Here is a 788,801-nt window from a genome sequence, read left to right as displayed (position 1 = left end):
AGATCCGAAGATTTCCGAATGAGGAAACTCACATGGGAAACCCCATGTATCATAAAGTGAATACATAGCTTTATGAAGGTATACCCATGAGAACTGAAACATCTAAGTACCTGGAGGAAGAGAAAGAAAAATCGATTTTCTTAGTAGCGGCGAGCGAAAAGGAAAGAGCCCAAACCAGAGATTTATCTCTGGGGTTGCGGACAGAACATAACGAGAAATCATAGTTAATTGAACACAACTGGAAAGTTGGACCATAGGGGGTAATAGTCCCGTAAGTGAAAACTATGATAATCAGTTCTGCACCAGAGTACCACGAGACACGTGAAACCTTGTGGGAAGCAGGGAGGACCACCTCCCAAGGCTAAATACTACCTGATGACCGATAGTGAAGCAGTACCGTGAGGGAAAGGTGAAAAGAACCCCGGGAGGGGAGTGAAATAGAACCTGAAACCATGTGCCTACAACCGATCAGAGCACCTTATGTGTGTGATGATGTGCTTTTTGTAGAACGAGCCAACGAGTTACGGTATGTAGCGAGGTTAAGTACTTAAGGTACGGAGCCGAAGGGAAACCGAGTCTTAATAGGGCGACTAGTTGCATGCTGTAGACCCGAAACCGGGTGACCTATCCATGGCTAAGGTTGAAGCGAGGGTAAAACCTCGTGGAGGACCGAACCACGTTGCTGTTGAAAAAGCATGGGATGAGCTGTGGATAGCGGAGAAATTCCAATCGAACTCGGATATAGCTGGTTCTCCTCGAAATAGCTTTAGGGCTAGCGTCGGAAAATGTGAGTAGTGGAGGTAGAGCACTGAATAGGCTAGGGGGCATAGCGCTTACCGAACCTTATCAAACTCCGAATGCCACATACTATCAGTCCGGCAGTCAGACTATGAAAGATAAGTTCCATGGTCAAAAGGGAAACAGCCCAGATCGTCAGCTAAGGTCCCAAAGTGTAAGTTAAGTGGAAAAGGATGTGGGATTTCTAAGACAACTAGGATGTTGGCTTAGAAGCAGCCACTCATTAAAAGAGTGCGTAATAGCTCACTAGTCAAGAGATCCTGCGCCGAAAATGTCCGGGGCTCAAACTTACCACCGAAGCTACGGGTTCACGTTTAACGTGAGCGGTAGAGGAGCGTCGTAATCGGGCTGAAGTCGTACCGTAAGGAGCGGTGGACTGATTACGAGTGAGAATGTTGGCATTAGTAGCGAGATGTAGGCGAGAATCCTACAGGCCGAATATCTAAGGTTTCCTGAGTAAAGTTTGTCTTCTCAGGGTTAGTCGGGACCTAAGGCGAGGCCGAAAGGCGTAGTCGATGGACAATTGGTTGATATTCCAATACCACTATAATCGTTATTATCGATGGTGTGACGGAGAAGGATAGGATGTGCTAGCTATTGGATGCTAGTCTAAGCGTTTAGGGAGTTGGGATTGGCAAATCCGTTCCAACAATTCTGAGGCGTGATGGGGAAGGTTCTACGGAACCGAAGTATCTGATTCCATGCTTCCAAGAAAAGCATCTAGAGAGAGAAGTAGTGCCCGTACCGCAAACCGACACAGGTAGATGAGGAGAGAATCCTAAGGCCGACGGAAGAATTGCAGTTAAGGAACTAGGCAAATTGACCCCGTAACTTCGGGAGAAGGGGTGCCTGAGAAATCAGGCCGCAGAGAATAGGCACAAGCAACTGTTTAACAAAAACACAGGTCTCTGCTAAAGCGAAAGCTGATGTATAGGGGCTGACGCCTGCCCGGTGCTGGAAGGTTAAGGGGAACACTTAGTGGTAACGCGAAGGTGTGAACTTAAGCCCCAGTAAACGGCGGCCGTAACTATAACGGTCCTAAGGTAGCGAAATTCCTTGTCAGGTAAGTTCTGACCCGCACGAATGGCGTAATGACTTGTGCACTGTCTCAACTGCAAATCCGGCGAAGTTGTAGTGCGAGTGAAGATGCTCGCTACCCGCGATTGGACGGAAAGACCCCGTAGAGCTTTACTGTAGCTTAGCATTGAATTTCGGTATTGTCTGTACAGGATAGGTGGGAGACTGGGAAACTAGGGCGTCAGCCTTGGTGGAGTCGTTGTTGGGATACCACCCTGATAGTATTGAAGTTCTAACTGGATGCCATGAAACTGGTGACAGGACATTGTTAGGTGGGCAGTTTGACTGGGGCGGTCGCCTCCTAAAATGTAACGGAGGCGCCCAAAGGTTCCCTCAGAACGGTCGGAAATCGTTCGAAGAGTGTAAAGGCAGAAGGGAGCCTGACTGCGACACCTACAAGTGGAGCAGGGACGAAAGTCGGGCTTAGTGATCCGGTGGTACCTCGTGGGAGGGCCATCGCTCAACGGATAAAAGCTACCTCGGGGATAACAGGCTGATCTCCCCCAAGAGTTCACATCGACGGGGAGGTTTGGCACCTCGATGTCGGCTCGTCGCATCCCAGGGCTGAAGTAGGTCCCAAGGGTTGGGCTGTTCGCCCATTAAAGCGGCACGCGAGCTGGGTTCAGAACGTCGTGAGACAGTTCGGTCCCTATCCGTCGCGGGCGTAGGAAATTTGAGAGGAGCTGTCCTTAGTACGAGAGGACCGGGATGGACTGACCTATGGTGTACCAGTTGTTTCGCCAGAAGCATAGCTGGGTAGCTAAGTCGGGAAGGGATAAACGCTGAAAGCATCTAAGTGTGAAGCCCACCTCAAGATGAGATTTCCCATAGCATAAGCTAGTAAGACCCCTTGAAGACTACAAGGTTGATAGGTCAGAGGTGTAAGTATGGTAACATATTTAGCTGACTGATACTAATAGGTCGAGGGCTTGACCAATATAGTCAAGTTGTAAATACATTAAAGAAACTGTGTGCAATTTTGAAAGAACAAAGTTTTTTCAAAAAGGAAACTCCCTCAACGAAGTTGAGGAGTACAGTTCATGAAGCCAAATCAAAGATTTGGAATGAACTAGCATCTCGTGATGATGGCATAGAGGTAACACTCCTTCCCATTCCGAACAGGAAAGTTAAGGTCTATAGCGCCGATGGTACTGCATGGGAGACTGTGTGGCAGAGTAGGACGTTGCGAGGTAATCTTGTAGATTACAAGAGTTAAGTTAAAGAAATTTAACTTACGGATCTTTAGCTCAGTTGGTTAGAGCAACCGGCTCATAACCGGTAGGTCTAGGGTTCGAGTCCCTGAAGGTCCACCATGGGGGTATAGCTCAGTTGGGAGAGCACCTGCCTTGCACGCAGGGGGTCAAGAGTTCGAATCTCTTTATCTCCACCATTAAAAACTATGAATTTTATTCATAGTTTTTTTGTTTTATTATTATAAATATTGTTGTTAAATAATATTTATTACTGGTATGAGTTATATGGTGCAGAAAATAGTAGAACAACAGTATAAAATAGGCTAAAAATACTAATTGTTAAAGTATACAATGAATGAATTATAATATATAATTTATATGTAAAATATATGTAAAAATGTAATTTAATATTTTTATTTATTGTATAAAAATTATATTGCGAGGGGTAGGATTATGGTAAGAACTATTGTCTGCAAAAAAGATGGATGTAGCGGTAATGAATTTCATATATCAACAGAAGACAATAAACTTAAATTAGTATGTAAAGACTGTGGAAGTACTTATTATTATGATGTGAGTTATTATGAATTTATAATGTTATCAAATTGTGCAGAGTGTAATAACGATACATTTAAGGTGTTTAATAATTTAGATAAACAAGGAATATATGCTAAGTGTTCTAAGTGTGGTGCTCCACCAGAAAAAATATACATTGATGATGAAGGTGTGCAAGTTACTTATGAAGCAAAGTTACTACAAGATATAAAGCAGTTTATGTATCAAATTGATCAAAGAATTTGTAGCTTAGAGATGAAAATCGATGGTTTGGAAAAAGGGCAAGAATTATTAGAAGAATCACTTGCTTATATAAATAGATATATGTCTGAGTAATATAATATCTGTGAATTTTAAAATTGTACTTAAAGAGGATGGAATATGAAGAACAAAAGGAAAATTATTTACTGGTTTTTATTAATAGTTTGGATGATAGGGATATTTATTATGTCTAATCAACCTGCTCAAATATCTGATTCTCAAAGTGAAGGCGTAATAAATATTCTTTCTGCTATAGGTATCAATATGAATGGAATATTTGGGCAGCTTACTAATTTTATAGTTAGAAAATGCGCACACTTTCTTGAATATATGGTATTATCATTATTAGCGTTTAATGTGTTTAAATTGTATTTTAATATCAGAAGAGTTATTTTTGTGACAGTAGCTTTTGTATTTCTTTACGCTTGTTCTGATGAAATACATCAATTATTTGTTTTAGGAAGAGAAGGTGCTTTTAGAGATGTTATAATAGATACGGTTGGGGGTATTACACTAATATTGATTAATCTATTTAGAATGCATATAGTTGGCAAGTTTAATGAAGATAAATAAAAGATAATTTGAATAATTGGGATATAGTAATTTAATATTAAAACCGAATTAATCATTCGAATTTTAAAATAATATAAATCAGCTAATTATTTTAAGGTATGAGAATAAGGAATAAAAGTAAATAAAAATTGTGAAGGCTAAGTATATAATGCAAATTAAGCATTGTATACTTAGCCTTCATTTTCTATAAAATAAATTAAATATGTGATGCAAACATAAATATAAGTTAGTGATAAACAAATATAGATATTGGTTTAATTAGAGTAAACAAAATTACAATTACTCTAAGATTACTTGTTAAGCCTATTTATGAGATGAATTAAATTTTATTTTAAATAGATTATTTACTTTAAATAGAATATAAACAAGAATAAGCATTAATAATGCATCAAAAGTGAAGTTGAATAAAAATAATTGTTTCGAGGTATCAGCCTTTCCATTGCCGACAAAAGGCATTGGAAATTGAAGTATACCTATAAATATAACAGTCCAAAGCAAGAGAATTTTGTTCTTGATTTCAGGGTTAGAACTATTTCGAATATATTTATACAGTGAGCATAACAGAACAATAAGATAAATTAATCCTATAAAATATAAATTTCTAGGCAATATTTTTTCCCTTATAGATGACCAAAGTGTGAAACGATGGAAATCCCTAACTGGGGTTAAACTATCAGCTTTTGAGTACTTACCTAGTCCGGTACTAGTATAGAATGCCTTACTTGCGGTATATTTCATGCCATTTAATAAACGAGTAGGGTGAGTTAAATAGAATTTTCCAAGTTTAAAGTTATTTATTTTACTGTAGAATTTTTCATCAGTTATTTCTGAACCAGGAATATATTTGACATATTCATCAGAATCCAAATAAGCATGTTTCCCAGCCTCAGCTGATAAATCAGGATCTAAGCCTAAATCTATCAAGTCTTGCTCTGGTGTAGTAGATTCGTTTAGTACTCCATAAAAGACTGAGTTATACTGGGTGTCTTTACTTAAGTTGTTGCTATTCATATTGATGCGAATAGGATAGATTATCAATAAGCATGTAATAACATATAAAATAGCTAAATTGATTTTATTTAGATTATATCTATTATCCAATAATATTTTACATATAAGAATTATAATAATAGGTAAAGAAGTAATAACTTGTAATTTAGAACCTAAAAATAAAAATGCTGAAAATAATATATAAAGTATTTTCGACATTAATTTTTCCGTTCCCTTTACTACGTATTTGTACTTAATATAGTTAAGAATGGATGCAACAAGTAGCGATAGTGTAGTTATCATCATTGGTTCTCCATATAGGCTATTAAACCAAATTAAATAATTACCATCAAAGAAAATGAATGCGGTTATTAGTACAACTATCATAGATTTAATATTATTTTTTATATTCAAAGATTTTAATATTATGATAAATGAAAGAATATATATAATACTATAGATGACAGCTAAATATTGAGTTTTAAATATATTATGATCAAGTGATTTGCATATATAATTAACAAGTATTATTAGATAGCTCAAACTACAATTCCAGATGCTTTTAGGATCAGTATTGTTTAAAGGGGTAATCTTATAATCAGTCACAATAAAGTCGTAATATCCTACAGAGTTAGGATTATTCGTATCTGAGTCTAATAATGACAGACCAGATACATTCATAATTCTATAGAAATCACCTTGATCAGCAACACCTACTTGGGGTTTTATAAATAAGACTCCGATAGTTATAGAAATTGCAAGTAAAGCAAACCAAAACATATAGAAGTTTCTTAAATTCTTTTTTGCTTTCATTAAATTTTCCTCCACAAAGATAGATTTAAAGTAATAAACATGATTCTAAAGATATTAACAGATAAAATTATAATGTTTTTTGGTTAATACTACAAGAAAACATCAAATTAATTTAAAGGACTACTTCAAAAATAGGATAAATATAAATTTTCAGAAAATTAAGAAAATAAGGAGGATTTAACAAATAGAAATAGAAATATAACATATAGCATTATTAAGTGAAAGGCAGGTGGGAGCCAATCTCTAGGGTAGATTAAGGGTTTGGCAGCATTATGAAAGATTATAGTATTAAAAATTTAAGAAATGTAGGATTAATGGGGCATAATGGAACTGGAAAGACTTCCTTAGCGGAAAGCCTTCTGTATTATTCAAAAATTACAGATAGATTAGGGAATATTGAGGATGGGACTACGGTTTTAGATTTTGATACTGAAGAAAAGAAGAGACAATTTTCTATTGCCCTTTCAGTAGCACCAATTGAATTAGATAATGTTAAAATAAATCTTATTGATATTCCTGGATATGCAGACTTTCAAGGTGAATGTATCGAAGGAATGAGATCCGTGGATGTAGGTATGATAGTTGTAAGCGGAGTTTCAGGAGTCAAGGCGGGAACTGAAAGGGCCTGGGAATATTGTAACAAAATTAAATTGCCTAGAACATTTTTTATAAATAAATTAGATAGAGAGAACTCGGATTTTAATAAAGTATTAGCATCTCTTAAAGAAAAGTTTGGCATAAGCGTGGTGCCTATTCAGTATCCTATAGGAGAAGAAGACAATTTTAAAGGAGTAATAAATATAATATCCAAACAAGCAAGAGTATACGATGTAAAGACTAAGGAAATAAAAATATTGGATATACCTGAAGAGCTCCAGGATGAAGTTGAAAATTGTAAGAAGATGATTATGGAAGCTGTAGCTGAGACTGATGAAGTATTGCTTGATAAATATTTTAGTGAAGGTGAATTGAGTGATGAAGAAATATATAAGGGCCTTATAAGTGGATGTGCTAATGGGGATATTGCCCCTGTTATGTGTGGAAGTGCTACAAAAGTTATTGGAATGGATTCTTTAATTGATGATATTGTAGAATGTTTTCCATCGCCAGAATATGCTATTCCACAAAAAGCTGTAGACGTTTTAAAAGATGAAGAGGTTTTTGTTAATCTCAATCAAGATAAGCCTTTTTCTGCATTAGTATTTAAAACTATTGCAGATCCATTTGTAGGCAGGATATCATTTTTTAGAGTTATTACAGGTGAAGCGAAAGATGATATGACAGTATTAAATGTTAATAAAGATAAGAACGAAAAATTATCCCATATATGTTTTATTAGAGGTAAGACACAAATACCAGCTAAAAGAATAATAGCTGGTGATATAGGTGCTATTTCCAAGCTACAGTATACAAATACAGGCGATACTTTAGCTAGTCCTGATTTTAAAGTAATATATGACAAAATGAATTTTCCTAAAACAGTTTTCTCAATGGCTGTAATCCCACAAGCTAAAGGTGATGAGGAAAAGATATCTCAAGCTTTGGCCAAGTTAAAAGATGAAGATCCTGTTTTTCAGATTGATAGGGATGTAGAAAATGCAGAAATTGTAATCTCAGGACTAGGAGAAACACATATTAATGTAATCGCAAGTAAAATAAAAAGTAAATTTGGTGTAGAAGCAGTATTAAGTTTACCAAAGGTACCTTATAAAGAAACTATAAAGGGATTTTCAGATGTACAAGGAAAACATAAAAAGCAGTCTGGTGGACATGGCCAGTATGGAGATGTGGTAATTAAATTTGAACGTAGAACAGATGGAGAGGAAGAATTAGAATTTATTGATAACGTTGTTGGTGGTGCAGTTCCAAGAAATTTTATTCCAGCAGTAGAAAAAGGATTAAGAGAGTGTATAACTCATGGGGTTTTAGCAGGATGCCCAGTTATAGGCCTTAAAGCGACTCTTCATGATGGGTCATATCACTCTGTAGATTCTTCTGAAATGGCTTTTAAGGTTGCAGCCTCTATAGCTTATAAAAAGGGATTAGAGCAAGCTAAACCTATTCTTTTGGAACCTATAATGAAAGTAGAAGTTATATTACCAAACGAATATATGGGTGATGTGATAGCTGATATAAATAAAAAGAGGGGAAGAGTAATCGGAATGGAGCCAGAAGGGGACAAGCAAAGGGTTATATCAGAAATTCCGCTTGCCGAAATTAGAAAATATGCTACTGAATTGAGATCTTTAACTCAAGGAAGAGGAGTATTTACAAAAGAATTTGTAAGATATGAGGAAGTTCCAGAGATAGAGGTAGCGAAAGCCATAGAGAGCATTAATGAATTAAGAAAATAAGATTACGGAAAGTTATAGCTAAAATTTACGGAATAGGAATAAAAAGTACTCTAGTGTAGTAATTACATAAAGGGTACTTTTTATTTATTGTCTTAATAAAGAGAAGTAAAATAAAATTTACTATAATTAAGGAATAAGGTAAATTTTACATTAATATATATAGGATAAAATCATGTGCAGAAAGACATAATATTTTAGTAATAGTATATTTTATGCAATTTAAACAAGGAGGCATCTACAATGTCAGATTATAGCATGGATATTAATGGGAATATAGAGTTGAGTGATTATAGTAATATATTTGACTATTTAAATATAATAGACAAAGATGATAATTTTGTAATAAGGATAGATAGAAATAATAAGGATGATATAGAATTAATTAATTCTATGCTTCAAGATAATAAATTCAATATCAATTATACACAATATGACGATTTTGGGAACTATTACATAAGCGCTAATAAAGGATCTTGAAAAAATATTATTTAAAATACAGGTTTTATTGGAATAGCATAATATAGTATAATATGTATTAGCAAATTGTTTTTTATTGGTATATTAAATAAAATAAAGGAGAGTTATATTATGCAAAAATATGTTATAGGAGTAGATTTAGGAGGAACTAAGATAAGTACTGCATTATCTAATTTAAATGGAGAAGTGTTATGTCAAACAACAGTTCCTACAAATGCAAGCGAGGGAGAAATTCCAGTATTAAATAGAATTATAGAATCTGTTGAAAAAGTAATTAAAGATGGATCAGTAACTTATAAAGATATAAAAGGAATTGGTATCGGTTCCCCTGGACCTTTAGATGCTGAAAAAGGAACTATAATCTATACACCAAACCTTCCATTTAAGAATTTTAATTTAGTGGAACCTTTGAATAAAAAGTTTGAAGTTCCTGTATTTTTAGATAATGATGCAAACGTTGCAGCTATCGGCGAATATATGTTTGGCGCAGGAAAAGGCGCTAAAGATGTAGTATTCTTCACAGTAAGCACTGGAGTAGGTGGAGGCGCTGTCTTAAATGGAAAGGTATATAGAGGACACACTTCAAATGCCTTAGAAATAGGACATATGACAGTGGCACCAGATGGACCAAGATGTAATTGTGGAAATATAGGGTGTGTAGAAGCAACATCATCAGGAACTGCAATTGCAAAAAGAGGACAGGAAGCATTAGCTAGTAAAGTTGAGACTTCATTAAGAAAGTATGATACTATTACTTCATATGAGGTGTTTACAGAGGCGGCTGCAGGAGATCCAGTTTGCGTAGATATAATTAATAATGCACTGAATTATTTAGGAATAGCTATAGCTAATGCAGTATCTATATTTGATCCAGAAATTATAATAATAGGTGGTGGTGTATCAAAAGCTGGAGAGATTGTTTTTGATACAGTAAGAAAAGTTGTGGATAAGAGATGTTTTAAATCCATGGCAGAATCAGTTAAGATTGTTCCAGCAGGATTAGGTACAGATGCAGGGGTAATTGGTGCGGTAGCATTAGCATTGCTTGAAACAGAAGATAAGTAATATAAAGAATGAAGCAAGCAAAGTAGTGTAGATTTTTAGCTTAATCCTAGAGCTTTAAAACATTTAGAATAGACTTTTATAATAGAATTGCAGATAGATGTGAATAAAGATTAAAAATTTCACATAAAATTAGAACAGAAAGCTCTCTTTGCAATGAATTTTTTCTTCTCATACATATTACTAAGTTTATTCTAGGTTAATTACTTAATTAAGGAGACTTTTATTTTGATATTTAAAGTATTTACCTATAATAAATTGGGATGAAAAAATTTTTTATATAAGCTATCTCTAGATATATTTAGAGATAGCATATTATAAAAGAATATATTTTATATGAAACCTATTCAATAGATTGTTGGATAGGTTTCAATCTTTAATTATGATATAAATAGAGATTATTGTAATTAGTAATAGTTTAGTAGTATAATTTCTAATTAAGAATATTATTGTGGACTTATAAATTAAATAAGAAGAAGGTAATAAGATGAAAGCAGAGATTATAGCCATAGGAACAGAAATTTTATTAGGTGATATAATTAATTCAAATGCCCAATATTTAGCTCAGGAATTAGCAGCCCTTGGAATAGATATGTATTATCAGCAAGTAGTAGGAGATAATGAAATAAGAGTTATGCATGCATTTGATGAGGCATATAGCAGAAGTGATATCATAATAACTACAGGAGGACTTGGACCAACTGATGATGATATTACAAAAGAAGTTGCAGCTAAATATTTTAATAAAGAATTAATCAAGGATGAAAATTCAACTAAAAAGATAGAAGATTATTTTAAATTTAGAGAAAGAGCAATGACTCAAAATAATTTAAAGCAAGGATTAATTCCAGAAGGAGCAACTGTTATAAATAATAATAATGGAACAGCACCAGGAGTTATAATAGAAGATGATAATAAGATAATGATCATTTTACCTGGACCACCAAAGGAAATGAAACCAATGTTTGAAGAATCAGTTAAACCATATCTTCAAGAGAAATCAGATTCAATATTGGTTTCAAGAGTTGTTAAGATACTTGGAATAGGGGAAAGCGCTGTTGCAGAGGAGATTAAGGATTTAATAGATACTCAAACTAATCCTACAATTGCGCCTTATGCAAAAGATGTAGGAGTAATGCTTCGTATAACTGCAAAGGCTGAAACTAAAGATGAAGCACTAAAATTGATAGAACCAATTGAGGAAGAAATTAAGAACAGACTTGGGGATAATGTTTATGCAACTGAGGATATTAACATAGAAGAAGTTGTAGCTAGGCTTTTGATAGAGAAGAAACTAACAATATCTACGGCAGAATCATGTACTGGTGGCATGATAGCAAGCTATCTTATTAATTATCCAGGTATATCGGAAGTTTTTTTAGAAGGCGCTGTAACATATTCCAATGAGGCTAAACATAATAGACTAGGCGTTAATAATGATATTTTAAACAAATATGGGGCCGTAAGTGAAGAAACCGCAAGAGAAATGGCAATTGGTATTGCAAAGACAGCTAATACTGATGTTAGCATTGTAACAACAGGAATTGCAGGACCAGAAGGTGGTACTTTAGAAAAGCCTGTTGGATTGGTTTTTATAGGTGTGTATGTTCAAGGAAAGGTAACGATACAAAAATGTTTGTTTAAGGGAGATAGGAACAAAGTAAGGCTTCAGGCTACAATTACAGGATTAGATATGCTAAGAAGAATTCTTATTAAATAAATTATGCAAAATAAAAATGCCATAATATATTTCAAACGAAGTAATATATTATGGCTTTACAAATTGTATATAAATAAAAATGGGGGAGAGGCGATTAAATATTGAAGTTAAATACTTCATTATTATTTATTGCCAAATTAAATTTATTTATACATAATTTAGATAAAAAATTTATAATTCTTTTATAGCGTTGCTTAATGTTTTTCCGAAGGAATCATTAATAACCAAATTAGCCTTGGAATCAGCAGAGGTAGAACTTTTATTTATTAATACAAGATTCTTTCCTTTAAAATAATTGATAAGTCCGGCAGCAGGATAAACAACAAGTGAAGTGCCACCTATAATAAGAGTATCTGCATTAGAAATTGCATTTATAGAGTCTCTAATTACTTTATCGTCTAGACCCTCTTCATAAAGAACTACATCGGGTTTGACAGCCCCACCACATTTAGTGCAAATAGGAACGCCCTTAGATTGTAGGATAAAATTCACATCATAAGATTCATGACATTTAACACAATAATTTCGATGAATAGATCCGTGAAGTTCGAATACATTTTTGCTTCCAGCCATTTGATGGAGTCCGTCTATATTTTGTGTCACGATAGCTTTCAATTTTCCCATTTCTTCAAGTTTGGCTAATGCTAAGTGTCCAGCATTTGGTTTAGCATCGGGGTATATAAGTTTTGCTTTATAAAATTTAAAAAATTCTTCAGGATATTTAATATAAAAAGTATGTGATACTAACTGTTCAGGAGTTAATGTAGCATTTAATTTCTCGCTAAATAGGCCATTTGAGCCTCTAAAGTCAGGTATATTAGATTCCGTAGAGAATAGAACGTAAACCCTCTTTTAAATTAGTTTCATAACGTCATTAAATACTTTTCCTATAGAATCATTAATAACTAGGTCAGCTTTGTTATCAGCAGAAGTTGTACTTTTATTTATGAGAATAAGATTTTTACCTTTAAAATAGTTTATAAGCCCGGCAGCCGGATAAACTACAAGAGAAGTTCCACCTATTATTAAGGTATCAGCTTTAGATATTGCATCTACTGCATCTCTAATTACATTATCATCTAAACCTTCCTCATAAAGAACTACATCTGGTTTAACAGTTCCCCCACATTTAGTACAAGTAGGAGCTCCTTTAGAGTCTATTATAAATTTAGCATCATAAAATTCGTGACATTTAGTACAGTAATTTCTATGGACAGATCCATGAAGTTCAAAAACATTTTTACTTCCAGCTGCTTGATGAAGCCCGTCTATGTTTTGAGTTACTATAGCCTTTAGTTTTCCCATTTCTTCAAGTTTAGCTAATGCTAAGTGAGCATCATTTGGTTTAGCATCTGGATATATAAGCTTTGACTTATAAAATCTAAAAAATTCTTCTGGGTATCTTATATAAAATGTATGTGAAACTAATTGTTCAGGAGTAAATGTAATATTCAGTTTTTCATTAAATAATCCATTTGAACTTCTAAAATCTGGAATGCCGCTTTCACAACTACAACCAGCACCACCGAAGAATACTATATTGTTACTATCCTTTATAATTTGAGCTAAATTTTCTATTTTATTTTCCATAAAATAATCATCTCCAAAATACAATTTAATACCTTTATTATTGCATAGTTTATGAAAAAATTAAATTACTTAAACATATTAAAATATTATAGTAGGACCTTTACATTCAATCAACTATTACGATGTAATCAGTATTTTAATTATTAAAGAGTGCTTGAATCATGGCAATAGTTAGAAAGTATCCTTATGCGACAAAATAGATATTTTAATCCTGAACAATTAATTTAATATAACTATGTTATTGAAAAAGTTATATAAATGTTGTAGTATATATCAATATTAGTGTATTTAATATTTGTATCTCAAGTGCTATATTAAATATAGTAAATTTAACATTATAAATACAAGGGGGAAATATTTATGAAGTATGATAATTTTGATTTTTCTGATTGGGTTGATTTAATTGCTGAAGCAACAGTATTACATCAAGGAATTTTAAGTGAGGAAGCAGAAAAAGCTTACAGTAAGTATTTAGAAGAGAATGCATACAAACCAGTAGATGATGAAGATTATGAATCGCTTGGTATGGATATAGATGAAGCAGTTGAAGTTACTATACTGGATATAGCTGAGAATCAAAAAAATCACCCTGACTGGAAAGAATATAATGAATATGCAGAAATACTCATGAAAGTTAAAAATAATCCAGAGGAATATGGATTTTGTGATAATTAATAGTGTTAGCCACAAATAGATATATAATACAATTGAATATAAAATAAATATTTTATTTAGGAATAGCTATAATGGCTATTCTTTTTTGTTAGCAAATTGTTTGCAATTTAAGTGGCTCCTAAAACTAGTATTTCATGTTATTATAAAAATGCACTCAGTTCTGAGTATATAAACACATTTCAAATTAAGCTATCATAGATTATTTAAATAAATTCTAAAATTTACATAATAAGGTTCAATATATGTATATAAACCTTAAAAAATGGTAAATATATTATTACAAACATACGTTCTGATGTGGTAAAATATATTTTATAGGAAGAAATTAATCCATTAAGCATGATTTTTTTATTACTATAAACTATGTTATAATTAAAGTTTGTAAAAATTTACCCTGGATTTTTTAACAATAATGTGCTATATTATCTTTAGTAAAAAAGGAGGCGAAAATATGTACGCAATTGATTTATTCTGTGGTGCTGGTGGCATGAGCGAAGGTATTCTACAAGCAGGATTTCATATATTATTTTCAAATGATATAAATGAGTCAGTTGAATTAACATATACAAATAGGCACGAACAATTAGGTTATAGGCAAAATTACAATACTTTTTTTAGAAGAGCTGATATAAGGGAATTAACAGGCGAATATATACTGCAAAAAATTAGAGATTTAGAGTTTTGGAATGCAGAAGAAAGAAACATCCCTGATGATATTGATGCGATATTTGGAGGTCCACCTTGCCAAGGATTTTCGCTAGCTGGAAGAAGAAATGCTGACGATCCTAGAAATATGCTTTTTAGAGAATATGTGAGAGTAATACATGAAATACAACCAAAGTATGTTGTCATGGAAAATGTCACTGGATTTATGAATACTCGGTTAAATGGCTTTATTGGAATTAATGGCGATGTGTATGACAACGAAGTTGCACCTTATATATTAACTCAAGAATTAAACAGAATAGGCTATAATGTTTTAGAACCAAGAATATTAGATGCTTCTAATTACGGGGTACCACAAGCAAGAAGGAGAGCAATTTTTATTGCTTATAGAAATGATGTCATAGAACCACAATACCCAATTAGCAATCAAAATAGTGTAACAGCTATAACAGACGCAATAGGTGATTTAATAAGAGATACTCAGATCAGAATAGATGTTAATCCTGAATTAACCAGATACCAATTAGCCTCTATAAATGGAAGAACACCTAATATAAATGGTGAAACAATTCATAGTAATAATATAATACATAATAATGAGTTATCTGCTCATTCAAATATAATAAAAGAAAGGTTTTCTTTATATAGGGAAGGAGAAAGTACATCTAATCTCAGAGAAAGAATACAAGCACAAGGTATTGAATTAAATAACTGCAATAGTTTAGTAAGTTATCTGTCTAAAAACTTAAACATAACAGAAGATAAGGTAATAACTACTTTTCGAAATGGAAATGTAGGTGAAGAGATGTTAAATGAATTGTTAACCAAAAAAAATATGAGAAGAAGATTAGATAGAAATAATGTCGCTGCAACCGTTGTATCTTTGCCAGATGATTTTATATCACCATTTGAAAATAGAACATTTTCAGTTCGCGAACTGGCAAGACTTCAATCATTTGATGACAGTTTTGAATTTTTAGGACCGAGAACAACTGGTGGAGATAGAAGAAAGAAAGAGGTTCCTCAATATACTCAAGTCGGAAATGCCGTTCCACCTTTATTAGCAAGAGCAGTAGCATTGGAAATAGCGAGAGTACTGCAACAATAAATGCAGTACTCTTTTTTTAACTTAAATTGAAGTAATCATACTTATTGGCTAGTTTAGGTAATTCTTTTTTTAGAGTTAGCAAATGACTGTCAACATGTCCAGTTTTTAAGTTTCTTCCTAACATTTCTTTTATTGAACTAGCAATATTTGATTCACTTTGTCTTCCCCAATAGTTTCCACCACTTATATTACGTACTCTTTGAACACATGTAGAAGTAGATTTGATCTTTTCAAGTTTTATTGTTGGAACAGTAACAAAAGAATAAGTAAACTTAGCAACTTCATGCATAGAATAATTATTTTTTCCAACTTTAATATTGTTCTTAAAATCTTCTGCTGAATAGATCATGTCCCACAACATTGGAATTTGAGCATTATCATTCCAATTTGTTTTACATTGTATCACATGAATTTCTAACTTCTCAAAATCTCTATGACATAGAGCATTTAACACATCAAGCAAATTATATGTGCCTTTTCTGCCTTTAGTTAACTTAACTTTTTCTTCATCTGAATCTAAAATGTCTATTAAATTTTTGTCAATGCTATAATCACTATTATCAGGAAATGTAATTGCTATTAAATCTGATTCAGTATTTGAAACAAAATTAGAATAGTTTACAGTAATAGCATCACTAACTGGTATCGGTAAAAGTTGTTTACTATGTTTCACAACAACGGTTCTTCTGCCTATTAGGCATAAGTTTAAATACCAACATACTAATGATTCCCAACTAGCACCTCCACCAGAAACATCTCCTTGCTCTCTAGTTCCTTTATTAGTAGTATAAAAAGTTTTTCTTAAGCTATCTCCTAAATCTAATATTTGTTTAGGTGTTCTTTTGGGAACTAATTGGTTTATGTACGGTTTCCATGTTTGCCAGTTTGTTTCAAAGCCCTTAGCCTTGAATAGCTGTTCAATACACTTTTTCCTATAATATTCCACAATATTTTCATCCATAAATGTTTCCTCCTTTCTAAATTTATTAATTTGATTATATCACCAAATCATTTATAATATAGAATAAATTTATAATCCGTTAAATAGACTTATATAGTTCTAACCTTTTTTTTCGCATTTCACAAAGATCGTATTGAGGAATTTCAATCATAGATCGAGCTTCAGCATAGCCACCCCAGTATGCAGGAGATTTACTCATAAGAATGCTTATTTCAAACAATTTAAGTTCTTCAATGGTCCTCTTACAGCCATTCCAAACATCTTTTAAACACTCAAAACCAAATGATATGCCATTAGCACCTTTTTCTTTAATAGTATTATATAAACTTCTAGCTTGTGGTATTAAATCTACAATAGCATATAATCCATCTTCCCTAACTTCTAACATCATATTATCAGCTAAATTAACATAGTTTTCATGATCCACATAAAGCTCTATATTAGCATTAGATCCTATGGCCTTTTTAAAAGCTTCTGGCTTTATATTTTCAATAAACTTACCATTCTTACCTTGTAGCATTCGACTCTCTCTAAAATCATTGACTAATATTTCAAGTTGTAATTTTCCATTTTCAAGTTCTCTTACTTCAAGTTTATTTTGGTTATATTGTTTCTCCATATTATTCAGATCCTTTCGTATAAAGATAATTAAGTTGCTAAGTTATTTTACAAAAAAGCATGTACAGATTAATAAAATCACGATAAAATAACTTTTGTAAGTCAGTTGTTCCAATGCTTTAAGCTATTTGGTAATGAAACTGGCTTATTTTTTACAAAAAAAAAAATGATTTGGGTCCTTTACTATGAACAGAACTGCACCTGTTCCGGTCATAGTGATTATTTCCACACCTCTTCTAATAGGGGGGATACTAAACAAACTATCTCAGAACTCACCACAGTCTCTTATACAGCTTAACAATATAATTATTAATATTTACACTTATCAAATATAAAAAAGATGACACAACGAGCATATGAGCCAATTTAAGCTGCACCTACTTGGTATCATCTATATTTATATAATTCTACTCTTTATTATTTTCATTAACTGTATCATTAGAACTATTTATATTAGTATTCTTGATAGTGTTATTGCCTATGTTCCCATCAGTATTCAAGATAGCATTCATATTAGGAATGAATACGTCCCCTGATCTTTTAAACATTACACTACCTAAATTTAGTAATAAGAAATCATCTTTTGAATCTACATATGGATTTATATCAAGCATAGCTCTACCCTCATTTAAAGTGCAAAGTCCATTCTTTAACAACTCAGATACTATTTGAACTTTTTCTAATTCATTTGGTCTAGACAGCTCAGATGTATTGAACCTTAGGAAATATCCTTCTTTCTTCTCCCTTTCTAGCAACAACGATTTATTTAAAGCACCTTCTATATTTACAAGGATAGGTGAGATTACTCTTTTTAATAACTCGTCATTATTAGTAATACTATCAATTCCAAAGAGTTTCTTTATATCAGTATCAAAAGCCTTTTTATTCTCAACTAATTCTAATCCATCAAGGCTCATTGAAATTTCTTTGTACTCAAGGCCTTCTTCAAGAATCACCGTTTTACCAGTATTATCTACACCGCTATAAAAATTGTTCCAAGATTGTTTTAATCTATCTATAGCATCTTTTGTTAATCTTCCTGAAGCTTTTAATATACCACTAGGTCTTACTGCATTAGTTAATGCTTTTTGCAATACCTTATTCTGTGAAAGTATTATTTCTAAAATCTCTTTTGATGATAATATTCCTTTTCCACTAAAACCATCTTCACTATTTTTTGTTATAATAAGAAACTCATAAATATCCTTTGCATTAGTAATATTGTTCAATGAATATGAAACACTAGCACCCCGTAGAACACCATTACTATCAGCTAATTTCTTGATAGTTACAGTCTTAGGCGAAATCCTATGAAGCCCCTTTACTTGTAAAGAATTTCTTTCAATATAAGAGTAATGATTTCCGTATAACAATAGGTCTTTTATCATTTGTGCTTTATAATTTGCAGCATACTCTAGATCGTTATTCTCTTCATTTAGGACTTTTTCTAGCCTATGTCCTCTTACTCGTTCCACTTGTCCGTTTATATCTTCCTTGTACATATATATTGGAAGCTGCGAGACTGAACCACAAATCAGATCTAGAGCTTCTACAACAGCAGGAATAGAGTAAATAGTATCTTCGCTTATATATATTCTTGAAGCTGAAAATAACTCAGATAATACTACAGCATAATTTCTTTCTTCAATAATTGTTTCTTTTTTGAATAGCCCCATTTTTTCCTCCTTAGTTTTAAATAAAATAAGTGGTGCTAGAGACAACCGTACTCAGTTATTTCTAACACCACAATTATTAAGTTTTATTAAACAACCGCCTTTAGTATACGTATTGCTTGAGTGTTAACTACCGTTGCATCACAGTAAGTTTCAGCTATAATACCTATTTGACCACTAGCAGCATACTTTTCTAGTAATGGAGTAACTGTTATATCTTGTACCATTTTTACTGTTACAGCTTCACCTATGTTTCCTAACACTACTACTTCATCAGTAAGTGCTTCAGTGATCTCAATAGAAATTCCCAATACTCTATACATAGGGGATTGTCCTATAACATCATGAGTTAAGTACGGTCTTCCAGTTCCGTCCATTAATTGAGCGACCATTGAAAAATTTGCACGATTCATGTACAATTTAGCCTTCGGAAGAAATACAGGATTAATATCAGTGATTAGCTTAGATAAATCAGTTATTGCAATACCTGTACCCGCCTTAGCAACTACTGGAGCTAAAGCTAATATACCTTTAGAAAAATGTCCTTCAGTAGCATCTCCATTAAATATTTCATGTTCTAGTGTTCTAGCAAGTCTAGCAGCTAATTGAGCATTCAAATATTCCATACCAAGACTTGGTGAGTTCATTAATAGAGTCTTCGACACTACCAACATTGTACCCACTCTTCTATTCTTTAAAACACATTTTTCAAAGCCTGATAGATCCTCGCCAATTATTTCTTCGGTCTCTCCTAAAACTTTGGCTTTCGTTAATTCTTTTTCAATTAGTATAGATAATTCACCAGGTGCAACTACCTTTTTTGCTTCATTGAATACTGATGATATTTCTTCCATTTTCTTCACAACATCTGCCGAAATTACTGATGGCACAGCATTTGCCTGGGTAATTGTATCCATATTCCTAACTTCACCTACAACAAGACCTGCTGCAAAGTTTTCAAGTAATTCTCTTTTTTCCATTTTATCTTCTCCTTTAGTTTCCTTTAAGTTTTTTTCTGATGTATCATTTATCTGCTCAATGACAGCACGTAGTTCAGTTTCTAGAGTTAAATACTGAGAGTTTTCTTGTTCAGAAAAATCTCTAGTTTCAGTTTCAACTTTGTCTAACATTGATTGCATTTGTTCTTGCAATTCGAGCCTTTTTTCCATTAGTTCCTTTTTATTAGCCATCTTTAGTCCTCCTTGGTAAATTTGAACGTAAAAAAATCCACTACCGATTTATTGGTAATGGATTAAATATCAAACATTTTTTTGGTGTCTAGTTTTAGCGTTTTTATTAGCAATACAAGATCTTTTTCACGTGGAAGGGAACATCTTGCAAAACTGTAGACTACGTAATCTGGAATACCTGTTTGTTCGCTGACTTTCAAACAAGCGCTTCGGATACGTTTATCGCCAGTATGGTTAATTATTGATTGTCTTATATATTCACGATTTATCATTGATTAAAACCTCCTGAATTTATTTGTTTGAAATATAGAAACTATATATTTTAAAACTACTTATTTAGCAAAAAAAATAGAGCCGATGGGAGGTACCATTGACTCATAAAAACTTTAAATAGGAAAAGAACAAGGATAATGAAATTAGAGGAATCGAACAATATCTTAGAAGACAAGACGTTTTGCTAAGATATTTGTACCCCTACAATATATAATATACATTTGAAATAGTTTAGTTTGCGCTTACATAAAAACTTTTCACAACGAGCGGCTGAGCGAGTTGAAGAGCAACGCTAGTTGCGACATATTTAATATAAAATATAATTTTTATTTGGTCGGTCTACTTGTATAATATAGATTTTAAAATATTAAAAAGATTATTAGCTCTTGCAAAAGATGTAGCTGAATGGATTGAACATAATCAAGTTGCAAGAATGATGGAAATGGTTGATGAAGTTGAAAAGCTAGTAGTAAAAATATTACTACCAGGTTATATACAGGTAAGAGAGCATTCATTCCTAACTGAAGATGAACTTTATGAAGTATTGATGCAAAGTAGGAAACTACTTTATTCCAATTAATTTTAAATTAGTTCATATTTATATATTGGGTATGGTCACTGACGTTGACCACACCTATGTCCATTCACTTCGTTCATGTCCATAATGATAGTTTTTTAATTTTACGAAATATCCATATATATGAATATAAATTTATATATTACTCGTTATAAGAAATGTATCATATATTATAAGTAAAAAAATTGATAAAGTTAGATATACCAATACTTTAGATCAATTTATTCGCACTCATTTTGTCCATTTTTTATAGCTTTTTGCACCCATTTTGTCCTCTGATTTTATAGTTTTAAATAAAAATAAAACACCGAATTAACGGTGTTTGTTATTTATAATCAAAAAAGTTCATTATATATTTTAAATCTTCTATATTGTTACACTTATAAAATAATCTTGGATTTACAACAAAAAAATCTCTGTCTCCTCTTACTATTCTGACTATAGCAAATTGATTATTTATTTTTAATGACATTAATTCTTTTATAAATCTTGATGGCTTTTCATAATTACATATTGTGGCTATTTCAGCACTTTTCATAGGTTCACTTTCATCAAAATTTATAGCATTTTTATTATGAGCTATAACATTAAACCTTGTATTTATATATGGTAGTAATCGAATAAATGATGCTAGTTTTTTATGTTGATTTGGTTTTACACTATCATATAGTTGCTGTATTCCATCATTAAATATTCTTGCAACCTCCATATTCTTTACATCTCCTTTTAATTGTCCACGTTTAATAAACTTGCTACAAATTTTAATATTATCCCTTTCTATTTTTATAAGGTTATTTTGTATTAGATAGCTTTTGGTTCTTGAAGTTTCATTTCTGCTTAAACTTAAGATCGTCTGTAGTTCTTTTTCAGTAATCTTTTTTTGGCCTTTTGTTTCTCCTACAACTAAAATACTTTGATAATTTAGATAGCTGCACAGTTTTAAAAATCTTACTAACATTTGTGGTTCTAGGTTTAAGCGTAAAATATCTCCATATAGTAAGTGAAAATAATATCCTAAATTTTCACTCATGAAATTATTCCATTTTTTAATATCCTTATATGTTGGTTTACTATCTTCAACAACTGCATACTCTACTATCATCTGTTCAGCTGAGAATACCTCTCCATTAACCTTATCTATAAACTTTACTGGTTTAAATTTTTTCAAGTTAATCAATCTCCTTTTTATTTAGCCAATTTAAAATTGACCTCTTAGGTAGGAGTGACCTATTGTTTACCTCACCTCGCAATTCTTTGTATTTATATTATATAATTGTTTTTTCAAAAGTAAGTTGTATAATATTGGTGTCAATAAACAATCTAAATTCAAACCATATCAAATAAAATAACCTGTCTAGGTATATTTACCTAATTGCTTGTAAATAAGCGCTACGGCTTGTTTATGAGCCATATATAATAGAATACTAAACATATTATATTAATTATGAGATAGACACATGAATTATAAAGATAAAATGAAGGAGCTATTCTGAGATATGGATCTAGATTGTTTTGAATCCACATAACGAAGAAAACCAATGAATCTGATAAAAGCATTTGTTTTAAAGTAGGATTATAATAGAAAAAAGTTAAAAAATATAATGGTTCACTTGACTTTTTTACTATAAAAAGGTAATATACTAATATCAAATTAAATTGAATGGATAAAACAGAGTATAGGGGTGAAGCTGCAATGGAAAATGAAGTATCTGCTAAATTAATTTCAGGAGAAGAGGTTAAATTAATAATAAAGTCAATTGATGATGCTAAAACACAATATAAAGACTATGTTAAGCGTGAGAAGTTAGTTACTCAAAATGGTAAATATCATGAAATGTGGAATTATATTTTTACAAATATAGAAAAATCGTTTAATGAGTTTCCGTATAAGTGTTATAAAATCTCAAGACAAAGATTATGGGAATTTATAGTAATACATGACCAAATAAATTATGTATTATATGTCATAATGAAAGAAAACAATTTTGAAAAAATAAGAAATGCTAAAGGTAAAGATCTTCACTATATTAAAATTTTAAATTTAATAAATCCTTTTAAAATTGAGAAAAGTAAGCAGATATCATTATTTCCTGATGATGAAAGCAAAGAAGAATATATAAAAAATGATTTAGATAAAATGTTAAAAGATATAGACGGAAAAGTAAACGTGTGTGTAGACGTACTATATTCTGAGAAACAAAATAAAGTAACTAGTATATCGGGAAAAATATCTGATTATGATTTAGATGAAATTAAATCATATTGTTGGAATGAATTTATTACAGCAGATATTAACGAAATCATTGATACAAATGATGAATATGAAGTTATAACTGAACCAATTGAATTACATGTTAGAGACCATGTAAAACGAGTGAAAGAACATGAAGAGGATACTAAAGATATTATTGCAAGCAAAGAAACACAAAAGAAAAATCTTGAGGGAAAGTAAGCTTGCATTTAGGAGGTTAGCATGAAAAATGTTAAGTAATGAAAAAAATGCAGTTAAAGATTTTGGTAGTGAAATAATAAAAAATAAAAAATTTAATGGTAGTAGATTGCAAACAGCTAGAATATATAGAGGCAAAACAATTATAGATTTATCAAAAGAGATAGGGATATCAAAACAGGCTATTTCACAATTCGAAAATGGGTTGATTTCTCCACAGTTTGATACTTTGATGGGTATAGTTGATAAATTGAATTTTCCCATGGAATATTTTTTTGAAAAAGATAGCATAGATATTTCATTAGGCAATACCTATTTTAGAGCTCAAAGCAAGATGACTAAAAAGGATGAAAATAAACAAAGAGAAAAAGTAAAGTTTATTGGTAAGCTATATAATTTTTTAAATGAGTATATTGAATTTCCTAAATTAAATATTCCAAAATTTGAAGAGCATCTATCAATAGAAGAAAAAGCTATGAAGTTGAGAGAATATTGGAATCTTGGAGAAGAACCAATAAAAGACATAATATATGTCTTGGAGAAGAATGGAATAGTAGTTACAGCTATAAAGACAGAAAGTAGCCAAATTGATGCTTTTACACAACAACAAATAATTAATGGGAATCAGTATTATATAATAGTACTTGGGAGCGATAAAGGTTCTGCTACAAGACGACAATTTAGTGCGGCTCATGAATTAGCACATATAATAATCCATGATGGATTTATGAATCTAGATGAATTAACAAATGAAGAACTCAGAAATATTGAAAATGAAGCTCATGAATTTGCAGCAGCATTTTTGTTGCCTAAGGCTTCTTTTATAAAAGATATAAGTGCATATCCAACGAATTTGGACTATTACAAACAACTTAAGAAAAAATGGAGAACTTCAATTTCTGCTATGTTAGTAAGAGCTAATCATCTTGGGGTATTAAATTATAATTCATATCAAAATATGATGAAAAAAATGAGTAGATTAGGATGGCGAAGTAGTGAGCCATTAGATGATACATTAATGATTAATGATCCAACTCTTTTAAAAAGATCTGTTAACATTTTGCTTGATAATGATATTTTCAATGAAGATGAATTAATGAGAGAATTATCAAATAGAGAGTTAACACTTCCAAGAGAAGAGATTGAGAACTTATTGGGGTTAGATCAAGGAATACTTGTTTCAAAAGAGAAATCATTATCGGTTAAAGTCATAGAAATGCCAGTTAAAAAAATACTATAAAATTAAATATTTTATACTATATAATGGATAGAGAAGATAGGGGGAAATTCCTATCTTTTTATTTATATAGATATATTTTATATAGTTTTATAATTTATATAGTTATTAGGTAACTTTTACCCTACGGTGTTAAGTCGTTTTTACCCATGGGGTAGGGAGTTTATGTACTAAGGGTTAAGTAATTATTACCTTACATAGAATGAGTTATAAACCTGTTACTAACATATTATTAATAGATGCTTGTTTGCAAATTATTTGCAATCTGATTTATTAATACTTGCTTACTTTCATTAAAATTCACGTTAAAATTTAATAGAGATTAATAATGAAAGCGAGGTTAGAATATGAATACAAAAGAACTAATGGAATACGTAAGACAAGCAAATGGAGTTGTTGCTCCCAAAGATTTATTTCTTCAGGTACCTATAGAGTTTATAAGAAACAGTCAATATACGCCAAATGAAAAAACTTTGTTTCTGCTACTCTGGACGTATGGTATAGGATCAAAGACGGTTTATCCATCACAAAGCAGATTGGCAAAACAAATGGGGACAACCACAAAAACCATAAGAAGTATATTGCAAAAGCTCGAAGAAAAGGAAGGGGTATATATTGTGCAGCAATATATAGAGGGGACAAATGAGAAAACATCAAATTTATACTTTCTTTCGGAAATTACAAAAGATGGTGAGTTCAAGAAAGGATATTTTGATATGGTCAAAATAAGATTTAGTGAAAAGAAGCATATAATACAAAAGGCCACCAAGCAGCCTCGACAACTAACTTGATGGCAGATGTTTAAATCCTAATTATTATTATAGATAATTAAATATATTTTTACAAGGGACTGGATTATATTTCTAGTCCCTTTTAAGTTTACTTCAAAAATATCAATTATATAATATCAACATAAAAAATAATAAGAAGATTTTTAGCTAAAAACTTCAAAATTGAATTTTTGGAGGAAACTAATATGAAGACAAAAGAAGAGAAAAAAATAGAAGTAGTTGTTGAATATAGCAATAAACGTATAGATAAAATCTCATTAGCTGGGTTGCTTTATGATATAATGGAGCAAAATCTAAGAGAAGGAGTTAATTATGATACTAAAGAAGATAATTGTGCTTAATCGTGTTTCTAGTAATAGACAAGATTTTGAGAGCCAAAATAATGCTATAAGAGAATATATTGATAAAAATAATATTCTAGTTGATCAGTGGATTACAGAAGAAGGCGTAAGTGGATATAGCAACAAATTAAGTGATAGACAAGCTATAAAACAAATAGAAGAAATGGCATTGTTAGGTGAATTAGATACACTGATTATATTTAATCTCGATAGAATAGGAAGAACTACAGAGGGAGCAGAATTTATAAAACGTATGACATATTCTAATGTAAAAGTTATATCGGTTACAGAAGGATTGTTGAATAGTGGTAATGATACTGATGAATTAATAAATGGTATCAAGTTTTGGATGGCCCAACAAGAAAGTAAAAAAATAAGTTTAAGAAGTAAAAATGGTAAAGAAGCTACTAATAAAAAGGGATTATTTGCGGGTGGACCAGTTAACTTTGGATATGGAGTACTAGATCAGAAAATGTTTGTAATACCAGAGGAAGCAGAGATAGTTAAGTTGATTTTTGATTTATATATAAAATGTGGAAAAAATGAAACGGTTAAGTATCTGCAAGAAAAAAATATAACTAAAAGAGGAAAAAGATTTAGTCAGCATATGGTACATGATTTATTAAAAGATACTGTTTATATAGGATTAAAAAGATATAATCAATGGCAAAAGGTATCAACAGACCCAACAAATAAAAAACGTAAATATAATAATGAAACATTAAAATTTCAAGAATATAGAGAAGAACTAAGAATACTAGATGATAATACTTTTAATAAGGTACAAGAACTCATTGAAAAGCGTACAAGTAGTAAAGATAAAGTTAAGTATACCAATAGAACTAATGCTTTATTTGAAGGATTATTATGGCATAGATGTGGTGATGAAGAAATAAGAAAGCTGCACTTAGATAATAAGAAAGATAAGTATGGAAATGTTATCTATTCTTATAGATGTTCACATTGTAGAAGAAATTTTTATAAAGATGTTACAAAGACTTATGGAAGCAAAAAGTATAATAAGCTATTAGAAAATAATGTACTGAAATTAATGAATAACATGTCTATTGAAGAATTAGAAAAAAAGGCAAAAGAAAAACAAGGTAGTACAAGTAATAGTATACTAGTATCTATAGAAAGCCATAAAAAGGAACTAGATAAAAAAAGAAAAGCTATTAGTAATATGGAAAAGGAATTGATTAATATATTTTCTGGGGAAAGTTCAATGGATAAGGATATATTGATTAATATGATTACAAAAACAAAAGAAGATATAGTAACATTATCAGATAATCTTAAATCACTAGAAGCTGAATATATTGAGATTAGTAAAACTATTTCTATTGATAGAGCATTAATTGAGCAATATAAAAGCTTTAATTATGTTTACGGATTAGCTGATGATAAACAAAAAAAATTATTATTGCAAGAAGTTGTTGAAAAAATAACTTTTGACGGTGATAAACTTATCATTACTCTGTTCTTGGAGTAATTTTTTTTACACTATAAAAAGTGGGTTTATATTCGTATATCAGTACTGATACCAGCTCCGCCGAAAAAGACTATATTATTACTATTCTTTAATATTTCTGATAACTTTTCAATGCTCATAGAAAAACCTCCAAATTAAAATTTATTTTAAGTATTAAAAACACATTATCATGTATATTTAATTATTGCACAATTGATTAGAAAAATAAAATATAAACCCCGCTGAATTAAGCATTTTAAAATATTTATAATAAAAAAATAAAAAATGTGTTGACATAATATAAATAACTCGATATAATACTACTTGTATCTGGTGATGACGGCGTAGAGGTAACACTCCTTCCCATTCCGAACAGGAAAGTTAAGGTCTACAGCGCTGATGGTACTGCATGGGAGACTGTGTGGAAGAGTAAGACGTTGCCAGGTAATATGGCTCGATAGCTCAGTCGGTAGAGCAGAGGACTGAAAATCCTCGTGTCACTGGTTCGATTCCAGTTCGAGCCACCATAAAAGCACTAACATAAGTTAGTGCTTTTTTCTATATCTTTAGAAAATTATAATTCAGTAAAGTTTGTATACAATTTTTTTGAATGGTTTAATTAACTTAGTTTACTATTTTAAAGGAATAAAAAATAAATTATATTCGTTAAAAAGATAACATTTAAATTATATTTCTAAATGTTATCTTTTTTAATCTTAACTATTTGTAAAGAAGTTATATAGAAATTCCTTAAACAGTACATTGATCTATATATATTGAGTAGATACCGCAGTTAGGACATACAGTCACACTAACTATATAGCTATCATCAATTTTTCCTAGACCAAAAAGTTTATTAAAAGATGTATTCCTATATTCATTACATAAAGTATCTATTACATATTCATTATCCTTTGTATATATGTAAAAGTGGTACTCTAAGTAACGATAAGATTTATTTATTTGCTCTTGAGTATTACATGCACATTTATCGCCATAATATTCTGTTGAAAAACTTACTTCTTCTCCTTCATTTAGAGCATTCAATATTATATCTAAGGAAAGACCTGTAATCTCATTTTCGCCTTCAAAAAATATCCCATCGCAATTATTATCTGTTAGTACGTATTCTTTATTATCATAAACAAATTTATAATCCACAAAACAACCTCCTCAAAATTAGTGTATAATCAATTATACACCAGCATATGCACAATGTTTAGCAAAACTATATTTAAACATTTAATTTACTTTATAATATAAAGGCTTAATTTGAATGTAAGCATTGGGAAAGTAAATTAAATAATTATATATTTTCGATTTGCCAGTCAATTGGTTCTTGATTTGTAGAAATTAGAAAATTGTTTGTTTTTGAAAAAGGTTTACTTCCGAAGAAGCCTCTTGATGCAGATAATGGACTAGGATGAACGGATTTTATTATAAGATGCTTAGGATTAGTAATAAAGTCAGTCTTTGAAATAGCATTATTACCCCAAAGTATGAATACTATAGGTGTTTCCTTTTTATTTAGCACCTTAATAACCTCATTTGTGAATTCTTCCCATCCCTTATTTTTGTGGGAATTAGCTTCTCCAGCTCTAACTGTAAGTACCGTATTTAGCAATAAGACTCCTTGATCAGCCCACTTTCTTAAATAGCCATTGTTTGGAATATAGCAACCTAAATCAGTATGTAGTTCCTTATAGATATTAATTAAAGATGGTGGAGTTTTTACACCTGGATTAACAGAAAAACTCAATCCATGCGCTTGGCCAGGTCCATGATAAGGATCTTGACCTAATATAACAACTTTAACTTTATTATAAGGTGTAAAATGTAAGGCGTTAAAGAGATCATACATATTAGGATAAATGGTCTTAGAGTTATATTCATTTATTAAAAATTTTCTTAGATTAATATAATAATCTTTTTGGAATTCAGACTGCAAATAATTTTTCCAATCATTTTTTAATATATCGGACATTAAATCACCCCTAAATTAGTATAACATTTTATGGTGGTTTTATGTATACTATGTATTTTTGATTAAAAATCTAAAATTTATTTAGTTATATTATTGTTAGAAGTAGTAGATACTGTTAAAATGAAGTGTATATAACAAACTGTTAAAAATAATATAAAATGATTATAAAGGAGAATTCACATGGAAAATAAAGTGTTAGCTGTTGCAGCAGGATATGAAATAACAGAAAAAGATTTAAATGCAATAATTAGTAGATATCCACAAGAGCAAAGAGGAGCTTTACAAAGCGAAGAAAAGAAGAAACAATTGGTAGAACAATTGATTTCATTTGAATTAATGAATAAGTTTGGAAAAGAAATACAATTAGATAAGACTCAAGAATACAAAGACGCCATGGAAAATATATCAAAGGAAGTTATAACTTCAATGGCAATAAATAAAGTATTGAGTGATGTAACAATAACAGATGAAGAAGTAAAGAAATACTATGAAGATAATAAAGAAGCTTTTGGTCAGCCTGCAACAGTTTCAGCTAGACATATTCTAGTAGAAACTGAAGAGGAAGCAAATAAGGCAAGAGAAGAAATCTTAAGCGGCAAGATTTCATTCGGAGATGCTGCAATGAAATATTCAACATGCCCATCTAATCAACAAGGTGGAAATTTAGGTGAATTCTCAAAAGGTATGATGGTTCCAGAATTTGAAGAAGCTGCTTTTACATCAGAAATAGGAAAGGTTACTGAACCGGTTAAAACTCAATTTGGGTATCATTTAGTGTTAGTAGATGCAAAAAATGAAGCCTCAATCAAAAGTTTTGAAGAAGTTAAAGACAGTGTATTAGATAATTTAATTAAAGAAAATCAACATAAAAAATATGATCAAATATTGAAGGAATTAGAAGCTAAATACGGAGTTGAAAGAAAATAAAAATTTCTATTTAATAGCAATATAGTTTCAAAAATAAAGGTAATGATGGATACATTACCTTTATTTTTTTATTTTAAAGTTCATATGTTATTATTTTGGAATATAATACAATATTCAAATATGATTTTATGTTATAAAAATGTATTCAGATATCCCTACGTTACAGATTTATATACTAACAGCATGAGAAAAAGCTTGTCTTAAATTTGCATTGTAGAATGTTGAATTATTTTTAGTAATCTAATTATTCGTATGTAGGCGATAAAACAAATATTTATAATAACTAATATCTATAAAAGCTCAGTAAAGGAAAAAATATATTTATCACAATACTTAAGAATTTCGGATATAGGTTCTAAACATAAATCATCTTTTATTCCGATCACCCTCATATTTGCTTTTTTTGCACTTTTCATAGCAGGGAGTATATCCTCAAATACTAAACAGTATTCAGGTTTAATATTTAACTTTTTTGCTGCTAATAAATATATGTCAGGACAATCTTTTCCTTTTGCGACTTCATCAGTAATAGTGATTGAATCAAAATAGTCATAAACCCCATTGTTTTTTAAACAAGCCTCAAGCAGTGGGATAGAATTGCTAGTCGCTAATGCAATTTTTATTTTATTATCTTTTAAATATTTTAAAAAAGTTTTTACACCTGATTTGAGTTTTACATTATTAGCGTAATGATGAAATGCTGCATGATGCCAATCACTAAGTATTTCATCTACTGAATCTTCAATTTTAAATCTATTTTTAAAATATACTGCTGTCTGATAAAAACTTAAGTGTTCAATATCGTTTTTTAAGTCATTAGGTACAGCATGTCCTTTCTTTTTAAGATAATCTATGTCGATCTGAGACCATACCCACATGGAATCTACAATAGTTCCATCTAAATCGAAAATTACACCTTTTATATTACTTAGCATTTTACACCTCCAAATAATTGTTATTTATATAAACGAATAGATATTGATATAGTTTAGTGCCAAACTTAATCTTTTATTGGTGCGCCTTAGTGTCAATAAATATTATAATTGAAGCATTAGACACGAATAAGAATTAGAAGAATTAGTAATACGATATATGTTATAGATTAATAAATTAATGAATTACTAAATAAAAAAACTTAAGGATCAATCCTTAAGTTATACTAGTCTAATAATATATTTGGTCGGGGTGACAGGGATTGAACCTGCGACCTCATGGTCCCAAACCACGCGCGCTCCCATCTGCGCCACACCCCGTTATACATTAATTATATATTCAAGTAAATCTTATGTCAAGGACTTTAGAAGATGTAATTAATACAGAAAAAAGTTAATTATAGTCATTAGAATAAATAATTTTGTGATGAGGGAGGCTGGAATTGTTAAGTTAAGTTTATTGATGAAAATTTTTATATATAAGCTATAATAAGAATCACAAAGAATAAGCTAGAAAAAGTGGGGAATACGGACGATATTTAGATAATAGTAGGATAAACTAAATTCTCGCTATATATATGAATTGTTCATTCTTATCCAAGGTGTTATAATTATGTAGTAATATAGATTAATGGAGGAGGGAAGGTTTAAAACCGATATTTAATGAGGAGTAGAATTCTAGCTATTATGTTAGCAACCGTAATCGTTGTAGGTAGCTCGATACCAGCGTTTGCGACGCCAGATAATCAACAGTTGAGTGATTCAAGACAGAAATATGCAGAAATTGAAAGCAAGATAACAGATATTCAGAATAAAATTGATGATTTAAATATGCAGATAGAGCCGCTACAATTAACAGTAGATAAGAATAAAAAAGAAATAACAACTATCAATAAAGTTATTGATAGTAGTACAAAAGACATTGAACAATATAAGAAAGAGATTAATACATTAGATTTAGCTTTAGGACAAAGAGTTAAAGCTATGTACATGTCAGGTGATTTAGAATTTGGTTACTTGAATTTTATACTTGAATCAGAATCAACAAGTGATTTCTTTTCTAGAGCAGAGGCAGTTAGTAAAATTATAGGAAAAGACAAATCTGCCATAGAAGATGTTACAAGTAAAAAGGAAGAATTAAATAACAAAATAAAATCCCTAGAAGATAAGAAAGATGAAATAGATAAACTTAATAAAGAAATACAAGTTAGCTTAAGTGAACTCGATGGAAAGAAAAAAGAAGCAGAAACTTTATCAAGTCAAGCTAAGGATGAAAAAAGTAAATTTGACTCACAATACTTATCACAATTAGAAAGAGAACTTGTAAAATCTCAATTTGATGTTATAGGTAACTCTAATAGTTCAGCTACTGATCTTCAAGGAGCAATTAATCAATTAAGAAATATTAGAGATAATCAAATTAAGAGTGAGATCGTTACTTCAGAGATAAATGATAAAATTGAAAAGGCTAAAACAATGGTAGCAGATAAAAAAGCAGCTGAAGTAAAAGTGGCAACGCCAAGTAGAGGCGGAGGCGGAAGAGTAGCTGCACCATCAGCAGGAAATGCTCAATCTATTCTAAATGAGGCATATGCACAGTTAGGAAAGCCTTATGTATGGGGTGCAACTGGAGATGCAAGCTTTGACTGTTCAGGATTTACTCAATATGTTTATGAGCATGCTGCAGGAGTAGATATAACAAGAACAACTTATTCTCAAATTGGAGTTGGACAACCAGTTAGCCAAGATCAGCTTCAACCTGGAGATTTGGTATTTACTCATCCAGGTCACGTTGGGATATATGTTGGTAATGGCCAAATGATTAACGCACCTCAAACAGGTGATGTGGTTAAAGTTGCGCCAGTTTATAGTTTTTATGCTGCAAGAAGAGTTCTTAAGTAGTTAACATAAGAAATTAGTTGTTAATATCTGATTTCAAATTATTGTCCTTCTGTAAAAGATCAGAAGGACTTTTTTTATTTTACTTGTATGATATAATGTGGAATATATACTTTAGAGATTAGGTATATACAAATATTGATATTAGATATTTTAAAGTAGAATATTGTAAAGTTAAGTAAAGGAAGAATAATATGAATAATAAATTGCAATATGTGAGAGATGATGAGACAGTAGATGATTTGCAACTTAAGGGATTAAATTTAATTCAAAAGAAGGAGGGATTTAAATTTGGTATAGATGCTGTTTTATTATCTGATTTTGCTTATATAAAAAATAAACATAAGGTGATGGATTTATGTACAGGAACTGGGATAATTCCATTTTTGATATATGGCAAATATAAGCCTGAGTGTGTATATGGATTAGAAATTCAAGAAGATATGGTAGATATGGCTAAAAGGAGCGTAAAATTAAATGAGCTTGAAGGAAATGTATGTTTTATAAATGAAGATTTAAAAAATATAGATTATCTAAAGACACTTGATAAGTTTGATGCAGTGACAGTAAATCCACCTTATAAACTAAACAATTCAGGAATTATAAATCCAAATGATAAGCTTGCTATAGCTAGGCATGAAATATTATGTAATTTAGAAGATGTGATTTCAGCAGCAAGAATTTTATTAAAGGATAATGGAAGACTCTTTATGATACATAGACCTGAAAGATTAGCGGATATTTTTATTTTAATGAGAAAATATAAAATAGAACCTAAAAGAGTAAAAATGATTCATCCTAAGGTAGGAAAAGCTCCTAATATTGTATTGATTGAAGGGCAAAGAGATGGGGGAGCCTATTTGAAGTGGGAAGCACCATTGTATGTCTATGATGAAGATGGAAAATATACTAAAGAAATAGATTCAATATATTGGAGGTCATGATATGGAAAATGGAAAGTTGTATTTAGTACCAACTCCTATTGGAAACTTAAAAGATATAACATTGAGGGCTCTAGAAGCTTTAAGAGATGTTGATATTATAGCGGCTGAAGATACAAGACAAACGTTGAAATTATTAAATCATTTTGAGATAAAAAAACCATTAATAAGTTATCACAAATTTAATGAGCAAATAAAAAGTGATAAAATTATAGATTTACTAATGGAAGGTAATAATGTTGCTTTAGTTTCAGATGCTGGAACACCCGGAATATCAGATCCAGGAAGTGTTATTGTTGGACGTTGCATAGAAAAAAAGATAAATTTCGAAGTACTTCCAGGAGCGACAGCTATAACTACGGCATTAGTTTATTCTGGATTAGACACAACTAAATTTTTATTCAGGGGTTTCTTACCAAGAGAAAATAAAGAACGTAAGATAGTCACAAATGACTTATTGCAAAGTCAGGAAACTATTATCTTTTACGAAGCACCGCATAGACTGATAGATACGCTTGAATTCTTATTAGATACATTTGGAGATAGAAAAATTGCAGCATGCAGAGAATTAACTAAGATTTATCAACAAATACACAGGGGAACTTTAAAAGAAGTAATTCAGTATTTTCAGGAGAATAAACCAAGAGGAGAATTTGTTCTTGTTCTAGAAGGAAAAAGACTTGAAGAGATAAAGGAAGAGCAAAGGGAAGAGTGGATTCATTTATCTATTGAAGAGCATATAGTTAAATATATTAATGGTGGTGCGAGTAAGAAAGAGGCAATAAAGCTTGTAGCCAAGGAAAGAGAATTACCTAAAAGTGAAGTATATAAATTCTCAACTAATATATAATTAAGTTAAGAAAATAGACTATCTCAAATTAACTCTTGAGATAGTCTATTATTTATTGATTATATAATTAATTATATAATAGGAAATTAGAATATATCAAATACTATCTGTTTGTTTTAATTTCGTCTAAACATTTAGTACAGATATTCTTGCCTTTATAGTTAATTACGTCTCTTGCATCTCCACAGAAGATACAAGCTGGTTCGTATTTCTTTAAGATTATTTGCTCTCCGTCTACATAAATTTCTAATGCATCTTTTTCAGCAATATCTAATGTTCTTCTAAGTTCTATAGGAATAACTATTCTTCCTAATTCATCTACTCTTCTAACTACACCTGTTGATTTCATAAAAAATTCCTCCTAATTCCATGATTCGACATTCTACTATGATATATTACCAAGTATGTAATATAAAGTCAATGTATATTTTTAAATATTTATAAGAAATTACAAATTTCAACTTTAATAAACATCTTATATAAAATATACTACCATATTTTAGAAAAGTCAAGAGGGTTTATTTGTAAAATTATCATATTAATCCAAATTAATAAATTTGAGGAATCTAGATGTACCAATGGTTAGAGAAATGTATATGAATTATATTCATGATTATATAATAGTGAATTTACAAATAAAGTAATATAAGGCATATGTCCGCTTTTTTTGTAGAAATGCAAATACTATAAATAATAATGTCGATTGATTACATAAATTAGATATTTTTTATCAATACTATATTTAAAAAAAATTAGATATGTCGTATAATACTATTATTATACTAAGAGTATAAACTAGTAGAAAAATTTTTATATTACAATGTTTATAATAACTTGTAACAAGTTCATGATTACTATATAATATATAATATAGATTGAGAAAGAATAGGTGCATGATAATGGCAGGAAAATTTGATTCAGATTATATAAAAGAATTGGCTAAAGAAATGTCTAAAAGTACTTCCGTTTCATATGAAGATATTCCTAAATATGATTTGTTTTTATCCCAAGTAATCGATTATTTAAACGATAAGTTTGTTGATGAGAAGTTTACTAACAATATAGTTCAAAATTATACTAAAAGCGAAGTTATAACTAAGCCGGAAGATGGCAAAAAAAGAGGATATACAAAAATGCATTTAGTACAATTAGTACTGCTTAGCCATATGAGGCCCTTATTAACGACGGAAGAAATAAAGAAAGTTTTTCGGATTGCATTTAATGAAATCAATGACAGAAGCGATGATATACTGTCATGGGAAGAGACATATAAAACTTTCACACAAATACAAAAGGAAAGTTTAGATAACTATTTAGATACGTTTATATCAAATGATGATAAATTAGAAGAGATAATAAAGAATTTTGAATTGAAAGATAATGATAAGGAAAGAATTAAAATTTTCCTATTAGTTCTTTCTTTAATAGCAGAAGCAAGTGTTATTAAAAAGTTAGTTCAAAAAATAGTTAAAGAGTATGAAGAAGAATAAATTATATGAGATAAAATATTTACAATAGCAATAAACTAAAAAACACTTACTTAATTAGAACTTGAATTTTGTTAGGCTAATTAAGTAAGTGTTTTATGACTATGTTTATGATTTAATATGGAAAATGTGATTTTAACTATAGTGAGGAATTAATTTATGGATAAAATTCTTATACGAGAGTCTGTGAGAAATTTAGTAGAATTTTGCTTGAAAAAAGGTGATATAGATAATAGGTTTTCTGGAAGTGCTAGGGCAGTAGAGGGAGTAAGAGCACATCAAAAGCTTCAGGAAGATAACGGAAGGATTTATGAGAACTATGAAAAGGAAGTATATTTAACTCATGAGTTTGAGACGAATAAAAGCTTGATCTATATTGAAGGAAGAGCAGATGGAATTATAACGGAAAGAGATAAAGTTATAATTGAAGAAATAAAATCAACTTATAAGAATTTTGCATACATTGATGATTTGAATGAGGTACATTGGGCTCAGGCAAAGGTGTATGCTTTTATTTATGGAAATCAAAATAATCTTGAAGAAATTTATGTGCGATTATCCTACATGCAGTTAGAAACGAATGAGGTTAAGAGTTTTGAAAAAAGATTTACTATAGGAGAATTAGAAGAATTTATATCTGATTTATTAAGAGAATATGAGAGATTTAGTGTTTTAATATTTAAATGGAAAAACATTAGAGATGAAACTATAAAAGTACTAAATTTTCCTTTTGAAAAATACAGAGAAGGTCAAAGGAAACTTATTAATGTTTCATATCAAACTATAAAAGAGGGGGAAATATTATTTGTTCAGGCACCGACAGGCATAGGAAAAACTATATCAACCATATTCCCAGCTGTAAAGGCTATAAGCGAAGGAATTGGAGAAAAAATTATATATTTGACGGCAAAGACGATAAATAGGGAAGTTGCAGAAGAAACTTTTGAAAGATTGCGTCAAGAAGGATTGAAATTTAGGACTATCACAATTACGGCAAAAGAGAAAACATGTATTAATGATGATTTTGATTGCAATCCAGAGAAGTGCATATATGCCAAAGACTATTATGGTAAAGTAAAAAAAGTAATTACAAATGTTATCGAAAGGGAAGAAAGAATTTCCACGGAAATATTGAAGGAATATGCCGAAAAATATCAAGTATGCCCATTTGAGCTATCTTTAGATATAAGTACTTATTGTGATGGAATTATAGGTGATTATAATTACATCTTTGATCCAAGAGTATCTTTGAGTAGAGTTCTAGAAAGCAAAGGAAATATAGTTTTGGTGGATGAAGCACATAATTTAATTGATAGGTCAAGAAATATGTATTCCGCATCCTTATATAAAAGTCAAATTCTAAATTGCAAAAAGATAACTAAGGGTAAACTAAATAAACTACATTCCTTATTGGGAAAGATTAATGATTATTTCATTGATTTAAGAAATGAATGCGACCATAGAGAAGTGAAATCATTTTATGAAGAGGAACATCCTAAGGAATTGAGTAAGTATTTGCAGTTATACTTAAAAGAAAGTGAAGAAGTGCTAGTAAGAGGAAATAGATTTGATGGTTATGAAGATATATTGAAATTATATTTTGATATAAATGCTTTTACTTCTACGACACAGCTCTATGATGAAAATTATAGGACTTGTATAGAAAAGGATTCTCAAGAAATCAAGTTGACTTTATATTGTGTAAATCCAGCTAAGAATTTAAGAGAATACTTAGGAAAATGCTACTCGGTAATATTTTTTTCTGCAACTATATCACCAATAAAATACTATGTAAATATGCTGGGCGGAGATGATAATACATATAGGTTAAAGCTTCCATCTCCTTTCAATAAAGAAAACTTAAAAGTTCATATTAGTCCTATTAATATTAGATATTCATATAGAAAAAGGACCTTATCATCAGTGAAAGATAAAATTTGTGGCTTTATAAAGCAGCAAATTGGAAACTACATGATTTTTTCACCATCATATGCATATATGGAAGAGTTATATAGCCATATGGAGGAGCCGAAGCTAGAAGAATTTAATCTTATGAAACAGAAACCTAATATGACGGAGGAAGAAAAAAGTGAATTTTTAAGAAGATTTAAGAATAGCAATAATTTATTAATGTTTTGTGTGCTTGGAGGGATGTTTTCAGAAGGAATAGATTTGCCTGGTGATCAGTTAATTGGAAGCATAATAATTGGAGTAGGATATCCTATGGTAGATATGACAAATGAAGTTATAAAGGATTTTTATAAAGAAGATGGTTATGACTATGCGTATGTATTTCCAGGAATAAATAAAATTCAGCAGGCTGTAGGAAGAGTTATAAGAACTGAGACGGACAAAGGAAGAGTTCTGCTTATTGATGATAGATATATAAATAATAAATATAGTGTTCTTTTACCAAATGAGTGGTATCCTATAAATAAATATTAAATTACCTATAGTTTTATGAAATAAGCTACTAGATTGTATTGTGCATTGTGAATTAAAAATAAGTATGTTAAAATATTCATGGTAGTTTTATGAAATAGTATATCTACATATAATTTTAGTATTTACACTACAATTTAAAAAATATTTAGTTATTGATATCGTCAGTCAGAAGTTTGAATCGGAGATATATTGGTGATGATTAATAACATATTAAAGTAGAATTAAGGAGCGAGGATAATGAATATTCCATTAATTGATTTAAAAGCTCAATATAAGTCTATTGCTGAAGATTTAGATAGAGTAACTAAAGAAGTGCTTTCTTCTGCGAATTATATTATGGGCAAGAATGTAATTGAATTTGAGAGAGAATTTGCAGAATATATAGGAGTTAAACATGCGATATCAGTGGCGAATGGAACTGATGCATTGGTTATTGCATTAAAATCTTTAGGAATAGGGAATGGAGATGAAGTAATAACTTCGACATTTACTTATTTTGCTTCAGCTGAAGCTATTTCAGCAGTAGGTGCAACGCCTGTTTTTGTTGATGTTGAAAAAGAAACATTTAATATAGATCCAACTAAAATAGAAGAAAAAATTACAAATAAAACAAAGGCTATTATACCAGTTCATATATTTGGACAATGTGCTAAGATGGATGAAATAAATGAAATAGCTAAGAAGCACAATTTAAAGATCGTAGAGGATGCTGCCCAAGCATCAGGTTCTAAATATAAAGGAAAGATGGCGGGAACTTTAGGTGATGCAGCATGTTTCTCATTCTTCCCAACTAAGAATCTTTCGTGTGCTGGCGATGGCGGCATGATAGTGACAAATGATGATAATATAGCAACAATAGCAAAAGCTTTAAGAACACATGGAAGTGGAGAAACTGGACAAAAAGCTTATAATTTGCTAAATAATATAAATGATGAGATAGAGACGTCTAAAGATGGTGACGATACTGTATATAATGCTTTAAAATACTATAATTATTTAATCGGGTTCAACTCTAGGTTAGATGCTATTCAAGCAGCAATTCTAAGAGTAAAATTACCACATTTAGATGATTGGAATAGTAGAAGAAGAGAAGTAGCAAAAATATATAATGAAAAATTAAAAGATTCTAATGTAGTTGTACCTACTGTTGATGAAGAAAATGAAACTATATATCATCAATATGTGTTACAATGCGAAAATAGAGAAGATATGATAAATAAACTTAAAGAAAATGGCATAGCAACTGGAGTTTATTATCCAGTCCCACTACATTTACAAAAAGTATATAAAGATCTAGGATATAAAGAAGGGGATATGCCGGTTGCAGAATATTTATCACATAGAACATTTGCAATACCAGTTTATCCAGAATTAACAGAAAATGAAATAAATTATATAGTTGAAAATATAAAGGCATAATATTAATATTGTAATATGCAAATTCCTATATATTTTGAACTTGAGGTTTACTTAAGGAAAATATTGATAAGTGCGAGGGTTAATTATGGATAAGAATTATTTTGTACATGAATCAAGTTACATTGATAACGACGTAGTGATAGGTGACGGAACGAAGATTTGGCACTTCTCTCATATAATGAGTAATTCTGTAATTGGAGAAAAGTGTAATATAGGTCAAAACGTTGTAATATCGCCTGGTGTAAAAATTGGAGATGGAGTAAAGATACAAAATAATGTGTCTGTATATACAGGAGTTATTTGCGAAGATTATGTATTCTTAGGACCGTCTTGTGTGTTTACTAATGTAGTAAATCCAAGAAGCTTTATTGAAAGAAAAAGCGAGTATAAAGAAACTATAATTGGAAAAGGGGCTTCTATAGGTGCTAATGTAACAATTGTGTGCGGTCATAATATAGGGAAATATGCATTAGTAGGTGCTGGAGCAGTAGTTACTAAACACATACCTGATTATGCCTTAGTAGTAGGCAATCCGGCAAGTATAATAGGATATGTATGTGAATGTGGAGAAAAGTTGAACTTTAAAGATGAGCATGCAACTTGTAAAGCTTGTGGGAAAAAGTATAGTAAAGATAAAGAAAAAGTAGAATGTATAGATTAGAAAAACGGATTTTTATTTATTAACATTTCATTATATAATTTGTTAATAAAACTTTTTAGTAAATTATGTTCTGTGGATAAAATTTTAGGCCGTAAATTACAGGAGGTATAAGATGTCATTATTAAAACAACAATTATTAGATAAAATAAATAATAAAACTGCAAAAGTTGGTGTGGTTGGTCTTGGATATGTTGGATTACCATTAGCTGTGGAAAAGGCTAATGCTGGTTATCAAACTATTGGATTTGATGTTCAAGATCAAAAGGTAAATATGGTTAATGAAGGAAGGAACTATATTGGGGATGTAGTGGATGAAAATTTAAAGAAGATAGTAGAAGAAAATACTTTAAGAGCTACTACTGACTTTAGTTTTGTTAAAGATGTAGACACTATTTGTATTTGCGTTCCTACACCATTAGATTTATATAAGCAACCAGATTTATCATATGTTGTAGATTCAACAAAAAGTGTTGCACAATATCTACATAAAGGTATGCTTGTTATTCTTGAAAGTACTACATATCCAGGAACAACTGAAGAGGTTCTTAAGCCAATACTAGAAGAAAGTGGACTTAAATGCGGAGAAGACTTTTTCTTAGCCTTTTCACCAGAAAGAGTTGATCCAGGTAATAAGGACTTTAATACTAAAAATACTCCTAAAGTTGTTGGTGGTTGTACACCTGATTGCACAGAAGTTGCAGCAGCATTATATAGAAACATATTAGAGGGAGATATCCATACTGTATCATCTCCAGCCGTAGCTGAAATGGAAAAAATATTGGAAAATACATTTAGAAATATAAATATTGGATTAGCTAATGAAATGGCTATTTTATGTAATAGAATGGGAATAGATGTATGGGAAGTTATAGATGCAGCTAAGACCAAGCCATACGGATTTATGCCGTTTTATCCAGGTCCAGGCTTAGGTGGACATTGTATTCCTCTTGATCCATTTTACTTAGAGTGGAAAGCAAAAGAATATGATTATCATACAAGATTAATAGAAACTTCAGGAGAAATAAATGATTCTATGCCTGAATTTGTATTAGATAATGTAATGAAGATTTTGAATAAGAATAAAAAGGCATTAAATGGTGCGAAAGTTCTTTTATTAGGAGTTGCATATAAGAATGATATCGATGATTATAGAGAATCTCCAGCATTCAAGGTAATAGAGCTATTAGAAAAGAATGGTGCTGACTTAATGGTAAATGATCCGTATTGTCCAATTTCTAAATATAAGGGTAAGGTTTATAATTCTGTTGATTGGAAAGAGGTTATAAACGAGTCTGATATAGTAATTATAACTACAAATCATAGTTGTTACGATTACGAATCAATTGTGTCTAGAGCTAAAGTTGTTTATGATACTAGAAATGCAACCAAAAATGTTGTTAATAATAGAGAGAAGATTTATAAATTATAAGTTTTTCACGGTGTATATAAGCTGATTCTATGTAAGAATGGTATATTGATTCTAATGAGTTACTATTAGTTAGAATATACTGTTTATAAAAAGAGCGCCTCCATAATTTTATGGAGGTGCTCTTTTATTTACATTTATTAATGGTACATATAATTTGTGAAAAGCGAATAAAATAAGTACTGCATAAAATAAATAGATTTTTAATTAATATAAATAGAAATTGGTGATTAAATGAAATATATAAAATTAAGTAGCAAAGTTAATTTAATTATACATCTTATAGTAAAAATTAAGAGGGACGATGTGTTTGCACTAGCATCTCAGTTAGCATATTATTTAATATTATCATTTTTCCCATTTATGTTATTTTTGATGACTTTGGCTGGATTTAGCAGCATAAGCTCTAAACAAATACTGGGACAATTAAATGTTATGCTTCCTAGGAGTGTATTGGAATTAACTCAGTCAACTGTTATAGAGATATTTGACAATCAATATACTGGATTGTTAGGAATATCTATATTGTTAACGCTATGGACAGCGTCATCTGCATTTAAGGCCATAATAAAAAGCATAAATAAGGCGTACAACTTTAAAGAAGAAAGGTCATTTATTAAACTTTCAATTATTTCTATGTTAGGAATATTAGCATTAGCTGTAACTATAATTCTAGCTTTAACAGCGTTAGTATTTGGAAATGTAATAGGCGATTATATTAAAAGTATCAATCCATTTTATGAAATAATATTGATTATTTGGAATATATTCAGATATACTTTTATATTAGCGATAATGATATCTATATTTATTTGCGTTTATAAATTTGCTCCTGCTAAAAAGTTGGTATGGAAAGAGGTAATCGCAGGGTCTATATTTAGCACAGTGGGCTGGGTGTTAGTGTCCTTTGTTTTTTCATTTTATATCGATAATTTTAATAATTATTCTAGGTTTTATGGAAGTCTTGGTGCAGTATTTATACTTATGACATGGTTATTTTTAATATCAATAATATTCATCTTAGGAGTAGAGATAAATTTTGTTACATCTGAGTTAAGAGGTAGAAATCGAATGATTAGAAACAGGTAGACAATGATATTAAATTTTATTATAAAGTTTAATTTTTTATTGAATAGAAATTACCGAAGTGGGTATAACTTTAGAAGAAAAATATTCAGGAGGTAAAAGATGAATAAGATAATATTATTAGGAAGATTAGTTAAAGACCCTGAACTTAGGCACACTGAAAATGGAGAAAAAATTTATACCAAGTTTACAATTGCTGTGCAACGAAATTTTAGATTACCTGATGGAATTAGAGAAGCAGATTTTATACCTATAAAAGTTTGGGGAAAAAAAGCTGAAGTTATAGTAAAATATATGAAAAAGGGAAGCCTTATTACTTTAAGCGGTAGATTAAGAACTGGTAGTTATGAGGATAAGGAGGGAAATAGAAAGTATATAGCAGAGGTTATAGCAGAAGATTTTAAATTTCTTGAGAATAAGAAAAGTCAAACTGAGGCGTTGTAAAAATATTAGCCTAGTTGATTTTAATAATATAAGCTATATGGATAGATAAGTATATAACTATAAATATACTTATTTATAGAAGAGGTTATCTAATTGTTAGATATTATCAATGCGTTTAGATAACCTTTGTGATAACATAAAAAGTATATTTTTACTTACAAATAAAAGTATACTTAAAATAAATATTCTTTTAATAAAATGCTTGATTATAAAAAACGCTGATGATATTAGTTTAATTTAATAGAACTAAAAATGAATACTAAAGTCATTAAAGTAAGATAAGTAGTATTTATATAGAAATGAAAAAAATGTTTTTTATATTGTAACAATAAATGAAAAATATTTGTAGAAAAAGTGTTGTATTTATGTGAATATGTGTTATAATAATATTGTAAACGATATCTATTATATATTTTTCAATTATGGTGAAACAAAAAAAGAGATTATGAGGTAAAAAAAGAGCTATTGGCTCTTTTTTTATTTCTTTATGATAATTAATAAGATTTTAATTGTAAATAAAAACCATATTGAGTTTTTAAAAAATATATACAGTGCATTATTCGCCTAATTTCGATAAAAGACTTTTTTTATATGAAAATTTAAAGAATGTATATGTTGTAAAAAATAAAGGAAGAAGTTTTATTGTCAATAAAAAAAATATAAATCTTGAAAAAGAGGACATGCTTTGACAATTTATTGATACATTATGTGATACTATAGGTTTGTAAACAAGGAATTACTATCTTGAGGGAGTTGAAAGGGTTATGAATTTGGTTGAGGAATATACATCAATTAATAGTGATGCTGATGTAGAGTATAGATATGCATATAGGCTTATAAAAAAGGATTATAAGGGGATAACTGCATATGGAATTGAAGTTGAAAGAAAAGATTATATTGGTTTAAAAAATGTAAATTTAGAGAGAGAAAAGATAGATATAATATCAATTCATAGATACAAAGTAAAACAATTACTTATGAAATTGTTTAATAATCAGGTATCACCACTTCACTTAATTGATATTATAGGGACGTATGTGGATGAGCATGCTTATGAGTTTGATATTGGTATGGGAGAGAAAGTTATAAATTAATATTAAGGTATAGAAATAATTAAATATTTACGCTAGTATATGGTAAGAGATTACTAAGAAAGGCGATAAATCATGATTATTGGAATTGGAACAGATATAATAGAGATAAGTAGAATAGAGCGTGCGATACAAAGAACAAATACTTTTATTGAAAGATCATTTACTTGTAATGAGATTGCATATTTCAAATTAAAAGGATTTAAGGGGAATGTAGTAGCAGGAAATTTTGCTGCTAAGGAAGCGATTAGTAAAGCAATAGGAACTGGATTTAGAGGATTTGGATTAAAAGATATTGAAATATTGAGAAATGAGTTGGGAAAGCCAATAGTGAATTTAAGTGATAAAATATATAACCTATTGGAGATAAAAGAATTTAATATGCATGTTAGTATTTCACATAGTAATGAAAATGCTATAGCTTATGCAGTTATGGAGGCAATATAATGTTAGAAATTTTTTCGGCTAAACAATGTAGAGAAATTGATAGAGAATGCATTGATTATATTGGAATTCCTAGTATCGTATTGATGGAAAATGCTGCGATAAGTTTATTTGGGGAGATTTCAGATAAAGGTGAATCGTTTTTAATATTATGTGGAAAAGGTAATAATGGGGGGGACGCCCTTGCATTAGCTAGACATTTGATATTAGATGGGAAAAAGGTAAGGGTTTATATTCTAAGTAAAGACGAAAATTACAGTCAAGATTTTAAAATTAACTTTGGGATATTAGAAAAAATAATTGAAAAGAGTGACATATTATTTATAAAGTCAGAGAACGATATAGATGAAAACGTAATACGTGATATTAAAGACTATGACCTATTAATAGATGGGATTTTTGGTGTCGGCCTTAACAAAGATTTAGTGGGAATGTTTAAAAGTATTATAGAATGTATAAATTTATATGCAAAATTTGTGGTGGCGATTGATACGCCATCGGGTTTAGACTGTGACTTAGGTATTGAGAGAGGAATCGCGGTTCATGCTAATATAACTTATACATTTGAGTTCATCAAACAGGGCTTTTTAGATTATAAAGCTATTGATTGTGTCGGAAAAATTAAAATATTAAAAATAGGTATTCCAGAGTATATAAAAAAGAAAAACTCTAATAATTTTTATATGCTAGAAAAAAAGGAATATAATAAGATGCTTTTAAAAAGGCAGGTTTATGGTCATAAGGGAGATTACGGTAGAGCAGTAGTTGTAGCTGGAAGAATCGGATTTACTGGAGCCGCCTTTATAACTACGGAATGTACGGTTAGAGCGGGTGCGGGATTGACTACACTAGCATGCAGCAGTGAGGTGCAAAAGATACTATCAAGCAGATTAACAGAAGCTATGACATTAGACTATGAAGATAATGATAACTTTATAGAACTTATAAAAAGAGCAAGTTCTATTGCCTTTGGTCCTGGAATTGGGGTTGGAGAAAGAGAAAAAAGCTTGTTGGAAAAGATAATAAGTAACAGTAAATGTCCTATTGTGATTGATGCGGACGGGATATCTATTATAGGGGAAAATAAGTACTTGCTAAATAATTTAAAGGGTAGGGCAATTATTACTCCACATCCAGGTGAAATGGCACGGTTTCTAGGAATGAGTATTGAAGATGTGGAGGCTAATAGAGTCAGCATAGCAAAATCAGTTGCTATGCAGTATGGAATAATTGTTTTATTAAAAGGGTATAATACCGTGATTTCGAACGGAAAAGAAGTTTATATAAATCCTACTGGCAACAGTAAGATGGCATCAGGAGGCATGGGAGATGCATTGACCGGAATAGTAAATGCATTTCTGTCACAAGGAGCTAGCATAAATCAGGCTGCTCTTTTAAGTGCATATATTCATGGGAATATAGCTGATAAATTAAGCAAACAAGTTTACATAGTAAATGCAAGAGATATTATAACCGAATTACCTAAAGAAATTAACAGTATTATTGATTAATTAAGAATAAAGTCACTAAGATTTTCATAAATAGTAATATGTAGTAATAAATCTTAGGAGGCCTTATGGATTTTAGAAAAGTATTGTTCAATAAAAAAATAATTATAGGTATTTTGGTGCTTATTCCAATACTTATGATTTTGTTAGTTATTTTATGTAGAGACGTAATTACCCCTTCAAATGAAGATATAATTAGTGAACTGAAAGACACAAAGTATTATAGTAGTAAAGTTGATTATCTGTTTAAGAATTCTAAGTCTGAATTCGAGGAAAATACAATGCAATACTATAGTTTTGATAAGGGGTCAAGAATAGAATTCGGAAATGACTATAACAGAGTTAAGGTTTATAACGGTTCAGAGATAAAAGTTGAGGGTGACGAAGATAAAGCGGGATATACACTTGATAAGGATATAGACGTAATTTATCCTTTGGCATTCATAGAAAATATACTATCTAATAAGCAAGCTGATGAAATAAAAGAGGTTAAAGCAGATTGGGGACCAGGAGTATATTTACAAATAGATATAGAATTTAACAGCAAGAATAAGCATTTAAATAAAGCTGAATTCTATGTAGATAAGGATAAGAAGGTTCCAGTATTATTAAAGATTTTAGATGATGATAATAAAGAGAGAGTAATAGTAAAGTATAGTGATTTTAAAAAAGAAAAAACATTAAGTGATGATTTATTTTGATTTGAATAAATTTATTAATTAGAAATCAAGCCAACATTAATATTAAAAAACGATATACTAAATCTAAATATAAATTAAAGTACATATTAGAAATTTTGTAGAGAAAACATTTAATAAGAATTATCTAGAGAATGGTAAAGAAGTAATACAAATCCTTTGACAAATTGACATAATTTGCAATATAATCATAGTTATAAGAACTTTTTACTGCTATGGAGGCGAAAAGATGTCAATAATTAATCTAAATAACATGAAAAATAAAAAAATAGTTAACTCAGGGAATAATAAAATTAAAAAAAATAGTGGAATTATGGAGAAATCGTTAATACAATATATTAACGAGGGATTTTCAGCTGATTTTGAAAAACTAATGAAAAATGGTTATCAAGAAATGGCTGAAATAAACTTGGAATATTCTAAATTAGGTTTTGAATATATGTTAGATGATGTTAATGAGTATGAGGCATGGATTTGCGGAGTGTGATTATTTAGAATGGCAAACATTGTGGTAAAAAGAGGGGAAATTTTCTATGCGGATTTAAGTCCAGTTATAGGATCCGAACAGGGCGGGATAAGACCTGTTATTATAATACAAAATGATATTGGAAATAGATATAGTCCTACTGTTATTGTAGCTGCAATAACATCTCAAATAAATAAGGCTAAGCTTCCTATTCATGTTGAAATTTCATCAGAAGAGTATGGATTAAATAGAGATTCTGTTGTCTTATTGGAGCAGATAAGAACATTAGATAAGAGAAGACTTAAAGAAAAAATTGGACATATGACTGAAGCAGACATGAAAAAGGTTGATAAAGCATTAGCGGTTAGCTTGAATTTAAGCTAAAGAGAAAACAAAAGGGTTTTATATCTATTAATATTAGGAGTGGTATAGATGATTTTTTTATTTGTACTACTCTTTTTGTGCGTGAGAATACTCTATATTATATGAATATGCTTAAAAGTATATCACATTAATGAATGAGGTATACAAAATATATTTTGTATGCTAGAATAAATATGTTAAAATAAAACATAATATAAATGAGTAAATTAATAATAGGGGGTTGTATAATGAATAATGAATACAAACTTGAAGAAATCTCAAAGTTAATGAGAAAAGATATAGTTTCTATGCTTACAGAATCATCATCAGGTCATCCAGGAGGTTCTTTGTCAATAGCTGATATTATGTCTGTATTATTCTTTAAAGAAATGAACATAGATGTATCTAACGCAAAAGATCCAAATAGAGACAGATTTATTTTATCAAAAGGCCATGCGGCACCAGCGTTATATAGTGCTTTAGCTAGAAAGGGATATTTTGAAGTAGAAGAGTTAAAGAGCCTAAGAAAAACAGGTTCAAGATTACAAGGACATCCTAATATGAATGATTTACCAGGAATTGATATGTCTACGGGCTCGCTAGGACAAGGAATTTCTGCGGCAGTTGGAATGGCATTAGCAGGAAAGCTTGATAAGAAGGATTATAGAGTATACGCAATTTTAGGAGACGGAGAGCTTGAAGAAGGCCAAGTTTGGGAAGCATCAATGTCTGCAGCTCATTACAAATTAGATAATTTAACTGCATTTATAGATAATAATGGACTACAAATAGATGGAAACATAGAAGATGTTATGAATCCTGGTCCTATAGATAAAAAATTTGAAGCTTTTGGATGGAACGTTTTGACTATAAATGGTCATGATTATGATGAAATCATAAATGCTATCGCAAAAGCAAAGGAAGTTAAAGGAAAACCAACTGCAATTATATGCAACACAGTAAAAGGTAAGGGTGTTTCATTTATGGAAAATCAAGCAGGATGGCATGGAACTGCTCCAAATAAAGAACAATGTGAGCAAGCATTAAAGGAAATTGGAGGGGAAAACTAATGGGAAATAAAGTAGCAACTAGAGAAGCTTATGGTAAAGCGTTAGTAAAACTTTCAAATTTAAATAAAGATGTTGTAGTACTAGATGCTGATTTATCAAAATCAACTAAAACAGCTGATTTTAAAGCTGTTTCACCAGAAAGATTTATAAATATGGGAATAGCAGAATCAAACATGATGGGAGTTGCAGCAGGGCTTTCAACTTGTGGGAAAATTCCGTTTGCTAGTACTTTCGCAATGTTTGCAGCGGGAAGAGCTTTTGAACAGATAAGAAATTCTATATGTTATCCAAAGTTGAATGTTAAAATTTGTGCAACCCATGCAGGATTAACAGTTGGAGAAGATGGAGCGACTCATCAATCTATCGAAGATATATCTCTAATGAGAAGTATTCCCAATATGACTGTAATTAATCCGGCAGATGATATAGAAACTGAAGCAGCAATATTAGCCATAGCAGAATACAATGGACCTTGCTATGTTAGATTAGGAAGGTTAGCTGTTAGTACTGTAAATAACATAGATAATTATAAGTTTGAAATTGGAAAAGGTGTGACATTAGCACAAGGTAACGATGTTACTATAGTTGCAACAGGACTAATGGTTGAATTAGCGTTAGAAGCTAAAAAAGAGTTGGCTAAAGATGGAATTGATGCTAGAATAATAAATATACATACAATAAAACCAATTGATAAAGAACTATTAGCTACTGCAGCGAGAGAAACAGGAGCAATAGTTACAGCAGAAGAACATAGTATAATTGGTGGTTTAGGTTCAGCAGTCGCTGAAGTTTTAACAGAAGAATGTCCAGTACCAGTATTAAAAGTTGGGATAAAAGATACTTTTGGTGAAAGTGGTAAGCCAAACGAACTATTAAAAGCGTATGGATTAACAGTAGAAGCCATAGTAGAGCATAGTAAGAAAGCTATTTCATTAAAGAAATAATCAACTCAGAATAATAGAATATAACATACCGAAAATGCAAGATACAAAGCTTATGAAATAGCTGAGGATCTTGCATTTTCTATTTTTGAATAATCAAAAATAAACAAGGAAAACTATGAGAGAAATTCTAATATAAATAAAAATTAAAAGGGGAAGATGACAATGAAAAAATCAAAATTTAGAGAATATTTAATAATAACATTTGGGATAATTCTGGTTGCGCTTTCTATTGAGTACTTTTACGCTCCAAACAATATTGCAGCAGGTGGAGTAACAGGAATAGCAATAATTATTAATGCGGTCATACCATCTTTTTCAATAGGTGTAGTGAGCTTTATTTTAAATGGATTGTTATTTATAGTTGCACTTATATTCATTGATGGAAAATTTGGTGTGAAGACGATTTATGCTAGTTTAGGATTATCAGTTATAATATGGGCAATTGAGAGGTTCTTAAAGCCAGTGGCAATCACAAATGACTTAATGATGGCAACTATTTTTGGAACATTAATTTCAGCATTCGGAATGGCTATCATATTTAATGAAAATGCATCAACAGGAGGAACAGATATATTAGCAAAAATGTTAAATATATTTTTTCATTTAGATATAGGAAAATCTTTATTGGTAGTAGATTTTGTAATAACCTTAGCAAGTGCGTTTGTATTTGGAGTGGATGTTGCGTTGTATTCTATGCTAAGTATAATACTACTTGGTTTAATAGTTGATAGAGTTATAGAAGGATTTAATGCTTGTAAAAGTATATTTATTATTAGTAAAAGTAATTATGAGATAAGTAGATATATAATAGATACATTAGATAGAGGCTGTACATTTATAAATGGAGTAGGGGCATTTACAGAGAAGGAAACTAATATACTTTATGCCGTTTTAAGTAGGAATCAATTCATAAAATTGAAGAAGTTTATAAAAGATGTAGATCCTGATGCATTTATAACAGTGGGGGAAGTTCATGAAGTATTAGGTGAAGGATTTAATGATATAAAACAACATTAATTACCAACAAATGGCTCCAAATTTAATAAAATTGTATAACATTAGAAAGTATTCTTATGTTATAATTAATTTTGTAGGTTTTGCAATTAATTTGCGGAATATACAATAAAGAAGGAGTGTTTGAGTATGATCGAGTTTAGAGGAGTATCTAAAATTTACAATAATAATGTAAAAGCCTTGTCAGATATTAATGTTGAGATAGAAGCAGGAGAATTTGTATTTTTAGTAGGCCCAAGTGGATCTGGGAAATCTACTTTTATAAAAATGCTTTTGAAGGAAATTGAACCAACCAACGGAAAAATATTAATAGGAGATAAAGATTTATCATCTATTACTAGGCAGCAAATACCTTATTACAGAAGAAAGATAGGAATGGTATTCCAAGATTTTAGATTGATACCAACTCTTAACGTATATGAAAATGTTGCATTTGCTATGAGAGTAGTAGAAGCATCTCAAAAAGATATAAGAAGAAGAGTTCCAATGGTATTATCGTTAGTTGGATTATCTCATAAATATAAAATGTTTCCTAATGAATTATCGGGAGGAGAACAGCAGAGAGTTTCTTTAGCACGGGCACTAGTTAATAATCCATCTGTTTTGATTGCTGATGAACCTACTGGTAACTTAGATCCAGATACAGCTAGAGAAATAATGTCATTACTTGAGGATATAAACAAGTCTGGAACTACAGTTCTTATGGCTACACACGCAAAGGAAATTGTTGACTATATGAAAAAAAGAGTTATAGCTATTGAAAAAGGAGAAATCGTTAGAGACGAGAAAAGAGGTAAGTACGAAGATGAAAATTAATACTATTGCACATTTTATTAAGGATGCATTTACAAGCTTAAAAAGAAATAAGACTATTAGTATTGCTTCAGTAATTACTGTTCTTATAACTTTCTTTGTTTTGGGAATATTCGTATTAGTTGCTAATAATATAAACAAAGGAATAAATACTGTTCAGAATAAAGTAGAACTAAAGATATTTCTTAAGGATGATATAAAACTTATTGACCAAAGGGAGATAGAAATAAAATTACGAGAAATTGAAGGCGTTAAAGATGTAATTTACCAATCAAAAGAAGAAGAGTATAAGAATTTTCAAAGTACTACGAATGAAAATGAAGGATTACTAAAAGGATATACATTGCAAAATAATCCTTTTTCAGCATCATTTACAGTAAAATTAGAATCTCCAGAATATGCGTCAGCCGTAAGTGAAGGAATAAAAGACTTCGAAGGTGTTGAGACTATAGGTGATCAACAAGAATTAGTAGACAAGATTGTAGGGATAGTAAATGGTGTAAAAGTAGTTGGTTTTGGGTTATTTATAATATTAGTAGGTGTTTCAATATTCTTAATAATGAATACTACAAAACTAACTGTATATTCAAGAAGAAGAGAAGTTGGAATTATGAAATTTGTAGGGGCTACTGATTGGTTCATTAGATGGCCATTTGTAATAGAGGGAATGGTAATAGGGTTTATTGGAGCAACATTAGCATGTGGAGCTTTATTTGCAGCATATAATGGACTAGTTAGGTGGATTGCTTCGCAATTGGTATTTGTAAGCCTTGTACCAGCAACGTTTATATTCTCAACTCTATTATGGCAATTTATGCTTGGTGGTATTATAGTTGGTGGAATTGCTAGTATAATTTCATTAAGGAAATTTTTAGTGGTATAATTTTTGCAAATAAGTGTAAATATAATAAAAATAGGAATAAAGAAAAATAGTATTTTATACTATGAAATCTTGAGAAAAACTTTACAATATAATCCACTTTAATCTATAAAGATATATATTGGGATTATATGTATGATGCATATGAAAGGGAGTCTTTATAGGTGAAGGAATCAAGAAAATACATATTTGCAAATAGAAGGCAAAATAGAAAAATAATTTTAATACCAACAGTAATCTTTATAGTATTTCTTATATGTGTATCCTTTTTAGGAGGAAATTATATTGCTACTAAAGGGATATTTCTAGTAAGAACATCGCCAGAAGTCAAGAGTACAGCTTCTCAGATAAATGATAAGAGTAAATATTCAGCACTTTTTACAGTTAGAGATAAATTAATTGAAAAGTTTGATGGTGAAATTGATGACAATGCTCTTTTAGAAGGAGCGATCAAGGGAATGACTAATTCCTTAAATGATCAATATACTGTATTTATGAATCAAAGCGAATTTGATGATTTAATGAAACAAAGTAGTGGAAGTATGACAGGAATAGGTGTTACTGTAACGTTAAAAGATAAACAGGTAACAATTTTAGATACTGTTAAAGGAGCACCTGCTGATAGGGCTGGACTACAGGAAAATGATATAATAGAGAAGATAAATGATATCGATGTGTCTGGTGACGATTTAAAAAAAGCAACGTCTATGATTGCAGAGGCAAATAATTCAGAGTTAAAACTGACTATTAAGAGAGCAGATACTAATGAATTTGATGTTAATGTAACACCTGAAAAAGTAAAGATTGAATCAGTAAAAGGGAATATGCTAGATTCTTCAATAGGGTATATTCGTATAAAAACTTTCATGAATGAAAATACGGCAGAAGATTTCAAAAACACAATTGATGAATTGAAATCTCAAGGGATGAAAGGCTTGATAGTAGATCTGAGAGAAAATCCTGGTGGGCTATTAACAGAAGCAGTAGGCGTTGCATCACAGTTTATTCCGAAAGGAAAGATAATAACTTACACAATTGATAAATATGAAAACAGAAATGATTCATTATCAATTGGTGGAGATGCTGAAGGCATGCCATTGGTTTTACTAGTTAATGAAAATAGCGCTAGTGCATCAGAAGTTGTTACAGGTGCTTTAAGAGATTATGGCGCAGCAACAATTGTTGGAAAAACTACTTTTGGGAAAGGTATAGTTCAGCAAACAGTTAAATTTGATGATAATATTGGTGGACTTAAAGTAACTATTTCTAAATATTATACTCCAAATGGAGAGAATATTCATAAAAAAGGGATAGCCCCAGATTTTGATGTTACAACACCTGTTGGTATTGATGAAAAGAGCTATGATAAAAATGCTGATGAGCAGCTAAAGACAGCGGTTGAAAAAATAGGAGAAAAGATTAAATAGGGAGGGATTAAATGGGTTTATTTATATATACGCTACGGAGCGTATCAGGTGCTATAGTAACCCCTCCATTAGTATTCTTATTAATACTCTTAATAATGGTACTACATTCAAAGAACAAAAAAGTAGTAACTATGCAAAAAATAATTTTAGGAGGTAGTGTAAATTCATCTATTGAACTTACACTATCTCAACTTGTTTTAGGAATTATAGGTGGAATTATAGGAAGCATAATACTTACAAGTTTAGGTGTAGTTTTTAGTGAAAATTCTGGAATATCGTATTTGTTTGTTATATCAATATTATTAATGCTTATAAGACCAAGGTTAATATGCTTTTCTTATTCGGGAGCAATTCTAGGTGGTATAGTAATTATAATTAAATTGATTAATATATTCATTCCTTATAGTTTAGGAGTTTTTGATCTAAATATATTTTATTTAGCAATTCTTATAGGAGTATTCCATGTTATTGAAGGGATATTAGTAATTGTCGATGGAGATAGAGGAGCTGTACCTGTATTTACAAATAGAGATAATAAAATTTTAGGTGGATATGCATTAAAAAGATATTGGGCATTGCCAATAGCAATAATTATTGCTATGAATGGGAATAATTCGATGTTGAGTTATATGACAGAATCTATATCTAATCCAGATTGGTGGCCATTAATTAAACTACCATATGGACTCGCATTAATAGCTGGAAGTATTATTTCTATAGTTCCTTTTTATATGGTATTAGGTTATTCATCAATTACATTTACAAAAAGTAAAAGAGAAAAAGCTATATCTTCAGGAGTACACATACTAGCTTATGGAATTCTTCTGACAATTTCGGCTCAGATTGCTAGGTTTGGAATTATTGGTGAAGTATTTGTTGTGATTTTTATGCCAGCAGCTCATGAGTTAATGCTTAAGCTTCAGGCAGATCGAGAGAAAAAGCAAGTGGCTAAATTTGTTAGCGATGAAGAAGGTCTGGTAGTTTTAGAAATGTCAGCAGATTCTAGGATGCGGGAATTTGGAGTTGATATTCAAAGTAAAATTTTATCAGTGAATGGTAAAAAGATTAATTCCGAAGCGGAAGTGTATTCTATTTTAAAGAAAAACTTATATAATGCAGTTTTAAAGATAAAGGATTCTCATGGAATGGTAAAAGATATTCAATTTAGGCATAATAAAAATACTAGGCTTGGAATTTTAGTAGTACCTAGAAATGTAAGCAAGGAAGATATTGTGCCAGTCGATGGAGGAAATTTTAAAAATGTTTTGAATTCATTAAAGGGGTCTGAAAATAAAGTTGAATATAAAATAGAAAAAGAGAATGATGGAAAACATGATAAGGATGTTAAGAATAAAGATAATAAAATGTAATTAGAAGGTGGCTTGGCCACTTTTTTCTTTAGCTAATAATAATATTTTTATTTGAGCGATATTTAAGATGAATTTTATCTTTTTTAATAAATAATTTTAATTACAACTGATTTAAATAAAGTAAACATCTAATAATTATAATATTTTAGATATATGGAGAGTATTAAAGGCATGAGTAAGCATTTAAAATAAATAGGATAATTTATTGACTTAATACTTAAGGAAAAGTAAAATAGACATATAATACGAATGTCTGTTCGGATTGGAGGTAATATAATGGGAGAATTTAAAATACAATCGAGATTTAAACCTACAGGGGATCAACCACAAGCAATTGATAAATTAGTCAATTCCATAAAAAGCAATAATAGAGCTCAAACTTTGCTTGGAGTAACAGGCTCAGGAAAAACATTTACTATGGCAAATGTTATAGAAAAATTACAAAGACCTACTATAATATTAGCTCATAATAAAACTTTAGCAGCGCAATTATGTTCGGAATTTAAGGAGTTCTTTCCTGATAATATAGTAGAATACTTTGTATCTTATTATGACTATTATCAACCAGAAGCATATGTGCCTCAAACAGATACATTTATAGAAAAAGATGCATCAATTAATGATGAAATAGATAAATTAAGGCATTCAGCTACTTCAGCTCTTTTTGAAAGGAGAGATGTAATAATTGTCGCATCTGTTTCCTGCATATACGGGCTAGGTAATCCAGATGAATATAAAAAGTTGACTATAAGTCTTAGAACTGGAATGGAAAAAGAGAGAGATGAGGTTATAAAGAAACTCATAGAAATTCAATATGAAAGAAATGATATAGATTTTTCAAGAGGAACTTTTAGAGTTAGAGGAGATTCTTTGGATATAATTCCCGCTTCGTATTCAAATAAAGGGATTAGAATTGAATTTTTTGGAGATGAAATTGATAGAATAAGAGAATTTGATGTATTAACAGGAAGTATCCTAGGAGAAAGAAATCATGTAGCCATAACTCCAGCATCCCACTTTGCAACATCTAGAGAGACTGTTGATAAAGCAATTGGCATAATTGAAGGAGAATTAGAGGAGAGGCTTAGAGAACTTAATGCTCAGGATAAACTTTTAGAAGCTCAAAGATTAAGGCAAAGAACTAACTTTGATATTGAGATGATAAAGGAAATGGGATATTGTAGTGGGATTGAGAATTATTCTAGAATATTAGATGGTAGAGCTTCAGGAACACCGCCTAAAACATTAATAGATTATTTTCCAGAAGATTTTCTTATGTTTATAGATGAGAGCCACGTAACATTACCTCAGGTCAGAGCAATGTATGCAGGAGATAGATCGAGAAAAAATACATTGGTAGACTATGGGTTTAGATTACCTTGTGCATATGATAATAGACCGCTAAAATTTGAGGAATTTGAAAAGAAAATTAATCAAGTAGTGTTTGTAAGTGCTACTCCATCGGCTTATGAAATAGATAATTCTGAAGAAATCGCTGAACAAATCATAAGACCTACAGGATTGTTAGATCCAGAAATCATTATAAGGCCTATTAAAGGACAAATTGATGATTTATATGGAGAGATTAATAAAACGATAGAGTGTGGATTTAGAATATTAATAACTACATTAACCAAGCGTATGGCAGAAGATTTAACTAAATATTTAATAGAGCTTGGTGTTAAAACAACTTATATGCATTCAGATATTGATACGATAGAAAGAATGAAAATAATAAGAGATTTGAGGCTTGGTGAGTACGATGTACTTGTAGGAATAAATCTTTTAAGAGAAGGATTAGATATACCAGAGGTAGCTTTAGTTGCAATTTTAGACGCTGATAAAGAAGGATTTTTAAGATCAGAAACATCATTAATACAAACAATAGGAAGAGCGGCTAGAAATTCAGAAAGCAAGGTTATAATGTATGCTGACAATATAACAAAGTCTATGGATAAAGCAATGAAGGAAACGGAAAGAAGAAGAGCTATACAAAAAGATTATAATGAAAGACATGGAATGGTACCAACAACAATAATTAAAGATGTAAGAGATATTATAGAAGCAACAAAGGTTTCAGAAGAAGTCGAAGAATATAAAGCTGCGGATAAGAAAAAACTTACTAAGAAAGAAAAAGATAAGTTAATTAAAGATCTTACAGAAGAAATGCTTTTAGCGGCAAAAAATCTTCAATTCGAAAGAGCAGCTGAGCTTAGAGATATTATTAATGAAATTAAAGATGGAAAGTAATGGGTAATAATCAATATATGATATATTGCATAAAACTATGAATTATGTATTGTCCATTAAGTAGGAGGTTAGTTTAATGAACGATAAGATAGTAATAAAAGGTGCGAAAGTTAATAATTTAAAGAATGTAAGTTTAGAAATACCGAGAGATAAATTAGTTGTACTTACAGGATTATCAGGCTCAGGTAAGTCATCATTGGCCTTTGATACATTATATGCTGAAGGGCAAAGAAGATATGTGGAATCTTTGTCTTCTTATGCACGGCAATTTTTAGGACAAATGGATAAACCGAATGTAGAATATATAGAAGGATTATCACCGGCAATATCAATAGATCAAAAGACTACAAGTAAAAATCCAAGATCAACAGTTGGAACAATAACTGAAATATATGATTATTTGAGATTATTATATGCAAGAGTAGGAATTCCTCACTGTCCAAAGTGCGGTAAAGAAATTACTAAACAATCTGTTGATCAGATTGTTGATAAAATTATGGGTTATGGAGATAGATCTAAACTTCAAGTATTATCACCTGTAGTTAAAGGGAGAAAAGGAACTCATGAAAAGATATTAGAACATATAAAGAAGAGCGGTTTTGTTAGAGCAAGGATTGATGGGGAAATCTATGACTTAACTGAAGAGGAAGTAAAGTTAGATAAAAATAAAAAGCATAATATTGAAGCTGTTATTGATAGAATTGTCATAAAGGAAGGGATTGAAGGTAGACTTACAGAATCTGTAGAAGCGTCTTTAAAGATGGGCGAAGGATTAGTTATAATTAGCGTTATTGGAGGAGAAGAAACTTTATTTAGCGAAAATTTTGCTTGCCCAGATTGTGGAATAAGTATTGATGAGCTATCGCCTAGATTATTTTCATTTAATGCTCCATATGGAAAGTGCGATCATTGTGATGGGCTTGGAAGTCTTATGGAGATAGACGAAAAGCTTGTTATACCTAATAGAGAGCTAAGTGTTATGGAAGGAGCTATAGCAAGCTGGGGAAGTGGAAGACTAAAAGAAGATTCTTGGACATATGCAATACTTCAAGCTCTAACTAAAGAGTATGGATTAGATTTAAGCAAGCCTATAAAAGATTTGGATAAAGAACATGTTGATTTATTGTTGTATGGAACAGGTGGAAAAAAACTTAAAATTGAATATGTGAAAGATGGAGTTAAAGCTATTTATAGTTATGCATTTGAAGGGGAAATTAATGCATTAAGCAGAAGGTATAGAGAGAGTAATTCAGATCTTATAAAGGGTGAAATAGAGCAATACATGAGCAATGATTCATGCCCAAAATGTAAAGGCGCTAGATTAAAAAAAGAAGTGCTAGCAGTTACTGTTGGTGGAAAAAATATATATGAATTTACAAGTATGTCAATAAAAGAAGAACTTGAGTTTATAAATGGAGTGGAATTTTCAGAAAAAAATAAACTTATAAGTGAGCAGATTATAAAAGAGATTAAAAATAGATTGCAGTTTTTATTAGATGTTGGTTTAGATTACTTAAGTTTATCAAGAAATTCTGGAACCTTATCAGGTGGGGAATCACAAAGAATAAGGCTTGCAACACAAATCGGTTCAGCACTTATGGGAGTTCTATATATATTAGATGAACCAAGTATTGGATTGCATCAAAGGGATAATGATAGGCTAATACATACTTTGAAAAATCTAAGAGATGTTGGAAATACAGTAGTAGTTGTAGAACACGATGAAGATACTATGAAGGAAGCAGATTATATTGTTGATATTGGACCGGGTGCAGGAGAGCACGGGGGAGAAGTAGTTGTTGCTGGAACACTTGATGAAGTTAAAGCATGTAAAAAATCAATAACAGGTCAATATTTAACTGGAAGAAAATCAATTCAAATTCCGGTAGCGAGAAGGAAAGGTAATGGACAAAAAATAAAAATTGTAGGCGCTAAGGAAAATAATTTAAAAAATATAAATGTTTCAATTCCTCTTGGTACTTTAACTATGGTCACAGGAGTTTCTGGGTCCGGAAAAAGTACTCTGGTAAATGAAATACTTTATAAAGGGTTAAATAGATTAGTAAATAAGAGCAAAAATCCAGTAGGAAACCATAAAGAAATAGTTGGTTATGAGAATATTGATAAAATAATAGATATAAATCAAAGTCCGATTGGAAGAACACCTCGTTCTAATCCGGCAACTTATACAGGCACATTTGATATAATTAGAGAGTTATTTTCACAAACTACGGAAGCTAAAATGAGGGGTTATAAGCAAGGCAGATTTAGTTTTAATGTTAAAGGTGGAAGATGTGAAGCTTGTTCTGGAGATGGGATAATAAAAATAGAAATGCAATTTCTATCGGATGTTTATGTTCCATGTGAGGTGTGTAAAGGAAAGAGGTATAATAGAGAAACTTTAGAAGTAAAGTATAAAGGGAAAAATATAGATGATGTATTAAAAATGACAGTTGAAGAAGCGTTGAAGTTCTTTGAAAATATACCTAGAATTGAGAATAAGTTGAGGACATTAAATGATGTAGGACTTGGATATATTAGATTAGGCCAGCCTTCAACTCAATTATCAGGAGGAGAAGCTCAAAGAATTAAGTTAGCATATGAATTATCAAAGAGAAGCACAGGAAAAACTCTATATATATTGGATGAGCCAACAACAGGATTACACGTAGATGATGTTAGTAGATTAATAGAAATACTTCAAAGTTTAGTTGAAACAGGAAATACTGTAGTAGTAATTGAGCATAATTTAGATATGATAAAATGTGCAGATTATTTGATTGATTTAGGTCCAGAAGGCGGAGATAAGGGTGGAACCATTATAAAATGTGGAACGCCAGAAGAATTGTGTAAGGTTCAAGAATCTTATACAGGTAAATATTTGAAAGATGTGCTTAAATAAAACTTATGAATATTAATGAATAGGTACTCATATTTAGAACTATATAATATTAAAACCTATAATTGGTAGTTATAATGCTCAATTGGCAATATATATATATATATATATATATAATATAAAATTAAAAATAATAAAGTTTTTATGAAGAAATTATATTGAAAATTGACAATTGGGGCATTATAGGACAGAATATGATAAGTAGATATTAAAATAATATAGATGATATAATAATATATATTAATTAAGTGGCACTTTTGCATGCCATACTTACTTTTTTATTGTATAATCATTAATGAGGTAAATGTAAGTTATAACTTATAAATTTCTGAAAGTTATTTTACATATATAATGGATACAGGAATGAATATTGAGGTGAAAATATGAGTTTTTCGAGAATAATTGCTGGTTTTTTTGGAATTGTTTTTATTATTATACTGTATGTAATAATATACTATGCGCTAAAGATAATGTATAGGGATGTTAAAAACGGAGGGAAGAAAAGAAGGCCTACTGCAGCAAAAGGAAGTTATGGCTTAGAAATCATAGATTCTGGAAGTAGCAAAGATTTAAAAGATGGATCTATTATTCCTATCAGATCGGATTTAACAATAGGAAGAAAAGATGATAATTCTATTGTATTATGTGATCAACATGTTTCTGGAAGTCATGCGAGAATTATCATAAGGAATAGTAGCTTATTTATAGAAGATTTAAATAGCACAAATGGTACCTACTTAAACAAGAATAAGATAAGTGGCAAAGCAAAACTGTCTAATAAAGATGAGATAAGAATTGGTACGGCAATTTTTAAGATTTTAATTTAAAATATTCGAATAAAGAGGATATTAAAAGAATTTTTTATTGAAAAAATTAGGCTCAGCGGGGAAGTATTGTAAAGCTATATTTTCCGCTGGGCTTTACAAAAGTATTTTAGAAATCTAAATATCAAAGGAATAGCACGGTGGGGTGATATGGAGTGAAGATAAAAAGAGATGAAATAAAGCTATTACTGTTAACTTATTTGTTATGTATAGCGCTTTTTACAAATTTAGCAATATTGAAAGATGACATGGATAAAGGCGCTATATACATGGGGTTGATAGTATGTGGCTTAATAACTGCTACCCAAATATTAATACGGAAGTTTTATCCCCATGGGGATAAATTTTTGATTACATTTGCATGTATATTGTCAGTAATAGGTATAGCTGTACTATATAGATTGGATACTGATATTGCTATTAAACAGTTAATGTATTTTGCAGCTGGAATAGTTGTATTTATTGCTCTAGTAGTGATAATTCCAGATATAAGAGATTTTGTTAAGTACAAGAAGGTATATCTGATAGCAACTCTGCTTATAATGCCTCTAGCATTGTTCGCGCATCAAGAAGTTTATGGTGCAACTAACTGGATTAGAATTGGTGGATTTAGTATTCAACCATCAGAATTTGGTAAGATAACATTTGCCATATACTTAGCGGCAGCTTTACATGATTATGAAGACAAAAATAATATAATAGAAGATTTCAAACAACTTTGGCAACCTGCACTGGTTGTTGTATATTCATTAGGATGTTTGGTTGGGCAAAAGGATTTAGGATCTGCGTTAATATTTTTTGGTATTTCATTAACAATGTTGTATGTTGCAACTGGAAAGAAAAAGTATGTGGTAATAACATTTATATTATTTGTGTTGGGATCTATTTTTGCATATAAACTGTTTCCGCACGTACAGCAAAGAGTATTAATATGGAGGGATCCATGGAAGTATAAAGATACTACGGGATATCAGATAGTTCAAGGATTATATTCGATTTCTTCTGGTGGAATGTTTGGAAGTGGACTTGGCCAAGGATACCCAGGATTTATGCCAGTAAATACATCAGACTTAATTTTTGCAGTAATTTGTGAGGAATTGGGAATGGTATTTGGACTCGGAATTATGATAATATATTTCTTGTTTTTCTATAGAGGAATGAGGGCTTCATTTAGAATCAAAGATAGATTTTCACAACTTAATGCCATAGGCCTCAGTGCTATGATAGCATGTCAGGTTCTAGTTATAATAGGAGGAGTGTTTGCAGTAATACCTCTGACAGGGATTACATTGCCTCTTATTAGTGCTGGAGGTTCCTCAATAATAACTATGTTTTTTGCACTAGCAATACTTCAAAAGATATCGGAGGAGGGCTAAAAATTGAAAAATGTTTCTAATAGTATAAAACAGGTAATGGTAGTTTTTTTATTTTGCTTTGTAGCTCTTATCTCATATATTGCATATTTTCAAGTTTTTTCGGCTCCTACTATAGCTGAAAGTGAAGGTAATCAAAGGCTTTGGGCAAGAAGAAATGAAGTTTTGAGGGGAACCATATATGATAGAAATAAAAATCCGCTTACAACAAGTGCAAGGGTAGATGCGCTAACACAAAAAAGAACTTATGTTAACGGAGATTTATATGTTCACGCACTAGGATATGTAGATCCAAGATATGGATTGACAGGATTAGAGGCAAATTATGATAGTGAGTTAACCACATACAACAAGCTTACTAACAATATTTTAAATCTAACTAAAGATTTTAGCATAGATAAGTTAAAATCAATGTTTAAGAATAGAAAAGAAGATGAGGTCAAAGTTGGGAATGGTGTTATAACTACATTAGATCCAACACTTCAAAAAATAGCATATGATGCACTTGGAAGTAATAAGGGTGCAGTGGTAGCCTTAAATCCAAAAACAGGAGAAGTATTAGCTATGGTTTCTAAGCCAACGTACAATCCAAATGATTTGGAAGGCTCAATGAAAGCTTCTAATGAAGATAGTCCGTTTATAAATAGAGCAGTATCAGGAAAATACCCGCCAGGATCAACATTTAAAACAGTAACTCTTAGCAGCGCATTAGAAAATATGCCTGGGGTTACAAATAGAACTTTTAATGATACAGGTAAAATAGTATTTAACGATAAACAGTCATTGAGCAATGATAATGGAGAAGTTAATGGTGAAATAGATTTAAAGGATGCCTATAGATTATCAAGTAATTTTGTATTTGGTACATTGGCAATGGAGCTAGGAAATGATAAGTTAAAAGCTACTGCGGAGAAGTTTGGTTTTAATAATACAGTAGAATCTGATGGATTTAAAATAGATCAGAGTCAATTTCCAAAGTTATCTAAAGCGGAAATTGGTAGCATAGCTCAATCTGGAATTGGCCAAAGTAGTATTTTAGCTACGCCTATGGAGATGGCTTTGGTTGCAAGTACAGTGGCTGATGATGGTAAGATGATGGAGCCAAGACTCGTTAGCCAAGTGGTGGATAAGGACGGTAATGTAGTTAAGACAGTGGAACCAAAGGTGAATAAACAAGTTATAAGTTCAGCTAATGCTGCAATTATAAAAGACTATATGAAAAATTTAGTTGATTCAAGAATCGACTCTACTTGGAGTTATTTTCAAGGAACTGATGCAGCAGGTAAGACTGGTACAGCTGATTATAATCTTGCTAATGGAGAAAGCGCTAAACCTCATTCATGGTTTATTGGGCTTGCACCAGCGAGCAATCCTAAGATTGCAGTTGCTGTAATAGTTGAAAATGGAGGATACGGAGCGAGTGCGGCAGCACCGATAGCAGGAAAATTAATTAGGCAAGCGGTTATTGGAAATTAAAATTAAATATGGTAGATAAAAAGTGAATAGTTATTGGAGAACCGTTGAAATTTCTTAAAAGTACTGAATTGGAAATAATAAAAGGATTTTCCTTATAAACTCTTCACTTTTTTGTATTTGAATTTAAAGGAAGGAGTGTTGGAATGTTTGATTTTAAAGCCCAATTAAAAATTCTACCAAATGAACCAGGGGTTTATTTAATGAAAAACTCACTTGGAGAGATTATCTATGTGGGAAAAGCAAAAATATTGAAAAATAGAGTGCGCCAATACTTTCAAAATTCTAAAAATCATTCGGAAAAAGTAAAGGCAATGGTTAAAAATATTGCTGAGTTTGAATACATAGTGACAGATTCTGAAATGGAAGCTCTAATATTAGAATGCAATCTAATAAAAAAGTATAGCCCTAAATATAATATTTCACTAAAGGATGATAAATTTTATCCATTCATAAAAGTGACTACTAATGAGGATTTTCCTAGAGTTTTTATAACAAGAAATTATGCCAAGGATGGAAATAAGTATTTTGGGCCTTATCCAAATGCAGGAGATGTACATGAAACAATAAATTTGATTAGAAAAATTTTTCCATTAAGAACTTGTAAAAAATCTATTATAGAAGGCGAAAAGCCGACAAGAGCATGTTTAAATTATCATATAAAAAAATGTAATGCACCCTGTGAAGGGCGTATTTCTAAAACTGAATACAAAAAAATGATAGATGAAATAATGGAAGTTTTAAGTGGGAAGGATAGGAGCCTTCTAAATAAGTTAAAAGAAGAAATGCAAAGTGCATCAGGAAATTTAGAATTTGAGAAAGCTGCATCATTAAGAGATAAAATGATTGCTATAGAAAATATAGCAGAAAAACAAAAGGTGTTTAAATCTCAAGAGAATGATGAAGATTTTATTAATATCTATAAAGATGAGAAAGATTGCTGTATTCAAGTATTCTTTTTAAGGGATGGAAAAATAACTGGAAGAGAACATTTTATGATTGAAAATAGTTCCCATGAGGAAGATACAACAATAATTTCACAATTTATAATTTCATTTTATGGAGGAACACCAAAAGTTCCAAAGAATATATACATTCCGGAAAGTGATGAAATTGAAGCTTTGGAAGAATTTTTAAGTATAAAGCGTGGCTCAAGGGTCTTCGTTAAGGTGCCAATAAAAGGCGAGAAAAAAGAAATGTTGGAGCTAGTTAAAAATAATGCGAAAGTCACTTTAGATCAATTTAAGGATAAGATTTTGAGAGATAAAGAGATTAATATGATTTCGCTAAAGGAAATTCAAGAATTATTAGAACTTGATAGTATACCACTTAGAATTGAAGCTTACGATATATCCAACATACAAGGGGTAGATTCCGTTGGGTCAATGATTGTATTTGAGAATGGTAAAGCTAAGAATAGCGATTATAGAAGATTTCGTATAAAAACTGTAAAAAGTGCTAATGATTATGATAGTATGAGAGAAATTTTAGACCGAAGATTCACTCATGGATTAAAAGAGATCGAAGAGATTCAAAATAAAGAAATTAAATTTTCTAGTGGAAAGTTTTCGAATTTTCCAGATTTAATTATGATGGATGGTGGAAAAGGTCAGGTTAATATAGCTCTTGAAGTATTAGAGAAATTAGGAATAGATATACCTGTATGTGGATTGGTTAAAGATGATTATCATGCAACTAGAGGGATTATTTATAATAATAATGAATTAATAATAAATAGAAATTCTAATTTGATGCAAATGATAAGAAGAATTCAGGATGAAGTTCATAGATTCGCAATAACTTACCACAGAAGTTTAAGAGATAAGAGAACGCTTCATTCAATATTAGATGATATACCTAATATTGGGCAGAAGAGAAGAATGTCTCTTTTAATGAAATTTGGAAGTATCGATAATATTAAAAAAGCTACATTAGACGAACTTCTTGAGACAGAATCAATTGATACGAAAGCAGCTAATAGTGTATTAGAGTATTTTAGAAATACAAAATAAAAGAAATCAGGTTGGGGTATCTCAACCTAATTTTTAGCCTTAGATTATTGTACCAATGATGTATAATTAAAATACATTATGTTATTTTTTGAATATATATTAAAAACATGAACAAAATAAATAAATTATGCTATAATAGTACGGAATAAAAATTTACTTGTCTTAGATTAATATTTAAATTATTCTATATCATGTAAACAAAAAGCAGATTAATATAAATGTTTGAGGAGTTTTGGCATGAAGCACTATGGAGAATATAAGAATTTGTTCAGCAAATTATACGAAGAGTCACAAATTCAATTAGATGCGAAAATGAGTGAACATATATACTTTAAAGTTGGAGGACCAGTAGACATACTTTTAACTCCAAACAGTATACAACAGGTAAAAGAAACTATTACTATTTGTAAAGAAAATAATATACCATTTTATGTAATAGGAAATGGGTCTAATATCTTAGTTAAAGATGGTGGTATTAGAGGTGTTGTTATAAAGTTATGCGAGCTCAATAAAATAGAATGTATAGGTAACAAGATTATTGCAGAATGTGGAGCATTACTTAAAGACGTTTCGAAGGCAGCTACAGAAGGATCACTAGCAGGATTTCAATTTGCTTGTGGTATTCCGGGTAGCGTAGGTGGAGCTGTATTCATGAATGCAGGAGCTTATGACGGAGAAATTTCATTTGTTATTGAAAGTGCAGAAGTACTTGATGACAATCAAGAAATTAGAATAATTCCTAAATCAGAGTTGAATTTAGGATATAGGCAGTCTGTAGTTATGCAAAAGGGATATATAGTATTACGCGCAACTTTTAATTTAGTTAATGGCGATAAAGAAAAGATTCAAGCTAGAGTTGATGAATTAACTAAAAGAAGAGAAGAAAGACAGCCGTTAGAGTATCCTTCAGCAGGTAGTACATTTAAAAGACCAGAAGGCTATTTCGCAGGAAAATTAATTGAGGATGCAGGATTAAAGGGATTTGCTATCGGCGGAGCGTGTGTTTCGGAGAAGCATGCTGGATTTGTTATTAATTGTAAGAACGGAACAGCTAAGGATGTATTAGATGTAATATATCATGTTAGGGATGAAGTGAAAAAACAATTTGGAGTAGATTTATATCCTGAAGTTAGAATTTGGGGTGAAGATTAAGCATTTTAGTGACTATATTAGTTTTGAAAATATAAATAAAAATAGAAGTTGAAGATGTTAAATATATCTGTAAATAAACACTAAATTATATAAAACTCAAGAGTTTAGAGACTTTTGGGTTTTTTATGATTTAATTATAATAGTGTGATATAATTTTGATGTTAAGGTAAATTAGAAGTAATAGTTGTGCCTAGAAGACGTCTTTGGCAAAAGGGAGTGTGTAGTATGAGATTTGTTATTGTTACAGGATTATCAGGAGCAGGAAAGACACAAGCAACAAGAACATTGGAGGATTTAGGATATTTTTGTGTTGATAACCTTCCACCAAAGTTAATCTCTAAGTTTGCAGAAGTATGCACGCAAAGTGGCGGAAATATTGAAAAAGTAGCATTAGTTATAGATATTAGAGGCGGAATTTTCTTTGAAGATTTTTTTGAAGCCCTAAATTACTTAAAGAAAAATGAATTTAAATACGAGATATTATTTCTAGAAGCAACTGATGAAGTGCTTATTAAGAGATTTAAGGAGACAAGGAGAAGCCATCCATTATCTCCAGATGGAAGAGTTTTGACTGGGATTACTCAGGAGAGAGAGAAATTAAGAGAAGTTAAAAATATAGCTGATATTATCATTGATACATCTAAATACGAAATAAGGCATTTAAGAGAAAAAATAAACAAGAATTATGGAGATCATACTTATCCTGAAAAGCAATTATCAATTACTGTATTAAGCTTTGGGTTTAAATATGGAATACCAGTGGATTCAGATTTGGTTTTTGATGTTAGATTTATACCAAATCCATTTTATATACCTGAATTAAAGCAGTATTCTGGTAATGATGAACCAGTTAAAGATTATGTCTTAAAACAAGAGGAGACTGTGAATTTTATAGAAAAGTTAGTAGATATGTTAAAATATTTAATACCTAATTATATAAAAGAAGGAAAGAGTCAATTAATTATATCTATAGGATGTACAGGTGGAAGACATCGCTCAGTCGCAATAGCAAATGAAGTTTATGAAAGATTAAATAAAGAAAACTATAATTCTAAAATAGAGCATAGAGATGTAGCTGAAGATCTTCATAAAGGAGAAAAGAAGCTATGAGGATAAAAGATTGGCTTAAGGCTGGAATTAAAGTGAAACGATGGCTAGCGTTTGGTATTTTCGGAATATTATTAATATCATTTGGATTTACAGAACTAGTTAACCATAGGGTTTACAATTTATATTACCAGGTTTTTTATGTGTTTTTAAATATTACAGGAATATTTGTTTTATATATATCAATTACTGAAACGATGAAATCAATAATTGCTTTAGTAAATAGAGGCTATATCAAAGTTTCTCTAGATAGCAGAAAAATTGAAAGTCTAATATATGAAAAAAGATTATTAGTAAAGGGTCCTAAGATAGTTGTAATTGGTGGAGGAACTGGTTTATCTACAATGCTTCGAGGGTTGAAGTACTATACATCAAATATAACTGCAATAGTTACGGTTGGAGATGATGGGGGCGGATCTGGAGATTTAAGAGAAGATTTAGGAATGTTGCCTCCTGGAGACATAAGAAACTGTATTTTGGCATTAGCTGATACGGAGCCAATAATGGAGGATTTACTTCAGTATAGATTTGCTGATGGAAGATTAAAGAATCAAAGCTTTGGAAATTTATTCTTGGCAGCTATGGCTGGAATATCTGACAATTTTGAGGAAGCAGTTCAGAAAATGAGTTCTGTATTAGCTGTAACAGGTAAAGTTATACCTGTTACTTTGGATAATATGCAATTAGTTGCAAAACTACAAAATGGTAATATAGTAAAAGGTGAATCGCAAATTCCAGAAGAAGCTATTGAACAAAAATCTAGAATAGAAGAATTAAAAATAGTTCCTGAGAATGCAAAAGCTCTTCCAGAGGCATTAGAGGCTATAAAGGAAGCAGATGCTATAGTAATGGGACCAGGTAGCTTATATACAAGTATAACTTCTAATTTGCTTGTTAAAGATATTGCAAAAGAAGTTAGGAAGAGTAGTGCTATCAAAATATACATTTCAAATATAATGACTCAACCTGGAGAGACTACAGGTTTTAAAGTGTCAGACCACTTAAAGGTTTTATTCAAATATGGTGGGAAAGATATTGTTGATTATGTAATTGCTAATACAGGAGAAATAACAGAGGAATTAAAAGAAAAATACCAAAAAGATGATGCGGAGCTTGTTAAATTAGATAGAGAAGACATTAATAGTCTAGGTGTAAAAATAGTTGGGGACGATTTAGTGAAAGTAAAAAATGGATTGATAAAGCACGATTCAGATAAGTTGGCAGAAATATTAGTAGATACAATAATGGAAAAGAAACTTTTATATGATAAGAAAAAGATAATTGAATATATGTATTTATCGCAACGTATTAAGGAAAGAGTCAGAGAAGAAAAAGGAAAAGTAATTGATTAATTATAAACTATAAGAAAATTTATAGATAAGGAAGGAAACAGAATGTCATTTTCATCTAAAGTTAAAGGAGAGATATGCAGATATATAGATATTTCGAAAGAAGAGGCGTTAGCAGAAATATCGGCTATTATGAAGGTTAGTGGTACATTAGCTTTTAGTGGAAGTGGACTTAGTTTTAAAATGACCACAGAAAACCCAGCTAGTGCTAGATTGATTTTTACACTTTTAAAGGATCACTTTAATATACATTCAAAGTTAATGGTGAAAAAGAGTAACTCCTTAAAGAAGAATAATATCTATATGGTAGTAATTTCTGAAGAAATGGGTGTTAGGGGACTATTAAGCGATACAGGAATACTCAAAGAAATTGATGGAATAATGAGCTTAGATTATAGAATAGAGGAGTATATTTTTAAAGACGAAGATATAAAAAGAGCATATATAAGAGGCGCATTTATCGGCGGAGGAAGCATAAGTAATCCAGAAAAAACTTATCATCTAGAATTTGTAACTCATAGTGAAGAATATGCAAAAGATTTATCGAATTTAATCAATACTTTCAGTTTAAATTCCAAGGTTATACAGAGAAAAAATAGTTTCATAGTATATATCAAAGAAGGAGAACAAATAGTAGATTTGCTTAATGTAATAGGAGCTCATTCATCGCTTTTAGAGATTGAAAATATAAGAATAATGAAGGAAATGAGAAATAATGTAAATAGACTTGTGAATTGTGAGACAGCGAATCTTTCTAAAACTGTAAATGCAGCTGTAAGGCAGGTTGAAAGCATAAAACTTATCCAATCACAGATTGGGCTGCAAAGATTGCCAGATAATTTAAGAGAAATTGCAGAGCTTAGATTGAATTATCCAGATGAATCTCTGAAGGAATTAGGAGAAATGCTAGATCCTCCAGTAGGAAAATCGGGAATAAATCATAGATTAAGAAAGATAGAAAAGATAGCAGAGGAATTACGAACAAGCAAATAATAAAATTAAAGGGAGAGGATATTATGTTTACACACATTGTATTATTTAAATTGAAAGAGCCAACAACAGAAAATTTGAAATTTGTAGAAAAGACTTTATTATCTATGAATGGAATGATCAAGGAATTAAAGCAGCTAGAAGTAGGGGTAGATGTAATAAAAAGTGATAGAAGTTATGATGTTGGAATTATAACAAGATTTGATAACAAGGAAGATTATTTATCTTATGACGTGAACGAATTTCATGTTGAAAAAGTTAAAAAGGTTATAGGGCCATATATGGAAGGCAGTAAAACTTTAGATTTCTAAATAACATATGGTTTAAGATTTATAGTTTAGTTAGAAAAATTCTAAAGAAACTGTAAATTTTAAACTATAAATTAACTGTTAATTTAAAGAGGAGGTGAGGATAATGGAAGAAAAACAATTTTGTCATTTACATTTGCATACAGAATATAGTTTACTTGATGGATCAGGAAAAATAGGAAAGCTCATGAAGAAGGCAAAAGAATTAGGCATGAAGAGTATTGCTATTACTGATCATGGAGTTTTATATGGGCTTGTAGATTTCTATAAGGCAGCAAAAGAAAATGATATAAAACCTATTTTAGGATGTGAAGTTTATGTCGTACCAAAGTCTAGACATATAAAGCAGCCAGACAAAGAGAATTCAACTTATCATTTGGTTTTATTAGTAAAGAATCAAATTGGATATGAAAATCTAATGAAAATAGTATCAGTTGCATCTATTGAAGGATTTTATTATAAGCCCAGAATAGATTATGAATATTTAAGAAAACATAGTGAAGGATTAATTGCTTTGAGTGCATGTTTAGGTGGTGAAGTACAATCTTACCATCTTAAAGGCAATTATGAAAAAGCAAAAGAGACAGCCTTAACATACAAAGAAATTTTTAATGGTGACTTTTATATTGAGTTACAAAATCATGGAATGGAAGAACAAAAGAGAGTAAATGAAGAAAATATAAAGTTATCTAATGAAACTGGTATACCACTAGTTGCTACTAATGATGTTCACTACATAAGCAAGGAAGATTCTAGATCACATGACGTACTAATGTGTATACAAACAGCTAAAACCATTGATGATCCTCATAGAAGAAGATATCCTTCAGATCAGTTTTATTTAAAATCAGCAGATGAAATGTGGGATATGTTTTCCTATATTCCTGAGGCTTTGGAGAATACCATTAAGATAGCCAATGAGTGTAGCTATGAATATAAGTTTCACGAATCTAAGCTTCCAAAATTTCCGCTAGAAGAAGGTCAAGATCCTTATGAATATCTTAGAGATACTTGCTATAAAGGTCTGATAGATAGATATAGTGTATTTGAAAATCTTAGAAATCAGAGTTTGGACTATAGTAAAATTGAAGAAGTAGTAGCAAATTATGAAGAAGCTAAAGAATATGTTGATAGATTAGAATATGAGCTTCAAGTAATAAAGCAAATGGGATATATTGACTACTTTTTAATTGTATGGGATTTTGTTAGATTTTCCTATGAAAGTGGAATACCTACAGGGCCAGGTAGAGGATCCGCAGCAGGTTCAATAGTTGCATATACGTTAGGAATTACAAAAATAGATCCGATTAAGTATAGTTTAATCTTTGAACGTTTCTTAAATCCAGAGAGAGTATCCATGCCAGATATAGATAGTGATTTTTGTTATGAAAGAAGACAAGAAGTCATTGATTATGTAGTTGAGAAGTACGGAGCAAGTAATGTTTCGCAGATAATAACGTTTGGTACAATGGCAGCTAGACTATGTATACGAGATGTTGGAAGAGCTATGAATTATAGTTATGCAGAGGTTGATAGAATAGCTAAGATGATACCAACAATGCTTGGAATAACTATAGAGAAGGCGTTAGACTTAAATCCAGAGCTTAAATTAGCCTATGATACAGATGAAAGAGTAAAGGCGTTAATAGATGTTTCAAAGGATTTAGAGGGACTTCCAAGGCATTCTTCTACTCATGCTGCTGGTGTTGTTATAGCATCAAAGCCATTAGTTGAATATGTTCCATTACAGAAGAATGAAGAAATGATAGTAACCCAATTTGGAATGACAACATTAGAAGAGCTTGGGCTACTTAAGATGGATTTCTTAGGACTTAGAACGTTAACGGTTATGAATGATGCTATTAATATGATTAGAGAAAATAGAAAGATAGATATTGATTTAGATAAAATAGATTTTGAAGACAAAGAAGTATATAAAATGATAGGGGAAGGTAAGACTGCTGGAGTGTTCCAGCTTGAATCGCCAGGAATGACTTCATTCATGAAGGAATTAAAACCTGATTCATTGGAAGATATTATTGCGGGAATATCGCTCTATAGGCCAGGGCCTATGGCTGAAATTCCTAGATACATAGAAGGAAAGAAAAATTCAGAAAAAGTTACGTATTTAACTAAAGAATTAGAGCCTATATTAGGTGTTACGTATGGATGTTTAGTATATCAGGAACAAGTAATGCAGGCTGTTAGAGATTTAGCTGGATACTCCATGGGACGTAGTGATATGGTTAGAAGAGCTATGTCAAAGAAAAAACATAAAGTCATGGAGGAAGAAAGAAAAAATTTCATTCATGGTATTGTTGAAAATGATGAAGTAATAGTACCAGGATGCGTGAGAAATGGAATTTCAGAGGAAATAGCTAATAAAATTTTCGATTCTATGATGGACTTTGCTTCGTATGCATTTAATAAATCCCATGCAGCGGCATATGCAGTTGTTGGATATCAAACAGCATATCTTATGAAGTACTATCCAGTAGAGATGATTGCAGCAATGCTTAATTCAATCATGGGAATCAGTGAAAAGGTAGCATACTATATCGGCATAGCAGAAGAACTTGGAATACAAGTTTTACCACCTAATATAAACGAAAGTTTTTCAAAATTCACTGTTAAAGAGAACAAGATTAGATTTGGATTAGCGGCTATAAAGAATGTTGGAACTAATGTTGTAGCAAGCATAGTGAAAGCAAGAGAAGAAAAGGGTAAATTTGAATCGTTAGTTGATTTTATAAATAAAATGGATCCATCATCAATAAATAAGCGTGCAGTTGAATGTTTAATAAAGGCTGGGGCTCTAGATGATTTTGATGTTTTTAGATCTAAGATGTTAGCTGTTCATGAAAAATTAATTGATAATATATCTAGTGATAAGAGAAGAAATATTGATGGGCAAATAAGCTTATTTGCAAGTGAAGAATTAAAGAATCCAGAAGTAAACTATCCTAATATTAAGGAATTTACTAAGCGTAATTTATTAGCTATGGAAAAGGAGATGACGGGACTTTATATTACTGGGCATCCCCTAGATGACTATGCTCAAAGTCTGAAAATGCAGACAACAAATGAGATTTCTAAAATATTTTTAGTACAGGAAACCTTAGATGATTCTCTAGAGAGCGATATGGGTGAAATTAATATGTTTAACAGGCAGGATGCCTTACAAGATAATGATAGAGTAATCCTTGGAGGAATACTTGCTAGTGTTAATCAGAAGGTAACAAGAAATAATTCTATAATGGCATTCCTAAAACTTGAAGACTTAACTGGAACGATTGAAGTAATAGTGTTCCCTAAAACTTTGGAGAAAGTAAAAGAATTATGCGTAACAGATAGTTTGGTAATAGTTAAAGGAAGATTAAGTTTGAAAGAAGATGAACCACCAAAACTTATTTGTGAAAGTATAGAACCTTTAGAGAAGGTCAATACTTCAAAAGTATATTTAAGAGTCGATGATAAGGTGGCAGCTACTGTCTTAAGTAAAAAATTAAAAGAATTATTGATAAAGGAATATATTGGAGATACGCCTATTTATATATTTGAGAGCAAAGGAAAACAAAAGTTTAGGGTGCCAAGAGATAGATGGATTTCCCTAGATAGTGATGTTATGAATTTATTGAGACAAACTTTAGGAGATGAGAATGTTAAAGTATTAGATTCATAATTAGAAACGAGATGTGATTAAAAATTTAGTAAATATACAAATGAAAAATATTACAAAAATTAATATCACAAAAATTATATTATTTTATATAAATTTATCGATTATTGGTTATAATAGAGAAGACAAATTACGTTCATTGTTTTATAACACTAAAACTATTATAAAAATGCAGTTACTATCCTTGTTATAAATGAAGATAGCTTATATGAAAAAATATGATATTTAGCGGTGTATAGTCATAAATTCAGTAAAATAATTTTCAAATTATTTGTATTGTGAAATTTTTCATAAAATTTAGACATTTATTTTAGAATAATATCAGAAAATGGTTAAATATCATTGATAATTGGTTCAAATTTATGTACAATAATTCTTGATTAATAAATTATGGTTATATTATGTACACAAGGGTCATTTAAGGTCCCTTTGCGGTATTTTAAGGAGGAAATATATATTATGAAAAAGATAGCTGTGTTAACAAGTGGTGGAGATGCACCAGGCATGAATGCTGCAATTAGAGCAGTAGTAAGAACTGCGCTTCATAACGGAATTGAAGTTATGGGAGTACAAAGAGGTTATAGTGGACTTATTAATGGAGAATTATTCAGCATGGATAGAAATTCAGTATCTGATATAATCCAAAGAGGTGGAACAATTTTAAGAACTGCTAGATGTCCTGAATTCAAGAATGAAGAAGTAAGAAAAAAGGCTGCAAAAATATTACAAGCTTATGGTGTTGAAGCTCTAGTAGTTATAGGTGGAGACGGTTCATTTATGGGTGCAAAATTATTATCAAAGCTTGGAATTAAAACAATAGGTTTACCAGGAACAATTGATAATGATTTAGCTTACACAGACTTCACTTTAGGGTTTGATACAGCCTTAAATACCGTTGTAGATGCTATAAATAAAATTAGAGATACTTCAACTTCACATGAAAGAGTTTCAATTGTAGAAGTTATGGGTAGAGACTGCGGAGATTTATCTTTATATGCAGGTATCTGCGGAGGCGCAGAAGCAATTATAATTCCTGAAATGGAATTTGATAAAGATGCACTTTGTAGAACTATCTTAGAAGGTAAAAATAAAGGAAAAATGCATAATCTAATAATGCTTGCAGAAGGAATTGGAGGAGCATTTGAACTTGCAAAGTACGTTGAAGAAGTAACTGGAATTGAAACAAGAGCAACAATCTTAGGTCATATTCAAAGAGGAGGAAGTCCTACTGCTACAGATAGAGTTTTAGCTTCAAGAATGGGAGCAAAGGCTATAGAAGTATTATTAAAAGGTGGAACTTCAAGAGTAATAGGAATTAGAGATAATAAAATAATAGACCAAGATATAGATGAAGCTCTTGATATGGAAAGCAAATTTGATAAAGAACTTTATGATATTGCTCAAGTATTATCATAATAATTTAGCTTATAGTTTATTTATATAAATTTTATAAATAAGGTACAATCAAAAAATAATGAATCAACATGCTTGCTTATTTTGCATATTTGTAACATTATTTTATTTTATGTGCCTAATCGAAGAAAGAGGAGTGTTAGTTTAATGAGAAAAACTAAAATGATTTGTACTATTGGCCCTGCAAGTGAAGATATGGAAATATTAGAGAAGGTTGTTCTTTCAGGAATGAATGCTTCAAGACATAACTTTTCACATGGAGACCATGAAGAACACGGTGGAAGAATTAAGAAAGTTAAAGAACTATCAAAGAAGTTAAATAGAGAAATTGCAATAATTCTTGATACAAAAGGACCAGAAATAAGAACTGGTAAATTTGAACCAAAGAAAGTTGAATTAGCTAAGGGTTCTGAATTTACAGTATATGCTGGAGATATGGATGTAGTTGGTGATACTACTAAATGTTCAGTTACATATGCAGGACTAGCAAATGATGTTAAACCAGGAAATACAATTTTAATAGATGATGGTTTAGTAGGATTAACTGTTAAATCTGTTGAAGGTAACGCTATTAAGTGTGAAGTTCAAAACACTGGATTCGTTGGAACTCATAAAGGAGTTAACGTACCAGGAGTATCAATCCAATTACCAGCTCTTACTGAAAAAGATAAATCAGATTTAATCTTCGGTTGTGAAGTTGGAGTTACTATGATAGCTGCTTCATTCATAAGAAAAGCATCTGATGTAAAGACTATCAGAGAAATACTTGATGCAAATGGTGGAGAAAGAATCCTTATCTGTTCAAAGATAGAAAACCAAGAAGGTGTTGATAACTTAGATGAAATCTTAGAAGCTTCAGACCTTATAATGGTAGCTAGAGGAGATCTTGGTGTTGAAATTCCAATAGAACAAGTTCCAGCAGTTCAAAAGATGATCATCAAAAAATGTAAAGCAGCTGGTAAACCAGTTGTAACTGCAACTCAAATGTTAGATTCTATGATGAGAAATCCAAGACCAACAAGAGCAGAAGTTTCAGACGTTGCTAATGCTATCTTAGATGGTACTGATGCAATCATGTTATCAGGAGAAAGTGCTAATGGAGATTATCCAGTAGAAGCTGTAGCTACAATGGCTAAGATTGCTGAAGAAACTGAAAAATCTTTAGAATATAAAGTAGCAGTTTCTCAAGCTAAAACACATATTCCAGCTATAGCAGGAGTTATTTCAAGAGCAGCTAGTAATGCAGCTAATGAATTAGAAGCAGCAGCAGTAATTACTTCAACTCAAACTGGTGCAACTGCTAAGAGAATTTCTCAATGTAGACCAGAATGCCCAATTATAGCTGTTACTCCAGATCCAATAGTTGCTAGACAATTAGCATTCTCATGGGGAGTATATCCAGTAGTTGCTGATAAAATGGAATCTACTGATGAAATGTTAGAAAGATCAGTTGAAATAGCTAAAAATAATGAATTTGTTAAATCAGGAGATATAGTTGTATTAGCAGCTGGAGTTCCTGTAGACCAAGTTGGTGCAACAAATCTTTTAAAGATTAGCGAAGTAAAATAATATTTGAAACATAATTTTTTAATATATATAAAGGGACTTTGGTAGGAATCTTACCAAAGTCCTTTTTTATTCTTTAGGAATTTATATTCAAGTAAAATCTGTGGATAATATAAAAAAGGTTGATTAAATAGTTTTGGTATTTTAAAAAGAATAAAAAAAGAAATCTTATTCGCCTGCATAAAATGTTCTTATATGCAGCAGAGCTGCTATTTCTGATGTGCAGATTTTTCTCACATGCGTTCGAAAAGGCAGATGCGTGAAAAAAATCTACACATATGAAAAGAGTGCGAAGCACAATGCGGAACTTAACCACAGTCGCCTGCGATTTTTTAAAATGGAAGGTTTTAAATAATCGTTAAACATAAAATACTATATACGTGCACTCAAGATAATAAGTATGTAATCAAATTTTAAAGAATATATAAAGTTAACAAAAAATTAACATTTAAAAATATGATATTTAATATATAATGTATATTATTGCTCTAAAAGAGAAATAATAATTTAATGATTATGGAATTAAATGGCAACTGATTCTGTATTAGCACCGCAAGGTGCTCTTTTTTTATTTTAGGAAAATTATATGATTTAATGGCACTAAGAGGTTGATTAAATCGAGATATCATAATTATCATTAATTATTTATTACCTGACAAAACAAATTCTAGCATGAGCAAATTATTTGATTTTTATGGGGAATTATTCAAATGTTAAATCTAAATATAATATTCATTATAAATGAGAATTTAATAGTTTAGGGTTTGTTCTTAATTGTATATAAGAATTTATAAATATCTTAAATAAATGAATAAGATATGATAAAATGTAGAAAGTATTTTTAAATATTGATTTGAAAATTATAGTTAAGAAATGATACTAACAATGAAGGATGTGTACATGTGTTAGAGAGAAATAAAGAGTATATTGTAAAAATAGATTCATTAGGATATGAAGGTGAGGGTGTTGCAAAGATAGATGGATATCCAATATTTATACCAGGAGCTTTAATAGGGGAAACTGTAAAGACAGAAATAATCAAGAATAAAAAGAATTATTCTTATGGAAAGCTTATAGATATAGTAGAGAAATGTGACGAAAGAATTGTGCCTCAATGTAGGTATTATGAAAAATGCGGCGGTTGTACTCTAATGCATTCTAATTACGATTCACAATTAAAATTTAAATACAATAGAGTTAAGGATTGCATAGAAAGAATTGGTGGATTATCGGGGGATATAGTTAAAAGTACTATAGGGATGAAATTTCCTTACAGATATAGAAATAAAGGAATATATTCAATTGCATTGACAGACAATGAACTTTCAATGGGCTTTTTTAGTGAAAAAACACATGAAGTAGTTGATATGGATAAGTGTCTAATTCAAGATGAAGAAACTGATAAAATCATAAAAATAATAAGAAATTGGATGAAAAAGTATTCTATATTGCCTGCTAGGAAAGATAATTTGTTTTTTAGTGAAGGACTAATTAGAAATGTAATGGTGAGAAAGGGTTTTAAAACTAATGAGATTATGGTAATTTTGATTACTACCGATAAGGAAATTCCTAAGAAAGAAGAACTGATAAAGGATATTAGGTTAGAGGTTAAAAATTTAAAGGGAATAATTCAGAATATAAATACTAAAAATAATAGTTTAGTTCTCGGTGACAAGTGTATAACTTTGTGGGGGCAGGATTATATATCTGATTATATAGGTAAATATAAATTTAATATTTCGCCATTATCTTTCTTTCAAATAAATCCTATTCAAACAGAAGTACTTTATAATAAAGCTTTGGAATATGCAGATTTAAGCGGAAACGAGATTGTTTTTGATGCATATTGCGGTGCTGGTACAATAACATTATTCTTATCTCAGAATGCAAGAAAAGTCTATGGAGTTGAAATAGTAAAACAGGCGATAGATAATGCAGTAGATAATGCAGAAATAAATGGAATAGACAACTCGAAATTTTATGTGGGAAAATCTGAAGAAGTGATTCCAGAGTTAATAAAAAATGGAATCAAACCTGACATAATAGTTGTGGATCCCCCAAGAAAGGGATGTGATATCAATTTGCTAAATGCGATAGGAGAAGCTAAGCCTAAAAGAGTAGTGTATGTATCATGTGATCCTAGCACTTTAGCAAGAGATTTAAAACATTTAGAAGGGTTGGGATTTAAAACAATAGAAGTACAGCCTGTAGACATGTTTCCAAATACAAAGCATGTGGAAGCAGTAGCTAAATTAATTAGAAAATAGCTTGGATTATGTGCAGGCAATTCTATCAATTTGCCACCGCTAATGATTAATCTAATAAGCATTGCTAGATAAGAAAAAAATAAAATAGAAGATAATAGAAAAAAAGAGACTTTATTTTAATAAAATAAAGTTTTTCTTTTTATGGTTTTTAAATAATGGATTAGGATAAAGAACAAGGAAAAATTATGTTTGAATTGGTGACGGAAAAAGGCTGGGGTGAGGAGGGAGGAAAGATTTTTTTTGAAACTAACAAGTCTATTAATAATTATAATATAGATAATGAATATTTTGTTTTAAATCTAAAGTGGTAAATTAATGTATCATAACATTCAAAGAATATAGTCAAAACAATATTTGAGAATAACTAAGCAATTAATGGCGAGTAAATAGACGAATTTAAGTATAGAATTATTTATGAAAGACAATGATACGTATCATTCATAAGAGTAATAAATTATGATAATTTACTATGAAAGGAAGTGAAAAACTGACTTCAAACTTTAAGGTTTAATAAGCTATGAAAGTCGGGAATTGTTATGGAGAATACATGCAATGAAAAGAAACTAAAGGTTGCTATTATAGGATGTGGAGGTATTGCAAACGGAAAGCATTTACCAGCAATAAAAAAGAATCAAAATATAGAAATAGAAGCATTTTGTGATTTGATAGAGGAAAAGGCTATAGAAGCAAAAGCTAAATATGGCAAAGAAGAAAGTAGGATTTATACTGACTACAAACTTCTTTTAGCAAAAGAAAAAGATATTAAGGCCGTTTACGTCTTAACTCCAAATAAATCACACAGTTATATATCTATTGAAGCAATGAAAGCTGATAAGCATGTTATGTGTGAAAAACCAATGGCTAAAACATACGCTGAAGCTAAAGCTATGCTCGAAGTAGCGCAAGAAACTGGCAAAATCCTAACTATAGGTTATCAAAATAGATACAGAGCAGATTCAAAATATTTAAAAGCTGCATGCGAAAATGGTGATTTAGGTGAGATCTATTATGCAAAAGGACATGCAATAAGACGTAGAGCTGTTCCAACTTGGGGAGTATTTTTAAATGAAGATGAACAAGGTGGAGGTCCATTAATCGATATAGGTACTCACGCTCTTGATTTAACACTTTGGATGATGGATAATTATGAACCAGAGTGTGTACTAGGATCTGTATACTACAAGTTAGGGGATCAAACATGTACAGGAAATGCTTGGGGCGATTGGGATAAAGAGATGTTTACAGTAGAGGATTCAGCTTTCGGATTTATTAAGATGAAAAATGGCGCTACAATAAATCTAGAATCAAGCTGGGCACTAAATAGTCTTGATGTTGATGAAGCTAAAACTTCTTTATGTGGTACAAAAGCTGGTGCTGATATGAAAGATGGTTTGAGGATAAATTCTGTTAAGTATAATAAACAATGTATAGAAAAGCCGGCACTAGATGCTACTGGGGTTGCTTTTTATGATGGAGAAGAAGATAATGCTCCTGATATAGAACAAAGTACGTTCTATAATGCAATCATTAATGGTGATGAATTAGTGGTTAGGCCTGAACAAGCTTTAATAGTTACTCAAATATTAGAAGCAATATATGAGTCTGCTAAAACTGGTAAGGCTGTATATTTTAAATAATTAATAATATTATATTTTATGGAGATGAATTTATATGAAATTAGGTGTGTTTAATCCAGTTTTACAAGATAGATCTTTTGAAGATGCTTGTTCTTTTTTGGCAAGTAAAGGTGTACAAACAATTGAAATCGGTTGCGGAGGTTATCCAGGGAAACACCATTGTGACCCAGCAATTTTATTAAAAGATGAAGAAAAGTTTACCGAATTTAAATCTATTTTAGAAAGAAGCTGTTTAGAAATCAGTGGATTTAGTTGTCATGGCAATCCAATTCATCCAAATAAGGAAATAGCAAAAAAATTCGATGATGATTTGACTAATGCAATTTTAATGTGCGAAAAAATGGGAGTAAGAATATTAAACTGTTTCTCTGGCTGTCCTGGTGACAGTGAAACTTCCCAAAAACCCAATTGGGTTACTTGCCCATGGCCAGAGGATTTTATTGAAATATTAGATTATCAATGGAATAAAGTTTTAATTCCTTACTGGAAGGAAAAAGTGAAATTTGCAAAGGCTCATGGTGTAGATAAAATAGCCATTGAAATGCATCCTGGTTTTTGTGTATATAATCCTAAAAGTTTATTAAGATTGCGTGAAGCTGTAGGGCCAGAAATTGGTGCTAATTTTGATCCAAGTCACTTAATTTGGCAAGGAGTTAGTCCAGTGGCAGCAATTAGGGAGCTCGGAAAGCATAATGCTATTTTCCACTTTCATGCAAAGGATACAAAGATAGATGAAATAAATTGTCCAATAAACGGCGTGCTAGATGTAGGCCATTACGGTAAGGAAATTGAACGTTCTTGGATTTTTCGTTCTGTCGGCTATGGACATGATATTGGCTATTGGAAGGACATTGTTTCTGCATTGAGAATGGTTGGATATGATCATGCGTTGAGTATAGAACATGAGGATAGTTTGATGACAACAGAAGAAGGGTTGATAAAAGCAATAAATTGTTTAAAAGATGCAATTATTTTTGAAACTAAAGGTGATATGTTTTGGGCATAATTATAAAAATTTGATAGGGAGAAATAAAACAATGTGTAATGAGATGTTCAATTTAGCAATAGTTGGATTGGGAGGCATGGGAAATTGGCATCGTGAGCTAATTGAAGGAATTGATAATTTGACTGTTTGCGGTACTTATGATATTAAAGAAGATAGACAAGCATTTGCTAGAGAGCATGGAATAAATCCGTATAATTCTTTTAAAGAGCTTTTAGAAGATGAGAAAGTAGATATTGTTTTATGTGCAACACCAAATGATGTACACAAAGAGATAGTAATCAGTTCATTAAAAGCTGGCAAAAATGTAATTTGTGAAAAGCCAGCAGCAATGTCATCTTTAGAATTTAAGAAGATGGTAGATATAGCAGAAGAAATGGATAAAGTTTTGGTTGTTCATCAAAATAGACGTTGGGATGAGGATTTTTTAACTGTAAAAAAGATATATGATGAAGCTATCTTAGGAAATGTCTTTAGAATAGAGTCTAGAGTACATGGATCTCGTGGCATACCAGGTGATTGGAGACAAGAAGAAGAACATGGTGGTGGAATGCTTTTAGATTGGGGTGTTCACATTATTGACCAGGCATGCATGATGATTAATGAAAGGATAAAATCAATATATGCTAGATTTACTCATGTTACCAATGAACTTGTGGATGATGGATTTACTGCTGAGTTAGAATTTGAAAGCGGATTAATTTACGTTGTAGAAGTTGGAACAAGTAATTTTATAAATTTACCGCGCTGGTATGTGTTAGGTCAAAATGGCACAGCTGTAATAGATGATTGGAATTTAAGAGGCAAAGTCGTTCGTATTACTGATAGCAGTAAAAATGATGCAATTCCTATTAGAACAGCTGCCGGATTAACAAAAACTATGGCGCCTAGGACAGAGGAAACAATTAAAGAAGAAGCACTTAAAATTGTTAATTCTGATGTTAAGGACTTTTATAGAAATGTTATGGGAGCTATAAGAGGAGAAGAAGAAATTCTTGTAAAGAATACAGAGGTAATGAGGGTTATTAAGCTTATGGAGAGTATTCGTGAATCAGTTATCAAGAAGAAAGTGATAGAGTTATAGAAATTAATCAAGAAGCTTAATTGTAATTATTTTGGAGGAGATATTTATGCATGGGAGTTTTGAAAAAACAGTATTAGAATCTGAATTTCCTTTTAGATTGTTTTTTAATGATGGATATTCTAATACACCACATCACTGGCATGAAGATATAGAAATTATTTATCTTGTGGAAGGTACACTAAAGGCATGTATTAATAGAGATACTTATAATTTAAAACAAGGGGACATACTTATAATTGGTGGTGGAGAAATACATTGTTTTTTTAAAGAAAAGAATTTCAGTAATAGAGCTGTAATACAATTTAGAACTTCCATATATGATAATTTTCTTTCAGGAACAAAAGATGCTAAAATAATAAAACCTATGTGGAATCAATCAATACATTTAACCATGGGGAATGAAATTCATGCACTAATGGAGAGGCACATAAATGAGATTATCAATGAATATAGTAAGGCTGAGGAAGGATATAAGTTAATAATAAAAGCTAGATTATATGATCTGGCAGGTATACTACTTAGATATATACCTAAGCAAGCATATTCATCTGAAGACCTAAGCCGTGAAAAGGAAAGATTAAAGAAAATGGATAGTGTATTTCAATATGTGGATAGTAATTATCAAGAGCATATTGATTTAGATGATATTTCAAAATCTATAGGTTTTAGTAAATATTACTTTACAAAGTTTTTCAAAGAAAATACTGGGGTAACATTTTTAGATTATCTAAATAATTATAGAATTAAAAAAGCAGAGTGGCGTATAATTGAGGAAGATGAAACTATTGCAGAGATAGCCTATAACTGTGGATTTAATAGCATTAAAACTTTTAATAGGCTATTTAAAAATATAGTAGGTTGCACGCCTATGAAATATAGAAGAGATAATAAAAATTAAATATTAAAGTTGAGAGGGAAAGGGTATGGGTGATAGAAAAATTGTAATTAAAAAAGATATAGTAAATGCGCTGCAACAACTTGGTATAAAAAGTGGACAAAATATTATAGTTCATACTTCAATGAAAAGCTTTGGATTTGTTTGTGGAGGCCCACAAATCATAATTGAAGCATTAATAGAGCTAGTTGGAAAAGATGGAACTATAATTATACCTACACAGACATGGAAAAACATGGATCCGGCATATGGTGTACATTGGGAGGAACCAATAGAATGGTGGGATATTATAAGAGATAATTGGCCGGCTTATGATAAGGATATTACTCCAACAAATTCAATGGGAGCAGTAGCAGAAATGTTTAGAAAGTGGCCAGGTGTTTTAAGAAGTGATCATCCTGTAAGGTCTTTTGCTGCATGGGGAAAAAATGCACAATATTTAATAAACAACCATGATTTAAGCGATATTTTTGGTGAAAGTTCTCCAATTGGGAAATTATATGATTTAGATGGATATGTATTACTATTGGGAACTGGATATGATAAAAATACATCTATTCATTTAGCAGATGAAAGAGCTGATTATCCATCAAAGCATATGGAAGAAAACAGTTGTGCAATGATGAAAGATGGCGAGCGTAAATGGGTTACGTATTCAACGTTATATGTTGATGGTGAAGATTTTATGGATATAGGAATTGATTTTGAGAAAAAGTATAGAGTTGAAAATACAAAAATAGGGAATGCGGATGTAAGATTCATGAGACAACGAGAAATTGTAGATTTTGCAGTTGAATGGATTGAAAAGAATAGAAAATAATCATATAGAATAATATTATAATGAGCAAATTAAAAAATCACGACAATTAATAATAAAATGTCGTGATTTTCTATATTTACAATAATAGCAGCTAAAGTTTCTTATATATTTAGTTAAATATTATTTCGCGTTCAATAATTATTTAATATCTAAAACAATTTCTCCCGCTTTAACATTACCAGTTTTCTTAATGGGTATTACTTTTTCATTTTACAAGAAATAGTGCAAGACTAACTTCGGCTAAGATGAATTTACCCTTTCCGACAAGAAATTAACCTTTCATTTTACCAGATTTTTTTACTATATGTATTGACTTAGAGTTAACTCTAAAATCTATAATTAAATTAGTACATTAGCTTATAAATAATTGGGAGGGACTTAAAATGGAAAAATCGAAAGTATATTTTACTAATATGCAAGCAACAGCTAAGGAAAATTTGCTACAGAAGTTAAAACGTTTAATTAAGAGTGCAGGAATTGATCAAATTGATTTTGAGAAGAAATATGCAGCAATTAAGATTCACTTCGGCGAGCCAGGAAATGTAGCGTTTTTGCGCCCTAATTTTGCTAAAGTTGTGGTAGATACTATTAAGGAATTAGGAGGAAATCCATTTTTAACAGACTGCAATACTCTATATGTAGGAGGCAGAAAGAATGCGTTAGATCATTTAAATTCAGCATATGAAAATGGATATAGTCCGTTTTCAACAGGTTGCCATATATTAATTGGAGATGGTTTAAAAGGAACTGATGAAGCTTTGGTTCCAGTTACTGGTGGGAAATATGTAAAAGAAGCTAAAATAGGTCATGCGATTATGGATGCAGATATATTCATATCATTAAATCATTTTAAAGGTCATGAGTTAACAGGATTTGGAGGCGCTTTAAAAAATATAGGTATGGGATGCGGTTCGCGCGCAGGAAAAATGGAAATGCATAGTAGTGGAAAACCTAGCGTTTATGAAGATAAATGTGTTGGCTGTGGTATGTGTGCTAAAAACTGTGCACATAGTGCAATAAGTTTAACAGACAAAAAAGCACTCATCAATCATAGCAAATGCGTTGGATGTGGTCGTTGCATAGGAATTTGTCCAATGGATGCGGTTATGCCAGCATCAGATGAATCAAATGATATTTTAAATAAGAAAATAGCTGAATATTCATGGGCAGTATTAAATGGAAGACCAAATTTTCATATCAGCTTGGTAATTGATGTATCACCATATTGTGATTGTCATGCAGAAAATGATGTACCGATAGTTCCAGATGTAGGTATGTTTGCATCCTTTGATCCAGTAGCATTAGATGTAGCCTGTGCAGACGCAGTAAATAAGCAGCCAGTTATGAAAGGTAGCCTTCTTGAAAAGAGCGGTTGTAAGCACAATGATCACTTTACTAATGTTAGTCCAGAAACAGATTGGAAAGTTGCTATTGACTATGCTGTGGAATTAGGCTTAGGCAGTAAGGAATATGAGTTGATAACAATTTAGAGATAAACATATTTCTGAAGTTTTAAAAATTATATGTTTTAATTTTAGTAAGCTACAAATAAAAAAATATAAATTTATACCTGCAGAGATGCAGGTATTTTTGTTTAATAAATTAAAAAATATAAATTAAATCAAATAGAAAAGCGTTATATATTTTGTAATTTAGTTTTTGTAGTGTAATTTTATTAAAAGAGCTAACGTTCTAGAATACTAAATGTAAATTTATAACAGTTATGTATTTAGAGTTTTGAATAATAAGCATTGGATTATTGAATACTAACTTTGTAAATAATTTTAACTGAGATGAATGGAGGCAAGTACAATGTTTAAACACGAAAAACCATTACTTAGAGATGTAAAAGTAGAGAGACCAAATCCACAATATGCTGTGTTAATGCAAGAACAGCTAGGTGGTGCAAATGGTGAGTTAAAGGCAGCACTTCAGTACCTTTCACAAAGTTTTAGGGTAAAAGATCCTGAAATTCATGATTTATTTTTAGATATTGCAGCTGAAGAATTAAGTCATATGGAAATGGTAGCACAAACTATAAATTTACTAAATGGACATGAAGTTGATTATACTAAAACTCCTGGAGGAGAAATAGAAACTCACGTATTGACAGGTCTTGCGCCAGGACTTATTAATGCATCAGGACATCCTTGGACTGCAGATTATGTTAATGTTACAGGAGACATTGCAGCAGACTTATTATCTGATATAGCAGCTGAGCAAAGAGCAAAGGTTGTATATGAATATCTATATCGTCAAATTAATGATAAATACGTAAAAGAGACAATAGATTTTCTATTAAATAGAGAAGAAGCTCATAATGCACTATTTAGAGAAGCATTAAATAAGGTGCAAGATAGAGCATCAAATAAAGATTTTGGTGTAACAAAGGATTCTAGATTATACTTTGACTTATCAACTCCTGGAAGGTATTTTGACAATCCTGAGCCAACACCTCCTAGCTTTAAAAATCCACGTGAAGATAGTAGGAAAACTACTAGGTCTTAGCAAATATGATCCTATGCCGAAATTATGTATTATTAATTTTGCATAGGATTATTTTATTATATTGAAGTAAATGGATTATATTAAAAAATCCATAAGTTGTATTTTGAAAAATTAATATATATTGCGATTAAGCTTATAAATTATATTAATAACGCAGCTTGTAGCTTACCAGAGACTTAAATGTAAATTTACTATCACAACATATATAGGATAGTAGAGTTTTATAAAAGAGTATTAAATAATATTATTGTTAAATAAATGACATTACATTTTAAAATAAAAGTTATAAATTATATGGACAAGTGCAATAAGTTTGTGGTAGTCTAGAGTTGTAAGTAGTCGTTAATAATAAGGATAGTATTTTGTTGAAAGAATTTTAATAAAGATATAATAGAAAGTTTGTTGGTAGGAGGATAAAGGAATGTATTTTAAAGAAAAGCATGGGTTTCCAGATGATTTTTTATGGGGAAGTGCATCTGCTGCATACCAAGTAGAAGGGGCTGCAGAAGAGGATGGAAAAGGAAGAAGTAATTGGGATGAGTTTGTAAGAATTCCAGGAAAAACATTCAAAGGAACAAATGGTGATGTAGCTGTTGATCATTATCATCGATATAAAGAAGATATTGCATTAATGGCGGAAATGGGATTAAAAACATATAGATTCTCTATATCTTGGCCAAGAATTTATCCAAAAGGAAAAGGTGAAGTTAATGAGAAGGGATTAGAATTTTATGACAATGTAATTGATGAATGTCTAAAATATGGAATAGAGCCAATGGTTACAATATATCATTGGGATTTACCTATAGCTTTACAGGAAGAATATAATGGTTGGGAAAGTAGAAACATAATTGATGATTATGAGAATTATGCTATTACTTTGTTTAAACGCTATAAAGATAAAGTAAAGTATTGGATAACATTAAACGAACAAAACATATTTACAAGTCTTGGATGGGTAATGGCAGTGCATCCACCAGGAAAGAAGAATGATTTAAAGATGTTCTATCAAGTAAATCATCATGCAAATTTAGCTCATGCAAAAGCAGTGCTTGCTTTTAGAAAAATAGTGCCAGATGGTAAGATAGGGGCAAGCTTTGCGTTTTCACCTAGCTATGCAATAGACTGCAATCCAGTAAATAATATAGCAAAAGCAGATTATGATGATTTACAATCATTTTGGTGGATGGATGTTTATGCATACGGAAGATATCCAAAAGCTGCATTAAAATATCTACAAGGCCAAGGGGTAGCACCTGTATTTGAAGATGGGGATGCGGAACTTATGAAGGCAGCAGCTCAAGTAGATTTTATGGGAGTTAATTACTACCAAACAGCGGTTGTTGAGTATAACCCAATTGATGGCGTTGGAATGGCTGAAATGAATACAACAGGAAAAAAAGGATCAGCACAAGTTAGTGGAACTCCTGGATTATTTAAAAATCCTCCAAACCCATATTTAAAAACTACAGACTGGGATTGGACAATAGATCCTATGGGGATAAGAATGTGCTGTAGAACTATTACAAGTAGATATGATTTACCAATAGTTATTTCTGAAAATGGATTAGGTGCATTTGACAAAAAGACTGAGGATAATAAAATTCATGATGACTATCGTATAGCGTACTTGAAGGCGCATATAGAAGAATTAAAAGAAGCTATTAATGAGGGATCAGAAGTGATTGCATATTGTACATGGTCTATAACAGATTTATTAAGCTGGTTGAATGGCTATCAAAAAAGATATGGTTTCATTTACGTAGATCGTGAAGAAGAAGAAGGCGCTTCAATGAATCGTTATAAGAAGGATAGCTATTATTGGTATGAAAATGTCATAAGGACAAATGGAGAAGAATTATAAAATAGGTAAGTTTATAGATAAGCTTAAAGGAGTTGTTGATTTTATCAATAACTCCTTTAAACTTATCTATTTTGGTTTATAAATTAATGTTAAAAAGAATTAGCTGATTAATAACTTTATATAAGATTATAAATACCAAATTTTTTAAATGGAATACAAAAATAGAAAGGAATTAGCAAGATTGTGTAGAATTTAATAACTATATTTTATTTCAATAATAATATTATTGAAAAATAAAAGAGATTTGAAAATAAAAAATAAGAAATTTGTTGTTAAAGGGAGGGGATTTATTGAAGAATTTAAAGATTAGAACAAAGTTAATGTTGATGGTAATAATACCATTAATTGCGGTTATATTCTTGTCTATAGAAGGAATACTAAAAATCACAAATACTTATGGTACATTAACAGATATGTATTATGAAAAATTATATAAGGTAAATAGCCTCATACTAAATGCAGATAGAGATATGTATCAGGCTCTTGTTGCTCAGAATAATTTAAGTGATACGAACATAAGTGAACCTGATAAGAATAAGAATATGAAAGATTTAAAAGATAACATAGGTCAGGCAAAAGATAGAACAAGCAATGCTATAAATGTGTTAATTCCAATTAAGGCATCTTTGCAAGATATTAAACATAATGAAAGCAACAAAAATGTGTTTGAACTTTATGATGAATTTCAAAGCAATTATCAAGGCTGGTTAGATAGTTTTGATGTAGATACAGGAGAGGTAAAAAATAAGGAACAGTTTAATAAAAAGTTTGCTGAATCTAGGGAGGATATAAATCAGATAACAGATGTAATGGAAAAAGCAGCAAGTGAAACTCAGGGCAACATGAAGGAATCTATAGATTTTACTAAAATTCAATTTATTGTGTTGGGAATTTTCTCTGTTTTAATAACTTTGTTTGTTGGAATAGCAATATCAAGAGATTCATCAAAAGTGTTATTTAAAATAAAGAATTTAGCAACTAGACTTTCGAATTACGATTTTTCAGAGGATTTAGTTTTAAAGAGATATGATGAATATGGACAAACAGCAGATACTTTGAATAGGGCACAGCAAAATGTACGTGAACTTATAAGTGCAATAACTGAAAATATACATAATGTAAATTCGTCCAGTGAAAATTTGACTATATCTGTAAATGAAATAAGTAGTAATTTAATTGCAGTAAATGAAGAAACAAAGAAAATAAATACGAGTGTTCAAGAAAATAGTGCAATTGCAGAGGAGATATCTGCATCTGTAAAAGAAGTAAACTTGACCGTTAATATATTATCTGAAAAGGCAATGGATGGAACAAGTAATGTCACAAATATAAAAGCACGGGCAAATACCGTAGAGAATAGTAGTAATAAGGCAATTCAATCTATAAGTAAAGTATATCGTGAGAAGGAAGAAAAGATTATTAAAGCTATTGAAGAAGGAAAGGTAGTGCATGAGATTGGGATTATGGCCAATGCTATTTCTGCAATAGCTGAGCAAATAAACTTGTTATCATTAAATGCTGCAATAGAAGCTGCGAGGGCAGGAGAACAAGGAAGAGGATTTGCTATAGTGGCAGAAGAAGTTAGAAAACTTGCAGATCAATCTTCAGAAGCAGTTGAAAATGTTAAAAAAGTTATTGGAAAAGTAGAAAAATCTTTCAATGACCTATCTTTAAGTAGTAATGAACTTTTACAGTTCATGGATGTGGATGTAAATAAACAGTTTGAGGAATTTTCGCATATAGGAAAGCAGTATTATAAGGATGCAGACTTCGTAAATTCCATGTCCTCCGAATTAGCAAGGATGTCTGAGGAAATTAATGAAGTAATAAGTCAAGTATCAGATGCGGTTCAACATATGGCCCAAATGTCTCAAAGATCTTCTGAGAGCACTAACAGCATAGAAAATAGTTCGAGTAATTCAATCTCTTCTATGAAGAATATTTCAGTTAATGCAAAAGAACAGCTTACTCTAGCAAAGAAATTAGAAGAGACCATAGAGAAATTTAAAATATAATTTCTAAGAATTTTAGTTATTAAATATGAAGAAATAGATGTACAATTCATATAAAAGATTTTAATTGCTTTAAGTGATTATTAGCCGTAGATGAATTGTACATTAATTTATAATGGGGTAGTAATTAGTGTTTGATGAATTAGTAAAGTGCTCCAATACCTACTTTTTTGTTTAGTAAGGTTTGTAATTGTTTTATATTGAATAAAATTAGTATAGATTTTTAAATAATCCATGTATTAAAGCAGCATTTTTGTATTCATATAACAGAAAGCGAACTCTATTTCGACAATAAAGATAATGCTGATAAATAGATTTTAACTTAAATTTAGCATGTTTAACAAATTAAATGAATAATGGAAAATAAAGATGTGATAAGGTCAGAATATATAGAATTTATGTTATATAATATGTCAAAATATAGTTTTCGATTGTTCAAGATTATGGTATTATAGTTATAGGTTGTAGATTCCAAACGATTAAGAAAAACGACAAAAAATGTAATTATATGTTATATTGCTAATAAAAAGATAACATTTAATCATATGACGTGCGAAGAACAATAAAGGGGGACAAACATGGATATATTTTTAGTAATTGGTCTTATTGGAGGTTTAATAATTGTAGTTGCAGCCATGCTAGAAAAGGGAGCAAGTCTTCAAGTACTTATGAGTGCTGAAGCGATGCTGGTAATCATTGGTGGTACTGTAATAGCCTTGCTAAATTCTTTTCCAAAAGGAGAGTTTACTAAGCTTCCTAAGATTTTTGGTGTTCTTTTTAGTGCTAAGGGGCAAGAAGATCCAGCTGAAATTATAGCACAGCTTGTAGAGATGTCTCAGACAACTAGAAGAGATGGATTACTATCTCTTGAAAGTACTATACAAGGCTTAGAAAATAAGTTTATGAAAAAGGGATTAGAAATGGTGGTTGACGGTTTAGAACCAGATCTTATAAAAGAAGTTCTAGAAATAGAGATTGAGAGTATGGAAGATAGACACCGTCTTGGTGCTACAGCGTTTACAACAGCAGGTGGTACAGCGCCAACACTTGGAGTTTTAGGAGCTGTTATAGGATTAATAGGTGCTCTTGGAAATCTTAATGATATTGAAAAGCTTGGAGAAAGTATAAAATCAGCCTTTGTTGCAACTGTTTATGGTATCTTTACTGGATATTTAATATGGCATCCATTTGCAAATAGGTTAAAAAGAAAATCCCAAGAAGAAATAAAAAATATGAATATTATGCTTGAAGGAATTTTAGCTATTCAGGCAGGAAATAATCCAAAGAGTATTGAAAGAAAGCTAGTAGGAATGCTTGAGCCAAAACAAAGAATAAGATTTGAAGAAAATAATAATGATAACTAGTTAAAAGGAGAAAAGTGATGAGTAAGAAAAAGCAACATCATGAAGAGCATGTAGATGAAGCATGGCTTCTTCCATATTCAGACATGTTAACACTTCTACTAGCACTATTTATCGTTATGTTTGCCATGGGACAAACAGATAAGGCAAAACTTCAGTCAATGGCTAAAGAATTTAATATAATATTTGCTGGTGGATCTGGTGTTATGCATCAAGATGGTAACTCTGCAATTCCTATGGAGGAGTCTGGTATCAGTGATAATAAGGCTGAAGAAGATAAAATGACTGAAATTAAAAAGATGATAGAAGCGGAAATTAAAGAAGAGGGCTATTCTGATAAAGTTAAAGTTGATCTTAATAATGAGGGATTGGCAATTTCTATACAAGATGTTGTACTTTTTAATTCAGGTGAAGCAGATGTACTAAAAGATGTATCACCACTGCTTTTAAAAATTTCACATATGCTTTATGGTTTGGATAATGAAATCAAAGTTGCAGGATATACTGATAATGTGCCGATTAATAACGGGAAGTTTCGTTCAAATTGGGATTTAAGTGCTATGCGTGCTATAAATGTGTTAAATTATATGGTTAGTACAGGTGGTATTAATCAGGAGAAGATATCAATACAGGCTTATGGAGAGCATATGCCCAAAGCATCTAATGCAACAGAGGATGGAAGAGCTAAAAATAGACGAGTGGAAATTTTTGTGGTACGTAAATACCCAGTACCTACAGAGGAGAAATCAAATTAACTAGATAAGAGCTAAGAGATTAATAAGAAATTTTACATATAGCTAACTCAGAGCATTCAATCTATATAGATTGAATGCTCTTTTTATATAAAATTCAAGATATTTTGTGCAATTTGCATTTATGTGTAGTATAGTAGTGCATTTTGCATCAAAATCAATGACTTAAGTGACTTAAAAGATTGTAATAAAAAATTTAATATAGAATATAGAGAGATTAACGTTTTATATAAGAAATATGCAAAAAAGGAGGGAATTAAGATGTCGGAAAGCTTTATAAATGAATCTATGTTAGATATGTATATTTTTGAAACAACTCAGCTTATAGAACAATTAGAACAATTAGTTATTGATGGAGAAAAAGAAAATGGATTCTCAAATTCGATAGATGAAATATTTAGAATTATGCATACAGTCAAAGGATCATCAGCTATGATGCTTTTTAATAACATTTCTGGACTCTCTCATTCTGTTGAAGATTTGTTTTATTATCTTAGAGAAAATAATCCGGATGAAGTTGATAACAATATATTAAGCGATATTGTATTAGATTCAATTGATTTTATCAAAGGCGAAATTTCTAAAATTCAGCAAGGAAATACACCAGATGGAGATTGCGCAAATAAAATTACTAGCATAAAGGAGTTTTTAAATGAACTCAAAGGAATAGAAACAATTGATAGTGATACAGCTCCTAATGAGAATAAATTTGAGCAGCAAAAATTTTTTATAACCAGCGCAAAAAGTAAAAGGGACGCATCTAATCAAAAATACAAAGCTAAAATTCAATTTTCAGAAGATTGCGGAATGGAAAACATAAGGTGCTTTGGCATTCTTCACAAACTATCAGAAGTAGCTGAAATAATATGCAGTTCACCAGAAAATATAATAGATGATGATGAAAAAGCCTGTGAAGAAGTCAGGAAGAATGGGTTTAAAATATTCTTTTCTTCAGATTTAAATCTAGAAGATGTAAAAACGATTTTGAATGAAACTGTTTTTTTAAGTGCACTTGATATTAGATTAATGGGAGAAGATGATGATGAATTTTTAGACAATAAAGAAGTTATAGAAGAAATAGCTATAGAAAAAGAGTGTAGCAAGAAGGAAGAAGAAAAGAAAAATATAGCTGAGGAAAATAAAGGTGAAAAAATATCTTCTCATCAAGGATTTATAAGTCTAAGTGTAGTTAAAGCGGATAGACTTATGGATCTTATTGGGGAGTTAGTAATTTCGGAATCAATGGTTACACAAAATCCGGATTTAATTGGGCTTGAAATTGATAATTTTCAAAAATCGGCAAGGCAACTTCGTAAGATTATAGCAGAGATGCAGGATACAGTAATGTCAATAAGAATGGTTCCACTTTCTGCAACATTTCAAAAGATGAATAGAATCGTTAGAGATATGAGCAAGAAAATGGATAAGGAAGTCAAATTAACGATCATAGGGGAAGAAACAGAGGTAGATAAAAATATAATTGAACATATATCAGACCCTTTAATGCATTTAGTTCGTAATTCCATTGATCATGGAATAGAGACGGTAGAAGAAAGAATTGATAAAGGAAAACAGCAAGTAGGAAATCTGGTGTTAGAAGCTAAAAATGCAGGTAGCGATGTCTTAATTATGGTAAAAGATGATGGCAAAGGCTTGAATGAAGAAAAGATACTAGAAAAAGCAAGAAAAAATGGATTACTTACTAAAGATGAAAGTGAAATGAGTAAAAAAGAAATATTTAATTTGATATTTTTACCGGGATTCTCCACTAAAGAAGCTGTATCAGAATTTAGTGGCAGAGGAGTAGGGATGGATGTTGTAGTAAAAAATATCGAAAAAATAGGGGGGACGGTTAGTGTAGATAGTGTGTTGGAATTTGGTACAAGCATTACTATTAAGATACCATTAACTCTTGCAATTATAGACGGAATGAATGTAAGGGTTGGGAATTCAAGATACACACTTCCAACTAGCTCTATAAAAGAGTTTTTTAGACCGAAAGAAAGCGATATTATAAAAGATCCAGATAATAATGAGATTATTATGGTTAGAGGTCAATGCTATCCTATACTTAGATTAAACGAGCATTTTTCTATAAGAACTGATACAAATAAATTGTCAGATGGAATTCTAATAATGATAGAGCAGGATGAAAAGTGGGTATGCATTTTGGTAGATGAGTTATTAGGACAACAACAAGTAGTTGTTAAAGCTCTCCCAGATTATATAAAGAATATTAGAAATATTAAGGATTTAGCTGGATGTACTCTTTTGGGAGATGGAAATATAAGTCTAATAATTGACATGGATGGATTAATGACAACAGTATAGATATTAAAAACTTAAGTTTAATTAAAATAAGTGGTTAATGGAGGGAAAGAATATGAGGTGGTTAAACAATATAAAGGTTGGAGCAAAATTAATAATTGGGTTCATAGTAGTGGCTTTATTAGCTGGAATAGTTGGTGTTATAGGAATTACAAAAATAAAAAAAGTGGATCAGAACTATACTAGCTTATATTTAGATTATGGAGTATCAATTGCTGATATTGCTAATGTATCCATATCATTTCAAAGACTTAAGATAAATTTGAATAATATTACAATGTATAGAGATGGAAGAGACATGAGTAATTATGTTAATAGAATAAAAAATTACGATGCAAAGATTCAGGAGAGTTTGAAAAAATTTGAAGAGTCAATTCAAGGTGAGGAAGCAAAAACTGAATTTTATAATCTTAATGCGATGTTAGATAAATATGATGGAATAAAAGATAAAATTATAGATTTATCTCTTTCAGGTAAAAATGATGAAGCGCTTGCTTTAATGGGGCAGGATTCAACACAAAAACTATCTGACCAAATAAATAATTCTGTAGATAATCTGTTCCAATTAAAGGAATCAGCAGGCTTTAGTAAATCAAATGAGTATTCTGCAGAGGTTAATAATGCTGTTGTGACTATGATAGTTGTAATAATAGTAGCTATAATTATAGCCATATCACTTGGCATTATTATTTCAAAAGCTATAAGTAACTCTATAGCGAAGCTTATGACTGTAACAAGTGAAATTAGTAAAGGGAACTTAGATGTAGAGATTATTAATGATTCAAAAGATGAAATTGGAATATTATCAGAATCAATGAAAAGAATGAAATATAGATTAAATGAAGTAATTGGTCAGATAGGATTTGCGGCAGAGCAAGTTACAGTTGGATCTAGACAAATAGCAGACTCAACTATAGCTTTATCGCAAGGGGCTACAGAGCAAGCAAGTGCTGTTGAAGAATTGACAGCTTCTATCGAAGAAATATCTTCTCAAATATCAGTAAATGCTGAAAATGCTAAAAAGGCTAATATTATAACAGATAGTACTAAAACAAATGCGGGGAAAAGAAATAATGAAATGAAATTAATGCTTAAGGCAATGGATGAAATTAATGTCTCTTCTAATAATATATCAAGAATTATCAAGGTGATTGATGAAATTGCATTTCAAACCAATATACTTGCTTTAAATGCTGCGGTAGAAGCTGCTAGAGCAGGTCAATATGGGAAAGGCTTTACTGTGGTAGCTGAAGAAGTTAGGAACTTAGCAGCAAGATCTGCAAAGGCAGCTAAAGAAACTACAGAAATAATAGAGGAATCAATTGTTAAAATTCAAGATGGAACCAATATAGCAAATCAAACTGCAGATGCGCTCGAAAGTATTGTCAGTGATATAGAAGAGGTTGCAAAAATAATTAATGGTATATCAGATGCATCTGAAGAACAAGCTACAGGAATTTCACAAATATCACAAGGAATAATACAGATATCACAAGTTGTACAAAGCAATTCAGCGACTTCAGAAGAAAGCGCAGCTGCAAGTGAGGAACTAGCAGGACAGGCAGAAGTTTTAAAGGAACAAGTTCAAATGTTTAAATTAGCAAGTGCTAGAAGTTCAATGACTAGCTTGGACAATAGCTATATGAACCATAGTATTCATGATGATATTAGTAAAAACACAAGAGATTTAAGTGAAACAAGAGATAAACACTTAGAGAGAAAAATATCAAATTCTAAAAAAATAATACTTAACGATAATGAATTTGGAAAATATTAGAGATAAGGTGATTATATGATTTCAATTACGGAAAAAGAATTTGCTCAATTATCCAACTATATAAAAGAGAACTATGGGATTAATCTCAGGGAAGAAAAAAAAATGTTGGTAATTGGAAGGCTCCATAATGTGTTAGCAGAGCATAATATAGAAGATTTTTCTCAATATTATCAATATGTAGTTTCTGATAAGAGTGGAAAGGCAGTTAGTACACTGCTCAATAAAATTACAACAAATCATACATATTTTATGCGTGAGAAAACACATTTTGACTACTTGAAGGAGAAAGTACTTCCTTATTTGATTAATTCAGTAAGGGACAAAGATTTAAGAATATGGTCAGCTGGGTGTTCTTCTGGAGAAGAGGCATACACCATTGCTATGATATTAAGCGAATTCTTTAAACAAGAAAAGTTATGGTGGGATAAAAAAATACTAGCCACAGATATATCCGAAAAGGTATTGAGCATTGCTAAAAATGGAATATATCATAAAGAACAAATCGCACCCTTACCAGAGATGTGGAAGAAGATTTATTTAAAAAAATACGATGAGGAAAATTTCGTATTTTCAGAGAATATTAAAAATGAAATTATATATAGAAAATTTAATTTAATGGAGGATGTATTTCCATTTAAGAAAAAGTTCCATGTTATTTTCTGTAGAAATGTAATGATTTATTTTGATAATAGAACAAAGAATGAGCTAATCCGTAAATTTTATAACAGCATGGAGTACGGTGGATATCTTTTTATAGGGCATTCGGAATCACTAAGTGGTGATACAGCTGGATTTAAGTATATAATGCCATCTGTATATAGAAAGGAATAGACTTATCTTAAGATAATTTAAAGGGCTAAGAAGGTGAAGTTAATGAGATCAATTAGAGTTTTAATAGTTGATGACAGTATAGTATTTAGGGAAGCAATATCAAGAGGAATATCAACGGCACCTAATATAGAGGTTGTTGGAAAAGCGGTAGATCCCTATGATGCTAGAGATAAACTATTAGAATTAAATCCCGATGTTATGATTTGTGATGTACAAATGCCAAAATTAAATGGTGTAGAATTCATTAAAAGGCTTCTTCCTCAATATAAAATTCCAATAATAGTTGTAAGTTCTATAAGCGATGTAGTCTTCGATGCTATGGATGCAGGAGCAGTAGACTTTTTAAGTAAGCCTGATGCTAGAACTCCTAATGGATTTGAAATTTTTATTAATGAGTTAATAATCAAAATTAGAGGAGCAGTAAATGTAAATCTATCTGCTAATTTAGGGCAAATTCCAAAGAGTGGTAGTAATAGGGGAATGGAAAAGAGCATAAATGTTAGAAATAAAGTGATTGCTATAGGAGCATCGACTGGAGGAACAGAAGCTATCTATAACCTATTAAAAAATCTTCCCAAAGATATTCCGGGGATAATTATAGTACAACATATACCACCAGTATTTTCTAAGATGTTTGCAGATAGATTGAATTTGCAAACGCATTTTACTGTTAAAGAAGCTCAGACGGGAGATACCATTGAGCCAGGTAAAGTTTTGATAGCACCAGGAGATAAACATATGAAACTTAAGAAGGCTGCGGATAAGTACATTGTAGAAACTATTCAAGGTAATAAAGTTAATGGACATTGTCCATCTGTAGATGTGCTTTTCGAATCTGTGGCTAAGGTGGCGTCAAAAAATGCTATAGGAGTTATTCTAACAGGAATGGGGCATGATGGAGCAGTAGGGCTTATGTCAATGCGAAGAGCAGGGGCAAGAACTATAGGGCAGGATCAGAAATCCTCTGTTGTATATGGTATGCCAAAAGTTGCTTTTGAAATTGGAGCCGTTGAAAAGCAAGTGGCTATTTCAAATATACCTAGTGTTATTTGCGATATGTTAAAATAAAAATGGACTATTTATACTAGTCCATTTTTTACAGCATAAACTGCAAGTTGAGTACGATCTCTTAAACTAAGCTTTGAAATTATTTCTGTAATAATATTTTTAACAGTACCTTCAGCAATAAATAAAGATGATGCAATTTCTTTATTATCTTTTCCATCAACAATCATAGATACTATTTTTAGTTCTCTTTCAGTTAATGAGATATTTATACCATTAATATCAATAATTTTTTTCTTAGCTTTTTTATTTTCTTTACGCAGATTTAATATCATAGGACTTAAGATATCTTTAGTAATTATGCCAAGCCCTAGTGAGGTGCTTTTTATAGATAGTATAAGTTCCTCAGTACTTATATCTTTTAAGATATATCCGTCAGCACCATTACTTATAGCATCTGTGACATCAGATTTATCATTAGATGCAGTTAAAACTAGTACCTTAACTGATGGAAGTTCTGCTTTTATTAGTTTTGTAGCTTCCGTACCATTACATATAGGCATAGACAGATCCATTAAAACAACATCAGGCATATATTCTTTACATAGATTATAAGCTTCATTTCCATTAGTAGCGCAAGCTACAACTTTTATATCACTGTTATTTTCAATTATGTTTTTAAAACTTTCTCGTAAAAGTTTCTGGTCTTCTGCAATAATTACTCTTGTCATATTCGAACCCTCTCTTTACCCAAATAAGCAATATATTAAATTTTCGTGAAAAATAGACAAATAATATTTATTAAATCTAATGAAAACACAGATTAACCGCTTGTAGATTCTAATATAAATTATAACATTTTACAAATACATGAACAATGTATAAAGCTAATCTTAATTAAACTAATAAAATTTTGTGTGTAAACTTTATTAGTTTAATTTTTAAATTGCAATTGTAAAGATTAGGGGACTATTCATGGTGAAAATCCTTATAAATGTCATCTATATGAAGTAGATTTTAAATAAAAATGCAATCGGCATATTTATACAAATTAATTGTGCAATTTGCATGATACTACATGACTTGTGGTACTACAAACCAATTTTAAAAACATTTAAAATAAAATTAAAGGAAAAGTGGTATTTTTATAGCATTTCATGGGGGTGAAATTATATGAAAAGAGTTTTAGTAGTAGATGATGCGGAATTTATGAGACTCGCTTTAAAATCTATTTTACAAAATTGCGGATTTGAGATCATAGGTGAAGCTGATACTGGTATAAAGGCCGTAAAACTATATAATTTATTAAAACCAGATATTGTGACAATGGATTTGACCATGCCAGAACTTGGGGGAGTAGAGGCAATAAAGATCATTAAGTCAATAGATGAAAATGCAAAGATTATAGTAATTTCGTCATTATCGCATGAAATCCAAGTTAAGGAGGCTATGCTAGCAGGAGCTATATCTTTTATAGTAAAACCTTTCAGGGAGGACATTGTATCTAAACAACTATTAAATATTGAAAGAAATATTAGAAAATAAAACTTTAATATAAGCATGTAATTGAAAGCATTAGGAAATTAACTTGAAATTTAAGATAACATCATAAGAGTAAATTTTATTAGATGGGATGGATTAAGATGTTTGAGGTAAGTAATCTGAAAATAAAAAATAAAATTGGGTTAATATTTACAGGTATTATAGCTATGGAAATTGCTTTGTTTGCCGCATTTAATATCGGAGTGGGAAACGTGGCAGATATAAAAGAAATGCGAATTAATATGATAATAATATTACTGTTTTCTATAATAATCACAGTAATCATGGGATTATTACTAATAAATTTCATCTACAAACATATAAGAAAAATTAATAATATTGCAAGGAAAATTGCTAACGGAGAATTTGACGAAGATATACAGGTGGATTTTATTGATGAATTCGGGGATTTAGCTAATTCACTTAAACAGATACAAAAAAATATAAATAATCTGATCGATGATTCTAATTTAATTGAAGATTGCATTAAAAAAGGTAATTTTGATATAGCTTTAGATTTATCAAAATACTCAGGGGCATGGGGAAATGTACATAGGAAGAGTTTAGCAACAATGAATGTGTTTATAAAGAATATTAGAGCAACTTCACATTACATAGAAAAGATAAGTAAAGGAGAATTCAATGAGAAATACACTAGGGAGGAAATAGGATCATTTAATGTTATAAAAATAAGCATTAATAAACTTATAGATAATCTCAATAATGTAATGGAAAATATTCATTGGTTCAAAGAAAGCTTTAGATTAGGGAATACAAGAGATAAAATAGATGCTACAAAATTTCAAGGCTCTTATAAAGAAATGTTGGAATGTATTAATGATACTACATGGATATCGATAGAAGTATTTATTAAGTTATTTGCAGTGCTTAAATCATATTCAAAAGGAGATTTTACAGCTGAGCTTGAAAAATTCCCAGGAAGGTATGGATTAGTAAATGAGCATATAGAAGACTTAAGAAATAATTTATTAAATATATCTAAGGAACAGATTAATATAGCCAATGAAATTAAATCAGGAAATTTAGCAAAAAGGATAGATTCATCCAAGTTTAATGGATCATGGGCTAAAATGATTGATGGAATTAATGATGTAATTGATGCGTTTGTTGAACCTATTAATATCACAGCTGATTACGTGAAAAGGATAAGTAATGGGGATGTACCAGAAAAGATTAAAAATGAATACCAAGGTGAATTTAATAAGATAAAGAACAATCTGAATACATTAATTGATACTTTAAATTTATTTGTTAAAGAAGTTAATTGGATGAATGATACATTTAAATTAGGTAATACAAGAGATAGAATAGATGTTTCAAAATTCGATGGGGTATATAGGCAAATGGCTCAAAGTGTTAATGATGGAATGTGGATATCTATAGATGTATTAATAAAAATATTTGCAGTATTAAAATCTTATTCAGAAGGAGATTTCTCAGTTGAGCTTGAAAAATTGTCTGGAAGATACGGAATTGCAAATGAAAGTCTGCATGGATTAAAATCTAATATTCTTAAAGTTGTCGATGAACAAATAATGGTTCTTTCAGCAGCGGCTGAAGGAAATTTAGATATTAGAGGTGAAAGTGAAAAATATACAGGAAGCTTTAAAGAACTCATAAGTATAATAAATAAAGCTGTTGATGCTTTTGCTAAGCCAATAGGAGAAATAAAAAGTGTTTTAGAAGAGATGTCAAAAGGTAATCTCAATGTTCGCATTGAGAATTCTTATAAAGGTGATTATGGAAATATAATGAACGCTTTAAATTTATCTGTACAAGAAATTAATCAAGTACTTACTGATATAAATATATCAGCAAATGAGGTGGCTTCGGCATCGATACAAGTCTCAAATGCAAGCCAAAACCTATCGCAAGCATCTGCGGAACAAGCAAGTGCTGTGGAGGAAGTAACTGCTTCGCTTTCAGAGATAGGAGAACAAACAAAATTAAATGCTATAAGTGCTAATGAAGCTAATGAGCTGGCTACAAAAGCAACAACGAATGCTATTAATGGAAATACAGAAATGAGTACTATGCTAAAGGCTATGAATGAGATTAATGAAGCATCTGAAAATATTTCTAAAATAATAAAAGTGATAGATGAAATAGCTTTCCAAACTAATATATTGGCTCTTAACGCAGCGGTAGAAGCCGCAAGGGCAGGACAGCATGGAAAGGGGTTTGCGGTAGTTGCTGAAGAGGTTAGAAATCTTGCAGGTAGAAGTGCAAATGCGGCTAAAGAAACAACAGCTTTGATAGAAGGGTCAATAAGAAAAGTGAATTCTGGAACTCAAATAGCTAACAATACAGCAGAATCACTAAATTCAATAGTTAAAGATATCAGTAGTACTTCTGAGATAGTAAGAAAAATAGCAGCATCTTGTAACGAACAGGCAACTGCAGTATCACAAATAAATGAAGCGATTGAACAAATATCGAGAGTTACTCAGATAAATTCTGCGACATCCGAAGAAACTGCCTCTTCGAGTGAAGAAATGTCTAGCCAGGCAGAAACTTTGAAACAAAGGGTTGCTCAATTCAATCTAAAAAAGAGAAGTTCAAATAAAATATTTTTAGACAGCATAGAAGAAAAGGAAGCATCAAGGCTAGAAAATGCCATAGAGGAGAGAGAATTTGGACAAACATCTAATATAAGAAAAAAAATTAGTATTAATTTAGATGACACAGAGTTTGGAAAGTATTAGTATCGATTTCTAGTAGAAGAGAGGAAGTGTTAGCATGAATACAAACATAATTAATGATAATGCAGATATGGAAGAAGATACTCAGAAGGGAAAATACCTCACATTTATACTTGATGATGAATCTTATGGTATAGGAATAAATAATGTTACAGAGATTATTGGAATACAACCTATAACTTTGGTTCCAGAACTTCCAGATTATATAAGAGGAATTATTAATTTAAGAGGAAAAATAATTCCGGTGATGGATGTGAGATTAAGATTTAAGAAGGATTTTAGGGAGTATAATGATAGGACTTGTATAATCGTAATAGATATTAATGACTTATCAATAGGTCTTATTGTTGATAGTGTTTCTGAGGTTCTAATAATACCAGATCAAGACATTGTACCTCCACCTAATCTAAGCAAAGTTAGCAATAAGTACATAAAGGGGATAGGAAAAATAGATAATCAAGTTAAGTTGATTTTAGATTGTAATAAGTTAATAAACGATGAGGATGCTGAAACCCTAAATAACATTGAACAATAGAGGGAGGACATTATTATGAAATGGTTCAAAAATATGAAAATAGGTTTAAAAATACTTCTGGGATTCTTATTTGCAGCTTTCATTGCAGGTATTACGGGGATATATTGCATTTCTAATATAAATAAAATTAGTGATCTTGATACTAAATTATATGATAAAATGACTCAGCCATTGGGAGATGTTATTGAGGTTTCAAATGACTTTAATAATATAAGAGCTAATACTAGAGACATTTTGCTTTCAGATAATACAGGGGAAATTCAAGATTATATTAGTGGAATTAAGGACAATAGCGATAAGTTTGATTATAGCTTAAATAAATTGTCAGAAACAACATTAACTATTGAAGGAAAAAAGGCTATTGAGGAGATAAAGGTTTCTAAATCAGAATATATGAATCTTATAAGTAAAATAACTCAACTAAAGAATCAAAATAAAAATCAAGAAGCAATTAATATTTTATATTCAGAGGGAAAACCAGTTTTAGAAAAGTTACAGTCAAATTTAAAAACATATACAGATTTAAAACTAAAGATAGCTAAAGAAACTTCGGATGGTAATAGCAAAACAGCAGATAACACAACATTATTAACAGCAATAATATTAATTATAGGAGTAATTTTATCAATACTAACAGGAGTATTTATCTCTTTATCTATAAGTAGACCAGTTAATAAGATAATAAGAATAGCAGATAAAATTGCAGATGGAGACTTCAATATAAGTGTTAATATAGAGAGCAAAGATGAGATCGGATTATTGGCTCTTTCTTTTAAAAGAATGGCTGAAAAATTAAATAATACTATCTGCAATATAAATTCAGCAACAGAACAAGTTTCAGCAGGGGCAAAACAAGTTTCTGATTCAAGTGTAGCACTTTCAGAAGGGGCTATGGAACAGGCTAGCTCCATTGAAGAATTAACAGCATCTATTGAAGAGATATCTGCCCAAACAAAAATGAATGCAGAGAACTCCACAAATGCTAATGAAATTGCTGTTAGCGCAAAAATAAATGCTCAAGAAGGATATGAGCAAATGAAAGCAATGAAAATAGCGGTAGAAGATATAAACAATGCTTCAACAAGTATATATAAGATTATAAAAGTTATTGATGAAATTGCATTTCAAACTAATATTTTAGCTTTAAATGCGGCGGTTGAAGCGGCAAGGGCTGGACAGCATGGAAAAGGTTTTGCAGTGGTTGCAGAGGAAGTTAGAAATCTGGCAGCAAGATCTGCAAAAGCTGCAAAGGAAACTGCAGAGATGATTGAGGGCGCTATTAGAAAGGCAGAAATGGGAACTAAGATAGCAAAACAGACATCTGAAGCACTAAATAAAATTGTAGAAGATACTGTGAAGGTTGCTGAATTCATAAATCAAATAGCAGTAGCTTCAAATGAACAGGCAGAAGGAATATCTCAAATTAATCAAGGAGTTATTCAGATATCAGCAGTAGTGCAAACTAATTCAGCGACAGCAGAAGAAAGTGCATCTGCAAGCGAAGAGTTGGCATCTCAAGCAGAGATGTTGAAAGATCAAGTTTCAAAATTTAAATTAAGGCAAACTAAAAGCTGTTTAGTAAATAATTCAATTAAAAACATAGATTTTGATATGATGTAAAAATATGAATGATTTAAAATTAGTTTCATGGAGTGAAGCCTATGATAAATGATATTAGAGTTTTGATAATAGAAGATTCAAAAGCCTCTTTGAATTTTGAGGTAGCACAACTTAAAAGAAGTGGTTTCAATGTAGACTATGAGCAAATAGAAAATGCAGAAGATTTAAGAAAGGCGTTAAATTGTAAGGAGTGGGACATAATTCTATCTGATCATGTAATGCCAAATTTTAATTCTATTGAAGCATTGAAAATATTAAATGAAACAAAGTTAGATATACCATTTATTATAGTATCAGGTGAAATTGGGGAGGAGACAGCTGTTGAAGCCATGCGTGCTGGATGCAAGGATTATATCATGAAGGATAAAATGGCACGTCTTGGAATGGTTGTAAAAAGAGAACTTAAGGATTTGCATGAAAGAGTTGAGAGAAAAAGAGTAGAGGAAGAGATGAGAAATCTTCTTATAAGGTCAAAGGAAGAAGCAGAAGCAGCAAATAAAGCAAAAAGCAATTTTCTTGCAAATATGAGTCATGAGATAAGGACGCCACTTAATGGTGTTATAGGGATGATTGAGCTTACATTAATGAATAGTGAGTTAAAAGATGAATTGAGAGAAAATCTTCTAATTGCGAAAGATAGTGCTTATTCATTGATTAATATTGTGAATGCGATACTGAATTTTTCAAAATCAGAAGCAGGAAAAATGGAATTGAGGGAATCGAATTTTAATCTTAAAAATTTGATATATAACACACTTAAAATCTATTCATACGATGTAAGAAAAAAAGGAATTACCCTAGAATACAAAGATTCAGATGAAATTCCGGATTTATTGTATGGAGATTCTGAAAAGTTACAACAAATACTTAATAATTTGATAAGCAATGCAATAAAATTCACAGATGAAGGAATAATTTCATTAATAATAAAAAAAGAGCAGATAATAGGGGAAAAGGTTATTTTAAGGTTTTTAGTTAAAGATACAGGAATAGGAATTAGTGAAGAAGATAAGAATTTATTATTTAAAAGTTTTAGTCAATTAAATAATTCTTATTCCCGTGAATATAATGGAACTGGATTAGGACTTGCATTTTCAAAACAATTGGTTGAAATATTGGGGGGAGGGATTTGCGTTGAAAGTCATATGGGACTAGGAAGCACATTTAGTTTTACAGCGGCTTTCAGACTAGTAAAGAGAGGAAAAGTGAATATTAATTCACATGAATTACAAGAGAAAAGAAATTTCGAAAATTCGAATGAAATAAATAGAAGCACAGAGTTAAACACAGAATTAAGAAGATTAGTTGAAAAAATGGATGAGGCAAATAATGATCTAATCAAAATTGAGAAGATAGCAGAGATTATAAATAACTCTATAGTTATTTCTAAATTTGATGAACTAGTGATGATGGGATTTAAGTTAAAAGCAAATGCACGAAGGGGAAATGAGGAAAAAGTAAAAGTGACTTTTGAGCAATTGAGAGAACACATTATTAGTCTAATGCATATATAAAATTTGGGTTGAAAAGAGGTTGGTATATGAGAATTCTTATTGCGGAAGATGATTATGTAAATAGACGGTTTTTATTTAAGTTTTTTTCACAATATGGCGATTGCGATATGGTAGTTAACGGAGAGGAAGCTGTCCAGGCATTTATGTTTTCAGTGGAGGAGAAAGATCCATATGATGTTGTATGTCTTGACATAATGATGCCAAAGTTAGATGGGTTAAAAGCACTGAAGATGATTAATTCAATTGAGAAAGAAAAACAAATAACCTATGAAAATTTGTCTAAAAAGTTTGTGATTACGGCCTTAGATAATGCAAAAGATGTTCAAAATGCTTTTGAACTAGGGTGTGAAGTGTATGTAACTAAGCCAATAAATACTGATAAATTAATTGAAGTTATGAAGAAATTAAATTTAGATATAGATGATGAAAAATAATTTAAATTATATAGGTATCTGGTATAGGCAAGGGTGTTTTAAAGTGTATTCGTATAGAAGATATTTTTATATAAAGGAAGTAACTTATTAAAAGTAATTTATGAGAGGGTGTTTTATTATGAATTTAAATTGGGACAATAATTTAGCAACGGGGATTGTAAATATCGATAATCAACACAAAGAACTATTTGATCGTATTAATAAACTATTGATTGCTATGAAAGAAGGAAAGGGTAAGGATGAGGTTATAGGAACTTTAAATTTCCTTGAAGATTATGTTATAAAGCATTTTACTGAGGAAGAAGAAATCCAAAAGAAAAATAATTATCCTAAATATAGCATTCAACATAAGCAACACGAAGAATTTAAAGATGAGCTTAAAGAATTGAGAAGAACCTTTGAAAATAATGGAACATATGCATTATTTGTGATAAAGGTACAAAATAGAATGTCAACTTGGTGGAAGAGTCATATACGGGATTTAGATAAGGATTTAGGAAAATTTTTAATAGAAAATTCTAAATAATATTAAGATATTTTGGATAAGGGGGATACATATATGAGAAGTTGGGTTGTAAATTTAAATTTGAAGTTTGTAAATAAATATAATGTTCCATTCAATAGTTTCGTTATTAAGGCAGAAGAAAAGGAAGAATTTCTAGTAAAAATGGATAAGGTATTAATAAAGGTTATGGAGTTAGTCAAATTTGAAATTGATGATATATCACCATTTGATTATAAAGAATTACCAGAAGAAATTGTTAATGAATATATTTGTGTAGATTAATTATGCTAAACATTTAAATTCTTAGGGTAAGGATTATATATAGATAATGATATTTGGGTATAGAAGTATAAATTATGAGAGGGTGTATGAAATATGTATGAAGTATTGAAAAGGGATGAAAGAGGATTAATAAATAATAAAATAGCGTCATCAATGGTAAAGATTACTCATGAAGATAATGATTCGGTTATTATGGATATTAGCAGAATCAATATTAGTGGTGAGGTACTTATGCATTTTATGAATTCAAATTGGGATGCTGTGTTATCCACTGGAGTTGACAATATTGATAGACAGCATCAAGAAATATTTAGATTAATTAATAATTTGGTAAGTGCCATGAATGAAGAAAAAAGCAAGATAGAGATTATTAAGGTGTTGGATTCTCTTGAAGAACATGCAATTCGCCATATTAATGAAGAAGAAGCAATCCAAAAGGAAAATAACTATCCAGGATTAGAGATTCAGCAGATGCAGCATGAAGAATTTAAAGAGTGCTTAAGGGATATAAGAAGCTTTTTAGAAACTAGAGAAATATCAACATTATTTATTATACATATGCAACAAAAAATATTTAAATGGTGTAGAAAACATATGCTAACCGCAGATAAAGATTTAGGAGAATTCCTAATAAATAGTCGTAGAAATTAGCTGATAATTTAAAAGGATAGTACTAAGAACGAAAATAGAACCTATGAAATATATACTCTGAAAAGAGCTATTTCATAGGTTCTATTTAAATAATAATTCTTTAGTACAGTCTTTTTTTATTATATATTTATATTAGTATAGACCTCTGATAAAAGAAGCTTCTGATTTTTTTTAAGGCTATGGAGATGACAGTAAGTAGATTACTTAAATGCGATTCGATATTATTATAATTGCTGTTTTTCAATAAATTATTAATTTTAGTAGTTTCCTCATAGAGATCAGCTATTCTATAATTTCCGGAAAGACCTTTCAAATTATGAATTATTTTTTGAATATTTTCTAAATCACTTCCAATCATGGCGGTCTTTAACTCTGATAGTGCTAGATTAAATTCATTAATCAATTCGGCATAAAGTTCTGACACTTGTTGAAGATTAAGTCCTAAATCATTTGAAAAACCAATTATGTCATAATTTTTGTCGTAATTCATAAATTATATAGCTCCTCTTTTTTAAAATATAGTATGTCCTATTAATTGATATCTTCTTTATTAATTTTAGCTAACATAGTGCACACCTTTTCGATAAAGTTTGGAATATCAATTGGTTTAGTAATATAATCAGAAAATCCTAATGATAATCCTTTTTCTATATCTCTAGGCATTGCATGGGCACTAACAGCGATGATTGGAATATCTTTAGTCTCTTTATGCATTTTGAGTCTTTTGAAGACTTCATAACCGTCTATCCCAGGTAAATTTATATCTAGTAATATAATATCTGGCTTATGGGCAACAGCTAAATCTAGACACAGCTCACCAGAATTTGCTGAAAGCATTTTTAAATTACTAATTTGGGATAGAGCACGTTCAACAAGTCGTAAATTAGCAGGATTATCTTCAGCATATAATATTGTACGAAATTTATCGTTAGGGAAATAAGTTCTATTTTCAGATGTCATCATATTTTCAGAAGTTTGCAAAATAGATGATTCTATGCAAGGAAGTTCAATCCAAAAGTGACTGCCAGCACCTTTTTCGCTAGTTACAAATATTTCACCATTCATTAATTCAGTTAGTTGTTTAGCGACTGCAAGCCCAATACCAGTACCCTCAATTGAATTATTAATTCTGTTTAGACGATAAAATGGTTTAAAAATCAATTCTAAATCAGAATTAGATAAACCAATGCCAGTGTCAATAACATGAAATCTATACTTATCATTAACCTTATCATGATAAAAGATTACTTGGCCATCTTTTTTGTTGTACTTAATTGCGTTAGATAGCAAATTGAGCAAAATTTGTTTTAATCGTGTATGGTCAGCCGAAACAAATTCATCTGAATTATCTATAGGATAATTAATAATTTTTATTTTATGCTTATCTGCAAATGGTTTTATTATGGAAATAGTCTCTTCCATTACATGTTTAATCGGAACAGATTCAATTGAAATGCTCATTTTTCCTGATTCGATTTTTGCTAAATCTAATATTTCGTTAATTAACTCTAGCAAGTGGCTGCCAGCTTTGGATATTTCCTTAACACTTTGACTCTGAGAAGGAGTTAATGGAGATTCAGGGTCTAATTCTAAAATTTGAGAAAATCCTAATATAGCATTTAACGGTGTTCTAAGCTCATGACTCATGCTAGATAAAAATTCGGATTTTGCTTTACTAGCTTTTTCAGCCTCTTCTTTTGCCGTAATAATAGAACGAGCCATTTTCTTTTGTTCTGTAATATCACGAGTTAGAACTACTACTCTATCGTTATAGTTTAGATGTGGAGAGATACATGCCTCAAACCATTTTAATCCATCCTTAAATTGAATATTAAAGTCCATAGTAGTAGAGTTTCTTGATTTAATGACATAATGTATCTTCTCTTTAGCAATTTTAGCTGTACTTTCATCTAAAATATCATAGATAGAATTAAGATGACCGTGCATATGTAGTTTATACAAATAAGTATGGACGCTGGACCATAACTTAGTGATATAACCGTTTATATCTATCTCTGAGATTATGTCATTAATTGAATCAACAAGTGACCTGAAATCAACTTCTTTTTTTCTGAGTTCAGATTGGGTAACTAATAAATTTTTATTTGTTTCACCGATATGATGTCCCATTTCTATCAAATTTAATGCTATATCTTCTAATTCTGAGATCTTTAATAGTGGATCAGCTATATCATATTTACCACTACTAATCTCCTGAACAATATTATTAATATTTAGCAGAGAGCCAGAAACAATATGGCTCATATTTTTTACTTTCTTATAAGTAATTAAGAAAAATAAAAGATACGATAAAATTAATCCTAATATTGTAATGATTCCAATTTTCAATAAATTATTTCTTAGCATATCAGCATTAGAGTATATATTTTTTGTTGGAACAACTATTAATAATTTTAAATCCGTATTAGGTATAGCAGACCAACATGCAATTCTAGGTTCTTCTTTTAGTGTGAAATTTGAAAATCCAGTTTCGCTAGTTTGAATTTCATCCATTAATGAGGATAAATCATTATTGTTATACAAGTTATACTGATAATACCCGTTTCCATATTTTAAAACGAGTTGATCTAAATTCAAATCACTTTTTCCAACATCAGAAAGTGAAAGAATATTACCATCTTTTCCAATCAATAAGTTATAACCATTCCAAGGAATATCAATTTCTAAAACCTTATTGACAATTGAATCCATATTTATATCAATGCCTACAACACCTTCCAAAAAATTTCCGTTATAAACAGGATATATAGCAGAACTTATAAAATTGTTGTTACTTGAATTAAAATCATGAACAACCCATTTTACTTTTTGATCTGGATTATGGTTAGCATCAGCTTCATAATAAAATTTGCTAGAAGGTGATTGTAGAGAATAATTATAGCTATTAAAAACATCAACGTATGGGTAAGTTATATTTAAGGAATCAAAGGTGTTAAAATATATAGAATTAACTAATGGACAAGAATTCTTAATATCTGCCATTAATTTTTGTTGTGTTAATACCTTGGCTATTTTCTTTTCTTTATCATCTCTTGTAGCAGGCAGAAAATTATTATAAAAAATTGCTGCCTCATCAGCTGAATTATTCTCTTTAGTATAGTAAATATTATCATTTGAATATGATAACCTGCTATATTCTGTAGGAGTTAAAGAAGCTGGAGTTAATAAAGCATGTCCCATTTGTAAACTGAAAAACATTGTAGAATTTGAAATAGATGATAAGTGCTGATCAATTAAGTTAACTTCTTGTTTAATAATTTTATTAAGTTCACTTTTTGATTGATCTTTGTAAAAGGCAACCGAACTTTTATGAGACCAGTAATTTGAGATGAAATATATACAAATAAAAATTATTTCAATAATTATTAATGGAATTAATGCATTACGAATATAGGACTGCCAAATCCATTTATAAAGAGAAATGTTTTTATTAGTATTTGTTTTATTCATAATATCACCTCATCCACTATGCATGGTAATCATAAACAGTCCAAGGTACTCGTAATTTTTGAAATTATATCATTATAATTAAATGGTTTAGTAATGAAATCAGCAGCACCTTTAGCCAACGCTTTATCATAGTATTCTTTATCGTTTTCAGCAGAGATCATAATTATAGATAGTTCACTATCATCCTTTATAAGATTTAGTTCATCTATAATTTGAAGTCCATCAACAAATGGCATCCTAAAGTCTAATAGTATCAAATTAGGTTTATATGTAGAATATAATCTTAAAATTTCTCTAGAGTCTGTTAATTTTTTTATATTATTATAACCAGATATGTTAAGCATTCTTTCAAGTAGTAAAACATTAGCAATATTATCATCAACTATCAAAATTTTTGACATTGATTTATCGACATTCATAATTTAATCCCCTCTCAAAAAAACTTAAAAGTCAACACCTAAATACTTACAAAATTAATACCTACTATCAATAATATAACATATTTTAGAAAAAAGTTTAACCAAATTTTAGTTTTTTCTTATAATTATTTCAGTATCTAATATTAAAATAATTATGAGATTAACAAATGAAGTTCAACAACTAAAAAATAAGAGAAGCGATGAATATATACAAAAGGAATAAATTACATATTTAAAATATATACATACTATATTTAGAAGGTAAGAGGTTAGAATAGTTATAGTATTCCTAAGTTAATATAGTATTCTTATAAAACTTAAGAGAGGAGAATCAAACATAGTGGTAAGGTCTAGTACAAGATGTGATATAATTAAAACTAAATAATCAATTTTTAAGGTGGTATTTATCGGAGTAATAAAACTGAATGTGATATTAAAAATTATGATATAAATTAAGTATGTACTTGCAAATAATAATCAAATATATAGAATTATGGTATAATTTAGTATATTTATATATGTATATGTAGAAAGGAGATAACAAGAGATGCCATTTATAGGATCAAAAGTTAGTGTAAAAATTTCAAAAGAAAAAGAGGAAATTATAAAGAAAAAATTAGGGGAAGCAATACAATTGATTCCAGGAAAAAGTGAAACCTTTTTGATGGTAGGCTTCGAAGACAATTACTCATTATATTTCGGAGGAGAAAAATTAGAAAAGGGTGCATTCATAGAAGTAAAAATATTTGGAAAATCAAGTAAGGATGCATATGATGCTTTAACAGCAGAAATTTGTAACATATATGAAAAGGAATTAGACATACCTCAAGATAAGATATACGTCAAGTATGAGGAAGTTGCAAATTGGGGATGGAATGGAAAGAATTTTTAACCACGGCTGGTAATTAGATATAGGCGACCTAAAGTAAAGGGTACTCTGATGTAACAATGCACATAGTATCCTTTATTTATAATATTGAAGGAGGTACAACTTGATTATAGGAATTGCACAGATAGATATAGTCTGGGAGAATATTAATAAAAACATGAAGAAAGTTGAAGAATTCATTGAAAGAGCTTCGAAAAATAAGGTCGATTTAATCCTATTTCCCGAGATGGCTTTAACGGGTTTTACCATGAATATAAACAAGCTTGTATTATCTGAAGATGAAATAATAAAATGGATTGGAAAAAATGCTAAGGATAATAATATAAATATAGGAATTGGTGTTGCGGTAAAAAGTGATAAAATGGGTAGCAATAAATATATTATTATGTCAAGAGAAGGGAAATGCTTAACTAAATATACGAAAATACATCCATTTTCCTACAGTGGTGAGGATGATAAATATCATAAAGGAGATAAGATACTCACATGTGAGATTGATGGATTTAAAATAGCTCCATTTATCTGCTATGATTTAAGGTTTCCAGAAATATTTCAAATAGCATCTAAAGAAGCGCAAATAATAACTATAGCGGCTAATTGGCCTAAAGAAAGAGAGAAGCATTGGATAACCTTATTGAAAGCTAGGGCTATAGAAAACCAATGCTATATAATAGGGATAAATAGAGTAGGAATTGGAAATGATCTTCATTATAATGGAAAATCAGTTTTTATAAGTCCAGATGGTAATATATTGAACGAGGTAATTGAGAAAGAAACACTAATTATAAAAGAGTTAAAAATAGATATGATAAGAGCGATTAAAGAACAGTTTGATATAAAGAAGGATAGAAGAGAAGATTTATATGAAGCTATAAGTAATTGCAATTCTATTTTACATTAAAGTAATGAATGGTAGGTAAAGCTATGATAAATGATTTTCAAGAAGAAATTGAATATAGAAAGCTCGCATTAAAAAAGGATATAAAAAAAAGCGGCGGAAACTGTGCAAGGATACTTCTTGCGCTAGTATTGTCAACATATGGATTAGTGTTTATAATGACATTTTCTATAAAATTTATAGGACCAATGATAGGATTCAATGCAGTAACTAATCTAAAGGAAAATATAATTTTAGGACTTTCAAGTGACGCATATAATTTTTTTGCTGGATATTTTACATGTATAGTTGGGGATCTTATAGCAATTCTCATAGCAATAAAAACTATAAAGGTGAAATTTAGGCAAGAAATATTTTCAAAGAATAAGTCAAATAAGATGTTTGTATTATTAGGAGCAACTTCTTGTATAGGGGTAGGAATGATTTCAAGCATGGTATATATGATATACTCAACAATTTTTAAGATTTTAGGATTAAACATTCCACAGCCAGATTTTAGTTTCCCTAAACAAAACACTTTTTTAATATTATTTTTAATATATGTATGTTTAGTGGGACCAATTTTAGAAGAAATTATATTTAGGGGATTTATACTCAGAAGCATGCAGAAGTATGGGAATCTAACAGCAATGATTGTTTCTTCAATTCTTTTTTCCATGTTTCATCTAAACCTAGTTCAATTCATAAATCCAATACTTATGGGAATTGTTTTAGCATTTATTGCAATTAAATCAAAATCTATTATACCGTCGATGATAGCTCATATATTTAATAATACGATAACTTTTGCTACAACAGGAATATCTTTATTAAAGATGCCTATATTGGAGTATACATTTGGAACTTTGTACTTTTTAGTTGGTGTAGCTGCATTATTGCTATTTATTAGTAAGTATAAAAGCGAATTTTTAGAAATAGTAAAAGAGGATACAAGAATATTAAAGACTCACCAGAAAGTAAGATATTCTTTTAGTGGAGCGTGGTCGAGGGCTTATATAGTATTCTATATAATATTTATCGTTGTAACTATGGCAGCAACTAATTTAGCAAAGTAATCTACTATAAAGGACAAAAGGTTATTTTATGAATTTAAAGGAGGATTAATATGACAAATAAAATATTGTTATCTATAATAGAGAATTTAAATGATGAGCTTATAGAAGTATATCGCAAACTACATGAGAATCCTGAATTGTCTAATGAGGAATATAAAACTACACAACGGATAAAAGATTTGCTAAAAAGAGCAGATATAGATATTCTTGATTTACCTTTGGATACAGGCCTTGTAGCACAGGTAAAAGGAAATCCTAATGGTCCTGTCGTCGCTATCAGATGTGATATAGATGCATTACCAATCAAAGAAGAGACAAGTCTCTGTTATAAGTCTAAAGTTGATGGTATGATGCATGCTTGTGGTCATGATTTTCATATGGCGGTGATTTTAGGTGCAGCATATTTAGTTAAAAAGCATCAAGGGTCATTAATAGGAACAGTAAAATTTATATTTCAGCCGGGTGAAGAAAGTGCGGATGGAGCTAAAAAAATTTTAGAGACAGGTGTTTTAGATGATGTGGATGCAATTTTTGGAATACACAATGTTTCAGATTCAGAAGTTGGAATAATGGGAATAAAAACTGGAGCAATGACAGCTGCAGTCGATAGGTTTGAAATAAATATTACAGGAATTGGTAGCCATGCTGCTAAGCCGGAAAAAGGAATAGATCCAATTATAATTGCCAGTAACATAGTTACATCACTTCAAACAATTATCAGTCGTAATATAGGTCCAACAGAAAAAGCGCTATTAAGTGTGACTCATATAGAAGGAGGAAATACGTGGAATGTAATTCCAGAATCAGCATATCTTGAAGGCACAGTAAGAACATTAGATGAGAATATACGTCAATTAATAGCTAAGAGAATGAATGAAATGGTATCAGGAATAGCACAATCTTTTGGTGGAAGTGCAGAGCTTATTTGGCATTCAGGTTCTCCGGCAACAAATAATACTGAAGAATGGGTAGAGTTTAGTACTAAAATTGGAAAACGAGCTGGATATGATGTTAGAAGAATATCTATGGGTCTAGAGGGTGAAGATTTTGCGTATTATCAAAGAAAAATACCAGGTGCATTTATAATTGTAGGAACAGGAAAATCTTATGCGCACCATCACCCGGAATATAAAGTTGATGAGAAGGCAATTTTAAATAGTTCGAAATATTTTGCACAACTAGCAGAAGGTGCTTTAAAAGAGATAATAGATAAGAAATATAAACATAAGATTAAGTAGATAAAGGTACTTAATTTAAATATTTATTTTGTAATATAGTAAAGAATTAAAAGTTTTAAAGCTACATTACTAGTGATTAAGTTTAATAAAGAAATTGAATTTCAATTTTTAAAATAAGTCCCTAACAAATGATTGCAATGATTGAAAGAAATTACAAAGTGTGATAAGTTGGTTGTAATTAGTAAAATTTGAGGAAATAGTTGCATAAATATTCCAAATAGTTTATTAGAGATTATTATGATGAATCATTTCTGAGAATTATTACGGCAGATTGGAATTCAAAGGAGGGAAAATGAGGAGATGGAGTACAAGCTATTTAAATCATTAGCAGATAATCTTCCACAGCCTATATGGATAAAAGACCTTGAATTGAGATTTATATATGTAAATAAAGAATACAAAGCTATATATAAAGATATAAATAAAGAATTTATTGGAAAAAATGATGCAGAGATATTTGATGGTGTTGTAAGAGAGGAATGTATTAAATATTGCAATCAAGTTATAAACTCCTTAAAGCCATTAACTGAAGAAGGGTACCTTGATGGAAAGCGCAGAAAAATTACTATAGTTCCGCTAATTGATGAGGGAAAAGTATTTGCTGTAGCTGGCATATATGCAAATTTAGATATTATAAAAGAAAAAGATAAGATTATAGAGAAACAAGAAAACATATTAAAAGTTGTAATGGATACACTTCCAGGAAGAGTATTTTTTAAAGATAAAGAAGGCAGATATGTATATGTAAATAAGCAATTTGATGAATTCTATAATAAGGATGGTATAGGAGAAGTAGTAGGAAAGACAAATATTGATATACATCCAACGGAAGAATTGGCTGCAAAATATTCAAGAGAAGATAATGAAGTAATAAAAAACAAAAGAAGTATAAAAGCTGAAACAATACTTTACTCAGGAGATGGAGAGGAAATATATACAGAAGCAGTAAAAGTACCTGTAATCGATAAGAGTGGTGATGTTTCAGGTGTTGTAGGATTAGTATTAGATATAACTGAGAAAAAAGAAGCAGAGAAAAAATTAAGGCAATTAAGTTTTACTGATATTTTAACAGGTTTATACAATAGAACATATTTTGAAGAAAAAGTGAAAGAGTTCCAAGGTGAAGAGTATCTTCCGGTAGGAGTAATAATGGGGGATGCCAATGGACTAAAATTAGTAAATGATACGCTAGGTCATGATCAAGGCGATGAACTTTTAAGATTAATAGCCCAAGCACTTAAAGATGTATGTGGTGAAAAACAGTTGATTTTCAGAACTGGTGGAGATGAATTCGTAATTTTAAGTAAAAATACAACTGAACAGGAATGTGAAATCATTATTAAAAATATATTTGATCGTTGCAAAATGTATAAGCACGATTTAATCAATGTGAGCATATCTTTAGGTGCATCAGTAGCGGATAGCTTGAATAAGAGTATATATCAAGCATTAAAAGAAGCAGATGATAAGGTATATAGGCAAAAGTTGCTACAAAAAACCAGTCTTAATAGTTCTATAATGTATTCTCTGCAAATGGGTTTAGAAGCTAAGAGTTTGGAAACTGAAGAACATACAGATAGAGTATTAGAAAATTCTATTGCGATAGGAGAAAAGTTATCGCTTCCAATGTCGGTAATGGATGAGCTAACAATAGTTGCTAAGCTTCATGATATAGGGAAAATAGGAATAAATGAAGAAATATTACTTAAGAAGGGTGAGTTAACAGAAGATGAGTTTGAAGTAGTGAAAACTCATACAGAAAAGGGATATAGGATAGTAAAAGCCTCAAATCAACTAGATAATGTAGCAAAAGGTGTTTTAGCTCATCATGAGAGATGGGATGGAAATGGCTATCCGCTTAAATTAGAGGGAGAGAAAATACCACTGGTATCTAGAATTGTTAGTGTCGCAGATTCGTATGATGCTATGACGAACAATGGCATTTATAAGAAATGTTTGAATAAAGAAGAAGCAATTGAAGAATTAAAAAGATGTTCAGGGAAGCAATTTGATCCAATTATAGTTAAGGCATTTATAGAATACTTAGAAGAAATTGAGGAATAATAAAATCTATTGGGAATTTATAATAAGAGAGAAGATATTCATGATGTGAGATATAAGTAACTTAATGAAAGCTGCAATTTTTGATTACAATCCCTACGTTAAGGGATTTTTTTATGTATTCATTAAGTAATAAAGATATAAGTATGATATCATATGAAGTAATTACATTATATTGGAGGTGTGATATGAAATTTGATATTTATAAAATAGCTGATAATTACAAGCTCTCAGAAACAGAGAGACAGGTTTTGCAATACATATTAACTAATATTGATTCTGTTTTAACTAAAGGTGTAAGAGATGTTGCAACAATTAATTATACATCGGCGGCAACAATAATAAAGCTATCAAAGAAGCTAGGTTATACAGGCTATGTCGATATGATATATCGACTAAACTTCATAGTAAAAAATCATCAAAACAATCAAGAACATACCTCTGATATTACTAGCTTCATATCAGAAATTGAAAATAAGAAAATAGAAGATTTCATTTCTATGATAATTAAACATAGAGAAGATATAATTTTCATAACAGCCACTGGATTCTCTGATTCGATTGCAGATTTCTTTTGGAGAAAGATGTTAGTGCTTGGGTTTAAATGCATTAAAACAAATTCTTATGGAGTATATGACAGCAATCAAATAGGAGGCGCCTTAGTTATTGGAATATCTAAAAGTGGAGAAACGGAAAGTATAACAAAAGTGATTGATTATGCATCAAAAAATCAATTGGATATTATAACTTTTACTGGTAAGCCAGAGAATCACATGGCTAAAAAGGCAACCTTAAATTTTATGATATTGGATGATAAAGAATTAGATGATAGAAATCTTACCGCGAACTATTTTTATGCTAGGGTAATGATTGTAATGGAATATTTGCTAGATAAGGTAATGAGTAATTTATAAAATATAGATATCCAAACTAGTCATACTCATGTGGAAACTTACCGAAATTATATATATAAAGCTATCTCAAGGTTAACTAATGAGATAGCTTTTTTGTGTGTAAAGGTAAACATGTTTACTTTTGAGTCAACATGTTGCTGAAACGTTTAAAACTATTAACAATATCTATTAATAATGATATCCTATTCTCACAGGTAATTACCCAAAGAAAATTATAAAATAGTGAAGGGGAATATTTAAATGAAAGATAAGATTTTAAATAGTATGCAGAAATTTGCCAAAGCTATGATTGGACCGGTCTTATTCTTACCCATTGTAGGTATGTTGATTGCATTAACAGCAGTTTTCACCAATACAACATTTGTAAAAGAAGGCGGAGCAATTTGGGTAACAGGAAAATTCTTTAATGGAATGTTATCACCGATTATGGGGAACTTAAGCATTTTGTTTTGTGTCGGAATAGCGATGGGGATGTCAAAGAAGAAAAAAGCGGAAGCAGCATTCATTTCCATTATGTCATATATTTTGTTCCTAGGCGCGAATAGTAAGTGGCTAGAGCTATCTGGAAAAATAATTAAAGGTGATACAGCATCAGCTTTATATGGAACTGGGCAGACAATCCAACTAGGATTCCATGTGACAGATATGGGAGTGTTTCTAGGAATGATTCTAGGAGTACTAGTTGCTATAGTTCATAACAAATATATAGATAAAGAATTTAGTGGCGCTATGGCTCCATACGGTAATAGTAAGTTTGTATTCGTTATCATGATTCCTGTAGTAGCTATATTAAGTATTGGTACCACATATGTATGGCCTACAATAGCTGCTGGAATCACAGCTCTTACTGGATTTATGAGTTCTGCAGGGGCGGCTGGAGTGTTTGTTTATGGATTTTTAAATAGATTCTTAGTTCCAACAGGATTACATCATTTAATTTGGTCTCCATTCCTATATTCAGCAGTTGGTGATCAGATGATAATAAATGGCCAAAATGTAATTGGAGCGAAACCAGTTTTCTTAGCATTGCTTAATGATTCAACAATCTCTATTATGCCTGACTCAGCAAGATTTTTAACATATGGATTAGTTAAAACTTTTGGTGTAATTGGAGTTGCCTTAGCATTTTACTTCACTGCTAAAAAAGCAAAGCGTAGTAATTTAAAGGCACAATTAATACCATCAACTTTAACAGCAGTAATCGCAGGTATCACAGAACCATTAGAATTTACATTTATTTTTGCTGCACCATTACTATGGTTTGTTTATTCAGTAATTGATGGATTATTCCAAATGTTTGTATACCTATTAAATGTAAGAGTATGTGCAACCAATGGAATATTAGATTTTTTAGTAATAAACTTGCCAGCAGGTATAGGTAAAACTCATTGGCCTGTGTATATACTAGTAGGATTAGTTGAAATAGTTGTGATTTTCTTAGTATTCAAATTTATGATTGAGAAGATGAATTTAAGAACACCTGGAAGAGAAGAGAATGATACAGATGCTGTAATTGATTTAAATGAGAATGCAGCAAAAGTTAAGCAAGATATGAAATCAGAAAATAAAAATAATAGTAAAGCTAATAACGATGATGAAAAAGCATTAACAATAATTAGAGCATTAGGTGGAAAAGCAAATATAGTAACAGTAGAAAATTGTTTTTCAAGACTTAGAGTGGATGTTATAGATAGCACCTTAATTGATGAAGAAGCTTTAAAAGGAACAGGCGCAGCAGGTGTTGTGAAAAAGGGAAATAATATACAAGTTGTATATGGCCTTTCAATTAATAAAATTAGAACAATAGTAGATGAAGCATTAGACAGAGCAGAATAAAATGAAGGAGGAATTATTAAAATGAAAAAATTTAAATTAGTAATAGTAGGCGGAGGAAGCACATATACACCAGGGATTGTAAAGAGTTTACTTTCAAAGAAAGAGGATTTTAAAATATCAGAATTAAGATTATATGATATAAATGCGGAACGTCAAAATAAAGTAGGAGTGATAGTAAAGAAAGTAGTAGAAATGTTTGATCCAGAGGTAAAACTTGTTCTTACAACTGATCCAGAAGAAGGATTTAAAGATGCAGATTTTGTTTTTGCTCAAATGCGTGTTGGATTATATAAGATGAGAGAACAAGACGAAAAAATTCCACTAAAATATGATGTGGTTGGTCAAGAAACATGTGGTCCTGGAGGATTAGCATATGGATTAAGAACAATATATCCTATGGTTGAAATGATAGATTTTTGTGAAAAATATGCAAATAAAAATTATTGGATTGTTAATTATTCTAATCCAGCAGCTATTGTAGCAAAAGCTATGTATAAGTTAAGACCAAATGCAAGGATTTTAAATATATGTGATATGCCAGTTGCAATTATGAGAAATATGGCTAATATCTTAGATTGTGATAGACATGATATAGAAGCAGATTATTTTGGATTAAATCACTTTGGTTGGTTTACAAAAATTAGAGTTAGTGGTGAAGATAAAACTGAGGAGTTAAAAGCATATGTAAAGGAACATGGTTATATTCCACCGGATTCAAGAAGTGAAGTAAGACATAATGATGCATCATGGCTTCATACATTTGATAATGCTAAACATATAATGCAAATGTTCCCTAAATATCTTCCAAATACGTATATGCAATATTATCTTTTAGGAGATAGCATTGTAAAAGAAGCAGATAAAAATCATACTAGAGCTAATGAAGTAATGGAAGGAAGAGAGAAGAAGATATTTGATGCTGTAGACCAATATAATGCTACAGGAGAAATTGATCTTACACAATTCTTTACTGGAGTGCATGGAGAATTTATTGTTGAAGTTGCTATGAGCTTAGCTTTTGATTTAAGAAAGAGACACCTAGTTATGGTAGAAAATAATGGGGCAATAAAAAATTTACCTGACGATGCTATGGTAGAAGTACCTGCATATATAACTAAAGATGGACCAGAACCAGTACGTGTAGGAGAAATACCAACTTTCTATAAAGGAATAATTGAACAACAAGAAGCATCAGAAAAACTTGTAGTTGAGGCTGCTATTGAAGGCTCATATGAAAAAGCACTTATGGCATTTACTATGAACAAAACAATTCCATCTGCATTTGTAGCAAAACAGATTCTAGATGATATGATTGAAGCTAATAAAGAATATTGGCCAGAATTGAAGTAGGATAGAGAATGTTTAAAAATATATTAAAAAGGAATAAAAATAAATTATTATATGCTTTTACAGATGGAGTCAGCGTAGATATAAGTGAAGTTAAAGATGAAGTGTTTTCTCAGAAAATGATGGGCGAAGGTATTGCTATTAAACCAAGTATTAATAAAATATTTTCACCATGTGATGGGACTATTGTTACAATAATGAAGGAAAGCAAGCATGCAATAGGAATAAGAACAGAGGATGGAGTAGAAATTCTAATTCACGTGGGACTTGACACTGTAAATTTGAAAGGTGAAGGCTTTAATTTGTATTGTGAAGAAGAAAAATACGTGAAAAAAGGTGAGTTACTTTTAGAATTCGATAAAGAACTCCTAAAAGAAAAAGAAATAGAAGATATAACAATGCTTATTATTCCAAATTTAAATGGCCATGAAATTCTAAATTTTCATATCGGAGAAATTATGAAAGTTAAAGAAAGCCCTATAATTGAATATAAATAGATATTTATAGAAATAAGCTTCATTGTTATATGGAGCTTATTTTTTTAGCAAATTCTACGTTAAAGCCAGCATTTTATCTTATCACGGCATTATGGGAACGTGGAGTTAAGTGCCTAGAATAAAAAAATGAGTATTCAAGGTGAGTATAAGAATAGATAGAAGAGCAAGATAATCGTAAGAATATATTAGAAATGATATTGACAAAATAATTTATTAATATATAATGAAATTAATAAGACCCCCCTACACAGGGGGAGGGGAGGAAGAAATGAGTGAGGAAAGAAAAAAAGCATTACAATCTTTAAAAACAGCGAAGGGTCAAATAGAAGGAATAATAAAAATGATTGAAGATGATAGATATTGCATAGATGTTGCAAATCAATTGATGGCAGTTCAATCTTTAATAAAAAAAGCAGATTTAATGATTTTGCAAGGCCATTTACGTCATTGTGTAAAAGAGGCTTGCTATAACAACAATCCAGATGAGAAAATAGAAGAATTTAATAAAGTTTTAGAAAAGTTACTTTCAAAATAGAACCGATTATTAAGAGATGACAATATGAAATAAAATATAAAAGCATTATTGCATTAATTAAATATAGAGAAAAGTTGTAAATTGCTTAGTGAAGTTAAAATTAGCTTAATGTAAATTTTTAAAGTATATGCTAAATAAGTAAAGAGGTGAAGTATGAATAAAAAAGCATTTAAAATTGAAGGAATGACATGCTCAGCATGTGCAAATAGAGTTGAAAGATTTGTTAAAAAGTTAGAAGGCGTAAATAGCGCAAATGTTAACTTTGCAACAGAAACGCTGAACGTAGAGTTTGATGAAAACAAACTTAATAATGAAAATATAGAAGCAACCGTAGTTAAAGCCGGTTACGGTGTTAAGAAGAATATGAAGACTTATACTTTTAAAGTTGAAGGAATGACATGCTCGGCGTGTGCAAGTAGAGTCGAGAGAGTTACTAAAAAGCTTAAGGGGGTTCAAGATTCTGTTGTTAATTTAGCAACAGAGAAGTTGACTATAAATATAGATGAAGATGAAATTGGATATAGTGAAATTAAAGCTGCTGTAGATAAAGCAGGGTATAAGCTAATTAAGGAAGAAGAGCAAGTTGAAGAAAAGAAAAAACTAGAGGCAAGTCAATTGTTATTAAGGAGATTTATTATATCTCTAATATTTGCAATTCCGCTTTTAGTAATAACTATGGGACATATGTTAGGTATGCCTCTTCCATATATTATTGATTCTATGATGAATCCATTGAATTTTGCTGTGATTCAATTAGTATTAACAATACCTGTAATGATAGCTGGATATAAGTTCTATCTAATTGGAATAAAGAATTTATTTAAACTAAGTCCTAATATGGATTCGTTGATAGCTATAAGTACTTTAGCAGCAGTTTTATATGGAATATTTGGAATTTATAAAATACAAACAGGCGAAACTGAATATGCTATGCACTTATATTTTGAGTCAGCAGCAGTCATTTTAACTTTAATAACACTTGGAAAATATCTGGAGGCAGTTTCAAAAGGAAGAACATCACAAGCTATTAAAGCACTAATGGGGTTAGCACCTAAAACTGCAACAATAATAAGAAATAATGCTGAAATTACAATACCTATAGAAGAAGTAATTGTTGGTGATATAGTCTTAGTTAAACCAGGTGAAAAGGTACCTGTAGATGGAGAAATTATTGATGGCAGTACATCCATTGATGAGTCAATGCTTACAGGGGAAAGTATTCCTGTAGAAAAGATTGTAGGAAGTAGTGTAATTGGAGCAAGTATCAATAAAACTGGCTTTATAAAGTATAAAGCAACTAAGGTTGGAAAAGATACTGCACTTGCACAAATAGTTAGGTTAGTTGAAGAAGCACAAGGATCTAAAGCTCCAATAGCTAAACTTGCAGATGTTATATCAGCATATTTTGTGCCAATAGTTATAATGCTAGCAATAATAGCTTCAATAGGATGGTTAATTTCAGGAGAAACAACAATATTCTCTCTAACAATATTTATTGCAGTACTAGTTATAGCTTGCCCATGCGCATTAGGCCTTGCAACTCCAACTGCAATAATGGTTGGAACAGGTAAAGGCGCAGAGAATGGTGTGTTAATTAAAGGCGGTGAAGCGTTAGAAACTACTCATAGTATAAAAACTATAGTATTTGATAAAACTGGGACTATAACAGAAGGAAAACCAGTGGTTACAGATATAATAACAAATGGAATTTCGGAGGATGAGATATTAATTTTAGCTGCAAGTAGCGAAAAAGGTTCAGAGCATCCGTTAGGAGAAGCAATAGTTAAAGAAGCGAATGATAAAAACTTGGAACTTAAAGAAATTCAACAATTCAATGCAATTCCAGGACATGGAATAGAAGTTAAGATAGAAGAAAAAAATATTTTACTTGGAAATAAAAAATTAATGATAGAAAAAAATATTGATATTGCTATGTTCGCGGATGAAAGTGATAGATTAGCAGCTGAAGGTAAGACTCCTATGTATGTAGCAGTTGATAATACTTTAAGTGGAATAGTAGCTGTTGCAGATACTGTTAAGCCAAGTAGCAAAAAAGCTATAGAAGCTCTTCATAACATGGGAATAAAGGTAGCTATGATTACTGGAGATAACAAAAAAACTGCAGATGCAATAGCAAAACAAGTTGGAATTGATATAGTGCTAGCTGAAGTATTGCCTGAAGACAAGGCTAATGAAGTCAAAAAGCTTCAAGGAGAGAACATGAAGGTAGCTATGGTTGGGGATGGAATAAATGATGCACCAGCATTAGCTCAATCTAATGTTGGAATTGCAATAGGATCAGGTACTGATGTCGCAATAGAATCAGCAGATATAGTTCTTATGAAAAGCGATTTGATGGATGTTATAACAGCAATAAAACTAAGTAAAGCAACCATTAAAAATATAAAACAAAATTTATTCTGGGCATTTGGATATAACGTACTAGGTATACCAGTTGCTATGGGGATACTTCATGTATTTGGAGGTCCATTATTAAATCCTATGATAGCAGCTGCAGCAATGAGCTTAAGTTCTGTTTCAGTACTTACAAATGCATTAAGACTTAAAAATTTTAAAGCCTAATCAATAAGATATGATGATAAGCAAAAATAGAATATTAGGACATTTCTTAGGTAGTAGATAATTACATCTAGATGCTTGAAGAAAAGTATTTCAAATATCTATATTTTGATTTCTAAATTTTAATCATTAATAAACGGGAGGTAATAGATATGAAAAAGAAAATATTAATTGAAGGAATGAGTTGTGAACATTGTGTTGCTCATGTAAAGGAAGCACTAGAAAATTTGGATAAGGTAACTTCAGTTGAAGTTAGTCTTAAGGACAATTGTGCAACAGTTGAAACTGAAAATAGTAATGAAGAAATAAAAGAAGCTATTGAAGAAGAAGGCTATGATGTAGTTAAAATAGAAGAATAAGACAAATAATATTCTTTCAAAAAATCTGGTTAAACGTAAAATTTCTAAATTTAATGAATTTAAAGAATAGATTAAACAATTTTTATAGATAGTTAACAACAAGGATTTATTTTCCGTGTTGTTAACTATTTATTTTTATTAATTTGAGCTATCTGTTTAACAGTTATAGAAAAAAATAATATGCATATAAAATACTATTACTTATTAATACGTATTAAAACATCATTATAATGTATTGACATTTTTATCTTATAGCAATATTATTCAATTAGTAGAAAAATACTAAAGAATAATACTTCGATAAAATTTAAAGGGGGACAATATATGAAAAAATTTTTATTAAAAAAGTTAATAGTATTTGTGGCAATTAGCAGTATAGCGTTTGGAATTATAGGATGTAGTAGTAACACTAATAGTTCAGGCAAAAATTCAGATGTTAAGTCATCATCATTAAGTGATATAAAATCAAAAGGCAAAATTGTAGTTGGAACGAGTGCTGATTACCCACCATATGAATTTCATAAAGAAATAGATGGTAAGGATCAAATTGTAGGTATTGACGTAAGTATTGCAAAAGAAGTTGCTAAAGATTTAGGTGTAGAACTTGAAATTAAGGATATGGATTTTGATGGACTTCTTGTATCGCTTCAGGCAGGAAAGTCCGATTTAGTATTTGCTGCAATGAATCCAACTGATGAAAGAAGAGAAAATGCTGATTTTTCAGATATATACAATAAAGAGAAAAATATATTTATAGTAAGAAAAGGTGAAGCAGATTCAATAAAATCAATGGATGATTTGAAAAATAAGAAAATTGGGGTTCAAAAGGGATCAGTTCAAGAAGGCTTAGTAAAAGATAACTTACCAAGTGCGGAAGTGAAGGGATTAGGAAAAGCTACTGACTTAGTACTTGATTTAAAGAATAAAAAAGTTTATGCAATATTACTTGATTCACCAGTGGCTAAATTTAATTGTGATAAAAACAATGATATAGAATTGACTTCTGTAACTATTGAGGCGCAAGAAGATGGAGCAGCGATAGCAATGAGGAAAGGTTCGACTGAATTGCAAACAGAAATCAACAAAACAATAAAAAGATTAAAGGATGAAGGAAAAATTGATGAATTTGTTGTAGAGGCAAATAAGTTAATGGATTAGGTCCGAATAAAGTTTGATCATTTACATAATTATTGATGTAAGGAAGTTACTGATACCTTACATCAATAATTTTATATTTTAAAGGGAGATGTTTTTGCAATAGGTCAATCAGGTTCGAGAAAAAGTATCTATATAATATACTCAAATAATTGGTGAATAATATTTCTAGCAAATTACACTGTTTAATCAGAAAATATATACTTACTATTTAAGTTCAAAATAAGTTGCATAACATTATACAATACGTTATAATACGTATCAATAAGTTCGATTAAGAAAAATGTTTATTCCAAGATTAGTAGTAACGTTATTATGATACAGTTACGCAAGGTAAAAAGAGATAAATAGCTTATTAGTTGCAGTAAGTAATGTACTTATTAAAAAAGTAAAAATGCTATATGCTTATACGTTACTATTTGGGTTAATGATCTTAAGCATTTGCCAATGTAAAAAATATAAATTCGTAGAATGAGATTATAAATATATAGGAGGAATAACAATGAATATTAGGGAAATCGTAGGGAAAATTAGATCAAGTAAGGAAGATGGAATAAAGGAAGTGTTTTTAGTAGCATGTGGAGGGTCTTTAGTAGATATGTATGCATCACAATATTTTTTACAAAGTGAAGCAAGAGAATTAAGGGCTTTATCATATACAAGTAATGAATTTGTACATGCGATACCAAAATCATTAGGAAAAAGTTCGGTAGTAATAGTATGCTCACATGGTGGAAATACTCCTGAAACAGTTGAAGCGGCTAAAGTAGCCAGTGAGAAAGGTGCAGCAACTATAACATTAACACATAATAAGGATGCAGATTTAATTAAGTATGCGGATTATAATATCCTTTACGAATGGGGAAATGATACAAGCGTAGAAGATAATCCGATGGCAATAATTCTAAATATAGCAGTCGAAATATTAAATCAAACAGAAGTTTATGAAGGATATAATAAATTTATGGAAGGTTTAAAGATTGTAAATGATGTTGTAAAAAGAGGCCAAGGTTTAGTTGCAGAAAGAGCAAAGAAATATGCAGAAAAATATAAAGATGAGCCAATAACATATGTATTAGGAAGCGGGGCATCATATGGGCATGCTTATGGATTCTCAATATGTTCACTAATGGAAATGCAATGGATGAATGCATCAGCAGTGCACTCAGGGGAATACTTCCATGGACCATTTGAGGTAACTGATAAAGAAACATTATATTTATTATTAATGAATGAAGGCAGAACTAGAGAATTAGATGAAAGAGCACTTAAATTCCTAAATAAATATGGTGCAAAAGTTGAAGTCGTTGATTGCAAAGAACTTGGAATTAGTGTAATTGATAGTTCAGTAGTTGAATTCTTTAATCCTATAGTATTCTATAGCATCTTATGTGTGTATAGAGGGGAATTAGCAAAACTTAGAAACCATGATTTAGATACTAGAAGATATATGGGAAAAGTTGAATATTAAAATATTTTAGCATAGGAGAAGATATTATGGTAAAAGTTATTGGGTTAGGAGATAACGTTGTAGATAAATATGAGCATATTAGAACAATGTATCCAGGTGGAAATGCATTAAATTTTGCAGCTTATGCAAAAAAAATAGGAATAAATTCGGCATTTTTAGGTGCATTTGGATCAGATGCTGAAGCAGATCATGTTCAAAATACAATTCATGAACTTGGCTTAGATATTTCAAAGTGCAGACATTTTAATGGAGAAAATGGATGCGCAAGAGTAACTTTAGAAGATGGTGATAGAGTTTTTCTTGGAAGCAATGAAGGTGGAGTTTTAAGAGAAAATGGATTAAATCTTACGCAAGATGATTTAGAATACATTAAAACTTTTGATTTACTACATGCAGGTTTATACGGATATACGGAACCAGAGCTTGATAAAATAAGAGCATTAAGCATTCCAATATCTTTTGATTTCTCTGATGATTTTACAATTGAAGAAGTCGAAAGAATTGCGCCTAAAGTAGATTTTAGTTTCTTCTCATGTAGCCATTTAAAGACCGATGAAATGCTTAATTTAGTGATGAAAGCTCATAAGCTTGGAAGTGAAATAGTAGTAGTTACTATGGGAGAAAAAGGTGCATTATTATATGATGGAACTAAGTTCTATTCACAAGAGCCAGAGCTTGTTGAAGCTGTAGATACAATGGGAGCAGGAGATTCATTAATAACAGCATTCTTGATAAATTACATAAGCAAAATTAAAGAAAATGAATTGGATAGGGAAAATATAATTAAAGAAAGTCTAAATGAAGGTGCTATATTTTCAGCTAAAACATGTCTAGTAGAAGGCTCATTTGGATATGGTAAAAAATATTAATTAAAAGTATAGTGGCTGTTGAATAGTTATTATTTAATGAGCAATATCAAACAGCTATTTTAAGATTACTGTAATAAATCAAAGAATTGATATTATCACAACAATAGATTAATTGAAGTTTCAAAAATGTTGTGATAGTATATAGTTAATATTATAGATGTTTAAAAGGAGTCTTTATATGCTAATACAAGATAATATTATTCCTTTATATCAACAATTAGCGGATATTATACGTAATTCAATAACGAGCGGAGAATTAAAATATGGAGATAAGATTCCAACAGAAGTTGAGTTAAGTGAAAAATATAATGTTAGTAGGATAACAGTACGTGCAGCTATAAATGAATTAGTTGAGTCAGGTTTTATTATAAAAAAACAAGGAAAAGGAACATTTGTAAGTAAGCCAAAAGTTCAGAGGAAAATTGAATATTTATCTAGTTTTACTGCTGCCTGTGAGGCCAGTGGCTTAAAAGTAACTAATGAAATCATTAAAAGAGAGGTAATGGAGCCCAAAATAGAAGACAAGAAAGCTCTAGAACTAGATGATGATGATAAGTTAATATATATTCAAAGAGTTAGATTTGCAGGTGGAGATCCATTAATGCTAGAAAATAATTATTTTTCTTTTAAAAGGTTTAATTTTTTACTAACAGAAGATTTAAGTGGTTCACTATATGAATTATTAAGAGATAAATATGATATAAATCCATCTGATTCGCCTAACTCAGGAAATGATCATACCACAATAGAAATTGCAAAAGCTATGGATGAAGAGGCTGCGCTATTGATGGTGCAAAAGGGTGAACCTTTGTTTTATATAAAGACTGTTATTTATGATGATAAGAATAGACCGGTACATATAGGAAAACAGTACGTTATAGGCGAAAGATATAAATTCGTAATATCATAGTATATAAATTCTTAAATGTAAAATATTGAGAAGTACTAGATACCTAAAGTTATAGATAAAAACCGAAAGAAAGGTCATGCATTTGTTCCAGGTTGCTGGAGTATTTAGCTGTGAATTTCCAATAGCAAAAATTGCACCATTCCTGCATGCTCCCGAGGCAAGCTCGTGACAAGCAAAAATGGAACAACTTCTACTAAGGGAAATATCTACAGCTAAATGCTCAATGCAACACTTCCACAAAAGTATGACCTTTCTTTCTGGTATATACTACAATTAAAATTATATGTTTGGGTTTGGGTTAGATATCTAGGCGCGAAATAATTAGAAATAAATATGGTGGATTGTGCTCTTAGAACACTTAAGCAAAATCTTCAAAGGACCGAAACAAACGCATATTCCCTTTCGAAGGTTTAGCAGTAAACTTAAAATTTCTTCATATTGTAAGTATTTTTATATTTCACCTAGTTCGCAACACCTATAATTTGAGATACTTTATTAAATGCATAGTCCATTGCACTTTCTAAATTTGAATTATTTTTTCCTGCTCCTTGAGCTTGGAAAGGACTTCCGCCGCCTTTTCCATCGATAAGAGATATAGCATCTTTTAAAAGTTCATTCATTTTGATATCTTTAATGTCTTTAGAACAAGCAAATAATAGATTTACTTTTTCATCAGATTTTACTGCCATTAGAGCTATTGTGTTCTCATTTTCGATAAGCTTAGAAGTAAGGTTATTCACATACTTTAGGTTTTCACCATCAAATATTTGTTTAATTACTTTAACATTATTTATTTTAGCTGCATTTTCAAGAATTTCCTTAACTTGATATTTAGCTAGTAGAATGTTAAGATTTTTATTTGTTTCATTAGCTTCACGAAGATTTTGATTTAAGTTCTTTATACCATTTATAGCTTCATTTTCATTACAACTTAAATATCTGCATATAGAAGTTTGAAATTCATCTTTCTTAAATGAATCAGAAATAGCACGTTCGCCAGCTAGAAACTCTATTCTTGTTCCCTCTTTATGTTTCTCAAATTTTTTTATTTTAATAAGTCTTAAGTCAAGAGTAGATGTAGGGTGGAGTCCGCAGCAAGCATTAATATCAAAATCTCCTATTTTTACGATTCTAATATCCTCTTCAGTATTTGGAAGAGCACGTCTAAGAGATAACTTTTTAAGTTCGGCTTTAGTTGGAACAAAAGATTCTACAGGTAGGGCATCCCCTATAACTTTATTAGCAAGTCTTTCTGCTTCTCTAACTTGTTCTTCAGTTAAGACACCATAAATATCTACTGTGCTTATATCAGAACCTAGGTGAATAGCAAAAGTATTAGCGTTAAAAAGGTTGAAGAAAGATCCTGATAAAACATGTTGACCTAAATGCTGATGCATACCATCTTGTCTTCTATCCCAATCAATTGAACATTTAACCTTATGTATCTTGAGTGGTTTCTTTTCAACCACATGATAAACAATTTCCTCTTTTTCGTATACATCAATAACTTTTTGATCTTCTAGAGTTCCAATATCACAGCTTTGTCCGCCACCTCCTGGGAAAAATGCTGTTTTATCCAATATAACATGAAATTTATTATCAATTTCTTTTATATCAATAATTTCAGCAGTAAATTCTTTAAGGTATCGATTATCATAATATAATTTTTCCATATGTAAATTAGCCTCCTAAAATATAATAATATCTAAGGCTCAGCTATAAATAATTTTTATAGTTTGTTTAACCTGAGTCTAAGAAAAGTTCAATAATATCATTATAGCAGATAGTTCATTAATATTGCATTTTTAAGAATCAAGAAATAGGTACAAAATTTCCTTAAAAATTATTATTACCCTATAGTAGAAGTTTTTTACGGGATAAAAGAGTTAAGCCCTACAAATAATATTAGTGACTTTAGGTGTACAAAAAGATATATATCTTTTATGTCTTGATATTTAGAAGAGGTGATTAATATGAATGTAGTGTTTTATCTGATATTTAATTTTATATTTTATTCATTTATAGGGTGGATATTAGAGGAAGGTTATAGTTTTTCAACTACAAAAAAGTTTCAAGAGGATGGTTTCTTAGTAGGACCATTTAAGCCGATGTACGGAATGGCAGTTATGTTTCTTATAATATGCAATGAACTGTTAGAGATTTCTGGAATTCCATTAATATTATTATGTTTCTTAATACCAACGACAGTAGAATATATAAGTGGGTATATACTTAAGCACTCTTTTAACAAAGTATACTGGGATTATTCTGAATTTAGGTATAATATTCATGGATTTGTCACTCTTAGATTCTCTATATATTGGATGGTGCTTAGCCTTATTGGCCTTTATTATTTGCAACCCAGTTTATATGAGTTATATATGGAGAATATGAAAATTATTAATATCTTTGTAGTTTTAGGAGGCTCTATATTATTAATAGACCTATATATAACTGTAAAGAAATTAGAATATGAGAAGCTTAGAATGATACAGTAATTTTATTGAAAAAATAATAGAAATCATATTTTTATAAAAATAGATATAAATATTATTTGAGTAATATTTATATCTACCTAAATTATATAATTTATTATTTTAAATTATATAGAGAAGCTAACTTATCAAAAGCAGGCAAAGATTTTTCTATTTTCTCATATGAAGTGCAATAAGCTAATCTTACGTGTCCAGGGCATCCAAACGAAGAGCCTGGAACAAGTAATAAATTAAATTGTTTTGCATCTTCGCAGAATTTTTTATCATCATCGATTGGTGATTTTGGAAATAAGTAAAATGCACCTTGTGGTTTAACACAAGTGAAACCAAGAGATATCAAATGATTATATAAAAGATCACGATTTTTCTTATAAATATTTACATCCACTTCAGCATCTAAGGATTTTGCAATTACCCTCTGGAATAAAGATGGAGCATTTACAAATCCTAAAATTCTAGTTGCAATATTTAGTGAAGCCATCATATCTGTAAAATCAGCCATAGATGAGTTAGCAACTACATAACCAATACGTTCACCAGGCAAAGATAAAGATTTACTATAAGAGTACCCAATGAAAGTATTATCATAATATTTTAAAATACAAGGGACTTCAATATCATCATAAACAATTTCTCTGTATGGTTCATCAGAGATCAAATATATTGATGTATTAAATTCTTCTTGCTTATTATTAAGTAACGTTGCTAAGTGTTTTATTATTTTCTCTGAGTAAATAACACCGGTAGGATTATTTGGGTTGTTTATTATTAAAGCTTTTGTTCTAGGAGTAATAACCTCACTTAAAGCCTTTAAGTCAGGCTCAAAAGTTTCAATGTTAGTAGGACAAGTCACTAGTTTACCATCAAAATTTTTTACATAGTTCCCATATTCTCCAAAGTAAGGAGAAAAAGTAATAACTTCGTCATCTGGATTTAATATAGATTTTAGGATTATATTTAATCCGCCTGCAGCCCCACAAGTCATAACAATATTATCTTTAGAAAGTGTTAAATTATGTTTTCTGTTTATAAAATTACTTATATTTGTTCTAACATCATCATAGCCAGAATTGTTCATATAACCATGTACTAAATTTGGTGTTTCTTCATTCAAAATTTCAAAGATAACTTCCTTTACTTTACTTGGAGGTTCAACATTTGGATTCCCTATACTATAATCGAAAACATTTTCTTCTCCATATATTTCTGATAATCTTTTTCCTTCTTCAAACATAGCTCTTATAATGGAATTATTTGCAACAAGAGATTTCATTTTATTTGATATCATTTCTAGCCCCCCGATTTATATTTAAATTTTATTATAATTTTTGAAAGTACATTCAATTTGATTGATATATATAGTTTATCACATTTTGTAATAATAATTAATAACACAGTGATTTATTTAGGAATATATTACAATTAAATTTACATAATTTTAGTTTTAATTTGGAACTCAACTTGTAAGATTTATGTATATATTGCAAAAATAAACCTTCATCATAATTCTAAAAATATTAAAAAGGTTTTACCCAAAATTATGAATTGTGCATTGTGAATTACAATATATATAAATTTATTTTTAAAATATAATATGTATCTTAGTGAGCGCTTAGAAATTATATTATATATTTCAATATTAATTTAAGTTTAGTGAAGCTTAAAATAACGTGAAACTTTAATTAATGTGGTTGAAAATAAAAAAATCGCATGATATGCTAATATGTGTACAAAAAAGTAGAAATTTTACATTAGGTATTGAGATATGGTAGAACGGTTTCAGTGGATAATAGTTATTATAGATTAATATAACACTATATTAATTATCTAATAATGTCAGAGAAGCTTTTAGATATTAGGTAATTATAGTCGTTAAAAATCAAAGTATATATGATTTTAATAAAATTAAGTATAAGTATTAATTAGATGACAAAGTAGAAAGAAGGGGTGTTTTAAATGAACGAAGACAAAAAAATTAGTTTATTACAGTCTGTTGGAGTGAAAATTTTCTCTGGATATTTCATAATGGCATTAGTTGGAATTGGGATAGGAATAGGGATAAAAACTAGTACGACACTTACGGCTATAGCTGTAGGAATTGCCGTTATATTAGGGGGCGCATTTGTAGTTACAACATTAGGTAAAATAATTACACCACTACATGAAATAAAGAAGTTAGCAGAAAGAATGAGCGAATATGATATTTCAACTAATATTACAATTACAAGAAAAGATGAATTTGGATTTATAGGACAAGCTTTAAATAAAGCTCAGGATAATTTAAGGCATATGATAGAAGTGTGTGCAGATAACGCAACAAATGTGTCCGCTTTAAGTGAAGAAGCATCTGCGGTTGTTCAAGAAATATCAACTAGTTTGGAAAATATAAATCTAGAGTTTGAAAAAATCGATTCAAAAACACAAGATAATAGTAGCAATGTTGAAGAAGTATATGCATCAATTCAACAAGTAAATGCCAATATGGAAGAATTAGAAGCACAAGCGGAAAAAGGTAATGATAATTCAAATGGTATAAAGGAAAGAGCTAAGGCTGTAGAAAAAAATAGCAGAAGAGCAATTGAAAATACAGCACTTGTATATAACCAAAAGGAAGAACATATAAAGAAAGCAATAGAAGAATCAAAGGTAGTAGAAGAGATAAAAGTAATGGCGGACTCAATAGCTAGTATAGCAGAGCAAACTAATTTGTTAGCATTGAATGCAGCAATCGAGGCTGCTAGAGCGGGTGAATCAGGTAAGGGGTTTGCAGTTGTTGCGGAGGAAGTGAGAAAGCTTGCAGAGGAGTCAGCATCATCTGTAATTACTATACAAAATACTATAGAAAGAGTAGAAAAAGCATTTAATAATCTTTCAGAGAATAGTAAAGAAATAATTGGCTTTATTAAAACTAATGTAAAAGAAGATTTAGAAGGATACGGAAGTATCGCTTTACAATATACTAAAGATGGTGAGTTTGTAAGTGCAATGTCTAAAAAAATAGCCGAGATGTCTGAACATGTAAATGCATCAATTGAACAGGTTAGTGCAGCTATATCAAATACTGCAAAAAATTCTGAGGAGGTTTCCGGTAGTACACATAGCATACAACAGGGAATAGACGATACATCAACTGCTATGAAACAAGTAGTTGAAACAATAAGTAAGGAAGCTATTAAGGCAGAAGAACTAAGCAGTATTATTTCAAAGTTCAAACTATAGGATATATAATATAATGCACAATGAACAATTAGTATAAGATTGTCATTGTGCATTAAAATTTTACTTTATATTAAGATTTCCACTTTCAGTAGTAATATTTATAAGAGAACTTTCATCGCCGGAAGATAATTTATCGTTAGGAGAATTTAAGCTTCCAGATTTCGTTTCGTAGTTTATTTTATAGCCTGAGCCTTCTGGTATAGATAAGTGTATGGATCCAGAATGAGAGCTTAAAGACATATTGTTCAAGGAATTAATCATTCTCAAATTGATATCTCCAGATAAAGTATTTCCATTTATACTTCCTAAGTTACCATTTCCAATAATATCACCAGAAGAAGAAGATAGTTTGGTTTCAGTTGATGTTTCTATGTTATCAAAGGTTATATTTCCGTTGGAACTATTTAAGTCTAAATAATTTAAAAATGAATCTGAAAGAGCTATAGATCCACTAGTAGATGAAAGATTAAGTGTATTTAATGATAAGCTAGAAATATTTATATCGCCGCTGCTTGTGGTTATTTTTAAAGTGCTCTTATCTTTAAAATTATAAGGTATACTTACTGAAATACTTGCGTCACTGGGAGTATCATATCTAGCGTTGAAAGCTAATCTATTACCACTTTGAATTTCATACAAGTCATTAGAAATATTATTGTTGCTTTTGATTTGAATTTTTAAATCATCACCATCATAATCAACGACTTTAATATCTTGCGAGTTTAAGCTGAAGTCGATCTCATTGACATTATCATTTAGGACATAATCTTTAGACAGATATGAAGTATTAAAATCCAAGTTGAAATTGTTAAAATTCAAATTATGTTCCAAGGCACTGGGGCTTAGATGAAGTTCATCGGCGTAGTTAGAAAGTTTGTAGCCACTTTGAACTAGAGCAATGCATCCAGAAGTATAAAATGTAATGGATAGAAGTAATAGTATTAACATAAATATCTTCATATTAGAAGAAATGAATTTCTTTTTCATAGCGACTCCCCACCTTTAAACTTTAAGAACTTATATGTTTTAGCCAAAATTAATATGAGAAATTTGCAGAGATAGAAAAATATAATCATTAAAAGCAGTGATAATGAGAGTGAACCTAAAGAAAATAGTACTATTACCGGGTATGGAAAATTCGAGACAAATGCTGGAATATTAGGTAGCGTAAAAAAGTTTGTAAAAGTTCCACCAATTAGTACTCCAATACTAGCGATAAAAATACTTATTGCTATTCCCAAGAGTCCGATAAAGCAGCCAATAACACCAGTTATAACTGGAAAGAATATTACTAAAGATAAGATTACAATAAAAAATTTTAAGATAATATTTATATTGAAGTTAGAAATCTTATTTTTAGATTTATTATTAAAAATACTCATTATTTGACGCATATTAAAATTAAATTCTGAGATGAAGGAAATATGATTACTGCGTTTAAAGTTATTCTCATTATTGATATTATATTTTGATTCTTTTAATTCAGCACATTTATAATTGCTTTTTTGAATATCAAGTGATATATTTTCATTATGAAGGTCATAAAAACAATCATTTGAAGCATAAGAATTATTAGACTTAAAATCATTAAAGTTGGAATCAGTTTTTAAATCGTTCTTGTTTTCTGAATAGATATTACTGAACTTTTTATCAGTTTTAAAATTGTGACATGCATTGATATGTTTATTATCAGTGCTCACATCAGTGGCATCTATGTTAGAAATCTCGTCGCTAGTTTCAGTGCTAGCATTATTAGTTAAATTATCTAAGGTAATGGTAATATGCAAATGTTCATTTCTAAGTTTATTAACTATTAAATTAGGATCACCTAATTCCTTTGCTATATCGTCTTCTGTTCTTCCAACAGTTAATCTAGTTTTAAAGTAATTTTCATAATAAGAAATAATATCTTGCAGCTTTATTTCAGGAAAGTCTTTTAAACCATCCATTAAAATGTTGAAAAATTCATTTTGGGTCATTACAATAAATCTCCTTTTACCTAACTTCAGAATATATTTCCTGATTAAAAGTATATGATAGGAATGAAAAGATCACAAGATATTACTTTATACTTTAATGTTTTATTAAGGTGTTGTAACTTAGAAATTAACAAAGTATTAAGAAATTCTTAAGTATGCCCATAGTATTTTATTGGTAGTGCTATTATTATCCACATAAATATGATTAATTATAAAATCGAATTTCGTAATTATACGCGTCAACAAGAAGTTTTGTGAATAAACTTGTGGACAAACTTAAATGATATAAAATAAAACTAAGGCTTAGCCTTGTAAATATAAGGCTTGTTTATACTGTGGATAATAGTATAAAATCTGTGGATAACTTAATTGTCAAATATGATATTCAATTAGTTCTTTATGAATGTTTTAGAATTAATTATGGACTTGATTTCAATAAATATGGAGATAATTGATTATAGAGAGAGAAATTTGTAGAAAGTCTTTCCTAACAATTTTTCGTTGAGAAATTTAATGATATGTATTTATAAACAATATGCACATATTTGTGGATAAAAACTGTGGATATTGTGGATAAATAAAATTTAACTTTAAGAAATACGAGAAAGTAGTATAATATAAATAGTAATTAATGGAATTTAACATATTGTATGAAGATAAGTGATTTATTTTAAAAATATTATAATTATAAGTATATATGCGAAAGATAATTTTAATTTAGAAAATTTTTAATAGAGGTTTAATTTATAGGAAAGTATAACTATAAAGACAATAAAAGAAAAATGTATAACTAGAGAAATTTATTATAAAAATCTAACCGATAGTTAATGGGGAGGGGATAAAAATTATGACCAATAAAGATGTTAAATATATTCCTCAAATAAAGGGTACGCTTAGGAATCATGTAATTGAGGTTCCAGCAGTTATAAGAAATTGTGGTGGAATTAAAATTTTTGGGAAGAGAATAAAATCATTGCTATTTAGTACAGATGTAGCATTAATAAGAAATAGCAATGCTGATGCAATTATTGCGGTATATCCATTTACACCACAGCCTGTAATAACACAGGCACTTGTTATGGCAGCTGATGTTCCGGTTTTTTGTGGCGTAGGTGGAGGAATAACACAAGGAAAAAGAGTTGTGAATTTAGCTATGGATGCAGAATTTAAAGGTGCTATGGGAGTTGTTGTAAATGCACCTACGAGTAATGAAATTGTTAATAAGATTAGGTCAACAATAGATATACCAGTAATAGTAACGGTCATTTCTGAAGATGAAGATGTTACTAAAAGGATTGAAGCTGGAGCTACAATACTTAATGTTTCAGGTGGAAGAAATACCGCTAATATAGTCAGAAATATCAGAAAGAGATTTCCAGAGTTTCCTATAATAGCAACTGGAGGACCAACTGAAGAGTCAATTAAAGAGACAATTCAAGCTGGAGCAAATGCTATAACTTTTACGCCACCAACATCAGCAAGTATTATGGGAGATCTTATGGATGAGTATAGGAAAGAATAAGAACTTAATAAGCTTGGGTTTTATACCATTAATTTAAAGTTAAAAAAGTATTGCTTTAAGTTTAATTTATGGTATCATATTTGTAACAGTTTAATAAAATGATATTGTGCAGATAATGATTTATAATGTCATTAATATTAAAATATTAATGAATTCTAATAATATAATATATAACATGACCTGGGGTAGAGGTGCTGCAATAAATAGTAGGTATGAGGAGTTGGCAAACGTTGATTTATACTAAAAGGTATTACAGCCGAAGAAAATAGATTATTATGCGATAATCTTTTTCTGGGTATTCATAGAATATGTGAATAACTGTCACGAAGAGTGTTGAGCTACAAGGTACTTTTTTCAGTTATAAATTAACAGTTTGAAAAGAATAATAATGATTTTGTTAGTATAGACGTTCAAATTCATTTATTAATCTTTTGCGAAGAATTGATAATTAATGAAAATATTGTGCATAAATTTAGCGTAAAGATCTACCACTCGTCACAGATACACTCTGTGGCGTTTGTTTTTTATTATAATTATTAGTTAATACAACAGCAATAATCCGGAGGCAATGCAAAAAACGGATATTTTTTATTGAAATTGGTGTTGTGATTTATTTTAATCAATGAAGCAATAGCTAATAAAATATAATTTGGGGGTTAATCAAATGAAGTTGTTTGGAACAATGAAAGTAGAAGACAATCAATTAATGATTGGAGGCATCAGTGCTAAAAATTTAGTGAGAGAATATGGGAGTCCGTTATATGTATTTGATGAAGATTTAATAAGAGAATACTGTAGGGATTATAGAAAATATTTCAAGTGCGAAGAGAATAATAATAGAGTAGCTTTTGCAGGAAAAGCATTTTTGACACTTCAAATGTGTAAATTATTGAAGGAAGAGAATATGTGTCTTGATGTTGTATCTGGGGGGGAATTATACACTGCATATAAGTCTGAATTTCCACTTGAAAAAGTTATGTTCCATGGAAATAATAAGACTCTATCTGAGATTGAACTTGGCGTAAGACTAGGTGTAGGTAATTTTGTAGTAGATAATTATTACGAAATAGACGCATTAAATGATATAGCTAAAGAATATAATAAGGTACAAAATATTTATTTAAGAATAACACCAGGTATTGAAGCGCATACTCATGATTATATAAAGACTGGACAAATAGATTCAAAATTTGGCTTTGCTCCAGTTGGTACTGTAATAGAAGATGCTATTAAAAAAGCTATAAGTTTAGAGAATATAAATCTTGCAGGAATACATTGTCATATAGGTTCGCAAATATTTGACTTAGAGCCATATGAAGATGCTGTTGAAATAATGTTAGAACTTGTGAGAAATACAAAGGAAAACCTAGGTTACCTAATAAACGAAGTAGATTTTGGCGGAGGTTTTGGTATATATTATACCGAGGGAGACGAACCAAGAAGTACTGAAGAATATTGCAGCACAATAATTAATAAAGTTGATGAAGTGTGTGCGAGAACAGGTCAAGAAAGGCCAATTCTTACAATAGAGCCAGGAAGAAGTATTGTAGCTAATGCAGGAACAACTTTATATACTGTAGGATCAGTCAAGGAAATTCCGAGTGTTAGAAAATATGTATCAGTAGACGGTGGAATGACTGATAATATAAGACCGGCTCTTTATAATGCAGAATATGAATGTATTCTTGCAAGTGGAGTTGAAGGAGATAGAGAAGAAACAGTTACAATATCAGGAAAATGTTGTGAATCGGGAGATATATTATTAGAAAATATTAAAATTCCAGAAGTTAAAAGCGGAGATATTCTAGCAATAATGACTACAGGAGCATATGGTTATTCTATGTCAAGCAATTATAATAGAATACCAAAGCCAGCGGTTGTAATGGTTAAAGATAATGAAACAAGACTTATTTGCAAAAGAGAATCTTATGATGATCTATTAAAGAATGATGTTGAATAGATATAAGTATTTGAATATGTTTAAGTAAGAATTTAAATTATATAGATTTCCTAAAAGGATTATGCACTAATTTTTAAGATTGGTGCATATTTTTGTTATAAAATTAACATCTTATAAATATTTTAGATAGTAAAATATGTTATACTAATATAGCATATTAAAATATGCACATTAGAAAAAAGCGCGAAGCGCAACCAAGATCATTTTAATTTAGAAAAAAGCGCGAAGCGCAACCAAGATCATTTTAATTAGAAAAAAGCGCGAAGCGCGATCAAGAACTTTTTAAGTGAAATGATTTATATAATTAAGGATTATGAAAAATGGGGTATTAATGAAAAATTATGTGTAATTTGGGATATGGAGGTAATATTGTGGCAGAAAATAACGAAGATGAAATTGTAGCAGATAAAAAAGAAAAAAAGAAGTCCATATTAAATGAATGGATAATTGATATTGCAGTTGTTCTTTGCATAGCACTTCTTGTATGGAATTTTGTGGGATACGGTGTTTGGATTACAAGCGGATCTATGATTCCAACATTAGAAGTTAAAGACAGATTGCTAGTGACTAGAGTACATAATCCTAAAAATTTAAAAGAAGGAGATATTGTATTATTTAAAAATGACGAATTTAAAGGGGAAATTTTAATAAAAAGATTAATAGGACTTCCAGGAGATGTTATAGAAATTAAAAATGGTGTTGTTTATAGAAACGGTCAGGAGCTCAAGGAAGACTATGTGAAAAATAATGAGATATACAATGGAAGTTTTAAAGTACCAGATAATAAGTATTTCTTCTTAGGTGATAATAGAGCTAACTCAGATGATTCTAGGTATTGGAAGGATCCTTATGTTGATGAATCATATATAGAAGGAAAGGCTCAAGTAAAGTATTATCCCATAAAAGATTTTGAAATATTAAAGTAATATGAGTTAAATTTTTTATAAAGTGTGAATACTACTTAGTATGTGGTATAAGATAAACGAATCTTGCAAAAGGGAGAACATTTAATGAATGAAAATGATTATGTAATGGAATCAAAGGACATAGATTTAAATTGTTCTGATAACATCACTAATAAGTCAGATAACGATTTTCTAAAGAAAAAATTAGACAAAAAAGAGAATAAAGAATTGCTATCTAATAAAAATATTATAGGAAGTTTTTCGTTTGAAAGCACTTTCTTTAGAGAGTGGATAATTCCTATAATAGCAGCTATAGGAATGGCTTTTTTAATAAATAAATTTTTGATTTACACCGTATATATACCTAGTGAATCAATGGTTCCTACTTTAAATATTGGCGATAAATTAATAGTAACTAGAATTTATGACACTAGTAGGATTAATAGAGGAGATATAGCAGTATTCTATTCAAAGGAACTTGATGAGGTTCTTATAAAAAGAGTTATAGGTCTTCCGGGAGATCACATTGAAATACACAGCGGTACTGTTACTGTAAATGGATCAGATATTAAAGAAGATTATGTAAAAAATAATGAAAATTTTGATGGGGTTTTCGATGTGCCTGAAAATAAGTTTTTCTTTTTAGGAGATAATAGGAGCCGATCAAATGATGCAAGAAGATGGATTAATCCATATATAGATGCCTCAAATATAGAAGGAAGAGCTGTATTAAAATTCTATCCATTTAAAGATTTTGGAAGCTTAAATTAATAGTAAGACTTAAGAATATAATATGGTGCAAGATAGACTAGCAAGCTCACTTGTTATTTTTTAGTGATTACTAAGAGTTATTGGTGATATTTTCATAGATATACTGTATAATTTAGGTGATTAGAGGAAAACTTACTTGCGTTCGCTCTCTAAGTAAGCTATTCACTATTCTTGGAATTAATTTATACTGTGAAAAGAGGATGCTAAGTGAGTGAAAAGTATATAATAGATAGAGTAGAAGGAAATTATGTTATAATTGAAAAGGAAAATGGGGATATAGATAAAATATCTATTAGGAATGTTACAGGGGATTTTAAAGAAGGAGATATTTTAATTAATATAGATAATAAATATTTTAAAGTAGATAAAAAGTCCACAGAAATTCGCAAAAAACAAATAGATAATAAGATGAAAGATATGTGGGAAGAATGAGCTGATTTATGAATATTAATAAAATATAAATTTAAAATCAATTCAGATATAATTAAGTTTGATATTTAGCCTAACTTGTAACAAAGGTGAAAAGGTAAATGAAATGCTATATTGTCTGAAATTGTGTTACTTATATAGGAAATTGATGAATATAAAAGTAGTACAGTATTGGACATAATGATTAATAAATATAATGGGAAGGTGATTAGATGCAGAATAATAATAATGGTAATAAAAAGAATAACAAAAATAAGAATTCTTTTACTATAGCAATTACTTATTTTTTAATAGCTTTTGCATTTTTGATGGCGTTTAATTATGCAAGAGAAGAAGCTACAACAAAAGAGATTACTTATAACGAATTTCTAAGATTGCTTGATAATAAAGAGATCTCTAAAGTTACTATAACTACAGAAAACTTATTAATAACGCCAAGTGAAGATAATGAAGAGTACAAAGGAAAAACTTTGTATACAGCAAATGTAAAGGATGAAACATTAATAACTAAGCTTAATGCAGCTGGTATTGATTTTACAGGTAAAAATCCTAAAGAATCACCAATGATGAATATTCTCCTTACTTGGATATTGCCTATGGTTCTTATATTCTTCATGTGGAGATTTTTATTCTCTAAGATGGGCGGAGGCGGAGGCGGTGTCATGGGCATCGGTAAAAATAACGCTAAGGTCTACATGGAAAGTGAAATAAAAGTGACTTTTGATGATGTGGCAGGTCAGGAAGAAGCTAAAGAATCCTTAAAAGAAGTAATAGATTTCTTAAATGCGCCAGCTAAATATACTGAAATTGGAGCTAAATTACCTAAAGGTGTTTTACTTGTAGGACCTCCGGGAACAGGAAAGACTCTTATTGCAAAAGCAGTTGCAGGAGAAGCAAGAGTCCCATTTTTCTCGCTTTCAGGTTCAAGTTTTGTTGAAATGTTCGTTGGAGTTGGAGCATCAAGAGTAAGAGAATTATTCAAAGATGCAGTAGCTAAAGCTCCATGTATTATTTTTATAGATGAAATTGATGCAATTGGTAAGAGCAGAGATAATCAAATGCAAAGTAACGATGAAAGAGAACAAACTTTAAATCAATTACTTTCTGAAATGGATGGATTTGATTCATCTAAAGGTGTAGTTTTACTTGGAGCTACAAATAGACCAGAAATACTTGATAAGGCTCTTTTAAGACCAGGTAGATTTGATAGAAGAGTTATAGTTGATAGGCCAGACTTTAAAGGAAGAGAAGCTATACTTCATGTTCATGCAAAGAATGTAATGCTAGGACCTGATGTGGATTTAGCTGAAATAGCTAAGAGTACTCCAGGTGCTGTAGGGGCCGATCTTGCGAATATCATTAATGAAGGTGCTTTAAGAGCTGTAAGAAGAAGAAGAAAAACAGTTCTTCAAGAGGACTTAAGAGAAGCCGTTGAGGTTATAATTGCAGGTAAAGAAAAGAAAGATAGAATTCTATCACCTAAGGAAAGAGAAGTTGTTGCATTCCATGAAGTTGGGCATGCACTTGTTGCAGCGATGCTTAAAGGAGCAGATCCTGTACATAAAATAACAATAGTACCTAGAACTATGGGAGCATTAGGTTATACTATGCAATTACCAGAAGAAGAAAAATATTTGACATCTAGAGAAGAATTAATAAATCAAATTACTGTAATGCTTGGTGGTAGATCTGCTGAAGAGGAAGTATTTGATTTAGTTTCTACAGGAGCTTCAAATGATATAGAAAGAGCTACTCAACAGGCTAGAAGCATGGTTTCTATTTACGGAATGAGTGATAGATTTGATATGATGGCTTTAGAATCAGTGCAAAATAGATATCTAGATGGTAGAGCTGTCAGAAACTGTAGTGAAGAGACTTCTACTATTTTAGATGAAGAAACACTAAGAATAATAAAGCATGCTCATGCAAATGCTAGACAGATTCTTAGAGATAATAGAGATTTATTAGATAAAATTTCGGAAGTACTTTTAGAGAAAGAAACAATATTTGGAGAAGAATTCTTTGATTTAGTCTATGAAAAATATCCTGAAATGAAGGAAGAAAAAGAAAAGGAAAAATCAGAGAACGAAAAGAGAGTAAAAGAGTTAGCAGAAAGAAGAGCTAAAAAGCATGCTTTAGATATTGTTATAGATGATAAGTCTGAAAAGTCACAAAGAGATTTTCAAGATTTAGCGAAATCAGAATTAATAGCAAGTAATCAAACATCTATAATTATGGAAAGTGACGCTAAGGCAGAGGGCGCAGCTGAAAATATTAATGATGATAGATTTATATCTAAAGAAGAGGAAACTGCTAAAAAGGATTCTGAAACTGATAATATTTAAAGAAACAAGTTGACATTAATGGCAGGTTTCAAGTGATAAGTTAATGAAGAAAAGCCATCGGCTCTTCATAAGATAATACTTTTAGAAATAGAGAACTATAAAAATGTAAATATAGTATTTAATGCACAGTGGAGGAATGAAACCTAAAAAGAGTTTTTAGCCATACATTGTGCATTTTATAGTTTAAATGTATAATTAACAATACAAAATTCATGGAATTTGTGTGAAAATATTGGCATAAGGGTATAATAATATTTCACAGGAAGAAATAAAAGATTAGTTATTGGTAGTTAATCACCCTATATAATACTTCAAGGTGATGAATTAACTGCCTATTGATCTAAGGGGGTCACAATATTGAGCAAACAAGTAGATTTTATAAGAGAAGAGGAAAAGCTAAGTGAAATTTTAGAAATTCTAAATAAAGAAATTTTAAAGTATTTAGAAAAAAGAAAGAATGTCACAAGCTATATCCTTGAGGCTAGAAAAAAATACGTTGAGGAATATAAAGATGATGAAGACCAGATTATAGATTATTTTGATCATGAAAATTATGTGAAGGAAGAAGCTTATAGAACAATTGACAAAAGGCTTATGGAATATACAAAGCTTAAGGAAATACCTTATTTCGGAAAGGTTTCGTTTAAAGAAGGAGAAGACATTCCAGAAGATATGTATGTGGGTAGATATGGATTGACGCTTGAAAATAGTTTTGAACCATTAATTGTTGATTGGAGAGCACCTATTGCATCACTTTTTTATAAAGGAACTCTTGGTAAATCAAGTTATAATCCACCTTCAGGAGAAATAGAAGTAGACATATTATCAAGAAAGCAACTTGTAATTAAGAAAGGTCAGTTAAAGGGAGTATTTGATTCAGCCATAGATGTTAAAGATGAAATACTACAAATGGTTTTAACGGATAATTCATCAGATAAATTAAAAGATATAGTAATGACTATTCAAAAGGAACAAGATGAGATTATAAGAGAGGATAGAAATAAAATAGTTGTTGTAAATGGGGTTGCTGGTTCTGGAAAGACAACTATCGCACTTCATAGAATATCATATTTACTATACAATTTTAGAAAACAATTTGGAGATAAGGTATTAATCTTTGGACCTAATGACATTTTTATGGATTATATAGCTCAAGTACTGCCTTCGCTTGGAGAAAGTAATATTAAACAAACAACCTTTGAAAATTTTGCAAAGAAAGAAATTAATTTAAAATATGAAAATGTAAAGAGTTTCGGTAGCTATATTGAAGATGCTATGAACGGAAAAGATGATACTTTAGAAGAATATAGATATAAGAGCTCTAAGGCATTTGTTGATTTATTAAATTCTAATTTAGAAATTTTAAATAAAGAATATTTTAAGATACAACCAATTAGATTTAAGAAAGAAGAGATTGTTACAGCTAAAGAGATAGAGGAACTATTTACAAATTATTATAAGGATATGCCTTTGTTTAGAAGAAGTGAGAAAATAAAAAGAATATTAATATCTAAAATAAAAGATAAGAGAGATGAAGAAGTTTATAAGATAAATGCTGAGTTTAAAGAAAAGATTAGCAGCTTATCAGAGAATGAACTTGAAATAGAAAAAAATAATCTAGAATATTTAAAAAGAATTAAGATAAGAGAAATTGTAAGAGCGGTTATGAAATCTCGTGATGAATTAGATACTTGGATTAAGTACGAACCAGTAATAGATATTTATAAGAAAATTGTTAATTTAGATACTGATAAAAACTATATTAATGACTTAGAAAATATTAATAATGAAGACTTAGGTGAGAATAAAGAAAGACTAAGCTATATGGATTTATCTGGCATACTTTATTTAATGATTAAGTTAAAAGGTATAAAAGTAAAAAATGAGATAAAGCATATTGTAATTGATGAAGCACAAGATTATAGTTTTATTCAATTTGAAATAATTAAAGAAATAACAGGTTGTAAGAGTTATACAATTGTCGGTGATTCAAATCAGAGATTAATAACAACTAGTGAAGAACCAGCAATGCTTCACCTTGATGATGTATTTAAAGATCTTAATGTGGAGATTACAAAGTATGAGTTAAATAAGAGTTATAGGTCAACTCAAGAGATAATGGAATATTCAAATAAATTCTTGGATAAAGACAAGATTGTTCCGTTGGTTAGAAAAGGAGAACCTGTTATTGAAGAAGAAGTTTATAATAATGAGGAATTTGTTGATACAATAATATCATTAATTGAAGATTATGAAGAAGAGGGATACGAGAATATTGCAGTAATCTTTAAGGATAAAAATGAATTGAATAAATTCTCTCATGTTATTAAAGAAAAGATCAATGTTCAAAGTTTAGATAATGATGATATTATGTATAAGGGTGGAAAAGTACTTCTACCAGCTTATTTAGCAAAAGGATTAGAATTTGATGGAGTTATAATAGTAGAAAGTGAAGAGATCGAACCGTTAGTTAAATATATAATGTGTACTAGGGCGTTGCACAGGTTGTCTGCAGTTAAGTATTTAATATAGTTACATTATAAAAACTTAACTCTCAGGCCTTATTATCTTAAAAGCTATACGGCTATATAAAATAAAGAATTTTATATAGAATGAGCTATGCTATCTAAAGTTTATATATACTAAACTAGATAATCAATTTTAAATAATAAGTAGGCGGCACCGATAACATGATATTTATGATGGTGCCGCTTTTATTTTTTATTATGTGAATAATTTTTCATAAAGTATGCAAAGTGAAAAATTATAATATAAATTTAATGAGAATAAAATTTCATAATTTTTTGTGAATTTTAAATTATAGAAATACTAAATAAAATTTTTTTATAATTTTAAAATGATTAAAAAACGCTTAAAGCAAGCTTGCAAGCCTTATAATACTAATATATATAACTATTTCCAATACATAAAATATATATTTAAATATATAATAAGTAATGAGGATAAATTTAATTTTAATGAATAATAATTAAACTTTTTATCATATTTCTATTGAGTAAATATAAAAAAGTGTGTATAATTATGCTATCGTTAGTAGAGAAAAGTTTTGGAGGTATTAATAATGAAAGTTGGTATAGTAAAAAAATTAGTTGCTATTGCAGCAGCATCGGTTATTGCAATAGGTATGGTAGGCTGTGGAAACAGCACTAAAGGAAACAAAGAAAACACAAGCAGTAATGCTTCTGCATTACAGGCAATAAAATCAAAAGGTAAGCTTGTAATAGGAACAAGCGCAGATTATCCACCATATGAATTCCATAAAGAAATAGATGGAAAAGATCAAATAGTTGGATTTGATATTGAAATTGCAAAAGAAATGGCAAAAGATTTAGGAGTAGAACTTGAAATAAAAGATATGGCGTTTGATGGATTGTTAGTAGCACTTCAATCAGATAAAATAGATATGGTATTTGCAGGTATGACTCCAACAGATGAAAGAAAACAAAATGCAGATTTCTCAGATATATATTATAATGCGACACATAGATTTGTACTTAGATCAGGTGATGAAGCTGGAATAACTAAAATGGAAGATCTAAAAGGAAAGAAAATTGGAGTGCAAAAAGGTTCAATACAAGAAGGTATAGCAAAAGATAACTTTGATGCAGCAAATATTAAGTCATTAGACAAGGTTACTGATTTAATATTAGATTTAAAGAACAATAAAGTTGATGCGGTTTTAGCTGAACAACCAGTTGCCAAAATAAATGTTGAAAAAAACGAAGGTATTGCAATTGCAGATAAATTGGAGATTACAGATCCAAATGGAGGATCTGCTGTAGCTATGAAAAAAGGCTCGGCAGATTTATTAGAGCAAGTTAATAAGACAATAAAGAGATTAAAAGATGAAGATAAGATAAACCAATTTGTGGTAGATGTAAATAAATTAGTAGACTAATATTGTTTGACACTAAGAAATACTATAGAAAATAACGAGTTAGAGATGTAGTATATATTTTGTTATTGACAAGGTGAATTTAGATAATATGATTTATTCCTTCATGAAAGTTATTTAAAATTTCAGAAGTTATATTGGAATTATTTAAAATCACTTTGTACCCGTTGTGGGTATGAGTTTAACTGAAATCAGGTGATAAAGAGAGCTTCACCTGAGAAGTTTTACCTTGTACTAAGTAATGAAAGTTTTTAGCATATAAAAACTATAAGGTAATACATACCAGTATAGTAGAATGCAAAATATACTGACATCATAGCTTGTTATTTTTTTGAGTATTAGATATATGTTGTAAATTCACAATACACGTTTCACAATTCACAATTGTGGCTAAAATTCTTGTAATATTTTTAGAATTATGATGAAGGATTATTTTTGAAATATATATATTTAAATTTATTTTTATATTGGAAATTAACAACAGTTGAAAATTATCAGATAATGTCTTATAATTAAAAATTAGTGACTATTTTATTATATGTGTATTATTAAGTGAAGCTTGATTCAGATGGGGGAGTCCTTAGCTGGATATTAGTTGAACTTATTTAGGGTCGTGTTACTGTATATATTACTTAAGCAGGTAGCCTAAATATATGATTCAGTGTGAATCGGTTACTCATCTGACTTTAGGAAGAGGAGTTTCATATATTGTGAGAATATTACAGTGGCTAGACATCAGATAAAGAACTAGGAGGGAAAATATTGAATTTTACATTTTTAGGAAAATACTCTGAATATTATTTAAAAGGTGCAGAAATCACTATTGTATTAGCATTTTTTGCAGTGCTATTTGGTACAATCTTGGGTCTTGCATTAACTCTTTTAAGGCGTTCAAAATTTAAACCAATAAGCTATATAGCAGCAGCTTATGTAGAATTTGTAAGAGGTACTCCACTTCTAGTTCAAATCTATATAATCTATATAGGATTACCTAAGCTTATAGGAATAGATATGCCTGATATGACTGTTGGATCAATAGCTTTAGCATTAAACTCAGCAGCATATATATCTGAAATAATAAGAGCTGGAATCGAAGCAGTGGACAAAGGTCAAATGGAAGCAGCTAGAAGTTTAGGAATGAATCAAGGGTTAGCAATGGTTCATGTTATAATTCCACAAGCATTTAAGAATATATTACCTGCTCTTGGAAATGAATTTATTTCTGTAATAAAAGAATCATCAATGGTTTCTGTTATAGGTGTTGCAGAACTTATGTACAATGCAAGTATTGTAAGAGGAAATACAGCTTTAGGGTTAGAACCAATAATTGTAGCAGCAGTAGTTTACTTTGTTTTAACTTTCACTTTGACAAGATGTTTAGGTTATGTTGAAAGGAGGATGAAAGCAAGTGATATACGTTAAAGATTTACATAAAAGCTTTGGAAAAAATAAGGTGTTAAAAGGAATAGATGAGCATATCAGTAAAGGTGAAGTTGTAGTTGTAATTGGACCTTCTGGATCAGGAAAAAGTACATTTTTAAGATGTCTTAACTTATTGGAAACTCCTACATCTGGACAAATCACTTTTGAAGATAAGGATATAACATCAAAGGCAACTAATATAGATAAGATGAGAGAAAAAATGGGGATGGTATTCCAACAATTTAATTTATTTCCTCATAAAACAGTCTGTGAAAATATATGTTTAGCTCCTATTAAAGTAAAAGGAATTTCTAAAGATGAAGCTAAAAATATAGCAGAAAGCTTATTAAATAAGGTTGGTTTGATAGATAAAATAAATGCTTACCCATCATCATTATCAGGTGGACAAAAGCAAAGAATTGCAATAGCTAGAGCTTTAGCTATGCAGCCAGATGTTATGTTATTCGATGAACCAACATCTGCTTTAGATCCTGAAATGGTTGGAGAAGTTCTAAATGTTATGAAAGATCTTGCAAAGGAAGGTATGACAATGGTAGTTGTTACACACGAAATGGGATTTGCAAGAGAAGTTGGAGATAGAATATTATTTATGGATGAAGGAAAAATATTAGAATCTGGGACTCCAGAGGAAGTATTTAAGAATCCTAAAAACCCACGTACAATAGACTTTTTATCTAAAGTTTTATAATTAACTATACAACAAGGCGTTCACCAAATAACTATTTTTATTAGTTATTATGGTGAACGCCTAAAATTTTAATATAGATAAACTAATTATAATCCATACTTATGCGTATAGCTCACCGAAATGAATAATATACTTTTGTTCCAGTTTCTAGGTAATTCTGATGGGTGATTCTAAGGCTATAAAGTTGCACCCAAAGTGCTAGCCTCAAAGAACAAGCTTTGAACTAGCACATTTGGAACAACTTATAGTCAAAGAATCACATCCATCAAAATTACCAATGAAACATTCCACAAAAGTATATCACTCATTTCTGGTTAGAAGATATTTCATAGTCTAAGTATTATAGTTTATGATTGCGCTATCTATAGATACCCTAACTAAGAGTAGGAATTTACCGAAATTATAAGAATTATTATTTGGGAAACTTATGAAAATTTCGCTAAAGGTTTTAAGCATAAGGCTGTATTAGCCTTAACGTATTCGAACTTTTAGTTTAACAAGCTAAAAGTAGTACGAAGGAGAAGAAAATTTATGTGGTGTAATCCTAGTTGAAAGCCAAATGCCAAGTGAAATTACTATAAACATAATATGGAGAGCTAATACAATTAATGGTGCGGCTAAATTAACTCCGCCTTTTTTACGTAATTTATTTATATATTCAGTATTGCTGAGATTTTGTATATTGATAACATTCATTTTGAAGTCTTTAATCTTACGTTCGCAATTGTTAAGATAAATAAAATTTGCATATAAAGTTAATATAATTCTTATGAGTAGTAGCAAAGATAAGTGTATTCCCTTTGGAAAAATCGCTGAAGATACTAAGGTTAAGAGTATCAAAGCAGCTCCTGGAATATAAAGTTTTCTGTATAATAACCAATAGTAACCGAAGAAAAAACATGGCCAGTTCCAAGATAAAAATTTATGTTTATCGTTATATTTGTTGAGGTGCTTAATATAGAAACCGCTATTATTACCAATAAAGATAGCTAGTTCGTCTCGAGAAATATTGTTGCTTTTATTGTAAGGAATAGAATATATATTTTTAAATTTGTTTGTATTCTGATTATTATAATAGTCATTTCTATTATGATAGACTTTTGTTTGATTAAAGTTATCATTAGATTTGGAGTTGTTTTCAACATGATCTACTTTAATATCAGCATTAACTCTACTATTTAAGTTTTCTTCAGTATAATCTATATTAGTTTTTTCAGTATTTTTAATCGTATTACCGAAATAAGAACACATAGGATTTATACACACATCATTTATTCCTAGTTCTTCTGAACAATGTGGACATTTCAAAATTATATCCTCCTTTTAATAGCACTTAATACTAAAAGGATATCACAAATTTATCCAATTAACAATGAGAAGGACAGCAAATAGGATAGGGTAAAAAGGAATAATGAATTGAAAAAATTTAGGTGGAGTTTTAGCTTTATTTATACTTATAGTTTTAAGGATAAGAATATGTATTAAATGGGATGCAGCGATATAGAAAAAGTACAGCCATTATTTCAAACTAGAAGTTTCTTGGTTTGAAATAACGGCTGTATTTTTATGTGTAGTGTTTGTCTATAGTAATGACACAGTTATAAGAAGGATGATATTTCTTTACTCCTTCAGATATTATATTTATAAGTTCAGTATCAGTTATAGAAAGTTTTTTTGATGGTTCAATAACAACGTCAAAAATTAAGTTCTTAATATCACCTTCACCGACTACTCTAAAATCATGTATTGACTCTATATAATCATATTTTTCAATTATGGATAGAATTTCATCATAAGCTTCTTTGACTTCGCCTTCAATAATGCAGATAGGATCGATGTGAATAACTAAGTAAATCTTAAGTGCTTTTGAAATTTCTCTTTCAGCTTTATCAATTACTTCGTGAATATCTACAACGTTAATATTTCCAGGAATTTCAGCATGAATAGATGCCATACATTTACCAGGACCATAATTGTGAACTATTAAATCATGTGAGCCGAGGATGTTATCGTAAGACAAAACCATTCTTTCTATGGATTCAACAAGTTCTGGATCTGGCGCTTCTCCTAAAAGTGGATTTATAGTATCTTTAACTAAATTGAAACCGGCATAAACAATGAATAATGCAACAAACATTCCTATATATCCGTCTATAGGGAAAGAAGTGAATTTTGAAGCTAAAAATGAAATAGCCACACAAGTAGTGGTAAATACATCCCCTAGAGCATCTGTAGAAGCAGCTTTTAGAGCAGAGGAATTAATCTTTTCACCAATAAATTTATTAAATTTAGAAAGCCAAATCTTAAAAAATATTGATACTATAAGCAGAATAAATGAAACTAACTCGAAAGCAACTGGTGATGGATTAACTATTCTTTCAAATGAAGATTTTATAAATTGCAGACCAACTAACATTACCATGAAGGCAACAATAAGTGCTGAAAGATATTCTATCCGCCCATGACCAAAGGGATGTTCTCTATCAGCTGGTTTATTTGAAAGTTTAAAACCTAAAATAGTAATTAAAGAGGAGGCTGCATCAGAAAGGTTATTAAAAGCATCAGCCATTATAGCTATACTCGAAACTATTACTCCAACAGAAAGTTTTATTATAAATAAAATAATATTTACTACAATACCTATGATACCGCCAAGAACACCGTAAGAATTTCTAACTGTGTCATCTTTAACATTAGAATTATCCTTAACAAATTTATTAACTATAAGTTCAAAAAACATGAAATACACTCCAATCATAAGAAATTACCAATAAGCATTACATCTATTATATTAAATATTTTTAGTTAAGCAAGTATTTTTTTACCAGAAGTTAAGCAATCTAACACTAATAAATATATATTTCATATTTTAAATATATTCTAAGTTTATAGTAGCACTTTACTGTGTTATAATTTATATAGAAAATATTCGAGGGGGCAATTTTTATGAAGGATATTATATTTACTGGTGCAGCAGTTGCAATTGTTACACCTTTTACAGAAGATGGAATTAATTTCTCTGAATTAAAAAAACTAATTGATTTTAATATAGAGAATGGTACAGATGCAATTGTAATTGCAGGAACTACAGGTGAGTCTTCAACTATGACTGATGAAGAACACAGGGAAGTTATTAGATTTACAGTAGAATATGTAAATAAAAGAGTACCAGTTATTGCGGGCACAGGGTCTAATGATACAGTTTATGCTGTTGAATTATCAAAATACGCTGAAAGCGTTGGTGCAGATGCACTTTTATTAGTAACACCATATTACAATAAAACTACTCAAACTGGTTTAATAAAACATTACAATTATATTGCGGATAGAGTTAATATCCCAATAATTCTATATAATGTACCATCAAGAACAGGAGTTAATATAGCACCTGAAACATATGCAGAATTAGCTAAGCATCCACGTATAGTTGCAACAAAAGAAGCTAGTGGGGATCTTTCAGCGATTGCAAAGATAAAAGCGATATGCAAAGATGAACTTAATATATATTCTGGAAATGATGATCAAATAGTTCCGATATTATCACTTGGGGGAAAAGGCGTTATTTCAGTCTTTTCAAATATTATGCCAAAAGAGTCGCATGAAATTTGTAGTTTATATTTTGAAGGAAAAGTAGAAGAAAGCTGTAACCTTCAAACAAAATATTTAGATCTTATAAATACGTTATTTATAGAAGTAAACCCAATTCCAGTAAAGACTGCATTAGGAATTATGGGATATAACGTAGGACCACTTAGAATGCCATTATTCCCAATGGAAGGCAAGAATCTAGAAAAATTACGTGAAGAACTTGCTAAAAATAATCTTATATAAGTTTTAGTGTGTATTTTAAGTATAGATAAATAATATTTAATTTAGATTTATAAAATAATTCATATAAATAAGCAATATATTAATGAACGCTTGGATATTATAAATTCGGGCGTTTATTTTCGTTCTTTACAAAGAAATTATAAAAAGTTAAATTTATAGATAATTATTGGAAATGTCAGAAATATATATTTTACGAGGCAGATGCGTAAGAATTTTTTTGTCTACCATTTTACTGCATCAAACTATTTTATAGATAAGCCAATTATAAGCTGGATTTATACTATGAAATATATCCCAAATAGAAATGGGTAATATACTTTTGTGGAATGTTTCATTGGTAATTTTGATGGATTTGATTCTTTGGCTATAAGTTGTTCCAAATGTGCTAGTTCAAAGCTTGTTCTTTGAGGCTAGAACTTTGGGTGCAACTTTATAGCCTTAGAATCACCCATCAGAATTACCTAGAAACTGGAACAAAAGTATATTATTCATTTCGGCGAGTTATATACATAAGTTAAGGTCTTAGTTGGGTTATCTATATAGATAAACAACTTAAGAATTTGATTTATACTTTGCAGTAAATACCATATTAGAAAGTAGAAACATTTTTATGCAGCAGGCATTGAAAATGAGCTGTTAAAAGCTCTTAATTGTAGGTTGTTCAACTAATGCTTGTCACAATGAAATTGGGAGCAAGCATTAGTAGTGCAACCTGCAATTTAGTACTTTCAGCGAAATTTTCATAGCCCTGTGAAATAACAATGTTTTTACTTTCGGCAGGTTATTGCATAAGTCTAAGTTATATATTGTTTATCTATATGAATTAGATCCAAATTAAAATTTAGATGTATTTTACCCATGGAATAAAATTATTTCTAAAAAAATATAAAAAATTTTAGAGAAATTATGTAATTGTTCATTTTTATACATATATTCCATATAGAAGACTAATTTAAATGGGAGAGTGTTAAAGATGAAAGAAAGAAAATTTGTTAAATTAAGAGTTGATATGTATGATGATACTAAATCTAAAATAATAGATACAATGAATGAAAGAGATCTTATTCAGTATATTTGGATTAGACTTATTGTTTTAGCTGGTAAGGTAAATTTAGAAGGAGAATTATTTTTGTCTAGAAATATTCCATACACAATGGAAACCATCGCTATAGAATTTAATAGAGATATTGAACGAGTGAAATTAGCTATGAAGGTTTTAATGGATTTAGAAATGATTGAGTTTACTGAAGATAAAATCTATAAAGTAAAGAATTTTGCTAAGCATCAAAATATTAAAATAAATAAGAGTACTGAAATTAAAGATAATGTAGTAAAAGAAAATGATTCTAGTCACAAAATGGATGAGCCTAAAATTAAAGATAGAGAAAATCTAATGGGTGTTAATTCAAAAAGTAGTGGATATAAAAGTATTGATGAAATTGTTAGAAATAAAACTGCTAAAATCGAAGATAAGAGTACTATGATTACAAAGGAAGAGATAAATGAAAACAATAATGATGATAATAATATTAACAGTTGTAATAAATATAATGAAAATTCTACTAGCATAGATTCTGAATTTGTGACTAAAGGTAATGCAGAAAATGAAAGCTTTGCAAATAGTAATAAAAATAATAGTAATATCATAATTGCTGAAAGAACTCAGAATAGTGATACTATAAATGCTAGTATAGATTCTACTAATAATAAAGATAATAATGAAAACATAGACTATATAGATAATACTAGAAATGCAGATGTGATAGATAGCAATAGCATTTATGACAATAACGATGCCAATATGAATATCAGCTTAGAAACAGAAAAAAATTCCTGCGAAAATAATGCACAGTCAAGCATACCAATCTATGTGAAAAAGAAGAATAGTAAGGGCAGAAAAAAATCCAATAATAAAAGCGACATTAACGAGATAAATTTAAGTGACGATGATGAAGAAATAGTTGAACTTTGTTCAGGAGATGTGACGCTTGGAAAAGATGAAAAAGTAGTTATGGCATTTACTATGTAGGTATTATCTAATATAAAATTTTCTAGATAATCACACATATAAAATATGCATTATTTTCTAAAAAGGTATATAATATTAAAAGTGAATTTAATATTGTTTAATGTTTTACGAGAAAAATTTAATTTATGTAGGGAGAGATAATAACTATATGAATAATGCGCAAGAATTATTAGATTTTATAAATAAGGGTAAGACGGCTTTTCAAAGTACTTATGAAATTAAAAATATCTTAGATAAGCAAGGTTATACAGAAATTAAAGAAGAAGATAAATGGGAGTTAAAAAAAGGTAGTAAACACTATATTATAAAAAATAACTCTGCATTAATTGCCTTTGAAATAGGAAATGGTGATATTGAAAAAGATGGGTTCAGATTAATAGGAGCACATACTGATTCACCAGGATTTAGAATAAAGCCAAATCCAGAAATGAAAGTTGAAGGACATTATGTGAAATTAAATACTGAAGTATATGGAGGGCCAATACTAAGTACTTGGTTTGATAGACCTTTAAGCGTAGCAGGAAGAGTAACTTTAAAAGGAGAAAATCCATTCAGTCCAAGAGTTGAATTATTGGATGTAAATAAGCCAATCTTAATTATTCCTAACTTAGCAATACATATGAATAGAAGCGTGAATGAGGGCTATGAATATAATAAGCAAAAAGATACTTTACCAATGCTTACAATAGTTGAAGATAAGCTAGAAAAGGATAATTATTTAATTAATTTAATAGCAGAAACTTTAAAGGTAGATTCTAGCGATATATTAGATTTCGATTTGTTTTTATATGAGTATGCAGAAGGTATGCTAATTGGCTTAAATGATGAATTTATATCATGCGGAAGACTAGATGATTTATGGATGGTATTTGCAGGATTAAAAGCTTTAATAAGCAGTAATGAAATTAAAGCAACGAAGGTATTAGTAGCTTTAGATAATGAGGAAATAGGAAGCTTAACATCCCAAGGTGCAAATTCATCAATTTTAGAAAATATTTTAGAGAGAATAACTTTGGGTCTTGAAAAAGATAGAGAAAGTTTCAAGAGAGCATTAAGCAACTCAATAATGATATCAGCAGACTTAGCTCATGCAATACATCCAAACTATGTTGAAAAATGTGATCCTACAAATAAGCCTATGCTTGGAAAAGGGCCTGTACTTAAAATTGCAGCAGGTGGAAGTTATTCAACTGATAGTTATGCAAGTGCTGTCTTCAAAGGAATCTGTGAAAAAACTGAAGTTCCATGCCAAGTATTTGTAAATAGATCAGATTTAAGAGGGGGAACAACCATTGGACCTATTACTGCATCAAAATTAAATATACCAGTAATAGATATGGGAGCGCCACTACTAAGTATGCATTCAATAAGAGAATTAGCTACTGTAAAGGATAATGAATATACAATTAAAGCATTTACTGAGTTTTTTAATTAATAGAATTTAAAAAAATAGAGCCTTACTCAATAAAATATAATTTGAGTAGGCTCTATTTTGTTATTTAGAATGAGTTTAAAGTAATAACTTAATAATATAAAAAGAATTGGTAAAATGAATATTATTCTGGTGAAACCACAAGTTATAATGCATGGTAAATATTAAATTATTTATCAAGCTCTAAATCTGAATTAAAGGATATTGGGGAAATAGCAGATCTAAAGACTTAGTTAATATTCTATTACCGAAAAATTTTAAATAAGGTTGAAAAAATATTTAATTTTAGAACATTAGTTCTAATCATCGATTCATCTTCAAACAAGATATTGTTAACTAAGTAATTAAGGCATTTCTTTGAATTTTAAATTTTCCCTATCATTAGTCGTTTTTTGATTGCTCCACTACAGTGTCTGATTTTAATACATCTAATCTTTTGGATTTATATTAGTGGGAATGTTTTCTCAAGTTATATTCTTGAATTTTGCAATTTACAAAATATATATTTTTTGTGTTTTGATATGTTTTTATTTAAAAATATATCAAAACATTCACATATATTATGTAAAGAAAAGTTTATTCCGGTAATTAAAAGTTAAAAGAGAACTTTTTAGTGTAAATTTCATAATTTATTTAAAATAATTATAGTTATATCTGAAAATCTATAAAATGAATAAAGTAATATTTGTTGTAAATATTGAAATTAGGTAATATTATGTAATATAATAATAATAATTAAATAATTAAGGCATATCTGAAAAAATAATTGTCCTATACTATTTACAAGACTGTCTATATATACTGTTTTTCATAAATACAAGCGTTCTGGTCGGTCAAACGATGCAGCTTTGCTTCGTGAGAACGATAAAATTGCGTTAAACATCACATCACCATATTATTCATCGAAGGATGTCAAGCTTTTGCACCTGGAATAAATCCTTTATTTGATTTCATAATTAACCAGATATTTCATAACGCTTGTGTGCCATAATATTCACCTCTAAGTTTTTTTCTCATTTTATATAGAACTTAGATTTTGCTAAATTTCTATTTTTGAACATGTCATAGATAATTAAATATTCAAAATTCGGTATTGGGATTATAATATTAACTTTAGTTAGTAAGGATATCTATCAGTAAGATTAGATTTTTTCTCATAGAATTCAAGTTTTAGTGATAAAGATTCTTCAAAAATATATTTATAAAGACGTATAAAATTTATGGATTTAAAGCTTTGAAAATTAAAGCTAATTTAATGAGGAGGGGGATTTATTAAATTTAAAAAGGTAAAATTAATTTATGAGGAGGGGTATTTCTTGGAACAAAAAAGAATTTTAAGTTGGGTGGTAGTCGTTGTAATGATTTTTACAATATTATTGCCAACCAAAAAAGTTTATGCATTATCATCATATGTAATTGGGGGGCAAACAAGTAACGGGTCTTTGAAAGTTACAATTGATGGTACTGGAGAAATTTATGTAGAAAAATATAATGGAAGTGACTTTCAGCAACAATATTATGCACCATCTGGAGCAGTATTAAATGTTGATGGGCAGCTATACACTATAGGTGGATATTATACGGCAGATAATGGAGGGAATATAAATTCTATCTTAGCTGCAGTTAAAACTCAAACAGCAGACAGTAATTCGGTTACTACTGTTTGGGATGCAGGATTAATTGAAGTTACACAAAAAGTAACGTTACCTTCTTTAAATTCTCAGTATATAAAACTTGATTGGTCATTCAATAATATAAGTGGATCATTAATAAATAATATACACTTTTTACGAGGAGAAGATACTTATCTTAATGGTGGTGATAATGGGGCAGGATTTTGGGACGCTCCCACTCATACTATTGGTGTAACTAAAACAGATAATGGTGTTACTCAAAGATTAGGAATGCAAGGAATAACCACACCTAATTCTTATACATCTCAAGAATATGATATTGTAGCTAACGAAGTTTGTGGTGGTGAGACACTCAGTAATACTATTGATGATAATGTAAACACAGATAACGGGTATGCATTGGAATGGAATACTAGCTCATTGGCTGCGAATTCAACATGGAAAGTCAGTGCAATTGAAAGCTTTATAGCTTCTTCAATAACAGCATCAGCTGATAATGGAATAACGGTAGGGGGTCCTGTTACTTTAACATTTAATGTAACTAATTCTAGTAATAATTCACAAGATGTCACTTATTCTATATCTAATATTGATGGATGGAGTGTTCAGTTACAAAAGGAAAGTGATACCATTGCATCTCATGCAACAAATTCATTAAGTGCAGTGGTCACACCTAGCGGTAGTATAAATAATGGAGTGTATGAAATACAATTAAATATATCCTCGGGTGGAGTTGAGACTCAAGCAATTGGAACAGTGACTGTAAATATAACGCAAGCGGTGATAAATAGTGTTTCAGTAAGTCCTGAAACTGCAAGTGTAGTACAAGGGCAAAATAAACAATTAGGATCAACAGTAAATGCAGTAGGTGGAGCAGCAGAAACAGTAATGTGGTCAAGCGGTGATGCAAGCGGAAAAGTAACAGTAGATGAAACAGGATTAGTAACTGTAGCATCAGATGCTGCGCCAGGAGATTATACAATAACAGCAACATCAACATTTGATACAAGTAAGACAGGAACAGCGACAATAACAGTAACGCCAGCGGCAGCAATAAATAGTGTTTCGGTAAGTCCTGAAACTTCAAGCGTAGTACAAGGGCAAACTAAACAATTAGAATCAACAGTAAATGCAGTAGGTGGAGCAGCAGAAGCAGTAACGTGGTCAAGCAGTGATGTAAGCGGAAAAGTGACAGTAGATGAAACGGGATTAGTAACTGTAGCATCAGATGCTGCGCCGGGAGATTATACAATAACAGCGACATCAACATTTGATACAAGCAAAAAAGGAACAGCAACAATAACAGTAACCGCAGCGCCAGTGGTGCCAGCAGTAAATAGTGTTGCAGTAGATCCGACAACTGCAAGTATAGTACAAGGTGAAAATAAACAATTGACAAAAACAGTAATTGCAGTTGGGGGAGCAGCAGAAACAGTAACGTGGTCAAGCAGTGATGCAAGCGGAAAAGTGACAGTAGATGAAACAGGATTAGTAACTGTAGCATCAGATGCTGCACCGGGAGATTATACAATAACAGCGACATCAACATTTGATACAAGCAAAAAAGGAACAGCGACAATAACAGTAACGCCAGCGGCAGCAATAAATAGTGTTTCGGTAAGTCCTGAAACTGCAAGCGTAGTACAAGGGCAAACTAAACAATTAGAATCAACAGTAAATGCAGTAGGCGGAGCAGCAGAAACAGTAACGTGGTCAAGCAGTGATGCAAGCGGAAAAGTGACAGTAGATGAAACAGGATTAGTAACTGTAGCATCAGATGCTGCGCCAGGAGATTATATAATAACAGCGACATCAACATTTGATACAAGCAAAAAAGGAACAGCAACAATAACAGTAACCGCAGCGCCAGTGGCGCCAGCAGTAAATAGTGTTGCAGTAGATCTGACAACTGCAAGTATAGTACAGGGTGAAAATAAACAATTGACAAAAACAGTAATTGCAGTAGGAGGGGCAGCAGAAACAGTAACGTGGTCAAGCAGTGATGCAAGCGGAAAAGTGACAGTAGATGAAACAGGATTAGTAATTGTAGCATCAGATGCGGCGCCAGGAGATTATACAATAACAGCAACATCAACATTTGATACAAGCAAAAAAGGAACAGCAACAATAACAGTAACCGCAGCGCCAGTGGCGCCAGCAGTAAATAGTGTTGCAGTAGATCCGACAACTGCAAGTATAGTACAAGGTGAAAATAAACAATTGACAAAAACAGTAATTGCAGTAGGAGGGGCAGCAGAAACAGTAACGTGGTCAAGCAGTGATGCAAGCGGAAAAGTGACAGTAGATTCAAATGGTTTAGTAACTGTAGCATCAGATGCTGCACCGGGAGATTATACAATAACAGCGACATCAACATTTGATTCAAGCAAAAAAGGAACAGCAACAATAACAGTAAGCGCAGCGCCAGTGGCGCCAGCAGTAAATAGTGTTGCAGTAGATCCGACAACTGCAAGTATAGTACAAGGCGAAAATAAACAATTGATAAAAACAGTAATTGCAGTTGGGGGAGCAGCAGAAACAGTAACGTGGTCAAGCGGTGATGCAAGCGGAAAAGTAACAGTAGATTCAAATGGTTTAGTAACAGTAGCATCAGATGCAGCACCAGGAGATTATACAATAACAGCGACATCAACATTTGATACAAGTAAAAAAGGAACAGCAACAATAACAGTAATGACATCAGCAGCAGTAACATACACCCTTAACTATACAGCAGAAGCAGGTGGAACAATTGAGGGGGATTTATCGCAGACGGTGGATGAAGGATCTGATGGAACTACAGTTACAGCAGTACCTGATACAGGTTATCATTTCGTAAACTGGAGTGATGGAAAAACTAATGCAAGTAGAATGGATACTAATGTACATGATGATATAAGCGTAAGTGCAGAATTTGAAATTGATTTACCTAATGATACTGATACAACAACACCAGCAGCTGTAAGAATTAGCGGAAATCAAAAAGTAGATAATACTTTAGAAGCTCTTTTAATAGATGAAAATGGCTTAAGTGTAACTACATCTTCAGCAGTAACATATAAATGGTATAGAATATCAGGCAATGATGCTGATAATGGAACACTAGTTGGTGAAGGATCAACTTACAAGTTGATCAGTAGCGATATAGGTAAATATATTAAATTAGTAGTATCTTATATAGATAAAACTTTTGAAAAGATTACATCAAAGATTTCAGGGAATTCATCAAGTGGTAGTTCAGGTTCATCAGGTCACAGTAGCTCATCAACATCTAGTAGCAATACAAGTTCTACAGAAAAAATTACAGTGAAGGTTACAGACGGAAAAAGTGACACTTCAATATCAAAAACTGTAATTGAAAGAACAACAGCAAGTGATGGAACTAAAAAGGATATTGTAACTTATACACCTGATAAAGCTAAAGAAACAGTAGGTGCATTAACGAGTGAAGGAAAAGATACAGCAAGAATAGTTGCTACAGATACAGATAATGATGTATCTGAAACTAAGGTTAATATACCTAAAGAAACACTAACAGCGCTTTCAAGTGGAAATGTAAATTTACAAATAGAAACAGGTGGTGCTATAGTTTCATTACCAAAAGAATCTGTTCAAGGTTTAGCACAAAGTGGACAATTAAATGGAGATTTGTATTTCAGATTAGTTCCAATAAAGGATGAAACAAGGCAGACAGAAATCAAGACAACAGCAAATCAACAAGCTATAATAAAAGCTGTATCAGGAAATAATGGCGTACAAGTATTAGGAACACCAATGACTATAGAAACAAATATGAGTCAAAGGGCTGTAGATATTGTATTACCGCTAAAAGGAATTACTCTTCCAACTGATGCAACTGAAAGACAAGCTTTCTTGAATGATCTTGGGGTATTCATTGAACATAGCGATGGAGAAAAGGTTCTTGAAAAAGGTCAAGTAGTTGAATATGCAGCAGGAGTCTTTGGAATTAAGTTTACAGTAAATAAATTTAGTGATTTTACAATAGTAAAACTTAACAAAAACAATCAAACTGGTTGGAAATTAGATAATGGTTATTGGTATTTCTTTGACAATGCTGGAACTATGATAACCGGATGGTACAAGTCTGAAAGTGGGGACTGGGTATATGATGGAAAAGATACAGTAGGACAATGGTTCCACTTGGGCAGAGATGGAAGAATGGACACTGGTTGGTTTAAAGATAGTAATGGTACGTGGTACTACTTATGCGACGGTAGAAGCTATGGTGCTTTAGGCTATATGGAAACAGGATGGAAATTCATTGATGGTAAGTGGTATTTCTTAAAGAGCAATGGAGCTATGGCAACAGGCTGGACATATGTGGATGGCAGTTGGTACTACTTATATTCTGACGGCAGTATGGCAGGCGACACTGAGATTGACGGTTATAGATTAGATACAAGTGGAGCTTGGATTAACAACTAAAACTATATATCTGTCAATATATTTTTAAAACATACTATTTAAAAGGATGATTTCTGCATTAAGCAGAAGTCATCTTTTTTTTTCTTATTTATGAAATTAGAATGTAGTTAAATCTTTTATAATTTTTTTATTCCGGCAGATAACATTTGAATTTAAGAATACTTTTTATAATTTTGGTAAAAATATCTCCGTTGGGTAATTGTTATTAATGTTAGGTGTATGAAAGAAAATAATAAATAATGAAAGTTATGTGTTTATATTTAGATAAAAAGTATGATTTCCTCATAGCGAGGTACTTTTGGGAAGTTATATTTATAAAGTATAAAGATAAATAGATTATCATATTAACTTATTGTTTTTTTGAATATACCAATAGTAAGAAGGGAGTTTTTTACTTGAGGAGAAATAATTCTTATGGAGTAAGAAAGAATGTTTTAAAAGAGTTAGCTGATGGATTTTCTTGCATCCATGAAAATTTTAGGTACTTTAGCAAATTATCTAAGAACGGATATAAAGTGCTTGGGGCATCTGAATGGCTTCTTGATAATATATACTTAATAGAAAAAGAGTACAAAGCGATAAAGATTGAGATGCCTATAGATTATTTTCAGGGACTATCTTCTATAGGTAATGTTAATTACAATAGAAATAAAGATAACAATACAAATGAAGATAATGAAAATAGGGAACTTATTCCACGCATTTTTGTAGTGGCAAAGGACTATATAAATAACGGGAATGAGATTGATTGTGATAAACTTATATCATATATAAACGGACTTCAAGGCGATATTGAAAACGGAAATTTTAATAATAAAGAGAAAATTTTCACTACAGGAGAATTGTGGGCATTCCCATTAATGCTTAAAATAGCTATAATAATAAATTTATCTAAGTATACTAATGAACTTGTTGATATTCAAAAAGAAATCATAAGAGGAAGAGATATAGCTGAAAAGATAATAGATGCAATTAACAACAATAAATTTGAAGAAAAAATAGGAAGTATTAATGTTGGGAAAAATATTGGACCTTTATTTTTAAGAGAATTTTTTAGTGTATTAAGAGATAATTCTATAGAAGATCCAAGAATAAATGATCTTGTAGAGTCTAAATGGAAAGTAAATTCGGATTTAGATAAAAATAATATTAGAAGTGATTTAAGAGAAGAAGTTTTAGAAAGAAATATTGGAGAATACATAACCTTTATTAGAAAAATTGAAGGAATAAGCTGGAGAAGATTATTTGAAGAAACTTCTTTTGTTGAAAAAATACTTAAAAATGATCCGGCAGATATTTATAATAGCATGGATTTTGAATCTAAGGATTATTATAGGCATAAGCTCGAAAAGATGGCTAGAATATCAAACGCAGACGAAATTACTTTAGCTAGTAATATTCTAGAGCTTGCAAGAAATAGTAAAAATAATAAAGAAGAAAATTATAAACGCCATATTGGATATTACCTAATTGATGAGGGAATAAACGAGTTAAAGAAATATGGAAATAATATAAAAACAACTATATCTGCAAATACGTATGTAGCATGCAATATTTTTGGAACACTCTTAATAAGTTTTCTTATTTTATTAATAAGCAGCTTATTAGGTGTTAGATACACTTTGGTACAGTACGTAATTTCGTTCCTTATAATATTAATTCCAGTGAACGAAATAATAATTGGACTTACGAATTATACTGTGGGTAAAGTTGTTGATATTAGATTAATTCCAAAATTAAATTTTAGTTCAGGAATTCCTAAAGGAAATAAAACTGTGGTTGTAATACCAGCTATAGTAAATTCTAAAGACAAAGTTAAAGAACTTATGAATAAATTAGAAGTAGCATATTGCGGAAATAAGGATAAGAATATTTATTTTGCTTTGCTAAGTGATTTTCATGATTCTGAGCATGAGACTTCTCCGGAAGATGTTGAGATAATTAAATCAGGAGTTCAATATGCTAGAGATTTAAATGAGAAATATTCCGATGACTTTAAAAACGACCAAGGAGTTAGTGAAAATAGATTCTTTTTCTTTAGTAGAAAGAGAATTTATAATAAGAAGCAAAATGTATTCATGGGCAGAGAAAGAAAACGTGGAAAGTTAATGGAATTTATGGCTCTTATTAGAGGTGGTAAGAATCATACTTATAATGTTTTTAGCTCGGATATTCAAGAACTGAAACAAGTTAAGTATCTAATTACATTAGATGAAGATACTTTTATGCCTAGGGAAAGTGCTTTTAAACTTGTAGGGGCTATGAGCCATATTCTTAATATTCCTCATATAAAAGGCAATATAGTCGCAAGAGGATATGGAATAATGCAGCCTAAGGTGAGCATTAGCCTAGAAGCTAAGAATCAAACTTATTTTTCAAAAGTATTTGGAGGAGAAGAAGGAGTTGATGGATATTCCGTCGCTTATTCTGATACTTATCAAGATTTATTTGGAGAAGGGTCCTTTACTGGTAAAGGAATAATATGTATAGATGAATTTTATAAAGTGTTAAGTAATTCTATAAAAGATGATACAGTCTTAAGTCATGATTTGCTTGAGGGTGGTATTGCAAGATGTGGATTATTAAGTGATGTGGAATTTATTGATGGATATCCAGCATTTTATGAATCTAGCTGCAAAAGATTGCATAGATGGGTTAGAGGTGACTGGCAGCTAATAGGATGGTTATTTTCAAATAAAATAAATTTATTATATAAGTGGAAGATATTTGATAACCTAAGAAGAAGTTTATTAGCACCTAATTTACTTCTTGCTCTTATATTATCTCTCACTGTTTTATTTGGAAGAAGTCAGGTTGCACTTCTCGCCTTCTTAGCTTTAATAACTCCATTAGTATTTGTGGTAACAGATTTTGTTGTAACACCTAAAAATAAATTAATGGGAGCATTTAAAACGCTAGAGCAGATAGTGCTAATAGTAAGCTTTATTCCTTATCAAGCTTTTTTGATGCTTGATGCCATAATAGTAACACTATATAGAGTAATGTTTTCTAAGAAAAATCTTTTAGAATGGCAGTCAGCAGAACTTGTAGAAAAAAACTCAAGGAATAATTTTATTAATTATTTAAAGAGAATGTGGATTGCTCCTATAATGGGTCTGCTTGTACTATACTTATCATTTTATAGTTCGTTAGGAGTAGTTACTTATAGTGTAGTAGTTGCGGCATTATGGATAGTTAGCCCTTATATGGCTTATACCATAAGTATTAAACGTCCAGAACACAAGAAGAATACTTTAAAGAATGAAGAAAAAACTTACTTAAGAAAAATTTCTAGAAGAATATATGCTTATTATGAGGATTTTGTTAATGAAGAAAACAACTACCTAGCTCCAGATAACTATCAGGAAAAGCCATTTAAGGGAGTTGCACATAGAACCTCTCCAACTAATATAGGCATGGGGATTACTTCAAGCATTGCTGCATATGACTTGGGATATATAACTATGGCAGAGTTTGTTGACAGAATAGAACTCATATTAAATAGCATGAAAACTCTTCAAAAGGTTAATGGTCATTATCTAAATTGGTATGATACAAAAACAAAAGAACCTTTATGGCCTAGATATGTATCAACAGTTGATAGTGGAAATCTTCTAGGTAACTTATGGGTACTAAAGAGGTCTATGGAAGAGCTTAAACATAATAAAGTTATAAGAGTAAAAGAAGTTACATCTTTGAATGATATTTACAAAATAATTGAAGATGAAGCCCCTAATTTAAAGCTTAAATTTTCTTCACATATTAATATTGGAGAATATATAAATGTATTAAATGAAATTTCCTTTAAACTTCAAGATTTAAAGGAAACAGAGCAGATAATCAGTCTAAAGCAGAAACTTAAGTCGGAAAATAATAATATGAATAATGAAAATAACTTAAGTGATGAAGAGGAAAACAGTATAGGCGAATTAAAACTTGAGAGTGAAGAAACAAGATATTGGATTGATAAGCTTATAGGTGAGGTTAGAAAAAAGATTAGCTATTATAATTTCATTTTTGAAGGTATAGAAAAGTTATATAGTAAGGAATTTTTCGAAGGAGTCCCAGATATTGTTGAATTAATCCACAGATGCGAGAATTATAGAAGAAAAAATGGGGATAATTTCAGAGGCAAATTTAGAGAAAAGATAAATAATTTCAAAAATTACATAGATAAAATAGATAATATAATACAAGATATTGATAAAATAACAGAAGAAATGGATTTTACTTTTCTTTATGATAAAACTAGAGGACTATTCTCTATCGGATATAATGTAGAGGAAAATTCTCTTGGAAATTCCTATTATGATTTGCTTGCATCTGAGTCAAGAATAGCATCTTTTGTTGCGATAGCTAAAAATGATGTGCCTTCTTCCCATTGGTTTAAGCTAGGACGTTCCATGACTAACGCATTCCATACTCATTCACTAGTATCTTGGAGTGGAACTATGTTTGAGCATTTTATGCCATCATTAATAATGAGGAATTATCCTAAGACCTTACTTAGTCAAACTTATAAGTCTGTCATAAAGGCGCAAAAAAGCTTTGCAAAACAAAAGAAGTCTCCTTGGGGGATATCAGAATCTGCATTTTATGAATTTGATGCGGCAGAAAATTACCAATACAAGGCATTTGGAGTGCCTGGACTTGGTCTTAAGCGGGGACTTGAAGATGATCTTGTAATATCTCCATATTCAACATTAATGGCTATTTCTTTTGATAAAGATTCTGGAATTAAAAATCTTAAAGAACTTGAAAAGTTAGGCGCATTAGGAAGATATGGTTTCATAGAAGCTTTAGATTATACTAAAGCTAGGAAAGATAAGTACATAATGACACTTTCTAAAAGTGATCTTCTTGAGCAGAATATTTCAACAAATGGAAAAAATTATACACAAAATGTGGATAAGTATGAGGATTATGTGGATAACTACGAAAAAATAGTGGATAATACACAGGATAAAAATACAAGTTATATGAATGATAAGCATGTTGATAATGTGAATAATGTGGATAAGAATGATGAAATCAGTAGGATTCACATGAATAATGACGATGAGGGCAATTATGATAACTCAAGTTATCCACAGAAGGTCAATAAAGTTGCAACTTATATGGTACATCATTTAGGAATGTCACTTATGGCTTTGGATAATATTCTATGTAATGATATTTTGATAAATAGATTTCACGATCTTCCTGAGATAAAATCTACAGAACTTTTACTAAAAGAGAAAATTCCACAAAATGTTGTTTTTGAAAGAAATGAGGATTTTTCTGTTAAGAATAGATATTTTGAGGGAGAGGTTTTAATTCCAAGAGTATTTGAAAAAGTAAATCAGGACAGTCCACAAGTATTACTATTAAGCAATGGTGAATATTCATCTATGTTAACAGTAAACGGAAATGGATATTCAAAAAAGAATGATACTATGCTCTATAGATGGAAGGGAAATTCTACAAGTGATGATAGTGGAATGTTCTTCTATATAAAGAATTTGAATTCAAATGAATATTGGAGCTCAACCTTTGAGCCTTGTAAAGATCTTGGGGATAAGTATTCAGTTGAGTTTAATCTAGATAAAGCTAAATTTAGTAGAAAAGATGGTAACATTGAAACTTCGATGGAAGTTTCAATATCATCAGAAGAAAATTTTGAAGTTAGAAAATTAACTTTAAATAACAAAGGGGATAATGGAAGAAGTATTGAAATAACAAGCTATATGGAAGTGACTTTAGCTACATTCAGTGCTGACGTAGTTCATCCAACATTTTCTAATTTATTTGTTCAAACAGAATATGATGAAAAGGAAAGTGTTCTTATAGGAAGTAGAAGAGGTAGAGTTAAGAATGCAAAAATCCCATATATTTTCCATAAGGCGGTTGTTAATGGAGACTTAGAAGGAAGTATTTCATATGAAACTTCAAGAATAAACTTTATAGGAAGAAATAGAGAATTGAAGAATCCAAAAGCTATGGATAATGATAAGGCTTTAGATAATACTGTGGGAACAGTTTTAGATCCTATAATGAGTATAAGAACAAGAATTAGATTAGAGCCTAACTCCAAGAAGGAAATTTATTATATAACTGGAATATGTGAATCTAAAGAACAAATACTTGAAATATGCAGAAATAACAATGACAACAGTAAGCTAGAGAGAGTATTTAAAAATTATAGCATAAGTGCACAGCTTGAACTAAAGACTTTAGGAATAAGAAGTGCTATAGCCAATATATTCCAAAGTGCTGCAAGCTCAATTTTCTTTCTAACTAATACTAGAAAAAATAGAGAAGAATATATTAGTAATATTTCAATGCATCAAAAGGATTTGTGGGCATATGGAATCTCAGGAGATTTACCTATTATAATGTTGTCTATAGAAAATGAAGAAGACATAAATTTAGTATATACTATGGTAAAATTCCACAATTACTTAAGAATTAAGGGGGTTAAGCTAGATTTAATTATATATAATAATGAAGAAGTTTCTTATGATGAACCACTTCAAAAAAACATAATGGAAGTAATAAGGTCATCCAATGTAGGTAATTACTTAAATAAAGCGGGTGGAATATTTATTCACAATAAGGCAACCATGGACGCTGAAATTAAGGATTTACTAATAGGAATTTCTAGAGTATATGTAGATAAGAATAATCCATTAAGTTCATATGCATATAATGAAAAGAATTTTAATAGATATGTGGACTTAGATGATGAGGGATTAGATTCGCGTATAGCTTTAAGAAATAATTCAAGGTTTAAGGATAAATATAAGAATGAAAATATTAATGAAGATACAGATGGCGAAAACATACCTTATGAAGTATATGATAATGATGAAGAAGTAATTAATATTCATGATTTAATAAAGAATATTAATGAGCCAGAAGATCAAGATGATATTGATGAATTAGAAATAGATAAGAAATCTAATCAAAGTAAGAAGGAAAGAGAGTTAGTTTATAACTCAGAAATTTCAAGTTTAGTTGATTTAGATTTGGATGTATCAAAAGATTCTAATAATTATAGTAAAGATGCGGATGAAGATCCTGATGTAAGAGATTTAGATTTCTTTAATGGTTATGGTGGATTTTGCAAGAAAGATAATAGTTATATAATAAAACTATCTAATTACAGAAATACGCCAGCACCTTGGATTAATGTTATTTCAAATGATGACTTCGGATTTCATATATCAGAAGTAGGATCAGGATATACTTGGTGTGGAAATTCTAGAGAAAATAAAATAACACCTTGGAGTAATGATTATATTAGAGATCCTATAGGAGAAGCATTATATATTAAAGATAATGACTCTGGTGAGTATTTTTCAATAACGCCAAAACCTGTAAGAGATTCAGGTGATTATTTAATAAAACATAGCTTTGGATACTCTGAATATAGGCATACAGCATACAATATAAAAGGAAAGCTAGAAATTTTTGCTCCTAAAAATGAAAGATTAAAAATTCAGAGGGTTACGCTAGAAAACTTAAGTAATGAGGATAGAAGTGTTTCGCTATTCTACTATGCAAAACTTGTTTTGGGTGTTTATGAGTATGATAGCTCAAGATATATCTCAACATATATAGGTGGAGATGAATCACACTATAAAGAAACAATAGATGTAGTAAATGGAAGCAGCATTAAAAATAGTAATGAAGATTTTACATTCAAAAATAAATTTATAGGTGCTCATAATCCATACAGTGAATATTTTGGAAAATTAAATGCTTACTTAACCATTATAGGTGGGAAAGAATTGAGTTTCACTGGGGACAATAAAGAGTTTTTAGGTATTGGAGGAGAAATCTTTAGTCCTGAGGCTCTAAAACATAATAGGTTAAGCAATAAGTCTGGTGGGATCTATGACCCTTGTTTAGCAGCACAAACAAGCATTATGTTAAGAAAAGGTGAGAAAAAGGAACTGCTAATCCTATTTGGTCAAGATGAAAAAGAAAAAATAGATGAATTAATAAGTAAATACAAGATTTTTGGAAATGCAGAAAGTGAATTAGATAAAGTAAAACAATATTGGAGCAATTTCCTAGGAAATATACAAGTTAAGACACCAGATAAGTCATTAGATTATCTTTTGAATGGATGGCTTTTATATCAAACTTTAAGTTGTAGATATTTAAGCAGAAGTGCATTTTACCAAAGTGGTGGTGCTTATGGATTCAGAGATCAGCTTCAAGATTCTATGTCACTTGGCTTTGTAAATCCAGAAATAACAAAGGCGCAAATACTAAGAAGTGCTTCAAGACAGTATGTAGAAGGTGATGTTCAACATTGGTGGCATCCTGTTGTTAATTCGGGAATAAGAACTAGATTTAGTGATGATTTATTATGGCTGCCTTATGTAACTGCCGAATATATTAATTCTACAGGAGATTACGAAATTTTAAATGCTAGTGCTCCGTACTTAGAAGATGAACCTTTAAGAGAAGGTGAAGATGAAAGATATACAATAGTAAATCAATCATCAAAAGAAGGAACTATATATGAACATTGTTTAAAAGCTATAGAAAAGAGCTTGAAGTTTGGTATTCATAATATTCCTTTAATGGGTAGTGGAGACTGGAATGATGGAATGAGTACTGTTGGAAACGAAGGAAAAGGAGAAAGCGTATGGCTTGGCTGGTTCCTATATTCAATATTAGAAAGTTTTATTGAAATTGCAGATAAACAAAACGATAAGCAAACAAAAGAACATTTTGAAGAAAGAAGAGAGTTTATACGAGATAACCTAGAGAAAAACGCTTGGGATGGCGGCTGGTATAGAAGAGCATACTTTGATGATGGTACACCTCTTGGTTCAAGAGAGAATCCAGAATGCAGAATTGACTCGTTAGCTCAGAGCTGGGCAATTATATCAGGTGCAGGACAGAAGGAACGTAGTATTGAAGCAATGGAAGCCGTGGATAATAACCTTGTAAAGAAAGATAAGGGAATGATCCTATTGCTTGCACCACCATTTAGTAATTCTAAGTTAGAACCAGGTTATATAAAAGGATATGTGCCAGGTGTAAGAGAAAATGGAGGCCAATATACTCATGCTGCGGTTTGGGTTATACTTGCTTTAACTAAACTTGGGCTTGGTGATAAAGCGGTAAACTACTTTAATATGATAAATCCTATAAATCATGCAAAAACAGAGTTAGAGTGTATGACATATAAAGTAGAACCTTATGTAATGGCAGCGGACGTGTATATAAAAGAGCCTCATGCAGGAAGAGGAGGCTGGAGTTGGTATACAGGAGCTTCAGGATGGATGTACAGAGTTGGCGTTGAAAATATCTTGGGACTTAGAAAGGTTCAAGATAAGGGATATGCTATAAATCCTTGTATACCAAAAGCTTGGAACGAATTTGAAATAAAGATTACAAATGAAAAAGAAGATTACATTATAAAAGTATCTAGATTAAATCAAGAAAATATTAATGAAGTTAATAATAATCAAATGAATAACAGTAAAAATAAAGTTAACAATAGTGAAGTTATTAGAAATAAAAATGAGGAGATTAATGGTGAAAGTAGAATTAGCAAGCAAGGAAGGAATATAATAAATACTAATAATATGAAGGTGATTATAAATGGTGAGAATATAAAGGATAATATCATTCCGAGAAATCGCGGAAAATTAGATGTGTTTGTGTATTTTTAGTACAATAAATTTTGAGCAGCATAAGATATATGAAATTATCCTATGCTGCTTAATTTTATACATATGAAGTTATTACTAATTAATATATTATTTGTTGATCTTATATTATGCAGTAAATTTTATTGTTTAGGAACTTTAATTCAATTAAGAGTTTTAGTTTATAGAAAATTTTAAATTATATTTCTAAGAAGTATATGATGAAGAATGTAGTTTTATAGATAAGATGATCAAACTCCTCCTATTATCATTAAGTTTTAGTGAAAAATACGAATAATTCTTCGAAATATTATGATATAATTAATAATGTGTAAAAACTTATTGTTTTTGTAAAAAATAATAAGCTAAATATTTTAGTTTATATAAGGGTTTTATTATTTGTATTAATAAAAAGAGATGGAGGGTGAGAAAAATGTTGTTCAAAAAATTAAATTTTCATAGTATTAGAATAAAACTAATTATTAGCTTAGTTTTAATTTGCTTTATTCCTCTCATTGTAGCGGGAGTTTTTTCTTATAACCAGTCAAAATCAATACTTAGCCAAAAATTAAATTTAACAAGTAAGCAAACGCTTTCTGAAGTGAATAGTGGACTAGATAATTATTTTGCTGGATTTACAGAAAGAGTAACAATGTTATCAAACAATTATAATTTAGTGAATGTTGATTATGGAAGTAATTTTGATTACATACCTGATTTATTGAAAAACTTAAAAGAAAGTAATAAGGATATTTTCGATACATATTACGGTACTGCTTCAGGTAAATTTGCAATATATCCAGACACAAAGATGCCAGAAGGTTATGATGCAACTAAAAGACCTTGGTATCAAGAAGCTATAAAAGCAAAAGGGAAGCCTGTAATAACTAAGCCTTATCAAGATGCCGCCACTGGAAAGACAGTTGTAGGAATTGTACAAGCAGTTGTGAAAGATAATCAAATTGTTGGCGTTGTTGGAATGGATTTAACATTGACTGCACTTTCAGAGCACATATCAGCAAAAAAGGTAGGTAATTCAGGAATATTATTTATTACAGATGCAGATGGTATAATGTTAGCACATCCTGATGAAAGTAGTATTGGAAAAGATGATGTTACAAAATTATCATATTGGAATGAAGCAAAAACAGGAGATAGCGGCTTTATTACGTATAATTACAATGGAACAGAAAAGTTTGGGGCATATACAACTAATAAAATAACAGGGTGGAAGTTAATCGCATCATTAGAACAAAGTGAATTGTCAAGCGACACAAAATCGATAATATTAACTACTTCTATAATAATATTAATAATGTTAATAATTTCAGTCATTGTATCGTTGATATTAAGTAAAGGAATTGCAACTAATATTAAAAAATTAAAAGAAGTATTTGCCAAGGCTTCAGATGGAGATTTATCAACATTTATAGAAATTAAATCAAAAGATGAAGTTGGTCAGCTTGCAAATGACTATAATTCTATGATAAAAAATATAGGTAAATTATTAGAAAGTGCAAAAGAAACTTCTAACATAGTGTTTGAGACTACAGCTAACCTTTCAAGTATGGCTGAAGAAACGACAGCGTCTATGTCACAGGTTTCGCTAGCTGTTTCAGAGATATCACAGGGAGCTGTAAATTTAGCTGAAAGCTCTCAAGATACTGCTACTGGTGTAGGAGAATTATCAAAAAAATTAGATAATATTGCAGATGCCACAAGGGATATGAATAAAGTATCAGAAGAAACGAAGGGGTTTAGCAAACAAGGAATAATTACTGTAAGTACATTAATAGATAAAAATAGTGAAACAATGGAAGCAACAGAAAAAGTATCAAATATATTCTCAGATATGAATGAAAGTGTAAAAATGATTATTTCAATGTCCGATACTATATCTGAAATAACAGAACAGACAAATTTACTAGCATTAAATGCATCTATTGAAGCTGCACGTGCAGGAGAAGCTGGTAAAGGATTTGCTGTAGTAGCTGAAGAAATAAGAAAACTTGCTGAAGAATCCCAAAATTCTACAGAACAGATTAAGTCAATAACAGGAGCAATCCAATCAAAGGCAGAAGTTGCAGCTAAAGCAATGGAAAACACTAAAAAAATTAATTCAGAGCAAAACGAAGCTGTAACAAAAACAGAGTCAATATTTAATGATATATTATTTTCGATCACAACTTTAACAGAAAAAGTTATTGATGTTAAACATTCAGTAGATGATATGCAAATTCAGAAGCAGATTTTTGTTAGTCAAATAGAAAATAGTTCTTCCATTTCTGAAGAAACAGCTTCATCAACAGAAGAAGTTACTGCATCAGCAGAAGAAGTAACAGCTACAATGGATAGATTTAGCCATCATACAGAAGAATTACAACATTTATCTGAAAAATTAAAAAAAGAAATTGATAAATTTAAAGTTTAGAGTCTAAAATTAGAAATTTAAAAGTCTAACCGAAAGCCTATATATTTTTGTTTCACAGAAATGTATGGGCTTTTCAGTTGAATAGTATAATTATCTTTGCAATTTACATTGATTAAATGTAATTATATGTTATAATTTATCAATAATGCATGAAAAATAAGCATAACTTGTAAAAGAATAAGTATATTTATTGTAATAAACATAATTTTTATAGTGTAAAAAATAATTCTAAAACTACTACTTATTTTATAAGAATATTGATAAGGGGAGAAAATAAATGGGATTGATTAGAAAACAATATGAAAAAACAATGGACAAGCAAACAAATAATAAAGATAAAAATAGCTCTGGGAAAATAAAGAGCATAAAAAGCGAACTCCTAATCACAATGTTATCAATATCCGTTGTACTGACTCTTGGAATTATTTTATGTGTAAGCACTATTTTATCGAAATATTATGATAATGAAATAAATAGTAAGAACGAAATGTTATCTAAGCTTATATCAAAAAATGTTTCTTCTTTTATGGATACGGCGTATAAAGTGACAGAAGATCTAGCATATAATTCAGAAGTAAGAGAGGGAAGTAAAGATACAAAGGAAAAAGTACTTAAAGAAACTAAAGACAGAAATCCATATTTTGAATTATTATATATGCAGGATGAAAAAGGAATGCAGACTGGGAGATCATCAGGGGATCTTGCTGATAGATCAGACAGATGGTGGTTTTCACAAGCAAAAAGCTCTTTATCATCATTTGTATCAAAGTCTTATTATTCTGCTTCTTCTAAGAATCCAGTAACTTCAATATTTGTTCCTTTGGTTGAAGATAATAAGTTTGTTGGAGTAATGGGGTCTGATATTAATTTAGAAAAATTGCAGGAAGTAGTAAGTGAATATTCAGATGAAGCATCAGGAAGATATTCTTTCATAATAGATGGAGAGGGTGTTGTTGTTGCACATCCGAATACTGAAGTGATTGAAGAATTATATAATTATAAAAACCAAACTAGAACAACTGGAGTCAAAGAGGGAAATCCTAAGGAAGAGCCGATAGAAGTATCAGATGGACTAAAAGAAATCATAGCTCAGTTAATGGCTGGAAATGATGGTAGCATTAAATATAAAGAAAATGGTCAAAATTACTATGCATCTTATACGAACATAAAATTAGATGGAAATTCACTTAATTGGTCAGTTATAACAGTTCAAAAGGAATCTAGTGCAAAGGCTATTATAAATAACATAACAGAAATCTCATTAATCGCAGGCTTAATAATATTACTTGCAGCAGCTGCAGTAATCATGTATGTGTCGAAAAGAATTTCAATGCCTATAATAGAAATATCAAACTTATTATCTATAGCATCAACTGGTGATTTTACAGTGAAATCTTCTACTAGAGCGAAAAATGAAATTAAATTATTAGGTGAAAGCTTCAATGAGATGATGAGCAAGGTTTCTGCTTTATTAATCGAAACAAAAGATTTGACTCATGATATGAAAGAGAGTTCTGCAATTTTGGCTGAAAAGTCTCAGGAAACAACTAATGTGGCAAGAGATATAAATATTACATCACAGGAAATAGCGCAAGGAGCATCTAATCAAGCTAGTGGAGCAGAAGAGAGTGCAAGACTTGGAGAAGACATGAGGGGAGAATTTAATCAGTTAGAGGAAAAGACTAATCTAATGATTAATGAATCAATCAATTCATCTAAAGCAATTGCAAATGGAATTAACAAGGTTCAAGATTTAAAAGAAAAGGCACAAACAACAATTTCCATTGTAGAAAAAACTCAAGGAAATATAGGAAGCCTAAGTGATAAATCTAAGAATATAGAAAATATACTTGGAGTTTTAAAGGGGATTGCAGAGCAGACTCAGTTACTCGCGCTAAATGCATCTATAGAAGCGGCAAGAGCAGGAGAAGCTGGCAAAGGTTTTGCGGTAGTTGCAACAGAGATTCAAAAATTATCACAAAATTCAGCAGTATCAACTAAAAATATAGCAGAGATAATTTTAAATATAAAGCAAGATATATTAAGCAGTGTAAGTGATATGAAAAAAGTAAAAGAAGTATCCATGGATCAATTTGTTTCAGTAAACGAAGTGAATGAAGCCTTTAATAGTATTACGCAGGCAACTGATACAATAACAACTGCAATAGATTATATGGGAAGCTTTGTTGAAGAAATGAATGACAAAAATGAACAAGTAGTAAATTCAATAAATAATATTGCGGCAATATCAGAAGAAACAGCAGCATGTTCACAGGAAGTAACGGCATCAATTCAAACTCAAACGGAAGCTATTTTAGAAGTATCACAGGAAGTGGAAAAACTGAAAGAAAAAGCTGAACGTTTAGAAATGGAAGTTGATAAGTTTAAAATTTAATAAATTCTCAATGTAAATAGATATCATGTTACTATTCTGGTAGTAATATTGATATTTATTTGCTATATCACATAAATTATTAATAATTACTTGATAAATAGTAAAAACTTTTTGTAGAAACTGTAAAAAATCTGTTGAAAATACTAAAGATTGAATATAGAATAATATCTGAAAAATGAAATGAAACCCAAATAACCATTTTGCAAGGAGTATACAAATGAGTTTATATTATAAGTTGAAGCATAATATAGTTGATGTGTTTTTCATATTTTTAGGCTGCATGATTGCATCCTTAGGCGTGAATCTATTTTTAGTACATGCAAAACTTTTAAGTGGTGGTGCCACTGGTATTGCACTGATTTTAGAGTACACTCTTAAAGTTCCATCTGGAGTAGTAATCTTAATAATTAATTTACCGTTACTTGTATTGAGTTATAAAAAACTCGATAGATCATTTACGATTTATACAACAATAGGGATGCTTAGTCTTTCAGCTTCTCTGCTTATAACAAAACCACTTTCGCGCCTAATTGATATGAATGGTGATTTACTTATCTTTTGTATATATGGTGGGGTTTTATGTGGTATTGGTTACGGAATGGTATTTTTAAGACATGGTTCCACAGGAGGAACAGATATTATAACCATGCTTATTAGAAAAAAATATTCGAATTTTAATATAGGAAGTTTAGGATTTTCTCTAAACTTAATAATAGTTATTATAGGAGCATTAATATTTGGTATTCCACAAGCATTGTATACTCTTATTTCTTTGTTTATTCAAAGTACAGTTCTTGACAGAGTATTAAAAGGATTTAGCAGTAAAAAACTTCTTCTGATTCTAACAAGAAAAGAAAAAGAAATTATTGATTATGTAATAAAAGATCTTAACCGTGGAGTTACATCTTTGTTCGCGGAAGGTGAGTATACTCATGATAAAAAGAAAATGCTTTACTGTATTGTAAGCTCACACCAAATGGTTGAACTAAAAAGTATTGTGCATCAGATAGATCCAGGAGCTTTTATAACAATTATTGATATATCTGAGGTTAGAGGTAAGGGCTTTTTGACAATTTAAAATAGGTTAAAAATATGAAAGTCCACCATAAAAATTTAATTTATGGTGGACTTTTTGGAAATAAGCACTAAATTAAAATGATAAACTTTAGTGCCTGAGTATTATGGGGTACGAATATTATTCTTACCAACAGCGGGAAATTTATTCAAAAATATATTAAATTTTTTGCAGTCCTTATATAACTAATCATCTCCATCTATTTCATAATTATCGGAAGAAAGCATATCTTGTGTGTAATCAAATTCTTGACTAGCTATATTATTTACAACAATAGGGTCAACTGCTGGATTAGGCATATTTACAGGAAAATCCACGCCAGTTGCACTTTCAACATCATCTCTGCTTGGATGATAATTAGTTCTCATTTTTGGCAAGTAGGAATTAGTAAAGTCTTTTTTACTACCATCTCTCACATCAGAAGTATGAGATACTTTCTTTTCTTTACTCATATAAAATCACTCCTAATTTTATTAAATTATTTTTATTAAGCTCTTCATATTAAATCACTATATTTAGATTCATCAGAGTCGCCGTCAGCATTTAGATCAATAAGCTCTGTATCTAGATTAGTTCTAGATATATTTGCATTATTTAAACTTTTAGCATTTCTTTCACCTGAATCAGCAGTCTTTCGTACATTTTTAGAATCAGAAGCCTTTGACTTTGGTGAACTTTCCTTACTATACTCTTCCATTGGATAATCATCGCCAGGGTTTATACTAAATGGAATTTTTGATTGACTCATAAAAATCACTCCTATCTTTTGCTCAATATTATTTACAATATAAATATATATATAGAACAGATTTTGACTTGTTATAGATAAGCCAATTATAAGCTGGATTTATACTATGAAATATATCCCAACTAGAAACTGGAACAAAAGTATATTATTCATTTCGGCGAGTTATATGCATAAGTTCAGGTCTTAGTTGGGTTATCTATATAGATAAAGTTATATTCATGCTATTTATATTAGTGATTTTGGTTTGACTGGTTCAGGATGTTCCAATCCATTAGCATTTTCAATACTTTTTTCACTTGGAGCATGGTCGGCTTTTGAATCCGGAAGATACATACTTTTTATTTTTTTTAGTTCAGAATCATTTGGGTCTGATGGATGTGAATCAGTTAATTCTTCTCCAGAATAATATTTTTCATTTTCATTAGATGATATTTTTTCTTTACTCATTAATAATCACTCCTAACTTCTCAAATATTATGATTTTTATATTCAAAAGCATCTTCATCATTCATAGCAACAGGTCCTGTTACTGGATGCGGTTTAGAAGATGTTGAACTCGTTATATTTTTATTAGGGCCGTCAGTCGAAAGGGGATTTAAACTTCTAGTTGGTGCAATGTTATCTCGTCCTCCTTGCCTATTAGAAGATTCAGGCCTTGTACCAGATAACTTCTCAACATCATAATCTCCTGGAGTAGGATTATATGGTGTTCTTTCTTTGCTCATTGTAATCACTCCTCACATATTAATTTTTGGAATTTATTTATAGTACATAATGTCTAAAATTTTGAGATAACTAAAGTAAATAAAACTTAGTTATATCTTATTATCTGAAAAAAGAGTCGTATTAATGCTAGAAATATTTAGATTTTATATAAAAAACATGGTAAAATTATGTTAAGTGATTTTTTTTTGTTATTTTTAAAAAATTCACTTTATAATGGATGAGGAGGAATTTTATGAATAAAAATATAAAAAGAATAATTGCGATCACAGTTGCTGTCAATACAATTTCAACAATTTCACCTACGACATTAAATACATATTTTGTAGGAGCAAAACCTGTTTATGCGTCTTCATATTCTCCAGACGATGAACAATTAAAAACTCTAAAGATAAAATCTTTAGATGGAGAAACTCTTGATTTGCGTGATGGGTATAATGGAGATACAGTAAAATTAAGCGATGAAACAGAATACTATACAAAGCTTACTGATGATAGTGATGGAATTAAGATAACGGCTGACGCTGAAGGTGATGACTATGTAGTTAAGATTTTTACATCTGATGCAGAAAATGCTACAGCTTATGATCCTGGGGACGAAATCTTACTTGGAAAAGGTGATACAACTTTATATATAAGAACTTATAAGTCTAAATCAGAATTTAATAAAGTAAAGAATAATGTATCAAATTGTAAAGAAGAATATACGCTAAATGTAAGAAAGACTAAAGAAAGTTCTTATGAGGATGATTCTCAAGATTCGATATATTTAGATAATATTGACTTAAGCAAAGGAGATATAGATTTCATAAAGGGAAAAACAAGCTATGATATAAAGGTTGATGAAAATGTTGAGAGCATGTGGATTAAAGCAATTCCTGAGAGTAATAGCGACAGAGTCAGAGTAGATGGATCTTTAGTAGATTCTAGCGATAATTATAAAAAAACTGTATCTTTAGATAAAGGTAAAAATGAGATTAAAATAAAAGTTACAGATAGTAAGGATAATCAAAGAACATATACATTAAATGTTACTAGAGGAGACGATTCTGATAACGAAGATGATATATACTTAGATCATATAACTTTAAGTGAAGGCGATATTGACTTTTCTAAAGATGATAATTCATACAACGTTGATTTAGATGAGTCTGTAAGTAAAATAACTATAGGTGCAGAGCCAGAAGATAGCGATTATTCAGTTACAATTGATGGAGATGAAGTAAGATCAAGTGATGACTATGAAAAAAAAGTATCATTGGATAAAGGGAAAAATGTCATAAAGGTAAATGTTGAAGATGAGTTAAATGATAAAAAGAGAACTTATACTTTGACTATAAATAGAGGTAAGGAAGCAGATGATAGCAAGGACAATAATACTGGGGATACATCTGATAAAAAATCTCAATGGGTTCAAACCGATGATGGTTGGAAGTATTATGATGAAAATGGAAAAGTATTAAAAAGTTCATGGCTTTATGATAAAGATCAAAAAGTATACTGTTACTTAGATAAAGATGGTCTAAGAGTTACAGGCTGGCATAAAGATAATGAAAAATGGTACTTGCTAGATAGTAAGGGAGCAATGCTTACAGGTTGGCAAAAAGATAATGAAAAGTGGTATTTATTGGGATCTGACGGAGCAATGCTTACAGGCTGGCATAAAGAAACAGTAGATGATCAAAAAAAGAACACTGATGCATCAACTAATTCAGGAGATAATGATACTAAAAAAGTTGATAATTGGTATTATTTAAATCAAGATGGATCAATGAGGACAGGCTGGTTATCAGATAGTGGAAAGTGGTACTTCTTTAATGCAGATGGAACAATGCAAAAAGGATGGTTAATTGACTATAATTCAAAATACTATTTAACTGAAGATGGTAGCATGGCAACTGGAACAAGAACTATTAATGGAAAAGAGTATAAATTCAATAATAGTGGAGCTTTAATACTTTAGGAAAATATTATGAACATTAATTTAATTGTACGTTTAATTTATTTTATTAGATTAAATTATAGATGAGACAAGTGAGACTTGAATTTATGACATAGTTCGCCGAAATAAGGATTATGCTGTTGTTTCAGTTTCTAAGGAAATTATGATGGATGATTCTAAGATCACAAGTTGCATCCAAGATGCTAGCCTCAAAGGCGAGCTTTGAACTAGCATACTTGGAACAACTTTTAATCTAAGAATCAAAACCATCAAATTCCTAATGAAACATTTCACAAAAGCATAATTCTTATTTCTAGTTGGGATATATTTCATAGTATAAGTCTAGCTTATAATTGGATATAGATACCCACGCTCGAAAGTAGACTTATACAATTATCTAAACTTAGCAAATTCAATAGCTTAATTAAGTGTATAAGTTAATATACGCCTCTGTTTATCTATATTTGTAATCACAAGGGTCATACTATGGAGAAAACATTTGAAAATGAGCTGTTAAAGGTTCTTAGTTGCAGGTTGTTCCATTTTATTTTGGGTTCTCGAACTTCCTCAGCGAATGTAATGAGTTGAGCTTCAATAGGAAAGTTGGAGCATGCTAAAGTGTGTGCAACCTGCTGCTTAGATCTTCAACGATATTTTCATAGCTTTTCGGAATCAAAATATTTATGATTTCGGTAAGTTATCACATAAATCTAGTTTTAAAGATATTTATCTATACTAGTAACTAAACAAGAACTCGCTTTATTCTTATAAGTGAGTTCTTGTTTTAATTAATCAAATGATTGCTAAATTAAAGTTTAAACCAACAATATTATAGATTATTCGATTATAGATTGTTCATGCGAAATAGCTACATATATTATGGGATAAAAATCATTTTATATCTTTTGATGATATGATATATACATTAAAAAACAATTCTTCATCATAAGTCTGAAAATGTTGCAAGAATTTTATTAGAAATTTTGAAATGTGCATTGTGAATTGTAACATATATAAGTTAATTATTTATAAAAAATTAATATTTATATAATAGAATTTTTAGAACTATGTAGTATACTTGGAATAGTATAGGATTATAGTTCTATATTTATAATTAAATTAAGTTATGTTATTATAACTATATAATGTTTATTTATATAATAAGTAAGTTATGTAAAAGTAAATAGATTAATTTTATAAATAACAATAAGGAGGAAGTTTATGCATAAAAAAATTAAATATATAATTGCAGCAACTCTTGTTGTTGCAGCTGTTTCAGGATTTGCACCAAGTAACAATTTTCTATTAGGAAGCGTTGAAGCTTATGCATCAACATATAATGATGCTAGTAATGGAGAATTAAAATCGTTAGATTTGACTTGGGGTAGCGGAAGTAAAATTAAATTGCTTGATAGTTATTCTGGAGATGAAGTAGATTTGTCAAGCGATACTGACTATTATGTGCAGCTTAAAGGTGTGAGTGACTTTAATGTAGCTGCAGAAGTAAAAGGAAGCGGATATGTAGTTAAGATGTTCACTTCATCAAGCAGATCAGAAAAAGGTGAAGATGTTGGACAAGATGTTAATATCGGTTCAGGATATAAAGATATCTATCTAAGAACATATAAGAGTGAAGAAGCATATAAGGAAGCTTATAATGACGGAGATGTAAGTGATTGTGAAAAGACTTATATTATTCATGCAAGAAAAGAAAGTAGTACATCAGAAGCAGAAGAAGATAGAGAATATGCTTATTTAGATGGAATTTACTTAAGTGATGGAAGTGTTGATTTTTCCAAAAATAAAACTTCTTATGATGTGAATGTTGGTGAAGATGTTGACAAATTAACTGTTAGAGCTAACCCTGACGATGATGATGATTATATAGAAATTAACGGAAACTCAGTATATGAAGATGACAATTTCGAAAAGACAGTTAATTTAGATAAAGGAAATAATACTATAACAATATATGTTGAGCATGAGGATGAAGATACAACTTATACTTTGAATGTATATAGGGGTAAATCAGCAAATAAAACTGATTCTTCAAACGGCCAAAACTTTGCAATTCAAACTCAAGAAGGCAGCCTTAATGCATGGCAAAGAGTAGATGGAAAATGGAGATATGTAGATGGTACAGGCTCAGTTTTAAAAAATAAGTGGTGGTTTGATAAGGATACCGGAAAGAATTATTATTTAGGACAAGATGGATTTAGAACTACAGGATGGTTTAGTGATAATAACAACTGGTATTATTTCAACGAAAATGGTGAAATGCAGACAGGATGGGTAAATACAAATAAAAATTGGTATTATCTAAATAAAAGTGGAGCCATGCAAATGGGCTGGTTAGAAGATTCAACTGGAAACTGGTACTACCTTGATGGTAGTGGAGCTATGGAGACAGGATGGATTGAAGATTCAAATGGGAAATGGTATTACTTAGATTCTACAGGTAAAATGATAAAAGATTCTGCAATAGGTGCATATAAATTAGGCACGGATGGAGAATTAGAATAATAATACTTCTGTAAATAAATTGTAAACTTGTGTGTGTCAAGTGCACAATAGTGAATTAAGTGGTAAAATAATCATAATATGTAATTAAAGCACAATCGAAAAATAATAGACAAGTATGCATACCTATTATTTATTTCGCGTGCTTAAAGTGGAGGGAGAACATTATGAATAAAAATTTGAAAAAAATAGTTGCAATTGCATTAGCAATAGGAACTATCTCGGCAGTAGCACCTGCAACAAACATAAATTTTTTAACTACAAAAGCTTATGCATCATCTGATAATGATGAGACTGAACTTGAAAGCTTACAATTGCTTACTGAAAGTGGAAGTAAAATAAAGCTTTACGAAAGCAGTAGCTATGATAGTGATGATAAAGTTGATGCAGATGATGTGGAGGCTGGTGAGAAGTATTTTGCTAAGACTTCATCAGATACTATAAATATAGATATAGATGGACCAAGTTCAAAGTATGTTAGAGTTTTTAAGGGAACTTCAGATTCTACTAAAGGTAAAAAAATAAGTAGTGATATAAGTTTAGATAAAGATTCAACTACTACTCTTACTGTAAGAGTGTATGATGAAGAACCAGATGATGATGTAAGATATGAAGATGACGATTATTCAAGTGAATATACAATAAAGGTTAAATGTACAGCTGATTCTTCGGATTCAGATGATGAGGATTCAAGTGACAGTTCAGATGATTACGATGATATCTACCTAGATAGACTTAGTGTAGATGGTCAAAGTATAAGTTTATCTAAATCAAAAGTTGAATATACTTATAATGTAAGTAGTGATACAGATGAAGTAACAATTAAAGCGACTCCAGAAGATGAAGATTATGACGTTACAATAGATGGCGATAGTGTAGATGATGATGATAAGTACAAATCAGATGTAGATTTGAAAAAAGGTGAAAATAAAATCAAAATTGAACTTGAAGATGGTGATGATGAAAGAGTATATACATTAATCATAAATAGAGGCGGCACATCATCAACTACAGGAAGTACAACAAATACAGCTTCAGGTTCACCAAGCAGTGCAACTGATGTTGTAGCAACTGTTACAAATAAATGGGTACAAGTTGGCGGAAACTGGCAATATAAAGATGCAACAGGAAATACAGTGAAAAATACATGGGTTCAAAATTATTTTGTACAAGCTGATGGAAATATGGCTACTGGGTGGTTAAATTATAGTGGAAAGTGGTACTATCTAGGTTCTGATGGAGCAAGAAAAACAGGATGGCAACAAGCAGGTGGAAAATGGTACTACCTAGACTCAGAAGGTGCAATGCAAACTGGATGGGTTAGAGATTTAGGTAGTGGAAAGTATTACTATTTAAATAGCGATGGATCTATGGCTTATAATACAATGATTGGTAAATATAAGCTGGGATCAGATGGAGCTTGGATTAACTAAGAATATAAATAGTATAATAACTGAAAAAGCAAAAGAACGTTTATTTAATAGACGTTTCTTTTGCTTTAAATAAATATATTCAAAAGCTTTAAATATATTTACAATATTTTATATTAGTGGTAATATTACTAAAAAACTCAAAAAGCCTACTTTAATTGTTAATCCTGATATATAATTAATTAAGGATGTATTTACTAATTAAATATATAAGTAGAAACGGGGGAAATAAAATGAAGAAAAATATGATTAAAATAGTTTCAATAGCGTTAGCTCTTGGAATCGTTTCAGCAGCAGCGCCTGCTACAAATATAAATGTATTGACTACAAAAGCTTATGCAGCAAATGATAACGATGATGATTATTTGGATCGTCTAGAATTAAATGATGAAGATGGGAACAATATAAAACTATATAGTGATAGTGATTATGACAGCAAAGTAAATGCTAGTGATGTAGAAGAAGGAGAAACTTATTACGCAAAAACTTCATCAGATACTGTAAGTATTGATATTGATGGGCCTGATGAAAAATATGTTAGAGTATTTAATGGGACATCATCTTCTTCAAAAGGAAAAGAGGTAGGGGAGGACGTTGATTTATCAGATGATTCTTCAACTACTACTCTTACAATAAAGGTATATGGCAAAGAACCAGATGATGATATGAGATACAAAGATAATGATGATTATAATGTCTTAAGTACATATAGGATTAAAGTAGAGAACGCAAATTATAATCAAAATAAGGATAATGATAATATTTATTTAGAAAGGCTCAGCGTAAATAATAATAAGGTTCAGTTGTCAAAATCTGAATTAACTTATACTTATAATGTTGCTAGTGATGTAAAGAGAGTAACAATTAAAGCAACACCAGAAGATGACGATTATGATGTTACTATTGATAATAAAAATGTTCAAAGTGCAGATAACTATAAAAAAGAAGTGGATTTAGATGAAGGCACAAATGAATTTGAAATAGAACTTGAAGATGGTGATAAAGATAGAGTATATACTTTGATAATAAATAGAGGAAATCCTTCATCAAATGGTACAAGCTCGCAAGATACAGCAGAACCAGAACATCAAGATAGTATTTACCTAGATAAACTAAGCATTGATGGCAGACTTTTCTCATTATCACAATCACAAGTAAATTATAGTTCTAATGTCCCTAGTGATGTAAATAAAGTTACAATTAAAGCCGAACCAGAAAAAGATTTTTATACAGTTAAGGTTAACGGTAGTGAAGTTTTTGAAGATGATGATTATAAGACAACAGTTAATCTAAAAGACGGTGAAAATAAAATTAAGGTAGATGTCAAAAATGAAAATAGTGGTGAAGAAAGAGTTTATACTTTGACTGTAATTAGAGGAAGTGTGACTTCAACACAAAATAACACCACTGGAGTAGAAACTAATGCGAATAAATGGGTACAAGTAAATGGAGCATGGAAGTATAATGATGCATCAGGAAATTTTGTTAAGAATACTTGGGTAGGAAATTATTACTTACTTGACAGCGGAAATATGGCTACTGGATGGTTGAATTATAACGGAAGCTGGTACTATTTAGGAAGTGATGGAGCTAGAAAAACAGGATGGCAGTTAGTAGATGGAGCTTGGTATTATATGGATTCACAAGGTAAGATACAAACAGGCTGGATTAAAGATTCAAACGGAAAGTATTATTATTTAAATAGCAATGGTGCCATGGCATATAATACAACAGTAGGCGGATATAAATTAGGGTATGATGGTGCTTGGATACAAAAATAGAAATCACCAGATTAGAATGAGAATGCATAATAAAAGTGGAGGTATAGACTATGAATAAAAATATAAAGAGAGTGATTGCAATTGTACTAGCTATAGGAACAATTTCAGCGGCAACACCAGTTTCGAAGATAAATCTATTAACTACAAGGGCTTATGCTTCGACTACTAATGATGAAAGTACATTGGATAGTTTATCATTAGATGATAGTGATGGTAATAATGTAAAACTGTATGATGATAATGATTATAAGAATAGAGTTAAGGAAGAAGATGTTCATGAAGATGAAACATATTATGCCAAAACTTCATCAAAAACTGTAAGTGTGGATATAAGCGGGCCAGATGATAACTTTGTCAGAGTATTTAGAGATAGTTCAGATTCTACTAAAGGTAAAGAAGTAGGGGATGATATTCAGTTAACAGATAAATCAGTTGTTACTGATCTTATTATAAAGGTATATGGGAAAGATCTAGACGGTGAAAGTGTAAGAAATAATGAGCATGATGATAATGAGTATGATTTGCTAAATACATATGAAGTAAAAGTGAGACATGTAGACGAAGCTGATTCAGATAAAACAGATTTTGATGATATTTATTTGGAGAGACTTAGTATAGCTGGAAGTACTATAAATTTATCCAATTCAATAACTAAGTATACTTATAATGTAGATAGTGATGTAAACCAAGTAGCAATAAAAGCAACACCAGAAAATGATAACTACGATGTTACTATAGATGGTGAAGATGCTGATTATGATGATAATTATAAGAGAACTGTTAATTTGGAAAAAGGTCAAAATATCATAAAAGTAGAAATTGAACATAATAATAAAGATAGAGTATATACTTTAATTATAAATAGAGGAAATGTTTCTTCAAGTAATACAAATAATAGTTCAACTAATACTAATACAAATACAGGAAGTAAAGATGTTAAAGCTAATCAATGGGTACAAACAAATGGAATATGGCAGTATAATGATGCAGAAGGAAAAGTAGTAAAGAATAGTTGGATACAAAATTATTATTTAAACTCTGATGGAAATATGGTTACAGGATGGCTAAATCTTAATGGAAGCTGGTATTACTTTGGAACAGATGGAGCTAAGAAAGTCGGATGGCAACAATCAAGTGGAAAATGGTATTATCTAGATTCAGAAGGAAGAATGCAGACTGGATGGGTAAAAGATAGGAATGGAAAATATTATTATTTAAATAGCGATGGGTCTATGGTTTATAACACTAAAATTGGTGTATACAGATTAGGCGCTGATGGGGCTTGGATTAAATAAATTTAATTTTAATCGAGTTAAAAATAAAGAACGCTTATGAAATAGGCGTTCTTTATATTATTTTATATAAGGCATAATAAAAAAATAACCATGGTATTTTATTTCATATGCCTAAAAGGAGAGAGAATATATGAACAAAAATTTGAAAAAAATAATAGCCATAATATTAGCTGTAAATACTGTTAGTACAATTGCACCAGTAGCTAATTTGGGTCTACTAACTACTAAAGCTTATGCAGCTAATAAAATAACTAATTTAACAGTAGAAGATTCAAACGGAGATAATATGTCTCTTTATAGTGAGAGTGATTGTACAGATAAGCATAGGGTAGACAGTGATGATGTACAGCCTGGAAAAACTTACTATACCAGAAAGACTTCAGCAGATGAAATAAATATAGATGCAGATGGGGTGGATTCAGATAATATAAGAGTATTTGAAGAAACATCATCAGATACTGAAGGAAAAGACGTAGGAGAGGATGTTGACTTATCATCTGGAACAAATATTATTACTGTAAGAGTATATAACGGAGATCCGGGAACAGTAAAATATAGTGATAATTCTTATGTAAATGAATATAAGATTAGAGTAAAATACTCCGGATCAAATGATGATGACGATGAAGATTCAGATAATGTATACTTAAGCAGTATTACGTTAATGGGAGGGAATATAGACTTCTCAAAAAAAGTTTATACTTATGACGTGCAGGTTCCAGAAGATTTAAGTAAAATTACAATTCGTGCAAGGCCTGATTGCGATAGCGGTAAATATGATGATTATAAGGTAAAAATAAATGGAGTAAAAGTTGATAAAGATGATAAATTTAAGGATGATGTATCCTTAAATAAAGGGAAAAATGTAATAGATATAAAAGTTGAAGATGATGATGATAATGAAAGAGTATATACTTTAAATATTACTAGAGGTAAAGATAACTCAAATAATAATTCCAAAAGCAGTGAACAAGCAGAAGTTACCAAAACAAGTCAATGGGTTCAAGTTGATGGGAAATGGCAATACAAAGATTCAACAGGTAACTCAGTAAAGAATACTTGGGTGCAAAACTATTTTGTACAAGCCGATGGGAATATGGCGACAGGTTGGCTAAATAATAATGGAAAGTGGTACTATCTAGGCGATGATGGAGCTAGAAAAACGGGATGGCAGTTAGTAAATGGAAATTGGTACTACTTAGATTCACAAGGAATAATGCAGATTGGATGGATTAAAGACATAAACAATGGTAAATATTATTATCTAAATAATGATGGGTCTATGGCATATAACACAACAATTGGCGAATACAAATTAGGATCAGATGGAGCTTGGTACAATAGATAATTAGGAAGAAAATTTTGAATTAGTAGATAGTGTTGCGTAGTGAGAATCCTAGCCGAAATTGGATACATATTTGTTCCATAGGACTATGAAAATTTCGCTGAAAGGTTCTAAATGGCAGGTTGTGCCCATTACTGCATGTTCCCACTTTCAGTGTGACAAGCATTGAATGGAACAACCTCCCATTAAGAACCTAAGCAGCTTATTTTCAAATGCCTATTTTACAAATATGTATCCAATTTCTCTGTTGTGATATTTCAAATTCTCAATATTGAACATTATATGGATAAACGGTATGTAATTAATAATGAAAAAATTAAATTTATACAAAAAAAGGTACCAAAATGAATTTAAATAGTTGTATTGTATAATGAAAGTTTATTTGGATAGTTATAGAAGATATTCATTTAAAATGAATTATATCCAAGTAGATTAAAATTATAGAAATAGAACTATATAACGCTCAATAATACAATTTTACTTGTATAAGTTAATTAATTTAGAATTTAATAGAACTATTTTCTAAATTAGCTAAAAAATATTTATATATTTTTTAAAAAAGGACCCAAAATGAATTTTGGCATTGTATTATTTAGTGATATTACAGTAAATACTAGGAAGAACAGTAAATTATGAAAGTTAATAGCATTTTATGTACAAGCATTATGTAATGTGGTATCATGTTATAGTTAATGTAAATGTGTAATAAATTACATGTGATTTATTTGATTACTAAGAAATTTATACAAAAATATACATTAGTAGTTATTATATAACTTTACATAGTTGTACAATAATGCTATAATTTATCTGAATTTTAAAATTTAGGAGGAAAAGAAATTATGTTTAAAAGAGCAAACAAAATTACATCTTTATTAGTAGCTGCTGCTTCAGTTATGGCTTTAGTGCCTGCTTACGCTGCAGACGTAAAGAAAATTGATTCAGAAGACGGTACTGTATACAATGCAGTAGCATACAAAGATGGTAAATACTTTGTTGATGGAGAAATCAACGATGATGAAGAAGCTTACTATGTAGCTGACGGAAAATTCAACAAATTAGAAGATGTTGATTCAGGAGATGACGCAGATTTATTTGGAGAAAAATACTTAGATGTATCAGATGGAGACTACACTGTTGATTTAGATAAAGGTAGTGTAACTGATGACGATGTTAAAGGTGATACAGCAGATGATGCTGCTGCAGCTTTAAGAAAGAAAATCAAAGACGATACAGATGACAGATATGCTGAAGCTACAAGTGATAAAGTTGTAGATGAAAATGAAAGTGATACTGAAGATTTAACTAAATTAAATATAGTTCCAGGAGCAAAATATAGTAAACCTTGGTACTACACACAATATGCAAGTACTGATGCTGGTAAATTAGATGGTGCTAATGGTGGAAATGCTAAATTTAATGTTTATACTGATACAGATGGTAATTACATTGATGCAGACTATAACTTAGGAAAAGTTAAGGTTAAAACAACAGCTGTTTCTGCAGATGTAGATGGTAAGACTATAACTAAAGAAGATACTATAGAAAATACAAATGATAAGTATGATGCTGCTGGAAAAGACGATACACTTAGAGCAAGTGTTAGTCAAGTAAAAGTGTTAACACAAGATAAAGATTATATTTATAGACTTGTAGATGTAACTGTAAAAGTTTCAGGAACTACTGCTACAATTAGTGAAATTAATGGTTTAGCTGCAGGTACTGATGTACTTAAATATGGTGCAGATAAGCAAACAGTAACATTCAAAGCTATTCAAAAAATATCAAAAGCACAAAGTTCTGATGAAGTAGATGGAGCTAAATATGCTAAATCTGTAACTACTTATGCACTTTCAAATGATTCAGCACAAAAATTAGATGATGCAGAATTATTTACAGATCTTACTCTTGATGTAAATTATACTATAGTAGGTACTAAATTAGTAGCTTATACTACAGATAAAGCTTATACTAAAGCAGATTCAACAGGAGCTAAAGTTCTTGCAAGAGCATATACATTAAAATCAAAGTCTTCTTACTACTATGCTGATTCAGAAGATCAAACTAAAGAAGATTGTGAAGTAAGTGCTCAAGATGATAAGACATCAGCTGTTCAAACAGACGTTGATGGAAACCTTTGGAGATTAGATGGTGGATACATCTATAAATTCGATGGTACTGATGACTGGGATAAAGTTTACAAAGTAGACGGATCTTTCGATGAATTATCAGTTTATGACAAAGATAACATGGTTGCTTGGAGCGAAGATGATGATGTATATTCATTAATCGGAGGAAAGAGCGATGATAATAAGGGTGATGACCAAGGAACAACTCCTGTAGTTAAAGCTGGTTGGGCTCAAACTTCAGCAGGATGGACTTATGTTAAAGCTGATGGAACTAAAGCTACTGGATGGTTACAAGACGGTGGTGCTTGGTACTACTTAAAAGCTGATGGTACAATGGCTACAGGTTGGGTTCAAGATGGAGCAACTTGGTACTACTTAAACGGATCAGGTGCTATGCAAACTGGTTGGTTAAATGATAACGGAACTTGGTACTACTTAAATGGATCAGGTGCTATGTTAGCTAACACAACTACTCCTGATGGATATTATGTAGGAGCTAATGGAGCTTGGGTTAAATAGTTTTAATCTAAACTTATTAGATAAATAAAAAAGGACAAGGCTTAGCCTTGTCCTTTTTTTATCAATAATATTATTATATAATGAATTTACATTTGAAACTCTAATGGGCTAAGTGCTAAATTAAGATTAGAAAGTAGAAAATTAATTGTGATATATTAGAGAGAATAAAAGGATTTTATGATAATAAAAACATGGTAAGATATGATAACAAATAGGGGTAATTCCTGTTTGGAGAATAGGTAATTTAATTCACTTATATTGTGTGCATGTATCATCATTTAGAAATATTGAAATAGATTCCTAAGAGTTTTAGGATTAGGATATATATTTTGTCTATATTCATATTAATATCAGGCTTGCTTGCAACGTTCTAAATCCAGAGCCGCTATTATAGGGTAATTTATTTAAGAAATCCCGCTATATTATAGTTAACTTGAATAAATTAATAGGCTTTAGTAGTGAATCATATGATGACCATTTTTAGCCTTACTTTCAAGTTATAAAACCATTCTTAGATTTCCTATAAATAATATTTATTATTTCGTAATAATAAAATTTTACTGTAATTATTTTGTATTAGTTTATTTTATATAAATGTTCTTATTAAGTTTTTATCTTTCTTTCTTGTTAATATTTTTGTGTTTTTGTGTAATTCTATTGGCAAGCAAGTATTTTAATATCCAATAAGCTATGGTAAGTATAATTGCATAAGATTATAATACAAACATCGTAGTATGCTGGAACCTATCATCTTTAAGTTAACAACTAACATTGTAAATTAGAGAATGGACGAATTTGTGTGTTATTTTCATTAAATTCAATTGATAAACTTCTTATGCATTAGAAGCTAAGAGTTCTAATTTATGAAAAAAACTGTATTAATGATTTGTAAATAGTTATCTAGTATTGTTAAGATACATTTTAATGTATCCTCTTTAAAGTATTATTTTCGGAGAGAATTGTATCTACTTTTGTAATTTATATTCAATAATTTATCTCTAAAGTGAATAAGGATAGACATATGTTTCTTTTATTTAAGCACTATTCTTAAATAAAAGAAAAAAATAACCAAGAGGTAATCTGTATTCCCTCTTGGTTATTTAATATTAATCTATTAAGATACAATTATTATTTATTACTTTTCTTACGAAGATTTTCCCTATTCATAAAGTTAATTGCAATACCAACCCCGAAAATTATCCAAAATATTGGGGCTACACCTACAACAGAATCATTAAATATTCCAGCGAATAAGTATCCGATAATGCCTAGGCAAGTAATAGCACCTAACATCTGGTTTTTATCTTCAAAGGTGTTTTTAAGTGCATAAAGCTTTATACTATCAATAATGTAAATAAGCAGCATTGCTATAAATCCAACTAATGCAATTACACCATAATTTATAGCTATTTGCAAATAAAGATTATGAGCTTTGTCTACAACTATATTTGGAGTATCATAAGCATAATATTTACCTATTAAATCACCTTGTGGAAAGTCAAACACAAAAGTATCAGGACCAGTTCCAAGTATCATAGTGTTTTTTATGAGAGGAAGAGATCTAGACCAAATGTAACCTCTAGAAGATCCTAACTTTTCTTTACCTTTAAATCCAAAGGTTTCAGGAGTTTGTAAATCAAAAGAATTCTTTGTACTTATATCTATTAAATGAAATACTTTACTTTCATTTAACTTAAATAGGAAAGTTGGTTGATTGTTTATATTTAAAAGAAGTGAGTCGCTAATAACTGACTTCTTATCAAGCTTTCCAAAAGCGAATGTGATATTTTTAAAAGCTTCACTATCTGTCGATAATACTTTACCATTTAAAGCATATGGAACAACTTCACCATTTGAATCTTTAAATACAGGATTACCACTTTCATAAGTTATTTTTAAAGTATCATTAGGTAATACAACCTCTGTCGTTGAGTCCATATACTTAATGTCCTTTACAGGAGTATAATTTGTATAATCAAAATCACTAGTATCTTTAAAAATACTGAAAGCATCCGATGCTAAGCTAGGTATTCTCTTAAAAAGACTTCCTTTAGATGCAAAATTTGCACCAATTATCAATATAATTAAAGCGACAACACCAATTAAGAGGCCTTTCCAACGTTTAATAAGAGGTTTATAAAATATTATAATACCAAATATTAAAGCACCTAATACACCAACAATTCCCGAACGTGCAGTACTTCCGAATAAAAGCCAAAATGAAAGAAGAGTACCAATAAATGATAGTATTTTATACATAACATCATCTTCGAAAATTGTATAGCAGAATAAAATAGGTAGAGCAATTGCTACAAAACTTCCCATGTAATTATAACTAGCTAAAGTACCATAAATAGTTCCTTTTTCATTAAGTAAATCTATGCCTGAATTTGAACTGGCACCCGCAATAGAAGCACCTAATGAAGTTTTAATTAAGTCTTGTCCTATATATTGAAAAAGGCCTAAAAATGAATTGATAAATACTAGAATCAAAAGCGGAGTAATAATATACTTATAATTATTAGTAGTTTTAAAAGTATAAAGTGAGTATAAAAAGAGAATTATGTAACACGCAATAGTTATAAATCCTTCAGCTCTATCAAATATTCCCCAAAAGGATACTTGTCTATATTTTGAAAATATTGCAGATAGAAATGTAAAAAGTATAAATACGCCACATGCGATTAGAATATAATTAACTAACTTATCTTTTCTACTAAATATTTTCTTGAAGAAAATAACACAAGTAATAATTAATATAACGGAAAATATCATTAAAAGAAGAGCTTTTCTTTGTGAAAACAAATCCGCTTTAACTGTAACACCCCATATCTTAATTGCATTTTCATCAAGTTTAACAGCTGCTACTCGAACTATTATAGGTACAATACTTAATATAAATGCAATAGGTAAAAAAAAGTTAAAGGACTTTTCATTAGAATTGTTTCTGGAATTTGTCATTTTCTACACATCCTAATATTTTTATTTTTGTAATATACAAATGTTAATATGTAATATTATAGCATTCCGAAAAGTCTATTGCAATAAACCAGTAAAGAACAAGGGAAGTGCAATTAAGTTCTTTTGCTAAAAGAAATCAAGGTACAGTAAAATGTAATTGTTAATTATAGTGAAGCAATATGCAATTCGAATTTTTTGCCTAGTATGTACTTCTTCTAACATAACTAAAAATTAAAAAAATATAAAAATGAGAATTATTATTTTTGAAATTAAACCGAAAATAATAATTCTCATTTTTATAAATGCAGATCATATTCGTTTAATATTATACGGACAGTATTAGATAATACAGAATCTAAAGAGTATTTTTTTGATAATTCAATGCTTTTAATATGCATTCTATATTGCAAATCTGTGCTTTTATAGATGTTTTTTATATAGGAGCAAAATTCGTCGATATTATTGTAGTTAAATAAAAATCCATTTTCATTTGGTATGACTAAATCTATATGTCCTTTCACTTTTGAAGCTACTATAGGCAGTCCAACAGACATTGCTTCCATAATATTAAAAGGTAATCCTTCAATACGGCTTGAAGAAACACATATGTCAGACATTTGATAATATGTACAAGTGTCTTTAGTATAGCCAGCAAAAAAAACATTATCATTAATACTTAAGCTCTGAGTGTATAGCTTTAACTCATCTAAAAACTGCCCATCACCAAGAAAAAGCAGTTTTATATTTGAAAAGCCTTCGCTAATTAGTTTATTCATTGAATTTATTAGAAATTTTTGATTCTTTCTTTTAGAAAATTCAGCAACGTAAATTAAAATAAAGTCTTTTTCTGAAAAGTTATGGCTATTTCTAAGAGCAACCTTACATTTAGATGAAATGGATGGAAATGAGTCTGGATCGATTCCCATACCATTTATTAAATACAAATTATCTTTATATAATTTGTATTTTTTAGCAATATCATAATCTGATGAATTCATAACAATAATAACGTTTGTAACGCACTTGGTCAGTTTTTCTGCTAAGATCATAATATGTTTTTTAAAAAAGGAACTATTGTAATCAAATAGATAACCATGAACTGTGTTAACTACTAGCCTAGGCTTTTTTAAGCATAGTATTATTCCAAGCCTTGCAAAAAAAGCAGCCAGAGATGTATGAATAATTATGATATCATAATTATTCTTGTTAATTATCTTTGCTATTTTTAAAGATAAATAGAAATTTTTAAGTGAAAACATGCTTTTTTCAAAAGGAACAGATATAATTTTATCAGCATATAAGATTTCAGATTTATTATTTAGTTTTCCCATAACATGAACACTATGCCCGAGATCTTTAAATCTCTTTAAATAAGGGATATGAAAGTTTTCTATATGTGATAGTGTTGATGCTATAAAAAGTATTTTTTTCATAATTGAACTCCGTTATTTTCAATATTTTTAGGATTATTATGTTTTATAATCTGTTCATTATTCTTAAATCCTTTAAAGGCAGTTCTGAATAATATGTTTATATCCATTAATATGTTCCAATTTTCAATATAATATATATCAAATTCAATACGCTTTTTTATTGATGTATCGCCTCTATAACCATTTACCTGTGCCCAACCAGTTATTCCAGGCTTTACTTGATGTTTAACCATATAAAGCGGAATCTCATCCTTAAAGTTTTCAACAAAGTGAGGAAGCTCGGGTCTAGGACCTACTAAACTCATATCCCCCTTAAGAACATTAAAAAACTGTGGTAATTCATCAATGGAAAATTTGCGAATAAGAGATCCAAACCTGGTTTTTCTTGGATCATTATTAGTACTCCATCCTGTTTCTTCTTCGTTGTTGATCTTCATAGATCTAAATTTATACATAGTAAATAAATTTTTATTTAATCCAACACGTTGCTGTTTAAATATTATAGGCCCTTTCGAAGTTAGCTTGATAATAATTGAAGTAATAAGCATTATAGGACTTGTACATATTATTAAAACAAGAGAACCTGTAATATCTAAAAATCTCTTTATAAAAGCATTTCCTAAATTGTCTAAAGGTATTCTTCTAAGATTTATTAGAGGTATATTGCCAATCTGATCAATGTAAGGCTGACTTGGTATGTACTTGTAGCAGAAAGGTATTATGGAAATCTTAGTACCACTTTTTTCGCAGTCAGATACTATTTTTTCAATATACTTTGCATCAGAAATATCTAAGGCGCAAACTACTTCATCAGCTCTATGTTTCTCTAAGACAGTATATAAATTGTTATATTCTCCAAGTTTTTCGCCTTCAAAATTTGAATTATTGGCTACATATCCAGAATAATTATATCCAAAGTTTCTATTGCTTTTAATAACATTCAAATATTCATTTGCAACTTCGCCAGCACCAACGATTATAACGTGTTTTAAGTTCATACCCTTAGTTCTCATTTTTGATAGAATTCTTCTTAAAAGAAATCTTTTAGCTATAACTAGCATTATGTTTACAAAATAAAAAATAACTATAACTAATCTTGAAATATGTACTAATTTAAATATAAATAATAGTGATAATAAAATAGCTGTAAGAACAGTATTCGATTTTATTATTTGATTACATTCTTTTATAAACGAGGTTGTTCTAAAAGAATGATATAAGTTAAAAAAATTAAAAATAATAAGGTTTATTGGAATTATAACAATTGAAAATTCTATATATGTAATTAATTTTATGTAATCTGTATCAGGCAAAAATATATAAAAACGAATTAAATACGCTAAAGTCATTGAAATGAATAAGATTACAATATCTGAAATGGCATTAATTTTATTTAGAAGACTTTGATTTTCTTTTATCATTTCTATCCATCCTTTTTGTAATATTATTAAATCATACTATTAGCTGTATGATACCATTTTGTCAGAAAGTTTGCAATAAAACATAGGTTTTACTTTGAGCCTTACATATTAAAATTATGTATTAGCTGAAATAAGTACCAGTACATAAATATTGTAAAATTCGTTTATTTATATTATAGAATGTGATAAAATTGGGGATAGAATGTGAAAAAATGTATAATTTTAAATTAAGTTAATTATTTATAATTTGTTATTAAGCTAAAAACTTGGAAAGTAAACATTATATAGATTATTATGAATCATGCATATTTTAAAATTTAAGTATAAAATTAAGTTTCAATGAAAGAAGTGATGATTTTGACAAAAGGAATAATATTAGCAGGTGGAAGTGGGACAAGGCTTTATCCTTTAACTATGGTGACTTCAAAGCAGTTACTGCCAGTATACGATAAACCGATGATTTATTATCCATTATCAACTTTAATGTTAGCAGGGATTCGAGATATATTAATAATTTCAACTCCAAAAGATTTGCCGAATTTCGAAAAATTGCTAGGTGATGGTTCGAGATATGGAATAAATTTATCCTATACGGAGCAGCCATCTCCAGATGGATTGGCACAGGCGTTTATATTAGGAGAAGACTTTGTTGGAAATCATAATTGTGCTATGATACTTGGAGATAATATATTTCATGGAAATGGATTGACTAAGCATTTAAAAAAGGCTGTGGAAAATGAGGGACGCGCAACAGTTTTTGGTTATTATGTAGATGACCCAGAACGTTTCGGTGTAGTGGAATTTGATGAAAATGGAAAAGCTATTTCTTTAGAAGAAAAACCAGAAGTTCCTAAATCTAATTATGCAGTTACTGGACTTTACTTTTATGATAATAAGGTATGTGAATATGCAAAAAAATTAAAGCCTTCAGCTAGGGGAGAATTAGAAATTACAGATTTAAATAAAATTTATTTGGAAAATGGAAACTTAGATGTAATAACCCTTGGACGTGGATATGGATGGCTTGATACTGGTACGGTGGATAGTTTGACTGAGGCATCTGAATATGTAAAAGTAATTGAAACAAGACAAGGACTTAAAGTAGCGTGTTTGGAAGAAATTTCTTACAAGAATAATTGGATTGATAAAAAAACTTTATTAGAAAGTGCAGATCAGTATGGAAAAAGTCCTTATGGACAGCATTTAAAAAATGTTGCTATGGGGAAAGTTATTTATTAATTATAGTAAACAATGGATAGTGAAAAGAGGTTTAAATAATGAATTTAATAAAAACTAAATTAGAAGGTGTTTATATAGTTGAGCCGAAAGTTTTTGGTGATGAAAGAGGATGGTTTATGGAAACCTACTCTAGAATTAAAACTCCAGAAATAGCGTGTGATTTTGTACAAGATAATCAATCTTATTCAAAGGAAAAAGGAATACTACGAGGAATTCACTTTCAAAATGGAGAACATGCTCAGGCAAAATTAGTACGTTGTGTTAGAGGAGCTGTACTTGATGTTGCTGTAGATTTAAGAGAAGGATCACCTAACTATAAAGAATGGGTGGCCGTAGAGCTTTCCGCTGAAAATAAAAGACAGTTATTTATTCCAAGGGGATTTGGCCATGGATTTTTGACGCTTACAAGTGATGTAGAGTTTGTATATAAAACTGATAACTATTATAATTATGAGAGTGATAGAAGTATTTGTTATTGCGATCCGGAAATAGGTGTTGAGTGGGGAATAGAAAATCCAATTCTTTCAGAAAAGGATAAAAAGGCACCACTTATAAAAGATAGTGATTGTACTTTTATATATAATAAATAGTGTTTTATTAATAGTCAATTGGAGATAACTTAATAGTAAAATATTAATTTTAAGGAGAGTATATTATGAGGATAGTTGTAACAGGGGGAGCAGGGTTTATTGGTGGTAATTTTGTTCACTATATGCTTGATAAATATATGGATTACAAAATAATATGCGTTGATGCATTAACCTATGCTGGAAATATGGAGACGTTAGATTCAGTTAAAGATAATAATAATTTTAGCTTTTATAAAATAGATATAGCTAATAGAAAAGCCATTTATGATATGTTTGAAAAGGAAAGTCCGGATGTTATAGTAAACTTTGCAGCAGAAAGCCATGTAGATAGATCAATAGAAAATCCAGAAATATTTTTGAAAACTAATGTGATAGGAACGCAAGTATTACTTGATGCGTGCAGGAAATATGGAATAAAAAGATACCATCAAGTATCTACAGATGAAGTTTATGGTGATTTACCTTTAAATAGGCATGATCTTTTCTTCACAGAAGAAACTCCATTACATACATCAAGTCCATATTCAGCAAGTAAAGCATCTGCTGATCTTTTAGTCGGAGCATATTATAGAACTTATAATTTGCCTGTGACTATTTCAAGATGTTCTAATAATTATGGACCGTATCACTTTCCAGAAAAACTAATTCCACTTATGATAGCAAATGCGTTAAATGAAAAAAAGTTACCTGTATATGGAAGTGGAGAAAATGTGCGTGATTGGCTATATGTAGAGGACCATTGTAGCGCAATCGACTTAATAATTCATAAGGGTAATGTTGGAGAAGTATATAACATTGGTGGACATAACGAAAGAACAAATTTAGATGTAGTTAAAACAATACTCAAAGAACTTGGAAAATCAGAAGAGTTAATTAAGTATGTAAGAGATCGAAAAGGTCATGATATGCGTTATGCAATAGATCCTACAAAAATACATAGTGAATTAGGATGGTTGCCTACTACTACTTTTGATGAGGGTATTAAAAAGACTATTAAGTGGTATTTAGATAATAAAACTTGGTGGGAAAATATAATTAGTGGCGAATATAAGAATTACTATGAGAATATGTATGGAAATAGATAAGCCATCAGTATCAATATTATTAGCTGTCTATAAACCAAATGAAACCTGGCTTATAGAACAGCTGATTTCATTGAATGACCAAACATATAAGAATTTAGAGCTACTAATTTATGATGATTGTCCCAATTTTCCGGTGAGCGAAGAATATTTTAAAAAGCATATTACTAATTTTCGATATAAATTGATGCGAGGAAGGAAAAATCAAGGATCTAACATAGCTTTTGAAGAACTTACTAAGATGGCTTGTGGTGATTTCTTAGCGTATTGTGATCAAGATGATATTTGGGAAAAAAACAAAATAGAATTTTTAGTAAGAGTGATTACAAAAGAAAAATCAGTAATGGTTTATAGTGATGTGAGCGTTATAGATAAAGATAGTAAACTTATTGCTAAAACGCTGAAAGAAGTAAGGCCAAGATTAAAATACGTACATGGAGAAAAGTTGTTTTCTACACTTTTTTTTAATAATTGCATTGCTGGTTGTTGTATGCTAGTAAAAAGTGAACTAGCAAAAAAGGCTATGCCATTTTCGAAAGTTACAATACACGATCATTGGATTGCAATAATAGCGAGTTTTTATGGGAGTGTGGCTTTTTTTAATAAACCACTAGTGAAATATAGGATACATGGAAATAATCAAACTGGAATTCTAAGTAATGTGTTTTCTAAAGAAGATTACTACAATGTTAGGTTAATTCCGTTAAGGCAAAGAATGGATGAAATACGAGAGTGTATTAAAGATGTGGATTTAAAAGATATTATTAAATTTTATAAGGCAAGAATTGATAAGAATATATTTAAGATTTTAAGGTATAGGCACTTAAGTAAAAAAGAAGCGTACTTTGAAATTCTAATGATATTTATACCTAATTGGTTATTTAAAAATATAATTAAAAAGTTAAAGTGAGATGATAAAATATGATACTTGTTACAGGAGTTAACGGACAACTAGGGTATGATGTTGTAAAAGAACTAAACAGTAGAAATATAGAATGTTTAGGAATTGATAAATCTGAATTAGATATAACATGTAGTGATGAAGTAAGTGAATATTTTTTCAAATTAAAGCCGGAATGTGTTATACATTGTGCAGCATATACAGCAGTAGATAAAGCAGAGGATGATAGAGCGGTTTGTTATAAAGTAAATGTAGAAGGAACACAAAATATAGCGAAGGCTTGTAAAGCAGTAGATGCTAAGATGGTTTACATATCTACAGATTATGTATTTGATGGGAAAGGGAATATTCCTTTTGAAATTGATGGAAATATAAGGCCCATTTCTGTTTATGGGAAAACAAAATATGAAGGTGAGATTAAAGTTAAAGAAATATTAAGCAAGTATTTCATAGTAAGAATATCCTGGGTGTTTGGAGTGAATGGAAATAACTTCATTAAAACGATGCTGAGATTAGGAAAAGAAAAAGAAAGATTAAATGTTGTATGTGATCAAATTGGAAGTCCTACATATACTTTTGATTTGGCACCACTTTTGTGTGATATGTCTATATCAGAAAAATATGGTGTATACCATGCAACAAATGAAGGATTTTGTTCTTGGGCAGAATTTGCTAGTGAGATTATGAAAAAGGCAAATTTAAAGTGCAAGATAAATCCGATTCCAACTAGTGAGTATCCTACTAAAGCAGTAAGACCTTTAAATTCAAGACTTTCAAAGAAAAGTTTAGTGAAAAACGATTTTAAAACATTACCAGAATGGAAGGATGCTTTAGATAGATTTTTAATAGAAATAAGAGGATAATTTTAAATATGAGGAAAAATAAATTTATAAAACTATTAATTTTAATATTTTTTGTAATTGTGTCGAATATACTAGTATTTAAATATTGTGACCTAGAAAATAAAAGCATAACTTTAAGTTATGAAATCACATCTGATAGGCCAGATACTTATCAAGTTTTTTACGGGAACAGTACTTCATGGACAGAAGAGCAATCTCAAAAGGCAATCTATTCAGATGTAGGGAAAAAGCAAACATTAACATTTATTATACCCAAAGATGTGCTGAATTTAAGATTTGATTTAGGAAATCAACCATCGAATATAAGTATATCAAATATTGGAGTTTCATGCATGGGGAAAAATGTGGAGTTAGATCGAAAACAAATATTAGATAATAATAATCAAACTCAAATTGGAAAAATATATGAAACAGATAAATCTATTGATATAGAAACACTAGGAGAAGATCCGTATATAACATACAAAATGGATTTAAATAAATTATCAGATATTATAAAATATCAAGCTTTAGTAAATAAAATGCTTAAAGTAATTATTTGCTTAACAATAGATATTCTATTGTTAATGATTCTTAGGAAGTCAAGAAGCGTTTTTACATTAGTCCAAGAGTTAAACACTAATAAAGTGTTAATATGGAGCTTATCAAAAAATGATTTCAAGACTAAGTATGCGGGATCATATTTAGGAATAACATGGGCATTTATCCAGCCAATAATAACTATATTATTATATTGGTTTGTTTTTGAATTTGGATTAAAGGCAGGATCTCCAATTAAGAATGTTCCGTTTATAGTATGGTTTATGGTAGGGCTCGTGCCATGGTTTTTCTTTCAGGAAGCTCTATCTAATGCTACGAATTGTATGCTTGAGTATAGTTATCTAGTAAAAAAAGTGGTCTTTAAGATAAGCATACTGCCTATAGTAAAGGTTGTTTCGGCGTTATTTATCCACTTTGTATTTATAGTGTTTCTATTTATTGTAGCTGGGATATACGGATTTTATCCATCAAAATATACAGTACAATTAATATATTACTCATTTTGCACATTTTTTATGGCATTAGGCATATCATATGCAACATCTGCAATAGTAATATTTTTTAAAGATTTAGGGCAATTAATAAGTATATTTTTGCAAATTGGAATGTGGATGACACCAATAATGTGGAGCTATACGATAATGCCAAAACAATTTCAGTGGATAGTAAAATTGAACCCAATGTATTATATAGTAGAGGGATATCGAGATACATTTTTAAATAATGTATGGTTTTTTCAACGATATTTTCAAACTGTATATTTTTGGGTAATGACCTTGGTTTTATTTGTTGTTGGAGCAATGATATTCAAAAAATTAAAACCACATTTTGCGGATGTACTGTAAGGAGGTACAAATGTCAGATATAGCAATAAAGGTAGAGAGTGTAAGTAAGATTTATAAGTTATATGATAAACCAATAGATAGAATGAAAGAATCGCTAAGCTTAAGAAAAAAAAGTTATAGCAAGGAGCATTATGCTTTAAATAATATATCATTTGAAATAGAGCGAGGAGAAACAGTAGGTATAATAGGAACTAACGGTTCTGGTAAATCAACAATACTGAAGATTATAACTGGAGTATTAAACGCGAGCAAAGGAAATGTAATAGTTAATGGAAGAATATCGGCTTTGCTAGAGTTAGGTGCTGGTTTTAATCAAGAATACACAGGTATACAAAATATCTATCTTAATGGAACTATGCTAGGGTTCACTAAAGAGGAAATTGATGCAAAAGTAGAGAGTATAGTTGATTTTGCAGATATAGGTGATTTTATTAATCAGCCTGTAAAAACTTATTCTAGTGGTATGTTTGTGAGGCTCGCATTTGCAGTTGCAATTAATATTGAACCTGAAATATTAATTGTTGATGAGGCACTTTCTGTTGGTGATGTTTTTTTTCAAGCTAAATGTTACAGAAAATTTGAGGAATTTAAGAAACAAGGAAAGACAATTCTATTTGTAAGCCACGATTTAGGAAGTATTGGTAAGTATTGCGATAGAGCTATTTTAATAAATAAGGGTACAAAATTGATTGAAGGGGAAACTAAGGAAGTTATTGATATATATAAGAAGGTTTTAGTTAATCAATTAGGTGATGAATGCAAATCGGATTATGATAATAATAAAGTTTTTGAAGACGGAATATGGAAAAAGTCAATGAACATCAATCCGAATAAGATAGAGTATGGTAATAAATTGGCAGAAATAGTAGATTTCGCTGTGATTGATAGTAATGGGATAATAACTAATAATGTAGTTAAGGGAGAATTATTTTCTATAAAGATGAAAATTATTTTTAATGAAATAATTCAAGATCCTATTTTTGCTTTTACAATCAAGGATTTAAAAGGAACTGATATTACAGGTACTAATACGATGTTGGAGAAAATCAATATTTCCATATCAAAAGTAGGTGAGATTAAAGAGGTTACTTTTACTCAAAAAATGAATCTGCAGGGTAGAGAACACCTGTTATCATTGGGATGCACAGGTTTTAAAGATGGCGATTTTACTGTATACCATAGACTTTATGATGTATGTAATATTACTGTTATAGCAACTAAAAATTCGGTAGGCTATTATGATATGGATTCCGAGGTAAGGATAAAATAGAATTAATGGAGGCATATATATGAATGAGCGGATAGGAAATGTAGTTTTAAACTATAAATATTATTTAGGAGAAGATTTGTACAGCGATGGAGAAGTTGAGGATGAGCTTTTAGACATTGTGCAAAATAATGAAGAGGGTGAGTATGATAAAATTATAGGGGAACGTAATAAATGGCCAGTAATATATCATTTGTCTCACCTAAGGGCTAATATAATAGAGTGGATGCCTATTAATAATAATGAAACTGTGTTAGAAATTGGATCAGGTTGTGGGGCGATTACAGGAACTCTAGCGAATAAGGCAAGGAAAGTAACATGCATTGATTTGTCGAAAAAAAGAAGCCTTATCAATGCATATAGAAACAAGGAAAAAGATAATATAGAAATTCTAGTGGGAAATTTTGAAGATATAGAAAAGGGAATTGTGGAAAAATATGATTATATAACTCTTATAGGCGTGTTTGAATATGGAGAGTCTTATATATCAAGCGAAAGGCCATATGAGAACTTCTTAAAAATAATTAGTAAACATCTTAATAAAAATGGGAAAATAATTATTGCGATTGAGAATAAACTAGGTTTAAAATATTGGGCTGGATGCAAGGAAGATCATGTGGGGCGATATTTTGATGGTATTGAAGGATACCCTAATACAAGAGGAGTAAAGACTTTTTCTAAAAAAGAATTGGAAGAGATTATACAAAAGTGTGGATTTAATAAGTACAGATTTTATTATCCATATCCAGATTATAAGTTACCGAATATTATATACTCAGATGATTATTTACCTAAAAATGGTGAATTAAACAATAATATGAGAAATTTTGATGCCGAACGCATGGTTTTGTTTGATGAAAGCAAGGTATATGATTCGATTATCAAGGAAGGTTTATTTGATATATATTCAAATTCATATTTAATGATTATAGAAAATAGTGAGGAAAGTAATAAGGATTGCACTATTATATATTCCAAGTATTCTAATGAAAGAGATGATAAATTTAAGATTAGAACAGATATAATTAAAGATATTAACGAAAAGTTATTTGTTCAAAAGGTAGCACTTACTACTGAAGCACAAAATCATATAAATGATATGTATGAGAATTATAATCTATTATCGAAAACCTATAAAGGCTCAAATATATGCATGAATAAGTGCATAGTGATGGAGAATGGACTGAAATTTGAGTATATTCAAGGGAAAACATTGGAGGAAGAGTTAGATAAACTATTATATGAAAAAAACTATACGAAGCTATTTGAGAAAATAAAGAATTATATTGATGCCATTGAACCTGGCAAGGTGAAAAGAAACTTCGAAATAACGGAAGAATTTGCAAAAGTGTTTGGTAAAGCTAAATTGCCATCATACTTAAAATCTGCTGAAATTACCGATGTAGATCTTATTTTTGGTAATGTAATTATTGGAGAGAAATGGAATGTTATTGATTATGAGTGGACTTTCAATTTCCCAATTCCACTCAATTTTATATTGTATAGAGCTTTAAGTGGTTATATATTTAATTCTAATCAAAAAAATGAATTAATGAATCTAGGATTATATAAATTATTAGGTATTACAGATGAAGAAATATATGCATATGGTGAAATGGAAAAATGCTTTGAAAAATATGTATTAGGTAGTTCAATTAAATTAAATAATTTGTATGGGAAAACTACACGACCCAATATAGATGTGCAACAATTAATTTATAAGCAGAATACGAGCTTAATTAATGAGGAGATACAAGTATTTTATGATTATGGTGAAGGATTTAGTGAAACACATTCGTATAAAACTTATCCTGTATTCAATGAAAATAATAAGATTGTATTAAATGTTGATATAAGTGAGAATACGAAACAAATAAGAATTGATCCGTCTAATTGCTACAGTCTAGTTAAGATAAACAGTTTAGTTGGATACGATAATGTAAAATACTCTAAGTTAAATTACTACACAAATGGAATGAGATTAAATAATAAATCGTTACTATTTATAAATAATGATCCACAAATAATATTACCGGATTTAGGAGTTAATACTTGTAGGGTAGAATTAATTTTTGAAATACAAATAATATCAAAAGAATTTGCAATAGAATTATGTAGTTTTATTGAAGATAGGGAAGAAGAAGTTGCTAGAAAAATAAGTGAACTAAAATATAAAGATAGTGAACTAACCCTGAAAATAAATGAGCTAAAAGATAAGGATAGTGAACTAACCCTAAAAATAAATGAGTTAAAATACAAAGAAGAGAAAATAACGGAATCTAATAAAATTATAGAAGGTCTTCAGATGGAACTTGAAGATAAGAATAAAAGAATTCAAGAATATAATAAATTATCGTTAATCAAAAAGATTAGAAAACAAATTTAATATAAGGAGTTATTGGACTATATGCTTAATTATAATATTGAAAATAATCAACTATTAAGTAATAACAATAAATTTAATTTGATAATAAAGGGGTGGGCCTTTGATACAGATAAACAAATAGATATTGAAATAATAGATTTACAAGGAAGAACATATGAATTTAAACTACAAAATCAGCGAAGAAACGATGTTTTTAATCACTTTAAACATAGCAATGCTCTAAATAGTGGAATAGTCATAGAAATAGAATCACTAAAGAAAAGTGTAAGAAAGTTAAAAATAGTTTTCCTAGACCAAGAAGAAGGTGTGTTAGGAGAACATATAATAGATATTAGAAAATTAAACCTAGAAGGCTTTAATAACAAGCTTTCGTATGGAAATTTAGAAAAAGTAATTCAAAGTCTTAAAAAAGACGGTGTAAAACTTACTCTTAGTAAAATTATAAATAAGTTCAGGAATTTAGAAATAGGTAGTTCTGAGCAAAAGATTATAGAACCATATTGTTTTGTAGATGAAAATTATGAGTATAAGCCTTCAGAAAAACATAATATTATTTTAGTTATTAACTCTACAAGTGATAAAATACAAAAACAATATTACAATGAAACAATAAAAAGTATTCAACATCAAAATTTTGAAGCTATTATTAACTTATATAATCCTGGAATTGAAAAATTAGTGCTTGAGAATAATTACTTGTTAAGAAAGTGTTTGAATATAAAGTGTGAAGAGGAATTAGATACAAATGAGAAAATACTAAAGTTAATAAGAGAAGAACATAGCGATAATAAAGATGCGTACTATGTCATACTCACAGCAGGCGATTGTCTGGCTAATTCAACGTTGGCGAGAATTGAAGATGCTTTAGAACATAATAATGCCAGGATGATTACATTTGATGAAGACAGAATATTAGGGGAAGACTACATAGCCCCTCTATACAAAGAAGATGCTATTAATCAAAAAAGAAATAATAATATTATATTCAGAAAAGCACTAGTTATACATGAAAAGGCAATAGAGGATTATTTAGAGAATAAAATAAATGTAGCGGATATTTATTCTATAAATAAAGTTTTATATCATTATAGGGTAATTAGAGATTCTGGTAAATTGAGCGAAGTTAAACCTATAGCGTTTTATTTACCACAATATCACGCTATACCGGAAAATGATGAATGGTGGGGAAAAGGGTTTACTGAATGGACTAATGTAAAAAAAGGAAAACCACTTTTTGAAGGGCACTATCAGCCTCATGTCCCAGATGAATTAGGATATTATAATTTAGTAGAAGACAAATCAGTACAGTATAAACAAATTGAATTAGCAAAGGAGTATGGAATACATGGATTTTGTTACTATTATTATTGGTTTAATGGCAAAAGATTGTTGGAGAAACCTCTAGATAACTTATTGGCGGACAAGGGATTAGATTTTCCATTTTGTATTTGTTGGGCTAATGAAACATGGAGTAGAAGATGGGATGGTCAGGAAAAGGAAGTACTAATAAAACAAGAACATAATGAGGAAACGGATAACCGTTTTATAGAAGATATTATTCCTATCTTAAAAGATGAAAGGTATATTAAGGTTAATGGTGCTCCACTATTACTCATTTATAGGGCGGAGTTATTTCCTAATTTGGAAAATACAATTAGAATGTGGAAAGAAGTATGTAAGCAAAATGGAATAGATAATTTACATGTTTCTTTAGTGCAATCATTTGGATTGACTGATCCTAATATATATGGTGGAGATTCCGCAGTAGAGTTTCCTCCTCATGGTATTATGACAGGAGAGATATCTAAAACTATACCAAGTTTAGTTAAAGAATTTGGTGGAAACATTTATGATTATAGAGACGTAGTATCAAGATATGTGAATAAGAGACCTAATTATTATAAAGAATTTAGGGGGGCTATGTTAAGTTGGGATAATACAGCTAGAAGAGGAGCTAATTCGAATATATTTCATTATGCGAATCCGGATGAATATCGTAAATGGTTAACAGGAATTATTGACTATACTACAAACTTTAATGATGATGAAGAAAGATATGTATTTATAAATGCATGGAATGAGTGGGCGGAAGGAACACATTTAGAACCAGATAATCAGTATGGCAGGCAATATTTACAGGCTACTAAGGAAAGCCTGCATTCTAATTATTAAGGAGAATTGAATAATGATAGATAGTTTAGTAAGTGTTATAGTTCCTTCATATAATTATGAAAAATATATAGTTGAGTGCCTAGAATCAATTGAAAAACAGGATTACAGAAATATAGAATTAATCATAGTAGATGATTATTCAAAAGACAATAGTAGGAAGGTAATAAAAAAGTTCATAGAACAGTGTAGATGTAATGAAAGGTTCATAGAAATAAGATATATTGAAAATCCTGAAAATAAAGGTGCACATTATACTATTAATGAAGGAATTAAGCGAGCCAAAGGGAAATATATCGCAGTAATAAATGCTGACGATTTGTATGAGAGTAATAGATTTTCTAAAATAATACCCGAAATGGAGAAAAGAGGAATTGAGATTGCTTTCTCAAGTATAGAAGTAATAAATAAAGAATCCGTATCGGCAGAGGATGAAGAAGCTCAGAATTTTAGAAAAATACAAATGCGCATTAATGAATGTAGACAAGTATCTCATGCATTGATGATTCAAAATGTAGCTATATCTACTGGTAATATGGTGTTTACTAAGAATTTATATAATAAATTGGGTGGGTTTAAAGAATATAAATACATTCATGATTGGGATTTTATTTTAAGATCAGCATTATTACAAGAACCTTTATACATAAGAGAAACTAACTATTATTATAGATTACACGACAATAATAGTTTTAGAGAATTAAGTAGTATTGCAGACCAAGAGGTAAATTTGGTTTTGCATAATTTCTTTGATGAAATTATGAATGGGAATGTTATAAATCATAATCTTTCAAAGGATAATGTAGAATATGTTATTAAGGGCACATATTTATATAAATATTGGACTAAAGATAACATATTAAGAACACTAATAGAGAAGATTAGGAATAGGATGAAAATGTAACTGTTATTAAGTATAAGGGAATGAGTATAAGTATATTGCTACTATTCCCTTAATTTTATGATGGCGGTAATTATGGAGGCGATAATGATGAGCAAGGAGCGTACATATAGAGCTTGGCATATTTCAATAGTATCAATTTTAATACTGTTAGGAATAGCTATGTTTTTTATGATCATGAATATAAACACACCTATGATGGGGGAGGATTTTGCATTAACTAGTTTTTCTCATTATTATAAACCAGTTTCTGCAGGAGAATACATAAGTTTAATTATAAGTAGGATTGTTAGGCAAGCTTCTACTTGGAATATAAGAATTGGAGAACAAATTGCTATTATTTTTTGTAGTATCGATGAGATATATTACTACATTGGAAACACAATCATAAGTATATTATATGTATTATTGATACCTATGTATGTATTTGGAAGAAAGTTGAAATTATCGGAAAGAAATGATCTTATAAGCATAGTAATAAGTTTTTGCTTAATTATTTTATTTCAACCAGCACTAGGTGAAATATTTTTTTGGAGAGCTGGAAGTGGCAACTACTTATGGGCTGTATTTATTTTATTGATATTTACCATTCCTTTAAGAGTGATAATTTCAGGTAGAAATGTATTTTATAATAAGAAATTATTTGTTTTATTACATACAATATTAGGATTTTTTGCAGGATTAACAAATGAAAATACGGTGATCACATTTTTAATAATATATGCATGCACTATTATATATAGAATTAAGAAAAAACAAGAAGTTTATTTATGGATATGGAGTTCCTTTGCATCACTAACAATAGGTTTTTTTGTAATGATTTTTGCACCGTCTACTTCTATTAGAATTCAAACATATAAAGATATATTTGGAATTAAGAATGTAACAATTAAAGATTACATTTATAGAGCAATAAGTATAATTCATAGATTTTTTTCTGAAAATGTTAGTTTAGTAATTATACTTTTAATCGTTCTTATATTATATATAGCATTAAATTATAAGAAAGTAAAAGAAGAAAAATGCATGTATGTTTATAAAACGGCAGGGATAAATATATTATTTTTATTAGCATCTTCTTTATCGGCAGGAGCATTAATTGGAGCTCCTTATGTTGAAACGCGAGCATTCTTTTTAATAGACTTCTTCATGATGGGATGTATAGTTTATTTTGTTATAGAATTGCTTAGTATAGCTAATAGATTTGCAAAATCTACTATATATGCGTTATTGGGGATATTATTATTGTTTACTATAAAAGAGAATATAAGAATTTTTAATACATATAGTGATTACAATAAATGGATAAGGAATAATTATAATGTTATAGAAGAGGCTAAAAGTAACAACCAAAGTATTGTGAGTATTTCGCCTTATAATTATGCAAATAATAGAATTCTGAATACAAGAGAAGACTATTTACAGTCAAATTTAAAGTACTTGGAAGGATATTTTGAAATAAAAGTAGTATATTCTATGAAAGACGCGTATTTAATAAATGAATCACAACTTTCTGCAAAATATATAGAAATTATGAATGGTATAGATTATGTAGATTATAATAAGGGCAACGATCAGTTAAAAATAATAGGGTGGGCAGCAATTGAAAATAAAGATTCTAAGAATGATGATATAAGTATATTGCTGAAATCTGATAGCAAGACGTATAAATTTTCAACAAACAAAATTAAGAGGGCAGATGTATCAGAGTATTATAATAATAGATATTATGATGACACAGGATTCTCATTAGACTTATCTAACTTAAATAATATTCTAGATAAAGACAGATATACGGTTGGGATATATATTAAGGATAATAGTAATAATAGTGATTATATAATGTATACAGAGCATAAAGTTGATATTTATTAGATTAAAATTATATTATGTTCATGTATATTAAATTTTTGTTATTAAACGAAATTAGTACTAGCTAATTATGACACAACTGTTTAAATATTAATCAAAATTTCCATTTGCATATGCATGTGGATGCTATTTCGTATGTACACGTAAATTTATACGTGAAAATAGCCAGTAACATTTGATTTAATATAATCACAATAACAATAAAATTAAAGGTAAAGGAAGTTGCTGGCTACATGTTTGGTTATACCAAATCATTTAACATAATTATATAATTTATTAATTAAGATATTTTGAAACGATAATAAAATATCTTGATTTTCTACTAAAGGTTACCTGAAATTAATGATTTTCTATCATATCTCTCAAAAAGATAGTCTAAGAGATTTAAGTATGTGCATGTCTAGCAATTTAAAAGTGACCGTAGCACAAGCGTTAGATAAAATTTTGGATTTTTGTAAGATGAGCGCTAAGGGTAATGATGATTCAAATAATTACTGGGATCCTTAACTTTGCTATATTTAAGCTCGTGGAAATATAGTTCAAAAAGGAGCTAAACAAATTTTGAAATGAAGAGAATTGTAAGTGATAATCTCTTCGAGATTTATGAAGCTTATAAGTTTCAGGGGTCTCATATTTTGGAAAGTTCTTAAGTAATAAATGAAAATAGAGTATCTAAATAAAAAACAACTGCTAAAAATCCTATTTCCACGTCTAATATTATTGGAATTATATTCCGGTAACTCTATTGAGTAATTTTTGGAAAGGTTAATGAAAGTATTAGTATTGACCAATTGACGGTGTAATTATGATAAGTTAAGAAAAGTATAAAAAAATATATTTTTTTCAATCGAGGTGAACATATGTTATTAAAAAAAGTGGGTAAGAAGAATCTACCAGTGGTAGGAATTTATTTTATATTTATAGTGTTGTTATTTATTCAATATAGAAATGTATATATGTATTATGATGATTTTGCATATGCAACATTGTCGTATGTATATGAAGTTCCAGGAATTAAAGGTACCAATTTCACATTTTTTCAGTTGATGGAGTTTTTGTATAATCATTATAATTTATGGGGAGGGAGAGTGCTTGGATATTTAATATATATTTTGCTTTTAAAAATGGGACTTTATGCAATTAGAATAGCCAATGTAATTAGCTTATTTTTAATATTCCTGTTTGAGTATAAAATAGTTAAAACTACTATTGATGAAACTAATAAAACTTGTTGGAAGTTAGCATTGTTTACTTGTTGCTTATTTGGTTTTTTTTCAGTAGATACATATCGAATAGGAGTATATTGGTATGCGTCTAGTAGTACATATATTTTCGGAAATATATATTTGATAGTTGGTTCATATAAATATTGGAATTATTTAAAAACAGCAAAAAAAAATATTGCGGAAGTTATCTTTATTGCAAGTATGTTCTTTTTTGCAGGATGGTCCATGGAGCAGGTTGGCTTTGGTGCAATAGTAGTTGTAGTTGCATTAACTATTACAAATTATATAGAAAATAGGAAAATTAAAAAATCATCTATAATAATTTGTCTAAGTGCTTTAATTGGATACATTATGTTAGTAATAGCACCGGGAAATTATAAGCGATTAGATACAAATAACTCAGCTACAAGTTTTATTAATAAAATATTATTGGCAATGAATAATATTACCAATAATATGTTTTCTAAAGAAAATGTATTATTGGTAATATTAATATCTTTTACAGTAATTGGGGTAAGCATTTTATTAAGGGAAACAAAAGACAAGATAAAAGTAAAAATTGCATATATTGGATTGATAGCTGCACCTATAAGTGTGATATTAACTATTCTTAATATATTTCATCCAATAATAGCATATCTATATATTCTTTTCATAAGTATTGAATTTGTAATATATTTAAAGGATACAAAGGATAGTTTCATATTAGCCTATCTATTTGGAGCAATAGGTACTCAAATTGTCATGATAGCAGCACCTTATTATGTAGCTTCAGCCATTGTACCATTTGGATTATTGTGGTTTGTCATAGCTTCTTATATATTTAGAAAATTGCATGAAGAAATAATTAACAGAGTAAATTTTAATCATATTATGAATATAGTAACAATGCTTGTAGTTGGAATTTTTGTTTGTAGTTATTATACAGAGTTTAGTGGATATTATAATAATAGATATATCAATGAATATAATGAAAAAACTTTAAGAATGGCTAGTAAAAAGGCAATTCTTGGAGAAGATATTAAGAAAGTAAATTTAATACCATTGGATGAAAAGTTTAGTCAGTCAATGCCAAATAATATAGAAAACAATCCAACTACCGAAAATGGTATGAAAAAGTATTATAATATACCTAACAATATAATATTTAACTATACAAAACAATTTGATATGTTAGGTGGAATAGATTATTATAAATATGATTGTGAAAAAGATATATTAGAAGTTATAGGGTGGGGAAGCATTACTAACACTAATTCAAAAGATAATAAAATAAAAATTGAGTTAATATCTGAAACAAATGAATATATTTTTGATGTAAATAAAGTACAAAGAGAGGATGTTGCTAATTTCTATAATAACAATAATTACAAAGATTCAGGATATGCTTTAAAACTAGCAGAGTTGAGTAAAAAAATTACACCAGGAAGATATAATATCAATGTTTTGATTGAGAATGTAAAACTAGATGTTCAATCAATAGTAGTAAGTGGGAATACTATTGATGTAGGATAATGTTGTAAATTATAGAAATAAGATATTTGTTAAAGCAACTAATTAAAAAAACTTTATATTGTAATATTTTACAAAGTAATATATAGATTATTGGTATGGAGAAATAAAAAGTACTTAAGGTAATTAAATTTAAATAGTATTGTATATAAGGAGAAATTAAAATGGACAAAGTATCAATAGTAATTCCGTGTTATTATGAAGAAAAATCTTTACCGTTTTTTTACAAAGAGATAAATAAAATAACCAAGGAAATGGTAAGTGTAGAATTTGAAATAATATTTGTTAATGATGGTTCAATAGATAAAACATTGGATATAATGAAAGATTATGCGCATATAGACAAAAGAGTGAAGTACATATCTTTAAGTAGAAATTTTGGAAAGGAGTCAGCATTATATGCTGGATTAGAAAATTCAACAGGTGATTTTATTGCAGTTATGGACGCTGATTTGCAAGATCCGCCAGAATTATTAAAGCAAATGTATGATGTTTTAATAAATGAGGATTATGATTGTGTAGCAACAAGAAGAGTGAATCGAAAAGGCGAACCGCCAATACGTTCTTTTTTTGCAAAATGTTTTTATAAAATAATAAATAAAATTTCTAATGCAGATATAGTGGATGGTGCAAGAGATTTTAGGCTTATGAGGCGTAGCGTTGTAGATGCTATTTTACAGATGAAAGAATATAATAGATTTTCTAAAGGTATTTTTGGTTGGGTAGGATTTAATACAAAATGGTTAGCCTATGAAAATGTAGAGAGAATAGCAGGAGAAACAAAGTGGTCATTTTGGAAGTTATTTAGGTATTCTATTGAAGGAATTATAGCATTTTCTACGGTGCCACTAGTAATTTCATCATTTATTGGATTAATATTTTTTATTATATCTCTAATAATGATATGCTTTATTATGGCAAGAACATTTATACACGGTGATCCAGTAGCAGGTTGGCCATCATTAGTTTGTATTATATTTTTTGTTAGTGGGATTCAATTATTTTCTACAGGTATTCTAGGACAATACTTAGCAAAAGCTTATATGGAAACTAAAAATAGACCAATATACATTATAAAAGAAAGTAATTTAGAGTAGTTGAGAGATGGGATGAAAGCATAGTGACTAGAATAAAGAAGTTATTAAATAGCGAGGCCTTTAAATATGTAATTTTTGGAGTATTGACAACTCTTATTAATATTCTATTCTATTTAGTTTTAAATAAGATAGGAATGTTGTATATTATAAGCAATACAATTGCATTTGTAATGAGTATAATTTTTGCGTTTATAACAAATAAACTTTATGTTTTTAATTCAAATACGTGGAAACTAAAAATAGTAATAAAAGAAGGAATAACTTTTCTATGTTCTAGACTAGCATCATTTGCATTAGATACATTTTTAATGATATTATTAATAGAAATGGTATGGATGAATGATTTTATAGCAAAATGTATAGTTAATGTTATTGTAATTGTCGTAAATTATATATTAAGTAAATTTATAGTATTTAAAAACAGATAATAAATATTGTAATGCAATCGGACTGCTTTAGGGATTTCAGTTTCTCATAAATTTGTCAAATGAATAAGTTTTCGTTAATTTAAATGATAAAATATATAATTATAGGAGTTAATCAATGAAAATAACTATAATAAGACATGCAAAAGTTAATTATAAGTGGAAAGCTTTGTGTAGTTCACAGGAATTTAATAAATCATGTAATGAATATGATATTAGCCCAATAGATTTTTCAAATAAATACAGTATAAATACAAAGCAACCGATATATATAAGTGAGTTATCAAGGTCATATGACACTGCAAAACTAATTTTTGGTTCAAATAAGTTTATAAAAATGAATTTATTTAATGAAGTTCCATTAAGAGCTTTCACTGATAAAGAAATCAAGCTACCATTAATTATATGGAGAATTTTTGGAAGAATCCAATGGTATATGAATTCCAAAAAGCAAATAGAAACTAAAAATCAAACCTATAAAAGAGCAAAAAAAACAGTTGATTTTTTAGAAAAAAAGAATCAAGATTGCTTTATTGTATGTCATGCATGTTACATGAGAATTCTGCTAAGGGAACTAAAATATAGTGGATATATTGGAAATTATTCAAGGATAAATATTATGAATTTACAAAAGTTTGTATTTATAAAAGAATAAATTCTTTTAAGTTAGGAAATACACATATTTCTAATTTTATGGATAAGATATCGTAGTAAGTAAAGTAATTATCATTTTATTATTTAAATAAAATATTAATAGGTATAATAACAAAGATTGCCTAAATAAAAAAGTAAAAGATACTATATTTATTAAAAAAATTATCACATCCAGATATATTTGAATTTTTAATAAACTGAACTTAATAATAGATCATTTGGTTATTTAAGGCTACATTCTAAGAATACAGCTTTAGATGCAAGAACATACTATTTATATAGAAAGTATTTTGGTACATTACGATAAAAATGTAGACTTAAAAATAACGTAATAATTTAAAGTAAGCATCACTAACAATTGGGTTTAGATGATATATGAATTTGGTGATTATGGAAATTTTTGAGGGTTTAGTAAATCATGTATATAAGGAGAAAATTATTATGCAAGATAGCATCATAAAATTTTTTATTAATATAAAACGAAAATTTATAAATGTTTGTAAAAATATAGATAATAAGTATTTTACTAAATATTCAATTAGAAAAAATGTATTTATTTCTAGTATTATATTTTTCTCAATAGCTATGTTTATCTTAAATTACTTAACACCACTACTTGTAGATGATTATTCATTTGGATACATAAATGGCACTGAGACACATATTGTAAGTATAAAGGATATTATATATTCCATGTACAATTATTATTTTACCTGGGGTGGACGAGTTTGGGGTGAATTTTACCAGCAATTATTTACTCTACTAGGAAAACCAATTTTTAATGTTCTTAACACTATTATTTATATAGTTAATACATTATTGATATATTATGCTTGTAATGAAGCAAAGAAAGCAAAAGTTTCTTTATACATAGGAATCAATCTTTTAATTTGGTTCTTTACCCCTAATTACGGACAAGTGATGTTTTGGTTATCGGGTTCTTCTAATTATTTGTGGCTTATAACTCCAGTTTTAATTATGATATTAATTTTTAGAAAATACTCAATTAACCAAGATATAATTAAAAATAATTTAATTAGTGCTTTTATAATATTTGTACTTGGAATTTTAGCAGGCTGGGCTAATGAAAATGCTAGTGCAGGGATGTTAGTAATTTTAACTTTATATATTGCTTACTATTACGTTAATAATATAAGTATATGTAGATATATAATTAGCGGATATATTGGAAGCTTAATTGGATTCATATTATTAATTAGTGCTCCTGGGGCATATGTTAGAAAGGCAGTGGAACAATCGGCTGTGCATACAACAATTATTTTTAGGCTTTTTATGATAACTTATTTTTGGGTGGCTTTTGTCCTTGGAATGTTTATTATTTTAGCCATTGTGCTTTTTATAGGAAAAAGATACTTTGATTTAAAGAAAAATAATAGCATATATCAGTCTGTTATATTTGTTATGGCATCCATTGGATCTGCTTATGGTATGATAGCATCGCCTACCTCTCCAGAAAGAACTTGGTTTTGTATTGTAGTGTATCTAAGTATATCAATTGGAATTCTTTATGAAAAAATTGATTTTGAGGTTACAGACCTTGAAGAAAGTACAATATTAATGTTTAGAAGAATAGCAGTAGCTGTAATGTTAATTGCTTTCTGCAATTTTTGGGTTATGTATCTTGATGCAATCATGTCTACTTATGAAGTATTAAATCAAACTAAAGCTCGTGAACAATATATATTATCGGAAAAATTAAAAGGAAAGTTGGATATCTCGACAGTTGTAATTTCTCATAAGTATCCTTTACTGGCTCATCATGATGCTTCATATGGTCTAGATGATATTACTCCAGATCCAAATTATTTTTCAAATAAAGCTTTATGTAAGTATTACGGGCTTAACTCCATAATAGGAGTTCCAGCAAAAGAGAAGCAATATTTAAACTAATTCTCAATCTTCTAAATTTCAGTGCTCTATGGAGTTTTATTACTGCCAATTACAAATGGATTTATAGCTCTTTTGGTTGTATTATTATCTTCTATATACATTGTATATTGATATTTCATGCTCACAACGTGGGCTAATAATCCATTTGAAACTATACCTTTATATAAAGAAGTATTTAGCATTTTGCAGAAATTTCTCAGAGTTACTTCGCAAGAAGAAAAGACAGCAACAATTTTTCTCCAATTGATATTTTCATTATCATTCGTATAAATAAACCCCCATTGTTAAAATATATGTTAATTTTAACAAGAGAGTTTTGCATTTATCCATCCGTTAATTTTTTTACGCTTACGTTAATTGCATTGATGAATATATTTATGCATCAACTCCAGCAGAAGTGAGTAAACAAGTTATTTAAAAAATAAGGCAGCTACTTCTTGCATTCTACACAAGATTAGCTGCTAGTTTTTTATTTTAAAAGGATTATTTAGTATACGTTCCATCAGGACCTAATTTATATCCATCAATTGTGGTATTTTTAGCCATAGTTCCTGATTCTCTTAGATAATACCATTTTCCAGAAGAATCTTTTATCCAACCTGTTTTCATTGCACCGCTTGCATCAAAGTAATACCAGTCATTTTCGATTAATGTCCATCCCACAGCTATAGTTCCGTCAGCTTTTCTATATTGCCAGCAAGCTTCTGCTTGTACAGTTTGAGAGTTCTGATTAGTTGAAGTAGTGTTATTATTTGAAGCTACTTGCGAACTGTTTCCTCTTGTCACAACTAAATAATATTCTCTAGTTTTACGATCAGAATTTATAATTCTAATTTTTATAATATTTTTTCCTTCATTTAAAGATACGAGTCTTGTATCTTTACCATCACTAGGATCTAAATCTTTGTCATTAATTGATAATTTATAGCTTTGTTGCTCTGGAACAGCTTTAACGTTAATATAAGATATATTTTCATCGACATTTATATTCTGTACAGGTTCTGTCTTATCGAAAGCGAAGTCAATTTTATTATTGTTAGGATCAAATAAAACTAATCGATTTAAGTAAATATCATCATAGTCTTTTAGAGTTATTGTATTATCATCTGTAGTTTCTTCAGTATTGGCATCAATAATATTATCTTCATCATTCATTTCTCTTTCTACAATAAGTTCATATTCTAAAGAATAATTGCTATCAGAGGCGTTTTTAGAATCATAAAGTCTTATATAAATAGTCTTACTTTGACCTTCCGCGATATTTATTTTACCATAGATATCACTTAGCTTTATATTTTCATTTCCAACAAAGACTCTTATATCAGCAGCCTTAGTTTCAATGGTGCTCAAGTTAAAGCTAGTTTTATTAGAAGGAATTTTTGAATATATAACTACTGGAATTTTGTCACCTTTTTTTACTCTATAATCTCCGTTGTGAGTTATACTACTATATATTGACAATATAGAGCCTTCTGATGTTAGGCCTAAAGAAGTTATCTCATCTCCAGAGTATGCATAAGCGCATTGTTCCCCTATACTTAAGGTTGATGGCATCCATGTATAAAAAGCTGTACCTATAATGGTAAATATGATAATTTTTTTTACATTTTTGTTCATGATAAATCGCCTCCACAATAATTATGTATTCGATTAAATTATACCATTTTATATATATTCTATAAATAATAAAATATTACAATTTACCATATTGTGAAAATTTATAAAATAAAGAGCAGCTATTTTCTCTAATCAAACTAGCTGCTTTGCTTATAGTATATAATTTTATTTTTCCATATATGTTGCAATTAATCTTATACATCTCAGTATTAATTTAGTACTTGAATTACTAGAGTTTTAATTTAATATTAGTTTAGAACTCTACCAAAATATTTCATATTTGAGGTACTTAACTTGCTTATTTTAACAACGTCTCCAGTATGGGGAGCTTGAATATACATATCATATCCTATGTACATACCTACATGAGTTGAATCTGAAACTTTATTGAAGACTAAATCCCCAGGTTTAATTTCTGCTATGCTAATAGGCTTGGCAAAACCTTGTTGCTCTTGTGATGTTCTTGGTATAGCGATTCCTTTAGAATTAAAGACATACTGCATAAGCCCGGAGCAATCAAACCCTTCAGGAGATTCCCCTCCCCACAAATATGGAACTTTCAAATATTTCTCTGCTTCTTCTATAACTCCTTTAGCCTGATCTGTAATATCAGAAGGTAATGTTACAGGAATAGTGATTCCTATATCACCTGTTAATAGTGCGTTATTATCTTGTACATATTTTAAGAGAGTATCTTTTTTATCTTCCAAGTCATTAATTTGCTTTTCAACATCATCTTTATCAGTTTGCAATTCTTGATTTTCTTTTTCTATAGTATTTTTAATGTTTAAAAGATTGTCTTCTGATTTTTTGGTTTCTAAAATTAAATCCTTATCGCTTGTACAAATTTGAGAAATCAATGACACTCTTTTTAATGCATCTAAAATATCACCTGAAGAAAATAAAGCGTCTAAATATTGCAATGGTGTAGCTTCAAAGCCTCCATTGAATTGGATGCCCTTTAATCGTTCAGATAACTGGTTTTCTCTTTCAGTAAATTGTGTTTGGGTTAAATCAAGCTTAACTTGGTTATCTTTTATATCATTTTCTTTTTCAAGAATTTGCTCTTTTAGTTGATTTAACTTACCCATGTTATATTCAATTTCATTATCGTATTCCTGTATGTTTTGTATAGCTTGTTCAAGTGTTAGATTACTATCATTAGGGTCCGCCAATGCTGGTACTGAGTTGCATATTGACGTAATAAGTAGCGCTGAAACTACTATCGCCCCAATTCTATTATTTTTTTTCATCTTATCCTCCTTTATGCCTACTCTATAGATATGGTTTTTGTAAAGTAGAATAGATTATTGAATATTATCCGATAACTTATATTATACTACAAACAACTTACAAAATAATTGCAATTTATTAAGATTTTATTAAAATGTTGAGGTAAATAGTTCCAGAGCGCAACTATTTTATTTAAATTTATTAATATGGAAAGGTTTATTGGAATTTCTTGTTTTAAGCATATGATTTATAGGATATAATAATTACTAGAAGGGGGAATAAGATGTGAATTTCTTAAGAGAACTATTTAAAAAAGATATAGTCAGAAGAATTTGCGTTCTTCTTATTATTGTATTTTTTATGTATATATTAAGATCAATGCTTAATCTATTTTTACTTACATTTTTCTTTACATATATTGCATACAGTCTACAAGTAGGAATTACGAAACGGTTAGATAAGTTTATAAAGGTGAAACCGATAATAGTAACATTATTTTTATACATATTCATGACATCTATTATTATCTTTGCAAGTTATAGGTATATACCAATAATTATTAGACAGCTTACAGAGATTGGCATGAAAATATCTAGATTTGATTTTAGAGATATTGGTGGGGAAGTTTTATCTACGTATATTGTACCATACTTTGGAAAGGTTGATTTCATGTCATTTTTTAAGAATTCTGAAATAAATGATTTATTGAAATTTGATCAATTTTTGAAATATGCTTCAAATATAGGTACTTGGAGTTTTAATATATTTGTGTCTTTAATATTAAGCCTCTTTTTTATGGTTGAAAGAGAGAAAATCAAAGAATTTTTCTCAGAGTTTCAAGATAGTAAGATTGCCATATTATATAGGTATACAAAAGATTTTGGAATAAATTTTTTGAATTCATTTGGAAAAGTAATTCAAGCTCAAATAATTATTGCATTTGTTAATAGTATTTTATCTGTTATATCTCTTTTTGCATTGGGATTTCCGCAAGTTTTAGGCCTTGGAGTTATGATTTTCTTATTTAGCTTAGTCCCAGTTGCAGGAACAATTGCATCATTAATACCTTTAAGTATAATAGCATACACAGTTGGCGGTTTTAAAATGATTTTATATATTCTTATAATTATTGCAGTTTTACATGCACTTGAGAGTTATGTATTGAACCCTAGGTTTATGGCAGATAAGACTGAATTACCAGTCTTTGTCGTATTTATTACACTTTTAGTATCAGAGCATTTTATGGGAGTTTGGGGGTTATTACTTGGAGTGCCTCTTTTAATGTTTGTATTAGATTTGTTGAATATCAAACCAAGATCTAAAAATGGAAAGCATAGAAAACTTGTGACACTTAAGAAAAAACGCATTGTCGAGTAAAATTACGCCCTAAAACTTTAGAAAGAAATATCTTAGCTAGGTTAAAACTATTGGTTTCAGCCTAGCTTTATTTTATGCTTTAATGCTCATAAAACCACCTACTAAGTGAATTTATCAGCCTAAAGTAAGCAATTTCACTTAGCAGGTAGGCTTAACTTTTAATTTTACTCAAGAATTATATCTTAAATTAGAGTACAGTACAAAGGGCAAATGTCTAGTGATATTTGTATATGTTTAAGTATTTATTAATCAAGGTATTTGGTGTTCATTTGAATAATCACATAATTTTCACATAACTATTTTATACTGGGTAACAGTGGGTTATTTTCTATAGATAAACAATTTAAGAATTTTATTTACACTTTGCAATAAATACCATACTAGAAAGCAGAAATATTTTTATGCAATAGGCATTGAAAATGAGCTGTTAAAAGCCCTTAATTGTAGGTTGTTCCATTAATGCTTGTCACAATGAAATTGGGAGCAAGCATTAGTGGTAAAACCTGAAATTTAGTGCTTTCAGTGAAATTTTCATAGTCCTGTGAAATAACAATGTTTCTACTTTCGGTGGGTGATTGCACAAGTCTAGTTTTAAAGTTGGTTATCTATAATCATTAGCAAAGCACAAAAGAATCTAAGATTTATGAGTGAAAAATATTCAAATATCAAGAGGAAGGGTGATATTTAATGAAGAGGAATAAGGTTGCATATATAATAGTAGCTTTAGTTATAATAGGAGGAGCAACTATTATGTATAGTATAAATCAACATTATAAAAGTAGTAAAATAGCAATTGAAAAGACAAATAGTGTACAAGCTAATAAAGTGAAACTTGTAATAGATACAGATAATAAGGACGTATTACCCAAAAACTTTAGGACTACTAAGGATAAAATTAATGATGAGAAATCAAAAGATATTAACCTTACAGGATTGAGTGATCTAAATATTTCTGGTAGTGGAGCGCTTTCGGAGAAAAGTTTAGCGATGGTAAAAGAAAAAATAGGTGATAAATCTATCATAGATATTGATTTGCGCCAAGAAGATCATGGATTTATCAATGGTATGGGAATAAGTTGGTTTGGAAAGAATAATCAAGCTAATAAGGGAATTGGCAGAGAACAAATTATATTAGATGAAAAGAGCAATTTAGATAAAATATCTAAGGACAAGCATGTTAAGTTTGATGAACTGCAAAAGGGAAAGTCCGTAAACACAGTAAAATCAATTGATAATCCTGAAAGTGTAGAAACAGAGGAAGAATTAGCTAAAGGCTTGGGCATGAGCTACTTAAGAATTACAGTTACAGATCATGAGAAGCCTTTAGATGATCAAGTAGATTTATTTATTGAATCAATTAAGAATCTGCCAAAGGATACATGGATACATTTCCATTGTAGAGGAGGCGCAGGTAGGACTACAACATTTATGTCTATGTATGATATGATGCACAATGCAAAAAATGTGAGTTTTGAAGATATAATGAACCGTCAAAAATTGATTGGTGGATCAGATTTATTAAAGGAAACAAATAAAGATGAAGATAAATCAAGAGTAGAGTTTTTAAATATGTTTTATAAATATTGCAAAGATGACCAAGATGGGTATGAAACATCGTGGTCTCAGTGGATTAAGAATAATGGAAAGCAATAATGCAAATGTATAAAAGGTTAATTCTAGTGGAAATTTTCCATTAGAATTTTTTTATTTTAAAAATATGAATGAAAGAGAAGGAAATTACTAAAAATATAATTATTGTATTTAGGACTATTGAAAAATTTATTGTATATGGAGAAGTTTAAATGATGAATAACGATATTATAAGAATTGATGAAATAGCAAATCCAATGATAAAAAGATGGAAAATGATACTCTTAGTAACATTAGTAACGACATTGTTAGCTTTAATTATAAGCTATTTTATAATTCCACCTAAATATGAAGCAAATACTAAGGTCTTTATAGGAAAAGAAAATACTACTGGTCAGGATCAAAACTATAGTACTAATGATGTACAAATGTATCAAAAACTGATAAAGACTTATGCAGAAATAATAAAGACCAATGATTTAGTACAAAGGGCCATAGACTCAAGTGATATAAACTTAAATTCAGAAAATGTTCTTGATAATTTATCAGTTACGCCAAGAACAGATACACAAATATTGGAGATTAGTTACGTAAGTGCAAACCAAGCATTAGCTGGGGATGTAGTGAATTCAGTTACAAATGAGTTTATAAGATCATCTAGAGAGTTTATACCAAATGGTAACGTAAAGGTTGTAGAAAGTGTTAAAGTACCTCAAAAACCAGTCAGTCCAAATAAAAAAATGTATATAGGAGTCGGCCTTTTACTTGGTCTGATAGGCAGTGCTGGAGCAAGTTTCTTATTAGAGTTCTTTAATAATACTTTTAAAACTAGGGAAGAAATAGAGGAGATTTTAGAATTGCCAGTTCTAGGCGTTATTCCTGACTTATTTAAAGAAGGTAAGTGATGTGAATTGACAGGAAAAGCGGAGATAGAACTCCTATTTTTTATCAATTAATGCGCTAGATAATTAAATTAAATCATCTACTCTTAAAAAATGAAGTTTATGTTAATAAATTATTTGTAAACAAATGCAAGTTGTACTTTGTAATTATTAATGTAGCAAATTTATTTTGACGTTAGGAAGGTGTGAAATCATGTCGTTACTAGAGAAAATAAAAGGCTATACACTAGAAATAATGAAACGATATAAATTAGAAGAAGCGAGGAGTTATAAAGCAGATAGAATGAAAAGATATAAATTAGAGAAAACAGTAGTTGATAATAGAATTCATGCCGGCTTCATAGTAGAAGATAAACCTAAATCTATAGTTGCAGAAGCTTATAGAACATTGAGAACTAATATACAATATTCTTCCTTTGATAAGGAAATAAGAACAATAGCTGTTACTAGTGCAGAAATGGCAGAGGGAAAATCAACAGTTGCAGGAAATATTGCTGCATCTTTTGCTCAAAATGAAAAGAAAGTGATACTAGTGGATTGCGATTTACGAAAACCCTCAGTTCATAAAAATTTTAAAGTCTCAAATTTGATTGGACTTTCTGAAGTTCTTCTTGGAAAGGCCGCCATTGAAGAAGCAGTACAAAAAAGGAATGATAATTTTTATTTTTTAACATCAGGGAAGATTCCACCAAATCCATCAGAAATGTTATCATCTTCTGCTATGAGCAATTTAATAGAAAGATTAAAAGTAGAATTCAATATAGTGGTTTTAGATACAGCACCGCTTAAAGCAGTTACAGATGCACAAATACTATCAACAAAGGTAGATGGGACTATTTTAGTTATAAGGGCGGGAGAAACGAAAAGAGATATAGTAATGGATGCAAAAAATCTTTTGGATAAAGTAGGCGCTAATATAATAGGAACAGTATTACATGCGGTGGAGAATACAAGAGGAAAATATTCTTACTATTATGGAAATGATGAAGACAAGGATAATTTATAGTGAACAAATGTTAGTTTATAGAAAAACTACGCATATATTTTTAGAGAATAATATATATAATTTTATTGGTTCTGATGCTCATGACATAGATAACAGAACTACTGGACTTAGAAAAGCTATAAATATATTAAATGATAATAATAATGAAATAATAAATGAAAACATATTCAAAGAGAGCTCTAAAAAGCTGATTAATGATGAGATTATAAATTTCGTTGGAAAAAAAGTTAAGATAAAGAAATCAATATTTTCGTTTTTTAAAACTAAGTCAAAGTAAGTAGGATTTGAAATTATAACTACACAAATAGCTTAAGAATATAGTGGAGAAGAATCCTATTTAAAATGTCGCTACTTTGAATAGTGATATGGACAAAAAAATGTATATATGTTACATTAACAATGTGGTTAAACGATTACGTAGGATTTTGTTATATTATATTAATGCAATGCTAATTATTATTTCGGATCTATTTAGTATGTATAGAAATAATCGTTTATTAAAATTTAAAAGGAGATGTGGGAGAAAGTTTATGTTTAAAATCTTAATTGTTGATGATGAATTTATTGAGAGAGAGGGCATTATATTTTTAATCAAGAAATTTTCTTTTGACTTTGATATAAAAGAATGTAGTGATGGCGAAGAAGCATTAGAATATTTGAAAAAAAATTCAGTTGATGTTTTATTAACTGATGTAAGGATGCCATTTATGGATGGAATTGAATTATCACAAAACGCTAAATTAATATATCCAGATCTAAAAATAATAATTTTTAGTGGCTTTGGTGAATTCGAGTATGCAAAAAGAGCAATAAGCCTTGGTGTAAATGATTATATATTAAAACCAATAAGCCAGGCAGAATTTAAAAAGACAATCGAAAGTGTTATTGAAAAAATAGGACAGGAAAATAAAGAAAAGCAAGCTAAAGAATGGAGAAATTTCACCGAAAAAGAACATGTTTTATTAAAAGTAATAAGCGGAATTCCTATAGAAAGCATTAGAGAGAGATTTTCTTTAGATAATTATACGGATTTTGTAAATAAGTATAAGAGAATGATTTTGATGGAATTCGATAAGGATTTCTTTAATAATCATCAAGAATTTATAAAAGAAATTCTTGATGATTTCCAAGATAAAGCAGATTATTTGAATTTAAATCCCTATCAAGGAATATTTTTTTTCTATGAGTTTATAGATGAAACTGTATTAGAAAATACTTGTACGAAAATACATAATGTGATATCAGAAAAATATGGAGTCGATTGTTATTTTTCTATTAGTAATTTAATTACATCACCTTCTATAATATCAGAAGAATATTCTAATATGGAACATATTATGGAACAACGTTTTTTTGTACCAGATAAGTATATTTTTTCTAAAAAAGTAGAGATGACATTGGAATCAACAGATGAAAAGTTCGATAGTACTATACTTAAAAATATAGAACATCATATAAAAGTTAGAGATTTTTGTAGTTTGAAATCTAGTGTTGATCTTTTAATAAAAAAATTTTCAGCGCAAAGTGATTTTTCCCAAATATATGTAAAGTTTATTCTTACAAATATTTATAGAAATATTTGTAATGAAATGAAAGAAGCAAATGAAATAGATTTAGATGGAGAAATAGATAAGATTTATTCTAGCAGGACAATTCAAGAAATAAGAGATATATTAAATAATGTTATAGATAATATGGAAAAACAATTTTCCAAGGAATCTTTTAATCATAGGCATGAGATAGAGCTAGTTAAGTCATATATTTATGAAAATTATGGAAAAGATTTATCTCTTGATATATTAGCGGAATATGTGTATATGGCACCAAGCTATTTAAGCAGTATGTTTAAGAAAGAGACAAGCGTGGGTATTAATGTATTTATAAAAAATTATCGTATGGAAAAAGCAAAAGATATGTTAGAAAATACAAATATAAGAATTAAAGATATTGGTAATATCGTGGGATATAGTAATACATCATATTTTTGCCAAAGTTTTAAAGAATTCTATGGATTAACACCTGAAAAATATAGACAAAAGGATGAAAATAATGAATAGGTTAAAAAGATTTTTTCTAAATTTAAAATTTCGATATAAAATAATTTTGACTTACTTCTTAGTTAGTATTATTCCAATTATAATTCTAGGTTTATTTTGTTATCAGCAAACGAAAAATTTACTTTTAGATCAAGAAAGAGAGAATTTAAGAAAGTCTTTTTCAGAAGCAGTTATAGGAATCGAAAACTCAGCGAATGTGTATAGCAATATACTGGATTATACTACATTTAACCCAATGATTTTAGAGGTAATTAATCATGAATATAAAAGTTATTATGAAATGTATTATAAGTTTCATAATATGCTGGATCCATATATTGATATGCTAAGAGCGTTACATAATGATATACAACAAATAACTGTATATACTAGTAATAATATAGTAAAGCATTCCGATTATATAATGCCCATGGAGGTTATTGAAAATAATATTTGGTATAAAGAAGTATTAGGAAAATATAAACCTCAGTGGTTCATTGATAGTGAAAAAAATGTTTTTTTAGCGGTTCAGTTTATTAATAAAGGATATAATGATATACAGAATATTCTATATGTAAAAATAAACTCTAAGAATTTTTTTCAGCCGTTGTATAATATATCAAGCACTAATTGTGGAATTTATGTTGTAGATAAAAATGATGAAGTTGTATTTGAGAATAGAAGCTATGATGATGGTAAAGATTATTTATTGCCGAGTACTGAATTAAAGAAAATAGATGGAGATACTATAACTTATGATAATATAAATTATATTTTAATAAAAATTGATATGAAGGATCTTGGATGGACTGCATATCTTTACAAACCCGTGCATTTAATTGTGGAATCATCTAAAAATATTATTTATACTGTATTCTTTATCATGGGGATTTGTGTTCTAATAATTTTAGTTGTAGGGTATTGGCTTTCGTATATAATAGTGAACCGTATTGAAAAATTAACTAAAAATATGAAGGAAATGAATATGGATCATTTGGAAGTTACAATAGAAAGCAATTCGGAAGATGAAATTGGTGTTTTAATTAATAGTTTTGATAAGCTTATAGTAAGAATAAAAACTTTAATACAAGAAGTATATAAGAGCGAAATATCCAAAAGAAAATATGAAATGAAAGCATTACAAGCTCAAATAAACCCACATTTTCTCTACAATAGCTTGTCTTTGATCAATTGGAAGGCAATTAGGTCAGGAGAAGATGAAATTAGTGAAATGGCTCAGCTATTATCAACATTTTATCGTACATCTTTAAATAAAGGAAGTAGTATCATAACAGTAGAAAATGAATTAAATAATACAGAAGCATATGTTAAGATTCAATCCATGATGCATAATTATAATTTTGATGTGGATTTTGATATTGATAATAAAATTAAGGGATACTATATGATTAATTTATTACTACAGCCATTAGTTGAGAATGCAATATGTCATGGTATTGATCAAAAAAGAAATAATAGAGGCAAGTTAAGAATATCTGCACAGCAAAAAGGAACAGATATTGTGTTTGAAATTGAAGATAATGGAGTGGGGATGAAGAGTGAAATTTGCGAAAGAATTTTAACAACTAGAACAAAAGGTTATGGAGTAAAAAATGTTTATGATAGAATTAAACTTACTTATGGTGAAAATTGTGATTTGAGATTTATAAGTATACCAAATGAAAAAACTGTTGCGATAATGAGTATCCCGGTAGAAATAGACAAGAATAAATTTAATGATTAACTAGATAAATAGCTGTTTTAAAATGGAGGTATGAATTTCATTTTGAAACAGCTTGCTTTTTGTAGTTGTTTACATATTCATAAAAAATTGATATAAATCAAAAATCTTTAGTATATTCGGATAATTACTTGAATGCTATAATTTCAGTATAAATTACTTAACCAAAGCTAGTTACAGTTAAAGTATTATTTTTTTAATGAATTAGGAGGCTTATGGGGATGCTAAAAAGAAATTTAACGCAAACAATGAAAAGGATAACAACTTTTGGAATGGCAGTTATTACAATTGCTATGTTCTTTACGGGGTGCGGAAATAAAGATGGTGCAACTACGACTGAAACGAAAGATAAGTCAGGGGCAGTAACTACACCTTATGGAAAATACGATGAATTGGTAACTTATACTATAGGTAAAAATACACCTGGAAGTCCGCGTCTTCCAGAAGGAGATACCTATGAAAATAATGCATATACAAGATATTTAAAAGATGTATTAAATGTTCAGAATAAAGATGAATTTGAAGCAGCTAATGGAGATCCATATGATCAAAAGGTATCAATGGCAGTCGCTACAGGTGATATACCAGATATTATGAAAGTTGATTCAACAACATTAAAGCAATTAGTAGATAGCGATATGATAGCAGATTTAACTGATGCTTACAAAAACTGTGCCACAGATAAAATTAAACAAATGTATGATTCGTATAATGGAAGAGCATTAGAAAGTGCTACATTTGATGGAAAACTTATGGCATTGCCATCTACTCAATGTGCTAATGCGCCAACAATGCTTTGGGTTAGACAAGATTGGATGGATAAATTGGGATTGCAAGCACCTAAATCAATGGATGATGTGGAAAATATCTTACAGCAGTTTGTAACAAAAGATCCAGGAAATAATGGAGCTGGAAAAACAATTGGTCTTGTGGCTTCTTCTAATATAGGAGGAGTTTATGGGGGATTATTTCAAATGGATAACGTTCTAGGAATGTATAATGCTTTTCCAGGACAATGGATTGAAGAGGATGGAAAAGTTGTATTTGGATCTACAACTAATAATATGAAAAAGGGATTAGGAAGAGTTGCTGAAATGTTTAAAAAAGGTTTAATTGATCCACAAATGGCAGTAAGACAAGGTGATGATGTTACTTCACTTATTGTTAATGGTCAAGCTGGCGCTTTCTTTGGACCATGGTGGGCACCTGATTATCCATTAAATGATGCTAAGAAGCTAAATCCAAATGCACAATGGGTTCCTTATATAATACCAACAAATTCAGATGGGTCTTATACAACTTATACACAAAATCCGGCAAGCGAATTTTATGTTGTTAAAAAAGGATTTGAGCATCCAGAATTATTAGTAAAGATAGCTAGTGTTATTAATGACAAGATGGTATATGAAGACTATGGAAAACAAGAACTTATGGATTATATAAAGCAGGGTGTTGATTCAGGTGTAAGACCGGTAGGTATTCTTATTAATGATTATAATGCAACAATTGATATGTATAAAAATATTGATTTAGCACTTAAAGGAGAAAAAGATCCGGAATCTTTAGGAGCTGATAAGGGAAACTATGAAAAGTGTAAGGATTATTTAGCTAATTCAAATTCTCCAAGTGCTGATGCATGGAGTGGCTATACGTCAAGAATGGTTGCCCCAAAACTAATGAGTGAGACCAAGATAAATGAAGTTAATCCAGTATTTTTTGGACAAACAAAGAGTATGAAATTAAAATGGGCCAATTTACAAAAATTACAAGATGAAACCTTCTTAAAAATTGTAACAGGTGAAGCACCAATAGATTCTTTTGATGTCTTTGTTTCAACTTGGAAGAGTACAGGTGGAGATGAAATTACAAAAGAGGTTGAAGATGCTATAAAAAAATAAATACTAATTTGACAGTTTGGATGCAAGTAGTATTTGCATCCAACTTACAATCGAAGAATTAATATTCTACATTACAAATAAGGAAGGCAGGGAGATTCATGAAAAAAGGGAAAAAACAATTAAGTTATCATCTTATGATGGCACCTGGTATGATATTTTTATTCATATTTAGTTTTATTCCTATGTTTGGTATAATAATGGCTTTTCAAGAGTATTTACCGGCAAAAGGAATACTAGGTTCTAAGTGGGTTGGACTTGATAATTTTAGATATATGCTTCAAATACCAGATAGCATGAATATTTTAAGAAATACACTAGTTATTGCTATAGGAAAAATTATCTTAAGCACAATAATACCAATTATATTTGCATTACTTTTAAATGAAATAAGAAAAAAATGGGCTAAGAAAACCATTCAAACTATTGTATATTTACCACATTTTCTATCATGGGCAGTCTTAGCTGTAGTAGTAGCCAATATTTTCTCCTTTGATGGCCCGGTTAATGCATTTTTGAAATTGTTTGGATATGAACCAACATTATTTCTTGCAAGCAATACCTGGTTTAGGCCTATATTAATAGGAACAGATGTATGGAAAGAATTCGGTTATGGATCAATTGTATATTTAGCGGCATTAACCGGAATTGATTCTGGATTATATGAAGCAGCGGCTATAGATGGAGCAAATAGATTCAAGCAGCTAATACATGTGACTCTGCCAGGTATAATGCCTATAATTATGCTTATGACAGCAATGAATTTAGGAAATATTTTAAATGCTGGCTTTGATCAAGTATTTAATTTATATAATCCGATTGTTTATCAAACAGCAGATATCATTGATACATATGTTTATCGTGTAGGGTTAGTAGGAATGCAGTATAGTTTTGCAACAGCAGTAGGACTATTAAAATCAGTAGTTGGATGTATATTATTATTGTCTGCTAACAAATTATCTCAAAGAGTTGCTAATATGCAAATATTTTAAAGGAGGAGTATTATGTTAAAGTCAAAAAAGTTTGGAAGCAGGCTAGCTGATGCAATTATATGGAGTGTTGTAATAATACTTACAACTGCATGCCTGTTTCCACTTATAAATATGGTAGCTATTTCTTTCAGTAATAAGTCAGCAGCAGCGGGAAATTTAGTGGGATTACTTCCAGTAGATTTTACTTTATCATCCTATAAAACATTATTGCAAGAAGGTCAATTTTGGCGTTCTTTTGGAATTTCAGTATCAAGAGTTATTCTAGGAACAGCATTAAATTTAATATTAGTGGTTTTAATGGCGTATCCACTATCAAAAGGTAAGCGAGAGTTTCGTTTTAGAAATATTTATATGAACCTTATGATATTTGCGATGTTGTTTTCAGGTGGAATGATACCAATATTTATTACTGTAAAAAATCTACATTTATTAGATACTATCTGGTCTCTAATTTTACCAGGTGCTGTGCCTATATTTAATGTAATTTTATTAATGAACTTTTTTAAGAGTGTACCAAAATCATTGGAAGAGGCGGCAGAATTAGAGGGATGTAATAAATGGCAAATTTTATTTAAGATATATATTCCTATCTCGCTTCCTGCGTTAGCAACAATTTCATTGTTTAGCATTGTTGGACACTGGAATGATTTCTTTGGTGGATTGTTGTACATAAATAAGGCAGCAAATTATCCATTGCAAACTTATATACAACAATTAACAGTGGATATTACAAAGGTAACAAATCCGGCTCAGTTACAAAGCATTGCTGATATTTCTAACAAAACATTAAATGCAGCTAAAATCGTTGTATCAACTATTCCATTGCTAATTATATATCCGTTCTTACAAAAATATTTTGTCACAGGAATGGTTATGGGATCAGTTAAGGAATAGAGTATTTTAAGAAGTAAAGAAAGGACATAGTATAATGAAGGATATATATAGAATTGATACAAGTCCATTTTGTAATAATAACAATGTTGTAAAAGGAGATAAATATAGATTTACTGTATTAACATCTCAAATGATAAGATTAGAATATGATGATAAAGGAATATTTGAAGATAGAGCAACTCAGAGAGTGCTAAATAGAAATTTTATATCACAAAGTTTTAAATTAATTGATGAAGAGGAAAATTTAGAAATAATAACTGATCATATTCATTTAATCTATGACAAAAAGAAATTTTCAAAAAATGGATTAACTATAAAAGTGAGAGGAAATGTAAGTAATTATCATAGTATTTGGCATTACGGAGAAGAAATTAATGATTTAAAAGGCACAGCAAGAACTTTAGATGGAGCTGATGGTGCAATTCCTTTGGAAAGAGGTCTAATTTCAAAAGATGGATTTTCTATTATAGATGATAGTGAATCGTTAATTTTAACAGAAGATGGATGGATTGAGACAAGGGAAAAAAAATAACAGATATTTATTTTTTGGGATATGGAAGGGATTATATTAAGTGTTTTAAAGATTTTTTTAAACTATGCGGGAATACTCCTCTCCTACCTAGATATGCATTAGGAAATTGGTGGAGTAGATACTATAGGTATAATGAGGAAGAATATAAGAAACTATTAGATAGATTTAAAGAAGAGAAAGTACCATTTTCAGTAGCTGTAATTGATATGGATTGGCACCTAGTAGATATAGATCCTAAGTATGGAAGTGGATGGACCGGATACACTTGGAATAAAGAGCTATTTCCAGACCCTAAGAGATTTATGAAGTGGCTTCATGAAAATAACTTGAGAGTCACATTAAACGTACATCCAGCTGATGGAATAAGAGCCCATGAAGAAATGTATACTGATATGGCGAAACATCTAAATATAGATTATTTAAACGGAGAAAATATTGAGTTTGATATTTCAGATTCAAAGTTTTTGGAAGCTTATTTCAAATATGCACACCATCCAAATGAAGAAAACGGAGTAGATTTTTGGTGGATTGACTGGCAGCAAGGCAATGATTCAAAGATAGAAGGTCTTGATCCATTATGGATGCTTAACCATTATCACTTTTTGGACAATAAACGTAATGGAAAGAGACCACTTACTTTTTCTAGATATGCAGGAATAGGGAGTCATAGGTATCCTGTGGGATTTTCAGGAGATAGTATTATAACTTGGGAGTCTTTGGATTTTCAGCCTTACTTTACAGCTAATGCATCTAATGCAGGATATGGGTGGTGGAGTCATGATATCGGAGGACATATGCTGGGTGTAAAAGATGATGAGATGGCATTAAGATGGCTACAATTTGGAGTATTTTCTCCAATCATGAGGCTTCATAGTTCGTCAAGTGTTTTTAATGGAAAGGAACCTTGGAGATATAATTCCATTGTTCATGAGACAATGAATGAATTTTTAAGATTTCGACATAGTCTAGTACCGTATATTTATACAATGAATAGAATTTTTAGTGAAGACGGAATCCCTTTAGTACAACCAATGTATTATAAAAATTCTGAATATGATGAGGCTTATGAAGTGCAAAATCAGTATTATTTTGGATCAGAATTGATTGTATGTCCTATAACACATCCAATGAACAGAAAAACTGGAAGAGGAAAGGTAAAAGCATGGCTGCCAGAGGGAACTTATATAGATATATTTAATGGGATGATTTATTCTGGAAATAGATATATTAATTTATATAGGGATATTAGAAGAATACCAGTACTTGCAAAGGCAGGAGCAATAATTCCAATGATAAATATGGAAAGTTGCTACAATCAGATAGATAATCCAAAAGATATTGAAGTAAGAATTTTTGCAGGTGATAATGGCAGATTTAAAATGTATGAGGATGATGGTAATACTTTAGAATATTTAAAAGGAAGATATGCAGAAACAGAAATGAATTTAGAGTGGGGAGACTCCACTAGATTTGTAGTAAAAGCAGTAATGGGAGAGTTTTCTGTTATACCAAAGGAAAGAAATTATACTTTTAAATTCATAGGATTTAAAGATTGTAAAGAAATAATGGTTATATCGGATGGTAAAGAAGTAATTTATGAAAAAGATTATGATAATTTAATGAATAGCATCATTATAAGATGTAATCAAATTGATGTACTCAAAGATTTAGTTATTGACTTTAAAGATGTCATGCAGTTAAGTTGTAATAATATTGATAGACAAATATTTGATTTTTTAAATGAAGCACAAATAAGATTTGATATAAAAGATAAAATTTATAATATAATAAATTCACATGAAAATAAAACTAAGATCATAGGGGATTTGCAAACATTAGATTTGGATAAAGATTTATTTGGTGCAGTTTGTGAAATTATTCTCGCATATTAGATAAATTGAGCATATAGGATGATTAAAAAAGATGCAGTAAAACCCTCAATACTTAAGTAATCGTTTAATAAATTAAATAATAATTATCGTAATTTAAATTAATAAATAGGAAGATTGATAGTTTAATATTTTAGTGGCCTTTGGTAAGGCGACTTACTAACATAAATTATTTGAAAATATATTAATTGGAGGCAGTTATGAATAAGGAATGGTGGAAAGAAAGTGTAGTATATCAGGTATACCCAAGGAGTTTCAAAGATTCTAATGGGGACGGAATCGGGGATTTAAGAGGAATAATAGAAAAGTTAGATTATTTAAAGGAGTTAGGTATAGATGTGATATGGCTATCTCCGGTATACAAATCGCCAAATGACGATAATGGATATGATATAAGTGATTATGAAGATATAATGGATGAATTTGGAACAATGGAAGATATGGATGAACTTATTAAAGAAGGAAATAAGAGAGGAATAAAAATTCTCATGGATTTAGTGGTTAATCATACTTCTGATGAACATAAGTGGTTTATTGAATCTAAAAAATCAAGGGATAATCATTATAGAGATTATTATATATGGAGAGATCCAGTAAATGGGAAAGAACCAAATGATTTAAAGTCAACATTTAGCGGTAGTGCATGGCAATATGATGAGACCACAGGACAATATTACTTACATTTATTTAGTAGAAAGCAGCCAGATTTGAACTGGGAGAATGAGGAAGTCCGTAATAAAGTTTATGATATGATGAATTTTTGGATTGATAAGGGTATTGGTGGCTTTAGAATGGATGTAATAGAACTTATAGGTAAAGTTCCAGATAAAAAGATAAAAGAAAATGGACCAAAACTTCATGAATATATTAAAGAAATGAATAGAAAAACTTTTGGAGATAAAAATCTATTGACGGTTGGAGAAGCATGGTGCTCCAATCCAGAAATAGCAGAACAGTATTCTAATCCAGATGGAAGTGAGCTTAGTATGGTATTTCAGTTTGAACATATTTTATTGGATCAACAACCCAATAAGGAAAAATGGGATTTAAAACCATTGGAATTATTAGATCTAAAGAAAGCGTTGTCAAGATGGCAGTTAGAATTAGAAGGAAAAGGTTGGAATAGTTTGTTCTGGAATAATCACGATGTTCCAAGAATAGTTTCAAGGTGGGGAAATGATAAAGAATATAGAGTAGAAAGTGCAAAAATGCTTGCTACATTGTTACATGGAATGAAGGGAACACCGTATATATATCAAGGCGAAGAACTTGGCATGACAAATATAAGATTTGAGGAACTAAATGACTATAAGGATATAGAAACACTTAATATGTATGAAGAAAGAATAGAGCAAGGTTATAAGCATGAAGATATAATGAATTCAATATATGAAAAAGGTAGAGATAATGCACGTACTCCAATTCAATGGGATGATAGTGAAAATGCAGGTTTTACAACCGGAAATACTTGGATAAAAATAAATCCTAATTATAAAGAAATAAATGCGAAATCGCAATTAAATGATGAAAATTCTATATTCAATTACTATAAAAGTCTAATTAAAATTAGAAAAACAAATCCAGTAGTTGTGTATGGAAAATATGAATTGATTTTAGAAGAAAATAAAGAAATATTTGCTTATACAAGAACTTTAGAAAATGAAATGGTATTAGTTATTTGCAATTTTACAGAAAACAAAGCAAAGTTTATTTTTGATGGTATAAGTAAGTTTAAATATAAAGAACTTTTAATTTCAAATTATGATGTAGATATAAATCAATCAGTAAATAATATAGAGCTAGAACCTTATGAAGCGCGAATTTATAAATTTATCAATTAATTAAGGTTTTTATTGGGGAAGGAGTTATCCAAATGGAAAAGTATATATTTGGTGTAGATATTGGAGGAACTACCGTTAAACTTGGTTTGTTTAAGACTGAAGGAACATTGCTAGAAAAGTGGGAGATTAGAACAAGAAAAGAGGATGAAGGAAAATATATTATAAAAGATATTGTAGAAACACTTGAAAATAAGCTTAATGAGAATAATATTTCCAAAAGTGAGGTATTGGGCATAGGCATAGGTGTACCGGGACCGGTTAAAGAGGATGGAACAGTACTTAAATGTGTAAACCTTGGATGGAAAGTTTTTAACATAATAGATGAGGTTAATAAATTATTAAAATTACCTATTAAAGCTGCAAATGATGCAAATGTGGCTGCACTTGGAGAGATGTGGAGAGGCGGAGGAAAAGGCTATAAAAATGCTGTAATGATAACACTTGGAACTGGTGTTGGTGGTGGAATAATTATTGACGGAAAAATAATATCAGGATCAAATGGTGCAGGTGGTGAAATTGGTCATATAAAGGTTTCTGATAACGAGACAGAATGTTGTGGATGTGGAAATAAAGGATGTTTAGAACAATATGCATCTGCAACAGGGATTGTTAGTTTAGCTAATAAGGCTTTAAAAACTATGAAAACAAAATCTGATTTAAAGAATTTTGAGAATTTATCAGCAAAAGATATTTTTGATTCTGCAAAGGCAGGTGATGAATTAGCATTAGAATTGGTAGATGATTTTGGTAATAGATTGGGGAAAGCTTTAGCTAATATCTCATGTGTTATTGATCCAGATATATTTGTGATTGGTGGAGGTGTATCTAAAAATGGGAGTTTTCTGATCGAAAGTATTACTAAGCATTTTAAAGGAAATGCATTTCATAGTTCAAGAAATACAAAATTTGAGTTGGCCAAATTAGGTAATGATGCTGGAATATATGGTGCTGCAAGATTGATTTGTGGAAACTAGATAGGTTATATGATAAGAGGTGGTTTAGCTTGAAAAAATATTGTACATATTCTATTTATAAGTTTTGCAAGGATTAATGAGGGAGTGATCGCCCGATGATTAAATTTAAAAAAAGAAATAATAAAAGAGAAATAGATTTTATCAATAAAGGAAAGAATATTTTTTTTTACTGTGAAAACATTATGAGAGGTTCTAAAATAAAAGTTAGATTGACAACTTCTTATGGATTATTAGTTTTAGTTCCATTATTAATAGTAGGGGTTTCAATAATAGTGCAATCTAAAAGTTCAATCGATAATAAAATTTCAAATTTCTCATCTCAGATAATGGCGCAAATTGGAGTAAATATATCAAGCGAAATGGATAAGAACTCCAACTTCGCTATGTCAATATTTACTGAACCTGATTTTCAGGATTATTTCGAAAATGGACAAACTGTTGATTATCATAAAATTAATGAGTTAAATAAATTAATAAGAAATAAAGTAGGAACCAAAAGTGATATGACCGGCCTCGGAATTATCAGTGCAGACAAAGAAAAAATAGGAAGTTTTTCAAATCAACTATCTGACGATTTAATGTTGAAATTATCAGATTTATCTAGCAAGTCAAAGGGAAAATTCACATGGTCATTAAACAAAAGTTCATCAGGATATAAAATCTACGCTTCAGTTCAAATGAATACTTTGGCTACAGGTAAAAACTTTGGAATAGTTATAGAAGAATTGGATCCTAAATTATTTATTAATTTGTTTAAAGACATTAGTTTAGGAGATAATTCTGATATATTTGTTTTAGATTCACAAGGAGTTGTTATTCTAAGTGATGAATCAAGTCTAATTGGAACAGAATATAAAGATAAAAGTATTATAGAGAAAATTCAAGAGAAAGAATCAGCTAAAAGCAAGGATAAAAGTGCTAAGATAGAAAATTCTTTTTCAACAAGTGATGGTAATAATCTAGTATCTTATGCACCTTTAAGCGGTTCAGACTGGTATGTAGTAGGAGTTATACCGTACACGTATATAAACTCTGAATCTAATAGTCTAACAAATAATACTATAATAATTGGTTTGGTTTCGTTTATGGTAGCCATGTTGGTAGCATTAATAGTATCAAGAAGCATATCAAAACCTTTGGAAAAATTAGTTTCACTTATGAAAAAGTCTAGAGATGGAAATTTAGCTTTGCACATAGAAGATAGTAGTAAAGATGAAATCGGAGAAGTAATAAGTGCATTTAATGAGATGGTGAGTAAAATAAGTGTTTTAATTGGCGATGTTAAAGCTATTACTAACAATGTATTTAATAACACCAAAATAGTTGCACAGGTTTCAGAGCATTCTTGCTCATCTTCAGAAGAAATCGCAGCTACAATGAGTGAAATTGCTAAAGGTGCTTCGGATCAAGCTGTTAGTGTTAATGAAGGAATTGATTTCATGAGCGTATTATCTGATGGAATAAATATAGTGAGTAAGAAAACAGAAAATGTATGGTTAGTATTAGAGGAAACACAAAAAATGAAAAAAGAAGCTGTTATATCAGTTAATACATTGAAAGATAAAGCCAACGAAACCAATAATGTTTCAGCTAAAATTGTTAGCGATATAAACTCTTTAGACACAAATATAAAAGATATAAAAGAAATTATAGAGTTAATTGGTAGTATTGCAGAGCAAACTAACCTTTTAGCATTAAATGCAGCAATCGAAGCAGCAAGAGCTGGAGATTCTGGTAAAGGTTTTGCTGTTGTTGCTGATGAAGTTAGAAAACTGGCTGATAGATCAAAAGAGTCATCTGATCAAATTAATAAAATAATTAATAATATTGAAAATAAAACAAGAATTGTAGTAAAAGAAGCAAGTAATTCTAGAATTATAATAAAAGAACAGATGGATGCAGTTGATGGTGCAGATGAGGCTTTTAAAGTTATATTTGAAGGAATGAACCAAATATCATACCAATTAAAAGATATAGTTATGTCAATTAATAAAATAGTTGATTGTAAAGATAAAACTAAAATAGCAATGGAAAATATTTCAGCTATTTCAGAAGAAACAGCCGCAACTACAGAACAAGTTTCCTTCGGGGCTAATGGACAAATTAGTGAAATTCAAAAAATATTTGAATTTGTAGAAGAACTAAATTCAGTGGTTGAAAAATTAAATCTAACAATAAATAAATTTATAGTTAATTAGTTTTAAATGTAAATTTATTAAATAGAATCAAGATATTAGAAAGAAAATTAATTATATATAAATACTAATTTAACTATAACATAGTAGGGGAGATAATATCATGATTAAAAGAATTAACAAAATAATAACACTAGTAACAATTACAACAATTGTTACTACTCTTAGTTCATCACCAATTGCATTTGCTTCCGATGCATTGCAAGAAAAGGATGGGAATTTTAATGCTTCTGTTGCTTACTCAAATAAGTATTTATACGATGGGTATAGAGGAACTGATGGGGAAGAACAAACAATATACTACAATAATGGAAAGTATAATGAACTAGAGAATTCAGATGCATATGATGATTCTATAAAGTACGATAATAGGTATATTGAACTAGATAATAATGGTAAGGAAGATCTATTTAATTTGCAAACAGGAAAGTTTGAAGGGGAAGATATAGAAGATCAAAAATTTGATATTAGAAGAGATTTAGTAAAAAAATTAAAAGAAACCAATAGATATGGCAGTAATATAACAGATTATCTTCAATTAGGTGATAGAATTTCAAGTAATAAAGGTTCCTTTGGTGATGTATGGTATAAATATACTGCAGATTATAATTATGGACAAGCTATTAAATATGTAACAATAATCAATTTAGCTACAAATTCCAATGATGAATGGGATAATATTACATTGAAAAAAGGTGATGGAATAACATCAGACTTTGGAGACAGCTATCAATTTTGGTTTTCAGTAACAAGTAATGATCCTACTAATAAAGAAACTGATGGTATAGAAAAAACCTATAATGGCGATATAACTGCAGCATCAAAGTATATAGCTAAAAGATTAAAAGATTATTGTGGATATGATGCAGAGGTGACTACAGAGAATGGAAGTCCTGTTATCCAAATAATATCTGATGAAAAATTAGAAGGAACTGTAATAACGGGGCATAATAGTGATATTTCAATAGAATCTAAAATGGCACTTGCTAAAAATATTCAATATGTATCGGATGATACGAAAAATTCTAACGGTGCTGTAAGAGATATGATTGCTGATAATTATATTTCTAAAACAGTAGAATCAGTATACGGAACTACGACAACAGATTCTGCTGTAAAATATACAACAACTATTGATATAAATGCAGAATCAGATCATGAATGGAGAAATATAACATTAAAAAAGGGTGATGATGTAACATCAAGCTTTGGAGACACTTATCAATTTTGGTTTTCAATAACAGCTGATGAATCTGGTAATTTAGAATCTGACGGAGAAGCAAAAACTTATAATGGAGATGTGGAAGCAACAGCAGAATACATAGCTGGAAGAATAAGAGATTACTGTGGATATGGTGCACAAGTTATTGAGCAAGATGGAAAGCCAGTAATTCAGATAAAATCTGATACAAAGATAGATGGAAATATAATAATATCTTATGATGACAATATTTTAGTAAAAACAGAGGAAAACTCTTCTTCGACAGATGAAGATGATAGAGGTAATTCGGGAAATAGCAGTGGAGAAGATGCTCCAAGTGGTTCAGAAACAGATAATGAAGATGGTGATAACAATTCAGGGACAAATAGTGGAGAAAACACAACTGGTTCTGACACAAATACTGGAGAAGAAACTTCAAGCGGAACACACGCTATAATAAATTATGACAAGGAGCCAATATATTATGGCTTTGTAAATAATTCTGGCAAATATATGGATGTCTCTAAGTTTGCAAACATTAAACTTATATATACAGTTAATGGAGAAACTAAAACAGAGAAAATAGAAAAATTTGGAGAAAAATATGGAAATGAGAACATTGTAGCTAATTTAACAGACGTAGGGTCAGATTTATTAACACAGGATTCAACTTATATCTATGTTAGTGCAAATGTAGAATTCACTTCAGATAGTGATATAAGCATTGCATATCCAGATGGTACAAACAGCAAAAAGTATATTTTAAAGATTTCTAAGGCTGTAGGAGATAAAGTTGATGGAGCAGATACACCTAAAGAAGTTACAGCATATGAAATGAATGGAGAATCTGATTTTCTATCTTGGATTCAGCCTAAACTTAGTAATGATTGGTATAATTTAGATGTATGCGCTAAGAATGGAAACATATATGTTATAAGATTCAATAAAGACGGAGGCAATAATAAGATACAAGTAAATCAAGTTGGATTCGAAACTGTACGTGATGATGATTTGAAGGTTAGTAGGAATAAGATATATAAGGTTAATGATCCATCTATTGAAACTAGAATTAAAGGACAAAAATTAACAGTTACGGATGCAGGTGAAATAAGAAATTTAATAAGACCATATTATTCTATAGATGCTAAAGGAAACTTGTGGGTATTAGGCTTGAAAAAGATATATGAATTTAATGGAAATGGCTTTGATGAAAAGTATACAATTCCTGCAAAGATAAGCAACTTAGACGTTTACGATGGTAACAATTTAATTGCTTGGGGAGATAATGGTACAGAATATGGTTATGTAACTAATATTAATGAATTTTCAAGTACTAGTGATGAAAAGGATTTGGGAACTGAAAATAATGGCAATGAAGGTAATGGTGGCGAAGGAAGTACTAGTGATAAAGACAATACTTCAAGTGATGAATCAGTAATTAAAAGTGGATGGATTAAAACAAAGTCGGGTTGGCAATTTTTTGATGAATCGGGAAAACAAGTTAAAGATTCTTGGATTAAAGTAAATGAAAAATGGTATGTAATTGATGAAAACGGTATTATGAGGACTGGCTGGATTAACATAAGTGGAAAATGGTACTACCTAAATTCTGATGGAAGTATGGCAACAGGATGGATGCAAGAAGGGAGTAGTTGGTATTACCTACAATCAGATGGAGAAATGTCAACAGGCTGGGTAAATGATGATGGGAATTGGTATTATTTAAAAGAATCTGGTGAAATGTCAATTGGATGGATTTCTAATAACGGAAACTGGTATCACCTGGGAACTGATGGGAGCATGAGTACAGGCTGGTTAAAATATGGGAAGCACTGGTATTACTTGGACGAAAATGGAAAAATGTTATCGGATGCAACTATGAACGGATATAAACTTGGAACTGATGGTGTTTTAATTTAGTAAGAAAGATGGTGAAAATATGAATAATTCAAGAAAAAAATTAAAAGTTTTATGTAGTTTAGCACTTATGTCGACTACAATCCTATCAACTTTATCAATTATATCAAATACCGCATATGCAAAGTCTGATTTTATAGAAATGCCTATAGTAAATACTTCTGAAAAAGGAGTATTTAATCAAAAGCTTTTATTATATGATGTTTCAACAGATAAATCTATGTATAATCCAGGATCAAATGTAAGTGTAAAAATTAATCTGGTCAATTATACAGGAAATGAAATATCCAATGGAACTATAGAGTTATCGGCAAAGCATCTTGATACACAAGTTGGAAATACAGTAACTCAAAATTTTTCAATTGAAAAAGATGAAAATAAAGAGTTATTTATAAACTGGACAGCTCCTAATGAGGATTTTAAAGGCTATTTACTTGAAATAACGTGTAAAGATTCTGAAGGAAAAGTCATGGAGTCATCATCAACAGCTGTAGATGTCTCCTCAGGTTGGCTTAAGTTTCCTAGATACGGTTATCTAACTAATTATGAGAAAAGTGTTAATACAAAAGATATAATAGATCAGTTGAAAAAATTCCATATAAATGGTCTGCAATATTATGATTGGCAAGACAAACATCATGATCCTATAGCAGGTGAAGGTTCAAATGTTGAAGATGTATGGCAGGATTTATCAAAACATGATGTATATAAATCAACAATAGAAGGATATATTAAGAATGGTCATGAAGCAGGAATTTCTTCAATGCAATACAATTTAATATATGGAGCGACTCAAGGATATGAAAATGATGGTGTGAAAAAGGAATGGGGATTATACAAGGATCCAAGTGGAACTGATGGAGAACAGTGGACCATGGCAATGCCTAGCGGCTGGGAAACAGATGCGCTTTACTTTATGGATCCATCAAATAAAGAATGGCAGGATTATCTCTTTGCAAGGGAAAAGGAAGTTTTTGAAGCATTTGATTTTGATGGATGGCATATGGATACTGTAGGTGATTTTGGAACAGTGTATAAAGCAGATGGAACACCAGTATCAATTACAACTACTTTTAAAGATTTTATAAATGCAGCTAAGAAAGAATTTCCTGACAAATATATATTATTTAATCCAGTTGGAAATAAGGGGCACGAAGATGTAAATAGTAGTAATGTAAGTGGTGCATATACGGAAGTATGGCCTTGGGATGGAATTATAACATATAATTCCTTGAAAGGTATTGTGGATCAAGCAAGAACGGAGACAAAAGGAAGATCATTAATAGTGCCGGCATATATGAATTATGACTTGGGAGATAAGCATAGTGAAGAAAAGCCTGGAAAATTTAATACTTCCTCAGTGCTATTAACAGGGGCTTCAGTCTTTGCAGCAGGTGGATCTAGACTTGAGTTGGGCGATGATACAAGAATGCTTACCAAAGAGTATTTCCCCAATAAAAATGTTGTTATGGATGAAGAGTTAAAGGCAAGGGAAAGAAAATATTATGACTTTATAGTTGCTTATGAAAACTTATTAAGAGATGGACAAATAAATAGTAATAATGAAATCCAAGTTGAAGGTTATGAGAATAGTAATATAGGTGAAGCTAATAAAATATGGACTTACGGAAAAAAAGATTCAAATTATGATGTTATTCAAATGGTAAATCTTTTAGGTGTTTTTGATAATACTTGGAGAGCTGCTGATGGATCGAAATCTAAACCAATTAAAGCAGAAAATTTTAAGGTTAAATATTATGTAACCCAAGATATTCAAAGTGTTTTATTAGCATCACCTGATGCTAATGATTGTAAATCACAAAGTTTAGAATTTTCAAAAGGAAACGATGAAAAAGGAAATTATATAGAATTTACAGTACCATCTTTGGAATATTGGGATATGATTTATTTAAAAAAATTAAGTTCTGAGAATATTGATAAGAATAATGATATAATAGGCGTTCAAGGTCAATTAACAAATCCAGGTTTTGAAGATGGATTTATGGGCTGGAATATATCCGGAAGAAGTTATGGCTTAGATTCCACAGATGCAGCATCTGGAAATAATAAGTTATATTTCTATGATAACAAGCCTTATACCAAAAAGATTGATCAAACAGTTGTAGGATTAAAAAATGGAAAATATACAGTAACGGCTATGGTAAAACAAAATACAGGGATTCCAGATTATGCAGCTATGGAATTAACTTCTGGAGATAAGACTGAAAAAGTTAATATAAAACATGGCGATAATTATAGAAAAATAGAAGGAACTATAGATGTTAAGGATGGAAAATTAAATGTAGCTTTTAACTTTATATCTACTTTAAATGGTGAAGCTAATTTACAAATTGATGATATTCAGTTATTAGATGAGAACGGAAATGTTGTATCAAAGGAAGCTAAGGTTATTAAACAGGGCGAAGGTGCAAGTTCATCTAACATACCAGAATCTGTTGGGAAAATAACAAATGGAGATTTTGAAACAGGTGATACAACAGGCTGGGTAGCAGCTAATCCAGATGGATTTGGAGTTAATGATGAAGATGCTTTTGCTGGAAATGATAAATGTTATTTCTGGGGTCAGGGAAAACAAATGTTACAACAAAAAGTAACTGAGTTACCTAATGGAACTTATACGATAAAGGCAATGGTTAAACAAAATACTGGAAATCCTACCTCATCACAATTAGAATTATCAGGTTTTGGAGGAGAGGCAGCTTCGGTTAAAATTCCACATGGGGATTCCTATGTTGAAATTTCGCAACAAGTCACTGTTACTAATGGCACTTTAATAATCTCATTTATACAAGATGGCAAGGAATGGACAAATTTACAAATTGATAATGTTGAATTGATAGCTAATTAAATTCAATAAATATTAAAATATAGATATCAAATTTAGAAAATTAAGTTATACTTTGTAACAAAGACAATATTAGAAAGTGGAAACAGTAATGTTTTCACTTTCAGTATTTATAGCGGGAGCTAGGTTATGAATTGGATATCTACAAGCTGTATAAAACACTATCATATATTTTTTATGAATAAATATATGTTCATGTAAATTCGAATTGTTAATAGATAGAATTTTTGTTTATTTTATATAAATTAAAAGTTTGTATGGAGTTTATATTGAGTCTTGGGGGAATGAGTAAGTTCTTAAATTATAGGACTGCCATAAAAAAGAAAATAAATTAAATACTTGTCATAAAACGCTATATTAGCAAATAACCTTTTTATTGCTTAATATAGCGTTTATTGTGCGTTGAAACTTACTATAGGTTCGTTGTAATATATTTAATACAGAGAATAGAGAAAAGCAATAAATTGTCGGTTTAGGTCTAATTACATAAAGCAGTAATTATTAAATGTTGTTATTTACCATAGTGAACACATATTAAAAAAGTTAAAATATTTAGCTAATAATTAATTATGATAGGATGGTGATAAAATGCAACAAGTAGAAATTAGTAAGAGAGAATTTGTGTTTCAAGAGAAAGTAGAAAATAGAGGTAAATATTATTTTTTTAAGAGAATTACAGATATACTTTGTTCGTCATTTGGGTTATTAGTTTTAAGTCCAATATTCTTGATTGTTGGAGTTTTAATTAAGCTTGAATCAAAAGGATCTGTAATTTTCTCTCAGGAGAGGATTGGTAAAGACGGTAATGTATTTAAAATGTATAAATTTAGATCTATGGTTGCTAATGCCGAAGAGCTAAAAGATAAGCTGTGTCATAAAAATGAGATGAGCGGACCTATGTTTAAGATGAAGGATGATCCAAGAGTAACTAAAATAGGTAAATTTATAAGAAAGACAAGCATAGATGAACTTCCACAATTGTTTAATGTTCTAAAAGGTGATATGAGTTTAGTCGGACCTAGACCATCTCTTCCAAAAGAAGTAGAAAAATTTGATAATTGGATGATGACAAGGCTTGAAGTAAAACCCGGTTTGACATGTTACTGGCAGGTATCAGGAAGAAATGATATTGATTTTGAAGATTGGATGAAACTAGATATTAAGTATGTAAGGGAAAGAAATACTTTAGTTGATATTAAGTTAATATTTAAAACATTTTTTGTGCTGTTTGGAGACAAGCATGCAAGTTAAGTGACTTTAGGCATATGGACGTATTATTTTTTGATTATGCCTTAATAAGGCGCATTAGAGGAGAGAATGAGTTTAAATCTATTGTCTCTAAAGCTATGAGTAATATGGGAGCAAATAAATTTAATCAATTAGAATTACGGAATATATGGAGGTAAGTATGAAAATAGTAGTAGCAGGAACAGGATACGTAGGTTTAGTTACTGGAGCATGTCTTTCGGAAATTGGACATAATGTAACTTGCGTTGATATAGATAAAAGTAAAGTTGAAATGATGAAACAAGGAATTTCACCAATATATGAACCAGGATTAGATGAACTTTTAAAAAGAAATCACGATGAAGGTAGATTAGATTTTACAATAGATTATAAAAATGCTTATAAAGATGCTGATTTGATATTCATAGGGGTTGGAACTCCGGAAAGAGAAGATGGATCAGCAAATTTAGATTATGTGTTTAATGTATGTAGACAAATTGCTGAAAATGCTGAAAGAGATTGTTTAGTAGTGGTTAAATCAACAGTACCAATAGGAACTAATGATAGAATTGAAGAGTTTTTAAAGGAAAATGTTAAAAATAATATTCAAATAGAAGTAGCGTCAAACCCAGAATTTTTAGCGCAAGGAACCGCAGTTGTCGATACTTTATATGCAAAGAGAATTGTAATAGGAGTTGAATCTAAAAAAGCGGAAGAACTTTTAAAAGAGGTTTATGAAGGCTATAATCAACCAATTGTTGTTACGAATAGAAGAAGTGCAGAAATGGTTAAATACGCATCAAACGACTTTTTAGCACTTAAGATATCATTTATGAATGAAATAGCAAACTTCTGCGAAATGGTTGGAGCAGATGTTGAAGATGTAGCTAAAGGAATGAGTTTTGATCCAAGAATAGGTGATAAATTCTTAAATGCTGGAATCGGATATGGCGGATCATGTTTTCCTAAGGATACAAAAGCACTTCATTGGCTTGCAAATGATAATGGATATGAATTAAAAACAATAAAAGCAACAATAGAAGTAAATGAAAATCAAAAATATAAATTATTTAGACAAGCTAAGAATAAATTTGGAAGTTTAAGAGGATTAAAAGTGGCTGTGCTTGGATTAACATTTAAGCCTGGAACAGATGATTTAAGAGAAGCTCCATCTATACCAAATGTAAGAAGATTATTAGATGAAGGTGCTGAAATAATTGCATATGATCCAGTTGGAGTTGAGAATTTCAAAAAAGTATATCCAAGTGGAATAACATATGTAAGTACTCCAGAAGAAGCTTTAAAGTATGCAGATATGACATTCATATTTACAGAGTGGAATGAAATTAAATCTTTAGATCTAAGTGTATATGAAAAGCTTATGTATACTCCAATTATATTTGACGGTAGAAATTGTTATAAAATTAAAGAGGCTAAGGAAAGACAAATAGATTATTATTCAATTGGAAGAAAATCTGTATTGAATTTAGAAGAAAAAGCTTTAAGTAAAATAAAAACAGCAATGGTAATATAGCAAGGGTAATTAAATGAAACTTTTCAGATGGACATGGTAACTCCATCTGAGCTTATAGATTAAAGAATGTTAACCATGGCATGGTAAATTTTTAAATGGTTAAGGAGGAGAATATTATGAAGGTATGTTTTATAACATCAAGTGGTGGTCACTTAACTCATTTAATCCAATTAAAAGAGTGGTGGAAAGATAAGGAGAGATTTTGGGTAACCTTTGAAAAGGAAGATTCTAAATCAATACTTAAAGATGAAAAAAAATATTGGTGCTACTTTCCTACAAATAGAAATATAAAAAATTTAATCAAAAATACATTTTTATCAATAAAAATATTACTTAAAGAAAAACCAGATCTTATTGTCAGCACTGGTGCAGCACCCGCAATTCCATTTTTCTATATTGGGAAATTATTCGGTGCAAAAGTTGTTTATATTGAAGTGTATGATAGGATAGAAAAACCAACTATAACGGGGAAGATAGTCTATCCTATAAGCGATTTATTTATATTACAATGGGAAGAACAAAAGAAGTTTTACCCAAGAGGACAAGTATTGGAGGGATTATTTTGATATTCGTAACAGTAGGAACACATGAACAAGGCATGGAAAGATTATTTATCCAATTGGATAAATTAATTGAAAGTGGAGATATTAAAGAAGAAGTATTTGCTCAAATTGGGTACTGTAATTATGAGCCTAAAAATTATGAATACAAGAAAATGATTGGATATGATGAAATGGATGAATATGTGAGAAAAAGTGATATAATCATAACTCACGGAGGACCAGGAAGTATATTTCATCCTCTCCAATATAATAAGGTTCCAATTGTAGTGCCAAGAGATCCAGAGTTTGATGAACATGTTGATGATCATCAAATACTTTTTACCAAAAGATTAGATAAAAATTCAAAGATCATTGGAGTATATGATATAGAAGATTTATGTAGCGTAATAAGTAATTATAAAGAATTATCGGCAAAATGTAATACATATAGTTCTAATAAAAATGACTTCATTAGAAAGTTTGATAATGTAATCGGCCAGATAATGTAGAGCAGCATTCATAAATAAAGGAGATTATTGATGAATATATTATATCTTAACAGAGGTATGGGCCTTGGAGGAGTTGAGAAATGTATTATTCAACTATGTAAGTTATTCAATAGCAGTAACAAAGTTATAGTTGCAAGTATGGGCGGTGAATTAACTAAGGATTTAGAAAAAATGGGAGTTAAACACTACAATATTTTAAATACAGATTCCAAGAATCCCGATATTATATTAAATAACTTAATAGCCATATATAAGATGGTGAAAAAGGAAAATATAGATATAATTCATAGTCATCATAGAATGACAACATTATTAGCTAAATTAATATCGAAAATTACTAAAGTTAAAGTAATACATACTCAACATTTATGTATAGAAGATAAGTTTAAGTTAACGAATGTATCTTTAAAAGGCATTAAAACAATAACTGTAAGTGAAGCAGCTAAAAGAATTTTAATTGAAAAGGCTGGTTTAGAAGAAAAGAATATAAAAACTATATATAATACTGTAGAAACTGAGCATGATAGTAAAGAAGTTGATGATAAGCTTTTAGAGCTAAAGAAAAAAGGATACTTTATAGCAGCTCAGGTAAGTAGAATAGTAGATTACAAAGGAATCTATGATTTTATTTCTATCGCAAAAAGTACTGCATTAGAAAATGAAAAAATAAAGTTTGTATTAATAGGTGATGGACCAGAGCTAAGTAATATTAAAGAACTTATAAGGAAAGAGCAACTAGAAGATTATATTTATCCGCTAGGGGCTAAGGATAACATTATAGAATATCTAAAATATATAGATGTATTATTACTATGTTCCTATATAGAAGGTTTACCTCTAACTCCACTAGAAGCATTTTCACAAGGGGTTCCAGTTGTAGCTACCAATATAGATGGAACAAATGAAGAAATAGAAAACGGATATAATGGGTATTTAGTAGAGGCTAAAGATATTGAAAGCTTTAAAGAAAAAATACTTGAATTATATGAAGATGAAGAAAAATATTCTTATATGAAGGGTAATTGCTTTGAAATTTTCAATACTAAATTCAATAAAGAGATATATTTTAAATTACATCTTAAAGAATATAAAGAAATTTTAAGCCATGAAAGAAAATAATGAGTCCAAAATGTCATGATTATTTTTCATTATGTGAAGAAGCAGATTGAACTCATAGCGAGTCTATTAGTAAAATCTGCTGGTAAGAAGAGAACCCAAATCTATGATTTGGTGTGAATCGCTTACTCATGGAGCGTAACAAGTCGAGTTCCCTCTATAATGGAAAACAGGATTGGTAGATGGATTTGTTATTTTTTTGATTATAATTTAAGTTAGGTGAGATAAATGATGATTGGAAAAGGCATTAAGTATTTAAGATCATTAATGAGAATTATTGTATTAAAAATAAGATATAGTAATAGAATTGAGTTTAAAATTAAGAATTTAAAATCACTTTATATAGGTAAAGGTGTAAAAATAAGAATAAGTAAAGGAAATGTATTATCTCTTGGCAATAATGTTTATATCGAAGATTATTGCAGCTTCGAATGTATAAATGGAAGTATTTATGTTGGAGAGAATACATTTTTTAATACTAATAATAAAGTAGTATCTTTAGAAAAAATAAGTATCGGATCAGATTGTCTATTTGGACCTAATATAGGGATTTTTGATCATGACCATCGCTATGATATTAGCGATAAGCCAATAATATCTCAAGGATATAATACTAAAGAAATAAATATAGGTAATAATATTTGGATTGGATGCAATTCTACTATTACACGTGGGGTAAATATATGCGACAAAGTGATTGTCGCTGCCAATTCAGTTGTAACTAAAAACATTGTTAATAAAGGGGTTTACGGTGGAGTTCCTGTTAAACTTATTAAAGAACTGTAACCACAATCAAAATCTTATCTATTAGATGATATATATCATCTCTTTAATCTGTTATTTTCTTTATATTTATCCAAAGATGAATATATAATTTCAACTTTTGGGTAATCTATATATAGAACTTTAAATTTAGGAAGATGAAAGAAAACAACAAGTCCAAAATGCTATGATTATTTTTCGTTAGGCAAGGAAGCAGATTGGTCTCATAGCGGGCTATAAGGGTAATCTGCTAACATAGCATAATGGGAAATAGGCATAGCAGATGGATTTGTTATTTTTTGATTATACCTAAGAAGGGAGTAACAGATGCTTTTCGTTTTGAATGTATTATTTGACATTTTTATCTTTCAAAATTGTCTAATTGCGTATATTCCACAATTGGGGTATATTGATGAGCTATTCACATTTATGCTGATAATTCTATCAGTTTTTTATATATTTAATGGAAAAAATAAAATAAGCATGTATTCTAGTGAAGTCAAATCTATAATTTTATTTTCTTGTTTGCTGCTTGTAGGAGTAGCAGGAAACGTAATGCATAAAATTCAACCAGAGAAGATTGCTATATATAAAGATATTTTAGCTATAAGTAAATTTGTAGTCTGTTACACATTTACGCTAATTGTATCAAATAATATAGATAAAGATTTGTTGTTAGAAAAGGTAGCAAAAAGATCAAGAATTTACGTAAATATAATATTTACTTTTTTAATTTTAAATATAATTCATGATATAGGAATGGCATCAGATATAAGATATGGAATGAGAAGTTATAAATTTCTATATCAGCATCCAACATATTTGGTTTCAGCAATTGTAATATTTTTATGTGTAATATTAAGTGATAATAGAAGAAAGTTTGATAATTTTATTATTTTTGAATCAATAGCTATATTGTTTTTTACATTAAGAAATAAAGCATTTGTATTCATATTAGGATATTTCTTTATGAAATTAGTTATGAAATATGCTAAATCTATAAAAATAAGATATATATTGATACTTGCTGTCATAGGAATCTTCTCGACGTATAACAAAATAATGGAATATGCATCATATTATCTTACAGCTGCTCGGCCAGCGCTATTTATAGTAGGTTATAAACTAGCTTGCAAATATATACCTTTTGGAAGTGGTTTTGGAACCTTTGCATCAGAAATATCCGGAGATTATTATTCGCCTATATATTATGAATATGGAATAAATGTAGTTAGTGGATTAGAGGAAACCGCTCATTCGTATATTGGTGATACTTTTTGGCCTTATGTATATGGTCAATTTGGCTTTTTGGGTTTAATTATATTTTTATGGATTATATTGAATATATTTAAATCAATACAGAAAAGATATCAGTATAATAGAGAAATTCAATCAGCGGCATTTTTGCTGCTATTATATATTTTAATAGCATCTACTGCAGAAGCTATATTTACGGATGTAACAGGCTGCTTTACTTTTGCTGTGATTGCTACGTATCTAGGAAACAACATTATAGACAGTGATTCGCAAGAATGTGCTACTGCTAGTATAGAATAAGATAAAAATTAATTATCTATTCATAAGTGAAGAGTGATTTCATGAGAAGAATTTACTCATGAATCTTAGAAAGCGAAATTTCATATATGTGAATGATGATTATAGTGCCTGATATCAGATGAAGGAAGGTTGTTATGGAAAATAAAACGTTAAGAGTTCTCCAAGTTGTGGATTCATTAGGAGCTGGAGGAATTCAAGCCTTTATATTAAATATAAATAGAAATATGCATTTAAATAAAGTTAAGTTTGATTATGTAGTATATAAGAATAAAGAAGAAACTGAATTCTATGATGAAAGTGTTGAGAAAATGGGTGGACAAATAATATGTTTAGAAAAAAATAATGGGATTAAAAGGCTGAAATCTTTTATAGATTTATATAGATTGCAAAAAGATAAAAAATACTCAGTAGTACATATACACGGCGATCGTGCAAAAAGCTTTTTTGAAGCAGTTGTTTTTAAAATATGTAAAACACCTACAATTATTATGCATTCACATAATGATAGAATAAGTAGAGATAAGAGGTTTTATCATTTACATTTAGGAATACAGAACATTATAAGAAGTCTTTGGAAATATGTAGTTAATTATGAATTTGCATGCTCAACTAATGCGGCACAATGGATGTTCTCTAAGGAAGATGTAAGAGATGAAAAGGCTAAGGTTATAAATAATGGTATTGATGAAAAAAAGTTTATTTATAATGAAGGGATAAGAAAAGAATATAGAAGAAAATTAAATTTGGAAGACAAATTTGTATTAACTCATGTAGGGCGCTTTAGCTATCAAAAAAACCATGATTTCTTAATAGATATTTTTAATTCTGTGAATAAGCAATATAGTAATTCAGTGCTATTGCTAATTGGAGAGGGAGAATTAAAAGAAAAGATTGAGGATAAGGTTAGATCACTGAATTTAGAGGATAAAGTAATATTTTATGGACTTTGTAATGAAATTCATAACATTCTACAAGCGTCGGATATATTTGTTTTTCCATCTCATTATGAGGGTCTTCCAGTGGTTGGGATAGAAGTTCAAGCAGCAGCATTGATGGCTGTAGCCTCTGATGCTATAAGTAATGAAATAAAGATAACTCATTATTGGAAATCTGTTTCTTTAGATAGTCCACCAGAGGAATGGGCAAAGATAATTCTGAAATATAAAGATGGATATAGTAGAAAGGATACCTCTGAAGATATTATGAAGTCAGGTTTTAGCGCTAGAGCAATATCAAGAAACTTGGAAAACTTATATATGAATGCTGATAATAATCAAAAAAGTGGTAATAAATAATTTAGTATAGAATATCTTAGTGGTTCAAGGAGAACAAATATATGATAAGTATTATTATTCCAGTTTATAATGTTGAAGAGTATATTAAAGAATGTTTAGATAGTCTTTTAATGCAGACGTATAAAGATTTGCAAATATTGATTGTTGATGATGGATCAACAGACAAAACTATGGATATAGTTAAAGATTATGAAGATAAATTTGAAGACTTCACTATATTGTATCAAAAAAATCAAGGTGTATCTGTTGCTAGAAACACAGCATTTGATTATATAAAAGGTGAATATACTATATATATTGATCCAGATGATTTTTTAGAATTAGATATGCTTGAGAATATGTATAATAGAGCAGAAAAAGTTAATGTTGACATAGTAATAAGTGAATATTACGTATATTATGATGAAAAAGATAGCAGAAACTATATTGAGAAATATAGAGTAGATCCAAGAAAAATATATAACAATTATGAGGTTATGAACCTTATGTTGAATTATGAATTGCAAGGTCAACTATGGAATAAGTTTTTTAGAACTGAATTATTAAAACAGATTAAGTTTAAGTTTGAACCTCATAGATATATTCAGGATGCATTTCCAGTTTTTAAAGCAATACATTCTAGCAAGGGAATAGCTTTTATAGATAAACCATTGTATTACTATAGACAAAGAGCAACATCAACAGTTCATAAGAAAAATGCTAAGCTCGCAGAAGATTACTATTTTGCTATGAGCAGTATTATAAATTATATAGAAGATAAAAATATAAAAGTAGATAAGAAAAGCTTAAACATTTTTAGAATCAAAGTATTATCTCATTTTATAGCCCATTATACTAATGCACATGAGGGGAATAATCTAAAAAGTTTTAAGAAAAGTAAATATGATGAATTAAGTGTGAAAAATAAAGATTTTTTATTTTTAAAGGAAATATCTAAAGACGATAAGTTAAAGCTATTTTTATGGAATTGCGGTTTATATCCAGTTTTGAAGAAAATAAAAAATAGGTAATGTGCCTTATAAGGAGAAATTATGAAAATATGTTTTATAACTACTACAATTTTTAATTTGGGAGGAGTTCAAAGAGTAGTATCTGTTTTAGCTAGTGAATTAAGTAAAAATAATAAAGTAGATGTAATTTGTACAGATAGAACTTTTAAAGTTAATAGAGAAATGTATAATTTGAATTCTAATGTAAGTATAAAGTTTAATTCGGGGCTGTTACATAAGAAGTTTACTAACAAAGTTATCTGTAAGATTTCTAGAGAGGTGAATTCTATAACTGGAATTTTAAACAATTCTGTTATGAGTGATTTATTGCTTTATGGATATTGTCCTAATGAAGTTCAAGACAGATTTATAAAGTATCTAAATACAAGAAATTATGATGTTATCATAGGTGTAGAAGGTTATTATAGTATAGTTCTTGGGAAAATAAGTGATAAGTTAATTGGTAAAACTATAGGATGGATGCATAATTCTTATGATGCGTACTTAAATAATAAAGGTAAATATTATTGGAAGCAAGACGAGTTGTTTAAAAGATATATACCAAAATTAAATTGCAATGTAGTTTTAACTTATGATGACAAGATTAAATATGAAGAAAAGTTAGGGATAGATTGTAAGGTGATTTATAACCCTTTAAGTTTTGAATGCAATAAAAAATCTTCGTGTGATAAAAAAAGTATAATTTTTGTTGGAAGATTGTTAGAGAAGCAAAAGGGTTTGGATCTTCTTATTGAAATTTTTAATATAATTCACAAAAAGAAAAGTGATTGGATTTTAAAAATAGTTGGAGAAGGTCCTGATAGAGAAAGTCTGATAAATCATATTGAAAAGTATAATCTAAAAAATAATGTAATATTGCTTGGTCAATGTGATAATGTTAAAGATCATTATTTGGAATCTTCAATTTTTGTTTCAACTTCAAGATGGGAAGGCTTTGGATTAGCTATCACAGAAGCAATGGAATGCGGATTGCCAGTAGTGGCTTTTGATAATTCTGGTCCTAAAGAAATAATAAGCAAGCCTAACATAAATGGAGTTTTAGTTGGGGATTATAATATTAACAAATTCGCTGATGAGATTATATCGTTAATAGAAAATGATGAGAAAAGAACAAGTATGTCATTAGAATCTGTAAAAAGAGCTAAAGATTTTAAGATAGATAATATTATTAAACAGTGGATTCAAATTATAGAAAAATAATAGATGTATGGTGTAGGTAGTTATAACCGGAGGAATCATGAGAGAGTATTCAAATTTAAAAAGTGGAATAATGATTACGTTCATATCTAAATATAGCAATATATTTGCACAGTTAATTATAAATTCAGTGTTAGCTAGGTTATTGATGCCAGCAGATTTTGGTATAATTGCAGTAATAACTGTATTTATATCATTTTTCAATATGCTTGGTGATATGGGGATAGGACCCGCTATAATACAAAATAAATCTTTAGATGAAAATGAGATTTCAGATATATTTAAGTTTTCGATAATTGGATCTATAGTTATAGCAATTGGATTTTACTTTTTTTCTTATTTTATAGCTTATTTTTATAATGATAAGATATATATAAGATTGGGAGGATTATTATCTTTTTCTGTGTTATTTTCTATATGTAATATAGTACCAAATGCTATATTATATAAAGCTCAAAAATTTAAACAAGTAGGAATAATAAATATAATTGTAAATGTAATAGTTGGAACTTTGACAATATCTCTTGCCTTTAAAGGATTCTCTTATTATTCATTAGTTTTTGATTCTATATTAAAAAGTTTATTTATTTTTGTATTGTGTTTTATGGCATGTAAATTAAAAATAAGTAAAGGTTATTCATATGGTTCTATAAAAAAGATAAAGAATTACTCAAGCTTTCAATTCCTATTTAATTTTATAAACTATTTTACGAGGAATTTAGATAACATATTAATTGGTAAGTTCTTGGGCGCATCAACTTTAGGGTATTATGATAAATCATATAAGCTTATGCTTTATCCAGTACAAAATTTAACAAACGTAATAACGCCTGTATTGCATCCAGTATTATCTGAATATCAGAATCAAAAGGATATAATTTATGAAACATATATAAAAGTTATAAAAGTTCTTGCTTATTTAGGAATTTTTATAAGCGTATATTGCTTCTTTTCTGCAAATGAAATAATACGCATAATGTATGGTACTAATTGGGATGCATCAATACCAATATTTAGAATATTATCAGTGACAATTGTGATACAAATGGTATTATCAAGTATTGGATCAATATTTCAAGCCACTGGGTATGTTAATAAATTATTTTCTACGGGAGTAGTATCAGCAATATTCACTGTAAGTGCAATAGTTACAGGGATAATGAATAGAAGTTTAATTATATTATCGTTAGGATTAGTTATAGCATTTATATTAAACTTTATCCAATGTTTCTATGTACTTATAACGCATGTATTTGAAAAAAGCTTTATTTCATTTTTATTACAATTAAAAAACATTCTTATTATCGGTGTATTAATGGTTGGAGGATATATATTAATAAGCAAAATAGTAATAAACAATATGTTAGTAAGTGCAATATTTAAATTTATTATTGGAACTATAACTTACGCTATAGGATTATACATAACAAAAGAATATAGACTATTGAAAAAGATAATTTTGAGAAAATAGAATTTAAATTATTGTTTATCCATAGATAACTCAATTAAGAATTAGACCTATTACATGAACATATTTACAAAGTTGCTAAAACTTTAAGTTTGTATCTTCACTAGAAATTATAAATATATTTGTGGAGAAAACATTTGAAAATGAGCTGTTAAAGGTTCTTAGCTGTAGGTTGTTCCATTTTAGCTTGTCAAACTGAAAGTTGGAGCATGCTAAAGTGGATACAACCTGCTGCTTAGAACCTTCAGCGATATTTTCATAGCTTTTCGGAATCAAAATATTTATGATTTCGGCGAAGTATACGCATAAGTTCAGGTCTTAGTTTGGTTATATATAGTTATAAAATCAACAAGGAGTATACGAAAAATGGCTTTATTAGAGTTGAGAAATATTAATAAGTATTATAGATTAAAAGATAATGACAAATTTCATGTATTGAATGATATTAATCTATCTTTTAATGCTGGAGAATTAGTTTCTATTATAGGAGAGTCAGGTAGTGGTAAATCTACACTAATGAATTTAATTGGTGGATTAGATTCTGATTTTTCAGGAGAATTACTTGTAAATGAAAAAGATATTAAAAAGTTAAGAAGAAAAGAGCTTGATAAATATAGAAAAAATGAAGTTGGATTTATTTTTCAAAGTTTTAATTTAATTGGTCATCTATCTGTTTTAGATAATGTTACAATTGCAATGACACTATCTAATGTTAGAAAAAAAGAAAGATTAAAACGTGCAAAAGAAATATTAAGAGATTTAGGTTTAGAGAATCATATAAATAAGAAACCAAGTCAATTATCAGGTGGTCAGAAGCAAAGAGTTGCAATAGCTAGAGCTTTAATAAATAATCCTAAAATAATTATTGCTGATGAACCTACAGGTAGTCTAGATTCAAAAACTACAATTCAAGTTTTAGAAATAATGAAGGATATTTCTAGAAAGGGAAAGCTAGTAATTATGGTTACTCATTCTGAAAGAGTAGCATCTGCTTCAAGTAGAATAATTAAAATATCAGATGGAGAAATAATTGATGATAACAAGGTCATAGAATTAGATAATGAAGTTAATATAGAAAAACAAGATAATATTGGAAAGCAAAAGCAAAATCTTAGTTTAATATCATCTGCAAAATTAGCACTTGTTAATATGAAAGAAAAACTTCCTCGTAATATCCTTGTTTCTGTGGGAGGCAGTATAGGAATAATGAGCATAATTTTAATGCTGTCCTTAGGCAATGGAGTGAAATCTTATTTTAATAAGACCATGAATAATTATGTAAACCCATTAGTAATAGAAGTTAATATGCCTAGTGAAGAAGATGAGAATATAAATTTAGATGTAACAACAGTCCAGAAACCGGATGTTAATTCTACTAAACCATTTGAAGAAAGTGATATTGATACATTATCAAAAATAGAAAATGTATCTTCTGTGGAAAGAGGATATAGTATAATTTCTCTTGGAGCAAATTCATTAGTATACAATAATAAAACTAATAATTTGATGAATGTTTCAACAATATCTTCAAATATAACGGCGGCTAATGTTGAAACTGGAACATTACCTAAAGATGGGGAAGTATTAATTAATAAAGCATTAAGCGATAATTTGGGGAAAGATATTATCGGGCAAAAAGTGAATTTACGCATGCTTGCAAATCAAAAGATTTTAAATAGGGATTTTATTGTAAGTGGTGTTTATACAACAACAAGTGGAGATTTAACTGCAAATATGAAATCTGCTTTTTTAAATTATGCTGATTTAGAAAAGTTATATTCAGATGACGGCTATAAATTGAAGCCTAATGTGGTTTATGTTAACACAACAAATAGCAAATATACCCCTCAAATTAAACAAAAGGTTAATGAACTTGGTTATTCACAGTCATCTCAGGAACAAATGGCATCTATGTTTAATCAAATGATAGATATATTAACATATGTACTATCAGGAATTGCAGCAATATCTTTAATTGTATCAGCGATTATGATAATAGTTGTTATGTACATAAGTGTTGTAGAAAGAACTAAAGAAATAGGAATAATAAAAGCAATTGGAGCCAGAGCAAAAGACATACGTAGAATTTTTGTTTCAGAAGCTTTTTTAATAGGATTTTTTAGCGGCGCAATAGGTTTAATAGGTGCATATTTTATCATGAGAGGAATAAATCTCATGTCAAATAAACTATTTGCAGTAAGTGTGGTTTTAATAAAAAGAGAATACGCAATACTTGGAGTTACCGTAAGTATTGTAATAAGTACATTAGCAGGTTTACTACCAGCAAATAAAGCTGCAAGGTTGGATCCAGTAGAATCATTAAGGAGGGAGTAAAGAAAATAAAAGTAAAATAGCCTCGAAGCTATTAGCAGTATTTATTAATAAGAAGGTAGCTGGATCATTTACTTTCTTATAGATGGTAATGAAATAAAGTGAAAAGTTTAGTTACATATATAGATATCAAATATAAAGGGTTAACTTATTAGATAAGTATATTTACAAATTTTCTAAAACTTTAAGTTCATATATTTAATAGAAATTATAAATATAGGTTATGCACTTAGTACGGGGTAGGCGCATAACCTATATTTTTTATTGGCATGCCTAAAAGATAGTCTTTTCTGCTTTAAATAAGGTTTCTTCATCAATTGAGTATTGTATTTAGAAATTAGAATCATGATTTTATTGATGAAAGTATTTTTCTTAGATACTTTAAAGGATGTTTTATATAATGTCTTAATGAATTAGGATTCATGGACGCCTACAAGTATAAGATATTATAAAGTAGAAAACTATATGTCGAATTTTGCATTTCATTATAGCAAAGTGGAATTAATGAATTTATACTACATCAATTCCATGATTTTTCAGCTTATAATTTAAAATGATTCAGGAATTGTTAAGGAAATTCAATTATAATAGAAATACGGGTAAAGTTTTTAGCATCCTAAAGGAAAGCTTTAAAGTCAAGCTTTTGTAGCCTGTTTTCATATATAATGCTTATGTTAATATATTAATTACAATCAGGTAACGTATATATGAAGATAATTAATTGGAGATTGATATAATTGCGCTCAAATATTGGTATTTTATTAAGTAAATCTTATAGAAATCTGGTCCTTAATTTTACAGTTAAGTATGTATATTTACAATAAAAGAATAAAATTCAGCAAGTACTAATATTTTATTAAAAAAATATCGACAAAAAGCTCCAAATAAATACAAAAAGACGTAGACAAGCATAAATAAAGTTGCTATAATAATATTCGTAAACCAAAATAATATTTTTTAACCAAGATATTATTTTTAAACTAATAAATTATTAATAAACCAAAAAATGAAACTCTAGGAGGAATATACAAATGATAAAAAGAATGACTAAAGCAACATCGTTACTAGTAGCTGCAGCTGCTATTATTTCAATAGTACCTGCACATGCAGCTGACTACACAAAAATCGATTCACAAGAAGGTACTATCTATGATGCAGTAGCATACAAAGATGGTAAGTTCTATGTTGACGGAGAAGTTAATGACAAAGACGAAGCAGCTTATTATTTAGCAGAAGGTAAATACAATAATTTATCGGATATTGATAGTGGAGCAGATACTGATATTTATGGATCTAAATATTTAAATGTACAAGATGGTGACTATTTTGTCGACTTAGATAATGGTTCAGTAACTGATGAATCTATAAAAGAAAATGCAGAAGATGATGCTGCATCAGCTTTAAGAAAAAATCTTAAAAAGGATAATGATAAAAGATATGTTTCAAGCGAAGCCGAAACAATGCAAGATTTATCTGATGCAGAAATCGCAGGAAACAAATTTTCAGCTCCTTGGTATAAATTCCAATATACAAAAGACAATGCAACAAATGGTACAAACACTAAATTAAATGTATATACTGATGCTCAAGGAAACTATATTGATGCCGATTATAACTTAGGATCAATCAAAGTAACTACAACTGCTGCATCTGGAACTACTAATAAAACAGCAACTATAAGCAATACAGATGATACATATGATGCTGCTGGTGAAACTGTAAAAGATCAATTATCAGCAAGTGTTGATAGTGATAACGCTAAAGTAATTGGACAAGATACTAATAATATTTATAGAATAGCAAAAGTTACTGTAACAGTTAAGAATGGATCTACAATAGCTAAAATAAATGGAATAGATGTTTCTGTTGATGCAAAGACTTTTGATACAACAGTATCTGGAAGTGTAAGCTTCAATGTCATTCAAAAAATATCAAAAGCACAAGCTTCAGGTGATATCGATGGAGCTAAATATGCAAAATCAGTAAATACTTATATAATTTCTGATGAAGACGGAAAGAGTGAAGATTTTGTTTATGATAACTATACTGTTGCTAATGGAAAATTAGTTGGTTATACTGCTAATGGTACAAATGTAAAAACTGCTACAGGAACATTAAGTTCAAAGAATGGTTATTACTATGTTGATTTAGGCGATGAAGCAAGCGAAGATGTAAAAGAAAATGGTAGTAAGAGTGCTGTTGATACAGATGCAGATGGAAATCTTTGGAGATTAGATGCTGGATATATCTACGAGTGGAATAACGACGAAGATTGGACAAAAGTGTACAAAGTAGACGGTTCTTTTGATCAAATGTCAGTATATAACAAAGATAATATTGTAGCTTGGAGTAAAGAAGATGATGTTTACTCAGTAATCGGTGGAAAAGGTACAACAACACCAACAGATCCTACTCCAGTTGTAAATAAAGGATGGGTTAAGACTGATGCAGGTTGGACATTCTACAATACTGATGGAACTCAAGTAAAAGGACAATGGGTTAACGATGGTGGAGTTTGGTACTACATCAAAGCTGATGGAACTATGGCAACTGGTTGGATTCAAGATGGATCAACTTGGTACTATTTACAATCATCAGGAGCAATGAAAACTGGTTGGTTAAATGATAACGGAACTTGGTACTACTTACAATCATCAGGAGCAATGTCTACTGGTTGGTTAAATGATAATGGAACTTGGTATTTCTTAAATTCATCAGGAGCAATGTTAGCTAACACAACTGTTGATGGATATAAATTAGGAGCATCAGGAGCTTGGATTAAGTAATAAATTAAAATAAGTAGAGGTCCAAATTATAAATTTGGACTTACTACAACAGAATACTAAAGATAAAAATTTATTGTTGAATAATTTCTTTATTCAACATAAATATAAGGAAATTAAGACTGTTCATAATGATTTATTTAAATCGTTATGAGCAGTTTTTTTGTGGTATCATTAAATAGTATTTTTACTAAAGTGTTAAAATAAAATTAATATAAAATTAAGATTTAAGATTATTCATCCGCGTTTACAGTAAAGTATTATAATGGTAACATTATTATTAGAAGAAATATAAAAATAGAATTAATCATATTGGATTCGCAGTTTATTAATATACATATAGAAGTGAGTATCTGTAGAATTTATACTATATTTATATATTAAATATAGAGATTTAGTTTAGAAATATTAAGTGGTGACAAAAGGGGGGCAGAATATGAGTAAAATGGTCAGAAGGATAATTTTAACATTTTTTATCATTTATAGCGTTTCATTTTTACAGACAAGCTCTTTGAATTTGCTTATGACAAAGGTTTATGCAGAACAAGATAATCCTTCTTTAAAAGATATTTATTTAAGTGATGGAGGAAATCTCGATTTTTCAGAAGATAAATACTCATATGTCACAGATGTTGGTAATGATATTGATCAAGTATTAATTAAGGCTAAACCGTATGATTTACTAGATACGGTTAAGGTTGATGGAGAGATAGTAACTAGAGATGATAGTTATAGAAAAGTCGTACCTTTAGTAAAAGGTAAAAATAAGATAGAAATAGAAGTCTTAGATAATAGGAGCGATGCAACATCTACCTATAATGTGTATATTTATAAGGGAGGAAAAGATGCTGTTTATCTAAAGGATATCAATATAAATGATAGTAATATTGGATTTGATAAAAACACCAATTTTTATAATATAGAGTTAGATGAAGGAACAGATATAATGGAACTTCAGGCAACTCCAGATGATGGAAACTATTCAATGACAGCCAATGGAAAGCAATTAAGCAATGATTCTATAAAGGTTAAGTTTAATGGTATAGGAAAATATACTATTAATCTAGGGGTTAAGGATGATGATACTCAAAGAATTGGGAATTATACTTTAAATATGTACTTAGGTATTCCAGTAACACCTAATGTTAAGGATACAATTAATGCAGTAATAAAGCCGAATCAATGGGTGATAGTAAATGGAAGATGGAGGTACAATGATACTGCGGGTAAATGTTTGAAGAATACTTGGTATTATGATAATAAATATAAAAGTTATTTTTATTTCAACAGTAGAGGAAATATGCAAACAGGTTGGATGGAAGATGACGATAAGTGGTACTATCTGGAGGCAAATGGAGAAATGCAAACTGGATGGTTATATTATAAAAATGAATGGTACTTTTTAGATAATAATGGTGTAATGAAAACTGGTTGGATTAAAGATAATGATAAGTGGTATTTCTTGAAAGACGATGGCACGATGGCAACAGGATGGATAACCAGTAATGGAACTTGGTATTTCATGGAGCGTAACGGTAGTATGAGAACAGGGTGGATATATTATGGAAAACAGTGGTATTATCTAGATCAATCGGGCGCCATGAATACTGGATGGGTAAATGAAAATAATCAATGGTATTTTCTAAATGCTGATGGCAGCATGAAAGCTGGAGAATGGGTATATTGGAAAAATAACTGGTATTATTTGAATTACGCGGGTAATATGAGGTGTGGATGGCTTTATAAAGATGACAAGTACTACTATTTTAATGAGGATGGTGCTATGAGGACTAGTCCTGCAGAAATTGATGGATATATATATAATTTTAATAATGATGGTTCCGTGAATTTTGGGTAATTACCATATCTAAATCTGACTTTTAATTATTTGAAAAAAGCAAGTTTTGTGTAACATTATAGTAGGAAATACAGAACATATTAGAATAAAAGTCAAAAAGGAACCAATATTTCCAAGGAAATTTGTATATTATAGAGGAAATAAGTACGAATAAAGGCAACATATCTATGTTTATTTAGTTAAAGAAACTTTAGGAAAATTCGATAATAAATATAGTAATAGATTATATACTTTATGAACTTGAATATGCTGTTTCTGGTGTTTAAATACATTAGAAATGGATGATAATAAATTTCGTAAACATAAGATGGGAGGACATACTAATGAGTGCAAAAAAAATCAATCTTAATAAGATTACTTCTTATTTATTAATTTTTACTGTATTTTTTACACTTATGCAGACAGTAAATTTGCAGAAAGCTAGTGCAACTGATGAAACTCAAATAAAAGGTCTGCAATTTCACATAGGAGATGTGAACGGAAAAACTAAAAATATTGATGGAAACGAGAAAGATGGATATGTATGTGAGTTTCTTCCAATAGGTCAAAATTTCACTTTGGTAGCTGATTCTGGTTATTCTATTGTAAGTGTCCAAAGTAGCTCAAGTTTTATGAATGTTAAGCCAGTAGCAAACTCAAGTGGAGGAAATGATTATGTAGTAAATACAATAACTGATTATAGCGATTTTACACTTACGGTGGTTATGAAAGATAGCTCAGGAAAACAAGTTACCTATCCGATAAGAATGAAATTCGAAGCGGATTCTTCTCTTTCATTTCAAAGTTTAAGGGTTACATTAGATGGTAAAATAACTTATAATTTATTTTTTACACAAACAGATGCAAATGGAAACTATCATATTTCTGATATAAATTCTGATGTTAAAATGGCGAAAGTTCAGTTGTTTGACAATAATAATACGCCAATGAATTTTTCTATTAATGGCGGTAGTAGTGCTGCAGAGGCGACTGTAAACTTAACTGGTGGAGATAATGTTATAAGTATAGGTGTGACAACCCAAAATATCTCTAGACAATATAAGTTGATTATAACTAAAAAAGGAGAGGCAAAATTACAGTCATTAGTGCCGTCAGCAGGTACTTTATCTCCAGCATTCAATTCAAATACGTATGACTATACAGTTCAAGTAACAACTACTCAAACAACAATTGCATTTACACCAATAGCTGTAGATAATTCATCTACTATTAAAGTCAATGGTGTGACTGTAAAAAGTGGAAGTAAGAGCCAAAGCATAAAGCTAGATGAAGGAGAAAATGATGTTGAAGTTATCCTTACAACTAAGGATGGTGATACAAGTACATATAATATTAAAGTTACCCGTACAGCTTTATTTAGAAGTTCTCAGCTTACTGGGTTGACACTGACATCAGGAACTCTAACTCCTGCTTTTAATAAAGGAATATATGAATATTCAGGAACCGTCGATAATAGTGTTACATCAATAGGGGTTACTCCAACAGCAGAGGATGTTAATGCGACAATTACGGTTAATGGAAAGAAAGTACCTAGCGGCGCAACTTCACCTTATATAAGCTTGGATGAAGGTGGAAATACTATAAATGTAAAAGTTACAGATTCTAAAGGAAATAGCAATACATATGTATTAAATATTACAAGAAGATATCCAAAAGACAATGTGAATTTAGCGAGTCTTTCTGTAACAGACGGAACAATGTCACCAAAATTTGATCCTGAGACTTATCTATACAGTGTTAAAGTTGCTAGAAATATTGAAAAAGTAAGAGTTATGTATACTTCACAAAATGACAAAGCAAAGATTAAGATAAATGGTAAAGAGTATACTAATGGACAATCTGATTACATAAAACTTGATATAGGAGCAAATCTTGTAGTTGTTGAAGTAACTGCTGAAGATGGAAAAACAACGACTACTTATAAGCTAAGTGTAATTAGAGGAGATATAGAAGGAACTAACCAGTGGGTACTTGTTGGAGGAAATTGGACATTCTATAATGCAGCTGGTATGCAAATTAAAAATCAGTGGGTTAAGTATGACAATCAATGGTATTTCCTAGACATAAACGGGTATATGCAAACTGGATGGATACAGGATTCTGGTAATTGGTACTATTTAAATAAAGATGGTATTATGCAAACAGGTTGGTTTTATGACAAAGGATATTGGTATTACCTTGAAGCTAATGGAGCTATGAGGGTTAATACATGGGCTACTTACGATGGAAAATGGTATTACTTTAATAACTTTGGAGAAATGCAAACAGCTTGGGCACAATATAAGGGTAAATGGTACCTTATGGATGATCATGGGGTAATGCAAAAAGGTTGGGTGACCTATGATAGAAATAAGTACTACTTGAATGATGATGGTAGTATGAGGACAGGATGGTTATATAATGGAAAGTCATGGTACTATTTAGATGATAGTGGAATAATGATAACTGGATGGAAGAATATAAATGGAAAGAATTATTACTTCGATGCGGGTGGAGTTATGAAGACTGGAATGCTTTTCCTTGACGGGCAATGGATAAATTTGAATAATGCATAATTAAGAATAGAAGTGATATCTTATGATAGGATATCACTTTTATTTTTGTACAAAGGATAAGCTAAAATTTATATATATGTCCAAATAATGTTATAATTGTAGAGTTATGTTTGTATTAGTTGAATGTAGGAAAAAATAATGATATCATAAAATTGTGTAGGATAGTCAATCACCATCTATAAATATGAATACATTTATTAAAATATTTTATAAATGAATGCAATTAGATTGAAAGGTACATATAGGAGGAGACAAAATGAATAAAGAGAAAAAAAATGTATCACTAAAGGTTAAACTTCAAGTTTCGTATGTAATTATGTCTATTTTGGTATTTATATCAGGAATAGTGAATTTTAAGCAGCTTAGTGATATAAAAAATGGTATTGCTAATGGAGATACATTGGCAAGAGATATTACGACAACTGTAGTGGTATGTATCATAAGTATAATTGCAGCAATTTTTGCTGGGTTTTATATGCATAAAAATATAATTTCAAGACTAAATACTCTTCAGAAATTTGCTATGAAGTTGGCAAGCTATGATTTTTCAGAAGGTGTTGAAATAACTAAATATGATGAAATTGGAGCTACTGCAAGGGAACTGAATATTGCTCAGGAGAATGTAAAAAATCTTATTTCAACTATTTTAAATGAAGCTTGTAATATGAGTGGATTAAGTCAGGAACTATCTGCGAATGTAGAAGAAGTATCAGCCAAGCTTGATGAAGTTGATAATTCATCCAAAAATATAAATGTTACAATGACGGAAACAAGTGCAACGGCAGAAGAGATTGCTGCTTCTATTGAAGAAGTTAATTCCAGCATGGAAAGCTTGGCAAATAAAGCAGCCGATGGAAGTACAAATGCTGAGAAGATTAAAAGAAGAGCTGAAAAAGTTAAGGAAGATAGTAAAATTGCTATTGCAAATACAACACAAATAAGAGAACAAAAAGAAAAGGATATAATAAAGGCAATTGAAGATGCAAGAGTTGTTGAGGAAGTTAAAGTTATGGCTGGGGCTATAGCTGATATTGCGGAGCAAACTAATCTTTTGGCACTAAATGCAGCAATAGAAGCGGCTAGAGCAGGAGAATCAGGAAAAGGTTTTGCGGTTGTTGCAGAAGAAATTAGAAAACTTGCAGAGGAATCTTCCCAAACTGTTTTTACAATCCAAGATACAATATCTAAGATACAGGATGCAGTTAAAAATCTTTCAGATAACAGTAATGATATACTTAACTTTATGTCGAGTGAAGTTAATAAGCAGTTACAGGATTATGCTAAGATTGGAGAAAAGTATAGTAATGATGGTGATTTTGTAAGCTCAATGTCAGAGGAACTAGTATCAATGGCTCAAGAGGTTGAAGCTACAGTTGAGCAGATAAATGAAGCACTTCAAAGTACAGCGGCAGATGTTCAAAAATCTTCTGTAAATAGTGAGAAAATACAATCAGAAATAGAGACTAGTTCAGCAGCTATATCGCAAGTAGCCAATGCAGCAACTCAGCAAGCTCAGATAGCAATGCATTTAACTGAATTAGTACAAAAATTTAAATTAAAATAATAATAATAAATATTTAAAGAATAAATTAATTAAAGAGTTTTAGAATAACTATATCAAAGATATAATTTTTATATCACGATATGGTTATTTTTATGCGGATATTTATAACTAAATTCGTAAACATAGTTATATCATTAATTATGTAATTAGAGCTATTTGGCTAATGAATTTTACATCATATAATGCACATTAAAAATATCTATATATTGTTAGAATATTTAAACTCATCAGTATAAATGATATAATATATATAGATATTTTGGAGGCGATTGGCATGATAAGAAGAATTAATAAAATATTAGCACTTATATTAATTGGGACAAGTATTATAGCTACAATACCAAATAGTGTTTTTAGTACTCCAGTTAAAGCAGAGACTAACGATATTTCGAAAATAATTTTGAATCCCCAAACTAATAATGTGGCTCTTTCTGGAATTGATATAGGATCAATGGTTCCTGATGGAGATACTCTTATAGGAATGGCTGAAAACACAACTATAAACCCTCAGTTAGAAAATGGAGTAAAATTGATGTTTAGCAGCAAAGGAGCAAAGTCAATCGACAATGAGGAATGTGGCAAGTTATCGTACAATCTGTCGGGTTCGCTAGTTGATGAAATTTCAGCACAAGTTTATGAGGTTTTGAAAGATCCAATAACAAATGCAGTTGTATCGAAGGCAGAATCGGCTACAGGAGGTACTATACCAGAGGAAACGCTTAAAAACGTAATCGAACCTATAGTGGAGAAAAACTTACAAGCAGCATTACCAAGTGCTATTAAGAGCAGATTTCAGAATATCCCTATATATCAGTATACTGGGAAAAATAATTCAGGTGATGTTATAGCTCAGGCCTTTGTGGTAAAGGGGTTAGTGGGATCAATAGTTAATACTGTGGTAGGAAATGGCGCATATTGCGTAAATACTTATAGTGCTAATGTGAGGAATGCATCTTACAGCAGCATTGATATAGTTCCTTCATTGACATTTAATCCAGCAGTAGGTACAACGGCTTATTCAAAAGTAATTAATTTAGATAATGGTTCTAAAGTTATTGGTGATGGTATGAGTATCAATGTTATTGATTCCGTAAACAACAAGGTATATGTAATTAATAACCCAATTTATAATATGTTAAAGGCAAAACAGGGAGATTCAGATAAAATAAATAAAGATTTAAATATTATTGATTTTAATGGTGTTACTAATTTGAGTGGCAGCTTAAGTTTTCCTTTGGATATAGATGGAACTAAATTCTCTATTTTAAGCTTATCATTAACTAAAAACGGAGATATCACAGCAAATAAAAGTTATAAATATGCTGTTGTAGTTGGAGATTACGAAAAGAATTTATTAGATAAGATGATTGATGGAGTTAATCTAGGTAATGTTGGGGATAAGATAAAGGGAATGATAAAAAGTGGGACATACAATATGATTCCAGATATAAATACTCAAATTGGCGGCTTGATAGATAAAGGTAAAAATGAGTTTGATAAAACTATAGATGGAATAAGTGATGGGATAAATGACATAAATGACTCCTTAGATGATCTTACTGATGCTCTTAAAGATAAGAATAATGATGTTGATGATGCTTGGGATAAAGTGTTTGATAGGTATGATAATGATAAAGGCTGGGGAAAACATGATGGATATATATATTATTATGATAAAGATGGAGTTAGTTTAAAAGGTGTACAAAAGATAAATGGAAAAATATATTATTTTAATAGAATTGATGGGGCCATGGAAACAGGTTGGCAGATTGTAGATGGTAAGAAGTGCTACTTCGATAAGAAAAAGGGCTGTGAACTGTTTAACCAATGGGTACAAGATGGTGATGATTGGTATTATGTTGGTGAAGATGGAGCCGTTAAAAAGATGGAGTGGGTCAATTATAATGGTAAATATTATTACTTAAAAGCTGATGGGAAGATGGTAAAGGATTGGTTTAAAGTTGATGAGTACTGGTATTATTTTAATAATGATGGATCAATGTCAACTTCAACTTGGAAATCGTCTAATGAAAAATGGTATTATTTAAAAGATAATGGACAGGCGGCTAGTGATTGGCTTAACTTGGGCAGTAACTGGTACTATTTTAAGAATACATCAGGAGAAATGCAGATAGGTTGGTTTAGAGCTAATGGAAATTGGTATTATTCAAATGATGATGGCTCAATGAAAACAGGATGGATTTATTCTAAGAATAATTGGTATTATTTAGATGAAGGTACGGGTGTAATGAAAAAAAATGAATGGGTAGTTATTGATGGTAAAAACTATTATTTTAATATTAATGGAGAAATGGTAACGGGATCAAGATATATAGATGGAACAAAATATGTGTTTGGTTCAGATGGAACCTTATATTAATTGAAGTCATGAATTAAATCTAAGGGGGAAGACGGCAACCTTCCTCCTTAGATTTTTAAATTATACTCAATATGGGATATTTAATGTAAAATGGTATTATATCTATATAGTTATTCAAAAAAGCTTCGATAATAAATAGAGTAATAAGATAAATTCAGGAATATTATTTGGATAATTGTGTGATAAGAATTCAATTGTTCAAAAGTACATATTATCTCTGTTAAATTTTATTATAATAGTTGTTTGAATTATGGTAAGACAAAAGTACTTTTTAATATAAGGTACTATGAAAAATATAAGATAGGGGTAGATTTGATGAAATGGAAGTTTATAAATAAAATAATTTCAGCAATTACCATTTCTATGACATTATTCACTCTAATTCCATTAAGGGCTTCAGCCGAATGGGTAAATGATTATCAAGGGAATTTTTATTATATGCAAGATAATCAAAAAGTTACAGGATGGAAGAGGATTGACGGACAGATATATTATTTTGATGGAAATGGGAAAATGCAAACAGGATGGATCAAAGCAGGCTCTTCATGGTACTTCTTGCAAAATGATGGAGCACTGAAAACTGGGTGGATTAATTATAATAAGAAATGGTATTATGCAGATTCAAGTGGTGTAATTCAAACAGGAATTGTTAATATCTCAGGAAAAGTTTATATTTTTGACGATAACGGAGCGATAAAGACAAATAATACAGTTATAAATGGAGAGTTTTACACTATTGGTTATGATGGAGAAGTCGTTGGAACTAAAATGCCAACTCCAGAAAAAGAGTATGATGATTCAGGAAATTGCATTCAGGTATTGAAGAATACTGACAATAAGGTAATTACCTCTCCAACTGACTCGAAATTTAATGAAGTTATTGAGGATAAAACTGAATCGGATGACAATCCAAATGAAGGAAGAAGCTTTAAAGTTTTACTTAAAGATTCAGATGGATCAGAGCTTAAAACTAAAACTGTTAAATATGGTAAGTCATTTGACTTATATAAGCCAACTAAGGATGGACGTATTTTTGCAGGATGGAATGCTAAAAGCAATGGATCTGGAAAGAGCTACGATGCAGATGATAGTATAAAAGTAGAAGAAGATATAATATTATATGCACAATGGAAAGAAGATACATCAGTTTATGTAGAAGATATTAATATAAAAGGAAACTCAAATGTTACTGTAAATAAATCAGTTACAATGACAGCAGAAGTATCACCAAGTAATGTTACTAATGCAGATGTGACATGGTCTGTTTCTGATGAAACTGGAAAAGCAACTATTGATAGCAATGGAGTATTGACTGGAGTATCAGCTGGTACAGTTATGGTGAAGGCAACTGCAAAGGACGGCTCTGATGTAAGTGGAACAAAGGTAGTTACAGTTACAAACACAGATGTAGTGGTTCCAGTAAGTAAGGTTACAGTAAGTGGTCAATCAGGAGAATCAACAATAACAACTGATGGAGGAACTCTTCAAATGAAGGCAAGTGTGTCTCCAGAAGATGCAAGCAATCAGGGTGTAACTTGGGAAGTTCAAAATAATACAGGAAGCGCATCTATTGATTCTTCAACTGGGCTTTTAAAGGCAATATCTAATGGAACAGTTACAGTAAAAGCAACTTCAAATAATAATGTTGTTGGAAGTATGACAGTAACGATAAGCGGACAAAGTACAAAGATATTGGTAACCGATATGGAGATTACTACAACTAAAACTGATTTTGCAATTACAGAAGATGGTGGAACATTACAATTGAACTTAAATATAACTCCAACTACTGCAACTAACAAATCAGTAAAATGGTCGATTAAGTCTGGAGAAGACAAAGCCACAATTAATAGTTCAACTGGACTTTTAAAGGCGGTAACAAATACAAATGGAACACCAGTAACTGTACAAGCAGAAGCATTGGATGGTAGTGGAGTAGTTGCAACTAAAGATGTTACTATAATTGGTCAAAAAATTAAGGTTTCTAAAATTACTATAGATGGACCAGATTCAGTAACAGGAACTGGAAAAGTAACCATGAATAAAACTGTATTACCAAAAAATCCAACTAATGGTGCGGTAGCATGGTCTGTTGAGAATAACACAGGAAGTGCTACAATTGATGCCAATACTGGTGAATTAACTCCAAAATCAAATGGAAAAGTAACAGTAAAAGCGATCGCTACTGATGGATCTGGTATTAGTGGTACTATTGAAGTCACTATAAGTGGCATAGATAGTAATATAGCTGCAACCAAGATTAATATAGCAACAAAGGATGGAGTGGCTTTATCAATACCAGAAGATGATGGAACACTTGAATTGATAGCTAGTTTATTGCCAAGTTATGCTACCACAAAATCAGAAGCTGTAAATTGGGAAGTTATTAGTGGAAGTGATGGCGGAAGTGCTAAGATTGAAGGTGGAACAGTAGGAAGTTCTATAAATATAAGAGGAGTGACTAATGGAACAGTTACAGTAAAAGCAAGTGTAATAAATGCAGATGGCACAACCGCAATTGGAAGTGCAACTGTAAGAATAGCTGGACAAATTACAAATGTAACAGACATAATAATAAGTCCTGATGAAGCTCCAGAAGTAGTGGTTGGTGGAACATTGCAGATGAGCGCTAGTGTAGATCCCAATAATGCAACATATAAAATAGTGAACTGGTCTGTTTCCAATGGAACGGGAACAGCAACAATTACCTCTTCAGGATTATTAACAGGAGTATCTTCTGGAGATGTTAAGGTGATAGCTACTGCAGATAATGGAAAAGGAATTAGCAAATATATAACAGTAAAAGTAATTCCACAAGTTAAAATTACTAAAATTACAGTTAATGCGCCAGATGGAAGTGGAAATGAAATAGCGGATGGCGGAACATTAAAAATGACTGCAAGTTTTGAACCAACAGGGGCAACTAGTAAAAGTGTGACTTGGTCAGTAACGCCTGGAACAGGGAAAGCAACAATTGATAGCAATGGGCTATTAACTGCAGTATCAAATGGAACGGTTACTGTAAATGCAACTGCAACAGATGGATCAAAAGTTGTGGGAAGTCTTCCTATAACTATAAGTGGTAAAGTAGGAACAATAACTGTGGCAGGAACAGGAAATATTTCCACAATAGTTATTCCAAATGGTACGTTGCAAATGTTAGCAACGGTAGGGCCAACAGATGCAGTTAATAAAACAATAGCTTGGTCAGTAACTCCTGCAACAGGAAAAGCAACAATTGATAGCAACGGGATTTTAACTGCAGTATCAAATGGAACAGTTACTGTAAATGCGACTGCAACAGATGGGTCTGGAATTGTCGGGCAGTCAGTTGTAACAATAAATGCAGCATCTGGAATTACAATAAATCAATTAAGTGGCACACCAGTAGCTGTTGGAAACACAGTAAAATTTAAGTCAGATATGATTCCAACTAGTGTAGTAGGTAAAAAAGTGGTATGGTCTGTAAGTAATATAGACGGAACAAATACGGATCTTGCGACTATTAATTCAACTGGAGATTTAACAGCAGATTTAACAGCTTTAAAACAAGGCAGCGTTAATATAAAAGCAACTCTTGATGATGGATCAGGAATATCAGTTACAAAAACAATAATAATAAATCCAAATAGTTAAAGAGTGTATAAAATACTAAAGGAAAAATGGTCAAGTTGTAGTTTTATGACTTGACCAAATAATTAGGAAAGATAAGGGGGAGAACTTAATTGTGAAGTATGAATATTTAAGGAAATCTATTGCAGTAAGTCTTGCTATTTCATCATTAATTACTGTAGTTCCAGTAAAGTCTTTAGCTGCATGGATTGAAAACTATGATGGGAGTTGGAGTTATGCAGATATGTATGGTTATGCTAATGGAGGATGGAAGCAAATAAACGGAATTTGGTATTACTTTGATTCTTATGGATTAATGAGAACTGGATGGATTCTTGACAACGGAGAGTGGTATTATACTGATCTAAGTGGAGTAATGCAAACAGGTGTAATTCAAATAGAAGGAAAGATTTATATATTTTCAGAAAACGGTGCAATGCAGAAGGGAACTTCTATTATAAATGGAAGGATCTATAACCTTGATGATAGTGGAGCTTGTATAGGAAATGATTATCCAATACCGACTAAAAGTTTTGATTATTATGGAAATAATACACTTCCATATGTACCAAATCAAATAATTGATGAGGACTCAAAAATGTCAAAGGATATTCCTACAGACCCTTCAAAGGAAGTAAAAAAACAATATAAAGTTAAGTTTAAAGATCCTGAGGCTGAGGACGATGATGATGAGTTACTTAGGACAAAAACTGTTGATGAAGATACAATGCTTACTTTATATAAACCAGTTAAAAATGGGTATACTTTCATTGAATGGAATACAAAAAGTGATGGCGATGGTACAAGCTACGAGTATGATGATAGAATAAAAATAACTAAAGATATTACATTATATTCTCAGTGGAAGAAAAATGAAAACACAAGTGATGAAACTACTATAAAAGTAGACAATATAGTAGTTTTAGGACCAGTTTCTGGAACTACAGAGATGAGTTCAATAACCACTAAGGGTGGAAGTTTACAAATGAGTAAAAAGGTATATCCTACCAATTCAGATAATCAAAAAGTAAAGTGGCTAGTTGTAAACGAGGATGGATCAGCAACAATAAGTGATACTGGCAAGCTAATAGCGGTATCAAATGGAAAAGTTATTGTAAAAGCAGTTGCAACTGATGGCTCAGGAGTTATAGGAACTAAAGAAATAAAAATAAGTGGTCAATAAAAAGTATGTATAGACCTGCACAAGAATATGCTTGGAACAAACTTATTCTTGGCAGGTATTTTTTATATTTAAAATTTTACTTATCTAAGTATTTAATCAGAATAAAATGCAGAAATTAAACTATAAATATATTTAAAATATAATAAATATAGAGTGTGTTATTATAAATTATTTTTAATTAAGAATCATGAAACTAATATTCATTATGGTAATATAGTTATGTTTAGTGTAAGATATGTATATTAGGGGAATTGTGTAAGATAAATTATATTTTAACAAGGGGGGAATAACTTGAAGATTTTAAATATTGCGCATAGAGGTTATAGTGGAAAGTTTGATGAGAATACAATGTTGGCATTTAAAAAAGCGATTGAGTATAATGCTGATGGAATAGAGGCAGATGTTCAGCTTTCTAAGGATGGAGTTCCAATTATACTTCATGATGAGACTTTAGATAGAACTACAAATGGCCATGGTTTTGTTAAAGATTATACTCTAGATGAACTAAAGATATTTAGAACTAAAAGTGTACCGGAAATTCAACTTTTAAAGAATGATTCTTTGCAGGAAATGGCACATTTAAAGTTAAATATGACAACAGAAAGAAACTATGAGGAAGGTAAACAAGTCGGTAGCTATAAGGTTGGGAAATATACTATGGAAGAAGCAGAATATTTTCAAAACAGAGGTGGAGAGGAAATACCAACTCTGCGAGAACTATTAGAGCTTGTTGCAGACTCTGATTTGAAAGTATTAAATTTGGAACTTAAGAATAGTGTCATAGAATATAAAGGACTAGAGAAAAAAGTTTTGTCTATGATTGATGAATATAATTTAAGAGATAAGGTTATAATATCAAGCTTTAATCATACTAGTTTAGTAAAAGTAAGAAAACTTGAGAATAATAAAAAGATCACTTTAGGTGCTCTGACAGAAACTATACTAGTTAATGTACCTAAATATTTGAAAGCCATTTCCGTTGATTGTTATCATCCTCATTTTTCAAGTATATTAAACGAAGAATATATTAAAGAAATTAAAGATGCAGGAATAAAAGTAAATCCATATACGGTTAATAGTTTAGTTGATATGAAAAAGGTGATAATGGTTGGAGTAGATAGTATAATTACGAATGAAGTTGAACTTTTAAATACATTATTATAAAAGTTTTTAATATTAGGAAATTATAATTTAGGGTAACCTCCAAAATAACTATGATCAATAATTTAAAGATTATATTTACTTTTATGTAAACGAAATTATATTAGATTTAGAATTTGAATCCTGTTATATTAAAATGTAAGGCTGTCTCCAAAAGTATCTATTTCTTTTGAGACAGCCTTGTTATAGTAAACCTAGGAGAGGTTTAAAAGAGCATATTATTTAGGTTAATATATTACGTATATTATTAAGCGTATAGTTTATATCTGATAATTTATACCCAAGCACCGCTTGCAGATAATCTATATCCGTTAATTACTGTATTAGCAGCCATAGCACCATTTGAATATAGATAGTACCAAGTTCCATTATCATTTAACCAACCAGTTTGCATAGCACCAGAACCGTTTAAGAAATACCAAGTACCATTAACGTTAGCCCAGCCAGTAGCCATAGCACCCGATTGATTTAAATAGTACCAAGTTCCATTTAAATTCAACCAACCAGTAGCCATAGCACCTGACGAATTCAAGTAATACCAAGTTCCATTTAAGTTTAACCAGCCAGTAGCCATAACACCATCAGCTTTTAAATAGTACCAAGTTCCGTTTAGGTTTAACCAACCAGTAGCTTTAGTTCCATCTTCTTTATTATAAGTCCAAGTTCCATCAGTAGCTTGCACCCATCCTGTTTTTACTACTGGAGTATCATCAGGATCACTATTAGACTGTTTTCCACCAATTACTGAATATACATCATCGTCTTGGCTCCAAGCAACGATATTATCTTTATCATAAACTGAGAATTCATCAAATGATCCGTCTACTCTGTATACTTTGTCCCAATCATCAGTATTATCAAATTTGTAGATATATCCACCATCTAATCTCCAAAGATTTCCGTCAACATCTGTTTGAACAGCAGCACCTTGGTTTTTGCTGTTTTCACAATCTTCTTTGCTTTGATCTTCCTCATCAGCGTAATAGAATCCGCTGCTTGATTTTAATGTATAAGCTCTAACAGTAACTTTATCATTATTATTAATTTCAGAATTGTAAGCTATAAGTTTTCCTCCAGCTACAGTATAGTTAGTTGTAGTAACTATATTACCTGAAGTATTTATAAATAATTCCTCAGCATCTAACTTTTTACCATCTTTATCAGAAAGTGCGTAAGTAGTTACAGTTTTAGCATATTTAGCGTCATCAACATCACCAGAAGCTTGAGTTTTTGAAATTTTTTGAATAGCTTTGAAAGATACAACTTGTCCGTTGTTTTCAACTTTAAATATATCATTGCTATTATTTGGATCAATTTTAACACCATTTATTTCACTAATTGTAGCAGCCGCACCAGTAGTAATAGTTACCTTTACAGTTGCAAGTCTATATATATAATCTTTATCTTGTGCCAATACTCTATCTTGAACAACACTTGCACTTAATTTATCAGATCCACTAATATTAGTTCCATTAATAATTCCATCAGCTGCATCGTAAGCGTCGTTTGTGTTCTCTATTGTATCTGTCTTTGTTAATGTAGTACCTGAAGCACTTGAAGCAGTTGTTGTAACCTTAACTTTACCTAAGTTATAGTCCGCATCAATGTAATTACCTTTTTCGTCAGTAAATACATTAAATGTTTGATGGGCTACATCCAATCCATTTAATCCATTAACATTTTTATCTATAGATTTTTGAGCGGCTTTATATTGTGTATAATACCAAACTTTATTATACTTTGCTCCTGGAATTAAATCGAATAGGTCACCATGATTTGAATCTTTAATAGTATTTGCTTCAGTTTCGTTATATCTATCATCTGTATCATCTTTTATTTTTTTTCTTAAAGCAGCAGCTGCATCATCTTCAGTATCACCTTTAATGTCATCATCAGTTACAGTACCCTTATCTAAATCAACAGTGTAGTCTCCGTCTGATATATCTAAATATTTTTCTCCAAATAGAACTGCGTCATCTCCTGAATCAACATCTTCCAATTTATTAAATTTACCGTTAGCTAAATAGTAAGCTTCTTCATCATCATTGATTTCCCCATCAATATAAGCTCTACCATCCTTATATGCTATTGCATTATAGATAGTCCCATCATCAGCGCTAATTCTTTTTATCTCAGCAGCATTAACGCCACTAAAAGGTACTAATGAAGCAACTGTTGCTGCTGCTACTAATAGTGATGTTACCTTTCCCATTCCTCTTATCATAATATTGTCCTCCTCTTATGAAAATAAAATTTAATAGTATTTAAGCTAATTAAAATATTTAGCTAATAGTTATGAATGAATAATCAATTAAATGTAATATTATTAATATACAGGTAAGATTTTGTCATTCACTATAATATACAACTCTTTAAACAGTACTTGGTACTTTTTTAAGTGGTAAATTTTCTTAAGATTTTCTTAACGTGTCTTAAGAAAATCTTAAGGAGGTTGATTTTATAAATAAGATCTGAATATCGAATGAAAGAAGAGCTATACCAAATAGATTTGATATAGCCCAATTATTAAGATATCCTCTATCTAATCCAAGCGCCTGAAGCATTTAATTTATATCCATCAACAATTGTGTTAGATAACATTGAACCTGATGCGCTTAGATAGTACCAAGTTCCATTATCATTTAACCAACCAGTCTTTATAGCACCTGATGATTGTAAGTAATACCAAGTTCCATTATCATTCAACCAGCCAGTTTTCATGGCACCTGAGCCAGTTAAGAAATACCAAGTTGATCCATCCTTGATCCAGCCAGTAGCCATGATGCCATCTGCTTTAATATAGTACCAAGTTCCGGAATCATTAACCCATTGTCCTTTTAATTGATTTCCATTAGTGTTGTAGAAAGTCCAGCCTGCATCAGTTTTAACCCATCCTTTATTTACTACAGGAGTTGTTGGTTCAGCTGGGGTTGTTGGAATTGTCTCCTTTCCACCTATTACCGAATAAACTTCATTATTTTTATTCCAAGTTACGATATTATTATCATCGTAAACTGAAATTTGATCAAAAGAACCATCGACCTTATATACTTTCGTCCAGTCTTCATTATTATCCCACTTATAGATATATCCGGCGTCTAATCTCCAAAGATTTCCGCTTACATCTGTATCAACAGCACTTTTAGAACCATTTACTTTAACATCTTCACTTGATTCGTCAGCTAAATCAACATAATAATATCCATTTTTTGACGTTAATGTTGCCGTTCTAACTTTTAAATTTGAACTATTAGCTGTGTAACCAACTAACTTACCGTTGGCAACAGTATACTTATCATAGGAAAAAGACTCATTTTTTCCGTCCTTATCAGAAATAACATAAGTTGTTACTGATTTAGCGTACTTAGCTCCATCGATGTTTCCTGAAGCTTGCGATTTTGATATTTTTTGAATTACATTGAAACTTACTGTACTAGTGCCAGAACCCAATGTGCTATTGTTTACAGTAAATGTATGTCCGCTATCAACAGTGACATCCATTCCATTAATTTTAGTTATTTTAGCTCCATTAGCGGCACTTACAGTAACCTTCGCTGTTCTATAAATATAGCTACTATCTTGTCCAATTATTTTTCCAGTAGAAGCATCAATGCTTGCTGATATTTTATCTTTTCCTGTAATAGAATTAGTGCTATCAGCATCATAAGTATCGTCTGTGTTAGCTACAATTATTGTTTTTGATGTAGATGAAGATGCAACTGTAGTTACTTTTAGTGATCCTAAATTATAATCAGCATCAATGTAGTTTCCTTGAGCATCAGTATATACATTTAATTTAGTAATTGCTCCATTTGTTGAATTGTCTTTTGAATATTCAAATTTATACCATGGATCTGAAAATTTATTCCCTGGAAGCTCTACATTCGTTAATTTTTGAATTGTTTCAGCTTCAGTTTTGTCGAATCTTCCATCATTGTCTTTTTTAAGATTCTTTCTTAGAGCTGAAGCAGCATCATCTTCTGCATTTTCTTTTATAGATTCATCAGTTACAGAACCGTTATCTAAATTAATGAAATAATCACCATTTTCTACGTTCACATATTTAGAACCGTAGATTTCAGAAGAGGATCCACTATCAATATCTGATAGATTATTGTATTTACCGTTTGCTAAGTAGTAAGCAGCTTCATCCTTGTTATTAATTTCTCCATCAATATAAAATTTACCATCTTTGTATGCTGTTGCGCTGTATATAGTACCTTCTTGTGAGTCGATTTTTTTATAATCAGCCGCATGAGCAGGCACTATTGAAATAATAGCAGCTGCAGCTACTAGTAGTGATGTTGCATTAGTTAATCTTTTTAGCATAATTTATCCTCCATTTTATATAATATTTTATTTAAATATTTTTTTATTTTTTCGAAATTAAAAGTGATATTTAACTTTTTCGCTATATTATACAAAATATATGTGAAAATTTTGGTACTCTTTTTGGAAAAATATCAAAATTATAAGAAAATTAAGGGTAATGATGATTCGTATTTTAATATAATATACATTCCTTTAAGTATTATTAGGTAACTTTTACTTTGGCTTGACGTGATATCTGTATATAAAATCTAGTGTGAGTTTATAAATGATAATTAATTAGAAATATAGAATAGGTTATGAAGTTCTGAGATCAATAAAGAATTTAAGGTGAAAATAGTGTTATATAGGAATAGAAAAATTAGAGAAGTATGAAATATATGCAGTTAGGGATCAATTTAGATATAGAAATATTATTGTTTATAGCATAAAAAATAACAAGGTAAGCTATACCATCGTTTAGATAAGGATGTATATAAACGACAGTATAGAAAACCTTGTCCTTTTATAAAGGAATAATTAGATTAAAACTATCTAATCCAAGCTCCATTAGAGCCTAATACATAACCATCAACAGTTGTGTTATATAACATAGCCCCTGATGAATTTAAATAATACCAAGTTCCATTATCATTTAACCAACCAGTAGCCATAGCTCCTGATGAATTTAAATAGTACCAAGTTCCATTTAAGTTTAACCAGCTAGTAGCCATAGCTCCTGATGGATTTAAGTAATACCAAACTCCATTTAAGTTTAACCAACCAGTAGCCATAACACCATCAGTGTTTAGATAATACCAAACTCCATTTAAGTTTAACCAGCCAGTAGCCTTAGTTCCATCTTCTTTATTATAAGTCCAAGTTCCATCAGCAGCTTGTACCCATCCAGCGGTTGTAGTTGGAGGATTAGTGTTATTATCATCAGAAGATTTTCCACCTATTAATGAATAAACATCATCATCTTCGCTCCAAGCAGCTATATTGTCTTTATCATAAACTGAAAGTTCATCAAAAGATCCATCAACTTTGTAGACTTTGTCCCAATCATCTGTATTATCAAATTTATAGATATATCCACCATCTAATCTCCATAGGTTTCCATCAACGTCTGTTTGAACAGCTGATGTCTTATTATCTTGAGAACTTACTTCACAATCTTCTTTACTTTCATCTTCTTCGTCGGCATAGTAGTATCCGCCTTTTGTCTTTAATGAATATGCTCTGACAACAACTTTTTTATACTCATTCATTTCTGTATTGTAGGCTATAAGCTTTCCATTAGCTACAGTAAATTTAGTATCTTCATTGATAGTGCCATCAGTATTTAAGAATAAGTCTTTAGCATCTAGGTTTTTACCATCTTCATCAGAAAGTGCATAAGTAGTTACAGTTTTTGCATATTTAGCTCCATCAACATCATCAGAGTCTTGAGCCTTGGATATTTTTTGAATAGCCTTGAATGATACAGTTCTTCCATCATTTTCAACTTTAAATATTTGTGGTTTGTCGTTTGGGTTTGTTGGGTTAAGTTCAACACCATTTATTTCACTTATTCTAGCAGTAACACCAGCACCAGTAGTTACATTTACTTTTATAGTTGCAAGTCTATAAATATAATCATCATCTTGTGTCAATATTTTATCTTGGGAAACACTTGCAGTTAGTGCATCATCCTTACCAGCAGCATCGTATTTATCATTAGTATTTTCTATTGTTTCTGTTTTAGGTGATGCACCACTAGCAGTGGTTGTAACCTTAACTTTTCCTAAGTTATAGTCAGCATCAATGTAGCCACCTTTTGTGTCAGTATAAACATTAAAAAATTGTTTTGATGCATCTGTTCCTTTTAATCCATTAACATTATCATTCACAGCCTTATCTGCTGCTTTATACTGTGTATAATACCAAGGAGATTTATATTTAGCGCCTGGAAGTATATTTAATTTAGTTAAATCTTCAGTATCATCTTTATTTTCGTCTATCATGTTTTTTGCAAAGTCTTCATCATATCTGTCATCAGTATCGTCCTTAATTTTTTTTCTTAAATCTCCGGCAGCATCGTCGGCTATATCACCTTTGGTATCATCATCAGTTACACTACCTTTATCTAAGTCTACAGTGTAATCACCATCGTCTATATCAAGATATTTTTCTCCGAATAAATCAGCATCGTCTCCTGAATCTACATCTTCTAATTTATTAAACTTTCCATTAGATACATAATAAGCTTCTTCGTCATCATTAATTTCTCCATCCACAAAGAACTTACCATCTTTGTAAGCTACTGCATTATATACAGTGCCATCATCTGAATCAATTTTCTTTACATCTGCAGCATATGCAGGAACTAAAGACATAACTGAAGCAGCTGCTACTAATAAAGATGTAATTTTGGTTGCTCTTTTAAACATAATTTTTTTCCTCCCTAATAATTAAAAATTTAATATAAAAATAAAATTTGTTAACAAAACTTATAATTTATCTAAAAGTTTTGAAACTAACAGAAATTAATATAATATAGTTTATATTCCACTAAATCATTATATAGTAAAAAAGTTACAAAAATGTTATGAAAATATAAATTTAATCTAAACAAATAATTAAATTTTTGTTACTATTTACTTTTTGTTTTTATAATTAATCTTATTTAACAGATTGGTTTATCTAGCATTAATGAAGGATTGGCTCAAGTAAATATACTGCATAAAGTGTACATAATATATTTCATATGATATAATAATTTAGTTAATAATGAAGTCGTATAAGTACATATAAATGAAGTTATAAATTTTAAATAAAACCATATGGGGTTTGTCACTTAAAAATAATGATATATAAAATTTAGGAGGACTTGTCCGATGTAGATAAAGTACTTTTAATAATTTCCGTAGAAATTTTATGAATTAATTGATTATAAATTTAGGAGGATTTAGCGTTGGCTGATTATATAAAAGAAATAGAGAAAAGAAGAACCTTTGCAATTATATCTCACCCTGATGCAGGTAAAACTACACTTACAGAAAAGTTTTTATTATATGGAGGAGCTATTAGACTTGCAGGTTCTGTTAAAGCCAGAAAGGCATCTAAGCATGCAGTTTCTGACTGGATGGAAATCGAAAAGCAAAGAGGTATCTCAGTTACTTCTTCAGTTATGCAATTTAACTATAATAATCACTGTATTAACATATTAGATACCCCAGGTCACCAAGATTTCTCAGAAGATACATATAGAACTCTTATGGCTGCAGACTCAGCAGTTATGGTTGTAGATGCTGCTAAGGGTATAGAAGATCAAACAAGAAAGTTATTCCACGTTGCTTCTTTAAGAGAAATGCCAATCTTTACATTTATAAATAAGATGGATAGAGAAGCTAAAGATCCATTCCAATTATTAGACGATATTGAAAATGAACTTGGAATTAAAACTTATCCAATGAATTGGCCAATTGGTTCTGGTAAGGAATTCAAAGGAGTATACGAAAGAGACAATAACAGGATTATAGCTTTCAATGGTGGAAATCACGGTCAAAATGAAGTTGAAGCAATAGAAGGTTCACCAGATGATCCTAAGTTTAGAGAAATATTGGGAGATGCTCTTCACGATAAATTAATGGAAGATATTGAGCTTTTAGATATTGCTGGAGATGAATTAGATTTAGATGTTGTACGTCGTGGAGAATTAACACCAGTATTTTTTGGATCAGCATTAACTAACTTTGGTGTGGAACCATTCTTGGAACATTTCTTAGAAATGACTACATCACCACTTGCTAGAAATTCAAGTGGTGGAACTATTGATCCATTTGATGATAAGTTCTCTGCTTTTGTATTTAAAATTCAAGCAAATATGAATAAGGCTCATAGAGATAGAATCGCATTTATGAGAATTTGTTCAGGTAAATTTAATAAAGGTGAAGATGTATACCACATGCAAGGTGGAAAGAAGATTAAATTAGCTCAACCACAACAATTTATGGCTCAAGATAGAGAAATTGTTGAAGAAGCTTATGCAGGAGATATAATCGGTGTATTTGATCCAGGTATATTTTCAATTGGAGATACACTATGTGCACCATCAAAGAAATTTAAATTTGAAGGAATTCCAACTTTTGCACCAGAACATTTTGCAAGAGTAAGACCAGTAGATACTATGAAGAGAAAGCAATTTATAAAAGGTGTTTCTCAAATCGCCCAAGAAGGAGCTATCCAAGTATTTAAGGAAATTCACATTGGTATGGAAGAAATAATAGTTGGAGTTGTTGGTGTGCTTCAATTTGAAGTATTAGAATACAGATTAAATAGCGAATATAATGTTGATGTTAAAATGGATAGATTAGATTACAGATATGTAAGATGGATTGAAAATAAGGATGTTAACATGGATTCATTAAACTTAACTTCTGATACTAAGAAGGTTAAAGATTTTAAGGATAGAAATCTTCTTATATTCCAAAATGACTGGGGTATAAGCTGGGCACTAGAACATAATAAGGGATTAATCTTATCTGGTGTAGGAAAAAGTGAGGACTAAAAACTATCTATTAATAGATTTATATTACAAGTAAATATGTAAAAATAATGAGAGCTTAGGCAGATTAAAGAAAATAACAAGTCCAAAATGTCATGATTATTTTTTTTATGTGCTTTAAAAGCTCTCATTATTATTATATAAATTCTAGGAACTAAAAGCCTTTATAGGAACCATATAAAATCACATCTTCTGCATCACCAGATTGAATAGGAGGGCTTACAGCAATATTATACGTTTTATCTATAGGAAGAGGAGTATTATTTAAGGAATTATCATACTCATCTGATACATAATAATGATTTACTTGTCCACTAGAAGCGCGAGTTACTTGTAAATCTACAACTATATAATAAACTGATGTTGGAGCTACAGTTCCTGTCACTCGTACCGTTCTAGTAATGGAGGTATTTGAGGGGAATGGATTGCAATTACCTCCGCAAGCTTCTTTACAAACTTTAAATAAAATCGATTCAAGTTCTTCTTTGCATATTTTTATATATTTCTCACAACAATCATCTTTGAAGTATTCATCGTTATATTTTTTTTTACAACAATCCTTAGAATATTTATTAGTACATTCCTTTTTCAAACATTTATTGGGGGAATATGGATCATAATTTACTATTATAAATGGCATAAGATAGTTGTCTGAACTTTTTACAGATCCGAAGCTTGTGAGTATATCTTCATTTCTTCCATATAGTATTATACCCTTATTTTTTAAACTATTTTTTACCCATGACGAAACTATTGTTGTAATATCTATTGTTACTGATATATTATCTGTCAATGGATAAAAGTTTATTACAGTATAATGATCATAATTAGGAGAATTATTATAAGTTGTATAAGTACTGAAGTATTCATAGAGCGGACTTATGGAGAATTTTTTACTAGTATCATAATAAAAATTATCAGTTTTGAAAAGCGTAAGCTTTGCATTATGAACTGTAGCATTAGTAGGTATTGATGAGATATCCCAAAACAAATAACTGTAGTAGTTATAGTTACCATCAGCGCCTACTATTATTTTATCTTCATTTAGACTTTTATCAGAATATTTATTTGTAATGCTTAGGCTTTTAATAGCTGGAATTGTAATACTATTCATTATTAACCTCCATTTCTCCGATACTATTGCAATATTATAGTATTACTTCACATTACTTAAAAACAGGTTCCACTTTAATATAGTATATGAGATCTATAAAAAGGAGTGAATAAACATACTATTCAAATTTTATACAAATAGCTGAGTACTTTATGTGGAATTATTTTCAAAGATAATTAGAAGATTAAGATATACTGTATGTTATATTTAACACAATGAAAAAATAATAAGTTCATCAGTCAAGATTATTTAATTCTTTAGAGAAAATTATAATACAGTCAAATACGTGGATGACTTTTAGAAGTATGTTAAACTCACACCTTGCGAAGCAGATTTTTTATAAAAATTATATAGGCATATTAAAAACATGGAGTCGGATATTAGACTCCATGAAATTTATATTATGGTTCTTATTAATGTTTGAAGCTATTTATAACGGTTGTCGAACTAACTGATTGGGTACCAAATAATTTAGGAGTAATAATTATCTGATAGTTACCAGCCCCAGCCCATACTTCAGCAGTAGCTCTTGTAGCGCTAGCAGCAACTTGAAATGTTTTATAAAAAGTTTCATGACCACCATTACGAGAAGCAACGGCTTGTATTTCAATAAAACCTGCATCATTGTGTGCAGGGATAGTTCCTGTAGCATAAATTGTTTGAATAGTGCTGTTTTGAGGCGTATCAAAACTTGCCATTAAATAACATCTCCTTTAATTGATTCCTTAGATTTTTTGTATATTTATAGTATATTATATTATTGTTTTTTAATTGTGATACAGCAATACATAATTTAGTGGGGGAAGTAAATTATCTTAAATTTATGATTAAAAGAATTCTATTGATCAATTTGTATTAAGTTAAGGCACGTAAAAATAAATAACAAGTCCAGTTTGTCATGGATATTTTTCATCAGATAAATTGACTATTATTTTTTTGAATACGCTAACATTAAACTCATTTAGAAGTAAGATTCAAAAAAAGTCAATAATAAGAAATAATAAATCATAATTTAAATCAGCAGAGAGTAGAATATTATAATCAGAATTTTGGAGTGGTTTAATGAAAGACAACTTGGTTAATATTGTAATGCAATCAAAGGATGAATTAATTAATGATACTGAAAATTTAAAAGAAGATATTTCATGTGTCGTAAAAGATAAGATGAAATTGGCGTTTTTTGTAAGGCTAGGATTAGATAGTTTTTTAGGCGATATTATTGAGGGTCTGTCACAAGAATATGAGATAAAAAAAATTATAGTAACAGAATATAAGCAAATTGAAGATGGTATGCAATGGGCAGATATTTGCTGGTTTGAATGGTGTGATGAATTAATAGCATATGGAAGTAAATTAGAGTTAGCTAGAGAAAAGAAAGTTATATGTAGGCTTCATAGTTATGAAGCCTTTACAGATTATATTAATAATGTGACTTGGAACAGTATAGACAAGCTAATAGTAGTAGGAGCACATATAAAAGATTTTATTGTTGAAAATTTTAACATAGATGAAAAAATAATTAGTGTTATCCCAAATGGAATAGATGAAAAAAAATGGACATATAAAGAGCGAGAAAATGGATTTAATATAGCTTATGTAGGATATATTAATTATAAGAAAGGTCCTATGCTTTTATTGCATACATTTAAGGCTATTTATGATGAGGATAATAGATATAAATTATATATTGCAGGAGTTTTTCAAGATAATAGAGATGTACTTTACTATAATCAAATGGTTAGAGAATTAGGATTAGAGAATAATGTTATATATGAAGGCTGGCAGAATGATCTAGATAAATGGCTTGAAGATAAAAATTGTATTTTATGTACAAGTGTTCTTGAATCACAAAATATAAGCGTAATGCAGGCCATGTGCAAAGGAATAAAACCAATAATACATAATTTTGTAGGGGCTAGAGTAATATATCCATCTCAATATGTATGGAATACGATAACTGAAGCTGTCGAAATGATTTCTGATAAAAATTATACTTCAAAAGTATATAGGGCATTTATTAAAGAAAGATATTCATTAAATGATCAATTAATAAAAATTAAAGATCTATTGATTAGTTCGTCCGAAAAAGGATCTAAAGAAAATTTGAATTATATAAATCCAGATCATTTAAGGAAAAGTAGTGACCAAGTTGATTTAATGAAAACAAAATTTATGGTAAATTCAGATGACATGACTAATACAGAAGCATTATTTGATTATTTATTAAGCATCAATGATGAAGAAAGCTATATGAAATATTTAAGTGAGTGGTTTATAAGAAGTAAATATGAATTAACATTCAAATTCAATTATTATTATGGAAATATGTATAGGAGATTTACTAGTTATTCAAGATTTAAATATATGCAACAAAATGTATACGAGGAAATGGATAAAATCGGGGAAAGAATTTTAGATGAGAATTATTTGACTTATTTTAATAATAAAAAAATGAGTTTAAAAGAAAATAAGAGAAAGATTTTATTTATATTAAATGGTTTGGATATACATCAGAGTGTAACACAATTCTTTATAAATTATTTAGAAAGTTCTGAGAATGCTAAAGATAGATATTCAGTATTGAGTCTTTTAAACAAGAATGAATTTAATAATAGTAAAGAAAGTATAGAATATTTTAATAAGTTAAATGTAAATTTATTTGTACCAATTAGCAATTGTATTGAGGATAAAATTAAAGAATTCTACACCTATATAAGTGAAGAAAATTTTGATTATGTAGTATATCAAAGTTTATATTTTGCACCGATAGGAATATTGTTATACCCATTATTAAAAAAGGTTTGTGAAATTATTGGAAAAATTCAATTTCAACAGCCGGAAGATTATTTTGATAAGAAATTAGATTTTTGTTACACGTATATTAAAAAAGATAATTGCTGTGAAAATATATTTGAATTAATCTCACCAATAAATACTGAGTTAGTGGATAAAAATCTTAATATAAGAACTTTATTTAATATTGATAGGAAGAAAAAAGTAGTAATTTCAATTGGAAGGTCTATAAAGTATAAAAACAATGAATTTTGGAATTTTGTAATTAAGCTTATTAATGAAATAGATGACATATGCCTTGTTGTATTTGGAGGCGATTATAGCGAGTTTGAAGAATATGTTCCAAGTAAATTAATCCAGGAATGCAAGGTGATTTTTGCAGGATTTAATTTAGAAGCATCATCATATCTAAAAAGTTGCGATTTTTATTTGAATTCATATCCTGGTGGAGGATACTCTTTAGAAGAAGCTTATTATGCAGAATTGCCTATTATTACTTTTTATAAAGAAGAAAATAATGAAGCATTTGATGTAATGAATGCTAGTTATATGGCTCCAGCATATTTATATAATAATGCAAAAACTATTTTCCCTAAAACAGGTGATTTTGATAAATTATTAAGTTATTCTAAAAAATTAATTCAAGATAAAAGCTTTAGAAATACTGTGAAAATGAATAGAAAAATAGAAAGCAATAATTTAAAATTTGAGTATTTTGTAAAAGAGTTTGAAAAATATATAGATAATATAGCAAATAATAATGGGAGAAATAATAAATGATAAAAAGTAAAAAAATATTTCTAACAGGTGGTGCAGGCTTTATAGGCACAAAGTTGTGCGAAAAGCTTAGCAGTAATAATGAATTATTAATATATGATAATTTAAAGAGAAACTCGATTAAAAATACAAAATTATTAAATAAAGATAATATAAAATTAGTTAAAGGAGATATTTTAAATTTTAATTTTTTAAAGCATGTCATAGATGAATTTAAACCTAATATAGTAATCCATTTAGCTGCGATTGCAGGAATAGATACTGTTATAAAAAATCCAGTGAGTACTATGAAGGTCAATATGATTGGAACTTATAATATTCTTGAATCATTAAAAAATCAAAAAATAGAAATATTTATAGATTTTTCAACTTCGGAGATATTTGGATCTTATGCATATAAAGTTGATGAAGCTCATACAACAAATTTAGCTCCTGTAGGGGAAGCAAGATGGACTTACTCAGTCTCAAAACTTGCAGGTGAACATTTAGCTTATAGTTTTTATAAGGAGTATGGACTTCCAATCGTAACAATAAGGCCTTTTAATATATATGGAGATGGTCAGGTTGGTGAAGGCGCGATTCATCAATTTGTTGTAAGAGCCATCAAAAATGAACAGATACAAATTCATGGCGAAGGAAATCAAATACGATCTTGGTGCTATATTGACGATTTTATAACAGGAGTAATGTTATGCTTAGATAATGAGAAAGCAATAGGACAAGCATTTAATATTGGAAATCCAAGAGGAACTATTACTATAGCTATGCTTGCAAAATTAATAAAGAGAATAGCAAAGTCTAAATCTGAAATTGTTTATGTACCAAAGAATTATGTGGATATAGAACTTAGAAGTCCAAGCATAGAAAAAGCTAAAGAGATTTTGAAATTTGTACCTAAGTATGATTTAGATGAGGGGTTAGAAAGAACAATTAAGTGGTATAGAGGTGTTCTAAATGATTAAACTCGCTTCTCCAGATATAGGGCAGGAAGAATTGGATGAAATAAAAAAAGTTTTTGATTCAAAATATTTGGTACAAGGAGATAAAGTAGAAGAATTTGAAAATCAATTAAAAGAATATTTAAATGCTAAATATTGTTTTGCTGTTAGCAGTGGAACTGCTGCATTGCATTTAGCTTTGCTTGCTATTGGAATAAAGGCAGATGATGAAGTTATAGTACCTGATTTTACTTTTCCAGCAACAGCTAATGTAGTAGAGATTGTAGGTGCTATAACTAAGTTTGTAGATATTAAACTAGATAGTCTATGTATAGATACAGATAAAATAGAGAATGCAATTACTGATAAAACAAAAGCAATAATACCTGTTCATGAATTTGGACAGTCAGCAGATATGGATAAAATAGTGACCATAGCTAAAAAATACAATTTAAAAATCATAGAAGATGCTGCGTGTGCACTTGGAGCGGAATATAAAGGGAAAAAGGTCGGAACGATTGGAGATATTGGTTGTTTTAGTCTTCATCCAAGAAAAGCTATAACAACGGGTGAAGGTGGAATCGTAGTTACAAATAATTCTAAATTAGCAGAAAACATTAGAATACTCAGAAATCATGGACTGAACTATAAAAACGGGAAAATAAGCTTTGTAGAGGCAGGTTTAAATTATAGAATGACAAATATCCAAGGAGCTATTGGAACAGTACAAATGAAAAAATTAGAATTAATAAATGAGAGAAGAATTGAATTAGCAAATAAGTATAATAATTTGCTTAAAAATGTGAAGTTTATAACATTACCAGAAGAAAAAAGTTATGAAAAACATGTTTGGCAGACATATCATATACTTTTAGATAAAAGAATTGATAGAGATAAATTAATTATAGAGTTAAAAGATAAAGGAATAGAAACTAATTTTGGTGCTTATGCTGTACATGAAGAGCCTTACTATAAAGAGAAATATGGGTATGAAAATTGTCAATTTTACAATTCTGTATATGCTCATAAGCATGGAATAGCATTACCTTTGCATAACAATATTTTGTCGAAAGAGATAATTTATATTGTATCAGAATTGGAGAAAATATTAAATGAATAATAATATAATAATGTATTTCAAAGAAAATGGAATGATAAATCCAAAGAGAAGTATTAATCTAATATGCAAAGCGATAAAATTTACTAAATTGGATTTAAGTGGACTTATAGTTTTTACTGAGGCTGCATGTGGGGAGTTTATATATACGCCTATAATAGCAGCAATGGCTGGGGCTAAAAAAGTGTATGCAATAACTAAAGACTCAAAGTATGCATCTAAAGATGAGGTGAAAAAGAAAACAATGCTATTTGCTGAACTTTGTGATGTTGTAGATAAAATAGAGATAGCATTTGATAAGAGGAATATTAATCAAGCTGATATAGTAACTAATTTAGGTTTTGTAAGACCTATTGATAAAGAAACAATAGATATGATGAAAGAAAATGCAGTGATTCCATATATGTGTGAAACATGGGAATTAAGAAATGAGGATATAGATATAGAGTATTGCAAACAAAAAGCTATTAATGTAATGGGAACAAATGAAAATTATCCAGGATTAGATACATTCAAATTTAGTGGTCCACTTGCAGTGAAGATGTTATTTGATGTGGGCATAGAGATTTATAAAAGTAAGATTGTAATTGTAAGTAATGATAATTTTGGACAGATTATATACACCACATTATCAAAATTGTCATCAGATGTAGTTGTGATAAAAAATTTATTAGAAGAAAACCATGATTTATTAATAAATACAGATGCTTTAATTGTAGCAGATTATACTTCAGAAAAATGTTTTATAGGCATGAATAATTCAGAAATAACATCAAAGAAATTGAAATCATTGTCAAGTTTTATAACAGTGATACAGTATTCTGGGATAGTGGATATTGACGATTTAAAAGAAAACTGTATAAATTTTTATCCAGATTATAAAGTTGGAAATTATAGAATGGGCAAAACATTAGCATATTTAGGACCTAAACCAATAATTGATTTACATTGCGCTGGACTTAAAGTTGGAGAAATCATGTATAAAAATAGTAAAAAACATATTAGAAATAAATTGTGTCAAGAATTTTTATAAGTAGGAGGAAGGTGAAAAATGAAATTATCTGAATTAGTTAATAAGATAGAGAATATTAGTATTTATAATGATGGAGAATTTGATAATCTTGATTATTCAAACTCTAAGACGAGAAGTAGGATTTTAACATTTATTAATAATGAAAAATATATACACACATTATCAGAATCTGTAACTTGTATAATATGTGATGCTAAAATAGCTAAAATACTTCCTAATAAATATGGGATTTGTTTATCAGAGAATCCACGTTTAAGTTTTTACTTAATCCATAATTGTTTATGCAGAGATCTTAACTTATATAATAAAGAAGAGTTTGAAACTATTATAGGAGATAATTGTATAATACGTGATAGGAAAGGTATAAGCAGAAAAAATGTAATTATTGGTAATGGTGTAACTATAGAGGAAAATGTTATTATTAGAGAGAACGTTAAAATATTGGATAATTCAGTGATTAGATCTGGAGTTATACTCGGAGGTGAAGGATTTCAGTTTAATAAAGAAGGAAGAATTTTTTTTATTGAGCATTGTGGCGGTGTAGAAATAGGTAGGAATGTTGAGGTGCAATACAATACCTGTATTGATAAAGCAATGTTTCCATGGGATAATACTGTAATTGGAGAAGAAACAAAAATTGATAATTTAGTACATGTAGGACATGGAGCAAAGATTGGTAAAAGATGCTTAATCGCAGCTAATGCATTAATTGGTGGGAGTTCAATCATTGGAAATGATTGTTGGATTGGTGTAAGTGTAACTATATCAAATGGACTTATTGTAGGTAATAATGTGAGTATTAAAATAGGAGCTGTTGTTACTACCAATATAGGAGATGGAAGCGCTGTTTCAGGAAATTTTGCAATAGAACATAGCAAATTTATTAAATTTATTAAGAGTATAAGATGAATTGTATATTTATGCTTTATGTGTAGTTATAGAGTTAACGTTCAAGATAAATGATGTAGTAGTAGTCAAAAATCTAGATAGCAATGTTGTGGTTGCTGGAAATCCAGCTAAACTATATAATAACAGTTAAATAATAATAAAGAATAAGAATGGGATAACATATACTTTTCTTTGGTATATGTTATCCCATTCTTATTTTTTAAATATACTGCAAAATCAAAGAACTAATTAATAAGAAAAACATATTATATTATTGAACTTAGGCACATTCAAATAAATAATAGATACATTTGCCTTAACTGAAAAAAATTTACTAACCAGGGGAGAATTTAATGTTAGATAAGGATAACTTGATTTATAAGATTAATAATAAAACAGCAACTATAGGTATTGTTGGGTTGGGATATGTAGGTCTGCCTTTAGCGGTTGAATTTGCAAAAAGTGGATATAAAGTATTGGGATTTGATATTCAAGAAAAGAAAGTTAATATGATTAATAATGGTGAAAATTATATTAGCGATGTTATGACTGAAGAATTAAAGTTTGCAATTAAAAATAGAAGATTAAAAGCGAGTAATGAAATTAAGTTTTTGAAAGACACAGATGTAATATTAATTTGTGTTCCTACTCCATTAGATAAATATCAACAACCTGACATAAGCTATGTTAAAGAATCTACAGAATCAGTTGGAAAGTACTTGCATGAAGGGATGCTCGTAATTCTAGAAAGTACAACCTACCCAGGAACTACTGAAGAATTAGTATTACCTACATTAGAGAAAATGTCTGGTTTAAAGTGTGAAAAAGATTTTTACTTAGCGTTTTCACCTGAAAGGGTGGACCCGGGAAATTCAATATATAATACTGCTAATACAGCAAAGGTAGTCGGAGGAGTAGGAAGAGATAGCACGGAAATAGCAGCAGAATTATATAGAAAAGTTTTAAATAGCGAAATTTTTGAAGTATCTACGCCAAGAGTAGCTGAAATGGAAAAAATTCTTGAAAATACTTATAGAAATATAAATATTGGATTAATTAATGAAATGGCAGTTATATGTAATAAGATGAATATAAATATTTGGGAGGTTATAGAAGCAGCAAAAACTAAGCCTTATGGGTTTCAAGCATTTTATCCAGGTCCCGGGCTTGGCGGGCACTGTATACCATTAGACCCATATTATTTAACATGGAAAGCTCGAGAATACGATTATCACACAAGACTTATAGAAACCTCAGGAGAAATCAATAATTTTATGCCTCAATATATAGTGCAAAGGTCTGCTACTATATTGAATAAATTTAATAAAGCTTTAAATAGGGCAAATATCTTGATATTAGGAATTGCCTATAAAAGTGATATAGGCGATTATAGAGAAAGTCCAGCGCTTAAGATAATAGAAAATTTTCAAAAGCAAGGTTCAGAAGTAAAATTTTATGATCCATATATATCATCTTATATGTATAAAGGAGAAGAGCATTATGGAATAAAATTGACACAGGAAGTATTAAGGAATGCAGATTTAGTTATTATAACCACTGCCCATAAAAAATATAACTATAGTTTTATTCAAGAAAATTCTATATTCATATTTGATACAAGAAATGCAACTAAAAATGTTCAAAACAAAGATAATATTGAATTGCTATAAGATACTAAAAATATCTATGGAATTAAGAATATATTCCATAAGATAGGAGGATTGCATGAAGAATCAAGTAAGTTTGTGTATGATTGTAAAAGATGAAGAAGAATATTTACCTAAATGTCTCAAAAGTATTAAAGATATTGTTGATGAAATAATAGTAGTTGATACGGGTTCTACAGATAAAACAGTAGAAATTGCCCAAAATTATGGTGCGAAGATTTATTACTTTAAATGGAATAATAATTTTAGTGAAGCCAGAAATGAATCTTTAAAATACGCTACAAAAGATTGGATATTCATATTAGATGCAGATGATGAGTTGAGTTTAGAGGGAAGAGAAGCCTTTAAAGTATTACTAGATATGGAATTAGATGAAAAAGCAATTTATCATTTTGAAACATTAAGTTACTATGGAAGTGTGATAGAAAATGGTAATATTGCTGTAAATTTAAATCCACGGTTATTTAAAAATTATCGTGGTATTCATTATGAAGGGGAAGTTCATAATCAATTAATTAGGGTAGATGGAGATTATAATGCTGTTTGCAATGATGTAAAAATATATCATTATGGATACCTTGATAAAAGAATCATTTCTAAAGATAAAAGAAATAGAAATATACCTATTTTGAATGAGCAAATTAAAAAAGATCCTAATAATAAATTTGCTTATTTTAATTTAGGAAATGAATATGGGGCAGAAGATGATACGAATAAAGCGTTGGAATGCTACTATAAAGCCTATGAAAATTTTACTCCCAATATAGGTTTTGGTTCATTATTGATATTACGAATAATTGTCTCTAATTTAATATTAAAAAAATATGATGAAGCTTTAAAATTTATAAGTATAGGGAATTCAAATTATCCCAAATGTACAGATTATTATTTTTATGAATCGATTGTTTGGAAAGAGATGGATAGACCTACTCTTCAAATAAAGGCATTGAACAAATGTATTGAACTTGGTGAACCGCCTTCTGAATTTAAATTTATATTCGGAACATGGAGTTATAGAGCTTATTATGAGTTGGGGAAGGCTTATATGAAATATAAGGATTATTATACTGCTTATAATTATTATGTTGATGCATTGAAATCAAAACCTGATTATATTGAACCTTTATATGATATAGCAGATGTATTAAAAGCACAAAACGTATCACTGGAAGAGATGAAAAGAATAATGGAAGAGTTTTTTCCAGAAGACAAAAAGGTTCATTATGGAACTATTGCTGATTTATTTTATCATATTGGATATTACAACATAGCATTAGAATATATAAAAGAATATGAAGAATCAGTAAATGTTACTGAAAATACAATCATGTTAAAATCAAGATGTCTTATAAGAACTGGAGATTTTAAAGAATGTACTAGTATAAATTATAATGATAAAAAAAGCTCAAATTATGTAATTTTGTCTATGTATAAAGTTTTAAGTTTCGTATTACTAAATAGATATGAGGATTCATTATTTATAGTAAATAGTTTTAACGCAAAGAATTTATCTAATTATGATAAAAAGTATTTAGGAGTATATTCTGAATTAATAAAATTAGTAACCCAAAAATCAACAAGTATGTTGTCAGAGGATGAAAATGATAAAGAATATATGAATATAATTTTAGAAGTTATAGAAATATTGCTTATAAATAATAAATTTGATGAATTAACAGTAGCAGTTAATTTGCTGAATTTAGTAAACACTAAATATGCATTACTTTATCTTGGAAAATTATATTATAAACATGGGTATGTTGATCTTGCGAAGAAAGAAATATTAAGATCAATAAAAGAAGTAGATATATATGATGCAGAAGGATTAGATATATTAAAATACTAAATTAGTTAATAGAGGTATTCAAACAATAGATCATACTTATGGGATAGTTAACCGAAATTCAATAAATTTTTGTTCCATAGGGCTATGAAATTTTTAATAAAAGGTCTCATGTGCAAGGTTGTGCCAATTTTTGCATAATTCTAACATAAAATTAGGACAAGCAAAAAACGCATAACCTTGTATTAGGAACTCTCACAGTTTAGATTCAATGATTGTTTCACGAAATGTATGTAATTTCTAGTATGGAAACACATTCTAATTAGAAGTCTAATTAATTGTTTATCTATAGAAATTTTTTGAAAATTTATTGTATTTATTAGATAATAATGGTGAATTGTCATTCTTTATGTGATATTTATGTTTTGTTGAATTATTATATTACAAAGGAATGACTTAATTATTTTATAGCAATAAAGAATCTGTACTTTCGATAAGTTAACACATAACTTATAGTTATAAGCTGCATTTTAATACAACATCTTTGCCACCAGAAACTTGTTTGCCAATAATGGGACTTAATGATTTTAATTTGTCATGATTTACTATTATAACTGGAGTTATCAGTGATAATCCTTTGGATTCTATAAGTTTTCTATCTATTTTTAAAATAGGTGTACCAGCAGTTACTTTAGTATTAACAGATTTTAGAACTTCAAATCCTTCACCATTTAATGAAACAGTTTCTAAGCCTACATGGACTAATAATTCAATTCCATTACTAGTGGTTATTGCAAAAGCGTGTCCACTATCCATTATTAATGATATAGTACCATCACAAGGTGCGACAACTATATCGCCAGTAGAGTTAATTGCAATTCCATCACCTGCCATTTTTTCTGCAAATACTGGATCAGGAACTTCGCTTAGATCTATAGTTCTTCCTGAAATAGGAGCAATTATAGTTAATGGTTTCTTAAAAAAATTAAACATAAATATATGACTATATTAAAGATATTTTTAGATATATTCTACTTTATTAGGATATATAAGGAGAAAATATTTCTAAACGATAATCTTCAAAAAGTCATTCACCTCTCTTTCGTGTATTCTAATTATTATATAACGTTAACATAATTACAATGAATTATACTAGTCAACTTTCTTATTGATATGTGTATTCTTAAGTAGAATGCGTAAAATAAAATCACAAGATTCAACTAAGGTGTATTAAGTATAATATAGGTTAATTTTACTTATATTTTATTTAAAAGCAATAGTATTACATAATAGTGTGAAAATTCACGTAAAAAGTGAAAAATTTCATAAAGATTAGTTTAATTCCTAAAGTACTACAGAATATTGATAATGAAAAATGATAATGTTAACATGAAATTGTAGAAAACAGAGAAAGGATGAAGAAAAAATGATGCAGAAAATTCAAAAATTCGGTGGAGCGATGTTTACACCTGTTCTACTTTTTTCATTTGCAGGTATTATAATTGGTATAGGAACATTATTTACTACACAGACAATTATGGGAGGATTAGCAGATCCAAGTAACTTGTGGTTTAAATGCTGGAATGTAGTTTTACAGGGTGGCTGGACTGTATTTAATCAATTACCATTATTATTTGTAGTAGGGCTTCCAATAGGAATGGCAAAAAAGCAAAATGCAAGATGTTGCATGGAGGCATTCGTATTATATTTAACATTTCATTATTTTCTAAGCACTATCATTTCACAGTGGGGCGAATTTTTTGGAGTTGATTTCTCTGCTCAAGTAGGAGGAACTAGCGGTCTCACCATGATAGCCAATATTAAGACATTGGACATGGGAATGATTGGTGCATTACTCATTTCAGGACTTGTAATTTATTTACATAACCGTTTTTTTGATACTGAATTACCAGAATGGTTGGGAACGTTTAGCGGATCTACATTTGTATTTATGATCGGATTCTTTGTTATGATTCCAGTAGCAGTTCTTGCGGCATTTATATGGCCTAAAATTCAACTTGGAATGCATAGTTTTCAAGGTTTTGTAAAAGGTGCAGGGGCATTAGGTGTATGGGTGTTCATCTTCTTAGAACGTGCTTTAATTCCATTTGGATTACATCATATACTGTATTCTCCGTTTTATTATGATAATGTTGTAGTGCCAGGAGGTCTTTATTCTTACTGGGCAACAAAGTTACCAGAAATAGCAGCTTCTAAAGCCTCTTTGAAATCGTTATTACCAGAAGCAGGATTTACAGCTACAGGATACTCTAAAATTTTTGGATGTCCAGGTATTGCATTAGCATTTTATGCAACAGCAAAACCTGAAAAGAGAAAAAAGGTATTGGCGTTACTAATACCTATTACATTAACTGCAATTTTGTGTGGTGTAACAGAACCAATTGAATTTACATTTTTATTTATTTCACCAGTGCTATTTGTAGTACATGCACTACTTGCAGCAACAATTTCAACAACTATGTATATTGTGGGGATTGTAGGAATATTCTCTGGTGGAGCTATTGAAATGGCTTCTTTAAATTGGATTCCTCTAATGGGAAATCATTGGGTCCAATATTTACTCCAGTTTGCTATAGGACTTTGTTTTACAGGAATTTGGTTCATAGTATTTAGGACCTTAATTTTGAAATTTAACTTTAAAACTCCTGGTAGGGAAGATGAAGAAGAAGATATAAAATTTCATTCAAAAGCAGAGTATAGAGAGAAAAAAAGTGATTCAAAAGATAGTAGTAAGTCAGTATTTGCAGAAAATATCTTAGTTGGATTAGGCGGAAGAGATAACATTGTTGATGTTACAAATTGTGCAACTCGTTTAAGAGTAAATGTAAATGATCCATCTCTTTGTAAGGATGATCCTTATTTTAAATCTATTGGAGCTCATGGATGTTCTGTAAATGGAAAATCCTATCAAGTTATTGTTGGATTGAAAGTTGCGCGAGTAAGAGAAGACTTTGAAGCGTTACTGTAAAGATAGTTGGAGAAGTTAAGCTTAAAAATGTATGGTATATAATTTCACTTTTATTTTTATTGATTGAACATTAAAAGCATATAATTCTTGGTTAAAGAATGTCTTAAAAATAAACGGAATAAAGTCTTTTAGTACTATTTCAGGTGGAATTATAGTGATAGATTAGTATGCATTTGCTTATCTGCTAATTTTAGAATTAATATGCAACAAACAATATTTTTAAATAAATTAAAAGCTGATTTCTGCGTAGCAGAGGTCGGCTTTTTATTTTATAAATCATATATCATTGAAGGATTTAGAGTTATGTAAAATCTAGTTTTAAATTTCAACTAGTTAAAAAAATATATAATTTCATAACAGAAATTTCCTGTGAAAAGTCACAGAAAATGTTAAGAAATACACTTGAAATGCTTATTTCCCTAAAGGCTTCATATATATTGTAAGGTACCTTTCTCGGGTGTATTATGTACTCAGAAAAGATAACAAAGCAAAAAATAAGCAGGTTTTGGAGGAAGAAAAATGGCAAAGAAGAAGTATTCAATTACAGTAGCAGGTGGAGGAAGTACGTTTACACCAGGAATTGTACTTATGCTATTAGAACATATGGACAGATTTCCAATTAGATCTATTAAATTTTATGACAATGATGCAAGTAGACAAGAAACTGTAGCAAAGGCATGTGAAATTCACCTAAAAGAACATGCTCCAGAAATTGAATTTGCATATACAACTGATCCAGAAACAGCATTTAGTGATATAGATTTCGTATTAGCTCATATCCGTGTTGGAAAATATGCAATGCGAGAGAAAGATGAGAAGATTCCACTAAAATATGGAGTGGTAGGACAAGAAACTTGTGGACCAGGAGGGATTGCATATGGGATGCGTTCTATTGGAGGAGTTATTGAAATACTAGATTATATGGAAAAATATTCGCCAAATGCTTGGATGTTAAATTATTCAAATCCAGCAGCTATAGTGGCAGAAGCAACAAGAAGATTAAGACCAAACTCAAAAATATTAAATATTTGTGATATGCCAATTGATTTAGAAGAAAAAATGGCAAGTATGTGTGGCCTTAAATCTAGAAAAGAAATGCAAGTATCATATTATGGATTAAACCATTTTGGATGGTGGTCAAAAATTTATGATAAAGATGGAAATGATTTAATGCCACAAATTAAAGAACACATGGCAGCAAATGGATTTGCAGATGCATTATCAGATACAAATCAACATGTAGATGAAAGCTGGGTACACACTTTTCAAAAGGCAAGAGATATATTTGCAGTAGATCCAACAACAATTCCAAACACATATTTAAAATATTATTTATTCTCAGATTATGTGGTGGAAACTTCGAATCCAGAATATACTCGTGCAAATGAAGTAATGGATGGAAGAGAAAAACATGTATTTGGAATATGTAAAAAAATTATTGAAAGTGGTACAAGCAAAGACGGAGGTTTTGAAGTGGATGCACATGCAACATATATTGTAGATTTAGCATGTGCAATAGCTGAAAATACAAGGGAAAGATTCTTACTTATAGTTCCAAATGAAGGTGCTGTAGAAAACTTCGATAGAACTGCAATGGTTGAAATACCATGTATCGTTGGAAGTAATGGTTATGAAAGAATATGTCAAGGAAGTATTCCTCAGTTCCAAAAGGGATTAATGGAACAGCAAGTAAGTGTAGAAAAATTAGCAGTAGAAGCATGGATAGAAAGAAGTTATCAAAAGTTATGGCAATCACTTACTCTTTCGAAGACAGTACCAAGTGCAAGAGTTGCAAAATTAATATTAGATGATTTAATTGAGGCTAACAAAGGTTATTGGCCTGAATTAAAGTAATTAGAATATATTACCTATATCAATAAAAAACAATAGCTTATAAAACTTTATTTATATTATATAAAGAAGAGAAATGAGTTCAAGAGGACTTGTTTCTCTTTTTTTTAGAAAAGATATATTAGCCTTTAGTTTTTATTCCAACTAAATTCCAGAATTAATTCATTGAGTATTTACAATAATAGACAAAAGATAAATTATAGAGTAGAATTTAAAGAAACATGAAACAAAGTAGAAAATAGTGGTGGGGAATATTATGAAACTAGATGAACTTATAAACAAATACCATAAGCAATTAAATGAGAATGATTTATATATTTGGAATTATATTTCTAAGCACCGAAAAGAGTGTGAAACTCTTGCTATAGATCAATTAGCACATAAATGTAATGTTTCTAGAACGACTATTCTTAGATTTTCACAAAAATTATCTCTAAAGGGATATGGGGAATTAAAGGTTTATTTAAAGCTTGACAATGAAAAGTCAAAAGAGAATGTTAATAATGTAGAGGCTGTTTGTGATGCATATAATGAAGTAATAAAAAATATAAAGGAAAAGGATTGCACAGATATTTTTGAATTGATTGATAAATCCAGAACACTCTATGTATATGGAATAGGAATGGTACAGTCGTCGATAAAGAAAGAATTTAAGCGTACTTTTTTAACTGCTGGAAAAATATTTTATGACTTAAGTGGTTATACTGAAGCAAATGCTATAGTAGATTTGGCTACGGATGAAGATGTTTTCGTAATTATTTCAGTATCAGGTGAGAATCAATTTATTATGGATTTTGCTAAAAACTTGAAAATTAAAAATATCCCTATTATATCTATAACAAAGTTAAAGGATAATTCCTTAGCTAAATTAAGTGATTATAATCTATATACATCTACAGCTCTTATACCAAGTATATATAATGACATAGATTTTGAATCTTTAACGTCATACTTTATTTTAATTGAAATATTATTTTTGAAATATATGGAATATAAAACACAAAAAAATAAGAAGGAAGAAAAGCATGAAATTGGAAACGTTGATTGATGAAAATTATGAAAAATTAAATGAAAGTGATTTGTATATATGGAAGTATATTTTACACCATAAAAAAGAGTGCCAAACCATGTCAATACAAGAATTAGCTTCTAAATGTAATGTTTCTCATACAACTATTTTACGTTTTACACATAAATTAGGATTACAAGGATATAGTGAAATGAAAATTCATTTAAAATGGGAAGACAAGCAGCGAAATTCATTCGATAATAAAGAAATTGAAAAAACATATAAAGATATTGAGAAGACCATGGAAATTATGAAAGAAAGAGATTTCTACGATGTATTTGAATTAGTTGAGAAGGCAGATAAAATTTATGTTTATGGATCTGGAGCAGTGCAAAAAAATGCAGCAAAAGATTTAAAGCGTAGCATGATTTTTGGCAATAAGTTAATATATGTCATAGAGGGAAGGGAAGAAACTAACATTATTTTAGATGCTTTATCTTCAAAAGATATTTTTTTCTTATTATCTTTATCTGGAAACAATTTATTTATGAATGAGTTTGCGCAAAAGTTAAAGGAAAAAGATGTGAAAATTATTTCTATTACTCAGGTTGGAAATAATGAATTAGCTTCTATCAGTGATATTAGTCTTCAATTCTATACACATCCAATTTCAGTAGGAGAAAATAAAACAAAACTTTATTCAACTACACAATTTTTTCTGATAAATCAAATATTGCTTTTAAAATACTTAGAATATAGATAATGCTTTTAAATCTAACAGCAGATTTATTACTTAAATAAAACTGAGATTCAGGTGAATTTAATCTACACCTGAATCTCAGTTTCATTTTAGCATACTTTATTTCTTCCTGTGCGCTTTGCTAAATATAATGCATTATCAGCTTTGCTTAAGAGAGTATTTATATTTTTTGTTATATCAGGATAAGAACTAATTCCAATGGAAACTGTTATTTTGGCTGTGGCATTATTGTCAAGTTTAAAAGTATTGCATTCTACATTTTTTCTTATCTTTTCGGCAATATCAACTGCATGTTTGTAATTGCAATCTAGTAAAACTGCAGTGAATTCTTCACCACCATTTCTTGAGATAATATCGAAAGTTCTACAAGAATCAATTAAAAGTTTGCTAAGTTGTTTTAATACTAAATCTCCAGAATGGTGTCCATAGGTATCATTAATATGTTTAAAAAAATCAATATCTATCATGAGAATTGATAAGTTTTCTTTCTTTTGTAAGGTGTTTCTAATTGTTTTATCTAATAGTCCATTAAATGCTCTTACATTATTAAGCCCTGTAAGAAAATCCTTTCTCGAGTCGACCTTGAGTTTTTTATACATTTTATTAGTTTTAGAGATGTAGTTTAACTCATAATAAACTACAGTAGAAACCATTATTATAGAAATAACAAAGTTTCCTAGAGCAGGGAGTATAAGATTCATATCTTTTAAAACTAATGAAATCCAAATTATTGTTGATATTATGTTAACTATAGTCATCAAAAAATATTTCTTTGAAAAGTTTATCTTATATCTTGATATAATGGTAAAAATTATTAGTAATATAAATAAATTTCCAGAAGTAATTAAAGAAGAATAATTTATTCCAAAGAAAGTAAGTCTAAATAGTATTATTATAAATACACTTATAAAAGTTGATATAAATCCTCCATAAATTGAAGTGATTATAACAGGAATAATTCTAAAATCTATTATTGTATTGTGAGTCAAATTAATTCCATAAAATATAAGTACACATCCAGATAAACCAGATAGCATGCCAAAGCATAATTTGAATTTTACTTTAGAATTTGATTTTATAAATTCATCATTTAGTATGTGGCTTCCTAAATATAAAAAAGATATAAGAATTGCAGCGTTCGCAAATAATAATTTAAGCATAAATTCTCCTTTCGATCTAACATATCTAGCAGTTATAATCTATACTTCTGATAAAATATATTGTTCAAATTATTATTATGTATTTATTAAATAATAATACTTTTATTTATAAAGTAACAAAACGACAAGATTACTCATATTATTATTATATAAAATCTTTGTACATGGAGAGGAAGAGAATGAGTAACTGTAACTATTGTGATCCTGGCTTTGAAAGTCCCGGAGCAAACACTCTTGGAGCAAATTGTAATGAACCAATTAGTGACCTAACTTTGTCTACAATGGTTGTAGGAAATCAAGAAGCCGTATTAAGTCGTTTAGTAACGGTACTATTATTTCTATATGCATTTACTAACCAAAATTTTATTTGTCATTTAATCAATACTAACGAAAAGCTGTTATGTAACCAAATGTGTCTTACAGATAAATTAGTAGACAATTTAATAGACAACCTAAATGACTGTAAGAGTGATCTTGCAGGTTGTAGGAGACACCATAGTCACTAAAAGAGAGCACTAAAACAGGCTCTCTTTTAATTATGCGCAATAAAATATTTTTGTTTGAAGATATATATACATTATAATTCAGCTTATATATTCTAAGCATATTTGATAATGTGTTTTATTAGAACTCTAGATATAATTTTACTATAAAACAGATATATGATTGTAATTAATTAACACATTTACATATTAAAAATTGATTAAAGCTATGAAATTTATTGATAAAAAACAATAACTGTGGTTTTATTCTAAAAAAGTCCACATTTTTTCAAATTTGCCTTTAATGCCATGACGTTTTTTGTTAAAATCAAATGTAAGGAGGTGGCACACTGTTTTGAATATTAAAAAGAAATTTACAACATTTGCTTTGGCATTTGCAGTTGTATTAAGTTTAATTCCAGGATTAAGTGCACAAGCGGCAACTACTGATTTTAAAATAATTTCAGAAAGTAAGGTTACTGCAAAGCAAGCAAAAAGTTGGGCTAAATCTAAAGGAGCAACAGATACTTTTGCTGATTTAGCAGATCTCTACTTCAAATACGCATCAGAACATGGTGATGTAAATCCAGCAATCGCATATGTACAAGCGGCAAAAGAGACTGGATATGGTAATTTTGGTGGTGTTCTAGATGAAAGTTATCACAATCCATGTGGACTTAAAAATCCATCTGGTGGAGGCGATACTGATAAAAATGCACATCAAAAATTTGAAAGTTGGGATGAAGGTGTACAAGCACATTTGGATCATTTGGCTCTATATGCAGGAGCAGATGGATATCCAAGAAAAGATACGTATGATCCAAGACATTTTGTGACAATTAAGGGTAAAGCAACTACGGTAAATTCTTTGGGTGGAAAGTGGGCACCTAGTGCTACATATGGAGAAGAAGTTAATGCATTATACAAAAATTTAATGGATTATGCTGGAATAGATTATCCAAAAGATAATGGTAAAACTCCAGATAATCAACCATCAAATGCGTCACCAAATCCAGCAACTCCTGAAAGTAAGCCTAGCGCACCAAATGCATCTGATATTATTACAGAGAATAAACCTCAAAGCTCAAATGATACTGTAGACAATAGTGTTAGTATAACATCAAATATTGGTTGGAAGTATGAGAATGGAGCTTGGTATTACTACAAATCAGATACTACCAAAGCAGTCGGTTGGATTAAACCAGATAAAAATTGGTATTACTTAAATGATGAAGATGGTAAAATGACAACTGGCTGGATAAAAGATAATGGAACATGGTACTATATAGATAAATCAGGTGCTATGGCAAAAGGTTGGAGGCAAGTAGATAATAACTGGTATTTACTAAAGGATTCAGGTGTCATGGAAACTGGATTTCAATTTGATGGATCAGGATTATATTATCTAAATGATTCTGGAGCTATGGCTACTTATAATGGTTGGACAAAGATAAATAATAAGTGGTATTACTTTGAGAAAAGTGGAAAGATAAAAACTGGATGGTTCAAGGAAAATGCTAAGTGGTATTATCTTCAAGGCGATGGAAGCATGGTAACTGGTCTTAAAAATATAGACAATAAGAAGTATATGTTTAATGATAACGGAACCATGACTACTGGTTGGATGAAATTGAACAATTACTGGTATTACTTTAATACAGATGGCAGCATGGCATCAGGATGGATTATTGATAATGGAACTTACTATTATTTGTATGAAACCGGAGCTATGGCGAAAGGATGGATTAATCTTGGTGGAGCGTGGTATTATTTAAAAGACAGTGGTACAATGGCGACAGGATGGGTTACATCTAATGGAGATTCGTATTACCTAGATACTTCAACAGGAAGAATGGTTACTAATACAACAATAGATGGATTTAAGATTGGCTCTGATGGGAAAAAGCAGGCTTCATCTAATCAAAATGATGAAGATAGTTCAGGAAATAATACTCCAACAGATCAAGACGATGAAGATAATTCAGGAAATAGCCCTTCAGCAGGAAGTAATTCTTCAAATGGTAAAAAGACTATAGTAATAGATCCAGGACATGATTATGGCAAAGATTACGGTGCTGAAAGCACTATTGATGGAGTTACTTACAGTGAAACAGTTCTAAATATGCAAGTTGCAGATAAGTTAAAGACAGAACTTCAAAATAGAGGATATAATGTGATAATGACGAGAAATCTTGGTGAGCAGCCTTCATATGGCTCATTAGTTGCGAGTCTTACTCATAGGGTTGATGTTGCAAATAATGCTAATGCAGATTTCTTTATAAGCGTACATCATAATTCAGCTGGGGAGACAGCGAAAGGCGTTCTGACTCTTTATAGTTCAGAAGCCCAAGACTCTAAGTTTGGGGGAAAACTAGATAGCAATAGAATAGAAAGAAGTAAGCAAATGGCAACTCTTATAAATAATAATATTGCTAATAAGCTTGGCTTAAATAATAGAGGTGGACAGGAACAAAATTTATTTGTATGTAGAAATACCAATATACCAGCAGTTTTAGTTGAAGTTGGATTTATAACCAATAAAGAAGAAGCAGCAAGATGCGCTGATCCAGCTAGTCAAAAAAAGGTAGCTCAAGCAATAGCAGAAGTTATCGCTGGTAATATTTAAAATTTAATTGTATTAAATTAACTAAGATCCAGGGAGAAAACTAAAGTTGGATATAGTTGAGTTCATACCATCAATATGTATATTATAATTACAAAATTTACAGTAGATAAGTATTAAATAAAGGCTTTGAAGTGTTATTCAATAACATTTCAAGGTTTTTATCTATTTATCAGAGTATGTATTAGCAAAATCGTTGGTTTTAGTAAAAGCATTTATTATTAGTAAGACTAATATTTAGCGAATTGTATAATTAAAGAATATAAAAAATGTAAATTTATGTAGCCTTGTTGCTAAGTTTATGATTATATTCGATAATTTTCCTTAAGATAGTGCCATATAATTGGATATATTAGTACCTAAAATAGAATAAAAGCTTGTACTATATAATAGGCAAACTACTTTTAGGGAAAATTTGTCTATATAATTTTTGTTCTTTAGAACTAAATAGAACGGGGGAAAGCTGTTTTGAAGGCTATTAAGAGATCGACTACATTATTTTTTGCTTTTGTGATAGTTTTAATATTAATTCCTATTACTAGCGTAAAAGCTGCTATCACTGATATTAAGATAGTATCAGAGACGAAAGTAACAGCAAAACAGGCTGAACAATGGGCTAAATCAAAAGGTGCAACAGATGCGTTTATTAATCTGGCAAAGTTATATTGGAAGTATTCGCCAGAGCATGGAAATGTTAATCCAGCTGTGGCATATGTGCAAGCTGCAAAGGAAACAGGATATGGTAAATTTGGAGGAGTTATAAATGAAAGCTACCATAATCCATGTGGATTGAAAATAAGTGCTGGTGGATTGGATAATGATCCAAATGCTCATCAAAAATTCAACACATGGGATGAAGGCGTTCAAGCTCATTTAGACCATCTAGCACTTTATGCAGGTGTAGATGGATATCCAAGGAGTGATTCATATGACCCAAGGGATTTTATTACCATAAAAGGTACAGTAGTAACGGTAAATGCTTTAGGTGGAAAGTGGGCTCCAAGTCTTACATATGGAGAAGAGGTTAATCAATTATATAATGATTTATTAGTATCAGCAGGAATTGTATCAAAATCAGATAATGACACTTCTAAAAATTCTGGTAGTGATAACGACTCAGGCAAAACTGTAGGAACTGATAAGCCTCAAACAAATACAACAGTTCCAAGTGGAATGGAAGCAACCAAGCCAATCCCAGCATCGCCGGATGGTAGTAAAGGTATTTCTTCATCAATAGGTTGGAGATTTGGAAATGGAAATTGGTACTACTACAACTCAGATGGATCTAAAGTTACTGGGTGGATTAAGCCTGATGGTAACTGGTATTACTTATATAGTGATGGAAGTATGGCAAAAGGCTGGAGCCTTTTAAGAGGAAAATGGTATTACTTTAAATCAAGTGGAGCAATGCAGCTTGGATGGATAAAAGATAGCAATAAGTGGTACTATCTTCAAGGAGATGGAAGTATGATTACTGGATTTAACTTGATTGATGGTAGGAAATATTTTTTAGATTCAAGTGGGGCAATGAAGACTGGATGGGTTTCAATTAGTGGACAATGGTATTATTTCAATAGTGATGGAAGTATGCTGACTGGATGGATTAAGCCAGATGGAAGCTGGTACTATTTGTATTCCAATGGAGTTATGGCGACAAATTGGCTTCAGCTTAATGGAACATGGTACTATTTAAGAAGTAATGGCACGATGGCAACAGGCTGGATTTTATCTGGAAATGCCTATTATTATTTATTGCCTGTTTCAGGAGCAATGGCTAAGAATACAGTTATAAATGGATGGCAGATAGGTGAAGATGGAAAAAGAGGAGATAGAATGCCTGGAAGTACAAACGGTAAAGTCATCGTTATAGATCCGGGGCATAACTTTGGCGGTGATGATGGCGCATATTCAACTAATAATGGCATTACATATTCTGAAAGAGATTTAAATATGCAGGTTGCGGATAAGTTAAAAGAAAAGCTTGAGGCAAATGGATATACAGTAATCATGACTAGGAAATCATCTGATAGAGAAGTCTTAGAAGTTAATCAAAGCCTTACTAATAGAGTTAATATAGCAAATAATTCAAAGGCTGATCTATTTATAAGTTTGCATCACAATTCAGCTGATGCAGAATCTGCAAGAGGAGTTGAAGTTTATTACAGTTCAAAATCACAAGATGAAAGTTTTGGTGGTGGATATAGTTACGATAGGCTTTCCAAAAGTATGAATGTAGCTTCATCTATAGCATCATCTCTTACAAATAGTACAGGAGCTATAAATAGAGGTGCTAAAGATGGTAATTTATTTGTATGCAGAAATACTACAATGCCAGCTGTTTTAGTTGAATTAGGATTTATAACAAATACAGATGAAGCTAAAAAATGTGCAGATTCATCATATCAAGATGTAGAAGCAACAGCAATTGCTAATGCAGTTTCAACAATAATTTAAATGATTTTACTGCTGAACAGAATTGGCAATTTAATAGCTATAAAAATATAGTGAGAAAAGTTTTAATACAATATACTGATATAATATTTGGTATATTGTATTATTTTTTATAATAATACTTACAGTAAAGAAGTGAGTTCATATTTAAACTAATAGGTTGTAAAATTTTGCAGGATTTGATTACGAATGTATATCATAAAAAATTAATGGATTATTAATAATATAAATGTTGATAGATCTTATTAATTATACTATATTTTATATTAATAGAATTCAAGAGAGGTGAAGTCCATGGATAGGTTAAGAAGATTTATGTTTGGAAGATATGGTGGAGATGAATTATCTAAAGCATTACTTATTTTATCTTTTATACTACTGTTGATAATGAATTTCGTACCAAAGGATTTAAGATTTTTAACAATATTAGCATATATTCCTGTTATTATATGTATGTTTAGGATATTTTCAAGAAATATATATAAGAGAAGAAATGAGAATTATAAGTATTTAAAAATTAAAAATAACATAGTAATGTGGTTCAAGAATAATATAAATAGAATAAAAACATTAAAAAACTATAAATATTACACTTGCTCAAATTGTAAGCAAAAATTAAGAGTGCCAAGAGGAAAAGGAAAAATTTCTATTACATGTCCGAAATGTAATAGTTCGTTTAAAGGAAAATCATAAAGTGTTTCATTTAGGGAATATGAATAAGATTATAGAAGTTTAATAAAAGTACCTTCCATAATATATAACTGCTGTATTATATTATGGAAGGTTATTTTTTATTTAGATATTAATATAAGATTATTCATTATTTTATATTATATGATTTTTAGGTAAATTTAATGAATACGCCTTAATACATTCATATAAAGGATATAAATGTCTAAAGGCACAAGGAAATGATTCGATAATAAATAATGGAATGTATTTAAAATTAGTAAAATAATAGTAATTTATTATAACATATTAACACATAAGGGATTTATATAAATTTAGATATTTTTTATTTAATATAATTCTAAGATATGTCTTAATATGATGAGATAAATAGGCGAGCGGCTATATATAAACTAAATTTTGAATTTGAAGCACAATTTAAGGAGGACGAGAATGATGAGCAAGATTAAAAAAAGGTTTATAGCGCTAATAGTGGTATTTACAAGTATAATATCACTTATACCACTTGGATTTAATTCAGAAGTGGCAAAAGCGGATGATATACCTGCAGAAGCTACAGCTAGCAGAGTAAATTTAGATGGAACTATGACACCTCTTCCAAGTAGAATAGATAGCACTACTCAAGAAGAGATACATACTGCTAATTCTCTTGAGGATAATTTTGATATATCTCTTAAAAATATTCAAAAGACTCAAGCTGAATTGATACAGCAGGCGAAAGATTCAAAATCATCAATTACTGGAGTAACAAAGCAGGAAATAGTTGTTAAGGCTATAAATGAAGCTATACTAATCAATGATGATGGGACTGCCAATACAGACGGACAAAATGCTGTGGCAGGGATGGGAATAACTTTAAGTTATAGTAACAGTACTGGAAATGGTGGGCCGACTCCTGTAGAAAATGATTCAGAAAGAATAGGAGTAAAGATAACAGGTTTACCAGCAGGTGTTAATAAAATTAAATATTCAGTTAAAATAACAACTTTGTCAATAATATATAAAGAAACTAAAAATTCTGACGGAACTGTAACACAAGATGCAACTCCGGATCCAGCTGGAGAAAAGACAGTTACAAAATATGAAAAAACAATAACAATAGAGAATGGTAAGGATTATGCAACTAACCAAATAAGTGAAATGACATTTAAAGCTTATGTTGGTGATGCAGATGCATTTAATGATAAAGATGAGATTTTAGATGCCACAAAAAATGAAAATAATACAGTGCCATTTTTATATTCGACTACGGTGACACCAGATCCTAATATGAAATTAAGATATAATTTTGATGTGCCAGATTCACTTTCAGCATTAAAATATATCATGACTTTTGGAGATATGATTAATTTAGATAAAGGTGTTGAATTATATAAAAATGGTATACGTGCTGTTGATGGAAGTTTCAGTCTTAATGGACAGAAATTATCTGGAGATTTATCAAATCGAAGTAAGTCAGATTTAATAGTAATTAAGGTAAACTCAGTTACTAATGACAGTAGCTCTACTGTAAAGATAGCGAAGGCATATGCAGTAGAAATTAGATACAATAAATTAGATGCAGAGAAAGATTATAGCTTAAAAAATGCAGGTATAACAAAGCTTGATTTTAATGACGATGATGATGTTAAAGCGTATATTGGAAAGGCATTTACTGTCACAAAAACTACGTCTGGTTTTTCGGAATATAAAGGAAAAATATACGTAGATTCAAGGGCAGGAATGATAAGTATAAATCCTACGTTAATAAGATCTCAATCCAGTAACAATGTAGCATATACTGTGACTAATAATTATAAAGATTCATCAGGGAAGACTAAAACTGAACAGTCGCAGCTCAAAAATGGAAAACAATATGTTAATTTTGATACGAGCTCAGATTATAATCAGATACAGATAGATGCCTATGAGGGCAAAGATGGAAATATAACCAATTCATCACAGATATTAGCGAGATATCTATTAGATGTCGTTGTTATAAATAATGATAATAACTTTACAATGAATTTAGAATTTAGTAAAACTACAGATAGTAATAGTGATGTGGTGTTAACACAACCAGGAGTAACTAAAGCGAATAATGGGGAAGTTAGTTTTACTTTATCTAGGCGTAGTTATGATTTGTATTATGGGTCGCCTAATGCAAATTCAGTTATAGTTTCTTTTACAGGTCATCAAAGTGATAAGCATGAATATATAAAAGTATTTTTTGCGGATGATGTAAATAGTACTAATCTTGAGGAGGCCACTGAATCAGTAAATAATTTGCCTGATAAGGATCTTTTAAGAAGTACTAGCCTTAATGTTAATATTGCTCATAGTAGAAAGAAAATGGTTGTTCAAGCATATTATGATAAGGTTGAAATAAAGAAAGATGAGAATGGTCAGGATGTAAAAGTCAAAACTGGTACGTATACTGTAGGCGATAGTTATGTGTTTTATCTTCCGGAAAATTTTACAGGTGAAGTGACACCAGATCCAGGAGCAAGTTCAAGCAATGCTTCATTAAATTCATTAAAAATTTCAGGATATACTTTAACTGATAGTGATGGGAATTCAGGATTTTCAAGTGATAAATTAGATTATACAACTACTGTGGCAAAAGAAGATACAACTGAAAAGATAACAGCAATAGCCCAAGATGATAATGTTAAGTCAATTATTGCAAGTATTAATGGAAGTGATGCAACTTATGATTTAACTTCTGGAGAATCAAATGAAATTCCTTTAAATACAAATGGGAATACAACTATAACCATAGTTGTAACAGCACAAGATGGGAAAACTAGTAAAACATATAGCATTGTAATTAAGAACAATTCAAAAGGTAGTAATGCGAATTTGAAAAATGTTATTCTTAGCCAAGGAGACTATACATTTGATCCTAAAGAAGATATAACTAAAGTTCGAGTTGATCAAAATGTATCTAAGATTAATGTAACTCCAATAGCAGAAGATTCCAAATCAACAATTAGTGTTAATGGAGAGGAATATTCAGATTCTGCAATAAGTGTTAGCCTTAAAGGAGCTCAGAAAACGGAGATCGATATAGAGGTTATATCTGAAGATGGCAAGGAGACTAAAACTTATACTTTAGAAGTTTATAGGGTTGACTCTTCTGATTGGAATAACGATGATAATAATAATGATAGTAGCAGTGATGATGATCAATTTTATGATGATTACAATGATTGTTGGGTAGATTTAACTAAGTATGATGAATGGGGAACAGTAAATGGGAAACCAGTATACTTTGATAAAAAAAGCAGACAAGTTAAAAATGCATGGGTATCTACTGGCGGAAAGTACTACTACCTAAATAATTTAGGATACAGAGCATCAGGTTGGAAGGTTGATGATAAGACTGGTCAAACATATTACCTAGATCCAACAAACGGAGAGATGAGAAAAGGATGGATGAATTTAAATAATAGCTGGTATTACTTGGGGTTAAATGGAGTAATGAAAAAAGGCTGGTTAAATTTAAATAGAAAATGGTATTACTTTACTCCTAATGGACAAATGGTTGTGAATCAAAGTATGTATATTGATGATGGTGTATATAAATTTGGACAGGATGGAGCTATGTACTAAAAATATTTATAGTTTTGTTAAGCTATGACTTTTAATTACATATAGCTCATAGAAATAAAGATTATGCTATTTCTACAGTTTTAAAGGAATTATGATTGGTGTATGTAAGATTATATTTACAAATCAAATACGTACGTGTATAACAGGGATTTAGAAATTTCTATACAAAAAGGCACTAAGAGGGAGGTTTTTCAACTTTCGCTTGTCTGATTAAAGATTTAGGCAAGCGAAAAGTTAGTTTAGCTTTCCTCTTAGTGTTTTTTAAAAATATTAAGAGTTCAAATTAAAACAAATGTATTTGATTTTAAACAAGTATCATATAGAGGCGAACTTTGGGGCAGAAATATACAAGGGAGTTTTTATTGACAACTGGAATTTTAGGGAATATAATAATTATAGTTCAAAATTCGAACAATAAATACTATGTTTAATTAAAGGGGAGTTAGGTGTAATATGTTAGAAGATAGGATAGAAATTTTAAAAACGCTGAATGATAATTTTAATATTAATCAAAGAGAATTGGCTAAAAGAACTAATATATCCCTTGGGAAGGTTAATGCAGTTTTAAAAGAATTTACCATGGATGGATTTATTGACAGAATAACAAATAATAGAGGAACTTTATATAAAGTAACTGAAAAGGGCATGAAGTTTTTAGAAGAAAATATTGCTTCTGCAAAAAGTACTAGATTAAAGATTCATGAAGAAGAGAAAAAAATAGTTAAACAAGCTGTAATACTTGCAGCAGGTAAGGCAGAGGAATTTGGGAAACCTGTAGGAATGTTGGATATTGAAGACTTTAGGCTTATTGATAGAACTCTAAACATTTTAAAAGAAAATGGAATAACTAAGACCGTTATAGTAACAGGATATGAAAGTCAGTACTATGAAGAAGCTTTTAAAAATAGTAAAAATATAATATTAGTAAAGAGCGATACTTATAAGTGGACAGGAACAATGCATTCATTATCTTTAGCTAAAGATTATATAGATGATGATTTTTTACTTATTGAAAATGATTTGATTTTCGAAAAAAGAGCTATTAAGGAATTAGCAGAAAGTCCAAATCGTGATTGTATTCTTTTTACAAATGAAAGTGGATCAGGTGATGAAGCATTTGTTGAAATAAGGGATAATCATTTATTTAAAATGTCTAAAGATATTCATCAATTTAATAGAATTGATGGAGAAATGATAGGACTTACTAAGATATCACATAAATTATATACAATGATGCTTGAAGAATTTAAAGGGAATGTAAATCCGTATTTAAATTATGAATATGTACTTTTAGATGTTGCTAGAAATTATAATATTGGTTTTGTTAAAATAGATGATCTTGCATGGGGGGATGCAGATAGTTCTAAGGAATATGAAAAAATCAAGAATTATCTTTATCCAACTATAAGAAGAAGAGAGCTAAGTTATGAGATAAGTAACATAAAAGCTATTGTTAGAGAATCATTAAAAGTAACAGATGAAGATATTACAGAAATTGAGCCAGCAGGTGGTATGACAAACAAAAATTATAAAATATGTGTTAAAGGTGATAGATACATATTAAGAGTCGCAGGTGTTGGAACGGAACAAATGATTAATAGAAACACAGAAATGTTTAATTCGGCGATTGCTTCTGAGAAAGGCTATAATGTAGAAGTACCTTATTTCAATCTTGAAACTGGAGTTAAAATATCTAAGTTTATAGAAAATGCTGAAACTTTAACTCATAGAAGTATTAAGAAAGAAGAAAACTTAAAGCAAGTTACAGCTATATTAAGAGACTTGCATGAATGTACTGATTTTCATATGGATAATGAGTTCAGTATGTTTAGGGAACTTGAAAAATATGAAGGGATTTTAACAAAAGATAATGGAAACTTTTTTGAGGATTATGCTGAAGTAAGAGAAAAGGTTATGGCTCTTGAAGAAGAATTAAATAGATGCAACAGAGTCTATGTACCATCTCATAATGATTTGGTTTCGGAAAACTTTGTTAAGGATACTGCAGGCAGAATTTATTTAATCGACTGGGAATACAGTGGGATCAACGATGATATGTGGGATTTGGCAGCTCTTTCTTTAGAAAATGAATTTTCAGAAGATGATATAGAGTTAATGTTTAGACTATATTTTAAAGGAAAAGATGCTGATAAAGATTCAAGAAGAAGATTATTAATTCATCAAATATGCCAAGATTTCTTATGGGCTGTTTGGACACTAATTAAGGAAGCAGAAGGAGACGATTTTGGTACTTATGGATTAGATAGATATAATAGAGCTAAGGAATATTTAAATAAACTTTAATTATAAATCAAATTTATAATTCTGGTTAGATATCACATAAGCTTAGGATATAACTTGTTTATTTATATGTATTGAAATTTAAGATGATTTATATATTTTTAATTAGCTGAGGAGAAGGTAGATATGAGAGCAATTTTAATGGCAGCGGGCATGGGAACAAGATTAAGACCATTAACTGAAAATACTCCAAAATCTTTAATAGAAGTCAATGGGATGTCTTTACTTGAAAGACAAATAATAAATTTAAAGGAGATTGGGATTAACGAGATTATAGTATTAACTGGATATCTCCATGAAAAGTTTGATGATATAGTTAAGAAATATAATTTAATCAAAGTGGTTAATGATAAATACGATATCTATAATAATATATATACTATGTATTTAGTTAGGCAATACCTTAGGGATGCATTTGTAATTGATGCAGATAACTATATTACAAGGAACTTCTTACCTAAAAGTAAACCAAAAACATCATTATATTATTCAGCTTGTAAAGAAAATATAATAGGTGAGTGGATTTTGAAATATGATGAAGATGGCAGAATACATAGTGTTGAAATTGGAAAAGAAGGAGATAAACCTGATTTTATAATGTCAGGAGCATCTTTTTGGACTGCTAAAGATGGCGAATTTATTTCTAATAAAGTTGAAGAAGCAATAAACAAAGGGGACTTTAGAGATTTATATTGGGATAGTATTGCTGTAGATAATCTTAAGGACATGGAAGTGCATATCAAAAAGATACAATCAAATGATATATTTGAAATAGATTCATTGGAGGATCTAGCATATCTGAAAAACGCACTTAAATTATAATTTAATGATATAAAAGCAAAATATAATATGGAAATATGAAAAACTACACTAAAATATACTTATTTTGATAAAGGTATATTTTTGTGTAGTTTTTTATGTAAAAATATATGTTTAAAAGGCTACTGAATATGTCTATTATGCAAGTGAGATTGATATTTCCAGGAACTTAATTGTATAATATTTGGGCTGCTATCTATAAGAGCGTTATTATCTTTTGAAAAAATCACTTTTCTTAAAATTAATCTTTTCTTATTGTATGTACGATTATGTAGGCCTAATATTTTGTAGGAAAGTTTGAAAATATCCTTATGTATTCTCATTTTAGTTTTTAAACTCACATCTTCCCAACTTATCTCATAAAGAGTTCTACAAAACTTTAAAGTGTTCTTTATTCCCAATGAATTAAGATTTCTCTTTAGAATTTTAGATGTATAAAAAAGACCAGCACCAGAAGTTAAAATGGAACCTATGAAATAGACACTAAAAAAAGACTATTTCAATAGGTTCTTTTTTTGTACAATAAAAGATAAGAAGAAATATAGTAAGGTTGTGAAAAGAATGAGTAAAAAATTATTTTCAGATGAAGAAATTAAAAGTTTATCAAAAAATAGATATGTTAAATCTGTAAGTAAACGTGGAATTACATATACAGATGAATTTAAAATATTGTTTATCGCTGAGCGTAGCAAGGGAAAACTACCTATTCATATTTTTCAAGATGCTGAATTTGATATAGATGTTATTGGAAATAATAGAATTTGGTGTGCAAGTAAAAGATGGCGTAATGCTTATAATGAATCAGGAGAGCTTGGTCTAAGAGATTCTAGAAAATTAAACAGTGGTCGTCCACTTAAACGTGAACTAACCGTTGAAGAAATAATAGCCAAAAAGGATGCAGAAATTGCTTATTGGAAAGCTGAGGCAGAACTATTAAAAAAAATCGAGCTGCAAGAAAGGCAGGTGAAAAATAGTAAACTAAGTGCATCATCAATCTTTGTAATAATACAACATATAATTTTGACATATAACTATAAAAATATGGTTTCACATTTATGCGAAGTAGCTTTAGTATCTAGATCAGGCTATTATAATTATTTAAAATCAACAGGCAAACGTAATCGTAGAGAAGAAAAGGATTTAGAATTGAAGGATATCATTCTTAAAGCATTTAATCATAGGGGCTACAAGAAAGGTTCTCGTTCTATAAAAATGGTGTTAGAGAATGAATTTAATCTTATAATAAATCGAAAATGTATACAACGAATCATGAGAAAATATAATATTGAGTGCCCAATTAGAAAAGCTAACCCTTATCGTAGAATGATGAAAGCTACTCATGAGCATACTGTTGTACCTAATATTTTAAATAGAGAATTCAAGCAAGATTTGGTCGGAAAAGTTTTATTAACAGATATAACTTATTTAACATATGGAGCATCCAATAGGGCTTATTTGTCAACTATTAAAGATGCTTCAACAAATGAAATTCTTTCATATCAGCTTTCCAATAGCCTTACATTAGATATAGCTACCGAAACTATTAAAAAGTTGATGAAAAATCACAAAAATTTACTAAATAAAGATGCCTTTATTCATTCGGATCAAGGAGTTCATTATACTAGTCCTAGATTTCAAAAACTTCTTAAAAAATATAAAATTGGTCAGTCTATGTCTAGGCGCGGAAATTGTTGGGATAATGCCCCGCAGGAATCATTTTTTGGTCATATGAAAGATGAAATTGACTTAAAAAGTTGTTCAACATTTGAAGAATTAGAAGCTTCAATTGATAACTATATGGAGTATTATAATAATTATAGATATCAGTGGGGACTTAAAAAGCTGGCTCCTGTACAATACAGAAACCAGCTCATAGCTGCCTAGCCTTTTTCAAAATGTCCTTGACATAGGAACCATTTTAAGTTGTTGACATGGACAATCCTATTTTATCATTTATTTGGGATCTTGAGCTACTTAATAGGTAACAACAAGATAGTCTGTGCAAAAACAGTTTCATTTCATTGCTAATATCACATTTTGATACTGGAGAAGCTATTATAAGTAAATCAGAGCTATCTAATGAATTTATGATGTACTCCATACCATTAACAGTTTTTGAATCAATATCGGGATAAGAAAGACGTCCATTGTAAATATAATCTTTTGATAAGAAAAATTCCGTGACTTTTAATTCAATATTAAGTTTAAGAGCATTTAGCAAGAGTTGCACACAATTATATGTATTTGTCTCGCTTGAGTTATCATAAATGACAATTACATTCACAAGTGATCATCCTTTCACTATATATGTGTCTTTAAATTCTGAAATATGATTTTCTAAGAATCTACGTTCTTTATCAGTTAAGTTTTCGTGCTTATAAAATAGTAAGAAAACTGGGGAGTAGAATTGAAGTGCTAATGTATAAGGGTCTTTTTTTATAAATACGTTTGAACTTATTAATTTTGAAAATACGTCAGCTTGAAAATCTAATATATCATCAATAAATATCTTATTATATAAATCTGAAAGTTTAGAGTTGTTACATTGCTCTATTGTCAGCAATTTTCTGAATTTAATCATATTCTCGTCTTCTAAGTAAAAATTAAAAATGTATGAACTTTTTTTGAAAAAGTATTCGTCAGATAACCAATTTGTTTTATTAGGAAGATTCTCATCAGAATTATCCCTAATTTTTATACTGTTCAAAAATTTATTTACTAAATCTGAATATTTTTGGATTATAGTATCAAAAATATCTTGCTTATTTTTGAAGTGATTATAAAGAGAACTTGCTTTTATGCCAACTGCTTTGGCGATATCTCTAACAGATATTGCATCAAAACCTTTCCTTGAAAAAAGATTTAATGATTCAGATATAATTTTTTCTCTTGTATTCATAAAAACTCCTCACAAAAATATTATTGCATAACTTTAAAGTGCTTAATTTATATTAATATATATCAAACACAAATACATATAAATTATAATTAGAGTTTGAGAAATAAGCATAATATTCCACTACTATTATCTTATAATTTAAAACTAACAGTTGTTAGTTTGATTATAACTCAAAGTAAGAAAAAAGTCCATAAATTTTCAACACTTTCCATATAATTTGTATATGAATTGACAATGAATAAACTAGAATGTACAATTGAAAAAGCGAAAAATATACACATATAAAAAAAGCGCGAAGCGCAACTAAGAACTTATATAAAAAAAGCGCGAAGCGCAACTAAGAACTTATAAAAAAGCAGGAAGTGCTAAAAACTGATATAAAAAGTGCGAAGCGAAGTCAATAACTTGTTAAGTAGAAATAAATTCAATTGGAACTGTGCATTTTAATAAAATAATTTCTAATTTATCACAGTGTGCTTAAAAGTCATTAAATGTGCATTGTTGATTAGAATACGTATATGGAGGACAAACAAATGGCTAAATCTATTTCAAAAAATGCGATATTCAAAGCAATGCTTAACTTATTTAACATAATATTGCCGATTTTGGTAATCCCATTAGTTACTAGATCAGTTGGTAAAGAATTATATGGTTATATGGGATATGGAGATTCTCTAACTGCTTATTTTTTAATATTCGCAAGCTTTGGAATTTACCAGTATGGACTAAGAGAAATAAGTAAAGTTCGTGATGACAAGGCTAAACTTAGACAAACGTTTACGAGCTTGTTTCTTTTTGCAAGTGTTACTAATATCCTAGCTTCAGCTGCATACATGATATTTGTAGCTATTTTTTATAAAAATGAACCATATTTTTATACATGTATAGTTATGGGATTTAATTTGGTATTTAATCTTTTTTACGTGGAATGGGTTAATGAAGCATTAGAAAATTATGATTTCATTGCTATTAAAACAATGATAGTTAGAATAGTATATTCTGCATTGATTTTGCTATTTGTTAGAAAACAAGAAGATTATTTGTTTTATTTATATTTAGTTATAGGATTTAACTTTATAAATAATATAATAAGTTTCGTATACGTAAAAAGAAAAGTAAGGTTTGATTTTTCTAATCTTGAATTTTTTAGACATTTAAAACCTATGTTTTACGTTGTAATTCTTTCTAATACAGGAGTTTTATATACTCAGCTTGATAAGATTATGCTAAAAGACAGTATTGGAGGGACTACCGATGTTGGATATTATTATATGGCTCAGAGGGTAACTACTATAGTAAGTACACTACTATTAACAGTTATCCAAGTTACTATGCCAAGGCTCTCTAACTACTTGGGAAATGAGTCTAAAGGTGAGTATTTGGTCCTACTAAAAAGGGTTATAAAGATATATTTTCTGATTTTATTTCCAGCATCTATAGGTCTTTTGTGCCTTTCTAAAGAGGCTATATATATCTTTGGAGGACCAGAATTTTTAGCAGCAGTTCCGGTTATGGTTATATTTTCAATACATATGTTAAGTGTTGGAGTTGAAGGGGTAATAGCAAATCAAATAATATATCTTCACGGAAAAGAAAAGTATGATGCAATGTTAGTATTAATTGGAGGAATACTTAATTTAATTTTTAATACAACATTATTTCTAACAGGAACATTTAATATGGTTACTGCTATAAGTACAACTCTTTTAGCAAATCTTATTGTAATAGGTTTAGAATATAGGCTGGTTAAGAAAGTTATAAAATTAGATATACATTTGTTCGCTTACGAGAATATAAAGTATTTCTATTATTCTTTGATATTCATTCCTATAACGTTTGGAATAAAGCTTGTTATACATAACATACTTTTTGGATGTGTAGTGGAGGTTTTTGCATGTGGCTTAATATATGCTGGAATTCTTATATTTACTAAGGATCAGGTATTTTTTGAGCTGGCAGACAAATTACTTTTGAAATTCAAGCTTAAAAGATAATTAGAATTGAATAAGAAATTAAGAGGATATTATTTATTATATAGCTCTTAAGTTAGAATCATGCGTTTGTTAGTGCTGTTGGGAATTGACATGTAAAATGTTAAAGATATAGCGCTTTCAAAGGCATGATTTTTTATTAAGTATTTAAATATGAATGGGAATAAATCAATTTAAAGCTTTTTATGAAAATTTATAATATTTTTTTATGTGAACATGTTGATTTGAACAGTGAACAATGATAATATAATTTTGTTCACAAAATGAACTTAAGGCTAAGGCATAATTAAGTTTAATATATATTCATTTTGTTTATTATATAGTATAAGGAAATAATTTAGTTTAAGAAGATTATTGTAAGGTAGAAAAAGTTAAAATTATACGAATAAGAAGTTATATTTAAGGGGGAGATTTTTGATGCAAAATATTATAAAAAATACCACAGTTAATGAAGCTGCAGTTATTGCAAAAAGGAAATTATCGGCACAATTTTTTAAAAAGGGTATTACAATAGCTTTATTTTCAGGTCTCATGTATGGATTCTACTCAGCATTTCTAACTTTGGGGATGACTAAAGGAGTTTGGGGAGATTGGACAGGAGTAAATTCAGCTGGTTTATCAGCTTTTGTTATTACGTATTTATTAGGGGCACTTGGAAGTGCAGTAAATGATGTTTGCAGCGCTGTATGGGCAGTGATTTATGCAATTATTAAAGGTAAGTTTGGAGATTTCTTAAGATGTATTAATACTACCCCGGGGCGTGTAATGATGTTAGCAGCTCTTATAGGAGGACCTATTGCTAGCACGGCTTATGTTATTGGGCTTCAGATGGCAGGGTCAATAGTTATTCCTATTACTGCCCTTTGTCCAGCTATTGGTGCTATTTTAGGTAGAATTTTATTCAAGCAGGAATTAAATAAACGTATGATATTGGGTATTGCTATCTGTGTTTGTGCAAGCTTTATGATTGGAAGTACAGGTATTACAGGGGATGCACCAAAAGGTATGCTATTAGGTATTTGCATTGCTTTCATCGCGGCTCTTGGATGGGGTTTTGAAGGTTGTGTAGCTGGCTATGGTACATCTATGATTGATTCAGAGATAGGTATTACCATTCGTCAGGCAACAGCAGGTCTTTCAAATTTAATTATATTCATTCCTATTTTAGGGATGATAGCAGGTGGAGTTAATATTTCAGCAGGGCTTGTGGCTCAAGCATTTACAAGTGGTTCTGCTATGATTTGGTTTGCTGCAAGTGGCCTTTGTGCATTTATTTCATTTATGACATGGTATAAAGGCAATAGTATGTGTGGTGCTGCACTTGGTATGGCTTGTAATGGTACATATTCATTCTGGGGACCATTTTGCTGTTGGATATTACTTGGTGTAATCTTTGGAATAGATGGATGGTCTCTACCTCCAATCGCTTGGGGAGCAGCAGTACTAATGATAGTTGGTATATTAGTAATTGCAATGAATCCGCTTGATTTATTCAGAAAAAAGGAGGTAAGATAGTATGAAACCACTTAATTATGCTATTTTAAAATACTTTACGAAAGTACCTGAAGCTTGTGCAGAAGACGTTATTGAAGCTCTAAAAGGTGAGTATGGTAAATTTAAGGCCCTTAAAAGAGATGCTGTAATTTCAGCTCTAATGACAGCAGAAGCTAATGGACTTTTAGAAGAAACAAGGTTTGATATGGATGAGGCAGGCAATTTAAGAGTTTATTATCATGCAAATGAAGAAGGAGCAGCTACAATTAATAAATATATTAGAGACTAATGATTATATATTTGTATTAATAAAAAAATGAATAATACTGGTGTAATCGTAGAATAAAAGACAATAATATATTTTAAAGTTCAAATATATGAAATGCACAACTCATACTGAGTGGTTAGGAATAAGGCACATAAACTTTTATTGTGCTTAAGGTTTTATTGAAACCAAAATCTCTAATCATGAAATATGAGGTGTGTATTTTTTTTGCTATAGAACAATAGTCTAAGTTGCAAAATTCTGATATAGAACGTTTCGAAATAATGATTAAATGATAAAGAAGAATGAAATATTGATATTAATTTGTTTATAACTACAAAAAAACACAATAATTAATATAATATGTATAAAATAATTATAAAATCTGATAAAATTAATATATAATTTGTCTATTAATGATATATTAATGAGGTGAAAGATGAATATAAGAAGAAAGTTTATAGTTTTATCTATATTATGGGGAATAATTCCTGCAATTATTTCGACAAGCATATGTATTTCAAATTTTAATACTAGAAACTTAGAATTAACTAAGCAGAATGTAGAAACTTTTTCTAAGGATCAATCTATACACTTAAAAGCTTTTTTTGATGAGAATATTAGTAATCTTAATAATGATACCAATATACCAATAGTAAAAAAAATATTAACTGCATTAAATAATAAAGAAGATTTAGAAGATAAAAGGCATGATATACAAGTTTTAAATGAAATCTTGGCTGGTAGAATGCAAGAAGAATTTTTTTTAAGTAGAGAGGTACTTGTTGACAAGGAGGGTGTAATTATTGCATGTGATAATAGTGAGTTCATAAATAAGAAGGCTATGATTCCTAATAATGAAGTTGAGAAGCTTAAGCAAAACGAAGTTGTTGTAACAAACATTATAGAAAGAGAAGATTTTAATGATGGAGCCAAAAGTGCGATAATTGCAAGCCCTATATTTGTAGGAGGCAAATACCAAGGTTTTATAGCTAATATAATGAATATGAATTATTTTGAAAAACTTGTAAACGATGTTAGCTTTTTTGATACTGGAAGAATACTGATAATGGACCAAAATGGCGCTGTTGCAGCTGGAACTAGCAATAATATAAAAGAAAATATAAAAAAGATAAATGTTCCTAATAATTTGTACGAGCAGTGGGAAAAGATAGATTTTGATAGTACACCTAATGGAATAATCGAATATAAAATTAATAACACTGAAAAGATAGGATATTATTCGAGGATTAGTAATACTGGCTGGATAGTATTAAGTGCAATTGAATTATCAGAATTTAAGACGCCAACTGAGAGAACTATAAAGAATACTGTGGCATTTTTTATAATTATTTCACTATTAATAACAGTATCATATTTATTTATAGTTAATTATTTCTCTAAGCCTATATATAAATTATTGGAGGTAATTAGAAAGATAAAACAAGGTAATATGGATGATCGATTTATATATAATAAGGAGGATGAATTCGGAGAAATAGCAACAGCATTTAATGGATTGATGGATACTATAGAAAAGAATAAAAAGCATATAGAAGAAAAAAATAGAAGGCTACAATCTCTAACATCCAATATACCAGGAGGAGTATATACGTGCAAAATAGAAAATGGAGAATATATTTTAGATTTTGTAAGTAGTGGGTGTCTAAGCATTTTAGGTTACAAAGAAGATGAATTTACTGAAAATCAAAGGCGTAAAAAATTAATTGAATTAATTTGCGAGGCTGATAGAGAAAGAGTAATGAGGGATATAAGAGAACAAATAAGTAAATATGGTAAGTACACTGTAGAATACAGGGTTAAAAGGAGTGATGGAGTCAATGTATGGTTATTAGATAACGGTCAAATAGTAGAAAATAGCTATGGTAAATTATTTAGCTACAGTGTAGTAATAAATATAACTGAATCCAAAATAACTCAAGAAGAGCTTAGAATGAGTGAGGAGCGCTATCGTATAATTATGTCTCAAACAGAAGACGCAATTTTTGAATGGAATATCCCCAAAGATACTGTTTATTTTTCTGGAAATTGGGAAAATAAGTTTAGCTATAAATCAGTTGTAAACAATGTTAGTGAGATTATATATAAAACAGATTATATTTATAATGATGATATAAAGAATTTTGGAAAATTGCTTAATGGTATTATATATGGGGATACATATAAAGAAGCTGAAATTAGAATAAAGAAAAATACTAATGAATATATTTGGTGCAAAATAAGAATAACTGCCATGTTTGATGGAAATGGAGATATATTTAAGGCCATAGGGATAATTATTGATATTGATGAAGAAAAGAGAGAGAATGAAAAACTTTTATTTAAAGCACAAAGAGATAGTTTAACTAGCTTATATAATAAAGGAACAGTACAAAATATGATTGAAGAATATATGAAAAGTGCTAAGAAAGGCGATAGTGGAGCGCTATTTGTTGTAGATCTTGATAATTTTAAAGCTGTAAATGATAATTTAGGTCATCTAGCAGGAGATTTTGTTTTAACTGACATTTCACTAATGTTTTCAGAGATATTCAAAGAAGATTCTATTGTAGGACGAATAGGTGGAGATGAATTTGTGATATTCCTTAAAAATATTACATCGGAAGAGTTATTAATTGAAAAAGCAAAAGATCTAATGAATGGTTTTAGGAGTAATAATACCGATGAAGTTTTAAGTCAAAAAGTTTCTGGAAGCATAGGAATAGCAAAATATCCAGAGCATGGTAAGAGTTTTAAGGAACTTTTTACAAATGCGGATAAAGCAGTCTACTTAGCAAAAAGTAAAGGTAAAAATAATTATTGCATTTTTGAAGAAAATTAATTATACGAATAATAAGATAATACTGATGGGATAGTTCTCATCAGTATTATTTTTGATTAGAATCTATTGTTGAGTTGTCGTAGTAAAATCATAAAAGTGCTTTTGAATTATTTAATACTTTAATGGAGAACATAAACTTAGCATTGTTATACTTGTATTGTTTAATTGTGCCTTAACATTAAGTTCAAGAAGGAAGGTATGCAAAAGTTATGAGTACAATATTTAAAATTTACAAAAGGGATATAAGAAAAATAACAACTAATATTCCTCTCATGATTATAATAGTAGGGTTACTTTTCGTACCTGCTTTATATGCATGGATTAATATAATAGCTTCTTGGGATCCATATGGAAACACCAAAGGACTTTTAGTGGCAGTAGTAAATAATGATGAAGGCGCTCAATTTCAAAACCTAGAAATTAATATAGGTAGAGAGGTAATAGATAAGCTAAAAGGTAATGAAAGTATTGGATGGACTTTTGTTAATGAGGATGAAGCAGAAAGTGGAGTAAAATATGGTAAGTATTATGCTAGTATAACTATACCTGAAGATTTTTCAAGTAATCTTCTCTCAGTTGCAGCGAATGGTGAACCTAAAAAAGCTAAACTTATTTATTCTGTTAACGAAAAAATTAATGCGATAGCACCTAAAATTACAAAAAGCGGATTAACCAGTTTGCAAAATGAAATAACTAGTTCTGTTACAGAAGAAGTAAGCAGTACTGTGCTTAATTATATGAATGCTTATGGTATTGAACTTGAGAGGATTAAGCCTCAGCTAGAAGAACTTATGAATATTATAAATGACATAGATAATAACCTGCCTCAAATTGGTGAAGGCATAAATAATGCTTATAATGGGGCAGTAGATCTAAATAACTTTATACAAAATATTCAAGGGAATATACCTAATATAACAAATTCACTGAACAACGCTCAAAATGCTGTGCAATCCAGTAATGATTTTTTTACTAAGGCTAATGACACAATAAAAAATATATCTCCATATGTTAGAACAGATTTAGCTACAGTAAAGGCTAATTCTGCTGCAACAAGAGATGCACTTAGCAGCATTAATAATTCCATTGATACAGATGTTAAGGGGCAGCAGGATATTCTAAGATCGGCTTCAACTAAAATGAATAATGCACTATCTGCTGTTAATAATGATATAAATATACTTCAGTCTGTAAATAATATTTTACATAGTAGTGCAATATCTAATTTTATAAATAAAATGCAAAATATTAGGGATCAATTAGTTCAAAATAAATTAAATTTAGATGCTTTGATAACTACATTAAGTAATGGTAATAAAATTTCTTCCGATGCAGTAGAATCTCTAATACAAGGAATAGATAAAACATCACAACTTATTGATGATTCAATAAATAATTTTGACAGCGCTATTTCGCCAGCAATAAATAGTCTTGTGAACAATACAACAAATATGGCAAACAACTCATTAACACTTTTAGAAAGTGCAAAAAATAATATACCTTTAATAAATAGTCTGCTAAAAGACGCTAATATTGGTACTGATTTAGGAGCAGAACAGATTAAAAATATTAAAGATAAATTTCCAAAAACTGAGGAGACTATCCACAGTAATGTTGAAAAATTTAAAAGTTTGAGTAATGATGAAAAATTCAACGAACTCACAGGTCTTCTACAGAAAAATACAAAGGATGTAAGTGATTTTCTGGCAAATCCAATTGAGCCAGTTCAAAATAGGGTATTTCCTATACCTAATTATGGATCAGCTATGGCTCCATTTTACAGTACTCTTGCTATATGGGTAGGTGGATTTACATTACTTTCTATACTGTCTGTCCATGTAGAAGCGCTGGATGATGTCAAGAATTTAGGAACTACAAAAATGTTTTTTGGCAGGTTCTTAACTCTTGCAACCCTTTCATTACTCCAAGCCATTATTATTGTTTTAGGAAATTTATTTTTTATTAAAACTTATTCTGTAAGTCCAGTAATACTTTTAATATTTTCTATGTATGTAAGTATAATTTTTATAATGATTATATACACTTTGGTATCAGTATTTGGGAATGTGGGTAAAGCTTTAGCTTTAATTATAATGGTGCTTCAAGTTTCAGCATCAGGAGGAACTTTCCCAATACAGCTTACGCCTAAATTTTTTCAAAATATAAGTCCAATGCTTCCTTTTACATATGCGATAGGAGGAATGAGAGAGGCAGAGGGTGGGATTATCTGGAGTTCCTTATATTACAATATTGGAATTTTATCTATATATTTTTTCATATCAATAATTATTGCTGTATTTTTAAAAGAAAAGATGAATAAGAAGTCAGAAAAATTTGTTAATAGGATGAGAGAAAGTGGATTAGTAGGAGAGTGAAGATAAGCGCTAATTAAATTATGTTCATTTTATGTAAATGTATGAGCCTAATTTAATTGCTTAAGGTAGGTATTTACAAGAAAGTAAAAAAGCAATGATATAATTTGTAATTGGACTACTACAAACAAATATCATTATTGTCATTGATAAAGTAGGCGAGACTAATAAATAGTATGTTATTATATTACTATGTATAGAGTCTCGCTTTATATATTTTAAGTTAAGTAGTGTATGTAAAAATATTTTAAGTTAATAGGGGGGGATTAATGAGATGAAAAGAATTGAATTAATTCTTGCAAAGTTAAGAGAAATAAAAGATTTGTTTCCAAATGGAATTTCTGCATTAGAAATTGCGGAGGAGTTAAACCTTAGCAGAGCAAATGTAAGTAATGATTTGAATAAATTAGTAAGTGATGGGAAGGCAATAAAGATAAAGGGGAAGCCGACACTATTTATTGCAATAGATGAGGAAAACGTTACCTCAAATTTATCAGTCATAAATAAGTTTTCGGAAGCTAACCCTAGTCTATATTCAGCAGTAGAGCAAGCAAAAGCCGCAATATTGTATCCACCAAATGGAATGAATATATTATTACTTGGGGAAACAGGAGTTGGTAAATCGACTTTTGCAGGACTGATCTATAGATATGCCATTGAAATGAATGTGAAATCTAAAGATAGTCCTTTTATAACATTTAATTGTGCAGATTATGCAAATAATCCTCAGTTATTACTTGGGCAATTATTCGGAGTAAGAAAAGGTTCTTATACAGGGGCGGATTTTGACAAGGTCGGTTTGCTAGAGAAAGCTAATGGAGGAATTTTATTTCTTGATGAGGTTCATAGATTGCCTGCAGAAGGGCAGGAGATGTTCTTTACATTTATGGATAGAGGGGTATATAGAAGGCTTGGAGAAACAGAAAGTGAAAGAAGTGCAAATGTTCTTATAATAACGGCTACTACAGAGGATCCAAATACTACATTGCTAAAAACATTTACTCGAAGAATTCCTATGGTTATAACAATACCATCATTAAAGAATAGAGGAATGGAAGAACGATTCAATCTAATAAAACAATTTATGATTGAAGAGTCAGGAAGACTTGGAAAAAGTATTAAGGTGTCAGTAAACTCAATAAAAGCTTTTTTATCATATAACTGTGAGAACAATGTAGGGCAGTTAAGATCTGATATACAATTAGCTTGTGCTAAAGCATATGCTGATTTTCTGTCGAATAGAAAAGATGTAATAAAGATAAATAGTATAGATTTACCGCTATATATAAGGGAAGGTTTATATAAAGAGATAGAACATAGACAGTTATGGAACAAATTGATTGATATAAATAAGAGATATCTAATATTTGATAAGGATGAAGATAGGGAGATATTTGAAGAAGGTACTAATGATAGCAATATCTATGAGATGTTAGATTTAAGGACAAATGAACTTAAAGCAAAGGGAATAAAAGGAGAACATCTAGAGGAAGAAATAGAAAAAGATATTGAAGATTATTTTAAAAAATATATTAACGATTTTAGTACTAAAGTTGATATGACCAATATAAAAAACATCGTAGAGAAAGATGTTATGGATATAATCGAGGAGATTATTTTATTCTGCGAAGAAGAACTGGGAATAAAGCTAGACAAAAAAATAAGTTATGGGTTAGCAGTTCATATTAGTAATTCAATAGATAGAATAAGGAGAAATAAAAAAATTGTTAATCCTAAATTAAGTAGTATTAGAGAAGAAAATAAAAAAGAATTTAGTGTGGCTTTAGATGCTTTGAAGATGATAGAGAGATCAATTGATATAAGTATGCCAATTGATGAAGCCGGATTTATAGCTATGTTCTTAAGTTATAATTATAGAAACGTAAGATATATACAAAATGATGTAAAGATAATAATAATTGCCCACGGTATTAGTACTGCGACATCAATGGCTGAGGCAGTTAATAGTCTGCTTGGAACAGAAAATACTGCGGGTATTAATGCACCCATAGAAGAAAAACCTGAGAATATATTAGAGAAAACTATAGAATATATTAGAGAACAAAAAATTAAATCGGATATATTATTTTTAGTAGATATGGGATCACTTACGACTTTTGGAAAAGAAGTAGAAAATATATCTAATATAAAAACTAGAACCATACCATTAGTCAGCACTTTGCATGCATTAGAAGCAACAAGAAAATCTATGATGGGATATTCTTTGGACGAAATATATAGAGAAACACTAGATGTTAATAGTTTATATGATGATAATGTTGCAGATATAGATTATAAGGAAAACGAGAAAGATAAAAGATTAGCAATAGTAACAGTGTGTACAACTGGTGAAGGTGGAGCTAAGACTATTAAGGGAATATTGGAACGAAATCTAACTTTTGATAAAAATGTAATAGAAATTGTGCCTATAAATTTTATAGGCAAAGAAAATGTATATGAAAGAATAGAAAAATTAAGGAATAAATACGAAATTATTTGTTTTGTCGGACCTTTTGAATTAGATGTAAATAGTCCGCAGTTTTCGCTAGATGATATTATAGATGGAGATTGTGCTAAGGATATACAAAACCTTATTGATGCAGAAGAAACATATATAAAAATGGAGGAAACTTTAGAGCGTGATTTAAAAAATGTTGATGGAATAATGGTACTAAAGAGCATAAAGAAATTCAATAGAACTGTTACTGAAGAATTAAAGGTTAATATAAAGATTAATATTCTAATTGGAATAACACTTCATATGGCGTGTGTAATAGATAGATATAAGGAAGGTAAAATTACCTTAGAATTTGAAGGGAAAAAGGATTATATAAAAAATAATTTTAATCTATATAAAATTGTGAAAAATGCATGTGCACCTATAAATACAAAGTATTCAATTAGTGTTTCAGATGATGAAATATGTTATTTAATGACATTCTTTGATAGTAATAACATTTAATAAATGAATCATGAAAAAATAAGAAATATATAAATATCTATTCTGTAGGATAACTAGTAATCTTACTTTATAGATATTTATATTTTTTTTGTTTAAATTTATAGACTAAGTTTTATAATTTAGTGCAAAATATTGTCTTGAATCTATAATATCTAAAAAATTGGGTATAAAACATATAATAAATACACAAAATAAAACACATTGACCATTTGTTTTAAAAAATTTGTGAAAAAGTAAAACACATAATAATTGTTTTTAAAGTGTTTTATTATCCTCAAAAGTGCATAAATGCTACGATTGAACTCATAATCACATTTTTATTTCTGCATCAGAAACTTGGCACGGTTATTGCTTTATATATAAGCATAAGAAAAACAAAACAAAATTAATATAAAGTATAAAAACAAAAAGTATTAAAAGGAGAGAGCAAAATGGAAGAATTAGAATTAGCAATCATGAATATTATAATAAACGCTGGAGACTGCAAAAATCATGCTTATATGGCTCTTAATAATGTAAACGAAGGAAATTATGAGGAAGCTGAAAAAGAAATGCAATTAGCAAATGATGCATTAGCTAAAGCTCATGAAGGTCAGACAATGTTTCTTCATAAAGAAGCTAATGGAGAAAAAGTTGATATATCGGTTTTATTTGTACATGCACAAGATCATTTAATGACAGCAATAACTGAAAAGAATTTAATTGAACAAATAATGGAATTAAGGAAAATTATAAATACATTAGTAAAACAATAAAAGAGATATAAATTTAATTAATCAACAACTATAATTCTTATTTTAATAAACTATATATATTTAAGGAGGAATCAACTATGATGAAAATTAGATTATTTTGCGCAGCAGGAATGTCAACAAGTCTTTTAGTTAGTAAAATGAAGGATGCAGCTAAGGTCAAAGGTGTAGAAGTAGATATAGAAGCTTTTCCAGAAGGACAAATGGATAAACATCTAGATAATGTAAACGTTGCACTATTAGGGCCACAAGTTGGATATACATTAGGAAAAGCAAAAAAGATGTGTGAACCACTTGGAATTCCAGTGGATGTAATACCAATGGTTGATTATGGAATGATGAATGGAGCAAAAGTGCTAGAATTTGCACTAAATTTAGCTAATAAATAAGAACTGAATTTATATAGAAAAATGTAATATAAAACTGAATTATTGTACAAAGTTATATATAATCATTTAAGATATTAGCAGGCTATATGGAAGGTTGTAACTTTAATATAAAAGATAATATTAAGCCTAACATATTTATTATTATATATTCTGACTATCATATTATATTTAATTAAGGAGGAATCATTATGTCAATTGGAAATACCCTAAATGAAAAGGTTATACCAGTAGTTATGAAGTTTGTTAACCTAAAAGGTGTTATAGCATTAAAAGATGGTATTTTATTTACATTACCTTTTATTATGGTAGGATCAGTATTTTTATTACTTGCACAAATACCATATCAGCCATTTAACGATTGGATGGCTAGTCAGCTTGGACCAGGATGGACAGAGCCATTATTTCAAGCTTATGGAGCTACATTCTCAATAATTGCATTTATTGCGGCAATAGGTATAGCATATACCTATGCGAAAAACGAGGGACATGAACCTCTATCTGCAGGAATAATATCATTTGTAGTATTTTTATTAACAACTAATTCTTATGTGATAACTAAGGGAGGAGAAAAAGTAAGCGATGTTATTAGTAAAGAATTTGCTGGTGGAAAAGGAATGGTTACAGCAATTATTATTGGTTTAGTTGTAGGTGCAATTTACTCATGGTTCATGAAAAGGAAGATTACAATTAAAATGCCAGCTGGTGTACCACAAGGGGTTGCAAACTCATTTGCATCATTAATACCAGCAGCAGTTATAGTGCTTGGAGCAACAATACTTTATAGTATTCTTAAATATGGAATGAATACAACATTTATAGAACTAATATATAAGTTAATACAAACACCATTACAAGGAATGACAGATTCTCTAGGCGGAGTTATTGTTATGACATTTATAATCCCATTTTTATGGTGGTTTGGAGTACATGGATCATCAATTATAAGTGGTATAATGACAGGAATACTAACATCAAATGCAATGGAAAATCAAGCTATAGTTAATAGTGGAAAAGCACTTACAGTAGCTAATGGTGGTCATATAGTAACACAACAATTTTTAGACAATATGATTGGTATGACAGGTTCAGGTGTAACAATAGGACTTGTAATATGTATGTTATTGTTTGCAAAATCAGCACAAAGTAAAGAACTAGGTAAATTAGCTATAGTACCAGGATTTTTCAATATAAATGAACCAGTTTCATTTGGAACTCCAATAGTAATGAATCCATTTATGGCAATACCATTTATACTTACTCCAATGGTTACAGGGTTAATTACTTATTTTGCAATGTATACAGGGTTAGTTCCATTATTTACTGGAGTATTAGTTCCATGGACAACACCACCAATAATAGCAGGACTTATCTTAGGTGGATGGAAAATGGCGTTATTGCAATTAGTAATTATGGGAGTATCATTTGTTATTTACTACCCATTCTTTAAGAAACAAGATGCTTTAAACTTTAAAAATGAACAGGCAGCAAAAAATGCATAAAATTGAAATTTGATATAAATTAAATCAAGAACATTTTTAAAAATTAGTAGTCGTAATTTAATTAAAGATAAATTATTATTACTTTTTCTATAATAAATAGCCTCTATATAAAATAGTTATTTTCAAAGACTATTTATATGGAGGCTTATTTATATCAATGTTGTAATTTGAATTCAGAAATTTGCTCATGCATAATTTGCGAGTGAGATGCTAATTCTTCAATAGATGCTGATGTTTCCTCTGCTGTTGCTAGGTTAGTTTGGACAATATCTGATATAATATCCACTTTTAAAGTCATTTTTGATATTGCACTTGTTTGCTCTTCAGAAGCAGTAGCTATTTCCTTTACTAACTCTGAAGTATATTCAACATTTTCGACAATGCTATTTAAGGCTATACCAGTTTCATTTGCTATCAATTCGCCTTTAGATACAGTGTTTAATGAGTTCTTTATTATTTGAGTAATATTTTTAACAGAATTAGAAGATTGTTCAGCTAATTTTCGTACCTCATCAGCAACAACGGCGAACCCCTTTCCGGCATCGCCTGCTCTGGCAGCTTCTATAGCTGCATTTAAAGCTAATAAGTTAGTTTGTTCAGATATTGACTGAATTGTATTTATAATTGCTGAAATTTCATTGGAGGCAGTAGCAATCTCGTTTATAGATTCCATTAATTGTTTCATTTTATTATTTCCATCAGCAACAATCTTTGTTGTTTCATTGTAATAATTATAAGCTTTTTCAGAGTTATTTGTATTCTTTTTTACTTGATCAAGTATTATATTAAAGTTTCCCTGAAGTTCTTGCACTGCGCTAGCTTGATTAGAAGCTCCTTCGGAAAGTACTTTTGTAATTGAAGAAATTTCTTTCGCGCTATTTGCAGTAAAATCAATTGATTTATCTATATCTAAAAAGCTAGAATTTAAGTTAGCTATAATTTCATCTAAAGATTTTTGTATTGGCGCAAAATCCCCAATGTAATGAACGGATTCCATTTTGTTAATATTTAAATTTCTATTTGATAATTCCTCTAATGTATATGTTATATCTTTAATATATAATTTTAGCATATCTATAGATTTCTTCAAATCATTGAACATATCACCCATTTCATCTTTTGAAGAATATTCATTGTCTATGTTTAATATTCCATTTGATAAATTTGTAGAAACTTTTTTTACATTATTTATTCCTTCAAATATAGAAGATTTTAAAGTTTTACCTAGAAATCTTGGAATGAGTATTAAAAATATAATTATTAAAACAAGAATTACGGTAGCCAAATTCCTGTAAAAAATGGATTCATTTACAAATGTTTGTGCATTTCCTTTAGAAGATTCGTATAATTGAGAAATATAATTTTCGACAATATCTATTTGAAAGCTATATGTATCCAACTTAGAAGTTATTGTACTTTTAGGATCATTATTTTTGATAGAATTGCATAGTTCTTTTCTATAGGTATCAGCAATACTTAAATTTTTAGTAAGTTGATCTATGGCAGATTTATCACTTGTATTTTGCTTCAATAAATCTATCTTACTAGTGAGCTCTTCAAGGGCTTCATCGGAATTTCTTATAAAGTCTTCCTTATTTTTAGGACTATTTTCTATTACAGCTCTAGAAATATTTGTATCAGAAACCTGAAATGCAAGCCTAATATCGGATAATGCTTGAGAAATATGATAAGGACCATTATATAGAGAAAAAGTTCTAGCAGATAATGATAGTAGTACACCTATAGATATAACCATACTCAATAATGTAAATATAAGTATAAAATTAAAGGTTGTATCTATTTTTTTACTTATAGAATAGTTTTTGAATTTTTCGTTTAATTTGAATGATTTACTTATGAAGGATTGTTTATCTTTATTAAAAGCTTTTTTAATTTTATTCATACCGAATCACTCCTACTAAATTCAAAGTGAAAACATTAACATATATTATTATATCAAAGTTTACATATTACAGCAATTGAATAAATAGATAAAAATTTATGCATTTTACAGTATATAACTATTAGAAAAATTAATTATGAAAATGTATACAAAAAGGTATTGACTAATTAATATAAAAGCTTTATTATAGACTTATCAAACAACATTTAAAAAGTTATTTTAAAATATATTTAAAGTGAAACATTAACAAGTACTAAAGCTAAATTTAAAACTCGGACAGGCTATGTAAAATAATAGCTAGATTCAATTATTTAGGAATAGGATATTAATTAATATCTAACTTAATAAATCTAATTTGTAGCATTAAAATATCGAATAATATACTTCGTAAAATTTGTCAAGATCTGATTATAAGAATTTAAAATTCATAAAAAATGGAGGAGTTAAAAATGAATAATATACCACAAGTAAAATTAGGAATTGTTGCAGTAAGTAGAGATTGTTTCCCAATGGAATTATCAGAAAATAGAAGAAAAGCAGTAGTAGAAGCTTTTAATGGAGAAATTTTTGAATGTCAAACAACTGTTGAAAATGAAAAAGATATGAGAAAAGCTTTAGCTGAAGTTAAAGAAGCTGGAGTAAATGCATTAGTTGTATATTTAGGAAACTTTGGTCCTGAAACTTCAGAAACTTTACTTGCTAAAGAATTTGATGGACCAGTTATGTTTGCAGCTGCTTCAGAAGAGAGCGGAGATAATTTAATAGGCGGACGTGGAGATGCATATTGCGGAATGTTAAATGCAAGCTACAATTTAGCTCTAAGAAACATTAAAGCATACATTCCAGAATATCCAGTAGGAACAGCTCCAGAAGTTGCAGGAATGATTTCTGAATTTGTGCCAGTTGCTACTGCATTATTAGGATTAAAGAACTTAAAAATAATTTCTTTTGGTCCAAGACCTCAAGATTTCTTAGCTTGTAATGCACCTATTAAACAATTATACAATTTAGGTGTTGAAATAGAAGAAAACTCAGAACTAGATTTATTTGCTGCATTTAATGATCATAAAGATGATCCAAGAATTGCAGACGTTATAGCTAGCATGGAAAAAGAATTAGGTGAAGGAAATAAAATGCCTGGTATCTTACCAAAGCTTGCTCAATATGAAATTACATTATTAGACTGGATGGAAGAACATAAAGGTTCAAGAGAATACATTGTATTTGCAAATAAATGCTGGCCTTCATTCCAAACACAATTTGGATTTGTACCATGTTATGTAAACAGCCGTTTAACAGCTATGGGAATCCCAGTATCATGTGAAGTTGATATTTATGGTGCATTAAGTGAATACATCGGAACTTGCATAAGCCAAGATGTTGTAACATTACTTGATATAAACAATACAGTTCCAGCTGATATGTATGAATCAGAAGTTAAAGGGAAATTTAATTATTCATTAAATGATACATTCATGGCATTCCACTGTGGTAATACAGCAGCTTGTAAATTAACATGTGGAACAATGAAAAACCAAATGATTATGGCAAGAGCTCTTGAACCAAATCAAGAACCAAATATAACTAGAGGAACACTTGAAGGAGATATAGTACCAGGAGATATTACATTCTTCAGATTACAAAGTAATGCAGATGCAGAACTTACAGCTTATGTAGCAGAAGGTGAAGTATTACCAGTTGCAACTCGTTCATTTGGAGCTATAGGAGTATTTGCAATTCCTGAAATGGGAAGATTCTATCGTCACGTATTAGTAGAAGGCAGATATCCTCATCATGGAGCAGTTGCATTTGGACACTTTGGAAAAGCTGTTTACAACTTATTTAGATATTTAGGTGTTAAAGAAGTTGGATTCAATCAACCAAAAGGTATGCTTTACAAAACTGAAAATCCTTTCAAATAGTATTGGATATTTACCAGAATCAAAGGGTTATAGATAAATATTCTTGGCAGTTTTTTTATCTATCTTTGTTTTTGAGGTAATATATTTCAAAGGCTGAAGGCAGGTTCCCCTCCAGCTTTCAGCCTCAATTTATAAAAATTTAATATGTGAATAAAAATATAAATGCCTTCATTATTTAGATAGTATTTTAGAGAACTATTTAAAATGGAGGTTATTTATGCGTTTAATAAAGAAAAATTACAATAGGATATAAAATTATATCTAAAAGACAAATTATTCAATTTTTATTAAACGTTATCAATGCTAATATATAAGTATATCAAATATATGAAAATTCTAGGGGGTAGAAAGGTATATGAATAAGAATTTGAAAAGGATAGCATCAATCATAATGACAGTAACTATGGTTTCTGCATCAATGATTGGCTGCGGAAACAGCACTTCACAGACAAGCGGTGGATCTGCTTCAGGAAAGACAAAATTGACATTATGGCATATCCAAACGTCAACAGCAGCAGATGCAATTAAAGCATCAGTTAAAAGGTTTATGGAAGCTAACCCACAATATGATGTAGAAGTTGTTGATCAGGTTAATGATTCCTACAAACAGAAATTATCTATGGCAATGAGTTCAAATCAGACTCCAGATGTATTTATTCAATGGGGAGGATCAGGATTAATTGATTATGTAAATTCAAATAAAATTGCTGATCTTACAGAATTCATGAACAAAGATAACTACAAAGATAAATTTATAGATGCTGGAATTAATCAATGTTCATACAATGGAAAAATTTATGCCGTTCCAGTTGAAAACGTATCCGTAGCAGGCTTCTTCTATAACAAAGATGTTTTTGCTAAATATGGAATACAAGAGCCAAAAACTATTTCTGAATTAGAAGCTGCATGTGATAAGTTAAAAGCAAACGGAGTGGCGCCATTTGCTTTAGCTAATGCTACAAAATGGACAGGATCTATGTATTATATGTACTTAGCAACTCGTTTTGGTGGGTTAAATGCATTCGCAGATGCAGCATCAGGAAAAGGAAAATTTGAAAACCCTGCATTTGAATTTGCTGGAAGCAAAATTCAAGATTGGGTTAAAAAAGGTTACTTTATAGATGGATTCAATGGTATGGATGATGATAGTGGTCAAGCTAGACAAGCATTATACAAAGGTGATGCAGCTATGGATTTAATGGGTTCATGGTTCACAGGTACAGTACTTGGTGAAAATCCAGACTTTATGAGTAAATTAGGATTCTTCCCATTCCCAGCATTAGACGGTTCAAAAGAAGATCAATCACTTTGTGCAGGAACAGTTGGAGATAACTTATATTCAATTTCAGAAACATGTAAAGATAAAGAAGGTGCTTTTAAATTAATTCAATCTTTATTAGATGATCAAGCATTACAAGATCGTAAGAAATTAGGTAAGATTATTCCACTTAAAGATTTTAAACCAGATGATGCATTAACACAAAAAATCTTAGACACAGTTAACCAAGCAAAAGGAGTTCAATTATGGTATGACCAATACTTACCAGCAGAAGTTGCAGAAGTACACAAATCAACTTGCCAAGAAATATTTGGTTTAACTAAGACTCCACAAGATGCAGATAAGGAATTACAATCTGCTATGGATTCATATAAGGCAAAAAATAAATAATTATAGCAGCATTTAAAAAATAATGTAAAGCTGTTGCAAAATAAAAATTCTATTATATATAAACAACTGCAAATTTAGATTTGCGTTATAGCTTATCTTTGAATGAGAAGGCGCAAAGCATTTATGATTTCTGAAAAAGGAGTAGAAATATGATATATCAGAGATGTAAATATGTTTATATTATAAGTCAAATGCAGAAGTTGAATTTATGCGGTGGAATTAATTTTGTAACAGCTCAATAATTATATAAAGGAGAGAGAAAAAGTGCAATTACAAACTAATAGTTTAGCTAAAAGACGTGCCGCGTCAACGAGAAATGCAGCAATTATATTTCTTGTGCCAGCATTTTTATTCTTAATAATATATATAGCATATCCAATTGTCTACTCTTTTAATTTAAGTTGCTATAATTGGAATGGATTTGCATCAAATAAGGTATTTGTAGGATTAAATAACTGGAAAGAACTTATTGCTGACCAAATTTTTAGAAAAGCGTTTCTAAATAATATTGTTATTATGATTCTATCTATAGCTGTCCAATTACCAATAGGTCTTGCTCTTGCAACATTTTTAGATTTTGGTGGGAAAAAATTTAATATATTTAAAGTAATTTGGTTTATACCAATGTTAATGTCATCTGTTGCAATTGGTTATTTATTTAAGTATGCATTAGATGCAAATTCTGGTATAGTATCAGGAATATCAAAGTTGCTTGGTGGGCATTCAGTAGACTTATTAGGTAACCCTAAGACAGCACTATTAACCATAACAATAGCTATTTGCTGGCAATTTATTCCCTTCTATATGGTGTATTTTTTGGCTGCATATAGTGGAATACCATCAGATTTATATGAAGCAGCAATAATTGATGGAGCAAAAAAAAGTCAGTATTTTTGGAAAATAGCACTTCCACTTATGAAACCAGCTATTAAAAGTGCAATTGTATTATCAATGGTTGGATCATTAAAATATTTTGATCTCATATATGTTATGACAGGTGGAGGACCAGGTAACGCGTCAGAACTTATGGCAACTTATATGTATAAGAACGCGTTTTTATCTCAAAGAATGGGATATGGCTCAGCAATTGCTTCAGGGATGTTTATTCTTATAACCATAATATCATTAATCACAATTAAAACATTAAATAGAAAGGAAGATTGACTATTATGAAGCAGAATTCATTAATAAAAAAATTATCTATAAAAGCTATTGTTGGAATACTAGCAATAGCATGGCTTTTAATTACAATGGTTCCTTTTATATTTATGTTATTAGCAGGATTCAAACAGCAATTTGAGATGCTTATGGGAAGTGTATTTGATTTACCAAAAAGTTTATATTTAAAGAATTTCATTGACGTATTCAAAGGAAACATATTTATTTACTTTAAAAACAGTATATTAGTACTTATAGTGTCGCTAGTAATTTTACTATTCTTAAGTGCATGTGCATCTTATCCATTATCTAGATTCAAATTTAAGCTAAATAAGCCAATATATGCTATAATAGTAGCATGTATGTCAGTGCCAGTTCACGTAACATTACTTCCAATATTTTTGATGACTACTAAGATGGGTTTGTATGATAGTCCTTGGGCATTAATAGGTCCATATGTGGCTTTTAATTTACCAATCTCAGTATTTATATTAGTTACATTTATGCAGGCAATTCCTAGGGAATTAGAAGAAGCAGCTGAGATAGATGGGTGCAATAAATATAAAATCTTTTCAAATGTTATGCTTCCATTAGTGAAGCCAGGGCTAGCAACTTTAGCAATTTATAATGGTGTTGCTATATGGAATGAATTCAGTTTTGCATTAGTTTTAACTCAAACATTACCTAATAGAACATTACCACTTGCTATTTGGGAATATCAAGGTCAATATACAATGAATGTTCCAATGATTATGTCGGTATTAACTATTTCTATGTTACCAATGATCATAGCATTTATTTTTGGACAAGATAAATTAATAAAGGGTATGATGGCAGGAGCTGTCAAAGGTTAATAATATACTTATGGTAGGTAACTCTTATATATAAGAATTACAAAAAGGGATACAGGTATGTATAAGAAATTGAGAAAAGTTATAAATAAGCTATCTAAAATGAAATTTAATCAGAAGATTACTACATTTTTTATATTGGCAGTCTTAATTACTAATAGTTTTGTGATTTTTGCTGTTTATCAATTAGCAGGAAAGCAAATTACTGAAAAATCCAGTGGATTAGTGCAAGGACAGTTTGAAACAATAACGGATATTTTAAATATAACATTAAAAAATATTATTGAGACATCGAATATGATTACAGGAGACAGTAGAGTTAAAGAATTCTTAATGAATAATAGGCTGACTTCAAAGAATTATAACAAAGATACAAGTGATGCATATTCGTCAGTAAGATATCTCTTGAATACAAACAGTTATATAGATTATATTGGATTGGTGAAATTTGATGGTCCAGAGTTAATATATGTTGGAGAGTCTTGGACAAGTAGCGATTTCAGGACTCAAACTTTAAAAGATTATCAAGATGCTGTAGGCACAAAGTTTGGTAACTGTAAGATAAGCATGAAGAAAAAAGTATTTTATCCAGATCAGTATGTACTAAATATATATCAACCGATCAATGATAAATACAATTTTAATAAATATACTGGATTTTTAGTAATAGGAATTGGAGAAAAAAGTATAAAAGAATTTTACTCTAATTTAGATAAAGGGTTAAAAGTACAAACATATTTAACAGATAAAGATGGAGTTATTATATCTAATGAGGATAAATCTCTGATTGGAACAGAAAGTCCTTATAAAAGCGTATTACAAGGAAAAAGTGGCCAACAAAAAGTTGAAGATAAGATGGTTATTTATGAGAAACTTGATAATTGGGATTGGTATATGGTAGGGGAGATACCCACAAGATCAATGTTAAGGGATACCAATGCAGTAATAATTTTAATAATAGCTTTAGTAATAGGTGCCGGAGTATTAATTAGTATAGCTTGCTATAAATTAAGCAATAACTTATATAAGCCGATGGATGACATTGTAAGAAAGATGAGAGAGGTTTCGATGGGAAATCTGGAAGTTAGAATGGAACATGATTATGATGGCAAAGATTTTAGGCAACTAGCAAGTGGCTTTAATATCATGATTGAAGAAATTAATATACTTATGTATAGGATAAAAAAGGAGCAATCTGAGATTAAGCAAATTGAATTAAACAGACTGCAATCTCAAATTAAACCACATTTTTTATATAACACACTAGAGTGTATACATTGGCAGGCTTTATCGGATGGAAATAAAGATGTATCAAAAATGGTAAAAGCGTTAGCTAATTATTATAGATTATGTCTAAGTAGAGGGAAAGATGTTATTCCTATTTCACAAGAACTAGAAAATGTAGAAAATTATTTGATCATACAAAATATGAGATATAGTGGCATTGCTGAGTGTGAAATAAATGTAGATGAGAATTTCAAAAATGTACTAATACCCAAGCTTACACTTCAACCTTTAATAGAAAATTCCATTTATCATGGAATAAGGGTCAAAGATGGGTATAAAGGTAAAATATTAGTTACCGCAAGAGAAATAAATAACAAGATAGTTATATCAGTTGCTGATAATGGAGTTGGAATGAGACAAGAACAAATTGATGAAATAAATAGCTCTATATCAGTATTTGATGAAAAAACTGGATATGGCTTAAGGAATGTTCATAAGCGAATTGAAATATTATTTGGTAGTGGGTATGGATTATACTACAAGAAAAATGAACATGGTGGAACTACGGTAGATATTATATTACCTAAAGGAGAGAATAATTAATGTATAAAGCTATAGTTGTAGATGATGAGGAAATGATTAGAAAAGGAATATGTAGTGTGATTCCTTGGGAGAAACTCAAGATAGATACTGTTAAAATGGCATCCTCAGGAATTGAATCTTTAAAAATCATGGAAGAAGAAGCATTTGATATCATGATTACAGATATATGTATGACTGAGATGAATGGATTATCTTTAGTAGAAAAGATGAATTATCTAAATCCTAGGTTAAAAATTATTGTTTTAACAGGATATGATAATTTTGAATATGCTCAAAAATGCTGCAAGATGCAGGTGGAGGATTATCTCCTAAAACCAGTAGATGAGATAGAACTTGAGAATGCTATCGGAAGATTAATAGAAGATTTAGAGCATGAGAAAACTTTAAGCCATGAGCAAAAGATAAATAGCAGGATACAAGGTGTAACAGAACAATTAAAGCTTGAACAGATTATGCAAAATTTACTTTATGAACGAGTGAAGACAAGTGAATTTAAAAAAGTATTGAGGGAGTATTCTTACGATAAGGAAGAGATGCTTCAAATTGCTTTGGTATGTCCAATTATAGATGATAATTTAGCTTGGAAACAACATTTTGAATTATTAAATTTATCTATTAAAAATATTTGCATTGAATTATTTGATTCTAAGAAACAAGGGATTACATTTGAGGACAAAAATAAAAATATAGTAATTGCCATATTTATAAGAGAAGAGTTAGAAGAAGTAACATTAAGAGTACAACATTTAATTGAGTATTTAAAAAATGAGTATGAAATTAATCCTAAAGTGATTCTTGGAAGCGTTGTAGGAGGATTTAATAAGATCAATATTTCATATAACGACGCATGTGTTTTATTAAATAATAAGAGCACATATGGAAAAATCATAACTAAAGAACCTAGAGAAATGCGTTTGACTTTATTTAACGAGAGAGTCCAGGAATTTAAGAAGAATATGATAGATAATATAGATGACCTTGAGAAAGTAATGAGTATCTATGAGGCTTATTCAGAGGCTATAGAGTTTTATAATTTATCAACATCATTAGTTAAGAAAACATGTTTTGATATTGGAGGAGGAATATATTTTTCCTATGCCATGGAAAAAGGAGATATATCAGATAATAAATTAAATTCTTTATTAATTTCATTAAAAAATTGTAGTAGAAGTGATGCGTTGAGAATTACACGAGATTTCATAATACAAATACTTCAGACTGATATTGGAGAAAGCCATGAAATTATAAGAAAAGCAAAACAATATATTAATGATCATTTAAATGAAGACATTTCAGTATATAGTATAGCGGAAATGCTTTATTTAACTCCAACCTATTTTTCAAAGCTGTTTAAACATAGTACAGGAGAAGGCTGTAATAACTACATTATACGTAAACGAATACAGAAAGCTAAATCCCTATTGGAAACAACTAGTATGAAAACAGGTAAAATAGCAACTTTAGTGGGATATAAGGATACAAATTATTTTTCTTTAGCTTTTAAAAAACAGACAGGAATGTCACCAACTGAATTTAGAGAAAAAGGGGGAAGTTATAATGAGGAAGGCAACTTTGATTTCAACAACAAGAACTGATAGCTTAGTAAGTAGTACTATAGATATTAGTAAAGATAAATCATACCATACATTAGAGTTAAATGGAGAATCTTATCAAACTATTGATGGATTTGGTGGATGTTTTAATGAGTTAGGATATATAGCATTAAAAAAGATTCCAAATGATAAGAAAGAAGAGGTGCTTAGAAATCTATTTGATCCAGAGGAGTGTAATTTTACTTATTGCAGATTGCCAATTGGAGCAAATGATTATGCAGAAAGCTGGTACAGTCTAAATGAAACTAAGGGCGATTATGAAATGAAGAATTTTAGCATTGAAAGAGACAAAGAATGCTTGATTCCGTACATTAAAGAAGCAGAAAAATATAGTGGGGAGCTTAATTTATTTGCTTCTCCATGGAGTCCGCCAACTTGGATGAAGTTCCCGGAAGTATATAATTTTGGAACACTAATATGGGAGGAGAAAAATCTAAAAGCATATGCTCTTTACTTTAAGAAATTTATTGAAGAATACCAAAAAGAGGGTATTAAAATTAACCAGGTACACATACAAAATGAACCTATAGCAGATCAGAAATTTCCATCATGTGTTTGGTCAGGAAAACAATTACGTGATTTTATAAAAGAATACATCGGGCCATTATTTGAAGAGAATAAACTTGATACTGAGATATGGCTTGGAACATTAAATTCTCCTTATGATGATTATGGAGATGAAAATTGGCAATTTGGTCAGTATAATAATTTTGCTAACACTGTACTAAGTGATAAAGATGCAAAAAGATATATAAAGGGCGTTGGGTATCAGTGGGGAGGAAAGCATGCTTTGCTGCAGACAAGAATTGCTTATCCAGAAATGAAATTGATACAGACAGAAAATGAATGTGGAGAAGGAAAAAATAGCTGGGAATATGCTGAATATGTATTTAATTTAATGTGGACATACTTTATAAATGGAGTAAGCGCCTATACCTATTGGAATATGGTACTTGAAGAAGAGGGAATAAGCACTTGGGGATGGAAACAAAATTCACTTATTACAGTGACAAAAGATAATGATGTTAAATATAATCCAGAGTATTATCTAATGAGACATTTTTCAAAGTATATAAAACAAGGAGCAACAATGAAAGGTCTAAAAGGGGACTTTGCAGGAAATGCTTTGGCTTTTGAAAATCCAGACGGAAGTGTTGTATTAGAATTATTAAATCCATTTGATGAATTACAAGAAGTCACATTTAGTGTTAATGGTGAAGATTATAGCTTTAATATTCAGCCTCATTCTTTTAATACATTGGTTGTTTAGTCTTATAATTAAAAAAAGTTAGAATAAATATTATGATTATTTTAGGAGATGTGTAATATGGTCGAAGAAAAAAGAATTACTCATGAATATGCGTTAGAAAAAGCAAAAGAATTAGTAGGGAAAATGACGCTAGAAGAAAAAGCAGAACAATTAACTTATAAATCATCAGCTGTAAAAAGATTAAATATACCTAGATATAATTGGTGGAATGAGGGATTGCATGGAGTAGCCAGAGCAGGTACAGCAACAGTATTTCCACAAGCTATAGGATTAGCTGCTATGTTTGATGATGAGTTATTGAATGACATTGCAAAAGTTATCGCAACAGAAGGCAGAGCAAAGTATAATGAAAGCAGTAAAAAAGATGATAGAGACATCTATAAGGGAATAACTTTTTGGTCACCAAATGTTAATATTTTTAGAGATCCTAGATGGGGCCGTGGTCATGAAACTTATGGTGAAGATCCATATTTAACATCTAGATTAGGAGTGGCCTTTGTAAAAGGACTACAAGGAGAAGGCAAATATTTAAAAGTGGCAGCATGTGCAAAACATTTTGCTGTTCATAGCGGACCAGAAGGATTAAGGCATGAATTTGATGCAGTTGTAAGTAAAAAGGATTTATATGAGACATACCTCCCTGCTTTTGAAGCTTGTGTCAAAGAAGGTGATGTAGAGGCAGTAATGGGGGCTTATAATCGTACAAATGGTGAACCATGCTGTGGAAGTAAAACTTTATTAAGAGATATATTAAGGGGAAAATGGAACTTTAAAGGTCATGTAGTATCCGATTGCTGGGCAATTGCTGATTTCCACTTGCATCATAGAGTGACAAGCACTGCAACAGAATCAGCAGCATTAGCTATGAAAAATGGATGTGATCTAAACTGTGGTAATGTGTATCTTCAGTTACTACTTGCCTATAAAGAGGGATTGGTAACAGAAGAAGATATAACAACAGCAACAGAAAGATTAATGGCAACAAGAATAAGATTGGGAATGTTTGATGAAGAGTGCGAATATAACAAAATACCATATGAGTTGAATGATTGTAAAGAACATAATGAATTATCATTAAAAGCAGCTAGAAATTCAATGGTTTTATTAAAGAATAATGGAATATTACCATTAAATAAAAATAACTTAAAATCAATTGCTGTTATTGGCCCTAATGCTGATAGCCAGATCATGCTTAAAGGCAATTATTCAGGAACTGCATCTAGATATATAACTGTGTTGGAGGGAATACATGAAGCCGTAGGAGAAGATGTAAGAGTATATTATTCTGAAGGTTGTCATTTATTTAGAGACAGAGTTGAGGAATTAGCAGAACCTAATGATAGATTAAAAGAAGCAATATCAATAGCAGAAAGATCAGATGTTGCAATTCTATGCCTTGGACTAGATTCTACAATTGAAGGTGAGCAAGGAGATGCAGGTAATAGTGAAGGAGCTGGTGATAAAGCAAGCTTAAATTTACCAGGAAGGCAGCAAGAATTATTAGAGAAAATAATAGAAACAGGTACACCTGTTATATTAGTTATTGGCGCAGGAAGTGCATTGACATTTAATAATGCAGAGGATAAGTGTTCAGCTATATTAGATGCTTGGTATCCTGGAAGTAGAGGTGGCAGAGCTGTAGCTGACTTAATATTTGGAAAGTGTTCACCAAGTGGAAAGTTACCTATTACATTTTATAGAAATACTAAGGATCTACCAGAATTTATAGATTATTCAATGAAAGATAGGACATATCGCTATATGTCTTGTGAAAGCTTATATCCATTTGGTTATGGATTAACTTACTCTACTGTAAAATTATCGGAATTGCATGTACCAGATGTAAAAAGTGATTTTGAGGATGTAGAGGTAAGCGTAAAGATAACTAATACAGGAAATTTTGATATAGAAGAAGTTGTGCAATGTTATATAAAAGATCTTGAATCTAAACATGCTGTTAGGAATCATAGTCTAGCAGGATTTAAACGTGTTGGGTTGAAAATAGGAGAAAGCAAGATTGTAAAAATGAAAATCAAGAAATCATCATTTGAAGTAGTAAATGACGATGGAGAAAGGATATTAGATAGCAAAAGGTTCAAATTATTTGTTGGTATATCACAACCAGACAGCAGAAGTATTCAGCTTGTTGAAATATCTCCTTTAGAAGTTGATATCAAGCTAGCATAAATTTTTATAGTATATTATGAAGCTGCTCTAGTCAGAAAATATTTATCAGACTGGGCAGCTTTATTATAGTATATTATTTATAATTTTTTAAAGATTCAATTATTCTGTTAGAAATAGCTTGATAACCAGTGCTATTTGGATGAAAATTATCAGCAGCTAGATAATCTTGTAAGTTGTATTTGAAAAGATCATATGTTGGAATAAAAATTGCATTTGAATCTAATGATAAAAGTTGCTGACTTTGATAATTCCATTCATTTAATATGCTTACCTTATCAGATGTAAGATCTTTTCCAAATGAGTTATACAAGCCAATGAAAACTACCATAGATGATTGATTATTGGTTCTTATTATATTAAAAATAGATTTTAGATTAGCTAAATAGGTATCTTGAATATCTTTTATCTTAGTAGTGGATGAGCTTATATCTGTATTTTTAAGTTTACTTATTTCATTGCCACCTATAGATATAAATATCATGTTCGATCCTTTAATGTCAGCTAAGGTCTGTGACTCTTGAACTACATTTAAAAGCCCGTTAGATACATCTCCGTTTATGGCAAGATTATTTATTTTAATCTCCTTTGAAACTTTAGTTTTCCAGTATTCTGAAAAATAGCCTGAAAAGCCAAGTCCTTTTTCATCTCCAGTTCCTTTAGCAAGGGAGTCACCAAGAACTAATATGTTGTAATAGTTTTGATCTAATTCTTCACTTTTAGGTTGTTCAGATTCCTTATCGGATATCTCTTTAGGAGGGCGAGAACTTATTGATAATGCTGATATAAATCCCATAACTAAGGTTATGGTAGAAACTATGGATAGTAATAAAATAAATTTCCATCTTATATTTTTAAACATTTTAAATCCCTCCTTTTAAACTAATACATCTTGTTTTAAAAATGCAACAAAACTAACAATAAAGGCACCTATGCCCCAAGCTAGAAGTACTAAAGTGCTAAAACTTAATGACATTCCACTTATTGGAGTATATGATCCTGTAAGATACTGAGGTAAGTTTAGATTGATGGCAAAAAAGTACTTTATTGAAGGCCAATCATTTAGAAACAATCTAAGAAAGCCTCCCCCAACTAATGTAGCCATCATTATACCTATGGAGGTAGCTGTATTTCTTACTAAAACTGAAATCATAAATGAAATTGTACCGATAACAATTGATACAAACCATCCAAGAGAGTATACGAGAATTAAATATTGCAATTCGGTTACTTTGATTACATTGGAAACATCTAAGGTTCCGGAAGCAGAGCTAAAACCTGTAGCTACAGGCTCATTAAATCCCCAGTTATTAAAAAATAAACCAGAAATTAAAATTGAAAATAGAGCCATCTCTAGAATTACTATAGAAAACATGATTAGAAGTGCTATATATTTACTAAGTAATATCTTCCATCGAGGAACAGCTCTTGTTAGCAGTACTTTTATAGTTTTAGCAGAAAATTCTCCACATACGCTATCTCCAGCCAATAGAATTATTAGTAAAGGTAGTAATACAGATATGGACTGTTCCATTAGTTTAACTGAAAATTTTGCAGCACTTGGAGTAATTGGATTTATGTTGTTATCTAAATAATACTGATTTTGCTGAATTTGAATATTAATTGAAGGCTTACTTTCGTCAGGGGTATCAGGTCTATTAAGCCTATTTTTTAGGTCCTGGATTTGTTGCTTTTGTAATGACAGCCAAGGGATATCGCCACTTTGAGTAGTTGTCTTTAAATACTTATTCAAAGTGTTTTGATATTGATAATTTTGGCCATATGCAAAAAGCGAAACTAAAATTAGGATTATAGCACTAATAAGTAGAAGTTTCCGCTTATATAATATTTTATTAACTTCATTTTTAACTAATACTAGCAATATATACACCTCCTTAACTAACAATAGAGTTACTTTCTGTAAGTGATAAAAACAGATCCTCCAAATTTTTCTGATTTATACTTACGAACTTTATTGCTATTCCTTCTTCGATAAACGAAGAATTAATTTTTTCAATTTTTGATACATCAACTTTTGCTATTATCTTATTGTCTATAAGTGAACTATTAATATTCCACTTATCTTTTAATATTTTAATTCCCTTTGAATTATCACTTAGAACAAAGGAAACTTCCTTATCACTTATAAGTTCAGAGACTGAAGCGTATTTTAGTAAAGTACCACTTTTTATTATTGCAACAGTATCACACATTAATTCAACCTCAGATATCAAATGGCTAGAAACGAGAACAGCAATATTTTCTTTTTTAGCAAGATCTTTAATAATATGTCTAAACTCATTTATTCCTGAAGGATCAAGTCCATTTGTAGGCTCATCTAATATAAGAAGCTTTGGCTTATGAATAAGAGCTTGCGCAAGTCCTAACCTTTGCTTCATTCCCAAAGAATAAGTAGACACTTTCTCATTTATTCTATTCTGCATTCCTACAAGTTCAATTGCTCTCGTTATATCTTCATTAGTAACATTTTTATTCATAGAAGCAAGCATCTTCAAATTTTCTAAGCCACTTAAATAATTATACATATCTGGACCTTCTATAATACATCCAACTTTAGACATAGCCTTAATATAATCCTTAGTAATTGAATAGCCATCGATTAAAATTTTTCCACTAGTAGGGGAAGAAAGGCCGACAATCATTCTTAAAGTGGTAGACTTTCCAGCACCATTTGGTCCAAGAAAACCTAAAACCTCACCTTCATTAATTGAAAAGGTAATGCCTTTAACAATTTCTTTATTTTTTATAGATTTATGAACATTATCTAATAACAATATTTGTTTTGCCATAGTACACCTTCTTTTTATAATTATTTTAAGATTGATTAAAGTATTGAAGATATAATAATCTATTAAAAATTCGATTCAAATCAGTTTCTTCTGGAAAAGAATTCATGGTGAGAATAAATTCATTATAACTCTTATTATCTATTAATTTTATGTTTTATACTAAATATTACTGAAATTTGTTTAGGTATAATATTCCCATTATTTTGCTTATTGATTCCTAGTAAGTAGTTAGACTAGCTATATTATGAAACAAACTGTTTTATAAAAAAACAAATAACTAAATAGTAGCATGTGTCACTAAATCCGAAAAAATAAGGTATTTTATTTTGGGGTGTGATATCTTTTAGGTAAAGGATTACTTATATGCATTTTGTAAAAAAGTAGCTCTTGTATTTTATATCCAAGGAATTTTCAGATTAGGAAAATATCTTAAATTTAAAATTTGCCTGAGGCGAGATTAAGGGAGGAAATAAGTAATGAAAAAAGAAAAAATCAAAATAGTTACTATTGGTGGAGGATCAAGTTACACTCCTGAATTAATTGAAGGGTTTATAAAAAGGAAAGATGAACTGCCTATTAAAGAAATATGGCTTGTAGATATTGAAGATGGAAAAGAGAAGTTGGAAATAGTTGGAGCAATGGCTCAAAGAATGGTTAAGGCAGCAGGGTTGGATTGGAAAGTTAATTTAACTTTAGATAGGAGAGAGGCCCTTAAGGATGCGGATTTTGTGTCAACTCAATTTAGAGTAGGACTTTTAGATGCAAGAATAAAGGATGAAAGAATTCCTTTAAGCCATGGAATAATTGGACAAGAGACTAACGGTGCTGGTGGTATGTTTAAAGCATTTAGAACAATTCCAGTAATATTAGATATAATAGACGATATGAGAGAGTTATGCCCTAATGCATGGCTTGTTAACTTCACAAATCCATCAGGAATGGTGACTGAAGCAGCTATAAAATATGGCGGATGGGACAGAACTGTTGGACTATGTAATGTTCCAATCAACTGTATAGAAGATGATGCAAAGATGCTTGGAGTTCCTTCAAGTGAATTATTCTTTAAGTTTGCAGGATTAAATCATTTCCATTGGCATAGAGTATGGGATAAGGAAGGTAATGAAAAAACTGCAGAAGTAATTGAAAAATTTTACAACCCATTGTTAGCAGAAGAAAAGAAAGATGCAGGAGTTGCCAATATTAAAGATATCAAGTTTAACTATGAGCAGGTTAAAGACTTGGGAATATTACCTTGTCCATATCATAGGTATTACTATATTACAGATGATATGTTGAAGGAAGAACTTGAAAGTTACTCAAAAGGTGAAACTAGAGCGGAGGTTGTAAAAAGGACAGAGGCAGAATTGTTTGAACTATATAAAGATCCAAAGCTTGACTATAAACCAGAACAATTAACTAAGAGAGGTGGAACTCACTACAGTGATGCTGCTTGTGAATTAATTGCTTCAATATACAATGACAAGAGAACAACTATGGTAGTTAGCACAAAGAATAATGGTGCGTTAGAGGATCTTCCATATGACTCTATCGTAGAAGTTTCAAGTACAATCACGTCTCATGGACCAGAACCGATTAATTTTGGAAAGTTTGATCCAGCGCCAAGAGGTATGGTTCAAATAATGAAGGGAATGGAAGAAACAACAATTTCAGCAGCGGTTACAGGGAACTACAACAAAGCTCTTCATGCATTTACAATAAATCCATTAGTTCCAAGTGGACAAATTGCTAAAGATTTATTAGATGAAATGTTACTTGCACATAAAAAACACTTACCACAATTTGCTGAAAGAATAGAAAAACTAGAGAAAAATAAGTAGTAAACTTTGCAAAATCAGAAGAACAAAGAATGTTGAATAATAAATTTCAAGGATTGCTAAATGATTTCTTATATGGAGGAGCAATAGCTGCGAACCAATTTGAAGGTGGATATCTAGAATTAGAAGGCGGAACGTATTATCCAAGTCATGAAGCAATAGATTGTTATTATTAGGGAGTAGAAAAATATGATAAAATTTATTGTATCAGATATGGATGGAACATTACTTGGAAAAAATAATGATATACCTGAAGAAAATTTAAAGGCTATAAGCAAAGCAGAAGAAATGGGAGTAAAGTTCGTATTTGCTAGTGGAAGAATGTATGAAGATATTAAGCCATTTCTTGATAGATATAATTTAAAGTGTGAATGTATAGTATTAAATGGTGCAGAATATAGAGATAAAGACGGAAATATATTAGAAGGAATTTATATGGACAAAAGTAAGCTTAAGGACATTTTAGAGATAATAAAAAGAGATGGTCTTAATGTTGAGATATACACGGATAAAGGATTATATACTACTAATACTAAAGAAGAATCTTTAAAAGGAAGTGTACTTAGGGTCAAATATTTTCATCCAGAAGTTACAAATAATGAAGAAATCCTTAAGATGGCAAAAGAAGAACAGCATTTTGTAATTTTAAAGTATATTGATAATATAGATGAATTTTTAAGTAGAGATATTAAAATAGGAAAAATTGAGTCTTATGGTGAATGTGAAGATAAGCTTTTTGAATTAAAGGAAGAGCTTAAAACCATAGAGGGGCTTGCAATTGCATCAAGTATTGCAATTAATCTAGAAATAAATCATATAGAAGCTCAAAAAGGAATTATATTAGCTAAGATTTCAGATAAAAAGAGAGTAAAAAAAGAGGATGTTGTTGTAATTGGAGATGGGTTTAACGACTATTCAATGTTTACTGAATTTCCTATATCTTTTGCTATGGAAAATGCAATCCCTGAGATAAAAGAAATAGCAAAATATATAACAGATGCAAATTATAATTCTGGAGTGGCTAAAGCTGTTTATAAAATTTTACACCTATAAAAAGAGCAGCTATGCACATCTGAAAAGAGTGGCTTTGCCACAATACGGAACTTTCCTGCAATACGGATCATTGTACAAATAAACTTATACAGTTAACTGTAAACTGAAGAAAGTGGGGATAAAATGTTAAATAATAAATTTCAAGGATTGCCAAAGGATTTCTTATGGGGAGGAGCAACCGCTGCAAACCAATTTGAAGGTGGATATAGAGAGGGTGGAAAAGGCCTTAGCACATCAGACGTTATGACAGGTGGTACACATACTACACCAAGAAGAATAACTCCAGAATTAGAAGAAGGAACGTATTATCCAAGTCATGAAGCTATAGATTTTTATCATCACTATAAAGAAGACATTAAATTGTTTGCTGAGATGGGGTTTAAGACCTTTAGAATGTCAATAAATTGGACTAGAATTTTTCCGAATGGTGATGAGTTAGAACCAAATGAAGAAGGATTAAAATTCTATGATGATGTTTTTGCAGAATTAAAAAAATACAACATTGAGCCATTAGTTACAATATCTCACTATGAAACACCTTTTGGTTTAACTAAAAAGTATAATGGGTGGGCAAGTAGAGAAGTTATTGATTGTTATGTTAGATATTGCAACACAATATTTAACAGATATAAGGATGTCGTAAAATATTGGCTCACATTCAACGAAATAAATTGTTTAACAATGCCATTTGGTACATTTATGGGTGGTGGAATTTTATTGGATAAAGGTGGTGAACTTGAATTTAATAAAGAGATTGATGATAGTAGACAAATAAGATTTCAAGCTCTTCATCACCAATTCATTGCAAGCGCAAAAGCTGTTAAACTGGCACACCAAATTAATACAGATTTCAAGGTAGGATGTATGATTGCATATATGACAACATATCCTTATACATGTAATCCGGAAGATGTACTTTTAGCTCAGGAAAGAGATAATTTGAATAATTTTTTATGTTCTGATGTTCAAGTAAGAGGAGCTTATCCTGGTTTTGCAAAGAGATTTTTTAGAGAGAATAATATAGAAATAAAGATGGAAGAAAATGATGAGCAAATTCTAAAGGAAGGTTGTGTAGATTTCTATACATTTAGTTATTATATGTCAAACTGTTCAAGCACAGATCCAGAATTAGAAAGAACATCTGGAAATATACTTGGAGGTGTAAAGAATCCATATCTTAAAGCAAGTGATTGGGGATGGCAAATTGACCCTAAAGGATTAAGATGGACATTAAATAATATTTATAATAGATATCAAATTCCTTTAATGGTTGTGGAAAATGGTTTAGGTGCTGTGGATAAAGTTGAAGAAGATGGATCGATTAATGATGGATATAGAATTGACTATTTAAAAGCACATATTGAAGAGATGAAAGAAGCAGTTAATGATGGAGTAGAATTAATAGGATATACTCCTTGGGGATGTATTGATTTAGTTAGTGCATCAACTGGAGAAATGAAAAAAAGATATGGATTTATTTATGTTAATAAAGATAATGATGGAAATGGAGACTTAAGTAGATCAAGAAAAAAGAGTTTTTATTGGTATAAGAAAGTAATAGAAAGTAATGGAGAAGAACTTTAATATAAACTATATTTAAATATAAAACTTACTGAAATGAGTATAATACTTTTATTGTGATTTCTAATGAAACACTTAATAAAAGTATTATACTCAATTTTTTTATATAAAACATATTAATGGAGAAATTTTAATTGTGGAGTATTAGGAATATGAAAAAAGAAGGGATATGTTTGATATATTAATGTAGTTTATTTAAATTATAAGTTTTATTTTGGATAAAAGTATGCAATTTTGATGTAAATCAGGAATTTGCACAAGTAGCTTTTATCCTTTTTTTATCTTAATATGTAAATGATTCCGGGTTGATATTATATAGGTTCTAGTGTAATTTATTAATTATAAAGCTATTTAATCGCATTACTTGATATTTTAAGATAAACTTTGATTAATTAAGCTCTTAAGCGTCGATAAATTAAGGAAATTATAAAATATTTAATAATAATAAGTAATTTTAAACTTATGATAATTAGTAATAATGATTTATAATTTAAGTAAGATTCATATTAACATTAAAATATTGTAATTATCTTTTAATAAAATTATATTGGTAAAAGATAAAGTTTGAGTTATAATGTAGGAAGAAAAATGGATATTAATGGAGAATGAAAATGGAAACAAAAGAAAGAATGAAAAATTTAGTTCGAAGAAATTGGTTATTTATATTTATGGTAGCAATGTTACAAGCTAAATCAACATTGCTATTATCTATGCTAAGGACACAAGATTCATCAAGTATAAGTTTAGGAAGTGCTTATTTTGATAGTCCAGTACTTTGGGTGCATATAGCAATAATAGTATTAGTATGCAGTCCAATATTTCTTTTTAAAGAAAGGGGGAGGCTTGGTGCTGCCTTAATAATAGATATTTTAGTGACAATTCTTTTTGTTGCAGATATCTGGTATTATCGTTCAAATGAAACCTTTTTATCTATAAGACATTTAATGCATACTGAGATATTTAATCCGGAAGGCAAAAGTTTATTTAATTTTAGAATAGTGGATTTAGTATTTATCATTGACTTTGTAATGCTCTTCTTAATACATAAGTTTATTAAAGTTAAAGAAGCGAATGAAAGTCAAGCATATTTTAGGATAGCAAAGACCTTGTATGTATTTATCGCAAGTGCACTTGTTATATGGCTTGGTTATTACACAGTAGATGTCAAGCAAATGGATCAAGGGAAAAATGTATTTAGATTGTCTTGGGCGCCATTTCAGACTTTTGGAGATATGAGCCCACTTGGATATCATGGTTTTGATATTCAGTTCTATAAAAATAAAAATAAGACTTTAACAGAAGAAGACAAGAAAGAAATAGAAAATTGGTTTAGCGCTAATAAGGAAGATTTACCTGACAATAGTTACAAGGGAATGTTTAAAGGGAAAAATGTAATTGCACTACAGGTAGAGTCTTTGGAGAACTTTGTAATTAATGAAAAAGTGTATGGACAAGAAATAACACCAAATTTAAATAAGCTATTATCAAATAGCTTGTATTTTAATAATATACGCGAACAAAATAATTCTGGAACAAGTTCAGATTGTGATTTGATGGTTAATGCATCAGTACTTCCTATAAGAGAAGGCACTACAGTATATTCTTATCCTTGGAGTCAATATAATACACTCCAAAATATTTTAGAAGGTAAAGGATATTCTACAGTTTCTACCCATGCAGAACCACCTGGGAATTGGAATTGGACAGAAATGCATAAAAGTTATGGGGCTGATAAAATATTAGATGTAGGAAAGTTTAATCAAGATGAAATTATAGGTTTGGGACTTTCAGATGAATCATATTTAAAGCAAGTAGCTCAAAAGTTACAAGATGAAAAACAACCTTATTATGCATTTATGACTACGTTGACAAGTCATGGCCCTTTTGAGATGCCAGAAGATAAAAAATATTTGAATCTACCTAAGGAACTTGATGATAATATGTTAGGAAAATATTTTCAATCTGTAAGATATACCGATGAGGCTATCGGAAAGTTTATAGCAGAATTAGATAAGGAAGGTTTATTGGATAATACGGTAGTTATGATTTACGGTGATCATTGTGGTGTTCATAAGTTTTATGAACAAGATATAGAAAATGCACCTTTAGAAGGAGATTGGTGGAAGGATAATCAAAGAAAAATTCCTTATATTATTTACTCAAAGAACTCAAAATCAGAAGTCATATCAACAGCTGGTGGGCAAACAGATTTTAAACCGACAATATTATACTTGCTTGGCGAGGATAGAAGTGAATTTGAGAATAATTCAATAGGAAGAGTATTAGTAAATACGAATAGAGATGCTACAATTTTAAATGAAGGTCAAATTGTAGGAAATCCAAAAGATGAAAAAGAAGTAAAGCATCTAAAAGATGAATTCAAAGTTTCGGAAGCCATCATTGAAAAAAATTATTTTAAAAATAATAAATAACATTAATAAATTATAAAATACATAATTAATACTGATTTTTAATGATAAATTTTAATATGAAATTTAACTTTTTAAAATCAGTATTAGTTATTTAGTCAAATAACATTTTTTATTAAGAATCAGTTAAAAGGAAGTGATGGATTACTTTGAATATTAAAAAAGTACTTACAGTTTTATCAGCATTAATTGCACTAAGCTTCATTCCAACATTAAATGTACAAGCAGATGTTACTGATACAAATATAACATCAAGCATTGGTTGGAAAAACGAAAATGGATCTTGGTATTATTATAAGTCTGACAACACAAAAGCAATTGGATGGATTAAACCGGATAATAATTGGTATCATTTAGATGAATATAGTGGTAAAATGACAACTGGATGGTTAGAGGATAAAGGAAACTGGTACTATATGGATGATAATGGGGCTATGGTAAAAGGATGGAAAAAGTTAGATGGCGATTGGTATCTTTTGACTGATTCGGGTGCTAGGGCAACTGGAATTCAGCAGGATAATTCTAATTTGTATTATTTCAAAGATTCAGGGGTTATGGCTACAAATATTGGATGGACTAAGATAAATGATAAATGGTACTATTTTGATAAAGATGGGAAGATACATACTGGATGGATTGAGAATAATGATAAGTGGTATTACTCAAACGATGATGGAAGTATGGTAACTGGTACTGATAAAATAGGAAATATAACATATGTGTTTAGCGATACTGGTGAGATGGAAACTGGATGGGTTAATGTGAACAATAACTGGTATTATTTCAATACTGATGGAAGTGTTGCGACAGGGTGGATAAATCTTGATGGAGCATGGTATTACCTAAATGATAATGGATCAATGGCGACAGGATGGGTTACATCAAATGGAAGCGATTATTACTATTTAGATCCTACTTCAGGAAAAATGCTAACGGATACTACCATAGATGGATATAAGATTGGGTCGGATGGAAAAAGGTATAAGACGTTTAATCAAATTCCTTTAAGCACTAGCTCGAAGGGGTCAGGTGATACTATGAAAAAAATATATAACTCAGTAAATGATTCGGCAAATAAATATGGACTAGATTCAAAATTGATACTAGCTATAATTAAAGCAGAGTCAGATTTTGATCCAAAAGCAACGTCAAGCTCAGGCGCAACTGGATTGATGCAGATTATGCCTCAGAATTATTCATATCTTGGAATGACTGACGGATATGATATAGAGCAAAATATCGATGGAGGGTCAAAATTACTAAAAGAATATCTAAACCAATTTAATGGTGATGTAAAAATAGCAATAGCAGCTTATAATGCTGGACCACAAAATGTAAAAAAAGATGGAGTTTTATCAGATGATGATTTATGTAAGATGTCGCAAGGGGTTCAGGATTATGTTGAGAGAGTAATGCAATATTACAAGGATGAAAGCATTGCTATAGATGGAAAAAATCTTATAGAAACATAAAATTAATTTCGTATTCAATTTAATCATATTTTAGCTAAAAAATAAAAAAGGGAGTGACAGGTTGTTTTGAATATTAAAAAGAGACTAACAATATTATCTGTATTAATTGTACTAATTTTAATTCCAGGATTAAATGTACAAGCTGCAACTAGTGATACTAATATAACCTCCAATATTGGTTGGAAGAATGAGAATGGAGTTTGGTATTATTATAAGTCGGATAATACAAAAGCGATTGGATGGATTAAACCAGATAATAATTGGTACTATTTAAATGAAGATGACGGTAAAATGAAAACTGGGTGGGTAAAAGATAAAGGTAATTGGTATTACATGGATGAAAGTGGGGCTATGGCAAAAGGATGGAAACAGTTAGATGGTGATTGGTATTTCTTAACTGATTCAGGTGCTATGGCAACTGGAATCCGAGATGATGGCTCAAATTTGTACTATTTCAAAGATTCAGGAGTAATGGCAACCAATAGTGGATGGAGTAAAATAAATGATAAATGGTATTACTTCGATAAAGGGGGAAAAATTCATATTGGATGGATCAAGAATAATAATAAATGGTACTATTTAAAGAATGATGGAAGTATGGTAACTGGTATTAATAAGATAGACGGTACAACATACAAATTTACTGATAGCGGAGATATGGAAACTGGATGGATTACTATAAACAATAACTGGTATTACTTTAATAATGATGGAAGCATGGCAACAGGATGGGCTTATCTTAATGGAGCGTGGTATTACTTAGACAAAGACACAGGAAAAATGCTTACTAACACTACTAAAGATGGATATAAGATTGGATCTGATGGTAAGAGGTATGAAGATTCAAGCCAAAATACTTCTGGATCAAGTAGTAGTGGAAGCACTTCAGGTCAAAGTTCTACTGGATCAAGTAGTAGTGGAAGCACTCCAGGGCAAAGTTCTTCCGGTTCAAGCAGTAGTGGGAACACTTTAAGCAAATATTATGGTATAGATATTAGTAATTATGATGGGTACATAGATTTTAATTCAGTAAAATCAAGTGGAGTTCAATTAGTGTATATAAAAGCAACTGAAGGAACAACTTTTATAGATCCGTATTTACAGGCTAATTATAATGGGGCTTCATCAGCTGGATTAAAGGTTGGTTTCTATCACTTCTTAGTTGGGACAAGTGCTCCGGAAACTCAAGCTGATAATTTTTATAATAGCATAAAGGATAAAAGAAACGATTTGAAGCCAATGTTAGATATAGAAGCTACAGGATTTGACATTATGGATTATGCTTTAAGATTTATAGCCGAATTCAAGAAAGTAAGTAATATGGATATAGGTATATACACATATAGCAGCTTCATTAGCAATCTAGACGGCAGATTATCTAACTATCCTTTATGGGAAGCAAATTATAATAACACTCCATTTCAAAATCTGCCAACAAATAAAATATGGTTTTCAAGAGTTGGACATCAATACAGTGAGACAGGATTTGTTAATGGAATAAACCATGATGTTGATTTAGATGAATTTACACAAGGAGTTTTCAAATAATTAGCTACAAATACTCAGTATATATGTTGCAATAGTATACTTAACCTTAAAAGTTCTAATAAGACGAATATTTAATTAAGGGAAATTATAGAATTCAATAGCAACATATACTATGCTGCTATCTAATAAAAAACTATTAAGACACACATAGATAAGACATAAGAGGGATGAAAAATGAAGTATAACAATAGGAATAACCCAAATAAAAACATTAAAGTAGCAAAGATCACAATTCTATTTATTATTATTTCCATATTGGTTATAACAGTAGGTAACATAGTAATGCAAAGATTTTCAAATAATACAAAAACTGTACAAGCACTTGATGGTAACCAGAATGCAAAATCTGAATCAAGTGATAATCAGAGTAAAAGTGAAACGGATAGTGACGAACTTAAATCAGAAAGTAATTCAGAAGTAGAAAACTCAGCATTTGTAGAAAAATATTTAAATCAGCAAATGAAAGGACAAAGGCCTGATGGAGCTGATGGTAAGAAAGTTGTTTATTTGACTTTTGATGATGGGCCATCAGAAACAGTTACCCCTCAGATATTAGATATTCTTAAGAAAGAAGATGTACATGCAACTTTCTTCCTTATAGGAAAATATATAGATAAAGATCAGGCAAGCAAAGATTTAGTAAAAAGGGAGTTTGATGAAGGTAATGCAATAGGTAATCATACTTATTCGCATGATTATAACTACTTATATCCAAATGGAAAAATAAATTTGGAGAATTGTATGTCCGATTTTGAGAAAACAAATCAATCTTTGAAAAATATTTTAGGACAAGATTTTTCAACAAGAGCTGTTAGATTTCCAGGAGGGCAAATGACTTGGGACAAGAAAGATCCGTCAGGAGCAGAAGCTATGGACAAAGCGTTGCATGACAAGGACTATCATCAAATTGATTGGAATTCGTTATCTGGAGATGCAGAAGGTGCTCCTAAAAAAGCAGAACAGTTAAAACAAGAAGTTATAAAAACTGTGGCAAACAGGGAAAAAGCAATAATATTAATGCATGATACGTACGGAAAAGAAGAAACAGCAAAAGCATTGCCAGAAGTTATAGAATATTTAAAGGGACAAGGATATGAATTTAAAATTATAAAATAATTATTAGGCAACTGGACTTGTTGTTTTGGGGATTATGCCTTATATGACTATGCTAATTTTCATTTAATGTTTATATAGCTCTTTATGCTAATAAAACACTAAATGAAAGTGGCATAGTTTATTTTTTTATATAAAGATAATTTTTTAATAGTTATATTTGGCACAGTTTATGACATATTCAATCTAGATAGTTAAGGATTTTTAAAATGGATATAAGTATTCAGTTTTGGGATTAGGATCTTTTTCTATATGTTCGACTACTATAACTGGGTTCACTGCATACTTGACTGTTTCAGTTTTAAGTTTGCCCCTTATTTTTACCCATGTATCCTTACTGTAGATTTCTTGATTATTACTATCACATTTAATTCCTACAACTTGTAAATCAGCTGCACAACACGCCATTACAAATCTACCTATTATGAATTCATTATCGCTAAGGGTTGTGTCTTTATAAACAAATCCTGTTATTTCTATTTCTTGTCCATCATAGTTATTTGCATTCTCTGTAAGTTCATCAAAGGAGTGCAGAAAATTGTTGACATCTACTTCTATAACATTATCTTTAATATATAAATCATCATCATATTTACCCTGCTCAACATTGTTGATCTTTTGGTCTGAGGGATTAGGCTTAGAATTGTCATAAGTTAAATTGGAGCTTAATGATCCGCTAAAATTTGCGCCTATATCATCAGTTTTTATTGAAGAATTTGCACTGGTACTTTGCATGAAAAATACCATAACTAAGGGAATGATGAAGACTACATAATTCCTTAACTTGGTATTCTTCTTTTTGGTTCGACGACTGTCTGTAATTAGAAATAACGCAATTGCAAACATTGCTAGCATTCCTAAAATAGCAAATGGAATAATTCTTGGATGGACATACATTATTATTTCATTATTCTTAATTATCTTAAAGTAAAATATCCCGAAACATAGCAATATCAGTATTTTAATAACTATATCTGAACTAATTCTTTTCATATGCTACCCCTTTCAATTAATTTATCTATAATAGCCATGGAATATATGATAATAGATTGAGCTATTTTTCAATATTATCAAGTTAATTTGCAGTTAATCAAAATGCTAAATGATACTAAAATAATAGTAAATATTAATTTTAATACAAATTTCTTTTTAAAGCTTCCAAAAAGCATCATTGTATTTTTTACATCTAACATGGGTCCAACTACTAAAAATCCAAGTATAGAGCTTATTGGAAAGGCTCTTAAAAAACCTTTGGCAACAAATGCATCTGAAGTTGAACAAACTGAAAGTAAGAAAGATAATAAAATCATTACAAGAAGAGAAACTCTACTATCATTAGAAATGTAAGTATTGCTACTTATAAATGTCATACTTTGAAAAATACTAGATAGAAAAGTTCCAATAATCATATATTTACCTATATTAAAAAATTCATCTCCTGCATGAACGAATATTGCCTTGACTTTTTGTAGCTTACTTTCTGAATAATCCTGTTTACCATCACAAAAACCGCAATCACATGTATCTATATCAGAATTATTTTTTAAAATTTCTTCATCCTTCTTATTAGTAAACTGCATAATTAAACCTACTAAAACAGAGATTAATATTCCAGTAGCTAACCTGTAAATTAAGACAGATACCATACCTGGAAAAGCATAGAGAGTTGCAATAATTGCTATTGGATTTACAATTGGCGCTGCAAGCATAAATGTAATTCCTGCTGCTATAGGAACATTCTTTTTCATAAGCCCTTTAACCACAGGGATTGTCCCACAATCACATATTGGAAATAATAAGCCTGCAAAAGCTGCAATTACACAAGATAAAAAACTATTTTTTGAAAATAGTTTAATAAATGTATCTCTTGATATACAAATTTGAATTATTGAAGATACAAAGCTACCGATAAGAATGAAGGGAAAACCTTGAATTAATATGCTTATAAATACATCATAAAATTTTTTGAATCTATCTAAATACGCACTGGATATCTTAATATTTAATGTTGACATCGTAATCAAAAAAATGAATAAAAATAGTACAAAACCTGAATATAAAAAAGTATTAAAGAATGAAAAACCGTGCCTTGTAGTTTTTACATATTCTTTTTTAGTTGATATTTTATTATCTGTTATGTATAAATGCATTAGTATATCAGCAGTCTCATTAATATTTTCAATTTCTTTTTGTATGTTTAAAAGTTCTTTTTTATCTAACTCGACTACATTGTTCAAAATTATAGTCTCACTATTAAAAATATGAGTGTTAATAATACTTTTCATATTTCTGAAATACATATTAAAGCTTGTTGTATCAATAGTATTTATTATGTTATCAATTCTACATATACTCTTTATCTTTTTTGTATTAAATATATTAATTACTTTAGTAGAATCTTTCATACCATTTATTTCGATAAAAATCCTATTAGGAGCATGTTTACTTACGATTTCGGTTATATAACTTTCATCAATTTCTTTATTCTTATCAACATTAATTACTACTATTGGATTTTTATTATTAAAGTCATCCTGTATTTGACAGTCTCCAAATTCATCTTGTATAACAACGATAACTTCATCTTGTAATTCTTTTCTTTTTAGCATAGAATTTATAAACCTCGTTTTTCCAGAGCCAAGAAATCCAAGAACTATTTCTACATTTGCTTTCATATTTTCACCTCAAAAAAGCCTATTCAAATTATTTACGAATTTTTTATTTCAACAAGTTTTGGTGTACATTTAAATAAATTATATATATCTACACAAAAAATTACAAGAATAGTACTTACATATGCTATTCTTGTAATAAATTATTAATAATGAGTTTGTATCTTGTTCATTTAAAATTTATTAATTAAAGAATTAAGTAAAATCCTTAAAGTATTCCGTTGATGTACATATGTTGCAATTAGTTCTCTACATTATATGCCTTGTCCAGTTATTCTCTAATCATATAGATTTTAGCACGGTTTTGTTATTGAAAAAGATATATAAGATAAATTTAAATATGTTATTTCCTTTTTTTAATAGAAAAAGCTATTGAAATATTTATTATAAAACTATATATCATAAAATTTCTAATGTTTATTATTTCTTCAAATTAGATTCAACCATAAGTTCATAGAATTGTTTAGGGGAAATGCTGTATTCATTCTTAAAGGCTCTAAAAAAATTTGAGTAATCACCAAATCCAGATTGTTTGTAAACGCTATTTATCGGATAATTTTTAAGAATTAATTCTTTAGCTTGTATTAATTTTTTTTGTACGATATACCTATGGATTGTAGTACCAGTATACTTTTTGAATTCTCTAGATAAATGGAATTTACTAAGATAAAATTCTTTAGAAAGCTCATCAATTGTAAGTTCTTCATTAATATGATTATTAATATATTCAACTATTCCATCAATTAAGCTGCTCTTCGTCACATCAATGTCAAAATCAGATTTATGACTTAAAACAAGATTATTTAACTGTATTATAAGTTCTATAATATAGGCTTTATATAGCAAATCTTTACCTAAGCCTTTGTAGTTTTCAAGTTCAAGTAGCTTGCTAAGTTGTGCTCTTACATTCTGCTGAATTTGAAAATCAGCTCTTATAACATTTGCTTTCTCTACGTTTTCAAAGCACTGGGTAAGATCCGTTTCTGGCGTTGACAATTCATTTAGAAAAGATTTGTTGATCCAGAGTACAATACGCTCATAAGGCATTTTCATGCTATTAATAACAGCGCGGTGTAGTTCTCTTGTATTAATTAATACTATGTCACCTGATTTTAGATTATATGACTTACCTTCTATCAAATATGTAACATCTCCAGAAAGGTATAGATAAAACTCATAAAAGTCATGATTGTGTAGGTATTGAAATGGTACATCAGTATTTAAGAAGTGAAAGATTTCGTAGTCACTGGAAAGCATATGTTTTCGTGTAAAAAACTCATGTATTTTTCTCTTCATTGATATCACCTCTTCGACGAATTGTATAAATTGCGATAAAATTACTGAATTATTAAACAATTAAACGTTTTAAATTGTGAAAGAGATTATTTGTATAAGTGATTTTTAATAAAACTGAGATACATTATATTTTACTATAGCAATTTTTGCAAGTTTTGAAGCAATTAAAACATATTTTTTATATAGTTGTATAGCTATAATTTAATCATAGCAATTAGGGAAAAGCAAGTGAAAAGATTTACTATACAAGTCTTTGTAAACGATTCTTAGACAGCAAGACTATACTCATAGTTACCATACAAGTATGGTAAAACACGCCAATGGGGGAGAATATAAGTATGACTTTTAAAATAAGTAAGAATTCTACGAGTAAGGTTATATATCATAATCTCAGAGAAGAAATTATTAATCTATATCTTGAGCCTGGTACAAGCATTTCTGAAAAAGAACTTTCTGAAAAATATAATGTAAGCAGAACTCCAGTTAGAGAGGCTCTTGTTCGATTAGCTCAAGAAGGCTTAGTACAAATTTATCCTCAGAAAGGCACAGTTGTTTCATTAATTGACTTATCTGCTGTTGAAGAAGAAAGATTTTTACGTGAGCATTTAGAAAGAGCTGTAGTAAAAGAAGCCTGCATGGAATTTCCAAAGGAAAATATATTGGCTTTGGAAATGAATTTAAAGTTTCAAAAAATGTATATAGAAAATAAAGATTATAAAAAATTATTTAATACAGATGAAGAATTTCACAAGATAATTTTTGAAGGATGCAGCAAGAAGAGGATATGGAATAGTATTAATGATGGAAGTACCGAATTTCAAAGAATTCGTGTATTAAGATTAACAGTTAATTCTAGTTGGGATAATATCTATCTGCAGCACAAAGAAATATTTAATGCTATAAAAAATAAAAATCCAGAGATGGCAGAAGAATTCATGAAGAAGCATTTAAATATGGTCATCTTTGATAAAACACAAGTAAGAGAAAGTTATCCTAATTATTTCAAAGATTAGGGGTATATAACATATTTAAATATTAGATGCCATGATATTTAAATCATCTGATATTAAAAAAATTTTCAATTTAGGGAGGTGAGGCCTATATAGAGCATTCAATTTAAACTCTTTATATGCTGGCAAAAAAACTATACGGTAAAACCAAATTAGATAAAATGACAGGAGGTATATTATTATGAAAATGGGTTTCAGATGGTATGGTGAAGGTAACGATACCGTAACACTTGAGCAAATTAAACAGATTCCCGGTGTAGAAACGATTGTTTGGGCTCTTCATGATATGGCAGCTGGTGATGAATGGCCTATGGAAAAAATTCTTGAAGTAAAGAAATCAGCTGATAAATATGGATTTAATTTAGATGTTGTTGAAAGTGTTAATGTTCATGAGGACATTAAATTAGGACTTCCAACTAGAGATAAATATATTGAAAATTACAAAAAGACAATAGAGAAACTAGCCAAGGTTGGCGTAAAAGTAATTTGCTATAACTTTATGCCGGTATTCGATTGGTTGAGAACTGACTTGTACAAAAAAACAGAAGATGGTTCAACAGCTCTTTTCTATGAAAAAGCAAGGATTACAGATATAGATCCAATGGAGTTGGTTAACAAGATAGCATCAAATCCAGATCTCACAATGCCAGGTTGGGAGCCAGAAAGATTAAAGAATCTGACACAACTTTTTGAAGCATATAAAAATGTTACAGAAGAAGATTTATGGAATAACTTGAAATATTTCTTGGAGCAAATTATTCCTGTAGCTGAAATCAATGATATTAAGATGGCAGTTCATCCGGATGATCCACCTTGGTCAATATTTGGTTTACCAAGGATAGTTAAAAGTAGAAACGACTTAGCAAGATTATTAAAGCTTGTTGATAGTCCATATAACTGCCTTACTCTTTGTAGCGGTGCTATAGGCTCAAATCCTAATAACGATGTGCCAGCAATGATAAGAGAATTTGGAAACAGAATTGCCTTTGCTCATATTAGAAATGTAAAGATTTATGAAAATGGTGATTTTATTGAAACATCTCATAGAACTTGTGATGGCTCATTAGATATATGTGACATAGTAAAAGCTTACCATGAATTTGGATTTACTGGATATGCGAGACCAGATCATGGAAGACATATATGGAATGAGCAGTGTAGACCAGGTTATGGACTTTATGATAGAGCTCTTGGAATTATGTATATCTGGGGGATATGGGATACACTACAAAGAACTAAATAAGGCTTAAGAATAAATAAAATTAGAGATTGCAATAAAATCTTGGATTTATTAATCCTAAGATATAAAAGATAATTAAAATTGGTAATGCTATTAATAGTAGTTTTAAAGAGGTGAAAATAGGAATGAGTAATGCCAAATTAATACTAAGCAAAGAAAGTATTAAAAACAGCGAGTTATGGGAAAATGCTGGAATAGAACTTCCAAAGTTTGATCATGATAAGATGTCAACTTTAACTAAGGAAAATCCTACTTGGGTGCACTTTGGAGCAGGAAATATATTTAGAGGCTTTATAGCGATGTTGCAACAAGAACTTTTAAACAATAAAAGAGTAACTGGAGGTATTGTTGCTGTAGAAGGATATGACTATGAAATAATAGATAAAATTTATGCGCCTCATGATGATTTAAGTTTGTTAGTAATTATGAAACCAGATGGAAGCTTGGAGAAAAAAGTTGTAGGAAGCATAGGAGAAAGCCTAGCTTGTGACTATTCAAGGGGACAAGATTGGAATAGATTGAAAGATATATTTTCAAATCCAGCATTACAAATAGCAAGTTTTACGATAACTGAAAAAGGTTATAGTGTAAAAAATCTATTTAAAGAAGATATAACAGATGGATTAGAACATCCTGTAAGTATTATTGCTAAAGTTACTTCCTTAGCATATGTGAGATATAAGAATGGACAACTTCCAATAGCTTTTGTGAGTATGGACAATTGTTCGAAAAATGGTGAAAAGCTTCATGATGCAATGGAAACAATAGCAAAGAAATGGACTGAAAATGGATTAGTTGATAAAGGATTTCTACAATATATCAATGATGATAAAAAGGTATCGTTCCCTTGGAGTATGATAGATAAAATTACGCCTAGACCATCTCAAAGTGTTAAAGATACTCTAGGAGAAAACGGTTTTTACAGTACTGAGATTATATGTACTAGCAAGAATACTTATATTGCACCTTTTGTAAATGTAGAAGGACCTCAGTATCTTGTTATAGAAGATGATTTCCCAAATGGACGAATGGCATTAGAAGAGGCTGGAGTATTTTTAACAAACAGAGAAACAGTCGAGAGAGTTGAAAAAATGAAGGTTTGTACTTGTTTAAATCCGCTACACACTTCTTTAGCAGTCTTTGGATGTTTACTTGGATATAATTTAATTGCAGACGAAATGAAAGACCAAACTCTAAAGAAACTAGTAGAAAAGATTGGGTACGACGAAGGAATGCCAGTTGTTGTTGATCCTGGAATATTAAAACCTGAAGATTTTATTAAAGAAGTACTTGAAGTTAGACTTCCGAACCCATATATACCAGATACTCCTCAAAGGATTGCATCAGATACATCTCAAAAGGTTGGTATAAGATTTGGGGAGACAATCAAGGCTTACAGAGATAGAGTAGATTTAGATACTAAAAACCTTAAATACATTCCGCTTGTTATTGCAGGTTGGTGCAGATATTTAATGGGAATAGCTGATGATGGTAATGCAATGGAATTAAGTCCAGATCCATTATTAGATGAACTAAATAAATATGTAGCTAATATAAAATTAGGAACTATAGAACAATTAGGAGATACTCTAAAACCGATACTAATGGATGAAGAAATTTTTGGCGTAGATCTTTATGTCATAGGATTAGGAGAAAAAATTGAAGGTTATTTCACCGAAATGATTTCTGGAACTGGTGCTGTTAGGTCTACTTTAGAAAAGTACTTAGAATGCAGATAGTTTATGGTGAAATTGAGATATGTAAAAAATAACATTTTTATCATTCCAGTTTATTATATTCTGGCAAATAATATAAACAAAGAATGATAAAAATGCTAAGAAAATTATTAAGAAATACATTATAACACAAATTGTACTAACTAACAATCTTGCTTAGATTATGAAGATTTAAAGAAATATTAGAGTTGGGAACATAATCTAAGTAATGAAAATTTACAAAGATTAGTGTAAAAGAAAACGTTATAGTAGGGTGTTGGATATATAAAGATTACGATAATGTACTCTAATTAGCAGAGTGTGTACCGTTAAATAAAATCCATTCAATACTTTACAAATATTAAACTTTTATTTGAAAGTAGGATGATGAATTTGAAGAAATTTATGGATGAAAATTTCTTATTATCTAATAAAACAGCTATAGAGTTATATCATAATTATGCAAAGAATATGCCTATTATCGATTATCATTGTCATATTGATCCTAAGGAGATATATGAAAATAAAAAATTTAATAACATAACTGAAGCATGGTTGTACGGGGATCACTACAAATGGAGAGTAATGAGATGTAATGGTATAGATGAAAAATATATTACAGGTGATGGCAGTGATTATGATAAATTTTTAGCTTGGGCAAAAACCATACCTATGTCTATAGGAAATCCTCTTTATCATTGGACTCACTTAGAGCTTCAAAGGTTCTTTAAAATATATGAACCGCTTGATGAAGACACTGCTCCAGCAATTTGGAAAAAAGCAAACGAATTATTGAGTGGAGAAGGATTTAGAGCAAGAGATTTAATTACAAAATCAAAGGTTGAAACTATATGTACAACTGATGATCCTACTGATACTTTAGAATATCACATTAAGCTTAAAGAAGACGAGAGTTTTAATGTAAATGTTTTACCAACTTTCAGGCCAGATAAAGGAATAGAAATAAACTTAGATGGTTTTGTTTTATGGGTAAAAAAATTAGAAGGAATATCGGAGATCACTATAAGTAATTATGATGAATTTCTAAATGCATTTGACTCAAGAGTAAGGTATTTCCATTCGGTTGGATGTAGGATAGCAGACCATGGTATAGATGGGACAGTAGTTTATGCAGATGCATCAAAAGAAGATGCAGCAGCTATATTTGCTAAAGCCTTAAATGGAGAAGTAGTAAGCATTGATGAAGAAAAGAAGTATAAAACTTATACATTAACACATGTATTTAAACTTTATCATGAACTTGGATGGGCTATGCAGCTTCATATAGCTGCGCTAAGGAATAATAATAACAGAATGTTCGAAAAAATAGGCCCTAATACAGGATTTGATTCAATTAATGATGAGAGTATAGCGTACCCATTATCTAGAATTTTAGATTCTGTAGATAAGGAAAATTCACTTCCTAAAACAATTTTATATACGTTGAATCCAAAGGATAATTATGTTCTTGGAGCTATGATAGGAAATTTTCAGGGAGAGGGGATTCCAGGAAAAATGCAATTTGGTGCAGCTTGGTGGTTTAACGATAATAAAGATGGAATGATTGAACAAATGAAAGTGTTAGCAAATCTTGGATTATTAGGTCGTTTTGTTGGAATGTTAACGGATTCTAGAAGCTTCTTATCATATACAAGACATGAGTATTTTAGAAGAATTGCCTGCAATTTAATCGGAGAATGGGTAGAAAATGGTGAAGTACCAGGAAATATTAAATTGCTAAAAACAGTTGTTGAAGGTATATGCTACAACAATGCAAAGGAATACTTCAATATTTAGATATAAGATTGCTAATTAAAAATATTAATTAAAGAAAGAGGTAGATTATATGTCTATAAAAGATAAAAAGATTACTTTACCTAGATGTATTGGATATGGATTAGTTGATATAATGGGCGGCGGAGCCTTTACAATAATTGGAGCTTTCTTATTGTTTTTCTATACAACTTATTGTGGACTTACACCTATACAAGGGGCATCTATTGTTGCAGTTGCTCGTTTTGTAGATGCAATTGCCAGTCTTTTTATAGGGAGTATATCTGATAATTTTTATAAAACTAAGCTTGGAAAGATATTTGGAAGACGTCGTTTCTTTTTATTAATTGGAGCGCCATTAATGGCAATCTATGTATTAATATGGACAATAGGAATGAATTACTGGTTTTATTTAAGTTGCTATTTATTATTTGAAATAGTTGCAGCCATGGTATTAATTCCATGGGAAACACTACCGACTGAAATGACAACTAACTACTCTGATAGAACTAAAATTTCTACTTGCAGATTAGTTATTTCTTCTTTAGGTCAGTTCTTAGGGACCTTTGTTCCTGCACAATTGATTGGACATTTTGGCCAAAAGAATCCTTATGCATATTTCTATAATGGATTATTTTTTGCAATATTGTATGCGATTTGTATATTTATAACATATAAAGCGACTTGGGAGAGAGAAATTACACCAGCGATGGAGCAAGAATTATTGGCTGCATCTCAATCTAAAGGGAATAGGAATTTTAGTGATTACTTAAAAGTGCTTGGGGAATATGCATCTACATTTAAGCTAAAAAGTTTCAGGAAACATTTAGGACTTTATTTATTATCGTTTACTGCTGGGGATATATTTAATGCTGTATTTTTATTTTTCTGTGTTTATAATTTAAAGGTTTCATCATCTTTTGGTGCATATTTGCTTTCATTTAGCATTATTGGTATACCAGGAACAATTATAGGTGGAATTTTATTTTTAAAACTTGGACCTACTAAATTATATAAGATTACGTATACATTTATGATATTAAGTGTACTAGCATATTATGGAGTTTATTTAGCTGATCCTGAAGCTAAGACTGCTATTTTACTTGGAATATCTATAGTTTACTTTGCATTTAGATCCTTGGCGGTTCTAACTCCTTGGACAGTGTTCCCATTTATTCCTGATGTTGATGAAATTGTTTCGATGAAAAGAAGAGAGGGACTTTTTGCAGCAGTTATGACTTTTACTAGAAAGAGCACTGTAGCCATTGCTACATTTTTAATCGGCGTTGTGTTGCAAGAAGGAGGATTTGTTAAAGGTCAAGAGGTTCAATCTCCTCAAACAGTACAGATTATTGGATATGTTTTACTTATTGGATGTGTTGGTTTGTTTGCATTATCATTAATACTTGCATTTACTTTTAAGCTTAATAAAGAAACTCATCAGATATTAATAGATGAAGTTGAACGTTTGAAAAATGGTGGTTTAAAAGATGATGTTGACTCAAACACAAAAGAAGTTGTTGAAAGTCTTACTGGATATAAATATGAGGATGTTTGGAAACAGAATTTTACACAAGATAATTTAATGAATAGTATCAGTTAAGTTATTTTGCTACTCTTATAATGTTATATAGATATAGGTTGTTAAATAATTGAGTTTTGACAGTTGTTGAAAAAAATCATAATTGAACAACCTATATAACAAGTTTATAAACGGGCAATCTACGCCTTAATAGGTTGTTGATAGATTAATAAGTATAAATTAGTAGTTTAGGAGGAAGTTACATGTTATTAAAGGAATTTATGTCTATAAATAGAATACAGAATGGTTATTTAGTGAAGGGGGATACCGCAGATATAAAAATAATTTTTATGTCAGATGATATTATACGTGTTAGAGCTTCTTTTGATAGAAAGTTTGAGGAAGCATCTTATACATTGGTTACGACTGCATGGGAGGATCGTTTTGATTCTTTACTTGCAGAAGAACGTGAAAGAATAGAAGCATTAGATATTCCTTTTGAAGAAAATGAAAAAGAAATTATATTTTATACAAAAACATTGAAATTAGTACTAGCTAAATCACCATTACATTTTTCTATATATAAATTAAATGGAGAAAAGTTATACAGTGATCTTGTAGATAGAGCTTTTGAATGTGATCAACTAGGAAGAATTTCTCATTATAATGAGGTTGATTTACAAAATGATCATTTCTACGGATTTGGTGAAAAGACTGGAAAGTTAGATAAAATGGGTAGAAGAATGCGTATGTCGCCTAAAGATGCAATTGGGCATGATCCTGAATTTGGAGATCCTTTATATAAACATATCCCATTTTATATTAAGTTAAATAACAATAATCATCATGCCATTGGACTTTTCTATCATAATTCCTATGATTCAGTATTTGATATGGGTAATGAAATTAGTGGATATTGGCCTCGTTATAGTTATTATCAAGCTGATGGAGGAGACATTGATCTATTCTTTATCAATGGACCAAAAGTTGAACAAGTCTTAGATAATTACACAAAACTTACAGGAAAGCAGGCAATGCCTCCTAAACAAAGCTTAGGTTATACAGCTTCTACAATGTATTATGCTGAACTTGAAAAAGATTGCGATAAGGAAATATATGAAGTAATTAAAAAGCATTTTGATGAAAAAATGTATATAGACAACTTTAAACTAGCATCTGGTTATTCCTCTGGAGAAGAAGATAATTTAAGATATATTTTCAATTGGAACAAAAAGAGATTCCCGAATCCAGATGAATTTATGAAAAAAATGAATGAAATGGGCCTTAATGTTATACCAAATTTAAAACCAGGGATTTTAGCTAAGCATCCGTATAAAAAAGAATTTGAAGAAAATGAGGTATTTATTAAAAATCCAGATGGAAAAGGAGATTATAATGGCCGTTGGTGGGGCGGTGTTGGAAGATTTGTAGATTTTACTAAGCCATCAGGTAGAGAAACGTGGAAGAAGCTACTTAAAGAAAATATTTTAAGCAAAGGAACTATAACCGTTTGGAATGACAACTGTGAATATGATGGAATAGAGGATCGTAATGCTGTATGTGATTTTGATGGAAAACCAGGCACTATGGCGGAACTTAAAATAATGCATTCTAATTTAATGGCTTATGTTGGAAAGCAAGCTGTAGCTGAACTTTATCCAAACCGCCGTCCATATATTATAAACCGTGCTGGATTTGCAGGTATTCAAAGGTATGCACAAACATGGGCAGGGGATAATTTAACAGACTGGCGTACATTAAAATTTAATATAGCAACTATTGTTGGAATGGGGTTATCAGGAGTAGCAAATACAGGTTGTGATATCGGGGGCTTTGCAGGAGGTGCTCCAGAAGGAGAACTATTACTAAGATGGATTCAAAATGGTATATTCCAGCCAAGATTCTGCATTAATTCAGCCAATAATGATAATACTGTTACTCAGCCATGGATGTATGAAGAAAATAATGAATTTGTACGTAATGCATATAGTCAGCGTTATAGAATGTTACCATATCTATATTCTTTAATGTATGAAGCTCATACTACTGGTAAATCAATAATGCGTCCATTACTCATGGAATTCCAAGATGATGTTAATTGTTATGATGATCAATATATGACATTTATGTTTGGGCCATCTGTTTTAGTTGCAAATGTATTGGAAAAGGGAGCGAAGTCAAGAAAACTTTACTTGCCAGAAGGCTGTACTTGGTATGATATGAATAATAATATGGCTGAATATAAAGGCGGACAAGTAATAGAAATTCCAGTTACCCTTAACAGTATTCCTATGTTTCTAAGAGGCGACGGAATTTTCATAACAAACGAAGAAGTAAAGCATATTACTACGGATAAAATGAAGACATTAGACATTTTAATCGGTGGAGAAGCAGAAAGAAGCTTCAATTTCTACAATGATGATGGTGTAACTAATGATTTTGAAAAAGGTATATATGAAAATACAGAAATCAATGTAAGCGGAGGAGCACGTAAGAAAATTTCTTTCAAGACAATAGGAAGTTATGAAGGTGGAATATCTGATCTTACGATTAAATTAGTAAGTAAAGAGAAAGGTGCATATTGGGTTTCTGTAGACAATGAACAAATACCGCGTTTCTTAAACAAATCATCTTGGGAAAAAGCAGAACAAGGATGGTACTATGAATTATCAGATAGAACAGTGTTAGTAAAATGCAAGAAACCAGCAAAGAAAGAATTTGATATTGTTGTTTCTTGTGAAAGATTTGATTTAATTGGTATGGGAGACGAATAGTACTGAATGCTTAAACCTAGACTTATACCATGACTCACCGAAAGGACAGGTACTCTGTTGTTTCGGTTACTGAGAATAAGTTTAGGATTTCTACCATCAGAAGTTGCACCATTTCTGCATGTTCCCCAGACAAGCTGGTGACAAGCAAATATGGAACAACTTCTGATGAAGAAATGCCTGAAACTTATTCTCTAATGTAACACTGCACAAAAGAGTACCTGCCCTTTCTGGTAAAGCATATTCTTAAAGGCATAAGTCCAAGTTATAAGGTATTTATCTAATAATAGAAAAAATAGTATTAAAATTTATCTAAGCAAAGGAGAATTGTTATGGCTTTTCAAGAAAAAAGTTTTGAATCATTTAATAAAAGGGATATGGTACAAGCTTGGATTTATACTCCTCTCCGTAAACCAAGGGGAATCATTCAGCTTGTGCATGGGTATCATGAACATTCACGTAGATATATGCACATGATATTAAAATTGAATGACGCAGGGTTTATAGTTGCTGCGGATGATCATGTAGGACATGGAAAAACCGCTTATGTTTCGGACAATTGGAGTGATTGGGGAGATAAAGGTTATATGACAATGGTAGAAGATGAACATTCACTTCGTAAAATTGTTCAAGAAGAATATCCAGATTTACCTTATTTTATGTTTGGGCATAGCATGGGATCGATGGTTGCAAGATGTTATGCTACCATTTATGGAAAAGGAATTGATGGTTTGATTTTATGTGGAACTTCAGGAGTAATTCAAACAGCAAGTTCAGTAATACCTGTTTTTAAAAATCTAATAGATGAAGGTAGAGGAGAAGAAGTTGATCCTTCTTGCTTAGAGATGCTCATGGGATGGATGTGGAAAACAGAACGTTATGAAGAAAATCCTGTTACCTCAAATACATGGGCATGTGGTGATCCTGATGTAAATGCAGACCATGCAAGAGATATATATAGTGATCTTCTAATACAGCCTAATATACGTTCACTATATTATTTTGCAAATTTAATGAATGATATTGTTGGTGTTAAGTGGGCAGAGAAAGTGCCAACATCAATTAAAGTTTACAATATTGCAGGAGATAAAGATCCAGTAGGTTTGTATGGAGAAGGTGTTTATGCTGTATCAAATTGGCTTGCAGAAACAGGGCACATGGTAAAGACAAAAGTTTATTCGGGATATCGTCATGAAATACAATATTATTTAGATATTAGGGATGAAGTTGAAGATGGAATCATAGATTTTGTGAACTGTATTATTAAGAAATAGATAAGCATTTCTAAATTCGCTAAAATAGTTGATAAGACGAGGCTTATATTGCAAATAAGGTGAAAATTATAAAATAAATATACTAGGAGATAGCATTATGAAGATAAGTAATAAAATTATAAGTCTAAAAAATATTGATAATTATTTAGAAATCACTACCAATGCAGCTAAATATAGAATTATACTTTTAAATGATAATATAGTAAGAGTTCGCTGTACTTTTGATGAGGAGTTTCAAGAAGAAGCATCATATGCTTTAGTTATGACAGCTTGGAAAGATAAAATGGACGAGTTATTAAAAGATGAAAGAAAACAAGTAGAAGCAATTAGCAGTAGTTATGAAGATTTAGGTAATTATATTTTATTAACTACAAAAAGTTTAAATATAAATATTTATAAAGAACCTTTTGGAGTAGAGATTACAGATAAGCAAGGTAATATATTACATTCAGATTTAAAAGAAAAATCATATGTAAAAGATAGCTTAGGAAGAATTTATCATTATTCATGTATGGATGATGAAGATTATTTTTATGGATTTGGGGAAAAAGCTGGGTATTTAAATAAGAAAAAGAGAAGAATGAGAATGCATAATGTAGATACTATAGGTTATGATTCAGAACATACAGATCCATTATATAAGCATATACCTTTTTATATAAAATTTAATAATAAAAATAGCATAGCTAGCGGAATATTCTATAACAATTCTTATGATTCCACTTTTGATATGGGATGTGAAAGAAGTGGATATTGGAATAAATACAGTTATTTCTGTGCTGATGGTGGAGAATTAGATACATTTTTCATCTATGGACCTAAAATCAAAGATGTGGTAAGAAATTATACTGATTTAACAGGAAAAACTGCAATGTCTACAAAGTATTCTTTAGGATATATGGGATCAACTATGTATTATACAGAATTAGATAAAGATTCAGATAAAGCTATCTTACGATTTTTAGATAGATGTAAAGAAGAAGGAATCCCTTGTGATGGTTTCTTTATGTCATCAGGATATACTACAGGGGAAGATGGAAAAAGATATGTATTCAATTGGAATTATGATAGATTCAAAAACCCTGAAGATTTTGTAAGCCAAGTGAAGGAAAAAGGGGCTTGTGTGGCACCTAACATAAAACCAGGTATGTTAATTTCTAATCCGCTATACAAAGAATTTGATGAAGCCGGGGCTTATATAAAGGATGACGAAGGAGAAAAATCTCAAACAGATAGATATTGGGGAGGTCAAGCTTCTTTTGTAGATTTTACAAATCCTAAGGGAAGAGAATTATGGAAAAAGCATTTAAAAGAATCTTTAGTTTCACTAGGAATCACATCTATATGGAATGATAATAATGAGTATGAAATAAATAATACGGAAGCAATTTGTCATTTCGAGGGCATGAAGAAAGAAATAAGTGGTTTAAGACCAATAATGCCAAATTTAATGGCACTTATGGCAAAGGAAACAGTCGCAGAAGTTTATCAAAATATAAGACCATATATAGTGAATAGGGCTGGATTTGCAGGGATTCAACGTTATGCTCAAACATGGGCTGGAGATAATAATACAAGCTGGAAGAGTTTAAAATTCAATATTCCAGTAATGCTTGGAATGGGCCTTTCAGGAGTTGCAAATCAAGGATGTGATATAGGAGGATTTTTTGGACCAGCACCTGAGCCTGAGCTATTTGTAAGATGGGTTCAAAATGGAATATTCCAGCCAAGATTCTCAATTCATTCTTGCAATACTGATAATACTGTTACAGAACCATGGATGTATCCATCTTATACAAAATATATAAAAGAAGCTATAAAACTTAGATATAAATTAGTACCATACTTATATTCATTGTTATTTGAAGCATCTAAAGAAGGATCACCAATTATGAGGCCTTTAATATATGAATTCCAAGATGATAAAAAATTACTTGAGGAAAGCTTTGATTTTATGCTTGGAAGTTCTATTTTGATTGCAAACGTCCTAGAAAAAGGTGCAAAAACAAGAAAAGTATATTTACCTGAAGGAGCTGTTTGGTTTGATTGGGATACAAAACAGACATATGAAGGTGGACAGACGATTGAAGTTGAAGTTTCATTAAACTCAATTCCTATGTTCTTTAGAAGTGGAGCAATAATTCCAATTGCTGAAGGCTTAGCTAATATTCATAATGATTCAATAGAAACACTTAAGCTTCTAATAGAGCCATCAGAGGAATCAAGCTTTGTATTATATGAAGACGATGGTGTAACTAATAACTACAAAAATGGTGAATACTTAAAGACGTTAATATCAGTGAAGAGAGAAAATAGTGTTAAAATTGCATTTGAAAAAGAAGGCGGATATGACAAGCAGCCTAAAGAAATTAATATAGATTTAATATGTAAGGATATAGCTCCAGTTCAAGTTAACTTAAGAGATAAAAAGCTTGCCATGTTCCTAGATATAAAAGAATGGGAATTAAGCGAAGAAGGTTGGTATTTTGATATAGAACAAAAAACAACTAAAATAAAATATAAGAACATAAATGAAAATCATGATCTTAATGTTAATTTTAGCGTTAAAGATTTAATTTCTATATAAATTGCAATATGCATAGTTATATGTAAATATACATGAGAAAAAAGTATGATATAGATGCATTCATCTTACTTAAGATAGTTTATGTTTGTAAGAAATTATGGCACTAGTTATAATAAAATAAATGAAAAAATAATATAAATAAATAGAAGAGAATAAAATTAATAATTAATTCTATTTAGAATTTGAGGCTAGAGAAGAAGTATCTTTAGCCTTATTTTTTTTGTATTATAGTATATAATAGAAATTATAGGTAAATATTTTACAAGAAAATTTTGAGTAAATACATGTTGTAGAATATATAAACGAGTATGGAGGGATTAAGGGATGATAAAACTTATTGCAGCTGATATGGATGGAACACTGCTTAATAGCAATCATAAGATATCAAAGGAAAATATAAAAGCTATAAAAGTGGCTGAGAAAATGGGAGTGAAATTTGCAATTTCTACTGGAAGAATGTATGAAGATGTTAAACCCCTACTTGATGAATCTAATTTAAAATGTCAATGTGTCGTTCTAAATGGCGGAGAATACATAGATGAGAATGGAAAGGTATTAGAAGGAATTTACATTGATAGTAAGCAAGCAAGAGAAATTATAGATATGATATTAAAGGAAAAAATTATAGCTGAAATTTATACTAATGATGGATTATATAGTGTAAATACAAGAGAGGAAGCATTAACTGAAGTTGCATACAGAATTATGGTATTCGACCCAGAAACAACTTTTGAAGATGCTATGGAAATGGCTAAAAATCATCCTCATTTTATTAATTTAAAATATGTTAAAGATATAAACGATTTTTTGAATAGTAATGTTAAGATAGGAAAATTTGTTGCATTTTATAACGATGAAGAGACAACTAAAAAGGTAAAGAACAAATTGGAATCAATAGGGGAACTTGCTATAGCATCAACTTTTACTAAAAATATAGAAATAAATAATAAAAATGCACAAAAGGGATTAATATTAGCAAGAGTTGCGGAAAAAATGGGGATAAAAAGAGATGAAGTAATGGTGATTGGGGATAGTTTTAATGATTACTCAATGTTTACTGAATTTACTGAATCCGTTGCTATGGAAAATGCAGTACCAGAAATAAAAGAAATAGCCAAGTATATAACTGATACCAATGACAATGCTGGAGTTGCTAAAGCTATTTATAAGGCTTTGAATTTAGAGAACAAAAAATATTAAAAGTAAATTTATATAATTTGTATGGAGAATATTAAACCGCTATGTTCTGGAATAAAGCCTTCTAGAACTATAGTGGCTTTTTTATTATACAGATAATTGATTTTAACTTTTTATAAATACTACTTGACATCTTTTGGTGAAAGCGTTAACATTATATTAAGTTTAGAAACCGGTTAACTAAAACGATAAACTAAAGCTAAAGTATAAAAAATATTGAAATTTAAACTCAAGTTTAAAAAATCAAAAAATATTTGAAGTAGCGTGATAAGCATAGGGGGAATGTAAGAAGATAATCGATATTATTATGAACTCGCTGAAGGAATAATAAATTTTATAAATTGAACAAATGATTGCACAATAAAGCTAAAATTGTTTTTAATTATTAAATTATATGGAAATTAAAATGATTATTATGGGAGGATATGAAATGGATAAATCAAGTATTCAATTAACTTCTAAAAGGTGGAAAAGATTAATACCAGTAGCATTTATTACTTATAGCCTAGCTTACTTGGATCGTGCAAATTATAGTTTTGGTGTTGCAGGAGGTATGGGTGAATCTTTGCATATTACAGCATCGATAGCATCTCTTCTATCCGCCTTATTTTTCTTAGGATATTTCTTTTTTCAAGTACCAGCAGCATGGTTTGCAGAAAAGAAAAGTGCTAAAAAATTAGTTTTTTGGAGTTTAATATTCTGGGGGATATTAGCTGCTTCAAATGGCTTGATAACGAATGTAAAAGTTTTAATGGTTACTAGATTCATACTTGGAATAATTGAAAGTGCTGTTATGCCAGCTATGTTGATTTTTTTAAGTAATTGGTTTACAAAAAAAGAACGTTCAAGAGCAAATACATTTCTAATTTTAGGTAATCCAGCTACTGTTTTATGGATGTCTATTGTATCAGGATATTTAGTAAATTCTGTAGGATGGAGATGGATGTTTATACTTGAAGGAATACCACCAATTTTATGGGCGTTCTTCTGGTTGAAACTTTCAGATAATAAACCAAAGGAAGCAAAATGGTTAACTGAACAGGAAAAGAAAGATATTGATATGGTGATGGAAGAAGAACAAAAAGGCATAAAACCAGTAAAAAATTATAGAGAAGCATTTAAATCACCTAAGGTAATAATTTTATCATTTCAATATTTTTTCTGGAGTATAGGTGTTTACGGTTTTGTAATGTGGTTACCATCTATTCTAAAGGCAAGTCCTCAAATTAGCATTGTTTCAGCCGGTTGGCTATCATCATTGCCATATGCTTTAGCAGTAGTATTGATGTTAGTATCGTCTTATTATTCAGATCGTACCGGAAATAGAAAGACATTTGTTTGGGCATACTTATTAATAGGTACATTTGCATTTTTTGGTTCATATTTAATTGGGACTTCAAACTTTTGGTTATCATATATTTTACTTGTAATTGCAGGAGGGGTTATGTATGCACCTTATGGTCCGTTTTTTGCAATAATTACAGAAATATTACCTAAGAATGTATCTGGAGGAGCAAGTGCCTTAATCAATAGTATGGGTGCACTAGGATCATTTGCAGGCTCATATGTCGTAGGATATTTGAATGGTATAACAGGCTCAGTAGATGCATCATATATATTTATGTCAGGGTCACTTTTGTTATCAGTATTTCTAATGATTGCGGTTAAAACTTCTAAGGTATCGAATAAAATAGAAAATGCAGTAGAGGCTTCATAAATTAGTAATTCATTAGGTTATTGAATTTATAGTATAAAAAGAATCTTATACAAACTAGACTTAATATTTAAGAGATAGAGGTAAGTCTTTTATTTAAAATTTTTGTAAAGGATATCTAGAATAATAAACTTAATCAGATTAATATATAAATGATTGTTAGTAATGGCTTGACATTTTTTGGTGAAAGTCTTAACATTATATTATCACTTTAGAAACCGGTAAACTAAAACGATAAACTAATAGTGAATACGATTGTTAAAGCGATTTAATCTGATTGAGTTGATTAATAAATATGTTAAAGAAAAATAGAGAATAGTAGCATAAATTATTGAATCTTTGACAGTTAAGATTGATAATAAAAGTATTGAATGGAGGAATAAGTTATGCTGAAAAATTCTACAGATAAACAAAAGAACGTAACAATTGCAGATGTTGCTGCTTATGTAGGAGTCTCTAAGACAACAATATCTAGATATCTAAACAAAAATTTTGAATTTATGTCACAGGAAACTCAAGAAAAAATAGATGAAGCAATTAAAGTATTAAAATATAGGCCAAATCGTATAGCTCAAACACTAAAAGCTAAAAATTCCAATATAATTGGGGTAACAATTGCAGATATAGGAAACCCATTTTCTTCATTACTAATTAAAGGAATAAATGACGTATGTAGAGCAAATAATTATCAGCTACTTGTAACAAATGCTGACAATCTAGCAGAGAGAGAAAGAGAGAACATAGAATCCCTGTTAGATAGCCAAGTTGATGGTTTACTAGTTAATACTACGGGTAATAACTATAAATATTTACAAGAGTTTAAGGATAGTGATAATTTTAAACCAATAGTATTATTGGATAGATTTATAAATCCATTAATTTATGATTCGGTGACAATGAATAATTCAGAGGTAACAAGAAACATATTAGATGAGTTACTAAAGAATGATTATGATCATTATGTATATTTTTCAGAAGACATAAATGGGATAAGTTCAAGAATAGAGAGAAAGAAAGCAATGGAAGAATTTCTATCTAGAAATGCAAATACGTCAGGAGAAACTAATATTATCAAAAAAAATGATATAAATGATATAAAAGAAATAATAGAAAATATTCTAAATAAAAATAAAGATAAAAATATATGTTTCTTTGCAAATAATGATGAAATTTTAAAGGTTCTTATAGAATGCTTATATGATTTAAATATAAGAATTGGAGCAGATATTGGTATATTTGGTTTTGCTGAGGAGAAATGGGCCCGATTAATTGGCCCAGGAATTACATCAATAGATGAGAACCCATATGAAATGGGAGAAAGAGCAGCTAAGCTACTATTTGAAAGAATAGATGGAAGTAGAAAAGATGATTTTATCTTAGAAGAAATACCGGTTAAAATACATCTAAATTACTCAACAAGAAATATAAAAAAATAAGTGGGGATAGTTATGAATCAACTAGGTATAAATTTATTAGTATTTAAAAATGAATTAGATAAAGGGATAAAACAAGAACAAATATTAGAGCAAATAGAGGCATTAGGTGTTCATATAGCTGAAATAAGAAGAGAATGTCTAAAGAACTTAGCGGAAGAAATTCCGATTATAAATAAATTAGCTAAAGAATTTGGAATAGAATTATATTATTCAGTTCCGGAGAAAGTAGCTTGCGAAAAGAAATTAAATCCAGATATTAATGTTTATTTTGAGGAAGCAAAACTGATGGGGGCAAGTCACATAAAATTCAATATAGGTGACTTAGTAGAGTTAAGCTTAGATGAAATAAAAAAATTAAGAGATATTATTTATAAATTTGAGATTAAAGTAACAATAGAAAATGATCAAACTCCTGAAAATGGAAATTTAAAATGTGTAATAGATGCTATTGATATTATAAACAAAAATTCATTACCAATCGGATATACTTTCGACTTAGGCAATTGGTATTGGCAGAATGAAGATCCTGAAAATGCATTTGATATTTTACGTTCAGCTATTACAGTATTTCATTTAAAAAATGTAGAGTTTCTAAATAATAAGCCTACTACAACTTTACTGTCAGAAGGACAAATTAATTGGAAGGCAATGTTAAAGAAGTTATCTAATAATGTGCCAGTAATGATCGAATATCCAATTAGAAATGAAGATATACGAGGAGAATTAGAGGAAGTAAGAAAAATTTTGCTATAGATTGGCAACGGAAAGGGTGAAAAAAATGAGTGAGATTATTACAATTGGTGAACCAATGGTAATGTTTTTAGCAGATACTAAAGAACATCTTAGCAACGTAGAACATTTTACAAGGTTAATTGCTGGAGCAGAACTTAATGTAGCTATGGGACTAAGAAGACTTGGACATACAGTTACATATATAAGCCAAGTTGGAGAAGATCCATTTGGGCAATATGTAAAGAAATATCTAGAAAATGAAAATATAGATACAACTTTTGTAAAGACATATAAAGAAGCACCAACAGGATTTCAATTTAAAAATAGAACTGATGAGGGGGATCCAGAGGTACTATATTTTAGAAAAGGAGCGGCAGCATCAAGAATAACTAAAGATATTTTAAATGAAATAAGTTTTTCAGATGGAAAGGTGCTTCATATCACAGGAATTTTTCCAGCATTAAGCAAAACAACTTTAGAAACAACATTTAAAGCTATAGAAAAAGCTCACGAAAATGGTATGCTTGTTACTTTTGACCCTAATCCAAGGCCAGTATTATGGGAGAGCAAGGAAAAGATGATTCAAGTGACTAATGAGTTAGCATTTAAATCAGATATTGTATTACCTGGTTTCAGCGAAGGAAAATTATTTACAGGAAAAGATTACAAGGAAGAGATTGCTGATTTTTATTTAGACAAAGGTGTAAAAAAGGTAGTTATAAAAATGGGAACTACCGGTTCGTATTCTAGGGAGAAATTAGAAAATGGACAAATAAAAGAAGCTGAATGTCCAAGCTTTGAAGTTCCAGTTTTAGATACAGTAGGAGCAGGAGATGGATTTGCAGCAGGAGTTATTAGCGGAATTTTAGAAAATCTTGAAGATAATAAAATTTTAGAAAGAGGAAACGCTATTGGTGGAATTCAAGTAATGCATCTAAGTGATAATGAGGGATTACCAACAGTAGATGAATTAGATAATTTTTTGAAAAATTATAAAAGAAAAGTTTCATAAGAATTTAAGGAGGATAAAATGAAGTTACAAGTTGCAATAGATAGGGTGTCTTTAGAGAAAGCAGAAAACTTAGTTAAAACTTTTGATGGATTAGCAGATATTATTGAGATTGGAACATCTTTAATAAAAGACTATGGACTTCTTAAATTAAAAGATATAACAAGCCAAAAAAGTAAATCTCAAATGTTAGGAGATATAAAAACAAGTGATGAAGGTGCTTATGAATTTAAACAAGGTTTCAAACAAGGATTTGATATTCTAACTGTGATGGGGAGTGCATCACTTGGAACTATAGAAAAATGTCACGAAGTTTCTGAGCAATATAATGGGACAATGATGATAGATTTATTAGAATGTTCAGATGAGAAAATTAAGGAAATATCACACTTCAGCAGTGCTATTTATTGCATACATTCCTCTATTGATAAAGAAAAACTAGCTAATCCAGGTGAAACAGTGAAGCGATTTAAAGAACAGTTTCCTTCAATTAAAAGAATTGCAGTTGCAGGAGGAATAACATTAGATTCCATACCAGAATTGAATAAATATAATATAGAGCTAGTTATAGTAGGATCAGCAATAACTAGTGCTGATGATAAGGTGGAAAAAGTAAAAGAGTTTAAGGGAGTAATAGATAAATGAGAGTAATAGATCAAATATTAGAAGAAATTAAAGATGTAATAAGCAAAGTTGATGAAGAAGCGATTAAAAAAATAATGGATGTACTCCAAAAAGAAAAAAAGATTTTTGTAGATGGCGAAGGTCGTAGCGGATTTCAAGCAAAAGGATTTGCAATGCGTTTGGTGCATATTGGTTATAATTCTTATGTTATGGGAGAGACAATTACACCAGCTCTCAAAAAGGGAGATATATATGTTGCAATATCAGGTTCTGGAAAAACAAAAAATACACTAAGTAATGCAAAAGCAGCAAAGGATTTAGGCTTAACTATAGTTGGAGTTACAAGTAAAAAGGACTCTCCACTTGCAGAAGTATCAGATCTTGTACTTGAGGTTCCAGGAAAAACAAAGAATGATACCGGTGTTTCGTCAATTCAACTACTAAGTTCATTATTTGATCAATCTGTCCATATAGTATTAGATGATTTATGCTTATTAATGAGTAGAAGAGATAATTTATCAGATAGTGAAGCAGCAAAAAATCATATCAATGTAGAATAATAGTTTTAAGAATTATAATTAATAAAGGGGTAGATTAAAATGAGATTTTTTTTAGACACAGCAAATGTAGAACACATTAAAGAAGCAAATGAAATGGGAGTAATATGTGGTGTAACAACAAATCCATCATTAATAGCAAAAGAAGGAAGAGACTTCAATGAAGTAATAAAAGAAATTACAGAAATAGTTGATGGACCAATAAGTGGAGAAGTTGTAAGTGAAGATGCTGAAGGAATGATAAAAGAAGGAAGAGAAATTGCAGCAATTCATAAGAATATGATAGTAAAGATTCCAATGACAGCTGAAGGATTAAAGGCAACTAAAGTATTAGCAAGTGAAGGAATTAAAACAAATGTAACATTAATATTCTCAGCAACTCAGAGCTTACTTGCAGCAAATGCAGGAGCAACATATGTAAGCCCATTCCTTGGAAGAGTAGATGACATCTCAATGATAGGTATGGATTTAGTTAGAGATATAGCAGAAATATTTGCAGTTCATGGAATAGAAACAGAAATAATAGCAGCAAGCGTGAGAAATCCAATTCATGTAATAGAAGCAGCAAAAGCAGGCGCAGATATATCAACAGTACCTTATAGTTTAGTAATGCAAATGCTAAAACACCCATTAACAGATCAAGGATTAGAAAGATTCAAAGCAGACTGGGCAGCAGCATTTGGAAAATAGTCCGTCGAAATAAGAAACATATTTTGATTCCGGTTGCTAAGAAATTTTGTTGAGTGCTTCTAAGATTATAAGTTGCACTCAAAATGCTTGCTTCAAAGACAAGCTCCGAACAAGCACATTTGGAACAACTTATAATCAAGAAGCACTACCAACACAATTTCTAATGAACACTCCACAAAATATGTTACTTATTTCTAGTGCAGATATATTTCGAAAATGGAAGAGTAATTTAGAGATATAATGCCTAGATTCTGAAATTAGGAAAGTGTAAATGTTTATGGATAAATATTTTGATATAATGCTTTCGCAAAAGTATGACTATCATTTATGATTTATTCATGTTCCAAATGACAGAGATAAAAATATATATTCTTAAGAATATAAGAATATAAGAATATAAGAAGTTAAGAATGAAAGAATTTAAGAATATAGGAATTTAAGAATTTATAAATGAAAACATAAAACAACTTCAAAAGGTGTGGTAAAATAGGAACCTTTTGAAAAGATAATGAAGGATAGCTAAGATTATTTCAGGTTTGAAATGAATTCGAAGCGCAGCATGGGACTTAATTAGCACAACTAAGAACTTATAAAAAAATATGTCTATGAAATGAGGATAAAGATGAGTAGAGAATTAGATAAATTATCTATTAACGCAATAAGAGTATTATCAGCAGATGCTATTGAAAAATCAAAATCAGGACATCCAGGTTTACCACTTGGATCAGCTACAATGGCTTATACATTATGGACAAAGATGAATCATAATGGAAAGAACCCTGAATGGGATAACAGAGATAGATTTGTATTATCAGCAGGACATGGTTCAATGCTTGAATATTCATTGCTACATTTATTTGGATATGGACTTACAGTTGAAGATATTAAAAACTTTAGACAATTCGGAAGTTTAACACCAGGACATCCAGAGTTTGGTCATACAAAAGGTGTTGAAATAACAACAGGACCACTTGGACAAGGTATTTGTAATGCAGTAGGTTTTGCTATAGCAGAAGCACATCTTGCAGAAAAATTCAATAAACCAGATTATAGCGTAGTTGATCACTATACATATGCTATAGTTGGAGACGGATGCCTTATGGAAGGTATCTCAGGAGAAGCGTCATCTCTTGCTGGAACTTTAGGTCTCGGAAAATTAGTTGTATTATATGATTCAAATAATATTTCAATTGAAGGAAATACAGACATAGCATTTAGAGAAGATGTAGCTAAGAGATACGAAGCTTATGGATGGCAAGTACTAAATGTAGCAGATGGAAATGATATAGATACAATAGAAAAAGCAATAGAAGCAGCTAAAGCAGAAACAACAAAACCTTCTATTATAATAGTTAAAAATCAAATTGGTTTTGGATGTCCAGCAAAACAAGGAAAAGCTTCAGCACATGGTGAACCTTTAGGAGCAGACAATGTAATTGCTATGAAGGAAAACTTAGGATGGAAGACTGAGCCTGCATTCTACGTGCCAGACGAAGTGTATACAAATATGAATGAACACATAGCAAAAGGCGAAAAGACTGAAGAAGCTTGGAATGAGTTGTTTAAATCATATGAAAAAGCTTATCCAGAACTTGCAGCAGAATATACTAAATGGATGAGTGGGGAACTTGATAAAGAAGCTTTATTAAACAACGAAGAACTTTGGAGCTTTGATAAAGAAATGGCTACAAGAGAATCTTCAGGAATAATGATAAATAGATTAGCTAAACTAATTCCAAACTTTATTGGAGGATCAGCAGATTTAGCTCCATCTAACAAAACTCATATGAACGATAGAGGAGATTTCTCAGCAGAAGATAGAAGCGGATCAAACCTTCACTTTGGGGTTAGAGAACATGCTATGGCAGCTATCGCTAACGGAATGTATGCTCATGGAGGACTTAAAGTATTCTGTGCAACATTCTTTGTATTCAGTGATTACATGAAAGGTGCTATGAGATTATCAGCTCTTATGAATCTTCCAGTAGCTTATGTTTTAACACATGATAGTATTGGAGTAGGGGAAGACGGTCCAACTCATGAACCAATAGAACAATTAGCAGCTCTTAGAAGTATGCCAAATATGACAGTATTTAGACCAGCAGACTCAAAAGAAACTGCAGCAGCATGGTATTACGCTGTGACTAATGGAACTACTCCAACATCACTAGTATTAACAAGACAAAAGTTACCACTATATGATGGCTGTCCTAAGAGAGCATTAAAGGGAGGATATATCTTAAAAGATTCTAAGAAAGAAACTCCAGATGTACTTTTAATGGCATCAGGTTCAGAAGTAGAATTAATCTACAAAGCAGCAGCTGAATTAGAAACTAAAGGAATAGATGCAAGAGTTATCAGTATGCCATCATTTGAATTATTTGATGCTCAAGATGAGGCTTATAAAGAATCAGTTATGCCAAATAAAGTTCGTGCTAGAGTTGCAGTAGAAGCATTAACAAGCTTTGGATGGCACAAATATGTAGGTCTTGATGGAGATGTTATATCTTTAGATACTTTTGGAGCATCAGGTAAAGCAGAAATACTATTCGAGAAATTTGGATTCACTGTAGAAAATGTTGTTAAAAAGGCTATTAATGTAGCAAAGAAATAGATGTTACAGTAATAAAATCTACGATACAGTGTAAGCTAAGTGTTCAAATAAGACTATAATGTAAAAAATAATTATGAGAAGTATATAAGAAAATTTAAGGATATTATTAATGAAGCTGTTACTGGTAAAAAGAGTTTTTGCCTGTAGCGGCTTTTTTAAAACAACTTGTTTTCTAAAAAAACAAATACCTAAAAAGTAGCATGTGTTCCTAAATTATAAAAAATATATAAAGTGGTTACAGTATATGATATATTGAATTCATAGGAATCAACTTATTATGATTAAAAAATTTATGTTAATAATAAAAAGATAATGTGCAATGGAGGGTTTTATATGTTTCATAAGAAATTAAAAGATTTCCCAAAGAATTTTTTATGGGGAGCTTCAACATCAGCTTATCAAGTAGAAGGTGCTTATAATGAAGATGGAAAGGGATTATCCGTTCAAGATACAAAGGAACCATTCCCAGGAACACCAGATTTTAAGGTGTCTAGTGATCACTATCACCATTACAAAGAAGATGTAGCATTATTTGCAGAAATGGGATTTAAGACTTATCGTTTTTCAATTGCATGGACTAGAATAATACCAAATGGGGTAGGGGATGTAAATCCTAAAGGAATTGAATTTTATAACAATTTAATCAATGAACTATTATCATACGGAATAGAACCGCTAGTTACTATGTATCATTTTGATTTGCCAGATGCGCTTCAAAGAGAAGGTGGTTGGTCAAATAGAAAGACTGCTGATGCATTTGTAAATTATGCAAAAGTATTGTTTGAAAATTTCGGTGATAGAGTTAAGTATTGGCTTACAATAAATGAGCAGAATATGATGATACTTCATGGAGGGGCAATTGGAACTGTAAATGATGGAGTAGAAAATATTGAAAAAGAATTATATAAACAAAATCATCATATGATGCTTGCGCAAGCGCAAACAATGAAGTTATGCCATAGTATGTGCCCAAAAGCGAAAATAGGGCCTGCACCTAATATAAGTTCAATATATCCAGCAAGTTCAAGACCAGAAGATATATTAGCGGCTAGTAACCAATCATCTATAAGGAATTGGTTATACTTAGATATGGCTGTACATGGTAGGTATAATCCAATAGCTTGGAGCTATATGGTTGAAAAAGGAATCGAGCCAACTATTGAAGATGGAGATATGGAAATATTAAAAGGTGGAAATCCAGATTTCATAGCATTTAATTATTATTGTACAGGAACAGCAGAGGAAAGTAAGATTGATGATAAAGAAGTTTCGACTCAAGGTGGAGATCAACAAATTGCTGTAGGAGATTTAGGTGTTTATAAAGGAGCTTCTAATCCGAACTTGGAGAAAACTCAATTTGGATGGGAGATTGATCCTATAGGATTTAGAAATACTTTAAGGGAAGTATATGAAAGATATAATTTACCTATAATAATTACTGAGAATGGATTAGGTGCTTATGATAATGTTGAAGAAAATGATACTATAAATGATGATTATAGAATTGATTATTTAAGAAAACATATCGAACAGGCTAGACTTGCTATAACTGATGGAGTAGATTTGATTGGATATTGTCCATGGTCAGCTATAGATCTTATAAGTACTCACCAAGGTTTCAAGAAAAGATATGGCTTTATATATGTAAATAGAGATGAATTTGATCTCAAGGATTTAAGAAGAATAAGAAAGAAGAGTTTCTTCTGGTATAAAAAAGTCATCGAAACTAATGGAGAAGAAATTTAGTGAAAGATAATTAATATAATATTAGAATAAAATAATAGTATTTAAAAATAGATACTAATATAAATGAAATATACCAAGGTGTAAGAAATTTCACTTTGGTATATTTTGCTTTTATAATATAGCTGGAAGGAATTTTTACAAACATAGCCTTAAAAGTTTTTTTCAAATAATGTATACTTAAATTAAAAGAACTTTGGTGGATAGTATCAATGAAGATAAATTATACTATCTACCAAAGTCATAAAAGGCTAACTAGTATAGTGTTTTAAATTTTAAGACAACAATATATTCAAGTATATATGAATGTAAAAAAGCTAGTTATAAAGGAAGAGGTTGATTAAATTATGTTTAATTATGAAATTATCCAGAGTTTAAACGATTTAGAGTTGTCTCTATACAGATATATAATGAAGAATATTGAAAAAGTTGTTTATATGAGAATTAGAGAATTAGCTGACGAAGCACATGTGTCAACAACAACTATATTAAGGTTTTGTAAAAAGTTGAACTGTGAAGGGTATTCAGAATTTAAAGTGAAATTAAAATTGTATCTTGAAGAAAATGAAAGTACTAAAGTAAATAATGATACATCGATAATAGTTGATTTTTTTAAAAAATTAGATAATAGCGAGCTTGATAGAAAATTAAACGTACTCTGCGATTTAATAAAGAAAGCAAGCAATGTAGTATTTATAGGAACGGGAACATCCGGAATACTGTGTAAATATGCAGCCAGATATTTTTCATCAATTGGTAAGTTTTCTATGTATATAGATGATCCATATTTTCCAAGAAATTATAAGCTATATGAAGATTCAATAATAATAGCAATGTCAGTTTCAGGCGAAACACGTACGGTTATTGATTATATAAGTAATATAAAAAGAGAGAATACTACGCTTGTAAGCATAACAAATAGTGAAAATTGTACAATATCGAAAATATCAGATCTTAATATATCGTATTATGTCCAACAAGAAAGATTAGGGATTAGTGATATAACAACACAAATACCTGTATTATATATTATTGAAAGTATGGGAAAAAGGCTACATAATAAGTTTATAGTAGATTCTTCTGATTATTCTAAGTAAAACTTCAATATCCCTATAAAAGAATATGTTTATTCTTTTATAGGGATATATTGGTATTAAAGTTTACTTTGTAATTCAGGAGCTGAGTTTGATAAAAGATTCATCAAATAGCATATTTCATCATCTGATATTTCTACTTTATATTTGCTAGTTATAAAGTTTAAATTTTCTTTTATTATATTATATAGATTTATATTTTCTTCTAGATATTTCTCTTTTTGAGGATAAACAGCCGGATTATCTTCATTTCTTAATCGTCCTATTACAAATGATAAATGGAGAATAACGCCAACCATATTTTCATCAGATAATTTAATTAAGAGTTTCTCTTGTAATATATTCAAAAATAGAGTCACATCTTTATAAAGTTCAACACCATCTATATTATATATATTTTCCTTTATAATTTTAGGTAGATTAATCATAGTTAATTTTGAATCAATTATACTTTGTAATTCTTTTAATACATTCATGTTAAATACTTCGTACATTGTATATTGTTTTATAGGTGAATCTACAGGAAAAGATGAAACTATAAAAAGTACCTCATTTTTTTCTTGAAGATTAATTATTTTTTGCTTGAAGTATTTTTTGTCTAAGCAGTTTAGACAAACGACTTCAAAATAATCTTTATCTAATCTAAGATTACTTAGTAAGAAGTTTTTAATTGCAATAGCAGCTCCCTCACCAGTTAAGCAGGCAGTTACTATTAAAACTTTATCTGAATCGCTAGAAGGATTACTTATATTTTTATGTATTTCTACATAAGAATTTACCATAAGAACATCATTATATATTTCGTCTAGCGATGATCCAATTAATGCTTTTCGTGCTGCTTCTAAAACATGTAAAGTTGAAACAAGAGATATCACTTTAATGTCTACTTGAAATTCCTTTTTTATAACATCTGCAAAAGTTGTTAAAGACCCCATATCTACCAATAAGAGATAACCAGCAGAAGTTGGATTGTCCTGAATACCAATCTTAAGGCTTTCTAATACTTTTGATGGAGCAACATCTATTGGAGCGTTTATTGGAATTATATAGTTTTCTCCAAGTAGTCTGTTAGAAACATCAGCCATTGAAGTTGCAGTTGATTCACCATGAGCAATTAGGATAACTTTTACTTTATCTTGAGATTTATCGTTAAAAGTATTATCTGGTATCAAGAATAATGTTAAGTATCCAGCTTCATCTATTGGAATTGATTTATTAATAGTGTTTTCTATGATCTCCTTAATCTCTAGTGCAACAGCAAATTCAGAAGGATAAAGATCTTTTATTCTATTTAAATTAGTGTTTATTATTATCTTGTCGCTGTTTATTCTATTAATTAATGTGTTTATATGCAGAGCAAAAGCCGTATATAAATTACTATCAAAAATTACAGGAAGCTTTCGAGTTATATGACTTACTATACTATCAATACATTTTAATGTATCTTCATCAATAATGGTTAATAAGTTTTGTTTGCTTGTTTCTTCGGAAACTTCAGAGTTATTTTTATTGAAATGTTTGGCTATATCTTTCTCAAGAATGTTCTCAATATCAATATCTGAAATTTCTAGAGACTTAAGCTTTTCAAGTTTACTTTCTATAAAATCGTAAATAGTATTATCTCCATTATTAAATATAGTGTTTGTATCTTCATTAGAACCATTAAATCTGAAATATTCAATTTCTTCACTCATAAGTTTATTCCATAAAACTCTATGTTCTTTCTCTTTATAAAGACCTTCTTTAATATAAGGAGGCAGTATTTTACTATGGATTCTTACGTCGCGTCGTATATTAGTTAAGTATTCAGAGTATGCTTTTGCACAAAGTAGCTGAACGTCGCTTTTCAACTGACCTATATTATTAGGACAATCATAAGAAAGTAATGCTCTAAGAGAGTTTAAAGATACATAAATCTCTTTATTTAAACGGATACTTTCATATTTGAAGAAACTTTTAATTAAAAATAATCTTTCATCTAAAGTTCTTTCTTTAAGAGAAGGAATATTAATAACAAGAGGAATTCTTCTTGTAAATGTGTTTAATAAAGCAGAATTTGGGTCTTCTGTTGTAGCTGAAATTATTAATACATCTGATTTTCTGGTTTCTGAATCCCCAATGCGTCTAAAAGTACCTGTATCTAAAAATATGAATAGAGCTTCCTGCCCTTCAGGTGGCAATCTGTGAATCTCATCTAAAAATAAAATACCACCATCAGCCTGTTCTATTAATCCGACTTTGTCAGATTCAGCTCCAGTATACGCACCTTTTTTTACACCAAAAAGTTGAGAAGTTAATAGTTGTGGGTTATTAGTATAATCTGCACAGTTAAACACTATAAAAGGAGAATCTTCTGTTTTTACCTTCATTTCCAATGCATAATTGTGCATAAGAGATGCGAACATAGACTTTCCTACACCAGTACTACCTAATATTAAACAATTCATACCTTTAGGTGGATATAGTATAGCTGCTTTAGCCTGTTCCACAGAATCTTTAAGAGAAATATTATTTTTAGCTAACAAATCTAGTTGAGATTCATTGCTTTGAATCTTATTTTCAGCAAGAAAAAATAATACTGGTCTACCTGATGATTTATACAATTTACCTTCCTTACAAAGTTCATTTAGTTCATGGCTTAAATTAGCTCTAGTCATATTAACTAGAGGCGCTAGTGTTTTAGTATCTATTCCATCTGGAGAATTTAGCTGGAGAAGTTTTTGGTAAATCAAATCTTTTTTAGCCATTATATGTCCTCCTATATAACTAAAAATATTATAGCTACTATAAATAGATTAAGCATTTTCATACACTATGCTGAAAACACTATAGTAAGTAGACTATTATAGTAAAATTATTTATTATCAAACATTGTTTATTTAGTGTTTACATACAGTTTTAAAATTAATCAAACACTATATATAATTATAAAACACTAAGTGTATTAAGTAAACACATATCATAAAATAAATAAAATATATAACTTTTATTATAAAAATGATATAACTTTTGTGTAAAATTATATTGTCTATTTTTATTATAAGTGTTGATATATAGGAACGATCCGATAGTATGTAAAATTTAAACAGCAAAAAAATTAGAAAAAAATTTAAATATTTAATAGTGTTTGGCACAGGTATTGCTATATATATTGGCATGAAGCAATAAAGCATCAAGTAAAACTTTATTCAGTGGGAGTTTAATATATCTTCTGAATTTTAGTTTAACTTATCCAGAAGTATGTAGCCGTTAACTATATTACGGATACTATCTATTGGATAAATTGGAGGAGGAGTACAAATGGATCAATTAGAAATGGCAATAATGAATATTATAATCAATGCAGGAGATTGTAAAAATCATGCTTATATGGCTCTTAGTTTAGTAAACGAAGGTAAGTATGAAGAAGCTGAAAATGAAATGCAACTAGCAAATGATGCGTTAGGAAAAGCGCATGATGCACAAACAGAAATGCTTCAAAAAGAAGCTTCTGGAGAAAAAGTAGAGTTATCAGTTTTATTTGTTCATGCACAAGATCATTTAATGACATCTATATCAGAAAAGAATCTTATTGAACAAATTATAGAATTAAGAAAAATTGTAAACACTTTAGTAAAATAAAAAATTGAAGCTTGGAAAAGTAAATAGACAAGCTATATTTTGTAAATACTATAAAAATAAAATTCGCAAGTAACTTTAAAATTAACACAAAACTATATAAAGGTATAGAACATATTAAAATTTATAAAAGTTAAATCAAGGAGGAAGAAATATGGTTACAATCAAATTATTCTGTGCATCAGGAATGTCAACAAGTGTTTTAGTTAATAAGATGAAGGAGGCAGCTAAAGCTAAAGGTGTTGATGCAGAAATTATAGCATTTCCAGAATCTCAAATGGATAGACATTTAGATAGTATGGATGTTGCATTACTTGGGCCACAAGTAGGATATACTTTAGGAAAAGCAAAGAAACTTTGTGAACCACATGGCATTCCAGTAGAAGTAATACCAATGGTTGATTATGGAATGATGAATGGAGCTAAAGTTTTAGATCTAGCATTAAATCTTGCAAAAAATAAATAATTGAAAAATTAATTATTTTTATAAACTTAACCAATAAGAAATAATTTGCAAAAATAAACAGCATTTGTAGTTTTACATGATTAAGTAAAAATACAAATGCACATATAAAGATATATCTAATCGATTAACTTATATTCATATGTTATATGAGGAAAGAAAACCTTTAACAACAATTATAGGAAAATCAAAATAAATATGTAAGTTTATAAGTAATAATAGCAAATTTTTATTTGTAATTATTCATATTATAATCACAATTTAGTTATAAGGGGGAAATTTATTATGTCACTCAATCAAACACTGAACGAAAAAGTAGTGCCAGCGGTAATGAAATTCGTTAATCTTAAAGGTGTTCAAGCATTAAAAGATGGTATGTTATTTACTTTACCATTAAATATTGTTGGATCTATATTCTTATTAATTGCTTGCTTCCCAGTAAAAGCATTTACAGATGGTATGGCTAGCGCTTTTGGACCAGGTTGGAATGATCCATTATTTAAATTACAGCATTCAACAATGGGTATTATGGCAGTGGTAGCTGTTATAGGTATGACTTATGTATACTGTAAAAATGAAGGTCTTGAACCTTTTTCACCAGCAGTAATTGCTTTAAGTGTATTCTTAACTGTAACAAATGATTTTGTTATGTTTAAAGCTACACCTGATGCAACTCCAATTCAAGTTGGTGGAGTTATTCCACAAGACTGGACTGGTGGATCAGGTATGATTACTGCAATTATTGTAAGTTTAGTTGTTTCATTTGTTTATTGCGCAATGGTAAAGAAAAATATTACAATCAAGATGCCAGAAGGTGTACCTCAAGGTGTTGTTAATGCATTCTCAGCATTAATTCCAGCTACAGTTATATTTATAGGTGCAACTGTTGTATATGCGGTATGTAAGTTTGGATTCAATACTTCTTTTGTAGAAATTATATATAAAGTTGTTCAAACACCATTACAAGCTGCATCAGATTCACTTCCAGGAGCTATACTTATTGCTTTTGCTGTTCCATTCTTATGGTTCTTCGGAATTCATGGAGGTATGACAGTATCAGGTATGGTAGGTGCTTTATTAACTGCTAATACTGCAGCTAATGCTAAATTACAAGAAGCAGGGACTTTAGATCTTGCTCACGGAGCTCATATAGTAACTCAACAATTCTATGATAACTTCATTAACTTAGCAGGTAGTGGTCAAACACTTGGATTTACTATATTATTATTAGTACTTGCAAAATCTGCTCAATATAAACAATTAGGTAGATTAGCACTTCCAGCTAACTTATTTAATATTAATGAACCTGTATTATTTGGTACTCCAGTAGTAATGAACCCAATAATGGGTGTACCATTCATACTTACTCCAGTAGTAAATGCAATATTACTTTATTTTGCAATTGCAACAGGAATACTTGCACCAATGGGTGGAGCATTACCACCTTGGACAGTTCCAGCTGTATTCTCAGGATTAATAATTGGTGGTCCTAGTTATGCTATAGCTCAATTAGTATTCCTACTTGTTGGAATGGCAATATACTTCCCATTCTTTAAGAAAGTTGATGCTATGTCATATGCTGATGAATTAGCAGCACAAAAACACGAAAATAGCGCTCAAGCGTAAATACAATTAATTAGCCCTATTATTAACAATTTAAAATAAATTTAAAAACTCTAACATTTTTAATTATTAAAATTATGATTTCTGCAGCAACAGAAACACAATGAGAAAATAATTAAAATGTTAGAGTTTACTCAGTATAATTCTGAAAAATAAAATATATAATATGTTAATAGTCAAATTATAAAATTAAATTAAGATAAAATTATTTGTTTTTTCAAAAGATTAATTAGAAGTGAGGTAGAAAAATGATATTAATAAACTGTGCATTAAGACAAGATGATATAATAAATATAGTAGAAAATATTGAAGTTGAGAATGAAAAAGTATTTAAATTTGTTAAAAAGGAAGGGATTAAAATACTTTTTGAGTGTATCCTTAGTGATCAACAAAATGCGGCTGCAATTGCAAAACAATCAATAAAAGATACTGAACTTGGAAAAGTATTATATTTTGGAGTTAGTGTACAATAAAAAATTAGATATAGTTTAATTATTTATATTGTAGATAAAAAGCATTTTCTTATAGTTAAGAAGATGCTTTTTATTAGTTCTATATAATTTGCTTAATTTCGAGTTGGTGAAATTATTTTTTGATAATTAAAATAAATTTAGTGATTAAACAGTTCTTGGAAGTGTTCAAACACTAATCACAATTATATACTTTCATCTAAACACTGGACAATATTACCAAAACTCTAATAAGAATAATCAAACTCTTATATTAGATATTGATTATATTAAGTAAACATATAAAATGTTAATCATAATTTGAATGCATAAAATTTCCTGTAAACGTTTTTAAAAATCTAGGGTTAAGATTAATATAGATAATATTAATATGTTTAAAATAATGTCTACTAAAAAGCAGAATAGTGTTTGGCACAATTTATGCTATGCAATAGGATAAAAGGAAAAATATTCTAAAAGACATTGAATGGGGGAGTGTAGAGTGGAAGAGTTAGAAATGGCAATCATGAACATTATAATAAACGCTGGAGATTGTAAAAATCATGCGTATATGGCACTTAACAATGTAAATGAAGGAAAATACGAAGAAGCTGATAAGGAAATGCAATTAGCAAATGATGCATTAGCAAAAGCACATGATGGGCAAACAATGTTCCTTCATAAAGAAGCAAATGGTGAAAAGATTGACATGTCAGTTTTGTTTGTGCATGCACAAGATCATCTAATGACAGCAATAACAGAGAAAAACTTAATTGAACAGATAATGGAACTAAGAAAAGTGGTAAATACATTAGTTAAATAATTAATAAAGAGATTAAAATTTCATAAGTACATTTATTCAAAGTTTATATAAATAAATTTATATTTCAGGAGGAATGAACCATGGTAATAATTAGATTATTTTGTGCAGCAGGAATGTCAACAAGTCTTTTAGTAAACAAAATGAAGGAGGCAGCTAAGAATAAGGGGATAGATGTAGATATTGAAGCTTTTCCAGAAAGTCAAATGGATAAAAATATAGAGGGAGTTGATGTTGCATTATTGGGTCCGCAAGTTGGATATACATTAAACAAAGCAAAAAGGATATGCGAACCTAAAGGAATACCTGTGGATGTTATACCAATGGTTGACTATGGAATGATGAATGGGCAAAAAGTTTTAGACTTTGCCTTAAAGCTAGCAGGAAAATAGTTAAAAAGTTTTTACAATATCATTTTTTATAAATTATCTAATAGACCGTGTTAATTTATATTTATTAATTTTTAAGGAGGAATTATTATGTCATCATCTGGGACAACTTTAAACGAAAAAGTATTGCCAATAGTTATGAAGTTTGTTGGTTTAAAGGGAGTTGTTGCATTAAAAGACGGTATTTTATTCACTTTACCATTAACTTTGGTAGGATCGGTATTTTTATTGCTAGCGCAATTGCCATACCAACCGTTAAATGATTGGCTAAATGTTACATTAGGTGCAGGATGGACTGACCCGCTGTTTAAAGCAAATGGGGCAACTTTTAACATGATAGCACTTGTTGCAACAATAGGAATAGCATACACTTATGCTAAAAATGAAGGTCATGAACCTTTATCAGCAGGAATAATATCATTTGTAGTATTTATATTAACAACTAGCTCTTCAGTAACTACTAAAAGTGGAGAAACAGTAGGTGATGTCATACCAACAGCATGGTGTGGTGGAAAGGGAATGGTTACAGCAATTATAATAGGATTAATAGTTGGAGCGGTTTATTCATGGTTTATGGCAAATAAGATTACAATAAAGATGCCTGATGGCGTACCACAGGGAGTTGTGAATTCGTTTGCAGCATTAATACCAGCAGCAGTTATAGTGCTTGGAGCAACAATAGTTTATATGATATTTAAATGGGGATTACAAACAACATTTATTGAATGGATATATAAAGTACTTCAAACACCATTACAAGGTATGACAGACTCATTAGGTGGAGTTTTAGTCATGGGATTTTTAATTCCATTCTTATGGTGGTTTGGTGTTCATGGAGCAACAATAGTAAGCGGTGTAATGTCAGGAATATTACAATCAAATACCTTAGATAATGCAGCTATAGTTACAAGTGGAAAAGAATTAACAATAGCAAATGGAGCTCATATAGTAACACAGCAATTTCTTGATCAATTTATGACAGTAACAGGATCTGGTATGACAATAGGTTTAGTAATATGTATGTTATTTTTTGCAAAATCGGCACAATGCAAACAATTAGGAAAACTCGCAATAGTACCAGGAATATTTAATATAAATGAACCAATTACATTTGGAACACCAATAGTAATGAATCCATTTATGGCAATTCCATTTATAATTACTCCAATGCTATCAGGCACAATACTTTATTTTGCAATAGCAACAGGAATAGTTCCACCATTTGGAGGGGTAATGGTTCCATGGACAACTCCGGCACCAATATCAGGACTTTTGACAGGTGGAGTTAGAACAGCAATATTACAGTTATTAGTATTAGCAATGTCATTCTTCGTTTACCTTCCATTCTTTAAGAGACAAGATAGTATAAACCTAAAAAATGAATTGGCAGCTCAACATGGTGATAATATTCAGGCATAAGAATTATTAAATAATATTATTATGACAAGGAAAGATTAAAACTTTAGGTAATTAGAATTTAAGCTTATCATTTGTAAAAAAATACAAATGATGAGCTTTTTTAAAATTTGAGTTAATATTAAGATTTACTAGCTGCTGGTTCTACATTCCAATTATCTTTAGTAGAATATACTGAAATTCCATCAGGATTATTGCTTGTCTCATATATGTTGACACCACATGTAGTTAGAACATTGTAAGATTCATTAGTAGTGCTAATAGATTCTTTAGCTCTAGAAATTATTCCTACAATTGGGTTAACATATCCGATAAATGGATACGATGAAGATGTTGGATTTCCATGATGAGGAACTTTTAATACATCAACTTCTTTTCCATCTAAGGCTTTTCTACTAAGAAAGTCGTTTTCTGCGCCCCATTCAATATCTGCAGCAAATAATTCTTGAAGATCATGATAATTCAAATAAACAAGAGCAGAGTTATTGTTTAGCAATGTATATTCTTGGTAAGGGTTAGCTGCTTCAAAGCTTGGATAATCCTTATCAGCATGAACAAATTGTAAAATATTTTCGCTATCAATATATGATTTTGGTTCAGCTGTAACTAAAGGTACTCCGCTTTTCTTTATAGCATTCATTGTTTCTGTATATACTTCATAATCATGTTTCATAATTTCTTTTTCACTGGCACTAGAAGTAGTATCATTTATACTTGTAAAGTCTTTCATTTCAAAGTATTTAGGAACCAATATTTTTCCGACATTAAAGTTTTTTAGCAAATCAATCACTCCACCAATGTGATCTGAGTGAGGATGTGTAAGCACTACGTAATCTACAACTCCTTTTCCATTAGAAGTTTTGCTAGTGTTAGATTCAGTAGCTTGTACACTACTACTAGTAGTAGTAGATTTGAAAAAATCTTTTTTTAGGTTTTGACTATTTAAAAAGTCTATTAATGTTTCGCTAGTTGTTGTATCACCAGTATCTATTAAGACAGTTTCTCCACTAGGTAATCTTATAAATGCACAGTCAGCATTGCCTACATTTAAATGGCGTACAAATAAATAGTCTTTATCATCTTTATCTGAACCTTGGTAGTAACCATTTGAATTAAAATCTTCCATAGTTCCGTTTAAATAAAGCTTTCCAGTCGCAACAGAACCATCGGATTTTATGTAATATTTGTGATTTCTAGAATCAACCCAAGTATTTACAACCATTATTCCTTTGTCATCAGAATAATATTCTTTATTTTTATAATAGTAAAGGCCTTTTTGAAGTTGCCCATCATCGCTAAAGAAATACCAATTATCATCTATTAATGTTTTATGAGTAGCCATGTGACCGTATTGATCAAAATAATAAGTATCCCCATTGATTTTTTGCCATCCAGTTTCCATAGCACCGTTCTTGTCTGTATAGTAGATATTATTATCATAAACCCATCCAGTTTGCAGTATTCCATCTTTATTGAAGTAATACCAGGTTCCGTCTATTTCTTTCCAGCCAATTACTACTGAAAAATCACTATCTAGATAATATTTATCATCATAGCCTTTATCTTTAGAAGTTATATCAGGATTAACATCTTTCTCCATGAACCATCCAGTTTTTTCGAGGACTTTATCACTAACTATATAGTATTTTTTAGAATCAATAGTTTTCCATCCATATGGAATAGATACTTCTTCTTGCTTATTCGGTACAGCAGTTGCGTTGTTGTTATTATTATTATTATTATTATTATTATCTGTGTCTTTTTTTGAATCTTTTTCTGATTCGTTACTTGAAACGCTTGTACTGATATCTTTGTTAGTATTTTTTGAAGAATCTTCGTTTGTTGAATTATGTAAAGTTGATTCATTTGTTTTTTGTGAAATTTCATTTGTTTGCTGTTCAGCATATACTATTGTTTCTGTAAAAAGATGAAAAGATAAACAGATTAGAAAGAATAGTATAAAACTTTTAAAATATTTTGTCATCATTATCTTTTAACACTCCTTAAATTCAATACAAAATATTATAGCACATAATCAAGCAAATTTTAAGCCAAGTCTCGGGATTTATTCCGCATTATGTAAAATTAAGAAAAAATTTTTAAAGGTAATAGAAAAATAACAAGTCAATATGTTAGTGGATTTTGCATTATGTTTAGTACGGAAACTAAGCTAATAGTTCTCTATGAGATAGATATCTTTCCGTGTATGACGCAAAATACACAAGGCATTTTAGACTTGTTATTTTCTTTAATAATCATTGAACAAAACAAAATATGAATAACATAATTATATTGTTATCTTTTAACTTCTCAATAGCTTTTTATATAATTTAGGATTGATTTTAAATATAGAAAATAAAATTATCCAGTGAAGCTGTTTTTTATTGCTTTGAATATAAGATTTATATGTTTCTGATACCTTATGGTTAATCAAGGTTAAATATTCAGTATTATTTTCAATATTATTAGAACATTCAAAATAACAATTTATAAGCTTAAATAAATACCATTTTAATGTTTTTGAATAGATTTCTTCATTATTTATATTTTTAATGAACTTAACTTTTTCATCGTAAACATCTATTATATCTAACCTTTTTTTATTAAACTTACTTGTAGTTATACTGTTAGGAGTGATCCTATAGTAGTATAAAGGCCTATTAGTATAAGTGATCTTATTAGCTTTATAATATAATTTATATGTAGTGCCTTCATCTTCATGGATTTTGCCTACAGGATAAAAAATATCTTTAAAGAGTTCTCGTTTGTAGAGCTTATTCCAAGCTACTACTGTTTGAGTATATAAGCCATTATAGAAGTTATTTAGGCTTTCCATATTATTGTAAGAATTAATAATCTCATCATCTATATGAGGTATTGAGTCATCGCTATTAGCTGTTTTAAAAAAATCGCAACATGAAATATCAGAATTATTTTCCTTTAGCAATTTTAACAAAACTTCATACATAGTTTTATCTAACCAGTCATCGCTGTCTACGAAACCAATATAATTTCCTCTAGCTATATCAAGGCCAGCATTTCTGGCAGAACTTAGACCATTATTTTTCTTATGTATAACAATTATTCTATCATCCTTTTTAGAGAATTCATCACATATCTTTCCGGAATTATCCAATGAACCATCATCAACTAAAATAATTTCAAGATTTTTTTCAGTTTGATTTAAAATGCTATCTATACATTGAGGTAAATATTTCTCAACATTATAAACAGGCACAATAACACTAATTAAATCTTTAGTATTTTCCATAATATATTCTCCAATCTTTTACTCAGGTTAAAATTTGCTCTATAGATGGTTAAGCTGTAATAAATTATAACATATTAAGGCATAATTTAGAATTAATAATCTGTAGAAGGTATTGTAATAGAAAATTAAAAGTCAATATTTAATATGTATTATTGAGTTTTATGACTACATTGATATAATAAAAGGTAGATATGTATTAAAGGAGAAAAAGATGAACAATAATACTAATTATTCAAATTATGAAGACTTACAGCTAAGAGATGCTCAGTTAATAATGGCAAGCATTTTAAAAGATGTAAAAAAAATTTGTGACAAGCATAATATTAGATATTTTCTAGATGCTGGAACGCTTATAGGAGCGGTTAGACATAAAGGATTTATACCATGGGATGACGATATTGACATTGGAATGCTTAGAGAAGATTATAATAAATTTTTAAGTGTAGTTAAGAATGAACTACCTGATCATTTATTTTTGCAGACTCATGAAAATGATCCTAATTATGATATCTATCAAGTTCCATGCAAAATAAGATATAATAATACACTTTTTATTGAAGATAAGATTGCAGAAAATGAAAAGATGCATAATGGTTTATTTATAGATATTATACCTTATGATAGTCTTCCTAAAAAAAGATGGGTATACAATATTCAAAGAAAAATAAGCAATTTTGTATTAAGAAGTTTCATAAGAATTAGAGAAAAACCTGAAAAGCTTACATTAAAAAATAAAATTACATATTTTATTTATAATATTGTATCAAGTATTTTTACAACAAAAAGAAGACAGAAATTATTTGACTTTTTAGTTAAATGGAATGATAGAAATTCAGAATATATGGGATATGGATTGGATACAGTATGGAGTCAGTACATATATAAAAAAGAGGACTTTTTTGATTTGATAAAAGTTGAATTCGAAGGAGATTATTTTAATGCGCCTAAGAATTATGATGCTGTTTTAACACAATTGTATGGCGATTATATGACACTTCCGAAAGAAGAAGACAGAGTATGGCATGCCAGAATAATCAAAAAGTTAAAAAATGCCCAATAGGCATGTTCGTTTTAATTATAAAAGAATGTAGATTTATTTATAGTAGTAAAACTATTTCTCTAAATGAGAGTATTTTTACTTAGCTATAATGAATGAAAATGAAAATTTACTTAAGAAAATGGCTTAATATTGCATATGGGCATCAATACTAGTATAATTCAAGTAGTGTTGAAAAGTTTAAAGTTATTTGACGGTACAGTATTTAAATATAAAAGTGATTTTATATTTTTTAAATTTATAGATAAATCAACTATAATCTATACTTATGCGTATACCTCACCGAAATGAATAATATACTTTTGCTCCAGTTTCTGGTTGGAATATATTTCATGGGCTAAGTATAGTTTGTTATTGGGATATCCACAATTGATGTAAAAAATGATAATTTTAACATATATATTCTTTAAAACAAAAGAATATATATGTTCATAATGTCTATTAGCCCAATATTATAGTAAGTTATGGCATTAAATAGGCCAGTATGCTGACTTATTGTTTTCTGAATATAATTAAATAAAAGGAGCGAATAGTTTTGGTAAAAGTATCTATCATTACTCCTGTTTATAATGTAGAAGAATGTATTGAAAGAAGTATTAAATCTGTTATGAATCAAACTTGCAAAGATTTTGAACTTTTACTTATAGATGATGGATCAAAGGATAAAAGTATCGATATAGCAAGAGGATTACTTGAAAATTCAAGTATAAATTATAAAATCATAACTCAAAAAAATTCGGGTGTTAGTGCGGCAAGAAACAGAGGAATAAAAGAAGCTAGTGGAGAGTATATAACTTTTTTAGATTCAGATGATTATATTGATCATAAATTTGTTGAGCGTATGTATGAAAAAGCCGAAGAAAGTAAATGTGAGATAGTTTTTTGTGATTATAGTGAGGTTGACGCTAAAGGAAATGTGCTAGTTCAAAATAGAACTAACTATTTAAATGAGTTCATTAGCGGAAAAGAAGCTGCTCTTATGCAGTTAAAAGATGATATAACAATAGGAATGAGAAGTGCTATATATAAATCTTCCATTATACAAGATAATAATCTTTTATTTGATACTAAAAGAAAATATGGAGAAGATATGGTCTTTGTTGTAAAGGCATTGTTATATGCAAAAAAAGTTATAAGCGTAAATGAAGTATTGGCTTTTTATGTTATATGGGGAAATTCTGTGACTCAAAATGTATCATTGAAGCATTTGGATTGCTATTATTCATATATTGACCTATTAAATGATATAAAAGATGATGAAAGCCTAAATAAGATAAAAAGTTTTTTAGTTGAATTTAAAATACCTTATTCAATATCACATGTTTTTTCGGTATTAGGTAAGGATTCAAATTTCCATGAGGAACTTTTTAAGTTTTTAAATAAAGAGGATGTAAGAAAATATTTAAAGAATTATAAAATGCAAAAGTTGGATAAGAATAATATTAGATATTCTATTCAATGTAAGGGAATGCTGTCTTGTCCTAAATTATTAATAAAAGTTTTAGATAAAGTAAGATAATAGTTTAAATTAGGACATTTTAGTGAGAATCTCTGAAGTAGGAGGGGAAGTATAGTGAAGAATTGGAAGACTTTTATAGTTATGATAATCGATATGTTTATGGTTAATATGGCATATCTTTTCTCAATAAATATAACCAATAGTGGAGATTTTACATTAATTGCGAAAATATACACTCATGATTGTATAGCGTTAAGTTTAATTTATTTAGTATGTTTTTACTTGTTTAAAATGTATGAAAGTCTATGGCATTTAACTGGTACTGACGAGTTTTTGTTAGGTGTTGGTGGAAATATTTTAGCAGGAATAATATCAATAGGGTATACTAGAATTCTAGGTAATACAATTCCGTTAAATGTTTCGGTTGTCGGAATACTTTTAAGTATTTTCTTTGTATTAGGATATAGAATATTGTATAGGGTATATAGAAGAACTCTTTTGTACATACCATTTAAATACTCATCAGACCAAAGAAGAGTAATGATAGTCGGGGCTGGCTCGGCTGGAACTATGCTTATTAATGAAATGATGGCAAGAAGAGAACTAAAGTATAATCCGATAGTTCTTATAGATGATGATAAAAGTAAGCTTGGAAAAAGAATATCAGGTGTAAAAATAGAAGGAAACAGATACGATATACCTTATATAGTTGGAGATCAGGAAATAGATTTAATATTAATTGCGATTCCATCTCTTGATGCGAAAAATAAGGCAGAAATAATTGAAATTTGTAAGAATACAAATTGTAAACTTCAAATAATACCTGGAATGTACGAAATACTAAGTGGAGACGCTACAGTTAGTAGAATAAAAGATGTTGATTTAGAAGATTTGCTTGGAAGAGATCCTATTCAACTTGATAATAAAGGGATTTCAGATTATATAGAAGGAAAGACTATATTAGTAACTGGAGGGGGAGGATCAATAGGTTCGGAACTTTGCAGACAAATTTCTGTATATAATCCTAAAAGACTTATAATATTTGATATTTATGAAAACAATGTATATGATATACAAAATGAACTTAGAGAAGAGTTTCCAGACATGAATCTTACTGTATTAATAGGTTCAGTTAGGGATAGAAAGAGACTTCATGAAATATTTACAAAATATAGAGTGAATGTGGTATTCCATGCAGCAGCACATAAGCATGTGCCTTTAATGGAAGATAGTCCTAAAGAGGCTATAAAAAACAATGTTTTTGGAACTTTGAATTTAGCATTAGAAGCAAGTGAGGCTAACGTAGAAAGATTCGTTATGATTTCAACAGATAAAGCTGTTAACCCAACTAATATTATGGGAGCAACAAAAAGATTATGTGAAATGATCATTCAAGCCATGGATAAGCAGTCTAGGACAGAATTTGTTGCGGTTAGATTTGGAAATGTGCTTGGAAGTAATGGATCAGTAATACCATTATTCAAAAGACAAATTGCTAATGGTGGCCCTGTAACTGTAACTCATAAAAAGATTATTAGATACTTTATGCTAATTCCAGAAGCTGCGCAGTTAGTGCTTCAAGCCGGTGCTTTTGCAAGAGGTGGAGAAGTTTTTGTATTAGATATGGGAAAACCAGTTAAAATTTATGACTTGGCATGTGATTTAATAAGGCTTTCAGGGCTTGAACCCAATAGAGATATAAAAATTGTAGTTACAGGTCTTAGACCAGGAGAAAAGCTATACGAAGAACTTTTAATGAGTGAAGAAGGATTAGAAAATACGGTTCACAATAAAATATATGTAGGTAAACCAACATTTGAAGATATGAATAGCTTAACAATTAAGCTGGAGCAATTACAAAAGTTATTGGAGCTTAGCGATATATCAGAGATTAAGCATCAAATGCAAAAGATAGTTCCAACATATCATTATAAAAACGAAGATGAAGTGGCTGCAGAAAATGCAGATAAGGAGTAATAATGACGAGAGAAGATGTAATTAGAAATATATTTTTAGCTATTATATTTGCTATTAGTGGATTTTTAGGAATAGCAAATGGAAGTTATATAGTATCTATAATGTACATATTGACAGTAGTAATATTAGTAGTTTTTATTCTTAAAGATAAAGATTTATATAATATGTTCTATACACTACTTTTAATTTCTGCATTTTATGACTATACATTGTATGTACCAAGAGTGCAAAGTGTATATTTATTTCATATAGTTTTGGGAATATTTACACTTATGTCATTGTTTAGAATATTTAAAGACAGACAGATTTTAATGGACTTGGATAGAAAAGTATTAGCAATATATGTACTTTGGTTTATATATATGTGTGTTAGTATAATATGGTCGTTAAATAAAAGCTTGTCAATAAAGTATATAGCTATCTACTTGATGATGTTTGCGTTTATTGTAAACATGATGGTATATAACATTAATAGAGAAAGAATTAAAAAAACAATTACTATATTATCATCGCTAATTTTACTTATAATATTGATTGGTTTTATAGAAGTTATTCTTGGAAGACAGCTACCAGTTAAACATTATGCTGATGCATTTATTGAATTTCTACCAAAAGGTGACCAAGATTTAATACATGCAAGACCTATAGCATTTTCATTTAATCCTAATAACCTAGCGGCTACTCTTGCAATACTGTTACCAATTGGTTTTTATGCAATATATAAATTTGAGAACATATTTTTTAAAGTAGTTTGCATAATTGCTTCAATTATTGCTTTTTCGTTGATTTCAATAACAACATCAAGAACAGGTTTTGTGGCTGCTGCATTTGGAGTTATAGTTTATCTAATTTATTCTGTAATAAATATAAAAAGGATAGGATTAAAGGGGATAGTATGCCCATTAATTTTAGTGATTTCTCTTTTTGTGGCCTTTAAATATAGTTATATGATAATGAATATTTCACAAACAGAATCTGGTCAGGAGCAGAAGAAAAATGGTCTTGCAGATAAGCTTGATGCTCTAGGGGATCAAGAAATTCAAGAAGGCGGAGATGGATCTCTTAATGTTAGATGGACAATAGTAAGCGATGTATTAAGAGGAACAATAAAAGAGAAACATTATCTAGGCTATGGAGTAGGAAATGTTGAACAATATATTAAAAATCAAGGAAATACAGGAAATATATATAGCCCGCACTGTTATCCAATAGAAATTCTTGGAGACTTCGGTTTACCAGGGCTAGCGCTTTATGGTATATACTATTTATACTTGTTAATTCAAAATATGATTATTGGAATAAAGAAAAAGAGTCCAATGTGTTTTGCAGCTGTAACAGGCCTTATAGCTTTTGCACCAGCGAGTTTTGGACCTAGTTCTATAACATATGTATTTTCATATTGGATGCTTATGGGATTTGCAGTAGCATGTATACAAGTTTACAAAAAGGAAAGTGATGAGTATAGACCAACATCGTCATCCTCAATGAAGGAATATAGAATAGGATAATAGAGAGCACGAGTGTTTATAAGTTAAAATATAATTCAGATATTAATATATTATCAAATAAAAAATGGAAGGAATACCTTCCATTTTTTTATTATTTTTTAGTTGTTAAAGTCTTATATTTCAAATGTTTAGAATATGTTGATTTATACTTATCCTAAATATTTCTCAATAATTTCTGTGATTATTGAAGAACTGTCTCCACTTCCAAATGCAGAAGCAGGAGTACCAGTTGGATTGAAGTTTTCTATAGCCTCCATTATCTTATCAGAATTACTTCCAACTATAACGTTCCAACCGTTAGTTACAGTTTCAACCCATTCAGTTTCATCTCTCATAGTTATACATGGTTTCTTTAAGAAGTATGCTTCTTTTTGAACTCCGCCACTATCTGTAACTATCTTTTGAGAATTTTCCTGAAGAGAAATCATATCTAAATATCCCACGGGATCAATAATTCTTATATTTTCTCCAACATGCAAATCATAAGTTTCAATAAATTTCTTTGTTCTAGGATGTAGTGGAAGTATGATTCTCTTACCAGAGTTATTTAAAGCAGTAATGATTGAAGATAATCTTTCAATACTGTTAGTGTTTTCAGCACGATGTATTGTTGAAAGTATATAACTATTTGGTGCTAAATCAAGTTTGTCAAGTATTGTTGAGATATCTTTAGCTCTTTCTTTAAAGAGATTTATTGCATCATACATTACATCGCCGACATTATGAACACCTTTTGTAATATTTTCATCCTTTAAGTTATTTAAAGCAGTTAAAGTAGGTGTGAAAAGTAAATCGGATATATGGTCTGTTAATATTCTATTTTGCTCTTCAGGCATAGCCTTATTGAAACTTCTAAGACCAGCTTCAACGTGCGCTACAGGAATTAATAATTTGCTTGCACATAGGCTACCTGCAAGGGTTGAATTTGTATCGCCATAAACTAAAACCATGTCTGGCTTTTCTTTTAAGTATATTTCTTCAAGAGATATTAACATGCTACCAGTTTGATGCCCATGATTAGATGAACCAATGTTTAAATTATAATCTGGTTTTGGAATTCCAAGCTCCTCAAAGAATATGTCGGACATATTATTATCATAATGCTGCCCTGTGTGTACTAAAATTTCACTGTTTCCATTTCTTCTAATTTTATTAGATACTGTCGCGGCTTTAATGAACTGTGGTCTTGCACCTATAACAGTTAATACTTTCATATAATAGGCCTCCTTAAATTTTAGGTATTTATTTGTGAATTATTTATATTTACGTATAAATAAATATCAAGTGAAATTTATTTGAGATAAGAATTATCTCAATCTGAATATTAGTTAAACTTATAAAAAATAATCACCACAATGTTTAGGTGTATGCGAATGATATTACACTTACGCAGAATTAAAAATTGATTTAGTGTGATTCTTCTAAGCAAACCACTCAAAAGCGAATTTCTAAAGTTTATATTTTAGAAACATAAGATTTCGATTTAAAGTTTTTATGTTCTGTCCTTTGCCATCTCCCTGTGAGTACTTGGATTATTGCTATATAATCACTCAGCTGACTTTTGAAAGAAGGCTCTCACATAAAGAGTAAGTGCTATAGCGGCTAGACATCAGATAACGTTATTTTATCATATAAAATTCATAAATGAAATAATATGGGTGATATTATAAAGTAAAAGCTTATATTCATATTGTTGAAATGAAGTATTTCATATGTTATTCTTATACTGATTATAACTCTGGAGGGAAAAAGATGAAAAACTGTTTAGTACTTTTAACTAAAGTTTTTCCTTTTGATAAAGGAGAAGAATTTATAGAAGGCGAAATAAAAATGCTTTCTGAAGCTTTTGAAAAAGTAATAGTGATAGCAACTAGTGTAGCTGATGATGCGATACAAACAAGAAGTATTCCTAGTAACTTTGAAGTACATAAAATTAAGGCTTCAAAAATAAAGCATAGTTTACCTATTAGTGCTGTGAAGCTATTTCCATTTTATAATTATAATGGATGTGTAGATAAAGAAGAACGCAATGCTATTAGTGGCTCCATAAAAAAGAAAGCTTATTTAACATATTTTACAGCAAAAGCAAACAGTGTTTTAAAAGAAGTTTTGGAAATCATTAAAAAATATAATATGGATGAGTATAGCGGGATAACTTTATATAGTTATTGGTTATATGATATTGCTTTTGTGGCAATAAAACTTAAAGAACTTTATGGTAAAAAGATTACAAGAGTAGTAAGTAGAACACATAGATATGATCTTTATGCTAATGAAAACTCGATGAATTATATACCACTTAGATATTATTTCCTAAGAAATTTAGACGCGGTATATCCATGTTCTGACGATGGAAGTAATTATCTAAAGGAGCTTTATCCAGATTGCTCAGATAAAATTAAAACTGCATATCTTGGGACAAAAGATTATGGAACTTCGCAAGGATCAAAAGACTTAACATATAGAATTGTGAGTTGCTGCCATGTTTCACCAGTAAAGCGTATAGATTTATTGGCAAAGTCACTGGCAACATTGAAAGATTCGGGATTAAATCTAAAATGGACACATTTTGGAGCAGGAGATGGGTTGGATCAAATTAAGGAGTATGCAAGAGAAAATCTTGATTTTATGGAGACAAATTTTCCTGGGAGTGTTAAAAATTCCGAGTTAATGGAATATTATAAAAATGAATCAGTCGATTTGTTCATAAACACAAGTAGTTCAGAAGGATTACCGGTTAGTATCATGGAAGCATGTTCTTTTTCAATTCCAACAATTGCGACTAATGTAGGCGGTACGGCTGAGATTGTTAAAGAGGGTGAAACTGGATTGTTATTGGATAAAGATTTCGATCCTGAGGAGCTTGGAAATAAAATTAAATATATGGCGGAAATATCAGAGGAAGAAAAACAAAAATTCCGTGATAGATGCCGTTTACTTTGGACTGAAAATTTTTGTGCAGATAGTAATTTCAGAAAATTTGCACATGGAATTAGAGCGGTTCAATAAAATCAATTAAAAAGTTCTGATTTATTTTTTATCAGAACTTTTTTATATGATTAATTATAGATCATTTACGAAGGAGAGTGTGCCAGAAAGTTTTATTTAAGATGATTCAAGTGATAATTGAAGAATTATCTCAATTTCCGAAAACAGAAGTATGAGTTTCTGTTAGATTAAATTTTTCTGATAAATTCACAATTTTATTGGAATCACTTCCAACTATAAAGTTCTAAACGTTATTCATAGCTTCTATCTATTCAGTATCATATCATTATACATGGCTTCTTTTTGACTCAGCCAATATCTGTGTAATCTCTCTATAATAAAAGCATATCTATGTATTCTACAGGTATCAACAGTTTACTTACGCAAATGCTTCCAGTAAGAGCTGAATTCGTTATAAAGCAGATTTATCATAGATACAATAAGGAATGACTAGCCTTATAACTGGATTGGCCATTCTTAATGTTTATGATTATGATATAATTGGAATTAAATGAAGTAATACTCTAAAATGTAATAGATAGTATTTGAGTTGAAATATATAATTATTATTTGGAGGCGTAATATGTTAAAAAAGAAGATACTAGTAGTAGAAGATGAATTCTCAATTAGCGATACTTTAAAATTTGCTCTTTCAAAGGAAAATTTTGAAGTTAGGGGGGCATACAATGGGGAAAGTGCGTTAAAAATTTTTGAAGAATTTGAACCTCATTTGGTTTTGTTAGATATAATGCTTCCAGACATAAGTGGTTTTGAATTATGTAAGATCATGAGCCAAAAAAGTTACATAGTTATGCTTACTGCAAGGGATGATGTAATTGATAAAATATTGGGAATGGAAATAGGTGCCGATGATTACATAACAAAGCCTTTTGAAATAAGAGAAGTTACAGCAAGAATTAATGCTATTTTTAGAAGGGTAAGTAAAAATATTTTTAATAATGAACATGAGAATATATCTAGTACTGTTTCAGAAAATGATTTAGATGATATCGATGGATATAAGAATAAAAAAGATGAGTTCACTATTAATTTTGATACAAGAACGGTAATTAAAGATGGGAAAGAGATAATGCTAAAAAGAAAAGAATTCGATTTGTTGAGCTATTTATATAAGAATAAAGGGATCGTCTTTAATAGACAGCAGCTTTTAAATGAGGTTTGGGGATATGATTATTACGGGGATACTAGAACTGTTGATGTTCATATACGAAGGTTAAGGGCAAATCTTGGTGATGATAAGGAAAATTCGATAGTGGAAACAGTTTTTGGTGTAGGGTATGTAATAAGATAAAAGCATAAGGTTAGGAAGTGGAGAATATGCTGAAAACACTAAAAGGAAAAATAATGATAGGAATTGTATTTGCTCTTATTATATTTAATTTTGGGTTAAGTATTTTCATATATAATACTTATTATGCAAATATAAAGAATAATATTAAAGATGATATGGAGAATATTAGAAAGTTCAGCACAAGCACTTTAAAATATAGTGCTATGGTTATTGAAGATGATCTTAAAGTAAAAAATAAAACTGTGTATGAAGTTAATAACAATTATGATTGCTATGTGGGACTGTATGATTATAATAATAACCCAATAGATTATAAAGGTAATATCTTATTTGAAAATAGTATTAATAATGTATTAGAAAATTCAAAAGGAAAAAGCTCGGTAATAATATTTAATGTTAAAAATGGATTGGTTTGTACATATGTTTACCCTATATATCTTAATGGAAAATATGATTCAAGTTTAGTTATACAAAAAAGCTATAATGATTATTATGATAGTATTAAAAATATAATGACCAATATTATAGGAGCTCAAATTGTTCTTTTAATAGTAATAATAGGAGCATTAAATTATTTTATAAATAAAATAATAAGCCCGTTAAAAAAGCTTAGTGTACAAATGAAAAAATATGGAGAAGGAAAAGAAGTTGATAGAATTTCAGTAAAATCTAAGGATGAAATTGGACAAGTTACTAAGTCTTTTAACGAAATGATTGAAGAAAAGAAAAAATTAGAAAATATATCGAAAGAATTTTTTAATAATGCAACGCATGAGCTTAAGACTCCAGTTACTTCAATATACGGATATGTTCAAATATTAAAAGAAGAAGATTTAAATAGTATAGATGAAGAATTCAAAAAAAGAGCTGTTAATAGAATAATGATGGAATGTGGAAAATTAAAAGAACTTATACAAAAGCTTCTTGAAATTTCACGATGTGGTGTTAAAAAAAAGGATGTAAAGCAAGAGGTTAAACTTAACATATTAATTGCAGAAATATGTGATAGATTAATTGATAGGTGTAGACGATTAAATAAAGAGTTTATTATTAATATAGATGAAATTGCTGTATTAACTGTAAAAGAAGATATTGAGCATATAATTTTAAATTTAATTGATAATGCATTGAAATATTCAAAAGGCAAAGAAATATATATTTCTCTTAGTAAATCTGACAAAAATAAAGATGATTTTATATTTGAAATAAAAAATAAAATTTCTTTAATACCTGAGAATATTTCTAAAAATCTATTGGAACCTTTTATTAAATATAATGAATTTGATGGAAATATAGAAGAAAGTATTTCAAGTTCTGGATTAGGACTATATTTATGCAATGAATTAGCTCAAAAGAATATGTTTTCCTTAAAATATGAAATAAAAAAAGATGAAATATTTTTCTATTTATTCCGTCTATAAATCTAATTCTTAACTTAGATATCTATAGCATCCTTTTAGGTATATAAAAATCATTTCAAAGTATTACAAAAATGTTACAGAAGTGTTAAATAAGTAATAACTATTAATAAAATACTACAAGAAAATTACAAAAATGTAAAAAGCATTGAAAGTATATAAAATGGGTTTATTATAGGTGATGTACCAAGTGTACAAATTAAATATTTATTATCTGAGGAGGAATAAATTAATGAAGAAAAAAGTATTAAATCAACTAATTGCAGCAGTTTTAGTTTGTGGAAGTATTTTAGCAGTGGGGATGACAGCAGCAAATGCAGAAGTGAAAACTCAAACAGGAATGATTACAGAGAATGGTAAGATATACTTTTATAATGGATTAGGTCAAAAAGAAACAGGTTGGATTAATATTAGTGGGAAATGGTACTATTTTAATGAGAATGGCGAAATGCAAAAAAATACAACTTTAAAGATAAATGACAAAAGTTTCAAATTTGATGAAAATGGAATAGCGCTTGATGAAGATGGAACTCAAGTTAGCGACAATATAACTGATAAGTCGAAGGAAGAATTAAATAAATATGGAGCACATATTAAAATTAAGTATGGGAAAATTTACTACTGTAATGATTCAGATAAAGAAACAGGATGGGTTCGTGATGTAGATGGTAAAATATATTATTATAATGAAAAAGGTGAAATGCAAAAGGGTACAACAGTTAAAGATCTTACTGGCAAAGAAGTAAAGCTCAATGAAAAGGGCGTAGTTGTAGGTGAGCATGGATATGATCTTGTTAATGGAGAAGAAGTTACTTACGATAGCTCTGAAGCTTATAAAGAGAGTCATAAACAGTGGAAAAAGATAGGTAATGATTGGTATTATTATTTTGGGGACCAAGGAATTAAAATAGTTGACAGCTGGCAACTAGATAATGGATTATACTACCATTTTGATCATGATGGAAAAATGCAAAAAAGTATAACAGTTAAAAGTGAGAAAGGTAATGATTGTATATTAAATGCAGATGGAGCATTAACTAATAAAAGTACACCAGACATTACATTTGATGATGATAAGTATGAGTGGAAACAAGTAGATGGAAATTGGTATCATATGAATTCAGAGGGGGATAAAGAGAAAGGATGGATTCAAGATAATGGTAAGTGGTATTATTGCAATAAAGATGGTGTAATGCAAAAAAATACAACTATAATAGACCACGATAGTAAATATGTTTTAGGTACAGATGGTGGTTGGATTAAATAATATCTGTATTACAATTAAATTTTGATTTAACAATTATGTAATAAGTTTGCCTTATAATTATTTCTATTGAATTAGCTTAGAAAGTAATTATAAGGCTGCTCTGATTTATTTTATATTACTATTTTATTTATATGTGTATTGTGCTGGGAGGGGAAAGATGAAAAAGATAATTAGTTTTATAGCTTTATTAGCAGTTATATTTTCTTGCATGTATTATGGTGAGTACATAAAGAAAGGCCATGAGGAGATTGAAGTATTAAATACAGATGTAAGTATTAATAATATAAAGAGTATCATAGAGATAGAAAATAATATTAATGATGATTATGAGGAGATTCCATTGGGCTACAATAATGGAAGTGTATACTTAATAAAATATGATTATATTAATAAAAAATTATATGATAATAATATCTTTATTTTAAATAAAGATGGAAGTAGTAAAGAATGTGGAGTAAAGCTGCCAGATAATTATTTAAATGGAGAATTAAATATTTATGGTGATAAAATTTTTGGAAGGAATGGTTATTTTAATTGGCAGTCTGGAAAGGAATATAAACTACTTTCTGATGAAGATAATGTATTTCAGTCAAGATGGTATTCTGTTTCTGGAAATAGTGACTATTATTTACGTTCCGAAGATAAGGAGCAAAATAAAAAGTACATATTATATAACATTAATAGCAATGATAAATACGAGTTTGAATGTAACAGCAATAGTGAAGATGTTATAAGTGGCATATTTTATGATGATATATCAAAAGACTTCTATGCAATGTGTCAAAATAATGTAGTAAAACAAATACAGATTAATGAAGGTAATTTTACTATAGAAAAATATGATGATATAAAAGTTCTTAATAAAAATCTAGTAAGCCAGGAAGAAAAATTTAAAAATAGCTATGTATATTGTTTTGAGGGACAGGCATATATAGGTTTGGATTGCAATGATAAATATCAAGATAGCATTAACATTAACCAATATGATATAGTTAATAAAGTTGCAGAGAGATTAGACAATATAAGCCTATATGGTTATGATGATTTTTACAAGGATTATATACTAATTAAAAAAGATGATGAGAAAAGTGTTAATAAAATTTATTTAGCTAAGCTTGAGAAAAATGGATTTGATATGCTTATTGAAATTCCTAAATTATATGGTGATGATAGTAAAATCAGTATCCGTATGGTTGATTCAGAAAATGTATTAGTTAAGGAAGAATATCATGATAAAGAAAATAAAAAAATAAAAAATAGATATGTAGTCTATGATTTATCACAATATTTTCAAGATAACACCAACAAGTTAAGAAGTGATAATGATAAATTAACATTGAAAAATACTTATAAAAATATTAATGAATATGATGATTCTAATAATAAGTCTAAATTAAATACTGAAGAAGTCAAACAGCCTGAGCAAATGCCAAAAGATATTATACCAAAAGAGGAGATTTCAAAAGAGAATACTTCAAAAGATAATGAATCTAATATTAAGACCACTCAAGAAAAGGATTATAGAGAATCTGATTCATCATGGAGAAAAGGAAATGGTGACTGGTATTATTATAAAAATGATGAAAAAGCTATAGGGTGGTTGAAGACTGAAAAGGGGTGGTATTATTTTTACAAAGATGGAACTATGCAAAAGGATGCAATTGTTCTTGGGAAAAATGGGAAAGAGTATAAATTAGGACATGATGGATTATTGCTTAATCCAGACTCAGAACTAGATTATGATTATGCTGGAAGCAAAGAAAAAACGAACAAAGAGAACAATAGTAATAATACAAGAAGTGTTGATAGTAGTGCTACAAGTAGTATTGGTGCTAATAATATAAATGAAAGCAATATTAATAAATAGATTATCATAAAACTAGCATCTGTAATGAATGGAACATTATAGATGCTAGTTTATATTCTGTGAAGTAAAAAAGAATTATTAGTGCGATTTTAGGTTTAAGAGAAATATTTATAAGCTATATAGTCAAGTAATTAAGTCTTATAAAATGATAGTTTGAAAATAAAATTAAAAGTAAAGATGAGGATTTTTAATTGAGAGAAATTTATAGAAAAGTTGATAATTTTCATTTTATAGATAAGTTAGACTAGCAAAATCATAGTTGGATAATGAAGTAGAAGGTATTAATATAATGTTAGGGGGTAGATTTAAAGTTCTTTTTTTAAAGGAAATCCGACTCGCATGCACTCGCTGGATAAGTTCAGTTAGCAAAATCATAGATTTTGAGCTTCACTTATGTTATAATCTATAGCGTTAATTAACATTATAATGCAAAAAAGGAGCAATTAAGATGAATATCTTACTTATAAATCATTACGCAGGGTCTGATTATCATGGAATGGAATTTAGACCTTATTATATGGGGCGAGAATGGGTTGATATGGGACATAAAGTAATCATACTTGGTGCTGATTTTTCACATTTACGAAAGAAAAACCCACAAATAAAAGAGGATTTCGAAGAAGAAATTATAGATGGAATTACATATGTATGGGTTAAAACTCCAGAATATCAGGGAAATGGAGTTGGAAGAATTAAAAATATATCAACATTCATGTTCAAATTGAGAATGAATTATAAGAAACTTGCCGATAAATATAGACCAGATGCAGTAATAGCATCTTCGACTTATCCTTTAGATATATATCCAGCTCATAGGATTGCAAAGAGGAGTAATGCTAAACTGTTTTTTGAGATACATGACTTATGGCCTTTAACGCCAATGGAAATAGGAGGGTATTCTAAGAATAATCCAGCTATAGTTATGCTTCAAAGAGCAGAGGATTTTGCTTTTAAAAATTGTGATAAAATTATTTCAATTTTACCTAATGCAGATAGGCATATGAAAGATAGGGGATTTAGTGCGGATAATTATGTTCATGTTCCAAATGGAATAATTGTTGGAGAGAAAAAAAATGCTCCTATGGAAAAAACTATTGAAAGATTACAAGAACTAAAAGATGAAGGTTATTTCTTAGTTGGATATACAGGAAATCACTCGCCAGCTAATGTATTAGATACGATGATTGATGCTGCAAAGAAAACTACAGATGAAAAAATAAAGTATGTATTAGTTGGAAATGGAAACGTGAAAAATGAATTAATACAATATGCTAAAACTAGTAATGTAACGAATGTTGAATTTCTAGATCCTGTACTTAAAGATAATATGGATAATGTACTAAGATTATTAGACATATGTTATATAGGACTAAAAAAGCAAAATTTATTTAATTATGGCGTAAGTCCAAATAAATTATTTGACTATATGATGGCAGCAAGACCAGTAATATATGCAGTTGAGGCTTCGAATGATCCAGTGAAGGATTCAAATTGTGGTATTACGGTACCAGCAGAAGATCCAGATGCTGTTGTGAAAGCAGTTATGGATATTAGAAACTTAAGCGAAGATGAAAAAAATAACTTGGGCCAAAATGGTAAGGATTATGTGTTGGAAAATCATACTTATCGCGGGCTTGCAGAGAAATTTTTAGATGCACTAAAATAACTTAAAAATTTATGAAGAAATTCAATAATATGAGCTGAATTGACTAAAAAGTTGTAAAATAGTTAATATAATATTATATGTTCTGAAATAAATGAATTAGGAGTAAATAGATGAATACATTCAATAAAGTAGTTAAAAGAATATTTGATTTGATATGTTCTACTTTAGGACTTATAGTTTTAAGTCCGATTTTGATAGTTATTGCCATTAGAATAAAAACAGATTCTGATGGACCTGTATTTTTTAAACAAATAAGAATTGGTGAAAAAAATGAAGAATTTGAGATTTTGAAGTTTAGGACTATGGTTGTGGATGCAGAAAAGTTAGGAAGACAAATTACTGTAGGAAATGATAGCAGAATTACTAAAATAGGTGCTTTTTTAAGAAAATATAAACTTGATGAACTTCCACAATTAATAAATGTATTTAAAGGGGACATGAGCCTAGTGGGGCCGAGACCAGAAGTTCCTAGATATGTAAAGATGTATAATGAGGAACAGAGAAGGGTTCTAGAAGTTAAACCAGGGATAACAGATTTAGCATCAATTAGATATAGAGATGAAAATGATTTACTTGGAGAAGCAGAAAATCCTGATGATTTTTACATAAACACAATTATGCCAGATAAACTTGCATTAAATCTAGAATATATAAATAAAAATAATATATTTTTAGATATTTATATAATACTTAAAACAATAGTGAAATGCCTTTAATCAAAGAAAATTGTTTCGATAGCTAATGAAGTTAAAATACTATTATTTAAAATTAGTCTCTTAACTTGTGATTTTAGCGTATGTATTTAAAATATTGTTCTAAATGCATTAGTAAAACTAACTTTAAAGGAAATTATGAACTATTGAATTTGATTAAAAGTATTTAATTTGAGAGAGGTAGATTAATATGAAAAAATTAAAATTTGCTATTATTGGTTGCGGAAGAATCTCATATAAGCATGTTGAAGCATTAGCTAAAAATGTAGAAGAAGCGGAACTTGTAGCGACTTGTGATGTGGTTTTAGAAAAAGCGGAAGCAAAGAAATCTGAATACATAGAAAAAACTGGAGCAGCTGAAGATTCTGTGCATGTATATACAGATTATAAAGAAATGTTAGAAAAAGAAGATATAGATGTGGTTACAATAGCGACAGAAAGTGGCTATCATGCTGAAATTGCTATTCATAGCATGAAAAAAGGAGCTAGTGCATTAGTAGAAAAGCCAATGGCTATGTCTATTGAAGATGCTAATGAAATGATTAAGGTGGCTAAAGAAAACGATGTTAAGCTTGGAGTTTGTCATCAAAATAGGTTTAATAAGCCTATACAGAAATTAAGAGAAGCTATAGAAGACAAAAAGTTTGGAAAATTAGTTAATGGTACAGCTAGAATACTTTGGAATAGGAATATGGGATATTATGAACAAGCACCTTGGAGAGGAACTTGGGCATTAGATGGTGGTACACTTATGAACCAGTGTATACATAATATAGATTTACTTCAATGGATGATGGGTGGAGAAATCGAAAGAGTTTATGCCGAATGTGATACTTATCTAAGAGATATTGAAGCTGAAGATTTTGGTGCTGTAATAATAAGATTCAAAAATGGTGCTATTGGAATAGTTGAGGGATCAGCTTGTGTTTATCCTAAAAATCTAGAAGAAACATTAAGTATATTTGGCGAAACAGGAGCAGTATCAATTGGTGGTCTTGCAGTTAATGAGCTTGAAACATGGAGATTTGAAGGCGAAGATGAAGAAGCGGTTAAGAAGTCTGTAAATGTTAAAATAGATAATGTATATGGAGAAGGACACACACCGTTATTTAAGGATGTAATAGATTCTATAAATGATAATAGAGATCCGCTAGTATCGGGAGAAGAAGGTAAGAAGGCAATGTCTATAATACTTGCAGCATATAAATCAAGAAAAACAGGAATGCCAGTAAAATTTCCATTAACAGATTTTAAAACATTAGATATGAAAGAGAATTAGCAAAGATTTTAGTTTAAATGTATTAAGTTGTTGAATACATTTAAACTATTATTTCATAAATATGTAAAAAGTATATATAAAATAGGAATACTTAAAAAATGTGTTGGGCAAAATTAATTAGAATTGTTTATTATGGCTTAATATATTTAAATTACCAATAATAAGATGAGAGGATGATATATTGTGAAAGTAAAAAAAGCTATTATACCAGCCGCAGGTCTTGGAACAAGATTTTTACCTGCAACTAAGGCGCAACCAAAGGAGATGCTTCCAGTAGTTGATAAACCAACAATTCAATACATAGTTGAAGAAGCAATCGCTTCTGGAATTGAAGAAATCTTAATCATTACAGGTAGAAACAAAAAATCTATAGAAGATCATTTTGATAAATCAGTAGAATTAGAATTAGAATTAGAGAAGTCTGGAAAATCAGAATTACTTGAATTAGTAAGAGATATATCTGATATGGTTGATATACATTATATAAGACAAAAAGAACCAAGAGGATTAGGTCATGCAATTCATTGTGCAAAAACTTTTGTTGGAAATGAACCATTTGCTGTTTTACTAGGTGATGATATTGTTGATAGCGAAAAACCATGCTTAAAACAATTAATAGACTGTTATAGCGAATATAAAACTACTATCCTAGGAGTTCAAACAGTAGCTAAAGAAAATGTTTCCAAGTACGGTATAGTAGATGGAATACATGTTGAAGATAGAGTTTATAAGGTAAAAGATTTAGTTGAAAAGCCTAATACCGAAGAAGCACCAAGTAATGTTGCTATACTTGGAAGATATATTATAACACCAGAAATATTTAATATATTAGAAAATACTAAGCCAGGAAAAGGTGGAGAGATTCAATTAACAGACGCGCTAAAAACTTTAATTGGAACTGAGGCCATGTATGCATATAACTTTGAAGGTAAAAGATATGACGTTGGAGATAAACTTGGGTTCTTGCAAGCAACAATAGAATTTGCCTTAAAGAAAGATGAATTAAGAGATGAATTTATAGATTATTTAAGTTCTAAGCCATGGGAAAATAATTATTAGAAAATAAATTAAGAGTAATTAAATTAATAAATCCTAAAGTATATTTTAGGATTTATTAATTTATAAAATATACATAACGATAGTAGTTTTGATATGTATATGAAAATCTAATATCAGAAATTAAACTTTTAGAAACTAATAACGATTGGTATACTTTTGAATTAAGAATCTTATACCAAATATAATTAGTGAAATAAGTAATACAATATTTAATACCGAATTACCAAATTGTATAAATAGTGTACATATCAATAAAAATATAAATACACCTAAAAGCCATTGTATAAATCTCATTATTTTGTCTCCTTGTAAAATTAATTTTGTAATATTAGTTTATCCTAAATTGAAAGATGCAATTCATGAAAATTTTCCTAGTAATTGAAGAGAGATGAAGAATATAGTAAAAATCGTTATAAAAAACTAATTATAATTAACCTTATTATGATTTTTTATGGCGTGTACATGCTGGCATATGCAATTTAAAGATATAGTAAAATTTACAAACAGCTTGAAGTAATTGTATTCAATTATTTTATTACTTGTAGTATAATTGTATTAAGTATAAAATAATGGTAAATTTAAGTTGTTATATAATCATGGAGTTCGTATGATTAGAGGATGGTGGGACAAATGCAGGATTATGAGAAGCTGTATAAATCGCTAAAGATAGAATATGAAACATATCAGAAGTTTTCAGAACAACATATACAAGAACTAAATGAGAAAAACGTAAGACTAGAAAAGAGCATAGATTCTTTATCTAATATAATAGAAGTAAGTAAATATATAAATACATTTTTTAGCAGTGATAATTTAATATCTCTAATTAATGACATGATTCTTGGAATACTAGGAGTTACATATTCAACCATATTTATGATAGAAAATGGTGAGTTAATAGTTAAGGCAAGCAATATTGAGAATATGAATATAAATCTAACTTCTAAGGAGTTTGTTCATATAAACAATGGAGAGGAATTCTTAGTTAATTCCAGAAAGCCTTTGAAGCAGACTGGAGAACATAAAATAGACATACATTCAATTATGGGATCGCCAATAAAGCTGAGAGAAAAATTTATTGGATATATAGTAGTAGAACATAATCTCTATAAATTTATGAACATAGAGCTTAAACTTTTCCTTAGATCAATTGCAAACCAGATTGCGATTGCAATAGAAAATTCTTTGCTATATAAAGAATTAGAAAAAATAAATCAAAGAGACCCTCTACTTGGAATATATAATAGGAAATACTTTTTTGAATTCTTAGAAAAGAATGATAATAGAAAATTAAACGATAAATTTGCCATAGTAATGATAGATATAGATGATTTTAAGAAGGTAAATGATACATATGGTCATCAATTTGGTGATAAGATTTTGATTAACACAGCTAATATTGTTAAGTGTGGAATAGATAAAAATGATATCTTCGCCAGATATGGAGGGGAAGAATTTATTCTATATATTTCAGATTTTACTAGTGAGGATAATGTGTATACCAAAATTGAAGCTATACGACGTACAATTGAAGGTAGTAAAATAAATTGTAACGGTAGAGATGAGTCTATAACAGCAAGTTTTGGAATTTCATTTTTCCCTTTAAATGGTACAGACTTAAATGAACTTATAAGTAAGGCTGATGATTTATTATATAAAGCTAAAAAAAGTGGTAAGAATAGAGTTCTGAGTGGAAATATATTTAAAATCTAATAATAATATTATAAAGCAAACTTATTTATATTAATAAGAATGCTTTTTTATTATTTAGGCTAATAATATTTTATAGTGGATAAGTAAAAAAATTATTATTAAATTAAAAAGTAGTTATTGGCTAAATTTATATTATCTTTAAAGCATCCGGTAAAATATTTTGTAACTTGTGGTATTTATTAATAAATATATAAGGAGGGTATATTATGGATAGTAAAAAGTTACTATCTTTGATAAAAAGAGAAGAAGGAACAAAGTTAGATTTTAAATTGAAACTAGAGCTTTTCTGTGAGACAGGTAAGAAAGAATTAACTAAAGATATATGTGCCATAGCTAATTCGAGTGGGGGAAGAGGATATATAATTGTTGGAGTTGAAGATAAAACCAAGAATATTATAGGCATACAAGAAAATGACATGTTTAAAGAAGAGCAGATACAGCAAATAATAACGACAAGATGTGAGCCTCCAATACCAATAGAAGTTGATTTTGTAGAGATTAAAAATAAGAAAATAGGCGTAATATCAATTTATGATGGGGGACAAAAGCCATATCAAGTTAGGGATAATGGAGCTTTTTATATAAGGAGAGGTTCTACTACAGATGTAATGAGAAAGCAAGAATTAATTGTATTATTTGAGGAAAATCTAAGCTTAACTATTGAAACATGCCCTCTTATAAAAAGTAGCATTGATATTCTAAATATGGAATTGGTTAATAAATATTTCAGCAAAAAGGGTATAGAAATTAATGAAGAAAATAAGAGATTTTTACTGTTAAGTGCAGGAATAGCCTTTGAACATAAAGAAGGCGCACCTCTTAAATGCACATATGGAGGATTGCTTGTATTTTCTGATAAGAATTATATATATATTCCTAACAATATGATAAAAATCATTAATAAGTTAGAAAAAACCAATGGAGAATTGCACATAATTCAAGGAAATCTTTTATCTATGATAGATAGTGCAGAAGAAAAAATAAAAGATATATTACCAAAGAATTATCCAATGCAAGCAATAATTGAAGCAATAAAGAATGCAGTTCTATATAGAGAATACTTTGATTTGAATAAAATAATCGAAATAATTATAGATAGGAATAAAATTATTATTTCAAGCCCTGGTGAGTTCATAGATGAAAATGTAAAAGGGCAAAGAACCAATTATAATAAAAGAAATATTTGGTTATATGAAAAACTAATTTCTTTAGATGAGAAAAGAAGATTTTTAAATAGCGGAAGAGGATTTACAATTATTAAAAATTCTTTTAAAGGGAAAGGCAGAGTTAAATTTATTAATTCACGAGCAGAACATAGTTTCAAGGTGATATTGCCGAGCATTGAAATTAAATGACATGGAGTTTAAATCTAAATAAGTGTATATAAAATATGAATTATTGCCAAAATTTAAGGTTGAGGATATACTATAATAAGTAATTCTAATATGAAATTTAGAATAATATTACTTTATTAACCTGAAATGCAGCATAAGTTAAAAACTTATGTAACAAAAAGTTGTGATGAAAAGTTTAATAAATTTATGAAGCTAAAATATATTTTTTGAGAAATACGTATAGTTTTTATAATCTGGACTTGTAATCTGCAATTAGTTTATATTAACTCAAATAAGAAAATTTTAGGAGGTACTATAATGGCAAATGTATTAGATGAGCTATTAGAGAGAGGATACATAAAACAATTTACACATGAAGAAGAAACAAGAAAATTATTGGAGAATGAAAAAATAACTTTCTATATAGGCTTTGATCCTACAGCAGATAGCTTACATGTAGGACATTTTATAGCAATGATGTTTATGGCTCATATGCAAAGAGCAGGACATAGACCGATAGCTTTAATTGGTGGTGGAACTGCCATGGTTGGAGATCCAAGTGGTAAAACTGATATGAGAAAAATGCTTACTAAAGAAGATATTCAGCATAATGTAGATTCTATTAAGAAACAAATGGAGAGATTTATAGATTTTTCTGATGGTAAGGCAATATTAGCAAACAATGCTGATTGGCTTTTAAATCTTAATTATGTTGATTTCTTAAGAGAAGTAGGAGTGCACTTTTCTGTAAACAGAATGTTAACAGCAGAATGCTTTAAACAAAGATTAGAAAAAGGATTATCATTCTTAGAATTTAACTATATGTTAATGCAAGGATATGATTTTTATGAATTAAATCAAAAATATAACTGTAAAATGCAGCTTGGCGGAGATGATCAATGGTCTAATATGATAGCTGGAGTTGAACTTGTAAGAAGAAAAGCTCAAGGGGAAGCTATGGCTATGACTTGTACTTTACTTACAAATAGTCAAGGACAAAAAATGGGTAAGACTGTTGGAGGAGCATTATGGTTAGATCCTGCAAAAACTTCACCATATGATTTTTATCAATATTGGAGAAATGTAGATGATGCAGATGTTGAAAAATGCTTGGCATTATTGACATTCTTACCAATGGATGAAGTGAGGAGATTAGGTGCGCTTGAAGGAGCTGAGATAAATGGAGCTAAGAAAGTTCTTGCGTATGAGATAACTAAACTTGTTCATGGAGAAGAAGAAGCTAAGAAGGCAGAAGAAGCAGCAACAGCATTATTTGCTGGTGGAGCTGATATGTCAAATGTTCCAACTGTTACTATAGCTAAAGAAGAAATTGGTTTACCTATATTAGAGGTAATGGCAAGTACTAAAATTATTCCATCTAAAAAAGAAGGTAGAAGATTAATTGAGCAAGGTGGCTTGTCTATTAATGGAGTCAAAGTTGAGGACGTTAATAGAATCTTAACTGAAGAAGACTTCCAAGATGGTGCTGTATTAATTAAAAGAGGAAAGAAAAACTATAATAAGATAGAAATTAAATAATTTTATTATACAAAATATGTTGTTAATTGAAGGTGTAAAAACTTTTAGTTAACAACTTTTTGTTTTTTTGAATACTAATAAAAGCTTTCAAATATTGTTGCCAAATAAGTATAAATCATATATATGGCAGTCTCATCTATAATACATACAAACATATTAATAATATTTTATTATGATGTATCGGCAAGTCAGATTAGTATTTATATTTTTTACGGGTATCATATGTTTGTACATAATAAATTATTATCTTGTAAATAATAAAAAATGAAAATTACTTGAATATAAGTAATCCTAATATTTAAACAAAGGAGAGATACAATTATGAAAAACAAACTAGATAACAGAAAAGATAATGTAGATAGAATTCAATATAACATTGATAGAACCATCTTGAATTGCGAACTTGCAGATGAAATGATAGAAAAAACTGATGATCCTAAAATGCAAGAAACATTAAAAGAGAAGAATGATAGAAGAGAAGAAGCGCTTCGAGGCATGAGAGAAGAAATTAGAGATGAGGCATTGGATAAAGAAAGAGGATATAAGTAGAAGGAATACGTATAAATTTAATAGCATTTAACAAAAAAATGAAGTATAAAGTATATTATTAATATATAGTATATCCTATTAAAATATATTAAGTTACTAAGTGTAAAATAAAAATCACTTGTGAATTATTTATAAGTCACAAGTGATTTCTATTTAAAAGCTTAATGAATATCCTAATTATATGAAAAAAGTATTTGTTAATTTACATAGTTTCAGGTTATAATAGTAAGGTGATGAAAAGGTTTAAATTATATAGTAATTATTTCTTGTAACAATCCGATATACAGTATATAATATTATCGCCAACATATTTGTATTTTCTACAAAATTTTCATTAATGGCAGTAGCAATTAATATTTTTGAATTACTATAAAATTTAATTTTACAGGTCATATTGGAATATTGAAAATAAAATCTTAAGGGAGGAAAAAGTGTGAGCTATAAATTATTAATAATAAACCCAGGTTCTACGTCAACAAAAATATCTGTATTTGAGGATGAAAAGGAAGTATTTGGAGAAACTATAAGACATTCTTCAGAAGAAATAGGAGAATTTAAACATATCTCTGATCAACAAAACTTTAGAACAGAAGTTATATTGAAGATATTGAAAGATAATAAAATAGATATAAAGGAATTAGATGCAGTAGTAGGTAGGGGGGGGCTTTTAAAACCAATCCTAAGTGGCACATATAATGTAAATGATAACATGTTGAAGGATTTAAAGGAAAGTATTAAAGGAGAGCATGCATCTAATCTAGGTGCTATAATAGCAAATGAAATTTCTAAATCTATTGGCAAATCTGCATTCATAGTAGATCCAGTAGTAGTAGATGAAATGGAAGAAATAGCCAGATTGTCAGGTGTTCCAGAGCTTCCTAGGAAGAGTATTTTTCATGCGCTAAATCAAAAGGCAGTAGCTAAAAGATACGCTAGAGAAAACTCTAAAAATTATGAAGATATAAATGTTATTGTAGCACACATGGGTGGCGGTGTTTCTGTAGGTGCACATAAAAAAGGAAAAATAGTGGATGTTAATAATGCACTTGATGGTGAAGGAGCTTTCTCCCCAGAAAGAAGTGGTGGAGTTCCATCAGGCGATTTGGCTAGAATGTGTTTTAGCGGAAAGTATACATTGGAAGAAATCTTAAAGAAAATAACAGGAAAAGGTGGATTTGTAGCTTATCTTGACACAAACGATGCTAGGGTTGTAGAAAGTGCTGCACTAGATGGAGATCCAAAGGCTAAGATGGTACATGATGCTATGGGATATCAAGTTTCAAAGGAGATAGGTGCGGCAGCAACAGTACTTAACGGTAATGTTGACGCTATAATTTTAACTGGGGGAATGGCATATGGAAAGCCTATGGTTAATCTAATAAGAGAACGAGTAGGCTTTATAGCACCTATGGTGATCTATCCAGGTGAAGATGAAATGCTTGCTTTAGCACAAGGCGTAATTAGAGTACTTAACGGAGAAGAAGAAGTTAAAGAATACAAATAAATTATTAAGTGAATTTAATAAGATAATGATAGAGGTGAGGGTTCTTTAAAACGGAAGCTTCACCTTATTTTTTATAACCTTAAAATTTGCAAGTATAAATGCTATAATGTTATATCGAATAGGTGTGTACTCGGATAATATTATAATAGATTAATCATGCTGAATATCTAAATTGTAATTAATAACATTTAATTTTTTAGTTAACTTATGCTATGTTCATACGATAAGTATAATAGAGTGATCGGGAAAGTACGAATGAAATTAGTAGGGGAGAAGATAATATGCCAGGAATTTGGAATATAAATAATGGATATAATATAAATACAAAAAAAATTTCTAGCAAGTTAACTTTTGAAGTAGGGGAACGCTTTACAGGAAGAGTAGTTGCAAAGGGAGATGGAAAAGATATTACAGTCAAGTTATCAGATGGATGGCAATTTATTGCTGAGCTTGAGGGAAATATCAATTTGGATGATCTTAAGTTAGTTAAGTTCCAAGTAAACGGATTTGAAAATGGGAAGTTAAAATTAAAACTAGTAGAAGATTCTGTAGATGAAAAATCAACTGGTGATGAAAGCTTTCAGGAAATAATCGATAAAGAAGGCCTTTCAAAGGAAGATATTGATATTTTAAAACAGATGGTTAAGCGTAATCTTCCTCTAACTAGAGATAATATTAATTTAATTAAAGGATTAATTCAATTTAATGGAAAGATAAGTTCAAATCCAAAGGAAATAGATGCATTTATTCAAACATATCTTCAAAGTAAAAATATATCTGGAAATAGTGAGGAAGGTCAAGCTGCTAAAGAGATGCTTACCAAGTTCCTGAATGAATTTAAGAATATGTCACAAGACGATATACTTACATTTATAGAAAATAATTTGGATTTTTCGGAAGAAAGTATAGATAGTTTTAACAAGTTGTTTAAAGGAAATTCATCAATAGAGCAAATATTAAAAAAGATGAATGAGTCATTAAATTTTATAGAATCACCAAATAATAACCTTGAGACTGTAGTTAAAAATAAAACAATAGATAGAGAAATTGACTTGATGAAGAATACTACAGATACAACTAAAGCAATAGCATCGAAGTTGTATAATGAGAATGATCCTTCAAATAGGAAAATAAATGTTCTGGATGTATTAAAAACATTAGCAGGAAGTGAAGATAGTGAATTAAATATAGCTCAAAAGTTTGCTGATAATGAGAAAAATAACTTAAATACTCAAAAAGTAAATCTTTCACCTTCGTTAGTTGAAAAATTAAATAATAAAGAAATAGTTGAGCTAATAAAGGAAACAATGGGTAATAGTATCACAACTGATAGTGAACCCAAGACACAAGCACAAAGTCTTATAGAATCATCAAATAAAAATAAATTAGAAATATTATTAAGTAATATTGAAGGCAGGGAAGTTAAACTTACTGATAGTGAATATAAAGAATTCAATAAATTATTGAATAATAGAATTGAAGGAAAAGATCACTATGAAGAAACAGTATCTAATGATAAAGGTGGAAATATACAGCCTAAGGAATTGTCAACATCATTTAAGGAAAACTTTGCTGATCTAAAAAATGAGGATTTACTATTAAGAAGTAATTTAGATAGCAAAGAAGCTATAAAAGCTGATATGAAATTCAAGATAGATGGAGTAAGGGATATAGTTAAGAACTTAATAGCACATGTGGATTTAAAGGATGCAGGATATGAAAAAATAATGGATTTAATAAAAAATAATATAAATGATATTAAGGTATTCAATTCCGTAAGCAATGAGTATTATTATTTAAATATTCCTATAAATGCAAATAGCCAAGAATATCCATGTAAACTAATAATAAAGGATAATAGAAAAGATGGTAAAAAAATAGATAAGACTAATGCTAAAATGGTTGTTAGTGTTAAAACAGCTAATTTAGGAGAGGTCGATGGATATTTGACATTAAGAGATAACAGAATTGATGTAAATTTAAAATGTGAAAGTCATTTTGCATCTATTTTAAACAATAATAAATCTAAATTAGCAGATGGGTTATCAACACTTGGGTTGTTTGTTAATATAAGTGTATCCATGAAAGAAAAGCCTGTGGACTTAGTAAGTTGTAGAAATTTCTTTAACGATTTAACTATTTCTGCTATCGATATTAAGGTATAATAATTAGTGTATTCATTTAAAATACGCAGTTAATGTGCAATAAAGGAGTCTTAATTATAATGCTTTTAGATCGTAAGGAATTTTAGCTTTAATTGTACATTTTGGCACTATTGAAAATATTGGTTAGGAGTGTACAGGAGTATGAATCAGAGGAAGAAAGCCGCAGCATTAAAGTATGAATTTAATAGCGATGCACCAGTAGTTACAGCAGCTGGGATGGGGCATATTGCAGATAAAATAATAGAAAAAGCAACGCAAAACGAAGTACCAATAGTATACAATAAAGAGCTAACTGATTTATTGTGTAATGTAGATGTTGGAGATGAAATTCCTACGGAATTATATGAAGCAGTAGCTCATGTAATTGCTTTTCTTACTGATTTGGATAAGAAGAGATTATAGACAGAAGAAACACGGAAGGTGAGAAAATGGCACTTTATACTATTTCAGATTTACACTTAGGTTTTAATGTTGAAAAGCCAATGGACATTTTTGGAGATAAGTGGAAAGCGCATTCTGATAAAATAAAAGAAAATTGGCTTAAAAAAATAACTGAAAAAGATATGGTGCTTATAGCTGGAGATATATCTTGGTCTTTAAAAGAGAATGATAGTAAATATGATTTGGACTGGATAAATGAATTACCAGGTAAAAAGATTATAAGCAAAGGAAACCATGATTATTGGTGGGGGAGCATATCGAAATTAAATAAGATGTATGAAAATACTAAGTTTCTCCAAAATAATTTTTATACTTATGAAGATTATGCTATATGTGGGACTAGAGGATGGATGTGCCCAGGAGGGGATAAATATACTAGCAAAGATGAAAAAATATATACCAGAGAACAAATAAGGTTGAAACTTTCGTTAGATGCTGCGAAAAATAGTGGATTTGAAAAGATAATTGTTATGCTTCATTACCCTCCTACAAATGATAAATTTGAGGAATCTGAATTTACACGAATGATTAAAGAATACAGTGTAGAAAAAGTTATATATGGACATTTGCATGGTCCAGTACTACTTGGAAAAGTATTGAATGGATATTTAGATGGAGTAGAATATATATTAACATCAGCAGATTATTTGAATTTTGATCCTAAAAAGATATTATGATGCAGATAAATATAGAATGAAATTTAATTCAACAAATATAAATAGAAAATTTGTTGGAGTTTAAAATTAATCTGAATAATAAGCAAGTAGGTAATTGTATTTATATATTATTATAAATACAACTGGAATAAGTAGGTTATATTTCTTTACATAATTATAATAAGATTTGGAGTGACGTTTTATGATTTATTCCTTAGAAAATGAAAAAATTAAAATTACTGTTAGTGAACATGGAGGCGAACTACACTCTATAACAGGTAAGAAGGAAGGTACTGAATATCTTTGGAATGGGAATCCGGAATATTGGAAATACCACGCACCACATTTATTTCCTATAATAGGCAAGCTAAAGGATTCTAAGTATAGAGTTGATGGAAAGGAATATGAATTACCATCTCATGGATTAGCAAGAATTTCTCAATTTACCTTGCTAAGTCAAAGCAATGAATCTATTACTTTTGAGTTAAAGTTCTCGGATAAAAGTCTTGAAGTATATCCATATAAGTTTTCTTTGCAGGTTACTTATGATATTAAAGAAAATAGTGTAAAGGTAAGTTATAAAGTTATCAACTTGGATGATAAAAAAATCTATTTTTCAATTGGAGCTCATCCAGCATTTATGTGTCCAATTGAAAAAACAGAGATATTAGAGGATTATTATCTTAAGTTTAATGAGAGAGAGGATAGCTCAATTATGTGTTTTGATAGGAATACATATTTTACTCATGAGAAAAAAGATTATTTAACTAATAGTGATATTATTGAACTTAAAAAAGATATATTTAAAGATGACGCATTAGTATTTGATGATTTAAAATCAAATAAAATTACAATAAAATCAAAGAATCATAATAAGTCTTTAAGTGTGGAGTTTGATGGATTTCCTTACATGGGAATATGGGCTCCAGCTGATGGCGCTCCATTTGTATGTATAGAACCTTGGTTTGGTCATGCTGACTATGGCGATTTTAATGGAGACTTTAAGGATAAAGAAGGAATAATGTTCCTAGAAGAAGGAAAAGAATTTAGCTGTAGCTATATAATTTCTATTGAAGAGTAAAAATTATAGCATAATTGAAATAATAAAAGCTATCTAATTGAAAATATTAGATAGCTTTCTATTGTTTATTAATAAATAGATTTTAAAATCTATGATAAATGTTCTATTGAATTACTCATCTTTTTAATAGCATCTTCTTGGCTATTAAGATCTGTAATAATTTCTTTTGATAAAGATTCATGTTCTTTGAAAAGAACGCTTACGTTATCAATTGAATTAATAACAGTATCTTTTGCCTCAGAAGCAGTAGTCAAATTTTCTATGCAAGTGCTAATTTCTTCAGTGGCATCTTCTATAGAAGTTTTAATATCGGAAAAACTAGTTTTAGCTTCTTGTAGTGAGTTATGTTGAGTTGTTAATGCTGAATTACCAGAATTCATTGCATTAGAAGCTTTTAATATGTCTATTTTAATTTCTTCAAGTATACTAGTTATACTTTGAACAGCAAGTTTTGAGTTTTCTGCAAGTTTTCTAACTTCACCTGCGACAACAGAAAAGCCTTTACCAGCTTCACCAGCTCTTGCAGCCTCTATAGCTGCGTTTAATGATAGAAGATTCGTTTGGCTTGCGATTTGGCTTATAGAATCAGTTATACTGTTTACAGATTCAAGTTTTGATACTAAAGCATTTACTGTTGAAGTTGATATTGTGAAAGCGTCTTCAAGCTCATTTAGAGATGTATCTAAATTTCCTATTGTATTTAATCCTGTATCAGCCAATTTATCAGTATCCAACACTTTAATGTGAACATTAGTAATGTTAATTGCTAAGTCTTCCATATTAGCACGAAAACCTGATAAGATATTCTTAACATTACTTATTTCTCTGCTTTGAGCTTCAGCAGAAGATACTAATTCTGATGCAGTAGACGAAGCGTTTTTTATAGAACTATCAATTAAAACAGCTTTTTCTCTTAAATCATTGATGTTAGTTAAATTTTTCTGACTAGCGTTAGTATTGTTTTCCCCACTGTTAGAAACATTTGATACAATAGTTTCTGTCATAGTAGTATTTTTATTATTGTTTTTGTTAAAAAATCCCATGTTATATTCCCCCTTGAAATGATAAATAAAAATATATTTTTATGTGTTGGCAGTTTTAATTAAATCTTTTCCAACGCGAGCCATCTCTTTAATTTTATAAGAAGAATTTGTATTAACAATAGTTTTAGAGTACCATTGTAATGCATCTTGATTATTTCCTAATCTTCGGTTTAATTCTCCCAAAAGATACATTAAAGAATCTCTTTGTAAGCCATATATAGGAAGAATCTCAGTCATATAAGCAGTGTTAAATCCTTCGAGAGCTTGCTTTAAAAACAAAGTTTCTTGAATATTATTATCCAATAATCTATTCAACCAAGCAATTTTTAGAGAAATCATACCTTTTGTACTATTTGGCAAATCAATAAGCATAGCATTTAATAAAGCCAATTTATAGCGCTCAATTGCTAATTTTTCATCTAAAATATGTGGATATTCTCTTGGTTTCCATTTTGGTGTTACGTTACTTAAAACAAGTTCTTTTTTATGTGATTTTAGTTTTTCAAAATCTGATCTCATTGCAGCGTAGCCGCATGAATTACATATTAATACATCATAAAAATACGGATTTACTACAGAGTATCTTATAAAGAAATCTGAATCCTTAGAAATAACTCGTGGTGACTTAGATTTAACTGTTTTAGCTTTAAAATGTGAATTACAAACAGGACAGACTATCTGTTTGTCAAAAAGATGATTTAATATACTCGTATCACTCATTTTCAGTCACCCCATTAAAAATGCAATCTAGAATAAAATTCTATATTATACATTGATTATAACATATTAAAAGCATTCATAAATAGTCTATGAATATTTTTTAAATAGTTTATTTATTATTAATTACACTTAATTTAAAGTTTTTGATATAATAGATAAGGATGAAATTGAGAAATGATAGTAATGTATTAAAGGGTGATATAATGGCAATGAATGATTGGAAGGTTTTCTTAATGCCTTATGAGCAAGCAGTAGATGAACTGAAAGTTAAGTTAAAATCAATTAGAAAAGAATATAGAAAAAAAAATGAATATTCACCTATAGAGTTTGTAACAGGAAGAGTAAAAGAAGTATCAAGTATGTTAGAAAAAGCTAACAAATTTGAAATACCAATAGATAGGATTAGATATGAACTTGAGGATATTGCAGGAATAAGAATAATGTGTCAGTTTGTTGATGATATAGACACAGTAGTGCAGATATTAAGAGAACGTAAAGATATGCAGATTCTTTATGAGAAGGATTATGTAAGGAATGTTAAAGAGAGTGGTTATAGAAGTTATCATATGATAATAAAATATCCTGTAAATATGGCAGAAGGACTAGTTGAAATTTTGGCTGAATTTCAAATAAGAACATTAGCAATGAATTTCTGGGCAACTATTGAACATTCTCTTAATTACAAATATAAGCAACATATACCAGAACAATTAAAGGAAAAACTTAAAAGATCTGCAGATGCAGCATTTAGATTAGATGAAGAAATGTTAGAAATCAAAGATGAAATTAAGGATGCACAAAAATTATTTGAGGTTAAATCACATTTAATTTCAAATATAATGAATTTACTATTAACTTTAATTTCACTAGGTAAGGAAACAGAGGCAGCCAGATTCCAAAAAACTTTAAATAAGTTAATAGAAGATGGGGAAGTTTGGGAGCTAAATAGTTTATTGTTTTCTGTTAAAAGAGAAATTGAAAAATATACAGATTAAGAGTTTTTGTATATTTAGTTCATAAGGAAAATTATGTTTTGTTGTTCAAATAGTTTAAAATATAGCTGTAGATTTTCAATATTTAAAAGAAATATCTGCAGCTATGTTTTTTATTTTGAAGGGGATATTGTATTTATTAATCAAGCATAGTGAATATGTCAGTAATATCAAGTATAATGTTTTATATAGAAATAATATAGTACGAAATTAATATATATGATAAGGAGATAAAAATGGATAGAGATCAACTATTATTGAGATTGAGAAACAATCCTGAATATATTCAGGAAATAGACAAAGTTGATGAGGAATTAGAGTTATTTATTGTTAAGAATAATGGTAACAATATTAAATATATTAAGAACCCGAGTAAGGAAGTGCAAAAACAAGCTATTGCAAATACCCCGCTGTCAGCAAAATATATTAAAGACATTAATGAAGAAGTTGCTATAATGTGTGTTAAAAGCTTGTGGAACTCTTTAGAGTTAATAAATAATCCTACTAAAAAGGTGATAGAGGAAGCTATTAAGACTAAAGGATGGGCTATACAATTTATAGAGAATCCTAGCGAGGAACTTCAATTATTAGCTGTTAGTAGGGACTATGATGCAATTAAATATATAGAGAATCCTTCTGAAGAAATTCAGCTTAAGGCTATAGAAAACTACTATGTAGCAATTAGATTTATAAAGAATCCAAGCCTTAAGGCGAAAATAAAGGCAATAGAGCTAAATGGAGAAGCTATAAATTATATTTCCAACTATGATTTAGATGAAATAAAGAAATTTATATATGAAAATATAAATGTAGTTAAGTATATTTATGAAAGCATAGATGTAGAACTTGTAATTGATGTGCTTCAAGAAAAAATCAAAGAAGAAGATATTAGTAAGAAGTATATTGAAGATTTCTTAGAGTTAGAGGTTTTGGAAATGGATAAAATTAATTTTGTAAGAGAATATGGAAGCAAGAATGCCAAAAAGTTGCTAGTAGATTATAAATTATCTATATAAGAATGGAGGCGAAAAGATTGAATTATTTAGAGTGTTTAAATACAGTAGATTTAGTAGTCGCATCAAATGATGTGCCTTTAATTATAGGAGAAAGTGGAGTTGGAAAGACTTCATTAGTTAAGCGTATAGCAAGAGAAAATGGATATTATCTTGTTACAATAGATGCAAACTTGCTAAAGGAAGGGGAAATAGGAGGACTACCTGTAGTTGAAAATAGGACGACTATATATGCGACACATAGTAAGCTAATTGAAATCAAAAAAGCATTAGATGAAGATATAAATAGAGATGTTATTTTATTTATAGATGAATTGAATAGATGCGATCATGCCGTAGCACAAGAACTTATGAATCTTATCTTAAATAGAGAGATTAATGGATATATTTTGGATGAGAGAGTTAAAGTAATAGCTGCAATGAATCCTTCTAATAAAAATGATGACTTTAATAATAGTCAATATGATGTTGTTGATATGGATCCAGCTCAAGAAGATAGATTTGTCTGGGTAAAGTTAGACTCGGATATTAAAGAATGGATTAAGTGGGGAATGAGTAATGATGGAAATATAGATGAACATATCATAGAATTTTTGTCTACATTTCCTGAATATCTTCATACTCCTGATTCAGAAGAAACAATAAAGGCTACTCCAAGAAGCTGGGAGAGAGTATCAAAAGCATATAAGGTATTTGTAAAAAATAAGGGAAAATACTCTTTAGATACTCTACTGAATGTTGTAAAAGGAAATGTTGGGATTAGCATTGCAAATGATTTTGGAAACTTTTTGATAAACCTAAAAACACCTTTAGTAAAGGTTGAAGATATATTCAGCAGTGATATTTTAAATTTTGATCTAAAGGAAAAAATAGAAAAGGAAAATCATTCTAGATTATACATATTGTCTAAAAATTCGTTAAGGTATTTGGAAAATATGCCGATAGAAAGGAATTTAAGGCTATTTTCAGAACTTTTAAATTTATATCCAAGAGATTTGAGACTTGGTATTATGAAGGAAATAAAAAGAGATTATAAGGAAAGTGGACTATATGAAAAGTTACTAGGTACTGAAGAGTTCTTAGAAGCATTTTTTAATATATTTGGTTGATGAGTTAAGATATAAAAGTTTTTAATTAAGCTTTGGAAGGAGGCTGAGTTTGTATATGGATTTTGAAGAAAAAAGACAGCAACTTTTAAAAGAAGCCTATCAATTGAGTGAAGATGATAAATTTAGTGATAATTATAAAAGAAATTTCTTTGAGCTAGTAGAGGATATTATATTATATTTGTTGCAAACTCAAGATGTTTTTTTTGGGCAATTCATGCTTAGAGTTCAACGGAAAATAAATACTACCTTAACAGCGCCAATATCAACTATTCCAAAGCGTGATAGATTCGAGATGTATTTTAATCCATTTTTATTTTTGGATTGTAATAGAAAAGAAATGGCAGCATTATTTAAACATGAAATATATCATATAATGAATTCTCATTTTGAAAGAGAAAGAAAATTGAAGGATAGATTTAGTAAAGAAGCGGTAAATGTTGCTTTAGATATTTCAATTAATCAGTATATAAAAGATTTACCACCCTTTAGCAAAAGGCTTTATGCAGTTAACATGGAATATAATTTATCACTTGAGGAAAATAGAAGTGTCGAGGAATATGCAGAAGAAATTCATAAATCAATTAAGTCTAGAATAAAGCAAGATAAAGTTGATAAAGATGATGATTCGAAATATGAAGTGGATATGTCAAAAGTCCATGATTTGTGGGAAAGTGCTCAAATAAGTGATGAAGATATTAGCAATTTGACTAAGAAAACGGCTCTAAGTGCTTATAATGAAAACACTCCAAAAGGATTAGAAAACATAATTTTAGCGTACAAAGAAAAGGCAGAAATACCTTGGCAACTTGTTCTTAAAAATATACTCCCAAGTGTGAAATCAGGATATAAGAGGACAATAACAAGAAGGGATAGAAGACAGCCGGAAAGATTAGATTTAAGAGGGAGGTTACCTAAGAGTCAAACTGAATTAATTGTAGCAATAGATATAAGTGCTAGCATGAAGGACAGTGATATGCATAAGATACTAGTGGAGATATTGTCTATAACTTCAAATATTAAGAATAAAATCACAATTATCGAATGTGATAGTGAGATTAGAAAAGTATATGACTTAAGAAATGAGAATGACATAAGAAAGAGAAGCAAAGATAATGGATCTACGAAATTTACACCTGTATTTAGGTATATAAATGAAAATAATTTAAGAAGTGCTGTATTAATATATTTTACAGATGGTGTTGGAGAAAGAGAGCTTGAAGTAAAGCCAATTAACAAAAAAACTATATGGGTTGTATCTGGAAATGAAGAATTATCATTAAAAAATCCTTATGGAGAGATTAAAAGAATAAATACTGAAAAGAAGGAAAGCTCAGGTGGGAATATCGGATTGAAAATGGTAAATGAAGCTATACACGACTGGGCTAGATAGGGAAATTATTAACCAATTTTAAATAGGCAAATATAAGGTAATATGTTAAAATAAATTACAGTATAGAGGAGTGATATTCTTGACCCAAGGAATGAAAATTACAGATTATACAAGGTTTTTATCTATACTTCTTGTAGTAAGTATAATACTTAATATATATGTAGTATTTAAATTAAATAATTATAAATATAAACTAGGTCAGGAATCCTATACTAAGATAGAGGATTTTAAGCAAAGAAATGAAAGCAATATGGATATATTGTCTAAAGGAATTGAAGAGAATAGTTTAAAAAATGAAGATTTAGTAAAGCTTTATAAGAATTATGATGAAATGTCTAATGACATAATAGAATTATGGCAACAGTATAGAGCATACACTCAAAATGCAATACCGTTTTTCTCTAAGGTAATTAAAACTGATAAGATAATGGAAAATAATATAAATGAAAAGATAAAGGAGTATATGCTGTCTACTGTAAGTAAAGAGATGAAAAATGAATCAAATAAAATAAGGCTAGAAAGTGAAGATTTACAATCTTTTAAATATATGTATGAGATTTCTTCAAAAACATACGAATACTTTAATGAATTTAATGAAGAAAATTTAAATGGAGCTACAGGTGAAGATAAGGAAAGTAAGGTTATAAAAAATCATTATTGGATAGATCTTTTGGAAGGTATATATAAAATAAGTGATGACTATGGGAATGTGCAGTGGAAAATAGAGTCGGTTGATAGTACAAATAAGTAAAGTGATTAACTGTAGAGTAAGAATTAAGCTTTTTGTAAGGGGAATGTTAGATGGTATAAGAACTCAGAACAACAAAAAAATGTAGAATAAATATTCTTCATTTATTCTACATTTTTTATTATGATTTTAGTGGCATCCTGAGCAAGAACCACCACATCCGCCTTCAGGCGCTATAACAGGCTTTAAACTTAAGCCATTACCTTCATTTTCATCAGAAGAAAGTATTATAAATCCACCAAATTGTTCTATTAGGGATTTTTCGTATATAAATGAAATATCATTCATTTTTTCAACCTCGTCGGCATCAGTAGCTTCTGAAAGAGATATGTTAAAAACTGGACCGCTACATGCATAACCAGCAAAATTTATTCTAATATTGAAATCAGTTATTTTATTTTCTTCTAAAAAAGCTTTAAATTCATTATAAGCTTCTTCACTTATATTAACATTTTTCATATATAAACACCTACTTTATGAAATATTAATGATATTAAATCATTAAAGTAAGTATAGCATATATATATTAAAATAAAAAGTTAATATTAATAGTTATATTATGTCTAAGAATGTGCTATTATATTATGGTTTATTGAATATATAATGTTAATAAATAAATTATACAATATTATACATAAATTGGAAAATGTGCTATAATAATATAGAACTATTAAAGATTTTGCATTAAATATTGTAAGAAGGGGAATTAACTATGAAACCATATAATAAAAGTTTTGTGTTCCAAGAGATAAAGCGATATAGTGACTTAATTAATCAAGGAACTTGTGGCGACTATAAAATAGTTAAAGATACCATAATAAAGCAAGAATTACAAGGTTATATGTATGAAAATGAAGAAGAATATGATATAGATATAATTCAATTATATAAAAATGGCAGTGATTTAATTAAACTAACACCAGAGACAGTTGAAAGTTCATATGGAGCAATTTCTTTTGCTCACGGAAAAGTTGGTGTAATTGGACTTGGCATTGGATATGTAGTTCAAGAAATTGCAAAAAAAAATAGTGTAGAAGAAGTAATTGTATATGAAATTAGTGAAGAAATAATAAAATTATATAATAATAATTTTCCTAAAAATAAAAAAATACGGATAATAAAAGGGGATGCCTTTAAAGCAAAAAAAAATAAATTTGATTTCTTCTATGTAGACATATATAAATGTGAGTTAAGTTCTAAAATAGTTAAGGATTATAAGATTCTAAATGAGCTTCACGAAATTGAAGAATATGCATTTAGAGGATTAGAACATTTTTTATTAAGTTGTAAATATGAGGATATAGTGTGGATTTATATACCTGAAAATTGGATTTCAATGAGTAAGAAAGCATATGAAGCTCTTGATGCTTCAGGATATTTAAATAGCTATAAGCCTTTAGATGAAGAGAATGTTAAAAAAGTATTGTTTGAGTTTAAAGAAATCTTAAATGCATAAATTTTCTTATATATTGTGATATTATTGGTTAGGCATTTAGAATTTATTAGATTTAATACATTAAAATAATACATTATGAACTATTTATTAAAGTATATAGCTTGGAGGAGAACTAATGATATTATCAGGAAAAGAAATATTAAAAAATATTGGTAGTAATATAATAATTGAACCTTTTGATGAGGAAAAAATAAATCCTAATAGTTATAATTTGTCTTTGCATAATGAATTATTAGTTTATGAAAATGATATTTTAGATATGAAAACTCCAAATCCAACAAAAGTTATAAAAATTCCGGAGGATGGATTATTATTAGAACCAGGTAAATTATACTTAGGTAGAACAAATGAATTTACGAGTACTAGTAAATATGTCCCTATGCTTGAAGGACGCTCTTCAACAGGTAGATTAGGGTTATTTATTCATGTTACAGCTGGATTCGGAGATATTGGATTTTCAGGCTACTGGACGTTAGAAATTTTTTGCGTTCAGCCAATAAAAGTTTATCCTAACGTAGAAATATGTCAAATATATTATCATGATATCCATGGAGAATATGATTTATATAGCAGTGGAAAATATCAGAATAATAAAGGAATACAGCCAAGTTTAATGTATAAAGATTTTGAAAGATAGTTGTATTTATGAGCAATACGTTCTAAAAATTTTAAGCATCAAAATCTGTATTAAGTCATCAGGCAATGCAAGGTAAGCACTCTTATAACGAATGAATTATATTGCTCAAAATCTATACATTGTTATTTTAAAACTAAGTTCGTAAATATGTTCAACTTACTAAGTCTTATTTATAATAATAAAATTGAGATTTATTAAGTTGAAACAACAAATACGATATGCAAATATTATCTGCAAATTCATGTAGTTCATCATATACTGATATTTCAATTTTATTTCCGAAATTGCATTCAGAAATATCACTTATATGTTGGTTAATATGAAAAAAGGTTCGGATGTTTTTTTAGATACTCTAGAAGAAAATATCCGAATCTTTTTTTATCTGAGGATAATTAAAATAAAAAATTTCACATATATCTATTCAAAAGATTCTGATGGGGATGTATCATATATAATATAGATAAAGCGCTTTTAACAAATCATTTTTAAATATAAATTAATATATAAAGGAGAATGAAGTAAATGAAATTAGTGATATTAGAGCCATTAGGTGTAAATAAGGATAAGTTATTGGGAATGGCAAAGAATAGTTTAGGAAATGAAGTAGACATAATATATTATGATACAAGAGTAGAAGATACCGAAACATTAATAGAAAGAAGCAAAGATGCTGATGCTGTAGTAATATCCAATCTTCCATATAAAAAAGAGGTAATAGAAAACTGTCCAAATTTGAAAATGATTTGTGTTGCGTTTACAGGAGTAGACCATGTTGCAATGGATTACTGTAAGGAAAGAGACATTTTAGTATGCAATTGTGCTGGATACTCAACTGCTGCAGTTGCAGACTTAGTATTTGGTATGGTTATTTCTCTATATAGAAATATTATACCATGTGATAAGGTGACTAGAGAAGGTGGAACGAAGAATGGGCTTGTGGGATTTGAACTCGCAGGAAAGAAGTTTGGAGTAGTAGGGGCAGGAGCTATAGGTATGAGAACTGCCGCAATTGCTAAAGCATTTGGATGTGATGTATACGCTTATAGCAGGACTAAAAAAGATGTTGAAGGAATCGAATTTGTAGATTTAGATACATTAATGGCTACTTGTGATATAGTATCGCTTCATGTTCCACTAAATGAAAGCACTAAAGGATTAATAAATAATGAAAAATTATCATTAATGAAAGAAAGTGCAATTTTAATAAATACAGCACGAGGTCCTGTTTTAGATAGTTCAGCACTTGCGGAAGCTTTAAATAATGGCAAAATTGCCGGTGCGGGAGTAGATGTATTTGAAATTGAGCCACCAATTCCTACAGATCATGTATTGTTTGGAGCAAATAATTTAATAGTTACTCCTCATGTTGCATTTGCAACAGCGGAAGCTTTCGAAAAGAGAGCAGTTATTGTTTTTGATAATATAAAAAAATGGTTAAAAGGTACTCCGCAAAATGTAATTAAATAAGTCAATTTATATATGTTAATTTAGAATTAGAAACCTGGGAAGAAAAGCCTTGATGCTTTTCTTAGATAGTATAAATAGAAATCCCTTTTGAGGGATTTTTATTTTTTTATAAAATTTTTATAATTGCTTTAAAAGATTTTTAAAATTAGATTTTATAATGAATTCATAACAAGCAAGGGAATAAATCTTTGAAAATATTGGGAGGCGTTATAAATGAATAAAATTAAAGTATTATATGATGTATTTAAAACTATGAAGGAAAAAGAAGTGTTTAAAGGAAGCGTAAAATTGGAAGCAACTAAAGGAGATGTAAAAGTATTATCATTTTCTAATGAATTTGAAACTGATACTAAAAGTGGGGAAACAAAAGCTAACATAAGTGTTGATTTAGATGCTGAAGGCAAAAAAGTAAAACATGATAGTAATTCTGAATTTAATATAAAGGAGTGCCCGCATCATGGATTTCATAGAGGAATGCATAATCATGGAATGAATATGCACGGTCACGGTGGAATAAAAGGAGGACTTTCAAAAGTTACGTTTATATTAAATTTATTAAATAATGTGCAAGTAGAAGAAAAAGATGAAAAGGCTATTATTTCTTTAGAATTGAAAGAGGTATTTAAAGAAATCAAGGACATTCATAAAGAATGCCATAAAGGAATGGATGAAGAAAAGATAATGGAGCATATAAGACAAATGAAGGAAAGTGATGATAGAGGTTTCCATAAGCATCATAAATTTATAAAAGAATTATTATGTTCTGAAAACAGCGATGCTATATTAAAAATATATGCAAATAAAGATAATGAAGTTGAGAAAGTAGAAATTTCTTCTAAAGGCGAAAATGCTGTAAATGGATCACTAGATTTAGTTTGGTAAATTAATTAAGTTAGGAGATAGTAGTAAATGCCCAAATATCTTATTTGTACTAACACTAGAAAGTATAATGAATTAGTTGAAGCTCTAAATAGTAGAGGAATTCAATTTGAGACAACGAATTGTGATAATAAATGCTTTAAATGTTGCACTAGAGTGATGATTAAAGAAGATGATAAATATATATATGCAACTGATGTGAAAAATCTATTAAGGAAAATGAGTATTTCTTAATGTAAAGAGGGGTTGAAATTCAGAAATCTCTAAATTATTGATGTAAAATTCAATTATTTAGAGATTTTCATTTATAAATAAATAAGTAAATAAGGAACTCTGTTCCAAATCAAAATTTAAGTATATCATAGAATAATTTTATTAGAATTATTAATAGTCGGTTTTAATTTAATTTATTAAAAGTTAATTTGAATGTTATAATCATTACAATGGTAGAAATTTATTTTAAGGTGGTGGAAAGCATTAGAAGGTTTAGAGGAAGAGTTTATTCTCATTTTCATAATAGAATTGATGAAGAACATCGGGAATTTTTTGAAAAACTCAAAGAGTTAAATAAAATGCGTTACGAGTTAGTTTATGAGCATCAAAAAATACATCATAATTCTCATCATAAACAATTTAATGAATTTAATAGGATACATAGATATTTAAGATGGATGCGTCCAACGGGAATTTTAATAAGCATGTTACTTGTTTTTTCCATATTTAAATTTGTAGATGTAAAGGCAATTACTATATTTTTTGCAATAATTTTTATTATTCATCAAAGCTCTCATATATATATAACTTTGAGAATGGAAAAAAGAATTATGAAACCTATAGAGAAGTTAAAAGATGGTGTTGAACAGATAGCCAGAGGTAACTATGATGTGAAAATTGATAACGACGTATATAATGAAATAGGAATTTTAATATATGATTTTAATAAGATGGCTGAAACCTTAAAAAAATCTGAAGAGATGAAACTTGAATATGAAGAAAATAGAAAAGCATTGATAGCTAATATTTCCCATGACTTAAAAACACCAATTACTTCAATTAATGGATATATTGAAGCCTTAGTGGATGGTGTTGTTACTTCACCAGATAAAGTGAACAATTATCTAAATATAATTCATAATAATACTACTTATATAAATAACCTTATTGATGATTTGTTTTTATTTTCAAAATTAGATATGCAAAAATTAGATTTTAATTTTGGGATAGTTAAATTTAAGGCATTTATGAGTGATCTTATGGAAGAGTTTGATTTTGTTCTTAAAGAAAAGGATATTGAATTTAAATTTGAAGATAGGTTGTCGGAAGAATTAGAAATTAACATAGATGGAAAAAGAATATATCAAGTTATTAGGAATGTTATAGGGAATGCTATAAAATATGGAAGGCAAAAAGATTCAATAATTAAAGTAGAATTAAGTAATAATAATGAATGGATTAAGATAGAAATTAAAGATAATGGTCCTGGGATTCCAGAAGATAAACTTTCAAATATATTTAATAGATTTTACCGTATAGATACAGAACGTACCAAAGACTTTATGAGTACGGGTTTAGGACTTGCAATTGCAAAGGAAATGGTAGAAGCTCATGGAGGAAAGATTTATGCATCAAGTATAATGGGGAAAGGAAGTACGTTTACTATAGAGATACCAATAAAGTGAAGTTTTTCAGATGGAGAGAACTATAGCTGAATTTATACCAACAAGGGGTACAATGCTAAGGAGTGTTTAGATGTTATTTCGTGATTAAATAGTGATACGGATCATATATATCTGACAGTGTGTCATTTAAGAGCATAAATAATAAAGAGGAGGAAGCATATGAAACAAATATTAATTATAGAAGATGATATAAATATCGCTGAACTAGAAAAAGAGTATCTTCAATTAAATGGTTATAAAGTGGAAATAATTCAGGATGGTATTCAAGGATTAAAAAAAGCTCTTATTGGTACATATGATCTTATAATAGTTGATTTAATGCTACCAGGTAAAGACGGGTATGAAATAGTAAGAGAAGTTAGAGAAAAATATGAAATACCTATAATAATAGTATCAGCAAGAAGTGAGGATATTGATAAAATAAAGGGGTTAGGATTTGGTGCAGATGATTATTTAACAAAACCTTTTAGTCCTGCAGAATTAGTAGCCAGAATAAAGTCTCATATGCTTAGATATGAGCGATTATCAGGAAATAGACCCCAACTCAATATTATTAGCCATAAAGCATTGGAGATAAGAACAGATTCACATAAAGTTTTTGTAAATGGAAAAGAGGTTATTCTTACTACAAAAGAGTATGAGCTTATGGTATTTTTAGCTTCTAATCCAAATATAGTTTTCACTAAAGATCAATTATTCGATAGAATATGGGGAGATGATTATTACGGAGATACAGCAACTGTGGCAGTCCATATACAAAAGTTAAGAAAGAAGATAGAAAAAGATCCAGGAAATCCAGAGTATATTGAAACCCTTTGGGGAACAGGATATAGATTTAATTCATAAGTTTCAATATTGATTTATTTGGATTTGCCTGGAGTTAAACCACATAATTTGGAGTTAGAGCTAACGAGGAGAGTTTTTGATAATTATAATTAAGATATAATTATAATTTAAATTTAGAATTATATAAGAGTGGTAATACATATATTACAATATGTAGAAATAATTTGATGAATAATTATGTTAAAAGGGATTGGGCTATTGTATGATTATAAAACTGGAAAATAATAAATTGAGTAGAAAAGATAGAGTATATGGAAGGCTAAAGCAACTTACAGCAGAAGCAGCTTTTGAGACTGATTTAATAGAGAAAGTAGGATTTGAAGCAAGTTATATAGCTGAAGAACTAAAAATATCAAGAAATAATGTTAGTAAAGAATTAAACTGTCTTGTAAATGAAGGTAAAGCAATTAAGATATTGGGCAAGCCTGTATTATATTTAGATAAGGATTATCTAGAAGCTACCTATAAAATAGAGATAAATGAACCAATAATAAAAGAATATAATTTCTTTAGAAAAATTATAAATAAAGAGCTGAATTTAGAGTCGCAAAATAAGAATATAATAGAAAGTTATAATAATAATGAAGTTAATAGTAATTTGGGAAATACAAAAATTAAAACTAGGGATATATTTGAAAATATAATAGGAAATAGGGATTCTTTAAAATCACAAATTAAACAGGCAAAAGCAGCAATATTATATCCAACCAATGGCTTACATACATTATTAATTGGGCCCACGGGGGTTGGAAAAACTACTTTTGCAGAAATGATGTATAGATATGCTATAAATGTAGGGATTCTGAAAGCTAACGCGCCATATGTTATTTTCAATTGTGCGGATTATGCAGAAAACTCTCAATTATTATTATCACATCTGTTTGGATATGCGAAGGGTGCATTTACAGGAGCTGATAAAGAAAAAAAGGGATTAATAGATGAAGCTAATAACGGAATTCTATTTTTAGATGAAGTTCATCGTTTACCACCTGAGGGGCAAGAAATGTTATTTTCATTAATTGATAGAGGTAGCTATCGTAGATTAGGAGAATCTGAAAATACAAGAAGAGCTAATATATTGTTTATAGCAGCTACTACTGAAGAGCCTAAATCGACTATACTAAGTACTTTCTTAAGAAGAATTCCAGTAACTATTAAACTACCAAGTTTAGATGAACGTTCCTTAAAAGAGAGAATGAAACTTATTTATGAATTTTTTAAAAACGAGTGTCTTAAAATTAAAGCTCAATTAAAAGTATCGAAAGAAGTTTTAAAAGTGCTGCTGCTTTATAAATGTCCAGGCAACATAGGCCAACTGAAAAATGATATCCAGCTTATTTGTGCCAATGCATTTGTTGAATATATAACACAAGATCAAAAATACGTACACGTGAAGTTATCCCAGCTTTCACAGCGCTTTAAAGAAGGATTATTTACAATTGAGGATAAAAGGCGAGAACTTTTTAAATATTTTGATTTAAATGACTTTGAGTCTATAACATTTAATAGTTCCAATGAGGAATTTGATGATAACTTAAATGGCTTACTACTTTATGATAAATATAATACTGAAGAAGACTTCTATGATGTTATGTTAGAAAGAGCACAAAAATTTTATGAAGATGGCTTGTCTGTAAATCAAATTAGGGAGAATATAAATAGTCAAATTCGAGATCGTTTTAATAACTCACCGCTATCAGAAAAGTCTCAAAATTTAACTATAAATAAAGAAGTTTTATCAAAAATTGTAACTCCTGAAATCGTTAATATTATAGAAGAATCATTTTTTGAAAATGAAGATTATTTCGCTACTAGTACAGATACAAAGTTAATTTATAGCCTGGCGCTGCATATTGAAACCCTTATAGAACGTTTGAAATTAGGAAATGTAACAATTTATCCAAATATAGAAAGTTCTTATAGGGAGCATATAAATGAATACAATATAGCTGAAAGAATAAAATTGAAAATTGAAAAACAATTTCTAATTAAAGTGCCTAATGATGAGGTAGCATTTATAACTATGTTTTTATATTCAGTAAATACAAAAAGAGCATATGGAAATATTCAAGTTTTAGTTATTGCTCATGGGAATGGGACTGCAACGAATATGGTAGAAGTTACAAAGACACTTTTAGGCTGCAACTGCATTCATGCATTGGATATGCCATTGGAAGAAAAGGTGGAGATAGCCCTAAATAAGGCTATAGATATGGTTAAGGAAATGGATTGTGAAGGAGGAGTTCTTTTACTAGTAGACATGGGATCCCTAACCACATTCTCAGATGTAATTACAGAAAAAACTGGTATAAAAACACAAACGTTGAAAATGGTTAGCACTCCAATGGTTATTGAAGCGGCTAGAAAAGCAATGATGCCTGATATAACTATGGATATATTAGTTGAAAGTGTAAAAAATGTAAGCTCATTAATTGGAGATAGCATAAAATTAAGTAATCCACCTATGGAAGTTGAACCAGAAAATACAAATTGTAGAGATTATGCTGTGAATATGCTAGAAGAAATATTAACTTTTTTAAGTGCTAAAAAAGCGTCTAAAACGTTAGATGAAGTTTTAAAAAATATAGCGTCTGTTTATAATAAAGAAATTGATGATGCTATGTATATTAAATTTTTATTTCATTGTTCATGTATGATTGAAAGAGTTATAAGAAATGAGACATTGCCATATAAAAAATTTTCCAAAATCAAATCTGCAAAAGAGCAACTTTTTGAGGTTATAAAAAATAATTTTATTTTAGTAGAAGAAGTATTTGGAATACACATTCCTAACAGTGAACTAGCATATATAGTTGAAATGGTGGATATTAATTTTGATTTAAATAATATTAAAAGTGAAGAAGAGATTTAGCAGTAAGCTAAAGTTACTGTAATTGATAAAAATATAATAATACTATTAAAAAGTCTAAATGTGTATTTACATTTAGACTTTTCTTAAATACACATTAAATACACATTGAATACATATGCTGATTTCTAAATATTAAATTATCCAATAAATAAGTTTTCTTATGATGAAAAATATTGTATTAACTAAAAAATGTGTAAGGACATAGTGTTTAGAAGGCGTCAAATATTATGCTATATATAGTGAGACACTTTAAGTTAATTATTGGCACGATAGTTGCTTGTATATAAGGCATAAAGTGAAACTTTTCAGGTGGAGTTTTATACTTCAGCTGAATTTAGTTTGACTTATCCAGGAGCGTGCAGCCGTTATCTCGCACTTTAAGAAGTGGGAGTGTTACAGATGCTAGCTATCGGATAAAGAAAAACAAGAGGAGGTGAATCTTATGATAGGAATTTTACTCGTCACTCACGGAAAATTTTCAGAAGAAATATTAAAAAGTGCTGAGCTTATTGTAGGAAAACAAGATAAGATATTAACTTTAGGACTTGAACATGGAGATAGTATCGAAGTACTAGGAGACAAAGTTAGAGAATCAATTAAATTATTAGAAAGTGGTCAAGGTGTTTTAGTACTGGCAGATCTGTTAGGTGGAAGTCCTTATAATGTTGTTGCTTTAAATTCAAATAAAGTAAGTGATATTAAATTTAAATGTATAACAGGCGTTAATTTACCTATGTTACTTGAGGCAATTACTATGAGAGAATCTTATGAGTTAGATGAATTGACTAGGCATTGCATGGAAGCAGGAGTTATGGGAGTAAAAGAATTATTTAATGAATTAAATACATTATTAAAATAAATCAAAAAAGGGAGAGATTATATATGTTAAATATTGTTCTTACAAGAATTGATGATAGGCTAATTCATGGTCAAGTTGCAACTGCATGGTCTAAAATTACAAAGGCAACTAAAATTATAGTAGTAGACGATGCAGTAGCACAAGATTCATTTATGCAAATGGTTCTAAAATCTGCAGCACCTAGTTCACTTAAAGTGGAGATATATGGAGTAGATGATGCAGTTGAAATTTTAAATAAAGATGACGATGGTGAGAAAATATTGGTTTTAGTTAAAGCTCCTATGACTGTCCTTAGCCTTGTAAAAGCAGGAATTGGAATTAAGGAGTTAAATCTTGGAGGAATGGGTGCAAGGCAAGGAAGAAAACAATTATATAAAAATATTTCAGTTTCTGATGAAGAAAGAGAAGCATTTATAGAGCTTATAAGATGTGGTGTGAATGTTTTTATGCAAATTGTTCCTGATGCAAAACAAATAGCATTAGATAAATTATTAAAGAAATAATTAATAATTAAATTATAATTTAGGAGGAATTTATATGCATGTTACGATTTTTCAAGCGGTATTAATAGGGTTATTTTACTATATTTCATGGAGTCCATGGTTTACTTATGTTGGATTTTTTACATTTAATAGGCCTTTAGTAGCAGGACTAATAACAGGAATAATATTAGGACAACCTTTAGAGGGAGCATTAATAGGTGCAGGTATAAATGTTATATATTTAGGATTTATATCAGCAGGTGGAGCTCAAATGGGGGATCCATCATTTGCAGGATATGCAGGTACTGCATTAGCTATAACTTCTGGTTTAGATGTATCAACTGCTATGGCAATCGCAGTTCCACTTGGAACTATAGCTACAGTATTATGGATAGGAAAAATGACAATCAACTCATTTTTTGTTCATTGGGCTGATAGAGAGGTAGAAAAGGGAAATATAGATTCACTTAGTCTCATAAATACAATACCACCGCAAATAGTGTTATTTTTACTTAGTTTTATACCAGCTACATTAGTAGTATATTTTGGTCCAGATGCAGTGTCTGGAATGTTAAGTGTTATGAATGATAGTGTATTGCATGTATTTAATGTAATAGGAGCAATGTTACCAGCACTAGGTATTGCAATGAATTTAAAACTAATAGGAAACTCATTTACAATGCCATTTTTTGTACTAGGGATCATAATGTCAGTATACTTTAAACTTGATATAGTTATCATTTCTATAATAGGATTAGTAATCGCATTAACTGTAACTGCAATAAAAGGCAATAATTCATCACCTAATAATGCATAGAAGAAAATTTACAAGGGGGGAATATACATGTCAAATATAAAGATTATACCTGAAAATAAATCAATTGATGATAATAAAACTAAAGTTTTAGATAAAAGAGATGTAATTAAGTCATGGATTAGATGGTTTTTTTTCGCACAATCAAATTATAATTACGAAAGATTACAAGCTACGGCTTTTGCACACTCCATGTTACCTGTAATAAAGAAATTATATAAAAATAACGAAGATAAAAAAGCAGCAGTACAAAGGCATTTAGCATTTTTTAATACAGAACCTATTTGTGGATCAGTTATACATGGTATTACTATAGCCATGGAAGAGGAGAAAGCTAGTGGTAATCCAATTAATGATGAAGGTTTTAATGCAATAAAAACAGGATTAATGGGGCCACTTGCAGGTGTTGGTGATACATTGACACAGGGAATTATTACACCTATTTTGCTTGCAATATGTATAGGAATTACAAATACTAAGAATATTTTTGGTCCAATTATATTTTTAATAGCTCAATATGTAATAATGACTAGTATTTCATTAAGTCTATGGATGAGTGGATATAATCTTGGTAAGAAAGCGGTAGAACAAATACTACAAGGTGGAAAAATTAATAAAGTTATTGAGACTGCATCAGTACTCGGAACTCTAGTAATGGGAGGGCTAGTTGGAAGATTCATTACTTTACAAACTAATTTAAGTTTTAATATGGGAGAAGTTAAATTTAGTTTGCAAACAGATTTATTAGATAAACTAATGCCTGGCTTGATACCGTTTGCACTAACATTAATTGTGTTAAAAATGGTAAGAAGAGGGACATCTCCAATTAAATTAATGGTTGTACTTATACTTGCAGGAGCTATTTTAGGAGTTTTAGGTATATTTTAATTAATAAAAATCAAGTGAAACTTGATTCAGGTGGGGTTTGATCCCCATCTGAATCTTAGTTGAACTTATCTAGGGTCGTGCCGCTGTTATCTCCCACTTATAGAAGAGGGAGTGTTACAGCGGCTAGACATCAGATAAATATGTATGTTGCAATTTTGAGCTTCATTATAACTATATTAAGTTACCTATGTATAAAGATTTTCAGACATATGCCCAATATTGCAACATACGCATTGTTAATTAAGCAAAAATATTAATTAGGAAGTGATATGCATGGAGTTAAATATAAACAATGTCAGTGATTTAAAAATAGATGATTTTTTAAAAAGTGGGTTAAAATGCACATGTGGTAAAGCACATAATATAGGTTTAGAACGTGTATTAATAGAAAAAGATGCAATTAAAAAAGTGCCTGATATATTAAGAGATCTAGGATTTAAAAATTCATTAGTTGTAGCGGATAAAAATACTTATAAAGCAGCTGGAAATCAAGTTGAGACTGCATTGAAAGAAGGAAAATTTGAGTATAAAAAATTTATATTTGAACCAGAGGATGACCTTGTTCCTGATGAAAGTGCTTTAGGTAAACTATTTATGCAATTTGATAAAGATGTAGATGTTATTTTAACAATAGGCTCAGGTACATTAAATGATTTAGGCAAATTTATTAGTCATAAATTAGATATTTCATCAGTTATTGTGGCTACTGCACCATCTATGGATGGTTTTGCATCAAATGGTTCTGCATTAATAGTTGAAAATCTTAAAACTACTTATCAAGTTGATGTTCCTAAAGCAATTATCGGAGATGTTAATATACTAAAAGATGCGCCTATGGAAATGATTCTAGCTGGATTTGGTGATATTGTTGGAAAGTATTCTGCATTAAATGATTGGAAACTCAGCAAGATTATAAATAAAGAATATTATTGTGATGTAACAGTTAAAATGGTAGAGGATTCTATACAAAAATGTATGGATAATTCGGAGAAAATGATAAATAGAGATGAAACAGCAATAAAAAATCTAATGGAAGCATTAGTTCTAACTGGAATTGCTATGAGCTTTGTTGGCAATTCAAGACCTGCTTCGGGATCAGAACATCATTTAGCTCATTATCTAGAAATGATGTTTTTATTTGAAGGCAAAAAAGCTGTACTTCATGGAACAAAGGTGGGAATATCTACAATCATAACTACGAAATTACGTGAAATCTTATCTGAATATGAACTTAATTTTGATCAAGCTATTAATAGTGCTAAGTTATTTGATCAGGACCAATGGGAGAAAAATATTAAACAATTTTATGGGAAAGCAGCACCTGAAATTATTAAAACAGCCGCAAAAGAAAAAAGGAATTCTATAGAAAGCAGATTAGAAAGAATTAGCAGCATTAGAGAAAATATTAATGAAATAAAAGATGTTATTAAAGATATTCCGACAGCAGAGGAAATAAAAGCAATTCTCAAAAGAGTTGGCGCAGCAGCTGAACCAGAGGATGTTGGAATTGAGCTTAAAATAATGTTAGATGCAATAGTTATGGCTAAAGAGGTTAGGCCAAGATATACAATATTAAGCTTTTTAGGTGATTTGGATTTACTAGATGAATTTTCATATAAGATTAAAAATTATTTAGCTGAGAGGGTATAGCATGTTAAATAAATATTTAGATATAAAAGAAGATGAGAGAACATTATTAAAAAAAATAAAATGTTTTATTCTTGATTTAGATGGAACAGTATACCTAGGTAACACACTATTAGATGGATCTATAGAATTCCTAAGAATATTAGATGGAAATAATATAAAGTTTAAATTCTTTACAAACAATTCTTCAAAAAATGCTGAGTTTTATATAAAAAAAATAACTAATATGGGCTATGATGTAAAGAATGACATGATGATGATATCTAATGAAGTAATAATTGATTATATAAAAAGAGAATTTCAAAATAAAAGAGTATTTGTTTTAGGCAATGAATATTTAAAAAAAGATTTTGTGAATTCAAATATTAATATAGTAGAAGAAAATGCAGATGTGGTCGTAGCAGGATTTGATACTTCATTAGCCTATAAAAATGTTTCAAAAGCATGTGACTTTATTAGAAATGGAGCTACTTTCTTGGCGGTAAATCCAGATTTCAACTGTCCTATAGAAAATGGTTTTATGCCTGATTGCGGATCTATATGCTCAATGATTACTGCATCTACAGGAGTGAAACCTACATTTTTTGGTAAGCCGTCTCCTTATACTTTAAATTATATACTTAAGAATATGGAACTTAAAGAAGAAGAAGTCGCTTTTGTAGGAGATAGGTTATATACAGATATTGCTATAGGAAAAGGCAATAAGGCAGTTACAATTCTAGTCTTGACAGGGGAAACTCAAATGAAAGATCTAAAGGAATCTGAAATACAACCGACTTTAATATTTAATTCACTTAAGGAGATTGGAGGAATATTTAATAGTATAAATTTTGATAGTTAAGCAAGGGGATAAGTAGGAATAAGGAAAAGTCATAAATAAAAAAGTGGCCAAGTGGCCACTCTTTTATTTCACAACTATATTAACAAGTCTTCCTTTAATTACAATCACTTTAACTATAGTTTTACCTTCAGTATTTTCTTTAATAGTCTCATTTTCTAATGAAGCAGCTTTTATACCTTCTTCATCTAAATTAGAAGCTACCATGATTTTAGCTTTTATTTTACCATTTATTTGGATCGCAATTTCGACTTCATCTTTAACTAAAGCAGCAGGGTTAAATTCTGGCCATTTTTCATTAAAGATTGTTGAATTATTTCCAAGTAAGCTCCATTGCTCTTCAGCAAAGTGAGGAGCAAATGGTGCAAGTAGTTTTATGAAATCAACTATAGTTTCTTTTAAGAAGTTTGCGTTTTTAATATTTTCTTGAGTGTACTTATTAAGAGCATTTGTAAGCTCCATAAGTCTTGCTATCGCAGTGTTAAATTGCATTTTATCTCCGTCTTCAGTAACACCTTTAATAGTATTATGTTTCCAGAAGTTTAATTCTTTTTCAGCTGAATCAATAGAATCCTTAGTGCTCTCATTTGAATTTATTATATTTCTGCAATTTTCAAGGATTCTTTCAATTCTATCCACGAATTTTCCAACAGATTTTATTCCGTCGTCGCTCCAAGCTCCACCTTCAGTATAACCAAATCCAAACATTAAGTACATTCTAAATACGTCAGCGCCATATTCTTTAATATAATCATCAGGAGAAATAGTATTTCCTTTTGATTTACTCATTTTAAGTCCATCTGGTCCTAATATCAATCCTTGGTGAGTTAAGCTTAAGAATGGTTCGTCAAAGTTTAAATATCCCATATCTCTTAAAGCTTTTGTTATGAATCTAGCATATAATAAATGCATGCAAGCATGTTCTGGTCCACCAACATATTTGTCTACAGGAAGCATTTTGTTGACTTTTTCAGAATCAAAAGGTGCATCATCGTTTTTATTGTCTACATATCTTAAATAGTAAAAAGATGAACATACAAAAGTGTCTAAAGTATCAGCTTCTCTCTTTGCAGGCTTCCCACAATGAGGACAAGTTGTATTTACAAAATCCTCACATTTACCTAATGGTGATTTACCATCTGGTGTAAATTCAACATTGTAAGGAAGTTTCACTGGAAGATCCTTTTCAGGTACTGGAACTATTCCACAATCATCACAGTATATAACAGGAATTGGAGCACCCCAATATCTTTGTCTTGAAACTAGCCAGTCTCTTAATCTGAAGTTTTTCTTCATTGCTCCTAATTCATCTTTTTCTAATTCTTCAACGATTTTCTTTTTAGCTTCATCAGTTGTTAATCCATCGAATTTTCCTGAATTAACAAGTACTCCATATTCGCAATATGGAAGGTCTGGATTAGTATTTTCTTTATCCGTTATAACTCTTTCGATTGGTAAATTGAATTTTGTTGCAAAAGCAAAATCTCTTTCATCATGAGCAGGAACTGCCATAACACATCCTGTACCATAAGTAGCCAATACATAATCAGAAATCCAAATAGGAACTATTTTTCCATTAATAGGGTTAATAGCATAAGATCCTGTGAATACTCCTGTCTTTTCTTTTGAAACGGATTGTCTTTCAATTTCAGATTGCTTTGCAGCAGCTTCCTTATATTCTTCAACAGCAGCCTTATACTCTGGAAGAGTTAACTCATCAACTAATTTGTTTTCAGGAGCTAGAACTACATAAGTAACACCGTTTAAAGTATCAACTCTTGTAGTAAATACATCGAATTTCAAATCTGAACCCTTAACTTTGAAAGTAACCTCTGCACCATAAGATCTTCCAATCCAGTGCTTTTGCATAGACTTTGTTTTTTCAGGCCAATCTAAACCATCTAATTTATCAAGTAATTCATCGCCGTACTCAGTTATTTTAAAGAACCATTGAGTAAGATCTTTCTTTGTAACTTCAGTACTACATCTTTCACAAACACCATCAACAACTTGTTCATTAGCTAATACTGTATTGCATGATGGACACCAATTTACAGGCGCTTTTTTTCTGTAAGCTAGACCTTTCTCGTAAAGTTTCAAAAATAGCCATTGAGTCCATTTATAATAATCAGGAAGACAAGTAACAACTTCGTTTTCCCAGTTAAACATAGCACCCATAGATTTCAATTGTTTTTCCATTGTCTCAATATTCTTTAAAGTAGAATCTTGAGGATGAATTCCAGTTTTTATAGCATAATTTTCAGCAGGTAATCCAAAGGCATCAAATCCCATTGGTTGAAATACATTATATCCTTGCATTCTCTTAAGTCTTGCCCATGAATCTGTTGGACCATAGTTAAACCAGTGACCAGCATGTAATTGAGCGCCTGATGGATAAGAAAACATTTCTAATGTATAGAGTTTTTTACCTGAATTTTCAGGATTAAATTTATAAACCTCATTCTCCTCCCAAAATTTTTGCCACTTTTCATCAATTTTTGTTCCGTAATTTGCCATGATATAGCCTCCTATAATTTTAATGTAAAATGCACAATATAATGCATATAAAAGAAAAATGCTTATAATAATTGAAAAATATGTTATTAAAACAAAATTTTAATTAAAATATTAGATCTATGCACTGATAATGGATAAATTAAAAAAAGCTCTCATCTCTAAAACAAAGAGACGAAAGCATAATTTCCGTGGTACCACTCTTAATTAGAAGAGATAAAAAAACAAATTTATCCTTCTCACTTATTATTTTAACGGGTCTACCGTACTTGCTTTTAACAAGTAAGCTCCTAGGCAAGTTCATAATAATATAACGCTATTTTACACCAAACAACAGCTCTCTTTAAGATATAATTATTACTAATACTCCTATTCATCGCACAATATAAAATTTTAATAATATTATATATTAAGAAATCAAAAAAAGTCAAGAAGTTGACTTATATATATGTGTTTAATAGTAAAAACTTATTACCACTTATTGTTTATGCAATATTTGGAATAATATTAGCAGTAGTTTTCCTAATCAAAAATGAAATTAATTTTTACTATAAGTAATATTATCTCAAAAAAAGCAAATAATATTTTTTTTAGAATGAGTTATTATGATACAATATTAGAATAGGAAAGAGTTTAATATAGGGATGTGAATCAATGAACATACTTTTAGGCTTAACAGTTATAACTTTAGTTTTAAATATACTTTTTTCTTTATCATTAGTGTTTATAGAAAGAAAAGATCCTACAACAACATGGGCATGGATCTTAATATTAATGATTTTACCTGGCCTTGGATTTGTGATTTACATCATGTTTGGTCAAAATCTAAGCAGGCAAAAGATTTTTAAAGAAAAAATAAAGTTTGATGAAAAGAAGAGAAAGAACTTAAACGATACATATAAATCCAATAGACACGGTCATGATGGCGGAGAAAAATTTGCTGATTTAAGGAGGCTAAATTTTAATAATTCTGGCGTAAAATACACTACTAATAATAAAATTGATGTATATGTAAATGGAAAAGAAAAATTTAGTCAGTTAATTGAAGACATAAAAAATGCTAAAAAGTTTATTCATGTTGAATATTATATATTTAGAGGAGATACTATTGGAAAACAGATACTTGATGAACTAACTAAGAAAGTTAAAAGTGGATTAGAGGTTAGATTGTTATTAGATAGTATGGGATCACGCAAGCTAAGAAAAAAAGTTCTTAGGGAATACTTGAATGCAGGTGGGAAGTTTTCACTGTTTTTTCCAGGAATTTTACCGCATATAAATACTCGTATAAATTATAGAAATCACAGAAAAATAGTTGTTATTGATGGTCAGTACGGCTATGTTGGAGGTTTTAATGTTGGAAAAGAGTATATAAGTGAGGATCCAGAAGTTGGTTTTTGGAGAGATACCCATGTAAGAATAGAAGGAGAAGCAGTTAATGCATTAAATGAAAGATTTTTACTGGATTGGTGCCATGCATCTGGTGAAAAAATAATTGATTATAATAAATATGCAAAAGAATTCAAGAAAGACTTAGGGGATGTGGGAATACAGATTGTAACTAGTGGTCCGGATCACAAGGAAGAATATATAAGAAATGCTTATTTAAAATTAATTAATAATGCTAAGAATAATTTGTATTTGGAAACTCCATATTTAGTCCTTGATTCGCCAATATTGGAATCATTAAAAATCTCTGCATTATCAGGAGTAGATGTACGGATTATAATACCGGGAAAACCAGATCATTTCTTTATGCAGTGGGCAGCAAGTTCTTATGTGGGAGAATTATTAGAAGCTGGTGTTAAAATATATAGTTATCAAAATGGATTTATTCATGCAAAAACCATAGTAGCTGATGGGTTAGTAATGAGTATAGGAACAGCTAATTTAGACATTAGAAGTTTTAAGCTTAACTTTGAAGTTAATGCATTTATTTATGACGATAGAATTGCAAAGGATGGAGAAAAGCAGTTTATAAAGGACATGGAGTGCTCAGAAGAGATAACTAGGGAAATATACGATGGTAGGAGTTTGTCTCTCAAAATTAAAGAGTCCTTAATTAGATTGGTATCGCCTATATTATAGAATAGAATAGGAAATTTAAAATTATGATAAAACCACTCTTTTACTTAGAGAAATAAAAGAGTGGTTTTATATGTCTAAGTATTTTATCTAATATGTACTAAATAAACGAGTTTTAAAAAATTTTCATGAAACCTAAATAATTATTTTTACAAAATTGCTAGCGTTATGGAAACTTTTTCTTAACTGAGTATAATTTAATATATAAATTTAATAATAGAAGTGAATAGGAGAAATATTTAATTCATTAGGATTGGAGCATTATATGAAAAGCAAAGAAAAGTTTTATTATTCCCTGACTACTTATATAAATTATGGAGTAACGAGTATAGTGACTACTTTTTATGTGCCATATTTGAATCAAGTAGTTGGATTATCATTAAGTGAAGTTGGAACTGTAGTATCTATAGGAGCATTATTTGCAATTCTTTCCCAGCAATTTTTAGTAAGTAAATTTTCGATGAGAAAAAACAAAAAAAGATTTATTATCATACATTTATGCGCACTTATTGGAATGATAGTATTTTTAATGTCTGTTAACAAGACTATCATATATTTTTATGCAGCTCTTTATGGAATTATAGTACAAACAATTGGAAATGTATATGAAGTATATGTTGAGGAAATAGCAGTTAGAAAAAATGTAGAGTATTCAGAAATAAGAAAATGGGGATCCATAGGATTTGGGTGCGTAGTTTTATTAAGTGGAACTATAATTTTAAAATATGGATTTAAAACTATGCATATAATAGGAATCATAATGTCATGTATAGTTATATTATTAATAGCTATGAAGTTTAAAAATATTGAAGCAGATGGAAATCCAAATAGGGGAAAATTAATTGCTGTATTTAAAAATAAAAATTCAGTAATTCTCGGAATAATTAATATCTTAATCATAGGAACGTATACCGCAATAGAATTTGCATATTCAACATATTTAATTGAAATAACGGGGAATGAGGATCTAGCTAACTCTATATATAGTAAATCAATATTTTCAAGGGTATGCGTTGAATTTATATCATTCATGCTTGTAGGAAAGTATCTAAAGGATAAAAAGCCTAAGAAATATTTAATAATAGCATTTCTTATAGGAACTACTAGAATACTTTTATTTTCAACAGGTTCAATACCTTTAGTTGTTTTAGGCGATCAATTACATGGTCTAATGTATGGTTGTTATTTAACATTTTTATTTAAATACATAAGAGAAGTAGTTGATGACGAACTAGTTGCTGGTACATATTCATTTGTTAGCGTGCTGGGATCAGCAGGAGCTAACTTTGTATATCCACATATGTTTAGTACAATCCAAAGAAATTTTGGATATACTGCAATGTATCTGGTTGGTTTCTCAATTATGGTAATTTCTTTGCTAGTTTCTATTAAGATTCTTCCTAAGGGCAAACAATCCATTAAGCAATTATAATTAGCGTTTAACTAAAAAAGCATCTAGTATTTAGGTTTTTTTTTATAAGGATTTAACCAACTAATATATCTATATAGGAGTTTTATAACTAGATTTTTAGAATAAATGCTGTAAAACTAAAATAATAAGGTGAAAAAAATATATATTAATTATTGAGTTAATATTAATAAAAGTACAATATATTTAATTATTTAATTACAAAATGCAACATTTATTTGAAAAGTGTTAATTTGTATTGACAATTAGATATAGTTTGTTATAATGATAAAAAGATTAAATGTAAATATTGTAATTAATGTTCGTGAAAATAATTATTAAATTTAGAAATGGAGAAAATCATGGAAAAGGATATTGTAAAATCAGTTATGCAAAAATTTTATAGCTTTTTTTATTTTACATTCTGGGGCTTTTATTTTAGCGCTGGCTATTTATTTTGCAAAAAACTGAAAAATACCTTTTTAATGAGTTTTTTATATTTTATATAAGTTTGTAATATATATCAGCATTGATATTTTATGGAACTCATTATACATGAGTTCCATTTTTTTTCGCAAATAATTAAACATCTGCAAGGGGGCAATATAAAATGGTAGTAATATTAAAGCAAAAAGCAAAGCAGGAAGAAATAGAAAGATTGACAAAACAACTAGAAGCAAAGGGTGTTTCAGTGAGCTTAGTTGTTGGATCAGATGTTAGTATCTTAGGATTAGTTGGGGATACAAGTGCAATAGATCCTTCAGTTGTAGCGGCTAATGGAATAGTTGAAAGAGTTATGAAAGTTCAAGAACCTTTCAAAAAAGCAAATAGAATGTTTCATCCAGAAGATACAATAGTAGACATTAATGGAGTTAAAATTGGGGGAAAGAAAATAGCAATGATTGCAGGTCCATGTTCTGTTGAAAGTGAAGAACAAATCATTGAAATAGCAAAAGAAGTTAAAGAAATTGGGGCAAATTTATTAAGAGGCGGAGCATTTAAGCCAAGAACTTCACCGTATGCGTTTCAGGGAATGAAATATGAAGGATTAGAGCTTTTAAAAAAAGCAAGAGCAAATACAGGATTGCCAATAGTTACAGAGCTTATGTCTCCTTATGATATAGAGACATTTGTTGAAAATGTAGATGTAATTCAAGTTGGTGCTAGAAATATGCAAAATTTTGATTTGTTAAAGGAACTTGGAAAAACTAACAAGCCCATATTATTAAAAAGAGGTTTATCAGCAACTATAGAGGAATGGTTAATGTCAGCTGAATATATTATGGCTGGTGGTAATGAAAATGTAATTCTGTGCGAAAGAGGAATAAGAACATTTGAAAACTATACAAGAAATACTTTAGACTTAAGTGCAGTACCTGCTGTTAAAAAATTAAGTCACTTACCTATAGTAATTGATCCGAGTCATTCTGCAGGAAAGTACTGGATGGTTGAACCTCTAGCAAAAGCAGCGGTTGCAGTTGGAGCAGATGGACTTATTATTGAAGTTCATAATGATCCAGAAAATGCATTATGTGATGGTCCACAATCAATAAAGCCAAGTAAGTTTGCAAAACTTATGGAAGAGTTAAAAGTTATTGCAGCGGCTGTTGGAAGAGAAATATAAATTTATTAAATTAAAGAACAGTCGGCATTAACAATTACTCATTACAAGTATCTAAAAGATAGAAAAGAGTTATAACGTAATCTTAGTCATGATGCTAACTGTTTAAGTAAAAGAGGAGTGTTGATAAATGGAAGATTTAGTTGTTGAACTTGGTGAAAGAAGTTATCCAATCATAATTAAAAAAGGATTAATTGATGAAGTAAATCTGGAAATCCAAAAAGTTTTTAAAGGTAAAAAGATATTTATACTAACTGATAAAAATGTAGGTTCTCATTATGGAGATAGGATAAAATCATGTTTAATTAAATCAGGATATGATGTTAAGCTAATGGAACTAGAGCCAGGTGAGGAAACTAAAGCGTTTAGTACCCTTCCTTTGATATATAATGAACTATTAGATTTTAAAATTACAAGAAGTGACTTGATTATAACTTTAGGCGGAGGAGTAATTGGAGATCTTGGAGGATTTGCTGCATCAACTTTCTTAAGAGGTGTAGATTTTGTTCAAATACCAACTTCACTTCTTGCTCAAGTTGATAGCAGCGTAGGTGGAAAGGTTGCTGTAGATTTAGAAAGAGGTAAAAATTTAGTGGGAAGTTTTTATCATCCTAAATTAGTTTTAATAGATCCAAATGTACTTGAAACTTTAAGTGAAAGATTTTTTAGGGACGGAATGGCAGAGGTTATTAAATACGGATGTATAAAAGATAAGGAATTCTTTTACTTTTTGAAAAGCTTAAAAAATAAAGAAGAGGTTATGAACAATATAGAAAAAATTATCCACAAATGTTGCTTTATAAAAAAATGCGTTGTGGAAAATGATGAAAAAGATACTGGAGAGAGAATGCTGCTAAATTTTGGACATACACTAGGTCATGCCATAGAGACATATTATAACTTTAAGAAGTTTACACATGGGGAAGCAGTAGCTATAGGAATGTATGAAATAAGTAAGATTGCAGAAAATAAAGGATTAACTGATCAAGGCGTTAGTGAAGAGATAAGAGAGATACTAGTGCAATACAATCTTCCTTATGAAGTTGAAATAGATGATAGCTCGGAAGTTTTAGATACAATAGCATTAGATAAGAAAAATATTGATAATGTATTAAAAGTAGTATTATTAAGAAATATTGGAGAATCATATTTAGAAAAAACAAATGTAGAATTTTTTAGTTAATGATGTATATGAAAAAATAGGTTAGCAAGCAGATATGTTATTTTTGAGTATGTCTTAAGCAATGAATAAAAAAGTGAGGTAAAATCATGGGGAACTTAAAAATTTATCCTGGAAAATTAAGTGGGGAAGTTAAGATACCACCATCTAAAAGTATGGCGCATAGAGCAGTAATTTGCGCAGCTCTTGGAGATGGTGTTAGTAAAGTTACAAATATAGATTATTCTGATGATATTATTGCTACAATTGAAGCAATGTCATCATTGGGAGCTAAAATAACAAAAAAAGAAGATTATCTGGAGGTTTGTGGAATCAACAGCCCAGAAAATATTAAAGCTAATTCAGTTAAGGAACAAAGAACTATAGATTGCAACGAGTCAGGATCAACTCTTAGATTTTTAGTACCTATAGCAGCTTTATTTGATGGAGTTAATAGATTTGTTGGAAGAGGTAATTTAGGGAAGAGACCATTAGACACTTATTACAAAATTTTTGATGAACAAGGAATTAAATATTCTTATAAAGATGGTATTCTTGATTTAAAGACTGAAGGAAAATTAAAAGCTGGAGAGTTTAAGATGGAGGGGAATATTAGCTCACAGTTTATAACAGGATTATTATTTACGCTTCCTCTTTTAGATGGAGAATCTAAGATTGTAATTACAACAGAAATGGAATCCAAAGGATATATTGATTTAACTTTAAGAGCCATTAAAGACTTTGGTGTAGAAATTATAAACAATAATTATGAAGAATTTATTATAAAGGGAAATCAAATTTATAAGAGTATAGATTACAGAGTTGAAGGTGACTACTCACAAGCAGCATTCTTCTTCTGTGCTGACGCACTTTCAAGCAATATTGTGCTTAATGACTTGAAACTAGATTCTCTTCAAGGGGATAAAGAAGTAATTGACATATTACAAAGAATGGGACTGAAATTGAATAATAAAGATAATGGTTTAATTGGAAGCGCAAGTCTTGGACTTAAGTCTACTATAATTGATGGCTCTCAGTGTCCAGATATAATTCCGGTAGTATCATTAGTTGCTGCATTAAGTGAAGGAACAACAGAAATTATAAATGCAGGAAGACTTAGAATTAAGGAATGTGATAGATTAGCAGCTGTAACTTCAGAGCTTAATAAATTAGGTGCTAAAATTATTGAAAAAGAAGAAGGATTGATAATTGAAGGTGTAAAGGAGCTTAAAGGAAACGTGGAAGTTTGGAGTCATAAAGATCATAGAATAGCAATGACTATGGCTATAGCATCAATCATGTGTAAAGAACCTATTATACTTAAAGATTATGAGTGTGTGTCAAAGTCATACCCGCAATTTTGGGATGATTTTAAGAATTTAGGAGGTGTGTTTGATGAGTGGAATGTGGGGGAATAAATTAAAGGTTTCTATATTTGGTGAATCTCACGGAGTTGGGATTGGAATTACAATTGATGGGCTTCCTTCAGGCGTTGAGATTAATCTTGAAGAGGTTATGAAAGAAATGGCAAGACGTGCGCCAGGAAAAAGTAATTTATCTACAGCTAGAAAAGAAGCAGATGCACCAGAAATTTTGAGTGGGTTCTTTGAAGGAAAAACTACAGGTACTCCTCTTTGCGCAGTAATTAGAAATTCAGATATGCGTTCTAAGGATTATGGAAAACTTAAAGATTTGATGAGACCAGGTCATGCGGACTATCCAGGTTTCATTAGGTATAATGGATTTAACGACTACAGAGGCGGTGGATCTTTTTCGGGAAGAATTACTGCGCCATTAGTATTTGCTGGGGCTGTATGTAAGCAGGTGTTAGAAAGTAAGAGAATTAATATAGGAGCCCATGTTAAGAGTATTGGAGATATCCACGATAAGAGTTTTTATGATATAGAATTAAGCAGAGAACTTTTAGAGGAATTAAAAACAAAGGAATTACCACTTTTAATTTCAGAAAAAGAAGAAGAAATGAGAGAGACAATTTTGAAAGCAAAAAAAGAACAAGATTCTGTAGGTGGAACTATTGAATGTACTGTTCTTGGAATAAATCCGGGAATCGGTAATCCGTTTTTTGATTCAGTTGAATCAACTCTAGCTCATCTTATGTTTTCTGTCCCAGCAGTTAAGGGAATAGAATTTGGAAAAGGCTTTGAAATGAGCAAATTAAGAGGATCTGATTGTAATGATGAATACTATTATGACGGTAATAAAGTAAAAACTTACACAAATAATAATGGTGGAATTACAGGTGGAATAACAAATGGAATGCCAATATTATTTAAGGTTGGAATAAAGCCAACACCATCAATATCAAAAATTCAAAGAACGATAGATATTGCAGAAAAAAAGGAAGCAGAGCTTGTTATTGAAGGTCGTCATGATCCTTGTATCGTGCAAAGAGCTGTTCCAGTAATAGAAGCTGTAACCGCAATTGGAATACTCGATTTAGTGCTTTAGTAATAAAAAATTATAATTCTAAGTCAATGAATATATAGTTTTTTTATTGCAAATAGTGTATTAAGAAAGCAAAGTGTTAATTTGAATGAGTTAAGGTGCATTAAAGAAATTAAATATTTTTTAATTGTTCCTAAGTAAGGAGAAATGAAATGGCGGCTATAGATGATTATAGAAATAAGATTGATGAAATAGATAAAGAGATAACAAGACTTTTTGAAGAAAGAATGGATATAGTAATAAAGGTAGGAGAATATAAAAAACAGAATAATTTACCTGTTTTCAATAAAGCTAGAGAAGATGAAGTTATTGAGAAGAATATAGGATACCTTAATAATAAAGATTATGCCGAAGGGCTAAAACAATTTTTCATTAATATTATGAATATTTCTAAAGATTTAGAAGATAAAGAAGTAAAGGAAGATATAAGAGCTACGACTATAGATAAGTTTGAAGAAAAAAATGCGAAAAGTGACAGTAAAGTTGGCTTTTATGGTGTTGCAGGATCATTTTCAGAAGAAGCAATGATTAAGCATTTTGGTAAGAAAGATGATGCTAAGGCGTATGATGAATTTGAGGATGTATTTTTAGCAGTAAAAAATGAAGAAATTGATTATGGAGTTTTACCAATTGAAAATTCTTCAACTGGTGCTATTTCACAGGTTTACGATCTCTTATATAAGTACGGATTCTATATAGTTGGAGAAGAGTGCATTAAAATAGATCAAAATCTAATTGGGATTAAAGGAACAAAATTAGATAATGTTAAAGAAGTATATTCACATCCACAGGGGTTTGAACAAAGTACTGATTTTTTAAAAGAATATAGCAATTGGAAAAAGATACCTTTCCATAGTACTGCGGATAGTGTTAAACTTGTTAGTGATTTACAAGATATGTCAAAGGTTGCTATTGCAAGTAAAAGGGCAGCTGATATATACAATTTAAGCATAATAAAAGAAAATATAAATAATAGAAGAGAAAATTCTACAAGATTCATAGTTATATCAAAAGAATTAGAATTAAATAACAGTTGTGATAAAGTAAGTGTTGTATTTTCTCTTGAGCATAAAGCAGGTACTCTATATAAATTATTAAGACACTTTGCAGAAAATAATATAAATATGATGAAGATCGAATCAAGACCTATGGAAAATGGAGCGTGGAAATATTTCTTATATGTAGATTTTGAGGGGAATCTTGAAAATGAACAAGTTAAAAAGGCATTGAATTTAATCGAACAAAGCAGTGCGTATTTTAAACTTATTGGTGGATACAGGAAATACTGCTAAAAGGGGGGGCATTAATTTGGAATTTTACGGATTAATAGGAGAAAAGTTATCTCATAGTCTTTCACCTAAAATTCATAATACGCTTTTTAAAGATTTAAAAGTAGAAGGGGCATATAAGCTTTTTGAAGTTGAAAAAGAGAATTTAGGTAAACTTATAGAATCAATAAAGCTTCTTAAAATAAAAGGAGTTAATGTAACTATTCCTTATAAGCAAGATGTAATGGAATATTTAGATTTTATATCGGATGAAGCTAAAAAAATAGGAGCAGTAAATACTATTTATTTAAAAGATAATAAGTTATATGGGTACAATACAGATTATTATGGGTTTGGAACTATATTAAATAATAATGAGATTGTTATAAGAGATAATGTTGCGATGGTTCTAGGAAATGGTGGAGCGGCTAAGGCTGTTATTACTTACCTTTTAGATCATGGCATTAAAAAGATTTACTTAGTTTCAAGAAAAATCAAAGGGAATTCTGCAGATAAAGATGAAAGAATAGAATTTAAAACTTATGAAGAAATATCAGAGATAAAAGGTGATATTTTAATTAATACGACTCCGCTTGGCATGTACCCTAAAGTTGATGATACTCCTGTTAATGAGGATATAATAAATAACTTTAATTCATTAATAGATATAATTTATAACCCGAGGGAGACAAGGTTCCTAAAAATAGGGAAAAATTCAAATAAAAAAGTATGTGGTGGTATTGAAATGCTAGTAGGGCAAGCTATAAAGGCGGAAGAAATATGGCAGGGATGCCAATTAGACAATGAACTAACTCAAGGTTTATATTCAATATTTGAAAATGAATTTAAGTAGGTGGCACATATGAAAAACAAAGTAGTATTCATTGGAATGCCTGGATGCGGAAAGAGTACAATTGGCAGATTGGTAAGCGAAGAATTAAAAATTAACTTTATTGATATGGATAATTATATTGAAAATATGACATCTAAAACGATACCTGAACTTTTTGAACACGGAGAGAATTATTTTAGAGATTTTGAATCTTTAGCTTGTAGAGAATTAGCTAAAGAGGGAAAGGCTATAATTTCTTCAGGTGGTGGAGTAGTAAAAAGAAAAGAGAATATAGACATATTAAAAGAAGAATCGTTTATTATTTTTATTGATAGACCATTGGAAGAACTTTTAGGAGATGTGGATATATCAAAAAGACCTTTACTTAAAGAAGGTAGGGAAAAAATAATTAAGTTGTATGAAGAGCGCTATGAATTATATAGATTATGTGCAGATAAAATAATTAGAAATGATAGAGAAATTGGAAATATAGTTAATGAAATAAAAGAAGTTATTCTAGATAACTTGGAAATGAATTAAGTATATAAGATGCAATAATAAACTTATTTTTGAAATTCTAGTAAGCCAAGTACTAAACTAGAAGAAAGTGTAGAAACCCAGTTGCAATGTACATATATATGTTATGTTGAAAATCTTACATTGTAATCTTATAGAATTAATATAATTTACTATCACAACTTATGTTGAGAAAACTCGCTAACTAAATAATTTATTGTAATATACATTATAGTTAAAAAAATATAAATGCTGAAGGGAGGGAGTATTAATGAAGATAATGGTAATAAATGGGCCAAATTTAAATATGGTTGGAGTTAGAGAAAAAGGGATTTATGGAGCTAAATCTTTTGAAGATATATGTGAGTATATTAAAGAAGAAGGCAAAAAAAGAGGACATGAAATAACTTTATTTCAGAGTAATTGTGAAGGTGAAATAATTGATGAACTTCAAAAGGCATACTTTGAAAATTATGATGGGATAATAATAAATCCAGGAGCTTATACTCATTATAGTTATGCAATTCATGATGCAATAAAAGGAATAAATATTGATACAGTAGAAGTGCATTTGTCCAATGTGCATGCGAGAGAAGATTTTAGAAAGAAATCTGTAACAGCACCCGCTTGTATAGGACAGATGTGTGGATTTGGAGAAGATGGATATATATTAGCTATTAAGGCGCTAGAATTGAAAAAGATGTCTAAATAGTTTATATTATATATAGGAAGCTCGGCCTACTCTATTAGCTGAGGAGAAAGTTCTCAATTAATTTTGGAGTTGAGCTATCTATTTGTAGTACAGAAGTATAGTAGAAAAAAGAAAAGTAAAAAATTAAAAAGTAGTACAGGAGGAGATTAAGATGATAATTATTATGAACCCAAAAGCAAGTGAAGAAGATGTAAGGAAGGTAAAGGCGGTAATTGAATCAAAAGGATTAGAAGCCCATCTTTCTAAAGGAGACACATATTTTATAGTAGGAGCTGTTGGTGATACTTCAATATTAGATCCTAAAAAATTACAAGTATTAAAAGGTGTGGATAGGGTTATGAAGGTTCAAGAACCTTTTAAGAAAGCAAACAGGATATTTAAGCCTGAAGATACAGTAGTTAATATTGAGGGATCAATAGTTGGCGGTGGAAGACTTGGAATAATGGCTGGACCGTGTTCTGTAGAAAGTGAAGAACAAATTGTTGAAATCGCAAAAAGAGTAAAAGCAGCGGGAGCTAACTTTTTAAGAGGTGGGGCATTTAAACCAAGAACTTCACCTTATAGCTTTCAAGGTTTAGAGCTTGAAGGATTAAAACTTTTAAAAACAGCAAAACAGGAAACAGGACTTCCTATAGTAACAGAACTTATGTCTACTGATTACTTAGATACTTTTGTTGAAGAAGTGGATATGATTCAAATTGGTGCTAGAAATATGCAAAATTTCGATCTATTAAAGCAAATAGGTAAAACAAATAAACCAATACTATTAAAGAGAGGTTTATCTGCAACTATAGAAGAATGGCTTATGTCAGCAGAATATATCATGGCAGGTGGAAATGAAAATGTAATTCTTTGTGAAAGAGGAGTAAGAACATTCGAAACTATTACAAGAAATACATTAGATTTGCAAGCAGTTCCAGTAATTAAGAAATTATCACATTTACCTATAATTGTTGATCCAAGTCATGCAGGAGGTTATGCTTACTTGGTAGAACCAATGGCAAAAGCAGCAATTATAGCTGGGGCTGATGGACTTATGATAGAAGTTCATAATGATCCTGAAAATGCACTAAGCGATGGACAACAATCACTTACTCCAGATCAATTTGATGTGCTAATGAGTAAAGTTAAAGCTGTAGCAAAAATTGAAGATAAGCAAATCTAATTCTATATAAGGGAGCTATAGATATGAAAATAGTAGTTGTAGGTCTTGGAGTAATTGGGGGATCATTTACTATGGCTTTAAAAGAAGCTGGGTATAATGATGTTTATGGAATAGATATTAATGAAGAATCTTTAGAAAAAGCTAAAAAACTTGGATTAATAAGAGAAGGCTTCAAAAACGGAGAAGAAGTAATTAAGAGTGCAGATTTTATAATTATTTCATTATATCCTAGATTAGTTAAGCAATTTATTATAGATAATAAAAGCAATTTTAAAGATGGTGCAGTAATAACGGATGCTACTGGAATTAAAAAAATGTTTATCGAAGATATTGTAAATATATTACCGGAGAATATAGATTTTGTTTTTGGCCATCCAATGGCAGGACGGGAGAAAAAAGGAATAGATTTTGCAAGTAGCCAAGTTTTTAAAGGTGCAAATTATATTTTAACACCGGTTTCTAGAAATAAAGAAGAAAATTTAAACATGGTAGAAGATCTGATTTATAAAATTGGATTTAAAAGAGTTAAAAGAATAACTCCAGAATATCATGATGAAATGATTGGCTACACAAGTCAGCTTCCGCACTCATTAGCTGTAGCACTGGTAAATAGTGATGTTGAAGGAAGAGAAACAGGAAGTTTCATTGGAGATAGTTATCGAGACCTAACAAGAATTGCTAATATAAATGAAGATCTTTGGAGCGAACTTTTCCTTGGAAATAAAGAGAATCTATTAAAAAGCATTGAAAATTTTGAAGTAGAGTTGGATAAAATAAAAGATGCAATAAAAGATGATGACAAAGAAACTTTAAAAGAGATATTTATAAAGTCTACAAAGAGAAGAGAGAAGCTATAAATAATAGACGATATATTTGTTATATAAGATTATAACAGATATATCGTCTATCTTCTTTATTCAGTAAAACTAGACGAATGAGATTGAATTCATAGAGTGTGAATAAAAATAATATTATTTAAATGTAAATGATATAACATATTATTGATAAGTGATATATAGTGTTATATAATTGAGTACAGGAGAGTAATTTATATTAATAAAGTAAATAGCAAAATAATTATTAATATAGTTAGGGGGAGATTACAATATCGTTTTTTATAGGAATAGATATAGGTGGTACAAATTTAAGGGCAGCAGTTATATCCAAGGAGGGAGGTATAGTACAGATATTTAAAGTTGAAAACGAAGTGCAAAAGGGGGCAGCTTATAACTTAAATAAATTAGTTAATCAAATAAAGGGACAATGGAGCAGTTATGAAATAGAAAAAGTGGGAGTAGGTGCACCAGGACCATTAGATTTAAAAGTAGGTAAATTATTAAACCCTGTTAATTTAAAAGGATGGGAAAACTTTAATATAAAAGAATATCTAAGTGAGAAATTGGGATTACCTGTTCAAGTTAATAATGACGCTAATGTAGCAGGGCTTGCAGAAAGTTTAGTTGGAAGTGCTAAAGAATGCGAATCGGTATTTTATATAACGGTTTCTACTGGAGTTGGCGGCGCATTAATTATTGATAAGAAGATTATAAATGGAGCACATAGTCAAACAGCAGAAATCTACAACATGATAATAAATGAGGACAAGTATAGTCACGCAGGTACAAATAAAGGCGGACTTGAAGGACAATGTAGTGGTGTAAATATAGCTAGAATAGCATCAGAAGCATATGGAAAAACATTAAGCACAAAGGAAGTGTTTGATCTGTATAAAAGCAATGATGAAAAGGCTGTCCAGGTAATAGAAAAATGGATTAAGAATATTTCAATTGGTATAGCTAATGTGATAGCTGTAGTAGATCCAGAAACTGTAGTTATTGGTGGAGCAGTATTAATATATAATACTTACTTGCTACCTAAAATTATTGAGTGTACTAAGACTAAGGTTTCAGATCCATCTATTGTTGATATAAGAATAGCGCAAATTGGTGATAATGCAGGCCTTATTGGTGCCGCAATGTTATAGAAGAAAATACTATTTTATAAATATTTAACGTATGGAGAAAATAACATAATTTAAATAAAGAAATCTAGGAGGCATAAGATGAGTATACAATTCAAGTTCCCAGAAAACTTTTGGTGGGGATCAGCAACATCAGGTCCACAAAGTGAAGGACGATTTAATAAAAAGCATGATAGTGTATTTGATCATTGGTTTGATATAGAACCAGAAGCATTTTTTAATGGAGTAGGCCCTAATGTAGCATCAAACTTTTATAACAGCTATAAAGAAGATTTAAAATTGATTAAAGAAATAGGTTTAAATAGTATTAGAACATCAATTCAATGGACAAGATTAATAAAAGATTTTGAAACTGGAGAAGTAGATGAAGATGGTTTAAGATTCTATAATGCTGTAATAGACGAATGTATTGCAAATGATATCCTTCCAGTTATGAATCTACACCATTTTGATTTACCAGTTGAATTATATGATAAATATGGCGGATGGGAATCAAAACATGTAGTAGATTTATTTGCATTGTTTGCAAAGAAGTGCTTTGAGTTGTTTGGAGATAGAGTTAAACATTGGACAACATTTAATGAACCTATGGTTGTAGTTGAAGGTGAATATTTATATCAATTCCATTATCCAAAGATAGTTGATGGGAAAAAAGCAGTGCAAGTTTTATATAATCTAAATTTGGCATCAGCAAAGGCTATAAAAGAGTTTAAAGAATCAGATTGTAGTAAGAATGGTGGGAAGATTGGTATTATTCTTAATTTAACGCCTTCATATCCAAGATCGCAAAATGAAGAAGATGTAAAAGCAGCTAAATTCGCAGAAGATTTCTTTAACAATTCATTTTTGAATCCAGCTATAAAAGGTGAGTTTACAACAGATTTAGTTGAAGTTTTAACCAAAGATAATGTAATATGGGAATCAACAGAAGAAGAATTAGAAATAATAAAGAACAACACAATTGACTTCTTAGGTGTTAACTATTACCAACCAAGAAGAGCAAAAGCTAAGGAAGAAAAATTCGACGATTCAAAAGGTTGGATGCCTAATAAGTATTTTGACGATTATGAAATGCCTGGAAGAAGAATGAATCCATATAGAGGATGGGAGATATACCCACAATGTATGTATGATATAGCGATTAATATAAGAGATAATTATAACAACATTCCATGGTACATATCTGAAAATGGTATGGGAGTTGAAGGGGAAGAAAAATATATAAATGCAGATGGAGTTATAGAAGATGATTATAGAATAGAGTTCTATGAGGAACATTTATCATATCTTCATAAAGGGATAAGTGAAGGATCTAATTGTTTTGGTTATCATACATGGACTCCAATCGACTGTTGGTCATGGGCTAATGCATATAAAAATAGATATGGATTTATTGCTGTAGATTTAGCTACTCAAAAGAAGACAATTAAAAAATCAGGAAGATGGATTAAAGAAGTAGCAAAAAATAACGGATTTTAGATAGAAAATTATATTTAACAATCAAATGGCTGTCTCAAAACAATAATCTTGAGACGGCTATTTGAATTATATTATAACTAGATTTAAATGTAGAGGTGATTTTTCAATGAGAAAATTTATGGTTTTTGATATAGGTGGGAGCTCAGTAAAATGGTCTGTAATTAACGAAAATGGAGAATTTATTGAAAATGGGAAGTTTAATGTTCCAAGTGATAAAGAAGAGTTTTTTTCTAAGTTATCAATAACAACCAATGAAATGAAGGGAAAATTTGACGTTAAAGGAATTGCAATAAGTGCTCCAGGAGCAGTTGATAGTGAAAGTGGATTAATAGGAGGAACAAGTGCTATTCCATATATACATGGGCCTAACTTTAAAGAGATTTTAAATGAAAAGACAAATTTAAACGTTGAACTTGAAAACGATGCTAATTGCGCAGCACTTGGGGAATGTTGGCTTGGAGCTGGGAAGGACAATAAAGATTTAGCATTTGTTGTATGTGGATCGGGTATAGGTGGAGCAATAGTTAAGGATAAGAAGATTCACGGTGGCGTTCATAAGCATGGAGGAGAATTTGGCTACTGTTCAATAATCTGTGAATTAGAGGGACAACTTAAATTTGCTAGCTGGAGCAAGGTTGGATCTACCACAGCATTAGTAAGAAAAGTTGAGAAATTAAAGGGATTAGATGAAGGAAGCCTTGATGGGGTTAAAGTTTTTGACTTGTGTAATAATGGAGATGAGATAGCAATTAATGAAGTTAATAAATATTATTTTATAATGGCAGCAGGAATATATAACATTCAATATACTTATGATCCAGAAGTTATTATTTTAGGTGGAGCAATAAGTGAAAGACCAGAATATGTTGAGGAAATAAATAAGAGAATCGACATACTTATGAGCAGTTATTTGGAAGGAAAAATAAAACCAGTTTTAAAAACATGCGTATTTGGAAATGATGCTAATAAACTAGGTGCATTATGTAATTATCTTCAAAGAGAAAAAAATCTATAAATTACAGTAGTAAATTATTTATAATGACTGAGCTATCTTAAAAGGAAAGTGATTCTTAGATGCACTATTTAAAGATTGGCAATTGATCACTTTATCATTAATTTTAAAATAACTCAGTCTTCTCTTTGCTTATGATAATAGATTATCCTAAATGTTCAGTAGATTGATTATATATCTGCGTATATAATTTTATGCTATTAGTTTTTAAAAGTGGAAATACAGCTGAAAACTATAATAGTTATTCTGAGTATACTTCCTTACCTAAAACTAATACCTTTTTTATATTTATATCATCATCAAACAATATCAAGTCTGCATCATAGCCTTCCTTGATCTGCCCTTTATGATCCTCAACTTTACAATGTTTAGCGCCATTATAAGATGCCATTTTTATTACTTCATAAAGTGGTAAATTAGAGTTTTTGTATACATTTTTTACTGCTTTATCAAGGGTAAGAACAGAACCAGCTAAAGCACCATTTTTTAAACGTGCTTCACCATCATTAACAATAACATCTTGCCCTCCTAAGGAGTAGTTACCATTAGGCATGCAGCAAGCCATCATAGCATCAGATATTAATAAAACATTATCAGTACCTTTTTGTTTGTAAGCAATTCTTAAAGCTGGATATGAAATATGAATTCCATCTGAAATAGTTTCAGTTGTTATATCACTGTCAAATACAGCTCCTACTACTCCTGGATTTCTGTGAGTTAAAGGAGTCATAGCATTAAAAAGATGAGTTGCATGGCAAGCACCACATTTAATAGCTTCCATAGCCTCTTCATAAGTAGCACTGCTATGCCCTAATGAGCAGACTATTCCAATTGAGGATAAATACTTAATAAGTTCTTTAGCACCTTCAACTTCTGGAGCTAATGTTATAGATATAATAATATCCTCATAATCCTTAACTATATCATTGTAAGCTGAAACAGATGGCATCAAAATATAGTTGGGATTTTGAGCACCAATTGCTTTCGGACTTACAAACGGACCTTCTAAATGCACTCCAAGAATGTGAGCACCTTCTGAACCTTTTTCTTTTACCTTCTTAATTGCGTCTAAAGATTTTCTTATATCGTCCACAGCAACAGTCATAGTTGTAGGAGTAAAAGAAGTTGTTCCGTGTTTAATTATAGTTTTAGAAATGGTATTGATTGATTCACTGGTACCGTCCATTGTATCTGAGCCTCCTGCGCCGTGTATATGAACATCAATAAAACCAGGTGAAACATATAGACCATTTGCATCTAAAATGCTGTCTGTATCTATATTGGACGGATTTATCTCTTTAATTTTCCCATCTTCAACTAGAATTGAGCCTTGTTCTATCTTGTCTAGGTAAATTATATTACAATTTCTTATTAACATATTTCTTCTCCTTTTAAGTCAAATTTCATATATTATAGTAAGTGGACATTATCAGTTTATATATTCAGTATATAGCATGTATAAAGAATTTTTCAAGTGTATGTTGACAGAATTAAAAGAATAAATTATAATTCTTGTAGTGGTAATTACCACTTGGAAAGTATTAATTATTTAAGGAATTATAGAATTGAAAGTACTTAAAAGAAGCGTTTTAGGAAATTTTAAATTATTTGATTTATATTTTCTTTTGTGTACAAGAATAGTATAATTGTTGGGAAAACTACTAGAACTAAAAGAGGTGCACTTATGAGTACGATAAATAAAAATTCTAATATTCCTTTGTATGTTCAACTAATGAATATTCTCATTGAAAAAATAGAAAGCAGCATGGAAGAAAATGAAAAATTGGACTCCGAAAGAGAAATATGCAAAAAATATGCTGTTAGCAGAACTACAGTAAGAGAAGCATTAGATGAGTTGGAAAAAAATAATTATATTTATAAAGTTCAAGGAAAAGGAAATTTCATTTCGCCAAGAGTTGTAGAACAAGATTTAATAAAGGTATCATCTTTCACTGAGGAAATGAAAAAACGTGGAAAAAACCCGACTTCTAAATTATTAAATTTTGAGATAATGGAAGCCAACAGCAAAGTGTCTAAAAAATTAAATATAGAAAAGAACGAGCTTGTGTATAAAATCTCGAGAATAAGGATTGCGGATAACATTCCTATGATATATGAAATGACTTATTTGCCGTATGAAAGATTTAAGCAGCTTACTAAGGATATGATAGAAAAAAATCCATTATATGAGATATTAAAAAATACTTTTAATATTAATATTACATCTGCTGAAGAAGTAATAGAAAGTGTTTTAATAAACAAATTAGAAAGTGTTTATTTAGAAATACCTCAAGGGCAGGCAGGATTAAAGTTTGAAAGAATAGCATATGAGCAAAATGAGATTGTTGAATATACCATAACAATAGCGAGAGGAGATAAATATAGATACAGGGTTTGTTTAAAAAATTAACATCAAAGGAGCGTAATAATAATGAAGTTACTAGTAGTTAAAGATTATGAAGAAATGAGTGAAGTTGCAGCTAAAATATTTAAAGAGGTAATTTCTGAGAAAACAAATGCTGTCCTAGGACTAGCTACAGGAAGTACTCCTGAAGGTTTATATAAAAAGATTATAGAAATGAACAGAAATAAAGAAATAGATTTTTCTAATATAAAAACAGTAAACTTAGATGAATATGTTGGACTTGGAGGAGAAGATCCTCAAAGCTACAGATATTTTATGAATGAAAAGTTATTTAATCATGTTAATATAAATAAAGCAAATACATTTGTTCCAAATGGCTTAGCAAAAAATCTTGATGAGGAAGCTAAGAATTATGATAAAAAAGTGGATGAATTAGGTGGTATTGATATACAAATCCTTGGAATAGGTGCTAATGGCCATATTGCATTTAATGAACCAGATGATTTTTTAATAGCAGAAACTCATGTAACAGGTTTAACTAAAACTACAATAGAGGCAAATTCTAGATTTTTCAAATCTATAGAGGAAGTACCTACTAAGGCCTTATCTATGGGACTTGGTCAAATAATGAAAGCTAGAAAAATAGTATTGTTGGTAAGAGGTCAAGATAAAGCAGAAGCAATAAAAGGATTATTTAAAGGAAATATTACAACTCATAATCCTGCAACTATGTTACACATGCATAAAGATGTAACAGTAATAATAGATGAAGAAATGGCAAATGCAATTAAGTAATTGTAAAATAGGTGAAATTAAAATTTTAAACTATATTAAAATAACGGTAAGTTTTTTAATATAGTTTTTATTATTTTGAAGGAAATCAAGAATGATTTCTTTTTTTGTACAATTTATATCATATTTTAATATGAATTGTATGTTAGAGTTATGATGTTCAGCGATTTTTTTATTAGATGTATTTACCATGACTAGTAAAGTCATTATAAACAGTAGATTTTAATTGAATGAAGATACTAATAATTTATATATGTAAATATTATTTTATTGAACATATATAATTGCCTTATAATTAAACTTAATTTAAGTGTTTAATAATGTATAGAAATGATATAATTAATATATAAATGATATGATAAAGATGTATATAAGTTATACTGTAAGGAGAAAGGTGAATATAATGGCAAAATATGAGGAAATTGCTGAAGACATAAGAAATAGAATATTGAATGGTGAATATAATCCTAATGAACAGTTGCCTTTAGAAAAAGAAATGTGTGAATATTATGGGGTTAGTAGAATAACAATAAAAAAAGCTGTTGATGAACTAGTAATTCAAGGGTTAGTAATAAAGCGAAGAGGTTCTGGAACATTTGTAAAAGCTCTTGATGAAGAGGGGGTTCAGGAATTAAGTCTAGCAAAACAATTTGAAGGATTTTCAGAAGCTCATAAGGATAGAAAAGTAACATCTAAAATTATAAAATTCGAAGTAATTCACCCAACGGAAGAAATTGCAACTAAGCTAAAGATTACTACCGATGATTTTGTCTATTATGTAATAAGAACTAGATATGCGGATGATAGTCCATATGTAATTGAGTATACATATATGCCAATAGGCCTTATACCTGGCATAAAAAACGATATTTTAACGAGTTCAGTTTATGGTTACATTGAAAAAAATCTTAAACTTAAAATAAAAAGTGCTCATAGGATTATTCGAGCTATTTTACCAAATGAGTTGGAACAGGAATATCTAGAAATAGAAAATAACTTTCCAATATTGGAAGTAGAGCAGGTAGGTTTTTTAGACAATGGCCAGCCTTTTGAATTTTCAACAGCACACCATAGAAGTGATAGGATTGAATTTAGGACTGTAAGTATTAAATAAGATATAATTACGTTCATTATAATTATAATTATGGAGTTAAAATAAAATTTCAAAAATTAAATAGAAAAAAATAAGCCTAATGAAAAGTTAATTATACTTTTCATTAGGCTTATTTTTTTCAACACTTTGCTCAAACACTTCAATTAATCTTTTTTTAACTGTTGGTTTTATTTACTAATGTATATATAAATGACCAATTTAGGATGTTTTTGAATACAAACTGTTTTTTGGCATGATTATTGCTAATAATAATTACATAGAATGGAGGTGAATCTTAATGATACAAATTATTTTAGCTAGTCATGGTGATCTGGCAAAGGGAATGAAGGATACTTTGGGTATGATAATTGGAGATGTATCTATGGTTGAAGCTTTTTCATCTTATAGAAACGAAGAAGTAAACGTTAGGGAAACAGTAGAAAAAATAGTAAGAGAAAAATACATTGAAGCAGATATATTTATTTTCACAGATATTCTTGGCGGAAGCGTTAATACAGAAATGATGTCTTTAATAAAAGAATATCCTAAAATACATGTTATTTCAGGAATGAATTTACCTATAATTATTTCAGTTGCTACTCAAGCAAATGAAATTTCTGAAAGTCTATTGCAGCAGATTATTGAAGAAAGTCAGCATGGAATAGTTGACTGCAATAAATTGCTTAATGAATGTAAAAATATAAAGGAGGAAGATTTATGATTAAATTAGTAAGAATCGATCACCGTTTATTGCATGGACAAGTAGTTTTTTCATGGACAAAAAGTTTAGGGATTTCAAGAATTATTGTTGTAGATGATGAAACTGCAAATGATGAGATGAAAAAAGTTTCATTAAACTTATCAAAACCAGTTGGAGTAACTTTAAATATATTTTCGGTAAACGATATATTAGCGAGAATGTCTAAAGTTGAACAATTAAAAGATAATATTATGATTGTTTTTAGAGGTACTAAGGAAGCATTAGAGTTCTGTAAGAGCTGCTCTAGTATTAAAGAAATTAATTATGGGGGAATTGCAAATAAAGAAAATTCAAAGCAATATAGTAATGCTATTTTCCTAAATCCAGAAGAATTAGAAGATACCAAAAAGCTGAAAGCAATGGGGATTAACCTATATATGCAACAAGTTCCTACTTCAAAGAGAGAAGATTTAACTTCTAAAATATAAAAAGGAGGATCAAGAATGTTAATTAAGTCAATATTATTAGGTTTCATTGGTGTTATTTGTATTTTAGACTCTAGACTTTTAGGCAGAATGAATTTAGAAAGACCGTTAATAGTTAGTACGCTTGTAGGGCTCGTTTTAGGCGATATTCAAAAAGGATTAATGGTTGGAGCTGCTCTTGAATTAATTTCTTTAGGATTAGTAAACATAGGGGCAGCAGCACCACCAGATATGAATATGGCATCCATTATTGCTACATCTTTTGCTATTTTATCAAATGCGGATTCAGAAGCAGCACTAACTATTGCGATTCCAATTGCGGTGCTTGGACAAATGCTTGGAGTTTTAATGAGAACTATTCTTGCAAACTTAACTCATAAAGCTGACTCGTTAATTGAAAATGGGGAATATAAAAAGGCCTGTAATATTCATATTGTTTGGGGAACATTTTTGTATTCACTAATGTATTTTGTACCAATATTTTTAGCAATTTATTTTGGAACAGATTTAGTAAAAAATATTGTAGAAGTCATTCCGTCATGGATTACAAACGGTCTAAATTTATCAAGTAAAATTCTAACAGCTTATGGATTTGCTTTATTGCTTAGCACTATGCTGTCAACAAAAATGCTTCCATTTTTACTAGGAGGATTTTTCATTACAGCATATTCTAATTTAAGTGTGACTGGTGTTGCTATTTCGGCTTGTATTGTAGCATTTGTTTTGGCTGAATTTAAATTTAAAAATGAAAAAATAGTTGATGAATTAGATATTTTAGATTGATTGGAGGTATAAAAATGCAAAATATACAAAAACAAAATGATCCAAATAAATGGAAGTATATGAAGTTCTTATGGCGTTCTTGGGCAATTCAAGCTTCATGGAACTATGAAAGACAAATGAATATGGGCTTTTTATATGGAATTGCTCCTATTTTAGACAACATATATAAAGATCCTAAAGATGATGAATTAAAAAAAGAAGCTTATAAACGCCATATGAATTTTTATAATTGTACACCCCAAACAAATGCTTTTGTTTTAGGATTAAGTGCTTCAATGGAAGAACAATACTATGAAGACAAAGAAAATTTTAATCCTGAATCGATTAATGCTATGAAAACTTCATTAATGGGACCATTATCTGGAGTAGGAGACTCTTTCTTTCAAGGAACTGTACGTATATTGGCTTTTGGATTAGGTATTAATTTAGCGCAACAAGGTAGTATTTTAGGACCAATATTAGCAATAATTATTTCATTTATTCCATCATTTCTTGTTACATATTATGGTGGGAAAATTGGCTATTCAATGGGAAATAAATATTTAACAAAGCTCTATAATGAAGGGCTTATGGATAAAGTAATGTACATTTGTTCTATTGTTGGACTTATGGTTATTGGATCCATGATGGCCAGTATGATTGGAATTACAACTCCAGTGCAGTTTGGTGAAAAATTTGTTTTACAAGATGTATTAAATGGGATAATACCACAGAGTATACCGCTTGGCATAACATTCTTTATGTATTGGTTATTAAGAAAGAAAGTATCAACAGGATGGATGCTTGCAATTTGTATTCTAGGTGGAATATTATTGAGCATTTTAGGTATTTTTAAATAAATTGAAAACATTCCTTAAAAGGATGTAAATATATATAAAATAAAAATATAGGAGGGATTTATTATGAATCCAAAACAAATTATAAAAGAAATAAAAGAAAAACAAGAAGAAATTAGAAGTGTTATATTTGTAGGATGTGGAGCTTCAAAAGCAGAATTATATCCAGCAAAATATTTTTTAGAAAATAATTCGAAAAATTTACGTGTTAGTCATTATACTGCTAACGAATTCAATTATGGTACAATAGCTTCATTAGATAAAACTGCAATTGTTATATCCGCTTCACTTGGCGGTAGTACTCCTGAAACAGTACAAGCTAATGCTAAGGCTAAAGAATATGGTGCACATGTAATATCCTTAACTCGTGCAGAGAATTCGGCTCTTACAAAAGATGCTGATTATGTTATCTGTCATAGATTTGCTGAAAGCTATGGCGCAAAATTAGAAAAGATGGGTTATGCGCTTGAACTTGCAGTGGAGATATTAGAGCAATATGAAGGATATAAAGATTATGAAGATGCACAGGTTGCTTTCAGCAAGATATATGATTTAGCAGATTCAGCGGCAAAATCAGCGATAGCAGATGCAAGGAAATTTGCTGAAGCTTATAAAAATGATTCAATGATTTACTTAATGAGCAGTGGTGCAACCGCTGAAGTTGCTTATTCAACATCAATTTGTTTAATGATGGAAATGCAATGGATCAATTCAGGAAGTTTCCATTCAGGAGAGTTTTTCCATGGACCATTTGAAATAGTAGATAAAGATGTACCATTTATTTTATTAATGAATGAGGGAAGCACTCGTCCAATGGATGCCCGTGCGTTAACATTCTTAAAGCGTTTTGAAGCAAAAACAACAGTTGTTGATGCTTTAGATTATGGATTATCTTCAGTTATCCCAAAAACAGTTATTGATTATTTTAATCCAATGTTAATTACAGCAGTATTCCGTGTATATGCTGAAGAACTTTCTTATGCACGTCAGCATCCACTAACTAAAAGAAGATATATGTGGAAATTAGAATATTAAAATAAAGTTTACGTTAAACGTATGTTATCAGGTTCTACTTATAATCCTAAATACAAAAAAATGACTCAGGTAAGGAAATCGAATATTTTTCGATTTCTTTGCTTTAGGCAAATTTAAAAATAATAAATATATTTTAGTCTATTTTTAGCTATCCTATATAGGTAATTATCTTAAGAGGCCTACTACTATGGGGAGTAGTACATTTTTATTAAAAGTATGCATAATATTTTGGAATTATTATTTTTTCATATGCCTTATTCTAAATGTATGTTATAAAATAATAAGGTTAACTTTTATTAACTAAGGGGGCATTCAGAATGGCAATAGATATATCTAATTATTTAAAAGAGGCTACCAAGGAATTTTCTAAAGATAATATAAAAGAATTTTCGGCCAATTCAATTGCTGAAAAAGTAGAGCTTAGTAGAAGTACAGTAAGTAGTTATCTTAACAAAGAAGTAAAACAAGGCAGGATTATAAAAATTAAAGAGTATCCAGTAATTTTTTTATATAAAGAAACTTTCTCTAAATTATATTTTACCCCAACACAGGCTGAATATAATACTTTAGATGAATTATGGAAAGAAAATTCAAACGTTAGAAAAACAGATATATGGAGTAATGTAATTGGGGCAAAAGGAAGCTTAAAAGAACAAATTGAACAAATAAAGACAGCAGTGCTTTATCCAGAAAATGGTCTTCCTATAATGCTTTTAGGTTCAAGTGGTTCTGGAAAAACATATCTGGCAAAATGTATTTATGATTATTGCTTGGAAGAAAAATTAATAAATCCCAAGTCCTCATTTATTTCTTTAAATTGTGCTCAATATTATCATAATCCAGAATTGTTATCAAGTTTATTATTTGGTTATACAAAAGGTGCATTTACAGGAGCAGATAAAGATAAAAAGGGGCTTCTTGAAAGCGCTGATGGTGGAGTTTTATTTCTTGATGAAGTGCACAGACTAACAGAAGAAGGCCAAGAAAAGCTTTTTACATTTATGGATTCAAATGAGTATTCTCCCATTGGTGATAATAGTATAAAAAAGGAAGCAAAAGTACGGTTAATTTTTGCAACTACGGAATCTATCCAATCTACTTTCTTACCTACTTTTATTAGAAGACTTCCTGTTATTGTTAATATTCCAAGTTTTGCAGAAAGACCTCAACAAGAAAAAATTCACCTAATAGATAGTTTCTTTTTAAAAGAAAGTGAAATCTTGAAACATACTATTAAGGTTACAAAGCAGGTAATTTCCTTTTTGCTTTTTAGTAATTATGAAGGAAATGTAGGGAAAATTAAAAATATTGTAAAATACAGTTGTGGAAGCAGCTATGCTAAGAGGAAAGATCAAGAGATTATTAAAGTTCGCATTGGAGATTTACCGATTGGAAATGAAAATCAATTAAAGGAGAGTTTATATCATCAAATATCAAGTAGATATCAGGATAGGATTTATGATTATCTGCACCCAGAACTATTGAATATTAATAGTGATGAAGAGAAAAACATTAAAAAAACATATTTTGAATTTGTTGAAGGATTTAAACAGGTTGAGTCCGGAGAAATTATGTTTGATCATTATACTAAAGAGATGGTCAAAAATGTGAATTTATTACTTGATGAATTAACATTTAATACAGAAGTAACCAACAATCAATCATTTTTTTCTGTATTAACATTTAATATAAAATCTACTTTTAAATATATGGAAGAAAATTATGGATTTGAACAGGATGGAAATAAAATTCTTTCAATAGCATATTTGCTTTATTTTAAGGAAGAGCAAGAAATTTTAATTAATCATCCTGATTGGAATAGTATTCGCCCAAAAATTATAAATTTCATTGAAAGTTATATGAAGAATATTTTATGGCTTTCCAGGCGTATGCTTACACATTTGAGTGAACGCTTAGACTTTCAGGTTCTTGATGAAGATTTGATTTTTATTTCATTTTATCTAAAAAGCATGAATATACAGAGCCTGAAAAATGAAATTAAAAGTATTGTTTTAGCTCATGGCTACTCTACAGCAAGTAGTATGGCGAATGTAGCTAATAGGATGTTAAGGAAGAACTTTTTCCAAGCTATTGATATGCCTATTGATACTACAATTGATCATATAGAGGAGAAAATATTAGATTTTATTGATAATAACAGTACAGAAAATGGACTTATCTTGTTAGTTGATATGGGATCACTTTTTGATCTTAGAAATCGTTTGGAAAAGAAGATTAAAGGTCCGTTATTATTAATTGATTTTGTCTCAACACCATTGGTATTAGAAATTGGAAGTATGCTTTTACAAGATAAAAATATTATCGAAATTAATGATCAGATTTTAAAGAATGTACAAATTAATAAACAATTAGTTTATCCAGTTGAAAAAAAGAAAAAAGCTATTTTAACTTGTTGCTATACAGGTATGGGAAGTGCAATTCAAATCCAGGATATATTACAAAAGAGCTTAAAGCATGAGGACCCTTCTTTTGTAATTATGTCATACGATTATCATAAGCTGTATCAAAATAAACAAAAGGAATTGCCATTTCAAATGTATGATGTACTGGCTATCGTAGGAACTGTAGATCCAAAAGTTGAAGGAATTCCATATATAGGATTGGATCATTTGATTGGTGGGGAGGATATTGATTCATTCATTAATATATTAAGGTGCAATTTCAATATAGATGAAGAGCAGTTGAAAAAAGATTTGGTATTTAATTTTTCTATAAAGAAAATAATTGAGAAGCTAACAATTTTAGATGTAAATAAAGTACTCAATTTTGTACAAGATGCAGTTGATAAAATGGAAGAAAAACTAGGGCTTAAAATGTCTAATAATAAAAGATTCTTACTTTATCTTCATGCATCCTGTATGGTAGAGAGAATTTTAAGAAAAGAAGATGTTGACATGCAGGAAGATATTAAGGAATTTGTGCAAAGAGAAAAAAGAAAGATAGATATTATAAGGTATGCATTCAGTGAAATTGAAAAGGAATATACAATAAAGATATCAGATTTAGAAATTAGATTAATTTTTGATATTGTATTGAGCGATTAATTTGGGAGGAAAGAAATTGAAACAAGCAGTAATTTTTGATATGGATGGAGTTTTAGTGGATACTGAAAGTTTTTATTTTAAAAGAAGGATGAAATTCTTTGATGATTTAAAAATAGAACCAGCTACAAGAAAAATTGAAGATTTCATTGGATCAACAAACGGGATGATATGGGAAAGGTTAGTGCCTGATGATGATGAAAAACGTAATATTTTAAAAGAAGAATATTCAAAGTATTGTAAGGAACATGAAGTTTGTTTTCAAGAAATATTGAATCCTTCAGTTAAAGAAGTGATTAGGGAATTAAAAGATAGAAATCTCAAAATAGCTATTGCATCATCTTCAGAAAGAAAAGAAATTTTAAGGATGGTAGAAGAATGTGGAATTGCCAGTTGTATTGATTTTGTAATTAGTGGTGAAGAGTGTGTGCAAAGCAAACCAGATCCAGAGATCTACATTAGAGCTATAAAAGCATTAGAATTATTGGAAACAGAAGTTCTAGCAGTAGAAGATTCGGCATTAGGAATTCGAGCAGCAAAAGCAGCAGGGGTAACAGTTGCAGCTTTAGAGCCAAGAGATTACTACATAGATCAGTCAGAAGCCGATTGTAAAGTAAATGATTTGATTGAAATAATTTCTGAAATTTAAATGGAAAGACTTTTGCAAATTAGTATTACAAAGTATATAAGTGATGATTATCTTAGAATTGGGTATTACTATAAATGATTTTAGAAAAAGTTAGAGAAGATATATATGAAATAAGTGGTAAGGGTTTTGTAAATGTATAATAAGAAGATTCATGAAAGAGATAGCAGATTAAAAACTGCTATCTCTATTTTTCATTAGTTACTATAAGTTCAATATTATAATTATGAAAATAGTCTGCATACTTTTCTGGAGGACAATCATTGGTTATCATATAATCAATATCTTTTATATCACAAAACGTCATCAAAGATACAACATCAAATTTTGAGGTATCAGCTAATAAAAAACATTTAGAACTTTTAGATACTGCTGCTTTTTTTATTTTATACTCGTCTGGAGAGGTATTGGTGACACCGTTTTCGAGTGAAATTCCAGTACAAGCCATGAAACATTTATTTAAGTTATAAGCTGATAAAATATCAGGAGCAGTTAAGCCAGTAAAGGAAGATGTTTTTCTAGTTAGTTTTCCAGAAAGACAAATTATTTCGATATTTTCATATGGAATTGCTTGGACTATAACATTTAAGTTATTTGTAAAAACAGTAATGTTTTTCTTGTCTTTTAAATATTCAATCATATTAAAAGTTGTTGTACCTGAATCTATAAAAATAGAATCACCATCTTCAACAAATTGTGCTGCTTTTTCGGCGATAGATGATTTGGCAAAATTATTTTTTATAGTTCTTTCTTCGAAGGACAAAAGTTCTTTATTATTATTGTTTATTGTTACTCCACCATAAACCTTTTTTATTATCCCTTTATCAACTAAAGTGTCTATATCTCTACGAATTGTATTTTTTGACATCTTAAATTCTTCGCATAGTTTATCAATAGAGATAGTTTTATGCTTATATATGTATTTTTCTATTAAATCAATTCTTTTAGAACGCATTAAAATTCACTCCTATAAGTCAAAATAGAATTACTATTATTAATTTAATATTATAAACCAAAGAATTTAAAAGTGAAAGCAATTACAGAATTTAATTTTATATTTAGAAAAAAGTTACAAAATCAATATGTAATTATTGACAAGTGATAAAAACATATTTATAATTAAATCATAAAGTAACAATAAGTTAATCAAAAAGTAATCAATAGTTAATCAAAAGTTAGTGAGGTGACTAAAATGTCAAATGAGTTCATGATGCCGAAGAAAATATTAACAGGAGGGAAAGCTCTCATCAATAGTAAAGAATATCTAAAGTTATTAGGTAAGAAAGCGTTAATCGTTACTGATAGCGTTATGGTCAGTTTAGGAAACGTAAAAATGTTAACTAACATATTAGAGGAAGAGAAAATTTATTACAAAATATATAGTGATATAAATGGTGAGCCAACTGATTTAATGGTAGAAAAGGGGGTAGAAATATTTAAAGAAGAAAATTGTGATTTTCTTATAGCTATTGGAGGAGGAAGCCCAATAGATTCGGCGAAAGCCATTGCAATGATGACTAGTAATGCCGGGAAGATATCAGACTATATGGGAAAACAGATAACAAATCAATTATCCAAAGTGGTTGCAATACCAACTACAGCAGGAACTGGATCAGAAGCAACTCAATTTACGATAATCTCAGATACAGAAAATGATGTAAAGATGCTTATAAAGGGAAGTTCATTACTTCCGACGTTAGCGATAATAGATCCTATATTTACAATGACAGCTCCAGCAAAAACTACAGCAGCAACAGGAATAGATGCGTTAACACATGCAATTGAAGCATATACATCAAAAAAATCTCAACCACTTTCTGATGTATTTGCAATTTCTGCTGTAAAAAGAATATTTAAATATTTACCTATAGCATTTAAAGATCCTAAAAATGAAGAAGCACGTACTCAAATGTCTATTGCGGCATTAGAAGGAGGAATTGCTTTTAACAATTCATCTGTAACAATAGTGCATGGAATGAGCAGACCAATAGGTGCATTATTTCATGTGGCACATGGAATATCTAATGCAATGTTGTTGAAGGAATGTCTTACATTTGTACTAGACGGTGCTTACTCTAGATTTGCTGAACTTGCCAGAAATATAAAAATTGTTAATGAGGAAACATCAGATGAAATTGCTTCAAAAGAATTTGTTGATGCTGTAAACGGTTTGTGTAAGGAGCTTCAAATACCTTCATTAGAAGAGTATGGAATAGACCGGGACAAGTTTTTCGATAATTTAGATAAAATGGCTGATGATGCAATTGAAAGCGGTAGTCCAAGCAATACAATTAAAAATATTACACATGAAGATATTGTTTCTATATATAAAGCACTCTGGAGGTAAATGAAATGCCATTAGTAGATATGAGGGGACTTTTAAAAAGTGCTTTAAAAGAAAATTATGCAGTTGGAAGTTTTAGCGTTGCTAATATGGAAATGGTTATTGGAGCTATAAAAGCAGCAGAAGAATTAAAATCTCCAATTATACTTCAAATAGCTGAAGTAAGATTAAAATATTCACCTTTAGAACTTATTGGTCCAATGATGGTAAAAGCTGCTGAAAACTCAAAAGTGCCAGTAGCAGTACATTTTGATCATGGAGCTACAATTGAGAATGTAAAGAAGGCTTTAGATTTAGGATTTACATCAGTAATGATCGATGGATCACATTTAGAGATTGAAGAAAATATAAAAATAACTAATAAAATATCAAGCATGGCGAAATTATATAATGCATCAGTTGAAGCTGAAATTGGACATGTTGGTGGCAGTGAAGATGGAAGTAAAGAAATAGAGATTCAAGTCACTAAGTTAGAAAGTGCTAAAAAGTTTTTTGAAAATACAGAAATAGATGCTTTGGCTGTAGCAATAGGCAACGCTCATGGAGTATATAGTGGAGAGCCTAATTTGAGGTTTGACGTACTTAAAAATTTACAAAATAACATACCAATACCGTTGGTTTTGCATGGAGGATCTGGAATATCAGCGGAGGATTTTAAAAAGTGTGCGACAATGGGAATAAAAAAAATAAATATTGCAACAGCTACATTTAATTTAGTTAAGAAAAGCGTAAAAGAATTAAACAAGAGATTAGAAGATTATGATTATTTTAAATTACATGAAACAGAGATTAAGGCTGCCTACGAAAATGTTAAAAAGCATATAGAAATATTTGGAAGTTCAAATAAGCATAAGGAGGAACTATAAATGGAATATATTAAATTTGATAAAGCAAGAAAAATGGATATAGTACCCATAGGAAGAGTCGCAATTGATTTTAATCCTATAGATATTAACAAGCCTTTATCTGAAAGTAGCACTTTTAAAAAATATTTAGGAGGATCACCAGCTAATATTGCAGTTGGACTTGCAAGATTAGGTAAAAAGATTGGATTCATTGGCAAAGTATCAAAGGATCAGTTTGGAGAATTTGTTGTTAATTATTTCGATAATGAAGGGATAGATACATCTCAAATAAAGTATTCAAAGAATGGAGAAAATTTAGGATTAACTTTTACTGAAATAGCAAGCCCAACAGAGAGTAGTATATTAATGTATAGACAGGGAATTGCGGATTTAGAATTGAATGTTGATGAAATCGACGAGGAATATATAAAAAATACTAAGGCAATAGTGATATCAGGGACAGCTCTTGCCAAAAGTCCATCAAGAGAAGCAGCATTGAAAGCGCTGGAATTAGCTAAAAGGAATAATACAGTTGTAATATTTGATGTGGATTATAGAGCTTATAATTGGAAAAATAGTGATGAAATAGCTATATACTATTCGATTGCTGGAAAACAAAGCGATATTATAATGGGCTCACGAGAAGAATTTGATTTAATGGAAAAATTAATTACTAGAGAGAAAAATTCAGATGAAGAAACAGCGAAAAGATGGTTAGATTACGGAAACAAAATAGTAGTAATTAAGCATGGTAAAGAAGGATCTACTGCTTACACTAGTGATGGAAAGTCATACAATATAAAGCCATTTCCGGTTAAGCTACTTAAATCATTTGGTGGTGGAGATGCTTATGCATCAGCATTCCTATATGGTTTATTAGAAGGATGGAGCATTATAGATTCATTAGAATTTGGAAGTGCATCAGCAGCAATGTTAGTGGCTAGTCATAGTTGCTCGCAAGATATGCCTACAGTGGAAGCAATAAGAAATTTTATAAAAGAAGAAAAAGAAGAATATGGTGATATGGTAGCTAGAGCTTAAGAGGAGGAGTTAATATGGTTTATAATTTGGATAGATTGGAAAATGGCGAGAATATATTATGTCAAATTAATGGTAAAAATAAAGAAATGTTAATGGATGTAACGGTAGAAAAATTAGAAAAAAATCAAAGAAGAGAATATCTAAAAAGTGATAAGGAAATAGCTGTTTTACTTCTGACAGGACAAGTGAAAATAAATTGGCTTGAAAATTCTAAGTCTATTGAAAGAAAATCAGTATTTGATGATGATCCATGGTGCTTACATGTACCTAAGAATGTTGGAGTTACTGTTGAAGCCAGTGAAGATAGTGAGATATTAATTCAAAGCACTGAAAATTTGGGATTTTTTGAACCAAAGTTATATTCACCAAGTGAATGTAAGAGTGAAATCTTTGGAGAAGGGACTTGGAATGGTACCGCTAGAAGAGTGGTAAGAACAATATTTGATTATAAAAATGCACCGTATTCCAATATGGTTATTGGAGAAGTTATAACATATCCAGGAAAATGGTCAAGCTATCCTCCTCATTACCATCCCCAACCAGAAGTTTACTTTTATAAGTTCGATAAACCACAAGGATTTGGATTGTGCTTAAATGGAGATAAAGCATACAAGATTCTAGATAATAGCTTTGCAACAATAATTGGGGGAGATGTACATCCGCAAACATCTGCTCCAGGATATGCAATGTATTATTGTTGGATGATTAGGCATCTAGAAAATAATCCTTGGAAAGATAGAATAGATGTAGATGAACATAAATGGCTTTGGAATAAGAATGCTAAAATATGGCCTGAGGAGTAAAGGGAGGTAAAGAGATGAATTCTATTAAAATGACAACAGCTCAAGCACTAGTAAGATTTTTAAATAATCAATACATTTTATTTGATGGGAAAGAGGAACGATTTATTGATGGAATCTTTACTATATTTGGGCATGGAATAGTTTTAGGACTTGGACAAGCACTTGATGAAGATCCAGGAAACTTAAAAGTTTATCAAGGAAGAAACGAACAAGGAATGGCACATGTTGCATCAGCTTTTGCTAAACAAAATAATAGAAGAAAGATAATAGCATGCTCAACATCAATAGGACCAGGAGCAGCTAATATGGTTACAGCAGCAGCTACTGCAACAGTTAATAATATTCCATTACTTATGTTTCCAGGAGATTCATTTGCTAGCAGACAGCCAGATCCTGTACTTCAACAAATCGAACAATCTTATAATATGGGAATTACAACTAATGATGTATTTAAGCCAGTATGTAAGTATTGGGATAGAGTTTCTAGACCAGAGCAATTAATGTCTGCAATTATTAATGCAATGCGAGTTCTTACAGATCCATCAGATACTGGAGCTGTGTGCATAGCATTACCGCAAGATGTTCAAGGTGAAAGTTTTGACTTCCCAGAATATTTCTTTAAAAAACGTATTCATAAAATAACAAGACCGATAGCTGTGGATGAAGAGTTTAAAGAATGTGTTGAATTAATAACTAAGAGAAAGAAACCAATAATAATTTGTGGTGGTGGTGTTAGATATTCAGAAGCTGGAGAAGTACTTGAAAGATTTGCAGAAAAGTTTAATATTCCAATAGGAGAAACGCAAGCAGGAAAAAGTGCTATAAGAGGAAGTCACCATATGAATTTAGGTGGAATAGGAGTAACAGGAAATTTGGCTGCAAATACAATTGCTAAAGATGCAGATTTAGTAATAGGAATAGGAACAAGATTCTCGGATTTTACGACATCATCTAAATCTTTATTTAAAAATCCAGAAGTAGATTTTATAACAATAAATTTATCAAAATTTCATGCAAGTAAATTGGATTCCAATAAGATGGTTGGTGATGCTAAAGTTTGTATTGAGAAACTTAGTAATTTATTAGAAAAAGAAAATTATGTTTCATCATATGAAGATGAGATTAAAAATGCAAAACAAGCATGGAGAGAGGAGATGGATAGGTTAATTAATATAAAATATGGAAAAGATTTCACTCCAATTATAAAATCAAGAAATGAAAGAAGCCTGGAAGAATTTAAAGAATTAACTAGCGGAGTTATTACTCAGACATCAGCTCTAGGATTGATTAGAGAATGCATTGATGATAATGCAATTGTAGTGGGTGCATCAGGAAGCTTGCCAGGGGACCTTCAAAGAATGTGGGAAACTGATTCTAGAAATTCATATCATATGGAATATGGGTACTCCTGCATGGGATATGAAATAGCTGCAAGTCTAGGGTGTAAAATTGCGGAACCTAGCAAAGAAGTCTACTCACTAGTTGGTGATGGAAGTTACTTAATGTTACATTCAGAACTTATTACTTCATTGCAAGAAGGTAAGAAGATAAATGTATTATTATTTGATAATTGTGGATTTGGATGTATTAATAATCTACAAATGTCTAATGGAATAGGGAATCTTGCTACAGAGTTTAGATACAGAAATAACGACACAGAAGAACTTAATGGAGGTTTAATTCCTATAGATTTTGCTAAGGCAGCAAGTGGATACGGAGTGAAAACATATACAGCTAAGACTTTAGAGGAATTAAAAGTTGCATTGAGTGATGCAAAAAAACAAAAAATTTCTACTTTAATTGATATTAAAGTTTTACCAAAAACCATGACTGATGGATATGAATCATGGTGGCATGTAGGATTAGCTGAAGTATCAGAAAAAAAATTTGTTAATGAAGCTTTTGAATATGGTCAAAATCAACTTAAAAATGCAAGAAAATATTAAAGGAGAGATAATTTATGTTAAAGGTTGGAATTATTGGTGCAGGAAGAATTGGAAAAGTTCATGGAGAAAGTATTTCAAAGTATGTTAAAAATGCAGAGGTAAAAGCTATAGCAGATGTATTTTTAAATGAAGCTACAATAAATTGGGCAAGAGAAATTGGGATTCAAGGTGTATATAAAGATTATAAAAAGATACTAGAAGATCCAGAAATAGATGCTATTCTTATATGTTCATCTACAGATACTCATTCAAAAATCTCTATAGAAGCAATAAGAGCAGGTAAGCATGTATTTTGCGAAAAGCCAATTGATCATGATTTGGCAAGAATTAAAGAAGTGATAGATGAACTTAATAAATCAAAGGTTAAATATCAAGTGGGTTTCAATAGAAGATATGATCATAATTTTAAAGCCATAAGAAATGCGGTTGTGGAAGGGAAGATTGGAGAACCACATGTTCTTAAAATAACTTCAAGAGATCCTGAACCACCTTCAATTGATTATGTAAAGGTATCAGGAGGAATATTTTTAGATATGACAATTCATGATTTTGATATGGCAAGATATCTTTTAGGTAGTGATGTGGTAGAAGTTTATGCAGCTGGTAATGTTCTAGTTGATAATGCAATAGGAGAAGCAGGTGATATTGATACAGCTATTATAACTTTAAAAATGGCCAATGGAGCAATGGCAGTTATAGATAATTCAAGGCAGTCGTCTTATGGATATGATCAAAGAGCTGAAGTATTTGGATCTCTTGGTCAAGTGTCTGTGGGCAATGATAGTATTTCAAAGGCTGTGATATCAACTAAGGATGGAGTTACATCTGAAAAGCCATTGTTTTTCTTCTTAGAAAGGTATATGCAGGCGTATGCAGATGAAATTACAGAATTCATAGACGCAATTGTTAACAATAGAGATATTTCAGTAAGTGCAGATGACGGATTAAAAGCTGTGTTAATAGGAGAGGCTGCAACTAAATCATTAAAAGAGAATAGACCAGTTAGGATATCAGAAATAATATATTAGAATTTTGGAGGAGATTGTTATGCTTAATACTGAAAAAGTGAAATTAGGAATTTGTCCAATAGGATGGACAAATGATGATATGCCTGATTTAGGAAAAGAAAATACATTTGAACAAGCCGTAAGTGAAATGGCTCTTGCAGGATTCAAAGGCACTGAAGTAGGAAATAAATATCCCAAGGATGTAAATGTTTTAAAAAAAGCATTAGACATAAGAAATCTTCAAATAGCAAGTGCTTGGTTTAGTTCATTTTTAACTACTAAGCCTTATGAAGAAACTGAAAAAGAATTTATAGATCATAGGGACTTCTTACATGAAATGGGTGCAAAAGTTATAGTAGTATCAGAGCAAGGGCACAGTATTCAAGGGGAAATGGATACCCCAATATTTGATGGAAAATATTATTTTAATGAAGAAGAGTGGAAACTATTAGCTGATGGTCTTAATAAGCTTGGAAGGTTAGCAGAAGATAAAGGAATGAAAATTGTTTATCATCATCATATGGGGACTGGAGTACAAACCACTGATGAAATTGATAAATTGATGAGTATGACTGATGAAAATTTAGTATATTTGTTATTTGATACAGGTCATTTGGTTTATTCAGGAGAGAATCCAATTGCAATATTAAATAAATATGCTAATAGAATTAAGCATGTGCATTTAAAAGATATAAGAGCAGATGTTTTAGAAAAAGTCAAGAAAGAAAAAATGAGTTTTTTAATGGGAGTAAGAGAGGGTTCATTCACTGTTCCAGGAGATGGATGTATAGATTTTGAGCCAATATTTAAGATATTGGATGAAAACAATTATGAAGGCTGGATATTAGTTGAAGCAGAACAGGATCCAGCAATTGCAAACCCATTTGAATATGCAATAAAAGCTAGAAAATACATTAAAGAAAAAACAAAATTTTAAAATTAAAATTCATAAAAGATTTCAAATGAACAAAATCTATTAAGTTTGGTAACTAGTATTTCTTAGAAAAGAGTGTGCAATATATCTAGTTACCATACTAATGATAGGTATAAGTTACTAATATATTGAAATCAGAATAAAGCATTTATAAATATATTAAGAAAAACAGTATTAATATGAAAAAATAAATTATAAAAGTATTTGTGTAATTCTGAATGATTCTAATTATTTAAAGTAGATAAGGAGGAATTAGAATGGAGCAAGGTTCTTATAACATTAAGAAAAAAAGTAATTTAAGGAAAATACAAATTATATCAACATTTGGGGGTTTACTATTTGGATATGATACAGGTGTGTTTAATGGAGCATTAAGTTTCATGAAACGACCAGATCAATTAAATTTGACACCTATGAATGAAGGGCTTGTTACAAGTATATTAACATTAGGTGCAGCATTTGGTGCAATAATTGGCGGACGTCTATCTGATAAATATGGTAGAAAAAAGATAATAAGAATGTTAGCTATTATATTCTTTTTTGCAACTATAACTTGTTCAATTGCACCTAATGCAAATATTATGATTGTTTCTAGATTCGTTTTAGGGTTAGCTGTAGGAGGGGCATCAGTTATTGTGCCAACATTTTTAGCAGAATTGGCACCTATGCACCTAAGAGGAAGTATAGTATCTAAAAATGAAATGATGATTGTAACTGGACAATTAGTAGCTTATGTTATAAATGCTGTATTAGGAAACCTTTTTGCAGATAATTCTGGTGTATGGCGTTATATGATAGTACTTGCTACTATTCCAGCAATTGTATTGTGGTTTGGAATGATGGTACTTCCTGAAACACCAAGATGGTTAGCATCTAATGGAAAAACAGCAAAAGCATTAGAAGTTCTAAAACAGATTCGTGATAAAGCAGAGGCAGAAGCGGAATTAGAAGAAATAAATAAGAATATTGAAGCGGAAAAGCATTTAGACAAGGCATCATTTGCTGATTTATCTATTCCTTGGATCCGTCGTATTGTTTTAATTGGAGTTGGAATAGGTATTACACAACAAATTGCTGGAATTAATATAATGATGTATTATGGAACATCAATTTTGGAACAAGCTGGATTTGGTACAAAGGTGGCATTAATTGCTAACATAGGAAATGGGTTGATGTCTGTTATAGCAGCTATATTTTTTGTAAAATGTGTTGGTGATAAATATCCTCGTAGAAAGTTATATTTACTTGGAATAACTGGAACTACTATAGCTATGACAGCGTTATCTGTTGTTACAAACGTTTTACAAGGTTCATCTATGCTTCCTTTTGTTGTAATAATGTGTACTATTGTTTATATAGCTTTCTTCCAAGCCTTTCTTGGACCATTAACTTGGCTATTAATATCAGAAATTTTCCCATTAAGATTAAGAGGTTTTGGAATGGGAATATCAGCATTTGCTTTATGGGTAGCTAACTTTATAGTAGGTTTTGTATTCCCTATATTATTAGCAAGATTTGGTTTATCAGGAGCATTCATAGTGTTTATAGGATCGTCAATTATAGGAGGTATATTTATCTATAAATGTGCACCGGAGACATATGGTAAATCATTGGAGGAAATAGAGCAGTCATTTAGAAAATATAAGAATGATGATTTTGTTGAAGAAAATATAGAAGCTAGGTTGTAGCAATATACTTTGGGAATCATTAGTGCAAAAATAATTAATGATGTATGCATTTGAAATAATAAACAAACGTAGTTAAAGTCTGTTTCTATGAAAACCTTTAACTATAAAGTGATGAGTGATGAATATATGTTGCGATATTAAATTTATAGTTAAGAATCTAGTAAGCTAAAGTTTAATTAAGATTAAAGTTTAAAAATTTAATTCCACCATATAAATTATATCGAAAACAAAAAATATTAATTATAAAAGATATTAATATAAATACAATATATCTTGAAGGGGGAATATTAAATGGAAAATATTAAGGTAAAGGAAGAAAATGGGATATCAGTGATTTGTATTGATAGACCTAAGTCACTTAATGCATTAAATACACAAACACTCAAGGAACTAGGACAAGTAATAAATGATATATCAGAAAGAAAGGATATATATACTGTTATCATAACAGGATCAGGAGAAAAGGCTTTTGTAGCTGGAGCAGATATAACAGAAATGAAAAGTAAAAGTGCAATAGAGGGAAGAGAGATGGCTAAGCTAGCTCAAAAGGTATTTTCTAATATTGAAAATATGCCACAAGTTGTTATAGCTGCTGTAAACGGTTATGCATTGGGTGGAGGATGCGAATTATCAATGGCGTGTGATATAAGATTAGCTTCTACCAATGCTAAATTTGGACAACCGGAAGTTGGATTAGGAATAATTCCAGGTTTTGCGGGAACTCAAAGGCTACCAAGATTAGTTGGAAAAGGAATAGCTAAAGAACTGATATTTACTACAGATATGATAGATGCAAAAGAAGCTTATAGAATTGGTCTTGTTAATAAAGTTTACGAACCAGAAGAACTAATGGAAAAAACTATTGAGTTAGCTCAAAAAATAATGAAAAAAGGATTATTTGCAGTAAGCTTGGCTAAATCAGCAATAAATAATGGCTTAAATATGGATACTGAATCAGCCTATGCATTTGAAGCAAACCTATTTGGATTATGTTTTTCAACTGATGATCAAACAGAAGGAATGAGTGCATTTATAGAAAAAAGAAAGGCTCTATTTAAAGGATGTTAAAAGATTAAGACGCTAGGACAGTTAATTAATCTTGAAAGGACTGAATATAGGTGAGAAAAGTAAAAGTTTTAACAAGTCGCGAAGCAGTACAAATAGTGAAGGATGGAGATGTGTTAGTAACTGGCGGATTTGTTGGTAGTTGTGCACCTGAAACTCTTAGTTGTGCTTTAGAAAAACGTTTCATTGAAACAAATCATCCGCAAAATATAACTTTATTTCATGCAGCAGGACAAGGCGATAGTAAGGGGAAAGGTTCAGATCATTATGCCCACGAAGGCTTACTTAAGAGAGTGGTTGCAGGTCATTATAATTTAGCACCGAAAATTGGAAAGTTAATTAATGAAAATAAAATAGAAGCTTATAATCTACCACAAGGGACAATTTCTCAATTATTTAGAGATATTGCGGGAAAAAGAATTGGGACAATAACTCACGTTGGATTGAATACATTTGTGGATCCAAGAATTAGTGGTGGAAAATTAAATGAAAAAACAAAAGAAGATCTAGTAAAGCTAATAAATATAGAAGGTGAAGAAAAATTATTATACAAATCAATTCCAGTTAATGTCTGCTTCTTAAGAGGATCTTTTGCAGATGAATACGGTAATGTATCATTAGAAAAAGAAATAGCTACACTTGAGGATACGTCAATAGCCCAAGCTTGTAAGAATAATGGCGGAAAAGTAATAGTTCAAGTAGAAAAAGTAGTTGAAGCAGGATCTTTAGACCCACGTCTTATAAAAATTCCAGGTATATATGTAGATGCGGTTGTAATCTCAACTCCCGAAGAGCATGAACAATCCTTCGAATGCCCATTTAATCCAGCAGTAACAGGTGAAATGAGAATTCCATTAAACAGTGTAGAAAAAGCTCCATTAAATGAGAGAAAGATAATTGCGAGAAGAGCAGCTATGGAATTAAAGAAAGATACGGTAGTAAATTTAGGTATAGGGATACCAGAAGTTATTTCTTTAGTTGCGAATGAAGAAGGAATTGGTGAATATATGACATTAACTGTAGAAGCCGGTCCAATAGGAGGTATACCACAAGGATGCACAGCTTTTGGAGCGAGTATAAATCCAGAAGCTATTATAGATCAGCCATATCAATTTGATTTTTATGATGGTGGAGGCGTCGATATAGCATTTTTAGGACTAGCTCAGGTTGATGAACATGGAAATTTGAATGTAAGTAAGTTTGGGCCTAGAATTGCTGGATGTGGTGGATTCATAAATATAACTCAAAATGCTAAGAAAGTGTTATTTTGTGGAACATTCACTGCAGGAGGCTTAAAAGTAGTAACAGGAGATGGCAAATTAGAAATTAAACAAGAAGGAAAAGCTAAAAAATTCATTAAGGATGTAGAGCAAATTACATTTAGTGGAGATTATGCAAGAAGGATGGATCAACAAGTTATGTATATAACTGAGAGAGCAGTATTTGAGTTAAGGAAAGATGGATTATACCTTACAGAAATAGCGCCTGGGATAGATCTAAAAAAGGATGTATTGGATTTAATGGATTTCAAACCTAAAATGGATGGAGTACCTAGACTAATGAATGGAAGAATATTTTATGATAAGTTGATGGGATTAAGGGAGTAAATATATTTTATATAAAATTAAGGGCTCTAAGCGTTAAGATAGGGTACCTATTGAAAATTCAAATTATATTTAAATTAAAAAGATATACATTACAAGGGGGATTTAAAAGATGGATTTTAATTTAACAGAGCAACAAGAAAAAATAGTGAAAATGGTAAGGGAATTTGCAGAAAACGAAATTAAACCTAAAGTAGTTGCATATGACGAAAGTGGAGAATTTCCAATAGACACTTATAAGAAAATGGGGGAATTAGGATTGATAGGGCTTCCATATCCAAAGGAATATGGTGGAACTGGTGGAGATTATTTATCTTATGTTTTAGCAGTTGAAGAAATATCAAAAGTGAGTGGTTCATTAGGAATTTCATATTCAGTAAGTACTTCTCTTTGTTCAGGAGGAATAATTAATGCAGCATCTGAAGAACAAAAGAAAAGATATCTTCCAGACATTTTGTCAGGAAAAAAATTCGGATCATTTGGATTAACTGAACCAAATGCAGGATCAGATGCAGGTGGATGTATAACAACAGCTGATAAGAATGGTGAGTATTATATATTAAATGGTGCAAAATGCTTTATCACAAATGGACCTTTATCAGAAACATTCTTAGTATTTGCATTAACTGATAAGAGCAAAGGAGCAAAAGGATTATCAGCTTTTATAGTTGAAAAGGAATTCGAAGGATTCTCTATAGGAAAGATTGAGAATAAATGTGGTATAAGATCAGCACAAGTTTCAGAACTTGTATTTGAAAATTGTAAGGTTCCAGTTGAAAACTTAGTAGGAGCTGAGGGCAAAGGTTTTGGAATAGCAATGAAGACTCTTGATGGAGGAAGAATAGGAGTTGCAGCTCAAGGACTTGGAATAGCAGAAGGAGCGTTTGAAGTAGCTAAGCAATATATGAAGGAAAGAGAGCAATTTGGAAAACCTTTATGGAAAAATCAATATTTAGCTTTCAAAATGGCAGAGTTAGAGCTTGAAATAGAGCAAGCTAAATACATGGTATATAAGGCTGCCATGGATAAACAAGAAGGAAAGCCTTACTCAGTTTCTGCAGCTAAAGCAAAACTAGCTTGTACAGATGCAGCAATGCACGTAACAACTGAGGCTGTGCAAATGTTAGGTGGAAATGGTTATATGAGAGAATATAATGTTGAGAGAATGATGAGGGATGCTAAGATAACTCAAATATATGAAGGCACAAATGAGATACAAAAACTCATTATAAGCGGAAATATATTTAGATAGGATACAGGCTATTGACGAAAACAATTATACCTAAATAATGAAAATCGTTGCCATGCAATAGTCGGTAATCTTACTAAAGCAGTACAAGAATTAATAGCTCAATTTGAAGAAATAAGGCGCGCTGAATAATTAGCATTAAATAAAGTGAAGTAAAAGTGCAATAAAAAATAATCAGATCAATAGGTTATAATCAAGTGGTCTTTAATGAAGATTTTGAATATAACTTATTGATCTAATTTTAGTTAGAGACTAGTAGGAAATAAATTTCTTCTACATATTTAGATTTTAGGTAAGATAATGGCTGCTATCTTACCTCGTTTATTAATCCTTTTCTATAGGCTTTGAGCAATAATTTCAAATCTTTAATTTGATTTTTAAGCTCCTTTCCTATGTCTGTATCACCAACTTTTTTTCTGTCTAGTTTTTCTACTATTTGTGTTGAAGATAATATATCCGTTTCTTTACTAAATGCATCTTCAATTGATTTGAAAGGTTGATGAGATATTAGCTGAAGTCCATAGGAATTATAAGTCAATGTGTATCCTGCGAGGCCAGTTTGACTTCTATAAGCTTTAGCAAAGCCACCATCTATAACTATCAGTTTTCCATTACACTTTATTGGGTTTTCTCCAAATTTATTTTTAACTGGAACATGTCCATTTATTATTCGTGATTCAGCTGGATCTAATCCAAATTCTTCAAAAATCATATTACACATTTCTTCAGAATCCCTAAAATTGTAGTAGGGATTTTTCTTTTCTTTATGTGTACTTTTGTCTTTTATAAAGTATCTTTCAAAAGTTGTCATATCTTCTTTTCCAAAAAGAGAAGAACAGGCTCCAGTCCATAAATACCACATTATATCAATACCATATAATTTTTCAGCACTGCCTCTAGTACTGAAATAACCTTCTCTAGCTAAAGAATCAAATTTATCTAGAAGTTTTTTTCCTTTATACTCTTCACCATGAATAGTCATACTTTTAAAAGTTTTATCTTTATTTAAAGGAATACAGCCGTGAAATAAAAGATTAGAATTATAAGTTAAATATAGTCTTCCTTTATTAAATAAAAATAGAACGTGCTTTTGCAATTTATCGCTATTTATAAATGAAATTTGAAGCTTAGAAACCAATTTTTTTTCATCACTCGTAAGTTCAAAAGGATTATTAATATTGATTGTAGGGAAACTTTTGTCGCAAAGCTCATAAGTTATATTGTTTAAAGTTATGGTGCCATCACTATAATTTATCTTATCTAAAAGTAATCTATGATCCATATTAAATTCAGGTCTTCTTTTTATAATTTCATATTCAAGTTTAAATTGAATAATTGTTATGGCTTTATGCATTTTAGAAATAAGCTCAATTTCAGAGGCTCCATATAATGTTTCATCTGTGTTTTTAGGAACGAAAGCTATGCAATTATCATTTTTATAGTGCTTAAGTGCAAAAGTTGCAAGAGGTAATAAATTTATACCGTAAATATCTTCGATGACGTCTAGATTAGAATATCTAGCTGCTATTCTTAAAACATTTGCTATACATGTAGTATTACCTGAGGCAGCACCCATCCACAATATATCATGGTTACCCCATTGTATATCAACAGAATGATAATTTATAAGGGTATCGAGGATTATATCTGGTCTAGGACCTCTATCAAATATATCTCCGATTATGTGTAATCTATCTATTACTAGTCGTTGTATTAATTTAGATAGAGCCACTATGAACTCTTGGGCTCGTTCAATTTCGATAATAGTATTTATTATCCCATCATAATAACCCTGTTTATCATTATTATCAGATTCTTCATGTAATAATTCTTCTATAATGTAGCTAAAATCTGGAGGTAGCGCTTTTCTTACTTTAGATCTTGTATATTTAGAAGATACATGTCTGCATAATTCAATCAACCTATACAGATTAATTTTATACCAATCATTTATATCTTTTTCTTCTCTTAGAACAATCTCTAATTTTTGTTCAGGATAGTATACAAGTGTGGTTAAACTTCTTTTTTCACAGTCCATTAAAGAATTTTCAAATACCTCTTGAATTTTTCTCTTTATAGCCCCTGAACCATTTTTTAATACATGAACAAAAGGCTCATACTCACCATGAAGGTCAGCTAAAAAATGTTCTGTACCTTTAGGTAAATTTAAAATAGCTTCTAAATTAATTATTTCAGTTGATGCCGCTGCAATAGTAGGATATTGCTTAGCAAGCAGACTTAAATATTTTATGTCATCATATTTTTCCATGACATCCTCCTTTTATAAGAAAAAAAGTTTAGTTTAAAAGTAAACTAAACAAATTTCATTTTAAAAGTATACCTATCTCTATGTATATTTTACATTATATAAACTTATAATTCCATAGTAAATTTACAGTTAATGGAATAAAAACTTAATTATATTCCTTTAGGGACATTATTAAGCAATCCTCTTTCAGATAATATATCGTATATTGTTTGAGAGGTTGTATCTTCTAATGTATATCCAAGTAACTTCACTACTGTTTCCAATTTTTCTTCCGATGTAGTTTCAATTTCTAAATATGGGAAGGGACAAAAACTCTTGTCATTAATATCAATTTCAATTAAGCAATCAAGTAATTTATAGCTTTCTCTATATTTTTTATTAGATTCTTTCAGAACTAATCCAAGAGATTTAAATATACCTTCTCCCATAGTTTTGTTATCAATTATAACTTCATTTTCTTCCATGACTTTAAATCTGCCCTGGGATAGCATTTTTTTGGTAGTCATAAAATACACGATTTTATTATTAATCATATCATTTATAGTTCTTATTCTAGCATATCCTTTCTTATCTAAAAGACGTCCATCTTCAAAATCATATATATCATTTACTTGATCTTCCATTTTAACTTTTTCAGCACCATTTGATAATAAAATTTTCCTTATATTTTCAACATCAATATCAACGATCCTGGTTTCTAACTCTTGCATAGAATAGCCTCCTTAGTTAAAGTTAATAAATAATACTTAAAAAGAGTAGATATTTATTTTTATATAATAATATAATATAGCAATTTTAAAAGTTGTGCTAGTAAAATTGATTTATATGGCATATTTATAGTAGAGTCAGAATTATCTAAACAATTATAATAATATGAAGAATATGGTTGCAAGAAATAAAAATATTATTATATAATGAATTCAAAACTGGTAGTATCCAGTTATATTTTCACAAAGATTTATGTAGAAGAATTCAAAGGAAAATTTCAAATGTATCTTAGAAAGCGAAAAACATGGGACAATATATAGAGATGCATTTATATAGTAGGTTAAAAGTTATAAGGACAAATTTTATGTTTTTAATGTGGACTACTTATGAGTGGGGGATAATATTAAATGAAAGGATTACCTAGAAAGGAAGAAGTAATAAAGAGTCTTATTGAGCTTGAAAAGATCAAAGGAAGAGGAATAACAGCAGATGAACTGGGATTTTATATAGGAATAGACCGAACAAATATAAGTAGGTATTTAAACCAATTATATAAGGAAAAAAGGATAAATAAAAAAGAAGGACGACCAGTTATATATAGTAGTATCAAAAGTTACAAGAATGAAATGAATTCAATTAAAAATAAATCGGACATAATCGTGAAAAATATAGATAGCCTTGAAATGCTCATAGGTTCAAATCAGTCACTTAAATTACCTGTACAGCAAGCGAAAGCTGCAATATTATATCCTCCTAGAGGCTTACATGCTCTTATTTTGGGTGAAACTGGTGTAGGAAAATCGCTATTTGCAGAAGCAATGTACAATTTTGCTAAAGACTCTAAAATAATAGCTGCTGAAGCTCCTTTTATTAGATTTAATTGTGCCGATTATTCAGATAATCCTCAGTTAGTTGTGGCACAAATATTTGGAGTAAAAAAAGGTGCATTTACGGGGGCAGATACTGATAGAGAAGGTTTGTTAAAGAAAGCTGATGGAGGAATATTCTTTTTGGATGAAGTACACAGGCTATCACCACAGGGGCAAGAAATGTTATTTACTTTTATAGATAAGGGATATTTTAGGCAGCTTGGAGATACTGAGAAAAAGGTGAAATCTGAAGTGCAGATTATAGCAGCTACTACGGAGAATCCACAGTCATATCTTCTGAAAACATTTACTAGAAGAATTCCAATGGTGATAGTATTACCGACATTAAGAGAAAGAAAATTAGAGGAAAGATATCTTCTTTTAAACGAGTTCATAACAGAAGAATCTATAAGAATCGGAAAGAGCATATATATTAGTAAAAATGCGATTATTTCATTTTTACTATATGACTGTCCTAATAATATAGGGCAATTAAAAAGTGATATACAATTAGCTTGTGCTAAAGCATTTTTAAATTATAAGATTAAGAAAAATAATTATATTTTGGTAGATAAAAGTGATCTGCAACCTAGAATTCAAAAAGGAATAATGAGAATTAGAGAATGCAGAAAAGAAATAGATAATTTATCTCAAGATATGGCTGATATTTTAAGATTTTCAAGTGAAGATAGTATACTAAAAAATATTGAATTTCATGAAAATCAAATAGAAGGCTCGGAAAATAAAAGTTTTTATTCGATAATAGAAAATAAGATGGAAAACTTAAAGGCACGAGGAATTAATGAGACAGAAATAAATGATATTCTAAATATTGATTTGGAAAAATATTTTAGAAGATATATTAGTAATATCACAACAAATGTTAAAAAAGATGAGATTGCCAAAATTGTAAACATTAAAGTAGCTACAGTTGCAGAAAAAATGTTGAGTATAGCATCTGAAAAGTTAAATAGGGATTTTGATCAGAAAGTTTATTTTGGGTTAGCACTTCATTTACAGGGAAGCATCGAAAGGATTAATTCAGGAAAAAAGATATATCATCCTAAGCTTAATATTATAAGGGTAGAAAATAGGGAAGAATTTGCTGTGGCCATGGATATTATAAAAATTGCGGAAAAAGAATTTCATATAGATATCCCATTAGATGAAATAGGCTATATAACTATGTTTTTGGCTGCATGTAATGATGAAAATAGTGAACAATTAGAGAAAAAGGCGCGAGTTCTAGTAATGATGCATGGAACAAGTACAGCTAGCAGCATGGCTGAGGTAGCTAATTCTTTAATAGGAGAAGAATATGTGCAAGCTCTAGATATGCCACTAACTATGAAGGCTGAGGATATGCTAGAGAAAGCTAAGAAAAAAATTAAAGAAATATATAATGAAAAAGGTATATTGTTACTTGTTGATATGGGATCATTGGTTAACTTTGGAGATATAATTAGTAATGAATTAGAAATAAAAATTAAAACCATAGATATGGTCACAACACTAACTGTTATAGAGGCAGGAAGTAAAGCTTTTAATGGGAGAAGTTTGGATTCAATATATAATTTATGCAGAGATATTGGAAAGTCCTCTATGCAAGTTTCTAAGGAAGACTATAAATACAATAAAGAACTAGTTATAATAACTACATGCTTTACAGGTGAAGGAGCAGCAGAAAGAATAAAAATAAGAATAAGTAATAATTTGAAGAATATAGAAAAAGTAAAAATTATACCGCTTAATATTTCTGATAGGGAAGAGTTTTTTAGAAAAGTAAATAGGCTAAAAGAGAAGTTTGTAGTATTAGCAGTTGTAGGAACTATAAACATAGTTATTGAAAATGTTCAATTTATACCAGCACAAGATGTATTCTTGAATGAGGGAATAAACTATTTGGAGAATCTAGTGGACATTGAATATGACTTTCTAAAAGTTAGAAAAGCATTAAGTATTGAATTAAATGAATTAAATTCAATAAAGGTATTTTCAGATATTAGAGATGTAATAAGAAAAATAGAAGAAAATTTAAAAGTGAGAATTCAGCATGATGCACAGATAGGAATTTTAATTCATATCACTTTTCTTATAGATAAATTAAAGCATGGTGGTCAAGAATTAAAATTCAAAGATTTAGAAAATTATCGCCATATGTATAATAGTGAATTTTCATTGATTAAGAAAATTTTAAAAGACTTGGAGCGTGTATATAATATAAATATAGGAGATAATGAGATCGCTTATATAGTGAGAATTGTTAAGGAAAATATAGTTACTGTGTAAGAGCCAAAGCAGTGTGTAAGTTAAATTACACACTATTTTTTTAAAGTTGCACACTTCGATTCATGAATTGTGCGATTATGAGATGATTTATATTTATTTATGTATAAATATAATATTGGTATAAAACTTGCTTTATATAATAGTGTAATAGATGAATGCTAGTAAAAAAAATATCCAAGGAGAGGTTAAAAATGAAGAATATATTATTAGTTTGTTCAGCCGGAATGTCCACAAGTTTATTAGTTTCGAAAATGGAAAAGGCAGCTGAAGAAAAAGGGATTGAATGTAATATAAAAGCTGTAGGAGAGGCAGATGTTAAAGAATATATAGGTAATATAGATGTTTTGTTACTGGGGCCTCAGGTTAGATTTTTATTATCAAAATTTAAAGCTAATTTATCGGATAAGAATATATATGTAGAAGTAATTAATACAGTTGATTATGGAACAATGAATGGAGAAAAAGTCTTAGAAAGAGCTCTAGATCTTATAAAAAATAAATAATTGAAAAGGAGAGAAACATTGTGGAAGAAACAATAATGAATCTTATAGTGCATAGCGGAGAAGTTAGAAGTTATTCAATGGAAGCTATTCAATGCGCTAAAAGTGGGAATATAGATGGAGCAAGAAAATTAATTGAACAAGCAGAAGCAGAATTATTAAAAGCACATAATGTTCAAACATATTTAATACAAAAGGAAGCACGAGGAGAAAAAACAGAAGTTTCTTTACTTATGATTCATGCTCAGGATCACTTTATGACTAGTATGACATTAAAGTCTATGGCAGTTGAAATTATAGAAATACATGAAAAATTTAATAACAACATATGTTAGCCTAATTACTTATTTACTTAATGTTAAGGAAAAGGTAGTGATGATATGAAATACATTATAGGTGTGGATGGTGGAGGAACAAAAACGGAAGCAGTAGCTTATGACTTTCAAGGAAATATTATAGTTACTTCTGTAAAAGGATTCGCAAATTTGCTAAATAATAGAGAAAAAGCACTAAATAATATAGTAGATTCAATAAGAGAAATAATAGATGTTCTTAAAGAAGACGAACTTGTAGATTTATATCTTGGCATTGCAGGATCGGAAGTCGGAGATAATGCAAAAATTATAAAAGATACAATAAAAAATGAACTTAAGACTGACTGTGTACTTATGAACGATGCTGAAATAGCCCTAAAAGCTATGTTAAGGGGGAATGATGGAATATTGACAATAGCAGGAACTGGATCGATAGCATTTGGAGTTAAAAATAATTCAAGTGTAAGGTGTGGGGGATGGGGCAACTTATTAGGAGATGAAGGGAGTGGATATAAAATATCAATTGATGCTATAAAAAGAATGATATTTGAAGAAGAAAATTCTTTACCCAAATCAGAATTAACTACGAGAATTATGAAAAGGTTAGGTGCTAAATCAATAGGCGAAGTAGTAACTTTTGTATATTCCTCTACTAAGGACGAGATAGCATCTTTGGCAGAAGTAGTTTCAATATTGGGCGAGGAAGGAAATAAGATAGCTGAAGAAATATTGGTTAATGAAGGCGTAGATTTGGCTAAGACTGTTATAAATGTGTATAGAAAATTAAAATTTGAAAGCTGCTCTATTGCCTTGGTTGGTGGGGTTATAAGAAAAGCAAAGATATTAAGGAAATCTTTTGAAAAGTACCTAAGAGAAAATATAGTTATTGAGTATATAGTAGATGATGAAATTTCACCTACAATTGGTGCTTATTATATTAATAAAGCGAAGAGAGAAAGTAATGTTTAGGTAAATATTATACTAGACTATATAGAGCCATGGATGAGTTTTGACTTTATTTCAAATAAATCTTAGATATGGGGAGGAAATAATTATGAATAAATTTTTTGAATGGATGGAGGAGCACTTTGTTCCAATTGCATTTAAGATTGGTTCGCAAAGACATTTAGTAGCTATACGTGACGGATTTGCTACAATAACACCTATTATAATGGCCGGTGCATTTGCAGTATTGTTCAATAATATAGGATTTCAATGGTATCAAAATTTCATGGATTGGCTATTGCCAGCAGGTTGGAAAAGCTGGGGAGGATCTATATGGAATGGTTCTTATGCAATTATGTCAATATTAGTTGTATTTACGATATCATATCATTTAGCAAGATCGTATGATAAGGATGGCTTAGGAGCTGGAATAGTATCAGTTGCGGCATCGATGATCCTATATGCAACGACACCAGATGGAGGAGCATTTCCATTAACTTTTTTAGGGGCACAAGGTTTATTTATTTCATTGATAGTATCATTAGTATCTACAGAGATTTTCGTAAAGTTAATCGGCAATCCTAAATTAGTAATAAAAATGCCTAGTGGAGTACCACCAGCAGTTTCGAAATCATTTGCAGCATTGTTACCAACAATAATAATTTTGGCATTAGCAGCGGGAATTAAGGAATTATTTATAGTTATGAGTGTACCAGATATACATCAGGCATTATTCTTTACTCTACAGAAACCATTACAATTAATTGCAGGAAGCTTTTTAGGAGTATTTGTAATAGTATTATTGGTACATGTATTATGGTTTTTTGGTTTACATGGTTCAAATATACTAGCACCAGTAATAAATGCATTATTACTTCCATTACTTTTAGCTAATACAGAAGCAATAACAAATGGATTACAGCCAGAAAATATATTAAATAGTCAATTTTTAGATTCATATGTAAATATGGGAGGAGCAGGAACCTCAATAGCTTTATTGATTGCAATATATGTATTAGGTAGAAAAGCAGGTGCACAACAAAGGGCCATTGCAAATTTAGGTATAGCACCAGGAATATTTAATATAAATGAACCAGTAATATATGGTGCACCAATAGTTTTAAATCCGATCTATTTTATTCCGTTTATATTATCTCCTATAGTTTCATTAACCATAGCATATATATTAACAGTTATTGGGTTTGTTCCAAAGGTAGCAATAATGGCAACATGGACGACACCGCCAATTTTGGGAGCAATCATATCTACGAACTCAATCATGGGTGGAGTTACAGCTCTTATTTGTTTAATTGTAAGTATATTAATATATCTTCCATTTGTATATGTTGCTGGAAGGCAAGAATTAAGAAAAGAAAATGTAAAAGAGGAATTTTAATAAAGGATTTTAGCATAGTTATTTATAATGTTTCTTAGTAGAATATTCTTAATACTCTATATTAAATATTGAGTAATAAATGGAATTTTAATTAATATATTTATATTAGTCCATTTATTATATTAGTGAGTTATGAAATGTAGCAGATTCTTAGGAATCTGCTTTCTATTTATATCTTAAGATTTCTTAAATCTGTGCTTTACAATAAATAATATATTAAGCTATTATTAATATATTAGATTTATATGGTTTAAAAGAATCATAATAGATACTAACGGCTAAAAATAAGTAAAGTATTTAAATAATAAGGTTAATGATAGAATCGTTTTATAAGATTAATAATGTCATTTATATTTTCTAAATAATGTATTAATTCAGATCATAAGTGATTTGCTAAAGATTAGAAAGTTCTATAAATAATAAAAAGGGTGGTCATATGAGTAAAATTATTGATCCAGCAACGATAATAAAATCCTATAACAACAATATAGTTTCCGTAAACATGAATGGAAAGGAAAGAATACTTTTTGCAAAGGGAATTGGATTCGGTAGAAAGTCTGGAGATACCATTGAAAAGGGTACTGAGGTTGAAAAGATATTTGTTATTGAAGATGAGGATAACCTAAGAAACTTTAAACAAGTAATCGAAAATGTTGATGAAGAATTTTTTGTGCTATGCGAAAAGATGATATCATATGTTGCAAATGAATTAAAGGAAAATTTGGATGAGAGAATACACGTTGCATTAGTAGATCATTTAAATTTTGCAGTGAAAAGGCTTTCGGACAAAGAGGAAATAGAGAATCCATTTCTTATGGAAATTAGAGCATTATATCCACAAGAATACTCGTTAGCAGAAAAAGTTGCGGAAGTTTTACAAAATGAAAAAAAGGTAAAAATTCCAGAAGGAGAAATTGGATTCATAGCATTACATATCCATTCTGCTAGAAATTCAGGTAAGCTATCCAATACTATAAAGAATACACATTTGATAAACTCAATAATTGAATACGTAGAAGCAAAAACTGAAATAAAAATAGACAAAACATCATTAGATTATGCCAGATTTCTCACACATTTGAGATTTGCAATTAAAAGAATTTTAGATGACATATCTATTGAAAATGATTTTATAAAAGAAATAAAATCAAAATATAAATTATCATATAAAGTATCTAAGGGTGTAGCAAAAATATTAGTTTTAAAGCTAGAAAAGAAAGTTTCAGATGATGAAATAGCATATCTAGCAATGCATATAGAGAGATTTAGAAAAGCTACAATAAAACTCTAATTAAAATGGCTAACATATTAATAAAAACATGTTAGCCATTTTTTTTTTATAAAGTAAAAGTAATTACTTCATCTTCTCCAGCAACAACTTCTTTATCAATATTTGAATTTAAATCCTTGATTATATCCATGTTTGTAACAAGGACTGGAGTGACCAAAGAAAAACCTTTTCCTAAAATAAAATCCCTATCTATTTTTATAATTGGAGTCCCAGCTTTAACTTTAGTTCCAGCTTTAGCTAATTGTTCAAAACCTTCACCATTTAAAGAAACAGTATCGATACCTATATGAACTAATAACTCAGCTCCATTATCAAGAGTAATTGCAAATGCATGCTTTGTATTAAATACTAATGTTAAGGTTCCGTCAGCAGGTGAAACTACTGTATCTCCAGTAGTATCTATTGCAAGCCCGTCTCCAGCCATTTTTTCTGCAAAAACTTTATCTGGTACTTTTGATAAATCTATTGTTTTACCAGTTATAGGTGCAACTAATTTTGCTTCTTTATTTGAGTCCTTTGAATTTTTCTTAAAAAAATTAAACATACTTAATATTCCCGATTAAACAGGAACAGTCACTTCCTTTCATTCTGTTATTTATTGGTAATAAAAAAGCATAAGTTTCCGAATTACGCAAACTTATGCCTGATTAAACAGTAACACATTTATGTACTAATTATATTATTTCATACAATTAGTGTCAACAATAAAAAAATAAAAAAGGGTATTGACTATAGAATAATATGAGTGTATAAGAATACGATCTTTGGCGTGTAACCGATTAAATCAGGGCATTAGCTGAAAGGGATAATATAATTTATCCTTTTCAGCTTTTTTATTTGCTGAAAAGGATACATGTCCATAAGAATTATAGTGCATTTAGGGATATAACAATCCTTAAAATAAATTTTATTAATTATTATGGAAGGGGAATTATATTATTATGATGAAGTATTTACAAAAATTAGGAAAATCCTTAATGCTTCCAGTAGCTTGTTTACCCGTTGCAAGTATTTTAATGGGTCTTGGTTATTGGCTTGACCCTACAGGCTGGGGAGCAAATAACATTGCTTCAGCTTTTATGCTAAAAGCAGGTAGTGCTTTAATTGACAATATGGGAATTTTGTTTGCAATTGGTGTAGGTGTAGGAATGTCAGATGATAATGACGGTACAGCAGGACTTGCAGGACTTGTTTCATGGCTTATGATTACAACATTATTATCTACAGGAGCTGTAGCAATGTTTAAGGGAATTGATGTTAAAGAGGTAGCGCCAGCATTCGCTAAAACTCAAACACAATTTATTGGTATTTTATCAGGTTTAATAGGTGCAGCCTGTTATAACAGATTTAAAAGTGTTAAATTACCAGATGCATTGGGATTCTTTAGTGGAAAAAGATGTGTCGCAATTGTAACCGCAGCATATTCAATAGTTGCATCTATAGTATTATTCTTTGCATGGCCTCTTATTTATGGTGCATTAGTAGCATTTGGTGAAGCTATTGTATCAACAGGTGCAGTTGGATCTGGTATTTATGCATTCTTCAATAGATTATTAATACCATTTGGTCTTCACCATGCATTAAACTCAGTATTCTGGTTTGATGTAGCTGGAATTAACGACCTTGGTAACTTCTGGTCAGGTAAAGGAACACAAGGAGTAACTGGGATGTATATGACTGGATTCTTCCCAGTAATGATGTTTGGATTACCAGCGGGAGCATTAGCTATGTACCATACAGCTAAAGATAAGAAGAAGAAAGCGGTATATGGTTTATTATTAGCAGCAGCAATATCTTCATTCTTCACAGGTGTTACAGAACCATTAGAATTTGCATTTATGTTCTTAGCTCCAGGTTTATATGTTCTTCATGCTGGATTAACAGGAATTTCAGCATTTGTATGTACATTATTACCAGTAAGAGCTGGATTTAACTTTAGTGCTGGATTTGTAGATTGGTTCTTAAGTTTCAAAGCGCCTATGGCAGAAAATCCAATAATGTTAATTCCAATAGGTTTAGTATTTGCAGTAATCTATTATGTAACATTCCGTTTTGCAATTACAAAATTTAATTTAAAGACACCTGGTAGGGAAGATGATGACACTGAAGAACTAAATGTAAAACTTGCGAATAATGATTATACTCAAGTGGCAGCTGTAATATTAAAGGGTGTTGGAGGAAAAGAAAACGTAGTATCTATAGATAATTGTGTAACTAGATTACGTTTAGAAATTAAAGATCAAGCTGCTGTAGATGAAAAAGTTATTAAATCAGCAGGTGTATCTGGAATAATAAGACCAGGAAAAACAAGCGTACAAGTTGTTGTAGGAACACAGGTGCAATTTGTAGCAGATGAATTTAAAAAATTATGTAAGTAAATTTGAAGATAAATAATTAGATTAGGAAAATTATCTGATTAATAAATTAAGAATATTTAAAAATGTGGAAAAGAGATTGATGATATAAGAAATTAAGTTTTATATCAGACTCTTTTCCATTTTTTTTGTATACTTTAAGGCTTTTTTTTAATTTACTTAAAGTTTATAATATCTAATGTATAAATTTATTTGGTGGTGAAAGTATGGAATACATAAATGAGATTAATATAAATGAAGCAGTTATTCATATATTAGATAGTAATGGTGAAGAACCTATTTTAAACGAATATAGTTTGGAATTAGACGAAGATATATATTTTTTCTTACATAAGCATCTAGAAAAATGTTTCAAGGATGATGAACTTAAATATGGAAAGTTTAATCCAGAAAGAAATATAGTTAAAGAGGTAGCTCAGGATTATTTGACTGGAGTAAACAATAACTTAGTTAATCTATCTAAAGAATTAGCTAGGCAGTTATTCATAATAATGAAAGGAAATGTGAATATCCCGTCGGGAGATTTAATAATAGTGTCTTTAACTACAGACCAAGGTCCAATGGTAGGAATACTTAAGATGGATTACGTTAAAAATTTTACTCATGAGGTTCAATTTATAGACCAGAAAATAGGTATAGGTATAGTACCTCAAGCAGCAGGACTTCCAGGAAGTGGGCAAAGAATTCAAAAAGCTGCATTTATTAAACCAATTATAGAAGAGGATAAATATAACTTAATGATTTTAGATAAGCAAAAAGGTAGTAAGGAAGATGAGTATGGAGCAAATTATTTTATAAACACATTCTTAGGTGCAAGCATTGTTACAAATGAAAGAGATATGACCAAAACTTTTGTAAAAGCAGCGGAAAACTGGACTAGAGAAAATGTTACAAATGATGCAGGAAGAGCAGAAGAGATTAGGACTGCAATAAAAACTAAATTAAAAGAAGAAGACTCTATTAATATAGAGGAGTTTTCTGCTGAATTATTTAATGATCACCCTCAAGCGAAGGAAGAGTTTTCAACTTATATAAAACAACAAGGATTGCAAGAAGAAGTAGCTGTGGATAAAACTTGGGTTGAGAAAAAACTAAAAAGAGTTAGACTTAATATTGATAAACAAATTGATTTGTATATAAATGAAGAGACATACCACGACCCTAGCAAGTTTGAGATACAAAGAAACGGCGATGGAACTATTAATTTAATAGTAAAAAATGTGATTAATTATATAGAAAAGTAGATAGCTAGGCTCTATGATTTGTTGCTATTTACTTTATATTTGAGAAAGTAAATGCTCTAAATAGTTTATTTTGTGCTGGCTGATTAACAGCAAGTTTTTAAGAATCTAATATATTTATATTGTGCAACCCACATATAAATATATTAGATTCTTATTTTATATGAATTTATTACCGGTATTTTTTTCTGTAATCAGAAGGTGATATGCCTAAGTTCTTGGCAAAGACCCTACTAAGATAAAATCCGTTATCATATCCACATTTTGAAGCAATACAATCTAATGTATCTTCGGTTCTGAGCAATAATACTTGAGCTCTTCTTAATCTTAAAGAAGTTATATATTCAATAGGAGTAGTTCCTATACACTTGTGGAATCGTCTAGTAAATTGAACAGAACTAAGTCCTAGCGAAGCTGAAAAATCTTTGATTTTAATTGATTCATAAGCATATTTATTTAAGTACTTTAATGAATAGTTTATAATTTCATCCTGAACAAAGTTCTTTGGGGAGCTGCTATACTGAGTTTCTATATAATATAATTTCATAATATCGCTTATCAATGAGCTTTTCCATTGGTTTAATTCAATATTGTTATTGTGACTATATAGCTTTAAATAATAGTACATATTATTAAGTCTTTTTAAATCTGATACAGATATTTTACCAACTGGAAAAGATGAAGTATCATCTCCAGAATTTATTGAAAAGTTTATGAAGTGAAATGTAAGAGTGGTAATGACCTCTCTTTTGAAAATTATTCCGGGTGGACAAATTACAATATCACCAAATTTACATTTTCCTTTATGAGATTCAACTTCGTAACTGCATTCACCATCTTCAATAGCGTAAAGTACCCAGTTCGAATCTATGTCTTCATCCAATAGAAAATGTTCTTTTTTATCCCAAAAAATATGTTGATTAATATTTACATTAAGATTATTTAAATCAAACATCAATAAGCCTCCTTTAAGAGCTAAGAAGATTATGCCATAGAAGAATTATAAGAAAATAGAAGTGAAATGTAAACATTTAAAAAATAATTAAAGTAATTATATATGTATTTATATAGAAATTTTGATTGCAGAATATGTGAATGCTAGATATTTCTTTTTTAAGATATTTATATTTTGTATAGATAATAATTGTTATATCTAATATATGAAATAAAGTATATGCAGATGATACGTTAGTGAATTCAAAAAATTAATGTCCTAATATATTATAAAGATATAATCAGTGTGGGATATGATAGTGATAGGCCCAATTTGAAGCTGATTATTAAAAAATGATACAATGCATTGTAAATATTAAAACACTAAATAGATGTAGGCATTAGGATTAATATATCTATAAAGGGAGCGAATTATGAATTACAAAAATGTAAAAAAGGATATAACCGTAATAGGTGGTGGTTTAGCAGGTGTGTGTGCAGCTATTTCTGCTGCTAGAAATGGTAAAAGTGTTTCTTTAGTGCAAAATCGCGGAATTTTAGGTGGAAATTCTAGTAGTGAAATTCGTGTATGGGTATGTGGAGCAACAAAACATGGAGTAAACAGATATGCCAGAGAAACTGGAATTATGGGAGAATTGTTTTTAGAAAATCAGTATCGCAATCCAGATGGAAATCCATATTTTTGGGACATGCTACTATTAGAAAAGGTAAAAGATGAAAAAAATATTTCTTTATTTTTAAATACAGAAGTATCAGAAATCGATGTAATTGAAGGAGAAAAAGAAAATAAAATAAAATCTGTGACAGGTTGGACAATTGGAGCAGAAACTAAGACAAAATTTGAAAGTGAGGTATATCTAGATTGTTCCGGAGATGGATTTATTGGAGAATTAGCTGGTGCTAAATATAATTTAGGAAGAGAATCCAGATATAAATATAATGAATTATTGGCGCCAGAAAAGGAAGATAAAATTTTATTAGGAAGTACTATATTATTTTATACTAAAGATGCTGGACATCCAGTTAAATTTATTCCACCTAATTTTGCAAAAGATATAAGTAAAACCAGTATTCCAAAGAATAGAGTTATAAAATCCAATGACTCAGGTTGCTGCTATTGGTGGATAGAACTAGGCGGAGAAGTTGATATAGTAAAAGACAATGAAATAATAAGAGATGAGTTATGGACACTAGTATATGGAATATGGGATTATATAAAAAATTCAGGAAATTATGATGCAGACAATCTAACATTAGAGTGGGTTGGGTCAATTCCAGGTAAAAGAGAATATAGGAGATTTATAGGAGATTACGTTTTAAATCAAAATGATATTATTGAACAGACCGAATTTGATGATAGAATAGCTTTTGGTGGTTGGTCAATAGATCTTCATCCTGAGAAAGGAATATATGAGGAAAGCTGTGGCTCGAGAAATATACAAGCTGATGGAGTATTTCATATACCGTTTCGTTCCACATATTCTGTAAACGTATCGAATTTGATGTTTGCTGGAAGAAATATTAGTGCATCACATATAGCTTTTGGAGCAACTAGAGTTATGGCAACTTGCGCTACAATAGGAGAAGCTGTTGGATTAGCGGCAGCAATGTGTGTAGAAGACAAAATTATTCCTAGGGATTTATATATGAAGCATATTAAGAAATTGCAACAGATTTTATTAAAGCAAGATGGATCCATTATAGGAATAAAAAATGAGGACATGGAAGATAAGGCTAGATCAGCATCTATTATGGCATCTACATCATTAAAGAAAATTGAAGTCGTAAATTCTAACGATGAATATAGGTTGACTACAGATATAGGAATTTTATTTCCAATAGAAAACAGAGTTGAAGATATAGAAATACTAATTTCTAGCTTAGAACAGACTACATTGGAAGTAGAACTTTGGGATACAGGCAGAGCAGAAAACTATATTCCTAAAAATCTTTTGAAGAAGAAAAAAGTACAAGTGGAAAAAGGAAGAAATCAATGGGTTAAGAGCGACTTTGTATTAGAATCAGAAGTGGCAAGAAATCTATTTTTGGTTGTAAAGGCTAATGATAAAGTTACAATACATTTATCTTATGAACAATTAACAGGTGTACTTTCATTTACTAAAAAGGCTATAAAAAATACAAATCTTGATGATTATATTGGTATAAATCCAATTGTTGAGTGGTCTATGAAAGAAATGGCTAGAAAAGAATTTTGCTTTAGAATTCATGGTGAAACAAATGCATATTCTCCTGGTAAAATTATAGATGGTTACTCAAGACCTTATGGAGGTCCTCATATGTGGATATCAGAAGATATTAAAGATACAGATGAGTGGATACAACTTGAATGGGAAAATGATATTGAAATTAACGAAATTCATATTACATTTAACGATGATGTAAACGAAGATCTTATAAATCTTCATCACCATTACACTGATTTTTCTGTAATGCCTGAATTAGTTAAAGATTACAAGGTTTCCATATGGAAGGATAATAAATGGGAGGTTATTGCATCTAAGAAAAATAATCGTAAGCGAAAAGAAATATTTAAAAATGTAGGTAAGATTTTAGCAAATAAAATTAGAGTTACCATTGAATCAACAAATGGATGCAGGAAAGCTGAGATAATTGAGGTGAGAGTGTACTAAGATATGCTTCAAGAAGGCGCAATTAGAAAATAGCAAGTCAATCTTACAAGGTTATTTTCCGCTATACTGTTTCAGAAAATTATCATAACAGATGTAAGCACAAGCTACTATGTATTATGATTAAAAATAATCATAATATTTTGAAACCGCTATTTTCTTCAATTCGTCTAAATAGAGAATAATTTATTTAAAGATAGGAAGGAATAAACAATATGAATATAAATAATAATTATAAGACTAATTTGACTGAAGAGAAGCCAACTAGAGTAAGATATTTAGTATTAGCTCTAATATTTATAAATATAGTAATAAATTACATGGATCGTTCAAATATATCTGTAGCAGCATCTCATATGTCTAAAGATTTGAAATTATCAACTGTTCAAATGGGATTAATATTTTCAGCGTTTGGATGGGTATATGCTGCATTGCAAATACCTAGCGGATACTTAGTTGATAGATTTAAGCCTCGTGCTGTATATGCATGTAGTTTATTTATATGGTCATTAGCTACATTATTACAAAGTATTGTAGGTGGATTTGGATCACTTTTAGGTTTACGTTTATCAATAGGATGTTTTGAAGCCCCAGTGATGCCAGCAAGTAATAAGGTGGCATCAAGTTGGTTTCCAACAAATGAAAGAGCATCTGCTATTGCAATATACTCTTCAGCTCAATTTGTTGGATTAGCATTTGTGAGCCCATTACTATTTATATTAGAGGATAAGTTTGGTTGGAAATTCTTATTTATACTTACAGGACTTGTAGGGATAGCATGGTCAATTGTTTGGTATGCATTATATAGAGACCCAAGTAAAAGTAAACGTATAAATAATGCTGAGCTAAATTATATCAAAGAAGGTGGAGGTATAGTAGAAGATGAGGATGTAGATAATTCCACTACCAAGGAGAAAGCTCAGTTCAAGTTTAGCGATTTAAAGATGATGTTCTCTAACCGTAAGCTTATAGGAATATATATTGGTCAATTCACTATATCATCAACATTTTGGTTTTTCTTAACTTGGTTTCCAACATACCTTGTAGAATATAGACATCTAAGTTTTATAAAGTCAGGTTTTGTTTCATCAGTACCATATTTGGCTGCATTTTGTGGTGTTTTAGTTTCAGGTTTTGTATCAGATAAGCTCATAAAAAAAGGAGTTTCTATGGGAGTAGCAAGAAAAACTCCAATAATTATTGGATTATTATTAACAACAACTATAATTGGAGCAAATTTTGTTGATAGCACTCCATTAATAGTAATGTTCATGGCTATAGCATTTTTCGGTAATGGATTAGCAACTATTACTTGGATATTTGTATCATTATTGGCACCTAAAAATTTAGTTGGATTAGCTGGTGGTGTATTTAACTGCACTGGAGCTTTATCATCAATAGTTATTCCAATTGTAATAGGCATTATTGTATCAGGAGGTAACTTTACTCCAGCAATAGCTTTGATAGGTATTTTAGCTTTAATAGGAGCATTATCATATATATTTATAGTAGGAAAAATAGAAGAAAATAATTAGAATTAAATAATTAAGTTTTATATTTAATTTTGGATGAGATAAAAGTTAGTGCTAGTTACCAGCATTAACTTTTATCTTTTATTCTTAGATGGATTTAATTTACATATTTAAAACTTATTTTAAATAAAATAATAGATATAAAATTTTATATTTAGATAAAGTACATGTTATATGAATTTTGAGGAATAATATTCTAGAAGTTATTTAGTACATCGTTAAGAAATTTGCAAATACTTTTATTTGCTTTTCTTAGGTGTTTTAGTACGGAGGAGAATATTTATGAAGAAAAAAAACAAAGGATTATCTGCTTGGCAGCTCGCAATGATGGCTTTGGGAAGCATAATAGGAGGATCGTTTTTTCTTGGCTCAGCGGTGGCTATTAATGCGGCAGGACCATCTGTTTTGATATCCTATATATTAGGAGGAATTTTAGTATACTTTATACTTTATGCTTTATCTGAAATGACTGTTGCAAATCCACATTCAGGATCTTTTAGGACTTTTGCATCAGAAGCGTTTGGTCCTGGAACAGGATTTGTTGTTGGCTGGGTTTACTGGATTGGTATGGTACTTTCAATGTCTAGTGAGGCTACCGCTGTATCAATTTTATTGAATGAATGGATTCCGAATATATCAATAGCTATAGGAGGAACTATAATTATTGTTGGTGTAACTTTGCTTAATCTTTTAGGGGCTGATAAATTAAGTAAGCTCACTAGTGGTCTTTCAGCTATAAAGCTTTTGGCAATAATTTCATTTATAATTATATCTTTTCTACTTGTTACTGGAATAATTCCAGGAAGAACAGCGGTAGGGGCAGGAGAGCTTATGAGAGAGCCTTTTATGTCAAGTGGCATAGGAGGTATTGCAGGAGGAATGCTTATAGTAGTATTTGCTTATGCTGGTTTTGAAATAATAGGTTTAGCGGCTTCAGAAGCTGATGATCCAATAAAAACAATACCAAAAGCAATTAATTATACAGTTGTAAGTCTTATATCACTCTATATAATTTCCCTTATAGCATTACTTCCGTTAATTCCTACAGCAGATTTAAGCGAAAATATAAGTCCAATGGTTGCGGCTCTTGATAGATTGGGAATTACATGGGCTGGAAATGTAATTAATTTAGTACTTATTACAGCTATACTTTCTGCATCTCTCGCTTCTATGTTTGGGATTGCAAGAATGCTAAGATCACTTGCAGATGAAGGTGATGCTCCTAAGTTTTTGAAAGATAAAGGTGATATTCCTTACAAAGCTATAGTATTTTCTGGAATTTCAATGCTTTTAGGATTAGGATTTGGGTTGTTATTTCCTAGAATATATCTGTTTCTAGTAACAGCAAGTGGATTCTCTCTACTTTTTACTTACGCAGTAATTATGGCGACGCACATAAGATTCCGTAAAAGAAATGGATGTCCTCCAGATGGGAAATGTCAAATGCCTGGATTTCCGTATACATCTTGGATTGGACTAATAAGTATGATTGTTGTTATTTTTAGTATGCCTCTTATATCTGATCAAGCACCAGGACTTATAGTAGGACTGATAATGATAGCTCTATTTTCATCAATTTATATGATAATGAAATATTTTAGGAACACTGAAAAGAATAAAAATAGCTATGCAAGAGTTAGCAATAAAATGAACCGTTCAAAACTGATGACAGAATTTTCAGAAGAAGTTGCAGATGACAACGAATCAAAGCGAAATAATAATCAAAAAAGCCAATGTAAAAAATGCAGTAAGAAATAGATTAAAATGAAAAAAATATAATTTCTAAATAATATAATTCATTCTTTACAAAATTATTTGAGATGGTATCTGATAGTCTAAGATAAATATTAGTAAATTAGATTTTTAGAACATATATAGTAAATAAAATAAAGATATCCTTTAAATGCTTAACTTTGGGATTAAGTATTTGAAGGATATTTTTATTCTAAATTTTTTAATAATACGAATTTATACAATATTAGTTTTATCGCCTACAATAATATTGAAACTTACTTTCTCTAGATTTACTTATAGAATATTCATATATTCTACTATTAGTCAAATACCCTATATTTTCAATCTGCATTACAACAGACTCATTGGGTAAATCTAATAAATTACTCTCATATTCATTTAATTTTGTAGGGCTCACAGTTCTAATACCGTGACTAATTTTATAATCATATTGGGACTCAATATACGAAAGTAAACTAGATTCACAATCTTCTGTCTTAAGGTTTGGAAATAGGGAGTATGGCATGTAAATCTCTTCTGTATGAATAGGATGGGACTCTATATAACGAACTCTTTTTATAAGCCAAACATGAGAATTTACTTCTACCTGCAATAATTTGCTAAGTTCCTCAGATGAATCAATAAGTTTAAATTCATTAACATTTGATTTTATATTATCCGAATTGTAGTAATCAGAAAGAGAGGATAAAAAAAGAATGCTGTTATTATAATGATTAACATCATTAACATAAGTTGAGCCATCAATTGATTTAATCAAATATGACCTTTCAATTAAATGAGCTATTGCTTTTCTTATAGTATGTCTATTACATTGATATTTGATTGCTAGCTGAGTTTCAGATGGAATACGAGATGATACTAAGAGCTTTCCAGAAGTAATTTTTTCAATAAAGTCGTTAATAATATAATCACTTTTCAAATTTACTCACCTCGTAATAGATAAAAATTATTTAAATATATTATAGCATAATCAAAAAAAATGTTGTATAGACAGGTGATGAAAGTTAGATTTAATAAATATAAAATGTGATTAAAGCCTTAAATGCTTTGTATAAAGATAAGAGGAGAGTGTAATTTATGAATAAAAAAAATATAAACATAATTCCTGATAATTTCTTTTGGGGAAGTGCGGTTAAATCATTTCAAAGTGAGGGAGCATGGAATGAAGGGGGAAAAGGAATTTCTATAGTAGATAAAAGAGAAATAAAAGAAGGTTTTTCTAATTGGGAAGTAGCCGTTGATTTCTATCATAGATATAAAGAAGATATAGCATTGTTTAAGGAGTTAGGAATAAATAGTTATCGTACAAGTATTTCGTGGACAAGAATTATTCCAGATGGAGAAGGTGAAGTTAACGAAGAAGGGATAAAATTTTATAATGATTTATTTGATGAATTATTAACTAATGGAATAGAACCAGTTATAACACTATACCATTTTGATTTACCAGAGGAGTTAGCAGAAAAATATAATGGGTTTGCATCAAGAAAAGTTGTAGATTTATTTGAGAAATATGTAGGAGTAGTATTTGAAAGATTCAAAAATAAAGTGAAATACTGGATAACATTCAATGAGCAAAATTTAGTTATTCCGCGTATGGAGTTGTGGGGAGTAAAAGTAAGTAATAATGTTAATAAAGAAGCTTTAGCGTATCAAGTATGTCACAATGTGTTTATAGCTCATGCTAAAGCAACTAAACTGATGCATGAAATAATTCCAGATGGAAAAATGGGCGGAATGGTTACTTATATGACAACATATCCAATGACGTGTAAACCTGAGGACACATTAGCAAACTTAAAAGTAAAAGAGCTCTTTAATGATCTCTATTTTGATGTATTTGCTAATGGTGAATATCCAACATATGTGACAAGTAGGTGGAAAAGTAGAGACATAAAGCCAATATTCGAAGACGGAGATGAAGAGTTATTAAAAGAAAATACAGTGGACTATTTGACATTTAGTTATTATCAAAGTTCAACTGTAAAAGATGATCCGGAGGATACGGAGAGTATAGTAAAAGGAATGATACCAAATCCACTATTAAAGAAAAATGAATGGGGATGGGCTATTGATCCTATAGGTTTTAGAATAGCTTTAAAAGAGATATATGCAAGATATAAAATGCCAATCTTTGTAACTGAAAATGGGATTGGTGTTAGAGAAGAATTGAATGAAAATAAAACTGTAGAGGACGATTATAGAATAGATTATTTGAGAGCACATATAAAGCAAATGAAATTAGCCATGGAAGAAGGCGTTGAGGTTATAGGATACCTAACTTGGGGATGTACTGACATTTTAAGTTCACAAGGTGAGATGAAAAAAAGGTATGGATTTATATTTGTAAATCGTGATGAATCAGATTTAAGAGATTTAAAAAGGTATAAGAAAAAGAGCTTTGAGTGGTTTAAAAATGTAATTTCTACTAATGGGAAACAATTATAAGACAGCCATTAAGGTAGTATAGTATAGCTAAAGAAGTTATATGTTGAATTAGTAAGTTTAGATTTAAAACTTTAATAAGGAAGCGATAAATTAAAACTAGAGTACAGAAGTTTAATTGTAATATATATTTAATTAATTGATAAGTGTAAGAGGGATTTAATAAAAGTTAAGAAAATACATCTTTTATTAAATCCTTTTTCTAAAATAGAGCTATCTAATAAAATTAGTTGCAACTCTAGGTTCACTTTCAGGCAATGAAATACCTGCTTTTTTACCAGCATCTATGGACTTTAGAAGCCATGCCATATTTTTGCCAAGCATTCTCATTGTCTGCATTCCTTCTAAATCTTGTTTAACTTCTTCAGGAGTATTACCGTGAACCATATTCCAATACTGAGATGAAACAACCGGCATATTTGAAATAGTAAAATATTTATTTAATTGATCAAAAGCTGAAGCAGCTCCGCCCCTACGGCAGCTTACAACTGCAGCACCAGGTTTATGTGCAAAGCAATTTCCAGCATAAAAGAATCGGTCTAAAAAAGATGTAATTGAACCTGAAGGAGCAGCGTAATGAACAGGTGAACCGAATATAAATCCATCAGCTTCTTTTGCCTTCTCTAAAGCGATATTTACGATATCATCACTAAATACGCATTTACCTTCACCACTTTTATAGCAGCCACCACAACCAATACAGCCACTAATAGGTTTATTTCCTATTTGAAAGATTTCTGTTTCAATATTTTCTTTTTCTAATTCACCGGCTACTTCACATAAAGCGGTATAGGTACATCCTTTAGCTTTTGGACTACCATTAATAAGTAATACTTTCATTTTCACACCTCACTATTTAATCGAACAAATTTATATAAAATTTTTAATAATTCACTATTGGATTGAAGTTTATGTTTGGATTTCCAAATACTTTTGCAGTAACTGCTGTAATTTTATCTAATAAGTCGGAATTTTGAATAACAGTTAGATGAACTGAGTTATATGCACCCATCCCTACTGGTGCTGCACAGCCAGCATTAATAATAGTATTTAAAGATTCATCACTGATTTACTCAGATTTATAGCTTCTAGTAGATTTACGCATTGCGATTACTTTCATTAATTCCATAGTTAAAATCTCCTTTTATAAATTATTATACTTAGTTAAATGAACTTAGTATAATAATTATACCTACTTGTACAATTACGAACAAGTAGGCACAATTTTATTATTAGGTATCATTTTTTATACTAGGTAACAATTTGTTAAGGATATTATGTATGTTTATATCATTATTTGAAACGCTTAACCATTCTTCTGGAATTATAATATGTTTGCAGCTATTAGAGTTATTTTTTAAATATGTGTAGATTATTTGAGATTCATCGATTTCTTCTTTTCCAATTTCCATTGGAACATCTTCATTGTTAAAGTAAAATAAAATATTATCTTTAAGAATACCTTTCAATGCTTCTAAATCAAAGTTTTTTAAAATATATTTTTCACTAAAGAGTATCTTATTTCCTCTAATAAGAAAAAATTTAACTATGTCATTATCTAAATATTCAAGCAAAGCAATATTTCTATTTTTTTTAGTAAATTTGATAATTTTAATTTTCTCTAGCAAATAATTTACTGAGCTTATGTAATCCCTATATTTAGCGGCAGTTTCAAAATCAAATTTTTCAGAAGCGCTATTCATTATATGTTCCATTTCCTGGAGAATGATTTTATCATTACCATTAAGAAGATTTATTATTTTATTTAATATATTAAGATACTCTTCTCGTGGTGTAGTATCTAAACACATTCCAATACATAATCCTAGAGAGTAGTTAAAACAGGATGAAGTTTTTCGCTGATTAATACTGCATTGTATTTTGCAGTATTCTTTAATACCATAAAGTCCTTTTTCAACAATGTTTTTTCTTGAATATGGACCAAAATAAATGTTTCCATCCGTTTCATTTGATTCATGAGATATTTCAATATTTGGATATTTTTCGTTAAGAACTATTTTTATGTAAGAATATGACTTAGAATTTTTCATTAGCCTATTATAAGCAGGCTTAATTTTCTTTATTAATTTGCATTCAAGCAAAAAAGCCTCAAATTCAGTATCAGTAATTTTATACTCAAAATCCTTGAGATTTTGAACTAACTTAAGAATTTTAGGAGAATGAGATTTAGAATTTATAAAATATGATCCAACTCTACTTTTTAAGTTCTTTGACTTACCAACATAAATAACGTTATTCAGTGAATCCTTCATAAGATATACACCAGGTGAAGAAGGAAGTTTTTTTACTTTTTCTTTTAAATCCATATCCATATTATCTCCTCTAAAAATATATGTTGAGTAAATTATCATTAGTTAAATTAAAAATCAATTATTCATATAATTATATCTTATCATCACGCCTGTAAAATTAATAATAATTTATAAAATAAATATTTAAATTATGTGTAAATATAAAAAAATGATATAGTTGTTTGCGCAGAGTGCATCAGAAAAAAATTATTAGAGTTTCATTATTTCAAGATAAAAAACTTTTACTGTTTGAACGTATGTGAATTGAAAAATTTTTTATCTTGAAATGATAGAAATTCTTTGCAATTTTTTTAGCAATCGAAGTAAACAAGTATATCATTTTTCTATTAACTAGAATTTTATTATTTCATTAATTTAACAAGGACAGCTTTTTGGGCATGTAATCTATTTTCAGATTCATCGAAAATTGAATCAGCATGTTCTTCTAAAATTTCAGCTGAAATTTCTTCTCCTCTATGAGCAGGAAGACAATGAAGCACCATAGCATTTTTATCAGCAATAGTCATTAATTCTTTATTAACTTGGAATCCTTCAAAGGCTTTAATCCTCTCATTAGCCTCACCTTCTCTGCCCATACTAGCCCAAACATCAGTAATTATAACATCAGCATCTTTAGCTGCTTCAAGTGGAGATGTAGTAATTGTAAAAGTAACGCCTTCTTTTTCTGCGATCTCTTTAGCTCTATTAAGGTATTTCTTAGATGCCGTATAATTCTCAGGAGATGCAACTGCAAAATTCATGCCGACTTTTAGGCAGCCAATCATTAGAGAATTGGCCATGTTGTTACCATCGCCAATAAAAGCAACTTTTAGACCTTCTAATATATTCTTATTTTCCCTTATCGTCATTAAATCAGCTAGTACCTGACAAGGATGTTCTTCATCTGTTAATCCATTTATAACCGGAATTGATGCATATTTAGCTAATTTTTCAACCTCATCTTGTGAGAAAGTTCTAATCATTATGCCTTGTATAAATCTAGAAAGAACTCTAGCAGTGTCTTCAATTGGCTCACCACGACCAATTTGCATGTCTCTATCAGTCAAAAAAAGTGAATTTCCACCTAATTGATACATGCCGGTTTCAAAGGAAACTCTGGTCCTAGTAGATGATTTTTCAAAAATCATTCCTAAACTTTTACCTTTAAGATGATGATGTTCTATGCCATGTTTTTGTTCGTATTTTAACTGATCTGCTAAATTTAAAATATCCAGAATTTCCTCTTTAGAAAGATCATCCATTTTTAGTAAGTCTTTTTTCATATATATGCCTCCAAACAATAAGAAAGTGAAAAATAAGCAGTTAGGGAGAAAATCCAAAAGATACGATAAAGATTATATTCATACCAAAGTAAAATTTACTTAAGGCTAGATAAAATTTCAAGAATAATGTCTATACCAACTTTTAATTCTTTCTCAGTTATAGTAAGTGGTGGGAGAAGTCTAACAACATCTTTACCGGCTGTAAGTACTAATAATCCTTTTTTTATAGCCTCTTTTTGGACTAGAGCGGGATCACATTTCACCTTTATTCCGATCATTAATCCCATACCACGTACATCTACAATTTGAGGATTTTTAGCTTCATCTATTAGCTCTCTTACAAATAATCCTCTTTTATATATTTTTTCAAAGTATTGTTCATTACAAATCTCTTCAAGAACAACTAAAGCACCAGAACATACAACAGGATTTGCTCCGAAAGTTGAGCCATGATCACCAGGCTTGAATACATCTGCAACTTTAGAGGAACAAAGTATTCCGCCTATAGGAAGTCCTGCACCAAGGCCTTTTGCTACAGAGACTATATCAGCCTCTACATTGAAATTATTATACCCAAACATTTTACCTGTTCTACCTATACCACATTGAACTTCGTCAAATATTACAAGAACATCTTTCTCATTACACGCTTTTACTACTTCTTGAACGAATTTTGTATCAAGAGGGATAACACCACCTTCACCTTGTATTGCTTCGAGCATTATGGCACAAACATCATCTGTAAGCTTAGCTTTAAAGTCTTCTATATCATTTGCTTTTACATAATCAAAACCTTCTGTAAAAGGGTAGAAGTACTTATGAAATTTCTCTTGACCAGTTGCTTTTAGGGTTGTTATTGTTCTACCGTGAAATGATTGAATTAGAGTAAGAATTTTACTTCTTCCAGCACCATATTTGTCGTAACTGTATTTTCTAGCTAGTTTAATTGATCCTTCATTAGCTTCAGCGCCAGAATTAGCAAAAAAGACTTTACTCATGTTGGCTTTTTCAGTTAATTCTTTAGCAAGTTTTAAACTTGGTTCAGTATGAAATATGTTCGATGTATGAGCAAGTGTTTTTAATTGATTACTAGTAGCTTTAACCCATTTTTCATGTCCATATCCTAAGCTGCTGACACCAATTCCACTTGTAAAATCTAAATATTTATTTTCATCTTGGTCATAAAGATAAACGCCTTCGCCGTGAGTGAGTATAAGATCTAAACGACCATAGCTATTAACAACGTGTTCTTTTGCTTCGTTAAAATCATATGACATAAAATTGCCCCCTTTAAATTATTCAATAGTTAATAATATCCAGTATAAACTTTAGATCATTAACTATTATTAGAGAAATTTATTTGAAGTTTCTAAAATATTTTAATATTTTGATTAATAAATCATTGTTCCGATACCCTCATTAGAGAATAACTCTAAAAGAATAGAATGAGGTACACGTCCATCAAGGATAGTTGCTTTTTCAACACCCATTCTAATTGCTTCAACGCAACAATCAATTTTAGGAATCATTCCACCTTTTATTATCCCTTCAAGGCATAATTTGGGTATTTGATGTAATCTTAATGTGCTAATTAGAGTAGATATATCTTTTGGATCTTTCATAACTCCTGGAACGTCAGTAAGCAGTATTAATCTCTCAGCTTTTAATGCTGATGCAATTTTTGCTGCGCAAGTATCAGCATTTATATTGTATGCCTTATTATCATCTTCTCCTAAAGCTACGCTACCAACAACAGGTATATATCCTGAACTTATAGTAGTTTTTAATATTTCTGTATTAACCTTAGTTATCTCACCTACATACCCTAAGTCGTTATCAGATTCTATTTTTTTAGCTTTTAAAAGAGAGCCATCCATTCCACATAAGCCAATGGCCTTTCCTCCAAATTTCTCTATTAAAGAAACTAAATTTTTATTTACCTTTCCGCCTAAAACCATTTGAACTACTTCAATGGTAATATCATCAGTATATCTTAAGCCGTTAATAAATTCACTTTTGTGATTTAATCTATTTAATAAATCTGAAATATCAGGACCGCCACCATGTACTACAATTGGTTCAATTCCAACACATTTCATTAATATAATATCATTTATTACTGTTTCTCTAAGTTCATCACTTATCATTGCATTTCCGCCGTATTTTACTACTATTATTTTTCCACGGTAACGTTGTATATAAGGTAGTGCATGAACTAATACTTCAGCTCTTTCAGTATGATTCAACAAGTTAATACCCCCAGTCAATTTAGAATGTACAGTTCATAATTAACATATTAAGAACTGTACATTGGAATAAGTTTAAAATATATTTATAATCTAAGATTAACTTCTGTAATCACCATTTATTTTCACATATTCGTAACTTAGGTCACAGCCCCAAACATAAGCACTATAATCACCTAAGGATAAGTTAACTTTAATAACTATTTCATTTTCGCTAAGAACCTTTTTTGCAATATCTTCATCGAAGGGTAAAGAACTGCCAGATTCACAAACTTTTATTGAGCCAGCCTTACTTTCAAAGGCAACATCAACTTTTTCGGGATCGAAATCAATATTTGCATATCCAAGTGCACAAAGAATTCTTCCCCAGTTCGCATCGCTACCAAACATTGCAGTCTTTACTAAACTAGAGTTTATTACACTTTTACCTAAAACAACTGCATCTTTTTCATTCTTTGCACCGATTATTTGACATTCTAATAGTTTTGTAGCACCTTCACCGTCTTTAGCTATATTTTTAGCCATAATTGTATTTAACTCAGTAAGGGCATTTAAGAAAGTATTATAACTTTCATCTTTTTCAGTTATAGTAGGATTTTCAGCTAAGCCATTAGCTAAAATTAATACCATATCATTAGTACTTGTATCTCCATCAACGCTGACTCTGTTATAAGTTACTCCAACACTCGATTGTAGTGATTCATGTAGCAATTCTGGAGCAATAGAAAGATCAGTTGTAATGAAGGAAAGCATTGTTCCCATGTTTGGTTCAATCATACCTGAACCTTTTGCCATCGCTCCCATAGTAATTTTCTTATCACCTATATAAAATTCTACAGCTAGTTGCTTTTGAAAAGTATCTGTTGTCATTATAGCTAAAGATGCATCATTAGAACCTTCTTTTGATAACTTTTCAGTAAGCATTGGAATACCGTCTTTAATAGCATCTATATTTAAAGGAACCCCAATTACTCCCGTAGATGCAACTAAAACATCTTCTGTTTTTAAGTTTAGTTTATTAGCTTGCAATGAAGTCATTTTCTTTGCCTTAATTAAACCATCATCACCATTACAAGTATTTGCATTACCGCTATTTATTATTATTGCTTGTGCTTTTTTATTTGATAAATGCTCTTTTGTAACGTAAATAGGAGCACCTTTAACTTTATTTTTAGTATACATTCCTGCTGCAGCAGCAGGAACTTCTGAATAAATCAAAGCTAAATCTTTTTTTAAGCTTCCTTGCTTTAATCCACAGTGTACCCCAGAAGCTAAGAAACCGTTAGGAGCTGTAACTCCGCCATCTATATATTTTATATCCAAATTTATAACCCCCTTAGTCAATGCACAGTGCTCGATGCACAATGCATAATTAATAATTAAATCTGTTAAAGTTTTTAGTATTTAAAAATTATATGAATTAAAAAGCTGGTGCAATTAGATTTAAACCTTCTGCTTCATTAAAACCTAAAATTATATTCATGTTTTGAATTGCTTGTCCGGCAGCACCTTTAATCATGTTATCTATAGTACTAATAATAATAATTTGATCTTCTCTATGATTTAAGTGTAGAGATATATGACAATCGTTTGTTAATCGTACGTTTTTTATTGAAGCTGTATCACCAAGTGGAAGTACATTTACGAAACGTTCATCTTTATAAAATTCTGTATATAGTTTATGAATTTCTTCAAGATCGACTTTATCTTTTGGAATGCAGTAAATTGTTGAAACTATGCCTCTATTAATTGGGAGTAGGTGAGGAGTGAATGTTACATTTACTTTATCTTCTGCCATAACAGATAATGTTTCCTCGATTTCAGGTGTATGTCTATGAGCACCTACTTTATATGGAGCAAAAGTTTCATTTTCTTCTGGAAAGTGAGTATTTAAAGTTAATCCTCTTCCAGCGCCTGTAGTTCCAGATTTAGAATCACAAATAATATTATCTAATTTTATTAATGAATTTTTAAGTAACGGCATTAGTCCTAATTCTATAGTTGTTGGATAACAACCAGGATTAGCAATTAAAGAACATTCTTTGATCTTATCTCTATTTAATTCTGGAAGGCCATAAACACTTTCTGTGTGTATTTCAGGTTGTGTGAATTTCTTTCCATACCACTTTTCATATTCTTTTTCGCTAGATAATCTAAAATCAGCACCCATATCAATACAGACCTTCTTGTTGTCTAGTGCTTTTTTAGCAATATCTTCACTTAATCCATGAGGTAGGGCGGTGAAGATTACATCACACTTTTCAACAACATCATGTGCAGACTCGCAAATTAGATTTGTTTTGCTTAAAAAATTTTTATATATATTGCTAATCTCTTGCCCCTCAAAAGAAACTGAACTTAAAGCTGCAACTTCAACCTTTGGGTGAGATAATAATAATCTTAAAAGTTCAGCGCCTACATATCCTGTGGCACCGATTATTCCGATTTTAACCAATTTTAAATAGCCCCCTTGTTTATTTGATTATTGCAAAATAATATTATTTATTTTCTGTATGTTAATTCTTAACTATAGTATTTCAATTGTCTATAAAATTTCGTGTTAGAAATTTCATAGACAATTGAAAGTTTTTATGAAGTAGAACTTGATTTAGAGGAGGATTTCCATCTGAATCTTAGTTAAACATATACCTCAAGGAATATTATAATGTACACTTAAGGCGTACTTAGCCTAAGACTTAGCAGCCGTTATCTGAGAATGTTACGGCTGCTATTATTATAAGGAAAAAAATATTAAATTTTTTCTTTATAATTACTAATCTTATTAGACTTCCTTATTTTCTGATATAAAATTTTTTAATGCTTCAATTTGAATTTTTACTGATTCTGTAGAAGGACCACCTATAACTTTACGCTCTTCTACGCAAGTAAGTAAATCTATAGCGTGGTAAATATCTTCTTCAAATGAAGGAGAAAAGCTCTTAAACTCTGCCATAGTTAATTCTTCAATCATTTTGTTATCTTTAATACATTGAAGGACTATTTCTCCGACTACTTCATGAGCATTTCTAAATGGCATACCTTTTTTTACCAAGTAATCAGCTACGTCTGTAGCATTAGTAAATCCAAGACCAGCACCTTTTCTCATATTTTCTTTCTTAACTTTCATTGTTTTAATCATTCCACAGAAAGTTTTAAGGGAAAGAATAACTGTATCTAATCCATCAAATAGAGCTTCTTTATCTTCCTGCATATCTTTATTATAAGCGAGAGGAATTCCTTTCATAACAGTAAGTAAAGTCATAAGATCTCCATAAACCCTACCAGTCTTACCTCTAACTAATTCTGCAACATCAGGATTTTTCTTTTGAGGCATAATACTGCTTCCAGTGCTATAACCATCATCAAGTTCGATAAAGCTAAATTCATTAGTACACCAAAGAATTATTTCCTCTGAAAATCTTGATAAATGCATCATTATCATTGAAAGGCAAGAAAGTGTTTCGATAGCATAATCTCTATCAGAGACAGAATCTAAACTATTTAGTGTAACCTTTGAAAAACCAAGATCACGAGCAACAGCTTCTCTATCAATAGGGTATGTGGATGTTGCTAGTGCTCCAGATCCAAGTGGCATCTCATCAACACGTTTATAGCAATCAGAAAGTCTTCCTAGATCTCTTTTAAACATTTCAGCATAAGCTAAAAGATGATGAGCAAATGTAATTGGCTGAGCCTTTTGCATATGAGTATATCCTGGCATTATTGTACCTATGTTTTCATTAGCTTTTTCTAAGAGAACTTCTTCCAAAGCTATTATATCTTGTTTTAATGATGTTATAGCTTTCTTTAAATATAATCTTAAATCTAAAGTTACTTGGTCATTTCTGCTTCTTCCAGTATGAAGCATTTTTCCATATTCACCAATGTAATATGTCAAAGTACCTTCAACAAAACTATGAATGTCTTCAGAAGTTTCATCAATTTCTATAACTCCATTATCCATTCTTTTTAATATTTCTAGAAGACCAGAAGTAATTCTATCACTAGCTTCCTTAGAAATTATATTTTGATTTCCAAGCATGGAAGCATGAGCTAGACTGCCTTCAATATCTTCTTTATACATTCTGCTATCAACATTTATAGAAGAATTAAAATCATTAACTAATTTGTCAGTGCCTTTTTTGAATCGTCCGCCCCAAAGCTTCATTACATTTCCTCTTTCTTAATTTTTTCTTGCATTTTAGCTTTTACAACTGTTGGAAGACCGTATAGATTAATGAATCCAGCAGAATCCTTTTGATCGTATACTCCATCTTCTCCGAAAGTTGCATATTCTTCGCTATATAGTGAGTATGGGCTAGTCATGCCGGCATTGACAATATTTCCTTTGTATAATTTTAATTTAATTTCTCCTGTAACTGTTTCTTGAGTTTTATTAACGAATTCAGTTAATGCTTCTCTAAGAGGAGTGAACCATTGACCGTTATATACTAAATCAGCAAATTTTAAAGCAATTTGCTCTTTATAATGAGCTGTTTCCTTATCTAAGCAAAGTTCTTCTAGATCTTTATGTGCTTTATAAAGAATAGTTCCTCCTGGAGTTTCATAAACACCTCTTGATTTCATACCAACAAGTCTGTTTTCTACCATATCAGTTATACCAATAGCATTTTCTCCACCGATTTTATTTAATTCATCTAGTAATTCAACGCTGTTCATTTTTTTGCCATTTAAAGAAACAGCAATTCCTTTTTCGAATAATAATGTTATATAAGTTGCTTCGTTTGGAGCTGCCTCTAAGGTTTTGCAAAGTTCTAAGATCTTATCATATTGTGGTTCATTTTCAGGAAATTCCAAATCTAAGCCTTCATGGCTTAAATGCCATATATTTTTATCCTTACTATAGTTTGTTTCACGATTGATTTTTAATGGAACATTTTTAGCCTCTGCATAATCTATTTCGTCTTCTCTTGATTTAATATCCCAAATTCTCCATGGAGCAATTATTGGCATTTCTGGAGCAAATGATTTAACTGCCATTTCAAATCTCACTTGGTCATTTCCTTTACCTGTGCATCCGTGACAAATTGCATCTGCTCCCTCTGCTTTAGCAATTTCAACTAACCTTTTTCCGATTATTGGTCTAGCAAATGAGGTCCCAAGAAGATATTTGCCTTCATATATAGCACCAGCTTGAATAGTAGGGAAGATATAATCATCAACGAACTCTTGAGTTAAATCTTCAATATATAATTTTGATGCTCCTGTTTTTATTGCTTTTTCTTCTAATCCATCAAGCTCGTCCTTTTGTCCTACATTTCCGCATACAGCAATTACTTCACACCCGTAATTTTCTTTAAGCCATGGGATAATAATCGATGTATCTAGTCCTCCTGAATAAGCTAAAACTACTTTGTTATATTTTATCATTTTAAAAGCCCTCCTAAATAATCATATAAAATGCATAAACATACATGCAATGCTATTTTCTTAAATATAATCAATAAATTAATCTGATTTATAATACCTAATTGATGTTTATAATTATACAGTTTTGCAAAAGAATAATCAAGTATAAAATGAAAAAATATTCATAAAAATATTAAAATATGCATTAATAAATAATGTTTATGCAGAAAAAACAATAATTTATGCAAATAGTACTGGCTTTTATGCATGAATTATTGTGGTGCATAATTGTGCGGATAAAGTGAATGTTTATATATGCGAAATTTTTGTATATATAATAAAAGTTTGCATGTCAATGTTCTATTAGAAAATATTCTCGAAATTTGGAGCTTGTAACTTCTTTAGATGATCAGTATTATGCTTTACTAAATGTAGAGATGTATGCGCTTCAGTTGAATCTTTATGAACAAGATATGTAGATAACCTTAAAGCTTCATTTAGCAAATTATCAAATTCTTGATGGCTAAGATAAAGAGATGTTAAAACATTATTATCTTGAATAGTATTTAATAATTCAAGAGACTGATAATAGGCATCCTCCATTTTGTCACTTGCGATATTAAGTTCGATATCTTCAGTTTGCATTTCAATATTATCGCATAAACTAATGACAGACTTATTTAAAAAATATACGCATGACATGGTTAGGAGAAACAAAAGTATTGATATTATAGCATTTCTCATTGCGCATCCTCCTTTTCGTATTTATCAAAAAGTTGATATTTAAATTTGCCTTCTGTATCATATAAAGCAATAAGGACATGCTTTATTGATTTAATATTGTGCTTTTTAAGTAGATTAGATATCCATTCTTCATCTTTATTCATGGAAGTTAGTGAGTTTTTATTTACTTCACCATCAGAAATTAATACTTTTGGCAATTTTGCTTCAGTATTTTGAGCAGTATTTCCTGAATTTGATGTATTAGAAGAATTATAATCTGTTGGTAATATAGATATTTGACCATCATTCTCTAAAATTGCATATTGAATTTCATCAAGATTAAAATAATTGGCAAGTCTTAACTCTTCTAGTAACTCATCTATATTTAATTGTTGCTTTTTTAGCGTTGAGTAATTAATTTTTCCTTTATGGACTAATATGCAGGGCTCTCCATCCACGAGCTTTCGGGTATATTGAAATTTTAATCCTATTTGTGTTAAAAGTGTTTTTAAAAATAGCAATGTTATAATTGGTATAATACCTAATAATAATGGGAGCCTTGTGTCTTGCATTGGCAATGATGCTAAGTCTGAAATCATAATAGTTATTACAAATTCATAAGGCTGAAGTTCTCCTATTTGCCTTTTTCCCATTAGCCTCATAGTTAATACAACCAATAAATATAAAATAGCAGTTCTGATTGATACTACAAACATTAAAAAATCACCTCGAAAATAATATTTGCAAAAATAAAATTAATATACGCACCATAGAAAAAAGCAGCTATGCTGCAACTAAGAACAGTTCACCATAGAAAAAAGCAGCCATGCTAAATAAGAACATTTCATGGTAAGTTTATAATTGGTATTTTATTTTATAGACTTAACAAAAAAGTTTATCTTTTTTGGAAATAGTGTATATAATATATTTGAAATGATTATTATGGTACCCAAATATTTGAATACAATTAGAATAAGAGACTTTACAGAGACGGAGAGCTTAATTTTCAAATTGTGAAATTAAAATCTAAAGGGATAATCAAATTATATAAAGGAAGGTTTGAATAGTATGGAGTGTAGAGGGATTGAATTTAAAGATAAGAAAATTAAAGCTAAAAAAGGACTGACTTTTTATGAATTAATTATGGGTAATTACAAAGATAGGGTTAAAGACATAGCTATATGCAAATTAAATGGAAGGTATTGTGAATTAACTGAAGTAATAGAGGATGATGGGGAAGTAGAATTAATAGGATTCGATACAGAACTTGGAATGAAAATATTCACAAGAACTTTACAGTTTATATTTATAAAGGTAGCATTGGATTTATTTCCAGAATCAAAGATAACAATAGACCATGCTATAAGTAAGGCAGTATATGGAGAAGTTCATAAGGAAAATCCATTAAGTAAAGGTGAAATTGATAAGATAAAGGTTAAGATGCAAGAAATAATAGATAGAAATGTACCAATTAAGAGTATGAGAACGTCAAAAGAAGAAGCTATTAAGATTTTTGAAGGATATAAGATGGATGATAAAGTTAAGCTTTTAAAGTATTGTGATATAAAGCATGTTCATCTTTATGAGCTTGAAGGACGGTATGATTATTTTTATGGTCCTATGGGATATTCAACAGGTATCATAAATAAATTTGATGTATTTAAGTATGAATCAGGATTCATTTTACAGAGGCCAGAAGAGACTAATCTAAGTGAATTAGCTGAATTTAGAGAAGAGAAGAGCTTAACAAAAATTTTCATAGAGACTCAAAGATGGCTAAACATTTTAGGAATTGAAGATGTCGGGACTCTAAATGAAAAAGTGCTTAACAATGAATTAAGAAATATAATTATGGTTTCAGAGGGGCTTCATGAAAAGAAAATAGCTAATATAGCTGATGATGTTTTAGATAGAAAAGATGTAAAAATCATACTTATCGCTGGCCCATCATCCTCAGGAAAAACCACTTTTGCGAATAGGTTAAGTATACAATTGAGAGTGAATGGATTGATACCTATACCATTGTCTTTGGATAACTATTTTGTAAATAGAGAAGAAACGCCGAAAGATGAGAATGGAGATTATAACTATGAATCAATTGATGCATTGGACTTGAGTTTGTTGAATGATAATTTGGAAAGGTTAATGAGTGGAGAGGAAGTGGACCTTCCTACTTATAATTTTAAAACTGGGGAAAAAGAATGGAATGACTATAAAGTTAAATTACCTAAAAATGGAGTTTTGATACTTGAGGGGATACATGGTTTAAATCCAAATTTAATTTCAAGCAATTTAAATAGGAATGTATTTAAAATATATATATCGGCATTGACACAGCTAAATATAGATAATCATAATAGAATTTCTACAACAGATGTACGAAAGGTGAGAAGAATAGTTAGAGATTCATTATCAAGAGGATATAAGGCCGAAGAAACTTTAAAAATGTGGAAATCTATAAAGAAAGGAGAAAAAAATAATATATTTGTTTATCAAGAAGGTGCGGATGTAGCATTTAATTCTACATTGGTTTATGAACTCGGAGTTTTAAAGCCATATGCATTAAAAGAGCTAGATGAAATAACGGAAGAAAGTTCAGTTTATTCAGAAGCTATAAGATTAAAATCGTTTTTGAACTTTTTCAAAGAGATTAATGTTGATGAAGTGCCAAAGAATTCTCTGTTAAGAGAATTTATCGGAGGATCAGCTTTTTATGAATATTAAATTAAGTATGTTATTTCACTAATATTATTATATAGAACTATAGATAAATTTGAACATTTATCTATAGTTCTTGTGTTCTTAAGATAAATTTATAATAGATAAAATATTAACAATGTTTCATTGTAAAAATAAGGATTAAAAGAAGAAAATAAGAAACAATAATTAGATATGAAATAAGATGCATTGGCAGTCAAGTAATTAAGAATGAATGAGCAAATAATATGTATTGATTTTAATTGTTATATTATTAACTAAGCTTGACACTATAAAGTAAATATGTGATACTAAATCTAACAAGAAAACAATTACATTGCAGTTCTGAAAAAATTTTAGAAATGTAGGCTATAGAGAAATAGAGAATAAAGCCACATAAAACTAAGTTTACTTAAGAAATCTTATGATTACCAAGTAAATTTAAAACTTATGTTTTAAACAGTTAGAAATATATGATTGTTTAAAATGTAAGGAGTTTTATGTGGCTATACTTATGGCCAAAATTACTTAATGTACATTGATTTAGAACTTTTAAATTAAATCAGTCATACTAAAATAAATTATGAATATTATGTAATGAGTTGTTTTCTAGTAATATTAACCGTTCTAAAATGTTAAAAAATAAACAAGTATTGTGAAGTAGAAGGGAGATAATGTTATGACAATTTTTTTTGCAGAGCTAGTAGGAACTTTATTACTTATTTTATTAGGTGACGGTGTTGTAGCCAATGTCGTATTAAAAAAATCAGGTGGATCAGGAGCAGGATTAATAGTAATTGCAATAGGATGGGCTTTTGCGGTAGGAATTCCAGCATTGATTTTTGGAAGTTATAGTGGGGCTCATTTTAATCCAGCATTAACAATTGCGTTAGCAGTAATAGGTAAAGTGGCATGGGCTCAAGTTCCGATTTATTTAGCTGGACAATGTATTGGTGCATTTTTAGGAGCAGTTTTGGTATTTATTGTTTATAATGATCAATTTAAAGCTACTGAAGATAAAGGAAGCAAACTTGGTGTATTTTGTACAGGCCCTCAAGTAAAGAATACTTCAATTAATTTTATAACTGAGCTTGTAGGAACATTTGTACTAGTTTATGCAATTTTAGGAATGGGAGATCAAAATCTATCAAATGGAATGGGAACATTGTTTGTAGCATTTTTAATTTTGGCTATTGGTGTAAGCCTAGGAGGCCCAACAGGATATGCAATTAATCCAGCAAGAGATTTAATGCCAAGAATCGCACATGCAGTATTACCTATACCTGATAAGGGAGATTCTAATTGGGGATATGCATGGATTCCTGTTGTTGCCCCAATTGTAGGAGGAACTTTAGCTGCATTATTTTATGTAATATTACATGGAATATTATAAAAGTTAATTAATAGTTAGAATTGACAGAGACAAACAACTATGTAATACTAAGAATAAAAAAGAAAACAATTACATGGGAGGGCCAATGAATATAAAAGAGTTATTAGAAGAAAATCCAATTATAGCAGCAGTAAAAAATGAAGAACAATTAAATCAGGCATTAGATTCAGAAGCTCAAGTTATATTTGTTTTATTTGGAGATGTAATGAATATTAAAGAGATAAGTGAAATTATAACATCTAGAAATAAAATAGGAATAATCCATATAGATTTAGTTGAAGGATTTACGAATAAGGAAATTGTTGTAAAGTATATTAAAGAAGAAACTAAATTTAGTGGAATAATAAGTACAAAGCCACAAGTTGTAAAACTAGCAAAAAAGTATAATTTACTAGGAGTTCAAAGAGTTTTTATATTTGATACACTTTCTTTAAACAATGTAAAAAATCATATGATTTCTGAATGCGATGCAATAGAGGTACTGCCGGGAATAATTCCAAAGGTAATTGAAATCATTTCAAAGTATTCTAGTAAGCCAGTCGTTGCTGGAGGACTAATTGAAACTAAGGAAGAGGTAATGCAGGCATTAAATTCAGGAGCAACATGCGTATCTACAACTAAAAAAGAAATTTGGAATATGTAGGCTGAAGAGAATTAGAGAATAAAGCCACATAAAACTGAATTTACTTGGGAAACACTTAATGGACTGAGTAAATTTAAAATTTGTACGAGGCAGTAAAAATAAATATTATTGCTTCTGTATAAATGGATGTTTTATGTGGCTTTAATTGTCGCTAAAATTACGTCTAGAACACTAACTCAATTTTTTAGGTCAACTATTTGTTAAATTCATTTCCTAAAATATAAATAATAAATTTAACCTTTTCTAGGTAAATATTAGAATATATAAATATTAGAAAGCAGGGTGTTTTTGTATGAAAAAGTATATATTAGCATTAGATCAAGGAACTACAAGCTCAAGAGCAATAATCTTTGATAAAGAACAAAATATATTAGGAGTGAGTCAAAAAGAATTTACTCAAATTTATCCAAACCAAGGATGGGTTGAACATAATCCTTTAGAAATATGGGCAAGCCAATATGGAGTTTTACAAGAAGTTATTGCAAAGACTAATATAACTCAAGAAGAAGTAGCAGCTATAGGAATTACTAACCAAAGAGAAACAACAATAGTTTGGGATAAAAATACTGGAGAACCAGTATACAATGCAATAGTATGGCAATGTAGAAGAACAGCAGGTATAATAGAAGAACTTAAACTAGACAAAGAATTTAGTGAATATGTAAAAGAAAATACAGGATTACTTTTGGACGCATATTTTTCAGCAACTAAAATAAAATGGATATTAGACAACGTAGAAGGTGCTAGAGAGAGAGCAGAGAAAGGTGAATTATTATTTGGTACAGTAGATACTTGGTTAGTGTGGAAACTTACAAATGGTAAGGTTCATGTAACAGATTATACTAATGCTTCTAGAACAATGCTTTATAATATAAAGGAATTAAGATGGGATGAAAGAATCCTAGAAAAGCTTAACATTCCAAAATCAATGTTACCAGAAGTTAAAAATTCATCAGAAGTTTATGGATACACAAATCTTGGAGGAACAGGAGGCGTTAGAGTTCCAATAGCAGGTATGGCAGGGGATCAACAATGCGCTCTATTTGGACAAACTTGTTTTGAAGAAGGTAGTGTTAAAAATACTTATGGAACAGGATGCTTCTTACTTATGAATACAGGAGAAAAAATGATTCATAGTAAAAATGGATTAGTAAGTACTATTGCAGTTGGTATAGATGGAAGAGTACAATATGCATTAGAAGGTTCAGTATTTGTTGGTGGTGCCGTTATTCAATGGATTAGAGATGAACTTAAGTTAGTTACTGATGCAGCAGATACAGAGTATTTTGCACAGAAAGTAGAAGACAATGGTGGAGTATATGTTGTTCCAGCATTTACAGGACTTGGAGCTCCATATTGGGATATGTATGCAAGAGGCGCTATCTTCGGACTTACAAGAGGTGCTAATAGAAATCATATAATAAGAGCTGCTCTTGAATCTATTGCATATCAATCTAAGGATCTTATAGATGCAATGCAAGAGGATGCAGGATGTAAATTAACAAGACTTAAAGTTGATGGTGGAGCAAGTAGAAATAATTTATTAATGCAATTCCAAGCTGATATAACAGGGGCAGAGGTTGTAAGACCTATTATAACTGAAACAACAGCTCTTGGTGCAGCATATTTAGCAGGACTTGCTGTAGGTTTCTGGAAATCAAAAGAAGAAATAGCTGAAAAGTGGGCTGTAAGTCAGTCTTATTCTCCAAACTTAGCAGAAGAGAAGAAAGAAAAATTATATAAAGGATGGAAAAAAGCCGTTAAGAGAGCAGAAGGCTGGGAAGAGGAATAGAATGATACTTTAATAAGTATTTATATATTTCAAATTAGCTTAACCTAATCACAAATTTTAAGAATTATAATGTACCCTAAATGTTTATACCATCTAGGGTACATAGTTTAAAGTAATATTTTAAAATAAAGTAGTGTTGTAGATTTTGGATAGTAAATAAAATTAAGAATTTAGGATGAGTAGTAGACAAGTATACATTTACATGATATAATGTATATATAATTTAAAATAAATGCTGAGAGAATATAGAGTCAAGCATGAAAACGTTGGTGGATTACACCTTGTTTTTTGCTTGACTTTTTTTATGCGCTATTAATAAGGAGGATGTAATATGTATGATGTAGCAATAATTGGATCAGGGGTTATTGGAAATTCTATTTTTAGGGAACTAACTAAGTATAATTTAAAAGTAGTTGTTTTAGAAAAAGAAAAAGATGTATCGATGGGAACAAGCAAAGCAAATTCAGCAATAGTTCATGCTGGATATGATCCTAAAGAAGGTACTTTAATGGCAAAATATAATGTAGCTGGAAATGAGATGTTTGAAGATCTTTGCAAAGAGTTAAGTGTACCTTTTAAGAGAAACGGATCTCTGATAATAGCTTTTAACGATGAAGATATGAAAACAGTACAAGCTCTTTATGAAAATGGGACAAAAATAGGCGTAAAAGATTTACAAATTTTAAGTAAAGAACAGGTTCTAGAAAAGGAACCAAACCTTAATCAAGAAATTTTTGGAGCTTTATATGCACCAACTGGTGGTATAGTAGGTCCGTTTGAATATACAATTGCACTAGCAGAAAATGCAGTAGCTAATGGAGGAGAAATTAAGCTAGAAAAAGAAGTTGTTGCGATAGAAAAAAATGATACATTCAAAATTACAACTAAAGATGGAGAAATAATAGAATCAAAATTTGTAATAAATGCAGCTGGACTTTATGCAGATAAAATTCATAATTTAGTTTGTAAGGAAAGCTTTAAGATAGTACCAAGAAGCGGAGAATACTTTGTAATGGATAAAACTCAGGGAAATGTAGTTAGCCATACAATATTCCAATGTCCATCAAAACTTGGAAAAGGGGTTTTAGTTACTCCAACTGTTCATGGAAATTTATTAGTTGGACCTGACGCCAGAGATATAGAAGATAAAGGCGATGTTGGAACACTAGCAGAAGGATTAAATGAAGTAAGAGACGCTTCAATGCGTACAACTAATAAAGTTAATTTTAGAGAAATAATAAGGAGCTTTGCAGGTCTTCGTGCTAATCCAGATACAGGTGATTTTATAGTAGAAGAAAATGATGAAGTCAAAGGTTTCGTAGATGTTGCCGGAATGAAATCACCTGGTCTTTCTTCAGCACCAGCTATAGCTCTTGATGTTGTAGAAATATTGAAAGAAGCAGGATGTAAGTTAGATAAAAAATCAGACTTTAAGGCAAAAAGAGAACAAATTCATTTTATGGAATTATCGGCTAAGGAAAAAGCTGAATTAATAAAGAAAAATCCGCAATATGGAAGAATGGTTTGTAGATGTGAAAGCATAACAGAAGGTGAGATTGTAGATGCAATAAAGAGAAGTATAGGGATACCATCCTTAGATAGTATTAAAAGAAGATGTAGACCAGGAATGGGAAGATGTCAAGGTGGATTCTGTGGACCAAGAGTTCAAGAAATAATAGCAAGAGAATGTAATGTCCCACTTGAAGATGTAGTTCAAGAAAAATCAGATTCATATATATTATTAGGTAAGACAAAATAGAAGGATGAGGTGTTATTATGAGTTATGAATTAATAGTAGTAGGTGGAGGACCAGCTGGTCTTGCAGCAGCATATGAAGCATATAATAGTGGAATTAAAAAAATATTGATTTTAGAAAGAGATAAAGAATTAGGTGGTATATTAAATCAATGCATTCATAATGGTTTTGGGCTTCATACTTTTAAGGAAGAACTTACAGGGCCAGAATATGCAGGAAGATTCATTGAAATGATTCAAGATACTAATGTTGAAGTTAAACTAGACACTATGGTATTAGAAATCGGAAAAGATAAAACTGTTTATGCAATAAATACAGAAGAAGGCTATATGGAACTCAAGGCCAAAGCTATAATTCTTGCAATGGGTTGCAGAGAAAGAACTAGAGGTGCTATAAATATTCCTGGTGATAGACCAGCGGGTGTATTTAATGCAGGTGCAGCCCAAAGATATATAAATGTAGAAGGATATATGCCTGGTAAAGAAGTCCTTATTTTAGGATCAGGAGATATTGGACTTATAATGGCTAGAAGAATGACTCTTGAAGGCGCTAAAGTTAAAGCTGTAGTCGAATTGTGTCCATATTCAAATGGATTAAACAGAAATATAGTACAATGTTTAAATGATTATGATATTCCTCTATATTTATCACACACAGTTGTAGATATTGTAGGAGATAAGAGACTTGAAAAAGTTGTAATAGCAGAAGTTGATGAAAATAAGAGACCTATTAAAGGAACTGAGAAAGAATTTGATGTAGATACACTACTACTATCAGTTGGATTAATTCCAGAAAATGAAATATCATTTAATGCCGGACTTGAACCTGATAGAAGAACTAATGGTTTAATTGTTAATGAGAGTATGGAAACTTCAGTAGAAGGAATATTTGCATGTGGTAATGTAGTTCATGTTCATGACTTAGTTGACTTTGTAACTCAAGAGTCAAAACACGCAGGTTTTTCTGCTGCTAAGTACATTAAGGGTGAACTTAAGAAAGACAAATATGTAAACATAATAAATGGTGCAAATATAAATTATACAGTGCCACAAAAAGTTAATGCAGAAGCTGTTGATGATAAACTAACTGTATTTATGAGAGTAAATAACATATATCATAATAAGGCATTAGTTGTAAGATGCAATGATGAAGTTATAGCTAAATTTAAAAGAGCTCACTTAGCACCATCAGAAATGGAAAAGGTAGTTTTAAGTAAGGTGCTATTAGAGAAAGTTAAAGGTGATATAACAATATCATTAGAGGATGGTGAATAAAATGGAAAAAGAATTAATTTGTATATGTTGCCCTAAGGGATGTCATTTAAAAGTAGATGCTGAAAATAAAAGTGTACAAGGTAATGGCTGTAATAGAGGTATTGAGTATGGAATAAATGAAGTTACAAATCCAGTACGAGTAATAACTTCTACTGTTAAAGTAGACAATGGAGAATTACCAGTAGTACCTGTTAAAACAAATAATCCAATTCCTAAGGGACTTAATTTCAAATGCATGGAAGAAATAAATAAAGTGACAATAAAGGCTCCTGTTAAAATAGGAGATGTTGTAATAAAAGATGTTCTTGGAACTGGCGTTGATATAGTTGCGACAAGAAATATACATGAAAAATAGAAACTAATAAAAGTTTGGTTAAAGCATCATCAATATTTAATATTGATGATGCTTTTATTATGGATTATAGTTTATAAATTATAATCCATAATAATAATTACATTTAAATTTCTAGTGGGCCAAGTGCTAATTTAAGATTAATATGTAGAAACTAAATTGAAACATATATATGTAATCAAATTTATGATATTATTTTAGATAGAAAAAGCTAGGAGTATAAATATATTAATAAAGAAAAACTAATTATATATAATAAATAAAAGGGAGGATATTTCTCACAATGAAAGGGATAGGAGTTTTCGATATTTTAGGGCCTATTATGATAGGACCCTCAAGTTCACATACAGCAGGTGCAGCGAGACTTGGTAAGATAGCAAGAAGTATAGCAGGTGGAGATGTATCAGAGGTGACATTTTTACTACATGGTTCATTTGCTAAAACATATAAAGGTCATGGAACAGATAGGGCTTTAGTTGCTGGTATTTTAGGAATGGAACCAAGCGATGAAAAACTTAGGTATTCTATGGAGATAGCAAAAGAAAAAGGTGTTAAATTTTTATTTAAGGAGGCAGAATTAGGGGATGTGCATCCTAACACAGTAAAATTCATTATAAAAACAATTGATGGGAAGTATTGTGAAGTTATGGGATCATCAATTGGTGGCGGAAATATTCAGGTTATAGAAGTTAATAATAATAAGGTTGATTTTACTGGAATGTATGAAACTTTAATAATAGCTCATAAAGATGCGCCAGGTGTAATTAATAGTGTTACAAGTATATTATATAGTGAAAATATAAATGTAGCTTTTATGAGAGTTTTTAGGCAGCAAAAAGGGCATGAAGCTATAATGATTTTTGAGATGGACAATAAAGTGAATAATATTTTAATAGAGAAAATTAAGAAAATAGAATTAGTACATAATGTAATCTCAATAAGCCCAGCAAAGGAAGGTGAATAATAATGTTTGCAAAAACAGGTACGGAATTGTTAGAAATATGTGAAAAACATAATATTTCATTAAGTGAATATGCAATAAGATATGAGGTAGAAGAAAAAGGATTGTCAAGAGACGAAGTAATAGAGAAAATGAGGAAAAATTTGAGCGTTATGATTTCGGCTGCTAATGAGGCAATGGAAAAAGAAGTTTATTCTGTTAGCGGATTAATTGGTGGAGATGCTTTTAAGATACATAATTATGCTAGGAGAGGAAAAACTTTGACAGGTGATGTAACTAATATAGCTATGGCTATGGCACTTTCTTCATCTGAGGTTAATGCTTCTATGGGCAAGATAGTTGCATGTCCAACGGCTGGTTCTTGTGGAATATTACCAGCAGTAATTTTAAGTGCTGGAGAAAAACTTGGATTAGATGAAGAAGGACTTATAAATGGATTATTTGCCGCAGCTGCTGTAGGAATGATTATTGGATTAAATGCAACACTAGCAGGAGCAGAAGGTGGATGTCAGGCAGAATGTGGGTCAGCTTCCGCAATGGGAGCAGCTGCTGTTATTGAGATGATGGGAGGAACTCCTGAGATGAGTTTAGATGCAGCAGCCATAGTAATTAAAAATGTACTTGGCCTTGTTTGTGATCCAGTTGCGGGACTTGTTGAAATACCATGTGCCAAGAGAAATGCACAAGGAGCAATAACTGCTTTATGCATGGCAGATATGGTAATGGCAGGTGTAGCTTCAAAAATACCATTTGACGATACGGTAAGTGCTATGTATAAGGTAGGAAAAAGCTTGCCAGAATCACTTAGAGAAACAGCTTTAGGCGGAATAGCTGTAACTAAAACAGGACTAAAGCTTAAAGAACAGGTATTTGGAAAGAAATAATGCACATATTAAAGTATTGTATAGAACTTAAAGTAAATTGACAAACAATCGAAATAGAATACATGAATTCTATTTCTTTATTTATCCATCACTTCAAGTATTTAATATATGCCTTTGGTTATTTCGGACATAGATACCGAACCTAAAGTAAAATATATATTTTTAATTATAGTCTACACTAGAAAGGAAGTTCATTCTTTTGTAGAAGTGTTACATTGAGTTTTTAGCTGTAGATATTTCCTTAGTAAAAGTTGTTTCATTTATTGATTGTCACGAGCTTGCCTCGGGAGCATGCAGAAATGGTGCAACTTCTTCTAATGGAAATTAAAAGCTAAATACTCCAGAAACCTGGAACAAATGAATGATATTCCTTTCAGTATTTACGTATATAACTTTAAGTTTACTTTAGGTATCTAGTGATTAATAATACCTTACGAAGGTGTCTTTGGGATTTTTATATTTCTTTGTATAAATTTACTTCCCCATTGCCTACACGAAGTTCACCTAGTAAAGGAACTATTCTTGTAAAATGCTCACTGTTGTTATGCAAATTGATTGCTTTTTCGTCTTTCCATTCTTCTATGAAGGTGAATATAGAACTATCATTAATATCTTGAAACAAGCCATATGAGATACAGCCTTCTTCTTTTCTACTTTTATCAATTAACTCTTCCGCAAGGCTTAGATATTTTTCTGTTTGTTCATTTTTTATAACACTTCTGGCCACTATTTTTATCATATTGATCCTTCTTTCTATAATATTTATTAAAATTAGTATATCACTTAATTAAGAAATATTTTAACTTTATTGGTAATAGATTATATGGAAGAATTTAGTGCATATATAAACTTACGATAGATAGACCAATTATAATCAATACTTATGCGTATAGCTCACCGAAACGAATAATATACTTTTGTTCCAGTTTCCAGGTAATTCTGATGGGTGATTCTAAGGCTATAAAGTTGAACCCAAAGTGCTAGCCTCAAAGAACAAGCTTTGAACTAGCACATTTGGAACAACTTATAGCCAAAGAATCACATCCATCAAAATCACCAATGAAACATTAAACAAAAGTATATTACTCATTTCTAGTTGGAGGATATTTCATAGTCTAAGTATAGTTTATGATTATGTTATCTATAATATGTTGCAATAATAAATTCTTATTTAAAGATCTATTAATCTAAGGATTTAATTAAGGCCAGAATGTAGAAATTTAATTACAATAATATATGCAAATTTCTTAATTTATTGTTCCAGTATATGAATTTGTATATAATTAACTATAAAATTACTAAACTAACTATAGTATAATATGTTGAAATAAGCTATCTATATAAAAATGTCTAAAAAGATTTATAAATAATTTTGATTGCAAATTATTGACCTAAAAGACTTTTGAAATTAAGAAAAGCTATTTTATTAATAGAGGAGAGGAATTTAATGAACTTAGGAGCAAGAGATCAGATTACTATTCTTATAGTTGATGATGAAAAAAGTATAGTGGACTTTATTAAAATGGGGTTAGAAGGTGAAGGGTATTTAGTATATGAAGCATATGATGGGAATGAAGCAATAGAGCTAGCAAGAAAAATAAATCCTAATATAGTTATATTGGATATTATGCTGCCAGGAATGGATGGATATGAGGTATGTTCAATTATTAAGAAGTCTATAAAAACATCAGTTATTATGCTAACAGCATTAGATGAAGTTGATGATAAGGTAAAAGGGTTGGATATTGGAGCTGATGATTATATGGCAAAACCTTTTAGCTTCAAGGAGCTTTTAGCACGCATTAATGCGAGGATAAGAAATAGTTTTCCGGAGCTAAGCGATATTACTTATATAGGAAATTTTAAAGTGGATGATAAAGCTCATGAAATAACCTATCGTGAAAAAGTATTAGATCTACCTCCAACCCAATACAATTTGTTAAGTTTTTTACTTATGAATAATGGAATAGCATTGAGCAAATCGCTTATACTTGAAAAAGTATGGGGATATGATTTTAATGGAGAAGATAATATTGTTGAAGTATACATAAGGTACTTAAGAGATAAGATTGGAGACAAAGATCATAATATCATTAAAACTGTCCGAGGTGTTGGATATAAGATGGTGGCACAATGAAAAAATTAAGAAATAAATTAAAAATAAAGAGTTTGAAATGGCAATTGTTGTTTAGGTTTCTTGTGATATTAATTTTATTATTGGGAATTATGGGACTTTTTCAGTATATAAGTATGAAAAATTATTTATACAAAACAAAGGTGCAAGTACTTCATGAGAGGTTTCATAATCTAGACTTTAAGAAAATGTCAAAAGAAAATATGGAGGATATAACTGAAAGTGATACTAAAGAAATTTTAAAGAATTTATGGGATAAAAATATGAGTGTAGCTCTAATAAATAAAAATGGAGAGCTGTTAGGTCAAAGAAGCAATATAGATACACCTAGAGATGATGATGACGGCGACGATGATTCAAAGGAGCCAGATGAGCTAAAGAGGAAAGAGGTACCAGTACCGGTGCTTTCTAGAGAGAAATATATAGAGATTTGTAATGAACAAGGGAATTTAGAACATACATATGAAGTAGTAAGAGATGAAAACAATAATTATCAAATGGTTGCATGGATAAAAGTTGGGGATTTAGATTCACCATCAGGGTTAATACAGCTGAGTACACCAATAGACGATATTACAAGTATCTTAGATAGGCAAGAGTATGTGCATATTAGTCTTTCGATTATGATTCTCATAGTGGGAACAATACTTGGAATCACTATTTTTAATCGAACATTGAAGCCGTTATATAAGATAACTGATACTGTGGAAGGAATAAGTGTAACTGATCTTCATACAAGACTAACGGAAGAAAGTGGTCAATTAGAAATTAATAGATTATCAAAATCCTTTAATATTATGCTTGAAAGAATAGAGGCATCATTTGAAAAAGAACAGCTTATCAAAGAAAAAATGAGACGATTTGTATCTGATGCATCACATGAATTACGTACACCACTAACTTCAATTCATGGTTTTGTTGAAGTATTATTAAGAGGGGCAGCAAAAAATCAGGAAAAATTAGATTTGGCTTTAAACAGCATATTGATGGAAAGTGAAAGGCTTGCAAAATTGGTAAATGACCTTCTAATGTTAACTAAATTAGATCAGAAGCCAATTGTTGAAATAAACAAGGAAAATTTAGATGATGTTATAAATGAAATAGTCCCTCAACTTCAAATACTTTCTAGAAATCGGACTTTAAACTTAAATCTGAAGAATAATATATATGTATATATAAATAAAAATCAAATTAAACAAGTCATATTTAACATAACTCAAAATGCTGTAATTCATACTGATAGAAACAAAGGTATTATAACAATTTCTACAGATATAGAAAATTACCAAAATAAAACTTTTGCAGTTTTAAAGATTTCTGATAATGGAGCTGGCATACCTAAAGAACATTTAGATAAAATATATGATAGATTTTTCAGAAGTGATTTTCACAGAGCTAGGGAACAAGGGGGATATGGATTGGGTCTCTCTATAGTAAAATCAATAATTGATAGCAATCGTGGAAAAATTAGAGTAGAAAGTGAGCTTGGAGTTGGGACAACATTCTCAATATATTTAAAATTAGAAAATAAGGCAGATGAATTTGATATTTTTTGATTGTGCCCAAATAAGAAAAGATGTTACAAAATAGATTTATTATATTATTTTGTAACATCTTTTTTAGTATATATCGTTATTCTATTGATTAAAATATCAACGCATCTTTAGTTTAAGATATCGCTAAGAAAATCTGGGTGAGTAGTCTTAAATAGTTCTCAGCAAATTCTAAGCTTTAACTAAGGATACATTAAGACTTTTTTGTTATAATTCCAACAATGAGGAAATTTATATATTTTAGGTAGGTGGGGATTATTATAAGTACAGTAAGTATTTTTATATTAATGATTGTGATAATAATAGTTATTTTATTTTTTATATTTGTGACTGGTAAAATTGAAAAACATGAAGCAACTAGGAGCAGTTATGCTCTTGGAACTTTGATCAACTTAAGAGCAAATGGAAATAAAGCTAAAATGGCAATAGATAAAGCGCTAGAAAGGTTAAACCAAATTGATGATAGAATGTCAGCTTTCAAAGAAAGTAGTGATATATCAAAAATAAATTTTAATGCAGGAAATAAGGGAAAGAAAGTAAATAATGATACTTATTTTGTAGTTAAAAAAGCCATAGAATACAGTAAAGTTTTAGAAGGTACTTTTGATCCTACAATAAGGCCATTAGTAAAGTTATGGAGCATAGGTACAAAAGAAGAAAAAGTTCCAGAAAAATCTCAAATAGAGAAAACATTAAAACTTGTAAATTACAATGATGTTATTTTTGATGACAAAAATAATTCAATAATGCTAAAACATGATAAGCAAGCTTTAGATGTCGGAGGTATTGCAAAAGGATTTGCAGCTGATGAAGTAAGAGATATTTTTTATCAGTATAATATTAAAAGTGCATTAATTGATTTAGGTGGAAACATTTTTGCTCTTGGAAGTAAGGAAGACGGTTCAGCTTGGAAAGTTGGAATTCAAAACCCATTTAAGCCTAGGGGAGAATTTATAGGAATATTAAGCGTAAAAAATAAATCAATAGTAACCTCAGGCAATTATGAAAGATATTTTATAAAAGATGGAAAGAGATTTCATCATATAATTGACCCTAAAACAGGATACCCATCTGAAAGCAAAATTATAAGTGCAACTATTATATCAGATAATTCAATTGAAGGAGATGGCTTATCAACTGGTGTTTATATAATTGGTATTGATAAAGCTATGAAGATTATAGAAACTATAGAGGGCATTGACGCTATATTTATTACAGAAGATAAGAAAATATATAAAACATCAGGTATTGATGAAAGTATTTTTACATTAACAGATAGTGAATTTTTTTAGCTATTGTGTCTGGAGCTAAATATAGAGGTAAGGGCATAATTGAGGAAATAAGAAAGCTTTAAATCAAGCAAAATGATAAGAAGAGATAATACCGATTGAAACAAACCTCGTTAAGTTGGAATATAACTTATTAGCAGGGATAAATTCAATTTGTACTATCTTTTTTTAGTTAGATTTTTCGTACAATTTAGCCTTTTCCTTAATTCTAAAATGTTTTAATTGCCATTTCTCAGCGAATTCTCAGCTTAGATTAAGGGCGCATTAAGGTTCTATTGCTATAATTCACTTAATTAAAGAAATTGCAATAGCAGATAATGAAGTGAAAATAATATTTCTATTGGAAATTAATTGGAAAAATATGATTAATGATAATTAACATAAAAAATTATTATTGCTAAATATAGAGAGTTAGAAAAGGGGAAAGAAACATGGTAAGTAAAATAAAAAAATCGCAGATTATAAGGCATATTATACAATTGATTGCATTTATTCTGTTACCAGGTCTTTATTCAATGACATTCAGTGAAGTAAAAACTGTATATCAAATGATTATCAATGGTAATGTTAACTTTTTGGAAGCATTACCAAGCTTAATAGAATTTATAGCTATTATGCTTTTGACTATAGTATTAGGAAGATGGTTCTGCGGTTGGATATGTGCATTTGGTGCATATAATGACTTAATATATTTTATATCAAAAAAAATATTCACAATAAAGTTTAGAGTAGATGAAAAAGTTGATTCTATACTTAAGTATTTCAAATATTTAGTATTACTTTTTATAATAGCTATTTCATGGACTATGGGAAGCAGTATACTGGAAAGCACAAGCCCTTGGGATGTATTTGGTCAAATAACTGATGTATCTACTATTTTTTCGAATTTACTTGTTGGATTGATATTTTTAATATTAATCACAATAGGATCAGCGTTTATTGAGAGGTTTTTCTGCAGATATCTATGCCCTTTAGGTGCAATATTCTCTATTATTTCTAAGATTGGAATAGTTAAGATTAATAAGCCAAAAGCTGATTGTGGTAAATGTAGAGCCTGCACAATGAATTGTTCAATGGGGTTACCGCTCTATAAGGTAAATTGTGTCAAAGGTGGAGATTGTATAAATTGCTTAAAATGTACTGAAGTATGTTACAGAAATAATGCTAATGTAAATGTACTTGGAAGAGATTTAGATGCTAAGTTAACAGGATCAGTAGCTATGGCTACATTTTTAGGTATATATGGATTCACTAACTTCGCCGGCAATGCAGTAACTAAATCTGGAATTGCAGCTAAGAGTAATGCAGTTTCAAGCAATTTAAATTCACAAACAGAATCTGCACCAGAAAGTTCAAAATTAAATCATGAAACTACAAGTTCAAATACAGTTCAAAATAATGCAAGTGAATATAAAGATGGGACATACACAGGAAGTGGAACAGGATATAGAGGAGGAACAACTAAGATTTCTGTAACTGTGTCTGATGGAAAAATATCAAGTATACAAGCTATATCCAATCAAGATACTCCAAAGTTTTATCAAAGAGCAGAGGGTACTATAATTAAGAGCATAATTTCAAAACAATCAACATCAGTGGATACTGTATCTGGAGCAACTTATAGTTCGAAGGGTATCATGAGTGCGGTAACAAATGCTTTGAATGAAGCAAAATAATAAAATATACTTGACGTTTGAAACTTAATGGTATAACCTTTAAATTGTGAAAGAAAATTTTGTAATTGAATAACTAGGGGAGCTAATATTTTGGCTGAGATTGGAAAGATTGATTTCCTAGACTCTTATAACCTGATTTGGATAATACCAGCGTAGGGAAGTATATTAATATTATTTGTGTAAGTATTGATATGATTTGTGCATGATTTATTGATGTATCCCTTGTGGATACATTTTTTTTATGCAAAATAATTAACTTCTTTTAAGGTTAATCAATTTAAACGTCATTGTAAAGGTGATTTAGTAAATTTATTTCACATTAAAAAGTAAGTTTATTGATTTTATTATTAAAGGAGTGAATTTTAATGAAAGAAAAGAGTAAAGCACAGAAGATGGCGTTAAGTGGCGTGTTAATCGGTATTTCTGTTATTTTTGGAACATTTTCAATACCGATTGGAGCTGCTAAAATATCTCCAATACAACATTTCGTAAATGTAGTTGGAGCAATAACACTTGGGCCAGTATATGCTCTTATGAATGCATTTGTGACATCTCTAATAAGAAATTTTATGGGAACAGGAAGTTTATTGGCCTTTCCAGGAAGCATGGTAGGAGCATTACTTGCAGGAATTCTTTATAAAAAATTTAGAAAGCCAGGTATTGCAGTAATTGGAGAAATAATTGGAACTGGAATATTAGGAGCATTATTAGCTTATCCTATAGCTACAATGGTGTTAGGAAAACAAGTTGCGGTTTTTGTATATGTTGTTCCGTTTATATCAAGTTGCAGTGTTGGAGCGATTATAGCGTACTTTTTTATAAAAGTTCCTGTCATTAAAAAAATACTAGTAGATAATGAGTTTCAAGTAAAGGGAGAAGCAACTAATAACATAGATAAGATTTAAATGAAATATTATAGGTGAAAGGATGAGTTTATGTTTAGAGCATTAACTATTGCAGGATCGGATACTTGTGGAGGAGCAGGAATTCAAGCGGATTTAAAAGCTTTCTCGGCAAATGGAGTATATGGAATGAGCGTTATCACAGCGGTAACGGCTCAAAATACTATGGGGGTTTTTGGAATTCAAGATATAAATCCTGAAATGATTGAATCTCAGATAGATGTTATTTTTGAAGATATAAGAGTAGATGCTATAAAAATAGGAATGGTTTCTAAAATTGAATCTATAAAAGCTATATCAAAATCTTTGAGAAAAGTTGATAAACTACCAGTGATAGTTCTAGATCCAGTTATGATTTCTAAAAGTGGATTTAATCTGTTATCGAAGGATTCAAAAGATACTTTAGTTAAGGAATTATTTCCATTAGCAACATTAATAACTCCTAATTTACCAGAGGCAGAAGAAATTTTAGGGATGAAAATAGAAAACTTAGATGAAATGAAGGAAGCGGCCTTGAAACTTAAAGAACTTGGTCCGAAGGCAGTTTTAGTTAAAGGGGGGCATTTAGAAGGGGAAGCAACAGACTTGTTATATGATGGAAAGAGCTTTCTTATTCTAAAACAAGAAAGAATAAATACTACCCATACTCATGGAACAGGATGTACTTTATCTTCAACTATAGCAGCAAATTTGGCTAAGAATATGACAATAGAGGAAGCGGTTAGAAGTGGTAAAGAATATATAACATGTGCAATCGAACATGGTTTTGAGCTTGGTAAAGGTGTAGGCCCTACTAACCATTTTTACGAGCTATATAAGAAAGCAGGAATGATTGAATAATACTATAGAACTCAAGTTGAATTTTATAACTAATAAATTAAATAATAATGGTATGAGGAGAGGGAAAGAAATGAATTATAAAACACAAATGGAAGCAGCTAAAAAAGGTATAGTTACAAAGGAAATGAAAATAGTAGCGGAAAAAGAAAGAATTTCAGAAGAAAAATTAATGAAACTTGTTGCAGAAGGTAAAGTAGCTATACCGGCTAATATCAACCATAAATCACTTAGCCCTGAGGGGATTGGTGATGGATTAAGAACAAAGATAAATGTAAACTTAGGGATATCAGGAGATTCGGTTGATTATTGCAGAGAGATGGAAAAAGTAAAAATGGCAGTTGATTTTGGTGCAGAAGCAATAATGGATTTAAGTAATTATGGGAAGACTCAAGAGTTCAGGGAAAAGCTTATAGAATATTCTCCAGCTATGATAGGAACAGTTCCTATGTATGATGCAATTGGATACCTTGAAAAAGATCTTTTAGATATAAAAGCTAAAGATTTTCTTGACGTGGTGTTAGCTCATGCTAAAGCTGGGGTTGATTTTGTTACTATTCATGCAGGAATAAATAAAAGAACAGTTTCGATATTTAAAGAAGATAAGAGAAGATTAAATATAGTATCAAGAGGTGGGTCATTGCTATTTGCATGGATGGAGATGACAGGAAATGAGAATCCATTTTATGAATACTATGATGAATTACTTGATATACTAAGAGAATATGATGTAACAATAAGTCTTGGAGATGCTATGAGACCTGGCTGTATTGATGATTCAACAGATGCTGGACAAATTACAGAACTTATAGAGTTAGGATTATTAACAAAAAGAGCTTGGGAAAAAGATGTACAAGTTATGATAGAAGGACCAGGTCATATGGCAATGAATGAGATTGCAGCTAATATGCAAATTGAAAAAAGATTATGCCATGGGGCACCTTTCTATGTACTAGGCCCTCTTGTTACAGATATTGCACCTGGGTATGATCATATAACTTCAGCCATTGGTGGCGCTATTGCAGCAACACATGGAGCCAATTTCCTTTGCTATGTAACACCAGCTGAGCATTTAAGACTTCCTGATTTATCTGATGTTAGAGAAGGAATTATTGCATCGAAAATTGCAGCTCATGCAGCAGACATTGCTAATGGACTTCCAGGGGCTAGAGATAGAGATGATGCAATGGCAGATGCTCGTCAAAAACTTGATTGGGAAGAGATGTTCAAGATTGCTATTGATGGGAAAAAGGCTAGAGAATATTTTGAAAGTGTACCACCAGAAGATATGCATAGCTGTTCTATGTGCGGGAAAATGTGTGCAGTAAGAACAACTAACAGAATTTTAAATGGCGATAAAGTGGAGCTTCTTGACCAGAAATAAGATTTATATGAGGTATAATTATATATGTTGCAGTTGAATTTCTATAGTATTATTTTTATTGAGTACTTAGTTTACTAGAATTTTAAATGCAAGTTCATAATTGCAACATAGATATCAAGCAAAAGAAACTTGAAAAATTTTTACTTTTGAGAGGAGGTATTTTAGTAAGGATCATTAAAGAATGAATTCTTACTAAAAGATATTTATGAGTAATGAAATATCAATTAAAATAGGAAGTTTATTAAATGAAGTTAGGAATAAGAAACCACTTGTGCATAATATAACAAATTATGTTACAGTTAATGATTGTGCGAATATTTTACTTGCAATAGGTGCATCACCAATTATGGCTGATGATATAAAAGAAGCAGCGGATATTACTAAGATTTCATCTGCCCTTGTAATAAATATTGGAACATTAAATGAGCGAACTATTGAATCTATGATTGCATCTGGTAAGAAAGCAAATGAATTAAATATTCCAGTCGTTTTTGATCCAGTTGGAGCAGGAGCATCAGAATTTAGAAATTCAACAACAAAGAGATTATTAGAAGAAGTGAAAATAAGTGTTTTACGTGGAAATATGTCTGAGATTAAATTTATAAGCGGATTAGGCTCTACAACTAAGGGAGTTGATGCCTCAGAAAATGACGCAAGAACAGGAAATGATGAGGGAATAGATGTAGCTAAAAACTTAGCTAAAAAACTTCAGTGTACTGTAGCCATTACAGGTGCAACAGATATTATATCTGATGGAGAAAGAGTAGTTATACTTGAAAATGGAACTAAGATGTTATCTAACGTCACAGGAACAGGCTGCATGACAACTGCATTAATTGGAGCGTTTTGTGGGGCAGGTTCAGATTATTTTATAGGAGCAGTTTCTGGTATCATTTCAATGGGAATATCGGGTGAAATTGCTTTGGATAAAGCAGGGAAGATTGGAACAGGAAGTTTTCATATTGCAATTATAGATGCCATAAGCAATTTGACTTCTAATATCATTGAAAAGATGAATAAGATAAAGGAAATATAATAAACAATGTTTGCGTGTATATCATTGAAATGAAATACACGCATTAATGTGTGAACTTATCTAAAATATAATATGAAGGAGAGAGGAGTTTCATGAAACCTAAAATAGATTATAGTATCTACCTTGTAACAGATAGAGATTTAATGAGTACAGAAACTTTAGAAGAAGCTGTGGAAAAAGCTATAATTGGAGGATGTACATTAATTCAATTAAGAGAAAAAGATTGTTCATCACTCGACTTCTATAATACAGCTGTGAGAGTTAAAGAAATTACAGATAAACACAATATTCCATTAATAATAAATGATAGAGTGGATATTGCACTAGCAGTAGATGCGGCTGGAGTGCATGTTGGACAAAGTGATATTCCTGCAGCAATTGTAAGAAAAGTCATAGGAAATGATAAAATCCTTGGAGTTTCAACAGGGTCTGTAAATGAAGCTCTTGAAGCAGAAAAAAATGGAGCTGATTATTTAGGAGTTGGTGCGATGTATTCAACTGGTACTAAAAAAGACGCAGATTCAACTAGTATGGATGAATTAAGAAAAATTAGAGAAAATGTATCTATACCTATAGTTGTAATAGGTGGAATAAATAAGGATAGAGTTAAGGATTTCAAAGGAATAGGAATTGATGGACTTGCAATAGTTTCTGCTATTATAGCAAAGGAAGATATTACTACAGCCGCTAAAGAATTAAAAAATGAATTTATTAAAATCTAACAATTAAATATATAGTATTTCAAAGGCACTGTTTACTGGAATTTCTGGTATAGTGCTTTTATTTTATTCTTATTTATACTGAGCATAAAATATATTTTGCAGAATATTGTCATATAGTATGTTTTGACAAATTATAGTAAAAAAATTAAACTTAAGATAGCATAAAGATTATAGTAGAATAGCAAGTTTAATGGAGTTTAATGACGATTAAAGTAATACTGCAGGTAATATCCATAGAGAGCTTGAAAGTAAGGATGTGCTTTGCTACGAAAGTTGGAAAATATATCAATAGAAAGTTAGGACTATCAATTTTGATAACGTCAGTAGTATTTATATTGGGATTAGCATATATAAAAAATCACAAGAACATAGGATCTAATGATATTGTCAGAAAAGAAAAAGAAGAATACGTGGAAAGAGAACGTGTATCGAAGAGTATAACAACAGTGGAGACAAATGATGATAGAATTCTTACACAAATAGGTAAAAAAAAGTTAATAGTAAATAGCTATTATAATATTGATGCTGCTTCAAATAGTAAAGAGGGTGATATGAGAGGCGTTGTAAAAGAAAAGTGGAGGCATATTAAGCCTAAGAAGGAATATACAATAGGCGTTTTGCTGCCTCACTTTGAAGATCAATATTGGGTCTCAGCGAATTATGGAATAATAAATTATGCAAAGGAATTAGGAGTGAAGGTAAAGTTATATGCAGTTGGAGGCTATATAGAGTTTGGAAACCAAAAAGAGGAGCTAATGGATTTAGCTGAGGATGATAAAATTGATGGAATAGTGTTTGCTACATTAGATAATACAAAATTTAATTCAGATGTAGAGAATATTGTTCATTATGATAAGCCTATTGTTGCACTAGTAAATGATATTAATAGTCCTGATATTAGCGCAAAAGCAATAGTTTCCTATTATGATATGGGATATAAAGCAGGAGAGTATGTTGTTGAAGATTCAGCAGGTAAAGATATAAAAATTGCATTTTTTCCTGGGCCAAAAGAATCAGGATGGGCATTAGATACATTAAATGGCTTTAAAGATGCAGTTTCAAGGTTAAAGAAAAATAATCAAAAGATAGATATTAGTAATCCTTTTTATGGAGACACTAGACCTGATATGCAGCGATTACATATAACAAGCGTTTTGGAAAATAATGATGATTATGATTATTTAGTTGGTTGTGCTCCAGCAGTAATTGAAGCCGAAAAATTTATTGCTAAATGCAAAGAGAAATTTAAAAATATAAGAATTGTATCAACATACATGACAAGTGATGTTTTTAATCTAATAGAAAAGGGATCTGTATTAGCTTCTCCATCAGATCAAACTATCCAACAATGTAGAATAGCACTAGATATGATTGTAAGAATTTTAAATGGAGAAAAGGCAGGGATAGATTTTCCATTCCAAAGTGGTCCGTGTGTGCCTATAATTTCAAAGGATAATATTTCAGAATTTGAGTATGAAGATCTATTTGGAAGTAAAGAGTACATTCCAGTATTAAATCATATGGGTAAATAAGGGTTAAATTATGAGCGTAAAAAAGAAATTCAGGAATATGAAGATTAAGCACAGATTTACAATTTCAACATTAACAGTGGTTATAATTACCATGTTAATATTTGAAATAATAAGAATAATAATATTGGTTGCAGGAATAAATAAGGATTCAATGCAAAAAGTTGAAACAATCACTAGATTAGCAGCACTTAGCTATCAAGACCCAATTTGGAATTTAAATATTGTAGGAATTAAAAAAATTAGTGATGCATTATTTGAGGATGAGGAAATTGGTTATATTCAAGTTAAAGCTAAGGGAAATGGAGAAATATATAATAAGTATAAAAAAGATGATATATATTCTGAGCAGAATTTGATCATAAAGAAGGTTAATGTTTTAAAAGATGAAATACCAATAGGTGAGATAACTATAGGTATTACAAGGTATTATAAATCAAAAGTTATTGAAAATTACATAATTGCTACAATTATAAGAATCTTGGTAATGGTTTTACTTCTTTGGTTAGCAATAAGTATTGTTTCCCGTATTGTTACCAAGTCTATATATGAGTTGAGTGTAGGAACTGATGAGATATCAAATGGAAACTTGACTCACAGATTATTTATTAATTCAAGAGATGAAATAGGGGAATTGGCTATTAAATTTAATAATATGTCTCAAAATTTATATAATATGATTCAGCAGAGGAATGAAGCAATAAGTGAACTCAAATCTTCAGAAGAGAAATTCAATAAGGCGTTTAATTATAGCGCCGATGTAATCGCTATTGTAAGGTTTAGTGATAAGCTATACATTGAAATAAATCAAGCGTTTTTACGCACTTTTGGATATAAACGTGAAGAGATAATTGGTCATTACTCCCATGAGTTTAACTTGTGGGAAAATGAAGAACATCATTTGAATGTGATTCAAATATTAGATAGTGGAGGTATGTTGCGTAATGAAGAGATAACTTGGAATACTAAATATGGAGAAGTTAGAGTTGGATTATTTTCAACGGAAATAATTGAAATTGACTGTATTGAATGCATAATATTTGTTTGGAATGATATTACAGAACGTAAAAAAATTAGCGAAGAGTTGAAACGCGTTAATGATGAACTAGAAGATAAAGTTAATGAAAGAACAAAACAACTTATGCAGACTCTTGCTGAGTTAGAAGATCAACATAATAAGCTCAAATCAGCTCAGTCAAAATTGATTCAATCAGAAAAGATGGCTAGTCTTGGTACTTTAGTAGCAGGGGTAGCACATGAAATTAATAATCCCATTAATTACATATATTTAAGTTCAAAAGTTCTGGATATGGATTTATACAATTTTAAAGAAGAACTTATGGAATTATTAGATGATGCGGATGATGATGTGTTAAATTTTTTCGAACAATATTTCAACAAATTTTCTAAATCAATAATTAATATTCTAGATGGATCTAATCAAGTAACAACCATAGTTAACGATTTGAGATTATTCTCTAGGCTTGATGAGGCTGTTAAAAAAGAGATAGATGTTTCAGAAGCTTTGGAAACGACAATAAGGTTAGTTAAAACTCAATATACTAAACAAATTAAATTTATTAAGAACTTTCAAACTCATAGGAAGATAGTGTGCTATCCTTCACAATTAAATCAGGTATTTTTAAATATAATTGTAAATGCGTGTCATGCTATAGTTGAAAAGCAAAATGACTTAGTATGTGAAAATAATGGATTAATAGTAATAAGAGTTTTTGACAATAACAAAGAAATTATAATCGAATTTTGTGATAATGGGTGTGGTATGACTAAAGATACAATATCAAGAATATTTGAACCATTTTTTACAACTAAACCAATGGGACAAGGAACATGGTTAGGTATGTCTATATCATATGGTATTATTGAAAAACATAATGGAACTATTGATGTTGAATCTAAAGTGGGGGAAGGATCGACTATAACTATTCATATTCCTTACTAAAGATATTAATAATAAAATCAATAAGGCACCATAATCTAAAATTATATTTTAATTTCAGTAAGGAGAAGATAAATGAAATTTGTTATAAATAAGGACAAGCTTAGAGAACTTAATAAAACAGATAGTAAAGATAAAAAATATACAATACTATTAATTGATGATGAACTAGCAAATCTTGAGGCTTTAACAAGACTCTTAGAAGAAGAGTATGATGTAATCAAAGCAGAAAATGGGTTTGAAGCATTAAATATACTTAAAGATGAATCATGTTCTAAAAAAATCAATTTGATTATCTCAGATCAGCGCATGCCAGGAATGACAGGGGTTGAATTATTAAAGCAAACAATATCTATTGTCCCAAATGCAATTCGTATTATTTTAACTGGATTCATGGATGTGAAAGATATTATTGATTCAATTAATGAAGGGCATATTTATAAATTTCTTTTAAAGCCATTGGAGGCAGATGAGTTGTTAATTTCCGTAAAAAGGGCTTTGGAGACATATGAATTGAAAATGAAAAATATTAAGCTTATAGATGAGTTAAAGCAAACAAATAAGAAATTAAAGAAAAGTGAAGTTTACTTAAGCACTATTTTCAATTCGGTAAGTGATGCAATATTGATTCATGATTTTAATGGGATTATAGTTAACGTTAATGATACTGCTAATAGGCTATATGGATATCTACATGATGAACTAATTGGTATGAGTATAAAAGATATTATTTCAAAAAATTCACCGTACATATACGATGATATACTTAAATTGATTAATGATAGAAAGAAAAATAAGATTAATACTCCAGTAACCCTTGAAGCTATTTCAATAGATAAAAATCATAAAGAGTTTTGGGTTGAGAGTAATAGTCGTGCAATAATATTTAATGAGCAGAAGGCTATTATTGCAACTGTAAGAGACATAACTGAAAGAAAAAATACTGAATTAAAATCAAAAGAAGAGGCTTTGGAATTAGAAAAATTAAGAACTGAATTTTTTGCTAATATTTCTCACGAATTGAGAACACCACTTAATATAATACTAGGTGTGATACAAATTCTAAGAAGAGATCTTTTAGATAAAGAAAAACCGATCGACAAAGGAAAGATAATTAATAATATAGACATTGAAAGACAAAATTGTTTTAGATTACTTCGTTTAATAAATAATTTAATTGATTCAACTAAATTAGATGCAGGACATTTTCAGATTGATATGATTAATTGTAACATTGTCAGTGTCGTAGAAGAAATCACTCTGTCAGTAGCTGGTTATATAAGCAATAACAATATAAACCTTATATTTGATACCGATGTTGAAGAAAAAATTATTGCTTGTGATCCTGATAAAATTGAAAGGATTATGTTAAACCTACTGTCTAATTGCATAAAGTTTACAGATGATGATGGAAGCATATTTGTAAATATATTTGATGGAGAAGAATATATAACCTTGTCTGTAGAAGATACAGGTATAGGAATTCCAGAAGAAAAAGTTGAAATTATTTTTGATAGATTTAGACAAGTAGATAAATCTTTTACAAGAAATTATGAAGGAAGCGGAATTGGATTATCTCTCGTAAAGTCCTTAGTAGAGATGCATGATGGCACGATATCAGTGGAAAGTAAATATGGGGTAGGAACTAAATTTACGATTAAACTTCCAGTAAAGGTATTAAATAAAAGTAAAGAAAGAGTTAATATAAGTAATAATATAATTAATACTTGTGTAGAAAAAATAAATATTGAATTTTCAGATATATATAAACAACATTTGTAGAGGAATAAGTAAAAAAGTACGAGATTATACTTAGAATTTGCAAATATATAGTCAATTAACGAAAAAGCAATATATTATATGTTTTTATGAAAATATATAAGAATTTGTGTATAATATATATGGCGAAATACATTAGTATAACGATGTTAAAGGTATTATTAATTGTTTGTTATACAAAAAAGGTGTATAATGTTCTGATTTGGACGAAATATATCTAGGGAGGGATTTTTACATGGAAATATTAGAATTGAAAAAAAATTTATACTGGACAGGAGTATTAGATGCCAATTTAAGGGTATTTGATATTATCATGGAAACAGAGTTTGGAACTTCTTATAATTCTTATTTACTTAAAACAAGTGAAAAAACAGTATTATTTGAAACTGCAAAGGCTAAGTTTTTAGATGGATATTTAAAGGCGTTAAATAAGCTAGTTGATATTAAGGATATTGACTATATTGTAGTAAACCATACTGAGCCAGATCATGCAGGGAGTATAGAAAAACTTATTGAAATGAATCCTAATATTAAGATTATTGGAAGCCAAGTTGCTATAGGATTCTTGAAGAATATTGTTAACAGAGAATTTAATGGAATAATAGTTAAAGAAAATGAGACTTTAAGCTTGGGTGACAAAACTTTACGTTTTATGTCAGTACCAAATTTACATTGGCCTGATACAATGTATACTTATATTGAAGAAGATAAGACTTTAGTTACTTGTGATTCATTTGGTTCTCATTATAGTTTTGAAGGAATTCTACTAAGTAAGGTTACAGATAATGAGGGATATTTAAGAGCTCTTAAATATTATTTCGATTGTATTATTGGACCTTTTAAGAATCCATTCATGATTAAAGCATTAGATAGGATTAAAGATTTAGAAATTGATATGATTTGTACAGGACATGGTCCAGTTCTTGACTGTAGAATAGATGAAATTATGGAATATTATAAGAAGTGGTCTAATGTTTCAAATCCAAATCCTAGAAAGACAGTAATCATACCATATGTAAGTGCGTATGGGTATACAAAAGAATTAGCAGAAAAGATTGCAGAAGGAATTAAGGCTAGTGGAGATATAGATGTTAGAGTTTATGATATGGTAGAGGCAGATAAAGACAAAGTTCTTGAAGAACTAGAATTTGCAGATGGTATTTTATTTGGTTCACCAACAATAGTTGGTGAGGCTCTAAAGCCAATATGGGATTTAACTACTTCAATCTTTGCAAGAACTCATGGTAATAAACTAGCAAGTGCTTTTGGAAGTTATGGATGGAGTGGGGAAGCTGTTCCTCATATTATAGAAAGACTAAAGCAACTTAGAATGAAGGTTGTTGATGAAGGATTCCGTGTTAAATTCAAACCAAGTGAGAGTGAGTTAAGTGATGCTTATGATTATGGTTATAATTTTGGATTCCTGCTTTTAAATAAAGAAAATCTAAATAAAAATTAATATGTAATTGTTATTTTATTAGGACTTATTGTAATAAGTCCTAATTTTAGTTATCATATTTTAAAAATGACAAGTTAAAGAATGGGTTTTGACTTTGTTTAGAAAAGAGTACTAAGGCAAAGGTATGAGTAATTATGATTCTTAGAAAAGGAGATTAAAGAATGAGTATAGGATATGCATGTTTAACAATAGGAGTTCCAGATGCCAATCTAAAAAGCTGCACTGCTAAGAGTTTAACTGAAGAAAAGTTATTGGAAATAATATCGTATAATTTGAAATCTCTTAAAAATATAATTGAATATAATATAAAGAATAATATAAAGCTTTTTAGGATTAGTTCAGACTTAATACCATTCGGATCCAGTCATTTGAACCAATTATCATGGTGGAATATATTTTCCCAAGAATTTGGGGAAATAGGTAGAAAGATTATGGATAATGATATAAGGGTATCGATGCATCCAGGGCAATATACAGTGCTTAATTCTCCTAATGATGATGTTGTAAAGAGAGCAATTGAAGATTTAAATTATCATGTTAAAGTTTTGGATAACTTTGGAATTGGAGAAAATCATAAAATTATATTGCATATTGGTGGAGTTTATAATGATAAAGAGCAGGCGATAAAAAGATTCGCAGATAATTATAAACGTTTGAATGATCAGGTGAAAGAAAGACTTGTTATTGAAAATGATGATAAATCGTACAATATAAATGATGTTCTTAAAATAGGAAATGGACTAAATATTCCAGTTGTTTTTGATAATCTTCATAATGAGATAAATTGTTATGATAGAGAAAAAAGCGATTCATATTGGATAAGTGAGTGCAATAAAACATGGAGAGAGAAAGATGGAAGGCAGAAAATACATTATTCTCAGCAAGACCCATTAAAAAAGGCAGGCTCTCATTCAAATACAATAAAAATTAATAAGTTTATAGAGTTCTATGAAAGTGTAAAAGGGAAAGATATAGATATAATGCTTGAAGTTAAGGATAAAAATTTTTCAGCTGTAAAGTGTATAAATTCTATAGCTGAAAATACTAAAATAAAAAAACTTGAGGAAGAATGGGGAAGATATAAATACAAGGTTTTAGAGAATTCTCCTTCAAATTACTTAGAAATAAGGAAGCTGCTTAAAGATAAAACTCAGTATCCAGCGGTTAAGTTTTATAATTATATTGAAGATGCCATGGAAGAGGAAATAACAATTGGAAATTCAATAAATACTGCATTACATGTATGGGGATATTTTAAGAATTTAGCAGATGATAAAGAGAAAATGAGCTTTTTAAAAAGTATTGAAGATTATAAAAATGGAAAAGTTTCAATAAAATTAATAAAAAATAAATTGTTTAAGATGGCTGTAAAATATAATGAATCATACCTTTTAAACTCGTATTATTTCCTATAAAATAGATTTATTAATTGTGAATTATAATAATTTTCTAGTATTTGATACAGTTTTACTATAAAAAAAGGTATAATATTTTCATATAGATGAAAGTTATAGGGAGGAATTTTATATGGAAATATTAGAATTAAAAAAGAATTTTTATTGGACAGGAGTTTTAGATCCTGGTTTAAAAGTATTTGATATAGTTATGGAGACAGAGTTTGGAACATCTTATAATTCCTACTTACTTAAAACAGGGGAAAAGACTGTATTATTTGAAACTGCCAAAGCTAAATTTTGGGATGGGTATTTAAGTGCATTAAATAAATTAGTTGATATTAATGATATTGATTATATTGTAGTAAATCATACAGAACCTGATCATGCTGGGAGTATAGAAAAGCTTATTGAAATCAATCCTAATATTAAAATAGTTGGTACACAAGTTGCTATAGGATTTCTAAAGAATATTGTAAATCGTGATTTTTATAGCATAACAGTAAAAGAAAATGATACTTTAGAATTGGGAGATAAAACATTACGTTTCATGTTCTTACCTAATTTACATTGGCCAGATACAATGTATACATATATTGAAGAGGATAAAACCCTTATAACTTGCGATTCGTTTGGATCTCACTATAGTTTTGATGAAATATTATTGAGTAAGGTTAAAGATAATGAGGGTTACTTAAGAGCTACTAAATATTATTTTGATTGTATCATTGGGCCTTTTAAGACGCCATACATGGTTAAGGCATTAGATAGAATTAAAGATCTAGATATTGATATGATATGTACTGGGCATGGTCCAGTTATAGATTGTAGGATTGATGAAATCATGGAACTTTATAAAGAATGGTGTACTGTAGTTAATCCAAATCCAAGAAAAACAGTAATTATACCTTATGTTAGTGCGTATGGATATACTAAAGAGTTAGCTGGTAAAATATCAGAAGGTATTAAAGATAGCGGAGATATAGATGTAAGATCGTACGATTTAGTAGAAGATGATAAGGAAAAAGTAATTGAAGAATTAGGATTCGCTGATGGAATTTTATTTGGAACACCTACTATAGTTGGTGAGGCTTTAGAGCCAATTTGGGATTTAACTATAAAGATGTTTGCTAGAACACACGGAGGAAAACTTGCTAGTGCCTTTGGAAGTTATGGATGGAGTGGTGAAGGAGTTCCACACATTATAGAAAGATTAAAACAACTTAGGATGAAGGTTGTAGATGATGGATTTAGAATTAAATTTAAGCCTAGTGATAGTGAATTAAGTGAGGCTTATGATTATGGATATAATTTTGGATGTATACTTCAAAATAAAGAGAATCCAAAGAAAAAATCAGCTAAAAGAACATTAGTAAAATGTTTAGTGTGTGGAGAAATATTTGATTCAAGTCTTGAAATATGTCCAGTTTGTGGTGTAGGAAAAGAAAATTTCGTACCAGTTGAAATAGATGATAGCAATTATAAAAATAATACAAATGAAATTTATCTAATTCTGGGAAATGGAGCGGCAGGTATAAGCGCTGCAACGTCTATAAGAGAAAGAAATGAAACTTGCTCTATAGTATTAGTTTCTAATGAAAATGTGCTAGGTTATAATCGTCCAATGCTTACAAAGTCAATGATAGCTAAATTTAATTCGAAACAAATTGCAGTTCATGATGAAGCTTGGTATAAAGAAAATAATATTACAAATGTTCTTGACAGAGAGTTAATTCAAATAAATGCTAAAGATAAAGAGGCTGTGTTTAAAGATGGAATTAAATTAAAGTATGATAAATGTATATATGCTTTAGGAGCTGAATGCTTTGTTCCACCAATTTCAGGGAAAGATAAGAAAGAAGTTATAGCAATCCGTAGGATTTGCGATACAGATAAAATTACAGAATTATTGCCAAAGGTAAAGAATGCAGTTGTAATAGGTGGAGGAGTTCTCGGACTTGAGGCTGCATGGGAATTAACAAAAGCAAAATGCAAGGTTACAGTATTAGAGCTTGCTGATAAATTAATGGGACGTCAATTAGATTATGAAGGCGGAAAATTCCTTGAAGAAATAATTAAAGGTCAAGGAATTGATGTGAGATTAGGCGTAAAAATTGATGAAATAGAGGGTGAAGATTCAGTTACTGGAGTTAGAATTAATGGAGGAGAAGTTATTGCAGCTGATTTAGTTGTTATATCTTGTGGTATTGTACCTAATTCTAAAATAGCTCAGGAAGCAGGAATTGATGTTAATAGAGCAGTAATAGTAAATGAAAAAATGGAGACTAATATTTCTGATATTTATGCATGTGGAGATTGTGCAGAATATAATGGGATAAATTATGGAATATGGCCACAAGCTCTAGAAATGGGAAAAGTAGCAGGGGCTAATGCAGCGGGAGACTCATTAACTTATGAAACAGTAGATGCAGCATTAACATTTAATGGAGCTAATACTTCACTGTATGCAATTGGTGACAACGGTAAGAACCCAGAAATCCAATATAAAACAGTTGAATTTAAAGATCCGGTTAAGAAGACATATACAAAATATTATTTTGCAAACAACCGTTTATGTGGAGCTATTTTAATTGGAGATACTAGCAACTTGGCTAAAGTAACTCAAGATGTGAAGGAAAGTAGATTATTTAAAGATATGTTTAAATAGAAATTTAAGATAATTTAAATTTGGAGATAACGAAATTAATTTGAATTTGGTTATTCTATTCTAAGGCTGCTGGCAAAATGTCGGCAGCTTTTAATTTTTGAATTATTGTTATAATGCACAATAGATTAAATAAATTGAAGAAGTAAAACAGTTAGAATAGTTACTATTATACTATTAAAAGCCAGACTTTCAGAGTTTAATAATATTAAACTTATGAAGAAAGACTCGCTGCAGCGGCAGTTTCACGTAAGAAGGCATAGATATTTAAAAGCTGTGCATAGTATGAAAATTCAACTAATAAAGTAGCACATAAGATTTAAATTAAGAGCCTATTGTTCAAATACACAAAAAAAAATGTCAAGTAAACAATATCAAGGTCTTACTAAATATATTATTATGTATATGTTAGTAAACGTTAACTCGCTTACACGGTATAATAAAGTATAAATTTGTATAATTATTGAATTTGAGGAGGAAGTAAAATGGCAGTTATTCATTGGAGTGGAGCGATTATTGGATTAGTAATCGCTATAATACTAATTTTAAGGAAAGTGAATCCTGTATATGCACTTTTTGGAGGGGCTGTTATAGGCGGATTAATTGGTGGAGCCAGTTTAGCTAATACAGCACAAGCTATCATTGAAGGTACGAATAGCGTAATGGGAGCGGTTGTTCGTGTAATAGCAGCAGGAGTGCTTGCAGGTGTATTAATTGAATCTGGAGCAGCAGAGAAAATTGCTGAGACTATAGTAGAAAAATTTGGAGAGAAAAAGGTTCTCTTAGCAATTGCACTATCAAGCATGATAATCACAGCGGTTGGAGTTTTCATACCGGTTACAGTTATTATAGTTGCACCTATAGCGCTTCCTGTGGCTAAAAAAGTTGGAATCACTAAGTCATCTATACTTTTAGCTATGATAGGAGGAGGTAAGGCTGGAAATATAATTTCTCCAAATCCTAATACAATTGCGGTAGCTAAAGGATTTAATGTTGAATTAGCACAAGTTATGATAGGAGCATTTATACCAGCTGTAATTGGGCTTATAGTTACATATTTTGTTGCGACGTTAATTAGTAAAAAAGGAGAAATGATTAAAGAGTCAGAAATACCAGTTAGAGTAGATAATAAGATAAAGCCAAGTTTTGGAAAGTCGATGGTAGCGCCAATAGTTGCTGTAATATTATTAGCACTTAATCCTATAGCAAATATGTTGCATCTGAAATTCTTAGCAACTATTCAAATAGATGCAATGTATATATTGCCTATAGCAGGATTAGTCGGATTGTTTGCAATGGGACAACGTAGTAAGATTCTTGAGTATACAACATCAGGATTAAATAGAATGACGCCAACTGTAATGATATTAATTGGTGCTGGAGCAATAGCGGGTATTATTTCTAAATCAAATTTAAGTGATGCAGTAGTATACTGTATTCAACAAACAGGTATTTCAGGAATATTTTTAGCACCTATATCAGGTATATTGATGGCAGCAGCTACGGCTTCAACATCTACAGGTGCAATTGTAGCAACAGGAACTTTCGCGAAAGCAATACTAGCTGTTGGTGTCGCGCCTTTAAGTGCAGCAATTATGATCAACACAGGAGCTGTAGTTATCGATCATCTACCTCATGGTAACTTCTTCCACGCATCAGCAGATGCAGTAAAAATGAATATAAAGGAACGTATGAAATTAATGCCATATGAATCTATAGTTGGAGGATCTATGGTTATCGTATCAATAATAATATACGGTTTTATAAAATAATAAGATAAGTATAAGTAAAATTTATTTAATTTAATAATCTCACAAAATATAAAAATTTAGTTAGGAGCGTTGAAAATGAAAAAAGATTTAGTTATTGTATTAGCACCTGATTCTTTTAAAGAGAGCATGACAGCAAAAGAAGCTTGCGAGGCAATGGAAAGAGGAATAAAAAAAGCAAATAGTGATATAAAATGCTTACATGTGCCTATGGCTGATGGTGGAGAAGGAACTATGCAGTCATTAGTAGATGCTACTAATGGAGAAATATATTCATTAAAGGTAATGGGGCCCCTTGGTAATCAAGTAGAAGCACAGTATGGTATTTTGGGAGATAAAGAAATAGGAATATTGGAAATGGCTAGTGCAAGTGGAATACATTTAGTACCACCAGATCAGAGGAATCCTTTACTAACTACAACTTATGGTACTGGACAACTTATAAAGGCATGTTTAGATAGAGGTGTAAAAAAACTATTAATAGGTATTGGAGGAAGTGCTACTAATGATGGTGGAGCAGGAGTTATACAGGCACTTGGAGGAAAACTATTAGATGATAAAGGCAATGAATTAGCTCTTGGTGGTGGAGAATTAGGAAAACTAAATAGTTTAGACTTAAAGAATTTTGACCCAAGATTAAAAGATGTTGTAATTGAGGTAGCCTGTGACGTTAATAATCCTCTTTGTGGTGAAAAAGGAGCTTCGAATGTATTTGGACCACAAAAGGGAGCAACACATGAAATGATAGAAATATTGGATAATAATTTAAGACATTATGCAGACATAATAAAAAAAGAATTAGGAAAAGATGTTTTAAATGAACCAGGAGCTGGAGCAGCTGGAGGACTTGGAGCTGGACTTATGGCATTTTTAAATGGAACTCTAAAAAAAGGTATTGAAATGGTGATACAATATGCTTCATTAGAAGAAAAAGTGAAAGAAGCAGACATGGTATGGACTGGAGAAGGAAGCATAGATTTTCAAACTCAATACGGTAAAACACCTTTAGGTGTTGCTACAATTGCTAAAAAACATAATAAGCCGGTAATTGCACTAGCTGGGAGAGTTGGTGAAGATATAGAAGTTCTATATGAAAGTGGAATAGATTCAATATTTGGAATAACTAAGGGGGCAACTTCGTTAGAAGAAGCTTTGGTAAAAGGTCAGGAGAATATTGAAAAGACTGCTGAAAATGTAGTTAGGCTTATGAATCTACTTTAATTAATTTAATATAGGTATAATATTAAAAGTGCGTTTTATTTTAAGACGCACTTTTAATTTATCTATGTGGACATTATTTTGATTGATAATCTAATTAATATATAGTTAGCTTTTTTTTATTGTTAAAAAGTATCATAATAAATAGTAGATAGATAAATAATTTGAAAATTAGATTTACACTTTACAACAAATACTATATTAAAAAGTAGAAACATTTTCATAGTTCTGCGGAATAATAATGTTTCTGCTTTCGGTAGAATTCATATTACAAGTTGTTTATATTCTAAATATATTGAAAAAATTTAGTTTAAATTATAGCCTTATATTTCTATAATATAATTATAGCCTAGAAAGGGATGATTGATATGACGCTATCTAAAACCATAGCACAAAAAATTGTTTTAGAAATGATGAATGTAATTCCTTACAATATAAATGTTATGGATGAGAATGGAATAATCATAGGCAGTGGAGATATTAAAAGAATTGGGAATGTACATGAGGGAGCTAGGGAAGCAATAGATAATCAACAAATAAACGAAGTGTATGAAGAAGATTATAGAATGAAGCCCGGGGTCAACGAACCTATTATTATCAATAATAAAGTAATAGGAGTGATAGGAATAACTGGGCATCCAGATGAGGTAAGAAGATTTAGTAAACTCGTCCGTGTAACTGCAGTTTTATTAATAGAACAATCTAAAGCAGACGAGGAAATTCAGAACAAAAGATTAAGTATGCAGAAATTTTATAATGAACTAGCTCATAGAAAGATAAAATACGATGAAAGTTTCCATCAAAGAGCTAAAAGCTATGGAATAGATCTTACGAAAAAATGCAGAGTTATTCTTGTGGATGGAAATATAAATTCTCGAAGCTTTAAAATATTGTATCAGAAGTATTCAAATTATAGTGAGGTTGATAATAGAATAGCATTTTTTGTTACGTCTAAGGACATGTATAATGGATTGCTCGAGAACTTAAAAACAAATAAAGATGTAAATAGGATAAGCATTGGAGCAAAAGAAGATGTCGCAGCTATTTCACTAGAAAGTGCAGAATTAGCAATGGAATTTGGAGCAAAGATAAAATCAGCAAGTTTAGTTTATAACTATGATGACTTGAAATTTTTTATCAATTTATCTCATGATAATAAATTACCTTTGGTATCAATGATGTCAAATCTTGATAAGGCAGGGAATAAATTAGAACTTATTCAAACTATACAGGCATATATTGAAGAGAATGGGGATATCGGTAATGTGGCTAATAGATTAAATATACATAGAAATACTTTAAATTATAGGCTAGAAAAAATAAAAAAATTAACGGGGAAAAATCCGAAAAATTTATTAGAATTGTTTGAGTTGTTGTGTGGGTTAATTTGGAGATAATCATTTTATGTTTAAGATTTTAATTATGTGGTATATACTAGTATTAAGGTATAATTGAAAAATAACAAGTCCATCTGCCAAGACTGTTTTCAGACATGGAAAGCTCAATTCGCATACACTCGCTGAGTAAGAGAGTCACACCAAATCACAGATTTGGGTTCTCTTCTCATCAGCATATTGGTTTAATAGACTTACCATGGGCAATCTATTTGATTGCCTAATGAAAAATAACAATGGCATTTTAGACTCGTTATTTTATTTAATATGCTAAAAAAGAAATTTACAAGTAGAATTTATTATATATAAGAGAAAGGGAAGCAAAGATGGATACTAAACAAAAGATATTTTATGCTTTAAAAAAATACTACGGATTTGATACTCTAAGAAGAGGGCAGTTCGAGATTATAAATAGTATTTTAAATGGTGTGGATACTTTTTGTCTTATGCCTACAGGGGCAGGGAAATCTATTTGTTACCAGATTCCAGCTATAATTATGCAAGGTGTAACTATAGTTATATCTCCTTTAATATCGCTTATGAAGGACCAAGTGGACAATCTAGTTGGGGCTGGGATTAAAGCCGCATATATAAATAGTACTCAGAATATGGACACTATAAGAAGTATATTAATTGAAGCATCTATGGGGGAGTACAAGATAATATATATATCACCAGAAAGATTAGAATCCAAAATATTTAGAGAATTGATTAAAGATCTTCATATATGCCAAATTGCTATAGATGAAGCACATTGTGTATCTCAGTGGGGGCATGATTTTAGGCAGAGTTATTTAGGAATATCAGATTTTTATAAAAGTCTTAAAGTTAAACCTATAATATCAGCGTTCACTGCAACAGCAACAAGTGAAGTTAGAGAAGACTCAATCAAATTATTGGGGTTAGAGAAACCTTATATATATAAAGGCGATATTAATAGGGAAAATCTTAGTCTTAATATACTTAAGGAAGTAGATAAGATTGAAACTGTTAAGGATATAATTAGAAAAAATGAAGGTGAATCTGGTATTGTATACTGCGCGTCAAGAAACGAAGTAGATAATTTATATTATTATTTAAGGGACCTAGGATTTAATGTTGGTAAGTATCATGGTGGACTCAAAGATGAAGAGAAAGAAAGATTTCAAGAAGAGTTTTTATATGAGAATTTAGATGTAATTATTGCGACTAATGCATTTGGAATGGGAATAGATAAGTCAAATATTAGATTCATAGTACATTTTACTTTTCCTCAAAACTTAGAATCGTATTATCAAGAGATAGGAAGAGGAGGAAGAGATGGAGAGAACTGTGACTGTTACTTATTTTATTGTGAAGAAGATATAAGTAGAGTGGAATATATTATAAATAGAAGTTCTTCCATGAATAGGAGAGAAATTCAGCTTAGAAAGTTCCAATTTATGATTGATTATTGTAATTTAAAGGAATGCTATAGAAAATATATATTGAATTACTTTGGAAATGATCGGAAGCTAAATTACTGTAATAAATGCAGTAACTGCTTAAACGATGATGAATTAAAAGATTTTACAAAAGAAAGTCAGATGATTTTATCCACAGTTTTTAGAACAAAAGAACAGTATGGAATATCAGTTCTTGTGGATATTTTGAAAGGTTTTAAGGGACCTAAAATAATACAAAATAATTTAGATAAAGTTACAACATACGGAATAATGAAGGAATATGGAAGCACCTTTATAAAAGAGTTGATAAAAAGATTACTAGATGATGGATACGTTGATTTGAAAGAAGGCACATATTCAATGTTAAAACTTAATTCTAGATCAATTAGGGTTTTGAAAAGTAAGGAATCGGTTGTATTTAAGATATTAGATAGTAGGGAACCTATAATAAATACAGAGCTATTTGAAGCTTTAAAATCTTGGAGAAAAGATAGGGCATATAAGGATAAAATAAAGCCTTATATAATATTTTCGGATACAAGTCTGATTGCAATATCTAATAGCAGACCTAGAACATTAGATGAATTGTTGGAGATCAGAGGAGTTGGAACAAAAAAAATTGAAGCTTATGGGGGAGAGTTATTAAATATAATAAAAATGTTTGCTCAAAAAGAAGCTAATTAATAAAAGTATCTAAAAATTGATACTGTTGTAGTAAAATGGGTTATAATGAATAATATAAACTAGTAGTTAAGTCCGTATTATAAGTTAACTTAATATTGACTATGTTTTATGTTAAAATATATTGAAAGATTTTGAATCATATTTGAAGGAGCTACATGTTAATAAGAGGAGTTTAATTAATGAAATATTTTAATAAAGATATAGAATCAGTTTTAGAAGAACTAGATGTCGATCTAGAGATTGGCCTAAATGATTCATCCATAAGAGAGAGAACTGAGAAGTATGGAAAAAATGAATTTACTCATAAAAAAGAAGGAAATATATTTGAAGAAATAAAAAATGCATTATTGGAACCAATGATGCTTATTCTTTTGATAGCGGCTTTAGTTAGTGCAATTATTGGAGAATATTATGATTCAGTTGGAATAGTATGTGCTGTTGCAATTGGAATAACTATCGGAATAATTACAGAAGGAAAATCAAAAAAAGCAGCAGAAGCTTTGGCCAAAATGACAGAAGATATTGTTGTAAAGGTGTTGAGAAACGGCAAAGTAACTCAAGTAGGAAAAAATGACTTAGTTCCAGGAGATATCATATATCTTGAAACAGGAGACATGATACCAGCAGACGGAAGATTTATTGAGACAATAGATTTAAAGGTTAGGGAAGATATGTTGACTGGTGAATCAGAAGATGTTACAAAAAATGCTCAAGTAATTGTCAATATGGAGGAAATACAAGTAAAAGAAAATAAAGAAATGCAGGATCCAATTCCAGCAAAGCAAATTAATATGGGATTTGGCGGAACTCTAATTGCTTACGGTAGGGCGACAATGGTTGTAACTTCAACTGGTGATAATACTGAAATGGGTAAAATAGCTCAAACTCTTCAAATAGATGAAGAAGAAACACCTCTCCAAAGAAAATTGGGGGATTTGGGTAAGACAATCACTAAAATATCAAGCGTTATAGCAGGTTTACTATTTATATTTATGGTTACCAAAATGATTATATCTGGTAATTTGAATATAAATACATCAGGAGTAATATCGTTTTTAAATTCTATAGATCCTGTTAAAACTGCTTTTGTTGTATGTATTGCTTTAATAGTCGCAGCGGTGCCAGAAGGGTTGCCAACTATGATTAATATGACATTAGCAATAACGATGCAAAAGATGGCTAAGATTAATGCGTTAGTAACAAAAAAAGAGGCTTGTGAAACTATAGGCTCAGTTAGCGTTATTTGTTCAGATAAAACAGGTACTTTAACTGAGAATAGGATGACTGTAGAGAATCTTTATTTAAATGGAAAGTTCTTTGATGATAAAAATGATATAGATGATTATTTTATAAAAAATTGCCTTGTGAACTCAACGGCTGATATAAGTTTTGAGGGAGATAAGTTAAATTACTTAGGTAATTCAACAGAATGTGCACTACTTTCATATCTAGAGGAATATGATTATAAACAGGAAAGAAAAGAAAGTGAAGTGATTCATCAAATACCGTTTAACTCTGAAAATAAATTCATGGCTACTGTTATGAAGATTAAAGGAATGAATGTAGTACTCGTAAAAGGAGCGCCTGAAATACTGTTATCAAATGCTACTAATGAAGTTATAAATAATAAATTTATAGATCTTACACAAGAGAGAAAAAATGAAATAATAAAAGAAATACAGAAACTACAGGCTAAATCTATGAGAATTCTAGGGTTTGGATTTAGGATTATTGAAGATGTAGAAGCAGAGGCTGCGATTACAAGTGAGATAAGTATTTTAAAACCTAAACTATTAGATGGAGAAAATGGACTAATATTCAGTGGTTTTGTTGCCATAAGAGATCCACTAAGGGAAGATGTAGCTAAAGCTATAGAAGCAGCTAAAAGAGCTGGTATTGAAACTAAGATGTTGACTGGGGATAATATAAATACAGCCATAGCAATAGGAAATGAGCTTGGAATGCTTAAGGGTGGAAAAAAAGCAGTGGAAGCTACATATATTGATACTTTAAATGATAAAGAATTAAGAAATGAGATTGAAAATATAGCTATTGTAGCTAGAAGTAAGCCGGAGACAAAAATGAGAATTGTTGAAGCTCTTCAAAGCAATGGGGAAGTAGTTGGAGTAACTGGTGATGGTATAAATGATGCACCAGCATTAACAAAGGCAGACGTCGGAATAGCTATGGGTATTTCAGGATCAGAAGTTTCTAAAAATGCTGCAGATATAATATTAACAGATGATAATTTTACTACTATCATTGATGGAATAAAGTGGGGAAGAGGCGTGTATGAAAATTTTCAAAGATTCATACAATTTCAGATTACTGTAAACATAATAGCATTTTTAGTTGCAATAATTTCACAAATATTAAATTTTGAAATGCCATTTACTACGATTCAATTACTGTGGATTAACATAATAATGGATGGACCGCCAGCACTAGTTCTAGGTTTGGAACCAATTAGAAAGAATGTTTTTAATAGAAAACCTGTAAATAGAAATTCAAGTATAATTACAAAAGGTATGATTACTTCAATAATATTAAATGCAATATATGTTACATCAATTTTACTCATACAGATGAAGTACAATATCTTAGGAGCATCCACAGAAAAAAACGGATTTGCAAGTGAGATGGAAACTGTTTTATTTGGATTATTTGCATTTAGTGCACTATTTAATGCATTTAACTGCAGAGAATTTGGGGCAGAAAGTATATTTCCTAACTTTTTTAAGAACAAGATAGCTATTCAAGTAATATTTATAACTGGATTGGCTCAAATAATATTTACTCAAGTATTTACTACTTTCTTTAGTTCAGTTGCTTTATCGGTGATAATGTGGAGTAAAGTTCTAGGGTTAGCATTTATGGTTATAGTAGTAAATGAAGTTATAAAATTTATTATAAGAATGTTTAGAAAATAATTAAATAGTGTTATTTAAAAGCTAAGGGAAGTTAATTTAACTCCCCTTATTTTTATGCACTTTTGTTCTTAAAAAATAGCAGTAATAAAGGTAAGAAGTTAATAGGGTATTTAGTGATAATATTCATATTTATCATAAAATTATGATAAAAGTTAAATATTGATTAATAAGTAAAATAGGATATAATATAATTGATAATAATTTTCAATGAGAGATAATTTTAAGTAAATTAAATATGATTTAGAGTTTAATTTTATATAGATGCGTTTTAATTTGATTTAAGGAGGTATGATTATGAGTATGTTATTTAGTAGTGAAGTTTACCACGATATAATAGAAAGTATGGTTGCAGCATTGGATGCAAAAGATATTTACACCGCTGGACACTCTACTAGAGTTGGAAATATGGCGAATAAGCTTGGTATGTATTTAGGGATACAGAACGAAGAATTAGAGATTTTGCACATTGCAGGGCATTTGCATGATATAGGTAAGATTGGGGTTCCTGATAGTGTTCTAAATAAGAGAGGTAAACTTGACCTACAAGAGTGGGAACTTATGAAGAAGCATCCAGAGATAGGGTATAAAATATTAAGCAAAGTAAAAAGCTTAGATATTATTTCAAAAATAGTACTACATCATCATGAAAGATGGGATGGGAGAGGATATCCAAATGGATTATGTAAGGAAGAGATACCATTAGGATCTAGAATAATAGCAGTTTGTGATTCTATTGATGCTATGAAAAGTAATAGACCTTATAGAAAATTAATAAGCGATGAAGAATGTAAGAATGAAATAATTAAAAATAAAGGTATAATGTATGATCCTGAAATAGTAGATTGTATCATTAAAAATTGGGGCGAAATTACACAAGAATATGATCCTAATAATGAATTCTATATTGTGATTTAATCGTCAAGTTTCTATAAATATTTGAAAAGTATTTTAATTATCTTAATTGAATTAAATAATTATATTCAAACACAGTAGATTTTATGATATTATATTTAGTAAGAATAGCAAAATTAGTAAGGCGGTGAGAAATATTGGAACAATATAATGATGATATGTATCATGGTGTTGTAAGAAGTATGGTTGCAACCTTGGAAGCAAAAGACTTCTATACATATGGTCATTCGACTAGAGTAGCAGATATGGCATATAAATTAGGAGAAGTCTTGGGAATGACAACGGAAGAGCTCGAATTAATACATATAGCAGGAGATCTGCATGATATTGGTAAAATTGGAGTGCCGGATAACATTCTAAATAAACCAGATAGCCTGGAAGTAGGTGAATGGGAATTAATGAAGAATCATCCGTATATTGGATATAATATACTAAGTAAAACAAGTACGTTTGAAGATATTTCTAGGATAGTCTTATATCATCACGAGAGATGGGATGGAAAAGGATATCCTAAAGGATTAAAGGAAGAAGAAATACCGTTTGCATCAAGAATATTAGCAGTTTGTGATTCTATAGATGCAATGAAAAGTGATAGGCCGTATAGAAAATCCATAAGTGATGAGTTATGCAAAGATGAAATAAAGAAGAATAAAGGAATAATGTATGATTCGAAAATAGCAGAATGCATGCTCAACAATTGGAATAAAATAGTTAATGAACTTTATAATTAGGATTGTAACTATGTATAGATTTTTTCTATAGTATAGTTACAATTTTTTTGTTTGAAATTTTATTTAAAGCTAGAAGTTTTTTGTATATAATAGATTTAAATTAATATGATATAAATAAAGCAGAAATATAAATCGTAAATTATATGAGGGGTGATTGAATTCTAGACTTTAAGAAAGAGATAATGAATGGATCTTTTAACAAAGTTAGTAAGGCAGATAAAGAAGCAGGAAGTATTAATGTAAATTTTAAGTCTAAAGATAGAAGTGTTGATATTAAGGTTTCGGGAAAAGGGTTGCTTTTGGCTGGATTTATAGCAGTGGCTCCAACTGCTATATGTGTTTTTGGAACTACTGTGACAGCATGCTTGGTAGCTAACAAAATATATAAAAGAAGAAAAAAGCTAGAAGAAATATAGTTTATGAAGTGGGAAATTAGATATATGTAGTATAGTAATAATTCAATTAAACATATATCTAATTTTTAATATTAAATAATTCTAGTAAAGTATTTACAAGTATGGCAACTTACCACGTATCAAAAAATTATATATTTCAGATTCATTTAGATAAACGTCACCTATTATCCCATGAATTCTATAAAATTCTTTGCAACTGTGGAAATCTGACCCGGCTGTGTAAAGTAAGTTTCTATCACTGGCTACTTTTAAGAAGTATTCGGTATCATTTTCTGTATTACTGAAGTATTTAGCTTCAAGTCCATCAAAGTCCATTTCTATGATTTTTTCAAAATCAGATTTGTTTAAAAGTACAGGATGTGCCAAAACCACTGTAGCTCCAAAAAACTTTAGAATTTTTATGCCAGTCTCTACAGAAAGTTTATCCTTAGTATTATAAAAATCTAGATTTTTTCCTAGCAATTTTTTTATATTTGAAATTTTATGATTCTTTACATTTTTTAATACTTCAACTAAAAGCTCATTTTTGTAGCTATCATCTTTAAAGTAGCCTAAAACATGAACTCTGGAAGAATTGTATTTAGTTGAAAGTTCAACGCCAGGAATGACTCTTACACCAAGATCTTCACCAGCCATGACAGCTTCATCTAAACCAGATGTACTATTATGATCTGTTATAGAAATAATATCCACCTCTCTTTTTTGGGAAAGAATAACAAGCTCCCTAGGGGTACACTTTCCATCTGAGAAAGTTGAATGGATATGGAAATCACCTTTTTTATACATTATAACTCCCCTGAAATATTATCTATTTCTAATATATGAGTTAATGAATTAGGTGTTAAAATGATTGATTTTTATATTTATATGAAAATTAACTTAATTAACAAATTGCGTTAACATAAATTCTTTATATTATATATATGCTGTAACAATAAATTTGTATTTAAATTTTTAAAGACATAAGTACTTAAAGAAAATATATATATGAATATAACTATTTTATAATAAATTTACAATAAATCAGAAGGAAAAAAGAGAATTATATAGTCTGTTTAGCTATTATAAAATATTTTAGAATAAAATGGGTTGAAAAATGTCGAATTTATGGTAAAATAATTATATGGAAAAACTTTTATATGTGGTTCTGAAAACGATTTTATGAGGAGTTATACTAACGATATATAAGATAACAGAATAACAAAAGAAAAGAGGAAAACTAATGAAGAAAACTTTTTTTACAAGAATTACAAGTGCGGTTATTGTGGCTACAACAATTGCTACACTATCACCGTTAGAAGCATCTGCGGAATGGACTCAAAATGATGATAGAACATGGAGCTATAAAGAAGGAAACAAGGTAGCTAGAGGATGGAAGAATATTTCAAATGAATGGTATTATTTTAATGAAAGCGGAAGAATGAAAACAGATTGGACTTATGACAAAGGAAACTGGTATTATTTAAATGATTCAGGAGTAATGCAAGAAGGTTGGAATAATATCAATGGAACCTGGTATTATTTTAATAATAATGGAGTGATGCAAATAGGTTGGATTCAGGATAATAATAAATGGTATTATATGAATAGCAATGGAGCAATGCAAACAGGAATTCAAAATATTGCGGGAAAGGTTTATTGCTTTGATGAGTCTGGAAAGTTAATAGAATCATCAAATGATTCAGGCCAACTGTTGACTAACTCAGCATACGATGGACAAGCTAGTAATAATACTGTTGATATAAATGGACTTCCTCAATTACCAAGAAACTATTCTATAAGCATACAAACAATGGCAGAAAATAAAATTTTTGAGTTAATGAATGAAAAAAGAACTGAAGCAGGTCTAAATCCTTTAGTTATGGATAATGAGTTAGTTCAAGTAGCTAGGTATAAGAGTAACCATATGATACAATACAATTATTTCGACCATACTACTCCAGAGGGCAATAATTGGACAAGCTGGCTAAAAGCAATTAACTATGAATATACTACAACTGGAGAAAATATAGCATACAACAATTATGAACCAGTTGAATTATTCAATCAGTGGTGGAATTCGCCGGGGCATAAGGCAAATATGATGAATCCTTCTTACACTAAGGTTGGTATAGGTGTAATTAGTGGTAGTGATAAATATATGGGAACTCAGACTTTTTCAAATTAATATTTGGACTAGTATGTTGTTAATATAAATATACATGATACATAAGTTAAGTAAGAACTGCTGATTATACAAAATAATTAGCAGTTCTATATAAGTTGCGTTAAAGATTTATCTATATTATTAACGGTTAAGCATATATAATTAGTATTAATATAGGATTATAATTCAACTTATATACTATTTGAATTATTATTTTGTGAACTTAAAACAAGTTATTTAAACCTTTACAAAAGGTGCCTTATATTATATAATAAATCATGCCAATGAATTATAAGAATAGTTAAATTATTCCGCTAGTTGGAGGAATCAATAGATATAAAGTTTAAATATTAAGAAGTAAAAGATGTAATATATTAGTAAAGATATTAAATAAATTATTAAGAAGAGAAAAGTGAATTTATGTGATAATGATATTCATTAAAGGGAATTATCAAGTATTAAACCCAATATTTCGAGTGAAAATGAAAGAGGAAATATTGGGTTTAATATTTGATATAACAGTTTTTATTGTTTTTAGAAACTTTATAGATTAGGATTAACGTGTTACGAATTAGAAGAAGATATTAGTAAAAATACTTATTTAAAATAAAGCGAGGAATTACAGAGATGCAAACAAAGTATGAAATGGTTATTAATATTTTAGAAAAAGAAATGTTGGAAGATAGATATAGTTTGAGTAAAAAACTTCCTACAGAAGAGGAACTGATAAAAAAATTTAATGTTAGCAAAAATACTATAAGAAAAGCTATAGAAATATTAGTGACTAAAGGTTATGTTTATAGAGTGCAAGGTAGTGGGATATTTTTAAGGGAGTTTGCAAAAAATGGTTGCGCCCAAATAAGAGATATAAATGGTTTATCAAAACAGTATTCTAATGAAAAGTTTGAAAGTAAGGTTGCTGAATTTTCGTTAATTAATGCAGATGAAAAATTATCAAATAGAATGAAATGTGATATTGGCACAAAGATATATTATATTAAAAGAGTAAGATATTTAAATGGAGATCCAATTGAAATAGAGGAATCTTACTATAATAAAGATATTATTCCTTATTTGAATGAAGAAATATGTAGTAAGTCTATATTTGATTACATTACAAATGATTTAAAATTAAAAATAGGATTTGCGGATAGAATAATAACTTCTGAAAAATTAACTGAAGAAGAAGCAAGTTTTTTGAACTTGGAAAAAGATGATCCAGCTTTAGTTTTAAATAATACTATATTTTTAAGTAGTGGAATAGTATTTGATATTTCTGTAGAGAAATTTAACTATAAAAATATGAAATTGATAAGCTTGACTAGTATTAACTAAATAATTTAATGTTATATGTTTTACTAGTAAATTTATATAGATATTACAAATAAGTGTCTATAATTATTATCTTAATTGAATAATTGGTTTGATGGGGGGGAAAAGTAGATTTATTATATAAAATATATATTTAAAATTATAATAAATCAAGTATTTAAATAAGCTTAAATTAATATAGAAATCATATTTAGTTGTATGAATTAGTGATTTATATAGTTAATAATTTCAATTATCTTGGGTGAATAAAAAAGCTTGCACTTTATATTATATAAAGGGTAGGCTTTTTTGTGTTATAAGTTTGATGAATAGAAAAGATGTCAAATAAAAGTTAGGAATCAATAAAACCTATTTTTAACTATATATTGATAAAAGTGAAATCATGTCGCTTATTTTCACAATTGAATAAACTTTGTTATAATATTAAGGTATGAGAAATTTAATAAAATAGCGAGGAGATGATCCCAAATGATAAAACTTATTGCATCAGATATGGATGGGACACTGTTGAATACAAAACATAAAATAGATAAAGAGACCGTATCTGCTATTAAGCGCGCTGAGAAGGCAGGAATTATATTTGCAATTTCAACAGGAAGGGAATATGATACTGTTAAACCTCTTTTGATGGAAAATAATATAAGATGTCAATGTGTACTTATGAATGGGGCAGAGTATAGAGATGAGGATGGAAATATTCTAGAAGAGATAAATATAGAGCTAGAAACTGCAACTAAAATTATAAATATACTTCAAAGAGAAAAAGTATCTGCAAGAATATTTACTAATAAAGGAATATATACTACAGACACTAAAGAGGAAGCTTTAAAGGAAATGGCATATAGAACGTTATCCTTTAATCCAGAGCTTACTCCAGAAGAAGCTTTGGAACTTGCCAAAGTTCAACCATATTTTGTTCAACTTAATTATATTTCTGATTTGGATAAATTTTTAAGCAGTGGTATAGAAATTAGAAAGTTTGTAGCTTTCCATAAAGATATAGAGCTTATAAATAAAATGAAAAAAGTTATTGGAGAATTGAAAGGAATTGCTGTTTCATCTTCATTCAGGGATAATATAGAGATTACGGATATAACTGCTCAAAAGGGCATTATACTTGCAAAAGTAGCTGAAAAAATGGGATTTGAAAGAGATGAAGTTTTGGTGCTAGGAGATAGTTTTAACGATTATTCTATGTTTACAGAATTCAAAGAATCAGTTGCTATGGGAAATGCTATTCCTGAAATAAAAGAAATAGCAAAATATATAACTGATACAAATGACAATTTAGGAGTAGCAAAAGCAATATATAGAGTTTTAGAAGAACAGAAATAAAAAGAAATTATATGATTGCGCTTTAACGTCTAAGTAAAGCAGTTTTATCATGGCGTTATGCCAATGGCACAGATATGATCTTTTTATATTGAAGCCAAAGAATTTTTACATTCTAATTCTTTGGCTTGAAATAAGTATTGATATCTAAAAGGCCAAAATTCATTATTTGTTTTTTAATGTATACTTTGATATTTCAGTTTTTATTATCTGAGATTGAGAAGCTAATTCTTCTGTAGATGCTGCTAGTTCTTCTGCTGTTGCAGAATTAGTTTGAACTACTTGAGAAATTTGATCAACCTTACTGGTCATTTCGGTTATAGCTTCAGTTTGGTCTTCAGAGGCTACAGCTATTTCTTTCACTAAATTAGTAGTATCATCGACATTTTTAACTATTATATCTAATGCAGCAGCAGTCTCTGTAGCCAGCTTTTCTCCATTAGCTACTACATGCAATGAATTTTTTATAATCTTAGAAGTATTGTTTACGGCTTCGGCAGATTGTTCAGCAAGATTTCTGACTTCGTCTGCAACTACAGCAAAACCTTTTCCAGCTTCACCGGCTCTAGCTGCTTCAATAGCAGCGTTTAATGCTAAAAGATTAGTTTGAGAAGCAATTTCTTCTATTGCTTTTATAATTTCAGCAATTTGTTTTGAGCAGATAGTTATTTCTTTCATAGATTCCATCAATATTTGCATCTTTTCGTTTCCTTCTTCTACAATATGTTTTACATTAATGGAAAAACTTTTAGCTTTATCTGCATTGTTAGTAGTATTATTAACCTTTTGCAGTATTTTCTTAAAACTAGTAAAGAGCTCTTCAACAGCACCAGCCTGGTTAATAGAGCCTTCAGAGAGTATTTGGGTAGTTGAAGATAATTGCTCAGAACCATTAGAAATTGATGAGATTGATTGATCCATATTCTGAAATATAATATTTAAAGAATCGATAATATTTTTTATTGATTTTTGTATAGGATTAAAATCGCCTATATATGCTATTGAAGTATCTAAATGTATATCTAAATCTCCATCTGCTAATCTTTCCAAAGTGCTTGTTATATCATTAATATAAGAAAGTAACATTCCGATAGAATTAGTTAAATCGCGGGACATTTCACCCATTTCATCTTTTGCATTATATTCAGTATTTATCTTAAGATTTCCATGAGCTAGGTTTTTTGCAATATCCTTAATATGATTAATCCCTTCAAGTAATACATCATTCAATACCCTAATTAACAATAATGATATCACAATTAATATTATCATAATAAACGTAATAGAAATTAGTGATATATTTCTATAAGTATTTGAATTAGTAACAAAGGAATTAGCATCTTCTTGGGATGACTTAAAAAGCTTAAGTATACATTCTTCAGACTCTTTAATTTGTGAAGAGTAAGCATCTTGGCTGACTTTCATTACAGACTGATTGGTTTTTGATTTTAATAAGTCACTTAATTTTTCTCTCTTATCATCTAAACCCTTTACATTTGATAAAAATTCATTTAATAAAGATGGATCTCCCTTATGTATTTCTTTTAAAATTTCTATATTTTTCGAAAGAGCTATAGATTCTGTATCAGCTTGCTCTAGATAAAAGTTCTTTATTCCTGGATCTGTTTCTGTGATTGATCTGAACATGTCCATTTTTATTGTTTGTAAGTTTACTCTAATATTAGAAATAGTCTCAGAAACTTTATATGGTCCATTATATAGCGAATTTGTTTGCGATGAAATAAACAATATTATGCATATCACAGCTACCATAAGGAAAGAAGTAAGTCCTAAAATTGTTGAAAAAGTTATTTTGAATTTTGTATTAATAGGATAGTTACTAATAACTTTTTTTAATTTATTATACATATAAATTCTCCTTTAATAAAAATGACATTAAAAATATAAGCGCAAGGTATTTGATAAGTCTAAGCATAAAGTTAATAAGCATTAATTTTAAAATATGTATAAATATTGAAATGTATTTGCATAGATTACAAAAAACATTCTAAAAGTTGTATTTTAAAATAAATTTAGTAATGCATAAATTCAAGCAACCTTATCGTATTGAGTATACTCAGCGTGATGAATATCTTTTGAGGTTAATATACTTTAATAAGAAATTTTAATTTTGGGACTGAGCATGTTTTTTAATAATATCAACTTTATAAATAGATAGCGTCGCCATTGTAGATAGGGATTTTCCTTGATTTATTTCAATGATTGTATGGTAACGTATTTCATTTAGAATAGTATCTATTAGGCGACTTAGGTCAGAAAGCAATCTTTAAGACAAAGTTGGATTAGCATACAATCATGGAAAATAAAGTGTTTATTTTTTAGTGCTCTTTATAATATTTGTATAATCCATAGTGGTTATATTTTAGGCGAATTTTTATTTAATAATTAAATCATAAAACATAATTACCCACTATGGATGTTTATTGGTTAAGTACCTTTTTATATTAGTGCATTATAATATCAGAATTTATAATGTAGAGAATTTATAAATGGTTTTATCTTTATATACTTCTCCAGCTCTAAGTATTGGAGATTTAAATTTACTACAGTTTATAGAGTTAGGAAAATATTGAGTTTCTAAACAAAATCCATTTCTACGATTATAAACAGATTTATTTTTACCTACATCTGAACCATCAAGAAAGTTCCCACTGTAAAATTGAATTCCAGGAGTGGTTGTATAAACATCCAATACTATTCCAGAATTTTCATCAATAGCTTGAGCAGCTTTTGAGCTATCACATCCATCGGTATTTAGTACCCAGTTATGATCGTATCCTTTTCCAAAATCAATTTGTTCATAATCACTAGTTATATTTTTGCCGATAGGAGTTAATGATCTAAAGTCCATAGGAGTTCCGGCTACCTCTTTTATTTCGCCTGTAGGAATTGAATATTTATCGTTTACTGTAAACTTATCTGCATTTATCATCAATTTTTGATTAAGAACGTCACCAGATGAATGACCGGATAAATTAAAATAAGCATGATTTGTAAGATTTACGACTGTATCTTTATCAGAAGTTGCACTATAATTTATCTCTAGAGCATTATCTTCAGTAAGGACATAAGTAACTTTAACATTAAGGTTACCAGGATATCCTTCTTCACCGTCTGGGCTAAAATAAGAAAGTTCTAATGTATTAGGAGAATCTTCAACTATTTTTGAATCCCATACTACTTTATCAAAGCCTTTTAAGCCGCCGTGTAAATGATTTTCTCCATCATTCTGAGCTAAAGTGTATTCTTGATCATTAAGGATGAACTTTCCATATTGAATTCTATTTCCAAAACGTCCTATTAAGGCACCGAAAAATTTATCTCCTTTTAAATAACCATCTAAATTATCATATCCTAGCGTTACATCAATTAATTTACCATCCTTATTCGGAACTAGAGATGAAACTATTGTACCACCGTAAGTAGAAATCTCAACTTTCATTTTGTTAGAGTTTGTTAAAGTATAAATATAAACATCTTTTCCATCAGGCATTGTTCCGAAAACATTTTTTTCTATTGCCATGATAACACCTCCGTATTTAATAAATTACTACATATTTTTTAGTATACATTTACATAATTAAAGATATCGGTTTCATGTATGTACAAGTATATTATATTACATTAAAATTGTACATACAATTATTTCTAGAAATTATTTTGGAAATATATTAAAATAATATAAATATATGCTTAATAATTACATTAATGGAGTATTAAAACAATAAAAATTAATATAGTAACAAAATAAAAAATATATCTTGCAATTAATTTCCTATATTTTAATATTAATTCAACCTTAGCTCAAGAATATTAAATATAAATTTATTATTGTAATATATATTATAAATGGAGGAATTATGTGGAAACTAGTTATCGCTGATGACGAGCCTAAAATTAGAAGGGGTATTGAGAATATTTTAAATTGGAGTGAGTTCGGTATTGAGATAGTAGGGCAAGCAGAGGATGGAGAAATTGCATTAGAAATTATTAAAGAAAACAGACCTGATATTATATTATTGGATATAAATATGCCATTCTTAAACGGTTTAGACCTATTGCAAAAGCTAAAAGAGATTGGCAATAATGGGATTGTTATTATAATAAGTGGATATGATGATTTTTCATACGCTCAAAAAGCATTGCAGTTCAATGTTTTCGATTACATTCTAAAACCTGTGAGTAAAAAGAACATAGAGGAGATAGTAATTAAAGTAACCAAAAAACTTATTGAAAGGGGAAAAGAAAACAATTACTTAGAATGGGTAAAAAGACAATTAGCTGAAAATAAGGAAGTATTACAAAAAACTTTTTTTAGCGAATGGTTTAACAATAAATTAAGTGATGAACAAGTTTTAAAGGAGATGAGTTTTTTTGATATCGAGTTTGGAAGAAATATTGGAATTATGGTTATAAAGATTGTAGAAAAACTTAATGTTGAAGTAAGTGTTAGGAATTGGAGTGTTGAATTATTAGAGTTTGCAATAGCTAATATTTTAAATGATGGATTTAAAGATTTAGAGTTAAAGTATATTTTTAATGATGATAAGAAAAATATAATACTAGTAAGCAAAATAAATGATATGGGGTGGTGGATTTCTATTGCAAAAAAAATACAGAAAGAGATATATAAATATTTAAAGTGTAATGTATTAATTGAGCAGGCAAGTGTTTTTAATGATGTATTTAAGATAAAAGATGAATATATGAAGATAATGAATAGGGTTAATGAAAAAAAGAAGTGCAGTTCTATGGTTTTACTAGCAATCAAGTATATAGAAGATAACTATTATTCAAATGAGTTAAATATAAATTATATATCAAATAAATTAGAAGTAACATCCTCATATTTAAGTAAATTATTAAAAAAAGAAACTGGATTATCATTTATTGATTACCTTACTAAAATAAGAATAGAAAAAGCGATGTATATCATGGAGGATCCAGCTGTTAAAATTTATGATGTGGCAGAACTAGTCGGCTATAGTAATCAACATTATTTTTGTAGAGCTTTTAAAAAAGTAGTTGGAGTTTCACCAACGGAATATAAGAGGGGAAAATAGAGTGAATAATAAAAGAAAAATTATTTATTTATCTATAATTATAGTTTGTATATCTGGACTAATAATTTTTGCAATCTATTTATATAGGACAAACTCTCAGAAAAAGGATACATTTATAATCGGTATGTCTCAAGCAAACCTATATGAACCATGGAGAATAAGTATGAATAAAGAAATACAGGAAGAAGCTAAGAAACATAGCAATATAAAAATAATTTTTAAGGATGCAGGTGGAGATGTTGAAAAACAAAAAGAGGATATAGAAGATTTGATGAACTTTGGCGCAGATTTACTGATTGTTTCAATTAATAACTCCAAAGAACTAACACCAACTGTAAGAAAAGCGTATGAATCTTTACCGGTTATATTATTGGATAGAGCTGTTGATGGATATGATTATACTTTATATATAGGGGCTGATACAAGATCTATAGGAGTGCAGGCAGGAGAGTTAATTGCTAATTTAGCTGGTAATAACAAGGCTAATGTTATAGAGGTCCAAGGAATATTAGATTCAAGTACAGATAAAGAAATAACTGATGGATTTAAAGAAGCGATTAGTAATTATAAAAATATTGCTATAGATAGAACCATTGTAGGGAATTGGCAGAAGAATGAAACAGAAGATAAATTAGAAGAAATATTGAAAGATGATAAGGACGTTAATATAATTTTTGCCCATAGTGATTATATGGCACTTGGGGCATATTACGCTACCGTAAGTACTAATTCAAAAAATATTAAAATAATTGGTGTTGATGGCTTAGAAGGACCTCAAGGAGGTATAGACCTTGTTAGAAATGGCATATTGCAAGGAACATTTACATGCAAGACTGGAGGAAAAGAAGCAGTAGATTATGCAATAAAAATATTGAATAAGAAAGATGATATTCCTAAAAAAGTATTACTAAAGTGCAATAAAATAACTAAAGATATTTTAAGTAATTAAATATATGGATTTCCATATTCCGTAAAAGTATACAAAAGTGCTGATTAATGCAAATACAATTTGTAAGTATAAATATATAATTAATTCATGAAAACGAAATCATGAATATAGGGGGAATTAATTATGAAGTTAAAAAAGATGATGGCATTAATGGCGAGTGCTGTATTGTGTATTGGCATGCTTTCAGGCTGCGGTGGATCTGGAGCTGGTGGAGGCGATTCAGCAAAGACATCAGCAGCGAATTCATCTAGCAAAAAAATAATTGGATTTGCACAGGTTGGTGCAGAAAGTGGTTGGAGAACAGCGGAAACTGACTCTATAAAATCAATTCCAACATTAGATCCTAACTTTGACTTGAAATTTTCTGATGGACAACAAAAACAAGAAAATCAAATAAAAGCCATAAGATCATTTATTGCACAAAAGGTAGATTTAATTGCTTTAGATCCAGTTGTTGAAACTGGATGGGATACAGTTCTTAAAGAGGCTAAGGATGCAAAAATTCCAGTAGTAATTGTTGATAGAAAAGTTACAGTTTCAGATGATTCACTTTATAAATGTTTCTTAGGTTCAGACATGGTTGCAGAGGGGAAAAAGGCTGCACAAATACTAATAGATCAATTCGGTAAAGACGCAACACTTAATATAGCAGAGCTTCAAGGAACAGTGGGGTCTACTGCAATGGTTGGAAGACAACAAGGGTTTAATGATGCAATAAAAGATTGTCCTAATTATAAGATAATAAAATCACAAACTGGAGATTTTACTCGTGCAAAAGGTAAAGAAGTTATGGAAGCATTTCTAAAATCAGATGGTGATAAAATAAATGTACTATGGTCTCATAATGATGATATGGCAATGGGAGCTATTCAAGCTATAGAGGAATATGGAAAGAAACCAGGAAAAGATATATTTATAGTTTCAGTTGATGGTATTAAAGATATATTCCAAGCAATGGTTGATGGTAAAGCTAATGCAACTGTTGAATGTAATCCGCTACTTGGACCTCAATTACTTGAAGTTGCTAAAAACATATTAGATGGTAAAGAAGTCGAAAGAACTATAAACTCAAAAGAAAGTCAATTCTTACAAAAAGATGCTGGAGCAGAATTACCAAACAGAAAATATTAATGATAATATGCATAAGAGCTGGAATTCAATCCATGCTCTTATGTTAAAAAAGATGTAGTACGTACATGTTTGTAATTGTGTTAAAACAAGAGGAGTGATATAAGTGAGTGATTCTAATATAGTTTTAGAGATGAAAAATATTAGCAAGTTCTTTCCGGGTGTTAGAGCACTTTCAAATGTTGATTTTACACTAAGAAAAGGTGAAATCCATACGCTAATGGGAGAAAATGGTGCTGGAAAATCGACATTGATAAAGGTTCTTACAGGTGTTTATAAGATAGATGAAGGAACAATTATATTGAGGGGAAAAGAAATAAAAATATCATCTACTCAGGAAGCTCAGAGTCATGGAATTAGTACTGTTTATCAAGAAGTAAATCTATGTCCAAATCTATCGGTTGCAGAAAACATATATATTGGACGTGAACCTAAGAAAAATGGAAGCATAGATTGGAAGAAAATGAATAGAAATGCAGAAAAATTATTAGAAGAAAGGCTTAATTTAAAGATAGATGTAAAAAAAGCCTTAAATAATTATTCGGTTGCAGTACAGCAAATGGTAGCAATTGCACGTGCTGTAGATATATCTCAAGGTATATTAATCTTAGATGAACCAACATCAAGTTTAGATGATAAGGAAGTAAAGCAATTATTTAAAATTATGAAAAAATTTAAAGAAGAAGGTATGTCAATAATATTTGTTACTCACTTTTTAGATCAAGTATATGAGGTTTCGGACAAACTTACAGTGCTTAGAAATGGTGAGTTGGTTGGGACATATGATGCAGACAAACTTTCTAGGATAGAATTAGTTTCTAAAATGATTGGTAAAGACTATAGCGAGATAGAAAAAAGTACAAGAACAAAGAAAGTAGTTAATGATGAACAGAGAGAGAATTTAATATCAACAAATAATTTTGGAAGGTCTGGAACTATAAATCCATTTAATATAGAAATCAAGAAGGGTGAAATTCTTGGATTTGCAGGGCTTCTTGGGTCTGGTAGAAGCGAATGTGCGCGAACAATATTTGGGATAGATAAATCTACTAGTGGAAATATAACTATAAATGGAAAAAACTATTCGTATATTTATCCTCAAAAAGCAATAGAGGAAGGTTTGGGTTTTTGCCCAGAGGACAGAAAAGTTGAAGGAATAGTTGGCGATCTAACAATAAGAGAAAATATAATATTAGCATTGCAAGCTAATAGAGGAATATTTAAATATTTGCCGATGAAAAAACAACAAGAAATTTCACAAAAATATATAGATTTACTTAGAATCAAAACTCCAAGTATGGAGCAAAAAATAAGTAACTTAAGTGGTGGTAACCAACAAAAGGTAATATTAGCAAGATGGCTCGCAACAGAACCGCAATTATTAATTTTAGATGAACCAACAAGGGGAATTGATATAGGAGCAAAAGGTGAAATAACAGAATTAATATTAGCATTAGCTAAGCAAGGAATGACAATTTTGTTTATTTCGTCAGAGCTACCAGAAGTAGTTAAATGTTGTGACAGAGTAATTGTTCTTAGAGATAGAAATATTATCGGAGAACTAGTTGGAAATGAAATAGAGGAATCTAATATCATGAAAACTATAGCAGGAGGTGCTAGATAATATGGAAAATAATAAGAAACAAACTTTTTTCCTTAAAATTTATAATGCTAAAATATTTTGGCCATTAACAAGCTTAATAATATTACTTTTGTTTAATTTTATAATGACACCAAGTTTCTTAAGCATAAGTATGAAAGACGGGCATTTATTTGGAAATACTATAGATATACTAAACCGTGCAGCTCCATTAATATTGATATCTTTAGGAATGACTCTCGTAATTGCAACTCAAGGAATTGATATTTCCGTTGGATCAATAATTGCAATAAGTGCAGCTCTTTCTGCAACTGTAATAGTTGATGGAGGTTCAGTTCCATTAGCAGTAGCAATAGGAATAATTAGTGGACTTGTATGTGGAATATGGAATGGGTTTTTAGTTTCGTATATAGGAGTACAACCAATGGTTGGAACATTAATTTTATATATTGTTGGTAGAGGAGTTGCTCAACTTATAACAGGAGGACAAATATTAACTTTTACTAATAAGGATTTCATATTTATAGGGACAGGCTACATATTGCTTCCTATAGCAATATTTATAGCTATTGCGGTAGCATTAATTATGTATTTTTTAATAAGGAGAACTGCTCTAGGATTATTTATTGAGTCTATAGGAGTTAACAATAATTCATGTAAATTCGCAGGAATTCAATCTAGGAAAGTTGTATTTTCACTTTATGTTATATGTGGAATGTTAGCAGGAATAGCAGGAATAATTTTATGCGCTAATATAAAAAGTGCTGATGCTAATAATGTTGGTTTGTGGTTAGAATTGGATGCAATCCTTGCAACAGTTATAGGTGGGACGTCTATGGCAGGAGGACGGTTTTATCTTTCAGGGACAGTTGTAGGGGCATTGTTCATACAAACATTAACTACAACAATTTATAGCTTAGGTGTTGCACCTGAAATTACACTAGTTGTTAAAGCTATAGTAGTTATAGTTGTATGTATAATTCAATCTCCTGAATTTAGAAAAATTCTTAAGATAAAGAAAAATACAAAAATCAATCTAAAAGATAAAGAGGTGATTAAAGCATGAATAAGCTAATAGGAAAGAAGAACGCATTTAAGATAAACAAAGATTATATTGCAATTTATGCTACAATCGCATTATTTATAGGATTGTTTCTAATAGGATCAGTATTATATAAAAGTTTTTTATCAGCACAAGTATTTACTAACTTGTTCATTGATAATGCATATTTAATAGTGGTGGCAATTGGGGAAGCAGTTGCAATATTAACTGGTGGAATAGATCTTTCAGTTGGATCAATGATAGCTTTTGTAAGTATGATTACAGCAAGTTTATTGCAAAAAGGAGTAAATCCTTTTTTAGTAATGCTAATAGTTCTTATTGTTGGAATTATTTTTGGAACAGTTCAGGGTATCTTGATTCAAAAGTTTAAACTACATCCTTGGATAGTTACACTTGCAGGAATGTTCTTTGCAAGAGGAGCTAGTTATATTATAAGCATTGATACAATTATAATTGATAATCCAGTTTTTACAGAAATCTCATCATATAGAATATCAATATTACCAGATGCCTTTATATCAATTAATGTTATCGTTAGCCTGATAGTTGTCGCTGCTGCATTTTATATGATGAAGTTTACAAGGTTCGGAAGAACTGTGTATGCAATTGGTGGAAATGAAAATTCAGCTAAATTAATGGGATTACCAGTGGAAAGAACAAAAATACTTGTATATACATTTTCGGGTTTCTGTTCATCTTTAGGTGGTTTATTGTTTACAATATATACTCTTTCAGGTTATGGTCTTCATTGTAATGGAATGGAAATGGATGCTATAGCAGCATGTGTAATCGGAGGTATATTATTAACAGGTGGATATGGTAATATAATTGGACCATTATTTGGTGTATTAACTACAGGAATTATTCAAAGTCTTATAATGTTTGATGGAACACTAAATTCATGGTGGACTAAAATAGCGGTTGGAATGTTATTGTTCATATTTATTGTATTGCAGAGAATTATTGTAATTAGAGATGAAAAGCGAAAAAATGTCTCATCTTCTTAATCAAACTAAATAATATAATATGGATTAATATAATAAAATGAGCATTTGTATGATCTTTTAAAATAAGAAAGCACAAATGTTCATTTTATTTTTGAACTAATGTAATATATTTAAATAAATATATATGCCAAGTATTGGTAGTTTGGGCTATAATTTAATATATAGGCTTGTTAATTATAAGTATAGTTAATAATAAAACTTGAAATATAGATGTGCTAATTTGTGGATGATAGATATGATTTATACAAATGTTTTGGAGGTATAGGGTGAATAGTTTAAAAACATATTTTATGAATAAGAGCATAGGGGATAAACTCATATTTTATTTTTTTGGAGTAATCCTCATTGTTACTATTACTATTACTACTTTGGGAAATTTACTATATAAAGATTCAATTAACTTTTCACAAAATGAAAACACTAATCAAATAATAAAACAAATAAATAGCAATATTGAATCTTATGTTAATAATACTGAAAACATTATAAATTATATGTCAATCGATCCTAGAATAATAAAATTCCTTAATGATAATAAATCTGAAGATACTGATATTGAAGACGAAGCGTATAAATCTATTTATAACTTTGTTAAATTCAATCCGGAAATAGCTGGAATAATGGTGGTAAACACTAATGGTGGTTATATAAGTGATGTAATGAACAGAGTATCAAGAGATCCTTTATATAATGAAGAATGGTATACAAAGGCTTATAATAAGCCTGAAACTATACACCTATTTACTAAACCAATAGGTAGGAACATTGATAATATTTTTCGCTATTCTGCTGATGAAGTCTTCTCCATGTCTAAAGCTGTTGTGGATTCATCTACTAACCAAATAAAAGGTGTAATACTTATTGATATAAAATTAGATGCAATCAAGAAAATTATTGAGAATTCAAGACCAGGAACTGCGGGTTTTATTTATATTATGGATATGAACAAAGAGATTGTTTATACTCCTGTTAATAATATAGTATATAGAATTAAAAATGAATGGATAGAGAATATTAACAACGATATAATAATAAAAAATATTAATGGAGAGAATTATCAATTGACAAAGATTGATTCAAAATATACAGGATGGGAAACAATTGGAGTATTTCCTGAAAGTGAGAGTTTACGAGTTATTAAATATATAAGATATTATTCTTTTGTAGTAGCTATTTTGGCATTAATAATAGCTGAAATTTTAGTTATAATCTTCACAAGATCTATTGTAAATCCAATTCAAAAATTAAAAAGGTTAATGAGAAAAGCTCAAGAAGGAGATTTAACAGTATCATTCAATGCTAAGTATAATGATGAAATAGGGGAACTTGGCGGCTCTTTTAATACCATGGTAAAAGAAATAAATAATCTTATAAAATTAGTACAAATTGAAGAAAAAAATAAAAGGCTGGCTGAAATGAATGTTTTACAGGCTCAAATCAAGCCGCATTTTATGTATAACACTTTAGATACGATAAGGTGGATGGCAGAAGAACATAATGAAGAAGATATAGTGGAGATAATAGAAGCCTTTACTAACTTGCTTAGAATAAGCTTAAGCAAAGGAAAAGAAATAATAAGTGTCAAAGAAGAACTTAGTCATGTACAAAGCTACTTAATTATTCAGAAAATAAGATATGAAGACAAGCTTGATTACGAAATTCAATTTGATAAAGAAATACTTAATTATAAGTTAATAAAATTAATATTACAGCCCCTTGTTGAAAATGCAATTTACCATGGAATAAAAGAAAAGCGTGGCAATGGAAAGATTTTAATTACAGGAAAAATTGAAGATAATTTATTATGTTTTACTGTAGCTGATAATGGAAAAGGTATGGATGAAGAAACATTAAATAAAATAAATAATATGCTTAATAATAACGATGGAAATAAGAATCAGATTGGATATGGAATTTTTAATGTAAATGAAAGAATAAAGATTATACATGGAAGTGAGTATGGGTTAGTCTACAGAAGTATTATTGGAGAGGGGACAATTGTTGAGCTTAGACATCCAATAATTGAGCCAGAATAATATTAGATCAAAATGAAAATAGGTAAAATCCGAATATCGGATTTTACCTATTTATATTTTATCAAATAAGGGGAGTGGTAAATATTAGGATTGTAGAGAGTCTATTATTTCTTTCTGGAAGGTTAATGAAATATATTCTAAAATCATCAATCAATATTTACCACTTTTATATAAATAAGATTTATAGCACTATTAATTAGAATTTCCAAGCGGCACTAGAAAACTTTAGTTCGTTTTTGAATGTTGAAAGTTTAGTGTCATTATTAATTACTACACATTCAACTCCAACCATATCAGCCCAATCTAATAATTGTTCTTCATCAACATAGAATGAGAAGCTAGTATGGTGAGCACCACCAGCCATAATCCATGCTTTAGCACCTTCTTTTAATGATGGTTGTGGTTTCCAAAGAACGCTTGCTACTGGTAAGTTAGGCATATCTTCAGTTACTTCAACACAATCAACACTATTAACAATTAAACGGAATCTGTTACCCATATCAATTAATGAAGCAGCAACAGCTGGACCAGAAGCACCTTTAAATACTAAACGAGCTGGATCTTCTTTGCCTCCAATTCCAAGTGGGTGTACTTCAATAACTGGCTTAGTTGCAGCAAGTGTTGGACATATTTCAAGCATGTGTGCACCAAGAATCAATCCATTTTCTGAATCCATGTTATAAGTGTAATCTTCCATCAATCCTGTACCTTTTCCACCAGCCATGATTTTCATAGCTCTAAGAAGTGCAGCAGTCTTCCAATCTCCTTCAGCACCAAAGCCATAACCTTCAGCCATTAGATGTTGAACAGCAAGACCAGGAAGTTGCTTCATTCCGTGAAGTGCTTCGAAGTTAGTTGTGAAAGCTGTATATCCTCTTGCATCCAAGAAAGTTCTTAAACCAATTTCAATTTTAGCTTGTTCACGGATAGAGTCCATAGAAGCTTTAGGATCTATATCATATAATTTAGAGTACTCAGCCATAAGTTCATCTATTTGATTTTCTGTAACTGTATCCATTGATTTAACTAGGTCACCAACTCCATAGTAATCAACTATCCAACCAAATTTAATTTGAGCTTCTATTCTATCACCATCAGTAACGGCTACATTTCTCATGTTATCTCCGAAACGAGCAACCTTAATACTGTGTCCTTCAGTAAATGCAACAGCAGGAGCCATCCATTTAGCTATATCAGCAGAAACAGAGGCATCTGTCCAGTGACCAACTACTATTTTACGAGCTATGTCAAGTCTAGCTCCAATATATCCAAATTCTCTATCTCCATGAGCTGCTTGGTTTAAGTTCATGAAGTCCATATCAATTGTTCCCCAAGGAATTTCTTTATTAAATTGAGTATGGAGATGAAGTAATGGTTTTCTTAGTTCAGTTAAACCATGAATCCACATTTTAGCTGGTGAGAATGTATGCATCCAAGTAATTATACCAGCACAGTTTTCATCGTTATTAGCATCGTTGCATACTTTTCTAATTGAAGGAGAATCAGTAGCAACTGTTTTAAAGACTATTTTATAAGGTAAATCCTTTTTGTTTAATTCATCAACTATTATCTTTGAATTATCAGATACTTGCTCTATTACTTCAGGACCATATAGATGTTGACTTCCTGTAATAAACCAAAATTCATAATTTTTTACTTTTAACATTTAACATTCCTCCTAATATATAAAGTGAAACTTTTTAAGTGGAATTTTAACTCCACCTTGAATTTATACCCTTAAGGGGCACCTAGTCCAGGAGCTTGCGGCCGTTATCTCTCACTTAAGAAGATGGAGTACTACGGATGCTAGCTATTGGATAAATAAAAATGCTTATCTAAATTTAGTATACCTTTTCATGAGTACAAACAAGTTTTTGATGTATGTACAAGCTTATTATAATACAATAATGTTGTACATACAAGATGTAAAATGAAAAAAATAAAAAATATTAACTTTCCAGATAAACATTATTATGGTTTAAATTAGGTAAAAACAGCCTTGCAGTGAAATTTATATTTGAGATTACGATAAAAATTATTAAAGTAGATGATGTATGGTTAACCTTTGTGTTTAAATAAATTTTAGAAAAAACTATTGATATATATAGGGAATAGAGATATAATCAAATCATCAAGTGCGTACAACTTTTTAAAATATACTTTTAAAGAAATCGATTTATATTTTAAGAAGTTATTGCATAGTTATTTGATGAAAGTAGTTGAAAAAGATGAAAGAAGCTGAAACAAAGCACGAATTAATAGAAAATTACTATATCAGCCTAATAGAAGAAAACAAGGTTTCAGCAGGAGACCAATTACCTTCCGAAAATGAAATAGCCAACTTATTTAATGTAAGTAGGCACACTGTAAGACAAGCTCTTACTTATTTAGTACAAGAAGGCTGGATATATAAAGAAAGAGGAAAAGGAAGCTTTTACTCTAACAAAAAAACTAATGAAGTTAAAAAAAATGTTGCTGTTCTTACAACTTATATATCAGATTATATTTTTCCTAAAATTATATCAGGTATAGAGGAAGAATTAAGACGCAAGGGATATAATTTATTATTATTTAATAGTAACAACGACATTGAGAATGAAAGAAGATGTTTTGAGGATATCATAAACCAAGATATATCAGGACTAATAGTTGAACCAGCACAAAGTACAATAAATAACCTGCATCATGATAGCATTAAAAAGTTAGAAAAGAACAATATAAAATATATTGCAATAAATGCTAATTGTGATGAAGAAAATTCTGCATATATTGTAGTAGATGATGAACAGGGAGGGTACAAGCTTACTAATTATTTATTAGAACTTGGTCATAGAAACATAGCTGCATTATTTAAAGCAGATGATTTACAAGGTGAAAAGAGAAGAAGGGGTTACATAAAGGCCCTAAACGAATATGACTTGAGTTTTAACAAAAGTATAGTAGGAGAATATATAACTGATAATCAAGAGATGTATATAGACCAATTTATAAAGAAGATTTTAAATCTTGAAGAAAAGCCAACTGCAATTGTTTGCTATAATGATAAGGTTGCTTTGAAGGTAATAGATAATTGTAGAAAAGAAAATATAGAGATACCAAAAGATTTATCAATAGTAAGTTTCGATGACTCTAGTTTAGCAGTTTCATCAGGTGTTAAACTTACAACAATAAAGCATCCGAAAGAAGAAATGGGAATAAGAGCAGCCAAATGCATTATAGATATGATTGAGGGAAGAATAGATAAGCCTCAATACACATACAGTGCTGAACTTATTGTTAGAGATTCTTGTTCTAGAGTTTAAATTTTATCTTTGCTTTAGATGACTTGATTTTGGGTTACTGGAGCAAAGATAAACTTTAATGATATATATTAGATATTATTTTTTTATGTACGCTTGTACGTACATACATACAACAAGCAGATAGGGGTGTTTAAATGTTAGAGAAATTAAAGGAAAAAGTTTATGAAGCTAATATGGAACTTCAAAGAAAAGGTCTTGTAATCTACACTTGGGGAAATGTTAGTGAAATCGATAGAGAAACTGGATTAGTAGTTATAAAACCAAGTGGTGTTGATTATGATACTATGAAAGCAGAAGATATGGTAGTTGTAGACTTAGAAGGAAATGTTGTAGAAGGAAAGTATAAACCTTCAACAGATACTCCAACTCACTTAGTTATGTATAAAACTTATCCGAGTGTTGGAGGCGTTGTTCATACTCATTCAGATTGGGCAACAACTTTTGCTCAGGCAGGAATGAGTATACCAGCTTTTGGGACAACACATGCAGATTATTTTTATGGGGATATTCCTTGTACTCGGGATCTAACAGATGAAGAAATTAGTGGAGAATATGAAAAAGAAACAGGAAATGTAATAGTTGAAACTATTGGAGATAAAAATCCATTAGAAGTTCCAGCTATTGTAGTTAAAAACCATGGTCCTTTCGCTTGGGGAAAAGATGCTAATTCAGCAGTTTACAATGCAGTAGTATTAGATAAAGTTGCTGAAATGGCATATAAGACAATGACTTTAAACAAAGATGTAAAGGGTGTCAAACAGCACCTTTTAGATAAACATTATCTTAGAAAACATGGTGCGAATGCATATTATGGACAATAAGATATCATAGTATAAACCAACATATTTTTAAGGAGAATTTTTAATCAGCAATTGGAACTCCTTTGTAAATTCTCCTTAATAAGTATGAATTAAAAAGTGACGTATAAAATTGAAGTTAAAAAAGAAAATGTCTAAATTTAATATTATGAAACATAAATATTAAATGGAAGGTAAATATGCAAATAATAGTTTGTTGCTAAATAACAAACAAAATATATAAAGAGGAGATGTTAGGAAAATGAGATTTTTTTTAGACACAGCAAATGTGGAACACATTAAAGAAGCAAATGAAATGGGAGTAATATGTGGTGTAACAACAAATCCATCATTAATAGCAAAAGAAGGAAGAGACTTCAATGAAGTAATAAAAGAAATTACAGAAATAGTTGATGGACCAATAAGTGGAGAAGTTGTAAGTGAAGATGCTGAAGGAATGATAAAAGAAGGAAGAGAAATTGCAGCAATTCATAAGAATATGATAGTAAAGATTCCAATGACAGCTGAAGGATTAAAGGCAACTAAAGTATTAGCTAGTGAAGGAATTAAAACAAATGTAACATTAATATTCTCAGCAACACAAGCTTTACTTGCAGCAAATGCAGGAGCAACATATGTAAGCCCATTCCTTGGAAGAGTAGATGACATCTCAATGATAGGTATGGATTTAGTTAGAGATATAGCAGAAATATTTGCAGTTCATGGAATAGAAACAGAAATAATAGCAGCAAGCGTAAGAAATCCAATTCATGTAATAGAAGCAGCAAAAGCAGGTGCAGATATATCAACAGTGCCTTATAGTTTAGTAATGCAAATGTTAAAACACCCATTAACAGATCAAGGATTAGAAAGATTCAAAGCAGACTGGGCAGCAGCATTTGGAAAATAGATTGCCGAAATAAGAAACATATTTTGGTTCCGGTTCCTAAGAAATTTTGTTGAGTGCTTCTAAGATTATAAGTTGTGCCCAAAATGCTTGCCTCAAAGGTAAACTTTGAACAAGCACATTTGGAACAACTTATAATCAAGAAGTACTACCAACACAATTTCTAATGAACACTCCACAAAATATGTTACTTATTTCTAGTGCAGACATATTTCGAAAATGGAAGAGTAATTTAGAGATATAATGCCTAGATTCTGAAATTGGGAAAGTGTAAATGTTTATGGTAAATATTCTGATATAACGCTTCCACAAAAGCATGACCATCATTTCTGATTTAGATATTTTTCAAAGTATAGTAATAATATAAAGAGTAATATCTATGCGATACATTTTAAAAATACAAGAGTAATTTATAGATATGATGGCTAGATTCTGAAATTAGGAAGGCATAAATGTATATGGATAAATATTTTGATATAATGCTTTCGCAAAAGTATGACTATCATTTATGATTTATTCATGTTCCAAATGACAGAGATAAAAATATATATTCTTAAGAATATAAGAATATAGGAATATAAGGATTTAAGAATATAAGGATTTAAGAATATAAGGATTTAAGAATATAAGAATTTATAAATGAAAACATAAAGCAATTTCAAAAGGTGTGGTAAAATAGGCACCTTTTGAAAAGATAATGAAGGATAGCTAAGATTATTTCAGGTTTGAAATGAATTCGAAGCGCAGCATTTGACTTAATTAGCACAACTAAGAACTTATAAAAAAATATGTCTATGAAATGAGGATAAAGATGAGTAGAGAATTAGATAAATTATCTATTAACGCAATAAGAGTATTATCAGCAGATGCTATTGAAAAATCAAAATCAGGACATCCAGGGTTACCACTTGGATCAGCTACAATGGCTTATACATTATGGGCAAAGATGAATCATAATGGAAAGAACCCTGAATGGGATAACAGAGATAGATTTGTATTATCAGCAGGACATGGTTCAATGCTTGAATATTCATTGCTACATTTATTTGGATATGGACTTACAGTTGAAGATATTAAAAACTTTAGACAATTCGGAAGTTTAACACCAGGACATCCAGAGTTTGGTCATACAAAAGGTGTTGAAATAACAACAGGACCACTTGGACAAGGTATTTGTAATGCAGTAGGTTTTGCTATAGCAGAAGCACATCTTGCAGAAAAATTCAATAAACCAGATTATAGCGTAGTTGATCACTATACATATGCTATAGTTGGAGACGGATGCCTTATGGAAGGTATCTCAGGAGAAGCGTCATCTCTTGCTGGAACTTTAGGTCTTGGAAAATTAGTTGTATTATATGATTCAAATAATATTTCAATTGAAGGAAATACAGACATAGCATTTAGAGAAGATGTAGCTAAGAGATACGAAGCTTATGGATGGCAAGTACTAAATGTAGCAGATGGAAATGATATAGATACTATAGAAAAAGCAATAGAAGCAGCTAAAGCAGAAACAACAAAACCATCTATTATAATAGTTAAAAATCAAATTGGTTTTGGTTGTCCAGCTAAACAAGGAAAAGCTTCAGCGCATGGTGAACCTTTAGGGGCTGAAAATGTAACTGCTATGAAGGAAAACTTAGGATGGAAGACAGAGCCAGCATTCTACGTACCAGACGAAGTGTATACAAATATGAATGAACACATAGCAAAAGGTGAAAAGACTGAAGCTACTTGGAATGAGCTGTTCAAAGCATATGCAAAAGCTTATCCAGAACTTTCCTCAGAATATACTAAATGGATGAGTGGAGAACTTGATAAAGAAGCTTTATTAAACAACGAAGAACTTTGGAGCTTTGATAAAGAAATGGCTACAAGAGAATCTTCAGGAATAATGATAAATAGATTGGCTAAACTAATTCCAAACTTTATTGGAGGATCAGCAGATTTAGCTCCATCTAATAAAACTCATATGAACGATAGAGGAGATTTCTCAGCAGAAGATAGAAGTGGATCAAACCTTCACTTTGGAGTTAGAGAACATGCTATGGCAGCTATCGCTAACGGAATGTATGCTCATGGAGGACTTAAAGTATTTTGCGCAACATTCTTTGTATTCAGTGATTATATGAAGGGTGCTATGAGATTATCAGCTCTTATGAATCTTCCAGTAGCTTATGTATTAACACATGATAGTATTGGAGTAGGGGAAGACGGGCCAACTCATGAACCAATAGAACAATTAGCAGCTCTTAGAAGTATGCCAAATATGACAGTATTTAGACCAGCAGATTCGAAAGAAACTGCAGCAGCTTGGTACTATGCTGTAACTAATGGAACTACTCCAACATCATTAGTATTAACAAGACAAAAGTTACCACTATATGATGGATGTCCTAAGAGAGCATTAAAGGGTGGATATATCTTAAAAGATTCTAAGAAAGAAACTCCAGATGTACTTTTAATGGCATCAGGATCAGAAGTAGAATTAATCTACAAAGCAGCAGCTGAATTAGAAGCTAAAGGTATAGATGCAAGAGTTATCAGTATGCCATCATTTGAATTATTCGATGCTCAAGACGAAAGCTATAAAGAATCAGTTATGCCAAATAAAGTTCGTGCTAGAGTTGCAGTAGAAGCATTAACAAGCTTTGGATGGCACAAATATGTAGGTCTTGATGGAGATGTTATATCTTTAGATACTTTTGGAGCATCAGGTAAAGCAGAAATCCTATTCGAGAAATTTGGATTCACTGTAGAAAATGTTGTTGAAAAGGCTATTAATGTAGCAGAGAAATAGAAGTTACAGTAATTAAATCTACGATATAGTAGAGAAAATTTAGCGATTATAGTAAAACTTTAGAAAAATAGATTTAACCTTAAAATATTAATAAATATAGCGAAAAAGATATAAAAAAAGATCTAGATTAAAAGTGTGTAAATTAATTAATCTATAAATATATTAAAACCAATTTATTCATTATTATAAAAGTTAAAATTATTAAAAGATATGTATAAAGATGTGTGAAAAGATTAGTGTGAAATTATGTAATTACAATAATAAATCATTGGTTAGAAATATATTTATAGATTTTTAATAAATGTATATAAATTAATATGACAATAAAGCAGTTTTAGAATTTAATAAAATTATTTATCTAATGTCTAGTCATTATTGCATTCCGATCTTACATTAAGTTGGGGACGGTAACGGTATGAGGGCTGGACATTAGGTGATTATAAGAGTTATTTTGTATTAGGTTTAGTAATATTACAATGGAATGATATTCAGAAGAGATTAGAAATTATTTTAAAATTAAGATTTATTTAATTTAACTATAATAATAATATAAATTTATCACATAATAAGTAAACGATTTAAAAAAATTACACGTAGTGGAGGTTTTTATGGGATTAGAGATGAGTAATATAAAAAATGCCATTATTAATGGTAAGACAGTGCTTGGTATTGAACTAGGTTCAACTAGAATTAAAGCAGTTTTAATAGATGAAAATAATACTCCAATAGCTTCAGGGAGCCATGATTGGGAAAATAAATATGTTAATAATATTTGGACTTATGGTTTAGATGATATCTGGACTGGCGTTCAAGATAGTTATAAGAAGATGGCTGAAGATGTCAAAGAAAAATATGGAGTTACTATTGAAACAATAGGCGCAATTGGATTCAGTGCTATGATGCATGGATATATGGTTTTTAATAAAGAGGGAGATCTTTTGGTGCCGTTCCGTACATGGCGTAACACTATTACTGAAAAAGCCTCAGAAGAATTAACAAAATTATTTAACTACCATATCCCTCAAAGATGGAGTATTGCTCATCTTTACCAAGCAATATTAAACGGTGAAGAACATGTGGCCGATATAGATTTCCAAACAACTTTAGAAGGATATATTCATTGGAAATTAACAGGTGAAAAAGTTATAGGTGTTGGAGAGGCATCTGGAATGTTCCCTATTGATATAGATACAAAGAATTATAATGCACGTATGATTGATCAATTTGATGAGTTAGTAGCTCCTAAGAATTTTTCATGGAAACTTGGAGATATTTTACCAAAGGTATTGTTAGCTGGAGAAAATGCAGGTGTACTTACTGAAGAAGGTGCAAAGCTTTTAGATGTTACAGGACAATTAAAATCAGGTATTCCATTCTGCCCTCCAGAAGGTGATGCAGGAACAGGAATGGTTGCAACTAACAGTATTGCAAAGCGTACAGGTAATGTATCAGCAGGAACATCTGTTTTTGCTATGATCGTACTTGAAAAAGAATTATCAAAAGCATATGAAGAAATAGACTTAGTTACAACTCCTACTGGTAATTTAGTGGCTATGGTTCATTGCAATAACTGTACTTCGGATCTTAATGCTTGGGTTGGATTATTTAAAGAATTTGCAGAGGCATTTGGTGTAGAAGTTGACATGAATAAGTTATTTGCAACTCTATATAATAAGGCACTTGAAGGGGATTCGGATTGTGGCGGATTATTAGCTTATAATTACTTCTCGGGTGAGCATATAACTGGTTTTGAAGAAGGACGCCCACTATTTGTACGTTCAGCAGAGAGTAAATTCAATCTAGCTAACTTCATGCGCGTACATTTATTTACATCATTAGGAGCACTAAAAACTGGTTTAGACCTTCTTCTTAAAGAGGAAGGTGTTAAGGTCGATGAAATGTTAGGACATGGCGGTTTATTTAAGACTAAAGGTGTAGGACAAAAGATAATGGCAGCAGCTATAGATGCACCAGTTTCTGTGATGGAAACTGCTGCCGAAGGCGGAGCGTGGGGAATTGCAGTACTTGCATCTTATATGATAAATAAAGATGAAAATGAGACATTAGACGATTATCTTACAAATAAAGTGTTTGCAGGACAAATAGGTACAAAAATAGATCCAGATTCTAAAGATGTTGAAGGATTTAATGAATTTATAAAACGTTACACTAGTGGGCTTGCTATTGAAAGAACAGCGATAGATAGCCTTAAATAGAAAGTATGATTAATAAGGTTGAATTCAATAAAAAGGATTCAACCTTATTATCTATTATCTATAAATAATAAAGGAATAGATAAACAATATATAATTTATGTTTATATTATAACTCACCTCAATTATAGATATTTCGATTCATAAAAATTGTAAAAATATCATTGAAGCGGGTAAGAATAAGCTTATATATACTTTAGCATGCTCTGATTTCTAGTTTAACAAGTTAAAAGTGAACAGTTTATTGCGACGAATCCTAGATGTATGCACATTGGTAAAGAAATATAATAAAATTGTACATACAATATAAAAAAAACTATTGCTATAGTGATGAAAACGATATATAATAAATACATGAAGTACGTACAACATATTAACAAGTGCTATCCTCTAAAATTATAGCACATTAAGAGTTAGAGTATGTGTATCAGATAGAAGTGACAAGATAAGCTATTCTCAATTCGTACAAGCAGGATACATATATAAATAAATGTTAATGTAAATTTTTATTATGATAATAAAGAAGAATATTGATGTACTTACAAGATATATATCATAGAGCATATATAGGAAAATGTATTTTCCATGATATATATTCAAATTATATGAATAATATCAATCAAACATTAAACAATAATATTTACTAGGATAGGGGAGGAATTTTATGAATGAAAAGCACATTACTTTATGTAACAAATTATTATACTATCTAGTAGCTCCTGGCTTATTACTATATTTTATTTCTATCGATTCAGGAATAATTACTTCTTCTTTTGGTGTACTAGCTATATTTGGATTAGCCATTTTACTTGGAGTAGGAATACCAATGATTTATAAGAGAAAGAATCCAGAGTATAAATTCAATATTAGTAGTAAATATGCTAATGCTATGGCTATATTAGTTATTCTTGAGTTAACTTATAATATGTCAAAATAAATAAGAACATGTCTGAATTTGATGAAAACGTATTAATAAAGTTTAATTTTTGGTTATAAGTGTATTAAAAAAATTATATTGTTTTAATAATTTAGAATATTAACTTTTAGTCCACTTTAATTTATCAGAAATGATAACTATTAAGCAGATTAAAAGAAAATATAAATTTATAATTTATTATATGGGAAGTTGAAGGGAGAAAATATTATGAAGAAAAAATTAATGGCTATGTTATTATCAATGGCATTACTAGGTTCTATCGGTGGATGTAGTGTAACAACTAGTGCTCCAAACTCAGATGCAGATAATTCTAAAACAGAGTCACAGGGAAAAACTGACGGGGGATCAGGAAGCGGAAAAACAATAGGTATTTTAATGCCAACTAAATCTTCTGAACGTTGGATAAATGATGGAAATGACATGGTAAAACAGTTAAAAGATCTTGGCTATAATACAGATCTTCAATATGCTGAAGACGTTGTAGAAACTCAAGTATCACAAGCAGAAAACTTAATTACAAAAGGTGTTAGTGGCTTAGTAATTGCAAATATCGATGGTGAATCTTTAACTGATGTTTGTCAAAAAGCTAAAGATGCAGGAATTCCTGTTATAGCCTATGACCGTTTAATTAAAAATACTGCAAATGTAGACTATTACATTTCTTTTGATAATAAACTTGTAGGAAACCAAATGGGTCAATATATAGAAAAGAAATTAGATTTAAAAAATGCACAAAAATCATTTAACATAGAATTATTTGCTGGGTCTCCAGATGATAATAATGCTCATATGTTCTTTGAAGGTGCAATGGAAGTACTTCAACCATATATAGATTCTAAGAAATTAACTGTAGTTTCAGGTCAAACTAAATTTGATGAAATCTGTACATTAAGATGGGATGGAGCTTTAGCACAATCAAGAATGGAAAATATATTAACTGCTAACTACTCAGGAGGTAAAAAAGTTGATGCTGTATTAGCTCCTTATGATGGTATAAGCCGTGGTGTTGTAGAAGCGTTAAGAAGTGTTGGATATGGTTCAGGGGATCTTCCATGGCCAGTAATTACAGGTCAAGATGCAGAAACAGCTTCAATTAAATCTATAATTGCAGGAGAGCAAACATCAACAATATTCAAAGATACAAGAAAATTATCAGCTCAAGCTGTTAAAACAATCGATGCAGCTATTAAAGGTCAAAAAGCTGAAGTTAATGATGAGAAGACTTACAACAATGGAGTAAAAGTTGTACCATCTTACTTATGTCAACCTGTATCTGTAGATAAAACAAACTATAAAGAAGTTCTAATTGATTCAGGATATTTAAAAGAAGCAGATCTTTCTAAATAAGATTAACAGCAGTAATGATAGTGCGGACAACTTTGTTCCACTATCATTCAAATAAGGAGGGGCGTGACGTATGTTAAAAGACAATGATATTATTCTTGAAATGATAAATATAACTAAGACATTTCCTGGTGTAAAAGCACTAGATAATGTTAATTTAAGAGTGCAATCAGGAGAAATTCATTCTCTTTGTGGAGAAAATGGAGCAGGTAAATCAACTTTAATGAAGGTATTAAGTGGAATATATCCTCACGGATCATACGAAGGTGCAATTCTATATAATGGAAAGGCATGTAAATATAAAGGCATAAAAGACAGTGAGGCAGATGGAATAGTTATTATACATCAAGAATTAGCTTTGAGTCCACATCTTAGTATAGGAGAAAATATATTTATAGGAAACGAAATTGCAAGTCATGGAGTTATAGACTGGCAAGAGGTAAGAATTAGAACTAAAGAATTACTTAAAAAGGTCGGATTAGATGAAGACCCAGATACAATAGTTAACACACTTGGTGTTGGTAAACAACAATTAATTGAAATTGCAAAGGCATTATCAAAGAACGTAAAATTATTAATTCTAGATGAACCGACTGCATCATTAAATGAGGATGACAGTGAAAATTTATTAAAATTAATGTTAGAGTTAAAATCACAAGGAATTACATGTATTTTAATTTCACATAAGTTAAATGAAGTTTCAAGAGTATGTGACTCTATAACAGTACTACGTGATGGAGCTAGTATTGAAACATTAGATGCCTCTGGAGGGCAAATCTCAGAGGATAGAATTGTTAAAGGGATGGTTGGTCGTGAACTTACAGACCGTTATCCAAAAAGAACTCCTAAAATTGGAGATGTGATGTTTGAAATAAAGGATTGGAATGTATATCATCCAGATTATCCAGATAGGAAAATGGTTGATAATGTAAATATAAAAGTTAGAAAAGGCGAAGTACTTGGAATTGCCGGGCTTATGGGTGCTGGAAGAACTGAACTTGCAATGAGCATTTTTGGTAGAACATATGGACAAAAGATTTCTGGTAGCATTTTAAAAGAAGGTAAAGAAATTCATATTAAAACAGTTAAAGATGCAATTAATGCGGGTATTGCTTACGTAACTGAAGATAGAAAAGAAGCAGGTTTAAACCTGATTGATGATATTCGTCATAACATTTCAATAGCTTCATTAGGTAAGATTTCTAATAATGGTGTTATAAATGAACAAGTTGAAATTTTAGCGGCAGAAGAATTCAGAAAATCAATGAAAATCAAAACTCCAAGTATATTACAAATTACAGGAAACTTAAGTGGTGGAAATCAACAAAAAGTAGTACTTTCAAGATGGGTTTATGCAGAACCAGATTTACTAATTCTTGATGAACCTACTAGGGGAATTGACGTTGGAGCAAAATATGAGATATATACAATTATAAATGATTTAGTAGCTCAAGGAAAAGCAGTTATTGTAATTTCATCCGAATTACCCGAAGTCCTTGGATTAAGTGATAGAATCTATGTCATGAATGAAGGAAAGATTATTGGAGAATTAGATAAGAAAGATGCTACTCAAGAAGTTATCATGAGTAAAATTGTTGCATCAAAATAGGGAGGTAGTAAAATGAGTGAAGCAAGAGTTGAAGAAAAAAAAGTTGCAAAAAATACATTTAATAAATTTATGAAAGACAATGGTATGCTTGTTGCATTATTAGTGGTAGTAGTTATATTCTCGATTTTAACTAAGGGAGTTATGTTAAAATCACTTAACATAACAAATTTAATTCAGCAAAATGGTTACGTACTTATTCTTGCAGTAGGAATGCTTTTAGTAGTTATTGTAGGTACTGTCGATCTTGCGGTTGGTTCCGTGTGCGCCTTTGTTGGAGCAATAGCCGGTGTTCTTATGGTTAATAAAGGAATGAACCCTGTAGTATCTGTTGTTGTATCACTTTTAATAGGTGCAGCTGTTGGAGCTGTACAAGGATATTGGATTTCGTATAAAGCAATTCCAGGATTTGTTGTAACATTAGCGGGACAATTAATCTTTAGAGGATTCTCAATGATAATATTAAATGGTAAGACAATCGCTCCATTCCCAAATGAATTTGCAAACTTAGGATCTGGATTCATACCTCCACTATTCTACTTTAAAATGGGCGATATTTATTTAGTTGGATCAGCAATGATCGTAGGTGTTATATTATCGGTAATCATGGTATTTAATAATATAAAAGGAAGAAAGAAACTTCAAAAATATAATTTCAATGTTGATCATAATTCAATGTTCCTTGCTAAAAATATAATATCAGTTGTAGTAATTATGGGTGGAAGCTTTGTATTAGCATCTTATAAAGGTATACCAAATATATTAATAATAGCAGGAGTATTAATAGCAATTTACTCATTCATTACTACTAAAACAGTATTTGGTAGACAAGTATATGCAGTTGGTGGTAATAAAAAAGCAGCAGCTTTATCAGGTGTAAACGTTGATAAGATTACATTCTTAGTATTTGTAAATATGGGATTGATGGCAGCATTAGCAGGACTCGCTTATGCTGCACGTGTTAACTCAGCACAACCTAAAGCTGGTGTTAACTTCGAATTAGATGCTTTAGCAGCTTGCTATATAGGTGGTGCATCTACAGCAGGTGGTACTGGAAGAATTTTAGGAGCAGTTGTTGGTGGACTTGTAATGGGAGTACTTAATAATGGTATGTCTTTAATGGGAGTTGATAATAACTGGCAACAAGCTATCAAAGGATTTGTATTATTATTCGCTGTAGTATTCGACTTATATTCAAAGAAAAAGAAATAAATATAGCAGCAATGTAAGAAATGGTTTCTTCAAACTTTAAACCATAGTTTGTTAATAAAATGTGTTAAATAAATTAAGAAAAAGAAAATGTATGAGGTTAAGGTAAGTTCTGCACTAAATATTTTATATATAGTGCAGAACTTGCCTTTTACTATTACGTATAATTTGAAAGATATATCGTTAAGAGTAAGTATTAAATAGTACTACTTATAATACTTTATTTTTAGATATGTATATGTGTTGAAATTCACAATTCACATTTCAACGATTCACAATTGCGGCTAAAATTCTTGTGATATTTTTAGAATTATAATGAAGGATTACTTTTTCAATATATATGTTAAGAAAAAAATAACTACTAATAATAGTAAAATTAATATATAATTTAGTGGACAATTATATATTAATTTAGGCAAGCGTTATTAATTAAATGAGTTGATAGATAAAGTATTAGAACTACAAATGAAAAAGATGGAGGAATAAAATGAATACTAGAATAATAGTAGACAGTTGTGTTGATTTTAATAATGAAGTTTTTGGAAATGAAGAGTATATGGAAAGAATTCCATTTAAAATTATTATTGACGATGAAGAAATCGTTGATAAGAATGTAAATATAAATGATCTACTAGAAAAAATGAAAAGCAGCAAAAACAAAATTAAAACAGCATGCCCATCGCCACATGATTTTCTAGAAGCTTTAAAAAAGTGTAAAAATAATTTTGTTGTAACCATTTCTGGTAAATTAAGTGGATCACATAATAGTGCTATATTGGCAAAGGAAATGTTTCAAGAAGAGTTTCCGGAAAGTTTTGTTCATGTATTCGATTGTAAGACAGCAGTATCTGGAGCTGATCTAGTTGTTTTAAAAATAAAAAAGTTAATTGAAGAAAAAGCACATAATTCTCAGATTGTAGAGCAAGTTACTGAATACATAGAAAATATGAAGACGTTATTTGTTTTAGATAAATTGGACAACCTAGTTAAGAATGGAAGAATAAGCAGTGCAAAAGCTTTAATGGGATCACTTCTGCAAGTTACTCCAATTATGACTGCTAACGATGGAGAAATTGTGCTAAAAGAGCAAGTAAGAGGGAAGAAAAAGGCATTTAATAGACTAATAGACCTAATAGGTGAAGAAGGCAGCGATTTTAAAAATAAGGTTCTAGGAATAGGGCATATAAATGCAAGAGAAAAAGCAGAAAAGCTTAAGGAAGAAATAAAAAACAAATATAACTTTGAAGATATAATAATTTTTGAAGGAAGCGGATTAAGTACTGTTTATGCTGATGATGGTGGGATTGTAATTTGCTACTAACTTAGAGTAAGCATATTTTTATAAGATATATAATATCCTTGTGTTTTTAAGTCACAAGGATTTATTATTTTATTCTTTAATAATGTAAAATAAAATCCATGTATAATGCATGAAAAAAGGCTATTTAATCTAAATGTATTTAAATTTAACTACAGTAATGACAATATATGACTTTATTATTTGGATATTGTAAATTATTCTAGTAAATATTCGATAAATAAATGTATAAATTTAAATTATAAATATATTTAGGAAGTGGATTTATGATATCAAATATAAATAACAAGACAACAGTTAATAGAATGTATTCGAGTAATATGAGTACATATAAAAAAATGACAATAGACTTTCTTTTTCAGATCAACTGAAAAATTTAACTTATAGTAATTCAAAGCTACAGAATAAAACAAATTCAATTCAAGCAAATCAGGAACTTGAAAAATTAAAGAATGAAATGCACGAGAAATATGATAAATTAGATGGTGAAAATAGTTTTACTTCTACAACAGTTATGGAGAAAGTCATAGATCTAGATATAGCTAATAGTAAAGATAAATATTTAAAAGCAGATGGTGAAGCAGATATTAACAAAGTTGCAGATGCTCTTGGAATATCTTTGTCAAATTGTAGTATAAAAGAAATAAATAGCATAACAACACAATTGCATAATGAAGGATTTCTTAGTGATAAAACTGCAGGAAAACTAAGCTTGGGATTATTAATACAAGGAGCCATTTTATCAGCAAAGGCTCGTGAGACTGGTGAGTCAGTGGCAGACATGAAATTTGATTTAATGGGATTTCTACTAAGCAGTAAGGATTTTTATGAAAAAAATGGAGATAGCAAAACATCGGATACTATGGATTATTTGATTAATTTTTTAAATTAGATAATCGTAGCTTATCTAGGCTTGATATAAACAATATTTGTGTTAAAATATAAATGTAGTCTGACTTTAAGGGGGAAATCCCAAGAAGAAAGACTCTTAACACATGATCGTTCTGAAACACATGAGGGTTCGTCCCAAATGACAAGGCGGTATTATAGATAGAGATATGTATGCTATCCCTGCGCCTTTTTGTGGCATGGGGATTTTTTATTGCAATTGAAAATAGTAATTGCTAATTAATACGGTGAATTTAAAAATATTTTCTTCTTGAAAGGAATAAAGAATATGGATACAAGAATCGCATTGATAGGAATTATAGTGGAAGATATGAATTCAACAGATAAGCTCAACAATATTTTGCATGAATATTCGCAATATATGGTTGGGAGAATGGGTATACCTTACAGAGAAAAGAATGTAGGTATAATAAGTGTAGTGATAGATGCTACCAATGATATAATAAGTTCATTATCAGGTAAACTTGGTATGATCGAAGGAATAAATGTAAAAACAATGTATTCTAAAACTGCTAAATAAATATTAAATATAGTAATAAGTAGATTAGCTTTAATTAATATTTTAGCCTTTGCCAAAATTGGATGAAGAAAGCATTAATCAGAACGAATTAAATTCAAAATTTAAAAATCCAATTATAGAAAGAAGAGTAGAGTAATGTATAATGTTAAATCAAAAATAGCAACGGAATTTATTGATAACGAAGAGATATTAGAAACTCTTGAGTTTGCTAAGAAAAATAAGAACAATAGACAATTAATTAATGAAATTCTAGAAAAGGCTAAAGAGTGTAAAGGAATTTCACATAGAGAAGCAGCAGTTTTACTTGAATGTGAATTAGAAGATGAAAATGAAAAAATGTATAAACTTGCAAAAGAAATCAAGCAAAGATTTTATGGTAATAGAATAGTAATGTTTGCGCCATTATATCTCTCTAATTATTGTGTAAATGGATGTACTTATTGTCCATATCATCACAAGAATAAACATATAACAAGAAAGAAGCTTACTCAAGAGGAGATTGAAAAAGAAGTAATTGCATTACAAGATATGGGGCATAAAAGACTTGCATTAGAAACAGGAGAAGATCCTGTAAATAATCCAATTGAATATGTACTTGAAAGCATAAAAACAATTTATAGTATAAAACACAAAAATGGCGCAATTAGAAGAGCTAACGTAAATATTGCAGCTACAACTGTTGAAAATTATAGAAGGTTAAAGGAAGCGGGAATTGGAACATATATCTTATTCCAAGAAACATATCACAAAAAGACATATGAAGAGCTTCACCCAACAGGACCAAAGCATGATTATGCTTACCATACAGAAGCTATGGATAGAGCTATGGAAGGTGGAATTGATGATGTCGGACTAGGTGTACTATATGGATTAAATATGTATAGATATGATTTCGTTGGACTTCTTATGCATGCAGAGCACTTAGAAGCAGCTATGGGAGTTGGACCGCATACAATAAGTGTACCAAGAATAAGACCAGCTGATGATATAAATCCAGATGAATTTACTAATGCAATTTCAGATGAGATATTTGCTAAAATAGTTGCAGTACTTAGAATTACAGTTCCATATACAGGTCTTATTGTTTCAACAAGAGAATCTCAAAAAACAAGAGAAAAAGTACTTGAACTTGGAGTTTCTCAAATAAGTGGAGGATCATCTACAAGCGTTGGTGGATATGTTGAAAAAGAGAAGGAAGAAGAAAATTCAGCTCAATTTGATGTAAATGATACTAGAACTTTAGATGAAATAGTAAATTGGCTGTTAGAAAAGGGTCATATTCCAAGCTTCTGTACTGCTTGTTATAGAGAAGGAAGAACTGGGGATAGATTTATGAGTCTTGTTAAATCAGGACAAATAGCAAACTGCTGTCAGCCTAATGCACTTATGACGCTAAAGGAATATCTAGAGGATTATGCGTCTGAAGATACACGAAGAAAAGGTGAAGAAGTAATTAAAAATGAAATTCCAAGAATTCCAAATGAAAAAGTTAAAAAGATAGTATTAGAAAATCTTGAAAACTTACATGAAGGAAAACGTGATTTTAGATTTTAGATAGAGTAAATTAATTAATAAAGCTATATGCATAGTTAAAGTAGACTTGTGTATAGCTTTATTATTTTTTCTATAATTAAGTTTATGGTTAAAAATGATTAGCAAATACTCAACATTTCGATATAAGAGTAGATTTTTTAGTTGATTATATAAATTAAAAATATTATCATAATAATTAGCAATATATGTTAATTTCAACATCTTAGTAAAACGTTTTCTATTGCAAAAAGGGTAATAAATGGTCGAGATTATAAATTTAGAGAGGGGAAAAGTTATGTTTTTGAGAAGAAGCCTGCCTATAAAATTTAAATTAACCTTATCATTTTTGACGGTAGCAATTTTAATTGGCGTAGTAGGAATAATAGGAGCATTGTCTTTGAAAAATGTAAATAATAAAGCATCAGGAATGTACAATAGAAATTTTAATCATGTCAATGAGATCCTATCTATAAAATCAAATATGACAGAAATTAAAAGTAACATATTAATCATGATGTATGAAAAAGATAAATATAAGGTAGAGGAAGCACAAAAAAATGTTATTACTGCACTTAATGAGAATGATAAATATATAAATGATTATGAAAAATCACAAATGACAAGTAGTGAAACAAAATCTTGGAAGGAATTTAATGATAATGCGAAGGAATATAATCAGGTTAGAGACAAGGTAGTGAATGCTGTGAAATCAGAAGATTTAGAAGAAGCAAAAAAGAGGTATTTAGAAATGGTTCCTCTACAGACAAAAATGATGTATAGCCTGGATAAAGTTATAGATATAAATATATCTGATGCAAAATCAGCTAATGAGGATATATCATCTACTTATATTAATTCTAATAAAATTATGATTACACTTACTATCTTTGGATTAGTGGTAGCAATTATATTTGGAGCACTAATATCAAAGGCTATAAATATACCATTAAAAAAAATCAAAGGATTTGCAGAGAGATTAGCGTTATATGATTTTTCGACTCCAATTTCAATTAAAAGAAAGGACGAACTTGGACAAACAGGAAGTGCATTAAATAAAGCACAAGAAAATGTGAATAAACTAATTAGAGATATTATTCAAAATTCTCAAGATATAAGTACATCTAGTGAAGAACTTTCTGCAACAGCTGAGGAGCTTTCATCAAAAGCTGCGAGTATAGATGAAGCTGTAAGTACTATTTCACTAGGGATGGAGGAATCTTGTGCTGAGGCAGGAATTATAAGTACGACAGTAGATGAAGTAAACTCAAATATAAATGATTTATCTAAAAAAGCTATGGAAGGAAGCCAGAATGCTAATAGATCCAAAGAGAGAGCTATAGAAGTCAAAAACAATAGTAAAAAGTCTATAGATGAAATGGAGAAATTATCAAAGGAAAAACAAAAGAACATGTTAATTGTTATTGAAAATGGAAAGATAGTTGATAATATTAAAATTATGGCTGATACAATTGGAAGTATATCTGAACAAACAAATTTATTAGCACTGAATGCAGCAATAGAAGCAGCAAGGGCAGGGGAACAAGGTAAAGGATTTGCAGTTGTAGCAGATGAAGTAAGAAAGCTTGCAGAACAATCATCAGAGGCTGTAACAGCTATCAAAAATACTATAATTAAAGTTCAGGATGCATTTAATAACAGCATTAACACTGGAAATGATATATTGAAATTTATAAATACAGAGGTGCATGAACAGTTTAATGCCTATGGAAATACAGGAAATATATATTATAGCGATTCTGAATTTGTAAGTAAAATGTCAGAGAATATTGCAAACATGTCAGAAGAAATTACAATCACTGTAGGGAAAGTTAATAAGTTAGTACAAGAGATGGCATCGACAGCGCAAGAATCAAACGATCAAGTAGCTACGATAAAAGAAAGTGTAGATGAAACTTCAAAAGCCATAGAGCAAGTTGCTTTAACAGCACAAAACCAAGCAGGGCTTGCGCAAAAACTCAATGAAATGATACAAAAGTTTAAAATTTAAAGAAGATATGTGATGAAAAATAAAAGACTTATTTTAGTTATTTAGCAGCTAAAGTAAGTCTTTTTTAATTAATTAAGTAAATTTTATACCATTTCACTTTTTCCCTCTAGTTTTTCATACATCTTTTCTTGTTGTTTTGTAGTAAATTGAAAATATATTTCTGTATTGGTAACAGATTTGTGTCCAAGCCACCATTGAAGCTCTTTTATATCCATATCACATTCAGCAAGGTGAACTGCTGTAGTATGTTTAATGGTATGAAAATGGTGCTTTGACTTATCTTGAATACTTGCCATTGAGAAATATTGCTTCGTTAGGTGGTCTAGGGTTTGCCTTGAAATTGGCTTATTCTTTTGACTTGTAAATATAGTTTGAGCTTCAGATGTAATTTCATTTTCAGTAATGTATTTGTCTAAAACGCTTTTAGTTTTCTCATCTAGCCGCAGAGTATTATTCTTACTACCCTTTAATCTTTTACAATATATTTCTCCTTTATTAATATTATAATTTTCCAATTTTAACATTGATATTTCGGAAGCTCTAAGACCGCATCTATAAGCTAATCTAAATATTGCTAAATCACGTGTTGAATGCAGCTTTCCAGAATTTTCAATTGCATTAAATAGTGATAATACTTCTTTTTGCGTTAAATATTTAATTTCAGTTTCATTAGATGCCCTCATATGCACTCTCCTCTAGAAGTAATGATACATAATAAATATTTTGTCCAATTTTATTATATTATAAGTTGTAGTATATGTAAATATTGTATAAAAAAGCTTAAAAAATGTACAAATATAGGTTAAATTGTATTCTTATGACATATTAATATGCAATATTTGTATATTTGCAGAGCTATAAATACATTATTACATAAAATAATAGGACAAAATATTTATTATGTTCAAATAAATGATATATTTAATTTTTTAAAAAGTCAAAGTTTAAAAATTTGTAGAATAATTACGCAAAAATTATTATTGAAGATGTCATATTTTATTATTAAATAATAGGAGCGAGGTGGAGAGGTTTTACACGTGTTGAGTTGTACTAATTTAAAAAAGGAAGTTATTATGAATAAAATTAATATGCCCAAAAAAGAACTTAAACTTAAGATGAAAATGGTAAATACCACAAGAGGAAAATTAAACAAGGATATACATAGGAGAAAAAAAAGTAAGCCTAATGAAGAATTCTCAAGGTATGATATTCTTACTGGGCTACCAAATAGTACTTATTTTTTTGAAAAGCTTAATAGGAGTTTAGAGATATCAAAAGTTAATTGTAGAAAAGGTGCGATTATTTATATTGATGTTGATGACTACAAAATCATAAATTATAATTGGGGCTATTCTTTTGGTGACTTTATATTAAAATGTTTTTCTGAAAGGGTAAGTAAATGTATTAAAGGAAAAGGGAAACTATTTAGATTAAATGGTGATGAATTTGCAATTTTGATCTATGAATTTAAATTTATAAGTGAAATAGAGGAAATTTGCAAGAAAATTTATGAAAATTTGTCAGTACCTTTTAAGATAGCAGATGATGAATTAGACATTTCTGTAAGTATGGGAATATCTACTTTCCCGGATGATAGCATAAATTCTGATGAGTTGTTAGAGTTTTGTAATTTAGCTATGTACAAGTCTAAGAAAACTGGAAAAAACAATTATACAATCTTTAATAACGAAATATTTGAGACATATTATAGGGACGTATTGATTAGAAGGGAATTAAAGAATGCTATTAATAAGCATGAGCTAAATATTAATTATCAGCCACAAATTGATTTGTCTAATAATGAGATTGTTGGAATTGAAGCTTTATTAAGATGGAATAATGATAAGCTTGGAAATGTTTCACCAGCAGAATTTATTCCTATTGCTGAAGAAAGTGGAGATATAGTTCAAATTGGCGATTGGATAATGGAAAAATCCATAGAGCAAGCGAGTTTGTGGAAGTGCATGGGGTACAAGTTTAATAATATAGCAATCAATATATCACCAATTCAAATCAAGGAAAAAGATTTTAAGGATAAGTTGTTAAAATGCTGTAATAAGTATAATATTTCTCCAAACTTTTTAGAGATAGAAATAACAGAGAGTACTTTATTAGATATATCAGAAAAAAATATAGAAGTATTAAATGAACTTAAAGGGATGAGAATAAATATTGCAATAGATGACTTTGGGACGGGATACTCTTCTTTAAGCTATTTAATTAATATTTCAGTAAGTACATTAAAGATTGATAAAACATTTGTAGATCATGTAGAAAATTATAAGAACATGGTATTAATAAAGAACATAGTTAACTTATCAAAGGACTTGAAATACAAGGTAATAGTTGAGGGAGTTGAAACAAGAGAGCAGATAGAAGTACTTGCTGACTTAGGTTGTAAGATAATTCAAGGTTTCTATTTTAGCAAACCGCTTACAGAAGATGGTATGAAAACTTTATTGGATAGTAATAGAAAAAATAATATGCAATAGCATTTTAACAGTGGGAGGAAATTTTAATATGAATTTATTAAACCAAGTAAGAGCTAAGTTAATATCAGCATTTTTATTAGTGGCTATATTAATTGCAGTTGTAGGCACAATTGGTGGAATAGAAGTAAAAAGAGTAAATAAAAATGCAGAAACAATGTATAGCGTAAACTTACAGAGTGTTAATGAAATTTTGTCAATAAAATCAAATATGTCACAAATAAAGAGCGAAGTTTCAGTTATAATGTATGATCAAAATAAAAAAGAAACGGATCAAGCAAAAAAATATATTACTGACATGGTAGCTGCAGATAACGAATATATAGCTAAATATGAGAAATTAATTACTACAACAGAGGAAAAAGAAAATTGGACGAAGTTTACCGATAATGTAACAAAATATAGAGATGCTAGAAACAGGATAATAGATGCAGCTGATCTAAATGATCCAAATGAAGTGACGAAACAGTACATGATTTTTTTGCCTATAGAAGAAGAAATGATGGCAAGCCTTGACAAGGTTATAGAAATAAATTTGGCGGCAGCAAAAGTAGCAAGTGATAACATTAATATAGCATCTGCACGGACAAACATAATTATGACATTGATGAGCATTGCAGGGGTTATAATTGCCATTTTACTTGGAATATTTATTTCAAGCCATATAAATAAACCTTTAAGGAAGATAAGAGATTATGCAGAGAGATTAGCAATGTATGATTTTTCAACTCCAATTACTATTACTAGAAAAGATGAATTTGGACAAACAGGTATCGCTTTAAATAAGGCACAAAAAAATGTAAATATCTTAGTTAAAGAGATCATGGAAAATTCTCAAGATATAAGTGCGTCGAGTGAGGAACTATCTGCTACGGCTGAAGAATTATCTTTGAGAGCTAGAAGTATTGATGATGCTATATCAAATATTTCTGATGGTATGCAAGAATCTAGTGCGGCAGCCGAGGAAATAAGTGCATCGGTAGAAGAAGTGGATTCAAGCGTTAATGAACTTTCAGGAAAGGCAATGGAGGGAAGTAGTAGTTCAAGTAAATCCAAAGAAAAAGCAACAGAGGTAAAGAATAGCGGTAAAAAAGCTATAGAAGAAACAAGAAATCTATATGCAGAAAAAGAGAACAAAATGTTAGAAGTTATTGAAGATGGCAAAGTAGTAGATAATATAAAAGTTATGGCAGATACAATAGGAAGTATAGCCGAACAAACAAATCTATTAGCTTTAAATGCAGCTATAGAGGCTGCAAGAGCAGGAGAACAAGGTAAAGGTTTTGCAGTTGTTGCCGAAGAAGTAAGAACACTTGCGGAACAGTCATCACAAGCTGTAACGTCTATACAGGAAACAATAAATAGAGTCCGTGATGCTTTTAAAAATAGTATTGATACTGGCAATGATATACTTTCATTTATTAATACTGAAGTACATAGACAATTTAATGCCTATATGCAAACCGGTGACCAATATTATAATGATTCAAATTTCGTCAGCATGATGTCAGAGGAAATTGCAGCTATGTCAGAAGAGATAACAGCTACTGTAGGTCAGGTTAGTGAAGTTGTACAAGATATGGCACAAACTACTCAAAAGTCTAGTGAAGAAGTAGCTACAATCAAAGAAAGTATGGATGAGACAACTAAATCCATAGAGCAAGTTGCACTAACAGCACATAGCCAGGCTGAACTCGCTCAGAGGCTCAATGAAATGGTACAAAAGTTTAAAATTTAGGTATCAAGATGCAAGAAAGAATGATTTTATTCTTATACAAATTTCATTGAGAGAAATATAATTATACATATAATTTATAGAGGATATAAGTTTTGAATTTATATCCTCTTTTTATATATTAATTAAATGTATGCTAAATTGGATTCAACCTGCAATTTAGAACCTTCAGTGATTTTTCATAGTTTTTCGGAATCAAAATATTTATGATTTAGGTAAGTTATCCCATAAGTATAAGTTATATGTTGTTTATAGATAACACAATCATAAACTATATAGGATATGAAATATATCAAAACTAGAAATGGGTAATATACTTTTGTGGAATGTTTCATTGGTAATTTTGAGGGATGTGATTCTTTGGCTATAAGTTGTTCCAAATGTGCTAGTTCAAAGCTAGTTCTTTGAGGCTAGCACTTTGGGGGCAACTTTATGGCATTAGAATCACCCATCAGAATTGCCTAGAAACTGGAATAAAAGTATATTATTCATTTCGGTGTGGTATACGCATAAGTATAGATTATAGTTAGTTTATCTATAACATCTAAGAAATTCGATAAAAAAGTGAAGAATTTCGTATGGAGACTAATTGATAAAACCCCTATAATTAGTAATGTAAACGAAGAACAAATTTGAGTCTTTGTTTTAGGATTTAGATAAGAATATGGAGGGGTAAAAATGAAAAGGTTTAAGAGTCTATTAACAATTGTAATGTCAGCAGCTATAGTTGCAACAATGGCAGGATGTGGAGCAAATAAGAGTGCAAGTTCTGGAGGGGATGCACAAACAAGTACTAAATCTTCAAATACTTTAATTGGTTCTGCAATATATAAATTTGATGATACTTTCATGACAGGAGTTCGTACTGCTATGGAAGGTGAAGCTAAGGAAAAAGGATCAACTATTGAACTAGTGGATTCACAAAATAAACAACCTACTCAAAATGAGCAAGTTGATACATTTATTACAAAAGGTGTAAACGCTTTAGCAATAAATCCAGTTGATAGAACTGCAGCAGGTCCTATCATTGAAAAAGCAAAAGCTAAGAAACTTCCAATCGTATTTTTAAATCGTGAGCCAGAAAAAGCAGATATGGATAGCTATGATAAGGTTTGGTATGTAGGTGCACATGCAGAACAATCAGGAACTTTATCAGGTCAACTTATAGCTGACTACTTCAAAGCACATCCAGAAGCAGACAAAAATCATGATGGAGTGGTACAATACGTAATGCTTCAAGGAGAACCAGGACATCAAGATGCTACTCTTCGTACAGAATATTCTATAAAAGCTATTGAAGCTGCAGGATTAAAAACTCAAAAACTTGCTGCTGATACAGCAATGTGGGACAAGGCAAAAGCTACTGACCTTATGAAAGCATTTATGACAGGTCAAGGTGTTGATAAGATAGAAGCAGTTCTTTGTAACAATGATGATATGGCTCTTGGTGCAGTAGAAGCATTAAAAGCTGAAGGATATAACAAAGGTGATGCATCTAAATATATTCCAGTAGTTGGAGTTGATGCAACAGCACCAGCATTACAAGCTATGAAAGAAGGATCACTTCTTGGAACAGTTCTAAATGATGCACAAAACCAAGGTAAGGCTACAGTTAATATAGCTTTAGCAGCTGCTCAAGGTAAAGAAATTAATAAAGAAAATGTTGGATTTGATGTAACTGATGGAAAATATGTATGGATTGACTATGTAAAAGTTACTCAAGATAACTACAAGGATTATTTAAAATAAGATATATCTGACATAGAAATTGTCAGGGATGCGAGATTATAAAAAATCCCCATCCCTGAATTATTATTTAGAAAAGGAGGATGCTTGTATGGGTGAATATGTACTGGAGATGAATAACATAACAAAGGTATTTCCAGGAGTAAAAGCATTAGATGGTGTAACATTGAAGGTTCGCAAGGGAAGTGTCCATGCATTAATGGGAGAAAATGGTGCTGGGAAATCAACCCTAATGAAATGTCTATTTGGTATTTATCATGAAGATGGTGGAGAGATCATATTAGATGGAAAGAAAATGGAGATAAATACTTCAAAACAAGCATTGGATTTAGGTGTATCAATGATACATCAAGAATTGCACCCAATTCGTTTCCGTCCAGTTATGGAAAACATTTGGCTTGGCAGATTTCCAATGAAAGGAATTGCTGTTGATAAGAAAACTATGATTAAGAAAACAAAGGAATTATTTGAAGAAATTGAGTTAGATATAAATCCTGAAGCATTAGCGGGAACACTTTCACCATCTAATCTTCAATTAGTTGAAATAGCAAAGGCTGTTAGCTATAATTCTAAAATTATTATTATGGATGAACCGACTTCATCATTAACAGAAAATGAAACTAAGCATTTATTTAAGATAATAAAACAACTTCAAAATAAGGGCTGTGCAATTATATACATATCCCATAAGATGGAGGAAATTCTTAAGATATCAGATGAAGTAACAATTATGAGAGATGGTCAGTATGTAGGAACTTGGGATGCTAAGGATCTTACAACAGACTTAATTATAAATCGTATGGTTGGTCGTGATATGACTAATAGATTTCCACCAAGAGAATATACACCAAGTAAAGATGTTGTATTAAGGGTAGAAAATCTTTGTTCTCCAATTAAAAAATCATTCCAGAATGTAAGCTTTGATTTACATAAGGGTGAAATACTAGGAATAGGTGGTCTTGTTGGGGCACAACGTACAGAATTAGTCGAAGCTTTATTTGGACTTCGTGAAGTAGCCTCTGGTACTGTAGAAAAGGATGGGAAGATTATAAAAATAAAAATCCCTAAAGATGCAAAAGAGTATGGTTTTGCACTGTTAACAGAAGAAAGACGTGCTACTGGTATATTTGGTATTCTTTCAGTACTAGATAATACTGTAATTGCAAGTCAAAAAGAATATGCTAAAGCAGGAGTTTTGCAAGAAGCAAAGAGATATAAAGCTGCAAAGCAGTCAAATCAAGAACTTAGAACTAAAACACCAAGCATGGAACAATTGATTCAAAATCTTTCAGGTGGAAATCAACAAAAAGTTTTAATTGCACGTTGGCTTCTTACAAATCCAGATATTCTTATATTGGATGAGCCTACAAGAGGTATTGACGTTGGAGCTAAGTATGAAATCTATTCGATCATGCATGAATTGGTTAAGAAGGGCAAGTCAATTATTATGATTTCTTCTGAAATGCCAGAATTGCTTGGTATGTCAGATAGAGTTATGGTTATGTGTGAAGGTAAGGTTACTGGAATTTTAGATCAAAGTGAAGCAGATTCAGTAAAAGTTATGAATCTTGCTACAAAATTTATGCAATAAGAAATATCTCCTTTATCAAGTGGGACTTAATTCAGGTAGGGTTAATCCATAGCTGAATTTTAGTTGAACTTATGTCCTTAAGTGTGCAGTCGTTATTTTATCCTACTTATAAAGAGGTGAAAATATTACGGATGCTAGGTATTGGATAAATGAAATTTTATAACAAATGATTTTGGTAGGAGAGAAAGAAAGTGAGGTATGTAATATGAGTGGAGAGAAGATAGTTTCACGAAAAGGCTTTGGAAAAATATTTTTAGGTATTGGTGCTTTTTTGGTGGCTTTAGGAATTGTTTTTAATTTTATTTTAGATCCAAGTGTATTTTATGATTTACCAATTTATGTAGGTGGAGTTGGTATAGCATTACTTGTTTATGGCGCAAAACAGTTTTGGGATAAGAAGAATGCAGACATGGATGTTATTTTTTCATCAAAGACTGTAAAACATTTCTTTACAGATAATGCGATTATTATAGCATTATTATTACTAGTAGTTGTAATTATGATAATTCAACCACGTTTTATGCAATATGCTGTATTTCTAGATATTTTGACACAATCATCAACAAAAATGATTGTTGCTTTAGGAATATGTTTTACATTATTAATTGCTGGTACTGATTTATCAGCAGGACGTATGGTAGGTCTTGCAGCTGTAATATCAACTTCAATGTTGCAAAACCCTGATTATGCAAATAGATTCTTCCCCAATATGCCACAGTTAGCAGTTATTATTCCAATACTGTTAGCAGTAGTTGGATGTGCTATATTTGGAGTTCTTAATGGTTTCTTGGTTGCAAAATATGATATGCATCCATTTATTGCAACATTGGCGTCTCAAGTTATAGTATATGGTGTAACTTCTCTATACTTTGATTTACCTCCAAACAAATCACAACCTATTGGTGGTATTCGTCAAGACTTTATAGATCTTGGACAAACAAAATTATTTCAAATTGGAAGTTTCCCAGGAATATCAATTCTAGTTCCAATTGCTGTAGTATTTATAATTCTAGTTTGGTTTATTTTAAATAAAACTGTATTCGGTAAGAATGTATATGCTATTGGTGGTAACCGTGAAGCAGCAGTAGTTTCTGGAGTAAATGTATTTGCAACTATTATGGGTATATTCATCTTCGCATCACTTTTATATGGTGTTGGTGGCGTACTTGAAGCGGCTAGAACAGCTGGTGCAACAAATAACTATGGTAATGGTTATGAGCTTGATGCAATCGCAGCGTGCGTTGTTGGGGGTGTTTCATTAAATGGTGGTGTTGGTAAAGTTGGTGGAATAGTAAGTGGTGTTTTAATCTTTACTGTTATCCAATATGGATTACAATTTATAGCGGTAAGTCCTATGTGGCAACAAGTTATAAAAGGTATCATCATAGCAGTTGCAGTTGCAATAGATATGGCAAAATACAGAAGAAAATAATTATTAAATAAATAAAATGCAGGCAAATCATTAGTTTTTTAGCTAGAGATTTGCCTGTATTTTATTTATTTTCTAAATAATAATCAAATTGGTAAGCCTTAGCACTCGTGCTAGTAATAATTTAATACATAATGTATAATAGTATTTAGGCATAATCAAAAAATAACAAATCTATCTGTCAGTATTTTTTAATCATAATTTATTGCCAAAGTGCCCTAATAGACCTGATATGAGAGTAATTTGTCTCCTTGGCTAATAAAAAATATTCATGGCAGTTCTAATTGTTATTTATTTTCATGTGCCTTATTAAATAATTCATCTATCGGAGGTAGTTAAATGAATTCATATAGAATTATGATTGTAGACGATGAAGAAGAAATACGCCTTGGAATCATAAAAAAGATTGATTGGGAAGCCAATGGATTTATAGTTGTTGGTGATGCTGAGAATGGACAAGATGCCTTGGAAAAAGCAGAAAAACTACAGCCAGATGTTATAATGACAGATATTAAAATGCCATTTATGGATGGGTTGGAACTAGGAAAGAAGTTGGTAGAATTAATGCCATCTACAAAAATTATTGTATTTTCAGGATGTGATGATTTTGAGTATGCTCATAAGGCAATAAAGATAAATGTAGTTGAATATGTTTTGAAACCGATTAACTCAGCAGAACTCATAGAAGTTTTAGTGAGGTTAAAAGAACAGCTCGATCGGGAATATAACGAAAAACGAAATTTAGAAACACTTTATAAGCATTATATTAAAAGTCTACCAGTAATTAGAGAACAATTTTTAGTTGGTGCAATTGAAGGCAGGATAAATGAAGAACAATGGCATGAACAAATGGAGGAGCTGGGAATAGAATTCAAGTATAAGCATTTAACAGTAGGGATTATTCAGGCAGATGGAACACTATCCTTTGAAGAAAACTTAAATAGTTTTTCGGGGCAAAAGGAATCAGCACTTACACCAATTTCTATTAAGAAAATTGTAGATGAAAATATGGGTAAGTATTGTAAATTTATTAGTTTTATTTATTCTGGTATGGTAATAGTTATGGGTAACTTTGAAAAAAAGGAAGATATATTATTATTTATAAAAGGTATAAATGAGGTTTGTAAGGTTTATAAGAGAATTATGAGTTTAACAATATCTGCAGGAATAGGGTATGTTTATAGTAATCCTTCGCAAATACGTTTTTCATATAGAACTGCACAAAATGCATTAGATTATAGATTTATATTAGGAGCTGGAAAGGCTATTTATATTGATGATGTAGAGCCAGATAATTCAATCCAGCTACAACTTGATGAGAAAGAAGAACGATCAATGTTAAATGCAATAAAAATTTCTTCAGAGGATGAAATTTCAGAGGCAATTGATAGTTTGTTTAAGAAAACAGAAGATTTATTATTGCCTTTTAATCAATATAGAATTTATCTTATGGAAATTATGACATCACTTTTAAAACTGGTTCAAACATATGCATTTGATATAGAAGAAATTTTTGGTGAAAATTTTAATGCATACAGTTATTTAGAATCCTTTAATTCTATTCATGAAGTCAAAAAATGGATTATAGAAAAAGCTATTAGGATAAATAGTTATATTAAAAGAGAGCGAATCAATTCATCTATGATGCTTATTGAAAAAGCAAAACAATATATAAAAGAAAATTATAGTGATTATGATGTTTCAGTAGAAAAATTATGTTCTAAATTGCATGTTAGTCCAACATATTTTTCTACAATGTTTAAGAAGGAAACAGGAACAAGCTTCGTAAATTATCTCACAGCAACACGTTTAGAAGAAGCTGTTAAACTTTTGAATACAACAGATGATAAGACATACATGATAGCGGAAAAAGTTGGATATCCAGAAGCTAATTATTTTAGTTATGTTTTTAAGAAACAGTTTGGAGTATCTCCATCAAAGTATAGAAAGAATTGAGTTGATTTACTATGCTTAATTTGTTTAAGAGAAAAATACAGAAGACAATAAATTACGTTAACAGCGGAAGTATACAACATATAATATCAATTTCTTTTACCGTAATAGCAGTTATAGGAATGGTTACTGTTGGAGGGGCTTTATATTTTCGTTTTATAACTTCCACTGAAGAAATGGTATCTGAGCATAATAAATCTATGTTAGATCAAGTAAATTTGAATTTAGATTCTTATCTGAGGAATATGATGAAAGTGTCTGATACCACTTATTACAATGTAATTAAGAAGAAAGATTTGGCTACAGATACCATAGATAAAGAAATGGACTTATTGTATGAAACAAATAAAGATTCACTTATAAGCATATGTGCCTTTTCGCAAGATGGGGAAGTTATAGCGGCATCTCCTGTAAAACAATTAAAAAGCTCTATTGATCCACGAGTGAGTGATTGGTTTACTAAAGCGATAGATAAGAAAGAAAATTTACATTTTTCAACACCTCATGTTCAAAATTTATTTGTAGATCCAGATTATAAATATCGTTGGGTCGTATCATTAAGTAGGGCTATTGAACTTACTAATAATAAGAAAACAACATCTGGAGTATTGTTAGTTGATATAAATTTTAGTGGAATAGAGCAGATATGTAAAAATGCAAATATAGGAAAGTCAGGATATGTTTATTTAGTTGATAGAGAAGGCGAAATTATTTATCATCCTAGGCAGCAATTGATTTATTCAGATTTAATAGATGAAAATAATAAAATTGAAGCAGCTTATGATGATGGAAATCATATAGAAACTTTCAGAGGAGAAAAAAGATTAGTTACAGTTAAAACTGTTGGATACACTGGATGGAAAATTGTCGGAATTACACCGATGTTAGATATTACTTCAGATTATTATCAAATGAGTGTATTTGCTGTGTTCATTATGTCTTTCGCTATCTTTATACTTGTATTTCTTAATATGTTTGTCTCTTCAAGAATAGCTAACCCAATACGATTATTAGAAAAGTGTGTGAAGAAATTGGAAAATGGAGTAAAAGATGTAGATGTTTCGATAAGCGGCTCATATGAAGTTCAGCATTTAGGAAAAGCAATTCGTTCTATGGTCAACCAAATGCATACACTTATGGACAACATAATGATTGAACAAGAATCAAAAAGAAAAAGTGAGCTTAATGCTCTTCAAGCACAAATTAATCCCCATTTTTTATATAACACATTGGATTCAATCATATGGATGATAGAAAATGAAAATTATGATGGGGCAATAATTATGGTAACTGCTTTAGCAAAACTTTTTAGAATAAGCTTAAGTAAAGGCAAAAATATAATAACAGTGAGAGATGAAATTGAGCATGCACGAAATTATTTGACCATACAAAATATACGATATAAAAATAAATTCACATATAATATTGAAGTTGATGAGAAAGTTCTTAATTATGGAAGTATTAAATTAATTATTCAACCGCTAATTGAAAATGCAATTTATCATGGTATGGAATTTATGGGGGGAGATGGTGAGATTTTAGTAAAGGCATATGCAAAAGATAATGAGTTATATATTGATGTTGTAGATAACGGACTTGGAATGCTTCAAGATGTTGCAAATAGCCTTTTAACAGGTGAAAGCAAGATTGAAAAGAAGAGCTCTGGTATAGGATTGAAGAATGTTAATGAAAGAATACAACTATATTTTGGAAAGAGATATGGACTCGAAATTTATAGCGAGCCAGATGAAGGGACAACAGTTCGTATTCATATGCCATGTGTGGACTTTTATGAAATTAGAAAGAGGGAGGAAGATAAATAGTGAAGAGAAAAAGGAAGCAAATTTTTATTACTTTATTTTTGCTATTAATATTATCTTTCTTACTTTTCTTAAATAATACATTGTGGCATGAAAAAGATATAAGGATATACAACATATCAATTATAACTAGAGGAAGAAACAGTGAAAGCTTAATGATAATGAGACAGGGGATAGAGCAGGCAGCTTCAGAAATGAATGTTAATGTAAGTTTTGTTACTTTGTCGGAAGATAATAGTATTGACGAACAGAAAGAACTTATAGAACGAGAGATAAAAAATAAGGCAGATGCAATAATTATATCGCCTGCAGATTACGAGAAAATGGCAGAACCAATAGAAAATGCTAGAAAAAAGATACCAATTATATTATTTGATTCTACTATAAAATCAGAACATGCTCAGCCTAGTATTTCTTGTGATAACTATAAGCTTGGATCTAGCTTGGGGGAAGAATTAATAAAGAACGGAGATATGAATAAGAATATTTTAATAATCAAAAACAACTTAGAGTGCAGTAGTGTAAAGGAACGATATAATGGATTCATGAGTGTTATGAATCGAACATATAACAAATGTACATTTTGGGATTTTTCAGAAGATAAGCAGACTACTTATTATAATCAAGCTAAAAGTTTGTTAGAGAACAATAATATTGATGTTGTGGTTACATTTGATGCAGGATTATTAGAAAATGTTTCTCAAGCTAAAAAGGATGTAATGGGTATTAACAAAGAAAAAGCATCAATAGAGATATATGGGACAGGAAGTACAAGCAAAATTCTTTCTTTTTTAGAAGATAAGGTTATTAGTGCAACAGCTATTCAAAATGAATTTAATGTAGGATATCTAAGTATAAAATCAGCAGTATATAAGATTAATAAAAAAGATATGCCCAATAACATTATCTCTTCAACAGTTATAAATACAAAAAATATGTATTCGGAAGAAAATCAAAGATTATTATTCCCATTTGTTAGATAAGCACCATAAATGCAAGGATGAACTTTTGTATAAATGTATTGTGGTGCTTGATGGAATCATATGGTGGAGGGATTGTAGTGAGATTAATTAAGAAATTATCAGGGCTTTTAACAGTAGTCTCAATTTTTAATGTATTGTCATCTTGTAGTGCAAATGTGAAATCAGCAAATTATAGTAATGATATTAAGGAAATAAAAATAGGTGTAACCTTATATAAACAAGATGATGCATTCATATCAGAAATTTCAAAGAATATTGAGGATATAGCAAAAGAGAAGGAGAATCAAGGTAAATATAAGATCATTGTGAATGTTGCAGATGCTAAAGGAAATTTAATTAACCAAAGTAATCAAGTAGATAAATTTGTTGCGCAGAATTACGATGTTATATGCGTAAATATGGTTGATCGTACAGCGGCATCTATGATCATTGATAAAGCAAAATCAGCTAATATTCCAATTGTTTTCTTTAATCGTGAACCAGTAGAGGAAGATATGGAAAGATGGAATAAGCTCTATTACGTTGGAGCAGATGCTCAGCAATCAGGTGAGATGCAAGCAAATATCATTATAAATGCTTATAAAAAAGACAATAGAATGGTAGATAAAAATGGAGATGGCAAAATCCAGTATGTAATGCTTGAAGGAGAGCAGGGACACCAAGATTCCTTAATTAGAACGGAATATTGCATCAAAACTATAACTCAAAATGGAATTGAATTAGAGAAACTAGCTGATGATACAGCAAATTGGCAAAGTGCTCAGGCAACAACAAAGATGTCACAATGGATTAAAAGTTTTGGAGATAAAATTGAAGTTGTATTTAGTAATAATGATGAAATGGCACTTGGAGCAATAAATGCAATAAATGATGCTAATATAGGCGGTAAAAAACCACTAGTTGTAGGAATTGATGGGCTTCCTAAAGCGTTAGAGGCAGTGAAAAATGGATCTATGATAGGAACTATTTTAAACGATTCGAAAAAACAGGCAAATGCGATCTTCAATCTTGCATATACATTAGCTTCTCATGGAAATGTAAATTCCATAGATGGACTTGAGAAAGGAAAGTATATTAGGACTCCACACGCAGAGGTTACTAGTGATAATGTTGATTTATATATAGAAAATAAATAAAATTATATATTATGTATAGATAATGTAGAAGTATATTTATTATAAAAAAATAAGTAAGTCTTTTTCGATTTACTTCCTTTTTTGTATAAGCATACTTCTATTTTTATAAATTTTTATCAGCAGGATCTATAGCTATAGTTAGATTATATTCAATATGCCTTATACCAGTATAAAGTTCTTTATTACACACATAATAAAATAAACGATTTAAGAAATAAAGATGAAATTTAATGTGCTTTTTATGTATAGAAACTGACCATGAAGGTAAAGTCTTCGCAAAGTACTATGAAAATAGGTTTATTTTTGTAGGAACCTTAAGTATCGAGATGCTAGGAAGAGTAGGGAGCTATTTGATAAATCAACGGAGGATAAAAATGAGAAATTCTAAAAAGATATTGGTATTGTGCACCATTATAATTATGATAATAAATTTATTGCTAAGTTCTAGTAAAGTAGCTGCTAATTCTAGGTTAACAGCTACCGAAGGAAGGCCAGTAAGAGCAAGCATATTATTACGTACTTTAGAGGATCCATACACTGCATTACTTAAGCAAAGTTTTGAAGAAATTCAGAAAAATAATTCGGGGAATATTGAATTTACTTTTTATGACTGTAAGAATGATCAATCATTACAAAACAGAAATGTTAATTCAATACTTAATGCAGAAAATGCAGACATTATATTACTGAATCTAGTAGATCCAACAGGAGTGAGGACAATTGTAGATAGAGTTAAAGAAAAAAATATACCATTAGGTTTATTCAATATAGAACCACTAAATATGGAAACTGTAAAATCATATAGTAAAGCTTATTTTGTTGGAACAAATCCAGCCGAAGCGGGAATACTGCAAGGTGAACTTCTTTCCAGCTTATGGAATAAGGATAGAACAATTATTGATAAAAATGGAGATAATATAATGCAATATGTTATGTTGATGGGACCGCGTAATAACTTGGAGGCAATTGGAAGAACTAAGTATTCTGTTTTATCAATCAATGATGCAGGAATTAAAACAGAAGAAATTGCTTTGAGAGTTTGTAATTGGGAAGAAAACTTAGCTAAAGATGCTATGGATGCATTATTCTTATCGAATGGAAATAAAATTGAAGTTATAATTTCTAATAATGATGCTATGGCAATAGGTGCAATTGAGGCATTGCAAAAGTATGGATATAATAGTGGAGATAAAAATAGGACAATACCAATTGTTGGTGTAGATGGGATACCGAAAGCGATACAGCTCATTAATCAAGGAATTATGACTGGATCTGTTCCTCAAGATGCAGCTAGCATGGCAGAAGCGACTTATCTTATAGGAATGAATTTGGTTAATGGTAGACCTCCACTTGATGGAACTTCGTATAAGTTTGATGATACAGGAGTTGCAGTACGTATTCCTTACAAAGGATATATAAGTAATGATAATATCTAAGGTTATTTAAGTTGATTAAATAACTTATAATAAAAAATATGGAGGATTAGTATAAGATGTCTAAGAAAATAACTACCATAATTATTATCATGATTGCAGCAGCTATGCTAATAAGCATTAATCAAAGTAATATCATGGCGAGTTCAAGAATTGCTGAAGGAAAGCCTATTAAAGCAGCTGTATTATTATATAGATTTGATGATGCTTATATTTCTTTAGTTCGTGAAAATTTAGAAAAAATACAAAAAGAGAACGAAGGAAACATTGAATTTATTTTTTACGATGGGAAGAATGATCAATCTATACAGGATAAAGATATTAATAACTTAATTGAAAAGCAAGATGTTGATCTTTTGCTAGTAAATCTAGTCCAAACAACGAGTACACAGTCAGTTATTAATAAAGTAAAAGGAATTAATATTCCAGTAATTCTATTTAATAGGGAACCAGTTGCGATAGATTCTATAAGATCTTATAATAAAGCTTGCTATATAGGAACAGAGGCTGAGGAAGCCGGACTATTACAAGGAAAAGTTATTATAAATGCATGGAATAAAAATAAAACAGCAATGGATAAAAATAAAGATGATATACTTCAATATGTTATGTTAATGGGAGAACAAAATAATTTAGAGGCAATTAAAAGAACAGAATACTCTATATTAAAAATCAATAATTCGGGAATAAAGACTCAAGAAGTTGCATTAAGGGTTTGTGATTGGAATGAGGAAGAAGCTAGGAATGTTACTAAAACATTGTTTCTGCAGTATGGAAATAAAATTGAGGCTATAATTGCGAATAATGATTCCATGGCTATAGGTGCGATTAAAGCATTGCAAGAATATGGCTATAATAAGGGTGGCAAGACTCCTAATATAGCAGTTGTAGGAGTTGATGCAATACCAGAGGCACAGGAATTAATTAAACAAGGAATAATGACTGGGTCTGTTCTACAGGATCCTTATGAATTAGCTAAAGCACTTTACAGTGTTGGAATTAATCTTGTTTCTAATAAAAACCCGCTTTATGATACAGAATATAAATTTGATCAAACAGGAGTTTCAATTCGATTGCCTTATCATGAATACATGAGTAAGTAAGAATTAAAAGATATATAAAATAACTTTACAATCAAACCAACTTAACTTAATATTAAGTTAATAAAAAAACGTATTATATTATTAAAATTTACGAGGAGTGGGGCTAAAATGAGTAAATTAGAAGAAATAATAAAGTATAATGAAAGTTTTGTGGGGAACAAAGATTATCAGGAATATGTAACAACTAAGATACCTAAGAAAAAGATGGCGATATTATCATGTATGGATACAAGATTAACAGAATTGTTGCCTAAAGCCATGAATATCAAAAATGGGGATGCAAAAATAATAAAAGATGCAGGAGCAACAGTTATGCACCCATTTGGTGGCGTAATGAGAAGTATATTAGTTGCAGTATATGAATTTGGAGCAGAAGATGTTTTTGTAATAGGACATCATGGTTGTGGGATGAGTAATTTAAACACAAAAAAACTTGTTGATAAAATGTTAGATAGAGGAATTAAGGAAGAAACGCTCTCTACTTTAAATAACGCAGGAGTTAACGTTGAGAGATGGCTTCATGGTTTTGAATCTGTTGAGGAATCAATAAAAGAAAGTGTTAAAATGATAAAAGATCATCCTCTTTTACCTAATGACATAAGGGTACACGGTCTCATTATGAGTCCTGAAACTGGAGAATTAGAAATTATAGTAAATGGAGATATTAAAGACGCAAACTAAAGGTATTGCGAAGCGCTAGATATCTAGAGTAAACTTAAAGTTATATATGTAAATAGCGAAAGGAAGATCATGCATTTGTTCGGGTTACTTAAGGATTTTGCTGTGAATTTCTAACAGTAGAAGTTGCACCCATTTCTGCATGCTCCTGTGACAAGCACAGGACAAGCAAAAAATGGAACAACTTTTACTGAAGAAATGTCTGCAGCTAAATCCTACATGTAACACCTCCACAAAAGCATGACCTTCCTTTCTGGTATATATCATAATTGAAAATATATGTTTTAATTTAAGTTCGATATCTAGATACGAAATATCTAGGGATTAATACAAGCCTTGTGATTCCGTTGTATATTTTTATGAGCTATCAAATCTATAGTGTTAATAAATACTCGATAGTTTTAGAATTAAACATTGAACGATATGTAGGAGTAAAATTTACCTATCCTATGTGCGGTCGGCAGAATTGCTTGTCTGGCATGGGATAATTAGCGTATTTTGAGTGTGTTCTTTCATATGCTTAATTTGCTAACAATAGAAATATAAAAATATTTGCTTGAGTATAGATTTACTGTAATTTACTACTAAATTAGAAATGGAATATATGCTTTTGTGAAGCGTTCATTAGAAGATTTTGCTGGATGTGAATCTTAGAGTAGAAGTTGTTCCAAATGTGCTTGTTCAAAGCTGTGCTTTGAGGCTAGCACTTTGGGCACAACTCGTGCTCTTAGAATCACCCTGCAAAATCTTTAAAGAACCGGAACAAACGCATATATTCCTTTTCGAGGCTTCAGCAGTAAACTTAAATTATCATCAATACTTGCAAGTATTTCTATATTTCACCCAATTAGCAATACTTACACTTATGAAGAATGTAAATTATATTTTTGTTTCTAGTATGTGCTTCCAATATCTTTTAGGCATCATTCTACATTGAAGTTTAAGATTTTTTCGCTCTTCTATAGTAGTGGCTTTAAAATATGTTTTCCAAAGGTCTGTATATTCATCGTTGTGAAATTTTAGTTTTTCATAAGTTTCCATATCCATATCTATTATTTCGTAAAAATTTGTATTATATATTAAAGCTTTTTGTCTAGAAATATCGTGTATAATAAAATATTCCCTAGGAAATCTATTTTTAAAATGATCTCCAATAAGCTCTAAAATGTCATTATCTGGTTCAATAGAAGAGTATAAAAGTTTCTCTTCTATTTGATTAAATCTAATAAATCCTTCAAATCTATGGCATTCATTTAAAACTTTTTTTGTAATATTATCTACAAGTCTTATTACATCTACATTTAAAAAATCATGAACATCTGGTCCGAGTTTAAAGGCTACCTTTAAATAATTAAATATTATTATTCCTTTGTCCTCATAATTACTTAAAAATGCAAAGTATATTTTTTTTAATGAGAGGAAGTTAATTTTATTTATAATGGCATCTTTTACTTTTTTAAACTTATTAATATCAGTAGAAATTTCAACTATATTCCCGAGCAAAAGGGGAGTATTTGTCTGGCTTTTTCCATATATAGATGTTGGAGGTGATCCATTTGAGTAAAAAGCATCATATATGGAAGTTAATAGGCCTTCAAAAGTATCGTCATATAAGTATATTTTCATAATCAAAACTCTCCAGTTAAAGAAGTAATTTTATCACCTAATGTTAATATATTTGACTTAGGAATTATATTATTTAAAGAGTTTTCATTTTTTATAGATGATATATGTGATAAAGAAATATTATCCTTAGGTAATATAATTCCAGAAGGAAGCTTTACATCATTAAATGAAGTATTATCAAAAAATGATATTTGATTAGGATTTACGCTGCCACTTTTAGAAATATCTTGTTCTAGAAGTTTATTTTTTATTTTAATAGTATCAAAAAGAACATCTCCATGATATTTTCCGTTACAGGTAATAAAATATTTAGCTCTTTTAAGTACAACCCTTAGGTTTCTCAAGTCATCAAAGGTCAGATTATGAACTCTTCTTATTTTTAAAATTTTCTTAGCAGAAGTAACTCCTATACCAGGTATTCGTAATAATTTTTCATAAGAAACTTTGTTAATTTCAACAGGAAATTCATTCAAATTGGATAATGCCCAATGTGTTTTTGGGTCGAAATTTAAATCAAAGTTATCATCATCATTCTTCAAGAGTTCATTAGCTTTAAATCCATAATATCTAAGAAGCCAATCGGCTTGATAAAGTCTATGTTCTCTAAGCATTGGTGGATGCGTAATGTCAGGAAGCAGGTTATTGTCCTTAATCACAGGGACATAAGCAGAGTAGTACACTCTCTTTAGACTATATTTATTGTAAAGAGCTTCAGAGAGTTTTAGGATTTTTCCATCACTTTCAGGAGTTGCGCCAACGATTAATTGAGTACTTTGACCACCTGGTACAAACAATGGTGTACTTTTTATGCTTTTTTTCATTTCACTATAATTAATTATTGAATTTTTTATAGTTTTCATAGGTTGTAAAATTTTTTCTTTACTCTTTTGAGGTGCTAAAAGTTTAAGACTATTGCTAGAAGGAAGTTCTATATTAACACTCATTCTATCTACAAATTTTCCAGCTTCCTCAATTAAAGCATTATCAGCGCCAGGTATAACTTTTAGATGAATATAACCATTGAACTTATTTTCTATACGCAGTTTTTTCACAGTTTTAAGTAGAAGTTCCATAGTATAATTAGGATTATAAATAACAGCGGAACTTAAAAAGAGGCCCTCTATATAATTACGCCTGTAAAAATTAATAGAAAGACTGCATATTTCATCAGGAGTAAAGCTTACTCTTAAAAAATCTCTAGATGATCCATTAATGCAATATTTACAATCAAAAATACAATCATTTGAAAATAATATTTTAAGGAGAGAAATGCAACGTCCATCCGGAGTAAAGCTGTGACAAATACCAGCTTCTGAAGCATTGCCTATTCCATTTTTAGCATTCTGTCTCTTTGAGCCAGAAGAGGAACAAGAGACATCATATTTTGCGGCATTAGATAATATTTTTAATTTTTCCATTAAATCCATTTTGATTACACTTCCTTATAAAATGAAACTTTAAAATTAAAATATATGCTCTGACAAAACTTGAATGGTGTATTGGAATTTAGTTTTTGTATTTTTGCATTAACTAAGCACGTAGGGAATAGAATTTTAAAGTTAAATTAATTATCATAAAATATACACGCTCTAAAAAATTTAATTCATCGAAGTTTATTTTAAAATATAAGATAATAAAAAATTAGATAATTCTATAATGATTGAATCATATTTTTTAGAACATATACAAATAGAAAAAGAACATATATTCGTTAAAAATATTATATACGAATATATGTTCTGTGGCAATGAATTCATTTTAAAGTTTTGATAAAAAAACTAAAATGAAAAGTTAAATTCCGTATGTAAGAGTAAATTCTATGTAAATAGAATTCAATTATAAACTTATTTATGATTAAATTAAAAAAATAATGCTTTGGTATATGTTACATTAAAAATAATCAGTAACTATAACAAATGCATTATTTATTTTAATAAATATATTAAATAGCGGTTACAGTATCACGCTCAATTAAAGTATTCATAAGAATAATTCTCTTGCTGCAAGAATTATCACATTCTATTTTTTCTAATAGCAGTGTTGCTGCATTTGAGCCAAGAAGAAACATGTTCTGATCTATAGTAGTTAACTTAGGTTCTACAAATTTACTCAAATCTATATTATCGAATCCCATAATAGATAATTTATCTGGTACATCTATATTTAGTTTTTTGCAAGCGTTAAGTACACCAACAGCCATAAGGTCATTGCAGGCAAGAACTGCAGTTGCAGTAGATGCTTTAAGGACATTTAGGAATATATTAACAGTGTTATCAACAGTTTCACTACTATTTCCATTTCCTATGTTGATAATATTTTGTGGATTAAAATTATTTAAATCATCCATTATTTCTGTATAAACTTTTTCCTTTACGTCATAAGAATAACTATCTTTTCCTCTAACAAATAGTATATCTTTGTGATTTTTTTCTAATAAATAGTTTAAAGCCATACTTGCACCCATAGCTTCATCATTTACAACAGATGAAATATTTGTGGACACGGAATGTCCATTAACAAAAACAATGGGAGTTTGTTTTGAAATATTATGAAAAAATTTAGATTTAATATTTTCTGTATTTGGGTCAATAACTATTATTCCAGATACATTCCTAGATAATAAATTGTTAACGCATAATTTTTCTTCTTCACTATCATTATTACTACATGCTAGCACTAAAGACAAATTATTTGCTTTTAAGCTGCTTTCAATCCCGTTTATAACTTCTGGGAAAAACATATTATTGATACTAGGAACAACAACACCTATAGTAGCTGACTTCTGTTTAGTAAGCTCACGTGCTTGCATATTAGGAATATATTTAAGTTCTTCTATTACTTCAAGTACTCTTTTTCTTGTTTCTTCTTTCACTGGATAATTTCCATTCATTACTCTTGAAACAGTCGCAACAGATACATTAGCTTTTTTAGCTACATCTACTATGGTTAATTTCATAATTATTCCACCTTATAATATATTTATAAATTTATCAAAGGCAGCAAATCCTTTTTCATTTCTTTTAAATACTCCAGAGTGACATAATACTTCTAAGAATTTAAATCCAACTTCTTCTTTTAGAATAGAATCAACGTTTTCTTGAGATATATTAGAGTATTTTTCTAGAAGATATTTATACCAATCAGAATGTTTTGCCACCATTTCATCATCTAAAATGTTGTCTTTTATATTAATTAAGTATTCCTTTAAAACATTTAATTCTTCTTTTAATCTTGCAGGAAGAACTGCAAGTCCCATGACTTCTATAAGTCCTATATTTTCTTTTTTAATATGATGAACTTCACTATGAGGATGGAAAATACCAAGAGGGTGCTCAGTACTTGTTCTATTATTCCTTAAGACTAAATCTAGTTCATATTTATTATTCCTTTTTCTTGCAATAGGAGTAATAGTATTATGCGGTTCATCCGCTGTATGACTTAATATGTTTACAGATTCATCTGAGTAGCTTCTCCATGAGGTTAAAATATGGTCAGCTAAATCTAATAATTTATCTTTATCATTACTTGAAAGCCTAACAACAGACATAGGCCATTTGACTCTACCTATTTCAACATCTTCATAATTTTTAACTGAGTAGTTTTTTTCTATTGGAGCTTTTTCCATAGCAAATGTGTAGTGACCACCTTGATAATGATCATGAGATAGTATTGATCCTCCAACTATAGGCAAGTCAGCGTTAGATCCAGCAAAGTAATGAGGTAGTATATCAGTAAAAATCAATAAATTCCTAAAAGTATCCTTATTAATTTTCATAGGTATATGTTCGCTATTTAGAATTATACAATGCTCATTATAATAAGTATAAGGGGAATACTGCAAGAAATATTTTTGTTTATCAAAATCCAAAGGTATAATTCTATGAGTCTGTCTGGCAGGATGATTTATATGACCATAAAATCCTTCATTTTCTTTACATAATAAACATTTAGGATATGAACTAGATTTAATTAATTTAGCTTTTGCTATATCCCTAGGATCTTTTTCTGGTTTTGATAAATTAATTGTTATATCTAAGTCTCCATATTCCGTTGATGCTTTCCAGATTATGTTCTTGTCAATTCTATCTTTTCGAATATAGTTAGAAGAAATGCTTAAATCATAATAGTACTCAGTAGCTTTAGTTGGAGAGATATTATATAAATTATTAAAGTTATTTATAACCTCAGAAGGTCTTGGCATTACGCAGTTCATAATTAAAGTATCAAATAAGTCTCTTTCAGTTACTGTATTTTCTATTAAATTATTTTCACATGCGTAGTCTAAGATATTTTCTAAGATAGGAGTTGGAGTTTCTAAAGTTTCATCAACTTCACAAACTTCAAATTCATTTAAGTTTAATACTCCAAGAATCATATTGGTAGAGTAAATTATATCATCATTATTTATAAGATTTTTTTTCAATGCAAAGTTCATAAGTCTATTTATTTCATGATTTATATTTATCATGCTAAAACCTCCTCAATTTTAACAAAAGGTATTAATCTAAGACATATCTAAAAAATAAGTCCATGTTAGTTTATTTCATAGACTTATCTTTTTCTATGCCTAGGTGGCGGAAACTTGAACCATATAAGTTTTTAGGTTGGCTCTAGTTTCCCAAGATAAATTTTAAAATTCTATATGATTTTATTATTTGTCATCATATCCGTTAGGATTATTTTTGTGCCATGTCCAAGCTGTTTTGATTATAGCTTTTACATCAGTATATTTAGGAGTCCAGCCTAGAATCTTTTGAGCTTTTTCATTAGAAGCTATTAATCTTGCAGGATCACCAGCACGTCTTTCGCCCACAACAACTTCAATTTCTTCACTAGTTGCTTCTTTAGCTGAATCAATCATTTCTTTAACGCTAAAGCCAATTCCATTACCTAGATTGAAGATGTTACTTTTATTTCCGCTTTGTAAATACTCAACAGCTTTTATATGTGCGTCTGCTAAGTCTAGTACATGAATATAATCTCTTATACAAGTACCATCAGGAGTATCATAATCTTCTCCAAAAACAGTTATAGCTTCTCTTTTTCCAAGTGGAACTTGAAGTATTAGAGGTATTAAGTGACTTTCAGGAGAGTGATCCTCACCGATGCTTCCATCTTCTAGTGCACCAGCTGCATTAAAGTATCTTAAAGAAACGTAATTTATTCCATTAGCTTTGCTAACCCATTTCATCATTTTTTCCATAGTCAGCTTTGTTTCACCATAGGTATTAGTTGGATTTGTTTCATCATCTTCAGAGATAGGAATTTTCTTTGGTTCTCCATATACTGCTGCAGTTGAAGAAAAAACTATATTCTTAATATCATGTTTTACCATGCTTTCAAGTAATATTTGCATACCATATACATTATTATTGAAATATAGTAGAGGTTTTACCATACTTTCGCCAACTAAAGAATTAGCAGCGAAATGTATAATAGCATCGATTTTATTTTCAGAAAAAACTTTATCTAAAAACTCAGAATCTCTTATATCACCTTTATAAAATTTTGCTTTTGGATTTACAGCTTTCATATGACCTGATTGTAAATTATCAACTATTATTACGTCTTTATTTTGTTTTACAAGTTCATGAACTGTATGAGAGCCGATATATCCAGCACCACCACAAACTAATATTGACATATTAACATCTCCCTTATTTTTATTGATTTGGTTTAAAGACTTATACTTTAAATTTAAACTAAATCTTTCTTATAATCAACTTAATAAAATCTTAAGTAGTAAATCTTTTATCCAATTTTTCTTGTTCCATCTGAAATGCTAACTACATAGAAGCTAGGTTCATAGCCAATTTTGCTTGTATATTCGGCTTTAACTTTTTCTACAAATGAATCTATACAGTCTTCTTTAACAATATTAACTGTGCAGCCCCCGAAACCAGCGCCTGTCATACGAGCTCCAATTACACCTTCACTTTTCCAAGCAAGAGAAACTAAAGTATCTAGCTCTATTCCAGTAACTTCATAATCATCTCTTAGAGAAATGTGAGAATCATTCATAAGTTTTCCGAATAGAGTTAAATCATTTTCTTCTAGAGCTTTTACAGCCTTTAATGTTCTTCTATTTTCATATACTGCATGTTTTGCTCTTTTTGCTTTAATAGGATCTGAAATACAAGATTTAACTTCTTCAAATTCTTCTTCTGTAAGCTCACCTAAAGCATTAATATTCTTAACTTTTTGTATTTCAGCTAAGGCAGTTTCACATTCACTTCGTCTTTCATTGTACTTAGAGTCAGCTAGACCACGCTTTTTATTTGTATTGGCAATTACTATCTTGTAGCCATCCATAGCAATAGTACTGTATGAATATTTCAAGGTATTACAATCTAAAAGAATCGCACAATTTTCCTTTCCCATGCCAATAGCAAATTGATCCATTATTCCACAATTTACACCGATAAATTTATTTTCAGCTTCTTGACACATTTTTACTATATCAACCATGTTGATATTTAAATTGAACAAATCATTTAATATAGTTCCCATCAAAACTTCTATTGAAGCAGAAGAGGACAATCCAGAACCATTTGGAATATTTCCATAGAAAAGTATTTCAAATCCGTTAGGAATATTATAACCATGATTTTCAAAAGTTTTAATTACACCTTTAGGATAATTGGCCCAATCGTGTTGTTTTTCATATATCATATTCTCTAAACTAAATTCTAAAATTCCTAATTCTTTAAAGTTTAAAGAGTTAACTAATACATTTTTATCTTCTCTTTGTCTAACTAAAGCATAAGTTCCAATAGTAAGAGCGCAAGGAAAGACATTACCTCCATTGTAATCAGTATGTTCTCCAATTAAATTAACTCTTCCAGGTGAAAAGAAAACACTTTCAGCATCTTTTGCAAATAATTTTGTGAAATCACTTTTTAATACATTAATATTCTCCATATTTAATACCTCCCTTTTAATTTAATAGTAAGCGATTACTATTAAAAAGTAAAGAGGGAATTAAGAAAATTTAGAATTTTTTAGATATATACAAAATCTGTGAATATACACTATAGATAGAGGCTTAATAGGACAACAGTGATAAGCTTAATCTTTCATGAGAAAGATTACAAATAATAATTATTTCTGAAGTGATTATTTGAGAATATATAAATTTAGAATATTTTTATAGAAAAGGCTTACTGTTATAAAATTTAATAGGTAGCCTAAATTTTAAGCTACCTATTAGAATGTCCACTATTTTTTTGAATGGGAATGTCTATTTGAATTGTTGTTCATATTGTTCATCATATTATTCATATTATTCATAGGCATATTGCCCTGATTTCCCATTAGCATACTTAATAAGGAATTAATATCGTTCATATTTCCCATATTATTCATATTTGGACCATTGCTATTCATATTATTTGCATTATTCATGTTAGGGTTGTTATTTGGATTATTAAATGGAGAACCGTTAGATCCGCCCATATTTCCCATCAACATGTTCATTAATGGATTTCCATTCATAGGGTTCATGCCGCCACCCATGCCACCCATAAGCATGTTCAATAAAGGATTACCACCCATTTGATTTGGATTACTGCCACCATTTTGGTTAGGCATCATGGGATTTCTAAATCCGCCACCCATTCCATTAAATAGGGAACTGAGTATCATACTTAATAAAGGATTCATTTTACCACCTTTTTGTTAATTGCTTTATTATAGTTTATTACAGAGGCATATAAAAGGATACTAAAATTTAATCTATAATAAAATATATATATGTTGCAATTCACAATGCACAACGCACATTGCACAATTCACAATTGCAACTAAAATTATTGCAATATCTTTAGAATTATCATGAAGAATCATTTTTGAAATATATATATTAATGAAAGAAAATATTTTATGCTTAGAATACAGAATAAAAGAGGAAAAAATGAATAAAATAAACACAAGAACGAGGGCTGAGAACTGTAATCTTAGTTCTTTTTTATGTTTGTTTATGAAATATAAAGACAGCTAGAGAATATAAGCTAAGGAACTTAGGAGAATTTTATGAGAATCGGAGAACTGGAGATAGCAATAATAGATATAATTACATTTACGGGAATATTAATAACTCTTTTAACAGGAGTGCTTAATTTATTTCAAAACAAGAAAACTCTTTACATAAATAATATTACAAGATTTAGAGTCATATGGATAACTACATTAAGAACGCATATTGCAAGCTTGAAAGAGCTAAGCAATATAACTAACTTATATATTAGAACTAAAGATGGAAGTAATAAGGTTGAATATAGAAGAGAGTTAGATAAAATAGTATCGTTGATTAAAATGCATTTGAATTTTACAGGAAAACTAGATATTGAGCTAATATCAAAAGTAGAAGAATTAAAAGCTACACTTAATAGTTATTTATTAATATATTATTGTAAAAATGCAATAAAATCTGCAGAAAGAAATGAAGATATAACAACGAAATTTTATGAAGCTATAGATGTGATAAGTGAAAAAAAAATATTAAAGGAATTTTTGGCCATGGCAAATAGTTATAAGAATGTTGAACATAAAAATAATATAAATTTATTAAATTTACTAGAACTTAAAAATGAAGTTAAATCTGCATACAGAGATGATTTGCAATTAATAAATAATATAGTTGAAAAAAGCGACTATATAGTAAGTAATTATGAAAATGAAATTGAAAGCCTAAATAGAGATATAGATGAGCTTGTGCAAATATGTTTAAAAGCTGAGTGGATTAGATGTAAGGTAGAAACTAGAATATGGCCGTATAATAAATATGATGAAGAAAGAGTAATTACTAAGCTAAAGGATGAATATAAAAATATTAGCCATAAAATGCAGACTTATAAATAGGAAGTCTGCATTTATAAAGTTGAATAATAAATTCACATTTAAAAATGCTAGTGAGAAGGATTTTACATTGGGGTTATAATTTAGAAACTTAAGTATGATATATATAATTTTATAACTTAAATCCTAATAATATTGATTATAAATTTTCATAGTGATATTATTTTTATTAACATGGATATAATTTCATATATAGAAATAAATGTTAATAAAAATAATTTTATATACATATGTTAAGGGGGCTATATAATATGGAAGAAAAAATTAATAGACAAAAGGCATGGGACGCACTTTGTAAGTATAATAAAAGTGATGCACTCAGAAAACATGGACTAGCAGTAGAGGGGGCAATGAGACATTTTGCTAAACTCTATAATGAAGATGAGGATGTATGGGGCATAATTGGATTACTTCATGATATAGATTATGAAATGTATCCAGATAAGCATTGTGCTAAATCTCAAGAAATAATGAGAGAAGAAGGATTTCCGGAGAGTTATATAAGAGCGGTTGCATCTCATGGATATGGAATAGTAAATGAAATAAAACCTGAAAGCAATGCTGAGAAGGTACTTTATACAATAGATGAACTTACAGGTCTTATAGGGGCAGCTGCATTAATGAGACCATCTAAAAGCGTAATGGATCTAGAAGTTAAATCTGTTAAGAAAAAATTTAAGACTAAAGGATTTGCGGCAGGAGTAGACAGAAATGTAATATTAAATGGTTGCAAGATGATAGATATGGAATTAGACAAGGTTATAGAAAATACAATTTTAGGAATGAGAAATGTAGCAGAAGATATTGGCCTTTAGTATGGAATATTAATAGTTAAATTTATCATACAAATATAAAATTATATAGATATCCAAAACAAAACTTAGACTTATGCAATAATTTACCGAAAGGACAGGTACTCTGTTGTTTCGGTTACTGAGAATAAGTTGAGGCTTTCTAACAGCATAAGTTGCACCATTTCAGCATGCTCTCGAGACAAGCAAAAATGGAACAACTTATGATGAAGAAATGCCTGCAACATATTCTCTAATGTAACACTGCACAAAAGAGTACCTGTCCTTTCTGATATAGCAGATTTTTAAAGCTATAAGTATAATTCTCAAATTGGATATCTATATATATAGATATCCAATTTAAGAATTCAACTTATTAGATGAATGTATTTGCAAATTTGCTAAAACTTTAAGTTCATATCATCACTAGAAATCATAAATATATTTGTGGAGAAAACATTTGAAAATGAGCTGTTAAAGGTTCTTAGCTGTAGGTTGTTCCAATTTAGCTTGTCAAACTGAAAGGTGGAGCATGCTAAATTGGATACAACTTGCTGCTTAGAAATTTTAGCGATATTTTCATAGCTTTTCGGAACAAAATATTTATGATTTCGGTAAGTTATCACATAAGTTTAGTTTTAAATTTGGATATCTATAGGGTTCCATATTGATAACAATACATATCAACTGTTTCAAATTTCTGAATAACAGCAATATTGAAATTTCATAAGTTTGAATATCATTGAGGAACCATATAGTTAATAAGATACATTATTAAAATTAGGAGAATTTTTATGATTAAAAATATAATATTTGATCTTGGAAATGTTATTTTAGATTTTCAACCGAAGATATATGTAAGATCAAAAATTGATGAAGAAAAAGTAGAGGAAATATATAAATGTATATTTCAGAGTGATGAATGGCCAATGCTTGATAGAGGAACAATTTGTGAAGAAGATGCTAAAAGAAATATAATTAACAGAAACACTGAAAGTGAAGAGTTAATTAATAAAGTCTTTGAAAATTGGTACGATATGCTGATTCCAATAGAAAGCAGCGTGGATACATTGAAAAAACTAAAGCAAAAAGGTTATAAAATTTATTATCTATCTAATTTTCATTTAGCAGCTTTTGAATATATAAATAATAAGTATGACTTATTTAAATTATTTGAAGGAGGAGTGGTTTCTTATAAAGAGAAATTACTTAAACCTGAAAAAGAAATTTATGAGAAGATACTATATAGATATAGTTTAGAACCAGGCGAAACTCTATTTATAGATGATATGGAGCAAAATATCGAAGCTGCTATTAAGCTTGGATTAAAAGGAATAGTCTTAAAAGAACCAAGGAAACTGGAAGATGAATTACAAAAATTTGATATCAATATTTAAATAGTAAATAATAGAATGCATTAAAGTATTTTTATTGGACAATATAACACTAAAGGTTTTTAGAATAGGCATATAAAAGAAAATATACTAAAATACTGACTTGCTATATTTTAATTATTCAGCAAGTTTATTTTAAAAAATTAAAAAACAGAGTTTAGAAATATACACATATGCTTATCTAGAAAATAGGAGGTGTTTGTATGGAGGATAAATATAATGTATCTTCAATGGGATTAACATATGACTTTATTCATAATGCTGCTGTAGCAAATACTGACATAAAGTTAAGTGATAACGAAGATTCACAGTCAAATGTTGAAAAAAGCTCTATAAAGGCTATAATAAAGCATTCGGGTGAGATAACAGGATATGAACTTTCAAATGGAGAGAGAATAACTAAAGAAAGAGGCGTGGAGCTAGCCAAAGATGGAGCTATATCTGGAGTATCTGTCTCAACATCAAGAAAAGGTGAGGAATATTTAAGGAGTTTAAGAGATGATGATGAGTCAAACAATTTAAGCGCCTTGCCAGTAGTAGAAGAATAAAATACTTTTTTAAATAAAATTTGCTTATAAACTCTATGGAATATGTTACTATTAAAATAAAGAAAGAATATTTTTAACTTAGAAAACTCATATCATTGAATTCAATGATATGAGTTTTTTCTTAAAAGTGTTAAAATAGTAAAAGAAGCATAATAATGAATAGATATGTGCTTAGAGGAAAAAAATAATAATTATAAGTTGATTAATGTAAGGAGATGTATTCATGAGTGATTTAAGTGACTTAAAGGAAATGACAAAAGCTAAGGCAGCAAAAGAAATGCAAGAATTGAAAGATAAGATATTAGAAAGATTGAGCTCGATTAAAAGAGATGGGATAGATGAATTAATAAAATATCTTTTAGAAAGAACCGATTATTTTACAGCCCCAGCATCTACTAAGTTTCATTCAAACTTTGATGGAGGATTAGCACTTCACTCTGATAATGTTGTTGAATTATTAATACAAAAAAATAAACAATATAACCTAGGTTTGAGTCATGATACAATGTATTTAACAGGATATCTACATGATTTGTGTAAGTGTAATTTTTATGAAAAAACTATGAGATTAAAAAAAGATGAGATGACAGGAAAGTGGATAGGATATGCAGCCTATGAATTTGACGATAAAATTCCTTTAGGACATGGAGAGAAAAGTGTAATTCTACTTCAACAGTTTGTCAAGTTATCATTAGAAGAATGTTTAATGATAAGATGGCATATGGGTGCTTATGTTCCAAAGGATGAATATAGAGACTACAACAAGGCAATAGAAATGCATAAGTCAGTTTTGGCATTTAGTAATGCAGATGCAGAGGCTTCACATTTCTTGGAAGAAGTAAGAGAACCAGAAGTTTATTCAATAGAAGAATATAATCAATATGTAAAAGAAAGAGCTTTAAGAAAAAATAGTTAATTATTACTTTATTTATATATGTGAGAAATAAGAAGGATTTGCAACCAAAATAAAGCATAAGGGACTTCAAACAAATTTATCAAGTATATTAAAGAAATATTGTCATAAATAGTAGCAATTTTAAAGATAATATAGTAAAATGTCAATGTTGTATAATAAAGATGTTTCAAGGTAAACTAGAAGGTGAGTATTTGAAGGTTATAAACATTAGAATATATAGGATTTTAGTGATTGAATTTTTGAAACAAATTCTAATGCAACTATAATTTATGCCAGAAAGGTTGTGATGTTAGGGTTGGAAAACAAGCTGAAGTTATACGGCTTTAACAACCTCACAAAAACACTTAGCTTTAACATCTATGATGTATGCTATGCAAAAAGTGAGCGAGAGCAAAAGGACTATATTGCTTATATTGATGAGCAATACAATTCAGAAAGACTTACTAGAATTCTGTGTGATGTAACGGAAAGTATTGGAGCACATGTACTTAATATTTCAAAACAAGATTATGATCCTCAGGGAGCAAGTGTAACTATTCTAGTATCGGAACAGACCCTAGCAGTCAAAGAAATAGATGCATCTTGTAATAAAGGTGAAATTGACATTTTGAAAACTAGAGACACTGTTGTAGGACATTTAGATAAAAGTCATGTTACTGTGCATACTTATCCAGAATATCATCCAGATAATTCAATTGCTACTTTTCGTGTTGATATTGATGTAGCCACTTGTGGAGAAGTATCTCCGCTAAATGCACTAAACTATCTTATAGGAAGTTTTGATTCAGACATCATAACGATAGATTATCGTGTCAGAGGTTTTACCCGAGATGTTGATGGCAAAAAATTATTTATAGATCATAAAATAACATCAATACAAGATTATATTGATGAAAATACCTTGAAGAGATATGATGCAATGGATATAAATGTATATCAATCAAATATATTTCACACTAAAATGCTAATTAAAGAAATTGAACTTCAAAATTACCTTTTTAATAGAGATGTTTATGAAATCAAGCCAAAGCAAAGACTTGAAATTGAAAACAACTTAAGAAGAGAGATGATTGAGATTTTTAGTGGAACTAATATATATTAACGGGGAGGGATGTATACGATGAAAAACAAAGAATCCCACTCAAGAGCACCAATCTATGAAGCATTAATAGAATATAAGAAAGCTAGAGTGGTTCCGTTTGATGTACCAGGTCATAAGCAGGGCCGAGGAAACGATATGCTTAGGGAATTCTTGGGAGAGCAATGTCTTTCAGTAGATGTAAATTCAATGAAACCACTCGATAATCTTATTCACCCGGTATCGGTTATAAGAGAAGCTGAGGAGCTTGCGGCTGATGCATTTGGTTCTAAACACGCATTTTTAATGGTTAATGGAACAAGTTCTGCAGTTCAGGCTATGGTTATGAGTGTATGTAAAAAAGGTGAAAAGATTATAATGCCTCGTAATGTGCATAGAAGTGCTATAAATGCTTTAATAATTAGCGGAGCAATTCCGGTTTATATAAATCCAGGAACAAATAAACAACTTGGAATACCACTTGGGATGTCGGTTGAAGATGTAAAAAAAGCAATTAGAGAAAACCCAGACGCAAAAGCGATATTTGTAAATAATCCTACTTATTATGGGATTTGTTCAAATTTAAAAGAAATTACGAAACTTGCCCATGAAAATGGAATGTACGTATTAGTAGATGAAGCTCATGGAACACATTTTTATTTTGGTGACAATATGCCTTTATCAGCAGTTGATGCTGGGGCAGATATGGCAGCAGTCAGTATGCATAAGACTGGAGGATCTTTAACTCAAAGTTCTTTTCTACTCTTAAATTGTGATTTAGCAATAGGATATGTTCGTCAAATAATTAATTTGACTCAGACTACAAGTGGTTCATATCTTTTAATGTCATCACTTGATTTGGCAAGAAGAGATCTTGTATTACATGGAAAAGAAATTTTTGATAAAGTAAAGCAAATCTCTGAATATGCTAGAGGTGAAATAAATAAAATAGGCGGTTATTATGCCTTTTCAAAAGAGTTAATTGATGGAGATGCAGTTTATGATTTTGATATAACAAAGTTATCTGTATTCACTAGAGAAATAGGTCTTGCTGGAATAGAAGTATATGATCTATTAAGAGATGAGTATGGTATACAAATTGAATTGGGAGACATTGCAAATATTTTAGCTATTATTTCTGTTGGAGATCGTAGTCTTGCAATTGAAAGATTAATATCTTCATTATCTGAAATTAAGAGATTGCATTCAAAAGATAAAATTGGTATGTTTGATCATGAGTATATAGATCCTGAAGTTGTATTAACTCCTCAGGAAGCATTTTATTCTCAAAAAACTTCAGTGCCGCTAAATGAAAGCAGTGAGAAAATATGTGCTGAATTTGTAATGTGTTATCCACCAGGAATACCAATTCTTGCTCCAGGAGAAAAAATAACAAAAGAAATATTGGACTACATAAATTATGCAAAAGAAAAAGGTTGTTTTTTAACTGGAACAGAAGATACTAAAATTGAAAATATTAATGTTGTGGAGGACAAGTAAATGGAGTTATGGTATACAGAACAACACACAGAAAATGTAAGATTTTCAATTAAAGTTGAAAAAGAAATACATACTGAAAAAACTGAATTCCAAAGAATAGATGTACTTGAAGCTAAGGAATTCGGAAGGTTTTTTACATTAGATGGATTAATGATGGTAACTGAAAAAGATGAATTTATTTACCACGATATGATAGTTCATGTACCAATGGCAACTAATCCAAATATTAAGAATGTTTTAGTTATAGGTGCTGGTGACGGTGGAACAATAAGAGAACTTACAAGATACAGCACAGTTGAAAAGATAGATATGGTTGAAATTGATAAAAGAGTTGTTGATATTTGTAGAGAGTATTTTCCGCTAACATCATGTAAGCTTGATGATAAAAGAGTTAATGTATTCTATGAAGATGGTTTGAAATTTATACGTGATAAAGAAGATGAATATGACTTAATAATAGTTGATTCAACAGATCCTTTTGGATCAGGAGAAGGATTATTTACTAAGGAGTTTTATGGAAATTGCTATAAAGCACTAAGAGAAGATGGAATTTTAGTTAATCAACATGAAAGTCCATACTATGATAATGATGCGGCTGCAATGAAAGAAGCTCATGAAAAAATAACGAAATTTTTTCCAATCATTAGGGTCTATCAAGCACATATTCCAACATATCCATCAGGACATTGGTTATTTGGATTTGCTTCAAAAAAGTATCACCCTATAAAGGATTTTAATGCAGAAGCTTGGAATAAGTTAGGGATAAAAACAAAATATTATAATACAGATCTTCATGTAGGGTGCTTTGCACTTCCAACTTACGTTAGGGATATGTTAAATGGACTTACTGATTAGAAAAATTATCAGATAGTACAATTAAATTCTTTGTTCATGACTTGAAGATAATCAAAAAATAATAAGTCAATATTCTAAATTCAGCTGGAGCATAAATCTCCATCTGAAAAGTTTCATTTTATAAAGAAATTGGAGGAATTGGAATGGGAAAAGCTTTAATTATTGGCGCTGGTGGTGTCGCTAGCGTTGCTATTCATAAATGTTGTCAAAATTCAGAGGTGTTCGAGGAAATTTGTATCGCTAGTAGAACTTTATCAAAGTGTGATGCAATAAAAGCTTCATTAGAAGGAAAAACTAAGACAAAAATACAAACAGCAAAAGTCGATGCTGATAATGTACCAGAATTAGTAGCACTTATTAATAAATTTAAACCAGAAGTTGTTATAAATCTTGCACTTCCTTATCAAGACTTAACAATTATGGATGCTTGTTTAGAAACAAAAGTTCATTATGTAGATACAGCTAACTATGAACCACTTGATACAGCAAAATTTGAATATAAGTGGCAATGGGCATATAAAGAAAAATTTGAAAAGGCAGGTTTAACTGCATTACTTGGAAGTGGATTTGATCCAGGGGTTACTGGTGTATTTAGTGCTTATGCTCAAAAGCATTATTTTGATGAAATAAATTATATTGATATATTAGATGCTAATGCTGGTGATCATGGTTATCCATTTGCAACTAACTTTAACCCAGAAATCAATATTCGTGAAATTACAGCTCCAGGAAGCTATTGGGAAGAAGGGAAATGGATAGAAACAGAACCTCTTGAAATAAAGAGAGTTTATGATTTCCCAGAAATCGGACCAAAAGATATGTATTTATTACATCATGAAGAATTAGAATCTTTAGGTATAAATATTAAAGGAATTAAGAGAATAAGATTCTGGATGACGTTCTCACAAAAGTATATAACACATTTAAATGTACTTGAGAATGTTGGTATGACATCAATTGAACCAATTGAATTTGAAGGAAAGCAAATAGTACCATTACAATTCCTTAAAGCAGTATTACCAGATCCTGCATCATTAGGTCCAAGAACAAAAGGAAAGACTAATATAGGATGTATATTCCAAGGTAAAAAAGATGGAAAAGATAAAACATATTATGTTTACAATGTTTGTGATCATGAAGAATGTTATAAAGAAGTTGGATCTCAAGCAATTTCTTACACAACTGGAGTTCCAGCTATGATAGGTGCAAGCTTAGTAATGAAAGGTTTATGGAAGAAACCAGGAGTATATAATGTAGAAGAATTCGATCCAGATCCATTTATGGAAGAGTTAAATAAATGGGGATTACCATGGAAAGAAAGCTTTGATCCAACTTTAGTTGAATAAGAAATGTATGAACTATCCCATGTGGTGACCTAACGAAATAAAATACATTTGTGTTCCACAGGACTAATGAAAATTTTGCTGTAAGTTTCTAAATGCCAGGTTGTACCCATTCTTGCATGTTCCCAATATTCATTGTGACAAGCAGATAATGGAACAACCTGGCATTAAGTACCTTAAGCAGCTCATTTTCAAATGCCTGTTTCACAAAAATGTATTCTATTTCTAATATATATTTGCACATAAGTTTAGAAAATACATGTGAATTCTACTTGGTATACAAGTAATACTAAGTGAAAAGTTTCTAGAGGTAAAATTATAGAATAATGGATATATATTAGTAAAATTTTCAAGAGATTATTGTCATGACTTATGGTTTGTCATTTATATAGATAACCTACTATGAAATATATTTATAATTTCAAATATACCTTAACTAGAAATGAGTGACATACTTTTATGGAATGTTTCATAAGGAATTCTTATGGTTGTGATTCTTAGATTAGAAGTTGTTCCAAATATGCTTGTTCAGAGCTTGTCTTTGAAGCTAGCATTTTGGGCACAACTTTTGGTCTTAGAATCACCTATCAAATTCCTTAGAAACTGGAATAAAAGTATGTTACTTATTTCGGTAAGTTATAAGTTAAAGTGTGGTTATTATGTTGGTTATCTATAAAACATAATTAAAAAGGTTTGGTGATTTAATGAAAGATATAGATTTAAGCAAATTACCATCACCATGTTATTTGGTTGATGAGAGACTTCTTAAGAAGAATTTGGAGACTTTAGATTATGTTCAAAAGGAAACAGGTGCTAATATTATTTTGGCAACTAAAGCATTCTCTATGTACTCAACTTTCCCATTGATTGGAAGATATCTAAAAGGAGTTACTTCAAGTTCTCTTCATGAAGCTAGACTTGGATATGAAGAGATGGGGAAAGAAGTACATATTTATTCTCCTGCATATAGAGAAGATGAATTTGATGAGATAATGAAATATAGCGATCATATAGTATTTAATTCATTTAGTCAATGGAGAAAATATAAGGATAAAGTAAAAAACTTTAAAGGAAAGAAAATCGAATGTGCTATTCGTATTAACCCTGAGTATTCAGAGATAGAAACAGATATATATAATCCATGTTTTGAAAATTCAAGAATGGGAGTTACTTTGGCTAACTTTGAAGAAGAAGATATTGAAGGTATAGATGGATTGCATTTTCATACAATGTGTGAACAGAATTCAGATACCCTTGAACGTACAATAAAAGTGGTAGATGAAAAATTCGGAAAGTACATCAAGAAAATGAAGTGGATTAACTTTGGTGGTGGTCATCATATTACTAGAGAAGATTATGATATAGAAACACTAATAAGATCTATTAAATTCATAAAAGATAAATATGAAGTACAAGTATATCTTGAGCCAGGTGAAGCCATTGCTCTAAATACAGGATTCCTTGTATCAACAGTATTAGATACTATGAAAAATGGAATGGATATAGCTATACTAGATACTTCAGCGGAATGTCATATGCCAGACGTACTTGCAATGCCATATAGACCTAATATAATAGGTGCTGGAAAGCCAAATGAATTCGAATTTACTTATAGATTTGGTGGTCCTACTTGCCTTGCAGGTGATATTATAGGAGATTATTCATTTAAAGAACCTTTAAAGCCAGGTGATAAACTTGTATTTTGCGATATGGCTATTTATTCAATGGTTAAGAATAATACATTTAATGGCGTTAATCTTCCTGCAATTGTAAAATATAGTGAAGAAAAAGGTATTGAAGTAATAAAAGAATTTGGATATGAAGATTTTAAAGCTAGATTATAGCAGAAAAAAAATAAGCGATTCAGAATAGAGGTAAAGTCCTATTCTGAATCGCTTAAGTTTGTTAAGACTTTTTATGATATTTCTAATTATTTCATAACCATTTTAGAAATGCTTTCAGTATAATTAGTTGTATCTGATGGCAACCATATATTTCCGACTTTGGTGAAGCTGAATGTATTTTCAGTTGTTGTTGAGCTTATTTGGCCCTTATTAATTGAATCTATTAGGTTTGCAACGTAAGCTTCTGTAAGTTTTTGTTTATCTCTAATACCATTTGATAGTGCCTGAGATGTAGTAATATTTACAGCATCTTTAGAGATTTGATCTCTATCTATAAATGTTGATGATACTTTAACTTGTGCAGAATTATCTGTTTTAGACACCTCTTCAAAATTAACTGAGTTTTTACTTATAGCACTTCTTAGAGCAGTTATCATTCCTTGAAGTTGATCATCTGATAATGAAATACCAGATTGTCCAGATTCTTTCTTAAAAGTTTTAAAATCATTTTTATTTATATTCTTAATTATTCTTTCGCCAAAAGCTTTGCTGTAACCAAGTTTCTCCATGCCGCTACTATCTTCCTTAATTACTAAGTTCCAAAGAACTTCAGCACTTTCTTTTGGTGAGATACTTTCTTCATCAATATTAAGATTAGGATTATCTTTATTTACCGCTAATTCAACTAACTTGTACCCGAAATTAGTTTGATAGAATTGGGGTAAAATTTCATATCTATCTTTAAATATAAAGAGAAAAGAGTGATGGAAATAATGAAGGATAGATTAAAGAAAATATGTTAAATACAGTTAAATTTCAGCAGTAACGAAACTTTTAATTAATATAAAATATTCTTAAGTAAAGTTTATATATAATTTTAAAGACCACCGTTCTAAGTCATTTTAGAACGTTGGTCTTTGTGTAGAACCTTTATTATAAGTAATGCTTATTATGTAAAAGTATTTTATAAAATGAAAATGTATACAAATTTTTTAGATTAATTGTATCCAATGGTAAAAATACAGCATAATTACATATTTAATTTATTAATTAAGTTTATTATTTATGTTATAATAAATTTGAAACAAGTATTCTACAGATTATTTTTGTAGAAAGGAGTAATAAAAGCAAAATGTTTAACGTTAACAATGGGACTATGAAGTCATATTTAGATAAGAATAGTCAATCGGTACAGAATTAAATTTCTTTGTTTGAATGAAAAAATTTAAAACTCTTAAAATAAGAAAAATTTTTATAAATAAAGTATTAAAATTTATATTAAAATATAAAAAAGGAGAACAAATATGAAACAAGATAAAAATTATCTATCAGCAATTTTAATTGTAGCAGCCACTGGTTTTAGCTTATTTATTATTATGCAGAATTTTTTAACTAAAACAAATGAGCGAGGGGTTAGTGCTGGATTGCCATTAATGATTCCAACGTTAGCATTACTTATTCCTTTAGCGATAATAATTATAACAATGATTTCAAGGGAAGTAAGATATAAGAAAGCTTTGGCTAATGGGGTTAAAAGTGTAGGACTTATTAGAAAGGTAACAGAAACCGGGAAGAAGTATTCAAGAAAATTAGAAGAAGTTAAATTGGAACTTGATGTTTTGGAGCAGAATGGAAATAAGTTTTTAGGGCAAGTAACAACAGGCATTCGTTATGCAGAATTAGAGTTCTTAAAAGAAGGGGAGCCAGTTCCTGTTATTTATAAATTGGATAATAAGCAAGAAATATCAATAGATAGGAAACCCAATGTAAACGAGCTTAAGGATAGAATAAACAATTATAAGACACAAAATAATATCAAGTAATTAAAAGTAAATTTAGGTATATATAATATAATTTTTAGCAAATACTAGCTTTATATAAACAAACACACAATATAAATAAATATAAAGAGAGGAGAAAAAGAACCAGCGTATATATGCTGGTTTTTTGAAAAAATATGTTTATACCTAAAAGAGTTATATTTGAAAAAGATTCATTAGATTATGAGACAGCCAAAAATATTTTAAACAAATTTAAAGATAAAGAGGATGTTGAAATTATCAATATTACTTCAAATAAATTGAAACAGCATATTCCCGGAGAAGATTTTTATGCTCAGTATAGGGAAGGAAAAAAGACTTTAGTGGTTGGAACAAAGAAGAGTCTGAAATTTCAATCTTGTAAGCCTTCGGCTCATTATCAATTACCACTAATATCAGGGTGTATGGGGCAATGTGAATATTGTTATTTAAATACAAAACTCGGAGATAAACCTTTTGTGAAGGTACATGTAAATATTGATGAGATTTTAAGTCAAGCTCAGAAGTATATAGATGAAAGGTTGCCTGAAATAACCATATTTGAAGGTGCAGCTACATCAGATCCAATACCAGTGGAACCTTATACTCATTCACTTGAAAAGGCTATCGTATTTTTTGGTAAGCATGAGAATGCTAGATTTAGATTCGTGACAAAGTATAACGATATAGATTCACTATTGGATTTAGAACATAATGGTCATACTGAAATGAGATTTAGCATTAATACATCATCAGTTATTAATAAGTATGAGCATGCAACAGCTTCACGTGACTTAAGGATAGAAGCTAGTATAAAGGCGGCTAAAGCAGGATATCCAATTGGTTTTTTAGTTGCACCTGTGTTCATTTATCCAAATTGGAAAGAAGAATATCATGATTTATTACTAAGTTTAAGTAAAAATCTGCCAAAGGATTTAAAAACTCCAGTGACCTTTGAGATAATATCGCATCGTTACACTAAAGCAGCAAAAAATATAATACTTCAGGTTTTTCCAGAAAGTGAATTACCAATGAGTGATGAAGAGCGTAAATTCAAATATGGTCAATTTGGATATGGAAAGTATGTTTATCCAAAAGAAAATATAGATGAAATGAAACAATTCTTTATAAAAGAAATAGAGGACTTATTTGAAAATAAAGAAATTAAGTATGTTATATAGATAAATAACAGGGCGTAGATTTAAGTTTATATACTGAAATGCAGTGTGGGTTTTATATTTAATAGATGTAATATTCCATAGGACTACTGGAATATAATTGAAAACACTAAAAAGCAGGTATCATCCAATTCATCATACTTAATTTTATTTTAACAAGCTAAATTGGAAAGAACTGCTTTTTAGAATCTTTTGCGATACCATTTATCTTTTCAGAGTAAGAGTATCTGTACGTTCAATAAGTTCAAATACAATTCTAAGTTAAAAATTTTATATTCATTCTAATCTCTCCATTAATTTAAATGAGTAGCCTATTTTTTCTATTTCATCTCTTGATAAGACTGATCCCTCTGGAGGTCTCACATTTAATTTAAAAACTATAGCTTTTTGACCAACTTCTTGTTTAAAATTCACACGATTCATTTTGATATCCATATTAAGTGTATCTGCGATAGCCTCTGCTGTTGATTCGTGTCCTATTGCAGATATGAATCCGTCCTTATATAAAAGCTTTTTTGCAGATTCCACATCTATATCACTTATCTTATAAACACCATTTGTTGTAGCAACAGTTCCATTAAATATCGCAACCTTCATGTTCATCACCTCTAATAATATATTACTACATAAATCCTATATTTGTCAGTCATTTAATTTATATTGCAAAATCAATATATTTTCAAGGATTATTAGAATGATGTTTGGGAATATAACATTTCTCCATACTTTTGCTACATAATAATATATTATTATTGAAGTAGTATATATATAATCTAGTTAGAATAGTTATCGTTTCCACATTAATTTCTAGTTTCAAATTTTAATGTTTTGGAAGAGGTAACCCTAATTAGAGAATAGGAGAGAGTATATTATGAGTAAAATCAAAAATGAAATTATGCTAATAACTTATGCAGATAGTTTAGGAAAGAATTTAAGGGAATTAAAGGATGTTTTAGATGAACATTATTCTGATGCAATAGGAGGTGTTCACATACTACCTTTCTTTCCGTCATCAGGAGATAGAGGCTTTGCACCTATGAGGTATGATGTGGTAGATGAAGCCTTTGGTACAATTGACGATGTTAAAGAAATAAGTAAGGATAAATATTTAATGTATGATTTCATGGTGAATCATATTTCAAGGCAATCTGAATTCTTTAAGGACTTTCAAGAAAAGAAAGATGAATCAAAATATAAGGATTTTTTTATAAGATATAAAGACTTTTGGGAAAATGGTGAGCCAACCGATGAACAAGTAGGTGCAATTTATAAAAGAAAACCAAGAGCACCTTACTATGAAGTTGAATTTAAAGATGGAAGCAAGGAAAAAGTCTGGTGCACTTTTGCAGAGGAACAAATTGATTTAAACATGGATTCAAAAGTTGCAAGAGAATTTATTAAAGATACACTAATATCAATGTGTAAAAATGGAGCATCAATTATTCGTTTAGATGCTTTTGCATATGCTATAAAGAAATCGGGGACAAGCTGTTTCTTCATTGAGCCAGAAATGTGGAATTTACTTTATGAAATTCAAGATACGGTTAAAGAATATGGGGTAGACATATTACCAGAAATTCATGAACACTATACTATACAACATAAGATTTCAGAAAAAGGTTTTTGGATTTATGATTTTGCTCTTCCAGTTTTGGTTTTAAATGCTTTATATTCAGGGAAAGGTGATAATTTAAAGAGATGGCTTGATATGAGTCCAATGAAGCAATTTACAACTTTAGATACTCATGATGGCATTGGTATTGTTGATGTAAAGGACTTAATGACAGATGAAGAAATAGAAGAAACTAAGGAAGCTATGTTCACAAAAGGTGCAAATGTTAAAAAGATTTACAATACAGCAGCCTACAATAACTTAGATATTTATCAAGTTAATTGTACTTATTATTCAGCATTAGGAAATAATGATAAAGCATATTTATTAGCTCGTGCAATACAATTCTTCGCACCAGGTATACCGCAAGTTTATTATGTAGGAATGCTTGCAGGTGAAAATGATATTGAGCTAATGGAATCAACTAAGAATGGAAGAGATATAAATCGTCATTATTACTCAAAGGAAGAAATCAGAGAAAATTTTAAAAACAGAAAAATAGTAAATGATATGAGAGATTTAATGAAATTTAGAAATAATAATCTTGCTTTTGGATTAGAGGGAGAATGTATTACTGAAGTTGATGGAAGTAAACTTGTAATAACTAGAAAATGCGGAGAACACATTGCAATTATAAAAGCTGATTTAAAAACTCATGAATTCACTATTGAAGCATAGTAGTAATTTCTAAGTTTATATCATTGTAGATAATCAATAGTTATTATTTAATGAGGAATAATTGCTCTAATCCGGAAAAAATACGTCATCTAATTTTTAGAATGGCGTATTTTTAGCTAAATAACTATATTTTATTAGGAAAAGCACTTTCCCTATAACTTTTTGGGTTATTACCTATAATTTTTTTGAATATTTTAGAAAAGGTTAGTGGATCAGTGTAACCTACTGAGGCGGCAATAGCCTTAATTGATAAATCTGTATTTTTTAGAAGCTCGCAAGCCTTATCTATTTTATAGTTTACTAAAAATTCTTGTGGTGACATATTAATATTTCTCTTAAAAATGTTTGCAAGATAGCTTCTGTTTATACCAATATAACTGGCGATATCATTTATTTTTATATTGTTTGAGTAATTATTTTCTATAAATTCTATAGATTTTTCTAAATATAATTCAGTACTTTTATAGGTTTTTATATTATAAGAGTCTTTTCTTGTTTCAGCTAATGCAGACATAAAGAAATATAAAAGTCCTTCAAGTTTTAATTCATTCGAATAATCCATTTCTTTTAATTTAAGCATTTCAGAAATGTAGTTTTTTAAGGAGTCGTCTTTTGAATATTCAAATATAAGATTTTCTTCATTTAGATTTGCATAATTTAAATAAGTTTGAGCTTTAACACCATTAAAACCAACCCACATATAGGTCCAAGGATTATTCTCATCTGCTTTATAATAAGTTAAAACATTTGGACAAATCAAAAAGCCTTGGTTTTTCTTAAGTTTATATGTTGTGTTATTAACAGTGTAGGAACCTTCCCCGTCAATTATATAGTGAATTAAATATTGAGGCCTTATTGCTGGACCATATGAATAACCAGGAGTACAATTTTCTGAACCGCAATAGCACAGAAACAAGTCTACAGATTGTTTCTTTTGTGGTTCAAGATATTTTGATTTGTTACTTTCTTCATATTTAATTTCCATGATATTTACACACTCCTTAAGTTGGTAGTCGCAAAACATAACATTTCTACATAAGCAATATACATAACACCATATAATTCGCTCTTTCATGTAATTATAATGAATACATAGATAAACTTAGTCTAAAAAAATCTATGAGGAAATGATAACATTAACAGAATTATTTATCAACTAGTTTACTAAAGTAAATATGTTCTGAAAATAGTTGTATCCAAAGAGTATATATTAAATGGAGGAATTAATATGGCAATTATTTATGAAAAGAATACAAGAACATTTCATCTAAAAACCCAAAAAACAAGTTATATAGCAAAAGTGTTAGAAACTAACCATTTAACTTACCTATACTGGGGGAGAAAAATAAATACTAATAATTTAGATTACCTTATTGAAAAAAATTTATGGGGAAGTTTTCTTACTAATACAGATAGTATAGGGACTTTTCAATTGGAAGCGGTGTCTCAGGAATACCCTGGATATGGAAGTACTGATTTACGTTCACCAGCAATAGAAATTCAGTTTAAAGATGGAACTTCAGCTACTGATTTTAGGTATGATGGCCATAAAATTTATAGAGGAAAGCCTTTTCTTAGAGGATTACCATCAACCTATGTTGAAGCTGATGATGAAGCAGAAACTTTAGAAATATATTTACGAGATGAACTAAAAAATGTAAAGGTTATATTAACATATAGTGTTTTTGAAGAATTTGATTCAATAACAAAATCAGTTAGGATAGTAAATGAGAGTGAAGAAAATATAAATATATTGAGAGTTTTAAGTGCTAATGTCGATTTTAAAGAAGATAATTTTGATTTTATACATTTATCAGGTGCTTGGGCAAGGGAAAGACATATTGTTAGAACAGGCCTTAGGTCTGGAATGCAGTCAATAGAAAGTAGAAGGGGAGCAAGTAGTCATGCTCAAAATCCTTTTATGGCATTAGCACGAAAAGGTGCAAGTGAACAAAATGGAGATGTTTATGGATTTAGCTTAGTTTATAGTGGAAATTTTTTAGCTGCTATCGAAGTTGATATGTATAGTAAAGCCAGAGCTCAGATTGGTATGAATCCTTTTGATTTCAATTGGATATTAGAAAAAAATGAGGAGTTTCAGGCTCCAGAAGCGGTACTCGTATATTCTTCAGATGGATTAACAGGAATGTCTCAAATATATAATAATTTATACGGTAAACGCTTATGCAGGGGTAAATATAGAGATGAAGTAAGACCAATTCTTATAAATAATTGGGAAGCCACTTACTTTGATTTTAATGAAACTAGTATAAAGGAAATTGCTAGTGAAGCAAGTGATTTAGGAATAGAACTTTTTGTTCTTGATGATGGCTGGTTTGGAAAGAGAGATGATGATACCACATCTTTAGGTGATTGGTTTGTTAATGAAGAAAAAATAAAAGGTGGACTTGGAAAGCTTTCTAAAGAAATAAATGAAATAGGATTACAATTTGGATTATGGTTTGAACCTGAAATGGTATCTCCAAACAGCGAATTATATAAAAATCATCCTGACTGGTGCATTCATATACCAGGTAGAAATAGGTCAACTGCTAGAGAACAGCTTATATTAGATCTATCAAGAAAAGAGGTATGTGATTATATAATAGAAACAGTTAGTAGTGTATTAAAGAATGCATCTATTTCATATGTAAAATGGGATATGAACAGAAATATGAGTGAAATAGGTTCACTTGGACTGCCACCTGAAAGACAAAGAGAAACAGCACATAGGTATATGCTAGGTTTATATAGAATACTCGAGGAAATAACAGCAAAGTTCCCAGAGATATTATTTGAAAGCTGTTCTGGAGGCGGCGGTAGGTTTGATCCAGGAATGCTGTACTATATGCCACAAACTTGGACAAGTGATGATACCGATGCTATAGAAAGACTTAAGATACAATTTGGAACATCCTTAGTTTACCCAAGTGCTTCAATGGGCTGCCACGTATCAGCAGTGCCAAATCATCAGGTTGGAAGGGTTACTCCTATAGGAACAAGAGGAATTGTTGCTATGTCAGGAAATTTTGGGTATGAGCTTGATATTACTAAGTTGACAGAAGCAGAAAAGGAAGCAATAAAAAATCAAGTTGAGTTATACAAGCAAATAAGGGAAACAGTTCAGTTTGGAGACACTTATAGATTAATAAGCCCTTTTGAAAGTAACGAAGTTGCATGGATGAATATCTCAAAAGATAAAAAGGAAATTGTCATAAGCTACATTAAGCAATATGCCGAGCCAAATAAATGGAATAAACCGCTAAAGCTCACAGCCTTAGAAAATGATGCGAAATATCAAATAATTGATGAAGAGATAGTTTTTGGCGGAGATGAATTAATGAATATTGGATTAGTTATACCAGAGCTTAAAGGTGATTATGCAGCTAAACAGTGGATATTGAGAAAAATATAAAATTTTATTATTATAAATAATCAGTTATGAATTTTATAATAATAGAGATATGAAGATAAATTGTTTTTGTTAAATATGCATGAAAGCAAAGAAAGTACATTAATGTTTATTGAGAAGTATGTGAGAATTAATTGAAGAGAACATTTAACGGCAGGTTGTTTCGCTTTTGCTTGAACTAATAAAATTAAGGGCAGGTAGGGAAGTGGGACCGCCTGCCATTTAACTTTATCTATTAGAAGTATTACTGGTTTCACTGAATTAAACATATATCGAGTTTAAGTTTAAATATTAGTAACTAAAATTTACACAGGTATCTGGAGAAAATGTTTTCACTTGTACACATTTAACCATCAAACGATTACATTAAACCATTTGAATTAGAAGTACAATATAATATTATTTATGTATGGCAATTGAATAAATAACAGTGCTAAGAATTAGGATATGTATTCAAACATAATTAAAAACAGGGGGTCAAATAATGAAAAAGAGCATTAAGAAATTTATAAGCATTATTGCAGCAACTGTGGCTGTAAGTACTTTAGTTGTTGGGTGTGGTGGAACCAATTCCACTGGTGGGGGCTCGAAAGGTGATGTTACTTTAACTTATGCAATCTGGGATAAGAATCAAAAACCAGGCATGGAAGCAATTGCAGCAGCTTTCCATGAAAAAAACCCTAACATTACTGTAAATGTTGAAGTCACACCATGGGATCAATATTGGACTAAGTTAGATGCTGGAGCTTCAAGTGGAACACTACCAGATGTTTTCTGGATGCATTCAAGTAATTTCTTGAAATATGCTAACGGCGACGCGCTAATGGATATTACTGATAAGCTAAAGAATAGCAGCGATGTAAATCTAGATAATTTTCCTAAGGATCTTGTAGATTTATATACTGCGAAAGGAAAGAATTATGCAATACCAAAAGATTATGACACAATAGCTCTATGGTATAACAAGACTATGTTTGATGCCAAAGGTATACCTTATCCAGATGGAACATGGGATTGGAACAAGCTATTAGAAGTAGCTCAGAAATTAAACGATCCAGCAAACGGAGTATATGGATTCTTATCGCCTGTGGATACTCAACAAAATTATTATGACTTCATCTATCAAAATGGAGGAGAAGTTTTATCTGCAGATAAGAAAAAATCAGGTTATGATAAACCAGAAACTAAAGAGGCAATGCAATTTGCAGTTGATTTTAGTCAAAAGTATAAGGTTTCTCCAACAGTACAACAATTCGCAGATACGAGCCGTGATCAATACTTTGAATCAGGAAAAGGTGCTATGGCATTTTTTGGATCATGGATGGTAAGTGAATTTAAAGCAAATGAATATGTAGCTAAAAATTGTGATGTAGCTATTCTTCCTTTTGGAAAGAAAAAAGCAACTATGTATAACGGATTAGGAAATGCGGTTTCAGCAAAAACAAAGAATCCAGATGCGGCTTGGAAGTTCTTAGAGTTCATGGGTACAAAAGAGGCAAATGCTATTCAAGCTGAAAAAGCTGCAGCAATTCCAGCATTCAAAGGAACTGAGCAAGCATGGATAGATAATAACAAACAATTTAATGTAAAAGTATACCCGCAAATGTTAGAATATGCACACATATTCCCTAATTCTGAAACAAGATCAAAATGGGATCCATTAGAAACACAAATATTCTCTAAAATGTGGTCAGGTGACATATCAGTAGAAGATGGGTGTAATCAAATGGCTAAGGAAATGAATGATCTTTTAGCTACAGAACAGTAGGAATTTAAATGATAACAGTCAGTAAACTAGTTGTTGGCTGTTATCGATCCAAGATATAAATATTATAAAGAGGAGGCGAAATATAGAATTATGGTTATTGAAAGAGACACACGAAAAGTTACAGATGAAGTTAAGAAAACAAATAGAAAGAACTTACGTGATTATGGTTGGGCTTATTTAATGATAGCTCCAACCATATTAGGACTTATTGTATTAAATATATGGCCATTAATTCAAACGTGCTATTTGAGTTTTACTAAAACTAGCGGTTTCGGAAAGAATCAGTGGGTTGGCTTAGATAACTATATACGTATGTTTTCTGATTCAAGTGTGATGCATGCAGTTATAAATACCCTTGAATATACAGTTATTTCAGTTCCAGTAGGTGTAATTATTTCTTTATTCATTGCTGTATTATTGAATTCAAAGATTAAGGGAAAAACTATCTATCGTACAATTTATTTTCTTCCCATGGTTTCAGCTCCAGCAGCTATAGCTATGGTTTGGAGATGGTTATATAGTTCAGATTATGGTTTGTTTAATTATTTACTTTCATTAGTAGGAATATCGGGAGTAAAATGGCTTACTGATCCCAATATTGCTCTTATATCTGTAATAGTAGTAGGCATATGGAGTACTATAGGCTATAACATGGTTATTTTACTTGCAGGTCTTCAGGAAATACCAAAAAGCTTCTACGAAGCTGCTGATATTGATGGGGCGGGACCTATAAGGCAATTTTTCGCTATCACATTTCCCTTAGTATCTCCAACAATGTTCTTTGTTGTAGTTACAACGATGATAAGTTCACTTCAAGTGTTTGATTATATATTTATGATGATTGATAAAACTAATATTGCAATGGAAAAAACTCAGTCATTGGTTTATTTATTCTATAAGTATTCCTTTATTACCAATGATAAAGGTTATGGTTCAGCAATAGTTATGTTATTGCTAATAATAATTTTAATAATTACAGTGATTCAGCTTAAGTTACAGAAGAAGTGGGTTCATTATCAATAGTTAGGAGGTGCAGTTTTATGAAAGAAAGTCTGAAATCAAAAAAAATCATAATTCATGGTATATTAATAATAGGTTCCTTAGCAATGTTACTTCCATTCATATGGATGATAATAACATCTCTAAAGAATCTAACTGAGTCGACACAAGTCCCACCTACAATTATTCCTAGACAGTTCAAGTTTAGCAACTATAAGGATGTATGGGACTTACTACCTTTTGGGCGATTCTATATAAATACAATTCTAATGCTTATATTTAGAATACTAGGTTCAGTATTTTTTAGTGCAATGGCAGCATACGCTTTTGCTAGAATAAAATTTCCAGGTAAAAATTTCTTTTTCATGATTGTACTTATTCAAATGATGATACCAGGACAATTGTTTATCATCCCTCAATATAACATAGTTTCAAAGTTGGGATTACTAAATACAATTTCAGCCTTAGTTATTCCTGGAATAGTAAGCGCATTTGGTACCTTTTTGCTTAGACAATTTTTTATTGGAATACCAAACGAGCTTGAAGAAGCCGCAATATTAGATGGGTGTAATAGATGGCAGATATTTTGGAAGATTATGATGCCTTTAACTAGATCAGGGTTAATAGCTCTTGGAATATTTACTGCATTATTTGCTTGGAAAGATCTAATGTGGCCTTTAATAGTAAATGTTTCGATAGATAAAATGCCGTTATCATCAGGTCTTGCATCACTACAAGGCCAATATTCAACAAACTTTCCGCAACTAATGGCAGGTTCGATGATAGCTATATGGCCAATGCTTTTATTATTTATCATATTCCAAAGACAGTTTATTGAGGGGATTGCTAGTACTGGTTCAAAGAGCTAAGAATGATTCATATAGAAGAGTTACAGCTATTTGGAAAAGCGCAAGAAGCAATAAATATACCTAATATCTGATTATCAAAGTAAAATCTTAAGAATATCGGATGGCAAAGAATATGAAATATAATGTAAAACAATTTATGGTATTTTTGAGTGGGATTGTATTAATGACGTTAGGAGTATCATTGACAGTTAAATCAGAAGTTGGAGCGGGAGCATATGATTCTATAAATTTTGGATTAGCTAACTTGCTAAAGGTTAATGTTTCAATAGCAATATGGATAACATCTTTTGTTGTTGCTGTTATTTCGTCAATGGTAAGAAAAAGGTTTCTAAAATTCACTACATTTTTAACTTCAATACTAATAGGGATTTTTACAGATATGTGGGTAATGATAACTGAAAGAATAGTGTTTAGCACAACCTATGAGAAAGTAGTTATATATTTCATTGGAATATTCCTAATTGCAACTGGAATATCAATATATATTATTCCGAAGTTGCCTGTGAATCCAACAGATGACTTAATGGTAGCACTTACAGAAGAAAAGAGTATAAGTTTAATGAAAGCAAAACTTTCTATAGACGGAATATGTATTATAATTGCATTTATTTTGAAAGGGCCTATAGGAATTGGCACTATAGCTGCTACACTTTTTGTAGGTCCGTTAATAGATATTATAAATAAAATAATAACACGTATTTGTTCAAAGAGTTTATCTTTTAAATAAATATTATCTTAATATATTTGCGTAAGAATGTATAAAAATATTTCAAATCATTAATTTGCTCATATAATTAAATTACATAGATATATCCAAATTGAGCAGTAGAAAATATCCTATTTAAAGAATTTGATTAAAGGTTGCTTTACTTTTACCTGTCCCAATTGATAATTAGGACAAGATAAAGTGGGAGCAGCCTTTAATTAAATATATAAATATTCATATGAATATTTATATTATATGGCAGAGAAATATTATTCAGTAAAAATATAAGATATCATTCTAGGTTTGAGTATTTATACCGAAAGTCAGAAGGGCTTAATCCTTTTGATTTTTTGAAAGTTTTAGAAAATAAAAGTGGATCGGAGTAACCGACAGAACGAGACACATCGCTTATTCTCAGCTCAGTGTTTTGAAGTAATGAAGCTGCTTTTTCCATTCGTAGAGAAAGAAGATATTCCTGTGGAGATTTATTTGTGAAATTTTTAAATATTCTATGTAAATAAGAACGATCGATACAGATATGAGCGGCAATGTCCTTAATAGCTATTTTATCTGCATAATTTTGATGAATGAAAAATAAGGCTTCTTCAATATAATTTATTGGTCGATCGGTTGTTATCACTTCATGATTTGGGAAGTTCTCGCATAGAAGATATAAAAATTCATAAAGCTTAGATAAAATAATTAAATTTCTATTAGAGGTTGTTTTTGATGAATCAACAATATTACTAAGTGAATTAAGCAAATTACTGTTTTCGGGAAAAGAGAAGATAGGATTATCTGAAGATAGAGTCGTTCTCTTTAAATAATCTTTTGCTTTTATTCCATTAAATCCAATCCAAGTGTACTTCCAAGGAAATGCTCTATCAGCTTTATAATATATTAGAACATTTGGTTCAATTAGAAACCCTTGATTTTTTTCTAAGTTATAGGTTTTTCCATTAACTTTATATGTACCTTTTCCATCAAGTACATAGTGAATCATATAGCCACTTCGTACAGCAGGGCCATAGGAATGTTCACTTTCGCAAGATTCTATGCCACATGTATAAAGGTTAAGTTCAATGTTTGAGTAATCATTGTTATTAGAAAAAACAAAAGCCATTTTTCATACCTCTCATTATTAAAATCATATATTAGTTTATATATTTTTAAGATTTTGAATAAAAATATTAGTTGTCACAGGAATGCTTTTTGAGTCTACATTTTTCTATATAAATATATCATGTAAACAATTAAAATTAAAGTATAAAATATTTAATTCCATATTACTTTAAAATTAGTGCACAATTTTAAAATAATATATTTTGAATATTTAAACCAAATAGAATTTTAAAGATAGATTAGGAGATACATATGAATATAAAGATAAACGAAGAAAAATTACTGTTTCATTTGCAGGGGAAGAATACTAGTTATGTAATGCAAGTAATAAGAGATGGGTATTTAGCACATTTATACTGGGGTAAAAGAATCAATAAATATAGAGGAAGTAATCAAATAGTATTTATGGATAGAGGATTTTCTCCCAATCCAGACGATAAAGACAGAACTTTTTCCCTTGATACTATCCCTCAAGAATATCAAGCATTTGGAAATGGAGATTTTAGAATTCCAGCGTATCAGGTCAGAATTAATGATGGATATAGAATTTCAGATCTTCGATATAAGGGATATGGATTATATAAAGGAAAACGAGAGCTTGAAGGTTTGCCTGCTACTTATGCAAATTATATAGATGAAGCGGAAACTCTTGAAATTATTATGGAAGATGTTGTGATTGGGTTAGAAGTTACTTTAAGTTATACATTATTTAAAGAACTGGATGTAATAACTAGAAGTGTTAGCTTTAGTAATAAAGGAAAAGAAAGTATAAGGCTTCTTAGAGCATTAAGTATGAGTGTTGATTTTAGAGATGATGATTTTGAAATGATAACTCTATATGGAGCTCACAATAATGAAAAGAATATAGCAAGAAGAAAGATTGTACCAGGAGTACAACTTATAGATAGCTGCAGAGGAGCAAGCAGCCCACAGCAAGCTCCTTTTTTAGCATTAGTTAGGAAAGACACAACAGAAGATAGTGGAGAAGTATATAGTTTTAATTTGGTTTATAGTGGAAATTTTACAGCCCAAGTACAAGTAGATTCTTATAATAATACTAGAGTATCTATGGGAATAAATCCTTTTGATTTTTCATGGCTTCTAGAAGTTGGAAAAGGATTCCAAACACCAGAAGCTGTCATGGTTTATACACAAAATGGAATAGGAGAAATGTCTAGGATCTACCATAAATTGTACAGTCAAAATTTATGCCGGGGAAAATTTAAAAATAAAGTAAGGCCTATTCTCATAAATAATTGGGAGGCAACGTATTTCGACTTTGATGAAGAGAAGATTGAAAGTATAGCTAAAGAAGGAAGAGAGCTTGGAATAGAACTCTTTGTATTAGATGATGGATGGTTTGGAAGGAGAGATGATGATAATAGCTCTTTAGGAGATTGGATTGTAGACAAACGTAAGCTTCCAAATGGATTAGAGGCACTGGCAAATAAAATAACAAGTATTGGAATGGAGTTTGGAATTTGGTTTGAACCAGAAATGGTATCTATAGATAGTGATTTGTATAGAAAACATCCAGATTGGTGTATACACGTTCCAAACAGACCTCATACATTAGGAAGGAATCAGCTTGTGTTAGATCTATCGAGGGATGAAGTTTGTAGCTATATTATAGAATCAGTCTCAAATATATTATCAAGCGCCCCAATAACTTATGTAAAATGGGATATGAATCGTCATGTTACAGATATTGGCTCAGAAATATTGACTTGTGAAAGACAGGAAGAAGTAAGTCATAGGTACATCTTAGGTTTATATAGGGTAATGGAGGAACTAGTAAGTAGATTTCCTAATGTACTGTTTGAAAGCTGTTCGAGTGGTGGTGGAAGATTTGATGCAGGAATGCTGTATTATATGCCACAGACTTGGACAAGTGATAATACCGATGCAATATGTAGAACAAAGATTCAATATGGCACGAGTTTTGTATATCCAGCAATAACTATGGGAGCGCATGTTTCAACTGCTCCAAACCATCAAGTTGGAAGAATAACACCACTTGAGACAAGAGGACATGTAGCTATGACAGGAAATTTTGGGTATGAATTAGATTTAACAAAGCTTACAAATGAAGAAAAAGAAATGGTTAGAGAGCAAGTTAAATTATATAATGATATAAGAGAAATAGTACAGTTCGGAGAATTATATAGAATATTTAATCCTTTTGATGGAAATGAAGCTGCATGGAATTTTGTGTCTAATGACAAAAGTGAATTTGTAGCAACATATGTTAGAATACTATCACTTCCAGCGGCGCCAATTAGAACAATAAAATTTAAAGGGTTGAATTCGGAATATGATTATCAAGATATTTCAACAGGAGAGATATTTGGTGGAGATGAATTAATGAATGTCGGGATTACCATTGAAAGGGTAAAGCAAGATTTTCTTAGCATTCAATGGAGATTCAAAAAGATATAAATTCTGCAAGATGTATAATACGAAAGGAAGATAAATTATGGGTAAACAAGAGAGGTATCTAAAAATTTCTGAAGAAATTATACAGAATATCGGTGGAAAAGATAATATACAAGGTGTTGCTCATTGTGCAACAAGACTTAGAATAGTTTTAGATGATAATATTAAAGCTAAGATGGATAAACTAGACAATATTGAATTAGTTAAAGGAGTATTTATAGTTGGAGACCAGCTTCAAATTATTTTTGGAGCTGGACTTGTAACTGAAGTTTACGAGGTTTTTTCTAAATTAGTAGGAATAGAGAATATGTCCTTATCTGACGTAAAGAGTAAATCAGCTCAGAAGCTTAATCCATTACAAAGAGGAATTAAATCCTTATCAGATGTATTTATTGATATTATGCCGGGAATACTTGCAGCAGCATTACTAATGGGATTATCAGGATTACTTGGACAGGCGGGACTATTTGGAGAAAAATCAATTATTCAAATATATCCAGCTTTATCAGGTGTAAATAGGTTTGTTAGCATAGTTTCATCTAGTGTTTTTAGTATTCTGCCATTAATAGTTGTGTATTCTGCTACTAGAAGATATGGCGGAAAACCAGTATTAGGATTGGTTATCGGAGCAGTTATGTTAAATAGCAATTTAGCAGATGCCTATGAAGCCGCTAAAGGTGCTGTAAATCCAGATATCATAAATGTCATAGGACTTAATATAAAATTAGTTGGCTTTCAGGGTGGAATAATTATTGCTTTAATGATGGGATTTGTGGTTGCAAAACTTGATACCTTCTTTGATAGAAAAGTTCACAACAGCGTTAAGTTACTAGTATCACCAATGCTTACAGTCTTTGTTGCTTCGTTCTTACTATTCACAATTATAGGACCAGTAGGACGTGCTTTGGCTAGTGGAGTAACAATGGGATTACTATGGATAACTCAAAGTTTTGGCATTTTTGGATATATGTTTTTTGCAGGAGTACAGCAAATAATAGTTATTACAGGAATACATCATATTTTAGGTGCTATTGAAAGTCAACTTTTAGCAGATACAGGCACAAACTTCTTGAATCCATTAATGTCAGTTGCAGTAGCAGCTCAAGGTGGAGCGGTTTTAGGATACTTAGCACTGCATTGGAAAGACATAAAAATAAGAGAACTTGCAATTCCAGCATTTACTTCAACATTATTTGGAATATCAGAACCAGCAATTTTCGGTGTGAACTTAAGAAACAAATTTCCTTTAGTTGCAGGCTGCTTGGGAGCAGCAATTGCAGGAGGTTATGTTTACATTAGTAAACTAGTTTCAATAGGATTTGGAACTACAGGTGTTCCTGGTTTTGCAATAGCATCAAGTGCAAATAAGGGGTATGTAAATTACATAATAGCACATTGTATTGCAATATCATGTGGAGCATTATTTACAATATTATATGGAAAAATAATATTAAAAGGGAAAGTCTCTAAATAAGTTAAGAAGAAAGAAAATCCCCTAAAAGGATTAGGTGAATGTTTTTAGGGGATTTTTAATAATATAGTGTTTAAACATTAAAGTCTTTCATATAATCTCCATGAGCTTCGATCATTTCATCACACATTTTTATAATATCATCAATGGATAGTTCAGCAGCTGTATGTGGATCCATCATGGCAGCTTGATAGATTTTACGTCTATCTTTTGTAACTGCTGCTTCAATTGTCAATAATTGAGAGTTTATATTACTCATATTCATGGCAGCAAGTTGAGTTGGAAGTTTTCCTACATGAGTTGCATGAATTCCCATAGCGTCGACCATACAAGGAACTTCTACACATGCATCAGCTGGTAAATTATCAATGAGTCCAGTATTTAGCACATTACCACCAATTTTATAAGGGGTATTAGTTACAATTGCTTCCATAATATAAGATGCATATTCTTTTGAACGTTCATGTGTAACTTTACCATCACGTAATATTTCATTTTTCTCTTTTTGCCAACCCTCAATTTGTTCAATGCATCTTCTTGGATATTCATCTAGGGGGATATTAAATCTATCAATTAGTTCTGGATATTTTGATTTAATGAAAAAAGAATTATACTCCGCATTATGTTCGCTTGACTCAGTGCAATAGTATCCAAGGTGTTTGATGTATTCATAACGAACCATGTCTTTATGTTTTTCTTCACCAGAATTTTTTAGCTCAGCTCTTTTTCTAATCTCAGGATATAAATCATTGCCTGCTTTATCATATATTTCTAATAACCAACCCATATGATTAATACCAGCAATTAGCTCTTTTCTACCTTCTAGTTTATCTTCCATGCCTAAATCTTTTAACAAATGTTCTGAACATACTTGTACACTATGACAAAGTCCAATTGTTTTTACTTTAGTGAAACGTTGCATAAAACCTGTAAGCATAGCCATTGGATTAGTATAGTTTAAGAAATATGCATCAGGGCATACTTCTTCCATATCTTTTGCAAAGTCAGCCATTATAGGAATTGTTCTTAGAGCTCTCATAATTCCACCAATTCCCATTGTATCTGCAATAGTTTGTTTTAAACCATATTTTTTAGGAATTTCGAAATCTGTGATTGTGCAAGGATCATATCCTCCAACCTGAATAGCATTAACCACAAAAGTTGCATCTTTAAGTGCTAGCTTTCTATTTTCAACGCCTAAAAAACATTTTATATTAGCCCTGCCATTATTTATATTTTTGTTGATTGCATTTAGGATTATTTCACTTTCCTTTAATCTTTCCTCATCAATATCATAAAGTGCAATTTCACTATCTCGTAGTGCTTCTGTGCACATACAATCACCTAACACATTTCTTGCAAATACAGTACTTCCAGCTCCCATAAATGTAATTTTCATATAATCATCCTCCTTGAGTAATTTTGATTTTATTATAACTAAATTATATAATTGTAAATGTATACTTTCTATGTTCTATGTTTCTAAAAATTGTGCTTATGTTGAATGTTTGTATATTTTTATTAATAAAAATTAAAAGTGGATTTATGATTTTTTTAGTTTATTACATAAATTTAGTTTTAAAGTTGGATAGCTATATTCATAAGGTATAGATATCCAATTCAAGAATTGGACTTATTAGATGAACATATTTACAAGGTTGCTAAAACTTTAAGTTCATATCTTCACTAGAAATCATAAATATATTTGTGAAGAAAACATTTGAAAATGAGCTATTAAAGGTTCTTAGCTGTAGGTTGTTCCATTTTAGCTTGTCAAACTGAAAGTTGGAGCATGCTAAAGTGGGTATAACCTGCTGCTTAGAACCTTCAGCGATATTTTCATAGCTTTCCGGAATCAAAATATTTATTATTTCGGTAAGTTATCACATAAATACAGTTTTAAATTAGGTTATCTATATGTAAGTACCATAGAGGAGGATTAATTAATGGAAGCAAAGTCAGAATTTACTTCAAAATATAGATCAATCAGTACTTTAACAATATACTATGGAGGTCATGAGGTCTGTGCGCCATCCCATTCTTTTGGGCCTGCCATTCGCCATCACTATCTTTTGCATTATATTTTAAATGGAAAAGGGAAATATTATGTAAATAACAAATGCTATGAATTACAAGGTGGAGAGGCTTTCTTAATTTGTCCGGGTGAATCTACCTATTATAAAGCAGATAAAGAAGAGCCTTGGGAGTACTGTTGGGTAAGTTTTGATGGGAATGATGCTAGCACTATTCTAAAAAATTGTGGATTATCGAAAAATAATTTAATTTTCAAGGATAACAGTAATGGGGTTTTCAAAGAAAGACTACTTTTACTAATACATAATTATGAAGAAGATAGTCACAATGAGTATGCTCTCATTGGTCAGTTGTATATGTGTTTTTCGAGCATGTATGATCAGGTAAATATAAAAGAAAAAAACACTTGTGGATCATATGCTGATAAGGCTCGCGATTATATTTATAATAACTTTGGCTATGATATCAAAGTTAGCGACATAGCTAAATACGTTGGAATTGATAGAACATATTTATATAAAATATTTATGGAGGAATATAAAATTTCACCTCAGAAATATCTTATATCTTTTCGGTTAAATACTGCTGTGAATTTACTTGAAACCACGAAGATGAATATAACAGAGATTTCTTATTCTTGTGGATTTAAGGATACTCCTACTTTTTATAAACATTTTAAGAAACAGTTTAATATTACACCTGTGCAATATAGAAAAAGTAGCATTGATTATATTAAACTACCTAATGAATAGAAAAGCTGATGTTAATTAAAAACTGCTTAGTGCAATTAGTTATAAAATTAATATAGTGGTATAATTTAAATATAAAACTATAATTAATTATCTTTAAATTAAATGGAAAAATAACGTATAAACATTTTTGCGTAAAAGGAGATGTTATCATGAATGAAGTATTACAAAACATATTAACAAGAAGAAGTGTGAGAGCTTTTAAGGAAGAACAGTTAAAAGATGAAGAATTAGATTTAATTTTACAGGCAGGTGTAAATGCACCAAGCGGAATGAACAAACAAAGTTGGCAGTTCACAGTTGTTCAAAGCAAAGAAAAGATGGAGAAGCTTGCAAAAGTAGTTAGAGAAGCTTTGAAAAGGGATGCTGGATATAACTTTTATGCGCCTCCAACTTTAATTATGTTGTCTAATGATAGAGATAATACAAATGGACTTGCGGATTGTTCTTGTGCATTAGAAAATATATTCTTAATGGCAAATTCACTAGGAATAGGTTCATGTTGGGTTAATCAATTAAAGAATATTTGTGATGAAAAAGAAGTAAGAGAAGTATTAAATAGCTTTGAAATACCTGAAAATCATATTGTTTGGGGAATGGCAGCTTTAGGGTATCCGGCTAATACACCGAAGGCACACGGAAGAAAAGATGGAGTGATTAAATTCATAAAGTAATATCTATTAAAACAAATATCAGAATCAAGATGTGTTTCAATATAGAGAAAAATAAGCAAAATATCCTGAGTCTAGGAATTTGCTTATTTTTTATTCTGTAGGAAATCTACACATATAAAAAGAGTTTGAAGCACAAGACAGAATTTATCTAAAGTCACCTTAAACTTTCTTCTTTAAAAATTAGTAATAATTGAATTGTGAATAAATTACTATAAATAGTTAGAAAATAGAATGTAATAATATATCAAAAATAAAAATTTACTATTTTATTTTTTAAAATAATTATTAGTATGTATATTTATCATCAATTGCATATATATGTAATTTAGTCAAAACTTTTTAAAAAATACAAAAAAGTATTGACTATATAAAAACAGAAGAATATACTTATAACATAGTAAACTGATAAGAATTATATGAGAAAGTTTAAGGAGTGGTTGGAATGTCAAAGATATATAAGAATTTAGCAGAATTAGTAGGTAAAACCCCATTATTAGAAGTTGCAAATTATAGTAAGGGAAAAGATTTAAAAGGAACAATATTAGCTAAGTTGGAGTATTTTAATCCAGCAGGAAGCGTTAAAGATAGAATTGCAAAGGCTATGATAGAAGATGCTGAAAACAAAGGTTTATTAAAACCAGGATCAGTAATAATTGAGCCAACTAGTGGTAATACAGGAATCGGTATTGCATCTGTAGGTACTGCAAAAGGGTATAAGGTTATAATTGTTATGCCAGAAACAATGAGTGTAGAAAGACGTAGTCTTATAAAAGCTTATGGAGCTGAGATAGTTCTAACTGAAGGAGCAAAAGGAATGAAAGGAGCTATAGCTAAGGCAAGTGAGTTAGCAAATGAGACTCCAAATTCATTTATACCAGGACAATTTGTAAATCCAGCGAATCCAGAAGTTCATAAAAATACAACTGGTCCTGAAATATGGGAAGACACAGATGGAAAAGTAGATATATTTGTTGCAGGTGTTGGTACAGGTGGAACTGTTACAGGAGTTGGAGAATACTTAAAATCTAAAAATCCAGATATTAAAATTGTTGCAGTAGAACCAGCGGATTCACCAGTTTTATCAGAAGGTAAATCAGGTCCTCACAAAATACAAGGAATTGGTGCTGGATTTGTACCAGACGTTTTAAATACAAAAATATATGATGAAATTATAAAAATAACAACAGAAGAAGCATTTTCTGCTGCTAGGGAATTATCTAAAACAGAAGGTTTACTTGTTGGTATTTCATCAGGAGCTGCTGCATTTGCTGCAACAGAATTAGCAAAACGTCCAGAGAATGCAGGAAAAACAGTGGTGGCATTATTACCAGATACAGGAGAACGTTATTTATCAACTGCATTATTTGAAGATAAATAAGAATATATAGGAAAAGCATTTATAAACTCAATTCGCTTAGTTTTAAGTGAATTGAGTTTATTTTCGGTATATAAGATTATAGATTTGGTATAGATAAACCAACAATAAGCTATATGCATAAGTTCAACACTTATTTGTCTATAGGGTTCCAACTTGAAAATTTGAGATATCACAAACATAGAAATTGGATACATATTTGTGTAGTAGGCATTTGAAAATAAGCTGCTTAGGTTCTTAAGGGGAGGTTGTTCCATTTACTGCCTGTCACACTGAAAGTGGGAACATGCAGTAATGGGTGCAACCTGCCATTTAGAACCTTTCAGCGAAATTTTCATAGTCCTATGGAACAAATATGTATTCAATTTCGTTGGGGATTCACATAAGTTCGATTCTCATTGCGGAACCCTATATGTGATTAGATGCGAAGTATTATATAAATTTATCTAATTAATTTATATAACTCACTTTCTTCTTTACTAATTCTCTTTTCTATAGCAACTAAGATTTTTTTTGTTTCGCTTGTAAAAACTTCATTGCCTTCAGATATTATTTTACTCTTTGTATTAAATTTATTTTTATAATTTGTAAATGTATCTGAAATTCCACCCATTTCATTAATATATGAATTTGCTAGGTTTTTAAGTTTATTATCATCTCCATTAAGTAGATTAGGGTATAAAAATTTGTCCTCTGAACTTAGATGAATTTTCAACTTTCCAGCAAGTTTGTTTATATGAGTAGTTATATCCAAAAGATCAGATTCGAATTTTTTATTATTAATTGACTCATTTATATAATTTATTTCCTCAAAAATACCTTTATGTTCTCTCATCAAATTATCTATATTCATAATTAACACCTCATTAATATTTGTAATTCATTAACTAAAGTATAGTTTTTATATGATAATAAGTATGTAACAAAAGTTACAATATTTATTTGTTTATGAATATTTATCTTATAGCTGAAAATTTTAGTATTAACACTGAAATAACAAGAAAATTATTAATTGTCCAATCTGCACTAAATTATTGTCTATAAAATTATAGAATATATATTGCCAATATGGTATTATAGTTTTGACAAAGGTGTCTTTATTATTAATAAAGGCATTTTTTTATATTCTTTTATTGAAAATTAAGATTATAAGAAAATGCTAAGCTAAACAGAAATTATCGGTAGTTTAGAATCAACAATTAAACTACTTAGGGGGAGTTAAAATGAATTTTAATTATAATTTACCAATAAATCTTCTATTTGGGAGAGGGAGAAGTAATGAAATAGGAACTGAGGTTGCTAAGTATGGAAAGAAAGCGCTTATTGTAACTGGGAGAAACAGTACAAAAAAAAGTGGTTTACTTGATAAAACCATAGATTTGTTGAATGAAGCAAAAGTTCAATATGAAATTTTTGATAAAGTAGAACAAAATCCACTTACTACAACTGTATATGAAGGTGTAGATGTTATAAAAGAAACTGGATGTGATGTTGTTTTAGGACTTGGTGGTGGAAGCATTATGGATGCAGCCAAGAGTATAGCCTTTTCAGCTAAAAATCCTGGAGATATATCAGAATATATATTTGGTATTAAACAAGGGAGTGAAGCATTGCCTATAGTTCTAGTTCCGACAACATGTGGGACTGGAAGTGAAGGAAACTGTTTTTCAGTTCTTACAAATCCTGAAACTAAGGATAAGAAATCCCTTAGAACAAATATAATTATTGCAAAAGCATCAATTATTGACCCAGAACTTATGGTGACAATGCCAAAGAGCATACTTGCATCTGTTGGATTTGATGCATTAGCGCATAATATGGAAGCGTATTTATCAAAAATAGGACAGCCATTAACAGATATGAAAGCATTTTATGGAATAAAATTATTATCAGAGAACTTAATTAAAGTGTACAATGATCCAAGTGATTTAGATGCATGGGATAGTGTAACTTTAGCAAGTACATTAGGTGGAATGGTGATAGGAATAGCAGGAGTAACTGCACCTCATGGACTTGAACATCCAGCTAGCGGATTACATGATATTGTTCATGGCAAAGGATTGGCAGCCCTTACACCAATTATTGCTGAAAAATCGTGGGAAAGTAATTTAGAAAAGTACAGTAACATATCTAAATTATTAGGAGGAACTGATGCAAAAGATTGTGCAGATGCTATAAGAAACTTTCTGAAAAAAATTGATTTGAAAGTTACTTTAGGAGAGCTTGGGATTACAGAAAAAGATGTAGAATGGATGGCTGAAAACTGTATGAAGGTTTCAAAACCAAGTATAGCAAATCATCCTAAGGAATTTTCATTAGAAGAAATTAAGGATATATATTACAAGTCATTATAATATAGAAATTTAAAATAATTTATTAGATGCAAAGGCGCACTGAAATAAAAATCAGTGCGCCTTTTGTGTTATCAAGATTAAAAAAATATTTATTAGGAGGAATAATTATGGAAAAATCAGGTTTAAAGAAGGATAATTTAAGTATTATTGAAACAGTGGCTTTATCAGTGGCTATTATAGCACCAACAGCAGCGATGTCATTAAATATATCTCTAATGGCGCAGACATGCTCGTTTTCTGCACCACTTGTATTTCTAATTTCAACTATAGTAGTAGGTCTTGTATCATATTCGATTATAAAATTTAATCATTATATATCTGCATCAGGCTCACTTTATGCTTTTACTAAAACAGCCCTAGGAAATAAAATGGGATTTACATCTGGATGGGCACTATTACTTGCCTATATTGCATTAGCAGGAGGCACTGCAGCAGGGTTTGGTAATTTCTTCTCTGGATTTTTATCTGTATTTGGATTTCATGTAAATTGGATGCCAATCTCAATAATAGCATCTATTGCAATGATTGCATTAGGAATCATTGATGCAAAGATATGTAATAGAATTATTCTAGTAATAGAAGGAATATCAATATTGCTTATACTACTACTTTCAGTTGTAATTTTAATTAAAGTTGGTACTACAAATGGTTTGAGCTTGATTCCTTTTAAGAGTAACGGGGTTAGCACATCAGCTTTAGCTTCAACTTCAGTATTTGCATTTCTTTCTTTTATAGGTTTTGAAAGTGCTTCAAGTTTAGGTGAAGAAACAAAGAATCCTAAAAAATTCATTCCAATAGCAATAATAAGTGCTGTATTTTTATCAGGTTTATTTTATTTAGTTTGTAGTTATGCACAAGTTATAGGTTTTGGTCTTGATGCAAAAGGACTTGAGGCGTTATCTTCTTCAACACTTCCACTTTCAGATTTATCAACAAAATATATGACAGCAGGATTTGGTACAATATTGATGTTGGTTGCTGCATGTTCAAACTTTTCTTGTGCGCTTGGATCTTACTGTGCTGGTTCAAGAATGTTATTTGCATTAGGTAGAGATGGAATAATGCCAAAAGCGATGATGAAAATACATCCTAAACACAATACACCATATTTTGGATTGATATTAATAATAATAATATCAGATATAGTTCAAATTGCATTATTTAAACATGATGGTATAGAAGTGTTTGGTTATTTGGCAACAATAGGATCATTAGCTATACTTGTTTCGTATATATTTACAAGTATAGGAGCTATGGTTTATTTTACAAGAAACAAAGTATGGGGAAAAACTCATTTAATAATACCAATAGCATCAATAGCAGCCTTGTTATATGTATTATATTCTAATGTTTATCCTATACCAGAGTTTCCTAATAACCTATTCCCATATATAGTATTGGCATGGATTGTAATAGGTTTTGTTATTAGTAATATATTTGGAAAAAGTAAGATTAAAAGTGATGAAAAGAGAGAGGGTTACGTATTAGAAGTAAGGGGATGGAAAGATGAAAATAAAAGTTACTTGCGTTCAAATGGAGCCAAAACTAAATAATGTAAAGTATAATTTAGAAAAGATGGTTACATTCATAAATGAGATTATGGAGAAAGATAGTGAAACTGACTTAATAGTATTTCCTGAGTTAATAACATCTGGATATGAATGTGGTAATAAATTTAAAGAACTAGCTGAAGTAGTGGAAAGTAGTAATAGTATAAAAGTCATAAGTGAACTTGCAAAAAAATTTGGGACCAATATAGTTTATGGCTTTCCAGAAAGAGATGGTAATCTAACAGATGTTCTTTACAATTCATCTGTGTGTATAGATAGTAGCGGGAGAGTGGCAGGAGTATATAGAAAAGTACATCTATTTGATACAGAAAAAAGATATTTTAAAGCAGGCTGTGAGTTCCCGATTTTTAATACCTCTTTTGGAAAAATTGGAGTAATGATTTGCTGGGATACTGCATTTCCTGAAGTTGCAAGGACGTATTGCTTGAAAGGGGCTGAGCTTCTTGTGGTTAATACTAATTGGGAAAAGCCATATTCTGATGATTGGGATCTAGTAACAAGAGCACGAGCATTTGATAATTGCATATATTTAGTAGCAGCTAATAGAATTGGACAAGATAAAGAATTGGGCTTTTTTGGCCATAGTAAAATAGTAGATCCTGTTGGAAGACCATTAAAAGAGTTAAATGATGAGATAGAGGGAATAGTATCTGGGGAAATAGATTTAGAATTGCCTAGAAAGCTTAGATCAGAATACTACACTTTATTTCAAGATAGAAGACCTGAACTATACAAAGAGATAATAAAAGAGTAATTACAAGTTAAAATATTTAACAAGGAAGTTAGATATTGCATACAAATTGTAGTTGGATTGATAGATTTAGACATTATTTAATAAACTTAGTGTTGAATCAAATAGTGTGCATACTGCACAAAAAAATTGTTATTTATGGTTATAGAAATAGGGTAACTACCATGATAATATTATCCTAACGCAAAACAATGTAATAATTTAATATTAAATGCGAAGGCGCACTGTAAGAAAAAACGGTGCGCCTTTTTCTTATTACTTTAGATGAAGTGGAGTTGAGAATATGTATAAGGTTAATGAATTATCAAAGAAATATGGAGAGCTAGAGGTTTTAAAAAATATAAGTGTGGATATAAAAGAAGGGGAAGTAGTTTGCATAATAGGACCATCAGGATCTGGTAAAAGCACATTTTTAAGGTGTTTAAATTTATTTGAAGTTCCAACAGGTGGGGAAATGTTCTATGATGGTAAAAATATACTGGGTAAGAATGTTGATAGCCGTTCTCTTAGGGAAGAAGTAGGAATGGTATTTCAAAAATATAATTTATTTCCACTACACACAGTGATAGAAAATGTTATTTTGGCACCTGTGCTTACAAAAAAGAAAAATAGAAAAGAGGCTGAGGAAATAGCTCTAGAACTTCTTAAAAAGGTTGGTTTAAAAGACAAAGCAGATGTATATCCTAGGACTCTATCTGGTGGACAACAGCAAAGAGTTGCAATAGCAAGAGCGCTAGCAATGGAACCAAGGATGCTCTTATTTGATGAACCTACATCAGCGTTAGATCCAGAATTGGTTGGTGATGTGTTAGATGTTATGAAGCAATTAGCTAAGGATGGTATGACTATGGTAGTTGTTACTCATGAAATGGGATTTGCTAGAGATGTATCTGACAGAGTAATTTTTATGGACAAGGGTTATATAGTTGAAGAGGGGAAACCAAAAGAGATTTTTGCAAATCCCAAAAATCCAAGAACAAAGGAGTTTTTATCTAGAGTCTTAAACTAAATTCACATGTTAAATTTGAAATTACTATAGATAATAAAAAGATTCAACATTAAAAATAATTACGAAAAGGGGAAATTAATTATGAAAAAACTAGGGAAAAAATTATTAGTTGTAACAATGGTTATAATGAGTTGTATTGGATTTATGACAGGATGTGGTTCGGGAAGTTCTAGTACTACATCAACATCATCAAGTAATGATAAATCAAAGGATACATTAGCAGCTGCAAAAGAAAAAGGGGTATTAACAGTTGCTTCATCAAATGATGAACCATTTGCATTTATGGATGCTAAAACAAATGAATTTACTGGAATTGATGCAGAAATCATAACAGAAGTTGCAAAAAGATTGGGAATTAATAAAGTTGAAATGAAGCAAATACCATTTGAAAACCTGTTGGTTGAGTTAAATAATAATACAGTAGATATAGTAACAGATGGAATGTATGTTAAAGACGAGCGTAAGAAATTAGCATTATTTACAAACATATGGTATAAGGAAGGCGAAGCCATAGTAATTCCTAAGGATTCAAAAATTGCAAGTAAAGACGATTTAAAGAATGCAACATTGGGAGGGCAAAAAGGTACAGCGTTTCTTGAAACAGCTCAAAAGTGGCAACAAGATGGATCAGTGAAAGATGTTAAAGTATTTGGAAGTCAATCTGAATTAATGTTAGCAGTAAATACTGGTAAGGTAGATGCATGTATAACTGACGGAATGGTTGCCGGATACACACTATCACAAGATAGCAGTCTTAATTTAAAGATATTATCTCCATATAAAGCTGAAACATCTGGAATGATAGCAGCAGCAGTTAGAAAAAATGATAAAGCTTTAGCAGATGCAGTTAACGAACAGATTGATGAAATGAAGAAAGATGGAACAATATTAAAACTTCTTAAGAAGTATGGAATGAATGAAGATTATTTTGTATCAGTAGAAGATGGTAAAGCTTCTGACAAGTAACAATATAAACTAAAAAAGAATCCAGACGGGTTCTTTTTTAGAAGGGGAGGAAATATATATGGATATTCTATCTAATTTGGATTTTGGTACAGCTTTCAAGTTCTTAGTACCTTCATTAAAGGCAGGTCTTTGGGTTGTAGTACAAGCGACGGTATTTGGATTTTTTTAGCAATAATTTTAGGATTATTTATTGCAATTGGACGTATTAGTAAAATAAAAATTTTAAGAGGATTTTTATTAGTATTTTTAGAATTTATAAGAGGAACTCCTTTATTAGTTCAATTAGTATATATGTATTATGTAGTACCGCTTTTAGTATCTATCATTGTACAAATCTGGAATCCAGGATATCAATTTAAAATAAGTTCGCTAGTTGCGGGAACACTAGGTCTTGGGATTAACTATGGATGTTACATATCGGAAGTTATTCGTTCATCAATATTATCAATAGATGGAGGGCAAACAGAAGCAGCATTAGCATTAGGACTTACAAGTAATCAAACTATGTTTAGAATAATAATACCGCAGGCACTTCGAAATGTAATACCTGTTTTTGGAAATTACCTTGTAATGATGTTAAAAGATACATCACTTCTTGCATATGTCTCGGTTAGTGAACTATTATTACGTACTCAAAGTTATGCGTCTCAGTCATTTTTAACTATTGAATCATATACAATTTTAGCAGGATTTTATTTAATATTAAGTTTGCCACTTTCACAACTAGTAAAATTAGTAGAAAAGAAGATGTTGAAATTTAACTAGTGGGGTATATGGTGAACAATTATTTAGGTGTCACCTGGTAAATTATTTTCTATTATAAACGTTTATGTAAAAACTGTAACTAAGAATCAAGGTATTTACCCATATTAAAAGAGCATATGAAAAATTGTTAGTAGAAGGTTGAGCAAATTCTGATTATATCAATAAATATTGAGAGTAAGAAGAATTTGATCAACCTTCTTTTTAATATGAAAAAATTATCATAATATTATATCTTTTTTTATGAGGAGATATTATTATAAAAATATAATAAATAAAGATGACATTTTAAATAATTAGAGGGGCAAGGGTGAAGTTTATGTCAATTTCGGTAAAAGATATACTTAAATTAGATTCCTTAAGAAAAATTAATCTTGTTGGTGGAGAAGGTGGCTTAGAAAAAAGCATAGAGTGGATATATGTGGCGGAATGTTTTGAGAATCCATTGGAGGGAATTAAATGGCTGCAAGGTGGAGAAATCATATTTATAACCGGCGTTGGAATTAGAGAAAATGAGGGGCTATTACTAGATTTTATTAAAGGAATTAGTGAGAAAAATGGTTCGGGCTTAGTAGTAAATATAGGTCCATACATAAGGAATGTATCTGAAGAGGCGATTAAACTAGCTAATGAACTTGAAATCCCATTGTTCACATTACCTTGGGAAGTTAAATTGGTTGAAGTCTCAAGGGAAATTAGTAATGCTATTATTCTATCTCGTATTGAGGAAAATTCTTTATCGCATTTTTTGAGTAATATTCTATTTGGAGATGGTGAATTAGAAGGAGATGCAATACAAAAGGCTGCATATTTTGGATATAATCTGTCAGGCGGATGTTGCATATGTGTTATAGATATTGATGGTTTCGAGAGATATTTAAAGTTAAAGAATTTAGGTGATGAGAAAAGTATATCTAAGATTAAAATAAACTTTAGGAAAATAGTTCAAGATGTACTTGATAAACATGCACTAAAGGTACCAATAATAGATAAGGATGATGCTGTAATCTTTTTTATTAGGTCAGAAGAAAATTGCATGAATAGATTGGATAAGGCGTTAAAAGAGATACAGTTAGCTACAAAGAATCGCATGGATGGAATGTCTGTAAGTGTAGGAATAGGAAACTCGTACAAGGATTTAAAAATGATGAAACAATCATTAAATGAAGCGGAGCTAGCGATAAATAGTGCTAAATGCCAAGGTTTAGATGGCACAATTACAAGATACAAAGATATAAGGATTTACAGCATACTTTTCAGCGTTGAGAATAGGAGTATATTAGAAAATTATTTCTCAGAAGTTCTAGGTCCAATTAGTAGTTCTGATAGTAAAGATAACAATTTAGTTGAAATATTGGAGATGTATCTAAATGAGAATTGTAATATCACAGTTACAGCAGAAAAGCTATTTCTTCATAGAAACACCCTTAAATATAAAATTAAAAAAATAGAAGAACTATTAAATTGTGATTTACGGAATTTTAATGATTGTATTAAAGTAAAGATTGCACTAGACATTGGTAAAATTCTTAAATAGGAAGATAAATAATATAGTCAATGTGCACTAATACATTAATTTTGATCATGTATTAATCTAAGTTTTAATATGTTTATGTGTATTTGATGTTGGGACTTTAGTCAAAATAGACAAAAACATTATAATGCTTGGACATAGAAAAGAAAAATAGAAAGTATTATTATATAAACAAGTTAAGAAATTTAAATAAATTTTATAGGCAATGGAGTCTTTCGTGTAAATAAACATGATGGCTCCTTTTTTATGGAATTAGAAATATATTAAGAAAATAAACGTTAATGGAGGGTTTTATAATGATAGAAGAATCAAATGTAAAATTAGTAACATCAATACCAGGTCCTAAATCAATAGAGATATTAGAGGAAAGAAAAAAATATGTTGCCGATGGAGTTTCAGTATCAACTGGTATTGCTATAGCTGAAGCAAAAGGAGCATTAATTAAAGATGTAGATGGAAATGTATTTTTAGATTTTGCAGCAGGAATTGGTGTTCAAAATGTTGGACATTGTGATCCTGAGATTGTTGAAGAGATAAAGAAACAAACAGAATTATTTATTCACCCAAGCTATAATGTAGTAACATATGAATCTTACGGTGCTTTGGCAAAAAAATTAACTGAAATAACAGTTGGAGATTACGAAAAGAAAGTAATGTTTGCTAATAGTGGAGCAGAGGCAGTAGAAAATGCTATAAAAATAGCAAGGACTTATACTAAGAAAACAGGAGTACTTTCAGCTACTGGGTCTTTCCATGGTCGTACAAATATGACTATGTCAATAACAAGTAAATATAAACCATACAAAAATGGTTTTGGACCATTTGCACCAGAAACATATAAATTTGATTTCCCTTATTCGTATAGAGCACCACTTGGAGTTTCAGAAGAAGAATATGCAGATGAATGTATTAATAGACTAAAAACTATGCTTAAAACAACACTTTCTCCAGACATGATTGCATGTTTAATAATTGAGCCGTTACAAGGTGAAGGTGGATTTGTAGTTCCATCTGCAAAATACATGAGAGAATTGCAAAAAGTTTGTAATGAGAACAATATAGTATTTATAGTTGATGAGATACAAGCAGGATTTGCAAGAACAGGAAAAATGTTTGCACATGAGCATTATGGTATAGAACCAGATATTATCACTATGTCAAAATCAATAGCTGCTGGAGTACCGCTAAGCGCAGTTGTGGCTAAAAAGGAAATAATGGATTCAGCATGTGTTGGTGGAATTGGCGGAACATATTCTGGAAGTCCTCTTGGATGCGTAGCAGCGCTTAAAGTTATTGAGAAGATTGAAAAAGAAAATCTATGTGAAAAATCATTAAAACTTGGCGGATATATTATGGAAAGACTAAATGAGATGAAGGAAAAGTATACAGTTATAGGTGATGTAAGAGGCTTAGGTGCAATGGTAGGATTAGAATTTGTAAAAGATAGAAGCACAAAAGTGCCAGCAGCAGATTTAGTTAAATCTATAATTAAAAAATGTTATGAAAATGGTGTTATATTCTTAAATGCAGGTATACTTGGAAATGTAATTCGTTTCCTACCACCACTAGTTATGACAGATGAACAAGTTAAATATGGAATTGATGTATTGGAAGAATCAATAAAAGAGTGTATATAAATAATATTCAAATATTTTGGAAAGTAATTTTATATATGGCATGTAAAAAAGTTTGACAATAAAATATCCAAGTAGTAATATTAGATTAAAGCAAAGAAGCTCACACAGTGGGATTCTTTGCTTATTTTTTGTATAAAAGAAAATTTTTTTACAATAATAATATTAATTTAGATTGTTTTTACAGAATAGGTTTTTGAGTGTGAGCATATGGAGGGGAACATGGTAGAAACGGTAGTATCTTTAGGATTAGCGGTTGATGAAAAGTTAGTAATCAAAAAAAATAGACTTACGTCAGTAAATATTAATGAAAAGGCTAAAAGAATATGTATTATAACAGGTCTTCATGGAGATGAACTTGAAGGTCAATATGTATGTTATAAATTAATAAGAAAAATTAAAGAAAATATTAAATACTTAAATGGAATTGTTGATATATACCCATCTTTAAATCCGCTTGGAATAGATTCAGTACATAGGGGAATGCCAACATTTGATTTAGATATGAATAGAATATTTCCAGGATCTGAAAGCGGAGCAATGGCAGAACATGTTGCAGCTAAAATTATTGAAGATATAGAAGGGGCTGATATATGCATAGACCTGCATGCAAGCAATATATTTTTGAGAGAAGTGCCTCAAGTTAGAGTGAGTGAGCATATAAAGGAGAAATTAGTACCTTATGCAAAGCTGTTGAATATGGATTTTATATGGGTTCATCCAGAGTCTACTGTTCTGGAATCAACACTTACATATAGCTTAAATAATAAAAATATACCAACATTGCTTGTAGAGATGGGGGTTGGAATGAGAATTACACAAGAATATGGGGATCAATTAGTGGAAGGTATATTTAATTTAATGAAAAAATTGGACATATGGAATGGGACAGTAAATCCTGTAAGAGACCCCATAATATCAACTGAAAAAGAAGTGAATTTTATAAATGCTAATTCATCAGGAATATTTATGCCTTGTGTAAAACATTTGGATGAAATAAAAAGAGAAGAAAAAATTGGAGAGATTTTTAATTCCTTAACTGGAGAGATAGAAGAAGAGGTTATTTCATCTTGTGATGGAGTAGTATTTACATTGAGAGAATACCCAGTTGTTTATGAAGGATCACTTATTGCGAGGGTACTTGGAGGTGTAAAATGATAAAAGAAATAATATATACATTAAAGTCACCTCATAGAGATGATATGAGAATAACAGGATATAAATTTGGAAAAGGTGGAAAGTCAGCATGCATAGTAGGTGCAATAAGGGGAAATGAGATACAGCAATTATATACGTGTTCTCAATTGATTAAAACTTTAACTAAGTTAGAGCAAAGGGGAGCAATCTCAAGACATAGCGAAATCCTTGTGATTCCTTGTGTAAATCCTCATTCAATGAATATAGGAAAAAGATTTTGGACAATGGACAACACTGATATAAATAGAATGTTCCCAGGAGAAGTGAATGGGGAAACAACTCAGAGAATTGCAAGTGGTGTTTTTGAACAAGTTAAGGATTATACGTATGGAATACAGTTTGCTAGTTTTTATATGCCAGGAGATTTTATTCCGCATATAAGGATGATGGAAACAGGATATCAGAGTCCAAGTCTTGCAAATTTATTTGGACTTCAGTATGTATTAATTCGTAAGCCGAAACCTTATGATACCATGACATTAAACTACAATTGGCAGATGTGGAATGCAAGTGCCTTCTCTTTATATACAAATGCAACAGATCAAATTGATGAAGTTTCTGCCAAACATGCAGTAGTGGCTGTATTAAGATTTTTAACTAGAATGGGAGTTATAAAGTATACTAGTCACAGTGGATACATAGCTAGTGTTTTGCAGGAAGATGATTTGCTTTCGGTAAAGACTACTACAGGTGGAATATATAGAAGGTTAAAAAATCCAGGAGATGGAGTGGAAAGAGGCGATGTTCTTGCAGAAATAATTCATCCATATGAAGGTGAAATTATTGAAAAAATTACATCTCCTACTGATGGAATAATCTTTTTTGCTCATAAATCACCAATGGTCATGGAAAATGTGGTTGCATATAAAATAATAAGAAGACTTCATGAGTAAAATTTACATAACTATTATGAATATTAGCTTTTGATAATTGAAAGTTATATTCATGGTGGTTATTTTTTTGTCATAAATTTTAAATGATATTTTGATTAATGTAATAATAAGTATTACATAATTATTATAAAGTATTAAGAAGTATATGTTTTCAGGAAGAATATATTTAAAAATAGTATTAACTTTTATTGACATATGATCATATAATTGATACTATAAATATACTAATTATATAGGAATTGTAGGAATTATAGGAGGTAACAATGGATAGTACATTTTTTTCGAAATTTATAATGATAACAAGCTATAAACCAATAATATTTATAGCAATTTTAATAGGTCTATTCTATGGACTTTATAAGTTAGAAAAGGCTGGATTAAACTTTTCAAAACGTATGATTATTTCAACTGTGGTAGGATTATTACTTGGAGTTATAATACAATTTATAGCAGGATTTCCGAGTAATACAGGAGATGTTGTTTGGATAGGTGAGGTTACAAAATGGTATGGGCTAGTAGGAAATGGATTCATGGACCTATTAAAAATGTTAGTAGTACCATTAGTTTTTCTTTCAATGTTAAAAGTTATAATAAACATGGATGAAAAACAAAGTTTAGGAAAACTTACTTCTAGATCAATATTTGTTTTATTAGGAACTACAGCTATTGCTTCAATAGTTGCTATAATAATCGGGAATTTATTTAGACTTGGCGTTGGAGTTGAAGCAATCCAAAGTAAAGCTGAATTAAAAGAAATAACATCTTTTGTAGATACTATGAGAGGACTTTTACCAGCAAATCCAATAAAAGCAATGGCAGATGCAAACATAGTGGCTGTTGTTATATTTGCAGCATTTCTTGGAATAGCTATAAGAAAACTAAATAAGACTAACAAAGATATTATAAAACCAGCAATAGATGTTATAGAGGCATTCTATAACATAATGACTACTGTAGCTAGAACAGTTATCAGATTTATGCCATATGCTGTATTACCACTACTTTCAAATACAGTTGCATCAAATGGAATATCAGCAATAATAAATGTGGTTAATTTCATAGTTGCTTTATATGTAAGTGTTATTATTGTATTTGTAATTCATCTTGTAATAATTTCACTTAATGGCTTAAATCCTATTCAATATTTAAGAAATGTAATTGAGCCGTTAGTTTTGGCTTTTACATCTAGATCAAGTCTTGGAACTTTACCAGTTACTATTGAGACTTTGAATAAAAAAGTCGGAGTTGAAAAAGGAATTGCAAGCTTTGCAGGAAGCCTTGGAGCTAATATGGGAATGAATGGCTGTGCTGCTATATATCCAGCATTAATGGCTGTTACAATTGCAAATATGTCTGGAACTCCAATGGATTTTAGCTTCTACGCTATGCTGGTAATTACTATAATTATAAGTTCCTTTGGAATAGCTGGATTACCAGGAACAGCAATAATGTCAGTATCAGTAGTAATATCAGGAATGGGAATGGGAAGTTTCTTCCCTCTTGCAGGAGGAATACTTGCAATAGATCCGATATTAGATATGGCGAGAACAGCGCTTAATGTTGATGGATCAATGGTTACAGCAGTAACAGTTGCTAAGAGCTTTAATGAATTGGATAAAGATGTATTTAATAATGTTCAAGATAAAGTTATAGCAGAAGGAAATTAAAAAAATAGAATTAAGATATTAAAGACCATTAGGTGAGAATATAAATCACCTAATGGTCTTTTTGAATTGAGAGTGTACTAAAAAAATTATTGACAAAACTGTTCATACTGTATATATTGTATATATACAGTATGAACACAAAGGAGGCGAAGTAGTAATTTGAAAATATTACTTTCTAATAAATCTGATTTGCCTATTTATGAGCAAATTAAAGCTCAAATAAAAGAACAAATCCTGTCAGGCGAAATTTTAGAAAATGAGTTTTTGCCATCAATAAGACAGCTGGCGAAGGACTTAGGGATAAGTGTTATTACCACAACCAGAGCTTATTCTGACCTTGAAAGTGAAGGGTTTATAGCAACTCTTAGAGGAAAGGGAAGTTATGTACTTCCTAAGGATAGCGAAATGGTAAGGGAACAATATTTAAAGAAAATAGAAGAAGCCCTCATGGTTGCTATTGAAAATGGGAAACTAGCAAATATATCTAATGATGAATTGGTGGTTATGCTAAAAACATTGGCAGATGAGCAAATTACATAAAGTGAAACTTTTCAGATGGAGTTTTATACTCAAGCTGAATTTAATTGAACTTATCCAGTAGCATGTAGCCGTTATAAGGGAGTGTTACGGATGCTAGCTATCGGATAGAATATGTGGAAGTTTAATTATTACAATACACGTTATTATTAAGAATATGATTTTAAGGAGTAGGGAAATATGAATGCACTTGAAATAAAGAACTTAAATAAAACATTTGATGGCTTTGAACTTAAAAATATAAATTTGGAATTGCCAAAAGGTTATATATTAGGATATGTGGGACAAAATGGTGCTGGGAAAACAACGACTATAAAACTTATAATGAATCAATTGAAAAAAGATAGTGGAGTAATAAAAGTATTTGGCAAGAGTTATGAGGATGGAGAAGAAGTTTATAAGGACATGATAGGATTTATCGGAGATGAATGCTACTTTCCAATAAATTTTACATTAAAAGATGTAATTAATACACTCAAAGATTTTTATACTTCATTTGATGAAAGCAAATTTAATGAATATGCTGGAAAATGGAACCTTCCTTATAAGAAAAAAATAAAAGAATTTTCAAAGGGAATGAAAGTTAAATTATCTTTTGCAAGTATTTTATCAAGAAATACAAAACTTCTTCTATTAGATGAACCAACAAGTGGCCTTGATCCAGTAGTTAGAAATGAAGTTTTAGAGATATTACAGGAATATATAGCAGATGGAGAAAAAAGTGTTCTATTTTCAACCCATATAACAAGTGATCTTGAAAAGATAACAGATTATCTATTCTTTATTAATAATGGAGAAAAGGTATTTTATGATATAACAGAGAATGTACTAGAAAATCATCTATTGGTTAAAGGTGGTCTTGATGATTTAACAGAAGAATTAAAAGAGAAGTTAATTGGATATAAGTCTTCTAATTTTGGATTTGAAGGATTAATTGATTCAAAGAATAGAGAGTATATAAGTAAAGATTTGTTAGTAGAAAAACCATCGATGGATGACATTGTGATATTTTATATCAATGGAAAAAGGGATCAGTAATAAAATATTCTATGCATATACGTTGCAAGAATAATTCTCTATCATAATTCTAAAAATATTGCAAGAATTTTAACTGGAATTGTGAATTGTGACATATATATTATGTTTTAGTATTAATTCTATGTAGAATTTATAAAGAGAAAGAGGTTCTAAAATATGAGTAGATCAATAAGTTATTTAAAATTTGATTTAAGATTAATAAAAGAAAGTATTAAGCTTTATGTGTTAGCTCCAGCAATATTTTGTGCTTTATTTATGTTTTCAGGAGAAACATACACTATGGCATTATCATATTTATTTTTCTTTTTAATAATTTTAGCAACAGTACCATTTAGTACTCAAGGTAATGAAAAAAGTACTCAAATGTATTATATGTTTCCTGGTAAAATTTCTGATATGGTTCTTGGTAGATTTTTATATTTAATAGGTGTAGCTTTGTTTATATTTCTCATTAATACATCTATTGTGACTTATCTATATCAGATTAGTAGAGTTCAAAACTTTGAAGTTCTAACAATGTTCTTTTGCGGGTTAATGAGCTTAATAACTTGTTTTATTCAATATCCTATATATTATAAGTTTGGGATGGAAAAAGGAAAAGCAATATCAATATTAGTATATCTGTTACCTGCATTTTTCATATTTGCGTTACCATCATTTTTGGTCAATAAGGATGGTTTTATATTAGAGAATTCTTTAGATTTTATTATAAATAATAAGTTAATATTAATAATTATCAGCATGTTAGTCACAATAATTATAGGATATATTTCATATAAAATTTCATATAAAATTTGTAAAGCAAAAGAAATATAGTGTGTAAAGATATTTGTTAAAAAATATTTAGAAATATTAAGTATAAATTAAGGTAAATTTAATATTTTTTTCTATCATTTATTAATGAAAAATATGTATAATAGAAATATGATGAAAAGTAAATTATTAACATACATTGTATTTTTATCATCAAGTGAAACTTTATTCAGGTGGGGGGTGATCCCCATCTGAATCTTAGTTGAACTTATCCAGGAGCGTGCAGCCGTTATCTCAGGCTTAAAGAAGTGGGAGTTTTACGGATGCTAGCTATCGGATAAATATGAGTATTTACAGGGGGAAAGAAAAATGAAAATGAAAAAAACTTTGGCATTCATTATGACAGCAGCGTTAACTGTTGGAACAATGGCTGGATGTAGCCAAGCAACACTTAATTATGCACAGGAACTTTCAAATACGGCTAAATGGGAAGCAACAACATCAAGCATTGATGGAGACTTAAATATCAATGTAAAAGGAAAAGATGGGACTGAAACAAAACAAGAAATAAAATTTGCAGCTACTGGATATACAGCAAAAGATAAATCATATGTTGATATGACATTTACTGATCCAGCAGGAAAACTTAATATTCCAGAACTTAAAGCATATTCAGATGGAACTACAAGTTATATAAATAAGAGCTTTTACCAAGGGATATCTTCTTTAACTGGACAAAGCGCTCCAACAGGTTTAAATAATATAACTCAAGAGTATATAGGAATTGATACTCAAGCATCAGGTGTTGATACAACAAAATTAAAAGCACTAATGACTCAACCAGATGGAATGGTTGAATTCGGAAAGATGATATTTGGAGGAAATGCTGATCTTGATTTACCTTTCGTTCAAAATGGAAGAGAATATACAATAAATCTTGATGCAGATAAAACTGTAGATTTAGCCGCAAAAGCATTAAAAGCAACAGCTAATAATTTAGATAATCTTAATAGTACATTTAAGTTAGGATTGCCAGCTGAAAGTATTACACAGATGAAAACTGCTGCTAACAGCACAGAATTTGATAAATCATTACCTGAAATTAAGGCATCATTATCTGGAACAACTATTAATTCAAAAGAAGTGTTCACAGATAATGATTATAGCTCAGATTTCAATATGAATTTACAAATTAAAGATTTTGGAACTATTGCATTAACTATGAAAACAACAGATACTAAGAGTGATGTAAAAGGGATAACTTTCCCAACTAGCACATTAAAAGTTTCTCAAGAAGAGTTTAACAAATTAATGATTCCAGCAACAAACACAACTATAGCATCATCTACAAATGTAGTATCAAAATAATATTTTAAAATAAAAGCAGTATAAAAAAGAACCACTTCCTATCAAGCAGATAAGGAGTGGTTCTTTTTTTGAATATATTTTTAGAATTAAAGTAAATTTTTGTATGAACATATTGTTTTGAACAATGAAAGATGTTAAGATAATTTTGTTCAAAATATGAACTGGATGGAGGGGAAAAATGAGTAAAGTAAGAACAGCAGTAATTTTAGCAGCTGGAATGGGATCAAGATTGCAGGATATAACAAAGGATATGTTACCAAAAGGATTTATAAAGGTAAATGGGAAAAGCTTGATAGAAAGATCTATTGAGAAATTACGAAGTCTAGGCATAGATAAGATTTATATAGTAACAGGACATTTGCATGAATTTTATGATGAACTAGCAAAAGATAAAAATTATATAGAAACAAGAAAAAATAGAAAATATAAAGCTACTGGCAGCATGACCTCACTATCAATTCTTGAAAATGAATTAAAAGAAGACTTTTTGTTACTTGAAAGTGATTTAATATATGAGGTTTATGCACTAATAAAGACTATAAATTTTGAAGAAAATGATTGTATTTTACTAAGTGGAAAAACAGATTCCGGAGATGAATGCTTTGTAGAAGTTAGAGATAATAACTTATATAAAATATCTAAAAGAAGAGAAGAAATAGGACATGTATATGGGGAATTGGTTGGGATTTCTAAAATATCATTAGCGTTGTATAAGGAAATGTTGAAGCAATATAAAGAATTTAATAGAAAAATATATGATTATGATAGTATTTTTGAAGATAAGTGCGAGGTGACAAAGAAATACGATTATGAGGATGCAATATTTGATTCTGCTAAAAAAAGAAAAGTAGGATATCTAAAGATTGAAAATTTAGTATGGGGAGAAATAGATGATAAAAATCATCTTGAAAGAATAAAGAAATCAATCATACCAAAGCTAGAAAAAATTTCAGAAGAGAGAGCAGTATAGAGGAAAATGTTTGGATGTGTTCTAGGTTAATAGATTTTTTATAGTTAAGTTTTAACATCTAGAAATATGCATATAAAAATGCAGAAAATAGGAGAGTGTGAAAGAATATGAAAACAGTTTATGTTGCTATGAGTGCTGATATAATTCATCAAGGACATTTAAACGTACTAAATGAAGCAAGAAAATTTGGAGATATAATAGTGGGATTGCATACAGATGAGGTTATAAGAGGTTACTGGAGAAATCCAATAATGAAATATGATGAGAGAAAAGAAGTGATTAGTAATATTAAAGGCGTTATATCTGTAGTTCCTCAAGAAAGCTTAGATCAAGTTCCAAACCTTCTTAAAATTAGACCTAACTATGTTCTTCACGGGGATGATTGGAAGGAAGGCTTGCAAAAAGAATTAAGAGAAAAAGTTATAGAGGTGTTAAAACAATGGGAAGGAGAACTTATAGAAGTTCCATATACTAAAGGTGTTTCTATTTCAAAATTAGATGAAGAATTAGCTCAGATAGGCATAACACCTCAAAAGAGGATGAAAAGTCTAAAAGAATTAATTTATTCAAAAAAACCACTAAGAATACTTGAGGCTCATAATGGTTTAACGGGACTTATTGTTGAAAAGACTAAAGTTCAAAAGGATGGGAAAATAAAAGAGTTTGATGGAATGTGGATTAGTTCATTATGTGATTCAACAGCTAAGGGAAAACCTGATATAGAATTGGTAGATTTAACATCAAGATTAAATACAATTAATGATATTTTAGAGGTAACAACAAAACCTATAATAGTTGATGGTGATACAGGAGGACAAATTGAACATTTCGTCTATACGGTTAAGACTTTAGAGAGATTAGGCGTTTCAGCTATTATCATTGAAGATAAAACTGGTCTTAAGAAAAATTCATTATTTGGAACAGAGGTGCAGCAAACGCAAGATACAATAGAACATTTCTGTGACAAAATAAGGGCTGGGAGAGAGGCGAGAGTAACTAGTGATTTTATGATAATTTCAAGAATTGAAAGTTTAATTGCAGGCGCTGGAATGGATGATGCTATAAAAAGGGCTAAAGCTTATATTGAAGCAGGAACAGATGGAATCATGATTCATAGTAAAGAGAAAGATGGAAGAGAAATCATTGAATTCTGTAGAAGATACAATGAGTTTGAAAAAAGAGTACCTTTAGTAGTAGTCCCAACTTCATATAATTTTATGAAAGAGGAAGAGTTAATGGAATTAGGAGTTAACGTTATTATTTATGCAAATCACCTGATAAGAAGTGCATATCCAGCAATGGTAAATACAGCTAAAAGCATTTTAGAGAATGAAAGGTCAAAAGAGGCTTCAATCAACTGTATGCCTATAAAAGAAATACTTACTTTGATTCCAGGAGGAATGTAAAGAAATTAATTAAACAACTGAAATTATAAATATTTGAGCGCTTGTTCCATTTGCTTACTATTAAAATATTATATTTGGAGTATGCCTAAAATATAGTTTTCATAAGCGTAATATTAAAGGAGTTAAAAAGAATGATTGAAGTAAAAGAGTTTTATAATGAGCTATTAAATAACAATATAGATTTCTTTACGGGTGTTCCAGATTCTTTACTAAAGTCTTTTTGTGCATACATTAAGGAAAATGTAAGTAGCGAAAAGAATATAATTTCAGCTAATGAGGGGAATGCAATAGGAATAGCGGCGGGATATCACTTAGCAACAAAGAAAATTGGCCTAGTATACATGCAAAACTCAGGTCTTGGAAATGCATTAAATCCACTTGCATCACTTACAGATAAATTGGTTTATAGTATACCAGTGCTTTTAATAGTTGGATGGAGAGGTGAGCCCAATAAGAAAGATGAACCTCAACATAAGAAACAAGGACTTGTTACAATAGAAACATTAGACATTCTAAGCATTAAATATGATATTTTAGATAATAATACAAGCAATGATGAAATGAGGAAAAAGATAAGGAAAGCAAATAATTATATGAAGGAGAATAACGAGCCCTATGCATTGGTAGTGAAAAAAGATACTTTTGATGAATATCAAATAAAGTATGATGAGACTTTGAAATTAGAAATGACTAGGGAAGATGCTATAGAAATATTAATATCTAAAGCGAAAGAAAAATCAGTTGTAGTATCGACAACTGGAATGGCTTCTCGTGAGCTTTTTGAATTGAGAGAAAGATATAATGGAGATCATAGTAAGGATTTTTTAACAGTAGGATCTATGGGACATGCATCTCAAATAGCATTGGGGATTGCATTAAGCAGAAAAGACAGAGATGTTTATTGTATTGACGGAGATGGTGCTTTAATAATGCATCTTGGTGGTTTAGCTATAATAGGAAATCAAAATACAGATAACCTTAAGCATATTTTGATAAACAATGGAGCTCATGATTCAGTAGGAGGTCAGGAAACCGTAGGATTTAAAATAGATACTTTAGCAATTGCTAAAGCTTGTGGATATAAGAAATTCTATTCGTGTAGTTCAAGAGATGAATTACTCAGGTTATCAGAAAAAATAAGAAATGAAAAAGGTCCTATATTTTTAGAGATAAAAGTAAAAAAAGGTTCAAGAAAAAATTTGGGAAGACCTACAACAACACCAATTGAAAATAAAGAAATGTTTATGAAATTTTTAGAGAATTAATATACATGTAACAAAAATAATTCTTCATTACAATTTTAAAAATATTTCAAGAATTTTAGAATTGTGAATTATGAAACGTGCATTGTGAATTGCAACATATATATGTTATAAAAATTTCAGTTCATTGAAGCCTGTTTTAAATAATTATAAATGCAAACAGGATACTTTGAATGAATTATATTATTTAGAATTTATGTATAAAAGAAAATAGACAGGCGGCTGAGATGTTGCTTTTGATAAAACTGTATAGGAGGAAATTAATTTGGAAATCAGAAGAAATATATTATTAAATCCAGGACCAGCTACCACATCGGATACAGTAAAATTCGCTCAGATTGTACCAGATATTTGCCCTAGAGAAAAAGAATTTGGGAGCATTATGGAGTTTGTATCAAGAGAACTTACTGAATTAGTAGGTTCAAATGAAAAGTATACAACTATATTATTTGGAGGATCGGGAACTGCAGCAGTTGAGGCGATTTTAAGTTCGGTAGTTGATAATAAAATAATATTGATAATTAATAATGGGGCTTATGGCAAGAGAATGTGTGAAATTGCAGAAATATATAATTTGAATTATATAGAATTTAAAAGCTCTCAAATAGAAACAATAAACTTAAAAGAGTTGGAAGAAGTAATTAAAAAGAATAATGAAGAAAGCAAAATAAATAATTGTGGAGCTATAAGCCATTTAGCGGTAGTTCATCATGAGACTACAACAGGGATATTAAATGACATAGAATTATTAGGTGAAATTTGTAAGAAATATAGTATTGAGATGATAGTAGATGCTATGAGTTCATTTGCAGGTATTCCTATAGATATGTATAAGATGAATATAAAATATTTAGCATCGAGTTCAAATAAATGTATACAAGGTATGGCTGGAATAAGCTTTGTAGTAGCAGATAAGAAGGCTTTGAATAATACTCAAAATATAAAACCTAGAAACCTCTACCTTAATATATACAAACAATATTCATATTTTAAAGATAATTATCAAATGAGATTTACGCCGCCAGTTCAAATACTTTATGCATTAAAGCAGGCGATAATAGAGGCTAAGGGTGAGACAATAGAGAAGAGATATAAGAGATATAAAGAGTGTTGTGAAATTTTATGGGATGGACTAGATAAACTCAATTTAAATAGACTAATAGATAAAAACATATCATCAATGCTTTTGACTTCAGTAATTGAGCCACAGATAAAAAATTATAAATTCGATAGATTACATGATTACTTATATAGCAGGGGATTTACTATATATCCAGGAAAGATATCTTCAGAAAACACATTTAGAATAGCTAATATAGGTGATATATATCAAGATGATATGAGGAGATTTGTAAAAATATTAGAAGAGTATTTTACAGGTATTATATAATAATACCTGTATTAGCCTAATCTTCATAACTAAAAAATCTTTTAAATATTAGTGTTAATAGAAGAACTATAACCGATATTAAGGCAATAGTACCACCAGGTGCACTATTTATATAATAAGAAGATATAAGTCCTATCATAACATCCACAAAACCAAAAATAATAGCAAAAATTAGGGTCGTAGTGAACCCTTTTTTTAATTGCATAGCTGTTGCAACTGGAACCACTATGATTGATGAAACAACAAGGATACCCATAACTCTTATAGAAAGAGAAATTGTTGCACCAACAAGCAGCGTAAAAATATAATTAACGAGTTTAACGTTTATTCCAGATGTTTTTGCTCCATTTTCATCAAAAGTTACATATATTAATTTGTTGTATAGAAATAGAAGACATATAAGGCATATTCCTCCAACAATGGCGATTAAGCAGATATCAGAATCTGTTACAGTTAAAATACTTCCAAATAAAAATGAATCTACTTTAGCTGAAGCTTTACCACTACTTATTAAAATAATAGCTATTCCTAAACTCAATGTCAAAACAATTGACATAACAAGTTCTGCATATTTTTTATAATACGTTCTTAGAAATTCTATTACAAGAGCGCAAATGCTAGTAAATGAAAATGCAGTTAAAAGTGGGTCAATCCCTAAAACAAGACCAATTGCTACGCCAGCAAAAGATGAATGAGATAATGTATCACCAATCATTGAATAACGTCTAAGAACAATAAAAAGTCCTATAAAAGGACACAGCATAGAAACAATAAAGCCAGCAATAAATGCATTTTGCATAAAACCTAATTGAAACATAAATTATTACCTTCCTAAATATAGTTTAACTACTTAAATTATGTTGTAAAATGAATCCTCAGATTCTAAATATCTTTTAAAATCTTCATTTGTATATAATTTCATAGAACAATTTTCTAATTTTAAAATGTGTGTTGAATACTTTAATGCAACCTTAGTGTTATGTTCAACAGAGATAATAGTTTTTCCTAAATCCTTATTTAAACTTTGGAGTAGAGGATAGATTTCATTTTGGCTCTTTTCATCTATTCCAGTTGATGGTTCATCTAATATTATTAAATCAGGATCACCTATTAACGCTCTAGCAATAAAAATTCTTTGCTGTTGTCCACCTGAAAGGTTTCCTATCAACTTATTGCTGAATTCACTCATGTTTACATTTTTTAGAGAACTTTGAATGGACTTTGAATTCTTAATTCCCACTGTCTTGGCATGGCAAGACAAAACTTCCTTAACTGTTATTGGAAATTCTGCATTAAAATTATCAAGTCTTTGCGAAACGTATGAAATTTTATTAGAATCTAAACTTATACAACCGCTATCAGGTTTTAGAAGACCTAATATAAGTTTTACTAGTGTACTCTTACAGCTTCCGTTTTCACCAAGTATAGATAGATAAATTCCAGTAGGTATATTAAGATTAATATTTTTTAATAAATCTGTTCCTTTTGTATAGGAAAATGATAGATTTTTTATAGTAATCAAATAATCAACTCCTTAAAGCATTATTATATTATACACTCAAATGCAAATAATTTGCAATAGAATATATTTTTATATTATGATTAATATCCAATACAATAACTATTTTATACTACAGTACTATAAAAATTTGTCATAGAAAGCCGCCTTTGATTATGAAAATATATTCTAATCATATGATTTTATATACTATGATAGAAGGGACTTTTGCATTGAAATATGTCTTAAATTAGTATAGAATTAAATGGAAATCGTAGTAGAAAAACAAGAAATAGGAGGGACAAATGAAAAAAAAGCTTATATATATGTTATTCCCTATTATTACAGCTGTAGTAACCGTTATGTTACTTAATATTTTTTTGGATAAAGAAATAGGAGCTATGTTAAAAAGCAAGGATTTAACTGAAATAAATATAGAGTATGGGAGCAGCTATAAAGATAGAGGACTCGTATATAATGAATTTGTTACAAATAATAACTATCAAATATTAGAGGGGTCATCAGAGTTAGGGGCACCAGTCTCACAATTAGCTACAACCTTTTTCCCTGTAGAAGGAATGGATACAATCGTAACTAATGGTAGAGCATATTGCCAGGACTTGACTCAGATATCTAATTTAGGAAGCCAGAATACCCAGAGGAAACCAAATGTTGCATTTATAATTTCACTTCAGTGGTTTATGAGTGATCATGGTGTTGACGGGACAGACTTTCAAGCTAATTTTGCACCAGTGCAATTTTATAAATTTTTATCAAATAAGGAAATAAGTGAAGAACATAAAAAGACATATACAGCTAGAGTGGATAAGCTTTTATCAGGAAGCTCACAATATATACCAGAAAAGCTTTATGCAAAACTTTATACAAACGATAATTTAATATCTAAAGTATCAAGTGTTATATTTAAGCCATATTTTGTTGCAAGGGAAAATATTGTTGAACTTAAAGACAAAGGTCTATTATATAGAAGGTTAAAGAAACTACCTGAAAAATCAGAAAAACAGCTAAGAACAGTTGATTGGAATGAAGAGCATAAGAAGGCCGAGGAAGAAGCAAAGAAACAAGTAACTAATAATGAGTTCTACGTATATGACACATATTATGACAAGAATTTAAAAAATAATTTACAATCTCAAAAAGATATAAATAAAAATGTTGATTTAATGAATTCAAAAGAATTTGATGACTATGAATTATATTTAGACACTTGTGTTGATCTTGGTATAAAGCCATATATAATTTTAGCACCAACTAATGGAAGATGGTATGATTACACTGGAATGACTAAGCAAAGTAGAGATGAGTTTTTCGATAAAGTGGAAGAAATGGCTAAAGAAAGAGGATTTGAAGTTTTGAACTTAAAAGATCAAGAATATACGCCTTATTTTATGTGTGATGTAATGCATCTAGGATGGAAAGGATGGCTTGAAATTGATGAGCAACTTTATAAACGAAATAAAGAAAAATAGAGCTTTAGGATTTGCATTAGTAAGTTCAATTGTAGTTATTTTAGCAATTCTAGTATTAACATTTGAACCATTTGCTGAAATACCATTTGTATATAATCAATTTTAAGGGAGATATAAATAATGAAGATTTTAGAAGGCATAAAAAAATACTCAAATAGTAATAGAATCGCATTAAAATGTGATGGAAATATTATGACATATGCAGAATTAGATACAATATCAGAATGCATAGCAGCTTTTTTATTAAGGGAATTTAAAGATGATAGAACGCCTATTATTATATATGGTAATAAGGAAAATTTAATGATGGCAGTTATGATGGCTTCTTTAAAGTCAGGAAGAGCTTATATACCAATAGATATTAGCTATCCAAAAGAGAGAGTGGAGGCAATTATCAGTGAGGTTCATCCAAAGGTTCTTATTGATTTTAGTAAAGAAAGCAATTTCGAAAGTATAAGGATCTTAAAAGATAAAGATATTGAAGAAATAGTAAAAGAATATAAAGATGTTAAAGTAGAAAAAGAAAATTGGGTAAAAGAAGATGAAAATGCATACATATTATTCACTTCTGGAAGTACTGGAAAGCCAAAAGGTGTTCAAATAAGCAGTAACAATTTAGATAATTTTGTTGAGTGGATTGCAGAATATTTAAATTTAGATGAAAAAGAAGAAGTATTCATGAATCAGGCTGCATACTCTTTTGATTTATCTGTAACATCAATTTACCCAGGATTATGTTATGGGAAAACATTACATGGTTTTTCAAAAGAAACACTTTCAAACTTAAAGAATATGTTTGATGACATAAGAAAATCTGATATTAATATATGGGTATCAACTCCTTCATTTGCAGGAATGTGTGTTGCAGAAAAAGATTTTGATTCTACAATGCTTCAGAATTTAAAAGCGATGATATTTGTAGGAGAGGTATTACCAAAGCCATTATGCGAGGAACTTATAAATAGATTCCCGGGAACAAGAGTGGTAAATGGATATGGTCCAACAGAGGCAACTGTAGCAGTTTCGGCTAATGATATGAGCAAAGAATTATTGTTAGAAGAAGGAAGCTTGCCTATTGGATATCCAATGAAAACATCAGTTGTAAAGATTGTTGATGATGAAGGCAACGTGTTAGGTGATGGAGAAAAAGGAGAAATAGTAATTGTAGGTCCTAGTGTAAGCAAAGGATACTTTAATAATGAACAAGTTACTGCAAAAGCATTTTTCTATGATGATTATAATGGATCTAAATGTAGAGCATATAGAACAGGTGATTTAGGTTATTATGTAAATGGAAATTTATATTATTGTGGAAGAAAGGATTTCCAAATAAAGCTTAATGGTTTTAGAATAGAAATAGAAGATATAGAAAATAACTTAGTTAAAGTTAGTAATATAAAAAATGCAGCTGTTGTTCCAATAGAGAAAGATGGAAAAATTGCATATTTAACTGCGTTTATTGAGTTAAAAGAAGATAATGGCTTAAGTGGATTAAAAAATGGAATAATGATAAAGAAAGAGTTGGCCAATTTGATTCCTTCATACATGGTACCTAGAAATATAAAAATTGTTAAGCAATTTCCGACTAATGTAAATGGAAAGATTGATAGGAAAAAACTATTGGAGGAAGTATAATGAAGTTGACACAATACGGAGATTACTTTTACTTATATATCTTGCTACTAACATTTATTCCTGCCATAGTTTTAGGGCTAAATGGGATTAAATCAAAATATTATGGAATAATCGCTTCGGCTTTAATGATATATTTGATTATGGGAAAAAGTTTAGGATTAGCTTTATTTTCAATGTTTTTAGTTGGCGAAATTTTTGTTATATACTTATATTTGTTTGTTAGAAAAAAAACAGATAACAAATATTTATATTGGTTATTCTTATTTGCATCAATAATTCCGCTTATATTAACTAAAGTAGCAGGGGTTACACATTATGCTTCATATATTGGGTTTATTGGTTTATCATATCTAAACTTTAAGGCAATACAGGTAGTAATAGAAATTTATGATGGTAGAATAACTCAAATAAATTTTATGACATTTATTCATTTTATAACATTTTTTCCGACCCTAAGTTCTGGACCTATAGACAGATGGAAAAGATTTGAGGATGATTTAAATAGAAAAGTAGAAAAGAATATATATTTAGAAGAATATTTAATTCCAGGTCTGAAAAAGATATTTATTGCAATTGCTTATAAATTTATACTAGCATATTTAATTGATACATATTGGTTGTTAAAAATACCTTCAGGTATTACACTATTAAATAGTGTAAATTATATGTATGCTTACACGATGTATTTATTCTTTGATTTTGCGGGATACAGCTTATTTGCGGTTGGATCAAGTTATATCTTTGGAATTAAAACACCAGATAACTTTAATAAACCTTTCTTAAGTAAGGATATGAAAGAATTTTGGACACGATGGCATATATCTTTATCACGATGGTTTGGAGATTATATTTTCTCAAGATTTGTGTTAAATTCTATGAGAAAAAAGAGGTTTAAGAATAGGTTTATCGCTTCCCACGTGGCTCAAATTATCACTATGTTTATAATGGGATTATGGCATGGACTAACTGCATACTATATAATTTATGGATTATATCAAGGAATTGCATTAGTTCTAACTGATATTTATCAGAGGAAATCAAGTTTTTATAAGAAACATAAAAAAGAGAAATGGTTTAATTATGCTCAGGTTTTAATAACATTTCACATAGTATGTTTTGGTATGCTGATATTTTCAGGATATTTATTTAAATAGAAATAATCAAGCTAAGAAATTAAAAAAATTAGTACTATAAGAAGGAGTATACTATTATGAAAGACAAAGTTTTAGAAATATTTACTGAAGTTACAGGAAATGATGAAATAGCAGAAGATTTTGATTTAGATCTTTTTGAAGCTGGATTACTAGATTCTCTAGCAATAATTGAAGTTTTAATTCAAATAGAAGAAAAGCTAGGAATCAAATTACAACCTACAGATTTAGAAAGAGAAGATATGTCAACTGTTAATAAGTTGGCTGCGTTCTTAGAAACTAGATAAAATCTATGATATCTAAATGTGAACTCGCATTTAGGCACAATCAAAAAAATAATAAACCAGTATGCTTGCCGAAATGAATAATATACTTTTGTTCCGGTTTCTAGGTAATTCTGATGGGGGATTCTAAGGCTATAAAGTTGCACCCAAAGTGCTAGCCTCAAAGAACAAGCTTTGAACTAGCACGTTTGGAACAACTTATAGCCAAAGAATCACATCCATCAAAATTACCAATGAAACATTCCACAAAAGTATATTACTCATCTCTGATTGTGTTATCTATATAGATATCCAATTTAAGAATTCAACTTATTAGATGAATGTATTTACAAATTTGCTAAAACTTTAAGTTCATATCTTCACTAGAAATCATAAATATATTTGTGAAGAAAACATTTGAAAATGAGCTGTTAAAGGTTCTTAGCTGTAGGTTGTTCCATTTTAGCTTGTCAAACTGAAAGTTGGAGCGTGCTAAGGTGGCTACAACCTGCTGCTTAGAACCTTCAGCGATATTTTCATAGCTTTTCGGAATCAAAATATTTATGATTTCGGTAAGTTATCACATAAATGTAGTTTTAAATTTGGATATCTATATACAAAAAAAGAATCAGATTTATGATATGAAATTCTAGATACTAGAAAAAGGGTTAATCTTTTGTGCAGTGTTGCATTGAGAATAAGGCTGTAGGATTTCTTCATTGGAAATTGTTCCACTTTTTGCTTGTCCTGTGCTTGCCACAGGAGCATGCAGAAATGGGTGCAACTTCTAATGTTAGAAATCCACAGCCCTATTCTCCAGCATACCGAAATAAAAGATTAACCCTTATTTCGGCTAGTTTATTGCATAAGTATGAATTTATTTATTCGTCAAATATTTTTTCTAAGCACCAGCTTTTCTTATCATCCTTTTTAAAGCTTCCTTTAACTGAAATGGTTTTATGGGGAGCAGCCTTAGAAAGTCCAGATGCTTCAACAACAGCAGTTTCACCATCATTATATAGCAGTGACATTTTTTGAACTCTAAGGAGTTTGTTTTCTGATGAGAAGCCAGAAGTAAAGCTATGTTCTACAGAAAATCCGAGGTCCTTGGAATTGTTTGATATATAAATATCACGAGTCATAAAGAATGAAGCTATAATTATTATTCCGAAAGAAATAGTTAAAGATAACATGAGTCTTCTTTTATTTTTTAGAGTAATATTTTTCTGGAGTCTTCGTCTTCTTCTTTTTTTATAAACAAAGTACTCTTCTTGAATCTGTGCGCTATTCAGCATACTGTATACCTCCTTTATTTTTGATGTACCTAAAGTATAGTTTGAAGAAATTAATAAATAAGATTAAATTCACAGTATATGAGTGAACATAAGAAAATATTACCATATAATTCCATATAATAAAAACAAAAGCGTATGACAAAGTTAAGGAAAAAATATTATTATCTGAGTGGATTCTGAATATAGTCTTATATTTGGAAAAAAGTTTACCAGGTTTTATTTTTATGGTTATAAAATGTCTTTTTTGATATAATTTTATATGAGAAATTAACTATATATGTTTTAAATTAAGTCTATACTTTATTGAACTATGGCTAAAAATAGTAATGTAGGAGATTTCATAAAACTTATATATGTTTTGATTTACTAATATAAAAATAATTATTATAAAAATAACAGGATGGTGGAACTATGGATTTTTCAAGTTTAGTATTAATAGAAAAAGATAAAGAAACAGGATTTATAAAGAAAGAGCTAGGAAGTTTTGAAGTAAATGAAGGAGCATTGTTTGTAAAAAAACTTTATGTGTTGGATGATATTGTATATATGTATTTCGATACAAATAAAAATGTAGAAGAATGGGAATACTCAGCAATATATGATTTATTTAATAATAAAGCATTTACTGAAAAAGGATATGAAATTGAAGAGGATTTAGAAGAATACAATCCTACATATATAATAAAATTTAATTATGTGGATGACTATGATGTAATGAAAGGGAAGATACAAGAAGTGGTATCTATAATAGATAATGAGATGAATGCAGTATTTGAAGCTATTAAAGGAAAAGAATCTGAATATACTGAATAGATAAAAGATATTTTATAGTCATTTGTGTGCATTTCGAAAGCATATTCTTAAGAATATATATGGTAATATTCTTGAGATAAATAAGGTTTAGAATTTTACTAAAATTTTTGTAAAGAAAGGTGTATTTATATGAGTGATTTAAAGAAAAGAGAAGAAATAGAAGATAAGTTTAAATGGAAGGTTGATAAGATTTATAAAAGCATAGAGGATTGGGAAAAGGACTTTGAAGATGTAAAAAATGAAGCGGTTAAATTAAAAGATTTTTCAGGAAAACTTGTGAATGGAGAAGCAATACTAGATTATTTAAAATTCAATGAAAAAGTATCTAGGAAGGCAGAAAACTTATTTATTTATGCTCATTTAAAGTGTGATGAAGATACTTCAAATACCACTTATCAAAGTTTAATGAGTAAAGTTGATATATATATGGCAGAGCTTGCAAGTTACACAGCATTCTTTGTACCGGAAATTTTAAGTTTAGATGATAGCTTTATTAAAAGCGAAATAAACAGATTAGATGGATTAAAACAATTTGAATTCTTAATCGAAGATATATTAAAAGAAAAGCCACACATATTATCTAAAGAGATGGAAGAATTGTTAGCAGCGGCATCAGATTGTTTGGATGCTCCTTCAGCAATACACAATATATTAACTAATGCAGATATGACATTTGGAAAAATAGAAGATGAAGATGGTAATGAAGTTGAATTAACAGAAGGAAACTATTCTTCATTCATAAGAGGTAAAAATAGAGAGGTAAGAAAAGCAGCATTTGAAAGATTATTTGGGGAATATGATAAGTTGAAAAATACTCTAGCAACGTCTCTAAGTGCATCAATAAAAACTTTCAATTTTAGCAGCAGAGTTAGAAAATATAATAATGCATTGGAAGCATCATTGAAACCTAATAATATTCCTTTAGAAGTTTACAAAAATGCAATTAAAGTAATAAATAATAATTTAGATTCACTTCATAGATACGTGAAAATTAAGAAGAAACTATTAGGATTAGATGAAATTCATATGTATGATTTATATGTTCCAGTCATTGAAATTCCAAAGGAAAGAATTGAGTTTAATGATGGAGTAAATATAGTATTGAAAGCATTAAATCCTTTAGGAACAGAGTATTTAGATATCTTTAAAAGTGGAGTTAATGATGGTTGGATAGATATATATGAAAACAAAGGAAAAAGAGGAGGAGCATATTCTTGGGGTGGATATGATACCATGCCTTATGTTTTGTTAAATTATAATAATGAGCTAGGAGATGTTTCAACTTTAGCACATGAAATGGGGCATTCAATTCATTCATATTATTCAAGAAAAGAGCAGCCATATTATTATGCAAATTACACATTATTCTGCGCAGAAGTCGCATCAACAACAAATGAATCATTACTTATTCACTATCTAATTGAAAATGAAAAGGATGAAAAGAAAAAATTATATTTAATAAATCAAGAATTGGAACAAATAAGAACAACTGTATTTAGACAACTGATGTTTGCAGAATTTGAGTTATATACACATGAGACTCTAGAAAAAGGAATACCATTAACAGCAGAAGATTACAATAAGGCTTGGCATGATCTAAATGTTAAGTACTTTGGAAATGAAATTGTTATAGATAAAGAAGTAGATGTCGAATGGTCAAGAATTCCTCATTTTTATTCAGACTTTTACGTTTATCAATATGCTACAGGTTACGCAGCAGCATCAGCTTTTTCTAAGGCTATCTTAGATGGTAAAGAAAATGCAGTAGAAAAATATAAAGGATTCTTAAAATCTGGTGGAAGTGATTATCCAATAAATATTTTAAGAAATGCAGGAGTAGATATGACAACAGATGCACCAATAGAAGCTACAATAAAGAGATTTAATGAGCTTTTAGATATGATAGATAATTAGGGTTTACAAGGTAATTCAGAAACCCAAGATGTATTTCAATAAGGCATATGAAAGAAAATAACGAGTCACAAATGCCATGATTATTTTTCATTAGGAGAAGAAGCAGATTGGACTCATAGCGAGTCTATTACTGCAATCTGCTGATGAAGTATAATGGAAAATGGGCACTTATGAAAAGAGTAGCTATGCTGCAACAAGGAACTTTTCTTGGCAGATAGACTTGTTATTTTTTTGATTATGCCTAATATATATATGTTGCAATTCACAATGCACATTTCACAATTACGGCTAAAATTCTTGCAATAGTTTTAGAATCATGATGAAGAATTATTTTTGCGATATATATAGAATGTGAAATTCACAATTGTGACATAAAATAAAATTGTCTATAATTGTGAATTTGCATTATAAAATAATAAGTTATGAATTTTTATATAAGAATAGGTAAGGTATTATGAATAACTTTAAAGAAGAATTTTATAAAATTTTAGTAAATGCAGAGAATTTCTATATGAAACAATATTATAGTGATTTTCATAAAAGAGAAATATTTCTTGCAATTAAAGAGTTATCAAATGGAATATACTGCGTTTTGATAAGCGAGGATGAAAATGAAAATATAGACTTTTTAGAAGCTTTTGAATATATAAAAACCTTAGGAAAAGACTTTTCTCTAAATATGATAGTTTTATCTAAAGGCGAATATACAAATGTAAATAAAACAGTTATGGTAAATAAACTTATTGTGGATAAAGAAAACTATACAGTTATTAAGTATGATGAATCATGTCTTCCCTTAAAAGAAATACTTGAACTATATATAAATAAAAGTAAAGTGAAAAATATTGATAATAAGAGAGAATTTTTTAGGTATAAAATTCCAACTATGATTTTAATATTGATAAATGTAATAATATTTATAATAATGCAAATTGATATTTATAATATTAAACATTCATTAGGTTCATCTCAGTTGTTGTCAGAGGAAATTATAAATGCAATAAATAATTCAGTACTAGTGACCTTTGGAGCTAAATATAATGCACTTATAAATAATGGAGAAGTATGGCGGTTATTAACTTGTGCCTTTTTACATTCTAGCATTATACATATAGCATTTAATATGTATTCTTTATATATAGTAGGTCCACAAATTCAGCAGATTTATGGGGCTAAAAAGTATCTAGTTATTTACATCACTTCTTGTATAACAGCATCAATATTAAGTTATCTAGCAAGTCCATATACTATATCAGTAGGAGCATCAGGCGGCATATTTGGTCTTTTGGGAGCTTTGTTAGCTTTTGCAATTATGGAAAGACATAGATTGCAGAAAAAATATATATCTAGCTTACTACAGATAATACTTATAAATTTATTTATAGGATTAAGTGTGAAAAATATTGATAATTATGCACACATAGGTGGACTTATTGGAGGAGCATTGATTGGATATGTCTCTTACAAAATATTAAATAAACAGTTGAAAAATTAGATAAATTTATATATTTTTATTGCTTGGGAAATATCATGAATTGAGCTAGAAAAAATCAAATGTAAAGGATTTTATTAAGGCAATATTAATTTTATCTTAAGAAAATAGGGTTGATTTTTTATTTTTATTGAAATATTATTAAATAGGTATAGTATGATGATAGATATAAAATAATAAATGGGAATATATCTCATTAAATATTAGGAGTGAATGTAATGGGAAAATACATTTTTACCATAACAGCATTTTTTCAAATTTTTGTTTTTGCAATAACATGTTACTATTTAGCTTTAGGACTTATAGGGCTTTTCAGAAAGAAAGAAAATAAGAACTATGAACCTAAAAATAAATTTGCATTGTTAATAGCAGCACATAATGAAGAAGTTGTTATTGGTAGTCTCATAGAGAGTATGCTAAAACTAGATTATCCTAAGGAAATGTATGATGTTTTCGTTATTGCAGATAATTGTACAGATGATACAGCTAAGATATCTAAAGGTTACGGGGTAAATGTTTGTGAAAGATTTGCAAAAGATAAAAGAGGAAAAGGTTATGCGTTAGAGTGGATGTTTGCAAAGTTATTTGCAATGGAAAAACAATATGATGCTATTGCTATCTTCGATGCAGATAATCTTGTACATAAAGATTTCTTAAAAGAGATTAATTCAAAGATGCAGGAAGGTTACAAAGTTGTTCAAGGATATATAGACAGTAAGAATCCAGATGATTCATGGATTGCTGCTGCTTATTCAATAGCTTTTTGGACTCAAAATAGAATGTTCCAGTTAGCTAGAGCTAATATAGGATTTTCTAATCAAATTGGTGGAACAGGATTTGCTATTGAAACTAAGACATTGAAGAAGTTAGGCTGGGGTGCCACTTGTTTGACAGAGGATTTAGAATTCTCATGTAAGCTTGTACTAAATGGAGAAAAAGTTGGTTGGGCTCATGATGCGATTATATATGATGAAAAACCACTAAAGCTTAAACAATCATGGACTCAAAGAAAAAGATGGATGCAAGGTTTTACAGATGTTGCTTCAAGATATTTCTTTAAGCTTGTTAAGAAGTCAATAATGGAAAGAAAGTTTTATATATTTGACTGCGCACTATATGTATTGCAGCCTTTTGTAACGTTATTACTTGGTATTTCAGCAGTTTTAACTTTAATACAGGCAAATACTACAGGCGTAAATATATTTATTATAAATTATTTGTTTAGTGATGTTGGATTTAAGACATTTGCGGCTATTCAATTTTTGATTACTCCGTTAATATTAACAATTGATAAAAAAATTACAAAACCATTCTTAGTTATGATGGTATTATATTCTAGTAATGTTTTCGTAGTTCCTTATTTAACAGCTAATATGGATAATTGGATTATTGCTTGGGTGAGTGGCTTAGCTTATAACTTAGCATTCTTGATATTAACAGGAATATTACTAGGAAAGAAAGAATTAATTTTATTCTTTAGATTCTGGTTATATGCGTTATATACATTAACATGGATACCAATTACAATTCAAGGTATATTAAATAAGAATAATAAAGAGTGGAGTCATACTAAGCATGTTAGAAAGATAGAAATATGTGATGTGTAATACTCTAAACAAAAGTATAAATTAGAAATCAGGATGTCGTAAAATGGTTAAAAGACCTTTTTGACATCCTATTTTTATTAGGATAAGGTATATGTTTTATGAAAATGTCAAATAAATATATATAAGTAGTAAGTATTGTTAGAAATATATATTTTAATATAAATATTAATGAGATATAATAATGAAATATTGTTTGTTTCATGCAATGCAAGGAACAGAGATCTTAGAAGATTAAAAAAATAAGAAATGTCAGAGCGTTTTTTATAAGGAGGCTCGACTCACGTTTGCTTATTTAGGGCTCACAGAGTAAGCGACCATCATAAAATTATAGATTAGAGATGTCTGCTTAAGTTTTTTTTGACATTAAAGCAGAAAGGCAGTATATTTTATAGAGCGAAATAATTACGAAAAAATAAGAACTGGTGTTCAGATGGAGGAGTTTTATGGAATTAAAAAATACTAATGCTTATGATGTAACAGATTTAACATCACTTGAAAAGCTAGAACCTGTAAGAATAAGACCGGGTATGTATATAGGATCTACAGGTAGTAAGGGGTTACATCACTGTATATGGGAAATAATAGATAACTCCATAGATGAAATAGCTAACGGATATGGTAACAAAGTAACCATAACGTTAAATGAAGATAAAAGTGTAACCGTATTGGATAACGGAAGAGGTATCCCTACAGGAATTCATCCAATCAAAAAGAAATCTGGAGTTGAAATGGTATTTACTGAACTTCATACAGGAGGAAAGTTTGATAATAAAAATTATAAAACATCTGGAGGACTTCATGGAGTTGGAGCAGCAGTAGTAAATGCCTTATCAGAATGGTTAGAGGTTGAAGTTTACCAAAACGGGAATATATACAGACAAAGATTTGAATATGCTTTTGATAAAGAATTAAAAAGAGAAATGCCAGGAACATCTGTTGGCAGCTTGAAGGTGATTGGAAAAACAGATAAAGTTGGAACAAAGATCACATTTAAGCCGGATAAAGAAATCTTCTCAACTACTGATTTTAAATTTGATATAATAGATAGCCGATTACAGGAACTGGCATTCCAAAATAAAGGGATAAGATTAGAATTAATAGATAAAAGAAAAGGACAAGAAATCACTAAAGAATATTACTCAGAAAATGGTCTTTTAGATTTCATAAATTATCTAAATGAAAGTAAAACACCAATTCATGAAGAGCCCATAATTTTTGACGGTGAAAGAACTGTTGGGGAACTTCAATTATATGGTGAAGTATGTATTCAATTTACAGATTCAACTACTGAATATATTGCAAGTTATGTAAATAACATTCCAACAACAGAAGCAGGGACTCATGAAACTGGATTTAAGACTGGAATGACAAGATCTTTTAAAGAATGGTCTAAAAAGTTAGGATTGGTTAAGGAAAAAGATAAGGAATTTGAAGGCGATGATTTAAGAGAAGGTATGACTGCTATTGTAAGAATTAAAATCACGAATCCTATCTTTGAAGGTCAAACTAAGACTAAACTTGGAAATAATGAAGCATATACTATGATGAATGATTTAGTGTATACTAAATTTTCTGAATGGATAGAAGATAATAAAACTTTAGCAACAAGTATAATTAATAACGCATTAGAAGCAGCTAAAAGAAGAGACAAGATTAAGAAAATAAATGAAGCAGAAAAAAAGAAAATAGGAAAAGGTACAGCACCGCTTGCAGGAAAAGTTGCTGTGTGTACATTGAAAGATAAAACTGTGAATGAATTTATAGTTGTGGAAGGAGATTCGGCAGGAGGATCTGCAAAGCAAGCCAGAGATAGAAGATTTCAAACTATCATGCCTTCAAAGGGTAAGATAATGAATACTGAAAAACAAAAACTTGAAAATGTATTGGCTTCTGAAGAATTAAAAATATTTAACACTGCTGTTGGAACAGGTACTTTGGATAATTATAGAGAAGAAGATTTAAAATATGACAAGATAATAATAATGAGTGATGCTGATGTGGATGGATATCATATTAGGACATTATGGATGACTTATATTTATAGATATATGAGACCGCTTATTGCTAATGGACATTTATATTTAGCGCAGCCCCCATTGTATAAAGTGTATAGGGAAACTAAAGGAAAAACTATAGTTAAGTATGCGTATAGTGATGACGAACTTGAAAATACAAAGAAACAAGTTGGAAAAGGTGCACTGATTCAAAGATATAAAGGACTAGGAGAAATGAATCCCGATCAATTATGGGATACAACACTAAATCCAGAAAGTAGAACTCTGCTTCAAGTAACCATAGAAGATGCGGCAAAAGCAGAAAAGATGGTTTCGTTACTTATGGGAGATATTGTTGAACCTAGAAAGAACTATATGTATAAATACGGAGAATTTTAAATCAATTCACAATTAACAATTTGAACAAGTTCCCATGGAACTTGAAAAATTTATATACTTTAAAAAGTTACTAACTACAGGAAAAACTTTCTTATTTAGAAATAGAGAGTTATGAATTAAAAGAAATTCCATAGGAATTTCACCATTAATTGTGAACTGTGCATTATGCATCAAAAAAGGAGAAGAGTATGGCAAAAAAGAATGAAAATATTATACCTAAAGATAATAATATAATTGGTATTCCTCTAGAAGAAGCAATGCCAGAGAATTATTTACCATATGCTATAGAAGTTGCTAAAGATAGAGCACTTCCTGATGTTAGAGATGGTCTTAAGCCTGTGCATAGAAGAATTTTATATGGTTCATATATGCTTAAGGCCTTTCCAGATAGACCTTATTATAAATCTGCAAGAATAGTTGGAGATATCTTAGGTAAGTATCACCCTCATGGTGATTCATCTGTATACGAATCTATGGTAATACTAGCTCAAGATTTCTCAACTAGGGCACCGTTAATTGAAGGTCACGGGAACTGGGGATCTATCGATGGTGATGGGGCTGCAGCTATGAGGTATACAGAGGCTAGATTATCTCCTATTGCAATGGAAATGCTAAGAGATATTGAAAAGGATACGGTAGAAATGGTTCCAAACTATTCTGATAGTGAAATGGAACCTAAAGTATTACCAAGTAGATATCCTAATTTACTTGTAAATGGGGCGTTTGGTATAGCTGTAGGGCTTGCAACCAATATACCTCCACATAATTTGGGAGAGGTAACAGAAGGAGTACTGGCATATATTGATAATAATGAAATAACTACTTCTGAACTTATGAAATATATAAAGGGACCAGATTTACCTACTGGTGGAATTTTGATAGGAGAAAAATCCATTTTATCAGCATATGAAACTGGTGAAGGAAAAGTAGCTTATAGAGCAAAGACTTCAATTGAAAAATTAGAAAATGGAAGAATCGGAATAATTATAACAGAATTCCCATACAGAAGAAATAAGTCTAGGATTCTCCAAACAATATCTGAAATGACTGGTGATAAGAGGCATGCAAAAGCATTGGAATCTATAACAGATATTAGAGATGAATCTGATAGAAGTGGAATAAGAGCTGTAATTGAATTAAAGAAAAATGCAGATGAAGATGTTGCAGATAAAGTGCTAAAGTATCTGTTTAAAAAAACTGATTTACAATGTAACATAAGTTTTAACATGGTAGCCCTTGCAAATGGAAAGCCAGAAACTATGAGTTTAAAGGCTATAATAAGATATTATGTAGAGCACCAGAAAGAAATAATAACTAGAAGAACCCAAAAAGAACTTGATGTGGCAAAAAAGAGGCATCATATTGTTGAAGGATTTATTAAAGCTATAAGTGTTTTAGATGAAGTTATAGCAACCATTAGAAGTTCAAAGTCTAAAAAGGATGCATCGGAAAATTTGATAAGCAAATTTGGGTTTTCTGAGGCTCAAGCACAAGCTATATTGGAACTTATGTTATATAGGTTGACAGGTCTTGAAATAGAAATATTTGAAAAAGAATATGCGCAACTTGAGAAACTTATAAAAAAACTTGAGAAGATTTTATCTAGTGAAAAAGAACTTTTGAAAGTTGTTAAAAGTGAATTAAAAGAAATAAGCGATAAGTACGGAAATGATAGAAGAACTGAAATTATACATGATGATAATGAAAGTAAAATTGATGTTGAAGAATTAATTATTGTAGAAGAAGTTATGGTAACAATATCTAAAGACGGATTTGTAAAGAGAATACCATTAAAAAATTACACTAGATCTAGCTCTAATCCAGAAGATATTGAGTATAGAGAAGGAGATTCTTTAAAATATTTAATAAATTCGAATACTAAGGATACACTTCTTGTATTTACAGATAAAGGTTTTATGTATCAAACAAAAGGTATTAATATTCCTGAAATGAGATGGAAAGAAAAAGGGGATAGATTGGATGAGATTATTAAATCTTTAAATCTTGATAATGAGAAGATAATTGCAGCTATATCCATAGATAATTTCAATCCTAGCAAGGCATTTAGATTTATAACAAAACATGGAGGAATTAAGTTAAGTTCTTTAGATAAATTCCAAACTGCATATGGTAAACTTCAAGCGTTAAAACTTAGAGATGGTGATGAGTTGATTGACGTATCCATGAGAGAATTGGAAGAAGAAGAGAAGTTCCTAAAAGTTAAGAGTAAACTAGGGTTAGAATTCACTCTTGAAATAAAAAATCTAGAGGAAACGGCTAGAAATATTTTACCTACTCAGCTATTTAATTTCTCAGAAGAAGATGAAATTAGCCAAGTAGAAGATACTAATGAAATTGAATATTTTGAATTAAGTGTTGGAGTTACTGATAAGAATAAGTTTAAATTCTATGAGAGGATAAAAGAAGACTCATTAAAAGTTAAAACAAATTCTTTAAAAGAATTGCTTATCTTTAGCAACAGAGGATATGTATATAAAATACCAGTATTTTTAATGAGAAATGTTTTGAATAAAGAAATAAATGTAGAAGCATTTATAGGTAAAATGGAAAAGGGAGAAAAGATAATAAGTCTGATTTCCATTGATTCTTATGATGAAGACTTAGGAGTATACACGTTTACGAAAAAAGGAATGGTTAAGAAAACATTGTTAAAAGAATTTGAAGGTGACTTTCTAAAGCAAGCATGCTATAAGTTTAAGTTTGAAGATGATGAAGTTGTATCTGTAGAAATGAATCAAATAAAGATTGGTCACTTGATCATGATAACTAAAAAAGGAATGGCAATAAGATTTCCGGTTGAAAATGTAAATATTATGGGTAAAATAGCTTCAGGGGTAACTGGAATAAGTCTGAGGGATGAAGATCAAGTCATTTTTGGAAAGTATCATAGTAATTACAAGAAAAGTGATGATAATACCGTAATGTTATCTTCGGATGATACAAAAATTACACTTGTTTCTAAAGGCAAGGAGAGATCAGTAATGGATATAAGTGATATTAAGTTACAAAATAGGGCTGGAAGAGGAACAAGTATAATGATGGTTTCACTTGATGATGAAATAAAAGATGTACACCTATAAAAAAAGTGCGAAGCACAATTAAGAACCTAGCACCTATAAAAAGGTGCGAAGCACAATTAAGAACTTATAACTATAAAAAAAGTGCGCACTCCTAAGAAGAGTGAGAAGCACAATACGGAACTTATTAAGCACAACCAAGAACTTATAATTATAAAAAAGTGAAAAGTACAAATAAGAACATATTGCCCATAAAAAAAGTGCGCACTGCAGAACTTACTAAACATAACAAGTTATGTTGTATATAAAATAAAAATTTCTGATTCTTACTTTTTAGCAAAGTGAATGTCTCACACAAAATATATCATTATGTGTGAATCGTTTATGGCAGGTGGTTGGAAGAAAGTAAAGAAAATTATAGATTGGAAAGTTCCAATTCTGACAATTAAGTTGTGGTAGTTAAACAATAAATGGGGTATAATGTAGGTATAAATTGAAGAGAAGCAGAATGAGGGTGTTCTAAAAAATAGTTTAGGATATCCTCATTGTTTAGATTTAAGGAGGAATTGATATGAAGAAAGTATGCGTTTTATTAGCAGAAGGTTTTGAGGAAATAGAGGCTTTAACTGTATCTGATATAATAAGAAGGGCGGATGTAACTTGTGATTTAGTATCAATTGCAGAAAAGCAAGTTAAGTCAAGTCATGGCGTGGTAGTTCAAGCAGATAAGCTTTTTGATGAGAAGATGGAATATGATTTAGTGGTAATACCAGGAGGTATTCCAGGAGCTACTAACTTAAGAGATGATGAGAGAGTAATAAAATTTGTTAAAAAGCAAAACAAAGATGGAAAATTAATTGGAGCGATTTGTGCAGGACCAATAGTTCTTGGAAGAGCGGGAATCACAGAAGGAAGAAATATAACTTCTTATCCTGGATATGAAGATGAATTACCAAATTGTGAATATTTAGAAGATGCTGTAGTAGTTGATAAGAATATAGTAACCAGCAGAGGTCCAGCAACAGCAATGGCATTTGCATATAAGTTGTTAGATATTCTTGGATATGGGAATAAAGTAGAAAGTATTTCATCTGGTATGTTATATAAGATGTTTATAGGGTAAAAGTTATCAAATTTACTGGGAAAGTTTTCACTTTATTTCAGTATAAGAGAAATGAAAAATATAGAAATCTAAAGTATATAACCTCTAGGATCAAAGGTCTTAGGGGTATTGTTGCGGCATGCTGTGAGGGGAGAAGAAATGGCAGAAAGATGGTTTATAAAAAATATAAAAGCTGATTATAAATACATATCTAAAAAATATGCACTTTCAGAATTGGTTAGTAGGCTTATAGTAAACAGGAATATTATAAGCGATGAAATGATAAGAAGTTATATTAACCCGGATTTTGATAAATTTCATGAGGCTAGAGAAATGAAAGATTTAGAAAAATCGGTTGATATACTGCGTGAGAAAATAAAAGCTCAGAATAAGATACGAATTGTTGGAGATTACGATGTTGATGGTGTAATAAGTATTTATATTTTATACTCAGCTTTAAAAAGGTGCAATGCAAATGTAGATTATGAAATTCCAGATAGAATAAAAGATGGATATGGAATTAATATGAATATTATAAAGCAGGCAAAAGAAGATGGGGTTGATACCATACTGACTTGCGATAATGGTATATCCGCTATAGACCAAATAAAATACGCAAAAGAATTAGGAATTACCGTAATAGTTACAGATCATCATGATATACCATTTGTTGAGAAAGAAAATAACGTCAGAGAATTTATAAGTTTAAGTGCTGATGCTGTAGTAAATCCAAAGCAAAGTGAATGCAATTATAAATTTAAACAATTGTGTGGAGCGGGTGTAGCATTTAAGCTTGTAGAAATTCTTTATGAGACTTTTAATATAGATAAAAAAGAATGCTACAAATTCATAGAATTTTTGGCAATAGCGACAGTTTGCGATGTTGTAGATTTAGTTGATGAGAATAGGATATTTGTTAAAAAGGGATTAGAACTTATTAACAGTACAACTAACTTAGGACTACAAGAATTAATAAGAGAATGCGAATTAACAGAAAAAACTTTATCGGTATATCATCTTGGATTTATTATAGGGCCATGCATAAATGCTTCAGGAAGGCTAGATTCGGCTAAAAGAGGATTGAAATTATTGCTCTCAGATGATGAAGAGGAAGCAGTAAGGCTCGCAAAAGAATTAGTTAAATTAAATGAAGATAGAAAAGATATGACCATGAATGGCGTCGAGGCTGCTGTTGAAATCATAGAGAAAAGTGGAATGATAAATGATAAAGTATTTGTTATCTATATTCCTGATATACATGAAAGTTTAGCAGGTATAATAGCAGGAAGAATAAAAGAAAAATATAATGTTCCAACTTTAGTTATAACAAAAGCAGAACATGGTGTGAAGGGTTCAGGAAGATCAATAGAAGAATACAATATGTTTGAAGAACTTATTAAGTGCAAGGATCTGCTTGAAAAGTTTGGCGGGCACCCTATGGCTGCAGGTTTTTCATTAAAAGAAGAAAATATAGATGAATTTAGGCGAAGATTAAATGAAAATACAATTTTAAAAGACGAGGATTTATTGAGAAAAGTTACTATAGACTCGGTTTTGCCGCTTGATGCTATAAACTATGATGTGATAAATGATTTAGAAAGATTAGAGCCTTTTGGTAAATCAAACTCTAAACCATTGTTTGCTGAGAAAAATATTAATTTATTAAGGGCAACAATACTTGGAAAGAATAGGAATGTGCTAAAATTAAAACTCAAGACCAGGATGAATAAAGCTCTGGATGCTATTTATTTTGGTGATATTGAAAAGTTTGAAGAAGAAGTTAGCAGTAAATATGGAAATGAAGAATTGCAAAAACTCTATAATGGAGAATATAATCATGTGAACCTTGATTTAGTATTTTATCCAAATGTTAATGAATATAATGGTAATACTACTATACAAATAGTAATACAAAACTATAGGTAAAAGAATAGAGTTTTCGGTTAAGTATAAAAAGATGTTGTGAATTTAAGATCATATATTTTGAGTTATTATAAGAAAGGATGATAGTTTTTGGCTAAGTATAAAATAATAATGACAGGGGGAGGAACTGCTGGTCACGTTACTCCTAATCTTGCTTTAGTTCCTAAACTAAAGCAAAAGGACTTTGAGATAAAATATATCGGAAGTTTTGACGGCATTGAAAAAGAAATAATAACTAAAAACAATATACCTTTTTTCGGAATTTCGTGCGGGAAATTACGAAGATATTTTGATGTGAAAAATTTTACTGATCCATTCAAAATTTTAAAGGGAATTGCTCAAGCACTAAAAATATTATCAAAAGAAAAACCAGATGTGATTTTTTCAAAGGGTGGTTTCGTAGCTGTTCCAGTTGTAATAGCAGCATCTATTAAAAAAATACCAGTGGTTGCGCATGAATCAGATATGACTCCAGGGCTTGCAAATAAACTTTCGGCACCATTTTGTGATAAACTATGTGTCACATTTAGAGAAAGTCTAAAGTTTATAAAGGATGATAAAGGAGTACTTACAGGAAGCCCAATCAGAGAAGAAATACTTAACGGAGATAAGACTAGAGGAAAAAAGATATGTGAATTTTCTGACAATAAGGAGATTCTCTTTATTATGGGGGGAAGTCTGGGTTCTAAGCTCATAAATGAAGAAATAAGAAAAAATCTAGATAAGCTTTTAAAAGATTTTAATATAATTCATATTTGCGGAAAAGGTAATGTGGATAATAATTTTTTAAATAAAAAAGGGTATAAGCAATTTGAATATGTAACCGAAGAATTGCCTGACCTTATGAAGGCTTGTGACTATATAATTTCAAGAGCAGGTGCTAATTCTATATTTGAATTTTTAGCATTAAAAAAACCAACACTATTAATACCACTTTCAAAAAAGGCAAGTAGAGGAGATCAAATATTAAATGCTAAGTCGTTTGAAAAAGAAGGGTATTCATTAATGCTGCAAGAAGAAGAAATTAAAAATAATGTATTATATGAAAAAGTTCTTGAGCTAAAAAAAAGAAAAGATGAATTAATTAATAATATGGAAAAGAGTCAAGCTAAAAGCGGTGTTGAAGCAATAATAAATGTATTATTAAGAAGTGTTAAGGTAAAAAAATAAATTATTAAATTTGTAATTATTATTTAAATAAAGCACAAATTATACAATCAAATCTTGCAAAAAAAAATATGTGAGATATAATAAAAGAGTAAGTTCATTTTAGTGAAAACATAAGTTAATTATTTAACAAGAAGATGAGGTGCATTACAATGAAAAAAGTTTCAATCATTTATTGGAGTTGTGGAGGAAATATAGAAGCACTTGCGAACACTATGGCAGATGGTGCTAGGGAGCAGGGAGCGGAAGTAAGTGTGAAGCACGTTGCAGATGCCACATTGGAAGATGTTTTAGAAGCTGATTCTATTGCTTTTGGAAGTCCAGCAGTAGATGCCACTAAAATCGAGCAGGAAGAAATGAAACCATTTTTAGATCAATTACAAAACTATAGAGATGTAAACATAAATAAAAATTGTATTTTATTTGCAACTTACGGGTGGATTGAAGATACTTTTATGAAATTATGGAAAGATGAAATGTCATCTTATGGTTTTAATGTAATTGGAGATTTAACAATTAAAGATTCACCAACTAAAACGCAGGCAAACATTATTAAACAATTAGGAAAAAAACTAGTTAATTAATATAAGGTTTGTCATATTGTTTCGTGCGTCTATTGTTAAAAATCTCTTAAGCTAAATATTAATATGTTTATTAGGTGGTCTTTAAGACTAACTTATTAATAAATTTAAATTACTAATTTATGTTTAAAATTAGAAAGAGGGGTCAACGCGATGAGAAAAATGAAAACTATGGACGGTAATACTGCAGCAGCTCATATATCTTATGCATTTACAGAAGTTTCTGCAATATTCCCAATTACACCATCATCACCAATGGCAGAACATGTAGATGAATGGGTAGCACAAGGAAGAAAGAACATATTTGGACAACCTGTAAAAGTTATGGAAATGCAATCAGAAGCTGGAGCAGCTGGTGCAGTTCATGGATCTTTACAAGCTGGAGCTTTAACAACAACTTATACAGCTTCACAAGGTTTATTATTAATGATACCAAACATGTACAAAATTTCTGGTGAAATGTTACCAGGAGTATTCCACGTATCAGCTAGAGCATTAGCTACTTCTGCTTTAAACATATTTGGAGATCACCAAGATGTTATGGCAGCAAGACAAACTGGTTTTGCAATGCTTGCAGAAGGATCAGTTCAAGAAGTTATGGACTTAGCAGCAGTAGCACATTTAACTGCTATTAAGACAAGAATTCCATTCTTAAACTTCTTTGATGGATTCAGAACTTCTCATGAAGTACAAAAAATTGAAGTTTTAGAATATGATGAATTAGCAAGTTTACTTGATTGGGATTCAGTTAAAGCTTTCAGAGAAAGAGCATTAAACCCAAATCATCCTGTAACTAGAGGAACTGCTCAAAATGCAGATATCTATTTCCAAGAAAGAGAATCTGTTAATAAATTCTATAATGAATTACCAGAAACAGTTGAAAATTACATGGCTGAAATCACTAAGTTAACTGGTAGAGAATATCACTGTTTCGATTACTATGGAGCACCAGATGCTGATAGAGTAATTATAGCTATGGGTTCTGCTACAGACGTTTGTGAAGAAACTATAGATTACTTAAATGCTAATGGACAAAAAGTTGGTGTTATTAAAGTAAGATTATTCAGACCATTCTCAAATGAAAGATTATTAGCTGCTATTCCAAAGACAGTTAAGAAAATTGCTGTTTTAGATAGAACTAAGGAACCAGGATCAACTGGAGAACCATTGTACTTAGATGTAAGAAATGCATTCTATGGACAAGCTGATGCACCACTTATTGTTGGTGGAAGATTTGGTTTAGGTTCAAAAGATCCAAATCCAGGACATATTGCTGCAGTTTATGCTAACTTAGCACAAGATGCTCCTAAGAACGGATTCACAATCGGAATCGTTGATGACGTTACAAATACTTCATTAGAAGTAACTGAAGATATAGATGCTACTCCAGAAGGAACTACATCTTGTAAGTTCTGGGGATTAGGATCAGATGGTACTGTTGGAGCAAACAAGAGTGCAATCAAGATCATTGGGGATAATACAGACATGTATGCTCAAGCGTACTTCTTCTATGATTCAAAGAAATCAGGTGGAATTACAGTATCTCACTTAAGATTTGGTAAGAAAGCAATTAAGTCACCATACTTAATAAACAAAGCAGACTTTGTTTCATGTTCTAACCAATCATACATCCACAAATACAATGTACTTGAAGGTTTAAAACCAGGTTCTACTTTCTTATTAAATACTATCTGGTCTCCAGAAGATTTAGAAGAAAAATTACCAGCTTCATATAAGAGATTCTTAGCAAACAACAACATTAAGTTCTACACTATCAATGCTGTAGGTATTGCTCAAGAAATCGGTCTTGGTGGAAGAATCAACATGATAATGCAATCAGCTTTCTTCAAGTTAGCTAACATTATTCCAGTTGAAGATGCTATTAAGCACTTAAAAGATTCAGTTGTAACTTCTTACGGTAAGAAGGGTGAAAAAGTTGTTAACATGAACAACGCTGCTATCGATAAAGGTGTTGAATCAATTGTTGCAATAGACATTCCAGAAGCTTGGAAGACAGTTGCAGATGAAGCTCCAGTAGAAATTAAACATGCTACTAAGTTTGTTAAAGATATAGTTATTCCAATGAACAGACAAGAAGGAGATCAACTTCCAGTTTCAGCATTTGCAGGTATGGAAGATGGTACTTTTGAAAATGGTACTGCTGCTTTCGAAAAGAGAGGAATTGCAGTAAATGTTCCTGAATGGGATAAAGATAAATGTATTCAATGTAACCAATGTTCAATGGTATGTCCACATGCTTCTATAAGACCATTCTTATTAACTGAAGCAGAAAAGAATGCTGCGCCAAGTGCAAATAAGGCTGTAGCTGCTAAAGGATTAAAGACAGAAGAACCATTATTCTATACAATGGGTGTAACACCACTTGACTGTTCAGGTTGTGGAAACTGTGCTCAAGTATGTCCAGCACCAGGAAAAGCATTAGTTATGAAACCACAAGAATCTCAACATGATCAAATAGAAGCTTGGGATTACTTAACTCATGATATATCAGCTAAGAAGAACCCAATGAACAAGAAGACAGTTAAAGGCAGCCAATTTGAGCAACCATTACTTGAGTTCTCAGGAGCTTGTGCAGGTTGTGGAGAAACTCCATATGTTAAAGCTATAACTCAATTAGTTGGTGATAGAATGATGGTTGCTAATGCAACTGGATGTACATCAATCTGGGGAGGATCAGCTCCTTCAACTCCATACACTAAGAATAAAAATGGACATGGTCCAGCTTGGGCTAACTCATTATTCGAAGATAATGCTGAATATGGATTAGGTATGTTCTTAGGAGTTAAGGCTATAAGAGAAAGAATTGCAGAAAAAGCTGAAGCTGCTATAGCTGCAAATGATCCAGCAAAAGCTGAATTACAAGAATGGTTAGATAACGTAGATGAAGGTGAAGGAACTAGAGAAAGAGCTGATAAATTAACAGCTGCTTTAGAAGCATCTAATACTGAATTAGCTAAAGAAATATTAGCTGAAAAAGACTACTTCGTTAAGAGATCACAATGGATCTTCGGAGGAGACGGATGGGCTTACGATATCGGATACGGTGGAGTTGACCATGTATTAGCTTCAGGAGAAGATGTAAATATACTAGTAGTAGATACAGAAGTTTACTCAAACACTGGTGGTCAATCATCTAAAGCTACTCCAACTGCTGCAATCGCTAAGTTTGCTGCAAGTGGTAAGAAGACTAAGAAGAAAGATCTTGGAATGATGGCTATGAGTTATGGTTATGTATATGTAGCTCAAATTAACATGGGTGCTGATAAGAACCAAGTTATGAAAGCTATTGCAGAAGCAGAAGCTTATAAAGGACCATCATTAATAATAGCTTATGCACCATGTATAAATCATGGATTAAGAATTGGTATGGGTAACAGCCAAGAAGAAGCTAAGAGAGCTACTGCATGTGGTTACTGGCAAATGTACAGATTCAACCCAGAATTAAAAGATGCTGGAAAGAATCCATTTACATTAGATTCAAAAGAACCAACTGCAGACTTCAAGGAATTCTTAATGGGAGAAGTTAGATACTCTTCACTTGCTAAGGCATTCCCAGAACAAGCTGATGCTTTATTTGAAAAGACTAAGAAAGATGCTATGGAAAGATTAGAAGGATACAAGAAATTAGCTAATCAACAATAGTAAAGTAATTAAAATATTGAAATAACTAAATTTGCGCAAAAAGAGGAGTCACTTCTTTGTAGAAATTATTCTATAGGAAGTGGCTTCTTTTTACATGCATTCGAAAAAGCAGATCCTTAAAAGATCCAAATCCAAAGTGATCTGAGATCTAATTTTTAGAAGAAACTTAATATAATGGTTGAAATAATAAAATTATATTTTCTTGTAAGAACTGTTTATTTTCTAATAAATCGTAATTTGAATTGAATTTTGATGAATAAAATGTTCTAGAACATATATAATTAGAATATTTATTAAAATTACTTTACAATTTTTTTATTTAAGGGTTTTAATTTTTATGATTTAAGGGTAAAATTAATTAAGAACCAAAAGGAGGTTGAAACATGGAAAAAGATTTAGAAAAATGTGGATGCAATAGTGAAGAAGGAAGTTGTGGATGCGGTGGACATCACCATGATGAAGATCATGAATGTGGATGTGGATGCAATGATGAAGAAAACTTCGTTATAGATTTAGAAGATGAAAATGGAAATGTAGTTACATGCCCTATAATCGACGAATTTGAATATGAAGGAAAAGCATATTATTTAGCTCAAAATCCAGAAGAAGATTCAGTTTATCTTTTCAGACTTGATGAAGATGAACTTGTTGTTCCGGATGAAGAAGAATTTGATAGAGTATCAGCTTATTATCAAAATGAGTTAGTAGGCGAAGAATAAGAAGTTAAAGACTTTAGTAATTTATTACTAAGGTCTTTTGTTTAATATGTCTTAGGGACATTCAAAAAAATAACAAGTGAATCTGCTAAGAAAAGTTCCTTATTGCAGCATAGCTGCTCTTTTCATAAGTGCCCATTTTCCATTATACTGCTTCAGCAGATTGTCCTAATAGGCCCACTATGAGACCAATCTGCTTCATTGTCTAATGAAAAATAATCATTGCATTTTGACTTGTTATTTTCCTTCATGTCCCTTAAATATTCCATATTGTTTACAATTCAATATATTAATGATATATTTTTATTATGCGACAAAAGTATATATAAATGAATTAGAACATTTTTTATAATTCATTTTAAGGTCAAAATTGGAGGGAAAAAGCAATGCAATTATCTAAAAAAGCGGGGAATATCACACCATCAATTACATTAGCAATCACAGCTAAAGCTAATGAACTAAAAAGTCAAGGGGTTGATGTAGTAAGTTTTGGAGCAGGGGAACCAGACTTTAATACACCAGAAAACATAATTCAAGCAGCTATAAAAGCTATGAATGACGGGAAAACTAAGTATACTCCAGCAGGAGGTTTGTTAGAATTAAAAACTACTATATGCAGTAAGTTTAAAAATGATAATAACTTAGAATATAAGCCAAGTCAAATAATAATTTCTACAGGTGCAAAACAATGTCTTGCAAATGTATTTATGGCAACTTTGAATCCAGGAGATGAAGTATTAATTCCTGTACCATATTGGGTTAGTTATCCTGAATTAGTTAAGTTAGCTGATGGAGTTCCAGTGTTTGTTGAAACATTAAAAGAAAATAATTATAAATATACAGTTGCTGATCTAGAAAAAGCTTTAACTAGTAAAACTAAAGCGCTTTTATTAAATAGCCCTAATAATCCTACAGGAACAATTTATCACGAAGATGAATTGTTAGAAATTGCTAATTTTGCAAAAGAACATGATTTAATAATTATATCAGATGAAATTTATGAAAAACTAATATATGATGGAGAAAAGCATATAAGTATAGCAGCATTAAATGAGGATGCCTATGAAAGAACCATAGTAATAAACGGCGTTTCTAAGACATATGCAATGACAGGGTGGAGGCTAGGATATGCAGCTGCAAGTGAAAGCATAACTAAGCTTATGACAAGCATTCAAAGTCACATGACATCTAATGTGAATACAATAGCCCAATATGCTGCAATAGAGGCATTAAATGGTCCAGTAGAAGATTTAAACAATATGATTAAAGAATTTGAGAATAGAAGAAATTTCATGATATATAAATTAGAAAAGTTAAATGAAATATCAATTATAAAGCCTAATGGTGCATTTTATATAATGGTTAATATATCTTCGTACTTGAATACTACATTTAAGGATCAAACTATTAACAACTCTGTAGATTTTGCAAAGGTATTACTAGAAGAAGAGAAAGTTGCAGTAATACCAGGTTCTGGTTTTGGCTTAGATGATTATATAAGATTATCATATGCGACATCTATGGATATAATAGAAACTGGAATAGATAGAATTTCAATATTTTTAAGCAAAATTAAATAATGTATATAGATAATCCAACTAAGACCTGAACTTATGCATATAACTCGCCGAAATGAGAATTATGCTGTTGTTCCAGTTTCTAAGGAAATTATGATGGATGATTCTAAGCTCACAAGTTGCACCCAAGATGCTAGCCTCAAAGGCAAGCTTTGAACTAGCATACTTGGAACAACTTTTAATCTAAGAATCAAAGCCATCAAATTCCTAATGAAACATTTCACAAAAGCATAATTCTTATTTCTAGTTGGGATATATTTCATAGTATAAATCTAACTTAAAGTTGGGTTATCTATAGAATAAAACAACTATAATCTATACTTATGTATATTAATCATTTCTTATTTCTGATTGGAATATATTTCATAGTCTAAGTATAGTTATAGTTTATGATTTAGGTAAGTTATCACGTAAATCTAGTTTTAAAGTTGTTTATTTATACTAAATATGAAGAAAGAATATTTAGTTAGAATTTATTTCTAATTTTTGTATATATGTTGCAAAGATAGTTCTTCATCATAATTCTAAAAATGTTGTGAGAATTTTAGCTGTAATTGTGCATTGCGAAATGTGCATTGTGAATTGCAATATATACATTTACGATTTTGTTGTAATAATTAAGGTTATTATTACTTAAAATAAACGAGTGATAAAAAATAATAACGGGATTAAGTTTAAAGAAAGAAAAGCCTAAGAATTTTTAATCGAAATTAATCATTATAATATTTAGCTCTAAACACTTAATGATTTAAAGCAAAGTTAAATCATATGCTTGAGTGTTAAGAATTAAATATTAAAAAGGTAGGTATTTGTGTTTTGAAGAAACTTGCTATATTTGACATAGATTATACCATTACTAAAAAAGAAACCTTAATGGAATTATTTAAGTATGTAATTAAGAAAAATAAAAAAAATCTAAGATTTTTACCAAGAGCTATATACTGTGGAATTATGTACGCAATTGGAATATATGATGAGAGAAAAGTAAAAGAGACATTTTTAAGGTTTATAGATGGAATAAAAGAAGAGGAGTTAGCTGAACTTGTTAAAGCGTTTTATGATGAGAGGCTAAAAAATATTTTATATGATGATGCATTGGAAATGATGAAAAAACTTAAAAATGAGGGATATGATATATACCTGATTTCAGCATCTCCTGAATTTTACGTTAATGAATTTTACAATATAAAAGAAGTTAATAAAGTAATAGGAACTAAATTTGGATTTGAAAATGGAACTTTCGTAAGAAAAATGGTAGGGAATAACTGCAAGGGAGAAGAGAAGGTTAGAAGATTGAAAGAAGTACTTAAAGATGAAAAAATTGAGGTGGATTTTAAGGAATCGTATATGTTTTCTGATTCCTTATCAGATAAACCATTATTGGATCTAGTAGGTAAGCCATATTTAATAAACTATAAAAAGAATCATGATATAGAGATACTAAGATGGAAATAAAATATAAATTAAGATATCAGTCTTATTAAGAAATAAAATTGATTTGATTACATAGTATAAGCTGTGTTAAAGAATTTACATTAGTATATGATTAAAGTTTAGACTTATGCAATTAATAATATTAATTTAATATTACAGATTATATATATAATATATACATTGCAAAAATGATTCTTTATCATGATTCTAAAATATTGCAGGAATTTTAGCAATGATTCTGAATTGTGAAATGTGCATTGTGAATTGCAATATCTATATAATAATAGAAAGGGATGGCAAGGCATGGAAGATAAAATAATTTATGAAGTTTTAAGAGTAATAGATAGAAAGTCAATTTTTCTAGAAAGTCATTTAAAAAGAATGAAAAATTCTTTTAATTTAATAAATGAAGAATTTTTAGTAAGTTACGAAGAAATAAGTAAGGAAATTGAGGAACTAATAGAAAGTGAAAATAGATCTGAAGGAAATATAAAAATAACATTTGGAGTAAATGAAAAAAAGCTAAGAGTATTTTTTATTGAACACTCATATCCATCTGATGAAATGTATATGAATGGGGTTAACACTATACTTTATTTTGGAGAAAGAGAAAATCCTAATGCGAAAATAATAAATGATACCTTTAGAGAAAGAGTTAATAAAGAGATAAAGGATAATAATGCGTATGAAGCTATTTTAGTCGATTCAAATGGGCATGTAACAGAAGGCAGCAGATCAAATATTTTCATGGTTAAAGGAAATAAACTTCTTACATCACCTGTAAAAGCTGTACTACCGGGAGTAACTAGAGGAGAAATAATAGATATTGCAAATAAGGTTGGGGTTGAAGTCGAGGAAGTAGAATATAAATATTCTGATATAGATAAATTGGATGGAATGTTTATTTCGGGTACATCCCCTAAAATATTACCCATAAAAACAGTAAATAGCATAAATTTTAATGCAGATAATAACTTGATTAGAAAATTGATGAAAGAATATGATGATGAGATAGAAAAATATATAAAAAATCATTAAAATTAAGTTAATTTGTATTTTCATGTAAAATAATATAGATTAATATAAATAATGGATATAAAATTAAAATAGGCTGTGGTATACTTAGATAAAGGAGTATTTTAGGGGGAGATATTTATGGACTTGAAGTTTTCTGGAGCATCCTTAAATGAATGTCTTGAAAAAGCATCTTCTGAATTAAATCTTTCGAAAGAAGTTTTAAAATATAGAATAATTAAGGAAGAAAAGAAGTTTTTTAGAAAGAAAGTAGAGATAGAAATAATAGAAGTTGACGAAAATAAGAGCAGCATTGAAGAAAAGGAAATAATTGAAGAATTACCAGAAACTAAAGAAGAATTTGGAGCTAAGATTGAGAATGGGAAAATAATAATAACAGAATATGATAATAAAGATGAAATTATTACTATAAAAACTTGTCCGGGTGTAATTTTAATTATTAATGGGCAAAAATGTGATGGAATAACGCCTGTAACATCACGAGATAAAATTGAATATAAATTTGAAGAGAACGAGCCGACAAGAAACATAAATATATCAATTACAGATGATAAAATGGAGGCATATGTTGATATAAAATCAACCCCAGCTCATATATATGAATTAGTTAACCAAGAATATCAAAAAAATTTAACAATCAAAAAGAAGAATGTTGATGATAAATATCCACCAAAATATACAGTAAAAGAATTAAAAGAGTTGCTAAAGAGTAATGGAATTAAATATGGAATTATTGAAAAAGAATTAGAAAGTATATGCAATGAACATAATATAGAAAAAAAGTTAGTTGCAAAAGGAGTGCCTGCTGTAGATGACATTCCAGATGAGATTCAAGTTCTATTTCACGATTCAGAAGAATTAATTCATTACAAAGACTCAGAAGAAAAAGTTGATTATAGAAATAGATTTCTAATTGCAAATGTTAAAGTTGGAGACGTTATAGGCGAAATAATACCTGGAAAATCGGGAAATGATGGACAAGATATATATGGTGTTCCTGTTAAAAGAAAGACTTTTAAAAAGACGGGAGTAAGACTTGGAGAGGGATGTAAACTTGAAAACAATAGTATTATAGCAACGTCTGAGGGTAAGCCAGCTTATAAAGCAAATACATTTGTAGTAAATAAATTATACAAGGTAGATCAAGTAGATTTAAAAAGCGGAAACATAGATTTTGTTGGCAATGTTGAAGTTGTTGGTAATATTTTAGAAGGAATGGAAGTTAAAGCAGGGAATGAGCTTCATGTTGGCAAAAATGTAGAATCTGCAATGATCAGGTCTTCAGGAGAAATTTTTATAGGCGGAAATATATTGAATTCAACAGTGACAGCTGGATGTGAGAATGTTGAGAAAAAGCAGTATTTAGAAAGTTTGAAGAGTCTGGCTCATATTATTGATGATTTAGTTGATTCAACAGTGCAAGTAAAAGAACATAACTTACTAGGTTCAAAAAAAGATGGAGAAATAATTAAAATATTAATAGAGAATAAGTTGAAATCATTACCTAAAATATGTAGAAATATTTTGAATTATAATATGTCTGAAGGAATTCAGCATAGTGACGTTACAACATTTATAATAAATAAGCTATTGGGCTTAGGCCCACTTAAAATAAATAATATTAATGAATTTGATATTTTTAAGGAATTGTTAGATGAAGAAATTTGCGAAATGGAAGATTTGATGGTAATTCCTACAAACGTGCATTTAGCGTATGCTCAAGGGTCTACCATAGAAGCATCAGGGAGTGTTTTTGTTACAGGTAAAGGACAGTATACCTGTAACATAATAGCATTGGAAAATATAGAGTTTACCAGTGAAAAAGCTGTTTGTAGAGGTGGCACACTTTCAGCAGGATCTGAAATAAAGTTAAAGACAGTGGGAAGTGCAGCTGGAGTTAGTACTGTTTTAAAAGTCTCTAAAAAAGGAAGAATTACAGCTGATATAGCTTATAACAATACTATTTTCTGCTTTGGAGAAAAACAAATTATGTTAGAGGTTTCTTCTAAAAATGTAGAGGCATATATAGATAAAACTGGAGAAATAACAATTGATAAATTTATACTATAGGAGGGTTCAAAGTAATGTCAAGTAATGAAGTGAAAATTTTAATATTTGGATTAAATGGAGAACATTACGCAACAGATATAAAAGAAGTTGAGAGGATTTTAGGATATGAAGAACCAACAATTCTTCCTGATTCGCCTAGTTTTGTAAAGGGAGTAATAAATTATGAACAAAGTATACTTCCAATAATTAGCTTATCCAAAAAGTTTAATTTTGGAGAAGATGAAGAAAATGAAAATAGAAAAATAATAGTTGTAAAAAGAGATGAAAATAAATTCGGAATTATTGTAGAAAATGTTTACGAAGTGCGAGATGTTAGTAGTGATTTAATGGAAGAAGCACCTCCTATAACAGCAACAATAGACAAAAGATATATAGCAGGTCTAATAAAATTAAAAGATAATATAGTTATTTTATTAGACTTAGAAAAGATACTGTCTTCAGAGGATGAAGAAAAAATCTTTTAGGGGGTAAAGATGGTAAGTGCAGAAGTAAAAGTTGGAATAGCTGATCTAAATTTAGTACTCGACCCAGGAACAATAATGACAATAGGACTCGGATCATGTATAGGAATTGCCTTATATGATAGGACAGTTAAGGTGGCAGGATTAGCACATATAATGCTTCCTGATAGTACACAATTTAAAAGTAGTACAAACCCCATGAAATTTGCAGATTTAGCTATTCCACTATTAATTGATAAAATGGAAAAGCAAGGGTGTAAAAAGAGAAATCTCGTGGCTAAAATAGCTGGTGGAGCTTCAATGTTTAATTTTTCTGATAAGAGCATAATAAGCGATATTGGAAAAAGGAATAGTGATGCAGTGAAGAAAAGTTTAAAAGAAGAATCTATACCTATAATTGCTGAGGAGACAGGTGGAAATAAAGGTAGAACTATGATCCTTTATGCAAGTGATGGAAAAGTAATACTTAAAGTTGTAGGGCTTGGAATTGTAGAATTGTAGAATAAAGAGAGAGGTGTGATTAGGTGGGTAAGATAAAGATTATTGTTGTTGATGATTCGGCTTTTATGAGGAAGGCGATATCAGATATGATAGAATCAGAAAGTAATTTTGAAGTTGTAGCTAAATTTAGAGATGGTAGAGAATTAGTTGAGAAGGTAGAGAAGTACAATCCGGACCTTATCACATTAGATGTACATATGAGGGATTTAGACGGACTTGCAACTCTTAAAGAATTAAAAAGACTTGGGAAAAGTTATCCTGTAATAATGCTTAGTAGTTCAACTACAGAAGGATCGGAACTAACTTTAGAATGTTTAGATAATGGAGCTATTAGCTTTATAACTAAGCCATCAGGAAGTATTTCGCTAGATATAGCAAAAGTTAAAAATAACTTAATAGAACAAATAAAAAGTATAACTAGCAATGTTAATTCTAGAAAGAAGTTAACAAGTTTAGAAGCTAATAAAAATAACCCAATAACTAATAATGAGATTGGTTTAAATAATCCCAATATAATAAAAGAAAAAACTATACATAGGGTGAATAGTATACCTAAAAATAAAAAGATAGATGCAGTTGTAATTGGGGCATCTACTGGAGGCCCTAAGGCTCTTCAGGAGGTGTTAACCAAATTACCTAAAAATTTAGGTGTACCAGTTTTTGTAGTTCAGCACATGCCAGAAGGTTTTACAAAAGTATTTTCTGAAAGACTAGATAAAGCTTGCAATATGAAAGTGGTTGAGGCAACGGAAGGTATGAGGATTAGTAATGATACAATATATATTGCTAAGGGTGGTCAACATATGACTGTAGGATCAAATAATTTAATTCACTTAAATGAAGAGCCGCCTATATGGGGAGTAAGACCAGCAGTTGACAAGTTATTTAATTCTGCTATAAAAGTGTACAGAGGAAATTTAATATCTGTAATTCTTACAGGAATGGGCAGAGATGGTGCTGATGGAACTGCAAACATAAAAGATAATGGTGGTATAACAATTTCAGAGGATAAATCTACATGTACAATTTATGGTATGCCAAAGGCTGCGTTTGAAACTGGAAAAGTAGATTTAGTGGCTCCGCTTAATGAAATAGCTGAAAATATAGTAAAAATAATTAAACAGTTATAGGAGGAAATATGGATTTTAATGAATTTCACAAATGGGTTCATAAAGAGTTGGGTATAAATTTATCAGCATATAAGCCAGAACAGCTAAATAGAAGAATAAACAGCTTAATGACAAGGGTTGGTATAAAAACATTAGATGAATATTCCAAGTCTATAAAAAGTAATCCAGAGCAAAGACAAAAGTTTTTAGATTTCATAACAATAAACGTAACAGAATTTTTTAGAAATCCAGAATTATTTACTGATTTAGAAAAACAAATTGCAAAGGAGTTACTACCAAATAATTCAAGTCTAAAAATTTGGAGTGCAGCTTGTTCAATAGGCTGTGAACCATATTCATTAGGAATAATATTGGATAAGTTAGCGCCAAATGGAAGACATAATATAATAGCTACAGATATAGATGATACTATACTTTCTAGAGCAAAGCTTGGAGAATATACTCAAAATGAAATGAAAGGTGTAAATAATACAGATTTAAGTAAATATTTTAAAGTAAGGGACGATAAATACTATGTAGAGTCTAAAATTAAGAATATGGTAACTTTTAAGAAACATGATTTGATTTTAGATCGATATGATACTGGCTTTGATTTAATTGTTTGTAGAAATGTAGTTATTTATTTTAATAATGATGTTAAACAGGAAATTTATAAAAAATTCAGTAACTCATTAAAAAAGGGTGGGCTTTTATTTGTAGGAGCTACAGAGAGCATTTATAATTATAGAGACTATGGATTTGAAAAAGCATCAACCTTTATTTATAAAAAGATATAGAGGAGGAGTAAGGATGGATACATCTCAATATATGTCAATGTTTTTAGAGGAGTCATTAGAAAATTTACAAACATTGAATGAATCACTATTAGATTTAGAACAAAATCCAGATGATACAGATAAGGTTAATGAAATATTTAGAGTTGCTCACACAATTAAGGGAATGGCAGCGACTATGGGATTTACTGATTTAGCAGAACTTACCCATAAGATGGAAGATGTATTAGCTGAATTCAGAGAAGGAAAACTAAAAGTAACTCAGGATGTAGTGACAGTATTGTTTGATTGTCTTGATACATTAGAAAAGATGGTTGACAATGTTCAAGAAGGTTCTGAGGAAAAAATAGATATAGATGGAATAATGAAAGCTTTAGCTGATATAAAAGAAAATGGAAACAAGAGTAACGTACAAGAAGAAACACAAGCTAGTGAAATTAAGTCAGAAGATGAAAATAAAATGATATCAGGTGATGAATTTGATTTAGATTTAAATCAATATGACACATCTGTTATTAGACAAGCTAGAGAAAAAGGATTTAACTCTATTGAGTTAAAAGTAACATTAAGTGAAAACACTTTATTAAAATCAGCAAGAGCATTTTTAATAGTTAAAGATCTTGAAGATCACGGAGAAATATTAAAATCAGACCCATCAACTCAAGAAATTGAAAATGAAGAGTTTGATTTTGAATTGAAATTTATCTTAGTAACTAAAAATACTGTAGATGAAATATTAACTGTTGTAAATGGAATTTCAGAAGTTGCAAAAGTTGAAGCTTCTTTAATAGAATTAGAAATTTCAGATATAGCTCCAAAAGAAGCAGAAGTAAAAGAAGTGCCACAGCTACCAGAGCTACCGGTTATAGAAAAGGCTCCAGTAGAAAAGCCAGCTGAAGCAAAAGTTGAGACAAAGCAACCAGCTGCTAAAAAGTCTACTCAAAAGAAAGAAGTTAAGAAAGCACATCAATCAGTAAGAGTTGACTTAGAGAGAATAGATAATTTAATGAATATGGTTTCTGAGCTTGTAATTTATAGAACTCGATTAGAACAAATCGTAAATGTTCATAAATCACAAGAGTTAAATGAAACATTGGAACAAGTAGGAAGAACAACATCTGATCTTCAAGATTTGGTTATGAAGATTAGAATGCTTCCATTAGATACAGTATTCAATAGATTCCCAAGAATGATAAGGGATATATCAGTAGAATTAAATAAGGAAATTAACTTTGTTATAGAAGGTGCTGATACTGAACTTGATAGAACTGTTATTGATGAAATAGGTGAACCATTAATACATTTATTAAGAAATGCAGCGGATCATGGTATAGAATCTGCTGAAAAGAGAATTGCACAAGGCAAGCCTCCAGTTGGAACAGTTAAGCTTATTGCATACCAAGAAGGAACAAAAGCATTAATAAAGGTATCAGATGATGGTGCAGGAATAAATCTTGAAAGAGTAAAAGCTAAAGCAGAGCAAAAGGGAATAAACACAGAAGGATTATCAGATAGTGATATTAAGAACTTGATTTTTGCTCAAGGATTTAGTACTAATGAAGTTGTAACAGATATCTCAGGAAGAGGAGTTGGAATGGATGTTGTTAAAACAAAAATTGCAGCACTCGGTGGTACTGTAGATCTACTAAGTGAAGAAGGCAAAGGTTCAACTTTTGTAATTAAGCTTCCGCTTACATTACAAATAATACAAGCTTTACTTGTAAAGGTAGGAGAGGAAACATTAGCAATATCATTAGGATTTATTGATAGAGTAATTGACTATAAAGAGGAAAATATAAAGAAAAGTAATGGAAAAGAAGTTATTATTTATAGAGAAAATGTAATTCCATTAGTAAGATTAAATGAAACTTTAGATATAGAGGCTAGTAATACTGATAAGAAATTTGTTATAATAGTTAATGTAGGTGATAAAACTATAGGTTTATTAGTCGATTCATTACTTGGACAACAAGAAATAGTTATAAAACCACTCGGAAAAACATTAAAGAATTTAGATCAGTATATTGGTGCGACTATACTTGGTAATGGTTTAGTAACGCTGATACTAGATGTAGGGGCATTATTATAAAGTGAAATTTTTAAGTAAGATTTTTAAATCTAATTAAAATTAGTTTGACTTATAATTCCATAAAAATGAGCAAAAGGCTAAAGGTTTGGAGTGGACAAGATATATTATTATTGTTATGTTATAAAGGCAATAATAATATATAAATGTGAGATGATTGGCCCTTTAGGGTGAAAAATTTTAAAGGAGGGTTATAAGTGGAGTATTCTAATTTAAGCACTTTGCAATTAGATGCACTTAAAGAAGTTTCTAACATAGGTGCAGGTAATGCAGCAACTGCTCTTTCTATGATGATGGGAAAAAAAGTAGATATGACAGTACCAGCAGTAAATGTAGTAAAACTAGAAGAAGTATTTCAAGAAAGTGGAGAATGTGCTGTAGCTGGAACAGTTGTAAGAGTGCTAGGCGATATTTCAGGAAATATGCTTTTAGTATTCGAACAGGAAACAGCTGAAAATGTAATAAAAAAATTAGTTGGAAGCAAGCAGTCTCCAGAAAGTGAAATGGGAAGTTCTGTATTATGCTAGATAGCAAATATAATATCAGCATCATATATGAATGCTATTGCACAGTTAACTAATCTTGTTATGGCACCATCAGTGCCTGCAACTTCATTTGATATGTTAGGTGCAATACTCACAACTACATTTATTGAGTCCAATCAATATGATGAATATATACTAGATATTGAAACTGTATTCTTAGACAGTGATACAGAAGAGAATATAGGTGGACATTTTTATTATATCCCTATGCCGGGTTCGTTAGAGAAAATATTGAAATCTATAGGAATAAATTAAATTTTGGAGGTAAAATTGTATGGCTAGAGTTTTAATTGTGGATGATGCAGCGTTCATGAGAATGATGATAAAGGATATCTTAGAAAAAAATGATTTTGAAATAGTAGGTGAAGCAAATAACGGGATAGTTGCAGTAGATCTTTATAAAAAAGAAAAACCAGACGTAGTAACAATGGATATAACTATGCCAGATATGGATGGAATTGAAGCAGTTAAACAAATAAAAGCATTCGATCCAGATGCTAAAGTAATCATGTGTTCAGCAATGGGACAACAATCAATGGTTATGGATGCAATAAGAGCTGGAGCAAAAGACTTTATAGTAAAACCATTCCAAGCGGATAGAGTTTTAGAAGCTATAAAGAAAGTTGTAGGTTAATATAAAAGCAATAATACAAGAAATGAATTATAACATGCTATAAATAAATCTTTGCAAATTTTAAAGAAATTTTAATTTAAGTGTCAATTATTAATGGTTGATTGTATATTATTGTAGAGGAGGAGTATGAATGCAAATAGTAGTATTCAAACTAGGAGAAGAACATTTTGCAGTAGAAACAGATAGAGTCCAAAGTATCAATGATACTATGGGGATTACAAAAGTTCCTAAGGCTCCGAGTTATATTAAAGGGTTGATAAATTTACGTGGGAGCATTAAATCTCTTGTTGACATAAATTTATTACTTGATGTAACTCCTGGGAAAGAACAAAATAATATAATTATTTTAACAGTAGAAGATGAAGAAATCGGAATATCAGTGGATGAGGTTGAAGAAGTTTTAGATATAGATGAGAAAAATATACAAAAAATAGAAAAAGATGCAGGTAAAGCACAGCCTTATATTAAAGGTATATTAAATTATGATGAAAAACTTCTTACAATAATAGATATCGACAAATTATTAAATTAGTTTATTGAAATGAGGGAAAAATATGGCAGATGTCTTATCGCAAAGTGAAATAGATGCCTTATTATCTGCCTTATCTACAGGTGAAATAGAGTCAGAAGATGTTGGTAAAGATGAAGAAAAACATAAAGTTAAGGTTTATGATTTTAGGAGTCCTCAAAAATTTTCAAAAGAGCATATAAGGACACTTGAATTAGTTCATGATAATTATGCGAGAATTATTTCCAACTACTTAACAGGTCAAACTAGGCAAAATGTTAAGGTGAAGATAGAATCTGTAGAGCAGATAACATATGAGGAATTTATTCACTCTGTGCAAAACCCTACCATTATTACAATATTTAAAATGGCTCCATTATCAGGGACAATAATATTCGAAACTAATCCTCAATTTTCTCTTCAAGTAATAGATGTTTTACTTGGGGGAAAGGGAAATAGAAAAGCTGAAACAAAAGAATTTACAGATATAGACAAGAATATAATGCGACAAGTAACTACCGGAATGATAAGCAATTTAAAGTTAGCATGGGATTCGGTAATAGAAGTTGAGCCAGAAGTAGAAGCAATTGAAACTAATCCGGCAATCAATCAAACACTAGCACCTAATGATCCTGTGGCATTAATAACATTTTCAGTAGAAATGAATAAGAGAAGCACATTTATTAATATGTGTCTTCCTTATTTAAGCGTAGAGAAAATACTAGATAAATTAGTGGTACAATATGCATTTAAGAATGATAATGAGGCTTCGATCGCTGAATCGAGAGAAAAAATAGAAAAAGGAATCAATAAAGTTGATGTTGAAATTGTAGCAGAACTTGGAACTGCTAATATAACAGTAGATGATTTCTTGAAACTAACAGTAGGTGATGTAATTAAACTTGATAATAAAAGTTCATCACCAATAAAAGTATATGTAGGTAATGAAGAATGTTATTATGCTAAGCCGGGTGTAGTAGGAAAAAATGCAGGTGTTATGATTTTAGATATAACGGATAAGGAAGTGAATGGGTATGGGCAATAACTTTTTATCGCAAGAAGAAATAAATGCGTTATTAGCAGGTGAAGATTTAGCTTCTACTGAAGCTGAAAGTGCAGATGCATCAGCTGATGATAATAAAATAGATACTGGAGTTATAACTGATATTGATAAGGATCTGCTTGGAGAGATCGGAAATATTTCTATGGGATCAGCTTCAACTGCCTTATATCAGCTTATAAATCAACAAGTTAACATAACTACTCCAGTAGTTAGTGTAACTACCTTGAAGGAAATAAAAGAAGGTTTTGAAACACCGAATATTGTATTGGATATTGAATATGTAGCGGGAATAATAGGAAGAAATATTTTAATCATAAAGACATTAGATGGCTTGGTTATATCTAACCTTATGATGGGCGGAGATGGAAATGTAACTGAGACTCATGAGTTATCTGAAATAGAGATTAGTGCAGTTTCAGAAGCTATGAATCAAATGATAGGATCTGCGGCTACATCTATGGCTACTATGTTTGGAAGAAAAGTAGATATATCACCACCATCAGCTAAGGTTGTGGTTGATGGATCTATACCGATTTCTGATGCAATACCAGAAGATCAACCAATAGTAAGAGTGTCATTTAGAATGACTATTGGAGACATTGTAGATAGTAATATAATGCAAATATTTCCAATAGAGACAGCTAAAAATATTGTTGCAATAATGACTGGAGAAGATAAGGCAAAAGAAGTGGCAGCATCAGAACCAGCAAAAGACAATAAAAAAGATACAATTGTAAATAAGGAAATATACGAACAGCCAGCGCCTGTTCAACAGCAGCCACAACAACAATATCAACCAGAACCTCAATATCAGCAGCAATACCAACAACCACAATATGAGCAGCCAAGAATGCAACAGCCGGTAGAAGTTCATGCGGCAACGTTTGAACCATTAGTACCGCAAAATAGCGTTCCGCCAATAAAGAATATTGACTTAATATTAGATGTTCCTTTAGATATATCCGTAGTTCTAGGAAGAACAAAGAAAAGTATACAGGATATCTTAAATTTAGGAACAGGTTCTTTAATAGAGTTAGATAAACTTGCAGAAGAACCAGTTGAAATATTAGTTAATGGAAAACAAATAGCTTTAGGTGAAGTTGTTGTAGTTGATGAAAACTTTGGAATAAGAATAACTAATATAGTAAGTAGTGTTGAAAGAATAAAGAGACTAAAATAAAAACTCCCGAGAGGGAGTTTTTATTTTTGGATATAGATAAACCAACTAAGACCTAAAATTATGCATATAGCTCGCCGAAATGAATAACATACTTTTGTTCCAGTTTCTAGGTAATTGTGATGGGTGATTCTAAGGCTATAAAGTTGCACCCAAAGTGCTAGCCTCAAAGAACAAGCGCTCACAGAGAAAGTTCGAAGAACGAAATATAAAATTTCGATTCTCACTTTTTGAACGAGCACATTTGGAACAGTTCAAAGGAAACTCGACTCACTTCGTTCACTGAGTAATTTCAATTGACCAAATCATAGATTTGGAATTTCAATTAAGAATCACATCCATCACAATTACCAATGAAACATTCCACAAAAGTATATTACTCATTTCTGATTGAAAAATATTTAATAGTTTAAGTATAGTTTATGATTGTTTTATCTATACTTTGAAAATTAAACATATGCGGAAAAAACGAAATTAGATACAAATCTGTTCCGGTGGACTAATGAAATTTTCGATGGATAGATCTAAGTGGAAGGTTGAACCCATTTCAGCATGCTCCAAAAACAAGTTTAGGACAAGCAAAAAATGGAACAACCTTCAACCAATAACTATCATAACTCAATTTCAAATGCCGCTTTCACAAACATGTATCTAATTTCTAGTATAATTCACAAAAATTAAAGTATAAGTATATCGTTTGATTTGAATATCCATATGTTGCAATTCACAATTACGACTAAAATTTTTAAATATTTTTGAATTATGATGAAAGATTATTTTTGGACTTTTTGCAATATGTATACATTAAAAATAATAGTAGAACTAATATAAAATTATGATATAATTAATTTACTTACTAATAAATATGTGAGGTGAGAAAGTGGAGGATAAAGTTTTAGATATCCTTGAAAGGCTTGAACTAAGATTTACATCAATGGAAAATAAAATTATTGGGATAGAAACTAAAATTAGTGGAATCGAAGAAGATGTTAAGGTACTTAAACAAGATGTTAGAGAGCTAAAAGAAGGTCAAGAGAGAATTGAGAAGAAATTAGAATCAACACATGAACAAGTGGAAAGAACTGCGGAAGATATAACAAGCATAAAGCATGATCTTAATAGTGTTGAAATGATAACATCTAAAAATTGGTATGATATAGCTAAAATAAAAGCAATTAAATAATAGTGTGATTTAAAAAATTAAATCTGCTTAGTGTTATATGGCACTGAGCTTTTTTTTGCGTTTGAATAATTACCCGTAACCCAATTATAAAATTATAATTTAATAAAAAAATTTTGTTAGAACCCTTTATATATTTCTTTTTTTGCGTATATATTAATTAGAAGGATAAATATACACTTATAAAAAGAGTAGCTATGCACTACTGAAAAGAGCAGCTATGCTGCAATGTGGAACTTTTCTGCATATAATAACATTTTTGTGAATTAACTTGTTGTGGTATATAAATTATGAAGGGAAGCGGTATATATGAGAGAAAGAAAGTATGTTAAATTTAGAGTTGATATGTATGAGGACACAAAATTTAAAATAATAGATAGGATGACTAATAGAGATCTTATTCATTATGTTTGGAACAGGATGGTTGTCTTGGCTGGAAAGGTAAATCAAGAGGGAGAATTATATATGTCAAGAAATATTCCATACACAATAGAGACTTTATCAATAGAATTTAATAGAGATATCGAAGAAATAAAAGCAGCATTAGATGTGCTAATGAATTTGGAAATGATTGAAATCATAGATAATAATATATACAAGGTGAAAAATTTCGTAAAGCATCAAAATATTAAAGTTAAAGAAAAAAATGAAATTGTGAAAAAAGATAGTGAGATTGGCCATTCGAAAAGTAGTAAAATAGAAGCTACTGAGGAGGAGTTAAAAAATATAAATGGTATTGAAATAGAAAGCAATAGTGAAATTGCGGAAAACTTAAGAAATAGTAAAATAGATAGAGATATTGAAACTCCAGAAAGTTTAAATAAGGGTGTAATGTTTAAAGAAGAAAAGGTTGATGTTTATAATGGAGTTAATAATGAAAATAATATAAGAAAAAACCAAGATAAAGACGAGAAAAATAATATTAGTCAACATAACAATTCTCCTGTAATTTTAGAAATGAAGAAAAGTCAAAATACAGATAAAAAGAATAAAAGAGCAAGGAAGAAGAAAATTAGAGATGATATCGTTGAAACTAATGAAAATGATGAATTTAGTAATGTAGCTGAAGAAGAAAAAGAGATATTCTGTTGGTTAACTGAAGACGAGATGATTCCTAAGGAGGGAGAAAAAGTAATATTTGAAATGTCATTTTAATTAGTGAAAATGTCTATAATAATATATAATTACATTAAGGTGCTCTAAAAAACAATTTAGAATACTTACAAAATATTAAACGAAACTTATTATAATTTAAAAGTTATAAATAGTGAATATAAAATTAAATAAGGTATAAAAAATTGAAAGGAAGGAGAAGGTGGTTTAAGTGAGAAAAACTATACAAATAGGAACATCTGATTTTAAAAAGCTAATAGAAGGAAAAAATTATTTCGTAGATAAAAGCTTATTAATAAAAGAATTCATAGAAAATAGTGCTGATATAATATTAACTCCAAGGCCAAGGCGCTTTGGTAAAACTTTAAATTTAAGTATGCTGAGATATTTTTTTGATATAAGAACTAAGAATGAAACTAAAGATCTGTTTAAGGACTTAAAAATAGAGAATGAAAAAGAAATAATGAAGCTTCAAGGAGAATATCCAGTAATTTTTATTACATTTAAAAATCAAAAACATTTGTCTTATGATGACTTTAAAATTGGAATTCAAATGCTGCTATCTAATTTGTATAAGGAACATGAGTATTTATTAGAAAGTAATAATTTATCAGAGTTTGATAAAGCGGATTTTAAAGAGATAATATCCAGAAAGGCACCAGTTGGAATTTTTTCGGAAGCTATAAGTAATTTGATGATGTATATGAATAAACATTATGGAAAAAAAGTAATGCTATTCATAGATGAATATGATGTACCAATCCAAGAGGCATATTTGCGTGGGTTTTACGATAATATGATTGTTTTAATTAGAAATTTACTAACATCAGCCCTTAAAGATAATCCATATGTTGAAAAATCATTGATAACAGGAATACTTAGGGTTGTAAAAGAAAGCATTTTTTCAGGCTTAAATAATTTAGAAGTAAATACTCTTTTAAGAAAAACTTTTAACGACAAATTCGGCTTTACTAAAAATGAAATTAGAGAATTGCTAAGTTATTATAAATGTGAAGATGATATGCAGAATATAAAAAAATGGTATAACGGCTATATTTTTGGTGGAGAAGTTATATATAATCCATGGTCTGTTTTAAATTATTTAAAAAATACTAGAGAAGGCTTTATGCCTTATTGGATTAATAGCAGTAGCAATGATCTAATTAAAAGATTATTGCTAAAAGGTGATAATAATATAAAGCTTGAACTTGAAGAACTCATAGAAGGGAATTCAATAAATAAAAAGATTGATGACAGTATAGTAATGGCAGAGGTCGAGGATTCAAATGAGAATATTTGGAGTTTTTTATTGATGAGTGGGTATTTAAAAGCGGTAAAAACTGAAAATATAGAAGGAATTTTAAATTGTGAGCTTAAAATTCCCAATAAAGAAGTTCTAATTTTTTATAGAAACTTGATTGAGAAATGGTTTAAAGAAGCTTTAACAAATCAGAAATATGAGTTAATGTTAAATACCTTGATAACTGGTAATATAAAAATTTTTGCGGGATTATTTAAAGAATTTGTGATAAATAACTTGAGTTATTTTGATATATCCGGTAAAGAGCCAGAAAGAGTTTATCATGCTTTTGTTCTTGGAATGCTTGTGTCTCTTTCAAATGAGTATGAAGTAAAGTCAAATAAAGAAAGTGGATATGGCAGGTATGACGTTATGATAATTCCAAAAGATATTTCAAAAATAGGAATTATAATTGAATTTAAAAAAATCGATTATTTCTTGGATGATACTATAGAAGAAGCAACCAAAGAAGCTTTAAGGCAAATAGAAGAAAAAAATTATGCTCAGGAATTGTTCCAAAAAGAAGTAAAGAATATAATAAAGCTTGCTATTGTATTTAAAGGAAAAGAGGTTAGAGTTACTCAAGGAGAGAATTTGGATTATTGACAAGGTGAAAGCTAAAATAAGAGAATTTATATAGATAAATGATAAGTTAATAATTTGAAGATATTTAGGATGATTTTTAAATTAGCAGTAGAATATATTTGGAGATGGTAGAAAAAAATCTAAGATTCGCTTAGTGTTATATAACACTGAGCTTTTTTCATATCTAATTATTTTCTTAAAATAGTTGCACAAATTATTTTTTATTGACTTTTCTATAAACTTATAAAAGAAAAGTACGATAAGTATATTAATGAAGTAGTAAGGCGCAATTAAAAAATAACAAGTGTTATTTTCTTTCAGGAGCCTAAGAAATGGAGAAATGTATTATGAGTATTGATAGAATAAGTAGATCGACATATATAAATGCGTATAACTCAAATAGCAGTAAAGCAGTAGAAAAGACAAAGAAAACTAATGATGTAGATAGAATTGAAATTTCAGAACTAGGAAAAAGCCTTAAAGGCTACTCATTAGATAGTAATATACAAAATGCAAAAAAAATAGCTGATATTAAAAATAAAATAGATAGTGGGACATACAATGTTGATGCAAGATTAACTGCAAAAAGTATGTTAAATGCAATGAAGGAGAGTAAGGCATAAGTATGATAAATGAACTTATTACATTAATACAAAGCCAAGAGGAAGAATTACAAAGACTTTTAGAATTGTTAGAAACTCAATATAAAATGATAATGAGTAAAGATGTATTTGGTTTAGAGGGATTAGTTGATAAGATTAATGAATGCGGTAAGAAGATTGCAAAACAAGAGATAGAGAGAAGAAATATACTTGGAGATAATGGGATAGTAGAAGTTGTGAATAATTCAAATAATGATGAATTAAGAGAAAACTACAATAAGATAAAAAGAACATTAAATTCAGTTATTTCTCAAAAAGAAACAAATGATATGTTATTAAAGCAACAAATAATATTTAATAATAAAATGTTAGAAATAATAAATCCGAGAAGAGAAATAAAGACATATAACTCATATGGAAATTTATCTAGATAGATTAAACATTTGGATTGCACATAAACTTTTGGCAATTTAATAAATGTTGTAAAAGCAGCAATCACAAATTTTTAAATGGATTATTTCTATACTAATAGCTTATAAGTGAAAAATAATAAGGATGTTACAATATATAAAACATGGAAGTTGGTATTATTGAAAGGTAGGAAAGAAATACATGGCAGGACTATTTGATACGTTTACTATTGCTAAAAGAGGGTTAAATGTTCAGCAAGGAAATATAAATACAACATCTCATAATATAGCAAATGCAAATACTACAGGGTTTTCAAGACAGAGGGCTGTAGCTGAGACAACAAAACCATTTGGTGGAATGTCGAGATTTGATACAGCAGGCGTTGGACAAGTTGGAACAGGTGCTGAAATTACATCAATACAAAGAATCAGAGATTATTTTATTGATTATCAAGTTAGAAGCGAGTCAGGAACATCAGGATATTATACACAGGCAAGTGAGACCTTATCTAAAGTTGAAGATGTATTTGGGGAACCATCTGACACAGGAATTCAAGAACTTACAAATCAATTTTTTAATGCATTTCAGGAAGTATCTAAAAGTCCAGATAAATCTGATGTTAAAACGGTAGCTATTAAAGATGCTTCAGCACTTGCAGATGCATTAAATTATACTTACAATCAATTAAAAAAGTCTCAAGAAGATAGTCAAGCACTTATTCAAACTAATATTACTGATGTAAATAGCTATCTTGATCAAATAAATGAACTAAATAAGCAGATAAGAAGTATTTCTTCAGTTGGACAAACAGCGAATGATTTAATGGATAAAAGAGATAATCTTTTAGATCAATTAAGCTATAAATTTGGAATAAAAGTTGATAGAGATAGCCTCGATACTATAAATCTTTCGTCAACAGAGTATCCGGATGCGGCTTTAGTAAAATCAGATCCAAATGATACAGACTATTCTAGGCTTTCGTATGTTAAGAGTGCAGTAGCCACAAAAGATGCATCTGGAAATTTCACTGGAGAGGTTACAGTAGAGTATTATCCTTTAGGAAATGAAAATTCTCCAACTAAGTCATTTAAAATATCAACAGATCCTAGTAAAGCTAAAGATTTAGCAGATAATTTGATGCAAAATAGAGTTTTAATTGCAGATAAAGATGGAAATGCAGTGGGAATGACTAAAACTACAGCTAAAGATCCAAACCCTGCGCCTACAGTTGGAACAACAACGTCAACAGTAAATGGTGTGACAACAGTTACAAATGTAACAGCTATAAAAAATACAGATGGATCAACAACATATACTACATTAGTAAAATCAACACCACCGGCAACCGATACACAATTGAAGGGTGGCGTTTTTCAAACTTATAAATATGATAGCGAAAGTGGAGTTAATAATGTAGATGATAATCATATAAGAGGGGAAATAGCTGCAAACCAATCAGTGCAGCAAACTATACAAGGATATATGGATAGTTTGGACAGACTTGCAGCAGGTCTAGCTTATTCCGTTAATGCAATTCAAACTGGAAATATTGATGCAGATGCTACTACTCTTTCACAGGGGTTATCTAAAAATTTAATTTTCACAAATGCGGGAAATACAGCAACAGATACAGGAATTACAGCGGCTACTATAAAAGTGAATGATGCTTTAGTAAAAGATCCTACTTTGCTAAATTGTAATACAACTTCAACCAGTGGAGTAGGGGATGGAAAGAGAGCCAATGCAATAGCAAATCTTAACTCGATGAAGATGAATTTAAGTAACGTAAAATCTACAGAAGATTTAAATACAATGACTAGAAAGAAATTTCTGGAGGAGATGGGAATAGATGATACATCTGGAACAGGCTTTTCAGATAGTACTTGTCTAAATTTAAATGCTGGAACAAACGGATCAACAGTAGATAGCTACTATAAAACTATAATAAATAATCTTGCGACAACTACTCAAGAGGCTAGCAGGCAGGTTGATAATCAGGAGGCGGTATTATCGAACTTGGAAGATCAGAAAGCATCAGTTTCAGGAGTATCTCTTGATGAAGAAATGACTAATTTAATACAATTTCAACATGCTTATCAAGCAAATGCAAAGATGATATCAACAATAGACGAGTTATTAGATGTGGTAATAAACGGATTAAAGAGATAGGAGGTATTTAGATGTCGTTTAGAATAACAAATAGCATGCTAAGCAGCAATTATTTGAAAAATATGAAAAGAAATATGAATAATATGCAAGCGTTGCAAAATCAATTAGCGTCAGGAAAAGAAATAAATAAAGCATCAGATAATCCATATGTAGCATCAAGAAGTATGCAGTTAAATGCAGAAATATCTTACAATAAGCAATATGATGAGAATATTAAAGATACATCAAATTGGCTTGATACAACAGACACAGCATTATCACAAATGGGGAATATTTTCGGAAGGATAGAAACTTTGCTTGTGAATTCTGGAAATGGGACTTATGGAGATGATGAAAAATCAGCTATTCAAGATGAAATTAAGGAAAAAGTTAATGAATTATCTCAAGTTTTAAATACCAGTTTTGATGGTTCTTATATATTTGGAGGGACAAAAACTAGTTCTAAGCCGACTACAGTGGTGGATGGTAAGCTGGAATATGCTGATAAGAATGGAAATGGAATAGCTAAAACAAGTACTGGTATGAGCATAGATTTATCTACTAACCCGATTGTAAGTAGTATTAAACCTTCAAATAATATGAAAATTGAAGGCATTGATAAATCAGGGAGTAATATAACAGTAATGGTTAAGGATTATACTAACACTCCTGCAACGCAAGTGACTCCATCGCCGACAATCGATCTTACTAAAGTTGGAACTGTAACGCCACCTTCAAATACTCCCGAAACTTTAGAATCATTATTCACAACTGCGCTAGCTCCAAATTTTAATTCTAATGACGCTAAAGAAGCAGTATCTTCATATAGTGCACTGGATCAAATTAGCTCAAGTTTAGAGGTTGATATATCACAAGGTGTTAAAAGCATATACAATAAAACAGCTGTCGATGTGTTAGAGTTTAAAGATAAAAATGGAAAGAGTATAAACGTTTCTAATCTGCTATCAGACATAATCAATAATTTGGGATCGTCAGGAGATTCTAGTAATTTAATTACTGGTAATTTAACTGACATACAATCTGTCACTGCTAATTTATTGCAAAAGAGATCAGAAGTTGGAACTATGCAAAACAGAATGGATTCAGCTCAATCAAATAATGAAACACAAAATTATAATATGACAGATATTTTATCTAAGACAGAAGATATAGATTTTGCGGATAAGACCATGGAATATTCAATGATGCAGACAGTATATACAGCTGCACTGCAGACTAGTGCTAAGATATTACCGATGACAATATTAAGTTACTTATAGTTAGGAGAACAGCAGTATGAAATTTATTTCAAAAATTCATGGTGAAATTGAATATGAAAAAGATAATATAATTACCTTTAATAAAGGGCTTCCGGGCTTTAACGAATTAAGAAAGTTTATTCTTATTGATTTAGAGGAATACTATCCATTTAAATTGTTGTTATCATTAGAAGATGGCGAAATTGCACTCATTGTTACTTCACCATATGAATTCTTTAAAGATTATGAAATTAAGTTAAGCGAAGAAACTATTAAAAATTTGAAAATAGATTCTCCAAAGCAAGTAAATATTATTACTACAGTAACGATAAATTCAGATGTAAGAAAAATCACTACCAATCTACAAGGACCTATAGTTATAAATACTTCTAATAATTTAGGGGAACAAATAATACTAGATAATACTAAATACAAAGTTAAGAATCCTTTAATTTAGGGAGGTAAGTTATGCTAATTATAACTAGAAAAAAAGGTGAATCTCTTATGATTGGAGATGATATAGAAATTGTTATAAGTAAGATTGATGATGGAAGCGTAAAAATTGGAATAAAAGCTCCCAAAGATATATCAATACTCAGAAAAGAATTATATGACGAAGTAGAGAAGGAAAATAAGGAAGCAACGAAATTTGATATCAGCATTTTAAAGGATATAAATAAAAAATAAATATTAAAGTCATAAATAACAAGGAGGCAGGATTAACATGGAAGTTAATAACATAGGACAAAGCACAATTAATACAAATTCATACAATGTAAATCCAGATGTATCCCAATATACTAATGCTAATACAGGGGTATCGATTACCCAAGTTCAAAAAGTTGAAACTCAATCTTCAGAAGAGAATAATGCTAAAAATCAAGAATATAGCAAAAAAGATCTAGATGATGCAGTGAAGAAAATAAATAACTTTTTAAAAGATGATAAAACTCACGCAGAATATACTTATAACGAAGAAATGAAGACAATGATGGTAAAAGTAATAGATGAAAATACTAAGGAAGTTGTATTAGAAATTCCACCGAAAAAGATTTTGGATATGGTAGCTAGTATGTTGAGGCAGGTAGGTTTGTTAGATAAGAAAGCTTAATTCAATATAAAATTTAAAGGAGAAAATATTTATTTGGAATTTAAATTAAATAAAATTGATACGGATATTAGAAAAAAAATGCAAGAAGAAATCAAGGAAGATAAAGTGCATTCAGGTAAGAACATAAGCATAAAAAAAGATATAAAAGATGAACCACATCAAGAAACGCAAAAATTAAACGATGAAGAAATAAAAAATAGATATATAACAATAGACGGAGTAAAGGATAAACATAAAAATATAGATATTAAAGCAGAAAAAATAGAAAATATAAATGAAGATAATTCCAAAGGTAGAAGTTTAGATACAAGAAAATAGGAGGAGTTACCATGTATTCTAATGGATATAATGTATATAAAAATAATTCCGTAAATTATGCATCAAAAGAACAATTATTATTAATGTTAACTGAAGGTGCAGTTAAATTTTGTAAAATAGCTAGACAAGCTATAGTAGATAGAGATGTAAAAAAAGCACATGATGCACTAGTAAAAACTCAGGATATATTCTCAGAACTCATGGTTAGTTTAGATACAAGTGCAGGTGAGTGGGCAGTTCAGTTATTGAGAGTATATACTTTTATTAAAGATAGATTGATTGAGGCTAATATGACTAAAAAATTAGAAATAATAGATGAAATTCTTCCACTTATAGAAGATATTAATGAGACATGGAAAGAAGCGTATAAGAGAGCTAAAAAATAAATAAGAGGTGATATAATATGACAAGTATTTATCCAAGTAGTAGTACTAGTTCAAGCAGCAGTACTTCAAGCAAAAATTTATTGAGAATATCAGGTATGGCAAGTGGTATTGATACAGATTCTGTGGTTAAATCTATGGTTTCAAACTATCAAACTAAGATAGATAAAGAGAATCAGGCGAAACAAATATTACAATGGAAACAGGAGAGTTATAGAGATATTATAAAAGGTGTGAAAGGCCTTCAAGAATATTTTGATCCACTTTCAAGCAAGTATATTCTTGGTGATAGTGCCATGAATATTAATACAGCCACAAGTGATACAAGTTCAGTGGTGTCAGCAACGACAGATTCAACAGCTAAAGCAGGAACTTATTCAATAGAAGTAAGTCAATTGGCGGAACAGGCAAAGATTACTGGAACTTCAAAAAACTCTATGGTAGAAGTTTCTAACTCTACTACTATTTCTGATTGGAGCGGAGCTAAATTTACATTAACAATAGATGGAAAAGCAACTGATATAACATTAGGAACTATAACTAGTAGTAATTCCAATGGTACTGTTTTAGATGAAGTTGTTTCTGATATAAATAGTCAAATGGCATCAAAAGGGTTAAGTGGAATTACCGCCTCTTATGTAAATGACGGATTAACTTATATAAAATTTACTAACACAAGTGGAAAGTCAGCGAGCATATCTGATATTACTAAATCAAGTGACAGTACTAAATTAGGAGCAGGACAAAGTATCGGTGGGAATATTTCAGCAACTTCAAAATTATCGGATTTAGGAATTAATGATAGTAAGGGTATAAGTTTTGAATTATCGTATGATTCAACAACAATAGCTAAGCCGATAGCTATTACAGCAACAAGCTCAGATACATTACAAAGTCTGATGGATAAAGTTAAAAGTGCAACAAATGGTTCAGTTATAATGAATATAGATGATACTACTGGAAAAATTTCATTCCAATCAAAAAATACTGGATCAGCTTCAAGTATTACAATTAAAGATACAAGTGAAGGGGTTAATAGTATTTCTGATTTAGGTATAAAAATAGATGTAGATACCAAGAGTGCTAGTGCAACAGGTAAAGATGCAATGGTAAAAATAACTGAGCCAGGAAAATCTGCTACAACAACAACTCAAAGCTCGAATAAATTTACAATTAATGGAGTTAGTTATAATATTTCGAACACTAATATTGGGGATCCAGCTAATATAACAGTAACTGCCAATACAGATCAAGTTGTTACTAATTTTAAAAATTTTATAACAGATTATAATACTATAATTTCAACAATTAATACAAAATTAACAGAAAAGAAAAATACTGATTATGCTCCGCTTACTGATGATCAAAAATCAAGTATGAGTGAAAGTCAAATTACTGCATGGGAAACTAAAGCTAAAGTTGGATTGCTTAGAAATGATGACTATTTAAATGGTGTAATGACTCAACTAAGAGGAATATTTTCATCACCCGTGTACAGCAGTTACAGTAGTTCAACAGTCAATACAAAAATACCATTAAGTTTAGGAAAATATGGTTCTAATGCTATAGGAATTGATACTTCATCTGATGTTACTGATGGAGGTAAGCTTGTTATTACAGATGAAACAAAACTAAAAGATGTTATTACTAACAATTTAGATAATTTTAAAAAAATGTTTAGTGGAGCATCAAGTACTCCATTAGATAAAAATGCGTCAGGTCAAGAGGAGGCTTATATTGGCTCAAAAAAATATATGGAAGATGGATTATTTAAGAGAATGAGTACTGTACTTAGTAGTTATGTGGCAACGCCAGGATTAGGTAAAGATGGTACTTACACATTATCTGGTAGCATGAATATATTTGTAAATAAACAATATGATTATAGCGCTTCAGGATCCGCAAGTAAAAACACATTACCTGATCAGGTTTATAGTAAAACTTTAAGTATCAGCAAGCTTAAGACTCAAATGTCAGATGCTGAAACCAGATATTACGCTAAATTTACGGCATTAGAAACAGCTATGAATAAGTTGAATTCTCAACAGAGTCAGCTTAGCTCGATGCTTGGAACATCATAATTAATAAAAAATAATTGACAACAAGCATTTATGATGACTTGTTGTCAAATTTTATACAACAAAGTGGGTGAAGAATTGGAAATAGATGAACAATTTAAAAAATATAAAAACATCACTTTAATTATTATGGAAATAGTTAAAGCAGAAAACTATGAAAAGTTAGATGAGCTTTTTTTACAAAGGCAATTAATTTTGAATAATATAAATGAATTGGATTACTCAAAAGAAGAATTAAATAAGCTTTATATAGAACATGATGTAGGCAAAATAGATAAGATATTAGAAGAAGAAATGAAGAATAGAAAATATGAGTTGTTAAACAAAATAAAAGAAAATCAAAAAAGAAAAGTAGGAATGAATGGATATAATAGTTTTCAAACTAAAGCCGTCTTTTTAAGTAAAGAGTTATAAAAAAATATTAAGTATACGCGTTGTGCTAGTTAAAATTTAATAAAGAAAACTCTAACAAAATTTAATCATCCCAATTATAATTAAATTAACACTAAAAGTATAATAAGGAGATGATTAAAATGTTAGAGTTCACTTATTATAATACTGAAAAAATTGCTAATTTAAAAGATTTTTTTACAGTTTCTTTTGTGTTAATCGATGATGTTTACAATGAAGTAATTCCTGAATCCATCAAAAATAGAAGAAATATTTCTGAATCTAAGCTCTCAGACTCAGAAATAATAACAATTAGTATCGTAGGCGAAGCCCTTACAATTGATTCTGAAAAAGCTTGGTTCTATTTTGTTAAAAAGAATTATTCAGATTTATTTCCTAATATTTGCGATAGAACAAGATTTAACAGAACCAAAAGAAATTTATACAAAGTAATTTTAGAAATCCAAAGATACTTTTCAAGTCTGGCAATATTTAGTGATGATGATACTAGAATTATTGACAGTATGCCTATCCCAGTATGCAAATTCGGAAGAGCCTACTTTAGTAAATTATTCAAGGACATATCAACTTATAGTTATTGCGCTTCAAAAAAGGAAACTTATTTTGGATTGAAACTTCACGCTTTAATTACTACTGATGGTTTCATAACAGATTTTCTTTTAACGACTGCTAATACTGATGATAGAGATGCTGTATTCGAACTCATTCAAACAAACACCAATATAAAGATACTCGCTGATAAAGGATACGTCGGCAATGAGCTTAAAGTATCATTAGCTAAAGAAAAAGAAATCTTGTTTTTATCGCTGAAGAGAAAAAATAGTAAAACACCGCTAGAAAAACGACTTCGTAACGCTTTATCAAAAGCGCGTCGGAGAGTTGAAACTAGTTTTTCTCAATTAGCTGGCCAATTTAATATTGCAAGAGTTCTAGCTAAGTCAAAGTGGGGGTTAATGCTGAGAATTACTCTAAAAATACTTACTCATAATATATCATTTGTACTAAATGCAATTACAGGAAATACTATTCATATAGCTCAAATTAAACATCTTGCATTTGGTTAAAATTTATTAAATTTTACTCAAGGATATTTTGCGCATTTTTATACTACAATAATTGCAATACAAAAATTAGCACAACGCGTTAAGTATATAAAATTTTAAATTACTATAAAGTATTAAAATTTATAGTCGAATATATAAATATGAGATTAAGTATTTATTATTTTGTATAGTTAAAAAAGATAATAAAAAAACTTGAAAATTTAAAATAAACTATAAAGTTATATTTAATTAAATCGAATATATAAATATATAGCTTATAAGCTATTAACTCTTAAGAGTTGATATAAATAAAAAAACTAAAATGGACAGGGAAGTCCAAAACTTAAAAATCAAGGAGGAATATATTATGATAATTAATCACAACTTAGCAGGTGCTAATGCTATTAGACAAATGAATGTTAACTCAGGTAATGCAAGTAAATCAATGCAAAAACTTTCTTCAGGTCTTAGAATTAATAGTGCAGCTGATGATGCAGCAGGACTAGCTATATCTGAAAAAATGAGAGGACAAATCAGAGGTCTTGACCAAGCATCAGCTAATTCTCAAGATGGTATATCAATGATACAAACTGCAGAAGGTGCTTTAGGGGAAACTCAAAGTATTCTTCAAAGAATGAGAGAACTAGCAGTTCAATCTGGTAATGATACAAATGTATCAGTTGATAGAAGTGAAATCCAAAAAGAAATGAATCAATTAACTTCTGAAATAAACAGAATAGGTAACACAACTGAATTCAATACTCAAAATTTACTTGATGGTGGTGCATCAGCGAGTGGCGTTAAAACTTCAAGCACTGAAGCTAGTGGTATAGCAGCTAAAGGAGCAACTATTACTTCCATTGAAAAGTTGAATTTAACAGCTGGTACAATTACTACACTTGCGGGAACATCAGATGCGGTAACTTTTACTGTAGGTGGTTCGTCATTTAGTTTAGCTGGAGATGCGTTTGGAGTATTATGGAATGCAAGTGGTAAAACAAGCGATGATTTAAAGACTATATTGCTTAATAATGCTCAAACTAGTAATGGTACTAAATTATCAACAAAAGCAGATATTAATGTCTCTGAAGAGGGGGTCATGTCATTTACAAATAAAACTGCTGGAACAGGTACCCTAGAGGTTACTGCAGCTACTGTTTGGAATGCTGTGTTAGGAATTACAAATGGTACCCATGTAGATCTTACTGCAACAGGAACAGCAGAAACAAATGCTGTTATCACAGGATCTAAAACAGTTGCAGGTACAGATACAATTACTGCATCTGACTGGGCTGGTAAAACATTTACTGTAGATAATAATGGAACAACAGCGAACGTAACTATATCAGCTACTTTTGCTGGGACATCATTAAGTAACTTAGTTACTGCATTTAATGCTTCATCTACTGCTACTTTCGGAACTGACCATCCTGTTATGGCAATATCAGCTAGTCATATTACTATAACATCTGATATATCATCTACAGAGGCAGGTACGGGTGAAAAGCCTTATGTAAGTATTACAGGAGATAATTTAAATACTGTATTAGGAGATTTTGTGCCAGGTTCATCAGCTTCGGGTGGAACTTTCTCAGCTAAGTTCCAAATAGGTGCTAATCAAGGACAAAGTTTTGAGATAGACATTAAAGACATGAGATCAAAAGCATTAAAAATTTCAGGAACTACTGCTGGAAACGATCAGGGAGTTGTTGAGGGCGCTAAATTTGTTTCAACAAAAGATGTAACTGATGGAACTACAAGTACTGGAACAGAATATGCACTTGATGTATCTTCTCATGACACTGCAACAGCAGCAATTAAGGTTATAAATAATGCTATTGAAGCTGTATCAGGACAAAGATCAACTCTTGGCGCATATCAAAACAGATTAGAGCATACAATAGCTAACCTAGGAACATCAAGTGAAAACTTAACTTCCGCAGAATCTAGAATAAGAGATGTTGATATGGCAAAAGAAATGTCAACATTCTCAAAGAATAACATTCTTAGCCAAGCTGCACAAGCAATGCTTGCTCAAGCTAACCAACAACCTCAACAAGTACTTCAATTATTGAGATAAGTAGAAGCTTAAATTTATGAATTAATAATAAAGGGTCAGAGTAATTAACTCTGGCCCTTTAAATTTACCTAATATCTAAGTGGGGATGTAATATTGGTTTTGCTTGTAAGTGATTACGCTATATTCATAGATATATCTAAAGTAATGGATAAATAGTGCGATAATTATATTAGTATCACTTTAGATGAATGAGAGGAAGCATAAATATGAAACTTAGTATTTGTATGATGGTAAAAGATGAAGAAACAAACCTTGAAAGGTGTTTAACAAGTTTAAATAATATAGTTAATTCTATAGATTCAGAAATAATAATTGTAGATACTGGATCTAAGGATAATACAGTAGAAATAGCTAAAAAGTATACAGATAAGATTTATTTTCATCTGTGGAACAATAATTTTTCGGAAATGAGGAATATTTCGATTAAGTATGCAAAAGGAGAATGGATTTTAATTATTGATGCAGATGAGGAAGTAAGAAATAGTGATGAGCTTGTTGGTTTCTTAAAAAGTAAAGATTCAGATAAATTTAATACAATAATAGTAACAGTAAATAACATTGTTGATATGAATAATAGATATGCAGATACCCTATTAAAATCAACCAGATTATTTAGAAGAAGTTTAGATTTTAAGTATGTTGGTGCAGTGCATAATCAACCAGTATTTAAGAAACCAATAGTTGAGGTGAAAACAGTCTTTGATCATTATGGATATATAACTACTGATAAAGAATTAATGAAAAAGAAGTTTGAAAGAACTTGGAAGTTGTTGGAAAGTGAATTAGAAAAAGAACCGGATAATATTTATAATAGATCTCAGTTGTCAGTTACATATGGAATGCATGGAGACCATGAAAAGGGATTAGAAGAAATACTAAAAGCATACGATGTACTAAAAAATAAAGCATTAGATGAAACTATAAACTACATTTATGTTTATAATAGATTAGCAACAGCATATTATACAAATAATAAGTTTGAAGAAACAGAAGAAATATGTAAAAAAGCAGTGAAGATAGATAGTGAAAATATAGATTTATATTATTTTTTGGCCAAATCTCAATATTTATTAAATAAATACGATGATTCAATAAAGAATTATTCTAAATATTTTGAATTGATTTATAGCTATTATAATAATACAAAAGTAACTGATATAATTGCATTAGTTTATACGATTAATAGGCAACCGGAGGCACATTTTGATATGTTCAAAATGTATACTCATCTTGATAATATGGAAAGAGCAATAGAACATATAGAGTTTGTTGATGATATAAGAATTATTATTTCAGTTTATAATGAAGTGGTTAAGTGTTATTTTAAAATTAAAAAATACAAAGAATTACTAGATTATTTTGATAGACTTAAGATAAGCCAGTTTGATAGTTTAGAAATAACTTTTTTATCTGCAATAGAAGAAGAAATGAAATTAATAAACGTTGATGAAAGGATAAATCTTTATGATAAGCTTTGTTGTTATGGCAATGAAAATTATTCATTACTAAATTCTATTAGAAGTGATTATTTTAATAAAGCAAATATGGATGAAGGGAAAATTAATAAATTAATTAATAATATAGATTTGAACGAGTGTTTTGATTATTATGGTGATGTCTTTTACTATTTGATATCATTAAAAAAACCAATTCAGAACTTATTCTTAAAAATGAGCGAAAGCAATATAGAAGCATATTTTAAATATATTAAGGAATCTTATAATGATTTGTATGATAAAATTGAAGAATACGTATCTGTATATGAAAAAAATCAAGAGTTTAAGGATTTGAAAACAAATAAAATTCTAAGTAGAATTTTACTTTCGTCAGAGTCATTAAATGATGATACTTATTTGCTTGTTTTTAAGCGTTATATTAATTATGGAGTAAATTATATAGTTAATATATACAACGAAGGTTTTCTGCAAAATGAATTTATTTATGATGTAAAAAATGATGAGGAAATATTCTTCTTATATATGTATAAGGCTGAAATTCTATTTAAAGGTAACGAACTAGAGCATATAAAATATTTAAGAAAAGCTTTAGAAAAAGTTCCTATGATGAAAAAGGGAATTGGATTATTGTTAAATGAAATGAAAGAGAAAGAATCATTTGAAAGTATAGAAATGAAAGAGCTTAAAATCCAACTAAAAAACAATATAAGAAATTTTATCAAAAGTGGCAATATAGATGTGGCTGAATCATTAATAAAAGAATACGAAAGTATAGTTAGTAACGATATGGAAATAGTTTTATTTAAATCTGAAATTTCAATTGAGAGATTAAGGGAAAAAAGTAATAGTAATTATAAGATGTAGACTAAACAAAGTCACAATAATTCAAAAGGTAGGAAGTGATAATGTGTCTGATGAAAGAGAGATAATGAAAAAACAGATAAAAGAAAATATACAAGTACTTATTAATGATAATAAATTAGATGATGCAATAGTTTTAATTGATGAATATTTGAAAATAGATTTATATGATATGGAATTATACTCGATGTTATCTGTTGTTTATATAATGCAGCAGAAAATAAATGAAGCAAAAAAAGTATTAAAAGAGGCACTTAATATTTATGATCAAAGTTTCGATTTAAATTATAATTTGGCTTATATATATGAACAAGAGGGAGAAATTAGATATTCTTTAAAGTACTATAAAAAAGCTTTAGAAAATTGTAATGATGAAAAAATAAAATTAAATATAATAAATTCTATTAAAAAAATATCCAATAAGCATAGTAGTATGGTAACAGATGATAAAACAAAAGTGATTTTCTTTGTGAAGCAAGGTATGGATAGTTTTCTTGATGATATAATAAATAATTTATCAGAAGAATATGAAACTAAAAAGATCATTACGACGGAATATAAACAAATAGATGAAGGTATGGAATGGGCCGACATTTGCTGGTTTGAATGGTGCGATGAACTTGTGGCTTATGGAAGTAAGCACAAGTTGGCTAAAGAAAAGAAAATAATATGTAGATTGCATAGATATGAAGTTTTTACTAACTATCCTAAAAATGTAGAGTGGAATAATGTTGATAAATTAATTTTAGTGACAGAGCACCTTGGAAAATTCTTAGCATCTCAGATACAAGATATTGAGGAAAAAGTCGATATTATTACTATACATAATGGAGTCAATTTAAATAAATTTCAACTAAAATTAAGAAAATCAGGTTATAATATTGCTTATATAGGTTATATACACCAAAGAAAAAATCCAGTTTTATTACTTCAAATAATAAATAATCTTGTAAAAATCGATAAAAGATACAAATTATATATTGCAGGGCAATTTCAAGATTCGTTAATTGAACTATATTGGAATTATCAGATACAACAAATGGGATTAAATAATAATATTATATTTCAAGGTTGGCAAAAAGATATAAGTAAATGGTTAGAAAATAAGAATTATATTCTATCTTCAAGTATACATGAAAGTTTTGGCTACGGTATTGCAGAAGCTATGTCAAGGGGGATAAAACCTGTAATACATGATTTTGTCTTCGCAGATGAAATATGGGATAAAAAGTATCTTTTTAATTCTATTGATGAAGCTGTTAATATGATTACTGAAAAAGATTATAATTCACAAGAATATAGAAAGTTTATTGAAGATAACTATTCATTAAATAAGCAAGTAGATGAAATAAAGGAACTTATTAATTTAACTCGAAGCAAGGAAGAATTAAGTAAAATAGAGAAGGAAGAACTTACATTGGATTATATCTATAGAAGATTTAATGAATTTATAAGTTACCCAAATATCTATTTTGAAAGTTACGATTTTAAATCTGCAGATATAACTATTGGAAAAAGGGAAAGAGTAAGTAATGAGTACGAGTTAATAGAGTTTATTCTTAAAAATAATAAAAATAAAAGTCTTATATTTAATAATATTTGGTACAACATAAAAGATGAAAATATTGTTCTGCCGGAACCAATGAAGAAGAATGGAAATATAAAATATATTACTAAGTTTTTGAGGAATATATTAGAATTAGAAGTAGAATTCGTTAATAATATTGCAGGATTTATTTTTGATAAAGGTATAGTTGATGATGTAAATAAGAATTCAGTGATATATAGTTGGGAAAGGGCTATACCAGCATCACAGTTTATGCCAATGCTAGGATATTTAAAAATAGCTGAGAGGTATATATTTGCTGCAAGCTTTATTAAAAGTAGTGACAAAGTTTTAGAATCTCCTTGTGGTTTTGGGTATGGAGCAGCTTATTTTTCTAAAATTTGTTCGAATGTAGAAGCATTAGATATAGCAGAAGACAATATTAAATTTGGAAAAGATATATATGGTTTCGATAATATAAATTGGGTGAATGGAGATGTAACAAATCTTCCATATAAAGATAATGAGTTTGATATTTATGTTTCATATGAAGTGTTTGAACATTTACCATTAGAGTTAATTGAACAATATTTACATGAATCAAAAAGAGTAATAAAAGGAAATGGAAAGTTTATAATTTCAACTCCAAATGCAGAAATGAGAAAACATATAAATAATCCATTTCATATAAAAGAATATAGTTTTCAAGAATTTAGAAATATAATTGAAAAACAGTATAGTAAGATTGAATATTATTCTGTTAGTGATTACAAAGTTAATTTTGGTATGAAGCATAATGCTTTTACTATGATTGCAGTATGTGAAAAATAAAATTTATATTATAATTATATTTACTCAAACATATTAAATCCACTTGTATTTATTATGTTAGTGAAATTATTTGAGGGAAATATCAAATCTAAGGAAATGTTATAATATTTTGAGTTTGTAAGTAAATGTATTTTATAATAAACGTGAAGAAAGAAATACAGCGAAAATTCTACTAGAAATTATAATATTTGTACTGCAGAATGCCGATATCATATTTTTTTAGGAAAGGTCTATGCAAGTGATTGGTACTTATGGGGAGTAATACAGATAATTGGTTTTTGTAAAAGGTGGAATTTATCAATAGTGTTTTAATTTACAAGAATAGATTAAAATACTATATGAAAGAAGCATAAATGGTTACTAGAGGAGTTAAGAAGATGTTGAGTTTATGTATGATAGTTAAAAACGAAGGACAAAATATTAAAAGTTGTCTATCTAAAGTAGAAACCTTCGTAGATGAAATAATTATAGTAGATACAGGTTCTGATGATAATACAAAGATTATTGCATCAGAATTCACAGATAAAATTTATGATTTTAAATGGTGTAATGATTTTTCGAAAGCTAGAAACTTTTCAATATCAAAAGCTTCAAATGATTGGGTACTTGTATTAGATGCAGATGAATTTATTATAAATTTTAATAAAGATATGTTATATGAATTTATAAGTAAGGTAACGAATAGAAATAAAGTTGGTAGAATCCAAAGAATTAATATTATGGATGATTCTAATGGAAATAAGAAATATACAGAAAGAGGAAATAGACTTTTTAACAAAAATTATTTTCACTATGAAGGAATTATTCATGAGCAGATAGTAGCTTTAGATAATAAGGACTATGAAACAGAAATATTAGAAATATTAGCTGAACATATAGGTTATAAAAAGGAAATATTAAACAGAACAGATAAACTTAAAAGAAATATATATTTGTTAGAAGTGGCATTGAAAGATGAGTCAAAAGATCCATATATTTATTTTCAACTAGGAAAGTCTTATTATATGTTAAAGGATTATGAAACTTCTATTGAGTATTTTGAAAATGCATTATCATTTCAATTAGATTTTAGATTGGAATATGTAGAGGATTTGGTTGAAACTTATGGATATTCTTTAATTAACAGCTGCAGATATTCTGATGCTCTTATTTTGGAGAATTGTCTTGGAACTTATTCAAAGTATGCTGATTTTCTATTTCTTATGGGCTTAATATATATGAATAATGCCAAATTTACAGAGGCAATAAATAGTTTCTTAGAGTGTACTAAATTCTCAGACAGTAAAGCGGACGGAATAACTTCATATATTTCCTATTATAATATAGGGGTGATATATGAAGTTTTGGATTTTAAAGAGAAGGCTATAGAGTATTATAATATGTGCAATGATTATGAACTAGCAAAAAATAGACTTAAGGTATTTTTAAATCAAGTTTAGAAAATATTAAATATAACGATAATTTAGAAAAATTAATAAATATTGGAGGAGTAAATATGGATATAGCAGAATTATCAACGGTAATGAGTCAATCAAGTGTAAAACAATCAGCTGGTGTACAATTGGCAAAAATGATGATGAATGCTGAAAAAGAAAGTGCTGCTCAAATGACTGAAGTACTAAAGAATGTTACAGTAGATCCTAATTTAGGAAATAACTTGGATGCTAGAGTTTAGTTTAGATGGATGAGAGAGAGGAGTTAAAGAAAGAATTAGAACAAGAACTTCAGTGGATAATTTATAGACAAAGACTGCTGGATATTATGGAACAAAAATTATTACAAATGAAAAAGTTAACAGAGAAGGCTAAGTATGATAATCTTATTGAAAAGGAATTGGAACTGATAAACGTTAAATTAAATGATTTAGCTATGCAAGTTAAAGCTTTAGATAGTGAAAGTAGAAAAAGTGAAGATTGGAAAATGATTAGATGAGCATCAATAGCTAGCAAAATAGATATGGATACTCATTTTTCTTTTTAGTAAATATAGCGCCAAATTTATTTAGAACGAATAAAGTTTCATTTTTGCATAGTAAAGCTGTAAGCGTCAAAAAATCGACGCGTAGCAGCAGCCTAAACTTAAGTGATAAAATAAACCCAACAGAAAAACTTATATTTTCTGTTGGGTACAATTTTATATAGGGGCTGCTCCAAATTGGCTTAAGTGTTTGGAATAGTATTATGTATGATATTTTATGGAATACTAAGTGCATAGATATTTTAAATATAGGGTAAAAACCCTTGCACTTAGGAGTGAATTTATATGTATTCAATTGATAACCAATTAAAAATAGAAGATTTTATATTTCCATACGGAGAATTAGATAAAAATAATAGGTGGGTTAAATTAGCGTCAATAATACCATGGCATGAATTTGAAGAAACATATGCTAAACAATTCATTAATAATGGTCGTCCATCAAAACCATTTCGAATTGTATTAGGAAGCTTAATAATAAAGCAAAAACTTAATTGTTCCGATCGTGAAACGGTATCTGCTATCGCCGAAAATCCTTACCTTCAATATTTTATTGGTTTGAAAGAATTCCAAAATTCCGCACCATTTGGAGCGTCTTCAATGGTTGAATTTCGAAAAAGAATTGATGATGATATGATTATTGAAATGAATAATACTATTCTTAAAGATACTACTAAAAATAATGATGATAAAGATAAGCATGACGATAATGATGATGGAAATGATTCAGATCAATCTAATCAAGGCACTATCATTATTGATGCAACATGTACTCCAGCCGATATAACTTATCCACAAGATTTAAATCTTTTAAATTCTGCAAGAGAAAAACTTGAAGGATATATTGATCAATTGCATAATCCTTCTGAATCTAAAAAGCCTAGAACTTATAGGAAAATTGCGCGTAAGGATTTTCTAAATGTTTCAAAGGCCAGAAAGAAAAATTCTAAAAAGATGCGCAAAGCTATAAGGAAACAATTAAATTATATTGCTAGAGATATTGGATATGTAGTAAATTTTATTGCGAATGGAAAAAAGCTTAATAGTCGACAATCAGAAGAATATGAAGTGATTTTACAGTTATATCATCAACAAAAATATATGTTTGATAATAGAAAACATACAGTAGAAAATAGGATTGTTAGTATCAGTCAACCACATGTTAGACCAATTGTTAGAGGAAAAACTAAAGCTCCTACGGAATTCGGGGCAAAAGTTGAAATAAGTGTTGCTAATGGTTATGTTAGAATGGAAAAGTTGAGTTGGGATGCTTACAACGAATGCGAAAGCTTAATACCTATAACAGAGAGTTATAAAGCAAGAAATGGCTTTTATCCTGAAAGAATATTGGCTGATAAAATTTATAGAAATAGAAAAAACTTAAACTATTGCAAAGAAAATGGAATTAGCATTACCGGCCCTGCTTTAGGCAGACCTAAAAAGAATAAAACTAAAGCTGAAAAAAATCAAGAGTATGTTGATACATGCGAAAGAAATGAAGTTGAGGGAAAGTTTGGTACTGGTAAAACTAGATATGGTTTAGCCAGAATATTTGCAGATTTAAAAGAAACTGCTGAGTGCGTTATTAATATGGCATTTTTTGTAATGAACCTTGATAAAAAATTGAGGGTCATTCTACGCCATTTTACAAATTACTATATTTTGGAATACTACATATAAATATAGGGGGTTTTAAAGCACCCCCTATATAGAAATGATCATTTGCTAATCTTAATGTGCAGTTCATCTGGAGTGCTTTCTGCCCACGGCATACATTTTTCTAATATATCACGTTCTTTAAATTCTGCATTTGCAAGCATTTCAAACAAATATACTAAATACTTTTCTACTGCTAAGCCATTGGCTTTAGCAGTTTCAACAATACTATAAAGAAGTGCACTTGATTTTGCACCTTTTGCTGTCTTGGAAAACATCCAATTTTTTCTGCCGATTACAAATGGCTTTATAGCTCTTTCAGCTGAATTATTATCAATCTCAAGACATCCATTTGTCAGAAAGGTTCTCGTATAAGGTAATAGTTTTTGAGCATATGCAAGCGCCTTGCCTAAATGGCTTTTAGGAAGAGCATTAACAATTTCAACATCTACATATTCTTGAAATTTCTTAAGAATAGGTAAAGATTTCTTAAGTCTTATTGCATGTCGCTCATCATAATAATTATCACTATCTATATATTGTTCCCTCAGTTCTTTTTCAATTTCATAAAGTTGTTCGCAATAATTAAACCCTTCTAGCGCATGTGATTGCTTTAAAGCTTCGGGGCTTAAGAGTGATATTATTTCAAAGAATTTTCTTCTAATATGTGCCATACAATATAGACTTTTTATGTTTTTAACTTTATTATATCCATCATATCCATCTGTTTGAAGATAGCCTGAGAATCCTTCAAGAAATTCTTCAGCACAAGAACCAGATCTTGTTTTCTGATAATCATATAGAATTACTGGATTTTCAATGCCTCCGGAGCGATATAGCCACATGAATCTTTTTGAATTAGAATCTTTTCCATTTTCTTCAATAACCTTGACATATGTTTCGTCAGCATGAATATAATTTCTTTTTAAGAGATCCTCTTTCATATAATCAAAAACAGGCTGAAGTTCATTTGCACAACCTATTATCCAGTTAGATAATGTCTGGCTTGAAAGATTAACATCCATCATCTTAAAGTA

At 29.9% G+C, this 788,801-nt stretch carries 596 protein-coding genes, 4 tRNA genes, 3 rRNA genes, 4 pseudogenes, 2 riboswitches and 1 other annotated feature (2 of these 610 cut by a window edge); of the genes and pseudogenes, 505 read left to right on the top strand and 102 right to left on the bottom strand.

The annotated features are described in order from the left end of the window. The 6 genes from KEC93_RS24670 to KEC93_RS24645 all read left to right on the top strand — a co-directional run. Positions 1-2,812 (top strand): 23S ribosomal RNA (locus KEC93_RS24670) (it extends 99 nt beyond the left edge of the window). Positions 2,813-2,950: 138 nt separating this feature from the next. Then, positions 2,951-3,067 (top strand): 5S ribosomal RNA (gene rrf, locus KEC93_RS24665). 44 nt (positions 3,068-3,111) lie between these two features. Next, positions 3,112-3,188 (top strand) — tRNA-Ile (locus tag KEC93_RS24660). Position 3,189: 1 nt separating this feature from the next. Further along, a tRNA-Ala gene (locus KEC93_RS24655) sits at positions 3,190-3,265 on the top strand. Between the two features lie 256 nt (positions 3,266-3,521). Then, the gene (locus KEC93_RS24650; protein ID WP_012061050.1) at positions 3,522-3,959 is read left to right on the top strand and encodes a hypothetical protein; all 438 of its coding nucleotides are present in this window, start codon (positions 3,522-3,524) and stop codon (positions 3,957-3,959) included. Positions 3,960-4,004: 45 nt separating this feature from the next. Next, the gene (locus KEC93_RS24645) at positions 4,005-4,457 is read left to right on the top strand and encodes a VanZ family protein (RefSeq protein WP_039773103.1); all 453 of its coding nucleotides are present in this window, start codon (positions 4,005-4,007) and stop codon (positions 4,455-4,457) included. Between the two features lie 303 nt (positions 4,458-4,760). Here KEC93_RS24645 and wsfD read toward each other — a convergent pair whose 3' ends face one another. After that, positions 4,761-6,260, bottom strand: coding sequence for a glycan biosynthesis hexose transferase WsfD (wsfD, locus tag KEC93_RS24640; RefSeq protein WP_077856700.1), 1,500 nt, complete (start codon positions 6,258-6,260; stop codon positions 4,761-4,763). Between the two features lie 272 nt (positions 6,261-6,532). On the opposite strand from wsfD, the gene fusA reads away from it, so the two are divergent. From fusA to KEC93_RS24620, 4 genes are all read left to right on the top strand, one after another. After that, positions 6,533-8,614, top strand: a complete 2,082-nt coding sequence (gene fusA, locus KEC93_RS24635; RefSeq protein ID WP_039773099.1) for an elongation factor G — start codon at positions 6,533-6,535, stop codon at positions 8,612-8,614. Between the two features lie 240 nt (positions 8,615-8,854). Beyond that, entirely contained in the window at positions 8,855-9,091 is a 237-nt protein-coding gene (locus KEC93_RS24630; protein ID WP_012061046.1) for a hypothetical protein, read from the top strand. Between the two features lie 111 nt (positions 9,092-9,202). Then, positions 9,203-10,156, top strand: a complete 954-nt coding sequence (locus KEC93_RS24625) for an ROK family protein (RefSeq protein WP_012061045.1) — start codon at positions 9,203-9,205, stop codon at positions 10,154-10,156. Positions 10,157-10,640: 484 nt separating this feature from the next. Further along, positions 10,641-11,873 carry a competence/damage-inducible protein A gene (locus KEC93_RS24620; RefSeq protein WP_039773097.1) on the top strand — a complete coding sequence of 411 codons (1,233 nt, stop codon included), beginning with the start codon at positions 10,641-10,643 and terminating at the stop codon, positions 11,871-11,873. Positions 11,874-12,044: 171 nt separating this feature from the next. Here KEC93_RS24620 and KEC93_RS24615 read toward each other — a convergent pair. Further along, positions 12,045-12,704: pseudogene (locus KEC93_RS24615) on the bottom strand (NAD-dependent protein deacylase); the annotation flags it as partial. Positions 12,705-12,725: 21 nt separating this feature from the next. Beyond that, complete coding sequence (locus KEC93_RS24610) at positions 12,726-13,463, bottom strand: NAD-dependent protein deacylase (RefSeq protein WP_111944651.1); 738 nt, start codon at positions 13,461-13,463, stop codon at positions 12,726-12,728. Positions 13,464-13,823: 360 nt separating this feature from the next. Between KEC93_RS24610 and KEC93_RS24605 the strand changes: the two genes are divergently transcribed. Together KEC93_RS24605 and KEC93_RS24600 are read left to right on the top strand one after the other, a co-directional pair. Beyond that, positions 13,824-14,138, top strand: coding sequence for a hypothetical protein (locus KEC93_RS24605; RefSeq protein WP_077867674.1), 315 nt, complete (start codon positions 13,824-13,826; stop codon positions 14,136-14,138). Between the two features lie 451 nt (positions 14,139-14,589). After that, a complete protein-coding gene (locus tag KEC93_RS24600; RefSeq protein ID WP_077867675.1) occupies positions 14,590-15,912 on the top strand; it encodes a DNA cytosine methyltransferase in 1,323 nt (440 codons plus the stop codon). A 16-nt stretch (positions 15,913-15,928) separates the two neighbouring features. Here KEC93_RS24600 and KEC93_RS24595 read toward each other — a convergent pair whose 3' ends face one another. The 5 genes from KEC93_RS24595 to KEC93_RS24575 all read right to left on the bottom strand — a co-directional run bounded on the left by KEC93_RS24595 (position 15,929) and on the right by KEC93_RS24575 (position 20,626). Then, positions 15,929-16,873: a hypothetical protein gene (locus KEC93_RS24595; RefSeq protein ID WP_077867676.1), complete on the bottom strand. Its 945-nt coding sequence runs from the start codon at positions 16,871-16,873 to the stop codon at positions 15,929-15,931. 79 nt (positions 16,874-16,952) lie between these two features. After that, complete coding sequence (locus KEC93_RS24590; protein WP_077867677.1) at positions 16,953-17,492, bottom strand: HK97 family phage prohead protease; 540 nt, start codon at positions 17,490-17,492, stop codon at positions 16,953-16,955. Between the two features lie 406 nt (positions 17,493-17,898). Then, positions 17,899-19,167, bottom strand: coding sequence for a phage portal protein (locus tag KEC93_RS24585; RefSeq protein WP_077867678.1), 1,269 nt, complete (start codon positions 19,165-19,167; stop codon positions 17,899-17,901). Between the two features lie 86 nt (positions 19,168-19,253). Beyond that, positions 19,254-20,354 (bottom strand): phage major capsid protein, encoded by a 1,101-nt coding sequence (locus tag KEC93_RS24580; protein WP_077867679.1) that lies wholly within the window; start codon positions 20,352-20,354, stop codon positions 19,254-19,256. Between the two features lie 62 nt (positions 20,355-20,416). Beyond that, positions 20,417-20,626 carry a hypothetical protein gene (locus KEC93_RS24575; protein ID WP_077867680.1) on the bottom strand — a complete coding sequence of 70 codons (210 nt, stop codon included), beginning with the start codon at positions 20,624-20,626 and terminating at the stop codon, positions 20,417-20,419. Between the two features lie 344 nt (positions 20,627-20,970). Here KEC93_RS24575 and KEC93_RS24570 point away from each other — a divergent pair, with 344 nt between their 5' ends. Next, entirely contained in the window at positions 20,971-21,207 is a 237-nt protein-coding gene (locus tag KEC93_RS24570) for a BRO-N domain-containing protein (RefSeq protein ID WP_077867681.1), read from the top strand. 322 nt (positions 21,208-21,529) lie between these two features. On the opposite strand, the gene KEC93_RS24565 is transcribed toward KEC93_RS24570, so the two are convergent. Continuing rightward, complete coding sequence (locus KEC93_RS24565) at positions 21,530-22,372, bottom strand: hypothetical protein (protein ID WP_077867682.1); 843 nt, start codon at positions 22,370-22,372, stop codon at positions 21,530-21,532. 492 nt (positions 22,373-22,864) lie between these two features. On the opposite strand from KEC93_RS24565, the gene KEC93_RS24560 reads away from it, so the two are divergent. The 5 genes from KEC93_RS24560 (at position 22,865) to KEC93_RS24540 (ending at position 27,514) form a co-directional block, all read left to right on the top strand. Then, positions 22,865-23,656 carry a DUF5986 family protein gene (locus KEC93_RS24560; RefSeq protein ID WP_139357385.1) on the top strand — a complete coding sequence of 264 codons (792 nt, stop codon included), beginning with the start codon at positions 22,865-22,867 and terminating at the stop codon, positions 23,654-23,656. Positions 23,657-23,684: 28 nt separating this feature from the next. Beyond that, positions 23,685-24,893, top strand: a complete 1,209-nt coding sequence (locus tag KEC93_RS24555) for a helix-turn-helix domain-containing protein (RefSeq protein WP_077867684.1) — start codon at positions 23,685-23,687, stop codon at positions 24,891-24,893. 344 nt (positions 24,894-25,237) lie between these two features. Next, a complete protein-coding gene (locus tag KEC93_RS24550; protein ID WP_077867685.1) occupies positions 25,238-25,681 on the top strand; it encodes a helix-turn-helix domain-containing protein in 444 nt (147 codons plus the stop codon). Between the two features lie 185 nt (positions 25,682-25,866). Beyond that, a complete protein-coding gene (locus tag KEC93_RS24545; protein WP_172462669.1) occupies positions 25,867-26,022 on the top strand; it encodes a hypothetical protein in 156 nt (51 codons plus the stop codon). Beyond that, positions 25,994-27,514 (top strand): recombinase family protein, encoded by a 1,521-nt coding sequence (locus KEC93_RS24540; RefSeq protein WP_077867686.1) that lies wholly within the window; start codon positions 25,994-25,996, stop codon positions 27,512-27,514. Before KEC93_RS24545 ends, KEC93_RS24540 begins: the two co-directional genes overlap by 29 nt. Before the next feature lie 38 nt (positions 27,515-27,552). Here the strand turns inward: KEC93_RS24540 and KEC93_RS24535 are convergent. Then, positions 27,553-27,633, bottom strand: a pseudogene (locus KEC93_RS24535) (NAD-dependent protein deacylase); the annotation flags it as partial. Between the two features lie 189 nt (positions 27,634-27,822). Between KEC93_RS24535 and rrf (KEC93_RS24530) the strand changes: the two are divergent. Next, positions 27,823-27,939: ribosomal RNA gene (rrf, locus tag KEC93_RS24530) — 5S ribosomal RNA — on the top strand. Positions 27,940-27,944: 5 nt separating this feature from the next. Then, a tRNA-Phe gene (locus tag KEC93_RS24525) sits at positions 27,945-28,020 on the top strand. Between the two features lie 223 nt (positions 28,021-28,243). On the opposite strand, the gene KEC93_RS24520 is transcribed toward KEC93_RS24525, so the two are convergent. Both KEC93_RS24520 and KEC93_RS24515 read right to left on the bottom strand, forming a co-directional pair. Continuing rightward, positions 28,244-28,654 (bottom strand): DUF3785 family protein, encoded by a 411-nt coding sequence (locus KEC93_RS24520; protein WP_039773093.1) that lies wholly within the window; start codon positions 28,652-28,654, stop codon positions 28,244-28,246. A 145-nt stretch (positions 28,655-28,799) separates the two neighbouring features. Then, a complete protein-coding gene (locus KEC93_RS24515) occupies positions 28,800-29,477 on the bottom strand; it encodes a uracil-DNA glycosylase (RefSeq protein WP_012061041.1) in 678 nt (225 codons plus the stop codon). A 180-nt stretch (positions 29,478-29,657) separates the two neighbouring features. Between KEC93_RS24515 and KEC93_RS24510 the strand changes: the two genes are divergently transcribed. After that, complete coding sequence (locus tag KEC93_RS24510; RefSeq protein ID WP_012061040.1) at positions 29,658-30,404, top strand: peptidylprolyl isomerase; 747 nt, start codon at positions 29,658-29,660, stop codon at positions 30,402-30,404. Between the two features lie 290 nt (positions 30,405-30,694). On the opposite strand, the gene KEC93_RS24505 is transcribed toward KEC93_RS24510, so the two are convergent. Next, positions 30,695-31,339, bottom strand: a complete 645-nt coding sequence (locus KEC93_RS24505; RefSeq protein WP_012061039.1) for an HAD family hydrolase — start codon at positions 31,337-31,339, stop codon at positions 30,695-30,697. Positions 31,340-31,581: 242 nt separating this feature from the next. Then, a tRNA-Pro gene (locus KEC93_RS24500) sits at positions 31,582-31,657 on the bottom strand. Positions 31,658-31,999: 342 nt separating this feature from the next. On the opposite strand from KEC93_RS24500, the gene KEC93_RS24495 reads away from it, so the two are divergent. The 3 genes from KEC93_RS24495 (at position 32,000) to rsmI (ending at position 35,026) form a co-directional block, all read left to right on the top strand. After that, positions 32,000-33,238 carry a C40 family peptidase gene (locus KEC93_RS24495; RefSeq protein ID WP_039773087.1) on the top strand — a complete coding sequence of 413 codons (1,239 nt, stop codon included), beginning with the start codon at positions 32,000-32,002 and terminating at the stop codon, positions 33,236-33,238. A gap of 191 nt (positions 33,239-33,429) precedes the next feature. Then, positions 33,430-34,179: a tRNA1(Val) (adenine(37)-N6)-methyltransferase gene (locus KEC93_RS24490; protein ID WP_017212246.1), complete on the top strand. Its 750-nt coding sequence runs from the start codon at positions 33,430-33,432 to the stop codon at positions 34,177-34,179. A gap of 1 nt (position 34,180) precedes the next feature. Beyond that, entirely contained in the window at positions 34,181-35,026 is an 846-nt protein-coding gene (rsmI, locus tag KEC93_RS24485; RefSeq protein WP_077867687.1) for a 16S rRNA (cytidine(1402)-2'-O)-methyltransferase, read from the top strand. Positions 35,027-35,129: 103 nt separating this feature from the next. On the opposite strand, the gene KEC93_RS24480 is transcribed toward rsmI, so the two are convergent. Further along, on the bottom strand, positions 35,130-35,375 hold the full coding sequence (locus tag KEC93_RS24480) for an AbrB/MazE/SpoVT family DNA-binding domain-containing protein (protein ID WP_012061035.1): 246 nt from the start codon (positions 35,373-35,375) through the stop codon (positions 35,130-35,132). Between the two features lie 550 nt (positions 35,376-35,925). Between KEC93_RS24480 and KEC93_RS24475 the strand changes: the two genes are divergently transcribed. The 51 genes from KEC93_RS24475 (at position 35,926) to KEC93_RS24230 (ending at position 100,684) form a co-directional block, all read left to right on the top strand. Beyond that, the gene (locus KEC93_RS24475) at positions 35,926-36,516 is read left to right on the top strand and encodes a DUF1836 domain-containing protein (protein WP_077867688.1); all 591 of its coding nucleotides are present in this window, start codon (positions 35,926-35,928) and stop codon (positions 36,514-36,516) included. 156 nt (positions 36,517-36,672) lie between these two features. Next, positions 36,673-38,958, top strand: a complete 2,286-nt coding sequence (locus KEC93_RS24470; protein WP_077867689.1) for an ATP-dependent DNA helicase — start codon at positions 36,673-36,675, stop codon at positions 38,956-38,958. 237 nt (positions 38,959-39,195) lie between these two features. Continuing rightward, positions 39,196-40,377 (top strand): DegT/DnrJ/EryC1/StrS family aminotransferase, encoded by a 1,182-nt coding sequence (locus KEC93_RS24465; RefSeq protein WP_039773083.1) that lies wholly within the window; start codon positions 39,196-39,198, stop codon positions 40,375-40,377. Between the two features lie 85 nt (positions 40,378-40,462). After that, positions 40,463-41,038, top strand: coding sequence for an acyltransferase (locus tag KEC93_RS24460; protein WP_012061031.1), 576 nt, complete (start codon positions 40,463-40,465; stop codon positions 41,036-41,038). Between the two features lie 112 nt (positions 41,039-41,150). After that, positions 41,151-42,467 (top strand): nucleotide sugar dehydrogenase, encoded by a 1,317-nt coding sequence (locus KEC93_RS24455; protein ID WP_077867690.1) that lies wholly within the window; start codon positions 41,151-41,153, stop codon positions 42,465-42,467. Positions 42,468-42,698: 231 nt separating this feature from the next. Beyond that, positions 42,699-43,553 (top strand): YihY/virulence factor BrkB family protein, encoded by an 855-nt coding sequence (locus KEC93_RS24450; protein ID WP_023975324.1) that lies wholly within the window; start codon positions 42,699-42,701, stop codon positions 43,551-43,553. Between the two features lie 99 nt (positions 43,554-43,652). Further along, entirely contained in the window at positions 43,653-43,994 is a 342-nt protein-coding gene (locus KEC93_RS24445; protein ID WP_012061028.1) for a single-stranded DNA-binding protein, read from the top strand. A gap of 764 nt (positions 43,995-44,758) precedes the next feature. Further along, positions 44,759-45,088 carry a DUF6514 family protein gene (locus tag KEC93_RS24440; protein WP_017212238.1) on the top strand — a complete coding sequence of 110 codons (330 nt, stop codon included), beginning with the start codon at positions 44,759-44,761 and terminating at the stop codon, positions 45,086-45,088. Positions 45,089-45,160: 72 nt separating this feature from the next. After that, positions 45,161-45,532, top strand: a complete 372-nt coding sequence (gene acpS, locus KEC93_RS24435; protein ID WP_012061026.1) for a holo-ACP synthase — start codon at positions 45,161-45,163, stop codon at positions 45,530-45,532. Beyond that, complete coding sequence (locus tag KEC93_RS24430) at positions 45,532-47,040, top strand: bifunctional ADP-dependent NAD(P)H-hydrate dehydratase/NAD(P)H-hydrate epimerase (RefSeq protein ID WP_017212236.1); 1,509 nt, start codon at positions 45,532-45,534, stop codon at positions 47,038-47,040. The genes acpS and KEC93_RS24430 overlap by 1 nt, the downstream gene beginning before the upstream one ends. Positions 47,041-47,105: 65 nt before the next feature. After that, entirely contained in the window at positions 47,106-47,738 is a 633-nt protein-coding gene (locus KEC93_RS24425; protein ID WP_023975322.1) for a germination lipoprotein GerS-related protein, read from the top strand. Between the two features lie 226 nt (positions 47,739-47,964). Continuing rightward, positions 47,965-48,222: a hypothetical protein gene (locus tag KEC93_RS24420; RefSeq protein ID WP_012061023.1), complete on the top strand. Its 258-nt coding sequence runs from the start codon at positions 47,965-47,967 to the stop codon at positions 48,220-48,222. Between the two features lie 9 nt (positions 48,223-48,231). Continuing rightward, positions 48,232-48,585 carry a type II toxin-antitoxin system PemK/MazF family toxin gene (locus KEC93_RS24415; RefSeq protein ID WP_009172938.1) on the top strand — a complete coding sequence of 118 codons (354 nt, stop codon included), beginning with the start codon at positions 48,232-48,234 and terminating at the stop codon, positions 48,583-48,585. Between the two features lie 227 nt (positions 48,586-48,812). Continuing rightward, positions 48,813-49,634 (top strand): transketolase, encoded by an 822-nt coding sequence (locus KEC93_RS24410; protein WP_077867691.1) that lies wholly within the window; start codon positions 48,813-48,815, stop codon positions 49,632-49,634. Beyond that, the gene (locus KEC93_RS24405) at positions 49,634-50,578 is read left to right on the top strand and encodes a transketolase family protein (RefSeq protein ID WP_012061021.1); all 945 of its coding nucleotides are present in this window, start codon (positions 49,634-49,636) and stop codon (positions 50,576-50,578) included. Before KEC93_RS24410 ends, KEC93_RS24405 begins: the two co-directional genes overlap by 1 nt. A gap of 162 nt (positions 50,579-50,740) precedes the next feature. Then, positions 50,741-51,595, top strand: coding sequence for a YitT family protein (locus tag KEC93_RS24400; protein ID WP_012061020.1), 855 nt, complete (start codon positions 50,741-50,743; stop codon positions 51,593-51,595). 126 nt (positions 51,596-51,721) lie between these two features. Then, on the top strand, positions 51,722-52,408 hold the full coding sequence (gene ftsE / locus KEC93_RS24395; RefSeq protein WP_012061019.1) for a cell division ATP-binding protein FtsE: 687 nt from the start codon (positions 51,722-51,724) through the stop codon (positions 52,406-52,408). Next, a complete protein-coding gene (gene ftsX, locus KEC93_RS24390) occupies positions 52,398-53,288 on the top strand; it encodes a permease-like cell division protein FtsX (RefSeq protein ID WP_012061018.1) in 891 nt (296 codons plus the stop codon). The genes ftsE and ftsX overlap by 11 nt, the downstream gene beginning before the upstream one ends. 161 nt (positions 53,289-53,449) lie before the next feature. Further along, positions 53,450-54,712, top strand: coding sequence for a S41 family peptidase (locus KEC93_RS24385; RefSeq protein ID WP_012061017.1), 1,263 nt, complete (start codon positions 53,450-53,452; stop codon positions 54,710-54,712). Positions 54,713-54,723: 11 nt separating this feature from the next. After that, entirely contained in the window at positions 54,724-56,082 is a 1,359-nt protein-coding gene (locus KEC93_RS24380) for a hypothetical protein (RefSeq protein WP_039773072.1), read from the top strand. A 276-nt stretch (positions 56,083-56,358) separates the two neighbouring features. Next, positions 56,359-58,332: an excinuclease ABC subunit UvrB gene (gene uvrB / locus KEC93_RS24375; protein ID WP_017212231.1), complete on the top strand. Its 1,974-nt coding sequence runs from the start codon at positions 56,359-56,361 to the stop codon at positions 58,330-58,332. A 76-nt stretch (positions 58,333-58,408) separates the two neighbouring features. Continuing rightward, positions 58,409-61,234 (top strand): excinuclease ABC subunit UvrA, encoded by a 2,826-nt coding sequence (gene uvrA / locus KEC93_RS24370; RefSeq protein WP_077867692.1) that lies wholly within the window; start codon positions 58,409-58,411, stop codon positions 61,232-61,234. A 380-nt stretch (positions 61,235-61,614) separates the two neighbouring features. Further along, a complete protein-coding gene (locus KEC93_RS24365) occupies positions 61,615-62,058 on the top strand; it encodes an FHA domain-containing protein (protein WP_012061013.1) in 444 nt (147 codons plus the stop codon). Positions 62,059-62,210: 152 nt separating this feature from the next. Further along, entirely contained in the window at positions 62,211-63,431 is a 1,221-nt protein-coding gene (locus KEC93_RS24360) for an FtsW/RodA/SpoVE family cell cycle protein (protein WP_012061012.1), read from the top strand. A gap of 3 nt (positions 63,432-63,434) precedes the next feature. Next, positions 63,435-64,904, top strand: a complete 1,470-nt coding sequence (locus KEC93_RS24355; protein WP_012061011.1) for a peptidoglycan D,D-transpeptidase FtsI family protein — start codon at positions 63,435-63,437, stop codon at positions 64,902-64,904. Positions 64,905-65,047: 143 nt separating this feature from the next. Further along, entirely contained in the window at positions 65,048-66,913 is a 1,866-nt protein-coding gene (gene uvrC / locus KEC93_RS24350; RefSeq protein WP_017212229.1) for an excinuclease ABC subunit UvrC, read from the top strand. A 237-nt stretch (positions 66,914-67,150) separates the two neighbouring features. Then, positions 67,151-68,065 (top strand): UDP-N-acetylmuramate dehydrogenase, encoded by a 915-nt coding sequence (gene murB / locus KEC93_RS24345; protein WP_012061009.1) that lies wholly within the window; start codon positions 67,151-67,153, stop codon positions 68,063-68,065. Between the two features lie 225 nt (positions 68,066-68,290). After that, positions 68,291-69,175 carry an RNase adapter RapZ gene (rapZ, locus tag KEC93_RS24340; protein ID WP_017212228.1) on the top strand — a complete coding sequence of 295 codons (885 nt, stop codon included), beginning with the start codon at positions 68,291-68,293 and terminating at the stop codon, positions 69,173-69,175. Further along, positions 69,172-70,524, top strand: a complete 1,353-nt coding sequence (locus tag KEC93_RS24335) for a gluconeogenesis morphogenetic factor MgfK (RefSeq protein ID WP_012061007.1) — start codon at positions 69,172-69,174, stop codon at positions 70,522-70,524. Before rapZ ends, KEC93_RS24335 begins: the two co-directional genes overlap by 4 nt. 42 nt (positions 70,525-70,566) lie before the next feature. Next, positions 70,567-71,514 (top strand): DNA-binding protein WhiA, encoded by a 948-nt coding sequence (gene whiA / locus KEC93_RS24330; protein ID WP_017212227.1) that lies wholly within the window; start codon positions 70,567-70,569, stop codon positions 71,512-71,514. 23 nt (positions 71,515-71,537) lie between these two features. Beyond that, complete coding sequence (locus KEC93_RS24325; protein ID WP_012061005.1) at positions 71,538-71,822, top strand: Dabb family protein; 285 nt, start codon at positions 71,538-71,540, stop codon at positions 71,820-71,822. Positions 71,823-71,925: 103 nt separating this feature from the next. Further along, on the top strand, positions 71,926-75,501 hold the full coding sequence (locus KEC93_RS24320) for a DNA polymerase III subunit alpha (protein WP_039773067.1): 3,576 nt from the start codon (positions 71,926-71,928) through the stop codon (positions 75,499-75,501). Between the two features lie 456 nt (positions 75,502-75,957). Next, positions 75,958-76,914, top strand: coding sequence for a 6-phosphofructokinase (pfkA, locus tag KEC93_RS24315; protein ID WP_012061003.1), 957 nt, complete (start codon positions 75,958-75,960; stop codon positions 76,912-76,914). A gap of 144 nt (positions 76,915-77,058) precedes the next feature. Further along, the gene (pyk, locus tag KEC93_RS24310) at positions 77,059-78,480 is read left to right on the top strand and encodes a pyruvate kinase (protein ID WP_017212224.1); all 1,422 of its coding nucleotides are present in this window, start codon (positions 77,059-77,061) and stop codon (positions 78,478-78,480) included. Between the two features lie 899 nt (positions 78,481-79,379). Beyond that, positions 79,380-80,744: a 23S rRNA (uracil(1939)-C(5))-methyltransferase RlmD gene (gene rlmD, locus KEC93_RS24305; protein ID WP_077867693.1), complete on the top strand. Its 1,365-nt coding sequence runs from the start codon at positions 79,380-79,382 to the stop codon at positions 80,742-80,744. 185 nt (positions 80,745-80,929) lie between these two features. Next, entirely contained in the window at positions 80,930-81,055 is a 126-nt protein-coding gene (locus KEC93_RS26795) for a hypothetical protein (RefSeq protein WP_023975988.1), read from the top strand. Positions 81,056-81,280: 225 nt separating this feature from the next. Beyond that, entirely contained in the window at positions 81,281-82,381 is a 1,101-nt protein-coding gene (locus KEC93_RS24300) for a Gfo/Idh/MocA family protein (protein WP_077867694.1), read from the top strand. Positions 82,382-82,415: 34 nt separating this feature from the next. Continuing rightward, the gene (locus tag KEC93_RS24295; RefSeq protein ID WP_077867695.1) at positions 82,416-83,387 is read left to right on the top strand and encodes a sugar phosphate isomerase/epimerase family protein; all 972 of its coding nucleotides are present in this window, start codon (positions 82,416-82,418) and stop codon (positions 83,385-83,387) included. Positions 83,388-83,418: 31 nt separating this feature from the next. After that, positions 83,419-84,468: a Gfo/Idh/MocA family protein gene (locus KEC93_RS24290; protein ID WP_077867696.1), complete on the top strand. Its 1,050-nt coding sequence runs from the start codon at positions 83,419-83,421 to the stop codon at positions 84,466-84,468. 46 nt (positions 84,469-84,514) lie between these two features. Beyond that, positions 84,515-85,366, top strand: a complete 852-nt coding sequence (locus KEC93_RS24285; protein WP_023975984.1) for an AraC family transcriptional regulator — start codon at positions 84,515-84,517, stop codon at positions 85,364-85,366. A 25-nt stretch (positions 85,367-85,391) separates the two neighbouring features. Continuing rightward, positions 85,392-86,183 (top strand): AAC(3) family N-acetyltransferase, encoded by a 792-nt coding sequence (locus KEC93_RS24280; protein ID WP_077867697.1) that lies wholly within the window; start codon positions 85,392-85,394, stop codon positions 86,181-86,183. A gap of 383 nt (positions 86,184-86,566) precedes the next feature. Then, positions 86,567-87,673: a DUF362 domain-containing protein gene (locus tag KEC93_RS24275; protein WP_012060987.1), complete on the top strand. Its 1,107-nt coding sequence runs from the start codon at positions 86,567-86,569 to the stop codon at positions 87,671-87,673. A gap of 322 nt (positions 87,674-87,995) precedes the next feature. Next, entirely contained in the window at positions 87,996-88,691 is a 696-nt protein-coding gene (locus tag KEC93_RS24270; protein ID WP_023975982.1) for a manganese catalase family protein, read from the top strand. Between the two features lie 421 nt (positions 88,692-89,112). Further along, positions 89,113-90,555, top strand: a complete 1,443-nt coding sequence (locus KEC93_RS24265; RefSeq protein ID WP_023975981.1) for a glycoside hydrolase family 1 protein — start codon at positions 89,113-89,115, stop codon at positions 90,553-90,555. A gap of 290 nt (positions 90,556-90,845) precedes the next feature. Then, a complete protein-coding gene (locus tag KEC93_RS24260) occupies positions 90,846-92,570 on the top strand; it encodes a methyl-accepting chemotaxis protein (RefSeq protein ID WP_077867698.1) in 1,725 nt (574 codons plus the stop codon). Positions 92,571-93,145: 575 nt separating this feature from the next. Further along, positions 93,146-93,931 (top strand): flagellar motor stator protein MotA, encoded by a 786-nt coding sequence (gene motA / locus KEC93_RS24255; RefSeq protein ID WP_039773013.1) that lies wholly within the window; start codon positions 93,146-93,148, stop codon positions 93,929-93,931. Positions 93,932-93,948: 17 nt separating this feature from the next. Then, a complete protein-coding gene (locus tag KEC93_RS24250) occupies positions 93,949-94,683 on the top strand; it encodes a flagellar motor protein MotB (RefSeq protein ID WP_039773011.1) in 735 nt (244 codons plus the stop codon). A 258-nt stretch (positions 94,684-94,941) separates the two neighbouring features. Continuing rightward, the gene (locus KEC93_RS24245; RefSeq protein ID WP_077867699.1) at positions 94,942-97,011 is read left to right on the top strand and encodes a chemotaxis protein CheA; all 2,070 of its coding nucleotides are present in this window, start codon (positions 94,942-94,944) and stop codon (positions 97,009-97,011) included. Positions 97,012-97,063: 52 nt separating this feature from the next. Further along, on the top strand, positions 97,064-98,785 hold the full coding sequence (locus KEC93_RS24240; protein WP_039773007.1) for a methyl-accepting chemotaxis protein: 1,722 nt from the start codon (positions 97,064-97,066) through the stop codon (positions 98,783-98,785). 15 nt (positions 98,786-98,800) lie between these two features. Then, positions 98,801-99,616 (top strand): CheR family methyltransferase, encoded by an 816-nt coding sequence (locus tag KEC93_RS24235; RefSeq protein WP_039773005.1) that lies wholly within the window; start codon positions 98,801-98,803, stop codon positions 99,614-99,616. Between the two features lie 42 nt (positions 99,617-99,658). Further along, positions 99,659-100,684: a protein-glutamate methylesterase/protein-glutamine glutaminase gene (locus KEC93_RS24230; RefSeq protein WP_017212172.1), complete on the top strand. Its 1,026-nt coding sequence runs from the start codon at positions 99,659-99,661 to the stop codon at positions 100,682-100,684. A gap of 11 nt (positions 100,685-100,695) precedes the next feature. Here the strand turns inward: KEC93_RS24230 and KEC93_RS24225 are convergent, their stop codons facing one another. Further along, positions 100,696-101,352, bottom strand: a complete 657-nt coding sequence (locus KEC93_RS24225; protein WP_077867700.1) for a response regulator — start codon at positions 101,350-101,352, stop codon at positions 100,696-100,698. 442 nt (positions 101,353-101,794) lie between these two features. Between KEC93_RS24225 and KEC93_RS24220 the strand changes: the two genes are divergently transcribed. From KEC93_RS24220 to KEC93_RS24180, 9 genes are all read left to right on the top strand, one after another. Next, positions 101,795-102,166: a response regulator gene (locus tag KEC93_RS24220; protein ID WP_023975972.1), complete on the top strand. Its 372-nt coding sequence runs from the start codon at positions 101,795-101,797 to the stop codon at positions 102,164-102,166. 98 nt (positions 102,167-102,264) lie between these two features. Next, the gene (locus KEC93_RS24215) at positions 102,265-104,889 is read left to right on the top strand and encodes a methyl-accepting chemotaxis protein (RefSeq protein WP_039773000.1); all 2,625 of its coding nucleotides are present in this window, start codon (positions 102,265-102,267) and stop codon (positions 104,887-104,889) included. A gap of 34 nt (positions 104,890-104,923) precedes the next feature. Beyond that, a complete protein-coding gene (locus KEC93_RS24210; RefSeq protein WP_012060974.1) occupies positions 104,924-105,421 on the top strand; it encodes a chemotaxis protein CheW in 498 nt (165 codons plus the stop codon). Between the two features lie 15 nt (positions 105,422-105,436). Then, on the top strand, positions 105,437-107,041 hold the full coding sequence (locus tag KEC93_RS24205) for a methyl-accepting chemotaxis protein (RefSeq protein WP_077867701.1): 1,605 nt from the start codon (positions 105,437-105,439) through the stop codon (positions 107,039-107,041). A 41-nt stretch (positions 107,042-107,082) separates the two neighbouring features. After that, positions 107,083-108,555 (top strand): hybrid sensor histidine kinase/response regulator, encoded by a 1,473-nt coding sequence (locus KEC93_RS24200; protein WP_039772996.1) that lies wholly within the window; start codon positions 107,083-107,085, stop codon positions 108,553-108,555. 26 nt (positions 108,556-108,581) lie between these two features. Continuing rightward, positions 108,582-108,989, top strand: a complete 408-nt coding sequence (locus tag KEC93_RS24195) for a response regulator (RefSeq protein WP_077867702.1) — start codon at positions 108,582-108,584, stop codon at positions 108,987-108,989. A 118-nt stretch (positions 108,990-109,107) separates the two neighbouring features. Next, positions 109,108-109,515, top strand: coding sequence for a bacteriohemerythrin (locus KEC93_RS24190; RefSeq protein ID WP_077867703.1), 408 nt, complete (start codon positions 109,108-109,110; stop codon positions 109,513-109,515). Positions 109,516-109,548: 33 nt separating this feature from the next. Further along, positions 109,549-109,776: a hypothetical protein gene (locus KEC93_RS24185; protein ID WP_077867704.1), complete on the top strand. Its 228-nt coding sequence runs from the start codon at positions 109,549-109,551 to the stop codon at positions 109,774-109,776. 93 nt (positions 109,777-109,869) lie between these two features. Continuing rightward, on the top strand, positions 109,870-110,427 hold the full coding sequence (locus KEC93_RS24180) for a bacteriohemerythrin (RefSeq protein ID WP_238892622.1): 558 nt from the start codon (positions 109,870-109,872) through the stop codon (positions 110,425-110,427). Between the two features lie 127 nt (positions 110,428-110,554). Here the strand turns inward: KEC93_RS24180 and KEC93_RS24175 are convergent, their stop codons facing one another. Genes KEC93_RS24175 through KEC93_RS24165 form a run of 3 tightly spaced genes read right to left on the bottom strand, consistent with a single transcriptional unit; the run spans position 110,555 to position 114,317 of the window. Continuing rightward, entirely contained in the window at positions 110,555-110,917 is a 363-nt protein-coding gene (locus KEC93_RS24175) for an Hpt domain-containing protein (RefSeq protein ID WP_077829069.1), read from the bottom strand. Between the two features lie 41 nt (positions 110,918-110,958). Next, the gene (locus KEC93_RS24170) at positions 110,959-113,898 is read right to left on the bottom strand and encodes an ATP-binding protein (protein WP_077867705.1); all 2,940 of its coding nucleotides are present in this window, start codon (positions 113,896-113,898) and stop codon (positions 110,959-110,961) included. Positions 113,899-113,927: 29 nt separating this feature from the next. Beyond that, entirely contained in the window at positions 113,928-114,317 is a 390-nt protein-coding gene (locus tag KEC93_RS24165) for a response regulator (RefSeq protein ID WP_077867706.1), read from the bottom strand. A gap of 547 nt (positions 114,318-114,864) precedes the next feature. On the opposite strand from KEC93_RS24165, the gene KEC93_RS24160 reads away from it, so the two are divergent. The 16 genes from KEC93_RS24160 (at position 114,865) to KEC93_RS24085 (ending at position 132,931) form a co-directional block, all read left to right on the top strand. Continuing rightward, positions 114,865-115,209, top strand: a complete 345-nt coding sequence (locus KEC93_RS24160) for a phenylpyruvate tautomerase MIF-related protein (RefSeq protein ID WP_077867707.1) — start codon at positions 114,865-114,867, stop codon at positions 115,207-115,209. Positions 115,210-115,309: 100 nt separating this feature from the next. Continuing rightward, on the top strand, positions 115,310-116,107 hold the full coding sequence (locus tag KEC93_RS24155) for a carbon-nitrogen family hydrolase (protein ID WP_077867708.1): 798 nt from the start codon (positions 115,310-115,312) through the stop codon (positions 116,105-116,107). A 23-nt stretch (positions 116,108-116,130) separates the two neighbouring features. Further along, positions 116,131-117,159 (top strand): CPBP family intramembrane glutamic endopeptidase, encoded by a 1,029-nt coding sequence (locus KEC93_RS24150; protein WP_023975960.1) that lies wholly within the window; start codon positions 116,131-116,133, stop codon positions 117,157-117,159. A gap of 50 nt (positions 117,160-117,209) precedes the next feature. Further along, positions 117,210-118,397, top strand: coding sequence for an amidohydrolase (locus KEC93_RS24145; protein WP_077867709.1), 1,188 nt, complete (start codon positions 117,210-117,212; stop codon positions 118,395-118,397). Positions 118,398-118,697: 300 nt separating this feature from the next. Beyond that, positions 118,698-120,461 (top strand): sensor domain-containing diguanylate cyclase/phosphohydrolase, encoded by a 1,764-nt coding sequence (locus KEC93_RS24140; RefSeq protein WP_077867710.1) that lies wholly within the window; start codon positions 118,698-118,700, stop codon positions 120,459-120,461. Positions 120,462-120,646: 185 nt separating this feature from the next. Then, positions 120,647-121,372 carry a MurR/RpiR family transcriptional regulator gene (locus tag KEC93_RS24135; RefSeq protein ID WP_031276441.1) on the top strand — a complete coding sequence of 242 codons (726 nt, stop codon included), beginning with the start codon at positions 120,647-120,649 and terminating at the stop codon, positions 121,370-121,372. A gap of 240 nt (positions 121,373-121,612) precedes the next feature. Continuing rightward, positions 121,613-123,208 carry a PTS transporter subunit EIIC gene (locus tag KEC93_RS24130; protein WP_041900332.1) on the top strand — a complete coding sequence of 532 codons (1,596 nt, stop codon included), beginning with the start codon at positions 121,613-121,615 and terminating at the stop codon, positions 123,206-123,208. 21 nt (positions 123,209-123,229) lie between these two features. Then, complete coding sequence (locus KEC93_RS24125) at positions 123,230-124,558, top strand: 6-phospho-alpha-glucosidase (RefSeq protein WP_077867711.1); 1,329 nt, start codon at positions 123,230-123,232, stop codon at positions 124,556-124,558. An 8-nt stretch (positions 124,559-124,566) separates the two neighbouring features. Further along, positions 124,567-125,052 carry a PTS sugar transporter subunit IIA gene (locus KEC93_RS24120; RefSeq protein ID WP_077309782.1) on the top strand — a complete coding sequence of 162 codons (486 nt, stop codon included), beginning with the start codon at positions 124,567-124,569 and terminating at the stop codon, positions 125,050-125,052. Positions 125,053-125,320: 268 nt separating this feature from the next. Further along, a complete protein-coding gene (locus KEC93_RS24115; RefSeq protein WP_012060955.1) occupies positions 125,321-125,587 on the top strand; it encodes a metal-sensing transcriptional repressor in 267 nt (88 codons plus the stop codon). A 153-nt stretch (positions 125,588-125,740) separates the two neighbouring features. After that, positions 125,741-128,170: a heavy metal translocating P-type ATPase gene (locus KEC93_RS24110; protein ID WP_077309780.1), complete on the top strand. Its 2,430-nt coding sequence runs from the start codon at positions 125,741-125,743 to the stop codon at positions 128,168-128,170. Positions 128,171-128,319: 149 nt separating this feature from the next. After that, positions 128,320-128,526: a heavy-metal-associated domain-containing protein gene (locus KEC93_RS24105; RefSeq protein WP_012060953.1), complete on the top strand. Its 207-nt coding sequence runs from the start codon at positions 128,320-128,322 to the stop codon at positions 128,524-128,526. A gap of 324 nt (positions 128,527-128,850) precedes the next feature. Next, a complete protein-coding gene (locus tag KEC93_RS24100) occupies positions 128,851-129,684 on the top strand; it encodes a transporter substrate-binding domain-containing protein (RefSeq protein WP_077867712.1) in 834 nt (277 codons plus the stop codon). Between the two features lie 499 nt (positions 129,685-130,183). Continuing rightward, entirely contained in the window at positions 130,184-131,152 is a 969-nt protein-coding gene (locus KEC93_RS24095) for an SIS domain-containing protein (RefSeq protein ID WP_077867713.1), read from the top strand. 26 nt (positions 131,153-131,178) lie between these two features. Next, positions 131,179-132,021: a fructoselysine 6-kinase gene (locus KEC93_RS24090; RefSeq protein ID WP_077867714.1), complete on the top strand. Its 843-nt coding sequence runs from the start codon at positions 131,179-131,181 to the stop codon at positions 132,019-132,021. A 178-nt stretch (positions 132,022-132,199) separates the two neighbouring features. Further along, positions 132,200-132,931: a GntR family transcriptional regulator gene (locus tag KEC93_RS24085; RefSeq protein ID WP_023974380.1), complete on the top strand. Its 732-nt coding sequence runs from the start codon at positions 132,200-132,202 to the stop codon at positions 132,929-132,931. 461 nt (positions 132,932-133,392) lie between these two features. On the opposite strand, the gene KEC93_RS24080 is transcribed toward KEC93_RS24085, so the two are convergent. Next, positions 133,393-134,604 carry an alanyl-tRNA editing protein gene (locus KEC93_RS24080; protein ID WP_039772973.1) on the bottom strand — a complete coding sequence of 404 codons (1,212 nt, stop codon included), beginning with the start codon at positions 134,602-134,604 and terminating at the stop codon, positions 133,393-133,395. Between the two features lie 300 nt (positions 134,605-134,904). On the opposite strand from KEC93_RS24080, the gene KEC93_RS24075 reads away from it, so the two are divergent. Further along, a complete protein-coding gene (locus tag KEC93_RS24075; protein WP_077867715.1) occupies positions 134,905-135,429 on the top strand; it encodes a putative ABC transporter permease in 525 nt (174 codons plus the stop codon). A 94-nt stretch (positions 135,430-135,523) separates the two neighbouring features. Here KEC93_RS24075 and KEC93_RS24070 read toward each other — a convergent pair whose 3' ends face one another. Then, positions 135,524-136,714, bottom strand: coding sequence for a pyridoxal phosphate-dependent aminotransferase (locus tag KEC93_RS24070; RefSeq protein WP_039770800.1), 1,191 nt, complete (start codon positions 136,712-136,714; stop codon positions 135,524-135,526). A 668-nt stretch (positions 136,715-137,382) separates the two neighbouring features. On the opposite strand from KEC93_RS24070, the gene KEC93_RS24065 reads away from it, so the two are divergent. Next, entirely contained in the window at positions 137,383-138,645 is a 1,263-nt protein-coding gene (locus KEC93_RS24065) for a methyl-accepting chemotaxis protein (RefSeq protein WP_023974376.1), read from the top strand. Between the two features lie 60 nt (positions 138,646-138,705). On the opposite strand, the gene KEC93_RS24060 is transcribed toward KEC93_RS24065, so the two are convergent. Both KEC93_RS24060 and KEC93_RS24055 read right to left on the bottom strand, forming a co-directional pair. Beyond that, on the bottom strand, positions 138,706-139,632 hold the full coding sequence (locus KEC93_RS24060; protein ID WP_077867716.1) for a DUF4097 family beta strand repeat-containing protein: 927 nt from the start codon (positions 139,630-139,632) through the stop codon (positions 138,706-138,708). Next, entirely contained in the window at positions 139,629-140,624 is a 996-nt protein-coding gene (locus tag KEC93_RS24055) for a DUF1700 domain-containing protein (protein WP_077867717.1), read from the bottom strand. The genes KEC93_RS24060 and KEC93_RS24055 overlap by 4 nt, the downstream gene beginning before the upstream one ends. Before the next feature lie 847 nt (positions 140,625-141,471). Between KEC93_RS24055 and KEC93_RS24050 the strand changes: the two genes are divergently transcribed. From KEC93_RS24050 to KEC93_RS24005, 10 genes are all read left to right on the top strand, one after another. Beyond that, on the top strand, positions 141,472-142,146 hold the full coding sequence (locus KEC93_RS24050) for a beta/alpha barrel domain-containing protein (protein ID WP_023974373.1): 675 nt from the start codon (positions 141,472-141,474) through the stop codon (positions 142,144-142,146). A gap of 178 nt (positions 142,147-142,324) precedes the next feature. After that, positions 142,325-142,495: riboswitch (Lysine riboswitch) on the top strand. A gap of 315 nt (positions 142,496-142,810) precedes the next feature. After that, entirely contained in the window at positions 142,811-144,106 is a 1,296-nt protein-coding gene (gene lysA, locus KEC93_RS24045) for a diaminopimelate decarboxylase (RefSeq protein WP_012060940.1), read from the top strand. Positions 144,107-144,447: 341 nt separating this feature from the next. After that, positions 144,448-145,032, top strand: a complete 585-nt coding sequence (gene lepB, locus KEC93_RS24040; protein WP_065418511.1) for a signal peptidase I — start codon at positions 144,448-144,450, stop codon at positions 145,030-145,032. Between the two features lie 207 nt (positions 145,033-145,239). Beyond that, positions 145,240-145,782, top strand: coding sequence for a signal peptidase I (lepB, locus tag KEC93_RS24035; protein ID WP_077867720.1), 543 nt, complete (start codon positions 145,240-145,242; stop codon positions 145,780-145,782). A 207-nt stretch (positions 145,783-145,989) separates the two neighbouring features. Continuing rightward, complete coding sequence (locus tag KEC93_RS24030; protein WP_065418510.1) at positions 145,990-146,214, top strand: DUF3006 domain-containing protein; 225 nt, start codon at positions 145,990-145,992, stop codon at positions 146,212-146,214. Between the two features lie 209 nt (positions 146,215-146,423). Beyond that, positions 146,424-148,556: an ATP-dependent zinc metalloprotease FtsH gene (gene ftsH / locus KEC93_RS24025; RefSeq protein ID WP_077867718.1), complete on the top strand. Its 2,133-nt coding sequence runs from the start codon at positions 146,424-146,426 to the stop codon at positions 148,554-148,556. Positions 148,557-148,913: 357 nt separating this feature from the next. Next, positions 148,914-151,088 (top strand): RNA polymerase recycling motor HelD, encoded by a 2,175-nt coding sequence (helD, locus tag KEC93_RS24020; RefSeq protein WP_077829084.1) that lies wholly within the window; start codon positions 148,914-148,916, stop codon positions 151,086-151,088. A 550-nt stretch (positions 151,089-151,638) separates the two neighbouring features. Continuing rightward, positions 151,639-152,475, top strand: coding sequence for an ABC transporter substrate-binding protein (locus KEC93_RS24015; protein ID WP_077868294.1), 837 nt, complete (start codon positions 151,639-151,641; stop codon positions 152,473-152,475). A 759-nt stretch (positions 152,476-153,234) separates the two neighbouring features. Then, positions 153,235-153,894, top strand: a complete 660-nt coding sequence (locus KEC93_RS24010; protein WP_077868295.1) for an amino acid ABC transporter permease — start codon at positions 153,235-153,237, stop codon at positions 153,892-153,894. Then, complete coding sequence (locus KEC93_RS24005; RefSeq protein WP_077868296.1) at positions 153,881-154,603, top strand: amino acid ABC transporter ATP-binding protein; 723 nt, start codon at positions 153,881-153,883, stop codon at positions 154,601-154,603. The genes KEC93_RS24010 and KEC93_RS24005 overlap by 14 nt, the downstream gene beginning before the upstream one ends. 501 nt (positions 154,604-155,104) lie before the next feature. Here KEC93_RS24005 and KEC93_RS24000 read toward each other — a convergent pair. Together KEC93_RS24000 and KEC93_RS23995 are read right to left on the bottom strand one after the other, a co-directional pair. Then, positions 155,105-155,911, bottom strand: coding sequence for a DUF2628 domain-containing protein (locus KEC93_RS24000; protein ID WP_077868297.1), 807 nt, complete (start codon positions 155,909-155,911; stop codon positions 155,105-155,107). A 256-nt stretch (positions 155,912-156,167) separates the two neighbouring features. Beyond that, positions 156,168-157,343 carry a cation diffusion facilitator family transporter gene (locus KEC93_RS23995; RefSeq protein WP_023974359.1) on the bottom strand — a complete coding sequence of 392 codons (1,176 nt, stop codon included), beginning with the start codon at positions 157,341-157,343 and terminating at the stop codon, positions 156,168-156,170. Positions 157,344-157,549: 206 nt separating this feature from the next. Between KEC93_RS23995 and dapA the strand changes: the two genes are divergently transcribed. From dapA to KEC93_RS23955, 8 genes are all read left to right on the top strand, one after another. Then, positions 157,550-158,434 (top strand): 4-hydroxy-tetrahydrodipicolinate synthase, encoded by an 885-nt coding sequence (gene dapA / locus KEC93_RS23990; RefSeq protein WP_012060929.1) that lies wholly within the window; start codon positions 157,550-157,552, stop codon positions 158,432-158,434. Positions 158,435-159,407: 973 nt separating this feature from the next. Further along, positions 159,408-160,463: a putative phage replisome organizer gene (locus tag KEC93_RS23985; RefSeq protein ID WP_023974358.1), complete on the top strand. Its 1,056-nt coding sequence runs from the start codon at positions 159,408-159,410 to the stop codon at positions 160,461-160,463. A gap of 148 nt (positions 160,464-160,611) precedes the next feature. Continuing rightward, positions 160,612-161,898: a M18 family aminopeptidase gene (locus KEC93_RS23980; protein WP_077868298.1), complete on the top strand. Its 1,287-nt coding sequence runs from the start codon at positions 160,612-160,614 to the stop codon at positions 161,896-161,898. A 1,313-nt stretch (positions 161,899-163,211) separates the two neighbouring features. Beyond that, complete coding sequence (locus KEC93_RS23975; RefSeq protein ID WP_077868299.1) at positions 163,212-167,975, top strand: beta strand repeat-containing protein; 4,764 nt, start codon at positions 163,212-163,214, stop codon at positions 167,973-167,975. A gap of 395 nt (positions 167,976-168,370) precedes the next feature. Further along, positions 168,371-177,652: a glycoside hydrolase family 94 protein gene (locus KEC93_RS23970; RefSeq protein ID WP_077868300.1), complete on the top strand. Its 9,282-nt coding sequence runs from the start codon at positions 168,371-168,373 to the stop codon at positions 177,650-177,652. 409 nt (positions 177,653-178,061) lie between these two features. Further along, a complete protein-coding gene (locus KEC93_RS23965) occupies positions 178,062-180,059 on the top strand; it encodes a methyl-accepting chemotaxis protein (protein ID WP_077868301.1) in 1,998 nt (665 codons plus the stop codon). Positions 180,060-180,336: 277 nt separating this feature from the next. Then, positions 180,337-182,454, top strand: a complete 2,118-nt coding sequence (locus tag KEC93_RS23960; RefSeq protein WP_077868302.1) for a methyl-accepting chemotaxis protein — start codon at positions 180,337-180,339, stop codon at positions 182,452-182,454. A 217-nt stretch (positions 182,455-182,671) separates the two neighbouring features. Beyond that, on the top strand, positions 182,672-183,532 hold the full coding sequence (locus KEC93_RS23955) for a YitT family protein (protein WP_012060924.1): 861 nt from the start codon (positions 182,672-182,674) through the stop codon (positions 183,530-183,532). A gap of 182 nt (positions 183,533-183,714) precedes the next feature. Here the strand turns inward: KEC93_RS23955 and KEC93_RS23950 are convergent, their stop codons facing one another. The 4 genes from KEC93_RS23950 to KEC93_RS23935 all read right to left on the bottom strand — a co-directional run bounded on the left by KEC93_RS23950 (position 183,715) and on the right by KEC93_RS23935 (position 185,002). Beyond that, a complete protein-coding gene (locus KEC93_RS23950; protein WP_023974354.1) occupies positions 183,715-183,981 on the bottom strand; it encodes a hypothetical protein in 267 nt (88 codons plus the stop codon). Between the two features lie 44 nt (positions 183,982-184,025). Next, positions 184,026-184,277 (bottom strand): hypothetical protein, encoded by a 252-nt coding sequence (locus KEC93_RS23945; RefSeq protein WP_077868303.1) that lies wholly within the window; start codon positions 184,275-184,277, stop codon positions 184,026-184,028. 225 nt (positions 184,278-184,502) lie between these two features. Further along, positions 184,503-184,724, bottom strand: a complete 222-nt coding sequence (locus KEC93_RS23940) for a hypothetical protein (RefSeq protein ID WP_077868304.1) — start codon at positions 184,722-184,724, stop codon at positions 184,503-184,505. Between the two features lie 20 nt (positions 184,725-184,744). Then, complete coding sequence (locus KEC93_RS23935) at positions 184,745-185,002, bottom strand: hypothetical protein (protein WP_077868305.1); 258 nt, start codon at positions 185,000-185,002, stop codon at positions 184,745-184,747. Positions 185,003-185,235: 233 nt separating this feature from the next. On the opposite strand from KEC93_RS23935, the gene KEC93_RS23930 reads away from it, so the two are divergent. The 7 genes from KEC93_RS23930 to KEC93_RS23900 all read left to right on the top strand — a co-directional run bounded on the left by KEC93_RS23930 (position 185,236) and on the right by KEC93_RS23900 (position 197,961). Beyond that, positions 185,236-186,963, top strand: coding sequence for an N-acetylmuramoyl-L-alanine amidase family protein (locus KEC93_RS23930; protein ID WP_077868306.1), 1,728 nt, complete (start codon positions 185,236-185,238; stop codon positions 186,961-186,963). A 1,200-nt stretch (positions 186,964-188,163) separates the two neighbouring features. Then, entirely contained in the window at positions 188,164-189,465 is a 1,302-nt protein-coding gene (locus tag KEC93_RS23925) for an N-acetylmuramoyl-L-alanine amidase family protein (protein ID WP_012060918.1), read from the top strand. 164 nt (positions 189,466-189,629) lie between these two features. Then, a complete protein-coding gene (locus KEC93_RS23920) occupies positions 189,630-190,895 on the top strand; it encodes a cadherin-like beta sandwich domain-containing protein (protein WP_077868307.1) in 1,266 nt (421 codons plus the stop codon). A gap of 230 nt (positions 190,896-191,125) precedes the next feature. Further along, positions 191,126-192,673, top strand: a complete 1,548-nt coding sequence (locus KEC93_RS23915) for an N-acetylmuramoyl-L-alanine amidase family protein (protein WP_077868308.1) — start codon at positions 191,126-191,128, stop codon at positions 192,671-192,673. Positions 192,674-192,723: 50 nt separating this feature from the next. Continuing rightward, entirely contained in the window at positions 192,724-193,968 is a 1,245-nt protein-coding gene (locus tag KEC93_RS23910) for an N-acetylmuramoyl-L-alanine amidase family protein (RefSeq protein WP_077868309.1), read from the top strand. Between the two features lie 130 nt (positions 193,969-194,098). After that, on the top strand, positions 194,099-195,316 hold the full coding sequence (locus KEC93_RS23905) for an N-acetylmuramoyl-L-alanine amidase family protein (RefSeq protein ID WP_077868310.1): 1,218 nt from the start codon (positions 194,099-194,101) through the stop codon (positions 195,314-195,316). A gap of 839 nt (positions 195,317-196,155) precedes the next feature. Continuing rightward, positions 196,156-197,961, top strand: coding sequence for an N-acetylmuramoyl-L-alanine amidase family protein (locus KEC93_RS23900; protein ID WP_077868311.1), 1,806 nt, complete (start codon positions 196,156-196,158; stop codon positions 197,959-197,961). A 1,128-nt stretch (positions 197,962-199,089) separates the two neighbouring features. Here KEC93_RS23900 and KEC93_RS23895 read toward each other — a convergent pair. From KEC93_RS23895 to KEC93_RS23885, 3 genes are all read right to left on the bottom strand, one after another. Continuing rightward, the gene (locus tag KEC93_RS23895) at positions 199,090-200,922 is read right to left on the bottom strand and encodes an O-antigen ligase family protein (RefSeq protein WP_077868312.1); all 1,833 of its coding nucleotides are present in this window, start codon (positions 200,920-200,922) and stop codon (positions 199,090-199,092) included. 296 nt (positions 200,923-201,218) lie between these two features. After that, complete coding sequence (locus KEC93_RS23890; protein ID WP_077868313.1) at positions 201,219-202,355, bottom strand: glycosyltransferase; 1,137 nt, start codon at positions 202,353-202,355, stop codon at positions 201,219-201,221. Next, complete coding sequence (locus KEC93_RS23885; RefSeq protein WP_077868314.1) at positions 202,352-203,776, bottom strand: undecaprenyl-phosphate glucose phosphotransferase; 1,425 nt, start codon at positions 203,774-203,776, stop codon at positions 202,352-202,354. The genes KEC93_RS23890 and KEC93_RS23885 overlap by 4 nt, the downstream gene beginning before the upstream one ends. Before the next feature lie 339 nt (positions 203,777-204,115). Here KEC93_RS23885 and rfbA point away from each other — a divergent pair, with 339 nt between their 5' ends. From rfbA to KEC93_RS23805, 16 genes are all read left to right on the top strand, one after another. Next, the gene (gene rfbA / locus KEC93_RS23880; protein WP_242960323.1) at positions 204,116-205,015 is read left to right on the top strand and encodes a glucose-1-phosphate thymidylyltransferase RfbA; all 900 of its coding nucleotides are present in this window, start codon (positions 204,116-204,118) and stop codon (positions 205,013-205,015) included. 38 nt (positions 205,016-205,053) lie between these two features. Next, positions 205,054-205,605, top strand: coding sequence for a dTDP-4-dehydrorhamnose 3,5-epimerase (gene rfbC / locus KEC93_RS23875; protein ID WP_077868316.1), 552 nt, complete (start codon positions 205,054-205,056; stop codon positions 205,603-205,605). Positions 205,606-205,670: 65 nt separating this feature from the next. Beyond that, positions 205,671-206,690 (top strand): dTDP-glucose 4,6-dehydratase, encoded by a 1,020-nt coding sequence (gene rfbB, locus KEC93_RS23870; RefSeq protein ID WP_077868317.1) that lies wholly within the window; start codon positions 205,671-205,673, stop codon positions 206,688-206,690. Beyond that, a complete protein-coding gene (locus KEC93_RS23865) occupies positions 206,677-207,597 on the top strand; it encodes a glycosyltransferase (protein WP_077868318.1) in 921 nt (306 codons plus the stop codon). The genes rfbB and KEC93_RS23865 overlap by 14 nt, the downstream gene beginning before the upstream one ends. An 11-nt stretch (positions 207,598-207,608) precedes the next feature. Beyond that, positions 207,609-208,451, top strand: a complete 843-nt coding sequence (gene rfbD, locus KEC93_RS23860) for a dTDP-4-dehydrorhamnose reductase (protein WP_077868319.1) — start codon at positions 207,609-207,611, stop codon at positions 208,449-208,451. 59 nt (positions 208,452-208,510) lie between these two features. After that, complete coding sequence (locus tag KEC93_RS23855) at positions 208,511-209,836, top strand: ABC transporter permease (protein ID WP_244999360.1); 1,326 nt, start codon at positions 208,511-208,513, stop codon at positions 209,834-209,836. Positions 209,837-209,846: 10 nt separating this feature from the next. After that, positions 209,847-211,106: an ABC transporter ATP-binding protein gene (locus KEC93_RS23850; protein ID WP_077868321.1), complete on the top strand. Its 1,260-nt coding sequence runs from the start codon at positions 209,847-209,849 to the stop codon at positions 211,104-211,106. A 19-nt stretch (positions 211,107-211,125) separates the two neighbouring features. Beyond that, positions 211,126-213,489: a class I SAM-dependent methyltransferase gene (locus KEC93_RS23845; RefSeq protein ID WP_077868322.1), complete on the top strand. Its 2,364-nt coding sequence runs from the start codon at positions 211,126-211,128 to the stop codon at positions 213,487-213,489. Positions 213,490-213,510: 21 nt separating this feature from the next. Then, on the top strand, positions 213,511-215,661 hold the full coding sequence (locus KEC93_RS23840; protein WP_077868323.1) for a glycosyltransferase WbsX family protein: 2,151 nt from the start codon (positions 213,511-213,513) through the stop codon (positions 215,659-215,661). Positions 215,662-215,674: 13 nt separating this feature from the next. Then, positions 215,675-216,562 carry a glycosyltransferase family 2 protein gene (locus KEC93_RS23835; protein WP_077868324.1) on the top strand — a complete coding sequence of 296 codons (888 nt, stop codon included), beginning with the start codon at positions 215,675-215,677 and terminating at the stop codon, positions 216,560-216,562. A gap of 57 nt (positions 216,563-216,619) precedes the next feature. Further along, entirely contained in the window at positions 216,620-218,434 is a 1,815-nt protein-coding gene (locus KEC93_RS23830; protein WP_139357394.1) for a DUF6056 family protein, read from the top strand. Positions 218,435-219,291: 857 nt separating this feature from the next. Then, positions 219,292-221,172 carry a DUF6056 family protein gene (locus tag KEC93_RS23825; protein ID WP_077868326.1) on the top strand — a complete coding sequence of 627 codons (1,881 nt, stop codon included), beginning with the start codon at positions 219,292-219,294 and terminating at the stop codon, positions 221,170-221,172. Positions 221,173-221,333: 161 nt separating this feature from the next. After that, a complete protein-coding gene (locus KEC93_RS23820) occupies positions 221,334-222,266 on the top strand; it encodes a glycosyltransferase family 2 protein (RefSeq protein ID WP_077868327.1) in 933 nt (310 codons plus the stop codon). 23 nt (positions 222,267-222,289) lie between these two features. Continuing rightward, positions 222,290-222,694 carry a GtrA family protein gene (locus tag KEC93_RS23815; RefSeq protein ID WP_207652957.1) on the top strand — a complete coding sequence of 135 codons (405 nt, stop codon included), beginning with the start codon at positions 222,290-222,292 and terminating at the stop codon, positions 222,692-222,694. Between the two features lie 115 nt (positions 222,695-222,809). After that, positions 222,810-223,346, top strand: coding sequence for a histidine phosphatase family protein (locus KEC93_RS23810; RefSeq protein WP_077868328.1), 537 nt, complete (start codon positions 222,810-222,812; stop codon positions 223,344-223,346). A gap of 440 nt (positions 223,347-223,786) precedes the next feature. Beyond that, a complete protein-coding gene (locus tag KEC93_RS23805; protein ID WP_111944653.1) occupies positions 223,787-225,256 on the top strand; it encodes a DUF3329 domain-containing protein in 1,470 nt (489 codons plus the stop codon). 26 nt (positions 225,257-225,282) lie between these two features. On the opposite strand, the gene KEC93_RS23800 is transcribed toward KEC93_RS23805, so the two are convergent. From KEC93_RS23800 to KEC93_RS23790, 3 genes are all read right to left on the bottom strand, one after another. Continuing rightward, positions 225,283-225,438 (bottom strand): hypothetical protein, encoded by a 156-nt coding sequence (locus KEC93_RS23800; RefSeq protein WP_172462671.1) that lies wholly within the window; start codon positions 225,436-225,438, stop codon positions 225,283-225,285. A gap of 301 nt (positions 225,439-225,739) precedes the next feature. Then, positions 225,740-226,873, bottom strand: a complete 1,134-nt coding sequence (locus tag KEC93_RS23795; RefSeq protein WP_077867938.1) for a cadherin-like beta sandwich domain-containing protein — start codon at positions 226,871-226,873, stop codon at positions 225,740-225,742. 248 nt (positions 226,874-227,121) lie between these two features. Then, positions 227,122-228,126 carry a C40 family peptidase gene (locus KEC93_RS23790; RefSeq protein WP_077867937.1) on the bottom strand — a complete coding sequence of 335 codons (1,005 nt, stop codon included), beginning with the start codon at positions 228,124-228,126 and terminating at the stop codon, positions 227,122-227,124. 265 nt (positions 228,127-228,391) lie between these two features. Here KEC93_RS23790 and KEC93_RS23785 point away from each other — a divergent pair, with 265 nt between their 5' ends. The 37 genes from KEC93_RS23785 to KEC93_RS23610 all read left to right on the top strand — a co-directional run bounded on the left by KEC93_RS23785 (position 228,392) and on the right by KEC93_RS23610 (position 285,601). Continuing rightward, positions 228,392-229,483 (top strand): AI-2E family transporter, encoded by a 1,092-nt coding sequence (locus tag KEC93_RS23785; RefSeq protein ID WP_017212064.1) that lies wholly within the window; start codon positions 228,392-228,394, stop codon positions 229,481-229,483. Between the two features lie 687 nt (positions 229,484-230,170). Then, positions 230,171-231,136, top strand: coding sequence for a phosphatase domain-containing protein (locus KEC93_RS23780; protein ID WP_077867936.1), 966 nt, complete (start codon positions 230,171-230,173; stop codon positions 231,134-231,136). Between the two features lie 149 nt (positions 231,137-231,285). Continuing rightward, positions 231,286-231,978 (top strand): YveK family protein, encoded by a 693-nt coding sequence (locus KEC93_RS23775; protein WP_077867935.1) that lies wholly within the window; start codon positions 231,286-231,288, stop codon positions 231,976-231,978. A gap of 280 nt (positions 231,979-232,258) precedes the next feature. Next, a complete protein-coding gene (locus tag KEC93_RS23770) occupies positions 232,259-232,981 on the top strand; it encodes a CpsD/CapB family tyrosine-protein kinase (RefSeq protein ID WP_012060895.1) in 723 nt (240 codons plus the stop codon). Further along, positions 232,950-233,258 (top strand): CpsB/CapC family capsule biosynthesis tyrosine phosphatase, encoded by a 309-nt coding sequence (locus KEC93_RS23765; RefSeq protein ID WP_186826816.1) that lies wholly within the window; start codon positions 232,950-232,952, stop codon positions 233,256-233,258. Before KEC93_RS23770 ends, KEC93_RS23765 begins: the two co-directional genes overlap by 32 nt. A 253-nt stretch (positions 233,259-233,511) precedes the next feature. Further along, positions 233,512-235,038: a response regulator transcription factor gene (locus KEC93_RS23760; protein ID WP_077867934.1), complete on the top strand. Its 1,527-nt coding sequence runs from the start codon at positions 233,512-233,514 to the stop codon at positions 235,036-235,038. Then, a complete protein-coding gene (locus tag KEC93_RS23755; protein WP_077867933.1) occupies positions 235,031-236,761 on the top strand; it encodes a sensor histidine kinase in 1,731 nt (576 codons plus the stop codon). Before KEC93_RS23760 ends, KEC93_RS23755 begins: the two co-directional genes overlap by 8 nt. A gap of 218 nt (positions 236,762-236,979) precedes the next feature. Beyond that, positions 236,980-238,656, top strand: coding sequence for an extracellular solute-binding protein (locus KEC93_RS23750; RefSeq protein WP_077867932.1), 1,677 nt, complete (start codon positions 236,980-236,982; stop codon positions 238,654-238,656). 98 nt (positions 238,657-238,754) lie between these two features. Further along, a complete protein-coding gene (locus KEC93_RS23745) occupies positions 238,755-239,645 on the top strand; it encodes an ABC transporter permease (protein ID WP_077867931.1) in 891 nt (296 codons plus the stop codon). A gap of 12 nt (positions 239,646-239,657) precedes the next feature. Beyond that, positions 239,658-240,539 (top strand): carbohydrate ABC transporter permease, encoded by an 882-nt coding sequence (locus KEC93_RS23740; RefSeq protein WP_077867930.1) that lies wholly within the window; start codon positions 239,658-239,660, stop codon positions 240,537-240,539. 34 nt (positions 240,540-240,573) lie between these two features. Continuing rightward, positions 240,574-241,071: a hypothetical protein gene (locus KEC93_RS26860; protein WP_337250454.1), complete on the top strand. Its 498-nt coding sequence runs from the start codon at positions 240,574-240,576 to the stop codon at positions 241,069-241,071. A gap of 14 nt (positions 241,072-241,085) precedes the next feature. Then, on the top strand, positions 241,086-242,963 hold the full coding sequence (locus KEC93_RS23735) for a glycoside hydrolase family 31 protein (RefSeq protein WP_337250453.1): 1,878 nt from the start codon (positions 241,086-241,088) through the stop codon (positions 242,961-242,963). A gap of 197 nt (positions 242,964-243,160) precedes the next feature. Then, positions 243,161-244,801 (top strand): glycoside hydrolase family 13 protein, encoded by a 1,641-nt coding sequence (locus KEC93_RS23730; protein ID WP_077867929.1) that lies wholly within the window; start codon positions 243,161-243,163, stop codon positions 244,799-244,801. Positions 244,802-244,833: 32 nt separating this feature from the next. Continuing rightward, a complete protein-coding gene (locus KEC93_RS23725) occupies positions 244,834-245,775 on the top strand; it encodes an ROK family glucokinase (protein ID WP_077867928.1) in 942 nt (313 codons plus the stop codon). 95 nt (positions 245,776-245,870) lie between these two features. Further along, complete coding sequence (locus tag KEC93_RS23720; RefSeq protein ID WP_077867927.1) at positions 245,871-247,973, top strand: methyl-accepting chemotaxis protein; 2,103 nt, start codon at positions 245,871-245,873, stop codon at positions 247,971-247,973. 100 nt (positions 247,974-248,073) lie between these two features. Continuing rightward, entirely contained in the window at positions 248,074-251,091 is a 3,018-nt protein-coding gene (locus tag KEC93_RS23715; RefSeq protein ID WP_077867926.1) for a PspC-like choline-binding domain-containing protein, read from the top strand. A 19-nt stretch (positions 251,092-251,110) separates the two neighbouring features. Further along, a complete protein-coding gene (locus tag KEC93_RS23710; protein ID WP_077867925.1) occupies positions 251,111-253,957 on the top strand; it encodes a glycoside hydrolase family 66 protein in 2,847 nt (948 codons plus the stop codon). A gap of 585 nt (positions 253,958-254,542) precedes the next feature. After that, complete coding sequence (locus KEC93_RS23705) at positions 254,543-255,205, top strand: sugar transferase (protein WP_077867924.1); 663 nt, start codon at positions 254,543-254,545, stop codon at positions 255,203-255,205. 157 nt (positions 255,206-255,362) lie between these two features. Continuing rightward, positions 255,363-256,715 carry a UDP-glucose dehydrogenase family protein gene (locus tag KEC93_RS23700; RefSeq protein WP_077867923.1) on the top strand — a complete coding sequence of 451 codons (1,353 nt, stop codon included), beginning with the start codon at positions 255,363-255,365 and terminating at the stop codon, positions 256,713-256,715. A gap of 116 nt (positions 256,716-256,831) precedes the next feature. Beyond that, complete coding sequence (gene pssD, locus KEC93_RS23695) at positions 256,832-257,281, top strand: PssD/Cps14F family polysaccharide biosynthesis glycosyltransferase (protein ID WP_077867922.1); 450 nt, start codon at positions 256,832-256,834, stop codon at positions 257,279-257,281. Further along, the gene (pssE, locus tag KEC93_RS23690) at positions 257,278-257,766 is read left to right on the top strand and encodes a PssE/Cps14G family polysaccharide biosynthesis glycosyltransferase (protein WP_012060890.1); all 489 of its coding nucleotides are present in this window, start codon (positions 257,278-257,280) and stop codon (positions 257,764-257,766) included. The genes pssD and pssE overlap by 4 nt, the downstream gene beginning before the upstream one ends. Positions 257,767-257,796: 30 nt before the next feature. After that, the gene (locus KEC93_RS23685; RefSeq protein WP_077867921.1) at positions 257,797-258,885 is read left to right on the top strand and encodes a glycosyltransferase; all 1,089 of its coding nucleotides are present in this window, start codon (positions 257,797-257,799) and stop codon (positions 258,883-258,885) included. Positions 258,886-259,110: 225 nt separating this feature from the next. Then, on the top strand, positions 259,111-259,668 hold the full coding sequence (locus KEC93_RS23680) for an acyltransferase (protein WP_238892614.1): 558 nt from the start codon (positions 259,111-259,113) through the stop codon (positions 259,666-259,668). A 303-nt stretch (positions 259,669-259,971) separates the two neighbouring features. Beyond that, positions 259,972-261,201: an O-antigen ligase family protein gene (locus tag KEC93_RS23675; RefSeq protein ID WP_077867919.1), complete on the top strand. Its 1,230-nt coding sequence runs from the start codon at positions 259,972-259,974 to the stop codon at positions 261,199-261,201. 134 nt (positions 261,202-261,335) lie between these two features. Continuing rightward, positions 261,336-262,496 (top strand): glycosyltransferase family 1 protein, encoded by a 1,161-nt coding sequence (locus KEC93_RS23670; RefSeq protein ID WP_077867918.1) that lies wholly within the window; start codon positions 261,336-261,338, stop codon positions 262,494-262,496. Between the two features lie 41 nt (positions 262,497-262,537). Then, positions 262,538-263,506: a glycosyltransferase family 2 protein gene (locus KEC93_RS23665; protein WP_077867917.1), complete on the top strand. Its 969-nt coding sequence runs from the start codon at positions 262,538-262,540 to the stop codon at positions 263,504-263,506. A gap of 21 nt (positions 263,507-263,527) precedes the next feature. Then, positions 263,528-264,706 carry a glycosyltransferase family 4 protein gene (locus KEC93_RS23660; protein WP_077867916.1) on the top strand — a complete coding sequence of 393 codons (1,179 nt, stop codon included), beginning with the start codon at positions 263,528-263,530 and terminating at the stop codon, positions 264,704-264,706. A 37-nt stretch (positions 264,707-264,743) separates the two neighbouring features. Then, positions 264,744-266,174 (top strand): lipopolysaccharide biosynthesis protein, encoded by a 1,431-nt coding sequence (locus KEC93_RS23655; protein WP_077867915.1) that lies wholly within the window; start codon positions 264,744-264,746, stop codon positions 266,172-266,174. Positions 266,175-266,537: 363 nt separating this feature from the next. Further along, positions 266,538-268,505 (top strand): ABC transporter ATP-binding protein/permease, encoded by a 1,968-nt coding sequence (locus KEC93_RS23650; RefSeq protein WP_077867914.1) that lies wholly within the window; start codon positions 266,538-266,540, stop codon positions 268,503-268,505. 1,028 nt (positions 268,506-269,533) lie between these two features. After that, on the top strand, positions 269,534-271,288 hold the full coding sequence (locus KEC93_RS23645; RefSeq protein WP_077867913.1) for an N-acetylmuramoyl-L-alanine amidase family protein: 1,755 nt from the start codon (positions 269,534-269,536) through the stop codon (positions 271,286-271,288). A 433-nt stretch (positions 271,289-271,721) separates the two neighbouring features. Beyond that, positions 271,722-273,143, top strand: a complete 1,422-nt coding sequence (locus tag KEC93_RS23640) for a cadherin-like beta sandwich domain-containing protein (RefSeq protein ID WP_077829651.1) — start codon at positions 271,722-271,724, stop codon at positions 273,141-273,143. 323 nt (positions 273,144-273,466) lie between these two features. Continuing rightward, complete coding sequence (locus KEC93_RS23635) at positions 273,467-275,698, top strand: cadherin-like beta sandwich domain-containing protein (protein WP_077867912.1); 2,232 nt, start codon at positions 273,467-273,469, stop codon at positions 275,696-275,698. Positions 275,699-275,954: 256 nt separating this feature from the next. Beyond that, complete coding sequence (locus tag KEC93_RS23630; RefSeq protein ID WP_077867911.1) at positions 275,955-277,262, top strand: methyl-accepting chemotaxis protein; 1,308 nt, start codon at positions 275,955-275,957, stop codon at positions 277,260-277,262. A gap of 274 nt (positions 277,263-277,536) precedes the next feature. Continuing rightward, the gene (locus KEC93_RS23625; protein ID WP_077867910.1) at positions 277,537-279,642 is read left to right on the top strand and encodes an N-acetylmuramoyl-L-alanine amidase family protein; all 2,106 of its coding nucleotides are present in this window, start codon (positions 277,537-277,539) and stop codon (positions 279,640-279,642) included. Positions 279,643-279,957: 315 nt separating this feature from the next. Next, positions 279,958-283,278, top strand: coding sequence for an Ig-like domain-containing protein (locus KEC93_RS23620; protein ID WP_077867909.1), 3,321 nt, complete (start codon positions 279,958-279,960; stop codon positions 283,276-283,278). A 91-nt stretch (positions 283,279-283,369) separates the two neighbouring features. Continuing rightward, on the top strand, positions 283,370-284,437 hold the full coding sequence (locus KEC93_RS23615; RefSeq protein ID WP_077867908.1) for an InlB B-repeat-containing protein: 1,068 nt from the start codon (positions 283,370-283,372) through the stop codon (positions 284,435-284,437). 291 nt (positions 284,438-284,728) lie between these two features. Further along, on the top strand, positions 284,729-285,601 hold the full coding sequence (locus KEC93_RS23610) for a glycerophosphodiester phosphodiesterase (protein WP_039770707.1): 873 nt from the start codon (positions 284,729-284,731) through the stop codon (positions 285,599-285,601). A 271-nt stretch (positions 285,602-285,872) separates the two neighbouring features. Here KEC93_RS23610 and KEC93_RS23605 read toward each other — a convergent pair whose 3' ends face one another. From KEC93_RS23605 to KEC93_RS23595, 3 genes are all read right to left on the bottom strand, one after another. Continuing rightward, positions 285,873-287,822, bottom strand: coding sequence for a PspC-like choline-binding domain-containing protein (locus KEC93_RS23605; RefSeq protein WP_077867907.1), 1,950 nt, complete (start codon positions 287,820-287,822; stop codon positions 285,873-285,875). A gap of 314 nt (positions 287,823-288,136) precedes the next feature. Further along, positions 288,137-289,927 carry an N-acetylmuramoyl-L-alanine amidase family protein gene (locus tag KEC93_RS23600; RefSeq protein WP_077867906.1) on the bottom strand — a complete coding sequence of 597 codons (1,791 nt, stop codon included), beginning with the start codon at positions 289,925-289,927 and terminating at the stop codon, positions 288,137-288,139. 530 nt (positions 289,928-290,457) lie between these two features. After that, entirely contained in the window at positions 290,458-292,338 is a 1,881-nt protein-coding gene (locus tag KEC93_RS23595; protein ID WP_077867905.1) for an N-acetylmuramoyl-L-alanine amidase family protein, read from the bottom strand. Positions 292,339-292,862: 524 nt separating this feature from the next. Here KEC93_RS23595 and KEC93_RS23590 point away from each other — a divergent pair. Next, positions 292,863-294,458, top strand: coding sequence for a peptide chain release factor 3 (locus tag KEC93_RS23590; RefSeq protein WP_012060870.1), 1,596 nt, complete (start codon positions 292,863-292,865; stop codon positions 294,456-294,458). A gap of 151 nt (positions 294,459-294,609) precedes the next feature. On the opposite strand, the gene KEC93_RS23585 is transcribed toward KEC93_RS23590, so the two are convergent. Together KEC93_RS23585 and KEC93_RS23580 are read right to left on the bottom strand one after the other, a co-directional pair. After that, entirely contained in the window at positions 294,610-295,569 is a 960-nt protein-coding gene (locus tag KEC93_RS23585; protein WP_012060869.1) for a DNRLRE domain-containing protein, read from the bottom strand. A 413-nt stretch (positions 295,570-295,982) separates the two neighbouring features. Continuing rightward, positions 295,983-296,267 (bottom strand): hypothetical protein, encoded by a 285-nt coding sequence (locus tag KEC93_RS23580; RefSeq protein ID WP_012060868.1) that lies wholly within the window; start codon positions 296,265-296,267, stop codon positions 295,983-295,985. Positions 296,268-296,631: 364 nt separating this feature from the next. On the opposite strand from KEC93_RS23580, the gene KEC93_RS23575 reads away from it, so the two are divergent. The 8 genes from KEC93_RS23575 to KEC93_RS23545 all read left to right on the top strand — a co-directional run bounded on the left by KEC93_RS23575 (position 296,632) and on the right by KEC93_RS23545 (position 306,628). Next, positions 296,632-299,142: a glycosyltransferase family 4 protein gene (locus KEC93_RS23575; protein ID WP_077867904.1), complete on the top strand. Its 2,511-nt coding sequence runs from the start codon at positions 296,632-296,634 to the stop codon at positions 299,140-299,142. Beyond that, complete coding sequence (locus KEC93_RS23570) at positions 299,139-300,101, top strand: NAD-dependent epimerase/dehydratase family protein (protein ID WP_077829661.1); 963 nt, start codon at positions 299,139-299,141, stop codon at positions 300,099-300,101. Before KEC93_RS23575 ends, KEC93_RS23570 begins: the two co-directional genes overlap by 4 nt. After that, positions 300,094-301,197: a DegT/DnrJ/EryC1/StrS family aminotransferase gene (locus tag KEC93_RS23565; RefSeq protein ID WP_077867903.1), complete on the top strand. Its 1,104-nt coding sequence runs from the start codon at positions 300,094-300,096 to the stop codon at positions 301,195-301,197. Before KEC93_RS23570 ends, KEC93_RS23565 begins: the two co-directional genes overlap by 8 nt. Then, complete coding sequence (locus tag KEC93_RS23560; RefSeq protein ID WP_077867902.1) at positions 301,190-302,227, top strand: hypothetical protein; 1,038 nt, start codon at positions 301,190-301,192, stop codon at positions 302,225-302,227. Before KEC93_RS23565 ends, KEC93_RS23560 begins: the two co-directional genes overlap by 8 nt. A gap of 18 nt (positions 302,228-302,245) precedes the next feature. Next, positions 302,246-303,136, top strand: coding sequence for a UDP-3-O-(3-hydroxymyristoyl)glucosamine N-acyltransferase (locus KEC93_RS23555; protein ID WP_077867901.1), 891 nt, complete (start codon positions 302,246-302,248; stop codon positions 303,134-303,136). Position 303,137: 1 nt separating this feature from the next. Next, positions 303,138-303,266 carry a hypothetical protein gene (locus KEC93_RS26790; RefSeq protein WP_275298941.1) on the top strand — a complete coding sequence of 43 codons (129 nt, stop codon included), beginning with the start codon at positions 303,138-303,140 and terminating at the stop codon, positions 303,264-303,266. Between the two features lie 202 nt (positions 303,267-303,468). After that, the gene (locus KEC93_RS23550) at positions 303,469-304,785 is read left to right on the top strand and encodes a nucleotide sugar dehydrogenase (RefSeq protein WP_077867900.1); all 1,317 of its coding nucleotides are present in this window, start codon (positions 303,469-303,471) and stop codon (positions 304,783-304,785) included. Between the two features lie 55 nt (positions 304,786-304,840). Next, complete coding sequence (locus tag KEC93_RS23545) at positions 304,841-306,628, top strand: tetratricopeptide repeat-containing glycosyltransferase family 2 protein (protein ID WP_077867899.1); 1,788 nt, start codon at positions 304,841-304,843, stop codon at positions 306,626-306,628. A gap of 453 nt (positions 306,629-307,081) precedes the next feature. On the opposite strand, the gene KEC93_RS23540 is transcribed toward KEC93_RS23545, so the two are convergent. After that, on the bottom strand, positions 307,082-307,558 hold the full coding sequence (locus KEC93_RS23540; RefSeq protein ID WP_039770719.1) for a PTS sugar transporter subunit IIA: 477 nt from the start codon (positions 307,556-307,558) through the stop codon (positions 307,082-307,084). A 433-nt stretch (positions 307,559-307,991) separates the two neighbouring features. Between KEC93_RS23540 and KEC93_RS23535 the strand changes: the two genes are divergently transcribed. From KEC93_RS23535 to KEC93_RS23520, 4 genes are all read left to right on the top strand, one after another. Then, entirely contained in the window at positions 307,992-309,554 is a 1,563-nt protein-coding gene (locus KEC93_RS23535; RefSeq protein WP_077867898.1) for an alpha-glucoside-specific PTS transporter subunit IIBC, read from the top strand. A gap of 519 nt (positions 309,555-310,073) precedes the next feature. Next, positions 310,074-311,408, top strand: coding sequence for a 6-phospho-alpha-glucosidase (locus KEC93_RS23530; RefSeq protein ID WP_077867897.1), 1,335 nt, complete (start codon positions 310,074-310,076; stop codon positions 311,406-311,408). A gap of 253 nt (positions 311,409-311,661) precedes the next feature. Further along, positions 311,662-312,453, top strand: coding sequence for a MurR/RpiR family transcriptional regulator (locus KEC93_RS23525; protein WP_077837743.1), 792 nt, complete (start codon positions 311,662-311,664; stop codon positions 312,451-312,453). Beyond that, positions 312,431-313,177: a MurR/RpiR family transcriptional regulator gene (locus KEC93_RS23520; RefSeq protein WP_012060856.1), complete on the top strand. Its 747-nt coding sequence runs from the start codon at positions 312,431-312,433 to the stop codon at positions 313,175-313,177. The genes KEC93_RS23525 and KEC93_RS23520 overlap by 23 nt, the downstream gene beginning before the upstream one ends. Positions 313,178-313,263: 86 nt before the next feature. Here the strand turns inward: KEC93_RS23520 and KEC93_RS23515 are convergent, their stop codons facing one another. After that, a complete protein-coding gene (locus KEC93_RS23515) occupies positions 313,264-314,334 on the bottom strand; it encodes a diguanylate cyclase (protein WP_023976110.1) in 1,071 nt (356 codons plus the stop codon). Between the two features lie 179 nt (positions 314,335-314,513). Here KEC93_RS23515 and KEC93_RS23510 point away from each other — a divergent pair, with 179 nt between their 5' ends. The 8 genes from KEC93_RS23510 (at position 314,514) to KEC93_RS23475 (ending at position 329,178) form a co-directional block, all read left to right on the top strand. Continuing rightward, on the top strand, positions 314,514-314,840 hold the full coding sequence (locus tag KEC93_RS23510; protein WP_012060854.1) for a hypothetical protein: 327 nt from the start codon (positions 314,514-314,516) through the stop codon (positions 314,838-314,840). 331 nt (positions 314,841-315,171) lie between these two features. After that, positions 315,172-317,442 (top strand): N-acetylmuramoyl-L-alanine amidase, encoded by a 2,271-nt coding sequence (locus KEC93_RS23505; RefSeq protein WP_039770724.1) that lies wholly within the window; start codon positions 315,172-315,174, stop codon positions 317,440-317,442. A 465-nt stretch (positions 317,443-317,907) separates the two neighbouring features. Then, positions 317,908-319,893: an N-acetylmuramoyl-L-alanine amidase gene (locus KEC93_RS23500; RefSeq protein ID WP_039770726.1), complete on the top strand. Its 1,986-nt coding sequence runs from the start codon at positions 317,908-317,910 to the stop codon at positions 319,891-319,893. A 291-nt stretch (positions 319,894-320,184) separates the two neighbouring features. Further along, complete coding sequence (locus tag KEC93_RS23495; protein ID WP_077867896.1) at positions 320,185-320,583, top strand: hypothetical protein; 399 nt, start codon at positions 320,185-320,187, stop codon at positions 320,581-320,583. A 429-nt stretch (positions 320,584-321,012) separates the two neighbouring features. Next, a complete protein-coding gene (locus KEC93_RS23490) occupies positions 321,013-324,174 on the top strand; it encodes a cadherin-like beta sandwich domain-containing protein (protein WP_238892608.1) in 3,162 nt (1,053 codons plus the stop codon). Positions 324,175-324,627: 453 nt separating this feature from the next. Beyond that, on the top strand, positions 324,628-326,478 hold the full coding sequence (locus tag KEC93_RS23485) for an NTP transferase domain-containing protein (protein ID WP_012060849.1): 1,851 nt from the start codon (positions 324,628-324,630) through the stop codon (positions 326,476-326,478). 123 nt (positions 326,479-326,601) lie between these two features. Continuing rightward, positions 326,602-327,297, top strand: coding sequence for a sugar phosphate nucleotidyltransferase (locus tag KEC93_RS23480; protein ID WP_077867895.1), 696 nt, complete (start codon positions 326,602-326,604; stop codon positions 327,295-327,297). Positions 327,298-327,855: 558 nt separating this feature from the next. Continuing rightward, the gene (locus tag KEC93_RS23475) at positions 327,856-329,178 is read left to right on the top strand and encodes an IS3 family transposase (protein ID WP_077870076.1); all 1,323 of its coding nucleotides are present in this window, start codon (positions 327,856-327,858) and stop codon (positions 329,176-329,178) included. Positions 329,179-329,212: 34 nt separating this feature from the next. Here the strand turns inward: KEC93_RS23475 and KEC93_RS23470 are convergent, their stop codons facing one another. Together KEC93_RS23470 and KEC93_RS23465 are read right to left on the bottom strand one after the other, a co-directional pair. Beyond that, positions 329,213-329,578, bottom strand: coding sequence for an NAD(P)H-dependent oxidoreductase (locus KEC93_RS23470; RefSeq protein WP_146951007.1), 366 nt, complete (start codon positions 329,576-329,578; stop codon positions 329,213-329,215). Between the two features lie 6 nt (positions 329,579-329,584). Further along, positions 329,585-330,193 carry a TetR/AcrR family transcriptional regulator gene (locus KEC93_RS23465; protein ID WP_017212122.1) on the bottom strand — a complete coding sequence of 203 codons (609 nt, stop codon included), beginning with the start codon at positions 330,191-330,193 and terminating at the stop codon, positions 329,585-329,587. Positions 330,194-330,726: 533 nt separating this feature from the next. Between KEC93_RS23465 and KEC93_RS23460 the strand changes: the two genes are divergently transcribed. The 9 genes from KEC93_RS23460 to KEC93_RS23420 all read left to right on the top strand — a co-directional run bounded on the left by KEC93_RS23460 (position 330,727) and on the right by KEC93_RS23420 (position 344,759). Beyond that, positions 330,727-332,187: an oligosaccharide flippase family protein gene (locus KEC93_RS23460; protein WP_017212123.1), complete on the top strand. Its 1,461-nt coding sequence runs from the start codon at positions 330,727-330,729 to the stop codon at positions 332,185-332,187. A 414-nt stretch (positions 332,188-332,601) separates the two neighbouring features. Next, entirely contained in the window at positions 332,602-333,699 is a 1,098-nt protein-coding gene (locus tag KEC93_RS23455) for a DMT family transporter (RefSeq protein ID WP_012060844.1), read from the top strand. Position 333,700: 1 nt separating this feature from the next. Beyond that, complete coding sequence (locus tag KEC93_RS23450; protein ID WP_017212125.1) at positions 333,701-333,967, top strand: hypothetical protein; 267 nt, start codon at positions 333,701-333,703, stop codon at positions 333,965-333,967. Positions 333,968-334,382: 415 nt separating this feature from the next. Further along, positions 334,383-336,785, top strand: coding sequence for a diguanylate cyclase (locus tag KEC93_RS23445; RefSeq protein ID WP_077869849.1), 2,403 nt, complete (start codon positions 334,383-334,385; stop codon positions 336,783-336,785). A 209-nt stretch (positions 336,786-336,994) separates the two neighbouring features. Continuing rightward, the gene (locus KEC93_RS23440) at positions 336,995-339,160 is read left to right on the top strand and encodes a YhgE/Pip domain-containing protein (protein WP_077869848.1); all 2,166 of its coding nucleotides are present in this window, start codon (positions 336,995-336,997) and stop codon (positions 339,158-339,160) included. A 271-nt stretch (positions 339,161-339,431) separates the two neighbouring features. Further along, positions 339,432-342,119 (top strand): sigma-54-dependent transcriptional regulator, encoded by a 2,688-nt coding sequence (locus KEC93_RS23435; RefSeq protein WP_077869847.1) that lies wholly within the window; start codon positions 339,432-339,434, stop codon positions 342,117-342,119. 431 nt (positions 342,120-342,550) lie between these two features. Continuing rightward, the gene (locus tag KEC93_RS23430; protein WP_017212129.1) at positions 342,551-342,874 is read left to right on the top strand and encodes a PTS lactose/cellobiose transporter subunit IIA; all 324 of its coding nucleotides are present in this window, start codon (positions 342,551-342,553) and stop codon (positions 342,872-342,874) included. A gap of 77 nt (positions 342,875-342,951) precedes the next feature. After that, positions 342,952-343,260 (top strand): PTS sugar transporter subunit IIB, encoded by a 309-nt coding sequence (locus KEC93_RS23425; RefSeq protein WP_023976101.1) that lies wholly within the window; start codon positions 342,952-342,954, stop codon positions 343,258-343,260. A gap of 188 nt (positions 343,261-343,448) precedes the next feature. Continuing rightward, positions 343,449-344,759, top strand: a complete 1,311-nt coding sequence (locus tag KEC93_RS23420; protein ID WP_103698919.1) for a PTS sugar transporter subunit IIC — start codon at positions 343,449-343,451, stop codon at positions 344,757-344,759. A gap of 154 nt (positions 344,760-344,913) precedes the next feature. On the opposite strand, the gene KEC93_RS23415 is transcribed toward KEC93_RS23420, so the two are convergent. Beyond that, on the bottom strand, positions 344,914-346,662 hold the full coding sequence (locus KEC93_RS23415) for a methyl-accepting chemotaxis protein (RefSeq protein ID WP_023976099.1): 1,749 nt from the start codon (positions 346,660-346,662) through the stop codon (positions 344,914-344,916). A gap of 449 nt (positions 346,663-347,111) precedes the next feature. On the opposite strand from KEC93_RS23415, the gene KEC93_RS23410 reads away from it, so the two are divergent. The 8 genes from KEC93_RS23410 to KEC93_RS23375 all read left to right on the top strand — a co-directional run bounded on the left by KEC93_RS23410 (position 347,112) and on the right by KEC93_RS23375 (position 359,162). Continuing rightward, positions 347,112-348,584, top strand: a complete 1,473-nt coding sequence (locus KEC93_RS23410) for an L-fucose/L-arabinose isomerase family protein (RefSeq protein ID WP_054249045.1) — start codon at positions 347,112-347,114, stop codon at positions 348,582-348,584. Between the two features lie 355 nt (positions 348,585-348,939). Next, complete coding sequence (locus tag KEC93_RS23405) at positions 348,940-350,253, top strand: ABC transporter substrate-binding protein (RefSeq protein ID WP_012060834.1); 1,314 nt, start codon at positions 348,940-348,942, stop codon at positions 350,251-350,253. 264 nt (positions 350,254-350,517) lie between these two features. Further along, positions 350,518-351,417, top strand: coding sequence for a carbohydrate ABC transporter permease (locus KEC93_RS23400; protein ID WP_041900230.1), 900 nt, complete (start codon positions 350,518-350,520; stop codon positions 351,415-351,417). A 5-nt stretch (positions 351,418-351,422) separates the two neighbouring features. After that, positions 351,423-352,265 carry a carbohydrate ABC transporter permease gene (locus KEC93_RS23395; RefSeq protein ID WP_041900228.1) on the top strand — a complete coding sequence of 281 codons (843 nt, stop codon included), beginning with the start codon at positions 351,423-351,425 and terminating at the stop codon, positions 352,263-352,265. Positions 352,266-352,322: 57 nt separating this feature from the next. Beyond that, positions 352,323-354,092, top strand: coding sequence for a cache domain-containing sensor histidine kinase (locus KEC93_RS23390; protein WP_041900226.1), 1,770 nt, complete (start codon positions 352,323-352,325; stop codon positions 354,090-354,092). Next, entirely contained in the window at positions 354,092-355,687 is a 1,596-nt protein-coding gene (locus tag KEC93_RS23385) for a response regulator (RefSeq protein WP_077868674.1), read from the top strand. The genes KEC93_RS23390 and KEC93_RS23385 overlap by 1 nt, the downstream gene beginning before the upstream one ends. Continuing rightward, a complete protein-coding gene (locus tag KEC93_RS23380) occupies positions 355,650-356,975 on the top strand; it encodes a glycoside hydrolase family 30 protein (RefSeq protein WP_077868673.1) in 1,326 nt (441 codons plus the stop codon). The genes KEC93_RS23385 and KEC93_RS23380 overlap by 38 nt, the downstream gene beginning before the upstream one ends. 57 nt (positions 356,976-357,032) lie before the next feature. Next, the gene (locus KEC93_RS23375; RefSeq protein WP_077868672.1) at positions 357,033-359,162 is read left to right on the top strand and encodes a glycoside hydrolase family 3 C-terminal domain-containing protein; all 2,130 of its coding nucleotides are present in this window, start codon (positions 357,033-357,035) and stop codon (positions 359,160-359,162) included. 73 nt (positions 359,163-359,235) lie between these two features. On the opposite strand, the gene KEC93_RS23370 is transcribed toward KEC93_RS23375, so the two are convergent. From KEC93_RS23370 to KEC93_RS23360, 3 genes are read right to left on the bottom strand one after another with little or no spacing between them, the layout of a single operon-like run. Further along, positions 359,236-360,021: an SGNH/GDSL hydrolase family protein gene (locus KEC93_RS23370; protein WP_077868671.1), complete on the bottom strand. Its 786-nt coding sequence runs from the start codon at positions 360,019-360,021 to the stop codon at positions 359,236-359,238. A 15-nt stretch (positions 360,022-360,036) separates the two neighbouring features. After that, positions 360,037-361,041, bottom strand: coding sequence for an ABC transporter permease (locus KEC93_RS23365; RefSeq protein ID WP_077868670.1), 1,005 nt, complete (start codon positions 361,039-361,041; stop codon positions 360,037-360,039). Positions 361,042-361,054: 13 nt separating this feature from the next. Beyond that, positions 361,055-361,969 carry an ABC transporter ATP-binding protein gene (locus KEC93_RS23360; protein ID WP_077868669.1) on the bottom strand — a complete coding sequence of 305 codons (915 nt, stop codon included), beginning with the start codon at positions 361,967-361,969 and terminating at the stop codon, positions 361,055-361,057. 476 nt (positions 361,970-362,445) lie between these two features. On the opposite strand from KEC93_RS23360, the gene KEC93_RS23355 reads away from it, so the two are divergent. The 9 genes and pseudogenes from KEC93_RS23355 (at position 362,446) to KEC93_RS23320 (ending at position 373,003) form a co-directional block, all read left to right on the top strand. Continuing rightward, positions 362,446-363,807, top strand: a complete 1,362-nt coding sequence (locus KEC93_RS23355) for a 6-phospho-beta-glucosidase (RefSeq protein ID WP_077868668.1) — start codon at positions 362,446-362,448, stop codon at positions 363,805-363,807. A 29-nt stretch (positions 363,808-363,836) separates the two neighbouring features. After that, the gene (locus tag KEC93_RS23350; protein ID WP_172462667.1) at positions 363,837-363,980 is read left to right on the top strand and encodes a hypothetical protein; all 144 of its coding nucleotides are present in this window, start codon (positions 363,837-363,839) and stop codon (positions 363,978-363,980) included. A gap of 13 nt (positions 363,981-363,993) precedes the next feature. Continuing rightward, positions 363,994-364,857: a Cof-type HAD-IIB family hydrolase gene (locus KEC93_RS23345; protein ID WP_077868667.1), complete on the top strand. Its 864-nt coding sequence runs from the start codon at positions 363,994-363,996 to the stop codon at positions 364,855-364,857. A 123-nt stretch (positions 364,858-364,980) separates the two neighbouring features. Next, entirely contained in the window at positions 364,981-366,441 is a 1,461-nt protein-coding gene (locus KEC93_RS23340) for a glycoside hydrolase family 1 protein (RefSeq protein ID WP_077868666.1), read from the top strand. Between the two features lie 608 nt (positions 366,442-367,049). Next, positions 367,050-368,870, top strand: a complete 1,821-nt coding sequence (locus KEC93_RS23335) for an LTA synthase family protein (protein ID WP_077868665.1) — start codon at positions 367,050-367,052, stop codon at positions 368,868-368,870. Between the two features lie 146 nt (positions 368,871-369,016). Beyond that, positions 369,017-369,802, top strand: a pseudogene (locus tag KEC93_RS26945) (transglycosylase SLT domain-containing protein); the annotation flags it as partial. Then, positions 369,794-370,339: a lytic transglycosylase domain-containing protein gene (locus KEC93_RS26940; RefSeq protein WP_420022552.1), complete on the top strand. Its 546-nt coding sequence runs from the start codon at positions 369,794-369,796 to the stop codon at positions 370,337-370,339. The pseudogene KEC93_RS26945 and the gene KEC93_RS26940, both read left to right, overlap by 9 nt. A 66-nt stretch (positions 370,340-370,405) precedes the next feature. Then, on the top strand, positions 370,406-371,887 hold the full coding sequence (locus KEC93_RS23325) for a GH25 family lysozyme (RefSeq protein WP_077868663.1): 1,482 nt from the start codon (positions 370,406-370,408) through the stop codon (positions 371,885-371,887). Positions 371,888-372,061: 174 nt separating this feature from the next. Continuing rightward, complete coding sequence (locus tag KEC93_RS23320; protein WP_023975910.1) at positions 372,062-373,003, top strand: polysaccharide deacetylase family protein; 942 nt, start codon at positions 372,062-372,064, stop codon at positions 373,001-373,003. A 201-nt stretch (positions 373,004-373,204) separates the two neighbouring features. On the opposite strand, the gene KEC93_RS23315 is transcribed toward KEC93_RS23320, so the two are convergent. The 3 genes from KEC93_RS23315 to KEC93_RS23305 all read right to left on the bottom strand — a co-directional run bounded on the left by KEC93_RS23315 (position 373,205) and on the right by KEC93_RS23305 (position 376,968). After that, positions 373,205-373,993, bottom strand: coding sequence for a TIGR03943 family putative permease subunit (locus KEC93_RS23315; RefSeq protein ID WP_077868662.1), 789 nt, complete (start codon positions 373,991-373,993; stop codon positions 373,205-373,207). Positions 373,994-374,070: 77 nt separating this feature from the next. Next, on the bottom strand, positions 374,071-375,675 hold the full coding sequence (locus KEC93_RS23310) for a permease (RefSeq protein WP_077868661.1): 1,605 nt from the start codon (positions 375,673-375,675) through the stop codon (positions 374,071-374,073). A gap of 417 nt (positions 375,676-376,092) precedes the next feature. Continuing rightward, the gene (locus KEC93_RS23305; protein ID WP_023975907.1) at positions 376,093-376,968 is read right to left on the bottom strand and encodes an AraC family transcriptional regulator; all 876 of its coding nucleotides are present in this window, start codon (positions 376,966-376,968) and stop codon (positions 376,093-376,095) included. A 338-nt stretch (positions 376,969-377,306) separates the two neighbouring features. Between KEC93_RS23305 and KEC93_RS23300 the strand changes: the two genes are divergently transcribed. The 19 genes from KEC93_RS23300 to KEC93_RS23210 all read left to right on the top strand — a co-directional run bounded on the left by KEC93_RS23300 (position 377,307) and on the right by KEC93_RS23210 (position 404,273). Beyond that, positions 377,307-377,981, top strand: a complete 675-nt coding sequence (locus tag KEC93_RS23300) for a GntR family transcriptional regulator (protein WP_023975906.1) — start codon at positions 377,307-377,309, stop codon at positions 377,979-377,981. 178 nt (positions 377,982-378,159) lie between these two features. Next, the gene (uxuA, locus tag KEC93_RS23295; RefSeq protein WP_023975905.1) at positions 378,160-379,221 is read left to right on the top strand and encodes a mannonate dehydratase; all 1,062 of its coding nucleotides are present in this window, start codon (positions 378,160-378,162) and stop codon (positions 379,219-379,221) included. A 122-nt stretch (positions 379,222-379,343) separates the two neighbouring features. Further along, positions 379,344-380,957, top strand: a complete 1,614-nt coding sequence (locus KEC93_RS23290; protein ID WP_077868660.1) for a mannitol dehydrogenase family protein — start codon at positions 379,344-379,346, stop codon at positions 380,955-380,957. A gap of 369 nt (positions 380,958-381,326) precedes the next feature. Next, entirely contained in the window at positions 381,327-382,730 is a 1,404-nt protein-coding gene (uxaC, locus tag KEC93_RS23285) for a glucuronate isomerase (protein ID WP_039770745.1), read from the top strand. A 49-nt stretch (positions 382,731-382,779) separates the two neighbouring features. Then, the gene (locus KEC93_RS23280; RefSeq protein ID WP_012060810.1) at positions 382,780-384,309 is read left to right on the top strand and encodes an MFS transporter; all 1,530 of its coding nucleotides are present in this window, start codon (positions 382,780-382,782) and stop codon (positions 384,307-384,309) included. Between the two features lie 182 nt (positions 384,310-384,491). Next, positions 384,492-387,002, top strand: coding sequence for a glycoside hydrolase family 31 protein (locus KEC93_RS23275; RefSeq protein ID WP_077868659.1), 2,511 nt, complete (start codon positions 384,492-384,494; stop codon positions 387,000-387,002). 329 nt (positions 387,003-387,331) lie between these two features. Continuing rightward, complete coding sequence (locus KEC93_RS23270) at positions 387,332-388,273, top strand: alpha/beta fold hydrolase (RefSeq protein ID WP_077868658.1); 942 nt, start codon at positions 387,332-387,334, stop codon at positions 388,271-388,273. Between the two features lie 97 nt (positions 388,274-388,370). Continuing rightward, positions 388,371-390,860 (top strand): glycoside hydrolase family 31 protein, encoded by a 2,490-nt coding sequence (locus tag KEC93_RS23265; RefSeq protein ID WP_077868657.1) that lies wholly within the window; start codon positions 388,371-388,373, stop codon positions 390,858-390,860. A 324-nt stretch (positions 390,861-391,184) separates the two neighbouring features. Continuing rightward, positions 391,185-392,060: a Cof-type HAD-IIB family hydrolase gene (locus KEC93_RS23260; RefSeq protein WP_077868656.1), complete on the top strand. Its 876-nt coding sequence runs from the start codon at positions 391,185-391,187 to the stop codon at positions 392,058-392,060. A 427-nt stretch (positions 392,061-392,487) separates the two neighbouring features. Then, positions 392,488-393,774 (top strand): MFS transporter, encoded by a 1,287-nt coding sequence (locus tag KEC93_RS23255; protein ID WP_023975898.1) that lies wholly within the window; start codon positions 392,488-392,490, stop codon positions 393,772-393,774. A gap of 383 nt (positions 393,775-394,157) precedes the next feature. Next, entirely contained in the window at positions 394,158-395,207 is a 1,050-nt protein-coding gene (locus tag KEC93_RS23250) for a LacI family DNA-binding transcriptional regulator (RefSeq protein ID WP_077868655.1), read from the top strand. A 12-nt stretch (positions 395,208-395,219) separates the two neighbouring features. Further along, entirely contained in the window at positions 395,220-395,960 is a 741-nt protein-coding gene (locus tag KEC93_RS23245; RefSeq protein WP_023975896.1) for a sugar phosphate isomerase/epimerase family protein, read from the top strand. 25 nt (positions 395,961-395,985) lie between these two features. Next, positions 395,986-396,951 carry a sugar kinase gene (locus tag KEC93_RS23240; RefSeq protein WP_077855203.1) on the top strand — a complete coding sequence of 322 codons (966 nt, stop codon included), beginning with the start codon at positions 395,986-395,988 and terminating at the stop codon, positions 396,949-396,951. 18 nt (positions 396,952-396,969) lie between these two features. Then, positions 396,970-397,593: an orotidine 5'-phosphate decarboxylase / HUMPS family protein gene (locus KEC93_RS23235; RefSeq protein ID WP_077855202.1), complete on the top strand. Its 624-nt coding sequence runs from the start codon at positions 396,970-396,972 to the stop codon at positions 397,591-397,593. Further along, positions 397,590-398,132: a 6-phospho-3-hexuloisomerase gene (gene hxlB, locus KEC93_RS23230; protein ID WP_077868654.1), complete on the top strand. Its 543-nt coding sequence runs from the start codon at positions 397,590-397,592 to the stop codon at positions 398,130-398,132. Before KEC93_RS23235 ends, hxlB begins: the two co-directional genes overlap by 4 nt. 39 nt (positions 398,133-398,171) lie before the next feature. Then, a complete protein-coding gene (gene fsa, locus KEC93_RS23225) occupies positions 398,172-398,819 on the top strand; it encodes a fructose-6-phosphate aldolase (protein ID WP_023975892.1) in 648 nt (215 codons plus the stop codon). Between the two features lie 622 nt (positions 398,820-399,441). Beyond that, entirely contained in the window at positions 399,442-401,433 is a 1,992-nt protein-coding gene (gene tkt, locus KEC93_RS23220; protein ID WP_111944654.1) for a transketolase, read from the top strand. Positions 401,434-401,766: 333 nt separating this feature from the next. Continuing rightward, positions 401,767-403,179: a glycoside hydrolase family 1 protein gene (locus tag KEC93_RS23215; RefSeq protein ID WP_077869824.1), complete on the top strand. Its 1,413-nt coding sequence runs from the start codon at positions 401,767-401,769 to the stop codon at positions 403,177-403,179. 344 nt (positions 403,180-403,523) lie between these two features. After that, complete coding sequence (locus KEC93_RS23210; protein WP_012060797.1) at positions 403,524-404,273, top strand: MurR/RpiR family transcriptional regulator; 750 nt, start codon at positions 403,524-403,526, stop codon at positions 404,271-404,273. A 56-nt stretch (positions 404,274-404,329) separates the two neighbouring features. Here the strand turns inward: KEC93_RS23210 and KEC93_RS23205 are convergent, their stop codons facing one another. Continuing rightward, a complete protein-coding gene (locus tag KEC93_RS23205; RefSeq protein WP_077869825.1) occupies positions 404,330-407,017 on the bottom strand; it encodes a sigma-54-dependent transcriptional regulator in 2,688 nt (895 codons plus the stop codon). A 553-nt stretch (positions 407,018-407,570) separates the two neighbouring features. On the opposite strand from KEC93_RS23205, the gene KEC93_RS23200 reads away from it, so the two are divergent. The 7 genes from KEC93_RS23200 (at position 407,571) to KEC93_RS23170 (ending at position 413,051) form a co-directional block, all read left to right on the top strand. Next, positions 407,571-407,891, top strand: a complete 321-nt coding sequence (locus KEC93_RS23200; protein ID WP_012060795.1) for a PTS lactose/cellobiose transporter subunit IIA — start codon at positions 407,571-407,573, stop codon at positions 407,889-407,891. 151 nt (positions 407,892-408,042) lie between these two features. Then, a complete protein-coding gene (locus KEC93_RS23195) occupies positions 408,043-408,354 on the top strand; it encodes a PTS sugar transporter subunit IIB (RefSeq protein ID WP_012060794.1) in 312 nt (103 codons plus the stop codon). 282 nt (positions 408,355-408,636) lie between these two features. Further along, entirely contained in the window at positions 408,637-409,977 is a 1,341-nt protein-coding gene (locus tag KEC93_RS23190) for a PTS sugar transporter subunit IIC (protein ID WP_023976461.1), read from the top strand. A gap of 245 nt (positions 409,978-410,222) precedes the next feature. After that, positions 410,223-410,447 carry a hypothetical protein gene (locus KEC93_RS23185; protein WP_077869826.1) on the top strand — a complete coding sequence of 75 codons (225 nt, stop codon included), beginning with the start codon at positions 410,223-410,225 and terminating at the stop codon, positions 410,445-410,447. A gap of 478 nt (positions 410,448-410,925) precedes the next feature. Further along, positions 410,926-411,246, top strand: a complete 321-nt coding sequence (locus tag KEC93_RS23180; protein ID WP_077840536.1) for a PTS lactose/cellobiose transporter subunit IIA — start codon at positions 410,926-410,928, stop codon at positions 411,244-411,246. An 80-nt stretch (positions 411,247-411,326) separates the two neighbouring features. After that, on the top strand, positions 411,327-411,635 hold the full coding sequence (locus tag KEC93_RS23175; protein WP_023976460.1) for a PTS sugar transporter subunit IIB: 309 nt from the start codon (positions 411,327-411,329) through the stop codon (positions 411,633-411,635). An 87-nt stretch (positions 411,636-411,722) separates the two neighbouring features. Next, positions 411,723-413,051 (top strand): PTS sugar transporter subunit IIC, encoded by a 1,329-nt coding sequence (locus tag KEC93_RS23170; RefSeq protein ID WP_039769878.1) that lies wholly within the window; start codon positions 411,723-411,725, stop codon positions 413,049-413,051. A gap of 118 nt (positions 413,052-413,169) precedes the next feature. Here the strand turns inward: KEC93_RS23170 and KEC93_RS23165 are convergent, their stop codons facing one another. Next, on the bottom strand, positions 413,170-415,035 hold the full coding sequence (locus KEC93_RS23165) for an MBL fold metallo-hydrolase (RefSeq protein WP_077869827.1): 1,866 nt from the start codon (positions 415,033-415,035) through the stop codon (positions 413,170-413,172). A gap of 315 nt (positions 415,036-415,350) precedes the next feature. After that, entirely contained in the window at positions 415,351-416,319 is a 969-nt protein-coding gene (locus KEC93_RS23160; RefSeq protein WP_087702588.1) for a glycosyltransferase family 2 protein, read from the bottom strand. A gap of 211 nt (positions 416,320-416,530) precedes the next feature. On the opposite strand from KEC93_RS23160, the gene KEC93_RS23155 reads away from it, so the two are divergent. The 4 genes from KEC93_RS23155 to KEC93_RS23140 all read left to right on the top strand — a co-directional run bounded on the left by KEC93_RS23155 (position 416,531) and on the right by KEC93_RS23140 (position 422,320). Next, positions 416,531-417,379, top strand: a complete 849-nt coding sequence (locus tag KEC93_RS23155; protein WP_077869866.1) for a LicD family protein — start codon at positions 416,531-416,533, stop codon at positions 417,377-417,379. Positions 417,380-417,911: 532 nt separating this feature from the next. Then, complete coding sequence (locus KEC93_RS23150; protein WP_077869867.1) at positions 417,912-418,895, top strand: glycosyltransferase family 2 protein; 984 nt, start codon at positions 417,912-417,914, stop codon at positions 418,893-418,895. Positions 418,896-418,949: 54 nt separating this feature from the next. Further along, positions 418,950-420,812 carry a polysaccharide biosynthesis protein gene (locus KEC93_RS23145; RefSeq protein ID WP_017211263.1) on the top strand — a complete coding sequence of 621 codons (1,863 nt, stop codon included), beginning with the start codon at positions 418,950-418,952 and terminating at the stop codon, positions 420,810-420,812. A 2-nt stretch (positions 420,813-420,814) separates the two neighbouring features. After that, a complete protein-coding gene (locus KEC93_RS23140) occupies positions 420,815-422,320 on the top strand; it encodes an O-antigen ligase family protein (protein WP_077869868.1) in 1,506 nt (501 codons plus the stop codon). Between the two features lie 149 nt (positions 422,321-422,469). Here the strand turns inward: KEC93_RS23140 and wecB are convergent, their stop codons facing one another. Next, positions 422,470-423,534: a non-hydrolyzing UDP-N-acetylglucosamine 2-epimerase gene (gene wecB / locus KEC93_RS23135; protein WP_023976453.1), complete on the bottom strand. Its 1,065-nt coding sequence runs from the start codon at positions 423,532-423,534 to the stop codon at positions 422,470-422,472. Between the two features lie 538 nt (positions 423,535-424,072). On the opposite strand from wecB, the gene KEC93_RS23130 reads away from it, so the two are divergent. From KEC93_RS23130 to KEC93_RS23045, 18 genes are all read left to right on the top strand, one after another. Next, the gene (locus KEC93_RS23130) at positions 424,073-425,329 is read left to right on the top strand and encodes a glycosyltransferase (protein WP_077869869.1); all 1,257 of its coding nucleotides are present in this window, start codon (positions 424,073-424,075) and stop codon (positions 425,327-425,329) included. 562 nt (positions 425,330-425,891) lie between these two features. Next, positions 425,892-426,620: a response regulator transcription factor gene (locus KEC93_RS23125; RefSeq protein WP_077869870.1), complete on the top strand. Its 729-nt coding sequence runs from the start codon at positions 425,892-425,894 to the stop codon at positions 426,618-426,620. Positions 426,621-426,646: 26 nt separating this feature from the next. Further along, complete coding sequence (locus KEC93_RS23120; protein WP_111944655.1) at positions 426,647-428,041, top strand: sensor histidine kinase; 1,395 nt, start codon at positions 426,647-426,649, stop codon at positions 428,039-428,041. A 229-nt stretch (positions 428,042-428,270) separates the two neighbouring features. Beyond that, a complete protein-coding gene (locus KEC93_RS23115; RefSeq protein WP_238892657.1) occupies positions 428,271-429,305 on the top strand; it encodes an N-acetylmuramoyl-L-alanine amidase family protein in 1,035 nt (344 codons plus the stop codon). Positions 429,306-429,462: 157 nt separating this feature from the next. Beyond that, a complete protein-coding gene (locus tag KEC93_RS23110; RefSeq protein WP_077868700.1) occupies positions 429,463-431,172 on the top strand; it encodes a PspC-like choline-binding domain-containing protein in 1,710 nt (569 codons plus the stop codon). A gap of 448 nt (positions 431,173-431,620) precedes the next feature. Continuing rightward, the gene (locus KEC93_RS23105; RefSeq protein ID WP_017211259.1) at positions 431,621-432,838 is read left to right on the top strand and encodes a glycosyltransferase family 4 protein; all 1,218 of its coding nucleotides are present in this window, start codon (positions 431,621-431,623) and stop codon (positions 432,836-432,838) included. Positions 432,839-432,948: 110 nt separating this feature from the next. Next, on the top strand, positions 432,949-433,554 hold the full coding sequence (locus KEC93_RS23100; protein ID WP_017211258.1) for a sugar transferase: 606 nt from the start codon (positions 432,949-432,951) through the stop codon (positions 433,552-433,554). A gap of 187 nt (positions 433,555-433,741) precedes the next feature. Next, positions 433,742-434,830 carry a Gfo/Idh/MocA family protein gene (locus KEC93_RS23095; protein WP_017211257.1) on the top strand — a complete coding sequence of 363 codons (1,089 nt, stop codon included), beginning with the start codon at positions 433,742-433,744 and terminating at the stop codon, positions 434,828-434,830. A 183-nt stretch (positions 434,831-435,013) separates the two neighbouring features. Then, positions 435,014-435,889 carry a UTP--glucose-1-phosphate uridylyltransferase GalU gene (gene galU, locus KEC93_RS23090; RefSeq protein ID WP_012060773.1) on the top strand — a complete coding sequence of 292 codons (876 nt, stop codon included), beginning with the start codon at positions 435,014-435,016 and terminating at the stop codon, positions 435,887-435,889. Positions 435,890-436,519: 630 nt separating this feature from the next. Beyond that, positions 436,520-437,602 (top strand): sensor domain-containing diguanylate cyclase, encoded by a 1,083-nt coding sequence (locus tag KEC93_RS23085; protein WP_023973950.1) that lies wholly within the window; start codon positions 436,520-436,522, stop codon positions 437,600-437,602. Positions 437,603-437,808: 206 nt separating this feature from the next. Next, positions 437,809-438,957 (top strand): AlbA family DNA-binding domain-containing protein, encoded by a 1,149-nt coding sequence (locus KEC93_RS23080; protein WP_023973949.1) that lies wholly within the window; start codon positions 437,809-437,811, stop codon positions 438,955-438,957. 297 nt (positions 438,958-439,254) lie between these two features. Then, positions 439,255-440,475: a tyrosine--tRNA ligase gene (gene tyrS / locus KEC93_RS23075; protein ID WP_023973948.1), complete on the top strand. Its 1,221-nt coding sequence runs from the start codon at positions 439,255-439,257 to the stop codon at positions 440,473-440,475. 321 nt (positions 440,476-440,796) lie between these two features. After that, on the top strand, positions 440,797-441,024 hold the full coding sequence (tlp, locus tag KEC93_RS23070) for a small acid-soluble spore protein Tlp (protein WP_023973947.1): 228 nt from the start codon (positions 440,797-440,799) through the stop codon (positions 441,022-441,024). A gap of 433 nt (positions 441,025-441,457) precedes the next feature. Then, the gene (buk, locus tag KEC93_RS23065; RefSeq protein ID WP_012060764.1) at positions 441,458-442,528 is read left to right on the top strand and encodes a butyrate kinase; all 1,071 of its coding nucleotides are present in this window, start codon (positions 441,458-441,460) and stop codon (positions 442,526-442,528) included. Between the two features lie 281 nt (positions 442,529-442,809). Beyond that, positions 442,810-444,693, top strand: a complete 1,884-nt coding sequence (locus KEC93_RS23060; RefSeq protein WP_077868699.1) for a flagellar hook-length control protein FliK — start codon at positions 442,810-442,812, stop codon at positions 444,691-444,693. Positions 444,694-444,834: 141 nt separating this feature from the next. Beyond that, complete coding sequence (locus KEC93_RS23055) at positions 444,835-445,095, top strand: EscU/YscU/HrcU family type III secretion system export apparatus switch protein (RefSeq protein ID WP_012060762.1); 261 nt, start codon at positions 444,835-444,837, stop codon at positions 445,093-445,095. A gap of 26 nt (positions 445,096-445,121) precedes the next feature. Then, entirely contained in the window at positions 445,122-445,811 is a 690-nt protein-coding gene (locus tag KEC93_RS23050; RefSeq protein WP_023973945.1) for a metallophosphoesterase, read from the top strand. Positions 445,812-445,992: 181 nt separating this feature from the next. Beyond that, positions 445,993-446,871, top strand: a complete 879-nt coding sequence (locus KEC93_RS23045; protein WP_039769894.1) for an aldose 1-epimerase family protein — start codon at positions 445,993-445,995, stop codon at positions 446,869-446,871. A gap of 89 nt (positions 446,872-446,960) precedes the next feature. Here KEC93_RS23045 and KEC93_RS23040 read toward each other — a convergent pair whose 3' ends face one another. Continuing rightward, positions 446,961-447,914: a methyl-accepting chemotaxis protein gene (locus tag KEC93_RS23040; RefSeq protein ID WP_017211248.1), complete on the bottom strand. Its 954-nt coding sequence runs from the start codon at positions 447,912-447,914 to the stop codon at positions 446,961-446,963. A gap of 39 nt (positions 447,915-447,953) precedes the next feature. Continuing rightward, positions 447,954-448,634 (bottom strand): DUF2225 domain-containing protein, encoded by a 681-nt coding sequence (locus tag KEC93_RS23035; RefSeq protein WP_077868698.1) that lies wholly within the window; start codon positions 448,632-448,634, stop codon positions 447,954-447,956. A 203-nt stretch (positions 448,635-448,837) separates the two neighbouring features. Here KEC93_RS23035 and yjbM point away from each other — a divergent pair, with 203 nt between their 5' ends. The 5 genes from yjbM to KEC93_RS23010 all read left to right on the top strand — a co-directional run bounded on the left by yjbM (position 448,838) and on the right by KEC93_RS23010 (position 453,889). After that, a complete protein-coding gene (gene yjbM, locus KEC93_RS23030; protein ID WP_023973943.1) occupies positions 448,838-449,629 on the top strand; it encodes a GTP diphosphokinase in 792 nt (263 codons plus the stop codon). Between the two features lie 233 nt (positions 449,630-449,862). Next, on the top strand, positions 449,863-450,642 hold the full coding sequence (locus KEC93_RS23025; RefSeq protein WP_023973942.1) for a hypothetical protein: 780 nt from the start codon (positions 449,863-449,865) through the stop codon (positions 450,640-450,642). A 17-nt stretch (positions 450,643-450,659) separates the two neighbouring features. Beyond that, positions 450,660-451,748, top strand: a complete 1,089-nt coding sequence (locus KEC93_RS23020) for an ATP-binding protein (RefSeq protein WP_077868697.1) — start codon at positions 450,660-450,662, stop codon at positions 451,746-451,748. 55 nt (positions 451,749-451,803) lie between these two features. Further along, positions 451,804-453,138: a vWA domain-containing protein gene (locus tag KEC93_RS23015; protein ID WP_023973941.1), complete on the top strand. Its 1,335-nt coding sequence runs from the start codon at positions 451,804-451,806 to the stop codon at positions 453,136-453,138. A gap of 79 nt (positions 453,139-453,217) precedes the next feature. Next, positions 453,218-453,889: a hypothetical protein gene (locus tag KEC93_RS23010; protein ID WP_039769897.1), complete on the top strand. Its 672-nt coding sequence runs from the start codon at positions 453,218-453,220 to the stop codon at positions 453,887-453,889. Between the two features lie 126 nt (positions 453,890-454,015). Here the strand turns inward: KEC93_RS23010 and KEC93_RS23005 are convergent, their stop codons facing one another. Next, positions 454,016-454,345, bottom strand: a complete 330-nt coding sequence (locus KEC93_RS23005) for a HesB-like protein (RefSeq protein WP_017211242.1) — start codon at positions 454,343-454,345, stop codon at positions 454,016-454,018. Positions 454,346-454,598: 253 nt separating this feature from the next. Here KEC93_RS23005 and KEC93_RS23000 point away from each other — a divergent pair, with 253 nt between their 5' ends. From KEC93_RS23000 to KEC93_RS22935, 14 genes are all read left to right on the top strand, one after another. Further along, positions 454,599-455,342, top strand: coding sequence for a hypothetical protein (locus tag KEC93_RS23000; protein ID WP_077868696.1), 744 nt, complete (start codon positions 454,599-454,601; stop codon positions 455,340-455,342). Positions 455,343-455,457: 115 nt separating this feature from the next. Next, positions 455,458-455,979 (top strand): dCTP deaminase, encoded by a 522-nt coding sequence (gene dcd / locus KEC93_RS22995; RefSeq protein ID WP_039769899.1) that lies wholly within the window; start codon positions 455,458-455,460, stop codon positions 455,977-455,979. A gap of 522 nt (positions 455,980-456,501) precedes the next feature. Continuing rightward, entirely contained in the window at positions 456,502-457,446 is a 945-nt protein-coding gene (locus KEC93_RS22990) for a 2-hydroxyacid dehydrogenase (RefSeq protein ID WP_039769901.1), read from the top strand. A gap of 213 nt (positions 457,447-457,659) precedes the next feature. Next, positions 457,660-458,328: a hypothetical protein gene (locus tag KEC93_RS22985; RefSeq protein WP_023973937.1), complete on the top strand. Its 669-nt coding sequence runs from the start codon at positions 457,660-457,662 to the stop codon at positions 458,326-458,328. 27 nt (positions 458,329-458,355) lie between these two features. After that, complete coding sequence (locus tag KEC93_RS22980) at positions 458,356-458,559, top strand: hypothetical protein (protein WP_023973936.1); 204 nt, start codon at positions 458,356-458,358, stop codon at positions 458,557-458,559. 209 nt (positions 458,560-458,768) lie between these two features. Then, positions 458,769-460,004, top strand: a complete 1,236-nt coding sequence (locus tag KEC93_RS22975; protein ID WP_039769904.1) for a sensor histidine kinase — start codon at positions 458,769-458,771, stop codon at positions 460,002-460,004. A 159-nt stretch (positions 460,005-460,163) separates the two neighbouring features. Continuing rightward, positions 460,164-460,850, top strand: coding sequence for a response regulator transcription factor (locus KEC93_RS22970; protein ID WP_017211235.1), 687 nt, complete (start codon positions 460,164-460,166; stop codon positions 460,848-460,850). 202 nt (positions 460,851-461,052) lie between these two features. Continuing rightward, complete coding sequence (locus KEC93_RS22965; protein ID WP_039769906.1) at positions 461,053-463,722, top strand: sigma-54-dependent transcriptional regulator; 2,670 nt, start codon at positions 461,053-461,055, stop codon at positions 463,720-463,722. Between the two features lie 442 nt (positions 463,723-464,164). Continuing rightward, positions 464,165-464,581 (top strand): PTS sugar transporter subunit IIA, encoded by a 417-nt coding sequence (locus KEC93_RS22960; protein ID WP_039769908.1) that lies wholly within the window; start codon positions 464,165-464,167, stop codon positions 464,579-464,581. Positions 464,582-464,604: 23 nt separating this feature from the next. Continuing rightward, positions 464,605-465,084, top strand: a complete 480-nt coding sequence (locus tag KEC93_RS22955) for a PTS sugar transporter subunit IIB (protein ID WP_039769910.1) — start codon at positions 464,605-464,607, stop codon at positions 465,082-465,084. A 34-nt stretch (positions 465,085-465,118) separates the two neighbouring features. Next, positions 465,119-465,880, top strand: a complete 762-nt coding sequence (locus KEC93_RS22950) for a PTS mannose/fructose/sorbose/N-acetylgalactosamine transporter subunit IIC (protein ID WP_039769911.1) — start codon at positions 465,119-465,121, stop codon at positions 465,878-465,880. 27 nt (positions 465,881-465,907) lie between these two features. After that, complete coding sequence (locus tag KEC93_RS22945) at positions 465,908-466,765, top strand: PTS system mannose/fructose/sorbose family transporter subunit IID (protein WP_077868695.1); 858 nt, start codon at positions 465,908-465,910, stop codon at positions 466,763-466,765. Between the two features lie 273 nt (positions 466,766-467,038). Next, positions 467,039-468,415: a sn-glycerol-1-phosphate dehydrogenase gene (locus KEC93_RS22940; RefSeq protein ID WP_039769912.1), complete on the top strand. Its 1,377-nt coding sequence runs from the start codon at positions 467,039-467,041 to the stop codon at positions 468,413-468,415. 1 nt (position 468,416) lies between these two features. After that, positions 468,417-469,253: an HAD-IIA family hydrolase gene (locus KEC93_RS22935; RefSeq protein WP_039769913.1), complete on the top strand. Its 837-nt coding sequence runs from the start codon at positions 468,417-468,419 to the stop codon at positions 469,251-469,253. Between the two features lie 63 nt (positions 469,254-469,316). On the opposite strand, the gene leuS is transcribed toward KEC93_RS22935, so the two are convergent. Then, positions 469,317-471,767, bottom strand: a complete 2,451-nt coding sequence (leuS, locus tag KEC93_RS22930) for a leucine--tRNA ligase (protein WP_039769914.1) — start codon at positions 471,765-471,767, stop codon at positions 469,317-469,319. A 164-nt stretch (positions 471,768-471,931) separates the two neighbouring features. Continuing rightward, positions 471,932-472,150, bottom strand: a binding site (T-box leader). Positions 472,151-472,418: 268 nt separating this feature from the next. Between leuS and cls the strand changes: the two genes are divergently transcribed. The 15 genes from cls (at position 472,419) to KEC93_RS22855 (ending at position 489,471) form a co-directional block, all read left to right on the top strand. Then, positions 472,419-473,852 carry a cardiolipin synthase gene (gene cls, locus KEC93_RS22925; RefSeq protein WP_023973933.1) on the top strand — a complete coding sequence of 478 codons (1,434 nt, stop codon included), beginning with the start codon at positions 472,419-472,421 and terminating at the stop codon, positions 473,850-473,852. A 262-nt stretch (positions 473,853-474,114) separates the two neighbouring features. Next, positions 474,115-475,281 (top strand): MFS transporter, encoded by a 1,167-nt coding sequence (locus KEC93_RS22920; RefSeq protein WP_023973932.1) that lies wholly within the window; start codon positions 474,115-474,117, stop codon positions 475,279-475,281. Positions 475,282-475,867: 586 nt separating this feature from the next. Continuing rightward, positions 475,868-476,881, top strand: a complete 1,014-nt coding sequence (gene aroF / locus KEC93_RS22915) for a 3-deoxy-7-phosphoheptulonate synthase (RefSeq protein WP_039769916.1) — start codon at positions 475,868-475,870, stop codon at positions 476,879-476,881. 127 nt (positions 476,882-477,008) lie between these two features. Next, positions 477,009-478,061, top strand: a complete 1,053-nt coding sequence (aroB, locus tag KEC93_RS22910; RefSeq protein WP_017211222.1) for a 3-dehydroquinate synthase — start codon at positions 477,009-477,011, stop codon at positions 478,059-478,061. Between the two features lie 86 nt (positions 478,062-478,147). After that, positions 478,148-479,455, top strand: coding sequence for a 3-phosphoshikimate 1-carboxyvinyltransferase (aroA, locus tag KEC93_RS22905; RefSeq protein ID WP_039769919.1), 1,308 nt, complete (start codon positions 478,148-478,150; stop codon positions 479,453-479,455). Continuing rightward, on the top strand, positions 479,433-480,506 hold the full coding sequence (gene aroC / locus KEC93_RS22900; RefSeq protein WP_077867893.1) for a chorismate synthase: 1,074 nt from the start codon (positions 479,433-479,435) through the stop codon (positions 480,504-480,506). The genes aroA and aroC overlap by 23 nt, the downstream gene beginning before the upstream one ends. Before the next feature lie 149 nt (positions 480,507-480,655). Then, positions 480,656-481,795 carry a prephenate dehydratase gene (gene pheA, locus KEC93_RS22895; RefSeq protein WP_077867892.1) on the top strand — a complete coding sequence of 380 codons (1,140 nt, stop codon included), beginning with the start codon at positions 480,656-480,658 and terminating at the stop codon, positions 481,793-481,795. A gap of 16 nt (positions 481,796-481,811) precedes the next feature. After that, positions 481,812-482,624, top strand: coding sequence for a shikimate dehydrogenase (aroE, locus tag KEC93_RS22890; protein ID WP_077867891.1), 813 nt, complete (start codon positions 481,812-481,814; stop codon positions 482,622-482,624). A gap of 9 nt (positions 482,625-482,633) precedes the next feature. Continuing rightward, a complete protein-coding gene (locus KEC93_RS22885; RefSeq protein ID WP_012060727.1) occupies positions 482,634-483,143 on the top strand; it encodes a shikimate kinase in 510 nt (169 codons plus the stop codon). A gap of 247 nt (positions 483,144-483,390) precedes the next feature. Next, positions 483,391-483,831, top strand: a complete 441-nt coding sequence (gene aroQ, locus KEC93_RS22880) for a type II 3-dehydroquinate dehydratase (protein WP_012060726.1) — start codon at positions 483,391-483,393, stop codon at positions 483,829-483,831. Positions 483,832-483,982: 151 nt separating this feature from the next. Then, positions 483,983-484,996 (top strand): 3-deoxy-7-phosphoheptulonate synthase, encoded by a 1,014-nt coding sequence (aroF, locus tag KEC93_RS22875; RefSeq protein ID WP_012060725.1) that lies wholly within the window; start codon positions 483,983-483,985, stop codon positions 484,994-484,996. Between the two features lie 23 nt (positions 484,997-485,019). After that, entirely contained in the window at positions 485,020-485,853 is an 834-nt protein-coding gene (locus tag KEC93_RS22870; protein ID WP_023973922.1) for a prephenate dehydrogenase, read from the top strand. A gap of 248 nt (positions 485,854-486,101) precedes the next feature. Further along, positions 486,102-486,980 (top strand): ROK family protein, encoded by an 879-nt coding sequence (locus KEC93_RS22865; protein ID WP_077867890.1) that lies wholly within the window; start codon positions 486,102-486,104, stop codon positions 486,978-486,980. 78 nt (positions 486,981-487,058) lie between these two features. After that, positions 487,059-488,456 (top strand): 6-phospho-beta-glucosidase GmuD, encoded by a 1,398-nt coding sequence (locus tag KEC93_RS22860; RefSeq protein ID WP_023973920.1) that lies wholly within the window; start codon positions 487,059-487,061, stop codon positions 488,454-488,456. Positions 488,457-488,562: 106 nt separating this feature from the next. Beyond that, positions 488,563-489,471, top strand: a complete 909-nt coding sequence (locus tag KEC93_RS22855; protein WP_023973919.1) for an ROK family protein — start codon at positions 488,563-488,565, stop codon at positions 489,469-489,471. 238 nt (positions 489,472-489,709) lie between these two features. Here the strand turns inward: KEC93_RS22855 and nagA are convergent, their stop codons facing one another. Next, positions 489,710-490,846 carry an N-acetylglucosamine-6-phosphate deacetylase gene (nagA, locus tag KEC93_RS22850; protein WP_077867889.1) on the bottom strand — a complete coding sequence of 379 codons (1,137 nt, stop codon included), beginning with the start codon at positions 490,844-490,846 and terminating at the stop codon, positions 489,710-489,712. A gap of 306 nt (positions 490,847-491,152) precedes the next feature. Here nagA and KEC93_RS22845 point away from each other — a divergent pair, with 306 nt between their 5' ends. From KEC93_RS22845 to KEC93_RS22800, 10 genes are all read left to right on the top strand, one after another. Further along, positions 491,153-491,878, top strand: coding sequence for a GntR family transcriptional regulator (locus tag KEC93_RS22845; RefSeq protein ID WP_023973917.1), 726 nt, complete (start codon positions 491,153-491,155; stop codon positions 491,876-491,878). A gap of 21 nt (positions 491,879-491,899) precedes the next feature. Further along, positions 491,900-492,628, top strand: coding sequence for a glucosamine-6-phosphate deaminase (gene nagB, locus KEC93_RS22840; protein ID WP_039769930.1), 729 nt, complete (start codon positions 491,900-491,902; stop codon positions 492,626-492,628). A gap of 400 nt (positions 492,629-493,028) precedes the next feature. Beyond that, a complete protein-coding gene (locus KEC93_RS22835) occupies positions 493,029-493,739 on the top strand; it encodes a GntR family transcriptional regulator (protein ID WP_017211193.1) in 711 nt (236 codons plus the stop codon). 277 nt (positions 493,740-494,016) lie between these two features. Continuing rightward, on the top strand, positions 494,017-494,439 hold the full coding sequence (locus KEC93_RS22830) for a PTS sugar transporter subunit IIA (RefSeq protein WP_023973915.1): 423 nt from the start codon (positions 494,017-494,019) through the stop codon (positions 494,437-494,439). Next, positions 494,436-494,906: a PTS sugar transporter subunit IIB gene (locus KEC93_RS22825; RefSeq protein WP_012060715.1), complete on the top strand. Its 471-nt coding sequence runs from the start codon at positions 494,436-494,438 to the stop codon at positions 494,904-494,906. Before KEC93_RS22830 ends, KEC93_RS22825 begins: the two co-directional genes overlap by 4 nt. Before the next feature lie 15 nt (positions 494,907-494,921). Then, positions 494,922-495,686, top strand: coding sequence for a PTS mannose/fructose/sorbose/N-acetylgalactosamine transporter subunit IIC (locus KEC93_RS22820; RefSeq protein ID WP_012060714.1), 765 nt, complete (start codon positions 494,922-494,924; stop codon positions 495,684-495,686). Positions 495,687-495,700: 14 nt separating this feature from the next. Continuing rightward, positions 495,701-496,525, top strand: a complete 825-nt coding sequence (locus KEC93_RS22815) for a PTS system mannose/fructose/sorbose family transporter subunit IID (protein WP_012060713.1) — start codon at positions 495,701-495,703, stop codon at positions 496,523-496,525. A 63-nt stretch (positions 496,526-496,588) separates the two neighbouring features. Further along, a complete protein-coding gene (locus tag KEC93_RS22810) occupies positions 496,589-497,557 on the top strand; it encodes an SIS domain-containing protein (RefSeq protein WP_012060712.1) in 969 nt (322 codons plus the stop codon). Positions 497,558-497,874: 317 nt separating this feature from the next. Next, the gene (locus KEC93_RS22805) at positions 497,875-500,622 is read left to right on the top strand and encodes a sigma 54-interacting transcriptional regulator (protein WP_077867888.1); all 2,748 of its coding nucleotides are present in this window, start codon (positions 497,875-497,877) and stop codon (positions 500,620-500,622) included. A 16-nt stretch (positions 500,623-500,638) separates the two neighbouring features. Beyond that, positions 500,639-501,268, top strand: a complete 630-nt coding sequence (locus KEC93_RS22800) for an HAD family hydrolase (protein WP_012060710.1) — start codon at positions 500,639-500,641, stop codon at positions 501,266-501,268. Between the two features lie 184 nt (positions 501,269-501,452). On the opposite strand, the gene KEC93_RS22795 is transcribed toward KEC93_RS22800, so the two are convergent. After that, positions 501,453-502,220 carry a DeoR/GlpR family DNA-binding transcription regulator gene (locus tag KEC93_RS22795; RefSeq protein ID WP_012060709.1) on the bottom strand — a complete coding sequence of 256 codons (768 nt, stop codon included), beginning with the start codon at positions 502,218-502,220 and terminating at the stop codon, positions 501,453-501,455. Positions 502,221-502,457: 237 nt separating this feature from the next. On the opposite strand from KEC93_RS22795, the gene KEC93_RS22790 reads away from it, so the two are divergent. The 11 genes from KEC93_RS22790 (at position 502,458) to KEC93_RS22740 (ending at position 515,794) form a co-directional block, all read left to right on the top strand. Next, positions 502,458-503,612 (top strand): iron-containing alcohol dehydrogenase, encoded by a 1,155-nt coding sequence (locus tag KEC93_RS22790; RefSeq protein ID WP_012060708.1) that lies wholly within the window; start codon positions 502,458-502,460, stop codon positions 503,610-503,612. A 5-nt stretch (positions 503,613-503,617) separates the two neighbouring features. Next, positions 503,618-504,475, top strand: a complete 858-nt coding sequence (locus KEC93_RS22785; RefSeq protein ID WP_012060707.1) for a class II fructose-bisphosphate aldolase — start codon at positions 503,618-503,620, stop codon at positions 504,473-504,475. Beyond that, positions 504,476-505,495 carry a 5-dehydro-2-deoxygluconokinase gene (gene iolC / locus KEC93_RS22780; protein ID WP_012060706.1) on the top strand — a complete coding sequence of 340 codons (1,020 nt, stop codon included), beginning with the start codon at positions 504,476-504,478 and terminating at the stop codon, positions 505,493-505,495. Positions 505,496-505,509: 14 nt separating this feature from the next. Beyond that, positions 505,510-506,298, top strand: a complete 789-nt coding sequence (locus KEC93_RS22775) for a 5-deoxy-glucuronate isomerase (RefSeq protein WP_077829112.1) — start codon at positions 505,510-505,512, stop codon at positions 506,296-506,298. Positions 506,299-506,312: 14 nt separating this feature from the next. Further along, positions 506,313-508,244 (top strand): 3D-(3,5/4)-trihydroxycyclohexane-1,2-dione acylhydrolase (decyclizing), encoded by a 1,932-nt coding sequence (gene iolD / locus KEC93_RS22770; RefSeq protein ID WP_012060704.1) that lies wholly within the window; start codon positions 506,313-506,315, stop codon positions 508,242-508,244. 14 nt (positions 508,245-508,258) lie between these two features. Next, positions 508,259-509,272, top strand: coding sequence for an inositol 2-dehydrogenase (gene iolG, locus KEC93_RS22765; RefSeq protein ID WP_077867887.1), 1,014 nt, complete (start codon positions 508,259-508,261; stop codon positions 509,270-509,272). A 19-nt stretch (positions 509,273-509,291) separates the two neighbouring features. Continuing rightward, on the top strand, positions 509,292-510,188 hold the full coding sequence (gene iolE / locus KEC93_RS22760) for a myo-inosose-2 dehydratase (RefSeq protein WP_077867886.1): 897 nt from the start codon (positions 509,292-509,294) through the stop codon (positions 510,186-510,188). A gap of 254 nt (positions 510,189-510,442) precedes the next feature. Beyond that, positions 510,443-511,873: a sugar porter family MFS transporter gene (locus tag KEC93_RS22755; protein ID WP_077867885.1), complete on the top strand. Its 1,431-nt coding sequence runs from the start codon at positions 510,443-510,445 to the stop codon at positions 511,871-511,873. A 291-nt stretch (positions 511,874-512,164) separates the two neighbouring features. Then, a complete protein-coding gene (locus tag KEC93_RS22750) occupies positions 512,165-512,941 on the top strand; it encodes a short-chain-enoyl-CoA hydratase (protein ID WP_077829111.1) in 777 nt (258 codons plus the stop codon). A gap of 50 nt (positions 512,942-512,991) precedes the next feature. After that, the gene (locus tag KEC93_RS22745) at positions 512,992-514,545 is read left to right on the top strand and encodes an acyl CoA:acetate/3-ketoacid CoA transferase (RefSeq protein ID WP_012060699.1); all 1,554 of its coding nucleotides are present in this window, start codon (positions 512,992-512,994) and stop codon (positions 514,543-514,545) included. A 109-nt stretch (positions 514,546-514,654) separates the two neighbouring features. Next, on the top strand, positions 514,655-515,794 hold the full coding sequence (locus tag KEC93_RS22740) for an acyl-CoA dehydrogenase family protein (protein WP_012060698.1): 1,140 nt from the start codon (positions 514,655-514,657) through the stop codon (positions 515,792-515,794). 304 nt (positions 515,795-516,098) lie between these two features. Here the strand turns inward: KEC93_RS22740 and KEC93_RS22735 are convergent, their stop codons facing one another. Both KEC93_RS22735 and KEC93_RS22730 read right to left on the bottom strand, forming a co-directional pair. Continuing rightward, positions 516,099-518,060 carry a fructose-1,6-bisphosphatase gene (locus tag KEC93_RS22735; protein ID WP_012060697.1) on the bottom strand — a complete coding sequence of 654 codons (1,962 nt, stop codon included), beginning with the start codon at positions 518,058-518,060 and terminating at the stop codon, positions 516,099-516,101. Between the two features lie 149 nt (positions 518,061-518,209). Beyond that, entirely contained in the window at positions 518,210-518,770 is a 561-nt protein-coding gene (locus KEC93_RS22730) for a class IV adenylate cyclase (protein ID WP_012060696.1), read from the bottom strand. 405 nt (positions 518,771-519,175) lie between these two features. Here KEC93_RS22730 and KEC93_RS22725 point away from each other — a divergent pair, with 405 nt between their 5' ends. The 6 genes from KEC93_RS22725 (at position 519,176) to glcT (ending at position 526,372) form a co-directional block, all read left to right on the top strand. Continuing rightward, on the top strand, positions 519,176-521,926 hold the full coding sequence (locus tag KEC93_RS22725; RefSeq protein WP_012060695.1) for a sigma-54-dependent transcriptional regulator: 2,751 nt from the start codon (positions 519,176-519,178) through the stop codon (positions 521,924-521,926). Between the two features lie 191 nt (positions 521,927-522,117). Then, positions 522,118-522,429, top strand: a complete 312-nt coding sequence (locus KEC93_RS22720; protein ID WP_077867884.1) for a PTS sugar transporter subunit IIB — start codon at positions 522,118-522,120, stop codon at positions 522,427-522,429. Positions 522,430-522,449: 20 nt separating this feature from the next. Further along, positions 522,450-522,761, top strand: coding sequence for a PTS lactose/cellobiose transporter subunit IIA (locus KEC93_RS22715; protein ID WP_012060693.1), 312 nt, complete (start codon positions 522,450-522,452; stop codon positions 522,759-522,761). Positions 522,762-522,806: 45 nt separating this feature from the next. After that, entirely contained in the window at positions 522,807-523,709 is a 903-nt protein-coding gene (locus KEC93_RS22710) for an N-acetylglucosamine kinase (RefSeq protein WP_012060692.1), read from the top strand. Between the two features lie 85 nt (positions 523,710-523,794). Continuing rightward, positions 523,795-525,081 carry a PTS sugar transporter subunit IIC gene (locus KEC93_RS22705; RefSeq protein WP_012060691.1) on the top strand — a complete coding sequence of 429 codons (1,287 nt, stop codon included), beginning with the start codon at positions 523,795-523,797 and terminating at the stop codon, positions 525,079-525,081. A gap of 436 nt (positions 525,082-525,517) precedes the next feature. Continuing rightward, positions 525,518-526,372: a glucose PTS transporter transcription antiterminator GlcT gene (gene glcT, locus KEC93_RS22700; protein WP_012060690.1), complete on the top strand. Its 855-nt coding sequence runs from the start codon at positions 525,518-525,520 to the stop codon at positions 526,370-526,372. A gap of 46 nt (positions 526,373-526,418) precedes the next feature. On the opposite strand, the gene KEC93_RS22695 is transcribed toward glcT, so the two are convergent. Next, a complete protein-coding gene (locus KEC93_RS22695) occupies positions 526,419-526,916 on the bottom strand; it encodes a PTS sugar transporter subunit IIA (RefSeq protein WP_012060689.1) in 498 nt (165 codons plus the stop codon). A gap of 397 nt (positions 526,917-527,313) precedes the next feature. On the opposite strand from KEC93_RS22695, the gene nagE reads away from it, so the two are divergent. Continuing rightward, positions 527,314-528,750: an N-acetylglucosamine-specific PTS transporter subunit IIBC gene (gene nagE / locus KEC93_RS22690; RefSeq protein WP_039769954.1), complete on the top strand. Its 1,437-nt coding sequence runs from the start codon at positions 527,314-527,316 to the stop codon at positions 528,748-528,750. A gap of 203 nt (positions 528,751-528,953) precedes the next feature. Beyond that, entirely contained in the window at positions 528,954-529,991 is a 1,038-nt protein-coding gene (locus KEC93_RS22685) for a nucleoid-associated protein (protein ID WP_077867883.1), read from the top strand. 169 nt (positions 529,992-530,160) lie between these two features. Here the strand turns inward: KEC93_RS22685 and KEC93_RS22680 are convergent, their stop codons facing one another. Then, positions 530,161-530,943, bottom strand: a complete 783-nt coding sequence (locus KEC93_RS22680) for a helix-turn-helix domain-containing protein (RefSeq protein WP_039769958.1) — start codon at positions 530,941-530,943, stop codon at positions 530,161-530,163. A 412-nt stretch (positions 530,944-531,355) separates the two neighbouring features. Between KEC93_RS22680 and KEC93_RS22675 the strand changes: the two genes are divergently transcribed. The 3 genes from KEC93_RS22675 to KEC93_RS22665 all read left to right on the top strand — a co-directional run bounded on the left by KEC93_RS22675 (position 531,356) and on the right by KEC93_RS22665 (position 536,880). Beyond that, entirely contained in the window at positions 531,356-533,593 is a 2,238-nt protein-coding gene (locus KEC93_RS22675; protein ID WP_077867882.1) for an FAD-dependent oxidoreductase, read from the top strand. Positions 533,594-533,805: 212 nt separating this feature from the next. Next, complete coding sequence (locus KEC93_RS22670; RefSeq protein ID WP_039769962.1) at positions 533,806-535,125, top strand: MFS transporter; 1,320 nt, start codon at positions 533,806-533,808, stop codon at positions 535,123-535,125. A gap of 279 nt (positions 535,126-535,404) precedes the next feature. Beyond that, positions 535,405-536,880 (top strand): amino acid permease, encoded by a 1,476-nt coding sequence (locus tag KEC93_RS22665; RefSeq protein ID WP_077867881.1) that lies wholly within the window; start codon positions 535,405-535,407, stop codon positions 536,878-536,880. A 226-nt stretch (positions 536,881-537,106) separates the two neighbouring features. Here the strand turns inward: KEC93_RS22665 and KEC93_RS22660 are convergent, their stop codons facing one another. Continuing rightward, on the bottom strand, positions 537,107-537,796 hold the full coding sequence (locus KEC93_RS22660) for a GntR family transcriptional regulator (protein ID WP_077854746.1): 690 nt from the start codon (positions 537,794-537,796) through the stop codon (positions 537,107-537,109). Positions 537,797-537,954: 158 nt separating this feature from the next. On the opposite strand from KEC93_RS22660, the gene KEC93_RS22655 reads away from it, so the two are divergent. Then, the gene (locus KEC93_RS22655; RefSeq protein WP_077867880.1) at positions 537,955-539,325 is read left to right on the top strand and encodes a glycoside hydrolase family 1 protein; all 1,371 of its coding nucleotides are present in this window, start codon (positions 537,955-537,957) and stop codon (positions 539,323-539,325) included. A 210-nt stretch (positions 539,326-539,535) separates the two neighbouring features. On the opposite strand, the gene KEC93_RS22650 is transcribed toward KEC93_RS22655, so the two are convergent. The 12 genes from KEC93_RS22650 to KEC93_RS22595 all read right to left on the bottom strand — a co-directional run bounded on the left by KEC93_RS22650 (position 539,536) and on the right by KEC93_RS22595 (position 551,972). Next, positions 539,536-540,162: a flavodoxin family protein gene (locus KEC93_RS22650; protein ID WP_023973897.1), complete on the bottom strand. Its 627-nt coding sequence runs from the start codon at positions 540,160-540,162 to the stop codon at positions 539,536-539,538. A 43-nt stretch (positions 540,163-540,205) separates the two neighbouring features. Further along, a complete protein-coding gene (locus KEC93_RS26785; RefSeq protein WP_257792340.1) occupies positions 540,206-540,334 on the bottom strand; it encodes a hypothetical protein in 129 nt (42 codons plus the stop codon). Positions 540,335-540,554: 220 nt separating this feature from the next. Further along, positions 540,555-541,649 carry a GIY-YIG nuclease family protein gene (locus tag KEC93_RS22640; protein ID WP_172462672.1) on the bottom strand — a complete coding sequence of 365 codons (1,095 nt, stop codon included), beginning with the start codon at positions 541,647-541,649 and terminating at the stop codon, positions 540,555-540,557. Between the two features lie 347 nt (positions 541,650-541,996). Continuing rightward, positions 541,997-542,917 (bottom strand): ornithine carbamoyltransferase, encoded by a 921-nt coding sequence (gene argF, locus KEC93_RS22635; RefSeq protein WP_023973895.1) that lies wholly within the window; start codon positions 542,915-542,917, stop codon positions 541,997-541,999. A gap of 95 nt (positions 542,918-543,012) precedes the next feature. Continuing rightward, complete coding sequence (locus tag KEC93_RS22630) at positions 543,013-544,194, bottom strand: aspartate aminotransferase family protein (protein WP_012060676.1); 1,182 nt, start codon at positions 544,192-544,194, stop codon at positions 543,013-543,015. A gap of 114 nt (positions 544,195-544,308) precedes the next feature. Then, on the bottom strand, positions 544,309-545,166 hold the full coding sequence (gene argB, locus KEC93_RS22625) for an acetylglutamate kinase (protein WP_017211161.1): 858 nt from the start codon (positions 545,164-545,166) through the stop codon (positions 544,309-544,311). 96 nt (positions 545,167-545,262) lie between these two features. Continuing rightward, positions 545,263-546,486, bottom strand: a complete 1,224-nt coding sequence (argJ, locus tag KEC93_RS22620) for a bifunctional ornithine acetyltransferase/N-acetylglutamate synthase (RefSeq protein ID WP_077867878.1) — start codon at positions 546,484-546,486, stop codon at positions 545,263-545,265. 97 nt (positions 546,487-546,583) lie between these two features. Then, the gene (gene argC, locus KEC93_RS22615) at positions 546,584-547,618 is read right to left on the bottom strand and encodes an N-acetyl-gamma-glutamyl-phosphate reductase (protein ID WP_023973892.1); all 1,035 of its coding nucleotides are present in this window, start codon (positions 547,616-547,618) and stop codon (positions 546,584-546,586) included. A 327-nt stretch (positions 547,619-547,945) separates the two neighbouring features. Next, entirely contained in the window at positions 547,946-549,331 is a 1,386-nt protein-coding gene (gene argH, locus KEC93_RS22610) for an argininosuccinate lyase (protein WP_023973891.1), read from the bottom strand. Further along, positions 549,331-550,554: an argininosuccinate synthase gene (locus KEC93_RS22605; RefSeq protein WP_077867877.1), complete on the bottom strand. Its 1,224-nt coding sequence runs from the start codon at positions 550,552-550,554 to the stop codon at positions 549,331-549,333. Before KEC93_RS22605 ends, argH begins: the two co-directional genes overlap by 1 nt. A gap of 342 nt (positions 550,555-550,896) precedes the next feature. Then, on the bottom strand, positions 550,897-551,277 hold the full coding sequence (locus KEC93_RS22600; protein WP_017211156.1) for a DUF4363 family protein: 381 nt from the start codon (positions 551,275-551,277) through the stop codon (positions 550,897-550,899). Then, a complete protein-coding gene (locus KEC93_RS22595) occupies positions 551,274-551,972 on the bottom strand; it encodes a DUF421 domain-containing protein (RefSeq protein WP_017211155.1) in 699 nt (232 codons plus the stop codon). The genes KEC93_RS22600 and KEC93_RS22595 overlap by 4 nt, the downstream gene beginning before the upstream one ends. A gap of 352 nt (positions 551,973-552,324) precedes the next feature. On the opposite strand from KEC93_RS22595, the gene KEC93_RS22590 reads away from it, so the two are divergent. From KEC93_RS22590 to sdaAA, 9 genes are all read left to right on the top strand, one after another. After that, positions 552,325-553,980: a nucleoside kinase gene (locus KEC93_RS22590; protein WP_077867876.1), complete on the top strand. Its 1,656-nt coding sequence runs from the start codon at positions 552,325-552,327 to the stop codon at positions 553,978-553,980. Positions 553,981-554,632: 652 nt separating this feature from the next. Further along, positions 554,633-555,346: an MIP/aquaporin family protein gene (locus KEC93_RS22585; RefSeq protein WP_023973888.1), complete on the top strand. Its 714-nt coding sequence runs from the start codon at positions 554,633-554,635 to the stop codon at positions 555,344-555,346. 85 nt (positions 555,347-555,431) lie between these two features. Continuing rightward, positions 555,432-555,989, top strand: a complete 558-nt coding sequence (locus KEC93_RS22580) for a glycerol-3-phosphate responsive antiterminator (RefSeq protein ID WP_012060666.1) — start codon at positions 555,432-555,434, stop codon at positions 555,987-555,989. 292 nt (positions 555,990-556,281) lie between these two features. Then, positions 556,282-557,781, top strand: a complete 1,500-nt coding sequence (gene glpK, locus KEC93_RS22575) for a glycerol kinase GlpK (protein ID WP_039769980.1) — start codon at positions 556,282-556,284, stop codon at positions 557,779-557,781. A gap of 331 nt (positions 557,782-558,112) precedes the next feature. Further along, positions 558,113-559,540 carry an NAD(P)/FAD-dependent oxidoreductase gene (locus KEC93_RS22570; RefSeq protein WP_039769982.1) on the top strand — a complete coding sequence of 476 codons (1,428 nt, stop codon included), beginning with the start codon at positions 558,113-558,115 and terminating at the stop codon, positions 559,538-559,540. 17 nt (positions 559,541-559,557) lie between these two features. Then, positions 559,558-560,811 (top strand): NAD(P)/FAD-dependent oxidoreductase, encoded by a 1,254-nt coding sequence (locus tag KEC93_RS22565; RefSeq protein ID WP_012060663.1) that lies wholly within the window; start codon positions 559,558-559,560, stop codon positions 560,809-560,811. 1 nt (position 560,812) lies between these two features. Then, entirely contained in the window at positions 560,813-561,166 is a 354-nt protein-coding gene (locus KEC93_RS22560) for a DUF1667 domain-containing protein (RefSeq protein WP_023973886.1), read from the top strand. 280 nt (positions 561,167-561,446) lie between these two features. After that, positions 561,447-562,127: an L-serine ammonia-lyase, iron-sulfur-dependent subunit beta gene (gene sdaAB / locus KEC93_RS22555; RefSeq protein WP_023973885.1), complete on the top strand. Its 681-nt coding sequence runs from the start codon at positions 561,447-561,449 to the stop codon at positions 562,125-562,127. A 2-nt stretch (positions 562,128-562,129) separates the two neighbouring features. Continuing rightward, the gene (gene sdaAA, locus KEC93_RS22550; protein WP_023973884.1) at positions 562,130-563,008 is read left to right on the top strand and encodes an L-serine ammonia-lyase, iron-sulfur-dependent, subunit alpha; all 879 of its coding nucleotides are present in this window, start codon (positions 562,130-562,132) and stop codon (positions 563,006-563,008) included. A 454-nt stretch (positions 563,009-563,462) separates the two neighbouring features. Here sdaAA and KEC93_RS22545 read toward each other — a convergent pair whose 3' ends face one another. After that, a complete protein-coding gene (locus KEC93_RS22545) occupies positions 563,463-563,747 on the bottom strand; it encodes a putative quinol monooxygenase (RefSeq protein ID WP_039769984.1) in 285 nt (94 codons plus the stop codon). 708 nt (positions 563,748-564,455) lie between these two features. Here KEC93_RS22545 and KEC93_RS22540 point away from each other — a divergent pair. From KEC93_RS22540 to KEC93_RS22430, 23 genes are all read left to right on the top strand, one after another. After that, positions 564,456-565,145 carry a response regulator transcription factor gene (locus tag KEC93_RS22540; RefSeq protein WP_077867875.1) on the top strand — a complete coding sequence of 230 codons (690 nt, stop codon included), beginning with the start codon at positions 564,456-564,458 and terminating at the stop codon, positions 565,143-565,145. Beyond that, a complete protein-coding gene (locus tag KEC93_RS22535; RefSeq protein WP_077867874.1) occupies positions 565,142-566,698 on the top strand; it encodes a sensor histidine kinase in 1,557 nt (518 codons plus the stop codon). Before KEC93_RS22540 ends, KEC93_RS22535 begins: the two co-directional genes overlap by 4 nt. A gap of 284 nt (positions 566,699-566,982) precedes the next feature. Continuing rightward, positions 566,983-567,987, top strand: a complete 1,005-nt coding sequence (locus KEC93_RS22530) for an FAD:protein FMN transferase (RefSeq protein ID WP_023973882.1) — start codon at positions 566,983-566,985, stop codon at positions 567,985-567,987. 428 nt (positions 567,988-568,415) lie between these two features. After that, entirely contained in the window at positions 568,416-569,660 is a 1,245-nt protein-coding gene (locus tag KEC93_RS22525; RefSeq protein ID WP_077867873.1) for a 4Fe-4S binding protein, read from the top strand. A 65-nt stretch (positions 569,661-569,725) separates the two neighbouring features. Continuing rightward, positions 569,726-569,836, top strand: a riboswitch (TPP riboswitch). A gap of 189 nt (positions 569,837-570,025) precedes the next feature. Then, on the top strand, positions 570,026-570,565 hold the full coding sequence (gene thiW, locus KEC93_RS22520; RefSeq protein WP_017211136.1) for an energy coupling factor transporter S component ThiW: 540 nt from the start codon (positions 570,026-570,028) through the stop codon (positions 570,563-570,565). 30 nt (positions 570,566-570,595) lie between these two features. Continuing rightward, positions 570,596-571,402 carry a bifunctional hydroxymethylpyrimidine kinase/phosphomethylpyrimidine kinase gene (gene thiD / locus KEC93_RS22515; RefSeq protein ID WP_077867872.1) on the top strand — a complete coding sequence of 269 codons (807 nt, stop codon included), beginning with the start codon at positions 570,596-570,598 and terminating at the stop codon, positions 571,400-571,402. Between the two features lie 70 nt (positions 571,403-571,472). Beyond that, positions 571,473-572,783, top strand: coding sequence for a phosphomethylpyrimidine synthase ThiC (gene thiC / locus KEC93_RS22510; RefSeq protein WP_077867894.1), 1,311 nt, complete (start codon positions 571,473-571,475; stop codon positions 572,781-572,783). A gap of 205 nt (positions 572,784-572,988) precedes the next feature. After that, entirely contained in the window at positions 572,989-573,819 is an 831-nt protein-coding gene (thiM, locus tag KEC93_RS22505) for a hydroxyethylthiazole kinase (RefSeq protein WP_012060644.1), read from the top strand. A gap of 92 nt (positions 573,820-573,911) precedes the next feature. After that, positions 573,912-574,541 carry a thiamine phosphate synthase gene (gene thiE / locus KEC93_RS22500; RefSeq protein WP_023973877.1) on the top strand — a complete coding sequence of 210 codons (630 nt, stop codon included), beginning with the start codon at positions 573,912-573,914 and terminating at the stop codon, positions 574,539-574,541. Between the two features lie 200 nt (positions 574,542-574,741). Continuing rightward, a complete protein-coding gene (gene torT, locus KEC93_RS22495) occupies positions 574,742-576,073 on the top strand; it encodes a TMAO reductase system periplasmic protein TorT (RefSeq protein ID WP_077867871.1) in 1,332 nt (443 codons plus the stop codon). A gap of 10 nt (positions 576,074-576,083) precedes the next feature. Further along, positions 576,084-578,033 carry an ATP-binding protein gene (locus tag KEC93_RS22490; RefSeq protein ID WP_077867870.1) on the top strand — a complete coding sequence of 650 codons (1,950 nt, stop codon included), beginning with the start codon at positions 576,084-576,086 and terminating at the stop codon, positions 578,031-578,033. A 72-nt stretch (positions 578,034-578,105) separates the two neighbouring features. Continuing rightward, on the top strand, positions 578,106-579,812 hold the full coding sequence (locus KEC93_RS22485; RefSeq protein ID WP_077867869.1) for a hybrid sensor histidine kinase/response regulator: 1,707 nt from the start codon (positions 578,106-578,108) through the stop codon (positions 579,810-579,812). A gap of 232 nt (positions 579,813-580,044) precedes the next feature. Continuing rightward, complete coding sequence (locus KEC93_RS22480) at positions 580,045-581,268, top strand: FprA family A-type flavoprotein (protein WP_012060639.1); 1,224 nt, start codon at positions 580,045-580,047, stop codon at positions 581,266-581,268. Positions 581,269-581,429: 161 nt separating this feature from the next. Next, a complete protein-coding gene (uvsE, locus tag KEC93_RS22475) occupies positions 581,430-582,683 on the top strand; it encodes a UV DNA damage repair endonuclease UvsE (RefSeq protein WP_077867868.1) in 1,254 nt (417 codons plus the stop codon). A 112-nt stretch (positions 582,684-582,795) separates the two neighbouring features. Then, complete coding sequence (locus KEC93_RS22470) at positions 582,796-585,330, top strand: FAD-dependent oxidoreductase (RefSeq protein WP_023973872.1); 2,535 nt, start codon at positions 582,796-582,798, stop codon at positions 585,328-585,330. A 482-nt stretch (positions 585,331-585,812) separates the two neighbouring features. Next, positions 585,813-587,099, top strand: a complete 1,287-nt coding sequence (locus KEC93_RS22465; protein ID WP_077869573.1) for a GntP family permease — start codon at positions 585,813-585,815, stop codon at positions 587,097-587,099. A gap of 75 nt (positions 587,100-587,174) precedes the next feature. Continuing rightward, positions 587,175-588,317: a glycerate kinase family protein gene (locus KEC93_RS22460; RefSeq protein ID WP_077869572.1), complete on the top strand. Its 1,143-nt coding sequence runs from the start codon at positions 587,175-587,177 to the stop codon at positions 588,315-588,317. Positions 588,318-588,682: 365 nt separating this feature from the next. Continuing rightward, on the top strand, positions 588,683-589,711 hold the full coding sequence (locus KEC93_RS22455; protein WP_077869571.1) for a CdaR family transcriptional regulator: 1,029 nt from the start codon (positions 588,683-588,685) through the stop codon (positions 589,709-589,711). Between the two features lie 323 nt (positions 589,712-590,034). Further along, positions 590,035-591,816, top strand: coding sequence for a DNA helicase RecQ (gene recQ / locus KEC93_RS22450; RefSeq protein ID WP_077869570.1), 1,782 nt, complete (start codon positions 590,035-590,037; stop codon positions 591,814-591,816). A 179-nt stretch (positions 591,817-591,995) separates the two neighbouring features. Then, positions 591,996-594,746 (top strand): calcium-translocating P-type ATPase, PMCA-type, encoded by a 2,751-nt coding sequence (locus KEC93_RS22445; RefSeq protein ID WP_039770014.1) that lies wholly within the window; start codon positions 591,996-591,998, stop codon positions 594,744-594,746. A 294-nt stretch (positions 594,747-595,040) separates the two neighbouring features. Beyond that, complete coding sequence (locus KEC93_RS22440; RefSeq protein WP_017211121.1) at positions 595,041-595,661, top strand: HD-GYP domain-containing protein; 621 nt, start codon at positions 595,041-595,043, stop codon at positions 595,659-595,661. A gap of 131 nt (positions 595,662-595,792) precedes the next feature. Beyond that, positions 595,793-596,389, top strand: a complete 597-nt coding sequence (locus tag KEC93_RS22435) for an HD-GYP domain-containing protein (RefSeq protein WP_023973866.1) — start codon at positions 595,793-595,795, stop codon at positions 596,387-596,389. A 182-nt stretch (positions 596,390-596,571) separates the two neighbouring features. Then, positions 596,572-596,805 (top strand): hypothetical protein, encoded by a 234-nt coding sequence (locus KEC93_RS22430; RefSeq protein WP_192927454.1) that lies wholly within the window; start codon positions 596,572-596,574, stop codon positions 596,803-596,805. A 93-nt stretch (positions 596,806-596,898) separates the two neighbouring features. Here the strand turns inward: KEC93_RS22430 and KEC93_RS22425 are convergent, their stop codons facing one another. Further along, positions 596,899-597,591, bottom strand: a complete 693-nt coding sequence (locus KEC93_RS22425; RefSeq protein WP_039770017.1) for a PHP domain-containing protein — start codon at positions 597,589-597,591, stop codon at positions 596,899-596,901. A gap of 436 nt (positions 597,592-598,027) precedes the next feature. Between KEC93_RS22425 and KEC93_RS22420 the strand changes: the two genes are divergently transcribed. The 3 genes from KEC93_RS22420 to KEC93_RS22410 all read left to right on the top strand — a co-directional run bounded on the left by KEC93_RS22420 (position 598,028) and on the right by KEC93_RS22410 (position 601,618). Next, positions 598,028-598,972 (top strand): CAP domain-containing protein, encoded by a 945-nt coding sequence (locus KEC93_RS22420; protein WP_077869568.1) that lies wholly within the window; start codon positions 598,028-598,030, stop codon positions 598,970-598,972. Positions 598,973-599,578: 606 nt separating this feature from the next. Continuing rightward, complete coding sequence (locus KEC93_RS22415) at positions 599,579-600,286, top strand: GntR family transcriptional regulator (RefSeq protein ID WP_077869567.1); 708 nt, start codon at positions 599,579-599,581, stop codon at positions 600,284-600,286. Between the two features lie 465 nt (positions 600,287-600,751). Further along, positions 600,752-601,618, top strand: coding sequence for a Cof-type HAD-IIB family hydrolase (locus KEC93_RS22410; RefSeq protein ID WP_023973863.1), 867 nt, complete (start codon positions 600,752-600,754; stop codon positions 601,616-601,618). Positions 601,619-601,780: 162 nt separating this feature from the next. Here KEC93_RS22410 and KEC93_RS22405 read toward each other — a convergent pair whose 3' ends face one another. Then, on the bottom strand, positions 601,781-603,484 hold the full coding sequence (locus tag KEC93_RS22405) for a methyl-accepting chemotaxis protein (RefSeq protein WP_077869566.1): 1,704 nt from the start codon (positions 603,482-603,484) through the stop codon (positions 601,781-601,783). Positions 603,485-604,103: 619 nt separating this feature from the next. Further along, a complete protein-coding gene (locus KEC93_RS22400) occupies positions 604,104-605,159 on the bottom strand; it encodes an aldose epimerase family protein (RefSeq protein WP_077869565.1) in 1,056 nt (351 codons plus the stop codon). 337 nt (positions 605,160-605,496) lie between these two features. Between KEC93_RS22400 and KEC93_RS22395 the strand changes: the two genes are divergently transcribed. From KEC93_RS22395 to KEC93_RS22365, 7 genes are all read left to right on the top strand, one after another. Continuing rightward, on the top strand, positions 605,497-606,699 hold the full coding sequence (locus tag KEC93_RS22395) for a response regulator transcription factor (protein WP_077869841.1): 1,203 nt from the start codon (positions 605,497-605,499) through the stop codon (positions 606,697-606,699). Between the two features lies 1 nt (position 606,700). Further along, entirely contained in the window at positions 606,701-607,648 is a 948-nt protein-coding gene (locus tag KEC93_RS22390; protein ID WP_077869842.1) for a substrate-binding domain-containing protein, read from the top strand. Between the two features lie 123 nt (positions 607,649-607,771). Then, positions 607,772-608,779, top strand: a complete 1,008-nt coding sequence (locus KEC93_RS22385) for an ABC transporter substrate-binding protein (RefSeq protein ID WP_023973858.1) — start codon at positions 607,772-607,774, stop codon at positions 608,777-608,779. A 103-nt stretch (positions 608,780-608,882) separates the two neighbouring features. Continuing rightward, complete coding sequence (locus tag KEC93_RS22380) at positions 608,883-610,400, top strand: sugar ABC transporter ATP-binding protein (RefSeq protein ID WP_077869843.1); 1,518 nt, start codon at positions 608,883-608,885, stop codon at positions 610,398-610,400. A 1-nt stretch (position 610,401) separates the two neighbouring features. Beyond that, positions 610,402-611,442, top strand: coding sequence for an ABC transporter permease (locus tag KEC93_RS22375; protein ID WP_077309370.1), 1,041 nt, complete (start codon positions 610,402-610,404; stop codon positions 611,440-611,442). Beyond that, entirely contained in the window at positions 611,439-612,446 is a 1,008-nt protein-coding gene (gene yjfF, locus KEC93_RS22370; RefSeq protein WP_077869844.1) for a galactofuranose ABC transporter, permease protein YjfF, read from the top strand. Before KEC93_RS22375 ends, yjfF begins: the two co-directional genes overlap by 4 nt. Before the next feature lie 266 nt (positions 612,447-612,712). Then, the gene (locus KEC93_RS22365; RefSeq protein WP_077869845.1) at positions 612,713-614,482 is read left to right on the top strand and encodes a sensor histidine kinase; all 1,770 of its coding nucleotides are present in this window, start codon (positions 612,713-612,715) and stop codon (positions 614,480-614,482) included. 196 nt (positions 614,483-614,678) lie between these two features. Here the strand turns inward: KEC93_RS22365 and araA are convergent, their stop codons facing one another. Next, complete coding sequence (gene araA / locus KEC93_RS22360; protein WP_077869846.1) at positions 614,679-616,148, bottom strand: L-arabinose isomerase; 1,470 nt, start codon at positions 616,146-616,148, stop codon at positions 614,679-614,681. A 562-nt stretch (positions 616,149-616,710) separates the two neighbouring features. Between araA and KEC93_RS22355 the strand changes: the two genes are divergently transcribed. The 14 genes from KEC93_RS22355 to KEC93_RS22290 all read left to right on the top strand — a co-directional run bounded on the left by KEC93_RS22355 (position 616,711) and on the right by KEC93_RS22290 (position 635,888). After that, the gene (locus tag KEC93_RS22355) at positions 616,711-617,784 is read left to right on the top strand and encodes a GntR family transcriptional regulator (RefSeq protein WP_012060612.1); all 1,074 of its coding nucleotides are present in this window, start codon (positions 616,711-616,713) and stop codon (positions 617,782-617,784) included. A 134-nt stretch (positions 617,785-617,918) separates the two neighbouring features. Continuing rightward, positions 617,919-618,605 carry an L-ribulose-5-phosphate 4-epimerase gene (locus KEC93_RS22350; protein WP_012060611.1) on the top strand — a complete coding sequence of 229 codons (687 nt, stop codon included), beginning with the start codon at positions 617,919-617,921 and terminating at the stop codon, positions 618,603-618,605. A gap of 238 nt (positions 618,606-618,843) precedes the next feature. Next, positions 618,844-619,491 carry a fructose-6-phosphate aldolase gene (gene fsa / locus KEC93_RS22345; protein WP_012058602.1) on the top strand — a complete coding sequence of 216 codons (648 nt, stop codon included), beginning with the start codon at positions 618,844-618,846 and terminating at the stop codon, positions 619,489-619,491. An 808-nt stretch (positions 619,492-620,299) separates the two neighbouring features. Continuing rightward, positions 620,300-622,291, top strand: coding sequence for a transketolase (gene tkt, locus KEC93_RS22340; RefSeq protein ID WP_111944656.1), 1,992 nt, complete (start codon positions 620,300-620,302; stop codon positions 622,289-622,291). A gap of 608 nt (positions 622,292-622,899) precedes the next feature. Then, complete coding sequence (locus KEC93_RS22335) at positions 622,900-624,507, top strand: xylulokinase (RefSeq protein WP_041899954.1); 1,608 nt, start codon at positions 622,900-622,902, stop codon at positions 624,505-624,507. Positions 624,508-625,168: 661 nt separating this feature from the next. Beyond that, complete coding sequence (locus tag KEC93_RS22330; RefSeq protein WP_012060607.1) at positions 625,169-625,441, top strand: hypothetical protein; 273 nt, start codon at positions 625,169-625,171, stop codon at positions 625,439-625,441. 207 nt (positions 625,442-625,648) lie between these two features. Next, positions 625,649-626,788, top strand: a complete 1,140-nt coding sequence (gene chvE, locus KEC93_RS22325) for a multiple monosaccharide ABC transporter substrate-binding protein (RefSeq protein ID WP_012060606.1) — start codon at positions 625,649-625,651, stop codon at positions 626,786-626,788. A gap of 70 nt (positions 626,789-626,858) precedes the next feature. After that, positions 626,859-628,394, top strand: a complete 1,536-nt coding sequence (mmsA, locus tag KEC93_RS22320; protein WP_012060605.1) for a multiple monosaccharide ABC transporter ATP-binding protein — start codon at positions 626,859-626,861, stop codon at positions 628,392-628,394. Between the two features lie 12 nt (positions 628,395-628,406). Continuing rightward, positions 628,407-629,603 (top strand): multiple monosaccharide ABC transporter permease, encoded by a 1,197-nt coding sequence (mmsB, locus tag KEC93_RS22315; protein ID WP_017210076.1) that lies wholly within the window; start codon positions 628,407-628,409, stop codon positions 629,601-629,603. 484 nt (positions 629,604-630,087) lie between these two features. Then, positions 630,088-630,921, top strand: coding sequence for a DegV family protein (locus KEC93_RS22310; protein WP_012060603.1), 834 nt, complete (start codon positions 630,088-630,090; stop codon positions 630,919-630,921). Positions 630,922-631,375: 454 nt separating this feature from the next. Then, the gene (locus KEC93_RS22305) at positions 631,376-631,810 is read left to right on the top strand and encodes a hypothetical protein (protein WP_077869093.1); all 435 of its coding nucleotides are present in this window, start codon (positions 631,376-631,378) and stop codon (positions 631,808-631,810) included. Between the two features lie 285 nt (positions 631,811-632,095). After that, entirely contained in the window at positions 632,096-632,347 is a 252-nt protein-coding gene (locus tag KEC93_RS22300) for a TM1266 family iron-only hydrogenase system putative regulator (protein WP_012060596.1), read from the top strand. Between the two features lie 135 nt (positions 632,348-632,482). Beyond that, positions 632,483-633,901, top strand: coding sequence for a [FeFe] hydrogenase H-cluster radical SAM maturase HydG (gene hydG, locus KEC93_RS22295; protein ID WP_077309348.1), 1,419 nt, complete (start codon positions 632,483-632,485; stop codon positions 633,899-633,901). A gap of 274 nt (positions 633,902-634,175) precedes the next feature. Continuing rightward, on the top strand, positions 634,176-635,888 hold the full coding sequence (locus tag KEC93_RS22290; protein WP_020372903.1) for a methyl-accepting chemotaxis protein: 1,713 nt from the start codon (positions 634,176-634,178) through the stop codon (positions 635,886-635,888). Positions 635,889-635,971: 83 nt separating this feature from the next. On the opposite strand, the gene KEC93_RS22285 is transcribed toward KEC93_RS22290, so the two are convergent. Continuing rightward, entirely contained in the window at positions 635,972-636,571 is a 600-nt protein-coding gene (locus tag KEC93_RS22285; protein ID WP_077869094.1) for a tyrosine-type recombinase/integrase, read from the bottom strand. A gap of 390 nt (positions 636,572-636,961) precedes the next feature. Between KEC93_RS22285 and KEC93_RS22280 the strand changes: the two genes are divergently transcribed. From KEC93_RS22280 to KEC93_RS22225, 12 genes are all read left to right on the top strand, one after another. Continuing rightward, a complete protein-coding gene (locus tag KEC93_RS22280; RefSeq protein WP_077869095.1) occupies positions 636,962-638,380 on the top strand; it encodes a putative bifunctional diguanylate cyclase/phosphodiesterase in 1,419 nt (472 codons plus the stop codon). A 28-nt stretch (positions 638,381-638,408) separates the two neighbouring features. Further along, a complete protein-coding gene (locus KEC93_RS22275; protein WP_023973610.1) occupies positions 638,409-640,115 on the top strand; it encodes a methyl-accepting chemotaxis protein in 1,707 nt (568 codons plus the stop codon). Positions 640,116-640,790: 675 nt separating this feature from the next. Next, on the top strand, positions 640,791-641,861 hold the full coding sequence (locus tag KEC93_RS22270; RefSeq protein ID WP_012060590.1) for a galactose ABC transporter substrate-binding protein: 1,071 nt from the start codon (positions 640,791-640,793) through the stop codon (positions 641,859-641,861). 88 nt (positions 641,862-641,949) lie between these two features. Then, on the top strand, positions 641,950-643,449 hold the full coding sequence (locus KEC93_RS22265) for a sugar ABC transporter ATP-binding protein (RefSeq protein ID WP_023973609.1): 1,500 nt from the start codon (positions 641,950-641,952) through the stop codon (positions 643,447-643,449). Positions 643,450-643,654: 205 nt separating this feature from the next. Further along, complete coding sequence (gene mglC / locus KEC93_RS22260; RefSeq protein WP_038457978.1) at positions 643,655-644,881, top strand: galactose/methyl galactoside ABC transporter permease MglC; 1,227 nt, start codon at positions 643,655-643,657, stop codon at positions 644,879-644,881. 336 nt (positions 644,882-645,217) lie between these two features. Further along, a complete protein-coding gene (locus tag KEC93_RS22255) occupies positions 645,218-646,834 on the top strand; it encodes a response regulator (RefSeq protein WP_012060587.1) in 1,617 nt (538 codons plus the stop codon). An 11-nt stretch (positions 646,835-646,845) separates the two neighbouring features. Continuing rightward, positions 646,846-648,654, top strand: coding sequence for a sensor histidine kinase (locus KEC93_RS22250; protein ID WP_077869096.1), 1,809 nt, complete (start codon positions 646,846-646,848; stop codon positions 648,652-648,654). Beyond that, a complete protein-coding gene (locus tag KEC93_RS22245; RefSeq protein WP_012060585.1) occupies positions 648,654-649,634 on the top strand; it encodes a substrate-binding domain-containing protein in 981 nt (326 codons plus the stop codon). The genes KEC93_RS22250 and KEC93_RS22245 overlap by 1 nt, the downstream gene beginning before the upstream one ends. Positions 649,635-649,711: 77 nt before the next feature. After that, the gene (locus KEC93_RS22240; protein WP_023973604.1) at positions 649,712-650,770 is read left to right on the top strand and encodes a galactose ABC transporter substrate-binding protein; all 1,059 of its coding nucleotides are present in this window, start codon (positions 649,712-649,714) and stop codon (positions 650,768-650,770) included. A gap of 374 nt (positions 650,771-651,144) precedes the next feature. Next, on the top strand, positions 651,145-652,206 hold the full coding sequence (locus tag KEC93_RS22235; RefSeq protein WP_077869097.1) for a galactose ABC transporter substrate-binding protein: 1,062 nt from the start codon (positions 651,145-651,147) through the stop codon (positions 652,204-652,206). A 56-nt stretch (positions 652,207-652,262) separates the two neighbouring features. Beyond that, entirely contained in the window at positions 652,263-653,306 is a 1,044-nt protein-coding gene (locus KEC93_RS22230) for a galactose ABC transporter substrate-binding protein (RefSeq protein WP_012060582.1), read from the top strand. A 108-nt stretch (positions 653,307-653,414) separates the two neighbouring features. Next, positions 653,415-653,987, top strand: coding sequence for a beta-class carbonic anhydrase (locus KEC93_RS22225; protein WP_041899929.1), 573 nt, complete (start codon positions 653,415-653,417; stop codon positions 653,985-653,987). Positions 653,988-654,863: 876 nt separating this feature from the next. On the opposite strand, the gene KEC93_RS22220 is transcribed toward KEC93_RS22225, so the two are convergent. The 7 genes from KEC93_RS22220 to KEC93_RS22190 all read right to left on the bottom strand — a co-directional run bounded on the left by KEC93_RS22220 (position 654,864) and on the right by KEC93_RS22190 (position 663,272). Next, positions 654,864-655,610, bottom strand: coding sequence for a TIGR03915 family putative DNA repair protein (locus KEC93_RS22220; protein ID WP_041899927.1), 747 nt, complete (start codon positions 655,608-655,610; stop codon positions 654,864-654,866). 2 nt (positions 655,611-655,612) lie between these two features. After that, positions 655,613-657,037, bottom strand: coding sequence for a putative DNA modification/repair radical SAM protein (locus KEC93_RS22215; protein WP_077869098.1), 1,425 nt, complete (start codon positions 657,035-657,037; stop codon positions 655,613-655,615). 515 nt (positions 657,038-657,552) lie between these two features. After that, a complete protein-coding gene (locus KEC93_RS22210) occupies positions 657,553-658,566 on the bottom strand; it encodes a LacI family DNA-binding transcriptional regulator (protein ID WP_077869697.1) in 1,014 nt (337 codons plus the stop codon). Positions 658,567-658,578: 12 nt separating this feature from the next. Further along, a complete protein-coding gene (gene galT, locus KEC93_RS22205) occupies positions 658,579-660,078 on the bottom strand; it encodes a UDP-glucose--hexose-1-phosphate uridylyltransferase (protein ID WP_077869696.1) in 1,500 nt (499 codons plus the stop codon). Between the two features lie 183 nt (positions 660,079-660,261). Further along, positions 660,262-661,254, bottom strand: a complete 993-nt coding sequence (gene galE, locus KEC93_RS22200; RefSeq protein WP_077869695.1) for a UDP-glucose 4-epimerase GalE — start codon at positions 661,252-661,254, stop codon at positions 660,262-660,264. 107 nt (positions 661,255-661,361) lie between these two features. Continuing rightward, positions 661,362-662,531, bottom strand: a complete 1,170-nt coding sequence (locus tag KEC93_RS22195) for a galactokinase (RefSeq protein WP_012060575.1) — start codon at positions 662,529-662,531, stop codon at positions 661,362-661,364. A 297-nt stretch (positions 662,532-662,828) separates the two neighbouring features. Then, positions 662,829-663,272, bottom strand: a complete 444-nt coding sequence (locus tag KEC93_RS22190) for an RNA-binding protein (RefSeq protein ID WP_077309330.1) — start codon at positions 663,270-663,272, stop codon at positions 662,829-662,831. A 369-nt stretch (positions 663,273-663,641) separates the two neighbouring features. Between KEC93_RS22190 and KEC93_RS22185 the strand changes: the two genes are divergently transcribed. The 10 genes from KEC93_RS22185 (at position 663,642) to nspC (ending at position 674,735) form a co-directional block, all read left to right on the top strand. Further along, on the top strand, positions 663,642-664,469 hold the full coding sequence (locus KEC93_RS22185; RefSeq protein WP_017212593.1) for a hypothetical protein: 828 nt from the start codon (positions 663,642-663,644) through the stop codon (positions 664,467-664,469). 248 nt (positions 664,470-664,717) lie between these two features. After that, positions 664,718-665,281: an HDIG domain-containing metalloprotein gene (locus tag KEC93_RS22180; protein ID WP_039770058.1), complete on the top strand. Its 564-nt coding sequence runs from the start codon at positions 664,718-664,720 to the stop codon at positions 665,279-665,281. 770 nt (positions 665,282-666,051) lie between these two features. Beyond that, positions 666,052-666,654, top strand: coding sequence for an HAD family hydrolase (locus KEC93_RS22175; RefSeq protein ID WP_012060571.1), 603 nt, complete (start codon positions 666,052-666,054; stop codon positions 666,652-666,654). A gap of 200 nt (positions 666,655-666,854) precedes the next feature. Further along, positions 666,855-667,199, top strand: coding sequence for a DUF3892 domain-containing protein (locus KEC93_RS22170; RefSeq protein ID WP_017212590.1), 345 nt, complete (start codon positions 666,855-666,857; stop codon positions 667,197-667,199). Positions 667,200-667,422: 223 nt separating this feature from the next. After that, the gene (locus tag KEC93_RS22165; protein ID WP_012060569.1) at positions 667,423-668,115 is read left to right on the top strand and encodes a 3'-5' exoribonuclease YhaM family protein; all 693 of its coding nucleotides are present in this window, start codon (positions 667,423-667,425) and stop codon (positions 668,113-668,115) included. A 283-nt stretch (positions 668,116-668,398) separates the two neighbouring features. Beyond that, positions 668,399-669,217 (top strand): adenosylmethionine decarboxylase, encoded by an 819-nt coding sequence (gene speD / locus KEC93_RS22160; RefSeq protein ID WP_171781401.1) that lies wholly within the window; start codon positions 668,399-668,401, stop codon positions 669,215-669,217. Positions 669,218-669,235: 18 nt separating this feature from the next. Then, positions 669,236-670,693 carry an aminotransferase class I/II-fold pyridoxal phosphate-dependent enzyme gene (locus KEC93_RS22155; RefSeq protein ID WP_012060567.1) on the top strand — a complete coding sequence of 486 codons (1,458 nt, stop codon included), beginning with the start codon at positions 669,236-669,238 and terminating at the stop codon, positions 670,691-670,693. Continuing rightward, positions 670,694-671,548, top strand: a complete 855-nt coding sequence (speE, locus tag KEC93_RS22150; protein ID WP_077869694.1) for a polyamine aminopropyltransferase — start codon at positions 670,694-670,696, stop codon at positions 671,546-671,548. Positions 671,549-671,691: 143 nt separating this feature from the next. Beyond that, entirely contained in the window at positions 671,692-672,894 is a 1,203-nt protein-coding gene (locus KEC93_RS22145) for a saccharopine dehydrogenase family protein (RefSeq protein ID WP_012060565.1), read from the top strand. 701 nt (positions 672,895-673,595) lie between these two features. Further along, positions 673,596-674,735, top strand: coding sequence for a carboxynorspermidine decarboxylase (nspC, locus tag KEC93_RS22140; RefSeq protein WP_077869693.1), 1,140 nt, complete (start codon positions 673,596-673,598; stop codon positions 674,733-674,735). A gap of 86 nt (positions 674,736-674,821) precedes the next feature. Here nspC and KEC93_RS22135 read toward each other — a convergent pair whose 3' ends face one another. After that, complete coding sequence (locus tag KEC93_RS22135) at positions 674,822-675,304, bottom strand: hypothetical protein (RefSeq protein ID WP_238892829.1); 483 nt, start codon at positions 675,302-675,304, stop codon at positions 674,822-674,824. A gap of 735 nt (positions 675,305-676,039) precedes the next feature. Here KEC93_RS22135 and KEC93_RS22130 point away from each other — a divergent pair. Then, a complete protein-coding gene (locus KEC93_RS22130; protein WP_077869574.1) occupies positions 676,040-676,558 on the top strand; it encodes a hypothetical protein in 519 nt (172 codons plus the stop codon). A 134-nt stretch (positions 676,559-676,692) separates the two neighbouring features. After that, positions 676,693-677,715, top strand: coding sequence for a spore photoproduct lyase (gene splB / locus KEC93_RS22125; protein WP_077869575.1), 1,023 nt, complete (start codon positions 676,693-676,695; stop codon positions 677,713-677,715). A gap of 273 nt (positions 677,716-677,988) precedes the next feature. On the opposite strand, the gene KEC93_RS22120 is transcribed toward splB, so the two are convergent. Beyond that, positions 677,989-678,309 carry a YddF family protein gene (locus tag KEC93_RS22120; protein WP_077869576.1) on the bottom strand — a complete coding sequence of 107 codons (321 nt, stop codon included), beginning with the start codon at positions 678,307-678,309 and terminating at the stop codon, positions 677,989-677,991. Positions 678,310-678,583: 274 nt separating this feature from the next. Between KEC93_RS22120 and gtfA the strand changes: the two genes are divergently transcribed. Further along, positions 678,584-680,002: a sucrose phosphorylase gene (gene gtfA / locus KEC93_RS22115; RefSeq protein ID WP_077869577.1), complete on the top strand. Its 1,419-nt coding sequence runs from the start codon at positions 678,584-678,586 to the stop codon at positions 680,000-680,002. A gap of 124 nt (positions 680,003-680,126) precedes the next feature. Here the strand turns inward: gtfA and KEC93_RS22110 are convergent, their stop codons facing one another. Next, positions 680,127-680,987: an AraC family transcriptional regulator gene (locus tag KEC93_RS22110; RefSeq protein WP_111944657.1), complete on the bottom strand. Its 861-nt coding sequence runs from the start codon at positions 680,985-680,987 to the stop codon at positions 680,127-680,129. A 243-nt stretch (positions 680,988-681,230) separates the two neighbouring features. Here KEC93_RS22110 and KEC93_RS22105 point away from each other — a divergent pair, with 243 nt between their 5' ends. The 5 genes from KEC93_RS22105 (at position 681,231) to KEC93_RS22085 (ending at position 687,777) form a co-directional block, all read left to right on the top strand. Further along, entirely contained in the window at positions 681,231-683,417 is a 2,187-nt protein-coding gene (locus KEC93_RS22105) for an alpha-galactosidase (RefSeq protein ID WP_077869578.1), read from the top strand. Between the two features lie 481 nt (positions 683,418-683,898). Further along, the gene (locus tag KEC93_RS22100; protein ID WP_077869579.1) at positions 683,899-685,182 is read left to right on the top strand and encodes an ABC transporter substrate-binding protein; all 1,284 of its coding nucleotides are present in this window, start codon (positions 683,899-683,901) and stop codon (positions 685,180-685,182) included. 90 nt (positions 685,183-685,272) lie between these two features. Continuing rightward, entirely contained in the window at positions 685,273-686,205 is a 933-nt protein-coding gene (locus KEC93_RS22095) for a carbohydrate ABC transporter permease (protein WP_077869580.1), read from the top strand. Between the two features lie 17 nt (positions 686,206-686,222). Beyond that, the gene (locus tag KEC93_RS22090) at positions 686,223-687,050 is read left to right on the top strand and encodes a carbohydrate ABC transporter permease (RefSeq protein WP_077842397.1); all 828 of its coding nucleotides are present in this window, start codon (positions 686,223-686,225) and stop codon (positions 687,048-687,050) included. 112 nt (positions 687,051-687,162) lie between these two features. After that, a complete protein-coding gene (locus KEC93_RS22085) occupies positions 687,163-687,777 on the top strand; it encodes a YczE/YyaS/YitT family protein (protein ID WP_077869581.1) in 615 nt (204 codons plus the stop codon). 271 nt (positions 687,778-688,048) lie between these two features. Here KEC93_RS22085 and KEC93_RS22080 read toward each other — a convergent pair whose 3' ends face one another. After that, on the bottom strand, positions 688,049-688,879 hold the full coding sequence (locus KEC93_RS22080; protein ID WP_077869582.1) for an AraC family transcriptional regulator: 831 nt from the start codon (positions 688,877-688,879) through the stop codon (positions 688,049-688,051). A 251-nt stretch (positions 688,880-689,130) separates the two neighbouring features. On the opposite strand from KEC93_RS22080, the gene KEC93_RS22075 reads away from it, so the two are divergent. Further along, entirely contained in the window at positions 689,131-691,317 is a 2,187-nt protein-coding gene (locus tag KEC93_RS22075) for an alpha-galactosidase (RefSeq protein WP_077869583.1), read from the top strand. Between the two features lie 37 nt (positions 691,318-691,354). Next, positions 691,355-692,788, top strand: coding sequence for a PTS transporter subunit EIIC (locus KEC93_RS22070; protein WP_077869584.1), 1,434 nt, complete (start codon positions 691,355-691,357; stop codon positions 692,786-692,788). Positions 692,789-692,858: 70 nt separating this feature from the next. On the opposite strand, the gene melA is transcribed toward KEC93_RS22070, so the two are convergent. Next, positions 692,859-694,184, bottom strand: coding sequence for an alpha-glucosidase/alpha-galactosidase (gene melA, locus KEC93_RS22065; protein ID WP_077869585.1), 1,326 nt, complete (start codon positions 694,182-694,184; stop codon positions 692,859-692,861). A 547-nt stretch (positions 694,185-694,731) separates the two neighbouring features. Here melA and KEC93_RS22060 point away from each other — a divergent pair. From KEC93_RS22060 to cysK, 3 genes are all read left to right on the top strand, one after another. Next, positions 694,732-695,571: an AraC family transcriptional regulator gene (locus tag KEC93_RS22060; RefSeq protein WP_077869586.1), complete on the top strand. Its 840-nt coding sequence runs from the start codon at positions 694,732-694,734 to the stop codon at positions 695,569-695,571. Between the two features lie 149 nt (positions 695,572-695,720). After that, the gene (locus tag KEC93_RS22055) at positions 695,721-696,242 is read left to right on the top strand and encodes a nitroreductase family protein (protein WP_023973557.1); all 522 of its coding nucleotides are present in this window, start codon (positions 695,721-695,723) and stop codon (positions 696,240-696,242) included. Positions 696,243-696,684: 442 nt separating this feature from the next. Next, on the top strand, positions 696,685-697,620 hold the full coding sequence (gene cysK, locus KEC93_RS22050; protein ID WP_039770153.1) for a cysteine synthase A: 936 nt from the start codon (positions 696,685-696,687) through the stop codon (positions 697,618-697,620). A gap of 439 nt (positions 697,621-698,059) precedes the next feature. Here the strand turns inward: cysK and KEC93_RS22045 are convergent, their stop codons facing one another. Further along, a complete protein-coding gene (locus KEC93_RS22045) occupies positions 698,060-698,470 on the bottom strand; it encodes a hemerythrin domain-containing protein (protein ID WP_023973556.1) in 411 nt (136 codons plus the stop codon). 370 nt (positions 698,471-698,840) lie between these two features. Here KEC93_RS22045 and KEC93_RS22040 point away from each other — a divergent pair, with 370 nt between their 5' ends. The 19 genes from KEC93_RS22040 (at position 698,841) to KEC93_RS21950 (ending at position 720,679) form a co-directional block, all read left to right on the top strand. Further along, the gene (locus tag KEC93_RS22040; protein ID WP_023973555.1) at positions 698,841-699,971 is read left to right on the top strand and encodes an iron-containing alcohol dehydrogenase; all 1,131 of its coding nucleotides are present in this window, start codon (positions 698,841-698,843) and stop codon (positions 699,969-699,971) included. A 107-nt stretch (positions 699,972-700,078) separates the two neighbouring features. Then, positions 700,079-701,524, top strand: coding sequence for an APC family permease (locus KEC93_RS22035; protein WP_077868013.1), 1,446 nt, complete (start codon positions 700,079-700,081; stop codon positions 701,522-701,524). After that, a complete protein-coding gene (locus tag KEC93_RS22030) occupies positions 701,478-702,296 on the top strand; it encodes a carbon-nitrogen hydrolase family protein (RefSeq protein ID WP_077868014.1) in 819 nt (272 codons plus the stop codon). Before KEC93_RS22035 ends, KEC93_RS22030 begins: the two co-directional genes overlap by 47 nt. Before the next feature lie 280 nt (positions 702,297-702,576). Further along, positions 702,577-703,302 (top strand): amino acid ABC transporter ATP-binding protein, encoded by a 726-nt coding sequence (locus KEC93_RS22025; RefSeq protein ID WP_017212547.1) that lies wholly within the window; start codon positions 702,577-702,579, stop codon positions 703,300-703,302. A gap of 81 nt (positions 703,303-703,383) precedes the next feature. Further along, entirely contained in the window at positions 703,384-704,268 is an 885-nt protein-coding gene (locus KEC93_RS22020; RefSeq protein WP_077868015.1) for a substrate-binding periplasmic protein, read from the top strand. A 129-nt stretch (positions 704,269-704,397) separates the two neighbouring features. Further along, positions 704,398-705,033: an amino acid ABC transporter permease gene (locus KEC93_RS22015; RefSeq protein WP_238892830.1), complete on the top strand. Its 636-nt coding sequence runs from the start codon at positions 704,398-704,400 to the stop codon at positions 705,031-705,033. Positions 705,034-705,349: 316 nt separating this feature from the next. Further along, positions 705,350-706,567, top strand: a complete 1,218-nt coding sequence (locus tag KEC93_RS22010) for a PucR family transcriptional regulator (RefSeq protein ID WP_077868016.1) — start codon at positions 705,350-705,352, stop codon at positions 706,565-706,567. A 293-nt stretch (positions 706,568-706,860) separates the two neighbouring features. Next, the gene (gene gabT / locus KEC93_RS22005; protein WP_077868017.1) at positions 706,861-708,201 is read left to right on the top strand and encodes a 4-aminobutyrate--2-oxoglutarate transaminase; all 1,341 of its coding nucleotides are present in this window, start codon (positions 706,861-706,863) and stop codon (positions 708,199-708,201) included. Between the two features lie 219 nt (positions 708,202-708,420). Continuing rightward, the gene (locus tag KEC93_RS22000) at positions 708,421-709,356 is read left to right on the top strand and encodes a M14 family metallopeptidase (RefSeq protein WP_077868018.1); all 936 of its coding nucleotides are present in this window, start codon (positions 708,421-708,423) and stop codon (positions 709,354-709,356) included. Then, a complete protein-coding gene (locus tag KEC93_RS21995) occupies positions 709,353-710,288 on the top strand; it encodes a M14 family metallopeptidase (RefSeq protein ID WP_012060502.1) in 936 nt (311 codons plus the stop codon). Before KEC93_RS22000 ends, KEC93_RS21995 begins: the two co-directional genes overlap by 4 nt. A 263-nt stretch (positions 710,289-710,551) precedes the next feature. Continuing rightward, positions 710,552-711,955, top strand: a complete 1,404-nt coding sequence (locus KEC93_RS21990) for a cation:dicarboxylate symporter family transporter (RefSeq protein ID WP_023973548.1) — start codon at positions 710,552-710,554, stop codon at positions 711,953-711,955. 159 nt (positions 711,956-712,114) lie between these two features. Then, positions 712,115-712,495: a GntR family transcriptional regulator gene (locus KEC93_RS21985; protein WP_017212540.1), complete on the top strand. Its 381-nt coding sequence runs from the start codon at positions 712,115-712,117 to the stop codon at positions 712,493-712,495. A 177-nt stretch (positions 712,496-712,672) separates the two neighbouring features. Next, the gene (locus tag KEC93_RS21980) at positions 712,673-713,530 is read left to right on the top strand and encodes an ABC transporter ATP-binding protein (RefSeq protein ID WP_023973547.1); all 858 of its coding nucleotides are present in this window, start codon (positions 712,673-712,675) and stop codon (positions 713,528-713,530) included. A 156-nt stretch (positions 713,531-713,686) separates the two neighbouring features. Further along, positions 713,687-714,346, top strand: coding sequence for an ABC-2 transporter permease (locus tag KEC93_RS21975; RefSeq protein ID WP_077868019.1), 660 nt, complete (start codon positions 713,687-713,689; stop codon positions 714,344-714,346). A gap of 306 nt (positions 714,347-714,652) precedes the next feature. Further along, entirely contained in the window at positions 714,653-715,651 is a 999-nt protein-coding gene (locus tag KEC93_RS21970) for a hypothetical protein (protein ID WP_077868020.1), read from the top strand. A 178-nt stretch (positions 715,652-715,829) separates the two neighbouring features. Then, complete coding sequence (locus KEC93_RS21965; RefSeq protein WP_023973544.1) at positions 715,830-716,621, top strand: phosphocholine cytidylyltransferase family protein; 792 nt, start codon at positions 715,830-715,832, stop codon at positions 716,619-716,621. 107 nt (positions 716,622-716,728) lie between these two features. Continuing rightward, on the top strand, positions 716,729-718,027 hold the full coding sequence (gene aepX / locus KEC93_RS21960; RefSeq protein ID WP_077868021.1) for a phosphoenolpyruvate mutase: 1,299 nt from the start codon (positions 716,729-716,731) through the stop codon (positions 718,025-718,027). A 131-nt stretch (positions 718,028-718,158) separates the two neighbouring features. After that, entirely contained in the window at positions 718,159-719,292 is a 1,134-nt protein-coding gene (aepY, locus tag KEC93_RS21955) for a phosphonopyruvate decarboxylase (protein WP_077868022.1), read from the top strand. Between the two features lie 268 nt (positions 719,293-719,560). After that, positions 719,561-720,679, top strand: a complete 1,119-nt coding sequence (locus tag KEC93_RS21950; RefSeq protein WP_172462704.1) for a 2-aminoethylphosphonate aminotransferase — start codon at positions 719,561-719,563, stop codon at positions 720,677-720,679. 16 nt (positions 720,680-720,695) lie between these two features. On the opposite strand, the gene KEC93_RS21945 is transcribed toward KEC93_RS21950, so the two are convergent. Beyond that, complete coding sequence (locus KEC93_RS21945; protein WP_012060492.1) at positions 720,696-721,496, bottom strand: metal ABC transporter permease; 801 nt, start codon at positions 721,494-721,496, stop codon at positions 720,696-720,698. A gap of 33 nt (positions 721,497-721,529) precedes the next feature. Beyond that, positions 721,530-722,201 carry a metal ABC transporter ATP-binding protein gene (locus tag KEC93_RS21940; protein ID WP_012060491.1) on the bottom strand — a complete coding sequence of 224 codons (672 nt, stop codon included), beginning with the start codon at positions 722,199-722,201 and terminating at the stop codon, positions 721,530-721,532. A 281-nt stretch (positions 722,202-722,482) separates the two neighbouring features. Here KEC93_RS21940 and dltD point away from each other — a divergent pair, with 281 nt between their 5' ends. Genes dltD through dltC form a run of 5 tightly spaced genes read left to right on the top strand, consistent with a single transcriptional unit; the run spans position 722,483 to position 726,740 of the window. Continuing rightward, complete coding sequence (gene dltD / locus KEC93_RS21935; RefSeq protein ID WP_023973539.1) at positions 722,483-723,667, top strand: D-alanyl-lipoteichoic acid biosynthesis protein DltD; 1,185 nt, start codon at positions 722,483-722,485, stop codon at positions 723,665-723,667. Beyond that, entirely contained in the window at positions 723,633-723,773 is a 141-nt protein-coding gene (locus tag KEC93_RS21930) for a hypothetical protein (protein WP_017212532.1), read from the top strand. Before dltD ends, KEC93_RS21930 begins: the two co-directional genes overlap by 35 nt. A gap of 14 nt (positions 723,774-723,787) precedes the next feature. Beyond that, positions 723,788-725,302: a D-alanine--poly(phosphoribitol) ligase subunit DltA gene (gene dltA, locus KEC93_RS21925; protein WP_039770165.1), complete on the top strand. Its 1,515-nt coding sequence runs from the start codon at positions 723,788-723,790 to the stop codon at positions 725,300-725,302. After that, positions 725,302-726,456: a D-alanyl-lipoteichoic acid biosynthesis protein DltB gene (dltB, locus tag KEC93_RS21920; protein ID WP_039770166.1), complete on the top strand. Its 1,155-nt coding sequence runs from the start codon at positions 725,302-725,304 to the stop codon at positions 726,454-726,456. The genes dltA and dltB overlap by 1 nt, the downstream gene beginning before the upstream one ends. A 56-nt stretch (positions 726,457-726,512) precedes the next feature. Then, positions 726,513-726,740 carry a D-alanine--poly(phosphoribitol) ligase subunit DltC gene (gene dltC / locus KEC93_RS21915; RefSeq protein ID WP_017212529.1) on the top strand — a complete coding sequence of 76 codons (228 nt, stop codon included), beginning with the start codon at positions 726,513-726,515 and terminating at the stop codon, positions 726,738-726,740. 857 nt (positions 726,741-727,597) lie between these two features. Here dltC and KEC93_RS21910 read toward each other — a convergent pair. Beyond that, positions 727,598-728,011, bottom strand: a complete 414-nt coding sequence (locus tag KEC93_RS21910; RefSeq protein ID WP_077868024.1) for a hypothetical protein — start codon at positions 728,009-728,011, stop codon at positions 727,598-727,600. 411 nt (positions 728,012-728,422) lie between these two features. Here KEC93_RS21910 and KEC93_RS21905 point away from each other — a divergent pair, with 411 nt between their 5' ends. The 13 genes from KEC93_RS21905 (at position 728,423) to KEC93_RS21845 (ending at position 750,000) form a co-directional block, all read left to right on the top strand. Then, the gene (locus KEC93_RS21905; RefSeq protein ID WP_023973534.1) at positions 728,423-728,824 is read left to right on the top strand and encodes a DUF6762 family protein; all 402 of its coding nucleotides are present in this window, start codon (positions 728,423-728,425) and stop codon (positions 728,822-728,824) included. A gap of 129 nt (positions 728,825-728,953) precedes the next feature. Next, entirely contained in the window at positions 728,954-730,738 is a 1,785-nt protein-coding gene (gene pepF, locus KEC93_RS21900; protein WP_077309228.1) for an oligoendopeptidase F, read from the top strand. Positions 730,739-731,192: 454 nt separating this feature from the next. Beyond that, positions 731,193-732,233, top strand: coding sequence for a rhomboid family intramembrane serine protease (locus KEC93_RS21895; protein WP_039770171.1), 1,041 nt, complete (start codon positions 731,193-731,195; stop codon positions 732,231-732,233). Positions 732,234-732,448: 215 nt separating this feature from the next. Next, complete coding sequence (locus KEC93_RS21890) at positions 732,449-733,837, top strand: glycosyltransferase family 2 protein (protein WP_012060482.1); 1,389 nt, start codon at positions 732,449-732,451, stop codon at positions 733,835-733,837. A gap of 443 nt (positions 733,838-734,280) precedes the next feature. Further along, on the top strand, positions 734,281-736,230 hold the full coding sequence (locus KEC93_RS21885; RefSeq protein WP_012060481.1) for a DNA gyrase/topoisomerase IV subunit B: 1,950 nt from the start codon (positions 734,281-734,283) through the stop codon (positions 736,228-736,230). Positions 736,231-736,418: 188 nt separating this feature from the next. Then, complete coding sequence (locus KEC93_RS21880) at positions 736,419-739,331, top strand: DNA topoisomerase IV subunit A (protein ID WP_077868025.1); 2,913 nt, start codon at positions 736,419-736,421, stop codon at positions 739,329-739,331. A 508-nt stretch (positions 739,332-739,839) separates the two neighbouring features. Beyond that, positions 739,840-740,391 carry a DJ-1 family glyoxalase III gene (locus KEC93_RS21875; RefSeq protein WP_012060479.1) on the top strand — a complete coding sequence of 184 codons (552 nt, stop codon included), beginning with the start codon at positions 739,840-739,842 and terminating at the stop codon, positions 740,389-740,391. Between the two features lie 138 nt (positions 740,392-740,529). After that, positions 740,530-742,296, top strand: a complete 1,767-nt coding sequence (gene recJ / locus KEC93_RS21870; protein ID WP_023973529.1) for a single-stranded-DNA-specific exonuclease RecJ — start codon at positions 740,530-740,532, stop codon at positions 742,294-742,296. Positions 742,297-742,404: 108 nt separating this feature from the next. Continuing rightward, positions 742,405-743,463 (top strand): undecaprenyldiphospho-muramoylpentapeptide beta-N-acetylglucosaminyltransferase, encoded by a 1,059-nt coding sequence (locus KEC93_RS21865; protein ID WP_373866468.1) that lies wholly within the window; start codon positions 742,405-742,407, stop codon positions 743,461-743,463. A gap of 149 nt (positions 743,464-743,612) precedes the next feature. Continuing rightward, positions 743,613-744,044: a flavodoxin domain-containing protein gene (locus KEC93_RS21860; protein WP_017211285.1), complete on the top strand. Its 432-nt coding sequence runs from the start codon at positions 743,613-743,615 to the stop codon at positions 744,042-744,044. Positions 744,045-744,194: 150 nt separating this feature from the next. Continuing rightward, entirely contained in the window at positions 744,195-747,704 is a 3,510-nt protein-coding gene (nifJ, locus tag KEC93_RS21855; protein WP_077868026.1) for a pyruvate:ferredoxin (flavodoxin) oxidoreductase, read from the top strand. Between the two features lie 383 nt (positions 747,705-748,087). Beyond that, a complete protein-coding gene (locus KEC93_RS21850; RefSeq protein ID WP_012060474.1) occupies positions 748,088-748,423 on the top strand; it encodes a DUF1292 domain-containing protein in 336 nt (111 codons plus the stop codon). 383 nt (positions 748,424-748,806) lie between these two features. Further along, the gene (locus KEC93_RS21845; RefSeq protein ID WP_077868027.1) at positions 748,807-750,000 is read left to right on the top strand and encodes a pyridoxal phosphate-dependent aminotransferase; all 1,194 of its coding nucleotides are present in this window, start codon (positions 748,807-748,809) and stop codon (positions 749,998-750,000) included. Positions 750,001-750,059: 59 nt separating this feature from the next. Here the strand turns inward: KEC93_RS21845 and KEC93_RS21840 are convergent, their stop codons facing one another. Then, complete coding sequence (locus KEC93_RS21840) at positions 750,060-750,197, bottom strand: hypothetical protein (protein ID WP_173696073.1); 138 nt, start codon at positions 750,195-750,197, stop codon at positions 750,060-750,062. A gap of 616 nt (positions 750,198-750,813) precedes the next feature. Here KEC93_RS21840 and KEC93_RS21835 point away from each other — a divergent pair. The 35 genes and pseudogenes from KEC93_RS21835 (at position 750,814) to KEC93_RS21665 (ending at position 787,788) form a co-directional block, all read left to right on the top strand. After that, a complete protein-coding gene (locus KEC93_RS21835) occupies positions 750,814-751,452 on the top strand; it encodes an HAD-IB family hydrolase (RefSeq protein WP_077868028.1) in 639 nt (212 codons plus the stop codon). 282 nt (positions 751,453-751,734) lie between these two features. Further along, positions 751,735-752,469 (top strand): aminotransferase class IV, encoded by a 735-nt coding sequence (locus tag KEC93_RS21830; protein WP_023973524.1) that lies wholly within the window; start codon positions 751,735-751,737, stop codon positions 752,467-752,469. Positions 752,470-752,586: 117 nt separating this feature from the next. Continuing rightward, positions 752,587-754,536 carry a flagellar assembly protein A gene (locus tag KEC93_RS21825; RefSeq protein ID WP_077868029.1) on the top strand — a complete coding sequence of 650 codons (1,950 nt, stop codon included), beginning with the start codon at positions 752,587-752,589 and terminating at the stop codon, positions 754,534-754,536. 14 nt (positions 754,537-754,550) lie between these two features. Beyond that, complete coding sequence (locus KEC93_RS21820; protein ID WP_017211291.1) at positions 754,551-755,000, top strand: chemotaxis protein CheW; 450 nt, start codon at positions 754,551-754,553, stop codon at positions 754,998-755,000. Positions 755,001-755,009: 9 nt separating this feature from the next. Continuing rightward, positions 755,010-755,498, top strand: coding sequence for a chemotaxis protein CheD (locus KEC93_RS21815; protein WP_041899787.1), 489 nt, complete (start codon positions 755,010-755,012; stop codon positions 755,496-755,498). A gap of 23 nt (positions 755,499-755,521) precedes the next feature. Further along, positions 755,522-756,628 carry a protein-glutamate methylesterase/protein-glutamine glutaminase gene (locus tag KEC93_RS21810; RefSeq protein ID WP_077868030.1) on the top strand — a complete coding sequence of 369 codons (1,107 nt, stop codon included), beginning with the start codon at positions 755,522-755,524 and terminating at the stop codon, positions 756,626-756,628. 8 nt (positions 756,629-756,636) lie between these two features. Further along, entirely contained in the window at positions 756,637-757,404 is a 768-nt protein-coding gene (locus KEC93_RS21805; RefSeq protein WP_023973520.1) for a CheR family methyltransferase, read from the top strand. A 13-nt stretch (positions 757,405-757,417) separates the two neighbouring features. Beyond that, positions 757,418-759,490 carry a chemotaxis protein CheA gene (locus KEC93_RS21800; RefSeq protein ID WP_077868051.1) on the top strand — a complete coding sequence of 691 codons (2,073 nt, stop codon included), beginning with the start codon at positions 757,418-757,420 and terminating at the stop codon, positions 759,488-759,490. 194 nt (positions 759,491-759,684) lie between these two features. Next, positions 759,685-760,287, top strand: a pseudogene (locus KEC93_RS21795) (chemotaxis protein CheC). A 19-nt stretch (positions 760,288-760,306) separates the two neighbouring features. Further along, positions 760,307-760,666 (top strand): response regulator, encoded by a 360-nt coding sequence (locus KEC93_RS21790; protein ID WP_017211295.1) that lies wholly within the window; start codon positions 760,307-760,309, stop codon positions 760,664-760,666. A gap of 130 nt (positions 760,667-760,796) precedes the next feature. Beyond that, entirely contained in the window at positions 760,797-761,198 is a 402-nt protein-coding gene (locus KEC93_RS21785) for a chemotaxis protein CheW (protein WP_017211296.1), read from the top strand. A gap of 22 nt (positions 761,199-761,220) precedes the next feature. Beyond that, positions 761,221-762,219: a flagellar motor switch protein FliM gene (gene fliM, locus KEC93_RS21780; RefSeq protein ID WP_023973517.1), complete on the top strand. Its 999-nt coding sequence runs from the start codon at positions 761,221-761,223 to the stop codon at positions 762,217-762,219. After that, positions 762,203-763,417: a flagellar motor switch phosphatase FliY gene (fliY, locus tag KEC93_RS21775; protein WP_172462673.1), complete on the top strand. Its 1,215-nt coding sequence runs from the start codon at positions 762,203-762,205 to the stop codon at positions 763,415-763,417. The genes fliM and fliY overlap by 17 nt, the downstream gene beginning before the upstream one ends. Positions 763,418-764,294: 877 nt before the next feature. After that, entirely contained in the window at positions 764,295-764,597 is a 303-nt protein-coding gene (locus tag KEC93_RS21770) for a hypothetical protein (RefSeq protein ID WP_077868032.1), read from the top strand. Between the two features lie 306 nt (positions 764,598-764,903). Next, positions 764,904-765,749 (top strand): putative phage replisome organizer, encoded by an 846-nt coding sequence (locus tag KEC93_RS21765; protein WP_077868033.1) that lies wholly within the window; start codon positions 764,904-764,906, stop codon positions 765,747-765,749. A 169-nt stretch (positions 765,750-765,918) separates the two neighbouring features. Further along, positions 765,919-767,613, top strand: a complete 1,695-nt coding sequence (locus tag KEC93_RS21760; protein WP_077868034.1) for an AAA family ATPase — start codon at positions 765,919-765,921, stop codon at positions 767,611-767,613. 326 nt (positions 767,614-767,939) lie between these two features. After that, positions 767,940-768,215 carry a flagellar biosynthesis anti-sigma factor FlgM gene (locus KEC93_RS21755; RefSeq protein ID WP_017211301.1) on the top strand — a complete coding sequence of 92 codons (276 nt, stop codon included), beginning with the start codon at positions 767,940-767,942 and terminating at the stop codon, positions 768,213-768,215. 2 nt (positions 768,216-768,217) lie between these two features. Then, a complete protein-coding gene (gene flgN, locus KEC93_RS21750) occupies positions 768,218-768,628 on the top strand; it encodes a flagellar export chaperone FlgN (protein ID WP_077868035.1) in 411 nt (136 codons plus the stop codon). A gap of 178 nt (positions 768,629-768,806) precedes the next feature. Then, positions 768,807-770,774 carry a flagellar hook-associated protein FlgK gene (gene flgK, locus KEC93_RS21745; RefSeq protein WP_077868036.1) on the top strand — a complete coding sequence of 656 codons (1,968 nt, stop codon included), beginning with the start codon at positions 768,807-768,809 and terminating at the stop codon, positions 770,772-770,774. A gap of 11 nt (positions 770,775-770,785) precedes the next feature. After that, positions 770,786-772,033 (top strand): flagellar hook-associated protein FlgL, encoded by a 1,248-nt coding sequence (gene flgL, locus KEC93_RS21740; protein WP_077868037.1) that lies wholly within the window; start codon positions 770,786-770,788, stop codon positions 772,031-772,033. A gap of 16 nt (positions 772,034-772,049) precedes the next feature. Further along, positions 772,050-772,469, top strand: coding sequence for a flagellar assembly protein FliW (gene fliW / locus KEC93_RS21735; RefSeq protein WP_077868038.1), 420 nt, complete (start codon positions 772,050-772,052; stop codon positions 772,467-772,469). 11 nt (positions 772,470-772,480) lie between these two features. Further along, a complete protein-coding gene (csrA, locus tag KEC93_RS21730) occupies positions 772,481-772,699 on the top strand; it encodes a carbon storage regulator CsrA (RefSeq protein WP_077868039.1) in 219 nt (72 codons plus the stop codon). A 37-nt stretch (positions 772,700-772,736) separates the two neighbouring features. Beyond that, complete coding sequence (locus tag KEC93_RS21725; RefSeq protein WP_077868040.1) at positions 772,737-773,123, top strand: flagellar protein FlaG; 387 nt, start codon at positions 772,737-772,739, stop codon at positions 773,121-773,123. A 33-nt stretch (positions 773,124-773,156) separates the two neighbouring features. Next, positions 773,157-773,441 carry a hypothetical protein gene (locus KEC93_RS21720; RefSeq protein WP_077868041.1) on the top strand — a complete coding sequence of 95 codons (285 nt, stop codon included), beginning with the start codon at positions 773,157-773,159 and terminating at the stop codon, positions 773,439-773,441. 11 nt (positions 773,442-773,452) lie between these two features. Further along, positions 773,453-773,827 (top strand): flagellar export chaperone FliS, encoded by a 375-nt coding sequence (gene fliS, locus KEC93_RS21715; RefSeq protein WP_077868042.1) that lies wholly within the window; start codon positions 773,453-773,455, stop codon positions 773,825-773,827. A gap of 17 nt (positions 773,828-773,844) precedes the next feature. Further along, positions 773,845-775,905, top strand: coding sequence for a flagellar filament capping protein FliD (fliD, locus tag KEC93_RS21710; RefSeq protein WP_077868043.1), 2,061 nt, complete (start codon positions 773,845-773,847; stop codon positions 775,903-775,905). A 63-nt stretch (positions 775,906-775,968) separates the two neighbouring features. Next, positions 775,969-776,316 carry a hypothetical protein gene (locus KEC93_RS21705; RefSeq protein ID WP_139357389.1) on the top strand — a complete coding sequence of 116 codons (348 nt, stop codon included), beginning with the start codon at positions 775,969-775,971 and terminating at the stop codon, positions 776,314-776,316. A 119-nt stretch (positions 776,317-776,435) separates the two neighbouring features. Continuing rightward, positions 776,436-777,377 (top strand): IS982 family transposase, encoded by a 942-nt coding sequence (locus tag KEC93_RS21700; protein ID WP_077868045.1) that lies wholly within the window; start codon positions 776,436-776,438, stop codon positions 777,375-777,377. A 346-nt stretch (positions 777,378-777,723) separates the two neighbouring features. Then, positions 777,724-779,436: a flagellin N-terminal helical domain-containing protein gene (locus tag KEC93_RS26970; RefSeq protein WP_077868046.1), complete on the top strand. Its 1,713-nt coding sequence runs from the start codon at positions 777,724-777,726 to the stop codon at positions 779,434-779,436. Positions 779,437-779,642: 206 nt separating this feature from the next. After that, positions 779,643-781,757 carry a glycosyltransferase family 2 protein gene (locus KEC93_RS21690; protein WP_172462675.1) on the top strand — a complete coding sequence of 705 codons (2,115 nt, stop codon included), beginning with the start codon at positions 779,643-779,645 and terminating at the stop codon, positions 781,755-781,757. Between the two features lie 43 nt (positions 781,758-781,800). Next, on the top strand, positions 781,801-784,131 hold the full coding sequence (locus KEC93_RS21685) for a methyltransferase domain-containing protein (protein ID WP_242960315.1): 2,331 nt from the start codon (positions 781,801-781,803) through the stop codon (positions 784,129-784,131). 377 nt (positions 784,132-784,508) lie between these two features. Continuing rightward, entirely contained in the window at positions 784,509-785,570 is a 1,062-nt protein-coding gene (locus tag KEC93_RS21680) for a glycosyltransferase (protein ID WP_077868048.1), read from the top strand. Between the two features lie 56 nt (positions 785,571-785,626). Then, positions 785,627-785,806: a YjfB family protein gene (locus tag KEC93_RS21675; protein WP_077868049.1), complete on the top strand. Its 180-nt coding sequence runs from the start codon at positions 785,627-785,629 to the stop codon at positions 785,804-785,806. Between the two features lie 5 nt (positions 785,807-785,811). Further along, a complete protein-coding gene (locus tag KEC93_RS21670; RefSeq protein ID WP_077868050.1) occupies positions 785,812-786,063 on the top strand; it encodes a hypothetical protein in 252 nt (83 codons plus the stop codon). Positions 786,064-786,393: 330 nt separating this feature from the next. Beyond that, on the top strand, positions 786,394-787,788 hold the full coding sequence (locus KEC93_RS21665; protein WP_111944659.1) for an IS5 family transposase: 1,395 nt from the start codon (positions 786,394-786,396) through the stop codon (positions 787,786-787,788). A gap of 38 nt (positions 787,789-787,826) precedes the next feature. Here KEC93_RS21665 and tnpC read toward each other — a convergent pair whose 3' ends face one another. After that, positions 787,827-788,801: the 3' portion of an IS66 family transposase gene (gene tnpC / locus KEC93_RS21660; RefSeq protein ID WP_420022551.1), read on the bottom strand. Its footprint extends 576 nt past the window's final position; only the last 975 of its 1,551 coding nucleotides appear in the window; its start codon lies off the right edge, out of view; it ends in the stop codon at positions 787,827-787,829.

The sequence above is a fragment of the Clostridium beijerinckii genome, assembly GCF_018223745.1.
In the GTDB taxonomy this organism is placed as follows: Bacteria; Bacillota; Clostridia; order Clostridiales; family Clostridiaceae; genus Clostridium; species Clostridium beijerinckii.
This window is presented reverse-complemented; position numbering and strand designations above follow the sequence as displayed.

What these genes read in the sequence shown, in the direction of transcription:
- KEC93_RS22945 (WP_077868695.1), top strand. Translation starts at nt 465,908, where the DNA reads ATGTCAAATATAAAGATTATACCTGAAAATAAATCAATTGATGATAAT.
- KEC93_RS22980 (WP_023973936.1), top strand. Translation starts at nt 458,356, where the DNA reads ATGCCCAAATATCTTATTTGTACTAACACTAGAAAGTATAATGAATTA.
- KEC93_RS23605 (WP_077867907.1), bottom strand. Translation starts at nt 287,822, where the DNA reads ATGATAAGAGGAATGGGAAAGGTAACATCACTATTAGTAGCAGCAGCA.
- KEC93_RS22045 (WP_023973556.1), bottom strand. Translation starts at nt 698,470, where the DNA reads ATGAATATAGATAATTTGATGAGAGAACATAAAGGTATTTTTGAGGAA.
- KEC93_RS23415 (WP_023976099.1), bottom strand. Translation starts at nt 346,662, where the DNA reads ATGAATAAAATTAAAAAAGCTTTTAATAAAGATAAACAATCCTTCATA.
- KEC93_RS23245 (WP_023975896.1), top strand. Translation starts at nt 395,220, where the DNA reads ATGAATCAACTAGGTATAAATTTATTAGTATTTAAAAATGAATTAGAT.
- KEC93_RS21800 (WP_077868051.1), top strand. Translation starts at nt 757,418, where the DNA reads ATGGATACATCTCAATATATGTCAATGTTTTTAGAGGAGTCATTAGAA.
- KEC93_RS24285 (WP_023975984.1), top strand. Translation starts at nt 84,515, where the DNA reads ATGCATGGGAGTTTTGAAAAAACAGTATTAGAATCTGAATTTCCTTTT.
- KEC93_RS21970 (WP_077868020.1), top strand. Translation starts at nt 714,653, where the DNA reads ATGAAAATGAAAAAAACTTTGGCATTCATTATGACAGCAGCGTTAACT.
- KEC93_RS22485 (WP_077867869.1), top strand. Translation starts at nt 578,106, where the DNA reads ATGAAATTTGTTATAAATAAGGACAAGCTTAGAGAACTTAATAAAACA.
- KEC93_RS22920 (WP_023973932.1), top strand. Translation starts at nt 474,115, where the DNA reads ATGAAAAGCAAAGAAAAGTTTTATTATTCCCTGACTACTTATATAAAT.
- KEC93_RS22100 (WP_077869579.1), top strand. Translation starts at nt 683,899, where the DNA reads ATGAAAAAGAGCATTAAGAAATTTATAAGCATTATTGCAGCAACTGTG.
- KEC93_RS23770 (WP_012060895.1), top strand. Translation starts at nt 232,259, where the DNA reads ATGAAAAGATATAAATTAGAGAAAACAGTAGTTGATAATAGAATTCAT.
- KEC93_RS24365 (WP_012061013.1), top strand. Translation starts at nt 61,615, where the DNA reads ATGAGTTTTTCGAGAATAATTGCTGGTTTTTTTGGAATTGTTTTTATT.
- pepF (WP_077309228.1), top strand. Translation starts at nt 728,954, where the DNA reads ATGAGTGATTTAAAGAAAAGAGAAGAAATAGAAGATAAGTTTAAATGG.
- KEC93_RS23530 (WP_077867897.1), top strand. Translation starts at nt 310,074, where the DNA reads ATGGCAAAGAAGAAGTATTCAATTACAGTAGCAGGTGGAGGAAGTACG.
- KEC93_RS24450 (WP_023975324.1), top strand. Translation starts at nt 42,699, where the DNA reads ATGAAATATATAAAATTAAGTAGCAAAGTTAATTTAATTATACATCTT.
- KEC93_RS21830 (WP_023973524.1), top strand. Translation starts at nt 751,735, where the DNA reads ATGGAAGATAAAATAATTTATGAAGTTTTAAGAGTAATAGATAGAAAG.
- hxlB (WP_077868654.1), top strand. Translation starts at nt 397,590, where the DNA reads ATGAGAGTAATAGATCAAATATTAGAAGAAATTAAAGATGTAATAAGC.
- KEC93_RS23585 (WP_012060869.1), bottom strand. Translation starts at nt 295,569, where the DNA reads ATGAATAGTATTACAATTCCAGCTATTAAAAGCCTAAGCATTACAAAT.
- fliM (WP_023973517.1), top strand. Translation starts at nt 761,221, where the DNA reads ATGGCAGATGTCTTATCGCAAAGTGAAATAGATGCCTTATTATCTGCC.
- KEC93_RS21815 (WP_041899787.1), top strand. Translation starts at nt 755,010, where the DNA reads ATGGTAAGTGCAGAAGTAAAAGTTGGAATAGCTGATCTAAATTTAGTA.
- KEC93_RS21910 (WP_077868024.1), bottom strand. Translation starts at nt 728,011, where the DNA reads ATGCTGAATAGCGCACAGATTCAAGAAGAGTACTTTGTTTATAAAAAA.
- KEC93_RS22655 (WP_077867880.1), top strand. Translation starts at nt 537,955, where the DNA reads ATGAATAAAAAAAATATAAACATAATTCCTGATAATTTCTTTTGGGGA.
- iolG (WP_077867887.1), top strand. Translation starts at nt 508,259, where the DNA reads ATGTTAAAGGTTGGAATTATTGGTGCAGGAAGAATTGGAAAAGTTCAT.
- KEC93_RS23045 (WP_039769894.1), top strand. Translation starts at nt 445,993, where the DNA reads ATGATTTATTCCTTAGAAAATGAAAAAATTAAAATTACTGTTAGTGAA.
- KEC93_RS22870 (WP_023973922.1), top strand. Translation starts at nt 485,020, where the DNA reads ATGAAAATAGTAGTTGTAGGTCTTGGAGTAATTGGGGGATCATTTACT.
- KEC93_RS23350 (WP_172462667.1), top strand. Translation starts at nt 363,837, where the DNA reads ATGTTGAATAATAAATTTCAAGGATTGCTAAATGATTTCTTATATGGA.
- gabT (WP_077868017.1), top strand. Translation starts at nt 706,861, where the DNA reads ATGATAGAAGAATCAAATGTAAAATTAGTAACATCAATACCAGGTCCT.
- tlp (WP_023973947.1), top strand. Translation starts at nt 440,797, where the DNA reads ATGAAAAACAAACTAGATAACAGAAAAGATAATGTAGATAGAATTCAA.
- rfbA (WP_242960323.1), top strand. Translation starts at nt 204,116, where the DNA reads ATGAAAGAAGTGATGATTTTGACAAAAGGAATAATATTAGCAGGTGGA.
- KEC93_RS22400 (WP_077869565.1), bottom strand. Translation starts at nt 605,159, where the DNA reads ATGGCAATAGAAAAAAATGTTTTCGGAACAATGCCTGATGGAAAAGAT.
- KEC93_RS23370 (WP_077868671.1), bottom strand. Translation starts at nt 360,021, where the DNA reads ATGTTTAAAAATATAAGATGGAAATTTATTTTATTACTATCCATAGTT.
- KEC93_RS23170 (WP_039769878.1), top strand. Translation starts at nt 411,723, where the DNA reads ATGTCATCATCTGGGACAACTTTAAACGAAAAAGTATTGCCAATAGTT.
- KEC93_RS23965 (WP_077868301.1), top strand. Translation starts at nt 178,062, where the DNA reads ATGTTGTTCAAAAAATTAAATTTTCATAGTATTAGAATAAAACTAATT.
- KEC93_RS23115 (WP_238892657.1), top strand. Translation starts at nt 428,271, where the DNA reads ATGAAGAAAAAAGTATTAAATCAACTAATTGCAGCAGTTTTAGTTTGT.
- KEC93_RS22350 (WP_012060611.1), top strand. Translation starts at nt 617,919, where the DNA reads ATGTTAGAGAAATTAAAGGAAAAAGTTTATGAAGCTAATATGGAACTT.
- KEC93_RS23290 (WP_077868660.1), top strand. Translation starts at nt 379,344, where the DNA reads ATGAGTAATGCCAAATTAATACTAAGCAAAGAAAGTATTAAAAACAGC.
- KEC93_RS23395 (WP_041900228.1), top strand. Translation starts at nt 351,423, where the DNA reads ATGAAGCAGAATTCATTAATAAAAAAATTATCTATAAAAGCTATTGTT.
- KEC93_RS23545 (WP_077867899.1), top strand. Translation starts at nt 304,841, where the DNA reads ATGAAGAATCAAGTAAGTTTGTGTATGATTGTAAAAGATGAAGAAGAA.
- KEC93_RS23640 (WP_077829651.1), top strand. Translation starts at nt 271,722, where the DNA reads ATGAGTAAAATGGTCAGAAGGATAATTTTAACATTTTTTATCATTTAT.
- KEC93_RS26860 (WP_337250454.1), top strand. Translation starts at nt 240,574, where the DNA reads ATGAAGGATATATATAGAATTGATACAAGTCCATTTTGTAATAATAAC.
- fliY (WP_172462673.1), top strand. Translation starts at nt 762,203, where the DNA reads ATGGGTATGGGCAATAACTTTTTATCGCAAGAAGAAATAAATGCGTTA.
- KEC93_RS23155 (WP_077869866.1), top strand. Translation starts at nt 416,531, where the DNA reads ATGAACAATAATACTAATTATTCAAATTATGAAGACTTACAGCTAAGA.
- thiD (WP_077867872.1), top strand. Translation starts at nt 570,596, where the DNA reads ATGTTTAGAGCATTAACTATTGCAGGATCGGATACTTGTGGAGGAGCA.
- KEC93_RS24515 (WP_012061041.1), bottom strand. Translation starts at nt 29,477, where the DNA reads ATGTCCGATATATTAAAAAATGATTGGAAAAATTATTTGCAGTCTGAA.
- KEC93_RS23705 (WP_077867924.1), top strand. Translation starts at nt 254,543, where the DNA reads ATGCAACAAGTAGAAATTAGTAAGAGAGAATTTGTGTTTCAAGAGAAA.
- KEC93_RS22075 (WP_077869583.1), top strand. Translation starts at nt 689,131, where the DNA reads ATGAATATAAAGATAAACGAAGAAAAATTACTGTTTCATTTGCAGGGG.
- argF (WP_023973895.1), bottom strand. Translation starts at nt 542,917, where the DNA reads ATGAAAAAAGACTTACTAAAAATGGATGATCTTTCTAAAGAGGAAATT.
- KEC93_RS23425 (WP_023976101.1), top strand. Translation starts at nt 342,952, where the DNA reads ATGATGAAAATTAGATTATTTTGCGCAGCAGGAATGTCAACAAGTCTT.
- KEC93_RS23410 (WP_054249045.1), top strand. Translation starts at nt 347,112, where the DNA reads ATGAATAATATACCACAAGTAAAATTAGGAATTGTTGCAGTAAGTAGA.
- KEC93_RS23480 (WP_077867895.1), top strand. Translation starts at nt 326,602, where the DNA reads ATGAGAGCAATTTTAATGGCAGCGGGCATGGGAACAAGATTAAGACCA.
- argH (WP_023973891.1), bottom strand. Translation starts at nt 549,331, where the DNA reads ATGAAGCTTTGGGGCGGACGATTCAAAAAAGGCACTGACAAATTAGTT.
- KEC93_RS23160 (WP_087702588.1), bottom strand. Translation starts at nt 416,319, where the DNA reads ATGGAAAATACTAAAGATTTAATTAGTGTTATTGTGCCTGTTTATAAT.
- KEC93_RS26795 (WP_023975988.1), top strand. Translation starts at nt 80,930, where the DNA reads ATGTTTGAATTGGTGACGGAAAAAGGCTGGGGTGAGGAGGGAGGAAAG.
- KEC93_RS22025 (WP_017212547.1), top strand. Translation starts at nt 702,577, where the DNA reads ATGTATAAGGTTAATGAATTATCAAAGAAATATGGAGAGCTAGAGGTT.
- KEC93_RS21890 (WP_012060482.1), top strand. Translation starts at nt 732,449, where the DNA reads ATGGGAAAATACATTTTTACCATAACAGCATTTTTTCAAATTTTTGTT.
- KEC93_RS23040 (WP_017211248.1), bottom strand. Translation starts at nt 447,914, where the DNA reads ATGGGATTTTTTAACAAAAACAATAATAAAAATACTACTATGACAGAA.
- yjbM (WP_023973943.1), top strand. Translation starts at nt 448,838, where the DNA reads ATGGCAATGAATGATTGGAAGGTTTTCTTAATGCCTTATGAGCAAGCA.
- KEC93_RS23495 (WP_077867896.1), top strand. Translation starts at nt 320,185, where the DNA reads ATGGATAGGTTAAGAAGATTTATGTTTGGAAGATATGGTGGAGATGAA.
- KEC93_RS24120 (WP_077309782.1), top strand. Translation starts at nt 124,567, where the DNA reads ATGTTTAAAAATATATTAAAAAGGAATAAAAATAAATTATTATATGCT.
- KEC93_RS23535 (WP_077867898.1), top strand. Translation starts at nt 307,992, where the DNA reads ATGATGCAGAAAATTCAAAAATTCGGTGGAGCGATGTTTACACCTGTT.
- KEC93_RS23665 (WP_077867917.1), top strand. Translation starts at nt 262,538, where the DNA reads ATGATAAGTATTATTATTCCAGTTTATAATGTTGAAGAGTATATTAAA.
- KEC93_RS23930 (WP_077868306.1), top strand. Translation starts at nt 185,236, where the DNA reads ATGAATAAAAATATAAAAAGAATAATTGCGATCACAGTTGCTGTCAAT.
- KEC93_RS24425 (WP_023975322.1), top strand. Translation starts at nt 47,106, where the DNA reads ATGGATTTTAGAAAAGTATTGTTCAATAAAAAAATAATTATAGGTATT.
- KEC93_RS24270 (WP_023975982.1), top strand. Translation starts at nt 87,996, where the DNA reads ATGTTTAAACACGAAAAACCATTACTTAGAGATGTAAAAGTAGAGAGA.
- KEC93_RS24105 (WP_012060953.1), top strand. Translation starts at nt 128,320, where the DNA reads ATGAAAAAGAAAATATTAATTGAAGGAATGAGTTGTGAACATTGTGTT.
- KEC93_RS24540 (WP_077867686.1), top strand. Translation starts at nt 25,994, where the DNA reads ATGATACTAAAGAAGATAATTGTGCTTAATCGTGTTTCTAGTAATAGA.
- KEC93_RS22165 (WP_012060569.1), top strand. Translation starts at nt 667,423, where the DNA reads ATGAGTGATTTAAGTGACTTAAAGGAAATGACAAAAGCTAAGGCAGCA.
- KEC93_RS23255 (WP_023975898.1), top strand. Translation starts at nt 392,488, where the DNA reads ATGGATAAATCAAGTATTCAATTAACTTCTAAAAGGTGGAAAAGATTA.
- KEC93_RS21680 (WP_077868048.1), top strand. Translation starts at nt 784,509, where the DNA reads ATGTTGAGTTTATGTATGATAGTTAAAAACGAAGGACAAAATATTAAA.
- KEC93_RS22040 (WP_023973555.1), top strand. Translation starts at nt 698,841, where the DNA reads ATGAATTTTAATTATAATTTACCAATAAATCTTCTATTTGGGAGAGGG.
- uxuA (WP_023975905.1), top strand. Translation starts at nt 378,160, where the DNA reads ATGAAAATGGGTTTCAGATGGTATGGTGAAGGTAACGATACCGTAACA.
- KEC93_RS24415 (WP_009172938.1), top strand. Translation starts at nt 48,232, where the DNA reads ATGGCAAACATTGTGGTAAAAAGAGGGGAAATTTTCTATGCGGATTTA.
- KEC93_RS23525 (WP_077837743.1), top strand. Translation starts at nt 311,662, where the DNA reads ATGAAACTAGATGAACTTATAAACAAATACCATAAGCAATTAAATGAG.
- KEC93_RS22255 (WP_012060587.1), top strand. Translation starts at nt 645,218, where the DNA reads ATGAATTCATATAGAATTATGATTGTAGACGATGAAGAAGAAATACGC.
- KEC93_RS23630 (WP_077867911.1), top strand. Translation starts at nt 275,955, where the DNA reads ATGAATAAAGAGAAAAAAAATGTATCACTAAAGGTTAAACTTCAAGTT.
- KEC93_RS23805 (WP_111944653.1), top strand. Translation starts at nt 223,787, where the DNA reads ATGCAAGATAGCATCATAAAATTTTTTATTAATATAAAACGAAAATTT.
- KEC93_RS22955 (WP_039769910.1), top strand. Translation starts at nt 464,605, where the DNA reads ATGTTAAATATTGTTCTTACAAGAATTGATGATAGGCTAATTCATGGT.
- KEC93_RS24605 (WP_077867674.1), top strand. Translation starts at nt 13,824, where the DNA reads ATGAAGTATGATAATTTTGATTTTTCTGATTGGGTTGATTTAATTGCT.
- KEC93_RS23335 (WP_077868665.1), top strand. Translation starts at nt 367,050, where the DNA reads ATGGAAACAAAAGAAAGAATGAAAAATTTAGTTCGAAGAAATTGGTTA.
- KEC93_RS24220 (WP_023975972.1), top strand. Translation starts at nt 101,795, where the DNA reads ATGAAAAGAGTTTTAGTAGTAGATGATGCGGAATTTATGAGACTCGCT.
- KEC93_RS22310 (WP_012060603.1), top strand. Translation starts at nt 630,088, where the DNA reads ATGAATACTAGAATAATAGTAGACAGTTGTGTTGATTTTAATAATGAA.
- thiC (WP_077867894.1), top strand. Translation starts at nt 571,473, where the DNA reads ATGAATTATAAAACACAAATGGAAGCAGCTAAAAAAGGTATAGTTACA.
- KEC93_RS22105 (WP_077869578.1), top strand. Translation starts at nt 681,231, where the DNA reads ATGGCAATTATTTATGAAAAGAATACAAGAACATTTCATCTAAAAACC.
- KEC93_RS24160 (WP_077867707.1), top strand. Translation starts at nt 114,865, where the DNA reads ATGCCATTTATAGGATCAAAAGTTAGTGTAAAAATTTCAAAAGAAAAA.
- KEC93_RS24095 (WP_077867713.1), top strand. Translation starts at nt 130,184, where the DNA reads ATGAATATTAGGGAAATCGTAGGGAAAATTAGATCAAGTAAGGAAGAT.
- KEC93_RS22675 (WP_077867882.1), top strand. Translation starts at nt 531,356, where the DNA reads ATGAATTACAAAAATGTAAAAAAGGATATAACCGTAATAGGTGGTGGT.
- KEC93_RS22375 (WP_077309370.1), top strand. Translation starts at nt 610,402, where the DNA reads ATGGAAAATAATAAGAAACAAACTTTTTTCCTTAAAATTTATAATGCT.
- KEC93_RS22570 (WP_039769982.1), top strand. Translation starts at nt 558,113, where the DNA reads ATGTATGATGTAGCAATAATTGGATCAGGGGTTATTGGAAATTCTATT.
- KEC93_RS24080 (WP_039772973.1), bottom strand. Translation starts at nt 134,604, where the DNA reads ATGGAAAAATTATATTATGATAATCGATACCTTAAAGAATTTACTGCT.
- rfbD (WP_077868319.1), top strand. Translation starts at nt 207,609, where the DNA reads ATGATACTTGTTACAGGAGTTAACGGACAACTAGGGTATGATGTTGTA.
- KEC93_RS23280 (WP_012060810.1), top strand. Translation starts at nt 382,780, where the DNA reads ATGTCTATAAAAGATAAAAAGATTACTTTACCTAGATGTATTGGATAT.
- KEC93_RS22985 (WP_023973937.1), top strand. Translation starts at nt 457,660, where the DNA reads ATGAATAAAATTAAAGTATTATATGATGTATTTAAAACTATGAAGGAA.
- iolD (WP_012060704.1), top strand. Translation starts at nt 506,313, where the DNA reads ATGAATTCTATTAAAATGACAACAGCTCAAGCACTAGTAAGATTTTTA.
- KEC93_RS22805 (WP_077867888.1), top strand. Translation starts at nt 497,875, where the DNA reads ATGGCAATAGATATATCTAATTATTTAAAAGAGGCTACCAAGGAATTT.
- KEC93_RS23430 (WP_017212129.1), top strand. Translation starts at nt 342,551, where the DNA reads ATGGAAGAATTAGAATTAGCAATCATGAATATTATAATAAACGCTGGA.
- KEC93_RS22600 (WP_017211156.1), bottom strand. Translation starts at nt 551,277, where the DNA reads ATGAGAAATGCTATAATATCAATACTTTTGTTTCTCCTAACCATGTCA.
- KEC93_RS23345 (WP_077868667.1), top strand. Translation starts at nt 363,994, where the DNA reads ATGATAAAATTTATTGTATCAGATATGGATGGAACATTACTTGGAAAA.
- KEC93_RS22185 (WP_017212593.1), top strand. Translation starts at nt 663,642, where the DNA reads ATGAGAATCGGAGAACTGGAGATAGCAATAATAGATATAATTACATTT.
- galT (WP_077869696.1), bottom strand. Translation starts at nt 660,078, where the DNA reads ATGATAAATATAAATCATGAAATAAATAGACTTATGAACTTTGCATTG.
- KEC93_RS23910 (WP_077868309.1), top strand. Translation starts at nt 192,724, where the DNA reads ATGAATAAAAATATAAAGAGAGTGATTGCAATTGTACTAGCTATAGGA.
- KEC93_RS23645 (WP_077867913.1), top strand. Translation starts at nt 269,534, where the DNA reads ATGATAAAAAGAATGACTAAAGCAACATCGTTACTAGTAGCTGCAGCT.
- KEC93_RS22640 (WP_172462672.1), bottom strand. Translation starts at nt 541,649, where the DNA reads ATGGATTTAAAAGAAAAAGTAAAAAAACTTCCTTCTTCACCTGGTGTA.
- hydG (WP_077309348.1), top strand. Translation starts at nt 632,483, where the DNA reads ATGTATAATGTTAAATCAAAAATAGCAACGGAATTTATTGATAACGAA.
- KEC93_RS23085 (WP_023973950.1), top strand. Translation starts at nt 436,520, where the DNA reads ATGCAGGATTATGAGAAGCTGTATAAATCGCTAAAGATAGAATATGAA.
- KEC93_RS26785 (WP_257792340.1), bottom strand. Translation starts at nt 540,334, where the DNA reads ATGGGTGCATATAACTCAGTTCATCTAACTGTTATTCAAAATTCCGAC.
- KEC93_RS23555 (WP_077867901.1), top strand. Translation starts at nt 302,246, where the DNA reads ATGAAATTATCTGAATTAGTTAATAAGATAGAGAATATTAGTATTTAT.
- KEC93_RS23885 (WP_077868314.1), bottom strand. Translation starts at nt 203,776, where the DNA reads ATGATAAAAGAAAATCAAAGTCTTCTAAATAAAATTAATGCCATTTCA.
- galE (WP_077869695.1), bottom strand. Translation starts at nt 661,254, where the DNA reads ATGTCAATATTAGTTTGTGGTGGTGCTGGATATATCGGCTCTCATACA.
- KEC93_RS23375 (WP_077868672.1), top strand. Translation starts at nt 357,033, where the DNA reads ATGGTCGAAGAAAAAAGAATTACTCATGAATATGCGTTAGAAAAAGCA.
- KEC93_RS22155 (WP_012060567.1), top strand. Translation starts at nt 669,236, where the DNA reads ATGAAAAACAAAGAATCCCACTCAAGAGCACCAATCTATGAAGCATTA.
- KEC93_RS22825 (WP_012060715.1), top strand. Translation starts at nt 494,436, where the DNA reads ATGATTAAATTAGTAAGAATCGATCACCGTTTATTGCATGGACAAGTA.
- KEC93_RS22790 (WP_012060708.1), top strand. Translation starts at nt 502,458, where the DNA reads ATGTCAAATGAGTTCATGATGCCGAAGAAAATATTAACAGGAGGGAAA.
- KEC93_RS22530 (WP_023973882.1), top strand. Translation starts at nt 566,983, where the DNA reads ATGATTGTGATAATAATAGTTATTTTATTTTTTATATTTGTGACTGGT.
- whiA (WP_017212227.1), top strand. Translation starts at nt 70,567, where the DNA reads ATGTCATTTTCATCTAAAGTTAAAGGAGAGATATGCAGATATATAGAT.
- KEC93_RS22285 (WP_077869094.1), bottom strand. Translation starts at nt 636,571, where the DNA reads ATGAGGGCATCTAATGAAACTGAAATTAAATATTTAACGCAAAAAGAA.
- KEC93_RS22455 (WP_077869571.1), top strand. Translation starts at nt 588,683, where the DNA reads ATGACGCTATCTAAAACCATAGCACAAAAAATTGTTTTAGAAATGATG.
- KEC93_RS23580 (WP_012060868.1), bottom strand. Translation starts at nt 296,267, where the DNA reads ATGGCAAGTTTTGATACGCCTCAAAACAGCACTATTCAAACAATTTAT.
- wsfD (WP_077856700.1), bottom strand. Translation starts at nt 6,260, where the DNA reads ATGAAAGCAAAAAAGAATTTAAGAAACTTCTATATGTTTTGGTTTGCT.
- KEC93_RS22385 (WP_023973858.1), top strand. Translation starts at nt 607,772, where the DNA reads ATGAAGTTAAAAAAGATGATGGCATTAATGGCGAGTGCTGTATTGTGT.
- KEC93_RS23540 (WP_039770719.1), bottom strand. Translation starts at nt 307,558, where the DNA reads ATGTTTAATTTTTTTAAGAAACCATTAACTATAATTGCTCCTATTTCA.
- KEC93_RS22670 (WP_039769962.1), top strand. Translation starts at nt 533,806, where the DNA reads ATGAATATAAATAATAATTATAAGACTAATTTGACTGAAGAGAAGCCA.
- KEC93_RS24495 (WP_039773087.1), top strand. Translation starts at nt 32,000, where the DNA reads ATGAGGAGTAGAATTCTAGCTATTATGTTAGCAACCGTAATCGTTGTA.
- fliD (WP_077868043.1), top strand. Translation starts at nt 773,845, where the DNA reads ATGACAAGTATTTATCCAAGTAGTAGTACTAGTTCAAGCAGCAGTACT.
- KEC93_RS24280 (WP_077867697.1), top strand. Translation starts at nt 85,392, where the DNA reads ATGGGTGATAGAAAAATTGTAATTAAAAAAGATATAGTAAATGCGCTG.
- KEC93_RS24620 (WP_039773097.1), top strand. Translation starts at nt 10,641, where the DNA reads ATGAAAGCAGAGATTATAGCCATAGGAACAGAAATTTTATTAGGTGAT.
- KEC93_RS23625 (WP_077867910.1), top strand. Translation starts at nt 277,537, where the DNA reads ATGATAAGAAGAATTAATAAAATATTAGCACTTATATTAATTGGGACA.
- fsa (WP_023975892.1), top strand. Translation starts at nt 398,172, where the DNA reads ATGAGATTTTTTTTAGACACAGCAAATGTAGAACACATTAAAGAAGCA.
- KEC93_RS26970 (WP_077868046.1), top strand. Translation starts at nt 777,724, where the DNA reads ATGATAATTAATCACAACTTAGCAGGTGCTAATGCTATTAGACAAATG.
- KEC93_RS22395 (WP_077869841.1), top strand. Translation starts at nt 605,497, where the DNA reads ATGTGGAAACTAGTTATCGCTGATGACGAGCCTAAAATTAGAAGGGGT.
- KEC93_RS23670 (WP_077867918.1), top strand. Translation starts at nt 261,336, where the DNA reads ATGGAAAATAAAACGTTAAGAGTTCTCCAAGTTGTGGATTCATTAGGA.
- KEC93_RS24150 (WP_023975960.1), top strand. Translation starts at nt 116,131, where the DNA reads ATGATAAATGATTTTCAAGAAGAAATTGAATATAGAAAGCTCGCATTA.
- KEC93_RS22755 (WP_077867885.1), top strand. Translation starts at nt 510,443, where the DNA reads ATGGAGCAAGGTTCTTATAACATTAAGAAAAAAAGTAATTTAAGGAAA.
- KEC93_RS22650 (WP_023973897.1), bottom strand. Translation starts at nt 540,162, where the DNA reads ATGAAAGTATTACTTATTAATGGTAGTCCAAAAGCTAAAGGATGTACC.
- KEC93_RS22525 (WP_077867873.1), top strand. Translation starts at nt 568,416, where the DNA reads ATGGTAAGTAAAATAAAAAAATCGCAGATTATAAGGCATATTATACAA.
- KEC93_RS24320 (WP_039773067.1), top strand. Translation starts at nt 71,926, where the DNA reads ATGGAAGAAAAACAATTTTGTCATTTACATTTGCATACAGAATATAGT.
- dcd (WP_039769899.1), top strand. Translation starts at nt 455,458, where the DNA reads ATGATATTATCAGGAAAAGAAATATTAAAAAATATTGGTAGTAATATA.
- KEC93_RS24165 (WP_077867706.1), bottom strand. Translation starts at nt 114,317, where the DNA reads ATGAATGTCGATAAATCAATGTCAAAAATTTTGATAGTTGATGATAAT.
- KEC93_RS22210 (WP_077869697.1), bottom strand. Translation starts at nt 658,566, where the DNA reads ATGAAATTAACCATAGTAGATGTAGCTAAAAAAGCTAATGTATCTGTT.
- thiM (WP_012060644.1), top strand. Translation starts at nt 572,989, where the DNA reads ATGAGTAATGAAATATCAATTAAAATAGGAAGTTTATTAAATGAAGTT.
- leuS (WP_039769914.1), bottom strand. Translation starts at nt 471,767, where the DNA reads ATGGCAAATTACGGAACAAAAATTGATGAAAAGTGGCAAAAATTTTGG.
- torT (WP_077867871.1), top strand. Translation starts at nt 574,742, where the DNA reads ATGACGATTAAAGTAATACTGCAGGTAATATCCATAGAGAGCTTGAAA.
- dltD (WP_023973539.1), top strand. Translation starts at nt 722,483, where the DNA reads ATGAAAAAAAAGCTTATATATATGTTATTCCCTATTATTACAGCTGTA.
- KEC93_RS24065 (WP_023974376.1), top strand. Translation starts at nt 137,383, where the DNA reads ATGAACGAAGACAAAAAAATTAGTTTATTACAGTCTGTTGGAGTGAAA.
- KEC93_RS24015 (WP_077868294.1), top strand. Translation starts at nt 151,639, where the DNA reads ATGAAAGTTGGTATAGTAAAAAAATTAGTTGCTATTGCAGCAGCATCG.
- KEC93_RS24455 (WP_077867690.1), top strand. Translation starts at nt 41,151, where the DNA reads ATGTCATTATTAAAACAACAATTATTAGATAAAATAAATAATAAAACT.
- KEC93_RS22540 (WP_077867875.1), top strand. Translation starts at nt 564,456, where the DNA reads ATGAACTTAGGAGCAAGAGATCAGATTACTATTCTTATAGTTGATGAT.
- KEC93_RS21930 (WP_017212532.1), top strand. Translation starts at nt 723,633, where the DNA reads ATGAGCAACTTTATAAACGAAATAAAGAAAAATAGAGCTTTAGGATTT.
- KEC93_RS22335 (WP_041899954.1), top strand. Translation starts at nt 622,900, where the DNA reads ATGGGATTAGAGATGAGTAATATAAAAAATGCCATTATTAATGGTAAG.
- KEC93_RS23185 (WP_077869826.1), top strand. Translation starts at nt 410,223, where the DNA reads ATGATATTAATAAACTGTGCATTAAGACAAGATGATATAATAAATATA.
- KEC93_RS23810 (WP_077868328.1), top strand. Translation starts at nt 222,810, where the DNA reads ATGAAAATAACTATAATAAGACATGCAAAAGTTAATTATAAGTGGAAA.
- KEC93_RS23260 (WP_077868656.1), top strand. Translation starts at nt 391,185, where the DNA reads ATGATAAAACTTATTGCAGCTGATATGGATGGAACACTGCTTAATAGC.
- KEC93_RS22750 (WP_077829111.1), top strand. Translation starts at nt 512,165, where the DNA reads ATGGAAAATATTAAGGTAAAGGAAGAAAATGGGATATCAGTGATTTGT.
- KEC93_RS22030 (WP_077868014.1), top strand. Translation starts at nt 701,478, where the DNA reads ATGAAAATAAAAGTTACTTGCGTTCAAATGGAGCCAAAACTAAATAAT.
- KEC93_RS24190 (WP_077867703.1), top strand. Translation starts at nt 109,108, where the DNA reads ATGAATTTAAATTGGGACAATAATTTAGCAACGGGGATTGTAAATATC.
- KEC93_RS24060 (WP_077867716.1), bottom strand. Translation starts at nt 139,632, where the DNA reads ATGAAAAAGAAATTCATTTCTTCTAATATGAAGATATTTATGTTAATA.
- KEC93_RS23750 (WP_077867932.1), top strand. Translation starts at nt 236,980, where the DNA reads ATGCTAAAAAGAAATTTAACGCAAACAATGAAAAGGATAACAACTTTT.
- KEC93_RS21995 (WP_012060502.1), top strand. Translation starts at nt 709,353, where the DNA reads ATGATAAAAGAAATAATATATACATTAAAGTCACCTCATAGAGATGAT.
- KEC93_RS22145 (WP_012060565.1), top strand. Translation starts at nt 671,692, where the DNA reads ATGGGAAAAGCTTTAATTATTGGCGCTGGTGGTGTCGCTAGCGTTGCT.
- tkt (WP_111944656.1), top strand. Translation starts at nt 620,300, where the DNA reads ATGAGTAGAGAATTAGATAAATTATCTATTAACGCAATAAGAGTATTA.
- KEC93_RS23060 (WP_077868699.1), top strand. Translation starts at nt 442,810, where the DNA reads ATGCCAGGAATTTGGAATATAAATAATGGATATAATATAAATACAAAA.
- KEC93_RS23210 (WP_012060797.1), top strand. Translation starts at nt 403,524, where the DNA reads ATGTTTAATTATGAAATTATCCAGAGTTTAAACGATTTAGAGTTGTCT.
- KEC93_RS22630 (WP_012060676.1), bottom strand. Translation starts at nt 544,194, where the DNA reads ATGTCATATGATTTTAACGAAGCAAAAGAACACGTTGTTAATAGCTAT.
- KEC93_RS24650 (WP_012061050.1), top strand. Translation starts at nt 3,522, where the DNA reads ATGGTAAGAACTATTGTCTGCAAAAAAGATGGATGTAGCGGTAATGAA.
- KEC93_RS23775 (WP_077867935.1), top strand. Translation starts at nt 231,286, where the DNA reads ATGATGAATAACGATATTATAAGAATTGATGAAATAGCAAATCCAATG.
- KEC93_RS24135 (WP_031276441.1), top strand. Translation starts at nt 120,647, where the DNA reads ATGAAATTTGATATTTATAAAATAGCTGATAATTACAAGCTCTCAGAA.
- KEC93_RS22860 (WP_023973920.1), top strand. Translation starts at nt 487,059, where the DNA reads ATGAGTATACAATTCAAGTTCCCAGAAAACTTTTGGTGGGGATCAGCA.
- KEC93_RS23915 (WP_077868308.1), top strand. Translation starts at nt 191,126, where the DNA reads ATGAAGAAAAATATGATTAAAATAGTTTCAATAGCGTTAGCTCTTGGA.
- KEC93_RS23310 (WP_077868661.1), bottom strand. Translation starts at nt 375,675, where the DNA reads ATGAAAGCAAATGTAGAAATAGTTCTTGGATTTCTTGGCTCTGGAAAA.
- KEC93_RS22355 (WP_012060612.1), top strand. Translation starts at nt 616,711, where the DNA reads ATGAAAGAAGCTGAAACAAAGCACGAATTAATAGAAAATTACTATATC.
- KEC93_RS21980 (WP_023973547.1), top strand. Translation starts at nt 712,673, where the DNA reads ATGAATGCACTTGAAATAAAGAACTTAAATAAAACATTTGATGGCTTT.
- KEC93_RS22235 (WP_077869097.1), top strand. Translation starts at nt 651,145, where the DNA reads ATGAGAAATTCTAAAAAGATATTGGTATTGTGCACCATTATAATTATG.
- KEC93_RS22975 (WP_039769904.1), top strand. Translation starts at nt 458,769, where the DNA reads ATGGTAGAAATTTATTTTAAGGTGGTGGAAAGCATTAGAAGGTTTAGA.
- KEC93_RS23820 (WP_077868327.1), top strand. Translation starts at nt 221,334, where the DNA reads ATGGACAAAGTATCAATAGTAATTCCGTGTTATTATGAAGAAAAATCT.
- KEC93_RS23720 (WP_077867927.1), top strand. Translation starts at nt 245,871, where the DNA reads ATGATTAAATTTAAAAAAAGAAATAATAAAAGAGAAATAGATTTTATC.
- KEC93_RS23850 (WP_077868321.1), top strand. Translation starts at nt 209,847, where the DNA reads ATGTCAGATATAGCAATAAAGGTAGAGAGTGTAAGTAAGATTTATAAG.
- KEC93_RS24335 (WP_012061007.1), top strand. Translation starts at nt 69,172, where the DNA reads ATGAGGATAAAAGATTGGCTTAAGGCTGGAATTAAAGTGAAACGATGG.
- KEC93_RS21790 (WP_017211295.1), top strand. Translation starts at nt 760,307, where the DNA reads ATGGCTAGAGTTTTAATTGTGGATGATGCAGCGTTCATGAGAATGATG.
- sdaAA (WP_023973884.1), top strand. Translation starts at nt 562,130, where the DNA reads ATGTTTGCAAAAACAGGTACGGAATTGTTAGAAATATGTGAAAAACAT.
- KEC93_RS21785 (WP_017211296.1), top strand. Translation starts at nt 760,797, where the DNA reads ATGCAAATAGTAGTATTCAAACTAGGAGAAGAACATTTTGCAGTAGAA.
- KEC93_RS23205 (WP_077869825.1), bottom strand. Translation starts at nt 407,017, where the DNA reads ATGGCTAAAAAAGATTTGATTTACCAAAAACTTCTCCAGCTAAATTCT.
- KEC93_RS22305 (WP_077869093.1), top strand. Translation starts at nt 631,376, where the DNA reads ATGCACGAGAAATATGATAAATTAGATGGTGAAAATAGTTTTACTTCT.
- KEC93_RS24210 (WP_012060974.1), top strand. Translation starts at nt 104,924, where the DNA reads ATGAATACAAACATAATTAATGATAATGCAGATATGGAAGAAGATACT.
- KEC93_RS22415 (WP_077869567.1), top strand. Translation starts at nt 599,579, where the DNA reads ATGCAAACAAAGTATGAAATGGTTATTAATATTTTAGAAAAAGAAATG.
- KEC93_RS24580 (WP_077867679.1), bottom strand. Translation starts at nt 20,354, where the DNA reads ATGGCTAATAAAAAGGAACTAATGGAAAAAAGGCTCGAATTGCAAGAA.
- aroQ (WP_012060726.1), top strand. Translation starts at nt 483,391, where the DNA reads ATGAAGATAATGGTAATAAATGGGCCAAATTTAAATATGGTTGGAGTT.
- melA (WP_077869585.1), bottom strand. Translation starts at nt 694,184, where the DNA reads ATGAAAATTACATTTATGGGAGCTGGAAGTACTGTATTTGCAAGAAAT.
- KEC93_RS24595 (WP_077867676.1), bottom strand. Translation starts at nt 16,873, where the DNA reads ATGGATGAAAATATTGTGGAATATTATAGGAAAAAGTGTATTGAACAG.
- KEC93_RS24555 (WP_077867684.1), top strand. Translation starts at nt 23,685, where the DNA reads ATGTTAAGTAATGAAAAAAATGCAGTTAAAGATTTTGGTAGTGAAATA.
- KEC93_RS23845 (WP_077868322.1), top strand. Translation starts at nt 211,126, where the DNA reads ATGAATGAGCGGATAGGAAATGTAGTTTTAAACTATAAATATTATTTA.
- KEC93_RS21945 (WP_012060492.1), bottom strand. Translation starts at nt 721,496, where the DNA reads ATGTTTCAATTAGGTTTTATGCAAAATGCATTTATTGCTGGCTTTATT.
- fsa (WP_012058602.1), top strand. Translation starts at nt 618,844, where the DNA reads ATGAGATTTTTTTTAGACACAGCAAATGTGGAACACATTAAAGAAGCA.
- cls (WP_023973933.1), top strand. Translation starts at nt 472,419, where the DNA reads ATGAACATACTTTTAGGCTTAACAGTTATAACTTTAGTTTTAAATATA.
- splB (WP_077869575.1), top strand. Translation starts at nt 676,693, where the DNA reads ATGTTTATACCTAAAAGAGTTATATTTGAAAAAGATTCATTAGATTAT.
- KEC93_RS23890 (WP_077868313.1), bottom strand. Translation starts at nt 202,355, where the DNA reads ATGAAAAAAATACTTTTTATAGCATCAACACTATCACATATAGAAAAC.
- KEC93_RS24420 (WP_012061023.1), top strand. Translation starts at nt 47,965, where the DNA reads ATGTCAATAATTAATCTAAATAACATGAAAAATAAAAAAATAGTTAAC.
- KEC93_RS23980 (WP_077868298.1), top strand. Translation starts at nt 160,612, where the DNA reads ATGAATAATGCGCAAGAATTATTAGATTTTATAAATAAGGGTAAGACG.
- KEC93_RS22795 (WP_012060709.1), bottom strand. Translation starts at nt 502,220, where the DNA reads ATGCGTTCTAAAAGAATTGATTTAATAGAAAAATACATATATAAGCAT.
- KEC93_RS24125 (WP_077867711.1), top strand. Translation starts at nt 123,230, where the DNA reads ATGAAAAAATTTAAATTAGTAATAGTAGGCGGAGGAAGCACATATACA.
- KEC93_RS22590 (WP_077867876.1), top strand. Translation starts at nt 552,325, where the DNA reads ATGGAGTGTAGAGGGATTGAATTTAAAGATAAGAAAATTAAAGCTAAA.
- KEC93_RS23110 (WP_077868700.1), top strand. Translation starts at nt 429,463, where the DNA reads ATGAAAAAGATAATTAGTTTTATAGCTTTATTAGCAGTTATATTTTCT.
- KEC93_RS23825 (WP_077868326.1), top strand. Translation starts at nt 219,292, where the DNA reads ATGTTATTAAAAAAAGTGGGTAAGAAGAATCTACCAGTGGTAGGAATT.
- KEC93_RS22220 (WP_041899927.1), bottom strand. Translation starts at nt 655,610, where the DNA reads ATGAAAATATACTTATATGACGATACTTTTGAAGGCCTATTAACTTCC.
- KEC93_RS23840 (WP_077868323.1), top strand. Translation starts at nt 213,511, where the DNA reads ATGCTTAATTATAATATTGAAAATAATCAACTATTAAGTAATAACAAT.
- KEC93_RS24170 (WP_077867705.1), bottom strand. Translation starts at nt 113,898, where the DNA reads ATGAATAAAACAAATACTAATAAAAACATTTCTCTTTATAAATGGATT.
- KEC93_RS24290 (WP_077867696.1), top strand. Translation starts at nt 83,419, where the DNA reads ATGTGTAATGAGATGTTCAATTTAGCAATAGTTGGATTGGGAGGCATG.
- KEC93_RS24470 (WP_077867689.1), top strand. Translation starts at nt 36,673, where the DNA reads ATGGATAAAATTCTTATACGAGAGTCTGTGAGAAATTTAGTAGAATTT.
- KEC93_RS23320 (WP_023975910.1), top strand. Translation starts at nt 372,062, where the DNA reads ATGAAGTATAACAATAGGAATAACCCAAATAAAAACATTAAAGTAGCA.
- KEC93_RS23685 (WP_077867921.1), top strand. Translation starts at nt 257,797, where the DNA reads ATGAATATATTATATCTTAACAGAGGTATGGGCCTTGGAGGAGTTGAG.
- nagA (WP_077867889.1), bottom strand. Translation starts at nt 490,846, where the DNA reads ATGTTAATAAGAAATTGTAATATAATTTACCTAGACAAGATAGAACAA.
- ftsE (WP_012061019.1), top strand. Translation starts at nt 51,722, where the DNA reads ATGATCGAGTTTAGAGGAGTATCTAAAATTTACAATAATAATGTAAAA.
- tkt (WP_111944654.1), top strand. Translation starts at nt 399,442, where the DNA reads ATGAGTAGAGAATTAGATAAATTATCTATTAACGCAATAAGAGTATTA.
- KEC93_RS22430 (WP_192927454.1), top strand. Translation starts at nt 596,572, where the DNA reads ATGAATGGATCTTTTAACAAAGTTAGTAAGGCAGATAAAGAAGCAGGA.
- KEC93_RS23165 (WP_077869827.1), bottom strand. Translation starts at nt 415,035, where the DNA reads ATGATGACAAAATATTTTAAAAGTTTTATACTATTCTTTCTAATCTGT.
- KEC93_RS22490 (WP_077867870.1), top strand. Translation starts at nt 576,084, where the DNA reads ATGAGCGTAAAAAAGAAATTCAGGAATATGAAGATTAAGCACAGATTT.
- flgL (WP_077868037.1), top strand. Translation starts at nt 770,786, where the DNA reads ATGTCGTTTAGAATAACAAATAGCATGCTAAGCAGCAATTATTTGAAA.
- fusA (WP_039773099.1), top strand. Translation starts at nt 6,533, where the DNA reads ATGAAAGATTATAGTATTAAAAATTTAAGAAATGTAGGATTAATGGGG.
- KEC93_RS24215 (WP_039773000.1), top strand. Translation starts at nt 102,265, where the DNA reads ATGTTTGAGGTAAGTAATCTGAAAATAAAAAATAAAATTGGGTTAATA.
- KEC93_RS23195 (WP_012060794.1), top strand. Translation starts at nt 408,043, where the DNA reads ATGGTTACAATCAAATTATTCTGTGCATCAGGAATGTCAACAAGTGTT.
- KEC93_RS22020 (WP_077868015.1), top strand. Translation starts at nt 703,384, where the DNA reads ATGAAAAAACTAGGGAAAAAATTATTAGTTGTAACAATGGTTATAATG.
- KEC93_RS23955 (WP_012060924.1), top strand. Translation starts at nt 182,672, where the DNA reads ATGAGTTTATATTATAAGTTGAAGCATAATATAGTTGATGTGTTTTTC.
- recJ (WP_023973529.1), top strand. Translation starts at nt 740,530, where the DNA reads ATGGCAGAAAGATGGTTTATAAAAAATATAAAAGCTGATTATAAATAC.
- KEC93_RS22465 (WP_077869573.1), top strand. Translation starts at nt 585,813, where the DNA reads ATGGCAGTTATTCATTGGAGTGGAGCGATTATTGGATTAGTAATCGCT.
- KEC93_RS23105 (WP_017211259.1), top strand. Translation starts at nt 431,621, where the DNA reads ATGAATATCTTACTTATAAATCATTACGCAGGGTCTGATTATCATGGA.
- KEC93_RS23765 (WP_186826816.1), top strand. Translation starts at nt 232,950, where the DNA reads ATGGAAATGATGAAGACAAGGATAATTTATAGTGAACAAATGTTAGTT.
- KEC93_RS22085 (WP_077869581.1), top strand. Translation starts at nt 687,163, where the DNA reads ATGAAATATAATGTAAAACAATTTATGGTATTTTTGAGTGGGATTGTA.
- KEC93_RS24645 (WP_039773103.1), top strand. Translation starts at nt 4,005, where the DNA reads ATGAAGAACAAAAGGAAAATTATTTACTGGTTTTTATTAATAGTTTGG.
- KEC93_RS22830 (WP_023973915.1), top strand. Translation starts at nt 494,017, where the DNA reads ATGATACAAATTATTTTAGCTAGTCATGGTGATCTGGCAAAGGGAATG.
- KEC93_RS21670 (WP_077868050.1), top strand. Translation starts at nt 785,812, where the DNA reads ATGGATGAGAGAGAGGAGTTAAAGAAAGAATTAGAACAAGAACTTCAG.
- KEC93_RS24625 (WP_012061045.1), top strand. Translation starts at nt 9,203, where the DNA reads ATGCAAAAATATGTTATAGGAGTAGATTTAGGAGGAACTAAGATAAGT.
- KEC93_RS23175 (WP_023976460.1), top strand. Translation starts at nt 411,327, where the DNA reads ATGGTAATAATTAGATTATTTTGTGCAGCAGGAATGTCAACAAGTCTT.
- aroF (WP_012060725.1), top strand. Translation starts at nt 483,983, where the DNA reads ATGATAATTATTATGAACCCAAAAGCAAGTGAAGAAGATGTAAGGAAG.
- KEC93_RS22970 (WP_017211235.1), top strand. Translation starts at nt 460,164, where the DNA reads ATGAAACAAATATTAATTATAGAAGATGATATAAATATCGCTGAACTA.
- KEC93_RS22270 (WP_012060590.1), top strand. Translation starts at nt 640,791, where the DNA reads ATGAAAAGGTTTAAGAGTCTATTAACAATTGTAATGTCAGCAGCTATA.
- KEC93_RS22250 (WP_077869096.1), top strand. Translation starts at nt 646,846, where the DNA reads ATGCTTAATTTGTTTAAGAGAAAAATACAGAAGACAATAAATTACGTT.
- KEC93_RS23830 (WP_139357394.1), top strand. Translation starts at nt 216,620, where the DNA reads ATGATGGCGGTAATTATGGAGGCGATAATGATGAGCAAGGAGCGTACA.
- KEC93_RS26940 (WP_420022552.1), top strand. Translation starts at nt 369,794, where the DNA reads ATGCTAACGGATACTACCATAGATGGATATAAGATTGGGTCGGATGGA.
- KEC93_RS22730 (WP_012060696.1), bottom strand. Translation starts at nt 518,770, where the DNA reads ATGCAAGAGTTAGAAACCAGGATCGTTGATATTGATGTTGAAAATATA.
- KEC93_RS22960 (WP_039769908.1), top strand. Translation starts at nt 464,165, where the DNA reads ATGATAGGAATTTTACTCGTCACTCACGGAAAATTTTCAGAAGAAATA.
- KEC93_RS22190 (WP_077309330.1), bottom strand. Translation starts at nt 663,272, where the DNA reads ATGAATCCTTTATTAAGTATGATACTCAGTTCCCTATTTAATGGAATG.
- KEC93_RS23490 (WP_238892608.1), top strand. Translation starts at nt 321,013, where the DNA reads ATGATGAGCAAGATTAAAAAAAGGTTTATAGCGCTAATAGTGGTATTT.
- KEC93_RS22480 (WP_012060639.1), top strand. Translation starts at nt 580,045, where the DNA reads ATGGAAATATTAGAATTGAAAAAAAATTTATACTGGACAGGAGTATTA.
- KEC93_RS23725 (WP_077867928.1), top strand. Translation starts at nt 244,834, where the DNA reads ATGGAAAAGTATATATTTGGTGTAGATATTGGAGGAACTACCGTTAAA.
- mmsB (WP_017210076.1), top strand. Translation starts at nt 628,407, where the DNA reads ATGAGTGAAGCAAGAGTTGAAGAAAAAAAAGTTGCAAAAAATACATTT.
- pssD (WP_077867922.1), top strand. Translation starts at nt 256,832, where the DNA reads ATGAAGGTATGTTTTATAACATCAAGTGGTGGTCACTTAACTCATTTA.
- KEC93_RS24300 (WP_077867694.1), top strand. Translation starts at nt 81,281, where the DNA reads ATGGAGAATACATGCAATGAAAAGAAACTAAAGGTTGCTATTATAGGA.
- KEC93_RS23455 (WP_012060844.1), top strand. Translation starts at nt 332,602, where the DNA reads ATGCAAAATATTATAAAAAATACCACAGTTAATGAAGCTGCAGTTATT.
- KEC93_RS22120 (WP_077869576.1), bottom strand. Translation starts at nt 678,309, where the DNA reads ATGAAGGTTGCGATATTTAATGGAACTGTTGCTACAACAAATGGTGTT.
- KEC93_RS22965 (WP_039769906.1), top strand. Translation starts at nt 461,053, where the DNA reads ATGATTATAAAACTGGAAAATAATAAATTGAGTAGAAAAGATAGAGTA.
- KEC93_RS23300 (WP_023975906.1), top strand. Translation starts at nt 377,307, where the DNA reads ATGACTTTTAAAATAAGTAAGAATTCTACGAGTAAGGTTATATATCAT.
- mmsA (WP_012060605.1), top strand. Translation starts at nt 626,859, where the DNA reads ATGTTAAAAGACAATGATATTATTCTTGAAATGATAAATATAACTAAG.
- KEC93_RS23655 (WP_077867915.1), top strand. Translation starts at nt 264,744, where the DNA reads ATGAGAGAGTATTCAAATTTAAAAAGTGGAATAATGATTACGTTCATA.
- KEC93_RS24430 (WP_017212236.1), top strand. Translation starts at nt 45,532, where the DNA reads ATGTTAGAAATTTTTTCGGCTAAACAATGTAGAGAAATTGATAGAGAA.
- KEC93_RS24560 (WP_139357385.1), top strand. Translation starts at nt 22,865, where the DNA reads ATGGATAAAACAGAGTATAGGGGTGAAGCTGCAATGGAAAATGAAGTA.
- KEC93_RS23005 (WP_017211242.1), bottom strand. Translation starts at nt 454,345, where the DNA reads ATGAAAAATGTTAATATAAGTGAAGAAGCTTATAATGAATTTAAAGCT.
- KEC93_RS23130 (WP_077869869.1), top strand. Translation starts at nt 424,073, where the DNA reads ATGAAAAACTGTTTAGTACTTTTAACTAAAGTTTTTCCTTTTGATAAA.
- KEC93_RS24400 (WP_012061020.1), top strand. Translation starts at nt 50,741, where the DNA reads ATGAAAAAATCAAAATTTAGAGAATATTTAATAATAACATTTGGGATA.
- dltB (WP_039770166.1), top strand. Translation starts at nt 725,302, where the DNA reads ATGAAGTTGACACAATACGGAGATTACTTTTACTTATATATCTTGCTA.
- aepX (WP_077868021.1), top strand. Translation starts at nt 716,729, where the DNA reads ATGAAAACAGTTTATGTTGCTATGAGTGCTGATATAATTCATCAAGGA.
- KEC93_RS23140 (WP_077869868.1), top strand. Translation starts at nt 420,815, where the DNA reads ATGACGAGAGAAGATGTAATTAGAAATATATTTTTAGCTATTATATTT.
- KEC93_RS23675 (WP_077867919.1), top strand. Translation starts at nt 259,972, where the DNA reads ATGCTTTTCGTTTTGAATGTATTATTTGACATTTTTATCTTTCAAAAT.
- rsmI (WP_077867687.1), top strand. Translation starts at nt 34,181, where the DNA reads ATGGAAAATGGAAAGTTGTATTTAGTACCAACTCCTATTGGAAACTTA.
- KEC93_RS24230 (WP_017212172.1), top strand. Translation starts at nt 99,659, where the DNA reads ATGAGATCAATTAGAGTTTTAATAGTTGATGACAGTATAGTATTTAGG.
- KEC93_RS23650 (WP_077867914.1), top strand. Translation starts at nt 266,538, where the DNA reads ATGGCTTTATTAGAGTTGAGAAATATTAATAAGTATTATAGATTAAAA.
- KEC93_RS22175 (WP_012060571.1), top strand. Translation starts at nt 666,052, where the DNA reads ATGATTAAAAATATAATATTTGATCTTGGAAATGTTATTTTAGATTTT.
- KEC93_RS24325 (WP_012061005.1), top strand. Translation starts at nt 71,538, where the DNA reads ATGTTTACACACATTGTATTATTTAAATTGAAAGAGCCAACAACAGAA.
- KEC93_RS23895 (WP_077868312.1), bottom strand. Translation starts at nt 200,922, where the DNA reads ATGACAAATTCCAGAAACAATTCTAATGAAAAGTCCTTTAACTTTTTT.
- KEC93_RS24380 (WP_039773072.1), top strand. Translation starts at nt 54,724, where the DNA reads ATGGGTTTATTTATATATACGCTACGGAGCGTATCAGGTGCTATAGTA.
- KEC93_RS23100 (WP_017211258.1), top strand. Translation starts at nt 432,949, where the DNA reads ATGAATACATTCAATAAAGTAGTTAAAAGAATATTTGATTTGATATGT.
- KEC93_RS24445 (WP_012061028.1), top strand. Translation starts at nt 43,653, where the DNA reads ATGAATAAGATAATATTATTAGGAAGATTAGTTAAAGACCCTGAACTT.
- KEC93_RS23235 (WP_077855202.1), top strand. Translation starts at nt 396,970, where the DNA reads ATGAAGTTACAAGTTGCAATAGATAGGGTGTCTTTAGAGAAAGCAGAA.
- thiW (WP_017211136.1), top strand. Translation starts at nt 570,026, where the DNA reads ATGAAAGAAAAGAGTAAAGCACAGAAGATGGCGTTAAGTGGCGTGTTA.
- KEC93_RS23275 (WP_077868659.1), top strand. Translation starts at nt 384,492, where the DNA reads ATGTTATTAAAGGAATTTATGTCTATAAATAGAATACAGAATGGTTAT.
- KEC93_RS24630 (WP_012061046.1), top strand. Translation starts at nt 8,855, where the DNA reads ATGTCAGATTATAGCATGGATATTAATGGGAATATAGAGTTGAGTGAT.
- KEC93_RS23025 (WP_023973942.1), top strand. Translation starts at nt 449,863, where the DNA reads ATGGATAGAGATCAACTATTATTGAGATTGAGAAACAATCCTGAATAT.
- KEC93_RS22035 (WP_077868013.1), top strand. Translation starts at nt 700,079, where the DNA reads ATGGAAAAATCAGGTTTAAAGAAGGATAATTTAAGTATTATTGAAACA.
- KEC93_RS21805 (WP_023973520.1), top strand. Translation starts at nt 756,637, where the DNA reads ATGGATTTTAATGAATTTCACAAATGGGTTCATAAAGAGTTGGGTATA.
- KEC93_RS22010 (WP_077868016.1), top strand. Translation starts at nt 705,350, where the DNA reads ATGTCAATTTCGGTAAAAGATATACTTAAATTAGATTCCTTAAGAAAA.
- KEC93_RS23715 (WP_077867926.1), top strand. Translation starts at nt 248,074, where the DNA reads ATGATTAAAAGAATTAACAAAATAATAACACTAGTAACAATTACAACA.
- KEC93_RS23240 (WP_077855203.1), top strand. Translation starts at nt 395,986, where the DNA reads ATGAGTGAGATTATTACAATTGGTGAACCAATGGTAATGTTTTTAGCA.
- KEC93_RS22135 (WP_238892829.1), bottom strand. Translation starts at nt 675,304, where the DNA reads ATGGAGAAACTTGGTTACAGCAAAGCTTTTGGCGAAAGAATAATTAAG.
- fliS (WP_077868042.1), top strand. Translation starts at nt 773,453, where the DNA reads ATGTATTCTAATGGATATAATGTATATAAAAATAATTCCGTAAATTAT.
- KEC93_RS23120 (WP_111944655.1), top strand. Translation starts at nt 426,647, where the DNA reads ATGCTGAAAACACTAAAAGGAAAAATAATGATAGGAATTGTATTTGCT.
- KEC93_RS22720 (WP_077867884.1), top strand. Translation starts at nt 522,118, where the DNA reads ATGAAGAATATATTATTAGTTTGTTCAGCCGGAATGTCCACAAGTTTA.
- KEC93_RS21825 (WP_077868029.1), top strand. Translation starts at nt 752,587, where the DNA reads ATGGACTTGAAGTTTTCTGGAGCATCCTTAAATGAATGTCTTGAAAAA.
- KEC93_RS22935 (WP_039769913.1), top strand. Translation starts at nt 468,417, where the DNA reads ATGTTAAATAAATATTTAGATATAAAAGAAGATGAGAGAACATTATTA.
- KEC93_RS24085 (WP_023974380.1), top strand. Translation starts at nt 132,200, where the DNA reads ATGCTAATACAAGATAATATTATTCCTTTATATCAACAATTAGCGGAT.
- chvE (WP_012060606.1), top strand. Translation starts at nt 625,649, where the DNA reads ATGAAGAAAAAATTAATGGCTATGTTATTATCAATGGCATTACTAGGT.
- KEC93_RS22275 (WP_023973610.1), top strand. Translation starts at nt 638,409, where the DNA reads ATGAATTTATTAAACCAAGTAAGAGCTAAGTTAATATCAGCATTTTTA.
- KEC93_RS24275 (WP_012060987.1), top strand. Translation starts at nt 86,567, where the DNA reads ATGGAAAAATCGAAAGTATATTTTACTAATATGCAAGCAACAGCTAAG.
- KEC93_RS23795 (WP_077867938.1), bottom strand. Translation starts at nt 226,873, where the DNA reads ATGAACAAAAATGTAAAAAAAATTATCATATTTACCATTATAGGTACA.
- KEC93_RS24205 (WP_077867701.1), top strand. Translation starts at nt 105,437, where the DNA reads ATGAAATGGTTCAAAAATATGAAAATAGGTTTAAAAATACTTCTGGGA.
- KEC93_RS22585 (WP_023973888.1), top strand. Translation starts at nt 554,633, where the DNA reads ATGACAATTTTTTTTGCAGAGCTAGTAGGAACTTTATTACTTATTTTA.
- KEC93_RS24590 (WP_077867677.1), bottom strand. Translation starts at nt 17,492, where the DNA reads ATGGAGAAACAATATAACCAAAATAAACTTGAAGTAAGAGAACTTGAA.
- KEC93_RS22990 (WP_039769901.1), top strand. Translation starts at nt 456,502, where the DNA reads ATGAAATTAGTGATATTAGAGCCATTAGGTGTAAATAAGGATAAGTTA.
- KEC93_RS22950 (WP_039769911.1), top strand. Translation starts at nt 465,119, where the DNA reads ATGCATGTTACGATTTTTCAAGCGGTATTAATAGGGTTATTTTACTAT.
- KEC93_RS23710 (WP_077867925.1), top strand. Translation starts at nt 251,111, where the DNA reads ATGAATAATTCAAGAAAAAAATTAAAAGTTTTATGTAGTTTAGCACTT.
- KEC93_RS23900 (WP_077868311.1), top strand. Translation starts at nt 196,156, where the DNA reads ATGTTTAAAAGAGCAAACAAAATTACATCTTTATTAGTAGCTGCTGCT.
- KEC93_RS23510 (WP_012060854.1), top strand. Translation starts at nt 314,514, where the DNA reads ATGAGTAACTGTAACTATTGTGATCCTGGCTTTGAAAGTCCCGGAGCA.
- KEC93_RS22565 (WP_012060663.1), top strand. Translation starts at nt 559,558, where the DNA reads ATGAGTTATGAATTAATAGTAGTAGGTGGAGGACCAGCTGGTCTTGCA.
- KEC93_RS21975 (WP_077868019.1), top strand. Translation starts at nt 713,687, where the DNA reads ATGAGTAGATCAATAAGTTATTTAAAATTTGATTTAAGATTAATAAAA.
- KEC93_RS23700 (WP_077867923.1), top strand. Translation starts at nt 255,363, where the DNA reads ATGAAAATAGTAGTAGCAGGAACAGGATACGTAGGTTTAGTTACTGGA.
- KEC93_RS21765 (WP_077868033.1), top strand. Translation starts at nt 764,904, where the DNA reads ATGAGAGAAAGAAAGTATGTTAAATTTAGAGTTGATATGTATGAGGAC.
- KEC93_RS22130 (WP_077869574.1), top strand. Translation starts at nt 676,040, where the DNA reads ATGAAACAAGATAAAAATTATCTATCAGCAATTTTAATTGTAGCAGCC.
- KEC93_RS21820 (WP_017211291.1), top strand. Translation starts at nt 754,551, where the DNA reads ATGTCAAGTAATGAAGTGAAAATTTTAATATTTGGATTAAATGGAGAA.
- KEC93_RS24145 (WP_077867709.1), top strand. Translation starts at nt 117,210, where the DNA reads ATGACAAATAAAATATTGTTATCTATAATAGAGAATTTAAATGATGAG.
- gtfA (WP_077869577.1), top strand. Translation starts at nt 678,584, where the DNA reads ATGAGTAAAATCAAAAATGAAATTATGCTAATAACTTATGCAGATAGT.
- KEC93_RS22815 (WP_012060713.1), top strand. Translation starts at nt 495,701, where the DNA reads ATGCAAAATATACAAAAACAAAATGATCCAAATAAATGGAAGTATATG.
- KEC93_RS23440 (WP_077869848.1), top strand. Translation starts at nt 336,995, where the DNA reads ATGAGTACAATATTTAAAATTTACAAAAGGGATATAAGAAAAATAACA.
- KEC93_RS22535 (WP_077867874.1), top strand. Translation starts at nt 565,142, where the DNA reads ATGAAAAAATTAAGAAATAAATTAAAAATAAAGAGTTTGAAATGGCAA.
- KEC93_RS24100 (WP_077867712.1), top strand. Translation starts at nt 128,851, where the DNA reads ATGAAAAAATTTTTATTAAAAAAGTTAATAGTATTTGTGGCAATTAGC.
- KEC93_RS23125 (WP_077869870.1), top strand. Translation starts at nt 425,892, where the DNA reads ATGTTAAAAAAGAAGATACTAGTAGTAGAAGATGAATTCTCAATTAGC.
- KEC93_RS22735 (WP_012060697.1), bottom strand. Translation starts at nt 518,060, where the DNA reads ATGGAAAAATATGATGACATAAAATATTTAAGTCTGCTTGCTAAGCAA.
- KEC93_RS22180 (WP_039770058.1), top strand. Translation starts at nt 664,718, where the DNA reads ATGGAAGAAAAAATTAATAGACAAAAGGCATGGGACGCACTTTGTAAG.
- KEC93_RS24265 (WP_023975981.1), top strand. Translation starts at nt 89,113, where the DNA reads ATGTATTTTAAAGAAAAGCATGGGTTTCCAGATGATTTTTTATGGGGA.
- aroF (WP_039769916.1), top strand. Translation starts at nt 475,868, where the DNA reads ATGGTAGTAATATTAAAGCAAAAAGCAAAGCAGGAAGAAATAGAAAGA.
- KEC93_RS24200 (WP_039772996.1), top strand. Translation starts at nt 107,083, where the DNA reads ATGATAAATGATATTAGAGTTTTGATAATAGAAGATTCAAAAGCCTCT.
- KEC93_RS23905 (WP_077868310.1), top strand. Translation starts at nt 194,099, where the DNA reads ATGAACAAAAATTTGAAAAAAATAATAGCCATAATATTAGCTGTAAAT.
- yjfF (WP_077869844.1), top strand. Translation starts at nt 611,439, where the DNA reads ATGAATAAGCTAATAGGAAAGAAGAACGCATTTAAGATAAACAAAGAT.
- KEC93_RS22725 (WP_012060695.1), top strand. Translation starts at nt 519,176, where the DNA reads ATGAAAGGATTACCTAGAAAGGAAGAAGTAATAAAGAGTCTTATTGAG.
- pheA (WP_077867892.1), top strand. Translation starts at nt 480,656, where the DNA reads ATGGCGGCTATAGATGATTATAGAAATAAGATTGATGAAATAGATAAA.
- KEC93_RS23080 (WP_023973949.1), top strand. Translation starts at nt 437,809, where the DNA reads ATGGATAGTAAAAAGTTACTATCTTTGATAAAAAGAGAAGAAGGAACA.
- KEC93_RS23475 (WP_077870076.1), top strand. Translation starts at nt 327,856, where the DNA reads ATGAGTAAAAAATTATTTTCAGATGAAGAAATTAAAAGTTTATCAAAA.
- KEC93_RS24585 (WP_077867678.1), bottom strand. Translation starts at nt 19,167, where the DNA reads ATGGGGCTATTCAAAAAAGAAACAATTATTGAAGAAAGAAATTATGCT.
- KEC93_RS24175 (WP_077829069.1), bottom strand. Translation starts at nt 110,917, where the DNA reads ATGAATTACGACAAAAATTATGACATAATTGGTTTTTCAAATGATTTA.
- KEC93_RS22445 (WP_039770014.1), top strand. Translation starts at nt 591,996, where the DNA reads ATGAAATATTTTAATAAAGATATAGAATCAGTTTTAGAAGAACTAGAT.
- KEC93_RS22420 (WP_077869568.1), top strand. Translation starts at nt 598,028, where the DNA reads ATGAAGAAAACTTTTTTTACAAGAATTACAAGTGCGGTTATTGTGGCT.
- KEC93_RS24225 (WP_077867700.1), bottom strand. Translation starts at nt 101,352, where the DNA reads ATGACAAGAGTAATTATTGCAGAAGACCAGAAACTTTTACGAGAAAGT.
- KEC93_RS23305 (WP_023975907.1), bottom strand. Translation starts at nt 376,968, where the DNA reads ATGAAGAGAAAAATACATGAGTTTTTTACACGAAAACATATGCTTTCC.
- KEC93_RS24505 (WP_012061039.1), bottom strand. Translation starts at nt 31,339, where the DNA reads ATGCTAAGTAATATAAAAGGTGTAATTTTCGATTTAGATGGAACTATT.
- KEC93_RS23740 (WP_077867930.1), top strand. Translation starts at nt 239,658, where the DNA reads ATGTTAAAGTCAAAAAAGTTTGGAAGCAGGCTAGCTGATGCAATTATA.
- KEC93_RS23790 (WP_077867937.1), bottom strand. Translation starts at nt 228,126, where the DNA reads ATGAAAAAAAATAATAGAATTGGGGCGATAGTAGTTTCAGCGCTACTT.
- KEC93_RS23755 (WP_077867933.1), top strand. Translation starts at nt 235,031, where the DNA reads ATGAATAGGTTAAAAAGATTTTTTCTAAATTTAAAATTTCGATATAAA.
- uvrB (WP_017212231.1), top strand. Translation starts at nt 56,359, where the DNA reads ATGGGAGAATTTAAAATACAATCGAGATTTAAACCTACAGGGGATCAA.
- KEC93_RS24440 (WP_017212238.1), top strand. Translation starts at nt 44,759, where the DNA reads ATGAATTTGGTTGAGGAATATACATCAATTAATAGTGATGCTGATGTA.
- KEC93_RS23595 (WP_077867905.1), bottom strand. Translation starts at nt 292,338, where the DNA reads ATGTTTAAAAGAGCAACCAAAATTACATCTTTATTAGTAGCAGCTGCT.
- araA (WP_077869846.1), bottom strand. Translation starts at nt 616,148, where the DNA reads ATGTTAAAAGTAAAAAATTATGAATTTTGGTTTATTACAGGAAGTCAA.
- motA (WP_039773013.1), top strand. Translation starts at nt 93,146, where the DNA reads ATGGATATATTTTTAGTAATTGGTCTTATTGGAGGTTTAATAATTGTA.
- KEC93_RS23015 (WP_023973941.1), top strand. Translation starts at nt 451,804, where the DNA reads ATGGATTTTGAAGAAAAAAGACAGCAACTTTTAAAAGAAGCCTATCAA.
- KEC93_RS23945 (WP_077868303.1), bottom strand. Translation starts at nt 184,277, where the DNA reads ATGAGTCAATCAAAAATTCCATTTAGTATAAACCCTGGCGATGATTAT.
- murB (WP_012061009.1), top strand. Translation starts at nt 67,151, where the DNA reads ATGAAGCACTATGGAGAATATAAGAATTTGTTCAGCAAATTATACGAA.
- KEC93_RS22230 (WP_012060582.1), top strand. Translation starts at nt 652,263, where the DNA reads ATGTCTAAGAAAATAACTACCATAATTATTATCATGATTGCAGCAGCT.
- KEC93_RS22710 (WP_012060692.1), top strand. Translation starts at nt 522,807, where the DNA reads ATGAAATACATTATAGGTGTGGATGGTGGAGGAACAAAAACGGAAGCA.
- rfbB (WP_077868317.1), top strand. Translation starts at nt 205,671, where the DNA reads ATGAGGATAGTTGTAACAGGGGGAGCAGGGTTTATTGGTGGTAATTTT.
- KEC93_RS23835 (WP_077868324.1), top strand. Translation starts at nt 215,675, where the DNA reads ATGATAGATAGTTTAGTAAGTGTTATAGTTCCTTCATATAATTATGAA.
- KEC93_RS23315 (WP_077868662.1), bottom strand. Translation starts at nt 373,993, where the DNA reads ATGAAAAGAATTAGTTCAGATATAGTTATTAAAATACTGATATTGCTA.
- KEC93_RS21725 (WP_077868040.1), top strand. Translation starts at nt 772,737, where the DNA reads ATGGAAGTTAATAACATAGGACAAAGCACAATTAATACAAATTCATAC.
- KEC93_RS24185 (WP_077867704.1), top strand. Translation starts at nt 109,549, where the DNA reads ATGAGAAGTTGGGTTGTAAATTTAAATTTGAAGTTTGTAAATAAATAT.
- KEC93_RS23035 (WP_077868698.1), bottom strand. Translation starts at nt 448,634, where the DNA reads ATGAGTGATACGAGTATATTAAATCATCTTTTTGACAAACAGATAGTC.
- KEC93_RS22845 (WP_023973917.1), top strand. Translation starts at nt 491,153, where the DNA reads ATGAGTACGATAAATAAAAATTCTAATATTCCTTTGTATGTTCAACTA.
- glcT (WP_012060690.1), top strand. Translation starts at nt 525,518, where the DNA reads ATGAGTAAAATTATTGATCCAGCAACGATAATAAAATCCTATAACAAC.
- KEC93_RS23055 (WP_012060762.1), top strand. Translation starts at nt 444,835, where the DNA reads ATGAATCAGAGGAAGAAAGCCGCAGCATTAAAGTATGAATTTAATAGC.
- KEC93_RS24130 (WP_041900332.1), top strand. Translation starts at nt 121,613, where the DNA reads ATGAAAGATAAGATTTTAAATAGTATGCAGAAATTTGCCAAAGCTATG.
- KEC93_RS22425 (WP_039770017.1), bottom strand. Translation starts at nt 597,591, where the DNA reads ATGTATAAAAAAGGTGATTTCCATATCCATTCAACTTTCTCAGATGGA.
- KEC93_RS23950 (WP_023974354.1), bottom strand. Translation starts at nt 183,981, where the DNA reads ATGAGTAAAGAAAAGAAAGTATCTCATACTTCTGATGTGAGAGATGGT.
- KEC93_RS22820 (WP_012060714.1), top strand. Translation starts at nt 494,922, where the DNA reads ATGTTAATTAAGTCAATATTATTAGGTTTCATTGGTGTTATTTGTATT.
- KEC93_RS22595 (WP_017211155.1), bottom strand. Translation starts at nt 551,972, where the DNA reads ATGTTTGTAGTATCAATCAGAACTGCTATTTTATATTTATTGGTTGTA.
- KEC93_RS23620 (WP_077867909.1), top strand. Translation starts at nt 279,958, where the DNA reads ATGAAATGGAAGTTTATAAATAAAATAATTTCAGCAATTACCATTTCT.
- nagB (WP_039769930.1), top strand. Translation starts at nt 491,900, where the DNA reads ATGAAGTTACTAGTAGTTAAAGATTATGAAGAAATGAGTGAAGTTGCA.
- KEC93_RS23380 (WP_077868673.1), top strand. Translation starts at nt 355,650, where the DNA reads ATGAGGAAGGCAACTTTGATTTCAACAACAAGAACTGATAGCTTAGTA.
- KEC93_RS21690 (WP_172462675.1), top strand. Translation starts at nt 779,643, where the DNA reads ATGAAACTTAGTATTTGTATGATGGTAAAAGATGAAGAAACAAACCTT.
- KEC93_RS22810 (WP_012060712.1), top strand. Translation starts at nt 496,589, where the DNA reads ATGAATCCAAAACAAATTATAAAAGAAATAAAAGAAAAACAAGAAGAA.
- mglC (WP_038457978.1), top strand. Translation starts at nt 643,655, where the DNA reads ATGAGTGGAGAGAAGATAGTTTCACGAAAAGGCTTTGGAAAAATATTT.
- KEC93_RS24405 (WP_012061021.1), top strand. Translation starts at nt 49,634, where the DNA reads ATGGGAAATAAAGTAGCAACTAGAGAAGCTTATGGTAAAGCGTTAGTA.
- KEC93_RS22580 (WP_012060666.1), top strand. Translation starts at nt 555,432, where the DNA reads ATGAATATAAAAGAGTTATTAGAAGAAAATCCAATTATAGCAGCAGTA.
- KEC93_RS21885 (WP_012060481.1), top strand. Translation starts at nt 734,281, where the DNA reads ATGGAATTAAAAAATACTAATGCTTATGATGTAACAGATTTAACATCA.
- KEC93_RS23660 (WP_077867916.1), top strand. Translation starts at nt 263,528, where the DNA reads ATGAAAATATGTTTTATAACTACTACAATTTTTAATTTGGGAGGAGTT.
- KEC93_RS22560 (WP_023973886.1), top strand. Translation starts at nt 560,813, where the DNA reads ATGGAAAAAGAATTAATTTGTATATGTTGCCCTAAGGGATGTCATTTA.
- KEC93_RS23465 (WP_017212122.1), bottom strand. Translation starts at nt 330,193, where the DNA reads ATGAATACAAGAGAAAAAATTATATCTGAATCATTAAATCTTTTTTCA.
- acpS (WP_012061026.1), top strand. Translation starts at nt 45,161, where the DNA reads ATGATTATTGGAATTGGAACAGATATAATAGAGATAAGTAGAATAGAG.
- KEC93_RS23200 (WP_012060795.1), top strand. Translation starts at nt 407,571, where the DNA reads ATGGATCAATTAGAAATGGCAATAATGAATATTATAATCAATGCAGGA.
- KEC93_RS23745 (WP_077867931.1), top strand. Translation starts at nt 238,755, where the DNA reads ATGAAAAAAGGGAAAAAACAATTAAGTTATCATCTTATGATGGCACCT.
- KEC93_RS22665 (WP_077867881.1), top strand. Translation starts at nt 535,405, where the DNA reads ATGAAGAAAAAAAACAAAGGATTATCTGCTTGGCAGCTCGCAATGATG.
- nspC (WP_077869693.1), top strand. Translation starts at nt 673,596, where the DNA reads ATGAAAGATATAGATTTAAGCAAATTACCATCACCATGTTATTTGGTT.
- KEC93_RS23560 (WP_077867902.1), top strand. Translation starts at nt 301,190, where the DNA reads ATGAATAATAATATAATAATGTATTTCAAAGAAAATGGAATGATAAAT.
- KEC93_RS23385 (WP_077868674.1), top strand. Translation starts at nt 354,092, where the DNA reads ATGTATAAAGCTATAGTTGTAGATGATGAGGAAATGATTAGAAAAGGA.
- nagE (WP_039769954.1), top strand. Translation starts at nt 527,314, where the DNA reads ATGATGAAGTATTTACAAAAATTAGGAAAATCCTTAATGCTTCCAGTA.
- KEC93_RS24055 (WP_077867717.1), bottom strand. Translation starts at nt 140,624, where the DNA reads ATGACCCAAAATGAATTTTTCAACATTTTAATGGATGGTTTAAAAGAC.
- KEC93_RS24575 (WP_077867680.1), bottom strand. Translation starts at nt 20,626, where the DNA reads ATGATAAATCGTGAATATATAAGACAATCAATAATTAACCATACTGGC.
- KEC93_RS23250 (WP_077868655.1), top strand. Translation starts at nt 394,158, where the DNA reads ATGCTGAAAAATTCTACAGATAAACAAAAGAACGTAACAATTGCAGAT.
- KEC93_RS23270 (WP_077868658.1), top strand. Translation starts at nt 387,332, where the DNA reads ATGGCTTTTCAAGAAAAAAGTTTTGAATCATTTAATAAAAGGGATATG.
- KEC93_RS24240 (WP_039773007.1), top strand. Translation starts at nt 97,064, where the DNA reads ATGAGGTGGTTAAACAATATAAAGGTTGGAGCAAAATTAATAATTGGG.
- KEC93_RS23355 (WP_077868668.1), top strand. Translation starts at nt 362,446, where the DNA reads ATGAAAAAAGAAAAAATCAAAATAGTTACTATTGGTGGAGGATCAAGT.
- uvrC (WP_017212229.1), top strand. Translation starts at nt 65,048, where the DNA reads ATGTTTGATTTTAAAGCCCAATTAAAAATTCTACCAAATGAACCAGGG.
- KEC93_RS24610 (WP_111944651.1), bottom strand. Translation starts at nt 13,463, where the DNA reads ATGGAAAATAAAATAGAAAATTTAGCTCAAATTATAAAGGATAGTAAC.
- recQ (WP_077869570.1), top strand. Translation starts at nt 590,035, where the DNA reads ATGGATACTAAACAAAAGATATTTTATGCTTTAAAAAAATACTACGGA.
- rfbC (WP_077868316.1), top strand. Translation starts at nt 205,054, where the DNA reads ATGAATTTAATAAAAACTAAATTAGAAGGTGTTTATATAGTTGAGCCG.
- KEC93_RS23450 (WP_017212125.1), top strand. Translation starts at nt 333,701, where the DNA reads ATGAAACCACTTAATTATGCTATTTTAAAATACTTTACGAAAGTACCT.
- KEC93_RS22170 (WP_017212590.1), top strand. Translation starts at nt 666,855, where the DNA reads ATGGAGGATAAATATAATGTATCTTCAATGGGATTAACATATGACTTT.
- KEC93_RS23360 (WP_077868669.1), bottom strand. Translation starts at nt 361,969, where the DNA reads ATGGCAAAACAAATATTGTTATTAGATAATGTTCATAAATCTATAAAA.
- KEC93_RS24550 (WP_077867685.1), top strand. Translation starts at nt 25,238, where the DNA reads ATGAATACAAAAGAACTAATGGAATACGTAAGACAAGCAAATGGAGTT.
- KEC93_RS23520 (WP_012060856.1), top strand. Translation starts at nt 312,431, where the DNA reads ATGAAATTGGAAACGTTGATTGATGAAAATTATGAAAAATTAAATGAA.
- KEC93_RS22215 (WP_077869098.1), bottom strand. Translation starts at nt 657,037, where the DNA reads ATGGATTTAATGGAAAAATTAAAAATATTATCTAATGCCGCAAAATAT.
- aepY (WP_077868022.1), top strand. Translation starts at nt 718,159, where the DNA reads ATGATTGAAGTAAAAGAGTTTTATAATGAGCTATTAAATAACAATATA.
- KEC93_RS24180 (WP_238892622.1), top strand. Translation starts at nt 109,870, where the DNA reads ATGTATGAAGTATTGAAAAGGGATGAAAGAGGATTAATAAATAATAAA.
- KEC93_RS23565 (WP_077867903.1), top strand. Translation starts at nt 300,094, where the DNA reads ATGATTAAACTCGCTTCTCCAGATATAGGGCAGGAAGAATTGGATGAA.
- KEC93_RS24235 (WP_039773005.1), top strand. Translation starts at nt 98,801, where the DNA reads ATGATTTCAATTACGGAAAAAGAATTTGCTCAATTATCCAACTATATA.
- KEC93_RS24490 (WP_017212246.1), top strand. Translation starts at nt 33,430, where the DNA reads ATGAATAATAAATTGCAATATGTGAGAGATGATGAGACAGTAGATGAT.
- KEC93_RS24295 (WP_077867695.1), top strand. Translation starts at nt 82,416, where the DNA reads ATGAAATTAGGTGTGTTTAATCCAGTTTTACAAGATAGATCTTTTGAA.
- flgN (WP_077868035.1), top strand. Translation starts at nt 768,218, where the DNA reads ATGATAAATGAACTTATTACATTAATACAAAGCCAAGAGGAAGAATTA.
- KEC93_RS22095 (WP_077869580.1), top strand. Translation starts at nt 685,273, where the DNA reads ATGGTTATTGAAAGAGACACACGAAAAGTTACAGATGAAGTTAAGAAA.
- KEC93_RS24245 (WP_077867699.1), top strand. Translation starts at nt 94,942, where the DNA reads ATGTCGGAAAGCTTTATAAATGAATCTATGTTAGATATGTATATTTTT.
- KEC93_RS21875 (WP_012060479.1), top strand. Translation starts at nt 739,840, where the DNA reads ATGAAGAAAGTATGCGTTTTATTAGCAGAAGGTTTTGAGGAAATAGAG.
- KEC93_RS21700 (WP_077868045.1), top strand. Translation starts at nt 776,436, where the DNA reads ATGTTAGAGTTCACTTATTATAATACTGAAAAAATTGCTAATTTAAAA.
- KEC93_RS21860 (WP_017211285.1), top strand. Translation starts at nt 743,613, where the DNA reads ATGAAAAAAGTTTCAATCATTTATTGGAGTTGTGGAGGAAATATAGAA.
- aroC (WP_077867893.1), top strand. Translation starts at nt 479,433, where the DNA reads ATGAGTGGAATGTGGGGGAATAAATTAAAGGTTTCTATATTTGGTGAA.
- csrA (WP_077868039.1), top strand. Translation starts at nt 772,481, where the DNA reads ATGCTAATTATAACTAGAAAAAAAGGTGAATCTCTTATGATTGGAGAT.
- KEC93_RS24600 (WP_077867675.1), top strand. Translation starts at nt 14,590, where the DNA reads ATGTACGCAATTGATTTATTCTGTGGTGCTGGTGGCATGAGCGAAGGT.
- iolE (WP_077867886.1), top strand. Translation starts at nt 509,292, where the DNA reads ATGCTTAATACTGAAAAAGTGAAATTAGGAATTTGTCCAATAGGATGG.
- KEC93_RS24465 (WP_039773083.1), top strand. Translation starts at nt 39,196, where the DNA reads ATGAATATTCCATTAATTGATTTAAAAGCTCAATATAAGTCTATTGCT.
- sdaAB (WP_023973885.1), top strand. Translation starts at nt 561,447, where the DNA reads ATGAAAGGGATAGGAGTTTTCGATATTTTAGGGCCTATTATGATAGGA.
- KEC93_RS22060 (WP_077869586.1), top strand. Translation starts at nt 694,732, where the DNA reads ATGGAAGCAAAGTCAGAATTTACTTCAAAATATAGATCAATCAGTACT.
- rapZ (WP_017212228.1), top strand. Translation starts at nt 68,291, where the DNA reads ATGAGATTTGTTATTGTTACAGGATTATCAGGAGCAGGAAAGACACAA.
- KEC93_RS22300 (WP_012060596.1), top strand. Translation starts at nt 632,096, where the DNA reads ATGGATACAAGAATCGCATTGATAGGAATTATAGTGGAAGATATGAAT.
- KEC93_RS21880 (WP_077868025.1), top strand. Translation starts at nt 736,419, where the DNA reads ATGGCAAAAAAGAATGAAAATATTATACCTAAAGATAATAATATAATT.
- ftsX (WP_012061018.1), top strand. Translation starts at nt 52,398, where the DNA reads ATGAAAATTAATACTATTGCACATTTTATTAAGGATGCATTTACAAGC.
- KEC93_RS23940 (WP_077868304.1), bottom strand. Translation starts at nt 184,724, where the DNA reads ATGAGTAAAGAAAAAATATCATCTAATGAAAATGAAAAATATTATTCT.
- KEC93_RS23925 (WP_012060918.1), top strand. Translation starts at nt 188,164, where the DNA reads ATGCATAAAAAAATTAAATATATAATTGCAGCAACTCTTGTTGTTGCA.
- KEC93_RS23435 (WP_077869847.1), top strand. Translation starts at nt 339,432, where the DNA reads ATGAAAAGAATTGAATTAATTCTTGCAAAGTTAAGAGAAATAAAAGAT.
- KEC93_RS22290 (WP_020372903.1), top strand. Translation starts at nt 634,176, where the DNA reads ATGTTTTTGAGAAGAAGCCTGCCTATAAAATTTAAATTAACCTTATCA.
- tyrS (WP_023973948.1), top strand. Translation starts at nt 439,255, where the DNA reads ATGGCAAATGTATTAGATGAGCTATTAGAGAGAGGATACATAAAACAA.
- KEC93_RS22225 (WP_041899929.1), top strand. Translation starts at nt 653,415, where the DNA reads ATGAGTAAATTAGAAGAAATAATAAAGTATAATGAAAGTTTTGTGGGG.
- KEC93_RS22740 (WP_012060698.1), top strand. Translation starts at nt 514,655, where the DNA reads ATGGATTTTAATTTAACAGAGCAACAAGAAAAAATAGTGAAAATGGTA.
- KEC93_RS23985 (WP_023974358.1), top strand. Translation starts at nt 159,408, where the DNA reads ATGAAAGAAAGAAAATTTGTTAAATTAAGAGTTGATATGTATGATGAT.
- KEC93_RS21895 (WP_039770171.1), top strand. Translation starts at nt 731,193, where the DNA reads ATGAATAACTTTAAAGAAGAATTTTATAAAATTTTAGTAAATGCAGAG.
- KEC93_RS23390 (WP_041900226.1), top strand. Translation starts at nt 352,323, where the DNA reads ATGTATAAGAAATTGAGAAAAGTTATAAATAAGCTATCTAAAATGAAA.
- nifJ (WP_077868026.1), top strand. Translation starts at nt 744,195, where the DNA reads ATGAGAAAAATGAAAACTATGGACGGTAATACTGCAGCAGCTCATATA.
- KEC93_RS24115 (WP_012060955.1), top strand. Translation starts at nt 125,321, where the DNA reads ATGAGTGAGGAAAGAAAAAAAGCATTACAATCTTTAAAAACAGCGAAG.
- KEC93_RS24070 (WP_039770800.1), bottom strand. Translation starts at nt 136,714, where the DNA reads ATGATATCAAATAAAATGAAATCTCTTGTTGCAAATAATTCCATTATA.
- KEC93_RS23050 (WP_023973945.1), top strand. Translation starts at nt 445,122, where the DNA reads ATGGCACTTTATACTATTTCAGATTTACACTTAGGTTTTAATGTTGAA.
- wecB (WP_023976453.1), bottom strand. Translation starts at nt 423,534, where the DNA reads ATGAAAGTATTAACTGTTATAGGTGCAAGACCACAGTTCATTAAAGCC.
- KEC93_RS23340 (WP_077868666.1), top strand. Translation starts at nt 364,981, where the DNA reads ATGTTAAATAATAAATTTCAAGGATTGCCAAAGGATTTCTTATGGGGA.
- KEC93_RS23960 (WP_077868302.1), top strand. Translation starts at nt 180,337, where the DNA reads ATGGGATTGATTAGAAAACAATATGAAAAAACAATGGACAAGCAAACA.
- KEC93_RS22885 (WP_012060727.1), top strand. Translation starts at nt 482,634, where the DNA reads ATGAAAAACAAAGTAGTATTCATTGGAATGCCTGGATGCGGAAAGAGT.
- KEC93_RS21990 (WP_023973548.1), top strand. Translation starts at nt 710,552, where the DNA reads ATGGATAGTACATTTTTTTCGAAATTTATAATGATAACAAGCTATAAA.
- uvsE (WP_077867868.1), top strand. Translation starts at nt 581,430, where the DNA reads ATGAGTATAGGATATGCATGTTTAACAATAGGAGTTCCAGATGCCAAT.
- KEC93_RS22090 (WP_077842397.1), top strand. Translation starts at nt 686,223, where the DNA reads ATGAAAGAAAGTCTGAAATCAAAAAAAATCATAATTCATGGTATATTA.
- pfkA (WP_012061003.1), top strand. Translation starts at nt 75,958, where the DNA reads ATGAAAAAGATAGCTGTGTTAACAAGTGGTGGAGATGCACCAGGCATG.
- KEC93_RS21850 (WP_012060474.1), top strand. Translation starts at nt 748,088, where the DNA reads ATGGAAAAAGATTTAGAAAAATGTGGATGCAATAGTGAAGAAGGAAGT.
- KEC93_RS22785 (WP_012060707.1), top strand. Translation starts at nt 503,618, where the DNA reads ATGCCATTAGTAGATATGAGGGGACTTTTAAAAAGTGCTTTAAAAGAA.
- KEC93_RS23635 (WP_077867912.1), top strand. Translation starts at nt 273,467, where the DNA reads ATGAGTGCAAAAAAAATCAATCTTAATAAGATTACTTCTTATTTATTA.
- KEC93_RS23570 (WP_077829661.1), top strand. Translation starts at nt 299,139, where the DNA reads ATGATAAAAAGTAAAAAAATATTTCTAACAGGTGGTGCAGGCTTTATA.
- KEC93_RS21905 (WP_023973534.1), top strand. Translation starts at nt 728,423, where the DNA reads ATGGATTTTTCAAGTTTAGTATTAATAGAAAAAGATAAAGAAACAGGA.
- KEC93_RS23760 (WP_077867934.1), top strand. Translation starts at nt 233,512, where the DNA reads ATGTTTAAAATCTTAATTGTTGATGATGAATTTATTGAGAGAGAGGGC.
- KEC93_RS24090 (WP_077867714.1), top strand. Translation starts at nt 131,179, where the DNA reads ATGGTAAAAGTTATTGGGTTAGGAGATAACGTTGTAGATAAATATGAG.
- KEC93_RS21965 (WP_023973544.1), top strand. Translation starts at nt 715,830, where the DNA reads ATGAGTAAAGTAAGAACAGCAGTAATTTTAGCAGCTGGAATGGGATCA.
- flgK (WP_077868036.1), top strand. Translation starts at nt 768,807, where the DNA reads ATGGCAGGACTATTTGATACGTTTACTATTGCTAAAAGAGGGTTAAAT.
- aroB (WP_017211222.1), top strand. Translation starts at nt 477,009, where the DNA reads ATGGAAGATTTAGTTGTTGAACTTGGTGAAAGAAGTTATCCAATCATA.
- KEC93_RS23000 (WP_077868696.1), top strand. Translation starts at nt 454,599, where the DNA reads ATGAAACCATATAATAAAAGTTTTGTGTTCCAAGAGATAAAGCGATAT.
- KEC93_RS24545 (WP_172462669.1), top strand. Translation starts at nt 25,867, where the DNA reads ATGAAGACAAAAGAAGAGAAAAAAATAGAAGTAGTTGTTGAATATAGC.
- KEC93_RS22470 (WP_023973872.1), top strand. Translation starts at nt 582,796, where the DNA reads ATGGAAATATTAGAATTAAAAAAGAATTTTTATTGGACAGGAGTTTTA.
- KEC93_RS24050 (WP_023974373.1), top strand. Translation starts at nt 141,472, where the DNA reads ATGACCAATAAAGATGTTAAATATATTCCTCAAATAAAGGGTACGCTT.
- KEC93_RS23730 (WP_077867929.1), top strand. Translation starts at nt 243,161, where the DNA reads ATGAATAAGGAATGGTGGAAAGAAAGTGTAGTATATCAGGTATACCCA.
- KEC93_RS22000 (WP_077868018.1), top strand. Translation starts at nt 708,421, where the DNA reads ATGGTAGAAACGGTAGTATCTTTAGGATTAGCGGTTGATGAAAAGTTA.
- KEC93_RS22080 (WP_077869582.1), bottom strand. Translation starts at nt 688,879, where the DNA reads ATGGCTTTTGTTTTTTCTAATAACAATGATTACTCAAACATTGAACTT.
- KEC93_RS22940 (WP_039769912.1), top strand. Translation starts at nt 467,039, where the DNA reads ATGGAGTTAAATATAAACAATGTCAGTGATTTAAAAATAGATGATTTT.
- KEC93_RS24410 (WP_077867691.1), top strand. Translation starts at nt 48,813, where the DNA reads ATGAATAATGAATACAAACTTGAAGAAATCTCAAAGTTAATGAGAAAA.
- KEC93_RS23460 (WP_017212123.1), top strand. Translation starts at nt 330,727, where the DNA reads ATGGCTAAATCTATTTCAAAAAATGCGATATTCAAAGCAATGCTTAAC.
- KEC93_RS21840 (WP_173696073.1), bottom strand. Translation starts at nt 750,197, where the DNA reads ATGGCTTTGATTCTTAGATTAAAAGTTGTTCCAAGTATGCTAGTTCAA.
- KEC93_RS22695 (WP_012060689.1), bottom strand. Translation starts at nt 526,916, where the DNA reads ATGTTTAATTTTTTTAAGAAAAATTCAAAGGACTCAAATAAAGAAGCA.
- uvrA (WP_077867692.1), top strand. Translation starts at nt 58,409, where the DNA reads ATGAACGATAAGATAGTAATAAAAGGTGCGAAAGTTAATAATTTAAAG.
- aroA (WP_039769919.1), top strand. Translation starts at nt 478,148, where the DNA reads ATGGGGAACTTAAAAATTTATCCTGGAAAATTAAGTGGGGAAGTTAAG.
- speE (WP_077869694.1), top strand. Translation starts at nt 670,694, where the DNA reads ATGGAGTTATGGTATACAGAACAACACACAGAAAATGTAAGATTTTCA.
- KEC93_RS22110 (WP_111944657.1), bottom strand. Translation starts at nt 680,987, where the DNA reads ATGGAAATTAAATATGAAGAAAGTAACAAATCAAAATATCTTGAACCA.
- KEC93_RS22405 (WP_077869566.1), bottom strand. Translation starts at nt 603,484, where the DNA reads ATGTATAATAAATTAAAAAAAGTTATTAGTAACTATCCTATTAATACA.
- KEC93_RS23485 (WP_012060849.1), top strand. Translation starts at nt 324,628, where the DNA reads ATGTTAGAAGATAGGATAGAAATTTTAAAAACGCTGAATGATAATTTT.
- KEC93_RS23265 (WP_077868657.1), top strand. Translation starts at nt 388,371, where the DNA reads ATGAAGATAAGTAATAAAATTATAAGTCTAAAAAATATTGATAATTAT.
- KEC93_RS24510 (WP_012061040.1), top strand. Translation starts at nt 29,658, where the DNA reads ATGGAAAATAAAGTGTTAGCTGTTGCAGCAGGATATGAAATAACAGAA.
- KEC93_RS22195 (WP_012060575.1), bottom strand. Translation starts at nt 662,531, where the DNA reads ATGGAGAATATTAATGTATTAAAAAGTGATTTCACAAAATTATTTGCA.
- KEC93_RS23920 (WP_077868307.1), top strand. Translation starts at nt 189,630, where the DNA reads ATGAATAAAAATTTGAAAAAAATAGTTGCAATTGCATTAGCAATAGGA.
- KEC93_RS24460 (WP_012061031.1), top strand. Translation starts at nt 40,463, where the DNA reads ATGGATAAGAATTATTTTGTACATGAATCAAGTTACATTGATAACGAC.
- KEC93_RS22070 (WP_077869584.1), top strand. Translation starts at nt 691,355, where the DNA reads ATGGGTAAACAAGAGAGGTATCTAAAAATTTCTGAAGAAATTATACAG.
- KEC93_RS23575 (WP_077867904.1), top strand. Translation starts at nt 296,632, where the DNA reads ATGAAAGACAACTTGGTTAATATTGTAATGCAATCAAAGGATGAATTA.
- iolC (WP_012060706.1), top strand. Translation starts at nt 504,476, where the DNA reads ATGGAATATATTAAATTTGATAAAGCAAGAAAAATGGATATAGTACCC.
- KEC93_RS23420 (WP_103698919.1), top strand. Translation starts at nt 343,449, where the DNA reads ATGTCAATTGGAAATACCCTAAATGAAAAGGTTATACCAGTAGTTATG.
- KEC93_RS23600 (WP_077867906.1), bottom strand. Translation starts at nt 289,927, where the DNA reads ATGCTAAAAAGATTAACTAATGCAACATCACTACTAGTAGCTGCAGCT.
- KEC93_RS23215 (WP_077869824.1), top strand. Translation starts at nt 401,767, where the DNA reads ATGTTTCATAAGAAATTAAAAGATTTCCCAAAGAATTTTTTATGGGGA.
- KEC93_RS23550 (WP_077867900.1), top strand. Translation starts at nt 303,469, where the DNA reads ATGTTAGATAAGGATAACTTGATTTATAAGATTAATAATAAAACAGCA.
- KEC93_RS21665 (WP_111944659.1), top strand. Translation starts at nt 786,394, where the DNA reads ATGTATTCAATTGATAACCAATTAAAAATAGAAGATTTTATATTTCCA.
- pyk (WP_017212224.1), top strand. Translation starts at nt 77,059, where the DNA reads ATGAGAAAAACTAAAATGATTTGTACTATTGGCCCTGCAAGTGAAGAT.
- KEC93_RS22605 (WP_077867877.1), bottom strand. Translation starts at nt 550,554, where the DNA reads ATGATAAAATATAACAAAGTAGTTTTAGCTTATTCAGGAGGACTAGAT.
- KEC93_RS21675 (WP_077868049.1), top strand. Translation starts at nt 785,627, where the DNA reads ATGGATATAGCAGAATTATCAACGGTAATGAGTCAATCAAGTGTAAAA.
- KEC93_RS24110 (WP_077309780.1), top strand. Translation starts at nt 125,741, where the DNA reads ATGAATAAAAAAGCATTTAAAATTGAAGGAATGACATGCTCAGCATGT.
- KEC93_RS22775 (WP_077829112.1), top strand. Translation starts at nt 505,510, where the DNA reads ATGGTTTATAATTTGGATAGATTGGAAAATGGCGAGAATATATTATGT.
- KEC93_RS24140 (WP_077867710.1), top strand. Translation starts at nt 118,698, where the DNA reads ATGGAGTACAAGCTATTTAAATCATTAGCAGATAATCTTCCACAGCCT.
- dapA (WP_012060929.1), top strand. Translation starts at nt 157,550, where the DNA reads ATGAAGGATATTATATTTACTGGTGCAGCAGTTGCAATTGTTACACCT.
- KEC93_RS23095 (WP_017211257.1), top strand. Translation starts at nt 433,742, where the DNA reads ATGAAAAAATTAAAATTTGCTATTATTGGTTGCGGAAGAATCTCATAT.
- KEC93_RS22855 (WP_023973919.1), top strand. Translation starts at nt 488,563, where the DNA reads ATGAGAAAATTTATGGTTTTTGATATAGGTGGGAGCTCAGTAAAATGG.
- KEC93_RS22440 (WP_017211121.1), top strand. Translation starts at nt 595,041, where the DNA reads ATGAGTATGTTATTTAGTAGTGAAGTTTACCACGATATAATAGAAAGT.
- lysA (WP_012060940.1), top strand. Translation starts at nt 142,811, where the DNA reads ATGAAGTTGTTTGGAACAATGAAAGTAGAAGACAATCAATTAATGATT.
- KEC93_RS24195 (WP_077867702.1), top strand. Translation starts at nt 108,582, where the DNA reads ATGAGAATTCTTATTGCGGAAGATGATTATGTAAATAGACGGTTTTTA.
- KEC93_RS22685 (WP_077867883.1), top strand. Translation starts at nt 528,954, where the DNA reads ATGGAATACATAAATGAGATTAATATAAATGAAGCAGTTATTCATATA.
- KEC93_RS23865 (WP_077868318.1), top strand. Translation starts at nt 206,677, where the DNA reads ATGGAAATAGATAAGCCATCAGTATCAATATTATTAGCTGTCTATAAA.
- KEC93_RS23405 (WP_012060834.1), top strand. Translation starts at nt 348,940, where the DNA reads ATGAATAAGAATTTGAAAAGGATAGCATCAATCATAATGACAGTAACT.
- KEC93_RS23935 (WP_077868305.1), bottom strand. Translation starts at nt 185,002, where the DNA reads ATGAGCAAAGAAAGAACACCATATAATCCTACTCCAGGAGATTATGAT.
- KEC93_RS21865 (WP_373866468.1), top strand. Translation starts at nt 742,405, where the DNA reads ATGACAGGGGGAGGAACTGCTGGTCACGTTACTCCTAATCTTGCTTTA.
- lepB (WP_065418511.1), top strand. Translation starts at nt 144,448, where the DNA reads ATGTGTAATTTGGGATATGGAGGTAATATTGTGGCAGAAAATAACGAA.
- KEC93_RS23515 (WP_023976110.1), bottom strand. Translation starts at nt 314,334, where the DNA reads ATGCTTAAATTATTATTTGCGAACGCTGCAATTCTTATATCTTTTTTA.
- fliW (WP_077868038.1), top strand. Translation starts at nt 772,050, where the DNA reads ATGAAATTTATTTCAAAAATTCATGGTGAAATTGAATATGAAAAAGAT.
- KEC93_RS24475 (WP_077867688.1), top strand. Translation starts at nt 35,926, where the DNA reads ATGGCAGGAAAATTTGATTCAGATTATATAAAAGAATTGGCTAAAGAA.
- ftsH (WP_077867718.1), top strand. Translation starts at nt 146,424, where the DNA reads ATGCAGAATAATAATAATGGTAATAAAAAGAATAACAAAAATAAGAAT.
- dltC (WP_017212529.1), top strand. Translation starts at nt 726,513, where the DNA reads ATGAAAGACAAAGTTTTAGAAATATTTACTGAAGTTACAGGAAATGAT.
- KEC93_RS22330 (WP_012060607.1), top strand. Translation starts at nt 625,169, where the DNA reads ATGAATGAAAAGCACATTACTTTATGTAACAAATTATTATACTATCTA.
- KEC93_RS23995 (WP_023974359.1), bottom strand. Translation starts at nt 157,343, where the DNA reads ATGTTTTTTGAACTTATAGTTAATAAATTTGTTAAGGATAATTCTAAT.
- KEC93_RS24250 (WP_039773011.1), top strand. Translation starts at nt 93,949, where the DNA reads ATGAGTAAGAAAAAGCAACATCATGAAGAGCATGTAGATGAAGCATGG.
- KEC93_RS21845 (WP_077868027.1), top strand. Translation starts at nt 748,807, where the DNA reads ATGCAATTATCTAAAAAAGCGGGGAATATCACACCATCAATTACATTA.
- cysK (WP_039770153.1), top strand. Translation starts at nt 696,685, where the DNA reads ATGTCAAAGATATATAAGAATTTAGCAGAATTAGTAGGTAAAACCCCA.
- KEC93_RS22545 (WP_039769984.1), bottom strand. Translation starts at nt 563,747, where the DNA reads ATGATAAAAATAGTGGCCAGAAGTGTTATAAAAAATGAACAAACAGAA.
- KEC93_RS22410 (WP_023973863.1), top strand. Translation starts at nt 600,752, where the DNA reads ATGATAAAACTTATTGCATCAGATATGGATGGGACACTGTTGAATACA.
- KEC93_RS22265 (WP_023973609.1), top strand. Translation starts at nt 641,950, where the DNA reads ATGGGTGAATATGTACTGGAGATGAATAACATAACAAAGGTATTTCCA.
- glpK (WP_039769980.1), top strand. Translation starts at nt 556,282, where the DNA reads ATGAAAAAGTATATATTAGCATTAGATCAAGGAACTACAAGCTCAAGA.
- KEC93_RS23800 (WP_172462671.1), bottom strand. Translation starts at nt 225,438, where the DNA reads ATGCTAAATACTTCTTTATATAAAGGTATAGTTTCAAATGGATTATTA.
- KEC93_RS22705 (WP_012060691.1), top strand. Translation starts at nt 523,795, where the DNA reads ATGAATAAATTTTTTGAATGGATGGAGGAGCACTTTGTTCCAATTGCA.
- dltA (WP_039770165.1), top strand. Translation starts at nt 723,788, where the DNA reads ATGAAGATTTTAGAAGGCATAAAAAAATACTCAAATAGTAATAGAATC.
- KEC93_RS23780 (WP_077867936.1), top strand. Translation starts at nt 230,171, where the DNA reads ATGAAGAGGAATAAGGTTGCATATATAATAGTAGCTTTAGTTATAATA.
- KEC93_RS22460 (WP_077869572.1), top strand. Translation starts at nt 587,175, where the DNA reads ATGAAAAAAGATTTAGTTATTGTATTAGCACCTGATTCTTTTAAAGAG.
- KEC93_RS24480 (WP_012061035.1), bottom strand. Translation starts at nt 35,375, where the DNA reads ATGAAATCAACAGGTGTAGTTAGAAGAGTAGATGAATTAGGAAGAATA.
- KEC93_RS22680 (WP_039769958.1), bottom strand. Translation starts at nt 530,943, where the DNA reads ATGTTTGATTTAAATAATCTTAATGTAAATATTAATCAACATATTTTT.
- KEC93_RS22055 (WP_023973557.1), top strand. Translation starts at nt 695,721, where the DNA reads ATGAATGAAGTATTACAAAACATATTAACAAGAAGAAGTGTGAGAGCT.
- KEC93_RS22280 (WP_077869095.1), top strand. Translation starts at nt 636,962, where the DNA reads ATGAATAAAATTAATATGCCCAAAAAAGAACTTAAACTTAAGATGAAA.
- KEC93_RS23445 (WP_077869849.1), top strand. Translation starts at nt 334,383, where the DNA reads ATGAATATAAGAAGAAAGTTTATAGTTTTATCTATATTATGGGGAATA.
- KEC93_RS21755 (WP_017211301.1), top strand. Translation starts at nt 767,940, where the DNA reads ATGAGTATTGATAGAATAAGTAGATCGACATATATAAATGCGTATAAC.
- KEC93_RS23190 (WP_023976461.1), top strand. Translation starts at nt 408,637, where the DNA reads ATGTCACTCAATCAAACACTGAACGAAAAAGTAGTGCCAGCGGTAATG.
- KEC93_RS23680 (WP_238892614.1), top strand. Translation starts at nt 259,111, where the DNA reads ATGATGATTGGAAAAGGCATTAAGTATTTAAGATCATTAATGAGAATT.
- KEC93_RS24075 (WP_077867715.1), top strand. Translation starts at nt 134,905, where the DNA reads ATGAATGTAGTGTTTTATCTGATATTTAATTTTATATTTTATTCATTT.
- thiE (WP_023973877.1), top strand. Translation starts at nt 573,912, where the DNA reads ATGAAACCTAAAATAGATTATAGTATCTACCTTGTAACAGATAGAGAT.
- KEC93_RS22835 (WP_017211193.1), top strand. Translation starts at nt 493,029, where the DNA reads ATGGCAAAATATGAGGAAATTGCTGAAGACATAAGAAATAGAATATTG.